Here is a 773768-nt window from a genome sequence, read left to right on the forward strand (position 1 = left end):
CGTTAACGCCCAGATGAGGCCGGGCGGCGTGTGCGGCTTTGCCGTGGAAATCGACCATCACCGTCGCCGAGGCGGAGTAGTACATCGCCGGCACCGCCTTGCCTTTCGGACACTCCTCCAGCGGCCTGAGATGGAAGCCGAACAGCATCTCCACGTCGTCCAGCACGCCCGCTTCCGTCAGCGCGATCGCCCCGGTGCCCAGCTCTTCAGCGGGCTGAAAGAGTATTTTCAGCTTCCCGCGCTTTACCAGCCCTTCGGTGAGGATCTCTTCCGCGGCGGTCAACACCACCGAAGAGTGACCGTCATGACCGCAGGTATGGCGAGCCTCTAAGCGGCCATCGATGATATGGCCCAGCGCATCCATATCCGCCCGCAGCGCCACGACCGGCCCCGGCTTACCGCTATCCAGCAGCGCAACAATGCCGGTGGTGCCGCCGACGTTGCGCTGCACCTGAAACCCCGCGGCTTCTAATGCATCGCCGATGTATGCCGACGTTTTGTACTCTTCAAAGCCCAGCTCCGGGATTTGATGCAGATAATTGAAATGCTCTAATGTTCGCGACACGTCTTACTCCTTGCCTTCTATTATGCAATCACGCGCATGACCAGCATGGCGATGACGGCATTGATAATGCTCACCGCCATCAGCAGCGGCCAATATTTTTTCGGGACATCCGCTACGCCGAGCAGGCGCCCCATGTACTGCAGCTGCGAACCCATGAGGAAAATCGCCGGGATCAGAATCGTGATATCCGCCACGTTGAGGGTACCTTTGCTCAACAGGCTCACCGCCACACCGGTTCCCGCAGAGGCGGAAAGCCAGGAGGTCAGCAATACGGTAATGGCTTCCCCCGGCAGGCCGAACAGGCCCATCAGCGGCGCGCAGACGTGGCCGATGATCTGCATCACGCCGAGCAAATTGAGCATTTCAGCGATCACATAGGCCATTAATACATTCGGCATCAGATTGTTGATGGCGATATTAAATCCTTTGCGCGCGCCGATAACGAAAATATCGAACGGGTTACTGCCGACTTTTGCCGAATTATTCATTTTCAAAATCCCTTTTATAAGCGGTATTCAGAACCAGACGCGTGATTGCCGCGCCGACAAATTTCAGCACAAACATTAAAAGCAGCGGAATAATGATAGGAATGGTTAACGAAGCGAAAAGCGCTGAGCCAATTGAGAAGTAGTTATTAATCAGACCGGCCCCGGAATATTGCCAGGCGCCCATAATAACCAGATCCTTACGATTTATTTTGTCGCTGTCATACAGCTCTTTGGTCAGCGCCGCGCCGGCATCGGTACTCTGTAAATCGGTAATCAGCGCCAGGCCGGTATAACCCGGGATCCCAAGCAGCGGGCGAAGCAGCGGGGTCAGCAGCTTATGCGCCGCGCGGATCGCCCCGTAGTGGGTAAATATCTCCAGCAGCCCCAGCGCCAGCATCACCGTCGGCACCAGCGACAGGGCAAACAGGAAGCCGGCCTTGGCGCTGATGCCGCCGCTACCGATAAAGGTGTTGGTTTCCGGTGTTTTCATGGTGCCGAACGCGCCGCCGAGGGTGGTAAAGTCAAACGCCCCCAGCCAGGCCATGCCTTCAACCTTAAACAATAATCCGGAGAAAACTAACAATACGATGATCAGTGAAATCCAGGCTCCGGGCCCGACTTTCCACTCATTTGTCGTTTCGTCGGAGGAACATTCCAACGTTTTATTTTCACTCATAGCCTGTCCTCTCACATAATGAAATGTTAGTGCGATTGTTTGCAATTTGAAATTTTGTCAATTTATTGTTATTCGAATTTATTATTTTCACTGATAAGCTTTTCCATATTCCCTTAATCAGCATCATCACCATTTCTTATTCTTTAACTTCCCGAGCCTTGCCACCTTAATAGCAAGCCGGGAATAAGCGATGAGAATTTTCCTCCCTGCCAGTTTTTGTCCGAATTACGATTATCTATAACTTGCCGGGATGATAAATACCTGTGAAAGGGTGTTATTGTTGACCGCAGGTCAACAAAGGAGCGAGAAACGATGTTGCATGAGAGGCCAATGAGCTATCTGTATGAAGTCGGGATTCAGGGAGGCATTCGCCGGGCTGCCGATATGCTGGGTATCAACCCGTCAGTCATCAGCCGCCAGATAGCGCAGCTGGAACGGGCGCTGGAGCTGCCGCTGCTGGAACGCCAGGGGCGAAACGTGGTGCTTACCGAAGCCGGACGTCTGCTGGCGGAGGACTACTTCGAAAGCCGTCAACGCCGGGAAAAGCTGGAAAGCCATCTGAAGGATTTACGCCACATGCGCGGCGGGACAATTTCAGTGAGGATTGGCGGCGGGCTGGTCACCACCTTTATTGAATCGGTGATGAGCACCTTTTCGCAGTCCTGGCCTAACGTGTTCGTGGATATTAGTGTCGGCAGCATGCAGGAGATGCTCAACGATATCGCCAGCGGCGAAGCGGATATGGCGGTCGCCTTCGGCCCCATCGGCAACCCGGAGCTTAAACGCCACAGCTTTCAGTGGGGCCCTATCTGCGCGGTGGTCTCGCCACAGCATCCCATCGCAGCCCAGCGCGCCGTCACCATCGATGAGCTCACGCAATATCGCCTGATCGCGCTCACCGACAGCTTTGGCCTGCAGCGCCATATGAACGCCATGTTTAAAACCGCCGGACGGCAGTTTCATCCGGCCTATCGCTGTAACCTCTTTTCCACCGCCATGAGCCTGAGCCAGGCGGGATTGGGGATCTCTTTTATGACCGCATACGCCGCCCGGGAAGCGATCGCCCACGGTATTCTGACCGCGGTCCCCATTGACCATCCTATCGCCAGCAGCGCCCAGTGCCACCTGCTACGCAACTCCGACCGCCGCTTTTCTCCGGCAGCGCATCATATGTGGCGGCTGCTGCACAACGCTTTTCGCGACGCGCAGCGGGCGCTGGCTGCCTGAGCTTATTCGGTCACCACAAACCGGGTTGGCGCAAAGCAGTTCAGCAGCCGATGCATAAGGAAGACCATGGTCAGCGTGACGATCAGCGCCACGGTGACGGAAGTGATGCGGTACAGATCGCTGAACACCAGGTCCTGGTCCGGATGCAGGTTCTGGCCGAACATGATGCCGATGGTGGTGATGCTGGCAAAGCCAACGCCGGCACCCACTTTCTCCATCACGTGCAGGCGGGCGCTAAACGCCAGGCCGAGGCCAATCAGCGGCATCATCAGCAGCATATGGTTGCTGAAGTCGTAGATAATCAGCTGCACCACCAGAATATAAAGGCAGGCCAGCACCACCCCCACCACCCGCCAGATCGAGCTGATCACCGCGCCGCGATAGTGCATCGGGAACAGAATTAAAATCCCCGCCATCAGCGCCGACAGCGAGTCGCTCAGGTCGCAGACCTGAAAGATCACAAAGATCATTGTCGCCACGCTGCCGGAGAGCAGCGATTCATGACGAATACGGGCGGCGTCTTTTTCAATGCGCGGCGGCGGCTTGCGTGGTTCAACGTCCGGGATGAAGTAGTTGAGTAATGCGCTCAGCGCCACCGCCATCACGCAGGCCTCCATATTGGAGAACATCAGGGTGTGCCAGTTGCTGGTGGGATAGCTCATAAAGTTGAGCATCGTGCTTTGACACACCACGCCCATCGACCCCAGCAGAAACAGCGGCCCCTGGCTCATAAAGCGAAAGCGCATTACGTACAGGCCAAACACCACCAGCGTCATCATCACCGGCCACTGCGACAGATAGCCGACGATCAGCACCATTTCGACGCAGTTTACCGCCGCGCTGAACACAAACTGCCGCGCCACGTGACGGTTAAACACCGGCACCAGCGACAGCAGCATCAGCGGATAAACCACGAAGAAGACGCCGTACTGCACGTCGTAGAAGGTCGAAATGCTCAGCGCGATAGTGCCGGCCACGGCGATGCGCAGCGTCTGGCGAAAATCGTTGGCCGTATAGACGATGTTGCCGTGCGGGGTGAAAACCCGCGCCAGGGTATTAATAGACATAGTGCAGCATGCTCACCAGATGGATCTGCGCGCCGGCAAAGGTGCGGGCGAACAGGCCATCGCTGTTATAGAGCTGTACCGTCGCGCGGGCCCCGGTGGGAAGTGGTTTATCCAGCGGCTCATCAAGCGCGACGTGAATGCGCATGCGCTGCGCGTCGCGCACCCAGCGGGTAGACTGCTCCGGCTGCGACAGCTGGCCATTGACCTCTTCCTGTCCGGCCAGAATACCGGCATCGCTGCTGGTGACGTGCGCCCGGAAGACTTTCCCCGGCAGCGCATCAAACACCACCGCGGCATCGGTGTTGACGCCGGTGTGGCGCAGGCTCTTCTCGCGGAAATCGGCGACGATATCGGTCTGATTGCTGACCAGCGCCAGCAGCGGCGTGGCGGCGGTGGCGTACAGACCGGGGTTAAGCTGAAGGTTGCTCACCATGCCGTCGGTTTCGGCGCGCACCTTCGTCCAGCCAAGGTTAAGCTGCGCCTCTTCCAGTGCGTTGCGGTACTTCTGCAACGTGACGTTGCGCGCATCGTCGCGCTCGCCGCGCTGGATCAGCAGATTCTGGATGCTGGCGTTGAGCGCGCTGACCGACTGCTCGCTGGTCTGCCAGGTGGTGCGCACTTTATCCAGATCCGACTGAGAGACGTTCTGCATGGTGCTCAGGCGCTGGTAGCGATCGAAGGTCACCTTATCGTTGCGCGCGGTGTACTGGGCGGTGCGCAGGTTGGCGCGGGCAGAAGCGATCTGCGCGTCCAGCTGCTGGTTGCTGAGTTTCGCCTGTTCAAGGGCGATTTGCGCCGCTTCCACTTTATTGATAAACGGCGTCGGATCCAGTTCATAGAGCAGATCGCCCTTCTTCACCTGGCTGTTGTTGTGCACATAGACATGGGAGACATAGCCGGAGACGCGCGACGAGACCGGCGTGACCACGCGCATCACGGTGGAGTCCGGCGTGAGCGGGATCCAGATATCGGCAACGATAAACCAGGCGAATATGACCAGGAAGGCGGCAATACTCACCCTTACCCAGCGGGCAAATTTCTGTTCAGGGGTCATCATAGTGTTTTAGATCTTGTTATCTTCTTCGCGGATAGTCCGCAGATTGCAGGCGATTTGATTTAACGTGGCGCTAAAGGCGGCGAGCTGCGCTTCAGGGAGGGTTTCGGTGACGCGCTGTTGATAGGTCTCAATCACGCGGTTCAGCTTCTCCAGAATAGCGCGGCCTTCCGCCGTCAGCGTCAGCAGGCGGATGCGTTTGTCATAAGGCGATGTTGAACGCAGCAGATAGCCCTGCTTTTCCAGCTGCGTGAGGGTGCGCATCAGCGGCGGCAGTTCAATGCCCTGCACCTCCGCCAGCTCGCTGACCGAGACGTTATCCCCCAGCTGATGCAGCTGCATCAGCACCGTCCAGCTTGACTGGGTCAGGCCGGTGTCGGTAATGGCAGAATCAATAATCGCGCGCCACTGGCGCACGACCATCGCCATGCGCATGCCCATCGGGCGCTGGGCAAACAGATCGTCTTCGGTCATCTTATTTTCCTCACTTAGCTGCGAAGAAAATAATACTTATCACGATAAGTATCAAGAAACGAAGAATTGATAAGCATGAATTGATAAATTCTATGAATGTATCATCCCCAGTCACGCTAGCGCTTACCGGGGCTACAGTTCTCCGCGGTCTGGTAGCCCGCACAAGGCGCGTCAGGCGCCGCCTCCGGGAAACCACCTCCAGGGCAGCTGCGGTCATCTCCCCGGTGGCGGCTAACGCCTGACCGGGGCTACGGGTTGATTACCGTTTGCGGGCCGGTAGCCCGGACAGGCGCGTCAAGCGCCGCCTCCGGGGAAATGCCGGGTAAAAAATCGCACTTTTTAATTGATCTGATCCCGGCGCAGTCCGACATCTTTTAGCTGTTCGTCGCTCATTCGCTGCAATGTTCTGCGTGTTTGTTCGCGAAGCCACCATTTTTTGATTATCCGCGCCAGAAATACGAAGCCGATAAACGGCTGTCTTGCCCGATTCTCGTGAAATTCCATCCTCTACCTCCTCACCTTGCCAGAGGCTTTATCTTCACGGATCCGGGGCTAAACAATACAGATTCACAAAATACTTTTCTTTAACATACAGATTCGCTAAAACGTACAGCAGACCTCATTTTTACCGCCAATCTGTACTGGTTTATTGATCTGTATGGCGACGATCAAGGATACAGCATGACCCGCTATCAACATCTGGCCAGCCTGCTGGCAGAACGCATCGAACAGGGGCTGTATCGCCCCGGCGAAAAGCTGCCGTCGGTACGCAGCCTGAGCCAGGAACACGGCGTCAGCATCAGCACCGTTCAGCAGGCCTACCAGACGCTGGAACAGCAGCAGCTGATCGTGCCGCAGCCGCGATCCGGCTATTTCGTGGCCCCGCGTAAAGCCCAGCCGCCGGTACCGCCGATGTCGCGTCCGGTCCAGCGTCCCGTCGAGATCACCCAGTGGGATCAGGTGCTGACCATGCTCGACGCCCGCCACGATAAATCGATTATCCCCTTCGGCGGCGGCTCGCCGGACGTCACTCAGCCGAGCCTGAAGCCTATCTGGCGCGAGCTGAGCCGGGCAATTCAGCACAACCTTAGCGAAGTGTTGAACTACGACGAGCTGGCCGGGCGTCGCGAACTGCGGGAACAGATCGCCCGTCTGATGCTCGACGGCGGATCGGTGGTCACCGCCAACGATCTGGTGCTTACCAGCGGCTGCCACAGCGCGCTGTCGCTGGCGCTGCTGTCGGTGTGCCAGCCCGGCGATATCGTTGCCGTCGAATCCCCTTGCTACTACGGCACCATGCAGATGCTGCGCGGATTAGGGCTAAAAACCATCGAGATCCCCACCGATCCGGAAACCGGGATCAGCATCGAGGCGTTAGAGCTGGCGCTCGATCAATGGCCGATCAAAGGGGTGATCCTGGTCCCCAACTGCAATAATCCGCTGGGGTTTATCATGCCGGATGCCCGCAAGCGCGCGGCGCTATGCCTCGCCCAGCGCCACGATATCGTTATCTTTGAGGATGATATCTACGGCGAGCTGGCGACCGAATACCCGCGCCCGCGCACCATCCATTCCTGGGATATCGACGGCCGGGTGATGCTCTGCAGTTCGTTTACCAAAACCATCGCTCCCGGCCTGCGCATCGGCTGGATTGCCCCCGGCCGTTATTACGATCGTCTGCTGCAGATGAAGTATGCCGCCAGCGGCACCAACGTTCCCTCCACCCAACTGGCGGCTTGTAATTTTATTCGCGAAGGCCACTATCACCGCCACGTGCGAAGAATGCGGCAGATCTACCAGCGTAATATGGAGATCTACACCTGCTGGCTGCGGGAGTTTTTCCCCTGCGGGATCTGCGTTACCCGCCCGAAAGGCGGCTTTATGCTGTGGGTCGAGCTGCCGGAGCAGGTGGATATGGTCTGCGTCGCGAAGCAACTATGTCGGCTGAAGATCCAGGTAGCGCCGGGATCGTTGTTTTCAGCATCCGGAAAATACCGCAACTGCTTAAGGATCAACTGCGCCCTGCCGCCGATTGAGAAGCATAAAGAGGTGATGGTGCAACTGGGCATGGCGGTGAAAGTGGCGATGGAGTGAGGTTATAGGCTGGTCCCCGGTGGCGCTGCGCTGACCGGGCTACGGGTTCACCGCCGTCTGCGGATCGGTAGCCCGGACAGGTGCGCAAGCACCGCCTCCGGGTTTCCCTCTTTGAGAGCCAAAATACCCTGGCATTATCATCAATACCCCCACGGCATATTATACTAAATTACCAGCACGTAAATTTTCGCAGAATAATCTGCTATATAAACGACTAATATCAGTAAATAATGAAAAAACGACAACCAGTAATAAAACATTGAATAACCGAACGACTTAATAACCAGAATATAAAAACATCAGATTAAAATATATAACTGCATGATTCACCAGCAAATATATATCATTTATTTTTGAAAAACCTGACCTGATTGCCTTCCCATAATAATCCCGATACATTCACTCATTCCCTATACGGGAAACTCTAAATATAAAAAACGCAACAATATAACCGGGATGAATGTCATGAAAATTACCAAAGATCGGGTGGTTTACGCCATGTCGCGGGATAACGCTCCTGTCGCTACCGTCAGCAGCGGAAGTGAAGTGCTGTTCGAAACCTGCGACTGCTTCTCCGACCAAATCACCTCCGCCGATGCCGTGTTCAACGAACTGGACTGGCAGCGTATTAACCCGGCGACCGGGCCGGTGTACGTCGAGGGCGCCGAGCCGGGCGATGCGCTCAAGGTCACCATCAAACGCATTACCCTAAGCAGCAATCAGGCGGTGATGGTCACCGCACCGCAGCTGGGGGTGATTGGCGACGAGCTCGATGCCCCGAAGGTCACCATCGTGCCCATTGAAAACGACCATGCCATACTGCCCGGCAACGTGCGCGTGCCGCTTAATCCGATGGTCGGCGTGATCGGCGTCGCGCCTGCCGGGGAAGCCATCTCCTGCGGCACGCCGGATAGCCACGGCGGCAATATGGACTGCAAAATGATTACCGCCGGCAGCACCCTGTGGCTGCCGGTCAACGTCCCCGGCGCGCTGTTCGGACTGGGGGATTTACACGCCGCGATGGGCGATGGCGAAGTCTCGGTCTGCGGTCTGGAAATCCCCGGCGAAGTACTGGTCGAACTGACGGTGGTTAAAAACCGCCGCCTGCCGCTGCCGATGCTCGAAAACAGCGAGACCCTGTTTACCCTCGCCTCGGCGCTGACACTCGATGATGCCGCCGCCATGGCTACCCGCAATATGGCGCATTTTATCGCCGACAATACCTCCCTGATGCTGGCAGACGCCATCAGCATCCTGAGCATTGCGGGCGACCTGCAAATCTGTCAGGTTGTCGATCCGCTGAAAACCTGCCGCTATGCGTTACCAAAGTCAGTGGCTGAACAGCTCTCCCTGAGCATCGAAGGGGAGCGGGCATGAGCGTTGAACAATTTGGCTATAAGCAGGAGCTGCATCGGGCGCTGACGTTCCGCGATCTGCTGGTCTACGGCATGATATTTATGGTACCCATCGCGCCGTTTGGCGTCTTTGGCTACGTCTGGGACGGCGCGCAGGGCATGGTGGCGCTGGCCTATCTCATCGGTATGGTGGCGATGTTCTTTACCGCCATGAGCTACTGGTCGATGTCGCGCGCGTTTCCGGTTTCCGGCTCGGTATACGCTTATGCCCAGCGCGGTATTCATCCGATTGTCGGCTTTTTTGCCGGCTGGCTGATCCTGCTGGACTATATTCTGGTGCCGTCGCTGCTCTATATCGTCAGCGCGGCGGCGCTGGCGCCCATGCTGCCGGGCGTGCCGGGCTGGCTGTGGATTGTCGGCTTTATCGCGATTAACAGCCTGATTAACCTGCGCGGCATTACCTTTACCGCACGCGCCAATAACACGATTCTGATCGCGGAGATCGTGGTGCTGTCAGTGTTCGTCGTGCTGGGGCTGATTGCGCTCTACTCCGGCGCCGGGGCGGGCCATCTGACCCTCGACCCGCTCTACAACGCCGATAAGTTCAGCCTGCCGCTGGTGATGGGCGCGGTCTCCATCGCCGTGCTCTCGTTCCTCGGCTTCGACGGGATCTCCACGCTGTCGGAGGAAACGAAAGGCGGCGTAGATACCGTGGGTAAGGCGTCGCTGGGCGCGCTGATGCTGGTGGGTTCGCTGTTTATCCTGCAGACGTGGATTGCCGCCGATCTGGCGCAGGGCATGACGTTTAGCAGCCTCGATACCGCCTTCTACGATACCGCGAATCTGGCGGGCGGCGGCTGGCTGAAGTATGTCACCATGTGGTCGACGGTGATCTCCTGGGGGATTGCCAACGCCCTGGTAGCGCAGGCCGCCGTGTCGCGTATTCTGTTTGCGATGGCGCGCGATAAGCAGCTGCCGCAGCTGCTGGCAAAAGTGCATCCGCGGCTGAAAACACCTTACGTCAGCACCCTGTTTGTGGCGCTGATTTCGCTGGCTTCCGGCCTCTGGTTCTATGGCGATATCGATAACCTCAGCCGTCTGGTGAACTTCGGCGCGCTGATGGGCTTCCTGGTGCTGCATATTGCCGTGATAAACCATTACATCATTCGCCAGAAATCACGCAATCTGGTGGTGCACCTGCTGTTCCCGGTGGTGGGCCTGTGCATTATCGGCTTTGTTATTTATGAAATGGACGCGCAGGCGAAGGTACTGGGGCTGAGCTGGCTGGCGGTTGGCGTGGTCTATTACCTGCTGATGCGCCTGGTGCTCAAGCGCAATGTGGAATTGAAGCTGGAAGGCTAACGCAATTTATCTATCCCGGAGGCGGCGCGTTGCGCCTGTCCGGGCTACCCGATCGCACGGGCCGGTAGCCCGGACAAGGCGCGTCAAGCGCCGCCTCCGGGGAAACAACGCGCAATGCCGCCTCCGCTTTTCCCCGGCTCGCGCTGCGCTTAGCCGGGCTACGGGTTCCCGGCCGTCTGTTCGTCCTCGCCAAAAAACACCATACCTTTATAGGGCTTCTCCCGGCACGCCGCCAGGCGCCGGGCGAGGTTGCCAACGTGCAGCTCCAGCTTGTGGCCGTCCGGGTCGAGAAAATAGTGCGACGCACCTTCGCTTTTATTGGTTTTCCATACCGGAACGCCAGCCGCATTCAGCCGCCCGGCAAAAAGCGCGAAATCCTCTTCCGCAATGCTGAACGCGTAGTGGGTGTAGTCGCTCTCCTCCGGCGGGGTAACGCGCCGCTGCGGGTCCAGCGACAGGCACAACCAGAGGTCGCCGCAGGAAAAATACGCGCCGTTATCCCAGCGGGCGTGCAGCGTCATCCCCGGCAGCTGCTGATAAAACGCCACGCTCGGCGCCAGTTGGCTGACCGCCAGAGTCAGATGATTTAATCCGCTTAACATGGCTTCCCCTCTAATGACGATACGATTTGCTGGCGCAGCCACCGGTGCGCCGGATCGCGGTGCCAACGCTCATGCCACAGCATCAGCATCTCAAACCCGGCGACCGCCAGCGGCGGTTCGACCACCGTCAGGCCGCCAGCGTCGCGCACCAGCCGCTCCGGCAGCACCGCCACCAGTTCGCTATTGCGCAGCGTCTCCAGCATAAACAGGAAATGTGGCACGGAAAGGACAACCCGCCGCGCCAGCCCGAGATTCGCCAGCGCGCTATCGGTCGCGGCGCTGAATCCACCGCCGTCCGGCGAGACAATCACCTGCTCCAGTTGGCAGAACTGCGCCAGGCTTAACGCCGACCGCAGCGCCGGGTGCCCCGCTCTCCCCGCCAGCACGTAGCGTTCGCGGAACAACAAACGCTGATGCAGCCCGGGCGGCGCGCCATCGCGCGTGTGAAAAAACAGATCCACTTCGTCGCGATCCGCCTGCTGTACCAGCCGTGCGGGCTGTAGCTCAAACAGCGCCAGGCGGCTGGCCGGAGAGGCGACGCGCAGGGTATTGAGCACCGGCAGCAAAATCGCCGACGCCATATAGTCCGTCGCCGCCACCCGCCAGGTCTGCGCCGCCGTGGCCGGGTCAAAAGGCTGAACCGGCGCTACCGCCAGCTCCAGCGCCAGCAGCGCATCGCGCAGCGGCCCGCGCAGTTCATCGGCGCGGGCGGTGGGCTGCATTCCGCGCGGCCCAGGCAGCAGCAGCGGGTCGGCGAAAATCTCCCGTAGTCTTGCCAACTGCACGCTGACCGACGGCTGCGACAAATTGAGGCGCAGCGCCGCGCGGGTGACGTTATTTTCGCTGAGCAGGACGTTCAGCGTACGCAGCAAATTAAGATCCAGCCCCTGGAGATTAATCATCACTATACCTGTCATTGCAGCAATTCATTTCTACTATAGCGTCGCCGACTCTACTCTGCAGCTCTCCATTGCTCAGAGGTGATTTCAATGAAAATATTACTGGTTTATGCCCATCCCGAGCCGCGCTCGCTGAACGGCGCGCTGAAAGATTTTGCCGTGCAGCATCTGCAAAACGCCGGTCACGAGGTGCAGGTGTCCGACCTCTACGCCATGCGCTGGAAGGCGGGATTTGATGCCGATGACAGCAGCGCCCCGCCGGTCGGTGAAAGCTGGCGGGCGACGCGGGATTCGCAATACGCCTTCGCTAACGGCACGCAAAGCGCGGATATCGTGGGCGAACAGGAGAAGCTGCTGTGGGCCGATACGGTGATTTTTCAGTTCCCGCTATGGTGGTTTTCACTGCCCGCCATCATGAAGGGCTGGATTGACCGGGTCTACGCTTACGGGTTTGCCTACGGCGTCGGCGAGCACAGCGAAACCCACTGGGGCGATCGCTACGGCGAAGGCACGTTCGCGGGGAAACGGGCGATGCTGGTCGTTACCGCCGGCGGATGGGCGGAGCACTACGCGCCGCGCGGAATTAACGGGTCTATCGACGATATCCTGTTCCCCATTCAGCACGGGATGCTGTTCTTTCCCGGCTTTGACGTCCTGCCGCCGGTGGTGTTCTACCGCACCGACAAACTCGATGAACAGCGCTTCGCCATCCTGCGCGAGGAGCTGGCCCGGCGGCTGGATACCCTCTCTGAAACGCCGCCCATTCCCTTCCGTCGTCAGAATCACGGCGACTATCTGATCCCCTCTTTGAACCTGCGTCCGGAGCTGGCGCCTGGAGAAAACGGCCTCGCTATCCACGTGAAGCCGATGTGAATCTCGGTGGGTGATATTCGCGGCGCGGCGAATATCACCACAATTCATAAGGTGAACTGTGAGCCTCCACGCAATAACGGCATCGCGCCCCGCTACGCCCCTTCGCATATTGATAGCGATCAAGAATAATCATACCGTCTGGTCGGTATGATTCGGACCATGAATATAGAAGCCCAACATCGTAAAAAAGATCCCGTCCGTCTGCATAAGCAGCTGCTGGAATCCGCGGCCACCATTGCCGGTCGGGACGGCATCGCCTCGCTGTCGCTGAACGCCGTTGCGCGCGAAGCGGGCGTCAGCAAAGGCGGTTTACTGCACCATTTCCCCAACAAGCAGGCGCTGATTTTCGCCCTCTTTGCCCGCCTGCTGGCGATTATGGAAGAAGCGATTTCAGAGCTTATGGCCGCGGATAACGTCTCTTATGGCCGCTTTACCCGCGCCTATCTGCACTATCTGTCGGCCCCGGAACTTACGGATACTCAAGAGAGCCGCCAGCTGATGGTGCTGTCGCTGGCCATGCCGGATGAACCGGTGCTGCGAAAATGCTGGCGCGACTGGATGCTCGACCATCTGGCGAAAGGTGATGAACTGGACAATAGCCATACCGGCACGCTGGTGCGCTATGCGGCGGACGGCATCTGGCTATCGGAATTAACCGAGGGGCGCACTATGAGCCCCGGGCACCGGCAGTCGCTGGTCAGCGATCTGACGAAGATGACGCTTCCTGCGTGAAGCATGTTGAGGCCGCGATGCGCTATAACATCCATGGCCGTCTTATTTATGATGCAATGGACGGCACGCTAACGTTACCGGGAAGCGATGAGGCGGACAGCCAGCTGTCCATCACCGCCAACGCGCTGCTGTGGTTCTTCCTGCGCCACACCGAGGTGGTCAGCCGCGATGAGGTGCTTAAAAAAGTCTGGGATGACAACGGTTTAACTTCATCCAACAGCAATCTCAATCAGTATCTGAGCATGCTGCGCAAAACCTTTCGCCACTACGATATCGACAACATTATCGTCACCGTGTCGCGCGGACTACTGCAGCTCAATCCCGATCTCACTATCGAGATGCTCGACGCCAGCCCGGAGCCGGAGCCGCCGCTCGCGGCAGAAGCTGAGCCAGACCCGGCCGCGGTCCCGGAAGAAAAAAAGACCGTTTCCAGCCGCCACGCGCGCGGCACCTGCTGGTATCTGGCTGGCGGCTGCCTGCTCACCATCGCCCTGCTGCTGGTGGTATGCAGCTTTCTCGGCGGCAACACTTCGCACCCCATCACCCTGACGCAAATGCGCCACAGCCAGTGCGAGCTGCTGGCCAGCGATGAGATGCTGCGCTCCGTTGCCGGAACCGCCTATGGCAAGAATTTTGATGTCGTGCGCCAGCGCCTGAAGCTGGAGTGCAAGCCCGGCGAACGCTTTGTCTTCTTCTATGGCGACCGGCTGGAAACCAACGGCCTGGGCCGGGTATTCCTCGCCCACTGCGCGATGCATGAAGATAACCCGTTCAGCTACTGCGATAACTATTTTTACTATTCATGGAAGCCGCAATGAGACTCGCCCCGCGCCCCTTTTTCGCCCTCTCCAGCCTGGTGTTTATTGCCGCCGCCGGGTTCTGCGCCTGGAAGCTGCTACCGGTCGAAAACGGCGGGGTGATGAGCTGCTCGACCAAAGCGATTATGCGCTTTGAGAACATGGAGAAAGAGAACGTCAACGGCAATATCCATTTCAATTTCGCCGCCAACGGAAAAGGGTCGATGGTCGTCGAAGGCTATACCGATTCCGCCGCCGGTTGGCTCTATCTCCAGCGCTACGTCAAATTCAGCTACACCAGCAAACGCATCTCCACCACCGAGCGCCACTATCGTATCAGCAAATGGGAATCCAGCGCCTCGTCCATCGATGAGTCGCCGGACGTCATCTTCGACTACTTTATGCGCGAGATGTCCGACAGCCACGATGGCCTGTTCCTCAACGCGCAGAAGCTCAATGAGAAAGCCATTCTTCTCAGCTCTATCAACTCACCGCTCTACGTCTGCACGCTGAAGTCCGGCAGCAAACTTGACTAAGCTCACACCCGCTTTTCCTTCATCGCTTTCGCTTTAGTAAAACCGCACGTTTTGCATTTAGCCTGCCGAATAAAACACGATCCTCTCCACACTTCATACATCGTCAAATTACCCCTGATCTGCAATAAATTAGCAACTTATTAACATCATTTCGCTTTCGGCTAAAGGGTGAAAAAAACGCCGCAAATGTCACTCAATCCTCCTCCGTCAGGCAGCACAAACGCATAAATCGCCGCTTTTTAAATCTAATTCACAGAGTAAAAAACTAAAAATACACATTAAGAAGATTTAAATTTCACTTCATTCGCCATTCCCTATAGTGAACCCCGAACGCCGCTTCCGCGTCCTGACGTCGTTACGCGGACGGTTTTCCCGAATCACAAAACCTGTTCTTAAGGAGAAACCATGGGTGATGCATTAGGGCTTATCGAAACCAAAGGTCTGGTGGCCTGCATTGAAGCAGCGGATGCGATGTGTAAAGCCGCCAACGTTGAGCTGATTAGCTATGAAAACATCGGCTCGGGGCTGGTGACCGTCATGGTGAAGGGCGATGTCGGCGCGGTGAAAGCGGCGGTGGATTCCGGCGTCGAATCCGCGCAGCGCATCGGTGAAGTGGTGACCTCGCTGGTTATCGCTCGTCCGCATAACGACATCAACAAAATCGTCATTAAACACAAGGCCTGATGGCCAGGAGAACGCAAATGGGTGATGCATTAGGTCTGATTGAAACCAAAGGGCTGGTGGCCTGTATCGAAGCGGCGGATGCGATGTGTAAAGCCGCCAACGTTGAACTGATTGGCTATGAAAACGTCGGCTCCGGCCTCGTCACCGCGATGGTGAAGGGCGACGTCGGCGCTGTGAAAGCGGCGGTGGATTCCGGCGTCGAATCCGCGCAGCGCATCGGCGAAGTGGTGACCTCGCTGGTTATCGCTCGTCCGCATAACGACATCAACAAAATCGTCTCGCATTACAAAATCATGGATTAACCGGAGAAAAACCTGATGAAAGAAGCGCTTGGTCTTATCGAAACCAAAGGTCTGGTGGCCTGTATCGAAGCCGCGGATGCGATGTGTAAAGCCGCCAACGTGGAGTTGATTGGCTATGAAAACGTCGGCTCCGGCCTCGTCACCGCGATGGTGAAGGGCGACGTCGGCGCGGTGAATGCCGCGGTAGATTCCGGCGTGGAAGCGGCAAAACGCATCGGCGAAGTCGTCACCTCTCGCGTCATCGCGCGTCCGCATAACGACATCGAAAAAATCGCGGCGCAGCACAAAGCATGACCTGACAGGGCGCGCCCCGTCTCCACTCTTTTAGTCTGATGAAGGATAGACTCATGATTGAACTGGATAACGATTTGCAGTCCCGGCAGAACGCCCGGGAGCTGGTGCGCAATGCCAAAAAGGCGCAGGCGATTCTGGCCACCTTTTCGCAGCAGCAAATCGACGCCATCGTGAAGAACGTGGCCCAGGAAGCGGCGCATCATGCCGAAGCGCTGGCGAAAATGGCCGCGGAAGAAACCGGTTTTGGCAACTGGCAGGACAAAGTGCTGAAGAACCGCTTCGCCTCGCTGCGCGTCTACGACGCCATCAAAGATATGAAGACCGTCGGCATCATTCATGACGATCAGGTACAAAAAGTGATGGACGTGGGCGTGCCGCTGGGGGTGATTTGCGCGCTGGTACCGTCGACCAACCCGACCTCCACCGTCATCTATAAAACGCTGATCGCCCTGAAGGCCGGCAACGCGATTATCTTCTCCCCGCATCCCGGCGCCCGTCAGTGCAGCTGGAAAGCGATTGAAATCGTGAAGCGCGCGGCGGAAGCCGCAGGGGCGCCTGCCGGTAGCGTCGACGCCATTAGCCAGCTGACCCTCGAAGCCACCTCAGAGCTGATGCACAGCAAAGACGTGTCGCTGATCCTGGCGACCGGCGGCGAAGGTATGGTGCGCGCCGCCTACGCGTCCGGCACGCCGACCATCAGCGGCGGCCCGGGTAACGGCCCGGCGTTTATCGAACGCAGCGCCGATATCCCCCACGCGGTGAAAGATATCATCACCAGCAAAACCTTCGATAACGGCGTGATCTGCGCCTCCGAGCAGTCGATTATCGTCGAGCGCTGCATTTACGACGAGGTGCACCGCGAACTGGAAGCCCAGGGCGCGTACTTCATGAACGAAAGCGAAGCGGCAAAAATGGCGGCCCTGCTGCTGCGCCCCAACGGCACCATCAACCCCAAAGTGGTCGGTAAAACCGCGCTGTATCTGAGCCAGATGGCCGGTTTCTGCGTTCCGGCCAGCACCCGAGTGCTGATTGCCGAGCAAACTACGGTATCGCATACCAACCCCTACTCGCGGGAAAAACTGTGCCCGGTACTCGGCCTGTACGTCGAAGAGGACTGGAAAACCGCCTGCCACCGCGTGGTAGAGCTACTGACCAACGAAGGCCTCGGCCACACGCTGGTGATCCACACCCGTAATCAGGACGTCATCCGCCAGTTCTGCCTCGAAAAACCGGTTAACCGCATTCTGATCAACACCCCGGCGGCGCTGGGCGGCATCGGCGCGACCACCAACATCACCCCGGCCCTGACCCTCGGCTGCGGCGCGGTCGGCGGCGGCTCCAGCTCGGACAACGTCGGGCCGATGAACCTGCTCAACATCCGCAAAGTGGGCTACGGCGTGCGCTCCATCGATGAGCTGCGCGCGCCGGGCAGCCGCCCGGAACCGCAGCCGATCATTGTCAGCCCGGCAGCCGGCCCGAACCGCAGCATCTTCGACGATGAGCGCTTTAACGCCCCGGCGGCCGCCGCCACTGCAGCCCATCCGGCCAGCGCCGACGATCGCTTTGCGACTGCCGCCATCGGCGCGGAAAGCGAAATTAATGAGCAAAACGTGGAACGCGTCATCCGCCAGGTGCTGGAACGCCTTGGTAAGTAACACATTGATATAAGGCGATAAAAACAATGATTCTCGCAAAGGTAGTCGGACATGTCGTCGCCACGCAGAAATGCGATGAGCTACGGGGCAGCAACCTGCTGCTGATCGTCAAATTGGATGATGACCAGCAGCCGATGAAAGACCACACCTGGGTTGCCGTTGACAGCGTCGGCGCCGGTATGCACGACATCGTGCTGGCTGAAGAGTACCTGGCGCTCAACAAAGAGCGCTACAAGGCCATGTCGGTGGTCGCCATTGTCGAGAACGTGTTTCGGGACGCTTAAGGAGTCAATAACCCAATGAGTGAATTTTTGCTGAAACCCCGGATTCGCTTTGGTCAGGATGCGCTTGCCATCCTGAACGAGCTGCCCGCCCGCAACGTGCTGCTGGTCACTGACCAGGCGATGGTTAAGTTTGGCCTCGCCGATCGCGTCACGCAGATCCTCAATGCGCGCGGCATCGCTTTCCAGGTCTGGGACGACGTGGTGGCCGACCCGGATATCGCCACCGTAGTGCGCGGTATGAAGCGGATGGATAGCAGCTATCCGGATCTGGTTATCGCGCTGGGCGGCGGTTCGGTGATTGATGCAGCCAAAGCGGTTATTTTCGCCCTGGCGCAAACCCGTCCGGACGCTCACCGCGAGCCGCCCTGCTTTGTGGCGATCCCCACCACCAGCGGCACCGGCTCGGAAGTCACCGCCTTTTCGGTGGTGAAGGCCCACGCCGAGAAGCTGGTGCTGGTGGACCCGTCGCTGCTGCCGGATATCGCCATTCTTGACCCGGCTCTGGTGGCTTCGGTGCCGCCGGCGATCACCGCAGATACCGGAATGGACGTGCTGTGTCATGCGCTGGAAGCCTATGTTTCCCGCGCGGCCAGCGACTTTTCCGATGCGCTGGCGGAGAAAGTGGTGCAGCAGGTGTTTAGCTACCTGCCGACCTGCTGGCGTAACGGCGGCGACCTGCTGGCGCGCGAAAAGATGCACAACGCCTCCTGCATGGCAGGCATGGCCTTCACCAACGCCTCGCTCGGCATCACCCACAGCCTCGCCCACGCGCTGGGCGGCGTTTTCCGCGTGCCGCATGGTCGCGCCAACGCGCTACTAATGGCGGAAGTGGTGGCGTGGAACGCCGATTATCACGGGCAGTGCGCTACCGATGCCGCCCGCAAATATGCCCGATTAGCCCATCTGCTGGATCTGCCTGCGGCCACTACCCGCCAGGGCGTCGCCAGCCTGCTGGTCGCCATTCAGGCGCTAAAAGACGAAATGACCATGCCGACCGGTATTCGCGATACCGGCATCGATGCTGCCGATTTTGAACAACGGCTGACGGAGATGGTCGGCCAGGCGCTGCGCGACAGCTGTACGCCGACGAACCCACGCGCGCCGGACGCTCACGCATTAACCGAACTCTATCGCCGGGCGTGGACCGGTAACGCCTGATAACAAGAACTGGAGAACCTTACCCATGGCACACTACAGCTTAACGCCGCGCGTCAAAGTGTTGGCAGAACGTTTACTCTCACAAAAAAGCACCCTGTGCACCGAACATGCCACCACGCTGAGCGCCCTTGATGGCGATATCGCCGGGGTTCCCGCCGCCGTCAAACCAGCGCGCCGCTTCTATGAACTGATGCGCCAGCTGCCGCTGAGCATCAGCGCCGACGAACTGATCGTCGGCAACCAGACCCGCAAGCCGCACGGGGCGATTTTCCACGACGAAAGCGCTACGCATCGCCCGTCCGCTTTCCAGTTTCTTAATCTGAACAGCGACCTCGACTCCCCGGACTATAAGCTGGTAGTGGAGAAAGGCGTACTGGCGATCAAACATCAACTGGAAGAGAAAACCCGCGCGCTGGGCAGCGCCGTCAGCCGCAGCGGCATGGACGAAGTGAACGGCTGCCGCGCGGCCATCTACGCCTGCGATGCCCTGATGGCGCTGGCGCAAAACCTGGCGAACAGCGCTGAAACGCTTGCCGCCGCGGAAACTAACGCTTACCGCAAAGCGGAACTGCTGGACAGCGCCGCCATTCTGCACCACGTTCCGGCCCATCCGGCGCGCAGCTTTAAAGAAGCCTGCCAGGCATTTTACCTGTTCCAGCTGGCGCTTCAGCTGGATAACGGCAGCTACGCCGTCAACCCGGAAGGCGCCGACAAAGCCCTGCAGCCGTACTACCAGCACGATATCAACAACGGCGCGCTGTCCCAGCAGCAGGCGTATGAAATCGTCGAATCTCTGTGGTTCAAGCTGGCGGAACTGAGTGAAGTCCGCGCCGCCTGCGCTATCGACGGTTATCCGATGTTCGACGCCATGCTGCACGGCGCGAGCCTCGAGAACGCGCGCATTAACGAACTCTCCGACATGTTCCTGAGCGCGCAGCAAAACCTCAGCGCTCTGCATCTGCCGGTGCGTCTGTTCAGCGGCGCGAAGCCAGTTTCCGCCGCGCCGTTCGCCGCCTGTAGCGAAACGCCAGCGGCAGAAGGGCTGACCCCGCGTATGCAGCGCCTGCGCAACCACTACCTGACCGTGCGCCCGAGCGTCTCCATTTACCGCGCGCTGGCCTTTACCGAAGTGGTGAAAGCCAATCCGGGGATGCCGACGATTCTGCTGCGCGCCAAAGCCTTCCGCCACGCCTGCGAAACCGCGCCGATTCTGATTCAGGACGATGAGCTGATCGTCGGCCATCCGTGCGGCAAGCCGCGCGCGGGCGCGTTCTCGCCGGATATCGCCTGGCGCTGGGTACGCGACGAACTCGACACTATGAGCACCCGTCCGCAGGATCCGTTTGAGATCAGCGAAGAAGATAAGAAAACCATCCGCGAGGAGATCGTACCGTTCTGGGAAGGCCGTTCGCTGGATGAAATCTGTGAAGCCCAGTACCGCGAAGCGGGCGTGTGGGCGTTCAGCGGCGAAACCTTCGTCAGCGACCTCTCCTATCACCAGATTAACGGCGGCGGCGACACCTGCCCGGGCTACGACGTGCTGCTGTTCACCAAAGGGATGAACGGCATTAAGGCCGACGCCGAGGCGCATCTCGCCAGCCTGAGCATGGAAAACCCGGAAGATATCGACCGTATCTACTACTACAAGGCGGCGATTGAAACCTGCGAAGGGGTCATTAACTACTCCCACCGCATCGCCGCCCGCGCCCGCGAACTGGCCGCGATTGAGCAGAACGCCCAGCGCCGCGCCGAGCTGCTGACTATCGCCGAGGTGAACCAGAACGTCCCGGCGAATCCACCGAAAACCCTGCAGGAAGCGCTGCAAAGCATCTGGACGGTCGAGTCGCTGTTTGAAATTGAAGAGAACCAGACCGGCCTGTCGCTGGGTCGCGTTGACCAGTACTGCTACCCGATGTTCGAAGCCGATATCCGCGAAGGCCGCCTGACCCACGATAGCGCGCTGGAGCTGCTGCAGGCGTTTATTATCAAGTGCGCCGAATTGATGTGGATGTCCAGCGAGCTGGGGGCGAAATATTTCGCCGGCTATCAGCCGTTTATCAACCTGACCGTCGGCGGCCAGAAGCGCTCCGGCGGCGATGCCTGTAACGACCTCACTTATCTGATTATGGATGCCGTGCGCTTCGTGAAGGTTTACCAGCCGTCGCTGGCCTGCCGTATTCACAACCAGTCGCCGCAGAAGTACATGGAAAAAATCGTTGACGTGGTGAAAGCGGGGATGGGCTTCCCGGCCTGCCACTTCGACGACTCCCATATCAAGATGATGCTGCGTAAAGGCTTCGATTTCGAAGACGCCCGCGATTACTGCCTGATGGGCTGCGTCGAACCGCAGAAATCCGGCCGCATCTATCAGTGGACCTCCACCGGCTACACCCAGTGGCCCATCGCCATTGAGTTCGTTTTAAACCGCGGCCGGATGGTGCTGTTCGACAGCTATCAGGGGCTGGATACCGGCGACCTGCGCGACCTGCGCACTTTCGAAGAATTCGACGCGGCGGTGAAACAGCAGATCGCCCATATCGTGCGTCTGTCGGCGATCGGTACGGTCATCAGCCAGCGCGTGCACCGCGACGTGGCGCCGAAGCCGCTGATGTCGCTGCTGGTGGAAGGCTGCATGGAAAAAGGCAAAGACGTCGCCGCCGGCGGCGCGATGATCAACCACGGCCCGGGACTGATCTTCTCCGGTCTGGCGACCTACGTCGACTCCATGGCGGCGATTCGTAAGCTGGTATTTGAAGAGAAGAAATACACCCTCGAGCAGGTGCGCGACGCGCTGCTGGCGAACTTCGAAGGCTTCGAAGGCCTGCGCCGCGACTGCCTCAACGCGCCGAAATACGGCAACGATGATAACTACGTTGACCAGTATGCGCTGGATATCACCGAGTGGACCGAGCGCGAGTGCCGTAAGTACAAGATGCTCTACTCCACCCTGAGCCACGGCACCCTGTCTATCTCCAACAACACGCCGATCGGCGAGCTGACCAACGCCACGCCGAACGGCCGCCTGGCGTGGATGCCGCTCTCCGACGGCATCAGCCCGACTCAGGGCGCGGATAAGCAGGGTCCGACGGCGATCATCAAGTCGGTGAGCAAGATGAACGTCGAAACCATGAACATCGGCATGGTGCACAACTTCAAGTTCCTCAAAGGGCTGCTGGATACCCCGGAAGGTCGTCACGGCCTGATTACCCTGCTGCGCACCGCGTCGATTCTCGGCAACGGCCAGATGCAGTTCAGCTACGTCGATAACGAAGTGCTGAAAAAAGCCCAGCAGGAGCCGGAAAAGTACCGCGACCTGATCGTCCGCGTCGCGGGCTACAGCGCCTACTTCGTTGAACTGTGCAAAGAAGTTCAGGACGAAATCATCAGCCGCACGGTGATTGAGAAGTTCTGATAAAGACACGGACGTTGGTGGACAAGGATGTCCAGGCTATTTTTGTGGGGGCAAATGTGAATAAAGAATTAACCGGGCGAATTTTCAATATTCAGAAATATTCGATCTATGACGGCGATGGTATTCGCACGCTGGTTTTTTTCAAAGGCTGCAATATTCGCTGCCCGTGGTGCGCCAACCCGGAAGGGCTGGCCAGCCAGTTTCAGGTGATGTTCTCGCAGGATAAATGCATTAACTGCGGCGACTGCGTTAACGTCTGCCCGGCGGGTATTCATTATCGGGCGGAAGAAAACGGCGAAATGAAGCATTTCGTCAATCGTAATAAAGACTGTATCGGCTGTCGCAAGTGTGAAGAGATTTGCACCCAGAACGCGCTGGATATTATGGGCAAAGATGTCACCGTCAGCGAACTGATGGACATCATCATGCAGGACTACGACTTTTATATCTCCTCCGGCGGCGGCGTGACCATCGGCGGCGGTGAAATGAGCCTGCAAACCGATTTTGCCGTCGCGCTCTTTAGCGAATGCAAAAAGATGATGCTCAATACCGCCGTGGAAACGCAGGGCACCACGCCGCTGGCCAATTATCAAAAGCTGGCGCCGGTGACCGACACCTTCTTATTCGATATTAAGCAAATTAACAGCGAGCAGCATAAAGCGTTATTTGGCATCGGTAACGAAGGCATTCGCCGCAACCTGGAGTGGCTGGTCGATTCTGGCGCTAACGTCATTATCCGCATGCCGCTGGTTCGCGGCTATAACGACTCGTTCGATGCCATTACCGGGGCCATTGATTACGTACAAAAGCTGGCGAAGCGCGGAAATATCCGCCGCATCGATATGCTGCCGTACCACCAGCTCGGGCGCAAAAAATATGAGCGCCTCGATATGCCCTATCCCATTACCCGGGACCCAACGTATTCCGCCGCAGAGTTAGACCGGCTGGAAACGTTCTTCACGCAGTTTGATTTTGATATTCGCTTAGTCCGCCATTAACAGGAGCCGACAATGAAAAGTTTAGGCGTAATTGAAACGCGAGGATTAGTTGCCGCCGTTCAGGCCGTGGATGCCGCCTGTAAAAGCGCAGGCGTGTCCTGCATTGGCTACCGCAAAGTCGGTTCGGGGCTGGTGAGCGTCTGCTTTGAAGGTGAGATCAGCGCGATTCACACCGCTATCGAACGCGGCGTCGCCGTCGCCGCGCTCATCGACCCGCAGGTTAAATCCCTGACGATCGCCCGTCCGGAGCGCAGCATCGTGGACGCCCTCAGCGCCCTTAAAGGCCGTCCGCCGCGCGCGGAAGCTGCCGCTGCCGCGCCGCTTGAGGCTGAAGCCGTCGCGCCCGCCGCTGTGGAAACAAGGGAACCCACTGAACCCGCCGCCGCGCCTGCGCCAACGGAAGATAAAAACGCGGCGATGAGGAAAGGGAAGAAGGCATGATCGACACCCTGCTCCATGAAAAAATCACCGCCCGCCTGAGCCACATTGCTCCGGCTATTCCGGTCGGCATCTCTAACCGCCACGTCCATCTGGCGCAGCAGGACGTCGAAGCGCTGTTTGGCAAGGGCTACGTCCTGACGCCGTTTAAACCGCTGCGCCAGCCGGGGCAGTTCGCGGCCCAGGAGTGCGTCACCGTGGTCGGTCCGAAGGGCTCGCTCACCCAGGTGCGCGTCCTCGGCCCAACCCGCCCGGTATCGCAGCTGGAAATCTCCCGCGCCGACTGCTTTACCCTCGGCATCAAAGCGCCGGTTCGTGAATCTGGCCAGTTGGAGAACGCGGGCAGCGCGCTGCTGATCGGTCCGGCTGGCCACGTTGAGCTGCGATCTCAGGTGATCTGCGCCTGGCGGCATATCCATATGTCGCCGCAGGACGCCCGCCAGTTGAACGTCGCCAACGGCCAGAAGGTTAGCGTACGCAGCGATGGCGAACGCCAGTTGACCTTCGATGAAGTGGTGGTGCGGGTGCGCGAAGACTTCGCGCTGGAGTTTCATATCGATACCGAAGAGGCCAACGCCGCCGGCTTGAAAAACGGCGCGCAGGTCACGCTCATCGGCTAACGGAGGCTCGCCATGACCAACCAACAGATGGAAGACCTGGTTGAACGCATTATTCAGCGTCTGCGGCCGCCGGTACTGGTGATGGTGACCGCCGCGGCGGGCTACCGGCAAGCTATTCGCCAGCGGCTGGCCGGCTGCGGCGAGAGCCTACACCTGGCGCTGGAGAGCGGGATTGACGACGGCGAGCAGTGGCAGGCTATCGGTAAAACGCTGGCGGCGGCGGACTGGCAACATGCGCTGCCTTCGGCCTCGTATAAGGCGCTGCTGCTGCCGTTTCTCGACTACCCGCTGGCGGCGGATCTGCTGAAGGGTTCCCTGCACAGTCCCGTTGCCCGCCGCGTGCACGATGCCCTGTTGAGCGGCCTGCCGGTGCTGGCGCTGCGCTATCACTGCGATCCCGCTAGCGAGCTTAACCAGCTGCGGGGCGCGCAGCCTGATACCGCTTACGCCGGGCATATGCAGGCCACGCTGGCCCGCCTGGCCGAATGCGGCGTCACGCTGTGCACCATGAACGAATTGCTGGAGAAGCTGGCGTCGGGTCGCGAAGCGACGGCGGCGCCGGCGAGCAGCCCGCGGCGTTATCTCACTGTCACAGACGTGGTGAATAATCCGGCGCTGGCCTGTACCCCTGAAGCGCAGTTGACCGATGCCGCTAGCGATTTTTTAAAAAACAGAAAAAAGAACCTTACCTTAAATAGTAAACCCGGAGTTTAACTTATGTCTTCAAAAACAAAGTGTTGGCTATGGATGCTGCTGGTTATCGTTTCCGAAACCTCAGCCACCTCCACCCTCAAAATGTTCGGCAGCAGTGAAGGGATGACCAAAATGCTGCTGCTCGGGCTGCTGGTGCTGCTGTACTGCACCTGCTACTACTCGCTGTCCCGCGCGGTGAAGGATATTCCCGTCGGTCTGGCCTACGCCACCTGGTCCGGTACCGGCATCCTCGTGGTGTCGACGCTGGGAATGGCGTTTTACGGCCAGCACCCGGACACCGCCGCCATTATCGGTATGGCGGTTATCGCCAGCGGTATCGTGATCATGAACCTGTTTTCCAAAATGGGTAGCGAAGAGAGCGAGGAAGCGCCCGCGCAACCGGCCGCTGCCGCTGCATCCCTGGACAAAAAAGTCGCCAACTAACAGAAAAGGAACCGCATATGTTTAACCTCGGATTTTTATGGCTGGCGCTGTCTATCGGCTCCGAAATCACCGGCACGTCGATGATCAAAAAGACCAACGGCTTCAGCAAGCTGGCGCCGTCGGTGCTGGTGGTCTGCGCCTACGGCCTGTGCTACTTCGCCCTCACCCGCGCGATGAGCACTATTCCGGTCGGCGTCGCCTACTCGCTGTGGTGCGGCTTTGGCATCGTCGGCGTCACGATTTGCTCGATGATCCTCTATAAGCAAAAACCGGATATCCCGGCCATCCTCGCCATGGTGCTGATCATCTCCGGCGGCATCATTATGAACGTCTTCTCCAGCATGTAAGCTCCGCCAGCGCCTTCATTGATTGCGGTGAAGGCGCTAAAAACCTCACTTAATAAACCGTTATTGGCGTAATAAAAAAACAAAAAACCATCGCCTGCTAATCAATAACGCTAAAAAGACGACAAGCGTCAAATTTTTATACTCCGCTTATCGATAAATAATTTTTTGTGATTTTAATCGTGGTTATTTTCTCATTTTACCTTATTTTTATGGCATCCCTTCACCCACAGAGGACGATGTCATGACGCAAAAATCGATTTATCGTCTCATTGCCCAGGGCGGCCTGGACGACTGGTATAATTTAGATCACCGCATCTCCAACGACTTCCCTCGTTAATTCTCCGCTGCTGTTCACTCTCTAAAAAAATTAATTCAGCACTGCGTTTAGTCGCTATTTGTTGCGCTTTTTATTTGTCGCCAAATAGCCAAACGCGGCACAGCATCCCCATGGAGAAAATAAATGAAACGTATCCCTGAGCCGTTCCGCATTAAAATGGTCGAAAACATTCGTATGACCACTTTTGACGATCGCGTCAAAGCGCTGGAAGAGGCGGGCTATAACCCGTTTTTGCTCAATAGCCAGGACGTGTATATCGACCTGCTGACCGACTCCGGCACCGGCGCGATGAGCGACCATCAGTGGGCCGGGCTGATGATGGGCGACGAAGCCTACGCCGGGTCGCGTAACTATCAGCATCTGTGCGAAAAGGTCAAAGAGATTATCGGCTATCCCTATACCATTCCCACCCACCAGGGGCGCGGCGCGGAGCAGATTCTGTTCCCGAGCCTGATTGCTCGCCGCAAGTCGGCGCATCCGGTGTTTATTTCCAACTTCCACTTCGATACCACCGCCGCGCACGTGGAGCTCAACGGCGCGAAAGCCATTAACGTGGTGACGCCGAAAGCCTTCGACACCACCTCGTGGTACGACTGGAAAGGCAACTTTGATATTGATTTGCTGAAAGCGACCATCGCCGAACACGGCGCGGAAAACGTGGCGGCGATTATTACCACCGTCACCTGTAACAGCTCCGGCGGCCAGCCGGTATCGCTGGCGAATATGCGCGAGGTGTATCAGATTGCGCGTCAGAATAATATTCCGGTGGTGATCGACTCCGCCCGCTTCTGCGAAAACGCCTGGTTTATTAAACAGCGCGAAGAGGGCTACGCCGATAAATCGGTGAAAGAGATTATTCTTGAGATGTACCAGTACGGCGATATGCTGACCATGTCCGCCAAGAAAGACCCGATGGTGAATATTGGCGGACTGTGCTGCTTCCGCGATGACGAAGATCTCTTCAACGAAGTGCGCATCCGCTGCGTGCCGATGGAGGGTTTTGTCACCTACGGCGGCCTGGCGGGACGCGATATGGAGGCGCTGGCTATCGGCCTGGAAGAAGGAACCAACGAGGATTACCTCGCTTATCGCATCAATCAGGTGGAATACCTCGGCGAACGCCTGCGCGAAGGCGGCATTCCGATTCAGTATCCGACCGGCGGCCATGCGGTGTTCGTCGATGCTAAGCTGCTGCTGCCGCATATCCCACCGGAGCAGTTCCCGGCGCACGCGCTAAACAACGAGCTGTATCTGGAAGCGGGCATCCGCAGCGTGGAAATCGGCTCCCTGCTGCTGGGCCGCGATCCGCAAACCGGCAAACAGAAGGCGTCGCCGATGGAGCTACTGCGCCTGACCATTCCGCGCCGGGTTTATACCAACGATCACATGGACTATATCGCTGATGCGCTGATCGCCGTTAAGGCGCGCGCCGCCACGATTAAGGGTCTGACCTTTACCTATGAGCCGCCGGTACTGCGCCACTTCGTCGCCAGACTGAAACCGGTGAAATAAATAACGTCCTGGCGCTCTCGCAACGGGAGCGCCATTAATTTAAATCCATCTCTTTAAGCTCAATCATTCGGGTTGCGCCGGGTAGCCGTTTGCCCGCAGCCCGTTATTTACTATATAGCCACGTGAGGAATGCACCTTATGGCTACATTATCAGTCTCAAAAGCGGTCTCAACTAATACACCATCGCTGATTGGCGGAGCGATGATTATCGGCGGCACGATTATTGGCGCCGGCATGTTTTCTTTACCGGTGGTGATGTCCGGCGCCTGGTTTTTCTGGTCGCTGCTGGCGCTCATCTTTACCTGGTTTTGTATGCTGCACTCCGGGTTAATGATCCTCGAAGCCAATCTTAATTATCATATTGGCGCCAGCTTCGACACGATTACCAAGGATTTACTCGGAAACGGCTGGAATATTATTAACGGCCTGACCGTCGCCTTCGTATTATATATCCTGACCTACGCCTATATTTCCGCCAGCGGTTCAGTTATTCAGCATACTTTTGCGCAAATGGATCTCGCGGTACCGGCGCGCTTAGGCGGCCTGGCGTTCGCGCTGGTGGTCGCCTTTATCGTCTGGCTAAGTACGAAAGCGGTAAGCCGGATGACGACTATCGTACTGGGCGCTAAAATCCTCACCTTCTTTATGACCTTCGGCGGACTCATGTGGCACGTGGAGCCCGCGATTCTGTTTAACCGCGCGGAGGGCAATGCATCCTATCTACCCTACGTTCTGATGACGCTGCCGTTCTGCCTGGCTTCATTTGGCTATCACGGCAACGTCCCCAGCCTGATGAAGTACTACGGTAAAGATCCGCTTACCATTCGCCGCTGCCTGCTGCTCGGCACGCTGATGGCGCTGGTGCTGTATATCATCTGGCTGGTCGGCACGATGGGCAATATTCCGCGCCCGGCGTTTATCGCTATCGCCGAAAAAGGCGGCAATATCGACGTGCTGGTGCAGACCTTAAGCGGCCTGTTGAACAGTTCGACCCTCGATTTATTGCTGACCGTCTTTTCCAACTTCGCCGTCGCCAGCTCGTTCCTGGGCGTGACTCTCGGCCTGTTTGATTATCTGGCGGATCTGTTTAAGTTTGACGATAGCCGGCTGGGGCGGTTTAAAACCGCGCTGGTGACCTTTCTGCCGCCGATCGCCGGCGGGCTGCTGTGGCCTAACGGTTTTATCTACGCTATTGGCTTCGCCGGTCTCGCCGCCACCGTCTGGGCCGCTATCGTCCCCGCCCTGCTGGCGCGCGCCTCACGCAGGCGTTTCGGCAGCCCGAACTATCGGGTATGGGGCAGCAATGCCATGATTATCCTGATTTTGTGCTTCGGCGGCGCCAACGCAATAATTCATATCTTATCCAGCTTTAACCTGCTGCCGGTTTATCGCTGAATGAAAAAGGGCTTTTACTGCCGCGGCTTTTCGTGGCAGGATAAAAAGATGAACAGAAACGTTGTCATTTCTCACCTCCGCCGTTGGTGGCTGCCTGCATAACAGGCGGCAAGATGTCACGTTTCCTCTATTCAAAGCCGCCGGAAGGCGGCTTTGTTGTTTTTGAGTGTCGCCCTTCGGCCTGATAGCATCCTAAGGAGTCACTCATGAGCACCAGCCAAACTATTCTGACCGGCGACCGTCCTACCGGCCAGCTGCACCTCGGACACTACGTCGGTTCCCTGCGCCAGCGCGTGCAGCTCCAGCATGACCACCAGCAGTTTATCCTCGTCGCGGATCTCCAGGGACTGACCGACAACGGCAGCAATCCGCAAAAAATCAGCAGCAATATCCTTGAGGTGATGGCCGATTATCTCGCCGTCGGCATCGATCCGCAGAAGACCACCATTTGCCTGCAATCCGCCCTGCCGGCGCTGGCCGAACTCAGCGCGCTGTATATGAATATCGTCACCGTCGCCCGGGTTGAACGTAATCCGACGGTAAAAAATGAAATCGCTCAGAAGGGGTTTTCCCGCTCGCTGCCGGTGGGATTTTTAGCCTATCCCATTAGCCAGGCCGCCGATATCACCGCCTTTAAGGCCGAACTGGTGCCGGTCGGCGACGATCAGCTACCGATGATTGAACAGACCAACGAGATCGTGCACAAAATGAATAGCCTGACGACGACGCCGATCTTACGGCACTGCAAAGCGCTGCTCAGCGACGTCAGCCGCCTGCCGGGCATTGATGGCAATGCCAAAATGTCGAAATCGCTGGGGAACACGCTCACCCTTTCGGCCAGTGAAGAGGAGATCCATCGTGCGGTCAGCGCCATGTACACCGACCCGAATCACCTGCGGGTCGCCGACCCGGGTCAGGTAGAAGGCAACGTGGTGTTTACTTATCTTGATGCCTTCCATACCGATAAAACCTTCGTGGCCGAGATGAAAGCCCACTATCAGCGCGGAGGGCTGGGAGACAGGCAGTGCAAAAACGCGCTGGAGACCTGCTTACAGGAGCTGCTGGCGCCGATACGCGAACGCCGGGCGACCTATATTCAGGATAAAGGCATGCTGCTGGCGCTGCTGCGCCGGGGAAGCGAGCGGGCGCATCTGCTGACACAACGGACGCTGCATGAAGTGAAACGCGGCCTGGGGCTGCCGGTGCTGTTCTGAGGCACGGAGATCTCGCCGCATTGAAATCCGCTGCCGCATCTCTCCCGGGGGCGGCGCTCGACGCGCTTTGCCCGGGCTACAGGTTCACAGCCGTCTGCAGCCAGGTAGCCCGAACAGGCGCAGCGTGCCGCCTCCGGGATGGCGCCCGACCGGAAGATATTCTGCGGTTTATTCCCCAGTGGTGGCTGTCGCCTTACCGGGCTACGGGTTTACTGCCGTCTGCGATCAGGTAGCCCGGACAGGCGCAGCGCGCCGCCTCCGGGAAGGGCTCGGCAGATTAATTCCCGTCGCCTTCATGCAGCTTCACGCAGTTGCGCCCATCGCGCTTGGCGACGTACAGTGCGCTGTCGGCGTCGCGCAGCAGAAGATTGTAGTCCGGGTGACCGGTGTGGACGGCGTAGCCGATGCTGGCGGTAATCGAAATCTCATTGTCAGCGCCAACGCTAAACGCCAGCTGGCTGATTTTTTTACGCAGCCGTTCAAGGATAGTAAAGGCTTCCGCGGCGCCGGTCTCCACCAGCACCAGCAGAAACTCCTCGCCGCCGTAGCGGAAGATATAATCGCTGGATCGAATATTATCGCTGAGCAGCTCCGCAACATGCTTGATGGCCCGGTCGCCGACCATATGGCCCCAGCTATCATTGATCTCTTTAAAGTGGTCAATATCGATAATCGCCACCGTCATCGGCAGCTCATACTCCATCGCCAGCGTCACTTCATGCTTGAGGACAACCGGCAGATAGCGACGGTTCAGCAGGCTGGTCAGCGAATCCTTACCGCTTTGCATCTGCGACAGGCTGCTAAAGAGTACCCCCAGCTGGCTGCCGATCTGCTGGCAATGGATATGAATCCCCTGCAGCAGAGCCTGCGTATTTTTATACTCAGAACCGTCAGACGAGGATTTCCAGGCGGATAACAGCGCATCCACTTTGCTAATTAAATCGGCGATCTCCTCCATTTGCGGATTTTTGTTAAAATAACGCACGCATTTATGGCGGAACCATAGACCAAATTCCGAATCAGATAATAACGCGCCGTTAATATCTGTCTTATTATCGCTAACGATATTAAAAATAGCGCTATTTTCCCATCCGGAGAGCGAGGCCTGCTGCTTGCCATATTCCAGCGGCACGTTATCCATCAGGCTGTACAGGCGGTAGGCCTCTTCATTTTTTGTCGCCCTATAGTGTGACAAAGTATAGGCATGACACATCATCTCTACCGCCATGTTAATGGCCATGATGGCGTAGTAGATGGCGGCGACGCTGGTTTCGCGATCGAGGTGACTATCGCGGATATTTTCAATCAGCCCGGCTTTCAGCTGGCGCGCGCCTCGAAGCACGGCCTCTGCAGGGATACCGATACGCGAATGGATGCTGCCGATCAGGTACTGCCGCTCCGCCAGCGCCTGCAAATTTTCTTTCTCACACATCAGGATATCTTTCACCCACCCGGCCAGCGAGCTGCTGAGCCGCTCCTGGACTAAATCATAGGTAAGATGCCTGGCGATATCCGGGTCCTGAAAAATAAAGTCATAGAAACGGGTCGCTAACGCCTCCGCCTGCTGCCCGGCTATATTTTTAAGTACCGCCTTCACCTCCGGCGTCAGGCTGTCGTACAGCGGCAACCATTCCTTAAAAATAATTGAGATATATTTTTGGCTTTCATCTTTCATTGAATAAAGCGCTCGCCTGGCGTGAGTGTATTTTCAGGGCCGGAGATCATACAACAGTTCTCCTGGAGCAACCAGATTAAAAATGCGCCAGTTCCCCACCAATAATATCCTCAGGTTATTAGCGTTGTGCGGTAGCTTATAAGTATGATGATTTAATGAAGCGCTATGAGATTGTATGAGCGACTCCCCGAGGCATTAAACCCAAATAGTATTATGGGTAATATTGGCGTATCGGTCCGCGGCTGTTTTTATGTTAACCCAGCGACAAGTCCATGTTTTTTATATGGACATAATTAGTGCGGGTGTTAGTATTGCATTGACGGTAGCAATAAATATGCGTGTTTCATTTAAGGCGAGGATTGCTGATGATGACCACATTAATCGCACCTCTTTCCGACCGGTTCGCCGCGCAGCAGGATTCACGCGCCGGTTGGCCTTGCCCCCCATTCCTCCCTTTCCTGAAGAGACGATACTTCGCTACGCGGAGGAGAAGCGCGCACCACTCAGCCTATGGAACAAAGCGAGTCGCGTATGGACAAAATCAAACGGCGTTGGGTTGGATACGTTATTGGTTTAGCGGTGGTGATTGCCGCGGCGGCATGGTGGATGCTGCGCCCGCCGGGGATTCCAGCGGGCTTTGCCAGCAGCAACGGTAGAATTGAAGCCACGGAAGTCGATATCGCCACCAAAACCGCCGGACGTATCGAGACGATCCTGGTCAAGGAGGGGCAGTTTGTTCGCCAGGGCGACGTCCTGGCCCGCATGGATACCCGCGTGCTCAACGAACAACGGCTGGAGGCCGCCGCGCAAATCAAGGAAGCAGAGAGTGCGATTGCCGCCGCGAAAGCCCTGCTCGACCAGCGCCAAAGCGAAATGCGCGCTACGGAAGCGGTGGTGAAGCAGCGGCAGGCGGAGCTGAACTCCTCGGCTAAACGACACGTCCGCTCCAGCACGCTCTCGCAGCGCGGCGCGGTCTCCGCGCAGCAGCTGGATGACGACCAGGCGGCGGCAGAAAGCGCCAGGGCGGCGCTGGAATCTGCCAAAGCGCAGGTCTCTGCCGCCAGGGCCGCGATTGAGGCGGCGCGAACCAGTATCATTCAGGCGCAAACCCGGGTCGAGGCCGCCCAGGCGACCGAACGGCGGATTATCGCCGATATCGACGATAGCGAACTGAAAGCACCGCGCGATGGTCGTATTCAGTACCGCGTCGCCGAACCGGGAGAGGTGCTGGCGGCGGGCGGCCGGGTGCTGAATATGGTCGACTTGTCCGACGTCTATATGACCTTCTTCCTGCCGACCGAGCAGGCGGGCCTGCTGGCGCTGGGCAGCGAAGCGCGAATTATCCTCGATGCCGCGCCGAATCTGGTGATCCCCGCCAATATCAGTTTTGTCGCCAGCGTGGCGCAGTTTACGCCCAAGACGGTGGAAACCAGCGATGAACGGCTGAAGCTGATGTTCCGCGTAAAAGCCCGTATTCCGCCAGCGCTGCTGGCAGAGCATCTGGAGTATGTGAAGACCGGCCTGCCCGGGATGGCCTGGGTGCGTCTGGATAACCAGCAGACGTGGCCTGAAGCGCTGACGGTGAGGCTACCGCAATGAAAACCGTCGCCCGCCTGGAAAACGTCAGCCAGCGCTTTGGCGCAACCGTCGCGCTGAAGGACATTACGCTGAGCATTCCCGCCCGCTGTATGGTGGGCCTGATCGGGCCAGACGGCGTGGGCAAGTCCAGCCTACTATCGCTGATTTCCGGCGCGCGCGTGATTGAGCGCGGCAACGTCATGGTGCTCGGCGGCGACATGCGTGATGTGCGTCACCGCCAGGACGTTTGCCCGAAAATCGCCTGGATGCCCCAAGGGCTGGGGAAGAACCTCTATCACACCTTATCGGTCTATGAAAACGTTGATTTCTTCGCCCGTCTGTTCGGCCATGATAAAGCCGAACGCGACATCCGTATCAATGAACTGCTCCAGAGTACCGGCCTGGCGCCGTTTCGCGACCGTCCGGCGGGGAAACTCTCCGGGGGGATGAAGCAGAAGCTCGGCCTGTGCTGCGCGCTTATTCACGACCCGCAGTTGCTGATCCTCGATGAACCTACCACCGGCGTCGATCCCCTCTCGCGGGCGCAGTTTTGGGATCTGATCGACAACATTCGCCAGCGTCAGCCGGAGATGAGCGTACTGGTCGCCACCGCTTACATGGAAGAGGCGGAGCGCTTTGACTGGCTGGTAGCCATGAACGCAGGGGAAGTTCTGGCGACCGGCAGCGCCGATGAGCTTAAAGCGCACACGGCAAGTCAGACGCTGGAGCAGGCGTTTATCGCCCTGCTTCCCGACGCTCAACGCCTGGCGCATAGAGAGGTGATCATCCCGCCGCGCCATACGGATGAAGACGAAATTGCGATTGAAGCGCGCGGGCTCACCATGCGCTTCGGTAATTTTGTCGCCGTTGACCACGTGAATTTTCGTATCGCCCGCGGCGAGATTTTCGGCTTCCTCGGCTCCAACGGCTGCGGCAAATCAACGACCATGAAAATGCTGACCGGGCTGCTACCGGCCAGCGAAGGCGAAGCGTGGCTGTTTGGCCAGCCGGTCGACCCCAGAGACATCGAGACCCGCCGCCGCGTCGGCTATATGTCGCAGGCCTTTTCCCTCTACAGCGAACTGACCGTGCGGCAAAACCTCGAACTGCATGCGCGCCTGTTCCATATCCCGAAGGCGGAAATCCCCGGACGGATCGCCGAAATGAGCCAGCGCTTTATGCTGGAAGAGGTAGAAGACACTCTACCCGCTTCGCTACCATTAGGTATCCGTCAGCGGCTCTCGCTGGCAGTCGCGGTGATCCACCGTCCAGAAATGTTAATCCTTGATGAACCCACCTCCGGCGTCGATCCGGTAGCCCGGGATATGTTCTGGCAGCTGATGGTCGATCTAGCCCGCCAGGACCGGGTAACGATTTTTATCTCCACCCACTTTATGAATGAAGCGGAACGCTGCGATCGCATTTCGCTGATGCATGCCGGAAAAGTGCTGGCCAGCGATACGCCGCAGGCGCTGGTCGAACAGCGCGGATCGGCCAGCCTTGAAGAGGCGTTTATCGCCTGGCTGCAGGAAGCAGCAGATTCCGCCCAGCCGCCTGATGCGAAAGCCGCGCCGGTTCCCGCGATAGAATACAAAACCGAAAGCGCGGCGCCGCGCCAGACGTTTAGCCTGCAGCGCTTGTTTAGCTACAGCCGCCGTGAAGCGCTTGAGCTGCGCCGCGATCCGGTGCGATCGACCCTGGCCCTGCTCGGCACCGTGATCCTGATGTTCATCATGGGCTACGGGATCAGTATGGACGTCGAAGATCTGCGATTCGCGGTGCTCGACCGCGACCAGACCGTCAGCAGCCAGGGCTGGTCGCAAAATATCGCCGGTTCGCGCTACTTCATCGAACAGCCGCCGCTGCAAAGCTATAGCGAACTGGACAGAAGAATGCGCAACGGCGAGCTGGCGGTGGCTATCGAAATTCCCCCCAATTTTGGCCGCGATATCGCCCGGGGAACGCCGGTGCAAATTGGCGTGTGGGTGGACGGCGCCATGCCGAACCGCGCGGAGACGGTGCGCGGCTACGTACAGGCCATGCATCTGGCCTGGCTGCAGGAGATGGCCGGTCGCCAGTCCAGCCCAAACCGCGATACGTCACTGATTTCCATCGAAACCCGCTACCGCTATAACCCGGATGTGAAAAGCCTGCCGGCGATTGTCCCGGCGGTAATTCCGCTGCTGTTGATGATGATCCCGGCGATGCTCAGCGCGCTTAGCGTGGTCCGCGAGAAAGAGCTCGGCTCAATTATCAATTTGTACGTGACGCCAACCACCCGCAGCGAATTTCTGCTGGGTAAACAGATGCCGTATATCGTGCTGGGGATGTTCAACTTCTTCCTGCTCTGCGCGCTGTCGGTGTTTGTCTTTGGCGTACCGCATAAGGGGAGTTTTCTGACGCTCACCCTCGCCGCGCTGCTCTACGTCACTATCGCCACCGGGCTTGGCCTGCTGATCTCCACCTTTATGAAAAGCCAGATTGCGGCGATTTTCGGCACCGCGATCATTACGCTTATCCCGGCGACGCAGTTCTCCGGGATGATCGACCCCGTCGCCTCGCTGGAAGGGCCCGGCCGCTGGATTGGCCAGATTTATCCAACCAGCCACTTTCTGACCATCGCGCGCGGAACGTTCTCCAAGGCGCTGAATCTGACGGACCTGTGGGGATCCTTTATTCCGCTGCTTATCGCGGTTCCGCTGGTGCTGGGCCTGAGCGTGTGGCTGTTGAAAAAACAGGAGGGATAATGCGTGGATTACGCAATATTTATAATTTGGGGATGAAAGAGCTACGCAGCCTGCTGGGCGATAAAGCGATGCTGACGTTAATTGTCTTTGCTTTTACCGTCTCGGTGTACTCCTCCGCAACCGTGATGCCGGGTTCACTACATCTGGCGCCCATCGCTATTGCCGACATGGATAAGTCGCAGCTTTCATCGCGTATTATCAATGGTTTTTATCGGCCCTGGTTTTTGCCGCCGGCGCTGATCACCGCTGATGAGATGGACGCCGGGCTGGATGCGGGACGCTATACCTTCGCCATCAATATTCCGCCGGATTTCCAGCGCGACGTTCTGGCCGGACGCCAGCCCGAGCTGCAGGTTAACGTCGACGCGACGCGTATGAGCCAGGCGTTTACCGGCAATAGCTATATCCAGAATATCGTCACCGGCGAGGTGAACAGCTTTGTCACCCGCTACCGGGATAACGGCTCGCTGCCGGTTGAGCTGGCCGTCAGAATGCGTTTTAACCCGAACCTGGAACAGGAGCGTTTCGGCGCCGTCATGGCAATTATCAACAATATCACCATGCTGGCGATCGTGCTGACCGGCTCGGCGCTGATACGCGAGCGAGAACATGGCACCGTAGAGCACCTGCTGGTTATGCCGGTCACGCCGTTTGAGATCATGATGGCGAAGATATGGTCAATGGGGCTGGTGGTGCTGGTGGTTTCCGGACTCTCCCTGATCCTGATGGTTCAGGGCGTGCTGCAGGTACCGATAGAGGGCTCAATTCCGCTCTTTATGCTTGGGGTCGCCCTGAGCCTGTTTGCCACCACCTCGATCGGCATTTTTATGGGTACGGTGGCGCGTTCCATGCCGCAGCTGGGGCTGCTGATGATTCTGGTGCTGTTGCCGCTGCAGATGCTTTCCGGCGGCTCCACACCCCGGGAAAGTATGCCGCAGGCTGTACAGGATATTATGCTCACCATGCCGACAACCCACTTTGTCAGTCTGGCGCAGGCCATTCTTTATCGCGGCGCGGATTTCTCCATCGTCTGGCCGCAGTTTCTGACGCTGCTGGCTATCGGTGGGGTGTTTTTTACTGTCGCGCTACTGCGTTTTCGCAAAACGATCGGTGAGATGGCCTGAGTCAACGCCGGTGCCGCTCCCTGCGGTCCCAGCATCGGCGTTATTTATTTCGATTCATAAAGCGCCGCAAAGCCCAGGTGAACCCCATCGCCATGCTGAACAGGATAAACAGCAGCAGCACCCAGCTGACGGAAATTCTCAGTAGCGCGCTTAGCGTCATAAGTGGCTGAAGATACACGGTAAAGGAGTGATCGATAGGCTTTCCCAGCAGAACCATCAGTCCATCTGTTAACCAGACAAGCGCCCGACAAACCAGCCAGATGATCGCTGGCCAGCAGAGCAAGACCAGAAAGGTAAAACGCTCCCGGATATAATTTATTAGTTGGCGCAGAGGAGGCCAGTTAATCAGAATTTTCATTTATATTCTCATATTGCCAGCCGGTAACATGCATTATCCGTCGAAGGACGTTACCGGGTTAGCTTCCATACAGGCAATGCACTCTATGTTTTTAGCAAATTTGAATTAACTTAAACCAGATCGAGTTAACAAAGTGTTAAGGACACTAAGTCATTTCGCAGAAAAAGTCCAGCGGTTATACCTGCTGCCCGGCATGATGAGGAGGTTTCGTATCTATTTGTTAACCTGATTACATTAGAGTAACTTAATAATTAAGCTGGAAATATTCTTAATATAATTCATATTAAATATTAAGAAACGATTTTATATACATTTTTATTTTCATATAAAACATATATCAATATAAAAACCGCCTTCATAAAGTTATTTTATTCAGAAAATAAATTCCTTGCAGGCTATTTCTCAATAAAAAAGGGTTGAAAGAGCACTATTTTTTTCGTCATCGCTGCTGATAATCATTTCCCCTGACGGCTCGCCTCAATATTCATCGTTCTCGTTGCGAGTCCAGACAAAACATGAAAACCACTTTATTTTCAATGGGATATCAATCAATGCTGTTTTAATACGGCGGATACCTCATCACAATAGCCGTTCGGCTGATGCGTTCGGTAATGTTAGGTATTGCTGTATATCAGCTGCTGAAACGGCCGAAATCGTCCCATAAGGTAAACTAAAGAAACAGCCCGCTGCGTCATTTTTATACCTTAGCGACGCTTTAACCGGAGGGAGGGCGTATGACCAGCTTCAGGCTGGAAAACATCAGCGCTGTCGGTAACGTGATAGCACTTTGCCGTAATTTCTCAGGCCACGAAAACGCAAAAAGCCCATCCGTCAGGATGGGCTCTTCACTTAATTGATGCCTGGCAGTTCCCTACTCTCACATGGGGAGACCCCACACTACCATCGGCACTACGGCGTTTCACTTCTGAGTTCGGCATGGGGTCAGGTGGGACCACCGCGCTAGTGCCGCCAGGCAAATTCTGTTATCTGTATCAGGCTGAAAATCTTCTCTCAATCCGCCAAAACATCTTCGGCGTTGTAAGGTTAAGCCTCACGGTTCATTAGTACCGGTTAGCTCAACGCATCGCTGCGCTTACACACCCGGCCTATCAACGTCGTCGTCTTCAACGTTCCTTCAGGACCCTTAAAGGGTCAGGGAGAACTCATCTCGGGGCAAGTTTCGTGCTTAGATGCTTTCAGCACTTATCTCTTCCGCATTTAGCTACCGGGCAATGCCATTGGCATGACAACCCGAACACCAGTGATGCGTCCACTCCGGTCCTCTCGTACTAGGAGCAGCCCCCCTCAATTCTCCAGCGCCCACGGCAGATAGGGACCGAACTGTCTCACGACGTTCTAAACCCAGCTCGCGTACCACTTTAAATGGCGAACAGCCATACCCTTGGGACCTACTTCAGCCCCAGGATGTGATGAGCCGACATCGAGGTGCCAAACACCGCCGTCGATATGAACTCTTGGGCGGTATCAGCCTGTTATCCCCGGAGTACCTTTTATCCGTTGAGCGATGGCCCTTCCATTCAGAACCACCGGATCACTATGACCTGCTTTCGCACCTGCTCGCGCCGTCACGCTCGCAGTCAAGCCAGCTTATGCCATTGCACTAACCTCCTGATGTCCGACCAGGATTAGCTGACCTTCGTGCTCCTCCGTTACTCTTTAGGAGGAGACCGCCCCAGTCAAACTACCCACCAGACACTGTCCGCAACCCCGATTAGGGGCCCACGTTAGAACACCAGCCATTAAAGGGTGGTATTTCAAGGATGGCTCCACGCAGACTGGCGTCCACGCTTCAAAGCCTCCCACCTATCCTACACATCAAGGACCAGTGTTCAGTGTCAAGCTATAGTAAAGGTTCACGGGGTCTTTCCGTCTTGCCGCGGGTACACTGCATCTTCACAGCGAGTTCAATTTCACTGAGTCTCGGGTGGAGACAGCCTGGCCATCATTACGCCATTCGTGCAGGTCGGAACTTACCCGACAAGGAATTTCGCTACCTTAGGACCGTTATAGTTACGGCCGCCGTTTACCGGGGCTTCGATCAAGAGCTTCTCCTTACGGATAACCCCATCAATTAACCTTCCGGCACCGGGCAGGCGTCACACCGTATACGTCCACTTTCGTGTTTGCACAGTGCTGTGTTTTTAATAAACAGTTGCAGCCAGCTGGTATCTTCGACTGATTTCAGCTCCATGGGTAAACCACTTCACCTACATATCAGCGTGCCTTCTCCCGAAGTTACGGCACCATTTTGCCTAGTTCCTTCACCCGAGTTCTCTCAAGCGCCTTGGTATTCTCTACCTGACCACCTGTGTCGGTTTGGGGTACGATTTGATGTTACCTGATGCTTAGAGGCTTTTCCTGGAAGCAGGGCATTTGTCACTTCAGCACCGTAGTGCCTCGTCATCACACCTCAGCGTTAATAACGTTCCGGATTTACCTGGAACATCCGCCTACATGCTTAAACCGGGACAACCGTCGCCCGGCCAACATAGCCTTCTCCGTCCCCCCTTCGCAGTAACACCGAGTACAGGAATATTAACCTGTTTCCCATCGACTACGCCTTTCGGCCTCGCCTTAGGGGTCGACTCACCCTGCCCCGATTAACGTTGGACAGGAACCCTTGGTCTTCCGGCGTGCGGGTTTTTCACCCGCATTATCGTTACTTATGTCAGCATTCGCACTTCTGATACCTCCAGCAACCCTCACAGGCCACCTTCAACGGCTTACAGAACGCTCCCCTACCCAACAACACATAGTGTCGCTGCCGCAGCTTCGGTGCATGGTTTAGCCCCGTTACATCTTCCGCGCAGGCCGACTCGACCAGTGAGCTATTACGCTTTCTTTAAATGATGGCTGCTTCTAAGCCAACATCCTGGCTGTCTGGGCCTTCCCACATCGTTTCCCACTTAACCATGACTTTGGGACCTTAGCTGGCGGTCTGGGTTGTTTCCCTCTTCACGACGGACGTTAGCACCCGCCGTGTGTCTCCCGTGATAACATTCTTCGGTATTCGTAGTTTGCATCGGGTTGGTAAGTCGGGATGACCCCCTAGCCGAAACAGTGCTCTACCCCCGAAGATGAGTTCACGAGGCGCTACCTAAATAGCTTTCGGGGAGAACCAGCTATCTCCCGGTTTGATTGGCCTTTCACCCCCAGCCACAAGTCATCCGCTAATTTTTCAACATTAGTCGGTTCGGTCCTCCAGTTAGTGTTACCCAACCTTCAACCTGCCCATGGCTAGATCACCGGGTTTCGGGTCTATACCCTGCAACTTAACGCCCAGTTAAGACTCGGTTTCCCTGCGGCTCCCCTATACGGTTAACCTTGCTACAGAATATAAGTCGCTGACCCATTATACAAAAGGTACGCAGTCACCCCATAAAGAGGCTCCTACTGCTTGTACGTACACGGTTTCAGGTTCTTTTTCACTCCCCTCGCCGGGGTTCTTTTCGCCTTTCCCTCACGGTACTGGTTCACTATCGGTCAGTCAGGAGTATTTAGCCTTGGAGGATGGTCCCCCCATATTCAGACAGGATACCACGTGTCCCGCCCTACTCTTCGAGTTCACAACCTGTGCGTTTTAGTGTACGGGAGTATCACCCTGTACCCTGCGACTTTCCAGACGCTTCCACTAACACACAAGCTGATTCAGACTCCGGGCTGCTCCCCGTTCGCTCGCCGCTACTGGGGGAATCTCGGTTGATTTCTTTTCCTCGGGGTACTTAGATGTTTCAGTTCCCCCGGTTCGCCTCGTTTGACTATGTATTCATCAAACGATAGTGCAACGAATTGCACTGGGTTTCCCCATTCGGACATCGCCGGCTATAACGGTTCATATCACCTTACCGACGCTTTTCGCAGATTAGCACGTCCTTCATCGCCTCTGACTGCCAGGGCATCCACCGTGTACGCTTAGTCGCTTAACCTCACAACCCGAAGATGTTTCGTAAAACATCGTCGTGTCGCGAAAATTTGAGAGACTCGAACACACATTAGCTGTGTGTCGTTTCAATTTTCAGCTTGATCCAGATTTTTAAAGAGCAAATATCTCAAACGTCACCCGAAGATGAGTTTTGAGATATTAAGGCAGGTGACTTTCACTCACGAACCAGCAAGTGGCGTCCCCTAGGGGATTCGAACCCCTGTTACCGCCGTGAAAGGGCGGTGTCCTGGGCCTCTAGACGAAGGGGACACTGAAGTCTCAATCGCAAGACGCCTTGCTATTTACTTTTCATCAGACAATCTGTGTGGACACTACAAAGGCAGGTTCTTTCAGGTAAGGAGGTGATCCAACCGCAGGTTCCCCTACGGTTACCTTGTTACGACTTCACCCCAGTCATGAATCACAAAGTGGTAAGCGCCCTCCCGAAGGTTAAGCTACCTACTTCTTTTGCAACCCACTCCCATGGTGTGACGGGCGGTGTGTACAAGGCCCGGGAACGTATTCACCGTGGCATTCTGATCCACGATTACTAGCGATTCCGACTTCATGGAGTCGAGTTGCAGACTCCAATCCGGACTACGACATACTTTATGAGGTCCGCTTGCTCTCGCGAGGTCGCTTCTCTTTGTATATGCCATTGTAGCACGTGTGTAGCCCTACTCGTAAGGGCCATGATGACTTGACGTCATCCCCACCTTCCTCCAGTTTATCACTGGCAGTCTCCTTTGAGTTCCCGGCCGGACCGCTGGCAACAAAGGATAAGGGTTGCGCTCGTTGCGGGACTTAACCCAACATTTCACAACACGAGCTGACGACAGCCATGCAGCACCTGTCTCAGAGTTCCCGAAGGCACCAAAGCATCTCTGCTAAGTTCTCTGGATGTCAAGAGTAGGTAAGGTTCTTCGCGTTGCATCGAATTAAACCACATGCTCCACCGCTTGTGCGGGCCCCCGTCAATTCATTTGAGTTTTAACCTTGCGGCCGTACTCCCCAGGCGGTCGACTTAACGCGTTAGCTCCGGAAGCCACTCCTCAAGGGAACAACCTCCAAGTCGACATCGTTTACAGCGTGGACTACCAGGGTATCTAATCCTGTTTGCTCCCCACGCTTTCGCACCTGAGCGTCAGTCTTTGTCCAGGGGGCCGCCTTCGCCACCGGTATTCCTCCAGATCTCTACGCATTTCACCGCTACACCTGGAATTCTACCCCCCTCTACAAGACTCCAGCCTGCCAGTTTCGAATGCAGTTCCCAGGTTGAGCCCGGGGATTTCACATCCGACTTGACAGACCGCCTGCGTGCGCTTTACGCCCAGTAATTCCGATTAACGCTTGCACCCTCCGTATTACCGCGGCTGCTGGCACGGAGTTAGCCGGTGCTTCTTCTGCGGGTAACGTCAATCGACAAGGTTATTAACCTTATCGCCTTCCTCCCCGCTGAAAGTACTTTACAACCCGAAGGCCTTCTTCATACACGCGGCATGGCTGCATCAGGCTTGCGCCCATTGTGCAATATTCCCCACTGCTGCCTCCCGTAGGAGTCTGGACCGTGTCTCAGTTCCAGTGTGGCTGGTCATCCTCTCAGACCAGCTAGGGATCGTCGCCTAGGTGAGCCGTTACCCCACCTACTAGCTAATCCCATCTGGGCACATCTGATGGCAAGAGGCCCGAAGGTCCCCCTCTTTGGTCTTGCGACGTTATGCGGTATTAGCTACCGTTTCCAGTAGTTATCCCCCTCCATCAGGCAGTTTCCCAGACATTACTCACCCGTCCGCCACTCGTCACCCGAGAGCAAGCTCTCTGTGCTACCGTTCGACTTGCATGTGTTAGGCCTGCCGCCAGCGTTCAATCTGAGCCATGATCAAACTCTTCAATTTAAGTTTGATGCTCGTAGAATTAAACTTCGTAATGAATTACGTGTTCACTCTTTGAGACTTGGTATTCATTTTTCGTCCGAAGACGTTAAGAATCCATGTCACTTTGAGTGCCCACACAGATTGTCTGATAAATTGTTAAAGAGCAGTGCAACGCGGCTTTCGCTCACCGTTGCGAGGTGGCGTATATTACGCTTTCCTCTTTCAGAGTCAACCCGTTATTTCAGGATTTTTTCTCTTCAACCGACCGGGTTGTTTGTGAAGTGATTCACATCTGCCGTGTCAGTGGGAGCGCATTATAGGGAGCTCCCGGGATATAGCAACCCTTAAAATACAAAAAACTTATCAAACGCTCATAATTTAAACTTTTCGCACCCCACTCCCGTTACTCAAAATCGAGAAAACCCAGACGCCATGCTGCCTGTAGGGTATTTCAGTCAAAAACGAACTTTTGCGAAAATCAACGATATTCGCCAGTCGATCGCCCCTCTATCGCATGCCGTTACGTCAAATGATGAATTAAGCACCAGCCTTGACCCATGACAAAGCGGCATAAGGGTGCCTATTTCTATAATCAGGCCCGTTTCTTCTTATTGGTATGAACCTATGGCTTATCAACTCAACATTAACTGGCCGGAGTTTTTAGAAAAGTACTGGCAAAAGCAGCCGGTGGTATTAAAGAAGGCTTTCGCGAATTTCGTCGATCCGATTACCCCGGATGAACTGGCCGGGCTGGCCATGGAACCGGAGGTCGATAGTCGACTGGTGAGCCTCAAGAACGGTCAATGGCAGGCCAGCAACGGCCCGTTTGAACATTTTGATGGTCTGGGCGAAACCGGCTGGTCGCTATTGGCTCAGGCGGTAAACCACTGGCATATGCCCGCCGCTGAGCTGGTGCGCCCTTTCCGCGTACTGCCGGACTGGCGTTTAGATGACCTGATGATCTCCTTTTCCGTACCGGGCGGCGGCGTGGGCCCGCACATCGACCAGTATGATGTCTTTATTATTCAGGGCATGGGTAGCCGCCGCTGGCGCGTGGGCGATAAGCTGCCGATGCGTCAGTTCTGCCCGCATCCGGCGCTGCTGCACGTCGACCCGTTCCCGCCGATTATTGATGAGGATCTGGAGCCTGGCGATATTCTGTACATTCCGCCGGGATTCCCGCACGACGGAATCACTCACGAAACGGCGCTGAACTACTCCGTCGGCTTCCGCGGGCCAAACGGCCGCGATTTGATCAGCAGCTTTGCCGATTACGCGCTGGAAAACGATCTCGGCGGCGAGCACTACAGCGATCCAGATTTAACCTGCCGCGAACATCCGGGCCGGGTTGAAGAGTATGAACTGGAACGTCTGCGCGACATGATGATCGAGATGATTAGCCAGCCGGAAGATTTCCGTCAGTGGTTTGGACGATTTGCTACCACGCCGCGCCACGAGCTGGATATTGCGCCAGCTGAACCGCCTTATGCAGAAGAAGAGATTGTCGACGCGCTGGAGGGAGGCGAAATGCTGACTCGCCTGAGCGGCCTGCGGGTACTGCACATCGGCGATGACTTTTTTGTCAATAGTGAACAGTTGGAGCCAACCGAACCTGCGGCTCTGGATGCGCTGTGCCGCTATACCCTGCTGGGTAAGGATGAGCTAGGCGAGCGCGCGCTGCGCAATCCGGCCTTTATCGCCGAGCTGACCCGTTTGATTAACCAGGGCTATTGGTTCTTCGACGAATAGCGCTTCATCATCGGTTCATATAAAGAAGGCGCGAATAGCGCCTTCTTCTTTTATATCACTACGGCATTATTTTCCGAGCAGCGTCTCATACTGCGCCTGGAACTGCGGCGCGTTCCATGAGCCATCAAACAGGGTGTAAGTAATATACCCCTTGTTCAGCCAGCCCGAGTCATTATCCCCTTCCGCCGGTTTTATCGCTTCCGGATTCATCGTCTGTTTTGCGGTGCCGTCCGCCAGCAGTTCATAACCAATCTGTGGCGCGGGGAACTGTTCATTCTCAATATAATGAACGCCCTTAATTTCAGCCGACGGCAGCGGCGGATAGTTGATGCTCAAACCGGACCCTTGCGGCAAAATCGGGCTTCCCGGTTTATGCGCGGCGTTAAGTTTATCGACCAGCGAAACGACGTAATCCACCGAGTCAGGCCAGTACTTATGCGTGCTCGGCCATTTGTTCTTCATCTCTTCTTCCGTGAATCGGTAGCCAATACTGGCGGCAATCGCCGGGAAGCCATAGCGAATGGCGCGAGCCGCGGCGCTCACGGTACCGGAGTTAACCTGCGCCATACCGGTATTGGGACCATCGTTGACGCCCGAAATCACCAGATCCGGCGGCGCGTCTTTCAGGACGCCCCACAGGCCAAAATCCAGCGCATCGGCAGGGGTTCCGGGGAAGCAGTAGCGTTTATCAGCGGCTTTTTTGACATCAAAAACTTTACCCGTCTTAAAGGTAATTGCCGACCCGATCCCGCTCTGATTCGTTGCCGGCGCCACCATCCAGACGTCATATCCTTTGGCCGCCAGTTTTTCCTGCAGCGATGTGGTTCCCACAGACTGGCAGCCATCGTCGTTAACCAGCAGTATTTTCAACGGTTTTTCAGCAGCCTGTACGCCAGCGGCAGATAACGCCAGAATGGCGGCAGTCAGGATTTTCGTTCTCATCATCACTCCTTGTTGGGTAGCAGAGGTATTTCTTCGGCGCAAAAAAAAAACCTAAGACTCCTGCCGCACGCCTCATTGGCGGACAGGGGTCTTAGGTTTTGCCTGTGGTCAGTAACAATCCCAGAGTGCAGCGAAAATAACGCCAGTGCGCGGCAGAGTCCAGAGCAGACATCATTATTTTGTGACGGAGATCAATCCTCAATAATTATTTAAGCCAAAAAATACCAATTAATCTGAAAATTAAACTTAAGATACAACTCAATCAGCAAAATTACCTGCATGAAGACGATCACATTTATTGACATTAATAATAAATAGAGGATGTCTTTTTGCATAATTAGTGCTAACGTCGCCCTTGTTGGATTGTTACTGTTTAGAACAGGCGAAACCTACGTCATCGAGTTCGAGCGAACATAACCTTATTTATGCTTCGCGTCGAATATCTGACGTAGGTTTTTTTTTGCTTATAAAAAGACCATTCAGGTGGAGCGTTATATGAAGAAGTGGCTAATAGCATTAATGATGGCGGCAGGCGCGGCAACCTGCTCTGCGGCGGAAGTTAAAAACGATGATGGCGTGAATATCTATTTCGCTCGTCATGGCAAAACGCTGCTGAATACGTTTGACCGCGTGCAGGGTTGGGTGGACTCCCCGCTTACCGAAGACGGCATTCGCGTCGCTCGTTATCTCGGCGAGGGGCTTAAAGGTATTCCGTTTGATAGCTTCTATTCCAGCGATGCCGGACGTCAGCGTGAAACCATGCAGGTGATCCTTAAGCAAGCCGGAGTAAGTGATTACAAACTTACCGAGCTAAGCGGCCTGCGAGAAGCCTTCTTCGGCGGTTTTGAAGGCGGCTATAACAAAGATATGGCCGATGCCGGCGCTAAACAGCTGGGGCTTAAAGATGGCGCAGCGCTGTTCAGCCAGATGAAAGCGGGCACCCTGGCCGTCGATACCAACCAGAATGCGCTGGCAGCAGCCGATCCCAAAGGCATGGCGGAAAACTATCAGCAGATAAAAACCCGTACCCAGGCAGCGCTGCACACTATCGTTGAAAACGCGCAGGCCCGGGGCGATAAAAACGTGCTGGCGATTTCATCCGGTACCGCAATGCAGATCATGATTTCCGATTTAACCGACGATAACGCGAAAAACAAACCGCTTGCCAATGCCGCGGTGGTGAAAATTGTTTATAAAGACGGCAAATATACCGTTCCTGAAATCGGCACTATGAAATATGTCGACGCCGGAAAACAGGCTCTCGATAAAAAATAATACCCACGCTTAATTATTTATTACGGCAGACTTCAGGCGAAAACACCTCGCCTGGATCGCTGCATCCCTACTCTGGGGTTTATTATGAAAATCAATACTACAACAGTCGCCATTATGCTGCTGGCTATTCCCGCCAGCGCCTGGTCAGCTTCGGCCACTAACAGTCTGAAGGAGCGCGATAATATCGATACCGTGCTCGACGATCCGTTATTCAGCCAGTCCCATATGAATTTGTCGTTTAAAAACTACTGGAAATATCTTAAGGAAGAAGAGACCGAGCCAAAGAAAGTCCATAATGCCTGGGGTCAGGGCGTCGCCGTCGATTATCAGTCCGGCTATTTTGCCGATATTATTGGCTTTGATGCCACTTACTACGGCGCGGTAAAGCTCGGCGCCAGCGATTACTTTAACTCCCGCGGCGTGCTGTATAACAACGGCAGCGGGAATAAAAAGAGCAACGCTGAGGGCTTTTCCAAATTCGGTCAACGCAACATCAAGCTGCAGTATCGCCTGGCGGACACTCAACTGAACGCCCGCTGGGGCTGGCAGACGATGAAAAACTTTGGCGTCATCTCCAACTCGACCCGCCTCTCCCCGACCACCTATTTGGGCTGGACTGGCGCGGTGAACTACGGCCCCTTCACGCTGCGCGGCGCGTACATCGAAAGCGCGATGGATCGTAACTCGCCGGATAAGAAACGCTTCCAGACCAACAGCGGGCAGTATATTAACCATATCGCCAGCGGCGATATTCTGTGGCAAAGCGAGCACCTGAACATGCAGTACGGCTATGGTGAAAGCGACAACTATCTGCGCCGCCATATTCTGTTCACCAATATTAAGCCGATAAAAGCGCTGAACATCGGAACTCAGGTCTACGCCACTCACGCGCTGGACGAGTATAAAGCGATGCCGGCGAATAAGCGTGACTTTGACGACGACGCCTGGCACATCGCCATGGATGTGAAGTGGCAGGCGGACAACTGGAGCACCAAGTGGGGTCTGGGCTATACCGACGCGAACAAGGCCAATGAAGTAGGCTTCTACCCGCGCCATATGAGTAAAAACTCGCGCGGAACCTTTATCTCAATGGCCTATGCCGGCAACGACTATATGCGCGACGGTGAACTGGTTCTCTCTAATATGTCGGACTATAACCTGACGCCGGAGCTGGCGATCGGTCTCGCCGGCAACATCGCCCAGTTTAACTACCGCGGCAACCACGTCCGTACCGGGGAAATTAACGCCTTCAGCCGCTGGGTACCGACGCACCCAAGACTGAAAAATCTCACCGTCTGGGCGATGTTCGGACCGGGCTGGTCCTATAAGATGAATGGCAAAACGCCGGTGCTCACCGACGGCCATTACAGCCTGGCCAATTCGCTCTCTTCGGAAGTGATTATCGAATATAAATTTAATCTGTTCTGATACGCCCGCCCCGCCGGTCATGGCGGGGCAACCCTCCCCGGCTACTTCTTCACCTCATTAAGCTCATCGTTATAGCTTTCCCGCGTCACACAGACGCACAGGATGGTAATCAGCGCCATGCAGGCGAGAAACAGCGAGATGGGCCACGATGCGCCGCCGGACCACACCAGCAGCAAGGTACCGATCATCGGCGTTAAGCCGCCGACGATATTCGCCAGCTGGAAGCCGAGCGACACGCCGGTATAGCGCACGCTGGTGTCAAAAAGCTCCGAAAAGAAGGCCGGCTGGACGCTGAACATCATGCCCAGCCCCACGGAATAGCAGAAGGTGGTGGCGAACATAAACATCTTCACCGAGCCGGAGTCGATCATCCAGAACAGCGGGAAGGCAAAGATCAGCGTGATAGCGGCGCCGGCCAGATAGACCGGTCGGCGGCCAATTTTATCGGAAAGCCAGCCGAAGAACGGAAAGGTAAAAATGCCGACAAAACTGGCCAGCAGCAGCCCGTTCAGCGCCGTTTCGCGAGTAAAGTTGAGTTCCCGGGTCACGTAGGACATAAAGAATGCCACCGTCAGCCAGCCCAGAACAATCTCCCCCATGCGCATACCCATCGCCAGGAATACCGCTTTACGGTGATGTTTGAGCACGGTGAGAATAGGAAACTTCTGCTCCGCCGCTTTCGCCGCGTTCTGCTGCTGTTTCTGATTCTCCTGAAACACCGGCGTCTCTTCGATCCTTGAGCGGATAAACATCCCGACGAACAGCAGCGCGATGCTTAACAGGAAAGGCACGCGCCAGCCCCATGACATCAGGTCCTCCTCCGGCAGCATCACCACCAGCGCAAAAACGCCGGTGGCGATAAACAAGCCAAGCACGTTGCCCAACTGAACAAAGGTGCCGAAAAAGCCCCGGCGATGGCGCGGCGCATACTCGGTGATCAGCGTCGTCGCCCCACCCCATTCGCCGCCAATGGCAAAGCCCTGGCAGAGGCGCAAAAAGATAAGTATCAACGGCGCGGCGTTACCTATGGTGTCGTAGCTGGGGATTAATCCTATGAAAAAGGTCGAAATCCCCATAATCATCAGCGACAGAACCAGCGATTTTTTGCGGCCGATCTTATCGCCATAGTGGCCAAATACGATGGCCCCGATGGGCCGGCTGACGAAGGTAATCGACAGCGTCAGGAAGGACACCAGCAGCGCCATCAGCGGCGAGAGGTTAGGAAAAAACAGCGACGGAAACACCAGCGCGGCGGCGGTGCCGTAGATAAAAAAGTCATAGAACTCAATCGTTGTGCCGGAGAGACCGGAGCCCAGCACGGTGAGCAGCTTTCTTCTTTCATGGGTTTGTTGCGATGTTTGTTCATTTTTTGCAGGGGTCATGGCGGGCGAGGTAAGCATAGTCATCATTAAATCCTCTGTCCTGAATCATTATTGTTAAGTCGGGCAGCGCCTGGCTAACACATCGTTGGCGTGGGAAAATCGCCGGCAAGCTAACTCGAATTAGCTAATTATAACAAGAGACAGAGATTCACAACGTAAATGCTAAAAGAGTGTGACCAGGATCGGTTAAATTTTAACACCCGCGCCAGCGCCGCGAGACATATCGCTCAAGACATAACGAAAATAATTAATTAAATTCAATTAATTAAATATTAAACGCTGATTTACCATCCCCGCTGTGCTTCCCGCCCGCTTTTCTGCCCGCCTAGATGCCGCCTCAGCAAGCGTTCCCGGTCACCTGACCTCCCGTTTAAAATAAAGAGTTAAATATTAATAAGTTAATAATTTCACATTGATAGCCATCACAAATCCCCGGTAAAGAGTTTGTTCCTGTCTTTTTTTTGACCTAACTTGCTAATTCGAGTTAGCCAAAGAAATTAGCCAGCAATAAAGCGATTGATGCCGCGCTTACCCCGGCGCAGCACGCTCAACGATAACTAAGCGACCTATCCCCTACAGGAGAAATTCACATGCTGAATTTAACGTTACCCGCGGAAGCCGAACTTATTACCCCGCAGCCAGGCGAAGTGTTGATGGTGACCAATGCGGATCTCCGCGAACCGGCTAACGTCACCTGCTGGCCCACGCAGAAGCAGTTTGAACAGCGCCTGGAAACGGCGCTGGAAACATTAGGCTATCGCCTGCGCCGCGCCCATCCGGTCAACGAGCGGCGCGGTCACGGGTTTATCAGCAGCCAGAAAGAGGGCAGCGAGCTGTTCGCCGGGATCGATCCGGATGCGCCGATTATTGTCCTGCTTACCGCCTGGCAATACTCCCATCATCTTGCTCCTTCGCTGGTACATCATCGCGGCCCTATTTTGCTGCTCGCCAATTTTGACGGCACCTGGCCGGGCCTCGTCGGCATGCTCTGTATGGCAGGCTGCCTCACCAGCCTGGAGCGCAACTACTCGCGGCTGTGGTCGGAAACCTTCGCCGACGAGGCGTTTATTCGCGGCCTGGACACCTGGCTGCGCGACGGCCATCTCAGCCATAAGCTCGGCTATCTGCATCCGGTCGCGCCCAGCGCGCCGCTGCTGGCCAGCGAAGCCGGACAGATTGGCGTGAAGGTTGGACAGTCGATCCTCAAACACAAGGCCATTGTCGGGCTGTTCGATACCTTCTGTATGGGGATGATCAACGGCGTGTTCCCGCAAAAAGCAATGATCGACGTAGGGATGCCGGTGGAGTCGCTGTCGCAATCGGCGCTGCTGGTTGAAATGAACAAGGTGCCGACCGACCTGCGCGAAGCCTGTCTCGACTGGTATGAGACCCGCGGCATGCGCTTCCGGTTCGGCGCCGACGGGGCGAAGGATCTGACCCGGGAGCAGGTGCTGGAACAGTGCGCGATGATGATCGCCATGGCGCGCTTCGTGAAACGCTTCGGCCTGACGGCGGTGGGCGTGCAGTATCAGCAGGGGCTCAAAGACAGCTGCGCCGCCTCGGATTTTGCCGAAGGCGCCATCGGCAACGCGGAACGTTTCCCGATCCCGGATGAGAACGGCGAGATCGTCTGTCCGGACGCGCCGATCACCTGCATCAACGAGGTGGATATGGGCAGCGCCATCCCGCAGGTGATGCTGGCGAAGCTGCTCGGTGCGCTGGGCATGGCGAGTGAAACCACCCTTCACGATATCCGCTGGGGTAGCGAATACAACGGCACGTTCTACTGGGATCTGGAGATCTCCGGCGCGGTGCCGTTCGCCCATCTGAAGGGCGGGATCGCCGGGACCACCGGCTATCGCCAGCCGGCGATGTTCTTCCCCTACGGCGGCTCGACCATTGCCGGTCAGGGCAAAGCCGGACGCTTTATCTGGGCGCGCGCGCACTACGAAGGCACTCAGGTGATCCTGCATATCGGCACCGGCACCGCCGTCGAACTGCCGCATGACGAATTCGAACGCCGCCGCCGGGCAACCAACTACGAGTGGCCGTTACTCAACGCCGTTCTCGACGGGGTTTCGCGCGACGATTTAATGGCGGGCCATCAGAGCAACCATCTCAGTCTGGCTTATGTAGAAGAGGAGGTGTTATCCGAAGTGCTGAACGCCTTTATTGCCCAGGCGCTGACGCAAAATATGAAAGTCTTTATCGCAGGCGATGCGCATTTATTAATGAAATAACAACTGATTCGCTTATGTAATTTTTACGTTGTTAGCGATCCTGACAAACATCCGCTGCATTCGTCTCTTTATCGTCCATAAAGAGCGGATCAACGCGCATCTGTCCGGGCGGGCCCTCCGCCTGCCCGGATAAGAGAGGATTATATGTATCAGCAGCAACATATTGAATTTATTATCCAGAAGGCAAAGAAACGGCTCGATCAGCAGGAGGCCCCCGGCTGCACCAAAGCGGGATGGCTAATGATCACCGCATTATTAATTGAGTCATGGGATATTTATTCCATGGCGTTTATTTTATTCGCCCTGAAAGATATTTATGAGCCCAGCAGCTGGCTGCTCGGTTTTACCGCCGCCGGCACCCAGCTTGGCGCGGTGGTCGGCGCGCTGCTCGGCGGCTGGCTGACCGATAAGCTCGGACGGCGTAAAATTTTCCTCTGGTCGATGATCCTGTTCGCGATCTTCGCCGTTCTTCAGGGCCTGGCGCCCAATATGTACTGGCTGGCGATTATTCGCTGCCTCGCCGGGATCCCGGTGGGCGCGGACGTGGCTAACGGCTTTACCTACATTATGGAGGTGATGCCGAAGGGCAAGCGCGAAGTGATGGCCAACCGCTGGCAGTTTATGTTCGCGCTGGGGATTATCGCCGCCATTCTGCTGGTCACCACGCTGGTGGCGCTTGATGTTCACCCGGATATGATCTGGCGCATCGTGCTGGCGGTCCCGGCGATCCCGGCCTGCCTGCTGCTGTTTATGCGTCGCGAGCTGCCGGAGACGCCGGCGTGGTTCGTCGAACGCGGCCGCTTTATCGAAGCGAAACAAGCCTCCCGTGACTATTACGGCGAACAGGATGGCCGTCTGCTGGACGACATTCTGCCCAACGAAAACGTCACCATCGCCGACCCGACGCTCAAAGAGACGCTGCACGATCTGTTCCGTCGTCCCTTTACCCGCCGCACCACCCTGTTCGGCTGGTTCTCCTGCGCCGTGCAGTCGTTTGAAAACTACGCCTTCTCCTTCTTCCTGCCGCTGATCCTCGTCACCATCGGGATTTCCGGGCAGATCCAGAATAACCTCGCCCTGCTGGCGGTGAACTGTATCGCCGCGCTCTCGGCGTTTGTCGGCCCGCTGCTGTTGCCGAAGCTCGGGCATAAGGGGCTGAGCAAATACGGCTTCCTGCTGGTCACCATCGGCATCTCAATTTCGGCGTGGGGCGTCTACAGCAGCAGCTTCGCATTTATCATCTTCGGCGCGGCGCTGATGCTGTGGGGCCACTACTGGGACTCCGAAAGCGGCATGACGGTGATCTCGCTGGTGGCAAAACCGCGCTATCGCGGCGTGGCCTCCGGCATCGGCTACACCATCGTCAAGGTCACCGCCTTCGTTACCACCCTGGTCTTCCCGGCCCTGTTTGAAGCGGTCGGCGTACCCATCGCCTCGATGATTATCGCTATCGCGCCGTTCTGCGCCTTCCTCGCCTCCATCTTCCTGCTACCGGAAGTCTTCGGCCATGCGGTGGGCGACGAGAACGATCGAGAGCATGACGCCAGCCCGGCAATCGCCCTGGAGGGTCATGAATCCCCGGCCTCCAAACATTAACCGCCCGGGCCGCAGGGGCGGCCCCCGCTGAACCCATAAAGGAAGGAATCAAATGAACAGCACAAAAATGCCCGTGATTGAAAATATCGAACTGATGACCGCCCGCGTTCCGCTGCCGGAAGGCCCGTGGGGGGATCAAATTCACCACGTCACCGATATCGAAGTGGCGATTGTTGACGTCTACGGTTCAAACGGCCACGTTGGCACCGGCTTTAGCCACACTTCCGGCTGGTGCGGGAAAACCATCTCTGCGCTGATTGCCGAGATTATCCCTGACGTTATTGGCCAGCCGCTCTCCCCGCGCGGCCTGTGGCATCGCTCATATAAACACGTACACGACGTCGGCGGCGCGGGCGTCACCACCCATGCCCTGGCGGCGCTGGATATCGCCTATTGGGACCTGCTAGGCAAAACCCTCAACGCGCCGATCATCGACATTCTTGGCCGCGTACGCGATCGCGTTCCACTGTACGGCAGCGGCATCAACCTGCATCTGTCCATTGAGGAAGTGATCGACCAGGTCAAGCGCTGGAAAAGCACCGGCTATCTGGCGGCGAAAGTAAAAGTGGGCAAACCGACGCTGGAAGAGGACGTGGAGCGGCTGCGTAAGATTCAGGAGGCGGTGCCGGGCTTCCCGCTGGCGGTGGACGCCAACCAGGGCTGGAACTTCCCGCAGGCGCTGCGCGCATTCAAGCTGTTCGAGCCGCTTAACCTGCTGTGGATTGAGGAGCCGCTGCCCTCCGACGATATCGCCGGCCACCTGCGGCTGCGCGAACGCAGCGCCACGCCTATCGCGCTGGGAGAAAACGTCTATAACTTAAACCAGTTTACGCAGTACATCGAGAGCGGCAGCGCGGATTATATCCAGGCGGATCTCGGCCGCGTCGGCGGGATCACCGGCTATCTGGATATCGCCGCCGTCGCCCGCGCGCACAACCTGCCGATGACGCCGCATTTTGTCATGGAGCTCAGCGCCAGCCTGCTGGCGACGGTGCCGAATATCTCATACGCCGAGATGACCGACGGCGGGCGCTGGAAAGATCTGCGCATCATCGCCGAAGCGGGCGAAGAGGTGGACGGCTACTACGTGCCGAGCGAACGGCCGGGCCACGGTATTATTCTCGATCGTGATTACCTCGCAACCCACAAAATCTAACCACGCAGTGAGGGGAAAGGACAATGGAAGACACGTTATTCTCGGTTAAAGACAAGGTTATCATCGTGACCGGCGGCCTGGGACAGCTGGGGGCGCAGTACGTGAAGACGTTACACGACCGCGGCGCGAAGGTGGCGGCGCTGGCCACCCGCGTCGATGCCGCGCGCGTCGACCGCGTGCTGGGGGCGATCAAGGACTCCGACCGCCTGCTGTGCGCGGAAGTGAATATTACCGATAAAGCCAGCATTAACCGGGTGCTGGATAGCATTGAAGCGAAGTGGGGCGTCCCGGATGGCCTGGTCAACAACGCGGGCGTCGACACCCAGCCCAGCGCGCCGCCGGAAGTCTCCGGCCCGTTTGAAGAGTTTCCGGAAGAGGTGTTCCGCGAGGTGGTGGAAGTGAACCTGGTCGGCACCTTCCTGATGACCCAGCAGGTCGGCAAGCGCATGAAACAGGCCGGCAAAGGCGGCTCGATCATCAACGTCGGTTCGATCTACGGCGTGGTCTCCCCTGTGCAGGATATCTACAGCTACAAAAAAGAGGACACCGGCATTCCGTTCGTCAAACCGGTGGCCTATTCGGCGGCAAAGTCCGGGCTGTATAACTTTACCCGCTACTGCGCCACCTACTGGGGGCGCGACGGCATTCGCGTCAATACTCTGACCCTCTCCGGCGTCGAGCGCAGCGATCAGGACCCGCGCTTCCAGAAAAACTACACCAGCCGTATCCCCATCGGGCGGATGGCGAAAGCCCACGAGTACAACGGCGCGGTGGTGTTTTTGCTCTCCGACGCCTCGGTCTATATGACCGGTTCCAACGTGGTGGTGGATGGAGGCTGGACCGCATGGTAAGCGATAAATGGCAGGTTTTTCGCGGCATTATCTCCGCCGTGGTGACGCCGATGCACGCCGATGAGTCGGTGAACTACGCGGCGCTGGACGCGCTCGCCCGCGCCCAGCTGGCACGCGGGGTTGAGGGCTTTTACTGCTGCGGCTCCTCCGGGGAGGGGCCGTTGCTGCGTTTCGATGAGCGCCGGCAGGTGCTGGCGACGCTGGTGCAGTCGGCGGGTGGTCGCGTGCCGGTGATCGCCCACGTCGGGACGCCGCGCACCCGGGATGCCGTCGAGCTGGCGAAGCACGCCGAGCAGGACGGCGCCAGCGCGGTGTCGCTGGTGCCGCCCTACTACTACAAATATAGCCGCGAGGAGATTATCGCCTACTACCGTCGGGTGCTGGACGCCATTTCGATTCCGGTGATTTTGTATAATATTCCGCAGTTTACCGGCGTCGAGCTGGATGCCCAGAGCGCCGACGCGCTGCTCGGCGATGAGCAGGTTCTGGGGGTGAAGCATACTTCGCATAACCTCTATTCGCTGGAACGAATGATCGCCCGCTACCCGGAGAAAGTCTTTTTTAACGGTTTCGATGAGATCTTCCTTTCCAGCCTCGCGGCGGGCGCGACGGCCACGGTTGGCACCACGGTTAACCTGCAGCCGGAGCTGTTTCTCGCCCTGCGCAGCGCCTTTCAACAGGGCGACATCGCCCGGGCGCAGCGCCTGCAGCAGCAGATCAACGAGGTGGTGGACCAGCTGGTCGCGCGCGGCGTGTTCCAGTCGGCGAAGTATCTTGCCGCGAAAGAGACCGTCGATACTGGCCCCACCCGCGAGCCGTTTGTGGCGCTGACGGCGGTGCAGAAAGGCGAGCTGGATGACCTCTATCTGCGCTTACGGGGGTATATCGCCGATGCCGGACAATGACGCGCTCTGTCCCCAGGTCCGCCTGAACGATAGCGCCGTGTGCCAGCAGGTCGCGCGGTTTTTACAGGAGACGGAAAGCGATGCGCGAACCCGGGGGCTGGCAGTGGCGGTTGTCGGGACTGAGGGCGAGCTCATCGCCTTTGGCGCGCACGCTTGCTGCCCGCCGCTACCGCGCCAGCTGGCGCAGCGCAAGGCCTGGAGCGCCCTGCGCTTTCGCCGTCCGACGGCAACGCTGGCGCAAGAGGTCAGCTCCGGTACCCTGCAGCTGGCGGTATTTAACGACCCGCAGCTGCTGGCGATGCCGGGCGGCGAGCCGGTGATAGTTGAAGGGCTGGCTATTGGCGGCATCGGGATCAGCGGCCTGCCACCGGAGCTGGACGCCGGGCTGGCGGCTCGGTTTGTTCAGCGATTGACTTGATGAGGGATCGTGAAGGGTTCCCGGATTGCGGCGCCCGCGCCTTTTCCGGGCTACCAGCGCGCGCAGGCTGCGGTATTTGTAGCCCCGGCCAGCATAGCGCGGCCGGGGATTGACGTGTTCACACAAGCCGTGTCATTTACTGGCTCCGCTGCTTCTCCACCGACAGCGGGCGGTGAATCAGGGTCATCGGGACGGTGATCTTCACATCGGCATTTTCCCCCTGCAGCTTCTGCTGCATCAGATGAAACGCGTGCTGCGCCCAGGCGTCCTCATCCTGGCGCATCGACCATACCGCGTTCGGCAGAAATCCCAGCATCTGATGTTCATCGAAGGTGCCGATGGGAATATCCGACGGAATAAAGCCGTAAGTTTCCCGCAGCGCGCTCAGCGTCCCTTCCAGAATGGGCAGAGAGGAGGCGATAAACGCCTTCGGCGGCTCGCGGTGCTGACGGAGAAAATCGAGCATCAGCTGTTTGCCCTCTTCCTGACGGTTATGGCTGGCGGACAATATCCACTCCTTGCCCGTGGGCAGTTCGCTCAGGTAGCCCTGCAGACGACGCTGGATCGACGGCTGCTGGGTATCCCCGGCGATAAAAAAAATCGGCGAGACGTCCACCGCCTGGGTCATCGCCTGCACCAGCTTTTTGCTGCCGTTGTAGTTATCGCTCACCACCAGCGACACGTCGCTCTCGCCAAAATCGCGGTCGAGCAGCACCAGCGGCCGCTTGCGCGCCACCTTCTGATGATGCAGCTGCGTTTCCCGGGTAGAGGGCACCACGAAGAGCCCGTCAACGTTGCGCGCCAGCAGCCCTTCAACCAGACTGTTTTCATGCTCGCTGTCGCTGTAGGTGCAGGCAATCATTAGCTGATACCCCGCCTGACGGCAGCAGGCTTCGAGCTTTTCCGCCAGGGTGGAGAAAAACAGGTTGGATAAACGCGGGATCACCAGCCCTAAGGTCTCGGTTTTATTGAGCTTCAGGCTGCGGGCGATATGGTTAACGACCAGCCCGTTCTCGGCGATGTAATCATTAATACGCTGCTGCGTTTTGGCGCTGATGCGATACTGCTCAGCTTTGCCACCCAGCACCAGGCGCACGGTGGTAATCGAGATTTCCAGCGCCCTGGCGACTTGCTCAACGGTTTTGGCCATAAACTCATTTTCCATAACGAACAGAACGGATTAATCATAAACTAATTCGAGTTAGCAATACATTAGCCGCGCTGTTATTTTGAACAAGGCGTCAGTTTTCTGACGCCACTGGCGCTGTCGATCGCGATCCCGCGACGCGGACGATCGTTAAGATCCTTCCCTGTCCTCTCTGTCGGCGTGTGTGTCGGGAGAGATTCTGGCCGCGTGATTTCACTTTGCCGGTTTAACCTCGGTCACCCAGGTGGGGAGATCCCACGTCCCGCCGAGGCGAAGATAGCGGCACATCCCGGTGGTCGCTTCACGGCTTTTGCGGAACGTTGTGCCATCCCAGAGCCAGCTCGCCGTCCCCCAGCAATCGCCGAGCCCTCGCCCTTTCTGGCTCATAAAAATCTCGCCGTCGCCATACTCAGAACCGGAAACCGTAATAAGCGTTGGATTACCCTCAAGTTTGCTATCCACAACCCAATAGCCGTATCCCTCGTTATAGGCCGCCCGCCAGCACAAGGCCGAAATCAGGGAATGCGCGTTATCCAGCGGCGTCAGGCTGATGGTTTCAGGCTCCTCCCCCTCCTCAGGCTGGAGGCGATCGCACCAATCATCGTTATTTAGCGTGGCCAGAAGCTTCGGCTTGAGCACCGCCAGCTCAGGCGCGGTTAACGCTCTCTCCTGCGCCTTCTCAGGCATGACCCGGTGAATGACCGGGGCGGGAATCGCCGCCCGGACGCTGCTTTCCGGCCTGTCGCCTTTTTTGGTCAACGCGTCCGGCGTGCCGATTCGCCCCTGAACATCGTCCATTTTCAGCAGTACCGCGTAAGCGCCTTCGCCGGAAAGCACAAACGGCGCCTCCGCGCCTGTAAATTCGACCTTCCCGCTGCCTTTGATGGCGTTAACGATCGCCCGGGCCTGTTTCTCTGACAGCGGCCAGCTCTCTTTTGCGGGCTTCACATCGCCTGCCGGCTGGCCGTTGATCCACAGCGTCAGTTTGCCCGGCAGAACGTCGCTGTCGGTCACCTCCGCCAGCATCAGCTCTCCCGAGACGGCGGTGCCCGCTCCGGCCTGGCGGGTCAGCAGCACCGAACCTCCGCTTCCTTCTTCAGCGCTGTATCCCGCCGCCCGGCAGGTCAGCGTGTTATCGCATACCACTTCCCAGTCTTTGTGGCTGAATGAAACGCCTGTTTCCGCCAGCGCGGGGAGACTAAGTACGGCCAGTGCCAGCACGCCTCTCCAGCGTTCCTTTTTCATAACTTCTCTCCTTAATCGGTCATTCGTGTAGTCTGAGTAATCCACCTCGCCGAGAGAAGCGTTTTCCCCTGCCGGTACAATTTTTCAGACAACCGCATGAATGCATGACCGCTTGACGCTTTGTTGGGCATTCTCACATCTGTGCAGCGCAAAGAAAATAACGAACAGAGCGTCATGTGCTCTCATTCACTATCATCTCAAACATCAAAAAATATCATCCGGCGTGATGTTAAATCACCTTGTGATATTTCACGCGGCTGCGAACGGCTAACTCATTTTATTCTCTCACTTCATCTGTGCGATTCATATGTGAATAACGCGCCTGTTACTCAGGGCGTTTTTTCTTTTTATGCATCGATTTCATCTTCTCTGTGACGTCATCAACAACATGAAGCTATTCAGAATATTCAGCGTATTGCCGTCGTTATTTTTTGCCGCCGCGTGTGCTGCCGGGTTATCCCATGTAGATAATTGTGAAGTGGGCTGCCCGTCCGGTGGAAGCGACCAGACGCTGGTGCGCGAAGCCTATACGCTCAACAACAACAGCCACCGCAAATTCGCCAATTGGGTGGCGTATAAAATCACCAAAGCCAGCCTGGCCAGCGGGCGTTCGCGCAGCTGGAAGCGCGATCCGGATTTACCCGCTACGGATACCCTTGCCCCCGCGGCATATAAAGGGGCCAGCGCAGCATTGGCGGTCGATCGCGGGCATCAGGCGACGCTCGCCGGGCTGGGCGCCAGCGCAGACTGGCAGGCGTTAAACTATCTTTCCAATATCACCCCGCAGGTCTCCGATCTGAATCAGGGGCGTGGGCGCGGCTGGACGAGATTGAGCGGCGGACTCATCCGGCGCTCTCGTTCTGGTCCGCCCTGCCGGCAGGTATCGCCCACCGCCTGAAGTCCCGAAAGGGTACGCTGGCAAAAGAGATGGGGTGCCCGTAATTGGACATGGCATTCTGTTGCGCGCATTATCTCGCTTTTATTTTTTTGAATCTGCTTTGCGGTTATTTCAGCAATATCAGGAAAGACATTTTCCACAGGCGCGAATTAATAGCACCATGTATTCTGTTAATTCTTAATTTGCGGTTAAAGGCGTTTATTATGTCCGATTAAAGTCTGGACTTTATTTTTATTACTGGTTAGGTTTACAGGTGTTATTTAGCGCGGTGCGAATGTGCGCCAACACACCCGCACCGCTGATCACAATTACTATTTACCAAGAATAGCAACCATGACTAATGCTGATTGTATTGTAGATTCGTTTGATCCAGAAGTGTCGCCGAAAAATAAGCGTCAGTTGACGGTGAGTTATGTGAGACGTTTGCCAGATCGTCGTCTTGTTCCGGCGCTGATCATGAAGGGCGAGTGGCTGGCGGCGGCAGGGTTTTCGACCGGCACTCGGGTGGAGGTGCGGGTGATGGAGGGCTGTATTGTGCTGACGGCGGTTGAGCCGGAACCGGAGCTGGAAGCCGCGATGCGCAGGGTGGAGAAGCTGTCGGCCAGGAAGCAGAAGCAGGTCAGAGAGTTTATCGGAGTGATTGGGGGACGGGGTTGAGGGGTCAGGATTGCGGTGACAGACAGGATTTTAATGCCATGCTCTATATCGCCACTCCGGGCCTGTACTCATCCATCAAATCCCTACAACGTTCCTTTTAGATAACGGATAAATACCTGTTAATACGACTGAATGAGGAAACCATCATGGAGACTTACCGATTACATCGCGGCAGGCTTATCGACCATATCCAGCTTGTGGTAAATGATTTCGAGGCCAGCAAAGCGTTTTATACAGCCGTGCTGGCGGTCCTTGAGATCCCTGTCGTGAATACCTACGACGATTATTTTTGGGCTGATGAGCTTGTTGTTTCATCCATTAATAGCCCCGGTTCCGCAGGTAAGCCGACAGGACGGCATCACCTGGCTTTCCAGGCCAGGGATCGTGAGACGGTGGATGCTTTTTACCAGGCAGCGCTGGCACACGGCGGCGGTGATAACGGTGCGCCCGGTGAGCGAACTTATCACCCGGGGTACTACGCGGCCTTTGTACTCGATCCCGATGGTAACAATATCGAAGCGGTTTACCATGGCGAGGGGGAACGCAGTGCGGCATCGGTGGAGATTGGCTTCAGTCTTTAAGCATAACAGCCTCCGGGCAGGGCCGTATTAGGCGGTTGGCATTAAGTCAGACCAGCAGCCAGCCCAGGAATTCGCCATATCGAAGCCCTCATAATAATGAGGGCTACATAAAATAAATTCAGTGTTGTAAATTCATTACGTATTCGTTTTATAAAGGAATAACGATGGGAGCCATTAACGAGATAGATATTGCAAAGCTGGTTTTGCTACCCGCGGTTTTATATGTGGCTAAAAAGATCATCGACTGGGCGGGAAAAGTGATGTCCAGCCCGCCAGCAAAGCGAAAAATCCGCTTCGAAAAGGTACCTATTGAAACAAAAATAGAGGTGCTGAATAAAATCGCTGAGATAGCGAACGCTGAAATACCCGACACTAAACTCTCGAGGACGCATCAGACGGTACAAATGAAATTTTTGTATGAGCAGATCGGGATTACCCTCCCTGTCTGGCACGCCCATCAGCTGATCGCGTTTATCGCTGATAAAAATATCGGCTCATATGATGTACGATTAATGAGTTTCCTTAAAAACCCATCCTTATATCGTTGTGATGAAAATCATTTTTCTGTAGATGCTAAAAAAATTAAAAATTTTCACATCGTTAGCGGGGTTTTCTGGCTAATTTCAATCGTCATTTTTGCTTGCGCCTGGTGGACAACAATACAATCGTTACTGGCCAGCGGGGGCGTAAATTCGGTTATCGCATTTTCACTGTTTTACTTTATTTCCGCTATTGTGGTCACTGGCTTTATCTTAAGCCAGGTTGGAGAAACCTGGCAAAGCGCCAGATTCGCCAGGCTGTTTGAAAGGTGGTGTGAGGATGAAGCGCGGGTGGATAGCGGGGAGCATGCTGTACTAGCCATGTCGGAGCCAGAAGAACAGATGCCTCAACAGGAGGTTTTCAAATGATGAAATGCAGATACAAAAAAGTATTTTAGTGGACTGATTGGGGGATTTGGTGCCGAAGGCCGGACTCGAACCGGCACGTATTTCTACGGTTGATTTTGAATCAACTGCGTCTACCGATTTCGCCACTCCGGCACGGAAAGGATACGGAAAACGTTCTGGATTATACCTGTCACTGGCTGCTGCGCAAGCGGCAGAGTGCGATCGCCACGCTAAGTGTTGAAAAAAACAGCGCAAGCCGCATTTCGGCCAACATTCAATACGTTCCAGATATAACCCCTCGTTCTCACCTTTCCCACTCGCGGTTTCCTCTTTCTCCGAGTCTGCTCGCAAAATCCTGAAAACGGTTCAATCCGGTTTACATTTTCGGCAATTTGTTATCAGATCCTGTTATTAGTACGCGTAATAACGCCGGTACTTTCCCAAAACAGGATTTCCGCAATGCGCTTCTATCAGATCGAACCGACGCTGGAGAACTACTGGCGCGGCATTATTCTTTTTGGCAAAAACGTCGCCTCCTATAAGTTTGCGCTGGCGCATGCGCTGTACGATATCCGCCGCGACGGTAGCGATCTGATACGCCTCGAGGAGCTTGCGGTGCCGTTCAGCCAGCATCTGTGTCGCCATCTTGAGCACGCCCCCAAACAGATCACGTCGCCAAAAAGCCAGTATCTCAGCGCCTGTAGCCGCTTCAATCGCCAGGAGATAACCCAGGATCAGCTCATCGCGGCAACGGTTAAGCTCGGCTTTAGCGTGGTGCTGGATAAATTTCATAACGTGAATCAGGGCGAAATCGCCAGGCGCTTTTTTATCGATGAGCGTAAAACGCATCAAGGCATCCGCCTGACCGACGACTTTTATTCTCTGACGGAGCGCCAGCAGTACCAGAACCTGATCCACGAAACGGACGCCCGCTGGCGTCTGGTGGAGCAGGCGTGGGCGATGAACATCGCCAGCAGCCTGATCGCCGTAGAATATGATGCCGCCGAACAGCAGCTCTTCAGCACCCTGAATACCCGACGGGTTGCCATCTCCAGCTGTCGCGACAGCCTGAACGGCTACCAAAAAGGCCGCTGCTTTTACTGCTATAAGCCGATCAGTCTCGAAAGCGGGGATGAGAACCTGGCCGACGTTGACCACTTTATCCCGTGGGCGGCGCGCGGCGAGGTGGCGAATATCAACGGCGTCTGGAACCTGGTTCTCGCCTGCAAGAGCTGCAACCGCGGGGAGAAGGGCAAGTTTATGCGGGTACCGTCGGCAAAATTGCTGCGCCGCCTGCGCGACAGAAACGAATATTTTATTACCAGCCACCTTCCCTTGCGTGAAACCTTAATCCGTCAGACCGGCAACACGACCGTCCGCCGCGATGACTTCCTCGCCAAAATCTGGAACACTGCGCGCATTACGCTCCTTCATGAATGGGAACCTCAGGCCGCCGGAACGGATATATTCTGATGACAATCAACTACTACCAGCAGAATGCTGACAGCTTCGTGGCTTCAACCGTCGCTGTCGATATGACCTCTCTGTACGCGCCTTTTATCGGGGCAATTGAACCGAACGGGCTGATCCTCGATGCGGGATGCGGCTCCGGACGCGATGCCAAAGCCTTTGCCGATATGGGCTACCGGGTCGAGGCGTTTGACGCCTCACCAGCCATGGTCGAGCGGGCTGCGCAACACAGCGGGCTGGCCGTGCGTCAGGCGACCTTTCAAAGTATCAGCGAAAGCGCACGATATGACGGCATCTGGTGCTGCGCTTCGCTGCTGCACGTTCCCGCCGCGGAGCTGCCGGGAGTGATGCACAAACTGGCTACGGCCCTCAAACCCGGCGGCGTCTGGTACGTCTCATTTAAATACGGTTCAGGCGAGCGAGAAAAAGAGGGGCGGCGGTTTACCGATCTCGATGAAGCAGGGCTGACGGCGCTGGTCGAACCGCTGGCGGATATCCGTCTTGCCAACATGTGGCAGACAGTGGATAAGCGCCCGGAGCGGAGCGAAATCTGGCTCAACGCGCTGTTACTCAAAAGCTGAACTATCGCGACGGCTTCTCTCTCGCAGAGAAGCCAGCTTGCGCAAGCTTCCCCCCTCCTTCTGCCAAGCGTCCCCTCGCCCCATGCTCTACACTTCCTTCTTAACTACGCCAAACCCAAGGAAACTGTCATGAGCACTATTAAAAGTTACGCCGCCAAAGAAGCGGGCGCCGATCTGTCGCTGTGGGAGTACGATGCCGGCGACCTTAAGCCGGAAGATGTCGAAGTGCAGGTGGAGTACTGCGGGATCTGCCACTCCGACCTGTCGATGATCGACAACGAATGGGGCATGTCGAGCTATCCGCTGGTGGCCGGTCACGAGGTGATAGGCCGGGTGGCGGCGCTGGGCAGCGCGGCGCAGGATAAAGGGCTGAAGGTTGGCCAGAAGGTCGGTATTGGCTGGACGGCGCGCAGCTGCGGCCACTGCGACGCCTGTATCAGCGGCAACCACGTGAACTGTCTGGAAGGCTCGGTGCCCACCATCATCAACCGCGGCGGCTTCGCCGATAAGCTGCGCGCCGACTGGCAATGGGTGATCCCGCTGCCGGAAAACATCGATCTTGAATCCGCCGGGCCGATGCTCTGCGGCGGCATTACCGTCTTCAAACCGCTGCTGATGCATCACGTCACGGCGAACAGCCGCGTCGGCGTCATCGGCATTGGCGGCCTCGGCCATATCGCCATCAAGCTGCTGCACGCGATGGGCGCGGAAGTCACCGCCTTCAGCTCCAATCCGGCGAAAGAGCAGGAAGTGCTGGCAATGGGCGCCGATCGCGTAGTGAACAGCCGCGATCCCGAAGCCTTAAAGGCGCTGGCCGGCCAGTTCGACCTGATTATCAACACCGTCGCCGTCGACCTCGACTGGCAGCCGTACTTTGAAGCGCTGGCATACGGCGGCAACTTCCACACCGTCGGCGCGGTAATGAAGCCGTTCCCGGTCCCCGCGTTTACCCTGATTGGCGGCGACCGCAGCATCTCCGGTTCGGCCACCGGCAACCCGGCCGAGCTGCGCAAGCTGATGAAATTTGCCGGACGCAGCAAAGTCGCGCCGACCACCGAGCTGTTCCCGATGTCGCAGATCAACGAGGCGCTGAAGCACGTTCGCGAGGGCAAGGCCCGCTACCGCGTGGTGCTGAAAGCCGACTTCTGATCGTTCCTCGTCATGCTTCAGGCCGCAGCCGCGCGGCCTGAACGCCACTGACCGGGGTGATGCCGGGCGGCCCGTCTGCCCGGCGCTTGTTTCCCTGGTCATTAAACCGTCATCTCCCCGCCATACGTTTGCAGTCAATCCTTCTCACAATCCGGGCTTCTACAAACGCCTGAATGAGACGTCCGCCACCATGAGAAAAACCTGGCTCCCCTGGCTGATACTGTCGCCTTCCCTGCTGTTTTTATTGCTGTTTACCTGGTTCCCCCTCGGGCGATCGATTTATGACAGCCTGTTCGATACCCGCATAGTCAGCGACGGCGGCCAGTATGTCGGGCTGGAGAACTTCAGTCGTCTGTTCGCCGACAGCGTCTTCTGGCAGTCGCTGGTGAATAACCTGCTTTATATCCTGCTGACGGTGGTACCGGGCGTGACGCTCGCCCTGCTGCTGGCGGTCGCCCTGACCGAGAATCACCGCGTCAACCGCTGGCTGCGCACCGCCTTCTTCTTCCCGATGATTATCCCGATGGTCAGCGCCGCCGCGCTGTGGCTGTTTATCTTTATGCCCGGCCTTGGCCTGCTCGACCACTATCTGGCGAAGCTGTTCGGCCCGATGAACAACAACTGGCTGGGGCGCAGCAATAGCGCGCTGCTGGCGCTGGCGCTGATTGGCGTGTGGAAGTTCGCCGGTTACTACATGCTGTTTTTCCTCGCCGGGTTGCAAAGCATTCCGGCCTCCACGCGCGAAGCGGCGATAATGGAAGGCGCCACCCGCACGCAGGTGTTCTTTAAGGTGACGCTGCCGCTGCTGCGCCCGACCCTGAGCTTCGTCATAACCACGGCGCTGATCTACTCCATCACCCAGATCGACCACGTGGCGGTGATGACCCGCGGCGGGCCGGATAACGCCACGACCGTGCTGCTCTACTACATCCAGAACCTCGCCTGGGACACCCATGATTTAGGTAAAGCTTCCGCCGCCACCTTCCTGACGCTGGCCGGGCTGTTTGCCTTCTCGCTGATTAACCTCAAACTGCTGGAGAAAGGAGCGCACTATGAGCGCTGAAATCTCGCCGCTGGCGCTGCGATCGCACAGCGCATCACGCCCGCTGTGGCTGCGCCTGCGCCGCTCGCAGCCCTTTACGCTCACGGTATTAATGTGCTGCCTGGCGCTGCTGTGGATGAGCCCGTTTTTATGGATGCTGGCAACCTCGTTTAGCGCCACGACCTTCGGCGAGGATATGGCCTCGCTGCTGCCCCGTATGCCGCTGACGCTGGATAACTTCCGCGATGCCTGGGCCAGCGCCGACTGGCTGAGCCTCTACGCCAACACCCTTATCTTCACCTTCGGCACCTTCTTCGCGCAGCTGTTGACCATCACCACCGCCGGCTACGTCTTCGCCTGCCACGAGTTCCGCGGCAAGAAGACGCTGTTCCTGATGTTCCTCGTCCAGCTGATGATCATGCCTGTGGTGATGATGGTGCCGAACATGTTGACCCTGAAAACCTTCGGCCTGCTCAACACCCTCACTGGGGTAATGATGCCCTACTTCACCTCGGCGTTCGGCGTGTTCCTGATGCGTCAGGCGTTTCTGGCCATACCCAAAGAGCTGGAAGAGGCGGCGCTGATGGAGGGCTGTCGCTGGTGGCAGGTGCTATTCCGCGTGCTGCTGCCGATGTCCTGGCCGTCGGTGCTGGCCTTCGCCACCGTCAGCATTACCTACCACTGGAACGAGTATCTGTGGCCGCTGATGATGCTGAACGACCCGGACAAACAGGTGCTGACCGTGGGGCTGGTCTCGTTCGCCATGGGCGCCGAATCCGGCGGTCAGTGGGGCATCATCGGCGCCGGCACGCTGATGGTCTGCCTGCCGCTGATGCTCGCGTTCATCCTCTTCCAGAAACAGTTCCTGCGAAGCTTCGGCTTCTCCGGGATCAAATAAGGAGCTCTTCATGCTGTTAGCGCAAATTTCCGATACCCATTTCCGCAGCCGCGGCCAGAAGCTGTACGGCTTTATTGACGTCAACGCCGCTAATGCCGACGTCGTCTCCCAGTTGAACGCCCTGCAGGAGCGTCCGGACGCGGTTGTGGTGAGCGGCGATATCGTCAACTGCGGCCGCCCGGAAGAGTATGAGGTCGCCCGCCAGATCCTCGGCAGCCTGAACTATCCGCTGTATCTCATTCCCGGCAACCACGACGATAAAGCGCTGTTTCTGGAATACCTGCATCCGCTGTGCCCGCAGCTCGGCCGCGATGCGCAAAACATACACTACGCGGTAGACGATTTTGCCACTCGCCTGCTGTTTATCGACTCCAGCCGCGCGGGTACGTCGAAAGGCTGGCTGACCGAGGAAACCATCAAGTGGCTGGAGTCTCAGCTGTTTGATGGCGGCGATAAACCGGCGACGGTGTTTATGCATCATCCGCCGCTGCCGCTGGGCAACGCGCAGATGGACCCTATCGCCTGCGAAAACGGCCATCGTCTGCTGGCGCTGGTTGAGCGTTTCCCGTCGCTGACGCGCATTTTCTGCGGCCATAACCACAGCCTGACCATGACCCAGTATCGCCAGGCCATCATCTCCACCATCCCGGGAACCGTCCACCAGGTGCCCTACTTTCATAAAGATACCCGACCGTATTACGACCTCTCTCCGGCGTCATGCCTGATGCATCGCCAGGTCGACGAGCAGTGGGTGAGCTATCAGCATCCGCTGACCCACTACGCCGGACCGTGGATGTACGACGAAAATATCAGCTGCCCAACGGAAGATCGCTAAACGCCATGCTTAGTCTGCAAAACATCAGTAAACAGTTTGACGGTAAACCGGCCCTCAGCGCCCTGTCGCTGGATATTCGCGAAGGGGAATTCGTGGTGCTGGTGGGCCCGTCCGGCTGCGGTAAAAGCACCCTGCTGCGCCTGCTCGCCGGGCTGGAGCCGGTCAGCGAGGGGGAGATCTGGCTGCACGATGAGAACATCACCGACATGTCGCCCAGAGAGCGTAATTTCGCGATGATCTTTCAGAACTATGCGCTGTTTCCGCACCTGTCGGTGCGCGACAACATCACTTTCGGCATGAAGGTACGCAAAGAGGAGAAAACCAGCTGGCAGCCGCGGGTGGATAAAGTCGCGCAAATGCTGCAGCTGGATACCCTGCTCGATCGCAAGCCGGCGAAGCTCTCCGGCGGCCAGCGGCAGCGGGTGGCGATGGCGCGGGCGATTGTGCGCAATCCGCGCCTGTTCCTGATGGATGAGCCGCTCTCCAACCTTGACGCCCGCCTGCGTAGCGAAGTGCGCGACAGCATTATGGACCTCCACCAGCAGCTCAGAACCAGCACCGTCTACGTCACCCATGACCAGACGGAAGCGATGTCGATGGCCGACCGCATCGTGGTGATGAACGGCGGCCACGTACAGCAGGTCGGGCGACCGGAGTATCTCTACGCCAACCCGGCCAACCTGTTTGTCGCCGGGTTTATCGGATCTCCGGCGATGAATCTGCTCTCGCTGCCCTGCGCTGATGGTGAGGTATTACTGGGTGAGCTGCGCTATCCGCTGCCGCCGCGCTACCGTGAAGAATCCCGGGTGTGGTTAGGCATTCGCCCGGAACATATCAGCGACCGCGTGGAGGAGAGCCATCTGCGCCTGCCCACCACCGTGCTGCAACGAGAACTGATGGGAGCCGATTATCTGCTCCACGTCAGCACCCCCATCGGCACCCTACGCTTTAGCCGTCGCCATCGCGGCGCGGTGCCGGAGAAAGGCGATTCGCTGATCCTCGGCTTTTCACCTGCCGATGTGCATCTTTTTCATGCTGAGAAACAGCATAATTTACTGATGGAGACAGACCATGTTTAAACCTCTCACCGCTCTCGCGGTTGGGCTCAGCCTTGCCCTGAGCGGCGCGGCGCAGGCGAAAGAGAAGATCGACTTCATGTTTCCGGCGCCGGTGGACGGTAAGCTGACCATGGAGATGACCCGCGTCATTAAGCAATTCAACGAGTCGCAGCAGGATGTCGAAGTGCGCGGGATCTTTACCGGTAACTACGACACCACCAAGATCAAAGCCGAATCAGCGCAGAAGGCCGGACAGCCGCCCGCGCTGGTGATTATGTCCGCTAACTTCACCACCGATCTGGCGCTGAAGGATGAGATCCTGCCGATGGATGAGCTGTTCCAGTATGGCGATCAAAAAGCCGGGGATTTTCTGGTGAAGGCGTTCTGGCCCGCAATGCATAAAAACGCCCAGGTGATGGGCACCACCTATGCGATCCCGTTCCATAACTCGACGCCGATCCTCTACTACAACAAAACAATGTTCGATCGGGCCGGTATCAAACAGCCGCCGCAAACCTGGGCCGAGCTGCTGGCGGACGCCAGAAAGCTGACCGACGAAAGCAAAGGCCAGTGGGGGATCATGCTGCCGTCGACCAACGATGATTACGGCGGCTGGATCTTCTCGGCGCTGGTGCGCGCCAACGGCGGGAAATACTTTAACGAGGACTATCCGGGCGAAGTCTATTACAACACGCCAACCACCATCGGCGCCCTGCGCTTCTGGCAGAACCTGGTCTATAAAGACAAAGTCATGCCTTCCGGCGTGCTGAATTCGAAACAGATCGGCGCCAGCTTCTTCTCCGGCAAAGTCGGAATGGCGATGCTGAGCACCGGCGCGCTGGGCTTTATGCGCGAGAACAGCAAAGATTTTGAACTGGGCGTGGCGATGCTGCCGGCCAAAGAGCAGCGCGCGGTACCGATCGGCGGCGCCAGCCTGGTGAGCTTCAAGGGCATCAACGACGCGCAGAAAAAAGCGGCGTATCAGTTCCTGACGTATCTGGTGAGCCCGCAGGTCAACGGCGCCTGGAGCCGCTTTACCGGCTACTTCTCCCCGCGTAAGGCCGCCTACGATACGCCGGAAATGAAGGCGTATCTGCAGCAGGATCCGCGCGCGGCTATCGCCCTCGAACAGCTGAAGTATGCCCATCCGTGGTACTCCACCTGGGAGACCGTTGCCGTGCGTAAAGCGATGGAAAACCAGCTGGCCGCGGTGGTCAATGATGCCAACGTTACCCCGGAAGCCGCGGTGCAGGCGGCGCAGAAGGAAGCCGATGCGCTGATGAAGCCCTACGTCGATAAGACCGCGCTGGCGGAAGTGAAGTAAACTTTTCCCTCTCCCTGCCCCTCTCCCAAAAGGAGAGGGAAACGTTCAGCGTCGCTTTTTCGCCGTCACGACAGAGGAAAAAAAGCAGGCCATACGACGTATGGCCTGAAAATGAAACAACGATTAGATTCCTGCCGTCTCGCGGATATATTTGCGCGCTTTTACGGCGTATTCGAATGGGTTGGCCAGCGCCGGATCCTGCTCGGCCTCAACCACCATCCAGCCTTTATAACCATGTTCGTCCAGCAGTTTGAACACCGGACGGAAATCAATGACGCCGTCGCCCGGCACGGTGAAGGTCCCCTTCTTCACGCCGTCAAGGAAGGAGAGCCCTTCGCGACGCACCTGCTCGATCATCGGCGGACGCACGTCTTTCAGGTGTACGTGGTTAATGCGCGGCAGATATTTTTTCAGAATCGCCAGCATCGGCTCTTCGCCGCCTTCGGAATACCAGGCGTGTCCGGTGTCGTAGAGCAGGAAGACTTTGTCATCCACCAGCGACATAAACTTGTCGATCTCTGCCGTCGTCTGGATACCGGTACCCATATGGTGATGCAGACAGACCTGCATGCCCTTTTCCGCCGCCAGACGACCGAGGGTGTTATAGCCTTCCGCCACCCGCTGCCACTCTTCTTCACTAAAGCACGGTTTCGCATTCTCCAGGATGGGCTTTTCCAGCCCCTGAATGCTGCCGCTCTGCTCGGAGCAGCCGATGACTTTCGCGCCCATAGCATGCAGAAAATTCATGTGGTTAACGAATTCGTCAATGGTCTTTTCCCGCTGGCCGTTAGCAAAAAAGGTGCTGAACCAGGCGTTGCAAATCTGAATGCCGCGGATATCCAGCATCGGCTTGAGAACCGCCGGATCGCGCGGATATTTGCTGCCGACTTCGCTGCCGGTAAAGCCCGCCAGCGCCATTTCGCTGACGATTTGCTGGAAAGTATTTTCGCTGCCCAGCTCCGGCATATCGTCGTTAGTCCAGCCAATCGGGGCGATGGCCAGTTTTACGTTATCTTTGTTCATAGTAGGGGCTCCTGCCGCTGCGCCTTACCGGCGCAGCAATTCACGTTCGATGAGTTCACGGGTTTCCACTGCCTGGTGTTTCATTTTTTCCGGGTAACCGAACAGCGAGGTGGCCACAATTGGCTCACCGCCGACCTTGAAGGTCTGTTCGGCAAATTTCATATCGCGCAGAGTGCGGAACAGCGCGTCGAAATCAACATCCCCTTCCCCGACGCCCACGTGCTGGTGAACGACGGCATCTACGCCCGGTGGGTTAACGATATAGCGGCAATGTTTTGTATGGTTGCGGGTATCCGCGATCAGCACGTGGGAGAGATCGCTTCCCGCGTAGCGCAGCATCTTCTCAACGTCGCCCACGCCTTTGTCATAGAAGAAGGTGTGCGGGACGCTGTAAACGTACTTCACGTTATCGCTGCGGAACGACTTCACGATATCGACGGTTTCGTTGTTCTCTTCGCAGAAGTCCCACGGATGCGCCTGAATTTCAACGCGGATGCCTTCGCGCTCAAAAATCGGCAGCAGCTCTTCCATGGAGCGATAGAACATCTCATCGCAAATCTCCGGCTGGTTAGGATCGCCGGAAAACTCGGTGTTGATCACCTGTACACCCATTTCAACCGCGATTTCGATCAGCCGTTTCCAGTTTTTCACTGCCGCCTGACGGCGCAGCTCATCCGGACCGGACCAGCGGTAGACGCAGATAAACGAAGAGAGCTCCACGCCGGTATCGCGCAGCGCCTGCTTGTACTCAGCCATAATTTCCCGGCTGGCCCGCGGGTGCTTGTAGAACGGGTTGATCTGCGGGTGCGGCGATTGCTCAATGTATTTGTAGCCCCATTCGGCCACCTGGTGGACCATGCGGGTAACCCCGAGGTCTTTAATAACATCAACGTCAAAAGCAATTTTCATCGTCGTTACCTGTGCAAAGAAGTTCCGTCAGCAAAGCGGGATTAGCGTTTGTAGAATGCCGGGCATTCAGGCAGCGTCACCTCAACCGGGTCGCTGGTTCCCTGCGCTTTGATACAGGCGTCGGCAGCGACGGACGCCGCGTAGCCATCCCACGCCGATGGGCCGTGCAGCTGGCCGGCCTGAACATCATTGATAAAGGCCTGCAGCTCAACGTCATACGCTTTGATAAAGCGATCCTTCCAGTCGGTCAGAATAGCGGTCGACAGGTTAGCGGCTTTGCGCATCTGCACGGCCGACGGCTCAGGCAGGCGGGCAATTCCGGTTTCCCCTACTACTTCACACTGGATGTCATAGCCGTACTGGCAGTTCACAAAGACTTCCACATCGATCAGCGTGCCTTTTTTGGTTTCAAACGACACGATCTGCGGGTCTTTCAGGCGCGCATGGGTGTGGGACGTGGAGCGCGGGAAGCGCACCTGCACGGAGCGATAGTCGTCATTCAGCAGCCAGCGCAGCACATCCAACTCGTGAATCAGGGTGTTGGTGATCGCCATATCGGTGGTGTAATTCTCGCCCACCGACTGGTTGCGGTGCGCGCAGCGCAGCATCAGCGGCGCGCCGATGTCGCCGTCATCGATCACTTTTTTCAGCGCCAGATAGCCTTCGTCGTAAGGGCGCATAAATCCAACCTGCACCAGGCGGCGACCGGCTTTCATTTCCGCATCAACGATACGGCGGCAGCCTTCCGCGCTCATCGCCAGCGGCTTCTCGCAGAACACCGGCTTCCCAGCGGCGATGGCGGCCAGCGTGTACTCTTCGTGGGTGGGGTCCCATGAGGTGACCAGAATGGCATCCACATCGCTGGCCTTAATCACGTCATGACCGTCGGCGTACACTTCGGCATGCACGCCCGGCAGCGCAACCGCGGCGCGCGCGTTCTCTTCGTTGATGTCCGAAACCGCCACTACCGTGGCTCCCTGCAGTACCTGAGTGCAACGACGGATATGTTCTTTACCGATAGCGCCGGCACCGATGACACCTAATTTGAGTGACATAGTTGGTTTTCTCCCGAGATTTGTAGGGTTCAGGGTTTGTGTTCTGTTTTAGTAATCCCGCGCCTGAGCGCGTTTTTCATTGATCATTTGCGCCACTTTGCGGATCCGTTCGGAGAGCGCAGACTGCGCGACGCCGACGTTCCACCAGCTGCCGTATTTGTGCACCATGGTTTTCGGCAGCACTTTAATGTCTATCAGGGTGCTGACGGTTTCGCGGCGCGCGGCGTCCAGCGCGTGGCGTAGTTCTTCTAGCGTCGTGACGCGCCAGGTTTTGCAGCCGTAGCCGGCAGCAACAGTGGCGAAATCTACCGGCACCAGGCCGCCCTGCAGCTGGCCCGATTCGGCGCAGCGGAAGCGGAACTCGGTGCCGAAGCTGTCCATCCCGTGCTCCATTTGCAGGTTGTTAATGCAGCCGTTGGCCATGTTGTCGAGCAGCACGATGTTGATCTTCGCGCGCTCCTGTAGGGAGGTCACCAGCTCGGAGTGCAGCATCATGAACGAGCCGTCGCCGACCAGCGAATAGACCTCGCTTTGCGGCTGGGCTAACTTCACGCCCAGCGCGGCGCTGACTTCATACCCCATGCAGGAGTAGCCGTATTCAACGTGATAGGTGTTGGTGGCCCGGTTGCGCCAGACGCGCTGCAGGTCTCCCGGCAGGCTCCCCGCCGCCGCTACAATCACCGCATCCGCCGGCAGCGTTTCGTTAAGTACGCCAAGAACGCTGCTTTGCGTCAGGGTGGAGTCGGTTATCTGGCGAAATTCGCGATACACCGATTCCCGATCCAGATGGTCGTCGATTTCCGGGACGAAAGCGGTTTCCTGCCACACCGCCTGGTAAACGCGCTGGGTCTCTTTCAGCTGGCGACTCTGCACGCTTTCAATCTGCTCGCCCCAGCCAGCCTGCCAGGATTCGCCGGACAGGGCGCCGTCCAGGGCAGTGAGGGCTTCGCGGGCATCCGCCAGCATCGGAATCCCATCCAGCTTCCAGGCATCGAAGTTGCTGACGTTAATATTGAGGAAACGCACGCCCGGGTGCTGGAAAATCCATTTTGACGAGGTGGTGAAATCGCTGAAACGGGTGCCAAGACCGATGACTAAGTCCGCCTCTTTCGCCAACAGGTTCGCCGCCAGGCAGCCGGTTTCGCCGACGCCGCCCACGTTATACGGATGCGAAGAGACAACGCTGCCTTTACCCGCCTGGGTTTCGGCAAACGGAACGCCGTAGCGCTCGGCAAAACGGGTCAACGCCTCGCCTGCGCCGGAGTATTTCACCCCGCCGCCGCAGACGATCAGCGGCTTACGGCTGGCTTTAATCGCCGCCACGGCATCCGCCAGCTGCGCGGCGCTGGCCGGGCGGCGGTCAAGGCGGTGTACCCGACGGGTAAAGAACGACTCCGGATAATCCCAGGCTTCGCCCTGGACATCCTGCGGCAGACAAAGCGTGACCGCACCGGTTTCCGCCGGGTCGGTCAACACGCGCATGGCGTTGATGCAGGCGCTCATCAGCTGTTCCGGACGGGTGATGCGATCCCAGTATTTACTCACCGCGCGAAACGCGTCGTTAGTGGTAATGCTGAGATCGTGGCTCTGTTCGATTTGCTGCAGCACCGGATCAGGCTGGCGGGTCGCAAACACATCGCCCGGCAGCAGCAGCAGCGGGATGCGGTTGGCAGTCGCGGTGGCGGCGGCGGTAATCATGTTTGCCGCGCCGGGGCCAATGGAGGAGGTACAGGCAATAATCTGACGACGCAGGGACTGTCTGGCAAAACCGGTAGCGACATGCGCCATCCCTTGCTCGTTACGCCCCTGATAGACCCGCATTTCACCGCTATCTTGTTCAAGGGCCTGCCCCATTCCCAGCACGTTGCCGTGGCCAAAGATAGCAAAGATGCCTTTGACGAACTTATGCTCTTCGCCATCGACTTCCAGGTACTGGTTATCCAGGAACTTCACCAGCGCCTGCGCCATTGTCAGTCTCAGTTTGCCCATGTTGCCCAATCCTTATTGTTCAGTATTTGCGTGTGGGTTAGCGTTTTGCCTTGCGCAGCGATACAAGCGATGAGTCAGGAAAATCGTTAACGTCACTGGAATACTTTTGGATTATAGGCAAACATTTTTTTCATTAAATAGAAATACAGAAGAAATATTTCATTTTGCGAGAGGGATCAAACTCTCTATGCATTTCACCCGTTTCATTCGCATCCTGTATCGGGGATAACGCGCAAATTACGCGGTCCACCTCTTAATATCCCCTTAAAAATCATAGGTAAAGATAGATGTTCAACTGACGTCCGTTTAACTTTCAGCCGCTGTGCAGGATCCGAGGCAGAATGAGGCTCAGCGCGGCATAGTGGTATATCCCTCACATTTTTGGTTTTTTAATTTCGATCTAGTTTGCAAATGAAATATTTATTTCTCAAACTAAGGGTAACCAATAACCCTCAGGCTGTTTTCGGAGACGCTGTCGGCAGTCCGACTCTTCCGTACAGCAGAAATGCAAAAGGAAACCCTAGCTATGAATGCAGCAGTAAAGCGACTCGACGTCATCTGTATTGGCCGGGTGGCAGTCGATCTCTATGCCCAGCAGATTGGCGCGAGGCTGGAAGATGTCGCCAGTTTTTCTAAATACCTGGGTGGCTCTTCCGGCAACGTCGCCTTCGGCACCGCCATTCAGGGATTAAAATCGGCGATGCTCGCCCGCGTGGGCGATGAGCATAATGGCCGTTTTCTTCGCGAAACCCTGAGCCGCGCCGGCGTCGATACCGAATATCTGATCACCGATAAGCAGCGCCTGACGGCGTTAGTAATGCTGGGGATTAAAGATCAGGAGACGTTTCCGCTGATTTTTTACCGCGATAACTGCGCCGATATGGCCCTTTCGCCAGAAGATATTAAGGAAGAGTACATCGCCTCTTCCCGGGCGCTGGCGGTAACCGGCACCCACCTTTCGCACGCCAACACGCGCGAAGCGGTGCTGAAGGCGCTGGAGTACGCACGCCGTCACGGCCTGCGCACCGCGCTGGATATCGACTATCGTCCGGTGCTTTGGGGTTTAACCTCTTTAGGTGACGGTGAAACGCGTTTCATTGAATCCGGCCAGGTGACCAGCCAACTGCAGGAAGTCCTGCATCTGTTCGATTTGGTGGTCGGTACTGAAGAAGAGTTTCATATTGCCGGCGGCAGCACCGATACCCTGACCGCGCTGAAAAACGTGCGTAACGCCACGAAAGCGACGCTGGTTTGCAAGCGCGGCCCGATGGGCTGCGTGGTGCTGGAAGGCGCCATTCCCGACAGCTGGGATAGCGTGCCGCTACAGCAGGGCGTACGCGTAGACGTGCTTAACGTGCTGGGCGCGGGCGATGCCTTTATGTCCGGCCTGCTGCGCGGCTGGCTTAACGATGAAGGCTGGGAGCAGGCCTGTCGCTACGCTAACGCCTGCGGCGCGCTGGTGGTTTCACGCCACGGCTGCGCGCCCGCGATGCCGACCAAAGCCGAGCTTGACGACTATCTGTCGCGGGCAGAATCGGTCCCGCGTCCGGATATCGACGATCGCCTCAACCATCTGCATCGCGTCACCAGCCGCCACCAGGCGTGGCCGGAGCTGTGCATTTTCGCCTTTGACCACCGTAAACAGCTGGCAGATCTGGCGCTGGAAACCGGGCGTGATGAATCCTGCATTCCGCAGCTGAAGCTGCTGCTGCTGGCGGCCGCGGAAGCCGCCGCAGACGAAGCCGGTCTTGACGGTCGCAGCGGCATCCTCGCCGATGGCACCTACGGCCAGCGCTCGCTCAATGCCATCACCGGCAAGGGCTGGTGGATTGGTCGGCCGATTGAAATGCCGAGCTCGCGCCCGCTGCGCCTGGAACATGGCAACATCGGTTCCCAGCTGATCGACTGGCCGCTGGAGCACGTGGTGAAATGCCTGGTCTTCTATCATCCGGCCGATCCCGCCGAGCTGCGCGCCGAACAGGATGCGCTGCTGCTGGAGGTCTGGCAGGCGTGCAACAACTCCGGGCATGAGCTGCTGCTGGAAATCATCCTGCCGGAAAACGGCCCGGATAAAGATGAACGCCACTACCACGACATGCTGGAGCACTTCTATCAGCTGGGCATCCAGCCGGACTGGTGGAAGCTGCCGCCGCTGTCGAGCGCGGAATGGGAAAGGATCGGCAAACTGATCGCGCGAGAAGATAGCTGGTGCCGCGGGATCTTAATCCTCGGCCTGGACGCCCCTTCGGACCGTCTGCGCGCCGGTTTTGCCGAAGCGGCGAAGCATCCGATGATCAAAGGTTTTGCCGTAGGACGCACCATTTTTGGCCAGCCTTCACGGCGCTGGATGCAGGGCGAGCTCAGCGACGAGGCGCTGATTAACGAAGTGAAACGCAACTACCTTACGCTCATCGGCTACTGGCGAGAAGCCCGCGGCTGATTCAGCCCCCGCCCGCATCCTCTTTCGAAGATGCGGGCTTTTTTCTGGATCTTCGTGAAATGAATCGCGTATTTCATCGTAGTAAATGAAAAATTCGCTTCATTTGATACACTGGAAATTATATTCCTTTCATTTTCTCAGAGCGCAATCTATGGCCAATAATCCGACCCAACTTACCATCTTGCAGGATGAAATCAGGCGTCGCTACGACACGTTAAGCAAACGCCTGAAACAGGTAGCCCGCTATATTCTCGATAACAGCAATAGCGTGGCTTTCGACACCGTGGCCTCTATCGCGCAACAAGCTGATGTCCCCCCTTCCACGCTGATCCGCTTCGCTAACGCCTTTGGTTTTAGCGGCTTCAACGAAATGAAGCAGATGTTCAAGCAGCATCTGATGGAAGAGACGGCTAACTATACCGAGCGCGCGCGTCTGTTCCGCCAGACCACGACGGATGACGCAACCCCGCCGGAAACGCCGACCGAAATCCTGAATATGTTCACCATGGTCAATACCCAGGCGCTACAGCAGCTGGCGATGCAGACCTCCGGCGACGATCTGCAGCGCGCGGTCGCGCTGCTGGCGGAAGCGGAGAATATCTACGTTATTGGCCTGCGCCGCTCCTTTAGCGTCGCCTCCTATCTGACCTACGCTCTGCGCCATCTGGACCGTAAAGCATTTCTGATTGACGGTCTGGGCGGCATGTTTACCGAGCAGCTCAGCCTGGTCGGGCCGAAAGATGTCGTGGTGGCGGTGAGCTTCTCTCCGTATGCGCGGGAAGTGGTTGAACTGGTGGAGCTCGGCGCGCAGCGTAAAGCACGACAGATAGCGATTACCGACAGCCAGGTCAGCCCGCTGGCGGCCTTCAGCGACGTCTGCTTTGTGGTGCGCGAGGCGCAGGTTGATGGTTTCCGTTCGCAGGTGGCCTCGCTGTGCCTGGCCCAGACGCTGGCGGTCTCGCTGGCGCTGAACAGCAGCAAGGATGCAGAAACGAAGCAGCTGGCTTAAATTTTTCATGCCTCCCGGATGGCGACGTAAACGTCTTATCCGGGCTACTTGTCCGCAGACGACGGTAAACCCGTAGCCCGGCTAAGCGCAGCGCAAGCCGGGGATGTGCCAGAATTGCGACGACGATCTTATTCGGGCTACAGGATCAAAAAGGCCGGCTAGCGTTGCTAACCGGCCTTTTTATTATCAACCAATGTTAATCGTGGCGGGGATAATCAGGGCTGTTGATCCACTCGTGATCCTCTTCCCAGGTAAACATCCATTTGCGATCCGGACCGGCCATTACGTTCAGATAGTAGCTGTCATACCCGGCAATCGCCGCCACCGGATGGTAGCCGCGCGGCACCATGACCACATCGTGGTTGTAGGGAGCCATGCAGGCATCGAGGCTGCGATCATCGGTGTAGACGCGCTGGAAGGCAAATCCCTGCGGCGGATCGAAACGGTGATAGTAGGTCTCTTCCAGCTGGGTTTCCTGGCCCGGCAGCGCCGTATCGTGCTTGTGCGACGGCCATGAGCTGGTCGCCCCTTCCTCGGTGTAAACCTCCACCACCAGCAGGCAGTCCGCCTGCGCGCTATCCGGCAGAATATTGTGCACCAGGCGCTGGTTGCGCCCCTTACCCCGATGCTCTACGCCCACGTCCTGCGGGGAGATAACTCGAGCCGGTAAAGTTCCTTTACCCGGGGCGCTGCATACGGCCAGCTCGAGGTCTGAATCTGCCGTCACTTCGACTTTATCCTGCGGCGGCACGTAGACTGACCAGGGCGGCGTCCGCTCAAACGGCGACATACGCTGGCCGAGGTTCGGGAAATCCGCCCGCGTGGTTTTTACCGAAGCCAGGCCGGCGACCAGCACCAGGCACAGTTCGCGATCGCCGCTTTCCAGGGTGACGGTTTGTCCTTTCTTTAACATCCAGACATCAAAACCAATGTACTTCCACCCCGCGCTCTGCGGAGTGATGTGCTGAATCTGCCCTTCTTTTTTTGCTTTAGCCAGTAAAGACATGGCGCTCTCCTTCGCCGATTAGCCTAACGTCGGCATACTGAATTCAGATACGGTTTGCTGACCCTGCGGCCAGCGGACGGTGGCGGTTTTCATACGCGTATAGAAGCGCACGCCGTCCGGGCCATGCACGTTCAGTGCGCCGAATACGGAGCGTTTCCAGCCGCCAAAGCTATGGAAGGCCATGGGAACGGGTACCGGTACGTTGACCCCAACCATTCCGGCCTGGACATCATGGACAAATTCACGCGCGGTGTGGCCGTTGCTGGTAAAGACGGCGCTGCCGTTGCCAAACTCATGGCTGTTCACCAGCTCCAGTGCGCTGTGGTAATCCGCCACGCGGACAATCCCCAGCACCGGGCCAAAAATCTCTTCGCGCCAGATAGTCATCTCCGGCGTAACGTTGTCGAACAGCGTTCCGCCAACGTAGTACCCCTCTTCAAACCCGGGAACCTGCGGCTTGCGGCCGTCAACCACCAGGGTCGCCCCCTCGCTGACCCCTTTATCAATATATCCCAGCACTTTTTTCTGATGGGTATCGGAGACGACCGGCCCCATTTCGTTCTCCTCTTTTCCGCGCATACAGCCCGGCCCCACCTTCAGGGACTCCACCAGCGGCTTCAGGCGCGCAATCAGTTTATCCGCCGTTTCATCGCCGACGGCGACCACCACCGGCAGCGCCATGCAGCGCTCGCCCGCCGAGCCGAACGCGCCGCCCATAATGGCGTTCACGGTGGCATCCAGATCGGCATCCGGCATCACAATCGCGTGGTTTTTCGCCGCGCCAAACGCCTGTACTCGCTTGCCATAGGCGCTGGCGGTTTTATAAATATGCTCCGCCACGCCGGACGAGCCCACGAAGCTTACCGCCGCGATCCGCGGGTCCCGGTAGAGCTGCTCAGCGTCTTCATTACTGCAGTGCACCACGTTAAAGACGCCATCCGGCAGCCCTGCTTCTTTCAGCAATTCCGCCAGACGCACCGCGGCGGTCGGCGCCAGCGCTGGCGGCTTGAGGACAAAGCTGTTGCCGCAGGCCAGCGCCAGCGGGAACATCCACATCGGCACCATCGCCGGGAAGTTGAACGGCGTAATGCCCGCCACCACGCCCAGCGGCTGCATCAGCGAATAGCTATCAACGCCGGTGCCGACATCCGATGAGAACTCCCCTTTGATCAGATGCGGAATACCGCAGGCAAACTCGACGACTTCCATGCCGCGCGTCAGCTCACCCATCGCGTCGGAAAACACTTTACCGTGCTCGCTGACGATAATCCCCGCCAGCTCTTCAGCATGCTGTTCCAGTAACATTTTAAAATTGAACATTACGCGCGCGCGGCGCAGCGGCGTGGTGCGCGACCAGCTCTCAAAAGCATCACGCGCCACCTGAATGGCGTCAGAGACTTCCTGCGCGGTCGATAACGTGACTTCGCGGACCACTTTGCCCGTCGCGGGGTCGAATACCGGCATTGTTTTGTTGCTGCCGCTGGTAACGGTTTTCCCGCCAATAAAGTTTCCTGTGATAGTCATGCTCTCGCCTCATCTGTATGGGGTATCGGGGGCCAACGCAGTACGGCCCATTACTGGATCTGCTGTGCTATAACCGTAGTAAAATGAAATTAATATTTCAATATTGATAGCTAATGAAATTCAATTTTGGTGACGATGGTCGCAATTTATTGTAAGGAAACGCCGCCTTGCGCGCTAAAGTCCGATAAAAAGAGATTAGACATAGCGCCTCCTGGAGCCAGCAGCAATGAAAGCACAACAGAAAAATATTTTGCGAGTCGGCTCAAAAAACCGCCATTTCATACATTGCTAATTTTGGAATAAATGTTTTGACTATGAGGCATTCGAACGAATTCGATCCCTACGTTTCAGGAGAGTCAAAATGGCTATTGCATCGCAACGTTTCTGCATCAACCGCAAGATCGCCCCGTCACTCAGCATTGAGGCCTTTTTCCGGCTGGTGAACAGCCTCGGGCTGAACAAAGTCGAGCTACGTAACGACCTCCCCAGCGGAAAAGTAACCGACGACCTGAGCCACCAGCAGGTGCGTGAGTTGGCTGACCGCTACCATATTGAGATCCTCACGATCAACGCGGTCTACCCCTTCAACTGCCGCACCGCAGAGGTTCGTAGCCTGACGGAGTCATTGTTAAAAGAAGCCAAAGCCGTTGGCGCCAAATCGCTGGTGCTGTGCCCGCTGAACGATGGTACCGAGGTTCCGGCGAGCGAAACCCTTAACGCCCTGCGCGACCTGGCGCCGCTATTCGCCTTCTACGGCATTCAGGGGCTGGTGGAACCGCTCGGTTTCCCGCAGAGCTCGCTGCGCTCCTCGGCGCAGGCGCAAACGCTAATCCACGACGCGCGGGTGCCGTTTAAGCTGCTGATCGATACCTTCCATCATCATCTTTATCCGCAGGCGGAGCAGGAGTTTAACCAGGTGGATATCGGCGAAATCGGTCTGGTCCATCTTTCCGGCGTAGAGGATACCCGCCCGCGCGAAGCTCTTACCGACAATGAGCGCATCATGCTGAGCGCAAAAGACCAGCTGCAAAGCTGCGAGCAGGTCAAAAACCTGGAGGCGCGCGGCTATCAGGGCGTGTATGCGTTCGAGCCCTTCGCGCCGGAGCTGGCAAACTGGAGCGAAGGCGATATCCGCCGCGAAATCGAGCAGAGCATCGCGTTAATTCAGCGCCACTGCGCCTGAAGCGAATAAGCGAATAAGCGAATAAGCGAATAAGCGAATAAGCGAATAAGCGAATAAGCGAAGGCGCGCATGATTTCCCTCCTTTTGTCATCAGGTTGCCTATACTCGCAGCAGGATAAATGGAGAAATCGATCATGAGCGCACCTCTGCTGATTGCCCGCACGCTGGATAAACAGCTGCATTTACTGCCCGCTATGGCCAACCGCCACGGCTTAATTACCGGCGCCACGGGGACCGGTAAAACCGTCACCCTGCAAAAGCTGGCGGAGTCGTTCTCGGAGATCGGCGTTCCGGTATTTATGGCCGATGTGAAAGGCGACCTCACCGGTATCGCCGAGTCGGGCCAAAGTTCGGAAAAGCTGCAGGCGCGTCTGGAAAAAATCGGCGCAACGGACTGGCAGCCGCACGCCAATCCGGTGGTGCTATGGGATATTTTCGGCGAAAAAGGCCACCCGGTGCGCGCCACGGTTTCCGATCTCGGGCCGCTGCTGCTGGCGCGCCTGCTCAACCTCAATGAGGTTCAGTCCGGGGTGCTGAATATCATCTTCCGTATCGCCGACGATCGCGGGCTGCTGCTGCTCGACTTTAAAGACCTGCGCGCCATTACCCAATACATTGGCGACAACGCCAAAGCGTTTCAGAACCAGTACGGCAATATCAGCAGCGCCTCCGTTGGAGCGATTCAGCGCGGGTTACTTACCCTTGAGCAGCAGGGCGCGGAGCACTTTTTCGGCGAACCTATGCTCGATATTCAGGACTGGATGCGCGTCGACGCTGAGGGTAAAGGGGTGATTAATATCCTGAGCGCCGAGAAGCTCTACCAGATGCCGAAGCTGTACGCCGCCAGCCTGCTGTGGATGCTCTCAGAGCTTTACGAACGGCTGCCGGAGGCCGGCGACCAGGAGAAGCCAAAGCTGGTCTTTTTCTTTGATGAAGCGCATCTGCTGTTTAACGATGCGCCGCAGGTGCTGCTGGATAAAATCGAGCAGGTTATCCGCCTGATTCGCTCTAAGGCCGTCGGTGTTTATTTCGTTTCGCAAAACCCGGCGGACATTCCCGATGCGGTACTCGGTCAACTGGGCAATCGCGTGCAGCACGCTCTGCGCGCCTTCACGCCGAAAGATCAAAAAGCGGTAAAAACCGCCGCGCAAACCATGCGCGCGAATCCGGCGTTCAGTACCGAACAGGCGATCCAGGAGCTGGGCACGGGGGAGGCGCTGATCTCCTTTCTTGATGAGAAAGGCAGCCCTTCAATAGTGGAACGCGCAATGGTTATCGCCCCCTGCTCGCGTATGGGGCCGGTCACCGATGACGAACGTAACGGACTGCTTAACCACTCGTCGCTGTACGGGAAATATGAAGAAGAGATCGACCGTGAATCGGCCTTTGAAATGCTGCAACAGGGCGTTCAGAGCACAACGGAGCAACAGCAGTCGCCGCCGGTAAAAGGCCAGCAAAACGGCGATGACGACGGCCTGCTCGGCGGATTAAAAGACATTCTGTTCGGTACCACCGGGCCGCGCGGCGGCAAACGCGACGGTATCGTACAAACGGCAGCCAAGAGCGCGGTGCGTCAGGTGACCAACCAGATAGTCAGGGGAATGCTGGGAAGCTTGCTTGGCGGGCGGAAACGCTAAAAAAACGCCCCCTTTCTGACTTCAGGAAGGGGGCGCGTTACGTCAGGATTTGCGCATCATCAGCCAGAGGCTCAGCAAGAAGAAGCTGGCGCTCGGCAGTAGCGCGCCGATAATCGGCGGAATGCCGTATACCAGGGTTAGCGGGCCGAAAATCTGGTCCAGCACGTAGAAGATGAAGCCGAAGCTGATCCCGGTCACTACCCTGACGCCCATCGGCACGCTACGCAGCGGGCCAAAGATAAACGACAGCGCCATCAGCATCATCACCGCCACCGACAGCGGCTGGAAGATTTTGCTCCACATATTGAGCTGATAGCGGCCCGGATCCTGACCGCTGGACTTCAGATAGGTGACATAGTTGTGCAGGCCGCTGATGGACAGTGCGTCCGGGTCCAGCGCCACCACGCCGAGCTTATCCGGGGTCAGGTTGGTCTTCCAGGTCCCGCTGACCGTCTGCGTTCCGGTGACCTGTTTCGGATCGGTCAGGTTGGATTCATCCACCTGCGACAGCCGCCAGAGCTTATTCTCGGTATCGAATTTGGCCGACGCGGCATAGCGAACGGACTGCAGGCGGCGCTGGTCGTTAAAGGCGTAGATGCTCACTCCGCCCAGCTCATCGCTGCCTTTTACCCGCTCGATATACACAAAGTTATGGCCGTCTTTCGCCCACAGCCCCTGCTGCGTGGAAAGCAGCGACCCACCGTACATCTGCTGAGCACGATAGTTACGCGCCATCTGCTCGCCCTGCGGGGCAACCCACTCGCCTATCGCCATGGTCAGCAGCACCAGCGGAATCGCGGTTTTCATCACCGACAGCGCCACCTGCAGGCGGGTAAAGCCGGAAGCCTGCATCACCACCAGTTCGCTGCGCTGCGCCAGCATCCCCAGCCCCAGCAGCGCGCCGAGCAGCGCCGCCATCGGGAAGAAGATTTGGATATCTTTCGGCACGCTGAGAATCGTGTAGATTCCGGCCCCCAGCGCATCATAGTTGCCCTGCCCGGCCTTTTTCAGCTGGTCGACAAACTTGATGATGCCGGAGAGGGAAACCAGCATGAACAGGGTCATCATGATGGTGTTGAAAATCGTCTTACCGATATAACGGTCAAGTACCCCAAACGCCTGCATCACGCCGCTCCTTTGTTAAAACGGGCACGGAAGCGGCGCATCGGCACCGTATCCCACAGGTTCAACAGCACGGCCAACGCGAAATAGAGCAGGTTTACTGCCCACATCCAGATCATCGGGTCCATTTTGCCTTTACCGCCGCTCGATTTAATCGACGTTTGCAGCAGGAAGAACACCAGATAGAGCAGCATCGCCGGCAGCATCGACAGCACGCGGCCCTGGCGCGGGTTCACCACGCTAAGCGGCACCACCATCAGCGCCATGATGAACACCGTCGCGACCAGCGTGAAGCGCCAGTGCAGCTCCGCCCGGGCGCGATCGGTATCGGTACGCCACAGGGTGCGCATATCCATCTGCTCGGTATCGTTCGGATCGGATGCCACGGCCTGATGGCCGACAATCGCCTGATAGTTTTTAAAGTCGGTAATGCGGAAGTCGCGCAGCATCGCGGTGCCTTCAAAGCGGGTACCCTGATTCATAGTCACCACCTGCGAGCCGTCTTTACGCAGCGAGAGCTCGCCGGTATCCGCGACCACCACCGACGGGCGCGCGTTGCCTCGCGGCCGCAGCTGAGCGAGGAAAACGTCGCTGAAGCGGTTGCCGTTGACGTTCTCAATAAACAGCACCGCGCTGCCGTCGCTGGCCTGCTGGAACTGGCCCTGAGCCAGCGCCGCCATGCCGGGGTTCGCTTTCGCTTCCGCCAGCACTTCATCCTGGTGACGAGAAGACCAGGGGCCGGCCCACATCACGTTGACCGCCGCGACGATGCCCGTAAAGAGCGCCAGAATCATGGCGGCTTTCACCAGCACGGCCTTGCTCAGGCCGCAGGCGTGCATCACCGTGATTTCGCTTTCGGTATACAGTTTGCCCAGCGTCATCAGCAGCCCGAGGAATAAGCTCAGGGGCAGAATGAGCTGCGCCATTTCAGGTACGCCCAGCCCTAACAGCGAGAGCACCAGATTGGTCGGGATATCGCCATCAACAGCGGCGCCGAGGATCCTGACCAGTTTCTGACAGAAGAAAATGAGTAGCAGGATGAATAGGATCGCCAACTGGCTTTTCAGCGTCTCACGAACCAGATATCTTATGATTATCACTATAAATACGCCCGTAAAAACCCGTTTTATTGCAGGAAAATTGCTTGTTTCATGGCTTAAACGTCATTTATTCTCTTTGGTCGTCGAAAACATCGCTAAGATTAAATGACTCGCTGGTTCTGCGTATCAGGATCTTTTCTGACGAACCAAGGCCGTAATAACGTTAAGATTAACACGAAGTCACCACAACAGCGGACATGAGTTACGAAAGCTTTCAATTCTATCCGTAGCCACCGTCGTTGTCTTTAAGATTCAGGAGCGTAGTGCATGGAGTTCAGTGTAAAAAGCGGTAGCCCGGAGAAGCAGCGGAGCGCCTGTATCGTGGTCGGCGTCTTTGAACCACGGCGCCTCTCCCCCATCGCCGAACAGCTTGATAAAATTAGCGACGGTTATATCAGCGCCCTGCTGCGTCGCGGCGAGCTGGAAGGCAAACCTGGCCAGACTTTATTGCTGCACCATGTGCCGAACATTCTGTCGGAGCGCATTCTGCTTATTGGCTGCGGTAAAGAGCGCGAGCTGGATGAGCGTCAATACAAGCAGGTCATTCAGAAAACTATCAATACGCTGAATGATACTGGCTCGATGGAAGCCGTCTGCTTCCTGACTGAGCTGCACGTCAAAGGCCGCAATAACTACTGGAAAGTGCGTCAGGCGGTCGAGACCGCCAAAGAGACGCTGTACAGCTTTGACCAGTTGAAAACCAACAAAAGCGAGCCGCGCCGCCCGCTGCGTAAAATGGTTTTCAACGTCCCGACCCGTCGCGAGCTGACCAGCGGCGAACGCGCCATTCAGCACGGTCTGGCGATTGCCGCCGGTATTAAAGCGGCAAAAGATCTCGGCAATATGCCGCCAAACATCTGTAACGCTGCCTATCTGGCTTCTCAGGCGCGCCAGCTGGCCGATACCTACAGTAAGAACGTCATTACCCGCGTTATCGGCGAACAGCAGATGAAAGAGCTGGGAATGAACTCTTATCTGGCGGTCGGCAACGGTTCGCAGAACGAATCACTGATGTCGGTTATCGAATACAAAGGCAGCCCGGCGGAGGATGCGCGTCCTATCGTGCTGGTCGGTAAAGGCCTGACCTTTGACTCCGGCGGCATCTCCATCAAGCCAGCCGAAGGCATGGACGAGATGAAATACGATATGTGCGGCGCGGCGGCGGTGTACGGCGTAATGCGCATGGTGGCAGAACTTCAGCTGCCGCTGAACGTTGTCGGCGTGCTTGCCGGATGTGAAAACATGCCGGGTGGTCGCGCCTACCGACCAGGCGACGTGTTGACCACGATGTCCGGGCAAACGGTTGAAGTGCTGAACACCGATGCCGAAGGGCGTCTGGTGCTGTGCGATGTGCTGACCTACGTCGAGCGCTTCGAGCCGGAGACGGTAATCGACGTGGCGACGCTGACCGGCGCCTGCGTGATAGCGCTGGGCCATCACATCACCGGCCTGATGTCGAACCACAATCCGCTGGCCCACGAGCTGATCGGCGCCTCCGAACTGGCGGGCGATCGCGCATGGCGTCTGCCGCTTGGCGACGAGTTCCAGGAACAGCTGGAGTCTAACTTCGCCGATATGGCGAACATCGGCGGCCGTCCAGGCGGAGCGATTACCGCGGGCTGCTTCCTGGCGCGCTTTACCCGCAAGTACAACTGGGCGCACCTTGATATCGCCGGTACCGCGTGGCGTTCCGGGAAAGCCAAAGGCGCGACCGGTCGTCCGGTGGCGATGCTGTCGCAGTTCCTGCTCAACCGCGCTGGATTTACCGGCGAAGAGTGATGCAACGTGCCGGGTGTACCCGGCCTACTAACGACAGTACACCGTAGGCCGGGTCCGCCCGGCTTAAGCATTTAAAGTCATCACAAGAAGCCCCATATATGAAAAACGCAACGTTCTACCTTCTGGACAACGACACACAACAAGACGGTCTGAGCGCCGTTGAACAACTGGTGTGTGACATTGCCGCAGAACGTTGGCGCAGCGGCAAGCGAGTGCTCATCGCCTGCGAAGATGAGCAGCAGGCCATTCGTCTGGACGAGGCGCTGTGGGCGCGGCCAGCGGAAAGTTTTGTTCCGCATAATCTGGCGGGAGAAGGTCCGCGCGGCGGCGCGCCGGTGGAGATCGCCTGGCCGCAAAAGCGCAACAGTAGCCCGCGGGATATACTGATTAGCCTGCGGCTAAACTTTGCAGATTTTGCCACCGCTTTCACAGAAGTGATAGACTTCGTCCCTTATGAAGATTCTTTGAAACAACTGGCGCGCGAACGTTATAAAGCGTACCGCATGGCTGGTTTCAACCTGAACACGGCAACCTGGAAATAATGGAAAAGACATACAACCCCCAAGATATCGAACAGCCGCTTTACGAGCACTGGGAAAAGCAGGGCTATTTCAAGCCTAACGGCGATGAAAGCAAAGAGTCCTTCTGCATCATGATCCCGCCGCCGAACGTCACCGGCAGTTTGCATATGGGTCATGCCTTCCAGCAAACCATCATGGATACCATGATTCGCTACCAGCGCATGCAGGGTAAAAACACCCTGTGGCAGGCAGGTACCGACCACGCGGGTATCGCTACCCAGATGGTGGTTGAGCGTAAGATTGCCGCCGAAGAAGGTAAAACCCGCCACGACTACGGTCGCGACGCCTTTATCGATAAAATCTGGCAGTGGAAAGCGGAGTCCGGCGGCACCATTACCCGCCAGATGCGCCGCCTGGGCAACTCCGTGGACTGGGAGCGCGAGCGCTTTACCATGGACGAAGGCCTGTCCAACGCCGTCAAAGAAGTCTTTGTCCGCCTGTATAAAGAAGATCTGATCTACCGCGGCAAGCGCCTGGTCAACTGGGACCCGAAACTGCGCACCGCTATCTCCGATCTGGAAGTGGAAAACCGCGAGTCTAAAGGCTCGATGTGGCATATCCGCTATCCGCTGGCCGACGGCGCGAAAACCGCTGACGGTAAAGATTATCTGGTCGTCGCCACCACCCGACCGGAGACCGTGCTGGGCGATACCGGCGTGGCCGTTAACCCGGAAGATCCGCGCTATAAAGACCTTATCGGCAAATTCGTGATCCTGCCGCTGGTTGACCGCCGCATTCCGATTGTGGGCGATGAACACGCCGATATGGAAAAGGGCACCGGCTGCGTGAAGATCACCCCGGCGCACGACTTTAACGACTATGAAGTCGGTAAGCGTCACGCCCTGCCGATGATCAACATCCTGACCTTTGACGGCGATATCCGCGAAACCGCGGAAGTTTACGATACCAAAGGCAACGAGTCTGACGTCTACTCAAACGAAATCCCGGCGGAATTCCAGAAGCTGGAGCGCTTTGCCGCGCGTAAAGCGGTGGTTGCCGCTATCGATGCCCTGGGCCTGCTGGACGAGATCAAACCGCACGACCTGACCGTCCCGTACGGCGACCGCGGCGGCGTGGTGATCGAACCGATGCTGACCGACCAGTGGTACGTGCGCGCCGACGTGCTGGCAAAACCGGCGGTAGAGGCGGTTGAGAACGGCGATATCCAGTTCGTGCCGAAGCAGTACGAAAACATGTATTTCTCCTGGATGCGCGATATTCAGGACTGGTGCATCTCCCGCCAGCTGTGGTGGGGTCACCGCATCCCGGCATGGTACGACAACGACGGCAACGTCTACGTTGGCCGCACCGAGGACGAAGTACGTCAGGAAAATAACCTCGGCGCCGACGTGGCGCTGCGCCAGGACGAAGACGTTCTCGATACCTGGTTCTCCTCCGCGCTGTGGACCTTCTCCACCCTCGGCTGGCCGGAAAATACCGATGCCCTGCGCCAGTTCCACCCAACCAGCGTGATGGTTTCCGGCTTCGATATCATCTTCTTCTGGATTGCCCGCATGATCATGATGACCATGCACTTCATCAAAGATGAAAACGGCAAGCCGCAGGTGCCGTTTAAAACCGTCTACATGACCGGCCTGATCCGCGATGACGAAGGCCAGAAGATGTCCAAATCGAAGGGCAACGTTATCGACCCGCTGGATATGGTCGACGGCATTTCCCTGCCGGAGCTGCTGGAAAAACGCACCGGTAACATGATGCAGCCGCAGCTGGCGGAAAAAATCGCCAAACGCACCGAGAAACAGTTCCCGAACGGCATTGAGCCGCACGGCACCGACGCCCTGCGCTTTACCCTGGCGGCGTTGGCCTCTACCGGCCGCGATATCAACTGGGATATGAAGCGTCTGGAAGGTTACCGTAACTTCTGTAACAAGCTGTGGAACGCCAGCCGCTTTGTGCTGATGAACACCGAAGATCAGGATTGCGGCTTTAACGGCGGTGAAATGACCCTGTCGCTGGCGGACCGCTGGATCCTCGCGGAATTCAACCAGACCGTAAAAGCCTACCGCGAGGCGCTGGACGGCTTCCGTTTCGATATCGCCGCGGGCATTCTGTATGAGTTCACCTGGAACCAGTTCTGCGACTGGTATCTGGAGCTGACCAAGCCGGTGATGACCGGCGGTTCCGAGTCTGAACTGCGCGGCACCCGCAATACCCTGGTGACCGTGCTGGAAGGTCTGCTGCGCCTGGCGCATCCGATCATCCCGTTCATCACCGAAACCATCTGGCAGCGCGTGAAGGTCATTTGCGGTATCACTGCCGATACCATCATGCTGCAGCCGTTCCCGCAGTACGATGCGTCTCAGGTTGACGAAGCGGCGCTGGCCGATACCGAATGGCTGAAGCAGGCGATCGTCGCCGTGCGTAACATCCGTGCGGAAATGAACATCGCCCCAGGTAAGCCGCTGGAGCTGCTGCTGCGCGGTTGCAGCGAAGCCGCGGTTCGTCGCGTGAACGACAACCGTAGCTTCCTGCTGAACCTGGCGCGTCTGGAAAGCATCACCGTGCTGCCCGCCGATGATAAAGGTCCGGTTTCGGTGACCAAAATTATTGACGGCGCCGAGCTGCTGATCCCGATGGCTGGTCTTATCAACAAAGAAGATGAGCTGGCGCGCCTCGCGAAAGAAGTGACAAAAATCGAAGGCGAGATTGGCCGCATCGAAAGCAAGCTCTCCAACGAAGGCTTTGTGGCGCGCGCGCCGGAAGCGGTGATCGCCAAAGAGCGTGAGAAGCTGGAAGGTTACGCGGAAGCGAAAGCGAAGCTGATTGAGCAGCAGGCGGTTATCGCCGCGCTGTAATTCACTCGCCCCTTATCCCATCCGGGTAAGGGGCGTTTTCTGTGAAAGATCCTCGCTTGCACTCTCCCCTTCCGCAATGTTATTAACAACATTATCCGTCATCATTTTGCAATGAGTCTTCACATGAATACGAGCGCAACCCTACCGCTAACCCTGCGCCGCATCACGGCTAATGATAATCCGGCGATAGCTAACGTTATCCGCCAGGTTTCCGCCGAATATGGTCTGACCGCCGATAAAGGCTATACGGTCGCCGATCCGAATCTGGATCAACTCTATGAGCTTTATAGCCAACCGGGTTCCGCCTATTGGGTCGTTGAGCTGAATGGTGAAGTGGTTGGCGGCGGCGGCGTGGCGCCGCTCTCCTGCAGCGAGCCCGATATCTGCGAACTGCAGAAAATGTATTTTATGACCTCCGCGCGCGGCCGGGGGCTGGCGAAAAAGCTGGCGCTGATGGCCCTGGATTACGCCCGTGAACAAGGTTTCAAACGCTGCTATCTGGAAACCACCGCCTTCCTTAAAGAAGCGGTCGGTTTATATGAGCATCTCGGCTTTGAGCATATCGACGGGCCGCTGGGCTGCACCGGCCACGTTGACTGCGAAGTCACGATGCTGAAAGTATTGTAGCTCCTGAGTGTTCCTTGTACCGGCCACAGCATCAGACAAAGACCACAACGCTAATCGGTGATGGGCGCAGGCCGCTGCGGTGAAGCTGCGGCCTGGCGCTCAGACCGGCACGCCGCTGTGAAAACGAAACTCCGCTTCAGGCGCGTTAATTAACGCCGCTTCCGCCTCGCCAAGCTGGCGCACGCGTTCGCTGATATCGTCCGCGGCAATCCTCTGCGCTAAGTCCAGATAGTCCTGATAGTGGCGCGCTTCGGAGCGCAGCAGCGACAGATAAAACTTCTGCAGATCGTCATCCAGCCATGGCGCCAGCGCGGCAAAACGCTCGCAGGAACGGGCTTCAATGTAGGCGCCGCAAATCAGTTTATCGATCAGCATCACCGGTTCGTGAGAACGCACTTCCCGACGCAGCCCACGGGCGTAATTGCTGGCGGTGATTTTGACGTAGGGAATATCGCGGGAAAGCATGATTTCGCGCACCTGCCAGAAGTGATGCAGCTCCTCTTTGATCAGCAAAATCATGCTGTCGAGCAGTTGACGTCCCCAGGGATCGTCGGTCTGCGGCATGGCGCTTTTGTTTATCTGCTTATGCAGCGCGACGAAATCCGGCTCCGGGCCCCAGCGGTATGTGAAGTCCTCGTAGGGCTTCAGGCAGGCCAGCAGCTCATCGGCGCCGTCTTTATCCGCGACGTATCGACGTACCAGCAGCATGGCGTTTTGCGCCGCTTTCAGCTCGCACACCATATGATCGGTCAACAGCAGCGGAAGATTTTCCGGTTTACGGGCTTCATCAATCCACGCCTGAGGAGTTGGGCAATGCAGAAAACCTAAAATCGGGGCGAGTATTTGCGGGTAATCCATTAAAATTCCTTGCTATACGGCGGCATAACGCACCGCCGTATACCTCTGCTACCTAGTGGCGAACGCCGTCGTCGTCTTCATCAACGAGATCTTCGTCGTCATCGCCTTCTTCGTCTTCCCCGTTAGGATCTTCGTAGTAGGTGCCCCAGCCGTCGTATTCCACGTCGTATTTTTCCGCCAGCGTCATCAGCTGCTCAACCTGGGCATCGATCAGCTCGGCATTCAGCGCGGATTCGCTGAGGATATCGCAGCAAATAACGGTATCGCCCTCTTCCACTTCCAGCTCTTCTGGCTCAGTCACTTCATAGCCCAGCTTGAAGGCTTCTACCGCCACTTTCTCCAGCGTTTCGAAATCATCGGCGGAGAGATGGTGCTCAATGGTATACAGCGCGTCCGGATCGCTGCCGTCTTCGAGCAGCTCTTCAATAATCAGACGCGTTTCTTCACGCTGTTCTTCCAGTAATTCCGGGTTGGCCATGGCTCGTTCCTCATAATGTGTCGCAGATGCTTCTATTGTCACATACCGCCGTGATTGCCTCCACCTTCTGAGCGAAAGATTTATGACACGGGGTTGCAAATGAATATTCATACATATAAAGTGAATTTTAATTCAACAAATGGTCTAAGCCATGTGAGGGAACCATGTCCGCGTTTTATCAGAAGCATTTTTTAAAGTTGCTTGATTTTACTCCTGCAGAAATTACCGCCCTGCTTGAACTGGCGGCCAGGCTCAAAGCTGATAAGAAAAACAATATCGAAATTCAGCATCTCACCGGCAAAAACATCGCGCTCATCTTCGAAAAAGACTCTACCCGCACCCGATGCTCTTTCGAAGTTGCCGCATTTGACCAGGGCGCTCGCGTCACGTATCTCGGACCAAGCGGCAGCCAGATTGGCCACAAAGAGTCGATTAAAGACACCGCCCGCGTGCTGGGACGCATGTACGACGGTATTCAATATCGCGGTCATGGCCAGGAAGTGGTGGAAACTCTTGCCGAATATGCCGGCGTTCCGGTCTGGAACGGCCTGACCAATGAATTCCACCCTACTCAGCTGCTGGCGGACCTGCTGACCATGCAAGAGCACCTGCCGGGCAAAGCCTTTAACCAGATGACCCTGGTCTACGCCGGCGACGCGCGGAATAATATGGGCAACTCCATGCTCGAAGCCGCCGCGCTGACCGGTCTGGATCTGCGTCTGGTCGCGCCAACGGCCTGCTGGCCGGAAGAGAAGCTGGTCGAGCAGTGCCGGGCGCTGGCGCAGAAAAACGGTGGCAATATTACGCTGACCGAAGATATCGCCGCGGGCGTGAAGGGCGCTGACTTTATCTATACCGACGTCTGGGTATCGATGGGCGAAGCCAAAGAGAAGTGGGCGGAGCGTATCGCGCTGCTGCGCGCGTATCAGGTGAATAGCGAGATGATGGCGCTGACCGGCAATCCGCAGGTGAAATTCCTCCACTGCCTGCCCGCGTTCCACGACGACCAGACCACGCTCGGCAAACAGATGGCGGCGGAGTACGGCCTGCACGGCGGGATGGAAGTGACCGACGAGGTATTTGAATCCGCGGCCAGCATCGTTTTCGATCAGGCGGAAAACCGCATGCATACCATCAAAGCGGTGATGGTGGCGACGCTGGGTAAGTAAGCGTTCTCACGATATTTCCCCGGATTGCGCTGCGCTTATCCGGGCTATCCGCCGCCAAACCGCACGGATCTGTAGCCCGGGCAAGGCGCCAGCCGCAGCCCGTGGGCGTTCCCGGAGGCGGCGCTTGACGCGCCTGTCCGGGCTACCGGACCGCAACAACCATAGCCTCGGCGAGCAGCCCGGGATATTTTTACGCCATCAGCATCTTCACAACCGCTTTGCGCACCTTCGCCGGCGTGCCGACGGCGCACAGCGGCTTATGCACTTCGCCGGGATAGAACACCACAAAGTCGCCTTCGCTGAGGATGACGGTTTTTTCCTGCGCCCCCTCCGCCAGGAAGGCGATGTCTTTATCCGCCAGCCAGTTGGTATCCGGCGCACCGGCGGGAAGAACGCTAAAGGTCATGCCCTCCTGACCTTTGAGTACAATCTGGATGTCGAGGTAACGGGCGTGATACTCGGCGCGGCGGTCAGCCATCGGCTCGGTGGTATCTTCGGATATGAGATAGAACAGATTGTTGCCGTCAATATCATGTTTACCCAGCGGCGTCGCGTCGGTGACGTGGGCCTTAACGTGTTCGATAGCTTCGCGCAGAGACGCCGGCAGCCAGCTCTGCAGATGGTGAATGTTCCCAACGATCATAATAACCTCTGATTATAAAACAGCTTTTCATTTTCCGTTTTATACCCCCCTTCGCACTGCCATACCACCTCTTTTTCAGGGTTTTTTGCATTACCGCACTCTTCTCCAGGCAAACGTTTACCTTTTGTGGATTAATCGCTTGATCCGAAAATTGAGCTGCGTATAATGCCACCCGTTTTGCCGGGAGGAATTATGGTTCAGTGTGTACGACATCGCGTCTTACCGCGTCTGAAAACAGGCGCTGGCCTGCCGTTTTTTCTTTCCGTTGCATCCGTATTCGTAAAGCCCCTTATTTAAGGGGCTTTTTTTTTGCCCAGGCGTCAGGAGATAAACATGGCTAATCCGCTGTATCAAAAACATATCATTTCTATAAACGATCTCAGCCGCGAAGACCTTGAACTGGTACTGGCAACCGCAGCAAAGCTCAAAGCCCATCCACAGCCTGAGCTGCTGAAGCATAAAGTGATTGCCAGCTGCTTTTTTGAAGCGTCGACCCGCACCCGCCTGTCGTTTGAAACCTCGATGCACCGCCTGGGCGCCAGCGTGGTCGGTTTCTCAGACAGCAGCAACACCTCGCTGGGCAAAAAAGGCGAAACCCTGGCCGATACCATCTCGGTCATCAGCACCTATGTCGATGCCATCGTTATGCGCCACCCGCAGGAAGGCGCGGCGCGCCTGGCGACCGAGTTCTCCGGCGGTATTCCGGTACTCAACGCCGGCGACGGCGCGAATCAGCATCCGACGCAGACCCTGCTGGATCTGTTCACCATTCAGGAGACCCAGGGCCGTCTGGAAAATCTTAACGTCGCGATGGTCGGCGATCTGAAATACGGCCGCACCGTTCACTCCCTGACCCAGGCGCTGGCGAAATTTAACGGCAATCGCTTCTACTTTATCGCGCCGGACGCGCTGGCCATGCCGCAGTACATCCTCGACATGCTCGACGAAAAAGGCATTGCCTGGAGCCTGCATAGCGCCATTGAAGAGGTGATGGAAGAGGTGGACATTCTGTATATGACCCGGGTGCAGAAAGAGCGCCTCGACCCGTCGGAATATGCCAACGTGAAGGCGCAGTTTGTCCTGCGCGCCGCCGATCTGGAAGGCGCCCGCGCCAACATGAAGGTGCTGCACCCGCTGCCGCGTATTGATGAAATCACCACCGATGTCGATAAAACGCCGCATGCCTGGTACTTCCAGCAGGCGGGCAACGGCATCTTCGCGCGCCAGGCGTTACTGGCGCTGGTACTGAATAGCGATCTGGCACTGTAAGGGGAAAAAGAGATGACACACGACAACAAATTACAGGTAGAAGCCATCAAACGTGGCACCGTTATCGACCATATCCCGGCGCAGGTCGGCTTTAAGCTGCTAACCCTGTTCAAACTGACCGAAACGGATCAGCGCATCACCATCGGCCTGAACCTGCCGTCAGGTGAAATGGGCCGCAAAGATTTAATCAAAATCGAAAACACCTTCCTGACCGACGAGCAGGTCAACCAGCTCTCCCTGTATGCGCCGCAGGCGACGGTGAACCGCATTGATGATTATGAAGTGGTCGGTAAATCCCGTCCGCATCTGCCGGATCGCATCAACAACGTGCTGGTTTGCCCCAACAGCAACTGCATCAGCCACGCCGAGCCGGTCTCTTCCAGCTTTGCGGTAAAAAAACGTGAAAACGATATCGCGCTGAAGTGCAAATATTGTGAAAAAGAGTTCTCACATAATGTGGTTCTGGCGAACTAATTGAGGTTGGTATTGCGTACCCGGCTCCCTATAATGGCCGGGTCTCTTACCTCTCATCTTTCGCAGTTAGCGACGCGAAAGATTTATATAATGCTGTGATTCAGGAGAACTCATGTCTAAAACTATCGCGACGGAAAATGCACCCGCAGCTATCGGCCCGTACGTTCAGGGTGTTGATCTGGGTAACATGATTATCACTTCCGGCCAGATCCCGGTAGACCCGAAAACCGGCAGCGTGCCGGAAGATGTCGCCGCTCAGGCGCGTCAGTCGCTGGACAACGTGAAGGCCATCGTTGAAGCCGCGGGTCTGAAAGTGGGCGATATCGTTAAAACTACCGTTTTCGTGAAAGATCTGAACGACTTCGCCACCGTGAACGCCGCCTATGAAGCCTTCTTCACTGAACATGACGCCACCTTCCCGGCGCGCTCCTGCGTGGAAGTGGCGCGTCTGCCGAAAGACGTGAAGATTGAGATTGAAGCGATCGCCATTCGTCGCTAATCGGATGCGGTATGAACAAAGGCAGCCAACGGCTGCCTTTGTTGTTTCTGCGCGTAAAGCTCCCCGCTCACTGCCAGCCGTAGCGACGGCTGTAGAAACCTTTCACCATCTGCGTCAGCGTCATATAGCCCGCCAGGATGGCAATTAGCCACGGGAAGTAGCTTAGCGGCAACGCCTGAAGCTGCAAATAGCCTGCCAGCGGCGAGAACGGCAGCGCAATCCCTACCACCATCACCAGCAGCGTCATCACGATCAGCGGCCAGGCCGCGCGGCTCTGAATAAACGGGATCCTGCGCGTGCGGATCATATGCACAATCAACGTCTGCGACAGCAGGCCAACCACGAACCAGCCGGACTGGAACAACGTTTGATGTTCCGGCGTATTGGCATGGAACACCCACCACATCAGACAGAACGTCAGAATATCGAATATCGAACTGATCGGCCCAAAAAAGACCATAAAGCGCCCGAGATCCGCCGGGTTCCAGCGCTGCGGTTTACGGATCTGCTCATCGTCAACGTTATCAAACGGGATCGCGACCTGGGATACATCGTACAGCAGGTTCTGGATCAGCAGATGCAGCGGCAGCATCGGCAGGAACGGCAGGAAGGCGCTGGCCACCAGCACGCTGAAGACGTTACCGAAGTTGGAGCTGGCGGTCATTTTGATGTACTTGAGCATATTGGCGAAGGTCCGGCGGCCTTCAATAACCCCCTCCTCCAGCACCATCAGGCTCTTCTCCAGCAGGATGATATCCGCCGCCTCGCGGGCAATATCCACCGCGCCGTCGACGGAAATACCGATATCCGCCGCGCGCAGCGCCGGGGCGTCGTTAATGCCGTCGCCCATAAAGCCCACCACGTGTCCTTCGCGTTTCAGCAGGGTCACGATACGCTCTTTGTGCAGCGGCGCCAGGCGCGCAAACAGGGTCGTACGTTTTGCCAGCTCGGCTAGCTCATCATCGTTCAGCGCTTCAACCTGGCTGCCGATAACCACATCCCCCGCGTCCAGCCCCACTTCGTGGCAGACTTTGGCCGCCACCAGCTCGCTGTCGCCGGTGAGGATTTTGACCGTAATGCCGCTGGCCTTCAGCGCCTTCAGCGCCGGGGCTGTGGTCTCTTTCGGCGGATCGAGGAAGGCGATATAGCCTTCGAGGATCAGGTCTGACTCATCCGCGCGCTGGTAGTCGCCTTCGCGGGCGGGCAGGTACTTCGTCGCCACCGCTACCACGCGCAATCCCTGACGGTTGAGGGTATCGGTCACGCGACGGATGCGCCGCAGCATGGTGTCGTCCAGCGGTACGATGTCGCCGTTATAGCGCACCTGGGTCGAGACGTTGAGGATCTCCTGCAAAGCGCCTTTGCAGATCAGCTGATGGACGTTGTCCTGCTCCTGCACCACCACCGACATACGGCGACGCTCAAAATCGAACGGGATCTCATCCACTTTTTGCCAGCGTGCCGCCAGCCCGCGCGCCGGCTCCAGTTCCACTCCCTCCAGCACTGCGGTATCGAGCAGATTCTTCAGTCCGGTCTGATAATGGCTATTGAGCCAGGCGGTATGCAGCACGCGTTCGCTCACTTTGCCGGAGACATCGGTGTGGTTCTCCAGCACGATTTTATCCTGCGTCAGGGTACCGGTTTTATCGGTGCACAGAATGTCCATCGCGCCAAAGTTCTGTATCGCGTCGAGATGCTTGACGATCACTTTCTGTTTCGACAGCTTCACCGCCCCGCGCGCCAGGGTCGAGGTGACGATCATCGGCAGCATTTCCGGGGTCAGGCCCACCGCGACGGAGAGCGCGAACAGCGCCGCCTCCCACCAGTCGCCTTTGGTGTAGCCGTTAATCAGCAGCACTATCGGCGTCATCACCAGCATAAAGCGGATCAGCAGCATGCTGACCCGGCTGATGCCTTTCTGAAAGGCGTTCGGCTCGCTTTCCTGCTCGCTGACGCGACCGGCCAGCTGGCCAAACCAGGTGCCGCCGCCGGTGGCGAAAACGATGGCCTGCGCCGATCCGCTCACCACGTTGGTGCCCATAAAGCACAGGGTGTCGCACTCCAGCGGGTTCGTCTGTAGCGGGTCGCGGGTGCGGGTCACTTTTTCGACGGGCAGCGATTCCCCGGTCAGCGAGGCCTGGGCGACAAACAGGTCGCGCGCCTGAATGATGCGCAGATCTGCCGGGATCATGTCTCCCGCCGATAGCTTGACGATATCTCCCGGCACCAGCTGGTCGATAGGGAGTTCGCACCAGCGGCTCTCGCCCTGCTCGTTCACCACCCGCAGGACCGTCGCGGTGTTGCTGACCATCGCCTTCAGGGCATCCGCCGCTTTGGTCGAGCGGGCTTCCTGGATAAAGTTCAGCAGCGTGGAGATCCCCACCATCAGGGCGATAACCGCCGCGGCAAACAGATCCTCCGTCGAGTAGGAGACGATACCCAGGACGGTCAGCAGCAGGTTGAAGGGGTTGCGATAGCAGCTCCACAGATGCACCCACCACGGCGACGGCTTCTGCGCCGGGATCTGGTTTTCGCCGTACTGCGCGATTTTCTGCGCCACTTCGCCTTCGTTTAGCCCTTCCGGATGGCTGGAGAAAGCGCGCCAGATTTCATTCTCATCCATTGCCGCCACGTTCAGGCACTGCTTACCGAGAGAATCCGGGATCGGCGCGCTCGCCAGATTGCGGGCATCGGGTAGCGGATCGCGTTGCACTAAACGACGCGGTAAATGACGGCCAAGCTGGGCAAACAGCTGGCGGGTAAAATTTTTCAACATAAACAGTCCCTCCGCGCTCGCGCGAGCGAACGCAGCGCTACCGACAGGCGCGGGTCAACCTTACCTGTCAGGCATATTATTTTTATGGCAGGGACATCAAGGACGTCGCTGCTTTACGCTTCCGGTAAAGCAGCGCTAAGCGGGATTACCGGAAAAAAAGATGGCTCCATCGAGGGTCGGGAGTGGGTTCGGGGTCCATAAAATCTCCGGTAAATGAATACAAACGGCGCGAATTATATCGTCACCGATAATCTATTTGTGGCTATTATGGCGATGATACCCCCGGGTAGCTAAACCAGACGTAAACCAGACTTTGCTCATTGTGGTTTCCTTGAGTAGCATTAGGCTGACTTTAATCGGACCACAACGAGAACCCTGCATGCAAAACCGGCTGACCATCAAAGATATCGCGCGCTTAAGCGGCGTCGGGAAATCGACGGTATCCCGCGTGCTTAATAACGAAAGCGGCGTTAGCGAACGCACTCGCGAGCGAGTGGAAGCGGTGATGCAGCAGCACGGATTTTCCCCCTCGCGTTCCGCCAGGGCGATGCGCGGCCAGAGCGATAAAGTGGTGGCGATCATCGTCACCCGTCTGGATTCGCTGTCGGAAAACCTCGCCGTTCAGACCATGCTCCCCGCCTTTTACGCCCAGGGCTACGATCCGATTATGATGGAAAGTCAGTTCTCCCCGGCGCTGGTCGAGGAGCATCTCGGCATGCTCGCCCGGCGCAATATCGACGGCGTGGTGCTATTTGGTTTTACCGGCATCCAGCAAGAGATGCTCACCCCTTGGCGGGAGACGCTGGTGCTGCTGGCCCGCGACGCGCCGGGCATCGCCTCCATCTGCTATGACGATGAAGGGTCGATCAGGATGCTGATGCAGCGTCTTTACGATCGCGGGCATCGCCATATCAGCTTCCTCGGCGTGCCGCATAGCGATGTGACCACCGGGCAGCGCCGCCACCAGGCCTATCTCGATTTCTGTCTGAAAAAACGCCTCACTCCCCTCGCCGCGCTGCCGGGTCTGGGCATGAAACAGGGCTACGAAAGCGTCGCAGAGGTGCTATCGGCAGAGACCAGCGCGCTGGTCTGCGCTACCGATACCCTCGCGCTGGGGGCCAGCAAGTATCTCCAGCAGCAGGGAATCGATCGTCTCCAGCTTGCCAGCGTCGGCAGCACGCCGCTGATGAAGTTTCTCCACCCGGAGATCCTGACGGTCGATCCCGGCTATGCCGAATCCGGACGCCAGGCGGCACAGCAGCTGATCGAGCAGATCGCCGGCCACCGTGAGCCCCGTCAAATCGTCATTCCCGCCGTACTGAATTAAGTCCGCCTGAGCGATTTATGTGATCTTCGCTGCGTTTCGGGAACGTTCCCATTTTGCAATTCAAACGAAGCGGTTAGGATTCAGCTCAAGTTAAATATGCTATCTCTCCCCCTCGGTCATGAGGCCTCATCATGAGTAAAGTGAATCAGCAGGACATCGATAAACTTATCGAACTGGTGGGCGGGCGCGACAATATCGCCACCGTCAGCCACTGTATTACCCGTCTGCGCTTTGTGCTGAATAATCCGGCCATCGCCAAACCGAAAGACATTGAACAGCTACGCATGGTGAAGGGCTGCTTTACCAACGCCGGACAGTTCCAGGTGGTGATCGGCACCGAGGTTGGCGACTACTATAAAGCGCTGCTGGCGACCACCGGCCAGGCCAGCGCCGACAAAGAGCAGGCCAAAAAAGCCGCGCGGCAAAATATGAAATGGCATGAACAGCTCATTTCACACTTCGCGGAGATCTTCTTTCCGCTGCTGCCTGCGCTGATCAGCGGCGGCCTGATCTTAGGCTTCCGCAACGTGATCGGCGATCTACCGATGAGCAACGGCCAGACGCTGGCGCAGATGCACCCGTCGCTGAAAACTATTTATGACTTCCTGTGGCTGATTGGCGAGGCGATCTTCTTCTACCTGCCGGTGGGCATCTGCTGGTCCGCGGTCAAGAAAATGGGCGGCACGCCGATCCTCGGCATCGTGCTGGGCGTCACGCTGGTCTCTCCGCAGCTGATGAACGCCTACCTGCTGGGCCAGCAGGTGCCGGAAGTCTGGAACTTTGGTCTGTTCACGATTGAGAAAGTCGGCTACCAGGCGCAGGTTATCCCGGCCCTGCTGGCGGGACTGGCGCTCGGCTTTATCGAAACGCGGCTGAAACGCATCGTGCCTGACTATCTCTATCTGGTGATCGTACCGGTCTGTTCGCTGATTCTGGCGGTCTTCCTCGCGCACGCTTTTATCGGCCCGTTTGGCCGCCTGATTGGCGACGGCGTGGCCTGGGCCGTGCGTCACCTGTTAACCGGCAGCTTCGCGCCGATTGGCGCCGCGCTGTTCGGCTTCCTGTACGCGCCGCTGGTGATTACCGGGGTTCATCAGACCACGCTCGCCATCGATATGCAGATGATTCAGAGCATGGGCGGGACGCCGGTATGGCCGCTGATTGCGCTATCCAACATCGCCCAGGCGTCGGCGGTCGTGGGAATCATCATCGCCAGCCGCAAGCAGAATGAACGCGAAATCTCCGTTCCGGCCGCCATTTCCGCCTACCTCGGCGTCACGGAGCCGGCCATGTACGGTATCAACCTGAAGTACCGCTTCCCGATGCTGTGCGCGATGGTCGGCTCCGGTCTTGCCGGGCTACTGTGCGGTCTGAATGGCGTAATGGCCAACGGTATCGGCGTCGGCGGCCTGCCGGGCATCCTCTCTATCCAGCCAACCTACTGGCAGGTTTACGCGCTGGCGATGGCCATCGCCGTGGTGGTGCCGATTGTCCTGACGACGGTCGTCTACCAGCGCAAATTCCGCCAGGGCACCTTACAGATTGTCTAACTTCTTATTTTCGGGGCGCCCAGGCGCCCCCTTGCTGTAGCAGGAACGCGATATGAATACCCTTCCCCTCTGGTGGCAAAACGGCGTTATTTATCAAATCTATCCGAAGAGTTTCCAGGACACGACCGGGACCGGAACCGGCGATCTGCGCGGCGTGACCTCCCGCCTCGACTATCTGCAAAAGCTCGGCGTTGACGCCATCTGGCTGACGCCGTTCTACGTCTCGCCGCAGGTGGATAATGGCTACGACGTCGCCAACTATACCGCTATCGACCCAACCTACGGCACGCTGGACGATTTCGACGAACTGGTCGCTCAGGCGCACGCTCGCGGGATCCGCATTGTGCTGGATATGGTGCTGAACCACACTTCGACCGAACACGCGTGGTTCCGCGAAGCGCTCAATAAAGAGAGTCCGTATCGCCAGTTCTATATCTGGCGCGACGGTGAACCCACCACGCCGCCCAACAACTGGCGCTCTAAATTTGGCGGTAACGCCTGGCAGTGGCACGCCGAAAGCGAGCAGTACTATCTGCATCTGTTCGCGGTTGAGCAGGCGGACCTGAATTGGGAAAACCCGGCGGTGCGCGCGGAGCTGAAAAAAGTGTGCGAGTTCTGGGCCGATCGCGGCGTCGACGGCCTGCGCCTCGACGTGGTCAATTTGATCTCCAAAGACCAGACCTTTCCGTCCGATACGGATGGCGACGGCCGCCGCTTCTATACCGACGGCCCGCGAGCGCACGAATTTTTGCAGGAGATGAGCCGCGATGTCTTTACCCCGCGCAACCTGATGACGGTCGGCGAAATGTCCTCCACCACGCTTGCGCATTGCCAGAAGTACGCGGCGCTCGACGGCGGCGAACTGTCGATGACCTTTAACTTCCACCATCTGAAGGTTGACTACCCCGGCGGCGAGAAGTGGACGCTGGCGCGCCCGGATTTTGTGGCCTTGAAATCGCTGTTCAGGCACTGGCAGCAGGGGATGCACAATCGCGCGTGGAACGCGCTGTTCTGGTGTAACCACGACCAGCCGCGCATCGTCTCCCGCTTCGGCGACGAGGGGGAGTACCGCGTCCCGGCGGCGAAAATGCTGGCGATGGTGCTTCACGGTATGCAGGGCACGCCCTATATCTATCAGGGCGAAGAGATCGGCATGACGAATCCGCACTTTACGCGCATTACCGATTATCGCGACGTTGAGAGCCACAACATGTTTATCGAACGCGCGGCGCAGGGTCAGGACCCGGATGAACTTCTGGCGATTCTGGCCAGCAAATCGCGCGATAACAGCCGTACGCCAATGCAGTGGAACAGCGCTGATCACGGCGGTTTTAGCGCAGGCGAGCCGTGGATTGCGCTGTGCGATAACTATCGCGAGATCAACGCCGAAGTGGCGCTGGCGGACCCGGAATCGGTGTTTTATACCTATCAGCAGCTGATTGCGCTGCGCAAGAGCGCGCCGGTGCTGACCTGGGGCGACTATCAGGACCTGCTGCCGGAACATCCGTCGCTGTGGTGCTACCGCCGTCAGTGGCAGGGACAAACGCTGGTCGTCGTGGCGAACCTGAGCCGCGAGTTTCAGCGCTGGCAGCCGGAAGCGATGAGCGGCGAATGGGGGATGCTGATGAGCAACTACGCGGAAGCGGCAAACCGTCCTGCCGCTATGACCCTGCGTCCGTTTGAAGCGGTATGGTGGCTGCAGGAGTAACCCCCTCCCCGGCTTGCGCTACGCTTAGCCGGGCTACCGATTCACAGCCGTCTGCGGGCCGGTAGCCCGGACAGGCGCGTCAAGCGCCGCCTCCGGGAATACGCTTTAAATACGCTCCGCCGCAGACAGCGTCGGGCTGGCTTCCGGCTGCGCTGACGCCTGCTCTTCTTTTGCCTTCAGGCGATCCCATACCCGGAAAAACGGATAATAGATCACCAGCGAGATCGCCAGGTTCACCACCTGCAGCACCGCGCCGGAAATATGTCCCCCCGTCGCCAGATAGCCGCTCATAAAAATCGGCGTGGTAAACGGCAGCGCAATCCCCGCCGGCTTCATCACCAGCCCGGTGGCCATCGCGGTATACGAGACAATCACCAACAGGACCGGCGTCAAAATAAACGGCAGGAAGAAGTACGGGTTCATCACCAGCGGAATGCCGAATACCATCGGCTCGCTGATATTGAACAGCGCCCCCGGCGCGGCAATTTTCCCCAGCTGTTTCATCTGCTGGCTACGGCTGCGCAGCAGCATAAAAATCACCAGCCCCAGCAGCGCCCCGGTACCGCCGGGCGCAATCCATAGGTCATAAAACTGCTGGGTGATGATATGCGGGATCGGCAGTCCGTTCTGAAACGCCTCCAGGTTCTCCGACATATTCGACAGCCAGACCGGGCGAATAAACACCAGCACGATGGTGTCGCCGTGCAGCCCCAGGGTCCACAGAATGCCAATCAGGATCACCGAGATAATCATCCCCGGCAGCGAACCGCCGACGTGCGACATCGGAATACCAATCAGCGTGGTGATCATGCTATTGATATCGCCGAACGGCGAGGCTTCGACGATCAGGCGCAGCGCCAGCACCACGGCCAGCACGCAGAAGCCGGGGATCAGGGCAAGAAAGGATTTCGCCACCGCCGGCGGTACGCCGTCCGGCATGCGGATCACCAGATTACGGCTGGCCACCAGGCGGTAGATCTCCGTGGAAAGCAGCGAAATCACAATCGCCACAAACAGTCCCTGGCTGCCAATCATCCCCACCGGCAGCACGCCTTTGACAAGTTGCGCCGCTGAACCATCTGCCGGCGTAAAGAGCGTCACCTGCGGGATCGTCATCACAAACGCCACCAGCGACATCGCCCCGGCGCTAAGCGGGTCCAGGGTGCGATATTTTTCCGCCAGCCGGTAGGCAATGCCGAAGGCCGAGAGCAGCGCCATGATGTCATAGGTCGCTTTGACCGGGTACAGCATTTTGTCGCGCCAGGCATCGCCAAATACGCTGGCCATCATCTCACCGTAGCCGGGAATCGGCAGGTAGGCGAATATCAAGAAAAACGAACCAATCAGCATAAACGGCATATTGAGAATAATGCCGTCGCGTACCGACAGGACATGCTTCTGGCCGCCGATTTTCAGCGCGGCGGGCATGACATAGCGTTCAATAAATGAAGTACGAGACATAATGGTATCCCCGAAGGCGGAAAAGTTTAGTTAAACTGCGTTAGCCAGGGGCGGTTGATGGTTAACACCTCATCAAGCAGCGCCCGGGCATCGGTCACATTCCCGACCAGCGGGTTACTGACCAGCGCCAGCAGCGCGCTATCCCGGCAGCCGTGGACCGCGGCCTCAATCGTCAAGCGCTCGAAGGCTTTCACCTGCTGCGTCAGGCCGTTCATGATCGGCGGCAGCGCGCCAAAGGCCAGCGGTCGCGCGCCCTGCGCGTCAATAAGGCTGTTAATTTCCACCACCGCATCATCATCAAAACCGTGGATCGCGCCGTTGTTGCGGGTATTCACCACCATCTCTTTGCCAAGATTGTTGTAGATGGCGTTAATCAGCTCCACCGCCACTTCGGAGTAGTAAGCCCCGCCGCGCAAGCTAAGCTGTTCGGGCTTTTCATCCAGCTCAGGTCGGGCATAGATATCAAACAGCTCCTGTTCCACCTTCATCACCTGCTCCGCGCGGGTGCCTTTGGTTTTCGCCGCCTCAATCTCTTCCGCCAGCATGGCCGGCGTCAGCCAGAAATAGCGGTGATAGGGACAGGGAATCGCCTTCAGGGCCCGCAGAAACTCCGCCGGCCACGGCAACGATTTAATATTGTTCATCGACAGCGATTGACCGTCGCACAGCATGTCGAGAACCTTACGGGTGACATCCTCCCGCCCCTGCATCACTTTGTGTACCCAGACCATATGATTCAGCCCGGCGAAGCTCAGCCTGACCTCCTCTGCTTTTGCCTCCAGCATGCCGGCGATCGTATGCTGCATGTTGATCGGCACGTTGCACAGGCCGATGATTTTGGCGCTACTGTAGCGGCTCACCGCCTCCGTCACGATCCCCGCCGGATTGGTAAAGTTGAGGATAAAGGCGTCGGGTGCCAGCGCCTCCACTTTGCGCGCGACCTGCAACATCACCGGAATGGTGCGCAGCGCTTTGGCGAATCCGCCGACGCCTGTGGTTTCCTGGCCCAGCAGGTTATATTTCAGCCCCAGCCGCTCATCCGCCGCCCGCGCCGCCAGCTGCCCGACCCGCAGCTGGGTCAGGACGAATTTAGCGCCGCGAATGGCCTCATCCAGGCTGAAATGGACGCTGACCTTAACCTGTTCGAGGCCATGGCGCTTGAGCATACGCTGGGCCAGCGCGGCGATAATCGCCACTTTCTCGCGCCCGGCTTCGACATCGACCAGCGCCAGTTCCGTGACCGGAATCTGCTGATGGCGAAGGATAATGCCTTCGATAAGTTCCGGCGTATAGCTGCTGCCGCCGCCGATGACGGCAATTTTCAATGTTTGCATAGTGGCCTCATTTTTGGCGTACAGATCCCCGCGCAAGGCCGCAGCGGCTTTGCGAAATGAACGCGTTGATGGGAAAGCGTTAGTGGTTCAGCAGAGCGAGCGCTTTATCAAGAACGGCGGCCCCGCGCATCATGCCGTAATCCGCCATATCGATTACCGCAACAGCTTTCCCGTGCGGGGCAGCAAGCTCGGTCAGTCGGGCCGCTTCGTACTTCACCTGTGGCCCCAGTAAAATCACGTCGGCATTCGGCAACTCGCGTTCAAACTCGGCAACGGGCACGGCATAAATCTCCAGCGCCAGCGCGCGCTGCTGCGCCTCGGCTGTCATTTTGTTAACCAGCATGCTGGTGGACATTCCGGCGGCGCAGCACAGGACGATACGTGGCATAATTCCTCCCAATGGGTTTTGCTTGAGCGAGCGCTAAATAGACACCATCGACTATAAGACGAGGTGCCGGTATGGGTGAAGGCTATATGAAAATTTTTTTCACGTACGTGATCGGAGCGTTATTTTTCACCTCTTTACCCCGCCATATAAGCGAAACCGGCAATAATCTCAGGCGTTGCGCGTGATTAAGTGGTATAAAAAGCCAGCATTATTTGAAAAATATTTTCAATCAGGCGGTGGCGGAGAAAGAGGCTGAAAGCATGGATATCGTAGGGCAGTTACAGGAAGGCATGGCGCGCTTTAGCGCTCAGGAATCAAGAGTCGCGGCATTTATTCTGCAGAATTTAAGCTTTACCGCCAGCGCTTCGATTGATGAACTGGCGGTGCGCGCTGGCGTGAGCGCAGCCACAATTACCCGCTTTGCCCGCTCCGTCGGCTGCGAAGATATTCGTGATTTGCGCAAGCAGCTGGCGCAGGCCTGCGAACGTCGCACCAGTTGGCTAAACGAGGAGAGCGCCGCGCTGCCCGCCGCGTGGCGCGACAAGTTAAGCCTGATTAGCGCAAATCTGGAGCAGCAGCTGGTCAGCACGCCCGAGTCGACGCTGCAAAAGCTGCGCACGCGCCTGCAAAATGCCCGCGCCGTGCACTGTTTTGCCCTCGGCGCGCAGGATATCGCGCTGGCGACGCTGCTTCAGCACCAGCTGCTCTCCATCGGTATCGTGATGAATCTCTGCCAGGACAGCGCCCTGATGCGGATGATAGCCAGTACCCTCAGCGACGATCATCTCCTGCTGGTGCTGGCAACCGGCGAGGCCGACGCGATTTTGCAGGGCGCCACCCTGCTGGCCCGGGTACAGGAAGCGACGATTTTCGCCCTCACCCCGGCCAACCACGCGTTGAGCAATATGGCCTCCGCGCTATTGCCCCTGCCTGAGAATGCGCAGGCCGCGCGTTACGCCCTGCTACTGCTGGTCGACCTGCTTAACGACGCGCTGCTCGCCTGACGTTATCCCTTTCGGGCCTGAATTTCCTGCGTTCAGGCCCCATTTTTGCTTATTTTATAAGCGGATAAATTTACATTAAGCGCAAGCGCCCATCATTCCTGCTCTCCTCTTTTTACTTTGTTCTGCATCAATAAAATTGCAAACATCTTTGATGCAAAGCACTACATATAGAACTTAAAATGCGTCCCGGCCCCACATATTGTATTAATAGTCTATTATGTCACCACGCCCATCGTACTCAGGCGGTGATGGGATGTGGATAAAAAGGGCCGGGATCGGAGGGAAACGGCGGCAGCTATAGCGCCTCGTGGCTTCGATTGTCCTTCCGCCTCTGTGGATAACCTGTTCTGTAAAAATTATGGAGTGATCATGACACCGCATGTGATGAAACGCGATGGCTGTAAAGTGCCGTTCAAGTCAGAGCGCATTAATGAAGCAATTCTACGTGCAGCTAAAGCAGCGGGAGTCGATGACGCAGACTATTGCGCCACCGTCGCAGAAGTCGTTAGCCAGCAAATGCAGGGCCGCGCCCAGGTGGATATCAGCGAGATCCAGACCGCCGTTGAGAACCAGCTGATGTCCGGGCCGTACAAGCAGCTGGCGCGCGCCTACATTGAATATCGCCACGACCGCGATAGCCAACGTGAAAAGCGCGGTCGTCTGAACCAGGAAATTCGCGGCCTGGTTGAGCAGACCAACTCGGCGTTACTCAACGAGAACGCCAACAAAGACAGCAAAGTCATCCCTACCCAGCGCGATCTGCTGGCAGGCATCGTCGCCAAGCACTACGCGCGCCAGCACCTGCTGCCGCATGACGTGGTGATGGCCCACGAGCGCGGCGTGATCCACTATCACGATCTCGACTACTCCCCGTTCTTCCCGATGTTCAACTGTATGCTGATCGATCTTAAAGGCATGCTGACCCAGGGATTTAAAATGGGCAACGCCGAGATTGAACCGCCGAAGTCTATCTCTACCGCTACCGCGGTGACGGCGCAGATTATCGCTCAGGTCGCCAGCCATATTTATGGCGGTACGACCATCAACCGCATCGATGAAGTACTGGCGCCGTTTGTTACCGAAAGCTTCAATAAGCACCGTAAAATTGCCGAAGAGTGGCACATCCCTGACGCCGAAGGCTACGCCCGTTCCCGCACCGAGAAAGAGTGCTACGACGCCTTCCAGTCGCTGGAATATGAAGTGAACACCCTGCATACCGCCAACGGTCAGACGCCGTTCGTGACTTTCGGTTTTGGCCTCGGCACCAGCTGGGAATCGCGCCTGATTCAGCAGTCCATTCTGCGCAACCGCATCGCGGGCCTCGGTAAAAACCGCAAAACGGCGGTGTTCCCGAAGCTGGTCTTCGCCATTCGCGACGGCCTGAATCACAAGTTCGGCGATGCGAACTACGACATTAAACAGCTGGCGCTGGAGTGCGCGAGCAAGCGTATGTACCCGGACATCCTCAACTACGATCAGGTCGTGAAGGTGACCGGCTCGTTCAAAACCCCGATGGGCTGCCGCAGCTTCCTCGGCGTGTGGGAAAACGAGGACGGCGAACAGGTGCACGATGGCCGCAATAACCTCGGCGTTATCAGCCTCAACCTGCCGCGCATCGCGCTGGAAGCGAAAGGCGACGAAACCGAGTTCTGGAAACTGCTCGACGAACGCCTGCAGCTGGCGCGTAAAGCGCTGATGACCCGCATCGCCCGCCTGGAAGGGGTAAAGGCTCGCGTGGCGCCGATTCTGTATATGGAAGGGGCCTGCGGCGTGCGTCTGAAAGCGGACGACGACGTTTCGGAGATTTTCAAAAACGGCCGCGCGTCGATTTCGCTGGGCTATATCGGCATCCATGAAACCATCAACGCGCTGTTCGGCAACAAGCATATGTACGATAGCGCTGCGCTGCGTGAGAAAGGCGTCGCCATCGTTCAGCGCCTGCGCGAAGCGGTAGACCAGTGGAAAGACGAGACGGGCTACGGCTTTAGCCTGTACAGCACGCCGAGCGAAAACCTCTGCGACCGCTTCTGCCGTCTGGATACCGCTGAGTTCGGCGTGATTGAAGGCGTGACCGATAAAGGGTATTACACCAACAGCTTCCACCTCGACGTGGAGAAGAAGGTGAACCCGTACGACAAAATCGATTTTGAAGCGCCTTATCCGCCGCTGGCTAACGGGGGCTTTATTTGCTACGGCGAGTACCCGAATATTCAGCACAACCTGAGAGCGCTGGAAGACGTCTGGGATTACAGCTATCAGCACGTACCCTATTACGGGACCAATACGCCAATCGACGAATGCTACGAGTGCGGCTTTACCGGCGAGTTCGAGTGCACCAGCAAAGGTTTCACCTGCCCAAAATGCGGCAACCACGATGCTTCTCGCGTATCGGTAACCCGCCGCGTGTGCGGCTATCTCGGGAGCCCGGACGCGCGTCCGTTCAACGCCGGCAAGCAGGAAGAAGTGAAGCGCCGCGTGAAGCATTTGGGTAACGGGCAGATCGGTTAATTCCGCGCGATTTAGCCCTCTCCCCAACGAGGAGAGGGTACCGACCAGTAGCCGTTTGGCCCCTCAGGAGCCGTTCCCGGATCGCGGCGCAACGCGCTTTTTATCCAGGGCTACCGCCACTATATGGGTTTCCTCAAATCAGTTGGCGTTGTAGCAAGGCGGCAAGCGAGCAAGTCCCGGGGAGCTTACTGTAGTAAGTGACCTGGGCGCACGAGCGCAGCCAACGCCGCTACAGCGTCAAATGAGAAGAGGAAACAATGAATTACCATCAGTACTACCCGGTAGATATCGTTAACGGTCCGGGCACCCGCTGCACCCTATTTGTCTCCGGCTGCGTTCACGAATGCCCCGGCTGCTACAACAAAAGCACCTGGCGGCTAAATTCCGGCATGCCGTTCACCGCCGAGATGGCCGACCGCATCATTGCCGACCTCAACGACACGCGCGTTAAGCGCCAGGGGATCACCCTCTCCGGCGGCGACCCGCTGCATCCGCAGAACGTCCCGGAGATCCTTAAACTGGTTCAGCGCGTTCGCGCCGAGTGCCCCGGTAAAGACATCTGGGTATGGACCGGCTACACGCTTTCCGAACTTAACGACGCGCAGATGCAGGTGGTGGATCTCATCAACGTGCTGGTTGATGGCAAATTTGTGCAGGATCTCAAAGACCCGGCGCTAATCTGGCGCGGCAGCAGCAACCAGGTTGTGCACCATTTGCGTTAATACCAGCATGGCGTTCATCAGTTAATTTTCACCAGGCCACCTTTAATCGCCAGCATCCCGCCGCCGTCAACGGTCTGGGTGGCACTGGCTTTGCTGGTAAGCGTCGCTCTTGCTTCCTGGCTGATGGTTACGGCTTTCTGGGACAGTGAGGATTTGGCTTCACTGGCGATGCTGGCGGCATCCAGCTTCATGCTGCCTGACGCGCTGGCGTTAAGACCCGCCCCACTCTTTATGTCCAGGGTTTTGCCGCTCTCGAGGGTGAGCGTGCCGCTGACCTTAATCGTCAGATTACCGTCAACATTGAGCGTGTAGTTGCCTTTTACCTTATGCGTCTCATTACCGTCGATAGCGTGTTCCTGATCGCCCTTCACCGTTACGCTGCGTTTATTTTTCACACTCAGGATCTCATCATGGCCAACGATGGTTGTACTGTCGTTCAGCACGGTGACCTGGAAATCCTTCTGCGCCTGCATCGCCAGCAGCTCGGCATCTTTTTTGTCGTCGAAGCGCAGTTCGTTAAAGCCTTGTTCGCTGTGGGTTTTAATGCCCGACTGAGTTTGATTCGCCGGTAGCGCATACGGCAGGGCATTCGCGCCGTTGTACACACAGCCGGTAATGAGCGGCTTATCCGGGTCGCCGTCGATAAAGCTCACGACCACTTCCTGACCAATGCGCGGGATAAACTGCGCGCCGAAGCCGTTGCCGCTCCAGGCGGTGGCGACCCGCAGCCAGCAGGAGCCGATCTCATCGTTTTTGCCTTCCCGCTCCCACGGAAACTGCACTTTTACCCGTCCGAGCTTGTCGGTCCAGATTTCTTCTCCATTTTTGCCGACCACCGTTGCGGTTTGCGTAGGCATAAACGGCTTCGGCGTGGCGCACGGTGGGTGATACGGGGTGGCTTTCGGGATAGCGGTAAAACGGTTACGGTAGCGTTCGCCGTCATATTCCTGGCTGACGGTGGTGATGAGCCAGTCGATATTGGTTGCTTTGTCGTCATGATCGGCGAGGGTAAACCAGTGCCCTGCCATCAGCGCTGGGCAGTCGCTTTCGCCGATCAGCTGTTTCGGCTGCTCAGATTTATCATTGCCGGGGTGAGCCCCCTGCGCGGTAGCCTGTAAACGCAGCTGCGCCGAACGAATCATTCCGGTTTCCCGCCCGCCGTTCTGAGCCGCCTGATACTTGACTTTTTTCTCGCCGGGAATAGGCGGGCAGGCGCTGTTATCATCCGCCAGCACCAGCGTATGCTTGCCTTCTTTATGGGTGAAGAACCAGAAGATCCCCTCCTGCTCCAGCAGCCGCGAGACAAAATTGAAGTCGCTTTCCTTATATTGCAGACAGTATTCACGCTTCGCCGGTTTGCTTTTCAGCTGGAACTTGTAGTCGGTAAATCCGCCGTCCTTAAACACCTTCTCGACAATTTCTTGCGCGTTGAGGTTCTGAAAAACGCGGTTGTTGCTGGAGAGCGTCAGCCACCACAGCCAGGGGCGCAGCACAAACTGATAGCGATCGGCGTTGCTGGTCGCCGGAAGCTGGCGCGCCTCGGCAATCAGCCCGTCATAGTCGGCATTGTTGATCGTTGTTGTTAGATGGGTCGCCAGCACGGTATCAAGGATTAACGGCACGGAGGTGGTTCCTGCGACAGTGGCGGTGGTCAGGCCGTTAAGCTGGGAGTCGGTGCGCGCGGTCGCGGCAGTAAGGCCGGTCAGGGTGAGTTTGATGATGGTGGTTTCGGGCATGGGAAATTCCTTTTCAGCAGCAGCGCTAACGCCGGTCAGCCTGATGATAAACATCATCACCATCGCACCTACCTACGGCAATCGCAGGAACACCAGCCTCCTGATCCTCGACCTGATACCCGGCGCTACGTAGCTTGATTTTATAACGGTATAATTTGCCGCAAAGGCAGGCGGTGCGAAGCTTCCACCCTCAGCTACCTTTCTTATTCATCGCCACATCCCAAACGGAAGAGACGTTGCCTTCTTTCTGACCATCCGATTTCTGAGCGGTGATTTCCCATTTAATTTTGGTAAAGTTCAGCGACATCGTTTCGACCGGTTTGCCGCCGGAACCGCCGCTAACGCTCAGATGTGAGATAACGACGTTCATCATGGTATATACGATAAATGGCAGCATTTTTCCGTTATCATTACGGCACAACGTCAGAACGGCTTCTGTAATCGGTTTCCCGCTACAGCAGTACTCATTGAGCTTTGGCGTCGCGAGATCGACAAACTTGGTCAACGACATTTCACCGACATGCGCCCGTCCTGAGGTACGTTCAGTGTTACTGACGTCATTAGCGATCTGCATCGCCACGTTATGGCTGTAGCTCATGATCTCAAGCTGTTTTTCAAATCCTTTGGCCTGACTTTCACCTTCGATATCGTCGAGCTTTAAAAAAATCGCATCCATCTTTTGCTCCTTATCAATCAGCCGGCAACCGGTAGCGGCAGTTCCGCCATCAGCCGAATCGCACCGCTTTTTTTCACATTCCTATTATTTTTACGCACATTGAACTAATACAATGATTTTTATGCTAAGCGTCTTCGCCTATATTCGCCCATTCCTGTTACGAGAATATTCGTAGTGCTAATTCTGTCGCCCCACTATTCAAATAGTATTTTTTCAGGATAACCATAAGCAATATAAAAAAACACAACCACAAATAAATATCAATCAAATTCTTTACTGCCAATCACCGAATGATAATTGATAAAAATCAAATTAAAACAATTAATTAACCAAAATCAATTAGATGTAAAACAACCAACAAAATATACATCGATGAAAACCGCTCGCTGATATCAACTCTTTAACAGGTTAAATTATGAATAGTGATATGCATCAAAAAACGCATCTACTTTATTTATTACTTTGGTTATGTAGTATCTGTTCAAACTAATAAACGGGCGCTGAATGTTATAAAAGCGCATCAGTTTATTCCGCGAGTCATCATCCGCCGACTGTGGCGGCAACTGGGGGTATTACCATGAGTTGTCCCGGAGTTTGTACCGGCGCATTATTGCAGTGCTCATTTGGCGTTGCGCCGTCGATGCTGAACGTACTGCTCACCAGCCCCACCCTCGTCAGCAACATGCCGATGGCGAATATTATGGATAACAAACCGTTTGTGAATATTTTGCCGTTCGGGATCTGCAACAGTATCGCCAACCCGACGGTGGCCGCCGCTACCGCCGCAGCGCTTGGGGTATTGACGCCGATGCCCTGTATTCCGACAACGCCCGCGCCGTGGATGCCAGGCTCACCCACGGTGCTGGTGGGGAATATACCCGCCCTCACCGCCCAGTCACAGTTGATGTGCATATGGGGCGGCGTGATTCAGATTCGTTTTCCTGGGCAGATGACGACGGTCGTGGCGTGATGTTGTGAACGGTGACAGATACGGAAAACGTGGCGAAGGGCCAAATCAAAATCGGCTGACGCACTCCATCGCCACCGCTTTAAACTCATCAAAGCTGCGGGTGACGGCCAGGCGGGCCATAGCGCGTTCGCGCAGGAAGGTAACGAAAATATCGTAGATCGCCATCGCTTCTTCATACTCGCTTTTGCTGATGGCAAGCAGGAAGATGATATGCGCGGTTTCATCGCCCCAGGCAATGCCGTGCGGCGCAATCACGGTATAAACCACGGTCTTTTTTGCCAGCAGCCCAAGGGCGTGGGGCAGCGCGATGCCGTCGCCGAGCATGGTGCTGACGATAGCCTCACGCTCCACCACCGAATCATGAAACTCCGCGCCGACAAACCCCTCCCGCTGCAGCTGCTGGCACAGCGTGGCAAACAGCGTCTGCCGATCCATCGGAGCATCAATTACCTGAAAGTGGGCCTCATCAAAATACTTATTCAGCATCCACGGACGCGTGCGGTCCACCAGCACCAGCTTGCCGATTTGGTCGAGCTGATAGTCGGTAGGAAACGGCGCAATGGTCACCACCGGTTTATCTTTCTCGCTGATGCGCACGGTGGAGATGACAAAATCTTCCGCGACTTCTTGCCGCTGTTCATATTCGCGCTGCGAGAGGGTGGCGGCAATTTCCAGCTGCGGATACTTTCGCTGAAGAATAGCTTCAATCATCCGCACCATCGCGTTGCTGGTATCGCACACCAGCAGCACCTGCGGCTGACGCTGGTAGCCGATATTGTAATGGCGCTCCAGCCCGACGCCGATATGCAGCACCAGAAAGCCGATCTCATTTTCGCTGATGGCGTAGGGGGTATATTTTCCCCAGCTGGATACCGCCGCCAGGGTCATATCCCACGCCATCGGATAGTGCTGCTTGATGTTATCGAGCAGCGGATTGGGGATCATTATCTGGTAGCGCACGCGGGTGATCATGGTCTTAATATGGGTCAGTAAATCCGCATGCAGCTGGGCGTCGTCCAGCAGATTGTAGTTATATTGCTGATTGATATAGCGCAGGATGTAGTTCACCAGCGCTTCGTCGTCGTCGGCGCTGATGGTGCCCGGATCGACGTCCTGCACCTGACGGGCGGCAAGATGGACGCACAGCCACTCCTCTTCCGCCGCGGCAAGCGGTTTACCCGCCAGCTGTTGCAGGGTGCTCGCCAGCTCGCGGGCGGCGTCGCGCACGTTCTGCGCCACATCCTCGGCGCTAAAGTCGGCCAGCGGATACCCTTCGCTCACGCGGCGCACGGCAACCGCGCCGTACAGGCAGACAAAACGTTCTCCCGCGTCAGTCAGGCGCACGTGATGGCGGGTCAACGTCTCCTGCAGCACGCCCGCCAGCAGCGCCGGTACGCTGGCGTCAAACGCCTCTTCGCCGATAAGCGGGTTCAGCGGCCCCTGCTGGCTCAGCTCCCACAGCAGATCGGTCAGGCAAGCGCGAATGGAGACCTCGCTCCCGAACAGCTTCATGCCGTGGCGCGGACGGGTCTCGAGGGTGAGCTGATAACGCTGAAAACGTTCGCGTACGTCAACCATGTCGCCCTGTAAGGTGGCGCGGCTGACGAACCACGCATCGGCCAGGTCCTCCAGCTTGATAGAAAACGCGGAGGTTAAAAAGCGCACCAGCAAAAAGTGGCTGCGATCCGCCGCGGTTCGCGGGATGTGCTGCGCTTTCGGCGCGCTCTCTTCCAGCGTCTGATAGCGCGACGGATCGTGGATCACCAGCTGATAACCGCTGCCGCGAGTGAGGGTGAACTGCGCGCCGTAGTGCTGCAGCAGCGCGTTCAGCGCGGTAATGTCCGCGCGCACCGTGCGTGTAGAAACCGACAGCCGCTGCGCCAGCTCCTCCTGCGGCAGCGTTTCGTTTTGCAACAGAGTAAACAGCTGCGCTAAACGTTGATTGGGAAATCGCATGTCAGTTCCTTTTTCTTACGGCTCAGGGTTGAGCGGATATCACCATCTGTGACGGGCCGCCGACCGGAGTGTAGTCCGGGGAGAACGTCAACCTGCCATCCTTCGGCGCGACGCGGAAACGGGTAATGTTGTCGCTACGCTGGTTCATGACGTACAGCCACTGCCCCTGACTGTCCAGGGTCAGCGTGCGCGGGTAGTCGCCGCGGGTCCAGATATCTTCCTGGTGACTCAGGCTGCCGTCGGCCAGCACCGTAAAGTGGGCGATACTGTTATGCAGCCGGTTGGCGACGTACAGCTGCTTGCCATCGCGGCTCAGGACCAGGCCGGCGGCAAAGCTGGTGCCCTTATACTCTTCAGGCAGCGCCGAGACCGTTTTCCCCTCGCGCAGCAGGCCGCTTTGCTTATCAAGATGATAGAAGGTAAGCGTCGATGCCTCTTCGTTAATCAGCCATAGTCCGTCGCCCTGCGGCGTAAACACAAAGTGGCGCGGCCCGGCGCCGGGAGATGAGGCGTCAATAAACGGCGGATCGTTCGGCGTCAGCTTGCCGCTGGCGTTATCCAGCCGGTACTGATAGATCCGGTCCAGCCCCAGATCGGTGGAGTAAACGAACCTACCGCTGGGATCGGCGGCGACCATATGGGCGTGGGGGCCGTTATGATCGCTAATGGCAAAACTGCCTTCGACGGCCGCCGCCGGGCGTTCCGCACCCGCAGGCCCTTGATCCTGATGTATATCCACCGCTTCGCCCAGGTTACCCTCTTCCTTCACCGGGAGCACCGCGATACTGCCACTGACGTAGTTTGCCACCAGCAGATGGCGGCCATCGGGGGTCAGGGAGAGATAAACCGGCCCGGCGCCGCCGGAAGCGACCTGATTGAGCTCGCTCAATTCGCCGTTGCTGCCGATGCGCCACGCCTGAACCACGCCCTTGTCCACTTCGCTGGCGGCGTACAGGGTTTTGCCATCCGCCGAGACGGCGAGCTGGGCAAGATTAGGCAGCTTAGCAACCAGCGCTTTATCGCGCAGCGCCCCGGTCTGGCTATCAACGGTAAAGCGGTACAGTCCTTCGCCATTGGGGTTGTAGGTGCCGACCCAGGCGTAGTGGGTTTGCGCAGCGGCGCCGGCGGCGAGTAGAGAGAGTGAAGCAACAAGCAGGTGACGAGCGGTTGGCATGGTGGCTCCTTGATGGTTCGCTAAGGGTTTCCCCTCACCCTAACCCTTTCCCCAAAGGGGCGAGGGTACAGTTCGGTATTCTCCCTCACCCTTTGGGAGAGGGCCGGGGTAAGGGGCAACGGCGCTATTTGACTAACTGTTTGGTGATCGAAAGCAGCTGACGCACGTCCGCCGGGCGGGTGTTACCGCTGGCTTTATCAATAATCGAACTGTAGATATGCGGGATAATTTTACTCACGCCGGCGTCCAGCGCGATCTGCAGGATCTCGCCGTAGTTTTCCAGATCGATCCCGCCGGTCGGCTCCAGCCAGAAATCATAACGGGCGCAGGCCTCGGCAACCGCGATAAACTCGTCGCGATGTTTTAACCCGCCCATCGGGAAGTATTTAATCGAGCTGCCGCCCATATCTTTCAGCAACGCAATCGCGGTTTCCAGCGGTACGATGCCGTCCGGCGCGCCGCTGCTGAGCGGGCCGGTGGAAATCTTCACCATCCCCGGCGTACCGGTTGGCGACACCAGGCCGTTGACCACGGTGTCGTTCTGCCCCAGCAGCGCGCGGCTGGTCGCTACGCCGGTAAATACCTGATTAACGTGCTGCGGCTGCACCTGGCGCGAGATTTCGCTGACCATCGCCGACTGGTTTGGGTCGCCGGCTCCCAGCCCCACGGAGAGCGCGTTATCAATCCGCAGCGCGTATTCCCGCATATCGGCCACCGCGCTGGCGACGTCCGGGTAATTTTTGGAGAGCACGCCCACCAGTACATGACCTTCCGCCGCCTCATAAATCTCGCTGGCGTTATCTTTACTGCCCGCCAGCACGTTCAGGCAGACGCGGTCACGGTAAAAATTAGGGGTCAGTTTCATGCGTTTTTCTCCTTGTTCAGAACCTCTGCAATCCGACGGGAGACAATCTCCAGTTGCTGCGCGTTCACGCTGCGGACATCGGCTTCAATAATGCCTTCATTGGCCTTATAGCCGCGGAAGTAGATGGCGTATTCGCCCTGCTTCAGCGCGTTGACCAAATCACCGGTATTGACGCCGGTCACCGCTTCATCAAACTTAATCTCCGCCCGCGCGATATCGCGACCGGCGCTGTCCCAGACCACGCGCGCCGTCACGCCATTAAGCGTATTAAGCTGCTGAATAAACGGCGTCATCTTCGCCACCATCTGCTCACCGCTCTCTTTGCTCGCCGTCAGGTAGTGTTCGATGGCGCAGGTCAGGCCGAGAATCCCCTCTTTGCCCACCTTCATCGCCCGGCCAATGCCGTTCGACTGGCGTTTGACCCACTCAACGTATTGGGTTTTGCCGATCACCAGCCCGCTGGTCGGCCCTTCGATCGCCTTCGCGCCGCTATAAATCACCAGATCCGCGCCGGCGCGATAGTAGGCCTGGAGGTCTTCCTCCGCCGCCGCGTCGACAATCAGCGGCAGATTATGGCGCTGCGCCACCGCGGCCGCCTGCGCCACGTTGAGCATGCTTTTCTGCACGCAGTGGTGGGATTTGATATACAGAATGGCCGCGGTGCGCGGGGTAATCGCCGCCGCCAGCTGCCCGGCGGAACATTCATTGGCGTAACCCGCTTCCACCAGCCTGCCGCCGCCCAGCGCCACCATGGTGCCCACCGGCGCGCCGAAGTTGACGTTATGGCCCTTAGGCAGCACGATTTCGTTGTTTTCGATCGGCGTCACGTGCAGGTTTTCCAGCAGCCAGTCGCTGTCTTTTACCAGCACCGCCGCCACCGACTGGGCGATGCCCGCCGAGGCGCAGGAGACGACGGTCGCCCCTTCCACGTCCAGCAGCTTCGCAATATACGCGCCGGTTTTATTGACCAGATCTTTCATCTCGAAGTACTGGTTCATGCCCGCCATCGCGGCTTCGACCACTTCCGGCCGCGGCGTGGAGACGCCGAGAATGGTCATACGACCGGAGGTATTAATAACCTGTTTTAAATCATATTTCTCAAAAATCGAAGGCATTTTCCGCGCTCCCTTGTTCGGTCAGATAGCCCCTGCCCGCGCGAACGGCGGCAAGCGGCTGCAGAATCGTGTCGGTCTGAAGGCTCTCTTTTTCCGCATCCACCAGCACCGTCGGCGTCTGCGCGAGGGTAAACAGCGTGAGATCGGCGTCGTAGCCCACCTCCAGCCGCCCTTTATGAGTCAGACGCAGGCCGTCTGCGGCGTTGGCGGTCACGCAGTCGATGACCTGCGGCAGCGACATCCCGATGGCGAGGAATTTCGACATCACCAGCGCCAGCGAGCGCACCGGGCCGTCGATACGGTTGCGGCAGTAGATATCGGAGCTGATGGTGTGCGGCAGAATGCCCATAGCAATCGCCCGACGCGCCACCTCAAAGCTGAAGCTGGCGGTACCGTGGCCGATATCAAGGCGCACGCCGCGCTGTAGCGCGCGGGAAATCGCACTTTTCAGCTCGCCGGACGGCGTCAGAATACGATTGGGTTTACCGTTGTAGCAGTGGGTAATGATGTCGCCTGAGGTCAGCAGATCGGCGATTTCATCCAGGTCGGGCGGATTATTGCCGATATGCACCATCAGCGGCAGGCCGCCGTTTTCCTGCTGCATCGCCTTCGCGCGCGCCAGTGGCGTAATGCCGTTTTCGCCCACCACGCTGCTGCTCATCCGCGCCTTCAGGCCGACGATAAAGTTCGGATAGCGGTTGACCGCCTGCTTCACCGCCTCCGCGTCGATATTCGCCATATTGGCCAGTTCATTCTGGGCAATCAGTCCGACGCGGGAGATGTTAAGCAGGGCATAAACCTCGGTCGCGGCTTCGCGGGTCAGCTGGTAGAAATCATCCACGTCGTCCGCGCCGGTGCTGCCCGCGTCAATCACGGTGGTCACGCCGGTAGCAATCCCCACGCTGTCCGGCTCATCATGGTATATCGGCGAGCTCGGATAGCAGTGAACGTGGGAGTCAATCCAGCCCGCGCTGACGTAACAGCTGCCGTCCAGCGCAATAGTTTTGCGCGCAGGGGCGCTAATCTCGCCAAGCGCCGCGATTTTACCGTCCCGGATGGCGATATCGGTCAGGGTATCGTCGACGAGGCGCGCACGGCGCAGGAGTAAATCAAACATATCTCTCTCCTGTTAACGCGGGCGCCGATGCGCCCGCAGGACTTAACTAATCGCCACCGGGAAAATTGACCCAAGGAGCATCGCGCCAAGGATCGCGCCGCCGGTGATCGGCTTCTGCCAGATGTAGAACAGCAGCGCGCCCGCCAGAGAACCGATGCCGATAGGAATAGAAGCGGCCATGGCGCTGAGAATAATCAACGGCCCGAGGAAGCGGCCGGAGGCGTTACCGGCCCCCATCATGACGTCCGCACCGTAGGTGGAGTCGCTCTGGTTGATGGTGAATTTACGCGCCAGGATGATGATGTAGCCAATGGCGAGGCCAAGCACCAGGCCGGTGGCCAGAGAGGCGGCAAAGTTGGCGACCGGGAAAACAAAGCCCGCGCCGAGCAGCAGCGCCGGAACGCCCAGGCCGACGCCGGTCTGAATCGCTCCGCCGATATCCAGAATCCCCACCAGCGAGCCTTCGATAATACGCGCGAACAGGAAGCTGGCGCCGAACGCCGCCACCGCGCCGTAGGCCCCGGTATCGATTCCCGCTTTCAGCATCGCCACGAAAGCGACTTCGTTAAACGCGCCGATGCCGTAGAGGTAGTACATATGCGTCCCGGCAAAGACGCCGGAGGAGAGCAGGCCAACAAAGATCGGGAACGACCAGTCGGCATACCAAAAACCTTTATTTTGTTCCATGAGAGGCTCCTGTTATTTACCGCTGAGCGAGTTGTGGATCAGTTCCAGCCAGTTCGGCACGGTCAGATGGAAGGATTCAATCATCTTCATGTCGAAACCGCGGAAGAAGCCGCTCAGGACGAACAGCGCGACGATGGCCACCATCATCACTTTAGTGACGCGGTGCCAGCCGCTCTCTTCTACGCCTTTACCAATCAGGATGCCCAGCACCAGGCCCGGTACGGCGTTACCCATAATCAGCTGCGCCGCGCCGCCGAAAATCGTCGCCCAGAAGCCCGATTTTTTACCGGCATCAATCGCCGCCAGCCAGAAGATAACCGGCATCACCGTGTTCACCAGCAGGTTTGCCGCCGGAACCAGGACTTTGACCGCCGTCACCTGCAGCGCTTCCGGTACTGAAGAGGCGGTCAGGTTAAGGAAAGCGACCACGATCATGCCGATAATGCCGCAGGCGATGGCCATCTTTTTCGGATCGTGCAGCGTCTCGCCGACGTTGCGGTTTTTGATCATCAGGGCCGCCGCCCCCCAGTTGGGGATGATGCGGTGGTCAACGTCCTGCGTGAAGGAGCCTGCCGCGACGGAAGAGGCCCAGGCGTTGAAGAAGAAGCCCAGGCCAAAAGAAAAGTGGGAAGCCGGATCGCCTTCACATGAATTCAGCTCGCCCAATGTACGAAACGCCCCCATCCCCTGCGTGGTGGGCGCATGAAACATGCGTGCCGCTCCGGCGCCAACGCCGACGCCGACCAGGCCGCCGATGATGAGCGATTTTATTAAAATTATCAGGAACATAGTCTGACCCTTTGGTGAAAATCAGGTTTGCGTGACGAAATCCACTTTATCGAGATTAATGGCGGTCACGGTGACGGTGACCTTCAGCTCCACGCTGTAGCTCCGTCGCTCGCGGCGCAGAAAGAAGAATAAAAACGCCTCTTTCCGTACCGCTTCACGCGCATGAACAACCTCCACATCCTGTGGTTCAATACGCAGTAGAATGTGCGGCGACGTTTTCATCACCGCCGCCTGAACATGGTTCAGCGCATCGGCGAAAGCGCGCGCTTTGCTCTCGCCTTTGCCGGTAACGCTCACCGTGGTGGTGAATTGCTCTTTCATGCTCACACGCCGTACTTCTTCTTCCAGGCCTCAACCAGGCGTTCGCCCAGCTCTTCTTTATCCATAAAGCCGAAGCCCAGAACGTTGTAGCCTTCGTTGATCGCGGTGACGCCTTCATCAACGGAACGCATGCCATATTTTGCTTTGTAGCCGTGCTTATTCTGCGCGGTGATCGCCCCTGCGCCGCCGCTGCCGCAGAAAGAGATACCGAAGGTGGCGTTTTCGGCTTTCATCATGTCGCCCAGCTTCATATCCGCGGCAACGCCCGGGACGACAACGGCGCGAGCGCCGGCTTTTTCCGCACCTGCGGCAACTTTTTGTCCTTTACCCAGGCGATCGCCAATAACAACGGTGATTTGTTCCATTTGAGTGCTCCTTACAGGTTATCTTTCGCGACTTCGAAGTGGACAGACAGCAGCCAGGCTTCTTCATCTGGCAGATTGCCGAACTGTGCGACCACTTCGCGGGCCAGCATCATTGAATCTTCCGAGATCTCTTCGAACAGGCTGGCATCCACTTCCGGCAGCGGCTCGCCGCTGATTGAGCGATGGGCCATCGCCCGAACGTGGGAGGTCAGCATTTGCTCCTGCACGTCGTTGGGGACGATGTTGCGGCGGCTTAATAGCGCGAAAACCTGCTGCAGCATCTTATCGGCCAGCTGCTCGGTTAGCGTGGCCTGCTCCTCTGGGACGTGTGTTACCGCTCCGTTATTCACTTGAATTACCCCGTTGATGTCTCTGGAGATAACACTAATGCCGGGGAGAAAGAGTTTGTAGCGAGTTGTTTTCCACTTCGAAGTGGAAAGAACGGCGGCAGGTGTGATTCATTTCACATAACCACAAAGAATGTGTTCACTTAACAAAATTCGCGTGATGAATATCACAAAAACGCCAGCGATGCTGAAACGGAACCCGCTGAGTAGAAAAGAGAAAAATGTGATGAAGGTAGTTTTTTACGTCAGCTTACCCACCTGCAAGGGCCTGCGGAACGGTTTGGGGTTTGGGGTTTGGGGTTTGGGGTTTGGGGTTTGGGGTTTGGGGTTTGGGGTTTGGGGTTTGGGGTTTGGGGTTTGGGGTTTGGGAGTATTTTTCAGTTTGCCATGCCGGGCGAGGCGTCAGCCGCCGCCCGGCAGAAATACCTAAAATCTAAAAACGATTAACGATACTTCTTGTGATAGGCGTTGCGGGTGGTTTTAAACTCTTCCGCGGCGGCCTGGGCCTCTTTAACTTTACCTTCATCGGCCAGCTTCAGCGCGCCGTCGATCTGGCCGATCAGCACATCAAAACCGTGACGATAATCTTTCATTTCCGCGCTGTCCGCCGCTTTACCTTCCAGCTTCGGCGGCGTCTCTTTCTGGGCATCCACCGCCGCCGTACGCATCTTATTCAGCGCCGCTTTCAGCTCGCCGGCGTCGGAGGTTTTCTGCACCACTTGCAGGTTCTCGGCAAGGGTATCCATGTCTTCGCCCAGATCGGCGAAGGCCGATGCCGAACCGAGCGCAAAAGCCGATACGGCCAGCATCGCTAACAGTTTTTTACGCATTGCTCACTTCCTTTTTTATTATTTAGCACACAGGTTTTATTGCCCGGCGATTTTCATCTCCGGCAGCAGCACGGAACCGCACTGAATGTTGCTGCGCGTCTCGATATCGTCGCCGATGGTCACGATATTACGCCACATATCTTTCAGATTTCCTGCAATGGTTATCTCACTGACCGGATACTGAATTTCGCCATTCTCTACCCAGAAGCCGGATGCGCCGCGTGAGTAGTCGCCGGTGACGCCGCTTACACCCTGCCCCATCAGTTCCGTTACGACAAGACCGGTTCCCATCTCTTTAAGCAACTTTGCAAAACTGAGGCCGCGGCCGTTGATCCGCCAGTTGTGAATGCCGCCCGCGTGGCCGGTGCTCTTCAGCCCCAGCTTGCGCGCCGAGTAGTTGGTCAGCAGCCACTGGGTCAGCACGCCGTCTTTAATGATATCGCGGCGTTCCGTACGGACGCCTTCGCTATCAAACGGGGTGGAAGCCAGTCCTTTCAGCAGGTGCGGATGCTCTTCAATGGTCAGCCACTCCGGCAGGATCTGGCTACCCAGCGCATCAAGCAGGAAGGTGGATTTACGATAAACCGACCCGCCGGCGATCGCTCCGACCAGATGCCCGAACAGACCGGTAGCGACTTCGTTGGCGAAAATCACCGGCGCTTTCATCGTCGATAGCTTACGCGGGGCCAGGCGCGACAGGGTACGGCGGGCGCACTCCTCGCCAACCCACTCCGGCGATTGCAGATCGTCTATCGCCCGCCCGATGGTGTAAGCGTAATCGCGCTCCATATCGCCATTCTCTTCGGCAATCACGCAGCTGGAGAGCGAATGGCGGGTCGAACAGTAGCTCTGCAGCATACCGTGGCTGTTGCCGAAGACTTTAATGCCGTAGTGGCTGTTAAAGCTGCCGCCTTCAGTATTGCTGATGCGCTTATCGGCTTTCAGCGCCGCCTGTTCAGCGCGGGAGGCCAGCTCAATGGCTTCGTCCGGCGACACTTCCGCCGGATGGAACAGGTCAAGATCCGGGGCCTCAAAAGCCAGCAGCTCTTTATCCGCCACGCCCGCGCACGGGTCCGGCGAGGTGTAGCGGGCAATATCCAGCGCCGCCTGCACCGTGCGGGCGATAGCCTGCGGGCTAAGATCGGTCGAAGACGCGCTGCCTTTACGGTTTTGGTGATAAACGGTGATGCCCAGGGCGCCATCGCTATTGAATTCTACGTTCTCCACTTCGCCGTAGCGGGTACTAACGCCGATACCGGTAGTTTTGCTGACGGAGACTTCCGCGCCGTCGGATTTGCCTGCCGCCAGTTCCAGCGCCGTGGTCACGGCCTCTTCCAGCGTCTTACGCTGTTGTGCAACTTGAGAGATGACTTTCATCGCTAATGCCATAATGTAAGAAGGAGTTAACTGAAGTCTAACAGAGAACCGTTTTTCAGTGCGCGCCTTAACTGGTAACATTAGTCTCTTTTTTAAGGAGCCTGAGATGACAAAGCAGCCCGAAGACTGGCTCGACGACGTCCCTGGTGATGACGTCGAAGATGAAGACGATGAAATTATCTGGGTCAGTAAAAGTGAAATTAAGCGCGACGCCGAAGAACTGAAGCGTCTTGGCGCGGAAATGGTCGAGCTGGGTAAAAACGCGCTCGATAAAATCCCGCTGGATACCGACCTGCGCGACGCGATTGAACTCGCCCAGCGTATCAAGAAAGAAGGCCGCCGCCGCCAGATGCAGCTGATTGGTAAAATGCTGCGTAGCCGCGACGTCGAGCCGATTCGTCAGGCGCTGGACAAGCTGAAGAACCGCCACAACCAGCAGGTTGCGCTGTTCCATAAGCTTGAGCAGATCCGCGATCGTCTGATTGATAATGGTGATGAAGCCGTGGCTGAAGTGCTGAACCTGTGGCCTGACGCCGATCGTCAGCAGCTGCGTTCGCTTATCCGCAACGCCAAAAAAGAGAAAGAAGGCAACAAGCCGCCGAAGTCCGCGCGTCTTATCTTCCAGTATCTGCGAGAACTGGCCGAAAGCGAAGGCTAATTCTGAACGACTCCCCCGGATTACGGCCCGTGCCCAATCCGGGCGACCCCCCCACCTCCTCTTACAAATCACATGGCGATAGCCCGTCGCCGTTGTCATGGCTTTAAATCGGTTGTAATTTTTCATTTTAATTCCATTTGGCGTTTATATTTAAATTTTATTTCACAAAAAAGCCGTTCCATTCCTGCCTGGCTGGTCATTCCACCTTTCCTCTAACGCTGCCAGACAAATCCCAATGCATTAATCTAATTAACTTAAATAACAAAACCCGTCTTTATAACGCTGACTTTATCAGCAGTTTGCTTATCTTTGATCCATCTCTCAAAACGGTTTTGTTATTTCATACATCATTATAATGAAAAATTAATTTCATTAAGTCGTGAGGAACGAAACGGTGCGAGCGCGTATTTTGGCCAGTCAGTTCTGTTAATTAAAACCAGGCGTCTGCAGGCTTTCTTCAGGAGAAAGTCGACCAAATCTTCCGCGCCGCCGCAGGTGAATCGCCCGGTAATCATCAGGGATTCACTATTCACGAAAGTGGCTGACCCGGCGCTAAGCCGTTCGCCGCCGGTCAGAGCCAGATTTTTAGAGAGTCGACAGCTATCATCATGGAGAAAAATATGACTACTGTACCAAGGCTGAAATATTTCGTTGATGGTCAATGGCGCGTATCGCAGACCGAACGCTATATGGACGTCTATAACCCAAGTACCGGGGAAGTGATGGCTCAGGCCCCCTGCTGCACCGAGCAAGAAGTGCTGGATGCCGTTGCCGCGGCGCGCAAAGCCTTTCCGGCGTGGTCAGATACGCCAGCCATTAAACGCTCGCAAATTATGTTCCGCGTTCGCGAATTATTAATCCAGCATCAGGACCGTTTAACCGAGCTGGTGGCAAAAGAAAACGGTAAAGCCTGGGGCGACGCCCAGGGCGATGTTTTAAAAGCGAAAGAAGGCACCGAGCTTGCCTGCTCGATTCCCACTCTCATGGCCGGCGAAAACCTGATGGACGCCTCTGCCGGGATCGACACCAACCTTTACCGTGAGCCAATTGGCGTGTTCGCCGGTATTGTGCCGTTTAACTTCCCGGCGATGATCCCGATGGGATGGATGGCGCCATTATGCGTCGCTTCCGGTAATACCATGGTGATAAAAGCGGCCAGTATGACGCCGATGACCTGTATGGAAATCACCAAGCTCTATCAGGAAGCAGGGGTGCCGGATGGGGTTATCAATGTGGTGACCTGCTCACGTAACGAAGCCGATATATTGCTAACCCATCCGGACGTCAACGGCGTCTCCTTCGTCGGCTCCACCTCCGTGGGCCTGCACGTTTACTCCAAAGCCGCCGCTCATGGCAAACGCGTTCAGGCGCTGTGCGAAGCGAAAAACCATGCCCTGGTGCTGGCCGATGCGCCGATTAACCGCACCGCAGCGGGGATTATCAACGCCGCGTTTGGCTGCGCGGGCGAACGCTGCATGGCGCTGCCGGTCGTCGTGGTGCAGGAAGAGATCGCCGATAAGCTGATTGCCGCCGTCGTCGAAAAAGCCAAACAGCTGAAAATCGGCCCCGGCTATCTGCGCGATACCGATATGGGTCCGGTTATTTCTAAAGACCATAAACGGTCGGTGATCGGCTGGATTAATAAAGGCATTGAGGAAGGGGCAAAGCTGGTGCTCGATGGTCGCGCTATTCAGGTGCCGGGCCAGGAAAACGGCTTCTACGTCGGGCCGACCATCCTGGATCGCGTAACCGAAGAGATGAGCGTCGGAACGCAGGAAATTTTCGGGCCGGTGCTGTGCTTTAAGCGGGTGAAAACCTTCGAAGAAGGTCTGCAATTAATGAACAATAACCCGTTTGCCAACGGCTCGGTTATTTTCACCCAAAGCGGCTACTACGCCCGTGAATTCCAGAAACGCACGCACGGCGGTATGGTCGGTATCAACGTCGGTATCCCGGTGCCGGTCGGCGTATTCCCGTTCTCTGGCCATAAGCAGTCCTTCTTCGGCGACCTGCACTGCCTGGGCAAAGACGGCGTACGTTTCTATACCGAATCAAAATGCGTGACCTCGCGCTGGTTTGATGAAGAGGAAGCGAAACGCGAAAAAGTCGACTCCTGGGACGGTACGATTTAAACGCCGCTACTACCCCAAATAATTCAAGTTGCAGTCAACGCACCAGCCGCTCGAAGTATGACGGTCAACTCCCTCCAGATATTGCTCCGGCAATATCTGGAGCATTAATTCGATTTTTTTACTCTGCACGTGTCGCTGAATCGTAAATGACGAATGCACACTAAAAAAATCCTTAATATTAAATGGAGTTTCCTATGACCCAGGCCTTCTCAATTCCTCGTAGTATTATTTATGGCGAAAACGCTTTAGAACATCTTTCCACGCTGAGCGGTAAAAAAGCCGCATTAGTCACCGGCGGAAGTTCAATGAAGCGTTTTGGCTTTCTGGATAAAGCCGTTAGCGAACTTAATAAAGCGGGGATGGAATGCATTATTATCGATAATGTGGAACCCAACCCATCCATTAAAACCGTCTGGCGCGGCGCAAAAGAGATGCAGGCCTTTGAACCAGACTGGATAGTGGCGATTGGCGGCGGCTCTGCGCTTGATGCCGCCAAAGTCATGTGGTGTTTTTACGAGCATCCGCAGCTGAAGTTCGAAGATATTCTCCCGGTCGGCTCCATGCCAGCGCTGCGCAATAAAGCCCGGTTTGTAGCGATTCCTTCCACCAGCGGCAGCGCCTCTGAAATCACCGCGTTCTCGGTGATCACCGATACGGCAAATCATATTAAGCACCCGATTGTTGCCGCCGATCTGGTGCCGGATATAGCTATTCTCGACCCCACAATTCCGGCAAAAATGCCGCCGCACGTCACCGTTCACACCGGTATGGACGTTCTGACCCACGCGATTGAAGCCTATGTGTCCACCGCGGCCAACTCGTTTACCGATCCCTATGCGGTAGAAGCGATTCGGCTGGTGTTTAAGTATCTGGAAACCGCCTGGCGCTCGCCTGATGATATAAACGCCCGCATGCATATGCACAACGCCTCTGCGCTGGCGGGAATCGCCTTCACTAATGCTTCGCTGGGATTAGTCCACGCGATGGCGCATAAAATTGGCGGCGAGTTTGGTATTACCCACGGGCTGGCGAACGCGATTATGTTGCCTTATATCATTCGATATAACGCGAAGTTCACCAAAAAATATCGCCAGCTGGAAGCGGCTTTAGGCATCAATAACCTGAGTGATGCGATCAACGCGCTGAATCAACGTCTGGGCGTGCCGAAAACGCTAAGCCAGTGCGATGAAGTTGAAATCAATGAAGTGACCTTTGTGAATGTTCTCGACAGAATGAGCCGCCATGCCGTCGACGATCCCTGCACCTTAACTAACCCTAACTATCCGTCCGTTCAGGATGTCAAAGGGCTCTATACCCAGGCATTCTACGGCGCTTAATCGCCTCCCCGCTGCGTTTTTCTTAAACGGTAAAGCAGCGTCAACCAGGGCCGCATAGGTAATTAAAACCCGGCGGCCTTATCGGTTCCACAGACGTCATCATAGCCGTGGCCAACAATAGCTGAATCGTTAAAGCTTATTTCGCTTTAAATCACATATTTTTAGCAAACATTTTTATAATTGCCTAAAAAACGCGATTTAAATCTCATTTAAAAATATAAAAACGGCCATTTTCTCACCAGGTGAGACACTTCACATTTTCATAATCCACTTGCAACTAAATTCCCTCCATCAGCGACACAATCGATTCAGCAAAAGGAATAAAAAATGAAAAAAACATTAGCTTTAACCGTAATCGCTATGCTTGTTTCTGGGCCAGTAGTAGCAAAAACGTGGGTGCTGACAAGCGCTGAAAGCGGCATGGATAAAGGAAACTGGCAGATAACCAGCGATCAGCTGAAGATTAAAGATCATAATTTCAGCATTGAGCAAAAAGTCCTTCACGGCGGTAAACAAGAAGGCAGCAAAATCCTCGTCATCCACAGCAAAGACGGCCTGACAATTACCCTGAGCCCGACCCGCGGCATGAACCTGCTGAAAATCGAAGGGTTTGGTTCGCGAATGGGCTGGGACTCGCCGGTTAAAGAGGTAGTCAACCCGGCATTCATAAACCTCGAAAGCCGTAACGGGCTGGGCTGGCTGGAAGGGTTCAATGAGATGATGGTGCGCTGCGGCTATGAATGGACCGGCCACCCGGTAACCGCAGACGGTCAGATTTATACTCTGCACGGCAAAGTTGGCAACACGCCGGCCTCACAGGTGGAAGTGGAAGTCGCGGACGCCGCGCCGTATGAAATTCGCGTTCGCGGACTGGTGAAGGAGAGCACGTTTAAGAAAGCGGATCTGCAGACCATGACCGAGCTGCGCTATGTACCCGGCAGCAACAGCTTCAGCCTGCACGATGTCTTAACCAACCATGCCGACTATCCGCATGACTATCAAATTATCTATCACAGCAACTTTGGCAAGCCGATCCTCGAAGAGGGGGCCCGCTTCCTGGCGCCGATTTCAAGCATAAGTCCGTTCAATGACTACGCCAAGGCCGGCTTAAAAACCTGGCAAACCTACGCCGGTCCAACCAAAGGTTTCGATGAAATGGTGTTTAATATGCAGCCGCTGGCGGATGAAAATCATCAAACCCTGGCCGCCGTGGTCAACAAAGCCGGCGATAAAGGGGCATCGATTCAGTTTGATACCCGCCAGTTGCCGGTGCTGACGCTGTGGAAAAACACCGATACCGAGAAACAGGGCTACGTAACCGGTATTGAGCCGGGCACCAGCTACGCCTATCCGGTGACCATTGAGCGCGAGCAAAAACGCGTTAAGCAGCTTCAGCCAGGGGCAAGCACCCAGTTTGATCTGACCTATACGCTGCTGCACAGCAGCGAGCAGGTTGCCGACGTGGAGAAGAAAATCGCGGCCATTCAGGGCGATACCAAAGTGGCGGAGAATGAAACGCCTATCGCGAAGGAGTAGCGTAAGCTTTGAGCCCGTCCCGGGTTGCGGCGTTACGCCTGACCCGGGCTACCGGACCGCAGACGGCGCTGAACCCGTAGCCCGGCTAAGCGCAGCGCGAGCCGGGAGAAAAGCGGAGATGACATTGCGCGCTGCCTCCCGGAGGCGGCGCTTGACGCGCCTTGTCCGGGCTACCAGCCCGCAGACGGCGCTGAACCCGTAGCCCGGCTAAGCGCAGCGCGAGCCGGGAGAAAAGCGGAGATGACATTGCGCGCTGCCTCCCGGAGGCGGCGCTTGACGCGCCTTGTCCGGGCTACCGGCCCGCAGACGGCGCTGAACCCGTAGCCCGGCTAAGCGCAGCGCGAGCCGGGAGAAAAGCGGAGGTGGCATTGCGGGCTGCTTCCCGCAGGCGGCGCTTGATGCTCCTTATACGGGTTACAAAACCTTGGCCGCACCAGCCCGATCCATGACCACCAAACGCAAATCCTGCGCAAAGCGCTGGTACTGCGCTTCATTAATCGGCTGCGGGTAGCTCAACACGATCAATTCATGATCGGCGATCCCCTGATGATAGCTCGGGTGGCGATGGGCCCAGGGATTCGCGCAAAAACCCATGGTGTCATAAAAGCGCAGGCGCTTATGGGCGATCTCGCTGGTCAGCGGATCGATTTCCAGAATGGTCAGCGGCGCGCGCTGAAGTATTTCAGCTAACAACCGCTTGCCGTAGCCGCGCGATCGTAACCTGTCGTCAACGGCCAGATGCTCAATATAGACATAGTCGGTAAACCGCCAGCAGCCGCTCAGGCCAATAAACAGGCCATCATCGAACCAGGCTTCCAGTTCATAATGCGGATTATCAAGCGCCTGCTGTTTAGCCTCGGCTTCACGCTGTTCATGCCACGGGAAGGCCCTGCCGTACAGCGCGTCAAGCGCGGGAAAATGCGCGGAATCGGTAGAGGTCACTCTTTGTGAAATCAACATGAACCATCCTGGTCACAAAACCCCTCCGCCCTCGCGCGGAGGGCGGATAAACGAGGAGCATAGCCTACTCGGCCGCCTCGGCTTTTTTCGCCAGCTTATCGAGCAGCTTCTGATGAATGCCGCCAAATCCGCCGTTGCTCATCACCAGAATGTGGTCGCCCGGATGGGCAGTTTTAACAATCATCTCCACCAGCGCATCGACATCGGCGCTCCAGTGCGCGGGCTGAACGCAGGCGTCAGCCACTTCAGCGACCTGCCACGGAATATGCTGCGGCTGCAGCAGGAAGACTTCGTCCGCGCGGCCAAGGGACGGCGCCAGGTCGTCTTTGCAGATACCCATTTTCATGGTGTTGGAACGAGGTTCAAGCACGGCAAGAATACGCGCGGTACCGCCAACCTTGCCGCGTAGCGCCTGCAGGGTCGCCAGAATCGCCGTCGGGTGGTGGGCAAAATCGTCGTACACGGTCACGCCGTTGGCTTCGCCGCGCAGCTCCAGACGCCGGCGGGCGTTAATAAAGCTGCCCAGCGCGTTAGCCGCATCGGCAGGCTGCACGCCGACATGACGGGCGGCGGCAATGGCCATCAAACCGTTATGCATATTATGTTCGCCAACCAGCGCCCACTTCACCTCGCCGACTTTCTCGCCGTCCAGCCACACTTCCCATGAGGAAGCATCTGTGGTGAGCTTTTTCGCCTGCCAGTGGCCCTGTTCGCCGACCAGCTCCTGCTCGCTCCAGCAGCCCATCGCCATCGTCTGTTTCAGATTGATGTCGTTCTCCGGCAGGATAATCTTGCCTTTGCCCGGCACAATGCGCACCAGATGATGGAACTGTTTCTGGATCGCTTTCAGATCGTCAAAGATGTCCGCGTGGTCAAACTCAAGGTTATTGAGAATCAACGTGCGCGGGCAGTAGTGAACAAACTTGGAGCGTTTATCGAAGAAAGCGCAGTCGTATTCATCGGCCTCAATCACGAAGAACGGGCTGTCGCCAAGGCGCGCGGAAACATCGAAGTTGCCCGGAACGCCGCCGATAACAAAGCCCGGCTTGTAGCCGCAGGCTTCGAGGATCCAGGTCGCCATGCCGGCTGTGGTGGTTTTCCCGTGCGTTCCGGCAACCGCCAGCACCCAGCGATCGCGCAGCACGAAATCGTGCAGCCATTGCGGTCCGGACATGTAAGGGATATTATTTTCCAGCACCGCTTCCACGCACGGGTTTCCGCGCGTCATCGCGTTACCGATAATTACCAGATCCGGCTGCGGATCCAGCTGGCTGGCATCATATCCTTGAATTAACTCAATTCCCTGATTTTCCAGCAGGGTACTCATTGGCGGATAGACATTCGCATCCGACCCCGTTACCTCATGACCGAGGGAACGCGCCAGCATCGCCAGCCCCCCCATAAACGTGCCACAGATTCCTAAAATATGAATGCGCATTCGTCACTTCCTTCTCTTATCTGAAGCACAGTTTACCGGGATGTTGGGGGTGAAAGAAATGCATTTAAGGCGAATCCGTATTTTGCTGGCGCGATTCACCTGTGCGAACTTTTTTTATTCTTTGTTAAGATTGTTATGTTCGTTTTACTTCACATAAACATGCAGGGAACGGGTTATGAAAACGTTAGGTGAATTTATTGTCGAAAAGCAGCACGAGTTCTCTCACGCAACCGGCGAGCTTACTGCTTTGTTGTCGGCGATAAAGTTAGGCGCCAAGATCATCCACCGCGATATCAACAAGGCCGGTCTGGTCGATATCCTGGGTGCCAGCGGTGCTGAAAACGTTCAGGGCGAGGTGCAGCAAAAACTCGACCTGTTTGCCAATGAAAAGTTGAAAGCCGCACTGCGAGCACGCGATATTGTTGCCGGGATCGCCTCTGAAGAAGAAGATGAAATCGTCGTCTTTGAAGGATGTGAACACGCCAAATACGTGGTGCTGATGGACCCGCTGGATGGATCTTCTAACATCGACGTTAACGTCTCCGTTGGAACGATTTTCTCTATCTATCGCCGCGTCACGCCGGTGGGAACCCCCGTTACTGAAGAAGATTTCCTGCAACCGGGCAACCGACAGGTCGCCGCGGGCTATGTGGTTTACGGCTCCTCGACGATGCTGGTTTATACCACCGGCTGCGGCGTCCACGCCTTTACCTACGACCCGTCCCTTGGCGTCTTCTGCCTGTGCCAGGAGCGCATGCGCTTCCCGGAAAAGGGCAACACCTACTCGATTAACGAAGGTAACTACATCAAGTTCCCGATGGGTGTGAAGAAGTACATCAAGCATTGCCAGGAAGAAGATAAAGAGACCCAGCGCCCGTACACCTCGCGCTACATCGGCTCTCTGGTGGCGGATTTCCACCGCAACCTGCTAAAAGGCGGCATCTATCTCTACCCGAGCACCGCCAGCCACCCGGACGGTAAACTGCGCCTGCTGTACGAATGCAACCCGATGGCGTTCCTCGCGGAACAGGCGGGCGGTAAAGCCAGCGATGGTAAAGAGCGTATTCTGGATATCATTCCGGAAAGCCTGCACCAGCGCCGCTCTTTCTTCGTCGGCAACAACCATATGGTTGAAGACGTCGAGAACTTTATTAAAGAGTTCCCGGACGCGTAACGCGCCTCTTCCCCTCCCGCCGTACGGGAGGGGAAATTCTCCAATCAGTGTCCCACCCTTGTGACCGGCGAGCTCTGCCGATTCTCCCACAGCACCGTCAGGCCGCGCTGCAGCGCAATAAAGATAAACAGCAGAATACCGATGGCGATCTTGGTCCACCATGAACTGAGCGTACCATCGAAGTTGATATAGGTTTGAATCAGCCCCTGAATCCCTACGCCAAACAGCGTGCCGAGCACCGTCCCTACCCCACCGCTTAACAGCGTGCCGCCGATAACCACTGAAGCAATCGCGTCCAGCTCAACGCCGACGCCCGCCAGCGCATAGCCCGCCTGGGTATAGATGGAGAAGACGATCCCCGCCAGCGTCGCCAGTCCGGTGGAGAGCATATAGATACGGATCGTCGTGCTCCGCGTGGAGATCCCCATCAGGTTCGCCGACGTCGCGTTGCCGCCGATGGCGTAAACCTGATTGCCAAAGCGGGTGCGGTGGGCCATAAAAATTCCGCCGATCACCACCAGCAGCATCAGCAGCCCCATCGCGCTCAGACGCCCGCCCCCGGGGATGGTCCATGCCAGTCCGGAAAGGGCGTCATAGACCGGATGATTAATGGGAATCGACTCTTCCGAGACCAGGTAGCTGACGCCGCGCAGGAAAAACATCCCGGCGAGGGTGATGATAAACGCCGGGATCTTCAGCGCATCAATAAGCAGGCCCATAAACGCGCCAAAGGCGCAGCCCATCACCAGCACCAGCGGAAACGCCACCAGCGGCGAAATCCCCCAGAAACCGATCGCTTTAGCGAGAAAGACCCCGGTAAAGGCGATCACCGACCCGACCGACAGATCGATCCCGCCGGAGAGGATCACAAAGGTCATACCGACGGCGATGATCCCGAGAAAGGCATTGTCGGTCAGGATATTGCAGATCACCCGCGTCGAGGCAAAGCCGGGAAACTGGGTCAGGCAGTAAAGGTATCCCAGTACGAAGACCGCGAGGGTAATCATTAACGGTAAATTACGTTTTATCATGGCCGCGCATCCCCTTCAGTATGCTGATAAAGCGCGGCGACTGGACGATCAGTACGCACAGCACCACCACCGCTTTGACTACCTGATTAAGCTCCGGCGGGAAGCCTGACAGCAGGATCCCGGTATTCATGCCCTGGATAATCAGCGCCCCGATGACCGAGAGCAGCAGGTTAAAGCGCCCGCCCATCAGCGAGCCGCCGCCGATAACCACCGCCAGGATGGCGTCCAGCTCCAGCCACAGCCCGGCGTTATTGGCATCCGCGCCGCGAATATCCGCCGCAACGATAATCCCGGCGATTGCCGCGCAAACGCCGCTGAGTACGTAGGCCAACATCACGACGACGCGGGTATTTACCCCGGCGTTTTTCGCCGCGCGAATGTTAATCCCCACCGCTTCGATAAACATTCCCAGCGCGGTTTTGCGGGTAAACAGCCAGAACAGCGCCAGCGTGACGATGGCGATAATCACCGGCGTCGGGAACAGCAGCAGCGACCCGCTACCCAGCCACGCCAGATGCGGTGAGTCAAAGGTCACGATCTGCCCGGAGGTGATCAGCTGCGCCACTCCGCGCCCGGCGACCATCAGGATCAGCGTGGCGACGAACGGCTGGATCTTCAGCACCGCCACCAGGATCCCGTTCCACAGACCGGCCAGCGCGCCGGCCCCCAGCGATGCCAGCAGCACAATCGGCAGGCTGTGCCCTGCCACGGTCATCGACGCTGCCGTTGCGCCGGCAATCGCCATCACCGCCCCGACGGAGAGGTCAATCCCGCCGGTGGCGATAACCAGCGTCATGCCAATCGCCAGCAGCGCCACCGGGGCGGCGCGGTTTAAAATGTCTATCGGGCTGCCGAACAGCCGCCCGTCCTGGAGCACGACCTGATAAAAATGCGGCGCGACCAGGCTGTCAACCACCAGCACCAGCAGCAGCGCAATAATTTGCGGCATCCCTTTTGGCCAGTTAAAGCGCCGTTTCGGCTGGCCGCTTTTCGGAACAGATTGAGGCATCATCGGTTACTCCTTATGCCGCAATAGCGTTCATGATCGCCGGTACGGAGAGCTCGCTCAGCGCCAGCTCCGCCACCTGCTGGCGATCGCGCATGATAATCACCCGATCGGCGTAACCCACCAGCTCTTCCAGCTCTGAAGAGATGACCAGCAGCGCCAGGCCATCGGCGCACAGGGTTTCGATCAGGCGGATGATTTCGGCATGGGCGCCAACGTCAATACCGCGCGTCGGTTCATCGAGGATCAGGAACTGCGGCTTCGTCAGCAGCCAGCGGGAGAGCAGCACCTTCTGCTGATTACCGCCGGAGAGAAATTCGATCGGCTGTTCAGCGCTGGGGGTACGAATACCGAGTTGACGAATAAAACGTTCGGCAATCTCATTTTGTTCGCGGCGACTAATCGGTCGTAGCCAGCCGCGCTGCGCCTGTAGCGCGAGAACGATATTTTCCCGCACCGAGGCGGCGGCGATTATGCCGTCGGTTTTACGATCTTCCGGACAGAAGCCGATCCCGAGGCACGATGCCTGATGCGGCGAGCGCAGGGTTTGCGGCTTGCCTTTGATCCACGCTTTGCCGCTGTCGGCGGGTTTAATGCCGAAAATGACTTCCGCGGTTTCCGTGCGTCCTGAGCCTAACAGTCCTGCCAGACCGACGATTTCACCGGGACGGACCTGCAGATTAAACGGTGCAATAGTGCCTTTTTTGCCAAAATCTTCGAAGGCGGCCACCGGCTTATCGCTCAGCAGGGTGCGGCCCGCGCGCTGCAGGGCGTTATGCTCCAGCTCGCGGCCCAGCATCATTTTCACCAGTTCAATTTGCGGCAGCTCGCGGGTTTCCCGGCAGCCGACAAAACCGCCGTTACGCAGAACGGTGATGCGGTCGCTGACGGCGTAAACCTGGTCGAGGAAGTGGGTGACGAAAATCAGGCTGACGCCGCTATCGCGCAGCTGGCGCATTAGGGTGAAGAGCATTTCCACCTCCAGGGTATCCAGGCTGGCGGTCGGTTCATCAAGAATTAACACTTTTGCTGACAGGTCAATTGCCCGGCAGATCGCGACAATCTGCTGCATGGCGACCGAAAAGCGGTTCAGCGGTTCACGGACATCGAGAGAAAAACCGTAGGACGCCATCAGCGCGGTGGCGCGTTTTTCCATCTCTTTGCGCTGCAGGAGGCCAAAGCGCCGGGGCTCGCGGCCAATAAACAGATTATCCGCCACCGACATGTTAGGCAGCAGGTTCACTTCCTGATAGACGGTGCCGATCCCCAACTGCTGGGCGTGGGCGGTATTTTTTGGCGAGATTTCCCGGCCTTCCAGCCAGATTGCCCCGCGGTCGGCGTGGTAGACGCCGGTAAGCGCTTTAATCAGGGTGGATTTACCCGCGCCGTTTTCGCCTAACAGAGCCATGATTTCGCCCCGGCGCAGGCTGAAATTAACGTTATCCAGCGCCTTCACGCCGGGGAAAAATTTGCTTAGCCCTTCAGTACGAAGGATTTCCTGATGTTGTTCGCCGTTCATGCTCTCCCCTCACCTTAACCCTCTCCCCGGCAGGGAGAGGGAGCTCAGCCGCGCTTTAGCGACCGGGAAAATCCCGGAGGCGGCGCTGCGCGCCTGTCCGGGCTACTCAATCCGCAGACGGCGATGAACCTGTCGCCCGGAGCGCATAGCGCCACCGGGAGCGTGCCTGTTTTTCGCTACTTAGTAGCCCATATTTTTCTTCTTCTCTAACTCTTCTTTCGCCGTATCCGGCAGGTAAAGGGTCGATTTGGTGATGGTGACTTTTTCAGGCAGGGTGCCGTCTTTTTTGTATTTCTCCAGCGCATCGAACGCCGGGCCGGCCATATTCGGCGTCAGCTCAACGCTGGCGTTAGCCTCGCCGGCCATCATCGCTTTATAGATATCCGGCACCCCGTCGATAGAACCGGTGAGGATATCTTTGCCCGGCTTCAGCCCGGCCTCTTTAATCGCCTGAATGGCGCCAATCACCATGTCGTCGTTATGGGCGTAAACCATGCAGATGTTCTTGCCGTTGTTCTCCGCTTTGATAAAGCTCTCCATCACTTCTTTACCCTTACTGCGGGTAAAGTCGCCGGACTGGGAGCGGATAATCTTGATATTGGAGGCTTTAGAAATGGCTTCAGCGAAGCCTTTCTTGCGGTCAATCGCCACGCTGGCCCCCACGGTGCCCTGCAGTTCAACAACGTTACACGGCTTGCCGTCGACGGTTTTCACCAGCCACTCACCGATCAGTTGGCCTTCCAGCACATTGTTCGCGGTAACGGTGGTCATATAGAGATCTTTGTCTTTGACATCAATTGAGCGGTCGAGCAGGAATACCGGGATTTTGGCTTCTTTCGCTTCCTTCAGTACCGGCTCCCAGCCGGTCGCCACTACCGGAGCGATGAAGATGGCATCGACGCCCTGAGCGATGAAGGAGCGTACGGCTTTAATCTGGTTTTCCTGTTTTTGTTGGGCGTCGGCAATCTTCAGAGTGATGCCGCGCTTCGCGGCCTCTTCCTTCGCGACGTTGGTTTCGGCCGCACGCCAGCCGGATTCAGAACCGACCTGCGAAAAACCTACGGTAAGAGGGGCAGCCATGACCATAGACGACATAGCTGCGGAAACTGCTGTGACAAGAAGTAAGCGCTTCCACATAAGAGGATCCTCGTAGGGTTATTGTTGGTTAAAGCCTCACCTGCGAACAAACTATAGACAATCGGAGATGTAACTGAATGCGTTACATCACACTTCAAAAAAGTTAATTAGATGTTAATCGATACGCTTTTCAGCAGCGGAGAGCCGGTGAGGCTTCGCGACCCGTGCGAGCTTTGCCGTTTATGACGAAATTTGTCACGCTTTGAGATATCAAGCATATGCAATGAAAACGGTTACATAAATTTATTCAGTATGCGGCTATGTTTATGGATTTTCAGGCTGTATAGCGGGGAAAAATTCAGACTCCCCCCACCCGTTCTGGAGAAAAAGAAGCGAAGACATTCGATGCGAGTTGGCTATAATACCGGGCACTTGTTTGCCATACATTTTAAAGGAAACAGACATGAGCTTACTCAACGTACCTGCGGGCAAAGATCTGCCGGAAGACATCTACGTCGTGATCGAGATCCCGGCGAACGCAGATCCTATTAAATACGAAGTCGACAAAGAGAGCGGTGCACTGTTCGTTGACCGTTTCATGTCCACGGCGATGTTCTATCCGTGCAACTACGGCTACATCAACCACACTCTCTCCCTGGACGGCGACCCGGTTGACGTTCTGGTCCCGACGCCGTACCCGCTGGAGCCAGGTTCAGTCATCCGCTGCCGTCCGGTCGGCGTACTGAAAATGACCGACGAATCCGGTGAAGATGCGAAGCTGGTTGCGGTACCGCACACCAAGCTGAGCAAAGAGTACGATCACATCAAAGATGTGAACGACCTGCCGGAACTGCTGAAAGCGCAGATCACCCACTTCTTCGAGCACTATAAAGACCTCGAAGCGGGCAAATGGGTTAAGGTTGACGGCTGGGACAACGCCGAAGCGGCGAAAGCTGAAATCGTGGCTTCCTTCGAGCGCGCTAAGAAGTAATTCTGCCGCACTCAGGTTAGCAAAAACACCGCCTCCAGGCGGTGTTTTTATTTGGGATATTGAGCCATTTCCCGGTTAGCGACTAACGCGCCTTGGCGGGGCGACAAAAGTTACCCCCGCAAAAAACAACGCCACCCGAAGGTGGCGTTATCGTTATTAATACTGGTCTTTGTCCAACCAGTTGCCGCTTTCTATCCGCGTGAAGCCCTCAACGGGGCGCTGATAGACATACATCCAGGCGCTACCGTATGGCGTCTGGATCAGGTGACGAGCATACTCGCCGCCTTTGGTACGCAGCGCATCCAATTCAGCCAGCGTCGATGCGTCAATACGATAGACTTCACCATGTACCGTGCCATCGCCGGGCACCGCGCCTGGATAGTGGCCCAGGCTGTACAGTTGATAATCATTGACACTATGATCGCCCAGCCACTGAGCGTTGGTCATCCAGTGGCTGTTGCCTTGTTTGCGTCGTAAACTGCCGTAAACAAATATTCGCATTGCTAAAACTCAAACTGATAGAGCAAATCGAGAGCCTGGTCTACACCAGACACAGCTTCCATATATAGCTTAGGCATCAGGCGATAACGTAACGTCAACGTCGCCAGGGAATCAAAGATCCCTACCCCATATTTTACCTGCAGACCGGGCAGCACATAGCCGCTGACCACCACCTGGGAGGAGTCGCCCACTCCCTCGGTATCCAGCGCCAGATTGCTTACGCCAAACGTCTCGCCGATTTTACCCACAACCTGACCACTTTGTGCAACCCCCATACCAATAAGCATGGAGGTCATTGCCGCACTATCGCTCTGTCCGCTGCCTAAACCCTGCCCGCGGAGCAGGTAAGAGAGCGCTTCCTGCTGCGACATCGCCGGATCGGAGAAAATCTCCGCTTTCGGCTGATCGGCCGAGCCGGTCACGCGAACGCCGGCGATAACGTCGTCCTCGGTGGCGTCCGGGTTACGAATGGCTTCGATATTCAGCAGCGGCTGATCCGGCGGACCGGAGAACAGCAGCTCGCCTTTACGCACGATCAGATCCTGGCCGTAGGCATGGAAGCGGCCTTCCGGGATGTTGATCTGCCCGTTCAGTCCCAGCCCCTGTTTATCCTGCACCACTTTCAAATCGCCGGTCAGACGCGCTTTCAGACCGAAGGCATCGAGACGAACGTTGTTGCCTACGTGAATCGTCAGGTTGCTGTTGATAGGGATACCGGCGCTCTGCTGCTTAATCGGCTGCAGATTTTTATCCAGCATCACTTCGTCAGATGAGACCCCAACGGCGCTTTCCGGCACTTCGTTGACCACGATACGCGCCCAGGGCACATCAACGCTGCCATCCAGGTTAAACAGGCTTGGCGTGGCGGTAAACACCACGTCCGGCGAGACATCCAGGCGCACCATCGGCGGCACGGTTATCCGTACCCGGCTGCCCTTCGCCGCAATCTGCGCGCGCCAGTTGTCAATCTGCGTCCAGTCGGCGTTGCCGCTAAGCGCGATGTGGCCCTGGCTGGTATTCACCGTTCCCTGTAGGGTCGAGCGGGTACCGGTGAAATTCATCGCCAACTGGCTCGGCTGCATATCGAACGGCATAAAGTTACCGTCAATATCAACGCCATTCAGCTGCATCTGACCGAACAGCTGCGGACTCTGAAGGTTGCCGCCAAGCGTCAGGCGCGCATTCAGTCTCCCTTCCGCCTTTTCGCCGCGCGAGAAGATAGGGTTAATCATCGCCAGCGAGAAGTTGTTGATATTGACGTTGCCGCCCAGATTGCGTCGGCCCTGCGGATCGGTGACCTGCACCTGCCCGTCCAACTGACCATTGTTGGTCAGGCGAATCAGCCAGCCCAGTTGGGCGCGATTATTATGCAGATCGGCGGTGAGGTTGAGAGTATCGAAAGCCACCGGCAGCGGCGCGTCGTTGACCGTCTGAGTGACCTTCACGTTACGCCCGTTCAGCGTCACTTTGCCCTGCGGCAGCCCCTCTTTGGTGGTGTCCCAACTCACATCGGCATTGCCGCTAAACACGCCGCTGGCCTGGGTCGCTTCCGGCATAAACGGCTTCAGCATCGCGAGGTCGAAACGGTTGAGGTTCACCACCGCGCGCCCGCTTGCCCCGGCGTCGATGGTCTGCGGTACGCACAGCTCGGCGTTCGGGTTAGTCCAGCAGTGCGGCCCGATGCTGATTTTCTGTTCGAGGTTACGGTAATCCAGCGCGATATTGCGCGTCAGCGCCACCGGCCCCACCGGGGTCTGGAAACGGGTATTGCTCAGCGTGCCTCTCCAGCGCTCCGCTTTGCGGTCAAAGCTCCCCGCCAGCGACAGCTGCCCGGAGACCGGATCGCCCTGCACCCGCAGCTGCAGGTCGTGCTGCTTCTCGTTGCCCTTCGCATTGAGCTGCACCAGGCTGATATTAACGCCCGGCTGGCTGATACGGTCCACGCGCACGTCGAGGCTACCGCCAATCTGGTCGGTTGACTTCACATCGCCCTTCACGTTCACCTGGGCCACCGACAGCTCCTGCCAGCGCAGCGCCCGGGCGGTGATGTCCGCCAGCAGCTGCGGCGCGTCGACGGTGCCGCGAACTTTCACCAGCCCCTTCGCCGTCCCGCCCAGGCCCGGCAGGGCGTTGTCGAGATGCGGCGCGTCAATGGTGGCGTCAAGGTTAAGATCTTTGACCCCCAGCTCGCCTTTCACGTCAGCGCTGTTGGGGCCTAACGCCAGATGCAGACCGGGGATTTTCCACTGCATATAGCTGTTGCCCTGCAGCGACCCGCTCACATCGACTTTATTTTGCTTCACGTTACCGGTGATTTTCAGCTCCGGTACCGACATCTGCCAGCTGCCGCCGTACAGGCTGCCCTGGGTCTTAATCAGGCCGTTGAGCTTCGACGGCCAGTCCGGCACCTCTTTAGCGGTGTTGATACCGTTAAGCGTCAGTTCACCGCGCCAGCTGATCGCCTGCTGCCAGTCGAGCAGCGCCTTCAGTTCGGTTTTCCCTTCGAGAGCGGCGACGGTCAGCTTATCAAGATTGACCTGCTGCTCGTTGCCCTTGGCGTCAAGGTTAATCTTCGCCGGCGGCAGCGACTGCCCTTTGACCGCGGTGCTGAAGGCCAGGGTGTAGTCGGTCATCTTGCCGTTAAATTTCAGCAGGAGATCGTCAGCCTGATACGCTTTCTCGCCGGTGAACGGCCAGTAAAGCTGCTTGCTTTTAATCTCCATATCCAGCGGCAGCCCCGCCTCCGCCAGCTGCGTTTCGGCGCGCAGGGTCATCGTCACGGGACCGTTTAAATCCACGCCGAGCGTAAGCTTCTTACGGACTTCACCGCCCACTTTCAACTGCACTTTCTCGCCCTTCAGGGGATCAATATTCAGCGTACTGTTGAGGGTAATATCGACCGGCCAGTTATCCTGCAACTGGGCGTTGCCGGAAGCCGTGACTTTGCCCTGGTCGGAGTCCACGTCCAGCGCGTCCAGCTTCATCTGCCCATCAATGCTGCTGACTTTGAGCAGCAGATTATAGATGGTGATATCGGTATCGCCGGTGAGACGCAGCTGCTCGCCGCGGAAGGCCTGAATATTGAGATTCAACGGCAGATGGACGTCGGTCATTTCCGGCAGCACCGGCGTCGAGAACAGATCTTTCATCGTCTCGCCGAGCGGCTTTTCTTCCGGCTGCGGATTGTCAATTTTCGGCTCGACCACCTGCTCCTGGGCCACCTTCGCCACCTTCGGCAGCGCGATGAGCAACCCCTGCAGGGAGGTCGGCGTCAGGGTCAGGTTTTTCTCCTGCCAGTTCAGACCGCTGGTAAAGTCGCGCAGCGAGACGGCGGTATCGTCAATTTTTACGTTGACGTTATGCAGCGCCACCCGGCTCAGGGTGATGGGATAAGGCGTGGAGAGATTCAGCGGGCCGCTATCTTCTTCTTCAACCGGCGCCGCCGGCGGCATCTTGCTGGTATCGATCGCCACATAGATATCACGCAGAGAAAGATCGTTGACGCACAGGCTACTGTCCCACAGGCAGCGCAGCTTGAGGCCGAGGTGGAACTGGCCAGCGGTGACCGCCACGCCCGGCTGCTCAAAGCGCACGTTCTCCAGCGTCAAATCGCGCCAGCCGCCGGTCGCTTTGCCGATCTCCAGCCCCGGAACCCAGCGGTCGGCGGCTTTGATCACCAGATGCAGGCCAGTGGTGGTCCCCACCAGGAATCCTACCGTCCCCAGCAGCAGCACAAGAAAAATCAGTACGCCGAGGCTTATCTTCTTCCATAAACTCATAATTCAGGCCCCAGACCGATATAAAACTGTAAACCGTGCTCTTCTTTGTCGCCGATCGGTCTGGCGATATCCAGCTTGATTGGTCCGACCGGAGACTGCCAGCGCACGCCGAGGCCGGCGCCGGTTTTAAAGTTGCTCTCGCGGATATCGCTCACCGCTTCGCCGCTATCGACAAACACCGCGCCCCACCATTTGCCGCTCACGTTGTACTGATACTCCAGCGAGCCGGTGGCCAGTTTCGAGGCCCCCATCAGCTTGCCGTCATCATCTTTTGGCGAGATAGATTTGTATTTATACCCGCGAATGCTACGGTCGCCACCGGCGAAGAAACGCAGATCCGGCGGGACCTTGCTGAAGTTATCGGCCTCAATCCAGCCAAGATTGCCGCGCACCACGAAGCGGTGGCGGTCATACAGGGTGCGGATCCAGACGTCCTGCGCCTGCATCACGATAAAGTTGATGTCCGAGCCCCACATGGTGTTGGAGTAGTCCACCGAATAGCGCTGCGAATCGCCCCAGGTCGGCATCAGGCCGCCGCGCGAGCGGGTACGGTTCACCGACACGCCGGGGTAGATCAGCATGGTGGTGTTAGTGACGTTGGCCTGGGTAAAGTGGTCGAGGCTCCAGCGCAGGTTCAGCGCGCGCTGCCAGCCGCTCGACATCTCCCAAAAACGTGATACCCCGAGGGTCGTAGAGTCGGCTTTGGTATCGTTAAGATCGGTACGCTTAAAGCCGCCCTGCATCAGGTAGTACTGCTCCAGCGGGCTTTTTAACAACGGCACTTTATAGCTGAAATCAAGCTGCTGTTCCGGGGCGGAAAGGCTGAGGCTGGAGGTCAGGCTGTGGCCGTAGGAGTTCATCCACGGCTTTCTCCAGGTGCCTTTGACGCGCGGCCCGACGTCGGTTGAGTAGCCGACCCCGGTTTCAACGGTATTCTCTTTACGCGGAGAGACCACGCCCTGCAAAGGCAGAATTTTGGTCTGGCGGGATTTTTCAAACTGCGGCGCCACCACGACGGAGCTAAACCAGCCGGTTGCCGCCAGGCGGCGGTTCAGTTCGGCGAGATCCTGGGAGGTGTAGTAGTCGCCCTGCTTAAACGGCACCAGGTTTTGCAGATATTCGTCGCGAATTTGCGAGCCTTCAAAAGTGACCGGGCCAAAGCGGTAGCGCTCGCCGCTGTTGTAGTCGATATCCCAGAAGGCCTGATGCCGGTCGAGAGAGACGCCGAGCTGGCTTTTATTAAATTCGCTATCAAAATAGCCTTTACGTAGCGCAACGCGGGTCAGGGAGCTTTTGAAGCCATCATAGTCGCTGTGGTTCAGCACGGTGCCGATCGCCGGGCGCGTTTTTAACAAATCCAGATAGTCGCGATCGGTTCGGGCGCCGCCGCGTAAAATCACTTCGGTGCCGCCAATACGCACCGGCTCGCCGGGCGTGACTTTGGCGATCAGGACCTGGCGGCCCCTCGCCGGCGGCGGACGTAAATCAAAATCGATCGTCGGTTCGTAGTAGCCGAGCGCTTTCAGGCCTTCGCGGATAGCATCATCAACGCGCGCGCGAAAGCGCCGGTCCGGCGTGACTTCATCGCTCTGGATCGTAGATAGTTGGGCGCGGACGTTTTTTTCCAGTTCCCCGGATAACCCCTCAACCTGCAAACGCACGCTCGCTGCGCTGGCGACCCCGCTGACCAGCAAAAGGCTGGTGATACATAACTGGCGGATTTGTAGCACGTTTTCTCCTGAATATCCTTGTTTCCCCCCGAAGGAAACGAAAGCGCCGCTCCACGGCTTAACAAAACCCTAACAATCAAGGGTTGAAAAATAGACGTTATCCCAAATAATTCTTATGTTTAAATCTAGACGTATTAAGCGCGTTTATTGTGTTAAAAGACGCGCTTGGTTACAACCTTAACCACATTTTCTGTTTTGAGAGGCCCACCGTGAGTCTATTTGATAAAACGCATCTTGTCGCCCAAGCGGACGCGCTGCCGGGACGCAACACGCCGATGCCGGTGGCTACGCTCCACGCCGTCAATGGTCACTCGATGACCAACGTTCCCGCAGGAATGGAAATCGCTCTGTTCGCCATGGGCTGCTTCTGGGGCGTCGAACGCCTGTTCTGGCAGCTGCCCGGCGTCTACAGTACCGCCGCCGGCTACACTGGCGGCTATACGCCCAACCCGACCTACCGCGAAGTGTGCAGCGGCGAGACCGGCCACGCCGAAGCGGTGCGCGTGGTCTACGATCCGCAGGTTATCAGCTATGAGCAGCTGCTCCAGGTCTTCTGGGAAAACCACGACCCGGCGCAGGGTATGCAGCAGGGTAACGATCGCGGTACCCAGTATCGTTCCGCGATTTATCCGCTGACGCCGGAGCAGAGCGAGGCGGCACAGGCCAGCCTGGCGCGTTTCCAGGCGGCAATGAATGAAGCGAACGACACCCGGACGATCACCACCGAGATAGCGACGGCGAAGCCGTTCTATTATGCCGAAGACGATCACCAGCAGTATCTGCATAAAAACCCGTACGGATACTGCGGTATCGGCGGAATCGGCGTTTGTTTACCGCCGCAGGCCTGATGCCGCCGCGTGGTTCCCGCAGGCCGCCGGATTGAATAATTTACGCTCTGGCGGCTTTACAGTACCTTACGCTATACTACGCCGTGCTATCGCCGGTCCAGAGCCTTCGGACCGGCTTTTTGTGAATTCCACTTAGCGTTATCCACTTCCCTTCCGAGGATCTGATCTCAACGGTCAGATAAGATATGTTAAACAGTATTTTAGTCATACTCTGTCTGATAGCCGTCAGTGCGTTCTTTTCGATATCGGAAATCTCGCTGGCCGCATCACGTAAAATCAAACTCAAGCTGCTGGCCGATGATGGCAACATCAACGCTCAACGCGTGCTGAAGATGCAGGAAAACCCCGGTATGTTCTTTACCGTGGTGCAAATCGGTCTCAACGCGGTGGCGATTCTCGGCGGTATCGTCGGCGATGCTGCGTTTTCACCGGCTTTCTACGGCCTGCTGAGCCGCTATCTGTCGCCGGAGCTCTCCGAGCAGCTGAGCTTTATTATTTCTTTTACCCTGGTCACCAGCCTGTTCATTCTGTTTGCTGACCTGACTCCGAAACGCATCGGTATGATTGCGCCTGAAGCCGTCGCTTTACGCATCATCAACCCGATGCGCTTCTGCTTGTTTATCTTCCGCCCGCTGGTGTGGTTGTTTAACGGCATGGCCAACAACATCTTCCGCCTGTTCAAAATTCCGATGGTGCGTAAAGACGACATTACCTCCGATGATATTTACGCCGTCGTGGAAGCCGGCGCGCTGGCCGGGGTGCTGCGTAAGCAGGAGCATGAGCTGATTGAAAACGTGTTCGAGCTAGAATCGCGCACCGTGCCTTCATCCATGACCTCGCGTGAAAACGTCATCTGGTTCGATCTTCATGAGGATGAGCAGAGCCTGAAAAATAAGGTCGCGGAGCATCCGCACTCCAAATTCCTGGTGTGTAACGAAGATATCGACCACATCATCGGCTACGTTGACTCTAAAGATCTGCTGAACCGCGTGCTGGCGAACCAGAGCCTGGTGCTGACCGGCGGCGTGCAGATTCGCAATACGCTGATTGTCCCGGATACCCTGACGCTCTCTGAAGCGCTGGAAAGCTTTAAAACCGCCGGTGAAGACTTCGCCGTGATCATGAACGAGTATGCGCTGGTGGTCGGGATTATCACCCTGAACGACGTGATGACCACCCTGATGGGCGACCTCGTCGGCCAGGGGCTGGAAGAGCAGATCGTCGCGCGCGATGAAAACTCCTGGCTCATCGACGGCGGGACGCCGATTGATGACGTGATGCGGGTGCTGGATATCGATGATTTCCCGCAGTCCGGCAATTACGAGACCATTGGCGGCTTTATGATGTTTATGCTGCGTAAAATTCCCAAGCGGACCGACGCGGTGAAATTTTCCGGCTATAAGTTCGAAGTGGTGGATATCGATAACTACCGCATCGATCAGCTGCTGGTGACCCGTATCGACAATAAGCCGACGGTGCTGGTGCCCAAGCTACCGGACGCGGCGAATAGCGATAAAGAGTCGGCGTAACGCGTTTGACGAACCGATAAGGCGGATGAAAATCCGCCTTTTTTATTGCCCGAATGTGAGGCGGCTCACGCCCCTCGGGCGATAGCAGATTTTTACTGCTCCATAGCGAAACGTTCATGACTCCCCGCTTCGCAAAAAGGTAACTTTGCTCGCGACTACACGATCATATTCCTGAATAAAGGAAGCGAGGGTTATCATGATAGAATCAAATAAAAACTACTATATAAGCTGTCTGTTCTTCCTGTTCTTCTTTATTGGCTGGGGATGCTGCTATCCTTATTTATCATTGTGGTTAACGGAAACCATCGGTATTAATTACACCGATGTCGGTCTGGTTTATTCCTTTACTGCGGTTATTGCCGTTTGCGTTCAACCATTATTCGGGTTCATCTCCGACAGGCTCGTCTATCGTAAAAACCTGATGTGGATGCTGGCCATCATTATTACCCTTTTCGCCCCTTACTGGATCTACGTCTTTGCGCCATTATTAAAAGTTAACGTTTTTCTCGGGGCGCTGGCCGGCGGTATTTATATTGGCATGGCCTACGGCGCAGGCTGCGGTATTTGCGAAGCTTACATTGATAAAGTCAGCCGCGCTTCCGGCTTTGAGTTTGGTCGCGCCAGAATGTTTGGCGGCATTGGCGCGGCTATTGGCACCTTCGCGGCAGGCAAGCTCTACGGCATCGACCAGAACATGATTTTCTGGCTGGCCAGCTGCGCCGGCGTATGCCTGCTGGTCATTGTCTGGAAAATGCAGATCAGCGCGCATAAACAAGGCGCGATGCAGAGTCGTAAAGCCTCTCCGGTTACCCTGAGCGACGCCGCCTCGCTGCTGAAAATGAAGAAATTCTGGTTCTTCGCGATCTACACGATCGGCGTCGGCGCGGTATATGAAACCTACGACCAGCAGTTCGCCATCTATTACAGCCACTTCTTTGAGAGCAAAGCGCGCGGCGCGGAAGTATTCGGCTATTTAACCACCGGTCAGATTTTCCTTGATGCGGTAGTGATGTTCTTCGCCCCATGGTTCGTGAATAAAATCGGCCCGAAAAATGCGCTGCTGTACTGCGGAATGATTATGAGTCTGCGCATTATCGGCTCGGCCTGGGCTATGGGTCCTGTGTCCATTAGCCTGATTAAACTGCTGCACGGTTTTGAAAGTTCAGTATTACTCGTCGCCGCGCTGAAATATATTACCGCCAACTTCAACCCGCTGCTATCAGCCACGGTTTATTTAATCGGCTTCCAGTTTTCGAAAAGCTTTAGCTCTATTTTCCTTTCTACCGGCATCGGTCATATGTACCAGAGCATGGGCTTTACCAGCAGCTATATCGTGCTCGGCGGTATCGCCCTGTGCTTTACGCTGATTTCATTTATTACGCTGGATAAAGCGCGCGCTTTTGCCCCGCAGCCGGCGCCCGCGCATTAATTTAAGGAGGTAACCTGTATGTCTGATTTATTTTATGGCGTGGCCTATTACGATGAATATATGCCGGAAGATCGGCTGGCGAAAGATATCGCCTTAATGCAGGAAACGGGCATTAACGTGGTGCGCATTGCCGAATCGACCTGGAGTACGCTCGAGCCCCGGGAGGGCGAATATAACTTCTATCATATCGACCGGGTGCTGGATGCCATGCATGAGGCGGGGATCGCGGTGATTATCGGCACGCCGACTTACGCCGTCCCGGCCTGGCTGGCGGCTAAACATCCGGACATACTGGTCACCACCGTCGATGGCCAGCAAAAATATGGCCCGCGCCAGATTATGGATATCGTCAACCCGACCTTTCGCCGCTATGCCGAAAAGATTATTCGTACGCTAATGGCGCACGTGCAGCGACATCCGGCAATTATTGGCTGGCAGCTGGATAATGAAACCAAGCATTACGATAATATCGGCCGCTATATGCAAGAGGGGTTTGTGCGCAGCCTGCGAGAAAAATACCCCGATCTCGACCGGTTGAATAACGATTTTGGTCTGGACTACTGGAGCAACCGTATTGATAGCTGGCAGGATTTTCCGCCGGTCGAGAATACCATTAACGCCAGCCTCGCCTGCGCGTTCTCTCGCTACCAGCGCCAGCAGGTGACGGAGTATCTCGCCTGGCAGGCGGAGATCGTGCGCGAATATGCCCAGCCGCATCAGTTCGTCACCCACAACTTCGATTTTGAATGGCGCGGCTACTCCTACGGCGTGCAGCCGCGAGTCGACCATTTTGCGGCGGCGCAGGCGCTGGATATTGCCGGTGTCGATATCTATCACCCGAGCCAGAAGCACCTGACCGGGCGGGAAATCGCGTTTGGCGGCGCCATTACGCGCTCGCTCAAGCAGGGCAACAACTACTTCGTGCTGGAAACCCAGGCGCAAGGCTTTGCCCAGTGGACCCCTTATCCTGGCCAGCTGCGCCTGCAGGCCTTTAGCCACGTGGCCTCGGGAGCGGCGATGGTCTCCTACTGGCACTGGCATTCGATTCATAATGCGTTCGAAACTTACTGGAAAGGGCTGTTAAGCCATGACTTTTTGCGCAACGCGACCTGGCAGGAGGCCACCACTATCGGGGCTGACTTCGCCCGCCTGTCGCCGCAGCTGGCGGAGCTGAAGGCGGAAAACGACGTCGCGCTGCTGATCAGCAATGAGGCGATGGACGCCCTCAACCAGTTCCGCCCCGGCGACGCGCAGGGCAATATTTATAACGATATTTTCCGCCGCTTCCACGATGCGCTGTACGACCACAATATCAGCCTCGATATTATCCACGACGTTAACGAGGAAACCGCGCGCTATCGCGTGCTGATCGTACCCGGACTCTACGCCGCGGATGATGGCCTGCTTACGCGCATTAACCGCTATATTGAACAGGGCGGCAGAGCGCTGATCGGCTTTAAATCGGGCTTTAGCGATGAAAACGTGAAGGTGCGCAGCGGCGCGCAGCCGGGAGTTTTGCGCGAAAGCTGCGGCGTGAGCTACAGCCAGTTCACCCTGCCGGAAGAGACGACGGTAAGCGCGTGCAGCGCGGACATTGATTGCAGTAAAGATAACCAGGCCGAGCTGTGGATGGAGCTGCTGACGCCGGACGCCGGTACCCGTACGCTACTGCGCTATCAGCATCCGGCATGGAGCGATTATGCCGCCGCCACCGAGGCGGATTACGGCCAGGGCCGGGCGATTTACGTTGGCTTCCTGCCGCAAAAAACGCTGATTAGCCAGCTGTTCGACCGGCTGACGGCGGGTCTGGATCTGCGTTCACGTACCTCGGCCTACCGCTATCCGCTGGTGGTCAAAAAGATGCGCAACCGCGACGGCAATAGCATCCACTTCCTGTTTAACTACTCCGGCGATCCGCTGGCGTTTATCAGCGAGACATCGGGTAACGCGCTGCTGAGCGGGGAAAAAGTTCACTGCGGCCAGCCGTTGCGTCTCAGGGCATGGGAATTTAGTATCATCGAAAGTTAAGCGAGCGGCGGCACTCGGGCGGGGGAAACGATGGAACTGGATATCAATGAGCTACTGAACTTCTCGCCATTGATGAAGACCTTTACCTTCAACGCCTGGGTCGTCGCCGGCTTTACTCCCATCACCCGTGGCTCAAAGCTGGACTACTACATTAACCGCCCGCAGGGAATGAAAGGTTACATCATCAATCTGACCCTGCGCGGCCAGGCGCGCGCGAAAGCGGGCGACGGCTCTCTTCTGTTTCGTGAAAACGACCTGCTGCTCTTTCCCCCCGGCGTTCCCCACCATTATGGACGGGACGAACACAGCGACTACTGGGATCACTTATGGATCTACTTTATCCCTCGCCCCTACTGGATAGACTGGCTAAAGTGGGATCAAACAGCGCACGGTATCGGCAAAACCACGGTCAACGATCCTGAGCAGCTGCAAAGCCTGCGCGATCTGTTCTATGAGGTCATCCGCCATCACTCCGCTTCCGCCCCGCTGTCGGAGGCGCTGGCGATGAACGCGCTGGAGCGCCTGATCCTGAGCTGCTTTCAGCGACAGCCGATCAGCAACCGCCACGCCCACGATCCGCGGATTAACGCCGTATGCGACTATCTTAACGAACATATTGCCCAAGAGATTAAGATTGAGAACCTGGCGGCGATGGTTTTTATCTCCCCCTCCCGGCTGGCGCATCTGTTCAAAAATGAACTGGGGCAAACGGTTTACGCCTGGCGCGAGGCGCAGCGCATTAACCGCGCAAAGTGGCTGATCCAAACCACGTCGCTGCCGCTTAACAAAATCGCCCTGTCGGTAGGTTATGGAGACCCGGTCTATTTCACGCGCATTTTCCGCAAGCATAACGGCATTCCGCCGGGCGAGTACCGCAAACGCTATGCGGAAATGAAGGGGTAGGTCCAGAAACATCAACGGCTCCCGTTGGGAGCCGCCTTTTTACCGTGTAGCCATACCACTTTTCAGATTATGCCATCTCTGTCTGCAGACGGATAACCTGACGATTGACTTCGGACATCACCGACAAATGCAGCTTGTCCTTCACCTTCGGGATAAGGATTTTGCCCTTATCAAACTCAAAAGCGCCAACGTCCTTGATATACAAACGTCCACGGAACAGGATCTTCACGTACTTCGCTACTTGTAGCGGATTGTAGCGTTGGAAAATTTTCATTGTTGTCTCCTGCCAGGGTTACGCTCCTGTGGTGCCACAGTTAGCCCACGTACCGGAAGCGCAAATTTTAGTGCCCTGAAACTATAGTCCAGAATCTGAGTGATACCCAGTATGTATAAGTTTATTTACCTTATGATGACAATAATTCAGAGTTTTCGTTTCAGGCATCCGATGAAGGTAGTATAAGTCGCCGATTTTGGACGAATTTGTGCGTTAACACGCAAACTGGCACCATCATTGCGGGTAATGCGCATAAATCGCACTTATGATTAAAGAAGACCAAGTGGTCGGATCACCTGCAAAGATAATAAAAGGAAACACCATGACCCTACGTAGATTACTGGCCGTTTCATGTCTCCTGTTCCCGCTGATCGCCTCGGCGCACAACTTTGTCGACGGTCAGCGCGTTGCGCCGGTCGGCGTCGCGGATCGAGGGGAGCTGGTGCTGAATAACGATAAGTTTAGCTATAAAAGCTGGAATAGCGCGCAGCTGGCGGGGAAAGTGCGCGTCGTGCAGCATATTGCCGGGCGCTCGTCGGCAAAAGAAAAAAATGCCACTCTGATTGAAGCCATTAAGAGCGCGAAGCTCCCGCACGATCGCTATCAAACCACCACCATCGTTAATACCGATGACGCTATCCCGGGTTCAGGCGTGTTTGTCCGCAGCAGTATTGAGAGCAACAAGCAGCTCTACCCCTGGTCGCAGTTTATCGTCGACAGCAACGGTGTGGTCCGCAAAGCATGGCAGCTCAATGAAGAGAGTTCGGCCATCGTGGTGCTGGATAAAGACGGCCGCGTACAGTGGGCTAAAGACGGCGCGCTCAGCCAGGAGGAAGTGCAGCAGGTAGTGGCCCTGCTGCACAAGCTGCTTAATAAATAGAGACCCGGAAGCCGGGGTTGAGGAACGATTCACGCGGCGTGTAATCCAGGGTACGCCCCTGCCAGTCGTGAACGTGCGCCCCGGCGGCACTGGCGACCGCATGACCGGCCGCGGTGTCCCAGGTGGAGGTCGGCCCGAAGCGCGGATAAAGCTGGGCCTGCCCTTCGGCGACCAGACAAAACTTCAGCGACGAACCGATTGAGGTCGTCTGGTGTTCGCCAAGCTGCTCCAGATACTCCTGCAGCTCCGGGTCATTACCGTGGGAGCGGCTAATCACCACCAGCGGCGGACGCGCATCGCGGACCTGAATCTGCTTGCGAACGCCGCACTCCTCTTTCCATGCTTTGCCCTTTTCCGCGCTGTACATCACCTTCATCACCGGCGCGTAGACCACGCCAAGGATCGGTTTCCCGTTTTCAATCAAAGCGATATTGACGGTAAACTCGCCGTTGCGCTTGATAAACTCTTTGGTGCCGTCCAGCGGGTCCACCAGCCAGTAGCGCTGCCAGTGCTGGCGCACCTCCCAGGCCGGCGGGTCCTCTTCCGACAGAACCGGAATATCGGGCGTCAGCGCCAGCAGGCCGCTGATAATCACCTTGTGCGCCGCAATATCCGCGGCCGTGACCGGAGAATCGTCCTTCTTGCTGGCGATGTCCATCGGCTGTTTTCCATCGTAAACTTCCATAATGGCATCGCCCGCGTTCCGTGCAAGCTGACATACTTGTTCTAACATTCTCCACCTCGTCTGGTTACAGTGGCGTTAACTCGTTGTTTTATTTATATCGCATCATTGTGAGTTCCGCTATCTGTGATAACGATGGCGGTTTCATTCATCGCTTTTCTGGCATGATTCACATTTCTGTAAGCAACAGAATGTAAATACATTTTCTTCTGTGCCATTGCTCATAAAAAAGGACGCCACTGATGATTAAGTTTAGCGCAACGCTGCTGGCCACGCTGATCGCCGCCAGCGTAAATGCGGCGACGGTCGATTTGCGGATCATGGAAACCACCGATCTGCACAGTAATATGATGGACTTTGACTATTACAAAGACAGCGCCACGGAAAAATTTGGCCTGGTGCGCACCGCAACCCTGATTGAAAAAGCACGCCAGGAAGCCAAAAACAGCGTGCTGGTCGATAACGGCGACGTCATTCAGGGCAGCCCGCTGGGCGACTATATGGCGGCGAAGGGGCTGAAAGAGGGCGATGTTCACCCGGTCTATAAAGCGATGAATACCCTGGACTATGCGGTGGGGAACCTCGGTAACCACGAGTTTAACTACGGGCTCGACTTCCTGCACAAAGCGCTGGCCGGCGCGAAATTCCCCTACGTGAACGCCAATATCATCGATGCCAAAACCGGCAAACCGATGTTTACGCCTTATCTGATTCAGGATACCCAGGTTCAGGATAGCGACGGCAAAACGCAGACGCTGCGTATTGGCTATATCGGCTTCGTACCGCCGCAGATTATGACATGGGATAAAGCCAATCTCAGCGGCAAAGTCACCGTCAACGACATTACCGCAACCGCGCGCAAATTTGTCCCGGAAATGCGTGAAAAAGGCGCGGACGTGGTCGTGGTCATTGCCCACTCCGGCCTCTCCGCCGACCCGTATCAGGCGATGGCGGAGAACTCCGTTTACTATTTAAGCCAGGTGCCCGGCGTCGATGCCATTATGTTCGGCCACGCGCACGCCGTCTTCCCGAGCAAAGATTTTGCCGGTATTAAAGGCGCGGATATCGCTAAAGGTACGCTGAACGGCGTACCGGCGGTGATGCCGGGCATGTGGGGCGATCATCTTGGGGTGGTCGATCTGGTTCTGAACAACGACAGCGGCAAATGGCAGGTCAGCGCAGCGAAAGCCGAAGCGCGCCCGATCTACGATGCGGCGGCGAAGAAATCGCTGGCGGCAGAAGACAGCAACATGGTGGCGGTATTAAAAGCCGACCATGACGCCACCCGCGAGTTTGTCGGCAAACCGATCGGTAAATCCTCGGACAATATGTACAGCTACCTGGCGCTGGTGCAGGACGACCCGACCGTACAGGTAGTCAACATGGCCCAGAAAGCCTATGTGGAGCACTATATTCAGGGCGACCCGGATCTGGCGAAGCTGCCGGTACTCTCCGCCGCCGCGCCGTTTAAAGTCGGCGGACGGAAAAACGATCCGGCCAGCTTTGTGGAAGTGGAAAAAGGTCAGCTCACCTTCCGCAATGCCGCCGATCTCTACCTGTATCCCAACACCCTGGTGGTGATGAAAGTGAGCGGTAAAGAGGTGAAAGAGTGGCTGGAGTGCTCCGCCGGGCAGTTCAATCAGATTGACCCCGCCAGCAGCAAGCCGCAGTCGCTGATTAACTGGGACGGCTTCCGCACTTACAACTTCGACGTCATTGATGGCGTGAACTACCAGATTGATATCACCCAGCCGGCGCGCTACGACGGCGAATGCAACAGCGTCAATCCGCAGGCCGAGCGAATTAAGCATCTGACCTTTAACGGCAAGCCGATCGATGCGAACGCCACTTTCCTCGTCGCGACCAACAACTACCGCGCCTACGGCGGTAAATTCCAGGGCACCGGCGAAGATCATATCGCGTTCGCCTCACCGGATGAAAACCGCTCGGTGCTGGCGGCGTGGATTGGCGCGGAGTCGAAGAAAAACGGCGAGATCCATCCGGCGGCGGATAACAACTGGCGCCTGGCGCCGATCCACAGCAGCGTACCGCTGGATATTCGCTTTGAAACCTCTCCGGGCGATAAGGCCGCGGCGTTTATCAAAGAGAAAGCGCAATACCCAATGCGTCAGGTCGCCACCGACGATATCGGTTTTGCCATTTATCAGCTGGATTTGAGTCAGTAATTGCCCCTTCCCCGGTTGCGCTACGCTTACCGGGGCTACCCAGGCATCACCCTCAGGCTACCTGCCCGTGGTTCGCCAGAACCACGGGCAGGTTCAGTTCAATCCAGTCCGCCAGCGCCGCCACCTTCTCGCTTACCTGCTCACCGAGCGGAGTCAGACTATATTCAACGTGCGGGGGCACCACCGGATAGGATACGCGATTAAGAAAGCCGTCCTGTTCCAGCGCCTGGAGCGACTGGGCCAGCATCTTTTCGCTGACGCCGCCGATCTTACGCCGCAGATCGCTAAACCGATGGGTGCCATCGCGCAGAGACACCAAAATCAACACGCCCCAGCGGCTGGTCACATGCTTGAGCACTTCCCGCGAGGGGCACTGTTCGGCAAACAGGTTGCCGTTGCGTAGCTGCTCGCTCAGCGTCAGATTCGCCATATTCGTACTTACCTTTTTGTACGTACTTACTAAAAGTTAGTTAAGGTGTTAGCTTACCACAACTGCCAATGAACACGAAGGAGAAGACCTATGATCGCAATTACCGGCGCAACCGGCCAGCTTGGCCAGCACGTCCTGGAAAATCTGTTAACTACCGTACCCGCAGACCAGGTTGTGGCTATCGTGCGCAACCCGGCGAAGGCCGAATCGCTGAGCCAAAAGGGCGTAGTGGTTCGTCAGGCCGACTACGGCGACGAAGCCGCACTGACCGCCGCCCTGCAGGGCGTAGACAAACTGCTGCTGATCTCGTCCAGCGAAGTCGGCCAGCGCGCCGTCCAGCACCGCAACGTGATTAACGCCGCGAAAGCCGCTGGCGTAAAATTTATCGCCTACACCAGCCTGCTGCACGCCGATACCTCTCCGCTGGGGCTGGCGGATGAGCATATCGCCACCGAGAAAATGCTCGCCGACTCCGGCATTGCATATGCCCTGCTGCGTAACGGCTGGTACACCGAAAACTATCTCGCCAGCGCGCCGCCGTCGATTGAGCACGGCGTGTTTATCGGCGCGGCCGGTAACGGCAAAATCGCCTCCGCGACCCGCGCAGACTACGCCGCCGCCGCCGCTCGCGTTATCGCCGAAGAGGGCCACGCCGGAAAAGTGTACGAGCTGGCGGGCGATGAGGCGTGGACGCTGAGCGAACTCGCCGCAGAGCTGAGCAAACAAAGCGGTAAAAATGTGGTGTATCAAAACCTCAGCGAAGCCGACTTCGCCGCCGCGCTGAAGGGCGTCGGGCTGCCTGCCGGTCTGGCGGATATGCTGGCGGATTCCGATACCGGCGCTTCCAAAGGCGGTCTGTTCGACGACAGCCGCACTCTGAGTAAGCTCATCGGTCGCCCAACCACGACGCTGGCAGAGAGCGTCAAAGGCATTCTGTAACTGTTACATAGTGGTTAATTTTTGTAGCATCCCGGCGGGCCATCCTCAATAATAAAAGGATGTCCGTCGGGAGTTATCGCATGCAAGGCGTACCGGAACAGTTTAATGATGAAAGAGACAGCGCGCGCTTCCGCCATCTGGCGCAGCTGCCCGGCGTTGAGCTATATCATGCCCATATCTCCCGCTACGCCTTTGAACCGCACACCCATGAAGCCTTTGGTATCGGCGCGATCGAGCTCGGCGCCGAGCGTTTTCGCTATCGGGGCAGCCAGCACGTGGCTTCGGTCAACTCTATCGTCACCATGAACCCCGATGAGCTGCACACCGGCGAGGCGGAAACCGCCGACGGCTGGCGCTATCGGATGATTTATCTCGACCCGGATACGCTGGAAGAGGTGACCGGCGAACGCCACTGGTGGTTCAGCGAGGTGGTTCGCCAGGATCCGCTGCGCTCCCGGCAAATCGGCAATCTTATCTATGGCCTGTGGCATACCGACGATCCGCTGGCGCAGCAGGGTCTGCTGCTGGATCTAATCGATACCTTCCGTCCGTTTGCCCATCACGCCGCTGCGCTGCCCGAGGCCCGTCACCGCTTCGAGCGGGTACGCGACTATCTGCACGATAACTATATGCGTACGGTCACCCTCGATGAGCTGGCGCAGGTGGCAGCGCTCAGCCCATACCATTTTCAACGCCAGTTCAAAGCGCACTTTCACGTCACGCCGCACCAGATGCTGATGGCGATTCGCCTGTGGCGCGCCAAAGCGTTTCTCACCCACGGCATGCCCGCCGCCGACGTCGCCCTCGCCGCCGGACTGACCGACCAGTCGCACCTGACCCGCGCGTTCACCCGCCGCTACGGCATTACGCCGGTGCGTTATCAAAAGCAGGTTCTCCCGCGCTAATGCGCAACCTCATACAATATTCCCGCTTTTGCCTCGCCTACACTGTCGGCAACGAAAAGAGTAATGGAAGGCGTGATGATTAGTGGTGTGCTGTACGCCCTGCTGGCAGGGCTGATGTGGGGATTGATATTCGTGGGTCCTTTACTGGTGCCGGAATACCCGGCGGTTTTACAGTCGATGGGACGCTATCTGGCGCTGGGGCTGATCGCCCTGCCGCTGGCCTGGCTGGGCCGCGCGCGGCTGCGTCAGCTCACCGGGAAAGATTGGTGGACGGCGCTGGGGCTGACCATGATGGGTAACTTAATCTATTACGTCTGCCTGGCCAGCGCGATTCAGCGTACCGGCGCGCCGGTCTCCACGATGATTATCGGCACCCTGCCGGTTGTGCTGCCGGTTTTCGCTAACCTGCTCTATAGCCAGCGCGACGGCAAGCTGCCGTGGCGACGCCTCTTTCCGGCGCTGGTCTGTATTGCCCTCGGCCTCGCGTGCGTCAATATTGCCGAACTGCATCAGGGTTTACCCGATTTCAGCCCCTGGCGCTACGGCTCCGGTATCGCGCTGGCGCTAATCTCGGTAGTGTGCTGGGCCTGGTACGCACTGCGCAATGCCCGCTGGCTGCGGGAAAATCCGGACAAACCGCCGATGATGTGGGCTACCGCCCAGGCGCTGGTCACCCTGCCGGTATCGCTGGCCGGGTATCTCATCGCCTGCGGGTGGCTGCACGGCCAGCACGCGGACTTTCCGCTGCCTTTCGGTCCGCGTCCGGCGGTATTTGTCACCCTGATGCTGGCGATCGCTATCTTCTGCTCATGGGTCGGCGCGTGGTGCTGGAACGTCGCCAGCCAGCGTCTGCCAACGGTGATCCTCGGGCCGCTGATTGTCTTCGAAACCCTTGCCGGACTGCTGTATACCTTTATTTTGCGCCAGAGCCTGCCGCCGCTTCTGACCTTCAGCGGTATCCTGCTGCTGGTGCTCGGCGTGGTGTCTGCGGTGCGTGCCCGCCCGGAAAAGCCCGCGCTGCAGGAGCTGGTCAGCGAGAAAAAATAGCCAGGTATCCCAAAGGGGTATTCCCAGGAGAATAAGATGCATTTAAAATACAACTTATATTCTTGATGACGAGGTAACTGCTATGGCTTTCCGTGACCAACCTTTAGGCGAGCTGGCGCTGACGATTCCGCGCGCCTCCGCGCTGTTCCGTCAATATGATATGGACTACTGCTGCGGCGGCAAACAGACGCTGGAGCGCGCGGCGTCGCGCAAAGAGCTGGACGTCGCGGTGATTGAAGCCGAGCTGGCTAAACTGGCGGAAGAGCCGGTGGAGCGCGACTGGCGGGCTGCGCCCTACGCGGACATCATCGATCACATTATCGTTCGCTATCACGACAGGCATCGCGAACAGCTGCCGGAGCTAATTTTACAGGCCACCAAAGTCGAGCGCGTTCATGCCGACAAGCCCAACGTTCCGAAGGGCCTGACCAAGTATCTGACCATGCTGCACCAGGAGCTTTCCAGCCATATGATGAAAGAGGAGCAGATTCTGTTCCCGATGATCAAACAGGGCATGGGAACGCAGGCCGGCGGTCCTATCAGCGTCATGGAAAGCGAGCATGATGATGCGGGCGAGTTGCTGGAGGTGATTAAGCACATCACGCAGAACGTGACGCCTCCGCCGGAAGCCTGCACCACCTGGAAAGCGATGTACAACGGCATCAACGAACTGATTGATGACCTGATGGAGCACATCAGCCTCGAAAATAACGTGCTGTTCCCGCGTGCCCTCGCCGGAAAGTAATAAAAAAGGCGCCCGCAGGCGCCCTCGACATTGTCAGTCTGATTGGCCACCCCGGGTGGCCTTTTTTATGACGGGCCGCTGCAAGCAACGTTAAAAATCTCTCCCGAACATTTTTTTATTTCGCCAGACGCTTCTTGCCGGCAAACAGCCAGCCCGCCCCCAGCAGCACAAACCACAGCGGAGTCACCATCAGCGCTTCGCGGGTATCGGCTTCCAGCGTCAGCAGTACCAGCACAAAGGCGAAGAAGGCCATGCACACCCAGCACATCAGTTTGCCCAGCGGCATCTTGTATTTGGACTGCTCATGCAGCTGCGGGCGCTTTTTGCGATAGACCAGATACGAGCACAGGATAATCGTCCAGACGAACATAAACAGGATCGCCGACACCGTGGTAATCATGGTGAACGCCGCGATCACGCTCGGATTGACCATCAGCATCACCACGCCGCCCAGCAGGCACATACAGGAGAAGGTCAGGCCTTTCGCCGGTACCGCACGCTTCGACAGCTTAGCGAACATTTTTGGCGCCTGTCCGTCCTGCGCCAGACCGAACAGCATACGGCTGGTGGAGAACACGCCGCTGTTGGCGGAAGAGGCCGCCGAGGTCAGCACCACGAAGTTGATCAGGCTCGCCGCCGCCGGCAGCCCCACCAGCACAAACAGCTCGACGAACGGGCTCTTCGACGGCACCACTGAGCTCCACGGCGTCACTGACATAATCACAATTAGCGCGAAGACGTAGAACATAATGATGCGGATTGGAATCGAGTTAATCGCCCGCGGCAGAGATTTCTCAGGATCTTTGGTTTCCGCCGCCGTGGTTCCCACCAGCTCGATGCCCACGAAGGCGAAGACCGCGATCTGGAAGCCGGCAAAGAATCCGCTGATGCCTTTCGGGAACCAGCCGCCGTCATTCCACAGATGGGCGAAAGAGGCTTCCACGCCGGTCGGTGACTGGAAGTGCATCATCACCATCACCAGGCCGACGACGATCAGCGCCACGATAGCGACGATTTTGATCATCGCGAACCAGAACTCCATCTCGCCGAACATCTTCACGGTAGCGAGGTTAAGGCCCAGCAGCAGCAGGATGACCGCCAGCGAGGCGACCCAGTCGGAGAGTCCCGGGAACCAGAACTGCGCGTAGGCGGTGATCGCCACCACGTCCGCCATCCCGGTGACCACCCAGCAGAACCAGTAGGTCCAGCCGGTAAAATAGCCAGCCCAGGGTCCCAGCAGGTCGGCGGCAAAATCGCTGAACGACTTATATTCAAGATTCGACAGCAGTAATTCACCCATGGCGCGCATGACGAAAAACAGCATAAAGCCGATGATCATATAAACAAAAATAATTGACGGCCCGGCAAGGCTGATGGTTTTGCCTGAGCCCATAAACAGCCCGGTGCCGATCGCGCCACCGATAGCGATAAGCTGAATATGCCGGTTAGTAAGATTTCGCCGCAGCGATTGTTCAGTCGGAGCCTGTTCGTCGGCAACGACTTTTACCTGATCTACCATGTGATTTTTCCTGTTGTACCTGTCTGTGTTGTTCGGGCTCTACTGGCCCTTCATTCGTCTTAACCCTGGAACGAGGGTTTATCGATATTAGGTAAGAATCGGAGGGATGAATACTATGATTTAGATATAATGTTAATTTTATGTTTAAAGTGAGTGTTATATCACTCCGGTTACGCGAAACAGCTCACAAAAATACACCCATTAAGCCGATATGCAATATAAAGTTCCAGCAAATTCATAACTTAAGGGTTTTACACTATTTAAAGCGGCCTCCTCCCCCCTGCGGGAGAGGAAGCACCTGCTGTTTAGATAATATCCAGCAGTTCAACTTCAAAAATCAGGGTACTGAACGGAGGAATGGATGCGCCCGCGCCGCGCTCGCCGTAGGCCAGGCTGTGCGGAATGGTCAGTTCCCATTTGGAACCTACCGGCATCAGGGTCAGCGCTTCAATCCAGCCGCCGATTACGCCGGTCACCGGGAATTCAGCCGGCTCGCCGCGCGCGACGGAGCTATCGAAGACGGTACCGTCGATCAGTTTGCCGGTATAGTGGACGCGAACGCGGTCAGTACGCGCCGGGATCGGGCCTTCACCCTGGGTCAGTACGCGGAACTGCAGGCCAGATTCGGTGCTGTTCACGCCTTCGCGCTCGCGGTTCTCTTCCAGGTATTTCTCGCCATCCGCGGCCATTTCCTGGAAACGCTCGCGACGCACGGCGTCAGCGCGTTCGTGGATTTCACGCAGCGCGCGGTGAACGGCTTCCACCGGCACCTGCGGCTGTTGACCTTCCAGCGCGTCAGCAATACCCGCGACCAGCGCTTCCGGCAGCAGCCCCTGCAGGCCAGACTCGCTCAGCTGTTGTCCAACCTGCAAGCCGATACCGTAACTTGCCTGTGCTTCGATCGTGTCAAAAGTTGGGGTTGCCATCTTTGTTCCTTTTTTCGTGGGGGCTCTCATGCTCTCTGGCTTCCAAAATGCAAAAGACAATGAGCAGAGAAAAGAGGTGGGAAGCATATCAGCCATAGCACGACGGGTAAAACTTTGTCGCCTGGATGATGACAAATCTAAGGGAAACAGAAACAATAGAGGGATAAGGTTAACCTCACGAAACATAGCTTTGTCTCGTCCTTCAGGAAGTTAGCCATCTATACTCTAGAGAGAGCAGGATAAAAATATGCGGAGCAGGAGGAAAGCCATGCCCGGGCGCTTTGAACTGACATCTACCCTGGCGAAGATCTGGCACGCCCCGGATCATTTTCGCCTCATGGATCCGCTACCGCCGATGCACCGCCGGGGCATTATTGCCGGAGCGCTGCTGGTGATTATCGGCGTTCTGCTCCCTTCCGAGGATAACAGCAGCGAGGTTCAGGCCAGCCGCGAGGCGAATCTCAACCTGCAATCCCAGTCGCAGCCCGCTTCCGGTAATCAGGCTGTCCCGCTGCCGCCCATCACCAATACGCCGCCCGTGAACGATGCCGATCAGGTGGCGCCGGTCGCGCCGGAGCCGATTCAGGATGAGCAGCCGGATCAGCCGCAGCAGCAGGCCGCTTCCCAGCCGTATCAGGAGCCGCAGTCGACGCCGGGCATCGAGCAGCAGTGGCGGACCTACCGCATTGAATCGGGGAAAACTCTCGCGCAGCTGTTCCGCGACCACAACCTGCCGCCGACCGACGTTTACGCCATGGCCCAGGTGGAAGGCGCAGGAAAACCGCTAAGCTCACTGCAAACCGGGCAGACGGTACAGATCCGTCAGAACGCCAATGGCGTAGTCACCGGGCTGACCATCGATACCGGCGGCGGCCAGCAGGTGCTGTTTACCCGCCAGTCGAACGGCAGCTTTATTCGCGTCCGTTAAGAGAGTCAGGCGTCACAAGAAGCCAGCTTAGAATCGTTTCTTTTATGACCCGACGCCTGACTTCCAGAGCCTGCGGCGAAACCATGCTGATGTGATAAACCAACCCTAACGTATGTTGGTTAATTAAGTAATACCCCCCGAGGGCGGCAATACTAATATTAACCTGGAGCGGATCGATATCGGCTTTGAAGATATTTTGTTGCTTCCCTTCATCGAGCAGCGAAGCCATCAATTGCAGATGCGAATGGTTAATTTCCGGCAGGCGCGTTGATTTTGCATAATGAACGCCTTTGCTTTGGTTTTCACTATGAACAATCTTGAGAAACCACGGGTTTTCAATGTAGTAGTCCCACGTAAAATCAATGATTTTTTCAATGGCTTTGTCAGGGGAAAGCCCTGATACATCCAGACTTTTTTCTTTCTGACGAATATCGTTCCAGGTATATTCGAGGACTTCGATAAACAAATTTTCTTTATTGCCGAAGTGGTGATACACGGTCTGTTTACTGCAATCTGCCGCTTTGACGATATTATCGACTCTGGCACCTTCGTAGCCATATTCGGCAAATTCATTGACAGCGCTTAAAAGAAGCTTTTCTTTCAGGCTTTGCGCATTGCTGGTATCAAGATACATTCCGCTTCCCCATTCACCCTTCGCGATGCCTATCATAGCGATAATTTTAACCCTATTCAGTAAAAAAGAATTAAAACAATATAATTCAATAAGTTATTAACAGTCTGGTGATCGCCCTCACAAACCAACCAACTAGATGGTTGATCTTTTAGTGTTCCAGATGCATTTTGATGCCACCAGGGTCATCCCTATTCACTGTGAGGTTACAAATGAGATCAAATAAATCCGTTGCCGTTATTACCGGAGCCGCTCGCGGCATTGGCAAGGGCTGTGCGCTTGAACTGGCCCGCGCAGGATTCAATCTTTTAATTAACGATCGCCCGGATGCTGAAAGCGTTGAAAAGCTGGAAACCACCCGGCAGGAGTGCATTGCTGAAGGCGCAGAAGTCATCTGTTTCCCGGCGGATATTGCCGACCTGTCGCTGCACGAAGAGATGCTCGACGCCGCGCAAAATCGATGGGGCCGCCTCGATTGCCTGCTGAACAATGCCGGGATTTCCGTCAAAAAACGGGGCGATATCCTCGACATGCAGCCGGACAGCTTTGACGAAAACATTGCCGTCAACACCCGTGCCCCCTTCTTTCTCGCCCAGTCGTTCAGCAAGCGCCTGCTGGCGCAGCCGAAACCGGAAAATGAACTCCCGCATCGTTCGATTATTTTCGTCAGCTCAATTAACGCCATCATGCTGGCAATGAATCGCGGCGAATACACGATGGCCAAGACCGCCGTTTCCGCTGCCGCCCGTCTGTTTGCCGCCCGCCTGTGCGATGAGCAAATCGGCGTTTATGAAGTGCGTCCAGGCCTGATTAAAACCGAGATGACCGTTCCAGCTACCGCCTACTACGACGAACTGATTGCCAAAGGACTGGTACCGTGGGGTCGCTGGGGTTTCCCGGCAGATATCGCCTCAACCGTACGCGCCATGGCGGAAGGCAAGCTGATTTATACCTGTGGGCAGGCCGTGGCCATTGACGGCGGCCTGAGCATGCCGCGCTTCTGAGGTTGAATAATGAGAGATCTGTTGCAACGTCCCGATCTGTTCAGCATCAACACCGCGACGCTCGGCTATAAAACGCCCTTACCCGCCATTATTGATGCCTGCGCGGAACGTGGTATCGGCGCTATTGCGCCGTGGAGAAGAGAGCTTGCCGGTGAAAATTTAGCGGACATCGCCCGTCAGTTGACGGCGAATAGCATGGCGGTGTCCGGATTCTGCCGCAGTACTTATTACACCGCGCCAACCCTGTCGGAACGCAAACTCGCCATCGACGATAACCGTCGGGCGCTTGACGATGCCGCCACCCTGAACGCTGCCTGCTATATGCAGGTGGTCGGCGGGCTAGCGCGGGGAAGTAAAGATTTATACGAAGCGCGGGAGCAGGTGAAATACGGTATCCGTCAGCTGCTGCCTCACTCCAGAGACGTGGGCGTGCCCATCGCACTGGAGCCGCTGCACCCGATGACCGCTGCCGATCGTTCCTGCCTGTGCACATTACGTCAGGCGCTGGACTGGTGCGACGAACTCGATCCCGATGGCGAATACGGCCTGGGCGTAGCGGTGGACGTTTACCATATCTGGTGGGACCCGGACCTCGCGAATCAGATCCTGCGGGCGGGAAAGCGCATTCTGGCCTTTCACATCTCAGACTGGCTGGTGCCGACCACCGATCTAGTCAACGACCGGGGTATGCCGGGAGACGGCATCATTAATATTCCCTCGATTCGTCGGCTAGTGGAAAACGCCGGTTTTAACGGCGCGGTGGAATTAGAAATTTTCTCGCCGCACAACTGGTGGCAAAAGGACATCAACAGCACCCTGGATATTAGCGTCGATCGTATCGCGCATTATTGCTAAGGATGAAACATGAATGAACAACCCGTTCTGTTCAGCAGAGCGGCGGCCTCCTGTCGCCTGACGCTGAATCGCGAAGATAAATGCCACGCGATTAACGAAGAGATGATCGAATTACTCGATCGCTATTTAAATGAAATTGAAAATGACGCCACGCTGCGCCTGGTGGAATTGACCGCCACGGGAGATAAGTTTTTCTGCGCGGGTGGCGATATTAAATCCTGGTCTGCTTATTCACCGTTGGATATGGGGCGGAAATGGATTAAGCGCGGCAATGAGGTCTTCTCGCGCCTGCGCAATTTACCCCAGCTTACCGTGGCGAATATTAACGGTCACACCATCGGCGGCGGCATTGAACTGGCGCTGAGCTGCGATATCCGCATCGCCCGGCCGACAGCAAAATTCTCCACCCCGGAAGTCACGCTTGGCATGGTGCCCGGCTGGCTGGGCATCGAGCGGGTTCTCAATCAGGTTGGCCCGGTTGTTGGCCGCCAGATGCTGATGCTGGGCCAGCGCCTCAGCGCCCAAGAAGCGCAAGCCGCAGGATTGATTAACGAGGTCGTGGAAAAAGATGACGCGGAAGGCTGGCTGATAAATCAGCTTTGCGCTCTGCAAAAGTGCGGCCCGGTCGCCCTGGCGCATATTAAACAGCTCATTCTGGCGCTGGAAAATAAGCATGCCGACTACTCGCATCAGTTGCTGGCCGGCTTGATGTCAGCCACCCAGGACTGCCAGCAGGCGACGCGGGCTTTTGCTAACAAAAGCCCGGTAATTTTCCAGAATCAGTAAGGAAAAGAGAATGAATAAAGTGACCTCAGCCGACGCCGTCGCCGCGCTCATTGAAGATGGCGCCACGATTGCTATCAGCGGCAACGGCGGCGGTATGGTTGAAGCTGATTATTTACTGGCGGCCATTGAAAAACGCTTTCTGGAGACCGGACATCCACGCGACCTGACGCTTATCCACTCGCTGGGAATTGGCGATCGCGATAGCAAAGGCAGCAACCGTTTCGCCCATGCAGGAATGCTCAAGCGAATTATCGCGGGGCATTTTACCTGGTCGCCAAAAATGCAGGCTCTGGTAAAAAACGAAGAGATCGAAGCTTACTGCTTTCCCGGCGGCGTGATTCAGGCGCTGTTGCGTGAAATTGGCGCCGGTCGTCCCGGCCTGATTACCCACGTGGGGCTGGGATCGTTTGTCGATCCGCGTCACGGCGGCGGTAAATCGAATGCCCGAACCACCGAAGATATGGTGGAACTAATTGAGATCGATGGTGAAACCAAACTACGTTACCGACCATTCAGGGTGAATTACGCCATTGTGCGCGGCACCTACGCCGACCCGCGCGGCAACGTCAGCCTCGAAGAGGAAGCGATCAATATGGACAGCTACTCAATGGCGCTGGCGGCACACAATAGCGGCGGCAAGGTCTTCGTTCAGGTGCGCGATGTACTGGAAGCAGGGGCAATCGCGCCACGCAACGTCACCCTCCCCGGAATTCTGGTCGATGGCATCGTGGAGCATCGCGAGCAGCCGCAGACCTACCTCGGCGGCTACGATCTGACGATCAGTGGCCAACACCGACGCCTCTGTTCCAGCGATGCAATAGAGCTGGTCAGCCACCCGGTGCGCCGCCTGATTGCCCGTCGCGCGGCGCGTGAACTGGTCGCAGGCGCGTCGACTAACTTCGGATTTGGTATCCCTGGCGGCATTCCCGGTATCGCCCTGCGTGAAGGCGTACCCTATCAAAGTTTATGGCTCAGCGTGGAGCAAGGCGTGCATAACGGCATGATGCTGGACGATGCGCTGTTTGGCTGCGCGCGCAACGCTGATGCAATTATTCCTTCGTTGGATCAATTCGAATTCTATAGCGGCGGCGGTATCGACATCACCTTCCTCGGCATGGGGGAGATGGACCGGCACGGTAACGTTAACGTGTCGCATCTTAACGGCAACCTGATCGGTCCTGGTGGTTTTCTGGAAATCGCGCAGAATGCTCGCAAAGTGGTGTTCTGCGGCACTTTCGACGCCAAAGGCAGCAAGATCAACGTAACACCGGATGGCCTGCAAATAGAGCAATCTGGCCAGATTCCGAAGCTAGTGACGGAAGTGGAAAAAATTACCTTTAGCGCCAGCTACGCCCGGCAGAGCGGACAAGAAGTGCTTTATGTCACTGAACGCGCGGTATTTCAGCTCACGGAAGCGGGCGTTGAGTTAATCGAGATAGCACCAGGAGTTAATGTTGAGCGCGATATTCTGCCTTATATGGCCTTCCGCCCGATAATTAACCAGCCGCGCCTGATGGATAGCGCGCTGTTTAGCGCGATGGAGGACGCATGAGCCAGATCGATGACGCCATTCTTGATGCCCTGACTCACGTCTCCTTTCCTAAAGGGTTCGCTAAAGCGGAACCGGCTTCCATTCTGACGATCGATAACGTCAACTATCCGCTTTGGAAAGCCGATGCGCTAGTCGTCGGCAGCGGGGCCGCGGGGTTACGCGCCGCCGTTGAACTCAAGCGCCGTCAGCAAAACGTATTATTAGCGACCGCCGGATTATATATGGGGACCTCCGCCTGCTCCGGCTCGGATAAACAGACACTGTTTACTGCCGCCACAGCAGGCAATGGCGATAGCTTTCTTAAACTGGCTGACGCGCTGGCCAGCGGCGGTGCCATGGACTACGACACTGCCTATGTGGAAGCAGTAGGTTCGCTGCATACTTTGGGTGGGTTGCAATTTCTTGGGCTTGAACTGCCGGAGGACCGCTATGGGGCGATCCTCCGCTATCAAACCGACCATGATGAAGCCGGACGCGCGACCTCCTGCGGCCCGCGCACCTCGCGTCTGATGGTAAAGGTTTTGCTGGAAGAGGTTCAGCGGCTCAATATCCCACTGTTGAGCGGTGCGACAGTTATCAAACTATTACGCCAGTGCGATGAATCAGGAACGGAACATATGGCGGGGGCAATTCTGGCGACGGGGTCTCGCGCCCATAACCCGTGGGGACTGGCGCTGGTAGTCGCTCCCAATGTCGTCCTGGCGACCGGCGGCCCCGGAGAGCTCTACCGCGACAGCGTCTACCCTAATAAATGCTTTGGCTCACTCGGGCTGGCGTTGGAAGAGGGAATCACGCTCACCAATCTGACCGAAAGCCAGTTCGGTATCGGCACGCCGCGCAGCGCCTTTCCGTGGAATTTATCCGGCACCTACGTGCAGGTGATTCCCTATATTTATTCTGTCGATAGCGGCGGCAAAGAGCATAATTTTCTCGCTGACTACTACCGCACCACTCAGGAACTAGCCTCAAACATCTTTCGTAAGGGGTATCAGTGGCCGTTCCATGCTACAAGGGTGATGGATTTCGGCTCTAGCCTGCTGGATATGGCTGTGGCGCATGAGCAGCAGCTGGGGCGCAAAGTCTATATGGACTTCAATCGCAATCCAGAAGCGGTACCAGGCGATCTTCCCTTCTCGCTGCAACGGCTAGACGACGATGTGCGGGCTTATCTGGAAAACAACGATGCGCTGGCAGCGCTACCCATTGAACGCCTGCAGCGAATGAATCCGCTATCGATCGCCCTGTATAAAATGCACGGCCACGATTTGACGCAAACACCGCTGCAGTTCGCCATGAACAATCAGCATATGAATGGTGGTATTGAGGTCGATATCTGGGGTCAAACCTCTCTGCCCGGCTGTTTTGCGGTAGGTGAAATCGCCGGAACCCACGGAGTTACCCGCCCAGGCGGCGCGGCGCTGAATGCCGGACAGGTCTTTGCCATGCGTCTGGCGCGCTATATCGCACATGCAGGCAGGCGCAACGCGGTCGATGACGTGCCTGAACTGGCTGCTCAGCCGCTGGCGGAGGTAAATGACGTCATTCTGCGAGCGCAGCGCAATGAGTCAGGCCGCTCCCTGCAAAGCGTCAAGGAAGAGATCCAGACACGCATGTCTGACCACGGCGGATTTATCTGCCATGTCGATGCCGTCAGGCAGGCCGCACAGGAGGCCCGCCTGTTGGCTGCCGCGGTGGCGAAAAATGCCCTATCGATCCGCCATCTGGCAGAAATCCCCGAACTGTTTATGTGGCGTCAAATGGCACTGATATCGGCGGCGGTGCTGACAATGCTGGACGACTATATCTCCGCAGGCGGCGGCAGCCGGGGTGCCAGGATCATCCTTGACCCCGAAGGCGATTGTCTGCCGTTAACCCGTAACGGGCCCGCGCAGCTATGGCGTTTTCGACCGGAGCAGGCGTCAGACAAAGAGAAAAAGCTGACGATTCATTATCAGCAGGCCAAATTTATTGTTCGGCAAAAAGCCCTGAGAAGCTTAGCCGATAGTAAAGATCATTATTTTGAAAAGAACTGGCCTGATTTTCTCAACGGCAATATTTATCGCTAGCGGTGTAACTCATTAAACCTTCTCTTTGTACCCTATAAACCCGTTAAGGTGATCACAATGAAAATTAAAGGACTACGATGGTGGATTATCGGCCTGGTGGCGCTGGGCACAGCCATTAACTATCTGGCGCGCAGCTCATTAAGCGTTGCCGCCTCAACCTTATTTACCGAACTGCATATTACTGAACAGCAATATTCGTGGGTCATTATGTCCTTTCAAATGGCTTATACCGTTGCCCAGTCTTTCTGCGGCTATATTCTGGATTCCATCGGTTTACGGATTGGCTTTTTTATCTTCGCACTGGCATGGTCCTTCGCCAATATGGCCCATGCTCTGGCGTTTAACTGGCAGTCGCTGGCCTGCTTCCGCGGCCTGCTTGGCCTGAGCGAAGCCGCCGCGATCCCTGCAGGTATTAAAACCGCATCGGAATGGTTCCCGTCAAAAGAGCGGGGCGTGGCAGGTGGTCTGTTTAATATCGGAACGTCCGTTGGTGCCATGCTGGCACCGCCGATCGTCGTCTGGGCGATTATTTCCTGGCACTGGCAGTTCGCTTTTATTATTAGCGGGGGGCTGGGGATTATATTTGCTTTTATGTGGTTATTTTTATATCGCTCGCCGGAAAAACATCAATGGGTATCAGATGAAGAAAAAGAGTATATTTTCTCAGGACAAGAGAAAGCTCTGCAGTCTGACGGCGATAAGCGCCCTTCATTACTCCCCCTGCTGAAGCAGCGTAATTTCTGGGGCATCGCGATGACGCGTTTTTTGTCCGATCCGGTCTGGGGAACGTTAAGCTTCTGGCTGCCATTGTATTTAATTCAGGTTCGCGATCTGCCGCTAAAAGAGATTGCTATGTTTGCCTGGCTCCCCTTTCTCGCGGCGGATATTGGCTGCGTGGCGGGTGGCGTGCTCTCGAATGTGTTGATCACCAAGTTCCACATTACCACTGTCAACTCCAGGCGCATCGGGTTCACTATCGGCGCGCTGCTTATGACCTCGTTGTCAGCCGTGGGATTTGTCGAAAACGTCTACTTCGCGATTGCACTGATCAGCCTTGGCGGCTTTGCGCACCAGATGCTGTCAACCATGGCAATGACGTTAGCCTCGGATCTGTTCAAAAAGAACCAGGTCGCCACCGTGAGCGGCATGGCGGGTTCTGCAGCATGGATGGGCCAGTTGCTGTTCACCCTGGTAATGGGGCTGCTGGTGCATCAGATTGGCTATACGCCATTCTTTATTGCGCTGAGCATTCTCGATCTTATCGCAGCAGCGATTATTTGGCTGACCATTGTTGATCCGCAGCGCGTCGTCGCGAAGCAGATACAGCCGGCATAACCATTCTTAATCATAGGCCTGCAAACCCATGCAGGCCTGAGCAGCGTAGCGTCATCAGGCAGTTAACGATGTTGACCCACTTTATTCACCCACCAGATCCCGGCGCACACCAGCGCCAGCGCAACCGCATATTTCAGCTCAAGAATATTCTCGCCGAGGAAGATGGCCGACAGCACGGTGCCGGCAACCGGGACCACAAAGTTGAACGGCGCAATCATACTCACGCGGTTATGCTTAAGCAGCACGCTCCATAGCGCAAAAGCGATGGAAGAGAGCAGGGTCAAATAAGCCAGCACCAGCGCAGCAGCGGCGCTGTGGACCGCCAGGGTTCCGCCGGTCAGGTAACCGCCGCCAACCAGCACCAGGCCGCCAAACGCCAGCTGCCAGCCGGTCATCACCGTCGGGTCAACCGTCTGCGAAATGCGCTTACCGTACAGCGTCGCCGCCGACAGGATAAAAGCCGCCAGCACCACAAAACCGTCGCCCTGCCAGACAAAGCTAAAATCGCTCAATGAATGATTAACGTTCACCAGCATCACGCCGGCAAAACCGAGAATGCAGCCGACGGCTTTGTTGTAGCTCAGCCTGTCATTCTGATAGATAAAGTGCGCCAGCAGGACGCTGAAGAAGGTGCCGGTGGCGTTCATAATCGAGCCCTTCACGCCGGTGGTAAACGCCAGGCCAACGTAGAAGAAAATGTACTGGATGGACGTTTGCGTGACGCCCAGTATCGCCAGTTGGCCGCACTGACGGGAATTTAAGCGGGCGATCGGCTTACGCTGCGCCAGCGCGAAGAGCAGCAGTAGCGCTCCGGCAAACAGGAAGCGATAGCCAGCAAAGACGATTTTAGACGGCACATCATCAGTGGCAATCTGAAATAGTTCATAGCCGCTTTTAATCGCCGGGTAGGAGCTTCCCCACAGCAGGCAGCAGAGGGTTGCGCAGGCATAAGCCACTTTCTTGCGGGTAAAAATCGAGGGTGCGTCCATTCACTTCACCAGAAATAAAATAGTGTTTTATTTTATTATCCAGAAAGTTGCTAAGAATAGCCACCATACCAGGAAAAGATTCAGCAAAGACAGAAAAGCAAAACGCCGGCACAAGGCCGGCGTCTCGACGTGAGTTGAGTAATAAATTACTCAGCTACAACGTTAACAACCAGTTTAGCGAAAACTTCGCTGTGAACCTGGAAGTCCACTTCGTGCTCACCGGTGGTGCGCAGAACGCCGTTCGGCAGACGAACTTCGCTCTTAGCAACGGCAACGCCAGCTGCAGTTACAGCGTCAGCGATGTCGCGAGTACCGATGGAACCGAACAGTTTACCTTCGTCGCCAGATTTAGACGCGATGGTAACGGTGCCCAGTGCGTTGATTGCTTCAGCACGTGCGTTAGCAGCGCCCAGAACTTCTGCCAGTTTGGCTTCCAGTTCAGCACGGCGTGCTTCGAAGAACTCAACGTTTTTCTTGGTAGCAGGAACAGCTTTACCCTGTGGTACCAGGAAGTTACGAGCATAGCCCGCTTTAACGTTAACCTGATCACCCAGGCTACCCAGGTTTGCTACTTTATCAAGCAGAATAACTTGCATTACCTTATCCTCTCAAAGTCGTATTAATGGACCGTGACCGATTACTGATGACGATCAGTGTACGGCAGCAGGGACAGGTAGCGAGCGCGTTTGATAGCGCGTGCCAGCTGACGCTGATATTTTGCACGGGTACCGGTGATACGGCTCGGGACAATCTTACCGCTTTCGGTGATGTAGTTTTTCAGCGTAGCGATATCTTTATAGTCGATCTCTTGAACGCCTTCCGCGGTGAAACGGCAGAACTTGCGACGACGGAAATAACGTGCCATATGGCTAGTCTCCAGAATCTATCAATTCAATCTGCTCGGCATGCAGAACCATTTTGCTCAAGCCGTTCTTTGCCTTGTGGCAAGAGATGAACCCTCGAACGATTACTGCGCTACCGACCGTTATACTGTGAGTAATGGCCTGGTTCTCGTGTCCGCTGATTATCACGGGCATTTGGCACCATGCCTGCCGGTGAAAACCGGCTTCCTCCTGCACTGAACGATGCTCAAGCACGAACTGGCAGTGTGGAATTCCTGACGGGCTGACCTTACGAAGTGGAGTCCTGCATACAATGCCGGACAGCTCCAGACGGTTGGTCATCAGGATTACTCTTCAGAATCCCCAGCTTCAGAATCATCTGCGGTTTCGTTGGCGAAATCTTCGCGACGCTCGCGGCGCTCGTCTTTCGCTTTAACCATCGGAGATGCTTCGGTAACAGCGTGCTTAGTACGCATTACCATGCTGCGGATAACGGCGTCGTTGAAGCGGAAGTTAGTTTCCAGCTCATCGATCGCTTCCTGCGGCGCTTCAACGTTCAGCAGAACGTAGTGAGCTTTGTGCAGTTTGTTGATCGGATAAGCCAGCTGACGGCGGCCCCAGTCTTCCAGACGGTGGATCGTACCTTCTGCTGCAGTGATTGCACCAGTGTAACGTTCGATCATGCCCGGAACCTGTTCGCTCTGGTCAGGATGGACCATAAAAACGATTTCGTAATGACGCATCGAATTGCTCCTTACGGATTATTCAGCCTCCTGTCTGGGTCAGCCGCGGCCCATGGAGGCAAGGAACGTGTTAAAGGGCGGCTGAAAAATTGACGCGTCATAATACGGGCGAGCGGGTTTTAAGACAAGTGAATTGTGCAAATAATTCGCACTAAGCGCGAAGTGGCCTTAAGCCAGTGATTTAAAATTAATCAACGGCGGAAGCGACAATTTTTTGAACAACTGCATCAGAAATGGTCGCGATACGCCAGCGAGGCAGCGATTACACTTAGATTAGAAGCAATCCATACCCCAGGGAAGCGGGTTAACGTCAGGACTGTCATAAGGAGCGTAGATGATGAAATACATCCTCATAACCATGATGGCAGCGCTTTTGTTGAGCGCCAACGCGCTGGCTGCTATTAAAATCGATGCCCGCCAGGCCCGCAACATGGACGATGTGCAGAGCCTCGGCGTTATCTATATCAACCACAACATCGCCACCGAGCAGGAAGCCGACCAGGCGCTTAGCCAGCAGAGCGATGCTCAGGGAGCGAAATACTTCCAGCCGATCCTCATTCATGAACCGGGAAGCGACGGTCCGATTCACGCCAGTGCGGCCATTTACCGTTAATTTGCCTGTTTTTTGACTTCGCCCGATAGTCAGGGCGAAGTCTTAATGCAATTGAGAATTATTTTTCTTCGTGCCTTATCAGCAGGAACGTAACCTGATTTAATCTCTCTTTAACCACATGATTATCCGGAGTGATTCATGGTTCCGCGTTTTGCCACGCTAAGCCGTATCCCGAAAGGGGTTTGGGTTCTTGGCGGCGTTAGCCTGCTGATGGATGTTTCGTCAGAGATGATCCACAGCCTTCTTCCTCTATTTATGGCCACCACGCTGGGGGCCAGCGTGATTATTATCGGCATTATCGAAGGCGTTGCTGAAGCTACCGCGCTGATGCTGAAGGTTTTCTCTGGCGTCATCAGCGATTATGTCGGCAAACGCAAAGGCCTTGCGCTGCTCGGCTATGGCCTGGGGGCGCTAAGCAAACCTCTTTTCGCCATCGCGCCAACCTCCGGCGTGGTGTTCAGCGCGCGAATGATCGACCGCGTGGGCAAAGGGATACGCGGCGCGCCGAGGGATGCGCTGGTCGCCGACGTCACTCCGCCGGAAATTCGCGGCGCCGCCTACGGGCTGCGCCAGGCGCTGGACACTATCGGGGCTTTTCTGGGACCGCTGCTTGCCGTCGCGCTGATGTTTCTCTGGGATAACGACTTCCAGTCTATTTTCTGGGTCGCGGTCATTCCTGCCGCGCTCTCCATCGCTTTATTAGGCTTTGGGCTAAAAGAGCCAAAAACGCCGATCACCCGGAAACGGACCAATCCCCTGCGCCGCGAGAACCTAAAAAAGCTTTCAGCCGCCTACTGGTGGGTTGTGGTTATCGGCTCGATTTTTACCCTCGCCCGCTTCAGCGAAGCGTTTCTGGTGCTGCGCGCCCAGCAGATGGCGATCCCGCTGTTCGCGATTCCGCTGGTGATGGTCGCGATGAACCTGGTGTACAGCCTGACCGCCTATCCGTTCGGTAAACTATCGGACAGCATGAGCCACAGCAAAATGCTGCAGTGGGGTCTGCTGGTGCTGATCGCCGCCGATATCGTGCTGGCCTTAAGCAGCCACTGGAGCACGCTTTTAGCCGGCGTGGTGCTATGGGGCATTCATATGGGGATGACGCAGGGACTGCTGGCGGCGATGGTGGCGCATACCGCCCCGCCGGAGCTGCGCGGAACGGCGTTCGGGATGTTCAACCTGATGAGCGGCGTTGCGCTGCTGCTGGCCAGCGCAGGTGCGGGCGTGCTGTGGGAGGTATTCGGTGCCGCCTCGACGTTTTACGCCGGCGCGGTAATCTGCGTGCTGACGCTGATCGGTATGCGCTGTATGCCGTCGGCTTATCAGCAAAACTAAAAATAGCTCCGGAGCAGACCGGTTGATTCATCATAAAGATGAATGCTCCGGAGCACGTCTTTCACTTTTGCCCGTAATAGGCATCTGGCCCGTGCTTACGCATAAAGTGCTTGTCCATCAGCCAGCTATCGATGGGCTTCAGCTGCGGGTTGATCCCGCGAGCAATCCACGCCATCCGCGCCACTTCTTCCATCACCACCGCGTTATGCACCGCATCGTGCGCATCTTTGCCCCAGGCAAAAGGCCCGTGCTGATAGACCACGATGCCCGGCGTATGCAGCGGCTCAACGTCGCCCAGCGTTTCAATAATTACGCGGCCGGTGTTCAGCTCATAAGCCTCAGCCACTTCCTGCGCGCTTAACGCCCGGGTGCAGGGAATATCGCCAAAGAAGTAGTCCGCGTGGGTCGTCCCCAGCGCGGGAATGGCCAGGCCCGCCTGCGCCCAGGCCGTCGCGTGCGTCGAGTGGGTATGCACCACACCGCCGAGACTCGGATAGCGACGATACAGCGCCAGGTGCGTGGCGGTATCGGAAGAAGGACGATAGCGCCCCTCCACCACCTTACCCTCGAGATCGACTACCACCATATCGTCCGCTTTCATGGTCTCATAGGCGACGCCGCTGGGCTTAATCGCCACCAGCCCACGTTCACGGTCGATGGCGCTGACGTTACCCCAGGTAAAAGTGACCAGTCCGTAACGCGGCAAATCCATATTAGCGTCAAAGACCTGCTGTTTTAACGTTTGCATTATGCCGCCTCCACCAGACCGGCGCTGGCCATCCGCGCCTTCACCCAATCGCGCGCTTTCGCAACTTCAGCGGCCGGATCGTCGGTCGTTTCGCTCCACATTTCAATCAGATACGGGCCGCAATAGCCGCTCTGCCTGAGCGTTTCAAAGCAGCGCTCGAAATCGACAACGCCTTCGCCAAACGGCACGTTCTTGAATACGCCCGGTTTAGTATCCTTCACATGTACGGCAACGATATGCCCGATCCCGGCCTGCAATTCCATCTGTACGTCGTTATCCCATGCCGACAGATTGCCGATATCAGGGTAAAGCTGGAACCACGGATTATTGAGATAGTGGGCATAGCCCAACGCCTTGCTGATCGAGTTCATCAGCGGGTAGTCCATGATTTCCATCGCCAGCGTCACCTGCGCGCGGCTCGCCATTTCGACGCTCTCTTTTAGCCCGTCGCGGAAACGACGGCGCGTCTCGTTATTGGCTTGCTGGTAGTAAACGTCGTAACCCGCCAGTTGGATAACGCGAATACCCACATCCTGCGCCAGCCGAATCGCTTTGCGCATAATCTCCAGGCCCTGCGCCCGAACCGCGTCGTCTTCGCTACCGAGCGGAAAGCGGCGATGGGCGCTCAGGCACATAGAGGGTACCCGCACCCCGGTTTCAGCAATCGCGTTGACCAGCGCAAGGCGCTGCTCCCGGCTCCAGTCGAGCCGCGCCAGACGGGCGTCAGTTTCATCGACCGACATTTCGACGAAATCAAAGCCGAGCTCTTTCGCCAGCCGTAGGCGTTCCTGCCAGCACTCCCCCGCGGGGAGCGCTTTTTCATAGATACCGAGCGGAATTTGTTTTGACAGCATGACCGCTCCTTAGCCCCACAGCTGGGCGATAGAACGTTTAAACTGCCGGGCGGCCTCTACCGGAGAAGCGGCGTCGCGAATGCTGCGACCGGCGATAAAGACGTGAATGGGAATACCTTTAAACAGCGGTAAATCTTCCAGCGCCAGGCCGCCGGTGACGGTGACTTTAAAGCCCATTTCGGACAAGCGTTTGATCGCGCTGATATCCGCCTCGCCCCACGCCACGCCGGCCGCCTGGGCATCGCGGCTACGGTGATAAACCACCTGCTGAATACCCGCTTCGCGCCACTCCTGCGCCTGCTCCCAGGTCCAGTAGCCGGTCAGTTCGATCTGGACGTCGCCGTTGAACTCTTTCGCGACGTCCAGCGCGCCTTTGGTGGTGTTGATGTCCGCGCAGCAGATCACGGTGACCCAATCGGCGTTGGCTTCAAAGCACATGCGGGAGAGAATTTTACCGGCATCGGCGATTTTGGCGTCCGCCAGCACGATTTTATTGGGATAGAGCGCCTTCAGGTCGCGAACGGCGCGTACGCCTTCAGCCACACAAAGAATGGTGCCGACTTCAATAATGTCCACTTCATCGGCTATCAGGCGCGTCGTTTCATACGCGGAAGACATGGATTGATTATCGAGCGCAACCTGCAACATAGGTAATGACATTGTAGTGTTCCTTTTAAACGGCCGCCGCCGTGGCGTTATCAATTAATTCCAGCACTTCCTGCGCGGTGCGGCAGGCGCGTAAACGGTCAAAATTGGCTTCATCTTCAAACAGGTTGACGATCTGCATGATGCCGACTTCCTGATGGGTATTGGCATCCACGGCCGCCATGGTGATCAGAATATCGACCGGGTCGTTATCCTCGTGATTAAAAACCAGCGGCGTTTTCAGCGTGACCAGCGCAAAGCCGGTTTTCTTAACCCCCTCTTCCGGGCGGCCGTGCGGCATCGCCAGACCGGGAGCAATCACAAAATAGGGGCCATGCTGGGCTACGCCATCGAGAATGGCCTGGTAGTAGCGCGGCTCAACGACATCCGCCTTCACCAGTAAATCAACGCTCAGCTTGACGGCTTCCTGCCAGGTACTGGCGTCGGCCTGGAGAAGGATGGAGTTATTCTCCACCAGCGAATCGCGTAATTTCATTTGGTCTCCTTACTTCACATCCTGCGGGAAGTGCGCTTTGATCACTTCCAGCAGTTTTGGGCCAAAATCCGCAGGCGAGAGCATGTTGCGCACGCCAACCACATATTTGTTGCCGGAGACGCTAATCTCACCGGCGATATGGGTGGAGGCGATGATGATGTCCGCGCCGTTTAGTTCACTTTTGTATTCACCCACCGCGCAGCTGTTCACCGTGTGATCGATATTTGACTGGGTCAAAAACTGGTCCACCTTCATCTTCATGATCATGGAACTTCCTTGCCCGTTGCCACATACAGCCAGAATACGTACGGTCATAGTCAAAACTCCTTATTGAGCAGAAGCATCTGCCAGTTGTTTTTCCGCGTCCTCTTCAGCACGCAGCGTGCGCCCTGCGAAGAACATATAAGCCAGTGCGATAATGATGATGACGGCCATAAACGCGATACCGATGGAGGCGAAGCCCTGCATCATCGGCGGCGCCAGAATTGACCAGTCCGCCATACCCATCCAGGCGCTCATACCGGTCAGCTTCACCGCCCAGACGCAGCCAAAAATTTCGATCATCCCCATTACCAGACAAATTTTGAGCGCCGCGCGCCAGCCGCCAAAGTGGTTAGCAAATACGCCGATGGTGGCGTTAGAGAAGAACATTGGGATAAAGCCCGGAATAATCAGAATGGAAGAGCCGAAGCCGACCAGAATACCGACGGCGATCAGCTGGCCGATGGTGCCCCACATAAAGCCCCAGACGACGGCGTTTGGCGCAAAGCTATAAATCGCGGCGCAGTCAATCGCCAGCACGGCACCGGGAATCAGGCGCTGGGAAATGCCGTTGAACGCTTCAGAAAGTTCGGCGACGAACATGCGCACGCCCTGGGTGATAATGAAAATAGCGACGGCGAACGAGAAGCCGGTTTGCAGGATATAGATCGTCCAGTGAGTTTTACCCGCCATCGCCTGTACGGTGTCGATGCCGAAGGAGAGCAAAATCGCGCCGAAGAAAATGGTCATCACGATGGCCGTGGAGACGATGTTGTCGTGAAAGATGTTCAGCCAGCCCGGCAGCTTGAGATCCTCAACGCTCTCCTCTTTTTTACCCAGATACGGGGCGACCTTGTAAGCAATCCATGAAGCGAACTGCTGCTGGTGTCCGATGGAGAAGCCGCAGCCGTCGGTCACTTCCTGGGTCGGCTTATACATCATGTTCGAGGTAATGCCCCAATAGAGCGACACCAGCACCGCCGTGCAGATAATCGTCGTCCACATCGGGTAGCCGAAGATATAAAAAAAGACGGCAATCAGCCCCGCCTGCTGGAACATGATGTGCCCGGTCAGCATGATGGTACGAATACCGGTAATACGCCGCAGCAGGACATAACAAATATTCAGCGCCAGGGCTAACAGCACGGCATAGCCCACCCAGCTGTAGGCATCGCCCATCCGCTCAATGGTTGCCATCATGGAGGCGTAGGTATCAGAAATAGCGCCGTTGATGCCGTAAACCTCAGACATTTTCGCCACCACCGGTTTAAACGTGCTGGTCAGAATGCCGGAGCCGGCCTGCAGCAGCATAAAACCGATAATGGTTTTAATTGTTCCTTTAACGATAACGCTGGCGCTTTTGCGCAGCAGGATATAACCCAGGCAGGTCACAATACCCAGCAGCAGCGGGGCGTTGGTCATAACCTGGTTAAAGAACACGGTAAAGATGTGGTAGAGAATCTCCATAACACACTCCAGAAGGTGGACGCTCTGAACGCACGCTACGCCCAGGTTGGTTGTTGCGATCACTCTAATAATCAAAAATAATCACAACAAGATTATATTTGATTAAATGTGACGCACGCCGCAAATAATCACACAATCCGTCATGGTATTAATTCTCATTTTCATAACCTGAAAAATAGTATATGTAAATCAATTAAATAAAATAACACGCATATCATGAAGTATGCCTCCGCCTCTTTTTAACCCCCACTATTCCTCTCATGAAGGGCGAAATTCAGGATTGCAATCCTGAACAAACGATGCCAGTATTCGTCAAAACAAATCACATCGTGATTACTTTTGATAATATGTGAGGGGAAAACAAATGAGTAAAGTGCAAACCATCACCCGCGAATCATGGATCCTGAACACTTTTCCGGAATGGGGTAGCTGGCTGAATGAAGAAATTGAACAAGAGCAGGTTGCGCCGGGCACCTTTGCGATGTGGTGGTTGGGTTGTACGGGCATCTGGCTGAAATCCGAAGGCGGAGCCAATATCTGCGTCGATTTCTGGTGCGGTACCGGCAAGCAAAGCCACGGGAATCCGCTGATGAAAACCGGCCACCAGATGCAGCGTATGGCCGGCGTGAAGAAGCTCCAGCCCAACCTGCGCACCACCCCGTTTGTTCTCGATCCGTTCGCTATTCGCCAGATCGACGCCGTGCTGTCTACCCACGATCATAACGATCACATTGATGTGAACGTGGCCGCCGCGGTTATGCAGAACTGCGCCGATGACGTGCCGTTTATCGGCCCGCAAACCTGCGTCGATCTGTGGATTGGCTGGGGCGTACCGAAAGAGCGCTGCATCGTGATGAAGCCGGGCGATGTGGTCAAAATAAAAGATGTTGAAATTCATGCGCTCGACGCTTTTGACCGTACGGCTCTGATTACCTTACCCGCGGATCAAAAAGCGGCAGGCGTACTGCCGGACGGAATGGATCAGCGCGCGGTGAACTACCTGTTCAAAACGCCGGGGGGCAACCTGTACCATAGCGGCGATTCCCACTACTCCAACTATTACGCGAAGCACGGTAACGAACACCAGATCGACGTGGCTCTCGGTTCCTATGGCGAGAACCCGCGCGGTATCACCGACAAAATGACCAGCGCCGATATCCTGCGCATGGCCGAATCGCTGAATGCCAAAGTGGTGATCCCGTTCCATCACGATATCTGGTCAAACTTCCAGGCCGATCCGCAGGAAATCCGCGTTCTGTGGGAGATGAAAAAAGACCGTCTGAAGTATGGCTTTAAGCCTTTCATCTGGCAGGTGGGTGGGAAATTCACCTGGCCGCTGGATAAAGATAACTTCGAATACCACTATCCGCGCGGATTCGACGATTGCTTCACCATGGAGCCGGACCTGCCCTTTAAGTCTTTCCTGTAAGGCTTCTCCGGCGGGACCGCCCGCCGGAAATTATCCCCGTCAGCATTAGTATTTTCACCTGATTTCAAATATCATCTTTGCTTATCACTTTTAATCGGATTTGCTCATGACGGAAGCGCAAAGACATCAAATTTTACTGGATTTGCTGGCACAAACGGGATTTGTCACCGTGGAGCAGGTGATTTCCCGGCTGGGAATTTCTCCGGCGACGGCACGACGCGATATCAACAAACTCGACGAAAGCGGCAAGCTGAAAAAAGTCCGCAACGGCGCAGAAGCCGTCAGCGAGCAGCGCCCGCGCTGGTCGCCAATGAATATTCACCAGGCGCAAAACCACGATGAGAAGGTACGGATTGCGCGCGCGGCTTCGCAGCTGGTGAACCCGGGCGAAAGCATCGTCATAAACTGCGGCTCTACCGCATTCCTGCTTGGGCAAGAACTGTGCGGTAAACCGGTGCAGATCATCACCAACTATTTGCCGCTGGCTAACTACCTGATCGATCAGGAACACGACAGCGTCATTATTATGGGCGGGCAGTATAACCGCAGCCACTCCATCACGCTGAGCCCTCAGGGCAGCGAAAACAGCCTGTACGCTGGGCACTGGATGTTTACCAGCGGCAAAGGGTTAACCGCGGAGGGGCTATATAAAACCGATATGCTGACGGCGATGGCGGAGCAAAAGATGCTTAACGTCGTCGGCAAACTCGCGGTACTGGTCGACAGCAGCAAAGTTGGCGAACGCGCCGGAATGCTCTTCAGCCAGGCCGGGCAAATCGACCTGGTGATAACCGGTAAACAGGCGGATGAAGCGATTCTCAAGCAGCTTGAAGATCAGGGCGTTCAGGTGATTCGCGTTTAAAGGTGACGTTGAAAAAAAGCCACCGTCGCAGCTAACGCTTCCGGCGTAATGCGGTGACGGACGCCTTTCTGCCAGATGCAGGTTAGGTTGTCGGCCAGTGCGTTTTGCTGCAGCGCCTGCTGCAGACGGAAGGTCTCCCCCGGCGGTACCACATCATCCTCATCGCCGTGCCAGAGCAGCAGCGGTCGGCTGGCGAGGGTCGCCAGCTGCTGGCTGACGTCCCACTCCGCCAGCTGCCCTGCCTCCCACGAAGGCGAAGGAAAAAGCGTCTGCGAGAGCGTACTGAAATAGCCTGACCCCATCAGGCAGGCGACGCTTTTCAGCTCCGGGTGATGGGTCATAATCCCCAGCGCAGTCATTCCACCCATCGATGCGCCGGCCACCGCCAGCCTGTCGCCCGCAAGCCATCCTTGCTCCCGAATCGCCTCCTGTAATGCCGGAAACTCAACAAAATTGTGCGTCAGAATCGGCCAGAAGCGCTGCATCCGCCCCTGTTCGTCTCCCCGGTAGCGCGCGCCGTGTTCCGCAGCATCAGGCATAATCACCCGAAACCCCGCCTCTGCAAGCGCAACGGCGAAATAGCTGTAGACCAGCTTAGAAGAGGTAAAGCCATGATAAAAGACAATGCAGGGAAGCGGAGTATTCGCGGCGCCCTGCGGGTACGCATGGAGAACCTCCCCGCCCGCAAGGTTACGCATTTCTAGTGCGATCATTTACCGTCTCCTTTCTCTAAAGTGATGTTATGTTAGTACTCAAGCCACGCGTTCGCACATGATTCATAATCTTGAGAACCAGATTACGCTTTCACGATATTTTCATTCGAAAATCGCGTACGGGATAACAATTTGGGAACATTCCCCGGCAATGACATTCAGGCTACCACTACACTATGGCTAACAGGAAACGAGATATGGTTATGCGTAGGTTTACACCGTGGTTACTGGCAATCGCTTTAACCGGCTGTAGCGCCCTACAGGGGACGCCAAAGGCGCCGCCGCCAGCAACCAACCATCCACAAGAGATCCAGCGTAACCAGACGACGGGTCTGCAGAAGATGGGGACGGTGAGCGTATTAATGTACGGCTCGCCGATGGATGTAGAGGCTGCGCTGAAGGTCAAAGCAGAGGCGGCTAAGGCGGATTACTACGTCATCATTATGATTGATGACACCATGGTTCCAGGCCAGTGGTATTCGCAGGCAATTTTGTACCGTCAATAGCGGTCAACCTTTAAGCCAGCTTGACACTGCTTTGCATCCATTCACGTTCTCCTGCGCCTAATAACGTTCAGCCAGCCGTAAACCTGGCAGAACGTTAGCAACGGACTGCCCTCAGGACTATGTGAAATGGAGCTGACGATGAAACGAACTTTTACCCTACCCAGCCTGATGCTGACCTCCGCCACGGCCAATACTTCCGCGCAGTCGGCGGAGTTTGCCAGCGCTGACTGCGTAACTGGCCTGAACGAAATTGGCCTGATTTGCGTTAACAACATCTCCGGCAGCCAGCAGGATGTGGAGCACGCCATCGCCGTGCAGGCCGACGAGCAGGGCGCGTCCTGGTATCGCATCGTCCAGATGTACGAGGAGCAGCAGCCGGATAACTGGCGGGTACAGGCCATTCTTTATGCCTGAGGCGCCTGGCGTCCGCGCCCCATTGCCCGTAACAGTAAGTCGTCGAGCGTTTGCTCATCCAGGCGCATGCCGCCGCGCGTATCGAGCATCATCCGGCACCAGGCTTCAGCCAGCGGCGGTGAAGCGAAGCGTAATACCTGCGCGCCAACGCCAAGCAGATAAACCAGCCGGGTAATCTCCCGTCCCTGCTCTTCCAGAGGGCGCCGTAGCCACTGCTGCAGCTGCCGCCACGCCCGATCGAAATGACGATTTTGCCCTTTCACTTCCGCGCACTCCGCCGCCAGAAGCTCAAGCGCCGCCGGCTGCTTCATCAGAACCCGCATCACGTCCAGACACATAATATTCCCTGCACCTTCCCAGATGCTGTTTACCGGCATTTCACGGTACAAACGCGGCAGTTCACTTTCTTCACAGTAGCCGGAGCCGCCCAGCACCTCCATCGCCTCGGCGACGAAGGCGATCCCGGATTTGCAGATAGCAAATTTCGCCGCGGGCGTGAACAACCTTGCCCATAGCGCTTCCTGCGCATCATCGCGCCTGTCCCATGCCCGCGCCAGGCGGAACAGAAACGCGGTTTGCCCTTCAAGCCGCAGCGCCATCTGCCCCAGCACCTGACGCATCATCGGCTGATCGACCAGATTTTTGCCAAACGCCTGACGCTGCAGGGCATGGTACAGCGCCACCGAATAGGCCCGGCGCATCAGCGCATGGCTGCCCAGGGCGCAGTCAAAGCGGGTCAGGCCGCCCATTTTGAGAATTTGCCGGACGCCATCCCCCTCTTCTCCGACCAGCCAACCGCAAGCGTTGAAAAACTCGACTTCACTGCTGGCGTTCGCGCGGTTACCCAATTTATCTTTCAGCCTCTCCAGATGTACGCCGTTACGCTGACCGTCCGGCAGCAGGCGCGGAACAAAAAAGCAGGAGAGCCCCGCCGGCGCCTGCGCCAGCACCAGATGAGCATCGCTCTGCGGCACGGAGAAAAACCATTTATGTCCAATCAGATGATAAAAGCCTTCGGCGGTCTTCTCCGCACGGGTCGTGTTGCTCAGGACATCAGATCCCCCCTGCTTTTCAGTCATCCCCATGCCGATAAGCAGCCCGCGTTTCTGATTCCCCGGTATCAGATGCGGATCGTAGCGATCGCTTAATAGCGGTGATAACCAGTCGCTAAAGGGCCTGGGTAAGGAACGCTGCAGCAATGGGATAGCGGCAAAGGTCATGGTGGTGGGACACAGGGTTCCCGCTTCTACCTGCGCGTGCAGCATAAAGCGGGCAGCGCGGGCAACGAAAGCGCCTTCTCGAGCGTCCTCCTGCCAGGCAAGGTTATGTACCCGGTTAGCGCATAGTCCCTGCATCAGGAGATGCCAGGCCGGATGGAAACGAACATCGTCAAGCCGCGATCCCGTGGCGTCATAGCGCAGCAGTTCCGGCGGGTTGCTGTTGGCCAGGCGCCCCAGCTCCAGCGATTCCGCCGTCCCCAGCTGTTGACCAATGCTCGCCAGCAGATCGCCATCCCAGCCCGCGCCTTCGCGGACGACGGCTTCACGCAGGGCGGTATCGGACAAGAACAAGTTGCTGTTGCACAGCGGCGAGGGTTGATTAAATACGGTATGAGTTTGCCAGTGCATTATGTTTCCCTCCTTCAATGGCTCTATGCATAAGTATGGACAACGGCGCACTTTCCGTCAGAGAACTCTGTTATAAAGTTCTCTCACAATCAGAAAGGGAATTTCATGATTCATTTAATTATTGAAGATCGGGAAAACGCGCCGATCTATATCCCGCTTATCCGCCGCCATTTTCCCCATCTCGCTATCAACGCCATCAAACAGAACCTGAACGCTTCGGGTTACGTCACGTCATTTGATGAAGACACGATCTGCGCAGACATTCTGGAAGAGCAGAACCCCATTGGAAATTTTCTTAATCTCATCAAGGTATTAAAGCATCGAGGCGCGCGGCTTAAATTCATCGAACAAACGGGAGATGAACCGGGAGATGAATTACTCTTGAGCCAGGTGTTGAACTATGTGGAAAGAGGTCTCGAAATCGCCCGTCAGAGAGAGCGAGAGGATGAACAGGACTGATGAAGATAAGCCATTCCGGAGAATGGCTTATTCAGAAAGAAGAGATTAGCTGCGCTGGCGCACCGCTTCAAACAGGCAAATACCGGTTGCAACCGATACGTTCAGCGACGATACGCTACCGGCCATCGGAATGCTGATCAACTCATCGCAGTGTTCGCGAGTCAGGCGACGCATGCCTTCGCCTTCCGCGCCCATCACCAAAGCCAGCGATCCGGTCATCTTGCTCTGGAACAGGGTATGGTCGGCCTCACCGGCGGTCCCGACGATCCAGACGTTCTCTTCCTGCAGCAGACGCATGGTGCGGGCCAGGTTGGTGACGCGGATCAGCGGGACGTTTTCCGCCGCGCCGCAGGCCACTTTTTTCGCCGTGGCGTTCAGCTGCGCAGAGCGGTCTTTGGGGACAATCACCGCATGCACGCCAGCGGCGTCGGCGCTACGTAAACAGGCGCCGAGGTTGTGCGGATCGGTCACGCCATCGAGGATCAAAAAGAACGGCCGATCGAGAGAGGCGATCAGATCCGGCAGATCGTTCTCCTGATACTGACGTCCGGGCTTCACGCGGGCAATAATCCCCTGATGAACGGCGCCTTCGCTTTTCTCATCGAGAAACTGGCGGCTGGCGACCTGAATCACCACGCCCTGCGCTTCCAGAGCATGGATCAGCGGCATAAGGCGCTTATCCTCACGGCCTTTCAGAATAAAGACTTCCTGGAAACGCTCAGGAGCGCGCTCCAGCAGCGCCTGCACCGCGTGGATGCCGTAAATCATTTCACTCATTTATCTACTCGTTTAGGTTCTGTTTTCAGTCCCTTCACCCCGGCCCCATCACGATGGTGGGAGACGCCGGGGCAAAGGGAGATCATTACTCAGCTATTTTCTTTTTCGCCGCGCGCTTGGCCTTGGTCGCTGCGGCGATCTTCTGGGTTTTCTCCGACGGCTTCTTCGCTTTCTTCTCGCCTTTTGGCTGAGCGGACTTCGGCTGAGATTGGCCTTTCTGCTTGCGGAATGCGCTATCTGGCTCGAAGTTCACCTGCTTGCCCGCCTGGCGGCGGCGCCCGGACGATTTACCTCCGGCGCCTTTCTTCGCCTTTTCACGCTCGGTTTTACCGACGTTGCGCGGCGCGCGTTCGCTGGAGATAAGCGAGAAATCAATTTTACGCTCGTCCATGTTGACCGCTTCAACGCGCACTTCTACACGATCGCCCAAACGATAGGTCTGACCGCCGGATTCACCGATCAGACGCTGCCCTACCTGATCGAAGCGGTAGTAGTCGTTATCGAGGGAAGAGACGTGCACCAGACCGTCAATAAACAGCTCATCCAGACGGACGAAGAACCCAAAGCCGGTCACGCTGGCAATCACGCCCTTAAAGACGTTACCGACCTGATCCAACATGAAATCACACTTCAGCCAATCCGAAACATCGCGCGTCGCTTCATCAGCACGGCGTTCGGTCATCGAACAGTGCGCCCCCAGCTGCAGCATCTCATCCATGCTGTAGTGCCAGCCGCCGGTCTCGGTGCTGTTGCCTTTATGTCCCTGCTCTTTCGCCAGTAAATACTTGATCGCACGATGCAGAGAAAGGTCAGGATAGCGGCGAATCGGCGAGGTGAAGTGGGCGTAGGATTGCAGCGCCAGGCCAAAGTGACCGCGATTTTCCGGGTCGTATATCGCCTGTTTCATCGAGCGCAGCAGCATGGTTTGCAGCATCTCCGCATCCGGACGATCGGCGATAGACGTCAGTAATTCCGCATAGTCGCGCGGCTCCGGCTTGTTGCCGCCAGGCAGCTCAAGCCCCAGCTCCGCCAGAACCGAACGGAAGGCGGTAATCGCTTCGGTGCTTGGTTTGTCATGGATACGGAACAGGGCCGGTTCCTCGGCCTTCTCAACGAAGCGCGCAGCGGAAATGTTCGCCAGGATCATGCACTCTTCAATCAGCTTGTGCGCATCGTTACGCTGAGTCTGTTCAATGCGTTCAATACGGCGTTCAGCATTGAAGATGAATTTAGCTTCTTCACTCTCAAATGAGATACCGCCGCGCTCTTCGCGCGCGCCGTCCAGCACTTTGTAAAGGTTATGCAGCTCTTCAATATGCTTAACCAGTGGCGCGTACTGCTCGCGCAGATCCTGGTCACCCTGCAGCATATGCCAGACTTTGGTATAGGTCAGACGGGCGTGGGAGCTCATCACCGCTTCGTAGAATTTGAAGCCGGTCAGACGCCCCTTGGCTGAAATGGTCATTTCGCAAACCATACAGAGTCTGTCGACCTGGGGATTCAGTGAACACAGGCCGTTAGAGAGCACTTCAGGCAGCATGGGAACCACCTGAGACGGGAAGTAGACCGAGGTGCCGCGGCTGCGCGCTTCGCCATCCAGCGGCGTCCCCGGACGCACGTAGTAGCTCACATCGGCGATCGCCACCCACAGACGCCAGCCGCCGCCGCGTTTCTTCTCGCAGTACACGGCATCATCAAAGTCGCGGGCGTCTTCGCCATCAATGGTGACCAGCGGCAGGCTGCGTAAATCAACGCGCCCTTTTTTCGCCTCTTCCGGTACCTGTTCTTTCAGGCCGGCGACCTGTTTTTCGACCGCTGGCGGCCAGACGTAGGGGATTTCATGGGTGCGCAGGGCCATATCGACCGCCATGCCGGTCCCCATATTGTCGCCGAGCACTTCAACGATTTTACCGATCGCTTTAGTGCGGCGGGTTGGACGCTGGGTCAGCTCAACCACCACGACAAAGCCCATACGCGCGCCCATGATCTGTTCCGGGGGGATCAGGATATCGAAGCTTAAACGGCTGTCATCCGGTACCACAAAGCCGACGCCTGCATCGGTAAAGTAGCGGCCCACAATCTGGCCCGTTTTTGGCACCAGTACGCGGACAATTCGTGCTTCCCGACGGCCTTTACGGTCGGCGCCCAGCGGCTGCGCCAGCACCTGATCGCCGTGAATGCAGGTTTTCATCTGCTCAGACGACAGATACAGGTCATCTTTACGGCCTTCCACGCGCAGGAAGCCATAGCCATCGCGATGGCCAATAACGATACCTTTCAGCAGGTCAAGACGTTCCGGCAGCGCATAGCACTGACGACGCGTAAAGACCAGCTGACCATCGCGTTCCATTGCGCGCAATCTGCGGCGCAATGCTTCTTGTTGTTCTTCGCCTTCAATATTCAGCTCTGTTGCCAGCTCATCTCGGCTAGCCGGTTTTTCGCGTTTTGCTAAATGATCGAGGATAAATTCCCGGCTCGGGATTGGATTAGCGTATTTTTCAGATTCGCGGTCCAGGAAAGGATCTTGTGACATGTCGGTTCCTCCGTTGTCATCTCCAGTGAAGTTTACGTCACTCCACCAGTAATAATTTATAAAGCGGTTGATTCTTTTCAACCAAATCGGCCAGCGTGTAGTTATCCAGTTCCTTGAGAAAACTTTGCGCGGCTTCAGCAAGCGCCTGTTTCAGACGACAGGCGGGCGTAATATGGCAAAATTCGCTACTACAATTGACCAAAGAGAGCGGCTCCAGATCGCGAACAACATCACCCACGCGAATCATATTTGCCGGTTTACCAAGACGAATCCCTCCGTTCTTTCCCCGTACCGCCGTCACATACCCTACGCGACTTAGCTGATTGATTATTTTAACCATATGATTACGAGAAACGCCGTAAACCTCCGTTACTTCGGAGATGCTGGTCATTCTTCCATCCGGCAGCGACGCCATATAGATCAGCGCGCGTAATCCGTAATCAGTGAAACTCGTTAACTGCACAATCAACCTCAGGGAAAAGAAAAACAGAGTGCGTCGGTAGACGTAATTACTATTGATGATAAACCAGCCAGCGCTCAGGCCGCTAATTTATTTAAGTGGGGCGGGCGAACAGTAAAAACAAGAGGCGCCTTAACGGCGCCCCTGGAGATCATTACGCGTCGAATGGATCGCGCAAAATCATCGTCTCGGTACGGTCAGGACCGGTAGAGATAATATCAACCGGTACGCCGGTCAGCTCTTCAATGCGTGCGATGTAGTTCAGCGCTGCTTGCGGCAGGCCGCTGCGCTCTTTCACACCAAAGGTGGTTTCAGACCAGCCCGGCATGGTTTCATAAATCGGCTCGATGCCTTCCCAGTTGTCAGCAGCCAGCGGAGTGGTCGTCACTTCGCGGCCATCCGGCATACGGTAGGCAACGCAGATTTTAACTTCTTTCAGGCCGTCCAGGACGTCCAGCTTAGTCAGGCAGAAACCCGACAGGGAGTTAATCTGCACCGCGCGGCGTACCGCCACGGCATCCAGCCAACCGGTACGACGACGACGGCCGGTGGTGGCGCCAAACTCGTTACCCTGCTTGCACAGGAACTCGCCGGTTTCATCAAACAGCTCAGTCGGGAACGGACCCGCGCCTACGCGAGTGGAGTAGGCTTTAATGATACCCAGAACGTAGTCTACATAACGCGGACCCAGACCGGAACCGGTCGCCACGCCACCGGCGGTGGTGTTGGAAGAGGTCACGTACGGATAAGTACCGTGGTCGATATCCAGCAGCGTACCCTGCGCGCCTTCAAACATGACGAAATCGCCACGCTTGCGCGCCTGGTCGAGCAGATCGGAAACGTCAACAACCATCGCGGTCAGGATGTCGGCAATCGCCATCACGTCATCGAGAACTTTCTGGTAATCAACCGCTTCGGCTTTGTAGAAATTCACCAGCTGGAAGTTGTGATATTCCATCACTTCTTTCAGTTTCTCAGCGAAGGTGGCTTTATCAAACAGATCGCCAACGCGCAGACCGCGGCGAGCCACTTTATCTTCATAAGCCGGGCCGATACCGCGACCGGTCGTACCGATAGCTTTCGCGCCACGCGCTTTCTCGCGGGCGACATCCAGCGCAACGTGATATTCGAGGATAAGCGGGCAAGCTTCAGAAAGCAGCAGACGCTCGCGGACAGGGATACCACGGTCTTCCAGACCTTTCATCTCTTTCATCAGCGCAGCCGGAGACAGCACGACACCGTTGCCGATGATGCTGGTGACATTCTCGCGAAGAATACCTGATGGAATAAGATGGAGGACGGTTTTTTCACCGTTGATTACGAGAGTATGGCCGGCGTTGTGACCGCCCTGATAGCGCACAACATATTTAGCCCGTTCAGTCAGGAGATCGACGATCTTCCCTTTACCTTCGTCACCCCATTGGGTGCCCAGTACGACGACGTTGTTACCCATTTTTCAAAATCACCGTTTGCTTAAAAATGGATTCTACCATCGCTTTTTCAGAGTTACAGCACTTTTTGCACTCGAAAGACGGGAAATTAGTCTACTTTACGCTCAGCCAATCGTTTTCCTCAACATGTAGTAGATGACGATGCCAGCAACCACAAGACCACCGCCAAACCGGCGTAATAAATTATCCGGTAGTTGGCTCATGGTGGCGACCATTCGACGCCACGCGCGTGGATAAAGCAGCGGACCCAGTCCTTCAAGGACTAAAACCAGCGCCAGTGCCAGCCAGATTGTTGAATTCATTATCCACCTTTATTTATACGCCGCCCGTACAGAACCAGTCGTTTATCAACGTTGCGTTTACTTTTATTTCATATTGTCCGGTATTTCATCGTTATTATGAACCTATTTAGTGAAACAAAATTCATAATTTATTGTATTGAATGTGTTTTTTTAAATTGCAACTATGCCAGCGCGTATCAGTTTCAGATACGAGCATAAAATAATCAGGAGGATTATGATGAGAGAATTAACCGCAATTGAAATCGACGCCGTAAGCGGCGCAGGCTGGTTACAGGATAGTCTCGCTTCTATAGGTGCAAAAGCTGGCGCCGCCGTGTGGTCGCTCAGCAGCGATATGTTGAACATTGAACTGCCGATTATAGGCACTATCAATCTTTCAACTATTGCTCCCGATTTAGGCAAAACCGTAGGCGAGACGGTTGGTTTCACCGTTGGCGGAGCCATTGAGAGTACCCTGGCAGGCCTGCCGGTAATCGGCGGTCTGCTCAATAAACTTCTCGGCAATTAATTCCAGCTCGGTTGTAAAAAAGGCGCCTTATAAAGGGCGCCTTTTTACTTATGCCATCAGTTATTAACGATTCGTTGCCGTAGGTGATTTCATATAGCGGAAGAAATCGCTGTCCGGGCTGAGAACCATCACATCCTGATTGCTCTGGAAGCTGTTCTCGTACGCGCGCAGGCTACGGATAAAGGCATAGAAGCCCGGATCCTGACTGAATGCGTCAGCAAACAGTTTCGCCGATTCCGCATCGCCTTCACCGCGCAGGATACGTCCCTGACGCTCGGCTTCCGCCAGCGTTTTGGTCACTTCATAATCCGCGGTCGCGCGCAGTTTTTCAGCTTCTTCCTGACCTTGTGAACGATGGCGACGGGCAACCGCTTCACGCTCGGCGCGCATACGGTTGTAGATCGCTTCAGACACTTCAGCCGGCAGGTTGATCTGTTTGATTCGCACGTCGACGACTTCAATACCCAGCGCCGCCATACTGTTCGGGTTAATCACCTGAACCTTACCGTTGGTTTCCGCTTCAATACGCTCTGCCGCTTTGGCAATCGCGTCATCGGCAGCCGGCGTGCTGACTTCATCTTCCGTGCCCGCGGAACCTGAGTTCAGCGCATCGCGCACTTCCAGGGTCAGACGACCGCGGGAGTCGGTCACGATGTCTTTCACATCGAGACGGCCAATTTCAGAACGCAGACGGTCAGAGAATTTACGTTTCAGCAGCACCTCGGCCTGGGAGACATCACCGCCGCCGGTTGCCAGGTAGTAACGGCTAAAGTCGCTGATGCGCCACTTGATGTAGGAGTCAACGATCAGGTCTTTCTTCTCTTTGGTGACGAAGCGGTCGGCCTGATTGTCCATCGTCTGGATACGCGCATCGAGCATCTTCACAGACTCAATAAACGGAATCTTGAAGTGCAGTCCTGGCGCGTACACCAGAGGTTTGTTTTCATCGTCGCGCAGAACTTTACCAAAACGCAGCGTGATCCCGCGCTCGCCCTCTTTGACCACAAAGATGGACATGTAGAGCACCACCAGCACGATGACAATTATCGCGATAACAGATTTACGCATCGTTATTCCCCCTGACGCTGGTAGTCGTTACGCTGCGCGTTGGCGCGGCGTTGGTCCATAATGGTGCCTCCCGTAGAGGTAGAAGCGTTACTGGCGCTGTTTGAGCTGGATGCAGGCGGCAGACGCAGCAGATCGCTTGCGCCACTGCTATCGCTCTTTGCCGCCGGCGCGCCGGCGCCTTTCAGCATCTGATCCAGAGGCAGAACCATCAGGTTGCTCCCCTTATCGTTAACCAGCACTTTGCGCGTATGGCTCAGCACTTTTTCCATGGTTTCGATATACAGACGCTCGCGGGTGATTTCCGGAGCCGCTTTATACTCAGGCAGGATTTTCGCAAAGCGAGCCACTTCACCCTGAGCTTCAAGAACGGTCTGGGTCTTGTATGCGCGAGCTTCTTCAAGAATACGCTGCGCCTGACCGTTAGCCCGCGGCTGAACTTCGTTGGTGTAAGCTTCCGCTTCACGAATGTACTGCTGTTCGTTTTCACGTGCGGCAATCGCATCGTCAAACGCGGCTTTTACTTCTTCCGGCGGACGCGCCGTCTGGAAGTTGACGTCCAGCAGGGTAATACCCATGTTGTACGGACGAATGGTCTCTTCCAGCTCACGCTGAGTATCGCTACGAATGACGGTACGTCCTTCGGTCAGGATACGGTCCATGGTGTATTTGCCGATCACGCCGCGCAGGGCGCTGTCGGTAGCCTGACGCAGGCTGTCGTCCGCGCTGGTGACGCTAAACAGATAGCGTTCCGGATCGGTCACGCGGTACTGCACGTTCATCTCAACGCGCACGACGTTTTCGTCAGACGTCAGCATGACGCCGGAAGCCGCCAGTTCACGGACCGACTCAACGTTAACCGCCTGAACGCTATCAATGAAGGTCGGTTTCCAGTTAAGGCCAGGCTCAACCAGATGGCTAAATTTACCAAAGCGAGTGACGACGCCACGTTCAGCTTCTTTAATGGTATAGAAACCGCTGGCTGCCCAGATAATAACCGCAGCGGCGGCAACGATGCCGACGATACGCCCGCCCATTGGCCCGCGAGGTCCCTGAGAGCCGCTACCGCCGCCCAGTCCACCTTTTCCGCCACCCAGGCCGCCAAGTTTTTTGCTTAGCTTACGGAAGATATCATCCAGATCGGGAGGTCCCTGATCGCGACCGCCTTTGTTGCCATTTCCCCCAGAGTTGCCGCCTTGGTTATTGCTGCTTCCCCACGGGTCGCGGTCCTGTCCGTTATTACCGGGCTGATTCCACGCCATGTATATGCTCCATATTTGTTTTTGATATCCCCACAGGGGTTAATATCTTCAGGCAAGCTGCAAGGTCAAATCACGTATTCAACCAGCGCTGGCTCTTGTTTACAGAGGCGACGCCAGTCAACGATCGGCATGCGCACCTGCAGACCAACGCTACCGTCATCCTCCATCCACTCTTTCTCTATCGCCTGAAGCTGATAGAACCGGCTTCTCAACCGGCCTTCCTGCGGTGGCAGGCGCAGCGTGTGCTGCGCCACTTCACCAGAAAGCCGTTCCGTCAAAGCCTGAAAAAGCAGCGGTACGCCAACCCCGGTCTGGGCGGAAAGCCAGACCCGAATCGGTTTATTTTCTTCATCCCGATCGATACGCGGCTCAAAATCATCCAGCATGTCGATTTTATTCATAACCAGCAGCGTCGGGATCTCATCGGCCTCGATCTCCGCGAGCACCGTATTTACCGCGTCAATGTTTTCCTGCACACGCACATCGGCCGCATCAATAATATGCAGCAGCAGCGTCGCCTGGCGCGTCTCCTGGAGCGTCGCTTTAAACGCGGCCACCAGGTCATGCGGCAGGTGGCGGATAAAACCTACGGTATCCGCCAGTACGGTTTCGCCAACATCAGGCACGTCAATGCGGCGCAGCGTCGGATCCAGAGTGGCGAACAGCTGGTTCGCAGCATAGACCTCGGCTTCAGTTATCTGGTTGAACAACGTGGATTTACCGGCGTTGGTATAACCGACCAGCGACACGGTAGGAATATCGGCTTTGGCGCGTGAACGCCGTCCCTGCTCGCGCTGTTTTTCAACTTTTTCCAGCCGCGCCAGGATCTGCATAATACGGTTACGCAGCAAACGGCGGTCAGTTTCGAGCTGGGTTTCACCCGGGCCGCGCAAACCAATCCCGCCTTTCTGTCTTTCAAGGTGGGTCCAGCCGCGAACGAGGCGAGTCGCCATGTGACGCAGCTGCGCCAGCTCGACCTGCAGTTTCCCTTCGTGGGTACGCGCTCGCTGGGCAAAAATATCTAAAATCAGGCCGGTACGATCGATAACCCGACATTCGCATAAGCGCTCCAGGTTTCGTTCCTGAGCCGGACTCAGGGCATGATCGAAGAGCACGACCGATGCTCCGGTCGCTTTGACGGCTTCCGCTATTTCGACAGCTTTACCTTCACCAACAAAATACTTCGGGTGCGGTGCTTTACGGCTACCGGTAATCACCTGCATTGCTTCGACACCGGCGGAAGAGGCCAGAGTTTCAAACTCCTGGAGATCTTCCATATCTTTGTCTTGCGAAAAATAGATGTGTACCAGTACCGCCTGCTCACCGGCATCATAACGGTCAAACAAGCGTAAACCCCTTATAAAATACCAGCGGGGAACGCAGAAAACCTGGCTCCCCGACGTGGAAAAACAGCTTCTGCCTTATTCGGCGTCTTCGCTGTCTTGCTGCGACGCAGAAGTACCCTGCGCACCACCACCGTGGTGATAGTTGTTTGTACCGCCGCCAGCATTATTGCTGTGGTGTGACACCGGGCGAGACGGGACAACAGTAGAAATTGCGTGCTTATAGACCATCTGGCTGACCGTGTTTTTCAACAGGATCACGAACTGATCGAAAGACTCAATTTGCCCTTGCAGCTTAATACCATTCACCAAATAAATAGAAACCGGAACACGTTCCCGACGCAAAGCGTTCAGGAACGGATCTTGTAAAGATTGCCCCTTAGCCATTCTCTCTTTTCCTTATATGTATGCTTGTTTTGTACTCAGAACCTTACGATTCTTAAAAAAATTACGCACGATACCTGTTCAATTGTACACGTTCAGTCCAGGCTAGCACCAACAACCTGTAATACTTTGTTGAACGCTTGTTCAGGTTGTTCACTGTCTAACCAGTGAATACCTTCCCAACCGCGCAGCCAGGTAACCTGACGTTTAGCCAACTGTCTCGTGGCGCAAACACCTCGATAAACCATTTCATCATACGGGATCTCGCCATTTAGGTACGACCACATCTGGCGATATCCGACACAACGAATGGAAGGCATATCCGTATGCAAATCTCCCCGGGCAAAAAGCGCCCGCACTTCTGCTTCAAAACCTGAAGCCAACATCTGATGAAAACGCTGTTCTATGCGTTGATGGAGCAGTTCACGGCTCGCCGGGGCGATGGCGAACTGGTGCACCTTATACGGCAGAGCATCACCTGACGTTTGCGTCAGCTCCGTTAAAGTTTTACCCGAAATGAAAAAAACTTCCAGTGCTCGGGAAAGTCTTTGCGGATCATTTGGATGAATACGCGCGGCGGCAACCGGATCAATTTCCTGTAGCTGCTGGTGCAACGCGTTCCATCCTTGCTCTGCGGCCTGTTGCTCGATCCTGGCCCTGACCTCAGGGTCAGCCGAGGGTAGAGGCGACAATCCTTCCAACAACGCCTTGAAATACAACATCGTTCCGCCAACCAGTAGCGGAATACGCCCGGCGGCAACAATATCAGCCATCTCAGCCAGCGCATCACGACGAAAATCCGCCGCGGAATAAGCTTCAGCCGGATCAAGAATATCCAGCAGCCGATGCGGCGCAGCGCTTAGCTCCGCGGCATCCGGCTTGGCCGTGCCGATGTCCATTCCTCGATAAATGAGGGCTGAATCAACGCTAATCAACTCTACTGGCAAAACTTTACGTAAGGCGATCGCCAATGCGGTTTTACCAGAGGCCGTCGGGCCCATTAAAAATATTGCCTTAGGCAGGCTTGCCTCGGTTACATCACTCATCTTTCAGGGCATTCATCGCCGAATGTAAATCAACAGATTGTAACAGACCACCCGGCGGCGCTTTAACCAGCTGCGGACATAAGCGCTCAATATCCGCCAGGACGGCAATCGCCTGCGCCATATTCCACTGCGCATGTTCGCTCGCCAGGTTACGCGCCATCCACTGAGCAATATTGCCGACGTCGACGGTTTTTTGCTGCGCCAGGTAGCCTATCAGTTCAGGAATCAAGATTTGTAAATTTTGTTGTCTTAAGGGTAAAGGCACTGCGCGGATCGTCACGTGGTGCGCATCGGACTGGAGTTCAATCCCGACCTCTGCCAGCGCCGACTGCGCCTGCTTGAGCGCGTCTTTTTCCTCTTCGGACACTTTTATCCGTAGCGGGATAAGCAACGGTTGGGCGCAAACCGCCTCTGCGCCCGGCGTCAGCTGCGCCTGGCGCAGCCAGCGCTCAGCGACCGGCAGGGCCAGCAGCGCTAACTTACCGTCGCGCTCCAGCAGCGCGCAGTCGCTATCGATAATGGTCAGCACGCGGCCAAAGCTTTGGCTATGACCTGACAGGCCTTCCGCCGCCGGTGCGGGAGATTTGGGTTTGCGCTCCGCGGCAGGAGTATCCAGCAGTTGGCGGTAGAGCGCACCCTGCTGTTTTTGATAGCCTGGCTGCGCATGCGGCCAGCCGGCTCCGCCAGTTGAAGATGACCCCGAGGCGGCAGGTTCTCGCGAACCGCCAGCGTTAAAGCGCGGCGCGGCGGGCTCATCACGATATCGGGGAGCCGCGTTTTCACGCACGACCGCCGGCTGGGCAAAATGATTGCCGCCTGCCGCAACGCGATTTTCCGGCACCTGCCGCAGCGCGGGCTCATCGCCCTCTTTTGCCAACGGCACCTCCAGCTGCTGCTGCAGGACGCTCAGCACGCCCTGATAGATAAAATCGTGCACCAGGCGCGATTGATGAAAACGCACTTCATGTTTGGCCGGGTGGACGTTCACATCCACCTGATGCGGATCTATCTTCAGGTACAGCACAAAAGCAGGCTGCTGATCGGCCCCCAGTTTGTCTTCACAGGCCTGACGAATCGCGTGATTAATCAGGCGATCGCGCATCATCCGCCCATTGACGTAGCAATATTGAATCTCCGCCAGCGTCGGATTGGTATGCAGAGGATCGGCCACCCAGCCGCTGAGGGTAAGATCCCCATGCTGCCACTCAATCGCCAGCGCGTGTTCGAGAAATGGCAAACCGCAGATCGCGCCCAGACGCCGCTCGCGCTGGCCGTCCTGCGATACCGCCCGGTACTGGCGCACGACTTTACCATTGTGGCTGAGGTTGATAGTGACGTCGAAACGCGCCAGCGCGATGCGCCGGACGATCTCGTCGATATGGCCAAATTCGGTTTTTTCGGTGCGCATAAATTTGCGCCGGGCGGGGGTGTTATAAAACAGATCCAGCACTTCCAGCGTTGTCCCCACCGGGTGCGCCGCCGGCTTCACGGTGACCGCCTGATCGCGCCCTTCGGCATAGGCCTGCCAGGCCTCCTGCTGATCCTCGGTACGCGAGGTCAACGTCAGGCGAGCCACTGAGCTGATACTGGCCAGAGCTTCGCCGCGAAAGCCGAGGCTAATGATCGCCTCAAGGTCGTCCAGCGAAGCAATTTTACTGGTGGCGTGACGGGCCAGCGCCAGCGCCAGCTCGTCTTTTTTAATGCCGCAGCCGTTATCGCGAATGCGGATTAACTTCGCCCCGCCGCGCTCAATATCAATGTCGATGCGCGTCGCCCCGGCATCGAGGCTATTTTCCACCAGCTCTTTGACCACCGACGCCGGTCGTTCCACCACTTCACCTGCGGCAATCTGGTTGGCGAGCTGCGGCGGTAGAACCTGTATTGGCATGGCCGTCTCCTTAATTTAACAACGTCCCATCAGACGAACCTGCGCTGGCGGTCTGCGCTGCTGCCCCGCGCGGCGCGGATTGCAGAGGATGCTGCATAAAGTAGTTACGCAGACCATTATAAATCGCTTCTGCGACCTGCTGCTGATAGGCATCGCTGCCCAGCAGCCGCTCTTCGCCGGTATTACTGATAAAACCCGTTTCGACAAGGATCGACGGGATATCCGGCGAACGCAGTACGCCGAGGCTGGCATGCTCAGGACGACGCTTATGTAAATCGCCGATACGCTGCAGCTGGCTCAGCACATTGGTCGCCACATCATACCCGACGCGCTGGGAATGGCCGAACTGTAAATCCAGCACCGCCTGGCTCAGGTAAGGGTCCGACTGGCTATTGGCCAGCACATCACCCGCGCCGCCCAGCAGCTCGGACTGCTTCTCATGTTGTTCGAGCCAGCCGGCCATTTCGCTGTTCGCGCGGCGGTTGGAAAGTACCCAAACCGAGGCTCCGGTTGCATCGCGATTCGGCGCAGCGTCGGCGTGAATGGAGACAAGGAAATTGGCGTTTTGCTTACGCGCGACGTCAGATCGTCCCATGACTGAAATAAAGTAATCGCCGTCGCGCGTCAGAACGGGCCTGAACTGCGGATCGGCATTCAGCAGCGCGCGGAGCTTACGCGCAATAGCAATGGTCACGTTCTTCTCTTTCGTGCCGTTCGGGCCAATGGCCCCCGGATCCTGGCCGCCGTGACCGGCGTCAATGGCGATAATCACTTTGTCGTCGCCAGAAACGGTACGCGCCGCGGGACGCGTTACGCTACTGGTGCTGGTCACCGCGGTGAGCCGGTCGTTATCGGCTTTAAACGGGTTGCGTGCGGGTTCGCTCGGACGCACGGGCTGCGCCACGGGCCTTTCCGCCTGTCTAACCACCACTGGCTGCGGCGGTGGCGGAGGTGGAGGCGGTGCGTCGGCGTTAATCGTAAACACCACGGTGTAGTTAGAGCCGTTCTGCTGTTTCACCGCGCGGGTTTTGCCATCGGCAGTTAAATCCACCAGCAGGCGCAGCGACTGCGTATCCTGCGGCGTCCCGGAACGAATACTTTTTACCAGATTATTACCGCTAAACTGCAGCGGTAGCCCCTGGAGTACGCCGGTCTGTTTAATATCCAGCGCCACGATGCGTTTGCCCTGGGGGCTAAACGAATACTCGGGCTCGCCGATAAAACTAATGGTAATGCGGGCCTGCCGATCGCCATTTGAGACCTGGATATCGGATAAACTTGCCGCAGTGGCCTGAATGCTGAACAGCATCAGCGCGGCGGCCAGCCAACTGGTTAAGCGATACATCATCCCGTCGTCCTTCAGGCTAATTAGCCAAACGCGCCAATAAAGACTCACCCAATGAGGAGACCGCGGTTACGCGCGCCTCACGCCCTTGTGCCTGATACTCGAGGTGAATTTCAACATCCGGGTCCGGCAGTACTCCCGTGCCCTGCTGCGGCCATTCCACCAGGCAGATAGCATCGTCAGTAAAATAATCGCGGATCCCCATAAACTCGAGTTCCTCAGGATCCGCCAGGCGATAAAGATCGAAGTGATAGACCATCAAATTCTCGAGACTGTAAGGCTCGACGAGGGTGTAGGTTGGGCTTTTAACGTTGCCACGGTGACCGAGAGCCTGAAGGAAACCGCGGCTAAAGGTGGTCTTACCCGCCCCTAAATCGCCATACAAATAGATGACCGTCGCGCCAGTGCATGCCTGCGCGACGCGGTTGCCAAGGCTTAAAGTCGCCTGCTCATCGGGTAAAGGAATCACTCGGTTAATCATGGTCTACGTCAATCACATCCGGGTTAACAACACGCCTGAGCGTGGAAAAAAGATCGGTCGCCAGCATTCCGCGGGTGCCGTGTCTCGCCGCCAGCCGATCGGCGGCTTCGCCATGAGCAACGCATCCGGCGCAGGCAGCATCATACGGCGCCAGGCGCTGGCCTAACAACGCAGCGATAATGCCGGTCAGCACATCGCCCATCCCGCCGCTGGCCATTCCAGCATTACCGGCGTCAATAATGCCCATTTCGCCGGTTTCGCTCGCCACGACCGTACCTGCACCTTTCAGCACCACGATGCCACCATAACGTTTTACCAGACGTTGTGCAGAATGTAAGCGATCGCTTTCAATTTCTGCCACACTCACGTTCAGCAGACGGGCGGCTTCGCCGGGATGCGGCGTCAGCACGCGATTGTGACGTTTATCGGGATTGATTGCCAGCAGGTTCAGCGCATCCGCATCCCAGACCATCGGTTTGCGAAAATTCTCCGCCTGGCGCACCGCATTCTTACCCCACTCGCTCTGACCAAGACCCGGCCCAATCGTGACGACATCCGCCCATTGCAGGCTTTCCTCAAGCGCGCGGGATGACAGTTCATGGACCATCAGCTCCGGCCTGGCGGTCAGAACGGGGGCGATATTGTCCTTATGAGTCAGGACGCGCACCAGCCCGGCGCCCGCGCGCAGCGCCGCTTCCCCGCTCATGCGAATGGCTCCCGCCGTACCCGGTTCGCCGCCAATAATCACCAGCTTACCGTGATCGCCTTTGTGCGATGTTGGGCGTCGCGGCGGCAGCCAGTCGGGAAGCTGCGAGGCATCGAATCGACTGATTGCCGTCGTCTGGCCTGCCAGCCAGCGCTCAAGCCCTAAAGCGTGATGATGCAGGCGGCCCACGACATCGCGGGCTTTGCCGGTCAGCAGCCCCGGCTTAAGCGCGATAAACGTGATGGTATGAGCAGCATGGATAACCGCGCCTGGCGTCGTACCTGTCTGCGCGTTCAGACCAGAGGGAATATCGAGCGCGACAACCGGCGCCGGATGAGCGTTAGCATGCGCGATAAGCTCAGCGACGTTTTCCCGGGGCGCGCTCTGTAGCCCGGTACCGAGCAGGCCGTCAATAATCAACGTGATATCTTCAGGCCAGGCGATGTTCGCGGCGTGAATCGTCCCGCCGGCGTTAAGCCACTCTTCACGCGCCAGGCTGGCCTCTTCCGGCAGCGGCTTCTCACTCTCCAGCGCCAGCAGCGTAACCTGAATCCCGCGCGCCTGCGCCAGGCGAGCCACCACGTAGCCGTCTCCGCCGTTATTACCGTGGCCGCAAAGAATCAACCAGTGCTGGCTTCCTGGATACTGTACGCAGGCAAGTTCAAAAGCCGCTTCGCCCGCACGGCGCATCAGCTCATATAACGTCAGCCCAAGGGCATCCGCCGCCTCTTTTTCCGCCCGCCGTAGCGCCTCCGCCAGCCAGATGATATGTGGTATACTGTCGGTGTTTTTCGTCATCGTATGGTCCATCATGTCACAGCCCCTCGATCTCAATCATTTAGCGCAGCAAATCAAACAGTGGGGCACAGAGCTGGGGTTCCAGCAGGTCGGTATTACCGATACCGATCTCAGCGCCAGCGAACCTAAACTACAGGCGTGGCTGGATAAACAATACCACGGCGAAATGGAGTGGATGGCGCGCCACGGCATGATGCGCGCGCGCCCTCATGAACTCCAGCCCGGTACCTTACGCGTGATTAGCGTGAGGATGAACTATCTGCCCGCTAATGCCGCATTCGCCCGCACCCTGAAAGATCCCGCGCGGGGTTACGTTAGCCGTTACGCCCTCGGAAGGGACTATCATAAGCTGTTACGTCATCGCCTGAAAAAATTAGGTGAGATGATTCAGGCGCAGTGTGCTTCGCTCAATTTTAGACCCTTTGTCGATTCCGCGCCGATTCTTGAACGCCCTTTAGCCGAAAAAGCGGGGCTGGGATGGACAGGTAAGCACTCACTTATCCTCAGCCGCGATGCCGGCTCGTTCTTTTTCCTCGGCGAGCTGCTTATCGACCTCCCTCTTCCCATCGACCAACCCGTCGAGGAAGAGTGTGGGCGCTGCGTGGCCTGCATGACTATCTGCCCAACCGGCGCCATCGTCGAGCCCTATACCGTCGACGCCCGGCGCTGTATCTCCTATCTGACGATTGAACTGGAAGGCGCCATCCCGGAAGAGTTCCGCCCGCTGATCGGTAACCGCATTTACGGCTGCGATGATTGCCAGCTGATTTGCCCGTGGAACCGCTTCGCGCAGCTGACCGATGAAGATGATTTCAGCCCGCGCAAGGCGCTGCATGCCCCTGAGTTACTGGAGCTTTTCACCTGGAGCGAGTCATATTTTCTAAAAGTGACGGAGGGATCGGCTATTCGCCGTATTGGCCATCTGCGCTGGCTACGTAATATCGCTGTCGCGCTGGGCAATGCGCCCTGGGATGAAGCCAACCTCAAAGCGCTGGAGAGCCGCCGGGGTGAGCACCCACTTCTCGATGAACACATCGAGTGGGCGATGACGCAGCAAATGGCAAAACGAAATGCCAATGTGGTTGAGGTGCAATTGCCCAAGAAGCTACGGCTGGTCAGGGTGGTTGAAAAAGGACTACCGCGCGACGCCTGATTCATTCACAGGGTGTGAATAAAAATAAAAACACATTGCGTTTCAACGGGCAGACGTTCGTCAAGTGATCGGATTAACACTTTGAAATGAAATTTAATTCTTATATTTCAGTTATATATAAAAATACTATTTACATAGTGAAGTGTTTTTCTGAGAAAAGACGAAAGACTAACCTGTGGATAACTCTGTTCACAGTATTTTCAGGACATCGCGAAAAGCATTCATGACGCGTAGTTGCGCTGTGGATAAACTGGATATGAGAAGAAATTTTGGAGCGGGAAACGAGACTCGAACTCGCGACCCCGACCTTGGCAAGGTCGTGCTCTACCAACTGAGCTATTCCCGCTTGGGTGTGGTAACTTTCAAATTTTGGAGCGGGAAACGAGACTCGAACTCGCGACCCCGACCTTGGCAAGGTCGTGCTCTACCAACTGAGCTATTCCCGCTTGGGTGTGGTACTTTCAAATTTTGGAGCGGGAAACGAGACTCGAACTCGCGACCCCGACCTTGGCAAGGTCGTGCTCTACCAACTGAGCTATTCCCGCATACTTCTGGCCATATTTCTATGGCGTCGTGATTTGCATTTCTGCTTCGTCACGGGAGGCGCATTATACGAGAATTCGATTTAGCTGCAACCCCCCTGAACGCAATTTTTTTCGTTTTTGGTTTAAGTGACCACTTTATCACCACATCCAGGCCTGATTTGTCTAAATAAACAGCAAATGCCGCAAAATGACTTTTTCCGGGCTCGCTAAAGGCGCAAAATCGCTCAAGTTTACAGGCGGATATCGCCCGCTGACGGTCAACAACGATGATAACCAGGGAAATAAAATGAAAAAAGCGCTTACCGTCCTGCTGCTGGCCACGCTTGCCACAGGAACAGCATCGGCAACAACGCTACATTTTGGGACAACGACGGCCAATCCGCCGTTTGAAACCGTCAGTGGCAAAAACCAACCCACGGGTTTTGATATCGACCTGGCCAATGCGCTGTGCAAGCAGATGCAGGTTGAATGCAAATTTACTCCCCAGGGGTTCGATACCCTCATCCCGGCGCTGCGCTTTAAGAAATTCGACGCCGTGATTGCCGGTATCGAAGTGATTCCGATGCGGGAAAAACAGGTCGCGTTCAGCCATCCCTATCGTCAGGCGCTGTCCGGCGTAGTGGTCACAGCGAAAGACGCCGCCCATACCTTTGCCGATCTGAAGGATAAAAAACTCGGCGTCGTGAAAGGCACCCTTCATCAGCGCTATCTGCGGGACAAACAAAAAGCCGTGCATGCGGTGCCTTACGACAGCGACGAAAGCGCCCTGCGCGCGCTTAAAGAAGGCGTGATTAGCGGCGTGATGGGCGATCAGGAGACGTTAACGAAATGGCTCCAGGATAACCCCGACTACGCCATGATGGACGAACGCGCCACGGATCCCGGCTACTACGGTAAGCAGTACGCCATTGCGGTACGTAAAGACGATCCTGAGCTGCTGAATAACCTCAATGCCGCTCTGGATGTCGTAAAGGCCTCGCCGGAATTCCAGGCGATGGAACAGAAGTGGTTTAAATAATCAGACGTCATGCCGGGGCGCTTCTGGCCCCGGCATAAACATTAAAGCTTGATGAAGTGCTCGCGGTAGTAAGCCAGTTCCGCGACCGACTCGCGAATATCGTCCATCGCCTGGTGCGTCCCCTGTTTCTTAAAACCGTCAAGAATTTCCGGTTTCCAGCGACGAGCCAGCTCTTTCAGCGTGCTGACGTCGAGGTAACGGTAGTGAAAATAGGCTTCCAGCTCCGGCATATATTTAAACAGGAAGCGGCGATCCTGGCCGATGCTATTGCCGCAGATTGGCGACTTACCCGCCGGTACCCATTTTTTGAGGAATTCGATAGTCGCCAGTTCGGCTTCACGATCGCCCTGGGTGCTCGCCTTCACCCGCTCCACCAGCCCGCTGCCGGTATGGGTACGCACGTTCCACTCGTCCATCAACGCCAGCTGCGCATCTGACTGGTGTACCGCAATCGTCGGCCCTTCCGCCAGAATGTTCAGATTCGCGTCGGTCACCAGGGTGGCGATTTCGATGATGCGATCGCGCTCCGGATCCAGCCCCGTCATTTCAAGATCGATCCAAATCAGGTTGTTTTCATCTGCACTCATGTTATTTTCCACCCTTCTTACGTCACTATATTCATCTAAAATAGCGTGTATCATAGAGGTTTTGCCCGTACAGGGCGACCAGGAGCCAGTTCGATTGAGTAAAAATAAACTCTCCAAAGGCCAACAGCGCCGCGTGAAGGCCAACCACCAGCGCCGCCTGAAAACGACTTCGGAGAAGGCCGATTTTGATGACAACCTGTTCGGTGAGAAATCCGAAGGGACCGTCATTAGCCGCTTTGGCATGCATGCCGATGTCGAATCCGCCGACGGTAGCGTCCACCGTTGCAATATTCGCCGAACTATTCGTTCGCTGGTTACCGGCGATCGCGTGGTCTGGCGCCCGGGCAAAAGCGAAGCTGACGGCGTCAACGTCAAGGGTATCGTCGAGGCCGTACATGAACGAACTTCCGTACTGACGCGTCCGGATTTCTACGACGGCGTCAAACCTATCGCCGCCAATATCAATCAGATTGTTATTGTCTCCGCGATTTTGCCTGAGCTTTCTCCGAATATTATCGACCGCTATCTCGTGGCCTGCGAAGCGCTGAACGTTGAGCCGCTGATCGTACTCAACAAGATCGATCTGCTGGATCAGGAGAGCATGGCCTTCGTCAACGAGCAGATGGACATTTATCGCCATATTGGTTATCGCGTATTGATGGTTTCCAGCCGCACGCAGGATGGCCTGAAGCCGCTTGAAGAGGCGCTCACCGATCGTATCAGTATTTTTGCCGGGCAGTCCGGGGTAGGCAAATCCAGCCTGCTGAACGCGCTGCTGGGCCTGCATGATGACCAAATCCTTACCAATGACGTTTCGGACGTCTCAGGACTGGGGCAACACACCACCACGGCCGCGCGCCTGTACCACTTCCCGCACGGCGGCGATGTGATTGATTCGCCGGGCGTACGCGAGTTCGGTCTGTGGCACCTCGACGCGGAACAAATCACCCACGGCTTTGTCGAATTCCATGATTATTTAGGCCGTTGCAAATACCGCGACTGCAAGCACGACGCTGACCCGGGCTGCGCCATTCGCGAAGCGGTGGAGAAAGGGGAAATCGCCGAAAGCCGATTTGAAAACTACCACCGCATTCTGGAAAGCATGGCGCAGGTACAGGTAAAAACGCGTAAAAGCTTTTCATCATCTGATGACTGACATTTAACCTGAGCATCGTTAGAATCGTCCCCCTTTTTCAGGTCCCGCTGTTGCGCGGGGCCAGGAACGACAAATAATGGCCTGGAGGCTACCTTGTTAAACGATCTTAAACTTTCACTGCAATACATTCTGCCTAAACTGTGGCTCACCCGCCTCGCAGGCTGGGGTGCGCGCAAGCGAGCAGGCTGGCTGACAAAGCTGGTCATCGATCTGTTCGTGAAATATTACAAGGTCGATATGAAAGAGGCGCAAAAGCCTGACACCGCCAGCTACCGCACCTTTAACGATTTCTTCGTTCGCCCGTTGCGCGATGACGTACGTCCGTTAAACACCGACCCGAGCGTGCTGGTGATGCCTGCCGATGGCGTCATCAGCCAGCTCGGCGCCATTGAAGACGACAAAATTTTGCAGGCCAAAGGTCACAACTACAGCCTGGAAGCGCTGCTGGCCGGTAACTACCAGATGGCCGACCTGTTTCGTAACGGCAGCTTCGTCACCACGTATCTGTCACCGCGCGATTACCACCGCGTGCATATGCCGTGCAACGGTATTCTGCGCGAAATGATCTACGTGCCGGGGGACCTGTTCTCCGTAAACCATCTGACCGCGCAAAACGTACCGAATCTTTTTGCCCGCAACGAGCGCGTCATCTGCCTGTTCGATACTGAATTCGGCCCCATGGCGCAGATCCTCGTCGGCGCCACCATCGTCGGCAGCATCGAAACCGTATGGTCCGGTACCGTGACGCCGCCGCGTGAAGGCGTCATTAAGCGCTGGACCTGGCCCGCCGGCGATAGCGAAGGCTCCGTCGCCCTGCTTAAAGGCCAGGAGATGGGCCGCTTTAAGCTGGGCTCCACGGTGATCAACCTATTTGCGCCAGGCCAGGTGACGTTGGTTGAGCAGTTACACAGCCTGTCGGTCACCAAAATAGGCCAGCCGCTGGCAACCGCGCCTGAAGCCGTAGCGCCGGTCGAGCCCGCTCCGCTGGCAGAGGAAGAAGTCCGCGCTGAACACGCCGCCAGTCCGCTGGTTGACGATAAACAAGACGAAGGTTAATTCCTGAAAGAAAAAGGTTACGCCGTGCGCCTGATATACACTTTCCTGCTGGCCTGGTGCCTCAGTTTTGGGGCGTACGCAGCGACAGCCCCGGATGCTAAACAGATAGCTCAGGAACTGGAACAGGCGAAGGCGGCGAAGCCCGCCCAGCCTGAGACCGTCGAAGTCCTGCAATCTGCCCTCAACGCCCTTGAGGAGCGTAATGCTTCCCTTGAGCGCGTCCGTCAGTACCAGGACGTTATCGATAACTTCCCTAAACTGTCGCAAACCCTGCGCGCGCAGCTCAATAATCTGAGCGATGAGCCGCGCCAGGTCTCTACTACCCTCTCCTCTGATGCGCTGAACCAGGAGATTCTCCAGGTCAGCAGCCAGCTGCTGGAAGCCAGCCGTAAAGCTCAGCAGGAGCAGGATCGCGCCCGGGACATCGCCGACTCGCTTAACCAACTGCCGCAGCAGCAGAGCGATGCCCGCCGCCAGCTGAACGAGGTTGAGCGCCGGGTTGGCGCGCAAAATAGCAATACGCCGCTGGCGCAGGCGCAGAATCTTGGTCTGCAGGCGGAGTCCGCGCGGCTGAAAGCGCTGGTCGATGAGCTCGATCTGGCCCAGCTCTCCGCCAATAACCGTCAGGAACTTTCACGGTTGCGCTCCGAGCTGGCGCAGAAAGAGAGCGAACAGCTCGACGCCTGGCTACAGGCGCTGCGTAATCAGCTAAATAATCAACGACAGCGCGAGGCGGAGAAAGCGCTGGAAAGCACCGAACTGCTGGCGGAAAACAGCGAAAACCTGCCGCCGGATATCGTGGCGCAGTTTAAAGTTAACCGCGAGCTGTCGCAGGCGCTCAACCAGCAGGCGCAGCGGATGGATCTGATCGCCTCGCAGCAGCGCCAGGCGACCAATCAAACCCTGCAGGTGCGTCAGGCTTTAAACACCCTGCGCGAACAGTCCCAGTGGCTGGGTTCTTCCAATCTGCTCGGCGAAGCCCTGCGCGCGCAGGTTGCGCGGCTGCCGGAAATCCCGCGACCGCAGCAGCTGGATACCGAAATGGCGCAGCTGCGCGTGCAGCGTTTACGCTATGAAGATCAGCTCGGCAAACAGCCGCAGCTAAGACAAATTCGTCAGGCGGATGGGGAACCGCTCACCAGCGAGCAGAACCGTATTCTGCAGGCTCAGATGCGTACGCAGACTGAGCTGCTCAACTCCCTGCTGCGCGGTGGCGATACGCTTATGCTCGAACTGACCAAGCTAAAAGTCGCTAACGGTCAGCTTGAGGATGCGCTTAAAGAGATCAACGAAGCTACCCACCGCTATCTGTTCTGGACCTCCGACGTCAGCCCAATCGGCTTCTCATGGCCGCTGGAGATCGTTCAGGACCTACGCCGTCTGATCTCGCTCGATACCATGAGCCAGCTCGGCAAAGCCAGCATGATGATGCTGACCAGCAAAGAGACCCTGCTGCCGCTCTTCGTCGCGCTCATTCTGGTGGGGTTCAGCATCAGCTCGCGCCGCCATTTCACCAGCTTCCTTGAGCGCTCCAGCGCGCGCGTCGGCAAGGTTACGCAGGATCACTTCTGGCTCACGCTGCGCACGGTGTTCTGGTCAATACTGGTGGCCTCGCCGCTGCCGGTACTGTGGATGACGCTGGGCTATGGCCTGCAGGCCGCCTGGCCTTTCCCGCTGGCGGTCGCCATTGGCGATAGCGTCACCGCCACGGTGCCGCTGCTGTGGGTGGTGATGATTTGTGCCACGTTCGCCCGCCCGAACGGCCTGTTCGTCGCCCACTTCGGCTGGCCGCGTAGCCGCGTCAGCAAAGCGATGCGCTACTACCTGATGAGCATCGGGCTGATCGTGCCGCTGATTATGGCGCTGATTACCTTCGATAACCTCAACGATCGCGAGTTTTCCGCCTCGCTGGGCCGCCTCTGCTTTATGCTGATTTGCGGCGCGCTGGCGATGGTGACCCTGAGCCTGAAACGCGCCGGAATCCCGCTGTATCTGGATAAAGAAGGCAGCGGCGACAATATGCTGAACCGGCTGCTGTGGAATATGCTGCTCGGCGCGCCGCTGGTGGCGATGCTGGCGGCGGCGATCGGCTATCTCGCCACGGCGCAGGCGCTGCTCGCCAGGCTCGAAACCTCGGTCGCCATCTGGTTCCTGCTGCTGGTGGTCTATCACATCATCCGCCGCTGGATGTTGATCCAGCGGCGCCGCCTGGCGTTCGATCGCGCCAAGCACCGACGGGCGGAGATCCTCGCCCAGCGCGCACGTGGCGAAGAAGAGGCTCAGCATACCAGCAGCCCGGAAGGTTCAATGGAAGCCGAGGTCAGCGAGGTCGATCTGGATGCCATCAGTACCCAGTCGTTGCGTCTGGTGCGCTCCCTGCTGATGCTGATCGCGCTGGTGTCGGTTATCGTGCTGTGGTCAGAAATCCATTCCGCGTTTGGCTTCCTGGAGAATATCTCGCTGTGGGACGTCACCTCTACGGTACAGGGCGTTGAGAGCCTGGAGCCGATTACCCTCGGCGCGGTGCTGATTGCCATCCTGGTGTTGATTATTACCACCCAGCTGGTGCGCAATCTGCCCGCGCTGCTGGAACTGGCGATCCTCCAGCATCTGGAACTGACGCCGGGCACCGGCTACGCCATCACCACCATCACGAAGTATCTGCTGATGCTGATCGGCGGTCTGGTCGGCTTCTCGATGATTGGCATTGAGTGGTCCAAGCTACAGTGGCTCATTGCCGCCCTCGGCGTCGGTCTCGGTTTTGGCTTGCAGGAGATCTTCGCCAACTTTATCTCCGGCCTGATTATCCTGTTTGAGAAACCGATACGGATTGGCGATACGGTCACTATTCGCGATCTCACCGGCAGCGTGACGCGTATTAATACTCGCGCCACGACTATCAGCGACTGGGACCGTAAAGAGATTATCGTGCCGAACAAGGCGTTCATCACCGAACAGTTCATCAACTGGTCGTTGTCGGATTCCGTGACCCGCGTAGTGTTAACGGTGCCTGCGCCGGTGGATGCCAATACCGAAGAGGTGGCGCAGATCCTGTTAAATGCCGCGCACCGCTGTTCGTTGGTTATCGATACCCCGGCGCCGGAAGCGTTCCTCGTTGACCTACAGCAGGGGATCCAGATTTTCGAGCTGCGTATCTACGCCGCCGAAATGGGTCACCGTATGCCGCTGCGCCACGAGATGCATCAGCTGATTCTGGCCGGGTTCCGCGAGCACGGTATCGATATGCCGTTCCCGCCGTTCCAGATGCGCCTGGAGAGCATCGATGGCAGAAAAAGCAGCAGAGCGCTGACCTCGGCAGGGAAAACCAGCCGCACGCCCGGCAGCCTGTAAGAACGGCCTTGCCTGAACACAGGCAAGGCCAGAACGATCGCACTACCGGACAATCAACCATACCGCCGTACATCGGCGGTCATCCCCGTCAATGTCCTGCAGGAAAGTGGAAAGGAAGATCAGGCGCGGTCGACGGTAAACGAGATAACGTCGCCGATGCTTTCTGCGCCCAGCGCCAGCATCACCACCCGGTCAACGCCCAGCGCTACGCCGGAACAATCCGGCAGCCCGGCTTCCAGGGCAGCCAGCAGATGATGATCGATGGGCTGCTGCGGCAGGCCGCGAGCCGCACGCTTGCGGTTATCCTGCTCAAAACGCTGCCGCTGTTCGCGGGCGTCGGTGAGCTCATGAAAACCATTAGCCAGCTCAATGCCTTTGTAATAGACCTCGAAACGTTCCGCTACGCGATGATCTTCAGTGCTGATTTGCGCCAGTGACGCCTGGCTGGCCGGGAAATGATAGATAAACGTCGGACGATCTTTACCAATATGCGGCTCGACGCCCATGACAAAAAGTAGCTGAAGCAGCGTGTCCCGATCCTCTTCCGTATCGGCAATATTGCTCAAATCGAGCTTCGCCGCCACTTCGCGCAGCTGCGTTTTATCTGCCGACAGCGGGTCGATTTCCAGATGACGCAGGAAGGCTTGCTGATAAGAGAGGCTTTCGGCCGGCTGGCAGTCGAGTACCTGCTGTAGCAGATCGTCTACTTCGTTGATTAGCCGGTACATGTCATAGCACGGACGATACCACTCCAGCATGGTGAATTCCGGATTATGGTGACGCCCCATCTCTTCATTACGGAAGCTACGGCATAGCTGAAACACTGGGCCGCAGCCGGCCGCCAGCAGGCGCTTCATGTGATATTCCGGGCTGGTCATCAGGTACAGGTTCAGCCCCTGAGAGTGGCCAGGACCAACGAAACGCGTCTCAAACGGGACCATATGAATATCCGTCACCGTCGCCTGACTCATGCAGGGCGTCTCCACCTCCAGCACGCCGCGGTCGGTAAAGAAACGGCGAATTTCCGCCATCACCGCTGCACGTTTTAACAGATTTGGAATGGATGCGCTCGGCTGCCAGGTTGCCGTTTCGCTCATGGTACTTTCTCCGATTTGAAACAAGGGCACGAAGTCTACTCGTAACTGGCAGATGAAACAAATTTTGTGCGAATGCGTAAACGCGTTACATACACTTAATTTATTGATAACCCAAAAGCATAAAGCAAGCAGATAAACAACCGCACAGAACGATAAAAAAATCGAACACGTCAATTTTCCCTTATGACCCTACGGCTATACTCCTTACCTATAAAGGAGCAGTGATACGTTTTCGCCAGCCCGGCGGCGAAATAAACAAAAACTGGAGGAATGTCGTGCAAACTTTTCAAGCCGATCTTGCCGTAATAGGCGCAGGCGGAGCAGGTCTTCGCGCCGCAATAGCCGCCGCGCAAGCTAATCCAAATGCTAAAATCGCTCTAATTTCAAAAGTCTATCCTATGCGCAGCCATACCGTTGCTGCTGAAGGGGGTTCCGCTGCCGTCGCGCAGGATCATGATAGCTTTGAGTACCATTTCCACGACACCGTTGCAGGCGGCGACTGGCTGTGTGAGCAGGACGTCGTTGACTACTTCGTTCATCACTGCCCGACGGAAATGACCCAGCTCGAACAGTGGGGATGCCCGTGGAGTCGCCGCCCGGACGGCAGCGTCAACGTCCGGCGATTCGGCGGCATGAAGATCGAGCGAACCTGGTTCGCTGCCGATAAAACCGGCTTTCATATGCTGCACACCCTGTTCCAGACCTCGCTTCAATTCCCGCAAATCCAGCGCTTCGATGAGCATTTTGTTCTGGATATTCTGGTGGATGATGGCCAGGCTCGCGGTCTGGTCGCGATGAATATGATGGAAGGTACGCTGGTGCAAATCCGCGCCAACGCGGTCATTCTGGCGACCGGCGGCGCAGGACGCGTGTATCGCTACAATACCAACGGCGGTATCGTCACCGGCGACGGTATGGGTATGGCGCTCAGCCACGGCGTACCGCTGCGCGATATGGAGTTCGTGCAATATCACCCCACCGGTCTCCCGGGTTCCGGAATTCTGATGACGGAAGGCTGCCGCGGCGAAGGCGGTATTCTGGTCAACAAGAACGGCTACCGCTATCTGCAGGATTACGGCATGGGTCCGGAAACTCCGCTGGGCGAACCGAAAAATAAATATATGGAGCTGGGCCCGCGCGATAAAGTATCCCAGGCTTTCTGGCACGAATGGCGTAAGGGCAACACGATCCCCACGCCGCGAGGCGATGTGGTCTATCTCGATCTGCGCCATTTGGGCGAGAAAAAGCTGCTTGAACGTCTGCCGTTTATCTGCGAACTCTCGAAGGCCTACGTTGGCGTCGATCCGGTGAAAGATCCCATTCCGGTACGTCCGACCGCGCACTACACCATGGGCGGGATCGAAACCGACCAGCAGTGTGAAACCCGCATCAAAGGGCTATTTGCCGTGGGCGAATGTTCTTCGGTCGGCCTGCACGGCGCCAACCGCCTTGGCTCCAACTCCCTGGCGGAGCTGGTAGTGTTTGGCCGTCTGGCCGGAGAACAGGCCATGCAGCGCGCAACCGAAGCGGGCGAAGCCAATAGCGCCGCGCTGGACGCGCAGGTCGTCGATATCGAGAACCGCCTGAAAGATCTGGTTAATCAGGAAGGTAACGAGAACTGGGCCAAGATTCGTGACGAAATGGGCCTGTCAATGGAAGAAGGCTGCGGTATCTACCGTACGCCGGAGCTTATGCAGAAAACGGTTGATAAGCTGGCCGAGCTGCAGGAGCGCTTCAAGCGCGTGCGTATCACCGACACCTCCAGCGTGTTCAATACCGACCTGCTGTACACCATCGAACTGGGCCATGGCCTGAACGTCGCCGAATGTATGGCGCATTCCGCCCTCGCGCGTAAAGAGTCCCGCGGCGCGCATCAGCGTCTGGACGAAGGCTGCACCGAGCGTGACGACGTCAACTTCCTCAAGCATACCCTCGCCTTCCGCGATGCCGACGGTAATACCAGTCTGGAGTACAGTGATGTGAAAATCACCACTCTGCCGCCGGCAAAACGCGTGTACGGTGCGGAAGCGGAAGCAGCCGAGAAGAAGGAGACGACGAATGGCTGAGATGAAAAATATGAAAGTCGAAGTGGTGCGCTACAACCCGGAAGTGGACATCGCACCGCACAGCGCTTTCTATGAAGTTCCCTACGATGAGCAAACCTCACTGCTTGATGCCCTGGGCTACATCAAGGACAACCTCGCGCCAGACCTCAGCTACCGCTGGTCCTGCCGCATGGCGATTTGCGGTTCCTGCGGCATGATGGTGAACAAGGTGCCAAAGCTGGCCTGTAAAACTTTCCTGCGCGAATACACCAAAGGTATTAAAGTCGAGGCGCTGGCCAACTTCCCAATCGAGCGCGATCTGGTGGTCGATATGACCCACTTTATCGAAAGCCTGGAAGCCATTAAGCCGTACATCATTGGCAACCCGCGCACGCCCGATCAGGGCCCGAACACGCAGACGCCGGCGCAAATGGCCAAGTACCACCAGTTCTCCGGCTGCATCAACTGCGGCCTGTGCTATGCGGCCTGTCCGCAGTTTGGTCTTAATCCGGAGTTTATCGGCCCGGCGGCGATCACCCTCGCCCATCGCTACAACGAAGACAGCCGCGACCACGGTAAAAAGGAACGTATGGCGCAGCTTAACGGCCAGAATGGCGTCTGGACATGTACTTTCGTAGGCTACTGCTCCGAAGTCTGCCCGAAACACGTCGACCCGGCGGCCGCGATCCAGCAGGGCAAGGTAGAAAGCTCGAAAGACTTTCTTATCGCCACCCTGAAACCACGCTAAGGAGTGCTGTATGACGACTAAACGCAAACCCTACGTGCGGCCGATGCCGTCCACCTGGTGGAAAAAGCTGCCGTTTTATCGCTTCTATATGCTGCGTGAAGGAACGGCGGTACCCACGGTCTGGTTCAGCATCGTGCTGATTTACGGGCTGTTCGCACTGAAGCATGGCGCGGAGAGCTGGGCGGGCTATATCGGTTTTCTGCAAAACCCGATTGTCGTGATCCTGAACCTGATCACGCTTGCAGCCGCGCTGCTGCATACCAAAACCTGGTTTGAGCTGGCGCCGAAAGCCGCCAATATTATCCTTAAAGGCGAGAAAATGGGGCCAGAGCCAATTATTAAAGGGCTTTGGGTCGTCACTGCGGTCGTCACCGTGGTGATCCTGTTTGTCGCGCTGTTCTGGTAAGGAGGCTGGAATGATTAATCCCAATCCAAAACGTTCGGATGAGCCGGTATTCTGGGGGCTGTTTGGCGCTGGCGGCATGTGGGGAGCGATTATCGCCCCCGTCATTGTGCTGCTGGTAGGTATTATGCTGCCGCTGGGCCTCGCGCCTGCTGACGCATTCAGCTATGAACGCGTACTGGCTTTTGCCCATAGTTTTATTGGCCGTGCATTCATTTTCCTGATGATTGTTCTGCCGCTGTGGTGCGGGCTTCACCGTATTCACCATGCGATGCACGATTTGAAAATTCACGTACCCAACGGTAAGTGGGTCTTCTATGGACTCGCGGCGATTCTGACCGTCGTCACCCTCGTCGGCATATTGTTCATCTAAACGGATAGCCGTACGCGGCTTTTACCTCAGCTGCAATAAGCCCGGTAGCATTCTGTTACCGGGCTCGCTTCTCAAGAAAATTCTGCCGCATTTTTCCTGCCTGACTCTACACTTAGCTTAAAACTGGCAAGGAAAAAATTATGCGTCTGCTACCCGTTATTGCGGTTGTTGCCGCTTCATTTCTGCTTGTAGCCTGTACTACGCCGGCACCGCCTCCTGGCGTAACCGTGGTTAGCCCCTTCGACGCTCAACGCTATCTTGGTACCTGGTATGAGATTGCCCGCTTCGATCACCGTTTTGAAAGCGGCCTGGAAAAAGTCACCGCAACGTATAGCCTGCGCGATGATGGCGGGCTGAACGTGGTAAATAAAGGCTACAACCCCGATCGGGGTATGTGGCAAAAAACCGATGGCGTAGCTTATTTTACCGGGGAACCCACTCGCGCCGCGCTGAAGGTCTCATTTTTCGGCCCCTTCTATGGCGGTTATAGCGTGATAGCGCTGGATAAGGATTATCGCTACGCGCTGGTTTGTGGACCCGATCGCGACTATCTCTGGCTACTTGCGCGCACGCCGAAAATCCCGCCGGAAGTGAAGCAGCAGATGCTGGATATCGCTACCCGGCAAGGATTCGACGTGAGCAAACTACTATGGGTCAATCAGCAGTATTAATGCGCGCTCATTTTCAGGCCAATGATGCCAATCACAATGCACGCCAGGCTGGCAATGCGCATCGGGCTGGCGGATTCGCCCAGCAGGATAATACCCGTCACGGCTGCGCCGACCGCGCCTATTCCGGTCCAAACGGCGTAAGCCGTCCCTACGGGCAACGTTTTCATCGCCCATGACAACAGCGCCATGCTGATGACCATGGCGGCAATCGTTATCACGCTTGGCACCAGGCGGCTAAAACCGTGGGTATATTTCAGACCGACTGCCCAGACGACTTCCAGCAGACCAGCGATAAACAGAACTAACCAGGACATATGGCTCCTTTGATGGGGCCGTCCCCAGATGTGAAACGCTTACAGGTCGTCCCGTAAGGCAGATGATATTTCACAGGAATTATACACGACGTGACTAAGGTGAGGAAGAACGGTACGACCAGCGGCCGTACCGCTATGGTCTATTGCTGAGCTTTGGTCGCGGCGCCCGAAATCGCGCTGCCGCCTTCTGAAATATCCTGACCAACACCGCGCGTGGTGTTACATGCAGTCAGTACAGAGGAAAGAGCCAAAACCGTAAAGAACGCTGCAATCGCTTTTTTTACCATAATGTCATCCTTATTAACCAGTTTTAGTTATCGTGCTCTATAAGCATAGACAAACTGGTCCAGGATGAGGGAAACGCGGCGATTTTTAAGAGAAAAAGAGGTTAAAAGGATTGAGCCAAACGGAGAAACTAATTGTGAATGAGGATTTCCTGATGAAATCAGGTTAACTGGCAGCATGAGAAATGACATGGCCCAGACTTTGGATATCTTCACCGACGCCGCGAGCCGTATTGCATCCGGCCAGAAGAGCGCAGCTTAGTAATAATAGTAGTACCGGAAGTTTTAATTTATGAGCCATCTTCCCTGCCTGCGTCTACGCTCGGTAGAGGGCGCAGCGAAACGCTGCGCCAACCATCTCAGCGCATAAATTACTTCACGCGGGATACGTATTCGCCAGAGCGAGTATCCACTTTGATGACTTCGCCGATCTGTACGAACAGCGGAACCTTAACCACGGCGCCAGTGGAGAGAGTTGCAGGTTTACCGCCGGTACCAGCAGTATCGCCTTTCAGGCCTGGATCGGTTTCAACGATTTCCAGCTCAACAAAGTTCGGCGGCGTAACGGAGATTGGCTGACCGTTCCACAGAGTCACAATACATTCAGCCTGATCCAGCAGCCATTTAGCGTTGTCGCCAACGGCTTTAGCGTCAGCGGCCAGCTGTTCAAAAGTAGAGTTATTCATGAAGTGCCAGAACTCACCGTCGTTGTACAGGTAAGTCAGGTTCATATCGACAACGTCCGCGCCTTCAGCAGAATCCGTAGACTTGAAGGTTTTCTCTACACGGGTACCCGTCAGCAGGCGGCGCAGCTTAACGCGCGCAAAAGCCTGGCCTTTACCTGGTTTAACGAATTCACTGGCTTCAACTGCATAAGGTTCGCCATCCATCATGATTTTAAGACCGGCACGAAAATCGTTGCTATAGTAAGTCGCCATAAGGCCCTCTGAAACTTTGTTAATTGGTAGCTAAGCCACAAAATGGCGCATATTGTAACCCTAAATACCCCATCCAGAGAAGATTGGTTAACGCAACTTGCCGATGTTGTGACCAGTCCTGATGAACTGCTGCATCTTTTAAATGTAGACGCTGATGCGAATCTATTGGCGGGACGCGATGCCAGGCGCCTGTTCGCACTGCGTGTCCCGCGGGCATTTATTGCCCGTATGGAACCAGGAAACCCCAACGATCCACTTCTCCGTCAGGTACTTACCTCCCGGGAGGAGTTTGTTAATGCTCCGGGATTTACCACCGATCCGCTGGAAGAACAGCACAGCGTTGTGCCTGGTCTACTGCATAAATACAGCAACCGCGCGTTACTGCTGGTTAAAGGCGGCTGTGCGGTTAATTGTCGTTATTGCTTCCGCCGCCACTTTCCCTATGCTGAAAACCAGGGTAATAAGCGCAACTGGCAGATGGCCATGGAGTACATTGCGTCTCATCCAGAGCTGGATGAAATCATTTTTTCCGGTGGTGACCCGCTGATGGCGAAAGACCCTGAACTAGACTGGCTGCTTACGCAGCTGGAAGCCATCCCGCATATTAAGCGCCTGCGTATCCACAGTCGGTTGCCCATTGTGATTCCTGCGCGCATTACCGATACGCTGGTTGCGCGTATCTCTGCTTCATCGTTGCAGGTACTGCTGGTGAACCATATCAACCATGCTAACGAAATAGATGCGGCTTTTCGTACCGCGATGAAGAGTCTGCGTATAGCTGGCGTCACTTTACTTAATCAAAGCGTACTACTGCGCGGCGTAAACGATGACGCGCGCACGCTCGCCGATCTAAGCAATGCGTTATTCGATGCCGGAGTCATGCCTTATTACCTTCACGTTCTGGATAGAGTGCAGGGCGCAGCACATTTTATGGTCAGCGACGAAGAGGCGAGGAAGATTATGCGTGAACTGCTCACGATGGTATCTGGTTATTTAGTACCAAAACTTGCACGGGAAATCGGTGGTGAACCGAGCAAAACACCGCTGGATTTGGGCTTAAAACAGCGCTAATCAATATGTCTGCCGGGCCCGGCCTGGCAGACACTATCAGGATGCAGTCACTGACTGACATCAGAACGCAAATGCAACATTACTTCACGTGAAAAAATCAACCCAGCTAAATATTACATATACGTATAAAAGAATAGCCTAAGCACATATTAATTTTATTCATAATATTAAAGAAAGTATATTGGTTGCTATTAAGGCTACCAGTAGCAGCAAAAACCAGCCCGGCAAACTCAAAGCTGGCTGCTTATTATTATCATTTATATGTAACTCTGGAGGCCTTGCGGGGTTATCAAGCACCTTCCTTTCCGCCATGAGAGGAGCAACATTGCTTATTATCGGTATGTTTTCTAAATTTCCTGACTCTTCCTCATCGGTTCTGGACAAAAAATCAACGTGGGAATCTGCTGCCAAAACAAAGCCACGCTGCCGTACAGTAACAATGATATCTTGCGATAATCCAGCTTTTAGTAGTGACTTTCTTAATAGCGAAATATTTTGATAGAACGTATTTTGCGAGACAACAACGCCTCTCGTTTTCCACACTGTATCTAAAAACTCCTCACGAGATATAACTTTTCCATTGCTTTCCAGCAATAGTTGAAGACAACGCGCGGTAGGTGCATTTAGAGCAACGCTATCACCGTGCTCACCTAATGGTTTTAGCTTATTCACATTTGTATCAAAAATAACTTCATTATTAATGATATATTCGTTGAATACCATAATGTTATCCCTTCCTTTATTGGATATGTGAAATCACAACAAATAAACATAGAGTTCATCGTCAAAGGCCAGAAAATCCTTTTCACAACCGGAGTTAGTTGACTGCAGACAAAAAAACCACGTTATCCGTCCGACATGAACAAGATTAACATGTTATTTTTAGGCAAAGAGACGATGGCGCCATTATTATACTAGCCATCTTAAACCATTACTAAACAGACAACAAAACATGAACTAATGACAATTCAAGTTTTAAATAAATTTTAGATAAAATTCACATGCATTTTGCCCCCCTTCCATTTAAATTCGTCGTCGCTCAAGCCTATAAAGCCTGAAGACTGGCATAAGGACGAGCGAAAGGAAACGATAGGGCTCAGGCGCAGATAAAGGTCAGTCAGTCATTAACTACTAGTTAATTATTAACAATAGTTATAGTTGATAACCAAGCCAGGCATCTATTCAGGAATTTTTAAGCTTTTATAAATGGATTAAATAAATGAAAAAAACAATCGTAGCTGTAATGGTCGCTGCATCTGCAGTTCTGAGCGCACAGGCTTTCGCGGCAGGGAACAGTTCTCAACTGACAATTCTCGGCAACGTAACCAATACTGGTGAATCCTGTAACGTTACTCCATCAGCTCAGATCCAAGGCGGTTCCTTAACTCTGGATGATGTAAAAGCCTCTATCCTGGAAAGTCAGGGGGTTAACACTCCATATATGGCGCTGGCTAAAGATATTGAGTACAAAATCGAAGACTGTCAGAAAGGTGCAACTGATTACACTGGTAACCTGAACGTTACTGTAACTGGTGACTATATCAGCGGTCAGGATAATGTTCTGACTAACACCGCGGTTAGCCCAGCAACTAACGCCGCTGTAACCGTTATTAATACCGACGGTTCACGCGTTAGCTTTACTGGCACAACTGCAAAAACTATCGCTTATACCGCAGGCACTCCGTCTTATATGCGTTATAAAGCAGCATATGTTAAAACAGCGAACGGTGTAACCGAGGGTGCTGTTAAAGGTGTTGCAACCTTTACTATCAACTATTAATACTCAGCAGGGCTTACCACTGGTAAGCCCTATTATTGTATTCAGGGAATGAATTATGTTGAAGTCATCATTAAAAATAGTGGCAGCCTTTTCTCTTTCAGCTAGTTTTTTTGCCCATAGCGGTGTAGTCGTGGACTCTACACGACATCTTTTTAAAGAGGGCTCGAGAGAGATAAGCGCCAACCTGGAAAATAAAGATGACATTCCTTATTTAATCAAGTCATGGGTTGAGCCCCGTGAAGGTAGCCAAAACTCTCTTTTTATGGTGACTCCCCCACTTTTTCGTCTGGAAGCAAAACAGAAGAATACGTTACGAATATTTCCTAACGCCCATATAACCAATGCGCCTAAGGATCGAGAGACTGTTTACTATTTCAATGTTATGTCTATCCCGCCAACCAATGACGCGGATACTGATAAAAATAAGATTCAATTAGCTGTACGCCATAGAATGCGTCTTATCTACCGCCCATTGTCCTTACAGGATCTGACAGTCAACCAAGAAGCAAAAAAACTAGAGTGGCATAAATCAAGTAATAAAATCACGTTAAAAAATCCGACGCCATTCTTTATCTATTTTAAATCTATAAAAATCAATGGTAAGGAAATCAGTGGTTCCGTTAATAATATAGATGCATTTACTACCAAAGAATTCCCTTTGCCAGCTGGTGTTAATGGTTCAGAAATAGAGTGGAAAGTTGCTACTGACAATGGAGGCACGGGTTCTGCCTATTCATCATCAATATAATTTTGTTCTGTTCGATCGGCCAGGGTGAAAAGTATGTCTATTTTAATAAAAAAAAGGGATAGTGTTTTTTCTGGTGTGTCCCACACATTTTTCGTGCTTGTTCCTGCGTTAGCCCTCGGTTTGTGCAACAATGCCCTGGCGCGTGATTTCTTTGATCCTGATTTTATAAAATCAGTTGGTCAAAACGATCCCTCTTCAATACCGGACTTATCCTTATACGCATCGAAAGATGCTCAGGCACCGGGTGAATATCGCATTGATGTGATTTTAAATAACGACCTACAGGAAACAGCTGATATTCGGTTTGTCGAAAAAAAAGATCCTGCTTCGGGCGATTTGAAACTGGTTCCGTGCCTGAGCATGGCTAAGTTAATTAGCTATGGTTTACGCTCTGAAGCATTCCCGGCTCTAAAAGAGGACACTAACGGGTGTGTGGACTCGAGTATCATTCCTAACTTTACAACCGATTTTAACTTCAATACTCAACAGCTGATTATCTCTATACCGCAAGCAGCACTGTCAACTAAAGCACAAGGTTTTGTTCCTCCTGAAGAATATGATGACGGGATCAACGCATTGCTGACCAATTATCAGTTCAGTTCAGGCAAAGACTACGAGGCCAATAACGAATATTATAACCTTAACCTGCAGTCCGGGCTGAATATCGGGCCATGGCGACTTCGAAACCTTAGCACCTGGAATAAATCAGCAGGAGCGAAAAGCGATTGGGACTCCGTTTATCTGTATGCTCAGCGCAGCATCATTCCATTAAAGAGCACGCTGGTAATGGGGGAAAGCTCATCCCTGTCGAGCATTTTTGATAGCGTGCCCTTTACAGGGGTTCAGCTGGCGACAGACGAGGACATGATCCCGGAAAGCCTACGCGGTTTCGCGCCAATTGTTCGCGGCATTGCCAGAACTAACGCCCGTGTCGTTATCAAACAGAATGGTTATCAGATTTACCAGGCTTTTGTTGCTCCCGGTGCCTTTGAAATAACCGACCTCTACTCTACCGGCGGTAACGGCGATCTGTACGTTACCGTAGAAGAAGCCGATGGTTCCCGTCAAAACTTCGTCGTGCCATACGCTTCTCTGCCGCTGATGCTCAGAGAAGGCCAGATGGAGTATGAAATTACCAGCGGTCAATATCGTCCCTATGACGACAATATTGATGAAAAACCCTTTACGCAGGCCACCATAAGCTATGGCGCGTTAAGTAATACAACGTTTTATACCGGTATACAGGCAGCATCTAACTATCAGGCGCTGGCATTTGGCGTTGGGCAAAACCTTGGCGATATCGGCGCACTTTCAGCTGACGTCACCGAAGCGTGGTCTAAGAAGAAAGATGCGGATAAAACGTCCGGGCAGTCCTGGCGCATCCGATATGGTAAAAATATTATTGAAACCGGTACTAATATTACCGTCGCTGGTTATCGCTATTCAACTTCCGGCTTTAATACACTTACCGATGTGATGAATTCTTATAACAACCGTTATGGTGGTTATACGTCTCACTCGATACGTAACCGCACCAATATTACCGTCAGCCAAAGCCTGGGGGCTGGTTTAGGCAGTCTTTCCGTATCCGGCATATTCGAGGACTATTGGGATAGCAATCGCCACAACAACTCATTAAACGTTGGCTACAATGGTGGATTCCGTCGCTTTAACTATTATGCAGGTTATAGCTATAGCCGTTATTCCTGGGGCAGTAACGGCTCAAGCCGCACTGTAGAAGACGACCACGTAGTTTCCTTTAATATCACAGTGCCGCTAGGTGACTGGCTGCCGAACACCTATGCAACCTATAACGTGACTAACAGCAGCCCTGGATCTACAGATGAGTATGTATCTCTTAGCGGCGTAGCGCTGGAGAATCATAATCTGGACTGGAACGTTCAGCAAGGTTATAGCAACCGGGAAGATGCCAGCGGTGGCGTATATAGCAATTACCGTGGTTCAATGGGCTCAGTTAATGGTGGGTACAGCTATGGCAAACATAGCCAACTACTGAATTATGGCTTGAACGGCGGGATATTGGTTCATGCTGATGGCGTTACGTTAGGTCAGGAGATGTCCGAAACCTCCGTATTAGTCAAAGCGCCAGGTTTAGATCATGTTCGTCTCGAGAACGATGCAACCATTGAAACTGATTATCGCGGTTATGCTATTATCCCTTACGTCACACCATACCATCGTACCAGCGTGACCTTAGATAACACTACCCTGAGTGATAATATGGAACTGCCAAATACTACCCAAAAAGTAGTTCCTACTCGCGCGGCAATCGTACGGGCAAATTTCGAGGGAAATATTGGTCGTCGTGCGTTCCTGATACTGAAAAGGACATCGGGCGATAATGTTCCTTATGGTGCTACGGTAACCTTAACAGCAGATAAAAAGGCTCAAGCCAGTATCGTTTCTGATGGCGGCATGGTCTATCTGTCAGGCCTGAAAGATAATGGTGAAGTTTACGCTCAATGGGGAACTAAAACAGAGCAGCAATGTAAAGCGACATATAGCCTGGTACCGGTGATCGAAGGCATCACGCAAGCTACTGCTGTTTGCCGTTAATAGGGATAACGAATACTATGAAAAATTTATTTATTTTAGTTATTTTGATAAGCGGCATTAGCTGGCAAGCGCAAGCAAATTGTCAAAAGTATGGAAGTGGTGGTGGTGGAATAACGGTTAACTTCGGCACTACAGCCATCCTTGCTGACTCAACACTACCAAATGGTTCAATACTGGCTACTGCTGTTCGCGGTGGTAATGTTACTGATATTAAAACATATTCGGGTTGTGCTCCTGATGATATCTTTGTTATAAGAAGTACAAATGATATTGATACTGGCGTAACTGGAGTCCAGAATATGCCGGTTTACGCTACAGGAATTCCTGGCATCGGTTATCAAATGTCAGATATAACAATTGGCACAATTCGACGGCCTATTCCTGCCAAGTTGAACGATCCTATACCGGCCAACAGTCACACTTATTCTAAAACAAGTATTTCGGGACAAGTCACTGTTTGGTTAGTTAAAACAGGTCCGATTACAAAAAATCAATTACCTGGTTTAATTACTGTATATTTTTTAGCCGGAGCTCCAGGTTCCCAAACGCAAGGTACAGGTAACCCTAATAGTTCGCAATTATTAAAAATTAACATCAATCTAAGCTCTATAAGATTTAAAGAAACAACATGTAATGTTAACCCGCGAGGCGGGAGCACTGTGATGCTACAGAGTATAGATGTATCTCAGTTGAAAGCATTAGGGCAAGGAGCTGCCACAGGTAAACAGAAAAAAATAACATTAGACATTAGCTGTCCAGACTCAGAAGTAGGCCTTAACTATCTATACTGGTTCAACCCTATTACAGAGAACTCATCTACGACTGACGGTGTATTGCTAAACGCACTACCAAGTGGAGCAAAAAATGTTGGTTTTATAATTAAAAAAGGAGCAAGCCCAATTAAATTTTATGATCTGGATAGCTATGAGTACAGGAGTATGGCAAAAAACCAAACTTTAGAACTTACCGCTGATTACTATAAACTCTCAGATGATGTTTCAGTTGGCACTACCGGGGAGGTTAAAGGTCAATTCGAAATTATCCTCCAGGAAAAATAGCATCGTATAATAAGTACGCTACACCAATAGTGATTTTCATATCTTGGTGTAGCGTAGTAATTCTAAGAACACATTTACCCATTTAAACTAACTTATCCCCCTCTCCACGTAAAATAGCCACATTCATCAGTTCTATAAACAGCAATAAATCCAATAAATAAAACTCACGTTTTTAGTTAAGAGCGTTATATATCAAACCATTCATGATAGATAATTACTTAACTCAATATATATTCATTTCACAAAACAACGTAATGTGAATTGTGTAAGCTAGTACATGATGTAGTAAAATTCAATATGAACATGCAATAAATATATTGGAAATATTTTTTTATAGTCTATATTTCTCTGCGACCTATCGCGAATAGCATTATTGGTAGGTGTACATTTGCACGTATTACAATCAAAATAATCTTTTGATTGCACATGATATTAGTCCGTAGGAATATCACTAAAGGGAAATATAATGAAAGAACTAACTATTATTGAAATGAATGATGTTTCTGGTGCTTCACTCAAGGATTTTATTGCGGGAACCCAAGGTTTGGGTGAGGCAGTAATTGACAGCGCCATCGGTGGTGTAATTGGAGCCCTTGCATTTGCATCTGCTGGCGGTCTGCAGGGTGGGGTTACCGGTAGCGGTGCTGGCGGTGGCTTATTAGGATTTGGATTAGTATCCATCGCTGTCGGATCTATTTGGGGAGCCATTCACGGTGCCATTTATGGTGCCGTAGCAGGTATCTATAATGGTTCTGACTACGTTAACAAATATGCAGATATAATCGCAAATGGTGTACTGGATGGCACCGGTGGTGCCTATAAGCCTAATGGCTGGTTTTAATCTATAATTCTTAGATAAAAGTGATAATCACCTGAAGAACGACAGGTCATGAAAAACATTGATATATTGTTTATATCCTTAATAACCTTTCTATCAATGAATTGAATCGTTCATAATCAACAAATATATTTGGCTTATTAAATCAATAACACCAGCGGATATTATATCGCATTGTAATTGATTTATCATCGAGAGAATCTCTCAAGGAGAAAAAATGAAAGAACTGACTCTAACTGAAATGAATGATGTTTCTGGTGCTGGTCTTCAGCAGCTTATCGATGGAACCCAAAGTTTTGGTAGTGCTCTTGTTGATAGCGTCCTTGGTGGAATATTTGGCTTAGTTGCTTATTCAGCGGCAGGCGGCTTGCAGGGTGGCCTTACTGGTAATGGTAAAGGTGGCGGCATGCTTGGCATTGGCGTTATTAGTACCAGTATTGGCGCTATCTGGGGAGCAATCCAGGGTGGCATCTGGGGCGCTGTAATGGGCGTATACAGAGGTACTGAATACATTAATGATATGTCAACTGGCATCATTGAAGGTGTTCTTGATGGCTCTTCCGGCGCTTATAAACCGTCTTAATTTCTTTTAGTTTATAACTTAAAGCATACAGTTTTTACTGTATGCTTTTTAAGTTTCTTTTTATAAAAAATCAAAAATTAATATCAACATAAATAAGTGATTATCTATGAATAAAAAACTCTATCGCAAGGAAGCGATTGAACATAAGAAAAACCATTGGAAAGGAAAAGCATTATTATTAGCGGGAATGCCTGCATGGGCTATTCTTTCAATATCATTATTTTTTCTATGCGTTTTGATTTTCACGCTTAAATTCTGTTGCTATACGCAAAGAATAGATGTGCGTGGTGAAGTAATTACGCTTCCTCACTCTATTAATGTTTTTGCACCGCAACAAGGATTTGTGGTAAAGAAATATGTTAACATTGGCGATATCATTAAAAAAGGCACCCCTCTTTACGAGCTTGATATCTCACGCTCAACCGTTAACGGCAACGTCACTGACACCATGTCAGCTGTTATTACTGAAAAAATAACTAATGCGGAAGAAATCATTGAAAAAACTTTGATAAACAAAGAAGAAACCTTAGATGCATTAAATACTCAGGTTAATCAATATTCTACTTCCCTTAAAGAGACTACCAAAATGTTAGCCAACGCTGACTCTGGTCTAAAAAAAATGAAAGAAAACCTTTCCAGTTATGATCAATATCTCAAGCAAGGTTTAATTACTAAAGATCAGTATAATTATCAACATTCTCTTTACTTCCAACAACAGAGTACATACCAATCGCTCATTAGCCAAAGAATGCAACTTGAGTCTCAGTTGACACAGCTAAAAAGTGACATAGTGACTAAAGCTGCAGATTATGACAACCAAATTTCTAATCAAAAAAACCAAATCAATGATTTTAAAAATCAGCGTGTAGAATCAAATGCCAATGGTAATCTTGTCATCAAAGCAACATCAGATGGTAAAATTGAATCAGTAGCTGTAACTGCAGGACAAATGGTTGATAAAGGAAGCAGTCTCGCTCAAATAAAACCAACAGGGAATATTGAATATTTTTTGATATTATGGCTACCCAACAATGCAATACCCTATGTAAAATCTGGAGACATTGTTAATATACGTTACGATGCCTTCCCGTCAGATAAATTTGGCCAATTCCCCGGGAAAGTGATATCAATATCTTCGGTGCCAGCCTCTCGGCAAGAAATGTCCGAATATACTAATGTTGCAACAGGTTCTAATCAACAGGAACTCGCACTGTATAAAGCTATAGTCAAAATTAAAAACAATCAATTCATTTATAATGGCAAAACTCTGGAATTATCAAATGGCCTAAAAGCTCAGGCTATTGTTTTTCTTGAGGAGCGTCCACTTTATATGTGGATGTTTACACCAATATACAAAATTTCTCAGAGTGTGAGTGGCCCAATCCATGACTGATACATTATTTAAAACAATCACTGACAAGCTTAATTTCTCACTGAGAAAAAAAATCCCAGTAATTTTACAGTCAGAAGCTGCTGAATGCGATATCGCATGCCTGGCGATGATATCTGCTTTTCATGGTCTAAATATAGATTTATTTAATTTCCGTCAACGATATGGTAGCCCTACTCAAGGCGTCACATTATTATCTCTTAGTAAAACAGCTGAGCGGGCTGGATTAAAAAGCAGAGCATTATCATTAGATATTGACGAAGTTAATCAATTAAAACTCCCCTGTATTATTCATTGGGGGATGAATCATTATGTTGTATTGACCAAGGTACGTAAAAATAGTTTTATTGTGCATGATCCAGCACTCGGCAAGCGCATTATTGGCATGCAAGAAATGTCAAATTATTTTACAGGTATAGCCCTCGAACTTTGGCCAGATCAAAATTTTCAGCAAGAGCAGGTAAAATCTCGTTTACGCTTACTTGATCTAATGCGTAACATTGTTGGTTTGAAAAGCACACTTGTAAAAATCTTTGCTTTTTCGATAGTCATTGAGGCCATTGGCCTTTTACTTCCGGTAGGTACGCAAATGGTTACGGACCATGTTATCATGGCTCATGATCAAAGTTTACTTGCGGTTATTTGTATTGGATTGGTTTCCTTCACATTATTTCGTACTTTTATCAGTATGCTAAGGGCATGGACATCCTTAACGCTAAATACCCTTACAAATATACAATGGAAAACTTCACTTTTTGACCATCTGACTCGCTTGCCCTTATCATTTTTTGAAAAACGGCATTTAGGCGATATTCAATCACGTTTTTCATCACTAGATGTTATTCGTTCCACTTTTACTAATAGTATAGTTACCGGTATTATTGACAGCATAATGACCATAGGTCTTTTAATTATGTTGACTTTATATGGTGGGTGGCTCGTCTGGGTAGTCGTAGGGTTTACAATGTGCTATGCCATTATGCGATTAGCCACCTATCGATTTTACCGTCGGGTATCTGAAGAACAGGTAATAAAAGGAGCACGTTCCAGTTCACACTTTATGGAATCTCTTTATGGTATTGCAACAATCAAAGCTTTAAATCTTAAAGAAAGGCGCTCACACCACTGGTTAAATCTTAATATTGACTCCTGTAATGCAGGAATAAAACAAACCCGCTTCGATATGATGTTTGGTGGAGTTAATACTTTAATTTCATCTATAGATCAAGTTGTAATTCTTTGGCTTGGGGCGCTGGCAGTAATTGATAATAATATGACTTTAGGGATGTTTATGGCTTTCAATGCCTATCGAGGGCAATTTTCTCAACGCGCATCCAGTCTTATCGATCTCTTTATGCAGCTTCGTATGTTATCCCTACATAATGAGAGACTTTCTGAAATTGTATTTTGTGAGCCAGAAGCAGAAATGCCCGTCCGACGAGTATTCCAGCAAGATAAAGGCATTAAGCTTGAAGTTAAAAATTTAAGTTATCAGTATGATTCTTTTTCTCAGCCTATTTTCAAGAATCTAAATATAACGATTAATCCCGGGGAATCAATAGCTATTGTCGGGCCTTCCGGCGTTGGAAAAACTACTTTATTGAAAGTCATGTGTGGTCTTCTTTCTCCTACTTACGGTGATGTACTGGCAGACAATCTTGATGTTAATAAAATAGGTCTAAATAACTATCGTCTAAGTACGGCATGCGTTTTACAGGAAGACCGTTTATTTTCTGGTTCCATTGCTGAAAACATTAGTGGGTTCGAGGATAATGCTGATGAAGATTTGATTATTGAATGTGCACGTTACAGCAATATTCATGATGAAATAATGAAAATGCCTATGGGCTATGAAACACTTATTGGTGAATTAGGTACCGGTGTCTCTGGCGGGCAGAAACAGCGACTATTAATTGCACGAGCGTTGTATCGTAAACCAGGAATTTTATTTATGGATGAAGCTACAAGTCATCTTGACCTTGGGAACGAGGCTAGTATTAATAATTCTATCTCCAATTTAAGTATCACACGAGTTATAGTTGCACATCGCCCCTCCACAATTGCATCAGCAGACCGTGTCATTGATTTGTCTGAATATATATCTATGTCGTAATCCTGCTAAATAAGGACCATATAATATGATACTCAAAGGACTCAACACTGCACCGATTAAACATGGAGAACATCTGTGTCTAATGATGTTCAAAATTAAAGATACTAACGATAAGCAGCATATAATGTATATGCAAGTCACTACATTAATTGACTTACTAATCATTCTACGCTTCCGGATGCTTAAAATTTCCCAGTATTTATCTGATAACCATGAAGTATATAAATCTAAAATCATGGCCAGCATTGAGTCATTATCTGCGAATACGCCTGAGATTGTCACTGCAGAAGCCATGCAGCCCGATCCAGGATACTTAGTTACAGGCTTAGCCCCAAAGTTCAAAAATGATAAATTTACACTTGTTGCTATATTACAAAATGATAAAATAATAACGCTAGATATAGATGACACTCAAACTGAATTCATTATCGTTGCAATTCAACAATCATTTAATACTATCGGAGATAATGAGATCACACAACTCATTGGTTCATTGCTCGATTTTATTTTAATTTACTCCGTTGATTTAACGAATCTTGAATGCTTAAATTATAAAGAAGTGCATCATGAACCATGGAAAAAAGACATTTATTCAGACTATGTTACAGTAGTTTATTGCTTCGAAACTGAGCAAGGAAAAAGTAATCTCGCAGGTGCAGTAATTAAAGTTAATGCCCTATCAAACCCGCATGACATAGAAAGTATCACTCAGAAAGTGGCTAAATTAACTCCGCAATTTAAAGCTATCCAGGAAAAATATCCGCTATGTGAAACCTTTTATGAGGTCATCGCATGCCAACCGGGGAAAATATTAACAAAAGAGGAATGTCTGGACCAATTACACGCATTTTGTCTTAAAATGCAAACCAGGCTTAATTAGTTACTAATTTGGGCATCTACAAGGACGTAGAAAACGGCTCTACCTTTCCAGCCGTTGCCCGGGTTCCCCTCTCCATCAGGAGAGGGATAACCCGCAGTTAAATCAGTTCGGGCACTTATAAACCTGGCCGTTCATTTGGCTATCGGTCGGGACAAAGCTCGACAGCAGATTCTGCGTCGGGCTGCTGACGCCGTAAATCACGTTACCGCCCATTGCTGCCGCCTGGTTACGCAGGGCGTTTGCCGCACCGCGCATAGAGCCACCCTCATCCCCATTCTGCCCGGATAGCCAGTTGCTCTGCGTGCCGGTCGCGGTTCCTAACAGCTGGCATTCAGAACCCGGCTTATCTTCAACAAAGCGTACGTTCTGGCCGCCAGAGGTCAATTCGTTGCTGGAGCTGCAACCTGCTAACAACAATGCTGCGCCGACAATCCCTGCTAAATATTTTACCTGCATGTTATTCCCCACGATCAATGAGCTGGACGCACTGGCCCGGATGTACAACCTTATACTAAAAAGACGACAAAAAGAAAAACCCCCGAGCATTTCTGCCCGAGGGTTTCCTTGTTTCTAAGGGGTATAGCGCACGATTACATCATGCCGCCCATACCACCCATGCCACCCATACCGCCAGCAGCACCTAAATCAGGAGCATCGCCTTTCGGCAGGTCGGTGACCATGCACTCGGTGGTGATCATCAGACCAGCAACGGATGCTGCGTACTGCAGAGCAGAACGAGTCACTTTAGTTGGGTCCAGGATACCGAAGTCGATCATGTTGCCGTATTCTTCGGTAGCGGCGTTGTAACCGTAGTTACCTTCGCCCGCTTTCACGTTGTTAGCAACAACAGACGGCTCTTCACCAGCGTTGGAAACGATCTGACGCAGCGGTGCTTCCATTGCGCGCAGCGCAACTTTGATACCGACGTTCTGATCTTCGTTCTGAGCGGTCAGGCCAGCCAGTTTAGCAGCAACGCGAACCAGCGCTACGCCACCACCAGCAACCACGCCTTCTTCTACCGCAGCACGGGTCGCGTGCAGGGCGTCGTCCACGCGTGCTTTCTTCTCTTTCATTTCAACTTCGGTAGCCGCGCCGACTTTGATTACCGCAACGCCGCCGGCCAGTTTAGCCACGCGCTCCTGCAGTTTTTCACGGTCGTAGTCAGAAGTCGCTTCTTCAATCTGCTTACGGATCTGAGTAACGCGGCCCTGAATCGCAGCTTCTTCACCCACGCCATCGATGATGGTGGTGGTATCTTTGTTAATAACAACGCGTTTCGCCTGACCCAGGTCTTCCAGAGTCGCTTTTTCCAGCTCCATACCGATCTCTTCAGAGATAACGGTACCGCCGGTCAGCGTTGCGATGTCCTGCAGCATAGCTTTACGACGGTCGCCGAAGCCCGGTGCTTTAACCGCAGCCACTTTAACGATGCCGCGCATGGTGTTCACCACCAGGGTCGCCAGCGCTTCGCCTTCAACGTCTTCAGCGATGATAACCAGCGGTTTGCCAGCTTTCGCTACGGCTTCCAGAACCGGCAGCATTTCGCGGATGTTGGAGATTTTTTTGTCAGCCAGCAGAATGAACGGGCTTTCCAGCTCAACAGCACCGGTTTCCGGCTTGTTGATGAAGTACGGAGACAGGTAGCCGCGGTCAAACTGCATACCTTCAACCACGTCCAGTTCGTCTTCCAGACCGGTACCGTCTTCTACGGTGATCACGCCTTCTTTACCGACTTTATCCATCGCTTCAGCGATCAGTTTACCTACGGTTTCGTCGGAGTTAGCGGAGATGGTGCCAACCTGAGCAATGGCTTTAGAGTCAGAGCACGGTACGGACAGCGTTTTCAGTTCTTCAACAGCGGCTACGACAGCTTTGTCGATACCACGTTTCAGATCCATCGGGTTCATGCCCGCAGCGACGGCTTTCAGGCCTTCAGCGATGATAGCCTGCGCCAGTACGGTTGCGGTGGTAGTACCGTCGCCTGCAGCGTCGTTCGCTTTAGAGGCAACTTCTTTAACCATCTGCGCGCCCATGTTTTCGAACTTGTCTTCCAGCTCGATTTCACGCGCTACGGACACGCCGTCTTTGGTGATGGTCGGCGCACCGAAGGATTTGTCAAGAACCACGTTACGGCCTTTCGGGCCCAGGGTTACTTTAACTGCGTCTGCCAGTACGTTTACGCCGCGCAGCATTTTCACACGAGCGTCGTTACCGAATTTTACGTCTTTAGCTGCCATTTTATCTTTCCCTTAAATTCGTATGTTCAGTGTCGTTCGCGGATTACGCTTCAACAATTGCCAGAATGTCGCTTTCGGACATGATCAACACTTCTTCATTGTCGATCTTCTCGGATTTTACGCCGTAGCCATCGTTGAAAATGACGATGTCACCAACTTTAACGTCCAGAGGCTGCACGGTTCCGTTTTCCAGGATGCGGCCCTTACCGACAGCGATGATTTCGCCACGAGTTGATTTTGCTGCCGCAGAACCGGTCAGAACGATGCCGCCAGCAGACTTCGTTTCAACTTCTTTACGTTTGACGATCACACGATCATGTAACGGACGAATACTCATTTTGATAGCTCTCCTTTGAGAAAGTCATTATCAGTTATGGATGACGCCGGTCCGCACACGGTTTTCCGGCTAGTGCCCTGAGAGATGGGGATGGGATTTTCCCGCTTCAAGGGGAAAAGCAAAAAAAAATTTGTCCACGTGCTCAGACGCACACTAATTTGCCGCCCTCAGCTGACGTCATAAGCAAAAGCGATTGTGATACCATCCCTTTTTTGCCGGGCGCAAGGTTGAATCATGAGTGGTTTAAAACAGGAGTTGGGGCTTGCTCAAGGAGTGGGGCTACTTTCCACATCATTACTGGGAACCGGCGTTTTCGCCGTTCCGGCGCTGGCGGCATTGGTCGCCGGCGATAACAGCCTGTGGGCCTGGCCCGCGCTGATTTTACTGGTGTTTCCCATCGCTATCGTCTTCGCCACGCTGGGCCGCCACTTTCCCAGCGCAGGCGGCGTAGCGCATTTTGTGCATATGGCTTTTGGCCCGCGCCTGGCGCGCGTCACCGGCTGGCTCTTTTTATCGGTGATCCCGGTTGGGTTACCCGCAGCCCTACATATCGCCACCGGCTTTGGTCAGGCGCTCTTTGGCTGGCACGACAGCCAGCTGCTGCTGGCCGAGCTGGGAACGCTGGCGATTATCTGGTGGGTCGGTTCTCGCGGAGCCAGCTCCAGCGCCAATCTACAAACGCTGGTTGCCGTGCTGATTGTCGCCCTGATTGTCGCCATCTGGTGGCGCGGCGCGATAAACCCAGCGCAGATCCCCTTCCCGCCGCCTTCTGATATCGACAGTTCGCAGCTTTTTTCTGCCCTTTCGGTGATGTTCTGGTGTTTTGTCGGTCTTGAGGCCTTCGCGCACCTGGCCTCTGAATTTAAGCAGCCGGAACGCGATTTCCCCCGCGCGCTGATGATCGGCCTGTTACTGGCGGGTTCAGTCTACTGGGCCTGTACCGTGCTGGTCCTGCATTTTCATGCCTTTGGCGAGGAGATGGCCGCCGCCGCGTCGCTACCCAATATCGTTGTACGCCTGTTCGGCGTCCAGGCGCTATGGATTGCCTGCGTTATCGGCTATCTCGCCTGCTTCGCCAGCCTCAATATTTATATTCAGAGCTTTGCCCGCCTGGTCTGGTCGCAGGCGCAGCACAAACCCGATAGCTATTTGTCCCGCCTGTCGCCGCGGCAAATTCCGCGTAACGCGTTGAACGCGGTCCTCGGCTGCTGCGTGATTAGCGCATTGTGCATTTATGCACTCAATATCAACCTTGATGCGCTGATCGTCTACGCCAACGGCATTTTTATCATGATCTATTTGCTGTGCATGCTGGCGGGCTGCCGTCTGCTTCAGGGACGTTATCGTCTGTTAGCGGCGTTTGGCAGCGTACTGTGCCTGGTGCTTCTGGCGATGGTTGGCTGGAAGAGTCTGTACGCGTTTATCATGCTGGCGGGACTGTGGCTGTTTTTACCGAAGCGCCGGCTGGCAGAGAGGTATTCCAGGCCGGAGTAACCGGCCTGGAGGATGTTAGTCGCGGCGATCGTCTTTATGATCGAGACGGTCGCGCTCGTCGTCTTTACGCTGATATTCGCCTTCAAAGGTATCGCCGCCGCCCGTTCCGGCGCTAAACCCGCCGCCAGGCATCCGGCTAAAACGCAGATGCGGCATCAGCTTCAAGGTCAGATGCTTCTGCACCGGAGGCAGCAGCAGCAGCAGACCCAGGAAATCGGTAAAGAACCCCGGCAGAAGTAACAACAGACCGGCGATAATCAGCGACACGCTTTTGATCATCTCAGCGGCCGGGCTCTCCCCCGCCGCCATCTTCTGCTGCATCAGCATAAGGTTTTTAAAACCCTGGTTTTTCACCAGCGATATCCCCACCACCGAGCTGAAGATCACCAGAATCAGCGTCAGCAGGACGCCAAGCACATGGGCGACCTGGATAAAGATCGAGATTTCAATGTAAACGTATAAAAAAACGGCAATTAACGGAATCCAACGCACCGGCGTCTCCTTCATAAACAGACGCCCGCGTCGGCGCCCGTAGTCATAGATGTGCTATTCGCATCAAAAAGATGTTGGGCCAAAACGTCACTTTTCAATCGTAAAAAAAGCTTATTTTTTTCAACAATAGAAAACCGGTGACCCATTTCACAGATTAATAATTCTTATAAGATTCACTACATAATAAGTGATCAGGGCGGCTGATATTCGCTATCATCAGCATATGATCGTGGGTACCGGGCCGATTAAGGAAATAATCTGCGGCCAGAAAATGCGCTAGATCCGATAAATTCTGCGTATTTGGTGAATTCATAGGCAGCTTGAAAGAGAAGGTTCACATGTTAAACAACATTCGTATCGAAGAAGACCTGTTGGGTACCAGGGAAGTTCCAGCTGACGCTTACTACGGCGTCCATACTCTGAGAGCGATTGAAAACTTCTACATCAGCAACAACAAAATCAGCGATATCCCTGAATTTGTCCGCGGAATGGTGATGGTGAAGAAGGCCGCTGCGCAGGCTAACAAAGAGCTGCAAACTATCCCCAAAAGCGTTGCCAATGCCATTATCGCCGCCTGCGATGAGGTCCTGAATAACGGCAAATGCATGGACCAGTTCCCGGTCGACGTCTTCCAGGGCGGCGCGGGCACTTCCGTAAACATGAACACCAACGAAGTACTGGCCAACATCGGCCTTGAGCTGATGGGCCACCAGAAAGGCGAATATCAGTACCTCAACCCTAACGACCACGTTAATAAATGCCAGTCCACTAACGATGCCTACCCGACCGGTTTCCGCATCGCGGTCTACGCCTCCATCCTCAAGCTGATCGATGCGATTAACCAGCTGAGCGAAGGCTTCCAGCAGAAGGCGGTTGAGTTCCAGGACATTCTGAAAATGGGTCGGACTCAGCTACAGGATGCGGTGCCGATGACCCTCGGTCAGGAGTTCCACGCGTTTAATGTTCTGCTTAACGAAGAGACCAAATGCATTCTGCGCACTGCGGAACTGCTGCTGGAAGTGAACCTTGGCGCGACCGCTATCGGCACCCGCCTGAACACCCCGGATGGTTATCAGCAGTTAGCGGTACAAAAACTGGCGGAAGTCAGCAACCTGCCGGTTGTACCCGCAGAAGATCTGATCGAAGCGACCTCCGACTGCGGCGCCTACGTGATGGTCCACAGTTCCCTGAAGCGCCTGGCGGTAAAACTGTCCAAAATCTGTAACGACCTGCGCCTGCTCTCTTCCGGCCCACGCGCTGGCCTGAACGAAATCAATCTGCCTGAACTGCAGGCGGGCTCTTCCATCATGCCCGCCAAAGTTAACCCGGTGGTCCCGGAAGTCGTCAACCAGGTGTGCTTCAAGGTGATCGGTAACGACACCACCGTCACCATGGCTTCCGAAGCGGGCCAGCTGCAGCTGAACGTGATGGAACCGGTGATTGGCCAGGCGATGTTTGAATCTATTCATATTCTGACCAACGCCTGCTACAACCTGCTGGAAAAATGCGTCAGCGGCATTACCGCCAACAAAGCGGTATGTGAAAGCTACGTCTATAACTCGATTGGCATCGTCACCTACCTCAACCCGTATATCGGCCACCACAATGGCGATATCGTCGGCAAGATTTGCGCCGAAACGGGCAAGAGCGTCAGGGACGTGGTGCTTGAGCGCGGGCTACTGACCGCAGCGGAGCTGGATGACATCTTCTCTGCGCAGAACCTGATGCACCCGGCCTATAAAGCGAAGCGTTACACCGATGAAAGCGAACAATAGGTCTTCAGAGTAGACTTACCACAGGCATGTCAGCGATGACATGCCTTTTTTGTTCTTATTGATTTACTAAATCACAACAACCCAATATCAACTTGTTAATAAAACAAGGAAGGCATATATGTTTGGTGCAGAACTCGTTATTGTCCTGCTGGCTATTTATCTGGGAGCCAGACTGGGGGGCATCGGCATCGGTTTCGCCGGTGGCCTGGGCGTCCTCGTCCTGACTCTCGTTTTTCAAATTAAACCCGGCGCGATCCCCTTCGACGTCATTGAAATCATTATGGCGGTTATCGCCGCTATCGCCGCCATGCAGGTCGCCGGAGGGATGGACTATCTGGTCAGTCTCGCCGAACGAATGCTCCGGCGTCACCCCAAATACATCACCTTTCTCGCCCCGTTGGTCACCTGGTTTATGACCGTACTTGCCGGAACCGGGCATACCGCGTTCTCGACCCTACCGGTGATCACCGAAGTGGCAAAAGAACAGGGCATCCGCCCTTCGCGCCCGCTCTCTATCGCGGTGGTCGCTTCGCAGATTGCGATTACCGCCTCGCCGATTTCGGCAGCGGTGGTCTTTTTTGCCGGCATTCTTGAGCCGCTGGGCGTCAGCTACCTGACCCTGCTGGCGATCTGTATTCCGGTTACCCTGATTGCCGTCATGCTTACCGCCATCGTCTGTAACTTCCTCGGCTGCGAGCTGAAAGACGATCCGATTTATCAGGAGCGACTGGCAAAAGGGGAAGTCAAACTGCGCGGTAGCCAGGTTTTTGAACTGAAGCCGCACGCCAGACGCTCGGTCTTACTGTTTCTGATTGGTATCATCGCGGTGATGTTCTACGCCACCGCCATTAGCGATACCGTAGGCCTGATCCAGAACCCGGTCCTGCCGCGTAACGAAGCGATCGTCGTATTTATGCTGACTATCGCGACGCTGATAAGCATTACCTGCAAAATCGACACTGGTGAAGTCCTCAACGCCAGCACCTTTAAATCCGGCATGAGCGCCTGCGTCTGCGTTCTCGGCGTCGCATGGCTGGGGGATACGTTCGTCAAAGCCCACATCAGCGATATCCAGACCGTGGCGGGCGACCTGCTGCACAACTACCCGTGGCTGCTGGCGGTGGTGCTCTTCTTCGCCGCGACCCTGCTTTATTCCCAGGCTGCGACCACCAAGGCGCTGATGCCCGCCGCGCTGATGCTGGGCGTGAGCCCGCTTACCGCCATCGCCTCGTTTGCCGCCGTCTCCGCCCTTTTCGTTCTGCCGACCTACCCAACCCTGCTGGCGGCGGTCGAAATGGACGACACCGGCTCAACCCGCATCGGCAAATACGTCTTTAACCATGCTTTCCTGATCCCCGGCGTCATCGCCATTACGCTGTGCGTGATCCTCGGGTTTATTTTCGGCGGCATCATGCTGTAAATCTCTTCAAATTCGGGCCAGATCCTGGCCCGTTGCGTTAATCCTCCCCACCTTGCGTGCTATAGTGCCTCTTTTCGCTGATACGAGGTTCACGATGACTACGCCTGATGCTGTTGTTGTACTCTGTACCGCGCCGGATGAAGCGACCGCCCAGGACCTGGCGGCCAAAGCGCTGGCGGAAAAACTCGCCGCCTGCGCCACTCTCCTGCCGGGAGCGACATCGCTCTACTACTGGGAAGGAAAACTGGAGCAGGAGTATGAAGTGCAAATGCTGCTGAAAACCGACCTTGCCCATCAGCAGGCGCTGCTGGACTGCCTGAAGTCCCATCACCCGTATCAAACCCCTGAACTTCTGGTTCTGCCCGTTATTCACGGAGACAACGATTACCTCTCATGGCTCAACGCATCATTACGCTGATCCTGCTGCTTTGCAGCACTTCGGCCATTGCCGGCCTGTTCGACGCCCCTGGCCGTTCGAACTTTGTTCCTGCTGACCAGGCTTTTGCCTTCGATTTTCAGCAGAATCAACACGATCTTAATCTGACCTGGCAAATCAAGGATGGTTACTATCTTTACCGTAAACAGATAAAGCTGACGTCCGCCGATGCGGCGTTTAGCGAACCTTCGCTGCCCGCAGGCGAATGGCATGAGGACGAGTTTTACGGTAAAAGCGAAATTTACCGCCAGCGCCTGACCGTGCCGGTCACTCTGACTCACGCCGCCGCCGGCGCGACCCTGACCGTCACCTGGCAAGGCTGCGCGGATGCCGGTTTTTGCTATCCGCCGGAAACCAAAATCGTGCCGCTCGGCAACGCGCTGGCGCAATCCGGCGATAAAAAACCGATGCTTAATCCGCCCCTGCCGCTGGAAACGCGCCCGGCGCTGCCGGTCGAGTCACCCGCAGACCTTGCGCCCCCCGCTACGGACGAAAAAAGCGCCGATCTGCCCTTTAGCGCGCTGTGGGCGCTATTGATTGGTATCGGCATCGCGTTTACCCCCTGCGTTCTGCCGATGTATCCGCTCATTTCCGGTATCGTGCTGGGCGGTCAAAAACGCCTCTCCACCGCCCGCGCGCTGCTGCTGGCCTTTATCTACGTTCAGGGTATGGCCTTAACCTACACCGCGCTGGGGCTGGTTGTTGCCGCTGCGGGCCTGCAATTCCAGGCGGCGCTGCAGCACCCTTATGTGCTGATTGGCCTGTCGGTGGTGTTTATCCTGCTGGCGCTGTCGATGTTTGGTCTGTTTACGCTCCAGCTGCCTTCGTCGCTGCAAACGCGTCTGACGCTGATGAGCAACAAACGCCAGGGCGGTTCAACCGGCGGCGTATTCGCCATGGGGGCAATTGCCGGATTAATCTGCTCGCCCTGCACCACCGCGCCGCTGAGCGCCATTCTGCTCTATATCGCCCAGAGCGGTAATTTGTGGCTGGGCGGCGGAACGCTGTACTTCTACGCGCTCGGAATGGGGCTGCCGCTGATCCTGGTGACCGTATTCGGTAACCGCCTGCTGCCGAAAAGCGGCCCGTGGATGGCCCACGTCAAAACCGCCTTTGGCTTTGTTATCCTCGCGCTGCCGGTCTTTTTACTGGAGCGTATCGTGGGCGAACCGTGGGGCCTGCGGCTTTGGTCGCTGCTGGGCGTCGCCTTTTTTAGCTGGGCGTTTATCACCTCACTGGGCGGCACGCGCCCCTGGCTGCGTATCGTGCAAATAGCGATGCTCGGCGCCGCGCTGGTCAGCGCCCGTCCACTGCAGGACTGGGCTTTCGATGCGCCGGTCGCCCAACAGCAGGCCCATCTCCAGTTTACCCGCATCCATAACGTCGATGAGCTCAATCAGGCGCTGGCGCAGGCGAAAGGCAAAACGGTGATGCTCGATCTGTACGCCGACTGGTGCGTGGCCTGCAAAGAGTTCGAGAAATACACCTTCAGTTCACCTGACGTTCAACAGGCCCTGAAAGAGACCGTTCTGCTGCAGGTTGATGTCACGAAGAATAGCGAGCAGGACGCGGCGCTGCTGAAGCACCTCCAGGTGCTCGGCTTGCCCACGATTCTGTTTTTCAACGAACGGGGCGAGGAGCAGCCCGCGCAGCGCGTCACCGGGTTTATGGATGCCGCGGCATTCAGCGCCCATTTGCGCGATCGACAACCGTGAGCGACACTGTAGGAGGAAAAATGGAGGAAAAGACCGTGCAACGTGAAGATGTCCTGGGTGAAGCCATCCAAATCCTCGAAATCGAGGGTATCGCTAACACCACGCTGGAAATGGTCGCCGAGCGCGTGGCTTACCCGCTCAATGACCTCAAACGTTTCTGGCCTGACCAGGAGGCGCTGTTATATGACGCGCTTCGCTATCTCAGCCATCAGGTCGATGCCTGGCGCCGCCAGCTTTTGCTGGACGAGTCGCTCAGCGCGGAGCAGAAGCTGCTGGCCCGCTACGCCGCGCTGACCACCTGCGTGAGCAACCATCGTTATCCCGGCTGCCTGTTTATCGCCGCCTGTACTTTTTACCCGGACCCTCAGCATCCGATCCATCAGCTGGCCGAGCAGCAAAAGCAGGCTTCGCTGGCCTATACCCACGAACTGCTTAGCCAGCTCGAAGTTGACGATCCGGCAATGGTCGCGAAGCAGATGGAGCTGATCATCGAAGGCTGCCTGAGCCGACTGCTGATCAAACGCAGCCAGACGGACGTCGATACCGCGCGTCGCCTGGCTGAAGACATTTTGCGTTTTGCCCAGTGCCGTATGGGCGGCGCCCTGACCTGATTCCGATATCTTAACTGATTCATCGCGCATATAATTCCCCTTCATCGATATGCTGACAGGGTTTGATATGCGCTCTCTTCTTTGGCTTGCCGCCATGGGGCTGTGTTCAACACCGCTCCTGGCAGCCTCTCCGCAAGGCTTTTCTTTCGCGCATAAAGACTGGGAGCTCGCCTGCGACAACACCGGGACCTGTCGGGCCGCGGGGTATGGCACCACCGTGGGCGAAGTCAGCGTTCTGCTGACCCGCAATGCGGGCGCGGCGCAGCACGTCATCGCTGTCGCGACCTTCGCGCAAACCGAACGCGATATTCCTCCCGATGCCGCGGTAAACCTGTTTATTGACGATCGGGATCACGGTCCGCTTGAGGTCGCCGACGAGAGCCACTTTCGCTTCGATGATACCCAGACGGCGGCCCTGATTCAGGCCCTTGAGCACAACGGCAAAATTGAGCTGGCGCTTAACGGCGAGCGTAAGACGCTTTCCGACGCAGGCAGCAGCGCCGTATTTTTGAAGATGGATGAGTTCCAGCGGCGCCTGGGCACTGCCGATGCGCTGTTACGCCAGGGCGACGCCGGTGATGACAATATTTTAACGGCAGCGCCCGCGCCGGAAATTATCGCCGCGCCGGCGGTTCACGATGCCGCTACCGCGCCGTTGACGGCAAAGCAGCGGCAGAAACTCCTTCCCCAGCTCGTCCCGCTCCTGAACAGCCATTGTGACGACTGGCAAAACGCGGATATCCCAGCGTCTGAGCGCCAACTCACCGCAACCCCGCTGGATAAAAACCACACGCTGATTCAGGCCCTGTGCTGGCGCGCGGCCTACAACGACGGCTATGCAGTGTGGGTCGTGGACAAAGGATTTATGACCCCGCCTCAGTTGGTCACCACCGACGCCTCCAGCTATGCCGACGGCGTGCTCACCTTTTTCAATAAAGGCCGCGGTATCGCCGACTGCATCAGCGGCGAAGAGCGCGTCTGGGACGGTAAAACATTTATCCAGAGCCTGAAGTACACCACCGGTGACTGCCGGGAAATCGCCCCCGGCGGCGCGTGGATGCTGCCCACCTTTGTGAGCCAGGTTATCCCAAAGCAGCAGAAAGATGCCGATAACAACGCGCTGAAAGCGTTATACAACGCGGTGTTAAAAGAGCAGAAGGTCAATCCTGAACTGGATCTGAATAAGATCGCCGAGCAGTTTCCCCTCAGCGGCAACGTCAGCCATTTTACGCTGACCTACGCGGACGACTCTCTGGTCTCGACGACGAAGCCCTCCGCCGATATCAGCGATGATGAGTGGCAGACGTTTCTCCAGTCCGATATCAGCGCCGACTCCGAAAACGGCAAAGTCAGCTTTACGCTGGTTGACCTCGACGGAGACGGTAAACGTGATTTAATCATCGACAGCTACGTCGGCGGTACCGGACTCTTTAGCTATACCGGGATATTAAAACGCAGCGACGACGCTTTTGCTGCGGTCAACAGCGATGATAGCGGCAACGGCGATGATTTTGACGCAGGCGTTCCGGGCGCGCTCTACTCTCTTAACGGCCGCGGCGCCAACCAGTGGAGCCACTGGATACGCATTAATGGCCAGGTTTATGCGCTCTGGTACAACGGCCAGTTTGGCGAAGATAATCTCTATCTCTTGCGCCCGTTTGGCCCCTCAGGCAGTACGCCAGCAGTGACGATCCGCTATCGCTACACCCTCAACGACATCAGCTCGCCGGAAAAAGGCCAACCCCTGACGCCGGCGCTGAATGACAGGGAAAAATCAGACCTGCTGAAGTCGCTGGAAGTGATGCAGAGCAGCCTGCTCAAGGATAAGCCGCAGAGCGACAATGACGCGCCGATTTGCCCTATTCCTCCTGGCACGTCATCCGACGACGCGGAAAACTACTACAGCGGCGTACCGTCGAACTATATCTACGAAACCGTGGCGTATATCCCGGTCTGGCTCAACGATAAATGTTTTATCGGCACCATCTTTAGCCACCATGGCGCCTATCGCCACGGCGTCGACGCGGAAATCACGCTCAGCTCGCCGCGCGATGACGAAGACATCGTTGGCGACTACGCGATCTCCGGATTGCGCCGCGCTATCTCGGTGACCAGCGGCTGGAAAATCCGCGAAGGCGACAACGGTATGATGTAATTTTCAGCAAAAAAGCGCCTTTGGGCGCAGAATTGCCGCAAAGTTAAGCAACCAGTAGATAAAACGAGAAATTTGATTGACGGGGCGTACGGATTACGGTTTAATGCGCCCCGTTGCCCGGATAGCTCAGTCGGTAGAGCAGGGGATTGAAAATCCCCGTGTCCTTGGTTCGATTCCGAGTCCGGGCACCAAATTCATATCAACGGACCTCCACGGAGGTCCGTTTTTGCATTCTAAGCCCGCCAAAACTAACACTTCTACAATCCCTTAACTCCACCCAACTCAATCAACTTCAACCCGCATCAAGTCCCTTGCGAGGGTACAACTGAGGGTATAGTCTGATTCGATAAAATTTATACCCCTTTTACTATCAGGAGATACCGCCAATGGCGCTCACTGACGCTAAAATCCGTGCAGCTAAACCGGATGAAAAACCTTATAAACTTGCCGACAGCGGCAACATGTTTTTGCTCGTTCACCCTAATGGCTCGCGCTACTGGCGGCTCCGCTACCGGTTTCTGGGCAAAGAGAAAACGCTCGCTCTGGGTGTCTATCCTGAAGTCTCGTTATCAGAAGCAAGGGAAAAACGCGATACGGCGAGGAAGCTGATAGCAGAAGGAACCGACCCGTGCGAACAGAAACGGATCAAAAAGTCAGTCCCCGAAGCAGACCAGACATTCGAAGGAATCGCAAGACAGTGGCATAAGAGCAACAAAAAATGGTCCGAAGCACATAGTGAGAAGGTTCTCAAAAGCCTGGAGGGACACGTGTTTCCCTTTATTGGTTCACGTGACATTACCACCCTCAGGACTCCCGATTTACTTATTCCAGTAAAGGCTGCCGAAGCCAAAGAGATCTATGAGATTGCAGCGCGCATTCAGCAGCGTATCACTGCAATTATGCGCTATGCTGCCCAGTCAGGTATTATCACCTATAACCCTGCCGTGGATATGGCTGGCGCGTTAACCACGGTAAAACGCCAGCACCGCCCTGCCCTCGCCTTAAATCGCATTTCAGAGCTTCTTGAACGACTGGATGCATACAGAGGACAACCTCTCACCCGGCTGGCAACTAAACTCACCCTGCTTATCTTCATCCGTTCCAGTGAACTACGCTTTGCCAGGTGGTCTGAGATCGACTTTAAGAAAGCCATGTGGACCATTCCTCCTGAGCGGAAACCTATTGAAGGGGTCAAGTATTCCCATCGTGGCTCAAAAATGCGAACAGAGCATCTTGTGCCACTCTCTACTCAGGCGCTGAATATACTGCAGCAGATCCACACGATCAGCGGAGAACATGAACTGATTTTCACCGGCGCTCACAATCCATGGAAACCCATGAGTGAGAACACGGTGAATAACGCACTGCGACTGATGGGCTACGATACAAAGATTGATGTCTGTGGGCATGGCTTCCGGGCTATGGCCTGTAGCTCTTTAATTGAGTCGGGACTATGGTCGAAGGATGCTGTGGAACGCCAGATGAGCCATATGGAACGTAACTCGGTACGCGCAGCATATATCCATAAAGCGGAACATTTGGATGAACGCAAGTTGATGCTGCAATGGTGGGCAAACTTCCTGGATGCAAATCGGGAGAAGAGTATTAGTCCTTTTGATTTTGCGAAAATTAATAATCCCATGCTGACCAGATAACACATGACGCTATATGTTGGCCCCTTAACCCCGTAGATTCAACATGAGTGATTACATAAAGAAGGCATCCGTACTTTAACGTTCGGGTGCTTTTTGCTTTTTAACAACCGAAAATCAGGAGATTTTAGCAATGGTTACAATGTGTCCAAAATGTGGTTCTGAACACGTTAGCGAACGTAACATTGGGAGGAAGGCTGGAGGTATTGCTGGAGGTATTGCTGGAGGTGTGGCTGGAGCCCTTAGTGGAGCAAGCTCGGGGGCTGCAATTGGCTCTGTTGTGCCAGTTCTGGGGACTGCGACCGGGGCTGTTATTGGTGCTGTGCTGGGGAGGTTTGTGGCTGGTGCAACTGCGGGAGCGGTTACCGGCTCAGCCCTTGATGGACTCCTGTTTGACAGATATGAGTGTGCTGATTGTGGTCATACCTTTGACTAGAGGGTTATGAGAAATGTCATATCCTTATGTTTTTAATGAATAAAAAATACCCAGTACTTGCCTCATCAATTTTAATACACCCCATCCCCCGCATAAACCAATCTACAAAAACGATCGATATCATTATAATGATAGCCTAAGGCTATCAAATGTATAAAATTGATCGTTTTTATCAATAGGTCCTGCAGATCAATTATTGAAATTCGATCGGTAATAACAATTTTACCTGCACTCGTAACCTCCCTATCTTAGAAAGGATTTAATTAGCATCAGGACAGGATTCTTACCGGGTGACAATAAGGAGATGCACCATGCGCCTATAGCAAGGATGTTTCAATGCGGCAGGTATAAGTCTGCCCATCTATTCAACATGTTTACCGGACAAAGTGACGGCATTAAACCGCCACTTCAGTCATTTATTGCTATTTTTCAAGGAGCCAACGATGGCATTTATTCTTTTACTTTTGTGGATCGGAGCATCAATAGTTATTGGTAAATTGGCTCAGGCCAGTGGCCGTTCGTTCTTCATATGGTTTGTTATCAGTATGCTTATAGACCCCATATTTGGTGCGATTCTTTTTGCTGTAGTCGTGAGGTCAAAATGAAACCAGACAGATTTAAGAAGCTTTTTAAAGCCTATCTTGGTATTGGCTTTTTATTCATGTTACTTGTTTGTACAGGGATTGTTGTTTTGTTATGTTTATAAGGGAAATGATTACGTATTTTAATAATTCTTTTAAATCTACCGCCATACCCACCTCCTCTTCAACACTCTTGAAGTATATCAGTTTAACGTTCTCTGTAATATTTCGGCCATTATGTAAAGATAAGGAAAAATCATGATAAACTATTATGAATATCTTGAGCTGGATATGAATGCCAGCGTTGATGAATTAAACCATGCGATACAAAAAGTAAGTGAACGTGATGATGCAGATTTAAAATTCATCCGCGAAATGAAATCCATTTTGTTAAACGATGAAGCCAGGGTACTGTATAATAATAAATTGATTTCTTTTATTGTTGGCGATAGAAAAAAGTCTGATTTGGTAAGCGCTGAGAATATCCGTACATTATTAAATATAGACAACTCGTCGTTACATGACAAATATATCTGGATTGCAACTGGATTGTTTGTTGTCGGCGTTTTATCTGCATGTTTGTTTAGTTTAGCTGTCAACTATACGGTTAATCTGTTCGTTATGATTGCCCTGGTTATTTTGTTCTATATGGACTGGAAGCTACTGGATAAACATGGTAAGGCATGTTTTTCAAAATGGTGGATTCTTTTTTCGCCAGTTTATATTGCTAAACGTTGTAAAGCCGTTGGTCAGGGAAAAATGCTGTTGCTGGTCTGGCTTGGCATCTGGATTGTATATGGCATCGGGAACTTTGCGTTCAACGGTAGCAAAGCGATGCTAGAACGTACAGCATGCGAGGTGGTAACGGATATCTATCATAAACAGTTACGTCAATACTCGCAGCAATGTGAGAATGTAACGTTAACTGAAAGTGAAGGGAAGCAGCACTATGGATTTGCTCAACTTAGTGATGGTACAACTAAAGATATTATCGTGACAGAACAATCAGATGGTAAGATTGTTGTATATATTGAATAGGTATTTCTGAGGCAAAGCACTTACCTCTGGGGTAAGTGCTTTTTATATATTATTTATTTTTAGAGAAAACAGTATGAAATTTTTAAAGAAACTGAAATATGTAATCACTCTGGGGGTAATAACCGTCTCCTGTTCAGTAATGGCATCACCATATGGAGATTCAAATGTTCTGTTCGGGTGTATCATAAAAGGTAAAACCACTAAAGAGGTGGCTGTGTTGAGGAATAATAATGAGGTCACTTATTTATTCGGTAAATCGGATATTAACGGAGGTGGTGGGGTTATTCCTGAAATTACTTTGGTAAAAAATGTGATCCAGTTAAGTCAGGCCTGGAATTACAGTAGGGTTGAGGGGGTGTCAATACATACATTGAACATACCAGAAAACGAGTATACTTACTCTGTTTCTTATATCGACGATGGAAAAAATACTGATGGGGAAATAACTGTTTTAAAACAGGGGAAAGAAATCAGTACGATAAAATGCGATGATGTCTGGGAACAACATCTGGGTGACAGCAATATGATGCATGGTATCCCCGATGAGTCAGATTGATATATCTGGTTTGTACCAGCTCACATGAATGTGAGCTGGTACAAAAGATAGAAAGACTGACCTTGTCGGTAAATAATACTTTATAACTTCTCTAGAATCAGACTCGCTTCTCGATTCAGCGTAATGAAATCCTGCCAGCTATATTGTAAATATCCCTGCAAAACGAATAATTCATTTTTAGAGATCTTCCGACATATTAATTATGTCCTCGGAGGAGATCGCCATACTAAAGCCCTATTCTCCAAACACCAGATAATTGCAGTTCTGAAGTCCGTCGACGCCGGACGTACCGTTAGACCACAGCAGTTTGACCTGACTGCCGCTGCGGCCCCGGAAGATGAAGACATGGCCGGACATCGGATCGTCTTTCAGCATCGTCTGCACCTTTGTGGCGAGACCATTGAAGCCGTTGCGCATGTCGGTGATACCGGCAACCAGCCAGATTTTGGTGCCTGTTGGTAACGGGATCACCGTTTGAGCTCCTGTATCAGAAGAGTCAGGAGCTTTTCGCTGACAGTTCCGTTGAGGCGGAGCGTTCCGTGCCGGAATGCCACCTCACAGGTGATATTGAGGGTCTCCGGCTCTTCTGCTGGCAGTTCTGACTGCACCACCAGTGGTCCAGCAGGGGCGTCGAGTGTTATAGGAAGTAGCTGAGGAAGGTCTGTCGAAGGCAGCAGGAGTTTACCTTCACGCCACTGCTGACGCCATTTGAACAACAGATTGGCGTTAATGCCATTTTCAAGCGCCAGTTTTGAGATGGATATCCCGGGTTCGCAGGAGGCGGCAACGAGCTGATGTTTAAACTCAGGAGAATAATTAGGGCAGCCTTTACGCCTGCCGGGAGTCACATTTTTCTGCATATCTGACACTTTGGTTCCCACTACTTATTTGGTGGACACCACTTTGTCGGATGCATCAGATTATAACCAGACGGTTCACGCTGTACGCTTACCACAAAAGAATGGATCTTGCAACTGTTAATGGTGGGTTTATCAGCATCAAGGTATCAGCATGTCGATGCTTTGAATCCACGCTACCGCCAGTGCGCAAGAGATAGGAAGGCGCTCATTTCATTATCTCTGAGCAGGACGGCGTATTGTTACCAGCTCAATACCCGGCGTGATGAACGGGTTATTCATACGCTGACTGAGCTGGCAGAACGCTATCCGCGCTACGGTTTTAAGAAGTTGTTCCAACTACTGTGCAGGCAGGGCAATAGCTGGAACCACATGCTGTAATCTTAAAATGATCCCGGTAAGTGATATCAGAGGTGGCTACCATGAAAAGCTTTGTTGGACTTGATGTTTCTCAAAAGAAAACGAGCATCTGCGTTATCGATCATGCCTGTTCAGAACACTGAATGAAGCACAGGAAATCACAGAATGCTGGCTGGGTGAAGATAACAGTGAGCGACCTCATGAATCTCTGAATAATCTGACGCCGGAAGAGTACCGACTGATGGCTGAAAAACCGGAACTCTCAAAAAGTGCGTGGAACTAAAACAGGTGTGCTTACACTTTGATTAGAAGAAATTAATGATTATCATATGCAAACCGCTTTAATTCATTGTACACAGGATTCAGGTACAATGGGTTTCATATATCCGTTTAAGCCAACAGGAGTAACACTTTATGCGTCGCTTACCCATTTATCTATTACTGGATACATCTGGATCTATGTCAGGTGAGCCTATCGAAGCCGTCAAAAATGGGATGCAGTTGCTAGAAACTACCCTTAAGCAAGATCCCTATGCACTTGAAACAGTTCATATTTCAGTGATTACTTTCGATGCATCTGCACAGCAAGTTACCCCGTTGACTGAAGTGGTTCAGTTCCAGGCTCCCGCCATTCAGGCTGGGGGACAAACATCTTTAGGTCGTGCACTGGCATTACTGGCCGATCGTATAGATGCGGAAGTGAAAAAAAATACGCCAACGGAGAAAGGTGACTGGAAACCGATGGTATTCCTGATGACCGATGGTGAGCCTACGGACGACTGGTTTGCGGGTTTACAGCGTCTGAAGCAGGTTAAAACAGGCACAATTGTTGCTTGTGCTGCCGGGATGCATGCCAATACCAATGTGCTACAGCAAATCACGGAATGTGTGGTGCAATTAGACTCTGCCAATGCAGACACCATTCGTTCGTTTTTTAAATGGGTAACCCAGTCTATAGCGGTCAGTTCTCAACATGTAGATGCAAACCATGATGTTGGCAGCTTGGGTGATCTTCCGCCACCGCCACCTGCAATCAATGTGATTAGCTAAAGTTTAATGCTGCCCATTTGCGTGGTATGTGGGCTTGTCGCGTCTTCACTCCCTGATAGCGGAGCGAGCTATAACTGTGAAATATAAAAATAAAGAATCAAGAATAAGCCAGGAAGATATTGCGCAGTTGAAGAAAAAGGCAAATAAGGGCGATGTTGATGCTCAATTTAAACTTGCTAGTCGATTTAACATTGGTGATGGAGTAGAAAGAGATTACACCAAAGCCCTTAAATGGCTTCGTGTTGCTGAGAGTAAAGGACATATTGAGGCGACTTTGATTGTTGCCAGAATTTATGAAAATGGTGATGAGCATGTGAAACAAAATCTGTTAGAGGCCATGGAGCGTTATCTGCGAATTGAAGCGAAATCCCCCATAGCACAATACCGTTTAGGTAAAATGTATGAAGATGGACGTGGTGTTGAGAAAAATGAATTAAAAGCCAAAGCGTTTTACCGCAAAGCCAGCAAAAAATACAAACTAGCGGCTGAAGCCTTAAAAAATCTAAGTCTCCATGATATTGCTAACGAACAGACCAGAATAATATCGTTAGATGAGTCAAAGCCATCGCAGAATTTTGCCCATTATTTAGAAACTAACAAGATGTCTTCGCCTCCAGTTTCCCTATTCAATGCACAATATGTGCAGGTAGATACTGATGGACAGCAGACTGCCAGCGTTGAACACCATCATACTGTAGTCAGAGAACCAAAAAATATCTCTCCCCCTATTCAATGGGAGTGCCGTGAGCCAGAACCGGGACAAAAGTGGGCGAAAGAACATCAGGCACATAAATGCGATCCGGCGCTGGGCATGTACTTTGCGCGCCGCCGGGGACGCTCGCATGAGCATGATGCAAAGTTTTGCGATGACGACGGTGATTTCTGGCAACATGAATCAGGGTGGACTGTGCTAGTAGTGGCAGACGGTGCAGGAAGCGCAGCCTTCTCCCGGGAAGGCTCTCACCTTGCCGTAACGACCGTCATAGACGAGTTTCAACAGTGGTTCACCCGGGAACATGCCAGCGAGTTGGATGCGCTTCTCGGGGACTGGCAGCAAAAACACAACGTGTTTTATCAACTGTTCTATTACAAGTATTACGATATCTGCAAAAAAATCATCACCAAAATACATGCGCTGGCAGATACAGAGTCTATTAACATCCGCCAGTTTGCGACGACACTGTTGGTTACGGTGAGTAAAACGATTGCAGGGAAAACCTACCTGACCAGCCTTTGGATTGGTGACGGTGCCATCGTCGCTTACTTACCTGGCGCATCAAGGTTATTGGGTGCAGCAGATTCGGGCACCTATGTCGGGCAAACTCGATTCCTAGATGCCAGCTACTTACAGCAGCATTTCGCATCCAGTGTCTATCTCGCCGCCATTGAGCAAGTTGAGGCGTTGATTCTGATGACAGACGGTGTGAGCGACCCCAAATTCAAATCGGATGTAGAACTGATAGATGCACAATGCTGGGATGATTTTTGGCAAGAGATCGCACCTGAACTAGCAAAAGAAACGCCAGATCTAGCTCTTCTCGAATGGCTGCATTTCTTTGAACGAGGCTATCACGACGATCGCACGCTGCTCATATCACGTAATCAGGGAATTAATACATAAAGATGAAAATCATTAAGTGCAAAACGCTGGATGGGCGGCCCGTTGAGTATGTTGACAGCGATGAGCCCTCATCAGGCTTGATGAAGGAAGTATACTTCTCCCCGGACCGAAGTTACGTGGTAGCCTTTTTTAAAAAAGAGCCTGACCCAGCCGGTATGCACCGCCTGACCAAACTGACCGGCGAATACCGTGAGCGCCTCTATAACTCCCCTAGCGGGCACTACTGGAAGGGCCTGTTCTGCTGGCCAGACGCGATTGTGAAGCATTGTGGGCGTACCGGGATCATAATGCCGGTATATCCCGACCATTTTTTCTTTGAACACGGCTCATATAAGCAGGACATGCTGAAATGGAAAACAAAGGAAAAAGAAGGAAAATGGTTTGCATCCAATAAAACCCGACAACTGCTCGATCAACGTGAACTTGGTGATTGGCTCAATTATTTACGCATCTGCCTGAAGTTGTCACGCGCAATCCGTCGTTTACACTTGACTGGCCTGGCCCACTCAGACCTCTCCTACAAAAACGTGCTGATAGATCCCGTAGGGGCTAATGTCTGCGTAATTGATATTGATGGGCTGGTCGTCCCTAAACTCTTTCCACCTGATGTGGTGGGTACTCCAGATTTTATTGCACCGGAAGTGGTGAACACCACGGGCTTGGAAAAAACAGATCCGCAGCGCATCTTACCCAGCCGTCTGACTGACCTACATGCCCTGTCGGTATTGATCTACATGTACTTGCTGCATCGCCATCCCCTCAAAGACGGGAAGAAGATCTTCGATATTGATGATGATAAAAATGACGATTTTCTGAAAATGGGAAAAGGCGCCCTGTTCATCGAGCATCCGACAGATAACACTAACAGTGTTAATTGCAGTAAGCTATCCAAAGGCCAGATTCCGTGGCATGACACCCAAAAGCGCCCTTATACGTTGACTGGTCCGTATCTGTCGAAGTTGTTCACTCAGGCATTTGTTGATTATTTACACAAACCGGCCCAGCGACCCGGCGCAGCAGACTGGGAACATGCACTTGTGGAGACCATGAACCTCTTACTACCCTGCTCTAACGAACAGTGTCAGGAAAAGTGGTTTGTCTTTGATAGCAGCCAGCCTAAACCCGGCACCTGCCCATTCTGTCAGACCCTCTACGACAAAGAGATTCCGGTATTGGATGACCTGATGTTTTTACGCAATAATCAATACCACCGCGAAAAGAAGCGCATTGTGGGATGGGATGGATTTTCACTTTTCCGTTGGCATATCAACGGATTGTTTGGCTACGATGAAAATACTTCAACTGAAGACTCAAAACGTTTGGCCTATATACGCTGTCACAACCAGCAGTGGTTACTGGTGAACGAAGGCATTGTAAACTTGCAAGATATCACAACGCCATCATCGCCGAAATTAATCGCTAAGGGCAGCTACATCCGTCTGCAAAATGGGCTAGTGCTGAGCTTTGGTAATGAGAATGGTGCGCGTAAAACACGCATCACATTGACCCGAGCAAAGGCGTAATGGATCTAGCGCGTAATCCCTGGCGACGATATCAATGAAAAAGAACAAGGTTACGATTTTGTTCAATAACCGTCCTGAAATGATTGGTGAACCTATTCAGGCTGCAAATGAGGGCATCAAATTACTGCTTGGTGCCTGGAGCAGGGATCCCTGCTGGCAGGAAAACTTGGAGGTAGAGATTTGGCTGGCTAGTGGGCAGCGGCTTTACGTTTTTAAGGATCTTACATCTGTTTCAGTGCTGACGGACATTAGCTGCGTTACGCAGGACACCTCACAGGAGACTCTGGAAGAGGTGCTCTATCGCCTATTGTGTAGCGAAGCGCCAGACAGCACACGCTTCTACCGCCCGCAAATGATAATTTTGAGTGATACGCTGGGTAATGGCGATATACTTCCCCTTGAGGAAGCCTTCAAACACTCAGCTTACACTAATTCCTGGTTCCTGTTGGCGGGCCGTGGGGACGACAAAATGCTGTTTCTGCCTTTTATGGGGGGAGTGTTCAGAATTGAAGAGCTTAACCCGCATCAGGCCTGTAATTTCATCTGTCAAGATGAACTACCTGAAACGACAATTTCGTTGCCTGAGCGGTATTGTGCAGTGGCTGAGCGCCTGCAAAGTGCAGCTGAACAGGGTCATGTGGATGCACAACTCCAACTGGCGGGGATGTATCGCCGTGGACTGGGGGTACAAAGGAGTCTTCAGAATGCCCACAACTGGTACGAAAGGGCCGCCGAACAAGGTAATACCAGCGCAATGTTCGAGCTGGGGGAACTATACTGGCTGGGTCTGATGGGTATTGCGCATAAAGAGGAAGCAAGAAAATGGTATGCAAAAGCGGCCGCTGAGGGAAATACCGAAGCGCAGTATAGGCTGGGTATTATCTGCAAATTTGGCCTTGGGCAACCCAGAGATCCCTCAGCCGCGTTTGACTGGTTGCATGAAGCCGCCAGTCATAAGCATCAGTCTGCGCAGCAAGCGCTTCGTCAGTGCAGATCTAGAGCCCTTAACGACGAATCCTTGTTTCGAATATCCTTAACGGCCCCCTTGATACATCACCATTGATACAGCTCTATTTACTTGGAAAAATCAAACGGCGGTGGCTAGCCCTATTGGTCGAGACAACCTTACAGATTTTGAGAAGACTATGATCTCTGAACTTTTTAGCGATATATCAACACGAATTTTCGTCATTTTTATCCTTATAGTTTTTATTTTTGCCATTTTTTTGGATAAGGGGGGAAAGCGAAAGCGCTTTGTTGAGTATGCGCCGACCTTAATGACCTCCTTAGGTATTTTAGGGACCTTCTTCGGGGTGGCTATGGGGCTGCTAAAATTTGATACTGGCAATATTGATCTGAGTATTATTCACCTACTCTCCGGCCTTAAAACAGGTTTTGTTGCCAGTATCTTTGGGATTACTGCCACCATTATCTTCAATGCACAGAGTGCCTGGCGATTCAAAGAAAACTACGACGAAGAATATATAAAACAGAATGAGATCTATCATTCTGTTATTCAGCAAACAGAGCTGCTAAGAGAGATTAAAAGCGGTTTGCTAGATCCTACAGATGGTTCACTGTCTGCAGAAATAAAAAAATTTAGAGCCGATCTCAATGTGCATAATCGTGAATTTGATGCCGTATTGTGGAAAAAATTTGACGAGTTTTCTTCGAACGTATCTAAAGTCGCGGGTGAGCAAATTATTGATGGCTTACGCTCCGTGGTGCGTGACTTTAATGATCATATTTTTGAGCAATTTGGTGAAAACTTCAAAGCTTTGGATGCATCAGTAAAAAAACTTGTGGACTGGCAGGCAACCTATAAAATGCAGCTTGAAATCATGGATAATCAATTCAAAAATAGCACGCGCGCGATAACCGACATAGCTACAACGCTGGACACTATTCAGGCAAGATGTGCCAGCATTCCACAAACTATGGAAGCTTTCCAGTCTCTGATGCAACACAATGAAAGTCAGCTATATGAACTCGAAAACAACTTAGAAGCCTTCATCTTAATGCGAGATCAGGCGATCATGGCCATTCCGATGTTAAAAGAGGGTGTTGAAAGCGTGAGTGGCATCATGCTCAGCTCTGCTGATAACTTACAAATGCTACTGGAACAAGCCGGACAGCGCATATTATTTAACACTGAGCGTATTAGCCTATCTTCAGAAAATAATATTGAGCAAATTAATCAATTTGTTCAGAGAGGGATGGATTCACTGGAAGAGATGAGCATGCAACTGTTTAAAATGGGTGACAGCATTAATTTTAACCTTGAAAAAGGGGCACATAAAGTCAGTGAGGAAATGGTTAATGGAATGCGGAGTATGCTTGCGGTAATGGAAACTGCGACACATAAAATCGGTGAAGAGTTTGCGGCAAGTAATGATAAAGTCCGCACATCCGTTGAGATTAGTGTACAACAGTTGAGCGATAGCTTGTCATCGACGAACAAAAAAATGATGTCCAGCATGGAAAATGGGTATCAGGACTTTAATTCTATGGCAGGGAAATCCATTGCCTCATTTAATGACATTATTGCTCAGCAACGTCAGAAATTTGAAACGGTAACAGAGCAAGAAATTACGCGTGAGCTGGAAGTGATGGGGAAAGCTCTGCTTCAAATCAGCCAAGGCTTTGTTAATAATTACGAGCAACTCATTAAGAATTATGAAGAAAGAATAACACAACTTGAATCCGATTTAGCACCTTCAGGGACCTTAGTATGAGTAAAGGTTATTTCCCCCGCTCGCGTGCAAAACAGCGGGATAGCGCTCACTGGATTTCCATGTCAGATTTAATGGCTGGCCTGATGATGGTTTTTCTTTTTATTTCAATTGCCTACATGCATTACGTCCGGGTTGAGCGAGATAAAATTAAACAGGTTGCTGTCGCCTACCAGAATACACAAGCCGCACTTTATACTGCATTAAATCATGAATTCTCGAGCGATCTCGACCAGTGGGACGCCGAAATAGATGAAAAAACACTCGAATTCCGCTTCAAATCGCCAGAGGTACTTTTTGAGGTGGGGAGCGTCGGCTTGAAACCTCAGTTCCAGAATATTTTAACGGACTTCTTCCCTCGCTATTTGAAGGTGCTTGAAAACTTTCGTAGTAATATTACTGATATTCGCATTGAGGGACATACCAGCAGTGACTGGTCTGGCGCCACGACATCTGACTTGGCATATTTTCGCAATATGGCGCTCTCTCAGGGCCGCACCACGGCTGTACTGCAATATTTATACAATATGCCAGCAGTTTCTAATCAACGCCCATGGATAAAAGATGTATTTTCTGCTGTAGGTTATTCTTCAGCACATCCTATTCTCGATGAAAAAGGAAAAGAAGACCCTGAGCGTTCAAGGCGAGTAACATTTAAGGCAGTGACCAATGCAGAAATTCAAATCCAGAAAATATTGCAGGAGTAACCTATGAAATTAAATCTGGATTTTTCCGGGCTAACTGAAATTGCGCAAAAAATGATGCCTGAAGGCATCGATTTTACACTTAGTTCATTGATGATTGATTCAGAAAATATCGATGTTAATTTTGATATGAGCAGGGAGATTGAGCAAAGCTCCAGAGATGATCACAAGAACCTGATCGGTCACTACTTATCTGATTTGGCAATAATCGGTTATCTATTAACCTTTAATGAGCGCAAGATTCTTAATAAATATGGTGCATGGATGGAAGCCCTAATTTCAGAGGAAATACCACCATTAACATCCGCCCAACGTAGATTTATTAACGTCCATAAAGGGCTAGAAGAGGTTGAAAGTGAATTTGAAAGAATATGGATTAAAGTGATTCAGGTAAGGAGTGCGTTAAAAGTATAACACTAATAACAAATATATCTAGTTGTACGTGCCATCTCAACAGTATCGGTCTGGATGCTTAACCGCTCCACATTCTCAGCGTATTGATGAAGTGGCTAAGCAACAAAGTGGGGCGAACTTCTGCTATGGAGCTTAGGTCAAACCGTCAATACGACGTTCCCTTAACGCCTACTAATTAGAAATTTTTGAAAATAGGTTGTTATATTACGGTCTTTCTTTTTTTAATCTCTGAGGGTTACATTTCTACCACTTGAAGCGAGTCACCCAGTAGTTACTTTAGATGTTGATATCCCGCAGCTTGAGGCAGAGTTGTTCATCAAATAATAGGCATTTGTACCCATTATTTGTTTCTGGTGATGACGAATTATCCGTTATTGAACACCTAATGCTTTATAAACAGCATCCACCGGATCGTCATAGAAACTGATCTGGAATTTGGAGAAAATTTCAGCAGGCACATTTGGAATATCAGAAGCCGATGCCATGTTGGATAAAGAGGCACTTCAGATGGCTCTGGGGCGAAAGTACTGACGACAGGCCTGAAGCGGGAAGCCGTGGTGTTGATGTGTGATGCGACCGGTCTGTTGCAACGCCGTGCCTCCAGGCTTACAGGTTTGTCTCTGTCGACCTGCCGTTATGATGCTCAGCGTCCGACTGCTGATGCACATTTATCAGGGCATATTACTGAGCTGGCGCTTGAACGCAGACGTTTTGGTTATCGGCGCATCTGGCAGTTGCTGCGTAAGCTGGGTCTTCACGTCAATCACAAGCGGGTATACCTATTTACTACCTTAATGGACTGAGCGTAAAACGCTGACGACGCCGTAAAGGGCAGGCGACCGAACGGTTTCCGCTTCTGCGCCCGGACGCGCCGAACCTTACATGGTCGATGGATTTCGTTATAGACGCTATGGCCAACGGTCGCAGGATCAAGTGTCTGACCTATGTGGATGATTTTATGAAGGAGTGTCTGACGGTCACCGCTGCTTTCGGTATTTCAGGCGTTCAGGTCACGCGTATTCTGGACAGCATCGCGCTATTTCGGGGCTATAGCCGCAAGCATCTGGTCTTTGTCCGCCGTATCCCGTCGGTGCGCGAGATAACTCAGCGTATTAATGCTCGCTATGATGAGATGATGGCTGAGCGATTAATTCGGCTTTGGTAACTGCCGCCGGAGGCGTTGGAGAAGTGGCGCAGTACGCGCTGGTCCCGGGAAGAGTATGAAAACCTGATATCGGAAAAGACTATCAATACTCAGGATACAGATGAGCCTGCAGAGGAGTGCTTACTGGACGATGATAGCGAAGAAAATGAAGCAAAGCTTTCCAGCAGGATCGCGGCGCTTTTCGTGACAAAAACAAGTGGCATAGTGCGGCGCACGGACTGCAGTAACGTCAGCCTGCGCTTTCGCCGTCCGGAGAGTTTGTTATCGCTGTTTCTGGAACCTGCCCGCGATGGTATTTCGGCAACTTATACACAGTATTATCGCAGAGAGTCCGGAGAGCGGATGCGTGATAGCTACAGTGATGCCGCGAGGGATATTCGTCAGGAAATGCTGGTGGAGAATTTTTCAAACTATGCCCACCCGATGCCTACGGCCTGGGGAATTATGTTCGATTTACTTCCTGAGCAGCATCAACATCAGATCAGGACATGGAAAGCGCAGCCGAACGGCATGGCGATAGTCGAGAACTTTGCCAACTATCTGCGCATTGGCTACCTGTTTGCCAGCCCGGTGATGGTCGAACTTTACTGTTGGTTTACTGAATTTAATCGTGTATCCCAGCGCGGCGATGCCCAGCAGCGCTATCTGCAATTTATTGAATGGGTGACGCCGAAATTCAAGGATTCGCTGATACTGCGTTATTTCTCGGCAGCCATCCAAACATTTGAAACGCTGTGTGAGAAGATTGTTGGCCAGCCGCTTGATAATAGCCTTTACGCCTGGCGTGAACTCAGCAGCCTGAACAGTCCGGCATGGTACGCCAGCGGTGAGTCTCACAACCGTGAGCGGCTTATACGCGGATTTAACTCGCCATTTTTCCCGGATGTGCTTGTGGCGACTTCGGTGATGCAGGAAGGCGTAAATCTGCATCTGCAATGCCATAAGGTCCATCATTACGGCATTGCCTGGACTCCCGGCGATAATGAGCAGAGGAATGGTCGCGTCGATCGCCTCTTTGGCCGCGTAAATATGTTGCTTAAAGAGGGCGGTAATGCCGAGATGGTTATTAATTATCCTTATCTCGCAAGCTCATTCGATCAGGATCAACTGGCTTCATTCATTCACCATAAGTACGTCGTGGAGGAAAAACTGGATAACTGTGAAACGCAGAGTTTCAATCGAGAAATTGATACGAAAGAGAGTACATCGGGCTGGCGTCGGTGGCTACGGAAGCCTGTCAGGGATCGCGAAGTTGAAGATCCTTACCCGGCAAAGTTTGGTCACCAGTAGTGGCGTTATTAATTCTCTGGGAAATAAACCTCGCCTCTCTAACAGAGACATCAGCCATGGCGGAATATTTCCGCAATACCGGAACGTAATCTGCTAAGGCTGGTAGCCGCTATACCATAGTGTATCATGGCTGACGGTTTTGTAACCCTTTCAGGAAACTAAACGAAGGTCAAAGGTTCCGATGCCTTCCTGATATAGTTGATATTTAGATAATATGGCAGTTTTTAGCCAGGCATTAACAATCATGTGTTGTTGCACTTACTATGTTCGGTTAAGCGGCCCTCTGATAGTATTAGAACTCTATCTGCTGAAGCGATAGTTTCAGGTCGATGAGCTATCAATAAAACAGGCATCCTTAAATTACGAAGTGTCTGGCTAATTATAATTTCGCTTTCAATATCAAGATGACTGGTCGCTTCGTCAAGCAAAAGAAACCCGGGTTTTTTATATAGTGCTCTGGCCAGTAAAATACGTTGCTTTTGGCCTCCTGATAACCCACTACCTGTTTCACCGATAAACGTCTGGTATCCCATTGGCATGGACATTATTTCTTCATCAATAAGGACTTGTTGAGCACAATGTATCATCCACTCATAATCACGGTCCTCACTAAAGAAAATAATATTTTCTGCAATCGAACCACGAAAAAGCATGTCATCCTGTAGCACAGTACCAATTCTTTTTCGAACCTGAAAATATTGTGGATGATTATGGTGGATTCCGAATACCTGAATATCCCCTTTCTCGGGCATATAAATTCCAAGAATTAGTTTTACTAATGTTGATTTACCACAGCCTGATCTTCCGGTAATAGCGACCACTTCACCTTGGTTTAATGTCAATGACACTTGCTTCAACACAGGTGATTTACTCCCTTTGTGGGTGAAGAATATTTCATTGATTAATAATGAGGGATGAGTAACTTGATCAACGACAGGGGCAACGTTTATTTCGTTCAGGGGATAATAATCAGTTTCAGTGTGTGGTTGCCGTTGTCCTTCAGCAGGAGTAAGAACGATATCAGCCAGCCGTTCGTTATACACATCCAACATACGCCAGGAAAAAAACTTATCAATCAGGCTACTAATACTGGAGGAAAAACGCCCCTGATAAGATATAAAGGCCACCAACATGCCAACGGTGAATACCCCGTTTAGCACTTTATCAGCGCCTTGCCATAACATGATAGCTGACACCAAACTACCAGTAATCGTATTGACAATGTTGTAATACATCAGCAATCGTTCCTGCCGTATGTGTGTATTTCTGCGAGCAACATTAAGATTCAACCAGGTTGCTTCTCGGTGAGCTGTTACACCATTTATTCTCAGACTCAAAATTCCACTGAGCGTTTCAAGAAAATGGCTTGACTCGCGTGCGCCGGCATCCCAAGTATCCTCTGTAGATTGTCGCAAAGAAGGGTACCAAAGTCCCCTGATAACCACATATATTAAAGATGCAAATACGGTTATCAAGGTCATTTCAGGGCTATACAAAAGCATCATAATAAAAGACGTTACAACCAGCATTACATCAAGAATGCCCTCAAGAACTTCAGTAGTAAGTACATGCTGGATGGTATCAATTGCATCGAATCGAGCATTAATACTGCCTTTACTGCGGGCATCAAACCATGAAAGAGGAAGTCGGATTAGGTGATGAAAGACTTTGGCGGTCCATTGCATGTTGAAATTAACAGACAGCGTAATACTGGCCCACTGGCAAGCTAATGAAAGCAACATTTGGGTAAATGATAGTAATAGTAGCCCAATTATTATAAGGCTTAGTAAATTACGATCTGCGGCAACGAGTACCTCATCAATTACTAACTGATTGAGGAGAGGTCCCCCAAGAGCCAATGCTTCAAGGACAAGAGCAAATGTAATGATGCGGAGCATAGCAGGTAGAAGTCCGGGAGTTTTACCTGTTAACTGTCGCAGGTTGATTTTTTTCCTCTCATCCCTGGAAGTAAATCCTACTGCTGGATTCAACTCTAGTGCGACCCCGGTAAAGTGTTTTCCTGCTTCTTTTAACGAGATAGATATTTTTCCCCTGACCGGATCGTGAATAATTAGGCGATTCCGATGAACTTTGTGCAATACCACAAAATGGTTCAAATCCCAGTGTAGAATGCACGGTAGGGATAGTGATTTAATATCTTCGGACTCCAGCCTGAGAGCGCGAGATGAAAGGTTAATGCTGGCTGCACATTCAATCAAACGCTCAAGTGTCATCCCTTGGTTACTGACACTGAAACGTTCACGTAACGTGGGTAAATCCGTCTTCAGACCGAACCAGCAGGCTATCATGGCAATACATGCCAAGCCACATTCTGCAGATTCAGTTTGCCTGATGACTGGAAGTTGTTTTTTGCCTGTCCATTTCAGTGATTCCATTACAGTTTTCCTTTTAAACTCCACAGAGGTTCTGTGAACCATTCCCAAAGGTGGCGATTATCCAGGCTCACATCACCTTCCAGAGTCATACCTGGCCTAAGAGGCTCTTTTTTACCGTAGGCCTGGATGAATGTTTTTTCAGGCTCAACGATTATTCGGTAGTGTCCCTCATTTTCCTTCCACGTAATTGGAGACACAGAAAGCAAATCCATTGGTGTCAATGTCGTACGGCTGATGTCACGAATTGAACCATATTGAACGCCAAACTTTTGATAAGGAAAAGCATCAAATCGAAGTGCTACTCTTTGTCCGGGCTGAATGAAACCAGCTTTCTGGCTCGTTGCGTAGAGTTCAATCTGTAAATGAGCATTATCAGGAACCAGTGTCATGACCGGCTCTCCAGCTTTCACAGATTGTCCTTGTCTGATAAGAATTGCAGCAACAGTTCCTGATACAGGTGAAGTCAACGTAAAATTCGCTTGTGAATTTATTTCATCCAATTGTTGTTTGATTCCCTGTAATTGTCTGTCAAGCTCGGATAGTCTGCTTTCTCCCTGAGCTCTAAGATGTTTTAGTTCATTTTCTGTTGTCTCCAACATGGAATTCATTTGTAATACGGCTTGTCGTTGATCTTCGGCATTCTGTTTAGCAGTTGAAACCTCAATCTGCTTTTGCTGATATTCTACATCTGAAACGTAATGAGTTATGTTCAGTTTTTTATAACGACCCATTACGGCGATTGCCAGACTGACCTGCTGTTCAGCTAATACAAGACGTTGCTCGGCGCTTTTGATTTGGGGATGAAGTGAAAGGATACGTGAATGATAAGCTTGCTGTTGTTGATTGTTATCATACTGCTCTTGAGACTTTTGAGAGGACAACATGGCTAATTGTAATCTTAAAGACAAACTTGCAGATGCCAGAATTCCTACCCCATGCCCATCATAATGCTCCCCACTTATATGGTATAAAGGGGCCCCTTTTTTTACATGTTCACCTTCAGATAGTATAAGTTTTGTAACGTAACCTGCATATAGTGGTGTAATTTTCACTAGTCCAGAAGAAGGCATCACTATCCCTGAAAGATGAGCTTTTCGTGTGTAGTTTCCATAATAGAAAAACAATAAAACAAAAATAAAAAGAAGTAAAGCAAGGATAGCGGTTAATGATAAAAGAAATGAGGGTGGAATTAATATTTTTCCGTATTCGTTATGACTTTGATATTTTAAGACCTCTTCCCTGAAGATTTTCATGAAATTATCTAACCTCTATCAAAACAGTTTTCGGTATATGGCCATTGCGATACTAGTAGCAAAAGCGACATTACAATATCTTAACTTTTTTCCTCAAAAACTATAAGGCCTATCTACTGTTCTCACACTTATTGTGATAATAATGTTAACTCACGCGATATCATCGATATGTTTTAATGGGGAGGGGGTGTTTTTGCAAATAAAACTTCAAATTTACAAAGAAAAAATAATCAAAAGAGTTATAACACCCTCAAAGATATTAAATAATGCTCATCATTAAAAATTAACTAAAAGTTAACATATAAGAATAAAAGGTTTGCAAAGGAATGCAATAATATCGGATAAAAAAATCCTTTACTCAAAACTCTGGCGTGGTTCAATAACATACCCGTTAAAAACAATTCAATTTGATCGCCTATATTAAAAAAACTTGCATGCGACACGGAAAATATAATTGACGTCATAATCATTGCTGCTAGAATGTTTTTTTTAAACAGGAAGCAAAAACCACCAAATAAACAGCCCCGAAAAACAATCTCTTCATAAAAAGGAACAATGAACATTAATGTGATAACTAATTGTGGTGTTAGTTCTATTGCATCAGTTGGACCATTTTTTTGAAAAAAATCATATGGCATGGTTTTCAAAATGAATGCACCAACAAATACACAGAACATTATAATTAAAGTTTTTTTATTCTGAGAAATCCTCATGTTAAATGCTTTCCGCCCTTTTAACACCAGAATATACATAAGTGCAGAAAGAAATGTTTCTACAAACAACATACTGTAAATTGCATTATCAAGACCCACATCGAAATAATTCATTAAAAACAAAGGGGTATTAAATGCCAGCATTGCCATAATGCCTACGACTATTAACTTCATTAATAACTGTTTATCATTATCGAAGTAATCTACGAAATGTATATTGTTAGTATAAAAATTCTTGATTAGATTACATTGTTTCATGGTTTTGATATTTCATTTTAATTATTTTTAATAATGGTGGGGTCTCTCCCCACCATACACAGTTATGTTTTACCTGTTACAAGTTCCTGTGGCACTTCCTGAGGAGCATGAACCTTTAGAACAATTACTTCCAGCACCGCCAACGGCACCGCCACCACCGCTACCATTGCCTCCCAGACACTTTGGCGCAGCTTTCGCAACGTTACCAGCCATAGAGGCCGGTCCCTTCATTGCTCCTTTAACTAATCCCCCGAAAACCGCATTAGCACATTCAGTTGTGCTTGGATCATTATATATTTTATTAGGAGCATTTCTCTGTAGTGAATGCTGTGCTCCTTTACCCCTGGTTCCAACCCCTTGGGCATCCCGTACATCGCCATAATGCCCGCCGCCACTAACCTGACCTAGTTCTGAAAGAGTTAATTCTCTAATCATTGACATAAAAATCCCTCTTTTGTGCATAGTTAAAAAATCAAATTAAATATTACATAACGGCACGTATTGGTAAAGCAATGTAAATGTAAGTAAATGTATCGTCAAAAAAACATTCATCCGAAGCAACCTAAATACTCAGGTCATGGCACCTTACGCGATACTATCAGAATGTTGGTCAATCCCTTCTTAAGACAAGAATCATCATAAATTTGATTGATTAATCATTCACTGCAATATGAATCATGCAAAAAATCCGTATAAGATTTATATACGGTCTTACTGGAACTTAAAGGATATGCATAATAAAATATGTCGGATTGTCGCTGATTGAATGTTTCAGTACCAGTCTTAATATACTGTTAAAAGTAACACAAAGTAGAGAAGCTCATAAGTTAAATGTATGAAACCAGCTTGTTTTTTAAGAACATTTTGGAGCGATTAAAAACGGTTCAGATTAGTTTCCCGCACTATGCCCCAGGCTGTGAACTGAATCGTCACGGATAATCCCGACACTTTCGAGCCGTTGATGGAGTGATCACACTACGATGGACAGTTTCTGTCCTCACGGTGAGGCCTTTTCGAAGCCCTCCGGGCTGACCCCACCGAGATGACTGTGGCGTCGGGTACCCGGCAAAGTTTGGTCACCAGTAGCGGCGTTATTAATGCTCTGGGAAATAAACCTCGCCTCTATAACAGAGACATCAGCCATGGCGGAATATTTCCGGAATACCGGAAGCACTACTGACTGGCGCAAACTGCTGAAGCTGGTACCCCCTATAATGTATTGCGTCAGAGTATCGATACTCTGACGCATATCGAGTGTTTTGTGTGCTAGCCAGATGGGGTTCAATTCTAGTAGAGGGACCAGACTCGCATCACGCCATCATAAAAGCATCCAAATCGTCCGCATTTTTGATAATTTTGTTTTTATCGACACCGTAAGCTTGTGCCAGCGTAATGCTTGCTTCCAGCAACTGGCGGTTGTTTTCCACGCTGAAGGCTGCAGTTGTCAGCTCACCTAATGCCTCAAACTCGGACAGAATACGCTTAAGCGCCCGCTGCTCAATGTCATTCAAACGGCGGTTGAAATCGTCCATTTTCGCCTGCAAGGCCTGGCTGGTTTTGCCATCCAGATTTTTGGCAACAGTGACCAGAAACTTCCCTGAGATAGATCCAATCAGTGCTCCCAATACAGGTACAGGGATTAATGTCTGGCCAGCAATGGTCATAGCGCCCACAATGGCTGATTCAGCGCAGACTATAAGCCCGAGATCGGTAAACTCATCGAGATCTATCTCACCACGCTGATAAGACATAGTAAGACTTCCTACCCCCTTGGCTGCGGTAACTAATGCACTGGCAAAGGGGGCTCCCATTGAGGCGTAATTTGTCAGGGTGTAAATCGCCCCTGCGGACACGCCCCCTATAGCTGCTCCTTTCAGCGTATCCAGCCCTACGTCCTGCCAGTCCTCTGTATCGAATTCGCCACGGAAGATATTTTTACCGTCTCGATACTTGCGGTAAATACCCGTTCCGAGAGCAAAAGTGGCCCCGAAGGCTGCCCCCATAGCCGTAGCTCGCATGGCTTCGTTGAGCGAAGGTTGGTGTTCTTCAACGATTTCGGCTTTTTTTACCTCATTTTTCTCAGCTAATTCCTGATCATGTTTATCGAGTGTTTCATCGATTTTTCCCCACTGGACATCTTTATAATTAGAGTCTCCTGGACGTACAACGTCCACAAATGATCGGCCGGTTGTGTTTTCAATTTCTGCAACCTTTTCCCTGATGGCCTGCAGACTTCTCTCATTCATTCCCTCAACGGGTTTCCCGTCGATAACATCCTGTATCGTCTGCCAGGTATCTTTCGGGATATGGTAAAACGCTTTGTCTTGGGTGAAGTCAGGGTAGTCTTTCATGTGTTTCAGGACATGTGCCAGATTATTATTGATGCCGTTTATGAATTTTGATTGCACTTCAACGCTATCAATTAAATAGTCCGCAGGGGCCGTCCGGCCAACCCCGTCGAATGTTGCGCGAAAAGCAGACTCATCCTGTAGTCTCTCTTCGAGCGCCTGACGGGCGTTACGCACACCTACTTCTACTTGCTCGGCAATTTCACCATGCTTGGTACCTGTGGAGCCTAGTATGGTGTTGGGTGAAGCGATAAAATCACGAACCTTCAGCATTTGCTCGCCCGCATTCTCAAACGCACGAGCTTGCCTCTCTAATTCGAATATTTCGTCCTGCACCCTGGTCTGATTGAGTGCATTAACAGCACTACCGATAATCTGATCACTTACAGCATCATGGCGGTCAATAATTTTCATCACTGAATTTTCTTGTTGATCAGTTTTGATAATGCATGGATATGGTTAATCAATGCCCCGAGTTGATCTTTCTGATGCGCATTAAACTGGTTGTAGTCACGCGGTGCGGTCTTCTCCAGCCCATCAATAATGCTTTCAGTGCCATGATAATGCTCAGATGTTAGTGCCTTCAATTTATTCGCACTACGTTCCATTACCAGCAATTCGCTAGTTTTAGCCCGAATATGACGCTCTTCCTGTTGAGCTTTGTCAATAATTTTGCCGTTCTTACGACGAGCCAGAAGAGTGCCCCCTGCAATACCGGCAACTCCGATCCCCCAACCGATGGGACCTGCCAGCGCTAGCAGTGCACCGCCTGCAGACATACCACCGCCGCCAGCTGCTAAAGCCCCCCCACCAAGCCATGCCAGTGCTGCATTTGTAGCTGCAGCACCGCTCAATGTGGCAATTGCAGTTCCGGTTGATGCTGTACCAAAGGTCGTAGCGACTGCCAGCGCTGCCGTAGGTGCAAATGCTGCAACACCGGCTCCGACGGCAACTCCCGCCGTTGCAGTCCCTTTACCAACGTGCGATGTGCGATATTCCTCCTCTAGTTTTTCAACAACATTGTCGAACTCAACAATTTCTGCTTTTAGTTCACTCCAGGATTTATCGAATTCTTTTGGTTTGTTTGCCAGTTGATTCACATAGTTTTCGACGTGTGTAATAAGTTGTTCACTGCATTTCTGACGCAACAGGAATAGATTTGTAATCTCTTCCTGTGTACATTTTGCCTGAGCCTCATAACGGTCAGTTGCTTTTTTAAGTTTTGATAAAGCGGTTTCTCTTTCGGATCCACGTAACATTTTTTACTCCTGCTGTATGTCGTGAAATTATTCCTATATTTGACCCTATATATCCAGATATTTTTACTCTCTTACGATTGCGATAACTTTCTGCGTATACTGATATCCCAGAGCACTATGCGGATGACGTTTGTGGTAATGAATGAACGCCACTGCCGAATTCATCACCGCAGCCTGGCTGTCCGGATTCGACATGATGCCGATGTAGTCCCGTTTTATCATCTTCACGAAGCTTTCTGCTATTTCGTTGATTTCCGGGCTGCTCACCACTGTTGTGCATGGCTCCAGATTCAGCTCTCTGACGAACCGCGAACTTCCGCGTTTCATGTGCAGTATACGCTGAACTATTATCCGTCAGCCACTGCACCGGTATGTCCGGTAACCTGTACGCGACGATAACCGTAACTCGGCATGTCACTGATGATATTGAGGATGTCAGACTGTATCCCTGCGTCAACTTCGTCATTACGCCGGGTACAGCATCTGTCCTGTCAGACGGCTGAATGGTTACCATGTTGGTGGGCTACGTAGGAGACATTCATACCCCGACTCCATCGTCTGCTGGATAATGGCGATTTTCTCCTGATGAGTCTGACACTTACGGGCTTATTGCCCTAACAGGATCTCGGTCATCTCAAAATTAGCACCAGTGTTACACATATTAGACTGGCCCCATAAATCTCCAGACAGTTGGTATCACTTAAGTTAGTGATAGTCTTAATACTAGTTTTAGACTAGTCGTTGGAGTCCGGATGATTGATGTTTTAGGTCCAGAGAAACGCAGACGGCGCAGCGTTCAGGAAAAAATCGCCATTGTTCAGCAGAGCTTTGAACCCGGCATGACGGTGTCTCTGGTTGCCCGGCAGCATGGTGTTGCTGCCAGTCAGTTGTTCCTGTGGCGTAAGCAGTATCAGGAAGGCAGCCTCACAGCCGTTGCCGCAGGAGAACAGGTTGTGCCCGCATCGGAGCTGGCCTCTGCGATGAAGCAAATTAAAGAGCTGCAGCGCCTGCTGGGCAAGAAAACCATGGAAAACGAGCTGCTGAAAGAAGCCGTTGAATATGGCCGACAAAAAAAGTGGATAGCGCACGTGCCCTTGTTGCCGGAGGATGGCGAATAAGCCTTGTCAGTCGTTGCCTCCGGGTCTCACGTGCGCAACTGCATGCCATGGCCCGTCGGTCGAAGGACTGGAAGGATCGTCGGCACAAGCGCAAGCCTGATGATACTGAAGTGCTGGCCCGTATCCATGGGGTTATCGGCGATCTGCCAACGTATGGTTATCGTCGGGTGTGGGCACTGCTGCGCAGACAATCAGAAACTGACGACATGACCGTTATCAACGCCAAACGCGTATACCGCATCATGCGTCAGAATGCGCTGCTTCTTGAGCGTAAACCGGCAATACCGCCCTCGAAACGGGCGCATACAGGTAAGGTGGCCGTCGGGGAAAGTAACCAGCGGTGGTGCTCTGACGGCTTCGAGTTCAACTGTGATAATGGCGAAAAACTGCGGGTAACGTTCGCGCTGGACTGCTGCGATCGTGAAGCGCTGCACTGGGCGGCCAGTACCGGTGGATATGACAGCGAAACGGTTCAGGATGTGATGCTGGGTGCGGTGGAACGCCGCTTCGGTAGCAGTCTGCCGGCATCACCTGTTGAGTGGCTAACGGATAACGGTTCAGCCTACCGGTCTCATAAGACGCATAGGTTCGCCAGAATGGTAGGACTTGAGCCTAAACATACGGCAGTACGCAGCCCGGAAAGCAACGGGATGGCAGAAAGCTTCGTGAAAACGATGAAGCGCGACTACATCAGTATCATGCCGAAACCCGATGGGTTAACAGCGGTAAAGAACCTTGCGGAGGCCTTCGAACATTACAACGAATGGCATCCGCATAGTGCACTGGGGTATCGTTCGCCACGGGAATATCTGCGGCGGAGAACCAGTAATAGGTTAAGTGATAAAAAGTGTATGGAAATATAGGGGCCAAACCAGGCTATCAAACGACAACCTTACGAGCATTTTTACTACTGGCAAGTTCACCAGTGGCTAGCTTGCTAACCTTTCTTAAAGCAGCATTAAAAGCAATCACGGTAACTGGACTGTCACGGTTTTTGACGCGGTTTGAATGGCTCTGAAACACAAAAACATCTTGAGGATACGTCTCTCTTCTACGTTCGAGTATCGCACAAACAGGCGCGCTTAACTCAATCCGTTTTGCTTTTATTCTTCCTTTCACTCGCAGGTAAGCAGAACCTCTTTCAATATCTGTATAACGAAGATCAATCAATCTACCAACACTTTGACCAGTATAAAAAATTAACGCCCATAAATCAGACCAGGTATCCGATACATGAACCAGATTACTGTTAATAGTTAAAAAATTCTTGAAACTTATTGCTTTCTTTTCTTTCACAAGGAGACCATTCCCATAACCAAAACACCTATTATCCTAAACATCGTACCTCAACAAAACTACCTATGTTTTGGATGGCTAAAGGTCGTCGTAAAGTATTTGTAAACCGTCTTTACCCCTAACTGAGAAGGATGGCAGTACCGTTGACGAGTGTCAGTAACCTCCGCTGCCAGTTTGGTGTGGGGCCACTGACGGCAGCAACACTACCGACAATTGCAGGTGACAACCCCGAACGCATGAAAAACGAAGCTGCATTAGTATCGTTCTGTGGCGTTGAAGAGTCCGGCCCGTGCCTCTTTATCCAGGCTTGAAAACTTTGGGTGGTTATACCGAGACGTATTGCAACGCCGGAAATAGAATGACCGCTATTAACAACCTGTTTGACTGCTTCAACTTTAAACTCTCCGGGATAACGCTTAATACTCAAAGACATTTATATTTGATCCATCTTGAATGACACCTCAGATGCCTGTTAAACCTAGGGGTGATTCAGTGTTGGGCTGCTTAGAGGGCACCAAAGGAATTTAGTGAGTTTTTCCTATTATCCGATAACAAAATGGGCAGGGCTTAGCCCCACAATACTGACGTTTGCATTGGTTACAGATCCAACGGGACCGTTTGTTTGTGGTAGTATCTTGAGCGGAGTGAGTACGTCGGTTAGTGTAGTCAATACGTTTTGCATGCATGGTTAGTTTCCTCTTGATTTTTCCATACGCCGTTTTAACCATGCTTTTACCTCGCTTTCAGTCCAGCGGGAGCTGCGGCCCAATTTAATTGGCTTCGGGAATTCACCGTCTTTGATGAGCTTATAAAACCATTTGTCTGTTAATCCGGTGTAAGCAGTAATAAAAGCCATATCTACAAGGCGATCTTTTGTGAAGTCTGTATCTGACATGTAATTATCATTTTTCTGATTAAATATTGATGCGTGTTCTTTCATTGTTAATTCTCACTCGGTAAAAATACAATGTACAGATTTATTTGAAGCTTAGACTTGTTTGTTTGTCTAAGCGTTATCTTTTCAGCATATAACTGCTCGAAGAAAAATCATCTTCGGAAATTATAAATTTCATCATTCAGGATGGATTATGAATTAACAGCGATTTTTTGTATCTATCGTTAATTTACCTCTATGCTGACGTGAGTTGTTCTGGCAGCAATAAAAATTGAATAGATTGTGTAAGCATTACACCTACAATTATCAATCTGATATCGGGCGATTATTTAGCCAGTCGTCCAGTTCTGACTCCAGCCAGCCAACGGATTTAGTGCCCAGGCGACGTTGGATGGGAAAAGTTGGATCATATCGTGGTGATTTGGTGTTTAACCAGTCATAGATGGTCGCACGAGCGATGCCTAGCTTTTCCATGACATCTTTGATCCTGAGCATTTTAGCTGGATTTACATACTTTACTGTCTGCTGTGTTGAGTTACTTTGAGACATAATCAATACCTTTTTTGCGTTTTAGACAGGGACTATGTTGCCAACAAATGCCTGGCTACAATAGGCCTTAAGTAAATGAGCAGTTAAATCACTTCAGGGGGCTTTACTTTTTATGGATAGTGTGAGTTGCGATTCTTTGGATGAAATATATCAAGACGTACGCAAGGCTTTTGAAGAGAAGCTTGAAGCGTTAGTAACAAAGCTGAAAGGTTCAGTCCAATACGATGAACTGATAACAATGCGTGAAAAAGCTTATGAGGTTATTGAGGAATTTAAGACCATCGAGGAGGTACTGCCGGAGAGAATTGTTGATGAATCCCATCCAGATAATTTCCGTTTACTACAGGAATTTAATGATGTTAATGTAATTATTGTGCCAAAACCGTATGTCTATAAAAAAACTTACGCTGAGGCTCGGGCCAGTATACAGAAAGAAATGTTTGACGGTCGAATTTCTGGAATTATCAAATTAGTGGATGAAAACTTCTGGTTACATTATCTTTTTATGGGGTTTAAGGATTTTTACTGGAGTGAGTATATTTTATCAAATGGCAATAAAAAAGATAGTTGCGAGTTTTTACTTTATGCACTACTTTATATCACCTACGCCGCAGACAGAAATGATAAAGCAAAGACTGGTGATTGGCTTAGATTAAATGAAAGGTTTGATAGAATTAAAAGAAAATCAGCATCAAGCCTTGGCGGAAAGAAAAAATTAAAAGATCTCGATTATCTAAAACCATATATCTCTTCAGCGCTGTCAGATCATTCTCCTGAAGGTGGTTGGGAAAGCAAGAGGCAATTCATTGATACCATTATCCCACTCGTTGTAAAATTTGATGGGGAACACAATTCCGAAAAATGGAAGGGAGATCCAATAAAAAGGGAAAACACATTACGTAATAGAATCGATAAATGGTTATTGGACGACCTGCGGGACAATTATGATAAATTTATTCGGAATAAGAATAAGCGTTAATTAATTGAGTTGAAAATAACTTTTTGCATCTCCAATGCCCTTCCATATCTCATGTGCTCACAAGTATGCTTAACACTTGACCAGGGAAGTGCATTATTTTTCTTTGCAAACTTAGAATAGTATAAAATTAATATGATAATGTCCGGAGGTGACAGTGATAACTGATGTTTTTCCCGCCTGGGACACCATCCCTGAAAATAATATTTTTATAAAACAAATGTTTTTATGTGTTTTAAAAAATATCGTATATATCAATTTGTTGCCACTCCATTTGAAGTATTCAACATATCTTAATCACTGCTATCAGTTGCTACTGGTAGCAACTGATAGCAGTGCAGTTGACATCAATGACGATGGATGTGTATTATTTCGCTGATACTGCTATTACGATTTCTAATTTTTTCAATTCTTATTTTCTCGTCTTCTTCCAGATAAGATAGCGCATCGTTAAGTTTTCTTGAGTTTCTCAGGGCATATGGGCCTTTTCTCCTTACTATCATTTTATTTAGAATGTTGGGAGTGTTTAATATTTGAGGATAATTAACATCAGGATCCTTGTACTTTAATAACCATTTATACAATACATCAGCGTTATGCTCTGTTGAATCTGAGCATAATGAGATAGCGTCAAGAGCCTGCTGATAATAAAAATAAGCCGTTTTCGCACCTGCCTGAATAGTTCTTTCAGATATTTCATTTCCGTGCTCATCACTAAAAAGATGAAACACCCCAGCCAGTCTGACAATATTTTCAGGCATCTTAGACAACATGCCTTCCACAACAGGATGCTTCCCATTGTCTTTAAGTATACGTGATTCAATACTTTCATATACCACAGCGAGTGCTGACTGAGCCTCTTCGGATAAGTATAAATACTTATATTTTTCATTATTATTGTATCTCTCTTCAGAAAGCAGGAGTAGTTCCTTTATTCTGTCATGAAACCTGATGATGTTATTTTTACTGTTATTCTTAACAGGGCTGCGGTGACCTCTTTTTGAGGTTACTCCGGTTATCATAAAACGGGACAGAAACCCTGAGCCTACTGCATAATCCCCCTGAAGTTTGATATATTTTTTAAACTCACTGGACTGAATCATTAATAACATTGTAAACATACATTCATCGATACTACACCTGCCACTTTTCCGTTCTATATCAATCGGAGCTCCATCCCATAACAGGTTTAAAAATCCCAGATTATTCTTTGCACGTCCTTTGAAGAAAATACCGGCTTCATCCGACATAAGACTCGATGAAGGCACATGGCTGCAGAGTCCCTGCTGTAGCGCTTCTGGTGTCGTATCACTGTAGATCAACTTATGCAATGCGGGTGGTTGCGGTTTTTTTCGGTAAAGCTCTTTCATGCTCTGAGTATCGTATTCAACATCAATTCCTTTCTCGGTTTTTTTACTAATCACTTTCAATAGTGCTTTCTCCTGACTTTTCCATGACTGAAGTTCTGCATTGTAATCCAGCATTAATAGCGCATGTTTTTGACGTGATTCCTTTTCGAAATCAAAAAATGGTTGTGTGACTAATTTAAATACGGCGCTTTTTCTCTCTCCAGAGTCAGCAATCACAGTATAGTACATTGAGCAAGGACTCACTCTCCCGTCTGGATGTTGTATTTTTATTCCCCCCTGGCATGCCAGTGATACAGCAGCCAGAACAACTGTTTCAATGAGTTCTACCGGAGCCTGTAGTTCTCTTTCTATCTCCTCCACGGCATCTCTTAAAATGGGAGGAAAAAAATTTACAGGATTGTTATTTCTATCATTAAGCGAACGTCCAACACTCATATCTTATCTCTCATGTCAGGTTTATTTAAAGGATATCTCCTTCCAGTAATGAGAGTATGCTACCTGGTTGCTATTTGGAATACTCCGGGAGACCATCAGACCAAATTGGTTTTATTTGGATTGATATTATTTTCAGTCAAGTTTGTTAGCTACCTGATACTGTACAGATATGAGTCATGATCAGCCCTGTCTGGGTCTGTTTTGCTCATGTGTAAATAGATAATTTGTGATGTTTTTTATTTAAAGCTACATCCGAAATTACGTTCACCATCTGTAAAACATTTGCTTTTCTTTTTTGCAAAGTAACTTGTCCGGTAAATCAGCGAGCCATATGACTCACTTTGCTTGCCATCCTTTGCATTCAGGTAATAACAAGGATTCCTGGGTATGTGGACTAACTCTTTATCGGGGGGGTATATAAAACTGACAGCACTCATCCATGACTCACGTATAAGGCGGCGTAGTGTACCTTTGTTACTATCATACGCTCCCAGTGTATTGAAAGTGTCCCCGTTGAGTAACAGTAAAACGTGATAATGTTTCTTATGTGAATCAGGTACAAACTCTCTGGCCCAGACAACACGTAATGATGTTTTACGAACGCGTTTACCCTCTTTCTCCCGTTTGTTAAGATGATGTGAAATTTTTGCTTTCAGAGAATCCGTAAAGCGGGATATTACTGATGAATCTGTCCTTGCGAAATTAGCCTCATCAGGCATGTCATTTAATGGTTTGAGAACAGGAGTATGTAAATCTACTCTTACAGCCAATACTCTTGGGTGTTCACTCAATGCTTTATCAATAGTCTGTTCTATTTTCTTTAACTGGTATTGATTCAATTTTCCGTGAGAGGTGATATATTCGCACATATTATTTATTTCCTTTTTTATATTTCGAAAGTGTTAGTCGTAGTAGAATTGATTATTTAATTAAATCACTTGCTCTACGCTTGTATTGTTCATATGCATTATGCATACGGTATATGTTTACTTGCCGAGTTATATGCATGAGCATTGTTGTATTAGTGATGGAATGTTTGTTGGTTTCAATGTATTTAATTACATATGTTCTCATGTTTATTAATCTACAGATGTTAATTTAAATGCATTAATATGTATCAGTAATCTATATACACATCTATATACATATCTATATACATATCTATATACATATCTATATACATATCTATATACATATCTATATACATAGACAAACGCCACTGTTCTTTAGCCTGGGGTTGAAATTGCAATAAATGAAGGGATTAAAGATATTCGTGATTTTTATACCTTTTTAGTCATCAAATTGCTCTGGAGTTATCACATATAATGTTTGGGCTTTTTTTATTAAGTTATGGATGAGTTTGGACCTATATTACTTTGGTGAGAATCCGTTATTCCTCGAAGCATATATCTATTCTTTGGAGATTAAGCGGTTTGGTGCAAACAGATAAATTAAGGAGCTCATCATGAAACTAGCCAGTCGTTTTGGACGGGTAAATCAGGTACGGCGTGACCGCCCGTTAACCCGTGAAGAATTAATGCATTACGTCCCCAGTGTTTTTAGTGAGAATAAACACGAATCCCGCAGTGATCGATATACCTGGATACCGACTATCACTATTCTTGAGAATCTGCAGCGGGAAGGTTTTGAACCTTTCTTTGCCTGCCAGACCCGCGTTCGGGACCAGAGCAGACGGGAGCACACCAAACACATGTTGCGCCTGCGTCGTGCAGGGCAACTTACCGGGCATCAGGTTCCCGAAATTATCCTCCTCAATTCACATGATGGCTCATCCAGCTATCAGATGTTGCCGGGATTGTTTCGTGGCGTCTGCACCAACGGACTGGTCTGCGGGCAGTCGTTTGGCGAAGTGCGGGTGCCACATAAAGGGGATGTGGTGGAGAAAGTTATTGAAGGGGCTTATGAGGTACTGGGGATATTTGACCGGGTGGAGGAGAAACGTGATGCCATGCAGTCGGCTCTGTTACCGCCACCAGCGCAGCAGGCGATGGCTAGGGCTGCTTTGCACTATCGTTTTGGTGAAGACCACCAGCCCGTCACTACTGCTCAGATACTGACGCCACGTCGTTACGAAGACCGTAACAACGACCTCTGGACGGTGTACCAGCGGGTGCAGGAGAACCTGATGAAGGGAGGACTGGCGGGGCGCACTGCACAAGGGCGAAGCAACCGTACCCGTGCTGTGAACGGTATCGATGGCGATGTGAAACTTAATCGTGCGCTGTGGGTGATGGCAGAGAATATGCTCGAACTGCTGGGGCAGGCATGACTTCAATGCGGAGGAACATACCCGTGAACACCGAAACCCATCCTCAACTTCCCTCCGGCCCGTTTACCCGTGAGCAGGCCTCAGGTATCGCAGCGCAATATGATAACGTCGCCATTGAAGACGACCAGGGAAGGCATTTTCGTCTGGTTATTCGTTGCGAAGGTGTGATGGTCTGGCGGGCATGGAACTTTGAACCTGAAGCCGGGGTTATGCTGAACAGCTACATTGCTCGTTATGGCATCCGCAGGTCCTGACCAACCTTACCAGACTTCAGTCTCAGCCTCTCCCGCCAGCCCTGACCGGCTGGCTTTTTTATTTCCGGAGTCATTAATCATGAACAACGCATTAACGGATAACACCATTCCGACAGACACTCTTTGTGCCATACCTGTTAAAGATGAACAGCGCCTTCGTTTCTGGCCTCAGCATTTTGGTCGTATCCCGCAGTGGATAACCCTCGAACCCCGCATCTTTGCCTGGATGGACCGGTTGTGTGCGGATTACAACGGTGGCGTCTGGGCTTTTTACACTCTCAGCAACGGTGGTGCTTTCATGGCTCCGGAAGAGAGTGAAGGTCCCTGGTCTCTGTTCAATATCCTGAATGGTAACGGCGCTGAAATGAGTGCTGAAGCTGCCGGGATTGCGGCCTGTCTGATTGCTTACAGCTACCATGCCTGCCGCACGGAGTGTGATGCCATGACGGAACACTATTACTATCTTCGGGACTACGCGCTGAACCATCCGGAATGCAGCGCCATTATGCACATTATCGACTGAGGTCCCGCACCATGGAAAAACAGTTACCGTTGTTTGCATATGAACTGACCGCCTCCGCACAACAGACCATCCGTGAGGCACTGACCCTTCTGGAGCGCCAGTTACGCGAACCCGGCGCGTCGTTTACCTCCAGCAGCTCAGTACGTGACTGGTTACGGCTTCATCTGACGATGGAGGAAAGAGAGGCGTTTGTCTTGCTGCTGCTGGATAACCAGCACCGGCTGATTACGCACGAAACGCTTTTCAAAGGCACCATCAGCCATACCGAAGTCCATCCACGGGAAGTGGTGAAAGCTTCCCTGAAATACAATGCGGCGGCGGTGATTGTTGCTCACTGTCATCCTTCAGGCCATGCCGAACCCAGCCAGGCTGACAGACGGGTGACTGAGCGACTGAAGAATGCTCTGGACCTTGTGGGTGTGCGTCTCCTGGACCATCTCGTTATCGGCGGAATGGATATCGTCTCGTTTGCCGAACGGGGCTGGTTGTAAGGGAGGAGTATTAATGAAAATTATCAGTAAACGTCAGGCAATGGCGATATACCGCCAGCATCCACAGTCCCGGTTGTTCCGCTTCTGTACCGGCAAATACGCGTGGTCCGGCAGCATCTGCCACTATGCCGGTCGCGAGGTGGAAGATATCAGCGGTGTACTGGCCGTATTCGCAGAGCGCCGCCAGGACCGCAATGGCCCGTATGTCGTATTACGCAGCGTAAGCCTGAATTAATTCACGATTAAGGAGGACTACATTTTGTCGAAGAAAACCACGATAGCAACGCATGATATCAGTGAACCCTGGTGGGGGCTCAGACGCAGTGTCTCCCCGTGTTTTGGTGCCCGACTGGTCCAGGAGGGAAACCGCCTGCATTACCTTGCTGACCGGGCGAATTTTAACGGACAGTTCTGCGATGCGGATTTGCGCCATCTTGACCAGGCTTTCCCGGTATTGATGAAACAGCTGGAGTTAATGCTCACCAGCGGTGAACTGAATCCACAGCACCTGCATTGTGTCACGTTGTATGCCAGAGGGCTGACCTGCGAGGCCGATACGCTCGGTTCGCATGGCTACGTTTACATCGCTATCTATCCCACTCAACGTTAACTCAATTTCCTAACGAGAAACCTTATGAAAACTCTTCCTGCAAATCAGTGGGTGGCGAAGCCATGCCCGCCGCCTGTGCTTGTCTGGCAAACGCTACTTACGCGCCTGCTTGAGCAACACTATGGCCTGACGCTGAACGACACGCCATTCGGTGATGAAACCGTTATTCAGGAGCATATCAACGCCGGTACCACGCTGGCTGATGCCGTTAACTTTCTGGTGGAAAAGTACGAACTGGTTCGTATCGATCGCAGAGGGTTTAACTGTCAGGAGCAGTCACCTTATCTTCGGGCTGTAGATATTTTACGGGCAAGGCAGGCAACCGGTTTGCTAACTCAGTGCAAAAAACGCAAATGTAATCAGCCAGATGGTTGATTCAAAACATGATAAAAGATGTAACCAGTGCCCGTTTAAAGCGGGCTATAAATGTTATTATACTAAAACATAAAAACAGGCGAGGCTGGTGTAATGAGAATCGACAAACTTTCACTGCTTAACTTTCGTTGCTTCAGACAGCTCGATATTACCTTTGATGAACACATTACGATTCTAGTTGCACCGAACGGTGCGGGCAAGACGACAGTGCTGGATGCGCTACGCCTGTCGTTGATCCCTTTTATTCGCAGTTTTGACACCAGTCTGTATAACAGCCGATCGCTTGGTATACGCACAGAGGATTTGCGTCTGGTTTTTCGCCAGGAAGCGCTGAATATGGAGAGGTCGCCATCAACAACTATTACCGCTGAAGGCGAATGGGAAAGTGGAAAGAAGGCAAAATGGATGAGCGGTCTCCAGGGAGAACGAGCATCAAGTGAGGACAGGGGGGCTGCGGATCTCACCCAATGGGGGGAACAACTCAAGGCACAGGTACGGGATGAAAATAATGCACGACCCATCGTTCTTCCACTGGCGCTTTATCTGGGAACGGCGCGTTTGTGGTATCAGGATCGCTACAAACCGCAATCTGATGAGCAGCGTCTGGATAACAGTGCATTTTCACGTTTGTCGGGATACGACGACTGTCTTTCTGCTACCTCAAATTATAAACAATTTGAGCAGTGGTATAGCTGGCTGTGGCGCAGCCTGCGGGAATTCCAGATTAAATCACTGGAAACCCCTGTAACAAATATAGTGGAAGCTTTTCGCGGTGACATAATACGCGATGCTGTACAAACAATTAAGCAAGCTATTAATTGCCTGACGCAGAGCGCAACTGGCTGGTACGATCTGGAATATAGCTCTACTTATAACCAGCAATTGATAATGCGCCATCCGCAACATGGCATTCTCCCACTTAACCAACTCAGCGACGGGCTACGTAATGCTGTGGCAATGGTGGCAGATATAGCGTTTCGTTGTGTCAAACTCAACCCACACTTACGCGATAAAGCCGCCCTACAGACGCAGGGAATTGTCCTGATCGATGAAGTCGATATGTTCCTGCACCCAGCCTGGCAGCAGCAAATTATCCAGTCTTTACGCAGCGCATTTCCGAAGATCCAGTTTATTGTCACTACCCATAGCCCACAGGTTATCAGCACGGTCAAACGGGAGTCTGTTCGCCTGCTTGAACAGGATGATAAAGGTAACGGACTGGCATCAATACCACAGGGATCAACTTACGGCGAACCGAGTAATGACGTTCTGCACAGCGTTATGGGTGTCGATCCACAACCTCCTGTTAAGGAAAAGGCTGATCTACAAAAACTGACGGTGTTGATCGATCAGGGGAAATACGATGATCTGGAAACACAGCAACTCATGGCTACCTTGCAAGCCGCTTTGGGTGAACATCACCCACAGCTCCAGCGTTTACAGCGCAGTATTGCTCGGCAAAAACTGCTGAAAGGAAAAGCACAATGAGGCATGTGACCAAAAACCGACGGGGAACAGATGCCTTATTTACTGCAAATGAAAATCCGCCACATAATTCTGATCAATCAACCAGTTGCTGGCGGCGTTTTGGCCGGGATAATAAAGCGGACTTAATGGCCCGTCTTCTCGATGAGCAGTATCACCTTTGCTGCTACAGTGAAATACGTGCTGACGAGCGTAGGTTAGGCTATCACATTGAGCATGTTGAGAATAAAAACCAACGACCAGAACGAACTTTTGATTATCTAAATCTGGCTGCAAGTGCATTAAATTCAGGGCCAAATGGTGGTTTATTTCAACTGAAAAGTAAAAATGCCTTTGGCGGTCACGCTATGGGGAAACAAGATGCTGTAGATACGGCAAAATTTATCCATTGCCATATCCACGATTGTTACCGTTATTTTGCTTACCTTTCTGATGGTCGGATAGTTCCTGCTGATGGGCTAAATGCACAAGAAACGGAGAACGCGCAATACACCATTGATCTACTAAACCTGAACAGCGGATTCCTTCAAACGGAACGTCGTAATCATTGGGAAGAGCTGGAACAGCTTTTTGATGAACACATTGAAAAAGACTGGGATCTGCACCAATTACTTCAGCTTGATCTGGTTCCCTCAGCAGATCATAAACTGCATGAATTCTTCAGTATTACACGCCAGTTTTTCCAGCAAGAAGCTGAACAAGTATTACAGAGCCACGCCCCTGCCTTAATTTAGCACCACCATTCCAGATTCAAGGCGACAGCATGATTTATTGCGAGTCGCCTTCCTGATTTACACCCTCAAGATTTATTCAACTTTTTTTCACTGCGTAATACGCCTGCCACTCTCGGTAAGCGCGTTTGCTTTTACGGACAAAATATCATGCCAACAGAAGCTGAGGTTTTAACCGATCATAATGAGCTAATTTGATCGACCAGAATTGAATGTATCGTCACTGGTCGTGATGCTGCGTTGAAACAGATTGAGGCGCTGATTCGTCAGCTTGATGACATTTCCCGACTCACTTCCGGGATTGGTGGCGACGTCGCTAATCATTGGGCGATGCGGCAGGGCCATTCTTTCGACTACTGGCTGGTGCAACCTGTTGATAAAGCGATACCAGTCATCACCCGCAATATCGACTGCAGTATCTGGCGCGATCTGATGAATAAATCAGGTATGCTGAGCCTGATGGATGCTCATGCCCGTGACGAATGGCACAAAAGCCTGGAGAAAGACGATATCCCCACGATCTCTGAAGACAATATCCTTAGTACTTTCCGGCAACTGCACCAGAGTAAAAATGAGGTATTTGAACGGGGGGGTTATCAACGTCTTCAAAAATCTGAGCTGGAATTACAAAAGCAACAACCCGTGCAAGTTTGGAAAAAAGATCATCATTAATAGTCTGGTGAAGTACGATAAATGGGGCTACAGCCTGAGCTGGGGCTGGCAGCGCGATCGATTAGCTGACCTGGAGCGCGTACTGATGCTCCTGAATGGAAAGCCTATCCCCGACAACCGCGCCGATGTTACCTGCCGTCTAGGCGATTATATTCATGAGAACAGCACCAGCTATGAAGATGAGATGTTTTCTATTAAGTACTTTCAGAAGGAACAGCGCATATCACATTTAAGCGGGCAGAGCTGGTTGATAAGCTGAATGACATCATCGCCCGCCACTACCCTGGCACGCTGGCATCCAGACAGTAGTCAGGATGGTTTACCTGTCTGCACATAAGTGGAATTTCATGACAAGTTAAGGGGATAAACAAACGCCTTGCTAGTCTCTACCACTTATGGTCAAAATAATACTGGCGTACCTGGTGCTTTTCTTCTGGTGGTTTGTTACTCGATCCTTGTGACGCACCAGGTGCGTCGCCAGACAAAAGACCACCATAAAGCATCAACACATCATCCTCAGATGAACATCCCCTTGCCGTCCTCGATTCGGGTTTCGAATTCGTACCAAGAGGGATAGAGGGTACAAATGAGGGTACAAATTTAATCACATCAAAAATTTTACTTATAAATCATCAAAATAAAACAAAAGATCGATTCCGAGTCCGGCACCACTATTCAGAGAACCCAGCCTATGGCTGGGTTTTTGCTTTTCTACGACCGGACACTCCATCAAACGGCGTTCGATGATTCGCCGCACGGCGGCTCACCCCTTCGGGGGCAGCGCGACAAGCGCAGTTCAACGCCTGCGGCGTTAGTCCGAGTCCGGGCACCACTATTTAAAGAACCCGCCTAAAAGCAGCCTAATCGCGGAATAAGCAGACGTTGGTATCCGGGGTGAGTTGAGTGCGTCGAACAATTAAGCTTCATTAAAACTATTTTTTGCGGAGCTCTTTCGAGCTCCGCGGATTAGGCTATTTCAACAATGACTTTACTTTGCGGGCCACACGGCGAACCAGACTCCTGCCTCTGTTTGCGCCCTGGACATGAATCGCTTCATAAAGAGCATTAAAGCGATCGTGGGCCCAGCCATCTCTTTGCTGAGAAATTAGACCATCAATCTTATTATTTAAAAGCTGTAGTTCATTACTGACAGAATGGCCGCCATTGATGCTGCGCAGTCGGCTCACTTCATTCTCCAGTTCATGAATTTTTTCGAGGTACGAAGGAATCAAGCCCATCGCATAGTTATATTTCACATTTTCATCCATAAATGGACGGAAGCTACGGTAGTTGTTTTTGCTCTTATTCCCGCTTAACAACATTCCGGAGTTTGCTACTCTATACCAAAATAGCGGCTCAGGGACGATTTGCAATTTATAGCCATGTAAGGATATTTTCGCAAAAAACTCCCAATCTTCATGACCTAAACCGTAATCTTCAGTAAAACCGCCGATGTTGTCGAAAGCTTCTTTCTTGATCAGAGCATTAGCATCGCCAAAACAGTTACTAAAGCTGGCGATATTTAAATCAGGGCCTAACGGGAGCCAGCAGTGCGTCATTTTACGGAATGGCGAAGGGAACTCCTCACCAAAAATGAGATCGCTTGGGGTGGTCAACACATCGGCTCCGGAGTTTAATGCTGCCGTGACAAATGTCTCAACCTCAAAAGGTTTAGCGACATTATCATCATCCATAAACATCAGATATTCACCGGAGGCGTGTCGAGCGGCCAAATTTCGTGCCGCGCCCAGGTAGTTATTAGAACTGCGGATAATTTTCCAGCCTCGAGCGTTAAAGTCGTTCTCGATAAGGTTCAAATAACGATGAGATTCTTCTTTTGTGCTTCCATCATCAACTAAGATAACTTCAATATTTTGGTACGTCTGCGTTTTTATTGAGGCAAGTGCCTGCTGGAGCAAATGATGACGGTCGAAATGAGTAATACATACGCTCACTAACGGACGATTAGATTCATCAATTTTCTTGAAGACGCAGTTATCTTTTCTTTCAATGGCGGCAAACCACGCTGCCTGGATATTTTCTTGTGATTCAACCAGTCCGGGTTTGATGTTTATATTTTTTAAGCGATAGTGAATTTTACCGTATAAATCAACCGGCGTTGGGGTAAACAGAACCTCAGCATGATGCTCCTGCGGAATAAGTTCTGGAATCCCTCCAACGTTTGAGGCGAGGAAGTTAACGTTATTAATCAAGCATTCATAAACGGTATATGGGGAGTTTTCAACGAGCGATGGGATGATGACTAATACATTTTTTCTTTTTATATATTCGTTTGCATTGGTACGGTCATAATCGCTGATGATATTGACTGCCAGACCCAGGTTTTTGGTCTGGTTCATGATATAGGTAAATGAATCAATTTTACCCAGCGTGACGTTTTTCCCGAGGAAGGTCACACCAGAGATCGTCTCTTTATCTTCGGCAGAGAGTTTTCTTAATGCGCGCAGGAAGATATCGAGCCCTTTACGGGTTTCAAGTCGGCCGAAAAATACAAGCTCAACGCCTGAAGCGGTTTTTTCATTGGCTTTAACGACAACATCACTTCTCTTTTCAAACCCTTGAAATGGCTCGCAATTTAAAATAACGTGGCGTTCTTCAGGAACATTCCAGTGTTTACTCAACATCCAATCAATTAAATACTGAGACGGACTAACGACTTCATCAGCCATCTCAACCACCATTTTTTCCATATAATAGAGTTCAAGGTGATTCTGATCATATGGGAGCTGGTAGTTACCTTCATCAGCCCATAACGTTGAGCTATGGGTATTGACAATGAATTTGGTATTTTCAAAATCAGTGCCATTCTTTTTACTTAATAAAGCGTAATAAAGATCTGCCTGCCATTCACAAGAAATAATAGTGTCATAGACATTATTCTCTTTCAGCCAGAGCAAAATTGAGTAACTTTTTCTTCTAAAATAGGGGGCATCGATATTAATCTCTTTTACCAGACCGGTACTCAGCAAATTAATACCAAAGGTGCTATAAATACGTGACCAATCGCTAAAAGTTGATGCAGATGACTCTGAATAGTCACCACATGTATACAATACATCGACATCATACCCCTTTTTTGCCAAAGTAGTGGCAAGGGCAGTGAAAGCAGTACCAATGCCGCCGTTACGGACAGGCCCCTCTATGTCCGGCGTCATTATAAGAACTTTCTTCATTGTGATCTTTCCTTAGTAACCTAGACTTTTCTATAATAATGAGTGAGTTGAAGTAATATTAAGATAGCAATCAATAGCTTCTGTTAAACAGGATAAAAAATGACCAGTGCAGAGTTAAAATTTGATTTATTTCTAAAATCCTATCATCCATCTCATCGATTTGTCTATAAGGCAAACCCCGGTAACGCGGGCGATGGCGTGATTGCATCTGCAACGTACGATTTTTTCGAACGAAATGCGCTTACCTATGTTCCTTACAGAGCCGATGAGCGTTACAGCGCTGATACTGATATTTTAATTTTTGGTGGCGGAGGAAACCTCATAGAAGGGTTATATGCTGAAGGCCGCGATTTCATCCAAAATAATATTCATAAATTTCACAAAACGATCATTATGCCTTCGACAATCAGAGGGTATAGCGATTTATTCACTAATAATATCGATAAATTAGTAGTGTTTTGCCGTGAAAATACCACTTTCGATTATATAAAATCTCTCAGCTATGAGCCAAATAAGAACGTATTCATTGCTGATGACATGGCATTTTATCTCGATCTTAGTAAATACCTGTCTCTTAAACCGGCCTATAAACAACAGGCAAACTGTTTCAGAACAGACTCAGAGTCTCTAACAGGAGAACATAAAGAAAACAATCATGATATTTCGCTCACGTGGAATGGCGACTATTGGGATAATGAATTTCTGGCACGAAACTCTACCCGTTGCATGATCAACTTCCTTGAAGAGTATAAAGTTGTAAATACCGATAGACTGCATGTAGCAATTTTAGCATCCCTGCTGGGAAAAGAAGTCAATTTCTACCCTAACTCATACTACAAAAATGAAGCCGTTTATAATTACTCGCTGTTAAATCATTACCCAAAAACGTGCTTTATTACTACCAGCTAAAAAATGCAGCGTATATTAATACGCTGCTAAAAATTCACATCACCTTTACAGCATTATCAATTATTGCCTGCCAGCCTTCACGCGAGTATTCATTTGCCCGGCTATAGTCGGCGAATTTATCGATCGCGCCAATAAAAAGATTATCATTCACTTTCTTGATTTCTCCTACAGCTGAACTTTCCACGTTACTTTTCACGTAAAGTATTTTACTGTTACCGTGCTTCTTAAACTCTTTTGCTAAAGCAAATACTATATCATCAAGATTATTGCCATTGCTTTTTACGACAAAAATTTTATTTTCATCAGCAAGGCTGTTATTAAATTTATTTATCAAGTAATGAATCTTATCCATTTCCCTGGAATAGATAAGATCATTTTCCTGTTTGGTATAACGCCAGACCCAGCCATCATCTTTATTATCGCTATACATTTCAGTATGAAAACAAATATCATACTATTGATCAAGAATTATATCCTGTCAGGATGCTGTGAGATTTTCATAGATAATATATCCTTTCAGGCCGGGGCGGATAAAGCCACCCGGCGGAAATCCAGGCACGGTAGCTAAACGCGCCTCAGCCAAACATCTTCCTTCCTAGCTGGCGCCCCGCCTCCAGATGCGCTTCCGCCGTTTGCAGGTCCGGCAACAGCAGCATCTGCGAACTGGCGACCGTAGCCCCGCAGTAATCAAAAATGCCGTGGACAATTTGCGCATTAAAAGCATCGGTAAACCCGTGCTTGTCATACGTTTGTTGACTGGCTGCGCCTAATGCCACCAGATGTACCCGCAGGCGTCCCAGCTTCTTCACTACGTTGCCGTCGGCGGTCTCCTCATAGGCCCAGCCGTTTGAAAACACCCGGTCAATCCAGCCTTTCAGCAGCCCCGGCATCGACCACCAGTAAATGGGAAACACCAGCACCAGCGCGTCGGCGTTATCGATTCTGGCCTGTTCAGCGATCGCATCGGACGGCGTAGCGCCGGTTTGCCGAAAGGCGGCAATATCCGGTTCGGCAAAAACCGGGCTAAAGCCTTCCCGGGTTAAATCGGCAATTTCAGCGCTGTGATGCGAGCCGGATTCGGCAACCCCCTGCGCAATCGCCGCCGCAACGCTGTGAGTCAGAGAAGTATTAAGAGGATGAGAAACCACGATTAATGCATGCATGACGGATACCCCAGTTGCTATACAACGATATTGGACGTAGTCTTATATACTAACAGTAACCTACCAATAGTAAGTTACCTTTGGTATATAAGCATGTCAACGGGAGAATGCTTCTATGTCTGAACCACTCGTACGGCAGCGTTTAACGCGAGAAGAGCGGCGCAAACAGCTGATTGATGTTGCCTGGCAGATTATTCGGCAAGAAGGGACCGATGCCCTGACGCTGGGCTACCTGGCGACGCAGGCGGGAGTCACTAAACCGGTGGTTTACGATCATTTTGACAGCCGTTCGGGACTTTTCGCGACGCTATACACGGAATACGACCAGCGCCAGACGGCGCGAATGGATGAAATACTGCGCAATACCGAACCGAATGTGGATAAACTGGCCGCGGCGATCGCCAACGCCTATATCGAGTGCGTGCTGCTTCAAGGGCGCGAGATGCCGAGCGTCATGGCCGCGCTCGCCGGGACGCCCGAGCTGGAGAAGATCAAACAAGAGTGCATCGCCACTTTTACCGGGAAATGCCGGGACTATTTTGCGCCGCTTTGCGAAAGTGACAACCTCAGCGAAGCGGCCATTCTCGCCATGCTCGGGTCCGCCGACGGTCTATCGGCCGCGGTCGTGAACGGCGTTATCACGGAGCAGCAGGCTAAAGATGAGCTCTTTCAGGTGATTATGTCGATGCTGCAGCGCTGCTGCCATCGCTAAGCCGCGCCCGCCGCCCGGCGGACGCGTTGATGATTATCAGCCGCCCGCTTTCTTGATCGCCGCATCCAGCGAGGCTTTATCCGCCAGCCCCGGGAACACGGTGATCGTCGCTTCCGTGGCGCCGGTGGTCGGCATCACGATAACTCCAGGCGTCCCGCTCAGGCCAATTTCCTGCGCCAGCTGATTGATGCTTTCCAGCGCCGGTTCAACGTCCGCCGCTTTCCCGGCATCGAAATTCACTTTCTTCGCCTGCTGCTGGATGTCGGCGGCCGTCAGCTTGCCTTCGTTATGCCCGGTGGAATAGATCCCGTTATGGTAGGTCAGATAAGCCTCAGCGCCCTTCTGCTGATAAATCTGCAGGCCGGTTTTCGCTGCTGCAAGCGAGGTTTCCCAGCGGCTGCCAAAAATTGGCCACTCTTTAAAGGCAAAGCGGGTCTGCGGGTTCTCTTTGATCACCTGTTCCATTACCGGCGCCAGACGGCTGCAGTAAACGCATTGATAATCAAAGAATTCAATGACCGTAACTTTGCCCTCTTTCGGGCCGTAGGTTGGCGTATTTTTATCCTGGGTCAGCGCGGCCGCGTTCTTCAGTACCGCCTGGGTCGCGGCGCTGGCCTGCTGCTGTTGCTGAATTTGCTGCAGCTTCTGGCTGGCCTGCAGCAGCACTTCCGGATGCGCAACTAAATAATCCGCGGCGATTTTGCCAATACGGGCCTCTTGTTCAGGCGTAAAGGTCGGTGCGTCAGCAGCGGTCGCCATAACCGGAAACAGGGAGGCGCCAATAAAGGCAAATGTGAGTAAATTCTTGTGGCCGGGCATGTGGTTAGTCCTTGCGATAGGTGAACGGCAGATGTGTTTCTACGAACAAAATATCATCCTTTACCTGCGAATCATTGCCGGACGAGGCAATGATTGGTAACTATATTTTTCAATAACTCGCTGCGTTCGGGTTCTCGGACAGGTGGTCAAGGCGCCCGAACGAGAGTACCCTTCGCCCCTGCGTTTTCCTGTAGGGTCTTTTTTGGTGGTTCGATGAGTTGGCTATGAATGAGTTTTTCAGTCAGTGGGACGTGGCGGTTATTCTGCTGCAAATTATCGCTATCGATCTGTTACTGGGCGGCGACAACGCGGTGGTGATCGCGATGGCCTGCCGTAAGCTGCCGCCGCAGCAGCGTACCAAAGCCATTATTATCGGTACCTTCGGCGCGATTGCGGCACGCGTGCTGCTGCTGGCCGTCGCCATCTATTTACTCTCACTACCGTGGCTTAAAGTGGTCGGCGCGCTGATGCTACTGTGGATTGGCATCAAGCTGGTGACTAATCAGGAAGAAGAAAGCGAGGTCAGCAGTTCCAGCAGCCTGTGGCGTACCGCGGTCACCATTACCGTTGCCGACGTCATTATGTCGCTGGATAACGTACTGGCGGTTGCCGCCGCCGGGAAAGGCCATCTGCTGCTGGTCGCGCTGGGCGTATTAATCAGCATTCCGATTATCGTCCTCGGCAGCAAACTGGTGCTGGCAATCCTCAACCGTTTCCCGTCCGTGGTGATGCTGGGCGGTGCGCTCATCGGCTGGATAGCCGGTTCAATGATGGTGACCGATGTGACCATCGTTCATCTCTTCCCCAACGCGCCCGCCGCTCTCCCACTGATGGGCGGAACCATTGGCGCAGCCCTGGTGCTGCTCGAAGGGCTGCGCAGAAACCGCAGGCGCTCCACCGAATAGGGATATTATCGATCGGCCGCCGTCAATCCCGACGGCGTCAAGTTTGCGCCACTTTTCCGCCCCATCCGCCCTCATTTGCCCTAAGCTTAATAAAGACACCTGATCCAGGGATCTGTAACCGTCATATTGCGCATAAATGAGATAACGCCATGGAATTAAAGGATTATTATGCCATTCTAGGGGTTCAGCCAACGGACGATCTGAAAACCATTAAGACCGCCTATCGCCGTCTGGCACGTAAATATCACCCCGATGTCAGCAAAGAAAACGATGCCGAAGCCAAATTCAAAGATCTCGCCGAAGCCTGGGAAGTGCTTAAAGATGACCAGCGCCGCGCCGAATACGACCAGCTCTGGCAGCACCGCAACGATCCGCAGTTTGGCCGGCAGCAGCAGCATTCCCGCGAGCAGAGCTATAGCCAGCAGGACTTCGACGACATCTTCTCCACCATGTTTGGCCAGCAGGCGCACCATAGCCGCCGCCAGCACGGCGTCCGCGGTCATGACTTAGAGATAGAAGTCGCGGTGTTCCTTGAAGAAACCCTGGCGGAGCAGACGCGCACCATCAGCTATAAGCTGCCGGTTTATAACGTCTTTGGCATGGTCGAAAGCGAAACGCCGAAAACCCTGAACGTGAAAATTCCCGCGGGCGTCGTCGACGGCCAGCGCATCCGTCTGAAAGGCCAGGGTACTCCCGGTGAAAATGGCGGCCCCAACGGCGATCTGTGGCTGGTGATCCATATCGCCCCGCATCCGCTGTTTGATGTCGTCGGCCATAACCTTGAAATCGTCCTGCCGCTGGCGCCGTGGGAAGCCGCATTGGGCGCTAAAGTTACCATCCCGACGCTGAAAGAGAGCATCCTGCTAACCATTCCGCCGGGCAGCCAGGCCGGTCAGCGGCTGCGCGTGAAAGGCAAAGGGCTGACCAGCAAAACCACCACCGGCGACCTGTATGCGGTGATTAAAATCGTCATGCCGCCAAAACCAGATGAGAAGAGCCGCGCGCTCTGGCAGCAGCTGGCGGATGCGCAATCCAGCTTCGAGCCGCGTAAGACATGGGGGAAAGCCTGATGGCTAAGATAACAGTGACGTTCACGATTACCGAGTTTTGTCTCCACACCGGCCTTTCCGAAGAGGAGCTTAACGAGATTGTCGGCCTCGGCATGATTGAGCCGCGCCAGCCGCAGCGGGAAAACTGGCTGTTTGACGATAGCGCGGTGACCATCGTGCACCGCGCCGTACGCCTGCGCAAAGAGCTGGAGCTGGACTGGCCGGGTATCGCTGTCGCCTTAACGCTGCTGGACGAGAACGCGCGCCTGAGCCGCGAAAATCAAATCCTGCAGCAGCGGCTGGCGCGCTTTCTGACGCATAGCTAAGCCCTCGCCGCGGCATCGCCCGGTCCTTACCGGGCCTGGGCGGTCCGCGAATAACCTCAGCAGGGCATAAAAAATGCCGCCGGGGGAAGCCCGCGGCGGCATGAGTTACCAGCAAAACGATTTAGTCGTTGATGCGCGGATGCTGCTGCACCAGGCGAGAACGTTTTTCCTGCAGGTCGGCGATTTCCTGATCGATATCTTCGATTTTATGCTCGATATTATCGTAGTGCTCGCCGAGAATTTCTTTCGCTTCCTGAATATCCGAAGCCGCTGGCGTCGCCCCTTTCAGTGGACGATTGGCGGTCTCTTTCATCGACAGGCCGGTAATCAGGCCAATAACCGCAATCACCATCAGATAGTAAGCCGGCATCATCAGGTTCTGCGTGCTCTCTACCAGCCACGCCGCCAGGGTTGGCGTCAGACCGGCAATCAGCACCGAGATGTTAAAGGCGCTGGCCAGAGCGCTAAAGCGGATGTGGGTCGGGAACATCGCCGGCAGCGACGAGGCCATCACCCCGATAAAGCAGTTCAGCACTACCGCCAGCACCAGCAGACCGGCGAAAATCAGGCCGAGAACGTTACTGTTAATCATGATAAAGGCCGGAATCGACAGCGCGAACAGCGCCACGCTACCAATCAGAATAAACGGGCGACGGCCAAAACGGTCGCTGAGCATACCGATAACCGGCTGAACGAACAGCATCCCGACCATGATGGCGATGATGATCAGCACCCCGTGATCTTCTGAATAGTGCAGGTTATGCGACAGGTAGCTCGGCATATAGGTCAACAACATGTAGTAGGTCACGTTGGTGGAAATCACCAGACCGATACAGGTCAGCAGGCTACGCCAGTGTTTGGTCGCAATCTCTTTGAAGGAGACTTTCGGTCCTTCCTGCAGGCCTTCGCGATCGCCCTGCTCCATTTTATCAACGTGCTGCTGGAACGCCGGCGTCTCTTCCAGCGCATGACGCAGATAAAGACCAATAATCCCTAACGGCAGCGCCAGGAAGAACGGAATACGCCAGCCCCAGCTGAGGAAGTTCTCTTCACCCACCACGCTGGAAATCAGTACCACCACGCCCGCGCCCATTACAAAACCGGCTATTGAACCGAAGTCCAGCCAGCTGCCCATAAAGCCGCGTTTACGGTCAGGCGAGTATTCCGCCACAAAGATCGATGCGCCGGTATATTCTCCGCCCACCGAAAAACCCTGCGCCATTTTACATAGCAGCAGCAGTATTGGCGCCCAGATGCCAATCGTGGCATACGACGGAATAAGACCGATACAGAATGTACTTATCGACATGATGACAATGGTTATCGCCAGAATCTTTTGTCGACCGTATTTATCGCCCAGCATCCCGAAGAACAGGCCGCCTAATGGACGAATTAAGAAGGGAACCGAGAAGGTACCGAGCGCGGCGATCATCTGCACGCTGGGGTTGGCATCGGGGAAAAAGACTTTACCCAGGGCATACGCAACAAAACCATAAACCCCAAAATCGAACCATTCCATCGCGTTACCCAGCGACGCTGCGGTAATCGCTTTCTTCAGTTTGCTATCATCAATGATGGTCACATCCCGAAGCGTGATGGGTTTTACTTTTTTCCTTTTAAGCATAATTTTCCTCTTTTGCTCTCGCCTTGAGCGCACGAATCTCCGCCGAATGACAAGGTCATTCGCGTCATGCGTTGGGAGCGGCGAATTGCTGTGCTCCACATTTCAAGCGTAGCAGGTTTGCCTGCACTGTCTGCTGACAGTCCGTACAACCGAACCTGTTGACGCCTGCTCTGGCCATAATCAAATAAGCGGTGCCGCTAATAAGTGTAGTGAATTTGCGTTCTCGCCTTTTTACCCTAACAGCGTTTAAATTTGGGATCAACTTCACAAAAAATTACCTACCCTTAAACAGAGTCATCTCAAACCAATAAGTTCAATGAATATTGGAACTTAGCGATACATTTCCGGAAATAACTGGCGGTTTTTAAGGAAATAACCCCGCCTATCCCCACAATATATATTCTCTTTCTCCGCTGGGAAGTGTCATAAAAAAGGCCCGACAAAAGTGCGGGATTGCGCTATAATCAGCATCACTTTCGGCTATCAGCCGCCATTTAAAGGACCAACGTCCTGTTTTACCCAGTAATCGCGAGGAACGTCATGCAACTGCCCCACTGCCCAAAATGCCATTCTGAATACACTTATGAAGACAACGGCATGTTTGTTTGCCCGGAATGCGCCCACGAATGGAACAATGCCGAGCCTGTGGACGATAACGACGCGCTGATTGTCAAAGACGCCAACGGCAATTTACTGGCCGACGGCGATAGCGTCACCGTAGTAAAAGATCTGAAGGTTAAAGGCAGCTCTTCGATGCTAAAAATTGGTACTAAAGTTAAAAATATCCGCCTGGTGGAAGGCGATCATAATATTGACTGTAAAATTGATGGTTTTGGCCCAATGAAGCTAAAATCCGAATTTGTTAAAAAGAACTGATTTTATTCCCCCGACGCCTATCGTCGGGGGAAATATATTTTTTCCGCGCTCTGGCCAGCCTTCCCGCATTCGTACTCACTTTACCCGTCGCTGCCGCCTGGCTTAATTCCGCAATCCCCTTCTACGCTTAATGGAATATTCGTTACCTGAGGTAATGCTTATGCCCTTAAGTCCCTATATCGCTTTTAGCGGCAACTGCGCTGCCGCCATCGCTTTCTACCAGCAGGCGCTGGGCGCTGAGCTGCTCCACAAAATCACCTGGGGTGAAATGCCGCAGAATAGCCAGGACGCCGAAGATGGCTGCCCTTCCGGCCAGCACCTGGCTGCCGACGGTATCGCCCACGCCAGCCTGCGCATCGCGGATGGCATCCTGATGCTCAGCGACAGCCCCTCCAGCAAAATGGAGCGCTACGCCGGGTTTACCATCGTGCTCGACCCAAAAGACGTTATCGAGGGTAAACGCTGGTTTGACGGCCTCGCCGACGGCGGCCAGATAGAGATGGCCTGGCAGGAAACGTTCTGGGCGCACGGCTTCGGTAAAGTCATCGACCGCTTTGGCGTCCCGTGGATGGTCAACGTGGTGAAAGAGCCTTAACGCTTACCTTCCTCCCCTCACCCTCCGGTAGAGAGCCGGGGTGAGGGCATCCGTGCGTTCATTCCCCCTCCCCCTGTCATCCCACCGGCATTAACTCTTCATCCCCCGGTCATCATGAGTTAACCGAAATGTAACAAAAAACCGTCAGGATCGGCCCACGCTCAGAGGGAAACTCCTTCATGTCCATAGTGAGGCTCGATTGACATGTACTTATCCAGACATCCGACCAGTTACCCGACACGATATCAGGAAATTGCCGCCAAACTTGAGCAAGAGCTTCGCCACCACTACCGCTGCGGCGACTATCTTCCCGCCGAGCAGCAGCTGGCGACCCGCTTTGAAGTTAACCGCCATACCCTGCGCCGGGCCATCGATCAGCTCGTCGAACGCGGCTGGGTCCAGCGCCGCCAGGGCGTCGGCGTGCTGGTTCTGATGCGCCCGATCGATTATCCGCTCAACGCCCAGGCCCGCTTTAGCCAGAATCTTCTCGAACAGGGCAGCCATCCGACCAGCGAGAAGCTGCTGTCGGTGTTACGCCCGGCCAGCAGCCACGTTGCCGAAGCCTTTGCCATTAATGAAGGCGATAACGTCATCCACCTGCGCACCCTGCGCCGCGTTAACGGCGTCGCGCTGTGCCTGATAGACCACTACTTTACCGACCTGCGACTGTGGCCGGTTCTGCAAACCTTTACCCACGGCTCTCTCCATGACCTGCTGCGCGACCGGCTTGATATCGAACTGACCCGCGTACGCACCAAAATCAGCGCCCGCCGCGCGCAGGCCAAAGAGAGCACTATTCTCGGCATTCCCAACATGGCGCCGCTGCTGTGCGTGCGCACCCTGAATCATCGCCAGGACGAGCAGAACGCGACGGAGTACTCCGTCAGCCTGACCCGCGCCGACATGATTGAATTCACCATGGAGCACTGAATGCACTTTGATACCGCTACCCGCCAGCGCTGGATGTCCGTGCTGGCCCACAGTGAACCACAAGAACTGGCGGCGCGGATGCAGACCCTGCAGCTCGCGCCGCAGTATGAGCTGATTCGCGCCCCGGAAACCGGACTGGTTCAGCTGCAGGCGCGTATGGGCGGCATCGGCGACCGGTTCTTTGCCGGAGACGCCACCTTAACCCGCGCCGCCATTCGCCTGGCCGACGGAACGCTCGGCTATAGCTGGATTTTGGGCCGCGACCGTCCGCACGCTGAACGCTGCGCGGCTATCGATGCCCTGATGCAGTCGCCACACCATTTTCACACCCTGATGGAAACCCTGATAACCCCGCTGGAACAACAACGTAGCGCGCGCATTGAAGCCCGACGCGCCGAAGTCAACGCCAGCCGGGTCGACTTCTTTACTCTGGTTCGCGGAGATAACGCATGACACTACAACCCGCCTTTACCCTGGCTGTGCAGGACGCCCAGCACAGTTTCCGCCGCCTGCTGAAAGCGATGAGCGAGCCGGGAGTGATTGTCTCCCTGCAACAGCTTCAGCACGGCTGGCAGCCGCTGAACGTCGCCTCCACCAGCCTGCTGCTGACGCTGGTGGATCACGACACGCCGGTCTGGCTGGCTCCGGCGCTGCATAACGATCTCGTCGGCCAGAATCTGCGCTTTCATACCGGCGCGCCGCTGGTTGAGCAGCCGCAGCAGGCGATCTTCGCCGTCGCCAGCGACACCATCAGCGCCGAGCAGCTTAACGTGCTTTCCGCCGGAACCGTCGTCGCCCCGGAAACCGGCGTCACGCTGGTGGTCCAGCTTGCCAGCCTGAGCGGCGGCCGGATGCTGCGGCTGACCGGCGCGGGGATCGCCGAAGAGCGGATGATCGCCCCGCAGCTGCCGGAATGCATTATTGAAGAATTGACCGAGCGCCCGCATCCGTTCCCGCTGGGCATCGATCTGATCCTCACCTGCGGCGAACGCCTGCTGGCTATCCCGCGCACCACCCATGTCGAGGTCTGCTAATGTACGTAGCCGTCAAAGGCGGCGAGAAGGCGATCGTCGCCGCTCACGCCCTACAGGAACAGAAACGCCGAGGCGATGGACGGCTTCCTGAAATCAGCGTTGACCAGATTAGCCAGCAGCTTAATCTGGCGGTGGACCGGGTGATGACCGAAGGCGGTATCGCCGACCGGGAGCTGGCGGCGCTGGCGCTGAAGCAGGCCAGCGGCGATAGCGTCGAAGCGATTTTTCTGCTGCGCGCTTACCGCACCACGCTGCAAAGGCTGGCGGTCAGCGAGCCCGTCGACACCGCCGGAATGCGCCTTGAGCGCCGTATTTCGGCGGTCTATAAAGATATTCCCGGCGGCCAGCTGCTCGGCCCAACCTACGATTACAGCCACCGCCTGCTCGATTTTACCCTGCTGGCCAACGGCGAAACGCCGCCGCTGGCGACCGATAGCGCGCCGCAGGAAGCCGCGCCGCACGTTTTTAATCTGCTGGTTCAGCAAGAACTGGCGAAAGCCGAACGAGATACCGACGCGCAGCCCGACGATATCACCCGCCATCCGCCGGTCTATCCCTGCTCGCGCTCTTCGCGCCTGCAGCAGCTGGCGCGCGGCGACGAGGGCTATCTGCTGGCGCTGGCCTACTCCACCCAGCGCGGCTACGGGCGCAACCACCCGTTTGCCGGTGAAATTCGCAGCGGCTACGTCGCGGTGGAGATCGCTCCCGAAGAGCTGGGATTCACCGTCAATATCGGTGAACTGTTGATGACCGAATGCGAAATGGTTAACGGCTTTGTCGCCCCTGAGGATGAACCGCCGCACTTTACCCGCGGCTACGGCCTGACGTTCGGCATGAGCGAGCGTAAAGCGATGGCGATGGCGCTAGTGGACCGCGCGCTCCAGGCGCCGGAGTACGGCGAAGAAGTGGCGGGCCCCGCTCAGGATGAAGAGTTTGTGCTGGCGCATGCCGATAACGTCGAGGCGGCCGGTTTCGTTTCGCACCTTAAACTTCCCCACTATGTCGATTTCCAGGCCGAACTGGCGCTGCTTAAACGCCTGCAACGGGAGAATCAACGTGGCTAACGCATTGACCGGCTACAACTTTGCTTATCTCGACGAGCAAACCAAACGCATGATCCGCCGCGCCATCCTGAAAGCGGTGGCCATCCCCGGCTACCAGGTGCCCTTCGGCGGTCGCGAGATGCCGATGCCCTACGGCTGGGGCACCGGCGGTATCCAGCTTACCGCCAGCGTCATCGGCGAAAATGACGTGCTGAAGGTGATTGACCAGGGCGCCGACGACACCACCAACGCGGTGTCGATTCGCCAGTTTTTCCAACGCGTCACCGGCGTCGCGACCACCGAGCGCACCGAAGACGCGACGCTGATCCAGACCCGCCACCGGATCCCGGAAACGCCGCTGACTGAAGATCAGATCCTGATCTTCCAGGTGCCGATCCCGGAGCCGCTGCGTTTTATCGAGCCGCGCGAGACCGAAACCCGCACCATGCACGCGCTGGAGGAGTACGGCGTGATGCAGGTGAAGCTGTACGAAGATATCGCCCGCTTCGGCCATATCGCCACCACCTACGCCTATCCGGTGAAGGTCAACGGCCGCTACGTAATGGACCCGTCGCCGATTCCGAAATTCGATAACCCGAAGATGCATATGATGCCCGCCCTCCAGCTGTTCGGCGCCGGACGTGAAAAACGCATCTACGCGGTGCCGCCGTACACCCCGGTAGAAAGCCTCGATTTCGACGATCATCCGTTTACCGTTCAGGAGTGGGATGAACCCTGCGCCATCTGCGGTTCGCGCCATAGCTATCTTGATGAAGTGGTGCTCGACGACAGCGGCAAACGGATGTTTGTTTGTTCCGATACCGATTATTGCCGCCAGCAGAGCGAGGAGCAGAAAAAATGAGTCATCCGTTACTGGCGGTCAATAATCTGACCCACCTCTACGCGCCGGGCAAAGGCTTCAGCGACGTCTCGTTTGAACTGTGGCCGGGAGAGGTGCTGGGTATCGTCGGCGAGTCCGGCTCCGGGAAAACCACCCTTCTACAGGCGATTTCCGCCCGCCTGACGCCGCAGCAGGGCGACGTGCGCTATCAGAACCGTTCGCTGTACGCGATGAGCGAAGCGGATCGCCGCCGCCTGCTGCGCACCGAATGGGGCGTGGTGCACCAGCATCCGATGGACGGACTGCGCCGCCAGGTGTCGGCGGGGGGGAATATCGGCGAGCGCCTGATGGCGACCGGCGCGCGGCACTACGGTGATATTCGCGCCACCGCCGAGCAGTGGTTGCAGGAGGTGGAGATCCCGCCTTCGCGCATTGACGACCTGCCCACCACCTTTTCCGGCGGTATGCAGCAGCGTCTACAAATCGCCCGCAATCTGGTGACCCAGCCGAAGCTGGTGTTTATGGATGAACCCACCGGCGGGCTGGACGTGTCGGTGCAGGCGCGCCTGCTCGATCTGCTGCGCGGCCTGGTGGTGGAGCTAAACCTGGCGGTGGTGATTGTGACCCACGACCTCGGCGTCGCCCGCCTTCTGGCTAACCGTCTGCTGGTGATGAAACAAGGACAGGTGGTGGAAAGCGGCTTAACCGACCGGGTGCTCGACGATCCCCATCACCCCTACACCCAGCTGCTGGTGTCGTCGGTGTTGCAGAACTGAACATAGGTCCACTCCCCCGTGGCGCTGCGCTGACCGGGCTACGGGTGCCGGGCCGTCTGCGGGCCGGTAGCCCGGACAGGCGCAATGCGCCGCCTCCGGGAATCCCCGGTCGCGCTTCGTGAGTTAATGCATCAGGTAGCCCGGATAAGGCGTTTACGCCGCGATCCGGGGAAATTCAGGCACGATGAGGCTAAAAATGAACGCCATCCGCGTTGAAAACATCCATAAAACCTTTGTTCTGCACCAGCAGCACGGCGTCCGTCTGCCGGTCCTCGCCGACGCCTCGCTGACCGTGAATGCCGGTGAATGCGTGGTGCTGCACGGCCACTCCGGCAGCGGCAAATCGACCCTGCTGCGCTCGCTGTACGCCAACTATCTTCCCGATAGCGGCCACATTCATATTCGCCACGGCGACGAATGGGTCGACCTGGTTACCGCCACGCCGCGCAAAGTGCTGGAAGTGCGCAAAACTACCATCGGCTGGGTCAGCCAGTTTCTGCGGGTGATCCCGCGTATCTCCGCCCTCGACGTGGTGATGCAACCGCTGCTCGAACTGGGTGCCTCGCGCGAAGAGAGCGCCGCGAAAGCCGCCCGCCTGCTAACGCGCCTGAACGTCCCCGAACGCCTGTGGCACCTCGCCCCCTCAACCTTTTCCGGCGGCGAACAGCAGCGGGTCAACATTGCCCGCGGCTTCGCGGTCGACTACCCGATTTTGCTTCTCGACGAACCCACCGCCTCGCTGGACGCTAACAACAGCGCCGCGGTGGTGGCGTTGATTCACGAAGCCAAAGCCCGCGGCGCGGCGATCGTCGGTATTTTCCACGACGAGGCCACGCGCCACCAGGTCGCCGACCGCCTGCACCCGATGGGGATTTCAGCATGATTATTAATAACGTAAAGCTGGTCCTCGAAGACGAGGTGGTTAACGGTTCGCTGGAAGTTCACGACGGCAGAATCTCAGCCTTTGCCGAAAACCAGAGCCGGCTGGCGGAGGCGGTTGACGGCGAAGGCGGCTGGCTGCTGCCGGGGCTTATCGAGCTGCATACCGACAACCTGGACAAGTTTTTCACCCCGCGACCCAAGGTGGACTGGCCCGCCCACTCGGCGATGAGCAGCCACGACGCGCTGATGGTCGCCAGCGGCATCACCACCGTGCTCGATGCCGTGGCTATTGGCGATGTGCGCGACGGCGGCGACCGTCTGGAAAACCTGGAAAAAATGATCAACGCCGTCGAAGAGACGCAAAAGCGCGGCCTCAACCGCGCCGAACACCGACTGCATCTGCGCTGCGAACTGCCGCATCACACCACCCTGCCGCTGTTTGAGAAGCTGGTAGGCCGCGAGCCGGTGAGCATGGTCTCTCTGATGGATCACTCCCCCGGCCAGCGCCAGTACGCCGACCTCAGCAAATATCGCGACTACTATCAGGGCAAATACCATCTGACCAACGAACAGATGGACAACTTCGAACAGGAGCAGATGGCGCTGGCGGCAGCCTGGTCGCAGCCCAACCGGCAGCGCATCGCCGCTATCTGCCGCGAGCGCAATATCGCGCTGGCCAGCCACGATGACGCCACCTGCGAACATGTGCTCGAATCACGCCAACTTGGCAGCACCATCGCCGAATTTCCCACCACCCTTGCTGCCGCGGAGGCGTCGCGCCGGCACGGCATGAACGTTCTGATGGGCGCGCCGAATATCGTGCGCGGCGGTTCCCACTCGGGCAACGTCGCCGCTCACCAGCTGGCGGCCAGCGGCCTACTGGATATTCTCTCCTCCGACTATTATCCCGCCAGCCTGCTGGATGCCGCTTTCCGCATCGCCGACGACGGGGGCAACGCCTTTACCCTCGCGCAGGCCATTCGCCTGGTAAGCAAAAACCCGGCGCAGGCGCTGGGGCTGCATGACCGCGGGGTGATTGCCGAAGGTAAACGGGCGGATCTGGTGCTGGCGCACCGTCGCGGCGAGCATATCCATATTGATCGCGTCTGGCGGCAAGGCAAGAGGGTCTTCTGATGACAGGAAAACTGATTTGGCTGGTCGGTCCGTCCGGCTCCGGTAAAGACAGCCTGCTGGCGGCGCTGCGCCAGCGGGAGCATCCCCAGCTGCTGGTGGCGCACCGCTACATTACCCGCCCGCACAACGCGGGTTGTGAAAACCATATCGCCCTCAGCGAACATGAGTTTTTTACCCGCGCCGAGCAGCATCTGTTTGCCCTTAGCTGGCACGCTAACAATAATTACTACGGCATCGGCATCGAGATTGACCTGTGGCTGCACGCCGGGTTTGACGTGGTCGCTAATGGCTCCCGCGCCCACCTCGCGCAGGCGCAGGCGCGCTATGCCGACGCCCTGCTGCCCATCTGTTTGCAGGTCTCGCCGGAGGTGCTGCGACAGCGCCTGGAGCAGCGTGGAAGGGAGAACGAGACGGAAATCGCCCAGCGGCTGGAACGCGCGGCGCGCTATACGCCGAGCGCGTGTCTGACCCTGAATAACGATGGCCGTCTGAGCCAGTCGGTGGATGCGCTGGTCTCGCTGATTCGCGTTCACGGCAATCGACACGAGCAGCAAATTGCCTGAGACGAGGAGAAAACATGAGCCTGACGATCCGCTTGACCGGCACCGGCGGCGCGCAGCTGGTGCCGGTTTTCGGCTGCGACTGCCGCGCCTGCCGCCGCGCCCGCGCCGACGACGCGCATCGCCGTCGCCCCTGTAGCGCGGCGGTGAAGTTCAACAACGCGGTGACGCTGCTCGATGCCGGGCTGCCGGATCTGCTGGAGCGGTGGCCCGCCGGCAGCTTTCAGCAGTTTCTGCTCACCCATTATCATATGGATCACGTGCAGGGCCTGTTCCCCCTGCGCTGGGGAATGGGCGAACCTATTGCGGTTTACGGCCCGCCCGATGAACAGGGCTGCGATGACCTGTTCAGGCATCCGGGCCTGCTTGATTTCAGCCATACCGTTGAGCCGTTCGTGATGTTTGAACTTCAGGGATTGCGCGTTACGCCGCTGCCGCTGAACCACTCAAAGCTCACTTTCGGCTACCTGCTGGAATCGGCCCATAGCCGGGTCGCCTGGCTGTCCGACACCGCCGCCCTGCCGGAAAAAACCCTCAAGTTCCTGCTTAACAACCGACCGCAGCTTATCATCATCGACTGTAGTCACGAGCCGCGCCCGCAGCCGCCGCGCAACCACTGCGATCTCAACACCGTGCGGGCCATTAACCAGGTGATTGGCTGCCCGCGGGTGATCCTTACCCATATCAGCCACCAGTTCGATGCGTGGATGATGGAAAATTCTCTGCCTGCGGGATTTGAAGCGGGATTTGACGGTATGGAGATTGTGCTGGATTAACCGGGCGCGACGAAGGCCGCGGGTCGCGCCGCATCAATAATCATCATCCAGCCTGCGCTGGTCGCTTTCCAGCTGACGGCGGTCCCGGTCCAGCTGGCGCTGACGCTCATCAAGTTCGCGGCGACGATCTTCCAGCTGTCGCCGTTGATCGTCATACTGCCGCTGGCGATCGGCGTTTTGCTGACGGCTGCCCTGATAGCGTCCATCATCATAATCATCGTCATCGGAACGGCTGCCGTTGGGTTGATAAGCGTCATTAATGGCCTGCTGAATATTGCCGATCGCGTCGTCAATAATATCGGCGTGCGCCAGCTGGCTGGCGAAGGAAAGAGCGCAGAAAAGCAAAGCAGTAGAGTAACGTTTCATAAAGCCAGTCTCATCAGGGGGCTGGCTCTACGTTAATCAAGGGCTATCGCGGCGAGTAGCGGAGGAATCTCAAATCCGCTGCTGTTCAATCGCGCCGATGGCGTCTACCCGGCCCTGATGGCGTCCGCCCTCGAATTCGGCGCTCAGCCAGGCATCAACGATCATTTTCGCCAGTTCAAGGCCGATCACCCTGGCGCCAAAGGCCAGAACGTTGGTGTCATTATGCTGGCGTGAAAGCTGCGCGGAGTAAGGCTCGCTGCACACCACCGCGCGAATGCCCGGGTGCTTATTGGCGGCGATGGAGATGCCGACGCCGGTGCCGCAGATCAGAATCCCGCCGTCAACTTCGCCGGCGGCAACCGCCTGCGCGACGGCGCTGGCATAGCGCGGATAATCGGTGCGTTCCGTTGACCATGCGCCTTTATCCACCACCTCCATTCCGCGCTGACGCAGATGCAACACAATATCGTCTTTCAGAATAAACCCGACATGATCGCAGCCAATTGCAATCCTTTTCATACCTAGCCTCGCCTGTTATTCACTTTACGGAAATGCTTTATGTTGTGATTTAAACGGCATTTATCGGCCAAATAAGCGTCAAAAACACCGCAGCCAGGGCCTGTTCTACACGCTGTAATTTCACAAATCAAGCGTCAGTGTTCTTTTACCTCAAACAATCACGCCGTTAAAAACATCAATATAAACCATATAATTTATTGATATTTAACAAATAACAAATCAAAAAACGAAAAATACACCCACCAAAAACTTCACAACAGACAATACTTTATAAAAATATAAAATTTGTGAAGTTGATTGTATCTTTTCTGTTTTGCCTGTGGTGATATAGTGACGTCTTCATTTTATGGACAATGAGAAAGCGATGAGTCAGTCAGAATCCAGTTCGCTCCCCAACGGTATCGGCCTTGCCCCCTGGCTTCGCATGAAGCAGGAAGGGATGACCGAAAATGAAAGCCGCATCGTCGAATGGTTGCTTACCCCCGGCAATCTGAGCGATGCGCCGGCCATTAAGGACGTCGCAGAGGCGCTGTCGGTGTCTGAGGCCATGATCGTTAAGGTCTCTAAACTGCTTGGTTTTAGCGGTTTTCGTAATCTGCGCAGCGCGCTGGAAGCCTATTTCTCGCAGTCTGAGCAGGTCCTGCCGACTGAGCTCTCTTTTGATGAAGCGCCGCAGGATGTGGTGAATAAGGTGTTTAACATCACCCTGCGCACCATTATGGAAGGCCAGTCGATCGTTAACGTCGACGAAATTCATCGCGCGGCGCGCTTTTTCGCCCAGGCCAACCAGCGTGACCTGTATGGCGCAGGCGGTTCAAACGCCATCTGCGCGGACGTGCAGCATAAGTTTTTACGCATCGGCGTGCGCTGCCAGGCCTACCCGGACGCGCATATCATGATGATGTCCGCCTCGCTGCTGAAGGAAGGCGATGTGGTACTGGTGGTCTCGCACTCCGGGCGCACCAGCGATATCAAATCGGCGGTGGAGCTGGCGAAAAAGAACGGCGCAAAAATTATTTGTATCACCCATAGCTATCATTCACCGATTGCCAAACTAGCTGATTTTATTATTTGTTCGCCAGCACCAGAGACGCCTTTATTAGGCCGTAACGCCTCAGCGCGTATATTACAACTCACATTATTAGATGCTTTTTTTGTTTCCGTTGCCCAGCTGAATATTGAACAAGCGAATTTAAATATGCAAAAAACCGGCGCGATTGTTAATTTCTTTTCACCCGGCGCGCTTAAATAAAAAACCGATCCCACGTTGGTGGGATCAATATAACTGTATCCTACACTGAGAATACTGCCATGAATAAATATCTGAAAATTTTCAGCGGCACGCTCATGGGCGTAATGTTATCCACCAGCGCCTTTGCCGCCGCCGATTATGCTGTGGTCTTAAAAACCTTATCCAATCCGTTTTGGGTGGATATGAAAAAGGGCATAGAAGACGAAGCCAAAACGTTGGGCGTAAGCGTCGATATTTTTGCCTCCCCTTCCGAAGGCGATTTTCAGTCGCAGCTGCAGCTGTTTGAAGACCTGAGCAACAAAAACTACAAAGGTATCGCCTTTGCGCCCCTCTCCTCGGTAAACCTGGTGATGCCGGTGGCTAAAGCCTGGAAAAAGGGCATCTATCTGGTCAACCTCGATGAAAAAATCGATATGGATAACCTGAAGAAAGCAGGCGGCAACGTCGAGGCTTTCGTCACCACCGATAACGTGGCGGTTGGGGCGAAGGGCGCGGCTTTTATTATCGACAAGCTGGGTGCGGAAGGCGGCGAAGTGGCGATTATCGAAGGTAAAGCCGGTAACGCCTCCGGTGAAGCTCGCCGCAATGGCGCCACCGAAGCCTTCAAAAAAGCGAGCCAGATCAAGCTGGTTGCCAGCCAGCCCGCCGACTGGGACCGTATTAAAGCGCTGGACGTCGCCACGAACGTGCTGCAGCGTAACCCGAATGTTAAAGCGATTTACTGCGCCAACGACACCATGGCGATGGGCGTCGCCCAGGCCGTCGCCAACGCGGGTAAAACCGGCAAGGTGCTGGTGGTCGGTACCGACGGTATTCCGGAAGCGCGCAAAATGGTCGAGGCCGGACAGATGACCGCGACTATCGCGCAGAACCCGGCGGATATCGGCGCGACGGGCCTGAAGCTGATGGTCGATGCCGAGAAGAGCGGCAAGGTGATCCCGCTGGATAAAGCCCCGCAGTTTACGCTGGTGGATTCCATTCTGGTGACGAAGTAAGTCTGTAAATCCCCTTTTCCTTTGGGAGAGGGGAATTCACCCAGAGGTAATGAAGGAAATTTTCTATGCTCACGCCATATATTTCAATGGCGGGGATCGGCAAATCCTTTGGCCCGGTTCACGCATTAAAATCGGTTGATTTAACTATATACCCGCACGAAATACATGCGTTATTAGGGGAAAATGGTGCCGGTAAATCAACGCTGATGAAAGTATTGTCGGGAATCCATGAACCGACCAAAGGCACCATTACCATTAACAATGTCAACTACGACAAGCTGGACCATAAATTAGCGGCCCAGCTCGGCATCGGCATTATTTATCAGGAGCTCAGCGTCATTGATGAATTAACGGTGCTGGAGAATTTATATATTGGCCGTCATCTGACGAAAAAAGTCTGCGGCGTTAACGTCATCGACTGGCGAGAGATGCGCGTGCGGGCGGCAATGATGCTGCTGCGCGTCGGGCTGAAGATCGATTTAGACGAAAAGGTGGCGAATCTCTCCATCAGCCATAAGCAGATGCTGGAAATAGCCAAAACGCTGATGCTCGACGCCAAAGTGCTGATCATGGATGAGCCGACCTCCTCGCTGACCAACAAAGAGGTGGACTATCTGTTCCTGATCATGAACCAGCTGCGTAAAGAGGGCACCGCCATTGTTTATATCTCGCACAAGCTGGCGGAAATACGCCGCATCTGCGACCGCTACACGGTGATGAAAGACGGCAGCAGCGTCTGCAGCGGAATGGTCAGCGAAGTGAATAACGACGACATCGTACGCCTGATGGTCGGCCGCGAGCTGCAAAACCGCTTTAACGCCATGAAAGAGAGCACCGGCAATATCGTCCGCGAGACGGTATTCGAAGTGAAAAACGTTACCAGCCATGACAAAAAAAAGGTACGCGATATCTCATTTAGCGTGAATCGCGGCGAAATTCTCGGTTTTGCTGGGCTGGTCGGCTCCGGGCGCACGGAGCTCATGGACTGCCTGTTTGGGGTTGATAAACGTAGCGGCGGTGAAATTTATCTCAACGGCAAAGCGATCTCCCCCCGCTCGCCGCTGGACGCCTTAAAAAAAGGGATGGGCTACATCACCGAAAGCCGCCGGGAAAACGGCTTTTTCCCTAATTTTTCCATCGCTCAGAACATGGCGGTCAGCCAGAGCCTGAAGCGCGGCGGCTACAAAGGGGCCATGGGGCTGTTCCGCGAAGGCGACGAACGCAAAACGGCGGAAGAGCAGCGCAAGCTGCTGGCGCTGAAGTGCCATTCGGTCGATCAGAACATCACCGAGCTTTCCGGCGGCAACCAGCAGAAGGTGCTGATTTCCAAATGGCTGTGCTGCAGCCCCGAAGTGATCATTTTTGACGAGCCGACGCGCGGTATCGACGTCGGCGCGAAAGCCGAAATTTATAAAGTGATGCGCCAGCTGGCCGATGACGGAAAAGTCATCCTGATGGTGTCATCCGAACTACCTGAAATTATCGCCGTCTGCGACCGCATTGCCGTGTTCTGCGAAGGGCGACTGACGCAAATCCTGACCAATCGCGACGACTTGAGCGAAGAGGAGATTATGGCATGGGCACTACCACAAGAGTGAAAGGCGATATGGACGAGAAAAAACCGTTTAACTTCGCGCTATTCTGGGATAAATACGGCACCTTTTTTATCCTCGCCATTATCGTCGCGATCTTCGGCACCCTGTCGTCAGAGTACTTTCTGACGACCAACAACATTACGCAGATCTTCGTCCAAAGTTCGGTCACCGTCCTGATCGGCATGGGCGAATTCTTCGCGATCCTCGTCGCCGGGATCGATCTGTCGGTCGGGGCGATCCTCGCGCTCTCCGGGATGGTCACCGCTAAGCTGATGCTGGCGGGCGTCGATCCGTTCCTCGCGGCGCTGATTGGCGGCGTGCTGGTCGGCGGCGCGCTGGGCGCCATCAACGGCTGCCTGGTCAACTGGACCGGCCTGCACCCGTTCATTATCACCCTCGGCACCAACGCTATCTTTCGCGGTATCACCCTGGTGATTTCCGATGCCAACTCGGTATACGGCTTCTCGTTTGATTTCGTTAACTTCTTCGCCGCCACGCCGCTGGGTATACCGGTTCCGGTGATTTTCTCGCTGATTGTGGCGGTGATCCTCTGGTTCCTGACCACCCGCATGCGCGTGGGCCGCAACATCTACGCGCTGGGCGGTAACAAGAACTCCGCTTTCTACTCCGGTATCGACGTCAAATTCCACATGCTGCTGGTGTTCATTATCTCCGGCGTTTGCGCCGGGCTGGCGGGCGTGGTCTCCACCGCGCGTCTCGGGGCGGCGGAACCGCTGGCGGGGATGGGCTTTGAAACCTACGCCATCGCCAGCGCCATCATCGGCGGCACCAGCTTCTTCGGCGGCAAAGGACGCATCTTCTCGGTGGTCATCGGCGGCCTGATTATCGGCACCATCAATAACGGACTGAACATTCTGCAAGTACAAACCTACTACCAGCTGGTGGTAATGGGCGGATTAATCATCGCGGCTGTCGCCCTCGACCGTCTTATCAGTAAGTAAGGAATTTATAATGAAAATTGCTCCCTCTTTAATGTGTATGGATCTGCTGAAATTCAAAGAACAGATCGAGTTTATCGACCAGCACGCAGACTATTTTCACATCGACATTATGGACGGTCATTTTGTACCGAACCTGACCCTGTCGCCATTTTTCGTCGGCCAGGTGAAAAAGCTGGCCAGCAAGCCGCTGGACTGCCATCTGATGGTCACCCGCCCGCAGGACTACATTAGCCAACTGGCGCAGGCGGGGGCGAATTTTATCACCCTGCATCCGGAAACGATTAACGGCCAGGCCTTCCGTCTGATCGAAGAGATCCGCCGCCACGGCATGAAGGTCGGGCTGATCCTCAACCCGGAAACCCCGGTCGAGGCCATGAAGTACTACATTCATAAAGCCGACAAAATCACGGTGATGACCGTCGATCCGGGCTTCGCCGGGCAGCCGTTTATCCCGGAGATGCTGGAAAAAATCGGCGAACTGAAAGCCTGGCGCGAGCGCGAAGGGCTGAACTACGAGATCGAAATCGATGGCTCCTGCAATAAAGCCACCTATCAAAAACTGATGGCGGCGGGCGCGGACGTCTTTATCGTCGGCACTTCAGGCCTCTTTAATCACGCCGAGAAGATTGAAGATGCGTGGCAGATCATGGTCGAGCAGATCCTGGCGGCGAAACACGAGGTACTGCCTCATGCAAAAACAGCGTAACGTTGTTGCGGGCGTGGATATGGGCGCGACCCATATCCGCCTTTGCCTGCAAACCGCGCAGGGCGAAGCGCTGCACTGCGAAAAGCGGCGCACCGCGGACGTGATTAGCGCCGACGGCCTGGTCAATGGCATTAAAAACCTGTTGCAGCAGCAGCTGACCCTGCACGACGCCCGTTGCTGCGGGCTGGTGATGGGGTTCCCGGCGCTGGTGGCAAAAGACAAGCGGACGATTATCTCAACGCCCAATCTACCTCTCGCCGCCGACGACCTCTACAACCTGGCCGACCGGCTGGAAGCGGCGCTATGCTGCCCGGTGGAGTTTTCCCGCGATGTGAATCTGCAGCTCTCTTTTGATGTACAGGAGAATGGCCTGCAGGAGCAGGAGGTGCTGGCGGCCTATCTTGGCACCGGTATGGGCTTCGCGGTCTGGCTGAACGGCGGGCCGTGGACCGGCGCGCACGGCGTGGCGGGCGAGCTGGGGCATATTCCGCTGGGCGATGACGCCCTCACCTGCGCCTGCGGCAACCCCGCCTGTCTGGAAACCGTTTGCTCCGGCATTGCGCTCAAGCGCTGGTATGAACAGCAGCCGCGAGCGTACGAGCTGGGCGAACTGTTCGTCCACGCCGAGCAGGAGCCGTTTGTCCAGACGTTGCTAAACCACGCCGCCCGCGCTATCGCCACCAGCGTCAACCTGTTCGATCCCGACGCGGTAATTCTTGGCGGCGGTGTGATGGATATGCCCGCCTTCCCGCGCGATGCCTTAATCGCGATGGTCAAAACCTACGTTCGCCGTCCGCTGCCGTATCAGGCCGTACGCTTTATCGCCGCGTCATCATCAGCGTTTAACGGCGCCCAGGGCGCGGCGGCGCTGGCACGCAGCCGTTATTTACCCCTTCCTGTTACAGTATGATATTTAACGTCAGGCCAGATGCCGCTCATATCGGTATCTGGCCCATAATATGACCATAAATCATATGCAGTTAAATGCCCCTGATTTTATAAATCATAATTGAATGTAATAACTTCATTAATCACCCTATCGCAATCCGCACAAATACCTCATAAAAAGAGGTGCCCATCTCACATTTCTTATTCTATAAACATAAAAAAACATCTTATTATGGGAAAGAAATAAAGCAGCCCTTCTTTTAACTAAATAAATTCACAATACAAATGATAAATGGAGATTTATATGAATAACTTGCAGTTATTCCGTTTGAACAGGACTTTTATTGCCATTGCTGTCGCAACAGGGTTATTAGTTAACACCTCTTTTGCGAGCGAAACCGCCCAGCCAGCCACGCAATATACGCAGCAAATTAACCAGCAATATACTCAGTCGCTACCCTTTAACGACCGTCAGGACTTTGATGATGCGCAGCGGGGATTTATCGCCCCGCTTCTCAATCAAGGTATTCTGAAAAATGCTGATGGGAAAACCTATTATCGGGGGGAGGATTATAAATTCGATATCAATGCGCCAGCCCCCGACACGGTGAACCCCAGCCTGTGGCGGCAGTCGCAAATCAACGGTATTTCCGGCCTGTTTAAAGTCACCGAACGCATGTATCAGGTCCGCGGCCAGGATATTTCCAATATTACCTTTATTGAAGGCGATACGGGTATCATCGTTGTTGATCCCCTTGTCAGCCCGGAGGCCGCAAAATCCAGCCTCGACCTCTACTATCAGCATCGCCCGCAAAAACCTATTGTTGCCGTCATCTATACCCATAGCCACACCGATCACTATGGCGGCGTCAAAGGTATCGTCAGCGAAGAGGATGTTAAAACAGGCAAAGTGCAGGTTATTGCTCCAGCCGGGTTTATGGAAGAAGCCATCAGCGAAAACGTGCTGGCCGGGAATATTATGAACCGCCGGGTTCTCTACTCTTATGGTCTGTTGCTACCCCATAACGCTCAGGGCAATATCGGCAACGGTCTGGGCGTCACCATCAGTGCGGGCAACCCAACGATCATCGCCCCGACCAAATCGATAACCAAAACCGGTGAAAAACTGAATATCGATGGCCTGGAATTTGACTTTTTAATGGCGCCGGGCAGCGAGGCGCCATCAGAAATGCACTTCTATATCCCGGCGCTTAAAGCATTATGTACCGCAGAAAATACCACCCATACGCTGCATAACTTCTACACCCTGCGCGGCGCTAAAACGCGCGATACCAGTAAATGGACCGATTACCTGAATGAAACGCTCGATATGTGGGGCAGTCAGGCTGAAGTGCTGTTTATGCCGCATACCTGGCCGGTCTGGGGTAACCAGCACATTAACGACTATATCGGCAAATATCGCGACACCATCAAGTATATCCATGACCAGACGCTCCATCTGGCTAATCAGGGCTATACGATGAACGAAATCGGCAACATGATTAAGTTGCCCCCAGCGCTGGAGAATAACTGGGCCAGCCGCGGCTACTATGGTTCCGTAAGCCACAACGCCCGCGCGGTTTATAACTTCTATCTCGGTTACTTTGACGGCAACCCGGCCAACCTCAACCCCTACGGCCAGGTCGATATGGGTAAACGCTACGTCGAAGCGCTGGGCGGCGCAAAACAGGCAATTGAGCTGGCGCAAAAAGCTTATGACAAGGGCGACTATCGCTGGACGTCAGAACTGCTCAAGCAGGTGATTGCCGCCGAACCGCAAAACCAGGCGGCAAAAGATCTGCAAGCGAATTCCTTTGAGCAATTGGGTTATCAGGCGGAGTCCGCAACCTGGCGCGGTTTCTACTTAACCGGCGCGAAAGAGCTGCGCGAAGGCGTGCATAAACTCACCCACAATACCTCAAATTCACCCGACACCATCAAGGGTATGACGGTCGAAATGCTGTTTGATTACATGGCAGTCCGTCTGGATAGCGAGAAAGCGGCAGGCAAAAATATCAGCCTGAATTTCAATCTTGATCGAGGCGAAACCCTGAATCTGACGCTGAACAATAACGTGCTCAACTATCGCCAGGCTTCTCAGCAGAAGCCCGATGCATCCTTCACTATCAGCCGTGCTGACCTGCACGACGTGTTGACCGGCCAGGCCAAAATGGCCGATCTGCTGAAAACAGGGAAAGCCAAAGTCACCGGCGATGCGGCAAAGCTGGATGAAATCTTCTCCACGCTCGATCAATTTGAACTGTGGGTGAATATCGTTACGCCTAATTAATCAGGCTCGCTTCCGGAAATTTCTATTCTTTTCCGGAAGCGAATACATCCATGAGGGAAATATAAACACCTAAAAACAATAAAAAATATAAATAAGTTATGAATGCGGATGATTAATAAAGACATTTCACTCTCAATTAAAAATGGGGATACTGTGACCTCTTTTTCCTGTTTTACATTCACACGGGATATTTTTCGCAATAGACAGGATGTATTTCATTATGCAAACGGTTAAATCCAGTATTGTGATGCAGCTAAAAAATATATGCTGGCTCACTCCGGCCGCATTGTTGACGGGATGTACATTATCTCCGGCAATTCCGGTCATTGGCGCCTATTATCCTGGATGGCTCTTCTGCATTATTGCCGGAGTCATCCTTACGCTCATCACGCGGCGGGTTATTCTGCTCAAATATAAAATGCCAGCGCTTGCAGGCGTTATTTATACCGCCCTCTTTGCTCTCTACTCCATGCTGTTCTGGCTGGTATTTTTCTAACCCCTATTGAGATGCACTCATGGAAAGTTCGTCGAAAAAAATTCCTCGCAATAAATTACCGGCTCTGCTTCTGGTACTACTGGCCGTCGTCGTTTTACTCTTTGTCATCTGGCGACTGGATAGCGCGCCCGCTACTAACGACGCCTACGCTTCAGCGGATACGATTGATGTGGTTCCGGAAGTCAGCGGCCGCATTGTCGAACTGGCGGTTAGCGATAACCAGCAGGTCAAGCAGGGCGATCTGCTGTTTCGCATCGATCCCCGGACCTATGAAATGAACCTGGCGAAGGCCGAAGCTTCTCTTGCCGCGCTGGATAAACAGATTATGCTCACCCAGCGCAGCGTAGACGCGCAAAAATATGGCGCTGACTCCGTTCAGGCGATGGTCGCCAAAGCCCGCGCGGCGGCCAAACAGGCCAGCGATACCCTGCGCCGCACCGAGCCGTTGCTCAAGGAAGGTTTTGTTTCCGCAGAGGATGTCGATCGCGCCAGAACGGCGCAGCGCGCCGCCGCAGCCGACCTTAATGCGGTATTGCTCCAGGCGCAACAGGCCGCCAGCGCGGTCAGCGGCATCGATGCGCTGGTTGCCCAGCGAGTCGCCGTTGAAGCAGATATCGCGCTCACTAAACTACATCTTGAAATGGCCACGGTTCGCGCACCGTTCGATGGACGGGTGGTCGCATTAAAAACCTCCATCGGCCAGTTTGCCTCCGCTATGCGTCCGCTCTTTACCCTGATTGATACCCGCCACTGGTACGTCATCGCCAACTTCCGCGAAACGGAGTTGAAAAACATCCACACCGGTACACCCGCGACTATTCGTCTGATGAGCGACAGCGGCAAAACCTTCGCCGGTAAAGTCGATTCCGTCGGCTACGGCGTACTGCCTGACGACGGCGGTCTGGTGCTGGGCGGTCTGCCGCGGGTTTCCCGTTCGATTAACTGGGTTCGCGTGGCCCAGCGCTTCCAGGTAAAAATCATGGTGGATAAACCCGACGCAGAGATGTTCCGCATCGGCGCATCGGCGGTCGCCACTCTCGAGCCGCAATGATGAACGCGCTTAATTACCTGCCGCTGCCGCTGGTCAAAGCGCTGGCTTTTTTTCGCGAGGAATTAAGCGAAGAGCGCCCCGGCAGAGTGCCGCAAACCATGCAGCTTTGGGTTGGCTGCCTGCTGGTGGTGCTGATCTCAATGACCTTCGAGATCCCCTTTCTGGCGCTTTCGCTGGCGGTGCTGTTTTACGGTATCCAGTCCAACGCCTTCTATACCAAATTCGTGGCGATCCTGTTCGTGGTGGCCACGGCGATGGAAATCGGCAGCTTATTTCTGATCTACAAATGGTCTTATAGCTATCCGCTCGTGCGGCTGATCGTCGCTGGCGTAATTTTGCTGGGCTGTATGTTTATGATGCGCGCCCATCGCCTGGGGCTGGTCTTCTTCGCCGTGGCGATTGTTTCAATCTACGGGCAATCTTTCCCCGGAATGCTGGATTACCCCGAAGTCGTCGTTCGTCTGACGCTATGGTGTATCGTCGTGGGACTCTACCCGACGCTGCTGATGGTACTGATCGGCGTCCTGTGGTTTCCCGCCCGCGCGGCGGATCAGATGCGCGCAGCCCTGTGCGCGCGGCTTGATGACGCCGCCAGCCGCCTGACGCAATCCGCCGAACCGCTACCTGAAAAGCGCATTGAACAGGAAGCGTTAGCGCTGCAAAAACTGAACGTCTTCTGTATGGCCGATGATGCCGACTGGCGAGCAAGAAGCGCATGGTGGCAAACCTGCGTCACGACGGTGACCTACCTTTACGCCACGCTGAACCGCTACGACGCCGCCGCCTTTGCCAAAAATCAGACAATCGATTCTCTACGGCAAAAGCTGCAAAGCGAAATCGCCGCCCTGAAAAACGCCATTAGCGACGGGGAGACCTGGCATAGCGAGTGGCAACTGAGCGCTGAAGAGACCGCTGCGGCACGCGAATGCGGGCTGGAGAATGCCTGTCAGATTCTGCGACAGCTGGGTCAAATGGACCCGGACACGCCGCCCACGCCTGCAACCAAACCACCATCCATGGCGCCGGATGCTTTCACTAATCCGAACTATATTCGTTACGCCCTGAAAACGCTGCTGGCGTGCATGATCTGCTACGTCTTTTATTCCGGCGTCGATTGGGAAGGGATTCACACCTGCATGCTGACCTGCATCATCGTCGCTAACCCCAATCTCGGCTCGTCGTATCAGAAAATGACCCTGCGCTTCGGCGGCGCATTCTGCGGCGCGGTTCTCGCCCTGCTGATGACCATTTTTGTGATGCCCTGGCTGGATAATATCGTTGAACTGCTGCTGGTGCTGGCGCCGGTTTTTCTCATCGCTTCATGGATCGCCACCGGCTCAGAACGCTCTTCATACATCGGTACGCAAATGGTGGTCACCTTCGCGCTGGCGACGCTGGAAAATGCCTTCGGCCCGATTTACGACCTGGCGGAAATCCGCGATCGCGCCTTCGGTATTATGATTGGCATCGTCGTTTCAGCGGTGCTTTACACCTTTATCTGGCCGGAAAGCGAAGCGAAAACGCTGCCGCAAAAGCTGGCGGGCGCGCTGGGTCTGCTTGGCAAATTGCTCCGCGTTCCGCGCCAGCAGGAAGCCGCCGCGCAGCGAACCTATCTGCAACTGCGCGTCGGCGTTTATGCGGCGTTGAATAGCTGCGAAGAGATCTGCGAGCGGGTGGCGCTGGAGCGCCAGCTTGACGATGACCAGTGTCTGCTGCTGGTGAAACGTAGCCAGGCGGTTATTCAGCAGGGGCGCGAAATCCTCTACGCCTGGGATGCCGCCTGGAATGACGCCCAGGCGCTGGATAATTCGCTATTGCAGGAGCGGGCCGGGCGTTTTGCCGATGCCCTGGAAAAATACGCCGCCGGGCTGGCCGCCGCAGCCAGCACGCCCCCGGTCATCGAGCTTATCGACACCGCCATTTCACCCACGCTATATCAACAGGAGCAACGCGTCATGCAGCAAATGGCCCGTTTACCGGACTGGACTCGCCCGGCGCTGACGCCAGCCGAAGAGCAAGTGCAAGGAGCCGCTCAACTATGACCCGTAACCTTTCACGCTTACTACTCTGCGGCCTGCTCGGTAGCGCTACGGCGCTTTCCGGCTGCGCGCTGGTGCGCAAAGATTCCACGCCGCATCAACAGCTGCAGCCAGAGCAGATTAAGCTGGCCAGCGATATCCATCTCGCCAGCCAGGGATGGCCGCAGGCGCAGTGGTGGCGTCAGTTCAATGACCCGCAGCTGGACGCCTTAATTCAGCGCTCGCTTTCCGGGTCGCACACGCTTGCCGAAGCGAAACTGCGTGAAGAAAAAGCGCAATCGCAGGCCGATCTGCTGGAAGCCGGTACGCAGCTTCAGGTTGCCGCCATGGGGATGCTCAACCGCCAGCGCGTTTCGACCAATGGTTTCCTTGGCCCGTTCGCCGACCAATCCGACAGTCGGCTCATGCCGATGGACGGCCCCTACTATACCGAGGGCACCGTTGGGCTGCTCGCCGGTCTGGATCTGGATTTATGGGGCGTCCACCGTTCGGCCGTTGCTGCGGCTATCGGCGCGCAAAACGCCGCCGTCGCCGAGACAGCCACCGTAGAGCTAGCGATCTCCACCGGCGTCGCTCAGCTTTACTACAGCATGCAGGCCAGCTATCAGATGCTCGACCTGTTGCAACAAACCCGCGAAGTCATTGAGTATGCGGTAGAAGCGCACCAGAGTAAGGTTGCCCATGGCCTGGAGGCGCAGGTGCCTTATCACGGCGCCCGAGCGCAGGTGCTGGCGGTCGATAAACAGATCGCCGCGGTAAAAGGGCAGATCGTCGAAACTCGTGAAACTCTGCGCGCCCTGATCGGCGCGGGGGCTGGCGATCTCCCTGCGATCAAGCCCGTATCTCTGCCGCGGGTGCAAACCGGTATTCCAGCCACGCTCTCCTACGATTTGCTGGCCCGACGTCCGGATCTACAGGCTATGCGCTGGTATGTCCAGGCTTCGCTGAATCAGGTGAACGCCGCGCGCGCCCTGTTCTACCCGAGCTTTGATATCAAAGCGTTCTTCGGCGTCGATTCCATTCACCTGGATAAACTGTTCGAAAACCGCAGCAAGCAGATCAACTTTATTCCTGGCCTGACGCTGCCGCTGTTTGATGGCGGACGCCTGAATGCGAACCTCGAGAGCACCCGCGCCTCCAGCAACATGCTGATTGAGCGCTATAACCAGTCGGTGCTCGACGCCGTGCGCGATGTCGCTATCAACGGCACGCGCCTGCAAACGCTGAACGATGAGCGCACAATGCAGGCTGAGCGGGTCAGCGCTTTCCGCTACACCCAGGCCGCCGCCGAAGCGGCCTATAAACGCGGGCTTAGCAGCCGTTTGCTGGCGACCGAAGCCAGACTGCCGGTGCTGGCGGAAGAGATGTCGTTACTGATACTCGATTCCCGGCGCGTAGTTCAGAGTATTCAACTGATCAAAACGCTAGGCGGCGGCTACCAGGCGCCGGTAGCCAAAAAATAACCCTGATGCCGCGTGACGTCCGTCGCGCGGTATTTTCATCGACACGTCAAAACTGACGATAGCCTGCTTTTCGTCATCATTTCGCCCAAAAAAACGACGTATTATCAGTCGATACCCACAATGAAAACATGGCATAGAAGATGCATATTGATGGCGCGATAGCGCGTGTGCGCCAATTGATTAACTGGAGCAAGACCGATGAAAAAAGTCGTCACGGTTTGCCCGTATTGCGCATCAGGTTGCAAAATTAACCTGGTGGTCGATAACGGCAAAATCGTCCGGGCTGAGGCGGCACAGGGGAAAACCAACCAGGGTACCCTGTGTCTGAAAGGCTATTATGGCTGGGACTTTATTAACGATACCCAGATCCTGACCCCGCGCCTAAAAACCCCCATGATCCGTCGCCAGCGTGGCGGCAAACTGGAATCCGTCTCCTGGGATGAGGCGCTCGACTACGTCGCCACTCGTCTCAGCGCCATTAAAGAGAAGTATGGCCCGGACGCGATTCAGACTACCGGTTCGTCCCGTGGGACGGGTAATGAAACCAACTATGTGATGCAAAAATTCGCGCGCGCCGTTATTGGTACCAATAACGTTGACTGCTGCGCTCGCGTCTGACACGGCCCTTCGGTTGCAGGTCTGCACCAATCGGTCGGTAACGGCGCTATGAGTAATGCCATCACCGAGATCGACAACACCGACCTCGTGTTTATCTTCGGGTACAACCCGGCAGATTCACACCCTATTGTGGCGAATCACGTGATTAACGCCAAACGCAATGGGGCGAAAATCATCGTCTGCGATCCGCGTAAAATCGAAACCGCGCGCATCGCCGATATGCACATTGCGCTGAAAAACGGCTCGAACATCGCGCTGCTCAACGCCATCGGGCATGTCATTATCGAAGAGGATCTCTACGATAAATCCTTCGTCGCCAGCCGTTCCGAGGGCTTCGAAGAGTATCGCAAAATCGTCGAAGGCTATACGCCGGAGTCGGTGGAAGAGATTACCGGCGTCAGCGCTCAGGAGATCCGCGCCTGCGCCCGCATGTACGCCAACGCAAAGTCCGCCGCGATCCTGTGGGGGATGGGCGTGACCCAGTTCTATCAGGGCGTGGAGACCGTGCGTTCGCTGACCAGCCTGGCGATCCTGACCGGCAACCTCGGCAAGCCGAGCGTCGGCGTTAACCCGGTACGTGGCCAGAACAACGTTCAGGGCGCCTGCGATATGGGCGCGCTGCCGGATACCTATCCGGGCTATCAGTACGTCAAGTTCCCGGAAAATCGCGAGAAGTTCGCCAAAGCCTGGGGCGTTGAAAGCCTGCCGGAACATACCGGTTATCGCATCAGCGAGCTGCCGCACCGCGCGGCGCACGGCGAAGTGCGGGCAGCGTACATCATGGGGGAAGATCCACTCCAGACCGACGCCGAGCTGTCCGCCGTGCGTAAGGCTTTCGACGATCTGGAACTGGTTATCGTCCAGGATATTTTCATGACCAAAACCGCCTCAGCGGCCGACGTCATCCTGCCGTCCACCTCGTGGGGCGAGCATGAAGGCGTCTATACCGCAGCGGACCGCGGCTTCCAGCGCTTCTTTAAAGCGGTAGAGCCGAAGTGGGACCTGAAAACCGACTGGCAGATCATCAGCGAAATCGCCACCCGTATGGGCTATAAGATGCACTACAACAACACCCAGGAGATCTGGGACGAGTTGCGTCATCTGTGCCCGGATTTCTACGGCGCCACCTACGAGAAAATGGGCGAGCTGGGCTACGTGATGTGGCCATGCCGCGATGAGTCCGACGCTGACCAGGGGACTTCTTATCTGTTTAAAGAGAAGTTTGATACCCCGAACGGTCTGGCGCAGTTCTTCACCTGCGACTGGGTCGCGCCGATTGACAAGCTCACCGACGAGTATCCGATGGTGCTGTCGACGGTGCGTGAAGTCGGCCACTACTCGTGTCGTTCGATGACCGGCAACTGTGCGGCGCTGGCCGCGCTGGCGGATGAACCGGGCTACGCGCAGATCAACACCGCCGATGCCGAGCGTTTAGGCATTGAGGATGAAGCGCTGGTGTGGGTGAACTCGCGTAAAGGCAAAATCATCACCCGCGCGCAGGTCAGCGATCGCCCAAATAAAGGGGCGGTTTATATGACCTACCAGTGGTGGATTGGCGCCTGTAACGAGCTGGTTTCCGAGAACCTGAGCCCGATAACCAAAACCCCGGAGTACAAGTACTGCGCCGTCAACATTGAGCCGATTGCCGACCAGCGGGCCGCCGAGCAGTACGTGATTGACGAGTACAACAAGCTGAAAACCCGTCTGCGCGAAAGCGCGCTGGGCTAATCAGGCCGCCTCCCCGGAGGCGGCGCTGCGCACCTGTCCGGGCTACAGGATCCGTAGCCCGGGTAAGGCGTTTACGCCGCCCCCGGGAAACAGACGGCACGACTCTTCGGGTAAAACATAAGTATTCCCCACAAGTTCCCGTCGTTTTCTTCTCCTTCACCTGCCTTTATACTGCTCACTATGTCCTCTACCGATAATAAAAAATGAAATACCTCTTTTTACTGCTGGTGATGGCAAGCGTCGCCGCAGGCGCCATGGAACCCGGCAGCCAATACAAACCGCAGGCCGAAGCGGGCGACCCGCGCGCGCAGTATTACCTGGCGGATACCTACGTTAGCTTCGGCGATTTTCCGCAGGCCGAATACTGGGCGCAAAAAGCTGCGGACAACGGCGACGGCGATGCGCTGGCGCTGCTGGCCCAGCTCAAAATCCGTAACCCGCAGCAGGCCGACTATCTCCAGGCGAAAGCGCTGGCGGAAAAATCCATCCAGACGGGTAGCAGGGCGGGAGAAATAGTCCTCGCCCGGGTGCTGGTAAATCAGCAGGCCGGTACGCCGAACTATCCGCACGCCATCTCCCTGTTACAGCATGCCGCCCAGGATCCGGAAAGCGACTCCGCCGTCGATGCCCAGATGCTGCTGGGGCTGATCTACGCCAGCGGCGTTCATCCGCCGGAGGATGACGCAAAAGCGACGCAGTATTTCAAAGAGAGCTCCGCCCTCTCCCGCACCGGCTACGCCGAGTACTGGGCCGGGATGCTTTTCCAGCAGGGAGAAAAAGGCTTTATCGAACCGAACAAGCAAAAAGCGCTGCACTGGCTCAACGTCAGCTGTCAGGAGGGGTTTGATACCGGCTGTGAAGAGTTCGACAGGATCAGTAAACGATAAGAAAAAGCCCGGTGCGATGTCACCGGGCCTGCTGTTTTATTGCGCCGTTTTATCAAATTTGCCCAGCACTTCACGCTCATACGCCAGCGCTTTTTTGCGGTCAAATTTATGTTCCCACTTGGCGATAACCAGCACCGCCAGCGCGTTACCCACCACGTTCAGCGCGGTACGCGCCATATCAAGGATACGGTCAACGCCGGCGATAAAGGCCAGACCTTCCAGCGGAATGCCCACGCTGCCCAGCGTCGCCAGCAGCACCACGAAGGAGACGCCCGGCACGCCGGCAATCCCTTTCGACGTCACCATCAGCGTCAGCACGAGGGTAATTTCCTGCCAGATGGAGAGGTCGATACCGTACAGCTGGGCAATAAAGATCGCCGCAATGCTCTGATACAGCGTTGAGCCATCGAGGTTAAACGAGTAGCCGGTCGGCACCACGAAGCTGGTGATCGACGCCGGCGCGCCATAGGCTTCCATCTTCTCAATAATACGCGGCAGCACGCTCTCGGAGCTGGCGGTAGAGTAGGCCAGAATCAGCTCATCCTTCAGAATGCGGATCAGGGTCCAGATGCTCAGTCCGCACACCCGCGCCACGATGCCTAAAACCACCAGCGCGAAGAACAGGATCGCGAAGTAAACCAGAATCACCAGCTTCGCCAGCGGCCACAGCGAAGCGAAGCCGAAGGTCGCCACGGTCACCGAGATCAGCGCGAACACGCCGACTGGCGCATAGCGCATCACCATGTGCGTCACTTTGAACATGGTTTCAGAGATAGAGCGGAACACCGTAACCAGCGGTTCGCGGTGGGTGGCGGGCAGCGAGGAGAGGCCGAGACCAAACAGCACCGAGAAGAAGATGATCGGCAGCATGTCGCCTTTCGCCATCGAGGCCACGATATTGGTCGGTACCAGCGAGAGGATCGTGCCCATCAGGCCATGCGCGTGGCTCTGCACTTCCGCCGTGGTGTTTTGATACTTTGAAATATCCACCGCCGCCAGCTGCGACATATCGATCCCGCTCCCCGGCTGGAAGACGTTGGCCAGGGTAATCCCCAGCACGATAGCCACCGTGGTGATCACTTCAAAATAGATAATGGTTTTCGCGCCGATACGGCCCAGCTGCTTCGCATCGCCCACGCCCGCAATACCGACCACCAGGGTCGAAATAACGATCGGTACGACGATCATTTTAATCAGATGGATAAAGATATCGCCCGCCGGGGTCAGCAGATTCGAGATCAGCCAATCACGGCTTTCGGCGTGGTAATGCAGGTAACTGCCCAGAAGTATGCCCAGCACCAGGGCCAGCAAAATTTGCCAGGCCAGGCTGACTTTTGTTTTTTTCTTCACTACAGACTTCCTCAATGAAAGGCACCATTCCAGGAGGTAATGGCGCCCACTGAAAGGGGTATGAATTGTGTTGCGTTGCTTTATAGGGTTATTTAACGCGCAATATCAGTATCATTTGCACGGCATGCTGCGCAAGTCTTTAAGAACAGCGGTTTACTCTGATTTTATGCATAAACCCGCTAATATCCCCACCTTATGTTGCATAAGTATTTGTTATAAAAAATATTTAATATATTCAATTTCTATAAATCCATTTCTGAAATTATTTCACCTCAAAGTTTCATTTGATTGCTTTTCATTCAATTTATTTATTGCGTGATCTGCCCCCCAAATAGCAAACAAAGCCGCCAAAGCCCCTACTATTAACGTTTATTTGACATATATTTAACAACCTACAGGAGAAAAAAAGCCATGAGCCAAATACATAAACACCCTATTCCCGCTACTATTGCGGAACGTTGCCTGATTAACCCGGAACAGTACCAGGCGCAGTATCAGCAGTCCGTCACCGACCCTGATGCCTTCTGGGGCGAGCAGGGCAAAATCCTTGACTGGATGAAACCCTACACGCGCGTGAAAAACACCTCATTCGCGCCGGGCAATATTTCGATTAAATGGTACGAAGACGGCACGCTGAACCTCGCCGCTAACTGCCTCGATCGCCATCTGGCGGAGCGCGGCGACCAGACGGCCATCGTCTGGGAGGGCGATGACGCCAGCCAGAGCAAAAACATCACTTATCGCGAGCTACACCGCGATGTCTGCCGCTTTGCCAACGTCCTGCTCGATCTCGGCATTAAAAAGGGCGATGTTGTCGCTATCTATATGCCGATGGTGCCGGAAGCGGCGGTGGCCATGCTGGCCTGCGCCCGCATCGGCGCTATCCATTCGGTGATTTTCGGCGGCTTCTCGCCGGAAGCGGTCGCCGGACGTATTATCGATTCAAACTCCCGCCTGGTGATCACCGCTGATGAAGGGCTGCGCGCCGGTCGCGCGATCCCGCTGAAGAAGAACGTCGATGACGCGCTGAAGAATCCGAACGTCAAAAGTATCGAAAATGTGGTGGTGCTCAAGCGTACCGGCGGCAAAATCGACTGGCAGGAAGGGCGCGACCTGTGGTGGAGCGATCTGATTGAGAAAGCCAGCGCGGAACACCAGCCTGAAGAGATGAACGCCGAAGATCCGCTGTTCATCCTGTATACCTCCGGTTCCACCGGTAAGCCAAAAGGCGTGCTGCACACCACTGGCGGCTACCTGGTCTATGCGGCCTCGACTTTTAAATACGTGTTCGACTACCATCCGGGCGACATCTACTGGTGTACCGCCGACGTCGGCTGGGTCACCGGTCACAGCTACCTGCTGTATGGCCCGCTGGCCTGCGGCGCGACGACGCTGATGTTCGAAGGCGTACCGAACTGGCCGACCCCGGCGCGCATGTGCCAGGTGGTGGATAAGCATCAGGTCAACATTCTTTATACCGCCCCTACGGCGATCCGCGCGCTGATGGCGGAAGGCGATAAGGCTATCGAAGGTACCGACCGCTCTTCCCTGCGCATACTCGGCTCCGTCGGCGAACCGATTAACCCGGAAGCCTGGGAGTGGTACTGGAAGAAAATCGGCAACGAGAAGTGCCCGGTGATGGATACCTGGTGGCAGACCGAAACCGGCGGCTTTATGATCACCCCGCTGCCCGGCGCCATCGAGCTAAAAGCCGGCTCCGCCACGCGTCCCTTCTTCGGCGTCCAGCCGGTGCTGGTAGATAATGAAGGCACGCCGCTGGAAGGTGCGACCGAGGGCAACCTGGCGATCGCGGACTCCTGGCCGGGTCAGGCGCGCACGCTTTTTGGCGACCACGAACGCTTCGAGCAGACCTATTTTTCCACTTTTAAAAATATGTACTTCAGCGGCGACGGCGCGCGCCGTGACGAAGATGGCTACTACTGGATCACCGGTCGCGTCGATGACGTGCTGAACGTTTCCGGCCACCGTCTGGGTACCGCCGAAATTGAATCGGCGCTAGTGTCGCATCCGAAAATCGCCGAAGCGGCGGTGGTCGGCATTCCGCATAACATTAAGGGCCAGGCCATCTATGCCTACGTGACCCTCAACCATGGCGAAGAACCGACGCCGGAGCTCTACGCCGAGGTACGCAACTGGGTACGTAAAGAGATCGGACCGCTGGCGACGCCGGACGTGCTGCACTGGACCGATTCCTTACCGAAAACCCGTTCGGGCAAAATTATGCGCCGTATTCTGCGCAAAATTGCCGCGGGCGATACCAGTAATCTCGGCGATACCTCAACGCTTGCCGATCCGGGCGTGGTGGAAAAACTGCTCGAAGAGAAGCAGGCCATCGCGATGCCATCGTAAACCAACCGATCCCCTACACCCTCTCCCCTTCGGGGGAGAGGACATAAATACATACTCCCGAAGGATTTCAGGTAGCAGGAATGCGGTAAACAGGCTGATTCCCGACAGTTAGCTGCCGGGCGGATGAGTGTTGCCGACGACCGGCGCGTGAATGACAAAAGGGAACCTCTGGAGACGCTACGATGAACGATCAGATTTGTCAGCGGATAGAAAATAGTGCGCATTTTAAGGAGCTTGTTGCAGCCCGGCAAAGGTTTGCCGCCATCCTGTCACTGATTATGCTGGTGATATATGTGGGCTTTATTCTGCTTATCGCCTTCGCCCCTGGCTGGCTGGGCACACCGCTGCATGCGGGCACCAGCGTCACCCGGGGTATTCCGATTGGTATCGGCGTGATCGTTATCTCTTTCGTATTAACCGGAATATACGTCTGGCGGGCAAATGGTGAATTTGATCGGCTGACGAAGAGCATTCTCAGCGAGGTTAAAGCATCATGAAGAAAGTCCTGACGGCGCTCGCCGCCACGCTCCCTTTTACCGCCAATGCCGCGGATGCTATCACCGGCGCGGTACAGCGCCAGCCGACCAACTGGCAGGCGATTATCATGTTCCTGATATTCGTCGCCCTGACGCTCTATATCACTTACTGGGCGTCAAAACGCGTACGTTCGCGCAGCGATTACTACACCGCGGGCGGCAATATCACCGGTTTCCAGAACGGGCTGGCGATTGCCGGCGACTTTATGTCAGCGGCCTCGTTCCTCGGCATTTCCGCGCTGGTTTACACCTCCGGCTACGACGGGCTAATCTACTCGCTCGGTTTCCTCGTCGGCTGGCCGATCATTTTATTCCTGATCGCCGAACGCCTGCGTAACCTCGGGCGCTATACGTTTGCGGACGTGGCGTCCTATCGTCTTAAACAGGGGCCGATTCGCACCCTCTCCGCCTGCGGTTCGCTGGTGGTGGTGGCGCTCTATCTGATCGCCCAGATGGTCGGCGCGGGTAAGCTTATCCAGCTGCTGTTCGGCCTCAACTACCACATTGCGGTCGTCCTGGTCGGCGTGCTGATGGTGCTCTACGTGCTCTTTGGCGGCATGCTCGCCACCACCTGGGTGCAGATTATCAAAGCGGTCCTGCTGCTTTTCGGCGCCAGCTTTATGGCCTTTATGGTGATGAAGCACGTCGGCTTCAGCTTCAATAATCTGTTCAGCGAAGCGATGGCGGTCCACCCGAAAGGCGCAGCGATTATGAGCCCAGGGGGACTGGTGAAAGACCCGATATCGGCGCTGTCGCTCGGCCTCGGGCTGATGTTCGGTACCGCGGGCCTGCCGCATATTCTGATGCGTTTCTTCACCGTAAGCGACGCTAAAGAAGCGCGTAAGAGCGTGTTTTACGCCACCGGTTTTATGGGTTACTTCTATATTCTGACCTTTATCATCGGCTTCGGCGCGATCATGCTGGTGGGGGCGAATCCAGCGTTCAAAGATGCGGCCGGTCAGCTTATTGGCGGCAACAACATGGCGGCGGTGCATCTGGCGGACGCGGTCGGCGGCAATCTGTTCCTCGGCTTTATCTCGGCCGTCGCCTTCGCTACCATTCTGGCGGTGGTGGCCGGTTTAACGCTGGCGGGCGCTTCGGCGGTCTCTCACGACCTGTACGCGAACGTGTTCCGTAAAGGCGCGACCGAACGTCAGGAGCTGAAGGTCTCGAAGATTACCGTGCTGATCCTTGGCGTAGTGGCGATTCTGCTGGGCATTCTGTTCGAGAATCAGAACATCGCCTTTATGGTCGGCCTGGCGTTCTCCATCGCCGCCAGCTGTAACTTCCCGATTATCCTCCTGTCGATGTACTGGTCGAAGCTGACCACCCGCGGAGCGATGATTGGCGGCTGGCTGGGTCTGCTGACCGCGGTGATACTGATGGTCCTCGGCCCAACAATCTGGGTACAGATCCTCGGTCACGAGAAGGCGATATTCCCGTATGAATATCCGGCACTGTTCTCTATCGCCGTTGCCTTCATCGGTATCTGGTTCTTCTCCGCAACCGATAATTCCGCGGAAGGATCGCGCGAGCGCGAGCTGTTCCGCGCCCAGTTTATCCGTTCGCAGACCGGGATTGGTATCGAGAAAGGTCAGGCGCATTAATCACACCGGTTCCCCGGCCCGATGGTCGGGGAACGCTTTACTCTAATTATAGCTAAAGGTTATCGTTCCGCTGGCATTGGCCGTTCCCGGTGTTATTTCAGAGCCGGTTTTATAATAGTTAGTCGTAAACGTTAATGAATTCGATGCCGCCGCGCCACCCGGATTATCAGGGTTAGAAAATATCGTATAGCTAGACTCTGCGCCTGGATTCGTCACCGTCGTTCTGTTGACGGCATCGAAGACCCTGTATGTAGAATTGTTTACGGATAGCGGCGCGCCGTTGATATTCAACTGCACCCCCACGCCGGTCGCGACATTGTCGCCAGGCGTTAACGCAATCACGGTATGATCAGGGTTATCACCTTCCGCTTCTGTCGCCATAATACGCATCGTCACGTTGGTTCCTGGCTCGCAGCTCAGGGTAAGCGTTTGCTGAGCAAAACCGGCTTTAGCAGAGAGATTGAACGCGTTCGAGTTAACTGAGCCCATCGGAAAATTCAGCGCGGTTGTGCTCGCTGTACAGCCCATCGGCGTCAGCTGGATTTTTGTCGTACCGCTCACGTGCAGTTGAGAAATAACCATCGTATTATTGCCATCTCTAATCGAAACCGATGAGACGGGGTCCTTCAACGTCAGGGCGCTATTGCTGGCTATCGCTCCGCCAGTAGCAACCAGCTGCAGCTGATATTTTGGCGTATAATTTGTGCCGGCCCAACTATCAAGAAATCCAGTTGGTTTTCCCAAATACATGTCTGCATCACCGATATAATGTTGGCTATAATCGGCATTAAAATCATCAGAATCGCCATTATATTCCCCGGTAATATTTAACCACACTTTTACCCGCAGACCGATACCTGGTACGTTAGTCGAATATATTCCATCGCTAACAGATGAGACGATATTCCCGGAAGACCATGCAAATTGAGCGTATATATTCCCTTGACAGTTAAGCACGCTGGTTTGCGAACGCGTTATTTGCCCTGAATCATAAAGAATCGTTCCTGCCGAGTAGCTTCCCGCATTAATCAATATTTTTTCAGGTAGATTCGTCATCGACACATCGCCATAATTAGTGCCCGTATCGCATGACCAGCCATAAATAGGGAAGCCTAACGCCAGTAGTAATAAAATAGTCTTAAACATATCTTTCCCTGCACGTTATGCATTATTTGTAAGACACATTAAATGTCGCGGCATAAATTACGCCCCCGGCAGTTATCTGGCCATAGGGGGTATACATTCTGGCAATCATGTCAAAAGTGTGACCGCCCTCGCCGTCACTGAATGTGTAGATATATTGATCACCTGGCCCCAGAGACTTTGAATCCTTGAGGCTAAATAGCTGTAAACCAACGCCTTTCGCTCCGCCACTATCGGTCTGGGCATTTTTATATATCATTGAATAAGTACTATCATACCCCGAGCCGCTGAAGGTAATAGTGACCGAGGCTGTACCTTGAGCGCAATTTTCAAACTGAAGATAAACAGGGACGTTTTCGCTATTAGCGCCCGCTTTTCCGGTCATATGTTGATAAGATACCGTACCTAAGTCGATATTTTCAGACGGTTTTATCGACACCTCACAGGAGGGTTCTTCTATCGTGCCGGTAACATTAAAATTCACGGTGCTATTGGCATCATAGGCCCAGGCCGCAGCGCTCACGAAGAGCTGAATAGTACAGCATAATACCAAAAGAGCGATATTCCTCGCCCGTGAAGCGTACTTCATTCCCGCCGTTAAAATAGGGTGTCTATTCATAGATTACTCATCGACAGTTCGCCTGATAAAAAATAATATCGTCGGTTGATTTATTGCCTGAAAAATCATAATTAAAACGGCATTGGGAATTCTGTTCATCGCCCCATTTCACCAACATGCGGCCTTTTTCTGGTAGACCCGTCAGATAAACCTGCCCGGCATCACCCACAATAGCGCTTCTGCTCTCTTTAGCATCCTGGCTTTCATCACTCAGTGAAACGATCGCGCCAAAAGGCACTTCTTTGTTACCAAAGCGCAGGGTCATCATTGCCTTATAGCCAATCCAGGTATCATATTTAACCTTGACGATAGCGTTACGCGTCGGTACCACCGTTCTGACGATGTTATCAATTTCCGCTCCTGAGACCTGCTGCTCATCAAGGGAGAGACTATTTTCGTGATAGGGCCGGACAAAAGGCACGACAGCGTATCCGGCGGAATCGGTCATGACGTTGGTCTGGCCGCGTACCGCCACATCGTTGACGCCGGGGGCTTCAATCAGCGCCACGCTCTCTCCAAGATAACGGGATAGCGTTATTCCACCGGAGTGCGCGAGCATCCCGCCGCGCAGCGAGTAATTATAGTGAGAGCTATAGCTGTCATAGCCATATCCGGCGGCCACCTCGCCTTTAGACCCCTGGTAGTTCAGGTTGACGTTGCCTGAGGTGCTCTTGTCGCTGGCGTTGTACCCTTCCTGCACATTCCAGTTCAGAGATCGGTCCGCAAAAGCCGCGCCGCTCAAACCAAGGCTGTGGGTAGTGTCCCCCATCCGGCTGCTGTTCATGTTGTAGTTGGCTGAGGTATTCGCGCCAAACGGTACGCTCACCGTGAGCGAGATAATATTATCGCTGGATGGCGAACTGTCGCTGTTCTGGCTGGAGCTTTGCACATTTCGGTTATAGGAGTAGTTGATGAAATATGACACCTGCCCAAGGGTATTGCTGTAACTGACACCCAGTGACTCCATACGTGAATCATCCCAGTAAGACTCGCTTACCAGCGACAGGGAGAGTGAACCAAAGCCTGAGAGAATCTGCGAGGCCGAGGCGTCAAAGCGATTTTTCGTCCGCCCGTTTGATGAACAACAGCTGCTATTAGCTGTCGCGTTATCGATGAAATTCTGCAAAGAGTAATAACCATGCGTTGAATAGCGATACCCTGCGACGGAAAAGTTGGTTCCCGTTAATGGAAAGTCTTTACTAAACCGCACGCGGTAAGACTGCCCCTCGCTGGAAGAGGTTTTATCCGCTTCCGGGTTTTCTTTTATCTCAGCCCAAGACTGGGAAGCATCAAATGAGAGCGCGCCGACAGAACCCAGATTAAACCCGGCCCCCAGCAGCGCATTGCTATATTTATCTTCCAGCTGCTGAAAACCACCGTACAGCGTGACGTTGCTCAATGCCCCCCAGGCGACGGTAGACTGCAGGAAATTGAATTCTTTTCCGCCTGAGCTTCCGGAGCGAGTTTTCCCGCTGCTGAAAGCATATTCTACCTGCCCCTCTCGCTGCAGAATCGCCAGCGAGGCAAAAGGCACAACAAAGCTCTGTTCACTACCATCAGATTCTTTCACCTTAACAAAGAGATCGCCCGCGCTCCCGGTGGGGTAAAGGTCGTTTATCTCGAATGCTCCAGGAGAGACCGTGGTTTTATAGATGCTGTATCCGTTCTGATAGACCGTAACGTCCGCCGTAGTACGGGCGATCCCTTTTATCACGGGAGCAAAACCATTCATGCTGTCCGGCAGCATCTCTTTATCAGAGTTCAACTGCAAACCGCTGAAGCTAATGCTGTCAAAGATGCCTGATGAAGTATAAGTCTGCCCTAATATCAGTTGGCCTTTCAGGGCGTGGATATCGCGAGAAATATAGCTATAGACGGAGTCCCACTGGTTGCCGTCCTCATTATGATTAAGGGTACTGTAATTGCGTAAACGCCACGGCCCTACGTTCAGCCCCGGCTGCAAGCTGACAAACTGGCTGGATGTCGATTCACCACCGTGCCGCGGATCGGTTTTTTGCCCGGAAATGTTGTAATTTAGCAGCCCGGCAGTGATACCCTGCTGCCACCGGCTTTCCGGGACGTAACCCTGCGGACGGTGCCGCAGGGCGACCTGCGGTAATGTAAAATCGATTCGCTGGCGTGGAAGCAAGACCGAGGTCTCCCATCCCGGGATCGCAGACAATTTTGCGCATTCAGAGCCCGCCACCGTGAGCGCAGGGTAGTCTTCAACTTTAATCGACCAATCTTTCAGGTGCGCTACGCTGATACAAGGCTGAGCAGAAGCGCCATCACCTTCATTTTGCGGCTTAAAAACGATAGATTCAGAGGTAATAAATTTTTCGTTAATATAGACATCGAGGTTATATTTACCGGGAGGCACGCTTGCCTGGGAAATATAGGATAAATCTACGACTGATGCGCCGGTTTCATTGACTTCAAGTAAGTGGGGATTAAAATATTCCCCAGCGGAAGTCGATAACGGAAATGCGCCAAGACAGCAGAGGATGGCGACATAGCTGCTTTTCAATGAAAATGCATGATTCCATCTTACGTTATTGGATGATGGCGGTATATTTCGGCCCTGACATACCATAATCATTGATCACACTCCATGTGACTTCTCTTTTCCCAGACGAAGTTGCACTTGCTACCGGTATTTTTATTGTTGAATAAGGAGCGACAAACCACGCCTCAGGTAGCGCCTTGCCATTAATATAAATTGCGGAGAAATTCATATATAATGGAGAGTTATTTTTCACCTTGATTTCTCTTCCTTCACTGGACCACTGCAGTTTTTCAGAGAAATTTTCCGGAATCACGTTTTTTAGGGCAGCGGGCCGATAAATAAGCTTAATCCGGGAATTAATTGCAAATTGCACCATGTTTTTGTCTGGTTCGTTGTCCATAGCCGGAATCCCTTTAACGTTGAGCCAAAACATAGATTCCCGATCTTCCGGTAGGGGTTTACCCGAGCGGAGAATGCGAACAAACCCCTGCTCGCCCGCTTTCAATCTGAACAGAGGGGGGGTAGTAATAAATGAATCTTTCGCAGGTGAGGTATCATCAACGATAGAGATCCAGGATTGCACTATATTTGTTACATTATCTTTATTTTGAACAGATACCGTCGTGGTCTTTTTTGTTCCATCGAAAATAACTCGCGTACCGCCAACGACCACGCTCGCCTGCGATACTGAAATGCAGAAAAAAAATAAGACAAAGCATAATAATCTGTTCATAACCGTGTCCAAACAGGGAAAGCAGTTGCTTTCCCTTTATGTATTTATCACTTAATCAATAATAGGTGACGTTATAAGTTACTGTTGTACTTACCGGACCTTTAGTTGGGTCGGCGGCGCCAGACTTAGCCATTTTTACGGTAAACGGAACGGTGGCTTCGCCAGTGGAAATATCCACATCAGAACCTTCGGTATTGTTCTTCTGTAAATTTCCGGCGTTATCAAAAATAGCGACAGCAACATTGGTAGCTGGAGACACTGAAGCCTGGTTTTTAAAATAATCACTATTGTAAGAATCTGCTTCACCACCAAAGGTAATTTTGGCTTTAGTCAGTGCACCAGCATCCGTAGGGCAGCCGGTCAAAGTGAAAGAGAAACTCTTTGCTGCGCTATAGGTGTTAGCTTTTAAATCTGCTACCGAAACAGTGCCCATTTCAATAGCTGTAACGCCATTATCGATAGTAGCGGTACAAGTCGTATCGGCAACGGTTCCGGTGAACTTTATGGTGTTATCCGCATGAGACATTGCAACCAGAGAGCATCCTGCAGATAAGGCCAGGATTTTAGCTAACGTTTTCACATTGGTTTTCATTTGTATTCCCCTATTTATCCAGATGAACAATCAATCCATCAATTGTTTATGGGCATATATTAGCGAATGAGATTGGATACCAACTTAACTACCGTCGGTATATTTTAGGGGAATGAATCGCTTGCATTATATTCACTAAAATACAAGAGCTTTACTTCCACATGAATCCATTCATTAATAAAAGCTCACAGCCCAAATATAACTCAACGCAGGGAAATCCTCAAGAATGAGATAAGGTGTCCTTCAGGATCATAAATAGTTCACATTAATAACCATTAAATATAATTTAAAAATAATCAAATAAAATCAGGTGATTATAAATCTCACATATTCACATAAAAAATATCACAATTAATATAAATTCAAATAACAAATAAATGCCTTCAAAAATGACACATTTAGTTACAAATAAAACGTAAAGTCATTAAGAATATTCGTGAACACATTTAAGAATAAAACACCAGCGCATCCAAATGCTATCATCCACGCAACTGATTGAATTATTACCGCTAAAAGAAAAATAACGCATAGTGCTAAACTTCGTCATTAGAAGCATTCAAAAAATCACCCCTCATCAGGCTCATCTGCCAAAAAGAGCTCAATGATGTCAGAACAGCGCCCAGCGTACCAACGGCGCCGCCAGCACCATGACTACCCCGGAAAGCATCATCACCAGGCTGGCGATGACGCCCTCCTGCGGCCCCAGCTCATAAGAACGCGCGGTACCAGCGCCGTGCGATGCCGCGCCAAACCCTGCCCCTTTGGCCATCCCCTCGCGGATAGAAAGACGCAGAAACAGCACATCGCCCACCGCCATGCCAAATACCCCGGTAACCACGACAAACAGGGCGACTAAATCAGGCTGGCCGCCCAGCGGTTTGGCTGCCGCCAGCGCGAAGGGCGTGGTAACCGAACGTACCGCCAGGCTGCGCTGGATCTCATCGGGCAAGGTAAACAGTCGCGCCAGCCACACCGAACTGGTGACCGCGACAACCGATGCGGTCGTCACTCCAGCAGTCAGCGACATCCAGTGGCGCTTAATGATCGCCAGATTGTCATACACCGGTACGGCAAAAGCGATCGTCGCCGGCCCCAGAAGCCACAGCAGCCAGTGGGCCTCTCCCATATAGCATTGATAAGAGATATGACCGAAAATCAGCAATATGACCAGCAGAATCGGGGTAAAAACTAGCGGCATCAAGGGCAGTTTATGGAAGCGACGATAAAGCCGCTTGTTGGAAAAATAGAGGCCCAGCGTGACCAGAAGACACAGGACGCTTAGCTGAAAATCACTCATGTTTCATCCTGCTCACTTCATAGCGATATACTTTATCAACCACCCACGCCGTTGCGCCCAGCACCATCATGGTACTTAAGCCAATCACCAGAAAGATGCGCCAGCCATCAACCATCAGCAACTGCGCGTAGTTAACGACCGCCACCACCGCCGGCACGAAAAACAGCAGCATCTCCGCCAACAGCCAGCGGGCGCCGGCCCGTACCCAGTTTAGGGGGATAATGCGGCAAACAATCAGCGCCAGCAGCATCAGCATGCCGACCAGATTCGCCGGAAGCGGCAGATGCAGCCAGTTAACTAAATATTCAGCGCAGACAAACACTCCGGCGTAGATCAGGACCTGAACCGGTACCTGCAGGCGTTGCATAATACAAGGCGTCACGCGAGCCAGCGCAAAGGCCATGAGCGGCATTCCATAAAAAGAAGACAGGCGGGCAGTATAGAGAGCCGCCAGCCCCGGCAGAAATGAATTAAAATCATCACAGGTATAGTCTCAGGGAATAATTATGGATATTCGAACGCTGCGCTATTTTGTCGAGGTCGTTCGCCAGCAAAGCTTTACCCGCGCGGCGGAAAAACTATTCGTCACGCAACCCACCATCAGCAAAATGCTAAAAAATCTGGAAGATGAGCTGAGCTGCACCCTGCTGATCCGCGACGGGCGCAGGCTGCTGCTGACCGATACCGGAAGGGTGGTTTTCGAGCGCGGGCAGGCTATTCTTGGCGAATTTCATCAGCTGGAGTCGGAGCTAAGCGATATAAATCATCTGCATAAAGGCGTGCTGCGCCTCGGCATCCCACCGATGGTCGGGATGCTGATGGCTGAACCAATTAGCCGCTTTCGCCAGCGCTATGCGGGCGTCGAACTGAAAATCGCCGAATTTGGCGGGCTGACCGTGCAGCAAGCGGTAAGCAACGGCGAGCTGGATTTAGCCATGACGGCGCTCCCGGTTGACGAGGCCAGCGGCCTGACCACGCTATCTCTGTTCAGCCATCCGCTCTGCGTGCTGACGCCGAGGACGGCGCAGTGGGAAAGCATTGCGTCATTGTCGCCAGAAGCGCTCGCCGCGTATCCGCTGGTGATTTACAACGAGGATTTCGCCCTCAGCCAGCAGCTGATGCGGCTATTTGCTCAACATGACGTCAAGCCGAGCATCGCCGTGCGCAGCGGACAGTGGGATTTTCTGGCCGCCATGGTGCAGACAGGGATTGGCGTTGCGATTTTGCCGGAACCGATTTGCCAGCGTCTCGACCCGCGGAGCTTTTGCTGGATCCCATTACAGAGCGAGCTGCGCTGGGAGCTGGGAATGATTTGGCGGGAAGGCGTGTATATGTCGCACAGCGCGCGGGCGTGGCTGGAATGTAGTAAGGCATTTTGGTTGAGCGACGATATCGCTGGATAGATCTTGTGGGAAGCATACCTTTCGCCAAAAGCTCGGCAGGTATGCTGCGCTAGCCTGCCTTTATCCGATTCGAATAACGGGTTTAATGGTTTTCCCACACTCGCTATCGTGAGCAGCCTGGTTAATCTCCTCGAAGGGATAAAAACGTATCAGCTTATCAATGGGGAAACGCCCTTGCACATACAGCTCAACCAGCTGCGGGATAAATATATCCGGGATGCTGTCGCCCTCAACGATGCCGCGCAATACCTTGCAGTTTTGCATCACATCATTCATATCCAGCGCGAACGTGGTCCCGGTTTTTGAGGCGCCGACAATACCGCACATACCACGTGGGCGTAGCGCCTCAACGGCGGCGCGGACAATCTCAGGCCGCCCGGTAGACTCCAGGCTAAAGTCAACGCCATCGCCAGTGATATGCCGGATAGCTTCAACGGGATCTTCTTTCTTACTGTTAATCACATGCGTTGCACCCAGCTCACGCGCTAATGCCAGGCGCTCCTCAACCACGTCAATGACGATGATAGTTGTTGCCCCGGCGACGTAGGCAGCCATGACGCCGCTTAATCCCACCGTTCCGCCGCCAAAGGCGGCAAAAGAGCTTCCGGCTGCTACTTTTAATGCATTCAACACCGCTCCGGCGCCGGTCTGGATACCGCAACCCAACGGCCCAAGCAGCTCCAGCGGCGCATCCGGGCGAACCTTAACAAGATTACGCTGATCGACCACGGAGAACGCGGCGAAAGATGACTGGCCGAAAAAGCGATCGTGCAGCGTTTGGTTGCCATGGTGGCATAGCGCATGGCTGCCATCACTACGCTGGCCGGAAAAATTCAGGGCATTAAAGTTTTGACAACTGGCCGGCACGCCCTCAAGACAAGGACGGCAAGCGCCGCAGGATAAAAACGTCAGTACGACATGATCGCCGGGGACCACTTTTTGTACTTCCGCCCCGACGGCCTCCACCACTCCTGCCCCTTCATGGCCCAGCACGATAGGCTGCGGGATCGGATAGAGCCGATCGCGGGCAACCATATCGGTATGGCACATCCCCGTCGCCACGATACGAACAACGACCTCATGAGGCTGAAGCGAATTTAACTGGACGGTTTCCAGTTCAAAAGGGCCGCCCGGCTGACGGACAACGGCAGCCTTAAACGATCCCGGTAAAGCGCAATGCTCGGTCATACAATCTCCTTAATTAACCTTCCCCAAAGCCAGAAGAGAACGCGTCGTCATCTCTGGCATACCACCGCCAGCAACAAGGCGGCGGCCGCCAGTCAGGTATTATTTCCCGAGAATGACGTCAACCAGCACCGAACGCTTCTGAGTACGAATAATATTGACGGCTTCCTCCAGGGTATCGAGTAAGTCCTCAGCGCGATCTACCTTCATCGCGACCGCGCGGCTTGATGCAGCGATAGCCGCCAGATCGGGCGATAACGTAAATGATGTCGCCGGAATCTTATCCATTTTCGCCGCATAGCCGTCCGGATATAGCGCCAGCGTTCCACCGGCCACCGCGCCCCATCCAGCGTTATTGCCAACGACAACCAGCACGGGAAGCTTCATTACCTCGGCAATGTGATGGCATACCGCGGGATTGGAAAACAGATAAGAACCATCGCCAACGGCGGCGATGACTAATTCATCGCGATTGGCTAGCTGTAATCCCAGGGCGATAGGGAATGCTTCACCCAGTCCGCCGGAGAGCGCTTCCTGATAATAGCTTTCCGGCTGAATGAAGTTGGCGAACTGCGGTAATGTGGTTAATTCAGATGTGATTTTACCGTTGTATTTATTAGCCAGCGCTCCCAGACAATAGCTTAACCATGGCTTGCCGATAGGCCCTGCGTTTGCGGAATCAACAACGTTATCTCTTGTGGTTCTTTCTTTTTTATTATGCGCAGCGACATGGGAATAGCGCTCCTCGACGCTCGCGCTTTTCCCCTCCAGATAAGGTTTTAATGCATTATCCAGTAATTTGAATATCGTATCCGTTTCACCAGCCAGGTTAACATCAGATTGATACCCGCGAACCGGGTAGCGTGAGAAGAGCGGGTCGGGACCAATTTGAATAACCTTGCAGTCCGGATTAACGTTCATACTCTCAATCATCCAGGGCGCCTGCGAGTCAATGACGATGACCACATCCGCTTTTGACAACCAGTAAGCTGGCTCATTGCCGGCATACATCGGATGGGCAGCGGAAATGGTCACCTCGGTCCCCCAATATTCCACCACCGGAATCGCCCACTGTTCGACGAAGGTGCTAATCAGGTCGAAGGCTTGCCGGGTCCTTGCGCCTCTTTGCGAGAAGATAACCGGGTGCCTGGCGTTGGCAATCAGCGTGGCAGCCATTGACAGCGAGTCCGGAGCCGGGGAAAAACTTATCGGCTGCTGGGAGGGCCGGCAGTTCAGGGCGGCCGAGTCGGTGGCAAAAGTTTCGCACAAAGGCTCGCGTGGCAAGCTTAAATAAACCGGTCCTTTGGGCAAAGAGTTCGCAATCGCCCAGGCGCGATCGACATGTTCCCCGGCCTGATCGGCATAACGCAATTCAAAATCCCATTTAACCGATTCACGAACCAGCGCGGCCTGATCGCGCATTTCCTGGCCATAGCCGATAGGCGTATTCCGGCAGCCGAAATGAGAATGTTCACTGATGGGCGTGCGCCCGCCAAAAATGATTACCGGTATATTACTATTGGCAAGATTAATAATCCCGCATGCGGCATTAGCCAACCCGACATTCGTATGCACCATCACAGCTTGCACTTTACCGGTTGCCAGATAGTATCCATGGGCCATGCCAATCGCGGCGTTTTCATGCGGGCAAACCACAAATTCAGGAACCAAACGCCCTTCGCTTTTTAAGCGAGAGTAGGCCTCAACCATCGGCGGATAATCCGTTCCTGAATTGATAAAGATGAATTCAACGCCAAGCGCCTGCAAACGATATAATATCATTTCCGCGGCAGATATATTAATTAATTGCATATTCTCACCTGATTATTCTATCTGCATAATTAAAAGGTTAACAGGATGAATCCACCCATGGTCAGGATCGAGGCAATAATACTCAACGCCATGGTCGAGGCCATTTCTTGTTCACCCGTTTTATATTGCATTGCAATAATGATAGCAATCGATCCCACTGGAATAGCCATCGTCAATACGACTTCTTTAATTTGCTCCATTGAGAAACCGAGGCCGACCAGCGCGAAATAACACAGTCCGGGAACGATAATATTTCTGGCTATAACGGTAATAATAGTAGGCAGCGTAATCACTACACTACGCGCATAGAGCACAATACCCGCCGAGAACAGCGCCAGTCCCCCGGTTGCTTTACCCAATAATCCTAACGACATGGCCACGGTCTCGGGAATATGGATATCCATTATCACGATAATAAGAGCCAGAACCGGCGACCAGACTACCGGCTGTTTAATAGCATTAATCACGCTAGAGATAAACGATGTATTATTTTTGTCGCCGGAAGCATACGACATTAATATCATAACCAGCGGAAGTTGAAAAACGTTTTGCGTAATGCTTGATACCGTAATCAGCGATGCGCTTACCGTGCCAAATAAAAAAGCCAGCACCGATGTCCCAATAAAAGGAACGGCAGGAGAACCAATCGCCAGCGCCTGTAGCGTGCTTAAAGAGAGATCCCGCCTGCAGATATAACGCGCAACAAGCAATGGAATTAAAAAACTTACAATTAGCGCAACGATAATCGCGGCGGCAACGGGCCCCATATTCATAACAATACTACGCGGGGTCATCACCATATTACTAAAAATACTAAGGGGGAGAGCATAGAGCATGACGAGTTTATTTATCGCGCCAGCCTGCTCCCACGCAAAATCTTTTCGCTTACCGCTGATGTAACCAAGCAAAACGGTTACTATTACAGGTAAGATGGCACCAAGAATTAAGAGAATACTGTTATTTGTCATAGTGTCATTTCTCTTCAGAACCAATTTTCAGGTATATGTGATTTAAAGCCGAACAGATTAAAACTCTTACTAAGGACTCCTTCCCGCTATCGCCATGATACTTCTCCCGCAGGCACACATTGTATTCTTACGCGTCAGGCATGAATATAAGATTACAATGAGCAATTAATTAGTTTAATGAATAATTACCCATCACTTTCAGGAAAATTTATTTTCTTGATGCTGTCTACATAATTTCCATTGATAGTAATATAGAATAAAATTGATATACAATGCGAAAACGTACCGTTTAATGAGTATTTGACATGTCTATAAAAATGAAGCAAATACAGGCATTTATCATGGTATCCTCAGAGGGTAACCTCACTCTTGCGGCAAGCAAACTTGGAATAACGCAATCTGGCCTGAGCCGACTGTTATCCGGCCTTGAGTCAGATTTGAATGCCACGCTATTTGAACGGCATAAGCATGGGGTCTCACTGAGCGAGCTGGGCACGGCCTTTTTACCTCATGCCATTACCTTAATGAACACCGAGCGAAAAGCGCGCCAGGAACTGGATCTTATTAATGGTTCAGGGAAAGGAATAGTCAGAGCTGGCTGCGTATCCAGTTTTCTATCCAGCCATTTTATCGAGAAAGTAAACAACTTCCATCAGGCCTTTCCTGATATTTATATTAAGATCCAGGATCGCATAGATTCAGAGCTTTTTAAATCATTATTAACTCATGACATCGATATCGCCATATGCGGCCCGTTGCCGCATAATGATAAAATCATCGAGCGTGGAAAAATAAACTTCACGGATAGCATACAGATTATTTCGCGTAGCAACCATCCGTTACAGGGCAAAAAAAACTTGAAATTACAGGACACTGAAGAATATTCGTGGATTATGCCGCCAAACGATAGCACCCCTATGCAGATATTAACCGAAGTCTATCATGATAATAACATGACGCCGCCAAAACCGATTATCGAATGCTCTTCATCATCCGCGATAAAATCCCTCATATGCAACAGTGATTTATTAACCTCGATGCCAGCCCCGATATATCACCTCGAACTTACCGCCGGCCTAATTAAACCGCTAGCAATTGAAAATACCATTTTCATAAGAGATTTCTTTATTTATACTCATTTTGGCATTCTTTCTGAAACCTCTAAAAAATTCATCCAGTTTCTAAAAAGATAACGCCTTTATTTTATTCACTACTCTGCAATTACGCAGATCTTCTAATCTGCCAGGCACTCCCTTTCTTCGCACAGGCAAATAAAATCCGTGATGATAGCGTACATAATGTTGCGGGTTCATCGGCTAGCGCATCGTGAAATCCCGGTTCCCCGAGCGGCGAAGGCCATCGGGGAACCGGGAAAAGTTTAGCGATCTTCGATTAACAGGGCTTCCAGCAGGTCGAGGTCGTGCAGCAGCTTCTGCAGCGTCTCGTTACTGATCTGCCGGGTAGCGCGCAGGTGGTACAGCTCCCCGCGTTCTGAGCGCAGCGCCGCCAGACGGAACCGGCGTTCGAGGCTCTCTTCCAGCATCGAGGTTTCAACATCGTTGCGCCCATCGGCGCGACGACGCAGGTTACCAATGACCCTGGAACTGACCTCGGTCAGCAGCTGATTATCGATATTCTCTTTGGTATCCGCAGCCAGGCGCTCTTCCATTTTCTGAATCGCGACAATCGCCACATCCGCGGTTGCCGCCCGCGCCAGACGCTCCTCTTTGCGCTGCTGGACATGATCGCTCGACTCGATATGCCGCAGCAGAATCGGCAGCACAATCACGCCGACGAACAGCGAGAACAGAATCACCCCGGCAGCGAGGAACACCAGCTCATAGCGCGCCGGGAAGACGTTGCCGTCCGGCAGCAGCAGGGGAATCGACAGCACGCCGGCAAGGGTAATCGCCCCGCGGACGCCGGCGACGGAGGAGATCAGCAGCTCGCGCGTGGTCCAGGAGCCGAACTCCATCGGTTTCTTTTTCAGGAAACGCTGGCTGAGTTTGCGCATCGTCCACAGCCAGCCAAAACGCACCAGCATCAGGGCGGCATAAATCAGGATGATATCGGTAAACAGCATCCAGGTTTCGACGTTGGGATCCGCTTCCGCGGCCACCAGCGAAGTGGAGAGAATATCCGGCAGCTGCAGGCCCAACAGCAGGAAGACCATGCCGTTAAACACGAACTCCAGCATCGCCCAGGTGCTGTTGGCGCGCAGGCGCATCGCCAGCGGCGCGCTGCGCATCACCCCGGAACGCGTGATGGTCATCCCCGCCGCGACCGCCGCCAGGATTCCGGAAAAGCCGATATGCTCGGCGATCAGGTAAGAAGCGAACGGCAGCAGGAACAGCAGCACAATTTGCGTCGCCGGTTCATCGCCGCCCCAGCGGCTGAGGAAGCGCATCGAGCGCCCGTACAGCCAGCTGACCACGAAGCCCGCGAGAATACCGCCGACAGCCACCTTGAAAAACTCCACCGTCGCGCCGCCGACGGTAAAGACCATCGTGCCCATCGCCACCGCAACGGCAAACTTCAAGGAGACCAGGCCGGAGGCATCGTTCATCAGCGCCTCGCCCTGCAAAATCCCCATAATTTTTTTCGGGATGCGCCCTTCGCCGACAATCCCGGACAGCGCCACGGCATCCGTTGGCGACAGTACCGCCGCCAGAGCAAAAGCCGGAATCAGCGGAATACCCGGAACGATCCAGTAGATGAGGTAGCCAATACCGACCACCGTCACCACCACCAGCGCTAGCGCCAGACCGAAAATTTCTCGCCCATGCTCAATGAACTCGCGGGTCGGCGTCTTCCAGCCGTCGGCAAAAAGCAGCGGCGGAATGAACAGAACCAGAAAGAGTTCAGGGTCGAATTCGACATGCAATCCGAAGGTAGGCCAGGCCAACAGCGCGCCGATGCCGATTTGGATTAAGGGGAGTGGAACCTGAAAGGGCAGTACGCGTGTAACCACCCCGGAGAGAGAGACCACGAGGGTCATGATGAGTATGGTAAAGAATATTTCCATGTGTTCCCTGTTTGCTGCGTTTCTTTTTTTACATCTGAGGCATCATGTCTCGGCATAATACGCTACTCAGATTAACGCAAAAGGAAACAGGATGTGGCTTAAAAATTAAGCGGGCGGCCAAAGCCGCCCGTTGTTAGCAGGAAAAGTTAAATCGCCCAACCGCCGGCGTAGAAGATAACCAACGCCGCGGCGATGATCACCGTACCCAGGTTTAGCTTACGCCATTCGCCGGACACCAGGCGTCCAATCACCAGCGCCGCAAAGCCGATCATGATACCGGTCACGATGTTGCAGGTCAGCACGATAAAGACCGCGGTAATCAGGCCCGCCATCGCGTCGACGAAGTCGTTGAAATCGATTTTCGCCACATTGCTCAGCATCAGCAGGCCGACGTACATCAGCGCCGGAGCGGTGGCATATGCCGGAACCAGATAGGAGAGCGGCGAGAGGAACAGGATCAGCAGGAACAGCACGCCAACGGTCACTGCCGTCAGGCCGGTTTTGCCGCCCGCCGCCGTACCGGCAGCCGATTCGATATACACCGCCGCCGGTGCCGCGCCCACCAGGCCGGAGAAAACGCTGCTCAGGGAGTCGGTGGTCAGCGCTTTGCCGCCGTTAATAATTTGCCCGTCTTTATCCAGCAGGTTCGCCTGACCGGCCACCGCGCGGATAGTACCGGTGGCGTCAAACACCGCGGTCATCACCAGCGCAAGCACGCTTGGCAGCACGACCGGGTTCAGCGCGCCCACGATATCCAGGCTACCGATCAGCGAGTTGCCTTTATCGTCGCTCAGCGACGGCATGGCGAAAATCCCGGTGAAGTGGACGTTAGGATCGAAGATCAGGCCGATAATCGAGACGCCGATAATCGTCAGCAGGATACCGCCCGGTACTTTCAGTTTTTCAAGGCCGATAATCACCGCCAGCCCGATCAGCGACATAATCACCGGGAAGCTGTCAAAATGACCCAGCGCCACCGGCAGACCATCCAGCGGGTTTTTGATAACCAGGCCCACGCCGTTGGCGGCAATCAGCAGCAGGAACAGGCCGATACCAATCCCGGTGCCGTGCGCCACGCCCTGCGGCAGGTTACGCAGGATCCAGCTACGAATACCGGTTGCGGAAATCACCGTAAACAACACGCCCATCAGAAAGACCGCGCCCAGCGCGACCGGAATGCTGATCTGCTGACCCAGCACCAGGCTGAAGGCGGTAAACGCGGTCAGCGAGATGGCGCAGCCAATCGCCAGCGGCAGGTTCGCCCACAGGCCCATCACCAGCGAGCCGACGCCGGCAACCAGACAGGTGGAGACAAATACCGCTGCCGGCGGGAAACCCGCTTTACCGAGCATACCCGGCACCACGATGACGGAATAGACCATCGCCAGAAAGGTGGTAAGACCGGCAACGATTTCCTGACGCACGGTGCTGCCGCGAGCAGAAATTTTAAACCAGGCGTCCAATGAACCGCCGGTACGCGCAGAAGGCGTAGACATAGAAAACTTCCCCTGAGAATTTTTATCGTTCGTCTGGATGCGTGGTGGACCATCCACTGCCAGTTAAACGCGATCTCCTTGTGCTACATCGCAGCGCCAGGGGCTGTGAAAAGCAAACGTTTAACTCCGCGCATCCAATACGGTGTGAAGAATGACTTTGCTCCCCCCCTGTTAGCAGAGGAAATGATGAGCAAAATAAAAAGGCAAACGATTATCCAGCCTTTAGACGGGCCTTTTCAACTGAAGTTTGTCGTATTTCGCTAAATTTCGCTTATGACGTTCAGGAAATAACCAGCCGATGCGCAAACGTTATCGTCCATGCGCAATCCGGTAACATTTTTGTATTGCGCTGATAGCAATTTTCGTCGGTCATCGGCTTTAGTAATAGTTTACTCGCCGGGTAAGGTAAACGGCCCCCCGCGCTCAATCGCCTTCTGCCAGGCCGGGCGCTGCTCTACGCGCTGAACCCACTGCGTCAGATGCGGTAAATCATCCACGCCGCCGCGCGCCAGCAGCGCCATCGCCGGAAAGCTCATCTGAATATCGGCCATACTTAGCTCCGCGCCGGCAAACCAGCGCTGGCGGGAAAGGTGCGCCTCAATAAAGCGGGCATGGGTTTCCAGCTGACGGTTAAGCCACGCCTTTTGCACCCCTTTGCCCAACGCATTGCCCAACGTGCGCATGCCAAACGGCACCGGGGGTTTACCCAGGCTGGCAAATACCAGCTTCATCAGCAGCAGGGGCATTAGCGAACCCTCGGCGTAGTGCAGCCAAAAACGATATTGCAGCTTATCTTCCACCGACTCGGGCTTTAAGCGCCTGGCGCTATCATAGGTTTCCTGTAAATACTCCAGAATGGCGCCGGATTCCGCCAGAATATGGCCGTTATCCTCGACAACCGGCGATTTGCCCAGCGGATGAACGCTTTTTAATTCCGCCGGGGCGAGCATATCCTTTCCCCGCTGATAAGAGACAACCTGATAAGGCAGCTGCAGCTCTTCCAGCGCCCATAATACGCGCTGCGATCGTGACTGATTGAGATGATGTACCGTTAACATGGGCCTCTCCCGCTGTTTGTTCAAATTAACTATAGGAACAGGCGGCGAATGACGGGAATTTTTCGGCAAACGGAAGAGGCAAATTCAGAGAAAAGAGCCACACTTAAAGTGTCGGCGCAAACCGGAACCTCCATCAAAGATTGCGCAATACTGAGGTGAGCCGACGTCGGGGGAAACCCTCCTGCGTACCAGCGGGATAGAGCGAAAGACCAAGACCGGAAAACAACTAAAGCGCCCTGTTGTGGCGCTTTAGTTTTTTTAGTCATCTTCCAACAATCGCGCGCCGGTCCCCTCTTCGCCCAGCTTATCGCCCGGGTTGCGTAACGGACAGTCGCGGCGCGACAGACAGCCGCAGCCGATGCAGCCGTCGAGCTGATCGCGCAGCGCGGTCAGGGTATGGATGCGCCGGTCCAGCTCTTCCCGCCACTGGGACGACAGCATCTTCCACTCTTTAGCGCTGAGGTTATGCCCTTCCGGCAGTACGCCGAACGCGTCGCCGATGGTTGCCAGCGGGATACCAATACGTTGCGCAATCTTAATGATCGCCACCGCGCGCAGGACGTCGCGCCGGTAGCGCCGCTGATTGCCCGCGTTGCGCTGGCTGTGGATCAGCCCTTTGCTTTCATAAAAGTGCAGCGCGGAGACGGCCACGCCGGTTCGTTTTGCCACTTCGCCGGGCGTCAGCAGCATTTTGATGCGGGGTGATTTCTTTTCCATAAAGCGCTTTACCTCAAGTTAACTTGAGGAATTATACTCGCCCGCAGACAAAACGACGAATCGAGAATTGAGAGAGGCCGCTTTATGTCCCATCAGGATATTATCCAAACGCTTATTGAATGGATTGATGAACATATCGATCAACCACTTAACATTGATATAGTCGCCAGAAAATCGGGATACTCGAAATGGTATCTACAGCGGATGTTCCGCGCCGTGATGCATCAAACGCTGGGAGATTACATTCGCCAGCGCCGCCTGCTGCTCGCCGCGGAAGCGCTAAGAACCACCCAACGTCCTATTTTTGATATCGCGATGGATCTCGGCTATGTGTCGCAGCAGACCTTCTCGCGGGTGTTCCGCCGCGAATTTGACCGTACGCCTACCGCCTATCGCCATCAAATTTCTGCCTGATAAGGCTGCTGATAAGGGCAGAGGCTGATGCGGTCATTCGCCAGCCACTGCATGAACTCCTGCGGCGGCATCGCTTTCGCAAAGTGCCATCCCTGGCAGTATTGCACGCCGCGCTTTTGGAGCCATGCGACCTGCTCTGCCGTTTCGACGCCTTCAGCCACGATTTTTAAGCGCAGGCTGTTCGCCATCTGGATAATATGCTCGGCAATCATGTGGCTGGTGGTGTTGCTCGTCAGCATGTCGACAAAAGATTTATCAATCTTAAGGACATCGACGTTGAGCGCATGGAGGTTGTTCAGGTTGGAGTACCCGGTACCGAAATCATCAATGGCGATTTCATATCCCGCCTCGCGGAACGCCTGAATCACCGGCGTCGTTTTCGCCACGTCGATAAACCCGCGTTCGGTCACTTCAATTTTAATTTGCTCCGCTTTGACCGCATAGCGGCGGATCTTCTCGTTGATGTTCTCAATCAGGCGCGCAGAATGGAAATCGGAAGCGGAAAGGTTAATCGCCACGTACAGATGCGGCTGCCGTGCCAGAAACTCGCCAAGATCGGCAAAAACCTCTTCTATCACATAGTCGGTGACCTGCGCGATCATCCCTTCGTTTTCCGCCAGCGGAATAAACTCCGCCGGGCTCATCACCGGGCCATCAAAACCCGGCCAGCGCAATAATGCTTCGGTACCGACGCAGCGGTGATTTTTAATATCGATAACCGGCTGATAGTGCAGGCACAGCTGGCGACGGCTCAACGCCCGCTGCAGCATCTTGCGCGGAGAGTGGTACTGCTGCCGGGTGCGCGACCACACCAGTAAAAGCAATACGCTGCAAATCAGCCCCAGCGGTAACGTCAACGTGACCTGGTTATAAAAATTCTGATAATAGCTGACGCGCGAGGTCGACATAATGACGGCTATCGGGCGAACGCTGGAATGGGCGATGGTATAAACGCGGCCATCCTGATGAAATAAAGCCTCTTCAGCGCGAATCAGACGATGCAGCTCAGCGGGGTCGGCATTCTTGCTGACGGAAAAAAACTGCCGGGTTTTGGTGTCAAAAACGCCCCAGGCGAGGTTGCGGTCGCTGGTTATCAACGCGCTGTATGAGAGCGGATTCACCACCACCACATAGTTGCCGCGCTGCATATAGTTCATCGCGTAGTCTGGGTAGAAAGGCGTTTCGCGGTAGTAGTAAATCGCGATATCCGGCTTTTTGGTATAGGTTGCGGCCGGAATTCGCCACCCCGTCGGGCGGCGTACCGTGGTGGAGCAGAAAAAATGGGTGCCGTTGGCGTAGATTAAATCGTCGATATAGAGCAGACCGCGAACAATCCCGAGCAGATATTGCTGATGCTGCGGCGAACATATCTCTCCCTGATACAAACGGGCTTTATCCCGCGCTTCGTCGGCCTCACGAATCACCAACTCCGTTTTTTGCAGCGCCAGCCGAGAAAACAACCGCAGCTGATCGCCGGTTTCCGCTTTGGCGCGTATCTGCGCAAACCACAACGCCAGCAGCACCGGTAGCAGAATGACTAACACGATGCCAAATATTCTCAACGCCTTACGTGGCGCGCTATGATTCATTTCCGCTTCTTATCCATGCGATACGCCTTAATCAAGGTGAGCTACCCCGATGACTCTGCTTACTTTGATATGAATCAGGGCATCTCAGCAACCCATGCTTTGACGTAAAAACCTCATGACGATGAATTATGAATAATACTGGCTTATAGAAGTCTGGAGAAACATTCTCAACAGAATGAGATTAGCTCCACTATGTTATTCGGTTTATCCGTATAATTAGCCGGAATAAGTAACAAAATCCGTAGAACATAAAACTATATAAAAAAGAAAAGTCGCCGGGAATCCCTTATAATCGGCCTTCACGCTGAAAGAAGAATCCTACCCCTCCCTATTAACCATGCTATTTGAATGGTTAACAGGCGCCATAAAAGACCTTTTTTGGGCTGGTCAATAAAAGAACAAGTGTGATATAGTTCACATTAGTTGATGAAACAAAAACGTTGTTTCATTACGATCTTGTTTGCCTGAAGATAGCCAGAGCACCGTACCATCGTCAGTCTCACCCGGTTGTCACAGGCTCCCAAATTTCGTTGAGGATAGGTTGATGGCTTCCATTACTACCAGTGTCGTACTTTTGCGCTGGCCGCTCGTGAGCGCAGTGCTGATGTTTCTGGCCAGCTCGTTAAACATTCAGCTACGTAAAAGCGATTATGCCGGTTTAGCGGTGATTTGTAGCTGTATGGGCCTGGCCGCGGCCTGCTGGTTCGCCACCGGTCTGTTAGGCATCACGCTGCTGGACGTGGCGAAAATCTGGGGCAATATCAAGGACGTGATGATTGAAGTCATGAGCCAGACTCCGCCTGAATGGCCGATGATGATGACCTGATGTCCGCCCGCCCTGGCCGGGCGCCGGTGTACCTGTCCGGGCAGTAACGCCCTGGCCCGGACAGGTGCGCAGCAATTCCCTCCTCTGCGACAGCTAAATACATCACCAGCATAAACCGCAGCGATGGCAAGGTAGCCGCCAGGTTTTAACGCATCCGCTGGCCCAGATCGCGCTGCCCCGACGGCAGCCCCGGTACTGCGCGTGGAAAGTCGTTCGGGCAGCGTTTTATGGCACAGAGCGCCTGGTAACGGCAGGAGTCTGCCGTCGTGGCGGTAGAATGATAAGGGCAGGAAGGCCGCTCCCGCAGCTTCTCCCACTGCGCCTCATCGTATCGCGTGATGTTATAAACTTTTACCGCGTGATATTGCTCGTTGATTAACACACTCGATGAGTAGAGTTTTATCGACTCGCCCGGCAGTAATAAAATGTCGGCCTCATACCAAAGAATAAACTTTAAAAACCGTAGGCTGGAAATTGAGGAAAAAGCCACCCCGGAATGTGGGCAGACAAGAGTATTATGAATAGTCCATTTCATTTTCTATCCTTGCGTGCATTGCTGATTAATGACTCTATTATTGATAGCATTCATCATAGCTAACCGCAAGGCGATCGATTAATAATGTGATATCAGACAATACTCAAAGTGCTTTATACTCACTAAGATGTAGCGTGAATATTGCATTATAACAATGAATGGTTAGTCATAATAATCAACGGCAGCGCCAGTCATGAGCATACATAAATAAGAATATATTGACAATAAATTACAGGCTACCAACAGCAGTAGCCTGTAATATTACACTGGGAATGAATCAAAAATATCTAAGCTATTGTGCGCATATTAAACGCCGGTATCACCATGTTTTACCAATATTAAACTGGAACTGTTCAGCTTTATCCCCATCGTATTTTTTAAACGGCTCGGCCCATGAGAATACCAGCGGGCCTAATGGCGACATCCACTGCACCGCAATCCCGGCGGACATCCGGATATGCGACGGATCGCCATAGTCAGGGATCCCGGCCGCCAGCGTCTGGGTGGTATTTTGCCAGGAGGTGCTCCATACCGTACCGGCATCGAGGAACAGCGACGTCCGCAGGCTGTCAGCGTATTTGTCATTCACAAACGGCGTCGGCACAATAAACTCGCTGTTCAGCACCGCCATCGCGTTACCGCCAACCGCATCGGAAGACGAGTCCAGCGGACAGGCGCTGTAGCTGCTTTCAGAACCATTACAACGATAATAAGCCGCTTTTGGGCCAATCGTATTCGACGAAAAACCGCGAACCGACGACGATCCGCCGGCATAAAAATTATCATAAAACGGTACCGATTTGCCGTTCAGCCCATCGGCATAGCCCGCGCGCAGATGCTCCATCCACACCCAGCTTTTGCTCTCGGTCAGCGGCATATATTGGGTGGTATCGAAAGTGACTTTGTAATAGCTGTTATCCGAACCGGGCATGGTAACCTTGGCGGTCAGGCTGCTTTTATTCCCCGCGCGCGGGAAGAAGCCGCGATCGAGGTTGTTATAGCTCCAGCCAACGCTGGCAAAATAGTCATTGGCGCTATAGGTGGCGCCGCTGTCGCCATCTTTGGTGACGACGTCAGGATAGATACCCCGCGAGTTAAGATAGCGCCAGGTGGTGAGCTCCGGGTCCATATTGGTCAGGCGGTTATGGACATAGTCCAGGCCCAGGTTAAGAGCGTTATTCTCGCTAATCGGGAACCCCAGCGTACTGCCAACGCCGTAGCTTTGCTGGTTGTAGCTGCCGGAATCGGCATCAGAAGCATCGTAACTGTTATAGAAGATTTTGCCGCCGAGGCTGATGCCATCCACGGTGAAGTAAGGATTCGTCGCCCCCAGCTCAATATAGGACTGGTAGCTGTTGCGCGTGCCGTTGAAGCTGACGCTATTGCCGCTCCCCAGCCAGTTATCCTGCGTGACGCCGAGCTGGTAGCTCACGCCGCTGTCGGTACCGAAGCCCAGACCCACGTTAAAGGAGCCGGTATTGCGCTCCTTCACCTTATAGACCACGTCCACCTGATCCTGACTACCGCTAACCGGAACGATCTGCTTGTCGACGGTTTCGAAAAATCCGCTACGATCCAGCCGCGTTTTTCCCTGCTCGACCTTCTCGTCATTCAGCCACGCGCCTTCCATCTGGCGCATTTCGCGACGCAGCACTGCATCGCGGGAAGTATCGTTACCCTCAAAGCGAATCTGACGCACCGAATAACGGCGGCCGGCATCCACGTTAATATGCAAAACGACGTTTTTTTTCGCCTCATCAATATCCGGCGCGGTGTTCACCTGCGGCCAGGCATAGCCGTATTTTCCCAGTAGCGTCTTAATGCTGTTCTCAGACGCCGTAATTTCCGCGCCGCTGTACCATTTCCCCGCTAAAGGCTTCACCAGCGCTTCAATTTCCTGGCTATGCTGCGCCATGTCGCCGGTCACGACCGTACTGGTCACTTTATAACGATCGCCTTCGCTAAGATTGATCGTGATATACAGCGATTTTTTATCCGGGGTAATACTGACCTGACTCGAATTAATGGTAAAACGCGCATAGCCGCGATCGAGATAATAGCTACGAATGGTCTCCAGATCCGCCGCCATCTTTTGCTTTTGGTATTTCTTATCGCCAATCACGTTCCACCACGGAACGCTGTCGCGTAGCTGCAGCTGGTCCAGCAACGTTTCTGTGCTAAAAGCCTGGTTGCCAATAATATTAATTTGCGCGATTTTTGCCGATACCCCTTCCTGAAATACAAAGGTTAAATCAACGCGATTACGCGGCAGCGGCGTGACGACAGCGTGAACCTGAGCGCTATATTTCCCGACGCTGTAATAAAAATCCTGGAGCCCTTTTTCTATTTCCGTGAGCGCATTGCGATCCAACGCGCTGCCCTCTTCAATACCTGTGGCGGCCAGATTCTCTTTGAGGGCATCATCCTTAACGGATTTATTCCCGGAAAAGCTGATTTTAGCGATGCTTGGCCGCTCTGTAACCTGCACCACCAGCGTGCTGCCATCGCGCAGGATCTGCACGTTCTCAAAGTTGCCGCTGGCATAGAGGGCGCGGACCGAATCGCTGATATCCTCATTAGAAACCTCTTCTCCCGTATGAACAGGCATGCTCAGTAGCGCAGCGCCAACGGTAACGCGCTGTAGCCCCTCGAAACGAATGTCATCTACCGTATAGGCGGTTGATGCGTAAAGCGTTAAAGGGGAAATCAATAGACCGGCGATGAGACTCGTTTTTTTTAGCATGGAGGTGTCGTCTAAAAGATATTTGGCAATAGCAGATATCCTGCTGGGAATAATGCAGTTCAGTGTGCCAGACAAATTCTGACGCAGTTTTAAATAACCTGAACGAGGCGCAGAATTGCACGCAATTATGACGAGAAAATGGAGAAAAAATGGATGTGTGAGAATGTTGAAAAAATTATTTTTTAATGGAACTTTCTTTCCCCCACCCAGTCAGATAAGCATTTCCAGGCAACATTAAAATTCTACACCGCCTGTTTTTTAATTAAAAAAATAAAAAGCCCCCTTTCGCATTGGTTGAAAGGGGGAAAAAGATCTTGTTAGGAATGATGCTCTCTGGGATAAACCAGGAACAGCCACAAACTAACCTATAACCCCGTAGATAAAATGAAGAGATAGTGAATAAATTATGCAGCCAGATTGCCATCATAATGAAATGAGTCGATATCATGCCACGAAATGAAATTCAGCGTTCAGTGCTGAGCGAGCTGGTGCGCTGGATAAAAAACAACCTTGAGAAGAAGCTCACCATGCGGGCGCTGAGCCTCTTTTCCGGCTATTCCGAATGGCACCTATTTCGCCTGTTTCGTCACTATTTTAATATGTCGCCAATGGCCTATATCCGCCAGCAGCGGATGCAATTAGCCCTTGATTTATTAAAGGTTAAACCGGCTTTTCGCATCGTTGATATTTGTATTCTGGCGGGCTATGAAGATATCAGCGCCTTTAACCGCACCTTTAAAAGGTACTATATGATGACGCCAGCCCAGCTGCGCAAAATCCTGAATATATGATGATAGAGGCTCCCCCTCCTCCGCATTGCTGCGGTTGGGAATGGAAGGGGGAAGAGGAACAACTTTAGAATGGAAATGGCAGGATGCCACCGTTAATCGTTTCTGGGATCAGGCAGACCCGATCAACAGGAAGCAGTGTAAGCTGCTATGTTGAATTAATTGTGTAGAGGCCATGGAGATTTTGTCATAATTTATATCCGAACCCAATCTCCTTGATGCTAAAATAAAAAAACCGGAATAGTTCATTATTCCGGCGGATGATCGGGTGGTTGATCAGAAATGCGTATTCACGCTGATATAAAACGTCCGTCCCGATTCATTATAGGTCTCCGCCCCTGCGCCATACAGATAAGCGCCGGTCGTCGAATTCCCCGTTGTCTGCGCATTACCGGCACGGTAGTGACGAATATCGAACAGATTATCCACTCCGCTGGTCAGGCTCAGGTTTTTATTCACATCCCAGGTCGCGCTGAGCCCGACAATGCTGTACGGGCTCACTTCATTTAATTCGCTGCCGGATACCGCCTCGCCTTTATAGTTGAAACGTTTAGGTTTCTGACGGCCGTACCAGGTGAAAGTGCTCTGCAACGAAAGATCGTCGCGTACCTGCCAGCTGACGGTCGAGTTCAGCGTAAACTGCGGGATCACCGACAGGCGATCGCCGGTGGTCTTGTTCTTACTCTGCAGCATCCACGTCAGGTTGTTGCTCCAGTTGACCGTTTCACTTACCGGGAGATTCAGCGAACCTTCCAGCCCTTCAACCAGCGCCTTCGGTACGTTTTCCCATTGGTAAATATTGGTGGTGCCATTGCTGGCCGTCCCCACCGCCGAGTAGCCCGACTCAATCTTGTTATGGTAGTCGTTACGGAACCAGGTCAGCCCCGCCTGATAGCCGTTGTGCTTATACTCAAGGCCAATCTCTTTATTGACACTGGTTTCCGCCTTCAGATCGCTGTTCCCCATCAGGTAACAGGCTGAGCTGCTGGCATAACAGCCCTGGCCGTTGCTGTAGAGAATATAGTTCGGGTTGAGCTGGTAAAGGTTCGGCGCTTTATACGCGCGGGCGATGCCAAGCTTCAGCGTCCAGTCATCCGACAGCCCCTGCGAGAGATTCAGCGAGGGGCTCCAGTTATTGCCGACGATGCTGTGATGGTCGAAGCGCAGGGCCGGCGTCAGCATAGTGCTCTCGGTCAGCGCGATATTGTCTTCGGTAAACAGCGAGAAAATCTCGGCGCTGGAATAGGGGCTGCGTCCGGTTGCCGACATACCGTCAATGGAGCCATAAGAGAGCGACTGGGTGGTCGACACGCCATCTTTCATCCGCTGCTGGTTCCACTCGGTACCCAGCGTCAGATTCTGTTCGAATCCCAGGGTAAACGGAATATTCACCTCGCTGTGCAGCAGCACATCCGACAGGTCGATATCGGAGAATTCGCTGCTGGAGAAGATCCCTTCCGTTCCGCCAGCCAGTCCCTCGTTCATACGCGAGTTACGGGTGTGCTCATACTGCGCCCAGGTATTGCTGGTCACGCCGTTATCCCAGCCGCCGGTCCACGTGACGCCATACGTCTGGCGATAGAGGCGGTTGGTCTCTTTCCCGTACAGACTTTTCACCAGCGTGCTGGTGTTGGTATTCTGCGTGTCGCCTGCATACAGGTTGCCCTGGCGACTGTAGCCGGTTTCAAACTCCAGCGCCTGCATCGGCGCAAATTCCCAGCGCAGCTTACCGTGGATATCTTTATTCACCACGCCTTCGCGCCCTGCAGGATACGATCCCGCATAGCTACCGGTTCGCGCCGCTTCGTGGCCAGCGTTGATATCCTGGGCATCGGCCTGCGTTTTGCTCAGGTTTCCCCATAAATTAAAGCTGACCTCATCCGATAGCGGACCATTGAGGCTGAAGTTTGTCCGCTTCGTCGCGCCCTCTTTACGATGCTGAGGTGCGTTCATATAGGTATTCCAGGACCCATGCCACTCGCTGGTGGCCGGTTTTGTGACGATATTCACCACCCCGCCCATCGCGCCGTTACCGTAGCGGGCCGCCGCAGGGCCGCGAATCACGTCGATATGATCGATCATTTCCGCCGGTACCCAGCTGGTATCACCGCGCGTATCGCGGTCGCCGCGCCAGCCATAGCGCACGGAATTACGACTGGTCACCGGTTTACCATCCACCAGAATCAGGGTGTTCTCCGGTCCCATGCCGCGAATATCGACCTGGCGGTTATTACCGCGCTGGCCGCTGGTGGAGTTACCGGTGAGGTTGACGCCGGGCTGGGTACGAATCAGCTCGGAGACATCGCGCGCGGGCGGATGTTTACGGATCTCCTCAGCGGTGATGGTCGATACGCCGGGGGCTTGCAGCGTCTGCGCCGCCGCGGTGACCACCATCGTTTCATCGTCATTTACCGCAGCCGTTTCAGATATCTTCGTATCGTCTGGCATGCTGCCATCAGCGGCCTGAACCGGCAGCGTCCCTCCCCAGATGACCATCGGGATCAGCACGGCCAGCGAGTAGTGTGAATCGTATTTCATGGAATATGCCCTGTTTTTCTTTTTAGCTGTCGGGGCACGTCTTCTTCATCAGTCAGGTAAACAACGGTAACGACTTTTATGCAAGCACAGTATCTCTGCTTTTGGCGTAGCCGGGCCCTCCCGCTTAAATAGCGGAATAGCAATAAATAATGAGCAGCCAAAATAGATTTATTACTCTGGCAAAAATGAAGAAATAAACGCACCGTGCTATTCTTTGACAGCATTCGCCGAACAGCAGTAATAGGAGTCTTGTGCCACACAACGTTATTAGAAATGAGATTTATTATCAAGTGGATAATTATCCACCGCACGGATAATTTTTAACAAATCAATAAAAACAAAAAGATAAGAGAGCTAAAGTCGTTTTTTATTTTTAGAACAGTTAAATAACTGAAGTATATCCACATTAAAAAAACACAATTCAGACATATTATCTCCATAATTAATTAGGGCGTGTGGGTTTATTATTTCACGATAAATATCGTCATTGTAAATTAATAGAATAATTAAAATAGCGGACTAGCCGACTCGCATACGCGATCGCCGGGGATGCTAACGGCGTGGAATTGACTAAAATAAGAAAATCCCCCTGCGGAGCACCGCGCCATGAACACTTCATCGTTCTATCGATACCTTGTCGGCGGGCTCGCATGCTTTGCCGCCCTGCTATGCTTCACCTCCGTTTACGCCGCCGCTGAGAACAAACTGTCAGAGCCAGAGGAACGAGAGGCCCTGAAGGTCGACGTTGACGATATGCTACAGCCCTGGAAGGGAGATTTACCCGGAATGCTCGACCGGCGAACTATTCGCGTATTAACCACCTTCAGCAAAACCTTTTTCTTTATTAACAAAGGCACTCAGCGTGGCGCCACTCACGATATTTTTATGGAGTTTGAACGTAGCCTTAACCAAAGCCTGGCGAAGGAGAAAAAGCTTAAACATCGTCATCTTAAGGTCCGTATCATCTTTGTGCCAGTTGCCCGCGACCAGCTCATCAGCGCGCTTAACGCCGGTAAAGGGGATATTATCGCCGCCAACCTGACGATTACCCCCGCTCGCCAGCAGGAGATGACCTTTACCGCGCCGATATACTCTCACGTTCAGGAGCTGCTCCTTTCCGGCCCGGGTTCCCCCAAAGTGGAAAATCTGCAGCAGCTTTCCGGTAAAACGGTCTTTGTGCGCACCTCATCAAGCTATTACGAGAGCCTTGTTGCGCTCAACGCGCGCTTTGCGCAGCAATCTTTGCCCCCCATCACCCTCACACCGGCGCCCGAAGCGCTGGAGGATGAAGATCTGATAGAGATGCTCAGCGCGGGCCTGATTCCCTTGACCGTCGTCGACCGCCACAAGGCACTGTTCTGGAAGCAGGTCTTCCCCAGCATTCAGGTTCATCAAAACATCATTCTGCGCAACGAAGGCAATATCGGCTGGGCGGTACGCAACAACAGCCCGCAGCTGCTGGCCTTGCTTAATGAATTCATCAACAAAAATCGTCAGGGCAGCAAGCTGGGTAATACGATTCTGCTGCGCTACCTGAAGGATGCCCGATACGTTAAAAACGCGGCAGCGCAAAAAGAGCGGCGTAAATTTCTGACCATGGTGGAGATCTTCCGCAAATATGGCGATCGCTACGACGTTGACTGGCTGCTGATGGCGGCGCAGGGCTATCAGGAGTCGCGGCTTAATCAGTCTGTACGTAGCCACGTCGGCGCAATTGGCGTTATGCAGGTAATGCCGGGCACCGGCAGGGAGCTGAACGTCGGCGATATTAAACTGCTCGACCCCAATATTCATGCCGGGGTGAAATATATGCGCTGGATGATAGACCGCTATTATGGCGATGAACCGATGACCCAGCTTGATAAAGCGCTTTTCTCGTTCGCCTCCTATAACGCGGGCCCCGCGCGCATTGCCCGGCTACGGGCGGATACCAAAAAACGCGGTTTTGATCCAAACGTCTGGTTTGGCAACGTGGAGTATCTGGCCGCCGAGAAGATCGGTTCCGAGACCGTAAGCTATGTCAGCAATATCTATAAATATTACATCGCTTACCGGCTGATTGTGGATGAAATGGCGCGCAAGCAGCTGGCGACAGCGGCCGCCAAAAATCCGGTCATGCCGCCCGCGACAGCTACGCCAGCCGCTGCGGCCACGCCCGCTTCACGGTGAAATAGCGCTGAAAAACCGCGTTTCAAAATAGAAAAAGCCCCGGGCTGGGGCTTTTTCAGAACTGACTTCACAACGGTTAATCGCGATTAGAACGGGATATCGTCGTCAAAGTCCATCGGCGGCTCATTGGAAGGGGCTGCCGGAGCCTGCTGCTGCGGACGAGACTGCGCGCCGCCGCTGAACTGGTTTCCGCCCTGCGGCTGCTGAGGCTGACCCCAACCGCCCTGCTGCTGACCGCCGCCTGCCGGGGCGCCTGCGCCCTGCTGACGACCGCCGAGCATTTGCATCGTGCCGCCAACGTTAACCACAACTTCGGTGGTGTATTTTTCCTGACCGGATTGGTCAGTCCATTTACGCGTACGCAGCTGGCCTTCAATGTAGACCTGAGAACCTTTACGCAGATACTCGCCGGCCACTTCCGCCAGTTTGCCGAACAGCACAACGCGGTGCCATTCGGTCTGCTCTTTCATCTCACCGGTCGCTTTATCACGCCAGGATTCGGAAGTAGCCAGCGTAATGTTGGCAACTGCGCCACCACTCGGCATGTAGCGTACTTCCGGGTCCTGGCCCAGATTACCGACGAGAATCACCTTGTTTACGCCTCTGCTGGCCATGTTTGTGTCTCCTGAATGCGTTTCTTAATAGTGTAAACGCGCGAGTGTACCATTTCCAGGTGCTATGTTGATAGCTGGGAAGTAGGTTCCAGATAACTCTCGCGGTGCGACATTTTTACACATCCCGCCGGAAAATGCATTCCAATACTGTATATTCAAACAGGTTAAATTGTGTCATAATTAGCCGTTTCTGCCGTTTGTCCTTCTAACAAACCAGGCAATCCGCGTATCTACCGGGAAAGGTGAATGGATAAGATCGAAGTTCGGGGCGCCCGCACCCACAATCTCAAAAATATCAACCTCGTCATCCCGCGCGACAAACTCATTGTCGTCACCGGGCTTTCGGGTTCAGGCAAATCCTCATTGGCTTTCGACACGTTGTATGCCGAAGGGCAGCGTCGCTACGTTGAGTCGCTCTCCGCCTACGCGCGGCAGTTCCTGTCGCTGATGGAGAAACCCGATGTCGACCATATTGAAGGGCTGTCGCCGGCGATTTCCATTGAACAGAAATCAACGTCCCACAACCCCCGTTCAACGGTAGGCACCATTACCGAAATTCACGACTACCTGCGCCTGCTGTACGCTCGCGTCGGCGAGCCGCGTTGCCCGGATCACGACGTCCCGCTGGCGGCGCAGACCGTGAGCCAGATGGTCGATAACGTGCTCTCCCAGCCTGAAGGCCAGCGCCTGATGCTGCTGGCGCCAATCATTAAAGAGCGCAAAGGCGAACATAACAAAACCCTGGAAAACCTTGCCGGGCAGGGCTACATCCGCGCGAGGATCGACGGCGAGGTCTGCGATCTCTCCGATCCGCCAAAGCTGGAGCTGCAGAAGAAACACACTATTGAAGTGGTGATTGACCGCTTTAAGGTGCGCGACGATCTCAGCACGCGCCTGGCCGAGTCTTTTGAAACCGCGCTGGAGCTGTCGGGCGGCACCGCCATCGTCGCCAATATGGACGATCCGAAAGCTGAAGAGCTGCTGTTTTCCGCCAACTTCGCCTGCCCGATTTGCGGCTACAGCATGCGCGAACTGGAACCGCGCCTGTTCTCCTTCAACAACCCGGCGGGCGCTTGCCCGACCTGCGACGGCCTCGGCGTGCAGCAGTATTTTGACCCGGAACGCGTGATTCAGAACCCTGAGCTGTCGCTGGCGGGCGGGGCGATTCGCGGCTGGGATCGGCGCAATTTTTACTACTTCCAGATGCTGAAGTCGCTGGCGGAACATTATGAATTCGATGTTGAAGCCCCCTGGGGCACGCTGAATAGCAGCGTACAAAAAGTGGTCCTGTACGGCTCAGGCAAAGAGAATATTGAATTCAAATATATGAACGATCGCGGCGATACCTCCGTGCGCCGCCATCCGTTCGAAGGCGTGCTGCATAACATGGAACGCCGTTATAAAGAGACGGAATCCAGCGCGGTACGTGAAGAGTTAGCGAAATTCATCAGCAACCGTCCCTGCACCAGCTGTGAAGGGACCCGCCTGAAGCGCGAAGCGCGGCACGTGTTCGTGGAAAATACCCCGCTGCCGACCATCTCGGACATGAGCATCGGCCACGCGATGGACTTCTTCAACAACCTGAAGCTCTCCGGCCAGCGTGCGCAAATTGCTGAAAAAGTTCTGAAAGAGATTGGCGATCGCCTGAAGTTCCTCGTCAACGTCGGTCTGAACTACCTGACGCTCTCCCGTTCGGCGGAAACCCTCTCCGGCGGCGAAGCGCAGCGTATCCGCCTCGCCAGCCAGATCGGCGCGGGCCTGGTCGGCGTGATGTACGTACTGGATGAGCCCTCTATCGGCCTGCACCAGCGCGATAACGAACGCCTGCTTGGCACCCTGATCCATCTGCGAAATCTCGGCAACACCGTGATCGTCGTTGAGCACGATGAAGACGCTATTCGCGCCGCCGACCACGTTATCGATATCGGCCCGGGCGCCGGGGTACACGGCGGTCAGGTCGTGGCCGAAGGTAAGCTGGAAGATATTATGGCGGTGCCGGAATCGCTGACCGGCCAGTTCATGAGCGGCAAGCGTAAAATCGAAGTGCCGAAACAGCGCGTGCCCGCCAATCCGGAGAAAGTGCTGAAGCTGTCCGGCGCGCGCGGCAATAACCTGAAAGACGTGACCCTGACGCTGCCGGTAGGCCTCTTCACCTGCATTACCGGCGTTTCCGGGTCGGGTAAATCCACGCTGATCAACGACACGCTGTTCCCGATTGCCCAGCGTCAGCTCAACGGCGCCACTATCGCCGAACCGGCGCCGTACCGCGACGTGCAGGGGCTGGAACATTTCGACAAAGTCATTGATATCGACCAGAGCCCCATCGGTCGTACGCCGCGTTCTAACCCGGCAACCTACACCGGCGTCTTTACGCCGGTCCGTGAACTGTTTGCCGGCGTACCTGAATCGCGTTCGCGCGGCTACACGCCGGGCCGCTTCAGCTTTAACGTGCGCGGCGGTCGCTGTGAAGCCTGCCAGGGTGACGGCGTGATCAAAGTCGAGATGCACTTCCTGCCGGATATCTACGTGCCGTGCGACCAGTGCAAAGGCAAGCGCTATAACCGCGAAACGCTGGAGATTAAGTACAAAGGCAAAACGATTCATGAAGTGCTGGATATGACCATCGAAGAAGCGCGTGAGTTCTTCGATGCGGTACCGGCGCTGGCGCGTAAGCTGCAAACGCTGATGGACGTCGGCCTGACCTATATTCGTCTGGGCCAGTCAGCGACTACCCTCTCCGGCGGCGAAGCACAGCGCGTCAAGCTGGCGCGCGAGCTGTCCAAACGCGGTACCGGGCAAACGCTGTATATCCTTGATGAACCGACCACCGGTCTGCACTTTGCCGATATTCAGCAGCTGCTGGAAGTTCTGCACCAGCTGCGCGACCAGGGCAATACCATCGTGGTGATTGAACACAACCTGGACGTCATCAAGACGGCTGACTGGATCGTTGACCTTGGGCCGGAGGGCGGAAGCGGCGGCGGGGAGATCCTCGTTTCCGGTACCCCGGAAACGGTCGCCGAGTGCGAGGCCTCCTATACGGCTCGCTTCCTCAAGCCCATGCTGAAGTAATCTCATCTGCCTCTTCCCGTCCCGGGAAGAGGCATCATTTCCTCTCATTTTTTCCCGCTGATATTTTGTGATTTGCGGCCGGACGGCATCTGTTATCAGATAGCACCACAGCCATAAATTGCAGGATGCATCATGTATTTACAGCCTGGAGTTTATCGCCTGCCCCTCGCCGCGGCGCTGTTTTTGATGACCGCCTGCAGTTGGGTTGATAGCTACAGCAGCACGGCATATCAGCAGCTGCTGGTGCTGGTGCTGGAAGAACTTATCTGCAGTTCATCAGCGATGCAGCGGCCGCGCCGGTCGACCGACAATGACTCAGGCAAGAAGATCGCCAGATTCGTCAGCAAGTTAGCCTGGCGTTAAGCGATAGCGATGCGCTATGACAGAATAATCTACGCGTGCAGGAGAAAACGCGCGGCTGGTTAACCCATGACGACCTGGCTCTGCTTCTGCAAGGGCAGCGCGATATTGCCCGCATTCGCGCCAACAACGCGCATATCGCCATGCAGACGCATCTTCAGTCGACGCTGCTTCGTCTGATCGATATGGCGCTGCTGGGTTGAATATCGCTTTATGACAACAGCTTACGCTTGTTCTCAGTAAGAGAATCAAGCGCCTGCTGATATGACGCATCCACCAGATAGTAAATTTGTGAATCAGGCAAGGAGCCATCAAGAAACACCGTGCTCCAGTGGGCTTTATTGAGATGTTTGCTGGGGCGCACATCGCGATGCTGCTGCCTCAGCAACTCTGCGAGCTCGGGGCTGGTTTTTAACGAGACCGCGGGCCGGTTGTCCTCCACCTCTTTTATCATCGCAAACAGTACGTCAGCCGCTTTGATTTGCGTCGCTTTCCAGTCGCTATGTACGCTTTGTTCCGCGCCCGGCTTAGCCATGCAGTACTGCAATAAATCCGAAATTGTCATTTTTATTCCCCCATCAGCGTCGCGATGATATGGCGCGATCCGCCATGAATACGATGCTCCCCGAGCCAGATACCCTGCCAGGTCCCCAGCCTGACGCGCCCATCCCGAACGGGCAGCATCAGCGATACGCCCAACATCGACGACTTAATGTGCGAAGGCATATCATCAGGGCCTTCATAATCGTGTTCATACGGCGCGTTATCCGGTACGGCAGTAAGAAAATGCTGCTCCATATCGTAACGGACGGTCGGATCGCAGTTTTCATTAAGCGTCAGGGAAGCAGATGTATGCTGGAGCAGCAAATGCAGCAGGCCCGTTTTCACCCGCGACAGTTCACGGATTTGACCGAGAATTTCATCAGTGACCAGATGGAAGCCCCGTGATTTTGGGCCTAACGTCAGGGTTTGCTGATGCCACATAGGCGACTCCTTCTACTAATGAACCTTCCTAAGTGTGCAGCAATAAGCGAAAAGGTAAAACCTTTGGCACGCTATTTTGCACAAAAAAACGGCAGCTCGCTGGCTGCCGTTTTAGCAATTCATAATTAAGCCGTCGTCAGCTTAATATTCTGAATTCACAATCACCTCTTCTCCCTGAGCGCCCGCCATCGGCAGCGGCTTATAGGAAGAGTTGGATGCCCGCAGGACGCGGATCCCGCGTGCGCCAACCTCACGGGCGGCAGAAATATCGTTATCCGAATCGCCGTAGAAGACTTTAATGCCCTTCTCCTGCAGCCACTGCGTTTTGGTGTTCTGACCAGGCTTATCGCCGGCAAAAATAACCGGATTCATGTTCGCTGCCGGGATGAGAAAATCGTCTTGCAGGGTTTTTGATACCGTTTCGGTTTTGGTCTGGCTGCGTCCGGTGACAAAATAGATGCTATCGCCGCGCTTCACATGCATCGCAATCAGCTGGCGCGCCACCTCTTTCGGCATGCTGAATTCATCCCAGCCGTTGTTCATTTTTTCCCAGAACTGCGGATTTTTCAGGTAGTCATCGCTGCCGGGTGAATAGGTTTTCTGCCCGCGCCAGAAGCCCGGACTGGAGAACAGGACGGTATCATCAATATCAAAGCCGACCGCCATCGGTTGGCGTCCCAGCAGGCTATTTTCAATCTGAGCCACGGAAACCCAATGTATTGGCGCCTGTTCGGCGAGTTTCGCCATATTGGTGCCCGTCCACAGCGGCTGCGGTGTGGAGGCGCGAGCAACGACAGAGCTATTTAGCGTGAACAGTAAGCAGATGGCCCCAAAGGCCAGGGTGATCTTGCGCATATTTTTCCCTAAATAATCGAATCGTTATAGTTTTCAATAATGTGTACGCTTATTAATGCACCAAGACCTTACCCCCCGCTGAGGCGGATAGGAAGGTTTTTCTGCTCAGATGTCATATAAAAAGAGAATGATCACACTTCAGGGAGGGAATTACCCTCACCAAAATATTGGCGAGGGTAAAAGCGGTCAGTAAGGATTTATATTACCGCGGCAAAGGCCTGCGCCACGCGCTGTACGTTGCGTGAATTCAGCCCCGCGACGCACATGCGGCCGCTGGCAATCAGGTAGACGCCAAACTCATCGCGCAGGCGGTCGACCTGGGCCGGGCTGAACCCGGTATAGCTAAACATTCCGCGCTGCTTCAGCAGATAGTCAAAATTACCGCCCGGCACCGTCTCTTTAAGCACATTAACCAGCTCCTGACGCATGGCCAGAATACGGGTACGCATCCCTTCCACTTCCGCCAGCCATGAGGCTTTCAGCTCGCTGTCGCTCAGCACCGCAGCAACCACCTGCGCGCCAAAGTTCGGTGGGCTGGAGTAGTTGCGACGTACGGTCGCTTTTAATTGCCCCAGCACGCGAATCGCGGTTTCAGCGTCTTCACAGACGATCGACAGCCCGCCAACGCGCTCGCCGTACAGGGAGAAGATTTTTGAGAACGAGTTGCTGACCAGCATTGGCATGCCGGCGTTCGCAATGGCGCGAATAGCGTAAGCATCCTCTTCCATTCCGGCGCCAAAGCCCTGATAGGCGATATCGAGGAAAGGAATCAAATTACGCGCTTTCAGTACCTCAACCACCTGATCCCACTGGGCGTTGCTGAGATCGGCTCCCGTTGGGTTATGGCAGCACGGATGCAGCAGCACGATATCGCGCTCCGCTAGCGAATTGAGTTTTTCCAGGAACGCCGCGAAACGCACGCCATTGGTCTCCTCATCAAACCAAGGGTAAGTACTTACTTCGAATCCTGCCCCTTCAAATATAGCGATGTGGTTTTCCCACGTCGGGTCGCTCACCCATACGCGCGAGCCCGGGAAGTAGCGTTTCAGGAAATCAGCGCCCACCTTCAGGGCGCCGGAACCGCCCAGCGTTTGAATGGAGGCCACGCGATTTTGCGCCAGCACCTGATGATCGGCGCCGAACAGCAGCGGCGCGATAGCGTGACGATAGGTGTTCAGCCCTTCCATCGGTAAATAGACCGAGGCGCCGTGCGGCTGGGCATTGAGGCGCGCCTCCGCTGCGGCAACCGACTGCAGCTGCGGAATAATCCCGTCCTCGTTGTAATAAAGACCGATGCTGAGATTTACTTTGTCACTACGCGGATCGTCTTTGAAACGCTCCATCAGGGAGAGAATGGGGTCGCCAGCGTAGGCGTCAACTTTCTGAAACACGTGATGTTTCTCCAGGTTTACATGGGCTCGTCATAACACAATAAACCGGATGTGAAAGAAGGTCGAGAGGATGTTGGCGTATGGCTGGGTTTGATCGCCCATCCCGGATGGCGGCTTAAAACGCCTTATCCTGGCTACCGGCCCGCAGCCGGTAGCGAACCCGTAGCCCCGGTAAGGCGTCAGCCGTCACCGGGAGAAAGAGCGCTGGCTGAAATCAATCCACGTACTTCATTGATACCCGCGAAGTCAGGCGGGTAATAAGTTCGTAAGCACTTACTTTTGTGATTGCGGCAATACGCTCGACGGGCAGGCCTTCGCCCCACAGCACGACCGGGTCGCCCGATTTATCCTGCGCTTCGGGCCCGAGATCGACGCAAATCATATCCATCGCCACGCGTCCGACAATCGGCACTTCGCGGCCATTGACCAGCACCGGAGTTCCGGACGGCGCGGCGCGCGGATAACCATCGCCGTAGCCCATCGCCACCACCCCTAAACGCGTATCACGCTCGCTGATCCAGGTTCCGCCGTAGCCCACCGGCTCCCCGGCTTTATGCTCGCGCACCGCGATCAGGCTCGAGGTCAGAGACATCACCGGCTGGCAGCCAAAGTCCGCGCCGGTAGAGCCACCGTCGAGCGGCGACACGCCGTAGAGAATGATCCCCGGACGCGCCCAGTCGAAATGCGACTGCGGCCACAGCAATATACCGCCGGATGCGGCGATAGAGCGCAGCCCCGGTTTCCCTTCCGTGAAGGTGGTAAAGATATCCAGCTGACGTTCGGTCGCGTCGCACTCGGGCTCATCCGCACGGGCAAAATGGCTGACCACGTTGACCGGCTGGCGGACGTTTTTACACTGGCTGAGACGCTGATAAAACGCTTCGGCCTGTTCGGGCAGAACGCCTAATCGATGCATCCCGGTATCCAGCTTCATCCATACGGTGACCGGCTCGGGTAAATCTGCCTCCTCCAGCGCCGCCAGCTGTTCCGGGCTGTGTACCGCCGTGTGCAGGCGCTGGGTGGAAATCACCGGCAGGTCGGCGGCCTCAAAGAACCCCTCCAGCAGGAGAATCGGCTGGGCGATACCGCCCGCGCGCAGGCGTAGGGCTTCTTCAAGACGGGCGACGCCAAAAGCATCGGCGTCAGGGAGCGTTCGCGCGGTCTCAAGAAGACCGTGTCCGTAGGCGTTCGCTTTCACCACCGCAACCAGTTTGCTGGCGGGCGCCAGTTCACGCAGACGTTGCAGGTTGTGTCGCAGAGCGCGGCGGTTAATGACTACAGTTGCCGCTTGCATTTGAATTCCTTAATAAAAGAATCTCCTGAATCCTTCGTGTTGCAGGAAGGCGACAAGCCTGAGAATCCCCGGGAGCTTAGTAAACTAAGTGACCGGGGTGAACAGGCGTAGTCAACGCATCTGCGGCATGAAGGATGACGGAGATTTATTCGTCGTCGTATTGTGGCCCAGCATAATTATCAAAACGCGACCACTGACCGTTAAACGTCAGGCGCACCGTCCCGATAGGGCCGTTACGCTGTTTACCAATAATAATTTCGGCGATGCCTTTTAAATCACTGTTCTCGTGATAAACCTCGTCACGGTAGATAAACATGATTAAGTCGGCGTCCTGCTCAATGGAGCCGGATTCACGCAGGTCGGAGTTCACCGGACGCTTATCCGCACGCTGTTCCAGCGAGCGGTTAAGCTGCGACAGCGCCACCACCGGCACCTGCAGCTCCTTCGCCAGCGCCTTGAGCGAGCGCGAAATTTCGGCGATTTCCAGCGTACGGTTATCGGAGAGCGACGGCACGCGCATCAGCTGCAAGTAGTCGATCATGATAAGTCCGATCCCCCCGTGCTCGCGGGCAATACGCCGCGCGCGGGAGCGCACTTCCGTCGGCGTCAGGCCGGAGGAGTCATCGATATAAATATTGCGCTTTTCCAGGAGGATCCCCATGGTGCCGGAAATACGCGCCCAGTCTTCGTCATCCAGCTGGCCGGTACGAATGCGGGTCTGGTCAACGCGCGACAGCGAGGCCAGAGAACGCATCATAATCTGCTCCGAGGGCATCTCGAGACTGAAGATGAGTACCGGCTTATCCTGCAGCATCGCCGCGTTTTCCACGAGGTTCATCGCAAAGGTCGTTTTACCCATCGACGGACGCGCAGCGACGATAATCAGGTCTGACGGCTGAAGACCGGCGGTCTTTTTATTGAGATCGTCATAGCCGGTATTGACCCCGGTGACGCCGTCATGTGGCTGCTGGAACAACTGCTCAATACGCGCCACGGTGGCGTCCAGCACCTCGGCGATATTCTTCGGCCCTTCGTCTTTATTCGCGCGGCTTTCGGCAATTTTAAACACCCGGGATTCGGCGAGGTCGAGCAGATCTTCGCTGGTGCGGCCCTGGGGGTCGAAACCGGCTTCGGCGATTTCATTCGCCACGGAGATCATTTCGCGTACGACCGCGCGTTCACGAACGATATCGGCATAGGCGCTGATATTCGCCGCGCTTGGCGTATTTTTCGATAGTTCGGCCAGATAGGCGAAGCCGCCGACGCTGTCCAGCTGACCCTGGCGCTCCAGCGATTCCGCGAGCGTAATCAGGTCAATCGGGCTGCCAGACTCCTGCAGACGCGCCATTTCGGTGAAAATATGGCGATGCGGACGGGTATAAAAATCTTCCGAAACAACGCGCTCGGCAACGTCGTCCCAGCGTTCGTTATCCAGCATTAAACCGCCCAACACCGACTGTTCCGCTTCAATCGAGTGCGGCGGGACCTTCAACCCATCGAGCGGATAGTCTCGCACGCGGGGTTCAGTCTGTGGTTTGTTGAAGGGTTTATTTCCTGCCATAGTGAATGGAGTTACCGAGATAGTGAATGGGTCGAAAGATTACCACATTTATGGGGGAAGCATGGCAACACGAATTGAATTTCACCAGCACGGAGGGCCTGAAGTTCTGCAAGCGGTAGAGTTCACGCCGAAAGATCCCGCAGAGCACGAAATTCAGGTAGAGAATAAGGCCATCGGCATCAACTACATTGATACCTATATCCGCAGCGGCCTCTACCCGCCGCCATCATTGCCAAGCGGTCTGGGCACCGAAGCCGCTGGCGTGGTGAGCAAAGTTGGCAGCGGCGTGAAGCATATTAAAGCCGGCGATCGGGTGGTCTACGCGCAATCGGCGCTGGGGGCCTATAGCGCCGTGCACAACGTCCCCGCCGATAAGGCCTCTATTTTGCCGGACGCAATCTCTTTCGAGCAGGCGGCGGCCTCATTCCTGAAAGGGCTCACGGTCTATTACCTGCTGCGTAAAACCTACGAAATCAAAGCGGGCGAGCCGTTCCTGTTTCATGCGGCGGCCGGCGGCGTCGGGCTCATCGCCTGCCAGTGGGCAAAAGCGCTGGGGGCTAAACTGATCGGTACCGTCGGCAGCGCGCAAAAAGCAGAACGCGCTAAACAGGCCGGCGCCTGGCAGATCATTAACTATCGCGAAGAGAATATCGTCGAGCGCCTGAAAGAGATCACCGACGGTAAGAAAGTCCGCGTGGTGTATGATTCCGTCGGTAAAGATACCTGGGAAGCCTCACTTGACTGCCTGCAGCGTCGGGGGCTGATGGTGAGCTTCGGCAACTCTTCCGGCCCGGTGACCGGCGTCAACCTCGGGATCCTCAATCAAAAGGGTTCGCTGTACGTCACCCGCCCTTCTCTGCAGGGCTATATCACCACGCGTGAAGAGCTGACGGAAGCCAGCAACGAGCTGTTCTCGCTGATCGCCAGCGGCGTGATAAAAGTGGATGTCGCGGAGAGTCAAAAATATGCGTTAACCGACGCCAGACGCGCGCATGAGGTGCTGGAAAGCCGGGCGACGCAGGGTTCGAGCTTGCTCTTGCCGTAATGGCCGGAGCACAAAAGTTTAGGGCTTCCACATGGGAAGCCCTTACTTTTTTTGTTCGGCTGTATGTAGGGTACAGCGCGATGAATTCGTTAACGCGCTAATAGTGACAGATTTAATAAGCAAAGCCTACGCTGTTTTATGCAAAAATCTTCAGGTTGTGACATACCGCTCAATACCTTAGTAACGCCAGCGGTTATTACCGCGATAGCGGTTCGCGGCTGGCGATTTTATCGCCCGAATCACCCAAACCACGACAATGGCCAGCAGCAGCCACGGCAGCAGTTTAATCATTAACGCAAACAGACCGCCGACGAACATCAGCGCGGTCGCGACCACAATCGCGGCAATAATGCCCAGCAGCGACACGCCGGTGACCAACAGCATGACAAAAAAGCCAATTACAAATAAGAGTTCCAGCATCGTCTTTCCCCTAAAGAAATTTTATCTACCTTGCCGGATATTACAAAAATCGTGCCAAATATAACTTATTGAATAAAAACAAAAACGCCCAACACGATACGTGCAGGGCGTGGTGAATTTGACCAGGTTTTAGCGAAAAACTAACGCTTATCGGCAACCAGCTTCAGCGCCTGTTCCAGCACGTTGATATCCGCCCCGGCTTTATGCGCATTTTCGCTCAGATAGCGACGCCACTGGCGCGCGCCGGGGATCCCCTGAAACAGCCCCAGCATATGGCGTGTCACATGTCCCAAATAAGTCCCGTTGCTAAGCTCGCGTTCGATGTAGGGATACATCGCCCGGACCACGGAGACCGGATCGGCATCGACGCCGTCCACGCCGAAAATTTCCCGATCCACCGCGGCCAGAATGCCGGGATTCTGATAAGCCTCACGACCGACCATCACGCCGTCCATATGCTCAAGATGCAGCTTTGCCTCTTCCAGCGACTTAATGCCGCCGTTAATCGCCATGGTCAGATGCGGGAAATCACGTTTAAGCTGGTAGACGCGCGGATAATCCAGCGGCGGGATCTCGCGGTTTTCCTTGGGGCTCAGACCGGAAAGCCAGGCTTTGCGCGCGTGGATGATAAACATCTCGCATTCACCTTTCCCGGATACCGTTTCGATAAAATCACACAGAAACGCGTAGCTGTCCTGGTCATCTATGCCAATACGGGTTTTCACCGTGACCGGGATCGACACGACGTCGCGCATCGCTTTAATGCAGTCGGCAACCAGCTGCGCGTTCCCCATCAGGCAGGCGCCAAACATACCGTTCTGCACGCGATCGGACGGGCAGCCGACGTTCAGGTTAATTTCATCATAGCCGCGCGCCTGCGCCAGCTTCGCGCAGTGCGCCAGCGCAGCCGGATCGCTGCCGCCGAGCTGCAGGGCGACCGGATGCTCTTCTTCGCTGTAGGCCAGATAGTCGCCCTTGCCGTGAATAATCGCACCGGTGGTCACCATTTCGGTATACAGCAGCGTATGGCGCGACAGCTGACGCAGAAAATAACGGCAGTGTCTGTCGGTCCAGTCGAGCATCGGCGCGATGGAAAAACGGTGAGCGGCGAAAGCAGTAGGCGTTGATTCTGACATCATGGCGAATAAATAAGCATCCGGGTAAAAAGGGGCGCTACTATAGCACAAAGATAAACCACTGACGCATAGCGTCAGCGCTCACCTTTTTTATCCCGCCATAAACGCTATATTTTCCGCGGCTTCCCGTCGTGAGGGCCAAAAAACTGCGGCGGATGGTCAACCCAGCGATCCTGACGCGTGGCGGCATAGCCGGGGTTCAGCGGGTAGTAGATGCGATTGAATTTCTTATTTGCCTCACCAACGACTAACAGGCGCACCTCCTGCTCGGTGTTATTGAGGAAGGTGTGGCAAATGCCGGTTCCGGCAGGAAAACCGACGCTATCCCCCGGCTCCAGCTTCCAGAGGTAGCCGTTAATCCACACCTCAGGATAGCCGTCCAGCACGTAGATGAACTCTTCTTCATCGCTTTCCGCATGCGGGTAAGAGGTACGACGCCCGGGCGGCAGACGTTCATGGTGGATCCCCAGACGATTCAGCCGCAGGCCGCGCGCCAGCGGCGCGCCGATGGAGAAAAGCTCAGTACTGTCGGGATAGGTGGAATCATCCGCACCTTCCAGTTCACGCCAGTGTCGTATGCAATCAGGTCGTTTCATCGTTTTCTCCCGAAAATGAGATGCTTCAGGTATAGCATAAGGCGGCAAGATAGCGCGCCCCAGAAGCGTATGACCGGGGCGACCAACGCACATGTCACACGAAGTGTGACGGCTATATCCCGCCGGGTCTCGGCGTTTTACCGGTATCGTGATAAAGTAACAGTTTCAGATTCACGCGACCAGAGGACGCTCATGGATAAGACCACTTCGCAACAAATGTTAGCGCATGCTGAAAAGCTGTGCGCGCAGCGTGGCGTGCGCCTGACCCCGCAGCGCCTCGAAGTATTGCGTTTGATGAGCCTGCAGCAAGGGGCAATCAGCGCCTATGACCTGCTCGATCTCCTTCGTGAAAAAGAACCTCAGGCGAAACCGCCGACGGTATACCGGGCGCTGGAGTTTTTACTGGAGCAAGGGTTCGTACATAAGGTGGAATCCACCAATAGCTACGTGCTGTGTCACCTTTTCGATCAGCCAACCCACAGCTCGGCGATGTTTATCTGCGACCGCTGCGGCGGCGTCAAGGAAGAGTGTGCGGAAGGCGTCGAAGATATTATGCATACGCTGGCGGCAAGAATGGGGTTCGCTCTGCGCCACAACGTCATTGAGGCTCATGGCCTGTGCGCCGCCTGCGTTGAAGTGGAAGCCTGCAGTACGCCGGGCCACTGCCACCACGACCATACCATCCAGATCAAAAAGAAAGCCCGCTGAGGCGTTAGCCGCAGCGGGAAACAAGGGTAGCGGCACCTCCATGTACCGATCGTGCAGGCAATAACAGTGGGTTAAAACACGGCGTTTTCGCTACCAGCGATAGTCGTTTTTGGTTTCCCAGTCGGTCACTTCTTTCTCTGCCTGGTCTTTGGCGTAACCGTAACGTTCCTGAATTCTGCCCACCAGCTGGTCGCGTTTGCCTTCAATGACGGTCATGTCATCGTCGGTCAGCTTGCCCCATTTTTCTTTCGCTTTACCTTTGAACTGTTTCCAGTTACCGCCGATTTCGTCTTTATTCATCATGCATTCCTCATCGTTCGGTTATCGTTCGGTGAATGAACAGCCCGCTGTGTACCGGACATGACTTAACTATAGATGAGTATTCTGAGTAAGATTTATTATTCGGAATCTTTAACCATCAGATGAACTAAATGCACTATGAAAACCAGGTTCCACGCTGCCAGTGCCGCCGCCAGATAACCGCCAGAGAAGCGCCGCGCAGGGCGAGAAATACCGCCAGCGCCAGCCACAGCCCGTGGTTACCGAGCGCCGGTACGGTTAACAGCGTCAGGGCAAACCCTGCCGCCGCGACCGCCATGCTGTTGCGCATCTCCGCGCCGCGCGTCGCGCCGATAAACATACCGTCCAGCAGGTAACACCAGACGCCGATGACCGGCAGGATCATCTGCCAGACCAGATAGCGATCGGCCAACTGCTGTAGCGAAGGCAGCGAGGTCAGCAACGCGATAATTTGTTCACCGGCAAGGCCGTAAATCAGCGCAAACGCCAGCGCCACCAACCCTGACTGGCGGCAGGCCGCATGCCAGACCGCAAGCAGTTGGCTGTCGTCACGCGCGCCGTAGGCCTGCCCGGAGTGCGCCTCAACGGCATAGGCAAAGCCGTCCAGCGCATAGGCGGTAAAGGTCAGCATCGTCATGAGGACCGCATTGACCGCGACGATATCGGCGCCGAGGCGGGCGCCAAATACCGTCACCGCCCCGAAGCAGAGCTGTAGCAGCAGCGAGCGCAGCATGATGTCGCGATTCAGCGCCAGCAGACGGCGTATATCGCCGCGCCAGGCGTTTTTCAGCATCGACAGGGATACGCCGCGCAGCGCCAGTACGCGCCGCGCCATAATCAGTCCGATAAAGAAAGTGGCGTATTCTGCCATGACCGTCGCCAGCGCCGCCCCCTGCACGTTCATATGCAGGCCCATCACCAGCCATAAATCGAGCACAATGTTGAGGACGTTGCCGACCACCAGCAGAATCACCGGCGCTCTGGCGTACTGTACGCCCAGCAGCCAACCCAGCAGAACCAGATTCGCCAGCGAGGCCGGCGCGCTTAGCCAGCGAATCTCAAGGAAGCGTCGGGCCTGTTCAAGCACCGCTTCGCTACCGCCGACAATATGCAGCGCCAGGTTTATCAACGGGATCCTGAAAAGCACAATCGCCAGCCCGGCGGCCAGCGCCAGGCCCAGCGGCTGCACCAGCGCGCGCGCCAGCCGCTGCGGATCCCTGGCGCCAAACGCCTGCGCCGTCAGCCCGGTGGTGCTCATACGCAGAAAAAGGAGCAGCATAAAGAGGAAGCTAGTCGCCGTTGCGCCAACCGCCACGCCGCCCAGATAAATCGGGCTGTCGAGATGACCAATAACGGCGGTATCCACCAGCCCCAGCAGCGGAACGGTGATATTGGAGAAGATCATGGGCAGCGCTAAGCGCCACAGGGCTTTGTCGGCGGCGTTAAAAAGCATGGAGAAAGCGCCTAAATGAGGAAAAACGACGCAGCATCATGCTTCAGATGATGCTGCGAGATGAAGAGATTATTGCCAGTTGCCGTTGCGGATAACGCCGACGGCCAGGCCTTCAATAGTAAAGCTTTGTTCGCGAAGGTCGACCACGATCGGCGAGAATTCGCTGTTTTCCGGCAGCAATTCCACGACGTTACCCTGTTTTTTCAGACGCTTCACGGTCACTTCTTCGTCGATACGCGCCACAACCACCTGACCATTGCGCACATCCTGCGTTTTATGGACAGCCAGCAGGTCGCCATCGAGAATACCGATATCCTTCATCGACATACCGCTAACGCGCAGCAGAAAATCGGCGTTCGGCTTAAACATGGCCGGGTCCACCTGGTAGTGGCCTTCAATGTGCTGCTGCGCTAGCAGCGGCTCACCTGCCGCGACGCGGCCAATAAGCGGCAGACCGGTTTCTTCTTCCGTCAGCAGACGAATACCGCGGGAGGCGCCGGAAACGATCTCGATTGCGCCTTTACGCGCCAGCGCTTTCAGATGCTCTTCCGCCGCGTTTGGGGAGCGAAACCCCAAGCGCTGAGCAATCTCCGCACGCGTCGGCGGCATGCCCGTCTGGCTGATATGATCCCGAATGAGATCAAACACCTCTTGCTGCCTGGTCGTTAACGCTTTCATTCCGCCCCCTGGGTGTATATACAGTTATGCTGTGAGTATATACAGCTAACGGTGATTTTGGAACCACATTTCACACAAAAATCAGGAGTTTCTTTCCGTTTTGCGAGCAGCTACGACAAGACTTAGCGGTAGTTCGCCCACAGCAGCGTTCCCCACGCGATCAGCGCGATGATAATCGCCAGCAGTACCGCCGCCGATCCCATATCTTTCGCTCGCCCCGAAAGCTCATGATGCTCGGGACCGATACGGTCAACCACCGCCTCAATCGCGCTATTGATAATTTCAACTATCATCACTAACAGGACCGAGCTAATGAGCAGCACCCGCGTGATGGCATCGACGTCCAACCAGCAGGCGATCGCCACGGCAATAATGGCCGCGATGCCTTCCTGACGAAATGCGGCCTCATTGACCCACGCCGCACGGAATCCTTTCCAGGAATACCCGGCCGCTTTAATAATTCGGGTTAACCCAGTGGTATTATTGGCCATCAAACAAACCTTTTTATGTAAATGACGTCAATGAGTGTACGCGTTTGCCGCGTTACAACGGAAATTTTGCGCACTTTCTGTTATTCTTGCGGCGCATTTGCATGATTAACCAGAGGCTTCACATCGTCTATGTCTGGCTGGCAACGAATTTACTATAAATTACTGAATTTACCATTAAGGGCGCTGGTAAAAAGCAAGTCGATTCCGGCGCAACCTGCGCAGGAATTAGGCCTGGATACCTCGCGTCCCATTATGTACGTCCTGCCCTACAATTCGAAGGCGGACCTGCTGACGCTGCGCGCGCAATGTCTGGAACATGAGTTACCGGACCCGCTGGAGCCGCTCGAGATCGACGGCGCCCTGCTTCCGCGCTACGTATTTATCCACGGCGGGCCGCGCGTGTTCACCTATTACACGCCGAAAGAAGAGTCTATCAAGCTCTTTCACGACTATCTGGATTTACACCGCAATCATCCCGATCTTGACGTGCAGATGGTGCCGGTTTCGGTGATGTTCGGTCGCGCGCCGGGGCGTGAAAAAGGCGAGGTTAACCCGCCGCTGCGTATGCTCAACGGCATTCAAAAATTCTTCGCCGTTCTGTGGCTGGGCCGCGATAGCTTCGTCCGTTTCTCGCCTTCGGTCTCGCTGCGCAAGATGGCGGACGAGCACGGTACCGATAAAACTATCGCTCAGAAGCTGGCCCGCGTGGCGCGCATGCACTTCGCCCGCCAGCGCCTGGCGGCGGTTGGCCCGCGCCTGCCTGCGCGCCAGGATCTGTTTAATAAACTGCTGGCGTCAAAAGCCATTGCCCGCGCGGTAGAAGACGAAGCGCGCAGCAAGAAAATTTCCCATGAGAAGGCTCAGCAAAACGCTATCGCCCTGATGGAAGAGATCGCCGCGAACTTCTCCTATGAGATGATTCGCTTGACCGACCGCGTGCTGGGCTTTACCTGGAACCGGCTGTATCAGGGTATCAACGTCCATAACGCCGAGCGTGTCCGCCAGCTGGCGCACGAAGGCCACGAGATAGTCTACGTCCCGTGCCACCGCAGCCATATGGACTATCTGCTGCTCTCTTACGTCATTTATCATCAGGGCCTGGTGCCGCCGCATATCGCTGCCGGCATCAACCTGAACTTCTGGCCCGCCGGGCCGATTTTCCGTCGCGGCGGCGCGTTCTTTATTCGCCGCACGTTCAAGGGCAATAAGCTCTACTCAACCGTATTCCGCGAATATCTTGGCGAGCTGTTTAGCCGCGGCTATTCGGTGGAGTACTTCGTTGAGGGCGGTCGTTCACGTACCGGTCGTCTGCTGGATCCGAAAACCGGCACCCTGTCGATGACCATCCAGGCGATGCTGCGCGGCGGTAACCGCCCTATCACCCTGGTGCCGATTTACATCGGCTACGAGCACGTGATGGAGGTCGGCACCTACGCCAAAGAGCTGCGCGGCGCGACGAAAGAGAAAGAGAGTCTGCCGCAGATGCTGCGCGGCTTGAGCAAGCTGCGCAATCTCGGCCAGGGCTACGTTAACTTCGGCGAACCGCTGCCGCTGATGGCCTATCTGAACCAGCACGTGCCGGACTGGCGCGAATCTATCGACCCTATCGAAGCGGTCCGTCCTTCCTGGCTGACGCCGACGGTGAATAACATCGCCTCGGATCTGATGGTACGCATCAATAATGCCGGCGCGGCAAACGCCATGAACCTGTGCTGTACCGCGCTGCTGGCATCGCGTCAGCGTTCGCTGACCCGCGAGCAGCTCACCGAGCAGCTAGAGTGCTATCTCGCCCTGCTGCGCAACGTGCCATATTCAGCGGATGCGACCACGCCTGCGGCCTCAGCCAGCGAGCTTATCGACCACGCGCTGCAGATGAACAAGTTCGAAGTCGAGAAAGATACGATTGGCGATATCATCATTCTGCCGCGCGAGCAGGCCGTCCTGATGACCTATTACCGCAACAACATCGCCCATATGCTGGTGATGCCGTCGCTGTTAGCCGCCATCGTCACTCAGCATCGTCGTATTACCCGCGCCGAAATTCTGCGTCACGTCGAGATGTTCTATCCGTTCCTCAAGGCCGAGCTGTTCCTGCGTTGGGAAAAAGCGGAGCTGGCGGGCGTCGTCGATGCGCTGATCGCCGAGATGCAGCGTCAGGGTCTGATCGCCCTGAACGACGATGAGGTGAGCGTTAATCCGTCTCACGCCCGTTCTCTGCAGCTGCTGGCCGCAGGCGCGCGCGAAACGCTGCAGCGCTACGCCATCACCTTCTGGCTGCTGAGCGCCAACCCGTCAATCAACCGCAGTTCGCTGGAGAAAGAGAGCCGCACCGTGGCGCAGCGCCTGTCCGTTCTGCACGGCATTAATGCGCCGGAGTTCTTCGATAAAGCGGTGTTCAGCACGCTGGTGCTGACCCTGCGCGACGAAGGCTATATCAGCGATACCGGCGACGCCGAGCCGGAAGAGACGTTGAAGATCTACCGCATGCTGGCGGATCTGATTACTTCTGATGTGCGGTTAACGATTGAAAGCGTTACCCAGGATGAAGCGTAACGTTTAACAAGATATCCCGGCCTGCACCGGGCTACCGGACCATGCGGTTTTGTAGCCCGGCTTTGGCGTTTACGCCGCAAGCCGGGAAACCCACAGCGCTACTGCATATATCCCATCGCCAGGCCAAGAAACAGCACCAGCCCAACGTAGTTATTGTTCATAAACGCCTTAAAGCAGGCATCGCGTTCGCGTTTAAATATTAGCTTCTGCTGCCAGGCGAACAGCGCCGCGGCGATAAACAACGACCAGTAATACTCCCAGCCCAGCCCGCTCAGCCAGCCCACCGCGGCCATCAGGCCCAGTACCGCCACCTGTAAGATACCAATGATTAAGCGATCGTTGTCGCCAAACAGGATCGCCGTCGATTTGATACCGATTTTGACGTCATCATCGCGATCGACCATCGCATACTGGGTGTCGTAGGCCACCGCCCACAGGATATTGGCGAGGAACATCAGCCAGCAGCTCAGCGGCAGCGACTCGCTCACCGCCGAAAACGCCATCGGGATCGACCAGCCGAACGCCGCGCCCAGTACGACCTGCGGCAGGTGGGTGTAGCGTTTCATAAACGGATACACCCACGCCAGGGCCAGCGCCGCTATCGACAGCAGAATGGTCATGGTGTTCAGGGTCAACACCAGCAGGAATGAAAGCAGCACCAGCACGACAAACAGCGTTCGCGCCTCTTTTTCGCTCACATCGCCGCTCGGCAGCGGGCGGCGGGCCGTACGTTTGACGTGACCGTCAAACTTGCGATCGGCATAGTCGTTTACCACGCAGCCTGCGGCGCGCATCAGCCAGACGCCGGCGACGAAAACGGCGAGGATCCATAGCGGCGGTATCCCCGGCGTCGCCACCCATAGCGCCCACAGCGTCGGCCACAGCAGCAGCAGCGCGCCGATCGGTTTGTCAGTACGCATCAGGCGATGAAACGCCAGCAGCTTGTTCTGCGTCAGACTCCACTCCATTTCATTTTCCTCTCAATACAACGGCGATGCAGGCAAAAACAGTTCCGTCAGCAGCAGCGGTTTGCCGCTCAACCGGAGGCGGGAACGGCGCCCCCACAGCTCTGCATGACGACCAATTTCAATAAAATCGCGGGTTAGCGTCGATGACGTGAAGAGATAGCGGCCCAATGGCGTTTGTCCCAGCTGTTGTAGCGCCAGTTCAGGGCCGCTCAGCGTTGATTCCGGCACGATGGTGCGACCGGCCAGCCAGGGTTCACCGTTGGCGCAAAGAATGATTTCCCGCAGCCAGTAGCGGGGTTCGCTCGGTAACAGGGACTCCTCACCGGCCAGCGCCTCGCATCCAACAAAGCCTTCGTTAACCATGATGACGCTGACTTTCTTCCCCTGCTGCTCAAAGCGTTTGGTCATTGAGTCTTCCAGCAATAGCCAGTCGCGCAGATGCGCATCCAGCGGGGGTATCTCGGCAAAATAACGCAGCGCACGCAGTTGCGTAAGCGCGGAATGTGGCATGCCTGAATCTCCGGTACATAACGTAAAGGTATTGTATCGCAGAATGGAGGATGGGGGGCGAGCAAACGTCAATATACGATCATCCGCGCAACAGCCGTGCAACAGAGGCCGCCGCGCGCTAAAAAAAAGTGCGCCCGAACGGACGCACCTAAAGGCTGTGCCTAAACATCAGCATTGCGGGGAGACGGTCACCCCTTGCCTTTTACACTGCTGATAAAGGTGGAACGAGCAGATTTCGAGCCAAGACGTTCAGCTTCGTTCATCAATTTCAGGGCCTTGTCGATATCGCCTTTCGCAACCGCCTGCTTGATACCGTTGTTGAAGTAGGTTTCGGTATCGTCGAGCATCGGTTCGCTTTTCGCCGCTGGAGCCGGGGCCGGAGCGGCGACCGGCGCTGCGGTATTGCCGACGGTCACCGGGCCGTTGCCGGAGGAGCCAAACAGCGGGCCAACCAGTACGCTGGAGCCGGTAGAGGTTTTCACCTTCAGGCTAATGGTGCCGTCTGTAACGTGTTTCGCGATGGGATCCGGAATATCCGGCACCGCATTGCCGGTACCTTTGGCATAAGCCTTCGCCGGATCGATTAATTTAGTGGTCTGCTGCAAATCCTGCGGCGTGGTAAAAACCAGCACATAAATTTTCTGCTGTCCCAGCGCCGGAGTCAGGCGCATTACGCCTTCCAGACGATCTGAACTCATCACTCCCGGTTCAAGATAAGTAAAGTAGCTGCTGGGGAAGAACGCGGATGGCGTCATATTTTGGTCAAGAATCAGCACGTTCGGCGCATATACCGCAGTTTGTTTTTCCACTTCGCTGGTTAACGTAATATTGAGCTCGCCAATATTCGCCGGAACGCTGTATGCGGCGACCGGGCCACTGATACCGGGGACATTGAGCGTCTGTCCGGCCACGGCGAGCCTTGTCGTCTGCGTTTTGGATTGATCGACCGGAGTCCAGGTTAGCTGCTGCAACGCAGAGGCCGGAATCGACGGCGCGGCAGAGGTGTTCTGCGGCACGAAATTAACATCAGCAAAACTGACTGCGGGTACGCAGGCCATCAGGCCGACGGACAGGCAGAGGGCAACGAGACTTTTCTTCATTTTCATTGTTATCACCTCAATTCCGATGGCCGAGCGGTAGCCAGGCAATAGCGCGCTGGGCCTAAGATAGAGGGGCTTACGCCCCTCTTTTAGTTACGAACGGTTAGATTCGATTACCACCAGATTTCCATCTGGGCACCGAAGGTCCACTCGTCGTTATCGCCACGGCTAAAGGTTTTAGCGCTGGTGTCGTTATACGCTACGCCGCTATCGTTATAGCCCCATTTCTCATCCCATTTGGCGTACGTTGCGAATACGCGGATTGCCGGACGGGACCAGATGCTGTCCCCAGCCTGCCACTGTTGTGCCAGAGTTACTTTATACTGGCTGTTACGATCGCTGGTGCGTTGAGATTTGACGTTGTCGTAGCCGATTTCCATCAGGGTGCTCATGATAGGCGTCCACTTGTACATTGGACGAACGCCGACGGTCCACCACTGGGTACCATTGTTGTTGTCGCGGTCGATATCCTGGTACATACCGACGTACATCAGATCCCAGCTATCGCCGAGAGAGATCGCACCGTGGTCCAACACGCGCCACATAGATCCATCGTTATTAATGCTGCCGCCCTGCGGAACACCTTTACCGCTGGAGGTCATAGAGTCAGTCGCATACTGCAGAACAAATTTGTTAAAGCCTTTCAGCATGCTCTGAGTATGCTCAGCGGTGAGCATCCAGCCGTCTTTGGAAGCGCCCGGCTGCAGTGAGTAATCATCAGGGATGTTTGTGTGGCCGTAGTCAACGCCCAGTTCCAGCGTGCCGCCCGGGTTAGTTTCCAGACCGGCTAAACGCACGTCGAATACATCATTCGGCACGATATTGTCATAGACGCGATTACCGAACTTGTCGCGATCGGCGAAGGTGCCGGAGCCGCCGGATTCAGAAGAACGCGTTGCTGCCAGAGAGAGTTTACCGAAGCCCAGATCGATGTTTTCAATACCCGCACCAGGACCAGAAATATCCCAGTAGTAGAAGTCGATCATATGAACGTCATGACGCTGGTAGAAGCGCTTACCGGCCCAGATGGTGGAGCCTGGCAACCATTCGATCAGGTTTTTACCCTGCACGTTAGCTTCACGGAATGCCGGACTGGTGGATTCCCAGTCGTTCTGCTGTGACACAGAGTAAGCGACGTTGGTATCGAAGTAGAAGCTCTTATCACCTTCTTTCCATACTTCCTGGCCCAGCTTCAGTTCCGCATAGGTTTCACATTCGTTACCCAGACGGTATTTACTTTGAGCGCCGGTTGCCTGGAAGCACTGTTGTTCACCGCCGCTGCCGGTCCAGCCGATACCAGAACGAGCATAGCCGTGGAAATCAACGGCCAGCGCCTGAGCAGACATAACGCCTGCCGCAACGGCGACCGCCAGTGGAAGTTTGCGCAGAGTAATCATCATTCTATCTCCTGAGATCATTGCTTTTCTTTGAACGCTTCGCCTGTTGTTGCGCCTGTTTTTCGACGCTGCAGGGTGCACGTTTTTTTTAATGGGAAGCCTTACACGCCCGGCTCTTTATGCAGCCGACGACAAGCGGTGCCATCCTCACGGAATAAATGGCAGCGCTCCGGCGGCAAACCGATGGCGAATGTGGCTCCCTCTTCTACCAGCACCACGTCATTCTGGCGGTAAACCAGGTTTTGACGGATGGATGGGATCTGGATATGAATTTGCGTTTCGTGGCCGAGCTGTTCGACCACCTGAACTTCACCTTCAAGGGTGACGTCGGCGATATCGCTGGGCAGCAGATGTTCCGGGCGAATACCTAAGGACATGTTGGCGCCGACCTGAACACGGGCGCTGTCCACCGGCAGCCAGACCTGCTGACGGTTCGGCAGCTCCACCTGCACCTGCTCAATGGCGGTAGCGGTGACCTTAACCGGCAGGAAGTTCATCTTCGGCGAGCCGATAAAGCCCGCGACGAAGCGATCCGCCGGGTAGTGATAGAGTTCGAGAGGCTTGCCGACCTGCGCGACGCGACCGGCGTCGAGCACCACAATTTTGTCGGCGAGGGTCATCGCTTCGACCTGGTCGTGGGTCACGTAAATCATCGTGCGGCCAAGACGCTTATGCAGACGGGAAATCTCAATGCGCATCTGTACGCGCAGCGCGGCATCAAGGTTAGAGAGCGGTTCATCCAGCAGGAAAACGCGCGGTTCAGCCACCAGGGTACGACCAATCGCCACGCGCTGACGCTGACCGCCGGAAAGCGCTTTCGGTTTACGCTCCAGCAGGTGAGCCAGCTGCAGCACTTCCGCCACCTGGGTCACGCGCTGGTTAATCAGCTCTTTTTTGGCGCCGGCCAGCTTCAGGCCAAAAGACATGTTTTCCGCGACGGAAAGATGGGGGTAAAGCGCATAAGACTGAAACACCATCCCGATACCGCGCTCGGCGGGCGGGACATCATTCATTCGGGTATCGCCAATCAGCAGATCGCCGCTGGTCACCGTTTCCAGCCCGGCAATCATACGCAGCAGGGTGGATTTGCCGCAGCCTGATGGCCCAACAAACACGACGAACTCCCCATCCTGGATCTCGAGATTGATATCTTTTGATACCACCACGTCACCCCAGGCTTTCGTTACATTTCGCAGCTGTACGCTCGCCATGCCCTTCTCCCTTCGTTACAACCTGTCACTTAACGACACATTCAAGATGGGGTGACTATGCGGCATTCATTAGTCTGGTAAATCCTCCACCCCCCGGCTTTTTCATGGGGGAGGAGACGGGAGGATGAGAGATGACGTCTCGCCGCCGGGGGGGACGGGTCGATACCGATTTCGTGATGCAGCCTGCAAAATTGGCCGCCTTTTTATGTGCTCCAGGACTCATAACCGGCATTTCTGCTATGGAGATCACACAATCGGGGGATGGGGCGTAGACATGGGGAGGATGGAAAGAGGTTGTTAAAAAAGGAAACTCATCACCGTTAAGCCACTCAAGTGTATCCACGAGCACATCACCAAATAGGACGGGTATATGAAAATCAAAACTGGCGCTCGCATCCTCGCGCTGTCTGCATTGACCACGATGATGTTTTCCGCCTCTGCCCTCGCAAAAATCGAAGAAGGTAAGCTGGTTATCTGGATTAACGGCGACAAAGGCTACAACGGCCTCGCTGAAGTGGGTAAAAAGTTTGAAAAAGACACCGGCATTAAAGTATCCGTAGAACATCCGGATAAGCTGGAAGAGAAATTCCCGCAGGTTGCCGCGACCGGCGACGGCCCTGACATCATTTTCTGGGCCCACGACCGTTTTGGCGGCTACGCCCAGTCTGGCCTGCTGGCGGAAATCTCCCCGGACAAAGCTTTCCAGGACAAACTCTATCCGTTCACCTGGGACGCGGTTCGCTATAACGGCAAGCTGATTGCCTACCCGGTTGCCGTCGAAGCGCTGTCGCTGATCTATAACAAAGACCTGGTGCCAAATCCGCCGAAAACCTGGGAAGAGATCCCGGCGCTGGATAAAGAACTGAAGGCGAAAGGTAAGAGCGCGCTGATGTTCAACCTGCAAGAACCGTACTTCACCTGGCCGCTGATCGCTGCCGACGGCGGCTATGCGTTCAAGTTTGAAAACGGCAAGTACGACGTGAAAAACGTGGGCGTGGATAGCGCTGGCGCGAAAGCTGGCCTGACCTTCCTGGTCGACCTTATCAAGAACAAGCATATGAACGCCGACACCGACTACTCCATCGCGGAAGCGGCATTCAACAAAGGCGAAACCGCGATGACCATCAACGGTCCGTGGGCGTGGTCTAACATCGATAAGAGCAAGGTTAACTACGGCGTTACCCTGCTGCCGACCTTCAAAGGCAACGCGTCGAAACCGTTCGTTGGCGTACTGAGCGCCGGTATTAACGCCGCCAGCCCGAACAAAGAACTGGCGAAAGAGTTCCTCGAAAACTACCTGATGACCGACCAGGGTCTGGATGAAGTGAACAAGGACAAACCGCTAGGCGCGGTCGCGCTGAAATCCTTCCAGGAGAAACTGGAAAAAGATCCGCGTATCGCCGCCACCATGGCGAACGCCCAGAAAGGCGAAATCATGCCGAACATCCCGCAGATGTCCGCCTTCTGGTATGCCGTTCGTACCGCAGTGATCAACGCAGCTAGCGGTCGCCAGACCGTCGAAGCGGCGCTGAAAGACGCACAGTCTCGTATCACCAAGTAATACGGTTTCCCTTATTTCTTAGGGAATAAGGTTTGTTGAATACGTTGTTACACGAAATCATTCGCGCTACATCGAGGCGGCAAGGATGACAAATCCCCAGGCGCTTACATCAGTAAGTGACTGGGGTGCGCATCCGCAGCCAACAAAGAGGTAGCGCGAAGGATAAAGTGTAAAGAGGATGATCCCCATGGATGTCGTGAAAAAGAAGCACTGGTGGCAAAGCCCGCAGCTCACATGGTCTGTGATCGGCTTGCTGTGCCTGCTGGTGGGTTACCTTGTTGTTTTGATGTACGCCCAGGGGGAGTACCTGTTTGCCATCATGACGCTGATTTTAAGCTCGGTTGGCCTGTATATTTTTTCCAATCGCAAGGCCTACGCCTGGCGCTATGTTTATCCGGGTCTCGCCGGGATGGGGCTGTTCGTCCTGTTCCCGCTGATCTGCACGATCGCAATCGCTTTCACCAACTACAGCAGCACTAACCAGCTGACCTTCGAACGCGCCCAACAGGTACTGATGGACCGCTCCTTCCAGGCGGGCAAATCCTACAACTTCGCGCTCTATCCGGCGGGAGATGAGTGGAAGCTGGCGCTGACCGACGGCGAAAGCGGCAAAAACTATCTTTCCGACGCCTTTAAATTCGGCGGCGAGCAGAAACTGGCCTTAAAAGAGGCTGACGCCCTGCCGGAAGGCGATCGCGCCACGCTGCGCGTGATTACGCAAAACCGTACCGCCCTGAACCAGCTGACCGCCGTGCTGCCGGATGAAAGCAAAGTCATTATGAGCTCCCTGCGTCAGTTCTCCGGTACTCAACCGCTGTACGCGCTGGCCAATGACGGTACGCTGACCAACAACCAGAGCGGCGTGAAATATCGTCCCAACGCCGAGGTCGGTTTCTATCAGGCGATCAACGCCGACGGCAGCTGGGGCAGCGAAAAGCTCAGCCCGGGCTACACCGTAACCATCGGCTGGGATAACTTCACCCGCGTGTTCCAGGATGAAGGGATCCAGAAACCGTTCTTCGCGATTTTCGTCTGGACGGTGGTGTTCTCCGTTCTGACCGTGATTCTTACCGTTGCGGTCGGCATGGTGCTCGCCTGTCTGGTCCAGTGGGAAGCCCTGAAGGGCAAAGCGATTTACCGCGTACTGCTGATTCTGCCATATGCCGTACCGTCGTTTATCTCGATTCTGATTTTCAAAGGCCTGTTCAACCAGAGTTTTGGCGAGATCAACATGATGCTCAGCGCGCTGTTCGGCATCAAGCCGGCCTGGTTTAGCGACCCGACCACCGCGCGCACGATGATTATCATCGTCAACACCTGGCTGGGCTATCCGTACATGATGATCCTGTGCATGGGCCTGCTGAAAGCGATTCCTGACGATTTATACGAAGCCTCGGCAATGGATGGCGCTACGCCGTTCCAGAACTTCTTCAAAATTACGCTGCCGCTGCTGATCAAGCCGCTGACGCCGCTGATGATCGCCAGCTTCGCCTTTAACTTTAACAACTTCGTGCTGATTCAGCTGTTGACCAACGGCGGGCCGGACCGGCTCGGCACCACCACGCCGGCGGGCTACACCGACCTGCTGGTGAGCTATACCTACCGCATCGCCTTTGAAGGCGGCGGCGGTCAGGACTTCGGCCTCGCGGCGGCTATCGCCACGCTGATCTTCCTGCTGGTAGGCCTGCTTGCGATTGTTAACCTGAAAGCCACACGTATGAAGTTTGATTAAGGGAGATAACGATTATGGCTATGGTTCAACCCAAATCTCAGAAGCTGCGCCTGTTTACCACGCATCTCCTGCTGCTGATTTTTATCGCGGCGATTATGTTCCCGCTGCTGATGGTCATCGCTATCTCTCTGCGCGAAGGGAACTTCGCCACCGGTAGCCTGATCCCTGAAAGTATCTCCTGGGAGCACTGGCGGCTGGCGTTAGGCTTCAGCGTTGAACACGCTGACGGTCGCGTCACGCCGCCCCCCTTCCCGGTCCTGCTGTGGCTGTGGAACTCCATCAAGGTGGCCGGCATTACCGCCATTGGCATCGTCGCGCTCTCTACTACCTGCGCTTACGCTTTTGCCCGTATGCGCTTCCCGGGTAAAGCCACGCTGCTGAAAGGGATGCTGATTTTCCAGATGTTCCCCGCGGTTCTGTCGCTGGTCGCGCTGTATGCCCTGTTTGACCGTCTCGGCCAGTACGTGCCGTTCGTCGGCCTGAATACCCACGGCGGCGTCATCTTCGCCTATATGGGCGGTATCGCGCTGCACGTCTGGACGATTAAAGGTTACTTCGAAACCATCGACGGCTCGCTGGAGGAAGCGGCGGCGCTGGACGGCGCCACCCCGTGGCAGGCTTTCCGCCTGGTGCTGCTCCCGCTGTCGGTACCGATTCTGGCGGTGGTGTTTATTCTGTCGTTCATCGCCGCGATTACCGAAGTACCGGTGGCCTCCCTGCTGCTGCGCGATGTGAACAGCTATACCCTGGCGGTCGGAATGCAACAGTATCTCAACCCGCAGAACTATCTGTGGGGCGACTTTGCCGCTGCAGCGGTGCTCTCCGCTATTCCGATTACCGTAGTGTTCCTGCTGGCCCAGCGCTGGTTGGTCAATGGCCTGACGGCAGGCGGAGTGAAAGGTTAATTTTTTTGTAACACCCGCCCCAAATTTCAGATGAGGGCCGGCGGTTTAGCGGCAATGCGCGTCCCCAACCGGGCATTGCCGCCGCCGCCCTCAGCTGAAAAAGTAAGGCAAATGCCACTGCTATCCTCAACTGGACCCTACATAAATTCTATTTGTGACTGTTGGTCAGCGGCCCTGGAGGCCGCTTTTTTTTATTCGCGTTTCAGGCGGTTGGAATTACACAGCCAAAGCGTAATCACCAGAATCAGGATCGCAGCGGAGTAAATCAGCACCGCCATAGGCGACTCATGATCGATAATGATCAGGCGGACGATGGCGGTGATGCCGATATAGACAAAGTAGCGCAGCGGGAAGTGAAATCCCGACTCAAAATACTTCACTATCAGCGCGATAAACTCGAAATAGAGGAAGTAGACGACCAGCCCCTCCACCAGCTTGTACTTGCTGACAGGCTCCGGCGTAAACAGGACGTGCGCCAGATGCAACGTCTCCTTGCCCAGAAATACGATCAGAATGACCCCCAGGCACAGCAGGCCAAGATTCAAAACGGTTTGCATTGCGGTTGCAATAAAACTCACCAACGGACGATAAACCGGCGGCATAGATACACCTCATAATCATCATTATTTGTGACCTGTATAACGCAAAAGTGTGATCCAGATCGACATTATTCGTTAACTTTTTGCCACCGGCTGCGTAAATGTAACAATCACTTGCCAAACTGACAGGTTAAAAAGGAAACAACCATGTTCAAAATTCGTATTGCAGGGCCAGAAGATGCAGCCTTGCTCAACGAAATGGCCAATGCCAGCTATCGCCACCACTTTGCCCATCTCTGGCACAACGCCGATGAACTGGAGCACTACCTGCAGCAAGAATATTCCATGGCCGCGCTGGCGCCCAGCCTGGCCGATCCGCAGTGCTGTTGGTTGATTGCGGAAGCCGCGCGTCCTGTCGGCTTTGCTAAATACGCCTGTGGTCAGAATATTCATCCCGAGGGTCCCTCCGGCACGCTGCTGCATAAGCTTTATCTGCTGCCCGACGCCACCGGACATCGCTACGGCGAGCAGATTTTCCGCGCCGTCGAGACGCGAGCAAAAGAGAAGGGTGAACGCTGGCTATGGCTGGAAGTGCTCGCCGCGAATACCAGCGCCCGCCGTTTTTATGAACGCCAGGGGATGCAGCACGTGAAGGATGTGGCATTTCATTCTGCAACCCAGGAAAGCACACTCCATATTCTGGCTAAACCAATCTGAGAGGCAGCATGCATACCCTTCGTGAAACCGCCATTCGCAACGTCGCCAGCGGCGAAAACGTGGTGATTTACCAGCCCGCCAACCTCTACGACTGCACGCTTGGCGATAACGTCTTCGTCGGGCCATTTGTGGAGATTCAGGGCCATACCCGCATCGGCAACGACAGCAAAATTCAGTCCCACACCTTTATCTGCGAGTACGTGACAATCGGCGAGCGCTGTTTTATCGGCCACGGTGTGATGTTCGCCAACGATATGTTCCGCGAGGGAAAACCCAACGCCGACCGCGAGAGCTGGGGAAGAATTGTGATTGGCAACGATGTGTCTATCGGCAGCGGCGCAACCATTCTGGCGGTCAGCATCTGCGATGGGGTCGTGATTGGCGCGGGCAGCGTGGTGACCAAATCCATTACTGAGAAAGGCGTGTGGGCCGGGAACCCGGCAAAGCTGCTGCGCCGGCTATAACAAAAATGCCGGCCACATGGGCCGGCATTGCGAACGTTTTAGCGATTATGCGCGCCAGGATTTATAGCGGTTAATCAGGCCGTTAGTGGAGCTGTCGTGGCTGCTCACTTCGGAACCATCTTTCAGCTCCGGCAGGATGCGGTTAGCCAGCTGTTTGCCCAGCTCCACGCCCCACTGGTCGAAGGTGAAGATGTTCATAATCACGCCCTGGGTGAAGATTTTGTGCTCATACAGGGCAATCAGCGCGCCCAGGCTGAACGGCGTAATTTCACGCAGCAGGATGGAGTTGGTCGGGCGGTTGCCTTCAAACACTTTGAACGGCACCACGTGTTCCAGGGTCGCCGGATCTTTACCCTGATCGCGATATTCCTGCTCAACCACTTCGCGGGATTTACCAAACGCCAGCGCTTCGGTCTGGGCAAAGAAGTTAGACAGCAGCTTCGGATGGTGGTCGGACAGCGGGTTGTGGGTAATCGCCGGGGCGATAAAGTCGCAAGGCACCATTTTGGTCCCCTGGTGAATCAGCTGGTAGAACGCGTGCTGACCGTTGGTACCCGGCTCGCCCCAGATGATTGGGCCCGTCTGGTAATCCACGGCGTTGCCGTTACGGTCAACGTATTTACCGTTGGATTCCATGTTGCCCTGCTGGAAGTAGGCGGCAAAGCGGTGCATATACTGGTCGTACGGCAGAATCGCTTCGGTTTCAGCACCGAAGAAGTTGTTGTACCAGATACCGATCAGCGCCAGCAGTACCGGCAGGTTTTTCTCAGGCGCGGTCGTGGAGAAGTGTTTATCCATCGCGTGCGCGCCGGAGAGCAGCTCAACAAAGTTGTCGAAGCCGACGGACAGGATGATGGACAGGCCGATGGCTGACCACAGAGAGTAACGGCCGCCAACCCAGTCCCAGAACTCAAACATATTGGCGGTATCAATACCGAACTCGCCAACCGCTTTACCGTTGGTCGAGAGCGCGGCGAAGTGTTTCGCTACGTGCTTCTCATCGCCGGCGGTCGCCAGGAACCAGTCGCGCGCGCTGTGAGCGTTGGTCATGGTTTCCTGAGTGGTAAAGGTTTTCGACGCGACCAGGAACAGCGTGGTTTCCGGGTTCACCGTTTTCAGCACTTCGGCGATGTGGGTCCCATCGACGTTGGAAACAAAGTGCATGTTCAGGTGGTTTTTGTACGGGCGCAGCGCTTCGGTCACCATGAACGGGCCGAGGTCGGAGCCGCCGATACCGATGTTCACGACGTCGGTAATCGCTTTACCGGTGTAGCCTTTCCAGTTGCCGGAGATAATGGCTTCGGAGAAGGTTTTCATCTTCTCAAGCACGGCGTTCACTTCCGGCATCACGTCTTTGCCATCAACCAGAATCGGAGTATTGCTGCGGTTACGCAGCGCAACGTGCAGCACCGCGCGGTCTTCCGTGCGGTTAATCTTCTCGCCGGAGAACATGGATTTAATGGCGTCTGCCAGGAAGGTCTCTTTGGCCAGGTCCTGCAGCTTAGCCAGCGTCTCTTCGGTGATGCGGTTTTTGGAAAAATCCACCAGCATCAGATCGTCGAACGTGGCGGAGAATTTAGAGAAACGATCGCTATCCTTCGCGAACAGATCCGCGATGGTAACGTCTTTCATTTCATCAAAGTGTTTCTGTAATGCCTGCCAGGCAGAGGTCTGCGTTGGGTTGATGTTTTTCATTAGCAATACTCTTCTGATTTGAGAATTGTGACTGCGGTCGATTGTAGCGCCGGTGACGAAAAATTGTGATGATTTTTATGTTATGCCGATGATACGCGTCAGAAATTGGACCGATTTGGCGCAAAACGCCCCTGATAGTATAGACATCATAAGGCTTTTTTCTGTCAGCGACCCGCCCATGAAAAATCCGCATAACCCTGACGTTGACATACTTCGCCTGAAGCCTTTATATAACGGCAGTATTTACGTATACGTAGGTATGTATGGATCGCGCATTTCACGCTACAGCGAAAGGGTATTGCAGGGGGGTATAATGTCCCGCGTCCCCCTGGCAAAGTGAAAGACGTCGGTAATTGCCAGAAGAGGTGCGTTGCCCAGGTAACCGTATTGGAGGAGCCAGTCCGGGGAAAATACGTGAGGGGGAGCAACGCCGAGGTGAATAAGCGTCTGGTTACGCTCATCACCGGCCACAGGGGCTGAATCCCCTGGGTTGTCACCAGAAACGTTCGCAGTCGGGCGTTTCATACTCGCCAGCTGATACAAAGCATCGGCAAGCGGGTCTACAAGGTGGAGCACTTCTGGGTGACATCGTAGTTTGTTTATCGCTCTGCGCCCACCCTGTTTTTCGCTCTTCCCTTGTGCCATGGCTGAATAATTTGGCCTGGCTTATTAAGACATTTTATTGCAATCCGGTTGCGTCCAGCCCCGCCAGGATTGGTTTTCTGGAATCGTTTTAATAAGTCAGGCCCCCTGACACGAGGTTGTTATGACAGATTTAGTTGTAGCCAAGTTCGGCGGCACCAGCGTTGCCGATTTTGATGCCATGAACCGCAGCGTAGACGTCGCGCTGTTGGATGCCAATACCCGCGTGGTGGTGCTTTCCGCCTCAGCGGGCGTGACCAACCTGCTGGTCGCATTAGCGGAAGGGCTGGAACCCGGCGAACGTTTCGCGAAACTCGATGCCATGCGTCAAATCCAGTTCAATATTCTGGAGCGTCTGCGCTATCCGAACGTGATCCGCGATGAAATAGAGCGCCTGCTGGAAAACATCACCACCCTGGCGGAAGCCGCCTCCCTGGCCAGTTCAACCGCGTTAACCGACGAGCTGGTCAGCCACGGCGAACTGATGTCTACCCTGCTGTTTGTCGAGATCCTGCGCGAGCGCGGTATCGCCGCCCAGTGGTTCGACGTACGCAAAATTATGCGCACCAACGACCGCTTTGGCCGCGCGGAACCGGATATCGCCGCCTTATCTGAATTAACCCAGCAGCAGCTGACCCCGCGCCTTGCGGAAGGGCTGGTGATCACCCAGGGCTTTATCGGCAGCGAAGCCAAAGGCCGTACCACCACCCTGGGCCGCGGCGGCAGCGACTATACCGCCGCGCTGCTCGGCGAAGCGCTAAACGCCACCCGCGTCGATATCTGGACCGATGTTCCGGGTATCTACACCACCGACCCGCGCGTCGCGCCGGCAGCCAAACGCATTGACGTTATCGCTTTTGAAGAAGCGGCGGAAATGGCGACCTTTGGCGCGAAGGTCCTGCATCCGGCCACCCTGCTCCCCGCCGTGCGCAGCGATATTCCGGTATTCGTCGGCTCCAGCAAAGAGCCGAAGGCCGGCGGCACGCTGGTGTGCAAAAACACCAAAAACCCGCCGCTGTTCCGCGCGCTGGCGCTGCGCCGCAAGCAGACGCTGCTAACCCTGCACAGCCTGAATATGCTGCACTCGCGTGGTTTTCTGGCCGAAGTGTTTAGTATTCTGGCGCGTCACAGCATCTCCGTCGATCTGATCACCACGTCGGAAGTGAGCGTGGCGCTAACCATGGATACCACCGGTTCAACGTCAGCTGGCGATACCCTGCTCACCCAAGGGCTGTTGACCGAACTTTCCTCTCTGTGCCGGGTTGAGGTCGAGCAGGATCTGGCGCTGGTCGCCATCATTGGTAATGAGCTGTCGAAAGCGTGCGGCGTCGGTAAAGAGGTGTTTGGCGTACTGGATCCGTTCAACATTCGAATGATTTGCTATGGCGCATCCAGCCACAACCTGTGCTTCCTGGTGCCGGGAGCGGATGCCGAAAAAGTGGTGCAGAAGCTGCATCATAATCTGTTCGAGTAATGGCGAAAAAATGGCCCGTCATTTCTGCCGGGCCATTTTTAGTTCCCCATCACCGTGGTCATCAGCAATCTGTCCAACTCCCTAATATCCCCTGTCCGGCTATCCGGCAGCGCGGGAGGGATCGCGCCTCTGAGCAGCTCGGACTGAATAAACGCATGCAGTAATGGTCGCCGCGGGCCGTACTCCGCCTCTCCCGCACGTTGTTTACGTTCCAGCAGCGCGTTTATTTCCTCACGCAGCCCCGTTTCCAGCTCGCTTCCCGCCAGCAGTTGATCAAAGCGCATCGGCGGTACGCCTTTTCCCGCCTCAACCCAGCGGACGGCCAGCAGCGGGCGCAGTACGTAAAAGTACTTTTTCAGCCGCACGTGTTCGCCTTGCAGATAGCCGCGAAAATTTTTCCTGGCCATCGAGTAGTAATGCCAACGGGCGCGTACCGGAGAAAACCAATGCGGGATGAGTTTTTTAAGCGCCTTAACCGTCGCGTCATCCTGCCGATACACCACCGGTGAATCCAACCATTCAATCAGCGTCGGATTCGCCCCTTTCAGCAGACCCAGCGCTTTGCGCCACTCCCAGCCGCAGACGTCCAGCTCATTGTCAATGGGCAGCTCGATAACATCGCGCGGCGCGTCCACCCGCAGATACCACTCCAGCGGATGAACGTAGAGAAACCGCACATCATAATCGCTGTCCGGCGAGGCAAAGCCCCAGCCTCGGCTACCGGATTCACAGGCGTAGAGCACTCTGACGCCGTAGCGCCGCTCCACGTCCGTTAACTGCCGTTGCACCTTATGGCGCATAGCGGCATTCACACCGTGATACGTCATTTTCATTATCCTTTTAGATTCACCAGGCCATGCAGCACCTGGTCCAGACCGCCAAAGACCGAGATTTTATCGATACGTTCCGCCACTCTTTCCAGCGTTTCCAGCTCTTTTAAGCGCAGCGCGACAGGATTATTTTCCATCACCTTCGCGGTGTTGAGCAGCGAACGGGTCGCCGCGGTCTCTTCACGGCGGCGGATTACATTCGCCTGCGCCGATTTCTCCGCTTCCACCAGCTGCGACAGAATGGCTTTCATGTCGCCGGGCAGCACAATATCCTTCACGCCCAGCGAGGCGACGTCGATGCCAAATGCCGCCATGCGCTCGGTAACCTGCGCGCTCACCACCTCATCGATGATTTTCTTATCTTCCAGCAGCTCGTCCAGCGTTCGCGTCCCGACGGCTTCACGCAGCGCAAACTGCAGCTCGCGATACAGATGATCCAGCGGCTTCGTCAGCTGTCCGAACGCCTGCAGCACATCGCTGTAGCGCCAGTTCGCCGCCAGATTTAAACGCAGGTTCACTTTATCTTTGGTCAGAATCTCCTGGCCGCCAACCTCCAGCACCTGCAGGCGGGTATCGACCACTTCCGCTTCCACCAGATGATTGACCTTCCAGTACGCGCTCAGGCCAGGCTGCAGCAGCGATTGTGTCTCGCCGTCGATTTTCAGCACCCCGACGTGCCACGCCGGCACCGATACGGTGAGGATCGCTTCGCGGCCTTTTACCGCCCCGTGACGTCGCGGCTGCAGCACCGCATTCATGATGTCAGCCGGAACCTCAACCTGGCGGGTATCGATACGTAGCAGCCGCATCTCGTCACCGGCGGACCAGTACAGCCGGCGCGTCGAAGGCGGTAAAATGTCCTGCAGCACACCGTTGGCATACAGCGCCCCGGTTTCGATATCCGTCAAATCCGCCGCCAGGCAGTAGCGTTCAACCCATTCAGGCTGAAAGCGCCGTAAATACTCCGCCAGCGCTTCCGGCACCTCGCTGCCGTCCCGGTTTACGATCAGCACGTCAGGAACGTTGAACCACGGCAGGCGGTGCTCGCCTGCTTCCAGAACCTGATAGTAGTCACCCTGGCGGGATAAAAGGCCAAGCTGACCTTTACGTACCGTAATTTTTTTCGTCATTTTTTATTCCTTAACAGTTAATCAGGCGCGGGTGCAGGGGCGGAGCCGCAGGGGAACTCCCTTTTGCCTGCGGCACGGCGCCTTTACCGGCGGCCTGCTTTGGGGAGTGCCGACTGCGCACAACCCCGTTGTGTTTTTATGATTAACAACCAGTTTTCATTGGAGATGAAATCGGGAATCGAACCCATTGGTGGTCATCGGCTGACGGAACGCGCCCGAAAAACGGTCTGTACCGTTCCTGGCGTGCCGGCGGGGTTTAATCCCCTGCGTCTTCAGCATCGTGACGAAAGGACTATTGCCAGATGCGTGCCAAAAACAAAAATGGCGAAAGTTATTTTTTAACTAATTAATTAGTAAAGTTTTTATTTTTAAAGCACACCGTGACGCTTGCTCACGCCAGCAGGTTTTTTTATCTTTAAATATCGATACTTATCTTTTGGGATAAACATGAAAAAGCGGCGAGTGGTGATAGGCGTCCTCGGAACGGTACTGGATAAACGCGGCAAGCGAGCGAACCGCTTTAAAAAATGGCGGCCCACCGTGGGGCTATGCCAGCAGGCCGATTTTCCCGTCGACCGGCTGGAGCTCCTCCACCAGCCGCGTGATGAAAGCATGGCGCAAAAGCTGATTGACGATATCGCCCAGCTTTCGCCGCATACCGAAGTGCGCCCGCATACGGTTGAGATAAACGATCCCTGGGATTTTGAAGAGGTCTACGCGGCGTTTCTCGACTTTGCCAACCGCTATCGCTTTGATACCGAAAACGAAGAGTATCTGGTGCATATCACCACCGGGACCCACGTGGCGCAGATCTGCTGGTTCCTGCTGACCGAAGCGCGCTACCTCCCCGCCAGCCTGCTGCAGACCAGCCCTGCGCCGAAAGGCGCAGCGGATGAAGCCGTCGCCGCCGGTATTTACTCGGTGATCGATCTGGACTTAAGCCGCTATACGGCGCTCACCAGCCGCTTTCAGCGCGAGCAGCAGCAGTCAGTCTCCTTCCTGAAGGCAGGCATCGAGACGCGGAACGCGACGTTCAACGCGCTTATCGATCGTATTGAGCGCGTGGCGATCCGATCGACCGATCCGATCTTGCTTACCGGCCCAACGGGCGCTGGTAAATCCGTCCTCGCCAAACGTATTTTTCAGCTTCGTCAGTCACGGCATCGGGTGGCGGGAAAATTCATGGCGGTGAACTGCGCCACGCTGCGCGGCGATAACGCCATGTCCACGCTGTTTGGCCATGTCAAAGGCGCGTTTACCGGCGCGGTGACGCCTCGCGCCGGGCTATTACGCGAAGCCGACGGCGGCGTGCTGTTTCTCGATGAAATCGCCGAGCTGGGGCTGGATGAGCAGGCCATGCTGCTGAAGGCCATCGAAGAAAAAACCTTTTTTCCGTTTGGCTCGGATAAAGAGGTGCACAGCGACTTCCAGCTGATCGCCGGCACGCATCGCGATATGCAGCAGTGGGTGGCAGAGGGGCGCTTTCGCGAAGATCTTTATGCGCGCATCAATATGTGGCGCTTTGCCCTCCCCGGCCTGGCGCAGCGGCGGGAAGATATTGCGCCGAACGTGGAGTATGAATTACGCCGACTGGCCAACGAGCGGCAGACGCAGATCCGCTTCGATAAAGACGCCCGCGAGCGCTATCTGGCCTTTGCCTGCTCGCCGCAGGCGCAATGGCGCGGCAATTTCCGCGAACTTAGTTCGTCCGTGACGCGCATGGCGACCCTGGCCGAGCAGGGGCGCATTACGCTGGCCGTTGCGGAAGAGGAGATAATGCTGCTGAAAGCGAGCTGGCAGCTCACGACATCTTCTGCTGATATTGCGATGGAAATCGATCTGTTCGATCGCCGCCAGCTGGAAACGGTGCTGGCGGTCTGCCAACGCAGCGCTTCGCTCTCCGAAGCCGGACGCGAGCTGTTCGCCGTCTCCCGGCAGAAAAAGGCCAATCCCAACGATGCCGACCGTCTGCGCAAGTATTTAGCGCGCTTCGGACTCAGTTGGGAGATCGTCCGCAGCGGAACATGAGCATAATTTGTTTGAATAATATGTCTTAGCACGATAAACAATAGCGATGGCCGGGCTCGATCCCGGCCGGTCTATAACAAGCAAACACAACTTACGTGCAAGGAAAACAACATGCTCGCCACGCTTACGCGGCTGTTCCCATTATGGGCGCTGCTGCTCTCGGTTATCGCCTATTACACGCCATCCACTTTCACTCCCGTTGGCCCGTGGGTCCCGACGCTGCTGATGCTGATTATGTTCGGTATGGGCGTGCACCTGAAAGTCGACGATTTTAAGCGCGTGCTTTCCCGCCCCGCGCCGGTCGCCGCAGGCATTTTTCTCCACTACCTGGTGATGCCCCTCGCCGCCTGGCTGCTGGCGCTGATTTTTCATATGCCGCCGGAGCTCTCCGCCGGGATGGTGCTGGTCGGCAGCGTCGCCAGCGGTACGGCATCCAACGTGATGATCTTTCTGGCAAAAGGCGATGTCGCGCTTTCGGTCACCATCTCGTCGGTTTCCACGCTGGTCGGTGTGGTCGCCACGCCGTTGCTGACGCGTCTGTACGTAGATGCGCATATTCAGGTGGACGTGATGGGGATGCTGCTCAGCATTCTGCAAATCGTGGTGATCCCGATTGCGCTGGGGCTGGTCGTGCATCATCTGCTGCCGAAAGTGGTCAAGGCGGTTGAGCCGTTCCTGCCGGCCTTTTCGATGGTCTGCATTCTGGCGATTATCTGCGCCGTGGTGGCCGGTTCCGCGTCGCATATCGCTTCCGTAGGCTTTGTGGTGATTATCGCCGTCATCCTGCATAACACCATCGGCCTGCTCGGCGGCTACTGGGGCGGACGGCTGTTTGGCTTTGACGAGTCCACCTGCCGCACGCTGGCGATCGAGGTGGGAATGCAGAACTCCGGCCTTGCTGCCGCGCTGGGGAAAATCTACTTTGGCCCGCTGGCCGCGCTGCCCGGCGCGCTGTTCTCGGTCTGGCACAACCTGTCCGGCTCGCTGCTGGCCGGTTACTGGTCAGGAAAGCCTATTGTTGATAAATCGCGTAAAACGGTAAAAGAGAGCTAACAACCCGTAATTTTCCCGGCTTGCGCTGCGCTTAGCCGGGCTACGGTCCGTGCAGCTTGCGGGTTTTGTAGCCCGGACAGGTGCGCAGCACCGCCTCAGGGATTTTCTGCGAGGCACAATAATTTACCGTGAGACGTCAGCCCCAATACCGTACACTGAAGCCATAGGCTAACTGAGGGCACGACTATGGCACTCCCCCGCATCACCCAAAAAGAGATGACCGAGCGCGAACAGCGAGAACTGAAAACCCTGCTCGACCGCGCGCGCATCGCCCACGGCCGTCCGCTGACTAACGCGGAAACCAATAGCGTGAAAAAAGAGTACATCGATAAGCTGATGCTCCAGCGGGAAACCGAGGCGAAAAAAGCCCGCCAGCTGAAGAAAAAGCAGGCATACAAACCGGATGCAGAGGCCTCGTTTTCCTGGTCGGCCAATACGCCGACCCGCGGCAGACGTTAACGCCCTTTCTTTCTGCGCCCCGGCGCGGTAAAGCGTTTGCCGTTCGACGCCGGGCGGGAAGATTTCTCGCCGCTTTTTTCAATCGCCACCACCGGGCGCTTGATGCCGGCCGTTTTCGGCTTTGCTTTTGCCTTCGGTTTCGCTTCTGAAGACGAGCTCTCAATCAGTTTAAAGAGATCGATCAGCTCATCATCGGTCAGATCGCGCCACTCTCCCAGCGGGATCCCCGTCAGGCTGACGTTCATGATCCGCGTCCGTTCAAGCTTCGTCACTTCATAGCCAAAGTGTTCGCACATCCGGCGAATCTGGCGATTCAGCCCCTGCACCAGGGTGATACGAAATACAAACGGCGCTTCTTTTTTCACTTTGCACTTCTTCGTCACCGTGCCGAGAATCGGTACCCCCGCGCCCATACCGCGGATAAACTCATCGGTTATTAGCTTATCAACGGTGACCAGATACTCTTTTTCGTGATCGTTACCAGCGCGCAGGATCTTATTCACCAGATCGCCATGGTTGGTCAGAAAGATCAGCCCCTGGGAGTCTTTATCCAGACGACCGATTGGGAAAATGCGTTTACTGTGGTTAACGAAATCCACAATATTGTCGCGCTCGCCGTCTTCGGTGGTGCTGACGATGCCAACCGGTTTATTCAGCGCAATCAGGACGAGATCGTCCGCTTCGCGCGGCTCAATCAACCGGCCATTGACCTTTACCACGTCGCCAGCTTTAACCTGGTCGCCAATGGTGGCGCGCTTGCCGTTGATAAAAACGTTGCCTTGTTCAATAAAGCGATCGGCTTCACGGCGCGAGCAAATTCCGCTCTCGCTGATGTATTTATTAAGTCGGGTTGATGAGTCGGGCAGCATAAAATCTCCTGTAAAAGCGAAATATACCCTACCTTGCGGGCGATAAAAAAGAATCGCGCGCGCGTCGCCTGGCGCTAAGTGTGATCTGCCCCGCCTTTCAACACAAAAGTGTACTCTTGAGATCCCGGCAACTTTACTGAGCGAAATAACGCAGAATCAGGCTGTTAGCATGCCTGGCACAAACGTGCCGTCGACCTCATGCCAGCAAAGCAAATGTGCAACACAAACGGTCAGAACACCCTCTTGAAATAGAGGAAAATTTCTTTGAAGCGGGCCGCTGATGGGGTTATATCAGATCATGACAGCCATTCTCTCATTTGCACAAATGTGCAGGAGCCGACAGTGACGATGGAAAACAGCGACGATATTCGTCTGATCGTGAAAATCGCCCAGCTCTATTACGAGCAGGATATGACCCAGGCGCAGATAGCCCGCGAACTGGGGATATATCGCACCACCATCAGCCGCCTGTTGAAACGCGGCCGCGAGCAGGGCATCGTCACTATCGCCATCAACTATGACTACAACGAAAATCTGTGGCTTGAGCAGCAGCTAAAACAAAAATTTGCTCTCAAAGAGGTGGTGGTGGCGGCCAGCGACGCTCTACAGGAGGAGGAGCAGCTCAATCTCATCGGCCAGCATGGCGCGCAATTGGTTGATAGGCTGCTGGAGCCGGGCGATATCGTCGGCTTCTCCTGGGGGCGGGCGGTGCGCGCGCTGGTGGAGAATCTGCCGCAGGCCGGTCAGTCCCGCCAGGTTATCTGCGTGCCGATTATCGGCGGCCCCTCCGGCAAACTGGAAAGCCGCTACCACGTGAATACGCTGACCTACGGCGCAGCGGCGAAGCTGAAAGCGGAATCTCATCTCGCCGACTTTCCGGCACTTCTCGATAATAAATTGATTCGCAACGGTATTATGCAGTCACAGCACTTTAAAACGATTGCCTCCTACTGGGATAACCTGGACGTCGCGCTGGTGGGGATTGGTTCCCCGGCGATCCGCGACGGCGCAAACTGGCACGCGTTTTACGGCAGTGAAGAGAGTGACGATCTTAACGCCCGCCAGGTTGCCGGAGATATCTGCTCACGCTTTTATAATATTGATGGCCTGATGGTAGAGACCGCCATGAGTGAGAAAACGCTCTCTATTGAGATGGCGAAACTCAGACAGGCGCGCTATTCGGTAGGCATCGCGATGGGCGCGGAAAAATACTCCGGCATTCTTGGTGCCTTAAACGGTCATTACATTAACTGTCTGGTGACGAATCGAGAAACCGCTGAGTCATTACTGAAGTAAATTTCAGGAATATCTTTTCACGCAGCGCTGCTGCGGGGGATCCCTTTATCTAAAGAAACAGGAGTCGATAATGAATACATGGTTAAATTTAAAAGAAAAAATAATTATCGTGACCGGCGGCGCATCAGGAATTGGCCTGGCGATTGTCGATGAGTTATTAGCCCAGGGTGCGAACGTGCAGATGATCGATATTCACGGTGGCGATAAGCATCAGAGTAGCGGTAATTATAACTTCTGGCCTACCGATATATCCAGCGCCAGCGAAGTACATAAAACCGTCGACCATATTATTCAACGTTTTGGCCGCATCGATGGTTTAGTCAATAACGCTGGCGTTAACTTCCCGCGCTTATTAGTCGATGAGAAAGCACCGTCCGGTCGCTATGAATTAAATGAAGCGGCATTCGAAAAAATGGTCAATATCAACCAGAAAGGCGTGTTCCTGATGTCGCAGGCGGTGGCGCGCCAGATGGTTAAACAGCGCAGCGGCGTGATTGTTAACGTCTCGTCGGAAAGCGGCCTCGAAGGCTCGGAAGGCCAGAGCTGCTATGCCGCGACCAAGGCCGCGCTGAACAGCTTTACCCGCTCCTGGTCGAAAGAGCTGGGCAAGCACGGTATCCGCGTGGTGGGCGTCGCGCCGGGCATTCTGGAAAAAACCGGCCTGCGTACCCCGGAGTATGAAGAAGCGTTGGCCTGGACCCGTAATATTACCGTCGAACAGCTGCGCGAAGGCTATAGCAAAAATTCTATTCCTCTTGGCCGCTCCGGTCGACTCACTGAAGTGGCTGATTTTGTTTGCTATCTACTCTCAGAACGCGCCAGCTACATGACCGGAGTAACCACTAACATCGCCGGCGGAAAAACGCGCGGCTAAGGGGGGGAAATGGTTAACGTCATCTTCTGCGCCCACGGCCAGCTAGCCTGCGCCATGCTCGACTCGGTGCGCATGGTCTACGGCGATGTCAACGTTAGCGCCGTGGAATTTGTACCGGGAGAAAACGCGGGCGATATCGCCGATAAGCTTGAAAAGTTGGTAAGTACTCACAAAGAGGAGGAGTGGCTTATCGCCGTCGATCTCCAGTGCGGCAGCCCGTGGAACGCCGCCGCCGGGCTGGCGATGCGCAACCCGCGGCTCCGGGTCATCAGCGGCCTGTCGCTACCGCTGGCTCTGGAGCTGGTGGATAACCAGCAAACGATGCATGCGGAAGAACTGTGCCAACATCTTGAGACCATCGCCAGCCAGTGCTGCGTCACCTGGCGGCAGCCGGAAACCGTTGAGGAGGATTTCTGATGAACATTACGCTCGCGCGCATTGACGACCGCCTGATTCACGGCCAGGTCACCACCGTTTGGTCAAAAGTGGCTAACGCCCAGCGCATTATTATCTGTAATGACGACGTTTATAATGACGACGTTCGCCGCACGCTGCTTCGCCAGGCCGCGCCTCCGGGCATGAAGGTCAACGTGGTGAATCTTGAGAAAGCCGTCGCCGTTTATCACAACCCGCAATATCAGGACGAAACCGTTTTTTATTTATTCACCAACCCGCAGGACGTACTAATCATGGTGCAGCAGGGCGTCAACATAGCCACCCTGAATATTGGCGGCATGGCCTGGCGTCCGGGTAAAAAACAATTAACCAAAGCGGTCTCATTAGACGAAGCGGATATTAATGCCTTTCAGCAGTTAGATAAGTTGGGTGTTAATCTTGATTTACGCGTCGTAGCCTCGGATCCGTCAGTTAATATTCTCGATAAAATAGCAGAGCAGTCCGTAACAGAATAATAAAAGGCTCCTGTTTTATTACACACTGTCATTCTGGATGCATCGCGGCGACAAATGAGCGAGTCACCAGCAGCATAGATAACTATGTGACTGGGGCGAGAAAGTGTCGTCAACAAAGAGGCAGCCTGAAGGACAGCGTGTAAATGCCGTAACAGGCAGGGATTTCTATACCCTCAAGGTGAAAAATTATGGAAATAAGTACCCTACAAATCATCGCCATATTTATTTTTTCCTGTATTGCCGGGATGGGCAGCGTGCTGGATGAATTCCAGACTCATCGCCCATTAATCGCCTGTACCGTGATTGGCTTAATTCTCGGCGATTTAAAAACCGGGATTATGCTCGGCGGCACGCTGGAGCTGATCGCGCTCGGCTGGATGAACGTCGGCGCGGCGCAGTCTCCGGATTCGGCGTTAGCCAGCATTATCTCCGCTATCCTGGTGATTGTCGGCCAGCAAAGTATCGCTACCGGAATAGCGATTGCGCTGCCGGTCGCCGCGGCGGGCCAGGTGCTCACCGTGTTCGCCCGTACCCTTACCGTGGTGTTTCAGCATGCGGCGGATAAGGCAGCAGAAGAAGCGCGCTTCGGGACAATCGATCTGCTGCACGTATCGGCGCTGGGCGTTCAGGCGCTGCGCGTCGCCATTCCCGCACTCATCGTTTCTCTGTTTGTCAGCGCGGATATGGTCAGCAATATGCTCAACGCCATCCCGGAATTCGTTACCCGCGGTCTGCAAATCGCCGGCGGTTTTATCGTGGTGGTCGGCTACGCCATGGTGCTGCGCATGATGGGCGTGAAGTATCTGATGCCCTTCTTCTTCCTCGGCTTCCTTGCGGGCGGCTATCTCGATTTCAGCCTGCTGGCCTTCGGCGGCGTAGGGGTCATCATCGCGCTGATTTATATCCAGCTCAATCCACAGTGGCGCAAATCCGAACCGCAGGCTGCCGCCACCTCTTCCACCGCCCTTGACCAGCTTGACGACTGATGGAGCCCAACATGGAACAGAGAAAAATTACCCAAGGCGACCTGGTGAGCATGTTTCTGCGCTCCAACCTGCAGCAGGCGTCATTCAACTTCGAGCGTATTCACGGGCTTGGCTTTTGCTACGACATGATCCCGGCCATCAAGCGCCTCTATCCGCTGAAGGAGGATCAGGTCGCCGCGCTGAAGCGCCATCTGGTGTTCTTTAACACCACCCCGGCGGTGTGCGGGCCGGTGATTGGCGTGACCGTCGCGATGGAGGAAGCGCGGGCCAACGGCGCCGCTATCGACGATGGCGCCATCAACGGGATCAAAGTCGGCCTGATGGGGCCGCTGGCCGGGGTGGGTGACCCGCTGGTGTGGGGCACGCTGCGGCCGATTACCGCCGCCCTCGGCGCTTCGCTGGCGCTCTCCGGAAACCTGGTTGGCCCGCTGCTGTTCTTCTTTATTTTCAATGCGGTGCGTCTGGCTATGAAGTGGTACGGGCTGCAGCTTGGCTTCCGTAAAGGGGTCAATATCGTCAGCGAGATGGGCGGTAACCTGCTGCAAAAACTGACCGAAGGCGCCTCCATTCTTGGCCTGTTTGTGATGGGCGTGCTGGTCACCAAGTGGACCACTATCAACGTACCGCTAGTGGTCTCGCAAACGCCGGGCGCCGATGGCTCGACCGTCACCATGACCGTACAGAACATCCTCGATCAGCTCTGCCCCGGCCTGCTGGCCCTGGGCCTGACCCTGCTGATGGTGCGTCTGCTCAATAAGAAAGTGAACCCGGTATGGCTGATTTTCGCCCTGTTCGGTTTGGGGATACTCGGTAACGCGCTGGGCTTCCTGTCCTGATTATTCCGCCCCGGCGATGCCGGGGCTACTTCAACAAGTTAGCCCCAACAGATTTCGCAGTACGGCAAGGCGGCAACCGAACGTACCCGTAATGTGAAAGATGAAGGGGATGAGGTGGTAAACATGCAAACAACAGCCCTGCGCCTGTATGGCAAACGCGACCTGCGCCTGGAAACCTTCGAACTCCCGGCGATGCAGGATGATGAAATCCTCGCCCGGGTGGTCACCGACAGCCTGTGCCTCTCCTCATGGAAAGAGGCGAATCAGGGCGAGGACCACAAAAAGGTGCCGAACGATGTGGCGACCAACCCGATCATCATCGGCCATGAGTTCTGCGGGGAAATTATCGCCGTCGGCAAAAAGTGGCAGCACAAGTTTCGCGCTGGTCAACGCTATGTTATTCAGGCCAACCTGCAGCTGCCGGATCGCCCGGACTGCCCCGGCTATTCCTTCCCGTGGATCGGCGGCGAAGCCACCCACGTGGTGATCCCCAACGAGGTGATGGAACAGGATTGTTTGCTTTCCTGGGAAGGCGATACCTGGTTTGAAGGCTCGCTGGTGGAACCGCTTTCCTGCGTGATCGGCGCGTTCAACGCCAACTATCATCTGCAGGAAGGCAGCTATAACCATGTGATGGGCATTCGCCCACAGGGGCGCACGCTGATCCTCGGCGGCACCGGCCCGATGGGGCTGCTGGCTATCGACTACGCGCTGCATGGCCCGATCAATCCGGCGCTGCTGGTGGTCACCGACACCAATAAGCCCAAGCTCAGCTATGCGCGCCAGCACTATCCCTCCGAGCCGCAAACGTTGATTCACTATCTTGATGGGCGTGACGCCAGCCGCGAAACGCTGATGGCGCTCTCCGGCGGCCACGGTTTTGACGATATCTTCGTCTTCGTCCCAAATGAACAGCTCATCACCCTGGCTTCCTCGCTGCTGGCCGCAGACGGCTGCCTGAACTTCTTCGCCGGTCCGCAGGATAAGCAGTTCAGCGCGCCGATCAATTTTTACGATGTGCATTACGCCTTTACCCACTACGTTGGCACCTCCGGGGGCAATACCGACGATATGCGCGCCGCCGTCGCGCTGATGCAGGCGAAAAAAGTCCAGACCGCGAAGGTGGTGACCCATATTCTGGGGCTGAACGCGGCGGGCGAGACGACCCTGGATTTACCGGCGGTTGGCGGCGGTAAAAAGCTGGTCTATACCGGGAAAAATATCCCGCTGACGCCGCTGGGAGAAATCCGCGATCCGCAGCTGGCGGCGATCATGGAGCGCCATCACGGTATCTGGTCAAAAGAGGCGGAGGAGTATCTGCTGGCCCACGCGGAGGATATTGCTCATGATTAATCGCGATACGCAGCTGTGCATGTCGCTGGCCGGTCGCCCGGGCAACTTCGGCACCCGCTTTCATAACTATCTGTATGAAAAGCTCGGGCTGAATTATATCTATAAAGCCTTTACGACCCAGGACATTGCCGCGGCGGTAAACGGCGTGCGCGCATTAGGCGTTCGCGGCTGCGCGGTCTCGATGCCGTTTAAAGAGAGCTGTATACCGTTTCTCGACGCGCTTGACCCTTCGGCAAAGGTGATTGATTCGGTCAACACCATCGTCAACGACGACGGCAGGCTGACCGGGCTGAATACTGACTATATCGCGGTAAAAAGCCTGATTGACAGCCGTCGGCTCGACGCCTCCGCCAAAGTGATGATCCAGGGCAGCGGCGGGATGGGCAAAGCGGTCATCGCCGCCTTCCGCGATGCCGGTTTCCGCGATGTGATTATCGCCGCCCGCCATCGCGAGCGCGGCCTGGCGCTGGCGAAGCAGTACGGTTTTCAGTGGCAGCCCAGGCCGGAGGGAATCGCGGCGGATATTCTCGTTAACGTCACCCCGCTCGGTATGGCGGGCGGTGCGGAAAGCGAAACCCTGGCCTTTAGCCAGACAATGGTGGAACGGGCCGCCGTGGTATTTGACGTGGTCGCGCTACCGCCGGAAACCCCGCTTATCAGGCTGGCGCAGAGGCTGGACAAGCGCGTTATCAGCGGCGCGGAGGTGATTGCCCTGCAGGCGGTGGAGCAGTTTGCGCTCTACACCGGCGTGCGTCCGGACGCGGCGCTTGTCGCTGAAGCCGCGGCCTTTGCCAGAGGGTAGGGGCAAAACGGAGAGCGCCAGGGAGGGCGCCCTAATAACCGTTGTTCAGAAAGTCGATTGCAGTAGGACATTCGCGACCGGATGCTGCAGGTTGATTAAATAAGGGAAAACCTTTTTACCGCTTCCCGTATTCTCATAAGCGCAATATTGTTCCCTCAGAACGACCTTTGAAAATCACTCAACGAACCGTTTTCTTCTACCCATTGGTTAATCGTATCATCGCCGTTCCGCTATGCTCAGCGCGTCTCAGCGTGAGCCACGTCAGCAAGCGGTAAGATATCCTGTGATAACATCCCTGCCCGAATAATCATCTGGCCAAATGGAGAAATGATGGAACTGCTGCTATTGAGTAACTCAACGCTGCCGGGCAAAGCCTGGCTGGAACATGCGCTGCCGACCATTGCCGGGCAGCTAAACGGCCGCCGTTCTGCGGTATTTATTCCTTTCGCCGGGGTAACGCAAACCTGGGACGATTACACCGCGAAAACCGCCGCCGTCTTCAGCCCAATGGGCGTCACGGTCACCGGTATTCACAGCGTCGCGGACCCGGTGTCGGCGATTGCGAATGCGGAGATAGTTATCGTCGGCGGCGGCAACACCTTTCAGCTGCTGAAAGAGTGTCGCGAACGCGGCCTGCTGGCGCCGATGGTGGATGTGGTGAAGCGCGGAGCGCTGTATATCGGCTGGAGCGCGGGCGCTAACCTGGCCTGTCCGACGATTCGCACCACTAACGATATGCCGATTGTCGACCCTAACGGTTTTGCTGCGCTGGGGTTGTTCCCGCTGCAAATTAATCCGCATTTCACCAACGCGCTGCCGGAAGGCCATAAAGGCGAGACCCGCGAGCAGCGGATCCGCGAGCTGCTGGTGGTTGCGCCAGAGCTGACGATTATCGGTCTGCCGGAAGGCAACTGGATTCAGGTGACGCAGGGCCACGCCACCCTCGGCGGCCCGAATCCGACGCTGGTGTTCAGAGCCGGAGAAGAAGCAGTAACCCTCAACGCTGGCCATCGTTTCTGATCCCTGCTTGCTCTTGTCCCGGAGGCGGCGCGTTGCGCCTGTCCGGGCTACCGTTCCGCAGATGTCCGTGGGCCAGCGCATTCCCCGGGTTGCGGCGTAAACGCCTTACCCGGGCTACCGGCCCGCAGACGGCGGTAATCCTGTAGCCCGGCTAAGCGCAGCGCGAACCGGGGATGTCAGGCGGCTCATCAGCGCTTAATAATCATCGCGCTCATCGTCCTCATCCGGCTGCTCCATCACGCTATAGGCTACTGAGCAGAACAGCGAGTTAAGACGTTTCATATCGCCCAGCAGCGCGAGGTGCAGCGTACTGGTTTCAATACTCTGCACGTTTTGCTGATGCAGGCGGTCAACGTGCGCGTGTGAGTAGCGGCGGTTCATAATGCGAAAACGATGCTTGCTGCGTCGCAGGCGGCGGGCGCTCGGCACGTCGCCGGAGAAGAAGACCGACATCGCCAGCTGCAGATTGCTGAGCAGCTGATCGTAGAGCGCGTCCAGCTCTTTCAGCCCCTCCATAGAGAATGCGCGGCGCGCGGCCAGCGATTTATCGGCGATTTCGCTCCCCATCCTTTCGACAATATCCGAAGCCTGCTCGAGGTTGAGCGCCATTTCGATAATTTCCGCCCAGCGGCGGGACTCCTCATCCGCCAGCTCCTCTTTCGGCATCCGCGCCAGATAGAGCTTAATCGCGGTGTAAAGCACGTTGATATCATCCGCCATCCGCCGTAGCTCTTTCTCCTCACGCGGCTCGCCGTGCATCACTTTACGCAGGCTTTCCAGCATCTGCTCCATGGCATCGCCGATACGCAGGGTTTCACGGGCGGCATTGGCCAGCGCCAGCGCGGGCGTATCCAGCGCCGAAGTATCCAGGTGCTTCGGCTTCAGTCGCGCATCCAGCTCCGGCTCATCGCGAATCAGACGCTTACAGAGATTCGCCATCGGCCCGGCGAACGGCACCATGGCGATACAGCGGATCAGGTTGTAGAAGACGTGGAAATAGATGACCAGCTCGGATTTTTGCAGCGGGAGTTCATCCATGACGTTTGCCAACAGATGCACAAACGGCAGGATAATCAGGCTGCCCACCAGCTTAAACAGCAGGCTGCCGAGCGCAACGCGGCGCGCGGCGGCATTGGCGCCGCTGTTGTTTAACATGGCCAGCAGTCCGGAGCCGAGGTTGGCGCCGATCACCAGGCACAGCGCCACCGGAAACGAAATCACGCCGGTGGCGGTTAACGTCGCGGTCAGCAGCACCGCCGCCAGACTGGAATAGCTGATGATGGCAAACACCGCGCCGATCAGCGCATCCAGCATAATATCGCCGGTCAAAGAGGCGAAAATCACCTGTACCCCGTTGGCCTGGGTGATGGGATGCACCGCCTGGACGATCAGCTCCAGCGCCAGCAGAATCAGTCCTAAGCCAATCCCCACGCGCCCGAGCTGGCCCGCGCGCGTTTGTTTGCGGCCAAGGAAGAAAATCACGCCGATAAAAATCAGCAGCGGCGAAAGCCACGACAGGTCGAAGGTCAGCACCCTCGCCATCAGCGCGGTACCGACGTCAGCGCCCAGCACCATCACTAGCGCAGGGGCCAGCGCCACCAGATCCTGGGCGACAAAAGAGGTGACCAGCATGGTGGTGGCGTTGCTGCTCTGGACCAGCGCGGTAACGCCGATCCCCGCGCAGAAGGCGAGCGGTTTTTTCTCTACGCTGCTGCTGAGCACGCTGCGCAGGCGAGCGCCGTAGACGCGCATCACGCCAGTACGGACGATATGGGTGCCCCACACCAGTAGAGCGACGGCGGACAACAGGTGTAGCAGAGTTAACACGGAATCAGCTTCTCCTTATATTTATTCGTTCCCGAACTCATAAACCGTTACAGGCCGGATGGCGCTTCGCTTATCCGCTCCACAACGATCTCAAGCTCTTAAGTATAAGGGTTTACGCTCAATAAAGAGACAGGGCGCTCATTGAGCGCCCTGTTAGTTGTAAGAAAAGGTGACCACTTTACAAATTAATCAGCGTCATACCCCAGATTAGGCGCCAGCCAGCGCTCCACTTCCGCCACGCTCATTCCTTTTCGTAACGCGTAGTCTTCCACCTGATCGCGCTGAATTTGCGCCACCGCGAAGTACTTGCTGTCAGGATGGCTAAAGTACCAGCCGGAAACCGACGCGCCGGGCCACATGGCAAAGGACTCCGTCAGCTTCATGCCGGTGTGTTTTTCCACCTCCAGCAGCGCCCAGATCGTCGCCTTTTCAGTGTGCTCCGGGCAGGCCGGATAGCCCGGCGCCGGGCGAATCCCCTGGTAGTTCTCGCGGATCAGCTCTTCGTTGCTGAGGTTCTCGTTCGCCGCATAGCCCCAGTAGACCTTGCGCACCCGCTCATGCAGATATTCGGCAAAGGCTTCCGCCAGGCGGTCGGCAATCGCCTTCACCATAATCTTGTTGTAATCATCGTGCTGCGCTTCGTAGGCGTCGGCCAGCGCGTCTTCCTCAAGGCCGCCGGTCACCGCAAAGGCGCCGATATAATCCGCTTTTCCTGACAGTTTCGGGGCGACAAAATCCGCCAGGCAGTAGTTGGCAAAACCAACTTTTTCGGTCTGCTGGCGTAAATGATGCCCCACCGTCAGCACGTGCGTGCGAGTTTCATCGCGATAGATTTCGACATCGTCGCCGACCCGGTTAGCCGGGAACAGCCCCACTACGCCTCGCGGATTCAGGGTCTTCTCGGCGCTGAGCTTATCCAGCAGCTCATTGGCATCGCTGAACAGGCGCTTCGCCTCTTCGCCCACCACTTCATCTTCCAGAATGCGCGGATATTTCCCGGCCAGCGACCAGGTCATAAAGAACGGCGTCCAGTCGATATAGTTACGCAGGGTTTCGATACTGGCTTCCACTTCCTGCACGCCCAGGCGATGGGCCACCGGCGGCGTATAGCTTTCCCAGTCAAAGGCCAGATCGTTATCGCGCGCGGCTTCCAGCGTGACCGGCGGGGTGCGCGGCTTTTTACGCCCGTGCTGAATACGTACCGTTTCGTACTCTTTGCGGGTTCGGGCGACAAAATCATCACGCTGGGTCGCGGACAGCAGCGCAGCGACCACGCCGACGGTACGCGAGGCGTTCTGTACGTAGACCGTCGGGCCGCTGTAGTTCTGCTCGATTTTCACCGCCGTATGCGCTTTCGAGGTAGTGGCGCCGCCGATCAGCAGCGGAATAGTAAAGCCCTGACGCTCCATCTCCTTCGCCACGTTGACCATCTCATCCAGCGACGGCGTAATCAGCCCGGAGAGGCCAATCAGATCGGCGTTCACTTCACGGGCGGTTTTCAGGATTTTATCCGCAGGCACCATCACGCCAAGATCGACGATTTCGTAGTTATTACACTGCAGCACCACGCCGACAATGTTCTTACCGATGTCGTGAACGTCGCCTTTCACGGTGGCGATCACCATCTTGCCGTTGCTGGAGCCTTTCTCTTTGCTGGCTTCGATATAGGGTTCAAGGTAGGCCACCGCCTGCTTCATTACGCGGGCGGATTTCACCACCTGCGGCAGGAACATTTTCCCCTCGCCGAACAGATCGCCGACCACGTTCATGCCGTCCATCAGCGGCCCTTCGATAACCTCAATCGGACGCGCGGCCTGTTGGCGAGCTTCTTCGGTATCCAGTTCGATAAATTCGGTAATGCCCTTCACCAGCGAGTATTCGAGGCGTTTTTTGACGTCCCAGCTGCGCCACTCCGCCTGCTGGGCGTTGGCAGTGTCATCCGTTTTGCTGCCGCGATATTTTTCCGCCAGATCGAGCAGGCGTTCGGTGCCGTCATCGCGGCGGTTCAGAATCACATCTTCAACCGCGTCGCGCAGCTCGGCGGGCAGATCGTCGTAAATCGCCAGTTGGCCGGCGTTGACGATACCCATATCCATACCGTTGCGGATGGCGTAGTAAAGGAATACCGCGTGAATCGCCTCGCGCACAGGGTCGTTGCCGCGGAAGGAGAACGACACGTTAGAAACGCCGCCGGAAATGAGCGCGTGCGGCAGTTCGCGTTTGATATCTTCGCAGGCGCCGATAAAGTCCTGGGCGTAGTTGTTGTGCTCTTCAATTCCGGTCGCCACGGCGAAAATATTCGGGTCAAAGATGATATCTTCCGGCGGGAAACCCACCTCTTCGGTGAGAATTTTGTACGCCCGGCGGCAAATTTCAATTTTCCGCTCGCGGGTATCGGCCTGGCCCACTTCATCAAAGGCCATCACCACCACGGCGGCCCCGTAGCGGCGCACCTTTTTCGCGTGCTGGATAAACGGCTCAACGCCCTCTTTCATCGAGATGGAGTTAACGATGCCTTTACCCTGAATACACTTCAGGCCTTTTTCGATAACTTCCCATTTGGAAGAGTCGATCATAATCGGCACGCGGGCGATATCCGGCTCACCGGCGATCAGGTTGAGGAAACGCGTCATCGCCGCTTCGGCGTCGAGCATCCCCTCATCCATATTGATATCGATAATCTGCGCGCCGCTTTCGACCTGCTGGCGCGCTACATCCAGCGCTTCGTTATATTTTTCTTCTTTAATCAGGCGCTTAAATTTCGCCGAGCCGGTGACGTTGGTGCGTTCGCCAACGTTCACAAACAGGCTGTCGTCGCCGATATTCAGCGGTTCAAGGCCGGAAAGACGGCAGGCTACCGGAATTTCCGGCAGCTGGCGCGGCGGCAGGCCGGCCACCGCGCGGCTCATGGCGGCGATATGTTCCGGCGTGGTGCCGCAGCAGCCGCCGACAATATTCAGGAATCCGGCTTCAGCCCATTCGCGAATTTGCGCCGCCATCGTGTCGGCGTCCAGATCGTATTCACCAAAAGCGTTTGGCAGACCGGCGTTCGGGTGGGCGGTGACGTAGCACTCGGCGATACGCGACAGTTCCTGCACGTACTGGCGCAGCTCATCCGGCCCGAGGGCGCAGTTGAGGCCGAACGTCAGCGCATCGGCGTGGCGCAGCGAGTTATAAAAAGCTTCGGTGGTCTGGCCGGACAGCGTGCGCCCGGAGGCGTCGGTGATGGTGCCGGAGATCATAATCGGCAGATCGACACCCAGCGCTTCGAACTCCTCTTTAACCGCAAAGATCGCCGCCTTGGCGTTGAGGGTATCGAACACCGTCTCAATCAGAATCAGATCCGCCCCGCCTTCCACCAGCGCTTTGGTGGATTCACGATAGGCTTCCACCAGCCCGTCAAAGGTGATGTTGCGGTAGGCCGGGTCGTTGACGTCCGGAGAAATAGACGCGGTGCGGTTAGTCGGGCCGAGAACGCCTGCGACGTAGCGCGGTTTTTCCGGCGTGCGGGCGGTCCAGGCATCGGCGCTGGCGCGGGCCAGTTTCGCCGCCGTAAAGTTGATCTCCGCCGACAGGGATTCCATCTGGTAATCCGCCATCGCGATGGTCGTCGAGTTAAAGGTGTTGGTTTCAATGATATCCGCCCCGGCCTCGAAATAGGCATCGTGGATAGCGGTTATCACTTCCGGCTTGCTGAGAACCAGCAGGTCGTTGTTGCCCTTCAGGTCGCACGGCCAGTCGGCAAAGCGTTCGCCGCGAAAGTCCTGCTCACTCAGACGATAGCTCTGGATCATGGTGCCCATGCCCCCATCCAGAACCAAAATACGTGCTTTTAACTGCTGACGCAGTTGCTCAACTTTGCTGCTCACACTCGCTCCCGACAACGCTCAACCAGACCGAAAAAACTCAACAGACCATACTGGCACAAACCGAAGGGGTGGAAAAGAGAACAGCGGGCAAGATGAGACATGTTCAGCTTCACTCATCCGATCAGTCGGGTAGTGATTGCATTATCGCCAAATAAAACGAAAATCATTTCCACGATACAGAAAAAAGGAGTCCGCGATGGCGACCCCCGCTCCCGCAAAACGCGGCAGAAAACCTGCCTCTCCCGCCGCCGCTCCGGCTGGCGGACAAGTTCAGTCCCTGACTCGCGGACTGAAACTGCTTGAATGGATTGCTGAATCCCACGGCAGCGTGGCGCTGACCGAGCTGGCCCAGCAGGCTGGTTTGCCTAACTCCACGACGCACCGCCTGCTGACGACCATGCAGCAGCTGGGTTTTGTTCGTCAGGTCGGTGAGCTGGGACACTGGTCGGTAGGCGCGCATGCTTTCGTCGTCGGCAGCAGCTTCCTGCAAAGCCGTAATCTGTTGGCGATCGTCCATCCGATTTTGCGTCAGCTGATGGAAGACTCCGGCGAAACGGTTAACCTCGCGGTGCTGGACCAGAGCGACCATCAGGCGATTATTATCGATCAGGTGCAGTGTACCCAGCTGATGCGCATGTCGGCGCCGATTGGCGGTAAGCTACCGATGCACGCTTCCGGCGCCGGAAAGGCGTTTTTGTCGCAACTGAGTGAAGATCAGGTCACCGGTCTGCTGCACCGTCAAGGCCTGCACGCTTATACCCACGCCACGCTGGTATCGCCGGTGCATCTGAAAGAGGACCTGGCCCAGACGCGCAAACGCGGCTACTCGTTTGATGATGAAGAACACGCGCTTGGCCTACGCTGCGTGGCGTCATGCATTTATGATGAACATCGTGAGCCGTTCGCCGCCATCTCTATTTCCGGGCCCATTTCCCGCATTACCGATGATCGCGTGACCGAGTTCGGCGCGATGGTGATTAAGGCGGCGAAAGAAGTCACGCTGGCCTACGGCGGAGTGCGCTAAATGAGCGATCTGAAATCCTACTGGCAGGATAAATACCCTTCCGCTTTTTGCTGGTCTTTCGGCGATTCCGCGGCGCTGGCCGACGAGCTGGCGGCCCTGGTCGTCGCGGGGAAAAAGCGCGGCACCTGCGGCTCGCTTGTCAGCTATCAGCAGGAACAGCCGCCCGTGACGCCAGGGGCATATCACATTGTGCTGGACGGCAAAGGAAAAGCCGTCTGCGTGATACGCACCCTGACGCTCAGGCTCATCCGTTTTAACGAAATGAGCCCGGAGCTCGCCGCGCTGGAAGGCGAAGGCGATTTGAGCCTCGCCTACTGGCAATCGGCGCATCAGGCCTTCTTTGAACGAGAGGGCACCTGGGCGCCGGATATGGAGCTGGTATACGAAGAGTTTACCGTTATCGAAGCGGCCTGAGCCAGCCCGCCTGTTACCCCGCCTGCTGCAGATTGCCATAGCGCACGCAAAAGCGCTGGCGGCGGCGATAGGCGTAAACATCTTCCACGTGGCCGTTGCGGATGCGCGTTTGCAGCTCCCGCCAGTAGTCGGCGCGCAGCAGGTCGGCATGCATCTCTTCAAATAGCGGCCCGATGCGCGGATCGGCGCACAGCCAGTGGCGAAACTCTTCCGGGAAAACATCGCCCGGCGAGACGCTATACCAGGGCTCGCTGGCGAGTTCATCTTCCGGGTAGCGCGCCGGCGGGATCTCGCGGAAGTTCACTTCCGTCATATAGCAAATTTCATCATAATCGTAGAACACCACCCGACCGTGACGCGTGACGCCAAAGTTTTTAAAGAGCATATCGCCGGGGAAAATATTGGCGGCGGCCAGCTGTCGAATGGCGTTCCCGTACTCCTCCACCGCATCGCGCAGCGCCTGACCGTCGACCTGCTCCAGCCAGATATTGAGCGGCACCATCCGCCGCTCGATATAAAGATGGCTGATAGCGATGCGATCGCCGAGATCGGTAATTTTCGCTCCGGCCTCGGTTTGCAGCAGGGTCATCAGTTCGGGCGCAATTTGCCGTTTCTCCAGCATGAAGTTCTCAAACTCCTGGGTATCGGCCATCCGTCCCACGCGGTCGTGCTCTTTGACCAGCTGATAGCAGGCGCGCACGTGGGCGGCGGTCATCTCTTTTTGCGGCGCGAAGCGGTCCTTAATGACCTTAAATACCCGGTCAAATCCCGGCAAAGTAAACACCAGCATCACCATTCCACGGATCCCCGGCGCTTCAATAAATTGCTCATCGCTGCGGGAAATGTAGTGCAGGTATTCCCGATAACTCTCGGTTTTCGCATGCTTCTGGCAGCCAATCGCCATATACAATTCGGCGGTGGTTTTACCCGGGAGAATCTCGCGCAGCCACTCAACCAGCGCGCCGGGCAGCGGCGCGTAAACCATAAAATAGGAGCGGGCGAAGCCAAAAACGATGCTGGCTTCGGCGTGCGTCGTCAGACAGGCATCGACAAACAGTTCACCTTCATCGGAACGATGGATGGGGAGAAGAAAAGGCAGCGTCGCCATCGGCGTGACGAGTTTACCCACCAGCCAGGCCGCCTTATTGCGATAAAACAGTTCATTCGCCACCTGCAGATGCGAGCGGGAAAGCAGCTCGCTGCCGAGCGCTTCCTGCAGGCAAGCGGTGATATATCCTATGTCGCGCGCGCTGTTTTGCCACGGCAGACGGAGAGGAAGATCGGATAACACTTTGCGTAATAACGTGTCCCAGCCCCGGTTCGGGAAGAAATCTTTAGCCAGCGGCCGCGGGATGGAACGTAAGCGCCGCTCCGGCTGCGAGCTGAAAATAAAAAGCCGCTCGGGAGTCAGCGAGCGGTGGTCAAACAACCGGCAATAGACGGAATTAAAAAAGCTCTCCGCAATTTCGAAGCGAGGGTAATCCGGCAGCAGGCGGGTATAGTGCTCTTTCACCCGCAGCAAAAATTCGGTATCGGTATTTTTACCATCGGTAATGCAGCGCAGCTGTTCGACGACCAGGCCGACATGGTGATCGTAAAGGTGAATACGCTGCTTCATCGCCTGCTGGACGGCATGCCAGTCAGCCTGTTCAAAGCGCTGCTGGGCGCCGGAAGTCACTTCAAGAAAACGACCATATTGGGCGTCAAAACCCTGCAAAATAGTTTGAGCAATCAATAATTCCAGGCCACGCGTCATCGCTTTCCCCCATCCAGCATCCGGTCATGCCGGTTGGCGCGTACGCTTATCCGGCCTACCGCTTTCGTAGGCCCGGTAAGCGCAGCGCCACCGGGCAGCAATCAGAACTGCGACTCTTCCGTCGAGCCGGTCAGCGCCGTCACCGACGATGTTCCGCCCTGGATAATGGTGGTCACCTTATCGAAGTAGCCGGTACCCACTTCTTGCTGATGAGAGACAAAGGTGTAGCCATCTTTAGCCGCCGCGAACTCCGGCTGCTGGACTTTCTCAACATAATGCTTCATGCCCTCGCCCTGGGCGTAAGCGTGCGCCAGATCGAACATGTTGAACCACATGCTGTGAATACCGGCCAGGGTGATGAACTGATACTTGTAGCCCATATCCGCCAGCTGCTGCTGGAAGCTGGCAATGGTTTTATCATCCAGCTTTTTCTGCCAGTTAAACGACGGCGAGCAGTTGTAGGCCAGCAGTTTGCCCGGATATTTCGCGTGAATCGCATCGGCAAAGCGCTTCGCCAGCTCAAGGTCCGGGGTGGAAGTTTCACACCACACCAGGTCGGCATAGGGCGCGTAGGCCAGCCCGCGGCTGATCGCCTGTTCGATACCGGCATGGGTGCGGAAGAACCCTTCGCTGGTACGGTCTCCGGTGATGAACTGACGATCGTAAGGATCGCAGTCTGAGGTAATTAAATCCGCCGCATCGGCGTCAGTACGGGCGATCACCAGGGTCGGCACGCCCATCACGTCCGCCGCCAGGCGCGCGGCAACCAGTTTCTGAATCGCTTCTTGCGTGGGTACCAGTACTTTGCCGCCCATATGGCCGCATTTCTTCACCGATGCCAGCTGGTCTTCGAAGTGTACGGCCGCTGCACCGGCCTCAATCATCGATTTCATCAGCTCGAACGCATTAAGCACGCCGCCAAATCCCGCTTCCGCGTCGGCGACGATCGGCAGGAAATAATCGGTATAACGCGGATCGTTCGGCTCAATGCCCGCAGACCACTGGATCTGATCCGCGCGGCGGAAGGTGTTGTTGATCCGATCGACAACGGCCGGTACCGAGTTTGCCGGATAGAGCGATTGATCCGGATACATGCTGGAAGCCAGGTTGGCGTCCGCCGCGACCTGCCAGCCGGAAAGATAAATCGCTTCAATGCCCGCTTTCGCCTGCTGCAGCGCCTGCCCGCCGGTCAGCGCGCCCAGGCTGTTGATGTAGCCTTTTTTCGCTTCGCCGTGCAGGAGTCGCCACATCTTTGCCGCGCCCAGCTGCGCCAGGGTACACTCTGGATTGACCGAGCCGCGTAGCTTCACCACGTCCTCGGCGCTGTATGGGCGGGTAATCCCTTCCCAGCGCGGTTTCGTCCACTCTTTGTTTAATTCTTCGATTTGTTGGGTACGAGTCTTCATGTGCAGATGCTCCATATTGTTGTGTGGTGAATTAGGCCAGAAGGCGATAGCCCGGCAGGGTTAAGAAATCGATCAGCTCGTCGGAGGTGGTGATCTGTTCCATCAGGCGAGCGGCTTCATCAAAACGCCCGCTGCTGTAGCGGTGCTCGCCCAGTTCGTCCTGAATCACCCGCATCTCTTCGGCCAGCCACTGGCGGAACAGCGCTTTGGTTACCGGTGTGCCGTTACTGAGGGTTTTCTCATGATGGATCCACTGCCAAATCGAGGTGCGGGAGATTTCGGCCGTTGCCGCATCTTCCATCAGGCCATAGATCGGTACGCAGCCATTACCGGAGATCCACGCCTCGATGTACTGCACCGCCACGCGAATATTGGCGCGCATGCCCTCTTCGGTTCGTTCGCCCTCGCAGGGGGCCAGCAGCTGTTCAGCGGTAATCGGCGCGTCGTCTTCGCGGGTAACCGACAGCTGATTTTTGTTCTCGCCCAGTACACCGTTAAAGACGGCCATCGCGGTGTCAGCCAGCCCGGGATGCGCGATCCAGGTACCGTCATGGCCGTTATTCGCCTCCAGCGACTTATCGGCTTTTACTTTATTCAGCACCTGATTGTTGCGTTCAGCGTCTTTACTGGGGATAAAGGCCGCCATACCGCCCATCGCAAACGCGCCGCGCTTGTGGCAGGTCTTAATCAGCAATCGCGAATAGGCGCTGAGGAAAGGTTTGTCCATCGTCACCACCTGACGATCCGGCAGAACGCGATCAGGGTGGTTCTTCAGCGTTTTGATATAGCTGAAGATGTAGTCCCAGCGCCCGCAGTTCAGGCCAACAATATGGTCGCGCAGGGCATGTAGGATTTCATCCATCTGGAATACGGCGGGCAGCGTTTCAATCAGCAAGGTGGCTTTAACGGTGCCGCGCGGCAGCTCAAAACGGTCTTCCGTAAAGCTAAAGACTTCACTCCACCACGCCGCTTCCTGCCAGGCCTGAGTCTTCGGCAGATAGAAATAGGGGCCGCTGCCTTTTTCCAGTAACGCTTTGTAGTTATGGAAGAAATAGAGTGCGAAGTCGAACAGGCTGCCGGGAATGGCTTCACCGCGCCAGGTCACATGTTTTTCCGGCAGGTGCAAACCGCGAACGCGGCAGATCAGTAGCGCCGGGTTCGGCTTGAGCTGATAAATCTTGCCGGCTTCATTGGTGTAGCTGATGGTGCCGTTAACCGCATCGCGCAGGTTAATTTGCCCATCAATGACTTTGTTCCATTCGGGCGCCAGCGAGTCTTCGAAATCCGCCATGAAGACTTTCACGTTCGCATTGAGCGCATTGATCACCATCTTGCGCTCAACCGGCCCGGTGATTTCCACCCGCCGATCCTGCAAATCCTCCGGAATGCCGCGGATCTTCCATTCACTATTACGAATGGAAGCTGTTTCCGAAATAAAATCAGGAAGCTTTCCGTCGTCAATTGCCTGCTGCTGCTGGATACGCGCCGCCAGGAGTTTGTTGCGCTCTGGCGTAAAGCGGCTCACCAGCTCGGTCAGAAACTCCACTGCCTCAGGCGTTAAGATTTGCTTTTCCTGGTCGCCATATGGCTGGCTAAAAGCCAGTTCGTCAGTAATTGTCGCCTGCTGCGTCATGTGCTGCTCCTCTTGGTTGATCCAGTTGGCGCGAACGTAAGATCGTTGTGTAGTTTTCGTTCAGCACAATTAAGACTACGCATTTATTTTTCAAAATCAAAAACAATTTCCATTTTTAATTTAATTACAATTTAACCTATTGATAACAATATGAATAAAGTTTAATTACAATATGAGCTGCGTTTCGGAAATAAAAAAGGCACCCGAAGGTGCCAGAGGCAAAATGCTGAAACGCTTTAGGATCGCGTTGTGTAGAAGATTAATCCAGAGTCGGATTCATATGGCGTAGATCGTATGGCGTGATCTGGTAGACGTAATAATTCAGCCAGTTGATAAACAGCAGATTGCCATGGCTTCGCCATGTGGCGCGCGGTTTGTTCTGCGGATCGTTTTGCGGGAAATAATTGTACGGAACCTGCGGATCGAGGCCCGCTTCCACATCGCGGAAAAACTCGCTGGCCAGGGTATTGGCGTCATATTCCGGGTGACCGGTCACGAAGGCGATGCGTTTATCTTTACTGGCGAACAGGTAGGCGTCCCCCTCTTCCGTCTCCGCCAAAATCTCCAGGTCGGTGTAGTCGCGAATCAGCGCCGCCGGGAAATCGGCATAGCGCGAATGCGGGGCCAGAAAGCTATCGTCAAAGCCGCGGGTTAACAAGGCATGAGGTTGCAGGATATGGTGTTCATATACGCCGGAAATCTTTTCAGAGCGGGTCTGTTTAGGAATACCGTAGAGAATATTAAGGGCAGCCTGTACCGCCCAACAGACAAACAGCGTGGAGGTGACATGATCTTTTGCCCACTCCAGTACCTGCTTGATCTGCGGCCAGTAGGCAACGTCATTAAACTCAACAAGCCCTAAAGGCGCGCCGGTCACAATCAGGCCGTCAAAGTTCTGATCGCAAATATCTTCAAAGTTGCAGTAAAAGTTGTTGAGGTGTTCCGCCGGGGTATTACGCGATTCGCGGGCATCGATGCGCAGCAGCTGGATATCAAGCTGCAGAGGAGAGTTGGAAAGCAGTCGCAGAAACTGATTCTCAGTCTCGATTTTCTTCGGCATCAGATTAAGGATGAGCACCTTCAGCGGGCGGATTTCCTGAGTCGTCGCGCGAGTTGTCGTCATCACAAAGACGTTTTCATTACGCAAGAAATTGACGGCCGGTAGCTCGTCCTGCACCCGAATTGGCATAACTTTATTACCTCATAGCATACGTATAAACGTTTAGACATCCAGACAGCTGAAGATACCCAGGAATAAGGTGAATGTCGAGCCTGCAGGTGCAGGGTGAGAAAATTTCACGGAGATTTTTAGGTTAGAATATAAGAACAAATAAAAGGAGCAATTATGGTTATTAGTATCCGCCGTTCACGGCATGATGAAGGGGAAAAACTGGTTGCGATCTGGCGTCGGTCGGTTGATGCCACACACGATTTCCTGTCAAAAGAGTATAGAGTGGAACTCGAAACGCTGGTGAGTTCATTTCTACCCGAAGCGCCGCTGTGGGTGGCGGTAACGGAGAAAGATGAGCCCGTCGCCTTTATGCTTCTTACGGGTGAACATATGGATGCGCTATTCGTTGACCCTACGGTCCGCGGCTGTGGAGTCGGTAAATTACTGATTGAACACGCGCTAACGCTGGCGCCAAAGTTGACGACCAACGTTAATGAGCAGAATGAGCAAGCGGTCGGATTTTATCAGAAGATGGGCTTTAAGGTGACGGGGCGTTCAGAGACGGACGATCTTGGTAAACCTTATCCGTTATTGCATCTGGTACATGAGTAAAATATGGGGCCGGATAAGGATCAACTCCTGTCCGGTCATTCGCAGACCACAAAAACGCAAAAAGCCCATCCGTCAGGATGGGCTCTTCACTTAATTGATGCCTGGCAGTTCCCTACTCTCACATGGGGAGACCCCACACTACCATCGGCGCTACGGCGTTTCACTTCTGAGTTCGGCATGGGGTCAGGTGGGACCACCGCGCTGTTGCCGCCAGGCAAATTCTGTTTAATCTGTATCAGGCTGAAAATCTTCTCTCAATCCGCCAAAACATCTTCGGCGTTGTAAGGTTAAGCCTCACGGTTCATTAGTACCGGTTAGCTCAACGCATCGCTGCGCTTACACACCCGGCCTATCAACGTCGTCGTCTTCAACGTTCCTTCAGGACTCTCAAGGAGTCAGGGAGAACTCATCTCGGGGCAAGTTTCGTGCTTAGATGCTTTCAGCACTTATCTCTTCCGCATTTAGCTACCGGGCAATGCCATTGGCATGACAACCCGAACACCAGTGATGCGTCCACTCCGGTCCTCTCGTACTAGGAGCAGCCCCCCTCAATTCTCCAGCGCCCACGGCAGATAGGGACCGAACTGTCTCACGACGTTCTAAACCCAGCTCGCGTACCACTTTAAATGGCGAACAGCCATACCCTTGGGACCTACTTCAGCCCCAGGATGTGATGAGCCGACATCGAGGTGCCAAACACCGCCGTCGATATGAACTCTTGGGCGGTATCAGCCTGTTATCCCCGGAGTACCTTTTATCCGTTGAGCGATGGCCCTTCCATTCAGAACCACCGGATCACTATGACCTGCTTTCGCACCTGCTCGCGCCGTCACGCTCGCAGTCAAGCCAGCTTATGCCATTGCACTAACCTCCTGATGTCCGACCAGGATTAGCTGACCTTCGTGCTCCTCCGTTACTCTTTAGGAGGAGACCGCCCCAGTCAAACTACCCACCAGACACTGTCCGCAACCCCGATTAGGGGCCCACGTTAGAACACCAGCCATTAAAGGGTGGTATTTCAAGGATGGCTCCACGCAGACTGGCGTCCACGCTTCAAAGCCTCCCACCTATCCTACACATCAAGGACCAGTGTTCAGTGTCAAGCTATAGTAAAGGTTCACGGGGTCTTTCCGTCTTGCCGCGGGTACACTGCATCTTCACAGCGAGTTCAATTTCACTGAGTCTCGGGTGGAGACAGCCTGGCCATCATTACGCCATTCGTGCAGGTCGGAACTTACCCGACAAGGAATTTCGCTACCTTAGGACCGTTATAGTTACGGCCGCCGTTTACCGGGGCTTCGATCAAGAGCTTCTCCTTACGGATAACCCCATCAATTAACCTTCCGGCACCGGGCAGGCGTCACACCGTATACGTCCACTTTCGTGTTTGCACAGTGCTGTGTTTTTAATAAACAGTTGCAGCCAGCTGGTATCTTCGACTGATTTCAGCTCCATGGGTAAACCACTTCACCTACATATCAGCGTGCCTTCTCCCGAAGTTACGGCACCATTTTGCCTAGTTCCTTCACCCGAGTTCTCTCAAGCGCCTTGGTATTCTCTACCTGACCACCTGTGTCGGTTTGGGGTACGATTTGATGTTACCTGATGCTTAGAGGCTTTTCCTGGAAGCAGGGCATTTGTCACTTCAGCACCGTAGTGCCTCGTCATCACACCTCAGCGTTAATAACGTTCCGGATTTACCTGGAACATCCGCCTACATGCTTAAACCGGGACAACCGTCGCCCGGCCAACATAGCCTTCTCCGTCCCCCCTTCGCAGTAACACCGAGTACAGGAATATTAACCTGTTTCCCATCGACTACGCCTTTCGGCCTCGCCTTAGGGGTCGACTCACCCTGCCCCGATTAACGTTGGACAGGAACCCTTGGTCTTCCGGCGTGCGGGTTTTTCACCCGCATTATCGTTACTTATGTCAGCATTCGCACTTCTGATACCTCCAGCAACCCTCACAGGCCACCTTCAACGGCTTACAGAACGCTCCCCTACCCAACAACACATAGTGTCGCTGCCGCAGCTTCGGTGCATGGTTTAGCCCCGTTACATCTTCCGCGCAGGCCGACTCGACCAGTGAGCTATTACGCTTTCTTTAAATGATGGCTGCTTCTAAGCCAACATCCTGGCTGTCTGGGCCTTCCCACATCGTTTCCCACTTAACCATGACTTTGGGACCTTAGCTGGCGGTCTGGGTTGTTTCCCTCTTCACGACGGACGTTAGCACCCGCCGTGTGTCTCCCGTGATAACATTCTTCGGTATTCGTAGTTTGCATCGGGTTGGTAAGTCGGGATGACCCCCTAGCCGAAACAGTGCTCTACCCCCGAAGATGAGTTCACGAGGCGCTACCTAAATAGCTTTCGGGGAGAACCAGCTATCTCCCGGTTTGATTGGCCTTTCACCCCCAGCCACAAGTCATCCGCTAATTTTTCAACATTAGTCGGTTCGGTCCTCCAGTTAGTGTTACCCAACCTTCAACCTGCCCATGGCTAGATCACCGGGTTTCGGGTCTATACCCTGCAACTTAACGCCCAGTTAAGACTCGGTTTCCCTGCGGCTCCCCTATACGGTTAACCTTGCTACAGAATATAAGTCGCTGACCCATTATACAAAAGGTACGCAGTCACCCCATAAAGAGGCTCCTACTGCTTGTACGTACACGGTTTCAGGTTCTTTTTCACTCCCCTCGCCGGGGTTCTTTTCGCCTTTCCCTCACGGTACTGGTTCACTATCGGTCAGTCAGGAGTATTTAGCCTTGGAGGATGGTCCCCCCATATTCAGACAGGATACCACGTGTCCCGCCCTACTCTTCGAGTTCACAACCTGTGTGCTTTAGTGTACGGGAGTATCACCCTGTACCCTGCGACTTTCCAGACGCTTCCACTAACACACAAGCTGATTCAGACTCCGGGCTGCTCCCCGTTCGCTCGCCGCTACTGGGGGAATCTCGGTTGATTTCTTTTCCTCGGGGTACTTAGATGTTTCAGTTCCCCCGGTTCGCCTCGTTTGACTATGTATTCATCAAACGATAGTGCAACGAATTGCACTGGGTTTCCCCATTCGGACATCGCCGGCTATAACGGTTCATATCACCTTACCGACGCTTTTCGCAGATTAGCACGTCCTTCATCGCCTCTGACTGCCAGGGCATCCACCGTGTACGCTTAGTCGCTTAACCTCACAACCCGAAGATGTTTCGTAAAACATCATCGTGTCGCGAAAATTTGAGAGACTCGAACACACATTAGCTGTGTGTCGTTTCAATTTTCAGCTTGATCCAGATTTTTAAAGAGCAAATATCTCAAACGTCACCCGAAGATGAGTTTTGAGATATCGGTTGGTTGTGCCTTTCACTCACAGCCAGCAAGTGGCGTCCCCTAGGGGATTCGAACCCCTGTTGCCGCCGTGAAAGGGCGGAGTCCTAACCGCTAGACGAAGGGGACACGAGGTGTCGCGACTTCGCAGCCGTCTTGCTTCTTTACATCTATCAGACAATCTGTGTGGACACTACAAAGGCAGGTTCTTTCAGGTAAGGAGGTGATCCAACCGCAGGTTCCCCTACGGTTACCTTGTTACGACTTCACCCCAGTCATGAATCACAAAGTGGTAAGCGCCCTCCCGAAGGTTAAGCTACCTACTTCTTTTGCAACCCACTCCCATGGTGTGACGGGCGGTGTGTACAAGGCCCGGGAACGTATTCACCGTGGCATTCTGATCCACGATTACTAGCGATTCCGACTTCATGGAGTCGAGTTGCAGACTCCAATCCGGACTACGACATACTTTATGAGGTCCGCTTGCTCTCGCGAGGTCGCTTCTCTTTGTATATGCCATTGTAGCACGTGTGTAGCCCTACTCGTAAGGGCCATGATGACTTGACGTCATCCCCACCTTCCTCCAGTTTATCACTGGCAGTCTCCTTTGAGTTCCCGGCCGGACCGCTGGCAACAAAGGATAAGGGTTGCGCTCGTTGCGGGACTTAACCCAACATTTCACAACACGAGCTGACGACAGCCATGCAGCACCTGTCTCAGAGTTCCCGAAGGCACCAAAGCATCTCTGCTAAGTTCTCTGGATGTCAAGAGTAGGTAAGGTTCTTCGCGTTGCATCGAATTAAACCACATGCTCCACCGCTTGTGCGGGCCCCCGTCAATTCATTTGAGTTTTAACCTTGCGGCCGTACTCCCCAGGCGGTCGACTTAACGCGTTAGCTCCGGAAGCCACTCCTCAAGGGAACAACCTCCAAGTCGACATCGTTTACAGCGTGGACTACCAGGGTATCTAATCCTGTTTGCTCCCCACGCTTTCGCACCTGAGCGTCAGTCTTTGTCCAGGGGGCCGCCTTCGCCACCGGTATTCCTCCAGATCTCTACGCATTTCACCGCTACACCTGGAATTCTACCCCCCTCTACAAGACTCCAGCCTGCCAGTTTCGAATGCAGTTCCCAGGTTGAGCCCGGGGATTTCACATCCGACTTGACAGACCGCCTGCGTGCGCTTTACGCCCAGTAATTCCGATTAACGCTTGCACCCTCCGTATTACCGCGGCTGCTGGCACGGAGTTAGCCGGTGCTTCTTCTGCGGGTAACGTCAATCGACAAGGTTATTAACCTTATCGCCTTCCTCCCCGCTGAAAGTACTTTACAACCCGAAGGCCTTCTTCATACACGCGGCATGGCTGCATCAGGCTTGCGCCCATTGTGCAATATTCCCCACTGCTGCCTCCCGTAGGAGTCTGGACCGTGTCTCAGTTCCAGTGTGGCTGGTCATCCTCTCAGACCAGCTAGGGATCGTCGCCTAGGTGAGCCGTTACCCCACCTACTAGCTAATCCCATCTGGGCACATCTGATGGCAAGAGGCCCGAAGGTCCCCCTCTTTGGTCTTGCGACGTTATGCGGTATTAGCTACCGTTTCCAGTAGTTATCCCCCTCCATCAGGCAGTTTCCCAGACATTACTCACCCGTCCGCCACTCGTCACCCGAGAGCAAGCTCTCTGTGCTACCGTTCGACTTGCATGTGTTAGGCCTGCCGCCAGCGTTCAATCTGAGCCATGATCAAACTCTTCAATTTAAGTTTGATGCTCGTAGAATTAAACTTCGTAATGAATTACGTGTTCACTCTTTGAGACTTGGTATTCATTTTTCGTCCGAAGACGTTAAGAATCCATGTCACTTTGAGTGCCCACACAGATTGTCTGATAAATTGTTAAAGAGCAGTGCAACGCGGCTTTCGCTCACCGTTGCGAGGTGGCGTATATTACGCTTTCCTCTTTCAGAGTCAACCCGTTATTTCAGGATTTTTTCTCTTCAACTGACCGGGTTGTTTGTGAAGTGATTCACATCTGCCGTGTCGATGGAGGCGCATTATAGGGAGTTCCCGAGCATCCGCAATAGTAAAATTGCAGAAAAATGACTGACTGCTGCATTCCCCAGCAAAACCCCGCTTTATACCCAGTTACGCACAGAATTATCCACAGATGACGAAAGGTGCCCCCTTATAAAGGCCATCTCTCTTCTCTATATAAGGTCTATATAAGGCGCGATCCGGGGGTAAAAATAGAAAGATAAAAATTCGCGAGCGTTGCGCAAACGTTTTCGTTACAATGCCGCGCTATAACAAGGATGCCCGGTTGGGTGCGTTAGGTGAGTTTTTAGGCAAAAACTCACCTAACGCTCTCTGTAATATTCAAATCCTGGGGATTTAATACCATGCAACAACGTCGTCCAGTCCGCCGCGCCCTGCTCAGTGTTTCTAACAAGGCCGGTATCGTCGAATTCGCGCAGGCGCTTTCCGCTCGTGGTGTCGAGCTACTGTCTACGGGTGGTACCGCACGCCTGCTGGCTGAGAAAGGTCTGCCGGTGACCGAAGTCTCTGACTACACCGGTTTCCCGGAAATGATGGACGGACGCGTGAAGACTCTGCATCCGAAAGTTCACGGCGGCATTCTCGGCCGCCGCGGCCAGGATGACGGCATTATGCAACAACACGGTATCGCGCCTATTGATATGGTGGTTGTTAACCTGTATCCGTTTGCTCAAACCGTGGCCCGCGAGGATTGCTCGCTGGAAGACGCGGTCGAGAACATTGATATCGGCGGCCCAACCATGGTTCGCTCGGCGGCGAAGAACCATAAAGATGTCGCCATTGTGGTGAAGAGCAGCGACTACGATGCCATTATTCAAGAGATGGATGCCAACGAAGGTTCCTTAACTCTCGATACCCGCTTCGATCTCGCCATTAAAGCATTCGAACACACCGCCGCCTACGACAGCATGATTGCCAACTACTTCGGCAGCATGGTTCCGGCCTATCACGGCGAGAGCAAAGAAGCCGCTGGCCGCTTCCCGCGCACCCTGAACCTGAACTTCATTAAGAAGCAGGATATGCGTTACGGTGAAAACAGCCACCAGCAGGCTGCCTTCTATATAGAAGAAGAAATCAAAGAAGCTTCCGTGGCGACTGCGCAGCAGGTTCAGGGCAAGGCCCTCTCTTATAACAACATCGCCGATACCGATGCGGCGCTGGAGTGTGTGAAAGAGTTTAGCGAGCCGGCCTGCGTTATCGTGAAGCACGCTAACCCGTGCGGCGTGGCGGTAAGCACCTCCCTTCTTGACGCCTACGACCGCGCGTATAAAACCGACCCGACCTCTGCCTTCGGCGGTATTATCGCCTTTAACCGCGAACTGGATGCCGAAACCGCGCAGGCCATCATCTCCCGCCAGTTTGTTGAAGTGATCATCGCGCCGACCGCGACGGAAGAAGCCCTGAAGATCACTGCCGCGAAACAGAACGTCCGCGTCCTGACCTGCGGTCAGTGGACGCAGCGCGTGCCGGGCCTGGACTTCAAACGCGTTAACGGCGGCCTGCTGGTTCAGGACCGCGACTTGGGTATGGTGACGGAAGGCGAACTGCGCGTGGTTTCCAAACGCCAGCCGACCGAGCAAGAGCTGCGTGACGCGCTGTTCTGCTGGAAAGTGGCGAAGTTCGTGAAGTCCAATGCCATCGTGTATGCCAAGGAGAACATGACCATCGGAATAGGCGCAGGCCAGATGAGCCGCGTTTACTCGGCCAAAATCGCCGGGATTAAAGCCGGTGATGAAGGTCTGGAAGTGAAAGGTTCGGCTATGGCCTCCGACGCCTTCTTCCCGTTCCGCGACGGTATTGATGCCGCCGCTGCCGTTGGCGTGAGCTGCGTCATTCAGCCTGGCGGTTCTATTCGCGACGAAGAGGTGATTGCCGCCGCCGATGAGCACGGCATCGCGATGATCTTCACCGATATGCGCCACTTCCGCCATTAATTTACGGAGCAGACGATGAAAGTATTAGTTATTGGCAACGGCGGGCGCGAGCACGCGCTGGCCTGGAAGGCCGCACAGTCACCGCTGGTTGATACCGTTTTTGTCGCCCCGGGTAACGCCGGTACCGCCCTGGAACCGGCGCTGCAGAACGTGGCTATCGGCGTCACCGATATTCCGGCGCTGCTGAGCTTTGCCCAGAACGAGAAGATTGACCTGACCATCGTTGGTCCGGAAGCGCCGCTGGTGATTGGCGTGGTAGATGCGTTCCGCGCCGCCGGGCTGAAAATCTTCGGTCCAACCGAAGGCGCAGCGCAGCTGGAAGGTTCCAAAGCCTTCACTAAAGATTTTCTCGCCCGTCATAAAATTCCGACGGCGGAGTATCAGAACTTTACAGAAATTGAGCCCGCTCTGGCGTACCTGCGTGAGAAAGGCGCGCCGATCGTCATTAAGGCCGACGGCCTGGCCGCTGGCAAGGGTGTGATTGTTGCCATGACGCAGGAAGAAGCGGAAGCCGCCGTTCACGACATGCTGGCAGGTAACGCCTTTGGCGACGCCGGACACCGCATCGTCATCGAAGAGTTTCTCGACGGCGAAGAAGCAAGCTTTATCGTGATGGTCGATGGCGAGCACGTCCTGCCGATGGCCACCAGCCAGGATCACAAACGCGTGGGCAATGGCGATACCGGCCCGAACACCGGCGGTATGGGCGCTTACTCTCCGGCACCGGTGGTAACCGATGAGGTTCACCAGCGCACCATGGAACGCATTATCTGGCCAACCGTTAAAGGTATGGCCGCGGAAGGGAACACCTACACCGGTTTCCTCTACGCGGGCCTGATGATCGACAAACAGGGTAATCCGAAGGTTATTGAGTTCAACTGCCGCTTTGGCGATCCGGAAACCCAGCCGATCATGCTGCGCATGAAATCGGATCTGGTGGATCTGTGCCTCGCCGCCTGCGACGGTAAGCTGAATGAGAAAACCTCCGAGTGGGACGAGCGCGCCTCGCTGGGCGTTGTAATCGCCGCCGGTGGCTATCCGGGCAACTACAGCACCGGCGATGAGATCCACGGCCTGCCGCTGGAAGAAGCGGCTGACGGTAAGGTCTTCCACGCCGGAACCAAACTTGCTGACGACGATCGCGTATTGACCAGCGGCGGTCGGGTGCTGTGCGCTACCGCGCTGGGCCGCACCGTCGCTGAAGCGCAAAAGCACGCTTACGCCCTGATGAGCGATATCAGCTGGGACGGCAGCTTTAGCCGTAACGACATCGGCTGGCGCGCTATCGAACGTGAGCAAAACCGCTAACGGCTGAGCTTTGCCAGCAGCGTTTTGCGCGTAATGCCTAACCGACGGGCGGCTTCAGTTTTGTTGCCGCCCGTTCTTTCAAGTGCCGCCAGAATCGCTTCTTTCTCCACCTCCACCAGCGGCTGAATACTATCATCGCCGTGCGGCGCGTCCGCAACCGGCGTACCGGCAATCGCCAGCGGCAGCTCGCGTTCGGAGATGTACTCGCCGGTCAGCAGGACCACCGCCCGCTCCACCGCATTTTCCAGCTCGCGAATATTGCCCGGCCAGGCGTAGTGAATCAGCAAGTCCATCGCCTGTGGCGTAAATCCCTGTACCGCTTTGCGGTTACGCTCGGCATACCGTTGCAGGAAATAGCGCGCCAGCTGGGGGATATCCTCCCTGCGATGACGCAGCGGCGGCATGTCGATAGTCACGACGTTCAAACGGTAGTAGAGATCCTGGCGAAAACGTCCGGCGCTGACCTCTTCGGCTAAATCCCGATGGGTGGCGGCAATCAGCCGTACGTCAACCGAAAGGGTCTGGTTGCTGCCCACGCGCTGCACTTCGCGCTCCTGAATCGCCCGCAGCAGGCGCACCTGCATCAACGGCGAAATGTCGCCTATCTCATCAAGGAACAGCGTACCGCCGTCCGCTTCAACGAAGCGCCCTTCTCGCCGTTTGTCCGCACCGGTAAACGCGCCCTTCTCATGGCCAAACAGCTCCGACTCCAGCAACGACTCGTTGAGCGCCGCACAGTTGAGGATCACCAGCGGCCTGCGGCTGCGAGCGCTGCTGGCGTGCAGCGCTCGCGCGACCAGCTCTTTCCCTGTGCCCGACTCGCCGTGAATTAATACCGTCGCATCGGAGGGCGCAACCAGGGTGATATTGTTCAGCAACGCCCGCATCGCCGGGCTATCCCCCACCATACCAAACTGGGCGGCGGGGGTCTCTGTGACGGGAGACTCGCTTAGCCGGGTGTGGGCCAACGCCTCGGATAGCGTCAGCTGCAGCTTGTCAAAGTCCAGCGGCTTAATAAGGTAGTCCAGCGCACCGGATTTCAGCGCCTCTACAGCGGTATCAACGCTGGAGTACGCGGTCATGATCAGAACGGGAATCGACGGATTGAAGGTTTTGATCTCTTTTAGCGTTTCGATGCCGTCCATCTCCGCCATGCGAATATCGCAAAGCACCAGATCAAAGACCTTCTCGCGCACCTTTTCCAGCGCCTGTAAGCCGTTGTTGGCCAGCGCAACCCGATAACCCCAGCCCCGCAACAGCGCCTGTAAGATAGTGCAGTGGCTAATGTCATCGTCCACCACCAGAATATCGACCTGCTCGCCACTCATCCTTGTTCATCCTTCTGTTGCCCATTAACCGGCAAATAGAACGTAAATAGCGCGCCCTTGCCGGGTGCGCTCTCGGCGTCAATTGTCCCGCCGTGCTGCTCAACGATGTTCTGCACCACCGCCAGGCCCAGCCCTGTGCCGTCGGCCTTGGTACTAAAGTACGGTGTGAAAATGGCCTGTAGCTGTTCCGCCGTCATTCCCTTGCCGCTGTCAGCAACGCTCACCTTGACTCGCCCATCGCCGCACTCCCTCACCGCCACCGTAATCACGCCCTCGCGGCCAATGGCATGGACAGCATTGAGATAAAGGTTAAGCAGCACCTGTTTCAAACGATCCGGATCGGCCTGGATGCGGCATAGCGCGGGCTGCGCGGTAAACGTCAGAGATATTGCCCGGCTGGCGGCATCCTGGCTAACCAGTTGAAGCGAATGCGTGATCACTTCATTTAAATCAACCGATTGATATTTTAAATGCGCCGGACGCACCAGTTCCAGCAGCTCGCTGACGACCCTGTTCAGGCGATCGGCTTCTCTGGCCATCACCAGAGCCAGCTGATGCGCTTCACCATCGGCTGGGGTTCGCTCGGCGAAATACTTGGCCAGCCCTTTTATGGATGATAGCGGGTTGCGGATTTCATGGGCGACCCCCGCGGCCAGATGACCGAGCGCCACCAGCTTTTCTTTTCGCGCCGTCGCCTCCTGCAGCTGCTTGCGTGAACGCTGATAGCGGCGGAACCAGAACTGCGCCAGCACCGTTGCTGCCATCACCACGCCTGCCGCGCAGAGCATAATGACCATATTGCGCAGGCCACGAGCATGGTCGGCATCCAGCTCGCGGGTATCAAAGGCAATAAAAATGACCTGGGGCGCCTGATTACGCAGATCGGCAGATTCGCGACGCATCATCATGCGCATATGATGCCCGCCGCCGTTAAGCGGGCGAAACTGACGATAAATCTCCAGCGCCGGCTCCGGTTGTTCGAGGCGGCGCCAGCGCTCCTCGCTACCGATATTCAGCTCCCGCAGGGTGCTGGCAGGATAGAGCGACTCACCGACCCGCCGCGGGTCGCTATGGGCGATAATTTTACCGTTCTCATCCGTCACTGCGAACCACAGCACGCCAGGCTGCCAGGCCATCTCCTCCAGCAGCGTCTGCAGCTGGGAATGATGCATGCGCATTCCCATTCCGACCCGGGTTCCGGACTCAAGAGCGCGAATCAGCACGCTGCCTTTTTCCTGGATAGTCTGGCGTGCGGCTTCATTTTCACGGCCATAGTCACGCACGATTAAAGCGGAAAACAGGCATACCAGCAGCAAGATAAGGCCGGTTAACAACCAGCTCAGCCCAACGGCGACGGAATCCTTAGACAACCGCATCACGTTCATGACAACTCCCTTTCCTCAGACACCGCATAGCCCAGCAGAAATCATGCCACTATTCCGTCCCATCTAACCTCTCCCTGGGCGCAAACCGGGAAGGCGATCGAGTAAAAATGACCCGCTGCGTCCTTTACCGCGAGTCATTTTTACTCGCTCCCGTCCGCTGAAAAGCATTCAACGCCCGATATCCTGCGGCCTTTCCACTCTGGCACGGAAGATGCAAATCACTGAGTAACCATAAGACAGGAGAATAAACTATGAAACGGAACAAAAAAATGACGCTGACGCTGATTGCCCTCGCCGCGCTGACTTTCGGCAGTAGCTCAGCCTGGGCAAGGCACCACTGGAATAACGGCAACGGTATGGGCCCCCAGGGCTATAACCAGCTGACGACCGACCAACAGGCCACTGCCCAGAAGCTGCATAATGATTTCTATGAACAAACCCGCGTTTTACGTCAGCAGCTCATATCAAAACGCTACGAATACAACGCGCTGTTAACCACGGATAAACCTGACAGCGCGAAAATCGAATCCGTCGCCCAGGAGATGGACGCTCTCGGTCAGAAGCTTGCCCAACAGCGGGTGAAGTTCGATCTCGCATTAGCGCAGGCGGGTATTCCTCGCGGCGAAGGTATGGGGTGTGGGGGCCGCGGTCATATGGGGATGAACCACTGGTAACACTGGTAAAGTTCAGAAGCTTTTTTCGGTCGGCTGCCAGGTACAGAAGTCTTCGTTTGCCACCAGCAGCAGCTGAGAGCCTTCCGGCGCTTCGAGCCATGCCACGCTCACCTCAACGGATGAGTGATTCTGGCGACGCTCAATATGCGCCAGCGCCAGCGTATCGAGGTCAGGCTTCACGGTCTGGCCTTCACAGGTCGTCACCGTCCTGTTGGCGTGCCAGCGCCCCTGCCGCAGCATAACGCGTCCCTGACGCAAGGCATCGCTGGTCTGGCGTATTTGCTCAGCGCGATAGCGGTATAGCGCGACCTGATCGCTGGAAAGCTGCTGCTTCTGGCCATCGATTTCACGCTGCATAAAGCTGAGTTCGCCCTGCGCATCAAACCGGGCGCGAATATGTTCCGGCGGTTTGCCGTAGACGTTGAGTTCGATCAGCGCGAGCTGGCCATCCTGCCAGCGGTACTCGCTGGTCGAGGTATTACCATGACGCCATGGACTGAAGGCCGCAAGGAGATGGACCTCGCTGGCGGAATCTTTGCGCCAGATACGCATCGCCCCCTGGTTATCCGCATATCCGCTGGCGGTAAACGGCGGGAGAGAGGAATCATGGCTGCAGGCAGTGAGCAGCAATACGCCTACCAGCGCCAGCGTGCGGCGCCAGGTAGACAAAAGGGGCCGACAAGCCCCTTCGATAAAACTGTACACTGCCACGCGGTCTTACTTAACTGCGTCTTTCAGAGCTTTACCTGAAACAAATGCCGGTACGTTTGCTGCGGCGATTTTGATTTCATTACCGGTCTGCGGGTTGCGGCCAGTACGCTCAGCGCGGTGGTTCACTTTGAAGGTACCGAAACCAACCAGTTGAACAGCATCACCTTCTTTCAGAGACTCGGTAATTGCAGCCAGGGTAGATTCCAGGGCAGCTTTCGCCTGTGCTTTGGACAGGTCAGCTTTGTCCGCAATTACATCAATCAGTTGAGTCTTGTTCATAAGTTATCCTTACAATGTGTTTATCGCTTGCTAAGCATCGAGTGCGACGGAAATGCCTGAAAAGCACTCTCCTGCATACACGCACCGATAGCCACGTTTTTTCGCCCCCCAAATGTAGACCAGACGGGGGGCGGAATGGAAGCCTTCAGACGCTACAATTCAGGCGGTAAATCACGTTTTCTGGTCTCATTGCTGAAAATTTATACCAATATTGCTCTCGCCGGCCTCGCGAAGGTCTGCCCGTAGCCCTTTGATCAGTTCAATATCGCGTTCTTCGCAGTCGGCCAGAAGACGGAAAATCTCCCACTGAATATCCCACTCTTGTTCAACGGCCGGGTTTTCTTTGAGCTCTTCGTCGGTCATTTCGCGACCAGCCTGGGTCATTTCCAGCATCGCGACGGTGGTGATCGAACTCTTGCTGACTTCAATAGCATGTTCGAGCGTTTCGCCGCTAAGCCGCGAATGAATCAGTTCACTCAGTGCGACGCAGGCATCGATGGCCGGATAAACGCCGTACAGGTCGTAATCATCTGCGGCAGGAATCGCCTCTTCCAGCTTTTCCAGCTGGCTGTCGAAATTCACCTTCGCGTCTTTTACCGTCAGCGTTTCCCAGATCAGATCGAGGATACGGCGATAGAGCTGGCCATCGGCGAACTCAGTTTGCTGACAGAACATGGCGTAGTTGGGGTACATCCGCTCGCACAGGCAGGCCATAAAGGTCACGTGCTGCCAGCTTTCCAGCTTCTCCAGGCGCAGATGAATCGGGTTTTGTAACATGATGAAATCTCGAAGTCAGAAATTAGCCGCAGTGTACCTGAATCAGCCGTGATTTGCTTGCCAACGCACAAACGCCGGACGTCGGGACGCCACCGCATCAGCCCAGCGCGTCGGCTCAGGCAGGCGGTAGCCTTTCAGGCAGCGTTCTACCCACATCAGCGCGCTATCCAGGCCCACGCGGTGCCCGGTACTCACAAATAGGGGATTACAGCGCGTTTTACTGCGCAAAACCCACGCCAGCTGGTCGCCTTTATCCAGCAGTGGCGCCAGCGCGCCGGGCTCATCGCCCAGCGGCTCAAACTTACCGCACAGCCGTTTTTTCGCCACGCCGATAGTCGGCACATCCACCAGCAGGCCAAAATGGCTGGCGACACCGAGGCGGCGCGGGTGGGAAATACCGTGGCCATCGACGAATAAGAGATCGGGTTTGCGCGAAAGCAGCTCCCACGCCGCCAGCAGCGCGGGAGTTTCGCGAAAGGAGAGGAAGCCGGGGATATAGGGCATTGTGGTCGCAACGCGCGCGACCTGATACTCCACCAGCTCCAGGGAGGGATAGCTCAGCAGTACCATCGCCGCCCGGGTCACCTCCCCCTCTTGCTCAAATCCAACATCCGCTCCGCCGATCAGCGTCGGCGGATCCTGTTCCAGCCGATCGCCTCGTTCAACCGATGCCGCCAGGCTGAGCTGCTGGGTGCGTAGCGATGATAAATCCATAATCACTCCTTAACGGTGGTATGGCGCTGACAACCGGTGCACAGCCTCCACAAATACGCCCGCGTGTTCCGGGTCGACATCCTGATGGATTCCGTGCCCGAGGTTAAAGACATGGCCTTCGCCCTGGCCAAACCCGGCGAGAATGGTCGCCACCTCTTCTTCGATGCGCGCCGGAGGGGCATACAGCATCGAGGGATCCATATTGCCCTGCAGGGCGACTTTATGGCCGACGCGACGCCGCGCATCGGCGATATCGGTAGTCCAGTCGAGCCCCAGCGCATCGCAGCCGGTTTCCGCCATCGCTTCCAGCCACTGCCCGCCGCCTTTGGTAAACAGCGTGACCGGCACGCGACGACCATCGTTTTCACGCAGCAGACCATCAACGATTTTATGCATGTAATAGAGCGAGAACTGCTGGTAATCCCGGCCGGTCAGCGCGCCGCCCCAGGTATCAAAAATCATCACCGACTGCGCGCCCGCTTTGATTTGCGCATTCAGATACAACGTGACGCTTTTCGCCAGCTTATCGAGCAGCGCATGCAGGGCCTGCGGTTCGGCGTACATCATCTTTTTGATCACCGTAAACGCTTTGCTGCTGCCGCCTTCAACCATATAGGTCGCCAGCGTCCACGGGCTGCCGGAAAAGCCAATCAGCGGCACTTCCCCCTTCAGCTCACGGCGAATCGTGCGCACGGCGTTCATCACGTAGCCAAGTTCATCTTCCGGGTCGGGAACCGGTAATTTATCGACATCCGCTTTACAGGTGACGGGCGAGGTAAAACGCGGCCCTTCCCCGGCTTCGAAATAGAGCCCCAGCCCCATGGCATCCGGGATAGTGAGAATGTCCGAGAAGAGGATAGCCGCATCCAGCTTATAGCGACGCAGCGGCTGCAGCGTGACCTCGCAGGCCAGCTCGGCGTTTTTACACAGCGACATAAAATCGCCCGCTTCGGCGCGGGTGGCTTTATATTCCGGTAAATAGCGGCCCGCCTGACGCATCATCCACACCGGGGTGACATCAACCGGCTGGCGTAGCAGCGCGCGCAGGTAACGATCGTTCTTCAGTTCGGTCATTTTTACATTCCTTTAGCGTTGATGCGCCAAGTGTAACATGTCACTCATACTCTGCCCGACACATCGCCACGGTATCTTCAATCAGGCGGCGCGCCACGGTGCCCGGCGGCGGCAAAAGCGGCAAATCGTCATAGCGATACCACCCCGCCTCCAGCAGCTCTTTCTTGTCGATGACAATCTCGCCGCTATCGTACTCGGCCATAAACGCGGTCATCAGCGATTGCGGGAACGGCCAGGGCTGAGAGGTCACGTAGCGCAGATTTTTCACTTTAATGCCGCTCTCTTCCATCACCTCGCGGGCAACGGTCTGCTCCAGGGTCTCACCCACTTCGACAAACCCGGCCAGCACCGTGTGCACGCCGTTGCGATGGCGGGTATGCTGCGCCAGCAGAATAGCGTCATCCCGGCGGATGGCGACGATGATGCAGGGGGCGATTTGCGGGTAATAACGTTCGCGGCAGTGGCTGCACAGCATCGCCCATTCGGTTTTGCTGGGATGCATCGGATGGCCGCAGTAGCCGCAGAATTTGTGCGAGCGGTAGAACTCCGCCAGCTGGATCCCGCGTCCCGCCAGTTGAAAAAGGCCAGCATCCTGATCGAGCACCTGACGCAGCGATCCCATCTCATGCCGGCGATCCTGGCGTACCAGCCACACCGGCTCGCCCTGCCATTCTCCGATTCGCAGCGCGGGCTGGCCAGCAAGATTAAAATTTACCGCTTCGCCATAGGGTAATTCCCCGTCGGGCAACCATAATTTCTGTTCGTGGCTGACGATCCACCAGCCGCGATCTAATTTTTCAATAATACGATCCATATCTATTGCACTACCTTTATTTTACTGGCACTTTTAACATTAAATTTACATTTTGGTGAGCAACGTATTTCTCTTAAATCCTTGCGGAGTCAACCATGTTAAACCAGCTGGAAAACCTGACGGAACGTGTTGGAGGCAGCAATAAACTGGTCGATCGCTGGCTACAAGTACGTAAGCATTTGCTTGTGGCTTACTACAACCTGGTTGGCCTGAAGCCTGGCAAAGAATCCTTTATGCGGCTTAATGAGAAAGCGCTGGACGATTTTTGTCAAAGCCTGGTGGACTACCTCTCCTCCGGCCATTTTAATATTTATGAACGCTTTATCGGCGAATTGGAAGGCGATACGCCACTTTTAGCCGCCACGAAGATTTATCCACAGCTGCAGGCTAATACCCAGCAGATCATGGATTACTACGACTCCTGCCTCGAAAACGCCATCGATCACGATAACTACCTCGAGTTCCAGCAGGCGCTGTCGGATATCGGCGAAGCGCTGGAAGCGCGCTTTGCGCTGGAAGATAGCCTGATCGCCCTCGCCGTCGCCCACAGTCAAAAAGATAACGTCAGCGACAATATCGCGCCGACCGCTTGAGTTGTGAGCCATTAACGCGTAGTTTACATACATTCCCCCTCGCTGAGAGGGGATGTCATCTTGTCGGAGTGCCCATTTTCCACACTGGAAAAGGCTGAGACCGTTTATTCGGGATCCGCGGAACCTGATCAGGCTAATACCTGCGAAGGGAACAAGAGTAAACTGCGTTTAGCGTCAGCCTCTTCAGGGCCGATCGCATCTGTTACTCCATCCGTCGTCTGGCAAGCCATATCCTGTTTAACTGGAATGAGCTATGTCTACAACAAAACTCACGCGTCGAGAGCAACGCGAACACGCCCAGCGCTTTATCGACACGCTGGAAGGTACCGCATTTCCCAATTCGCAGCGCATCTATATCCACGGTTCGTGGGAAGATATTCGCGTCCCGATGCGCGAAATCCAGCTTAGCCCGACCCTTATCGGCGGCAGCAAAGATAATCCGCAATACGAAGCGAATGAAGCGATTCCGGTCTATGACACCTCCGGCCCCTACGGCGATCCGCACATCGCGATTAACGTTGAGCAGGGTCTGAAAAAACTGCGTCAGCCATGGATTGATGCGCGTCGCGATTGTGAAGAACTCAACGACCGCAGTTCGGCGTATACCAAACAGCGGCTGGCGGATGATGGCCTCAACGAGCTGCGCTTTACCGGCCTGCTCACCCCCAGGCGCGCCATGGTCGGGAAATGCGTGACTCAGCTGCACTACGCCCGGCAGGGGATTGTCACCCCGGAGATGGAGTTCATCGCCATTCGCGAAAATATGGGCCGCGAGCGTATTCGTGGCGAAGTGTTGCGCCGGCAGCATCCGGGCGTTGGGTTTGGCGCGCGGCTGCCGGAGAATATCACCCCGGAGTTTGTGCGCGCTGAAGTCGCCGCCGGGCGCGCGATTATCCCGGCCAATATAAATCATCCAGAATCCGAGCCGATGATTATTGGCCGCAACTTCCTCGTGAAGGTTAACGCCAATATCGGCAACTCGGCGGTCACCTCGTCGATAGAAGAAGAGGTCGAGAAGCTGGTGTGGGCGACGCGCTGGGGAGCGGATACGGTGATGGACCTTTCCACCGGCCGCTATATTCACGAGACCCGCGAGTGGATCCTGCGTAATAGCCCGGTACCGATCGGTACGGTGCCGATCTACCAGGCGCTGGAGAAGGTCAACGGGATTGCCGAAGATCTTACCTGGGAAGCTTTCCGCGATACGCTGCTCGAGCAGGCTGAGCAAGGGGTGGACTACTTTACCATCCACGCGGGCGTGCTGCTGCGCTACGTGCCGATGACCGCCAGGCGCCTGACCGGCATCGTCTCCCGCGGCGGCTCAATCATGGCGAAATGGTGCTTATCCCATCATCAAGAGAACTTTCTCTATCAGCATTTCCGCGAAATTTGCGAAATCTGCGCCGCCTATGACGTCTCGCTGTCATTGGGCGATGGCCTGCGTCCCGGCTCGATTCAGGATGCCAACGACGAAGCGCAGTTCGCCGAGCTGCACACCCTGGGCGAACTGACCAAAATCGCCTGGGAGTATGACGTGCAGGTAATGATCGAAGGCCCGGGCCATGTGCCGATGCAGATGATTCAGCGCAATATGACCGAAGAGCTGGAGCACTGCCACGAAGCGCCTTTCTACACCTTAGGGCCGCTCACCACCGATATCGCACCGGGCTACGACCACTTCACTTCGGGTATCGGCGCCGCCATGATCGGCTGGTTCGGCTGCGCGATGCTCTGCTACGTGACGCCAAAAGAGCACCTCGGCCTGCCGAATAAAGAAGACGTTAAGCAGGGACTGATTACCTACAAAATCGCCGCCCACGCCGCCGACCTCGCCAAAGGCCATCCCGGCGCGCAGATCCGCGATAACGCCATGTCGAAAGCACGCTTCGAGTTCCGCTGGGAAGACCAGTTCAACCTGGCGCTCGACCCGTTCACCGCTCGCGCTTACCACGACGAAACCCTGCCGCAGGAGTCCGGCAAAGTGGCCCACTTCTGCTCCATGTGCGGTCCCAAATTTTGTTCAATGAAGATAAGCCAGGAAGTTCGCGACTATGCCGCCGCACAGACCATCGAAGTGGGGATGGCCGATATGTCGGATAACTTTCGCGCCCGCGGCGGTGAAATCTATCTACGTAAGGAGGAAGCCTGATGTATCAACCCGATTTTCCATCCGTCCCTTTCCGCCTGGGGCTTTATCCGGTCGTCGATAGCGTTGCGTGGATCGAACGCTTGCTGGACGCGGGCGTTCGCACTATCCAACTGCGTATCAAGGATAAACGCGATAGCGAAGTCGAAGACGATGTGGTTGCCGCGATCGCGCTGGGGCGCAAATATGATGCGCGGCTGTTTATTAATGATTACTGGCGCCTGGCCATCAAACATCAGGCTTACGGCGTGCATTTAGGCCAGGAGGATCTGGAAACCACCGATCTCAGCGCCATCCGCAACGCCGGGCTGCGCCTGGGGGTTTCCACGCATGACGATATGGAAATTGATATCGCGCTGGCGGCTCGTCCCTCTTACATCGCCCTCGGGCACGTTTTTCCAACGCAAACCAAGCAGATGCCCTCCGCCCCCCAGGGACTGGAGCAGCTCGCGCAGCATATTCAGCGTCTGGGCGATTATCCGACCGTGGCGATTGGCGGCATCAGCCTTGAACGCGCCCCGGCGGTACTGGCGACCGGCGTCGGCAGCGTTGCGGTGGTCAGCGCCATTACTCAGGCGGCCGACTGGCGACAGGCAACGGCTCGGCTGCTCGAGATAGCGGGAGCCGGTGATGAATGACAGCGATTTTATGCGTTATAGCCGCCAGCTGCTGCTGGAGGATATCGCCATTGAAGGCCAGCAAAAGCTGCTGGCCAGCCGGGTGCTGCTCGTGGGTCTCGGCGGGCTGGGCTCTCCCGCCGCGCTCTATCTGGCCGGGGCCGGCGTCGGCACGCTGGTGCTGGCCGACGATGACGACGTGCACGTCAGCAACCTGCAGCGGCAAATTTTGTTCACCAGCGATGATATCTCGCGCTCCAAAGCCGCTGCCGCCAGGGCCCGGCTGGCTCGCCTTAATCCGCAGATTGAGCTGATTGCGCTGAAGCAGCGTTTAGGCGGAGAGGCCCTGCAGGATGAAGTGGCGAAGGCCGATGTGGTACTGGATTGCACCGATAACATGGCGACCCGACAGGCGATCAATGCCGCCTGCGTCGCGCTTCAAACCCCGCTGATTACCGCCAGCGCCGTCGGGCTGGGGGGCCAGCTGATGGTACTGACGCCGCCGTGGGACCAGGGCTGCTATCGCTGCCTGTGGCCGGACGCTAACGAGCCCGAACGCAACTGCCGTACGGCGGGCATCATCGGCCCGGTGGTCGGCATGATGGGCACGTTACAGGCGCTGGAGGCCATCAAGCTGCTCGCCGGCATGGCCACGCCGCGTAACGCTCTGCGCCTGTTCGATGCCCGCACCAGCAGCTGGCGCACTCTCGCGCTCCAGCGGGCTCAGGGTTGTCCGGTCTGTGGAGGGCAGCATGCAGGTGTGGTTTAACGATGAACCGTTGCAGTGCGCCGAAGCGACCTCCGTCGCCGCTCTGCTCACGCAGCTGGAACAGCAGCAGCCGGGCGTCGCGCTGGCGCTCAATCAATGCATCCTGCCGCGTGAACGGTGGGAAGATCATCTTTTGCAGGAAGGCGACCAAATCCTGCTTTTTCAGGTTATTGCTGGAGGCTGATATGTTACGTATTGCGGATAAAACGTTTGAGTCCCATCTTTTCACCGGCACCGGTAAATTCGCTGCCCCCGACGTCATGGTGGAGGCCATTCGCGCCTCCGGCAGCCAGCTGGTAACGCTGGCGATGAAGCGCGTCGATCTTCGTCAGCATAATGACGCGATCCTCGCGCCGCTGTTGGCGGCTGGCGTTAGCCTGCTGCCCAACACCTCCGGCGCCAAAACGGCGGAAGAAGCGGTCTTTGCCGCCCGTCTGGCGCGGGAAGCGCTGGGTACTCACTGGCTGAAACTGGAAATTCACCCGGACGCCCGCTGGCTGCTCCCCGACCCGATTGAAACGCTGAAAGCGGCGGAAATTCTGGTACGGGAAGGCTTCGTGGTGCTGCCCTACTGCGGCGCCGATCCGGTGCTGTGCAAACGTCTGGAAGAAGCGGGCTGCGCGGCGGTGATGCCGCTCGGCGCGCCAATTGGCTCCAATCAGGGACTGGAAACCAAAGCGATGCTGGAAATTATTATCGAGCAGGCCACGGTCCCGGTGGTCGTTGATGCGGGTATAGGCGTACCGAGCCACGCGGCGCAGGCGCTGGAAATGGGCGCTGACGCGGTACTGGTGAATACCGCCATCGCCGTGGCCGATGATCCGGTAACCATGGCCCGCGCCTTCCGCTTAGCGATCGATGCCGGATTGCTGGCGCGGCAGGCTGGCCCGGGCACGCGCAGCACGCAGGCGCAGGCCACCAGCCCGCTGACCGGCTTTCTGGAGGCGCGGGTATGAACACCTTCACTGACCGTTGGCGGCAGCTGGACTGGGACGACATTCGCCTGCGGATCAACGGGAAAATTCCCGCCGACGTTGAACGCGCCCTGGCGGCCAAACAGCTTAGCCGCGACGATATGATGGCCCTGCTCTCGCCCGCCGCCGCGGATTATCTGGAGCCTCTGGCCCAGCGCGCCCAGCGCCTGACTCGCCAGCGCTTTGGCAATACCGTCAGCTTTTATGTCCCGCTGTATCTCTCGAATCTGTGCGCCAACGACTGTACCTACTGCGGTTTCTCAATGAGTAACCGCATCAAGCGCAAGACCCTGGATGAAACGGAAATTGCCCGTGAATGCGCGGCGATCCGCGCAATGGGCTTTGAGCATCTGCTGCTGGTCACCGGCGAGCATCAGGGCAAAGTCGGCATGGACTATTTTCGTCAACATCTGCCCGCGATTCGCCGCCAGTTCGCCTCGCTGCAGATGGAGGTTCAGCCGCTGGCGATGGAAGAGTACGCCGAGCTGAAAACCCTCGGCCTGGACGGAGTGATGGTCTATCAGGAGACCTATAATGAAAGCATGTATGCGAAACATCATCTGAAAGGGAAAAAGCAGGACTTCTTCTGGCGGCTGGATACGCCGGACAGGCTCGGACAGGCGGGGATTGATAAAATTGGCCTTGGCGCATTAATTGGCCTCTCCGACAGCTGGCGGGTGGATTGCTTTATGGTGGCGGAACATCTGCTGTGGCTCCAGCAGCACTACTGGCGAAGCCGCTACTCCATCTCCTTTCCGCGGCTGCGCCCTTGCGCCGGGGGAATCGAGCCCGCCTCTTTAATGGATGAACGACAGCTGGTGCAGACCATCTGCGCTTTCCGCCTGCTGGCTCCGGAAGTGGAGCTCTCGCTCTCCACCCGCGAATCCCCCTGGTTCCGCGATCGGGTGATCCCGCTGGCCATCAACAACGTCAGCGCATTTTCGAAAACCCAGCCCGGCGGATATGCCGATAACCATCCTGAGCTGGAGCAGTTCTCGCCTCATGATGACCGTCGCCCGGAAGAGGTCGCCCGCGCGCTGGTGGCCAGCGGGCTGCAGCCGGTCTGGAAGGATTGGGATAGCTGGCTGGGACGCGCCTCCCAGTCGTCATGATGAAGAATGTCATTTCTTAAATGTTCTTCGCGCACGATCGTAATAAGAGAAACGGAAGATTGTGGTTATATTTCCGTTTCTCTATTCTGCCCTCGTCAGCAACGGATGCTGTCCAGGGCGAATAATAGCTCTTCCTCATTTCGCCCTGCTCCATCTCTGCGCCGCAAGGGTAATTCTATTAATATCGAATATTAATCAGCCCATATCACAACGTCAGAGTTATAATTATCGGAGTTTTATCTGATTCGCTCAGCAGGCATGCTGGCTAAACCTGCGTCTTCACCCACGGTTTAACGCTTCTGGAACGATTTACGACTCATGGCTCGTCATAATAGAAAGCTCTCTTTCACCACGCCGATCGTCATCGGGTTTGCGGGTATTTTAATCAGCTTCCTGCTTATCGCGGTGTTTGCCACGATGACCCAGAGGAAAGATTTTCTCGAAGATTATCATCACATTAACCGCAACTTTACCCACAATATGGCGACCAACTACACGGAGACGCTGCTGCGGGGCAACGATTTTATCCTCACCCGCGCCACGACGTTCTTTGCGCGTAATGACGAGCTGAACAATGCGGTGAACGTTAATCCTGAAAAGGGCCTGATGCAGTTGATGCAGCTGCAAAATATGATGCAGACCGTTTCGTCCATCTCGCTGGCGGATACCAACGGGCACTATCTGCGCGCGCCCGAAGTCCTTGAGACCGAAGACAGCCAGTCCTTCGATGCCAAATCGAGACCATGGTTTATTAAGCAAGCGCAAGCCAGTACCTTCAGCCTGTATACCAGCCCGTACATCGACTACTTCACGCATCATCCGACCATTACCCTCTATAAACCCATTATTTCCCCGGAAGGGCGGCTGAAGGGCAGCCTCGCTTTTCATCTCGATCTGACCTCAATGGGCTACGCGTTACGGCAAATGGTCGCCCCGGTTCAGGGGGAATTTTTTGTGGTGCAACGCGATGGTAAAGTCGTTCTCCATCCCGACCCTGGCGCCTTATTCAAACCCTACGTCAGTGAAGCCTTGATGGACAGAATGACCAGCGGTGAAGGCCAGCTTTATGACGCGGTGACCGACGGCTGGTACTATTACTATTCCTTTACCAACCCCGACTGGTTTGTCATTTATCGGGTCGATAACTCGACGCTGGTCAACTTAACGCGCCATGAAACGGATATCGTTGCCTGGAGCTTTGCCCTGGCCGCGATCGTCATCGTGCTGTTTGGCCTGTATCTACGCCATGCTTCACGTACGGTGTTAATGAACATCATCAACGCCATTAAAACCGGAGATGTTCAGCGCGCCCCGCGCCTGGAAGCGATGCTCAGCAAAGCCATCGAGAGCAATAAGCAGCGTGAGTTAACCTATGTTCGCCAGGCGACCATCGATGCATTAACCGGCTGCAAAAACCGACGCGCCTTCGATAGCGATATCGCCGCGCTGATGAACGATCATCACCCTTTCTCTCTCGCACTGGTTGATATTGATAACTTCAAAACGATAAACGACACCTGGGGTCATCTCAACGGTGATATCGTTCTGCGCAACGTCGCCCGCGAAGGGCTGCAGATCCTCCAGCCCCTGCAAATTTCACTTTACCGCTACGGCGGCGAAGAGTTTGCGGTGATATTTTCCGACGAGCATATTGATAACGCTCTGGTGCTGCTGGAAAGCTGGCGAGCCAGCGTCGCGCAGCGCTCCTGGCGTGAAGAAGGATTGACCGTCACCTTTAGCGCAGGCCTGGGCGAATGGAATATGGAGCCCCTGGAGCAGCTTGTCGTGCGCGTTGATGAAGCGCTTTATAAAGCCAAGCAGCAGGGCAAGAATCGTATCGTTCGCACCTAAGAGAGCCCGTTGCTATAGGCCCGGCCGCGCGGGCTTTTACCGTTTTCAACCCCAAATCCGAAACCGGTTTCATTATTTTGTGATGACTTACACACAATCGCCGTAAAGCGGTTGTCCCACCCGCCAGCCCGCGATAAAGATGGTACATCAAGGAACATAAGGGCCATCAATTATGAAGAATATCGTTTTATGCTGTGCCGCAGGTATGTCCACCAGCATGCTGGTTCAACGAATGCAGGCCGCTGCGCAACAAAAAGGCGTGGAAGTCTCGATCAAAGCCGTACCGGTTGCCGAGTTTAAAGATAATCTTGCGGCTGCCGATATTATCCTGCTCGGTCCTCAGGTGAAGTACGAGCAAGCCAAGCTACAGGCTATGGCCGACCCGTTTGGGAAAAAAGTCGCCGTTATCGATATGATGGATTACGGCATGATGAAAGGCGATGCCGTGCTTGATAAAGCCCTGAAGTTGATGGAGTAAGAGATGGAAGATTTAGAAACGATCATCATGGAGCTGCTGGTTAACGCCGGTTCAGCGCGCAGCTCGGCTTTAACCGCTCTGCAGCTGGCGCGTAAAGGCGATTTTGCCGCCGCCGAACAGGCGATGACGGAATCCCACGAATTCGTCAAGCATGCGCACAAAATCCAGACCCAGCTGATTGGCATGGATGAAGGCAGCGGCAAGCTTCCGGTTAACCTGATTACCGTACACTCTCAGGATCACCTGATGAACGCGATGGTCATTCAGGATCTGGCAACCGACATGATTGAACTCTATCGCCGAATTCCGCTCGCCCAATAACGTCAACAGGCGCCGCTACCGGCGCCTGAATCCTCTCTTAAAGAAATCCGTACATTGCCGCAAACACCCAACCAAAGACGCAAGAGACGCTGACGCCAATAAGTCCGGGCAGAATAAAGCTATGGTTAATCACAAAGCGGCCGATATGCGTCGTACCTGAGCGATCGAACTGAATCGCCGCCAGATCGCTTGGGTAGGTCGGCAGAATATAGTAACCGTAGCAGGCTGGCGCGGAAGCGACGATGTAGGCCGGGTCGACGCCAATCGCCAACGCCACCGGGACAATCGCCGCCAGGGCAGCCGCCTGGGAGTTAACAAACTTCGATACTAGCAGCAGAACGATGGCGTAGGCCCACGGGTACTCCTTCACCATCTCCCCGAGCACGCCTTTAATCTCGGTCATATGCGCGCCGAACATGGTCTCCGCCATCCACGCGATGCCGTATACGGCCACGATAGCGATCATGCCGGAACGGAAAACCTCATTTTTGGAAATCGAAGCCGGGTTGGTTTTCGTAATAATGATGATGAGCGCTCCGGAGAGCAGCATAAACATCTGGATCACCAGCACCATCGACAGCGCTTTACCGTCGACAACCGGACGCAGTTCGGAGAAGGCGCCGAGTAAGGCAACCACCGCTATCGAGGCCAGAAAAATCCACATCGCGATCCAGTTACTGGTCGGAAGCTTCTTATCCAGCAACGTGGCCGTGTCGCCATAAACGTAGTGGCGGTTTTCCGGTACCGCGATAAAGGCCTGGAACTCCGGATCTTTATCGAGATCTTTGCCGCGAAACCAGCTGAAGATACCAATGGCCAGAATCCCCAGCAGCGTGGACGGAATGGTTATTGCCAGCAGATCGAGAAACTCAAGGTGCTTACCGTTAAAGGTAAAATTGCCAAGCATCGCCACCAGCGAGACGACCGCTACGGAAACCGGGCTGGCGATGATCCCCATCTGCGCGCCGATCGAGCTGGCGGCCATGGGGCGCTCCGGACGAATATTATTTTTGATGGCGACATCATAAATAATCGGCAGGATGGTATATACCACGTGCCCCGTGCCGCAAAGAATCGTCAGCGTACAGGTGACGAATGGCGCGACGATCGAGACATATTTCGGGTTTCGCCGCAGGAGCTTCTCGGCAATCTGCAGCATGACGTCTAACCCACCGGAAGCCTGCAGCGTCGCCGATGCGGCCACTACGGCGATAATCACCAGCATGACATCGACGGGAGGTTTTCCGGGCTTAAGATGAAAAACAAAGACCAGGATGACTAAGCCAATTCCGCCCAAAAGGCCGAGCGCAATGCCGCCCTTTTTCGCGCCATAGAACAGACAAATTAAGATAATGATAAGTTGTATAGCAAATTCCATACATCCCCCAGAAGCTATCCATTAAATAACGACAATACTCTCCGCTTTGTTTTTATTTGTTCACCTCCTCCATCGCCTTTTTGACGGGCGTAACCATCCCCTCGGCTGCGGTAAACCGAAAAGAACAGGGAAAGTAATCACATGATTATTTTAGTTTTTTGACTATATAGCGTTTGCGGCGCTTATTTTTTGATACGTGTAGAATTTTCACCCATTGATAGATGATGAAAATCAGAAAAGAAAATAAATAATTACGGCAGATGCTTATACTTGCTAATTAATTGCAGCAAATATATCAATAAAATGTAATCGAAAAGTAGATATAGAAATAATGATAATAAACTGGCAGGCAAAAAAAAAGCCAGTCAGGTTACCTGACTGGCTTTTTAAGCGCTTAGCGAATCAACGATTAATCGTTGTCAGATCCGCCCAGACCGGCGTTCAGCAGTTCTGCCAGGTTGGCAGAAGCTTCTTCCACGCTGACCTGCGGCGCTGCTGGCAGCTCGCCCGCTGCGCGACGGCGCATACGATCCTGGTGATACGCATAACCGGTACCGGCCGGGATCAAACGACCCACGATAACGTTCTCTTTCAGGCCACGCAGTTCGTCGCGTTTACCCGCTACGGCTGCTTCGGTCAGGACACGCGTGGTCTCCTGGAACGATGCGGCAGAGATGAACGATTCGGTTGCCAGAGACGCTTTGGTGATACCCAGCAGATCGCGGGCGAATGTTGCCCCCACTTTGCCATTCGCTTCCAGATCGCGGTTTGCAATCTTAACGCGAGAGTATTCAACCTGTTCGCCTTCCAGGAAGTCGGAGCTACCGGCGCTTTCGATGGTCGCTTTACGCAGCATCTGACGAACAATAACTTCGATGTGCTTATCGTTAATCTTAACGCCCTGCAAACGGTATACGTCCTGAACTTCGTTAACAATGTAACGCGTCACAGCATGCACGCCACGCAGACGCAGAATGTCGTGCGGCGCTTCCGGACCGTCGGAAACCACGTCACCACGTTCTACACGTTCACCTTCGAACACGTTGAGCTGACGCCACTTAGGAATCATCTCTTCGTACGGATCGCTACCGTCTACCGGGGTGATAACCAGACGACGTTTCCCTTTGGTTTCTTTACCGAAGGAAATGATGCCGCTGATTTCAGCCAGGATTGCCGGCTCTTTCGGACGACGTGCTTCGAACAGATCCGCAACGCGCGGCAGACCACCGGTGATGTCCTTGGTACCGCCAGATTCCTGCGGTACACGCGCCAGGGTGTCACCAGAGCTGATCTGTACGCCATCTTCCAGCTGAACAATCGCTTTACCCGGCAGGAAGTACTGCGCAGGCATATCGGTGCCAGGGATCAGAACGTCATTGCCCTGAGCATCAACGATTTTCAGCGCCGGACGCAGGTCTTTACCGCCAGTGGTACGCTCTGCAGAATCCAGAACCACCAGAGAAGAGAGACCGGTCAGCTCGTCGGTCTGACGAGTAATGGTCTGGCCGTCAATCATGTCAGTGAAGCGGACGAAACCACTCACTTCCGTGATAACCGGCATGGTGTGCGGATCCCAGTTTGCTACGGTTTCACCGCCGGCAACCTGCTCGCCATCACCTTTCGCCATAACGGAGCCGTAAGGCACTTTATAGCTCTCTTTGGTACGACCGAATTCGTCGATCAGCTTCAGCTCGGTATTACGGGAAGTAATAACCAGTTTGCCGCTGGAGTTCACAACCGACTTCGCGTTGCTCAGACGGATGCTACCTTTGTTTTTCACCTGGATGCTGGACTCAGCAGCCGCACGAGATGCCGCACCACCGATGTGGAACGTACGCATCGTCAGCTGTGTACCCGGCTCACCGATGGACTGTGCCGCGATAACGCCGATAGCCTCACCTTTGTTGATGATGTGGCCACGCGCCAGGTCACGACCGTAGCAGTGGGCACATACACCAAAGTCGGTGTCGCAGGATACAACGGAACGTACCTTGACGGAGTCAACGGAGTTCTCTTCCAGCAGATCGCACCAGTGCTCGTGCAGCAGCGTGTTGCGTGGAACCAGAATGTCCGCCGTACCCGGCTTCAGAACGTCTTCAGCAGTCACACGACCCAGAACGCGATCGCGCAGCGGCTCTTTAACATCGCCACCCTCGATAACCGGGGTCATGGTGATGCCTTCCAGGGTGCCGCAGTCATCTTCAGTGACGACCAGGTCCTGCGCGACGTCAACCAGACGACGAGTCAGGTAACCGGAGTTCGCCGTTTTCAGTGCGGTATCCGCCAGACCTTTACGCGCACCGTGCGTGGAGATGAAGTACTGGAGTACGTTCAGACCTTCACGGAAGTTCGCGGTGATCGGCGTTTCGATGATGGAGCCATCCGGCTTCGCCATCAGACCACGCATACCGGCAAGCTGACGAATCTGTGCAGCAGAACCACGCGCACCGGAGTCGGCCATCATGTAGATGCTGTTGAAGGAGACCTGCTGCTCTTCTTCGCCGTTACGGTTAATAACGGTTTCAGTTTGCAGGTTGTCCATCATCGCTTTGGATACACGATCGTTCGCCGCAGCCCAGATATCGATAACTTTGTTGTAGCGTTCGCCCGCGGTCACCAGACCAGACTGGAACTGCTCCTGAATCTCAGCAACTTCTGCTTCCGCTTCGCTGATGATCTCGTATTTTTTCTCCGGGATGACCATGTCATCGATACCAACGGATGCACCTGAACGCGCTGCATAAGCAAAGCCGGTGTACATCGTCTGATCCGCAAAAATAACGGTCGGTTTCAGGCCCAGAATACGGTAGCAGGTGTTCAGCATCTTGGAGATGGCTTTCTTACCCAGCGCCTGGTTGACGATGGAGAAAGGCAGACCTTTCGGTACGATCATCCACAGAATGGCACGACCAACGGTCGTATCTTTCAGGCTGGTTTTCGCAACGAACTCGCCGTTTTCATCTTTTTCGTATTCGGTGATACGCACTTTAACGCGCGCATGCAGAGAGGCCAGGCCAGCGCGGTAAATACGCTCAGCTTCTTTCGGGCCAGTCAGCACCATGCCTTCGCCTTTGGCGTTAACACAGTCACGGGTCATGTAGTACAGACCCAGTACAACGTCCTGAGACGGAACGATGATAGGTTCGCCGTTCGCCGGGGACAGGATGTTGTTGGTAGACATCATCAGCGCACGCGCTTCGAGCTGGGCTTCCAGCGTCAGCGGTACGTGAACAGCCATCTGGTCACCATCGAAGTCGGCGTTGTATGCCGCACAAACCAGCGGGTGAAGCTGAATAGCTTTACCTTCGATCAGTACCGGCTCAAATGCCTGGATACCCAGACGGTGCAGAGTTGGTGCACGGTTCAGCAGTACCGGGTGTTCGCGGATAACTTCGTCCAGGATATCCCAAACGACAGCTTCTTCGCGCTCAACCATTTTCTTCGCGGCTTTGATGGTGGTGGCGAGGCCACGCAGCTCCAGCTTGCCGTAGATGAACGGTTTGAACAGCTCCAGCGCCATTTTCTTCGGCAGACCGCACTGATGCAGACGCAGGTATGGACCTACGGTGATAACCGAACGACCGGAGTAGTCAACGCGCTTACCGAGCAGGTTCTGACGGAAACGACCCTGCTTACCTTTGATCATATCGGCCAAAGATTTCAGAGGACGCTTGTTAGAACCGGTGATCGCACGACCGCGACGACCGTTATCCAGCAGGGCGTCAACCGCTTCCTGCAGCATACGTTTTTCGTTGCGTACGATGATGTCCGGCGCGGCCAGATCCAGCAGACGTTTCAGACGGTTGTTACGGTTAATGACGCGACGATACAGATCGTTCAGGTCAGAAGTCGCAAAACGACCGCCATCCAGCGGAACCAGCGGACGCAGATCTGGCGGCAGTACCGGCAGAACGGTCAGGATCATCCACTCCGGCTTGTTGCCAGACTGGACGAACGCTTCCAGCAGTTTGATACGCTTGGTCAGCTTCTTACGCTTGGTTTCGGAGTTGGTTTCGTTCAGCTCTTCGCGCAGAGTTTCACACTCTTGCTCCAGATCCATGCTCTTCAGCAGGGCCTGGATAGCTTCCGCACCCATCTTCGCGTCAAATTCGTCACCGAACTCTTCCAGCGCATCCAGATACTGCTCTTCAGTCAGGATCTGCTGGCGTTCCAGGTTGGTCATACCACCTTCGATAACCACATAGGATTCGAAGTACAGCACGCGTTCGATATCGCGCAGCGGCATATCGAGCAGCAGGCCGATACGGGACGGCAGAGACTTCAGGAACCAGATGTGGGCGGTCGGAGACGCCAGCTCGATGTGGCCCATACGCTCACGGCGCACTTTAGTCTGGGTCACTTCAACGCCGCACTTCTCACAGATCACACCGCGGTGTTTCAGGCGCTTGTACTTACCGCACAGGCACTCGTAATCTTTTACTGGCCCGAAAATACGCGCACAGAAAAGGCCGTCACGCTCAGGTTTGAACGTACGGTAGTTAATGGTTTCCGGCTTTTTAACTTCACCAAAAGACCATGAACGGATCATGTCTGGCGATGCCAGAGCAATTTTGATCGCATCAAACTCTTCGGTTTTAGTTTGCGCTTTCAGAAACTTTAATAAGTCTTTCACGGATTTGCTCCCGTCGGAGTTAGCACAATCTGGCGCCGGGTCTTACCCCGGCACCAGTGACCTGTTTGAGCGAGAGTTACTCGTCTTCCAGTTCGATGTTGATGCCCAGCGAGCGAATCTCTTTCAACAGTACGTTGAAGGATTCCGGCATGCCCGGTTCCATCTGATGGTTGCCGTCTACGATGTTTTTATACATCTTAGTACGGCCGTTCACGTCATCAGACTTAACGGTGAGCATTTCCTGCAGGGTGTATGCCGCGCCATATGCTTCCAGCGCCCACACTTCCATCTCCCCGAAGCGCTGACCACCGAACTGCGCCTTACCACCCAGCGGCTGCTGAGTAACCAGGCTGTAGGAACCGGTAGAACGCGCATGCATTTTGTCATCAACCAGGTGGTTCAGTTTCAGCATGTACATGTAGCCAACGGTAACCTGGCGCTCGAATTGCTCACCGGTACGACCGTCGAACAGGGTGATCTGGCCGGAAGTCGGCAGGCCACCAAGCTGTAACAGTTCCTTGATTTCAGACTCTTTCGCACCGTCGAAGACCGGCGTTGCGATCGGCATACCTTTTTTCAGGTTTTCAGCGAGACGCATAACTTCTTCGTCAGTGAAGGTATTCAGATCCACCTTCTGACGAACGTCGGTACCCAGATCGTAGGCACGCTGGATGAACTCGCGCAGTTTGGCGACTTCCTGCTGCTGTTTCAGCATGGCGTTGATTTTCTCGCCAATACCTTTCGCAGCCATACCCAGGTGGGTTTCCAGGATCTGACCGATGTTCATACGAGACGGTACGCCCAGCGGGTTCAGTACGATGTCTACCGGCGTGCCGTTTTCATCGTAAGGCATATCTTCGATCGGGTTGATCTTAGAGATAACACCCTTGTTACCGTGACGACCTGCCATTTTGTCACCAGGCTGAATCTGACGTTTAACGGCCAGATACACTTTAACAATCTTCAGCACGCCCGGTGCCAGATCGTCGCCCTGAGTGATTTTGCGGCGTTTCGCTTCGAGTTTTTTCTCGAACTCGTGTTTCAGTTCGTCGTACTGCTCAGCCAGCTGTTCCAGCTGATTTTGCTTCTCTTCGTCGGTCAGGCCCAGTTCCAGCCAGCGATCGCGCGGCAGCTTGTCGAGCTTCTCAGCTTCGATACCACCGGAGACCAGCACCGCGTAGATACGTCCAAACAGGCCGGCTTCGAGGATCTGCAGTTCTTCAGACAGGTCTTTTTTAGCCTGTTTGAGCTGCATCTCTTCGATTTCCAGCGCACGTTTGTCTTTTTCTACGCCGTCGCGGGTAAAGACCTGAACGTCGATAATGGTACCGGAGACACCGTTTGGTACGCGCAGAGAAGAATCTTTAACGTCAGACGCTTTCTCGCCGAAGATCGCGCGCAGCAGTTTCTCTTCCGGCGTCAGCTGGGTTTCACCTTTCGGCGTCACCTTACCAACCAGAATATCGCCGCCGGTCACTTCCGCACCGATATAAACGATACCGGATTCATCCAGTTTAGAGAGCGCAGCTTCACCCACGTTCGGGATGTCGGCAGTGATCTCTTCCGGCCCCAGCTTGGTGTCACGAGACACGCACGCCAGTTCCTGAATGTGGATGGTGGTAAAACGGTCTTCCTGGACAACACGCTCGGAAACGAGGATGGAGTCTTCGAAGTTGTAACCGTTCCACGGCATGAACGCTACGCGCATGTTCTGACCGAGCGCCAGTTCACCGAGGTCGGTGGACGGGCCGTCAGCCAGCACGTCGCCGCGCTCAATTGGCTCGCCCAGAGAGACACACGGCATCTGGTTGATACAGGTGTTCTGGTTCGAGCGGGTGTACTTGGTCAGGTTATAGATGTCGATACCTGCTTCGCCCGGGTACATCTCGTCTTCGTTAACTTTAATAACGATACGGGAAGCATCCACGTACTGAACGGTACCGCCACGTTTAGCAACCGCAGTTACACCAGAGTCAACGGCAACAGCACGTTCCATACCGGTACCAACCAGCGGCTTATCAGCGCGCAGAGTTGGAACGGCCTGACGTTGCATGTTCGCACCCATCAATGCACGGTTGGCGTCATCGTGTTCCAGGAACGGGATCAGGGACGCACCGACGGAAACCACCTGCTGGGTGGATACGTCCATGTAGTCAACCTGGTCGCGGCTGAACAAGCTGGATTCGCCTTTACTACGGCAAGTAACCAGATCTTCTACAAAGTGGCCTTCGTCATCCAGGTTGGAGTTCGCCTGAGCGATAACGTAGTTGCCTTCTTCGATAGCAGACAGGTAATGAATTTCGTCGGTTACAACACCGTCGGTCACTTTACGATACGGCGTCTCAAGGAAGCCGTATTCGTTAGTCTGTGCGTACACGGACAGGGAGTTGATCAGACCGATGTTCGGACCTTCAGGCGTTTCGATTGGGCATACGCGACCGTAGTGGGTCGGATGTACGTCTCGAACTTCAAAGCCTGCGCGTTCACGGGTCAGACCGCCCGGGCCGAGTGCGGAGATACGACGTTTGTGCGTAATCTCAGACAGCGGGTTGTTCTGGTCCATAAACTGAGACAGCTGGCTGGAACCAAAGAACTCTTTCACTGCTGCGGAAATCGGCTTGGCGTTGATCATATCCTGAGGCATCAGGGTGTCCAGATCGCCCAGAGACAGACGCTCTTTCACCGCACGCTCTACGCGCACCAGGCCAACGCGGAACTGGTTTTCCGCCATTTCGCCTACGGAACGGATACGACGGTTGCCGAGGTGGTCGATATCATCGACTTCGCCTTTACCGTTACGGATATCAATGAGCTTCTTCATCACTTCGATGATGTCTTCTTTGCTCAGGATACCGGATCCTTCGATTTCGTCGCGCAGCAGAGAACGGTTGAACTTCATACGACCAACCGCGGACAGATCGTAGCGGTCTTCGGAGAAGAACAGGTTCTCGAACAGGCTTTCAGCCGCTTCGCGAGTCGGCGGCTCACCAGGACGCATCATGCGGTAGATCTCTACCAGCGCGCTCAGACGGTCATTGGTCGGGTCGACGCGTACAGTCTCAGACATGTACGGACCGTGGTCCAGATCGTTGGTGAACAGCGTTTCGATACGCTTATGGCCAGACTGGCTCAGCTTAGCCAGCAGATCCAGGCTCAGCTCCATGTTCGCTGGGCAGATCAGCTCGCCAGTAGATTCGTCGACATAATCTTTAGAGGCGACTTTGCCCGCAATGTACTCAACCGGAACTTCGATATGTTTGATATCGTCTTTTTCCAGTTGGCGAATGTGACGTGCGGTGATGCGACGCCCTTTCTCAACGTACACTTTACCGTTCGCTTCGATGTCGAAGGAGGCGGTTTCGCCGCGCAGACGCTCCGGAACCAGTTCCATCTGCAGCTTGTTATCGCGAATTTCAAAGACCACTTTCTCGAAGAACAGGTCAAGGATCTGCTCAGTGGTGTAATTCAGCGCGCGCAGGATGATGGTAGCCGGCAGCTTACGACGACGGTCAATACGGACAAACAGGTTGTCTTTCGGGTCGAACTCGAAGTCCAGCCAGGAGCCACGGTAAGGAATGATACGTGCGTTATACAGGACCTTACCGGAAGAGTGGGTCTTACCTTTGTCACTGTCAAAGAAGACGCCCGGGCTACGGTGCAGCTGAGAAACGATAACGCGCTCGGTACCGTTGATAACGAAGGTACCGTTGTCGGTCATGAGCGGAATTTCGCCCATGTAGACTTCTTGTTCTTTAATGTCTTTAACGGTGCCTTCCGGCGCTTCGCGCTCGTAGATCACCAGACGCAGTTTTACGCGCAGCGGTGCCGAGTAGGTCACGCCGCGGATCTGACATTCTTTAACGTCAAAAACCGGTTCGCCCAGACGGTAGCTGACGTACTGCAGCTCAGAGTTACCGCTGTAGCTTTTAATCGGGAATACGGAACGGAAAGCTGCTTCCAGACCATACTGCCCTTCAGGATCTTGCTCGATGAACTTCTGAAACGAGTCAAGCTGGATAGAAAGGAGATAAGGTATGTCCAGAACCTGCGGACGTTTACCAAAATCCTTACGAATACGTTTTTTCTCGGTATAGGAGTAAACCATAGGGTTCCTCAGCTCGCTGACAAGTCGACCCATCTGCCCACATAAGGCAGTTTTTTATGCAACACTATTTTGTTGACCGGAAAATGGAACACTTTCCGCAATACCTGTTTCTATCACGCTTAAACCATTTCATTGCGATTTACACAGCTCAGGAACCCTAACCTGTCGCAGTATATTAAGTCGTCTATAGAAACAAGCATTGTCAGGACAACCAGCAGTCAAACAGTGTGAAATTCTACTGGCGCCTTACAGCGCAAAAAGGCTGGTGACTAAAAAGTCACCAGCCATCAGCCTGATTTCTCAGGCTGCAACCGGAAAGGTTGGCTTATTTAACTTCAACTTCAGCGCCAGCTTCTTCCAGAGATTTTTTCAGTGCTTCAGCGTCATCTTTGCTCACGCCTTCTTTCAGAGCGGCCGGAGCAGATTCTACCAGGTCTTTAGCTTCTTTCAGACCCAGGCCAGTTGCGCCACGTACTGCTTTGATAACGGCAACTTTGTTAGCGCCGATACCTTTCAGAATTACGTCGAATTCAGTTTTTTCTTCAGCAGCTTCAACCGGGCCAGCAGCTACAGCTACAGCAGCAGCAGCGGAAACACCGAATTTTTCTTCCATTGCAGAGATCAGCTCAACAACGTCCATTACGGACATAGCGGATACTGCTTCAATGATTTGATCTTTAGTGATAGACATTTAAATTGTTCCTGAATATCAGAATAAGTTTATACGTAAGCGAATGCTTTACAAAGACAACTGCGATTAAGCAGCTTCTTTCGCATCGCGTACAGCAGCCAGAGTGCGAACCAGTTTGCCAGCCGAAGCTTCTTTCATGGTTGCCATCAGGCGTGCAATTGCTTCTTCGTAGGTCGGCAGAGTTGCCAGGCGGTCGATTTGCGACGCCGGGATCAGCTCACCTTCAAAGGCTGCGGCTTTGACCTCAAATTTTGCATTCGCTTTCGCGAACTCTTTGAACAGACGAGCGGCAGCGCCCGGGTGTTCCATAGAGTATGCAATCAGGGTCGGACCAACAAACGTGTCTTTCAGGCACTCGAAAGGAGTACCTTCAACGACGCGGCGCAGCAGGGTGTTACGAACAACACGCATGTATACGCCAGCTTCACGACCTGCTTTACGCAGTTCAGTCATTTTGTCTACAGTCACGCCACGGGAATCCGCAACTACTGCAGACAGCGCGCCTTTGGCTACTTCGCTGACTTCAGCAACAATCGCTTGTTTGTCTTGAAGATTTAAAGCCATTAGCTTTGCTCCTGGATGTTTGCCAGAGCTCATGCTCTGGAACTCACTTCACTCGACTCAAAGAGAAGAGCGTCTTAATACGGTGAGCAGAAACAAGCCAGAGTATCCAAAAATAATCTTAGCGTTCTGTCACCGTCTACGCAGGGCATTAAGTCTCTTGCGAAACACCTGCGGTCTTCGACGGAGGCCTGGATAGGCCAGGCTCCAACGAACAAATCTTTTTATCTGCTAACTTTCGTTAACAAACGTGGGGGTAAGATTGTAGACAAATTCACCGCCCACGTAAAGCTAATCTTAGTTCGCAGAAGCGCTCAGACCAGCCTGATCAACGGCAACGCCAGCACCCATGGTGGTGGAGATGCTGATTTTCTTGATGTACACGCCTTTAGCCTGAGTCGGTTTCGCTTTTTTCAGCGCAACCAGCAGAGCTTCCAGGTTTTCTTTCAGTTTATCAGCGTCAAAATCCACTTTACCGATGGTGGTGTGGATGATGCCGTTTTTGTCGTTACGGTAACGAACCTGACCTGCTTTAGCGTTCTTAACCGCTTCAGCAACGTTCGGCGTTACGGTACCCACTTTCGGGTTTGGCATCAGGCCGCGCGGACCCAGAACCTGGCCCAGCTGGCCAACAACGCGCATTGCATCCGGGGAGGCAATAACAACGTCAAAGTTCATTTCGCCTTTTTTGATCTGGTCAGCCAGATCTTCCATACCTACCAGCTCTGCGCCAGCAGCTTTAGCTGCTTCAGCGTTCGGGCCCTGGGCAAATACGGCTACGCGAACTGAACGGCCAGTACCGTGCGGCAGTACGGTCGCGCCACGGACGTTCTGGTCAGATTTACGAGCGTCGATACCGAGGTTAACGGCAACATCAACGCTTTCAACGAACTTAGCAGTAGCCAGTTCTTTCAGCAGAGAGATGGCTTCGTTGATGTCGTACTGTTTGGTCGCATCAACTTTGTCACGAATCACGGACATGCGCTTGGTCAGTTTAGCCATTTCTTAGTCCTCCACTACCAGGCCCATGGAACGTGCAGTACCTTCAATGGAGCGAGTCATCGCTTCAATGTCGGAACCAGTCATGTCGGCAGCTTTGGTCTGCGCGATTTCCTGCAGCTGAGCGCGGGAAATTTTACCTACTTTGTCTTTGTTCGGTTTACCGGAACCAGACTTGATACCAGCCGCTTTTTTCAGCAGAACTGCTGCCGGCGGAGTTTTGGTAACGAAGGTGAAAGAACGGTCAGCGTAAACGGTAATAACAACCGGGATCGGCAGACCTTTTTCCAGGGATTCAGTTTTTGCGTTGAACGCTTTGCAGAATTCCATGATGTTCACACCCTGCTGACCCAGTGCTGGACCAACCGGCGGACTCGGGTTTGCCATACCAGCTGCAACCTGCAGCTTGACATAGGCTTGTACTTTCTTAGCCATGTAAATTTCCTCGTTTGGGTGTAGCGCCTGAAAAGGCTCCCCGTGATAAATATCGCTTTATGGGAATCAGACCCATAAAAACAAAAGGCGCGAAATTGTATGTCAATTCCGCGCCTCATGCAACGATTAAAACGTTGCTTTTTTGATCGGCTGTTAGGCTTTTTCTACCTGAGCGAAGTCCAGTTCAACCGGCGTCGCACGACCGAAGATAGAAACGGACACTTTCAGACGAGACTTCTCGTAGTCCACTTCTTCAACCACACCGTTAAAGTCGGCAAATGGACCGTCGCTAACGCGAACCATTTCACCCGGCTCAAACAGCGTTTTCGGCCGCGGCTTATCGCCAACCTGCTGCAGGCGGTTCATGATCGCGTCGACTTCTTTGTCACTGATCGGTGCCGGACGGTCAGACGTACCGCCGATGAAACCCATCACGCGCGGTACGCTGCGCACCAGGTGCCAGCTCGCGTCGTTCATCACCATCTGGACCAGCACGTAGCCCGGGAAGAATTTGCGTTCGCTTTTACGACGCTGGCCGCCGCGGATTTCGACCACTTCTTCGGTCGGCACCATGACTTCGCCAAACAGCTCTTCCATATTGTGTAATTTGATATGTTCACGCAACGAGGTAGCTACGCGACCTTCAAAACCGGAAAACGCCTGAACGACGTACCAGCGTTTTTTAGGAGCTTCAGACATCTCAGAACCTCAGGCCAGTGATAAAGGATACCAGGCGAACCAGAATACCATCCAGTCCCCACAGGATCAGTGACATTACGGCTGTCACTGCGGCAACAATCAGCGTGGTATGCAACGTTTCCTGGCGAGTCGGCCAGATCACCTTGCGGACTTCGGTTCTCGCTTCACGAGCGAAGGCGACTGTCGCCTTACCTTTTGTCGTTAACAGCGCGACACCGCCCGCTGCAGCGATCAGAATCACTACAGCCAGCGCACGCACTGCCAGCATAATGTCACGATAAAGGAAGTTGCCGACGATGGCCACGACCAGCAGCACGACTACGATTGTCCACTTCATCGCTTCGAGGCCGCGCCCGCTCCCTTGAGCTTCGGTATTCGCACTCATAAACCAACCTGTCACAAGAATTCAGACAAATAACTTCACCCCGCATGAGATGCGAGGCGACCAAACCGAAATGCTCTGCTGCGTTTCGGACTTAACGCCCTCTTCAGAGCCTGTCTCAGCAATGATTATGACCCAAAAAATCACTGATGAGCCAGGTTCTGGTGTGAAAGCGTGCAAAAAGGGCATCAAATGATGCCCTTTTATTGCGCATTGCGTCAAATGTTATCAGCAATTAGCCGAGAACTTTAGCAACCACGCCCGCGCCAACGGTACGGCCACCTTCACGGATTGCGAAACGCAGGCCGTCGTCCATCGCGATCGGGTGGATCAGGGTAACAACCATTTTGATGTTGTCGCCCGGCATGACCATCTCTACGCCTTCCGGCAGTTCGATGGTGCCAGTCACGTCAGTTGTACGGAAGTAGAACTGCGGACGGTAGCCTTTGAAGAACGGAGTATGACGGCCGCCTTCGTCTTTGGACAGAATGTACACTTCAGATTCGAACTTGGTGTGCGGCTTGATGGAACCCGGCTTAGCCAGTACCTGACCACGTTCGATTTCTTCACGTTTGATACCACGCAGCAGAACACCAACGTTCTCACCAGCACGGCCTTCGTCCAGCAGTTTGCGGAACATTTCAACGCCAGTACAGGTAGACTTCGCAGTCTCTTTGATACCAACGATTTCAACTTCTTCGCCAACTTTGATGATACCGCGCTCTACACGACCGGTAACAACGGTACCACGACCGGAGATGGAGAATACGTCTTCGATCGGCAGCAGGAACGGCTTGTCAATCGCACGCTCTGGTTCCGGGATGTAAGAATCCAGGTAGCCAGCCAGTTCGATGATTTTCGCTTCCCAGTCTGCGTCGCCTTCCAGCGCTTTCAGAGCGGAACCACGAACGATCGGGGTGTCGTCGCCCGGGAAATCGTACTGAGACAGAAGTTCACGAACTTCCATTTCAACCAGTTCCAGCAGCTCTTCGTCATCAACCATGTCGCATTTGTTCAGGAACACGATGATGTACGGAACGCCTACCTGACGACCCAGCAGGATGTGCTCACGAGTCTGCGGCATCGGGCCGTCAGTCGCAGCAACAACCAGGATCGCGCCGTCCATCTGCGCAGCACCGGTGATCATGTTTTTAACATAGTCGGCGTGGCCCGGGCAGTCTACGTGCGCGTAGTGGCGAGTCGGGGTGTCATATTCAACGTGAGACGTGTTGATGGTGATACCACGAGCTTTTTCTTCCGGCGCGTTATCGATCTGATCGAATGCGCGAGCAGAACCACCGTAGGTTTTAGCCAGAACGGTAGTGATTGCAGCGGTCAGCGTTGTTTTACCATGGTCAACGTGGCCGATAGTACCGACGTTAACGTGCGGTTTTGTACGTTCAAACTTTTCTTTAGACATCGATTGTCCCTCTAAGACACGGATAAATCGGTGATATCACCACATCAACCGGGCAACATGCCCGACTTGTTGAATGCAATAAACTAGAGAGAAACAGGGGAGGAGAGATAAAGAAGTGGTGCTGATACCCAGAGTCGAACTGGGGACCTCACCCTTACCAAGGGTGCGCTCTACCAACTGAGCCATATCAGCACGTTTGGAGCGGGCAGCGGGAATCGAACCCGCATCATCAGCTTGGAAGGCTGAGGTAATAGCCATTATACGATGCCCGCATCCTGAAACTCGGCTACCCAGTTCTTTCTATAACAAAAAAAAGAGAAGCGTCTCTTTTTCTGTTTGAGCTGACCAGTTTAACCAATCAACCCTGGCTCCGCAAAGCGTTGCCGAAAGATGGTGGTGGGGGAAGGATTCGAACCTTCGAAGTCGATGACGGCAGATTTACAGTCTGCTCCCTTTGGCCGCTCGGGAACCCCACCAGGCACTTGATGGTGCCGACTACCGGAATCGAACTGGTGACCTACTGATTACAAGTCAGTTGCTCTACCTACTGAGCTAAGTCGGCATCAAGTAGCGCGCATTCTAGGGAGACCTGCGAGTTCATGCAACTAAAAAATTGCAGAAAATGTTCTATTGCTCACATTTTGTGCTCAAACGAGAAAAAACGGTGTAATTTCAAACAGGGCAGGACAAAAATACGCCAACCTTCTTCACAAATACGGTTAATGAGGAGGGCAAAAGGCATATCCAAACCGCGAAAGCGGCATCGATTCCTCACAGCCTCTCCATAAGATGCAATGAAAACTCACTGGCTTCTACCGAGGACTTTATATCCCCTTACCAAACCATTCATCTCTGTGATGCTACCTTTAGAAAGCATCATTCAATGAGTTTTTTTCTTATTATTCCGCGCAATCTGGTGTTACCCTCCTGCCCATTGTCCTGATTAACTAGTGTGAAGCACCCCGCCTTCATGTAATTCGGCGGTTGCAAGAGCATGCTTATGAGCCTAAAAGAGCAAACGTTAATGACACCGTATCTACAATTTAACCGCGACCAATGGGCTGCACTGCGTGATTCCGTTCCGATGACGCTAACAGAAGAAGAAATCACGCGGTTAAAAGGCATCAACGAAGATCTTTCCCTGGAAGAAGTTGCAGAGATTTATTTGCCGCTGTCGCGTTTACTCAATTTCTATATCAGCTCTAATTTGCGCCGGCAGGCTGTACTGGAGCAATTCCTTGGCACCAACGGCCAGCGTATTCCTTATATCATCAGCATTGCGGGTAGCGTGGCGGTCGGGAAGAGCACCACCGCGCGCGTACTACAGGCGTTACTTAGCCGCTGGCCTGAGCATCGACATGTAGAATTGATTACGACAGATGGTTTTCTGCACCCTAACGCAGTATTGAAAGAACGTGGACTGATGAAGAAGAAAGGCTTCCCGCAGTCTTACGATATGCATCGCCTGGTTAAATTCGTCTCCGACCTGAAATCCGGTGTACCTGACGCTACGGCCCCGGTCTATTCACATCTCATTTATGACGTGATTCCGGATGGGGATAAGACGGTCACTCAGCCTGATATATTAATTCTTGAGGGATTAAATGTTTTGCAGAGTGGAATGGATTACCCTCACGATCCGCATCATGTATTTGTTTCCGACTTCGTTGATTTTTCAATTTATGTGGATGCGCCAGAAGAGTTGCTCAAAACCTGGTATATCAATCGTTTTCTGAAATTCCGCGAAGGGGCGTTTACCGACCCGGACTCTTATTTCCATAACTATGCTCAGTTGTCTAAAGACGAAGCTATTAATATTGCCACATCGCTATGGAATGAGATTAATCTTTTGAATTTAAAAGAGAATATTTTACCAACGCGTGAGCGAGCCAGCCTTATCATGACAAAAAGCGCAAACCACTCAGTCAATCAGGTGCGGTTAAGGAAATAAAAAGGGGAGCGCTGGCTCCTCTTTTTCATTCAGCGCCTCGCAATGAGATCTCACCGCCAATCCAGGGTTTTATCACCCCTTCTTGTTCCAGTAATAATGCGCCTTGAGCATCAATACCTCGAGAAATACCAAAGATCTCTTTATCGCCAATAATAAGTTTAACCGGACGGTTAATAAAGTTATCGAGCTTTTCCCAGCGGCCCAGATAGGGCGCCAGACCCTCATTCTCAAAAAGTTTAAAACCTGCCCGCAGCTCTTTAATCAGACAAGCGGCTAACTGATTACGATCGATAGAGATCCCGGCCTCCTGCAGGCTGATCCAGCCCTGATTGACAACATCAGACTCCACGCGGCGCATCATGAGATTAATCCCCGCGCCGCTGACTATCTGTGCCGCATCGCCGGTTTTCCCCGTCAGTTCCACCAGGATCCCGGACAGTTTGCGGTCCTGCAAATAGAGGTCGTTCGGCCATTTCACCCGTACTTTATCCGCCCCCAGGCTCTGCAGCACCTCGGCAATGACGATCCCGATGACCAGACTCAAACCTATAGCCGCAGCAGGCCCCTGCTCCAGTCGCCAGTACATTGAAAGGTAAAGATTAGACCCAAACGGCGAGAACCACTTGCGCCCGCGGCGGCCGCGGCCAGCCTGCTGATACTCAGCCACGCAGGCATCACCAGATTGCAGTTCGCTGAGCCGGTCCAGAAGATACTGGTTCGTGGAATCTATCACCGGTAGTACGGTTACCCGACCATGCTCAATCTGCCTGGCGATCTGCTCTTCGTCCAGTAGCTGGATAGGCTCAGGGAGACTGTAGCCTTTGCCCGGAACGGTGAACACGTCGACTCCCCAATCACGCAACGTTTGAATATGCTTGTTGATCGCTGCCCGGCTCATTCCTAAACGCTCGCCAAGCTGTTCACCTGAGTGAAATTCAGCATCAGCCAGTATCGATATCAGCGTCAAAGGAACGGTGTAGTCTTTCATGCAATAGTCTCCTCGGCATTGACTTCACCCGTTTCGCCAATAAAGCGCACCTCCGGCTGTAGCCAAATATCAAACTTCTCACCAACCTGTTGACGTACGTAGTGAGCCAATTCAACCACATCTTCACTGGTTGCCTGATTATGATTGATTAATACCAATGCCTGCTGGCTATGTACCGCTGCGCCGCCCATGACTTTGCCTTTAAGCTGGCATTGATCGATAAGCCAGCCGGCGGCTAGCTTCATGCTGCCATCAGGCTGAGGATAGTGGGGGATGTTCGGATAGGCAGCCAGCAGTGCTTGAGCCTTGTCTGCGCTAACGACCGGATTCTTAAAGAAGCTCCCCGCATTTCCATTCACTTTGGGATCGGGAAGTTTGGTCATGCGCATATGACATACGGCATCAAACACCTGCCGAGGGGTAACGGTTTGCGGATCAAGCCGGGTTAAATCGCCGTAGGTCAAAACGGGTTGCCACTCTTTTGGTAACATCAAACCAACGGCCACAATCGCGTAGCGATCTTGATATTCATGCTTAAAAATACTGTCCCGGTAGCCAAAACGACATTCCGCGGCGGAAAGGCGCAGTTTCTCACCAGTCGCTAACTCAACGCAATCGACGTGCTGGCAAACCTTTTGTAATTCAACGCCGTAAGCACCAATATTTTGAATCGGCGAGGAGCCGGTGCAGCCAGGAATCAGGGCAAGATTTTCCAGGCCAGGCATGCCGTTATTCAACGCAAACTGCACTAGCTGATGCCAGTTCTCTCCTGCGCCAACATGCAAATGCCACGCGTCTGGTGTTTCACTCACTTCGATTCCCATAATACGGTTAATAATCACCGTACCGGCATAATCCTTCAGGAACAGAACATTGCTTCCTTCACCAAGGATCAGGATTGGCTGGCGCTGTGCAGCGGCATTTTGCCAGGCATCCAGTAGCTGTTTTTCAGTTTCGGCGCGAACAATCGTTTTGGCAGAACGGTCAATACCGAAGGTATTCCAGGGCTTAAGTGAGTGGCTCATAATGGCTTCCAGATGCAAAATCTGCATTAGTTTACCGTATATAGCGAGGGAAGGCTTGCCTGAATGTCAGGGGGACCAGGAACCATGACGTTACCAAAGTCCAGTCATTCGCAGACCACAAAAACGCAAAAAGCCCATCCGTCAGGATGGGCTCTTCACTTAATTGATGCCTGGCAGTTCCCTACTCTCACATGGGGAGACCCCACACTACCATCGGCACTACGGCGTTTCACTTCTGAGTTCGGCATGGGGTCAGGTGGGACCACCGCGCTAGTGCCGCCAGGCAAATTCTGTTTAATCTGTATCAGGCTGAAAATCTTCTCTCAATCCGCCAAAACATCTTCGGCGTTGTAAGGTTAAGCCTCACGGTTCATTAGTACCGGTTAGCTCAACGCATCGCTGCGCTTACACACCCGGCCTATCAACGTCGTCGTCTTCAACGTTCCTTCAGGACTCTCAAGGAGTCAGGGAGAACTCATCTCGGGGCAAGTTTCGTGCTTAGATGCTTTCAGCACTTATCTCTTCCGCATTTAGCTACCGGGCAATGCCATTGGCATGACAACCCGAACACCAGTGATGCGTCCACTCCGGTCCTCTCGTACTAGGAGCAGCCCCCCTCAATTCTCCAGCGCCCACGGCAGATAGGGACCGAACTGTCTCACGACGTTCTAAACCCAGCTCGCGTACCACTTTAAATGGCGAACAGCCATACCCTTGGGACCTACTTCAGCCCCAGGATGTGATGAGCCGACATCGAGGTGCCAAACACCGCCGTCGATATGAACTCTTGGGCGGTATCAGCCTGTTATCCCCGGAGTACCTTTTATCCGTTGAGCGATGGCCCTTCCATTCAGAACCACCGGATCACTATGACCTGCTTTCGCACCTGCTCGCGCCGTCACGCTCGCAGTCAAGCCAGCTTATGCCATTGCACTAACCTCCTGATGTCCGACCAGGATTAGCTGACCTTCGTGCTCCTCCGTTACTCTTTAGGAGGAGACCGCCCCAGTCAAACTACCCACCAGACACTGTCCGCAACCCCGATTAGGGGCCCACGTTAGAACACCAGCCATTAAAGGGTGGTATTTCAAGGATGGCTCCACGCAGACTGGCGTCCACGCTTCAAAGCCTCCCACCTATCCTACACATCAAGGACCAGTGTTCAGTGTCAAGCTATAGTAAAGGTTCACGGGGTCTTTCCGTCTTGCCGCGGGTACACTGCATCTTCACAGCGAGTTCAATTTCACTGAGTCTCGGGTGGAGACAGCCTGGCCATCATTACGCCATTCGTGCAGGTCGGAACTTACCCGACAAGGAATTTCGCTACCTTAGGACCGTTATAGTTACGGCCGCCGTTTACCGGGGCTTCGATCAAGAGCTTCTCCTTACGGATAACCCCATCAATTAACCTTCCGGCACCGGGCAGGCGTCACACCGTATACGTCCACTTTCGTGTTTGCACAGTGCTGTGTTTTTAATAAACAGTTGCAGCCAGCTGGTATCTTCGACTGATTTCAGCTCCATGGGTAAACCACTTCACCTACATATCAGCGTGCCTTCTCCCGAAGTTACGGCACCATTTTGCCTAGTTCCTTCACCCGAGTTCTCTCAAGCGCCTTGGTATTCTCTACCTGACCACCTGTGTCGGTTTGGGGTACGATTTGATGTTACCTGATGCTTAGAGGCTTTTCCTGGAAGCAGGGCATTTGTCACTTCAGCACCGTAGTGCCTCGTCATCACACCTCAGCGTTAATAACGTTCCGGATTTACCTGGAACATCCGCCTACATGCTTAAACCGGGACAACCGTCGCCCGGCCAACATAGCCTTCTCCGTCCCCCCTTCGCAGTAACACCGAGTACAGGAATATTAACCTGTTTCCCATCGACTACGCCTTTCGGCCTCGCCTTAGGGGTCGACTCACCCTGCCCCGATTAACGTTGGACAGGAACCCTTGGTCTTCCGGCGTGCGGGTTTTTCACCCGCATTATCGTTACTTATGTCAGCATTCGCACTTCTGATACCTCCAGCAACCCTCACAGGCCACCTTCAACGGCTTACAGAACGCTCCCCTACCCAACAACACATAGTGTCGCTGCCGCAGCTTCGGTGCATGGTTTAGCCCCGTTACATCTTCCGCGCAGGCCGACTCGACCAGTGAGCTATTACGCTTTCTTTAAATGATGGCTGCTTCTAAGCCAACATCCTGGCTGTCTGGGCCTTCCCACATCGTTTCCCACTTAACCATGACTTTGGGACCTTAGCTGGCGGTCTGGGTTGTTTCCCTCTTCACGACGGACGTTAGCACCCGCCGTGTGTCTCCCGTGATAACATTCTTCGGTATTCGTAGTTTGCATCGGGTTGGTAAGTCGGGATGACCCCCTAGCCGAAACAGTGCTCTACCCCCGAAGATGAGTTCACGAGGCGCTACCTAAATAGCTTTCGGGGAGAACCAGCTATCTCCCGGTTTGATTGGCCTTTCACCCCCAGCCACAAGTCATCCGCTAATTTTTCAACATTAGTCGGTTCGGTCCTCCAGTTAGTGTTACCCAACCTTCAACCTGCCCATGGCTAGATCACCGGGTTTCGGGTCTATACCCTGCAACTTAACGCCCAGTTAAGACTCGGTTTCCCTGCGGCTCCCCTATACGGTTAACCTTGCTACAGAATATAAGTCGCTGACCCATTATACAAAAGGTACGCAGTCACCCCATAAAGAGGCTCCTACTGCTTGTACGTACACGGTTTCAGGTTCTTTTTCACTCCCCTCGCCGGGGTTCTTTTCGCCTTTCCCTCACGGTACTGGTTCACTATCGGTCAGTCAGGAGTATTTAGCCTTGGAGGATGGTCCCCCCATATTCAGACAGGATACCACGTGTCCCGCCCTACTCTTCGAGTTCACAACCTGTGTGCTTTAGTGTACGGGAGTATCACCCTGTACCCTGCGACTTTCCAGACGCTTCCACTAACACACAAGCTGATTCAGACTCCGGGCTGCTCCCCGTTCGCTCGCCGCTACTGGGGGAATCTCGGTTGATTTCTTTTCCTCGGGGTACTTAGATGTTTCAGTTCCCCCGGTTCGCCTCGTTTGACTATGTATTCATCAAACGATAGTGCAACGAATTGCACTGGGTTTCCCCATTCGGACATCGCCGGCTATAACGGTTCATATCACCTTACCGACGCTTTTCGCAGATTAGCACGTCCTTCATCGCCTCTGACTGCCAGGGCATCCACCGTGTACGCTTAGTCGCTTAACCTCACAACCCGAAGATGTTTCGTAAAACATCGTCGTGTCGCGAAAATTTGAGAGACTCGAACACACATTAGCTGTGTGTCGTTTCAATTTTCAGCTTGATCCAGATTTTTAAAGAGCAAAACTTCGCAGTGAACCTTTTCAGGTACACTCTGAAGTTTTCTTGTGGTGTGCAGTAAAGATGGTGGAGCTATGCGGGATCGAACCGCAGACCTCCTGCGTGCAAAGCAGGCGCTCTCCCAGCTGAGCTATAGCCCCATCGTAGTGAAATCTCATCAACCTTAATTTCTGTTGAAGCAAGGCGTGGTGACACGAAGCATACTTAGAGTATGTGAGTGTCGCCGCAACGCAGCATCAGCAGAAATTTGGTAGGCCTGAGTGGACTTGAACCACCGACCTCACCCTTATCAGGGGTGCGCTCTAACCACCTGAGCTACAAGCCTGCAGAGATTTTTTACTGCTTATTTTTCATCAGACAATCTGTGTGGACACTACAAAGGCAGGTTCTTTCAGGTAAGGAGGTGATCCAACCGCAGGTTCCCCTACGGTTACCTTGTTACGACTTCACCCCAGTCATGAATCACAAAGTGGTAAGCGCCCTCCCGAAGGTTAAGCTACCTACTTCTTTTGCAACCCACTCCCATGGTGTGACGGGCGGTGTGTACAAGGCCCGGGAACGTATTCACCGTGGCATTCTGATCCACGATTACTAGCGATTCCGACTTCATGGAGTCGAGTTGCAGACTCCAATCCGGACTACGACATACTTTATGAGGTCCGCTTGCTCTCGCGAGGTCGCTTCTCTTTGTATATGCCATTGTAGCACGTGTGTAGCCCTACTCGTAAGGGCCATGATGACTTGACGTCATCCCCACCTTCCTCCAGTTTATCACTGGCAGTCTCCTTTGAGTTCCCGGCCGGACCGCTGGCAACAAAGGATAAGGGTTGCGCTCGTTGCGGGACTTAACCCAACATTTCACAACACGAGCTGACGACAGCCATGCAGCACCTGTCTCAGAGTTCCCGAAGGCACCAAAGCATCTCTGCTAAGTTCTCTGGATGTCAAGAGTAGGTAAGGTTCTTCGCGTTGCATCGAATTAAACCACATGCTCCACCGCTTGTGCGGGCCCCCGTCAATTCATTTGAGTTTTAACCTTGCGGCCGTACTCCCCAGGCGGTCGACTTAACGCGTTAGCTCCGGAAGCCACTCCTCAAGGGAACAACCTCCAAGTCGACATCGTTTACAGCGTGGACTACCAGGGTATCTAATCCTGTTTGCTCCCCACGCTTTCGCACCTGAGCGTCAGTCTTTGTCCAGGGGGCCGCCTTCGCCACCGGTATTCCTCCAGATCTCTACGCATTTCACCGCTACACCTGGAATTCTACCCCCCTCTACAAGACTCCAGCCTGCCAGTTTCGAATGCAGTTCCCAGGTTGAGCCCGGGGATTTCACATCCGACTTGACAGACCGCCTGCGTGCGCTTTACGCCCAGTAATTCCGATTAACGCTTGCACCCTCCGTATTACCGCGGCTGCTGGCACGGAGTTAGCCGGTGCTTCTTCTGCGGGTAACGTCAATCGACAAGGTTATTAACCTTATCGCCTTCCTCCCCGCTGAAAGTACTTTACAACCCGAAGGCCTTCTTCATACACGCGGCATGGCTGCATCAGGCTTGCGCCCATTGTGCAATATTCCCCACTGCTGCCTCCCGTAGGAGTCTGGACCGTGTCTCAGTTCCAGTGTGGCTGGTCATCCTCTCAGACCAGCTAGGGATCGTCGCCTAGGTGAGCCGTTACCCCACCTACTAGCTAATCCCATCTGGGCACATCTGATGGCAAGAGGCCCGAAGGTCCCCCTCTTTGGTCTTGCGACGTTATGCGGTATTAGCTACCGTTTCCAGTAGTTATCCCCCTCCATCAGGCAGTTTCCCAGACATTACTCACCCGTCCGCCACTCGTCACCCGAGAGCAAGCTCTCTGTGCTACCGTTCGACTTGCATGTGTTAGGCCTGCCGCCAGCGTTCAATCTGAGCCATGATCAAACTCTTCAATTTAAGTTTGATGCTCGTGAATTAAACTTCGTAATGAATTACGTATGTTCACTCAGAGACTTGGTATTCATTTTTCGTCCGAAGACGTTAAGAATCCATGTCACTTTGAGTGCCCACACAGATTGTCTGATAAATTGTTAAAGAGCAGTGCAACGCGGCTTTCGCTCACCGTTGCGAGGTCCCGTATAATACGTTTTCCTCATTCAGAGTCAAGCGTTTAATTTCGCTTTTCTCTGTCGGTATTCATCGCTGAATCCCGCTGACCCGGCGGCTTGCGTGCCGTTGTTCCGTGTCAGTGGGAGCGCATTATAGGGAGTAATTCCGAAGTGACAAGGGGAAATTTCAAAAAACTTTTCGTTCGCTCAACTTTCCATCACCAGGGTGATTTAACGCGCTATTTGCTGGTCATTTGCGCAATTTCCCGCGCAAATCTGCCCACCTGCTGCCAGTCGGTATACACCACTTCTTTACTAACATCCGTTTCGCCGCCGGTCATCTTCATAATAAGGCGAATCATAAACCGATCGTACCAACGATAGCGTGGATAGCGAAGCGCTCCGGCAAATACCGCGCAGTGCTGCGGCTGCCAGGGCGAGTTGAGCAGAAACTTTCGCGTGTAGCTGTTGGTCTGCGGCGTTCGTTTTTCTGGCTTACGCGCGACGAGGTTAACCGAGAAAAATGCTCCCGGCAGCGCCTGCAGCGACTGAAGATGCGTTTTGACAAACCGCTCCAGCGCGGGATGAAAGTGACCATAGCGGATTGATGCGCCAATCACGACGCGATCGTATAAAGGCCACTCCACCTCATTAGTACGGTTGAGGTCAATCGTATCCGCATCAATCCCCTGCTCTTTTAATTCAGATGCCAGATAGGAGGCGATTTCACGCGTCTGTCCGTCGCGGGTAGAAAATAGAATCAAAGTTTTCACAGGCACTCCTGTTATTCGCGCCAGAAAGTCGGAGTAAATAGCACCAGCAAGGTGAACACTTCCAGACGACCAAACAGCATATTAGCAATCAAGATCCATTTTGCGACAGGGTTCATCGTCGCAAAGTTATCCGCCACCACGCCCAGTCCCGGGCCAAGGTTATTCAGCGTCGCGACGACCGAAGCAAAGGCCGAGAAATCATCCACGCCGGTGGCGATAATCGCCAGCATACTAATGATAAACACCAGCGCATAGGCGGAGAAAAATCCCCAAACGGCTTCAAGGATACGTTCCGGCAACGCACGGTTCCCCAGTTTAATACTGTATACCGCATTAGGGTGTACCAGCCGTTTAAGCTCACGGTTACCCTGCTTGAAAAGCAGAAGAATACGGATAACCTTCAAACCACCGCCCGTCGACCCGGCGCAGCCGCCGATAAAAGCCGAGCAGAGCAGAAGGACCGGCAAGAATAGCGGCCAGCGCGCGATACTGTCGGTAGTGAATCCTGCCGTTGTCGCCATCGAAACAACCTGGAAGAACGCCTGGTTCACCGTCATGAGTGCAGAACTGTATACATCATGCAGCCACAACACTAGGGTACATACCACCACCAGCGTGAGCTGCACGCCGATAAACATGCGGAATTCGGGATCGCGCCAGTACACTTTCAGGCTGCGCCCGCTGAGTAATGAAAAGTGCAGGCCGTAGTTACAGCCCGATATCAGCAAGAAAATCGCAATAATGGAGTTAATCGTTGGGCTATTAAAGTAGCCCACGCTGGCGTCATGGGTGGAGAATCCGCCAATCGCAATCGTCGAGAAGCTATGCCCGATGGCGTCGAACGCCGGCATACCGGCAAACCACAGCGCCAGCGCGCAGGCCACCGTCAGTAAGACATAAATAAGCCACAGCGTTTTCGCCGTTTCAGCGATTCGCGGCCGCATTTTATTATCTTTCAGCGGCCCGGGCATTTCCGCCCGATACAGCTGCATCCCCCCGACGCCCAGTATCGGCAGTATCGCTACCGCCAGCACGATGATCCCCATCCCGCCAAACCATTGCAGCATCTGGCGATAGAAAAGAATGGCGTGAGGTAATGAGTCAAGCCCTACCAGCGTGGTTGCCCCGGTCGTTGTCAAACCCGAGAAAGATTCAAAGAAGGCATCCGTGATGCTCAGGTTAGGCTGCTCAGAGAAGATAAAGGGCAGCGAGCCGACGCTTCCGAGCACCGTCCAGAACAGCACGACGATAAGAAATCCTTCGCGGGATTTCAGTTCGCCCTTCTCACGACGGTTAGGCCACCACAGCAGCGAGCCGATCGCCAGGGCGACAAAAAAGGTCTGTGTAAACGCCCGCCCCGCGCCATCGCGATATATCAGGGCTATTAATCCCGGGAGGATCATTGTCCCCGAAAACAAAATGACCAGCAGTCCAACGATTCGGGTTATCGCGCGAAAATGCATCTCTGGCGCTTCCTTTGATATGCAAAAAAATCAGGTGGGGATTATTCGTCAATCTTCAGTAATTGCAACGAACCGCGACTAAAATCAGCCAGTTTTGCTGAAAAAAGCGCCACTTCAGCCTGAGGAAGCGCCACGCGCAGCTGAACAGACGCTTGATATTCGCTCTCGACAATTTTCCCTGAGAATTGAGCCAACAGCGTTTCAATCCCGGCCAACTGCCCGTATTCACACTGCAAAGTATATGCGGTCAGCGGCGTCTTGCGCTGTGTTGCGAGCTGCGCAAGCGCCTGATGCACGCCGCCGCCGTACGCTTTGACCAGACCGCCGGTGCCGAGCAGAATACCACCGTAGTAGCGCACGACGACAGCGGTTATCTCGCCGACGCCGCTGCCCATAAGCTGCGCCAGCATCGGCTTACCCGCCGTCCCCGCCGGTTCGCCATCATCGGAAAATCCCAGTTGCTGCGAGTCATTTGGCGGCCCGGCGACCCACGCCACGCAGTGGTGACGGGCATCCGGATGATCAGCCCTAACTGACTCGACAAACGCTTTTGCCGCCGCTACGCCGTCGGTATGCGCCAACAGCGTGATAAAGCGGCTCTTTTTGATCTCTTCCACAAAGGTGACCGGCGCGGCCGGTATCAACCAGCTTTCCATTACGCCAGTTTCAGATCGCGCGTCATGTTTTCAATACTGTTTTCGTGGATCACGACGTTGTCTTCAATACGAATACCGCCAAACGGTTTCAGCGCTTCAATTTTCTGCCAGTTGAAGTGTTTGCTGAACTGCCCTTCGCGCCACGGCGCCAGCAGCGATTCGATAAAGTAGATGCCCGGTTCAATCGTCAATACCATCCGCGGCTGCAGCACGCGCGTGCAGCGCAGGTAGGGATATTTTGCCGGCGCGGCCAGATGGGTACCGGTATCATCCTGCATAAAGCCCGCGACATCATGAACCTGCAGACCCAGAGGATGGCCAATGCCGTGCGGCATAAACGGTCCGGTCAGGTCGTTTTCCACCATCGCTTCTTCGCTCATCTCTTTGACTATTTGATGTTTGCGCAGCAGTTTGGCAATAAGCTGATGGAACTGGACATGATAATCCACGTAGCTCACGCCCGCCTTCATGGTGCTAATCAGCGCCAGCTGTTCATCATTAACGTCTTTAACCAGCTGAGCATAGTCGTTATCGCCATGCGCCGCCCAGGTACGCGTCAGGTCCGCCGCATAGCCGTTATATTCCGCGCCCGCATCCAGCAGGAAGCTGCGCAACTCCGCCGGCGCGCGGTGATCCAGCTTAGTGTAATGCAGAACGGAAGCGTGTTCGTTCAGCGCCACAATGTTGCTGTACGGTACATCGGTGTCGCGATGGCCGGTAGCAGTCAGATAGGCCTGGTTAATATCAAACTCGCTCATCCCGGAGAGGAACGCTTCATGAGCGGCCTGATGACCGTTAACCGCCGACTTCTGCGCTTCGCGCATGCAGGCCAGCTCATAGTCAGTTTTATAAGAGCGGTAGTAGTGCAGATAATCAATCACCCCTTTCGGGTTGATTTTATCCGCCGCGAGTTCTAACCCCAGCGCGCGTTCCGGTACCGGTCCGATATACGCGATATTGCCGCGGGCGGCGGGTAGCTGGCTGCCGATACCGTCCGCTTTCGGCAGGGCAATGACTTCCACCTCTTCGGTCCAGAACGAAGTTGGCAGCGGTTCCACGTTATGCCAGTAGTCGACCGGCAGGTAGAACCACAGTTTCGGTTTGTTGACACCGTCCACCAGCAGCCAGCAGTTAGGGACCTGGGTAACCGGCACCCAGGCTTTGAACTGCGGGTTGACCTTGAACGGATACGGATGATCGTCAAGGAAGACGTTGAACAGTTCACCGGAGTGAATCAGCAGGGCATCCAGCTTAAAGCGGGCCAGAACATCACGGGTACGCTCTTGTAGGGTAACGATATGATTTTTATAGAGACCGGCAAGGGATTCCATCTTTTATCCTTTGATTTTATGAGATCGTGATGTTTCGCATCTTAGCACAATGACCTCAAACGGGGTGATCTCTACCGGGTGTGATCCGACCAGCATTTATTTAAAGTCTTATTTGCAATTTCTTAACATAAAATCCACACTCCGTCTCATCTGGTACGACCAGATCATATTGCTGGATTCAGGAGACTGACATGCTCTACAAAGGCGACACCCTGTACCTCGACTGGCGGGAAGACGGCATTGCCGAACTGGTATTCGATGCCCCCGGCTCGGTCAACAAGCTCGATACCGCAACCGTAGCCAGCCTCGGTGAAGCGCTGGACGTACTGGAAAAACAAAAAGATCTTAAAGGGCTGCTGCTGCGCTCCGAAAAAGCCGCTTTTATCGTCGGCGCGGATATCACCGAATTTCTTTCTCTGTTCCTGGTTCCCGAAGAACAGCTCAGCCAGTGGCTACATTTCGCTAATAGCGTATTTAATCGCCTGGAAGATTTGCCGGTTCCGACCATCTCCGCAGTCAACGGCTATGCGCTGGGCGGCGGCTGCGAATGCGTACTGGCGACCGATTATCGCCTGGCGACGCCGGACCTGCGCATTGGTCTGCCGGAAACGAAGCTGGGCATCATGCCGGGCTTTGGCGGCTCGGTGCGGATGCCGCGCATGCTTGGCGCGGACAGCGCGCTGGAAATCATTGCCGCAGGTAAAGACGTCGGCGCCGAACAGGCCTTAAAAATCGGCCTCGTCGACGGCGTGGTTAAACATGAAAAACTGATCGATGGCGCAGTAGCCATTCTGCGTCAGGCCATTAACGGCGACCTGGACTGGAAAGCGAAGCGCCAGCCGAAGCTGGAGCCGCTTCACCTGAGTAAAATTGAAGCCGCAATGAGTTTTACCATTGCCAAAGGCATGGTGGCGCAAACCGCCGGGAAACACTACCCGGCCCCGCTTACCGCCGTTAAAACCATTGAAGCCGCCGCCCGCTTTGGCCGCGAAGAAGCGCTGAACCTGGAAAACAAAAGTTTCGTCCCGCTGGCGCATACCAACGAGGCGCGCGCGCTGGTCGGTATCTTCCTCAACGATCAGTACGTCAAAGCGAAAGCGAAGAAGCTGACGAAAGATGTCGACACGCCAAAACACGCGGCCGTGCTGGGCGCGGGGATTATGGGCGGCGGTATTGCATACCAGTCGGCCTGGAAAGGCGTGCCGGTGGTCATGAAGGATATTAACGACAAATCGCTGACGCTGGGCATGACCGAAGCGGCGAAGCTGCTGAATAAACAGCTTGAGCGCGGCAAAATCGATGGGCTCAAGATGGCCGGCGTCATTTCCACTATTCAGCCAACCCTGGATTACGCCGGCTTTGAGCGCGTGGACGTCGTGGTCGAAGCCGTCGTTGAGAACCCAAAAGTGAAAAAAGCGGTACTGGCGGAAACCGAAGAGAAGGTGCGCCCGGATACCGTGCTGGCCTCCAACACCTCGACCATCCCTATCAGCGAGCTGGCCAGCGTCCTGCAGCGCCCGGAAAACTTCTGCGGCATGCACTTCTTTAACCCGGTGCATCGCATGCCGCTGGTTGAAGTGATCCGCGGCGATAAAACCTCGGATAAGACCATTGCCAAAGTCGTCGCCTGGGCCAGCAAAATGGGCAAAACGCCGATTGTGGTCAACGACTGCCCCGGCTTCTTCGTCAACCGCGTACTGTTCCCCTACTTCGCCGGTTTCAGCCAGTTGCTGCGCGATGGCGCGGACTTCCGCAAGGTCGACAAAGTGATGGAAAAACAGTTTGGCTGGCCGATGGGGCCCGCCTATCTGCTGGACGTCGTGGGCATTGATACCGCGCATCACGCGCAGGCGGTCATGGCGGCGGGCTTCCCGCAGCGAATGCAGAAAGAGTATCGCGATGCGATCGATGCGCTATTCGACGCCAAGCGTTTCGGCCAGAAAAACGGCCTTGGCTTCTGGCGCTACAAAGAAGACAGCAAAGGTAAGCCGAAGAAGGAAGAGGATACTGTCGTCGATAGCCTGCTGGCGGAAGTCAGCCAGCCGAAGCGCGATTTCAGCGATGAAGAGATTATCGCCCGGATGATGATCCCGATGGTCAACGAAGTGGTGCGCTGTCTCGAAGAGGGCATTATTGCCAGCCCGGCGGAAGCCGATATGGCGCTGGTTTATGGCCTGGGCTTCCCTCCGTTCCACGGCGGCGCGTTCCGCTGGCTCGATACGCTCGGTAGCGCAAAATATCTCGATATGGCGCAGCAGTACCAGCACCTCGGCCCGCTATACGACGTGCCGGAAGGATTGCGCAGCAAAGCGCGTCATAACGAACCGTACTATCCCCCGGTTGAGCCTGCCCGTGCGCCAGGCGACCTGAAAACGGCTTAAGGAGTCACAATGGAACAGGTTGTCATTGTCGATGCAGTTCGTACCCCGATGGGCCGTTCGAAGGGCGGCGCCTTTCGCCACGTGCGTGCGGAAGATCTCTCCGCGCACCTGATGCGTAGCCTGCTTTCGCGTAATCCGTCTCTTGAGGCGAGCGCGATCGACGATATTTACTGGGGCTGCGTCCAGCAGACCCTGGAACAGGGCTTCAACATTGCCCGCAACGCGGCGTTGCTGGCGGAGATCCCGCATTCGGTACCCGCCACCACGGTTAATCGGCTGTGCGGTTCTTCTATGCAGGCGCTTCACGACGCGGCGCGTATGATCATGACCGGCGATGCCAGCGTCTGCCTGATTGGCGGCGTAGAGCATATGGGCCATGTCCCGATGAGCCACGGCGTGGATTTCCATCCCGGACTGAGCCGTAACGTCGCCAAAGCCGCCGGAATGATGGGTCTGACGGCAGAAATGCTGGCGCGTCTGCACGGCATCAGCCGGGAAATGCAGGACCAGTTCGCCGCCCGCTCCCACGCTCGCGCCTGGGCCGCGACGCAGTCCGGCGCATTCAAGACGGAGATCATCCCGACCGGCGGTCACGACGCCGACGGCGTGCTGAAGTCTTACAGCTACGATGAAGTCATTCGCCCGGAGACGACGGTAGAAGCGCTGGCCGCGCTGAGACCCGCGTTCGATCCGGTCACCGGCACCGTGACGGCGGGAACCTCTTCCGCCCTCTCCGATGGCGCCGCAGCGATGTTGTTAATGAGCGAAAGCCGCGCCCGCGAACTGGGCCTGAAGCCTCGCGCTCGCGTGCGCTCGATGGCTGTCGTCGGCTGCGATCCGTCCATCATGGGCTATGGCCCGGTTCCCGCGTCAAAACTGGCGCTGAAAAAGGCCGGGCTCAGCACCAGCGATATCGATGTGTTCGAGATGAACGAAGCTTTTGCCGCCCAGATCCTACCGTGCATTAAAGATCTGGGGCTGATGGAACAGATAGACGAGAAGATCAACCTCAACGGCGGCGCGATCGCCCTGGGCCATCCGCTCGGCTGTTCCGGCGCGCGCATTAGCACTACGTTGATCAACCAGATGGAGCGTAAAGACGCGCAGTTCGGCCTGGCCACCATGTGTATTGGTTTAGGTCAGGGGATCGCGACGGTATTTGAGCGGGTTTAATCGAAGAGTTTAATCCCCGAAATAGTTTAGTTGCCGTTCTTCCCGCCTGTCAGGGGCGGGTTTTTTATTTCTACCGATCCGTTATTATCGCCATGTACCTAATGATTATTAAGGATAATGAAGAGTGATGAAAACACTCCCAATCATTTTTCTGCTAACCACGTTCTCTGCCGCAGCGCTCGCCAGCGAACAGGATAGCGCTCAGGCATGCCTTTCCAGGGGGATCAGTAAAATGGCGCAGGACCCTGGCAGCGATCGGCTAAAGCATCTGGTCATCACCGACATTAATACCGAACGCTATGATGAGAAGATAGGCAGCCTGCATATCGCGACGCAGCTCACCGCTACGCTGGAAAAAGAAGGGAACCCGGTAGGGAAAATGCTCTGTTTGCTGGAAAACGATCGGCCGCTGTACGTTTACTTCAGCGATGACCGGTAAAAACAGCACCCAGGCCAAAAGCCCGGATGCTTTCAGAGCGGCTATCAAATAAACGCAAAGGCATCGCCAAACAGGCGATCTTCACGCGCGCCGCGCTCGTTGCAGAACAGGTCACGGGCAATTTTCGCCATCTCAAAACGGCCGGCGATATAGATATCATGCTCGCCCAGCGTACCGTAATCCTGCAGAACCGCCGTGAGCACGGTTCCGGTACGGCCACGCCACTCAGCTTCAGGCTGCTCAACAACGGGTTCAACGCGCAGGCCCGGATGCTGCAGGCTTAACGCTTCCAGCTCGGCCAGATCGTAGAGATGCTTCGCTTCGCGTCCGCCCCAGTAGATGGCGATATCGCGGTTCGGATTGCGCGCCAGCGCGGTGAGCAGAATCGAACGCACGTAAGAGAAGCCCGTCCCCCCGGCAATCAAAATCAGCGGGCGTTCTTCATCATCGCGCAGCCAGGCTTCGCCATGCGGCATATCGACCTCGATTTCACGCTCTTTCAGAATACGATCCATCACCGCCATCGCATACAGGTTAAGTTCAGATGCACCGATATGCAGCTCGATAAACTCCTGTTCCGACGGCGTAGAAGCCATGGAGAATGGGCGCTTATCGCGTTCGTCCATCACGACCATCAGATACTGACCAGCCCGGAAGGCAAACGCCGCTTCCGGCACTAATCGAACGCGATACACAGTATCGGTAATCGCCTCCACCGAGGTCACTTTACAGCTTAAGGTTGTCATGCGTCCCCTCTGTCGGGTCTATTGTGCAAAACAGCGGCGTAGCCCCGCTTACTGTTATTTGAAGATAGCCAGTTCGTCCCAGATGGCGTCGACGCGCGCCGTCACCTCAGGATCTTTTTTGATCGGACGACCCCACTCGCGCTGGGTCTCTCCAGGCCATTTGTTTGTGGCATCCAGCCCCATTTTTGAACCCAAACCGGAAACCGGTGAGGCAAAATCCAGATAATCAATTGGCGTATTTTCTACCAGTACCGTATCACGCGCCGGGTCCATACGGGTAGTAATCGCCCAAATCACATCATTCCAGTCGCGCGCATTGACATCGTCATCGCAGACGATAACAAACTTGGTATACATGAACTGACGGAGGAACGACCAGACGCCCATCATGACGCGTTTCGCGTGACCGGCGTACTGCTTCTTCATCGTGACCACCGCCAGGCGATAGGAACAGCCTTCAGGCGGTAAATAGAAATCCACGATTTCAGGAAACTGCTTTTGCAGGATGGGGACGAACACTTCGTTCAGCGCAACGCCCAGTACCGCGGGTTCGTCCGGCGGACGCCCGGTGTAGGTCGAATGGTAGATGGCGTCTTCACGCTGAGTAATATGGGTGACGGTAAAGACCGGGAAGTTATCCACTTCATTGTAGTAGCCCGTATGGTCGCCATACGGGCCTTCCGGCGCCATCTCTCCGGCCTCAATATATCCTTCCAGCACAATCTCCGCGCTGGCGGGCACTTCCAGATCGTTAGAGATGCACTTAACGACTTCGGTTTTCGTGCCGCGCAGCAGCCCGGCAAACGCATACTCGGAGAGGGTATCCGGAACCGGGGTCACCGCCCCGAGAATCGTCGCCGGATCGGCGCCCAACGCGACGGAAACAGGAAAACGCTCGCCTGGATGCGCTGCGCACCACTCCTGGAAGTCCAGCGCGCCGCCGCGATGCGATAGCCAACGCATAATCAGCTTGTTCTTGCCAATCAGCTGCTGGCGATAAATACCCAAATTTTGCCGCTCTTTATGCGGACCGCGGGTCACCGTTAGCCCCCAGGTGATCAGCGGCGCGGCATCTTCCGGCCAGCAGGTCATGATCGGGATGCGGGTCAGATCCACCTCATCGCCGTGGATGATTTTTTGCTGGCACGGGGCTCCACGCAGACGCTTAGTCGGCATATTCAGCACCTGCTTGAACTGCGGCAGCTTATCAAACAGGTCGCGGAAGCCTTTTGGTGGTTCCGGCTCTTTCAGGAATGCCAGAAGCTTACCCACTTCCCGCAGCGAACTGACATCCTCCTGCCCCATTCCCAGCGCGACTCGCCGCGGCGTGCCGAAAAGATTACACAGCACCGGCATGGCGTAGCCTTTAGGATTTTCGAATAGCAGGGCCGGACCGCCAGCGCGCAATGTGCGGTCGGCAATTTCGGTGATTTCCAGGTGAGGATCGACCGGCAGGGAGATCCGTTTCAATTCCCCCTGCTGCTCCAGTAATGTCAGAAATTCGCGTAGATCGTGGTATTTCATGGAGTTGTTATTGACCTCTATACAGGCGGCTGATTATACGGCGTTCGCCGGAGCTATGCTGTATTTTTGTTAAATTAGCGTGAAAGAACGCTGAAATTTAGTTTTCACCCGCAATGATTTCGCGATCGTACCGGGCTTTTGTTATGCTTGCTGCTAGTAGCATTGGAAAGAGTCATTATGCAAGCCTGGTACTTACTTTATTGCAAACGTGGGCAGCTTGAACGCGCCCAGGAACACCTTGAGCGGCAGGCCGTGAATTGCCTGATGCCAACGATCGAGCTGGAAAAAATCGTCCGCGGTAAACGCACGACGGTCAGCGAGCCCCTGTTCCCAAATTATCTGTTTATCGAGTTCGATCCGGAAGTGATTCATACCACCACCATCAGCGCAACGCGCGGTGTGAACAGCTTTGTGCGTTTCGGCGCGCTGCCCGCTATCGTGCCGTCTGCCGTCATTCATCAGCTTTCCATCTACAAACCGGAAGGGATCACCGATCCGGAAACGCCGCATGAAGGCGATAGCGTGCTGATTACCGATGGCGCCTTTGAGGGTCTGCAGGCTATTTTTACCGAACCGGACGGTGAAGCCCGTTCTATGCTGCTGCTGAATTTGCTTAACAAGCAGGTGCTACAGAGCGTGAAAAATACTGATTTTTATAAAATCTGACGGCGCCTAAAAGCGCACGCCAAAGAGTCTTCTGACGTTAGCATCGGTAATCTCTTCCAGCCACTGCGCCTCTTCCCCGCGCCATCCCGCGATGCTGGTCAGAATATGCGGCAGGTAGGCGGGCTCATTGCGGCGGGAAGCGGGTTTTGGCCGCATATCGCGCGGCAGCAGATACGGCGCATCGGTCTCAACCAGCAGGCGATCTGCCGGAATATCCGCCAGCAAGGCTCGAAGCTCCAGCCCCCGACGCTCATCACATACCCAGCCGGTGATACCAATAAATAAACCGTGCTCAACGCATTCGCGCATCTCTTCACGGCTACCCGTAAAGCAATGCACCACGGCCCCCGGGAGCTTATCAAGCCAGGGAACCAGCAGGGCCAGAAAGCGCTCATGCGCATCGCGACAGTGCAGGAATACCGGCATCGACAGCTCCGCTGCCAGCGCCAGCTGGGCGCTAAACGCCGCTTCTTGCTCCTGAGGCGTCGAAAAGTTGCGGTTGAAATCGAGGCCGCATTCGCCAACCGCGACGACTTCCGGCTCGCGAGCCAGCGCATAGACCGCTGCCGCTACCGAGTCCGTCCAGCAGCGACTGTCGTGGGGATGAACGCCGGCCGTTGACCAGCATCCCGAATAGCGGCGCGCCATCTGCTGCGCCTGCGCGCTTTCATGCAGGTTGGTTCCCGTCAACAGCATCCCGGTGACGCCCGCCGCCCGGGCCCGGGACACCACCTCATCGCGATCGCGGGAAAACTGCGAACTGGTCAGATTTACGCCGATATCAAACATCATCGCTCCCATATGGCAACCGCCCTGGCGGGCGGTTGAGCGTTATTCTTCTTTACCCTGCGCCTCTTCGGCGGCGGCATCCTCGTCACGCGTCAGGCGTTTACCGGTATAGAACCGCGCGAAGAAGACACCGACCTCAAACAGACAGTACATCGGAATCGCCAGCAGAGTTTGCGAGAACACGTCCGGCGGAGTCAGCAGCATCCCCACAACGAATGCGCCAACCAGGACATAGGGGCGTTTCTTACGCAGGTCGTCCGGCGTGGTGACGCCCATCCAGCACAGCAGCACGATGGCCACCGGGACCTCGAACGAGACGCCAAACGCGATAAACAGCGCCATCACAAAGTCGAGATAGCTACGAATATCGGTAGAGACCTGTACGCCTTCCGGCGCCGCGTGGGTCAAAAAGCCAAACGCCAGCGGGAAAACGACGAAGTAGGCGAAAGCCATACCGATATAGAACAGCAGCGTACTGGAGACCAGCAGCGGCATAACCAGCCGACGCTCATGCTTATACAGCGCTGGCGCCACAAAGGCCCAGACCTGATACAGAATGACCGGTACCGACAAAATTATCGATACCATAAAGGTCAGCTTGATCGGCGTGAAGAAAGGCGAGGCCACATCCGTCGCGATCATGGTCGCGCCAACCGGCATCTGCCGAATAAGCGGCGCGGAAACCAGCTGATAGATATCGTTGGCGAAATAGACTAACGCCAGGAAAATGACCAGAATCGCAAGAATGCTGTTGATCAAGCGCTTGCGCAGCTCGATCAGATGCGTAATTAGCGGTTGAGTATCGTCTACGCCCATTTTTACTGTTTATCACTCGATACAGGGGAGGAAGAATCGGAAGCCGACACGGCAGTTTTTACTTTCACTGTCGGGATTTCACTCTGCGAAGCGGAAAGCTCTTCAGCCACGGGGTCAGGCGCATGCTCCGGCGCGCTGGCCTGGTGTTCAGCCGTCGCCGGCGTCACGTCCTTGCGCTGCTCTTCACTCCCTTTAACGACCGGGTTGTGAATGGTGTTGGCTTCGTCGCTGGCTTTTTCAGGATCGTGGGCGGAGTAGGATCGCTTCATAGATTCAGCCGCTTCACGCAGCTCATCCATTGAAGCTTTTAGCTCGGGCGTCAGGTTGTCCAGGCTGGCCTTTTCCACCTTTTTAAGGCTTTCCTGAAACTCCTGCAGTTTTAATTCCTGCGTTATTTCATTTTGTACGGTAGCCGCAAGCGACCGCAGCGTGCGGATCCAGCTAACCACCGTCTTTACCGCTACCGGTAGTCGCTGCGGCCCCAAAACGATGAGGCCAATCACGAATACCAGCAGCAGCTCACTAAAACCGATATCGAACACGAATTACACCTGCTCTTTGTCGTGGCGTTTAGTCTCGTCTTTCTTTACATCATCCGGCTTATCAGCAAGGGTTTTCGCCGCAAAATCGGCATCGGGTGCGGATTTTTCCGGTTTATCTTCGTCGCTCATGGCCTTTTTAAAGCCTTTGATCGACGCTCCTAAATCTGAACCGAGCGAGCTCAGCTTTTTTGTCCCAAAAAGCAGAACCACGATGACGACAACAATGAGTAACTGCCAAATACTGATACCACCCATACACATTCCCCTATGACAGATGATGATTATTAGGACGCATTATACACATTATGCGCGGTGATAAAGGCGACCGCCGTCAGTTCGTCTTTCGCCAGCCGATAAGCCAGGTTACGGCGCCAGCGGCCATCAGCCAGCCCGGCATCATGCCCCACTCGGGACGGTGGATGAATAACAGCGTACCACTCAGTAATAAAACCGCGCCTATACCAAACAGATAGCGGGACTGACCCTGGCGCACGTGTCGCACCTGGATGTCGCGCACGATGGTATCGACGCTATTCTGCAACTGCTTGCTTTGCTGCAGGCTCTGGTACACCAGCTCAGGTATTTCCGGCATTCTTTCGATCCAGAACGGCGCTTTTTCTTTAAACGCCCGCACCAGAGCCGGAATGCCCACCTGTTCTTTTATCCACGACTCAAGGAACGGTTTCGCCGTTTTCCACAAGTCTAACTGAGGATAGAGCTGGCGACCTACACCTTCTACGTAAAGTAATGTCTTCTGCAGCAGAACCAGCTGCGGCTGCACTTCCATATTGAAACGTCGCGCCGTGTTAAACAGGTTCAGCAACACGTGGCCAAACGAGATTTCCGCCAGCGGCTTTTCAAAAATAGGCTCGCAGACGGTACGAATAGCAAACTCGAACTCTTCAACGTTGGTATCCGCGGGAACCCAGCCGGAATCAACGTGCAGCTCCGCAACTTTGCGGTAATCGCGGTTGAAGAAGGCAATGAAGTTTTCCGCCAGATAGCGCTTATCTTCTTTGTTCAGCGAGCCGACGATACCGCAGTCAATGCCAATGTACTGCGGATCTTCCGGGTGGTTACGGCTGACAAAAATATTGCCCGGATGCATGTCGGCATGGAAGAAGCTGTCGCGGAAAACCTGGGTAAAGAAGACCTGTACGCCACGCTCAGCCAGCAGCTTCATGTTAGTCCCCTGCGCTTCCAGCGCGGCGACGTCGGACACCGGGATCCCGTAAATCCGCTCCATCACCATCATGCCTTCGCTGCAGTAGTCCGAGTAAACTTCCGGGACATAGAGCATCGGACTCTCTTCGAAGTTGCGGCGAAGCTGGATAGCGTTAGCTGATTCACGCAGCAGGTTGAGCTCATCCAGCAGCGTTTTTTCGTATTCGCGAACCACTTCCTGCGGGCGAAGACGGCGGCCGTCCGGCAGCAGACGCGGCACCCAGCGGGCAAGACGGTAGATGAGCTTCATATCCGCTTTGATAACCGGAACGATATCCGGGCGAATCACCTTAATGACAACCTCTTTGCCGTTCTCTTTCAGACGTGCGGTATGCACCTGGGCAATAGAAGCGGAAGCGAGCGGTTCAATCGAGAAGTCATCAAACCAGGCCTCTACCGGCAGGCCGCCCATGGCTTGCTCAATTTGCTTTTTGGCCTGCAGACCGTCAAAAGGCGCGACGCGGTCCTGCAGCATGGCCAGCTGATCGGCAATATGGGGTGGAAAGAGGTCGCGACGGGTCGAGAGCATCTGGCCAAATTTGATCCACACCGGCCCCAGCTCCTGTAATGCGAGGCGCAGTCGCTCGCCGAGAGGGCGGTCTTTATGGCGATTGGGCATCCAGAAGAGCATCCGCCGCCAGATTCGCAGCGGCAGCGTGATACGCATTTTGGGAATGAGCTCATCCAGCCCGTAGCTCAAAAAGGTGTGGACGATAAAATACAGGCGCCGTATTTCTCCTGGCGTCATTTGCCCTCCAGCGTTTCCAGCCGTTTTTCCAGCGCGGCCAGGGTTCGTTCCACCGCAGCGGTTTCCTCTGCAAACCAGGCCAGCTCCAGCGGACCCGGCGCCAGGCGCCACTCTTCGGTAATCGCTTCCGCAACATAGCGCTGCTGGCGCTGAGCGCCATGCACAAGAAAGCGAGCGCCGCCGCGGAATACTTTACCGAAGCCTTCCGCAACAACATCACCGGTATACGGGGCGAGCAGTTCAGCCGGATCGAACTCCGCCAGATCGCACAGCGTGACGGTATTTTGCACCACCTGCAGATCGCCCTCTACTTCGAGATCGCCGCTACGAATCAGCGCGGTAAGCTGCTGGCGATTGCGTAGCTGCGGAAGCACGCTCAGGCGGGTACGCACGGTGCAGTCGGCCTCGCCTTCCCACGCGCCCAGCACATCCAGCTGGCGTTCGCTAAAAACCAGCACCACCGGATCGGAAAGCTCTTGCAGCTCGACGCGCAGCACTTTCCCCAGCAGACGCTGGCGGGCGGGTTTCAGCGCCCGATCGCGCCAGAGGAAAGCATTGAGGACCGTCTCAAGACCGGCGGTAACCAGTGGTTTGAAAGGCATAGCGTCCCTCCTGTCAGAACTTATAACCGCGGTGTAGCGCAACGATGCCTGCCGTCAGGTTGTAGTAGTCGACGCTTTCAAACCCTGCGTCCTGCATCATACCTTTCAGCGTCTCCTGATCGGGGTGCATTCGAATAGATTCAGCAAGATAACGATAGCTTTCGGCATCTTTAGCAACCAGCTCACCCACGCGCGGCAGAATATGGAAAGAATAGGCGTCGTAGGCTTTGCTGAGCGGCTCAATAATCGGTTTCGAGAATTCCAGCACCAGCAGACGACCGCCTGGCTTTAATACGCGATACATGGAGCGCAGCGCTTTTTCTTTGTCGGTCACGTTACGCAGACCGAAAGAAATCGTAATGCAATCAAAGGTGTTGTCCGCAAAAGGCAGCGCTTCAGCGTTTGCCTGGACGTATTCCACGTTGCCGACGATGCCGATGTTGCGCAGCTTCTCACGGCCCATTTTCAGCATTGAGTCGTTGATATCCGCCAGCATCACGCGGCCGGTTTCGCCCACCAGACGAGAGAATTTCGCCGTCAGATCGCCGGTGCCACCCGCCAGATCCAATACGGTTTGCCCGCGGCGGACGCCGCTGCAGTCGATGGTGAAACGCTTCCACAAACGATGAATGCCGAACGACATCAGGTCGTTCATTACGTCATATTTTGCGGCCACAGAATGAAATACATGCGCCACCATGTCAGCTTTCTGCTCTTTGGCGACAGTCTGAAAGCCAAAATGCGTCGTTTCTTGTGAATCCTCAACCATCTCAATGCCTGCTTGCTTATCAAGAAAATGTTCGTTGAGTGTAACAGGTTTAGCGCACTTCCCATACGCTTCAACGCGGCTGAGGGCGGTTATCATACGCGGCGGCAGCGGCCGTATCGGAAGAAAAATCGTTATCTTCCTGAACGTTACCGTCATCTGTAAGGAAGTATTCCTCATCCTGTGCGGTTGCCTGTTCGACTAAGTCAGGATTAATCCCACGTTTAACCTCCACGCCCAGCTCGCGAAATGATTCCGCCTGCACCAGCAGGTTGCCTCGCCCGGAAGCGAGCTTTTTCATCGCCTGGCGGTAGTTATCCTGGGCTTTATCCAGGCTCTGGCCGATAGCGGACATATCGTCAACAAACAGGCGCATTTTGTCGTACAGCCGCCCCGCTCTTTCGGCAATTTTCTGCGCGTTACGGCTCTGATGCTCATAGCGCCAGAGATTGGCGATAGTCCGCAGCGCCACCAGCAGCGTGGTCGGGCTCACCAGCATAATGTTGTTTTTCAGCGCTTCGCTAATGAGTTCCGGCTGGCGATCGATCGCCAGCAGGAAGGCCGGCTCCACCGGGATAAACATCAGAACGTAGTCGAGCGAGCGCAGCCCCGGCAGCTGCTGGTAGTCTTTACGCCCCAGCAGGCGCATATGGTTGCGTACGGAAGCGATATGCTCCTGCAGCGCCGCTTCACGGGTATAATCATCTTCGGCATTGAAATAGCGTTCGTAGGCCACCAGGGTCATCTTGGCATCGATAACCACGTCTTTCCCCTGCGGCAAACGGACAATCACATCAGGCTGCATCCGCGAGCGGTTGTCCGTTTCGATGCTCACCTGGGTCTGATATTCATGGCCCTCCCGCAGCCCGGACGCTTCCAGCACGCGGGTCAACACCACCTCGCCCCAGTTGCCCTGGGTTTTGTTATCGCCCTTAAGCGCGCGAGTCAGGTTTAGCGCCTCCTGGGCCATTTGCGCATTAAGCTGCTGGAGATTACGGATTTCATGGGCCAGGGTGTGGCGCTCCCGCGCTTCCTGGCCAAAGCTATCCTGCACCTGACGGCGAAAACCATCCAGCTGCTCGCGAAGCGGCGTCAGCAGGCCGTGCAGGCTCTGGCGATTCTGCTCATCCACCCGTCGGTTGCTGTGCTCAAAGATGCGATTCGCCAGGTTCTCAAACTGCTCGCTAAGCCGCTGCTCGCTGTTGACCATCTGGCGGATTTTATCTTCGGCATGCAGCTGAGTGGATTCAAGACGGGTTGTCACTTCACGGAGATCGGCTTCCAGCGAGGCGTTGATATCGCGCAGGCTGCGCAGCTCGTTATTGAGCAGTTCGCACTCTTCTCGCCAGTGGGACTCCTGCACCAGCTGCTGGCGGGCCGCGCTCAGTTCAATATCCAGCTCGCGCCGCTCTTCGATAAGATCGGCGCGAATTTGATCGGCGTGCGCTTTCGTCGCCAGCCAGCCAACAATCAGGCCCACGGCCAGCGCCGCAACGGCACTCATAATAATCGAAATATCCACAACGCCCCCTGCGGCAACCACTTACGGCACAAAATAGAATTGTGCTGTACAAACGTCCAGTTGGAAAGGGTTTTCCTGCGAGGCGCTACGCAAAAAAGAAGAGCCGGAGAGTCCGGCCCTTTACGGAAAGGAGAAGAACTACAGCAGGCGACGCGCCGCTTCCACGACAATTTTCACCGCGTGGCTTTCGGTTTGCTTCATGGTTTCCGCGTTCGGAATTTCCTGCTGGGTACGGTTGACGATAACTCCGGCAACCATCCCGGCGCGCAGGCCCTGGCTGGCGCACATCGTCAGCAGCGTGGCGGATTCCATTTCATAGTTCATCACGCCCATCGCCTGCCACTCTTCCATCGAGCCTTTAAAGCGGCTCACAACGCGGCCGGAGAAGGTGTCGTAACGTTCCTGACCCGGATAGAAGGTGTCGGAGGAGGCGGTCACGCCGATATGGGTGGTTGCGCCGATAGATTTCGCCGCTTCAACCAGCGCGGTAGTACATTCAAAATCAGCCACCGCCGGGAACTCCATGGGCGCAAAGTGCAGACTTGCACCGTCCAGGCGGACAGAAGCGGTAGTCACCAGAACATCGCCTACGTTGATGTGCGGCTGGATAGCGCCGGTGGTGCCAATACGCAGGAAGGTACGGATGCCGAGCTGGGCCAGTTCTTCCACGGCGATAGAGGTCGATGGGCCGCCGATACCGGTAGAACATACAATCACTGCTTTACCGTCCAGCTCCGCGCGCCAGGTGGTGAATTCACGGTGAGATGCCAGCTTAACCGGCTTATCCATCAGCGCGGCGATCTTTTCCACACGCTCCGGATCGCCAGGGACGATAGCCAGCGTAGCCCCTTGTAAATCGTTTTTGGTGAGGCCGAGATGAAAAACATCAGACTTGGACATAAAAAACTCCTCTGTGGGTCGAATTATCAGCAGAAGCAAAACGGTACTTTACAGAAGCTGTCGGCTCAATTTTGTGACAACAATCACCACGAATGAAATTCATTGCAATAACTTTCCATAAAAGGGTGATATACATCACATTAACAAGCTAAATCGCGGAAGCCTGAACAAAAGATAGCCTGTTTCGGGCACTGTGTTTGGTTAACGTCCTGTCCAGAGCAGCTATAGTTATTGCTGCGCTAACAAATTAAGGGTACGGAGAATACCATGACGACAATTAAGCAAACCGGCTTTGCACCTGCAGCCACGCCGCACGCCGCCACTGCCGTTCACACATCAGATGAGAACATCGTCTCCGGAGAGACATCAATCCCTTCGCAGGGGGATAACATGCCGGCATTCCACGCCCGCCCGGGGAACGTCGACGGCCCGCTGCCGGTCGTCATCGTGGTTCAGGAAATTTTCGGCGTGCATGAACATATTCGCGATATTTGCCGCCGTCTGGCGAAAGAGGGGTATCTGGCTATCGCTCCAGAGCTGTACTTCCGCCAGGGCGACCCTAATGATTACAGCGACATCCCTTCTCTGTTCCAGGGGCTGGTTAAAAAAGTGCCGGACTCTCAAGTGCTGGCCGACCTCGATCACGTAGCCAGCTGGGCCTCCCGCCACGGCGGCGATGCCCATCGCCTGCTGATTACCGGCTTCTGCTGGGGCGGGCGCATTACCTGGCTGTACGCTGCGCATAACCCGCAGCTAAAAGCCGCCGTCGCCTGGTACGGCAAACTGGTCGGCGAGAAAACGTTGAATTCGCCGAAGCATCCGGTGGATATTGCTGTCGATCTCAACGCGCCGGTTTTAGGGCTGTATGGCGCGAAAGATGACAGCATTCCGCAGGATACGGTGGAAACCATGCGCCAGGCGCTGCGGGCGGCCAACGCCACGGCGGAGATCGTGGTTTACCCGCAGGCCGATCACGCTTTTAACGCCGACTATCGCGCCAGCTATCATGAAGAGTCGGCGAAGGACGGCTGGCAGCGGATGCTGGCGTGGTTTGCCCAGCATGGCGGTCAGCGCGGTTAAAGTTCAGCTATTGCCGATATGGCGCTTCACCATCCCGGCAATAGTACCGTCCGCTATCCATGAAGAAAGGCAGCGGCAAATAAATTCATAGTGCTGCGGCGCATTGCGCGGGACGCATATCGCCTGGCGTATCTGGCTAAAGCTGTCGGGCAGAACGCGTAACGCCGGGTTTTCCTGCGCGGCTTGCTCCAGAGGCTGGCGAATACCGGCCGCCATATCGCCTTCGCCGTGGATGAATGCCTGAATAGCCTCCTGAGAAGTGGCGTACTGGCGCATCGTCGCGTGTTTTAGCGTGCGAATCAGATACAGCTCGTAGGCCGCACCTTTGCCCACGTTTATCACTACACCTTCGCGGTCCATCTCCTGAACCGACCGTATTTCACTCTCTTTTTTAACCATCGCCGAGCTTTCGATGGTGACGTAGGGCGGCGTGAAGCGAAGCTTATCTTCCCGCGCCGGGTCGATAGCCAGAAAGGCGATATCCCATTGATCCTGCAGCGCCGCATCCACTACCTGCCCGGCCGTCGGCCAGGTCACAAACCGCGCTTCGCGCTGGCTCTCTGCCGCCAGCTTGTTCGCCAGCTCAACGGTTATCCCTCCCGGAGAGCCATCCGGCAGAAGTGTCGCGAGAACTGGGTTGCCCAGGTTAATGGCAAAACGCAAATATCCCTTTTGATCGTTATATTCAGTCATCATTTACCTCCGAAGAGCGACATTCGCCCGGTTCAGGAAACGCTTAACTTTAGCCAAAGAGATCCTTCCTGGGCAAACTCAATACACAGGATCGCGGCTTGTTGGTTGGACGTTCTTAATGCTCTTCTGCTTACCCCGACCCGCCACGAGTCGGGTCGCTCTCCATTAGGCCTGGCGCAGGTTCTGCGCGGCCTTGACCATGTTGGTCAGCGCGCTTAGGGTTTCCGGCCAGCCGCGGGTTTTCAGGCCGCAGTCCGGGTTCACCCACAGGCGCTCGGCCGGGATACGCTGCGCGGCTTTCTTCAGCAGCGCTTCGATCCACTCCACGCTCGGCACGTTCGGGGAGTGAATGTCGTACACGCCCGGCCCGATTTCATTCGGATAGTCGAACTCTTCGAACGACTCCAGTAGCTCCATATCGGAGCGCGAGGTTTCGATGGTAATGACGTCCGCATCCAGCGCGGCAATAGAGTCCATGATGTCGTTGAACTCGCAATAACACATATGGGTGTGGATCTGCGTGTCGTCTTGCGCCACCGCCGCGTTGATGCGGAAAGCTTCCACGCCCCACGCCAGATACGCATCCCAGTCGCTACGCTTCAGCGGCAGGCCTTCGCGCAGCGCCGGTTCGTCGATCTGGATGATACCGATACCGGCGGCTTCCAGGTCCGCCACTTCGTCGCGCAGCGCCAGAGCAATCTGCTTCGCAATCGTTTCACGGGTGACGTCCTCCCGCGGGAAGGACCAGCAAAGAATGGTCACCGGGCCGGTCAGCATGCCTTTTACCGGTTTTTCGGTCAGCGACTGAGCGTATTTAGCCCACTCAACGGTGATCGCCTCCGGACGGCTGACGTCGCCGATCACCACCGGCGGTTTGACGCAGCGGGAACCATAGCTCTGTACCCAGCCGTTCTGCGTGAAAATAAACCCATCCAGGTGTTCGCCGAAGTATTCCACCATGTCGTTACGCTCGGCTTCACCATGTACCAGCACGTCCAGGCCCAGGCGCTCCTGCTCCATAATCGCCTGTCTGATGTGTTCGGCGATGCCGGTACGGTAGTTGTTCGCATCCAGATTGCCCTTTTTAAAGTCCAGACGCAGGCCGCGGATCTCAGTGGTCTGCGGGAAAGAACCGATGGTGGTGGTCGGCCAGGCCGGCAGCTTAAAGCGGGCGCGCTGCGCTGCGGCGCGGACTTGATAGGCGCTTTGGCGCTGGCTGTCCTGAGCGGTGATGGCCGCCAGACGCTTCTCCACCGCCGCGTTATGCACGCGGGTTGAGTGGCGACGGGCCTGAATCGGCGCGCTCCATTCAGCAATCGCCGCGGTATCGCCGCTGTTCAGCGCATCGCGCAGCAGCGCCAGCTCCTCACATTTTTGCAGGGCGAAGGCAAACCAGCTCTTCACCTCCGCATCGAGCCGCGTTTCCACGCTCAAATCGATCGGGCTGTGTAGCAGGGAGCAGGAAGAAGCGACCCACAGCTCGCGTTTACCGACGATAGCTTTAACCTGCGCGTATTTCTCGCTCAGATCGGCGCGCCAGACGTTGCGGCCGTTGATCAATCCGGCGGAGAGCAGCCAGTCGGCAGGCAGGCGTTTATGCAGCTCAGCGACATTATCCTGGCCGTGGACCAGATCCACATGTAGACCCTGTACCGGCAGCGCGGTGATGGTGTCGAGGTTATCGGTAATGCCTTCAAAGTAGGTGGTCAGCAGCAGCTTAACCTCGCCGTTAAGCGCCTCGTAAGCCGGTTTGAAGGCGTCCAGCCACGCCTGCGGCAGCTCCAGCACCAGCGCCGGCTCATCAATCTGCACCCATTCAATACCGCGTTTTGCCAGTTCAGCCAGCACTTGCCGGTAAACCGGCAGAATATCGTTCAGCAGGCTCAGGCGGTCGAACGGCTCGCCTTTAACCTTACCGAGCCACAGGTAAGTGACCGGCCCGAGCAGGACGGGTTTCGCCTTGTGGCCCAGCGCCAGCGCTTCATCCACTTCATCCAGCAGCTGGGTCCAGGTCAGTTTGAACCGCTGGCCCTTGACGAATTCCGGCACCATGTAGTGGTAGTTGGTATTAAACCATTTGGTCATTTCTGCCGCCGCAGCCGGTTCGCCGGTCGGCGCGCGGCCGCGGCCAATGCGGAACAGGGTATCGATATCGACGGAGCCGTCTTTGTTCTGATGACGAGCCGGCACGTTGCCCAGTAGCAGGCTGGTGGTCAGAACATGGTCGTACCAGGCGAAATCGCCCACCGGCAGCAGGTCAACGCCGGCTTGCTTCTGTTGATCCCAGTGGCGAGCGCGCAGTTCGCGGCCAACAGCCAGCAGTTCTTCGCGGCCGGTATTGCCCGCCCAGTAGCTCTCTTGCGCTTTTTTCAGCTCGCGACGCAGGCCAACGCGAGGGAAACCGAGGGTGTGATTAATAATTGTCATTTTTTTGAGCCTCATAATTTCAATCCGAAAGATTTCGGATTTAGGGAAGGCGGCAAGCTTGCTCATCCCCAGGAGCTTACTGAAGTAAGTGACTGGGGTGAGGAAGTGCGGCCAACGCACCATAAATTCGAAAGATAAAGGATTTAGCCATCCAGATGTTTACACATCCATAATTGGCAGTTACTGTATATTCCTCAAGCGCAAATTATTCATGCCGAAGTGAAGGACTTTCATGATCGAAATTAAACACCTGAAAACGCTCCAGGCGTTGCGGAATAGCGGTTCTCTGGCAGGCGCTGCGGCGGCCCTGCACCAGACCCAATCCGCCTTGTCCCACCAGTTCAGCGATCTGGAACAGCGCCTCGGCTTCCGTCTGTTTGTGCGCAAAAGCCAGCCGCTGCGCTTTACGCCGCAGGGAGAGATCTTGCTCCAGCTGGCAAATCAGGTGCTGCCGCAAATCAGCCGCGCCCTGCAGGATTGCAACGAGCCGCAGCAAACCCGGCTGCGCATCGCTATCGAATGCCATAGCTGTATCCAGTGGCTCACCCCGGCGCTGGAGAGCTTCCGCGCCCGCTGGCCGCATGTGGAAGTGGATTTCCAGTCCGGGGTGATCTTCGACCCGCAGCCGGGCCTGCAGCAGGGCGAGCTGGATCTGGTGATGACCTCGGATATCCTGCCGCGCAGCGGCCTGCACTATTCGCCCATGTTTGATTTCGAAGTGCGTCTGGTGATGGCGCCAGACCATCCGCTGGCGGCAAAGATGCGCATTGCGCCTGAGGATTTAGCGACCGAAATGCTGCTGATTTACCCGGTACAGCGCGCTCGTCTGGATATCTGGCGTCACTTCCTGCAGCCGGCGGGGATCAGTCCACAGCTGAAGAGCGTCGACAATACGCTGCTGCTAATTCAGATGGTGGCGGCGCGGATGGGGATCGCCGCCCTGCCGCACTGGGTAGTGGAGAGCTTTGAGCGCCAGGGTCTGGTGGTCACCAAAACCCTGGGCGAAGGACTGTGGAGCCGACTGTACGCCGCGGTGCGCGACGGCGAGCAGCGTCAGCCGGTCACCGAAGCGTTTATTCGCTCAGCGCGGAATCACGCTTGCGACCATTTGCCGTTTGTGCGGAGTGCGGAGCGACCCAGCGTCGATGGACCCATAGCGAGGCCAGGATCACCAGAGCGCCAATAATAAAGCTTGGCCAGCGGGGCTGCGTCTGCCAGATGGCAAGGTTCACCAGCAGCCCGGCGGGCACGTGCATATTGTTCATGATGCCGAGCGTACCGGCATCGACCTGGGTGGCGCCGTAGTTCCACATAAAGTAGCCAATCCCCGATGCCGCCACGCCAAGAAACAACAGAATGCCCCACTGTAGCGAGGTTTCCGGCATTTTCTGCGCATTCCCCAGCATAGACCAGGCAACAACCGCCACCAGAAACGCCCCGACGTAGAACCATGCGAAGGCGTTATGCTGCGGCATCGGACGCGTTTCCATCAGGCGCTTGTAGCCCACCATGCCAATCGCGAAGCTGATGTTGGAGAGCTGAACGAGGATCAGACCGGTCCAGAAATGGTTGGTCACCTGGTCATAACGAATAATGCCCGCGCCGATAACCGCCAGCAGCGCGCTGCAGGCGTAGCCCCAGCGCAGAGGGCGACGGCTCATTAAATCGTAAATCAGCGTGATGTAGAGCGGCGTCAGAACGGTAAACAGCAGGAGCTCGGATACCGTCAGGTACAAATAGGCCTGGAAACTCAGCATGTACATGATGCCGAGCTGCATCGCGCCTACCAGCATATACAGGCCGATAGTGGTCAGGCTCTGCCCGCGGGTGCGCAGGAAGGGCAAAAACACCAGCGCCGCCAGGCCAACGCGCGCCAGCACCGCAAAATAGCTATCGACGTGGCCTGCCAGGTATTCGCCATACAGGCTAAAAGAGAAGGCCCACAGAATGGTGGTGATAATCAGTAGCGCCACAATGAATGTCTCGTAGAGTAAAGAACACCCATTGTAGCGAAGTGACAGGTTGACAACTGCTCATTAATAAAACAATCGTCAATCTTTTTTAGTCAAGATAGAGTTTACGCAGATAGTGGGGAACGGCATCATCGACATTGCTGCCGATCACTTCCAACTCAGGGTGCAGGTCTTTCAGCCGCTGGTGCGCGTTGGCCATAATGCAGCCCTTGCCCGCCATTGACAGCATCTCCGCATCGTTCATACCGTCGCCGAAGGCGATACACTCTTTCAGGCTATAGCCAAGCATTTTCGCCACCGCCTCCAGCGCATGCCCTTTCGACACGCCGCCCGCCATCACTTCAAGGCAGGTGACGGTAGAGAAGCTCACGTTCACGCGATCGCCCCAGCGGGCATTGATCGCCTGCTCCAGCGGCAGCAGATGCTCATGCTTATCGCAGGTGAAAAAGACTTTGCTAATGCCTTCCGGGTCCAGCTCGCCCGGCTCGTAGAGCTTGTAGTTAAACACCGCCTCTTTGAAGAAGCGCATCTCTTCCGGACGGTGGCGGTTCATATACCACTCATCTTCACGATAGACGTTGGTCACAATCGCCGGATCGTTACGCATCATCTCAAACAGGTCGGCGGCGATATCGCGGTCGAGGTTGTGGGCGAAGATCTGCTGCCCTTCGCTATCGTGCACGCGAGCGCCGTTCGAGGTGATCATATAGGATTTAATGCCGAGATTATCGCGAATTTGCCCAACATCGATGTAGTGGCGGCCGGTCGCGAACACGAAGTTGATACCGCGTGCGGTAAGCAGCTTCAGCGTCTCTTTGGCGTAGGGAGTTAAGCAGTGATCGGGAGAAAGCAGCGTGCCATCTAAATCAGACGCAACAACCTGGTACATAAAAATTTTAACCTCTAAGCAGGGCGATGAGCGTTTCGCCGGATTAAGTGTGTCGACCAAAAAAATCGACGATAGCGTTTAGCGCGACCGAGCGCATGGCGTCCTTTTCAAAAAGGATCTCATGGTATGCCCCTTCTATGACAAACGGCTTATTCCCTTCACAGGGATGGCCGCCCGCGGCGCGACGTTCACAGTAGCGATCGTGCATGCGGTTATCGACCACCCGCTCTTCTTCCGCCTGGAGCAATAGCGTGGGCGTGACGTCTTTTTCCGCACCGGCCAGCACCTCTTCGCCGGCGAGGATCCCCTCGCGCACCCAGTGGAACGTCGGCCCGCCGACACGCAGCTGCGGCTCATCGGCGTAAAAACGCAGGTTGCGGCGATAGCGTTGGCGGCTGTGCGTCAGGACGTTGACCGCAAAGGGCAGCGCGCGCCAGCGGCCGGTACCGAGGGCATACTCTTCACGAATGCGCTGATGGCCCTCAGCCCAATCGAGAATATGGCGCACCATCCAGTCAGGCAGGCGCATAACGATGCCGAACATCGGCGCGCAGAGCGCCATCGCATCGCAATGCTGGTGGTAGCGCTGCAAAAATAGCGTCGCAATGGCGCCGCCCATGGAGTGGGCCAGTATAAACCGCTTCCGCCAGCGTCCGGGCGCTACCTGCTGCTGCCAGAACGCGGCGAGATCGTCGACGTAATCGCTGAAATTAACGACGTGCCCGCGGTGGGTGTCAGAAAGCATGCGTCCGGAGCGCCCCTGGCCGCGATGATCGATAATCATCACGTCAAAACCGCTGCGGAAAAGATCGTAAGCCAGTTCGGCGTACTTAACGTAGCTTTCAATGCGACCCGGGCAGATAACCACGACCCGATCATGACTTTTGGCGCAGAAGCGAACAAAGCGCACCGGAACGTTATCCACGCCCGTAAATTCAGCCTCTTCCCGCTGACGCCAGAAATCGGTCAGTGGCCCCATGGTAAAGGCCGCAAACGCGTTTTCTCGTGTTTCCCAGTCCTTTTGCTGCAAAAACATCGGGCTTACACCCCTGATAACCGCTGAAAATCGTTTTTTTATCGTGTATCACACAATGCTTACACAATAGCGTATTGTGGCATAAAAACAGACAATCAGGGAGTTTCTCATGACGTTCGAGTGGTGGTTTGCCTATCTGCTGACATCGATTATTCTCAGCCTGTCACCGGGATCTGGGGCGATAAACACGATGACCACCTCAATCAACCACGGCTATCGCGGCGCGGCGGCCTCTATTGCCGGTCTACAGACCGGACTGGGCATCCATATTGTGCTGGTAGGCATCGGCCTGGGTACGCTGTTTTCCCGTTCGCTGCTGGCCTTTGAAATCCTTAAATGGGCGGGCGCCGCTTATCTTATCTGGCTCGGCATTCAGCAGTGGCGGGCCGCGGGCTCTCTCGATCTGAATACCCTTGCGCAAGCGCAGACCCGCGGCAAACTCTTTAAGCGCGCGGTTTTCGTGAATCTGACCAACCCGAAAAGCATCGTCTTCCTCGCCGCGCTATTCCCGCAATTTATCGTGCCGCACCAGCCCCAGGTGATGCAGTACCTCGTGCTCGGCGTCACCACCATTGTGGTCGATATTATCGTCATGATTGGCTACGCCACGCTGGCGCAGCGTATTGCCGCGTGGATTAAGGGGCCGAAGCAGATGAAAGCGCTAAACAAGATCTTTGGTTCGCTGTTTATGCTGGTCGGCGCCCTGCTGGCCTCCGCGCGCCACGCCTGATGTATAGATAAACAGCAAATTACTGTATTGATGACTCTGGCAGAAAAGTAGCTTGAGGAAGGTATGCAGAAGGGCATAAAAGAGGGCAAACGCGCCGCCCTTCTTAGCGTCGCGAAGGCCATGCTCGAACGGGATATTGATGCGGCGGCGGTGATGGAAATGACCGGTCTGACGTCCGACGATTTGCAGCAGCTCCGTCATTAATACCCGGCCCACCCATAACCTCTGAGGCGGGCCGCAGAACGCTTAGCGCGAAATAATCAGATGAATACCGAAGCCGGCGAATAGCGTACCGGCAATGCCGTCGATCCATTTCGCCATCCGCTGGTAGCCGCGGCGCATGCCCGGGAGGGCGAACAGGCTGGCAACCACCGTAAACCAGGCCAGCGTCTCCAGCACGATCAGCAGGAAAATCCCCCAGCGCGCGCCGGAACTGACGCTGTCGCCGACAAACAGCGAGAAAACGGAGCCGAAGTAGATAATCGCTTTGGGGTTCGCCAGATTGGTCAGCAGCCCTTTCAGGAAGCTCCGGCCGCTGCGCGCCAGCTCAACCTGAGGCTCTACCGCCGCTGCCGCTTCGCCTTTTTTCAGCGCGCCGCGCAGCATCTGCAAGCCCATCCAGCACAGATACAGGCCGCCACCGACCATAATGATGGTATGCAGCCAGGCCATCTTCGCAATAATCAGGTTCAGGCCGAGCAGGGCTACGCCCGCCCACACCATTACCCCGCAGGTGATCCCCAGCACGCCCATCATCGCCTCTTTGCGAGAGCGGCTAACGGCGGTCTGTGAGACAAAGAAAAAGTCCGGGCCAGGACTCATCAGCGCAATGATATGCACCAGCGCCACGGTGAAGAAAAGCGTCAACATGATTAACTCGCAGGAAAATAGTCAGGACGAAAACTATATTTGCACTTTTTCGTCCGGCTGACTACTCATCATCGCCATCCACGTGCGCCCGGATCAGGGCCATAAACTCTTTACCAAAGCGCTCAAGCTTACGCGTACCGACGCCGTTGACGCTGAGCATCTCTCCTGCCGTCAGCGGCGTTTGCTCAGCCATTTCAATCAGCGTCGCATCGTTAAACACCACATAGGGCGGGATATTCTCTTCATCGGCAATCGCTTTACGCAGTTTGCGCAGCTTGGCGAACAGCTTACGATCGTAATTGCCGCCGAAGGATTTCTGCATCGCTTTCGGCTTCAGCGCCACAATACGCGGTACGGCAAGCTGCAGCGTCACGTCGCCGCGCAGGACCGGACGCGCGGCCTCGGTAAGCTGCAGCGCAGAGTGCTGGGCAATATTCTGCGTGACCAGCCCCAAATGAATAAGCTGACGGATAACGCTGACCCAATGCTCATGGCTCTGTTCGCGCCCGATACCGTAGACCGGCAGCTTATCGTGCCCCATATCGCGAATACGCTGGTTATTGGCGCCGCGCAGCACTTCCACCACGTAGCCCATACCAAAGCGCTGGTTAACGCGATAAATCGTCGACAGCGCCTTACGCGCGTCCATTAAACCGTCGTACTGTTTTGGCGGGTCAAGGCAGATATCGCAGTTGCCGCAGGGCTCCTGGCGCCCCTCGCCAAAGTAGTTGAGCAGCACCAAGCGGCGGCAGGTTTGCGCTTCGGCAAAGGCCCCCATCGCGTTGAGCTTATGGCGTTCAATGTCCTGCAGCGGCCCGGCGGGCTTCTCTTCAAGGCAGCGTCTGAGCCACGCCATATCCGCCGGATCGTAAAACAGCATCGCCTCGGCAGGCAGCCCATCGCGCCCGGCGCGCCCGGTCTCCTGGTAATAGGATTCAATATTGCGGGGGATATCGAAATGCACCACAAAGCGGACGTTCGGTTTGTTGATACCCATACCGAAGGCCACCGTCGCCACCACGATTTGCAGATCGTCGCGCTGGAATTTCTCCTGCACGTCGGCGCGGATATGATTTTCCAGCCCGGCGTGGTAGGCCGCCGCGCTAATACCACGACTTTGCAGGCGCGCGGCGGTATCTTCAACTTTCGAGCGGCTATTGCAGTAGATGATGCCCGACTTGCCGCGCTGGTCCTGCACGTAGCGCATCAGCTGATCCAGCGGCTTAAACTTCTCCATCAGCATATAGCGGATGTTGGGACGGTCGAAGCTGCTGACCTGGATGAGCGGATCGTTCAGGTCCAGCAGGCGGACAATGTCGCGACGCGTGGTGTCATCGGCGGTGGCGGTCAGCGCCATAAACGGGATGTGCGGTATCCGCTGGCGCAGCTGCCCTAACGCGGCGTATTCCGGACGGAAGTCGTGGCCCCACTGGGAAATACAGTGCGCCTCGTCTACCGCCACCATCGACAGATTCCAGTGCGTAAGATGCTCGAGGAAGTTATCCAGCATCAGGCGCTCCGGGGCGATATACAGCAGGCGGATCTGCCCGCTGCGGCAGCCGGCCATCACCTCCTGCTGCTGCTCCCGGCTCTGCGTTGAGTTCAGGCACGCCGCCGCCACGCCGTTAGCCAGCAGTTGATCGACCTGGTCCTTCATCAAGGAAATAAGCGGCGATACCACAACGGTCAGACCGCCCAGCACCAGCGCCGGCACCTGATAACACAGCGACTTGCCGCCGCCGGTCGGCATCACCACCAGGCAGTCGCGCCCGGCCAACGCCGTATCGATAATGGTATCCTGGCCCGGGCGAAACTGCTGGTAGCCGAAGGTCTCTTGTAAAACCTGCTTAGCCAGCGATTCCTGATTCAATACTTCCGCCTGCGCCACGTTGACCCCATATGCCTGAAAAGAAAACAGGCGCTATTTTCAGCGCCTGAGAGCCAGAGTGCAACGATTAAAACAGATCGTTGAGCATCAGCCCGACGCCAACGCGGGTCTGATTAAAGTTATAATCGATGAGCGACTCGCCATAACCGCTATAAACCTGAGTATAGACGCGCACGTGTTTGGTGATCGGATAGCTCACCCCAAGCTCGGCGCCGCCGTAGCCGGTATTCCAGTTATATTGCCCTTGGGCGCTGAGAATAGCGTCGCCCAGCTGATAGCCCACTTTCAGCCGGTAATACCCCATATATTTGGTGATATCCGGGTTATCGTCGGTGCTGCCAATCACGTACCAGGGCTTCACCTCGACCAGCCAGTTGCCATTTTGCGCCATCAGCCGGGTATAGAGGCGGTTCCAGCTGCGGGAAGTGGGATCGGAACGGCCGTTAGAGTCGTGGTTATATCCCATTTCAACGTCGCGCAGCGTCCAGCCGGCGAACGAGTAATCGGTCGCGAAACCGAGGAACAGCTGCGGCTCGTAGTTGGTTTCGCGAAACGGCGCGGACTCTTTGCTGTTGGAGAGCTGCCACCAGGATTTTTGCGTATACGAAGCGCCCAGCAGCGAATTCTCGCCCAAAATCCCGCGCCATAATGGAAACGCCAGGCTGAGCTGGAACTTCACTTCATCTTTACGCGCGTTCTCGGCCCAGTCGTAGCTACGAATCGCTTCTTTGTTAAGATCGCTGGTCCACGTATAGAGCAAATAGTTGCTCTCATAGGGATAGAGCAGGAACGGATTATCATGGTCCTGTAATAGGTTGGCGATAATGCTCCCGCGAACGGCCGGGGTGTCGTGGACCTGTTTATTCACCGGCGCGTCCTGCGCCAGAACGCCAGCCGGAAGCGCAATAAACGCCAGCAGGCAGGCCAAAGAGATACGCATTGCTGTTCTCCTGGATGGATATTTATTATTTCTGTTTAACCCAGGCAGCATTCTACCTATTTATACGTCTTCTGACCTGTTATCCGTTCTTAAAGTAGAAATCAATATTTTAGAAGCATAAAATCAACATTTCATTAACTTTTGGAAATGCTGTTATGTCTGAACTGACCGCCGCCGCCGCCCTGAAGCTGGTGGGAGAAATTTTCGTCTACCATATGCCGTTTAATCGTGCCTTAGGCCTGGAGCTGGAGCGTTATGAAAAGGAATTTGCCCAGCTGAGTTTCAACAACCAGCCGATGATGGTCGGCAACTGGGCGCAGAGCATCTTACATGGCGGCGTGATCGCCTCAGCGCTGGACGTCGCGGCGGGACTGGTATGCGTCGGCAGTACGCTCACCCGGCACGACACCATCAATGAAGAAGAGCTGCGCCAGCGCCTGTCGCGGATGGGCACCATCGATCTGCGCGTCGACTACCTGCGTCCAGGCCGCGGGGAACGCTTTACCGCCACCAGCAGCCTGCTGCGCGCCGGTAACAAAGTGGCGGTAGCCCGCGTCGAACTACATAACGAAGAGCAGGTGTATATCGCCAGCGCCACGGCGACGTATATGGTGGGTTGATCGGCCTAAATCGAGTAACATCACTCTCTTTGGCAATGGATTTGTACCGATGGATGCTAAACAAACGCGGGTGGGGGTTCTGCTGGCCCTGGCCGCCTATTTTATCTGGGGTATCGCGCCGGCGTACTTCAAGCTTATCTACTATGTTCCCGCCGATGAAATCCTGACTCACCGCGTGATCTGGTCCTTCTTCTTCATGGTGGCGCTGATTAGCGTCAGCCGCCAGTGGCCACAGGTCAAAAGGCTGCTGAAAACGCCAAAAAAAGTGTTGCTGCTGGCGCTCTCTGCGGTGCTGGTGGGCGGTAACTGGCTGCTGTTTATCTGGGCGGTGAATAATCATCATATGCTGGAAGCCAGCCTGGGCTACTTTATCAATCCGCTGGTGAACATTCTGCTGGGGATGATCTTCCTCGGGGAGCGTTTCCGTCGGATGCAGTGGCTGGCGGTGCTGCTGGCCGCCTGCGGCGTGCTGGTACAGCTCTGGACCTTCGGCTCGCTGCCGATTATCGCCCTGGGCCTGGCGTTCAGCTTCGCTTTTTACGGCCTGCTGCGTAAAAAGATCGCCGTGGATGCGCAAACCGGGATGCTGTTTGAGACGCTCTGGCTGCTGCCGGTCGCCGCGATTTATCTGTTTGGCATCGCCGATAGCCCGACCAGCCACATGGGGCAGAATCCGTGGTCGCTGAACCTACTGCTGATGGCGGCAGGCGTGGTCACCACTATTCCGCTGCTGTGCTTTACCGGCGCGGCGACGCGTCTGCGCCTCTCCACGCTGGGCTTCTTCCAGTATATCGGCCCGACGCTAATGTTCCTGCTGGCGGTGACCTTCTACGGCGAAGTGCCGGGCGCGGATAAAATGGTGACCTTCGCCTTTATCTGGGTGGCGCTGGCGATTTTCGTGATGGATGCGATTTACACGATACGCCGGACACGTAGGGCATAAAGCCAGACCAATACGCAAAAAAAAGGAGCCGAAGCTCCTTTTTTTACAGCCAGTTTTTGCGCTTAAAGTACAGATACGGCGCCAGACCGGCGAGCATCATAAAGACAATCGCCCCGGGGTAGCCAAAGCTCCAGTGCAGCTCGGGCATAAACTCAAAGTTCATCCCATAGCTGGATGCCACCAGCGTCGGCGGCAGGAACACCACGGAGACCACCGAGAAGATTTTGATGATGCGGTTCTGCTCGATGTTGATAAAACCCATCGCCGCCTGCATCAGGAAGTTAACCTTCTGAAACAGCGATTCGTTGTGCGGCAGCAGGGATTCGATATCGCGCAGGATCTCACGCGCCTGCTCCAGCTGGCCTGCCGGCAGACGGGCTTTACGTACGAGGAAGTTCAGCGCGCGCTGGGTATCCATCAGACACAGGCGAACTTTCCAGCCGATATCTTCCTGCTCCGCCAGCGTCGAGAGCGCCTCGTCGTAGTCGTCGCCCTGTCGGCCTTCCATGATCACCCGGCTGAGCTTTTCCAGATCGCTATAGATGTTTTCGATTTCATCCGCCAGCTGCTCAATTTTGGTTTCGAACAGGTCCAGCAGCAGCTCGTAGGCGTTGCCGTCCACCATCGACTGGCTGCGGGCGCGCATGCGATACAGGCGGAAAGCGGGCAGCTCCCGTTCGCGCAGGGTGAACAGACGGCCTTCGCGGATAGTGAACGCCACGGTAGAGTTACCGGCGTGATCCTCAGCATCTTCAAAAAAGAAAAATGAGTGGATATGCAGGCCGTCTTCATCCTCAAAGAAACGCGCTGACGCTTCGATGTCTTCCAGCTCCGGGCGCGTCGCCAGGTTCTGGCCCAATTCCGTTTGCACGCGGCTACGTTCATCGTCGTCAGGCTCGACCAGATCGACCCACACCGAACTGGCGAGGTGCTTGATCTCGTCGGCTTCAAGCCGCGTTAAACGATTGTTTTCCAGTTGAAATGCGCTCAGCATGACCGGGACTCCCAATGCAAAAAATTATCGGACAGTTCGGTGGGCACACAGAAACAATTTGGGTTTCAGACCATTAAGCCTGACTCAGAGCGACGGGAATAGAACGAGTCGCTGACAACCGCTAAGGCTATCAGCATAAGAGGATAGCCTTAGGAGTTGTTCCTGATGGGCAGGAAATTGAGCCAGCATCTACTGGGTGTGTCCAAGGCGAATGTCCTCTTAGCGTAATCGTGCGCGCATGTTACGCCAGCGCAAAAACGGCGTCAACACGCAACGGAACGCTAAAGAGCAAATCAAGCTCCTTAACGTATAAAGGTAGCAGAATATTACAAAATTATGATATTTTTCTTACTGTTACACTGTTTCCAGCCGGGCGTACGCCGCGACCAGCCATTTGATCCCCTGCCCCTGAAACGCAACCTGCAGGCGGCTGTGTTCACCGCTGCCTTCGAGGTTAACGATCGTGCCTTCGCCAAACTTGGCATGGCGCACGCGCTGGCCCAGCTTGTAGCCGGTGTCGTTTTCCGCCATCGGCGTCCCCATCCGCTGATGGCTGACCGGACGGCTCACCGTCGCGCGCAGCCGCACCTCTTCTACGCACGACTCCGGCAGCTCGCCGATAAAGCGCGATGGCCGGTGATACACCTCTTTGCCATACAGGCGGCGGGTTTCCGCGTAGGTCAACGTGAGCTTCTGCATCGCGCGGGTGACGCCGACGTAGGCCAGGCGGCGTTCTTCTTCGAGGCGGCCGCCCTCATCCAGCGCCATCTGGCTCGGGAACATCCCCTCTTCCACCCCAACGATAAAGACCTGTGGGAACTCCAGCCCTTTCGCCGAGTGCAGGGTCATCAGCTGTACCGCGTCCTGCCAGGTATCCGCCTGCCCTTCTCCCGCCTCCAGCGCCGCGTGCGAGAGAAACGCCTGCAGCGGCATGAGATCTTCATCTTCTTCGTTGTAGCTGAACTGGCGCGTTGCCGTCACCAGCTCCTCTAAGTTTTCAATACGCGTCTGGCCTTTCTCGCCTTTCTCCTGCTCGTACATCATGCGCAGACCGGAGTCTTTAATTACCCGGTCGGTCTGCACGTGCAGCGGCATATCGGCGGTCTCCTGCGCCAGCGCGTCAATAAGCTCCATAAAACGCTGCAGGGCGCTGGCGGCTCGCCCGGCCAGGACTTTGTCTTTTAACAGCTCGCGGCAGGCCTGCCATAGCGTTAGCTGGCGATCGCGCGAGGTCTGGCGCACCACGTCCAGGGTGCGATCGCCGATACCGCGCGTCGGGGTATTCACCACGCGCTCAAACGCCGCGTCGTCATTACGATTGGCGATCAGGCGCAGATAGGAGAGCGCATCTTTGATCTCCTGGCGTTCGAAGAAGCGCATGCCGCCATAAATACGATACGGCATGCTGGCCTGCAGCAGCGCCTCTTCCAGCACGCGCGACTGGGCGTTGCTGCGATACAGAATCGCGCACTGCTCCAGCGCCCCGCCGTTTTCCTGCCAGGTTTTGATGCGGTTGACGACAAAGCGCGCCTCATCAAGATCGTTAAACGCGCAGTAGAGCGAAATCGGCTCGCCGTCGGCGCCGTCGGTCCACAATTTTTTTCCCAGCCGTCCGCTGTTGTTCTCAATCAGGGCGTTCGCCGCGCTGAGGATATTGCTGGTCGAGCGATAGTTTTGCTCGAGGCGGATAGTTTCCGCGCCGGGGAAATCGTTGAGGAAGCGCTGGATGTTCTCCACCTGCGCGCCGCGCCAGCCGTAAATGGACTGATCGTCATCGCCGACGATCATCACCTTGCCGGTATCGCCCGCCAGCAGGCGGATCCACGCGTACTGAATGTTGTTGGTATCCTGGAATTCGTCGACCAGGATATTGGTAAAGCGCTCGCGGTAGTGCTGCAGAATATGCGGCTTATTCAGCCACAGTTCGTGCGCGCGCAGCAGCAGCTCGGCGAAATCCACCAGCCCCGCCCGATCGCAGGCTTCCTGATAGGCCTGATACACCTTCTGCCAGGTCTGCTCAACCGGGTTGCCGTAGCTCTGAATATGGTGCGGGCGCAGGCCTTCGTCTTTCTGGCCGTTGATGTACCACATCGCCTGACGCGGCGGCCACTGCTTCTCATCGAGGTTCATCGCCTTAATCAGGCGCTTAAGCAGGCGCAGCTGGTCTTCGCTATCGAGGATCTGGAAGTCCTGCGGCAGGTTGGCATCAAGGTGATGGGCGCGCAGCAGCCGGTGCGCCAGGCCGTGGAAAGTGCCGACCCACATACCGCCCTGGGTGGTGCCCATCAGTTGACCAATACGATGGCGCATCTCCGCCGCCGCTTTGTTGGTAAAGGTCACCGCCATAATGGAGTAAGGGGAACAGTTCTCAACGCTCAGCAGCCAGGCGATGCGGTGTACCAGCACGCGCGTCTTACCGCTGCCCGCTCCTGCCAGAACCAGCATATTCGTACGTGATGCCGCAACGGCTTCACGCTGTTTGTCATTAAGGCTGTCGAGCAGGTAAGAAACGTCCATTGGCACCGCCGGAAATGAGACGCCCGGCAACGTGCAGTTCACCGGGCTACTGTTAATTTATACAGAACTACTGACGATTATATCAGCGAGGTCAGAGATGCCAACCGTGAAATTTCGATGTGCGGCAGCAGACGGCTGTCGGCGGTGCGCATCAGGTCTACGCCCTGCGGTTTGATCCAACAGGCCTGCATGCCGCAGCGAATGGAGCCCGCCACGTCGGTCGTCAGATCGTCACCGACGTGCAGAATCTGCGCCAGCGGCAGCTCCAGCCGCTCTGCCGCCAGATGATACATATCGGCAAAAGGTTTAGAGCGCCCGTCCGGACCGGCGCGCAGCACGAAGCGGAAGTAGTCGCTCAGGCCAAAAAGCTCCGGCCGGGCATTACCGTTGGTAATGGCCACCAGCGGCCATTTTTCCGCCAGCTTCGCCAGCGTATCGTGCGTCTCTTGCGGGACGTCGATCAGGCTGCGCCAGTGGGCGAAGTTGGCCATCGCTTCATCCGCCCCCGTTTTCGCCAGCGCCGCAGAAAGCCCGGCGTTGAGCATCCCCAGCTCCAGCGCGCGGCGGCGCCACTCGGTGACATCGTGGTAAATTTCCGGCTCTGAGGCCAGCAGCGTCTGGCGCAGCCGGTTGAGTTCGCTGGCGTCAAATTGACTCAGCGACGGATGGTAGCTGCGCACAAAGCTCAGCGACTCATGCAGCGTCCGGTCAATCACCGGGCGGTTGTCATAAAGGGTATCGTCCAGGTCAAATGTCAGTGCTGAAATCTGGCCCAGAGGTCGGTAAAAACGCATTATTTCCCCCGTTTGGCGCGCGGATGCGCCGCATCGTACACCGACGCAAGGTGTTGAAAATCAAGATGGGTATAGATTTGAGTGGTGGAAAGGTTCGCATGCCCCAGCAGCTCCTGCACTCCGCGCAGATCGCCGCTCGACTCCAGCATATGAGTCGCGAAGGAGTGGCGCAGCTTATGCGGATGTACGTGACTGTTGAGGCCCTGCTTAACGCCCCATTCGGCAAAGCGCTTTTGCACATTGCGCGCTGAAATTCGCTTGCCCAGTTTCGATAAGAACAGGGCGTCTTCATCGGCGCCGAACAGGCCGCGCAGGTCGAGCCAGTGCTCAATCCACGCCACCGCGTTGCGGCCAATCGGCAGGCGGCGCTCTTTGCTGCCTTTGCCCATCACCCACACCTCGCCGGATTCCAGATCGAGGTGCTTAATGTCGAGACTCACCAGCTCCGAGAGACGCAGCCCCGCGCCGTACATCACTTCCAGCATCGCCCTGTCGCGTACCGCCAGCGGATCGTTAAGATCGATATCCAGCAGCCGGTTAACGTCGTCGACATCGATATTTTTCGGTAAATGGCGCGGTGTTTTCGGCGCCGAAATCCCCTTTGCCGGATTAGCCGCCAGTTCACCCTGGCTCACCAGCCAGTCAAAGAAGCTGCGTAATGCGGAGAGGCGTAACGCCAGGCTCGCCGGCCCCAGCCCCTGACGACGGCTGCGTACCGCCAGGCTACGGACCTGGGCGGCATCGCACTGCTGCCAGCTTTTCAGCCCGGCGTTTTCCGCCAGCGCGATAAGCGTCTCGAGCTGACGGCGGTAGTTCAGCAGCGTTATTGGGCTAAGCTGACGCTCGACGCCGAGATAGCGTAAAAAGCGCTCTACGGAAGGCAACAGCGGTGAGGCGTTCATGCGCGCTCGATCCAGCGCTCCAGCAACCCCGGGAGCATCGACGCAATTTCCTGCAACAGCTGCGTTCCCTGACCTTGCTGATAGTGCTGGGGATCGCGACTGCTGAACAGCATCACGCCGGGCGCTTCATCACCCCCCAGCAGCGACATCGCCACCGAGCCAACGGCTTTTGCTTCCGGCAGCGCCACCAGCAGTTCCGGACCGTTCAATGGGCCAAGATAGTGGCGCTGCTGGCCAAGCCGCTGGATGCGAATGGGCTCAAACGCCTGACGGCTTATCGCCAGATGGGTGAATTTAGAGGGCGCGCCGAGCCGCCAGCTGTCGGGAAACAGGCGCACCGTCGCGCCCGCCAGCCCCAGCTCGCGCGCCCAGCGATGAAAGCGGTTCAGCATTTCATCAAGGCTATCGGCCGCCGCCAGCCGCGTCTGGAGATCAAACAGGCGCTGAAACAGGCTTTCGTTCGCCGTCGCCTGCGCCATCAGCAGCGACATATTCTCTTCCAGCACGTTGATATGATTCCGCGCCCGCGCCATATGCCATTCCACCAGCGAGACCGAACCACGTACCGGATGCGGAACCGACATGTGCTCCACCAGCGCCGCATTACGAATAAAGAATTCAGGATGTTGCAACAGATAGTCCACCACTGCGCGATCGTTCAGCACGCTGGTGATTTCCTGCTGTTCTTCCCCGACTTGTTTCATAAATGAATAAATCCGTCATAGACATGTGCCGCCGGGCCAGTCATATACAACGGTTGGCCCGGACCTTTCCAGGCGATATCAAGACGCCCGCCGGGTAATTCCACGCGGACCTCCTCGCCCAGTAAACCCTGCTGGATACCTACTGCCGCCGCCGCACAGGCGCCGCTGCCGCAGGCCTGCGTTTCACCCGCGCCGCGTTCATACACGCGCAGACGAATATGGGAGCGGCTGACCACCTGCATAAAGCCGATGTTCGCCCGCTCCGGGAAGCGCTCGTGGTTTTCCATCACCGGACCGAGCGTTTCCACCGTCGCGGTTTCCACATCATCGACCTGAATAACGCAGTGCGGATTACCCATCGACACCACGCCGCACAATACTGTCTGTTCGGCGGCGCGCATGATATAGGTCTTTTCCGCTTTGTTCGCGCGAAACGGCACCTGCGACGGTTCGAAGTTCGGCTCGCCCATATTCACGCGCACCAAATCGTCTTCCGTCACGCTTAATACCATACGGCCATTTGACGTACTCACGCGGATGTCACGTTTATTGGTCAGGCCTTTCAGGCGCACAAAGCGGGCGAAACAGCGCGCGCCGTTGCCGCATTGCGCCACTTCGCTACCGTCTGCATTGAAGATGCGATAGTGGAAATCGAGCTCTGGATCGTAGGGCGGCTCAACCACCAGCAGCTGATCGAAGCCCACGCCAAGATGCCGATCCGCCAGGCGGCGAATCAGTTCCGGGGAGAAAAAAACATTCTGAGTTACCGCGTCAACGACCATAAAGTCATTGCCAAGGCCATGCATCTTAGAGAACTGCATCATCTACTCCAGCAGCGCGGAACTGTCAGTAATTCACCTGGGTCGGACCACCGCTATCGCCGCGATCGTTACGATCCGGCGTAGAGCTCTGGATACCGCTATCAACCGGTTTAGTCGGCGGAGGCGCCGTTTTATCCGCTGGTGGGAAATAAAGCGGCCCTTTCAGGCCACAGCCGGTCAGGCTGAGGACCGCTAATAAAACGGCAAGCGCTGGGAAAACGTTTTTCATGGATAGTTGCCCGTAATTCATTCTTTCTGCTTTCTATCATCGCAGGAGAAGACGTAAAAGCAAGCGTTTAGCATCTCACTGCGCGCGCTTTTGTTTCGCGCTATACTGCCGCCACTATCAAAAAAGCGGGAAAGAACCATGAACGACAGTGAATTCCATCGACTGGCCGATACCCTGTGGATGACTATCGAAGAGCGCCTCGACGACTGGGATGGCGACAGCGATATCGACTGCGAAATCAACGGCGGCGTGCTGACTATCAGCTTTGAAAACGGCAGCAAAATTATCATTAACCGTCAGGAGCCGCTGCACCAGGTGTGGCTGGCAACGAAGCAAGGCGGCTACCATTTCGACTTGAAAGGCGACGAGTGGGTGTGCGATCGCAGCGGCGAAACGTTCTGGGATCTACTGGAACAGGCGGCGACCGCGCAGGCCGGTGAAGCGGTGAGTTTTCGCTAAGCGCGCGTGATTCGAGTTCCCCGGATTACGGCTGACGCCTTATCCGGGCTACATAACCCTCTACCGCACGCTACCCTTTCTCAGGAATAGTGCTGCAGCATCGGCGATGATGCAGCATCCTGACCGGCTGAAGCGGTGGCGGCGGCAATCACCTGGCTGCGGAACGGGATCACCTGTTCGCGACCGTCGACGTCGACGATTTGATAAAACTGCGGCAGGTTAAAGTTGATAAAGCTGGAGCCGTAGGTAAAGCGGTCATGCGACGAAGAGTAGAAGCGGCTGACGTCGCGCACCAGCTCCTCTTTGCTGCCCTCGCAGTGGTGATACACCTCGGCGCGGTTGCTCTCATCAAGAATATAGATGTTAAATCCGTTATCGTTATCCGCATCTTCAAAGAAGAACTGAATGATCCCTTCGCTGGCAAAACCATCCACCACCTGCGGCAGTCTGACGTGGTTGGTTTCCACCTGCACCGACAGACCATGCAGTTTGTTATGCGAAATCGCGCCGTAGAATTCGATGGCGTTTTCCAGCTTCTGTACCGAGACGTTAAGGCGCTCGAAGAACAGCCCCCAGGTCTGCCCGGAAACGCGCAGCGCTTTAAAGCGGCCGGTATCCTGACGGGTGCTGGAGAGGCGTAGCTCAACGCATTCAGAAACCAGCTGCTGCACGCGAGTACGGATCAGGCCGCGCAAATGCTGGCTATAGCAGAAGACCTCCACGCTATCCGGCGGCGCGGCGTCCTGATGCATCTTGCCGAGAATCGTTTTCAGCGCTTCGATCATCGCCTGCTCGCCGTTAAAATGCAGCGTTCGCACCTCGTTCCACGAGTTGCGGTACAGCAGATCGATGCTGCCAATCAGGCACTTTTGCTCTTCGCCGAAGCTGAAAACATCGAGCTTACGGAAGTCAAAATGCACCACCTGATTGCGGAAGGCCGCCGTCGGGTCATATTCGAGATTGACGATAATCGCCAGATGGCGAATTTCGCACGGGCTATACAGCGCTTTCGGCGTCGGGGACGGCAGGCGCAGCGGGAAGTGGTGCGCCACGTCAGCCACCATCTCCTGCAGTTTAGCCAAATCGACAATGCCGTTGCCCTTAATAAACAGGCGAGTGCGTGACGTCAGCAGGCCGTTAAACCAGGCCCAGGCCACCAGCTTATTAAGATAACGGTTATATTCCAGCGGCTGGTGGCTGATGATCGACTCCATATCCGGCGCGCGGTTATAGACATACCAGCCGGTACGGTTGGCACGGCCCGGCGGCACGTGGATAAAGGTCAGATTCGGCTCAGACAGATCCGGCGAAATTTGCGGGTTGACCAGGGTGACTTTCCCCGGCAGCGCTTCAAAGGCGGCGTACAGCTTACGCGTCAGCACGCCAATATCCTGCGGACTGGCGGAAACGCTCAGGTTATTGCGGCGCGCAAAGCGAATCAGGTTACGATAGCTCTGCATCATCGCATCAAGCAGCTCGTTATGCGCTTTACGGACTTCGTCAATCTTCCAGTTGGCCCGGTTATCGAGCATCATCAGACGCTTTTCATCCCAGCCCCACTCTTTCACCAGGTGGCTGACGACTTCGCGACGCCAGCCGACGCAGGCGCGCTCGCGGCTCAGCTTCTCGCAGACTTTTAAATAGAAACATCGACGCACCAGATCGAGGCGCGTTTCATCTTCGATGGCCTGCAGATAGACCGTCACGCGCTCCAGCATCATGCAGTAAGGGTCGAGGCCAAACGATACGATTTCACCGTCATGCAGGCGCTGCTTGATATCTTTCGCCAGCAGGCGGTTGTTGGGATACTCCCAGGAGTACGCTTCCAGCAGCAGCGTCTTCAGCACCGCCTTATAGGGCGAGTCGATGCTTTTATACAGCTGCCACAGGCTGGCGCCGAAGTACTCTTCCGCCGACAGGGAACTCAGGCCGCCGAGATCCAGCCATTCGTTCGGCGTCAGCACGCCCTGCGCGTAGAGGCTCATCACGTAATCATCGTAATGCTCCTCTTCCTCGCACGGCACCATATTCCACAGAATACGCTTCCCGGCAAGGCGCACCGCGGTGCGGTAAAACTCATCCAGCAGCAGGATGTGTTGAGTTGAGCCGCAGTCTTCACCGCCCAGGCTGCCGCTTTCGTTATGGCGGAAGCGGTTTTCGTCGATCAGGAAGAAACTCACCTCAACGCCCAGCGACGCCGCCCAGCTTTCCAGCAGGCTACATTTGCGCTGCAGCAGCTGGCGCTCTTCGCTATCCAGCCACGACTGATGGCAAACCCAGATATCCAGGTCGGAAGAGCAGCTTTGGCCGACGGAAGAAGTACTGCCCATGGAGTAAAGGCCGGTGATCGGCAGCTCGCCTTTCGGCGGTTCCTGGGTCAGCATTCCACGATTGAGTTCAAGCTCGTCAAGGTAGTGACGTTGGGTTTCATCAGGCGTGTAGAGGCAAATGCCACGGGGAACGTTACCGTCAAGGTAACCCGGCATCAGCGGATGATGATAATGTAGTAATGTCGGCAGTAGACTGTAAACCTGCTGGAAAGCGGGTCCCATGGCAGCAAGGGCGCGATCCACGCGCAATTGGTTGATGGCATCCAGTCTCTGTTTCAGTGTCTCAATATAGAGGTACAAGACATATCGCCTGATGTTCAAAAACCCGACGTACAATAGTACGGAGAGTTTCAGTATTTCAACAAAAACCGTCACCATTCGTCGTCGGTGTGGTTGTGATGAGCTGCTGACTGACAAATGGTTTAAAACGTGATCAATCTAACACCTTGCTGATTGACCGTAAAGAAAGATGCGCTACATACAAGTGTAGCACCCTTTACTACGTGTAAATTCTTCACTACGTTTGCGGCAACCCGCAAACGCATGAAAGGCTAAAATGATGGCCGCGACCCTTACCCCCACAAAACTAACATCCCTAAGACAACAATGTTAGGATGGTTAGTGGTCGACTATGACGGTAACAAGCATGTTAGACAAAGTTTTGAGAATTGCCACACGGCAAAGCCCGCTTGCGCTATGGCAGGCACATTATGTGAAAGAGCGTCTGGAAGCCTGTCATCCGGGGCTTTCCGTTGAACTGGTGCCGATGGTCACCCGCGGCGACGTGATCCTTGATACGCCCCTTGCAAAAGTGGGCGGCAAGGGGCTCTTTGTGAAAGAGTTAGAGCTGGCGATGCTGGAAGGTCGCGCCGATATTGCCGTCCATTCCATGAAAGACGTGCCGGTGGAATTTCCCGCAGGACTGGGGCTGGTGACCATTTGTGAACGGGAAGATCCGCGCGATGCGTTTGTCTCGAATCACTACGCTTCCATTGATGAACTGCCGCACGGCAGCGTCGTAGGCACATCAAGTTTACGCCGCCAGTGTCAGCTGGCCGCAGCGCGGCCGGATCTCACCATCCGCTCCCTGCGAGGCAACGTTGGCACCCGTTTAAGCAAGCTCGATAGCGGCGAGTACGACGCGATCATTCTTGCCGCCGCAGGGCTTAAACGTCTGAATCTGGAAGCGCGTATTCGTCAACCGCTGTCACCGGAGCAATCTCTGCCCGCCGTCGGCCAGGGCGCTGTCGGCATCGAGTGTCGCCTTGACGACGAATGGACCAAAGCGCTGCTGGCCCCGCTGAACCATACGGAAACGGCCATACGCGTACGCGCTGAACGGGCGATGAACACCCGGCTTGAAGGCGGTTGCCAGGTGCCTATCGGCAGCTATGCCGAACTGATCGACGGTGAACTATGGCTGCGCGCGCTGGTTGGCGCGCCGGATGGCTCGCACACGGTACGCGGCGAGCGGCGCGGTCGTCCGGAAGATGCCGAAACGCTGGGCGTCTCCCTTGCCGAAGAACTCCTGGATAACGGCGCGCGCGACATTCTCGCCGTCGTTTACGCAGGAGAAGCGCCACGATGAGCATTCTGGTTACCCGTCCGCTGCCGCAAGGCGAAGAGTTAGTCAGCCGCCTGCGCGCGCTGGGACGCGTGGCCTGGAGCTTTCCGCTCATCGAGTTTACCCCAGGCCGACAGCTCCCTGAGCTGGGCAGCCAGTTGGCAAGCCTGGCGGCGGGCGATTTACTCTTCGCGCTATCCCAGCACGCCGTTGAGTTTTCCCACTCTCGCCTCCAGCAGCAGGGGCTGCGCTGGCCCGCTGCGCCCGACTATTTTGCCATTGGCCGCACCACCGCGCTGGCACTGCATAAAGTCAGCAATCGACAAGTTCGCTACCCGTTAGATCGGGAAATCAGCGAAGTCTTGCTACAATTACCTGAATTACAAAACATTGCGGGGAAAAAAGCGCTCATCCTGCGCGGCAACGGCGGACGAGAATTACTCGGCGACACGCTTCGCGAACGCGGTGCCGATGTCACTTTTTGTGAATGTTATCAACGTAGTGCGAGGCACTATGATGGCGCAGAAGAAGCAATGCGCTGGCAGTCTCGCGGGGTTTCGACGCTGGTTATTACCAGCGGCGAGATGCTGCAGCAGCTCTGGATGCTAATACCACAGTGGTATCGCGAGCGTTGGCTCCTGAGCTGTCGCATTTTAGTTGTCAGTGAACGTCTGGCCGAACAGGCCAGGGAATTGGGCTGGCAGGATATCCAGGTTGCCGATAGCGCCGACAACGATGCGCTGCTACGCGCATTACAATAACTCTCAACATTGGAAGCCATAATGACGGAACAACAGAATCAATCCGCCGTGGTTGAAGAGACCAGGGAGGCCGTGGACACGACGCCACAGCCAGAAAATAACGTAGAAAAGAAAAACGGCGGCAGTAAAACCAGCCTCGCTCTGAGCGCCATAGCTATCGCTATCGCCCTCGCCGCTGGCATAGGTCTTTATGGCTTGACGAAGACCCAGGCGACCCGCCAGAGCGAAGCCAGCGCCGGGCTATCCAGCCAGATCGCCGCGCTGCAAAAAGCGCAGGAAAACCAAAAAAGCGAGCTTGAAGGCATCATTAAGCAGCAGGCCGACCAGCTGACGCAAGCGCAGCGTCAGCAGGATGCTCTGGCGAAGAAGCTGGAAGAAGTGCAGGAGAAGGTCGCGGTCATTTCCGGCAGCGACGCAAAAACCTGGCTGCTCGCGCAAGCTGATTTCCTCGTGAAGCTGGCCGGACGTAAGCTGTGGAGCGATCAGGACGTGACGACCGCCGCCGCGCTGCTGAAAAGCGCCGATGCCAGCCTGGCCGACATGAACGATCCAAGTCTGATTAGCGCCCGTCGCGCCATCACCGACGATATCGCCTCGCTCTCCGCCGTAAGTCAGGTGGACTATGACGGCATCATTCTGAAGGTTAACCAGCTCGCCAACCAGATCGATAATTTACGTCTGGCGGACAATAATGACGATGACACCCCGATGGATTCCGATAGCGATGAGCTGTCCAGCTCCATTAGCGAGTGGCGGGTAAACCTGCAAAAAAGCTGGCAGAACTTTATGGACAGCTTTATTACCGTTCGCCGCCGAGATGAGACCGCCGTGCCGCTGCTGGCGCCAAACCAGGACGTCTACCTGCGCGAAAACATTCGCTCGCGTCTGCTGGTCGCGGCGCAGGCCGTTCCACGTCATCAGGAAGAAACCTACAAACAGGCGCTGGATAACGTCTCAACCTGGGTTCGCGCCTACTACGATACTGAAGACGCGACCACTAAAGCCTTCCTTGAGGATGTGGATAAGCTCAGCCAGCAAAGCATCACCATGAACGTACCAGAGAGCCTGCAGAGCCAGGCGCTGCTTGAGAAGCTCATGCAGACGCGCGTTCGTAATCTGATGGCGCAGCCGGCTGAAACCCAACCCAGCGCACCGGCTCCAGCCCCTGTCCCTGCGCCACAAGGAGAGTAACGCATGTTGAAAATTCTCTTACTCTTCGCGCTGCTGCTTGCCGGGATCGTTGTTGGCCCGATGATCGCCGGTCATCAGGGCTACGTCTTGATCCAGACCGATAACTACAACATTGAAACCAGCGTCACCGGGCTAGCGATCATCATGATCCTCACCATGGTGGTGCTGTTTGCCATTGAGTGGCTGCTACGGCGTATTTTCCGCACCGGCGCGCATACCCGCGGCTGGTTCGTGGGCCGCAAACGTCGTCGCGCCCGTAAGCAAACCGAGCAGGCGCTGCTGAAGCTGGCGGAAGGCGATTATCAGCAGGTTGAGAAGCTGATGGCGAAAAATGCCGATCACGCTGAGCAGCCGGTTGTGAACTACCTGCTGGCGGCAGAAGCCGCTCAGCAGCGAGGGGATGAAGCTCGCGCCAACCAGCATCTGGAGCGCGCCACCGAGCTCGCCGGCGACGACCTGATTCCTGTCGAAATCACCCGCGTACGTCTGCAGCTGGCGCGTAATGAAAACCACGCCGCCCGCCACGGTATCGACAAGCTGCTGGAGATCACGCCGCGTCATCCGGAGGTCCTGCGCCTCGCCGAGCAGGCCTACATTCGTACCGGAGCCTGGAATTCGCTGCTGGATATCATTCCGTCAATGGCGAAAGCCGACGTCAGCGATGAAGAGCACCGCGCCGAACTGGAACAGCTGGCGTGGATTGGTCTGATGGATAAAACGCTGGCCGACGGCGGCAGCGAAGGTTTGCGCGGCTGGTGGAAAAACCAGAACCGTAAAACCCGCAGCCAGGTGGCGCTACAGGTGGCAATGGCGAATCGCCTTATCGAAAGCGACGACCATGATACCGCGCAGCAGATTATTATCGATGGTCTGAAAAAGCACTACGACGACCGTCTGGTCATGCCGATCCCGCGGCTGAAAACCAATAATCCGGAACAGCTGGAAAAAGTGCTGCGTCAGCAGATTAAAACGGTCGGCGACCGCCCGCTGCTGTGGAGTACGCTGGGACAATCGCTCATGCGCCACGGCGAGTGGCAGGAAGCCAGCATTGCGTTCCGCGCTGCGCTCAAGCAGCGCCCGGATGCGTTTGACTACGCGTGGCTGGCCGATACCCTCGACCGCCTGCATCAGCCGGAAGAAGCGGCGACGATGCGTCGCGACGGCCTGCTGTTAACCCTGCAAAACAACCCGCAGCAATAATGCGATTCTCGCCTCCGCCGGGGGCGAGAATCTCTTCTCTTCCCGCCTGAACGCTTTCCGATCCCTGAAAAGAAAAAAACGCCTGCTCTGAAACCAGAGCAGGCGTTAAAACAGGTCTGTTTGACAACAAATTGGGTGCTTCACTCAACGTAGTGTCCATGGTGTTTGATGAGGCTTGCGCGACATCTGTCAGTGGACGATAAGCACCGTAAAACGGCTCTGCATCATTCCTGAGTTTATGAGGCACTAAGGCGAACATAAGAGATGGAATGAGCATCTACCCGGTTATTATCGCACAGGATCGGTAGAAAATGCATCTACCCGAACAGGGAATTGGGACTATTCTGGAGAATAAATAGCATTGTGATTAGCGGAATATTATTTGCGATATCAGGAAGATAAAAGAGTTTTTTTTGCAAAATCAGAAAACAAAAAACCCCGCCGAAGCGGGGTTCAAAATTGGTCGGCGAGAGAGGATTCGAACCTCCGACCCACTGGTCCCAAACCAGTTGCGCTACCAAGCTGCGCTACTCGCCGATGTACTGCTTTTTTGAATTTTTAGTTCAATTCTTTATAAAGTCGTGGTGCGAGGGGGGGGACTTGAACCCCCACGTCCGTAAGAACACTAACACCTGAAGCTAGCGCGTCTACCAATTCCGCCACCTTCGCAATATCACAACTTTCTAAATAATGGGGTGGCTAATGGGATTCGAACCCACGACAACTGGAATCACAATCCAGGGCTCTACCAACTGAGCTATAGCCACCACTGCAAATCTTTTACGCGGTATTGAAACCACCGCAGCTCCAGCACCGGGTAAATGGTGCGCCCGACAGGATTCGAACCTGAGACCTCTGCCTCCGGAGGGCAGCGCTCTATCCAGCTGAGCTACGGGCGCTTAGCGCCGTTGCGGGGTCGGATAATACGGACTTCCTACCCCGCTGTCTAGTGCCTTTTTAAAGAAAATTATCGTTTGCTCATGCTTTGTGCGTTTTGTTGCTTATTGCGCCACATTATCAACATTTCCGCGTCGACCAAGGCCAAATACCTTATAAATAAGCGTCACGGCGGCAAGGAAAATTATTCCGACAAAGAGCGACATACGCGTATCGTCGTTAAATCCCATCCCTATTAGCACGCAAACCAGGAACGCCATGGTCAAATAGTTTGCCCACGGGAACAGCAGCGAGCGAAACGGATGGCTGGCCATGGCTTCTTTATGCACGAGACGAAAACGCAGCTGGCTAATCAGAATCACAAACCACGGTACCATGCCCGGCAGCACGCTGGCGCTGTAGACGTAGACGAAAACCCGCTGTGGATTAGGGATAATGTAGTTCAGGCACGAACCGACCAGCAGAATCAGGATCGATAGCGCCACGCCCGCCGAGGGTACGCCGTTGCGCGAGACTTTGGCGATGGCCGCAGGCAGCTGACGATTCCTTGCCAGCGCGTAGAGCATGCGTCCGCAGCTGTACATTCCGCTGTTACAGCCGGACAGCGCCGCCGTGAGTACTACAAAGTTAATAATACCTGCCGCCGCGGTGATGCCGATTTTGGCAAAGGTCAGCACGAACGGACTGCCGTTGGAGCCAATCTGATCCCACGGGAAAATAGTGACGATCACGAAAATCGCCCCCACGTAGAAAATCAGGATTCGCCACAGCACTTTGCCTACCGCGCTGCGCAGCGTGACCTGCGGGTTCTTCGCTTCACCGGCCGTAATGCCGATAAGCTCGACGCCCTGGTAGGAAGCGACCACGATACACAGCGCCGTCAGGAAACCCTTCCAGCCGCCGGCGAAGAAGCCACCGTGCTCGGTCAGATTGCCAAAGCCAATAGCGTGTCCGCCGTTGCCAAAGCCAAAGAAAATAACGCCCAGCCCCACCACGATCATCACAATAATGGTGGTGACCTTAATCATGGCGAACCAGAATTCAATTTCGCCGTACAGACGTACCGCCGCCAGATTCGCCAGCGCTACCAGCCCAACCGCGATAAGCGCCGGTATCCACTGCGCCATCTCCGGGAACCAGAACTGGACATAGACCCCGATCGCCGTAATCTCCGATATCCCGACCGCCATCCACATAAACCAGTAGGACCATGCGGTGAGATAGCCGAAAAACGGGCTCATATAGCGGTGGGCATAAACGGCGAACGAGCCGGTTACCGGTTCAAGGAACAGCATTTCGCCCATCGAACGCATGATAAAGAAGACAAAGAGCCCGGCAATAATATACGCCAGCAGAACCGAAGGTCCGGCCCACTTGAGCGTACTTGCCGCGCCCATAAATAACCCCACGCCAATCGTGCCGCCAAGGGCGATTAGCTCAATGTGTCGCGCCTCCAGTCCCCGCTGAAGTTCCGCTTTTTTCTCAGTCATATAACCTCTTGTGTTTGCCCTGCTCCGGGTTTAAGCGCATCCCAACCAGGATGTGTCTATACCGGTTATTTTTATGAATGAATAAAATGGAATAGCCCTGCCTGCGCGACGGTAAACTGACCGTCGCGTTTTAAGCATGCGAATGGTTAATGAATTTGAGGGAAATGGCAAATAAAGTATCAGGCGAGTGAAGACATTACACAGAATACCCAGGTAAACCCGCCCGCTTGCAGTGGAATGTCACAGCTTACCGGTGTAATACCAGCGTAAATAGCGCAGCAGGCGCGCCTGCCTTTTTATGCGGCTCGGCTGCGAAACCAGTCGATAGAACCACTCCAGACCCAGGTCCTGCCAGAACTTCGGCGCCCGCTGCACGTGGCCGGTAAAGACGTCGTAGGTACCGCCCACGCCCATATACAGCGCCTGCGGATAAACGTCCCGACAGTCGCGCATCAGGATTTCCTGACGCGGCGAGCCCATCGCCACCGTGACGATCTTCGCCCCGCTATCGCGGATACGCTCAAATAGCGCCTGACGCTGGTCAGCGGCAAAATAGCCGTCCTGGCTTCCAACGATATTCACATTCCAGCGCTGGCGAAGCTGCTGCTCCGTTTGCGCCAGTACCTCGGGCTTGCCGCCGATCAGAAATACCGGCGTTCCCTGAGCGCCTGCGCGCGCCATCAGGGCTTCCCATAAATCCGCGCCGGCGACGCGCGACACTTGCGACTGAGGATATTTTTTACGTAATGAGCGAACTACGCTGATGCCGTCAGCGTATTTGAATTCTGCGGCTTCGATCAGCGCCCGAACGTCGGGGCTGTCTTCTACCGCCAGCATCTTCTCTGCATTAATCGCCACCAGCGTCCCCGTACGGATCTCGCCGTCGGCGTACAGATAATCCAGAGCGTGTTGCATATCGCGCCAACCAATGAGTTGTAGCCCTCTCAGCAGATACAACGGCGCGGATGTGGTCTCAGTCATGTACACCCTTATCAGACTTGAGGTTGCGTCAGCGGTTTAGCCCGCTTGTGAATCAGCCCCACGCTATCCAGGAACCAGTACAGCAGTTTTGCCGCCAGCAGGCAGAACCCAAAGATGACGAGGAAAAAAACCACGCGGGAACCAAATGAATCCAGCCCTTCACGCGCCAGCACGATCATGTTGAAGATAGCGCCAAAACAGAAACTGTGCAGGATCGCCGCTTTATAGCGGTTCGTCTCCCGGTTGCCAAGCTCGTACAGCCAGTCAAACCATTTAATGATCAGCCCAACCGCTACCGCTCCCAGCGGCACGAACCAGACGCCTCCCATCACCACCAGCGAGCCAATCAGGGTCGGCGAAATCGCCAGGCCAGAATGGTTATTCAGCACGTCCCAGGTGAAATAGTTCGCGGTATTGAGCACCATTGTCGGTCGACCGTGCCACAACCAGCTGGGGATAAAGACATAGAAATCCCGGACGATGGGCGCCAGTCCCTGAAACTCAATCTTGTCGTAGTTTTGCAGCAGCAGGGCCAGGTTCTCCCACGGCGAGAAGGTGTCGCGGGTCAGATAGAGGAAAGTATAAAACGCCTCATCGCCGCTGACGTTCATACCGTAGCGTTTGAGGGCCAGCCAGAACATACCGACGATGCCCAGCACGCCCGCCGCCGCCAGCATCCACAGGCTGATCCAGCCGCGAATGATGCCGATAAACAGGAAAATGGCAAAAGCGATGATAATATTCGCCCGGGTGCCGCCAACGATGGCGTAGGTCAGCAGGCCAAAGGCGACGGTGCTAACGAGGAAGAATATCCACGCTTTATAATCCTGACGCAGAAAATAGACCACCAGCATTGCCGGGATGAAAAAGTAGAAGAAGCGCTTTAGCGCCACGCCGGAAACTTCGCTGGAGAAGATCTGGCTATAGGAGTTGAGCTTGAATAGCAGAAATCCGTTGTGCGCAAAGAAGATGCCGACGCAGAGCAGCGCCAGCCCCAGTAAAATGCCCCAGGTCAGATGGGTCTCCACGCGATTCATCGTAAACAGCGGACGATGCGAATGGCCGCGCGTCGCCGAGCGTAGCCGCGTTTTGTAGGTGGCATAGTAAACCGCATAAAAACAGACGGAAACCAACAGGGTTTGCAGCAGAATTTCCGGCGGGGCGACCGCGACGTCAAAGCGAAACACCAGAATACTGGTCAGCGGGAAGCCAAAGAAAAAGGTCAGCAGAAACAGCAGCGAGAAAAAAACGTTGAAGTTGAAGCGCACGCGACGAAATTCAAAGTACGTGGCGGTGGCGATAAAAAGCGTCGACAGCAGCCAGACCAGCAGCAGCCCGCTAAATTGCATTAATGTCATGCGTCCACCCCCGCGGCAATCCGCAACGCTCGTCGCCAGCCCGTCAGATAATTCGGACGGAAGAAGGCGATCTGATTTTTATCCACGCCGGCCAGCTGGCGCTGTGCTTCACGCACAACGCTCACGTCCAGCGCATCGCGGGTAAAGAGTACCGGAATATGCTGCTCCGACATATCCTGCCAGAAGGGATTATCCCGATTCAGCACGCAAGGGATCCCCGCCTGAATCAGCAGGCATAGCGTGCCGATACCCTGCTGGCGGGCAAACAGGAAGTAGCCCAGATCGCAGCGGCGCAGCAGCGCAAGATAATCATCAAACGCCAGCTTGTCGCTCAATACCTGGAGATGCTGTGGGCTGAACAGAGCCGCGCCGGCCTCGCGAACTTCGTTAATGTAGTCGCTATTATTGGCCGGATAGCCCATCGGCACGACAACGTTAACCGTATCGCCAAACTGCTGGCGAATCGCGCGCAGCGCCGCGATATGCTCGTTGCTGCGGTCGCCGGAATTACCCACCAGGATAGTCAGCGTGTCGCCGCGCGGGGCGCTATCGGCGAGCGAATTCAGCGCCGGATCCATGCGGGTCGGGAAGTAGAGCAGCTCACCCGGCACGCCCGAATGGCGGGCGGCGAACCAGCTCAGATCGCCGCGGGTAGCAAACACGCGCCCTACCCGGCCCTGCGCCATGCGCCGCAGGGGATAAAACAGACGAAACTTCAGGCTGGCGGAGTTCTCATACAGGTCCGCTCCCCAGATATGCCAGTTAAACTGCGCCGGGCGGATCCCGCCGCTGAGCAGCGCCAGCCACAGGCCGGTATTGAACTGGCCGTGAAAGAAAAAGCGCTGCTGCCGGTTCGCTTTTGCCAGCGCGATAACCGCCTGCGCCAGCGACTTTTTCCCCGGATAACAGCTGATGGAGAGCGCGGGATAGGCTGCGCGGATCCCTGTCTCCTCACCGACGACCATAAATATACGCGCCTGCTCGTCATCGACGGCCAGCTCATCATTAAAGAACCGCAGCACGGTCTGGTTGTGGTGCGGGATATCCGATCCCAGTACATGTATCAGTGCTGTCATGCCCGTTTACGCCAAAGTAAAAACACGCCGCTACAGAGAGCGAAATAAACAATATAAGTAGCCATATACGCCTGCGCCGCGCCGATTGCGCCATGCACCGGGATAAGCCAGTGCGAGAATGCGGTCAACAGCGCGAACTGGCTGATTTCCGTCAAAATATAAAAACGCAGCGAGGCTTTGGCGATCACCAGATAGCCATAGACGTACGCCCCCACCTTCAGTACATCGCCCACCAGTTGCCAGGCAAACAGGTCGCGCATCGCCGTGAAACGATCGGAAAAAAGTAGCCAGATAGCGAAATCGCGCAGCAGCCACACCGTTAAGCTTGCTGCCGCCACCGCCGGGAGAACAAATTTTAACGCTTTGCCAATTTCGCGGGTGATATCCGCTTTCGCCGTTAGCCGGGACAATGTCGGTAACAGATAAACGCTAAATGAGGCGGTAATAAACTGCAGATAGGCGTCGGAAATGCTGCTCACCCCTTGCCAGATCCCCACCGCGTCCCAACCATAATGGGCCGCCAGCAGGTTACGCATCATCACGTAGGCGACCGGCAGCGTCACCGAGGTAATCAGCGCCATCAGGGTAAATTTGGACAGCTGCCCCGCCAGGCCGTTGTCCCAACGCGGGCGCAGCGCGCTCAGCGGAATATTACCGCGTCGCCACAGTACGAAGGCCGCTGGCACCACCACCAGCGCGGGTACCAGCGCCAGTCCCAGCAATGCGCCCTGGTAGCCGCCGAAACGGTAGCAGGCATAGTACGCCGCCACGCCAATCAGGCTCCCGGCGATAAGCGACAGCGCATTGCCCGCCGCATCGCGAAAACCTTTCATCAGCGCTAACAGGAAATTCGCCCAGGCGATCCCCATCTGCACCAGGGCCACCAGCCGCACCAGGTTCTGATATTGCTGATGGCCGAACAGCCCCTGGCTAATTGGCGCGGCCGCCAGCAGGAAGATCAGCGCCAGCAGGGTGGAGAAACCCAGTACCATCGCCGAAGCGGTGCCAACGACGTTGTACAACTGCCGGCGATCGTCATGATGCTGGGCTACCAGCTTAGTGACGCCGTTAAATATCCCGGCCCCCGCCAGTACGCCAAGTACGGTCACCAGCTGGCGGAAGTTACCCGCCTGCCCTACCCCTGCCGGGCCGAACGACACGGCCAGCAGCTTAACCACCAGCAGACCGGCGCCGATTTTGACCAGCGTGGACGCCGCGGTCCACAGAGACGCTTTTGCCAGCGACATATCAGGAGAAATAGCTCAGCAGCGAGTTAATTACCGTGCGCTGGTTGACGTTCGACAGGTTGTAGAATAACGGCAGACGCAGCAGGCGTTCGCTCTCCTGAGTGGTGTAGCGATCCGTCCCGTGGAACTCGCCGAAGGTTTCTCCGGCCGGGCAGCTGTGCAGCGGGATATAGTGGAACACCGCCAGAATCTCCGCCTCTTTCAGCCAGGCGATCAGCTTGCTGCGATCGTCAATATCGCGCAGCTTGATATAGAACATGTGCGCATTTTGCCCGCAGTCGGCAGGAACGATCGGCAGATCGATACGTCCAGCCCGCGCCAGCGGCAGCAGGGCATCGTAGTAGTTCTGCCACAGCGCCAGGCGCTGCTGGTTAATCCGCTCCGCCGCTTCCAGTTGCGCCCACAGGTAGGCGGCCTGTAAATCGGACATCAGATAGCTGGAGCCGATATCGCGCCAGGTATATTTATCCACCAGACCACGGAAAAACTGGCTGCGGTTGGTGCCTTTTTCACGAATGATCTCTGCGCGCTCGATCAGCTTGCGATCGTTAATCAGCGTCGCGCCGCCTTCACCGCCCGCGGTGTAGTTTTTGGTTTCATGGAAGCTGAAGCAGCCAATATGGCCGATAGTGCCGAGCGCCCGACCTTTATAAGTCGACATCACGCCCTGAGCGGCATCCTCCACCACAAACAGATTATGCTTGCTGGCGATAGCCATAATGGTGTCCATCTCGCAGGCCACGCCGGCGTAGTGGACCGGCACAATCGCGCGGGTTTTCTCGGTAATGGCCGCTTCAATCAGCGTTTCATCAATATTCATGGTATCGCGACGAATATCAACGAAGACGATTTTCGCGCCGCGCAGCACAAAGGCGTTGGCGGTGGAGACGAAGGTATAACTCGGCATAATCACTTCATCGCCCGGCTGGATGTCCAGCAGCAGCGCTGCCATCTCCAGCGAAGCGGTGCAGGACGGCGTCAGCAGCGCTTTGGCGGTGCCGAAACGCTGCTCCATCCACTGCTGACAGCGGCGGGTAAAACCGCCATCGCCGCACAGCTTGCCGCTGCCCATCGCGGACTGCATATAATCAAGTTCGGTTCCCACCACCGGCGGCGCGTTAAATGGAATCATCATGTCACCTGTATAACCAGTACGCGGTGCTTTCGATATTCGCACCGCTAAGAATGTAACGTTTAAGCGCGGCGGTGTTGCCCATCTGGGTCGCCACCCGCAGTGTCGTCAGCCCACGCAGCGCGGCCCAGCGCTGGGCTGCCTGCATTAATTCCACTCCGGCGCCGCGTCCGGCCAGCAGGCCAATCCTCGCCTCGCGCTCGCTGAGTTGGCGCAGGGAGACAAACGCGCGAATATCACCATCAGGGGCGCGAAACACCAGACACTGATGATCGAAAGTTCCGCGCACCGCATTTTCAATCCACTGGGCATAGAAACGACCGCTGGCATCGGCTGCGTACCAGGGGGCACGAAAACGGCTCTGCGCAAAGGCCAGCGCCGCCAGCTCGCGCAGCCGGGGGATATCCACCTCGGTCGCCGGCTCGGCGCCGCTATCATCAGAAGCCGCAGGCGAAAGCGCGAGATCGACCTCGCCCTCCACCAGCCGGAAGCCCAATGCCTGCAGTGCGTCCAGACGCGCGACATCATCCGCCGCGACTTTCGCCTGCACCCGCGACCATCCGGCCAGCGCTTGCGCCGTCAGCGGCGGCGCATCGTCGCCAAAGCGTACGATAGCGCTATTGACGCCGAAGAAGCGGTTTTCCCATTCAAGGGGTTTAATACTGGCGCGGACGGGCACGGAGTAAATCCAGTAAGTATTGGCCGTAGCCAGTTTTTTCCAGCCGTTTCGCCGCGCGCTTTACGCCGTCGTCGTCCAGCCAGCCGTTGCGCCAGGCGATCTCTTCCAGGCAGGCAATCTTGAAACCCTGACGTTTTTCCACCGTTTGCACAAACATGCTGGCCTCGATCAGGCTATCGTGCGTGCCGGTGTCGAGCCAGGCAAAACCGCGGCCCAGCAACTCAACCGTCAGCGCGCCATCGTCGAGATACATTTGATTGATGGAGGTGATCTCCAACTCGCCGCGCGCCGAGGGTTTAACCCGTTTCGCGTATTCCGCGACTTTACCGTCGTAGAAATAGAGGCCGGTTACCGCCCAGTTGGATTTGGGCTGCTTTGGCTTCTCCTCCAGCGAAATCGCGCGGAAATCGTCATCAAACTCCACCACGCCAAAGCGTTCCGGGTCCATCACCTGATAGCCGAACACCGTCGCCCCGGTCATGCGGGCCGCGACGCTACGCAGCTTCGGACTAAACCCCTGGCCGAAAAAGATGTTATCGCCCAGCACCAGACATGATGGTTCACCGTTGAGAAAAGCCTCTCCAATGATAAAAGCCTGCGCCAGCCCGTCCGGGCTTGGCTGTGCGGCGTAGCTTAGCTGCACGCCGAACTCCGAACCATCACCAAGCAGTCGTTGGAAATCACGCTGGTCATCCGGAGTGGTAATGATCAACACTTCGCGGATCCCGGCCAGCATCAGCACCGAGAGCGGATAGTAGATCATCGGCTTGTCGTAGATAGGTAGCAGCTGTTTTGAGACGCCGCGCGTGATCGGATGCAGACGTGTCCCCGATCCGCCTGCCAGAATAATACCTTTCATTTTTCCCCCCTCAAGCGCTCAGCCATGCAGCCCCAGGCGTTCACCCTGATAGCTGCCGTCCAGCACCTGCCGCCACCAGGATTCATTGGCCAGATACCACGCAACCGTTTTGCGCATCCCGCTGGTAAACGTTTCATTCGGCGTCCAGCCCAGCTCCCGCTCTATTTTCGTCGCGTCAATGGCATAGCGTAGGTCGTGGCCGGGACGGTCGGCAACAAAAGTGATGAGATCGCGATAGCGCGCCAGGCCATTCGGCTTGTGCGGCGCCAGCTCTTCCAGCAGATCGCAAATGGTTTCTACCACCTCGATATTCTTCCGTTCATTATGGCCGCCAATATTATACGTTTCGCCCGGCTCACCGCGCGTTGCTACCTGATAGAGCGCCCTGGCGTGATCTTCAACGAACAGCCAGTCGCGAATCTGCTCGCCATTGCCATAAACCGGCAGCGCTTTACCCGCCAGCGCATTCAGGATGGTCAGCGGGATCAGTTTTTCCGGGAAGTGATACGGCCCGTAGTTATTCGAGCAGTTGGTCACCAACGTTGGCAGTCCGTAGGTGCGCTGCCAGGCCCGTACCAGATGATCGCTGCTGGCTTTCGAGGCTGAATAGGGACTGCTGGGCGCATAAGGCGTGGTTTCGGTAAAAAACGCGCCGCTATCGTGCAGATCGCCATAGACCTCATCCGTTGAGATATGGTGGAAGCGAAAGACCGATTTTTTTTCGTTCCCCAGCGTATTCCAGTAAGCACGCGCCGCTTCAAGCAGCGTATAGGTACCGACAATGTTGGTTTCGATAAACGACGCCGGACCATCAATAGAGCGGTCGACGTGGCTTTCGGCGGCCAGATGCATCACGATATCGGGCTGATAGTGGTGGAAGACACGGTCCAGTTCGGCACGATCGCAGATATCCACCTGTTCAAAGGCGAAACGCGGATCCCCGGCAACAGGCGCCAGCGACATCAGATTTCCGGCGTAGGTCAGCTTATCAACCACCACTACGTTATCAGTAGTTGCAGTGATGATTTCGCGCGCCACCGCCGAACCGATAAATCCCGCGCCACCGGTGACCAGAATCGTGCTCACCGCCACACCCCTTTGGTATCGACGATAAACTGCTGGCTAACGCTATCCCCGCCGACCGCTTTAAATTCCTTGTGATCGACCAGCATCACCAGCACATCGGCGCTCGCCAGCGCTTCGTCCAGCGTCGCCAGAGCGCACAGTCCGTCGAGCTTTTTCGGCAGATGATGAATATTTGGCTCAACGACCAGGGTTTCGCCGCCGTGCCAGCGGGCGATTTGCGCGGCGATAGCCATTGCCGGGCTTTCGCGCAGGTCATCAATATTCGGCTTAAACGCGAGGCCAAAGCAGGCGATTTTTAGCTCGCTGGCGCGTTTGTTGCTCACCGCGAGGCAGTCGGCGACTCGCGCTTTCACCTGGTCGATTACCCATTCTGGTTTGTGATCGTTAACTTCACGCGCGGTCCGGATAAGCCGAGCCTGCTGCGGATTCTGCGCCACGATAAACCACGGGTCGACCGCGATACAGTGGCCGCCAACGCCCGGGCCCGGCTGAAGAATATTGACCCGCGGATGACGATTCGCCAGGCGAATCAGTTCCCAGACGTTAATCCCCTGATCGGCGCAAATTAGCGAAAGTTCATTGGCAAAAGCGATATTAACGTCACGGAAGCTGTTTTCAGTCAGCTTGCACATCTCGGCAGTGCGCGAGTTGGTCACCACGCATTCGCCTTCAAGGAAGATTTTATACAGCTCGCTGGCGCGGGCCGAGCAAACCGGCGACATGCCGCCAATCACGCGATCGTTTTTAATCAGCTCAACCATCACCTGCCCCGGCAAAACGCGCTCCGGACAGTAGGCGATATTGACGTCGGCCGCTTCGCCAGCCTGCTGCGGGAAACTCAGATCGGGGCGCATTTCCGCCAGCCAGCCCGCCATCTGCTCGGTTGCCCCCACCGGCGACGTGGACTCAAGGATAACCAACGAGCCTTTCTTCAGCGTCGGGGCGATAGATTTCGCCGCCGATTCGACGAAAACCATATCCGGTTCGTGCAGATCTTTAAACGGCGTCGGCACCGCAATAAGATAGGCGTCGGCTGCTACCGGCGCGGTGGTGGCGCTCAGGTAGCCCTGTTCAACCGCCGTTTTGACGACGCTCGCCAGATCCGGCTCCACGATATGAATTTCTCCACGGTTAATGGTCTCCACGGCGTGTTGATTGATATCAACGCCGACCACCCGCTTTTGCCGGGAGGCGAACGCGGCAGCGGTTGGCAGGCCAATATATCCAAGGCCAATCACTGAAATGGTAGAAAAATTCATAGCGTTACCTGATTATTTTTAAGTGCAGACAAAATACGATGACACGCTTGTCCATCGCCGTACGGGTTATGCGCCCGGCTCATGGCCTGATACGCGGACTCATCTTGCAGCAAGCGCGTGACTTCATTGACGATGCGTTGGCTATCGGTGCCCACCAGGCACACGGTTCCCGCGCTGACCGCTTCCGGACGCTCGGTCATGTCACGCATCACCAGCACCGGCTTACCGAGCGATGGCGCTTCTTCCTGGATACCGCCTGAATCGGTCAGGATCAACCATGCGCGATTCATCAGCCAGACGAACGGTAGATAATCCTGTGGCTCAATAAGCATGACGTTCTCAACGTGGCCGAGAATACGCTTAACCGGCTCGCTGACGTTCGGGTTCAGATGCACCGGATAGACAATTTGTACGTCCGGATTGTTGGCGGCGATCTCCGCCAGCGCATGGCAGATTTGCTCAAAACCACGGCCAAAGCTTTCCCGACGGTGCCCGGTGACCAGAATCATCTTTTTGCCGTTGGCGAGGAAGGGATAGCGCTGAGTCAGTTCGTTGCGCAGGGCTTCATCGCTCAACACCCGGTCGCGCACCCAGAACAGCGCGTCAATAACCGTATTGCCGGTTACCGCGATCCGATTGTCGGCGATGTTTTCCCGCAGCAGGTTCTGCCGCGAGGTTTCCGTTGGCGCAAAGTGGTACGTTGCCAGATGTCCGGTCAACGTACGGTTCCCCTCTTCCGGCCATGGCGAGCTCAGATCGCCGGTACGCAGCCCGGCCTCCACATGCCCTACCGGAATGCGCTGATAAAAAGCGGCCAGGCTTGCCGCCATCGTCGTGGTGGTATCGCCATGCACCAGCACCACGTCCGGCTTAAACGACTCCAGCACCGGCTTTAAGCCCTCAAGGATGCGACAGGTAATCTCCGTCAAACCCTGCCCCGGCTGCATAATGTTAAGGTCGTATTCCGGAACAATAGAAAAAAGTTTCAACACCTGATCGAGCATCTCCCGATGCTGCGCGGTCACGCAAACTTTCGCCTCAAAATGAGGATCCTTTGCCAGCGCATGAACCAGAGGCGCCATTTTGATAGCTTCTGGTCTCGTGCCAAATACCGTTAGTACTTTCACATCGATTCTCTTCGATTAGGTGATAAAGGCTGAATGTCCTTCACCACGGGCCGCATTCACTGGACACGGCGACGCGATAACGCAACGCCTGCGCCGATGAGCGCGCCCACAATCCCCCACATCACCATCAGAAACACGCGGCGCGGGCTATCGCGTTTTACCGGTTCTTCAGGCGTTCGCAAATACCTGTAAGTCTGAAAACGCGGATCCAGGGTTGGCCCAACGTTTAATGTCGTTAGCATGGCGCGGCTTTGGTCATAATCAAGATCGTACTGCGGCCCCACCGCCTGCAGATTTTCCAGTCGGGCCTGCAGCATCGGCCGCCCCAGTAAAAACAGCTCTGAATCCGGCAGCTGGTCTGGTGGAATATCGGTTTCGCTGCGGGAGATATTGTGCTGCTGCGCGACTTTCAGCGCCTGTTCCACGCTATGCATGCGGCGATTGAAAATCTCTCGTGCCACCTCTTCCTGGCGCTTCACCTGCGCTTTCATCTGGATGGTACGCGCGGCCCAGGCGCCTTTAAGCTCGTCATTCAGATGCCCTGCCGCACGCTGGCTGGCGAAAGCCACATACTGGCGCAGCAGATTATTGGCATCCGGAGCGGTTTCCGCCGTCAGCTTCACGCTATCGTTGACGCTTTTTAGCGCATCGCCGGGCATAAACTGGATATCGTTGATCAGGTCATCCAGCAGGGCGGCATCGGCGCGAGCGTTACCCGACTGGCGCTGCTTGTAGTAGTCCGTTTGCAGCCAGAAGTCGCGGCGGGTATCCCATGACGCCTGCTGCATGATGAACTCTTTATAAGCTTCATCCATTACCGAAGGCTGATCGACCGAGACGAGATTGGCCTTGATATCGAGATTGCGTAAAAACTGCTGCTGCGAATAGTATCCCCCCAGCATGTTTACCGTTGGCCGGTCGGTAATCGCCGTCGCGCTCCACTCCTGGCGAGCAAAAAAGGTATAAACCAGAACAATCAGTGCAAAGAGCACTGCGATACCTGCTATCCAGCTTTTTCCTGCCCATAAGGCGCGAAACAGCCCGCGAATATCCAGCTCATTCTCAACGTTCACTGTTTGTGCTCCCGGTAATGGTTGAGTCATCACGTCCCCAGATTGACTTGGTTAATTAGGATTATTGCCGCTGTGTCGCCGAATTCTGCGTCTAATGCGCTTAACCATGCGCGCCACTTTCCAGGCGCGTTTAATGCAGTAGCCATAAAGAAAGAAGGCTACCAAAAAGAGTATTAACATCACCCATTCCGGCACAATGCGGGTGTATTCCGCCACCACGCCAACCAGGGCCAGCAGCGCGGCGGCCAGGGTGATCAGGACAAATGCCTGGCGGGAAGTAAAGCCGGCGCGCATGATTAAGTGATGAATATGCTGGCGGTCCGGGGAGAATGGACTCATCCCTTTACGCAGGCGACGGTACATAATCGCCACCATATCCATCAATGGGATAGCAATAATCCACAGCGCCGTGACCGGGCTAATAGGATGCGTTTTTCCCTGCGTGGTCTCCAGCAGGATCCAGATGATAGTAAAGCCAATCATGGTGCTGCCGGCATCACCCATAAAGACCTTATAGCGACGACCAAGCGCACCGAGGTTAAGTAAAATATAGGGCAAAATGGCGGCAATCATCGCAAAACACCACATCGCCAGGCTGTACTGGCCATCAAACCACAGGATGATTCCCGTTGCCGCGAAAGAGACGGAGGAGAGGCCGCCAAGCAGCCCATCGATACCATCTACCATATTGAAAGCATTGATCGCCGCCCAAACGGCGAACAGCGTGAGGAAGAAGCCAAAGGGGCCGAGCACCAGTTCCCAAGAGCCGAATATAAAACCGAGGCTACTAAGATGAAGATTACCCACCATCATCATAATGACGGCGATAGCGGCCTGAATAACGGCGCGAATTTTTACGCTGATATCAAAGCGGTCGTCCAGCGCGCCGACCAGCACAAGCACCCCGGCACACCCCAGGTATAACCTTGCATGGGGAATGTAATAATCGGCGATGGCAAACGTAAAACAAATACCTGCGAAAACTGAAATACCACCGACTAACGGAATCAAACCCTGATGCCGTTTGCGATAGTTAGGTTTATCCACCAGCCCAACTCTTTTTGCCGCCTTGCGGGCGATAAATATAAACAGGGTAGTGAATAAGAAAATACTGATTAATTCAGTAATAGCAGTGAGTAAATTCACAACGCATGTGCTCTCAGCATAGTTAATCCGGGAAGTATAACGATGATGCCTCAACTCCAGAAGGGGCAAAGCAGAACATTACAAATTTATTGTAGAAATTTTAGACTGTTAAAGCCGTCTCTGCCTGCCAGCATTCTGCACACATCATACGTTAATACCCATTTTGTTTTCCCTTGCTGGATCATACAAACCCGGAAAACAAAACGCCACGCAATAGCGTGGCGTTTTCTGGCATTTTTAACTTACGAGCGCTTCATCATGTCGAAGAAGTCATCGTTAGTTTTGGTCATCGCCAGTTTATTGATGAGGAATTCCATCGCGTCGATTTCACCCATCGGGTGAATGATTTTACGCAGGATCCACATCTTCTGCAGCTCTTCCTGAGTGGTGAGCAACTCTTCTTTACGGGTACCGGAACGGTTGTAATCGATAGCCGGGAAGACGCGTTTTTCTGCGATCTTACGAGAGAGATGAAGCTCCATGTTACCGGTGCCTTTAAACTCTTCGTAGATAACTTCGTCCATTTTAGAACCGGTATCGATCAGTGCCGTAGCGATGATGGTCAGGCTGCCGCCCTCTTCCACGTTACGCGCGGCGCCGAAGAAACGCTTCGGACGATGCAGGGCGTTGGCGTCCACACCACCGGTCAACACTTTACCGGAAGCCGGGACCACGGTGTTGTAGGCGCGCGCCAGACGGGTAATGGAGTCGAGCAGGATGATAACGTCTTTCTTATGCTCAACCAGACGCTTCGCCTTCTCGATAACCATCTCGGCAACCTGAACGTGGCGGGATGCCGGCTCGTCAAAGGTCGAAGCGACAACTTCACCTTTAACCAGACGCTGCATCTCGGTCACTTCTTCCGGACGTTCGTCGATAAGCAGTACCATCAGTACGCAATCAGGATGGTTGTACGCAATGCTCTGCGCGATGTTCTGCAGCAGCATGGTTTTACCGGCCTTCGGCGGCGCGACAATCAGACCACGCTGGCCGCGGCCGATCGGCGACGCCAGATCCAGTACGCGGGCGGTTAAGTCTTCCGTTGAGCCGTTACCACGTTCCATACGCAGACGTGAATTTGCGTGCAGCGGGGTTAAGTTCTCGAACAGAATCTTGTTACGCGCGTTTTCCGGCTTATCGTAGTTAACTTCGTTAACTTTCAACAACGCAAAGTAACGCTCACCCTCTTTAGGAGGACGAATCTTACCGGAAATGGTGTCACCAGTGCGGAGGTTGAAACGGCGGATTTGGCTGGGGGATACGTAGATGTCGTCGGGACCGGCGAGGTAGGAGCTGTCTGCTGAACGGAGGAAACCAAATCCATCCTGCAGTATCTCCAGTACGCCATCGCCAAAGATATCCTCGCCACTCTTCGAATGCTGCTTGAGGATGGCAAAAATAATATCCTGCTTACGCATACGGGCCAGGTTTTCCAGCCCCATATTTTCGCCGAGAGTAATCAGCTCAGAAACCGGCGTATTCTTTAATTCGGTAAGATTCATAATGGTGTGGGTTCTTAAACTCGGGGTAATTCTCGAACTTAATGTTGTGAATGGTATGGCAGGAACATCCATGCCTGTTAACGGCCTTCATCTCGTGTCTGTACGTTGCCTGGTCACAGGAAAGAACGCAGAACTGAAACGACTAAACGGAATGAGTGATAAGCCCGGATTATAAGCCTCACGCGCATTTTTGCGGGACGCTTTGGGTAAAACAAGATTCAAACAAAGGTATGTTTAAAACGAAGTCTGAGATTAACTTAGCACGACTCTCGCCGGGCGTCCAGAGATCCGCAAAAAATAGGAGGCTGGACGCCGGGAGAGCAAGCCGCTTACGCCAGGTTGGCGTCGAGGAACTCTTTTAACTGGCCTTTGGACAGCGCGCCAACTTTGGTCGCTGCAACTTCGCCATTTTTGAACAGCAGCAGGGTCGGGATACCGCGAATGCCGTATTTCGGCGCGGTGCCCGGGTTCTGATCGATGTTCAGTTTCGCAATGGTCAGTTTGCCCTGATACTCTTCAGCGATCTCATCCAGAATCGGGGCGATCATTTTGCACGGACCACACCACTCTGCCCAGAAATCGACGAGGGTTAGCCCGTCAGCCTTGAGTACGTCCGTGTCAAAACTGTCGTCAGTCAGGTGAATAATTTTATCGCTCATATTTAACTCCACAGGAATAAGCCTGGTGTGTTGGTGTCGCGGCCATCAACGACGTGTCGATGCTACGTTACGCACGCTGTTCTTCAGAATGCCTCTTTTATCGATCTGCGTCACAATGTCCATCATGAACTTTGCCCCGCAAAAGATAAAGCAACCCACGTTCAAACCGGCTTATCGCAGATTTGTCACCCTCGCCTCGCTTAGTAGTCTAAGCTTTCGAAGATTCGTTCAGTTGCCGCAGACGCACCTTGAATAATTTCATACATAGCCAACGAAAGGTTGACGTTATTTCACCGGATACGCTTTCTTAATGCAATAGTTAGCTGATATTCTACCACACTATGAGCAAAACACATTTAACAGAACAGAAGTTTTCCGACTTCGCCCTGCACCCGGCAGTGATTGAAGCCCTTGAAAAGAAAGGGTTTCATAATTGCACACCCATCCAGGCACTCGCCCTCCCGCTTACGCTGGAAGGTCGCGATGTCGCCGGGCAGGCGCAAACCGGTACCGGTAAAACGATGGCGTTTCTGACGTCAACGTTTCATTATCTTCTCACTCACCCGGCGATCGCTGACCGCCAGGTCAACCAGCCGCGCGCGCTGATCATGGCGCCGACGCGTGAACTGGCGGTACAGATTCATGCTGACGCCGAACCGCTGGCGCAGTCTACCGGTCTGAAGCTGGGCCTGGCATACGGCGGCGACGGCTACGATAAGCAGCTGAAAGTACTGGAAAGCGGCGTGGATATTTTGATCGGTACCACCGGTCGCCTTATCGACTACGCCAAACAGAACCATATTAACCTCGGCGCCATTCAGGTTGTCGTTCTTGACGAAGCCGATCGCATGTACGATCTCGGCTTTATTAAAGATATCCGTTGGCTGTTCCGCCGTATGCCGCCGGCGAATCAGCGCCTGAACATGCTGTTCTCAGCCACCCTTTCTTATCGCGTCCGTGAACTGGCGTTCGAACAAATGAACAACGCCGAGTACGTCGAAGTTGAGCCTGAGCAGAAAACGGGCCACCGTATTAAAGAAGAGCTGTTCTATCCTTCCAACGAAGAAAAAATGCGCCTCCTGCAGACCTTGCTTGAAGAAGAGTGGCCGGATCGCGCGATTATTTTCGCCAATACCAAGCATCGTTGTGAAGATATCTGGGGTCACCTGGCGGCGGACGGCCATCGCGTTGGCCTGTTAACCGGCGACGTCGCGCAGAAAAAACGCCTGCGCATTCTCGATGAATTTACCCGCGGCGATATCGACATTCTGGTCGCAACCGACGTTGCCGCCCGCGGTCTGCATATTCCGGCCGTTACGCACGTCTTTAACTACGACCTGCCGGACGATTGCGAAGACTACGTTCACCGTATTGGCCGTACCGGCCGCGCTGGCGCCAGCGGTCACTCCATCAGCCTGGCCTGTGAAGAGTACGCGCTGAACCTGCCGGCGATTGAAACCTATATTGGTCATTCAATTCCGGTCAGCAAATACAATTCTGACGCGCTCATGACCGAACTGCCCAGACCGCTGCGCCTCACGCGCCCGCGCCCTGGCAACGGCCCGCGTCGTAACGGTCCACCACGTAATCGTCGTCGTTCAGGTTAAAGCAATATGCCATACACAACATCATGCAAGTTGCATCAAGGCGGCAAGAGAACGAATCCCGATGAGCCTATTCTGGTAAGCGCTCCGGGAAAGAGAACGCGGCCAGCGCAGAGGCAGCTTGAAGGATGAAGTGTATGAGTTCCACCTCGCTCTATGCAGCTATCGATCTTGGCTCCAATAGCTTTCATATGTTGGTTGTACGCGAGGTGGCCGGGAGCATCCAGACCCTCAGTCGTATCAAACGCAAAGTCCGTCTGGCCGCTGGCCTTAATGGCGACAACACGCTCTCTGCCGAAGCCATGGAGCGCGGCTGGCAATGCTTGCGCCTGTTCGCCGAGCGTTTGCAGGATATTCCCCCGACGCAAATCCGCGTGGTCGCTACGGCGACGCTGCGCCTGGCGGTTAACGCCGGTGAGTTTCTGGAAAAAGCGCGGGAAATCCTCGGCTGCGCGGTGCAGGTTATCAGCGGCGAAGAGGAAGCGCGCCTGATTTATCAGGGCGTCGCGCATACAACCGGCGGCGCGGATCAGCGTCTGGTCGTGGATATTGGCGGCGCCAGCACCGAGCTGGTTACCGGCACCGGCGCGCAAACCACCTCGCTTTTTAGCCTGTCGATGGGCTGCGTGACCTGGCTGGAACGGTACTTCGCCGATCGCAGCCTGACCAAAGAAAACTTTGACCAGGCCGAAACCGCCGCGCGTGAAGTTTTGCGTCCCGTCGCCGATGTTCTGCGCTATCACGGCTGGAAAGTGTGCGTCGGGGCTTCCGGTACGGTCCAGGCGTTACAAGAAATCATGATGGCGCAGGGGATGGATGAACGCATCACCTTAGCCAAACTACAGCAGCTCAAACAGCGCGCTATTCAGTGCGGTCGTCTGGAAGAGCTGGAGATTGAAGGCCTGACCCTTGAACGCGCGCTCGTCTTTCCTAGCGGACTGGCGATTCTCATGGCCATCTTCAGCGAGCTGAACATTCAGTGCATGACGCTCGCCGGCGGCGCGCTGCGTGAAGGTCTGGTCTACGGCATGCTGCACCTGTCGATCGATCAGGATATTCGCAGTCGTACCTTACGTAATATTCAGCGCCGGTTTCTGGTTGATACCGAACAGGCGCAGCGCGTTGCCCAGCTGGCCGCCCATTTCGTTCATCAGGTGGAAAACAGCTGGGAAATTGAGCCGCTATGCTTCGATTTGCTGCAAAGCGCCTGCCAGCTGCATGAAATCGGCCTGAGCGTGGAGTACAAGCAGGCGCCTCTGCACGCCGCCTGGCTGGTGCGCAATCTGGACCTGCCCGGCTTTACCCCCGCGCAAAAGAAGCTGTTGGCGACCCTGCTGTTAAACCAAACCAGCACCGTCGACCTTTCTTCCCTTCATCAACAAAACGCGGTTCCGCCGAGAGTCGCGGAGCATATGTGTCGTCTGCTGCGTCTGGCTATTCTGTTTGCCAGCCGCCGACGCGACGACCTGCTGCCGATGATTACGTTGGCTGCCGTCGATGAAAATTTGACGTTAACGCTGCCCCATGGGTGGATGGAAAATCATCCGCTGGGCCGGGAAATGGTCGAACAGGAGTGCCAGTGGCAGAGCTACGTTCACTGGCCGCTACTGCTGAACGAGGATGGCGCAGCAAAATAGCCCAATCAGGGGAATATCATGCGAGAAGAACTGGACTTCAAATCGCTACGTTTTTTTTCCGCCCTCTTCCGCCTGGGGAATGTCTCTCCTGCCGCCGAAGCGCTCAACGTCAGTCAGCCGACCGGCAGCCTGTTGTTGAAAAAGCTGCGCGAGCATTTTGACGATCCCCTGTTTGTGCGAATCGGGCAACGTATGGTGCCCACGCCTCGCGCCGATGATATCGCCCAGACCATTTTTACCATTCTTCAGCTAGTCGATAACCAACTTCCCGGCAATCCTGAATTTAACCCCCAAACCAATACGCGTAACTTCACTATCGGCATGACCGATATTAGCCAAATGACGTTGTTACCGCCGCTGCAGGCTCTGCTACAGCAGCAGCGCGCCGAAGGCATTACTTTTTCCGTATTGAATATCGACGATCAAACGCTGGGCGCGCTTGAGTCGGGTAAATGCGATTTAGCTATTGGCTATCTGATGCAGCTACCGGATAGCGTTTATCAGCAACGCCTGTTTAATCAATCCTACGTTTGCCTGGCGGCAGAAAACCATCCGCGGATCCGAGACTCGTTTACTGCCGAGAACTGGCGGCTGGAAAAGCATCTTGCCGTTCACGTCAACGGCACAGGGCATGGCGATATCGATAAATTGCTTAATGAGTACGGCATGCCGCGCCGTATCGCCCTCACCCTCCCCAGCTTTTTAGGCGCAGGCGAACTGGTTGCGGATAGCGAATTGCTTGCCGTCGTCCCCGAACAGCTGGCGAACCATATTATTAATCGCTATCCCTGCTGCAGCTGGCCGTTGCCATTTTCGTTACCGGAAATTGCTATTCGCCAGGTCTGGCATCAGCGTCTACATCGCGATCCGGGGCATATCTGGCTACGGTCGCTGATCGTCAACTTACCCACAACGGGCAGTAACACAACCATCTATTAATTTTTAGACCTCAAATCATAATACTGTATTAGTTTTCCTGATAGTCTGTATTACATTCTGCTTATTGCTGCCAATACGTAAAAAATCCTATTCTCCTCGCATCAGATAATATCGAAAACGATTAGAGGAATAGATTATGCGTGGTAAAATCGCTTTAGAAGAACACGTTTCAACACTTAAAAATAACAGCCTGTGGGATGCCACGGGTGAAGCCTCAAGAAATGGTTCTGAATACATGCAGGACGTTGAGCGCCGCTTATTAGATCGTAGCTATCAGCTGAATGAAATGGCCCAGAGGAATATTGACCATGTTATCCTTTCTTTAACTTCACCTGGGGCCCAATCTATTTTAGATAAAGCGACAGCCGTATCTTTTGCTCGCGAAACCAATGACTATATCATCGAGAACTACGTTAAACCCAATCCGGATAAATTCAGCGCATTCGCTACTTTAGCATTACAAAATCCCGAAGCTGCGGCCGAAGAGCTGGATCGCGCAGTAAAAAAACTGGGAATGAAAGGCGCGCTGATTAACGGTTATACCAATGTCCAGGATAGCGAACACGGCCTGTACCTGGATGATGAATCGATGCTGGTATTCTGGGATAAAGTCAATGAGCTGAACGTTCCCGTTTATCTGCATCCTCGTGAACCATTAGAAGGCGCTGCGCGCGGTATCTACACCGGCTATGAAAGCCTGATCGGTTCCGCCTGGGGGTTTGCGCAGGAAACCGCAGTTCATGCGATTCGCCTGATGATGAGCGGACTGTTTGACCGCTATCCAAACCTGAATCTGGTGCTGGGCCATTTAGGCGAAGGACTGGTCCATATGCTGCCACGAACGCAGCATCGTCTCTATCGCCAGCGTTTCGGCTGCGGCCTCGGCAAAGCAGAAAAACCATTAATGCACTATTTGCAGAATAACTTTATCGTGACCACCAGCGGCCACTTTAATACTTATTCGCTGCAAAATGCGCTTGATATTATGGGCCCGGATCGCGTGATGTTTTCCGTCGATTATCCCTATGAAGATATTCATCAGGCCTGCGATTGGTTCGATCCGCTGGAAATGGATACTGAACTGAAAGATAAAATTGCCTGGGGCAACGCTAGCCGCGTGTTTAATATTAAATAACCCATCCCATTACAACTAAAGGGCCTAATAACAGGCCCTTTTCATTTATGGAGAATATATCATGCCGCTAGGTATTTTTATTTGCAGTGGTTCACTGCTTATCGGTGCCATTTTTGGTGCTTCTCTCAACCGATTTATTCCTGAGCATTTAAAAAAAACCTTACCGCTAATCGCCGGATTAATATCCATCAGTATGGGTGTGTTTTTTCTCAATAAGTTGATAAATCTGCCGCCTATTGCTTTGGCAGTCATCGTGGGTACCATTATCGGTAGCCTGCTGCATATCGAAAAGCTTATCGAAAATGCCGCAATGAAGCTTCGGGGTCCTATCGAGAAGGTTTTTCCCACCAACGGCAACTCCGGTATGGAGCCAGAGGATTTTACCAACCAGTTTATCGCCGTACTGATCCTGTTTTGCGCCAGCGGAACCGGTATTTTTGGTGCATTAACCGAAGGAATGACCGGAGATGCGACAATATTGATCACTAAATCTATTCTCGACTTCTTCACCGCCGCTATTTTTGCCTCCGCGCTGGGGTATATCATCGCCGTTATTTTTGTGCCCCAGCTAATTGTATTTGCGATCCTCTTCTTCGCCGCCAGCTTTATTATGGTGTTTATCACTCCGTCAATGATCGCGGATTTTACGGCCTGCGGCGGCATCGTCATGTTGGCGACGGGTTTTCGACTCTGCGGTATTCGCGCTTTTCCAACGGCGAACATGCTACCCTCGCTGCTGCTGGTAATGCCCTTCTCCGCCGCCTGGCAACAATGCATCGCCTGAAGGGCATCTTTACCAGCATCGCCCGGATACTGGCATCACGCCTCTTTTCTGCGTACGACGTCTGGTTTGCCGCCAGGCAACGACTGGAGCTTCACTCTGAAATCAAAATTAAAGTAATTGCTCAGGCAGAAGGCGGTACCGTACTCAAGCACCTCGCCCTGAGCATTACGGCTTTTCAGCGTAATTTTCATCAATGGCACCCCCTGCGGCAAGTCGAGCAAATTCAGCTCTTCCCCCGAAGGAACATGTACCGTCAAGGAGTAATCCTGAAGATCGGGAAAAATAGCATTTTCCGCCCAGTGCGCGTACAGCGACCCTTCAAGTAAATCCGGGCGGGGCAAGAAACGCTCGGGAATAAACATGGTTTCGATAGAAACCGGAAGGGCATCGACCAGACGTACGCGTTTAATTTTCGCCACCCGATCGCCGACCGCGATCTCCAGCTCACGAGCCAGAAAATCATCCGCCGCCAGCTTTTCCCGCACCAGCCATCGATTGGACACCGTTCCTGAATTTTGTAGCTGGGCAGAAAACCCGCCGCTGGCAAGGTTATAGCTTACCGGCAGATTCACCTCGGTCCCTTTTCCATGGCGCTTAATCACCAACCCGGCTTCCAGCAGCGCATCAAGGGCCTTAACCACCGTCACGCGCGATAGTTCCAGCGTCTGCGACATTTTGCGCTCGGAGGGCAGAATGCTGCCGTGCGTCAATAACCGCTCCGTCATCGCAGCTTCAATAGCTTGTTTAAGCTGAATATAAAGCGGCGCGGGAGCCTCTGCATTCAGACGCCCTTTTATATACTCAAGCAACGGTTGCGACATAATTTCGTGGCCTTGCGGAATTCAGTGGCAGTGGATTTATCATAGTGGATCCATACTGGAATCAATAGCCCCATCATAACGTCTCCCCACTATTTTGAGCGCCGCATTTTTCTCTCAGAATGCGCCTGCGATCACAGCATGATGATAAAGGACTTTAACTGGACTTAATCTGGATCTATTTTTAGATTAACTTTTATTCATTTCTTCCTGGGAGCCGACGATGTCTGATATTCGCCCTACCTATATTGCCGAAAGCCGCATCCTTGGCTGTCTTTTTGGGCAAGCCATCGGTGATGCGATGGGCATGCCCTCTGAACTGTGGCCTAAACGTCGAATCATTAACCATTTTGGCTGGATTGAACGCTTTCTTCCCGGACCGAAAGAGAATATTGCTGCCTGCGAATTTCGCGCCGCCGAGTTCACGGATGACACCCATCAGTGCATCGCGCTGATGGATGCGCTTGATGAAAACAACGGCGTGACCGATCCACTGGCCATCGCCAGACACATCCTGCTGTGGGCCCGACGCTGCCAGGCATTTGAGAAAAATATTCTCGGCCCAACCTCAAAGGCTTCTCTGATCGCGCTCGAACAGGGGCAACCGCTGGATGAGATCGCGGCCAACGGCGTGACCAACGGTGCGGCAATGCGCGTGGCGCCGATGGGCTGTCGACTGCCCACCGGGGACAGGGCGTTTTTCATTGAGCAAGTGCGGCTATCCTGCCTGCCGACGCACAAATCCGACATCGCCATCGCCGGCGCGGTGGTCATTGCCTGGGCGATCAGCCGCGCCATTGAAGGGGCCGAATGGCCGTTAATCAAAACGGAGCTGGCTTCGCTGGCAAATGAAACCCAGCGCCATTACGAGTCCACTTTTAGTCCACTTCTTGGGAACCGTATCCACCTGGCGCTGGAAACGATCTCCGGAGAGACTGACCACCTGACAGGTATCGAACGTATTTATGAGGATATCGGCGCCGGTATGGATATTATCGAGTCTGTCCCCGCAGCGATTGCGCTGGTCGAGCTGGCAAAAACGCAGCCCATGAAATGCGCTATGCTGGCAGCCAATTTAGGCGGCGACACCGACACTATTGGCGCGATGGCAACCGCCATCTGCGGCGCGCTTCATGGCATAGAGGCTTTTCCTGAAGAACCGATACAACAGATTAAGCAGGCCAACAGCATCGACTTCGCGCCTTACGCACAGCGGCTTGCAGGATACCGCTTCGCATAATTCACTGAGGGCATCACTATGGACAGCAAAGCTTCATACGATGGAAATATCCAGACGGCAGATCCCGGAATGGCGGAATTAGGGATCGGTCTCGTTCCCCCGGTCCACCAGACCCAACAACCGGTCCAGCTGTTTTTCGTCTGGTGCGCCGCGAATATTGGCATTCTTGGGGTCGTTTACGGCGCGGTCATTGTGGCGTTTGGCCTCTCATTCTGGCAGTCGATCCTTGCCGCCGTGGCGGGCGTCGCCTCTTTTGCGCTGGTCGGCGTCACCAGCATCGCCGGCAAAATCGGCCGCACCACGACGCTCACCCTCTCCCGGGTCATTTTTGGCAAACGCGGCAATATCGCGCCCACCAGCTTCTGTTGGGTGAATCTGATGGGCTGGGAAGCGGTCAATATCATTACCGGCACGCTCACCCTCGTCGCGCTGTTTGCCGCCATGGGTCTTGAAGAGAGCCTGACCACCACCGCGCTGTCGCTTTTCTTGTTTGGCGGGCTGACCGTACTGGTCAGCGTGCTCGGGCAAAATGCCGTGCTGATGATGCAAAAATGGATCACCCGGATCTTTGGCGCCATGACGCTGCTGGTAGTGATCTATTTACTCTTCACCGCAGACTGGCAGGCCATCCTCGCGCTGCCTTCAGGCAGCTGGCTCACCGGCTTTTTGCCGGCGGTATCAATTATTGCCGCGGGCACCGGCATCAGTTGGGCTATCGCCGGCGCCGACTATAGCCGGGATCAGCGTCCCGACGCCGGTGAAAAGCCTATTTTTCTCGCCGTTGTCAGCGGCGCCGCGCTCCCCCTACTGCTGCTGATGCTCACCGGGATACTGCTTACCGCCCAGATCCCCGACCTGGCCTCCAGCGAGAACCCCATTTCAGCGATTGGCAAACTGCTGCCTTCCTGGATGGCAATCCCCTATCTGGCCGCGGCGACCGCCGGGGTCGTGACCATCGCCGTGCTGAGTCTCTATTCCGCCAGCCTTAACCTGTTAAGCATGGGGATTAAGCTCCAGCAGCGCTCCGCCGTAGCCCTTGATGCCGTTCTGGTGCTGGGGATCGCGCTCTACGTGCTGTTTGTCTCGAAAGATTTTCTCGGCCCTTTCATCGCGTTTCTGATTTTCTGCGGCGTATTTCTGGCCGCCTGGGCCGCCATTTTTATGGTCGATTTTTATCGGATTCGCCGCCGAGCCGGATATGCTGAAGCTGATTTATTCAGGGACAGCGGAGCGAACCGCACCGCGCTGGGCTGCTGGATTGTCGGCGCGCTGGCGGGATTGATGGTATCCAAAACCGGGTTTATCGACGGACCTTTCGCGGTCGGCATTTTCGCGGACTCTAGCCTGGGTCTGTTTGTCTCTTTTATTCTGAGCCTGGCGCTGTATCTGGCGTTCGGCGCAAGAAAGGAGGCCAGCCGTGACAATAACAGCTGACCTGCTGTCGCCGCGGCGGCCGATCGTGGTTATCGGCGCCGCTTTTGGCGACATGATTCTCCATCTCGATGCGCTGCCGCATAGCGGTAGCGATGTTTCTGCCCGCGATGGCGGACGGCAGATTGGCGGCTGCGCGTTTAATGTCGCCCGCGCGCTCTCGCGCCTTGAACTCCCTTTGATAAACGCGATACCGGTGGGCAATGGCGAGTGGGGGCAGGCCGTTGCACAGAAAATGGCGCTGGAAAACCTACCCGTCCTCTTGCGCCACCCCACCCACGATAACGGCTGGTGTCTGGCACTCGTCGAGGCGAACAAAGAGCGGACGTTTATCACCATTGAGGGCTGCGAGCAGCACTGGAACAACGAGCTGCTGGCACAAATTCCGCAGCCGAAGGACGCCATAATTTATGTCTCTGGCTACGAGCTGGCCAGCGAAGCGCTGCGCCAGTGGATTCTGGACCTTACGGAAGATAAAACGCTGTTTGTCGATTTTGGCCCGCGTCTGAACGATCTGGATATTCACTTTATCCAGGCGCTGCTGGGCAAAGCTCCTGTGCTCACTCTGAATCGCGATGAACTCAGCGTGCTGTGCACACGTTTATACGATTTGGATAGCGCGACCCTTGACGCCGCTTCACGGCTCGCCAGCGGCTGGCATTTACGGGCGATCTGTCGGTTCGATAAAGATGGCGCGTGGGTGGTTGAACCTGACGCACAACCGCAGCATATTCCTGCCTGCCGCGTGAAGGTCTACGATACGATTGCCGCTGGAGACAGCCACTGCGCCGGTACGATCGCCGGGCTGGCCTGCGGGATGGATCTGCGCCAGGCCGCGCTGCTGGGCAATGAAGTAGCGGCTATTGTCGTCACCCGGCCGGGTGCAGACGGTGCTCCGGGTCGCGAAGAGCTACGTCAGTTCCAGATTCAGCAGCAAAACGGCCGCTAGCCGCTATTTACGCGCTTTCGCCAGCATCGCCCGGATGTTGGCGACGTTCGCCTGACCTTTATGCATACGCTCTTCCGGCGAAATCACTTTGCGCTCCTGCTCCCAAATCAGATCATCCTGCGGCAGCTCCAGCAGGAAACGGCTCGGCTCCGGTCGCACCAGCTCGCCGTACTGACGGCGCTCTTTGCACAAGGTAAAAGTAAGCTCTTTCTGCGCGCGGGTGATACCCACGTAGGCAAGACGGCGTTCTTCATCGACGTTGTCTTCATCAATGCTGCTCTGGTGCGGCAGCAGCCCTTCCTCCATGCCAACCAGGTAGACGTAGGGGAACTCCAGCCCTTTTGAAGCGTGAAGCGTCATCAGCTGAACCTGATCCGTCTCCTCATCCGACTCGCCGCGCTCCATCATGTCTCGTAGCGTAAAACGGGTCACGACCTGGGTGAGCGTCATCGGTTCATCGATATCGCTGCCCTCCAGCATTTCCGTCATCCACGTGAAGAGCGTATTGACGTTTTTCATCCGCATTTCGGCGGCTTTCGGGCTGGGCGAAGTTTCATAGAGCCAGGATTCATAATCCACGCCGCGGATCAGATCGCGGACGGCGGCAATCGGCTCGCGCTCTGAAAGCTGCTGGATCTCCCGCAGCCAGTGGGTGAAGCGGGTCAAAGACTCATAGCCGCGTCCGTTCAGCGTCTGGGTCAGGCCCATATCGAAGCTGGCAGTAAACATGCTTTTATTGCGCCCCATCGCCCATTCGCCCAGCTTTTGCAGCGTCGCCGAACCGATTTCGCGCTTCGGCGTATTGACGATGCGCAGGAAGGCGCTGTCGTCATCAGGGTTAGTCAGCACGCGCAGATAGGCCAGCAGGTCTTTAATTTCCGGACGGGAAAAGAACGACGTGCCGCCGGAAATTTTGTACGGGATGCGATTTTGCATCAGCATCTTTTCGAAAACCCGCGACTGATGGTTGCCGCGATACAGGATCGCGTAATCCTTATAGGCGGTTTTATTAATAAAGTGATGGGCGATCAGTTCGCCAGCCACGCGTTCCGCCTCGTGGTCTTCATTGTTGGCGGAGAGCACCTTCAGCTCTACGCCATAGCCCAGCTCGGAAAACAGGCGCTTTTCGAAGACGTGCGGGTTGTTGGCAATCAGGATGTTGGCCGCCTTCAGAATACGCCCGGAAGAGCGGTAGTTTTGCTCCAGCTTGATCACCTGCAGCGCCGGGAAATCCTGGCTTAGCAGCACCAGGTTCTGCGGCCGCGCGCCGCGCCAGGAGTAGATCGACTGATCGTCATCGCCGACTACGGTAAAGCGCGCCCGCTGCCCCACCAGCAGTTTCACCAGCTCGTACTGGCTGGTGTTGGTGTCCTGGTATTCATCCACCAGCAGATAGCGAATCTTGTTCTGCCAGCGCTCCCGCACCTCTTCGTTGCGCTGCAGCAGCAGGGTCGGCAGCAGGATCAGATCGTCAAAGTCGAGTACGTTACAGGCTTTCATATGCGCGTCGTACAGTCCGTAGCAGTGAGCAAAGATCCGATCCCGCTCCCCTTTCGCGCCGGCGGCGGCCTGGGCAGGGGTTTTCAGATCGTTTTTCCAGTTGGAGATCGTGGAGATCAGCTGCTGAAGCACCACTTTATCGTCTTCGATCAGCCCTTCGGTGAGCTCTTTTAACAGCGCCACCTGGTCGGTATCGTCGAACAGCGAGAAGTTGGATTTCATCCCTAATGCAGCGTATTCGCGTTTGATGATATCCAGCCCCAGCGTGTGGAAGGTGGAAATCATCAGGCCGCGCGCTTCTTTACGCCCCAGCGTTTGCCCGACGCGCTCTTTCATTTCGCGCGCCGCCTTGTTGGTAAAGGTAACCGCCGCGATATGGCGCGCCTGGTAGCCGCAGCCGCGGATCAGGTGGGCGATTTTATTGGTAATAACGCGGGTCTTACCGGAACCGGCACCCGCCAGCACCAGGCACGGTCCGGTAACGAATTCGACGGCTTGTTGTTGGCCAGGATTTAAACGCATGGGTGTATTTTGCTCAATCTTCGAACGGGGTGGGGATTGTAGCAGAAAGAGGGGCGGTGAGAGCAACAGGCTGCCCATTCAGGCAGCCTGGAAATCGGTCAATCAGGATGCGGCAAGCGGAGTATAGCCGTTACGCTGCGCGCTCTTGATCCAGCTGTACGAGCCCATCACCGCGATCGCCGTCAGCAGGACATATTCAAGCGACATGGCGTAAACGCCTTGTACCGCGTAGATAACGACGCTAATCACGTCAATAAGTACCCACAGCAGCCAGTTTTCGACGAACTTACGCGTCATCAGCACCATGGCGGCAATCGACAACACCAGCATGGTGGAATCCCAGAACGGGAAGGCATCGGGCTGGAGGTCGGGCATCTCAACCAGCATACCGAAAGTTTGCAGCAGGGCAATCATGATACGAGTGAGCGTCGCGAACACCGGATCGATAAACAACGTCATCAGCACAATCGCCACCGCGCAGACGCCGCCCAGCGCCAGGGTTTGCTGACGGGAAAGCCAGCGTACCTTGAGCGCGGCCTCCTGCGCCTCGTTTTGCCGGCTCCACGCGTACCAGCCGTAAATGTTGGCTGCGAAAAAAAACACCTGCAGCAGCAGGCTGGCATAGAGCTGAATCTGGAAAAAAATGGCCGCAAACAGCGTGACGTTGATCAGGCCAAACAGATAGTTGATGATTTTTTCCCGGCTGGCGCACCAGATACACAACAGGCCGAATATGGTACCGATGGCTTCAATCCACGATAGCGCATAGCCGCCTTCGCCGAGAGGAATGTTGACCATCACATTGTTAATGCTAAAAAAGTCCATCACAAACCTCCTTGCTGGCTAGCGGAATAAATGGCGCGTAGCGCCAGGGTAATTTGCCGTTCTTCGCCCTGCTGGCACAGCGCTTCCTGCTGGACATAATCATTGATGCTGCTATCCAGACAACCGTTATGGGCAACAACCACGTTGAGTAATGAAGCCGTACGTAGCCCGCGCAGCGCGCCGATAGTCATCAGGGCGGCGCTCTCCATATCCACCCCCAGAATGCCGCGCGCCGACCACTGCGCATCCAGTTCCGCCTCACGATCGGTATAGAAACTGTCATGGCTACGCACCAGACCGCACGCGGCCGGGATATTCATCTGCCGCGCCTGCGCCATCAGTTCCCAGGTCAGCTGTGGGTCAGCGCAGGCCGGATAGCCCGCCGGCGCATAGGTTCGGCTGGTACCGTCATCCATCACCGCGGCGTGAGCGATAATCACGTCGCCGAGCGCAAGATTATCCTGCAGTGCCCCGCAGCTGCCGATACGAATCAGAGTGGTTACGCCGATCTGGCGCAGTTCTTCAATGGCGATCGCGGTGGAGGGGCCACCGATTCCGGTGGAGAGTACCAAAATCTCGACGCCCTGATACCAGCCGCGCGCGGCGCGAAACTCCCGGTTCTGACCGAGCGGCTGTGGATTATCAAGAAAATTGGCGATGCGGTCGACCCGCTGCGGGTCGCCCGGCAGCAGCGCGTACCGCGCGCCGGTCATCTCTTTGCTTAACTGGATATGGGGTTGCAGCGACATTCTCCCGCCTCCTTACTCTTGCGGTTATCCGATATCAGCCTCCTGCTTCAGTTTTTCAGGAGCTAACAACACAATGCGTTCACCATCGGTATCAATAATCTGTAGCGCTTTCAGGTCATGCAAAATACGGTTAATACTGCGGGTCGTCGCCGCGAATTCCTGGCTGAGATTTTGCTTATCCAGCAAGATTTCAATGGCGCCATCATTTTGATAACGCAGCCATAACGCCTGACATACCCGCTGATGCAGCGAGTAAAGATTGTCGCTGCTGGCCTTCTTCGACAGCTGGTAATACTGCTGGCTAAAAAAGCGCAGCATCCGCTGGTTAAAATGGTTATCTAACGCCAGCCAGCGGCAGAAATGTTCCTGCGACAGGCTCAGGAGCTGCACATGACCCACCGCCACCACCGAGCAGATGTAATGACGCGACTCAAAGATCTCGAGCTCGCCCAGCATGTCGCCTTTACGGTAACGGGCCTGACGGTAGCGGCGCCCGTCTTCAGCCTCATAGAAAACGTCCACCTCACCGGCGATAATCAGCGAAAACCGCTGACACACGTCACCCTGCCGGCAGATAAAATCACCGCGCGGGATCTCTTCGAAGCGCCAGCGCCGCATGATCTCCAGAGGACAATATTTCAGTAATTCATAGAGCAGCGGATCGCTCACAATCTCGCTCAGCCCGGAAAGCCAGCTAACTGAAAATTCAGGTTTTTTCATTGTGCCCATGTTATCTCGCTCCACGACGTTAAGGACAGGACGGCTGTCCCTGGCAGGGGGGAATACGCCGGATAAAAGTGTTGCTCATCTCCCGCTTCCGTCTATCAGGCGAGACATCTGTCCCGCGATGGCGAAGAGTATATGTCCACGACCAAAGCGGATGGTAAAGTAACGGGATATCTTTGAGACGTGAGAACAAAATAATGGCAAAGAGCGCAGCAGCCCTGCACATCCTGGTTAAAGAAGAGAAGCTGGCGCAAGAGATCCTCGCCAAACTGGAACGTGGCGTAAGCTTCGATCATCTGGCAAAGCGCTATTCAAAGTGCCCCTCCGGGCGCAACGGCGGCGATCTCGGAGAGTTTAATCAAGGAGTCATGGTTGGGCCGTTCGATAAGGCAGTCTTCAGCTGCCCGCTGCTCAAACCTTACGGGCCGGTCAAAACCAAGTTTGGCTACCACATCATTAAGGTGCTGTATCGCCGCTAGCCCATGCTACTATTGCGCCCTGATTCATCCCCTATTCAATCAAGGTACGATCATGGCAAAAACGGCAGCAGCACTGCATATCCTGGTTAAAGAAGAGCAGCTGGCACTGGATCTTCTGGAGCAAATTAAAAACGGCGCCGATTTCGGTAAACTGGCGAAGAAGCACTCGATCTGCCCGTCAGGCAAACGCGGCGGCGATTTAGGTGAATTCCGCCAGGGCCAGATGGTGCCGGCGTTTGATAAAGTCGTCTTCTCCTGCCCGGAGCTGGAGCCCACCGGCCCGCTGCACACCCAGTTTGGTTATCACATCATCAAAGTGCTGTACCGGAAATAAACAACAAGGCCTTCTCGCTGAGAAGGCCTTGAATGTTTGCTCCCTCTCCCTGTGGGAGAGGGCTGGGGTGAGGGTATCCCCCCACCACCGTCGTTTTTATTTACCCGGCAACCGCAATGCGTTTCATATCAGTCATGTAACCACGCAGTTTCTTACCAACCTGCTCGATAGCATGGCCGCGAATGGCTTCGTTCACGTCGCGCAGCTGAGCGTTGTCTACCGCGCCTTCGGCAATCGCTTTGCCCAGGTCGCCGGTCTGCAGGGTGGTCATGAACTCTTTCAGCAGCGGTACGCAAGCGTAAGAGAACAGGTAGTTACCGTATTCAGCGGTATCGGAGATAACCACGTTCATTTCGTACAGACGCTTACGAGCGATGGTGTTGGCGATCAGCGGCAGCTCGTGCAGTGATTCGTAGTAAGCAGACTCTTCGATGATGCCGGAATCCACCATGGTTTCAAATGCCAGCTCAACGCCCGCTTTCACCATCGCGATCATCAGAACGCCTTTATCGAAGTACTCCTGCTCGCCGATTTTACCTTCAAACTGCGGTGCGGTTTCGAACGCGGTTTTACCGGTTTCTTCACGCCAGGTCAGCAGTTTCTTATCGTCGTTGGCCCAGTCAGCCATCATGCCGGAGGAGAATTCACCGGAGATGATGTCATCCATATGCTTCTGGAACAGCGGCGCCATGATCGTTTTCAGCTGTTCGGACAGCGCGTAAGCACGCAGCTTAGCCGGGTTAGACAGGCGATCCATCATCAGGGTGATACCGCCCTGCTTCAGCGCTTCGGTGATGGTTTCCCAGCCGAACTGAATCAGTTTTTCAGCGTATGCCGGGTCGGTACCCCCTTCCACCAGCTTATCGAAGCACAGCAGAGAACCGGCCTGCAGCATACCGCAGAGGATGGTCTGCTCGCCCATCAGGTCAGATTTCACTTCCGCAACGAAGGAAGATTCCAGAACGCCCGCACGGTGACCGCCGGTCGCCGCAGCCCAGGCTTTAGCAATCGCCATGCCTTCGCCTTTCGGATCGTTTTCCGGGTGAACCGCGATCAGGGTCGGTACGCCGAAGCCGCGCTTGTACTCTTCACGCACTTCGGTACCCGGGCACTTCGGCGCCACCATCACGACGGTGATATCTTTACGGATCTGCTCGCCAACTTCCACGATGTTGAAGCCATGAGAGTAGCCCAGCGCCGCGCCGTCTTTCATCAGCGGCTGAACGGAACGCACAACGTCAGAGTGCTGTTTGTCCGGAGTCAGGTTGACCACCAGGTCAGCCTGCGGGATCAGCTCTTCGTAGGTACCTACTTTGAAGCCGTTTTCGGTCGCTTTACGCCATGAAGCGCGCTTTTCGGCAATCGCTTCTTTACGCAGCGCGTAGGAGATATCCAGACCGGAGTCGCGCATGTTCAGACCCTGGTTCAGGCCCTGAGCGCCACAGCCGACGATGACCACTTTTTTACCCTGAAGGTAGCTTGCGCCATCGGCGAATTCGTCGCGGCCCATAAAGCGACATTTGCCCAGCTGCGCCAGCTGCTGGCGCAGGTTCAGTGTATTAAAGTAGTTAGCCATGGTGATACCTCGTGATGTTGTGCTGTCTTATTGTTCGGTTCGCTTGCCGTGTCTGTGCAAGAGAGAATGAACTTACTATATGACAGGAAATTTATTGCGGAAATTGATATATTCACAACGTCACGTTGCAATTTCTGCAATGTAAAATTGTGGAGTGCCGCCGGTGGACTTACGCGATCTAAAAACCTTCCTGCATCTGGCGGAAAGCCGCCATTTTGGCCGCAGCGCGCGAGCGATGCACGTCAGCCCCTCCACGCTTTCCCGGCAGATTCAGCGCCTGGAAGAAGACCTTGGGCAGCCGCTGTTTGTCCGCGATAACCGCACGGTAACGCTTACCGAAGCGGGAGAAGAGCTCCGCACCTTTGCCCAGCAGACGCTGTTGCAGTATCAGCAGCTGCGCCACGCTATCGATCAGCAAGGTCCGTCGCTGTCGGGCGAACTGCATATCTTCTGTTCGGTGACCGCCGCCTACAGTCATCTGCCGCCGATTCTCGATCGTTTCCGCGCCGAACATCCCTCGGTGGAAATAAAGCTCACCACCGGCGATGCCGCCGATGCGATGGAGAAAGTGGTCACGGGTGAGGCCGATCTGGCGATTGCCGGGAAACCCGAGACGCTGCCTGGCGCGGTGGCGTTTTCCATGCTGGAGAATCTGGCGGTGGTGCTGATCGCCCCGGCGCTGCCTTGTCCGGTTCGCAACCAGATCTCGGTGGAGAAACCCGACTGGGCAACGGTACCCTTCATTATGGCCGATCAAGGGCCCGTGCGCCGCCGCATTGAGCTGTGGTTTCGCCGCCATAAAATCAGTAATCCGTCGATTTACGCTACGGTGGGCGGACATGAAGCCATGGTTTCTATGGTGGCGCTGGGCTGCGGCGTCGCGCTGCTGCCGGAAGTGGTGCTGGAAAATAGCCCGGAACCAGTACGCAATCGCGTAATGATTCTGGAGCGCAGCGACGAGAAGACCCCTTTTGAACTCGGCGTCTGCGCGCCAAAAAAGCGGCTGCATGAGCCGCTGATTAATGCATTCTGGAATTTACTGCCTGGCCACTAATGCCTGATGCCTGAACCGGCCTACAACCCGATCGTAGGCCAGATAAGCGCTGCGCAGCCTAACCTGCGAGGAAGAACCTGAACGCTGGATTATTGCTCTCGTCGTGACAATCGTAGCCCAGCTCATGCAAGCGGGTTTCAAAATCAGGCTCGTGATCGCCCAGTTCGAATGCCGCCAGCACGCGGCCATAATCGGTACCGTGGCTGCGATAATGGAACAGAGAAATGTTCCAGTGGGTGCCAAGGGTATGCAGGAACTTCAGCAGGGCACCGGGGGATTCCGGAAACTCGAAGCTGAACAAACGTTCCTGCAGCGGCTGCGACGGACGCCCGCCCACCATATAGCGCACGTGAAGCTTAGCCATTTCATCGTCAGAGAGATCCACTACGCTGTAGCCGCCCTCGTGCAGCAGGTTGAGGATCTCTTTCCGCTCTTCCAGACCACGGCTCAGGCGCACGCCGACAAAAATGCAGGCATTTTTCGCATCGGCGAAGCGATAGTTAAATTCGGTGACCGAACGGCCGCCCAGCAGCTGGCAGAACTTGAGGAAGCTACCCTTCTCTTCCGGAATGGTGACCGCCAGCAGCGCTTCACGCTGTTCCCCCAGCTCGCAGCGTTCGGAAACGTAGCGCAGGCCGTGGAAGTTGACGTTCGCGCCGGAAAGCACGTGCGCCAGGCGTTCGCCGCGAATATTATGCTGAGCGATATATTTTTTCATCCCCGCCAGCGCCAGCGCCCCGGAAGGTTCAGCCACCGCGCGTACGTCCTCAAACAGGTCTTTCATCGCCGCGCAGATGGCATCGCTATCGACAGTAACGATGTCGTCGAGATACTCCTGACACAGACGGAAAGTCTCATCGCCGATACGTTTAACCGCTACGCCTTCGGCAAAGAGCCCGACGCGGGGTAAATCAACCGGATGACCCGCATCCAGCGCGGCTTTCAGACAGGCAGAATCCTCGGCCTCAACCGCAATGACCTTAATCTGCGGCATCAGCTGTTTGATCAGCACCGCCACGCCCGCCGCAAGACCGCCGCCGCCGACCGGGACAAATACGCGATCGATATGGGCATCCTGCTGCAGCAGCTCCAGCGCCAGCGTACCCTGCCCGGCAATCACCATCGGGTGGTCGAAAGGCGGTACCCAGGTAAAGCCCTGCTGTTGCGCCAGCTCGATAGCTTTGGCCTTGGCTTCATCAAAGTTCGCGCCGTGCAGCAGCACTTCGCCGCCGAAGCCGCGCACCGCATCGACTTTGATATCCGCCGTGGCGGTTGGCATGACGATCAGCGCCTTCACGCCCAGGCGAGAAGCCGAGAAAGCCACGCCCTGCGCATGATTACCCGCCGAAGCGGTAATCACGCCATGCGATTTTTGCTCTTCCGTCAGCCCCGCCATCATCGCGTACGCCCCGCGCAGCTTAAAGCTGTGCACCGGCTGACGATCTTCACGCTTCACCAGCACAACGTTATCGAGGCGCGACGAGAGCTTTTCCATTTTTTGCAGCGGCGTGATCTGCGCGGCTTCATATACCGGCGCGCGCAGTACCGCTCTGAGGTATTCCGCCCCCTCGGGGGCGGCGGACAGGGGTTGCGACTCGGCCATCATTAACCCCCAAGTTTCGATTTATCACGCACCGCGCCTTTGTCGGCGCTGGTTGCCAGGCTGGCGTAGGCGCGAAGGGCAAAGGAAACCTGACGCTCACGATCTTTCGGCGTCCATGCTTTATCACCGCGCGCTTCCTGAGCTTCGCGGCGCGCCGCAATCTCGGCATCGCTCAGCTGCAGCTGAATACCGCGGTTCGGGATATCGATAGCAATCATGTCGCCATCTTCAATGATCGCGATATTGCCACCGCTGGCGGCTTCCGGAGAAACATGGCCAATGGAAAGACCCGAAGTACCGCCGGAGAAGCGTCCATCGGTAATCAGCGCGCAGGCTTTACCCAGCCCCATTGATTTCAGGAAGGTCGTCGGGTAGAGCATTTCCTGCATCCCCGGACCGCCTTTCGGCCCTTCGTAGCGAATAACCACCACATCACCGGCGACAACCTTGCCGCCGAGGATTGCATCCACAGCCGCGTCCTGGCTTTCGTATACCTTAGCCGGGCCGGTAAATTTGAGGATGCTGTCGTCAACGCCGGCGGTTTTCACGATGCAGCCATTCTCGGCAAAGTTGCCGTACAGAACCGCCAGACCGCCGTCCTTGCTGTAAGCATGTTCCAGCGAGCGGATACAGCCTTCTGCGCGATCGTCATCCAGGGTATCCCAGCGGCAGTTCTGAGAGAAAGCCTGCGTTGTGCGGATACCCGCAGGGCCAGCGCGGAACATTTTTTTGACCGCTTCATCCTGCGTGACGGTGATATCGTACTGCTCCAGCGTCTGCGGCAGGGACAAACCAAGCACGTTTTTCACGTCGCGGTTCAGCAGCCCGGCGCGATCCAGTTCGCCTAAAATGCCCAATACGCCGCCCGCGCGATGAACATCTTCCATATGATATTTCTGCGTACTTGGCGCGACCTTACACAGCTGCGGCACTTTACGGGAAAGTTTATCGATATCGCTCATGGTGAAGTCGATTTCCGCTTCCTGCGCCGCCGCCAGCAGATGCAGTACGGTATTGGTGGAGCCGCCCATGGCGATATCCAGCGTCATGGCGTTTTCAAACGCCGCCTTATTGGCGATATTACGCGGCAGCGCAGAGGCATCGTCCTGCTCGTAGTAACGTTTAGTCAGCTCAACGATACGCGAGCCCGCATTGAGGAACAGCTGCTTGCGATCGGCGTGAGTCGCCAGCAACGAGCCGTTACCCGGCTGCGACAGGCCCAGCGCTTCAGTCAGGCAGTTCATGGAGTTCGCGGTGAACATCCCTGAACAAGAGCCGCAGGTCGGGCAGGCGGAACGTTCAACCTGATCGCTTTGATCGTCGGAGACTTTCGGGTCAGCGCCCTGAATCATCGCATCGACCAGATCGAGTTTAATGATCTGATCGGACAGCTTGGTTTTCCCGGCTTCCATTGGGCCGCCGGAAACAAAAATTACCGGAATATTCAGGCGCAGAGACGCCATTAACATCCCCGGGGTGATTTTGTCGCAGTTGGAGATACAGACCATCGCATCAGCGCAGTGGGCATTAACCATGTACTCCACCGAGTCGGCAATCAGTTCGCGGGATGGCAGTGAATAAAGCATACCCCCGTGGCCCATGGCGATACCATCATCCACCGCAATGGTGTTGAATTCTTTGGCGACGCCGCCAGCGGCTTCGATTTGCTCAGCAACCAGTTTGCCGAGATCGCGCAGGTGAACGTGGCCCGGCACGAACTGGGTGAAAGAGTTCACCACGGCGATAATCGGCTTACCAAAATCATCGTCGGTCATTCCAGTGGCGCGCCATAGCGCGCGGGCACCCGCCATATTACGGCCGTGAGTGGTTGTGGCGGAACGGTACTTAGGCATGCTTTAGTTACTCCCAGTTTCGGTGAAATGGGGCGTTGCGTGTCGCCCCATTTTTTATGCTTATTGATTAACCTGATCCAACCAGCCCCATTTATCCTCGGTTTCACCGGTGAAGAGGCCAAAGAATGCTTGCTGAATGCGCTTGGTGATCGGGCCGCAGCGGCCTTCGCCCACCTGAATACCATCAACGCTGCGTACTGGGGTGATCTCTGCGGCAGTCCCGGACATAAAGACTTCGTCAGCCAGGTACAGGGACTCGCGGGACAATACCTGCTCGCGGACTTCCAGGCCCAGGTCTTTCGCCAGCTTGATGATAGCGTCGCGGGTAATGCCCGGCAGCGCGGAAGAGGTGAACGGCGGAGTAAACAACACGCCATCTTTAACTTCAAACAGGTTTTCACCGGCGCCTTCAGAGATGTAGCCGTTCACGTCCAGCGCGATACCTTCCTGATAGCCATGGCGACGCGCTTCGCTGCCGACCAGCAGCGAAGAGAGATAGTTACCGCCGGCTTTGGCCGCGGTCGGAATGGTGTTTGGCGCCGCGCGATTCCAGGAAGAAACCATCGCATCGATCCCCTGATCCAGCGCTTCGGCACCCAGGTAGGCGCCCCACGGGAACGCCGCGATGATCACGTCAGTGTTATAGCCCGGAGGCGGGTTGACGCCCATGCCAACGTCGCCGACAAAGACTAACGGACGGATATAGGCGCTGGTCAGGCTGTTTTTACGAATAACTTCGCGACAGGCTTCCATCAGCTCATCGACGCTCTGAGAAACCGGGAAACGATAGATTTTGGCTGAGTCATGCAGACGCTGCATATGTTCACGGTGACGGAACACCACCGGTCCCTTGTGAGAGTCGTAGCAACGGATGCCTTCAAATACGGAAGTCCCGTAGTGCAGCGCATGGGACATCACGTGAACCTTCGCCTCGCCCCACGGAACCATCTCACCATTGAACCAAATGTAGTCAGCTTTTTTCGTCGTCATTATTCTTCCTTTGCGCTCAGGCGCGAATTTGTTGTGATGTAGGTTGCTGGATCTCGACGCAGGCGACGTCCACCAGTTTGCTTAATTGACTAAACAGTAATTCGACGGGCCGCTGGCTGGCAACGGTCAGTTCGATATTAATATTCCGGGCATCGGCGGCGGTTTCCATATTCATCGCACAAATCTGGAACCCGCGATGGCGCACGACGCGCAGCACGCGTTCTAAGGTTTCAGGGTTAAAGCGAGCCTGCAAGGCGACCTGATGTTGCATCATGATAATTTCTCCAGCATTTCTGCATTACTGGCACCGGGCGGCACCAACGGCCAGACGTTCTCAAGTTCATCGATTGAGACATGAAGCAGGTAAGGCCCCTGGCTCGAAAGCATGGTGTCGAGTGCCGCTTCAACCTGGTCTTTACGGGTGATGTGTTGACCAGGGATGCCGAAGGCGCTGGCCAGAGTAAGAAAATCGGGGTTATCGGTAAGAGTGGTTTCGCTATAACGTTCCTGAAAAAACAGCTGCTGCCATTGTCGAACCATTCCTAAACGCTGGTTGTCCAGTAAGACTATCTTCAGCGGCAGCTGCTTGCGTTTTACGGTGCCCAGCTCCTGCACGTTCATCATGAAGGAGCCGTCACCGGAGATACAGATAACCGTATCATCGGGGCGGGCCACCTGCGCGCCTACTGCTGCCGGCAGGCCAAAGCCCATTGTCCCTAATCCGCTGGAAGTGATGAAATTCTCCGGACGCGTATAGGTCATATGCTGCGCTGACCACATCTGATGCTGGCCCACATCGGTGGTCACGACGCAATCTGCTGGTTTGCGCTCGGAAAGCTGCTTCAGCAGCAGCGGAGCATAGATGGCCTCGCCCGGATGATCGTAGCGCCAGGCGTGCTCGGCGCGCAGCTGCGCATTACGTTGACGCCAGGCATCAATAGACAGCGGCTGCTGCAGCGCGGGCAGCATTACATTCAAATCGCCGGTCAGGCCGATATGCGCCTGACGGAGCTTGTTCAGTTCAGCCGGATCGATATCCATATGGATAACTTTGGCGTGCGGGGCAAACGTATTCAGCTTGCCGGTGACGCGATCGTCAAAGCGGGCGCCTACCGCGATCAGTAGGTCACATTCCTGTACCGCCAGGTTGGCCGCCTTGGTGCCGTGCATCCCCAGCATCCCCAGATAGTAGGGATAATCCGCCGCCACCACCCCCAGCCCTTTCAGGGTGGCGGTCGCTGGCATTTGCGTGACGGTAAGAAATTCGCGCAGCGCCGGAACCGCCTGCGCCATCCCCACGCCGCCGCCAACGTATAACATCGGCTTCTGCGACTGAGTCAGCATCTGCAAAGCGTATTCGATATCCGCATATGGAAAATCAACGTCGTCGGCTACCATGGAAAAATGCGGATCGAGATCGCCCTGAGCCAGCTGGATGTCTTTTGGGATATCGACCAGCACGGGACCGGGGCGCCCGGAGTTTGCTACGTGGAAAGCTTCGGCAATGATGCGCGGCAGTTCTTCCAGCGACTGCACCAGGAAACTGTGCTTGGTGCAAGCCAGCGATAAACCGAGAACATCAACTTCCTGGAATGCGTCGGTGCCAATGAACGGGGCCGCAACCTGGCCGGTGATAGCAACAACGGGAACGGAATCAAGCAGCGCGTCGGCGAGGCCGGTGATCAGGTTGGTTGCGCCAGGCCCCGAAGTGGCGATACACACCCCGGTTTTGCCGGTAGCCCTGGCATAGCCGATAGCCGCCATAGCCGCGCCCTGTTCATGCCGGCACAATAGGTGTTCCACGCCGCCGTCATACAATGCATCGTAAACCGGCATAATTGCTCCACCCGGATAGCCAAAAACGGTATCGACTCCCTGTGCTCGCAAAGCATGTACTACCCACCGCGCCCCATTCATAGTTACTTCCCCGTCGTAGATCGAGAGAAACAGAATTTTATGCTACCAGCCATCGTCTGCTCCTCTTTTCTGTTTTTAAGTTATAAAAAAACCCCCGGACCTTTCGGTGCGGGGGTCTTAGTTCGTTAAGGCTTGTTTTTTAAGCCTTTCCTCGTCCAAGTGCAGCCCCGCACGGTGGGATAATAATCACCACCACGCTAATCACGACCAGGCTAATCACTCGTAGAAGGGCTGTCATTTTATGTTCTTTCTGGCTTCATGTTCGAAGGAATACCTAAAGAGGTACCACAGACATCACGTTAAACACAAGATTTTTTTATGACCGCATTTCTTACCTTGCTAACCATTTACGAAAAAACAATTGTTTTTAATAGAAAAAATATGAAATGAAAATATTTCAATTTGTGGCGTACTCCACAGCACTTTTTCTGTTCCTGACTGACAACCGTGTTTTGCGAGCCAGTATCCAAAGCGAGTGCAAAGTGGCAATGGGCCAAAAATTGGCTGGAAGCAAGCATGTAAAATTTAATATTGCCGAATTACTCGATAACAGATCCCCGACATAATCCTGGCTCTCAGGAGGTTTTATGTCACTCGCCATTGTTTACACCCGCGCCGCTCTCGGGATCGGCGCACCGCTTATCACGGTTGAAGTTCATATCAGCAACGGACTCCCTGGCCTGACCATGGTAGGGCTGCCGGAAACAACGGTGAGAGAAGCGCGTGACCGGGTACGTAGTGCGATTATCAACAGCGGCTACGCTTATCCGGCGAAAAAAATCACCATTAATCTGGCTCCGGCCGATCTGCCAAAAGAAGGTGGAAGATATGATTTACCTATCGCTCTCGCGCTTCTGGTGGCCTCAGAGCAGCTAAATGCTACCAGGCTAAATCAATATGAGTTTGTCGGCGAGCTGGCGCTTACAGGCGCTCTGCGTGGCGTTCCTGGTGCCATATCCAGCGCCATGGAGGCAATAAAAGCGGGTCGGAAGATTGTTATCTCTAATGAGAATTCTCCGGAGGTAGGATTAATCGGCGGCAGTGACTGCCTTATCGCCACCGATCTCCAGGAAGTCTGCGCTTTTCTCGAAGGTCGCAATCCCCTCACTCATCCACTCTCAGAAGGAGAGTATTCGGATGATACACCGGTTGACCTGCGTGATGTTATTGGCCAGCAGCAGGGGAAACGCGCGCTGGAAATTATCGCCGCAGGTGGCCACAACCTGCTGATGATAGGCCCGCCCGGCACCGGTAAAACGATGCTCGCCAGTCGATTACCGGGACTGCTACCGCCGTTGAGTAACCAGGAGGCGCTGGAAAGCGCGGCAATACATAGCCTGGTCGATTCCACGCGTGCGACGAAAAATTGGCGTCGCAGGCCCTTTCGCGCCCCGCATCATAGCGCCTCCCTGGCGGCCATGGTGGGTGGCGGCTCAATTCCGGCACCAGGAGAGATCTCGCTGGCCCATAATGGCGTCCTGTTTCTGGATGAGCTGCCTGAATTCGAACGCAGGGTACTGGATGCGTTACGAGAACCGATTGAGTCAGGGGTTATCCATATCTCTCGCACGCGCGCCAAAATTGATTATCCGGCCCGTTTCCAGCTTATTGCAGCGATGAACCCCAGCCCGACAGGGCACTATCAGGGCCAGCATAATCGCGCCTCGCCACAACAGACGCTACGCTACCTGGGCCGTTTATCCGGCCCGTTTCTCGACCGGTTCGATCTCTCTCTGGAGATCCCACTTCCGCCGCCGGGAGTACTCAGTCAGGGAACACACGAGGAGGAAAGTAGCGCCAGCGTGCGTCAACGTGTTCTGGCCGCACGCGAAAGACAGCTATCACGACAGAAAAAACTTAATGCGCATCTGGGAAATGATGAGATGAAAATCTGCTGCCGGCTTCATCAAGATGACGCTATCTGGCTGGAGCAGACGCTAACTCAGCTTGGACTTTCAATCCGCGCCTGGCAACGCCTGCTTAAAGTTTCCCGGACTATTGCGGATATTGAAGCCGTCGATTGCATCGAACGTCATCATCTGCAGGAGGCTCTCGGCTATAGGGCAATAGACAGAATGTTGAGCCATCTACAAAAAATGATGGCGTAAAAAAAGGGCTTACGCCCTTTTTCTTAATCATCGCTTTCTGTGTAATCTTCCGTACCTTCCACCTGCGGCTTGCCGCCGGACAGAGTATGGAAACGCTTCGGACGCTTAATGCGCGCCATGTACTTAATCCAGACGCGTTCTGCTTCCGTTGCGGGCTCACGTTCACCACGGCATACCGAAACAAACTGTTTTTCATCGTCGGTGACAGGCTCGCGTTTACCTAGTTCGAGTTCATTAAAGGCATAACCATGACGTTCCAGCAGTTGCGCCTCTTTGATGGTGAAATCTCCATGACGGGAAAACCCGCGCGGATAATTTTTATTGTCGAAAAAACGATTAGTTGTCGTAAAGCTTTCCGCCATCCTACACGCTCCTGATTCTTTGGCCGAGCTAATTATGGCGCGGAGTATTAGTTACGCTTGACAGAGCGTCAAACAAAACATTTAAATCATCACGACAAATAATTTTGCGGAGAAGAGTGTGGATACGGAATTGCTGAAGACTTTCCTTGAGGTGAGCAGAACTCGCCACTTTGGCCGAGCCGCAGAGGCGCTTTATCTGACGCAGTCAGCAGTTAGCTTTCGTATTCGTCAGCTGGAGAACCAGCTGGGGGTGAACCTTTTTACCCGTCATCGTAATAATATCCGTCTGACTTCAGCCGGAGAGAAACTGCTGCCCTACGCCGAAACCCTGATGAATACCTGGCAAGCTGCGCGCAAGGAGGTCGCGAATGCTTCCCGACATAATGAATTTTCGATCGGTGCCAGCGCTTCTCTCTGGGAATGTCTGCTTAACGGATGGCTGGGCAAGCTCTATACGGAGCCCTATAACCTCCAGTTTGAGGCGCGGATTGCGCAGCGCCAATCGCTGGTCAAACAGCTGCATGAACGCCAGCTTGATCTCTTGATCACGACAGAATCGCCGAAGATGGATGAACTAAGCAGCCAGTTACTGGGTAATTTTACATTAGCGCTTTATTGTTCATCACCGGCTAAGTACACGAATGAATTGAATTATTTACGCCTGGAATGGGGGCCGGATTTTCAACAAAATGAAGCCGGATTGATCGGAAATGATGATATTCCTCTGCTGACCACCAGTTCTGCCGAATTAGCGTACCAGCAACTCAGCGCCCTTAAGGGCTGTACATGGTTGCCCGTGCTCTGGGCGCAGGAGAAAAATAACCTGCATACGGTGACCGACAGTGCGACGCTTTCAAGACCCCTCTATGCAATTTGGCTACAAAACAGCGACAAACAAGCGCAGATTCGTGAGATCCTGAAGCACAATATATTGGGATAGACGCACTCCTCCAGGGACGGAGGAGGATCGGCGGGAAATTTAAAGCAAAAAAAATCCTTTGCCTGAGCAAAGGATTATTATATGGCAGGGGCGGAGAGACTCGAACTCGCGACACCCGGTTTTGGAGACCGGTGCTCTACCAACTGAGCTACGCCCCTAAATTTTTTTATCATTAAGCCTGCTTTATCAGCAGGCTTAATTTTTTTAATAAGTGGCGGAACGGACGGGACTCGAACCCGCGACCCCCTGCGTGACAGGCAGGTATTCTAACCGACTGAACTACCGCTCCACCGAATACTTCTGTAACCACCGGATTAATGCACCGGCTTACTACTTAATTTGATGCCTGGCAGTTCCCTACTCTCACATGGGGAGACCCCACACTACCATCGGCGCTACGGCGTTTCACTTCTGAGTTCGGCATGGGGTCAGGTGGGACCACCGCGCTGTTGCCGCCAGGCAAATTCTGTTTAATCTGTATCAGGCTGAAAATCTTCTCTCAAATCCGCCAAAACATCTTCGGCGTTGTAAGGTTAAGCCTCACGGTTCATTAGTACCGGTTAGCTCAACGCATCGCTGCGCTTACACACCCGGCCTATCAACGTCGTCGTCTTCAACGTTCCTTCAGGACTCTCAAGGAGTCAGGGAGAACTCATCTCGGGGCAAGTTTCGTGCTTAGATGCTTTCAGCACTTATCTCTTCCGCATTTAGCTACCGGGCAATGCCATTGGCATGACAACCCGAACACCAGTGATGCGTCCACTCCGGTCCTCTCGTACTAGGAGCAGCCCCCCTCAATTCTCCAGCGCCCACGGCAGATAGGGACCGAACTGTCTCACGACGTTCTAAACCCAGCTCGCGTACCACTTTAAATGGCGAACAGCCATACCCTTGGGACCTACTTCAGCCCCAGGATGTGATGAGCCGACATCGAGGTGCCAAACACCGCCGTCGATATGAACTCTTGGGCGGTATCAGCCTGTTATCCCCGGAGTACCTTTTATCCGTTGAGCGATGGCCCTTCCATTCAGAACCACCGGATCACTATGACCTGCTTTCGCACCTGCTCGCGCCGTCACGCTCGCAGTCAAGCCAGCTTATGCCATTGCACTAACCTCCTGATGTCCGACCAGGATTAGCTGACCTTCGTGCTCCTCCGTTACTCTTTAGGAGGAGACCGCCCCAGTCAAACTACCCACCAGACACTGTCCGCAACCCCGATTAGGGGCCCACGTTAGAACACCAGCCATTAAAGGGTGGTATTTCAAGGATGGCTCCACGCAGACTGGCGTCCACGCTTCAAAGCCTCCCACCTATCCTACACATCAAGGACCAGTGTTCAGTGTCAAGCTATAGTAAAGGTTCACGGGGTCTTTCCGTCTTGCCGCGGGTACACTGCATCTTCACAGCGAGTTCAATTTCACTGAGTCTCGGGTGGAGACAGCCTGGCCATCATTACGCCATTCGTGCAGGTCGGAACTTACCCGACAAGGAATTTCGCTACCTTAGGACCGTTATAGTTACGGCCGCCGTTTACCGGGGCTTCGATCAAGAGCTTCTCCTTACGGATAACCCCATCAATTAACCTTCCGGCACCGGGCAGGCGTCACACCGTATACGTCCACTTTCGTGTTTGCACAGTGCTGTGTTTTTAATAAACAGTTGCAGCCAGCTGGTATCTTCGACTGATTTCAGCTCCATGGGTAAACCACTTCACCTACATATCAGCGTGCCTTCTCCCGAAGTTACGGCACCATTTTGCCTAGTTCCTTCACCCGAGTTCTCTCAAGCGCCTTGGTATTCTCTACCTGACCACCTGTGTCGGTTTGGGGTACGATTTGATGTTACCTGATGCTTAGAGGCTTTTCCTGGAAGCAGGGCATTTGTCACTTCAGCACCGTAGTGCCTCGTCATCACACCTCAGCGTTAATAACGTTCCGGATTTACCTGGAACATCCGCCTACATGCTTAAACCGGGACAACCGTCGCCCGGCCAACATAGCCTTCTCCGTCCCCCCTTCGCAGTAACACCGAGTACAGGAATATTAACCTGTTTCCCATCGACTACGCCTTTCGGCCTCGCCTTAGGGGTCGACTCACCCTGCCCCGATTAACGTTGGACAGGAACCCTTGGTCTTCCGGCGTGCGGGTTTTTCACCCGCATTATCGTTACTTATGTCAGCATTCGCACTTCTGATACCTCCAGCAACCCTCACAGGCCACCTTCAACGGCTTACAGAACGCTCCCCTACCCAACAACACATAGTGTCGCTGCCGCAGCTTCGGTGCATGGTTTAGCCCCGTTACATCTTCCGCGCAGGCCGACTCGACCAGTGAGCTATTACGCTTTCTTTAAATGATGGCTGCTTCTAAGCCAACATCCTGGCTGTCTGGGCCTTCCCACATCGTTTCCCACTTAACCATGACTTTGGGACCTTAGCTGGCGGTCTGGGTTGTTTCCCTCTTCACGACGGACGTTAGCACCCGCCGTGTGTCTCCCGTGATAACATTCTTCGGTATTCGTAGTTTGCATCGGGTTGGTAAGTCGGGATGACCCCCTAGCCGAAACAGTGCTCTACCCCCGAAGATGAGTTCACGAGGCGCTACCTAAATAGCTTTCGGGGAGAACCAGCTATCTCCCGGTTTGATTGGCCTTTCACCCCCAGCCACAAGTCATCCGCTAATTTTTCAACATTAGTCGGTTCGGTCCTCCAGTTAGTGTTACCCAACCTTCAACCTGCCCATGGCTAGATCACCGGGTTTCGGGTCTATACCCTGCAACTTAACGCCCAGTTAAGACTCGGTTTCCCTGCGGCTCCCCTATACGGTTAACCTTGCTACAGAATATAAGTCGCTGACCCATTATACAAAAGGTACGCAGTCACCCCATAAAGAGGCTCCTACTGCTTGTACGTACACGGTTTCAGGTTCTTTTTCACTCCCCTCGCCGGGGTTCTTTTCGCCTTTCCCTCACGGTACTGGTTCACTATCGGTCAGTCAGGAGTATTTAGCCTTGGAGGATGGTCCCCCCATATTCAGACAGGATACCACGTGTCCCGCCCTACTCTTCGAGTTCACAGCCTGTGTGTTTTAGTGTACGGGAGTATCACCCTGTACCCTGCGACTTTCCAGACGCTTCCACTAACACACAAGCTGATTCAGACTCCGGGCTGCTCCCCGTTCGCTCGCCGCTACTGGGGGAATCTCGGTTGATTTCTTTTCCTCGGGGTACTTAGATGTTTCAGTTCCCCCGGTTCGCCTCGTTTGACTATGTATTCATCAAACGATAGTGCAACGAATTGCACTGGGTTTCCCCATTCGGACATCGCCGGCTATAACGGTTCATATCACCTTACCGACGCTTTTCGCAGATTAGCACGTCCTTCATCGCCTCTGACTGCCAGGGCATCCACCGTGTACGCTTAGTCGCTTAACCTCACAACCCGAAGATGTTTCGTAAAACATCATCGTGTCGCGAAAATTTGAGAGACTCGAACACACATTAGCTGTGTGTCGTTTCAATTTTCAGCTTGATCCAGATTTTTAAAGAGCAAAACTTCGCAGTGAACCTTTTCAGGTACACTCTGAAGTTTTCTTGTGGTGTGCAGTAAAGATGGTGGAGCTATGCGGGATCGAACCGCAGACCTCCTGCGTGCAAAGCAGGCGCTCTCCCAGCTGAGCTATAGCCCCATCGTAGTGAAATCTCATCAACCTTAATTTCTGTTGAAGCAAGGCGTGGTGACACGAAGCATACTTAGAGTATGTGAGTGTCGCCGCAACGCAGCATCAGCAGAAATTTGGTAGGCCTGAGTGGACTTGAACCACCGACCTCACCCTTATCAGGGGTGCGCTCTAACCACCTGAGCTACAAGCCTGCAGAGATTTTTTACTGCTTATTTTTCATCAGACAATCTGTGTGGACACTACAAAGGCAGGTTCTTTCAGGTAAGGAGGTGATCCAACCGCAGGTTCCCCTACGGTTACCTTGTTACGACTTCACCCCAGTCATGAATCACAAAGTGGTAAGCGCCCTCCCGAAGGTTAAGCTACCTACTTCTTTTGCAACCCACTCCCATGGTGTGACGGGCGGTGTGTACAAGGCCCGGGAACGTATTCACCGTGGCATTCTGATCCACGATTACTAGCGATTCCGACTTCATGGAGTCGAGTTGCAGACTCCAATCCGGACTACGACATACTTTATGAGGTCCGCTTGCTCTCGCGAGGTCGCTTCTCTTTGTATATGCCATTGTAGCACGTGTGTAGCCCTACTCGTAAGGGCCATGATGACTTGACGTCATCCCCACCTTCCTCCAGTTTATCACTGGCAGTCTCCTTTGAGTTCCCGGCCGGACCGCTGGCAACAAAGGATAAGGGTTGCGCTCGTTGCGGGACTTAACCCAACATTTCACAACACGAGCTGACGACAGCCATGCAGCACCTGTCTCACGGTTCCCGAAGGCACCAAAGCATCTCTGCTAAGTTCCGTGGATGTCAAGAGTAGGTAAGGTTCTTCGCGTTGCATCGAATTAAACCACATGCTCCACCGCTTGTGCGGGCCCCCGTCAATTCATTTGAGTTTTAACCTTGCGGCCGTACTCCCCAGGCGGTCGACTTAACGCGTTAGCTCCGGAAGCCACTCCTCAAGGGAACAACCTCCAAGTCGACATCGTTTACAGCGTGGACTACCAGGGTATCTAATCCTGTTTGCTCCCCACGCTTTCGCACCTGAGCGTCAGTCTTTGTCCAGGGGGCCGCCTTCGCCACCGGTATTCCTCCAGATCTCTACGCATTTCACCGCTACACCTGGAATTCTACCCCCCTCTACAAGACTCCAGCCTGCCAGTTTCGAATGCAGTTCCCAGGTTGAGCCCGGGGATTTCACATCCGACTTGACAGACCGCCTGCGTGCGCTTTACGCCCAGTAATTCCGATTAACGCTTGCACCCTCCGTATTACCGCGGCTGCTGGCACGGAGTTAGCCGGTGCTTCTTCTGCGGGTAACGTCAATCGACAAGGTTATTAACCTTATCGCCTTCCTCCCCGCTGAAAGTACTTTACAACCCGAAGGCCTTCTTCATACACGCGGCATGGCTGCATCAGGCTTGCGCCCATTGTGCAATATTCCCCACTGCTGCCTCCCGTAGGAGTCTGGACCGTGTCTCAGTTCCAGTGTGGCTGGTCATCCTCTCAGACCAGCTAGGGATCGTCGCCTAGGTGAGCCGTTACCCCACCTACTAGCTAATCCCATCTGGGCACATCTGATGGCAAGAGGCCCGAAGGTCCCCCTCTTTGGTCTTGCGACGTTATGCGGTATTAGCTACCGTTTCCAGTAGTTATCCCCCTCCATCAGGCAGTTTCCCAGACATTACTCACCCGTCCGCCACTCGTCACCCGAGAGCAAGCTCTCTGTGCTACCGTTCGACTTGCATGTGTTAGGCCTGCCGCCAGCGTTCAATCTGAGCCATGATCAAACTCTTCAATTTAAGTTTGATGCTCGTGAATTAAACTTCGTAATGAATTACGTATGTTCACTCAGAGACTTGGTATTCATTTTTCGTCCGAAGACGTTAAGAATCCATGTCACTTTGAGTGCCCACACAGATTGTCTGATAAATTGTTAAAGAGCAGTGCAACGCGGCTTTCGCTCACCGTTGCGAGGTCCCGTATAATACGTTTTCCTCATTCAGAGTCAAGCGTTTAATTTTGCTTTTCTCTGCCGGCATTCATCGCTGAATCCCGCTGACCCGGCGGCTTGCGTGCCGTTGTTCCGTGTCAGTGGAGGCGCATTATAGGGAGTTCTGAGACGTTGACAAGCCCTGTTTTCAAAAAATATTTCAACCGTCTCTTTTTTGTGCAAAACGCTATGAAAGCGGTAATTTTTCCAGCGATTCGAAGCCGTAGCGCCGCAAAACGCTCAAAAGCTGTTCGGTTTCAGGCGTCAGCGCCATACAGTAGGCAATATTGGCATCACTCGATTTTGCGTCAGGCGCTTCGTGCTCTAATAGCCAGGCCGTGCGACGCGCAATCGCCGCCCCGGAGTCGATCATTCTCGTCCCCTCCGGCAGAACCTGCTGCAGCTCTTCTTGTATTAGAGGGAAATGCGTACACCCCAGCACAACCGTATCAGGCGGTTCCTGCATTCGCAGCCAGGGACGCAGGATACGCCGCAGTTCATCCAGCGGGACCGGCTCACCGTGGAGCTTAGCCTCCGCCAGCTCCACCAGCTCTGCCGACCCCAGCATTTCGATTTTGCATTCATTCGCAAAGCGGGAGATCAGTTCGCGCGTATAAGGACGTTTTACCGTTCCGCGCGTTGCCAGCAGGCCAACAATGCCATTCGCCGTTAAGCGTGCCGCGGGTTTTATCGCCGGAACGACGCCGACAACCGGAAAGGCGAATTTATCGCGTAATGCGGGGAGGGAAACGGTACTTGCGGTGTTACAGGCAATAACGGCCAGCGCCAGCGGATAGCGCTGCTGAACCGCAGTCACAATCTCCAGAACGCGTTCAACAATAAACGCTTCGCTCTTCTCGCCGTAGGGGAAAGCAACGTTGTCGAAAGCGTAAATATAATGCAGATCCGGCAGAAGCTGCCGAATCTCGTTGTAAACCGACAGCCCACCGACGCCGGAATCAAACACCAGCACGGTGGGACGTGGATCAGAAGGTGTAGCTGCCAGACAAGTAGTATTCTCGTCCTGCAGTTTGGTAGCCATAAGCTGTCTCGTAATCTTTATCGAACAGGTTAGCTATTTTACCACGAACTGTCAGGCGATCGGTGATCGGATACGATGCAGAAACGTCTACCGTGCTGTAGCTCGGCAAAATCCTTTGCGTATTGTTGTACTGGGAGGTGTTGTTATCGTAGCGCTTCCCATAATACTGCCAGGACACATCCATATCGACATCAAACACGGACCAGTCCAGCTGATACTTTGCCTGTCGTTTAGAACGTCGGGCCAGCACTTCACCGTTATCATCGTTACGCGGATCGACATACTGCAACGTTACGCGATGGCTGAAAATACCGGTATCGACACTTCCCGTCCACTCCACGCCTTTAATCGTCGCGGCATTAATATTGTCGTACTCCCCTTCATAGGTGACAGGATCGGAGTAATAGGTAATCAGGTTAGTAATCTTGTAATGGTATGCCGACAAGCGCCAGTCCACGGGACCTGTGAGCCCTTCCAGCCCCGCTTCCCACTGCTTCGACTCTTCAGGCTTCAGGTTGGGATTCGCGTTGATACCAAATCGGGTCGAACCAAACTGTTGTCCTAAAGAAGGTGCAAGGAAGCCGGTACCGTAGCCGAGGGTCAGGCGATAGTTTTCAACAAACTCCCAGCCTGCGGTCGTCTGCCAGGTACCATGCCAGCCAAACTGCTCATCGTGGTCTTCACGCCCGGAAGCTTCGAGGGTCACATCGCCAAACTGCTGCTGGCCCGTCAGATACAGTCCCGTATTGTCACGTTTATAGGTATCCGACATCGTCGTGTCTGATGACGTTAACCGCTGCTGCTGCCAGTCCACCCCTGCGCTGACAGAACCATGACCCACAATAACGTTATTGCCCCACTGCAGGTTACGCTGCGTCATCCTGTCGAGCGTCGTACCATCGTTGTAACGGCCATAGATACTGCTGTAGTTGTAGTCCTTTACCTTCTGGTAGCTGGCGATAAGCTGAGAGGAGTAGATACCGGAATTAAAGTTCAGCCCCGCATCCCAGCTTTGGTTGTAGAGCTGGTTTTCATCGGCGCTGTAGGCCGGGCTATACGGCGGGCTTCCAAGATCGTAATCAGAGTTATTGGTATAGCTGTGTCCGCGGAAGAAACCGTCAAAATTCTCGTTAAATGTATGCTCGAGGCTGCCCCAAAACGTTTTATTACGAAAACCGTCGCGATCGCCGTCGTGCTCCCAGGTTGAACCAGGCTGAACGTTGAAGCCTTTATTACCCTCATAGGAGCCCGCAACCGTCGCCACCGTATCGCCAAAGCGATGGCGCAGGGTACCGTCATATTGTTGGTAACCTTTAGAACCTACCCCAGCGGTAATTTTGGATTGTTCTTTATCAGAGTGCGTAATGACGTTAATCACCCCGCCCATAGCCCCGGATCCATAAATCGCCGAACGCGGGCCGCGGATATATTCGACGCGCTGTACCAGTGATAAAGGGATCTGATTCAAATCAGGGTTATTTGTAATTCCCGGTCGGGCCATGGGAACGCCGTCAACCAGCACCAGAACTTGTTTGGCTTCAGTACCACGGATAAACAGAGAGGAGGATTGCCCCATGCCACCATTTTGCGCGACATCCACGCCAGGCAATCGGCGCATCACATCGTTCAAATCTTTCGCCTGCCAGCGCTCGATATCTTCCCGGGTAACCACATCGGTCGGCGCAAGAACCGTATTCACCGGCTGTTGAAAACGATTGGCCGTAACGACCAGTGTGTCTGAATTGCTGTCCTGCGCCCAGCCGGAAAAAGCCGTGACGGAGAGCGCCGTCATCAGCGAAGCTTTTTTAATCATTTTAAAGCATCCGTAATAAACAAAGGATGCCGCCGGCTCTATCAGTAGCACGCGATGATAGAAACCAAATGCGACGTATTCCGGCAGGTCTTCGGGCTTGGAGTGTTTGATGGATGAGGACTTCCCGCTAAATAACCGCAGTGTCTGCATAATGCGCTCATCCCACTTTTCCTTACCGCTGCGCGTCAGCTCCAGATTTACACTGGATTCCCTATTAACTCATAGGACCGGTAACACGATGCTATAATTAGAAACATATAGATGTCCAGACTTCTACCGTTATATTTCCTTATATCATCAGGGCTGGACATCCCCGGCGCTTTCCCTACAATCCCCGCGTACTTATTTTATTCAGGATGCATCATGACCCCCGAACACCTTCCTACCGAACAATATGAAGCGCAGCTGGCAGAAAAAGTCGTCCGTTTGCAGAAAATGATGGCGCCTTTCAGCGCCCAGGTTCCGGAAGTGTTTCGTTCGCCGGTCAGCCACTATCGTATGCGCGCAGAGTTCCGTCTGTGGCACGATGGCGACGATCTGTACCACATTATGTTCGATCAGCAGACCAAATCCCGTATCCGCGTCGATACCTTCCCGGCCGCCAGCGAGCTGATTAATCAGCTGATGGCCGCAGTGATTGAAGGCGTACGCGATAACCCGGTACTGCGTCATAAACTGTTTCAGGTGGATTATCTGACCACCCTGAGTAATCAGGCCGTGATATCGCTGCTGTATCATAAGAAGCTCGAAGATGAATGGCGTCAGCAGGCGGAGCGCTTCCGCGATGCGCTGCGGGCGCAAAATCTGAATGTGCACCTGATTGGCCGCGCCACGAAGACGAAAATCGAGCTGGATCAGGACTATATCGATGAACGCTTACCGGTTGGCGGGCGCGAAATGATCTATCGTCAGGTTGAGAATAGCTTCACCCAGCCGAACGCGGCGATGAACGTCCAGATGCTGGAGTGGGCTATCGATGCCACCAAAGGTGCAACCGGCGACCTGCTTGAACTGTACTGCGGTAACGGCAACTTTTCGCTGGCGCTGGCGCGTAATTTCGAACGCGTGCTGGCAACGGAAATCGCCAAACCGTCCGTCGCGGCGGCGCAATACAATATTGCAGCGAACCACATTGATAACGTGCAGATTATCCGGATGTCGGCGGAAGAGTTTACCCAGGCGATGAACGGCGTACGGCAGTTTAATCGTCTACAGGGAATCGACCTGAAGAGCTATCAGTGCGAGACGATTTTTGTCGATCCGCCGCGCAGCGGGCTGGATAGCGAGACGGAGAAAATGGTGCAGGCGTACCCGCGTATTCTGTATATCTCCTGCAATCCTGAGACCCTATGCCAGAACCTGGAAACGCTCAGTGAGACCCACGAGATCGCGCGCCTGGCGCTGTTCGACCAGTTCCCGTATACCCATCATATGGAATGCGGCGTGCTGTTGACGAAGAAGTAACGTCGGGCGAGAAAACCCGGCAACAACGCTGTTGCCGGGGGAGAGATTATTCCGCGACCGCGTTCTTGCGGTTGCGCAACTTGTAGCCAATCCAGAACACCATAATCACCGACAGAACCGCCGGGAAGAAGTTAGAGCCGATGTCCGGATATTCCGCGCGCACGACGGTGCTGTAAACCAGCACGCCGAGAATAAAGCAGGCTGCGGCAAGCCCCGGCAAACCCACGGGCATACTACGATTCTGATAGCGCTGATGCAGGCAGTAAACCGTCAGCACCAACGACAAAATGGGGAAGATGGAAAAAGGGACAATGGAGCTGAACAGCGCGGCGAAGGCTCCATTAATGGATAAACCTGCGATCAGCGCCAGCAGCAGCGTACCTCTATCTTGTACTGAGTGTTTCATTGCTCGTCCTTCACGTTATTCGGAATGATTTGATATTTTTTCTTGTTCACGGCGATACCAGTAATACGCGCCTTTCGAGATCATTCTGAGCTGCAGCACCAGGCGTTCTTCCAGCTGTCGACGCTGCTCCGGGCCCACATCGAGAGCCTCGGCGCCAGCGCTAAATACGATGGTGACCATAGCTTCAGCCTGCGCTTCGGTAAAGGCGCGCGGCATATGGTTTTCGATTTCTAAATAGTCGGCAAGTTCCGCGATAAAATGCTGAATTTCACGCGCCACGGCGGCGCGAAACGCCGCAGACGTACCGGATCGTTCCCGCAGCAGCAGGCGGAAGGCGTTCGGATTGTTGCCAATAAATTCCATAAAGGTGGAAACAGAGGTGCGAATGACGCTGCCGCCTTTCGCAATACGCTGGCGCGCCTGGCGCATCAGCTGGCGCAGCATAAGCCCGCTTTCATCCACCATGGTCAGACCAAGCTCATCGACATCACGAAAATGGCGATAGAAGGACGTCGGGGCGATCCCCGCTTCCCGCGCAACTTCGCGCAGGCTTAAGCTGGCAAAACTGCGTTCAGCGCTTAGCTGACTAAATGCCGCTTCCACCAGCGAACGCCGGGTTTTTTCTTTTTGTTGCGCTCTTACGCCCATCACGTTGTCTGAATCCTTCCATAAGCCCTTCCGGCACTATACCAGAGATCAGAACCAATCGGTTTACACTGGATTGTGAATGATTGTTTACGAGCTGTTTCTGCTTTTATGCCGCAAAAAAGCACAACGATAATTGGGTTAAAGCGCGGCGAATGTTATCATCGTGTTTATTTTATGTATAAAACAGGTGAGTAATGCCATGTCACACTCTTGGGATTATGATGCAATTGTGATTGGTTCCGGTCCTGGCGGAGAAGGTGCCGCCATGGGGCTGGTGAAACAGGGAGCACGCGTTGCCGTCATTGAGCGCTACCATAACGTCGGCGGCGGTTGTACCCACTGGGGTACCATCCCGTCAAAAGCCCTCCGCCATGCCGTCAGCCGTATTATCGAGTTTAACCAAAATCCCCTCTACAGCGACCATTCCCGTCTTCTTCGTTCTTCCTTCGCCGACATCCTGAACCATGCAGACAGCGTCATTAACCAGCAAACCCATATGCGTCAGGGTTTCTATGAGCGTAACCACTGCGAAATCCTGCAGGGCAATGCCCATTTTGTTGATGAGCACACTATCGCGCTGGAGTGCCACGACGGTACCGTGGAAACGGTGACGGCGGAAAAGTTCGTGATTGCCTGTGGTTCACGCCCGTACCATCCGGCAGACGTCGACTTCCATCACCCGCGCATTTATGACAGCGACTCGATCCTGAGCCTGCACCACGAACCGCGCCATGTGATCATTTATGGGGCCGGGGTGATCGGCTGCGAATATGCGTCGATCTTCCGCGGAATGGAAGTGAAGGTGGATCTGATCAACACCCGCGATCGCCTGCTGGCGTTTCTCGATCAGGAAATGTCCGACTCCCTCTCCTATCACTTCTGGAACAGCGGCGTGGTCATTCGCCACAATGAAGAGTACGAAAAGATTGAGGGCGTGGATGATGGCGTCATCATGCACCTGAAATCCGGTAAAAAACTCAAAGCGGACTGCCTGCTGTACGCTAACGGCCGCACCGGGAATACCGACTCTCTGGCGCTGGAAAATATCGGCCTGCAAACCGATAGCCGCGGTCAGCTGAAGGTCAACAGCATGTATCAAACCGCCCTGCCGCATATTTATGCCGTCGGCGATGTGATTGGCTACCCGAGCCTGGCCTCTGCCGCCTACGACCAGGGGCGCATCGCAGCCCAGGCGCTGGTGAAAGGCGAAGCCTCGGCGCATCTGATTGAAGATATCCCTACCGGTATTTACACCATTCCGGAAATCAGCTCCGTTGGCAAAACCGAGCAGCAACTGACGGCCATGAAAGTGCCTTACGAGGTAGGGCGCGCGCAGTTCAAGCATCTGGCGCGAGCGCAGATTGTCGGCATGAGCGTCGGTACGCTGAAGATCCTGTTTCATCGCGAAACGAAAGAGATCCTTGGGATTCATTGCTTTGGCGAGCGCGCGGCCGAAATTATTCACATCGGCCAGGCGATAATGGAGCAGAAAGGCGGTGGTAACACCATTGAGTACTTCGTTAACACCACCTTTAACTACCCGACGATGGCGGAAGCCTATCGGGTAGCCGCGTTAAATGGCTTAAACCGCCTGTTTTAACGCGGTATCGAAATGGCCATCCATCTTCCCGCGGATGGCCTCTGCCAGATGTTCATAGCGGCTACGCAGCGGCGAACCCGGGCGATAAACCAGCCCCACGGTACGTCTCGGTTCCGGCTTGATACAGGGCACATAGACCACGCCATCGCGCTTTCTCTCCTGCGGCACGGCTAAGGCTGGCAGCAGCGTGATGCCGCTACCGGCAGCCACCATGTTACGCAACGTTTCGAGGCTGGTCGCCCGGAAATGCGTATCTTCATCGGCGCCCGCTTCAAAGCAAAAACCCATCGCCTGATCGCGCAGGCAGTGGCCGTCTTCCAGCATCAGCAGCTTTTCACCGGCCAGGTCCGACATCGGCACGCACTCGCGGTTCGCCCACGGGTGATCTTCGTAAATAGCCAGCATCATGGGCTCATCAAACAGCGGCACCTCAATAAACGCTTCGCTCTCTTTGACCAGCGCCAGAATCGCGCAGTCGAGCTTACCGCTATCAAGCTGCGCTAAAAGCTGATGGGTTTGTGCTTCATGCAGGTACATTTCCAGCTTGGGAAAGGTCTGATGCAGCATCGGGATAATCAACGGCAGCAGATAAGGGCCAATCGTCGGGATCAGCCCAATATGCAGCGGCCCGGACATGGTCTCTCCCTGCTGGCTTGCCATTTCCTTCAGCACTTTGACTTCGCGTAGCACGGTACGCGCCTGATCCACCAGCAGCAGCCCTGCCTGGGTGAACAGAACCTTACGGCTGGTGCGTTCCAGCAACATCACGCCGAGCTCATCCTCCAGCTTACGGATTTGCCCGCTAAGCGTAGGTTGGCTGACGTGGCAAGAATCCGCCGCACGGCGGAAGTGGCGGTGTTCGGCTAGCGCTACCAGATATTCAAGATCGCGAATATTCATTATTCATCCTCCATCGCCACGATAGTCCATGGCGATAGATAGAATAGCAACGAACGATTATCCCTATCAAGGTTTCTGTTCAATAATAAACCCATAAATGAGGAAAACTGCAGAAAATCATCGCGCTTCCTCAACAGTTTTCTACCCGGATAACTAAAGCCAACGTGAACTTTTGCGGACCTTGTGTCCGCTTTTTTTTGGCATAAAAAAAGCCCGGGCGTTGCCCGAGCTTCATATATTGACCACCTTACAGGCAGCCCGCAGACGACTCAAACCAGGCGCTGTTTAGCGTCGGCAATCGCCTGAGCAACCTGCTGAGGAGAAACGCCGCCTTTAGCCGCACGCTTATCCAGACACGACTGCAGCGACAGGATTGGATAGACATCCTCGGCGATAACGCGGCTAAATTTCTGTAAATCGGCCAGGGGCAGATCTTCCAGCGGCTTGCCCTGGGCAATGGCCTCGACCACCGCTTCACCGACAATATGGTGCGCTTCACGGAACGGCACGCCTTTAGCAACCAGATAATCCGCCAGTTCGGTGGCATTCGCATAACCCTGCTGCGCCGCTTCTTCGCAGCGCGGGCGTTTTACCTGAATACCGTCGAGCACCAGCGCCGCCATATGCAGGCAGTCGAGCCAGGTATCAAGCGCGTCAAACAGCCCTTCTTTATCTTCCTGCATATCTTTATTGTAGGCCAGCGGCAGCCCCTTGAGGGTCATCATCATGCCGGTCAGCGCGCCCTGCACGCGGCCGCATTTACCGCGGATCAGCTCCAGCGCATCCGGGTTTTTCTTCTGCGGCATCAGGGATGAGCCAGAAGTCACGCGGTCAGAAAGCTCAACAAAGCCCGCTTCGCCGGTATTGAAGAAGATCAGATCTTCGGCAAAACGCGACAGGTGGACCATACCGATTGAGGCATCGGACAGCAGTTCCAGTACGTGATCGCGATCGGACACGCTGTCCAGGCTATTGCGGGTCGCCGATGCGAAGCCCAGCCAGCCGGCAAGCTGTTCACGATCGATTTCATAGGCGGTACCCGCCAGCGCTCCGCAGCCCAGCGGGCTGACGTCCAGACGTTTAAGCGCATCCTGCAGACGGCTTTCATCACGCGCCAGCATTTCGACATAGGCCAGACACCAGTGGGCGAACGTCACCGGCTGCGCGCGCTGCAGGTGAGTATAGCCCGGCATGACGGCGTCCTGGTTATTCTCCGCCGTCTCGACCAGCGCGCTTTGTAGCTGACGATTCGCCGACAGCAGTTCCACAACGGTATCTTTGCACCACAGCTTCAGGTCGGTCGCCACCTGGTCATTACGGCTACGCCCGGTGTGCAGCTTTTTGCCCAGCTGGCCGACTTTGTCGATCAGCTTACCTTCCACCCAGCTATGAATATCTTCCGCATCGCTTTCGAGGATCTGCTGCGGGTTAGCCCGCACGTCTTCCAGCAGAATGTTCAGCGCCTCTTCCAGCTGCTGTTGTTCATCAGCAGTCAAAACACCCACCGTCACCAGCGCTTTGGACCAGGCGACAGAGCCAACGATATCCTGCTCCGCCAGGCGATAGTCAAAGCGCAAAGAGTCGTTGAACTGTTTGAACCGCTGATCCGCTGCCTGAGTAAAACGCCCACCCCAAAGTGCCATAACATGCTTCCTTAATATCTTTGAATTTTATTGCCCGGCGGCGCTGCGCTTACCGGGCCGACAAAATGATAAATTGATTATGCCAGAATACGCGTGCCGATCGGCGTGCCGTTAAACAGCGCCGGAAGCTGCTCCGCGTGGCGCCAGGAGGCGATATCGACCGGGCGGCCTAATGTCCGCGCCGCGTCCAGGGCCGCATTCACTTTGACGATCATGCCGTCGGTGATAATGCCCTGCTCGATCAGCTGTTCAGCCTTCTCGGCGGTCATTTCCGCAATGCGCTGCCCTTTGCCATCAAGAATGCCGCTCACGTCAGACAGCAGAATCAGGTCTGCGCCGAGCGTTGCCGCCAGCGCGGTCGCCGCCTGGTCGGCGTTGACGTTCATCAACTCGCCTTCATCGGTGACGCCGATGGAGCTAACGACCGGCATATAACCGCCCGCCAGCAGCGTGTTAATCAGCGCCGGAGAACCCGGCTGAGCGAATCCGACATGACCGAGCTCTTCATCAAGCTGCGTCACTTTGACGCTATCGCCGTCGCCGAGGAATAGCCCAACGGCAGCCAGGCCGTGCTTCTTCGCCCACGCCAGCAGCGTTTTATTGGCAGTTCCCGCCAGCGCGCCGGTAATAATGTCGATCTGATCCGCCGGCGTGACCCGCAGACCGTTTTTCTTATTTACCGGCAGGTTGAGCTGCTTCATGAGCTCATCCACCACGCAGCCGCCGCCGTGCACAATAATCAGCGGGCGCTGATGGGATTCGCGGTAGTTCACCAGCGCCGTAAACAGGCGCTCCAGCGCTTCTTCGCTATCCAGCAGGACGCCGCCGAGTTTGATAATTAAAGGATTCATCATCACACCTTAAATAAGAGACTGCGTCTCAGCGAAGCCGAAACGAATATTAGCGCACTGCACGGCCTGCGCGGCCGCGCCTTTCAGCAGGTTATCTTCCGCCGCCACCACGATGATGTGTTCATCCTGGACCGCAAAACCGATATCACAGAATGGCAGACCCACGACATTTTTCAATGCAGGGACACCTTTATCGTATAAACGTACCAGCGGTTTATCCGCATAGGCCTGCTGGAACACCGCCGCGACCTGCTCTTTGCTCACGCCGGGCTTCAGACGGCAGGTAATGGTCTCCAGAATCCCACGCTTAAAATTGCCCAGATGCGGGGTAAAAATCACATCCGCGCCCAGGTGGGTTGAAATTTCCGGGTGATGACGGTGGTTGAAAACGCCGTAAGGTTGCAGGCTGACTTCGCAGAAGCTATTGCCGATAGAGGCTTTACGCCCGGCGCCGCTGACCCCGCTGGTCGCGTTGATCACCGGCCACTGGTTAAGATCCAGCAGCCCCGCGTCGATCAGCGGTTTTAACGACAGCTGAGCCGCCGTCGGGTAGCAGCCCGGTACGGCGATCAGATTGGCTTCTTTTAGCTTTTCGACGCTCCACTCGGCCAGGCCGTAAACCGCCTGCTCCAGCAGTTCAGGATGCTGATGAGTGAAACCGTAATATTTTTCATAGAAGGCGCCGTCATTCACGCGAAACGCCCCGGAGAGATCGAACACGACGCAGCCAGCGGCGAGGAACTGCGGCGCCAGGTCATGGCTGACCTCGTGCGCGGTAGCCAGAAAAACGACATCGACTCCGGCGCTAAACTCGCTGATATCGGACATCGGCTGCAGCGGCAGATCGACAATGCCTTTCAGCTGCGGATGCAAATCGGAAACTAATTTTCCCGCATCATTGCTTTGCGCGGAGACCGTCAATGCGGTTATGGTCATATGAGGATGGCGATTTACATAGGCCACTAGCTCTGCGCCGGCATAACCGCTGGCGCCCACAATCAGCGTGTTCAACATTGGGGCTCTTCACCTTCTTGCTTACGTATATTTGCCCTGGAAGACCGTTGCCTTCCCCACCCTGCTGAGCCGTAAGAGCATCATCCTTACATTCGATGGGTTTTCTTACGCTCAACGATAATGTATTTTTATTCACAAATAATGCATGAATATTGATACTATCACGACCCGAGGTGTGTCAACAATGAAAAACAAATTACCGCCCTTTATCGAGATTTACCGCGCGCTGATCGCCACACCCTCCATCAGCGCAACCGAAGAGGCGTTGGATCAAAGCAATGAGTCTTTAATCAATTTACTGGCTGGCTGGTTCCGCGATATCGGCTTTAATGTTGAAGTTCAGCCAGTCCCGGACACGCGCAATAAATTCAACCTGCTGGCCAGCAGCGGCCACGGCGCTGGCGGCCTGCTGCTTGCCGGGCACACCGATACCGTCCCGTTTGATGATGGCCGCTGGACCCGCGACCCTTTTACCCTGACCGAGCACGACAATAAGCTGTATGGTCTCGGCACCGCGGATATGAAAGGCTTCTTCGCTTTTATTCTTGACGCCCTGCGCGACGTTGACGTCACTCAGTTGAAAAAGCCGCTCTATATTCTGGCGACGGCCGATGAAGAGACCAGCATGGCCGGCGCCCGCTACTTCGCCGAGACGACCCAGCTGCGACCGGATTGCGCCATTATCGGCGAGCCCACATCGCTGCAGCCGATACGCGCGCACAAAGGCCACATGTCCAACGCGGTTCGCATTCAGGGGCAGTCGGGCCACTCCAGCGACCCGGCACGCGGCGTCAACGCGATTGAACTGATGCACGACGCCATTGGCCGCATCATGCAGCTGCGCGACGACTTAAAAGAGCGTTATCACTATGCCGCCTTTACCGTTCCCTGGCCGACGCTGAATCTCGGCGCCATCCACGGCGGCGATGCCTCCAACCGCATTTGCGCCTGCTGCGAACTGCATATGGATATTCGTCCGCTGCCTGGAATGACGCTCAACGATCTCAACGGGCTGCTGAACGAGGCGCTGGCGCCAGTGAGCGAGCGCTGGCCTGGCCGCCTGACCGTTTCTGAACTGCATCCGCCGATCCCCGGTTACGAATGTCCGCCGGACCATAAACTGGTTGAGGTCGTAGAAAAACTCCTCGGCGCGCAAACCGACGTGGTGAACTACTGTACCGAAGCGCCGTTTATTCAGACCCTCTGCCCGACGCTGGTATTAGGCCCGGGCTCTATCAACCAGGCCCACCAGCCGGATGAGTACCTGGAAACGCGCTTTATTAAGCCGACCCGCGAGCTCATCACTCAGGTGGTCCACCATTTTTGCTGGCATTAAATACGCATCCTCTCGGGCGATTTCATCGACGCGAGAGGGTGACAATTATCACATTTTCATAAGCAACACTTATCAAGCGACCTCCGAGTTAAATTTCGCAAATTGCCGCCATTTATTCGTTTGCTGAAGCGATTTCGCAACAATTGACGTGGGGGTTTTTACGTGGCTTTATAAAAGACGGTTGCTTATCCACTGCTCAAATTATCGAGCGCCGGATATAACAAAATAAAATGAGATGGGGTGTCTGGGGTAACATGAACGAACAATATTCCGCTTTGCGCAGTAATGTCAGTATGCTCGGTAAGGTGCTGGGCGACACCATCAAGGATGCGCTAGGAGAAAACATTCTTGATCGTGTCGAAACTATCCGTAAGTTGTCCAAATCTTCTCGCGCTGGCAATGAAGCCAACCGCCAGGAACTGCTCACCACGTTGCAAAACTTGTCCAACGACGAGCTGCTGCCGGTGGCGCGCGCCTTTAGCCAGTTTCTGAACCTGGCGAATACCGCTGAGCAATACCACAGCATTTCGCCAAAAGGCGAAGCGGCCAGTAATCCTGAAGTGATTGCCCGCACCCTGAGAAAGCTTAAAGAGCAACCCGACCTCAACGAAACCATTATTAAGCAAGCCGTTGAATCCCTGTCGCTGGAACTGGTGCTGACCGCGCACCCGACCGAAATCACTCGTCGTACGCTGATCCATAAGATGGGTGAAATCAACAGCTGCCTGAAGCAGCTCGATAACAACGACATTGCGGACTATGAACGTCATCAGGTCATGCGCCGTCTGCGCCAGCTGATTGCCCAGTCGTGGCACACCGATGAAATCCGCAAACATCGCCCGACCCCGGTGGATGAAGCGAAATGGGGCTTCGCGGTTGTTGAAAATAGCCTGTGGGAAGGCGTGCCAAACTACCTGCGCGAGCTGAATGAACAGCTGGAAGACAACCTGAACTATCGGCTGCCGGTCGACTTTGTTCCGGTTCGCTTTACTTCCTGGATGGGCGGCGACCGCGACGGCAACCCGAACGTGACCGCCGACATTACCCGCCACGTCTTGCTGCTCAGCCGCTGGAAAGCAACCGATCTGTTCCTGAAAGACGTCCAGGTGCTGATTTCCGAGCTATCGATGGTCGAGTGCACCGATGAGCTGCGCGATCTGGCTGGCGCGGAAGGCGCGCAGGAACCCTATCGTTACCTGATGAAAAAGCTGCGCACGCAGCTGATGGAGACGCAGACCTGGCTGGAAGCGCGCCTGAAAGGGCAGAAACTGCCGAAACCAGCGGGTCTTATCACGCAAAACGAGCAGCTGTGGGAACCGCTTTACGCCTGTTACCAGTCGCTACAAGCCTGCGGTATGGGCATTATCGCCAATGGCGAGCTGCTCGACACCCTGCGCCGCGTAAAAGCCTTTGGCGTACCGCTGGTGCGTATCGATATCCGTCAGGAAAGTACCCGCCACACCGAAGCGCTGGGCGAAATGACCCGCTATCTCGGCATCGGGGACTATGAAAGCTGGTCAGAAGCCGATAAACAGGCCTTCCTGATCCGCGAACTGAACTCCAAACGCCCTCTGCTGCCGCGCCAGTGGGAGCCAAGCGAAGAAACTCGCGAAGTGCTTGAGACGTGCAAAGTGATCGCCGAAGCGCCGCGCGGCTCGATTGCGGCCTACGTGATTTCGATGGCCAAAACGCCGTCTGACGTCCTGGCTGTGCATCTGCTGCTGAAAGAGGCCGGTATCGGCTTCGCGCTGCCGGTCGCTCCGCTGTTCGAAACCCTGGACGACCTGAATAACGCCGACGACGTCATGACCCAGTTGCTGAATATCGACTGGTATCGCGGCTTTATCCAGGGCAAACAGATGGTCATGATTGGCTACTCCGACTCGGCGAAAGATGCGGGGGTTATGGCCGCTTCCTGGGCGCAGTACCAGGCGCAGGACGCCTTAATTAAGACCTGTGAAAAAGCCGGTATTGAGCTGACCCTGTTCCACGGTCGCGGTGGTTCTATCGGTCGCGGCGGCGCGCCGGCGCACGCGGCCTTGCTCTCTCAGCCTCCGGGAAGCCTGAAAGGCGGCCTGCGCGTCACCGAACAGGGCGAGATGATCCGCTTTAAATACGGCCTGCCGGAAGTCACCATCAGCAGCCTGTCGCTCTATACCAGCGCGATTCTGGAAGCCAACCTGCTGCCGCCGCCGGAGCCCAAAGCGCAATGGCGCGACATCATGGCCGAGCTGTCAGACGTCTCCTGCGAGATGTACCGCGGCTACGTGCGTGAAAATAAAGATTTTGTTCCTTATTTCCGTTCCGCAACGCCGGAGCAGGAGCTGGGTAAACTGCCGCTGGGCTCGCGTCCGGCCAAACGTCGCCCGACCGGCGGCGTCGAGTCGCTACGCGCCATTCCGTGGATCTTCGCGTGGACGCAGAACCGCCTGATGCTGCCAGCCTGGCTGGGCGCCGGCGCCGCGTTGCAAAAAGTCGTCGAAGGCGGCAAGCAGAGCGAGCTGGAAAGCATGTGCCGCGACTGGCCGTTCTTCTCGACCCGCCTCGGCATGCTAGAGATGGTCTACTCAAAAGCCGACCTGTGGCTGGCGGAATATTACGATCAGCGTCTGGTGAAACCAGAACTGTGGAAGCTCGGCGAAGAGCTGCGCAAACTGCTGTCCGCCGATATCAACGTGGTGCTGGCCATCGCCAACGACTCCCACCTGATGGCGGACCTGCCGTGGATCGCGGAGTCTATTCAGTTGCGTAATATCTATACCGACCCGCTGAACGTGCTCCAGGCCGAGCTGCTGCACCGTTCGCGTCTGGCAGAAGAGAAAGGCGAAAAACCGGATCCGCGCGTTGAACAAGCGCTGATGGTCACCATCGCCGGCGTCGCGGCAGGTATGCGTAATACCGGCTAGTTCGCCTTAAGAAACCTGTAGCCCGGCTAAGCGTAGCGCGAGCCGGGTTAAAAACCGTAGCTCCGGTAAGCATCGCGTTTACCGGAGCTATTTTTTATTAGTGGTGCAGCATTTCGTCGACAATCTGCTCTTTATGCAGCGCATAAGGATAGTAGGTTGGCCAGTTATCCATCTCTTTCAGCAGCGCTTCCTGGGACTCATTGCCCATAAAGATGTGGAAATGCTGGGACTTGCGTGGCGCGATGGTGTGATCGCTAAACTGAACAAACTTCGGCGCTTTTGAATCCGCCTGCTGGCATTCGAACAGGTAGCGCACGCCTTTTTTACCGGATGCGTAGGTCAGAATTTTGTAACCGGAATAGCTGTACTTACAGGCGTTGACGGTTTTCCCGACGTGAAACTCCATGACGTTATCCTCGATACCAATCTGGTCGACATCGGTAGCGTAGCCCTTCTTATAATATTCCCGATATTCCGCCACGCTTTTACCGGCCTTTTTGGCCTTCTGCTCCAGAACCGGATCTAAATCCCCGTTCAGCAGATAGGGGTTAACCGACTGCCAGATCCCCTCCCAGTCGCTCAGCGCCCTGTCCTTTACGTCCTGGTCAGCAAAAATGCCTTCACTCGCCTTTTGTTCCGCTTCGGTCAGCGCCGGGCCATGACTATGGTGACCGTGGGCAAAAGCCTGGCTGCTCGCCATTACCATGCCAATGCCAAACGCTAGGGCGGAAATCTTTTTGGTCATCACTCTCTCCTGAGTTTATGTTTGCAATAATATGTTACGATATAACATATCAAACAAATCTTACAATACACTTCGCAGAAAAACCGCGCGGCTTTTCCCCCTGCCAGTTTGTTAGGTATGATGAAAAAAGATCGCATTACGCGGAGAGAGAATGGATAGCGACATTAATCAGGTCATTGATTCTTTTGTTAAAGGCCCGGCGGTCGTGGGAAAGATTCGCTTTTCCACCGAGACCAGGCCGGCTTCTGAGAATGCGCTATGCGTCGATTTTCCGCGCCTCGAAATCATGCTTGCGGGTCAGCTTCACGATCCGGCGATTAAAGCCGATCGCGCCCAGCTCATGCCGCACGATGTGCTGTATATTCCCGCTGGCGGATGGAATGACCCGCAATGGCTGGCGCCCTCCACTCTGCTCACTATCTTATTTGGTAAACAGCAGCTGGAATTCGTCCTGCGCCACTGGGACGGCAGCGCGCTTAACGTGCTGGATAAACAGCAGGTTCCGCGCCGCGGTCCCCGGGTCGGCTCTTTTCTGCTGCAGGCGCTGAATGAAATGCAGATGCAGCCGCGGGAGCAGCACACGGCCCGCTTTATTGTCACCAGCCTGCTCAGCCACTGTGCCGATCTGCTGGGCAGCCAGGTACAAACCTCATCGCGCAGCCAGGCGCTTTTTGAAGCGATTCGTAAGCATATTGACGCCCACTTTGCCGACCCGTTAACTCGGGAGTCGGTGGCGCAGGCGTTTTATCTCTCGCCAAACTATCTATCCCACCTGTTCCAGAAATGCGGGCCAATGGGCTTTAACGAGTATCTGAATCACATCCGCCTGGAGCAGGCCAGAATGCTGTTAAAAGGCCACGATATGAAAGTGAAAGATATCGCCCACGCCTGCGGTTTCGCCGACAGCAACTACTTCTGCCGCCTGTTTCGCAAAAACACCGAACGCTCGCCGTCGGAGTATCGCCGTCAATATCACAGCCAGCTGACGGAAAAAACAGCCCCGGCAAAAAACTAGACTTTTGTGTGTTAAACCTGACTTTTGTGCGCGCTTTTATTCCGGCCTTAATCCGGATGACGGGATAAACGTGATCTAAATCATCCTTACTCATAATGCGTACATTTATCCAGTTTTTGGCAAATTTGTCATCTGGCGACCCGTCGAGTGAAAGCCGTATTCTTACCTCAACGACACTACCGAATTAAGCACTGAGGAAAGCATCATGGAACTCTATCTGGACACCGCAAACGTAGCAGAAGTTGAACGCCTGGCACGTATCTATCCGCTGGCTGGAGTCACCACCAACCCCAGCATTATCGCTGCCGGTAAAACGCCGGTTTGGGATGTTCTGCCGCGCCTGCAAAAAGCCGTCGGCCCGGAAGGTATTTTGTTCGCCCAGACCATGAGCCGCGACGCGCAGGGCATGGTGGAAGAAGCCAAACGCCTGAGCAACGCCGTCCCCGGTATTGTAGTAAAAATTCCGGTGACTGCTGAAGGCCTTGCCGCTATCAAGTTGTTGAAAAAAGAAGGCATCCCTACGCTTGGCACAGCGGTCTACAGCGCCTCTCAGGGTCTGCTGGCCGCGCTCGCTGGGGCAAAATATGTTGCGCCTTACGTGAACCGCGTCGACGCCCAGGGCGGTGACGGCATCCGTATGGTCCAGGAACTGCAATCCCTGCTGGAACTGCATGCGCCGGAAAGCAAAGTGCTGGCCGCCAGCTTTAAGACGCCTCGTCAGGCTCTGGACTGCCTGTTAGCCGGTTGCGAAGCTATTACCCTTCCGTTAGACGTAGCGCAACAAATGCTCGGTACCCCTGCGGTAGAGTCAGCCATTGAGAAGTTTGAGCAGGACTGGAATAACGCCTTTGGAACTCTGAACCTGTAACCCGATCGGCGAGCCGCCCAGGGGGGTGGCATCACGGTCATCCAGGAGGAATAGAAATGGATCGCATTATTCAATCACCCGGTAAGTATATTCAGGGCGCGGACGCAATGACTCGCCTTGGCGGCTACCTCAAACCGCTGGCTGAACGCTGGCTCATCGTTGGCGATAAATTTGTCCTCGGTTTTGCCGAAGAAAAACTGCGTAAAAGCCTGGCGGATGCTGGGCTGGTCGGCGAAATCGCTCCATTTGGCGGTGAATGCTCACACAATGAAATCAATCGCTTGCGTGGTATCGCCGATTCTGCCCAATGCACAGCCGTGCTCGGTATCGGCGGCGGCAAGACGCTGGATACCGCAAAAGCATTAGCACATTTTATGAATCTTCCGGTGGTTATTGCGCCGACGATTGCCTCTACCGATGCGCCGTGCAGCGCACTCTCGGTCATCTATTCCGATGATGGCGAGTTTGATAGCTATCTGATGCTGCCGCGCAACCCGAACATGGTGATTGTTGACACGCAAATCGTTGCTGGGGCCCCGGCACGCCTGCTGGCAGCCGGTATCGGCGATGCGCTGGCGACCTGGTTTGAAGCGCGTGCCTGCTCCCGCAGCGGCGCGACCACCATGGCGGGCGGTAAATGCACCCAGGCGGCGCTGGCGCTGGCTGAACTGTGCTACAACACGCTGATTGAAGAGGGTGAAAAAGCGATGCTGGCGGCAGAGCAGCACGTTGTGACGCCGGCGCTGGAACGGGTGATTGAAGCCAACACCTACCTGAGCGGCGTTGGGTTTGAAAGCGGCGGCCTGGCGGCTGCGCACGCTATCCACAACGGCCTGACCGCGATTCCGGATGCCCATCATTACTACCATGGTGAAAAAGTCGCCTTCGGCACGCTCACGCAGCTGGTTCTGGAAAACGCGCCGGTGGAAGAGATTGAAACGGTGGCAGCGCTGTGCCATAGCGTCGGGCTGCCGATCACCCTGGCGCAGCTGGATATTAAAGCCGATATCCCGGGCAAAATGCGTACCGTGGCGGAAGCCGCCTGCGCGGAAGGTGAAACCATCCACAATATGCCCGGCGGCGCGACGCCGGATCAGGTCTATGCGGCGCTTCTGGTGGCCGACCAGTACGGCCAGCGCTTCCTGCAAGAGTGGGAATAACCCCTCCAGACACGTCCGTCTTTTGACGGACGTGTTCTTTTATGTTCCTTTCACGCCCCATTGCCAGCCAAAACGATGTGTTTTATAGTGCGATTTTCCTTTGGGTGAATCGTAGATATGCAGTCATCAGATCGAAGAATGAGCATTTACGCCATTCTGCAACTGGACAAAAAAGTCGTCGTTAATGAACTCGCCGACAAGTTCGGCGTCACCAAAATGACCATCCGTCGCGACCTCTCTTTCTTTGAAAAACAAGGCATTGTAAAAACAACCTACGGCGGAGCCTATTTAACCAGCGGCGCCAGCGTCGAGCCCAGCTTTCAGCTAAAATCGATACAAATGGTCGATGATAAGCACCTGATTGGCCAGAAAGCCGCCGGGCAGGTTGAGGACGGCGACACGATCATTATCGACTGTGGCACCACGCCACTGGCGCTCGCCCAGTTTATTTTCGATAAAAAAATCATGGTGATAACCAACTCCGTTCCGGTAGTTAATCTACTGAAAGGAAGAAAAAATATAAAATTGATCGTGGCGCCTGGCGAATATGAAGATGACAGCCAGGGGATGATCTCTTTCAGCACCGCCGACTTCTTTCGTCATATCCACGCCGACAAGGTTTTCCTCAGTACTCAAGGCGTCAACGAACTCGGTGAGTTAACGGTACCAAAAATGACCGACGCCCACGTCAAGCAAGCGCTGATGCGCGCCGGGCGGCAAAAAATCCTGCTGGCGGACAGAAGTAAATTTGGTCAAACGTTCCTTGCGGGCCATGGTCGTCTGGCCGACTTTGACCTCGTTATCAGCCAGACCGGCCTGCCCCCTGATACCCTTTCTCTGATGAAGACGCAAAACGTACCGCTGCTGCTGGCTGATAGACACCTCTGATTGCTCAGGCGCCTGGTTTTATCGATCGTACAAGTGTTTCAGCAGGATGCTTTTAAGGAATAACCAGAACACGCGGCGCCGAATAATATGCTTCGACGCCGCAAAGAAAAGAGAGAATAGAAGGAAGCCTGCTTACGCCGGGCGCACGCCCAGCGTGTGGCAAATCGCGTAGCTCATTTCCGCGCGGTTCAGGGTATAGAAGTGGAAATCCTTCACCCCTTCGCGGCTTAGAATCTTCACCATATCCATGGCGATATTCGCCCCTACCAACTGGCGGGTTTCGGCGTCATTATCCAGACCTTCAAACATTTTCGCCATCCACGTCGGGATACGCACGTTGGTCATATCGGCGAATTTTTTCGCCTGCTTAAAATTAGAGACCGGCAAAATACCTGGAATAATTTCGACGTCGATACCTGCGGAGACGCAGCGGTCGCGGAAACGCAGGTAGCTTTCCACATCAAAGAAAAACTGGGTAATCGCGCGATTGGCGCCAGCGTCGACCTTGCGCTTCAGATTAAGCAGGTCAGCCTGCGCGCTTTTAGCTTCAGGATGGACTTCCGGATAAGCCGCGACGGAAATATCAAAGTCCCCAACCTCTTTCAGCAGCGTGACCAGGTCGACCGCATACATATCCGGCTTACCGCTCCCCGGCGGCAGGTCGCCACGCAGCGCAACGATATGGCGAATCCCGCTATCCCAGTAATCTTTGGCAATGGTACGCAGCTCATCACGGCTGGCATCGATACAGGTCAGATGCGGTGCGGCTTCCAGACCAGTACGATCTTTAATGCCTTTGATAATGCTATGGGTGCGATCACGTTCACCGGAGTTGGCGCCGTAGGTCACGGAGACAAACTTCGGCTTCAGGCTGCTCAGGCGATCGATGGATTTCCAGAGGGTTTGCTCCATTTCACTGGTGCGCGGCGGAAAGAATTCAAAAGAGACGTTAATCTGGCCCTGTACTTCCGCCAGGCTCTGATTCAGGGCTTCCCGCTGATTGGCGTGAAAAAAGCTCATACCTTACCTCATCAATCGCATTTTATTGTTTGTTGTGTCGCGAACTTCTATACGTTTAGACGTCCAGATGTAAAAATGACGGAAAAGAGCACCGGCGTCAATAGAAAAATCAGCGTAAACAGTGAGGAATATTCAGACAAGATGAAATTAATTCAAGTCGCATTCGCTAAGGTAATGATTTTTCAAGGACTGCTATCACCCTTTCCCGTAACCCCTCATTTGCGGGCATTGTGACCACGCCCAGCCTAAGCGGAAGCTGCTGGCTGGCATCACGCAGAGAACAAAAAACCACCCCCTGACGCTGGATAGCGGAAAATGATGCCGGCAGGAGGATCATGCCTTCTCCGCGCGCAATGCGCGCCAGCAGAACATCATGCTCGGCGGGCTCCTCCACGTAAGCGGGCGAATAGCCTGCCCGATCAAAAATACGTCGCGTATAGTCAAAAAAATCGGGATTACGCTCGCGTCTAAACCAGAACAGCGGCCGATGATTGAGCGCGCTTAACGCCAGGTCCGCCGTGGCGGCCTCCGGCCAGGATGCGGGTAACGCAGCGATGAGCGGCTCCTGGTAAGACAAAGGATGCAGGTGAAGCCCCTCGGTATTCAGCGGCAGCGCCACCAGCGCCGCATCCAGCTTGCCCTTTCGCACCAGCCGGGCCAGCGCCGGTGATGACTGACGAGTGATATGCAAAGCGCCGGTCTGTTCCCCCAGAGCGGATTCCGCGGCGGCGAAAACGCCCTGTTCAAAGGCCGTCGTCAGCCCCAGTCGCAGAAGCTGCTGCGCAGGCGCCGAGAGCTGGCTCAGCGCCGCCAGGGTGTGCTCCTGAAGCGCCAGCAGCGGCCGAACGATGTCCAGCACCCGTCTTCCCTCGTCGGTAAGGATCAGGCCTTTGGTATGGCGTAAAAACAGCGTCACCCCCAGCTGCGTTTCCAGATGACGAATATGGCGGCTCAGCGGCGGCTGCGAGATAAAGAGCCGTTCTGCGGCCCGGCTGATGTTATTCTCCTCCGCCACCACGGCAAAGTAGCGCAGCAGGCGAATATCGAGGGTATGTAAGCGTGGATTTGTCATGCTTAAAAGGTATCACGAAAAGGGTATTACTCAAGTCCGCTAAACTTCCCTAACCTTCCTCGTAACGCATAATCACACTGAGGAAGAGGCTATGAGCAGCGAACGTTATACCACCGGACAAGAAATGCTACAGCGCGTGGACGGCAAAGGCGGCGATGCCGTCGTCAACAGCCTGAAAGATATCGCCCCCGATTTCGCCCGCTATCTGATTGAGTTCCCCTTCGGCGATATTTACGCCAGGCCGGGACTCGATTTACGCAGTCGTGAAATAGCCACCATCGCCGCGCTCACGGCGCTCGGCAACGCCGCGCCGCAGCTAAAAGTGCATATTGCCGCCGGGTTAAATGTCGGGCTGACGCAGGAAGAGATTACGGAAGTTATCATGCAGATGGCGGTCTATGCCGGATTCCCGGCGGCTCTGAACGGTCTGTTTGCCGCCAAAGACGTTTTCGCGGCGCACTAGAGCGAAAAGACCAGGCGTCGCCTGGTCTTGTATTTATGGCTACAGCAGCTGCGCCAGGCGGTTGATATCCGACTGAATCGCCCCGGCGGTCACATCGCGACCGGCGCCCGGACCGCGGATCACCAGCGGATTATCGCGATACCAGCGGCTCTCGATAGCAAAGACGTTATCACACGGCAGCAGCGCCGCCAGCGGGTGCTCTTCGCGCACCGCTTCCACGCCGACGCGGGCTTTACCATTGGCGTCAAAACGCGCGACGTAGCGCAGCACCAGGCCCATCTCGCGCGCCGCTTCCAGACGCTGCAGCATCTGGTCGTTCAGCGCTTCACCGTTCTCGAAGAAGTGATCAACAGAGCCCTCTTCGCAGTGGGCAGGCACCAGGGACTCCACGCGCACCTGATCCGGTTCGATGTCGTAACCCGCCTCACGCGCCAGAATCACCAGCTTACGCATAACGTCTTTCCCGGAGAGATCGACGCGCGGGTCCGGCTCCGTCAGTCCTTGTTGCCAGGCCTGATCGACCAGGTCAGTAAACGGCACGGTACCGTCAAACTGCAGGAACAGCCATGAGAGGGTGCCGGAGAAAATACCGCTCAGCGCCAGAATGGTATCGCCGCTATCAATCAAATCGCGCACCGTGTGGTTGACCGGTAAACCGGCGCCGACGGTGGCGTTGTACAGCCAGTGGCGCCCGGTCTTCTCGAACGCGTCGTGGATCTGGCGATACTTACTGCTGCTACTGGCGCCAGCCAGCTTATTCGCGCTGATAACGTGGAAGCCGTGGCTGGCGAAATCCAGGTACTGGTCGGCCAGCTGCGCGCTGGCGGTCACGTCCAGCACCACAAGATCATCGTACGGATGCGCGCGCATCCACAGGAACAGCGACTCTTCATCCTGTTCAATCGCTTCATCATTAAAGAACGCCAGCGCACGACTGGCGTCGAGGCCTTCATAATTGAGCAGGCTGCGGCGGCTATCCACGACCCCGGCAAGAATAAATTCAAAACCGGTACGAGCGGAGAGCGTCGTCTGCTCGCGAGCGAACAACTCCAGCCAGCGGGAGCCGATATTGCCTTTGCCAAACAGCACCAGGCCAATGCGTTTTTCCGCGCGGAACAACGACTGATGCAGCCCCTGAATAAGGCTTTCCGTCGGCCCGGCGCGCAGCACCGCGACCAGGCTGATGCCCTCTTCTGATTGCCAGGTAAACTCTACCGGCTGGCCTTTCAGCTGCTGCCAGAAACGGTGGCAGTGCAGCGGATTACGGGTCACGCCAGCGCCAACCATCGCCACCAGCGCCAGCTTCTGACGCAGACGCAGCTCGCCCGGCAGCCCCGCTTCGTCCAGCAGCTTCAGCGCGCTGTCGGCCACTTCAGAGGTGTAGCAGAACTGCAGCAGCTTACGGTCGGCGTGTACGCCAACCGCCAGCGGCCGCAGCTGGGCGCGTTTTAAAATGGCGTCCAGCTCTTTATGCGCCAGTTTGAAATCCTGACCGCCGGGCACCTGGAACTCAATCAGGCAAACATCGTCATGGCTGGTGACGATGCGCGCCCCGGTACCGGAAGCCAGCACGCGTTCGATGCGCGTAGAGCCCTGATCCGGGGTGTAGCTACAGCGTAATTGTAAATCGATATCGCTGCCGGAGACCGGCTGCAGCGTACGGGCATGCAGCACCGGCGCCGCCAGGCGGGCCAGCTCGCTGGCTTCATCCAGGCGCAGCAGCGGCAGCAGGCAGGCGTCTTTCACTTTCCGCGGATCCGCGCTGTAAACCCCGGCTACGTCGCTCCAGATAGTGACGCGAGACGCCCCGGCCAGCGCGCCGATTTGGGTGGCGGAATAATCAGAACCATTACGCCCCAGCAGAACGGTTTCCCCGGCGTTGTTACGCGAGATAAAGCCGGTCACCACCAGGCGTTTGTTCGGGTGCTGCGCCATCAGCTGCTGCAAAAGCGGATAGGAGAGGCCTTCATCCACCTGCGGCTGCGGGGAGCGCTCGGCGCGTAAGAAGCTACGCGCATCCAGCCAGGCGGCCTCTACGCCGAGATGGTTCAGCACCGCCGCCATCAGGCGGGCCGACCAGACTTCGCCGTGACCGACGACTTCGGCATATACCGCGTCAGTGACGCCGCCATCCAGCAGCCCGGCAAGACGCTCAAGATCCTGAATAAACGTGGCGATCAGCGTATCGGCAGCGTCTGGCGACAGCAGTCCAGAAATGAGATCCATCTGATAACGACGGAGCGATTGTTGCACCTGATGCGCAGAGAGGCGATCGGTCTGGCTGAGCTTCAGCCAGCTGATCAACTGGTTGGTGGTACTGCCGGCGGCAGAGACGACCATCATATCGCCCGCCTGCGAATACTCCGTCATGATACCCGCGACGCGCAGGTAACATTTCGCATCCGCTAAACTACTCCCACCAAATTTGTGCAGCTGACGACCCTTCGCCCCTGCCTGCGCAATCACACTCATGTTTATTCCTCGTTTGCTGCCCGGAAGCCATTTTCCAGGTCGGCAATTAAATCTTCACCATCTTCAATACCGGTCGAAATCCGCAGAAGCGTTTCTGAGATCCCGGCGGCCGCACGCGCTTCAGGCGCCATGCCCGCATGGGTCATCGTCGCGGCGTGGGAAATCAGACTTTCCACGCCGCCCAGCGATTCCGCCAGCGTAAACAGCGATAGCCCGCTCAGGAAACGACGCAGCGTCTGCTCATCGCCATCCAGCTCGAAGCTTAACATCGCCCCAAAACCTTTTTGCTGACGCGCCGCAATCTCATGCCCCTGGTTTTCCGGCAGGGACGGATGGTACAGTTTTTTCACCAGCGGCTGGGTTTTCAGATAGTCGACAATCGCCAGCGCGTTGCGCTGAGCCACTTCCATACGCGGAGAGAGTGTACGTAAGCCGCGCAGCAGCAAATAGCTATCAAACGCTCCGCCGGTGACGCCGATATTATTCGCCCACCATGCCAGTTCGGTGACGGTCGCCGGATCTTTGGCGATAACCACCCCGGCCACCACATCAGAGTGGCCGTTCAGATATTTGGTGCATGAATGCAACACCAGATCGGCCCCCAGCGCCAGCGGATTCTGCAAAGCCGGGCTCAGGAAGGTGTTATCCACCACGCTGACCGCTCCGGCCTCACGCGCCAGACCGCAGATTTTCGCAATATCCACAACTCTCAGCAATGGATTACTTGGGCTTTCGACCAGAACCAGCTTCGGTTTTTCCGCCAGCGCGGCGCTCAGCGCCTGTTCGTCGTTTTGATCGACAAACAGCACGCGATAGCAGCCGCGCTTCGCCAGGCTATCAAACAGGCGGTAGCTGCCGCCGTAGCAGTCGTGCGGCGCCACCAGCAGATCGCCCGGCTTCAGGAATACGGTGGTGACCAGCAAAATGGCCGACATGCCGGTGTTGGTCAGAACCGCCCCCGCGCCGCCCTCCAGCTCCGCCAGCGCACGCTGCACCACATCACGGGTCGGGTTACCGCGACGAGAGTAGTCGTGGGCGCGAGGTTCGTTAAATCCGGTGAAGTTATAGGTGCTGGAGAGATGAATGGGCGGGACAACGCAACCGTACTGCTCGTCGTCATTTAAACCGCTACGCACTGCGATGGTGGCCTGTTTACGCGTCATGTTGGGGAGTTCCTGGGCTGAGTCGGTGAAAAGTCAGGCACCAGAGTAATCATTGTTATAATAGACGTCAATACATCTGGACATCTAAACTTCTTTGCGTATAGATTGAGCAAACTGGAAATAGCCGTTAAAATTATATGCATTAGCGCACATCCGTAGCGGCTTGTTTGGTGTCAGACGCGCCCCTCTACGGTAAACTACGCGTAATTATGGCCAGGACTCGCGTTCAGGCCCTTAACTAATGAATAGAGGATTAAAGGTAACTCATGGCTGAATGGAGCGGCGAATATATCAGCCCATACGCTGAGCACGGTAAGAAGAGTGAGCAAGTAAAGAAAATTACGGTTTCCATTCCTCTGAAGGTGTTAAAAATCCTCACCGATGAACGCACGCGTCGTCAGGTGAATAACCTGCGTCACGCGACCAACAGCGAACTGCTGTGCGAAGCGTTCCTGCATGCCTTTACCGGTCAACCGTTGCCTAACGATGAAGACCTGCGTAAAGAGCGCAGCGATGAAATCCCGGAAGCGGCGAAAGAGATTATGCGCGAGCTGGGCATCGACCCGGATACGTGGGAATACTAAAACCATAAAAAAAGCAGAAGAAATCTTCTGCTTTTTTTGCGCGGTTGCGCGCGAGAGACAAAAAAGCCGCCCTGAGGCGGCTTCTTCAGCAAATTACTTGCTGGTACCCGGTACGCTGAAGCGCTTGTTGAAGCGGTCAACACGACCACCGGTAGCAACATCACGCTGTTTGCCAGTGTAGAACGGGTGGCATTTACCGCACACGTCGAGGTTCAGGTCGTGACCTACGGTAGAACGGATTTTCATGACGTTACCGCAAGAGCAGGAAGCAGTAACTTCTTCGTATTTCGGATGAATATCTTTTTTCATGGGAGAACCTCAGTTAAGGCCGCGTCGCTCTTCCAGCCCTAACGCCAGACACCACGCGATGTTAATAATTTCCCGGTGCGATTGCGCAAAGCGAAATTGCCGGGTAATAGATTTTGATGCCGCACAAAGCGCATCAAAGGCGGCGAATCATACAGAATTTGACCAGCATATGCAAACTGATCCGCGAGCCCTTATCACAATGTGTATACTAACCCGCCAGATTTCAAGTCAGGAAGATTAAATGCCCGTCGCTCACGTTGCCCTGCCCGTTCCGCTGCCCCGCACTTTTGACTATTTGCTGCCTGACGGCATGCCGGTCAAAGCGGGCTGTCGCGTGCGCGTCCCGTTCGGCAAACAGGAGCGGATAGGTATCGTAACGGCGGTCAGTGAGCGCAGTGAACTGCCGCTCGACGAACTCAAGCCGGTGGCTGAAGTCCTCGACGCCGAACCGGTCTTCTCCTCTTCGGTCTGGCGGCTGCTGCTGTGGGCGGCGGACTACTACCATCATCCCATCGGCGATGTGCTGTTTCACGCGCTACCGATCATGCTGCGCCAGGGGAAACCCGCCAGCGCGGCGCCAATGTGGTACTGGTTTGCCACCGAACAGGGGCAAGCGGTTGATATCAATAGCCTTAAGCGCTCACCGAAACAGCAGCAGGCGCTGGCGGCGCTGCGTCAGGGGAAGATCTGGCGCCATCAGGTCGCCGAACTGGAATTTAACGACGCCGCCCTGCAGGCGCTGAGGGGTAAAGGCCTGGCGGAACTGGCCAGCGAAGCGCCGGCCATCACCGACTGGCGCGCAGGCTTCTCGGTACCCGGCGAGCGCCTGCGTCTTAACACCGAACAGGCCACCGCCGTGGGCGCGATCCACAGCGCCTCGGACAGCTTTTCCGCCTGGCTGCTGGCCGGGATCACCGGCTCGGGCAAAACGGAAGTGTATCTAAGCGTCCTTGAAAACGTGCTGGCGCAGGGTCGCCAGGCGCTGGTGATGGTGCCGGAAATCGGCCTGACGCCGCAGACTATCGCGCGTTTCCGCCACCGTTTTAACGCCCCGGTGGAAGTGCTGCACTCCGGGCTGAACGACAGCGAACGCCTCTCCGCGTGGCTAAAAGCCAAAAATGGCGAAGCGGCGATTGTGATCGGTACCCGCTCGTCGCTGTTTACCCCGTTTAAAGACCTCGGTGTGATCGTTATCGACGAAGAGCACGACAGCTCTTACAAACAGCAGGAGGGCTGGCGCTATCACGCTCGCGATCTGGCGGTCTGGCGCGCCCATAGCGAGCAAATCCCGATTATCCTTGGCTCGGCGACCCCGGCGCTGGAGACGCTCTATAACGTCCGCCAGGGCAAGTATCGCCAGCTGAAGCTGACCAAACGAGCGGGCAACGCGCGTCCGGCTCAGCAGCACGTCCTGGATTTAAAAGGCCAGCAGCTGCAGGCCGGACTGTCTCCGGCGCTGATTGGCCGTATGCGCCAGCATCTGCAGGCCGATAACCAGGTGATTCTGTTTTTGAACCGCCGCGGCTTCGCGCCGGCGCTGCTGTGCCACGACTGCGGCTGGATAGCGGAGTGTCCGCGCTGCGACAGCTACTACACGCTGCACCAGGCCCAGCATCATCTGCGCTGCCACCACTGCGACAGCCAGCGCCCGATTCCGCGCCAGTGCCCCTCCTGCGGTTCGACGCATCTGGTACCGGTCGGTTTGGGGACCGAACAGCTTGAGCAGGCCCTGGGACCGCTGTTTCCCGATATCCCGATTTCCCGAATTGACCGCGATACCACCAGCCGCAAAGGCGCGCTTGAACAATATCTTGCCGACGTCAACCGCGGCGGCGCGCGCATTCTTATCGGCACCCAAATGCTGGCGAAGGGGCACCACTTCCCGGATGTCACCCTGGTTTCCCTGCTGGACGTCGATGGCGCGCTGTTTTCCGCCGATTTCCGCTCGGCGGAACGCTTCGCTCAGCTCTACACCCAGGTTTCAGGCCGCGCAGGCCGGGCGGGCAAACAAGGCGAGGTGATCCTGCAGACCCACCACCCGGAGCACCCGCTACTGCAAACGCTGCTTTATAAAGGATACGACGCGTTTGCCGGGGAGGCGCTGGCGGAACGGCAGAGCATGCAGCTGCCGCCGTGGACCAGCCACGTGCTGATTCGCGCCGAAGATCATAACAACCAGCAGGCGCCGCTTTTTTTACAGCAGCTGCGCAATCTGCTGCAGGCCAGCCCGCTGGCCGATAAGAAACTGTGGGTGCTCGGGCCGGTTCCGGCGCTAGCGCCAAAGCGCGGCGGCCGCTGGCGCTGGCAAATTCTCCTCCAGCATCCGTCGCGCGTTCAGCTGCAGCATATCGTCAGCGGAACGCTGGCGTTGATTAACACGCTGCCGGAAGCGCGAAAAGTGAAATGGGTTCTGGACGTCGATCCTATTGAAGGTTAAGGCTTCTCTTGCGAGGCGGATCGAAAAATTCAACCGTCATCACGTTTTTCATGAAAATTCTGTAACTCTCTGGATGTACTATCTGTTAAAAATGTTGCTGATGTCAGAACGCCAGGGATGTGTCTGCGCCAGTCAGCGAGGAGAAATCAGGTGAAGCCCAAAAAACAGGTCGTTGCCGCCACTATGAAAGACGTTGCCCAAAAGGCAAACGTTTCCACGGCAACCGTATCCCGAGCGTTAATGAACCCCGATAAGGTTTCGCAGAGCACCCGTAACCGGGTTGAGCAGGCCGCGCTTGAAGTCGGCTATTTACCGCAATCGCTCGGGCGCAATATGAAGCGCAACGAGTCGCGCACCATCCTGGTGATTGTGCCGGATATCTGCGACCCCTTCTTCAGCGAGATCATTCGCGGTATTGAAGTCACCGCCGCGGAGCAAGAGTACCTGGTGCTGATCGGCGATTGCGCCCACCAGAACCGTCAGGAAAAGACCTTTATCGACCTGATCATTACCAAGCAGATCGATGGCATGCTGCTGCTGGGCTCCCGATTACCCTTCGATGCGGGCGTGGAAGAGCAGCGCAATCTGCCGCCGATGGTGATGGCCAATGAATTCGCTCCCGAGCTGGAGCTGCCGACGGTCCATATCGATAACCTCACCGCCGCGTTTAACGCCGTGAACTATCTGCACGAGTTGGGGCACCGCCGTATCGGCTGTATCGCCGGCCCGGAAGAGATGCCGCTGTGCCATTACCGCCTGCAGGGCTATGTCCAGGCGCTGCGTCGCAGCGGGATAACCGTCGATCCGCACTATATCGCCCGCGGCAACTTTACCTATGAAGCCGGCGCCAGCGCGCTGGAACAGCTGCTGGCGCTGCCGGTACCGCCGACGGCTATTTTCTGCCATAGCGATATTATGGCGCTGGGCGCATTATCGCTGGCGAAGCGTCGCGGCCTGAAAGTTCCTGAAGATCTGTCTATTATTGGTTTTGATAACATCTCTTTGTCTGAATTTTGCGATCCGCCATTGACGACCGTCGCGCAACCACGTTTTGATATTGGCCGCGAAGCGATGCTGCTTTTGCTGGACCAACTGCACGGTCATAACGTCAGCAGCGGTTCACGATTACTTGACTGCGAGCTTATCGTTCGCGGCAGTACGCGCAAAATCCGAACATAACCACCAGGCTTTCGGGCCTGCTCTTCTGGTCAAAGCCCCGCCGCTTAAGTAACATGGCGGGCTGAAAAACGAATAAGACAGCGAAACGATAGTGGCACAACGAGATTATGTACGCCGCAGCCAACCGGCTTCTTCGCGGCGCAAAAAGAGCAATACGCGAAGCTCAAGGAACAAACAAGGCGGCCTTTCGGCGGTTTCACCGACTATGGTGGCCATCGCCGCGGCAGTGCTGGTGGCCTTTATCGGTGGACTGTACTTCATCACTCACCATAAGAAAGAAGAAGCTGAAGCGCTGCAGAACCGCCAGGCCGCGGGCAACGGCCTGCCGCCGAAGCCGGAAGAACGTTGGCGCTATATTAAAGAGCTGGAAAGCCGTCAGCCCGGGGTACGCGCGCCTACGGAACCCACGGCGGGCGGCGAAGTCATGAAGCCGGAGCAGCTGACGGACGAGCAGCGCCAGCTGCTGGCGCAGATGCAGGCCGATATGCGTCAGCAGCCCACGCAGCTGACCGAAGTGCCGTGGAATGAACAAACCCCGGCGCAGCGCCAGCAAACCTTGCAGCGTCAGCGTTTAGCTCAGCAGCAGGTACAGCAACAGCAGCTCGCGCAGGCCCAGCAGCAGACGCAGGTACAGCAACCGCGAACCCAGCCGCGGGTCGTCGAGCAGTCGAAGCCGGTACAACAGCAGCCGAGGCAGACGGCGTCTAATCAGCAGCCGTACCAGGACCTGCTGCAAACGCCAGCGCATACCAGTACCGCGCAGCCTAAAGCCCAGGCCGCCGCGCCGGTAACCCGCGTAGAAGAAGCGCCGAAAACCGCCGCGACGGAGAAAAAAGACGATCGCAGCTGGATGATCCAGTGCGGCTCCTTTAAAGGCGCTGAGCAGGCGGAAACCGTGCGCGCGCAGCTGGCGTTTGAAGGCTTCGCCTCGCACATCACCACCAATAACGGCTGGAATCGCGTGGTGATTGGGCCGCTGAAAGGCAAAGAAAACGCCAGCAATATGATTGAACGGCTGAAAATGGCCGGACACGCAAACTGCATTCGTCTCGCCGCCAGGGGTTGAAACCCTCAAAATCCCCCCCATCTATAATTGCATTCTGCCCCGCGTAAACCGCGGGGCCCCTATTCCGCTTTTGCAACCAAGGGGTCTGCTCGTGACTACAATTGTAAGTGTTCGCCGTAACGGCCATGTCGTTATTGCCGGTGATGGCCAGGCCACGCTGGGCAACACCGTAATGAAAGGCAACGTGAAAAAAGTGCGCCGCCTGTATAACGACAAAGTGATTGCCGGCTTTGCGGGCGGCACCGCTGACGCCTTCACGCTGTTCGAACTGTTTGAACGTAAGCTGGAAATGCATCAGGGCCACCTGGTGAAGGCCGCCGTTGAGCTGGCGAAAGACTGGCGTACCGACCGGATGCTGCGCAAGCTCGAAGCGCTGCTGGCGGTGGCTGACGAAAACGCCTCGCTCATCATCACCGGTAACGGCGACGTGGTGCAGCCAGAAAACGATTTGATTGCTATCGGCTCCGGCGGTCCCTACGCCCAGGCCGCGGCTCGCGCCCTGCTGGAAAATACCGATATGGGCGCACGCGATATCGCAGAGAAAGCGTTGAGTATTGCAGGTGATATCTGCATTTATACCAACCACTTCCATACCATCGAAGAATTGACCTCCAAAGCGTAAGGATCTCCCATGTCTGAAATGACCCCACGCGAAATTGTCAGCGAACTGGACAAACACATTATCGGCCAGGACGCAGCCAAGCGCTCCGTCGCCATCGCTCTGCGTAACCGCTGGCGTCGTATGCAGCTCAACGAAGAGCTGCGTCACGAAGTCACGCCAAAAAACATTCTGATGATCGGCCCGACCGGCGTCGGTAAAACGGAAATCGCCCGCCGTCTGGCAAAGCTCGCCAATGCGCCGTTCATCAAGGTCGAAGCGACGAAATTCACTGAAGTCGGCTATGTTGGTAAGGAAGTGGACTCCATCATCCGCGATCTGACCGATGCGGCGATCAAAATGGTGCGCATGCAGTCCATCGACAAAAACCGCTATCGTGCGGAAGAGCTGGCGGAAGAGCGCATCCTTGACGTGCTGATCCCGCCGGCGAAAAACAACTGGGGCCAGGCTGAACAGCCTCAGGAACCCTCCGCCGCGCGCCAGTCTTTCCGTAAAAAACTGCGCGAAGGTCAGCTCGATGATAAAGAGATTGAGATCGATCTCGCGGCTGCGCCGATGGGCGTTGAAATCATGTCCCCTCCGGGCATGGAAGAGATGACCAGCCAGCTGCAGTCCATGTTCCAGAATCTGGGCGGCCAGAAGCAAAAACCGCGTAAGCTGAAAATTAAAGACGCGATGAAGCTGCTGATTGAAGAAGAGGCGGCGAAGCTGGTCAACCCGGAAGAGCTGAAGCAGGATGCCATCGACGCCGTTGAGCAGCACGGTATCGTGTTTATCGACGAAATCGACAAAATCTGTAAGCGCGGCGGCAACTCCTCCGGCCCTGACGTATCCCGTGAAGGCGTACAGCGCGACCTGCTGCCGCTGGTTGAAGGCTGCACCGTCTCCACCAAGCACGGCATGGTGAAAACCGATCACATTCTGTTTATCGCCTCCGGCGCGTTCCAGGTCGCCAGCCCGTCTGACTTAATCCCGGAACTGCAGGGCCGTCTGCCGATTCGCGTTGAGCTGAAAGCGCTGACCACCCACGACTTCGAGCGTATTTTGACCGAGCCGAACGCGTCCATCACCGTGCAGTATAAAGCGCTGATGGCGACCGAAGGCGTCAATATCGAATTCACGGAAGAGGGTATCAAGCGTATCGCTCAGGCCGCATGGCAGGTCAACGAAACCACCGAGAACATTGGTGCCCGTCGTCTGCATACCGTGCTGGAGCGTCTGATCGAAGACATCTCCTACGACGCCAGCGAAATGAACGGCCAAACCGTCACCATCGATGCGGAATATGTCGGTAAGCATCTGGATGTTCTGGTGGCAGATGAAGATCTGAGCCGTTTTATCTTATAATCCGGTTCAATATATTTTCATCACACTAGATGGGGCTATAGATACCCTACTAATTTGAGTTGCAGGACAAAACGGTTAACCGTTTGAACAGCGCTTGCGCTGGTCCCGAAGGCCGAATCATGCGGCAAGGGAATTCATCCCCAGGAGTGTGCATAAGTACATGACTGGGGTGAATCAGCGTAGCCTACGTATCTGCAGCTTGAAGTATGAAGGGTAGAGCCCCATTTTTTATTGGCCGGGACTTATGACCGAACACGCAATCACTCGCACCCAGGCCTGGCTGGAAAGCCTGCGCCCAAAAACGTTACCTCTGGCCTTTGCCGCCATCATTGTCGGCTCCGCGCTTGCCTGGCATCAGGGCAGTTTCGATCCCTGGGTTGCGCTGCTGGCCATCATTACCGCCGGTTTATTACAAATCCTCTCCAATCTGGCCAACGATTATGGCGACGCGATAAAAGGCAGCGATAAACCTGACCGTATCGGCCCGCTGCGCGGTATGCAGAAAGGCGCCATTACCCAGGCGCAGATGAAACGCGCGTTGATTCTCACCGTGGCGCTGATTTGTCTCTCCGGCCTGGCGCTGCTGTTCCTGTCCTGGCAAACCATGGCCGATTTTATCGGTTTTATGGTCCTCGGCGGGCTCGCGATCGTGGCCGCCATCACCTATACCGTCGGCACTCGCCCTTACGGCTACATCGGTCTTGGCGATATCTCTGTGCTGGTGTTCTTCGGCTGGCTTAGCGTCGTCGGGAGCTGGTACCTGCAGGCGCACAGCGTTGAGGCGGTCATTTTCTTACCCGCCACCGCCTGCGGCCTGCTGGCGACGGCGGTGCTGAATATTAACAACCTGCGCGATATCGACAGCGATCGCGAAAACGGTAAAAACACCCTCGCCGTGCGCCTGGGGCCGGTTAACGCTCGCCGCTATCACGCCTGCCTGCTGTTTGGCGCGCTGCTGTGCCTGGCGCTGTTTAACCTGATCTCGCTGCATAATCCGTGGGGCTGGCTGTTCCTGCTGGCGACGCCGCTGCTGGTTAAGCAGGCGCGTTATGTGATACGCGAGCGCGACCCCGTCGCCATGCGTCCAATGCTCGAAAGAACGGTTAAAGGGGCGCTGCTGACCAACCTGCTGTTTGTTATCGGAATTATTTTCAGCAGGCTTGCGGCTTAACTGACAAATATCAATTAACAATTGATGATTTTGCCAACAGCATGATTCACGCGATATACTGAAAATTCTCGCAGCAACTGAACGTTAAGCCTATGAAATACGATACTTCCGAGCTTTGTGACATCTACCAGGAGGATGTCAACGTCGTGGAACCTCTGTTCTCCAACTTTGGGGGGCGCTCGTCGTTTGGTGGACAAATCATCACGGTAAAATGTTTCGAGGATAACGGGTTGCTCTACGATATGCTCGAACAGAACGGCCGTGGTCATGTCCTGTTGGTTGACGGCGGTGGTTCCGTTCGACGCGCATTGATTGACGCTGACCTGGCGCGTCTGGCCGTACAAAACGAGTGGGAAGGGCTGGTCGTCTATGGCGCGGTGCGTCAGGTTGACGATCTGGAAGAGCTGGATATCGGTATCCAGGCGCTGGCCGCCATCCCCGTCGGAGCCGCAGGTGAAGGAATCGGCGAAAGCGACGTGCGCGTCAACTTCGGCGGCGTCACCTTCTTTTCCGGCGACCATCTCTACGCCGATAATACCGGGATTATCCTTTCCGAGGATGCCCTGGATATCGAGTAGCGTCCCGCCCATAAAAAAAGGCCTTCTCTCTGAGAAGGCCTTTTTGTTTCCGCCGGAGGCTTAGTACAGCTTCTTAGCGCAATCCAGCCAGTCGCTTTTGAACGGACGCTTCATGTTTTCGATAGCGTCGATAATGTCGTGGTGCACCAGCTTCTCGTTCTGAATACCGACGCAGCGGCCGCCGAAGCCCTGCAGCAGCAGGTCAATCGCGTACGCGCCCATGCGGGATGCCAGTATACGGTCATAAGGAACCGGGGAGCCGCCGCGCTGAATGTGGCCCAGTACGGTTGCGCGAGTTTCACGGCCGGTCTCTTTCTCGATGTAGTGAGCCAGCTCGTCGACGTCGCACATATGCTCGGTGATCGCCACAATCGCGTGCTTTTTACCTTTGGCGATACCCGCCTTAATTTCTGAGACCAGGTCGTCGCGAGTGTATTCAACCTCAGGCACCATGATGAACTCACAGCCGCCGGAGATAGCTGCCGCCAGGGTCAGGTCGCCGCAGTAACGGCCCATCACTTCCACAACGGAAATACGCTGGTGGGAGGAAGAGGTATCACGCAGGCGGTCAATAGCCTCTACCACGGTGCTCAATGCGGTAAAGAAGCCGATGGTATAGTCGGTGCCTTTGATATCGTTGTCGATCGTGCCCGGCAGGCCGATGCAGGGGAAGCCCATCTCAGTCAGACGCACGGCACCCATATAGGAACCGTCACCACCAATAACCACCAGCGCATCCAGGCCGCGCTTTCTCATATTTTCAATGGCGACGGCGCGAATATGTTCTTCACGAAATTCTGGAAAACGCGCCGACCCCAGGAAGGTGCCGCCGCGGTTGATCATGTCGGAAACGCTGTAGCGGTCGAGCTGAACCATACGATCTTCATACAGGCCGAGGTAACCGTCATAGATTCCAAAAACTTCCAGACCTTCCGTTAATGCCGCACGCACAACGCCACGGATTGCTGCGTTCATGCCCGGGGCATCACCGCCACTTGTCAACACACCGATTTTCTTAATCATGACTACCTCTGAACTTAGGAAGCAAAAAATAATCCTGTTGCCTGAAGCGCCCCTCACCAGGAGTGCACAACGATAATTGCAATAGTATATCAAACGCTTCTGGCTGAATTGATTCAGGTCAGACCAAATGGCGGTAATTTATACAAAAAATGCCGATCCGCCCCACACTTTTACATCGAGTTTACAGACTATAACCTAAAGATCATAAAACACCCTGCCGCCCTAACGGCACCACAGAGCAGGGGTCCTGGTGGATAATGACATCGGACCCAGGAAAACGGAGCAACAGCGCCTGCTCCACCTGGTCGGCAATCACATGTGCCTGAACCAGCGGGAGGTTATCTTCCATTTCCAAATGAATCTGAATAAAGCGAGTCGGCCCTGACTGCCGCGTTCGTAGATCGTGCGCCCCGCTGACGCCTGGCCATGCGGTCACGATATTGATAATGTCCTGGCGTTCCTCATCAGGCAGCGCGCGGTCTAATAACGACTGAACGGCGTCATAGGCCATACGCAGCGCGCTATATAAAATATAGACGCCGATACCTAATGCAAACAGCGCATCGGCCCGGTGCCAGCCGTACCAGGAGAGGGCCAGCGCCACCAGAATTGCGCCGTTCATCATAACATCAGACTGATAATGAAGCATATCCGCCCGTACCGCCTGACTTTGGGTTTTTCTCACCACCCAGCGCTGGAACGTGACCAGCAGCAGCGTGCTGACCAGCGCAACCAGCGTCACCACCATCCCTACCCCTGCCGCATTCATCGGCTCAGGACGAACAAGATGCTGAATACCGGTCAAGAACAGAAACAGCGCCGAGCCGGAGATAAACATGCTTTGCGCCAGCGCCGCCAGCGATTCCGCCTTACCGTGGCCAAAGGTATGTTCTTCATCGGCAGGCTGCAGCGAATAACGCACCACCAACAGGTTGGTTAACGAGGCGGCGATATCCACCAGTGAATCAACCAGCGCCGCCAGAATACTCACAGATCCGGTATACCACCATGCAAAAATCTTGATCAAAAGTAACGCAGAGGCCATCACCGTCGCCGCAATCGCCGCGCGGCTCACCAGTTGCCCATAGGATTGACTCATAAACGCTCCTTACTTCGCGATGCGCTTAGTATAACCCGATCTTTTACCGCGACGGGGAGCCAGGAGGGCGCTGAATAAAGGGCAAAAAAAACCCCCACATCATGTGGGGGAAGACAGGGATGGTGTCTATGGCAAGGAAAACAGGGTTGTTACTGGGGTTGCAGGGTATTGCTACTACTCGAAAGCATCATCGCTGAGCCTTTTTGCATCCGTGCAACCTCACGCAACTGATCCATTCGTTGCTGGTGCTTAGCGTTTAAAACCGCTTGCTGCTCTGGCGTTAGCAGGTGATACATCTGGTTGCGAACTTTTGCCATTTCGACCTGGCGGGCAACCTGTTCCTGCGCCATCTTATCTGCCTGAGCGCGCACAGCGTTTTCATCAAAATTTTCTGCGGTGACAAGGCGATGCATTGTCTCCATTTCGCTAACATTAACGGGTGGCCTGTCGTGGCGTGCCCGCTGCATAAGATCTCGTAACTGTTGCCGTTGCTGTTCAGTTAAACTTATGCCGTCAAACATATGGCTCTGGCTGCTGCGCTGGACACTTTCGTCTCCGGGAAGCCAGTTAACGCTGGTGACGACTTCAGCGGCTTGGCTATATGCACTTAGCGCCAGCGTTGAGGCCATGACGGCAGCGATAACATTGCGCATCACATACTCCCAAAACGTTTGTGTCGCGATTCAACGAGAGAGAGTTTACGATGCAGGCTGCAAACATGCGTCAGGGGGTGTAAAACAACGTAAAGTCATGGATTAGCGAGCCTTGATGACGTAATTTCTGCCTCGGAGGTATTTAAACAATGAATAAAATCCTGTTAGTAGATGATGACCGGGAGCTCACCTCCCTGTTAAAAGAGCTGCTCGATATGGAAGGTTTTAATGTGCTCGTGGCCCATGATGGGGAACAGGCGCTGGCCCTTCTGGACGACAGCATCGATTTACTTTTGCTTGATGTAATGATGCCGAAGAAAAACGGTATCGACACGCTCAAAGAGTTGCGTCAGACGCACCAGACCCCGGTTATCATGCTAACGGCCCGCGGGAGCGAGCTGGATCGCGTTCTCGGCCTCGAGCTGGGCGCGGACGATTATTTGCCTAAGCCGTTCAACGATCGTGAGCTGGTGGCGCGTATACGCGCGATTCTGCGCCGGTCGCACTGGAGCGAGCAGCAGCAGACAACCGAAGCCGGTTCACCGACGCTGGAAGTGGATGCGCTGAGCCTTAACCCCGGTCGCCAGGAAGCCAGCTTCGATGGTCTGACCCTGGAGCTGACCGGCACCGAGTTCACCCTGCTCTATCTCCTGGCGCAGCATCTTGGCCAGGTGGTTTCGCGCGAGCACCTGAGCCAGGAAGTATTAGGTAAACGCCTGACGCCATTCGATCGCGCGATCGATATGCACATCTCCAACCTGCGGCGCAAGCTGCCGGAGCGCAAAGACGGCCACCCGTGGTTTAAAACCCTGCGCGGACGCGGCTATCTGATGGTATCGGCTTCATGATTGGAAGTTTAACCGCACGCATCTTCGCTATTTTCTGGCTCACGCTGGCGCTGGTGTTGATGCTGGTTCTGATGCTGCCCAAGCTGGACTCGCGCCAGATGACCGAGCTGCTGGAGAGCGAGCAACGTCAGGGCATCATGATTGAACAACACGTCGAGGCCGAACTGGCGAACGATCCGCCAAACGACCTGATGTGGTGGCGTCGTCTGTTTCGCGCCATCGATAAGTGGGCTCCGCCGGGCCAGCGTTTGCTGCTGGTTACCAGCGAAGGTCGCGTTATCGGTGCCGAACGCAACGAAATGCAGATTATCCGCAACTTTATCGGCCAGGCGGATAACGCCGACCATCCGCAGAAAAAGCGCTATGGTCGTCTGGAAATGGTCGGGCCTTTTTCCGTCAGGGATGGAGAAGATAACTACCAGCTCTATCTGATTCGCCCTGCCAACACGTCGCAATCTGACTTCATCAATCTGCTGTTCGACCGGCCGTTACTGCTGCTGATCGTCACCATGTTAGTCAGCGCCCCGCTGCTGCTGTGGCTGGCGTGGAGCCTGGCGAAACCGGCGCGTAAGCTGAAAAATGCCGCCGATGAAGTCGCCCAGGGCAACCTGCGTCAGCATCCGGAGCTGGAAGCCGGTCCGCAGGAATTTTTAGCCGCCGGGACCAGTTTTAACCAGATGGTGACCGCGCTGGAGCGCATGATGTCCAGCCAGCATCGTCTGCTGTCCGATATCTCCCACGAGCTGCGCACGCCGCTGACCCGCCTGCAGTTAGGCACCGCCCTTCTGCGCCGCCGCAGCGGGGAAAGTAAAGAGCTGGAGCGTATTGAGATGGAAGCGCATCGGCTCGATAGCATGATCAACGACCTGCTGGTGATGTCGCGCAATCAGGCCAAAACCGCGCTGGTCAGCGAAACGGTGAAAGCCAACCAGCTGTGGGGCGAGGTGCTGGATAACGCCGCCTTTGAAGCCGAACAGATGGGGAAATCGTTCACCGTCGAGTATCCGCCGGGACCCTGGCCGCTGTACGGTAACCCCAATGCGCTGGAAAGCGCGCTGGAGAATATCGTGCGCAACGCGCTGCGCTACTCGCATACCAAAATTTCAGTGAGCTTCTCGGTGGATAAAGACGGGATTACGGTTAACGTCGATGATGACGGGCCGGGCGTGAGTCCTGAGGATCGCGAGCAGATTTTCCGTCCGTTCTACCGTACCGATGAGGCGCGCGATCGCGAGTCTGGCGGTACCGGCCTGGGTCTGGCGATTGTCGAAGCGGCGATTCAACAGCACCGCGGTTGGGTAAAAGCCGACGACAGCCCGCTGGGCGGTCTGCGTTTAACCCTCTGGCTGCCGCTGTACAAGCGCACCTGATCCCCCGGCCTGCGCTTCGCCAGGCCGGATTCGAAACGGGTAGCCCGGATAAGGCGCAACGCGCCGCCATCCGGGAACGCGCACGGAAGCGCTACTTTCCCCACAATCTCCGCGAATTATTCTCGATCTGCCCGCTTAAACGCCGCTTCTGCATCGTTCTGCTCCAGCTTACCGACAGCCCCGCCGCGGAAAGTAAACGGCGGTACTGGTCATCATCAAACGGCATCTGCCAGGCGATAGCCCCCGCTTCGTGAACGCTGACGTCGCTAAGCCGGGATACCAGCGCCAGCGGCGCATCGCTGGAGACCTGCCCGCCCGCCACCACCCGATACAGCCAGCCGGTTTTGCCGCTGTTCTGCATAAGCTGGGCCATATCGCTGACGGCAAAATGATAGTTGAGCTTGAAGCACGGAGAGCGCGGCTGCGTCACCTGGATCAGCGCCTCTCCCCAGCGGAAGATATCGCCGATGTAGACGTTTTTTTCCGTCAGCCCTTCGGTCGAGAGATTCTCGCCAAACGCCGGGGCGCAGAAAAGATCCGCCTGCTGCGGCAGTTCAAGCACCCAATGGGCGTAGTGTTCTCGGGGATAGTGGCACAGCGCGCGGTCCGGTCCGCCGTGAATTTTCTTCTCGGCCTGCTCATCGCCCTCCAGCCCCAAATCGCCGAGGGTCAGTTCACCATCGACCTGGACTTTCCCGATGGCGCTTGGACGGCTGCCGTCGTAATCCCTTACCTTGCCCACAAAGACATTCACCGGATAGTGCATCGCTGCTCCTTTGCTGCGGATATAAAAAAAGCGAGTCATCAGACTCGCTTCTCGCTCAGCACAATGCAACCTTATTTTTTGGCGGCAAAACGCGCTGCGGCTTCGTCCCAGTTCACCACGTCCCAGAACGCTTTGATGTAGTCCGGGCGACGGTTCTGGAATTTCAGGTAGTAAGCGTGTTCCCACACGTCCAGGCCGATAATCGGGAAGCCGGAAGCGCCGGAGATAGCTTCACCCATCAGCGGGGAGTCCTGGTTAGCGGTAGAAACCACCGCCAGCTTGTCGCCTTTCAGCACCAGCCACGCCCAGCCGGAGCCGAAACGGGTCGCCGCCGCTTTTTCAAATTCCGCTTTGAAGTTGTCAACGGAACCGAAATCGCGTTCGATAGCCGCTTTCAGGTCGCCCTGCAGAGTGGTACCGGTTTTCAGGCCTTTCCAGAACAGGCTGTGGTTAGCGTGGCCGCCGGCGTTGTTACGCAGAACGGTTTTTTTGTCTGCTGGCAGCTGATCCAGTTTGGTAATCAGCTCTTCTGCGGACAGGCTCGCGAATTCAGGCAGGCTTTCCAGCGCCGCGTTGGCGTTGTTCACGTAGGTCTGGTGGTGTTTAGTGTGATGGATTTCCATCGTCTGCTTGTCAAAATGCGGTTCCAGGGCGTCATAAGCGTACGGCAGGGCAGGCAGTGTGTAACTCATAATCATCTCCATTATTGTCGAGCGGCGGAAAGTGTTAATGCCGCGTAAGCAGTTGGTTCATTATAGTTAATTAAATGATATTGAAAACGCTTATCAATGCCGTATTTTTAATAAGGTTATAACAAGGGGTGATAGATGTCATTTTGTGATACAGAACAACTAATTAAGTTTTTGGTTGCCAGGTTCAGGCTTCCGGTGGCAACAGCTTAAAGGCGGAAAAACTGACCGATTTTTACACTCATCGGGTCGGAAGAAGATTTATCCGATAAAAAATAGATGAGGATAAAATCAATGAATCACGCGATTACGATGGGTATTTTTTGGCATTTGATAGGTGCGGCCAGTGCAGCCTGTTTCTATGCCCCGTTCAAGAAAGTTAAACATTGGTCCTGGGAAACCATGTGGTCTATCGGCGGTATTGTCTCTTGGCTGATCCTCCCCTGGGCCATCAGCGCCATGCTGCTGCCCGACTTCTGGTCCTATTACGGCTCTTTTGACGCCTCCACGCTTCTGCCCGTCTTCCTGTTCGGCGCCATGTGGGGTATCGGTAATATTAACTATGGCCTGACGATGCGCTACCTCGGCATGTCGATGGGGATCGGCATCGCCATTGGTATTACGCTGATTGTCGGTACCCTGATGACGCCCATTCTCAACGGTCAGTTTGATGTCTTGATTAACACTAAAGGCGGCCAGATGACGCTGCTTGGCGTGCTGGTTGCGGTGATTGGCGTCGGTATTGTCACCCGCGCAGGCCAGCTGAAAGAGCGCAAAATGGGCATCAAAGCTGAAGACTTCAACCTGAAAAAAGGGCTGCTTCTGGCGGTAATGTGCGGCATCTTCTCAGCCGGTATGTCGTTCGCCATGAACGCCGCCAAGCCAATGCATGAAGCCGCCGCCGCGCTCGGCGTCGACCCGCTTTACACCGCGCTGCCAAGCTATGTGGTGATCATGGGCGGCGGCGCGCTGGTTAACCTCGGCTTCTGCTTTATTCGTCTGGCAAAAGTGAAAAACCTGTCGATAAAAGCCGACTTCTCGCTGGCAAAACCGCTCATCATCAGCAATATCCTGCTTTCGGCGTTAGGCGGCCTGATGTGGTATCTCCAGTTCTTCTTCTACGCCTGGGGACACGCCAGCATTCCGGCGCAGTACGACTACATGAGCTGGATGCTGCATATGAGCTTCTACGTCCTGTGCGGCGGCCTGGTGGGTCTGATCCTGAAAGAGTGGAACAACGCCGGTCGTCGTCCGGTGGGCGTCCTCAGCCTCGGCTGTGTGGTAATTATCATCGCCGCCAATATCGTTGGCCTGGGGATGGCAAACTAATTTACGCCCCTGCCGTATCGGGCAGGGGCAGGGTTTTAACGCGCGGAGATTTCACCCGTTTCGCTATTCAGATGGAAATTTCGTGAGGGGTTACCCCGCAGATATTTATCTATCACGCTAAAAATGCTGCCAAAGCGCAGGCGGAAGATGGCTTCGAAGCCGCTATCCGCCGTCAGCGCCGAGGCCTCAGCAGGTAACGACTGCGCCAGGGTGCGAGTCAACAGCTGATATTCGCGTAAGCGTTGTGCGGAAATATCGCGCAGCGCCAGCTCATCGGCATTGCGCAGACGATAAAAATCCACTGCCAAATCAAAGCCATTCCATGAGGCGAACTGATCCAGCGTCATACCAGCATCCTGGGCCAAAGCCTGGGCTTTTTGCTGCGCAAGCTGCCATGCTGCGGCATTCTTTTGCAGATAAATTTGCCCGATAGCCCTAACAGGCGGTGCATCTCCTTTAGCGCAAACGGCACGATCGCTGCTCATCGGGACGGTCAGAACATCATGGTAAGAGGTATGGCTGCTCAACTGACTCAGCGTCAACATTTCCGCACCGTTCAGGCTAAAAAGCATCTGACGAATTTCACATGGCCACTCTTCGGGAATAAAACGCAGCCGGGTAAGTTCGGTGATATGCCAATTGGTAAAGTCATAATAATCCTTCGCGCTTAGCACCGCTTTGTTCCAGAGGTGCGGAGAACCTGTGGCTTTCAGATGCTCCCACTCTTGCTGGTAGTGTTCAAAAAGCTCATTAAAGCGCGGCACGCTGTCCAGGATAACGGTCTGAACATCAATCTCGCTCCGATTAGAGAAATTGAGGATTTTATACGCCGGAACGTAGGCCGCCATGGAAGGCGCCTGAATATTAAATAGCAGGCTACCGTCAGGATATTTACGCACGCCGGTATCGTTAAAGTGCATATGTCCGCCTACGTGTACGCCAATACCCGTCTTCGCTAACGCATGACTGGTATCCTCTTTCGGGGCCCTCTTCAACTGAAATTTACCTTCGCCAAAGATGGACTCCAGATCGCCAGCAGCACCGTTATCGAATTCGACCATCGGGAAGTGGCTAAAGGTGATCAGCGTCTTTTTCTGCTCTTTTGCCCGCATGGCAACGGACGTCATCCACGCCACCACCTGCTGCTTGTGAGTGAGCATTTTGTTGTAGCCTGCGTCACCTGAACCCGCGAAGTTTTTAGCAGACTGCGGATTCGTCAGATCCGCATCCTCGCGCGGCACGTAGACATTCGCATCAACGGCCAACAGCCATAGACCCGGTATCGGCTCAACGAGATAGCTGCTATCAGCGACAGTAAAACAGGGGCCATAATCCGGTTGCCGATATGCACCGCCGGTTCCCTGGGCGCAAATCTCATACTGCCGCTGGCGGAAGTCGCTGGCCTGTTTGGCTTTGTCAAACGTGTAATCCTGCTGCCCATAGGATGAGTAAGGCGTTTCCCAATAGATATCTTCAGGCTGCGGATCGATACCGAACGGCGCCATCATTTGCATAATGTACTCATAGCCGCGGCTTACCATCTCCTCGCTACAGATAGTCGGCAATTCCGCACCTGTTGGAATAAGTGCGGTTTTCCCCTGATAGCCTGTACACTCTTTGGCGCCAAAACTAAAAATCCGCTGCGTTTTCCCTCCCTGCCCTAAGAAATCCTCTTCCCCATCAGGTAAATCAAAGGGTCGGTTCGGGTCGTGATTACCCGGCGTTGCAAAGAATCGCATGGCATATTTTTGCTCATACTCCTTCAGCAGGGTCACCAGTCCGCGAATATGCACAGACTGTCCATCGTCGCTAAAGTCTCCGGGCAGCGCGATCAGTTTTATCCCCTTTTTCCCGGCGTCATCCAGCGCCGCGCGCAGGGCAAAGTAGTTTTCATTAAATAATCGCGTTGACGTAAGCTGCGCATACATGGTGCGAATCATCGCATTCTGCCCGCTCTTGCTATTCTTCAGCCCGCTAAATGCGCCGTCCTGAAATTCGCCGTACACGTTATGAAAATGGATATCCGGCATAAATGCGACACGGTATTGATAATTTTCTGTAGCCATAGCCGCGTGCGTACAGAGAAAAAACGCCGCTATTCCAGCAATGGAAATTACTCTCATTGCATCTCCTTATTTTTAGATAAAAATAATTAGAAGTTGTAGGTAATACCTACGCGATAACGCATCTCCCAGGCATCACGATAAGTTTTGCCATCTTTTACATATGAACCATCATCATATGAAACATACCCTAATTCGACGTAAGGCACCCAGGTTTTGTTTCCTCTCCAGGCCACCGTCACATTATGCACATAATCTTTTTCTTTTCCGCGTAAGGCTGGATAGTCGGTATCGAATTTATATTCAAAATCGTAATCAAAAGAGACGTCATAAATCCGGTAGCCTAGATAGAAGTTTGCCTGCCAGTAGTGCTGGCTGGCTCTATCGGGATCATACTCTCGTTCATAGTCGCGAACAGCGTAGCGCAGCCGAACTCCGCTGGAGAAAGCATCGGTCCAGTTATAGACGCTCTTCACACTAAACTTGTATGCCGTATCGCGTTCCCCCGAATCCAGCGCAAACGAGGGAGTAATGGAGAGATTGTCCAGTAGCTTATATTTGTAGCCAAGTTCAAATTCGTTCCCTTTTGAGGAGAGATTATCCCAGAAGCCGCCCTGTTTACTCTCCCACTTCCCCTCAACGCTAAAGTAAATACCGTTATTTAAAGAATGCCCCATGTTGATACGATCTTCTTGTTTATGCTGATCGCCCAGCCACTCATGCCGGTAATCAATATAGGTGGCGTGCGAGGAAAAGCTTGCTGCTAAAAATAGTCCACAGAGGTATTGTTTTTTCATAAGAATCATCCATTTTATTAATTTATTAAAATAAGAAAGCTAACTAAAGAAATGTTTCTCCTCCTGATTACGTAGTGAATAAAGGCAGCACGATGCCGCTGCCCTGAAAGCAGTAAAAATCAGCACATCAATAAATTAACTTTTAGCAACGGCTAAATAATTACATCGCAATTTCCCGTTGCAGCAATTCGGCAACCGCCTGCGGGTTATTGCCCTCCAGCAATTGTTGGCGAAAATCAGCATGCATTAATTTTCTTGCCAGCCGAGAAAATATTTTCATATGGTCACCTTTCTCCTCCTCACTCACTGTCAGCATAATTATCAGCGATACGGAAACCTCCTCATTCCACGCCAGCGGTGAAGCGAGACGCATAACCGATACGCTGCTGCTGGTAACGGCGGGCGATTTGCAGTGGGGGAGCGCGATAGCAAAACCCAGGGCGGTTGAAAAGATGGCCTCGCGCTGCCAGATTGCCGCTTCCACCTCCGCACCACAGCGCGCACGCTGCTCAATTTCCAGGTTGTCGGTCAGGCGCTTAATCACCTCAGCCTTAGCGTCAATGCCCCGATCGAGCAGGATCAGCCGGGGATCGAATACCGGAAAGGTAGTTATCGACTGTTTCTGCAAAAGGGCCACCACATCTTGCCCGCTCTCGGCCGCCACGACCTGTTTCAGCATCTGCTGGCATTCAACGGCGGAAAGCGTTGTTAACTGCGCTTTCGCGCTACCGATACGGCTGGCGGACATACTGATATGGCGCAGCCCGGCCCCCAGCAGCAGCGGCAGCGCCTGCGGGTCGCCGCCCATTTCTCCGCACAGGCTAATCTCCACGCCTGCACGATGCGCCCGCGCCGTCATCTCTTGCAGCAGCTGCAAAAATGCCGGATCAAAGTAATTGTAAAGATGGCGTACGCTGGCATTGCCCCGGTCGCAGGCGAGAAAATACTGCGCCAGGTCGTTACTGCCAATGGAAACAAAATCAATCCAGGCGGCGGCTTTATCCAGTAAATAAAGCACCGAGGGGACTTCAGCCATCATGCCCAGTGACCAGGTTCCGGTCGCCACACCCTGCGCCGTCAGCTCAGCCTGAGTCTGCGTGAACTGCGTATGCAACCACTTAATCTCCTCAAGCGTCGCCACCATCGGAGCCATAATATGCAACGGCCCGACGGCGCTGGCGCGCAAAAGCGCCCGCATCTGGGTGACAAAAAGGGCCATAAATGCGGGATAAAGGCGAACCCCGCGCCAGCCGAGGAACGGATTCTCTTCCTCAGGTAAATTCAGGTAGTCGCAGGGCTTATCGCCGCCAATATCCAGCGTGCGGATCACCACTTTGCGGCCCTGCGCCTGCTCCAGCACATGACGATAAGCCTGGTACTGCTCTTCTTCGTCGGGCGGCGAGCTGCGTTCGCAGAAGAGCATTTCCGTACGGAACAGCCCAATACCCTGCGCTCCGGCAGCAAACGCCGAATCGGCTTCCGCAGCCAGGGCTATATTCGCCAGCAGCGTAACGCCTTCGCCATCCTGCATGACCCCTGGCTGGTCGATAAACGGTTGCAGGCGGTTAGCAATACGCTGATGTTTTTCCGTTTCCAGCTGATACCAACGCTGCGCCACCGCGTCCGGTGAGAGGATCGCTACGCCATGGCGAGCATCGAGCAGCAGCGTTTCACCACCCGGTATCGACCCCGATTCCGCCACAGGCAGACTGAGCAGCGGGATACCAAACGAACGCGCCAGAATCACCGTATGCGACGTTTCGCCGCCATCGCCCATAATAATCCCTTTCAGCCTGGGGCCACGCAGCGCCAGAAGCTGGCCAGGGGTCATCGGCGCGGGGCTTATTACAATCGTATCCTGAAGCAAAGGCGCAAGCGTAGTAAGCGGCTGCGCTGTCAGATATGCCGCCAGACGCAGCCCGAGATCCTGCAGGTCCAGCACCCGCTGGCGTAAATAGACGCTTCTGCTTTCGCGCAGAGGAGCGCAAAGCTCATCCAACGCCGCCGCCAGCGCCGCCAGGGTATTTCTCTGCTGGCGAGGCGCGAGTAATGTGCTTTCCAGAAGCGCGTCATCCAGCAGCTTACTGTGCGCCTGTAACACCGACGCCGCGTCCCCTTGTGCATGCTGATGCTCCTGGCGCAGCTGCTGACGGACCTGAAGCAGCGCATGTTGCATGGCGTTATGCTGAGCTGCGGATTCTTCTGGTTCTTGCTGCTGCGCCAGCGCCCACAGATCGACCGTTCCCAGCAGCATCGTCCTGCCAAGGGCCAGCCCCGGGCTCACGCCGTTGCCGCGCACAAAAGGCGAAGTTGTCTGCGCAAGGAACACCGGTAAAGGTTGCTCAGAGCGAGTTGAAACCACCGCAACGGGCGCATCGCACCCGGCCAATTCATCATGAATAAACCGGCTCAGCGCCTGATACGCCGCCGCCTCATCCTGGCCATCAATCACCAGTTCACACGGATCCTGATAGACCACATCCGCACCAATCATCGCCAGCACGCTGCGCGCATCCGCCCGTCGTTGGTTACGCAAATTACACAGATCAATCCGGGCGCTAAAGGCGTTGACGCGTTGCTCCAGTTCGCTGGCGGGTCGCGCATGTAGCCCGTTTTCCAGCGGGCAGATAAAAGAAATCTTCAACACAACGTTATCCTCTAGAGTTCGACGCAATGCGCCAGGTAACAGGTGCGCAGGCGGGCACGCATGTGCGAGGGAGGGCGCAAGGCTGTTCGGCGAGCGTGACCTCGCACAGGTCATCAACCGTTTCAGGCGTCAGGCTGCTAACCGGCTGCGAACCAGGGTTCCAGCCACGCAAAATTAATGCCTCTTCATACTGTGCCTTTTTCAAGGTGCTGAAATGCAGCGCCGTATCCCAGCGCAGCAGGCTGTACGCCGCCGGGAAGGTCTGTTCTGAAGGGTTGGTTTTGAATCGCGCCCAGCCTGAATCCAGCCAGCCAATAGCAGGTGTACGCCAGGCCTCCACTTCGCGCCAGAAGTTCGGGCTTTCACCATCGTGCAGCGGAATCAGGGCGAATCGGGCGGTGAATTCACCTGCAATTTGCGAGTCCGGCGAGGGGAGAGCCATACCGGAAGCCCGGCCCGGTCGCCAGGGCATGCCGGCTTTCCCCAGCCATCCCACGCTGCGCAGCAAGGTGATCGCCAGTACGGACGGACGTTCCTCGGGGATCTCATATTCGCGTAATCCCTCCGTCACCACGCTCATGCCTTGCTGTCCATCGTGCATCATAACCAGACTTTGCATCGGCCAGAGCGCGGTCGGCGCTTCGCTCCAGTTTTCCTGTTGCCAGACATCCAGCGTTGAAGGCCGATTATCGCGGTGAATCAAGCCAAACGGCTGATCGGCGAAATGGACGCTTTGCGCGATGTCAGTGGGTATTTCAACCTGTAGGCGATGATCGCGCAGGGTGTTGTTAACGTGAACCTGCACATCAAGCACGGGACGTTGATGCTCCAGCGTAATCAGCATATTGACGTCGAGCCGCGCATTACGCTGACGACGCAGGCGATCTTCCAGGGTCAACGGAGCAGCAATAGACCAGCTCAGCGCCAGCGTATCGGCCAACGCGCCCTGCTGCCAGGCGACGGACACCAGCGCCCCTTCCGCGCTAATGCGCCAGTCAATTTCCGGCGGGGAATAGTTATAGGTATCCCCCGCATCGCCGCCATCCACCAACTGGATTAAGTCCGCCCAGCGCTTACCGCTGCGTTTATCCAGCAGAACGATGCGCCCCTGCTCAAGCGTCAGGCGCAGCCAGGGATTCTCCAGCGCGCTGTCTGCCGATGACGGAGCGGCAAAATCACACGCCCTCCCTTCTTGCAGATAAAACGTTGTATAGCCGCAGGCGGGCAGAGCGGAGGCTTCCAGTAAGATTTCGCATTTGCGATAAAAAACCGCTTCGCTACTGTTCGACAGCTCCTGGACTATGACCGACATGTCCTGTGATGTTTCGCGCAAGATTTGCCAACGGCAGGTCTGCCCATCACCATCAACAATGCGAAAATCAGCGCCGGGAAGGTATAGCGTCAGCGCTACCAGGCCATCACGTGTGTAGGGCAACGCATTAAAAACCAGGATTTTCTTACCCTGCTGCTGCGCGCTGATCCCTTTCGCCAGCATCTGCATATTCAGTTCATAGAGCTGGCTTGCTTTCTCCTGGCCAGATAACAGCCGGGCTTTTACCATCGCGTTAACCCGGTCAGAGTTACACCCGCCGATGCTATCGTGAGCGTGAGATTTCATCATCTCGCGCCAGATGGCCTCTACCGCCTGCTGCGGATATGGAAGCCCCAGGCGCCAGGCGACGCTGAGCAGCGGTTCAAGCTGGCGGCTGAGGAAATTCTCCAGCCGGGCATTCGCCTGTTTGATATCCATTCGGGTGGAAAAAATCCCACGATGGATACGCATATATTTTGGACTGAGCAGCTCGCCTTCAAAGGTATCCAGCGGCGTGCCGGACTGCGCAAGAGCGGTAAAATAGCGCTTAAAATCACTGCGGATAAAATGATAGTGATTTTGCCGGGCGTTCAGCGCCTCCAGCATCGCGGGTACACCATATTCAAAAGGCGACTGGTCATTGCCGTTGGGCAGTAATAGCTGCGAACTCCGGCTAAAGAGGCCCTGCTTTTCGAGGATCGCAGAGAGCCGCGGCCAGGCCTGCTCCGGCTCAGTAGGCAGCCATTTCGCACAACCATAGCCCTGAGGTAATACTGCCGTCGTGACGCAACTACCGTCCTGGCTGCGCCAGCAAAACTCGCTGTTTTCGCTATCGTATTCACTCCAGCCTCGCCAGATCACGGCATGCTCAATGGCGAACTGATTGAGGAACATCGGTAGCTGCGCGCTCTGGCCAAAGGAGTCCGGAATATAGCCCACGGCCATACGCGGCCCCATTTTTTCGCAGTCCAGCGTTCCCAGCAGCAGGTTGCGGGTGATGGACTCCGCGCCGACCACCAGAAAATCCGTCTGGGTATACCACGGGCCAATTAACAACCGCCCTGCCGCCACCAGCGCCTGCACGCGTTCGCGATTTTCCGGTGCCAGTTGAAAGTAATCTTCGAGCACTACGGTTTGGCCATCAAGCATAAACGGACCTAATGTTTCATCGGCTTCCAGACGTTGCAGGAGATCGGCCATAAAATAATAAAGCAGGGCCTGAGAATCATTCTCCGTAAAATACCATTCGCGATCCCAGTGCGTATGCTGAATTAAATGAACGGTTTTCATTAGTTATATTCCTGTTTTCAGACATGCGTATCCCGTGCAAATATTTATCCACACTGAATAGAAAAAATTTAAATTCAGAGGCGCGTAGCGCGCATCTATCGACTGGCTTTAAATTTGGGCGCTGGTGAGTTTTTTTTCACGCTGTCTTTCTCTGCACTCTCCGCAATCCCGCGAAAAATAAGCAGCGATCCTACTGCGATTATCGCTGAGCCGCAGGCGATAGACAGGACATAAACGGGCCAGCTCTCAACGGCCAGCCAGCCATAGAATCCAGAGATTGGCGCGTGGTTTACCGAGCCTAGCCCTACCGCCATCGCCGCCCCCACGGCAGAGCCAATAACGTTAACGATGATGATGCGCGGGTTTGCCAGCGCAAAAGGAATTGCCCCTTCTGAAACACCGATCAGTCCCATTAACGTCGAGGCTTTTCCCGCTTCTCGTAGCGATTCAGGGAAGCGCGATGACCAGATTAACGTCGCCACGCCCAGACCAATGGGCGGCACAATTATCGCGACCTGCGCGGCGGTGTTGGGATCGTAAATACCGGAAGCGAGCAGCGCCATCGCCGTGGTAACCGCCGCCTTGTTGACCGGCCCGCCGAGGTCAAAGCCCACCATCCCGCCAATCACCGCCGCCAGCAGAACCTTATTTGTCCCGGACATCGACAGCAGCCAGCTTTCCATACCGTGATTCAGTGCCGCCAGCGGCGCGCCAATCACAAAAGCCATAATGATGCAGGTCAGCAGCGTCCCGCCCACTGGCAGAATAAAAATTGGCCCGGCTGAGGCCAGCGCTTTCGGTAGTTTTACGTAGCGATTGAGCGCCCGCACGATATAGCCTGCGACAAATCCCGCCGCCAGCGCGCCCAGAAAGCCGGTTCCCAGATTGCTGGCCAGCAGCCCGCCGACCATACCCGGCGCCAGGCCCGGCTTATTCGCCAGCGCAAAGCTGATATACCCCGCCACCACCGGCAGCATCAGGGATAGCGCCAGACCGCCAAAACCATCGAACTTATGCAGCGCCTGTACCACGATGCTGGCGGCCTGCTCATGGCTGGCGTCCCAGATATTATCAATGCCCCAGGCAGAAGCGCCGATACGCGCAATCCCCATTAACACCGCACCGGCAATGACAAACGGCAGCATCCAGGAAACACCTGTCATAATCGCATTTTTCACTTCAGCGCCCGCCGAAGGCTTCCCTCCCCCCTGAAACTTAGCCATTGGCGACCTCCTGCTCCACCGCTTCAAACACGGCATCGCCAAATTTAATCGGATCGGAAACGGCGCACTCCAGCTTAATCATGCCGTCAAAACGTTCTTTACCATCGATAGCGACATCGGCGGCAATAATGACGGCATCCGCCCGCATCAGGTCGTCATCGGTAATAACGTTCTCCGCACCGAGGCTCCCCTGCGTCTCAACCTTCACTTCATGACCGCGGTTGTTACCCGTCATTTCAAGCGCTTCCGCAGCCATATAGGTATGGGCCACGCCCGTTGGGCAAGCAGCTACACAAACAATGTACATAACGCATCCTTCTGGTCGATTCAGGCGATAAAAAAAGCACAATGGCGAGAATGCGCATTGTGCTTTGAGAAAAACAAATTGGGTTATTTGCGACGCTGTCGCTATCGGCACCGCTGGCGTGGCGGCACACTACAAGCTGATGCAGGCTGGAAATACGGAAGCTGAACGCCAGTTCATCGCGCTTACGCGAGCACAGTAAAGCCTGCGGCAGCAAGCGGCGGCAGTGCCCCTCTTTCTGAACGGCCTGGCTAAACCCGGAACACAGCGCCTGGCCCGCGCAATCCCAAAGCTGGGACCACTTCTGGGTTATCTGGATTTCATCACAAGGCGCAGGAGCAATATCACTTTCAGCCAGGTCGTTGACGGAATTAAACCAGCATGAATCAGCAAGCATGACTTTAATTTTGCTATCGATTGAAAGCAAAATTAAAGTCATGCTTTTTAATCCTCGCAATATCAATGAGGTTAACATAAGGCCTCCGTGAAAATAGTACAGCGAGTGTAGAGTAAAAAAAGGGCAATAACTGTGATTTATTCCACAGAGCATTAAATATTTATTTTGTTTTTTACTAAATGCAGAATAAACATTTCAGAAAATACATTACAAAAACTAATAAATCAGACCACTACGCGACTGCGCTGCCGCCACTGCCCCGGCGTCATACCAATCTCGCGGTTAAACACGACCGAAAAGTAATTGCTGTCTTCAAATCCGCACTGCATCGCCACCTCGCCAATCAGCCGTTCAGTATGCTGCAACAGATACTGCGCGTGGCAGATGCGCAGCTGGCGCAGGTAGTGGTTGATGGTCATCCCCGTCTGCTGACGAAACTGCTGGCGCAGCGCGCGTTCGCTGCACCCTTCCCGCGCGCAAAAACGGTCGAGAAAGAAAGGACGATTGAGGCTGCCCGCCAGTTCGGTGAGCAGCTTATCGAGCAGCGCTTCGCTTTGCGTCGCCGCCAGATTATCGGTGGCGTAGCGATAGCGCTGAAGAATAAGCGCCAGCTGGGCAAACAGCAGCTCGGCCATATTATTGGCCTGCGCATCGCTGCGGCTGCTCTCATGTTCAAGCTGGGTAATCACCTGCCTGACCTGCGCCATGCCGCTGCTGCCAATCCGCCAGTGCGGAACCCACGGAGTACCGAACAGGCCGGGAATGTGCGCCGCCCAGTCAAAGTTAAGCCGCAGCCGGTCCGGGCAGTAAATGACGTTTTGCAGGACGAGATCGTTCACCGAGGCGTAGGAGTGTTTGTCTTCCGCGCGGATATAGAACAGATCGCCGCGGGTAATGCGCCACGGGCGATCGTTAAGGACGTGCAGGCCGTTCCCCCGCCACACCAGCACCAGTTCGCAGAACTCGTGGGTGTGCTCGGCGAAGACGTTTTGCGGATAGCGATCCGCTACCGCCACCGCCTGAGCGGGAGAGGCGAAAAATTCATCTTTGCGAAGAATCAGCTGAGCTGCCACGACATCAACTCCAAACGCGAAAAAACGAGTCATTATTCGCGTTTATGCCTGCTAAAACGTTGACTGTTCTCGCGTTACTGAAGAATGGCGTCGCGTCCCTGACGAATATCGCGCGGCGACCAGGCAAACTCCCGGCGAAAAAGCGTCGAAAAGTGGTTACTGTCGCCGAATCCGCAGCGATAGGCGATATCGGTCACGCTGTCATCGCTATGGCGCAGCAGGTGGCGCGCCTTCATCAACCGCACCCGATTCAGATAGCGCTGCGGCGTCAGCCCGGTTTGCTGTTTTAACTGGCGATGCAGGGTTCGCAGGGAGAGTGAAAACCGCGCCGCGACCTCTTCCCAGCAGATATCTTCGGCAAAATGATCTTCCAGCCAAGCCATTAAATGGTTCAGCCGCGCCTCGTTGTCCGACGCCCCTTCGGCCAGGCTGCTTTTACGCAGGTGCACCAGCAGTTGCATAAATAAAATCTCGCGGCTGGCGATAGCGTGCATATCCGCATCCGCGCCGACCTCCTCCATCTGCTCCACAATCTGGCGCACCTGCTGCAAAGCACTCTGATTAACCCGCCAGTGCGAAAGGTAATTTCCCTCCTGCTCCTGCGGCAGCAGCACGTTCAGGCCGGACAAAAAGCGAAACGCGTCCGGCGCGCGATAGAGCACATTGGTCAGGCACAAATTATCGGTATGTTCGTAGAGATGGCGGTCGTGATCGCGAATAAAGCAGACAGAACCGCCGCTGATGGTGTAGGGCTGGCCGTTGAAAACGTGAATTCCCGTACCGTGTTCCACAATAACAATCTCATGAAAATCATGGTGATGTTCGGGAAAAGCGGATTGCGGGAGCCGCGGCTCAATGGCGACAGCTGAAACGCCGGACTTAAAGAAATCCACACTGTGCAACATGGTCATAGCAGCTCCTCGAAATGAGAAATGTTATCAATCAGTGGAGCAAATAGTAATTAAGGGGCGGCGATCCGGCCTTCAATTTTTGACCGTAAAAATCGTAAAGCCTGCCGCTTTTTCAAGAAATGACGGGAAAGATCGGGAACTGCGGACAACATCACATCCCTCACGCCACCGCGGAGAAAACGAAACTGTGACCTCTCTCACGGTCACCTTTGCTTTCTTGCCAGCGGCCAATTTTCCCTGTCAGTAACAAGAAGGTGAGCCTGACGCGACTTTTTTAGACTGCATGCAATGATTTTCACAAGGATCTTCCCATGAGTCTTCGTCATTGTGTCGCCGTCGATTTAGGCGCCTCCAGCGGGCGGGTGATGCTGGCCAGCTATCAACCCGGCCAGCAAACCCTGGCCCTGCGCGAAATTCACCGCTTTACCAATAGTCTGCAGAAGGTCGATGGCTTCGACTGCTGGGATCTCGATAGCCTGGAAGGGGAAATTCGCCGCGGTCTGGAGAAGGTCTGCGAACGAGGCATCCTGATCGACAGCATCGGCATTGATACCTGGGGCGTGGATTATGTCCTACTGGATAAACGGGGCCAGCGCGTCGGCCTGCCGGTTTCCTATCGCGACTCCCGCACCCAGGGCCTGATGCGCCACGCCGAAGCCCAGCTGGGCCGCGCGGAAATCTATCGCCGCAGCGGCATTCAGTTTCTGCCGTTTAACACCCTTTATCAGCTGCGCGCGCTGGTTGAACAGCAGCCGGAGCTGGTCAGCCAGGCCGCGCACGCGCTGCTGATCCCGGACTACTTTAGCTTCCGCCTGACCGGCAACATGAACTGGGAATACACCAACGCCACCACCACGCAGCTGGTCAACATCAACAGCGATAGCTGGGATGAAGATCTGCTGAACTGGAGCGGCGCGCCGCGCGAATGGTTCGGTACGCCGACCCATCCCGGCAACGTCATCGGCCACTGGATTTGCCCGCAGGGCAATCACATTCCGGTGGTCGCCGTCGCCAGCCACGATACCGCCAGCGCGGTTATCGCCTCGCCGCTGGCCAGCAAAAACGCCGCGTATCTCTCTTCCGGCACCTGGTCGCTGATGGGCTTTGAAAGCAAAACCCCCTGCACCAGCGATGCGGCGCTAAGGGCTAATATTACCAACGAAGGCGGCGCCGAAGGCCGCTATCGGGTGCTGAAAAATATTATGGGTCTGTGGCTGCTACAGCGGGTGCTCAGGGAGCAAAACGTCAGCGACCTGCCGGCGCTGATCGCGCGTACCGCCGCGCTTCCGGCCTGCCGCTTCGTCATCGATTGTAACGATGACCGCTTTATCAACCCGGACGACATGAGCGCGGAAATTCAGGCCGCCTGCCGCGAATCCGGGCAGCCGGTTCCTGATACCGACGCTGAGCTGGCGCGCTGCATTTTCGACAGCCTGGCGCTGCTCTACGCCCGGGTGCTCAACGAGCTGGCGGCGCTGCGCGGTCAGCCGTTCAGCCAGCTGCATATCGTCGGCGGCGGCTGCCAGAACGAACTGCTTAACCAGCTGTGCGCCGACGCCTGCGGCATCACCGTGGTTGCCGGCCCGGTTGAGGCCTCCACGCTTGGCAATATTGGTATCCAGCTGATGACCCTGGATGAGTTGAACAACGTCGATGAATTCCGTCAGGTGGTACGACAAAACTACGCCCTCACTACCTTTACCCCTAATCCTGAAAATGAAATTGCCCGCTTCGTCGCGCAGTTTCAGCCACAACAGAACAAGGAGCTTTGCGCATGACCACTCAACTTGAACAAGCCTGGGAAATTGCCAAACAGCGCTACGCCAGCGTCGGCGTGGACGTCGAGGAGGCCTTGCGCCAGCTGGATCGCCTGCCCGTGTCCATGCACTGCTGGCAGGGCGATGACGTCGTCGGTTTCGAAAACCCGGAAGGAAGCCTGACCGGCGGTATTCAGGCCACCGGCAACTATCCGGGCAAAGCGCGTAACGCCAGCGAGCTGCGCGCCGACCTTGAGCAGGCGATGAGCCTGATCCCCGGGCCAAAACGCCTGAACCTGCACGCGCTCTATCTGGAGTCCGACACGCCGGTATCGCGCAATGAAATTAAGCCGGAGCACTTTAAAAACTGGGTTGAGTGGGCGAAAACCAACAAGCTGGGGCTGGATTTTAACCCCTCCTGCTTCTCGCATCCGCTAAGCGCCGACGGCTTTACGCTGTCGCACGCCAACGATGAAATCCGTCAGTTCTGGATCGATCACTGTAAGGCCAGCCGCCGTATTTCCGCTTACTTCGGCGAGCAGCTGGGCACGCCATCGGTGATGAATATCTGGATCCCGGACGGCATGAAGGATATTACCGTCGACCGCTTCGCGCCGCGCCAGCGCCTGCTGAACGCGCTCGATGAAGTGATTAGCGAAAAGCTCGACCCGGCACACCACATCGACGCCGTGGAGAGCAAGCTATTCGGTATCGGCGCGGAAAGCTACACCGTCGGCTCCAACGAGTTCTACATGGGTTACGCCACCAGCCGCCAGACCGCCCTGTGCCTGGATGCCGGCCACTTCCATCCGACGGAGGTCATCTCCGACAAGATCTCCGCCGCGATGCTCTATATCCCGCGCCTGCTGCTGCACGTCAGCCGCCCGGTACGCTGGGACAGCGACCACGTGGTGCTGCTGGATGACGAAACCCAGGCCATCGCCAGCGAAATCATCCGTCACGATCTGTTCGACCGCGTGCATATCGGCCTCGATTTCTTCGACGCTTCGATTAACCGCATCGCGGCGTGGGTGATTGGTACCCGCAATATGAAGAAAGCGCTGCTGCGCGCCCTGCTGGAGCCGACCGCCCAGCTGCGTCAGTTGGAAGCCGACGGCGATTACACCGCGCGTCTGGCGCTGCTGGAAGAGCAGAAGTGCCTGCCGTGGCAGGCCATCTGGGAGATGTACTGTCAGCGTCACGATACGCCGGCGGGCAGCCAGTGGCTGGATAACGTACGCGCTTATGAAAATGCGGTTCTGAGCCAGCGCGGGTAATGCCTGGCCGTTCCCCGGGTCGCGGCCGGGCTACGAACCGGTAGCCCGGATAAGCCGTTTACGGCGCAATCCGGGGGCTCGCACATATTCAGGGTGAGGGGCCAACCCCGCGCCGAATCAACAGGAAAGACAAGACTATGCAGACCATTATCGACGCCTGGTTCGTCCAGGGCATGATTAAAGCCACTTCCGACGCCTGGCTAAAAGGCTGGGACGAGCGCAACGGCGGCAACCTGACGCTGCGCCTGGACGAAGCGGATATTGAACCCTACGCGGCGGATTTTCACGCCAAACCACGCTATATCGCCCTGAGCCAGCCGATGCCGACGCTGGCTAACCAGCCGTTTATCGTCACCGGTTCCGGTAAATTCTTCCGTAACGTCCAGCTCGACCCGGCGGCTAACCTCGGGGTGGTGAAAGTCGACAGCGACGGCGCGGGATACCATATTTTGTGGGGCCTGACCAACGACGCGGTGCCCACTTCCGAGCTGCCGGCGCACTTCCTGTCGCACAGCGAGCGCATCAAGCTGACCAACGGCAAAGACCGGGTGATCATGCACTGTCACGCCACCAACCTGATCGCCCTGACCTACGTGCTGGAGAACAGCAGCGATCTGTTCACCCGCAAGCTGTGGGAAGGCAGCACCGAATGTCTGGTGGTCTTCCCGGACGGCGTCGGCATCCTGCCGTGGATGGTGCCGGGCACCGACGAAATCGGCCAGGCCACCGCCGAGGCGATGCAGAAACATTCGCTGGTGCTGTGGCCGTTCCACGGCGTTTTCGGCAGCGGCCCCAATCTGGACGAAACCTTCGGCCTGATCGATACCGCTGAGAAATCCGCCGAGGTGCTGGTGAAAGTCTATTCAATGGGCGGGATGAAACAAACCATCACCCGCGAAGAGCTGATAGCTCTTGGCAAACGCTTCAACGTTCACCCCCTGCAGTCCGCGTTAGACCTTTATCAATAACAACATCGCGCCCCGCTCACCGAGACGGGGCGAAAAAATCACCTGCAAACCCTACAAAACTAACTCATGTGGAGTAAAAGCAATGAAAACAAACACAAGCTTGATCCTCACCGTTGCCATCCTGGCGTTGTCCGGTTCCGCTTTAGCCGAAGTCAAAATCGCCCTCGTGGCGAAATCATTGGGAAATGGATTCTTCGAAGCAGCGAACGTCGGCGCGCAGGAGGCGGCCAAAGAGTTAGGCGATGTCAAAGTGATCTATACCGGCCCGACCACTACCACCGCCGAAGCGCAGATCGAAGTGCTCAATGGTTTGATCGCCCAGGGGGTGGATGCGATCGCCATTTCCGCTAACGATCCCGACGCCGTGGTGCCGGTGCTGAAAAAAGCGATGCAGCGCGGTATTAAGGTGGTCTCCTGGGACTCCGGCGTCGCGCCAGCGGGCCGCCAGATCCACCTTAACCCATCCAACAATGCGCTGATTGGCGAAACCAACGTCAAGCTCGCCGCCGATGCGCTGAAAGCGCTGAACGTAGAAAAAGGCGATGTGGCGATTTTAAGCGCCACCCCCACCTCCACCAACCAGAACATCTGGATTGAGGAGATGAAAAAGGTGCTGCCGCAGTACCCGTCCGTCAATCTGGTGACCGTCGCCTACGGGGACGATCTGTCGGATAAAAGCTACCGCGAAGCGGTGGGCCTGCTGAAGTCATACCCGGATCTGAAAGTGATTGTTTCGCCTTCGTCGGTAGGGATCGTGGCCGCCGCGCAGGCGGTAAAAGATCAGGGCAAAATCGGCAAGGTCTACGTCACCGGGCTGGGGCTGCCGTCGGAAATGGCCGGGGCGATTAAATCCGGCGCCAGCAAAAGCTTCGCCATCTGGAACCCGATTGACCTCGGCTACGCCGCCACGTATCTGGCCGACGATTTAGTCAAAGGCACGGCGACCAAAACCGAAGCCAATATGGGCAAGCTGGGCAAAGTGAAGCTGGACGCCGACGGTAGCGGCGCGATGGCCGAGCCGTTCGTCTACGATGCCAGCAACATCGATAAGTTCTCAAAAATCTTCTGATCCCCCTTACCCGGCCCTCTCACCTCAAGGGAGAGGGAACAACCCCCTCCCTCGCTCTTTGGGGGAGGGTAAAGGGTAATTTTACGGAGAACTATCATGTCAGCATCCACCCCATTGCTGTCGCTGAAGGGTATCACCAAGGTTTTTCCCGGTGTGCGCGCCCTTGAAAACGTGCAGCTCGATCTGTGGCCCGGCAAAGTGACCGCTTTAATCGGCGAAAACGGCGCGGGGAAATCGACGCTGGTCAAAGTGATGACCGGCATTTATCAGCCCGAAGAGGGCGAGATTCTCTATAAAGCGATCCCTATCCAACTGCCGAACCCGGAGTCGGCGCACAAGGTCGGGATCACCGCGATTCATCAGGAAACCGTGCTGTTCGACGAACTCTCGGTCAGCGAAAATATCTTCGTCGGCCAGTACCTGCACACCGGCCTGCTGAAGAAGCTCGACTGGCCCGCCATGCACCGCAAAGCCAGCGAAATTCTCACCCGCCTTGAGGTGCAGATTGACCCGCGCGCGACGCTGAAAACCCTCAGCATCGCCCAGCGCCATATGGTCGCCATTGCCCGGGCGCTCTCCTTTGAAGCCCAGGTGGTGATCCTCGATGAGCCGACCGCCGCGCTCTCGCAGCATGAAATTCTGGAGTTTTATCAAATCGTTGAGCGCCTGAAGCAGGACGGCAAAGCGATCCTGTTTATCTCGCATAAGTTCGATGAGATTTTCGAGCTGGCGGACTACTACACCATTCTGCGCGACGGCGTGTACGTCAGCTCCGGCGCGATTAACGACATCACCGAAGAGCGGATGGTGGCGATGATGGTGGGCCGCGCGATTACCCAAACCTATCCGAAAGTCGACTGTATTCCGGGAGAAACGGTGCTGGAGGTAAAAGACCTCTGCCACCCCACCGAGTTCGCCCATATCAGCTTCAGCCTGCGCAAAGGGGAGATTCTTGGCTTTTACGGCCTGGTGGGCGCCGGGCGCACCGAGCTGATGCAGGCGCTCTCCGGGGTCTCGCATCCCTCTTCCGGCGATATCGTGCTGAAGGGCAAACCGATGCGCTTTCGCCAGCCCGCCGACGCCATCAGCGCCGGTATCGTCTGCGTGCCGGAAGAGCGGCAGAAGCAGGGAGCGATTATCGCCCTGCCGATCGCCCAGAACATCAGCCTGCCGCAGCTCAGCAAACTGAACCCCGGCGGCGTGCTTAACGACGCCCGCGAATGGCGGCTGGCGGATGAGTACGCCTCGCGCCTGCAGGTTAAGGCCTTTAGCTGGCGGCAGGCAGTGGAGACCCTTTCCGGCGGCAATCAGCAAAAAGTGGTGATCGGTAAATGGCTGGCGACCCATCCCGAGGTGATTATCCTCGACGAACCGACCAAAGGCATCGATATCGGCTCCAAAGCGGCGGTGCACCAGTTTATGTCCGAACTGGTCAGCCAGGGGCTGGCGGTGATTATGGTCTCTTCGGAGCTGCCGGAAGTGATGGGTATGGCCGACCGGATTATCGTGATGCATGAAGGGCTGATGGTCGCCGAGTATCGCGCCGGTGAAGCGACGGCGGAAACCATCGTCAGCGCTGCCAGCGGCATTGGTCAGGAGGCAGCGTAATGTGGCGACAACTACTGAAACACCGCGAAGCGCTGCTGGCGGCGGTCGTCATTTTGATGATCGGTGCGATCGGCAGCCGGGCGCCGTCATTCGTCTCGCCGGGCAATCTGGTGGAGATGTTTAACGACACCGCCATTCTCATCATCCTCGCCCTCGGCCAGATGATGGTGCTGCTCACCAAAGGCATCGATCTGTCGATGGCCGCCAACCTGGCGCTCACCGGGATGATCGTCGCCCTGCTCAACGCCCACTATCCGGGTATCCCGGTGGCGGCGCTGCTGGCGCTGGCGACCCTGCTGGGCCTGCTGATGGGGATGATTAACGGTCTTCTGGTCTGGCGGCTCGGTATTCCGGCCATCGTGGTCACCTTGGGCACCATGAGTATTTACCGCGGGATTATCTTCCTGCTCTCCGACGGTGGCTGGGTGAACTCGCACCAGATGAGCGCCGATTTTCTCGGCCTGCCGCGCGCCTCGCTGCTGGGGCTGCCGCTGCTGAGCTGGTGCGCCATCGCCGCGCTGCTGCTGGTGGGCTATTTCCTGCGCTACAGCCGTACCGGCCGGGCCTTGTACACCGCGGGCGGCAACGCGACGGCGGCGTACTACACCGGGATTAACGCCGGAAAAATGCAGTTTGTCAGCTTCTGCCTCTCCGGCGCGCTGGCCGGGTTCTGCGGCTATCTGTGGATCTCGCGTTTCGCCGTCGCCTATGTCGATGTCGCCAACGGTTTTGAACTGCAAGTGGTCGCCGCCTGCGTCATCGGCGGCATCAGCACCATGGGCGGAACAGGTCGCGTGATCGGCTGCCTGTGCGGCGCGCTGTTCCTCGGCGTTATCAATAACGCGCTGCCGGTGATTGGCATTTCGCCGTTCTGGCAAATGGCCATTTCCGGCGCGGTGATCGTGATTGCGGTGCTGCTTAACGAGCGCAGCAATAAGACCCACGGGCGGTTAATCCTGCGCAACGCGGCGCTGGCGCGGCAGAAACAAGCGGTGAAATCATGAGCAAAATAATGATGTCTGAAGAGATGAAAAGCGCCCCGGCCGCGCCGTCGCCGCTGCGTCGTCTGCTGTGCTGGGAAGGGTTTCTGCTGGCGGTGACCCTCGCGGTATTCGTGGTTAACGCCCTGGCGTCGCCCTGGTTCCTTAATATCTGGAACCTGTCGGACGCCACGTTTAACTTCACCGAAAAAGCGATCATCGTGCTGCCGATGGCGATGTTGATTATCGCCAGAGAGATCGACCTTTCGGTGGCGTCGACGATGGCGCTGAGCTCAACGGCAATGGGCTTCTGCGCGGCGGCGGGTATGGATACGCCGCTGCTGGTGGCCGTCGGGCTGGGCGTGGGGCTGCTGTGCGGCCTGTTCAACGGTATCCTGGTGACGCGCTTTAACCTGTCGTCGATCGTCATCACCATCGGCACCATGAGCCTGTATCGCGGGATAACCTACATTCTGCTCGGCGACAAGGCGCTCAACCACTACCCGGACAGCTTCGCCTGGTTCGGCCAGGGCTACGTATGGGGGGCGCTCTCTTTTGAGTTCGCGCTGTTTATCCTCCTCGCCGCCGCCTTTACCTTCCTGCTGCATAAAACCAACTTTGGCCGCCGGACCTACGCCATCGGCAATAACCCGACCGGGGCCTGGTTCTCTGGGATCAACGTTAAGCGCCACAATCTGATGCTGTTCGCGCTGGTCGGGCTGATGGCCGGGCTGGCGGCGGTACTGCTGACCTCGAGGCTCGGCAGCACGCGTCCGACGCTGGCGATGGGCTGGGAGCTGGCGGTCGTCACCATGGCGGTGCTCGGCGGCGTCAATATTCTCGGCGGCTCCGGCAGCATGGTGGGGGTGATTATCGCCGCCTTCCTGATGGGGCTGGTGACGTTTGGCCTGAGCCTGCTCAACGTGCCGGGGATCGTGATGTCGATCATCATCGGCGCGATGCTGATCGTGGTGATCTCGCTGCCGATTATTACCCGGCGGATGATGCAGCGAAGACGAATTTAATTTCCCCCTCATCCTCAATCCCGGAGGCGGTGCTACGCACCTGTCCGGGCTACCGGCCCACCCTGTAGCCCGGGTAAGGCGCCAGCCGCGACCCGGGGATGGGTGAGGGGAAACGGATTTCCCAAAATCAATATTAAGGAGAATTATCATGAGTTTTATGTTGGCACTGCCCAAAATCAGCCTTCACGGCGCAGGCGCAATCGGCGATATGGTCAAGCTGGTGGCGGGTAAACGCTGGGGCAAGGCGCTGATCGTCACCGACGGCCAACTGGTGAAGCTGGGGCTGCTCGACAGCCTGTTCGCCGCTATGGATGAACAGCAGATGGCTTACCATCTGTTTGACGAGGTGTTCCCTAACCCCACCGAGGCGCTGGTGCAAAAAGGCTACGCGGCGTATTGCGAGGCCGGGTGCGATTACCTTATCGCCTTCGGCGGCGGCAGCCCGATTGATACCGCCAAAGCGGTCAAAATCCTCACCGCCAACCCGGGGCCATCGACCGCCTACTCCGGGGTCGGCAAAGTGACCAACCCCGGCGTGCCGCTGGTGGCGATCAACACGACCGCCGGAACGGCGGCGGAGATGACCAGCAACGCGGTGATCATCGACGCCGAGCGCCAGGTGAAAGAGGTGATTATCGACCCCAATATCATCCCGGATATTGCCGTCGATGACGCCAGCGTGATGCTGGATATTCCGCCCGCCATTACCGCCGCCACCGGCATGGACGCACTGACCCACGCCATTGAAGCCTTCGTGTCCGTTGGCGCGCATCCGCTGACCGACGCCAACGCCCTGGAGGCGATTCGCCTGATCAACCTGTGGCTGCCGAAAGCCGTGGACGACGGACATAACCTTGAAGCCCGCGAGCAGATGGCGTTTGGCCAGTATCTGGCGGGCATGGCGTTTAACAGCGCCGGTCTCGGCCTGGTGCACGCGCTGGCCCATCAGCCGGGCGCCACCCACAACCTGCCGCACGGTGTGTGCAACGCCATCCTGCTGCCGATCATCGAAAACTTTAACCGCCCGAACGCCATCTCCCGTTTCGCCCGCGTGGCGCAGGCGATGGGCGTCGATACCCGCGGCATGAGCGATGAGGCGGCCAGCATGGAGGCGATTAACGCCATCCGCGCGCTGAGCAAACGCGTCGGCATTCCGCAAGGCTTCAGCCAGCTTGGCGTTAGCAAAGCCGATATCGAAGGCTGGCTGGACAAAGCGCTGGCCGACCCGTGCGCGCCGTGCAACCCGCGCGCCGCCAGCCGCGATGAAGTCCGCGAGCTCTATCTGGAGGCCTTATGATCCGCAAAGCTTTCGTCATGCAGGTCAACCCGGACGCGCATGAAGAGTATCAGCGCCGTCATAACCCCATCTGGCCGGAGCTCGAAGCGGTGCTGAAGGCCCACGGCGCACACCGCTACGCGATTTATCTCGATAAACAGCGCAACCTGCTGTTCGCCACGGTGGAGATTGAATCGGAAGCGCGCTGGGACGCCGTCGCCAACACGGAGGTGTGCCAGCGCTGGTGGCGCCATATGCGCGATGTGATGCCCGCCAACCCGGATAACAGCCCGGTAAGCGCGGAGCTTAAAGAGGTGTTTTATCTCGATTAAATCCATGACGGCCCCGCTGCGTTTAGCGGGGCCACCGCTTGAGGTTGAAGAGCGTTAAATCGTTCCGGGAACGGGCGTGGCCCTGAAGGCGTTTACCGCCCTGTCCATCAGCACCTGACTGTCGCTTCCGCTATCCAGTATCGTGTTTTGCGCAGAGCTCTTTTCTACCAGCACGGCGACCGCATCGAGGGCTTTTAATCTGTCCGTGGTGAGCAAGGCGCTGACCTGCGCCGCAAAACAGGCATCCTCTTCCGACGGTTGCGCCTGCGCCGCCGACGCCTCAGTTGTCGCCACGATATGGTTATTGGCAAGGTAGTTTCCCTTACCGGCAACAAGACGGATGACGATCGGCTTTATTCCCCGCAGCTTGAGATACTGGACATCGAGGGTTTCGGAAATATGATTGGCAATTATCGAGTTATTACTTCCCTCAATATACAGCAGGCCATAGGTATCATCCCGCCCATTGTCATAAGCCTGCATCGGCGGCCAGGGCTCACGATCGCGCAAGAAGTGGTTTGCCGAGATCAGATTCTCCGCGCAGTTGTTCTCCATTATCAGCATGCCTGGATAAAACGAATGGAATCGATTGCTGGTGACGCAGGAGCGTACAACGCCGGATAAGTGGACGCTGCTGGCGCCGCGCGGGAAAATATTGTTGGTAGAAATTAATAACCCGCCGAAGTTTTGCGCGTAAATGGAATAGCCTTTATAGCCTGCGCCAATCAGGTTATCGGTTATTTTTGACGCCTGCCCGGCGCCGCGGAGCTCGATACAGTTACCGCATTCGGCAATAAAGTTATTATGGATCGCCATCGCATCGCTGTTGTACGCGGTGAGGCCATGCTCGAGGTAGATGAACCCCATCCCGGTGATCCGAAAGGCGTCCTGCGCGCTAGCGATATAAATTCCGGTTTTACCGTTGGTGTAGGTATTTTCCGGGTCGTTGTTTCCCAGCCCATCATCAACAAAGTGCAGGCCATCAATACAGAAGTTTTCGAACGCCACCGAACTGATACGCGGCGCCCCGCTGCGCTTTACATAAAACGCGGCGCCGGCGTGCTCTTCATCGCCGTCCTGCGGACAAAGGTCGACCAGGATACGGCTCCCGCCCGGCCACAGATCGTGCAGGTTCGCCCATTCATCCGCTGGGGTATTAAAGCGAATGCTTGAGGAGACAAAACCATGCCCGGCGCCCATTATTTTTAAATAGCTTATATCAATCAAAACCTGCGTCGTCAGATGATAATCGCCGGGCGGGATAAAAATAGCGGCGCCCGGTTTTCCACCGTCGTTGATATCGGTTTCGGTTTGCCGGGATTTAATATCGGCGATAATACTATTAATCACTTCGCCAATATCCTGATAGGGATTACCCACCGGCCACCGCGTGACGTCATAATAATTTTCAGGCACCATAAAACCTCCTTTGATATTAAATGGAAATCAATAAAAAATATTTAAATCGTAGCTATGCCATTGTTGAATAAAACCGACATTCTGCGCTCCCGGTCATTAACCGCGGCCTTTTTCCAGCTCGCGCTTTGCCAGATCCGTTTTAATTCTTTCAAGAAAAGCGTTATTGAGCTTAAAGTAGCGCACCAGATACGCGCTGATGAAATAGCTCACCATCGGCAGCAGGGAGAACATCACGATAATGCCCTGGAGGGTCTGCGAATTTTGCTGCGGCTCATTCGCGACATAGCCGGTAAACGCCAGAATCCAGGCGACGATAGCGCCGGCCACCGCCAGCCCCATTTTCAGCATAAAAAGATTACCGGCGAAGGAGATACCGGTCAGGCGTTTACCAAATTTCCAGTCGCCGTAGTCGTCGACGTCGGACATCATTGCCCACAGAATAGGGCCAGACTGGATGAGATGCAGGACGTTAATAATGACGAACAGCGTCATCAGCGGGGTCAGCGATTGCGGATCAATAAACCACAGCGCAAACGAGAGAATACCAAGGATAATATTAATAACGCGGAACAGCGCCAGCTTATCAAAACGATCGGTAAGCGGTTTGGCAAGCACGCTGCCCAGCATATTACAGGCCACGCCCAGCGCCATAAAGAAGGTAATAAATCCGACAGACGCCTTCATCACATAGGTAGCATAATAGATGGTTACACCGCCGCGGATAAATGCCGGGAAAACGTTCAGGAAGGTAATAGAGATCATCAATAGCCACTGATCGTTTTTGATGATATCGCGCAGGTCTTTCTTTAACGACTCGTTTTGCTTCACCGACACCACCCGCTCTTTAATGCTGGAGAAGCAGAACAGGAACATTAGCGTTGCCGCGCCGCCCATAATGATCATGGTCAGTTGGAAACCGGAGGCGCGATCGCCGTTACCCAGCCAGTCCGTTAACGGCAGAATAGAGGAGGAAATAATTAATGTCGCCAGGCCATTAAGGAAAAAGCGCCAGGACAGACAGCCCATACGCTCTTTCTGATTGAGGGTAATCACGCCGCCGACTGAGCAATAGGGAATATTAATCGCGGTGTAAATCAGCGACATGACAAGGTAGGTGACCCAGGCATAGATAATCTTGCCGTTCATGCTGAGATCGGGGGTAGTAAACATCAGTACCGCGCCCAGGCCAAACGGAAACGCCATCCATAATAACCATGGGCGGAATTTACCCCAGCGCGAGACGGTGCGGTCGCAGATTGCCCCCATTAGCGGATCGCTAAAAGCGTCAAAGATACGGATAACCAGGAATAATGTGCCAACCACCCCGGCATTCAGGCCATAAACATCGGTATAAAACCACGTCAGATATAGCGCCAGGACGCTCCATATCATTCCCGACCCGGCGTCACCCATGCCGTAGCCGATCTTCTCCCTGAGCCCGAGCTTTTCATAAGCGCCTGGCTTTTCCATTGCGGTAGCAGACATAAATACACCTATTTTTTGTTAAAAGGAGCCCATGACGCTAACGTTGCGCCATTACTAAATACCTATCCCTTACAGGGAGGTAATATTAATCTTTACGCTGCTCTCGCGGATAATTAACCGGGAGACGATTTCATGCATTTCAATACTGTCCGGCTGCTGTTGATGCTTTACCATCTGGAACGCGAGGTGAGCAATTTCATTGACCGGCTGTGCCACGCTGGTAATTTTTTTGGTTTGCGCCAGCAGGGTATTATCAAAACTGGCAATAGCGATATCTTCTGGAATGGAGATACCTTTTTCTTTAAGCCCATCGATAATATAGTTGGCAGCAATATCGTTATAAACCAACAGGCATGAACAGGTACGATCTGGCTCGCTGAGCTTCTCGATAATGACATCAAGAATTTGAATATGCCCGGAAACTCTCTCACCTTCACCTTTGGTTATCCAGAACGAATTATCTTTGGCGAGCGTTAAGCCGTGGCTCGCTATTTTTTTGCTATACGACGATACCTTGCGATTATCAACGCCTTCCTGGGCAACAAAGCCAAATGAAACATGACCCGTGTGGATAAAATGTTCCGCAATGCTTTCCGCCCCGCGATCCTGATTAATCGAAACGGAATTAAAGAAGCGGGACACTTGGGTGACGATGGCGACCGGGATGCGGGTAATGGTTAACCATTCGGAAAGTTCGGCCTCCGCTTCCGTCGGTACCCATAACAAACTGTCAATGCCCATTCCCACCAGGGTATGAATAATATGTTTATCCTGCTGCGGCTGATTCTGATGCGTTTTAACGATCACCGATTTGCCAATATACCGGGCCTCTTCCTCCACTGTCGCCAGCAGTTCACAGAAGTGAGGATTCATCAGATTAGGCAACACCACGCCAATCAGCCCTGAACATTTACCGCTAAGCTGAAACGAACTCTTACTGGGCACATAGCAGAGATAATCCATCGCATCGCGTACCGCCTGCCGGGTTTCCGGCACCACGCTGGGATGATTGTTAAGCACTCGTGATACGGTCGCCGTCGAGACCCCCGCTCTTTTCGCTACGTCTTTGATCGATGCCATGATGATTGAGTACGCCCCCTAACACTGGTGCTTACTATAAATTGTGATCGCGATCGGAAATGTAAGCCAGTTCACATGTTGCTTTGTTACATGGAAGCACGTTCGGCCTTCTCAATTTAGCTGGCTGAGACAAGTTTAATCGGAAGGGCGTGTATGAAAGGGCCTCATCCTTATAATCCATGTAAACCACAACGTAGTGGATTTCATGTTCACTAAGAATGAGGCATTGGTATAATTTTTATATTATTGAAATTATTATCAATAAAAATACTATTCAATAATATGATCGTTGAATACTTAAATAATTAGAAGAAATACTTAAAGCGCAACCGCGCGCCATAGCGATCGTCGTCATCGCTCTGGCTCAGCTTATCGTCGCTATCCAGAATAGAGTAATAGGCCCCAAGATAAATATTAAAATTCTGCATATTCATCACGTTCGGAATTTGATACGACGCGTGGATAGTATGAATATTGTAGGTACCTTCGTCTTTAATCCAGCAGTCGTTCTCGCAAATGACTCCAGCATAATCGCTGATTTTGTTATGCGCGTAGATATAGCCCAGTTCGAAGCGCCGCCACAGCGCGTTCACCCCGGTGGTAAAATCTTTTTCGTTGCTGGCATCCATATAAGCGGTGTTCAGGTTCACCACCACGCCGTTATCCGGGTCGCTCTTCAGGCCGTTCCAGGTCATAGTCAGACCATAGCCGGTGCGGTCGGACTGATCGACGAAGTTGCCCTGCGCATCGTGATAGCCATAGGCGTTTTGCACCACGTTCGCTTCCATGGCCGCCGCCACGGACACTTCGTCCTTCGCCCAGGAGACCACCGGGCGCAGGTAAGCGACGTTCTTTTTCTGATCCATATCGCGACCGTGGTAACCGCCGTCGTTATACAGCGAAGTGCCGTCTTCCAACAAAGTGTTGAGCTCAAAATACCAGTTATCAAGCTGCTTGCTTAGCAGGAAGTTGCCGCCTGCGTCAGAACGCCCGCGCCCCTCTTTCATCATATAGATATAGCCATGACCGTCGCTATACAGGTCGTTGGCGGTATTGCCGGAGTGCTCGACAAAGGTATCCTGATTTAGCGGGAACATGTCGTAAGCTTCAAAACGCCCCACCTTAACCTTCCAGTCATTTTCCTGACCAAAGAAGAACGCGGCATCATCAAGATTCATCGAACCAGTCATATCCGCCAGCGGTTGGACGGTGAACCCGGCAAAATAGCCGCTGTCCGTTTTACGCATACCATCGAAGCCGAGCAGGATACGACCGTTTAAATCCCAGTTCTCGTAGGTTGGGTCGCTACCAACATCAGCGTTAGTCATCGCCAGCAAGCCACGTTTGCTTTCCGCATCCATATTGAATTCCACGTCACCGTAGATTTTCAGATCGCCATAGCCCGTTAATTTCAACTCCGGCGCGGTCATATTCTTTTTACTCTCTGCAGCCGGAGCCACGCTTTTAACCGCTACGCTGGTTTGTGCCGCCTGAATAGCGGCATCCTGTTGCGTCTGTAAATTCCGAACCTGCTCTTCCGCTACCGTCGCCCGATTCTCAGCGGCGGCAAGCCGCGCTTCCAGTTGTTCCATACGCTGTTCAAGAGTCAGGTGATTATTTTTTGCTACCGCTGAACCCGTTATTAAAGACAAACCCATGGCTATCGATAATGCTTTTTTATTCATTTTTATTTTCCGGAGGTAAAAGAGGGCCAGGTGAGTCATAAACTCACCCGTATTTATTTTTTGTTTTTTTATCAGGCAGATTTTTCTATTTTATTTTGGCTATTCACCCCGCAAACAGTTGATATTTATTCTTATCCTCATCGCTAATTTCTCTTAATATCCGACAAGGGACGCCAGCAGCGACGACATTCGCTGGTATTGAGCGATTCACCACACTTCCGGCGCCGATAACCGAGTTTTTACCAATAGTGACCCCAGGGTTGATAATCACCCCGGTGCCAAGCCATACGCCATCCTCGATGATAACCGGCTGCGAGAATTGCTGCTGGGTGTGGCGCAGATCCGGCTGAACCGGATGGCCCGCGGTGGAAATAGTCACGTTGGGCGCAAACATCACGTTATTGCCGATGATAATGTCGGCATCATCAACCAGCGTCAGGTTGAAGTTGGCGTAAAAATTATCGCCGATAGTGGTGTGAGTTCCGTAGGCAATATTAATCGGCGGTTCTATCCAGCACGCTTTACCGACGCTGGCAAACATGCGTCGAATAATATCGTCTCTTAATTCCTGATTAAAAGGATGCGAGTGATTGTACTCATAGGCCCGCGCCTTGCCCATCAGCCGCTGTTCCGGTAAACCATATCCTGAATCAAGATAGAGCTCGCCGCTGTTCATTCTTGCTTTCATATCCATAGTGCAAATTTTCCTCATCTCTCCAGCACATCCCTGTGCATTATCGACCTGTTTTCTAAACCGTCATGGCGTTATCGCGCATCTTTTCCGACGTGGCCTTGCCCGATAAGGTAAAGGCGGATATCAAGGTGACGGTCAGGGCGATGCCGCCAAGGATCATATAGGTATCCTGGAAGCCGATACGGTCATACATATTTCCGGCAAAAGCGGAGAGAAAAATCGCCGCCACCTGTTTGGAAAACTGGAAGCCGACCAGGTAAATCGTCGCCGACAGCCGAACGTCAAACACGCCGGTAATGTACTTAAACGCCCCCACCAGCAGGAACGGGACCTCCAGCGCATGGAGCATTTTCAGCGCCACCACTTCAGCGGCCGTCGTGGCGAACGATGAGCCGATCATCCTCGCCGCCATCACCATCCCGGCAATCAGCAGCGTATTCTTCGCGCCGATGCGGTTAATAATCCACGGCGAGCTGAACATGATAATCGCGTTGCATATTTCCCCGGCGGTGGTCGCGAAACCAAAGGCGCGGGTGCCCGATTCCGGCGTGGCGAAGAAAGATTTAAAGAAGGTGGCAAACTGCTGGTCAAAGACGTCATATACGCAGGCGACGCCGATAACATAGAGAATAAACATCCACATTTTGCGCTGACGGAACATGCGCACGGCGGTTTTTAAATCGACCGATGATCGGTTAGCGCCCAGCGAGTCCATCACCTGCGCGGTCTGGCTGGCCTGCGGTTTCGCGATAGCCACCAGTACGACCAGCACCAGCGCGGCGGCTGACCCCATCCAGAACACCCACTCGGGGTTAACGCTGAATAGCATCCCCGCCGTGGTAGCGCACAGCGCCCAGCCGAGGCAGCCAAAAGTCCGCGCCTTGCCGTATTCAAACCCGCTGTTGCGGCTCACGCGCTCAATATAGGCTTCCATCGCCCCGGCGCCGGCGGAGAAAACAAAGCCGATGTAGGCCCCGCCACTCAGTGCCCCGAGCCAGATATTGGTTTTCAGCAGCGGCGCAAAGACATAGAGGAAAAAGGGGGCGATCAGCACCAGCAGCACGGTCACGATCCACATCAGATGCTTTTTCAGCCCCAGCTTATCGGAGATCACGCCCAGTATCGGCTGAAAGCAGATAGCGAACAGCGACAGGCTGGAGAAAACAATACCGGTCTCGGTTTTATTCAGGCCGATGACGTCCGATAGCCAGATCGGCAAAAACGGAAAGCAGGTGGCCATAATGAAAAAGTAGAGAAAGAAGAACAGCCCGAAAATCCAGAAATTGGGGTTGTTTTTATGGGTACAGACGGTCGGGTTCATTGTGTACTCCTCAAAAAGGGCCGACGCGCGGCCCGTTACCATCACACGCGTTGCAGGCCAATCAAAATGGCGCTTTCCGGGTCGAGGATTGGCAGCGCCAGCCCCGCCTGTTGTAACCACTCGCCGCTTACGGTCTGCGGTGTCGTCATCCATTCCGGCAGCTTACGCATCGTATGGCCGCCCTCTCCCGTAATCTGGATATCGGGATGGTCGAGAAGCGTCACCCGGTAGCGGGCTCCCGCTTCCAGTCCCGCCACGCGCAGCGGCGCCATCAGGGTGTAGTCCGGCATCGCCAGCTGACTGACGAGGAAAATCGCCTGGCTCTTATCCTCACTCACCACGCCGTGCGCGAGGGTTGTGGCGTCCGGCATATCGATACGCCACTGCACGCCGTGATGAATAACATCGCGCCACTGCTTGTGTAGCGCCGCGTATTTGCGGTAACCCGCGCGCTCTTGCTCATCGGCGCTCACCGGATCCAGCTCAAGCCCCATATGGCCGAACAGCGCCGTCAGGCCGCGGAAAGCGATACTGTGCTGGCGGAAAGTGGCGTGACAGCGGCGGTTGCCGATGTGCGCGCCCATCACTTCCGGCGGGAAGAAGTAGCTCATGCCGCGCTGAATGGTGTTGCGCTCGAGGGCATCGTTATTGTCGGAAGCCCAGAAGCGATGGCTGCGCTTCAGCACTTCATAATCGATACGCCCGCCGCCGGAGGAGCAGGACTCAAATTCAATATGCGGGAAGCGGGCCACCAGCGTATCCAGCAGGCGATAGAACTGGCGAGTTTGCGCATCGGCGGCGGCTTTACCGTTATGCGCAGGCTGCACCAGCTCGCGGTTCATATCCCATTTCACATAGTCCACGGCGTGCTCGCCCAGCAGCCAGCTCATCCGTTCCAGCAGATAATCAAAGGCTTCCGGGATATTCAGGTTCAGGACAAACTGATGCCGTCCGGGGATCGGCGTATAGCCCGGCAGCGCCAGCACCCAGTCGGGATGCGCGCGGTATAAATCGGAGTTCGGGTTGATCATCTCTGGCTCAACCCAGATGCCGAACTCCATCCCCAGCGACTTCACGTGGTCGATAATCGGGGTCAGACCGTCAGGATATTTTTCTTCATCGAGATACCAGTCGCCGAGCGCCGCCCAGTCGTCGTTGCGCCCTTTAAACCAGCCGTCGTCGATGATAAAGCGCTCCACGCCCAACCCCGCCGCCTCATCCGCCATGCGCATGATGTACTGCGGGTCGTGGTCAAAATAGATCCCTTCCCAGGTGTTGAGATGCACCGGGCGCGCCTTGTTGTCCGGGAAGCGAATAATCTGTTCGCGCAAATAGCGGTGGAACTGCTGGCTCATGCCGTTCAGCCCTTGCGCTGAATAGCTGGCGTAGAGGTTCGGCGTCCACAGCGTTTCCCCTTCCGCCAGCGCCATTTCGCCCGCCAGATAGAGCGCTTCCGCCTGCAGGTAGCGCCGCCCGTCGGTTTTCACTTCCGCCCGCAGGCGGTGGTTACCGCTCCAGCCCAGGTGCACGCCCCACACTTCGCCCTGCATCTCGCTAAAGGCGCGGCTGCCGGTAATCAGCGCCGGAAAATGTTCGTGAGAGGTGCGTCCGCGGCGGTTTTCCAGCACAAAGCTGTCGTGTTCCAGAATGAGACGATGGGGCTGGAATTCGCGGATCCAGCGGCCATGAAAGGCCATCACTTCGCGGGCGCGTTCGGCGACCGGCAGCGTGACGGCCAGGCGATCCACCTGCCACGGCTGCGGGCGCAGGTTGGTTAAGCCATGGCGCACGCTCAGCACGCCGCTGCTATCAAGCTGGATTTCACTGCATAACCGCAGGCCAGCCTGCGCGTCTTCGCTGAAGAGAGTAACCTTCTGCCCGTCCTGCACCACCTCGGTGGTGGTGAACATCGGCGAGGCATCCAGCCCCTGGCGGTGGCCCTCAATGCCCGGCGCGCCAAACAGACCGTGCCCCAGTTCGGCCATCAAGGTCACCGGGGAATCGACATCGAGGCGACCGTTGGCCACCGGGCGGGCGATGCTGGCGGCATCCTGCGGCGAAAAGTGGCTTAAATGCGGCCCCCAGTAGATAATTTCGGCGAACGGATGGGTTTTGATCACCACGTCGGCCACTGCGCTTTGCAGGCGTAAAATCGAATCAGACATTAGACATCTCCACAACAAGGAATGTCTTACTGTTGATCCGAAACGTTTCGGACGCCAACCAAAACGTTTCGGATCCGTGATCGAGTTCAGGAAATTAATCTAACGGGCGGGAAATCAGGCGGTTTCGCCGGAGATAAATTCAGGCTGCCAGAGTACCTGGAGCGAGGCGAGATCGTCACCGGCGATTAAGTGGCGAACCATGCTGGCTATCTGGCGACCCACACCCTGGCGGGTGGATTGAATCACCGCGCCAACCGGAGTTTCAATGATGCTATCCTGCGGTAAACCGTCGTAAACCACTAATGCAACACGGTTATCGCCAGTCAGACGCCCCAGTTGAGCCAGGGCCATCGCCGCGCCGTCGCCGTGAGTGTTGCAATCGGTGACAATCGCCGTTGGCGGTTCGGGCAAGCGCAGCAGCTCCATGGTTGCCTGAAACCCGCCGCGGCGGGTGGGCGGCACGCTGCGCAGCCAGGTATCCGCCAGGCCCGCTTCGCGCAGCGCCTGCAGATAACCGTTGCGGCGCTGGGTAATAAAAGCCTGATTGTTATTTTCGCTCAGCAGCGCGATGCGTCGGTGCCCCTGGCTAATCAGGTGGCGGGTGGCGCGATACGTTCCCGCCTGGTTATCGAAATCAAACCAGGCGTAGGGCTGCGGCAGGCGGCTGCGGCCCAGCGCCAGAAAAGGAAAGCCGGCGGAGAGCAGTTGAATCAGGCGCGGGTCGTCATCGAGCGTATGCGCGACGATCAGCGCATCGACGCGGCGGCTCTGCACCATACGCATATAGCCGTGCTTATCGGCCTGTTCATCGTCGGCAATCAGCAGTAAATCAATCTCGTAGCGCGCCAGTTCGTGGCTGATTTCACCCACCATTTCGAGAAAGACGTTGTTATTCAGCGGCGCGGGGCGCACGGGGAAAACGAGGCCGACGGCGTCGATTTTGCCCATCTTCAGGCGACGAGCGAAAGTATTGGGGCGATATCCGCGGCGCTGGGCTTCCGCTTCCACGCGGGCGCGCGTCTCCTGCGACACGTCGTCATAGCCGTTTAACGCGCGGCTGACGGTCGTTACCGAGATCCCAAGTTCTTTAGCAATGGCTTTCAGCGACATAGGTATGCCTGTCTTCGCGGAAGAATGCGGCTAGTGTCCCGCAATACGGGCATGGCGTCCAGCAACAGCGACAAAGCGCCATTCGGCGCTTTGTCCTGAGGAAAAACTACTGCGCCAGCGGTTTACGCACAAAGAAGCCATAGAGACAGGCGCCAAGGAACAGCAGGCAGCCGCCGAGAATAAAGACATTGGTGAACTGACCGGTAGCATCAAGGATAATCCCCGTGATCACCGGCGCCAGCGCTGCACCGAGAAAACCGCCAAAGTTCTGGATCGCACCGAGAGAAGCGACCTGCTCTTTGGGCGCCATATCCGCCGCCAGCGCCCAAATAACCCCGGACGGCATTTGTGAGCAGAAATAGCCCAGCGTCAGTAGCGTAATCGCGGTACCGCTGTTGCTGACAAACGGAATTGGCATCACAAAACAGGCCGCCATTGCCGCCCCCACCACAATAGGCACCTTCCGCGCCGTTACCGCATTAATCCCTCTACGCACCAGACGGTCAGAGAGCATCCCGCCGCAAAGGACGCCAAGAATACCGGCAAAGAATGGAATCGAGGCAATAAAGCCCGTCTGCTTCAGGCTGAATCCCAGCGACGTTTCCAGATAACCCGGCAGCCACGTCAGATAAACCCAGATAGTAAACATGATGCAGAAGTTGCCGGAGATCATGAACCAGGTCGTTTTATTGCGAAACAGCTCGCCCCAGCTAACCTGTGGCTTATCGGCCTCAGCCATCACCACCTTACCGGTGTGGATCAGCATCGCTTCCCGCGCATCCGGATCGCGATAAAACTTCAGCCACGCCAGAATCAACGGTATACCCAGCAGACCCACGGCGATAAACATCCCGCGCCAGCCAACCCACAGCAGCAGAAGCGTCAGCAGCGGCGGCGCGATGGCGTTAGCGATTTGCGAACCCGTATTGATGATCGATGTCGGCAGGCCGCGCTCTTTATCCGAAAACCAGCTTTGGGTGATCTTGATACCAGAGGTAAAGAACGGCGACTCTGCCACCCCCAGCAGCACCCGCAGGCCGTAGAAGAAACTATAGGTATTCACAAATCCCATCAGAAAGGTCACGGCAGACCATAGCGTCAGCGCGCCGGTGAACATCTTCTTTGGGCCGAAACGGTCGACCAGCCAGCCGGCCGGCAGGTTTGCCAGCGCATAAGGCCAGAGAAACGCCGATAGCAGCAGACCCATTTCGGTTCCGGAGAAACCAAACTCCTTCGAAATGGTGGTATTAGCAATACTCAGGTTGGCGCGGTCAAGATAGTTCACCACCGCAGCCAGCAGCAAAATCAAAATAATCCCCCAGCGCCGGCGAGAGAGTTTCGGCGGCTCGATTACCGCCGAGGAAGTCTGATTCACGGTGCTCATGCCGATACCTCCAGTAATGCGCGATCGATTTTGATGACCGCTTTGCGCAGATGGCTAACACCACCGCCCAGAGGATGGCAGCAGGGGCGATGAATATCTTCCGGGAAGAAAATCGCGAACATACCGGGGGTTAACGTTACCTGCGTCTCTGCTTCTTCTACCTGCCAGAACATGATGTCCTGCTGCGGCGTTCGATCATCCACAACGGTATGCAGACCGCTTTCCACGCGGCTGACGCCCATACGCTCATGGCCTGAAATCAGGTACTGAATATCGATAAACTGACGGTGCGATTCCGGACGAGCCTCGGCAAAAGGCATGCTATCCATCTCCTGTAGCAGGCAAAAGAGTCGGTCAGGGATCAGGTCGATTTTTCCCAGCGTGAAATCCTGAAAATCTTGCTCTGCAAGAAAAGCCAGCGCCTGGCGAATAACCGGATGATAAGCCATCGACTGTGCGGGCCATGCCTTCAGACTGGTTACGATCATAATGGCATCCTCCGCTTAGCCCACGATACGCTGACGCCACTGTTCGGTTCCGGCGCGAATCTGGTCGAGAATCACCGTCAGCCCCCAGTACTTATTCAGCACATCATCTTTATTAACCCGGCAGGTGATACTGTCGAAAGTCCCCAGACGCTGATGGTAGATTTTGGCGTTTTTCGGATAGCCCAGCGTTTCGCTCACCGCCCCCAGAGAGAGGAAAATCGCCAGTTCATCGGCCAGTGCGCGTTGGTTTTTCCCCTCTCGCCACAGCCAGCTATATAGTTCAGGGTGAAAGTTGGTAAACACACCGCTAAAGCCCTGTGAGCCCGCCAAAATCGCTGGCCAGGCAATCGCCGCGTTGGCGTTAATGACGTTGAGCGGCGTGCCCTGCGCCAGACGTACGCGACGTTCAACGGTCGGTAGATCGCAGCTCACATCCTTCAGCACAACGAAGCGCCCGCTATTGGCGCACCATGTAAATTCATCATCGGTAAGCAATCGGCGATAAGGCGCCGGACACTCGTAAAGGCCGAGCGGTAGCGAGGCTGGCAGCGTTTCCAGCAACGTATTCAGCACTGCATAGAAAACGTCGCTCCCCTCATTACGCGGATCGAGATGGTTAGTCACCAGCACCAGGGCATCAATACCGGTCTGCGCCATCGCCAGCAGCTCGGCTTTTTGCGCTTCAATATCATCACTGATATGGCCAGAAGCGATAACGGGAATGCGGCCGTTAACGCGCTGTACCACAAAACGCGCCAGCTCAACGCGTTCTTCTAAGGAAAGGAACTGCATTTCGCTTGATTGACAGACGGCAAACAGCGCATCAACGCCCTTCTCCAGATACCAGTCGATTAATTTCGCCAGCGCCGGATAATCTATCCGTTCGTCAGCGGCAAATGGCGTCAGCATTACTGGGACAATACCGTTAATCGTTTTCATATTGTTTTTTCCTGAGTTCAGAGGGTACGGAGTCGTGCGTTTGCCTGTTCAAATTCAGGCATATTGGATGCCCCTTCCAGCTCCACGGCCAGAGAGGCGAAGGCGGAGGCCCAGGTAGCGGCCTGCACCAGACTATTTCCGGCGGCAAGCGATGCGGCCAGCGCACCGTTGAAAGCATCGCCGGCACCGGTGGTATCCACGGTGACGGCTGGGAAAGCGCGTATATGACTGAACTGGCGGTTATCCAGCAGCAGCGCACCGCGCGACCCCATCGTAATCAGCACTTTTTTAGCGCCGAGTCTGGCGATACGTAGCGCCGCTTCTTTTGCCGTATCAAAATCGCTAATGTCGATCCCCGATAATAAAGATGCTTCCGTTTCATTCGGCGTAATGACATCTACAAAGGGGATGCTGGGGATAATTTCAGCAGAATAGGGGGCGGGATTAAGAATAACTTGCTTACCCAGCTCATGCGCTATCTTGATTAGTGAATGAGTAGCATCGAAATTATTTTCCAGCTGAACCAATAAAACATCTGATGAAGATAATTCCGGAATAATTTTCTGAATTTCACTATAGGTAATAGTAGTATTTGCCCCGGAATAAATAGCAATCATATTTTCGCCGTTTTCCTGAGAAACATAAATAATCGCATTACCGGTTGGTTCACTCTCTGACTGATAAAGCGTGTAAGAGTGAATTGCAGAGCGAGTTAAATGATCTGCTGCTAAATGACTGAACTGATCTTTACCCACCTTGGCAACAAAATGCACCTGAGCACCGGCTTTACTGGCGGCCGTTGCCTGGTTTGCACCTTTCCCTCCCGGTCCCAGGCTGCTACCCAGCGCCATTAGCGATTCACCGCCTCGCGGGAAGCGCTCCACCTTCGCCACAATGTCAACGTTGAACGAGCCAAATACACATACCTTACCCTGCATAACTTTTCCTTTTTGTCGCTCATCGCCTGGTGATTTACGGTGATTAAGAGGTTGCAGCAGCACCTCAAAACTATCACCGGTTTCAGAAATAAGTTCCGCCTGCAAACTACGGCGCGAAATAATTGCTCCGCCATAACAGCGCTGCACCAAGCCCATCGCCGCAAGAGTATTTAAATCACTGCGAATCGTTTCTTTCGTGACATTAAAATGAGCAGAAAAATAATTAACATAACCACGTTCATGTTCATCTAAATATCGTAAAATAGACTTTCTACGTTCTTCAAGAAACATAATTAACCCCGATATCACCGTTGCAGTATACGAACCACCTAAGGGTGGAAGAGTGACATCAATCCCATGTTTCCAGACGAAACGGAAGCAAACAAAAATGAAGAAAAAGAATAAACGGAAAAGCGATATTCCCGGTTCTATAGGAAGTAAAATAATATATATATCATTAACATATATAACGGCATAACATTCTGCGGATTACGAATAAATGCGCAGAATGTTATTAAATTTAGTTCTGCTCGGCAATCAGCAGCGCCTGGGTGTCCGGCTCCAGCGCCTGGAAAACGTGCTGCCGATCGGCGGGATAGCAGATGTAATCGCCTTCCCCCAGCTCTTCCGGCGCTTCCGTCAGGCCGACCCGCGCCCGCCCCTGGGTGACAATAATATGCTCCACCGAACCCGGCGGATGGGGGTGGGAAATGCGGTCCGCGCCCGGCTGAGTCAGCAGAAGATAGATATCGCGCCGGGCGCCCGGCGGGCAGGCGGCCAGCAAAATCGCCTGATAGTTCGCCTGCTCGGCGACCACCTTCGTCCCCTCGCCGCGGCGGATCACCTGCGTGGTGTTGACCTGCGGCTCCAGCAGCCGGGCAAAGGGAATATCAAGAGCCACGCACAGCGCCCAGAGGGTTTCCAGGCTCGGGTTGCCATTGCCGGATTCCAGCTGCGATAACGTTGATTTGGCAATTCCCGCCCGCCGCGCAACTTCGGCAAGGGAAAGGCCGGTGCGCGCGCGCTCACGTACCAGGCTTTTGGCAATCAGGCTAATTGGCTGAGTCATACAGCCCTCCGTGTTTTTTATAACGAACGATTCGTTCGTCTTGAAATGCGATTCTGTTACGTTCATTATAATGGAAATTCGTTCGATATGGCTAAAGAGTATGAAACAGCACTTCGCCGCGCTTAAGGGCGACACCCTCAGAGCAATTGTTTTAGTCTGCCTCGCGGTAGGCATCGTCGGGATGTCCTACGGCTCGTTGGCCGTCGCCTACGGCTTCCCGATTTGGGTCCCCTTTGTGCTTTCGGTTTGCGTCCTGGCGGGCGCTTCAGAGTTTATGTTTATCGGCATTGTCGCCAGCGGCGGCAACCCGCTGGCGGCGGCGGCGGCCGGGCTGCTGGTCAACGCGCGCCATATTCCCTTCGGCGTAACGGTGCGCGACCTGGTCGGCCAGCGCGCCGCCAGCTTCCTCGGCTGCCACATCATGAACGATGAAAGCGTAGTGTTTGGTCTGTCGCAGAAAACCCCCGAGCAGCGGCGGGCCGCCTACTGGCTGTGCGGCCTGGGCGTGGCGCTGATCTGGCCGTTGGGCGCGTTGTTAGGCGCGGGCGTCGGCAAGCTGCTCCCGGCGCCGGAGACCATTGGCCTCGATGCGGTATTCCCGGCGATTCTTCTGGCGCTGGTGGTGCCGGCCTTTAAAAACCGCACCACGTTGATCCGCGCCTGTAGCGGAGCGGCGCTATCGCTGGCCGCCGTGCCTTTCGCGCCGGTTGGTCTGCCGGTTTTACTGTCGCTGTTTGGCCTGCTGACGAGGAAAAAATAATGGGCAATATGACGCTATTTATCGCCGGTATTGCGATTTTGTCGCTGGGCACCTACTTAATGCGTTTAGGCGGAGCGAAGCTCGGCAGCCGGCTGGCGTTTTCCGAGCGCTCCCAGGCGCTGCTCTCCGATGCGGCGACGGTACTGCTCTTTTCCGTGGCGCTGGCGACCACCTTTTACGAGGGCGAACATTTTGCCGGGATGGCGCGGGTGCTGGGCGTTGGCCTGGCGGTGTTCCTCGCCTGGCGCAAGATGCCGCTGATCGTGGTGATTATCGCCGCCGCCGTGGCGACGGCGCTGCTGCGGATAGCGGGTATCGCCTGACCCGGCCTACGAAACCCGCAATATCAAGTAATTACGCAATTCCTGTAGGCCACGAAAGCGAAGCGCCGCCGGGCAGCTGCAGTTAAGGAATTACTGCATTTGTACTTCGAGCCAACGGATAACAGGCGCCATCTCCAGCGGTTTTTGCTGATCGACGGTAAACACCGGCCCCAGCCGCATGGGTTCCGCCCGCTGCGCCAGCTGAGCCAGCTCCGGGAGATACTCTTCGCCCGGGTGCCCCGGCCTGCGATCATGCAACCGGCTGGCATAGCGCGACACCGCAAGCTCGGGCGAGATGCGGTTCCAGATCTCCAGAACCTTTTCAACGCCCGCCTGCTGCAGCTGCCGCTGCAACGTTTCGCGCGGCTGAAAACCAAACCAGGCGTCGATTAACCAGATACAGCCTGCCGGAGCGTGGCCGACGATCGACCAGATGACTTCATAAGCGGCGCAGCCCAGCTGCCGGTTGAAAGATCTGTCGATTTCGCTAAAGCACGCCATAAACGGCTCTTTAATACCGTCGATAGTCAGCTGCGGCAGATTGAAGGTTGCCGATAGCTGCCGGGTGACGGTGCTTTTGCCCGAGGCGGGAATGCCGTTAATTAAAATCACCGTTTTGCAGCCGGGTGTGAGATGTCTGTTCATAACAACGCGACGACCTCCTCTCTGCTGCTGGCGGCCCGCAGCTTCGCCATGGTCTCGTTATTATCGAGCAGGGCGATAATCGCCCGGATGCCCTCCTCAATATGGGCATTGCTGTCCTGCGCGCCGAACATAATGACAATATCCGCCTTCTCGCTATCGGCAAAATGAATCGGCTTATCCAACACGACCAGGCTAAAACAGTTACGCCTGACGCCACATTCCGGCCTGGCGTGGGGGATAGCGACGCCTTCATCGAAAACGTAATAGGCGCCGTGGTTCAGGGTATTATCGATTACCGCCTGACCGTAATCCGCCGAGATATACCCTTTCGCGACCAGCGGGCTGGCCGCCAGATGGATCACTTTCTGCCAGTCGGACTCCGTGACGCCGACCTGAATCGCATCGGCCTCTATCAGCAGTTCTTTTATCGTCATCATCACTCCCTAAATATTGCGGCGAATTACATTGCGTAACTCATCAATACGCACAAAGAGCGCATCTATCTCCTGCCGATGACTCTTACTTTTGGCATACACCGCCAGCGCCCGGTTATACATCAGCATTAAGGCTTTCTGTATTTCGCCATTAGCCGGGTTGCCCTGTAGTTCCGCTTCCAGTCTGGCTATTTCCCCGGCCAGCTGACGGGACTGTTCGTCATAATCCTGCGGTGGTTGATTCTCTTTTTTCCACAACGTTTTCAAAGATTCAAACATAGCGAGCTCCTCCCTGACGGACAGCAGGGCAACAAAATACGGTTTAAAATAAGCTTTTATTTGAACAGCGCGATTTTTTCCATTAATACATGGGTGACCGCGTTATTCGCCGGAATTAAAAATTTGCGTACGCTGTCGTTCACTTTGCCTTTTTCAAAGGTGGTTTTACAGCGATCGACCCACTGGACGTTCATTTCAGTGCCGACGTTCACCTTGTTAATGCCTTCAGTGACGGCCAGGCGCATATCTTCATCGCTGACGCCGGTACCGCCGTGCAGCACTAACGGCACGCCGGTCGCGGCGCTAATCTCTTTTAGCCGCTGGTGCTGGATTTGCGCCTTACCGGTATACAGGCCGTGCACCGTGCCCACGGAGACCGCCAGCATATCCACCCGGGTCTCCTCCACAAAGCGTTTGGCGTCCTCCACCGTGGTGAAGCAGATATCCTCCGCGGCCACGGCTTTGCCGTCTTCCGATCCGCCGATCGCCCCCAGTTCGCCTTCTACCGTGATATTCCGCGGGCGCGCCATCTCCACCACGATGCGGGTATTGCCGATATTCTCTTCCAAATCCAGATGGGAGCCGTCGTACATCACTGATGTAAATCCGGCATCCATGGCCGTTTCGATGGCGCTAATATCAGAGCAGTGATCCAGATGCAGGCAGGTCGGCACGTTTTCACTTTCCGCTAATGAACGAACCGCATCCACCAGTAACCGGTAGCCAAGATATTCCGCCGTCCCGGTAGAGATTTGAATCATTAACGGGCTATGGCTTTGTTGCGCCGCTTTAAAAAATGCTGGCAGCATTTCAATACAGTGCAAATTAAATGAGCCAATGGCCTTAAAATTTCTTTCCTGCGCAATTTTCAGAATAGCGTTGAAGTTATACAGACTCATGAACATTTTCCCCTTTCGGCTTCGCTGATTTACCGTTTACGAACCATGCCAGTGCGGCAACAAAAACAATGAACAGGGCGACAAATAGCCAGTTATTCTGGAAAGCGTGGCCTAATACCAGACCGGAACTAATGACGTCCGAATCGCTGAAGGTGACGCCGGTAAAACCGTAGCTTTCCAGCATCGGTACCAAAATGGCGGGCAGGAAGGTGATAAACAGGCCGTGAATGACGCCGCCAATCATCGCCCCGCGGCGGCCGCCCAGCGCGTTGCCGAAGACACCCGCCGTCCCCCCGGCAAAGAAGTTGGTTAACAGGCCGGGCAGGATCATCGCCAGGCCAAACATGGGAAACACCAGCATGCCGATGATGGAGCCGACGGTGGTCGCCAGGAAGCCGACGATCACCGCGTTAGGCGCATAGGGAAACAGCACCGGGCAATCCAGCGCGGGCTTAGCGTCCGGGACAATGCGCATCGCAATCCCGCGAAATGCCGGCACCAGCTCGTTAAGCAACAGGCGCACGCCGCTGTAGAGAACGAATACCCCCGCCACAAACTGAATGGACTGCATAAAGGCGTACATCAGGTAGTTAATGCCGTTGGAGAACTGCGCGATATATTCCGGGCCCGCCGCAACCGCGGGGATGAGGTACATCGGCACCATCACTACCGCCATCGCGAGATAGGTATCCTGAAGAAACTTAAAGTTATCCGGTAATTCAAGGTCTTCTGTTGAGCGAGACCCTTTCCCCACCACTTTAGCCACCGCCGCCTGCACCAGATAGCCGATAGTGCAGAAGTGCCCCAGCGCCACGTCATCGGAACCGGTAATGCGCCTGACCACCGGCTGCGCCAGGGCGGGCATCAGTACCGCCATCACGCCGCCGAAAATACCGCCGGTTAAAATCAACGGAAGCCCGGTCAACCCGGCTTTATAACCAATCACCGCGCCGATAGTCGCCATCCACAGCAGCGCCTGGCCGGTCAGAAAAATATATTTAAGCGGCGTCAGGCGGGCGATAATGATGTTGACGGCAAAAATCACCATCAGGGTCAACGCGACTTCGGAACCTAATTCACGGTTGGCTAATCCGGCAATGGCGGCGACATCGGTAATGTAGCCTTTCATGCCAAATCCCTGCGTGAAAATATCGTTAAGGAACGTTAGCGTGGCGACAATAATGTTGATCCCGGCCATCATAATTAAGAAACCGAGCAGCGTTTTAAACGTACCCTCTGCCGTTTTACCCGCTGATTTTTTTTGCAGAATCAGGCCCAGCATCGCAATAAATGCAATTAATATCGATGCCTGGCCGAGTAAATCTTTGACGATAAACTCTACAAAGCTATTCATAGTCCGCTACCTTCAGGTTACGTTCTTTTAAGAATGCGACGATCTTTGCCTCAATCTCGTCTTTATCCGTCAGCTTATGCAGTACCACTACGCGTTTAATTTCCTCCTCGCTGGCATCCGCCGTTAATATATCGGCAAAGGTTTTTTGCGTCAGAATCATATCTGATTTAAACGCCCCGGCTTCGGAAATAGTGGTATGTTCAATCTGTGCTGGAATCTCCAGCTTCTTTAAAACCGCCTTCGCCGTCATTTCAATGGCAAAGCTTGAACCGAGGCCGCAGCCACATACGCATAGAATTTTCAGCATGTAGGGTCTCCTCAAATTATATTGAGTTGTTTGGCAAGTTTATAATGATGTCCTTCAGTGTCGACCAGACGTTTTTTCATACTAATTAAATCAATCGGAATAGGTTTGTTACTTGCATTAATTATAATGGCTTTATTTTTCATCCCTGACTGAATGCAGCGAACCACTTCACTGGCCATAATCGTGCCCTGGTAGATCTCTTCGCAGGTCGGATCGCCATTGCGCAAACCGTAGCCAACGATAGTTTTACGAATACGCACGCCAATTTGCGGTTCGAGCTGCTTAATCATGGTATCAATGGCTCCCTGAAATCCGGGAGAGTATTCCCTGGTGTAGCCTTCAGAGCACAGGATCACCACGCTGTTTTGCTGTGTCAGCTTATGCTTCACCCGCTCGGCCAGCGTTTCCAACGGCAGCTGCGATTCCGGGATCAGGGCGATATCGGCGTTACTTTTTATCGCGGATTGCAACGTTAACTCTCCACAATACCCTCCCAGAATTTCGACCATAAACACGCGGCCCGGTAATGCTCTTCCGGTATTTCTTAAGCGGGAAACTTCTTTAATAATCTGCTCGCAGGCGGTGGAGAAACCAATCGTATAATCACTGCCGTACACATCGTTATCGATAGTCATCCCGACGCCAAAGCAGTTAATATCAAATTCGCTCAGCGTATTGAGAAACTGCAGGCTACCGTCGCCGCCGGCCATAATCAGCACATCAATGCGCAGTGATTTAATTTTTTTGGCTATTGTTTCATATTCACTGCGCAGCAACCGACGGCTGGTGCGCCCGGAGGTAATGATCGGAATAGAGGCGATGGAGAAATCGACCAGATCGCGCCAGGCCACCTCCTGATGGTTTTTATCCAACAGCCCAGGTATTCCACCATTAAAAATGGTGATATCGGCATTCGCCAGTCTGGCAATCTGGAATATAAAATTATTAATTCCTGAAACATCGCCGCCGCTAATAACAATGCCAATTTTCATTGCCCGTCTCCGCTGTTTTGCCTGCCCACATTTTTCCCTGAGTTCAAGGGCATTATTTGCAAGAGAGATCACAATATGCTGATAAATCTCTGCCAGCCTAATATTGACAGCGGGTTTATTAGCGCATTTTTTGTGATCAATATCTCTTTTATAAAATGGGATCGTCTTAACAGTTACGTTTTTATTTTCTTTTATATCATTAGGTTACTTGAGGAGATAATTTCGCCGGCGGGCTGCCCCTTTTCATCTTTAAGCCCAGCGATAATGAAAAAGCAGAAATGTGATAAATAGCGCATTTTTTTACGTCAGGAAGGTTCACGGCGCGTTTATCGCCCCGTTCAGGCTGTCCGGTTCTTCGGCCGCTTGCGGGCGGGGCGCCAGCTTTTACACCCCATCAAATCGGTGGCGATCTTCATCACATTCTAATCAAAACGTAGTTTCATTTTTATCTAATGGCGTAGAAAGTACTCAGTGTCTAATAAAAATAGTAGTGTCTAGTGTCTAAATAAAATCGACGCTATTTTCTACTCTACCCAGGACATTGAAAAATGGCGCTGTCGGCAAAAGAAAAGTTATTCCAGAAAATAGTGACTCATTATGCGCATAAACCCGCGGGGTTCACGGCTCAGGACTGTGCGGACTTTATGCAGGTTAACCGCAGCGTTATCAGCCATTACCTTAACAGGCTGTGCGATGACGGCCATCTGAGTAAAGAAAATACCCGGCCGGTGCGCTTCTTTGTACAGACCAACGGTAAGGAAAGCGTTCAGGCATCACTCATAGTGTCGAAAAAGCACGACGCCTTTCAGCCGTTGATTGGCGCACACGGCAGTCTGGCCGAAGCCGTCGCGCTGTGCCGCTCAGCGGTGGACTACCCCGGTGACGGCTTGCCTATCCTGCTCTCCGGAGAGAGTGGCGTCGGCAAAAGCCACCTGGCGACGCTAATTTATCAGTATGCCCTCGAACGCGGCGTTATCGCAGCAGACAAACCTTTCGTTGAGCTTAACTGCGCCGACTACGCCAATAACCCGGAGCTGCTTTCGGCGACCCTTTTCGGCTATATCCGGGGCGCTTTCACCGGAGCCGACCGCGAAAAACGCGGCGCCTTTGATGATGCCGATGGCGGGTTTCTGTTCCTCGACGAGGTTCATCGCCTCTCGGCAGAGAACCAGGAAAAGCTATTTCTGTTTATGGACAAGGGGTATTTCTACCGCCTTGGCGATAACCGTACGCGCCATCCGGCGTCGCTGCGCTTTATCTTCGCCACAACGGAAAATATCGACACCGTCCTGCTCAACACCTTCCGTCGCCGTATTCCGGTGCGCGTCACGCTGCCAAACTATATTTCGCGTCCGCTTACCGAGCGCGTCGCGCAGGTCAGCCACTTTTTGCATCAAGAAGCGCACAGCCTGCGTCGGGATATCCATCTCGATAATCAGCTGATGCATCAGCTGGTCGCCTCACCGGTGCGCGGCAATATCGGGGAGTTAAAAAACCAGATTAAAGTGATGTGCGCCAGCGCCTGGAGCGATAATCGCGAGGCCGAGGTTATTACGCTACGCGGCCCGGCGTCCGGCGGCGAAATAATCCGTATTGCCGCTAATGCGGATAATGACGCGCTGTGCGCCAGCCAGTTTCTGCCAAAGGCGATGCGCGATGAGGTGATTTTTCGCGACTTTTGCCACAGCGGTAACGTGCTGCTGCTGAATCGCAAAATGGAACAGCTGCTGACCACCGTCAGCGGCGCGGTTGCCGCCGAGGCGCTGTACAGCGGCTATATCTGGCAGAACACCGTTCACGCTCTCGACGAACTGGAGAATTTGACCGGCATCTCCTGTAGCCAGGAGATCCGCAAGGCGGTCTGGCTCTGCGTCAGCTACGCGCTCCATGACGCTGAGGAGACGGTCAATGCAAGCGAACTGCAAACCATTTCCGACTATGTCTCCGCGAAGGCGCGGTTGCTGGCCGAGGAGTGTCTCGCTTTGCTGAGCAAACATGTCACCCGGCAGCCGCTGCCCCTGCTGCTGCCCCTGCTAAGCTGCGCTTTTCATACTCTCGCCGGCGAAGACGATCCGATTCAGGGGATTATCGTTTCCCACGGCCGCGCCACCGCGTCGAGCATTGCCGGTATCGCCAACCAACTGACCGGCGGCTACTACTTTAAAGCCTTCGACATGGCGAACGCGACGTCGACCAGGGAGATTATCGACCTGCTGATCGCCCATGTTTCCCGTCTTAAGCAGGGGGCGGGGCTGATTATTCTGGTGGATATGGGGTCGCTAAAAGAGATTTACGAAGAGATTAAGCTCCATCTGCACGGTGAGCTGTTGGTTATCAACAACGTCAGCACGGCCATGGCGCTGGATATTGCGGCCAAAATCCAGGACAGGCTGTCGATGGAGGCGATTATTGAGAGCGCCAAAGGAGCGTATGAGGTGGAAACGCGCTACTACGCGGGCGTGTTGCCGGGCAATAAAATCATTATCTCCTGCATCTCCGGCGAAGGGATCTCCCGCAAGCTGAAAGATATCGTCCAGCGTTTCCTGGCCCAGGAGGAGATCGATATCATTACGATGGAGTATGACGATCTGAAATGGAAAATCGCCCACGCCGATCCGGCGCTGAACGGTACGCGGCTGATCATTACGACTACCGATCTGGAAGCCGGGTATATTCCGCTACTTAGCGTAGAGCAGCTGATTAAAGAAAAGACGCAGGTGTTAAAACGTGATTATTTCAACGGGCTGCTAATGGAAGGCGGTCTGGAGCCCATGATTGATGAAGTGGTCAAGCTATTCACCGTCGAAGGCGTCGCCAGCCGGCTTAATTTCCTCAATCCGGTGGTAATCATTGATGAAGTTGAAGCGGTCATTAAACAGTATGAATCCTTCTACAAAATCCATTTTGAAAGCTATCTGCGCATCAATCTGTTTATGCATATCGCGCTGATGATCGAACGGGTGATGGTGAATAACGGCGTACGCCATCGCGAAGAAACTGCGCTGACGCTTGAACAGCAGGCCTTTGTCGCCGTCCATGACACTTTTTTCCAGGCCCTGAACCGCAAATACAATATCACCCTGCCGCTCACTGAAGTGCTGATGATTTATGAAATCATGGAGCCATGGATCGCCTTTGCCCCTGAACATTAACCCTCCGCGGTCGGCGTCGTCTGGCCGCGCGCTCGACACTGCCGAACCTCGCCCTTTCAACACTGAAAACAGCGTCCAGAAAAACTATTTTATCGTTTAAAAACATAAAGATGAAAACATGGCACGGTGATTGCTAAATCTCCCTCAGCTACCCAGAACATATTAAGGAACGCAAATGCGAGAGATGTACATCGCAACTCATGGCCGCTATGCCGAAGGGATTGTCTCAGCATTAAATCTGCTGATTGGCGACGATCATGGCGTCACGCCCGTCTGCGCCTATTGCGGCGAAATTGGTTCGACGGCTGAACTGGCCACTCGCTTTGACGCTATCGCCCGGCTGGCAGCCGGTCGCGGCAATGAGCTGGTGCTGTTTACCGATATGCCCGGCGGCAGCGTCAACAATACCGCCGTACAGATGATGGTCAAATATCCTCACGCGCACGTTATCAGCGGCGCCAATCTGATTATGTTGATGGAGTTTTGCATGTCGGAACACACCGATACCGCCCAGCGGCTCCAGGACGCATTTGCCGCCGCCAGCGGAGCAATGCAGTACATGAATCTGCTGCCGGAAATCATGGCGACGCGCCAGGCGACACAGCATAAAACGCAGGACAATATTGATGATTTCTTTGCCGGGGAGGACAGCCTGTGACTATCGCACTTGAAGCGCTTGATAGCCGCTACTTCTTACCGCAGCCGGGGCTGGATCGTGCCTGGCTTGACGGGGCCATCGGCGACGTCCTGATCCGGCTTGACGCCATGCTGCCGCGCTTTACGGCAACCTTTCCTGCCGCCAGCGCCAGCCATGGCCGCTATGAAAGCGTTGAAAGAGTCGACTGGACCGAGGGATTCTGGACCGGCATGCTGTGGCTTGCCTGGGAGGTCACCGGCGACGAAAAATATCGGGCGGTAGCGGAAAGCCTGCTCGATAGTTTTGAAGAGCGGCTCGATAAGGAAATCAAGGTTGATACTCACGACCTCGGCTTCCTCTACCTGCTCTCCTGCGTTAACGCCTGGAAACTCACCGGCAACCTGCGCGCCCGCGAACTCGCCCTGCGCGCGGCCGAACTGCTTTATCGCCGCTTCCACGCCACGGCGGGCGTGATTCAGGCGTGGGGAGATTTAAACGACCCGGCGCGTCAGGGGCGAATGATCATCGACTGCAACCTCAATGTTCCGCTGCTGTTTTGGGCCGCCAACGAAACCGGTAACCCACGGTGGCGCGAGGCCGCCAGCCGTCATCTGGCGCAGGCCGCACGCTATCTGGTGCGTGAGGACGCCTCTACTTTTCATACGTTCTATATGGATGTTCATAACGGCAAGCCGCTACGCGGGGATACGCACCAGGGGTTCAGCGATAGCTCCTGCTGGTCGCGCGGTCAGGCCTGGGGAATTTACGGTTTTGCGCTGGGATATACCCACACCGGCGATGCCTGGCAGCCCGAGCTCTCTCGCCGCCTGACGCACTATTTTCTTAACCGCCTGCCGGAAGATTTTGTCTGCTATTGGGATCTGATTTTTACTGCCGAAGATAACCAGTACCGGGATACCTCTGCGGCGGCGATCGCGGCCTGTGGACTGGCGGAACTGCTGAAGCTATTACCCCTCACCGACCCGCTGCGTCCGGCCTACGGCAACGCTATTGAACTGATGATGCGCAATTTACGCGAGCGCTACTTTGCCCACGCGCAGGACGGCCTGCTGCGCGAAGGCGTTTATAACTTTGGCCGCAATATGGGCATTAACGAACCTAACCTCTGGGGCGATTACTTCTATTTCGAAGCCCTGGTTCGCCTTTCCCGCGTCTGGACACCCTACTTTTGCTAACTGGAGCTACACCATGATTTCTTTAGTACGTATTGACGATCGTTTAATCCACGGACAGGTTGCCGTGGTATGGACCAAGCATCTGGGCGTGAACCGCATCCTGGTCGCCAATGACCAGATCGTGAATAACGAAGTGCAGAAAATGTCGCTGCGCATGGCGGCTCCCGATACCGCAAAGTGCGCCATCATGGCGGTAAAGGATGCGGGCGATGTGCTTAACGACCCGCGTTCGGAAGCCATGAAAATTATGGTGATCGTTAACAACGCCGCCGACGCCCGTCGGCTTGTCGAGCAGGTGCCGGGAATAAAAACGTTAAACGTCGCTAACTTCGGGCGCATCACCGACAATCTGGCGGCGAAAAAGCGCATTAGCGATACCGTCTACGTGACGCCGGAAGATGTGGCGGATTTCCACGCCATCGCCAACCGCGGCGTTGCCGTTGAATACCAGGTCCTGCCTTCTCATCCGGTAAAAAACCTGATTGAGATGCTGGGCAACGCCGCCAGCTAAACGAGGTCGCTATGTTAACTTCCGCAATTCTTGTTGCTGTCATTATGTTTTTGGTGAAAACCGCCGACCATACGCTGGGCCAACCGCTGATCGAACGCCCGCTCATCTGCGGCGCGCTGGTGGGTCTGGTGCTGGGAGATTTGCAGCAGGGGATTATCATCGGCGCCACGCTGGAGCTGATTTTCCTTGGCACCATCACCATCGGCGGCTCGGTTCCTGCCGATCTGGCGGTGGGTTCGGTGCTGGCAACCGCTTTTACGATCCTGACCCACGCCGAACCGCCGGTGGCCGTTGCGCTGGCGCTGCCGATCAGCCTGCTGGCGGTGTTTGTTTATCAGGTGCTGAAGCTGGTCTATACCGCTCTGGTTGAAAAATACGATGCGCTACTGGAACAAGGGCGTGACCGTGCGGCGCTGGGTCTGACGCTCGGTATGACCTTCTTTTACGGCATCCCCTTCGCCCTGATCGCCTTTTTTGGCGTGCTCTTCGGCACCGAGGTCATCCGCAGCCTGGTCGAGAGCATTCCGGGTACGGTCATGCGCGGCATGACGGCGGTTGGCGGCATTCTCCCGGCTCTCGGGTTCGCCATTCTGCTGAAGGCGCTGTGGAACCGTAATATCGCCGCCTTCTTTTTTATCGGTTTTGCGATGGCGGCTTATTTGCAGCTGCCGATTATGGGGATCGCGATTATCGCGGCCTCGGTAGCGGTCTATCTGTGCTTTAACGAATTCAATCAACTTAAAGCGAATAAACAAACGGCAACGGCGGCTGCGCCCGCTTCAGTCGACGATAAGGATGGGTTCTTCAATGACTGATATCCAGACACCTGGCATTAGCGCTTACGCCGATGATAAAAGCGAGAAAAAGCTTTTCCGTCAGCTTTTTATCCGCCAGTTTCCGCTGCTGGGGTCGATGAACTTCACCCGCATGGAGGGATTAAGCTACGGCTGGGCGCTGGCGCCGATGCTGAAGAAAATCTACGCCAACGACCCGCACCGTTATCTTGAATCGCTTAAGCGAAACAGCCAGTTCTTCAATACCAACCAGCATCTGGCGCCCTTTATTATGGGCCTGACGCTGTCGATGGAAAAGGAGAACGCCGCCAACCCGAACTTTGATACCTCGAGTATTAACGGCATCAAAGTGGCCTTAATGGGGCCATTTGCCGGGGTAGGCGATTCATTTTTCTACGGCGTGCTGCGTATTATCGCCACCGGGATCGCTATTGGCCTGGCGTCGCAGGGCAATCCGCTTGGGCCGCTGCTGTTCCTGCTGATTTACAATATTCCCAGCTATCTGCTGCGCTATTACGGCGGCGTGATGGGCTACCGCTTAGGCTCGAAATATATCGCCGAAGCGACGCAGTCGGGACTGCTGAGCTGTATAACGAAAGCCTCGTCGATTATGGGGTTAATGATGGTGGGGGCGATGAACGCCAGCATGGTGAAATTCACCACTACCTTTAAAACCACCATCGCCGGACAGCCCTTTGTGCTGCAAGAGATCCTCGACAAAATTTGCGTTGGCTTAATTCCTCTGCTTTTAGTCCTGGGCTGCCTGAAGCTACTGAATAAAAAGGTTAGCCCGAATAAGGTATTAATTCTGCTGATTGTCTTTGGCTTTGCCGCTGCGGGTATTGGCATAATTTAACGCTTCCCCTGGCTCCCTTTAATAAAAGGGAGCCGTCCTCTTACTCGTGATGTGTATCGACGCAAATAAAAAAACCAACCAGTGTCGAATTAACACTCAACACATAAAAACAACTCCATGTATTTTAAGGATTTTATATTCTGGCACAGCAATTGCTATTTAATAAGTGTCTTTTATTGCTTTATCGGAATGACGGTATTCTATAAATCCTACAGGAATAAAAATGAAAATATTACGCACGCTTTTAATCGGCATACCGCTGTCCTGCTTTACACTAAATACGTTTGCCGCGGCAACCTGGGTTGATAATCGCTACGCGCATACTACGGCTTCGGAGAAAAATCAGTATAAAATTGGCCTTGGTCATATATTTGATAATGGCGCAGGGGTGCTGGCCTCAGCAATGTATGACCTCGGACAAGATTTTAATCAAATGAAAAGCTCGTTCCAGGAGTTTGAAGGCTGGTATCCGATCCCGCTTAATGAAAAATGGACGCTGACGCCGGGCGGATTAACCGATATTGATAATAAAGGAACAAAGCTGGCTCCTTATATCAGTCTCGATTATAAAATCAGTAAAACCTTAAGTTTTAGCAGCCGCTATCGCTATAACCATATGACCCATAAAGATCGAGATTACAATGGCTATATGGATTATAACGACAGCCATCAGTTTGACCTGTACCTTAATTACCAGGCGACCGAGAAACTGTGGCTCCAGCTCAACCCGGAGTTCTTCGTCAACACAAACGACTTCAATGCCTCTAACGGGCAGAAAACTCACTGGGAGCCAAGTATTGTGGCGCGCTACCGCGTCGATAAACACTGGCTCCCCTATGCGGAAGTCGCCTGGCTCGATCAGGATCAGAATCACGACGATCAGGTGCGATTCCGCCTCGGCATTCGCTATTACTTCGATTAAACGCCGTAAAGGGCAGCTTCGCTGCCCTTCTGGGGTCGCCCGCGGGGCTTACTGCAAACGCACGATAAACGGTGAGAATATGGCGCTGCCTTTGACGTTTTCACGCTCGCCACGGGCATAAATACCCATACGCGCGCCGATCCATTTTCCCGCCCCGGCGGAAAACTGCGGCGTCACCTGCCGCCATTCACGCTGCGCAAGCCGATAACGAAAATGGACCACCCCGTCATAGTCCACCTGAAACCCTAGCTCAATCTCCTTGCAACCGGTGACCTCCTCAAGTCCGATGGATTGTTGATGCGTTTCACCGCGATCGTCTATCCATCCGTGGCATAGCGCGAGCTGCAAATTCGCCGCGCGGTACGTCACGCACAGTGCGGCAAAGCGCTGACCGTAAATCGCGATCCCCGCTTCATCGCCATCCTGAGAAAACATCGGATCAACCGCGGTCTGCACGTCAAAACGTTCAGCGGGAAACTTTTGCAGCAGCAGTTGAGGTAAGCGATACAGGCTGATATCGCCTGAGGTTAGCGCGCAGCGCAAGCGTAGCCCTTGCTGATGAGGCGTGAGCCAGTGGCGCTGGGGGTTTGCCTGCCATTGCCATTGAACACCGGGCTGGCCGTGCCGGAAATCGTCGCTGGTCTGTAAACAGCACGGCGCAACGGGCAATGCGGGTAAACGATGCAGGCTGACGGGCTGGCCTTTACCGGTGTCATTAAGCCTCTGGCCAATTTGCGGCCAGCCGTCAGCGCCCCAGCAAAGCGGCTGAAGATGCACTATCCGGCCATACACGCCTTTGTCCTGAAAGTGGAAAAACCAGTTTTCACCATTCTCCAGTTCAACCCATGCCCCCTGATGAGGACCATTTATCGGCGAATTCCCCTGGTGCAGGACATCGCGACTTTGCCATGGACCAGATAGCGTCGGGGCGCGCATGACCGTTTGCCAGCCTCGCTTGACGCCGCCGGCCGGGGCGAATATCCAGTATTCGCCGTTACGCTTATACAGCTTGGGGCCTTCCAGAGTGGGATGCGAGGGCGTTCCGTCAACAACGATCCGGCCGTTATCCAACAGCCGGGATGCATCCGGCGCCATTTCAAAAAGCTGGAGCTTATTTTTCACCCCGCTGCGGCTAAAAGCAAAGGCGTGAATCAGCCAGGCTCGCCCATCATCGTCCCAGAACGGACAAGGGTCTATCCAGCCGGGGGAGGCGTTCAGACAATAGGGTTCGCTCCACTCGCCTAACGGATCCCGGGCGTGGGAAACAAAAATACCCTCGTCGGGCAAACTGTAGAAAACCCAAAACTGGCCATCATGAAAACGAATGGAGGGCGCCCAAATCCCCTTTCCCGGCTGAACGCTGTCATATTCCGGCGAAGGCAGGCGTTTAACAATATGGTTAACGATTTGCCAATGGATGAGATCGCGTGAGTGGAGAAGCGGTAAGCCAGGCAATTGATGGAAACTGGAAGCCACCATCCAGAAATCATCGCCTGTGCGAATGACATCGGGATCGGCATAATCGGCATGAATCACGGGGTTTTGATAGAACAGCGGCATAGCGGGGACCTTTTATTGTCGACTGTTCATCGCGTTGCAATAAGCGGACCATCGAATAAAAACACTTAATTAACAATGAAATAAATATTTCTGTAGACACAAAAAAAGCGCCCCTTGGGCGCTCTTTCGACAGTAGCTTTACGCTTATTTATTCAGTTCCGCAGTCATGTGCACGCGGTTACCGGTAAACGCTTCGGTAATTTTGTAAGACGATGCGCCTGCGGCCTGGGCCTGAGCGGCGATTTTCGCTTCTGCACCGTCCATCGTTGCGGCGGTTGCGGTCACGGTTTCCGCAGCGAAGGAACCAAAAGAAGCGGCCAGAGCGATAACTGCGACAAAAGTTTTGATGCTTTTCATGATATAAACCCTTTACGTTAGTTGTTTGAATAAGGCGCCGTGCCTTGATGTGATAAATAGTAGCTCGCACACCGCCAAACAAAAAGCGGAAGGATTTGTTGTCATCATTCAAAAAAATTGACTTAAATTTAACCCGCGATTAACCGCTGCGGATGCGTGTAAACGGTCGCCCTGCCCGGCTTGCAGAATCCCACCAGCGTCAGGTTGCAGCGCTCAGCGACGTCAACCGCCAGCGTGGTGGCGGCAGAGACCGCAAAAAGGATTTCCACCCCGCACATGGCCGCCTTTTGCACCATCTCATAGCTGGCTCGGCTGGAGACGAGTGCCGCGCCGTTCTGCCAGGCGCCTTCTGACTCCGCTCGGTGTCCCAGGAGTTTGTCCAGCGCCACGTGGCGACCAACATCTTCGTGACCGCCCGCGAGATCCCCGGAAGGGCGCACCCAGGCCGCGGCGTGAGTACAGCCAGTAAGGCGGCCTATCGGCTGAAAATCATGCAGGTGCGCCAGCGCGCGATCGAGATTCGCCAGATCGAACGTCTGGGTAAAAGGCAGCGGCTGCACGGGCTTGCCGATATCGTTGAGCTGCTCAACGCCGCATACGCCGCAGCCGGTGCGCCCGGCCAGCGCGCGACGGCGCTCTTTCAGCCCCATAAAGCGGCGGCTGGAGAGTTCGATTTGCACTTCAAGGCCGTTACAGGCCTGAAGGACGTCCATACCATAAATCTCGCCCCGGTTTTCGATAATCCCTTCGGATAAGGAAAAGCCCACGGCGAACTGCGCCAGGTCTTTCGGCGTCGCCATCATCACCACGTGCGAGATGCCGTTATAGACCAGCGCAACGGGTACCTCTTCAGCTAACTCGTCTGGCTGAGGATGTTGCAAATTTTGGCGCTTCCAGAGCGATACCTGGCGATAACCTGTGATATCTGTCACATTTTCAATTTGTTCAAGAGGCTTCTTGTTCACTTTGTCTTAACCGTATTGGAACAGGCATACACACAATGTGGTATTCTGTTTATATCCCTTCGGGAACGAGGGAAATTACCCCTAATTCTGAACCTTTGCGGCCCTTACCGCAAAGCAAATAACTATATGTGACAATGTCGAAACAAGGAGCGAACCATGCAGGTCAGCAGAAGGCAGTTCTTTAAGATCTGCGCTGGCGGTATGGCAGGAACCACGGCAGCGGCGCTGGGCTTTGCGCCCGGTTTAGCGCTCGCGGAAACACGGCAGTATAAGCTGCTGCGCACCCGCGAAACCCGTAACACCTGCACTTATTGTTCCGTCGGCTGTGGGCTGTTGATGTACAGCCTCGGCGACGGCGCGAAAAACGCCAAAGCGTCTATCTTCCATATCGAAGGTGACCCGGACCACCCGGTCAACCGTGGTGCGCTCTGCCCTAAAGGGGCCGGTCTGGTGGACTTTATCCACTCCGAAAGCCGTCTGAAATTCCCGGAATACCGCGCGCCAGGCTCTGATAAATGGCAGCAAATCAGCTGGGATGAAGCGTTCGACCGTATCGCTAAGCTGATGAAAGAAGACCGCGACGCCAACTTTATCGCGCAGAATAGCGAAGGCACTACCGTCAACCGCTGGCTGACCACCGGCATGCTGTGCGCCTCCGCCTCCAGTAACGAAACCGGTTATTTAACCCAGAAATTTACCCGCGCGCTCGGTATGCTCGCGGTCGACAACCAGGCGCGCGTCTGACACGGACCAACGGTAGCAAGTCTTGCTCCAACATTTGGTCGCGGTGCGATGACCAACCACTGGGTCGACATCAAGAACGCCAATCTCGTGGTGGTGATGGGCGGCAACGCCGCTGAAGCACACCCGGTTGGGTTCCGCTGGGCGATGGAAGCCAAGATTCACAACGGCGCGAAGCTGATTGTGATCGATCCGCGCTTTACGCGTACCGCGGCGGTGGCTGATTTCTATACCCCAATTCGTTCCGGTACTGACATTACCTTCCTGTCAGGCGTTATCCTGTACCTGTTGAACAACGAAAAAATTAACCGTGAATATACTGAAGCCTATACCAACGCCAGCCTGATTGTGCGTGAAGATTACAGCTTTGAAGACGGTCTGTTCAGCGGCTACGACGCCGAAGCCCGCAAGTACGATAAAACGTCCTGGAACTATGAGCTGGATGAAAACGGCTTTGCCAAACGCGATACCACGCTGCAGCATCCGCGCTGCGTCTGGAACCTGCTGAAGCAGCACGTTTCCCGCTATACGCCGGAAGTTGTCGAAAACATCTGCGGGACGCCAAAAGCCGACTTCCTCAAAGTCTGTGAATACATCGCGGAAACCAGCGCGCACGATAAAACCGCGTCGTTCCTCTACGCGCTGGGCTGGACGCAGCACTCCATCGGCGCGCAGAACATCCGCACCATGGCGATGATCCAGCTGCTGCTCGGCAATATGGGCATGGCGGGCGGCGGCGTAAACGCCCTGCGCGGCCACTCCAATATTCAGGGTCTCACCGACCTGGGACTGCTGTCGCAGAGCTTGCCAGGCTATATGACGCTGCCGAGCGAGAAACAGACTGACCTGCAAACCTACCTCGCCGCCAACACGCCGAAACCGCTGTTGAAGGGCCAGGTGAACTACTGGGGTAACTACCCGAAATTCTTCGTCTCGATGATGAAGGCCTTCTTTGGCGATAAAGCGACGGCGGAAAACAGCTGGGGCTTTGACTGGCTGCCGAAGTGGGATAAGGGCTACGACGTCCTGCAATACTTCGAGATGATGAACCAGGGTAAAGTGAACGGCTATATCTGCCAGGGCTTTAACCCGGTAGCCTCGTTCCCGAACAAAAACAAGGTTGTCGCGTCGCTGTCGAAGCTGAAGTTCCTGGTGACCATCGACCCGCTCAACACCGAAACCTCCACCTTCTGGCAAAACCACGGGGAGTCGAACGACGTCGATCCGACGAAAATCCAGACCGAAGTGTTCCGCCTGCCGTCCACCTGCTTCGCCGAAGAGAACGGTTCTATCGTCAACTCCGGCCGCTGGCTGCAGTGGCACTGGAAAGGCGCGGACGCCCCGGGGATTGCGACCACCGACGGTGAGATCCTCGCCGGCATCTTCTTACGCCTGCGCAAGATGTACGCCGAACAGGGCGGACCGGCGCCGGAACCGGTGCTGAACATGACGTGGAACTACGCCACACCGCATGAACCGGCATCAGAAGAAGTCGCGATGGAAAGCAACGGTAAGGCGCTGGCAGATATTACCGACCCGGCAACCGGGGCGGTGATCGTCAAGAAAGGCCAGCAGCTCAGCTCGTTTGCGCAGCTGCGCGATGACGGCACCACCTCCAGCGGCTGTTGGATCTTCGCCGGTAGCTGGACGCCGGACGGCAACCAGATGGCGCGTCGCGATAACGCCGACCCGTCGGGCCTGGGCAATACGCTGGGCTGGGCATGGGCGTGGCCGCTCAACCGCCGCATTCTGTATAACCGCGCCTCCGCGGACCCGGCGGGTAAACCGTGGGATCCGAAGCGCCAGCTCCTGAAATGGGATGGCGCGAAGTGGGGCGGCGTGGATATTGCGGACTACAGCGCCGCGGCGCCGGACAGCGATGTCGGGCCGTTTATCATGCAGCCGGAAGGAATGGGGCGTCTGTTCGCTATCGATAAGATGGCGGAAGGGCCGTTCCCGGAACACTACGAGCCGTTTGAAACGCCGCTGGGCACTAACCCGCTGCACCCGAACGTGGTCTCGAACCCGGCCGCGCGCGTCTTTAAAGGCGACCTTGAGCAGATGGGCAAAGCGGATAAATTCCCTTACGTCGGCACCACTTACCGTCTGACCGAGCACTTCCACTACTGGACCAAGCACGCGCTGCTTAACGCCATCGCGCAGCCGGAACAGTTCGTGGAGATCGGCGAGAAGCTGGCCAACAAGCTCGGCATCGCCCATGGCGATACCGTGAAGGTCTCCTCTAACCGCGGTTATATCAAAGCCAAGGCGGTGGTAACCAAGCGTATTCGCACGCTGAAAGCGGACGGTAAGGATATCGATACTATCGGTATTCCGATTCACTGGGGCTACGAAGGCGTGGCGAAGAAAGGGTTTATCGCCAATACCCTGACGCCGTTTGTCGGTGATGCGAACACGCAGACGCCGGAGTTCAAGGCTTTCCTCGTGAACGTGGAAAAGGCGTAACGGAGACGAATTATGGCTTATCAATCGCAAGACATTATCCGTCGTTCCGCGACTAACGGCTTCACCCCCGCGCCCCGCGCGCGGGACCACCAGGAAGAGGTGGCGAAGCTTATCGACGTCACCACCTGTATCGGCTGTAAAGCCTGTCAGGTGGCCTGTTCCGAGTGGAACGACATCCGGGATGAAGTCGGTCACAACGTCGGGGTGTACGATAACCCCGCCGACCTGACCGCCAAATCCTGGACCGTGATGCGCTTCTCGGAAGTGGAGCAGAACGACAAACTGGAGTGGCTCATCCGCAAGGATGGCTGTATGCACTGCGCCGACCCGGGCTGCCTGAAGGCCTGCCCGGCGGAAGGGGCGATCATCCAGTACGCCAACGGCATCGTCGACTTCCAGTCCGAGCAGTGCATCGGCTGCGGCTACTGCATCGCCGGCTGCCCGTTCAACGTGCCGCGCCTGAACCCGGAAGATAACCGCGTCTACAAATGTACGCTGTGCGTCGACCGCGTTAACGTTGGCCAGGAGCCGGCGTGCGTGAAAACCTGCCCGACCGGCGCTATCCACTTCGGCTCCAAAGAGGAGATGAAAACGCTGGCTGGCGAGCGCGTCGCCGAGCTGAAAACCCGCGGTTACGACAACGCGGGGCTGTACGATCCGGCCGGCGTTGGCGGCACGCACGTGATGTACGTGCTGCACCACGCCGACAAGCCGAACCTGTACCACGGCCTGCCGGAGAACCCGGAAATCAGCGCCACGGTTAAGTTCTGGAAAGGGATCTGGAAGCCTCTCGCGGCGGTCGGCTTTGCGGCCACTTTCGCCGCCAGCATCTTCCACTACGTCGGCGTCGGTCCGAACCGCGCGGAAGAGGAAGAGGACAATCTGGATGAAGAGAAAGACGAGGTGCGCAAATGAAAAGACGTGACACCATCGTGCGCTACACCGCGCCGGAACGCATCAACCACTGGGTCACCGCCTTCTGCTTCGTGCTGGCGGCGGTGAGCGGGCTGGGCTTTTTCTTCCCGTCCTTCAACTGGCTGATGCACATCATGGGCACCCCGCAGCTGGCGCGTATTCTGCACCCGTTCGTGGGCGTGATTATGTTTGCCTCGTTCATCATCATGTTCTTCCGCTACTGGCACCATAACCTGATCAACCGGGACGATATTTTCTGGGCGAAGAACATTCGCAAGATTGTGGTCAACGAGGAAGTGGGCGACACCGGGCGCTATAACTTCGGCCAGAAGTGCGTGTTCTGGGCGGCGATTATCTTCCTGGTGCTGCTGCTGGTGAGCGGGGTGATTATCTGGCGTCCGTACTTTGCGCCGGCCTTCTCCATCCCGGTTATCCGCGTCGCGCTGATGCTGCACTCCTTCTCGGCGGTCGCGCTGATCGTGGTGATCATGGTGCATATTTACGCCGCGCTGTGGGTGAAAGGCACCATTACCGCGATGGTGGAAGGCTGGGTGACGAAGACCTGGGCGAAGAAGCATCATCCGCGCTGGTACCGTGAAGTCCGCGAAAAGCAGGATAAGCGCCAGTCGTAGGCCCGAGCGCTTTGTTCGTCTCTGAAATGGCGTCGTATATCGACGCCATTTTTTTGCGGATAACGCGCTGTTTTGACAACATTAACCATAGTGCGCCGCAGGCGGGAGCGGCACGTTTCCCGGTTCGCTCAAGCCATGGCGCAGGATAGCTAATCCTAACGGTGCATAGTCTGGGATATCGATATCAGGTATCGTAACGCACACATTGCGATGTCATGGGTATATCCCGTACGCCGATTGCGGTTATCATTAATGACATTCACCAGAGCGGGCGCGTGATGCCCGCCAAATCACAGAGCGGACGCGACCATCGCCGAATCTGCTGAAACCAGGAAGTAACAGAATGAGCATTCGTATCATCCCGCAAGATGAGCTGGAAAAGAGCGAGAAACGCGCGACGGATATGATTCCGCCGTTGTTGTTTCCCCGGCTCAAAAATTTATATAACCGTCGCGCCGAACGCCTGCGCGAACTGGCTGAAAATAACCCGCTGGGCGATTACCTGCGCTTTGCCGCACTTATCGCCCACGCGCAGGAAGTGGTGCTGTACGACCATCCGCTGCAGATGGATCTCACCGCGCGCATCAAAGAAGCGAACGACCAGGGTAAGCCGCCGCTGGATATCCACGTTTTGCCGCGCGATAAGCACTGGCACAAGCTGCTGCATTCGCTGATTGCCGAACTGAAGCCGGAGATGAGCGGCCCGGCGCTGGCGGTCATCGAGAATCTGGAAAAAGCCTCCGAACAGGAGCTGGAACTGATGGCAAGCGCGCTGTTTGCGTCCGATTTTGCCTCTGTCAGCAGCGATAAAGCGCCGTTTATCTGGGCCGCGCTCTCGCTCTATTGGGCGCAGATGGCCAGCCTGATCCCCGGAAAAGCCCGCGCTGAATACGGTGAACAGCGTCAGTTCTGCCCGGTTTGCGGCTCGATGCCGGTCTCCAGCATGGTGCAAATTGGCACCACTCAGGGCCTGCGCTATCTGCACTGCAACCTTTGCGAAACCGAGTGGCATGTGGTGCGCGTGAAGTGCAGCAACTGCGAACAAACGCGCGATCTGCACTACTGGTCATTAGATAACGAGCAGTCGGCGATTAAAGCCGAAACCTGCGGCGACTGCGGTACCTACCTGAAGATTCTCTATCAGGAAAAAGACCCAAAAGTGGAAGCCGTCGCCGACGACCTCGCCTCGCTGGTGCTGGACGCACGGATGGAACAAGAGGGCTTCGCCCGCAGCTCCATTAACCCGTTCCTGTTCCCTGGCGAAGGGGAATAACGGCTGGCATCATGTCGGGCGGCGCCTGCCGCCCGGCTTACAAATGATAAGGCGTAATCACTCCGGGTATCCCGAAAAAATCTTTGGTATTGCGCGTGACCAGTTCATAACGATGTATTTGCGCTGTCGCCAGTATGATGGCATCCGGCAGCTTCATCCCATACTCCTTCCTGAGATTGACGCTTCGTTCAGCAATATCCTGTGAAATATCGATAATATTAAACGCGCTCAGTGCAATACGCGTGCGGTGTTCCTGATGATACTTTTTCGCCCCCACCATTACTTCCGTCCACGTGATGAGGCTAATCGCATTCTGTGGCGGATAAGCCTCCAGAACCTGTTTCGCTTCAACGCGACCGCTGAATAAATCGATGAGAATATTAGTATCAAACAGCGCCGGGCCTTTAATCATTGCCACTCCTCGCGGAGTTTCCTTTCGAATTCAACTCCCTCTTCCTCACAGCCTTGCCAAATCCCCAGCGCATTGGAAATAGTGGTGTCAGCTTGTCTTTCCAGGTACTGTTCAACCGCCTCGCGTAACAGTTCCGCTCGAGGAAGATTGCGCTGCTGTTTGAGGTCTTCAAGACGTTTAATAACGTCATCCGATAAGTCGAGTAGTATTCTGCCCATATTCGTTCCCGTCATCATACTCACATATACCTCCAGTATATCATTGACGATGAATTTTCAAACAACATACACCTGCAGTTGGTGGGGGGAAAGCCCCGTCAGCAATGAGTTTCACTTTTGCGAGCCGCTTTCCACAATCGTTTCGCAACCCAAATCGCCCATTTTCTTTTGTTAAAAATCAGGCTATAAGACTGGATATCCAAACAGGTTAAGGGATTAAAAAATGGCGCTTGAAAAAGGTATTGCAGAGCTGGTGCGGGAATTTATCGATGCAGGTCGCCCCTCATCGCGCGAACAGAATATTGATGACCGGAGAAACGGTTATGTCGCCAGTGCCGTGTTAGCCGGGGAACAAGAAAACCGCGTGTGGGTAGAGGACATCGAACTCGAGGGCATGTTTTTTCGCGTGGTCTCTCCCCTCAATGCGACTGGCGCGCTGCCTGCCGTTATCTATTTCCACGGTGGCTGCTTTATCAGCGGCGGTTTCGCCACGCATGACCATCAGCTCCGCCAGCTGGCGTACCACAGCGGCTGTCGCGTTATCGCCGTGCAATATCGGCTGGCGCCGGAGCATACTTTTCCTGCCGCCCATGATGATGCCGAAAAAGGCGCGCTGATTATTCACCGCCACGCCGGGCAGCTGGGCATCGATGCTTCCCGTATTACGCTGGCTGGCGACAGCGCCGGAGGACATCTGGCATTAGTGACCGCCCTGCGACTCAAAACCACGCAGGCCTGGCAACCCGCACAGCTGGTTTTGATTTACCCGATGCTGGATGCCACCGCCAGCATGAAGAGCTATATCGATAACGGTAAAGATTACATCATCACCGAAGATACCCTGCTCAGTGGCTATGAAATGTACCTTTCAGCGACGGAACTCCATCATCCGGAAGCCAGCCCGCTATGGCGTAAAGACTTTAACGGATTACCGCCGGTACATATTCTGACGGCAGAATACGACCCTTTGCGTGATGAAGGCGAAGCGCTTTACCAGCGCCTGCTTGAGCAGGGCGTTGACTGTACCTGTCAGCGCTATCTCGGGGTGATCCACGGCTTCTTTCAACTGGGCGGCATCAGCCCGGCGGCCGGAAGCGCGATGAGGGATATCGCCTGGCGGGTGAAGTCACCAGGCCAATAGACCGGTATAAAGGGAGGCTACTCCTCTTCGTTACCGCCCTCTTCATACGGGCCAAACGGCTTCGCGGGAAGAACAATATAGATACCCTCAAAAACCGCGCCAAGCCGATCGTCGCCAAACAGTTCAACCTGCAGCTGAACGCGCGCTTTACGCCCGCGCGCCAGCCGGTCAAGATCGCCGCTTAACGAACCGAGATCGGCAACGGCGCTTGGGCGTCCGCTAATGGGCTGGCTGTAGCGGATATGCGCATCGGCAAGAATAATTGTGCCGCCAAGATGCCGCTCGCGCAGCATCAGCCAGATAAGCCCCCAGCCGGTTAACGTTGCCTGAGAAAACAGGCTGCCGGCAAACAGGGTATGGTGTGGGTTCTGGTTACCGGCTTCCGGCATGGTGGTGATGAATTTTTGCCCGGTATACTGCTGGATGCGCACGCCCATTTTCTCGCTGAGAGGGATATGCTGATACCAGGCCTGCTGCAGCTGAGCGCACCAGTCGCCGCGATGTAAAATATCATCCAGCGAGGCTATTGGCTTAATCATCAGAAAATGACGGATCGGCGTGGTCGTCGGCGTGGTGATTTCTCCCTGGTTCACAAAACCGAGCTTCGCAAAGAACTCCACCGCGTCTTCGCGGGCGCTACAGGTCACGCGCTTAACGCCTTCCTGGCGGGCGACGGACTCCAGCGTCATCGCCATCAGGGTACCCAGCCCTTTATCCTGCACTGACGGATGAACGGCCATAAAACGGATAGAGGCTTCGTTTTCCGCATTCACATACAGCCGCCCGACGGCAACCAGATTACCCTCTTCATCGACCACCATTTGATGGTGCGCCATCGCATCCCACGCATCGCGCTCGGACCCTTTCGGCTGATGCAGCGGCTTACGCAGCATCTCCCAGCGGAACTGGTAGTAGCTCTCTAACTCTTCTTCTGTTTGCGGTACACGAAGGTGATACATAGCTGTACTCTCTTTTGTTACCCGCAGCCTGCCCGGAAGCTGGCTCATACCTGCAACCAAAAGGTTACGGGACCATCATTCACCAGAGAAACCTGCATATCGGCAGCAAATCTCCCGGTCTGCGTATTCATTTTCTGCTCGCGGCAGCGCTCAACGAAATACGCGTACAGCGCTTCCGCTTTATCCGGCGCAGCCCCTTTCGAAAATCCAGGGCGCATCCCGCGCTCGGTATCCGCTGCCAGCGTAAACTGTGAAACCACCAGCACGCTGCCGCCAGCCTGCTGCACGTTCAGATTCATTTTGCCTTCAGCATCGCTAAAAATACGGTATCCCAACACGCGCTCGCACAGGCGGTTCGCCTTTTGCTCATCATCGTCTCTCTCGACGCCTAACAGCACCAGAAGCCCGGGGCCGATTTCGCCCGTCACTTCACCCTCCACGGTAACGCTAGCTCGGGATACGCGTTGAATTAATGCAATCATGATTGTTCTGTTTCTTCTTTTTTCAGTTTGCGGTATTCACCGAGAGTGACAGTAATTTCAGCGCCAAGCAAGACGATACACCACGTCCAGTACACCCAGACAAACAAAATAGGCACCACGGCGAGCACGCCATAAATCAACTGATATGACGGGAACGCGGTGATATATAAAGCAAAAGCTTTCTTACCCGCTTCAAAGAGCAGCGCAGCGACCAGGGAACCGATTATCGCATCGCGGTTACGCACCTCGGCCGTCGGCACAATGCTGTAAAGCAGCCAGAATGCCACCCAGGATAAAATGAGCGGAAAAATACGCAGCACATCGTCAATCACGCTATTCAGGTCGCTGGCCCAGCGTAACGACAGGAGATAGGAGCTGATCGCAAGGCTGGCGCCCGCCAGCAGCGGTCCCAGGGTGAGGATCATCCAGTAAACGGCAAAGGAGTAGGTTTTTGGTCGGGTGCGGGTACTGCGCCAGATGGTGTTCAACGCGCTATCAATGGAGTACATCAACAGCAGCGATGTCACAATCAGGCCGAAAGCGCCCACGGCGGTCATTCGGCTGGAGTTAGCGACAAACTGCTCAATGTAGCCCTGAATGACATCGCCGGTTGCCGGGATGAAATTGGCGAAGATAAAGTGGCGAATCTGGATACTGACATCAGAAAACATCGGAAATGCCGCGAACAGCGCGAAAACAATGGCAATAAGCGGCACAAGGGAGAGTAACGACACATAGGCAAGATTCCCCGCCAGTGTCGTCATATTATCTTCATCAATACGCCGCCATAGCAGCTTGAGCCACGCCACCAGCGGTCGCAGATGGCGCGTGGTTTTTTGATGAACGGTTTTTAGCATAGCTGTTTAGCAAAATAGTTGGGGATGGTTTCCTTCCCGGTCACCAGAATGCTGGTAATGCCAAGCTGGTTAGCCCCGGCAATATTATCCGCGTTATCATCGAAGAAGACCGTATCGTCAGCGGAAAAACCTTCCGCTTCAAGGACGCTCTGATAGATCCGCGCTTCGGGTTTACGCATCCCCATTTCCTGAGAAAGATAGATATGGTCAGCCACGGCGCGTATCTCGGGGTACTCATCCGGCCAGAAGGTGGTATGCAGGCGGTTAGTGTTGGACAGAACCACGACCCGATGCCCCTGCTCGCGTAATTTTTGCATAATCGCGATAACCTCCGGGCGGAGGGCGACAAAAACCGCCTGCCAGCCGTGGGAGAACTGCTCGTAGCTAAGCGACATATTCATTTCGTGGCACATCGCCGCCGCAAAATCTTCATCGCTGATTTCACCGCGCTCGTGCTGGTGGAACGCTTCGCCCATGGTGAAATGCTGCTGCAGCGTCGCAAGGGGAATTCGCGTTAAATCGCTCCACGTCCCGAGCACCCGGTTGAAGTCAATATCGACAATCACATTACCTAAATCAAAGATATAGAGCATGGTCCTCTCCTTTTGCACCGTGGAAAATTAACTGTAGCGGGAAAGGAGAGGTTTGACTATTCAAGAGTACGAACTGAATACTCCCCAGCGCCGTGGAACTGGGAAATATCGCTCATCAACAAGGCGAGGCTACACCTCTTCCTGAGCCAGAATGATTTCCGTTTGATTCTCATCTAACCATGATTTTAACTGTCCTGACGGACACTCATCGGTAAACAGGGCTGTGGCCTGGGCCACGTTACCAATCTCAACGGCGGCCGATGCGTGATATTTAGTATGATCGGCGGCGAGAAGAATTTGCCGAGAGTGGTCCATCATCGTTTTGACCACGCTGGCTTCGTTGACGTCAAACTCCAGCAGCGCGCCATCGCTTTCAATAGCCCCGACGCTGGTCACCAGATAATCGGCCCGGAATCCCGCGACAAATTCCGTCGCAGAAGGGCCAATAATGCCGCTATTGTGCGGGCGCAGGGTGCCGCCAGGCACCATCACTTCAAATCGCGGATTGTTATAGAGAATATGCGCCACCCGCAGACTGTTAGTGATAATCCGTAGATGATTGTGATTTAACAGCGCGCGCGCAACCTGCTCAACGGTGGTGCCAATGGTGATAAACACCGTCGAGCCGTCCGGGATGTAGTCAGCCACTGCTTCCGCGATGGCCTTTTTCTCTTCGGTCAAGGAGACTTCTCGCTGCTCAAATGCCGTATTGACCACGCTGGACGCTCTGCCCGCTCCGCCGTGATGACGGGTGATTAATCCCTGCTCGCTGAGTTTACGAATATCACGCCGCACGGTCTGCGTGGAAACGTCCAGCAGGCTGGCCAGTTCATCAATATTCATATAACCGCGCTCGCTGATCAGCATTAGCAGCTGATCGTGCCGCGGGTTACCGGTCAGTTCGGTAAGACTCATGAAATTTCCTCGAAAAACCATTGCCCTGGCATTTTATACAAAAAGTGACAGAAAAGATCGGGTTTGATCACAGTCGGGAATACCCGCGCGCCCTCCTGGACGCGTACATTTCAGCGCAGCCACTCCGCTGGCAAACCTGACCGCTTCTACCGACGCGCTCCCGGAAGCCAGGCTGAAGGCCAGCGCACCGTGAAAAACGTCTCCAGCCCCTGTGGTATCAACAACGTCGACTGAAAATCCTGGCTGATGCTGCAGCGCGCCATGCGATATCCAGTAGCATCCCTCACTCCCCCGTGTGACGTACACATGACCATTTGTGAGCGTTTGTGCTTGTCTCAGTCCGGTTTCAGGTTCTTGAAGTCCTGTTAAACGCGCCAGACCCGGTTCGGAAAAAGCGGCATGATCGCTCAGCGCCACCAGCTCGCTGATATCCTGCGGCGTGACGTCACCATCCAGTACGGTCATAACCCCTGCCCGGCGCGCCAGCGTGAACGCCTGCTTTGCGCCCTCATGCCAGCGTACGTCCGCGAGTATCACGTCCCACTGGGAAAAATCGATCGCGTTGAGCCAGTCGGCATCGGGCAGTAAATCCGGGCTGGGATAGTTCACAATAATCCGCTCCCCCTTCGCATCAACCATAATCGCCGATTGCGAAGAGTTTGCCTGCACATAGCGCCGGGTATAACGAGTATTTACCCCCAGGGACTCCAGCTCCGCCAGCAGCTTTTTTCCAGTGTCGTCATCGCCCACGCGGCCAATAAAGTCCACCTGCGCGCCCAGCTTTGCCGCAGCCACCGCGGCAGTCGCCGCCGGACCGCCGCCCACCTCTGTATAGCGCTTCGCCACATATTTACCTCCTTCAGTCGGCAAGCCTTCTACGTAATAGATGCGATCCAACACGGTAATACCCACACAAGCAATACGAATCATGGTCATTCCTTAGGCGTTTCAAGATGAGAACATTTTAATTTCACGAAATGTTTAAAAAGTGACGGCTGTCAATTTTTTGACTATAAATTACAAATACGATCAAAAACAGACATGAAATAAAACCTTAAGTGACAAAAAATGACAGCCACCACTCAGGAGAACGTTATGCCAGTGATTGCCTTTATCGGATTAGGTCAGATGGGATCACCTATGGCGAGCAATTTGCTCAAACAGGGCCATCAACTCAGCGTCTTTGACGTTAACCCAGATGCCGTTCAGCGCCTGGTGGAAGAAGGGGCACAGCCTGCCAATAGTCCTGCTCAGGCAGCAAAAGGCGCTGAATTTGTTATCACCATGCTCCCTAATGGCGATCTGGTGCGCAGCGTTATGTTCGGCGCAGAAGGTGTCTGTGAGAGCCTGTCACCACAGGGGCTGGTGATTGATATGTCCACGATTCACCCGCTGCAAACCGACAAGCTGATGCGTGACATGAGCGCCAAAGGCTTCAGCATGATGGATTGCCCGGTTGGGCGTACCTCCGATCATGCCATCGCAGGCACGCTGCTGTTGCTGGCGGGCGGAACGGCAGAACAGGTTGAGCGGGCGACACCGGTGTTAATGGCGATGGGCAATGAACTGGTCAATGCCGGCGGACCGGGTATGGGCATCCGCGTGAAGCTGATCAACAACTACATGAGCATCGCGCTGAATGCGCTTTCCGCTGAAGCTGCCGTGTTATGCGAAGCCCTGGGCCTATCCTTCGACGTGGCGTTAAAAGTCATGAATGGCACTCCCGCCGGAAAAGGCCATTTCACCACCTCCTGGCCGAATAAAGTGCTGAAAGGCGATCTTTCTCCGGCCTTCATGATCGATTTAGCCCACAAAGATCTGGGTATCGCGCTGGATGTTGCGAATCAACTTCACGTACCGATGCCGCTCGGCGCCGCTTCCCGCGAAGTTTACAACCAGGCCCGCGCCGCAGGTCGTGGTCGGGAAGACTGGACCGCCATTCTTGAGCAGGTTCGCGCGTCTGCCGGACTGAACAAAACACATTGATAAGTAAAAGGACTGAACAATGACCAAGTACACCCTGAAAGATATCACGCGCGCTTCCGGCGGTTTTGCCATGCTGGCCGTCGATCAGCGTGAAGCCATGCGCTTAATGTTTACCGCGGCGGGTGCGAAATCCCCGGTAACCAACAGCGTGCTGACCGACTTTAAAGTGAATGCGGCGAAAATTCTCTCCCCCTATGCCTCCGCCATTCTGCTGGATCAGCAGTTTTGCTACCGCCAGGTAGTGGAACAAAACGCCGTTTCCCCAGGCTGCGCCATGATTGTGGCCGCCGATGAGTTTATCCCGGGCAACGGTATTCCGGTTGATAGCGTGGTGATTGATAAAAAAATCAATCCGCAGGCCGTAAAACAGGACGGCGCCAAAGCCCTTAAGCTGCTGGTGCTGTGGCGCAGCGATGAGGACGCCCAACAACGTCTTGATATGGTGAACGAATTCAATGAGCTGTGCCATGCCAACGGCCTGCTGAGCATCATTGAACCGGTTGTGCGTCCACCGCGTCGTGGCGATAACTTCGATCGCGAGCAGGCCATTATTGATGCCGCAAAAGAGCTGGGCGACAGCGGTGCCGATCTCTACAAAGTTGAAATGCCCCTCTACGGCAAAGGCTCTCGTCAGGAGCTGCTCACCGCCTCTCAGCGTTTGAATGAAAACATCAATATGCCGTGGGTCATTCTCTCCTCTGGCGTCGATGAAAAACTGTTCCCTCGCGCGGTGAGCGTGGCGATGACCGCTGGCGCATCTGGCTTTCTGGCCGGGCGCGCGGTGTGGTCATCGGTGATTGGTTTGCCGGATACCGAACTGATGCTGCGCGATGTTTCTGCGCCGAAGCTGCAACGTCTGGGCGATATCGTTGATGAAATGATGGCCCGTCGCCGCTAATACGAGGATCACATAATGAAATGGTTTAACACCCTGAGCCACAACCGCTGGCTGGAGCAGGAAACCGATCGCATTTTTAATTTTGGTAAGAACGCGGCCGTTCCAACCGGGTTTGGCTGGCTGGGCAACAGCGGTCAGGTCAGAACGGATATGGGGACGCATCTGTGGATCACCGCCCGTATGCTACACGTCTATTCGATTGCCGCATCCATGGGGCGTCCGGGCGCATATCAGTTAGTCGATCACGGAATCAAAGCGCTGAACGACGCACTGCGCGACAAGCGCTACGGCGGCTGGTACGCCTGCGTGAATGACGAAGGGGTGATGGATGCCTCCAAGCAGGGCTATCAGCACTTTTTCGTGTTACTCGGCGCGGCGAGCGCCGTGACTACCGGCCATCCACAGGCCAGGCAGCTGCTGGATGACGCGATCGAAGTCATTGAGAAGTACTTCTGGAGCGAAGAGGAGCAGATGTGCCTGGAGTCCTGGGACGAAGCCTTTAGCCAGACGGAAGACTACCGCGGCGGCAACGCCAACATGCATGCGGTCGAAGCCTTCCTGATTGTGTATGACGTCACCCATGACCGTAAATGGCTCGATCGCGCGCTGCGTATTGCATCGGTGATTGTTCACGATGTTGCCCGCAGCGGTGAATATCGCGTCAACGAGCACTTCGATTCGCAGTGGAACCCTATCCGCGATTACAACAAAGATAATCCGGCTCATCGCTTCCGCGCCTACGGCGGCACGCCGGGCCACTGGATCGAATGGGGTCGCCTGATGCTGCATCTGCATGCCGCGCTGGAAGCCCGCTTTGAAACGCCACCCGCCTGGCTGCTGGAAGATGCGAAAGGGTTGTTCCACGCCACCATTCGCGATGCCTGGGCACCTGACGGCGCCGATGGATTTGTCTATTCAGTAGACTGGGACGGTAAACCTATCGTCCGCGAAAGAGTGCGCTGGCCAATAGTCGAAGCGATGGGCACCGCCTACGCCCTGTATACCCTCACCGGCGATAGCCAGTACGAAACCTGGTATCAGAAGTGGTGGGATTACTGCATCACCTATCTGATGGATTACGAGACCGGTTCTTGGTGGCAGGAGCTGGACACCAATAACAAGGTGACCACCAAAGTCTGGGACGGCAAGCAGGATATTTACCATCTGCTGCACTGCCTGGTCATCCCGCGTCTGCCGCTGGCGCCTGGGCTGGCTCCTGCGGTTGCCGCAGGTCTGCTGGACGTCAATGCAAAATAAGTAATGAGGTGAGCTGCCATGCACAGCGGTGGAAAAACCATACAACTTCAGGCCGGAGATTATCAGGCAAAAATCGTTACGGTTGGCGCGGGTCTGGCGGAATTAACCCACCGTGGGCGACATCTTGTTATTCCACACAGGCCTGAAGAGATGCCGCTGGCGCATCTGGGAAAAGTATTGGCGCCCTGGCCAAATCGCGTGGTAAACGGCTGCTATCAGTATAACAGCAAGACCTTGCAGCTTGCCGTGAATGACCCGGTTTCGCATACCGCGATTCATGGATTGCTGGCCTGGCGGGACTGGCAGATTAATCAGCTGTCGGCATCGGAAGTGTCGCTGATGATTTTTCTGCCGCCCTCATATGGGTATCCCTTTTCGTTACTCGTCGAAGCTACGTACCGCCTGGAGGCGATAAAAGGTCTGCGTGTATTTATCACCGCCCTGAATATCGGTGATGAATCCGCACCGTACGGTTCTGGTGCTCATCCGTATTTGACTTGCGATCTCGAGAAAATAGACATCTGTACGCTGTCCCTGCCCGCAGATAAGTTCCTGAACATCGATACCCTGGAACTGCATAGCGTTGAGGGCACAGCGCTAAATTTCGCGTCGCCGCGCCCGGTAGCCGCAACGCGTATCGATCACACCTTTAAAACCCCGGTTTCCGGCAGTGAGTGGGAAGTCAGCGTTTTCAACGCGGCAAAAAATATGACGACCTACTTACGTTGCGATCAGCCATGGGTGCAGGTTTACAGCGGCGAGAAATTAGATCGTCTGGGACTTGCCGTAGAACCCATGACTTGCCCACCTGATGCCTTTAATTCCGCTATCGATCTTATCTCTCTGGCGCCCGGAGAGAGCCATCGACTGCACTTTTTAATCGGCGCTGAATAACCCTGAACCGGGATAAAAATTACCGAATTACCCTATATCTACGGAGACGAAAATGAATTCGTTACAACAACGCTCAAGCGCTTTAGAACTCAGAGCATTACAGGATGGCTTTACCTTAACGTATCAGCAGCGCCTGATTTTACGCCATAGCGCTGAAAACCCGTGCCTGTGGATTGGTGCAGGCGTTGCCGATATTGATATGTTCCGCGGCAATTTCAGCATTAAAGATAAGCTCAACGAGAAAATCGCTCTGACGCATGCCACGGTTAGCGAATCGCCTGACGGCTGGCGGGTTCATTTCAGCCGCGGCACCAACATCAATGCCACGCTGCAAATCTCCATTGATGAACAAGGTCGTCTACGCCTGGAGCTGCAAAACGATGATCTCAACCATAATCGTATCTGGCTGCGCCTGGCCGCTAACCCGGATGATCATATCTACGGCTGTGGCGAACAGTTCTCTTACTTTGATCTGCGTGGTAAACCGTTCCCGCTGTGGACCAGCGAACAGGGCGTGGGCCGCAACAAGAACAGTTACGTCACCTGGCAGGCGGACTGCAAAGAGAATGCTGGCGGCGACTATTACTGGACCTTCTTCCCGCAGCCAACATTTGTCAGCACGCAGAAATACTACTGCCACGTGGATAACAGCTGTTATATGAACTTTGACTTCAGCGCGCCGGAATATCACGAGCTGGCGCTCTGGGAAGACAAAACCATCCTGCGCTTTGAATGTGCAGACAGCTATATCTCCCTGTTGGAAAAACTCACCGCGCTGCTGGGCCGCCAGCCGGAACTGCCGGACTGGGTTTACGATGGCGTCACACTCGGTATTCAGGGCGGCACCGAGGTGTGCCAGAACAAGCTGGACACCATGCGTAACGCGGGTGTGAAGGTGAACGGCATCTGGGCGCAGGACTGGTCCGGCATCCGCATGACCTCTTTCGGCAAACGCGTGATGTGGAACTGGAGGTGGAACAGCGACAACTATCCACAGCTGGACAGCCGTATTCAGCAATGGAAAGAGGAAGGCGTGCAATTCCTCTCATATATCAACCCGTACGTTGCCAGCGATAAGGATCTTTGTGCCGAAGCGGCAAAGCACGGTTATCTGGCAAAAGATGCCTCTGGCGATGACTATCTGGTGGAGTTTGGCGAGTTCTACGGCGGTGTGGTTGACCTGACCAACCCCGAAGCCTACGACTGGTTCAAAGAAGTGATTAAAAAGAACATGATTGCGCTGGGCTGCGGCGGCTGGATGGCGGACTTTGGCGAATATCTACCCACCGATACATACTTGCACAACGGCGTCAGCGCCGAAATTATGCATAACGCCTGGCCCGCGCTGTGGGCGAAGTGTAACTACGAGGCATTACAGGAGACCGGCAAACTCGGCGAGATTCTGTTCTTTATGCGCGCAGGCTACACCGGCAGCCAGAAGTACTCCACGATGATGTGGGCGGGCGATCAGAACGTGGACTGGAGCCTCGACGATGGCCTGGCTTCCGTCGTGCCTGCCGCGCTGTCGCTGGCGATGACCGGCCATGGCCTGCACCACAGTGATATCGGCGGCTACACCACCCTGTTTGATATGAAACGTAGCAAAGAGCTGCTGCTACGCTGGTGCGACTTTAGCGCCTTCACCCCGATGATGCGTACCCACGAAGGCAATCGCCCAGGCGATAACTGGCAGTTTGATGGCGACGGCCAAACGATCGCCCACTTTGCCCGTATGACCACCGTCTTTACTACCCTGAAACCGTATCTCAAGCAGGCGGTCGCGCAAAACAGCGCCACCGGGCTACCGGTCATGCGTCCGCTCTTCCTGCACTACGAAGACGATGCGGCAACCTACAGCCTGAAATACCAGTACCTGTTGGGACAAGATCTGCTGGTTGCACCGGTTCACGAAGAGGGGAGACACGACTGGACACTGTATCTGCCAGAAGATAGCTGGGTCAACGTCTGGACGGGCGAAACCTACCAGGGCGGTGAAATCACCGTTGACGCGCCCATCGGCAAGCCTCCGGTATTTTATCGTGCGAAGAGTGAGTGGGCATCGCTGTTTGCCGCTTTGCGCAATATCTAATATGGCTCGCCCGTAGGGACACCTGCGGGCAAAGGGAGAATAACAATGAGTCAAAATACGGTCAATCCGGCAACCCAGCCCTTACCTTTTAAAGAAAAACTGGCCTATGGGATGGGTGATTTAGGTTCGAATATCCTGCTGGACATTGGAACGCTCTATTTACTCAAGTTTTATACCGATGTCCTCGGTTTACCCGGTACCTACGGTGGTATCATTTTTCTTATTGCTAAATTTTTTACCGCGTTTACCGATATGGGAACCGGGATAATGCTCGACTCCCGGCGCAAAATCGGTCCAAAAGGCAAATTCCGCCCATTTGTTCTCTACGCGGCTTTCCCGGTCACTTTGCTGGCGATCGCTAACTTTGTCGGGACACCATTTGAAATCACTGGCAAAACGGTCATGGCGACGGTCCTGTTTATGCTCTACGGGCTGTTTTTCAGCATGATGAACTGCTCTTACGGCGCGATGGTCCCCGCGATCACCAAAAACCCTGATGAACGAGCTTCACTTGCCGCCTGGCGACAGGGAGGCGCAACTCTCGGGCTGTTGCTGTGTACCGTCGGTTTTGTGCCGGTCATGAACCTGATCGAAGGCAACTCGCAGCTGGGCTATATCTTCGCCGCGACGTTGTTCTCGCTGTTCGGCCTGTTCTTTATGTGGTGGTGCTACGCGGGAGTAAAAGAGCGCTATGTCGAGGTGAAACCCCTCGATAACGCGCAAAAACCGGGGCTACTGCAATCCTTTCGCGCCATCGCCGGTAACCGCCCGCTGTTTATTCTGTGTATTGCTAATCTGTGTACGCTCGGCGCATTTAACGTCAAGCTGGCGATACAGGTTTATTACACTCAGTACGTATTAAACGACCCCATTCTGCTCTCCTGGATGGGCTTCTTTAGCATGGGCTGTATCTTCATTGGCGTGTTTTTAATGCCGGGAATGGTCAGACGCTTTGGTAAGAAAAAAGTCTATATCGGCGGCCTGCTGATTTGGGTCGCGGGCGATCTGCTCAACTATTTCTTCGGCGGCGGATCGGTCAGTTTTGTGGCGTTCTCCTGCCTGGCCTTTTTCGGTTCGGCGTTTGTCAACAGCCTGAACTGGGCGCTGGTCTCCGACACGGTGGAATACGGCGAATGGCGTACCGGCGTGCGTTCTGAAGGAACGGTGTACACCGGTTTTACCTTCTTCCGTAAAGTGTCGCAGGCGCTGGCGGGTTTCTTCCCCGGCTGGATGCTGACGCAAATCGGCTATGTGCCGAATGTAGTGCAGTCTGCGGGAACGGTCGAGGGGTTACGGCAGCTGATCTTTATTTATCCGTGCGCGCTGGCGGTTATCACCATCATCGCGATGGGCTGTTTCTACAACCTCAACGAGAAGATGTATGTCCGTATTGTTGAAGAGATAGAAGCCCGTAAACAACCCGTTTGATAATAATAGATAACGCCCTGCGGGGCGTTATTGAGGAGCGATTATGTCTGACCATGATCCGCTAACGCTAAAACTCAGCCTGCGGGAAAAATGCGCCTACGGGATGGGTGATTTTGGTTCAAATTTGATGCTGTGTATCGGCACACTGTATCTGCTTAAATTTTATACCGATGAACTAGGAATGCCAGCGTACTACGGCGGGATTATCTTTCTGGTGGCGAAATTCTTTACCGCCTTCACCGATATGCTAACCGGCGTACTGCTGGACTCCCGGCGTAACATTGGCGCAAAAGGAAAATTCAGGCCCTTTATTTTGTATGCCTCATTTCCTGTTGCGCTGGTGGCCACGGCGCAGTTTTTAGCGACGGATTTTACGCTGACAGTCAAAACGGCCATGGCGACCGTACTGTTCATGATGTTTGGCCTGTTTTACAGCCTGATGAACTGTTCCTATGGGGCGATGGTACCTGCCATCACCAAAAATCCGCATGAGCGCGCTCAGCTGGCCGCCTGGCGTCAGGGCGGCGCCACCCTCGGCCTGCTGCTGTGTACGGTTGGATTTATGCCAATTCAAGCGCTTTTTATTGATTCGCCTTCGCTGGGTTACATGATTGCTGCCCTGCTCTTCTCCGTTTGTGGGTTGTTTAGCATGTGGTGGTGCTTTAGCGGAGTGAAGGAGCGTTATATCGAAATCGTACCCAATCACCACAAGCCCAGCATCCTCAAATCTTTCTGCGCAATCTTCCGTAATCCTCCGCTGCTGGTCTTGTGCATTGCGAACCTGTGCACGCTGGCGGCGTTTAACATCAAGCTGGCCATTCAAGTTTACTACACCCAGTACGTGCTCAATGATATTCATCTGCTGTCGTGGATGGGATTCTTCAGCATGGGATGCATTCTGGTAGGCGTACTGATGGTTCCGGCAGCGGTGCAGCGCTTTGGTAAAAAGCAGGTTTATCTTGGCGGGCTGGCGCTATGGGCCATTGGCGATGTACTGAATTTTTTCTGGGGCGCAACCTCAGTTCTGTTTGTGACGTTCTCCTGTATGGCGTTCTTTGGCACCGCCTTTGTGAACAGCCTGAACTGGGCGCTGGTCCCGGATACCGTTGATTATGGAGAATGGAAAACGGGCGTTCGTGCTGAAGGTTCAGTTTATACCGGCTATACCTTTTCGAGGAAAATCTCCGCTGCGCTTGCTGGCTTCTTACCGGGCATTATGTTAACGCAAATTGGTTATATCCCTAATATCACGCAAAGCGAAACCACCTTGCTTGGTTTGCGTCAGCTTATTTTTATCTGGCCCTGTGCGCTTGCCATTATTGCGGCACTGACCATGGGCTTTTTTTATAAGCTCAATGAGACCCGCTTTGCTTTTATTATTGAGGAAATTGAAGAGCGAAAGAAAACGATACAACCCGGCATCATGAATAACTAAAAAAAATCTCTATTCTCAATAAAATTGCCGTTCTATCCATTTCGATGGATAGCGGCTCCCCTACGTTAAAAAATGGACTTATCATGAAAAAAATAAACGCATTACTTTTGTTAACCTCTGTTATTTCAACCTCGGTATTTGCCGGTGCCTATGTGGAAAACCGCGAGGCGTATAATCTGGCATCGGACCAGATGGAGTTCATGCTCCGCGTTGGCTACAACTTCGATATGGGCGCAGGCCTCATGCTCACTAACACCTATACTCTTCAGCGCAAGGATGAGTTAAAGCATGGCTATAATGAAATCGAGGGGTGGTATCCGCTCTTTAGGCCGACGGATAAATTAACTATTCAACCCGGTGGCTTAATTACCGATAAAAGCGTAGGCTCCAGCGGCGCAGTTTATCTCGACGTTAATTATAAATTTACTCCTTGGTTTAATTTGACCGTTCGCAACCGATATAATCACAATAACTACAGCTCAACTGATTTTAATGGCGAACAGGATAATAATGACACCTATGAACTTGGTAGCTATTGGAATTTCATTATTACCGATAAGTTCTCTTATACCTTTGAGCCACACTATTTTATGCGGGTGAATGATTTTAACAGCAGCAATGGCAAAGACCATCATTGGGAAATTACCAATACTTTCAGGTATCGCATCAATCAAAACTGGTTACCCTACTTTGAACTACGCTGGCTGGACCGTAACGTGGAACCTTACCATCGGGAACAAAACCAGATCCGTGTGGGGGTGAAGTATTTCTTCTAAGTTATAGGCAAAAAAAAGCCGCTGATAATCAGCGGCTTTTTCATCATAAGAAGCGTTAATTAATCTTCTTTTGCACCGCGCATCGCACGTTTACGGTCGTTCTCGGTCAGGTGACGTTTACGGATACGGACAGAAGTCGGGGTGACTTCTACCAGTTCGTCGTCATCGATGAACTCAAGAGCCTGCTCCAGAGTCATTTTCAGCGCCGGAACCAGCGTCGTTGCTTCGTCAGTACCGGAAGCACGCATGTTGGTCAGTTTCTTACCGGTCAGGCAGTTTACCGTCAGGTCGTTAGAGCGGCTGTGAATACCGATAATCTGGCCTTCGTAAACTTCTGCGCCGTGGCCCAGGAACAGCTTACCGCGATCCTGCAGGCTGAACAGGGCGAACGCAACTGCTTTACCCTGACCGTTGGAGATCAGAACACCGTTCTGACGCTGACCCACATCACCCGCACGAACGTCGTCGTAGTGGCTGAAGGTGGAGTACAGCAGACCGGTACCGGAGGTCATGGTCATGAATTCTGAACGGAAGCCGATCAGACCACGGCTTGGGATCACGTAGTCGAGACGTACGCGGCCTTTGCCATCTGGATTCATGTTTTTCAGATCGCCTTTACGCTCGCCCAGCGCCTGCATGACAGAACCCTGGTGCTGCTCTTCAACGTCCAGCGTCACGTTTTCGAACGGCTCTTGCTTACGGCCATCGATTTCGCGGAAGATAACTTTCGGACGGGAAACCGCCATTTCGAAACCTTCACGACGCATGTTCTCGATAAGAACGGACAGGTGCAGTTCGCCACGGCCAGAAACGCGGAATGCGTCTGCATCCGGAGTTTCTTCAACGCGCAGCGCCACGTTATGCACCAGCTCTTTGTTCAGGCGGTCAAGGATCTGACGAGAGGTAACGTACTTACCTTCTTTACCGCAGAACGGCGAGGTGTTAACGCAGAAGAACATAGAGACGGTCGGCTCATCAACAGACAGCGCCGGCAGCGCTTCAACATTCTGCGTATCGCAGATGGTGTCAGAGATGTTCAGTTCGCCCAGGCCGGTGATCGCGATGATATCGCCAGCTTCTGCAACGTCGCTCTCGATACGCTCAAGGCCCAGATGGGTCAGAACTTTACCGACTTTACCGTTACGGGTTTTGCCTTCGCTATCAATGATAGTGACCTGCTGGTTCGGCTTCACTTTACCGCGCTTGATGCGGCCGATGCCGATGACGCCAACGTAGTTGTTGTAGTCCAGCTGGGAGATTTGCATCTGCAGCGGGCCATCAAGGTCAACGTTCGGCGCCGGTACGCGATCGACGATGGTCTGATACAGCGGAGTCATGTCTTCAGCCATATCTTCGTGATCCAGACCCGCGATACCGTTCAGCGCAGAAGCGTAAACGATAGGGAAGTCCAGCTGTTCGTCGGTAGCGTCGAGGTTAACGAACAGGTCGAATACCTGATCGACAACCCAGTCAGGGCGTGCGCCCGGACGGTCAACTTTGTTGATAACAACAATTGGCTTCAGGCCATGAGCAAAGGCTTTTTTGGTCACGAAGCGCGTCTGCGGCATCGGACCATCCATTGCATCAACGACCAACAGAACGGAATCAACCATGGACATGACACGTTCAACTTCACCACCGAAGTCGGCGTGCCCCGGGGTATCAACGATGTTGATACGGTAGTCATTCCATTTGATAGCGGTGTTTTTAGCCAGGATGGTAATCCCGCGCTCTTTCTCCAAATCGTTGGAGTCCATCACTCGCTCTTGAGTTTCGGCACGCGCGTCGAACGTACCGGATTGCTGTAGCAGCTTATCAACCAGGGTAGTTTTACCATGGTCAACGTGCGCGATGATGGCGATATTACGCAAATTTTCGATCACAACTTTGCCTCAGGCATTAGAAATAGCGCGTTATTGTACACGGATTAATCGCAGTACAAAACAGGATCACAAACATCCTCCGCAAACAAGTATTGCAGAGATTCTTTGTGATCGCTTTCACGGAGCGTTAAAAGGGTTATTCAAGGTCAATTGCACCAAATAAGTGCCCAATGTTCACACAAATGCACCATATTGGTGCAATGCATTCATTTTGGTGCAGCCCTTTTGCACGATGATGTGCATGATAACGCCTTTTGGGGGCAATTTAAAAGTTGGCACAGATTTCGCTTTATATTTTTTAAGGCAACAACGCCACTTTACGTAGTTAAAAAGTTTTCGTTTCCACGACGACAATGACCAATCCGGGAGAGTTTAAGTATGTCCGCTGAACACGTTTTGACGATGCTGAACGAGCATGAAGTGAAGTTTGTCGATCTGCGCTTCACCGATACCAAAGGTAAAGAACAGCACGTTACTATTCCTTCTCATCAGGTAAATGCCGAATTCTTCGAAGAAGGCAAAATGTTTGATGGCTCCTCGATTGGCGGCTGGAAAGGTATTAACGAATCCGACATGGTTCTGATGCCGGATGCAACCACCGCGCTGATCGACCCGTTCTATGAAGAACCGACGCTGATCATCCGCTGCGACATCCTGGAACCAGGCACCCTGCAGGGCTATGACCGCGACCCGCGTTCCATTGCTAAGCGCGCTGAAGAGTATCTGCGCTCTACCGGCCTGGCTGACACCGTGCTGTTCGGGCCAGAACCAGAATTCTTCCTGTTCGACGACATCCGTTTTGGTGCCTCCATCTCCGGTTCCCACGTTGCTATCGACGATATCGAAGGCGCATGGAACTCCTCCACCAAATACGAAGGCGGCAACAAAGGCCACCGTCCGGGCGTGAAAGGCGGTTACTTCCCGGTTCCGCCAGTAGACTCTTCTCAGGATATCCGCTCCACCATGTGTATGATCATGGAAGAGATGGGCCTGGTTGTTGAAGCTCACCACCACGAAGTGGCGACTGCGGGCCAGAACGAAATCGCGACCCGCTTTAACACCATGACCAAAAAAGCGGACGAAATTCAGATTTACAAATACGTTGTGCATAACGTCGCACACCGTTTCGGCAAAACCGCGACCTTTATGCCAAAACCGATGTTTGGCGATAACGGTTCCGGTATGCACTGCCACATGTCCCTGTCCAAGAACGGCGTAAACCTGTTCTCCGGCGACAAATACGCAGGCCTGTCTGAACAAGCGCTGTACTACATCGGCGGCGTAATCAAACACGCTAAAGCGATTAACGCCCTGGCTAACCCGACCACCAACTCCTACAAGCGTCTGGTCCCGGGTTACGAAGCGCCGGTTATGCTGGCTTACTCTGCCCGTAACCGTTCCGCGTCTATCCGTATTCCGGTTGTCACCTCTCCGAAAGCGCGCCGTATCGAAGTTCGCTTCCCGGACCCGGCTGCTAACCCGTACCTGTGCTTCGCGGCGCTGCTGATGGCTGGCCTTGACGGTATCAAGAACAAAATCCATCCGGGCGAAGCCATGGATAAAAACCTGTACGACCTGCCGCCGGAAGAAGCGAAAGAGATCCCACAGGTTGCAGGCTCTCTGGAAGAAGCACTGAACGCGCTGGACGCGGACCGTGAATTCCTGACCGCTGGCGGCGTATTCACCAACGACGCTATCGATGCTTACATCGCCCTGCGTATTGAAGAAAACGACCGCGTACGCATGACTCCGCACCCGGTTGAGTTTGAGCTGTACTACAGCGTCTAATTTTGCTGTAAATCCGCGGTATTCCGTGTTGTGGCGTGGGGTACCAAGGATGTTTTGTTGCCGTGGAAACTTTCAGCCCATCTCAGGATGGGCTTTTTTCTCCACCAACGCGCTGATCCCATGAGCTTTTTATTCATAAAAAGCTATACTGCACTAAAATGGTGCACTCTTTTTCAGGAGACTGTCGAATGGCAACAGGCACACTGCCCGATGCTGGGCAGATCCTTAACTCTTTAATCAACAGTATCTTACTGGTCGATGACGACCTGGCGGTACATTACGCGAACCCGGCGGCGCAGCAGCTGCTGGCGCAAAGCTCGCGTAAATTATTCGGCACGCCGCTGCCGGAGCTGTTGAGCTATTTCTCGCTGAATATCGGCCTCATGCAAGAGAGCCTCGCTGCGGGTCAGGGTTTTACCGATAACGAAGTGACGCTGGTTATTGATGGCCGCTCCCACATCCTTTCCCTGACGGCGCAACGCCTGCCTGAAGGCTATATCCTGCTGGAAATGGCGCCGATGGATAATCAGCGTCGCCTGAGCCAGGAGCAGCTACAGCACGCGCAGCAGATTGCCGCACGTGACTTAGTGCGTGGTCTGGCCCATGAGATTAAAAATCCGCTGGGCGGCCTGCGCGGCGCGGCGCAGCTGCTGAGCAAAGCGCTGCCCGACCCTGCGCTAATGGAATATACCAAAGTCATTATTGAACAGGCCGACCGGTTAAGAAATCTGGTCGACCGTCTACTGGGACCACAGCATCCCGGAATGCACGTAACAGAAAGCATCCACAAGGTCGCTGAGCGAGTGGTGAAGCTGGTGTCGATGGAACTACCGGATAACGTCAAGCTGGTGCGCGACTATGACCCCAGCCTGCCAGAGCTCCCGCACGACCCGGATCAAATTGAACAAGTGCTGCTGAACATCGTACGTAACGCGCTGCAGGCGCTGGGACCGGAGGGCGGAGAGATCACTCTGCGCACCCGGACGGCCTTCCAGTTAACCCTGCACGGCGTGCGCTACCGCCTCGCTGCGCGTATCGACGTTGAAGATAACGGCCCGGGAATCCCGTCTCACTTACAGGATACGCTGTTTTATCCCATGGTGAGTGGACGCGAAGGCGGTACCGGACTCGGGCTGTCTATCGCCCGCAGCCTTATAGACCAGCACTCCGGCAAAATTGAATTTACCAGTTGGCCAGGGCATACCGAATTCTCGGTGTACCTGCCTATTCGGAAGTAGAGGTGTTTATGCAACGAGGGATAGCATGGATCGTTGACGACGATAGCTCCATCCGTTGGGTGCTTGAACGCGCGCTCACCGGGGCAGGCTTGAGTTGTACAACGTTTGAAAGCGGCAATGAGGTGCTTGATGCCCTCACGACCAAAACCCCGGATGTACTGCTGTCTGATATCCGCATGCCGGGGATGGATGGGCTGGCGCTGCTAAAGCAAATTAAACAGCGTCATCCGATGCTCCCGGTCATCATAATGACGGCGCATTCGGATCTTGACGCGGCGGTCAGCGCCTATCAGCAGGGCGCTTTTGATTATCTGCCGAAACCGTTTGATATTGATGAAGCGGTGGCGCTGGTCGACCGTGCGATTAGCCATTACCAGGAACAGCAGCAGCCGCGTAATGCGCCGATTAATAGCCCGACGGCCGATATTATCGGCGAAGCGCCGGCCATGCAGGACGTTTTTCGCATTATCGGCCGCCTGTCGCGCTCATCAATCAGCGTACTTATCAACGGGGAATCCGGTACCGGTAAAGAGCTGGTTGCCCATGCTCTCCATCGGCATAGTCCGCGCGCCAAGGCGCCGTTTATTGCGCTAAATATGGCAGCAATTCCTAAAGATTTAATCGAATCAGAGCTATTTGGCCACGAGAAAGGGGCCTTTACCGGCGCCAATACCGTGCGTCAGGGACGCTTTGAGCAGGCAGACGGCGGCACGCTGTTCCTCGACGAGATCGGCGATATGCCGCTGGACGTACAGACTCGCCTGCTGCGCGTCCTCGCTGATGGCCAGTTTTATCGCGTCGGCGGCTATGCGCCGGTGAAAGTGGATGTGCGCATCATTGCCGCCACCCACCAGAACCTTGAGCTGCGCGTCCAGGAAGGAAAATTCCGCGAGGATTTATTCCACCGCCTGAACGTGATTCGCGTCCATCTGCCGCCGCTGCGCGAGCGTCGGGAAGATATTCCTCGCCTGGCGAGGCACTTCCTGCAAATTGCCGCTCGTGAACTGGGCGTCGAGGCCAAACAGCTGCATCCGGAGACGGAGATGGCGTTAACCCGACTGGCATGGCCGGGTAACGTACGTCAGCTGGAAAACACCTGTCGCTGGCTGACGGTAATGGCCGCAGGTCAGGAGGTTCTGACGCAGGATCTTCCCAGCGAGCTGTTTGAAACCGCGATACCGGATAACCCAACGCAAATGCTGCCGGATAGCTGGGCCACGCTGCTGGGACAATGGGCCGATCGCGCTTTGCGTTCCGGTCATCAAAACCTGCTCTCGGAAGCGCAGCCTGAGATGGAGCGCACGCTGCTGACCACCGCCTTACGCCACACTCAGGGGCATAAACAAGAGGCGGCCCGGCTGCTGGGATGGGGTCGTAATACCCTGACGCGTAAGCTAAAAGAGTTGGGGATGGAGTAGCTGCGCGCTGGCGAGGAAAAAATAGTCATCCAGCGCAAACTGCTGCTATTTTGTACTTTACTGTTGCCATGCGTTGAGTATGATCTTGCCCGGAAAGACGGGGGAGAAATCATGCTTGAATCACTCATTAATATTATATCGAGCGGTGTTGCAGCGGGTCATACGCCGCAGACGGCGGTCGCTGCCGTTCTGTGCGCGGCGATGGTTGGCCTGTTTAGCTGATAATATCCCCTCTCCTGCCAGGAGAGGGGATATTGCTTATATAACGCGGGAAAACTGCTGCATCCGCGCTTTTTGGCGCAGATACGCATCGAAACACATGCAGATATTGCGAATCAGCAGTCGGCCTTTCGGCGTCACCTGAATGCCTTTCTCATCCACATCCACCAGCCCATCTTTGGCTAGCGGCGCCAGCAATTTCATATCGTCGGCAAAGTAGCTATCGAAGGTAAGATCCCACTGCGCGTCTACCGAAGCGAAGTCGAGACGAAAGTTACAAATCAGCGCCTTAATCACGTCGCGGCGGATGCAGTCATCGCGCGTCAACGCAATACCGCGCCACAGCGCCGTTCCGGTTTCATCAACCTGCTGATAATACTGTTTCAACTCTTTCTGGTTCTGCGCGTAGCAATCGCCAATCATACTGATCGCCGACACGCCCATTCCCAACAGGTCGGTGTCTCCCTGGGTGGTGTAACCCTGGAAATTGCGATGCAGAATGCCTTCACGTTGGGCTATCGCCAGTTCATCATCAGGACGGGCAAAGTGGTCCATGCCGATAAACTGATATCCCGCGGCCGTCAGCGAATTGATGGTTTCCTGAAGAATGTCCAGCTTCTGTTCCGCTGAGGGCAAATCGGCATCTTTGATTTTGCGCTGCGCGGCGAAGAGCGTGGGTAGATGCGCGTAGTTGAACACGCTCAGACGATCGGGATTAAGCTCCGCCACTTTCTGTAGCGTATAAGCGAAGCTCTGCGGCGTCTGCTTCGGCAGGCCGTAGATCAGGTCGATATTGGTCGAGGTAAAGCCGATGTCGCGCGCATGGTTGAGTAGCGCGAAGATGAAGGCCTCATCTTGCTCGCGGTTTACCAGGCGCTGCACTTCTTTGTTGAAGTCCTGCACGCCCATACTCAGGCGATTAAAGCCTTCGCCACGTAAATGATCCAGCACATCGAGTTCGATTTCGCGCGGATCAACCTCAATGGAGATCTCTGCGTCCGCGTTAAAATTGAAATGGGTACGCAGCAGACCCATCAGACGACTAATTTGCGCCTTGTTTAGATACGTTGGCGTACCGCCGCCCCAGTGTAGCTGATTGACTTTGCGGCCAGAAAAAAGCGGCGCGCGATGAATAATCTCCTGCTCAAGGACATCCAGATACTGATCGGCCTTATGCTGTTGGCGGGTGACGATTTTATTACAGCCGCAGAAATAACAGAGCTTATGGCAAAACGGGATATGCACGTACAGCGAGAGGGGACGCTGCGGATAGCGGGCAACCGCCGCATCAAATTCAGCGGGGCCAAATTCTGGAGAAAACTCCAGCGCGGTGGGATACGAAGTATAACGCGGCCCGGAATAGTTATATTTCTGGATCAGGGCCAGATCCCAGTCGATTAACTGCACAGACATGCTCACTCCTTCCGATGGTACCGTCGGCGGGTACGCCGCCCCGGCCCAACCGCACCTCGGGTAATGAGCCGGTTGCGCAGCCATTTTTGACGCCGCGACAACCGTCGTAGTTTAACGAATAACCACAGCAGATAACATATAACCAGAAGGGTTATAAGCAGGACCGGGAATCCGATGGGGTGCAAACGTTAGTTTCCACCCTTCAGCAGACGCATCATATCTTCTTTGCGCTCTTCCTCTTCTTCATCTTCGTCATCATCGTAGGAGAGGCCCAGCTGCTGCATCAGTTCATCAATGCGATCCAGTTTGGCATCAACCCAGGTCTGCTCTTCAGCATTCAGGGTACCGCCCTCTTCCAGACGTTCCAGCAGCGCGTCCAGGCGCTCATCGTTCTCCAGCAAATCCAGCTCAGCCTGCGGTGAAAGCATAGGTTTCTCGCTCTTTGGTTTATGCTGCTTAATCGCCGGAGCATTTTCAGTCACGCCCAGCGGGATTGGTTTTTTACTGCCAATTCGGGGATCTTGCTGCTGGCCTTGTTTTTTGCCTGCCGAAGCGGTGTCGCCGCCGGTCGCGCGACTTCCTGCCGCATGGCCACGATGCTTCTTCTGATGCTTGCGCTCGCGGGCTTCCTGGTTCAATTCTTCACGCGTTTTGCGATTTTTTTTGCCGCGAGGTACGGATGTCGGTTTTTTCATGTTGTGTAATCTTCAGGCCGTTTTCTTCAGTATAGAATTGAGGCGGAATCTAGCAGAAAGCAAGCAAAGAAAAAAGGCGACAGATTACTCTGTCGCCTTTTTCCGCACTGACAACCCTTAATGGGCTTCTACTTTCCATGTTCGCTAACGACACACCCTGTCTTTCCTTTAGCAACTAACGGTCCCTGTTACATCCATTTCCTTTTAAAACGTCTCCAGACGTTTGTCATCCTGACAATCCGTAGTCCTCGCCTCCTGGCGCTTCCTGACTCCTCATCCTGAGTCATAATCCTGTTAGCATCCTCGCCCTTGACCGCTACTTTACTGTTTTAAGGAAAACCTACAACCGACTGTACGGAAAAAAAACAAGTTTCAGAATTTTCTTTCAGCTCAACACGATGATTTATCAGCGTTTGTATTATGTTTACTCAGTTTTTCCTCATGTATTTCTCATATAATCAATAGCCAATGTCTTACAAAGACTGTGGTTTTAACTTACAGCGATGAGGTGCGGTAAAAACAGCCTTTTTCTGCTGTTCAGGTATAATCCCCGTCAAAGCCTGATTTAACGGAGACGACCGTCTTGACCAACTGGAATTATCAACTGACGCATTTTGTCACTAGCGCGCCAGATATCCGCCATCTTCCTGCCGATACCGGTATTGAAGTGGCCTTTGCTGGCCGCTCTAACGCCGGGAAATCCAGCGCTCTAAACACGCTGACTAACCAGAAAAGCCTGGCACGCACTTCGAAGACGCCTGGCCGTACGCAGCTGATTAACCTGTTTGAAGTCGCTGAGGGCAAACGCCTGGTCGACCTGCCGGGCTATGGTTATGCCCAGGTACCGGAAGAGATGAAAATCAAGTGGCAACGCGCGCTGGGTGAATATCTCGAGAAACGCCTGTGTCTGAAAGGCCTGGTTGTGCTGATGGATATCCGTCATCCGCTTAAAGATCTCGATCAGCAGATGATCCAATGGGCGGTTGAAAGCGATATTCCGGTTCTGGTGCTGCTGACCAAAGCCGATAAGCTGGCCAGCGGGGCGCGGAAAGCGCAGATCGCTATGGTTCGTGAGGCGGTAACCGCCTTTAACGGAGATGTGCAGGTCGAAGGATTTTCTTCCCTGAAGAAGCAAGGCGTGGATAAACTCCGGCAGAAACTGGATAGCTGGTATAACGATATCCCCCCTCAGGAAGAACCTGAAGACGGCGAATAGTCTCGCTAATTACCCCGGATAGCGGCGCGTGAGGCCCTGTCCGGGTAGCCCGCCTCATCAGCATTGATTCGCAAAAATTTTCTTTCGCGCAATAAAAAACGCCCCGGTCATAAATGACCGGGGCGGCTAAAATATTCAGCCAAATCCGATTACGTGAAGTAAAAGGTCTGAAAGATAGAACATCTTACCTCTGTACCCTACGTCTTTAACTCTACTCTTCTTTCGATTACGGATAAAGCATTTTTTGTAGTTTTTTTTCACTCTTTACATAGCAAATTCAAATGATCATCACAAAATACGATAAGTTATGTTACTCACTTACAAGAAATGACCCTACCTGCCGAATACTTAGTGCGCTTGATCCCAGTTTTCTCCGCTTCCCACTTCCACCAGTAGCGGAACCGCCAGCGTCGTACTGCTTTCCATCAGTTCATGGATTTTTTTCGCGACCGCCTCAAGATCGTCTTTATGCACTTCAAAGACCAATTCATCGTGCACCTGCATGATCATCCGCACGCGAGGTTTTTCACTTAACAACCAGCTGTCGACGGCAATCATCGCGCGCTTAATAATATCGGCGGCGGTTCCCTGCATCGGCGCGTTGATCGCCGCACGCTCGGCACCAGCACGACGCGCACCGTTGCTGGATTTAATGTCCGGCAGATAGAGACGACGGCCATCGAGCGTTTCAACATACCCCTGCTCTTTTGCCTGAGTGCGGGTGCGCTCCATATATTCCAACACGCCCGGATAGCGTTCAAAGTAGAGATCCATATACTTTTGCGCTTCTTTGCGTGGGATATTGAGCTGGCGCGCAAGGCCGAATGCGCTCATGCCGTAAATCAGGCCGAAGTTGATCGCCTTCGCGCTGCGGCGCTGCTCGCTACTGACGCTCTCCAGCGGCAAACCGAAAACCTCAGCCGCCGTCGCGCGGTGGATATCCTTCCCTTCAGCAAACGCGGTCAGCAGGCCCTTGTCGCGAGACAGATGCGCCATGATGCGCAGTTCAATTTGCGAGTAGTCGGCAGAGACGATGAGATAATCTTCCGGTGCAATAAACGCCTGGCGAATACGGCGCCCTTCATCATTGCGTACCGGAATATTCTGCAGGTTCGGATCGGTGGACGACAAACGTCCCGTGGCGGTAACCGCCTGGTGATAAGAGGTGTGAACCCGGCCCGTTTTCGGGCTGATCATCAGCGGCAGCTTATCGGTGTAGGTGGACTTGAGTTTTGCCAGGCCACGATATTCGAGGATGACTTTCGGCAGCGGATAATCCAGCGCCAGCTCTTCCAGCACCTCTTCCGAGGTCGAGGGCGCGCCGCCCGGGGTTTTCTTCAGCGGCTTAATACCTTGTTTTTCAAACAAGATCGTTTGCAGCTGCTTCGGAGAAGAGAGGTTAAACTCTTCGCCCGCGATGTCGTACGCCTTTTTCTCCAGCTCAACCAGGCGCTTGGCTATCTCCTGAGAGTGCGCATGCAGTACGGCCGGATCGATCTTCACGCCATTGCGCTCAATGCGGGATAGTACCGGTACCAGCGGCATTTCAATATTTTTAAAAACGTTCAGCGGGCCTTCATTTTGCTGAAGTTTAGGCCACATTTTCAGGTGCAGCTGTAGCGTGACGTCGGCATCTTCCGCCGCGTAGCGGCCCGCTTCTTCCAGCGCGATTTGGTTGAATGTAAGCTGGTTTTTACCTTTACCCGCAATTTCTTCAAAGGTAATGGTTTTGTGCTTCAGCCAGCGGTCGGAGAGGCTATCCATATCATGGCGGCCCGCCACGCTGTCGAGAATGTAGGATTCCAGCATGGTATCAAAGGCAATACCGCGCAGTTCAATGTCATAGTTAGCCAGGATACCGCGGTCATATTTGAGGTTTTGCCCAACCTTCAGAACATTGTCATCTTCCAGTAGCGGTTTCAGCAGCTCAAGGACACGGTCGCGCGGGATCTGATCCGGTGCGTCCAGATAATCATGGGCAACCGGTACATAGGCCGCAACGCCGGGTTCAATGGCGAAGGATAAGCCGACCATATTGGCTGACACGTTATCCAGGCTGTCTGTTTCGGTATCAAAGGCAAAAAGCGGCGCTTTCTTCAGGCTCTCAATCCAGGTCAGCAGCGTTTCTTCATCAAGAATCGTGACATAGTTTTCAGAAGAGAGCGCCGTGGCGGTTTCCTCTTCGGCATCAGCCACTGCTGCCACAGCGGCTATCGGCTTCGCCGCAGGCTTTGCGCCTTTTGCCTGCATCCACTTGCCGGACTCGACATCGGTGATCCAGCGTTTGAACTCATACTTTTTAAATAGCGTCAGCAGTTCATCAGCGATGGGCTGTGCAACCAGCAGATCTTCGCAGCCCAGATCCAGCTCGACGTCGGTTTTGATCGTCGCCAGCTGATAAGAGAGGTAGGCCACCTCTTTATTCTGCTCCAGCTTCGCTGCCATCGTTTTTGCACCGCGGAAGGTCAGTCCGGCGATTTTTTCAGGTTCCGCATATAGCGTATCAAGGCCGCCCAGCCCCTGTAACAACGCCTGCGCCGTCTTCTCTCCCACGCCTGGTACGCCAGGGATGTTGTCCGATGAGTCCCCCATCAGGGCCAGAAAATCGATGATCAGCTCCGGCGGCACGCCGTATTTGGTCACCACTTCATCCGGGCCGAGGATGGTGTTGGTCATGGTGTTAATCAGCGTAATACCCGGCGTAACCAGCTGAGCCATGTCTTTATCGCCGGTGCTAATCAGTACCGGACGCCCGACCTTTTCAGCTTCACGCGCCAGGGTCCCGATGACATCGTCAGCTTCTACGCCAGGAACGGCCATCAGCGGCAGGCCCATCGCCTTAACCATGGCATGCAGCGGCTCGATCTGCGCACGTAGATCGTCCGGCATCGGCGGGCGATGAGATTTATAGTGCTCAAACAGTTCATCACGGAAAGTCTTCCCCTTGGCATCAAACACGACGACGGCATGGGTCGGTTGATACTGCAGGATCAGGCTTCGCAGCATATTCAGTACGCCATACATTGCGCCTGTCGGCTCGCCAGCGCTATTCGTCAGCGGAGGGAACGCGTGATATGCCCGATAAAGGTAAGAGGAGCCGTCAACGAGGATGAGAGGGTTTTCTGGGATCTGAACCATAATTTCCGTGCCTGTTTATCAGATTATCGGTAAAGGATGCCACAGACGGGCATTAAATCCTGAATTTTTCCCGCATTTCGTCGAAAAGATTCAACGATCCCGTCGATCGCGCAATGCGTTAACCTGTGGATAACTTTGTGAATAGTTTTATAACGATGGCTACGTCATCATTAATAAAATAATCTATTGGTAAATTACTCTATATTTATCATGGCATTATAAATTAACAACCCGCTTTAATAACATCATGATGACTCAATGTTCCATGTGGATATAAGATCCGGATATTTTTCCGTCCGGGTAAAACCCGTCATTTGCTCTATTTTCTGGTAAAATCAGCCTCTTGCGCTGTTTAAACGCGTTCTTTGTCAGCCTAACTTTCTGAATAAATTAACTATGTCGAGATTACTCGCTGCGATAACGCTCCCGCTGAGTATCGCCCTGACTATCGTAGTCACCATTATTTGCTCCGTGCCAATAATCATCGCCGGGCTGATTAAACTGCTTGTGCCTGTTGCTGCGGTCTGGCGCTCGATATCCGTTTTTTGCAATTTCATGATGTACTGCTGGTGTGAAGGGTTGGCTCTGCTGCTGCGCCTTAATCCCTGGCTTAAGTGGGATGTTGAGGGCCTGGAAGGCCTGAATAAGAAAAACTGGTATCTGCTTATCAGCAACCACCATAGCTGGGCCGATATCGTGGTACTTTGCGTGCTGTTTCGCAAACATATCCCGATGAATAAATATTTCCTCAAGCAACAGCTCGCCTGGGTGCCGTTTATTGGCCTGGCATGCTGGGCGTTGGATATGCCTTTTATGCGCCGTTATTCCCGCGGTTATTTAATCCGCCATCCAGAGCGCCGTGGCAAAGATGTTGAAACCACCCGCCGTTCCTGCGAGAAATTCCGCTCACATCCCACCACTATCGTTAACTTTGTCGAAGGTTCACGCTTTACTGAAGAGAAGCGGCTGCAGACCCGCTCGCCTTATAATAATTTATTAGCACCAAAAGCTGCCGGTACTGCCATGGCATTAAGCGTACTGGGCTCGCAGTTTGATAAGCTGCTGAACGTTACGCTGTGTTATCCAGAGAATCATCACCGACCGTTTTACGACATGCTGAGCGGCCGATTAACGCGGATTGTGGTACGCATCCGCGTTGAACCCGTGACGGAAGAGCTGCACGGCGATTATGTGAATGATAAAAACTTTAAGCGGCGGTTTCAGCGCTGGCTAAATACGCTCTGGGAAGATAAAGATCGTCAGTTAACGGAAATCATGCAGCAGAAAGGAAAATGATGCTGGACGCTGAAAAGAGTAACGCCGGTCAGTAACCGGCGTTTATTTTTTTATTTCTTCTCAACTAACTGCTTAACGGTATCGGCATACTGGGCAACAAATGCGTCCATATTGCTGGTATCCATACCCTGCGGGTTAAGCTGATATTTGCCGTTAACGTACATAGCGGGTACGCCCTGCAGCTGGAAATCAGCAGCGGCTTTCTCTTGCTGAGCCACCAGGGATTTCACTACAAAACTGTTCCAGGCTGCATCGTAATCTTCACCTTTAACGCCGGCGTCAACGAAGACCTTACGAATATCGGCTACGGTCTGAACGGTCTGTGTTTTCTGTACCGCTTCAAACATCGGGACGGTAATCTTGTCTTCCACACCCAGCGCCATCGCGACGGCCCACGCCTGGGTCAGATCCTTGCCCAACGGGCCCAGGAATTCAACGTGGTATTTCGTCATTTTGACGCCTTCAGGCAGCTTTTTCTTCACGTTATCTGACACATGAAGCACTTCTTCAAACTGATAGCAGTGCGGGCAGTAGAACGAGAAAAACTCGAGCACCTGAGGCTCGCCGGCAACGGGCTTATCGAGGGTAATATACTGCTTACCGTCGGTGATCTGGGCAGCGGATGCACTAAAAGCCAGAATCATACCAGCCAGCGCCAGCCAAATTTTTTTCATGATTAACTCTCTCCTGGATATATCACATTAATACATTGGCGTTAACTGAAGAGGCGGTTCCTGCAGAACCTTTACCTGCTCAAGAAAAGTTGTTGTCTGCCCACGCCAGTAATCTTCCCCGGTTAACCACGGGAAGTTCTTAGGAAAAGCAGGATCTTCCCAGCGTCTTAACAACCACGCCAGATAATAAACTAACCGCATTGCACGTAAAGGTTCGATGAGGGCAATTTCATCCGTATTGAAAGAGCTAAACTCTTCATACGCTTCAATGATCATCTCAAGCTGCATCCGTTGCTCGGCCTTATCACCGTTCAACAGCATCCACAGATCCTGGATAGCAGGTCCATTACGTGAATCATCTAAATCAACAAACAAAGGGCCATCGCGCCAGAGGATGTTTCCTGCATGGCAGTCACCGTGCAAACGTAAGATATTGGCGCGCCCGTGCCATTGCGCCATTACCGCATCAATCAGCTTATCAGTAGCGCCAAGAAAAGCCTCTTTCAGCCCTGCCGGTATCAGCGGGGAGAGCTCAAAGACCTGCCGGGGCTCAAGAAGGTACTCATTGGTGCCAATCTCCGGGCGCGCGACAAAACGCTGTTTGCGTCCCGTTTGATGCAGACGGCCAAGGTAGCGCCCAACCCATTCCATCTGATCGAGGTTATCCGCCTCAAACTGACGTCCACCCAGGCTTGGGAACACGGCGAAAAAGAACCCCTGATGCTGATGAAGGGTACTTTCGTTAAACGACAATGGCGCCGCTACAGGGACTTCGTCCTGAACGAGCTGAAGGGAAAACTGGTGTTCTTCGAGGATTTGTTCGGCGGACCAGCGCTCAGGACGATAGAACTTCACCACATAGCGGCGACGATCTTCGTCCTGAAACTGGTAAACTCGGTTCTCATAGCTATTAAGCGGGGTGAGACCTGAGTCCACCCGCATTCCCAGATCAAATAAACCATCAATGATGGTATCCGGGTGAAGCGTCTGAAAAGTGAAAGCCTTATCGTGCATCCTGACATCCGATAATCGTACGAATGATACAGGATATCATCTCATTACCGATTCCGCGGCAGCGCTTACAACCTTTTACTCTTTAATCACGCCCCGAGCGCGTAGCAGCGCAGTTTTAAAATCTTCTTCATAATCTTTCTGGATACCGGGGATAACAGCCTCTTTTGCCGAGTCGCGCATCTTCAGGTGATAAATCAGAATATCGTCGGAAAGATCGCTCAGTTCACCGGCATAACCGGCCTCTTTCGCCAGTTTTTGCAAAAATTGAATCAAATTCAGCTCGGGTTCTTTCTGCCAGGCTGGCTGGAGAAGTTCAATGACTTCATTCAGGCGTTTACATTTCATAGCAATGCTCCTTACTCTTGATAGGTGTACGTTAGCAGGGACAATCCCACAATGAAAGAGGCGATATTAATATGCAGGGCAAGGTAATAACCGGCGTTGTACTGGCGGGTGGGAGAGGTACGCGTATGGGAGGCATTGATAAAGGATTGCAGTTGCTGAAGGGGAAAGCTCTGTGGCGTCATGTCGCCGATACGCTGCAACCCCAGGTCACAAAGCTGGTGATTAGCGCTAACCGCAATCTTGATTGCTGGCGAAGCAGCGGCTACCCGATTATTACCGACTCTCTGAACGACTTTCCCGGGCCGTTAGCCGGTATGCTTTCCGTTATGCATCAGGTTGAGGGTGAGTGGTTTCTGTTTTGTCCGTGCGATACGCCTTTTATTCCATCATTTCTGGCTGAGCGCTTAATACTGCAAAAAAAATCATCCCCGGTCGTTTGGGTACACGACGGTGAACGCGACCATCCGGCGATTGCTCTGGTGAATCGAGTGGTGATTAGCGAACTGGAAACCTATCTGGCGGCAGGCGAGCGGCGGGTTATGGTGTTTATGCGTAAAATGGGCGGGCATAGCGTCGATTTTAGCGATGTAAAATCAGCCTTTATTAACGTCAACACTCTCAGTGACTTACAAAGTATGGAGGTGTCATCATGATCCCTCTTTTGGCCATCGCCGCCTGGAGCGGCACGGGTAAAACAACCTTATTAAAAGCGCTGATTCCAGCGCTACGCGCGGAAGGCATACGTCCTGGGCTCATTAAACATACTCATCATGATATGGATGTGGATAAACCCGGTAAAGATAGCTATGAGCTACGTAAAGCAGGCGCGGCTCAGACGATAGTCGCCAGCTCGCAGCGTTGGGCATTAATAACGGAAACACCCGAAGAGCCTCCACTGGATCTGACATGGCTGGCTAGCCGAATGGATGCATCAACGTTAGATCTCGTACTGGTTGAAGGTTTTAAACATGAAGCTGTGCCCAAGATCCTGCTCTTTCGGCAAAACAGCGGACATTGCAGAGAAGAATTAGTGTTTGATGATGACGTGATTGCCGTTGCCAGCGATACGCCTGTCGAGACGTCGCTTCCCTTGTTAGATTTAAATAATATTCCGCAGATAGCCGTTTTTATTATGCAGTGGTTAAAGAGGGCTTAATCGCGGCCTTGATTGAGATTGCAGAGATATCGCTACGCGTCATCTTGCTAAATCATTCTTGCTTTCTCAGGCCACAAAAACGCAAAAAGCCCATCCGTCAGGATGGGCTCTTCACTTAATTGATGCCTGGCAGTTCCCTACTCTCACATGGGGAGACCCCACACTACCATCGGCGCTACGGCGTTTCACTTCTGAGTTCGGCATGGGGTCAGGTGGGACCACCGCGCTGTTGCCGCCAGGCAAATTCTGTTTAATCTGTATCAGGCTGAAAATCTTCTCTCAATCCGCCAAAACATCTTCGGCGTTGTAAGGTTAAGCCTCACGGTTCATTAGTACCGGTTAGCTCAACGCATCGCTGCGCTTACACACCCGGCCTATCAACGTCGTCGTCTTCAACGTTCCTTCAGGACTCTCAAGGAGTCAGGGAGAACTCATCTCGGGGCAAGTTTCGTGCTTAGATGCTTTCAGCACTTATCTCTTCCGCATTTAGCTACCGGGCAATGCCATTGGCATGACAACCCGAACACCAGTGATGCGTCCACTCCGGTCCTCTCGTACTAGGAGCAGCCCCCCTCAATTCTCCAGCGCCCACGGCAGATAGGGACCGAACTGTCTCACGACGTTCTAAACCCAGCTCGCGTACCACTTTAAATGGCGAACAGCCATACCCTTGGGACCTACTTCAGCCCCAGGATGTGATGAGCCGACATCGAGGTGCCAAACACCGCCGTCGATATGAACTCTTGGGCGGTATCAGCCTGTTATCCCCGGAGTACCTTTTATCCGTTGAGCGATGGCCCTTCCATTCAGAACCACCGGATCACTATGACCTGCTTTCGCACCTGCTCGCGCCGTCACGCTCGCAGTCAAGCCAGCTTATGCCATTGCACTAACCTCCTGATGTCCGACCAGGATTAGCTGACCTTCGTGCTCCTCCGTTACTCTTTAGGAGGAGACCGCCCCAGTCAAACTACCCACCAGACACTGTCCGCAACCCCGATTAGGGGCCCACGTTAGAACACCAGCCATTAAAGGGTGGTATTTCAAGGATGGCTCCACGCAGACTGGCGTCCACGCTTCAAAGCCTCCCACCTATCCTACACATCAAGGACCAGTGTTCAGTGTCAAGCTATAGTAAAGGTTCACGGGGTCTTTCCGTCTTGCCGCGGGTACACTGCATCTTCACAGCGAGTTCAATTTCACTGAGTCTCGGGTGGAGACAGCCTGGCCATCATTACGCCATTCGTGCAGGTCGGAACTTACCCGACAAGGAATTTCGCTACCTTAGGACCGTTATAGTTACGGCCGCCGTTTACCGGGGCTTCGATCAAGAGCTTCTCCTTACGGATAACCCCATCAATTAACCTTCCGGCACCGGGCAGGCGTCACACCGTATACGTCCACTTTCGTGTTTGCACAGTGCTGTGTTTTTAATAAACAGTTGCAGCCAGCTGGTATCTTCGACTGATTTCAGCTCCATGGGTAAACCACTTCACCTACATATCAGCGTGCCTTCTCCCGAAGTTACGGCACCATTTTGCCTAGTTCCTTCACCCGAGTTCTCTCAAGCGCCTTGGTATTCTCTACCTGACCACCTGTGTCGGTTTGGGGTACGATTTGATGTTACCTGATGCTTAGAGGCTTTTCCTGGAAGCAGGGCATTTGTCACTTCAGCACCGTAGTGCCTCGTCATCACACCTCAGCGTTAATAACGTTCCGGATTTACCTGGAACATCCGCCTACATGCTTAAACCGGGACAACCGTCGCCCGGCCAACATAGCCTTCTCCGTCCCCCCTTCGCAGTAACACCGAGTACAGGAATATTAACCTGTTTCCCATCGACTACGCCTTTCGGCCTCGCCTTAGGGGTCGACTCACCCTGCCCCGATTAACGTTGGACAGGAACCCTTGGTCTTCCGGCGTGCGGGTTTTTCACCCGCATTATCGTTACTTATGTCAGCATTCGCACTTCTGATACCTCCAGCAACCCTCACAGGCCACCTTCAACGGCTTACAGAACGCTCCCCTACCCAACAACACATAGTGTCGCTGCCGCAGCTTCGGTGCATGGTTTAGCCCCGTTACATCTTCCGCGCAGGCCGACTCGACCAGTGAGCTATTACGCTTTCTTTAAATGATGGCTGCTTCTAAGCCAACATCCTGGCTGTCTGGGCCTTCCCACATCGTTTCCCACTTAACCATGACTTTGGGACCTTAGCTGGCGGTCTGGGTTGTTTCCCTCTTCACGACGGACGTTAGCACCCGCCGTGTGTCTCCCGTGATAACATTCTTCGGTATTCGTAGTTTGCATCGGGTTGGTAAGTCGGGATGACCCCCTAGCCGAAACAGTGCTCTACCCCCGAAGATGAGTTCACGAGGCGCTACCTAAATAGCTTTCGGGGAGAACCAGCTATCTCCCGGTTTGATTGGCCTTTCACCCCCAGCCACAAGTCATCCGCTAATTTTTCAACATTAGTCGGTTCGGTCCTCCAGTTAGTGTTACCCAACCTTCAACCTGCCCATGGCTAGATCACCGGGTTTCGGGTCTATACCCTGCAACTTAACGCCCAGTTAAGACTCGGTTTCCCTGCGGCTCCCCTATACGGTTAACCTTGCTACAGAATATAAGTCGCTGACCCATTATACAAAAGGTACGCAGTCACCCCATAAAGAGGCTCCTACTGCTTGTACGTACACGGTTTCAGGTTCTTTTTCACTCCCCTCGCCGGGGTTCTTTTCGCCTTTCCCTCACGGTACTGGTTCACTATCGGTCAGTCAGGAGTATTTAGCCTTGGAGGATGGTCCCCCCATATTCAGACAGGATACCACGTGTCCCGCCCTACTCTTCGAGTTCACAGCCTGTGTGTTTTAGTGTACGGGAGTATCACCCTGTACCCTGCGACTTTCCAGACGCTTCCACTAACACACAAGCTGATTCAGACTCCGGGCTGCTCCCCGTTCGCTCGCCGCTACTGGGGGAATCTCGGTTGATTTCTTTTCCTCGGGGTACTTAGATGTTTCAGTTCCCCCGGTTCGCCTCGTTTGACTATGTATTCATCAAACGATAGTGCAACGAATTGCACTGGGTTTCCCCATTCGGACATCGCCGGCTATAACGGTTCATATCACCTTACCGACGCTTTTCGCAGATTAGCACGTCCTTCATCGCCTCTGACTGCCAGGGCATCCACCGTGTACGCTTAGTCGCTTAACCTCACAACCCGAAGATGTTTCGTAAAACATCATCGTGTCGCGAAAATTTGAGAGACTCGAACACACATCAGCTGTGTGTCGTTTCAATTTTCAGCTTGATCCAGATTTTTAAAGAGCAAAATTTCACAATGCACTTCACAGTACATTTTGAAATTTATCATTCATCAGACAATCTGTGTGGACACTACAAAGGCAGGTTCTTTCAGGTAAGGAGGTGATCCAACCGCAGGTTCCCCTACGGTTACCTTGTTACGACTTCACCCCAGTCATGAATCACAAAGTGGTAAGCGCCCTCCCGAAGGTTAAGCTACCTACTTCTTTTGCAACCCACTCCCATGGTGTGACGGGCGGTGTGTACAAGGCCCGGGAACGTATTCACCGTGGCATTCTGATCCACGATTACTAGCGATTCCGACTTCATGGAGTCGAGTTGCAGACTCCAATCCGGACTACGACATACTTTATGAGGTCCGCTTGCTCTCGCGAGGTCGCTTCTCTTTGTATATGCCATTGTAGCACGTGTGTAGCCCTACTCGTAAGGGCCATGATGACTTGACGTCATCCCCACCTTCCTCCAGTTTATCACTGGCAGTCTCCTTTGAGTTCCCGGCCGGACCGCTGGCAACAAAGGATAAGGGTTGCGCTCGTTGCGGGACTTAACCCAACATTTCACAACACGAGCTGACGACAGCCATGCAGCACCTGTCTCAGAGTTCCCGAAGGCACCAAAGCATCTCTGCTAAGTTCTCTGGATGTCAAGAGTAGGTAAGGTTCTTCGCGTTGCATCGAATTAAACCACATGCTCCACCGCTTGTGCGGGCCCCCGTCAATTCATTTGAGTTTTAACCTTGCGGCCGTACTCCCCAGGCGGTCGACTTAACGCGTTAGCTCCGGAAGCCACTCCTCAAGGGAACAACCTCCAAGTCGACATCGTTTACAGCGTGGACTACCAGGGTATCTAATCCTGTTTGCTCCCCACGCTTTCGCACCTGAGCGTCAGTCTTTGTCCAGGGGGCCGCCTTCGCCACCGGTATTCCTCCAGATCTCTACGCATTTCACCGCTACACCTGGAATTCTACCCCCCTCTACAAGACTCCAGCCTGCCAGTTTCGAATGCAGTTCCCAGGTTGAGCCCGGGGATTTCACATCCGACTTGACAGACCGCCTGCGTGCGCTTTACGCCCAGTAATTCCGATTAACGCTTGCACCCTCCGTATTACCGCGGCTGCTGGCACGGAGTTAGCCGGTGCTTCTTCTGCGGGTAACGTCAATCGACAAGGTTATTAACCTTATCGCCTTCCTCCCCGCTGAAAGTACTTTACAACCCGAAGGCCTTCTTCATACACGCGGCATGGCTGCATCAGGCTTGCGCCCATTGTGCAATATTCCCCACTGCTGCCTCCCGTAGGAGTCTGGACCGTGTCTCAGTTCCAGTGTGGCTGGTCATCCTCTCAGACCAGCTAGGGATCGTCGCCTAGGTGAGCCGTTACCCCACCTACTAGCTAATCCCATCTGGGCACATCTGATGGCAAGAGGCCCGAAGGTCCCCCTCTTTGGTCTTGCGACGTTATGCGGTATTAGCTACCGTTTCCAGTAGTTATCCCCCTCCATCAGGCAGTTTCCCAGACATTACTCACCCGTCCGCCACTCGTCACCCGAGAGCAAGCTCTCTGTGCTACCGTTCGACTTGCATGTGTTAGGCCTGCCGCCAGCGTTCAATCTGAGCCATGATCAAACTCTTCAATTTAAGTTTGATGCTCGTGAATTAAACTTCGTAATGAATTACGTATGTTCACTCAGAGACTTGGTATTCATTTTTCGTCCGAAGACGTTAAGAATCCATGTCACTTTGAGTGCCCACACAGATTGTCTGATAAATTGTTAAAGAGCAGTGCAACGCGGCTTTCGCTCACCGTTGCGAGGTCCCGTATAATACGTTTTCCTCATTCAGAGTCAAGCGTTTAATTTCGCTTTTCTCTGTCGGTATTCATCGCTGAATCCCGCTGACCCGGCGGCTTGCGTGCCGTTGTTCCGTGTCAGTGGGAGCGCATTATAGGGAGTTATTCCGAAGTGACAAGGGCTAAATGCAAAAAACTTTTCAACCGCCTCTTTTTTCATCATTACGGCGCGTAATGTAGCAAAAAATCGGCGTTTTGCCGTTTTAACCAACGAAGCAAGCCGTCAGATGGCATACTGGTAAGGTAAAAAAGAGAAAGGAACGGCATGTATGTCTTTAAGCGCACAGCAGTTGGCGGCACAAAAGAATATCTCCTGGGTATTAGCGGAGAAGCTGGCTCAAAAAATTTTGACCGGTGAATATCAGCCAGAAAGTATCCTTCCCGGCGAGATGGAGCTGGGTGAGCAGTTTGGCGTGAGCCGCACGGCCGTGCGTGAAGCGGTGAAGACGCTAACGGCAAAAGGTATGCTTTTACCACGGCCACGCATCGGTACGCGGGTGATGCCGCGCAGCAGCTGGAACTTCCTCGATAAAGAACTCCTGGCCTGGTGGTTAACAGAAGATAACTTCTCTGATGTTGTCAGCCATTTCCTCGTTATGCGCGGCAGCCTGGAACCTCAAGCCTGTTTTCTGGCGTCAACGTCAGGCTCGCCGGAGCAAAAGGCCCAGCTTAACGCCTTGATGGAGGAGATGGTTGAGCTAAAGAGGAACTTTCAGCGCGAGCGCTGGATTGAAGTCGATATGGCCTGGCATGAACATATATATGAAATGAGCGGTAACCCTTTCCTGATCTCTTTCGCCTCTTTATTTCATTCGGTCTATCACACCTACTTCACGTCAATTACGCAGAATGAAGTGGTGAAGCTGGATCTGCATCAGGCAATCGTTGATGCCATTCTGGATAGCGACGGCTCGCGAGCGCTTAGCGCCTGCCAGGCGTTGCTGAGTGCCCCCAATCATTCCGACAAATCGCAAGGGTAACGAATGACCAAAAAGAAAGGCCGCAGTATGGCCGGGCTGCCATGGATCGCAGCGATGGCTTTTTTTATGCAGGCGCTCGACGCCACCATTCTGAATACAGCCCTTCCCGCTATCGCCCATAGCCTCAACCGTTCACCGCTAGCGATGCAATCGGCCATCATCAGCTATACGCTGACGGTGGCTATGCTTATTCCGGTCAGCGGTTGGCTGGCCGACCGTTTCGGCACGCGGAAAGTATTTATCATCGCCGTCAGCCTGTTCACACTCGGTTCTCTTGCCTGCGCCCTGTCAAACTCGCTAATGGAACTGGTTATCTTCCGCGTCATTCAGGGCATCGGCGGGGCAATGATGATGCCAGTAGCGAGGCTGGCGTTACTGCGCGCCTATCCGCGCAGCGAACTGCTGCCGGTACTCAACTTCGTCACGATGCCTGGACTGGTCGGCCCTATCCTCGGCCCCGTGCTCGGCGGCGTACTGGTGACCTGGGCCAGCTGGCACTGGATTTTCCTGATTAATATTCCCATCGGTATTATCGGGATCGTGTATGCCCGCAAATATATGCCGGATTTCACCACGCCGCGTCGCCGCTTCGACACGCTCGGTTTTATCCTGTTTGGCCTGAGCCTGGTGCTGTTCTCTAGCGGAATCGAGCTGTTTGGTGAGAAAATTGTCGCCACATGGATGGCTCTGGCCGTTATCGCTCTGAGCATCATTTTACTGTGGGCCTATATTCGCCACGCTCGCCGTCATCCCACACCGCTCATTTCGCTTTCTTTATTTAAGACGCATACCTTCTCTGTCGGGATCGCGGGGAACCTGGCCACGCGCCTGGGTACCGGCTGCGTTCCGTTCCTGATGCCGCTGATGTTACAGGTTGGCTTCGGTTATCCGGCGATTATCGCCGGCTGCATGATAGCGCCTACGGCTATTGGTTCGATTATTGCCAAATCAACCGTCACCCAGATACTTCGCTGGTTTGGTTACCGTAAAACGCTGGTCGGGGTCACGATCTTTATCGGCCTGATGATCGCTCAGTTTTCGCTGCAATCTCCGGATATGTCGATCTGGATGCTGCTGCTGCCGCTATTCGTTCTGGGCATGGCGATGTCCACCCAGTTCACCTCAATGAATACCATCACGCTCGCCGATTTAACCGATGACAACGCCAGCAGCGGCAACAGCATGTTGGCCGTTACCCAGCAGCTGTCTATTAGTCTCGGGGTCGCCGTTAGCGCGGCGGTGCTGCGGTTTTATGAAGGATTCGAGAGCGCAAATACCATTGAACAGTTCCACTACACCTTTATTACCATGGGGGCAATCACCGTGGTATCGGCGCTGGTATTTACCTTATTAAGAGCAAAAGATGGCCGCAACCTGATTAAGGAGCGGCACAAGCGTTAGGCTGAACCGCGGACCACCAGCTCGGGGGTTAACTGCACGCGCTGCTGTTTTTGCCCCGGATCGGCCATGCGGTGAATCAGCACATCGATGGCCAGCTCGCCCAGTTCATCTTTCGGTTGATGAATCGTGGTTAACGGCGGCGTCATATAGCGCGCCAGTTCAATGTCGTCATAGCCTACCAGCGCCATATCCTCAGGGATGCGCAGGCCGCCCTGATAAAGGGCCTGGTAGGCGCCCACCGCCATCGCATCGTTACCGATAAACACCGCCTGCGGCAACGCTGAGAGGGTCAGCAGCTTCTGCATGGCGCTAAATCCGCCGCCAAACTCAAAATCGCTGCTAATCACATATCCTTCAGGTACCGTGAGTCCGGCCCGAGCCATCGCTGCCTGATACCCCTCCAGGCGCAGCCGGGCAGGCGTTTTATCCAGCGGACCCGCAATACAGGCAATTCGCGTATAGCCCTGGTCGATCAGATACTTCGTCGCCATATCGCCGCCCAGCAGAGAGTTATCCTGAATCAGATCGCTATCGCCGTCGAACGGCGCCCAGTCCATCATCACCGTCGGAACAGAAGGGTAACGCTGCATAATCTCCGGCGAAGGTTGATGCGTTTCAGTGCACAACAGCAGTAAACCATCGACGCGCTTTTGCATCAGCGTCTCCAGATTACGGTTCATGCGCTGCTCATCGCCTTCGGTATTACACAGCACCAGGCTATAACCCCGCTCGAAGCAGCTGCGCTCCACGCCGCGCACCAGCTCCGAATAAAACGGATTGGTACTGGCGGTAATGAGCATACCTATGGTGCGGGTTTGATTTAATTTGAGGCTGCGCGCCAGCGCGGACGGCGCGTAGTTCAGGCTTTTAATCGCGGCGTCGACTTTAGCGGTAATCGCTTCGCTAACGAAACGATCTTTGTTAATGACATGAGAAACCGTCGAAGTGGAAACGCCCGCGATGCGGGCTACATCCTTCATGGTGGCCAAGCGTTACCCCTGTTGACGTAAAAATTCGTCTATTTCTTTTCGCCAGGGCACGGAGGGCTGAGCCCCTTTTCGGGTGACGGCGATAGCCGCGGCTGCATGGGCAAAACGAATTGCCTCCGCCAGTTCGCGACCTTCGAGCAGCGCGGTGACCAGCGCGCCATTAAAGGTATCGCCAGCGGCAATGGTGTCAACCGCCTGCACTTTAAACCCCGGAACCCGACGACCGTTACCTTCGCTGCTCGCCCATACGCCACGGCTGCCAAGCGTAATGATCACCGTACCAATACCTTTATCATGGAGCACTTTAGCGGCTTTTGCCGCATCCTCATCGTTTTCCACGCGCACGCCGGTAAGCTTTTCCGCTTCGGTCTCGTTAGGGGTAATAATATCCACCAGCGTTAACAGTTCATCCGGCAATTCACGCGCCGGAGCAGGATTGAGTATGACCGAGGTTTGATTCTGGTGAGCGATTTTCGCCGCCGCCAGTACGCTTTCCAGCGGCGATTCCAGCTGCATCAGCAGCGCCTGCGCGCTGGCAATACGCTCTTTTTCCGCATCAACCTGCGCAACGCAGAGCGCGGCGTTAGCGCCGGCGTGAATACCGATGGTGTTTTCACCTTCAGCGTTAACAAAAATCAGCGCCACGCCGGTTGATTCTCCGGCAACGGCCCTGACCGGCGCGACGTCGATATTATCACTTTCCAGCTGACGACGAACGCGTTCGCCAATATCGTCATCGCCGGTACAGGCGATAAAGGAGATATTTGCCCCGCTGCGTCCGGCGGCAACCGCCTGGTTTGCGCCCTTACCGCCGAAAGCGACCTGATAATGATGACCGGTGACGGTTTCACCGGGCGTAGGGAAGGCGTCGAGATTAAGGATGTGATCGGCGTTGATACTGCCAAGGACGACAAGTTTGCCTGCGGTTTTCATAATCAATATTCCCGGAAATCGCGCCACCGGAATCCGGTGGCGCATGCCCTGCTTTTCTTTATTATGTTGTCCCTCGGACCGTCGCCGATCCGAATCGCACATTATTGCTTAATGACCAGTTTCAACTCAACCGGATAGCTGGTCTCCACTTTTTCGCCCTTCAGCACTTTATCGGCTGTCTCAACGCCTTTCACGCCGATCTGCTCCGGTAACTGGGCGATGGTCGCTGCCAGTTTGCCACTATTTACCGCTTTTTCGCCATCCGGAGTGCCGTCAAATCCAACAACCATCACATCAGATTTGCCTGCCGTTTGCAGCGCACGCAGCGCGCCCAGCGCCATTTCATCATTCTGGGCAAATACCGCCTGTACATCCGGATGCGCCGTCAGCAGGTTCTGCATGACGTTCAGGCCCTTAGTACGGTCAAAATCTGCCGGCTGGCTGGCCAGCACGTTAAACTTATGCGCAGCCACGGCCTGCTGGAAACCTTCGCCACGCTCGCGCGCCGCGGACGTCCCGGCAATGCCCTGTAGTTCAATGATCTTCGCGTTTTCGCCGACTTTTTTGGCGATATAGTCACCGGCCATTTTGCCGCCCAGCACGTTATCAGACGCGATATGGCTAACCACATCACCTTTTGATGCCTGACGGTCGAGGGTGATAACCGGAATTTTCGCCTGGTTAGCCAGCTTCACGGCATTACCCACCGCATCGGAATCCGTTGGGTTGATCAGCAGCAGTTTGGTGCCGCGGACGGTTAAATCCTGAACGTTAGCCAGCTCTTTGGCCGGGTTGTTCTGTGAATCCAGAACCACCAGGTTATAGCCAAGTTTATCCGCTTCTTTTTGCGCACCCTCTTTCAGAGAGACAAAGAATGGGTTGTTAAGGGTTGAGATAACCAGAGCGATAGTGTCTTTTGCCATCGCGTTTGCGCTTACGGTCGCACTTAACGCTACAGCAGAGACCAGGGTCGCCAGTTTTTTCATATTCATAGTTAAGATGTCCTGTAGAGTTCTCAGTTACTGCTTCTTGTTATCTACCAGTACCGCCAGCAAAATAACCACCGCTTTCACGATCATCTGGTAATAGGATGAAACGCCTAATAAATTCAGTCCGTTGTTCAGAAAGCCAAGGATCAACGCGCCAATCAACGTGCCGACAATACGCCCTTTACCGCCCGCGAGGCTGGTCCCCCCCAGCACCACCGCCGCAATCGCATCCAGTTCATATCCGGTGCCCGCCGTCGGCTGCGCGGAGGAGAGACGCGCGACCTCAATAATGCCGGCCAGCGAGGCCAGCATGCCGCACAAAGAATAGACTATGATCTTAACTTTATTGACGCTGATGCCGGAAAGACGCGTTGCCGCCTCGTTACCGCCGAGGGCGTAGATATAACGGCCCAGACGGGTATGGTGCAGCATGTACCAGGCGGCCAGGAAGACGATCGCCATAATCCACACCGGCGTTGGGATCCCCAGCGGACGACCAATCCCGAACCAGCCAAACAGATCGGCATTATCGGTAAAACCGGTATTCACCGGGCTACCGTTGGTATAAACCATCGTCACGCCGCGCAGCAGCAGCATCATCACCAGCGTGGCGATAAATGCCTGGACGCGCCCTTTCGCCACAATCACGCCGGTCACGGCGCCAATTGCCGCCCCTAACGCCAGCGCAGCGGCTACGGCCACCAGCGCGTTAACCTCAATTCCGACAATTGACGCGGCAACCGCGCCGGTCAGCGCCAGCAGGGAACCGACGGACAGGTCGATGCCCGAGGTCAGGATAACCAGCGTCATCCCTACCGCCATAATGGCGTTAACTGAAGTTTGCTGCAGGATATTGAACAGGTTATTCACGGTAAAAAAGTTGGGGCTCATGGTCGAAACAATCGCAATCAGCACCAGCAGGGCTATCAGCGATTTTTGCTCCATCAGCCACGCTTTTGTGAAGTAGCGACGACCAGAAACAGCCGGGTTATTCATCTTTTTTACTCCTGATTCACACGGTTAAGCTTGCCCACAGCGGCAGCCATCAATACTTCCTGGGTGGCCTGCTCGCGTGTGAATTCACCGCCGAGATGCCCTTCATGCATCACCATGATGCGATCGCTCATGCCCAGCACTTCCGGCATCTCCGAAGAGACCAGAATGATGCTCAGGCCTTCGGCTTTAAACTGGTTAATCAGCTGGTAGATCTCTTTCTTCGCGCCGACGTCGACGCCGCGGGTCGGTTCATCAAGGATCAGCACCTTCGGTCGGGTCATCAACCCGCGGGCGATCGCCACCTTCTGCTGGTTACCGCCCGAAAGCAGCCCAATAGCCTGCTCCATCGACGGCGTTTTCACATTAAACAGGCGGATAAAATCACTTACCGCCTGCTGTTCATCTTTATGCTTGAGGCTACCGCAGCCGCGGCTGAAGTAACGCAGCGCGGTTAGCGACATATTCTCTTTAACCGACATGCCGAGCACTAAACCATCGCGCTTGCGGTCTTCGGAGATGTAAACAATGCCGTTGGCCAAGCCATCCTGCGGAGAACGAGCGACAACTTCGCGCCCATCAAGGGTAACCGAGCCGCTGCTGCGCGGCAGCGCACCGTACAGCACCTTCATCAGTTCGGTACGCCCGGCGCCCATCAGCCCGGCGACGCCGAGAATTTCACCCTGGCGCAGAATAAAGGAGATATTCTCCACGCCTGAGCCGCACAGGTTGTCGACCTTAAGGCGAACCGCGCCCGGCGCTTTGTCCAGACGCGGATACTGATCCTCCAGCTTGCGGCCAACCATCATCTCAATTAGCAGATCTTCATCCAGGCTGGCCACTTCGCGCTCGGCGATAAACTGCCCATCGCGAAAGACCGTGACGTCATCGCAAATCTCGAAGATCTCTTTCATACGGTGAGAGATATAGACAATACCGCGCCCCTGCGATTTCAGTTCGCGGATCACGCGGAACAGGGATTCGGTCTCGGTATCGGTTAGCGCGTCGGTGGGTTCATCCATAATGATGACCTTCGACTCAAAGCTCAGCACTTTAGCGATCTCGACCATCTGCTGATCGCCGATCGATAAATCGCCCACCAGCTTCTGGCTGTTAAAACGTAGATTCAGCTTTGCCAGCAGCTTGTCGGCTTCGGCGTACATCGTCTTCCAGTCAATTTTGCCAAAGCGATTCACAAACTCACGACCGAGGAAAATGTTCTCGGCAATCGTCAGCTGTGGGATCAGGTTGAGCTCCTGGTGGATGATGCCAATTCCGGCTTCCTGAGAAGATTTAGGACCGTTGAAGGTGGTTTCTTTCCCCAGCCACAGCAGCGAACCGGCATCGCGGGCGTAAATACCGGTCAGCACCTTCATCATGGTGGACTTACCGGCGCCGTTCTCGCCGACCAGCGCCATCACGCGGCCCGGATAGACATTTAGCGAGGCGCCGGAGAGCGCCTTGACGCCAGGGAACGCTTTATCGATCCCTTTTAATTGCAATAAGGCTTCCATATCGGCGACCTCAGAACGTCACGCCGGCACAGAGAATAACGTTCGCATACGGGGAACACTCCCCGCTGCGAATCACCGCCTGACTGTCTGCGGTTTCTTTTTTAAACTGCTCATGACTGGTGTAACGAATTTCAATGGTGTTTCCCTGGTGCTGCTGCAGCTGCTCAAGGTGATTGAGCAACGTCGCGTGGAGCTGCGGATTAAGGGTTTTAATCTCTTCCGCGAGGATAGCCGCTTCAACCTGCATTTCGCTCGTCACCACCTCCAGAACCTGCATAAAGGAGGGCACCCCGTGGGTTAACGCCATATCAATACGCGTGCTGCTGCGGGGAACCGGTAAACCAGCGTCGCAAACCACCAGCGTATCGGTATGACCCAGACGGGAGATAACCGACGAAATATCAGCATTGAGGACGGTACCTTTTTTCATTTTCTCTTTTGCTCCATTAGCGAAACGTTTCGCTGGTATTAGTATTAGCAATAAGAGAACAGAAAACCATCACCAGATGTGAGAATTGTGATCGTCATCGAAACGTTTCGCAACACAGGTGAAAGAAAGGAAGAAGCGCTGAGAAAAACAAAAAGCCCTTCATCAAGAAGGGCCTTAGATAATCAGATCTCAACCTGAGTGCCGAGCTCAATAACCCGGTTAGGCGGGATTTCGAACTGGTCCGGCGCTCGCAGGGCGTTGCGCTGCAGCAGCAGATACAGCTTGCCGCGCAGGCGCAGATACCACGGCCGCTTGCCGATGATCAACGACTCATGCGACATAAAGAAGGAGGTCTCCATCATCCGGCAGCTCAGGCCTTCCAGCCCGCAGCGGTGGAAAACCTCTTCGACGTTCGGCGTTTCGCGCCAGCCGTAGCTGGCAACGACGCGCCAGAACGACGGCGAAATCTGCTCAATCTGCACGCGCCGCACGTTATGTACGTACGGCGCATCTTCGGTACGCAGCGTCAGCAAAATCACCCGCTCGTGCAGCACCTTGTTATGCTTCAGGTTGTGTAGCAGAGCAAAAGGAATCACGTTCAGCGCCCGGGACATATAAACAGCGGTACCCGGCACGCGAACCGGCGGCGATTTTTCAAGCGAAGAGATCATCGCTTCCAGAGAGTTACCGTGCTCATGCATCCGACGCAGCAGGCGGAAACGCTCGCTCTTCCAAGTCGTCATGATGGTAAACATCACCAGACCGAGGGTCAGAGGCAGCCAGCCGCCGGAGACGATTTTATCGAGGTTCGCGGAGAAGAGCGGAACATCAATGCACATAAAAGCCACCAGCAGCAGCGCCACAACAAACTTATTCCAGTGCCAGTTTTGGCGCGCCACCGTCGTGAACAGAATGGTGGTCAGCACCATCGTTCCCGTCACCGCAATACCGTACGCCGCCGCCAGATTAGAGGAGTGCTCAAAGCTAACAATTACGATGACCACCGAGATATACAGCAGCCAGTTGATAAACGGGATGTAAATCTGCCCGGACTCCATTTCCGAGGTATGAATAATACGCATCGGCGACAGGTATCCCAGACGCACCGCCTGACGAGTCAGGGAGAAGACGCCGGAGATAACCGCCTGGGAAGCGATAACCGTCGCCAGGGCGGCAATAATCAGCATCGGAATCAGCGCCCACTCCGGCGCCAGCAGAAAGAACGGGTTTTTAATTGCTTCCGGGTGTTTGAGCAGCAGCGCCCCCTGGCCAAAGTAGTTCAGCACCAGCGAAGGCAATACCACCGAAAACCAGGCCAGGCGAATCGGTAATTTACCGAAATGCCCCATATCGGCATACAGCGCTTCCACGCCGGTGATTGACAGCACCACCGCCCCCAGCGCCACAAACGAAACGGTTTTATATTCAAGGAAGAAATGAACCGCCCAATACGGGTTCAGCGCCTGCAGCACCTCCGGGTTAGCGAAGATACTGCGCGCCCCCAGCACCGCCAGCAGCAGGAACCAGATCAGCATAATCGGCGCGAACAGCTTGCCCACCATGCTGGTACCGTGCTTTTGAATGGCGAATAATAGCGTCAGAACAATAATGGAGATGGGCACAACCCAGGTATCCAGGTCGGGAGCGATAATTTCCAGCCCTTCTATCGCCGACATCACCGAGATGGCAGGCGTAATCACTACCTCGCCATAAAAGAAGCTGCCGCCGATAAGCCCAAGGATCACCAGTACCGATGTCGCACGTGCGGAGGTATTACGCCCCGCCAGCGACATTAACGTCAGGATCCCACCTTCACCGGCGTTATCTGCCCGCATCACGAAGGTGATGTACTTGAGCGATACGGTAAAAATTAACAGCCAGAAAATGAGCGACAGGAAGCCAAAAACAGCATCACGCTCAACGCCAAAGCCAAACTGGCCTGACAGACATTCACGAAGTGTATACAGTGGGCTGGTGCCGATATCGCCGTATACCACGCCGATTGCCGCCAGCGTTATTGCCGGCAGCGATTGTTTATTATCAGTGCTCATAGACTAGTCTTTTCGTTTATAAAACAAATGTGTGCCTAGTCCCTTGGCCCACAAAAAGGCGCACAGTATGCACGATTATTTGCTGAATCGTACCCCTAACTGACATCATCTTAACCTGACTCAAAGAAAATAAATCGATTCTTCAGGCTATTACCACCCCTAATCAAACATCTATACTCGACCTAACAACGACATTCTAAAAAGCACGCAACTCTATTATGGCTCAATCACATTTACTGGCAGAAAGAATTTCCCGGCTCAGCGCCGCGCTGGAAAAAGGACTCTTCGAACGCAGCCACGCAATACGCCTTTGCCTGCTTGCCGCCCTCAGCGGCGAGAGCGTTTTTCTGCTGGGGCCGCCGGGGATCGCCAAAAGCCTGATTGCCCGTCGCCTCAAGTTCGCCTTCCAGCAAGCCCGCGCGTTTGAATACCTGATGACCCGCTTCTCCACGCCGGAAGAGGTCTTTGGCCCGCTCTCCATCCAGGCGCTGAAAGATGAAGGGCGCTACGAGCGTCTGACCGCCGGCTATCTCCCGGAAGCCGAAATTGTTTTTCTCGATGAGATCTGGAAAGCGGGCCCGGCGATCCTCAATACGCTACTGACAGCGATAAACGAACGCCATTTCCGCAACGGGGCAACCGAAGAGAAAATCCCCATGCGCCTGCTGGTGGCGGCGTCGAACGAACTCCCGGAGGCGGACAATAGCCTGGAAGCCTTATACGACCGTATGCTTATCCGGTTATGGCTGGATAAGGTACAGGATAAAACTAACTTCCGCTCAATGCTGATAAGCCAGCAGGACGAGAACAGTAATCCTGTCCCGGCGAATTTGCAGGTCAGCGACGAGGAGTTCCTGCAATGGCAGCAGGATATCGGCAACGTGAAGCTACCGGACAGCGTGTTTGAACTCATATTCCAGCTGCGCCAGCAGTTGGATACGCTGCCGAACGCGCCCTACGTCTCAGATCGTCGCTGGAAAAAGGCCATTCGTCTGCTGCAGGCCAGCGCCTTTTTCAGCGGCCGCGACACCATTGCGCCAATAGACCTGATCCTGCTGAAGGATTGCCTGTGGCACAACGTTGAGACAATGAACCTGATGTCCGCGCAGTTGGAGACCTTAATGACCAGCCACGCCTGGCAGCAGCAGGCGATGCTCACTCGTCTGGGGTCGATAATCCAGCGGCGCATTCAGCTTCAACAGCAGCAAAGCGATAAAACCGCGCTAAAAGTCACGCGTCTCGGCGGTATGTTTAGCCGGAAACCTCATTATGAACTGCCTGCTGAAGTACAGGATTCGACGCTAACGCTGCTTCTCCAGCAGCCGCTCAAACTGCACGATCTGGAAGTCATTCATATTACGTTCGTTCGTGAAGAGCTCGCTCATTGGCTGGAGAAAGGCGGTGAGATCCGCGGCAAGCTCAACGGAATTGGTTTTGCCCAGCAGCTGAATATGGATGTCGATACCAGCCAGCACCTGGTCGTGCGCGACGTCAGCTTACAGGGATCGCGGCTCTCCCTACCCGGTAGTGAATCACGGGAAAATATGCCCGCCGAAATCCGGCAGCAGTTGGAGGCGCTGGACGACGAATGGCATCAGCAACATAACCGCTTCAGCGAACAGCAAAAATGTCTGTTTATCCCCGGCGAGTGGCTGGGGCGGATTGAAGCCAGCCTGCAGGACGTAGGAACGCAGATCAAACAGGCCCGCCAGTCATGACCCTGGACATGCTGAATGTCATGCTGGCAGTCGGCGAAGAGGGCATGATCGATGAGATGCTGCTGGCGCTGCTGGCGGCACCTCAGCTCGCGATATTCTTTGAAAAATTTCCACGGCTTAAAAATATTATCGCCGCCGACATTCCTCGCTGGCGGGAAGCGGTGAGATCGCGGCTAAAAGAGACCAACGTCCCGCCCGAACTGGATGCGGAAGTTCAGTGCTATCAGCAGTCACAGCGGCTTTCCACCTCGCAGTTTATCGTCCAGCTGCCGCAAATTCTCAGCCAGCTGCATAAGCTGCACTCCCCGTTCGCCAGCCAGGCGCAGCAGCTGGTGGATGACAACAGCACCTTTACACCGGCGCTGCACACGTTATTCCTCCAGCGCTGGCGCCTGAGCCTGGTGGTGCAGGCAACCTCTCTTAATCAGCAGTTGCTGGATGAAGAGCGCGATCAGCTGCTGAGCGAAGTTCAGGAGCGCATGACCCTCAGCGGCCAGCTGGAGCCGGTGCTGGTGGAAAATGACAATGCGGCTGGGCATCTGTGGGACATGAGCGCCGGAGAGCTGAAGCGCGGCGATTATCAGCTGATCGTTCGCTACGGGGATTTTTTAACTCAACAACCTGAGCTCATGCAGCTAGCTGAACAACTGGGACGCTCGCGTGAAGCGAAAGCGGTGCCGAAAAAAGATGCGCCGATGGAGACCTTCCGCAGCCTGGTGCGCGAACCGGCCACCGTGCCGGAGCAGGTCGACGGGCTTCAGCAGAGCGACGATATTCTGCGTCTGCTGCCGCCAGAGCTGGCCACTCTCGGCATTACCGAGCTGGAGTTTGAGTTCTACCGCAAGCTGGTTGAAAAGCAGCTGCTGACCTATCGGCTACACGGCGATGCGTGGAAGGAAAAGATCACCGAACGGCCGGTCACGCGCCAGGACGTTGACGAACAGCCGCGCGGGCCGTTTATCGTCTGCGTCGATACTTCCGGCTCAATGGGCGGTTTCAATGAACAGTGCGCCAAGGCGTTTTGTCTGGCGCTGATGCGGGTCGCTCTGGCGGATAACCGCCGCTGCTTCATTATGCTGTTTTCCAGCGAAGTGGTGCACTACGAACTCACCGGCCCGCAGGGGCTGGAGCAGGCAATTCGTTTTTTAAGCCAGCGTTTTCGCGGCGGCACCGATCTGGCCAGCTGCTTCCGGGCAGTGATTGAGCGTATGCAGAATCCGCAGTGGGTCGATGCTGATGCGGTGGTGATTTCCGATTTTATCGCCCAGCGCCTGCCGGATGAGGTGATCAATAAGGTGGGGGAGCTACAGCATAAACATCAACATCGTTTTCATGCGGTGGCGATGTCGGTACACGGCAAGCCCGGCATTATGCGCGTTTTCGATCATATCTGGCGCTTTGATACCGGGTTGCGTAGCCGCCTGCTGCGACGCTGGCGGCGTTAATCACTGATTAAAGAAGCGCGGCAACGCTTTGACGAACCTGGGTTGGCCACACGCCGCACTGCACCTGGCCGATGTGATCCAGCTGCAGAAGCAGCATCGTCAGGCGAGACTGGCCAATGCCGCCGCCAATCGTCTGCGGCATCTCTCCGCGCAGCAGCGCCTGGTGCCATTCCAGCTTCAGGCGATCTTCATCGCCGGTCATCGCCAGCTGACGCTTCAGCGCTTCGGCATCCACGCGGATCCCCATTGAAGAGAGTTCGAAGGCATCTTCCAGAACCGGGTTCCATACCAGAATGTCGCCGTTCAGGCCCGCATAGCCTTCAGCGGCAGGCGTACTCCAGTCATCATAATCCGGCGCGCGAACATCGTGGCGCTGGCCATCAGAAAGCTTACCGCCGATACCGATCAGAAATACCGCGCCCAGCTCTTTCGCGATCGCTCGTTCGCGGCCCTTGGCATCGAGATCCGGATAGCGGCTTAAAAGCTCCTGGCTGTGAACAAAGTGGATCGTCTCCGGCAAGAACGGCGTGAGGCCAAACTCTTTACTGACGGCGTCCTCGGTGGCTTTGATCCCGGCATAGATCGCTTCAACGGTTGCTTTCAGCGTGCCGCAGTGGCGTTCTTCATCCCCCATTACGCGCTCCCAGTCCCACTGGTCAACGTAGACGGAATGGATGGCGGTTAACCGGTCTTCATCGGGGCGAAGGGCCTTCATGTGCGTGTACAGCCCTTCGCCCGCGCTGAAGTCGTGTTGTCCCAGGGTTTGACGCTTCCACTTCGCTAGTGAATGAACCACTTCGAACTGGGCGTCTGGCAGTGTTTTCACTTTAACCTGAACCGCTTTTTCGCAACCAGAGAGGTTATCCTGCGTCCCATCGCCCACGCGGCTTAAGATCGGCGCCTGGACTTCGATCAGGCCGAGCTTCTCTTCAAGCTGGCGGGAAAAGTGTGACTTAACGAAACTAATCTGGCGTTGTTTTGCGATGTATGCGGTTTTCATTTTTTATAACTCCTGCGTCCTGTTGCCATTGATTAAGCAACAAAACAGCGCTGCAATTCAATAATCCAACAACAAAAAGCCTGCATCGATTTTGATTCATTAAAATTTGCGGCTAAAATAGAAATATTCGTCAAACTTCATAAGAAAAACCTATGGAAAATTATCAGATCGACAATCTGGACCGCGGCATCCTTGAGGCCCTCATGGCCAATGCGCGTACCGCCTATGCTGAACTGGCAAAACAGTTTGGCGTCAGCCCGGGGACCATTCACGTTCGCGTAGAGAAAATGAAGCAGGCCGGAATTATTACCGGCGCGCGTATCGACGTCAGCCCCAAGCAGCTGGGTTACGATGTGGGGTGCTTTATCGGCATTATTCTGAAGAGCGCGAAAGACTACCCCTCCGCGCTGGCGAGGTTAAACAGTCTGGATGAGGTTACCGAAGCGTATTACACCACCGGGCACTACAGCATCTTTATAAAAGTGATGTGCCGATCGATTGACGCGCTCCAGCATGTACTTATCAACAAGATCCAAACAATTGATGAAATTCAGTCCACTGAAACGCTGATCGTCCTGCAAAACCCGATTATGCGCACCATCCGCCCATGATCGGGCTTTTTAATCCCACATTTTTCCACAGGTAGATCCCAGCTCGCTCACAGCGTACAATACGCCACTCTGAATAGTGGAGCGGGCGATCATGGCAGAGATAACTCTTATCAGCGGCAGTACGCTGGGTAGCGCAGAATATGTATCAGAACATCTGGCGGAAAAGCTGGAAGAGGCTGGTCACAGCACGACTATCCTGCACGGACCGCTGATCGAAGATCTGCAGCCGCAGGGGATCTGGCTGGTTATCTCTTCTACTCATGGCGCCGGGGATATTCCCGATAACCTGCTGCCCTTCTATGAAGCGCTTCAGGAGAAGCAGGTCGATCTTTCTGCAGTCCATTTTGGCGCAATCGGCATTGGTAGCCGCGAATACGATACCTTCTGCGGAGCGATTGATAAGCTCGAGACTGCGCTCAAAACCTGTGGGGCAAAACAGATCGGTGAAACGCTAAAAATTAACGTCCTCGAACATGAAATTCCGGAAGATCCGGCCGAGATTTGGCTGGGATCCTGGAAAAACTTGCTCTGAGAATTGTAAAGATCATACTTTCTTCTGTGGATAACTATGCTTAAAAGCTTGGATCAACCGGTAGTTATCCAAAGTATAACCGTTGCCTGAATTTTGTGCTGTGTATAACCCTTCATTTTGATCCCAGCTTATACGGACCAGGATCACCGATCATTCACAGAAAGCGATCCTTCTTAAACGGTTGATCCTAAACCGCGGATCTGACTTATCCACAAGACAAGCCGATCCTAATAAGAGATCACAATAAAACAGATCTCTAAATAAAAGATCTTCTTTTTAATACTCAGGATCCCGGCGCTTTCTCGAAAGGCTAAAGTTGAGTAGAATCCACGGCCCGGGCTTCAATCTATTTTCAAACCGCTTTATGCGAGGCATACCACCATGTTTTATCAGGATCCTTTTGACGTCATCATCATTGGCGGGGGTCATGCAGGCACTGAGGCCGCGATGGCCGCAGCGCGAATGGGTCAACAGACTCTGCTTTTGACACACAATATCGACACGCTGGGGCAGATGAGCTGCAATCCGGCGATTGGCGGCATTGGGAAAGGACACCTGGTAAAAGAAGTGGATGCGCTTGGCGGCCTGATGGCGAAGGCCATTGACCACGCAGGTATCCAGTTTAGGATACTAAACGCCAGCAAAGGCCCTGCCGTACGGGCGACTCGCGCTCAGGCAGACCGAGTGCTGTACCGCCAGGCCGTACGGACCGCGCTGGAAAACCAGCCTAACTTAATGATCTTCCAGCAGGCGGTGGAAGATCTGATTGTTGAGAACGATCGTGTTGTCGGCGCCGTCACCCAGATGGGGCTTAAATTCCGCGCCAAAGCGGTAGTACTGACCGTCGGAACCTTTCTTGACGGTAAGATCCATATTGGTCTCGATAACTACAGCGGCGGCCGTGCAGGCGATCCTCCGTCGATCCCGCTGTCCCGTCGTTTGCGTGAACTGCCGCTGCGCGTCAGCCGCCTGAAAACCGGTACCCCGCCGCGCATCGACGCAAGGACGATTGATTTCAGCGTTCTGGCACAGCAGCACGGCGATAATCCGATGCCGGTCTTCTCGTTTATGGGGGATGCTTCTCAACATCCGCGTCAAGTACCGTGCTATGTCACGCATACCAACGAGAAAACCCATGACGTGATCCGTAACAACCTCGATCGCAGCCCGATGTATGCCGGCGTGATTGAAGGGATCGGCCCGCGCTACTGTCCTTCGATCGAAGACAAGGTCATGCGCTTTGCCGATCGCAACCAGCACCAGATCTTCCTCGAGCCGGAAGGACTGACGTCCAACGAGATTTATCCAAACGGTATCTCCACCAGCCTGCCGTTCGATGTCCAGATGCAAATCGTCCGCTCAATGCAGGGGATGGAAAATGCAAAAATCGTTCGTCCTGGCTACGCTATTGAGTACGATTTCTTTGACCCGCGTGACCTGAAACCGACGCTGGAAAGTAAATTTATCCATGGCCTGTTCTTTGCCGGCCAGATTAACGGCACTACCGGTTATGAAGAAGCTGCCGCTCAGGGCCTGCTTGCCGGCCTCAACGCAGCTCGTTTCTCCGCCGAGAAAGAGGGATGGGCGCCGGGCCGCTCTCAGGCTTACCTTGGCGTCCTGGTAGACGATCTCTGTACTCTCGGTACCAAAGAACCGTACCGCATGTTTACCTCTCGTGCGGAATACCGCCTGATGCTGCGTGAAGACAACGCCGATCTGCGCCTGACCGAACAAGGCCGTGAACTGGGTCTGGTGGATGACGAACGCTGGGCGCGTTTCAACCAGAAGCTTGAGAGCATTGAACGTGAACGTCAGCGCCTGAAAGCCAGCTGGGTTAATCCGCTGGCGGAAAGCGCTGCGGAAGTGAATGCTCATCTGACAGCGCCTTTATCCCGTGAAGCTAACGGTGAAGATTTGCTCCGTCGTCCGGAAATGACCTACGAACAGCTGGTGCAGATGACGCCGTTCTCGCCGGGTCTTGAGGACAAGCAAGCGGCGGAACAGGTCGAAATTCAGGTAAAATACGAAGGCTACATCGCGCGCCAGCAGGATGAAATCGAGAAACAACAGCGCAACGAGAACACGTTGCTGCCTGCTACGCTTGATTATCGCCAGGTGAATGGGCTGTCGAACGAGGTCATTGCCAAGTTGAACGACCATAAGCCGTCTTCGATAGGGCAGGCATCGCGTATTTCCGGCATTACGCCTGCGGCAATCTCGATTTTGCTGGTGTGGTTGAAAAAGCAGGGAATGCTGCGCCGTAGCGCCTGATTTTCCACTGAACGATACATTGGCGGATACGCATCTGACGTCCGCCAGGTTAATTTCTCAGCCCGGTAAGCGAATCGCCTCCGGGCTCATTGTTTTTAAACAGGTACCGATCGTGCTCAACAAACTTTCTCGTCTTCTTGATGAAGCAGGTATTTCACTTACCGATCACCAGAAAAACCAGCTTGTCGGCTATGTTGGCATGTTGGATAAGTGGAATAAGGCCTATAACCTGACCTCGGTTCGCGATCCTGACGAGATGCTGGTACGCCACATCCTCGATAGTATTGTTGTTGCGCCATACCTTAACGGAACGCGTTTTATCGATGTCGGTACGGGCCCAGGCCTGCCGGGGATCCCGCTGGCTATCGTGCGTCCTGAATCCCACTTCACCCTGTTAGACAGCCTTGGCAAGCGAGTACGTTTTCTCCGCCAGGTCCAGCATGAGCTAAAACTGGATAACGTCACCCCGGTACAAAGCCGCGTGGAAGCGTTCCCGGCAGAGCCGCCGTTTGATGGCGTTATTAGCCGCGCATTTGCGTCGCTGAATGACATGGTGAGCTGGTGCCATCATTTACCCGCGGAGAACGGTCACTTCTATGCGCTCAAAGGGTTAGCGCAGGAAGATGAAATGGCAAATCTACCGGAAGGGTTCGTCATTAAAGATGTTGTCGAACTGCATGTGCCTCAGCTGGAAGGGGAGCGTCACCTTGTGGTGATTCAGCCAAAAATGATTTAATTTTTATCAAAAAATGTGAAAAAAAGACGGGCCGTGCATGTTACAAAAATAAAAGTCACGGCAGGGTATTATCGGACTGTCTTTAACCATGGAGTTACCAGGGTTTTTCTTTCCGTTAACTTTGCGCGGTTACTTTACTTGCAGAATAGTCAACATTGAAAATATCAGTACGCTAAAAATCTCGCTGCTTGTCGTTCATACCGATGTTAAATATTTATTATGAATGTCAATAAAAGGTTTTTATTGTATATGGGATTGTTTTAGAAAGAATACCTACTTTTTATGTTGAATATCAAAAGGATAAAAAATCGAGTTTTATGTACAGAATTAATTCGATTTCGCGGAAAATGTTTATTATGTGATCTGATGCACGCTTTAATTGCCGATTTTTCGCGGTATTTGCAGTTTTGCATGACGGCTCACAGAACGGTGAAATGCATGAAAAGTTGTCTGTCGGAAAATAATTAAACATTTATTCACTATTTTGCTACTTATTGTTTGAAATCACGAGGCGTCACCGTATAATTTGTCCGCTTTTTGATGCTTGACTCTTCGTCTTAAAGGACGTTTTATACGACACGCGACATACCTCGAAGGGAGCAGGAGTAAAAACGTGATGTCAGTGTCGCTCTTGAGTCGAAACGTTGCTCGTAAGCTTCTGTTTATTCAGTTACTGGCAGTAATAGCAAGTGGACTGCTGTTCAGCCTCAAAGACCCTTTCTGGGGCATCTCCGCGGTGAGTGGAGGTTTGGCGGTTCTTTTGCCAAACGTGATATTTATGATTTTTGCCTGGCGTCATCAGGCGCATACACCAGCTAGAGGCCGAGTGGCCTGGTCCTTCGCCATCGGCGAAGCCTTCAAGGTGTTGCTGACCTTCGCCTTTCTGGCGATGGCGCTGGCGGTTTTGAAAGTGGTATTTTTGCCGCTGATAGTGACGTGGGTTTTGGTGCTGGTGGTACAAGTTCTGGCGCCAGCTGTAATTAACAACAAAGGGTAAAAGGCATCATGGCTTCAGAAAATATGACGCCGCAGGATTACATAGGCCACCATCTGAATAACCTTCAGCTGGACCTGCGTACATTCTCGCTGGTGGATCCGCACAACCCCCCGGCCACCTTCTGGACGCTCAACATTGACTCCATGTTTTTCTCAGTGGTGCTCGGTCTGTTATTCCTGTTTATGTTCCGCAGCGTGGCTAAAAAGGCGACAACCGGCGTACCTGGTAAATTCCAGACCTTTATTGAGATGATCATCGGCTTCGTCCATGGCAGCGTCAAAGATATGTATCATGGCAAGAGCAAGGTCATTGCTCCGCTGGCCCTCACCGTGTTCGTCTGGGTATTCCTGATGAACCTGATGGATCTGCTGCCTATCGACTTTATCCCTTGGATCGGCGAACACGTTCTCGGTCTGCCTGCTCTGCGCGTGGTGCCGTCAGCTGACGTTAACATCACCCTGTCGATGGCGCTTGGCGTATTTATCCTGATTCTTTTCTACAGCATCAAAATGAAAGGCGTGGGCGGGTTCGTTAAAGAACTGACCCTGCAGCCGTTCAATCACTGGGCGTTCATTCCTGTCAACTTAATCCTTGAAGGGGTAAGCCTGCTGTCAAAACCTGTATCACTGGGTCTGCGACTGTTCGGCAACATGTATGCCGGTGAGCTGATTTTCATTCTGATTGCTGGCCTGTTGCCGTGGTGGTCACAGTGGATTCTGAATGTGCCATGGGCCATTTTCCACATCCTGATTATTACGCTGCAAGCCTTCATCTTCATGGTTCTGACGATCGTCTATCTGTCGATGGCATCTGAAGAGCATTGATTTTTACCAACATACTACGTTTTAACTGAAACAAACTGGAGACTGTCATGGAAAACCTGAATATGGATCTGCTGTACATGGCTGCCGCTGTGATGATGGGTCTGGCGGCAATCGGTGCTGCGATCGGTATCGGCATCCTCGGGGGTAAATTCCTGGAAGGCGCAGCGCGTCAACCGGATCTGATTCCTCTGCTGCGTACTCAGTTCTTTATCGTTATGGGTCTGGTGGATGCTATCCCGATGATCGCTGTAGGTCTGGGTCTGTACGTGATGTTCGCCGTCGCGTAGTAAGTTGTTCGAAAGAAACCTAAGCCACAGAGTTATTTTTTAAGAGGTATTGTGCTGTGAACATGAACGCAACAATCCTCGGCCAGGCCATCGCGTTTGTTATCTTCGTATGGTTCTGCATGAAGTATGTATGGCCGCCGTTAATGGCTGCCATCGAAAAGCGCCAGAAAGAAATTTCTGACGGTTTAGCTTCTGCAGAACGCGCTAAGAAAGATTTGGACCTTGCACAGGCCAACGCGACCGACCAGCTGAAAAAAGCGAAAGCGGAAGCCCAGGTAATCATCGAGCAGGCGAACAAGCGTCGCTCTCAGATCCTGGACGAAGCAAAAGCGGAAGCAGAACAGGAACGCACCAAAATCGTCGCACAGGCGCAGGCTGAAATCGATGCCGAACGTAAACGTGCTCGTGAGGAGCTGCGTAAGCAGGTCGCTATCCTGGCTGTTGCTGGCGCCGAGAAGATCATCGAACGTTCCGTGGATGAAGCTGCTAACAGCGACATCGTGGATAAACTTGTCGCTGAACTGTAAGGAGGGAGGGGCTGATGTCTGAATTTGTAACGGTAGCTCGCCCCTACGCCAAAGCAGCTTTTGACTTTGCCGTCGAACACAACAGCGTTGAACGCTGGCAGGATATGCTGGCGTTTGTCGCTGAAGTGACGAAAAACGAACAAATGACAGAGCTACTCTCCGGCGCACTGGCGCCAGAAACGCTCTCTGATGTGTTTATCGCGGTCTGTGGTGAGCAACTGGACGAAAATGGCCAAAACCTGATTCGGGTAATGGCTGAAAATGGTCGTCTGAATGCGCTCCCTGATGTTCTCGAGCAGTTCATTCACCTGCGCGCTGCCAGTGAGGCAACCGCAGAGGTAGAAGTTATTTCTGCCGCTCAAATGAGTGACGAACAGCTTGCGAAAATTACCGCCGCGATGGAAAAACGTCTGTCACGCAAAGTTAAGCTGAATTGCAAAATCGATAAGTCTGTAATGGCAGGCGTAATCATCCGTTCGGGTGATATGGTCATTGATGGTAGCGTACGCGGCCGTCTTGAACGCCTTGCAGACGTCTTGCAGTCTTAAGGGGACTGGAGCATGCAACTGAATTCCACCGAAATCAGCGAACTGATCAAGCAGCGCATTGCTCAGTTCAATGTTGTGAGCGAGGCTCATAACGAAGGTACTATCGTTTCTGTAAGTGACGGTGTTATCCGCATTCACGGCCTGGCCGATTGTATGCAGGGTGAGATGATCGCTCTGCCGGGTAACCGTTACGCTATCGCACTGAACCTGGAGCGCGACTCCGTAGGTGCCGTTGTGATGGGTCCGTACGCTGACCTCGCCGAAGGTATGAAGGTTAAATGTACTGGCCGTATCCTTGAAGTTCCGGTTGGCCGCGGCCTGCTGGGACGTGTGGTTAACACCCTGGGTGCACCGATTGATGGTAAAGGTCCGCTGGAGCACGACGGCTTCTCCGCCGTTGAAGCTATCGCACCGGGCGTCATCGAACGTCAGTCCGTCGATCAGCCGGTGCAGACCGGTTATAAATCCGTTGATGCCATGATCCCAATCGGTCGTGGACAGCGTGAACTGATTATCGGCGACCGTCAGACGGGTAAAACCGCTCTGGCCATCGACGCCATCATCAACCAGCGTGATTCCGGCATCAAGTGCGTCTACGTAGCTATCGGCCAGAAAGCGTCCACCATTTCTAACGTGGTACGTAAACTGGAAGAACACGGCGCGCTGGCTAACACCATCGTTGTGGTTGCTACCGCATCTGAATCTGCCGCACTGCAATACCTGGCGCCGTATGCCGGTTGTGCAATGGGTGAATACTTCCGCGACCGCGGTGAAGATGCGCTGATCATTTATGATGACCTGTCTAAACAGGCCGTTGCTTACCGTCAGATCTCCCTGCTGCTCCGTCGTCCGCCAGGACGTGAAGCATTCCCGGGCGACGTATTCTACCTCCACTCTCGTCTGCTGGAGCGTGCCGCACGTGTTAACGTCGAATACGTTGAAGCTTTCACCAAAGGTGAAGTGAAAGGTAAAACCGGTTCTCTGACCGCGCTGCCGATTATCGAAACCCAGGCGGGTGACGTTTCTGCGTTCGTTCCGACCAACGTAATTTCCATTACCGATGGTCAGATCTTCCTGGAAACCAACCTGTTCAACTCCGGTATTCGTCCTGCGGTTAACCCGGGTATCTCCGTATCCCGTGTTGGTGGTGCAGCTCAGACCAAGATCATGAAGAAACTGTCCGGTGGTATTCGTACCGCTCTGGCACAGTATCGCGAACTGGCGGCGTTCTCGCAGTTTGCCTCTGACCTTGATGATGCAACCCGTAAGCAGCTGGACCACGGTCAGAAAGTGACCGAACTGCTGAAACAGAAACAGTATGCGCCGATGTCCGTTGCGCAGCAGTCTCTGGTTCTGTTCGCGGCAGAACGTGGTTATCTGGCGGATGTCGAGCTGTCGAAAATCGGTAGCTTTGAAGCCGCTCTGCTGGCTTACGTCGACCGTGATCACGCTCCGTTGATGCAAGAGATCAACCAGTCCGGTGGCTATAACGACGAAATCGAAGGCAAGCTGAAAGGCATCCTCGATTCCTTCAAAGCAACCCAATCCTGGTAAAGTCTGGCGGCTTGCTCTAGGGCAGGCCGCAAGGCATTGAGGAGAAGCTCATGGCCGGCGCAAAAGAGATACGTAGTAAGATCGCAAGCGTCCAGAACACGCAAAAGATCACTAAAGCGATGGAAATGGTCGCCGCTTCCAAAATGCGTAAATCGCAGGAGCGCATGGCGGCCAGCCGTCCATATGCAGATACCATGCGCAAAGTGATCGGTCACCTTGCGAACGGTAATCTGGAATATAAGCACCCTTACCTGGAAGAACGCGACGTTAAACGCGTGGGCTACCTGGTGGTGTCTACCGACCGTGGTCTGTGCGGTGGCTTGAACATTAACCTGTTCAAAAAGCTGCTGGCGGAAATGAAAGCATGGTCCGATAAAGGCGTTCAGTGCGAACTCGCAATGATCGGCTCGAAGGGCGTGTCGTTCTTTAATTCCGTTAGCGGTAATGTTGTCGCCCAGGTGACGGGTATGGGGGATAACCCCTCCCTGTCCGAACTGATCGGTCCGGTAAAAGTGATGTTGCAGGCCTACGATGAAGGCCGTCTGGACAAGCTGTATATTGTCAGCAACAAATTTATTAACACCATGTCTCAGGTTCCAACCATTACTCAGCTGCTGCCGTTACCGGCTTCAGAAGAGGGTGAGTTGAAGCGTAAATCCTGGGATTACCTGTATGAACCCGATCCGAAAGCGCTGCTGGATACCCTGCTGCGTCGTTATGTGGAATCTCAGGTTTATCAGGGTGTGGTAGAAAACCTGGCCAGCGAGCAGGCCGCACGTATGGTGGCGATGAAAGCCGCGACCGACAATGGCGGCAGCCTGATTAAAGAGCTGCAGTTGGTATACAACAAAGCTCGTCAGGCCAGCATTACTCAGGAACTCACCGAGATCGTCGGTGGAGCATCCGCGGTATAACCAGGTTAATTCGTAGAGGATTCAAGATGGCTACTGGAAAAATTGTCCAGGTAATCGGCGCCGTGGTCGACGTCGAATTCCCTCAGGATGCCGTACCGCGCGTGTACGAGGCTCTTGAGGTGCAAAATGGTAGTGAGAAGCTGGTGCTGGAAGTTCAGCAGCAGCTCGGCGGCGGTATTGTTCGTACCATCGCCATGGGTTCTTCCGACGGTCTGCGTCGCGGTCTGGAAGTAAAAGACCTCGAGCACCCGATCGAAGTCCCGGTAGGTAAAGCCACGCTGGGTCGTATCATGAACGTACTGGGCCAACCGGTAGACATGAAAGGCGACATCGGCGAAGAAGAGCGTTGGGCTATCCACCGTGCAGCACCTTCCTACGAAGAGTTGTCAAACTCTCAGGAACTGCTGGAAACCGGCATCAAAGTTATCGACCTGATGTGTCCGTTTGCGAAGGGCGGTAAAGTTGGTCTGTTCGGTGGTGCGGGCGTAGGTAAAACCGTAAACATGATGGAACTGATCCGTAACATCGCGATCGAGCACTCCGGTTACTCCGTGTTTGCGGGCGTAGGTGAACGTACTCGTGAGGGTAACGACTTCTACCACGAAATGACCGACTCCAACGTTATCGATAAAGTATCCCTGGTGTATGGCCAGATGAACGAGCCGCCGGGAAACCGTCTGCGCGTTGCGCTGACCGGCCTGACCATGGCTGAGAAGTTCCGTGACGAAGGTCGTGACGTTCTGCTGTTTGTGGATAACATCTACCGTTATACCCTGGCCGGTACTGAAGTATCCGCACTGCTGGGCCGTATGCCTTCAGCGGTAGGTTACCAGCCGACCCTGGCGGAAGAGATGGGCGTTCTGCAGGAACGTATCACCTCGACCAAAACCGGTTCAATCACTTCCGTACAGGCAGTATACGTACCTGCGGATGACTTGACTGACCCGTCTCCAGCCACCACCTTTGCGCACCTTGACGCAACCGTGGTACTGAGCCGTCAGATCGCCTCTCTGGGTATCTACCCGGCAGTTGACCCGCTGGACTCCACCAGCCGTCAGCTGGATCCGCTGGTTGTTGGTCAGGAGCACTACGACACCGCTCGTGGCGTTCAGTCCATCCTGCAGCGTTATCAGGAACTGAAAGACATCATCGCCATCCTGGGTATGGATGAACTGTCTGAAGAAGATAAACTGGTGGTAGCTCGCGCGCGTAAGATTCAGCGCTTCCTGTCCCAGCCGTTCTTCGTGGCAGAAGTATTTACCGGTTCTCCGGGCAAATATGTCTCCCTGAAAGACACCATCCGTGGCTTTAAAGGCATCATGGAAGGCGAATACGATCACCTGCCGGAGCAGGCGTTCTACATGGTCGGTTCTATCGACGAAGCCGTGGAAAAAGCCAAAAAACTTTAACGCCTTAATCGGAGGGTGATATGGCAATGACTTACCACCTGGACGTCGTCAGCGCAGAGAAACAAATGTTCTCTGGTCTGGTCGAGAAAATCCAGGTAACGGGTAGTGAAGGTGAACTGGGTATTTACCCGGGGCACGCGCCGCTGCTCACCGCCATTAAGCCTGGTATGATTCGCATCGTTAAGCAGCACGGTCACGAAGAATTTATCTACCTGTCAGGCGGCATTCTTGAAGTGCAGCCGGGTAGCACGACCGTTCTGGCTGATACGGCAATTCGTGGCCAGGATCTCGACGAAGCGCGAGCCCTGGAAGCGAAACGTAAGGCTGAAGAGCACATTAAGAGCTCTCATGGTGACGTGGACTACGCTCAGGCGTCTGCGGAACTGGCCAAAGCGATCGCTAAACTGCGCGTTATCGAGTTGACCAAAAAAGCGATGTAACACCGGCTTGAACGTTAAAAAGCCAGTCTGGTTTCCAGGCTGGCTTTTTTTATGGCTTCGTTTCAGAAAAAGCAAAATTAAAAAGCGGGTTTAAAAATTTTGTGATGTATATCTCATTTTTGTTGATCGTTTAAAAGATGAAGCGTAGACTTATTTTTGTGATGTTAGTCACAAAAAAAAGAGTTCATCAAAAACGTAATCGCTATCCAGGAAGAGATCATGAAACTGCTTAATAAAATCGTCGCTTTCTTCAGTGCTATGAACGTAACCTTCGGTACGTTCAACCACTAAGAAGTCCGCTCTCCAGACTGCTTATGCGCTGTACCGCTAACTAAAACGACAACACATGCGGTGTGAAGCAGGAAAGGAAGTAAAAAGGTCGCCCGAGGGCGACCTTTATGTTTTTAGCGTGTCCCTGGTTAATTGCGGCTAAGGAAGTTACCGGTGTTAAAGCTGCCGTCGGCCTCACGCGTCAGCGGATCCGGCAGCGTCAGAGTCTGATAGTCGGCGCTGTGAATGCTCTTTCCCTGGGCGTTGATGCTTCGGCCACCGTGGATAAAGTAGTTGCTATCATCAATGTTCCCGATAACGGCATCGTCATATTTCCCCGGCTGGCTGCGCAGAGAAAGGTTATCGCTGAAGGTACCCTGCGTTTCCGGTGCGCCATACGGGCTTGGGCGGAATAGATAGTTAAAGCGCTGGTTATCCACCGCGACGTTATTGACCACTACCAGCTTGCCAGGATTGAAGTTGTCGGTAAAACCGTCCAGATGATTGCCGATGGCGATGCTGTTGCGTACCTCGTGGGCGACCGGCTGCCCTTCCCCACCGAGCTTAAAGCCGTTGCTGGTATTATTGCGGGCAATGGAGTTCTCGATCACCACAACGCCGTTAGCGCCGTCCTCAATCTTATTGAACAGATCGAAGCCGTCGTCGATATTATCGTGTGAGTAACAGCCCTCCAGCCGGTTACCCTCCCCTACGCGCATTTTCACCGCAAAGCCATCGGCGTTAATTTTACCCGGATCTTCGTTATTAAAGGATTCAGAATTCACCACCCGGTTATGGCTGGCCCACAGCGGGCGTCCGACATCCGCCGGAGAGGAAATTTGAATGCCGGTATCATCGTTCCGATACGCGGTGACGTTCTCGATCAGGTTATGGCTACCCTGTACGCGCAGGCTCTTGTCCGTAATGTCTACTCCATTGACATGCCAGTAGCTGGCATCCAGCAGGAGCCCGTGAATCACGGCTTTTCCGTCGGCTTTCAGGGTTTTGACTTTGTCTTTCAGGCCGCTGGCGCTAACCGGGATGGTTGTTTGCGGATAATCACCGGCGGCTAATACAATTTGCCCGCCAGGGGGAACGAGGTCGACAGCGGTGGCTAAATCCAGCGGCGAGTCCGTCGTTCCTTTAGCCTGCGACAGCCCATCCGGCGCGGCGTACAGCGTATTGCCTGTCACATTGGCGCTCTGTTCAACCGTCAGCGTTTGGGTCAGCGTGTTTGCGCCGGTGGCTGGAGTGAAGCTAATTTCGAATGTGCTTTTATCTTTCAGAACGGCAGGCTGGGTATACATCTCTCCGGCCTTCACGGCTTTATCCTGCCCGATCACCACTTCATCCTGACGCACGGTGATGCGTCCGTCACTATTCGTGCGCGCCTGCAGGAGATACTCTTTGCTCTGGCTTTTTGTCCCCGAGGCAATTTGCATGACCGGCGGCCAGCTTTTGGCAACATACGGGGCGGAGGGAACCGTATTTGCCGCGGAGGTCGTCAGGGAAGCATTGCTGACGGTGATTTTGGCGTTACGTGAGGCGAAGAAACCGACGTAGTAATGTTCTTTATCCTGCTGAGCAATCAGATCGGCGTGAGGAACCCGCTGGCTTACCCATTCAATACTGCCCGTTGCCGCCCATGAGGTAATAAATCCGTCGTTAGTGCGTTCCAGCTTAAGCTGAAACGTCGGGGTTTGCTGGATATCGATTTTCTCTTTGTAACTTTGACGCTTGATTGCAGCGCCCGCATTGCCCCACGGTTGGGTTATCCCTTCCCGGCTAATAGCCTGCAGCTTGATATGCGAGCCATCTTTTTTATCCTGGGTCATAATGGCGTTCATCACCATATTGGATGCCGCCGGGAACTCTTCGTAGCCGACCTTGAGAGGCTGTTGGCGCGGGTTGCCAATGACGTCGCGGACCAGCAGTCCCGCGCCTTCCTGCGCCGCCGGACGCGCGCCATTTTCCGGTCCAAACTGATTGACGGTCACCGTAGCCTGCAGGATAAAATTCTTATTGGTTGGCAGCTCGGTGTAAAAGAAGGTCAGTCCGTCGTGGGAGTTGGCAATTTTACCTCCCCGGCTCTCGATGGTAATGGGCTGGCTGAGATCGGCGGAATCCTGCGGCGTCAGCTTTTTCCCGGCAATGGTGACATCATTGACGCCAATTTTTTCCGGCAACACGTTCGAGGAAAAGTTACTGTCGGTGGATTGCCCAAAGGCGATTGCCCGCCACTGATGGCCTTCGTTGGCCTGCAGCGGTAGCGCGATCATCGTACTGCAAAGGGTTAATGCCAAAGGTATTTTGTTTTTCATTTTTTTCTCCTGGGTAATTATTAACCGGCATTATCAGGAAAATGAAATGGTGTTTCTATTTATTACGTCACAATTAATGAATATTAAAACCGCGTTTTACTTTATGGATTTTCTTTATTTTTCCATCAAAAAAACAGCAAAAGCAGAGGGATAGCCGGTATCCCTCCCCGTTAAAATGCTTTTTTTGCGCTAAACGGGTTTGCGCTGGCTAAAAATACCCACCTAAAATGGTGTATAGCGTTACGCTTGTGCGTTTTATCTTCGTCTCGTTTCATGATGAAAAATATGTAGATATTTCAACGTGAAAGGCTTTTACTTTTCGTTCTAACAGCAGTCAGGATGCGTATGTCAAACAGTCCGATGAGCGTGGTTATTCTTGCCGCAGGCAAAGGTACCCGCATGTATTCCGATCTTCCTAAGGTGTTGCATTCACTGGCCGGAAAGCCGATGGTGCAGCATGTTATTGATGCGGCTAAAGAATTAGGGGCATCCGCCGTACATCTGGTGTACGGGCACGGCGGCGACCTGCTTCGCCAGACGCTGCGCGAAGACAATCTTAACTGGGTTCTACAGGCCGAACAGCTTGGTACCGGCCACGCTATGCAGCAGGCGGCGCCGTTCTTCAGCGACGATGAAGATATCCTGATGCTGTACGGCGACGTGCCGCTTATTTCCGTCGAAACATTACAGCGCCTGCGGGACGCGAAACCGCAGGGCGGTATCGGCCTGTTGACGGTGAAGCTGGACGATCCGACCGGCTATGGCCGCATTACGCGCGATAACGGCGCGGTGACGGGTATTGTTGAACATAAAGACGCCAGCGAAGAGCAGCGCCTGATTCAGGAAATTAATACCGGGATTCTGGTCGCCAACGGGGCGGATCTTAAACGCTGGCTGGCTAAGCTCACCAACAACAACGTTCAGGGCGAATACTACATCACCGACATTATCGCCATGGCCTATCAAGAAGGTCGTGAAATTACCGCTGTACATCCGCAACGGTTAAGCGAAGTGGAAGGCGTGAATAACCGCCTGCAGCTCTCCCGCCTTGAACGCGTCTGGCAGTCTGAACAGGCTGAAAAGCTGCTGCTCGCGGGCGTTATGCTGCGCGATCCGGCGCGTTTTGATCTGCGCGGCGTGCTGAAACACGGGCGCGATGTCGAAATTGATACTAACGTTATCCTCGAAGGTGACGTGGTGCTGGGGGATCGGGTCAAGATCGGCGCTGGCTGCGTCATCAAGAACAGCACCATTGGTGATGATTGCGAGATTAGCCCCTATACCGTGGTGGAGGATGCGCATCTGGAAGCCGCCTGTACCATTGGACCGTTCGCGCGGCTGCGCCCAGGCGCTGAGCTTCTGGAAGGCGCGCACGTTGGCAACTTTGTCGAAATTAAAAAGGCGCGCTTGGGTAAAGGCACAAAAGCCGGGCATCTCTCCTATCTCGGAGACGCCGAGATTGGCGATAACGTCAATATCGGCGCGGGCACCATCACCTGTAACTATGATGGCGCAAATAAGCACAAAACGGTGATTGGCGATGACGTGTTTGTTGGCTCTGACAGCCAGCTGGTCGCGCCGGTGACCGTCGGCAATGGCGTCACCATTGCCGCAGGAACAACGGTAACGCGTGACGTTGCCGATAATGAATTAGTGTTAAGCCGCGTGCCGCAGGTCCATAAACAGGGCTGGCAGCGCCCGGTGAAGAAAAAGTAACGCTATTTCTCTTTCGCCCTTTCGGGGAGAAAGAGCGGGGTGAGGGGATAACATAATCCTCCCCCCACGGCAGTACCCATAAAAATAACCCCACTCTCTACAAGGCTCGGGGCGCCCGAAATTCGGGTAAACAGGTTGACCGACAACGTATGGCATACAGCCAAAATCGGAATGAAAAACTATGTGTGGAATTGTTGGCGCAGTCGCGCAGCGTGATATTGCTGAAATCCTTCTCGAAGGTTTACGTCGTCTGGAATACCGCGGTTACGACTCTGCCGGTCTGGCAGTCGTCGATAACGAAGGTCATATGAACCGCGTTCGTCGCCTTGGGAAAGTACAGATGCTGGCCCAGGCACTGGAAGAACATCCGTTGCACGGCGGTACCGGGATTGCCCATACCCGCTGGGCGACGCACGGCGAACCGTCTGAAGGTAACGCGCATCCGCATGTTTCTGACCATATTGTGGTGGTGCATAACGGGATCATCGAAAACCATGAGCCGCTGCGCGAGCTGTTGCAGTCGCGAGGCTACGTTTTTGTCTCCGAGACTGACACGGAAGTGATTGCGCATCTCGTTCACTGGGAGCTGGAACAAGGTGGCACCCTGCGTGAAGCCGTTCTGCGAACCATCCCGCAGCTGCGTGGCGCTTACGGCACCGTGATCATGGATACCCGCGATCCGGGTACGCTGCTGGCCGCTCGTTCAGGCAGCCCGCTGGTCGTTGGCCTGGGGATGGGGGAAAACTTCATTGCCTCCGATCAGCTGGCGCTGCTGCCGGTTACCCGCCGCTTTATCTTCCTCGAAGAGGGCGATATTGCTGAGGTTACCCGCCGTTCGGTGACTATCTTTGATAAATCCGGCGCCGAAGTGCAGCGCCCGGACATCGAATCCAATCTGCAGTACGATGCGGGCGATAAAGGTATCTATCGCCACTACATGCAAAAAGAGATCTACGAGCAGCCGAACGCTATCAAAAATACCCTTTCCGGGCGCATTAGCCATGGTGAGGTTGATTTAAGCGAGCTGGGCCCGCAGGCTAACGAGCTGCTGTCGCAGGTTGAGCATATTCAGATCATCGCCTGCGGCACCTCCTATAACTCAGGTATGGTTTCCCGCTACTGGTTTGAGTCGCTGGCAGGGGTACCGTGCGATGTCGAAATTGCCTCCGAGTTCCGCTACCGCAAATCGGCCGTGCGTCGCAACAGCCTGATGATCACCCTCTCTCAGTCAGGCGAAACGGCAGATACGCTGGCCGGTCTGCGCCTGTCGAAAGAGCTGGGCTATCTGGGCTCGCTGGCGATTTGTAATGTGCCTGGTTCCTCTCTGGTGCGTGAATCCGATCTGGCGATGATGACCAACGCCGGAACGGAAATCGGCGTCGCCTCGACCAAAGCCTTCACTACGCAGCTGACCGTTCTGCTGATGCTGGTGGCGAAACTGGCGCGCCTCAAAGGCCAGGACGCCGCTATCGAACACGAGATCGTGCATGGCCTGCAGGCGCTGCCGAGCCGCATTGAGCAGGTGCTTTCGCAGGATAAGCGTATCGAAGCGCTGGCTGAGAATTTCTCTGACAAACACCACGCGCTGTTCCTTGGACGCGGCGATCAGTATCCCATCGCCCTCGAAGGGGCGCTGAAGCTGAAAGAGATCTCCTATATTCACGCAGAAGCCTATGCTGCCGGTGAGCTGAAGCATGGTCCGCTGGCGCTGATTGACGCTGAGATGCCGGTAGTGGTGGTGGCGCCGAACAACGAACTGCTGGAAAAACTGAAATCCAACATTGAAGAAGTTCGCGCCCGCGGCGGCCAGCTGTACGTCTTTGCTGACGGCGATGCGGGTTTCACCAGCAGCGACAATATGCACATCATCGAGATGCCGCACGTTGAAGAGGTTATCGCGCCAATCTTCTACACCGTACCGCTGCAGCTGCTGGCGTATCACGTCGCGCTGATCAAAGGGACTGACGTTGACCAGCCGCGTAACCTGGCGAAATCGGTTACCGTGGAATAACGGTTTTTACATCGTGACAGGGCTGCCGTCCGGCAGCCCTTTTTATTTGCGGCGAACGGCGAGATCCCACCCGTTTTATGACAGTCTGTCATTTTTGAGACGCTTTTTTGCCGTCATAAAAATAAAATTTTTCGGCAATCTTTTCCTCATTATCTTTATTAACAATATGATTTGTATTGTTTTTATTTAGCGTGAAATCCCGCCTTTTCGCCTGTCATAAAACTGTAATAATTCGTACATTTTACTGTCACCTGTTTGTCCTATTTTGCTCACCATAGCTTCGAAACAATGGTTTACGAATCCAGCAGGAGACATTATGAACGTTATGCGTACCACCGTCGCAACAGTTGTCGCCGCGACCTTATCGATGAGCGCTTTCTCTGTTTTTGCAGCAGCAAGCCTGACTGGCGCAGGCGCAACTTTCCCCGCGCCGGTGTATGCCAAGTGGGCAGATACCTATAACAAAGAAACGGGTAATAAAGTCAATTACCAGGGTATCGGCTCCTCTGGCGGCGTAAAACAAATTACGGCCAACACCGTAGACTTTGGCGCTTCTGATGCCCCTCTGGCTGACGATAAACTGGCTCAGGAAGGTCTGTTCCAGTTCCCGACCGTAATCGGCGGCGTGGTGCTGGCGATTAACCTGCCTGGCGTGAAATCCGGCGAGCTGGTGCTTGATGGTAAAACGCTGGGTGATATCTACCTTGGCAAAATCAAAAAATGGGATGATGCAGCGATTGCTAAACTCAACCCGGGCATGAAGCTGCCTTCTCAGAATATCGCCGTTGTTCGTCGTGCCGATGGTTCTGGTACTTCCTTCGTTTTCACCAGCTATCTGGCGAAGGTGAACGAAGAGTGGAAATCTAAAATCGGCGCGGGTTCAACCGTAAACTGGCCGACCGGACTGGGCGGTAAGGGCAACGACGGCATCGCCGCGTTTGTTCAGCGTCTGCCGGGTTCTATCGGCTACGTCGAATATGCCTACGCAAAACAGAATAACCTCGCTTACACCAAACTGCTGTCCGCCGATGGCAAGCCGGTGAGCCCGACTGAAGATAACTTCGCTAACGCGGCGAAAGAAATCGACTGGAGCAAATCCTTTGCACAGGATCTGACTAACCAGAAAGGCGACAACGCATGGCCGATTACCTCGACCACCTTCATTCTGGTTCACAAGGCTTCCAACAAGCCAGAGCAGACCGCTGAAGTGCTGAAGTTCTTCGACTGGGCGTATAAAAACGGCGGTAAAGAGGCTAACGCGCTGGATTATGCAACCCTGCCGGAAAGCGTGGTTGAGCAGGTTCGCGCGGCATGGAAGACCAACGTCAAGGATAGCAGCGGTAAAGCGCTGTACTAATACCCGTCATACTTCGAGCTACAGGCGCGTTGGCAGCGCTTGCCTGCAGCTCGAATTATTTAGGGTATGGCATTACCTTTGTCAGAAAGATCAGTAAACTACGATTTTTTCTGGCCCGAAACTGAAGAGTAACTTATGGCTGCAACCAAGCCGGCATTTAACCCTCCGGGGAAAAAGGGTGACATAATTTTCAGCGTGCTGGTAAAACTGGCGGCGCTGATTGTGCTATTGATGCTTGGCGGCATCATCGTCTCCCTTATCATCTCGTCCTGGCCAAGCATTGAGAAATTCGGCTTTGCCTTTCTGTGGACCAAAGAGTGGGATGCGCCGAACCAGATTTTCGGTGCCCTGGTGCCTATTTACGGAACGCTGGTCACCTCATTTATCGCGCTGCTGATCGCCGTGCCGGTGAGCTTCGGTATCGCGCTGTTTTTGACCGAACTGTCACCCGCCTGGCTCAAGCGCCCGCTGGGTATCGCCATTGAGCTGCTGGCCGCGATTCCCAGTATCGTATACGGCATGTGGGGTCTGTTTATTTTCGCCCCGCTGTTTGCGACCTACTTCCAGGAGCCAGTTGGCAACGTTCTCTCGACCATTCCGTTCGTTGGCGCGCTCTTTGCGGGCCCGGCATTTGGTATCGGTATTCTGGCGGCAGGCGTGATTCTGGCCATCATGATCATCCCTTATATCGCGGCCGTTATGCGTGACGTCTTTGAACAGACGCCGGTGATGATGAAAGAGTCGGCATACGGTATCGGCTGTACAACGTGGGAAGTTATCTGGCGTATCGTTCTGCCCTTTACCAAAAACGGCGTTATCGGCGGAGTGATGCTCGGACTGGGGCGCGCGCTGGGGGAAACCATGGCGGTGACCTTTATTATCGGCAACACCTACCAGCTTGATAGCGTTTCATTATATATGCCAGGCAACAGCATCACCTCCGCGCTGGCCAATGAGTTTGCCGAGGCGGAAACCGGGCTGCACGTTGCCGCATTGATGGAGCTGGGCCTGATTCTCTTCGTTATTACCTTTATTGTTCTTGCCGCATCGAAGTTTATGATTATGCGTCTGGCTAAGAACGAGGGGGCACGCTAATGGCGACGATTGAACTACAAACCACCGCGGAGCTGGCGGAGTCTCGCCGCAAAATGCAGGCAAAACGCCGCATGAAAAACCGCCTCGCCCTGACGCTATCGATGGCGACCATGGCGTTTGGCCTGTTCTGGCTTATCTGGATCCTGATGTCCACCGTTACCCGCGGCATCGACGGCATGAGCCTGGCGCTGTTTACCGAAATGACCCCGCCGCCAAATACGGCGGGCGGCGGTCTGGCAAACGCCCTGACAGGTAGCGGATTGTTGATTCTGTGGTCGACGGTTATCGGTACCCCTCTGGGCATTCTGGCGGGGATTTATCTGGCGGAATATGGCCGTAAATCCTGGCTGGCGGAAGTGATTCGGTTTATTAACGATATCCTGCTTTCCGCGCCGTCGATTGTCGTCGGTCTGTTTGTGTACACCATCGTCGTTGCGCAAATGCAGCACTTTTCCGGCTGGGCGGGCGTGATTGCGCTGGCGCTGCTGCAGGTGCCTATCGTTATTCGTACCACTGAAAACATGCTGAAGCTGGTTCCGGACAGCCTGCGCGAGGCGGCTTATGCGCTGGGTACGCCGAAGTGGCGCATGATTTCTGCGATCACCCTGAAGGCATCGGTATCGGGCATTATGACCGGTATCCTGCTGGCCATCGCCCGTATCGCCGGGGAAACGGCGCCGCTGCTGTTTACCGCGCTCTCCAATCAGTTCTGGAGCACCGATATGATGCAGCCGATCGCTAACCTGCCGGTAACGATTTTCAAATTTGCCATGAGTCCGTTTGCGGAGTGGCAGCAACTGGCATGGGCCGGGGTCTTGATTATCACCCTGTGCGTATTGCTGCTGAACATTCTGGCGCGCGTTATTTTCGCGAAGAATAAACACGGTTAATTTTTGCGGCGCGGCGAAACGCGGCGCCGAATGAGGAAGAGAACGAGATGAGTATGGTGAATACGACCCCGGGTAAACTTTCAGTACGTAATCTGAACTTCTACTACGGAAAATTCCATGCCCTGAAAAACATCAACCTGGATATCACCAAAAACCAGGTTACGGCGTTTATCGGTCCGTCAGGCTGCGGTAAATCCACGCTGCTGCGTACGTTCAACAAAATGTTTGAGCTGTACCCGGAGCAGCGCGCGGAAGGCGAAATTCTGCTGGATGGCGATAATATTCTCACCAACACCCAGGATATCGCCCTGCTGCGCGCCAAAGTGGGGATGGTGTTCCAGAAGCCGACGCCGTTCCCGATGTCGATTTATGACAACATCGCCTTTGGTGTACGCCTGTTTGAGAAACTCTCCCGCGCGGATATGGACGAGCGAGTGCAGTGGGCTTTGACCAAAGCCGCATTGTGGAATGAAACCAAAGATAAACTGCATCAGAGCGGATATTCTCTCTCCGGTGGTCAGCAGCAGCGTCTGTGCATCGCGCGTGGTATCGCTATTCGTCCGGAAGTCTTACTGCTGGATGAGCCCTGCTCGGCGCTGGACCCGATCTCTACCGGGCGTATTGAAGAGCTGATTACCGAACTGAAACAGGATTACACCGTCGTTATCGTGACCCACAACATGCAGCAGGCCGCGCGTTGTTCCGACCATACGGCATTTATGTATCTTGGCGAGCTGATTGAATTCAGCAACACGGACGATCTGTTTACCAAGCCCGCTAAGAAGCAAACTGAAGATTACATTACTGGCCGCTACGGTTGATTGCCCTTCTGCTTTCAGGCTCTAACCTATTGGGCAATCAGGAGATACTATGGATAACCTAAATCTTAACAAACATATTTCCGGCCAGTTTAACGCCGAACTGGAGTACATCCGCACCCAGGTCATGACCATGGGTGGGCTGGTGGAACAGCAGCTTTCTGATGCGATCACCGCGATGCATAACCAGGACAGCGAGCTGGCGAAGCGCGTTATCGACGGCGATAAGCAGGTCAATATGATGGAAGTCGCGATCGATGAAGCCTGCGTACGCATCATCGCCAAGCGTCAGCCAACCGCCAGCGACCTGCGCCTGGTGATGGCGATTATCAAAACCATCGCCGAGCTGGAACGTATCGGCGACGTCGCGGATAAAATCTGCCGCACCGCGCTGGAAAAATTCTCCCAGCAGCATCAGCCGCTGCTGGTAAGCCTGGAATCGCTGGGGCGCCATACCGTGCAGATGCTGCACGATGTACTGGATGCCTTTGCGCGTATGGACCTTGATGAAGCCGTGCGTATTTATCGCGAAGATAAGAAAGTTGACCAGGAATATGAAGGCATCGTACGTCAGTTGATGACCTATATGATGGAAGATTCGCGCACTATTCCAAGCGTGTTGACCGCGCTGTTCTGCGCCCGCTCGATTGAGCGTATCGGCGATCGTTGCCAGAATATCTGCGAATATATTTTCTACTTCGTCAAAGGTCAGGATTTCCGTCACGTTGGCGGTGACGAGCTGGATAAACTGCTGGCGGGAAAAGATCCCAAAGAGTAATAAATCACAGAGACTAATTCTGATAAAAGGACATATCAGAATTAGTTATGATATATGTTTAAGTTATTTTTCCATTAACAATAACGGTGCGATTGTCGTCACAAATAACAATTTCACTAATTGTGGTTTTATTTTTATAGCGTAACAATACGGTTTATCAATCGGGTGACTTGTCGTTACAAGGCCCGAATGGAAACGGCGGATTGTTACTGCGTAAGCAGGCAAAACCTGACATCACCTTTAATCTGGTGATGTCAGGTTTTTTTTTGCCAAATGATCCACCCGCAGTAGATGAATGGGGTTGTTACCGCCGTGCGGGCAAAACCTGAAGAAAATCGCCTCTGTTTTATGCAGGGAGTTTTCTTCAGGTTTTTTTATGCGATGAAAAAATGTCTGAGGATAAACCATGCCTTCGCGCTGGTCGTTATTTTTCACGATATTCAGCTGCACTCATTTTATATAAAGGGACCTTATGTTTAAAAGAAATCTGATTACATCTGCCATTATTATTATGGCACCGATCGCTTATTCCTCCCATGCTATGGCGGCATCGTTGACGGTTGAACAGCGCCTTGAGCTTCTGGAAAAGGCGCTTAAGGATACGCAGTCCGAACTTAAAAAATATAAAGATGAAGAGAAAGCCAGAAATCAAATCTGGGTCGCCAATACGCAGCCGGGCGGAAATAAAACGAGCGCGGCTCGGCAGGCCGTAAGCTCGCCAGCGCCGGCCCGCGCCGCCCAAAAACCGGCGGCGGTGCTGGTGAAAAATGAACAACCCGCGGCTAACGGCGAGTCTATCTATAGCTCCATGACGATGAAGGATTTCAGTCAGTTCGTGAAGGATGAAATTGGCTTCAGCTATAACGGCTATTACCGTTCCGGTTGGGGAACCGCTTCTCATGGATCGCCAAAATCGTGGGCGATTGGTTCGCTTGGCCGCTTTGGTAACGAATACTCTGGCTGGTTTGATTTACAGCTTAAGCAGCGGGTCTATCAGGAAGGCAATAAGCGTGTTGATGCGATCGTGATGTTAGACGGTAACGTCGGGCAGCAGTATTCCAGCGGCTGGTTCGGGGATAACGCTGGCGGCGAGAACTATATGCAGTTCTCTGATATGTACGTCAATACCAAAGGTTTCCTGCCGTTTGCGCCGGAAGCGGATTTCTGGGTCGGCAAGCACGGCGCGCCGAAAATTGAAATCCAGATGCTGGACTGGAAAACGCAGAGAACCGATGCCGCAGCAGGCGTTGGCCTTGAAAACTGGAAGGTGGGCGCGGGTAAGTTTGATATTGCGCTGGTACGCGAGGACGTTGATGATTACAACCGTACGTTGACCAAAAGCCAGCAACTTAACACCAATACCATTGATATCCGCTATAAAGAAATCCCTCTCTGGGATAAAGCCTCATTAATGGTGACCGGCCGCTATGTCGCGGCAAATCAGAGCTCATCAGAAAAATATAATGAAGGTAATAATGGGTATTATGAATGGAAAGATACCTGGATGGCGGGAACGTCGTTAACGCAGAAATTCGATAACGGCGGGTTTAACGAGTTTTCATTCCTGCTGGCGAACAACTCTATCGCCAGTAGCTTCTCGCGCTATGCGGGATCCAGTCCGTATACCACCTTTAACGGCAGATACTATGGCGATCATACCAACGGCACCGCCGTTCGTTTGACCTCCCAGGGGGAAACCTATCTGAGTGATAACATCATTATGGCTAACGCCATCGTTTACTCCTTTGGTAATGATATCTACAGCTACGAGACTGGCGCGCACTCCGATTTCGAATCTATTCGCGCCGTCGTTCGTCCGGCCTGGATCTGGGATAAATATAACCAGACCGGCGTCGAACTGGGCTATTTCAAACAGCAGAACAAAGATATCACCGACAAGAAATATAACGAATCCGGTTACAAAACCACCCTGTTCCATACCTTTAAAGTGAATACCAGTATGCTGACCTCACGCCCGGAAATTCGTTTCTATGCGACTTATATTAAAGCGAAGGATATCGACCTGGATAAGGCCGCTAACAGCAACACCAGCAGCATTTTTGAAGATGGTAAGAACGATCAGTTTGCCGTTGGCGCCCAGGCTGAAATCTGGTGGTAAGGCTGGCAATGGCCAGGACAAAATTCTAAAGAGGAATAACGATGAAACGACATGCTATTTACTTCGCTCTGGCGCTAGCGGGCGCAGCGTTTACTGCTCATGCTGCGCCGTTTCCGGTCACGCCGAGCGCGGCGATCGCGGTCAGCCAGTATATTACGCAGGTTAACGGCGATAAGAGTATCACCTTCCGCCTGTTTGCCCCGGACGCAAAACGGGTATCCGTGGTGACGGGGGCAACGCCGGACACCTTCGTCTCCCACGATATGGCCAAAGATGAACAGGGGATCTGGACATGGAAAAGTGAAGCTCTGGCGCCCAACCTCTACGAATACTATTTTGATGTCGACGGATTCCGTTCAGTCGATACCGGTAGCCGCTATCAGAAACCCCAGCGTCAGGTGAATACCAGCCTGATTCTGGTACCCGGCAGCATTCTTGACGATCGCGCGGTGGCTCATGGGGAACTACGCACCTTGACCTACCACTCAAAGGCGCTGAATTCTGAACGCCGTGCCTACGTGTGGACGCCGCCGGGCTATACCGGTACCGGCGAGCCGCTGCCGGTGCTCTATTTCTATCACGGTTTTGGCGACAGCGGCCTGTCGGCCATCGATCAGGGGCGTATCCCGCAAATCATGGATAACCTGTTGGCGGAAGGCAAAATCAAGCCCATGCTGGTGGTGGTGCCGGATACCGAAACCGATATTCCTGAAGCGGTTGCGGAAAACTTCCCGCCGCAGGAACGGCGTAAAACCTTCTATCCGCTGAATGCGAAAGCGGCGGATAAAGAGCTGATGAACGATATTATTCCGCTGATTGATGCCCGCTTTAATGTGCGGAAAGACGCGGATGGCCGGGCGCTTGCCGGGCTGTCGCAGGGCGGTTATCAGGCGCTGGTCTCGGGAATGAACCATCTGGAGAACTTCGGCTGGCTGGCGACCTTCAGCGGCGTAACGACAACCACGGTGCCGGATGCCGGCGTCGAGGCGCAGCTAAAAAACCCGCAGGCGATCAATAAGCAGCTGCGTAATTTCACCGTCGTCGTGGGTGAGAAAGACGCGGTCACCGGTAAAGATATCGCCGGGCTGAAAGCGGAGCTGGAGAAGCAGAACATCAAATTTGACTACCACGAGTTTCCGGGCCTGAACCACGAAATGGACGTCTGGCGCCCAGCCTACGCCGAGTTCGTGCAGAAGCTGTTCAAATAAAATCAAGGAGCCAGATCCCTGGCTCCCTGTCTTCATTATATTCAGGGAGATAACATGAAGTTAATCGTGACGGAAGATTATGCCGAGATGAGCCTGGTCGCCAGCCATCATGTTTTAGGCTACATCACCGCGCCGCGGAGGAAGAATCTGGCGGTAACGGCAGGCAGTACGCCGAAGAAAATGTATGAACATCTGACGGCAGCGATTAAAGGCAAATCCTTCTATTCTCAGGCCCATTATTACAATTTTGATGAGATCCCGTTCCGCGGACAGGATCGCGAAGGGGTGACCATTTCCAATCTGCGCAGCCTGTTTTTCACTCCCGCTCAGATCCCGGAAGAGAATATCCACAAGCTTAGCCATGCAAACTTTATCCATCACGACCAGCGGTTACAGGAGGAGGGGGGCCTGGATCTGGTGGTGATGGGTCTCGGCGCTGACGGCCATTTTTGCGGTAACTTACCGAATACCACGCGGTTCCACGATGCGACGGTGAAAGTCCCTATCGTCGGGGATTTGGTGGATCTCGTCGCGCATGGCGAAATGGACGGCGACTTCTCCGCGGTGCCGGATAGCTACGTCACGATGGGGCCGAAAAGCGTTATGGCGGCGAAAAATTTGCTGCTGATCGTCAGCGGAGCGGCAAAAGCGCAGGCGCTAAAACAGGTGATTGAAGGCGAAGTCAGCGAGCGGGTTCCGGCTTCGGTGCTGAAACTGCATCCTTCCCTGGTGATTGTGGCTGATAAAGCAGCGGCTGCGGAATTGACTAAAGCGCAGTCCTTCTCAGCGTAGCGCAGGCGGGACGCTCCGGGGTTGCGCTACGCTGCGGCTTTTTATCGGGTAATATGCCAGCCGCGCGCTTTCCACAGTTCCGGCAGCGCTTCCAGACGGGTAAACGTCGTCACTTTCGGATGGTCGATGGGCTTGTTGTGCGGATCGGCGCAGAAGTAGAACACCTCCATGCCTGCCGCGATCCCCGACTGCGCGCCTGCGCTGGAGTCGTCGACCAGAATGCAGTTCTCTACGTTAACATTCATCGCTTTTGCAGCATGCAGCATCAGTGCCGGATCGGGCTTCCAGCGCTGGATATCGTAGCCGCTATACAGACGCTCGGGGAAATGGCGCAGCATGCCTGTTTTACCGAGAGAGTGCTGCATTTTGCTGACCGGGCCGTTGGAGACCACGCACATCGGCACGTTGACCGCGTCCAGCAGCGCCTGTGCGCCAGAAATGACTTCCAGTTCAGTATCAAACAGGCGCGCGACTTCATCGCGGTAAACCGGCTCAAGGGTCGCCTTATCCAGATTAACGCCGTACTCCGCGTTAATGGTATCGATAATCTCGTACAGCTTTACGCCTTTGAAGCGCTTAAAAATCTCTTCTAAATCCAGCGTAATGCCGAATTCCCTGAACATGTGAACGTAGGCGCGGGAGCAGATCACCTCGCTGTCGACCAGCGTGCCGTCACAGTCGAAAAATACTGCTTCTGGTTGGGTCATGTCGTTTCCATTTTAATAAGTTAACGTTTTCGTCATGCTGATTGGTGAGACGCAATCGTTGCCGTATAAGCAAAATCAATGAAAAAAAGTATCTCACAACCGCCCCTATTGTCGCATTTTGGTATAGGATAGCGACGAATTTTCCCTCCTTTGTTCGGAAACCGATAATGAGTCAACAACAAACCAGCCAGTCATCTGGCCAGGGTCTGCTGGAGCGCGTGTTCAAATTGCGTGAACACGGCACCACGGCCCGCACCGAAGCGATTGCAGGTTTCACCACTTTTCTGACAATGGTGTACATCGTTTTTGTTAACCCACAGATTCTCGGCGTGGCGGGTATGGATACCAGCGCCGTTTTCGTCACAACCTGTCTGATCGCCGCATTCGGCAGCATTATGATGGGGCTATTCGCTAACCTCCCGGTGGCGCTGGCGCCGGCAATGGGCCTGAACGCCTTTTTTGCGTTTGTTGTGGTACAGGCAATGGGCCTGCCATGGCAGGTGGGGATGGGCGCTATTTTCTGGGGCGCGGTTGGCCTGCTGCTGCTGACGATTTTCCGCGTACGCTACTGGATGATTGCCAATATTCCGGTTAGCCTGCGCATCGGCATCACCAGCGGTATCGGCCTGTTTATCGGTATGATGGGCCTGAAAAACGCCGGCGTGATCGTCGCCAATCCGGAAACCCTGGTGAGCATCGGCAACCTGACGTCCCACAGCGTGCTGTTGGGTATCCTTGGCTTCTTCATTATCGCGATTCTGGCTTCCCGCAATATTCACGCCGCGGTGCTGGTTTCTATCGTGGTTACCACGCTGCTGGGCTGGATGCTGGGTGACGTTCACTACACGGGCATCGTTTCCATGCCGCCGAGCGTGACTACGGTGATTGGTCATGTTGACCTGGCGGGCTCGCTGAATCTCGGCCTGGCGGGCGTGATCTTCTCGTTTATGCTGGTGAACCTGTTCGACTCCTCCGGCACGCTGATCGGCGTGACCGATAAAGCCGGTCTGGCCGATGCGCAGGGCAAGTTCCCGCGTATGAAGCAGGCGCTGTTTGTCGATAGCGTATCGTCCGTTGCCGGCTCCTTTATCGGCACCTCTTCCGTAACCGCCTATATTGAATCGTCCTCGGGCGTTTCCGTGGGCGGCCGTACCGGCTTAACCGCCGTGGTCGTTGGGCTCTTGTTCCTGCTGGTGATTTTCCTGTCGCCGCTGGCGGGTATGGTCCCGGCCTACGCCGCAGCCGGTGCGCTGATTTACGTTGGCGTCCTGATGACCTCCAGCCTGGCGCGCGTGAAGTGGGATGATTTAACCGAATCAGTGCCTGCGTTTATTACCGCCGTGATGATGCCGTTCAGCTTCTCCATTACGGAAGGTATTGCCTTAGGCTTTATCTCTTACTGCGTGATGAAGATTGGTACCGGCCGCCTGCGCGACCTCAGTCCGTGCGTGATTGTGGTTTCGCTGCTGTTCGTGCTGAAGATTGTGTTTATCGACGCGCATTAATACCTGCGCCGTCACGCTCGCCCGTTCTGGCGAGCGTGACGGCGTCTGTCAGGCCTTAACCCGCTGAATATACTCGGCAAAAGCGCTAAGCTGCCCGCTCAGATGATCGAGTGTGCTCTGATCGACGACTTTCCCCTCCTGCGGATCCACTTTGTTCTGAATCACGCCGCCCATAAATTCGGGCTTATTCATCACCATTGCGTCGAGGAATACCAGAATCTGGCGCAGATGGTACTGACAGCGCGCGCCGCCAATAGCCCCCATCGAACTGGTTTGAATCAGTACCGGCTTACCGGCCAGCGGCTGTTCCGGCAGACGAGATAGCCAGTCGATGGCGTTTTTCAGGCCGCCGGGAACCGAATAGTTATATTCCGGCGTCACGATGACCACACCGTCGGCCTCGCGAATTTGCTGCGCGATATCCTGAACGCTTTGTGGGAATCCCTCTTCCTGCTGGACATCGGCATCATAGAGTGGAATATCGCCAATGGACGGTAACGCGGAAACCGCCATACCTGCGGGCGCGATGCCGGGGAGGGTACGCGCGACCATGGCATTAAAAGAGCCTTTGCGCAGACTTCCGAGTAACGTAACAACTTTCAACGTATCAGACATGATTGCTCCTTTGCATCATGATGGCCGGGAAAACCGGTCAGTTGAGGGAGAAGGCTTTTTCTACCGGTAAACTGGTGAAGCGCATCAGCCGGGCGGACGGTTCTTTAGCACGGGCCTGAGCGTCAGGCAGGCTGCGCCAGCCCTCGTTACCATTATATTCCCAGACTTTCAGTTGACCGATATCCGGGCTGGCGGCGATAGACCAGACCAACACCGTTTCGGCGTCGCACACGGCTTCGATTGCCTGCGTCCCGCTTGTGCGTAACCGCCCGGAGCCCGGAAGAAGCTGTAGGTTAACGGCGGTTTCGCCGGTCAGTTTCATGACGCTTTTGCGCAGCGCGTCAAGCTGAGCGCGAGCTTCGTCAGGATCGTGCTGATTGCTAATCCATACACGCTCATTACTGTTAAAAACGTAGCGGTCGGCGTCGTGCGGGGAGTGTAAACCGCGGGAGGCGTGCGGTAATTCCATATCCAGGCCGCAATCGCCTTCGGTGGTTAACGCGACGCCGACGATATTTCCAGCATAGGAGATGGAGAAATGCGGGAGATGTTCGTCGCGAAAAGCGGGTTTTCCATTTTCTTCATCAATAATTTCGGGAAGTTCGCTGATGCCGTACAGCATAAAGAGGAGTTCTGCGAGGAGTGACCGGGATGCGCGATAGCGGCTTTGTCGGTACTCAGGCAGGCGCCTGGCGGATTGATGGCAGGCCGCTGACAGGCGTGTTGATAACGGTTCTCGGGTGTTAAGTATCCCTCTTGCAAAATGTGTTGCCATTCGTCGCTCCGTGATTAATGGTCAATGATAGAAATTGCGAATTATATTATCGCTCAGAATTGTCAGGTTTTAATGCGGAAATCACCCGTTGAAAAGAGAAATTGCATGAATTTTACAATTTATCGCGCAAGGCGGGCTAACCCAGCGCTATAGCGGTTCAGTGTAGAGCTGTCTCAGCGTTTCTCGCAGCCAGACGATCTTCGGGTTGTAGCTGTTGCGCTTATGCCACAGGAGGGTAAAGGGGACGCGTATTTTCTCCAGCTGCGACGGTTCCAGCGGCAGCGGCAGTGAGACCAGCGGCAGATGATGCTGCTGATTGTAGCGCTGGCAATAGCGCGGGGCGGTGGCCAACATCGTATGATGAGGCTGGGCCGCCATAAACAGCGACTGTTCAAAGCCCGGAACGGTCAACGCCACGGTGCGTTTATGCCCCAGGTCATGCAGAACATCATCCAGCGCCCAGGTATCGCTTTGTTCCCAACAGATATTGATATGCGGATAGCGTAAAAAAGCGTCCAGACTCCACTCATCGTTCAGCGCGGGATGATCGGCGCGCAGCCATACCTGCGGTAGATCGGTAAACAGGATTTCAAAATCGATATACCAGGGCAGCAGGCTGAGCTGTTCACGGGAGCGAGGATGGGTTTCCCGGCCGCAAAAACCGATGTCGACTTCGCCGCGAATAATGGCATCCAGCGAATCGTAATCCCAGTTGCGCAGGCGGATCAGCGCCTGCGGATAGCGTTGGTAGATCCGCTGTGAAAGCGAGTTCAGCAGGATCATCAGCAGGGGCGACTCCGCCGCCAGCTCAAACTTTAGCCCGCTTGGCATGGTGTGATGGGGCTTGTCGAGGATCTGATTACCCATCTGCATCCAGTCCGCCAGATCCTGCTCCATACTGCTCATCAGCGGCGTGGGCGACAGTCCCAGAGGCGTTTTGACAAATAGCGGATCGTCAAACCAGGCGCGCAGTTTAGCCAGCGACTTGCTCACCGCCGACGGCGAAACGTTCATCCGCTTCGCCGTGCGGGTAACGCTGAGCTCCTGGGTTAAGAGCTGCAGGCACAGCAGTAAGTTAAGATCGAGACTCGACAGGGGTTTTTTCATAGCGTTGCGCGGCCCGCGCCGGAGAGGCGACCATAATCAGAACAATACTCACTATGCTACAGGCAATAAGTATCCCGATCAGCATATTCATCGCGCTGAGCCCGATGATAGCCGCCAGCCAAATCCACAGTGAAGAGCCGCAAACCTGAGCAATCCCCAAAACTGAACTCGCCACGCCAGCGCGCAGGGTAAATGGCCCCAGGGCCTGGCTCATCGCCACGCCAAAGCCGGCGGAGAACCCGGCGCAAATCAGCCCCAGCCCTAGCATCGTTATCGTCTGGCTGGTGGCAAAGCTCAGCAGCGCGCCCGCGATAAAGAAGAGCACCTGCGAGGTCAGCATCAGGGTGCGGGGCTTAAAGAGCGTCAGAGCAAACGGCGTCGAGAACGACACCACCATGCTCACTAGCGCCATGAGCGCCATCGCCATGGAATAAGTCCCGCGATCGAAGCCCATCACTTCCATCATCAGCACCGGGGAGACGTTAACGTAGGTCAGAATCGCCGTCACGCTGAGGGTGGTCACGATCGTTCGGCTGAGGAAAAAGCGGTTAAGCAGCGATTCGGGGGCGACATTTTGCTGCGCCGCCTGCGGAACGGATGTTGGACGCGTTTCCCGCAAGATAAATATCGACAGCAGCCCCACCAGAATGCCCATGCCGGTCATGGTATAGAACAGGCTCTGCCAGGGGTATTTCAGCATAATCAGGTGGCCGAGTACCGGTGCCAGCACCGGAATAATGCAGGTGATGCCGTTAAGAAGGGAAAGCACCTTCGCCCGGCGGCGATCGTCGAGGGTATCGCGCAGCACCGCAAAGGCGACGACGTAGCAGCTGCCCGCGCCAATCCCCTGAATAAAACGCCCCGTCAGGAAGTGGGCGCTGACCTGCGCCTGCGAGCAGATAAGGGAGGCGAGTATGAAAACAACGGCGCCGAAAATCGCCACCGGCTTACGGCCTGACTTGTCGGCGATACGGCCAGCAAACAGCATGGCTGCGGCCATCCCGGCCAGATAAACCGAGAAGGCGATGTGCAGCTGCGCTTCACTGGCCCCCAGATCCTGCGCAATGCGCGGCAGGCCGACCAGATACATATCAATACCGGATGGATAAAGCAGAACCAGCGCAAAACTGCAGATAAGAAAGCGTGCCATAGAACCCTCGCATAAGATTGCCGTACAGCATAGAGGGGTTCGTGCGGTAGTACGAGTTGCCATTTGGACAACAATGATTTCCTGGGAGGAAAAGCGACGAAGCAAGCGTCGCTTTGGCGTTGGGAGGCCATCCCGCCAGGACGCATATCTGGCGGGCGAAGTAAGTGACTCAGACAAGCAGCGCGCGGTTAACTTTAATTACCGCTTTTTTTATCTCCATGCTCGCTGCGCCCTGCACGCCCGGCTTATGCGGTTCGCCAGGGAAAAAAATGGCGAACATGCCAGGCTTCAGGGTCACCTGCTGCTGGTCGGCGATAGCTGCGCACAGCTGGTAGTCCTCTTCTTTATGCCAGGTGTCGCACTCACGGGCGCTATCGGCCACGCCGCAGTGGATTGTCTCCTCGCCTTGCAGCAGGATCTGAATATCAATAAATTTTTCGTGCAGCTCCGCTTTTTTACTTTCCGCCGACTGCGTGGCGAAGCGCATGACGTTCATATAAATATCATCGCCCTGCAACTCATAACGCCCCGGTTCACGCTGCTGCGGCTGAGCCTTAACGGCCAGCCTCACGGCCTCAAGCAGAACGGGTGACAGTCCCGCGCATTCCGGGTGATGGATATCGCCGATAATCATAATGCTTTGTCCTCCGCTAACAACGCCGCGCCAATCAGGCCGGCATCATGCTGATAGTGTGCAGCTACAATCTTCGTGTGATAGACCGCAGGTTCCTGCGCCAGATAGATCTCAACCAGCGGGAGATAGCCGGGCGCCAGCCCGATGCTGCCGCCCAGTACGGCACACTGGCAGTTAACGCTGGCCTTCATGTCGGCAATCAGCCGGGCGATGGTTTGCGCCGAACGGTGGACTAACGACGTTGCCTGCGGATGGCCGCTCTGCGCAAGAGCAAAAATGGATTTGGCCGTCATCCCCTGCAGATCGTCCGTCGCCAGCGCGGCGATCCCTCTGCCGGAGGCAATAGCCTCTACGCAGCCGGTGCGACCGCAGCCGCAGCGCGGACCGTGCGGATCGGCCAGCGTGTGGCCGATATGCCCGGCCAGCCCTTCGTTCCCGGACAGGAGCCGACCGTTGCAGATGATACCGCCGCCCACGCCCGTTGAGATGGTGATGAATACCATCTCGTCGGCATCGACAGACAGGGCGTGATATTCGGCCCAGGCCGCCGCCTGCGCATCGTTCACGACCAGGCACGGTCGCCCCGTCAGCTGCGCCAGCGTCTCCCGCAGGGGAAACTGCGCCAGTCCGCCAAGGTTATCCGGATTTAACGCCGTCAGTACGCCGTGACGAATGATTCCCGTCGAGGCGGCCGCTACCCGCCGGGCCCGCCCCGCGAAAGGCGCGACCAGCGCGCTCAACGCCTCCGTCAGCGCCGCCGGCGTTTTGCTGGCGGGCGTCGGCAGCGCTCGTTTCTCCAGCAGACGATGCTGCGTGTCAATCAGCGCGGCGGCCAGCTTGGTGCCGCCGATGTCTATCGCCAGCGTTGTCATAGCGCAACCTCAGCCAGCGCATCGCGGTACCACTGGCAAATGTGTTCAATACGCGTAATCGCGGAACCGACGGTCACCGCCCATGCGCCTTGCTTTATGGCCTGCGCCGCCAGGGCCGGAGAGTTGAACCGCCCTTCGGCAATGACCCGGTATCCTTTGGCGCTCAGCGCTTGCACTAGTGGGAAATCCGGCTCATTGGGTACTGCTTCCGTGGTATACCCGGACAGCGTAGTGCCGATAATTTCTGCGCCCAGAGCGTGGCAGCGAGTACCGTCTTCAAGGTTCGAGCAGTCTGCCATCGCGACGCAGCCCTGCTGATGAATGCGCTCGATAGTCGCCTTCACGCTGGCCGGACGCGGGCGATCCGTGCCGTCAAAGGCGATAATATCCGCACCTGCCTGCGCCAACGCGTCCACATCCTCAAGGAACGGCGTGATGCGCACCGGCGAGTCCGGCAGGTCGCGCTTGATGATGCCGATAATGGGTACTGAAATAAGTTCGCGCGTGGCCTTCAGGTTATTAATGCCTTCAATACGTACCGCGACCGCACCCGTCTTGACCGCCGCCAGCGCCATCGCCGCGACGATTTCAGGCTTATCTAACGGGCTGCCCGGCACCGGCTGGCACGAGACAATGAGTCCGCCCAATTCTTTAACCTTCACATCCAAAGTATCAAATAAAGACATAGCGCTATCCCTTACTTCCGTTTGCGCCCGACAGCGCCGGGCGCATGAATTTAATGTTTACTGCAAAGCGGTGCGTTCGCTTTGTCGTGACGAACCTTTGCCCCACTGAATGGTTTGCCATCAATGGCGTCATGGGTTCGCAGCGCTTCCGGGCGAATCCAGCGCTGTACGCGGGACGGCATATCGAGGCCAATCAGCAGGATCACCACAAACGTCAGTCCGAAGGAGAGCGACCCCAGCGCCGTACCCAGATGCATATGCTGTGCGACCAGCGCGCCGAGGACCGGCGCCGCCGCCCCGCCCAGAGCGCCGACGTTGTAGGTGAAGCCCAGACCGGCAGCGCGCTGATCGGTGTCGAAGTAACCACCGATCAATTTCGGTAGTATTCCCGCGATCCCCTGGCCCAGCATCTGCTGGAAGAAGAGCAGGAGACCCAGGCCCCACAGGCTGGCGCCGCCGATGGCGAAAACAGGGATAATCAGGACCTGCGAGGCCAGCAGGCTGTAAACGTAGGCTTTACGCGTGCCCAGCCAGTCGCCGAGGAACCCGCCGACGATGCAGCCGACGGCCGCGCCGAATCCGCTGAAGAAAAGCACCTTCGCCACCGCTGCCGGATCGTATGCCAGCTCGGTTTTCAGGTAGGTCGGCAGCAGCGCCTGGATAGGCCAGGAATAGAGGAAGGCGAACAGAACGACAACCATCAGCATTACGCCGGTCGGCCAGCGTTTTCCGCTGCTCTGTACCATAAAGCTGATGAAAATAACGGTGCAAACGAGCGCCAGCGCAATCACTACCAGCGGGTTGTGCTGATTACCTGCGAAGCAGAACCACAGCGCCGCCGTTGCGATCAGCGTCGTTGCTATATTCATGGCGCGGTATTTACCGCGATAGAGGATATCCACCATCGTCCGTACTGGCGCTTTCTTCGTCTGCCGCTCTTTCCAGTCTTCCGTTTCCGGAATATTTTTACGCAGCCACAGCGCGAAAATAATCGGCAGAATGCCAAGGAAGAATAAGGCGCGCCAGCCCCAGAGGGGCACCACCAGGCTGTAAACCTGCGCCGCCACAACGGCGCCGACGGAAAAGCCGGATATCAGGAAGCCGCTGGCTTTGTTACGCAAATGTTTTGGCCAGCTTTCAATAACATAGGTTGCGCTGGAGCCGTACTCGCCGGCCATCCCCATTCCGATCACCATTCGGGCAATAAACATCGAGGTGTATCCCGGCGCAAAGCCGCAGGCCAGCGTACCGACGGAGAAAAGAATAATACTGCTGACCATCGCCAGGCGGCGGCCATAACGGTCGCCCATCGCCCCCAGCAGCAGGCCGCCGAACCAACGGGAGATAAACGCCGCGGAAATAATACTCGCCGCCTGGACCGTGGTGAGCTGAAATTCGCTTTGTACTTCGGTGAGCACCAGAGCGATTAAAACGAAATCAAAACCATCCAGTAAATAGCCCAGCCAGGCTGCAGAGAAAGCCCGCCATTGGGACTTATTGAGGTGCTTATACCATGGTTTGGTACTTATTATTTCACTCATATGCTCTCCTGTGATGAGCAGCGTTTTTATGCTGTCGGGCCTAAAACAGCAGGGAGGCGCACAGCCAAATGAAGTTAAACTCCATTTAATATATTTTTTAGAAGTTAAACACCACAAGAGCATTTCATGAAATGTGTGAACAAGATCATGGACACAGAAGAGGAGAAACGAAAAAAGGCGATCTGACTCACGCCATGAGACGTACAATGTTTGCGCCGCTCAGGATATAGCCGCGGCGTCACGGCGTTTTTAAAAATCCATATTGCCTGGTGATGCGCTGTACTCCATCATTAGCGCCTGATAATCGCGTAAACAGTAGGGAAGAGATGACGACTCCGACTTCGCCGGTCAAAGCCGGGAAAATACTTGATACCCTGGGAGCGATGCAAAGCAGTATGACCCGCGTCGGGAAAAGCATTGCGCAGTTTGTGATGACTTCCCCCCACAAGGTGACGCAGCTTTCCATCGCCGACCTCTCAGAGGAAGTGAACGCGGGCGAAGCGTCGGTGATCCGTTTCTGTCGACAGCTGGGCTATAAAGGCTTTCAGAATTTCAAAATGGAGCTGGCTATTGAGCTGGCCATGACCGATACCGATGACAACAGCACGCTTCTGGAGGCTGAAATTCAGAAAGCCGACGATGCGCACACCATTGGTCTCAAGCTCCAGGGCGCTATCTCGACTGTTCTCTCGGAAACGCTCAACCTTCTGGATATGGAGCAGGTTGAACGGGTCGTGGAGGCGCTGCATAGCTGCAATAGCACCTTTATTTTCGGCGTCGGCGCCTCCGGGCTGACCGCCGAAGAGATGAAGCACAAGCTGATGCGAATCGGGATGCGCGTCGATGCCTTAACGAATAATCACTTTATGTATATGCAGGCCGCGCTGCTCAAGGCTGGCGATGTCGCTATCGGTATCAGCCACTCCGGGCATTCGCCGGAAACCACCCACGCCCTTAGTCTGGCAAAGCAGGCCGGAGCCGTCACCGTCGCCTTAACGCATAACCTCGGGTCACCATTGAGTAAAGTCGCGGATATTACGCTGATTAACGGCAACCGCCAGGGACGCCTGCAGGGCGACTCCATTGGCACCAAAACGGCACAGCTTTTCGTACTGGATCTCATTTATACGCTGCTGGTGCAGAAAGACCCGGAAGCCGCCCGAGCCAATAAACTGCGCACGATGGATGCCCTGTCCACGCTCAAATAGAGCGAGTTTTGTGCGATTCATCACAATCTGCTACTCCCGTTTTCCTCCCTGCCGGTATCCAGTTGCAACCGGCATGGTTACCTTTTAGAGTGGAGTAATACTTCAAAATAAATTTATTTAAGAAGAAAAACACCACCAGAGGTTTACATGACAAAGCTAACCGGCCTTATTGCCGCTCCCCACACGCCTTTTGATGCTAATGGCGAAGTCAACTATCCCGTTATCGATCGAATCGCCGAGCACCTGATTCGCCAGGGCGTTAAAGGCGCTTACGTCTGTGGGACAACCGGAGAAGGTATCCACTGTTCTGTTGAAGAGCGTAAAAAAATCGCCGAGCGCTGGGTCGCGGCAAGCCAGGGACAACTAAGCATTACGCTACACACCGGGGCGCTCAGCATCGCCGATGCGCTGGAGCTGAGCCGTCATGCTGAAACCCTGGATATTTTTGCCACCTCGGTCATCGGCCCGTGCTTCTTTAAACCGTCTACCGTCGACGATCTGGTGGAATATTGCCGCATTATCGCCGCCGCGGCGCCGTCAAAAGGCTTCTATTACTACCATTCCGGCATGTCGGGTCTAAGCCTCGATATGGAGCAGTTTCTGATCGCCGCGGCGGATAAAATTCCGAACCTGTCCGGTATGAAGTTTAACTCCGCGGATATGTATGAGTTCCAGCGCTGCCTGCGCGTCAACAATCGCCAGTTCGATATTCCGTTCGGTGTGGATGAGTTTTTACCCGCAGGCTTGGCCTGCGGCGCCGTCGGCGCGGTGGGCAGTACCTATAACTACGCGGCGCCGCTCTATCATCGTCTGATCGAGAGCTTCAACCGGGGGGATCATCAGGACGTTGCCGCCTGTATGGATAAAGTCATCGCGATTATTCGCATCCTGGTTCAGTACGGCGGCGTGGCGGCCGGGAAGCTGGCTATGCAGCTGCATGACATTGACGTCGGCGATCCGCGCCGCCCGCTGCGCCCGATGGCCAGCGAGCAAAAGCGCGTCGCGCTGGAAGCTTTTCGCGCTGCCGACTTTATTAAATCCTGATAGCATCACCGGCATCCGGGAGACGCCGCAGCCCCGGATGCTTCTTTACCAGCGAAGTTAATTCCAGACCTTCGCCATACCCTCACTTTCCGGCCTGACGCTGGAAAACCCAAATTTTGCGTACAGCTCGGGAACATCCGCCACCAGCGAGACGTATGCCCCTTTAAACGCGTTGTCATCAAGCCAGGCGACGATTTTCTGCACGATCTGGCGACCGAGACCTTTTCCCTGATGGGCCGGGTCCACGGCGACGTCGACGATTTCAAAGTTCAGCGCGCCGTCGCCGACGATGCGCCCCATACCAACGGGCACGCCCTCATAGAGAATATGCACGCCGTAGCAGCTACGCGGCAGGCCAGCACGGGCGCCTTCCAGCGGTCGCGGCGACATACCTGATATGACGCGCAGGCGGCAAAAGTCTTCTGCAGAAGGAACGGTATCAATAAAGGTGTAATCGATGGTCATGGTTGCATCCGGTACGTTAAGAGCGGCGATGCCGATAAGGGTAATAGATAAACCAATCTACTGTGAAGATGATAAATAAAAACCCGCTTTAACAGGATGTTAAGGCGGGTTAGTCAATGCTCACAAACGGAGCTTACTTACCGATACAGAAACTGGAGAAAATGCGCCCCAGCAGGTCATCAGAGGTAAACTCGCCGGTGATTTCGCTCAGGTTCTGCTGGGCCAGGCGCAGCTCTTCCGCCAGCAGCTCGCCAGCCCAGGCGCCCAGCAGCTGCGCTTTCCCCTGCTGCAGATGCTCTGCGGCGTCCGACAGCGCCTGCAGATGGCGGCGGCGCGCCAGAAAACCGCCTTCCATATTGGTTTCAAAGCCCATGCTCTGCTTGAGATGATTGCGCAGCACGTCTACGCCCTCGCCGGTACGTGCCGAAAGGCGAACAAGTGAGTGGTCATTTACTTCGCTCAGCCCCAGCGTTTCGCCAGTGATATCCGCTTTGTTACGCACGACGGTAATCGGCAGGTTTTTCGGTAGACGGGCAATAAAGTCCGGCCAGATATCCGCCGGATCGGTCGCGTCGGTGGTGGTGCCATCGACCATAAACAGCACGCGGTCGGCCTGTTCAATCTCCTGCCAGGCGCGCTCGATACCGATGCGCTCAACCTCGTCGTTCGCATCGCGCAGGCCGGCGGTATCGATGATGTGCAGCGGCATACCGTCGATATGGATATGCTCGCGCAGCACGTCGCGGGTGGTACCGGCAATATCGGTGACGATAGCCGCTTCCCGGCCCGCCAGCGCGTTCAGCAGGCTTGATTTGCCGGCGTTCGGCCGCCCGGCAATGACGACCTTCATCCCTTCGCGCAGCAGGCTGCCCTGGCGCGCTTCGGCGCGCACGGCGTCAAGATCGGCGATCACGTTGTTGAGCTGGGCTTCGATTTTGCCATCGGAGAGGAAGTCGATCTCTTCGTCCGGGAAATCAATGGCCGCTTCCACGTAGATGCGCAGGTGCGTCAGCGCTTCCACAAGATGGTTTACGCGAGTAGAGAATGCGCCCTGCAGCGAATTCAGCGCAGAACGCGCCGCCTGCTCGGAGCTGGCGTCGATCAGGTCGGCTATCGCTTCAGCCTGGGCTAAATCGAGCTTGTCGTTCAAAAACGCGCGCTCGGAGAACTCGCCTGGCCTGGCGATACGCACGCCCGGCAGCGTCAGAATGCGTTTCAGTAGCAGGTCGAGGATAACGGGGCCGCCGTGGCCCTGAAGTTCCAGCACGTCTTCGCCGGTAAAGGAGTTCGGGCCGGGGAACCACAGCGCAATCCCCTGATCCAGCGCGCTGCCGTCGCTGTCTTTAAACGGCAGGTAGTCGGCGTAGCGCGGCTTCGGCAGCTTGCCCAGCACCGCCTGCGCAACGTCGCGCGCCTTCAGGCCAGAGATGCGCAGAATGCCCACACCACCGCGTCCCGGTGGGGTTGCCTGGGCGACGATAGTGTCGTTATGGCTCATGGTGACTCTCTATGTAGATGTAAAAAAGGCGGTCTATTGACCGCCTTCTCTGGCATTAACGTTACCGTAAATACTCAAAATAATTCAAGAGTATCAGGATTTTTTCTTCTCGCGGCTATGCAGGCCACGCTTCTCCAGACCACGGTAAATCAACTGCTGCTGAATAATGGTGACCAGGTTGCTGACGATATAGTAAACCACCAGACCGGACGGGAACCACAGGAAGAACACCGTGAAGATGACCGGCATAAAGGTCATGATCTTCTGCTGCATCGGGTCGGTCACGGTGGTCGGAGACATCTTCTGGATGAAGAACATCGTCGCGCCCATGATGATCGGCAGGATGTAGTACGGGTCTTGCGCAGACAGGTCGTGGATCCACAGGATAAACGGCGCATGACGCAGTTCAACCGAGGCGCTCAGCATATAGTACAGCGCAAGGAAGATTGGCATCTGGATAATCAGCGGGAAGCAGCCACCCAGCGGGTTAACCTTCTCAGCTTTATACAGGGCCATCATCTCCTGGCTTTGACGCTGCTTGTCGTCGCCCAGACGCTCGCGCATCGCCTGAATCTTCGGCTGCAGCATACGCATCTTCGCCATGGAGGTGTACTGCGCTTTGGTCAGCGGGTACATGATGCCACGAACGATAAAGGTGATAACGATGATGGAGAAGCCCCAGTTGCCCAGGAAGCTATGGATCCATTTCAGCAGTTTGAACAGCGGCTGAGAGATAAACCACAGCCAGCCGTAGTCGACGGTCAGGTCAAGATGCGGCGCAACGGCGGCCATTTTGTCCTGAATAGCCGGGCCGACCCACAGGGTGCTTTCCAGCTTATCGGTTTGACCCGGCTGCACCAGAACCGGCTGCGATTTGTAGCCGATCGCCACAATACCGTTGCCGAGATTCGCGGTGTAGAAGTTGTTAGTACCGTTGTTCTGCGGAACCCATGCGGTTGTGAAGTACTGCTGCAGCATGGCAACCCAACCGTTTTTGGTGCTGACGTTCAGGTTTTCGTTATCGACGATAGTATCGAATTTGTATTTTTCGTACTTCGTTTCAGACGTTGAGTACGCCGCGCCGCGGAATGTGTGCATCGTTGTCAGGCCGCCGGTCTGCGTGTCGCGATGCGTCGGCAGGTTGGCGGTTTGCTTCAGCTGGCCAAACGTAGACACTTCCAGCGGTTTTTCGCTGGCGTTCTGCACGCTATAGCCGACGTTTACCGCATATTCACCGCGCTTCAGGGTGAAGGTTTTGGTGAATACGTTGCCTGCTTTATCGGTGTACGTCAGAGGAATGACGATTTCGTTCTGGCCATCAGCCAGCACAAACGCATCTTTATCGACGTTATACAACGGACGCGGTCCGTTAGCCGGGTTGTCCGGGCCATCACGACCGGTCAGGCCGCTCTGCGCCTGATAGGTAAACTGCGGCGTGGTTTCCAGTAACTGGAACGGCTCAGTCGACTTCAGCTCTTTCGGATAATCCAGAAGCAGCGCTTGCTCAACATCACCACCGCTGGTGTTGATGGTCAGGTCAAGCACATCGGTTTTTACCGTAATCAGTTTCCCCTGGCCACTGGCCGGTACGCCCTGGTCGGCGGCGCTACCCGTTGCTGTGGTCGTTGTCTGCGTGGTCTGCTGCTGGGGTTGAGGATTGTTATCCTGCTCCCAGGCTTGCCAGATCATGAAAGACACGAACAACAAAGCGATGATAAGAAGATTGCGTTGCGAATCCATCGTTAGTGTTCTCTGGTATCAAATGGTCCAGGCGGGACGGGATCGTCACCACCAGGGTGTAAAGGGTGGCATTTTAATACGCGTTTCACCGTCAACCAACTGCCTTTTATCAATCCAAACCTGCGCAATGCCTCAATTCCGTATTGAGAACAGGTCGGCGTGAAACGGCAATGCGGCCCGAGTAGCGGACTAATCAGGCGCTGATAGACCCGAATCAGGCCTATCAGGACCCGCGAGCCAGGCGACAGTGGCGGCGCCATAATTTTTCCAACGCTTCCGAGAGAGCACGGTTATCGAGGTCGGCAACCCCTTTCTTCGCCACCACCACGAAATCCATTGGCGGGAGTTCATGTTGACGTAAACGGAAGCTTTCACGCGTCAGACGTTTAATCCGATTGCGCTCATGCGCTCGCTTGACGTTCTTCTTGGCGACGGTAAGACCGATGCGGGGATGCCCCAGCGAATTTTGGCGGCCGAGGATGGTGATTTGCGGCGTGCCAGCCCGTAATGGCTGCTGGAAGACGAAAGTGAAATGACTGGGAGTTAACAAGCGTAACTCCCTGGGAAATGCGAGCTTAACCACTCAGGGTTAGCTTTATTACTTGGAAACGGTCAGACGAGCGCGGCTTTTAGCACGACGACGTGCCAGAACCTGACGACCATTTTTAGTAGCCATACGAGCACGGAAGCCGTGAGAACGGTTGCGCTTCAGTACAGACGGTTGAAAAGTGCGTTTCATGGCGATTTCTACCTAAACTTGAATAATTTCACTGACTTTCGCGTAAATCCGAACGAATTTCGAACGGCCTACGCCTCAGCGTGGGTGATTAAAGAGGCCGGATTGTAATAATTGTACACTCCGGAGTCAATTCTCTTTCCTTATTTCTCGCACCTTGCCGCACAAAAAACAGGCGATGGCACGTTACGGAAAACGGGCATTACGCGCCGGGTGGTGGATTATACGACCTGGTGGATAAAGCGCAAGGATCGCAAAGGATCTTTGTTAGATCGATTAAGCCCAAAACCAGGATAGTTCATTAATTTTTCCAATATGCGGCTGAAATCGTGCTCCACTCCCGCCAGGATCGATTACACTTACCCAGCTTCGATCCTTCCTGTGGATAAATCGGGAAGAATCTGTTGAGAAACACAAGATCTCTTTCTCAGTTTAGGCTATGATCCCCGGTCCCGATCGGGATCCAGAGATCCGCATCGGGTAATAACCGCAGATAGCGGTTCGCACGTCACCCCTTTAGTGCAGGGGCTTTTCGGCTATGCAGGGTCTTGTCGACGTGTGCCAACAATCACGATTGTTTCAGTTTCTCTTTTTATATATCGATTTTTGTTCGAGTGGAGTCCGCC

At 54.7% G+C, this 773768-nt stretch carries 686 protein-coding genes, 21 tRNA genes, 15 rRNA genes, 11 pseudogenes and 3 riboswitches (1 of these 736 only partly in view); of the genes and pseudogenes, 357 read left to right on the plus strand and 376 right to left on the minus strand.

Annotated features, from left to right (window positions below):
* The 3 genes in view from GUC22_RS23590 to GUC22_RS23600 are tightly spaced (at most 20 nt apart) and all read right to left on the minus strand, a layout consistent with a single transcriptional unit that may run on beyond the window.
* Positions 1 to 565: the 5' portion of a M20 peptidase aminoacylase family protein gene (locus tag GUC22_RS23590; RefSeq protein ID WP_024360437.1), read on the minus strand. It extends 539 nt beyond the left edge of the window; only the first 565 of its 1104 coding nucleotides appear in the window; the start codon lies at positions 563 to 565; its stop codon lies off the left edge, out of view.
* Between the two features lie 20 nt (positions 566 to 585).
* Entirely contained in the window at positions 586 to 1053 is a 468-nt protein-coding gene (locus tag GUC22_RS23595) for a YjiG family protein (protein ID WP_004128539.1), read from the minus strand.
* Positions 1046 to 1729, minus strand: a complete 684-nt coding sequence (locus GUC22_RS23600; RefSeq protein WP_004133206.1) for a nucleoside recognition domain-containing protein — start codon at positions 1727 to 1729, stop codon at positions 1046 to 1048. Before GUC22_RS23600 ends, GUC22_RS23595 begins: the two co-directional genes overlap by 8 nt.
* Positions 1730 to 2041: 312 nt before the next feature.
* Between GUC22_RS23600 and GUC22_RS23605 the strand changes: the two genes are divergently transcribed.
* A complete protein-coding gene (locus GUC22_RS23605) occupies positions 2042 to 2956 on the plus strand; it encodes a LysR substrate-binding domain-containing protein (protein WP_024360438.1) in 915 nt (304 codons plus the stop codon).
* A 2-nt stretch (positions 2957 to 2958) separates the two neighbouring features.
* Here GUC22_RS23605 and GUC22_RS23610 read toward each other — a convergent pair whose 3' ends face one another.
* From GUC22_RS23610 to GUC22_RS23625, 4 genes are all read right to left on the minus strand, one after another.
* Positions 2959 to 4023 (minus strand): DUF2955 domain-containing protein, encoded by a 1065-nt coding sequence (locus GUC22_RS23610; RefSeq protein WP_004133209.1) that lies wholly within the window; start codon positions 4021 to 4023, stop codon positions 2959 to 2961.
* Positions 4013 to 5080, minus strand: a complete 1068-nt coding sequence (locus GUC22_RS23615) for an HlyD family secretion protein (RefSeq protein WP_160183794.1) — start codon at positions 5078 to 5080, stop codon at positions 4013 to 4015. Before GUC22_RS23615 ends, GUC22_RS23610 begins: the two co-directional genes overlap by 11 nt.
* A 6-nt stretch (positions 5081 to 5086) precedes the next feature.
* The gene (locus tag GUC22_RS23620; RefSeq protein ID WP_064411471.1) at positions 5087 to 5551 is read right to left on the minus strand and encodes a MarR family winged helix-turn-helix transcriptional regulator; all 465 of its coding nucleotides are present in this window, start codon (positions 5549 to 5551) and stop codon (positions 5087 to 5089) included.
* Between the two features lie 339 nt (positions 5552 to 5890).
* On the minus strand, positions 5891 to 6055 hold the full coding sequence (locus GUC22_RS23625) for a DUF1127 domain-containing protein (RefSeq protein WP_004098259.1): 165 nt from the start codon (positions 6053 to 6055) through the stop codon (positions 5891 to 5893).
* A gap of 177 nt (positions 6056 to 6232) precedes the next feature.
* Here GUC22_RS23625 and GUC22_RS23630 point away from each other — a divergent pair, with 177 nt between their 5' ends.
* From GUC22_RS23630 to GUC22_RS23640, 3 genes are all read left to right on the plus strand, one after another.
* On the plus strand, positions 6233 to 7645 hold the full coding sequence (locus GUC22_RS23630; RefSeq protein WP_049591309.1) for a PLP-dependent aminotransferase family protein: 1413 nt from the start codon (positions 6233 to 6235) through the stop codon (positions 7643 to 7645).
* Positions 7646 to 8110: 465 nt separating this feature from the next.
* The gene (locus GUC22_RS23635) at positions 8111 to 9022 is read left to right on the plus strand and encodes an acetamidase/formamidase family protein (RefSeq protein ID WP_004137247.1); all 912 of its coding nucleotides are present in this window, start codon (positions 8111 to 8113) and stop codon (positions 9020 to 9022) included.
* The gene (locus GUC22_RS23640) at positions 9019 to 10362 is read left to right on the plus strand and encodes an APC family permease (RefSeq protein WP_004128506.1); all 1344 of its coding nucleotides are present in this window, start codon (positions 9019 to 9021) and stop codon (positions 10360 to 10362) included. The genes GUC22_RS23635 and GUC22_RS23640 overlap by 4 nt, the downstream gene beginning before the upstream one ends.
* A gap of 158 nt (positions 10363 to 10520) precedes the next feature.
* Here GUC22_RS23640 and GUC22_RS23645 read toward each other — a convergent pair whose 3' ends face one another.
* Both GUC22_RS23645 and GUC22_RS23650 read right to left on the minus strand, forming a co-directional pair.
* Complete coding sequence (locus tag GUC22_RS23645) at positions 10521 to 10964, minus strand: FosA family fosfomycin resistance glutathione transferase (protein WP_024360442.1); 444 nt, start codon at positions 10962 to 10964, stop codon at positions 10521 to 10523.
* Positions 10958 to 11866: a LysR family transcriptional regulator gene (locus GUC22_RS23650; protein WP_024360443.1), complete on the minus strand. Its 909-nt coding sequence runs from the start codon at positions 11864 to 11866 to the stop codon at positions 10958 to 10960. Before GUC22_RS23650 ends, GUC22_RS23645 begins: the two co-directional genes overlap by 7 nt.
* Positions 11867 to 11953: 87 nt before the next feature.
* Here GUC22_RS23650 and GUC22_RS23655 point away from each other — a divergent pair, with 87 nt between their 5' ends.
* The 21 genes from GUC22_RS23655 (at position 11954) to trpS (ending at position 30588) form a co-directional block, all read left to right on the plus strand.
* A complete protein-coding gene (locus GUC22_RS23655; RefSeq protein ID WP_024360444.1) occupies positions 11954 to 12736 on the plus strand; it encodes an NAD(P)H-dependent oxidoreductase in 783 nt (260 codons plus the stop codon).
* Positions 12737 to 12883: 147 nt separating this feature from the next.
* Positions 12884 to 13468: a TetR/AcrR family transcriptional regulator gene (locus GUC22_RS23660; protein WP_004133049.1), complete on the plus strand. Its 585-nt coding sequence runs from the start codon at positions 12884 to 12886 to the stop codon at positions 13466 to 13468.
* A gap of 17 nt (positions 13469 to 13485) precedes the next feature.
* Positions 13486 to 14286 (plus strand): winged helix-turn-helix domain-containing protein, encoded by an 801-nt coding sequence (locus GUC22_RS23665; protein WP_024360445.1) that lies wholly within the window; start codon positions 13486 to 13488, stop codon positions 14284 to 14286.
* Positions 14283 to 14801 carry a FidL-like protein gene (locus GUC22_RS23670; protein WP_004098240.1) on the plus strand — a complete coding sequence of 173 codons (519 nt, stop codon included), beginning with the start codon at positions 14283 to 14285 and terminating at the stop codon, positions 14799 to 14801. The genes GUC22_RS23665 and GUC22_RS23670 overlap by 4 nt, the downstream gene beginning before the upstream one ends.
* Positions 14802 to 15206: 405 nt before the next feature.
* A complete protein-coding gene (locus GUC22_RS23675) occupies positions 15207 to 15485 on the plus strand; it encodes a BMC domain-containing protein (RefSeq protein ID WP_004098239.1) in 279 nt (92 codons plus the stop codon).
* A gap of 17 nt (positions 15486 to 15502) precedes the next feature.
* Positions 15503 to 15787 carry a BMC domain-containing protein gene (locus tag GUC22_RS23680; RefSeq protein ID WP_004098238.1) on the plus strand — a complete coding sequence of 95 codons (285 nt, stop codon included), beginning with the start codon at positions 15503 to 15505 and terminating at the stop codon, positions 15785 to 15787.
* Between the two features lie 15 nt (positions 15788 to 15802).
* A complete protein-coding gene (locus GUC22_RS23685; RefSeq protein WP_002442217.1) occupies positions 15803 to 16081 on the plus strand; it encodes a BMC domain-containing protein in 279 nt (92 codons plus the stop codon).
* A 53-nt stretch (positions 16082 to 16134) separates the two neighbouring features.
* Complete coding sequence (locus GUC22_RS23690) at positions 16135 to 17736, plus strand: acetaldehyde dehydrogenase (acetylating) (protein WP_024360446.1); 1602 nt, start codon at positions 16135 to 16137, stop codon at positions 17734 to 17736.
* A gap of 26 nt (positions 17737 to 17762) precedes the next feature.
* Positions 17763 to 18020 (plus strand): EutN/CcmL family microcompartment protein, encoded by a 258-nt coding sequence (locus tag GUC22_RS23695; RefSeq protein WP_004133057.1) that lies wholly within the window; start codon positions 17763 to 17765, stop codon positions 18018 to 18020.
* Positions 18021 to 18035: 15 nt separating this feature from the next.
* Positions 18036 to 19178: a 1-propanol dehydrogenase PduQ gene (locus tag GUC22_RS23700; RefSeq protein ID WP_024360447.1), complete on the plus strand. Its 1143-nt coding sequence runs from the start codon at positions 18036 to 18038 to the stop codon at positions 19176 to 19178.
* Positions 19179 to 19203: 25 nt separating this feature from the next.
* Entirely contained in the window at positions 19204 to 22590 is a 3387-nt protein-coding gene (gene cutC / locus GUC22_RS23705; RefSeq protein ID WP_160183795.1) for a choline trimethylamine-lyase, read from the plus strand.
* 44 nt (positions 22591 to 22634) lie between these two features.
* Positions 22635 to 23588 carry a choline TMA-lyase-activating enzyme gene (gene cutD, locus GUC22_RS23710; protein WP_369816539.1) on the plus strand — a complete coding sequence of 318 codons (954 nt, stop codon included), beginning with the start codon at positions 22635 to 22637 and terminating at the stop codon, positions 23586 to 23588.
* Positions 23589 to 23600: 12 nt separating this feature from the next.
* Positions 23601 to 24029, plus strand: coding sequence for a BMC domain-containing protein (locus tag GUC22_RS23715; protein WP_004133064.1), 429 nt, complete (start codon positions 23601 to 23603; stop codon positions 24027 to 24029).
* Complete coding sequence (locus GUC22_RS23720) at positions 24026 to 24646, plus strand: phosphate propanoyltransferase (RefSeq protein ID WP_134878735.1); 621 nt, start codon at positions 24026 to 24028, stop codon at positions 24644 to 24646. Before GUC22_RS23715 ends, GUC22_RS23720 begins: the two co-directional genes overlap by 4 nt.
* A 12-nt stretch (positions 24647 to 24658) precedes the next feature.
* Positions 24659 to 25360: a hypothetical protein gene (locus GUC22_RS23725; protein ID WP_004133066.1), complete on the plus strand. Its 702-nt coding sequence runs from the start codon at positions 24659 to 24661 to the stop codon at positions 25358 to 25360.
* A gap of 3 nt (positions 25361 to 25363) precedes the next feature.
* A complete protein-coding gene (locus GUC22_RS23730) occupies positions 25364 to 25783 on the plus strand; it encodes a DMT family transporter (protein WP_004133067.1) in 420 nt (139 codons plus the stop codon).
* A 17-nt stretch (positions 25784 to 25800) separates the two neighbouring features.
* Positions 25801 to 26130 (plus strand): DMT family transporter, encoded by a 330-nt coding sequence (locus GUC22_RS23735; protein WP_004108688.1) that lies wholly within the window; start codon positions 25801 to 25803, stop codon positions 26128 to 26130.
* A gap of 241 nt (positions 26131 to 26371) precedes the next feature.
* Entirely contained in the window at positions 26372 to 26467 is a 96-nt protein-coding gene (gene tnaC, locus GUC22_RS23740) for a tryptophanase leader peptide (RefSeq protein ID WP_004098218.1), read from the plus strand.
* Positions 26468 to 26590: 123 nt separating this feature from the next.
* Positions 26591 to 27979 carry a tryptophanase gene (gene tnaA, locus GUC22_RS23745; RefSeq protein WP_004128455.1) on the plus strand — a complete coding sequence of 463 codons (1389 nt, stop codon included), beginning with the start codon at positions 26591 to 26593 and terminating at the stop codon, positions 27977 to 27979.
* Positions 27980 to 28117: 138 nt separating this feature from the next.
* A complete protein-coding gene (gene mtr / locus GUC22_RS23750; protein WP_160183796.1) occupies positions 28118 to 29374 on the plus strand; it encodes a tryptophan permease in 1257 nt (418 codons plus the stop codon).
* Between the two features lie 206 nt (positions 29375 to 29580).
* Positions 29581 to 30588, plus strand: a complete 1008-nt coding sequence (gene trpS, locus GUC22_RS23755; protein ID WP_024360452.1) for a tryptophan--tRNA ligase — start codon at positions 29581 to 29583, stop codon at positions 30586 to 30588.
* Positions 30589 to 30865: 277 nt separating this feature from the next.
* Here trpS and GUC22_RS23760 read toward each other — a convergent pair whose 3' ends face one another.
* On the minus strand, positions 30866 to 32263 hold the full coding sequence (locus tag GUC22_RS23760; RefSeq protein ID WP_024360453.1) for a GGDEF domain-containing protein: 1398 nt from the start codon (positions 32261 to 32263) through the stop codon (positions 30866 to 30868).
* Positions 32264 to 32794: 531 nt separating this feature from the next.
* Between GUC22_RS23760 and GUC22_RS23765 the strand changes: the two genes are divergently transcribed.
* Genes GUC22_RS23765 through GUC22_RS23775 form a run of 3 tightly spaced genes read left to right on the plus strand, consistent with a single transcriptional unit; the run spans position 32795 to position 37712 of the window.
* On the plus strand, positions 32795 to 33862 hold the full coding sequence (locus GUC22_RS23765; protein ID WP_024360454.1) for an HlyD family secretion protein: 1068 nt from the start codon (positions 32795 to 32797) through the stop codon (positions 33860 to 33862).
* Positions 33859 to 36588 (plus strand): ribosome-associated ATPase/putative transporter RbbA, encoded by a 2730-nt coding sequence (gene rbbA / locus GUC22_RS23770; protein WP_160183797.1) that lies wholly within the window; start codon positions 33859 to 33861, stop codon positions 36586 to 36588. The genes GUC22_RS23765 and rbbA overlap by 4 nt, the downstream gene beginning before the upstream one ends.
* Positions 36588 to 37712: an ABC transporter permease gene (locus GUC22_RS23775; RefSeq protein ID WP_049087257.1), complete on the plus strand. Its 1125-nt coding sequence runs from the start codon at positions 36588 to 36590 to the stop codon at positions 37710 to 37712. Before rbbA ends, GUC22_RS23775 begins: the two co-directional genes overlap by 1 nt.
* A 40-nt stretch (positions 37713 to 37752) precedes the next feature.
* On the opposite strand, the gene GUC22_RS23780 is transcribed toward GUC22_RS23775, so the two are convergent.
* The 5 genes from GUC22_RS23780 to GUC22_RS23800 form a co-directional block, all read right to left on the minus strand.
* Positions 37753 to 38070: a hypothetical protein gene (locus GUC22_RS23780; protein WP_004133081.1), complete on the minus strand. Its 318-nt coding sequence runs from the start codon at positions 38068 to 38070 to the stop codon at positions 37753 to 37755.
* Positions 38071 to 38928: 858 nt separating this feature from the next.
* A 5S ribosomal RNA gene (gene rrf, locus GUC22_RS23785) occupies positions 38929 to 39044 on the minus strand.
* 66 nt (positions 39045 to 39110) lie between these two features.
* Positions 39111 to 42017, minus strand: a 23S ribosomal RNA gene (locus GUC22_RS23790).
* A 190-nt stretch (positions 42018 to 42207) separates the two neighbouring features.
* A tRNA-Glu gene (locus tag GUC22_RS23795) sits at positions 42208 to 42283 on the minus strand.
* Between the two features lie 85 nt (positions 42284 to 42368).
* Positions 42369 to 43908: ribosomal RNA gene (locus tag GUC22_RS23800) — 16S ribosomal RNA — on the minus strand.
* Together the 16S, 23S and 5S rRNA genes with 1 tRNA gene alongside form the textbook arrangement of a ribosomal RNA operon.
* A gap of 603 nt (positions 43909 to 44511) precedes the next feature.
* Here GUC22_RS23800 and GUC22_RS23805 point away from each other — a divergent pair.
* Complete coding sequence (locus GUC22_RS23805) at positions 44512 to 45636, plus strand: cupin domain-containing protein (RefSeq protein WP_064342124.1); 1125 nt, start codon at positions 44512 to 44514, stop codon at positions 45634 to 45636.
* Between the two features lie 66 nt (positions 45637 to 45702).
* Here GUC22_RS23805 and surE read toward each other — a convergent pair whose 3' ends face one another.
* Positions 45703 to 46578 carry a 5'/3'-nucleotidase SurE gene (gene surE / locus GUC22_RS23810; protein ID WP_004108710.1) on the minus strand — a complete coding sequence of 292 codons (876 nt, stop codon included), beginning with the start codon at positions 46576 to 46578 and terminating at the stop codon, positions 45703 to 45705.
* A 495-nt stretch (positions 46579 to 47073) separates the two neighbouring features.
* Between surE and GUC22_RS23815 the strand changes: the two genes are divergently transcribed.
* Positions 47074 to 47853 (plus strand): histidine phosphatase family protein, encoded by a 780-nt coding sequence (locus GUC22_RS23815; protein WP_049085957.1) that lies wholly within the window; start codon positions 47074 to 47076, stop codon positions 47851 to 47853.
* 84 nt (positions 47854 to 47937) lie between these two features.
* Complete coding sequence (locus GUC22_RS23820) at positions 47938 to 49281, plus strand: OprD family outer membrane porin (RefSeq protein WP_160183798.1); 1344 nt, start codon at positions 47938 to 47940, stop codon at positions 49279 to 49281.
* A 41-nt stretch (positions 49282 to 49322) separates the two neighbouring features.
* Here the strand turns inward: GUC22_RS23820 and GUC22_RS23825 are convergent, their stop codons facing one another.
* On the minus strand, positions 49323 to 50687 hold the full coding sequence (locus tag GUC22_RS23825) for an MFS transporter (RefSeq protein WP_154063550.1): 1365 nt from the start codon (positions 50685 to 50687) through the stop codon (positions 49323 to 49325).
* 566 nt (positions 50688 to 51253) lie between these two features.
* Between GUC22_RS23825 and GUC22_RS23830 the strand changes: the two genes are divergently transcribed.
* The 6 genes from GUC22_RS23830 (at position 51254) to GUC22_RS23855 (ending at position 57829) form a co-directional block, all read left to right on the plus strand.
* Positions 51254 to 52903 (plus strand): signal transduction protein, encoded by a 1650-nt coding sequence (locus GUC22_RS23830; protein ID WP_098363493.1) that lies wholly within the window; start codon positions 51254 to 51256, stop codon positions 52901 to 52903.
* 144 nt (positions 52904 to 53047) lie between these two features.
* Entirely contained in the window at positions 53048 to 54499 is a 1452-nt protein-coding gene (locus GUC22_RS23835; RefSeq protein ID WP_024360462.1) for an MFS transporter, read from the plus strand.
* Positions 54500 to 54551: 52 nt separating this feature from the next.
* Positions 54552 to 55655, plus strand: a complete 1104-nt coding sequence (locus GUC22_RS23840) for a mandelate racemase/muconate lactonizing enzyme family protein (RefSeq protein WP_004108723.1) — start codon at positions 54552 to 54554, stop codon at positions 55653 to 55655.
* Positions 55656 to 55678: 23 nt separating this feature from the next.
* Positions 55679 to 56506, plus strand: a complete 828-nt coding sequence (locus tag GUC22_RS23845; RefSeq protein WP_004133472.1) for an SDR family oxidoreductase — start codon at positions 55679 to 55681, stop codon at positions 56504 to 56506.
* Positions 56500 to 57411 carry a dihydrodipicolinate synthase family protein gene (locus tag GUC22_RS23850; RefSeq protein WP_024360463.1) on the plus strand — a complete coding sequence of 304 codons (912 nt, stop codon included), beginning with the start codon at positions 56500 to 56502 and terminating at the stop codon, positions 57409 to 57411. The genes GUC22_RS23845 and GUC22_RS23850 overlap by 7 nt, the downstream gene beginning before the upstream one ends.
* On the plus strand, positions 57398 to 57829 hold the full coding sequence (locus GUC22_RS23855; protein WP_024360464.1) for a GlcG/HbpS family heme-binding protein: 432 nt from the start codon (positions 57398 to 57400) through the stop codon (positions 57827 to 57829). The genes GUC22_RS23850 and GUC22_RS23855 overlap by 14 nt, the downstream gene beginning before the upstream one ends.
* A 136-nt stretch (positions 57830 to 57965) precedes the next feature.
* Here GUC22_RS23855 and GUC22_RS23860 read toward each other — a convergent pair whose 3' ends face one another.
* Together GUC22_RS23860 and GUC22_RS23865 are read right to left on the minus strand one after the other, a co-directional pair.
* Positions 57966 to 58979 carry a LacI family DNA-binding transcriptional regulator gene (locus GUC22_RS23860; protein WP_004133475.1) on the minus strand — a complete coding sequence of 338 codons (1014 nt, stop codon included), beginning with the start codon at positions 58977 to 58979 and terminating at the stop codon, positions 57966 to 57968.
* A 210-nt stretch (positions 58980 to 59189) separates the two neighbouring features.
* Positions 59190 to 60221, minus strand: coding sequence for a DUF1176 domain-containing protein (locus GUC22_RS23865; protein ID WP_154923373.1), 1032 nt, complete (start codon positions 60219 to 60221; stop codon positions 59190 to 59192).
* Between the two features lie 478 nt (positions 60222 to 60699).
* On the opposite strand from GUC22_RS23865, the pseudogene GUC22_RS23870 reads away from it, so the two are divergent.
* The 4 genes and pseudogenes from GUC22_RS23870 to GUC22_RS23885 all read left to right on the plus strand — a co-directional run bounded on the left by GUC22_RS23870 (position 60700) and on the right by GUC22_RS23885 (position 63265).
* A pseudogene (locus tag GUC22_RS23870) lies at positions 60700 to 61163 on the plus strand (DNA/RNA non-specific endonuclease).
* A 289-nt stretch (positions 61164 to 61452) separates the two neighbouring features.
* On the plus strand, positions 61453 to 61776 hold the full coding sequence (gene symE, locus GUC22_RS23875) for an endoribonuclease SymE (protein WP_004133486.1): 324 nt from the start codon (positions 61453 to 61455) through the stop codon (positions 61774 to 61776).
* Positions 61777 to 61922: 146 nt separating this feature from the next.
* On the plus strand, positions 61923 to 62357 hold the full coding sequence (locus tag GUC22_RS23880) for a VOC family protein (protein WP_142476949.1): 435 nt from the start codon (positions 61923 to 61925) through the stop codon (positions 62355 to 62357).
* A 164-nt stretch (positions 62358 to 62521) separates the two neighbouring features.
* A complete protein-coding gene (locus GUC22_RS23885; RefSeq protein WP_160183799.1) occupies positions 62522 to 63265 on the plus strand; it encodes a hypothetical protein in 744 nt (247 codons plus the stop codon).
* A 47-nt stretch (positions 63266 to 63312) separates the two neighbouring features.
* On the opposite strand, the gene GUC22_RS23890 is transcribed toward GUC22_RS23885, so the two are convergent.
* A tRNA-Leu gene (locus GUC22_RS23890) sits at positions 63313 to 63397 on the minus strand.
* A gap of 306 nt (positions 63398 to 63703) precedes the next feature.
* On the opposite strand from GUC22_RS23890, the gene GUC22_RS23895 reads away from it, so the two are divergent.
* From GUC22_RS23895 to GUC22_RS23930, 8 genes are all read left to right on the plus strand, one after another.
* Positions 63704 to 64717 carry an HNH endonuclease domain-containing protein gene (locus tag GUC22_RS23895; RefSeq protein ID WP_160183800.1) on the plus strand — a complete coding sequence of 338 codons (1014 nt, stop codon included), beginning with the start codon at positions 63704 to 63706 and terminating at the stop codon, positions 64715 to 64717.
* A complete protein-coding gene (locus tag GUC22_RS23900) occupies positions 64717 to 65295 on the plus strand; it encodes a class I SAM-dependent methyltransferase (RefSeq protein WP_024360497.1) in 579 nt (192 codons plus the stop codon). The genes GUC22_RS23895 and GUC22_RS23900 overlap by 1 nt, the downstream gene beginning before the upstream one ends.
* Before the next feature lie 129 nt (positions 65296 to 65424).
* On the plus strand, positions 65425 to 66444 hold the full coding sequence (gene ahr / locus GUC22_RS23905; RefSeq protein ID WP_098363503.1) for an NADPH-dependent aldehyde reductase Ahr: 1020 nt from the start codon (positions 65425 to 65427) through the stop codon (positions 66442 to 66444).
* A 190-nt stretch (positions 66445 to 66634) separates the two neighbouring features.
* The gene (locus tag GUC22_RS23910) at positions 66635 to 67507 is read left to right on the plus strand and encodes a carbohydrate ABC transporter permease (RefSeq protein ID WP_116943932.1); all 873 of its coding nucleotides are present in this window, start codon (positions 66635 to 66637) and stop codon (positions 67505 to 67507) included.
* Entirely contained in the window at positions 67497 to 68384 is an 888-nt protein-coding gene (locus GUC22_RS23915) for a carbohydrate ABC transporter permease (RefSeq protein ID WP_160183801.1), read from the plus strand. The genes GUC22_RS23910 and GUC22_RS23915 overlap by 11 nt, the downstream gene beginning before the upstream one ends.
* Before the next feature lie 10 nt (positions 68385 to 68394).
* Positions 68395 to 69219, plus strand: a complete 825-nt coding sequence (locus tag GUC22_RS23920) for a phosphodiesterase (protein ID WP_160183802.1) — start codon at positions 68395 to 68397, stop codon at positions 69217 to 69219.
* Positions 69220 to 69224: 5 nt separating this feature from the next.
* A complete protein-coding gene (locus tag GUC22_RS23925) occupies positions 69225 to 70298 on the plus strand; it encodes an ABC transporter ATP-binding protein (RefSeq protein WP_049131474.1) in 1074 nt (357 codons plus the stop codon).
* Entirely contained in the window at positions 70291 to 71601 is a 1311-nt protein-coding gene (locus tag GUC22_RS23930) for an ABC transporter substrate-binding protein (protein ID WP_024360501.1), read from the plus strand. Before GUC22_RS23925 ends, GUC22_RS23930 begins: the two co-directional genes overlap by 8 nt.
* Before the next feature lie 123 nt (positions 71602 to 71724).
* On the opposite strand, the gene iolE is transcribed toward GUC22_RS23930, so the two are convergent.
* The 4 genes from iolE to iolD are packed head-to-tail and all read right to left on the minus strand — an operon-like array spanning position 71725 to position 76577.
* Positions 71725 to 72624: a myo-inosose-2 dehydratase gene (gene iolE / locus GUC22_RS23935; RefSeq protein ID WP_116943922.1), complete on the minus strand. Its 900-nt coding sequence runs from the start codon at positions 72622 to 72624 to the stop codon at positions 71725 to 71727.
* Positions 72625 to 72648: 24 nt separating this feature from the next.
* The gene (locus GUC22_RS23940; protein ID WP_116943921.1) at positions 72649 to 73533 is read right to left on the minus strand and encodes a sugar phosphate isomerase/epimerase family protein; all 885 of its coding nucleotides are present in this window, start codon (positions 73531 to 73533) and stop codon (positions 72649 to 72651) included.
* A gap of 41 nt (positions 73534 to 73574) precedes the next feature.
* A complete protein-coding gene (locus GUC22_RS23945) occupies positions 73575 to 74588 on the minus strand; it encodes a Gfo/Idh/MocA family protein (RefSeq protein WP_004136140.1) in 1014 nt (337 codons plus the stop codon).
* A gap of 48 nt (positions 74589 to 74636) precedes the next feature.
* Positions 74637 to 76577 carry a 3D-(3,5/4)-trihydroxycyclohexane-1,2-dione acylhydrolase (decyclizing) gene (gene iolD, locus GUC22_RS23950; RefSeq protein ID WP_009652310.1) on the minus strand — a complete coding sequence of 647 codons (1941 nt, stop codon included), beginning with the start codon at positions 76575 to 76577 and terminating at the stop codon, positions 74637 to 74639.
* A 526-nt stretch (positions 76578 to 77103) separates the two neighbouring features.
* Here iolD and GUC22_RS23955 point away from each other — a divergent pair.
* Positions 77104 to 79017: a bifunctional 5-dehydro-2-deoxygluconokinase/5-dehydro-2-deoxyphosphogluconate aldolase gene (locus tag GUC22_RS23955; RefSeq protein ID WP_160183803.1), complete on the plus strand. Its 1914-nt coding sequence runs from the start codon at positions 77104 to 77106 to the stop codon at positions 79015 to 79017.
* Positions 79018 to 79168: 151 nt separating this feature from the next.
* On the plus strand, positions 79169 to 80026 hold the full coding sequence (locus tag GUC22_RS23960) for a MurR/RpiR family transcriptional regulator (protein WP_004098142.1): 858 nt from the start codon (positions 79169 to 79171) through the stop codon (positions 80024 to 80026).
* A 196-nt stretch (positions 80027 to 80222) separates the two neighbouring features.
* Here the strand turns inward: GUC22_RS23960 and iolB are convergent, their stop codons facing one another.
* Together iolB and GUC22_RS23970 are read right to left on the minus strand one after the other, a co-directional pair.
* Complete coding sequence (iolB, locus tag GUC22_RS23965) at positions 80223 to 81032, minus strand: 5-deoxy-glucuronate isomerase (protein WP_098140256.1); 810 nt, start codon at positions 81030 to 81032, stop codon at positions 80223 to 80225.
* A gap of 18 nt (positions 81033 to 81050) precedes the next feature.
* Positions 81051 to 82556, minus strand: coding sequence for a CoA-acylating methylmalonate-semialdehyde dehydrogenase (locus GUC22_RS23970; protein ID WP_004136147.1), 1506 nt, complete (start codon positions 82554 to 82556; stop codon positions 81051 to 81053).
* 361 nt (positions 82557 to 82917) lie between these two features.
* On the opposite strand from GUC22_RS23970, the gene GUC22_RS23975 reads away from it, so the two are divergent.
* On the plus strand, positions 82918 to 83739 hold the full coding sequence (locus tag GUC22_RS23975) for a TIM barrel protein (protein ID WP_024360503.1): 822 nt from the start codon (positions 82918 to 82920) through the stop codon (positions 83737 to 83739).
* Between the two features lie 134 nt (positions 83740 to 83873).
* On the plus strand, positions 83874 to 85376 hold the full coding sequence (locus GUC22_RS23980; RefSeq protein ID WP_116943931.1) for a helicase HerA-like C-terminal domain-containing protein: 1503 nt from the start codon (positions 83874 to 83876) through the stop codon (positions 85374 to 85376).
* Between the two features lie 42 nt (positions 85377 to 85418).
* Here GUC22_RS23980 and lptG read toward each other — a convergent pair whose 3' ends face one another.
* Together lptG and lptF are read right to left on the minus strand one after the other, a co-directional pair.
* Positions 85419 to 86501 carry an LPS export ABC transporter permease LptG gene (gene lptG, locus GUC22_RS23985; protein WP_004136150.1) on the minus strand — a complete coding sequence of 361 codons (1083 nt, stop codon included), beginning with the start codon at positions 86499 to 86501 and terminating at the stop codon, positions 85419 to 85421.
* On the minus strand, positions 86501 to 87598 hold the full coding sequence (gene lptF / locus GUC22_RS23990; RefSeq protein ID WP_004128284.1) for an LPS export ABC transporter permease LptF: 1098 nt from the start codon (positions 87596 to 87598) through the stop codon (positions 86501 to 86503). Before lptF ends, lptG begins: the two co-directional genes overlap by 1 nt.
* 267 nt (positions 87599 to 87865) lie before the next feature.
* Here lptF and pepA point away from each other — a divergent pair, with 267 nt between their 5' ends.
* From pepA to GUC22_RS24010, 4 genes are all read left to right on the plus strand, one after another.
* Positions 87866 to 89377 (plus strand): leucyl aminopeptidase, encoded by a 1512-nt coding sequence (pepA, locus tag GUC22_RS23995; protein ID WP_004136151.1) that lies wholly within the window; start codon positions 87866 to 87868, stop codon positions 89375 to 89377.
* 98 nt (positions 89378 to 89475) lie between these two features.
* Entirely contained in the window at positions 89476 to 89919 is a 444-nt protein-coding gene (gene holC / locus GUC22_RS24000) for a DNA polymerase III subunit chi (protein ID WP_004098129.1), read from the plus strand.
* Positions 89919 to 92774 carry a valine--tRNA ligase gene (locus GUC22_RS24005; RefSeq protein WP_049131477.1) on the plus strand — a complete coding sequence of 952 codons (2856 nt, stop codon included), beginning with the start codon at positions 89919 to 89921 and terminating at the stop codon, positions 92772 to 92774. Before holC ends, GUC22_RS24005 begins: the two co-directional genes overlap by 1 nt.
* 123 nt (positions 92775 to 92897) lie before the next feature.
* A complete protein-coding gene (locus GUC22_RS24010; protein WP_024360506.1) occupies positions 92898 to 93401 on the plus strand; it encodes a GNAT family N-acetyltransferase in 504 nt (167 codons plus the stop codon).
* A 99-nt stretch (positions 93402 to 93500) separates the two neighbouring features.
* Here GUC22_RS24010 and miaE read toward each other — a convergent pair whose 3' ends face one another.
* Positions 93501 to 94259: a tRNA isopentenyl-2-thiomethyl-A-37 hydroxylase MiaE gene (miaE, locus tag GUC22_RS24015; protein WP_004136153.1), complete on the minus strand. Its 759-nt coding sequence runs from the start codon at positions 94257 to 94259 to the stop codon at positions 93501 to 93503.
* 52 nt (positions 94260 to 94311) lie between these two features.
* A complete protein-coding gene (gene rraB, locus GUC22_RS24020; RefSeq protein WP_004098122.1) occupies positions 94312 to 94737 on the minus strand; it encodes a ribonuclease E inhibitor RraB in 426 nt (141 codons plus the stop codon).
* A gap of 99 nt (positions 94738 to 94836) precedes the next feature.
* Between rraB and argL the strand changes: the two genes are divergently transcribed.
* Together argL and argF are read left to right on the plus strand one after the other, a co-directional pair.
* Positions 94837 to 94932: a putative translational regulatory protein ArgL gene (gene argL / locus GUC22_RS27650; RefSeq protein ID WP_370798676.1), complete on the plus strand. Its 96-nt coding sequence runs from the start codon at positions 94837 to 94839 to the stop codon at positions 94930 to 94932.
* Positions 94902 to 95906: an ornithine carbamoyltransferase gene (gene argF, locus GUC22_RS24025; protein ID WP_024360508.1), complete on the plus strand. Its 1005-nt coding sequence runs from the start codon at positions 94902 to 94904 to the stop codon at positions 95904 to 95906. Before argL ends, argF begins: the two co-directional genes overlap by 31 nt.
* Before the next feature lie 190 nt (positions 95907 to 96096).
* Here argF and GUC22_RS24030 read toward each other — a convergent pair whose 3' ends face one another.
* Entirely contained in the window at positions 96097 to 96549 is a 453-nt protein-coding gene (locus GUC22_RS24030; RefSeq protein ID WP_004137188.1) for a YhcH/YjgK/YiaL family protein, read from the minus strand.
* A 192-nt stretch (positions 96550 to 96741) separates the two neighbouring features.
* On the opposite strand from GUC22_RS24030, the gene GUC22_RS24035 reads away from it, so the two are divergent.
* The 4 genes from GUC22_RS24035 to ridA all read left to right on the plus strand — a co-directional run bounded on the left by GUC22_RS24035 (position 96742) and on the right by ridA (position 98791).
* The gene (locus tag GUC22_RS24035; RefSeq protein ID WP_009652331.1) at positions 96742 to 96846 is read left to right on the plus strand and encodes a pyrBI operon leader peptide; all 105 of its coding nucleotides are present in this window, start codon (positions 96742 to 96744) and stop codon (positions 96844 to 96846) included.
* 36 nt (positions 96847 to 96882) lie between these two features.
* Positions 96883 to 97818 carry an aspartate carbamoyltransferase gene (gene pyrB, locus GUC22_RS24045; protein ID WP_004098118.1) on the plus strand — a complete coding sequence of 312 codons (936 nt, stop codon included), beginning with the start codon at positions 96883 to 96885 and terminating at the stop codon, positions 97816 to 97818.
* Positions 97819 to 97830: 12 nt separating this feature from the next.
* Positions 97831 to 98292: an aspartate carbamoyltransferase regulatory subunit gene (pyrI, locus tag GUC22_RS24050; RefSeq protein ID WP_004137189.1), complete on the plus strand. Its 462-nt coding sequence runs from the start codon at positions 97831 to 97833 to the stop codon at positions 98290 to 98292.
* A 112-nt stretch (positions 98293 to 98404) separates the two neighbouring features.
* Complete coding sequence (gene ridA / locus GUC22_RS24055) at positions 98405 to 98791, plus strand: 2-iminobutanoate/2-iminopropanoate deaminase (RefSeq protein WP_004137191.1); 387 nt, start codon at positions 98405 to 98407, stop codon at positions 98789 to 98791.
* Positions 98792 to 98858: 67 nt separating this feature from the next.
* Here ridA and mgtA read toward each other — a convergent pair whose 3' ends face one another.
* Positions 98859 to 101567, minus strand: a complete 2709-nt coding sequence (gene mgtA / locus GUC22_RS24060; RefSeq protein WP_154911232.1) for a magnesium-translocating P-type ATPase — start codon at positions 101565 to 101567, stop codon at positions 98859 to 98861.
* A 145-nt stretch (positions 101568 to 101712) separates the two neighbouring features.
* Positions 101713 to 101766 carry a mgtA regulatory leader peptide MgtL gene (gene mgtL / locus GUC22_RS27655; protein ID WP_219192905.1) on the minus strand — a complete coding sequence of 18 codons (54 nt, stop codon included), beginning with the start codon at positions 101764 to 101766 and terminating at the stop codon, positions 101713 to 101715.
* Between the two features lie 180 nt (positions 101767 to 101946).
* On the opposite strand from mgtL, the gene treR reads away from it, so the two are divergent.
* The 3 genes from treR to treC all read left to right on the plus strand — a co-directional run bounded on the left by treR (position 101947) and on the right by treC (position 106152).
* Positions 101947 to 102894, plus strand: coding sequence for a trehalose operon repressor TreR (treR, locus tag GUC22_RS24065; protein ID WP_160183804.1), 948 nt, complete (start codon positions 101947 to 101949; stop codon positions 102892 to 102894).
* A 131-nt stretch (positions 102895 to 103025) separates the two neighbouring features.
* Positions 103026 to 104444, plus strand: coding sequence for a PTS trehalose transporter subunit IIBC (treB, locus tag GUC22_RS24070; RefSeq protein ID WP_064342105.1), 1419 nt, complete (start codon positions 103026 to 103028; stop codon positions 104442 to 104444).
* Between the two features lie 52 nt (positions 104445 to 104496).
* Positions 104497 to 106152, plus strand: coding sequence for an alpha,alpha-phosphotrehalase (treC, locus tag GUC22_RS24075; RefSeq protein ID WP_116943916.1), 1656 nt, complete (start codon positions 104497 to 104499; stop codon positions 106150 to 106152).
* A 105-nt stretch (positions 106153 to 106257) separates the two neighbouring features.
* Here the strand turns inward: treC and celB are convergent, their stop codons facing one another.
* The 3 genes from celB to GUC22_RS24090 form a co-directional block, all read right to left on the minus strand.
* Positions 106258 to 107613, minus strand: coding sequence for a PTS cellobiose transporter subunit IIC (celB, locus tag GUC22_RS24080; RefSeq protein WP_004137207.1), 1356 nt, complete (start codon positions 107611 to 107613; stop codon positions 106258 to 106260).
* A 26-nt stretch (positions 107614 to 107639) separates the two neighbouring features.
* Positions 107640 to 108947, minus strand: a complete 1308-nt coding sequence (locus tag GUC22_RS24085) for a 6-phospho-beta-glucosidase (protein WP_024360513.1) — start codon at positions 108945 to 108947, stop codon at positions 107640 to 107642.
* Between the two features lie 79 nt (positions 108948 to 109026).
* Entirely contained in the window at positions 109027 to 109290 is a 264-nt protein-coding gene (locus GUC22_RS24090; RefSeq protein ID WP_024360514.1) for a PTS sugar transporter subunit IIB, read from the minus strand.
* 305 nt (positions 109291 to 109595) lie between these two features.
* Here GUC22_RS24090 and GUC22_RS24095 point away from each other — a divergent pair, with 305 nt between their 5' ends.
* From GUC22_RS24095 to nrdG, 3 genes are all read left to right on the plus strand, one after another.
* Positions 109596 to 110339: a MurR/RpiR family transcriptional regulator gene (locus GUC22_RS24095; RefSeq protein WP_024360515.1), complete on the plus strand. Its 744-nt coding sequence runs from the start codon at positions 109596 to 109598 to the stop codon at positions 110337 to 110339.
* Between the two features lie 369 nt (positions 110340 to 110708).
* The gene (gene nrdD / locus GUC22_RS24100) at positions 110709 to 112847 is read left to right on the plus strand and encodes an anaerobic ribonucleoside-triphosphate reductase (RefSeq protein ID WP_004128226.1); all 2139 of its coding nucleotides are present in this window, start codon (positions 110709 to 110711) and stop codon (positions 112845 to 112847) included.
* Positions 112848 to 113104: 257 nt separating this feature from the next.
* A complete protein-coding gene (gene nrdG / locus GUC22_RS24105) occupies positions 113105 to 113569 on the plus strand; it encodes an anaerobic ribonucleoside-triphosphate reductase-activating protein (protein ID WP_049131684.1) in 465 nt (154 codons plus the stop codon).
* 17 nt (positions 113570 to 113586) lie between these two features.
* Here nrdG and GUC22_RS24110 read toward each other — a convergent pair whose 3' ends face one another.
* Both GUC22_RS24110 and GUC22_RS24115 read right to left on the minus strand, forming a co-directional pair.
* A complete protein-coding gene (locus GUC22_RS24110) occupies positions 113587 to 115305 on the minus strand; it encodes a type VI secretion system Vgr family protein (protein WP_160183805.1) in 1719 nt (572 codons plus the stop codon).
* A 190-nt stretch (positions 115306 to 115495) separates the two neighbouring features.
* On the minus strand, positions 115496 to 115981 hold the full coding sequence (locus GUC22_RS24115) for an Hcp family type VI secretion system effector (protein ID WP_004137212.1): 486 nt from the start codon (positions 115979 to 115981) through the stop codon (positions 115496 to 115498).
* A 577-nt stretch (positions 115982 to 116558) separates the two neighbouring features.
* Between GUC22_RS24115 and GUC22_RS24120 the strand changes: the two genes are divergently transcribed.
* Entirely contained in the window at positions 116559 to 116951 is a 393-nt protein-coding gene (locus tag GUC22_RS24120; protein WP_064342101.1) for a DUF4280 domain-containing protein, read from the plus strand.
* Between the two features lie 45 nt (positions 116952 to 116996).
* On the opposite strand, the gene GUC22_RS24125 is transcribed toward GUC22_RS24120, so the two are convergent.
* The 12 genes from GUC22_RS24125 to pmbA form a co-directional block, all read right to left on the minus strand.
* A complete protein-coding gene (locus GUC22_RS24125; protein ID WP_004137216.1) occupies positions 116997 to 118907 on the minus strand; it encodes a BglG family transcription antiterminator in 1911 nt (636 codons plus the stop codon).
* Positions 118908 to 118929: 22 nt separating this feature from the next.
* The gene (locus tag GUC22_RS24130; protein ID WP_102649949.1) at positions 118930 to 120081 is read right to left on the minus strand and encodes a lactonase family protein; all 1152 of its coding nucleotides are present in this window, start codon (positions 120079 to 120081) and stop codon (positions 118930 to 118932) included.
* Between the two features lie 124 nt (positions 120082 to 120205).
* Entirely contained in the window at positions 120206 to 120946 is a 741-nt protein-coding gene (gene dagF, locus GUC22_RS24135) for a 2-dehydro-3-deoxy-phosphogluconate aldolase (RefSeq protein ID WP_004137220.1), read from the minus strand.
* Complete coding sequence (locus GUC22_RS24140; RefSeq protein ID WP_024360521.1) at positions 120943 to 122061, minus strand: DgaE family pyridoxal phosphate-dependent ammonia lyase; 1119 nt, start codon at positions 122059 to 122061, stop codon at positions 120943 to 120945. Before GUC22_RS24140 ends, dagF begins: the two co-directional genes overlap by 4 nt.
* The gene (locus tag GUC22_RS24145; RefSeq protein WP_102649950.1) at positions 122045 to 123178 is read right to left on the minus strand and encodes an amidohydrolase/deacetylase family metallohydrolase; all 1134 of its coding nucleotides are present in this window, start codon (positions 123176 to 123178) and stop codon (positions 122045 to 122047) included. The genes GUC22_RS24140 and GUC22_RS24145 overlap by 17 nt, the downstream gene beginning before the upstream one ends.
* Before the next feature lie 42 nt (positions 123179 to 123220).
* Positions 123221 to 123865, minus strand: coding sequence for a DUF4310 family protein (locus tag GUC22_RS24150; protein ID WP_004128208.1), 645 nt, complete (start codon positions 123863 to 123865; stop codon positions 123221 to 123223).
* Positions 123866 to 123877: 12 nt separating this feature from the next.
* Complete coding sequence (locus GUC22_RS24155) at positions 123878 to 124654, minus strand: DUF4311 domain-containing protein (RefSeq protein ID WP_004098075.1); 777 nt, start codon at positions 124652 to 124654, stop codon at positions 123878 to 123880.
* A 21-nt stretch (positions 124655 to 124675) separates the two neighbouring features.
* A complete protein-coding gene (locus GUC22_RS24160) occupies positions 124676 to 124975 on the minus strand; it encodes a DUF4312 family protein (protein WP_024360524.1) in 300 nt (99 codons plus the stop codon).
* A gap of 2 nt (positions 124976 to 124977) precedes the next feature.
* Entirely contained in the window at positions 124978 to 125340 is a 363-nt protein-coding gene (locus GUC22_RS24165) for an SFCGS family glycine-rich protein (RefSeq protein ID WP_110276583.1), read from the minus strand.
* Positions 125341 to 125351: 11 nt separating this feature from the next.
* Entirely contained in the window at positions 125352 to 125690 is a 339-nt protein-coding gene (locus GUC22_RS24170) for a PRD domain-containing protein (RefSeq protein WP_004098070.1), read from the minus strand.
* A 440-nt stretch (positions 125691 to 126130) separates the two neighbouring features.
* A complete protein-coding gene (cybC, locus tag GUC22_RS24175; protein WP_004128201.1) occupies positions 126131 to 126517 on the minus strand; it encodes a cytochrome b562 in 387 nt (128 codons plus the stop codon).
* Between the two features lie 36 nt (positions 126518 to 126553).
* Positions 126554 to 127906, minus strand: coding sequence for a metalloprotease PmbA (gene pmbA, locus GUC22_RS24180; protein ID WP_004128199.1), 1353 nt, complete (start codon positions 127904 to 127906; stop codon positions 126554 to 126556).
* A 94-nt stretch (positions 127907 to 128000) separates the two neighbouring features.
* Between pmbA and yjgA the strand changes: the two genes are divergently transcribed.
* The 4 genes from yjgA to GUC22_RS24200 all read left to right on the plus strand — a co-directional run bounded on the left by yjgA (position 128001) and on the right by GUC22_RS24200 (position 133557).
* Entirely contained in the window at positions 128001 to 128552 is a 552-nt protein-coding gene (yjgA, locus tag GUC22_RS24185) for a ribosome biogenesis factor YjgA (RefSeq protein WP_004128196.1), read from the plus strand.
* A gap of 620 nt (positions 128553 to 129172) precedes the next feature.
* Complete coding sequence (locus tag GUC22_RS24190) at positions 129173 to 130684, plus strand: CoA-acylating methylmalonate-semialdehyde dehydrogenase (protein ID WP_160183806.1); 1512 nt, start codon at positions 129173 to 129175, stop codon at positions 130682 to 130684.
* 194 nt (positions 130685 to 130878) lie between these two features.
* Positions 130879 to 132021, plus strand: a complete 1143-nt coding sequence (locus GUC22_RS24195) for an iron-containing alcohol dehydrogenase (RefSeq protein ID WP_004871027.1) — start codon at positions 130879 to 130881, stop codon at positions 132019 to 132021.
* A gap of 327 nt (positions 132022 to 132348) precedes the next feature.
* Complete coding sequence (locus GUC22_RS24200) at positions 132349 to 133557, plus strand: aldose 1-epimerase family protein (RefSeq protein WP_024360280.1); 1209 nt, start codon at positions 132349 to 132351, stop codon at positions 133555 to 133557.
* Positions 133558 to 133971: 414 nt separating this feature from the next.
* Here GUC22_RS24200 and GUC22_RS24205 read toward each other — a convergent pair whose 3' ends face one another.
* Entirely contained in the window at positions 133972 to 134517 is a 546-nt protein-coding gene (locus GUC22_RS24205; protein ID WP_160183807.1) for a GNAT family N-acetyltransferase, read from the minus strand.
* A gap of 64 nt (positions 134518 to 134581) precedes the next feature.
* A complete protein-coding gene (gene mpl, locus GUC22_RS24210) occupies positions 134582 to 135955 on the minus strand; it encodes a UDP-N-acetylmuramate:L-alanyl-gamma-D-glutamyl-meso-diaminopimelate ligase (protein WP_004871032.1) in 1374 nt (457 codons plus the stop codon).
* 175 nt (positions 135956 to 136130) lie between these two features.
* On the opposite strand from mpl, the gene fbp reads away from it, so the two are divergent.
* Entirely contained in the window at positions 136131 to 137129 is a 999-nt protein-coding gene (gene fbp, locus GUC22_RS24215) for a class 1 fructose-bisphosphatase (protein ID WP_004098053.1), read from the plus strand.
* Between the two features lie 44 nt (positions 137130 to 137173).
* On the opposite strand, the gene yjfF is transcribed toward fbp, so the two are convergent.
* From yjfF to ytfQ, 4 genes are all read right to left on the minus strand, one after another.
* Positions 137174 to 138160 carry a galactofuranose ABC transporter, permease protein YjfF gene (gene yjfF / locus GUC22_RS24220; RefSeq protein ID WP_004128182.1) on the minus strand — a complete coding sequence of 329 codons (987 nt, stop codon included), beginning with the start codon at positions 138158 to 138160 and terminating at the stop codon, positions 137174 to 137176.
* Positions 138147 to 139172, minus strand: coding sequence for a galactofuranose ABC transporter, ATP-binding protein YtfT (ytfT, locus tag GUC22_RS24225; protein WP_049087211.1), 1026 nt, complete (start codon positions 139170 to 139172; stop codon positions 138147 to 138149). The genes yjfF and ytfT overlap by 14 nt, the downstream gene beginning before the upstream one ends.
* 10 nt (positions 139173 to 139182) lie before the next feature.
* Positions 139183 to 140685 (minus strand): galactofuranose ABC transporter, ATP-binding protein YtfR, encoded by a 1503-nt coding sequence (ytfR, locus tag GUC22_RS24230; RefSeq protein WP_131930819.1) that lies wholly within the window; start codon positions 140683 to 140685, stop codon positions 139183 to 139185.
* A 180-nt stretch (positions 140686 to 140865) separates the two neighbouring features.
* A complete protein-coding gene (gene ytfQ, locus GUC22_RS24235) occupies positions 140866 to 141822 on the minus strand; it encodes a galactofuranose ABC transporter, galactofuranose-binding protein YtfQ (RefSeq protein ID WP_004098043.1) in 957 nt (318 codons plus the stop codon).
* 403 nt (positions 141823 to 142225) lie between these two features.
* On the opposite strand from ytfQ, the gene ppa reads away from it, so the two are divergent.
* Positions 142226 to 142753, plus strand: coding sequence for an inorganic diphosphatase (gene ppa / locus GUC22_RS24240; protein WP_004098041.1), 528 nt, complete (start codon positions 142226 to 142228; stop codon positions 142751 to 142753).
* A 156-nt stretch (positions 142754 to 142909) separates the two neighbouring features.
* On the opposite strand, the gene GUC22_RS24245 is transcribed toward ppa, so the two are convergent.
* From GUC22_RS24245 to tamA, 3 genes are read right to left on the minus strand one after another with little or no spacing between them, the layout of a single operon-like run.
* The gene (locus GUC22_RS24245) at positions 142910 to 143254 is read right to left on the minus strand and encodes a gamma-glutamylcyclotransferase (protein ID WP_004871046.1); all 345 of its coding nucleotides are present in this window, start codon (positions 143252 to 143254) and stop codon (positions 142910 to 142912) included.
* Between the two features lie 2 nt (positions 143255 to 143256).
* Positions 143257 to 147033 (minus strand): autotransporter assembly complex protein TamB, encoded by a 3777-nt coding sequence (tamB, locus tag GUC22_RS24250; protein ID WP_131930818.1) that lies wholly within the window; start codon positions 147031 to 147033, stop codon positions 143257 to 143259.
* Positions 147030 to 148763, minus strand: coding sequence for an autotransporter assembly complex protein TamA (gene tamA, locus GUC22_RS24255; RefSeq protein WP_024360275.1), 1734 nt, complete (start codon positions 148761 to 148763; stop codon positions 147030 to 147032). Before tamA ends, tamB begins: the two co-directional genes overlap by 4 nt.
* A 209-nt stretch (positions 148764 to 148972) precedes the next feature.
* Here tamA and msrA point away from each other — a divergent pair, with 209 nt between their 5' ends.
* The 5 genes from msrA (at position 148973) to araC (ending at position 155500) form a co-directional block, all read left to right on the plus strand.
* Positions 148973 to 149611, plus strand: a complete 639-nt coding sequence (msrA, locus tag GUC22_RS24260) for a peptide-methionine (S)-S-oxide reductase MsrA (protein WP_004871050.1) — start codon at positions 148973 to 148975, stop codon at positions 149609 to 149611.
* 185 nt (positions 149612 to 149796) lie between these two features.
* Positions 149797 to 151140: a hemolysin family protein gene (locus GUC22_RS24265; RefSeq protein WP_004098030.1), complete on the plus strand. Its 1344-nt coding sequence runs from the start codon at positions 149797 to 149799 to the stop codon at positions 151138 to 151140.
* A 196-nt stretch (positions 151141 to 151336) separates the two neighbouring features.
* A complete protein-coding gene (locus GUC22_RS24270) occupies positions 151337 to 152569 on the plus strand; it encodes an oligosaccharide MFS transporter (RefSeq protein WP_024360274.1) in 1233 nt (410 codons plus the stop codon).
* An 18-nt stretch (positions 152570 to 152587) separates the two neighbouring features.
* A complete protein-coding gene (locus tag GUC22_RS24275; RefSeq protein ID WP_064411406.1) occupies positions 152588 to 154597 on the plus strand; it encodes a beta-galactosidase in 2010 nt (669 codons plus the stop codon).
* Positions 154598 to 154627: 30 nt separating this feature from the next.
* Positions 154628 to 155500, plus strand: coding sequence for an arabinose operon transcriptional regulator AraC (gene araC / locus GUC22_RS24280; RefSeq protein WP_024360272.1), 873 nt, complete (start codon positions 154628 to 154630; stop codon positions 155498 to 155500).
* Between the two features lie 67 nt (positions 155501 to 155567).
* Here the strand turns inward: araC and GUC22_RS24285 are convergent, their stop codons facing one another.
* On the minus strand, positions 155568 to 155774 hold the full coding sequence (locus GUC22_RS24285) for a DUF1107 domain-containing protein (RefSeq protein ID WP_004128166.1): 207 nt from the start codon (positions 155772 to 155774) through the stop codon (positions 155568 to 155570).
* Between the two features lie 322 nt (positions 155775 to 156096).
* Here GUC22_RS24285 and GUC22_RS24290 point away from each other — a divergent pair, with 322 nt between their 5' ends.
* Positions 156097 to 156654, plus strand: a complete 558-nt coding sequence (locus GUC22_RS24290; protein WP_004871061.1) for a YtfJ family protein — start codon at positions 156097 to 156099, stop codon at positions 156652 to 156654.
* On the opposite strand, the gene cysQ is transcribed toward GUC22_RS24290, so the two are convergent.
* Positions 156644 to 157387, minus strand: coding sequence for a 3'(2'),5'-bisphosphate nucleotidase CysQ (gene cysQ / locus GUC22_RS24295; protein ID WP_004871063.1), 744 nt, complete (start codon positions 157385 to 157387; stop codon positions 156644 to 156646). The genes GUC22_RS24290 and cysQ overlap by 11 nt on opposite strands.
* A 191-nt stretch (positions 157388 to 157578) precedes the next feature.
* Between cysQ and GUC22_RS24300 the strand changes: the two genes are divergently transcribed.
* Entirely contained in the window at positions 157579 to 159522 is a 1944-nt protein-coding gene (locus GUC22_RS24300) for a bifunctional 2',3'-cyclic-nucleotide 2'-phosphodiesterase/3'-nucleotidase (RefSeq protein ID WP_064411405.1), read from the plus strand.
* A gap of 52 nt (positions 159523 to 159574) precedes the next feature.
* Here the strand turns inward: GUC22_RS24300 and GUC22_RS24305 are convergent, their stop codons facing one another.
* Positions 159575 to 159952 carry a winged helix-turn-helix transcriptional regulator gene (locus GUC22_RS24305; RefSeq protein WP_004871067.1) on the minus strand — a complete coding sequence of 126 codons (378 nt, stop codon included), beginning with the start codon at positions 159950 to 159952 and terminating at the stop codon, positions 159575 to 159577.
* Between the two features lie 90 nt (positions 159953 to 160042).
* Between GUC22_RS24305 and GUC22_RS24310 the strand changes: the two genes are divergently transcribed.
* From GUC22_RS24310 to ytfE, 4 genes are all read left to right on the plus strand, one after another.
* Positions 160043 to 160891, plus strand: a complete 849-nt coding sequence (locus tag GUC22_RS24310) for an SDR family oxidoreductase (protein ID WP_024360269.1) — start codon at positions 160043 to 160045, stop codon at positions 160889 to 160891.
* A gap of 80 nt (positions 160892 to 160971) precedes the next feature.
* On the plus strand, positions 160972 to 161796 hold the full coding sequence (locus tag GUC22_RS24315; protein ID WP_024360268.1) for an AraC family transcriptional regulator: 825 nt from the start codon (positions 160972 to 160974) through the stop codon (positions 161794 to 161796).
* Between the two features lie 75 nt (positions 161797 to 161871).
* On the plus strand, positions 161872 to 162843 hold the full coding sequence (locus GUC22_RS24320; RefSeq protein WP_004098010.1) for a DMT family transporter: 972 nt from the start codon (positions 161872 to 161874) through the stop codon (positions 162841 to 162843).
* An 82-nt stretch (positions 162844 to 162925) separates the two neighbouring features.
* The gene (gene ytfE / locus GUC22_RS24325) at positions 162926 to 163588 is read left to right on the plus strand and encodes an iron-sulfur cluster repair protein YtfE (protein ID WP_064411404.1); all 663 of its coding nucleotides are present in this window, start codon (positions 162926 to 162928) and stop codon (positions 163586 to 163588) included.
* Positions 163589 to 163703: 115 nt separating this feature from the next.
* Here ytfE and cycA read toward each other — a convergent pair whose 3' ends face one another.
* Both cycA and fklB read right to left on the minus strand, forming a co-directional pair.
* Positions 163704 to 165107: a D-serine/D-alanine/glycine transporter gene (gene cycA, locus GUC22_RS24330; protein WP_024360266.1), complete on the minus strand. Its 1404-nt coding sequence runs from the start codon at positions 165105 to 165107 to the stop codon at positions 163704 to 163706.
* 305 nt (positions 165108 to 165412) lie between these two features.
* On the minus strand, positions 165413 to 166033 hold the full coding sequence (gene fklB, locus GUC22_RS24335; RefSeq protein ID WP_004871077.1) for an FKBP-type peptidyl-prolyl cis-trans isomerase: 621 nt from the start codon (positions 166031 to 166033) through the stop codon (positions 165413 to 165415).
* A gap of 268 nt (positions 166034 to 166301) precedes the next feature.
* Here fklB and GUC22_RS24340 point away from each other — a divergent pair, with 268 nt between their 5' ends.
* The gene (locus GUC22_RS24340) at positions 166302 to 166961 is read left to right on the plus strand and encodes a LysM-like peptidoglycan-binding domain-containing protein (RefSeq protein WP_160183808.1); all 660 of its coding nucleotides are present in this window, start codon (positions 166302 to 166304) and stop codon (positions 166959 to 166961) included.
* Here the strand turns inward: GUC22_RS24340 and GUC22_RS24345 are convergent.
* On the minus strand, positions 166945 to 167595 hold the full coding sequence (locus tag GUC22_RS24345) for a TetR/AcrR family transcriptional regulator (RefSeq protein ID WP_049132175.1): 651 nt from the start codon (positions 167593 to 167595) through the stop codon (positions 166945 to 166947). The two genes, GUC22_RS24340 and GUC22_RS24345, sit on opposite strands and share 17 nt — an antisense overlap.
* Before the next feature lie 209 nt (positions 167596 to 167804).
* Between GUC22_RS24345 and GUC22_RS24350 the strand changes: the two genes are divergently transcribed.
* Genes GUC22_RS24350 through GUC22_RS24375 form a run of 6 tightly spaced genes read left to right on the plus strand, consistent with a single transcriptional unit; the run spans position 167805 to position 175190 of the window.
* On the plus strand, positions 167805 to 168596 hold the full coding sequence (locus GUC22_RS24350; RefSeq protein ID WP_098067043.1) for a 3-ketoacyl-ACP reductase: 792 nt from the start codon (positions 167805 to 167807) through the stop codon (positions 168594 to 168596).
* Between the two features lie 9 nt (positions 168597 to 168605).
* The gene (locus tag GUC22_RS24355; protein ID WP_064411401.1) at positions 168606 to 169451 is read left to right on the plus strand and encodes a sugar phosphate isomerase/epimerase family protein; all 846 of its coding nucleotides are present in this window, start codon (positions 168606 to 168608) and stop codon (positions 169449 to 169451) included.
* A gap of 9 nt (positions 169452 to 169460) precedes the next feature.
* Complete coding sequence (locus GUC22_RS24360) at positions 169461 to 170237, plus strand: enoyl-CoA hydratase/isomerase family protein (RefSeq protein WP_098067042.1); 777 nt, start codon at positions 169461 to 169463, stop codon at positions 170235 to 170237.
* A gap of 10 nt (positions 170238 to 170247) precedes the next feature.
* Positions 170248 to 171789 carry an acyl CoA:acetate/3-ketoacid CoA transferase gene (locus GUC22_RS24365; protein WP_160183809.1) on the plus strand — a complete coding sequence of 514 codons (1542 nt, stop codon included), beginning with the start codon at positions 170248 to 170250 and terminating at the stop codon, positions 171787 to 171789.
* Positions 171786 to 173855 carry an FAD-binding protein gene (locus GUC22_RS24370; protein ID WP_102649958.1) on the plus strand — a complete coding sequence of 690 codons (2070 nt, stop codon included), beginning with the start codon at positions 171786 to 171788 and terminating at the stop codon, positions 173853 to 173855. The genes GUC22_RS24365 and GUC22_RS24370 overlap by 4 nt, the downstream gene beginning before the upstream one ends.
* Before the next feature lie 57 nt (positions 173856 to 173912).
* Positions 173913 to 175190, plus strand: a complete 1278-nt coding sequence (locus tag GUC22_RS24375; protein WP_049132180.1) for an MFS transporter — start codon at positions 173913 to 173915, stop codon at positions 175188 to 175190.
* Between the two features lie 62 nt (positions 175191 to 175252).
* Here GUC22_RS24375 and GUC22_RS24380 read toward each other — a convergent pair whose 3' ends face one another.
* The 5 genes from GUC22_RS24380 to rpsF all read right to left on the minus strand — a co-directional run bounded on the left by GUC22_RS24380 (position 175253) and on the right by rpsF (position 177764).
* The gene (locus GUC22_RS24380) at positions 175253 to 176179 is read right to left on the minus strand and encodes a DMT family transporter (protein WP_154913685.1); all 927 of its coding nucleotides are present in this window, start codon (positions 176177 to 176179) and stop codon (positions 175253 to 175255) included.
* Between the two features lie 146 nt (positions 176180 to 176325).
* Positions 176326 to 176775, minus strand: a complete 450-nt coding sequence (gene rplI / locus GUC22_RS24385) for a 50S ribosomal protein L9 (protein ID WP_004098003.1) — start codon at positions 176773 to 176775, stop codon at positions 176326 to 176328.
* 41 nt (positions 176776 to 176816) lie between these two features.
* The gene (gene rpsR, locus GUC22_RS24390; protein ID WP_000135199.1) at positions 176817 to 177044 is read right to left on the minus strand and encodes a 30S ribosomal protein S18; all 228 of its coding nucleotides are present in this window, start codon (positions 177042 to 177044) and stop codon (positions 176817 to 176819) included.
* Between the two features lie 4 nt (positions 177045 to 177048).
* On the minus strand, positions 177049 to 177363 hold the full coding sequence (gene priB / locus GUC22_RS24395) for a primosomal replication protein N (RefSeq protein ID WP_004128142.1): 315 nt from the start codon (positions 177361 to 177363) through the stop codon (positions 177049 to 177051).
* Positions 177364 to 177368: 5 nt separating this feature from the next.
* Entirely contained in the window at positions 177369 to 177764 is a 396-nt protein-coding gene (gene rpsF / locus GUC22_RS24400) for a 30S ribosomal protein S6 (protein WP_004098001.1), read from the minus strand.
* Between the two features lie 337 nt (positions 177765 to 178101).
* On the opposite strand from rpsF, the gene GUC22_RS24405 reads away from it, so the two are divergent.
* Both GUC22_RS24405 and GUC22_RS24410 read left to right on the plus strand, forming a co-directional pair.
* Positions 178102 to 178377, plus strand: a complete 276-nt coding sequence (locus tag GUC22_RS24405; RefSeq protein ID WP_004871080.1) for a DUF1471 domain-containing protein — start codon at positions 178102 to 178104, stop codon at positions 178375 to 178377.
* 138 nt (positions 178378 to 178515) lie between these two features.
* Entirely contained in the window at positions 178516 to 179709 is a 1194-nt protein-coding gene (locus tag GUC22_RS24410; RefSeq protein ID WP_160183810.1) for an MFS transporter, read from the plus strand.
* A gap of 61 nt (positions 179710 to 179770) precedes the next feature.
* On the opposite strand, the gene GUC22_RS24415 is transcribed toward GUC22_RS24410, so the two are convergent.
* The 6 genes from GUC22_RS24415 to ulaA are packed head-to-tail and all read right to left on the minus strand — an operon-like array spanning position 179771 to position 184180.
* Positions 179771 to 180457 carry an L-ribulose-5-phosphate 4-epimerase gene (locus tag GUC22_RS24415; protein WP_024360264.1) on the minus strand — a complete coding sequence of 229 codons (687 nt, stop codon included), beginning with the start codon at positions 180455 to 180457 and terminating at the stop codon, positions 179771 to 179773.
* Complete coding sequence (gene ulaE / locus GUC22_RS24420) at positions 180457 to 181311, minus strand: L-ribulose-5-phosphate 3-epimerase UlaE (protein WP_024360263.1); 855 nt, start codon at positions 181309 to 181311, stop codon at positions 180457 to 180459. Before ulaE ends, GUC22_RS24415 begins: the two co-directional genes overlap by 1 nt.
* 9 nt (positions 181312 to 181320) lie before the next feature.
* Entirely contained in the window at positions 181321 to 181971 is a 651-nt protein-coding gene (gene ulaD, locus GUC22_RS24425) for a 3-keto-L-gulonate-6-phosphate decarboxylase UlaD (protein ID WP_004128129.1), read from the minus strand.
* Between the two features lie 13 nt (positions 181972 to 181984).
* Positions 181985 to 182452 carry a PTS ascorbate transporter subunit IIA gene (gene ulaC / locus GUC22_RS24430; RefSeq protein ID WP_024360261.1) on the minus strand — a complete coding sequence of 156 codons (468 nt, stop codon included), beginning with the start codon at positions 182450 to 182452 and terminating at the stop codon, positions 181985 to 181987.
* Between the two features lie 9 nt (positions 182453 to 182461).
* Entirely contained in the window at positions 182462 to 182767 is a 306-nt protein-coding gene (ulaB, locus tag GUC22_RS24435; protein ID WP_004109091.1) for a PTS ascorbate transporter subunit IIB, read from the minus strand.
* A 12-nt stretch (positions 182768 to 182779) separates the two neighbouring features.
* A complete protein-coding gene (ulaA, locus tag GUC22_RS24440) occupies positions 182780 to 184180 on the minus strand; it encodes a PTS ascorbate transporter subunit IIC (protein WP_004871084.1) in 1401 nt (466 codons plus the stop codon).
* 364 nt (positions 184181 to 184544) lie between these two features.
* Here ulaA and ulaG point away from each other — a divergent pair, with 364 nt between their 5' ends.
* On the plus strand, positions 184545 to 185609 hold the full coding sequence (gene ulaG / locus GUC22_RS24445) for an L-ascorbate 6-phosphate lactonase (RefSeq protein ID WP_024360260.1): 1065 nt from the start codon (positions 184545 to 184547) through the stop codon (positions 185607 to 185609).
* Between the two features lie 106 nt (positions 185610 to 185715).
* A complete protein-coding gene (gene ulaR, locus GUC22_RS24450; protein WP_004871087.1) occupies positions 185716 to 186471 on the plus strand; it encodes an HTH-type transcriptional regulator UlaR in 756 nt (251 codons plus the stop codon).
* Here ulaR and yjfP read toward each other — a convergent pair.
* Positions 186468 to 187184, minus strand: coding sequence for an esterase (gene yjfP, locus GUC22_RS24455; RefSeq protein ID WP_064411397.1), 717 nt, complete (start codon positions 187182 to 187184; stop codon positions 186468 to 186470). The genes ulaR and yjfP overlap by 4 nt on opposite strands.
* 197 nt (positions 187185 to 187381) lie before the next feature.
* Between yjfP and bsmA the strand changes: the two genes are divergently transcribed.
* Both bsmA and yjfN read left to right on the plus strand, forming a co-directional pair.
* Positions 187382 to 187690 carry a biofilm peroxide resistance protein BsmA gene (bsmA, locus tag GUC22_RS24460; protein WP_024360258.1) on the plus strand — a complete coding sequence of 103 codons (309 nt, stop codon included), beginning with the start codon at positions 187382 to 187384 and terminating at the stop codon, positions 187688 to 187690.
* Between the two features lie 138 nt (positions 187691 to 187828).
* The gene (gene yjfN, locus GUC22_RS24465; protein ID WP_004871092.1) at positions 187829 to 188104 is read left to right on the plus strand and encodes a DUF1471 family protease activator YjfN; all 276 of its coding nucleotides are present in this window, start codon (positions 187829 to 187831) and stop codon (positions 188102 to 188104) included.
* On the opposite strand, the gene GUC22_RS24470 is transcribed toward yjfN, so the two are convergent.
* A complete protein-coding gene (locus GUC22_RS24470; RefSeq protein ID WP_160183811.1) occupies positions 188095 to 189732 on the minus strand; it encodes an isovaleryl-CoA dehydrogenase in 1638 nt (545 codons plus the stop codon). The two genes, yjfN and GUC22_RS24470, sit on opposite strands and share 10 nt — an antisense overlap.
* Positions 189733 to 189837: 105 nt before the next feature.
* On the opposite strand from GUC22_RS24470, the gene GUC22_RS24475 reads away from it, so the two are divergent.
* Positions 189838 to 190191: a hypothetical protein gene (locus GUC22_RS24475; protein ID WP_049132186.1), complete on the plus strand. Its 354-nt coding sequence runs from the start codon at positions 189838 to 189840 to the stop codon at positions 190189 to 190191.
* A 45-nt stretch (positions 190192 to 190236) separates the two neighbouring features.
* On the opposite strand, the gene rlmB is transcribed toward GUC22_RS24475, so the two are convergent.
* The 5 genes from rlmB to GUC22_RS24500 all read right to left on the minus strand — a co-directional run bounded on the left by rlmB (position 190237) and on the right by GUC22_RS24500 (position 195714).
* Positions 190237 to 190968, minus strand: coding sequence for a 23S rRNA (guanosine(2251)-2'-O)-methyltransferase RlmB (gene rlmB / locus GUC22_RS24480; RefSeq protein WP_024360255.1), 732 nt, complete (start codon positions 190966 to 190968; stop codon positions 190237 to 190239).
* Between the two features lie 85 nt (positions 190969 to 191053).
* Entirely contained in the window at positions 191054 to 193501 is a 2448-nt protein-coding gene (gene rnr / locus GUC22_RS24485) for a ribonuclease R (protein WP_004871099.1), read from the minus strand.
* A 37-nt stretch (positions 193502 to 193538) separates the two neighbouring features.
* Complete coding sequence (nsrR, locus tag GUC22_RS24490) at positions 193539 to 193964, minus strand: nitric oxide-sensing transcriptional repressor NsrR (protein WP_004097980.1); 426 nt, start codon at positions 193962 to 193964, stop codon at positions 193539 to 193541.
* 151 nt (positions 193965 to 194115) lie between these two features.
* Positions 194116 to 195414 carry an adenylosuccinate synthase gene (locus tag GUC22_RS24495; RefSeq protein WP_004097979.1) on the minus strand — a complete coding sequence of 433 codons (1299 nt, stop codon included), beginning with the start codon at positions 195412 to 195414 and terminating at the stop codon, positions 194116 to 194118.
* A gap of 102 nt (positions 195415 to 195516) precedes the next feature.
* The gene (locus GUC22_RS24500; RefSeq protein WP_004097978.1) at positions 195517 to 195714 is read right to left on the minus strand and encodes a DUF2065 domain-containing protein; all 198 of its coding nucleotides are present in this window, start codon (positions 195712 to 195714) and stop codon (positions 195517 to 195519) included.
* Between the two features lie 217 nt (positions 195715 to 195931).
* On the opposite strand from GUC22_RS24500, the gene GUC22_RS24505 reads away from it, so the two are divergent.
* Positions 195932 to 196222, plus strand: a complete 291-nt coding sequence (locus GUC22_RS24505; RefSeq protein WP_004871104.1) for a hypothetical protein — start codon at positions 195932 to 195934, stop codon at positions 196220 to 196222.
* A gap of 63 nt (positions 196223 to 196285) precedes the next feature.
* Here the strand turns inward: GUC22_RS24505 and hflC are convergent, their stop codons facing one another.
* From hflC to nnr, 9 genes are all read right to left on the minus strand, one after another.
* Positions 196286 to 197290 carry a protease modulator HflC gene (gene hflC, locus GUC22_RS24510; RefSeq protein ID WP_004871105.1) on the minus strand — a complete coding sequence of 335 codons (1005 nt, stop codon included), beginning with the start codon at positions 197288 to 197290 and terminating at the stop codon, positions 196286 to 196288.
* 2 nt (positions 197291 to 197292) lie between these two features.
* Positions 197293 to 198549 carry an FtsH protease activity modulator HflK gene (gene hflK, locus GUC22_RS24515; protein WP_004128085.1) on the minus strand — a complete coding sequence of 419 codons (1257 nt, stop codon included), beginning with the start codon at positions 198547 to 198549 and terminating at the stop codon, positions 197293 to 197295.
* A 65-nt stretch (positions 198550 to 198614) separates the two neighbouring features.
* Positions 198615 to 199895 carry a ribosome rescue GTPase HflX gene (gene hflX, locus GUC22_RS24520; protein WP_004128082.1) on the minus strand — a complete coding sequence of 427 codons (1281 nt, stop codon included), beginning with the start codon at positions 199893 to 199895 and terminating at the stop codon, positions 198615 to 198617.
* 75 nt (positions 199896 to 199970) lie between these two features.
* Complete coding sequence (gene hfq, locus GUC22_RS24525; protein WP_004871115.1) at positions 199971 to 200279, minus strand: RNA chaperone Hfq; 309 nt, start codon at positions 200277 to 200279, stop codon at positions 199971 to 199973.
* Positions 200280 to 200371: 92 nt separating this feature from the next.
* The gene (miaA, locus tag GUC22_RS24530) at positions 200372 to 201322 is read right to left on the minus strand and encodes a tRNA (adenosine(37)-N6)-dimethylallyltransferase MiaA (protein ID WP_032695150.1); all 951 of its coding nucleotides are present in this window, start codon (positions 201320 to 201322) and stop codon (positions 200372 to 200374) included.
* Positions 201315 to 203210 carry a DNA mismatch repair endonuclease MutL gene (gene mutL, locus GUC22_RS24535; RefSeq protein ID WP_102649962.1) on the minus strand — a complete coding sequence of 632 codons (1896 nt, stop codon included), beginning with the start codon at positions 203208 to 203210 and terminating at the stop codon, positions 201315 to 201317. Before mutL ends, miaA begins: the two co-directional genes overlap by 8 nt.
* A gap of 10 nt (positions 203211 to 203220) precedes the next feature.
* Entirely contained in the window at positions 203221 to 204558 is a 1338-nt protein-coding gene (gene amiB / locus GUC22_RS24540) for an N-acetylmuramoyl-L-alanine amidase AmiB (RefSeq protein ID WP_024360252.1), read from the minus strand.
* Between the two features lie 16 nt (positions 204559 to 204574).
* Positions 204575 to 205036, minus strand: a complete 462-nt coding sequence (tsaE, locus tag GUC22_RS24545) for a tRNA (adenosine(37)-N6)-threonylcarbamoyltransferase complex ATPase subunit type 1 TsaE (RefSeq protein ID WP_004871122.1) — start codon at positions 205034 to 205036, stop codon at positions 204575 to 204577.
* Positions 205029 to 206540, minus strand: a complete 1512-nt coding sequence (gene nnr / locus GUC22_RS24550; RefSeq protein WP_201746421.1) for a bifunctional ADP-dependent NAD(P)H-hydrate dehydratase/NAD(P)H-hydrate epimerase — start codon at positions 206538 to 206540, stop codon at positions 205029 to 205031. The genes tsaE and nnr overlap by 8 nt, the downstream gene beginning before the upstream one ends.
* Before the next feature lie 13 nt (positions 206541 to 206553).
* On the opposite strand from nnr, the gene queG reads away from it, so the two are divergent.
* Positions 206554 to 207693 carry a tRNA epoxyqueuosine(34) reductase QueG gene (queG, locus tag GUC22_RS24555; protein ID WP_024360250.1) on the plus strand — a complete coding sequence of 380 codons (1140 nt, stop codon included), beginning with the start codon at positions 206554 to 206556 and terminating at the stop codon, positions 207691 to 207693.
* A 270-nt stretch (positions 207694 to 207963) separates the two neighbouring features.
* Here the strand turns inward: queG and GUC22_RS24560 are convergent.
* The 3 genes from GUC22_RS24560 to GUC22_RS24570 all read right to left on the minus strand — a co-directional run bounded on the left by GUC22_RS24560 (position 207964) and on the right by GUC22_RS24570 (position 208238).
* A tRNA-Gly gene (locus tag GUC22_RS24560) sits at positions 207964 to 208039 on the minus strand.
* A 24-nt stretch (positions 208040 to 208063) separates the two neighbouring features.
* Positions 208064 to 208139 (minus strand) — tRNA-Gly (locus GUC22_RS24565).
* A 23-nt stretch (positions 208140 to 208162) separates the two neighbouring features.
* A tRNA-Gly gene (locus GUC22_RS24570) sits at positions 208163 to 208238 on the minus strand.
* Positions 208239 to 208524: 286 nt separating this feature from the next.
* Here GUC22_RS24570 and GUC22_RS24575 point away from each other — a divergent pair.
* Positions 208525 to 209256: an arginine ABC transporter substrate-binding protein gene (locus GUC22_RS24575; protein ID WP_024360249.1), complete on the plus strand. Its 732-nt coding sequence runs from the start codon at positions 208525 to 208527 to the stop codon at positions 209254 to 209256.
* Between the two features lie 41 nt (positions 209257 to 209297).
* Here the strand turns inward: GUC22_RS24575 and orn are convergent, their stop codons facing one another.
* Positions 209298 to 209843, minus strand: a complete 546-nt coding sequence (orn, locus tag GUC22_RS24580) for an oligoribonuclease (protein WP_004097954.1) — start codon at positions 209841 to 209843, stop codon at positions 209298 to 209300.
* A gap of 94 nt (positions 209844 to 209937) precedes the next feature.
* Here orn and rsgA point away from each other — a divergent pair, with 94 nt between their 5' ends.
* The 3 genes from rsgA to mscM all read left to right on the plus strand — a co-directional run bounded on the left by rsgA (position 209938) and on the right by mscM (position 215406).
* Positions 209938 to 210999 (plus strand): small ribosomal subunit biogenesis GTPase RsgA, encoded by a 1062-nt coding sequence (gene rsgA, locus GUC22_RS24585; protein WP_004871132.1) that lies wholly within the window; start codon positions 209938 to 209940, stop codon positions 210997 to 210999.
* A 93-nt stretch (positions 211000 to 211092) separates the two neighbouring features.
* Entirely contained in the window at positions 211093 to 212055 is a 963-nt protein-coding gene (gene asd / locus GUC22_RS24590) for an archaetidylserine decarboxylase (protein ID WP_049130784.1), read from the plus strand.
* A gap of 24 nt (positions 212056 to 212079) precedes the next feature.
* Positions 212080 to 215406, plus strand: a complete 3327-nt coding sequence (mscM, locus tag GUC22_RS24595; protein WP_024360247.1) for a miniconductance mechanosensitive channel MscM — start codon at positions 212080 to 212082, stop codon at positions 215404 to 215406.
* Between the two features lie 119 nt (positions 215407 to 215525).
* Here the strand turns inward: mscM and epmA are convergent, their stop codons facing one another.
* Positions 215526 to 216503 (minus strand): elongation factor P--(R)-beta-lysine ligase, encoded by a 978-nt coding sequence (epmA, locus tag GUC22_RS24600; RefSeq protein ID WP_004117360.1) that lies wholly within the window; start codon positions 216501 to 216503, stop codon positions 215526 to 215528.
* Between the two features lie 275 nt (positions 216504 to 216778).
* On the opposite strand from epmA, the gene frdA reads away from it, so the two are divergent.
* The 5 genes from frdA to GUC22_RS24625 all read left to right on the plus strand — a co-directional run bounded on the left by frdA (position 216779) and on the right by GUC22_RS24625 (position 220743).
* Positions 216779 to 218569 (plus strand): fumarate reductase (quinol) flavoprotein subunit, encoded by a 1791-nt coding sequence (gene frdA, locus GUC22_RS24605; protein ID WP_049086631.1) that lies wholly within the window; start codon positions 216779 to 216781, stop codon positions 218567 to 218569.
* Positions 218562 to 219296, plus strand: a complete 735-nt coding sequence (locus GUC22_RS24610; protein ID WP_004097940.1) for a succinate dehydrogenase/fumarate reductase iron-sulfur subunit — start codon at positions 218562 to 218564, stop codon at positions 219294 to 219296. The genes frdA and GUC22_RS24610 overlap by 8 nt, the downstream gene beginning before the upstream one ends.
* Positions 219297 to 219306: 10 nt before the next feature.
* Positions 219307 to 219702 (plus strand): fumarate reductase subunit FrdC, encoded by a 396-nt coding sequence (gene frdC, locus GUC22_RS24615; RefSeq protein WP_004871138.1) that lies wholly within the window; start codon positions 219307 to 219309, stop codon positions 219700 to 219702.
* A 10-nt stretch (positions 219703 to 219712) separates the two neighbouring features.
* Entirely contained in the window at positions 219713 to 220072 is a 360-nt protein-coding gene (frdD, locus tag GUC22_RS24620; protein ID WP_004871139.1) for a fumarate reductase subunit FrdD, read from the plus strand.
* 140 nt (positions 220073 to 220212) lie between these two features.
* Positions 220213 to 220743 carry a lipocalin family protein gene (locus GUC22_RS24625; RefSeq protein ID WP_024360245.1) on the plus strand — a complete coding sequence of 177 codons (531 nt, stop codon included), beginning with the start codon at positions 220213 to 220215 and terminating at the stop codon, positions 220741 to 220743.
* Here GUC22_RS24625 and sugE read toward each other — a convergent pair.
* The 4 genes from sugE to efp all read right to left on the minus strand — a co-directional run bounded on the left by sugE (position 220740) and on the right by efp (position 222279).
* Positions 220740 to 221057 (minus strand): quaternary ammonium compound efflux SMR transporter SugE, encoded by a 318-nt coding sequence (gene sugE / locus GUC22_RS24630; protein WP_004128029.1) that lies wholly within the window; start codon positions 221055 to 221057, stop codon positions 220740 to 220742. The two genes, GUC22_RS24625 and sugE, sit on opposite strands and share 4 nt — an antisense overlap.
* A gap of 140 nt (positions 221058 to 221197) precedes the next feature.
* Positions 221198 to 221344: a lipoprotein toxin entericidin B gene (gene ecnB, locus GUC22_RS24635; RefSeq protein WP_004097935.1), complete on the minus strand. Its 147-nt coding sequence runs from the start codon at positions 221342 to 221344 to the stop codon at positions 221198 to 221200.
* 163 nt (positions 221345 to 221507) lie between these two features.
* Complete coding sequence (locus GUC22_RS24640) at positions 221508 to 221642, minus strand: entericidin A/B family lipoprotein (protein ID WP_049250003.1); 135 nt, start codon at positions 221640 to 221642, stop codon at positions 221508 to 221510.
* Positions 221643 to 221712: 70 nt separating this feature from the next.
* A complete protein-coding gene (gene efp, locus GUC22_RS24645) occupies positions 221713 to 222279 on the minus strand; it encodes an elongation factor P (protein ID WP_004097931.1) in 567 nt (188 codons plus the stop codon).
* 42 nt (positions 222280 to 222321) lie between these two features.
* Between efp and epmB the strand changes: the two genes are divergently transcribed.
* Positions 222322 to 223350 (plus strand): EF-P beta-lysylation protein EpmB, encoded by a 1029-nt coding sequence (epmB, locus tag GUC22_RS24650; RefSeq protein WP_024360244.1) that lies wholly within the window; start codon positions 222322 to 222324, stop codon positions 223348 to 223350.
* A gap of 159 nt (positions 223351 to 223509) precedes the next feature.
* Here epmB and GUC22_RS24655 read toward each other — a convergent pair whose 3' ends face one another.
* Positions 223510 to 224073, minus strand: a complete 564-nt coding sequence (locus GUC22_RS24655; protein ID WP_024360243.1) for a transcriptional regulator — start codon at positions 224071 to 224073, stop codon at positions 223510 to 223512.
* Positions 224074 to 224569: 496 nt separating this feature from the next.
* On the opposite strand from GUC22_RS24655, the gene GUC22_RS24660 reads away from it, so the two are divergent.
* The 9 genes from GUC22_RS24660 to yjeJ all read left to right on the plus strand — a co-directional run bounded on the left by GUC22_RS24660 (position 224570) and on the right by yjeJ (position 235317).
* Positions 224570 to 225130: a fimbrial protein gene (locus GUC22_RS24660; protein WP_024360242.1), complete on the plus strand. Its 561-nt coding sequence runs from the start codon at positions 224570 to 224572 to the stop codon at positions 225128 to 225130.
* Positions 225131 to 225185: 55 nt separating this feature from the next.
* Entirely contained in the window at positions 225186 to 225878 is a 693-nt protein-coding gene (locus GUC22_RS24665; protein WP_024360241.1) for a molecular chaperone, read from the plus strand.
* A gap of 33 nt (positions 225879 to 225911) precedes the next feature.
* On the plus strand, positions 225912 to 228455 hold the full coding sequence (locus GUC22_RS24670; protein ID WP_024360240.1) for a fimbria/pilus outer membrane usher protein: 2544 nt from the start codon (positions 225912 to 225914) through the stop codon (positions 228453 to 228455).
* Between the two features lie 17 nt (positions 228456 to 228472).
* Entirely contained in the window at positions 228473 to 229513 is a 1041-nt protein-coding gene (locus GUC22_RS24675) for a fimbrial protein (protein WP_032711106.1), read from the plus strand.
* Between the two features lie 466 nt (positions 229514 to 229979).
* Positions 229980 to 230354: a hypothetical protein gene (locus GUC22_RS24680; RefSeq protein WP_024360238.1), complete on the plus strand. Its 375-nt coding sequence runs from the start codon at positions 229980 to 229982 to the stop codon at positions 230352 to 230354.
* Between the two features lie 214 nt (positions 230355 to 230568).
* On the plus strand, positions 230569 to 230934 hold the full coding sequence (locus GUC22_RS24685; protein ID WP_098067034.1) for a hypothetical protein: 366 nt from the start codon (positions 230569 to 230571) through the stop codon (positions 230932 to 230934).
* A 106-nt stretch (positions 230935 to 231040) separates the two neighbouring features.
* On the plus strand, positions 231041 to 232327 hold the full coding sequence (locus GUC22_RS24690; protein WP_024360236.1) for an HlyD family secretion protein: 1287 nt from the start codon (positions 231041 to 231043) through the stop codon (positions 232325 to 232327).
* The gene (locus GUC22_RS24695) at positions 232320 to 234437 is read left to right on the plus strand and encodes a peptidase domain-containing ABC transporter (protein ID WP_160183813.1); all 2118 of its coding nucleotides are present in this window, start codon (positions 232320 to 232322) and stop codon (positions 234435 to 234437) included. Before GUC22_RS24690 ends, GUC22_RS24695 begins: the two co-directional genes overlap by 8 nt.
* Before the next feature lie 25 nt (positions 234438 to 234462).
* Complete coding sequence (gene yjeJ / locus GUC22_RS24700) at positions 234463 to 235317, plus strand: YjeJ family protein (RefSeq protein ID WP_024360234.1); 855 nt, start codon at positions 234463 to 234465, stop codon at positions 235315 to 235317.
* 102 nt (positions 235318 to 235419) lie between these two features.
* On the opposite strand, the gene GUC22_RS24705 is transcribed toward yjeJ, so the two are convergent.
* The 3 genes from GUC22_RS24705 to GUC22_RS24715 form a co-directional block, all read right to left on the minus strand.
* Positions 235420 to 235773 (minus strand): DUF4156 domain-containing protein, encoded by a 354-nt coding sequence (locus GUC22_RS24705; RefSeq protein WP_004871163.1) that lies wholly within the window; start codon positions 235771 to 235773, stop codon positions 235420 to 235422.
* Between the two features lie 134 nt (positions 235774 to 235907).
* Positions 235908 to 237554 (minus strand): chaperonin GroEL, encoded by a 1647-nt coding sequence (gene groL, locus GUC22_RS24710; RefSeq protein ID WP_004871165.1) that lies wholly within the window; start codon positions 237552 to 237554, stop codon positions 235908 to 235910.
* A gap of 43 nt (positions 237555 to 237597) precedes the next feature.
* Positions 237598 to 237891: a co-chaperone GroES gene (locus GUC22_RS24715; RefSeq protein ID WP_003855929.1), complete on the minus strand. Its 294-nt coding sequence runs from the start codon at positions 237889 to 237891 to the stop codon at positions 237598 to 237600.
* A 234-nt stretch (positions 237892 to 238125) separates the two neighbouring features.
* On the opposite strand from GUC22_RS24715, the gene yjeH reads away from it, so the two are divergent.
* A complete protein-coding gene (gene yjeH, locus GUC22_RS24720) occupies positions 238126 to 239385 on the plus strand; it encodes an L-methionine/branched-chain amino acid transporter (RefSeq protein ID WP_024360233.1) in 1260 nt (419 codons plus the stop codon).
* Between the two features lie 15 nt (positions 239386 to 239400).
* Here the strand turns inward: yjeH and GUC22_RS24725 are convergent, their stop codons facing one another.
* Positions 239401 to 239877: an FxsA family protein gene (locus GUC22_RS24725; protein ID WP_004097899.1), complete on the minus strand. Its 477-nt coding sequence runs from the start codon at positions 239875 to 239877 to the stop codon at positions 239401 to 239403.
* Between the two features lie 338 nt (positions 239878 to 240215).
* Here GUC22_RS24725 and aspA point away from each other — a divergent pair, with 338 nt between their 5' ends.
* From aspA to GUC22_RS24785, 11 genes are all read left to right on the plus strand, one after another.
* Entirely contained in the window at positions 240216 to 241652 is a 1437-nt protein-coding gene (gene aspA / locus GUC22_RS24730) for an aspartate ammonia-lyase (protein ID WP_024360232.1), read from the plus strand.
* A gap of 118 nt (positions 241653 to 241770) precedes the next feature.
* Positions 241771 to 243072, plus strand: a complete 1302-nt coding sequence (locus tag GUC22_RS24735; RefSeq protein WP_004871172.1) for an anaerobic C4-dicarboxylate transporter — start codon at positions 241771 to 241773, stop codon at positions 243070 to 243072.
* Between the two features lie 94 nt (positions 243073 to 243166).
* Positions 243167 to 243490: a divalent cation tolerance protein CutA gene (gene cutA / locus GUC22_RS24740; protein ID WP_004109254.1), complete on the plus strand. Its 324-nt coding sequence runs from the start codon at positions 243167 to 243169 to the stop codon at positions 243488 to 243490.
* Positions 243466 to 245223 carry a protein-disulfide reductase DsbD gene (locus tag GUC22_RS24745; RefSeq protein WP_160183814.1) on the plus strand — a complete coding sequence of 586 codons (1758 nt, stop codon included), beginning with the start codon at positions 243466 to 243468 and terminating at the stop codon, positions 245221 to 245223. The genes cutA and GUC22_RS24745 overlap by 25 nt, the downstream gene beginning before the upstream one ends.
* 35 nt (positions 245224 to 245258) lie before the next feature.
* Positions 245259 to 245834, plus strand: coding sequence for a transcriptional regulator (locus tag GUC22_RS24750; protein ID WP_004871181.1), 576 nt, complete (start codon positions 245259 to 245261; stop codon positions 245832 to 245834).
* 67 nt (positions 245835 to 245901) lie between these two features.
* Complete coding sequence (locus GUC22_RS24755; protein WP_160183815.1) at positions 245902 to 247989, plus strand: DUF1176 domain-containing protein; 2088 nt, start codon at positions 245902 to 245904, stop codon at positions 247987 to 247989.
* A gap of 115 nt (positions 247990 to 248104) precedes the next feature.
* Positions 248105 to 248180: transfer RNA gene (locus tag GUC22_RS24760), tRNA-Phe, on the plus strand.
* Between the two features lie 195 nt (positions 248181 to 248375).
* Entirely contained in the window at positions 248376 to 249644 is a 1269-nt protein-coding gene (locus tag GUC22_RS24765) for a tyrosine-type recombinase/integrase (protein WP_160183816.1), read from the plus strand.
* 876 nt (positions 249645 to 250520) lie between these two features.
* On the plus strand, positions 250521 to 250682 hold the full coding sequence (locus GUC22_RS24775; RefSeq protein WP_040216727.1) for a hypothetical protein: 162 nt from the start codon (positions 250521 to 250523) through the stop codon (positions 250680 to 250682).
* Positions 250683 to 250916: 234 nt separating this feature from the next.
* Positions 250917 to 251696, plus strand: a complete 780-nt coding sequence (locus tag GUC22_RS24780; protein WP_160183818.1) for a hypothetical protein — start codon at positions 250917 to 250919, stop codon at positions 251694 to 251696.
* A 73-nt stretch (positions 251697 to 251769) separates the two neighbouring features.
* Complete coding sequence (locus tag GUC22_RS24785; RefSeq protein WP_160183819.1) at positions 251770 to 252252, plus strand: hypothetical protein; 483 nt, start codon at positions 251770 to 251772, stop codon at positions 252250 to 252252.
* 291 nt (positions 252253 to 252543) lie between these two features.
* On the opposite strand, the pseudogene tnpB reads toward GUC22_RS24785, so the two are convergent.
* A pseudogene (gene tnpB, locus GUC22_RS24790) lies at positions 252544 to 252723 on the minus strand (IS66 family insertion sequence element accessory protein TnpB); the annotation flags it as partial.
* Complete coding sequence (tnpA, locus tag GUC22_RS24795) at positions 252720 to 253112, minus strand: IS66-like element accessory protein TnpA (protein WP_160183821.1); 393 nt, start codon at positions 253110 to 253112, stop codon at positions 252720 to 252722. The gene tnpA and the pseudogene tnpB, both read right to left, overlap by 4 nt.
* 484 nt (positions 253113 to 253596) lie before the next feature.
* Between tnpA and GUC22_RS24800 the strand changes: the two are divergent.
* The 8 genes and pseudogenes from GUC22_RS24800 to maoP form a co-directional block, all read left to right on the plus strand.
* Positions 253597 to 253752, plus strand: a pseudogene (locus GUC22_RS24800) (integrase core domain-containing protein); the annotation flags it as partial.
* Positions 253753 to 253883: 131 nt separating this feature from the next.
* On the plus strand, positions 253884 to 254519 hold the full coding sequence (locus GUC22_RS24805; RefSeq protein WP_131930848.1) for a vWA domain-containing protein: 636 nt from the start codon (positions 253884 to 253886) through the stop codon (positions 254517 to 254519).
* Between the two features lie 76 nt (positions 254520 to 254595).
* Positions 254596 to 256140, plus strand: coding sequence for a protein phosphatase 2C domain-containing protein (locus tag GUC22_RS24810; protein WP_160183822.1), 1545 nt, complete (start codon positions 254596 to 254598; stop codon positions 256138 to 256140).
* Positions 256141 to 256142: 2 nt separating this feature from the next.
* Positions 256143 to 257663 (plus strand): serine/threonine protein kinase, encoded by a 1521-nt coding sequence (locus GUC22_RS24815; protein WP_160183823.1) that lies wholly within the window; start codon positions 256143 to 256145, stop codon positions 257661 to 257663.
* 34 nt (positions 257664 to 257697) lie between these two features.
* Complete coding sequence (locus tag GUC22_RS24820; protein ID WP_160183824.1) at positions 257698 to 258726, plus strand: SEL1-like repeat protein; 1029 nt, start codon at positions 257698 to 257700, stop codon at positions 258724 to 258726.
* An 82-nt stretch (positions 258727 to 258808) separates the two neighbouring features.
* Positions 258809 to 260398 (plus strand): hypothetical protein, encoded by a 1590-nt coding sequence (locus GUC22_RS24825; RefSeq protein ID WP_160183825.1) that lies wholly within the window; start codon positions 258809 to 258811, stop codon positions 260396 to 260398.
* Between the two features lie 71 nt (positions 260399 to 260469).
* On the plus strand, positions 260470 to 261102 hold the full coding sequence (locus tag GUC22_RS24830; protein WP_227673678.1) for an OmpA family protein: 633 nt from the start codon (positions 260470 to 260472) through the stop codon (positions 261100 to 261102).
* A 3-nt stretch (positions 261103 to 261105) separates the two neighbouring features.
* On the plus strand, positions 261106 to 261513 hold the full coding sequence (gene maoP / locus GUC22_RS24835; protein ID WP_160183826.1) for a DUF413 domain-containing protein: 408 nt from the start codon (positions 261106 to 261108) through the stop codon (positions 261511 to 261513).
* A gap of 371 nt (positions 261514 to 261884) precedes the next feature.
* Here maoP and GUC22_RS27660 read toward each other — a convergent pair.
* Positions 261885 to 261998: pseudogene (locus GUC22_RS27660) on the minus strand (peptidase); the annotation flags it as partial.
* On the opposite strand from GUC22_RS27660, the pseudogene GUC22_RS27340 reads away from it, so the two are divergent.
* Positions 261988 to 262564 (plus strand): annotated as a pseudogene (locus tag GUC22_RS27340) (IS3 family transposase); the annotation flags it as partial. The pseudogenes GUC22_RS27660 and GUC22_RS27340 overlap by 11 nt on opposite strands.
* A gap of 129 nt (positions 262565 to 262693) precedes the next feature.
* A complete protein-coding gene (locus GUC22_RS24840; RefSeq protein WP_201746425.1) occupies positions 262694 to 263968 on the plus strand; it encodes a helicase C-terminal domain-containing protein in 1275 nt (424 codons plus the stop codon).
* Positions 263969 to 264210: 242 nt separating this feature from the next.
* On the opposite strand, the gene GUC22_RS24845 is transcribed toward GUC22_RS24840, so the two are convergent.
* From GUC22_RS24845 to GUC22_RS27490, 6 genes and pseudogenes are all read right to left on the minus strand, one after another.
* A complete protein-coding gene (locus GUC22_RS24845; RefSeq protein ID WP_160183827.1) occupies positions 264211 to 266364 on the minus strand; it encodes a peptidase domain-containing ABC transporter in 2154 nt (717 codons plus the stop codon).
* The gene (locus GUC22_RS24850) at positions 266364 to 267617 is read right to left on the minus strand and encodes an HlyD family secretion protein (RefSeq protein WP_160183828.1); all 1254 of its coding nucleotides are present in this window, start codon (positions 267615 to 267617) and stop codon (positions 266364 to 266366) included. Before GUC22_RS24850 ends, GUC22_RS24845 begins: the two co-directional genes overlap by 1 nt.
* A 287-nt stretch (positions 267618 to 267904) precedes the next feature.
* Positions 267905 to 268504 (minus strand): CPBP family intramembrane glutamic endopeptidase, encoded by a 600-nt coding sequence (locus GUC22_RS24855; RefSeq protein WP_160183829.1) that lies wholly within the window; start codon positions 268502 to 268504, stop codon positions 267905 to 267907.
* 1394 nt (positions 268505 to 269898) lie between these two features.
* Entirely contained in the window at positions 269899 to 271350 is a 1452-nt protein-coding gene (locus GUC22_RS24860; RefSeq protein ID WP_160183830.1) for a hypothetical protein, read from the minus strand.
* A complete protein-coding gene (locus tag GUC22_RS24865) occupies positions 271350 to 272195 on the minus strand; it encodes a hypothetical protein (RefSeq protein ID WP_160183831.1) in 846 nt (281 codons plus the stop codon). The genes GUC22_RS24860 and GUC22_RS24865 overlap by 1 nt, the downstream gene beginning before the upstream one ends.
* Positions 272196 to 272258: 63 nt before the next feature.
* A pseudogene (locus tag GUC22_RS27490) lies at positions 272259 to 272577 on the minus strand (integrase core domain-containing protein); the annotation flags it as partial.
* A 370-nt stretch (positions 272578 to 272947) separates the two neighbouring features.
* On the opposite strand from GUC22_RS27490, the gene GUC22_RS24875 reads away from it, so the two are divergent.
* A protein-coding gene (locus GUC22_RS24875) for an IS3 family transposase (RefSeq protein ID WP_160183832.1) occupies positions 272948 to 274176 on the plus strand; the annotation gives its coding sequence in 2 pieces (ribosomal slippage) (positions 272948 to 273263 and positions 273263 to 274176; 1230 coding nt in all).
* A 16-nt stretch (positions 274177 to 274192) separates the two neighbouring features.
* On the opposite strand, the gene GUC22_RS24880 is transcribed toward GUC22_RS24875, so the two are convergent.
* Positions 274193 to 274609, minus strand: a complete 417-nt coding sequence (locus tag GUC22_RS24880) for a hypothetical protein (protein ID WP_160183833.1) — start codon at positions 274607 to 274609, stop codon at positions 274193 to 274195.
* Between the two features lie 131 nt (positions 274610 to 274740).
* Here GUC22_RS24880 and GUC22_RS27495 point away from each other — a divergent pair, with 131 nt between their 5' ends.
* A complete protein-coding gene (locus GUC22_RS27495; protein ID WP_227673679.1) occupies positions 274741 to 274920 on the plus strand; it encodes an IS110 family transposase in 180 nt (59 codons plus the stop codon).
* Here the strand turns inward: GUC22_RS27495 and GUC22_RS27500 are convergent.
* From GUC22_RS27500 to GUC22_RS24900, 3 genes and pseudogenes are all read right to left on the minus strand, one after another.
* Positions 274887 to 275036 (minus strand): annotated as a pseudogene (locus tag GUC22_RS27500) (transposase); the annotation flags it as partial. The gene GUC22_RS27495 and the pseudogene GUC22_RS27500 sit on opposite strands and share 34 nt — an antisense overlap.
* 261 nt (positions 275037 to 275297) lie before the next feature.
* Positions 275298 to 275504 carry a helix-turn-helix transcriptional regulator gene (locus GUC22_RS24895; RefSeq protein ID WP_160183896.1) on the minus strand — a complete coding sequence of 69 codons (207 nt, stop codon included), beginning with the start codon at positions 275502 to 275504 and terminating at the stop codon, positions 275298 to 275300.
* Positions 275505 to 275810: 306 nt separating this feature from the next.
* Entirely contained in the window at positions 275811 to 276053 is a 243-nt protein-coding gene (locus GUC22_RS24900; RefSeq protein ID WP_160183834.1) for a helix-turn-helix transcriptional regulator, read from the minus strand.
* Between the two features lie 112 nt (positions 276054 to 276165).
* Between GUC22_RS24900 and GUC22_RS24905 the strand changes: the two genes are divergently transcribed.
* Entirely contained in the window at positions 276166 to 277032 is an 867-nt protein-coding gene (locus GUC22_RS24905) for a hypothetical protein (protein ID WP_160183835.1), read from the plus strand.
* Between the two features lie 344 nt (positions 277033 to 277376).
* On the opposite strand, the gene GUC22_RS24910 is transcribed toward GUC22_RS24905, so the two are convergent.
* Positions 277377 to 278834 (minus strand): YfjI family protein, encoded by a 1458-nt coding sequence (locus GUC22_RS24910; protein ID WP_160183836.1) that lies wholly within the window; start codon positions 278832 to 278834, stop codon positions 277377 to 277379.
* Between the two features lie 236 nt (positions 278835 to 279070).
* Positions 279071 to 279703 (minus strand): inovirus Gp2 family protein, encoded by a 633-nt coding sequence (locus GUC22_RS24915; protein WP_160183837.1) that lies wholly within the window; start codon positions 279701 to 279703, stop codon positions 279071 to 279073.
* 596 nt (positions 279704 to 280299) lie between these two features.
* Between GUC22_RS24915 and GUC22_RS24920 the strand changes: the two genes are divergently transcribed.
* From GUC22_RS24920 to GUC22_RS24970, 11 genes and pseudogenes are all read left to right on the plus strand, one after another.
* Complete coding sequence (locus GUC22_RS24920) at positions 280300 to 281124, plus strand: DUF932 domain-containing protein (protein ID WP_160183838.1); 825 nt, start codon at positions 280300 to 280302, stop codon at positions 281122 to 281124.
* Positions 281125 to 281129: 5 nt separating this feature from the next.
* The gene (locus tag GUC22_RS24925) at positions 281130 to 281378 is read left to right on the plus strand and encodes a DUF905 domain-containing protein (RefSeq protein WP_160183839.1); all 249 of its coding nucleotides are present in this window, start codon (positions 281130 to 281132) and stop codon (positions 281376 to 281378) included.
* A 79-nt stretch (positions 281379 to 281457) separates the two neighbouring features.
* The gene (locus GUC22_RS24930) at positions 281458 to 281901 is read left to right on the plus strand and encodes an antirestriction protein (protein WP_160183840.1); all 444 of its coding nucleotides are present in this window, start codon (positions 281458 to 281460) and stop codon (positions 281899 to 281901) included.
* An 11-nt stretch (positions 281902 to 281912) separates the two neighbouring features.
* On the plus strand, positions 281913 to 282392 hold the full coding sequence (gene radC, locus GUC22_RS24935; protein WP_049101001.1) for a RadC family protein: 480 nt from the start codon (positions 281913 to 281915) through the stop codon (positions 282390 to 282392).
* A gap of 13 nt (positions 282393 to 282405) precedes the next feature.
* Positions 282406 to 282627, plus strand: a complete 222-nt coding sequence (locus GUC22_RS24940) for a DUF987 domain-containing protein (protein WP_047724679.1) — start codon at positions 282406 to 282408, stop codon at positions 282625 to 282627.
* A gap of 24 nt (positions 282628 to 282651) precedes the next feature.
* A complete protein-coding gene (locus GUC22_RS24945; protein WP_160183841.1) occupies positions 282652 to 283002 on the plus strand; it encodes a type IV toxin-antitoxin system YeeU family antitoxin in 351 nt (116 codons plus the stop codon).
* A gap of 24 nt (positions 283003 to 283026) precedes the next feature.
* Positions 283027 to 283377: a TA system toxin CbtA family protein gene (locus GUC22_RS24950; RefSeq protein ID WP_160183842.1), complete on the plus strand. Its 351-nt coding sequence runs from the start codon at positions 283027 to 283029 to the stop codon at positions 283375 to 283377.
* A gap of 93 nt (positions 283378 to 283470) precedes the next feature.
* Positions 283471 to 284713, plus strand: a pseudogene (locus GUC22_RS24955) (AAA family ATPase).
* 2 nt (positions 284714 to 284715) lie between these two features.
* Positions 284716 to 284865, plus strand: coding sequence for a hypothetical protein (locus GUC22_RS24960; protein WP_153675655.1), 150 nt, complete (start codon positions 284716 to 284718; stop codon positions 284863 to 284865).
* 125 nt (positions 284866 to 284990) lie between these two features.
* Positions 284991 to 285596 carry a retron system putative HNH endonuclease gene (locus GUC22_RS24965; RefSeq protein ID WP_320077038.1) on the plus strand — a complete coding sequence of 202 codons (606 nt, stop codon included), beginning with the start codon at positions 284991 to 284993 and terminating at the stop codon, positions 285594 to 285596.
* A 204-nt stretch (positions 285597 to 285800) separates the two neighbouring features.
* Positions 285801 to 286574: pseudogene (locus GUC22_RS24970) on the plus strand (DUF4942 domain-containing protein).
* 662 nt (positions 286575 to 287236) lie between these two features.
* Here the strand turns inward: GUC22_RS24970 and GUC22_RS24980 are convergent.
* Complete coding sequence (locus GUC22_RS24980; RefSeq protein ID WP_024360229.1) at positions 287237 to 289459, minus strand: glycosyltransferase; 2223 nt, start codon at positions 289457 to 289459, stop codon at positions 287237 to 287239.
* A 99-nt stretch (positions 289460 to 289558) separates the two neighbouring features.
* On the opposite strand from GUC22_RS24980, the gene GUC22_RS24985 reads away from it, so the two are divergent.
* Complete coding sequence (locus tag GUC22_RS24985) at positions 289559 to 290368, plus strand: polysaccharide pyruvyl transferase family protein (protein ID WP_004137416.1); 810 nt, start codon at positions 289559 to 289561, stop codon at positions 290366 to 290368.
* Between the two features lie 34 nt (positions 290369 to 290402).
* Here GUC22_RS24985 and GUC22_RS24990 read toward each other — a convergent pair whose 3' ends face one another.
* The gene (locus tag GUC22_RS24990) at positions 290403 to 290798 is read right to left on the minus strand and encodes a hypothetical protein (protein ID WP_160183844.1); all 396 of its coding nucleotides are present in this window, start codon (positions 290796 to 290798) and stop codon (positions 290403 to 290405) included.
* A 145-nt stretch (positions 290799 to 290943) separates the two neighbouring features.
* Positions 290944 to 291531, minus strand: a complete 588-nt coding sequence (locus tag GUC22_RS24995) for an NAD(P)H-dependent oxidoreductase (protein ID WP_004137419.1) — start codon at positions 291529 to 291531, stop codon at positions 290944 to 290946.
* A 115-nt stretch (positions 291532 to 291646) separates the two neighbouring features.
* On the opposite strand from GUC22_RS24995, the gene GUC22_RS25000 reads away from it, so the two are divergent.
* Complete coding sequence (locus GUC22_RS25000; RefSeq protein WP_024360225.1) at positions 291647 to 292243, plus strand: TetR/AcrR family transcriptional regulator; 597 nt, start codon at positions 291647 to 291649, stop codon at positions 292241 to 292243.
* Between the two features lie 36 nt (positions 292244 to 292279).
* Here the strand turns inward: GUC22_RS25000 and GUC22_RS25005 are convergent, their stop codons facing one another.
* Positions 292280 to 293062, minus strand: a complete 783-nt coding sequence (locus GUC22_RS25005; RefSeq protein WP_004137423.1) for a DsbA family protein — start codon at positions 293060 to 293062, stop codon at positions 292280 to 292282.
* 224 nt (positions 293063 to 293286) lie between these two features.
* Between GUC22_RS25005 and GUC22_RS25010 the strand changes: the two genes are divergently transcribed.
* The 3 genes from GUC22_RS25010 to cbpM all read left to right on the plus strand — a co-directional run bounded on the left by GUC22_RS25010 (position 293287) and on the right by cbpM (position 295342).
* Positions 293287 to 293967, plus strand: a complete 681-nt coding sequence (locus GUC22_RS25010; RefSeq protein ID WP_024360224.1) for a TerC family protein — start codon at positions 293287 to 293289, stop codon at positions 293965 to 293967.
* Between the two features lie 149 nt (positions 293968 to 294116).
* On the plus strand, positions 294117 to 295037 hold the full coding sequence (cbpA, locus tag GUC22_RS25015) for a curved DNA-binding protein (protein ID WP_049087484.1): 921 nt from the start codon (positions 294117 to 294119) through the stop codon (positions 295035 to 295037).
* Positions 295037 to 295342, plus strand: coding sequence for a chaperone modulator CbpM (cbpM, locus tag GUC22_RS25020; protein WP_004097873.1), 306 nt, complete (start codon positions 295037 to 295039; stop codon positions 295340 to 295342). The genes cbpA and cbpM overlap by 1 nt, the downstream gene beginning before the upstream one ends.
* A 121-nt stretch (positions 295343 to 295463) precedes the next feature.
* Here the strand turns inward: cbpM and proP are convergent, their stop codons facing one another.
* Positions 295464 to 296966, minus strand: coding sequence for a glycine betaine/L-proline transporter ProP (proP, locus tag GUC22_RS25025; protein ID WP_024360222.1), 1503 nt, complete (start codon positions 296964 to 296966; stop codon positions 295464 to 295466).
* 540 nt (positions 296967 to 297506) lie between these two features.
* Here proP and GUC22_RS25030 point away from each other — a divergent pair.
* From GUC22_RS25030 to phnP, 12 genes are all read left to right on the plus strand, one after another.
* Positions 297507 to 297842, plus strand: a complete 336-nt coding sequence (locus GUC22_RS25030) for a zinc ribbon domain-containing protein YjdM (RefSeq protein WP_004137429.1) — start codon at positions 297507 to 297509, stop codon at positions 297840 to 297842.
* 160 nt (positions 297843 to 298002) lie between these two features.
* On the plus strand, positions 298003 to 298437 hold the full coding sequence (gene yjdN, locus GUC22_RS25035; protein ID WP_004137437.1) for a VOC family metalloprotein YjdN: 435 nt from the start codon (positions 298003 to 298005) through the stop codon (positions 298435 to 298437).
* Between the two features lie 204 nt (positions 298438 to 298641).
* Positions 298642 to 299367, plus strand: a complete 726-nt coding sequence (gene phnF / locus GUC22_RS25040; RefSeq protein ID WP_004137439.1) for a phosphonate metabolism transcriptional regulator PhnF — start codon at positions 298642 to 298644, stop codon at positions 299365 to 299367.
* Positions 299368 to 299820 (plus strand): phosphonate C-P lyase system protein PhnG, encoded by a 453-nt coding sequence (gene phnG, locus GUC22_RS25045; protein WP_064342079.1) that lies wholly within the window; start codon positions 299368 to 299370, stop codon positions 299818 to 299820. It begins immediately after the preceding gene.
* Positions 299817 to 300401 carry a phosphonate C-P lyase system protein PhnH gene (phnH, locus tag GUC22_RS25050; protein ID WP_024360221.1) on the plus strand — a complete coding sequence of 195 codons (585 nt, stop codon included), beginning with the start codon at positions 299817 to 299819 and terminating at the stop codon, positions 300399 to 300401. The genes phnG and phnH overlap by 4 nt, the downstream gene beginning before the upstream one ends.
* Positions 300401 to 301465, plus strand: a complete 1065-nt coding sequence (locus tag GUC22_RS25055) for a carbon-phosphorus lyase complex subunit PhnI (protein WP_004137451.1) — start codon at positions 300401 to 300403, stop codon at positions 301463 to 301465. The genes phnH and GUC22_RS25055 overlap by 1 nt, the downstream gene beginning before the upstream one ends.
* Entirely contained in the window at positions 301458 to 302306 is an 849-nt protein-coding gene (locus GUC22_RS25060; RefSeq protein ID WP_004137461.1) for an alpha-D-ribose 1-methylphosphonate 5-phosphate C-P-lyase PhnJ, read from the plus strand. The genes GUC22_RS25055 and GUC22_RS25060 overlap by 8 nt, the downstream gene beginning before the upstream one ends.
* Positions 302303 to 303061, plus strand: coding sequence for a phosphonate C-P lyase system protein PhnK (gene phnK / locus GUC22_RS25065; RefSeq protein ID WP_024360220.1), 759 nt, complete (start codon positions 302303 to 302305; stop codon positions 303059 to 303061). The genes GUC22_RS25060 and phnK overlap by 4 nt, the downstream gene beginning before the upstream one ends.
* Before the next feature lie 196 nt (positions 303062 to 303257).
* Positions 303258 to 303944 (plus strand): phosphonate C-P lyase system protein PhnL, encoded by a 687-nt coding sequence (gene phnL, locus GUC22_RS25070; RefSeq protein ID WP_029669936.1) that lies wholly within the window; start codon positions 303258 to 303260, stop codon positions 303942 to 303944.
* The gene (gene phnM / locus GUC22_RS25075; RefSeq protein ID WP_024360218.1) at positions 303941 to 305077 is read left to right on the plus strand and encodes an alpha-D-ribose 1-methylphosphonate 5-triphosphate diphosphatase; all 1137 of its coding nucleotides are present in this window, start codon (positions 303941 to 303943) and stop codon (positions 305075 to 305077) included. Before phnL ends, phnM begins: the two co-directional genes overlap by 4 nt.
* A complete protein-coding gene (gene phnN / locus GUC22_RS25080) occupies positions 305077 to 305640 on the plus strand; it encodes a ribose 1,5-bisphosphokinase (protein WP_024360217.1) in 564 nt (187 codons plus the stop codon). Before phnM ends, phnN begins: the two co-directional genes overlap by 1 nt.
* Positions 305641 to 305654: 14 nt before the next feature.
* Positions 305655 to 306413, plus strand: coding sequence for a phosphonate metabolism protein PhnP (phnP, locus tag GUC22_RS25085; protein ID WP_160183845.1), 759 nt, complete (start codon positions 305655 to 305657; stop codon positions 306411 to 306413).
* A 33-nt stretch (positions 306414 to 306446) separates the two neighbouring features.
* On the opposite strand, the gene yjdP is transcribed toward phnP, so the two are convergent.
* Both yjdP and rpiB read right to left on the minus strand, forming a co-directional pair.
* Entirely contained in the window at positions 306447 to 306779 is a 333-nt protein-coding gene (yjdP, locus tag GUC22_RS25090; protein ID WP_004137472.1) for a DDRRRQL repeat protein YjdP, read from the minus strand.
* Between the two features lie 69 nt (positions 306780 to 306848).
* Positions 306849 to 307298: a bifunctional allose-6-phosphate isomerase/ribose-5-phosphate isomerase RpiB gene (rpiB, locus tag GUC22_RS25095; protein WP_004137473.1), complete on the minus strand. Its 450-nt coding sequence runs from the start codon at positions 307296 to 307298 to the stop codon at positions 306849 to 306851.
* A gap of 364 nt (positions 307299 to 307662) precedes the next feature.
* Here rpiB and GUC22_RS25100 point away from each other — a divergent pair, with 364 nt between their 5' ends.
* From GUC22_RS25100 to GUC22_RS25160, 13 genes are all read left to right on the plus strand, one after another.
* Entirely contained in the window at positions 307663 to 308550 is an 888-nt protein-coding gene (locus GUC22_RS25100) for a MurR/RpiR family transcriptional regulator (RefSeq protein ID WP_004137474.1), read from the plus strand.
* A 59-nt stretch (positions 308551 to 308609) separates the two neighbouring features.
* The gene (gene alsB, locus GUC22_RS25105) at positions 308610 to 309545 is read left to right on the plus strand and encodes a D-allose transporter substrate-binding protein (RefSeq protein WP_004137475.1); all 936 of its coding nucleotides are present in this window, start codon (positions 308610 to 308612) and stop codon (positions 309543 to 309545) included.
* 65 nt (positions 309546 to 309610) lie between these two features.
* The gene (gene alsA / locus GUC22_RS25110) at positions 309611 to 311143 is read left to right on the plus strand and encodes a D-allose ABC transporter ATP-binding protein AlsA (protein ID WP_024360215.1); all 1533 of its coding nucleotides are present in this window, start codon (positions 309611 to 309613) and stop codon (positions 311141 to 311143) included.
* Positions 311122 to 312102 (plus strand): D-allose ABC transporter permease, encoded by a 981-nt coding sequence (gene alsC, locus GUC22_RS25115; protein WP_004127887.1) that lies wholly within the window; start codon positions 311122 to 311124, stop codon positions 312100 to 312102. Before alsA ends, alsC begins: the two co-directional genes overlap by 22 nt.
* Positions 312103 to 312112: 10 nt before the next feature.
* Positions 312113 to 312808, plus strand: a complete 696-nt coding sequence (alsE, locus tag GUC22_RS25120; RefSeq protein ID WP_116943905.1) for a D-allulose 6-phosphate 3-epimerase — start codon at positions 312113 to 312115, stop codon at positions 312806 to 312808.
* Positions 312792 to 313718: an allose kinase gene (gene alsK / locus GUC22_RS25125; RefSeq protein ID WP_098140221.1), complete on the plus strand. Its 927-nt coding sequence runs from the start codon at positions 312792 to 312794 to the stop codon at positions 313716 to 313718. Before alsE ends, alsK begins: the two co-directional genes overlap by 17 nt.
* Positions 313719 to 314000: 282 nt before the next feature.
* Complete coding sequence (locus GUC22_RS25130; RefSeq protein ID WP_024360212.1) at positions 314001 to 315986, plus strand: alkyl/aryl-sulfatase; 1986 nt, start codon at positions 314001 to 314003, stop codon at positions 315984 to 315986.
* A gap of 220 nt (positions 315987 to 316206) precedes the next feature.
* Positions 316207 to 316482 (plus strand): YtcA family lipoprotein, encoded by a 276-nt coding sequence (locus GUC22_RS25135; RefSeq protein ID WP_024360211.1) that lies wholly within the window; start codon positions 316207 to 316209, stop codon positions 316480 to 316482.
* A gap of 19 nt (positions 316483 to 316501) precedes the next feature.
* On the plus strand, positions 316502 to 317533 hold the full coding sequence (gene mdtN / locus GUC22_RS25140) for a multidrug transporter subunit MdtN (protein WP_160183846.1): 1032 nt from the start codon (positions 316502 to 316504) through the stop codon (positions 317531 to 317533).
* Positions 317533 to 319575 carry a multidrug efflux transporter permease subunit MdtO gene (gene mdtO, locus GUC22_RS25145; RefSeq protein WP_160183897.1) on the plus strand — a complete coding sequence of 681 codons (2043 nt, stop codon included), beginning with the start codon at positions 317533 to 317535 and terminating at the stop codon, positions 319573 to 319575. The genes mdtN and mdtO overlap by 1 nt, the downstream gene beginning before the upstream one ends.
* On the plus strand, positions 319572 to 321035 hold the full coding sequence (locus tag GUC22_RS25150; RefSeq protein WP_024360208.1) for an MdtP family multidrug efflux transporter outer membrane subunit: 1464 nt from the start codon (positions 319572 to 319574) through the stop codon (positions 321033 to 321035). The genes mdtO and GUC22_RS25150 overlap by 4 nt, the downstream gene beginning before the upstream one ends.
* A 198-nt stretch (positions 321036 to 321233) precedes the next feature.
* Positions 321234 to 323381: a formate dehydrogenase subunit alpha gene (fdhF, locus tag GUC22_RS25155; RefSeq protein WP_077598917.1), complete on the plus strand. Its 2148-nt coding sequence runs from the start codon at positions 321234 to 321236 to the stop codon at positions 323379 to 323381.
* Between the two features lie 203 nt (positions 323382 to 323584).
* Positions 323585 to 324268, plus strand: coding sequence for a tetratricopeptide repeat protein (locus GUC22_RS25160; protein WP_024360207.1), 684 nt, complete (start codon positions 323585 to 323587; stop codon positions 324266 to 324268).
* Positions 324269 to 324304: 36 nt separating this feature from the next.
* On the opposite strand, the gene gltP is transcribed toward GUC22_RS25160, so the two are convergent.
* Positions 324305 to 325618 (minus strand): glutamate/aspartate:proton symporter GltP, encoded by a 1314-nt coding sequence (gene gltP / locus GUC22_RS25165; RefSeq protein WP_004109428.1) that lies wholly within the window; start codon positions 325616 to 325618, stop codon positions 324305 to 324307.
* Between the two features lie 411 nt (positions 325619 to 326029).
* Between gltP and acs the strand changes: the two genes are divergently transcribed.
* The 3 genes from acs (at position 326030) to actP (ending at position 330131) form a co-directional block, all read left to right on the plus strand.
* Positions 326030 to 327988 (plus strand): acetate--CoA ligase, encoded by a 1959-nt coding sequence (gene acs / locus GUC22_RS25170; protein ID WP_004137496.1) that lies wholly within the window; start codon positions 326030 to 326032, stop codon positions 327986 to 327988.
* Between the two features lie 182 nt (positions 327989 to 328170).
* Positions 328171 to 328485 (plus strand): DUF485 domain-containing protein, encoded by a 315-nt coding sequence (locus GUC22_RS25175; protein ID WP_004127871.1) that lies wholly within the window; start codon positions 328171 to 328173, stop codon positions 328483 to 328485.
* Complete coding sequence (gene actP / locus GUC22_RS25180) at positions 328482 to 330131, plus strand: cation/acetate symporter ActP (protein ID WP_004137497.1); 1650 nt, start codon at positions 328482 to 328484, stop codon at positions 330129 to 330131. Before GUC22_RS25175 ends, actP begins: the two co-directional genes overlap by 4 nt.
* A gap of 42 nt (positions 330132 to 330173) precedes the next feature.
* Here actP and GUC22_RS25185 read toward each other — a convergent pair whose 3' ends face one another.
* The 7 genes from GUC22_RS25185 to GUC22_RS25215 form a co-directional block, all read right to left on the minus strand.
* Positions 330174 to 331277, minus strand: a complete 1104-nt coding sequence (locus tag GUC22_RS25185; protein WP_049131402.1) for a type 1 fimbrial protein — start codon at positions 331275 to 331277, stop codon at positions 330174 to 330176.
* 22 nt (positions 331278 to 331299) lie between these two features.
* Positions 331300 to 331893 carry a fimbrial protein gene (locus tag GUC22_RS25190; RefSeq protein WP_116943902.1) on the minus strand — a complete coding sequence of 198 codons (594 nt, stop codon included), beginning with the start codon at positions 331891 to 331893 and terminating at the stop codon, positions 331300 to 331302.
* Between the two features lie 7 nt (positions 331894 to 331900).
* On the minus strand, positions 331901 to 334492 hold the full coding sequence (locus GUC22_RS25195; protein WP_160183847.1) for a fimbria/pilus outer membrane usher protein: 2592 nt from the start codon (positions 334490 to 334492) through the stop codon (positions 331901 to 331903).
* Entirely contained in the window at positions 334446 to 335132 is a 687-nt protein-coding gene (locus GUC22_RS25200) for a fimbrial assembly chaperone (protein ID WP_004137503.1), read from the minus strand. The genes GUC22_RS25195 and GUC22_RS25200 overlap by 47 nt, the downstream gene beginning before the upstream one ends.
* A gap of 55 nt (positions 335133 to 335187) precedes the next feature.
* Positions 335188 to 335724, minus strand: coding sequence for a fimbrial protein (locus tag GUC22_RS25205; RefSeq protein WP_004137506.1), 537 nt, complete (start codon positions 335722 to 335724; stop codon positions 335188 to 335190).
* Between the two features lie 607 nt (positions 335725 to 336331).
* The gene (locus tag GUC22_RS25210; protein ID WP_024360202.1) at positions 336332 to 337021 is read right to left on the minus strand and encodes an LrgB family protein; all 690 of its coding nucleotides are present in this window, start codon (positions 337019 to 337021) and stop codon (positions 336332 to 336334) included.
* The gene (locus GUC22_RS25215) at positions 337014 to 337424 is read right to left on the minus strand and encodes a CidA/LrgA family protein (protein ID WP_024360201.1); all 411 of its coding nucleotides are present in this window, start codon (positions 337422 to 337424) and stop codon (positions 337014 to 337016) included. Before GUC22_RS25215 ends, GUC22_RS25210 begins: the two co-directional genes overlap by 8 nt.
* A gap of 103 nt (positions 337425 to 337527) precedes the next feature.
* Here GUC22_RS25215 and GUC22_RS25220 point away from each other — a divergent pair, with 103 nt between their 5' ends.
* Positions 337528 to 338424 carry a LysR family transcriptional regulator gene (locus tag GUC22_RS25220; RefSeq protein WP_024360200.1) on the plus strand — a complete coding sequence of 299 codons (897 nt, stop codon included), beginning with the start codon at positions 337528 to 337530 and terminating at the stop codon, positions 338422 to 338424.
* Between the two features lie 60 nt (positions 338425 to 338484).
* Here GUC22_RS25220 and GUC22_RS25225 read toward each other — a convergent pair whose 3' ends face one another.
* From GUC22_RS25225 to GUC22_RS25235, 3 genes are all read right to left on the minus strand, one after another.
* Positions 338485 to 339612 carry an NAD(P)-dependent alcohol dehydrogenase gene (locus GUC22_RS25225; RefSeq protein ID WP_024360199.1) on the minus strand — a complete coding sequence of 376 codons (1128 nt, stop codon included), beginning with the start codon at positions 339610 to 339612 and terminating at the stop codon, positions 338485 to 338487.
* Between the two features lie 99 nt (positions 339613 to 339711).
* Positions 339712 to 341421: a thiamine pyrophosphate-requiring protein gene (locus GUC22_RS25230; RefSeq protein ID WP_160183848.1), complete on the minus strand. Its 1710-nt coding sequence runs from the start codon at positions 341419 to 341421 to the stop codon at positions 339712 to 339714.
* Between the two features lie 29 nt (positions 341422 to 341450).
* Positions 341451 to 342389 (minus strand): AEC family transporter, encoded by a 939-nt coding sequence (locus GUC22_RS25235; RefSeq protein ID WP_004137517.1) that lies wholly within the window; start codon positions 342387 to 342389, stop codon positions 341451 to 341453.
* A 305-nt stretch (positions 342390 to 342694) separates the two neighbouring features.
* Here GUC22_RS25235 and GUC22_RS25240 point away from each other — a divergent pair, with 305 nt between their 5' ends.
* Entirely contained in the window at positions 342695 to 343582 is an 888-nt protein-coding gene (locus GUC22_RS25240; protein ID WP_024360197.1) for a LysR family transcriptional regulator, read from the plus strand.
* Between the two features lie 185 nt (positions 343583 to 343767).
* Here GUC22_RS25240 and GUC22_RS25245 read toward each other — a convergent pair whose 3' ends face one another.
* Positions 343768 to 345414: a Na+/H+ antiporter gene (locus GUC22_RS25245; RefSeq protein ID WP_004137520.1), complete on the minus strand. Its 1647-nt coding sequence runs from the start codon at positions 345412 to 345414 to the stop codon at positions 343768 to 343770.
* A gap of 146 nt (positions 345415 to 345560) precedes the next feature.
* Positions 345561 to 346910, minus strand: a complete 1350-nt coding sequence (locus tag GUC22_RS25250; RefSeq protein WP_024360196.1) for an NCS2 family permease — start codon at positions 346908 to 346910, stop codon at positions 345561 to 345563.
* A 105-nt stretch (positions 346911 to 347015) separates the two neighbouring features.
* Here GUC22_RS25250 and GUC22_RS25255 point away from each other — a divergent pair, with 105 nt between their 5' ends.
* Positions 347016 to 347174, plus strand: a complete 159-nt coding sequence (locus GUC22_RS25255) for a hypothetical protein (protein WP_160183849.1) — start codon at positions 347016 to 347018, stop codon at positions 347172 to 347174.
* Positions 347175 to 347299: 125 nt separating this feature from the next.
* On the opposite strand, the gene GUC22_RS25260 is transcribed toward GUC22_RS25255, so the two are convergent.
* Positions 347300 to 347968: a glutathione S-transferase family protein gene (locus GUC22_RS25260; RefSeq protein ID WP_004137527.1), complete on the minus strand. Its 669-nt coding sequence runs from the start codon at positions 347966 to 347968 to the stop codon at positions 347300 to 347302.
* Positions 347969 to 348226: 258 nt separating this feature from the next.
* The gene (gene soxR, locus GUC22_RS25265; protein WP_004097815.1) at positions 348227 to 348685 is read right to left on the minus strand and encodes a redox-sensitive transcriptional activator SoxR; all 459 of its coding nucleotides are present in this window, start codon (positions 348683 to 348685) and stop codon (positions 348227 to 348229) included.
* Positions 348686 to 348769: 84 nt separating this feature from the next.
* Here soxR and soxS point away from each other — a divergent pair, with 84 nt between their 5' ends.
* Entirely contained in the window at positions 348770 to 349099 is a 330-nt protein-coding gene (gene soxS / locus GUC22_RS25270) for a superoxide response transcriptional regulator SoxS (protein ID WP_004097813.1), read from the plus strand.
* Here soxS and GUC22_RS25275 read toward each other — a convergent pair.
* Positions 349084 to 350688, minus strand: a complete 1605-nt coding sequence (locus GUC22_RS25275; RefSeq protein WP_024360194.1) for an EAL domain-containing protein — start codon at positions 350686 to 350688, stop codon at positions 349084 to 349086. The two genes, soxS and GUC22_RS25275, sit on opposite strands and share 16 nt — an antisense overlap.
* Before the next feature lie 544 nt (positions 350689 to 351232).
* On the opposite strand from GUC22_RS25275, the gene GUC22_RS25280 reads away from it, so the two are divergent.
* A complete protein-coding gene (locus GUC22_RS25280) occupies positions 351233 to 351514 on the plus strand; it encodes a YjcB family protein (protein WP_004097808.1) in 282 nt (93 codons plus the stop codon).
* A 145-nt stretch (positions 351515 to 351659) separates the two neighbouring features.
* Here the strand turns inward: GUC22_RS25280 and iraM are convergent, their stop codons facing one another.
* Both iraM and bamA read right to left on the minus strand, forming a co-directional pair.
* Entirely contained in the window at positions 351660 to 352049 is a 390-nt protein-coding gene (gene iraM / locus GUC22_RS25285) for an anti-adapter protein IraM (RefSeq protein ID WP_024360193.1), read from the minus strand.
* A gap of 319 nt (positions 352050 to 352368) precedes the next feature.
* Positions 352369 to 354792: an outer membrane protein assembly factor BamA gene (gene bamA, locus GUC22_RS25290; protein WP_098363136.1), complete on the minus strand. Its 2424-nt coding sequence runs from the start codon at positions 354790 to 354792 to the stop codon at positions 352369 to 352371.
* 446 nt (positions 354793 to 355238) lie between these two features.
* On the opposite strand from bamA, the gene GUC22_RS25295 reads away from it, so the two are divergent.
* On the plus strand, positions 355239 to 355583 hold the full coding sequence (locus GUC22_RS25295) for a helix-turn-helix domain-containing protein (RefSeq protein WP_004137534.1): 345 nt from the start codon (positions 355239 to 355241) through the stop codon (positions 355581 to 355583).
* 273 nt (positions 355584 to 355856) lie between these two features.
* On the opposite strand, the gene GUC22_RS25300 is transcribed toward GUC22_RS25295, so the two are convergent.
* Complete coding sequence (locus GUC22_RS25300; RefSeq protein WP_082236843.1) at positions 355857 to 358118, minus strand: TonB-dependent siderophore receptor; 2262 nt, start codon at positions 358116 to 358118, stop codon at positions 355857 to 355859.
* Positions 358119 to 358724: 606 nt separating this feature from the next.
* Between GUC22_RS25300 and GUC22_RS25305 the strand changes: the two genes are divergently transcribed.
* On the plus strand, positions 358725 to 360287 hold the full coding sequence (locus tag GUC22_RS25305) for a lytic transglycosylase F (protein ID WP_049131408.1): 1563 nt from the start codon (positions 358725 to 358727) through the stop codon (positions 360285 to 360287).
* Positions 360288 to 360373: 86 nt separating this feature from the next.
* Here GUC22_RS25305 and ssb1 read toward each other — a convergent pair whose 3' ends face one another.
* Positions 360374 to 360901, minus strand: coding sequence for a single-stranded DNA-binding protein SSB1 (gene ssb1 / locus GUC22_RS25310; RefSeq protein WP_004097799.1), 528 nt, complete (start codon positions 360899 to 360901; stop codon positions 360374 to 360376).
* Between the two features lie 246 nt (positions 360902 to 361147).
* On the opposite strand from ssb1, the gene uvrA reads away from it, so the two are divergent.
* From uvrA to GUC22_RS27350, 3 genes are all read left to right on the plus strand, one after another.
* Positions 361148 to 363973 (plus strand): excinuclease ABC subunit UvrA, encoded by a 2826-nt coding sequence (uvrA, locus tag GUC22_RS25315; protein ID WP_004097797.1) that lies wholly within the window; start codon positions 361148 to 361150, stop codon positions 363971 to 363973.
* A gap of 132 nt (positions 363974 to 364105) precedes the next feature.
* Positions 364106 to 364336 carry a hypothetical protein gene (locus tag GUC22_RS25320; protein WP_065365704.1) on the plus strand — a complete coding sequence of 77 codons (231 nt, stop codon included), beginning with the start codon at positions 364106 to 364108 and terminating at the stop codon, positions 364334 to 364336.
* Between the two features lie 35 nt (positions 364337 to 364371).
* Positions 364372 to 364536, plus strand: coding sequence for a hypothetical protein (locus tag GUC22_RS27350; RefSeq protein WP_004137542.1), 165 nt, complete (start codon positions 364372 to 364374; stop codon positions 364534 to 364536).
* Positions 364537 to 364544: 8 nt separating this feature from the next.
* Here the strand turns inward: GUC22_RS27350 and GUC22_RS25325 are convergent, their stop codons facing one another.
* The 6 genes from GUC22_RS25325 to dnaB form a co-directional block, all read right to left on the minus strand.
* Positions 364545 to 364898, minus strand: a complete 354-nt coding sequence (locus GUC22_RS25325) for an MmcQ/YjbR family DNA-binding protein (protein WP_004127822.1) — start codon at positions 364896 to 364898, stop codon at positions 364545 to 364547.
* Between the two features lie 2 nt (positions 364899 to 364900).
* Positions 364901 to 365317: a secondary thiamine-phosphate synthase enzyme YjbQ gene (locus GUC22_RS25330; protein WP_024360189.1), complete on the minus strand. Its 417-nt coding sequence runs from the start codon at positions 365315 to 365317 to the stop codon at positions 364901 to 364903.
* A gap of 141 nt (positions 365318 to 365458) precedes the next feature.
* Complete coding sequence (gene aphA, locus GUC22_RS25335) at positions 365459 to 366172, minus strand: acid phosphatase AphA (RefSeq protein WP_004137547.1); 714 nt, start codon at positions 366170 to 366172, stop codon at positions 365459 to 365461.
* Positions 366173 to 366369: 197 nt separating this feature from the next.
* Positions 366370 to 367563, minus strand: coding sequence for an aromatic amino acid transaminase (gene tyrB / locus GUC22_RS25340; protein ID WP_049131410.1), 1194 nt, complete (start codon positions 367561 to 367563; stop codon positions 366370 to 366372).
* A gap of 214 nt (positions 367564 to 367777) precedes the next feature.
* Positions 367778 to 368857, minus strand: a complete 1080-nt coding sequence (gene alr / locus GUC22_RS25345) for an alanine racemase (protein ID WP_049131411.1) — start codon at positions 368855 to 368857, stop codon at positions 367778 to 367780.
* Positions 368858 to 369002: 145 nt separating this feature from the next.
* The gene (gene dnaB / locus GUC22_RS25350; RefSeq protein WP_024360186.1) at positions 369003 to 370418 is read right to left on the minus strand and encodes a replicative DNA helicase; all 1416 of its coding nucleotides are present in this window, start codon (positions 370416 to 370418) and stop codon (positions 369003 to 369005) included.
* A 61-nt stretch (positions 370419 to 370479) separates the two neighbouring features.
* On the opposite strand from dnaB, the gene GUC22_RS25355 reads away from it, so the two are divergent.
* A complete protein-coding gene (locus tag GUC22_RS25355; protein ID WP_102649977.1) occupies positions 370480 to 371463 on the plus strand; it encodes a quinone oxidoreductase in 984 nt (327 codons plus the stop codon).
* A 177-nt stretch (positions 371464 to 371640) separates the two neighbouring features.
* Here the strand turns inward: GUC22_RS25355 and pspG are convergent, their stop codons facing one another.
* The 3 genes from pspG to GUC22_RS25370 all read right to left on the minus strand — a co-directional run bounded on the left by pspG (position 371641) and on the right by GUC22_RS25370 (position 373615).
* A complete protein-coding gene (pspG, locus tag GUC22_RS25360; RefSeq protein WP_004137559.1) occupies positions 371641 to 371883 on the minus strand; it encodes an envelope stress response protein PspG in 243 nt (80 codons plus the stop codon).
* A gap of 140 nt (positions 371884 to 372023) precedes the next feature.
* Positions 372024 to 373022 (minus strand): tRNA dihydrouridine(20/20a) synthase DusA, encoded by a 999-nt coding sequence (dusA, locus tag GUC22_RS25365; RefSeq protein WP_024360184.1) that lies wholly within the window; start codon positions 373020 to 373022, stop codon positions 372024 to 372026.
* Positions 373023 to 373126: 104 nt separating this feature from the next.
* Positions 373127 to 373615, minus strand: a complete 489-nt coding sequence (locus GUC22_RS25370; protein WP_004127806.1) for a cupin domain-containing protein — start codon at positions 373613 to 373615, stop codon at positions 373127 to 373129.
* Positions 373616 to 373807: 192 nt separating this feature from the next.
* Here GUC22_RS25370 and zur point away from each other — a divergent pair, with 192 nt between their 5' ends.
* Positions 373808 to 374323, plus strand: a complete 516-nt coding sequence (gene zur, locus GUC22_RS25375; RefSeq protein ID WP_004137565.1) for a zinc uptake transcriptional repressor Zur — start codon at positions 373808 to 373810, stop codon at positions 374321 to 374323.
* Between the two features lie 90 nt (positions 374324 to 374413).
* Here zur and GUC22_RS25380 read toward each other — a convergent pair whose 3' ends face one another.
* The 4 genes from GUC22_RS25380 to GUC22_RS25395 all read right to left on the minus strand — a co-directional run bounded on the left by GUC22_RS25380 (position 374414) and on the right by GUC22_RS25395 (position 377245).
* Positions 374414 to 374623 carry a CsbD family protein gene (locus GUC22_RS25380; RefSeq protein WP_004137568.1) on the minus strand — a complete coding sequence of 70 codons (210 nt, stop codon included), beginning with the start codon at positions 374621 to 374623 and terminating at the stop codon, positions 374414 to 374416.
* A 136-nt stretch (positions 374624 to 374759) separates the two neighbouring features.
* Entirely contained in the window at positions 374760 to 376076 is a 1317-nt protein-coding gene (gene dinF, locus GUC22_RS25385; protein WP_098067018.1) for an MATE family efflux transporter DinF, read from the minus strand.
* A gap of 69 nt (positions 376077 to 376145) precedes the next feature.
* Positions 376146 to 376754 carry a transcriptional repressor LexA gene (lexA, locus tag GUC22_RS25390; protein WP_004097774.1) on the minus strand — a complete coding sequence of 203 codons (609 nt, stop codon included), beginning with the start codon at positions 376752 to 376754 and terminating at the stop codon, positions 376146 to 376148.
* Between the two features lie 122 nt (positions 376755 to 376876).
* The gene (locus GUC22_RS25395) at positions 376877 to 377245 is read right to left on the minus strand and encodes a diacylglycerol kinase (RefSeq protein ID WP_004137572.1); all 369 of its coding nucleotides are present in this window, start codon (positions 377243 to 377245) and stop codon (positions 376877 to 376879) included.
* 129 nt (positions 377246 to 377374) lie between these two features.
* On the opposite strand from GUC22_RS25395, the gene plsB reads away from it, so the two are divergent.
* Entirely contained in the window at positions 377375 to 379798 is a 2424-nt protein-coding gene (plsB, locus tag GUC22_RS25400; protein ID WP_004137573.1) for a glycerol-3-phosphate 1-O-acyltransferase PlsB, read from the plus strand.
* Positions 379799 to 379896: 98 nt separating this feature from the next.
* Here plsB and ubiA read toward each other — a convergent pair whose 3' ends face one another.
* The 5 genes from ubiA to malK all read right to left on the minus strand — a co-directional run bounded on the left by ubiA (position 379897) and on the right by malK (position 384984).
* A complete protein-coding gene (ubiA, locus tag GUC22_RS25405; RefSeq protein WP_024360182.1) occupies positions 379897 to 380766 on the minus strand; it encodes a 4-hydroxybenzoate octaprenyltransferase in 870 nt (289 codons plus the stop codon).
* Positions 380767 to 380778: 12 nt separating this feature from the next.
* The gene (gene ubiC, locus GUC22_RS25410) at positions 380779 to 381276 is read right to left on the minus strand and encodes a chorismate lyase (RefSeq protein ID WP_004137576.1); all 498 of its coding nucleotides are present in this window, start codon (positions 381274 to 381276) and stop codon (positions 380779 to 380781) included.
* Positions 381277 to 381464: 188 nt separating this feature from the next.
* The gene (gene malM, locus GUC22_RS25415; RefSeq protein ID WP_160183850.1) at positions 381465 to 382382 is read right to left on the minus strand and encodes a maltose operon protein MalM; all 918 of its coding nucleotides are present in this window, start codon (positions 382380 to 382382) and stop codon (positions 381465 to 381467) included.
* Between the two features lie 107 nt (positions 382383 to 382489).
* Positions 382490 to 383776, minus strand: a complete 1287-nt coding sequence (locus tag GUC22_RS25420; RefSeq protein WP_004137578.1) for a maltoporin — start codon at positions 383774 to 383776, stop codon at positions 382490 to 382492.
* Between the two features lie 98 nt (positions 383777 to 383874).
* Positions 383875 to 384984: a maltose/maltodextrin ABC transporter ATP-binding protein MalK gene (gene malK / locus GUC22_RS25425; RefSeq protein ID WP_004097762.1), complete on the minus strand. Its 1110-nt coding sequence runs from the start codon at positions 384982 to 384984 to the stop codon at positions 383875 to 383877.
* 370 nt (positions 384985 to 385354) lie between these two features.
* Between malK and malE the strand changes: the two genes are divergently transcribed.
* The 3 genes from malE (at position 385355) to malG (ending at position 389182) form a co-directional block, all read left to right on the plus strand.
* On the plus strand, positions 385355 to 386545 hold the full coding sequence (malE, locus tag GUC22_RS25430) for a maltose/maltodextrin ABC transporter substrate-binding protein MalE (RefSeq protein ID WP_004137579.1): 1191 nt from the start codon (positions 385355 to 385357) through the stop codon (positions 386543 to 386545).
* 187 nt (positions 386546 to 386732) lie between these two features.
* A complete protein-coding gene (gene malF, locus GUC22_RS25435) occupies positions 386733 to 388277 on the plus strand; it encodes a maltose ABC transporter permease MalF (RefSeq protein ID WP_004137580.1) in 1545 nt (514 codons plus the stop codon).
* A 14-nt stretch (positions 388278 to 388291) separates the two neighbouring features.
* Positions 388292 to 389182, plus strand: a complete 891-nt coding sequence (gene malG, locus GUC22_RS25440; protein WP_004097756.1) for a maltose ABC transporter permease MalG — start codon at positions 388292 to 388294, stop codon at positions 389180 to 389182.
* A gap of 191 nt (positions 389183 to 389373) precedes the next feature.
* On the opposite strand, the gene psiE is transcribed toward malG, so the two are convergent.
* Positions 389374 to 389784 carry a phosphate-starvation-inducible protein PsiE gene (gene psiE, locus GUC22_RS25445; protein ID WP_004097754.1) on the minus strand — a complete coding sequence of 137 codons (411 nt, stop codon included), beginning with the start codon at positions 389782 to 389784 and terminating at the stop codon, positions 389374 to 389376.
* A 144-nt stretch (positions 389785 to 389928) separates the two neighbouring features.
* Here psiE and GUC22_RS25450 point away from each other — a divergent pair, with 144 nt between their 5' ends.
* Positions 389929 to 390438: a GNAT family N-acetyltransferase gene (locus GUC22_RS25450; RefSeq protein WP_024360181.1), complete on the plus strand. Its 510-nt coding sequence runs from the start codon at positions 389929 to 389931 to the stop codon at positions 390436 to 390438.
* 8 nt (positions 390439 to 390446) lie between these two features.
* Positions 390447 to 390902: an acyltransferase gene (locus GUC22_RS25455; RefSeq protein WP_004097740.1), complete on the plus strand. Its 456-nt coding sequence runs from the start codon at positions 390447 to 390449 to the stop codon at positions 390900 to 390902.
* A 45-nt stretch (positions 390903 to 390947) separates the two neighbouring features.
* Here the strand turns inward: GUC22_RS25455 and pgi are convergent, their stop codons facing one another.
* Positions 390948 to 392597 (minus strand): glucose-6-phosphate isomerase, encoded by a 1650-nt coding sequence (pgi, locus tag GUC22_RS25460; protein ID WP_024360180.1) that lies wholly within the window; start codon positions 392595 to 392597, stop codon positions 390948 to 390950.
* Between the two features lie 352 nt (positions 392598 to 392949).
* A riboswitch (Lysine riboswitch) is annotated at positions 392950 to 393183 on the plus strand.
* A 180-nt stretch (positions 393184 to 393363) separates the two neighbouring features.
* On the opposite strand from pgi, the gene lysC reads away from it, so the two are divergent.
* Positions 393364 to 394713 carry a lysine-sensitive aspartokinase 3 gene (lysC, locus tag GUC22_RS25465; RefSeq protein ID WP_004137585.1) on the plus strand — a complete coding sequence of 450 codons (1350 nt, stop codon included), beginning with the start codon at positions 393364 to 393366 and terminating at the stop codon, positions 394711 to 394713.
* Between the two features lie 38 nt (positions 394714 to 394751).
* Here the strand turns inward: lysC and GUC22_RS25470 are convergent, their stop codons facing one another.
* Both GUC22_RS25470 and GUC22_RS25475 read right to left on the minus strand, forming a co-directional pair.
* The gene (locus tag GUC22_RS25470; protein WP_160183851.1) at positions 394752 to 395540 is read right to left on the minus strand and encodes a nucleotidyltransferase domain-containing protein; all 789 of its coding nucleotides are present in this window, start codon (positions 395538 to 395540) and stop codon (positions 394752 to 394754) included.
* 5 nt (positions 395541 to 395545) lie between these two features.
* Complete coding sequence (locus GUC22_RS25475; protein WP_049087463.1) at positions 395546 to 396673, minus strand: slipin family protein; 1128 nt, start codon at positions 396671 to 396673, stop codon at positions 395546 to 395548.
* A 138-nt stretch (positions 396674 to 396811) separates the two neighbouring features.
* Here GUC22_RS25475 and GUC22_RS25480 point away from each other — a divergent pair, with 138 nt between their 5' ends.
* The 4 genes from GUC22_RS25480 to GUC22_RS25495 all read left to right on the plus strand — a co-directional run bounded on the left by GUC22_RS25480 (position 396812) and on the right by GUC22_RS25495 (position 400213).
* Complete coding sequence (locus GUC22_RS25480) at positions 396812 to 397015, plus strand: hypothetical protein (RefSeq protein WP_071830618.1); 204 nt, start codon at positions 396812 to 396814, stop codon at positions 397013 to 397015.
* Positions 397016 to 397120: 105 nt separating this feature from the next.
* Entirely contained in the window at positions 397121 to 398701 is a 1581-nt protein-coding gene (gene rtcR, locus GUC22_RS25485) for an RNA repair transcriptional activator RtcR (RefSeq protein ID WP_116943897.1), read from the plus strand.
* A gap of 111 nt (positions 398702 to 398812) precedes the next feature.
* A complete protein-coding gene (gene panS, locus GUC22_RS25490) occupies positions 398813 to 399754 on the plus strand; it encodes a ketopantoate/pantoate/pantothenate transporter PanS (protein ID WP_004137589.1) in 942 nt (313 codons plus the stop codon).
* 186 nt (positions 399755 to 399940) lie between these two features.
* Positions 399941 to 400213: a DUF3811 domain-containing protein gene (locus GUC22_RS25495; protein WP_004137590.1), complete on the plus strand. Its 273-nt coding sequence runs from the start codon at positions 399941 to 399943 to the stop codon at positions 400211 to 400213.
* On the opposite strand, the gene rluF is transcribed toward GUC22_RS25495, so the two are convergent.
* A complete protein-coding gene (gene rluF, locus GUC22_RS25500; protein WP_004137591.1) occupies positions 400210 to 401082 on the minus strand; it encodes a 23S rRNA pseudouridine(2604) synthase RluF in 873 nt (290 codons plus the stop codon). The genes GUC22_RS25495 and rluF overlap by 4 nt on opposite strands.
* A 348-nt stretch (positions 401083 to 401430) precedes the next feature.
* Between rluF and GUC22_RS25505 the strand changes: the two genes are divergently transcribed.
* The 8 genes from GUC22_RS25505 (at position 401431) to GUC22_RS25540 (ending at position 408140) form a co-directional block, all read left to right on the plus strand.
* A complete protein-coding gene (locus GUC22_RS25505) occupies positions 401431 to 402378 on the plus strand; it encodes a sugar-binding transcriptional regulator (protein ID WP_032711104.1) in 948 nt (315 codons plus the stop codon).
* Between the two features lie 70 nt (positions 402379 to 402448).
* Complete coding sequence (locus GUC22_RS25510) at positions 402449 to 403252, plus strand: SDR family oxidoreductase (protein ID WP_049087460.1); 804 nt, start codon at positions 402449 to 402451, stop codon at positions 403250 to 403252.
* Between the two features lie 9 nt (positions 403253 to 403261).
* A complete protein-coding gene (locus GUC22_RS25515) occupies positions 403262 to 403669 on the plus strand; it encodes a mannose/fructose/sorbose PTS transporter subunit IIA (RefSeq protein ID WP_024360174.1) in 408 nt (135 codons plus the stop codon).
* Positions 403669 to 404163, plus strand: coding sequence for a mannose/fructose/sorbose PTS transporter subunit IIB (locus tag GUC22_RS25520; protein ID WP_154964211.1), 495 nt, complete (start codon positions 403669 to 403671; stop codon positions 404161 to 404163). Before GUC22_RS25515 ends, GUC22_RS25520 begins: the two co-directional genes overlap by 1 nt.
* Before the next feature lie 188 nt (positions 404164 to 404351).
* The gene (locus GUC22_RS25525; RefSeq protein WP_049087459.1) at positions 404352 to 405149 is read left to right on the plus strand and encodes a PTS mannose/fructose/sorbose transporter subunit IIC; all 798 of its coding nucleotides are present in this window, start codon (positions 404352 to 404354) and stop codon (positions 405147 to 405149) included.
* A gap of 11 nt (positions 405150 to 405160) precedes the next feature.
* The gene (locus GUC22_RS25530) at positions 405161 to 405985 is read left to right on the plus strand and encodes a PTS system mannose/fructose/sorbose family transporter subunit IID (protein WP_004137598.1); all 825 of its coding nucleotides are present in this window, start codon (positions 405161 to 405163) and stop codon (positions 405983 to 405985) included.
* Between the two features lie 123 nt (positions 405986 to 406108).
* The gene (gene sorE, locus GUC22_RS25535) at positions 406109 to 407338 is read left to right on the plus strand and encodes an L-sorbose 1-phosphate reductase (protein WP_024360173.1); all 1230 of its coding nucleotides are present in this window, start codon (positions 406109 to 406111) and stop codon (positions 407336 to 407338) included.
* Positions 407331 to 408140: a shikimate 5-dehydrogenase gene (locus GUC22_RS25540; RefSeq protein ID WP_049131418.1), complete on the plus strand. Its 810-nt coding sequence runs from the start codon at positions 407331 to 407333 to the stop codon at positions 408138 to 408140. Before sorE ends, GUC22_RS25540 begins: the two co-directional genes overlap by 8 nt.
* A 63-nt stretch (positions 408141 to 408203) precedes the next feature.
* Here the strand turns inward: GUC22_RS25540 and GUC22_RS27580 are convergent.
* Positions 408204 to 408299 (minus strand): annotated as a pseudogene (locus GUC22_RS27580) (taxon MazF); the annotation flags it as partial.
* 171 nt (positions 408300 to 408470) lie between these two features.
* On the opposite strand from GUC22_RS27580, the gene pepE reads away from it, so the two are divergent.
* Positions 408471 to 409160: a dipeptidase PepE gene (pepE, locus tag GUC22_RS25545; protein WP_004138468.1), complete on the plus strand. Its 690-nt coding sequence runs from the start codon at positions 408471 to 408473 to the stop codon at positions 409158 to 409160.
* Between the two features lie 195 nt (positions 409161 to 409355).
* Here pepE and GUC22_RS25550 read toward each other — a convergent pair whose 3' ends face one another.
* Both GUC22_RS25550 and metH read right to left on the minus strand, forming a co-directional pair.
* On the minus strand, positions 409356 to 410987 hold the full coding sequence (locus GUC22_RS25550; RefSeq protein WP_004127714.1) for a Na/Pi cotransporter family protein: 1632 nt from the start codon (positions 410985 to 410987) through the stop codon (positions 409356 to 409358).
* A 185-nt stretch (positions 410988 to 411172) separates the two neighbouring features.
* Positions 411173 to 414856, minus strand: a complete 3684-nt coding sequence (gene metH / locus GUC22_RS25555; RefSeq protein WP_024360170.1) for a methionine synthase — start codon at positions 414854 to 414856, stop codon at positions 411173 to 411175.
* A 196-nt stretch (positions 414857 to 415052) separates the two neighbouring features.
* Here metH and iclR point away from each other — a divergent pair, with 196 nt between their 5' ends.
* Positions 415053 to 415880 carry a glyoxylate bypass operon transcriptional repressor IclR gene (iclR, locus tag GUC22_RS25560; protein ID WP_024360169.1) on the plus strand — a complete coding sequence of 276 codons (828 nt, stop codon included), beginning with the start codon at positions 415053 to 415055 and terminating at the stop codon, positions 415878 to 415880.
* Between the two features lie 9 nt (positions 415881 to 415889).
* Positions 415890 to 416294 (plus strand): ASCH domain-containing protein, encoded by a 405-nt coding sequence (locus GUC22_RS25565; protein WP_102136219.1) that lies wholly within the window; start codon positions 415890 to 415892, stop codon positions 416292 to 416294.
* Between the two features lie 13 nt (positions 416295 to 416307).
* On the opposite strand, the gene aceK is transcribed toward GUC22_RS25565, so the two are convergent.
* The 4 genes from aceK to metA all read right to left on the minus strand — a co-directional run bounded on the left by aceK (position 416308) and on the right by metA (position 422278).
* Positions 416308 to 418050 carry a bifunctional isocitrate dehydrogenase kinase/phosphatase gene (gene aceK / locus GUC22_RS25570; protein ID WP_154063340.1) on the minus strand — a complete coding sequence of 581 codons (1743 nt, stop codon included), beginning with the start codon at positions 418048 to 418050 and terminating at the stop codon, positions 416308 to 416310.
* A 101-nt stretch (positions 418051 to 418151) separates the two neighbouring features.
* A complete protein-coding gene (gene aceA, locus GUC22_RS25575; protein WP_024360167.1) occupies positions 418152 to 419456 on the minus strand; it encodes an isocitrate lyase in 1305 nt (434 codons plus the stop codon).
* Between the two features lie 31 nt (positions 419457 to 419487).
* Positions 419488 to 421089 carry a malate synthase A gene (gene aceB, locus GUC22_RS25580; protein ID WP_049130453.1) on the minus strand — a complete coding sequence of 534 codons (1602 nt, stop codon included), beginning with the start codon at positions 421087 to 421089 and terminating at the stop codon, positions 419488 to 419490.
* A 259-nt stretch (positions 421090 to 421348) separates the two neighbouring features.
* Positions 421349 to 422278: a homoserine O-acetyltransferase MetA gene (metA, locus tag GUC22_RS25585; protein ID WP_004138454.1), complete on the minus strand. Its 930-nt coding sequence runs from the start codon at positions 422276 to 422278 to the stop codon at positions 421349 to 421351.
* Positions 422279 to 422434: 156 nt separating this feature from the next.
* Here metA and GUC22_RS25590 point away from each other — a divergent pair, with 156 nt between their 5' ends.
* Positions 422435 to 422872, plus strand: a complete 438-nt coding sequence (locus GUC22_RS25590; RefSeq protein ID WP_004138452.1) for an acetyltransferase — start codon at positions 422435 to 422437, stop codon at positions 422870 to 422872.
* A gap of 99 nt (positions 422873 to 422971) precedes the next feature.
* On the opposite strand, the gene rrf (GUC22_RS25595) is transcribed toward GUC22_RS25590, so the two are convergent.
* From rrf (GUC22_RS25595) to GUC22_RS25610, 4 genes are all read right to left on the minus strand, one after another.
* Positions 422972 to 423087: ribosomal RNA gene (gene rrf, locus GUC22_RS25595) — 5S ribosomal RNA — on the minus strand.
* A 68-nt stretch (positions 423088 to 423155) separates the two neighbouring features.
* Positions 423156 to 426062 (minus strand): 23S ribosomal RNA (locus tag GUC22_RS25600).
* 190 nt (positions 426063 to 426252) lie between these two features.
* Positions 426253 to 426327, minus strand: a tRNA-Glu gene (locus GUC22_RS25605).
* Between the two features lie 87 nt (positions 426328 to 426414).
* A 16S ribosomal RNA gene (locus GUC22_RS25610) occupies positions 426415 to 427954 on the minus strand.
* Between the two features lie 638 nt (positions 427955 to 428592).
* Here GUC22_RS25610 and purH point away from each other — a divergent pair.
* Positions 428593 to 430182: a bifunctional phosphoribosylaminoimidazolecarboxamide formyltransferase/IMP cyclohydrolase gene (gene purH, locus GUC22_RS25615; RefSeq protein WP_160183852.1), complete on the plus strand. Its 1590-nt coding sequence runs from the start codon at positions 428593 to 428595 to the stop codon at positions 430180 to 430182.
* A gap of 15 nt (positions 430183 to 430197) precedes the next feature.
* Positions 430198 to 431490 carry a phosphoribosylamine--glycine ligase gene (gene purD / locus GUC22_RS25620; protein ID WP_024360696.1) on the plus strand — a complete coding sequence of 431 codons (1293 nt, stop codon included), beginning with the start codon at positions 430198 to 430200 and terminating at the stop codon, positions 431488 to 431490.
* On the opposite strand, the gene zraR is transcribed toward purD, so the two are convergent.
* The gene (gene zraR, locus GUC22_RS25625) at positions 431487 to 432818 is read right to left on the minus strand and encodes a sigma-54-dependent response regulator transcription factor ZraR (protein WP_024360695.1); all 1332 of its coding nucleotides are present in this window, start codon (positions 432816 to 432818) and stop codon (positions 431487 to 431489) included. The two genes, purD and zraR, sit on opposite strands and share 4 nt — an antisense overlap.
* Entirely contained in the window at positions 432815 to 434203 is a 1389-nt protein-coding gene (gene zraS, locus GUC22_RS25630; RefSeq protein WP_004870525.1) for a two-component system sensor histidine kinase ZraS, read from the minus strand. The genes zraR and zraS overlap by 4 nt, the downstream gene beginning before the upstream one ends.
* A 251-nt stretch (positions 434204 to 434454) precedes the next feature.
* Between zraS and zraP the strand changes: the two genes are divergently transcribed.
* The gene (zraP, locus tag GUC22_RS25635) at positions 434455 to 434877 is read left to right on the plus strand and encodes a zinc resistance sensor/chaperone ZraP (RefSeq protein WP_024360694.1); all 423 of its coding nucleotides are present in this window, start codon (positions 434455 to 434457) and stop codon (positions 434875 to 434877) included.
* A gap of 12 nt (positions 434878 to 434889) precedes the next feature.
* Here zraP and GUC22_RS25640 read toward each other — a convergent pair whose 3' ends face one another.
* From GUC22_RS25640 to nudC, 6 genes are all read right to left on the minus strand, one after another.
* Positions 434890 to 435582: a DUF1481 domain-containing protein gene (locus GUC22_RS25640; RefSeq protein WP_004870522.1), complete on the minus strand. Its 693-nt coding sequence runs from the start codon at positions 435580 to 435582 to the stop codon at positions 434890 to 434892.
* 12 nt (positions 435583 to 435594) lie between these two features.
* Complete coding sequence (gene hupA / locus GUC22_RS25645) at positions 435595 to 435867, minus strand: nucleoid-associated protein HU-alpha (protein ID WP_004097675.1); 273 nt, start codon at positions 435865 to 435867, stop codon at positions 435595 to 435597.
* Between the two features lie 186 nt (positions 435868 to 436053).
* A complete protein-coding gene (locus GUC22_RS25650) occupies positions 436054 to 436644 on the minus strand; it encodes a YjaG family protein (protein WP_004097673.1) in 591 nt (196 codons plus the stop codon).
* Between the two features lie 42 nt (positions 436645 to 436686).
* Positions 436687 to 437358, minus strand: a complete 672-nt coding sequence (nfi, locus tag GUC22_RS25655) for a deoxyribonuclease V (RefSeq protein WP_024360693.1) — start codon at positions 437356 to 437358, stop codon at positions 436687 to 436689.
* A 9-nt stretch (positions 437359 to 437367) separates the two neighbouring features.
* Positions 437368 to 438432 carry a uroporphyrinogen decarboxylase gene (gene hemE, locus GUC22_RS25660; RefSeq protein ID WP_004127611.1) on the minus strand — a complete coding sequence of 355 codons (1065 nt, stop codon included), beginning with the start codon at positions 438430 to 438432 and terminating at the stop codon, positions 437368 to 437370.
* A gap of 40 nt (positions 438433 to 438472) precedes the next feature.
* The gene (nudC, locus tag GUC22_RS25665; RefSeq protein ID WP_004870513.1) at positions 438473 to 439246 is read right to left on the minus strand and encodes an NAD(+) diphosphatase; all 774 of its coding nucleotides are present in this window, start codon (positions 439244 to 439246) and stop codon (positions 438473 to 438475) included.
* Positions 439247 to 439341: 95 nt separating this feature from the next.
* Between nudC and GUC22_RS25670 the strand changes: the two genes are divergently transcribed.
* The 10 genes from GUC22_RS25670 (at position 439342) to GUC22_RS25715 (ending at position 448107) form a co-directional block, all read left to right on the plus strand.
* On the plus strand, positions 439342 to 439839 hold the full coding sequence (locus tag GUC22_RS25670; protein ID WP_004127603.1) for an Rsd/AlgQ family anti-sigma factor: 498 nt from the start codon (positions 439342 to 439344) through the stop codon (positions 439837 to 439839).
* 54 nt (positions 439840 to 439893) lie between these two features.
* Positions 439894 to 440007, plus strand: a riboswitch (TPP riboswitch).
* 85 nt (positions 440008 to 440092) lie between these two features.
* A complete protein-coding gene (thiC, locus tag GUC22_RS25675; RefSeq protein WP_160183853.1) occupies positions 440093 to 441988 on the plus strand; it encodes a phosphomethylpyrimidine synthase ThiC in 1896 nt (631 codons plus the stop codon).
* A complete protein-coding gene (gene thiE / locus GUC22_RS25680) occupies positions 441988 to 442623 on the plus strand; it encodes a thiamine phosphate synthase (protein ID WP_049087538.1) in 636 nt (211 codons plus the stop codon). The genes thiC and thiE overlap by 1 nt, the downstream gene beginning before the upstream one ends.
* The gene (locus GUC22_RS25685) at positions 442616 to 443371 is read left to right on the plus strand and encodes a HesA/MoeB/ThiF family protein (RefSeq protein ID WP_004870504.1); all 756 of its coding nucleotides are present in this window, start codon (positions 442616 to 442618) and stop codon (positions 443369 to 443371) included. The genes thiE and GUC22_RS25685 overlap by 8 nt, the downstream gene beginning before the upstream one ends.
* On the plus strand, positions 443355 to 443555 hold the full coding sequence (thiS, locus tag GUC22_RS25690) for a sulfur carrier protein ThiS (protein ID WP_004870502.1): 201 nt from the start codon (positions 443355 to 443357) through the stop codon (positions 443553 to 443555). Before GUC22_RS25685 ends, thiS begins: the two co-directional genes overlap by 17 nt.
* A gap of 1 nt (position 443556) precedes the next feature.
* Positions 443557 to 444327 carry a thiazole synthase gene (thiG, locus tag GUC22_RS25695; RefSeq protein ID WP_049087536.1) on the plus strand — a complete coding sequence of 257 codons (771 nt, stop codon included), beginning with the start codon at positions 443557 to 443559 and terminating at the stop codon, positions 444325 to 444327.
* Entirely contained in the window at positions 444324 to 445457 is a 1134-nt protein-coding gene (thiH, locus tag GUC22_RS25700; RefSeq protein WP_160183854.1) for a 2-iminoacetate synthase ThiH, read from the plus strand. Before thiG ends, thiH begins: the two co-directional genes overlap by 4 nt.
* A gap of 318 nt (positions 445458 to 445775) precedes the next feature.
* Positions 445776 to 447308: a sensor domain-containing diguanylate cyclase gene (locus tag GUC22_RS25705; protein WP_049132039.1), complete on the plus strand. Its 1533-nt coding sequence runs from the start codon at positions 445776 to 445778 to the stop codon at positions 447306 to 447308.
* 217 nt (positions 447309 to 447525) lie between these two features.
* Positions 447526 to 447786 carry a PTS sugar transporter subunit IIB gene (locus tag GUC22_RS25710; RefSeq protein ID WP_009652762.1) on the plus strand — a complete coding sequence of 87 codons (261 nt, stop codon included), beginning with the start codon at positions 447526 to 447528 and terminating at the stop codon, positions 447784 to 447786.
* A 3-nt stretch (positions 447787 to 447789) separates the two neighbouring features.
* A complete protein-coding gene (locus GUC22_RS25715; protein ID WP_004870492.1) occupies positions 447790 to 448107 on the plus strand; it encodes a PTS lactose/cellobiose transporter subunit IIA in 318 nt (105 codons plus the stop codon).
* 37 nt (positions 448108 to 448144) lie between these two features.
* Here GUC22_RS25715 and GUC22_RS25720 read toward each other — a convergent pair whose 3' ends face one another.
* The 14 genes from GUC22_RS25720 to GUC22_RS25785 form a co-directional block, all read right to left on the minus strand.
* A complete protein-coding gene (locus GUC22_RS25720; RefSeq protein ID WP_004870490.1) occupies positions 448145 to 449485 on the minus strand; it encodes an anaerobic C4-dicarboxylate transporter in 1341 nt (446 codons plus the stop codon).
* A 409-nt stretch (positions 449486 to 449894) separates the two neighbouring features.
* A complete protein-coding gene (rpoC, locus tag GUC22_RS25725; RefSeq protein WP_004127580.1) occupies positions 449895 to 454118 on the minus strand; it encodes a DNA-directed RNA polymerase subunit beta' in 4224 nt (1407 codons plus the stop codon).
* A gap of 76 nt (positions 454119 to 454194) precedes the next feature.
* Positions 454195 to 458223 carry a DNA-directed RNA polymerase subunit beta gene (gene rpoB / locus GUC22_RS25730; RefSeq protein WP_024360687.1) on the minus strand — a complete coding sequence of 1343 codons (4029 nt, stop codon included), beginning with the start codon at positions 458221 to 458223 and terminating at the stop codon, positions 454195 to 454197.
* Between the two features lie 325 nt (positions 458224 to 458548).
* On the minus strand, positions 458549 to 458914 hold the full coding sequence (gene rplL / locus GUC22_RS25735) for a 50S ribosomal protein L7/L12 (RefSeq protein ID WP_004097645.1): 366 nt from the start codon (positions 458912 to 458914) through the stop codon (positions 458549 to 458551).
* A gap of 66 nt (positions 458915 to 458980) precedes the next feature.
* A complete protein-coding gene (gene rplJ / locus GUC22_RS25740) occupies positions 458981 to 459478 on the minus strand; it encodes a 50S ribosomal protein L10 (RefSeq protein ID WP_004097644.1) in 498 nt (165 codons plus the stop codon).
* Positions 459479 to 459772: 294 nt separating this feature from the next.
* Positions 459773 to 460477 (minus strand): 50S ribosomal protein L1, encoded by a 705-nt coding sequence (rplA, locus tag GUC22_RS25745; protein WP_004097642.1) that lies wholly within the window; start codon positions 460475 to 460477, stop codon positions 459773 to 459775.
* A 3-nt stretch (positions 460478 to 460480) separates the two neighbouring features.
* On the minus strand, positions 460481 to 460909 hold the full coding sequence (gene rplK, locus GUC22_RS25750) for a 50S ribosomal protein L11 (RefSeq protein WP_004097640.1): 429 nt from the start codon (positions 460907 to 460909) through the stop codon (positions 460481 to 460483).
* A gap of 153 nt (positions 460910 to 461062) precedes the next feature.
* Positions 461063 to 461608 (minus strand): transcription termination/antitermination protein NusG, encoded by a 546-nt coding sequence (gene nusG / locus GUC22_RS25755; protein WP_002438628.1) that lies wholly within the window; start codon positions 461606 to 461608, stop codon positions 461063 to 461065.
* A gap of 1 nt (position 461609) precedes the next feature.
* Complete coding sequence (gene secE, locus GUC22_RS25760) at positions 461610 to 461993, minus strand: preprotein translocase subunit SecE (protein ID WP_004097638.1); 384 nt, start codon at positions 461991 to 461993, stop codon at positions 461610 to 461612.
* 232 nt (positions 461994 to 462225) lie between these two features.
* Positions 462226 to 463410, minus strand: a complete 1185-nt coding sequence (gene tuf / locus GUC22_RS25765; protein WP_004097636.1) for an elongation factor Tu — start codon at positions 463408 to 463410, stop codon at positions 462226 to 462228.
* A gap of 116 nt (positions 463411 to 463526) precedes the next feature.
* A tRNA-Thr gene (locus GUC22_RS25770) sits at positions 463527 to 463602 on the minus strand.
* A gap of 5 nt (positions 463603 to 463607) precedes the next feature.
* Positions 463608 to 463682: transfer RNA gene (locus tag GUC22_RS25775), tRNA-Gly, on the minus strand.
* Between the two features lie 119 nt (positions 463683 to 463801).
* Positions 463802 to 463886 (minus strand) — tRNA-Tyr (locus tag GUC22_RS25780).
* 10 nt (positions 463887 to 463896) lie between these two features.
* Positions 463897 to 463972, minus strand: a tRNA-Thr gene (locus GUC22_RS25785).
* A 438-nt stretch (positions 463973 to 464410) separates the two neighbouring features.
* Between GUC22_RS25785 and coaA the strand changes: the two genes are divergently transcribed.
* Entirely contained in the window at positions 464411 to 465361 is a 951-nt protein-coding gene (coaA, locus tag GUC22_RS25790) for a type I pantothenate kinase (RefSeq protein WP_004127574.1), read from the plus strand.
* Positions 465362 to 465386: 25 nt separating this feature from the next.
* Here the strand turns inward: coaA and birA are convergent, their stop codons facing one another.
* The 11 genes from birA to pepQ form a co-directional block, all read right to left on the minus strand.
* Positions 465387 to 466349 carry a bifunctional biotin--[acetyl-CoA-carboxylase] ligase/biotin operon repressor BirA gene (gene birA / locus GUC22_RS25795; RefSeq protein ID WP_004127571.1) on the minus strand — a complete coding sequence of 321 codons (963 nt, stop codon included), beginning with the start codon at positions 466347 to 466349 and terminating at the stop codon, positions 465387 to 465389.
* The gene (gene murB, locus GUC22_RS25800; RefSeq protein WP_160183898.1) at positions 466346 to 467374 is read right to left on the minus strand and encodes a UDP-N-acetylmuramate dehydrogenase; all 1029 of its coding nucleotides are present in this window, start codon (positions 467372 to 467374) and stop codon (positions 466346 to 466348) included. Before murB ends, birA begins: the two co-directional genes overlap by 4 nt.
* A 168-nt stretch (positions 467375 to 467542) precedes the next feature.
* Positions 467543 to 467658 (minus strand): 5S ribosomal RNA (gene rrf / locus GUC22_RS25805).
* Positions 467659 to 467726: 68 nt separating this feature from the next.
* Positions 467727 to 470633 (minus strand): 23S ribosomal RNA (locus GUC22_RS25810).
* A gap of 178 nt (positions 470634 to 470811) precedes the next feature.
* Positions 470812 to 470887 (minus strand) — tRNA-Ala (locus tag GUC22_RS25815).
* A 108-nt stretch (positions 470888 to 470995) separates the two neighbouring features.
* Positions 470996 to 471072, minus strand: a tRNA-Ile gene (locus GUC22_RS25820).
* 71 nt (positions 471073 to 471143) lie between these two features.
* Positions 471144 to 472683, minus strand: a 16S ribosomal RNA gene (locus tag GUC22_RS25825).
* 391 nt (positions 472684 to 473074) lie between these two features.
* On the minus strand, positions 473075 to 473608 hold the full coding sequence (hemG, locus tag GUC22_RS25830) for a menaquinone-dependent protoporphyrinogen IX dehydrogenase (RefSeq protein WP_004870475.1): 534 nt from the start codon (positions 473606 to 473608) through the stop codon (positions 473075 to 473077).
* Between the two features lie 11 nt (positions 473609 to 473619).
* Positions 473620 to 475071, minus strand: coding sequence for a Trk system potassium transporter TrkH (gene trkH / locus GUC22_RS25835; RefSeq protein WP_004097624.1), 1452 nt, complete (start codon positions 475069 to 475071; stop codon positions 473620 to 473622).
* 41 nt (positions 475072 to 475112) lie between these two features.
* Entirely contained in the window at positions 475113 to 475727 is a 615-nt protein-coding gene (locus GUC22_RS25840) for an IMPACT family protein (RefSeq protein ID WP_024360606.1), read from the minus strand.
* On the minus strand, positions 475727 to 477058 hold the full coding sequence (gene pepQ, locus GUC22_RS25845; RefSeq protein ID WP_160183855.1) for a Xaa-Pro dipeptidase: 1332 nt from the start codon (positions 477056 to 477058) through the stop codon (positions 475727 to 475729). The genes GUC22_RS25840 and pepQ overlap by 1 nt, the downstream gene beginning before the upstream one ends.
* A gap of 191 nt (positions 477059 to 477249) precedes the next feature.
* Here pepQ and fadB point away from each other — a divergent pair, with 191 nt between their 5' ends.
* The 3 genes from fadB (at position 477250) to GUC22_RS25860 (ending at position 481051) form a co-directional block, all read left to right on the plus strand.
* A complete protein-coding gene (gene fadB, locus GUC22_RS25850) occupies positions 477250 to 479439 on the plus strand; it encodes a fatty acid oxidation complex subunit alpha FadB (RefSeq protein WP_049131289.1) in 2190 nt (729 codons plus the stop codon).
* Between the two features lie 9 nt (positions 479440 to 479448).
* Positions 479449 to 480612: an acetyl-CoA C-acyltransferase FadA gene (gene fadA / locus GUC22_RS25855; RefSeq protein ID WP_064411698.1), complete on the plus strand. Its 1164-nt coding sequence runs from the start codon at positions 479449 to 479451 to the stop codon at positions 480610 to 480612.
* Positions 480613 to 480739: 127 nt separating this feature from the next.
* Entirely contained in the window at positions 480740 to 481051 is a 312-nt protein-coding gene (locus GUC22_RS25860) for a hypothetical protein (RefSeq protein ID WP_160183856.1), read from the plus strand.
* A gap of 44 nt (positions 481052 to 481095) precedes the next feature.
* Here the strand turns inward: GUC22_RS25860 and fre are convergent, their stop codons facing one another.
* On the minus strand, positions 481096 to 481797 hold the full coding sequence (gene fre, locus GUC22_RS25865; RefSeq protein ID WP_004870462.1) for an NAD(P)H-flavin reductase: 702 nt from the start codon (positions 481795 to 481797) through the stop codon (positions 481096 to 481098).
* A gap of 54 nt (positions 481798 to 481851) precedes the next feature.
* Positions 481852 to 483321: a 4-hydroxy-3-polyprenylbenzoate decarboxylase gene (gene ubiD, locus GUC22_RS25870; protein ID WP_024360609.1), complete on the minus strand. Its 1470-nt coding sequence runs from the start codon at positions 483319 to 483321 to the stop codon at positions 481852 to 481854.
* 177 nt (positions 483322 to 483498) lie between these two features.
* On the opposite strand from ubiD, the gene rfaH reads away from it, so the two are divergent.
* Positions 483499 to 483987, plus strand: a complete 489-nt coding sequence (gene rfaH / locus GUC22_RS25875; protein ID WP_004097595.1) for a transcription/translation regulatory transformer protein RfaH — start codon at positions 483499 to 483501, stop codon at positions 483985 to 483987.
* A gap of 6 nt (positions 483988 to 483993) precedes the next feature.
* Here the strand turns inward: rfaH and tatD are convergent, their stop codons facing one another.
* The 9 genes from tatD to udp form a co-directional block, all read right to left on the minus strand.
* On the minus strand, positions 483994 to 484788 hold the full coding sequence (gene tatD, locus GUC22_RS25880; RefSeq protein ID WP_170960597.1) for a 3'-5' ssDNA/RNA exonuclease TatD: 795 nt from the start codon (positions 484786 to 484788) through the stop codon (positions 483994 to 483996).
* A gap of 30 nt (positions 484789 to 484818) precedes the next feature.
* A complete protein-coding gene (gene tatC, locus GUC22_RS25885; protein ID WP_004097593.1) occupies positions 484819 to 485592 on the minus strand; it encodes a Sec-independent protein translocase subunit TatC in 774 nt (257 codons plus the stop codon).
* 2 nt (positions 485593 to 485594) lie between these two features.
* Positions 485595 to 486134, minus strand: coding sequence for a Sec-independent protein translocase protein TatB (tatB, locus tag GUC22_RS25890; protein ID WP_049088910.1), 540 nt, complete (start codon positions 486132 to 486134; stop codon positions 485595 to 485597).
* A 3-nt stretch (positions 486135 to 486137) separates the two neighbouring features.
* Positions 486138 to 486389, minus strand: coding sequence for a Sec-independent protein translocase subunit TatA (tatA, locus tag GUC22_RS25895; RefSeq protein WP_004127537.1), 252 nt, complete (start codon positions 486387 to 486389; stop codon positions 486138 to 486140).
* Between the two features lie 76 nt (positions 486390 to 486465).
* A complete protein-coding gene (ubiB, locus tag GUC22_RS25900; RefSeq protein ID WP_160183857.1) occupies positions 486466 to 488106 on the minus strand; it encodes a ubiquinone biosynthesis regulatory protein kinase UbiB in 1641 nt (546 codons plus the stop codon).
* Positions 488103 to 488708: a ubiquinone biosynthesis protein UbiJ gene (ubiJ, locus tag GUC22_RS25905; protein WP_004870452.1), complete on the minus strand. Its 606-nt coding sequence runs from the start codon at positions 488706 to 488708 to the stop codon at positions 488103 to 488105. The genes ubiB and ubiJ overlap by 4 nt, the downstream gene beginning before the upstream one ends.
* Before the next feature lie 13 nt (positions 488709 to 488721).
* A complete protein-coding gene (gene ubiE / locus GUC22_RS25910) occupies positions 488722 to 489477 on the minus strand; it encodes a bifunctional demethylmenaquinone methyltransferase/2-methoxy-6-polyprenyl-1,4-benzoquinol methylase UbiE (RefSeq protein WP_004127530.1) in 756 nt (251 codons plus the stop codon).
* 70 nt (positions 489478 to 489547) lie between these two features.
* A complete protein-coding gene (gene rmuC, locus GUC22_RS25915) occupies positions 489548 to 490996 on the minus strand; it encodes a DNA recombination protein RmuC (RefSeq protein WP_024360614.1) in 1449 nt (482 codons plus the stop codon).
* Between the two features lie 138 nt (positions 490997 to 491134).
* On the minus strand, positions 491135 to 491896 hold the full coding sequence (gene udp, locus GUC22_RS25920) for a uridine phosphorylase (protein WP_004097583.1): 762 nt from the start codon (positions 491894 to 491896) through the stop codon (positions 491135 to 491137).
* Between the two features lie 267 nt (positions 491897 to 492163).
* Here udp and GUC22_RS25925 point away from each other — a divergent pair, with 267 nt between their 5' ends.
* On the plus strand, positions 492164 to 492976 hold the full coding sequence (locus GUC22_RS25925; protein ID WP_024360615.1) for a dienelactone hydrolase family protein: 813 nt from the start codon (positions 492164 to 492166) through the stop codon (positions 492974 to 492976).
* Between the two features lie 3 nt (positions 492977 to 492979).
* On the opposite strand, the gene GUC22_RS25930 is transcribed toward GUC22_RS25925, so the two are convergent.
* Positions 492980 to 493669, minus strand: a complete 690-nt coding sequence (locus tag GUC22_RS25930) for a transporter substrate-binding domain-containing protein (protein ID WP_024360616.1) — start codon at positions 493667 to 493669, stop codon at positions 492980 to 492982.
* 165 nt (positions 493670 to 493834) lie between these two features.
* Positions 493835 to 496096: a 5-methyltetrahydropteroyltriglutamate--homocysteine S-methyltransferase gene (metE, locus tag GUC22_RS25935; protein ID WP_082238011.1), complete on the minus strand. Its 2262-nt coding sequence runs from the start codon at positions 496094 to 496096 to the stop codon at positions 493835 to 493837.
* A gap of 232 nt (positions 496097 to 496328) precedes the next feature.
* Here metE and metR point away from each other — a divergent pair, with 232 nt between their 5' ends.
* Positions 496329 to 497282, plus strand: a complete 954-nt coding sequence (gene metR, locus GUC22_RS25940) for an HTH-type transcriptional regulator MetR (RefSeq protein WP_024360618.1) — start codon at positions 496329 to 496331, stop codon at positions 497280 to 497282.
* Here the strand turns inward: metR and GUC22_RS25945 are convergent.
* The 3 genes from GUC22_RS25945 to pldB all read right to left on the minus strand — a co-directional run bounded on the left by GUC22_RS25945 (position 497170) and on the right by pldB (position 499994).
* Complete coding sequence (locus GUC22_RS25945) at positions 497170 to 498069, minus strand: carboxylate/amino acid/amine transporter (RefSeq protein ID WP_064342056.1); 900 nt, start codon at positions 498067 to 498069, stop codon at positions 497170 to 497172. The genes metR and GUC22_RS25945 overlap by 113 nt on opposite strands.
* An 88-nt stretch (positions 498070 to 498157) precedes the next feature.
* Positions 498158 to 498958, minus strand: a complete 801-nt coding sequence (yigL, locus tag GUC22_RS25950) for a sugar/pyridoxal phosphate phosphatase YigL (protein ID WP_004133236.1) — start codon at positions 498956 to 498958, stop codon at positions 498158 to 498160.
* A 43-nt stretch (positions 498959 to 499001) separates the two neighbouring features.
* Positions 499002 to 499994, minus strand: a complete 993-nt coding sequence (gene pldB, locus GUC22_RS25955) for a lysophospholipase L2 (protein WP_024360620.1) — start codon at positions 499992 to 499994, stop codon at positions 499002 to 499004.
* 109 nt (positions 499995 to 500103) lie between these two features.
* On the opposite strand from pldB, the gene rhtB reads away from it, so the two are divergent.
* Positions 500104 to 500724: a homoserine/homoserine lactone efflux protein gene (gene rhtB, locus GUC22_RS25960; protein ID WP_024360621.1), complete on the plus strand. Its 621-nt coding sequence runs from the start codon at positions 500104 to 500106 to the stop codon at positions 500722 to 500724.
* Positions 500725 to 500775: 51 nt separating this feature from the next.
* A pseudogene (locus tag GUC22_RS25965) lies at positions 500776 to 500928 on the plus strand (ISNCY family transposase); the annotation flags it as partial.
* Positions 500929 to 500970: 42 nt separating this feature from the next.
* On the opposite strand, the gene rhtC reads toward GUC22_RS25965, so the two are convergent.
* From rhtC to pldA, 3 genes are all read right to left on the minus strand, one after another.
* Complete coding sequence (gene rhtC / locus GUC22_RS25970; RefSeq protein ID WP_004133243.1) at positions 500971 to 501594, minus strand: threonine export protein RhtC; 624 nt, start codon at positions 501592 to 501594, stop codon at positions 500971 to 500973.
* 61 nt (positions 501595 to 501655) lie between these two features.
* Positions 501656 to 503482, minus strand: coding sequence for an ATP-dependent DNA helicase RecQ (recQ, locus tag GUC22_RS25975; RefSeq protein ID WP_004133244.1), 1827 nt, complete (start codon positions 503480 to 503482; stop codon positions 501656 to 501658).
* A 67-nt stretch (positions 503483 to 503549) separates the two neighbouring features.
* A complete protein-coding gene (gene pldA, locus GUC22_RS25980) occupies positions 503550 to 504422 on the minus strand; it encodes a phospholipase A (RefSeq protein WP_004133247.1) in 873 nt (290 codons plus the stop codon).
* 155 nt (positions 504423 to 504577) lie between these two features.
* Here pldA and yigI point away from each other — a divergent pair, with 155 nt between their 5' ends.
* Together yigI and rarD are read left to right on the plus strand one after the other, a co-directional pair.
* Positions 504578 to 505042: an acyl-CoA thioesterase YigI gene (yigI, locus tag GUC22_RS25985; protein WP_004097567.1), complete on the plus strand. Its 465-nt coding sequence runs from the start codon at positions 504578 to 504580 to the stop codon at positions 505040 to 505042.
* 49 nt (positions 505043 to 505091) lie between these two features.
* Positions 505092 to 505985, plus strand: a complete 894-nt coding sequence (gene rarD / locus GUC22_RS25990) for an EamA family transporter RarD (protein WP_004133249.1) — start codon at positions 505092 to 505094, stop codon at positions 505983 to 505985.
* A gap of 43 nt (positions 505986 to 506028) precedes the next feature.
* Here rarD and corA read toward each other — a convergent pair whose 3' ends face one another.
* The 8 genes from corA to lptM form a co-directional block, all read right to left on the minus strand.
* Complete coding sequence (gene corA, locus GUC22_RS25995; protein WP_004097564.1) at positions 506029 to 506979, minus strand: magnesium/cobalt transporter CorA; 951 nt, start codon at positions 506977 to 506979, stop codon at positions 506029 to 506031.
* 149 nt (positions 506980 to 507128) lie between these two features.
* Positions 507129 to 507185 (minus strand): YsgD/CorL family protein, encoded by a 57-nt coding sequence (gene ysgD, locus GUC22_RS27665; protein ID WP_349817343.1) that lies wholly within the window; start codon positions 507183 to 507185, stop codon positions 507129 to 507131.
* A 148-nt stretch (positions 507186 to 507333) separates the two neighbouring features.
* Entirely contained in the window at positions 507334 to 509496 is a 2163-nt protein-coding gene (gene uvrD / locus GUC22_RS26000; protein WP_004127467.1) for a DNA helicase II, read from the minus strand.
* Between the two features lie 77 nt (positions 509497 to 509573).
* Positions 509574 to 510290 (minus strand): 5-amino-6-(5-phospho-D-ribitylamino)uracil phosphatase YigB, encoded by a 717-nt coding sequence (gene yigB / locus GUC22_RS26005; RefSeq protein WP_154932858.1) that lies wholly within the window; start codon positions 510288 to 510290, stop codon positions 509574 to 509576.
* Positions 510290 to 511192 (minus strand): tyrosine recombinase XerC, encoded by a 903-nt coding sequence (gene xerC, locus GUC22_RS26010; RefSeq protein ID WP_049088907.1) that lies wholly within the window; start codon positions 511190 to 511192, stop codon positions 510290 to 510292. The genes yigB and xerC overlap by 1 nt, the downstream gene beginning before the upstream one ends.
* Positions 511189 to 511896, minus strand: coding sequence for a DUF484 domain-containing protein (locus GUC22_RS26015; RefSeq protein WP_004133256.1), 708 nt, complete (start codon positions 511894 to 511896; stop codon positions 511189 to 511191). Before GUC22_RS26015 ends, xerC begins: the two co-directional genes overlap by 4 nt.
* Positions 511893 to 512717: a diaminopimelate epimerase gene (gene dapF / locus GUC22_RS26020; protein WP_004127458.1), complete on the minus strand. Its 825-nt coding sequence runs from the start codon at positions 512715 to 512717 to the stop codon at positions 511893 to 511895. Before dapF ends, GUC22_RS26015 begins: the two co-directional genes overlap by 4 nt.
* 25 nt (positions 512718 to 512742) lie before the next feature.
* Positions 512743 to 512946, minus strand: coding sequence for an LPS translocon maturation chaperone LptM (lptM, locus tag GUC22_RS26025; RefSeq protein WP_024360622.1), 204 nt, complete (start codon positions 512944 to 512946; stop codon positions 512743 to 512745).
* Between the two features lie 138 nt (positions 512947 to 513084).
* Here lptM and cyaY point away from each other — a divergent pair, with 138 nt between their 5' ends.
* A complete protein-coding gene (gene cyaY / locus GUC22_RS26030; protein WP_004097546.1) occupies positions 513085 to 513405 on the plus strand; it encodes an iron donor protein CyaY in 321 nt (106 codons plus the stop codon).
* Between the two features lie 80 nt (positions 513406 to 513485).
* On the opposite strand, the gene cyaA is transcribed toward cyaY, so the two are convergent.
* Positions 513486 to 516035: a class I adenylate cyclase gene (cyaA, locus tag GUC22_RS26035; RefSeq protein WP_024360623.1), complete on the minus strand. Its 2550-nt coding sequence runs from the start codon at positions 516033 to 516035 to the stop codon at positions 513486 to 513488.
* 346 nt (positions 516036 to 516381) lie between these two features.
* Between cyaA and hemC the strand changes: the two genes are divergently transcribed.
* Genes hemC through hemY form a run of 4 tightly spaced genes read left to right on the plus strand, consistent with a single transcriptional unit; the run spans position 516382 to position 520451 of the window.
* The gene (gene hemC, locus GUC22_RS26040) at positions 516382 to 517323 is read left to right on the plus strand and encodes a hydroxymethylbilane synthase (RefSeq protein ID WP_064342054.1); all 942 of its coding nucleotides are present in this window, start codon (positions 516382 to 516384) and stop codon (positions 517321 to 517323) included.
* Entirely contained in the window at positions 517320 to 518060 is a 741-nt protein-coding gene (hemD, locus tag GUC22_RS26045) for a uroporphyrinogen-III synthase (RefSeq protein WP_024360625.1), read from the plus strand. The genes hemC and hemD overlap by 4 nt, the downstream gene beginning before the upstream one ends.
* Positions 518061 to 518081: 21 nt before the next feature.
* The gene (gene hemX / locus GUC22_RS26050) at positions 518082 to 519251 is read left to right on the plus strand and encodes a uroporphyrinogen-III C-methyltransferase (protein ID WP_024360626.1); all 1170 of its coding nucleotides are present in this window, start codon (positions 518082 to 518084) and stop codon (positions 519249 to 519251) included.
* 3 nt (positions 519252 to 519254) lie between these two features.
* Positions 519255 to 520451 (plus strand): protoheme IX biogenesis protein HemY, encoded by a 1197-nt coding sequence (hemY, locus tag GUC22_RS26055; RefSeq protein WP_004133271.1) that lies wholly within the window; start codon positions 519255 to 519257, stop codon positions 520449 to 520451.
* A 460-nt stretch (positions 520452 to 520911) separates the two neighbouring features.
* Here the strand turns inward: hemY and GUC22_RS26060 are convergent.
* The 19 genes from GUC22_RS26060 to trxA form a co-directional block, all read right to left on the minus strand.
* Positions 520912 to 520988: transfer RNA gene (locus GUC22_RS26060), tRNA-Pro, on the minus strand.
* A 45-nt stretch (positions 520989 to 521033) separates the two neighbouring features.
* Positions 521034 to 521120: transfer RNA gene (locus GUC22_RS26065), tRNA-Leu, on the minus strand.
* A 22-nt stretch (positions 521121 to 521142) separates the two neighbouring features.
* Positions 521143 to 521218: transfer RNA gene (locus GUC22_RS26070), tRNA-His, on the minus strand.
* A gap of 55 nt (positions 521219 to 521273) precedes the next feature.
* Positions 521274 to 521350 (minus strand) — tRNA-Arg (locus tag GUC22_RS26075).
* Between the two features lie 102 nt (positions 521351 to 521452).
* On the minus strand, positions 521453 to 522838 hold the full coding sequence (gene thrP, locus GUC22_RS26080) for a bifunctional threonine/serine APC transporter ThrP (RefSeq protein ID WP_004133272.1): 1386 nt from the start codon (positions 522836 to 522838) through the stop codon (positions 521453 to 521455).
* A 240-nt stretch (positions 522839 to 523078) separates the two neighbouring features.
* Entirely contained in the window at positions 523079 to 523819 is a 741-nt protein-coding gene (wecG, locus tag GUC22_RS26085) for a lipopolysaccharide N-acetylmannosaminouronosyltransferase (protein ID WP_004133273.1), read from the minus strand.
* Between the two features lie 11 nt (positions 523820 to 523830).
* Positions 523831 to 525177, minus strand: coding sequence for an ECA oligosaccharide polymerase (gene wzyE, locus GUC22_RS26090; RefSeq protein ID WP_154932940.1), 1347 nt, complete (start codon positions 525175 to 525177; stop codon positions 523831 to 523833).
* Positions 525174 to 526253: a TDP-N-acetylfucosamine:lipid II N-acetylfucosaminyltransferase gene (locus tag GUC22_RS26095; protein WP_024360627.1), complete on the minus strand. Its 1080-nt coding sequence runs from the start codon at positions 526251 to 526253 to the stop codon at positions 525174 to 525176. Before GUC22_RS26095 ends, wzyE begins: the two co-directional genes overlap by 4 nt.
* Positions 526250 to 527500 (minus strand): lipid III flippase WzxE, encoded by a 1251-nt coding sequence (gene wzxE / locus GUC22_RS26100; protein ID WP_049086028.1) that lies wholly within the window; start codon positions 527498 to 527500, stop codon positions 526250 to 526252. Before wzxE ends, GUC22_RS26095 begins: the two co-directional genes overlap by 4 nt.
* Before the next feature lies 1 nt (position 527501).
* Positions 527502 to 528632 (minus strand): dTDP-4-amino-4,6-dideoxygalactose transaminase, encoded by a 1131-nt coding sequence (gene rffA, locus GUC22_RS26105; RefSeq protein WP_024360629.1) that lies wholly within the window; start codon positions 528630 to 528632, stop codon positions 527502 to 527504.
* 4 nt (positions 528633 to 528636) lie between these two features.
* Positions 528637 to 529311 carry a dTDP-4-amino-4,6-dideoxy-D-galactose acyltransferase gene (rffC, locus tag GUC22_RS26110; protein ID WP_049086029.1) on the minus strand — a complete coding sequence of 225 codons (675 nt, stop codon included), beginning with the start codon at positions 529309 to 529311 and terminating at the stop codon, positions 528637 to 528639.
* Positions 529289 to 530170: a glucose-1-phosphate thymidylyltransferase RfbA gene (rfbA, locus tag GUC22_RS26115; RefSeq protein WP_004133281.1), complete on the minus strand. Its 882-nt coding sequence runs from the start codon at positions 530168 to 530170 to the stop codon at positions 529289 to 529291. The genes rffC and rfbA overlap by 23 nt, the downstream gene beginning before the upstream one ends.
* An 18-nt stretch (positions 530171 to 530188) precedes the next feature.
* The gene (gene rffG / locus GUC22_RS26120; protein ID WP_049086030.1) at positions 530189 to 531256 is read right to left on the minus strand and encodes a dTDP-glucose 4,6-dehydratase; all 1068 of its coding nucleotides are present in this window, start codon (positions 531254 to 531256) and stop codon (positions 530189 to 530191) included.
* Complete coding sequence (gene wecC / locus GUC22_RS26125) at positions 531253 to 532515, minus strand: UDP-N-acetyl-D-mannosamine dehydrogenase (RefSeq protein ID WP_004133284.1); 1263 nt, start codon at positions 532513 to 532515, stop codon at positions 531253 to 531255. The genes rffG and wecC overlap by 4 nt, the downstream gene beginning before the upstream one ends.
* Positions 532512 to 533642, minus strand: coding sequence for a non-hydrolyzing UDP-N-acetylglucosamine 2-epimerase (gene wecB, locus GUC22_RS26130; RefSeq protein WP_024360631.1), 1131 nt, complete (start codon positions 533640 to 533642; stop codon positions 532512 to 532514). Before wecB ends, wecC begins: the two co-directional genes overlap by 4 nt.
* A 56-nt stretch (positions 533643 to 533698) precedes the next feature.
* Positions 533699 to 534745, minus strand: coding sequence for an ECA polysaccharide chain length modulation protein (gene wzzE, locus GUC22_RS26135; RefSeq protein ID WP_064342049.1), 1047 nt, complete (start codon positions 534743 to 534745; stop codon positions 533699 to 533701).
* Between the two features lie 21 nt (positions 534746 to 534766).
* On the minus strand, positions 534767 to 535861 hold the full coding sequence (gene wecA / locus GUC22_RS26140; RefSeq protein WP_004127391.1) for a UDP-N-acetylglucosamine--undecaprenyl-phosphate N-acetylglucosaminephosphotransferase: 1095 nt from the start codon (positions 535859 to 535861) through the stop codon (positions 534767 to 534769).
* Between the two features lie 242 nt (positions 535862 to 536103).
* Positions 536104 to 537363: a transcription termination factor Rho gene (gene rho / locus GUC22_RS26145; protein ID WP_002883293.1), complete on the minus strand. Its 1260-nt coding sequence runs from the start codon at positions 537361 to 537363 to the stop codon at positions 536104 to 536106.
* Positions 537364 to 537692: 329 nt separating this feature from the next.
* Positions 537693 to 538022 carry a thioredoxin TrxA gene (gene trxA, locus GUC22_RS26150; protein ID WP_004097507.1) on the minus strand — a complete coding sequence of 110 codons (330 nt, stop codon included), beginning with the start codon at positions 538020 to 538022 and terminating at the stop codon, positions 537693 to 537695.
* Between the two features lie 341 nt (positions 538023 to 538363).
* Between trxA and rhlB the strand changes: the two genes are divergently transcribed.
* The 5 genes from rhlB to GUC22_RS26175 all read left to right on the plus strand — a co-directional run bounded on the left by rhlB (position 538364) and on the right by GUC22_RS26175 (position 544121).
* Positions 538364 to 539629, plus strand: coding sequence for an ATP-dependent RNA helicase RhlB (rhlB, locus tag GUC22_RS26155; RefSeq protein WP_024360632.1), 1266 nt, complete (start codon positions 538364 to 538366; stop codon positions 539627 to 539629).
* A 125-nt stretch (positions 539630 to 539754) separates the two neighbouring features.
* Entirely contained in the window at positions 539755 to 541263 is a 1509-nt protein-coding gene (gene gppA, locus GUC22_RS26160; protein WP_162685363.1) for a guanosine-5'-triphosphate,3'-diphosphate diphosphatase, read from the plus strand.
* A gap of 18 nt (positions 541264 to 541281) precedes the next feature.
* Entirely contained in the window at positions 541282 to 542202 is a 921-nt protein-coding gene (locus GUC22_RS26165; RefSeq protein WP_004133290.1) for a LysR family transcriptional regulator, read from the plus strand.
* Between the two features lie 136 nt (positions 542203 to 542338).
* Positions 542339 to 543337 (plus strand): amidohydrolase family protein, encoded by a 999-nt coding sequence (locus GUC22_RS26170; protein ID WP_098363549.1) that lies wholly within the window; start codon positions 542339 to 542341, stop codon positions 543335 to 543337.
* Positions 543338 to 543398: 61 nt separating this feature from the next.
* Positions 543399 to 544121, plus strand: a complete 723-nt coding sequence (locus GUC22_RS26175) for a DUF554 domain-containing protein (protein WP_004133293.1) — start codon at positions 543399 to 543401, stop codon at positions 544119 to 544121.
* Positions 544122 to 544156: 35 nt separating this feature from the next.
* Here GUC22_RS26175 and GUC22_RS26180 read toward each other — a convergent pair whose 3' ends face one another.
* Positions 544157 to 544942: a GntR family transcriptional regulator gene (locus GUC22_RS26180; protein WP_004133295.1), complete on the minus strand. Its 786-nt coding sequence runs from the start codon at positions 544940 to 544942 to the stop codon at positions 544157 to 544159.
* A 220-nt stretch (positions 544943 to 545162) separates the two neighbouring features.
* Here GUC22_RS26180 and GUC22_RS26185 point away from each other — a divergent pair, with 220 nt between their 5' ends.
* The 3 genes from GUC22_RS26185 to GUC22_RS26195 are packed head-to-tail and all read left to right on the plus strand — an operon-like array spanning position 545163 to position 548559.
* Positions 545163 to 546179 (plus strand): ADP-ribosylglycohydrolase family protein, encoded by a 1017-nt coding sequence (locus GUC22_RS26185; protein ID WP_024360633.1) that lies wholly within the window; start codon positions 545163 to 545165, stop codon positions 546177 to 546179.
* 18 nt (positions 546180 to 546197) lie between these two features.
* Entirely contained in the window at positions 546198 to 547613 is a 1416-nt protein-coding gene (locus GUC22_RS26190) for a purine-cytosine permease family protein (RefSeq protein ID WP_024360634.1), read from the plus strand.
* The gene (locus GUC22_RS26195) at positions 547597 to 548559 is read left to right on the plus strand and encodes a PfkB family carbohydrate kinase (RefSeq protein ID WP_154063382.1); all 963 of its coding nucleotides are present in this window, start codon (positions 547597 to 547599) and stop codon (positions 548557 to 548559) included. The genes GUC22_RS26190 and GUC22_RS26195 overlap by 17 nt, the downstream gene beginning before the upstream one ends.
* Before the next feature lie 3 nt (positions 548560 to 548562).
* On the opposite strand, the gene rep is transcribed toward GUC22_RS26195, so the two are convergent.
* From rep to GUC22_RS26215, 4 genes are all read right to left on the minus strand, one after another.
* Entirely contained in the window at positions 548563 to 550581 is a 2019-nt protein-coding gene (rep, locus tag GUC22_RS26200; RefSeq protein WP_024360636.1) for a DNA helicase Rep, read from the minus strand.
* A 102-nt stretch (positions 550582 to 550683) separates the two neighbouring features.
* Positions 550684 to 551406: a nicotinamide riboside transporter PnuC gene (gene pnuC / locus GUC22_RS26205; RefSeq protein ID WP_101868069.1), complete on the minus strand. Its 723-nt coding sequence runs from the start codon at positions 551404 to 551406 to the stop codon at positions 550684 to 550686.
* A complete protein-coding gene (locus GUC22_RS26210; protein ID WP_201746403.1) occupies positions 551406 to 552155 on the minus strand; it encodes a nucleoside phosphorylase in 750 nt (249 codons plus the stop codon). Before GUC22_RS26210 ends, pnuC begins: the two co-directional genes overlap by 1 nt.
* A gap of 24 nt (positions 552156 to 552179) precedes the next feature.
* Entirely contained in the window at positions 552180 to 552884 is a 705-nt protein-coding gene (locus GUC22_RS26215) for a Crp/Fnr family transcriptional regulator (protein ID WP_064411690.1), read from the minus strand.
* A gap of 194 nt (positions 552885 to 553078) precedes the next feature.
* On the opposite strand from GUC22_RS26215, the gene ppiC (GUC22_RS26220) reads away from it, so the two are divergent.
* Both ppiC (GUC22_RS26220) and ppiC (GUC22_RS26225) read left to right on the plus strand, forming a co-directional pair.
* A complete protein-coding gene (ppiC, locus tag GUC22_RS26220) occupies positions 553079 to 553360 on the plus strand; it encodes a peptidylprolyl isomerase PpiC (protein WP_004127352.1) in 282 nt (93 codons plus the stop codon).
* Positions 553361 to 553412: 52 nt separating this feature from the next.
* Positions 553413 to 553694, plus strand: a complete 282-nt coding sequence (gene ppiC / locus GUC22_RS26225; RefSeq protein WP_004127351.1) for a peptidylprolyl isomerase PpiC — start codon at positions 553413 to 553415, stop codon at positions 553692 to 553694.
* 100 nt (positions 553695 to 553794) lie between these two features.
* Here ppiC (GUC22_RS26225) and ilvC read toward each other — a convergent pair whose 3' ends face one another.
* Entirely contained in the window at positions 553795 to 555270 is a 1476-nt protein-coding gene (ilvC, locus tag GUC22_RS26230; protein WP_024360640.1) for a ketol-acid reductoisomerase, read from the minus strand.
* Between the two features lie 163 nt (positions 555271 to 555433).
* On the opposite strand from ilvC, the gene ilvY reads away from it, so the two are divergent.
* Positions 555434 to 556324 carry an HTH-type transcriptional activator IlvY gene (ilvY, locus tag GUC22_RS26235; RefSeq protein ID WP_004133306.1) on the plus strand — a complete coding sequence of 297 codons (891 nt, stop codon included), beginning with the start codon at positions 555434 to 555436 and terminating at the stop codon, positions 556322 to 556324.
* A gap of 58 nt (positions 556325 to 556382) precedes the next feature.
* Here the strand turns inward: ilvY and ilvA are convergent, their stop codons facing one another.
* The 6 genes from ilvA to ilvL all read right to left on the minus strand — a co-directional run bounded on the left by ilvA (position 556383) and on the right by ilvL (position 562925).
* On the minus strand, positions 556383 to 557927 hold the full coding sequence (gene ilvA / locus GUC22_RS26240) for a threonine ammonia-lyase, biosynthetic (protein ID WP_004133308.1): 1545 nt from the start codon (positions 557925 to 557927) through the stop codon (positions 556383 to 556385).
* 2 nt (positions 557928 to 557929) lie between these two features.
* Positions 557930 to 559780: a dihydroxy-acid dehydratase gene (gene ilvD / locus GUC22_RS26245; RefSeq protein WP_024360642.1), complete on the minus strand. Its 1851-nt coding sequence runs from the start codon at positions 559778 to 559780 to the stop codon at positions 557930 to 557932.
* 60 nt (positions 559781 to 559840) lie between these two features.
* Positions 559841 to 560770 carry a branched-chain amino acid transaminase gene (locus GUC22_RS26250; protein ID WP_004097473.1) on the minus strand — a complete coding sequence of 310 codons (930 nt, stop codon included), beginning with the start codon at positions 560768 to 560770 and terminating at the stop codon, positions 559841 to 559843.
* Between the two features lie 16 nt (positions 560771 to 560786).
* On the minus strand, positions 560787 to 561044 hold the full coding sequence (gene ilvM / locus GUC22_RS26255; protein WP_004107599.1) for an acetolactate synthase 2 small subunit: 258 nt from the start codon (positions 561042 to 561044) through the stop codon (positions 560787 to 560789).
* The gene (gene ilvG / locus GUC22_RS26260; RefSeq protein WP_024360643.1) at positions 561041 to 562687 is read right to left on the minus strand and encodes an acetolactate synthase 2 catalytic subunit; all 1647 of its coding nucleotides are present in this window, start codon (positions 562685 to 562687) and stop codon (positions 561041 to 561043) included. The genes ilvM and ilvG overlap by 4 nt, the downstream gene beginning before the upstream one ends.
* 139 nt (positions 562688 to 562826) lie before the next feature.
* Positions 562827 to 562925 carry an ilv operon leader peptide gene (gene ilvL / locus GUC22_RS26265; RefSeq protein WP_001311244.1) on the minus strand — a complete coding sequence of 33 codons (99 nt, stop codon included), beginning with the start codon at positions 562923 to 562925 and terminating at the stop codon, positions 562827 to 562829.
* Positions 562926 to 563274: 349 nt separating this feature from the next.
* Here ilvL and GUC22_RS26270 point away from each other — a divergent pair, with 349 nt between their 5' ends.
* Positions 563275 to 564795, plus strand: coding sequence for a YifB family Mg chelatase-like AAA ATPase (locus tag GUC22_RS26270; protein ID WP_049131529.1), 1521 nt, complete (start codon positions 563275 to 563277; stop codon positions 564793 to 564795).
* A gap of 23 nt (positions 564796 to 564818) precedes the next feature.
* Here the strand turns inward: GUC22_RS26270 and GUC22_RS26275 are convergent, their stop codons facing one another.
* Positions 564819 to 565157: a DUF413 domain-containing protein gene (locus GUC22_RS26275; protein WP_004097464.1), complete on the minus strand. Its 339-nt coding sequence runs from the start codon at positions 565155 to 565157 to the stop codon at positions 564819 to 564821.
* 118 nt (positions 565158 to 565275) lie between these two features.
* Between GUC22_RS26275 and hdfR the strand changes: the two genes are divergently transcribed.
* A complete protein-coding gene (gene hdfR, locus GUC22_RS26280; RefSeq protein ID WP_024360645.1) occupies positions 565276 to 566097 on the plus strand; it encodes an HTH-type transcriptional regulator HdfR in 822 nt (273 codons plus the stop codon).
* Between the two features lie 82 nt (positions 566098 to 566179).
* On the opposite strand, the gene GUC22_RS26285 is transcribed toward hdfR, so the two are convergent.
* The 9 genes from GUC22_RS26285 to btuB form a co-directional block, all read right to left on the minus strand.
* Positions 566180 to 566255: transfer RNA gene (locus GUC22_RS26285), tRNA-Trp, on the minus strand.
* Between the two features lie 54 nt (positions 566256 to 566309).
* A tRNA-Asp gene (locus GUC22_RS26290) sits at positions 566310 to 566386 on the minus strand.
* A 55-nt stretch (positions 566387 to 566441) separates the two neighbouring features.
* Positions 566442 to 566557: ribosomal RNA gene (gene rrf / locus GUC22_RS26295) — 5S ribosomal RNA — on the minus strand.
* Positions 566558 to 566626: 69 nt separating this feature from the next.
* A 23S ribosomal RNA gene (locus GUC22_RS26300) occupies positions 566627 to 569533 on the minus strand.
* A gap of 178 nt (positions 569534 to 569711) precedes the next feature.
* A tRNA-Ala gene (locus GUC22_RS26305) sits at positions 569712 to 569787 on the minus strand.
* 108 nt (positions 569788 to 569895) lie between these two features.
* Positions 569896 to 569972: transfer RNA gene (locus GUC22_RS26310), tRNA-Ile, on the minus strand.
* A gap of 71 nt (positions 569973 to 570043) precedes the next feature.
* Positions 570044 to 571583, minus strand: a 16S ribosomal RNA gene (locus tag GUC22_RS26315).
* A 378-nt stretch (positions 571584 to 571961) separates the two neighbouring features.
* Entirely contained in the window at positions 571962 to 572816 is an 855-nt protein-coding gene (gene murI / locus GUC22_RS26320; RefSeq protein WP_160183858.1) for a glutamate racemase, read from the minus strand.
* Positions 572761 to 574629: a TonB-dependent vitamin B12 receptor BtuB gene (gene btuB, locus GUC22_RS26325; protein ID WP_032742227.1), complete on the minus strand. Its 1869-nt coding sequence runs from the start codon at positions 574627 to 574629 to the stop codon at positions 572761 to 572763. The genes murI and btuB overlap by 56 nt, the downstream gene beginning before the upstream one ends.
* 64 nt (positions 574630 to 574693) lie before the next feature.
* Positions 574694 to 574876, minus strand: a riboswitch (cobalamin riboswitch).
* Positions 574877 to 574992: 116 nt separating this feature from the next.
* On the opposite strand from btuB, the gene trmA reads away from it, so the two are divergent.
* The gene (trmA, locus tag GUC22_RS26330) at positions 574993 to 576093 is read left to right on the plus strand and encodes a tRNA (uridine(54)-C5)-methyltransferase TrmA (RefSeq protein WP_160183859.1); all 1101 of its coding nucleotides are present in this window, start codon (positions 574993 to 574995) and stop codon (positions 576091 to 576093) included.
* Positions 576094 to 576139: 46 nt separating this feature from the next.
* On the opposite strand, the gene GUC22_RS26335 is transcribed toward trmA, so the two are convergent.
* Positions 576140 to 576499, minus strand: coding sequence for a YijD family membrane protein (locus GUC22_RS26335; protein WP_160183860.1), 360 nt, complete (start codon positions 576497 to 576499; stop codon positions 576140 to 576142).
* Positions 576500 to 576514: 15 nt separating this feature from the next.
* Positions 576515 to 577150: an HTH-type transcriptional repressor FabR gene (gene fabR / locus GUC22_RS26340; RefSeq protein WP_004107582.1), complete on the minus strand. Its 636-nt coding sequence runs from the start codon at positions 577148 to 577150 to the stop codon at positions 576515 to 576517.
* Positions 577151 to 577346: 196 nt separating this feature from the next.
* On the opposite strand from fabR, the gene sthA reads away from it, so the two are divergent.
* Positions 577347 to 578747 (plus strand): Si-specific NAD(P)(+) transhydrogenase, encoded by a 1401-nt coding sequence (gene sthA / locus GUC22_RS26345; RefSeq protein ID WP_004116922.1) that lies wholly within the window; start codon positions 577347 to 577349, stop codon positions 578745 to 578747.
* Here sthA and oxyR read toward each other — a convergent pair.
* The 4 genes from oxyR to argC all read right to left on the minus strand — a co-directional run bounded on the left by oxyR (position 578730) and on the right by argC (position 583155).
* Positions 578730 to 579647 carry a DNA-binding transcriptional regulator OxyR gene (gene oxyR / locus GUC22_RS26350; protein WP_004127331.1) on the minus strand — a complete coding sequence of 306 codons (918 nt, stop codon included), beginning with the start codon at positions 579645 to 579647 and terminating at the stop codon, positions 578730 to 578732. The genes sthA and oxyR overlap by 18 nt on opposite strands.
* A 269-nt stretch (positions 579648 to 579916) precedes the next feature.
* Positions 579917 to 581290, minus strand: coding sequence for an argininosuccinate lyase (argH, locus tag GUC22_RS26355; RefSeq protein ID WP_004870563.1), 1374 nt, complete (start codon positions 581288 to 581290; stop codon positions 579917 to 579919).
* A 77-nt stretch (positions 581291 to 581367) separates the two neighbouring features.
* Positions 581368 to 582144 (minus strand): acetylglutamate kinase, encoded by a 777-nt coding sequence (gene argB / locus GUC22_RS26360; protein ID WP_086544362.1) that lies wholly within the window; start codon positions 582142 to 582144, stop codon positions 581368 to 581370.
* A gap of 6 nt (positions 582145 to 582150) precedes the next feature.
* Positions 582151 to 583155: an N-acetyl-gamma-glutamyl-phosphate reductase gene (gene argC / locus GUC22_RS26365; protein ID WP_004870566.1), complete on the minus strand. Its 1005-nt coding sequence runs from the start codon at positions 583153 to 583155 to the stop codon at positions 582151 to 582153.
* Positions 583156 to 583339: 184 nt separating this feature from the next.
* Between argC and argE the strand changes: the two genes are divergently transcribed.
* The gene (gene argE / locus GUC22_RS26370) at positions 583340 to 584491 is read left to right on the plus strand and encodes an acetylornithine deacetylase (protein WP_004127321.1); all 1152 of its coding nucleotides are present in this window, start codon (positions 583340 to 583342) and stop codon (positions 584489 to 584491) included.
* A 254-nt stretch (positions 584492 to 584745) separates the two neighbouring features.
* Positions 584746 to 587397, plus strand: a complete 2652-nt coding sequence (ppc, locus tag GUC22_RS26375; protein ID WP_160183861.1) for a phosphoenolpyruvate carboxylase — start codon at positions 584746 to 584748, stop codon at positions 587395 to 587397.
* A gap of 97 nt (positions 587398 to 587494) precedes the next feature.
* Here the strand turns inward: ppc and zinT are convergent, their stop codons facing one another.
* Entirely contained in the window at positions 587495 to 588142 is a 648-nt protein-coding gene (zinT, locus tag GUC22_RS26380; RefSeq protein WP_049085918.1) for a metal-binding protein ZinT, read from the minus strand.
* A gap of 151 nt (positions 588143 to 588293) precedes the next feature.
* On the opposite strand from zinT, the gene GUC22_RS26385 reads away from it, so the two are divergent.
* The 4 genes from GUC22_RS26385 (at position 588294) to GUC22_RS26400 (ending at position 592073) form a co-directional block, all read left to right on the plus strand.
* Entirely contained in the window at positions 588294 to 589157 is an 864-nt protein-coding gene (locus GUC22_RS26385; RefSeq protein ID WP_004870574.1) for an AraC family transcriptional regulator, read from the plus strand.
* Positions 589158 to 589362: 205 nt separating this feature from the next.
* Entirely contained in the window at positions 589363 to 590025 is a 663-nt protein-coding gene (fsa, locus tag GUC22_RS26390) for a fructose-6-phosphate aldolase (protein ID WP_004107558.1), read from the plus strand.
* A 56-nt stretch (positions 590026 to 590081) separates the two neighbouring features.
* The gene (gldA, locus tag GUC22_RS26395) at positions 590082 to 591185 is read left to right on the plus strand and encodes a bifunctional L-1,2-propanediol dehydrogenase/glycerol dehydrogenase (RefSeq protein ID WP_024360572.1); all 1104 of its coding nucleotides are present in this window, start codon (positions 590082 to 590084) and stop codon (positions 591183 to 591185) included.
* A gap of 138 nt (positions 591186 to 591323) precedes the next feature.
* Entirely contained in the window at positions 591324 to 592073 is a 750-nt protein-coding gene (locus GUC22_RS26400; RefSeq protein WP_004870577.1) for a DeoR/GlpR family DNA-binding transcription regulator, read from the plus strand.
* A 132-nt stretch (positions 592074 to 592205) separates the two neighbouring features.
* Here the strand turns inward: GUC22_RS26400 and metF are convergent, their stop codons facing one another.
* A complete protein-coding gene (gene metF / locus GUC22_RS26405; protein WP_004870579.1) occupies positions 592206 to 593093 on the minus strand; it encodes a methylenetetrahydrofolate reductase in 888 nt (295 codons plus the stop codon).
* 166 nt (positions 593094 to 593259) lie between these two features.
* Positions 593260 to 594165 carry a LysR family transcriptional regulator gene (locus GUC22_RS26410; RefSeq protein ID WP_160183862.1) on the minus strand — a complete coding sequence of 302 codons (906 nt, stop codon included), beginning with the start codon at positions 594163 to 594165 and terminating at the stop codon, positions 593260 to 593262.
* Positions 594166 to 594256: 91 nt separating this feature from the next.
* Between GUC22_RS26410 and GUC22_RS26415 the strand changes: the two genes are divergently transcribed.
* The gene (locus GUC22_RS26415) at positions 594257 to 594628 is read left to right on the plus strand and encodes a carboxymuconolactone decarboxylase family protein (RefSeq protein ID WP_004870583.1); all 372 of its coding nucleotides are present in this window, start codon (positions 594257 to 594259) and stop codon (positions 594626 to 594628) included.
* A gap of 39 nt (positions 594629 to 594667) precedes the next feature.
* On the opposite strand, the gene GUC22_RS26420 is transcribed toward GUC22_RS26415, so the two are convergent.
* Complete coding sequence (locus GUC22_RS26420) at positions 594668 to 597100, minus strand: bifunctional aspartate kinase/homoserine dehydrogenase II (protein ID WP_004870585.1); 2433 nt, start codon at positions 597098 to 597100, stop codon at positions 594668 to 594670.
* A gap of 2 nt (positions 597101 to 597102) precedes the next feature.
* Positions 597103 to 598263, minus strand: coding sequence for a cystathionine gamma-synthase (gene metB, locus GUC22_RS26425; RefSeq protein ID WP_004127265.1), 1161 nt, complete (start codon positions 598261 to 598263; stop codon positions 597103 to 597105).
* Between the two features lie 266 nt (positions 598264 to 598529).
* On the opposite strand from metB, the gene metJ reads away from it, so the two are divergent.
* Positions 598530 to 598847 (plus strand): met regulon transcriptional regulator MetJ, encoded by a 318-nt coding sequence (gene metJ / locus GUC22_RS26430; protein WP_004107547.1) that lies wholly within the window; start codon positions 598530 to 598532, stop codon positions 598845 to 598847.
* 93 nt (positions 598848 to 598940) lie between these two features.
* On the opposite strand, the gene rpmE is transcribed toward metJ, so the two are convergent.
* The gene (gene rpmE, locus GUC22_RS26435; protein ID WP_004107543.1) at positions 598941 to 599156 is read right to left on the minus strand and encodes a 50S ribosomal protein L31; all 216 of its coding nucleotides are present in this window, start codon (positions 599154 to 599156) and stop codon (positions 598941 to 598943) included.
* A 241-nt stretch (positions 599157 to 599397) separates the two neighbouring features.
* Here rpmE and priA point away from each other — a divergent pair, with 241 nt between their 5' ends.
* The 7 genes from priA (at position 599398) to rraA (ending at position 607553) form a co-directional block, all read left to right on the plus strand.
* On the plus strand, positions 599398 to 601593 hold the full coding sequence (gene priA, locus GUC22_RS26440; protein ID WP_024360575.1) for a primosomal protein N': 2196 nt from the start codon (positions 599398 to 599400) through the stop codon (positions 601591 to 601593).
* A 150-nt stretch (positions 601594 to 601743) separates the two neighbouring features.
* Positions 601744 to 602772, plus strand: a complete 1029-nt coding sequence (cytR, locus tag GUC22_RS26445) for a DNA-binding transcriptional regulator CytR (protein WP_004127258.1) — start codon at positions 601744 to 601746, stop codon at positions 602770 to 602772.
* A 91-nt stretch (positions 602773 to 602863) separates the two neighbouring features.
* The gene (ftsN, locus tag GUC22_RS26450; RefSeq protein WP_074168716.1) at positions 602864 to 603838 is read left to right on the plus strand and encodes a cell division protein FtsN; all 975 of its coding nucleotides are present in this window, start codon (positions 602864 to 602866) and stop codon (positions 603836 to 603838) included.
* Between the two features lie 91 nt (positions 603839 to 603929).
* Positions 603930 to 604460 (plus strand): ATP-dependent protease subunit HslV, encoded by a 531-nt coding sequence (gene hslV / locus GUC22_RS26455; protein ID WP_004127251.1) that lies wholly within the window; start codon positions 603930 to 603932, stop codon positions 604458 to 604460.
* A gap of 9 nt (positions 604461 to 604469) precedes the next feature.
* Complete coding sequence (gene hslU, locus GUC22_RS26460; protein WP_024360576.1) at positions 604470 to 605804, plus strand: HslU--HslV peptidase ATPase subunit; 1335 nt, start codon at positions 604470 to 604472, stop codon at positions 605802 to 605804.
* A 244-nt stretch (positions 605805 to 606048) separates the two neighbouring features.
* The gene (menA, locus tag GUC22_RS26465; protein ID WP_004870598.1) at positions 606049 to 606975 is read left to right on the plus strand and encodes a 1,4-dihydroxy-2-naphthoate polyprenyltransferase; all 927 of its coding nucleotides are present in this window, start codon (positions 606049 to 606051) and stop codon (positions 606973 to 606975) included.
* A gap of 92 nt (positions 606976 to 607067) precedes the next feature.
* Positions 607068 to 607553, plus strand: coding sequence for a ribonuclease E activity regulator RraA (rraA, locus tag GUC22_RS26470; protein ID WP_004127241.1), 486 nt, complete (start codon positions 607068 to 607070; stop codon positions 607551 to 607553).
* A gap of 60 nt (positions 607554 to 607613) precedes the next feature.
* On the opposite strand, the gene pfkA is transcribed toward rraA, so the two are convergent.
* The 3 genes from pfkA to cpxP form a co-directional block, all read right to left on the minus strand.
* Positions 607614 to 608576, minus strand: a complete 963-nt coding sequence (gene pfkA, locus GUC22_RS26475; protein WP_004127238.1) for a 6-phosphofructokinase — start codon at positions 608574 to 608576, stop codon at positions 607614 to 607616.
* A gap of 202 nt (positions 608577 to 608778) precedes the next feature.
* The gene (gene fieF / locus GUC22_RS26480; protein WP_004870602.1) at positions 608779 to 609675 is read right to left on the minus strand and encodes a CDF family cation-efflux transporter FieF; all 897 of its coding nucleotides are present in this window, start codon (positions 609673 to 609675) and stop codon (positions 608779 to 608781) included.
* A 149-nt stretch (positions 609676 to 609824) separates the two neighbouring features.
* Positions 609825 to 610328 (minus strand): cell-envelope stress modulator CpxP, encoded by a 504-nt coding sequence (gene cpxP / locus GUC22_RS26485; RefSeq protein ID WP_004870604.1) that lies wholly within the window; start codon positions 610326 to 610328, stop codon positions 609825 to 609827.
* Positions 610329 to 610477: 149 nt separating this feature from the next.
* Here cpxP and cpxR point away from each other — a divergent pair, with 149 nt between their 5' ends.
* Positions 610478 to 611176 (plus strand): envelope stress response regulator transcription factor CpxR, encoded by a 699-nt coding sequence (gene cpxR / locus GUC22_RS26490; RefSeq protein WP_004127228.1) that lies wholly within the window; start codon positions 610478 to 610480, stop codon positions 611174 to 611176.
* Positions 611173 to 612546 carry an envelope stress sensor histidine kinase CpxA gene (gene cpxA, locus GUC22_RS26495; RefSeq protein WP_004107505.1) on the plus strand — a complete coding sequence of 458 codons (1374 nt, stop codon included), beginning with the start codon at positions 611173 to 611175 and terminating at the stop codon, positions 612544 to 612546. Before cpxR ends, cpxA begins: the two co-directional genes overlap by 4 nt.
* A 91-nt stretch (positions 612547 to 612637) precedes the next feature.
* Here the strand turns inward: cpxA and yiiM are convergent, their stop codons facing one another.
* Entirely contained in the window at positions 612638 to 613312 is a 675-nt protein-coding gene (gene yiiM, locus GUC22_RS26500) for a 6-hydroxyaminopurine reductase (protein WP_102650334.1), read from the minus strand.
* A 71-nt stretch (positions 613313 to 613383) separates the two neighbouring features.
* A complete protein-coding gene (gene sodA / locus GUC22_RS26505) occupies positions 613384 to 614004 on the minus strand; it encodes a superoxide dismutase [Mn] (RefSeq protein WP_004127220.1) in 621 nt (206 codons plus the stop codon).
* A gap of 291 nt (positions 614005 to 614295) precedes the next feature.
* On the opposite strand from sodA, the gene rhaT reads away from it, so the two are divergent.
* Positions 614296 to 615330 (plus strand): L-rhamnose/proton symporter RhaT, encoded by a 1035-nt coding sequence (gene rhaT, locus GUC22_RS26510; protein WP_102650335.1) that lies wholly within the window; start codon positions 614296 to 614298, stop codon positions 615328 to 615330.
* 35 nt (positions 615331 to 615365) lie between these two features.
* Here rhaT and GUC22_RS26515 read toward each other — a convergent pair whose 3' ends face one another.
* The 9 genes from GUC22_RS26515 to rhaS (GUC22_RS26555) all read right to left on the minus strand — a co-directional run bounded on the left by GUC22_RS26515 (position 615366) and on the right by rhaS (GUC22_RS26555) (position 627347).
* On the minus strand, positions 615366 to 617396 hold the full coding sequence (locus tag GUC22_RS26515) for a metallophosphoesterase family protein (protein ID WP_227673664.1): 2031 nt from the start codon (positions 617394 to 617396) through the stop codon (positions 615366 to 615368).
* Positions 617397 to 617482: 86 nt separating this feature from the next.
* Positions 617483 to 618190 carry an oligogalacturonate-specific porin KdgM family protein gene (locus GUC22_RS26520; RefSeq protein WP_160183864.1) on the minus strand — a complete coding sequence of 236 codons (708 nt, stop codon included), beginning with the start codon at positions 618188 to 618190 and terminating at the stop codon, positions 617483 to 617485.
* 160 nt (positions 618191 to 618350) lie between these two features.
* Positions 618351 to 620837 (minus strand): phosphoenolpyruvate--protein phosphotransferase, encoded by a 2487-nt coding sequence (gene ptsP / locus GUC22_RS26525; RefSeq protein ID WP_098067508.1) that lies wholly within the window; start codon positions 620835 to 620837, stop codon positions 618351 to 618353.
* A 4-nt stretch (positions 620838 to 620841) separates the two neighbouring features.
* Positions 620842 to 623439, minus strand: a complete 2598-nt coding sequence (locus tag GUC22_RS26530) for a glycoside hydrolase family 38 C-terminal domain-containing protein (protein WP_098067507.1) — start codon at positions 623437 to 623439, stop codon at positions 620842 to 620844.
* Between the two features lie 95 nt (positions 623440 to 623534).
* A complete protein-coding gene (locus tag GUC22_RS26535) occupies positions 623535 to 624662 on the minus strand; it encodes a PTS fructose transporter subunit IIC (RefSeq protein ID WP_102650337.1) in 1128 nt (375 codons plus the stop codon).
* A complete protein-coding gene (locus GUC22_RS26540) occupies positions 624655 to 624969 on the minus strand; it encodes a PTS fructose transporter subunit IIB (RefSeq protein ID WP_098067505.1) in 315 nt (104 codons plus the stop codon). Before GUC22_RS26540 ends, GUC22_RS26535 begins: the two co-directional genes overlap by 8 nt.
* Entirely contained in the window at positions 624899 to 625441 is a 543-nt protein-coding gene (locus tag GUC22_RS26545; protein ID WP_142385551.1) for a hypothetical protein, read from the minus strand. The genes GUC22_RS26540 and GUC22_RS26545 overlap by 71 nt, the downstream gene beginning before the upstream one ends.
* Before the next feature lie 146 nt (positions 625442 to 625587).
* Positions 625588 to 626436 carry an HTH-type transcriptional activator RhaR gene (rhaR, locus tag GUC22_RS26550; protein WP_102650347.1) on the minus strand — a complete coding sequence of 283 codons (849 nt, stop codon included), beginning with the start codon at positions 626434 to 626436 and terminating at the stop codon, positions 625588 to 625590.
* Positions 626437 to 626510: 74 nt separating this feature from the next.
* A complete protein-coding gene (gene rhaS, locus GUC22_RS26555) occupies positions 626511 to 627347 on the minus strand; it encodes an HTH-type transcriptional activator RhaS (RefSeq protein WP_049085922.1) in 837 nt (278 codons plus the stop codon).
* Between the two features lie 311 nt (positions 627348 to 627658).
* On the opposite strand from rhaS (GUC22_RS26555), the gene rhaB reads away from it, so the two are divergent.
* The 9 genes from rhaB to rhaM all read left to right on the plus strand — a co-directional run bounded on the left by rhaB (position 627659) and on the right by rhaM (position 637639).
* Positions 627659 to 629125: a rhamnulokinase gene (gene rhaB, locus GUC22_RS26565; RefSeq protein ID WP_049088288.1), complete on the plus strand. Its 1467-nt coding sequence runs from the start codon at positions 627659 to 627661 to the stop codon at positions 629123 to 629125.
* Positions 629122 to 630381, plus strand: coding sequence for an L-rhamnose isomerase (gene rhaA / locus GUC22_RS26570; protein ID WP_024360580.1), 1260 nt, complete (start codon positions 629122 to 629124; stop codon positions 630379 to 630381). Before rhaB ends, rhaA begins: the two co-directional genes overlap by 4 nt.
* Positions 630382 to 630518: 137 nt before the next feature.
* Positions 630519 to 631349: a rhamnulose-1-phosphate aldolase gene (rhaD, locus tag GUC22_RS26575; RefSeq protein WP_004870621.1), complete on the plus strand. Its 831-nt coding sequence runs from the start codon at positions 630519 to 630521 to the stop codon at positions 631347 to 631349.
* 82 nt (positions 631350 to 631431) lie between these two features.
* Positions 631432 to 632418: a rhamnose ABC transporter substrate-binding protein gene (gene rhaS / locus GUC22_RS26580; RefSeq protein WP_004127197.1), complete on the plus strand. Its 987-nt coding sequence runs from the start codon at positions 631432 to 631434 to the stop codon at positions 632416 to 632418.
* A gap of 96 nt (positions 632419 to 632514) precedes the next feature.
* Positions 632515 to 634026 (plus strand): sugar ABC transporter ATP-binding protein, encoded by a 1512-nt coding sequence (locus tag GUC22_RS26585; protein ID WP_064411722.1) that lies wholly within the window; start codon positions 632515 to 632517, stop codon positions 634024 to 634026.
* A complete protein-coding gene (locus tag GUC22_RS26590; RefSeq protein WP_049088287.1) occupies positions 634026 to 635030 on the plus strand; it encodes an ABC transporter permease in 1005 nt (334 codons plus the stop codon). Before GUC22_RS26585 ends, GUC22_RS26590 begins: the two co-directional genes overlap by 1 nt.
* Positions 635027 to 636031, plus strand: a complete 1005-nt coding sequence (locus tag GUC22_RS26595) for an ABC transporter permease (protein ID WP_160183865.1) — start codon at positions 635027 to 635029, stop codon at positions 636029 to 636031. Before GUC22_RS26590 ends, GUC22_RS26595 begins: the two co-directional genes overlap by 4 nt.
* A 148-nt stretch (positions 636032 to 636179) precedes the next feature.
* A complete protein-coding gene (fucO, locus tag GUC22_RS26600; protein ID WP_049085925.1) occupies positions 636180 to 637328 on the plus strand; it encodes a lactaldehyde reductase in 1149 nt (382 codons plus the stop codon).
* Positions 637325 to 637639 carry an L-rhamnose mutarotase gene (gene rhaM, locus GUC22_RS26605; RefSeq protein WP_004870631.1) on the plus strand — a complete coding sequence of 105 codons (315 nt, stop codon included), beginning with the start codon at positions 637325 to 637327 and terminating at the stop codon, positions 637637 to 637639. The genes fucO and rhaM overlap by 4 nt, the downstream gene beginning before the upstream one ends.
* Positions 637640 to 637693: 54 nt before the next feature.
* On the opposite strand, the gene GUC22_RS26610 is transcribed toward rhaM, so the two are convergent.
* The 13 genes from GUC22_RS26610 to GUC22_RS26670 all read right to left on the minus strand — a co-directional run bounded on the left by GUC22_RS26610 (position 637694) and on the right by GUC22_RS26670 (position 653416).
* Complete coding sequence (locus GUC22_RS26610) at positions 637694 to 639058, minus strand: NosD domain-containing protein (protein WP_160183866.1); 1365 nt, start codon at positions 639056 to 639058, stop codon at positions 637694 to 637696.
* A 96-nt stretch (positions 639059 to 639154) separates the two neighbouring features.
* Positions 639155 to 640543 carry a glycoside-pentoside-hexuronide (GPH):cation symporter gene (locus tag GUC22_RS26615; RefSeq protein WP_004870634.1) on the minus strand — a complete coding sequence of 463 codons (1389 nt, stop codon included), beginning with the start codon at positions 640541 to 640543 and terminating at the stop codon, positions 639155 to 639157.
* 69 nt (positions 640544 to 640612) lie between these two features.
* Positions 640613 to 641623, minus strand: a complete 1011-nt coding sequence (locus tag GUC22_RS26620; RefSeq protein WP_024360586.1) for a LacI family DNA-binding transcriptional regulator — start codon at positions 641621 to 641623, stop codon at positions 640613 to 640615.
* Positions 641624 to 641928: 305 nt separating this feature from the next.
* Complete coding sequence (locus tag GUC22_RS26625; RefSeq protein WP_024360587.1) at positions 641929 to 643308, minus strand: carbohydrate porin; 1380 nt, start codon at positions 643306 to 643308, stop codon at positions 641929 to 641931.
* 103 nt (positions 643309 to 643411) lie between these two features.
* Positions 643412 to 644002, minus strand: coding sequence for a maltose acetyltransferase domain-containing protein (locus tag GUC22_RS26630; protein WP_160183867.1), 591 nt, complete (start codon positions 644000 to 644002; stop codon positions 643412 to 643414).
* Positions 644003 to 644057: 55 nt separating this feature from the next.
* Entirely contained in the window at positions 644058 to 645323 is a 1266-nt protein-coding gene (locus tag GUC22_RS26635) for an MFS transporter (protein WP_004870643.1), read from the minus strand.
* A gap of 41 nt (positions 645324 to 645364) precedes the next feature.
* Positions 645365 to 647488 (minus strand): alpha-galactosidase, encoded by a 2124-nt coding sequence (locus GUC22_RS26640; RefSeq protein ID WP_024360588.1) that lies wholly within the window; start codon positions 647486 to 647488, stop codon positions 645365 to 645367.
* Positions 647489 to 647602: 114 nt separating this feature from the next.
* Positions 647603 to 648598 carry a substrate-binding domain-containing protein gene (locus GUC22_RS26645; protein WP_024360589.1) on the minus strand — a complete coding sequence of 332 codons (996 nt, stop codon included), beginning with the start codon at positions 648596 to 648598 and terminating at the stop codon, positions 647603 to 647605.
* A 106-nt stretch (positions 648599 to 648704) separates the two neighbouring features.
* Positions 648705 to 649982: an MFS transporter gene (locus GUC22_RS26650; protein WP_004870648.1), complete on the minus strand. Its 1278-nt coding sequence runs from the start codon at positions 649980 to 649982 to the stop codon at positions 648705 to 648707.
* Entirely contained in the window at positions 649979 to 650470 is a 492-nt protein-coding gene (locus GUC22_RS26655; protein WP_024360590.1) for a YhcH/YjgK/YiaL family protein, read from the minus strand. The genes GUC22_RS26650 and GUC22_RS26655 overlap by 4 nt, the downstream gene beginning before the upstream one ends.
* Positions 650471 to 650485: 15 nt before the next feature.
* The gene (locus GUC22_RS26660) at positions 650486 to 651409 is read right to left on the minus strand and encodes a dihydrodipicolinate synthase family protein (protein ID WP_024360591.1); all 924 of its coding nucleotides are present in this window, start codon (positions 651407 to 651409) and stop codon (positions 650486 to 650488) included.
* A 17-nt stretch (positions 651410 to 651426) separates the two neighbouring features.
* Positions 651427 to 652638 (minus strand): PfkB family carbohydrate kinase, encoded by a 1212-nt coding sequence (locus GUC22_RS26665; protein ID WP_004870651.1) that lies wholly within the window; start codon positions 652636 to 652638, stop codon positions 651427 to 651429.
* A 229-nt stretch (positions 652639 to 652867) separates the two neighbouring features.
* Entirely contained in the window at positions 652868 to 653416 is a 549-nt protein-coding gene (locus tag GUC22_RS26670) for a helix-turn-helix domain-containing protein (protein WP_024360593.1), read from the minus strand.
* Between the two features lie 100 nt (positions 653417 to 653516).
* Here GUC22_RS26670 and GUC22_RS26675 point away from each other — a divergent pair, with 100 nt between their 5' ends.
* Both GUC22_RS26675 and GUC22_RS26680 read left to right on the plus strand, forming a co-directional pair.
* Positions 653517 to 654176: an AzlC family ABC transporter permease gene (locus GUC22_RS26675; protein WP_004870653.1), complete on the plus strand. Its 660-nt coding sequence runs from the start codon at positions 653517 to 653519 to the stop codon at positions 654174 to 654176.
* The gene (locus GUC22_RS26680) at positions 654176 to 654499 is read left to right on the plus strand and encodes an AzlD domain-containing protein (protein WP_004870654.1); all 324 of its coding nucleotides are present in this window, start codon (positions 654176 to 654178) and stop codon (positions 654497 to 654499) included. Before GUC22_RS26675 ends, GUC22_RS26680 begins: the two co-directional genes overlap by 1 nt.
* Positions 654500 to 654589: 90 nt before the next feature.
* Here the strand turns inward: GUC22_RS26680 and GUC22_RS26685 are convergent, their stop codons facing one another.
* Genes GUC22_RS26685 through GUC22_RS26715 form a run of 7 tightly spaced genes read right to left on the minus strand, consistent with a single transcriptional unit; the run spans position 654590 to position 659409 of the window.
* A complete protein-coding gene (locus GUC22_RS26685) occupies positions 654590 to 655144 on the minus strand; it encodes an AAA family ATPase (protein WP_160183868.1) in 555 nt (184 codons plus the stop codon).
* Positions 655141 to 655578, minus strand: a complete 438-nt coding sequence (locus GUC22_RS26690) for a PTS sugar transporter subunit IIA (RefSeq protein WP_024360595.1) — start codon at positions 655576 to 655578, stop codon at positions 655141 to 655143. Before GUC22_RS26690 ends, GUC22_RS26685 begins: the two co-directional genes overlap by 4 nt.
* 9 nt (positions 655579 to 655587) lie before the next feature.
* Positions 655588 to 655857: a hypothetical protein gene (locus GUC22_RS26695; protein ID WP_024360596.1), complete on the minus strand. Its 270-nt coding sequence runs from the start codon at positions 655855 to 655857 to the stop codon at positions 655588 to 655590.
* Between the two features lie 56 nt (positions 655858 to 655913).
* On the minus strand, positions 655914 to 656756 hold the full coding sequence (locus GUC22_RS26700) for a class II fructose-bisphosphate aldolase (RefSeq protein ID WP_024360597.1): 843 nt from the start codon (positions 656754 to 656756) through the stop codon (positions 655914 to 655916).
* Positions 656743 to 658110, minus strand: a complete 1368-nt coding sequence (locus GUC22_RS26705) for a PTS sugar transporter subunit IIC (protein ID WP_004127157.1) — start codon at positions 658108 to 658110, stop codon at positions 656743 to 656745. The genes GUC22_RS26700 and GUC22_RS26705 overlap by 14 nt, the downstream gene beginning before the upstream one ends.
* Positions 658103 to 658417, minus strand: a complete 315-nt coding sequence (locus GUC22_RS26710; RefSeq protein WP_004127154.1) for a PTS sugar transporter subunit IIB — start codon at positions 658415 to 658417, stop codon at positions 658103 to 658105. Before GUC22_RS26710 ends, GUC22_RS26705 begins: the two co-directional genes overlap by 8 nt.
* 11 nt (positions 658418 to 658428) lie before the next feature.
* Complete coding sequence (locus tag GUC22_RS26715) at positions 658429 to 659409, minus strand: 6-phosphofructokinase (protein WP_004132843.1); 981 nt, start codon at positions 659407 to 659409, stop codon at positions 658429 to 658431.
* A gap of 548 nt (positions 659410 to 659957) precedes the next feature.
* Here GUC22_RS26715 and GUC22_RS26720 point away from each other — a divergent pair.
* The 7 genes from GUC22_RS26720 (at position 659958) to GUC22_RS26750 (ending at position 667477) form a co-directional block, all read left to right on the plus strand.
* Positions 659958 to 662561 (plus strand): sigma 54-interacting transcriptional regulator, encoded by a 2604-nt coding sequence (locus GUC22_RS26720; protein ID WP_160183869.1) that lies wholly within the window; start codon positions 659958 to 659960, stop codon positions 662559 to 662561.
* 175 nt (positions 662562 to 662736) lie between these two features.
* Complete coding sequence (locus GUC22_RS26725) at positions 662737 to 663219, plus strand: PTS sugar transporter subunit IIA (RefSeq protein ID WP_064342037.1); 483 nt, start codon at positions 662737 to 662739, stop codon at positions 663217 to 663219.
* Positions 663216 to 664394 carry a glycoside hydrolase family 88 protein gene (locus tag GUC22_RS26730; protein ID WP_064342036.1) on the plus strand — a complete coding sequence of 393 codons (1179 nt, stop codon included), beginning with the start codon at positions 663216 to 663218 and terminating at the stop codon, positions 664392 to 664394. Before GUC22_RS26725 ends, GUC22_RS26730 begins: the two co-directional genes overlap by 4 nt.
* Before the next feature lie 13 nt (positions 664395 to 664407).
* Complete coding sequence (locus GUC22_RS26735) at positions 664408 to 664905, plus strand: PTS system mannose/fructose/N-acetylgalactosamine-transporter subunit IIB (protein ID WP_049085939.1); 498 nt, start codon at positions 664408 to 664410, stop codon at positions 664903 to 664905.
* Positions 664906 to 664916: 11 nt separating this feature from the next.
* The gene (locus GUC22_RS26740; RefSeq protein WP_004132855.1) at positions 664917 to 665720 is read left to right on the plus strand and encodes a PTS mannose/fructose/sorbose/N-acetylgalactosamine transporter subunit IIC; all 804 of its coding nucleotides are present in this window, start codon (positions 664917 to 664919) and stop codon (positions 665718 to 665720) included.
* Positions 665713 to 666555 (plus strand): PTS system mannose/fructose/sorbose family transporter subunit IID, encoded by an 843-nt coding sequence (locus tag GUC22_RS26745; RefSeq protein WP_160183870.1) that lies wholly within the window; start codon positions 665713 to 665715, stop codon positions 666553 to 666555. Before GUC22_RS26740 ends, GUC22_RS26745 begins: the two co-directional genes overlap by 8 nt.
* Before the next feature lie 223 nt (positions 666556 to 666778).
* Positions 666779 to 667477, plus strand: coding sequence for an oligogalacturonate-specific porin KdgM family protein (locus GUC22_RS26750; RefSeq protein WP_049088281.1), 699 nt, complete (start codon positions 666779 to 666781; stop codon positions 667475 to 667477).
* 48 nt (positions 667478 to 667525) lie between these two features.
* Here GUC22_RS26750 and GUC22_RS26755 read toward each other — a convergent pair whose 3' ends face one another.
* From GUC22_RS26755 to fdhD, 3 genes are all read right to left on the minus strand, one after another.
* The gene (locus GUC22_RS26755) at positions 667526 to 669037 is read right to left on the minus strand and encodes a glycoside hydrolase 43 family protein (RefSeq protein ID WP_064362657.1); all 1512 of its coding nucleotides are present in this window, start codon (positions 669035 to 669037) and stop codon (positions 667526 to 667528) included.
* Between the two features lie 144 nt (positions 669038 to 669181).
* On the minus strand, positions 669182 to 669394 hold the full coding sequence (locus GUC22_RS26760; RefSeq protein ID WP_004127125.1) for a YdgH/BhsA/McbA-like domain containing protein: 213 nt from the start codon (positions 669392 to 669394) through the stop codon (positions 669182 to 669184).
* Positions 669395 to 669522: 128 nt separating this feature from the next.
* Positions 669523 to 670359, minus strand: a complete 837-nt coding sequence (gene fdhD / locus GUC22_RS26765) for a formate dehydrogenase accessory sulfurtransferase FdhD (RefSeq protein ID WP_004132858.1) — start codon at positions 670357 to 670359, stop codon at positions 669523 to 669525.
* A gap of 156 nt (positions 670360 to 670515) precedes the next feature.
* Between fdhD and fdnG the strand changes: the two genes are divergently transcribed.
* The 4 genes from fdnG to fdhE all read left to right on the plus strand — a co-directional run bounded on the left by fdnG (position 670516) and on the right by fdhE (position 676386).
* On the plus strand, positions 670516 to 673566 hold the full coding sequence (gene fdnG / locus GUC22_RS26770) for a formate dehydrogenase-N subunit alpha (protein WP_154949137.1): 3051 nt from the start codon (positions 670516 to 670518) through the stop codon (positions 673564 to 673566).
* A gap of 12 nt (positions 673567 to 673578) precedes the next feature.
* On the plus strand, positions 673579 to 674481 hold the full coding sequence (fdxH, locus tag GUC22_RS26775; RefSeq protein WP_004122548.1) for a formate dehydrogenase subunit beta: 903 nt from the start codon (positions 673579 to 673581) through the stop codon (positions 674479 to 674481).
* Positions 674478 to 675113, plus strand: a complete 636-nt coding sequence (gene fdoI, locus GUC22_RS26780) for a formate dehydrogenase cytochrome b556 subunit (protein ID WP_004132860.1) — start codon at positions 674478 to 674480, stop codon at positions 675111 to 675113. Before fdxH ends, fdoI begins: the two co-directional genes overlap by 4 nt.
* A 343-nt stretch (positions 675114 to 675456) precedes the next feature.
* Positions 675457 to 676386, plus strand: a complete 930-nt coding sequence (gene fdhE / locus GUC22_RS26785) for a formate dehydrogenase accessory protein FdhE (protein ID WP_004132861.1) — start codon at positions 675457 to 675459, stop codon at positions 676384 to 676386.
* A 37-nt stretch (positions 676387 to 676423) separates the two neighbouring features.
* Here fdhE and GUC22_RS26790 read toward each other — a convergent pair whose 3' ends face one another.
* Positions 676424 to 676798 (minus strand): type II toxin-antitoxin system VapC family toxin, encoded by a 375-nt coding sequence (locus GUC22_RS26790; protein WP_098363641.1) that lies wholly within the window; start codon positions 676796 to 676798, stop codon positions 676424 to 676426.
* On the minus strand, positions 676795 to 677034 hold the full coding sequence (locus GUC22_RS26795) for a CopG family transcriptional regulator (protein WP_077265771.1): 240 nt from the start codon (positions 677032 to 677034) through the stop codon (positions 676795 to 676797). Before GUC22_RS26795 ends, GUC22_RS26790 begins: the two co-directional genes overlap by 4 nt.
* Before the next feature lie 205 nt (positions 677035 to 677239).
* On the opposite strand from GUC22_RS26795, the gene GUC22_RS26800 reads away from it, so the two are divergent.
* A complete protein-coding gene (locus GUC22_RS26800; RefSeq protein ID WP_024360706.1) occupies positions 677240 to 678157 on the plus strand; it encodes an alpha/beta hydrolase in 918 nt (305 codons plus the stop codon).
* Positions 678158 to 678174: 17 nt separating this feature from the next.
* On the opposite strand, the gene fabY is transcribed toward GUC22_RS26800, so the two are convergent.
* The 6 genes from fabY to GUC22_RS26830 form a co-directional block, all read right to left on the minus strand.
* Positions 678175 to 679116 (minus strand): fatty acid biosynthesis protein FabY, encoded by a 942-nt coding sequence (gene fabY, locus GUC22_RS26805; RefSeq protein ID WP_004127112.1) that lies wholly within the window; start codon positions 679114 to 679116, stop codon positions 678175 to 678177.
* Between the two features lie 44 nt (positions 679117 to 679160).
* Entirely contained in the window at positions 679161 to 679598 is a 438-nt protein-coding gene (dtd, locus tag GUC22_RS26810; RefSeq protein WP_004132870.1) for a D-aminoacyl-tRNA deacylase, read from the minus strand.
* Positions 679595 to 680455 carry a virulence factor BrkB family protein gene (locus tag GUC22_RS26815; protein WP_024360708.1) on the minus strand — a complete coding sequence of 287 codons (861 nt, stop codon included), beginning with the start codon at positions 680453 to 680455 and terminating at the stop codon, positions 679595 to 679597. The genes dtd and GUC22_RS26815 overlap by 4 nt, the downstream gene beginning before the upstream one ends.
* The gene (gene yihX / locus GUC22_RS26820; RefSeq protein ID WP_024360709.1) at positions 680449 to 681048 is read right to left on the minus strand and encodes a glucose-1-phosphatase; all 600 of its coding nucleotides are present in this window, start codon (positions 681046 to 681048) and stop codon (positions 680449 to 680451) included. The genes GUC22_RS26815 and yihX overlap by 7 nt, the downstream gene beginning before the upstream one ends.
* A 129-nt stretch (positions 681049 to 681177) precedes the next feature.
* Positions 681178 to 681963 carry a DeoR/GlpR family DNA-binding transcription regulator gene (locus GUC22_RS26825; protein ID WP_064342034.1) on the minus strand — a complete coding sequence of 262 codons (786 nt, stop codon included), beginning with the start codon at positions 681961 to 681963 and terminating at the stop codon, positions 681178 to 681180.
* 33 nt (positions 681964 to 681996) lie between these two features.
* Positions 681997 to 682893, minus strand: a complete 897-nt coding sequence (locus GUC22_RS26830; protein WP_064342033.1) for a sugar kinase — start codon at positions 682891 to 682893, stop codon at positions 681997 to 681999.
* A 165-nt stretch (positions 682894 to 683058) separates the two neighbouring features.
* On the opposite strand from GUC22_RS26830, the gene yihU reads away from it, so the two are divergent.
* The 8 genes from yihU to ompL all read left to right on the plus strand — a co-directional run bounded on the left by yihU (position 683059) and on the right by ompL (position 692726).
* On the plus strand, positions 683059 to 683949 hold the full coding sequence (yihU, locus tag GUC22_RS26835; protein ID WP_064342032.1) for a sulfolactaldehyde 3-reductase: 891 nt from the start codon (positions 683059 to 683061) through the stop codon (positions 683947 to 683949).
* A 19-nt stretch (positions 683950 to 683968) separates the two neighbouring features.
* Positions 683969 to 684847 (plus strand): sulfofructosephosphate aldolase, encoded by an 879-nt coding sequence (yihT, locus tag GUC22_RS26840; RefSeq protein ID WP_064342031.1) that lies wholly within the window; start codon positions 683969 to 683971, stop codon positions 684845 to 684847.
* Between the two features lie 15 nt (positions 684848 to 684862).
* Entirely contained in the window at positions 684863 to 686104 is a 1242-nt protein-coding gene (gene yihS, locus GUC22_RS26845) for a sulfoquinovose isomerase (protein ID WP_064342030.1), read from the plus strand.
* An 18-nt stretch (positions 686105 to 686122) separates the two neighbouring features.
* Positions 686123 to 686998 (plus strand): aldose-1-epimerase, encoded by an 876-nt coding sequence (locus tag GUC22_RS26850; protein WP_064342029.1) that lies wholly within the window; start codon positions 686123 to 686125, stop codon positions 686996 to 686998.
* A 52-nt stretch (positions 686999 to 687050) separates the two neighbouring features.
* Complete coding sequence (locus GUC22_RS26855; RefSeq protein ID WP_116944355.1) at positions 687051 to 689087, plus strand: alpha-glucosidase; 2037 nt, start codon at positions 687051 to 687053, stop codon at positions 689085 to 689087.
* Positions 689088 to 689132: 45 nt separating this feature from the next.
* Positions 689133 to 690515, plus strand: coding sequence for an MFS transporter (locus GUC22_RS26860; protein WP_155037450.1), 1383 nt, complete (start codon positions 689133 to 689135; stop codon positions 690513 to 690515).
* Positions 690516 to 690558: 43 nt separating this feature from the next.
* Positions 690559 to 691950 (plus strand): MFS transporter, encoded by a 1392-nt coding sequence (locus GUC22_RS26865; RefSeq protein WP_160183871.1) that lies wholly within the window; start codon positions 690559 to 690561, stop codon positions 691948 to 691950.
* Between the two features lie 83 nt (positions 691951 to 692033).
* Entirely contained in the window at positions 692034 to 692726 is a 693-nt protein-coding gene (gene ompL / locus GUC22_RS26870) for a porin OmpL (protein ID WP_064342025.1), read from the plus strand.
* Between the two features lie 59 nt (positions 692727 to 692785).
* Here ompL and typA read toward each other — a convergent pair whose 3' ends face one another.
* Positions 692786 to 694609, minus strand: coding sequence for a ribosome-dependent GTPase TypA (gene typA / locus GUC22_RS26875; RefSeq protein WP_004132874.1), 1824 nt, complete (start codon positions 694607 to 694609; stop codon positions 692786 to 692788).
* Between the two features lie 378 nt (positions 694610 to 694987).
* Here typA and glnA point away from each other — a divergent pair, with 378 nt between their 5' ends.
* The 4 genes from glnA to GUC22_RS26895 all read left to right on the plus strand — a co-directional run bounded on the left by glnA (position 694988) and on the right by GUC22_RS26895 (position 699275).
* Positions 694988 to 696397: a glutamate--ammonia ligase gene (gene glnA, locus GUC22_RS26880; RefSeq protein WP_004127100.1), complete on the plus strand. Its 1410-nt coding sequence runs from the start codon at positions 694988 to 694990 to the stop codon at positions 696395 to 696397.
* 188 nt (positions 696398 to 696585) lie between these two features.
* Positions 696586 to 697635 (plus strand): nitrogen regulation protein NR(II), encoded by a 1050-nt coding sequence (gene glnL, locus GUC22_RS26885; RefSeq protein WP_004127098.1) that lies wholly within the window; start codon positions 696586 to 696588, stop codon positions 697633 to 697635.
* A gap of 8 nt (positions 697636 to 697643) precedes the next feature.
* The gene (gene glnG, locus GUC22_RS26890) at positions 697644 to 699053 is read left to right on the plus strand and encodes a nitrogen regulation protein NR(I) (protein WP_004107350.1); all 1410 of its coding nucleotides are present in this window, start codon (positions 697644 to 697646) and stop codon (positions 699051 to 699053) included.
* Positions 699054 to 699164: 111 nt separating this feature from the next.
* On the plus strand, positions 699165 to 699275 hold the full coding sequence (locus GUC22_RS26895) for a YshB family small membrane protein (protein WP_004127096.1): 111 nt from the start codon (positions 699165 to 699167) through the stop codon (positions 699273 to 699275).
* 36 nt (positions 699276 to 699311) lie between these two features.
* Here the strand turns inward: GUC22_RS26895 and hemN are convergent, their stop codons facing one another.
* Both hemN and yihI read right to left on the minus strand, forming a co-directional pair.
* On the minus strand, positions 699312 to 700685 hold the full coding sequence (gene hemN / locus GUC22_RS26900) for an oxygen-independent coproporphyrinogen III oxidase (RefSeq protein ID WP_004132876.1): 1374 nt from the start codon (positions 700683 to 700685) through the stop codon (positions 699312 to 699314).
* Between the two features lie 188 nt (positions 700686 to 700873).
* Complete coding sequence (gene yihI, locus GUC22_RS26905) at positions 700874 to 701380, minus strand: Der GTPase-activating protein YihI (RefSeq protein WP_024360710.1); 507 nt, start codon at positions 701378 to 701380, stop codon at positions 700874 to 700876.
* 583 nt (positions 701381 to 701963) lie between these two features.
* Here yihI and yihA point away from each other — a divergent pair.
* Positions 701964 to 702596, plus strand: coding sequence for a ribosome biogenesis GTP-binding protein YihA/YsxC (yihA, locus tag GUC22_RS26910; protein WP_004127091.1), 633 nt, complete (start codon positions 701964 to 701966; stop codon positions 702594 to 702596).
* A 348-nt stretch (positions 702597 to 702944) separates the two neighbouring features.
* Here the strand turns inward: yihA and polA are convergent, their stop codons facing one another.
* Positions 702945 to 705734: a DNA polymerase I gene (polA, locus tag GUC22_RS26915; RefSeq protein ID WP_024360711.1), complete on the minus strand. Its 2790-nt coding sequence runs from the start codon at positions 705732 to 705734 to the stop codon at positions 702945 to 702947.
* A 396-nt stretch (positions 705735 to 706130) separates the two neighbouring features.
* Between polA and GUC22_RS26920 the strand changes: the two genes are divergently transcribed.
* Entirely contained in the window at positions 706131 to 707030 is a 900-nt protein-coding gene (locus GUC22_RS26920; protein WP_024360712.1) for an acyltransferase, read from the plus strand.
* A gap of 50 nt (positions 707031 to 707080) precedes the next feature.
* Here the strand turns inward: GUC22_RS26920 and dsbA are convergent, their stop codons facing one another.
* From dsbA to GUC22_RS26935, 3 genes are all read right to left on the minus strand, one after another.
* On the minus strand, positions 707081 to 707704 hold the full coding sequence (gene dsbA, locus GUC22_RS26925; protein WP_004127082.1) for a thiol:disulfide interchange protein DsbA: 624 nt from the start codon (positions 707702 to 707704) through the stop codon (positions 707081 to 707083).
* Between the two features lie 27 nt (positions 707705 to 707731).
* Positions 707732 to 708718, minus strand: a complete 987-nt coding sequence (locus GUC22_RS26930; protein WP_004871954.1) for a serine/threonine protein kinase — start codon at positions 708716 to 708718, stop codon at positions 707732 to 707734.
* A gap of 75 nt (positions 708719 to 708793) precedes the next feature.
* Positions 708794 to 709063, minus strand: coding sequence for a YihD family protein (locus tag GUC22_RS26935; protein ID WP_004127077.1), 270 nt, complete (start codon positions 709061 to 709063; stop codon positions 708794 to 708796).
* Between the two features lie 71 nt (positions 709064 to 709134).
* Between GUC22_RS26935 and mobA the strand changes: the two genes are divergently transcribed.
* Together mobA and mobB are read left to right on the plus strand one after the other, a co-directional pair.
* On the plus strand, positions 709135 to 709716 hold the full coding sequence (gene mobA, locus GUC22_RS26940; RefSeq protein ID WP_024360713.1) for a molybdenum cofactor guanylyltransferase MobA: 582 nt from the start codon (positions 709135 to 709137) through the stop codon (positions 709714 to 709716).
* A complete protein-coding gene (gene mobB, locus GUC22_RS26945) occupies positions 709713 to 710219 on the plus strand; it encodes a molybdopterin-guanine dinucleotide biosynthesis protein MobB (RefSeq protein ID WP_004871947.1) in 507 nt (168 codons plus the stop codon). The genes mobA and mobB overlap by 4 nt, the downstream gene beginning before the upstream one ends.
* A 124-nt stretch (positions 710220 to 710343) precedes the next feature.
* Here mobB and rrf (GUC22_RS26950) read toward each other — a convergent pair.
* The 3 genes from rrf (GUC22_RS26950) to GUC22_RS26960 all read right to left on the minus strand — a co-directional run bounded on the left by rrf (GUC22_RS26950) (position 710344) and on the right by GUC22_RS26960 (position 715180).
* Positions 710344 to 710459, minus strand: a 5S ribosomal RNA gene (rrf, locus tag GUC22_RS26950).
* Positions 710460 to 710527: 68 nt separating this feature from the next.
* Positions 710528 to 713434 (minus strand): 23S ribosomal RNA (locus tag GUC22_RS26955).
* A 206-nt stretch (positions 713435 to 713640) separates the two neighbouring features.
* Positions 713641 to 715180, minus strand: a 16S ribosomal RNA gene (locus GUC22_RS26960).
* A 480-nt stretch (positions 715181 to 715660) separates the two neighbouring features.
* On the opposite strand from GUC22_RS26960, the gene GUC22_RS26965 reads away from it, so the two are divergent.
* Positions 715661 to 716371 (plus strand): FadR/GntR family transcriptional regulator, encoded by a 711-nt coding sequence (locus tag GUC22_RS26965; protein ID WP_004871943.1) that lies wholly within the window; start codon positions 715661 to 715663, stop codon positions 716369 to 716371.
* A 3-nt stretch (positions 716372 to 716374) separates the two neighbouring features.
* Positions 716375 to 717772, plus strand: a complete 1398-nt coding sequence (mdtD, locus tag GUC22_RS26970) for a multidrug transporter subunit MdtD (protein WP_004871941.1) — start codon at positions 716375 to 716377, stop codon at positions 717770 to 717772.
* On the opposite strand, the gene rbsR is transcribed toward mdtD, so the two are convergent.
* From rbsR to kup, 7 genes are all read right to left on the minus strand, one after another.
* Complete coding sequence (rbsR, locus tag GUC22_RS26975; protein ID WP_201746424.1) at positions 717769 to 718752, minus strand: ribose operon transcriptional repressor RbsR; 984 nt, start codon at positions 718750 to 718752, stop codon at positions 717769 to 717771. The two genes, mdtD and rbsR, sit on opposite strands and share 4 nt — an antisense overlap.
* 12 nt (positions 718753 to 718764) lie before the next feature.
* The gene (gene rbsK, locus GUC22_RS26980) at positions 718765 to 719697 is read right to left on the minus strand and encodes a ribokinase (RefSeq protein ID WP_024360526.1); all 933 of its coding nucleotides are present in this window, start codon (positions 719695 to 719697) and stop codon (positions 718765 to 718767) included.
* Positions 719698 to 719795: 98 nt separating this feature from the next.
* Positions 719796 to 720686, minus strand: coding sequence for a ribose ABC transporter substrate-binding protein RbsB (gene rbsB / locus GUC22_RS26985; RefSeq protein ID WP_024360527.1), 891 nt, complete (start codon positions 720684 to 720686; stop codon positions 719796 to 719798).
* A gap of 27 nt (positions 720687 to 720713) precedes the next feature.
* Positions 720714 to 721679: a ribose ABC transporter permease gene (gene rbsC, locus GUC22_RS26990; protein WP_004855792.1), complete on the minus strand. Its 966-nt coding sequence runs from the start codon at positions 721677 to 721679 to the stop codon at positions 720714 to 720716.
* A 5-nt stretch (positions 721680 to 721684) separates the two neighbouring features.
* On the minus strand, positions 721685 to 723190 hold the full coding sequence (gene rbsA / locus GUC22_RS26995; RefSeq protein ID WP_049131987.1) for a ribose ABC transporter ATP-binding protein RbsA: 1506 nt from the start codon (positions 723188 to 723190) through the stop codon (positions 721685 to 721687).
* Positions 723191 to 723200: 10 nt separating this feature from the next.
* Positions 723201 to 723620: a D-ribose pyranase gene (gene rbsD / locus GUC22_RS27000; protein ID WP_064343366.1), complete on the minus strand. Its 420-nt coding sequence runs from the start codon at positions 723618 to 723620 to the stop codon at positions 723201 to 723203.
* 182 nt (positions 723621 to 723802) lie between these two features.
* Positions 723803 to 725671 carry a low affinity potassium transporter Kup gene (kup, locus tag GUC22_RS27005; protein WP_004871930.1) on the minus strand — a complete coding sequence of 623 codons (1869 nt, stop codon included), beginning with the start codon at positions 725669 to 725671 and terminating at the stop codon, positions 723803 to 723805.
* 218 nt (positions 725672 to 725889) lie between these two features.
* On the opposite strand from kup, the gene ravA reads away from it, so the two are divergent.
* On the plus strand, positions 725890 to 727389 hold the full coding sequence (ravA, locus tag GUC22_RS27010) for an ATPase RavA (RefSeq protein WP_004871927.1): 1500 nt from the start codon (positions 725890 to 725892) through the stop codon (positions 727387 to 727389).
* Positions 727386 to 728834: an ATPase RavA stimulator ViaA gene (viaA, locus tag GUC22_RS27015; RefSeq protein ID WP_116944286.1), complete on the plus strand. Its 1449-nt coding sequence runs from the start codon at positions 727386 to 727388 to the stop codon at positions 728832 to 728834. Before ravA ends, viaA begins: the two co-directional genes overlap by 4 nt.
* Before the next feature lie 7 nt (positions 728835 to 728841).
* On the opposite strand, the gene asnA is transcribed toward viaA, so the two are convergent.
* A complete protein-coding gene (gene asnA / locus GUC22_RS27020) occupies positions 728842 to 729834 on the minus strand; it encodes an aspartate--ammonia ligase (RefSeq protein WP_024360530.1) in 993 nt (330 codons plus the stop codon).
* A 152-nt stretch (positions 729835 to 729986) separates the two neighbouring features.
* Here asnA and asnC point away from each other — a divergent pair, with 152 nt between their 5' ends.
* The 13 genes from asnC (at position 729987) to GUC22_RS27085 (ending at position 741484) form a co-directional block, all read left to right on the plus strand.
* On the plus strand, positions 729987 to 730445 hold the full coding sequence (gene asnC / locus GUC22_RS27025; RefSeq protein WP_004107306.1) for a transcriptional regulator AsnC: 459 nt from the start codon (positions 729987 to 729989) through the stop codon (positions 730443 to 730445).
* A gap of 91 nt (positions 730446 to 730536) precedes the next feature.
* Positions 730537 to 730977 (plus strand): FMN-binding protein MioC, encoded by a 441-nt coding sequence (mioC, locus tag GUC22_RS27030; protein WP_154955420.1) that lies wholly within the window; start codon positions 730537 to 730539, stop codon positions 730975 to 730977.
* Positions 730978 to 731358: 381 nt separating this feature from the next.
* Positions 731359 to 733248 carry a tRNA uridine-5-carboxymethylaminomethyl(34) synthesis enzyme MnmG gene (gene mnmG, locus GUC22_RS27035; RefSeq protein ID WP_024360532.1) on the plus strand — a complete coding sequence of 630 codons (1890 nt, stop codon included), beginning with the start codon at positions 731359 to 731361 and terminating at the stop codon, positions 733246 to 733248.
* A 112-nt stretch (positions 733249 to 733360) separates the two neighbouring features.
* Positions 733361 to 733984, plus strand: coding sequence for a 16S rRNA (guanine(527)-N(7))-methyltransferase RsmG (rsmG, locus tag GUC22_RS27040; protein WP_024360533.1), 624 nt, complete (start codon positions 733361 to 733363; stop codon positions 733982 to 733984).
* 616 nt (positions 733985 to 734600) lie between these two features.
* Positions 734601 to 734981: a F0F1 ATP synthase subunit I gene (gene atpI / locus GUC22_RS27045; protein ID WP_004871906.1), complete on the plus strand. Its 381-nt coding sequence runs from the start codon at positions 734601 to 734603 to the stop codon at positions 734979 to 734981.
* 8 nt (positions 734982 to 734989) lie between these two features.
* Positions 734990 to 735805 carry a F0F1 ATP synthase subunit A gene (gene atpB / locus GUC22_RS27050; RefSeq protein ID WP_004127037.1) on the plus strand — a complete coding sequence of 272 codons (816 nt, stop codon included), beginning with the start codon at positions 734990 to 734992 and terminating at the stop codon, positions 735803 to 735805.
* Positions 735806 to 735852: 47 nt separating this feature from the next.
* Entirely contained in the window at positions 735853 to 736092 is a 240-nt protein-coding gene (gene atpE, locus GUC22_RS27055; RefSeq protein ID WP_000429386.1) for a F0F1 ATP synthase subunit C, read from the plus strand.
* 56 nt (positions 736093 to 736148) lie between these two features.
* Positions 736149 to 736619 (plus strand): F0F1 ATP synthase subunit B, encoded by a 471-nt coding sequence (gene atpF, locus GUC22_RS27060; RefSeq protein WP_004107293.1) that lies wholly within the window; start codon positions 736149 to 736151, stop codon positions 736617 to 736619.
* 14 nt (positions 736620 to 736633) lie between these two features.
* Positions 736634 to 737167, plus strand: coding sequence for a F0F1 ATP synthase subunit delta (gene atpH / locus GUC22_RS27065; RefSeq protein WP_024360534.1), 534 nt, complete (start codon positions 736634 to 736636; stop codon positions 737165 to 737167).
* 12 nt (positions 737168 to 737179) lie between these two features.
* Positions 737180 to 738721: a F0F1 ATP synthase subunit alpha gene (gene atpA, locus GUC22_RS27070; RefSeq protein ID WP_004127029.1), complete on the plus strand. Its 1542-nt coding sequence runs from the start codon at positions 737180 to 737182 to the stop codon at positions 738719 to 738721.
* Between the two features lie 50 nt (positions 738722 to 738771).
* Complete coding sequence (atpG, locus tag GUC22_RS27075) at positions 738772 to 739635, plus strand: F0F1 ATP synthase subunit gamma (protein ID WP_004871892.1); 864 nt, start codon at positions 738772 to 738774, stop codon at positions 739633 to 739635.
* Positions 739636 to 739661: 26 nt separating this feature from the next.
* Positions 739662 to 741044, plus strand: a complete 1383-nt coding sequence (atpD, locus tag GUC22_RS27080) for a F0F1 ATP synthase subunit beta (RefSeq protein WP_004127025.1) — start codon at positions 739662 to 739664, stop codon at positions 741042 to 741044.
* Between the two features lie 20 nt (positions 741045 to 741064).
* Positions 741065 to 741484, plus strand: a complete 420-nt coding sequence (locus GUC22_RS27085) for a F0F1 ATP synthase subunit epsilon (protein ID WP_004107274.1) — start codon at positions 741065 to 741067, stop codon at positions 741482 to 741484.
* A gap of 419 nt (positions 741485 to 741903) precedes the next feature.
* Here GUC22_RS27085 and GUC22_RS27090 read toward each other — a convergent pair whose 3' ends face one another.
* Positions 741904 to 744075: a right-handed parallel beta-helix repeat-containing protein gene (locus GUC22_RS27090; RefSeq protein WP_160183873.1), complete on the minus strand. Its 2172-nt coding sequence runs from the start codon at positions 744073 to 744075 to the stop codon at positions 741904 to 741906.
* A 345-nt stretch (positions 744076 to 744420) separates the two neighbouring features.
* Between GUC22_RS27090 and glmU the strand changes: the two genes are divergently transcribed.
* The 7 genes from glmU (at position 744421) to phoU (ending at position 752740) form a co-directional block, all read left to right on the plus strand.
* Positions 744421 to 745791, plus strand: a complete 1371-nt coding sequence (gene glmU / locus GUC22_RS27095) for a bifunctional UDP-N-acetylglucosamine diphosphorylase/glucosamine-1-phosphate N-acetyltransferase GlmU (RefSeq protein WP_024360536.1) — start codon at positions 744421 to 744423, stop codon at positions 745789 to 745791.
* 181 nt (positions 745792 to 745972) lie between these two features.
* Entirely contained in the window at positions 745973 to 747802 is a 1830-nt protein-coding gene (glmS, locus tag GUC22_RS27100; protein ID WP_131930601.1) for a glutamine--fructose-6-phosphate transaminase (isomerizing), read from the plus strand.
* Between the two features lie 316 nt (positions 747803 to 748118).
* Positions 748119 to 749159: a phosphate ABC transporter substrate-binding protein PstS gene (gene pstS, locus GUC22_RS27105; RefSeq protein ID WP_004127017.1), complete on the plus strand. Its 1041-nt coding sequence runs from the start codon at positions 748119 to 748121 to the stop codon at positions 749157 to 749159.
* A gap of 135 nt (positions 749160 to 749294) precedes the next feature.
* Entirely contained in the window at positions 749295 to 750254 is a 960-nt protein-coding gene (gene pstC, locus GUC22_RS27110) for a phosphate ABC transporter permease PstC (protein WP_004871867.1), read from the plus strand.
* Positions 750254 to 751144, plus strand: a complete 891-nt coding sequence (gene pstA / locus GUC22_RS27115; protein WP_160183874.1) for a phosphate ABC transporter permease PstA — start codon at positions 750254 to 750256, stop codon at positions 751142 to 751144. Before pstC ends, pstA begins: the two co-directional genes overlap by 1 nt.
* A gap of 47 nt (positions 751145 to 751191) precedes the next feature.
* A complete protein-coding gene (gene pstB, locus GUC22_RS27120; RefSeq protein WP_004107254.1) occupies positions 751192 to 751965 on the plus strand; it encodes a phosphate ABC transporter ATP-binding protein PstB in 774 nt (257 codons plus the stop codon).
* Between the two features lie 49 nt (positions 751966 to 752014).
* Positions 752015 to 752740, plus strand: coding sequence for a phosphate signaling complex protein PhoU (gene phoU / locus GUC22_RS27125; RefSeq protein WP_004107251.1), 726 nt, complete (start codon positions 752015 to 752017; stop codon positions 752738 to 752740).
* 240 nt (positions 752741 to 752980) lie between these two features.
* Here the strand turns inward: phoU and GUC22_RS27130 are convergent, their stop codons facing one another.
* Positions 752981 to 753175 carry a hypothetical protein gene (locus GUC22_RS27130; RefSeq protein WP_128804966.1) on the minus strand — a complete coding sequence of 65 codons (195 nt, stop codon included), beginning with the start codon at positions 753173 to 753175 and terminating at the stop codon, positions 752981 to 752983.
* A gap of 37 nt (positions 753176 to 753212) precedes the next feature.
* On the opposite strand from GUC22_RS27130, the gene GUC22_RS27135 reads away from it, so the two are divergent.
* The 3 genes from GUC22_RS27135 to GUC22_RS27145 are packed head-to-tail and all read left to right on the plus strand — an operon-like array spanning position 753213 to position 756859.
* On the plus strand, positions 753213 to 754859 hold the full coding sequence (locus tag GUC22_RS27135) for a carbohydrate porin (RefSeq protein WP_160183875.1): 1647 nt from the start codon (positions 753213 to 753215) through the stop codon (positions 754857 to 754859).
* Positions 754860 to 754900: 41 nt separating this feature from the next.
* Positions 754901 to 756067 carry an esterase gene (locus tag GUC22_RS27140; protein WP_049090280.1) on the plus strand — a complete coding sequence of 389 codons (1167 nt, stop codon included), beginning with the start codon at positions 754901 to 754903 and terminating at the stop codon, positions 756065 to 756067.
* 54 nt (positions 756068 to 756121) lie between these two features.
* Positions 756122 to 756859, plus strand: coding sequence for a glucosamine-6-phosphate deaminase (locus GUC22_RS27145; protein ID WP_024360539.1), 738 nt, complete (start codon positions 756122 to 756124; stop codon positions 756857 to 756859).
* Positions 756860 to 756900: 41 nt separating this feature from the next.
* Here the strand turns inward: GUC22_RS27145 and yieH are convergent, their stop codons facing one another.
* Complete coding sequence (yieH, locus tag GUC22_RS27150; RefSeq protein ID WP_049087043.1) at positions 756901 to 757566, minus strand: 6-phosphogluconate phosphatase; 666 nt, start codon at positions 757564 to 757566, stop codon at positions 756901 to 756903.
* A gap of 167 nt (positions 757567 to 757733) precedes the next feature.
* On the opposite strand from yieH, the gene adeP reads away from it, so the two are divergent.
* On the plus strand, positions 757734 to 759071 hold the full coding sequence (gene adeP, locus GUC22_RS27155) for an adenine permease AdeP (RefSeq protein WP_004127003.1): 1338 nt from the start codon (positions 757734 to 757736) through the stop codon (positions 759069 to 759071).
* Between the two features lie 48 nt (positions 759072 to 759119).
* On the opposite strand, the gene GUC22_RS27160 is transcribed toward adeP, so the two are convergent.
* The 8 genes from GUC22_RS27160 to GUC22_RS27195 form a co-directional block, all read right to left on the minus strand.
* Positions 759120 to 759686, minus strand: coding sequence for an NADPH-dependent FMN reductase (locus GUC22_RS27160; RefSeq protein WP_004855733.1), 567 nt, complete (start codon positions 759684 to 759686; stop codon positions 759120 to 759122).
* Between the two features lie 37 nt (positions 759687 to 759723).
* Positions 759724 to 760461 (minus strand): 4'-phosphopantetheinyl transferase family protein, encoded by a 738-nt coding sequence (locus GUC22_RS27165; protein WP_024360541.1) that lies wholly within the window; start codon positions 760459 to 760461, stop codon positions 759724 to 759726.
* Positions 760462 to 760608: 147 nt separating this feature from the next.
* The gene (gene yidZ, locus GUC22_RS27170; RefSeq protein WP_004871844.1) at positions 760609 to 761568 is read right to left on the minus strand and encodes an HTH-type transcriptional regulator YidZ; all 960 of its coding nucleotides are present in this window, start codon (positions 761566 to 761568) and stop codon (positions 760609 to 760611) included.
* Complete coding sequence (locus tag GUC22_RS27175) at positions 761537 to 762718, minus strand: MFS transporter (protein ID WP_024360542.1); 1182 nt, start codon at positions 762716 to 762718, stop codon at positions 761537 to 761539. The genes yidZ and GUC22_RS27175 overlap by 32 nt, the downstream gene beginning before the upstream one ends.
* A gap of 169 nt (positions 762719 to 762887) precedes the next feature.
* Positions 762888 to 763352 (minus strand): N-acetylneuraminate anomerase, encoded by a 465-nt coding sequence (nanQ, locus tag GUC22_RS27180; RefSeq protein WP_004871842.1) that lies wholly within the window; start codon positions 763350 to 763352, stop codon positions 762888 to 762890.
* Complete coding sequence (gene nanK, locus GUC22_RS27185; RefSeq protein WP_154932510.1) at positions 763349 to 764224, minus strand: N-acetylmannosamine kinase; 876 nt, start codon at positions 764222 to 764224, stop codon at positions 763349 to 763351. The genes nanQ and nanK overlap by 4 nt, the downstream gene beginning before the upstream one ends.
* Complete coding sequence (locus GUC22_RS27190; protein ID WP_004871839.1) at positions 764221 to 764910, minus strand: N-acetylmannosamine-6-phosphate 2-epimerase; 690 nt, start codon at positions 764908 to 764910, stop codon at positions 764221 to 764223. Before GUC22_RS27190 ends, nanK begins: the two co-directional genes overlap by 4 nt.
* 50 nt (positions 764911 to 764960) lie before the next feature.
* The gene (locus tag GUC22_RS27195) at positions 764961 to 766451 is read right to left on the minus strand and encodes an MFS transporter (RefSeq protein WP_004871838.1); all 1491 of its coding nucleotides are present in this window, start codon (positions 766449 to 766451) and stop codon (positions 764961 to 764963) included.
* A 326-nt stretch (positions 766452 to 766777) separates the two neighbouring features.
* Here GUC22_RS27195 and GUC22_RS27200 point away from each other — a divergent pair, with 326 nt between their 5' ends.
* Complete coding sequence (locus tag GUC22_RS27200) at positions 766778 to 767659, plus strand: MurR/RpiR family transcriptional regulator (protein WP_004871837.1); 882 nt, start codon at positions 766778 to 766780, stop codon at positions 767657 to 767659.
* A 147-nt stretch (positions 767660 to 767806) separates the two neighbouring features.
* Complete coding sequence (locus tag GUC22_RS27205; protein WP_154932514.1) at positions 767807 to 768703, plus strand: dihydrodipicolinate synthase family protein; 897 nt, start codon at positions 767807 to 767809, stop codon at positions 768701 to 768703.
* Positions 768704 to 768760: 57 nt separating this feature from the next.
* On the opposite strand, the gene GUC22_RS27210 is transcribed toward GUC22_RS27205, so the two are convergent.
* The 6 genes from GUC22_RS27210 to rpmH all read right to left on the minus strand — a co-directional run bounded on the left by GUC22_RS27210 (position 768761) and on the right by rpmH (position 773145).
* The gene (locus GUC22_RS27210; protein ID WP_142476657.1) at positions 768761 to 769168 is read right to left on the minus strand and encodes a GNAT family N-acetyltransferase; all 408 of its coding nucleotides are present in this window, start codon (positions 769166 to 769168) and stop codon (positions 768761 to 768763) included.
* 133 nt (positions 769169 to 769301) lie between these two features.
* Positions 769302 to 770666, minus strand: a complete 1365-nt coding sequence (mnmE, locus tag GUC22_RS27215; RefSeq protein WP_024360546.1) for a tRNA uridine-5-carboxymethylaminomethyl(34) synthesis GTPase MnmE — start codon at positions 770664 to 770666, stop codon at positions 769302 to 769304.
* Positions 770667 to 770759: 93 nt separating this feature from the next.
* A complete protein-coding gene (gene yidC / locus GUC22_RS27220) occupies positions 770760 to 772406 on the minus strand; it encodes a membrane protein insertase YidC (RefSeq protein ID WP_004871833.1) in 1647 nt (548 codons plus the stop codon).
* Positions 772407 to 772408: 2 nt separating this feature from the next.
* A complete protein-coding gene (gene yidD, locus GUC22_RS27225) occupies positions 772409 to 772666 on the minus strand; it encodes a membrane protein insertion efficiency factor YidD (protein ID WP_004871831.1) in 258 nt (85 codons plus the stop codon).
* Positions 772630 to 772989: a ribonuclease P protein component gene (gene rnpA / locus GUC22_RS27230; protein ID WP_004871829.1), complete on the minus strand. Its 360-nt coding sequence runs from the start codon at positions 772987 to 772989 to the stop codon at positions 772630 to 772632. The genes yidD and rnpA overlap by 37 nt, the downstream gene beginning before the upstream one ends.
* A gap of 15 nt (positions 772990 to 773004) precedes the next feature.
* Positions 773005 to 773145 (minus strand): 50S ribosomal protein L34, encoded by a 141-nt coding sequence (gene rpmH, locus GUC22_RS27235; RefSeq protein WP_004871828.1) that lies wholly within the window; start codon positions 773143 to 773145, stop codon positions 773005 to 773007.
* Positions 773146 to 773768 lie beyond the last annotated feature (623 nt).

Origin of the sequence: Klebsiella sp. MPUS7, from assembly GCF_009905335.1 — a bacterium.
GTDB lineage: Bacteria > Pseudomonadota > Gammaproteobacteria > Enterobacterales > Enterobacteriaceae > Klebsiella > Klebsiella grimontii.

What these genes read in the sequence shown, in the direction of transcription:
- GUC22_RS23595 (WP_004128539.1), bottom strand. Translation starts at nt 1,053, where the DNA reads ATGAATAATTCGGCAAAAGTCGGCAGTAACCCGTTCGATATTTTCGTT.
- GUC22_RS23600 (WP_004133206.1), bottom strand. Translation starts at nt 1,729, where the DNA reads ATGAGTGAAAATAAAACGTTGGAATGTTCCTCCGACGAAACGACAAAT.
- GUC22_RS23605 (WP_024360438.1), top strand. Translation starts at nt 2,042, where the DNA reads ATGTTGCATGAGAGGCCAATGAGCTATCTGTATGAAGTCGGGATTCAG.
- GUC22_RS23610 (WP_004133209.1), bottom strand. Translation starts at nt 4,023, where the DNA reads ATGTCTATTAATACCCTGGCGCGGGTTTTCACCCCGCACGGCAACATC.
- GUC22_RS23615 (WP_160183794.1), bottom strand. Translation starts at nt 5,080, where the DNA reads ATGATGACCCCTGAACAGAAATTTGCCCGCTGGGTAAGGGTGAGTATT.
- GUC22_RS23620 (WP_064411471.1), bottom strand. Translation starts at nt 5,551, where the DNA reads ATGACCGAAGACGATCTGTTTGCCCAGCGCCCGATGGGCATGCGCATG.
- GUC22_RS23625 (WP_004098259.1), bottom strand. Translation starts at nt 6,055, where the DNA reads ATGGAATTTCACGAGAATCGGGCAAGACAGCCGTTTATCGGCTTCGTA.
- GUC22_RS23630 (WP_049591309.1), top strand. Translation starts at nt 6,233, where the DNA reads ATGACCCGCTATCAACATCTGGCCAGCCTGCTGGCAGAACGCATCGAA.
- GUC22_RS23635 (WP_004137247.1), top strand. Translation starts at nt 8,111, where the DNA reads ATGAAAATTACCAAAGATCGGGTGGTTTACGCCATGTCGCGGGATAAC.
- GUC22_RS23640 (WP_004128506.1), top strand. Translation starts at nt 9,019, where the DNA reads ATGAGCGTTGAACAATTTGGCTATAAGCAGGAGCTGCATCGGGCGCTG.
- GUC22_RS23645 (WP_024360442.1), bottom strand. Translation starts at nt 10,964, where the DNA reads ATGTTAAGCGGATTAAATCATCTGACTCTGGCGGTCAGCCAACTGGCG.
- GUC22_RS23650 (WP_024360443.1), bottom strand. Translation starts at nt 11,866, where the DNA reads ATGATTAATCTCCAGGGGCTGGATCTTAATTTGCTGCGTACGCTGAAC.
- GUC22_RS23655 (WP_024360444.1), top strand. Translation starts at nt 11,954, where the DNA reads ATGAAAATATTACTGGTTTATGCCCATCCCGAGCCGCGCTCGCTGAAC.
- GUC22_RS23660 (WP_004133049.1), top strand. Translation starts at nt 12,884, where the DNA reads ATGATTCGGACCATGAATATAGAAGCCCAACATCGTAAAAAAGATCCC.
- GUC22_RS23665 (WP_024360445.1), top strand. Translation starts at nt 13,486, where the DNA reads ATGCGCTATAACATCCATGGCCGTCTTATTTATGATGCAATGGACGGC.
- GUC22_RS23670 (WP_004098240.1), top strand. Translation starts at nt 14,283, where the DNA reads ATGAGACTCGCCCCGCGCCCCTTTTTCGCCCTCTCCAGCCTGGTGTTT.
- GUC22_RS23675 (WP_004098239.1), top strand. Translation starts at nt 15,207, where the DNA reads ATGGGTGATGCATTAGGGCTTATCGAAACCAAAGGTCTGGTGGCCTGC.
- GUC22_RS23680 (WP_004098238.1), top strand. Translation starts at nt 15,503, where the DNA reads ATGGGTGATGCATTAGGTCTGATTGAAACCAAAGGGCTGGTGGCCTGT.
- GUC22_RS23685 (WP_002442217.1), top strand. Translation starts at nt 15,803, where the DNA reads ATGAAAGAAGCGCTTGGTCTTATCGAAACCAAAGGTCTGGTGGCCTGT.
- GUC22_RS23690 (WP_024360446.1), top strand. Translation starts at nt 16,135, where the DNA reads ATGATTGAACTGGATAACGATTTGCAGTCCCGGCAGAACGCCCGGGAG.
- GUC22_RS23695 (WP_004133057.1), top strand. Translation starts at nt 17,763, where the DNA reads ATGATTCTCGCAAAGGTAGTCGGACATGTCGTCGCCACGCAGAAATGC.
- GUC22_RS23700 (WP_024360447.1), top strand. Translation starts at nt 18,036, where the DNA reads ATGAGTGAATTTTTGCTGAAACCCCGGATTCGCTTTGGTCAGGATGCG.
- cutC (WP_160183795.1), top strand. Translation starts at nt 19,204, where the DNA reads ATGGCACACTACAGCTTAACGCCGCGCGTCAAAGTGTTGGCAGAACGT.
- GUC22_RS23715 (WP_004133064.1), top strand. Translation starts at nt 23,601, where the DNA reads ATGAAAAGTTTAGGCGTAATTGAAACGCGAGGATTAGTTGCCGCCGTT.
- GUC22_RS23720 (WP_134878735.1), top strand. Translation starts at nt 24,026, where the DNA reads ATGATCGACACCCTGCTCCATGAAAAAATCACCGCCCGCCTGAGCCAC.
- GUC22_RS23725 (WP_004133066.1), top strand. Translation starts at nt 24,659, where the DNA reads ATGACCAACCAACAGATGGAAGACCTGGTTGAACGCATTATTCAGCGT.
- GUC22_RS23730 (WP_004133067.1), top strand. Translation starts at nt 25,364, where the DNA reads ATGTCTTCAAAAACAAAGTGTTGGCTATGGATGCTGCTGGTTATCGTT.
- GUC22_RS23735 (WP_004108688.1), top strand. Translation starts at nt 25,801, where the DNA reads ATGTTTAACCTCGGATTTTTATGGCTGGCGCTGTCTATCGGCTCCGAA.
- tnaC (WP_004098218.1), top strand. Translation starts at nt 26,372, where the DNA reads ATGACGCAAAAATCGATTTATCGTCTCATTGCCCAGGGCGGCCTGGAC.
- tnaA (WP_004128455.1), top strand. Translation starts at nt 26,591, where the DNA reads ATGAAACGTATCCCTGAGCCGTTCCGCATTAAAATGGTCGAAAACATT.
- mtr (WP_160183796.1), top strand. Translation starts at nt 28,118, where the DNA reads ATGGCTACATTATCAGTCTCAAAAGCGGTCTCAACTAATACACCATCG.
- trpS (WP_024360452.1), top strand. Translation starts at nt 29,581, where the DNA reads ATGAGCACCAGCCAAACTATTCTGACCGGCGACCGTCCTACCGGCCAG.
- GUC22_RS23760 (WP_024360453.1), bottom strand. Translation starts at nt 32,263, where the DNA reads ATGAAAGATGAAAGCCAAAAATATATCTCAATTATTTTTAAGGAATGG.
- GUC22_RS23765 (WP_024360454.1), top strand. Translation starts at nt 32,795, where the DNA reads ATGGACAAAATCAAACGGCGTTGGGTTGGATACGTTATTGGTTTAGCG.
- rbbA (WP_160183797.1), top strand. Translation starts at nt 33,859, where the DNA reads ATGAAAACCGTCGCCCGCCTGGAAAACGTCAGCCAGCGCTTTGGCGCA.
- GUC22_RS23775 (WP_049087257.1), top strand. Translation starts at nt 36,588, where the DNA reads ATGCGTGGATTACGCAATATTTATAATTTGGGGATGAAAGAGCTACGC.
- GUC22_RS23780 (WP_004133081.1), bottom strand. Translation starts at nt 38,070, where the DNA reads ATGAAAATTCTGATTAACTGGCCTCCTCTGCGCCAACTAATAAATTAT.
- GUC22_RS23805 (WP_064342124.1), top strand. Translation starts at nt 44,512, where the DNA reads ATGGCTTATCAACTCAACATTAACTGGCCGGAGTTTTTAGAAAAGTAC.
- surE (WP_004108710.1), bottom strand. Translation starts at nt 46,578, where the DNA reads ATGAGAACGAAAATCCTGACTGCCGCCATTCTGGCGTTATCTGCCGCT.
- GUC22_RS23815 (WP_049085957.1), top strand. Translation starts at nt 47,074, where the DNA reads ATGAAGAAGTGGCTAATAGCATTAATGATGGCGGCAGGCGCGGCAACC.
- GUC22_RS23820 (WP_160183798.1), top strand. Translation starts at nt 47,938, where the DNA reads ATGAAAATCAATACTACAACAGTCGCCATTATGCTGCTGGCTATTCCC.
- GUC22_RS23825 (WP_154063550.1), bottom strand. Translation starts at nt 50,687, where the DNA reads ATGACTATGCTTACCTCGCCCGCCATGACCCCTGCAAAAAATGAACAA.
- GUC22_RS23830 (WP_098363493.1), top strand. Translation starts at nt 51,254, where the DNA reads ATGCTGAATTTAACGTTACCCGCGGAAGCCGAACTTATTACCCCGCAG.
- GUC22_RS23835 (WP_024360462.1), top strand. Translation starts at nt 53,048, where the DNA reads ATGTATCAGCAGCAACATATTGAATTTATTATCCAGAAGGCAAAGAAA.
- GUC22_RS23840 (WP_004108723.1), top strand. Translation starts at nt 54,552, where the DNA reads ATGAACAGCACAAAAATGCCCGTGATTGAAAATATCGAACTGATGACC.
- GUC22_RS23845 (WP_004133472.1), top strand. Translation starts at nt 55,679, where the DNA reads ATGGAAGACACGTTATTCTCGGTTAAAGACAAGGTTATCATCGTGACC.
- GUC22_RS23850 (WP_024360463.1), top strand. Translation starts at nt 56,500, where the DNA reads ATGGTAAGCGATAAATGGCAGGTTTTTCGCGGCATTATCTCCGCCGTG.
- GUC22_RS23855 (WP_024360464.1), top strand. Translation starts at nt 57,398, where the DNA reads ATGCCGGACAATGACGCGCTCTGTCCCCAGGTCCGCCTGAACGATAGC.
- GUC22_RS23860 (WP_004133475.1), bottom strand. Translation starts at nt 58,979, where the DNA reads ATGGCCAAAACCGTTGAGCAAGTCGCCAGGGCGCTGGAAATCTCGATT.
- GUC22_RS23865 (WP_154923373.1), bottom strand. Translation starts at nt 60,221, where the DNA reads ATGAAAAAGGAACGCTGGAGAGGCGTGCTGGCACTGGCCGTACTTAGT.
- symE (WP_004133486.1), top strand. Translation starts at nt 61,453, where the DNA reads ATGACTAATGCTGATTGTATTGTAGATTCGTTTGATCCAGAAGTGTCG.
- GUC22_RS23880 (WP_142476949.1), top strand. Translation starts at nt 61,923, where the DNA reads ATGGAGACTTACCGATTACATCGCGGCAGGCTTATCGACCATATCCAG.
- GUC22_RS23885 (WP_160183799.1), top strand. Translation starts at nt 62,522, where the DNA reads ATGGGAGCCATTAACGAGATAGATATTGCAAAGCTGGTTTTGCTACCC.
- GUC22_RS23895 (WP_160183800.1), top strand. Translation starts at nt 63,704, where the DNA reads ATGCGCTTCTATCAGATCGAACCGACGCTGGAGAACTACTGGCGCGGC.
- GUC22_RS23900 (WP_024360497.1), top strand. Translation starts at nt 64,717, where the DNA reads ATGACAATCAACTACTACCAGCAGAATGCTGACAGCTTCGTGGCTTCA.
- ahr (WP_098363503.1), top strand. Translation starts at nt 65,425, where the DNA reads ATGAGCACTATTAAAAGTTACGCCGCCAAAGAAGCGGGCGCCGATCTG.
- GUC22_RS23910 (WP_116943932.1), top strand. Translation starts at nt 66,635, where the DNA reads ATGAGAAAAACCTGGCTCCCCTGGCTGATACTGTCGCCTTCCCTGCTG.
- GUC22_RS23915 (WP_160183801.1), top strand. Translation starts at nt 67,497, where the DNA reads ATGAGCGCTGAAATCTCGCCGCTGGCGCTGCGATCGCACAGCGCATCA.
- GUC22_RS23920 (WP_160183802.1), top strand. Translation starts at nt 68,395, where the DNA reads ATGCTGTTAGCGCAAATTTCCGATACCCATTTCCGCAGCCGCGGCCAG.
- GUC22_RS23925 (WP_049131474.1), top strand. Translation starts at nt 69,225, where the DNA reads ATGCTTAGTCTGCAAAACATCAGTAAACAGTTTGACGGTAAACCGGCC.
- GUC22_RS23930 (WP_024360501.1), top strand. Translation starts at nt 70,291, where the DNA reads ATGTTTAAACCTCTCACCGCTCTCGCGGTTGGGCTCAGCCTTGCCCTG.
- iolE (WP_116943922.1), bottom strand. Translation starts at nt 72,624, where the DNA reads ATGAACAAAGATAACGTAAAACTGGCCATCGCCCCGATTGGCTGGACT.
- GUC22_RS23940 (WP_116943921.1), bottom strand. Translation starts at nt 73,533, where the DNA reads ATGAAAATTGCTTTTGACGTTGATGTTATTAAAGACCTCGGGGTTACC.
- GUC22_RS23945 (WP_004136140.1), bottom strand. Translation starts at nt 74,588, where the DNA reads ATGTCACTCAAATTAGGTGTCATCGGTGCCGGCGCTATCGGTAAAGAA.
- iolD (WP_009652310.1), bottom strand. Translation starts at nt 76,577, where the DNA reads ATGGGCAAACTGAGACTGACAATGGCGCAGGCGCTGGTGAAGTTCCTG.
- GUC22_RS23955 (WP_160183803.1), top strand. Translation starts at nt 77,104, where the DNA reads ATGAATGCAGCAGTAAAGCGACTCGACGTCATCTGTATTGGCCGGGTG.
- GUC22_RS23960 (WP_004098142.1), top strand. Translation starts at nt 79,169, where the DNA reads ATGGCCAATAATCCGACCCAACTTACCATCTTGCAGGATGAAATCAGG.
- iolB (WP_098140256.1), bottom strand. Translation starts at nt 81,032, where the DNA reads ATGTCTTTACTGGCTAAAGCAAAAAAAGAAGGGCAGATTCAGCACATC.
- GUC22_RS23970 (WP_004136147.1), bottom strand. Translation starts at nt 82,556, where the DNA reads ATGACTATCACAGGAAACTTTATTGGCGGGAAAACCGTTACCAGCGGC.
- GUC22_RS23975 (WP_024360503.1), top strand. Translation starts at nt 82,918, where the DNA reads ATGGCTATTGCATCGCAACGTTTCTGCATCAACCGCAAGATCGCCCCG.
- GUC22_RS23980 (WP_116943931.1), top strand. Translation starts at nt 83,874, where the DNA reads ATGAGCGCACCTCTGCTGATTGCCCGCACGCTGGATAAACAGCTGCAT.
- lptG (WP_004136150.1), bottom strand. Translation starts at nt 86,501, where the DNA reads ATGCAGGCGTTTGGGGTACTTGACCGTTATATCGGTAAGACGATTTTC.
- pepA (WP_004136151.1), top strand. Translation starts at nt 87,866, where the DNA reads ATGGAGTTCAGTGTAAAAAGCGGTAGCCCGGAGAAGCAGCGGAGCGCC.
- holC (WP_004098129.1), top strand. Translation starts at nt 89,476, where the DNA reads ATGAAAAACGCAACGTTCTACCTTCTGGACAACGACACACAACAAGAC.
- GUC22_RS24005 (WP_049131477.1), top strand. Translation starts at nt 89,919, where the DNA reads ATGGAAAAGACATACAACCCCCAAGATATCGAACAGCCGCTTTACGAG.
- GUC22_RS24010 (WP_024360506.1), top strand. Translation starts at nt 92,898, where the DNA reads ATGAATACGAGCGCAACCCTACCGCTAACCCTGCGCCGCATCACGGCT.
- miaE (WP_004136153.1), bottom strand. Translation starts at nt 94,259, where the DNA reads ATGGATTACCCGCAAATACTCGCCCCGATTTTAGGTTTTCTGCATTGC.
- rraB (WP_004098122.1), bottom strand. Translation starts at nt 94,737, where the DNA reads ATGGCCAACCCGGAATTACTGGAAGAACAGCGTGAAGAAACGCGTCTG.
- argL (WP_370798676.1), top strand. Translation starts at nt 94,837, where the DNA reads ATGAATATTCATACATATAAAGTGAATTTTAATTCAACAAATGGTCTA.
- argF (WP_024360508.1), top strand. Translation starts at nt 94,902, where the DNA reads ATGTCCGCGTTTTATCAGAAGCATTTTTTAAAGTTGCTTGATTTTACT.
- GUC22_RS24030 (WP_004137188.1), bottom strand. Translation starts at nt 96,549, where the DNA reads ATGATCGTTGGGAACATTCACCATCTGCAGAGCTGGCTGCCGGCGTCT.
- GUC22_RS24035 (WP_009652331.1), top strand. Translation starts at nt 96,742, where the DNA reads ATGGTTCAGTGTGTACGACATCGCGTCTTACCGCGTCTGAAAACAGGC.
- pyrB (WP_004098118.1), top strand. Translation starts at nt 96,883, where the DNA reads ATGGCTAATCCGCTGTATCAAAAACATATCATTTCTATAAACGATCTC.
- pyrI (WP_004137189.1), top strand. Translation starts at nt 97,831, where the DNA reads ATGACACACGACAACAAATTACAGGTAGAAGCCATCAAACGTGGCACC.
- ridA (WP_004137191.1), top strand. Translation starts at nt 98,405, where the DNA reads ATGTCTAAAACTATCGCGACGGAAAATGCACCCGCAGCTATCGGCCCG.
- mgtA (WP_154911232.1), bottom strand. Translation starts at nt 101,567, where the DNA reads ATGTTGAAAAATTTTACCCGCCAGCTGTTTGCCCAGCTTGGCCGTCAT.
- treR (WP_160183804.1), top strand. Translation starts at nt 101,947, where the DNA reads ATGCAAAACCGGCTGACCATCAAAGATATCGCGCGCTTAAGCGGCGTC.
- treB (WP_064342105.1), top strand. Translation starts at nt 103,026, where the DNA reads ATGAGTAAAGTGAATCAGCAGGACATCGATAAACTTATCGAACTGGTG.
- treC (WP_116943916.1), top strand. Translation starts at nt 104,497, where the DNA reads ATGAATACCCTTCCCCTCTGGTGGCAAAACGGCGTTATTTATCAAATC.
- celB (WP_004137207.1), bottom strand. Translation starts at nt 107,613, where the DNA reads ATGTCTCGTACTTCATTTATTGAACGCTATGTCATGCCCGCCGCGCTG.
- GUC22_RS24085 (WP_024360513.1), bottom strand. Translation starts at nt 108,947, where the DNA reads ATGCAAACATTGAAAATTGCCGTCATCGGCGGCGGCAGCAGCTATACG.
- GUC22_RS24090 (WP_024360514.1), bottom strand. Translation starts at nt 109,290, where the DNA reads ATGCTGGTTAACAAAATGACAGCCGAGGCGCAGCAGCGCGCGCTGGCG.
- GUC22_RS24095 (WP_024360515.1), top strand. Translation starts at nt 109,596, where the DNA reads ATGGATATCGTAGGGCAGTTACAGGAAGGCATGGCGCGCTTTAGCGCT.
- nrdD (WP_004128226.1), top strand. Translation starts at nt 110,709, where the DNA reads ATGACACCGCATGTGATGAAACGCGATGGCTGTAAAGTGCCGTTCAAG.
- nrdG (WP_049131684.1), top strand. Translation starts at nt 113,105, where the DNA reads ATGAATTACCATCAGTACTACCCGGTAGATATCGTTAACGGTCCGGGC.
- GUC22_RS24110 (WP_160183805.1), bottom strand. Translation starts at nt 115,305, where the DNA reads ATGCCCGAAACCACCATCATCAAACTCACCCTGACCGGCCTTACTGCC.
- GUC22_RS24115 (WP_004137212.1), bottom strand. Translation starts at nt 115,981, where the DNA reads ATGGATGCGATTTTTTTAAAGCTCGACGATATCGAAGGTGAAAGTCAG.
- GUC22_RS24120 (WP_064342101.1), top strand. Translation starts at nt 116,559, where the DNA reads ATGAGTTGTCCCGGAGTTTGTACCGGCGCATTATTGCAGTGCTCATTT.
- GUC22_RS24125 (WP_004137216.1), bottom strand. Translation starts at nt 118,907, where the DNA reads ATGCGATTTCCCAATCAACGTTTAGCGCAGCTGTTTACTCTGTTGCAA.
- GUC22_RS24130 (WP_102649949.1), bottom strand. Translation starts at nt 120,081, where the DNA reads ATGCCAACCGCTCGTCACCTGCTTGTTGCTTCACTCTCTCTACTCGCC.
- dagF (WP_004137220.1), bottom strand. Translation starts at nt 120,946, where the DNA reads ATGAAACTGACCCCTAATTTTTACCGTGACCGCGTCTGCCTGAACGTG.
- GUC22_RS24140 (WP_024360521.1), bottom strand. Translation starts at nt 122,061, where the DNA reads ATGCCTTCGATTTTTGAGAAATATGATTTAAAACAGGTTATTAATACC.
- GUC22_RS24145 (WP_102649950.1), bottom strand. Translation starts at nt 123,178, where the DNA reads ATGTTTGATTTACTCCTGCGCCGTGCGCGCCTCGTCGACGATACCCTG.
- GUC22_RS24150 (WP_004128208.1), bottom strand. Translation starts at nt 123,865, where the DNA reads ATGGAACAAAATAAAGGTTTTTGGTATGCCGACTGGTCGTTCCCGATC.
- GUC22_RS24155 (WP_004098075.1), bottom strand. Translation starts at nt 124,654, where the DNA reads ATGTTCCTGATAATTTTAATAAAATCGCTCATCATCGGCGGCCTGGTC.
- GUC22_RS24160 (WP_024360524.1), bottom strand. Translation starts at nt 124,975, where the DNA reads ATGAAAGAGCAATTCACCACCACGGTGAGCGTTACCGGCAAAGGCGAG.
- GUC22_RS24165 (WP_110276583.1), bottom strand. Translation starts at nt 125,340, where the DNA reads ATGGAACAAATCACCGTTGTTATTGGCGATCGCCTGGGTAAAGGACAA.
- cybC (WP_004128201.1), bottom strand. Translation starts at nt 126,517, where the DNA reads ATGCGTAAAAAACTGTTAGCGATGCTGGCCGTATCGGCTTTTGCGCTC.
- pmbA (WP_004128199.1), bottom strand. Translation starts at nt 127,906, where the DNA reads ATGGCATTAGCGATGAAAGTCATCTCTCAAGTTGCACAACAGCGTAAG.
- yjgA (WP_004128196.1), top strand. Translation starts at nt 128,001, where the DNA reads ATGACAAAGCAGCCCGAAGACTGGCTCGACGACGTCCCTGGTGATGAC.
- GUC22_RS24190 (WP_160183806.1), top strand. Translation starts at nt 129,173, where the DNA reads ATGACTACTGTACCAAGGCTGAAATATTTCGTTGATGGTCAATGGCGC.
- GUC22_RS24195 (WP_004871027.1), top strand. Translation starts at nt 130,879, where the DNA reads ATGACCCAGGCCTTCTCAATTCCTCGTAGTATTATTTATGGCGAAAAC.
- GUC22_RS24200 (WP_024360280.1), top strand. Translation starts at nt 132,349, where the DNA reads ATGAAAAAAACATTAGCTTTAACCGTAATCGCTATGCTTGTTTCTGGG.
- GUC22_RS24205 (WP_160183807.1), bottom strand. Translation starts at nt 134,517, where the DNA reads ATGTTGATTTCACAAAGAGTGACCTCTACCGATTCCGCGCATTTTCCC.
- mpl (WP_004871032.1), bottom strand. Translation starts at nt 135,955, where the DNA reads ATGCGCATTCATATTTTAGGAATCTGTGGCACGTTTATGGGGGGGCTG.
- fbp (WP_004098053.1), top strand. Translation starts at nt 136,131, where the DNA reads ATGAAAACGTTAGGTGAATTTATTGTCGAAAAGCAGCACGAGTTCTCT.
- yjfF (WP_004128182.1), bottom strand. Translation starts at nt 138,160, where the DNA reads ATGATAAAACGTAATTTACCGTTAATGATTACCCTCGCGGTCTTCGTA.
- ytfT (WP_049087211.1), bottom strand. Translation starts at nt 139,172, where the DNA reads ATGATGCCTCAATCTGTTCCGAAAAGCGGCCAGCCGAAACGGCGCTTT.
- ytfR (WP_131930819.1), bottom strand. Translation starts at nt 140,685, where the DNA reads ATGAACGGCGAACAACATCAGGAAATCCTTCGTACTGAAGGGCTAAGC.
- ytfQ (WP_004098043.1), bottom strand. Translation starts at nt 141,822, where the DNA reads ATGTGGAAGCGCTTACTTCTTGTCACAGCAGTTTCCGCAGCTATGTCG.
- ppa (WP_004098041.1), top strand. Translation starts at nt 142,226, where the DNA reads ATGAGCTTACTCAACGTACCTGCGGGCAAAGATCTGCCGGAAGACATC.
- GUC22_RS24245 (WP_004871046.1), bottom strand. Translation starts at nt 143,254, where the DNA reads ATGCGAATATTTGTTTACGGCAGTTTACGACGCAAACAAGGCAACAGC.
- tamB (WP_131930818.1), bottom strand. Translation starts at nt 147,033, where the DNA reads ATGAGTTTATGGAAGAAGATAAGCCTCGGCGTACTGATTTTTCTTGTG.
- GUC22_RS24265 (WP_004098030.1), top strand. Translation starts at nt 149,797, where the DNA reads ATGTTAAACAGTATTTTAGTCATACTCTGTCTGATAGCCGTCAGTGCG.
- GUC22_RS24270 (WP_024360274.1), top strand. Translation starts at nt 151,337, where the DNA reads ATGATAGAATCAAATAAAAACTACTATATAAGCTGTCTGTTCTTCCTG.
- GUC22_RS24275 (WP_064411406.1), top strand. Translation starts at nt 152,588, where the DNA reads ATGTCTGATTTATTTTATGGCGTGGCCTATTACGATGAATATATGCCG.
- araC (WP_024360272.1), top strand. Translation starts at nt 154,628, where the DNA reads ATGGAACTGGATATCAATGAGCTACTGAACTTCTCGCCATTGATGAAG.
- GUC22_RS24285 (WP_004128166.1), bottom strand. Translation starts at nt 155,774, where the DNA reads ATGAAAATTTTCCAACGCTACAATCCGCTACAAGTAGCGAAGTACGTG.
- GUC22_RS24290 (WP_004871061.1), top strand. Translation starts at nt 156,097, where the DNA reads ATGACCCTACGTAGATTACTGGCCGTTTCATGTCTCCTGTTCCCGCTG.
- cysQ (WP_004871063.1), bottom strand. Translation starts at nt 157,387, where the DNA reads ATGTTAGAACAAGTATGTCAGCTTGCACGGAACGCGGGCGATGCCATT.
- GUC22_RS24300 (WP_064411405.1), top strand. Translation starts at nt 157,579, where the DNA reads ATGATTAAGTTTAGCGCAACGCTGCTGGCCACGCTGATCGCCGCCAGC.
- GUC22_RS24305 (WP_004871067.1), bottom strand. Translation starts at nt 159,952, where the DNA reads ATGGCGAATCTGACGCTGAGCGAGCAGCTACGCAACGGCAACCTGTTT.
- GUC22_RS24310 (WP_024360269.1), top strand. Translation starts at nt 160,043, where the DNA reads ATGATCGCAATTACCGGCGCAACCGGCCAGCTTGGCCAGCACGTCCTG.
- GUC22_RS24315 (WP_024360268.1), top strand. Translation starts at nt 160,972, where the DNA reads ATGCAAGGCGTACCGGAACAGTTTAATGATGAAAGAGACAGCGCGCGC.
- GUC22_RS24320 (WP_004098010.1), top strand. Translation starts at nt 161,872, where the DNA reads ATGATTAGTGGTGTGCTGTACGCCCTGCTGGCAGGGCTGATGTGGGGA.
- ytfE (WP_064411404.1), top strand. Translation starts at nt 162,926, where the DNA reads ATGGCTTTCCGTGACCAACCTTTAGGCGAGCTGGCGCTGACGATTCCG.
- cycA (WP_024360266.1), bottom strand. Translation starts at nt 165,107, where the DNA reads ATGGTAGATCAGGTAAAAGTCGTTGCCGACGAACAGGCTCCGACTGAA.
- fklB (WP_004871077.1), bottom strand. Translation starts at nt 166,033, where the DNA reads ATGGCAACCCCAACTTTTGACACGATCGAAGCACAGGCAAGTTACGGT.
- GUC22_RS24340 (WP_160183808.1), top strand. Translation starts at nt 166,302, where the DNA reads ATGCCCGGGCGCTTTGAACTGACATCTACCCTGGCGAAGATCTGGCAC.
- GUC22_RS24345 (WP_049132175.1), bottom strand. Translation starts at nt 167,595, where the DNA reads ATGTATCTTGATACCAGCAATGCGCAAAGCCTGAAAGAAAAGCTTCTT.
- GUC22_RS24350 (WP_098067043.1), top strand. Translation starts at nt 167,805, where the DNA reads ATGAGATCAAATAAATCCGTTGCCGTTATTACCGGAGCCGCTCGCGGC.
- GUC22_RS24355 (WP_064411401.1), top strand. Translation starts at nt 168,606, where the DNA reads ATGAGAGATCTGTTGCAACGTCCCGATCTGTTCAGCATCAACACCGCG.
- GUC22_RS24360 (WP_098067042.1), top strand. Translation starts at nt 169,461, where the DNA reads ATGAATGAACAACCCGTTCTGTTCAGCAGAGCGGCGGCCTCCTGTCGC.
- GUC22_RS24365 (WP_160183809.1), top strand. Translation starts at nt 170,248, where the DNA reads ATGAATAAAGTGACCTCAGCCGACGCCGTCGCCGCGCTCATTGAAGAT.
- GUC22_RS24370 (WP_102649958.1), top strand. Translation starts at nt 171,786, where the DNA reads ATGAGCCAGATCGATGACGCCATTCTTGATGCCCTGACTCACGTCTCC.
- GUC22_RS24375 (WP_049132180.1), top strand. Translation starts at nt 173,913, where the DNA reads ATGAAAATTAAAGGACTACGATGGTGGATTATCGGCCTGGTGGCGCTG.
- GUC22_RS24380 (WP_154913685.1), bottom strand. Translation starts at nt 176,179, where the DNA reads ATGGACGCACCCTCGATTTTTACCCGCAAGAAAGTGGCTTATGCCTGC.
- rplI (WP_004098003.1), bottom strand. Translation starts at nt 176,775, where the DNA reads ATGCAAGTTATTCTGCTTGATAAAGTAGCAAACCTGGGTAGCCTGGGT.
- rpsR (WP_000135199.1), bottom strand. Translation starts at nt 177,044, where the DNA reads ATGGCACGTTATTTCCGTCGTCGCAAGTTCTGCCGTTTCACCGCGGAA.
- priB (WP_004128142.1), bottom strand. Translation starts at nt 177,363, where the DNA reads ATGACCAACCGTCTGGAGCTGTCCGGCATTGTATGCAGGACTCCACTT.
- rpsF (WP_004098001.1), bottom strand. Translation starts at nt 177,764, where the DNA reads ATGCGTCATTACGAAATCGTTTTTATGGTCCATCCTGACCAGAGCGAA.
- GUC22_RS24405 (WP_004871080.1), top strand. Translation starts at nt 178,102, where the DNA reads ATGAAATACATCCTCATAACCATGATGGCAGCGCTTTTGTTGAGCGCC.
- GUC22_RS24410 (WP_160183810.1), top strand. Translation starts at nt 178,516, where the DNA reads ATGGTTCCGCGTTTTGCCACGCTAAGCCGTATCCCGAAAGGGGTTTGG.
- GUC22_RS24415 (WP_024360264.1), bottom strand. Translation starts at nt 180,457, where the DNA reads ATGCAAACGTTAAAACAGCAGGTCTTTGACGCTAATATGGATTTGCCG.
- ulaE (WP_024360263.1), bottom strand. Translation starts at nt 181,311, where the DNA reads ATGCTGTCAAAACAAATTCCGCTCGGTATCTATGAAAAAGCGCTCCCC.
- ulaD (WP_004128129.1), bottom strand. Translation starts at nt 181,971, where the DNA reads ATGTCATTACCTATGTTGCAGGTTGCGCTCGATAATCAATCCATGTCT.
- ulaC (WP_024360261.1), bottom strand. Translation starts at nt 182,452, where the DNA reads ATGAAATTACGCGATTCGCTGGTGGAGAATAACTCCATCCTTCTCCAG.
- ulaB (WP_004109091.1), bottom strand. Translation starts at nt 182,767, where the DNA reads ATGACCGTACGTATTCTGGCTGTATGTGGCAACGGGCAAGGAAGTTCC.
- ulaA (WP_004871084.1), bottom strand. Translation starts at nt 184,180, where the DNA reads ATGGAGATTCTCTACCACATCTTTACCGTGTTCTTTAACCAGGTTATG.
- ulaG (WP_024360260.1), top strand. Translation starts at nt 184,545, where the DNA reads ATGAGTAAAGTGCAAACCATCACCCGCGAATCATGGATCCTGAACACT.
- ulaR (WP_004871087.1), top strand. Translation starts at nt 185,716, where the DNA reads ATGACGGAAGCGCAAAGACATCAAATTTTACTGGATTTGCTGGCACAA.
- yjfP (WP_064411397.1), bottom strand. Translation starts at nt 187,184, where the DNA reads ATGATCGCACTAGAAATGCGTAACCTTGCGGGCGGGGAGGTTCTCCAT.
- bsmA (WP_024360258.1), top strand. Translation starts at nt 187,382, where the DNA reads ATGGTTATGCGTAGGTTTACACCGTGGTTACTGGCAATCGCTTTAACC.
- yjfN (WP_004871092.1), top strand. Translation starts at nt 187,829, where the DNA reads ATGAAACGAACTTTTACCCTACCCAGCCTGATGCTGACCTCCGCCACG.
- GUC22_RS24470 (WP_160183811.1), bottom strand. Translation starts at nt 189,732, where the DNA reads ATGCACTGGCAAACTCATACCGTATTTAATCAACCCTCGCCGCTGTGC.
- GUC22_RS24475 (WP_049132186.1), top strand. Translation starts at nt 189,838, where the DNA reads ATGATTCATTTAATTATTGAAGATCGGGAAAACGCGCCGATCTATATC.
- rlmB (WP_024360255.1), bottom strand. Translation starts at nt 190,968, where the DNA reads ATGAGTGAAATGATTTACGGCATCCACGCGGTGCAGGCGCTGCTGGAG.
- rnr (WP_004871099.1), bottom strand. Translation starts at nt 193,501, where the DNA reads ATGTCACAAGATCCTTTCCTGGACCGCGAATCTGAAAAATACGCTAAT.
- GUC22_RS24495 (WP_004097979.1), bottom strand. Translation starts at nt 195,414, where the DNA reads ATGGGTAACAACGTCGTCGTACTGGGCACCCAATGGGGTGACGAAGGT.
- GUC22_RS24500 (WP_004097978.1), bottom strand. Translation starts at nt 195,714, where the DNA reads ATGAATTCAACAATCTGGCTGGCACTGGCGCTGGTTTTAGTCCTTGAA.
- GUC22_RS24505 (WP_004871104.1), top strand. Translation starts at nt 195,932, where the DNA reads ATGAGAGAATTAACCGCAATTGAAATCGACGCCGTAAGCGGCGCAGGC.
- hflC (WP_004871105.1), bottom strand. Translation starts at nt 197,290, where the DNA reads ATGCGTAAATCTGTTATCGCGATAATTGTCATCGTGCTGGTGGTGCTC.
- hflK (WP_004128085.1), bottom strand. Translation starts at nt 198,549, where the DNA reads ATGGCGTGGAATCAGCCCGGTAATAACGGACAGGACCGCGACCCGTGG.
- hfq (WP_004871115.1), bottom strand. Translation starts at nt 200,279, where the DNA reads ATGGCTAAGGGGCAATCTTTACAAGATCCGTTCCTGAACGCTTTGCGT.
- miaA (WP_032695150.1), bottom strand. Translation starts at nt 201,322, where the DNA reads ATGAGTGATGTAACCGAGGCAAGCCTGCCTAAGGCAATATTTTTAATG.
- mutL (WP_102649962.1), bottom strand. Translation starts at nt 203,210, where the DNA reads ATGCCAATACAGGTTCTACCGCCGCAGCTCGCCAACCAGATTGCCGCA.
- amiB (WP_024360252.1), bottom strand. Translation starts at nt 204,558, where the DNA reads ATGATGTATCGCTTAACCAGTTGGCTGGCCGCCGCGCTGATGCTGTTC.
- tsaE (WP_004871122.1), bottom strand. Translation starts at nt 205,036, where the DNA reads ATGATTAACCGAGTGATTCCTTTACCCGATGAGCAGGCGACTTTAAGC.
- nnr (WP_201746421.1), bottom strand. Translation starts at nt 206,540, where the DNA reads ATGACGAAAAACACCGACAGTATACCACATATCATCTGGCTGGCGGAG.
- queG (WP_024360250.1), top strand. Translation starts at nt 206,554, where the DNA reads ATGTCACAGCCCCTCGATCTCAATCATTTAGCGCAGCAAATCAAACAG.
- GUC22_RS24575 (WP_024360249.1), top strand. Translation starts at nt 208,525, where the DNA reads ATGAAAAAAGCGCTTACCGTCCTGCTGCTGGCCACGCTTGCCACAGGA.
- orn (WP_004097954.1), bottom strand. Translation starts at nt 209,843, where the DNA reads ATGAGTGCAGATGAAAACAACCTGATTTGGATCGATCTTGAAATGACG.
- epmA (WP_004117360.1), bottom strand. Translation starts at nt 216,503, where the DNA reads ATGAGCGAAACGGCAACCTGGCAGCCGAGCGCATCCATTCCAAATCTG.
- GUC22_RS24610 (WP_004097940.1), top strand. Translation starts at nt 218,562, where the DNA reads ATGGCTGAGATGAAAAATATGAAAGTCGAAGTGGTGCGCTACAACCCG.
- frdC (WP_004871138.1), top strand. Translation starts at nt 219,307, where the DNA reads ATGACGACTAAACGCAAACCCTACGTGCGGCCGATGCCGTCCACCTGG.
- frdD (WP_004871139.1), top strand. Translation starts at nt 219,713, where the DNA reads ATGATTAATCCCAATCCAAAACGTTCGGATGAGCCGGTATTCTGGGGG.
- GUC22_RS24625 (WP_024360245.1), top strand. Translation starts at nt 220,213, where the DNA reads ATGCGTCTGCTACCCGTTATTGCGGTTGTTGCCGCTTCATTTCTGCTT.
- sugE (WP_004128029.1), bottom strand. Translation starts at nt 221,057, where the DNA reads ATGTCCTGGTTAGTTCTGTTTATCGCTGGTCTGCTGGAAGTCGTCTGG.
- ecnB (WP_004097935.1), bottom strand. Translation starts at nt 221,344, where the DNA reads ATGGTAAAAAAAGCGATTGCAGCGTTCTTTACGGTTTTGGCTCTTTCC.
- GUC22_RS24640 (WP_049250003.1), bottom strand. Translation starts at nt 221,642, where the DNA reads ATGGCTCATAAATTAAAACTTCCGGTACTACTATTATTACTAAGCTGC.
- efp (WP_004097931.1), bottom strand. Translation starts at nt 222,279, where the DNA reads ATGGCGACTTACTATAGCAACGATTTTCGTGCCGGTCTTAAAATCATG.
- epmB (WP_024360244.1), top strand. Translation starts at nt 222,322, where the DNA reads ATGGCGCATATTGTAACCCTAAATACCCCATCCAGAGAAGATTGGTTA.
- GUC22_RS24655 (WP_024360243.1), bottom strand. Translation starts at nt 224,073, where the DNA reads ATGGTATTCAACGAATATATCATTAATAATGAAGTTATTTTTGATACA.
- GUC22_RS24660 (WP_024360242.1), top strand. Translation starts at nt 224,570, where the DNA reads ATGAAAAAAACAATCGTAGCTGTAATGGTCGCTGCATCTGCAGTTCTG.
- GUC22_RS24665 (WP_024360241.1), top strand. Translation starts at nt 225,186, where the DNA reads ATGTTGAAGTCATCATTAAAAATAGTGGCAGCCTTTTCTCTTTCAGCT.
- GUC22_RS24670 (WP_024360240.1), top strand. Translation starts at nt 225,912, where the DNA reads ATGTCTATTTTAATAAAAAAAAGGGATAGTGTTTTTTCTGGTGTGTCC.
- GUC22_RS24675 (WP_032711106.1), top strand. Translation starts at nt 228,473, where the DNA reads ATGAAAAATTTATTTATTTTAGTTATTTTGATAAGCGGCATTAGCTGG.
- GUC22_RS24680 (WP_024360238.1), top strand. Translation starts at nt 229,980, where the DNA reads ATGAAAGAACTAACTATTATTGAAATGAATGATGTTTCTGGTGCTTCA.
- GUC22_RS24685 (WP_098067034.1), top strand. Translation starts at nt 230,569, where the DNA reads ATGAAAGAACTGACTCTAACTGAAATGAATGATGTTTCTGGTGCTGGT.
- GUC22_RS24690 (WP_024360236.1), top strand. Translation starts at nt 231,041, where the DNA reads ATGAATAAAAAACTCTATCGCAAGGAAGCGATTGAACATAAGAAAAAC.
- GUC22_RS24695 (WP_160183813.1), top strand. Translation starts at nt 232,320, where the DNA reads ATGACTGATACATTATTTAAAACAATCACTGACAAGCTTAATTTCTCA.
- yjeJ (WP_024360234.1), top strand. Translation starts at nt 234,463, where the DNA reads ATGATACTCAAAGGACTCAACACTGCACCGATTAAACATGGAGAACAT.
- GUC22_RS24705 (WP_004871163.1), bottom strand. Translation starts at nt 235,773, where the DNA reads ATGCAGGTAAAATATTTAGCAGGGATTGTCGGCGCAGCATTGTTGTTA.
- groL (WP_004871165.1), bottom strand. Translation starts at nt 237,554, where the DNA reads ATGGCAGCTAAAGACGTAAAATTCGGTAACGACGCTCGTGTGAAAATG.
- GUC22_RS24715 (WP_003855929.1), bottom strand. Translation starts at nt 237,891, where the DNA reads ATGAGTATTCGTCCGTTACATGATCGTGTGATCGTCAAACGTAAAGAA.
- yjeH (WP_024360233.1), top strand. Translation starts at nt 238,126, where the DNA reads ATGAGTGGTTTAAAACAGGAGTTGGGGCTTGCTCAAGGAGTGGGGCTA.
- aspA (WP_024360232.1), top strand. Translation starts at nt 240,216, where the DNA reads ATGTTAAACAACATTCGTATCGAAGAAGACCTGTTGGGTACCAGGGAA.
- GUC22_RS24735 (WP_004871172.1), top strand. Translation starts at nt 241,771, where the DNA reads ATGTTTGGTGCAGAACTCGTTATTGTCCTGCTGGCTATTTATCTGGGA.
- cutA (WP_004109254.1), top strand. Translation starts at nt 243,167, where the DNA reads ATGACTACGCCTGATGCTGTTGTTGTACTCTGTACCGCGCCGGATGAA.
- GUC22_RS24745 (WP_160183814.1), top strand. Translation starts at nt 243,466, where the DNA reads ATGGCTCAACGCATCATTACGCTGATCCTGCTGCTTTGCAGCACTTCG.
- GUC22_RS24755 (WP_160183815.1), top strand. Translation starts at nt 245,902, where the DNA reads ATGCGCTCTCTTCTTTGGCTTGCCGCCATGGGGCTGTGTTCAACACCG.
- GUC22_RS24765 (WP_160183816.1), top strand. Translation starts at nt 248,376, where the DNA reads ATGGCGCTCACTGACGCTAAAATCCGTGCAGCTAAACCGGATGAAAAA.
- GUC22_RS24775 (WP_040216727.1), top strand. Translation starts at nt 250,521, where the DNA reads ATGGCATTTATTCTTTTACTTTTGTGGATCGGAGCATCAATAGTTATT.
- GUC22_RS24780 (WP_160183818.1), top strand. Translation starts at nt 250,917, where the DNA reads ATGATAAACTATTATGAATATCTTGAGCTGGATATGAATGCCAGCGTT.
- GUC22_RS24785 (WP_160183819.1), top strand. Translation starts at nt 251,770, where the DNA reads ATGAAATTTTTAAAGAAACTGAAATATGTAATCACTCTGGGGGTAATA.
- tnpA (WP_160183821.1), bottom strand. Translation starts at nt 253,112, where the DNA reads ATGCAGAAAAATGTGACTCCCGGCAGGCGTAAAGGCTGCCCTAATTAT.
- GUC22_RS24805 (WP_131930848.1), top strand. Translation starts at nt 253,884, where the DNA reads ATGCGTCGCTTACCCATTTATCTATTACTGGATACATCTGGATCTATG.
- GUC22_RS24815 (WP_160183823.1), top strand. Translation starts at nt 256,143, where the DNA reads ATGAAAATCATTAAGTGCAAAACGCTGGATGGGCGGCCCGTTGAGTAT.
- GUC22_RS24820 (WP_160183824.1), top strand. Translation starts at nt 257,698, where the DNA reads ATGAAAAAGAACAAGGTTACGATTTTGTTCAATAACCGTCCTGAAATG.
- GUC22_RS24825 (WP_160183825.1), top strand. Translation starts at nt 258,809, where the DNA reads ATGATCTCTGAACTTTTTAGCGATATATCAACACGAATTTTCGTCATT.
- GUC22_RS24830 (WP_227673678.1), top strand. Translation starts at nt 260,470, where the DNA reads ATGGCTGGCCTGATGATGGTTTTTCTTTTTATTTCAATTGCCTACATG.
- maoP (WP_160183826.1), top strand. Translation starts at nt 261,106, where the DNA reads ATGAAATTAAATCTGGATTTTTCCGGGCTAACTGAAATTGCGCAAAAA.
- GUC22_RS24845 (WP_160183827.1), bottom strand. Translation starts at nt 266,364, where the DNA reads ATGGAATCACTGAAATGGACAGGCAAAAAACAACTTCCAGTCATCAGG.
- GUC22_RS24850 (WP_160183828.1), bottom strand. Translation starts at nt 267,617, where the DNA reads ATGAAAATCTTCAGGGAAGAGGTCTTAAAATATCAAAGTCATAACGAA.
- GUC22_RS24855 (WP_160183829.1), bottom strand. Translation starts at nt 268,504, where the DNA reads ATGAAGTTAATAGTCGTAGGCATTATGGCAATGCTGGCATTTAATACC.
- GUC22_RS24860 (WP_160183830.1), bottom strand. Translation starts at nt 271,350, where the DNA reads ATGAAAATTATTGACCGCCATGATGCTGTAAGTGATCAGATTATCGGT.
- GUC22_RS24865 (WP_160183831.1), bottom strand. Translation starts at nt 272,195, where the DNA reads ATGTTACGTGGATCCGAAAGAGAAACCGCTTTATCAAAACTTAAAAAA.
- GUC22_RS27495 (WP_227673679.1), top strand. Translation starts at nt 274,741, where the DNA reads ATGGCAGTACCGTTGACGAGTGTCAGTAACCTCCGCTGCCAGTTTGGT.
- GUC22_RS24895 (WP_160183896.1), bottom strand. Translation starts at nt 275,504, where the DNA reads ATGTCAGATACAGACTTCACAAAAGATCGCCTTGTAGATATGGCTTTT.
- GUC22_RS24900 (WP_160183834.1), bottom strand. Translation starts at nt 276,053, where the DNA reads ATGTCTCAAAGTAACTCAACACAGCAGACAGTAAAGTATGTAAATCCA.
- GUC22_RS24905 (WP_160183835.1), top strand. Translation starts at nt 276,166, where the DNA reads ATGGATAGTGTGAGTTGCGATTCTTTGGATGAAATATATCAAGACGTA.
- GUC22_RS24910 (WP_160183836.1), bottom strand. Translation starts at nt 278,834, where the DNA reads ATGAGTGTTGGACGTTCGCTTAATGATAGAAATAACAATCCTGTAAAT.
- GUC22_RS24915 (WP_160183837.1), bottom strand. Translation starts at nt 279,703, where the DNA reads ATGTGCGAATATATCACCTCTCACGGAAAATTGAATCAATACCAGTTA.
- GUC22_RS24920 (WP_160183838.1), top strand. Translation starts at nt 280,300, where the DNA reads ATGAAACTAGCCAGTCGTTTTGGACGGGTAAATCAGGTACGGCGTGAC.
- GUC22_RS24925 (WP_160183839.1), top strand. Translation starts at nt 281,130, where the DNA reads ATGCGGAGGAACATACCCGTGAACACCGAAACCCATCCTCAACTTCCC.
- GUC22_RS24930 (WP_160183840.1), top strand. Translation starts at nt 281,458, where the DNA reads ATGAACAACGCATTAACGGATAACACCATTCCGACAGACACTCTTTGT.
- radC (WP_049101001.1), top strand. Translation starts at nt 281,913, where the DNA reads ATGGAAAAACAGTTACCGTTGTTTGCATATGAACTGACCGCCTCCGCA.
- GUC22_RS24940 (WP_047724679.1), top strand. Translation starts at nt 282,406, where the DNA reads ATGAAAATTATCAGTAAACGTCAGGCAATGGCGATATACCGCCAGCAT.
- GUC22_RS24950 (WP_160183842.1), top strand. Translation starts at nt 283,027, where the DNA reads ATGAAAACTCTTCCTGCAAATCAGTGGGTGGCGAAGCCATGCCCGCCG.
- GUC22_RS24965 (WP_320077038.1), top strand. Translation starts at nt 284,991, where the DNA reads ATGGCCCGTCTTCTCGATGAGCAGTATCACCTTTGCTGCTACAGTGAA.
- GUC22_RS24980 (WP_024360229.1), bottom strand. Translation starts at nt 289,459, where the DNA reads ATGAAGAAAGTTCTTATAATGACGCCGGACATAGAGGGGCCTGTCCGT.
- GUC22_RS24985 (WP_004137416.1), top strand. Translation starts at nt 289,559, where the DNA reads ATGACCAGTGCAGAGTTAAAATTTGATTTATTTCTAAAATCCTATCAT.
- GUC22_RS24990 (WP_160183844.1), bottom strand. Translation starts at nt 290,798, where the DNA reads ATGTATAGCGATAATAAAGATGATGGCTGGGTCTGGCGTTATACCAAA.
- GUC22_RS24995 (WP_004137419.1), bottom strand. Translation starts at nt 291,531, where the DNA reads ATGCATGCATTAATCGTGGTTTCTCATCCTCTTAATACTTCTCTGACT.
- GUC22_RS25000 (WP_024360225.1), top strand. Translation starts at nt 291,647, where the DNA reads ATGTCTGAACCACTCGTACGGCAGCGTTTAACGCGAGAAGAGCGGCGC.
- GUC22_RS25005 (WP_004137423.1), bottom strand. Translation starts at nt 293,062, where the DNA reads ATGCCCGGCCACAAGAATTTACTCACATTTGCCTTTATTGGCGCCTCC.
- GUC22_RS25010 (WP_024360224.1), top strand. Translation starts at nt 293,287, where the DNA reads ATGAATGAGTTTTTCAGTCAGTGGGACGTGGCGGTTATTCTGCTGCAA.
- cbpA (WP_049087484.1), top strand. Translation starts at nt 294,117, where the DNA reads ATGGAATTAAAGGATTATTATGCCATTCTAGGGGTTCAGCCAACGGAC.
- cbpM (WP_004097873.1), top strand. Translation starts at nt 295,037, where the DNA reads ATGGCTAAGATAACAGTGACGTTCACGATTACCGAGTTTTGTCTCCAC.
- proP (WP_024360222.1), bottom strand. Translation starts at nt 296,966, where the DNA reads ATGCTTAAAAGGAAAAAAGTAAAACCCATCACGCTTCGGGATGTGACC.
- GUC22_RS25030 (WP_004137429.1), top strand. Translation starts at nt 297,507, where the DNA reads ATGCAACTGCCCCACTGCCCAAAATGCCATTCTGAATACACTTATGAA.
- yjdN (WP_004137437.1), top strand. Translation starts at nt 298,003, where the DNA reads ATGCCCTTAAGTCCCTATATCGCTTTTAGCGGCAACTGCGCTGCCGCC.
- phnF (WP_004137439.1), top strand. Translation starts at nt 298,642, where the DNA reads ATGTACTTATCCAGACATCCGACCAGTTACCCGACACGATATCAGGAA.
- phnG (WP_064342079.1), top strand. Translation starts at nt 299,368, where the DNA reads ATGCACTTTGATACCGCTACCCGCCAGCGCTGGATGTCCGTGCTGGCC.
- phnH (WP_024360221.1), top strand. Translation starts at nt 299,817, where the DNA reads ATGACACTACAACCCGCCTTTACCCTGGCTGTGCAGGACGCCCAGCAC.
- GUC22_RS25055 (WP_004137451.1), top strand. Translation starts at nt 300,401, where the DNA reads ATGTACGTAGCCGTCAAAGGCGGCGAGAAGGCGATCGTCGCCGCTCAC.
- phnK (WP_024360220.1), top strand. Translation starts at nt 302,303, where the DNA reads ATGAGTCATCCGTTACTGGCGGTCAATAATCTGACCCACCTCTACGCG.
- phnL (WP_029669936.1), top strand. Translation starts at nt 303,258, where the DNA reads ATGAACGCCATCCGCGTTGAAAACATCCATAAAACCTTTGTTCTGCAC.
- phnM (WP_024360218.1), top strand. Translation starts at nt 303,941, where the DNA reads ATGATTATTAATAACGTAAAGCTGGTCCTCGAAGACGAGGTGGTTAAC.
- phnN (WP_024360217.1), top strand. Translation starts at nt 305,077, where the DNA reads ATGACAGGAAAACTGATTTGGCTGGTCGGTCCGTCCGGCTCCGGTAAA.
- phnP (WP_160183845.1), top strand. Translation starts at nt 305,655, where the DNA reads ATGAGCCTGACGATCCGCTTGACCGGCACCGGCGGCGCGCAGCTGGTG.
- yjdP (WP_004137472.1), bottom strand. Translation starts at nt 306,779, where the DNA reads ATGAAACGTTACTCTACTGCTTTGCTTTTCTGCGCTCTTTCCTTCGCC.
- rpiB (WP_004137473.1), bottom strand. Translation starts at nt 307,298, where the DNA reads ATGAAAAGGATTGCAATTGGCTGCGATCATGTCGGGTTTATTCTGAAA.
- GUC22_RS25100 (WP_004137474.1), top strand. Translation starts at nt 307,663, where the DNA reads ATGAGTCAGTCAGAATCCAGTTCGCTCCCCAACGGTATCGGCCTTGCC.
- alsB (WP_004137475.1), top strand. Translation starts at nt 308,610, where the DNA reads ATGAATAAATATCTGAAAATTTTCAGCGGCACGCTCATGGGCGTAATG.
- alsA (WP_024360215.1), top strand. Translation starts at nt 309,611, where the DNA reads ATGCTCACGCCATATATTTCAATGGCGGGGATCGGCAAATCCTTTGGC.
- alsC (WP_004127887.1), top strand. Translation starts at nt 311,122, where the DNA reads ATGGGCACTACCACAAGAGTGAAAGGCGATATGGACGAGAAAAAACCG.
- alsE (WP_116943905.1), top strand. Translation starts at nt 312,113, where the DNA reads ATGAAAATTGCTCCCTCTTTAATGTGTATGGATCTGCTGAAATTCAAA.
- alsK (WP_098140221.1), top strand. Translation starts at nt 312,792, where the DNA reads ATGCAAAAACAGCGTAACGTTGTTGCGGGCGTGGATATGGGCGCGACC.
- GUC22_RS25130 (WP_024360212.1), top strand. Translation starts at nt 314,001, where the DNA reads ATGAATAACTTGCAGTTATTCCGTTTGAACAGGACTTTTATTGCCATT.
- GUC22_RS25135 (WP_024360211.1), top strand. Translation starts at nt 316,207, where the DNA reads ATGCAAACGGTTAAATCCAGTATTGTGATGCAGCTAAAAAATATATGC.
- mdtN (WP_160183846.1), top strand. Translation starts at nt 316,502, where the DNA reads ATGGAAAGTTCGTCGAAAAAAATTCCTCGCAATAAATTACCGGCTCTG.
- mdtO (WP_160183897.1), top strand. Translation starts at nt 317,533, where the DNA reads ATGAACGCGCTTAATTACCTGCCGCTGCCGCTGGTCAAAGCGCTGGCT.
- GUC22_RS25150 (WP_024360208.1), top strand. Translation starts at nt 319,572, where the DNA reads ATGACCCGTAACCTTTCACGCTTACTACTCTGCGGCCTGCTCGGTAGC.
- GUC22_RS25160 (WP_024360207.1), top strand. Translation starts at nt 323,585, where the DNA reads ATGAAATACCTCTTTTTACTGCTGGTGATGGCAAGCGTCGCCGCAGGC.
- acs (WP_004137496.1), top strand. Translation starts at nt 326,030, where the DNA reads ATGAGCCAAATACATAAACACCCTATTCCCGCTACTATTGCGGAACGT.
- GUC22_RS25175 (WP_004127871.1), top strand. Translation starts at nt 328,171, where the DNA reads ATGAACGATCAGATTTGTCAGCGGATAGAAAATAGTGCGCATTTTAAG.
- actP (WP_004137497.1), top strand. Translation starts at nt 328,482, where the DNA reads ATGAAGAAAGTCCTGACGGCGCTCGCCGCCACGCTCCCTTTTACCGCC.
- GUC22_RS25185 (WP_049131402.1), bottom strand. Translation starts at nt 331,277, where the DNA reads ATGTTTAAGACTATTTTATTACTACTGGCGTTAGGCTTCCCTATTTAT.
- GUC22_RS25190 (WP_116943902.1), bottom strand. Translation starts at nt 331,893, where the DNA reads ATGAATAGACACCCTATTTTAACGGCGGGAATGAAGTACGCTTCACGG.
- GUC22_RS25195 (WP_160183847.1), bottom strand. Translation starts at nt 334,492, where the DNA reads ATGATTATGGTATGTCAGGGCCGAAATATACCGCCATCATCCAATAAC.
- GUC22_RS25200 (WP_004137503.1), bottom strand. Translation starts at nt 335,132, where the DNA reads ATGAACAGATTATTATGCTTTGTCTTATTTTTTTTCTGCATTTCAGTA.
- GUC22_RS25205 (WP_004137506.1), bottom strand. Translation starts at nt 335,724, where the DNA reads ATGAAAACCAATGTGAAAACGTTAGCTAAAATCCTGGCCTTATCTGCA.
- GUC22_RS25210 (WP_024360202.1), bottom strand. Translation starts at nt 337,021, where the DNA reads ATGAGTGATTTTCAGCTAAGCGTCCTGTGTCTTCTGGTCACGCTGGGC.
- GUC22_RS25215 (WP_024360201.1), bottom strand. Translation starts at nt 337,424, where the DNA reads ATGGCCTTTGCGCTGGCTCGCGTGACGCCTTGTATTATGCAACGCCTG.
- GUC22_RS25220 (WP_024360200.1), top strand. Translation starts at nt 337,528, where the DNA reads ATGGATATTCGAACGCTGCGCTATTTTGTCGAGGTCGTTCGCCAGCAA.
- GUC22_RS25225 (WP_024360199.1), bottom strand. Translation starts at nt 339,612, where the DNA reads ATGACCGAGCATTGCGCTTTACCGGGATCGTTTAAGGCTGCCGTTGTC.
- GUC22_RS25230 (WP_160183848.1), bottom strand. Translation starts at nt 341,421, where the DNA reads ATGCAATTAATTAATATATCTGCCGCGGAAATGATATTATATCGTTTG.
- GUC22_RS25235 (WP_004137517.1), bottom strand. Translation starts at nt 342,389, where the DNA reads ATGACAAATAACAGTATTCTCTTAATTCTTGGTGCCATCTTACCTGTA.
- GUC22_RS25240 (WP_024360197.1), top strand. Translation starts at nt 342,695, where the DNA reads ATGTCTATAAAAATGAAGCAAATACAGGCATTTATCATGGTATCCTCA.
- GUC22_RS25245 (WP_004137520.1), bottom strand. Translation starts at nt 345,414, where the DNA reads ATGGAAATATTCTTTACCATACTCATCATGACCCTCGTGGTCTCTCTC.
- GUC22_RS25250 (WP_024360196.1), bottom strand. Translation starts at nt 346,910, where the DNA reads ATGTCTACGCCTTCTGCGCGTACCGGCGGTTCATTGGACGCCTGGTTT.
- GUC22_RS25260 (WP_004137527.1), bottom strand. Translation starts at nt 347,968, where the DNA reads ATGTTAACGGTACATCATCTCAATCAGTCACGATCGCAGCGCGTATTA.
- soxR (WP_004097815.1), bottom strand. Translation starts at nt 348,685, where the DNA reads ATGGAAAAGAAATCACCCCGCATCAAAATGCTGCTGACGCCCGGCGAA.
- soxS (WP_004097813.1), top strand. Translation starts at nt 348,770, where the DNA reads ATGTCCCATCAGGATATTATCCAAACGCTTATTGAATGGATTGATGAA.
- GUC22_RS25275 (WP_024360194.1), bottom strand. Translation starts at nt 350,688, where the DNA reads ATGAATCATAGCGCGCCACGTAAGGCGTTGAGAATATTTGGCATCGTG.
- GUC22_RS25280 (WP_004097808.1), top strand. Translation starts at nt 351,233, where the DNA reads ATGGCTTCCATTACTACCAGTGTCGTACTTTTGCGCTGGCCGCTCGTG.
- iraM (WP_024360193.1), bottom strand. Translation starts at nt 352,049, where the DNA reads ATGAAATGGACTATTCATAATACTCTTGTCTGCCCACATTCCGGGGTG.
- bamA (WP_098363136.1), bottom strand. Translation starts at nt 354,792, where the DNA reads ATGCTAAAAAAAACGAGTCTCATCGCCGGTCTATTGATTTCCCCTTTA.
- GUC22_RS25295 (WP_004137534.1), top strand. Translation starts at nt 355,239, where the DNA reads ATGCCACGAAATGAAATTCAGCGTTCAGTGCTGAGCGAGCTGGTGCGC.
- GUC22_RS25300 (WP_082236843.1), bottom strand. Translation starts at nt 358,118, where the DNA reads ATGAAATACGATTCACACTACTCGCTGGCCGTGCTGATCCCGATGGTC.
- GUC22_RS25305 (WP_049131408.1), top strand. Translation starts at nt 358,725, where the DNA reads ATGAACACTTCATCGTTCTATCGATACCTTGTCGGCGGGCTCGCATGC.
- ssb1 (WP_004097799.1), bottom strand. Translation starts at nt 360,901, where the DNA reads ATGGCCAGCAGAGGCGTAAACAAGGTGATTCTCGTCGGTAATCTGGGC.
- uvrA (WP_004097797.1), top strand. Translation starts at nt 361,148, where the DNA reads ATGGATAAGATCGAAGTTCGGGGCGCCCGCACCCACAATCTCAAAAAT.
- GUC22_RS25320 (WP_065365704.1), top strand. Translation starts at nt 364,106, where the DNA reads ATGTATTTACAGCCTGGAGTTTATCGCCTGCCCCTCGCCGCGGCGCTG.
- GUC22_RS25325 (WP_004127822.1), bottom strand. Translation starts at nt 364,898, where the DNA reads ATGACAATTTCGGATTTATTGCAGTACTGCATGGCTAAGCCGGGCGCG.
- GUC22_RS25330 (WP_024360189.1), bottom strand. Translation starts at nt 365,317, where the DNA reads ATGTGGCATCAGCAAACCCTGACGTTAGGCCCAAAATCACGGGGCTTC.
- aphA (WP_004137547.1), bottom strand. Translation starts at nt 366,172, where the DNA reads ATGCGCAAGATCACCCTGGCCTTTGGGGCCATCTGCTTACTGTTCACG.
- alr (WP_049131411.1), bottom strand. Translation starts at nt 368,857, where the DNA reads ATGCAAGCGGCAACTGTAGTCATTAACCGCCGCGCTCTGCGACACAAC.
- dnaB (WP_024360186.1), bottom strand. Translation starts at nt 370,418, where the DNA reads ATGGCAGGAAATAAACCCTTCAACAAACCACAGACTGAACCCCGCGTG.
- GUC22_RS25355 (WP_102649977.1), top strand. Translation starts at nt 370,480, where the DNA reads ATGGCAACACGAATTGAATTTCACCAGCACGGAGGGCCTGAAGTTCTG.
- pspG (WP_004137559.1), bottom strand. Translation starts at nt 371,883, where the DNA reads ATGCTGGAACTCTTATTTGTAATTGGCTTTTTTGTCATGCTGTTGGTC.
- dusA (WP_024360184.1), bottom strand. Translation starts at nt 373,022, where the DNA reads ATGATGTCAGAATCAACGCCTACTGCTTTCGCCGCTCACCGTTTTTCC.
- GUC22_RS25370 (WP_004127806.1), bottom strand. Translation starts at nt 373,615, where the DNA reads ATGAAACGACCTGATTGCATACGACACTGGCGTGAACTGGAAGGTGCG.
- zur (WP_004137565.1), top strand. Translation starts at nt 373,808, where the DNA reads ATGGATAAGACCACTTCGCAACAAATGTTAGCGCATGCTGAAAAGCTG.
- GUC22_RS25380 (WP_004137568.1), bottom strand. Translation starts at nt 374,623, where the DNA reads ATGAATAAAGACGAAATCGGCGGTAACTGGAAACAGTTCAAAGGTAAA.
- dinF (WP_098067018.1), bottom strand. Translation starts at nt 376,076, where the DNA reads ATGCTTTTTAACGCCGCCGACAAAGCCCTGTGGCGCTTAGCGCTGCCC.
- lexA (WP_004097774.1), bottom strand. Translation starts at nt 376,754, where the DNA reads ATGAAAGCGTTAACGACCAGGCAGCAAGAGGTGTTTGATCTCATTCGG.
- GUC22_RS25395 (WP_004137572.1), bottom strand. Translation starts at nt 377,245, where the DNA reads ATGGCCAATAATACCACTGGGTTAACCCGAATTATTAAAGCGGCCGGG.
- plsB (WP_004137573.1), top strand. Translation starts at nt 377,375, where the DNA reads ATGTCTGGCTGGCAACGAATTTACTATAAATTACTGAATTTACCATTA.
- ubiA (WP_024360182.1), bottom strand. Translation starts at nt 380,766, where the DNA reads ATGGAGTGGAGTCTGACGCAGAACAAGCTGCTGGCGTTTCATCGCCTG.
- ubiC (WP_004137576.1), bottom strand. Translation starts at nt 381,276, where the DNA reads ATGCCACATTCCGCGCTTACGCAACTGCGTGCGCTGCGTTATTTTGCC.
- malM (WP_160183850.1), bottom strand. Translation starts at nt 382,382, where the DNA reads ATGAAAATGAAGAAAAGTCTCGTTGCCCTCTGCCTGTCCGTCGGCCTG.
- GUC22_RS25420 (WP_004137578.1), bottom strand. Translation starts at nt 383,776, where the DNA reads ATGATGATTACTCTGCGCAAACTTCCACTGGCGGTCGCCGTTGCGGCA.
- malK (WP_004097762.1), bottom strand. Translation starts at nt 384,984, where the DNA reads ATGGCGAGCGTACAGCTGCGAAATGTAACGAAAGCCTGGGGTGACGTG.
- malE (WP_004137579.1), top strand. Translation starts at nt 385,355, where the DNA reads ATGAAAATCAAAACTGGCGCTCGCATCCTCGCGCTGTCTGCATTGACC.
- malF (WP_004137580.1), top strand. Translation starts at nt 386,733, where the DNA reads ATGGATGTCGTGAAAAAGAAGCACTGGTGGCAAAGCCCGCAGCTCACA.
- malG (WP_004097756.1), top strand. Translation starts at nt 388,292, where the DNA reads ATGGCTATGGTTCAACCCAAATCTCAGAAGCTGCGCCTGTTTACCACG.
- psiE (WP_004097754.1), bottom strand. Translation starts at nt 389,784, where the DNA reads ATGCCGCCGGTTTATCGTCCGTTGGTGAGTTTTATTGCAACCGCAATG.
- GUC22_RS25450 (WP_024360181.1), top strand. Translation starts at nt 389,929, where the DNA reads ATGTTCAAAATTCGTATTGCAGGGCCAGAAGATGCAGCCTTGCTCAAC.
- GUC22_RS25455 (WP_004097740.1), top strand. Translation starts at nt 390,447, where the DNA reads ATGCATACCCTTCGTGAAACCGCCATTCGCAACGTCGCCAGCGGCGAA.
- pgi (WP_024360180.1), bottom strand. Translation starts at nt 392,597, where the DNA reads ATGAAAAACATCAACCCAACGCAGACCTCTGCCTGGCAGGCATTACAG.
- lysC (WP_004137585.1), top strand. Translation starts at nt 393,364, where the DNA reads ATGACAGATTTAGTTGTAGCCAAGTTCGGCGGCACCAGCGTTGCCGAT.
- GUC22_RS25470 (WP_160183851.1), bottom strand. Translation starts at nt 395,540, where the DNA reads ATGACGTATCACGGTGTGAATGCCGCTATGCGCCATAAGGTGCAACGG.
- GUC22_RS25475 (WP_049087463.1), bottom strand. Translation starts at nt 396,673, where the DNA reads ATGACGAAAAAAATTACGGTACGTAAAGGTCAGCTTGGCCTTTTATCC.
- GUC22_RS25480 (WP_071830618.1), top strand. Translation starts at nt 396,812, where the DNA reads ATGATTAACAACCAGTTTTCATTGGAGATGAAATCGGGAATCGAACCC.
- rtcR (WP_116943897.1), top strand. Translation starts at nt 397,121, where the DNA reads ATGAAAAAGCGGCGAGTGGTGATAGGCGTCCTCGGAACGGTACTGGAT.
- panS (WP_004137589.1), top strand. Translation starts at nt 398,813, where the DNA reads ATGCTCGCCACGCTTACGCGGCTGTTCCCATTATGGGCGCTGCTGCTC.
- GUC22_RS25495 (WP_004137590.1), top strand. Translation starts at nt 399,941, where the DNA reads ATGGCACTCCCCCGCATCACCCAAAAAGAGATGACCGAGCGCGAACAG.
- rluF (WP_004137591.1), bottom strand. Translation starts at nt 401,082, where the DNA reads ATGCTGCCCGACTCATCAACCCGACTTAATAAATACATCAGCGAGAGC.
- GUC22_RS25505 (WP_032711104.1), top strand. Translation starts at nt 401,431, where the DNA reads ATGGAAAACAGCGACGATATTCGTCTGATCGTGAAAATCGCCCAGCTC.
- GUC22_RS25510 (WP_049087460.1), top strand. Translation starts at nt 402,449, where the DNA reads ATGAATACATGGTTAAATTTAAAAGAAAAAATAATTATCGTGACCGGC.
- GUC22_RS25515 (WP_024360174.1), top strand. Translation starts at nt 403,262, where the DNA reads ATGGTTAACGTCATCTTCTGCGCCCACGGCCAGCTAGCCTGCGCCATG.
- GUC22_RS25520 (WP_154964211.1), top strand. Translation starts at nt 403,669, where the DNA reads ATGAACATTACGCTCGCGCGCATTGACGACCGCCTGATTCACGGCCAG.
- GUC22_RS25525 (WP_049087459.1), top strand. Translation starts at nt 404,352, where the DNA reads ATGGAAATAAGTACCCTACAAATCATCGCCATATTTATTTTTTCCTGT.
- GUC22_RS25530 (WP_004137598.1), top strand. Translation starts at nt 405,161, where the DNA reads ATGGAACAGAGAAAAATTACCCAAGGCGACCTGGTGAGCATGTTTCTG.
- sorE (WP_024360173.1), top strand. Translation starts at nt 406,109, where the DNA reads ATGCAAACAACAGCCCTGCGCCTGTATGGCAAACGCGACCTGCGCCTG.
- GUC22_RS25540 (WP_049131418.1), top strand. Translation starts at nt 407,331, where the DNA reads ATGATTAATCGCGATACGCAGCTGTGCATGTCGCTGGCCGGTCGCCCG.
- pepE (WP_004138468.1), top strand. Translation starts at nt 408,471, where the DNA reads ATGGAACTGCTGCTATTGAGTAACTCAACGCTGCCGGGCAAAGCCTGG.
- iclR (WP_024360169.1), top strand. Translation starts at nt 415,053, where the DNA reads ATGGCGACCCCCGCTCCCGCAAAACGCGGCAGAAAACCTGCCTCTCCC.
- aceK (WP_154063340.1), bottom strand. Translation starts at nt 418,050, where the DNA reads ATGACGCGTGGCCTGGAATTATTGATTGCTCAAACTATTTTGCAGGGT.
- aceA (WP_024360167.1), bottom strand. Translation starts at nt 419,456, where the DNA reads ATGAAGACTCGTACCCAACAAATCGAAGAATTAAACAAAGAGTGGACG.
- aceB (WP_049130453.1), bottom strand. Translation starts at nt 421,089, where the DNA reads ATGACGCAGCAGGCGACAATTACTGACGAACTGGCTTTTAGCCAGCCA.
- metA (WP_004138454.1), bottom strand. Translation starts at nt 422,278, where the DNA reads ATGCCAATTCGGGTGCAGGACGAGCTACCGGCCGTCAATTTCTTGCGT.
- GUC22_RS25590 (WP_004138452.1), top strand. Translation starts at nt 422,435, where the DNA reads ATGGTTATTAGTATCCGCCGTTCACGGCATGATGAAGGGGAAAAACTG.
- purH (WP_160183852.1), top strand. Translation starts at nt 428,593, where the DNA reads ATGCAACAACGTCGTCCAGTCCGCCGCGCCCTGCTCAGTGTTTCTAAC.
- purD (WP_024360696.1), top strand. Translation starts at nt 430,198, where the DNA reads ATGAAAGTATTAGTTATTGGCAACGGCGGGCGCGAGCACGCGCTGGCC.
- zraR (WP_024360695.1), bottom strand. Translation starts at nt 432,818, where the DNA reads ATGAGTGGCGAGCAGGTCGATATTCTGGTGGTGGACGATGACATTAGC.
- zraS (WP_004870525.1), bottom strand. Translation starts at nt 434,203, where the DNA reads ATGAACGTGATGCGGTTGTCTAAGGATTCCGTCGCCGTTGGGCTGAGC.
- zraP (WP_024360694.1), top strand. Translation starts at nt 434,455, where the DNA reads ATGAAACGGAACAAAAAAATGACGCTGACGCTGATTGCCCTCGCCGCG.
- hupA (WP_004097675.1), bottom strand. Translation starts at nt 435,867, where the DNA reads ATGAACAAGACTCAACTGATTGATGTAATTGCGGACAAAGCTGACCTG.
- GUC22_RS25650 (WP_004097673.1), bottom strand. Translation starts at nt 436,644, where the DNA reads ATGTTACAAAACCCGATTCATCTGCGCCTGGAGAAGCTGGAAAGCTGG.
- nfi (WP_024360693.1), bottom strand. Translation starts at nt 437,358, where the DNA reads ATGGATTTATCATCGCTACGCACCCAGCAGCTCAGCCTGGCGGCATCG.
- hemE (WP_004127611.1), bottom strand. Translation starts at nt 438,432, where the DNA reads ATGACCGAACTGAAGAACGATCGTTACCTGCGCGCGCTGCTACGCCAG.
- nudC (WP_004870513.1), bottom strand. Translation starts at nt 439,246, where the DNA reads ATGGATCGTATTATTGAAAAATTAGATCGCGGCTGGTGGATCGTCAGC.
- GUC22_RS25670 (WP_004127603.1), top strand. Translation starts at nt 439,342, where the DNA reads ATGTTAAACCAGCTGGAAAACCTGACGGAACGTGTTGGAGGCAGCAAT.
- thiC (WP_160183853.1), top strand. Translation starts at nt 440,093, where the DNA reads ATGTCTACAACAAAACTCACGCGTCGAGAGCAACGCGAACACGCCCAG.
- thiE (WP_049087538.1), top strand. Translation starts at nt 441,988, where the DNA reads ATGTATCAACCCGATTTTCCATCCGTCCCTTTCCGCCTGGGGCTTTAT.
- GUC22_RS25685 (WP_004870504.1), top strand. Translation starts at nt 442,616, where the DNA reads ATGAATGACAGCGATTTTATGCGTTATAGCCGCCAGCTGCTGCTGGAG.
- thiS (WP_004870502.1), top strand. Translation starts at nt 443,355, where the DNA reads ATGCAGGTGTGGTTTAACGATGAACCGTTGCAGTGCGCCGAAGCGACC.
- thiG (WP_049087536.1), top strand. Translation starts at nt 443,557, where the DNA reads ATGTTACGTATTGCGGATAAAACGTTTGAGTCCCATCTTTTCACCGGC.
- thiH (WP_160183854.1), top strand. Translation starts at nt 444,324, where the DNA reads ATGAACACCTTCACTGACCGTTGGCGGCAGCTGGACTGGGACGACATT.
- GUC22_RS25705 (WP_049132039.1), top strand. Translation starts at nt 445,776, where the DNA reads ATGGCTCGTCATAATAGAAAGCTCTCTTTCACCACGCCGATCGTCATC.
- GUC22_RS25710 (WP_009652762.1), top strand. Translation starts at nt 447,526, where the DNA reads ATGCTGGTTCAACGAATGCAGGCCGCTGCGCAACAAAAAGGCGTGGAA.
- GUC22_RS25715 (WP_004870492.1), top strand. Translation starts at nt 447,790, where the DNA reads ATGGAAGATTTAGAAACGATCATCATGGAGCTGCTGGTTAACGCCGGT.
- GUC22_RS25720 (WP_004870490.1), bottom strand. Translation starts at nt 449,485, where the DNA reads ATGGAATTTGCTATACAACTTATCATTATCTTAATTTGTCTGTTCTAT.
- rpoB (WP_024360687.1), bottom strand. Translation starts at nt 458,223, where the DNA reads ATGGTTTACTCCTATACCGAGAAAAAACGTATTCGTAAGGATTTTGGT.
- rplL (WP_004097645.1), bottom strand. Translation starts at nt 458,914, where the DNA reads ATGTCTATCACTAAAGATCAAATCATTGAAGCAGTATCCGCTATGTCC.
- rplJ (WP_004097644.1), bottom strand. Translation starts at nt 459,478, where the DNA reads ATGGCTTTAAATCTTCAAGACAAACAAGCGATTGTTGCTGAAGTCAGC.
- rplA (WP_004097642.1), bottom strand. Translation starts at nt 460,477, where the DNA reads ATGGCTAAACTGACCAAGCGCATGTCCGTGATTCGTGACAAAGTTGAT.
- rplK (WP_004097640.1), bottom strand. Translation starts at nt 460,909, where the DNA reads ATGGCTAAGAAAGTACAAGCCTATGTCAAGCTGCAGGTTGCAGCTGGT.
- nusG (WP_002438628.1), bottom strand. Translation starts at nt 461,608, where the DNA reads ATGTCTGAAGCTCCTAAAAAACGCTGGTACGTCGTTCAGGCGTTTTCC.
- secE (WP_004097638.1), bottom strand. Translation starts at nt 461,993, where the DNA reads ATGAGTGCGAATACCGAAGCTCAAGGGAGCGGGCGCGGCCTCGAAGCG.
- tuf (WP_004097636.1), bottom strand. Translation starts at nt 463,410, where the DNA reads ATGTCTAAAGAAAAGTTTGAACGTACAAAACCGCACGTTAACGTCGGT.
- coaA (WP_004127574.1), top strand. Translation starts at nt 464,411, where the DNA reads ATGAGCCTAAAAGAGCAAACGTTAATGACACCGTATCTACAATTTAAC.
- birA (WP_004127571.1), bottom strand. Translation starts at nt 466,349, where the DNA reads ATGAAAGACTACACCGTTCCTTTGACGCTGATATCGATACTGGCTGAT.
- murB (WP_160183898.1), bottom strand. Translation starts at nt 467,374, where the DNA reads ATGAGCCACTCACTTAAGCCCTGGAATACCTTCGGTATTGACCGTTCT.
- trkH (WP_004097624.1), bottom strand. Translation starts at nt 475,071, where the DNA reads ATGCATTTTCGCGCGATAACCCGAATCGTTGGACTGCTGGTCATTTTG.
- GUC22_RS25840 (WP_024360606.1), bottom strand. Translation starts at nt 475,727, where the DNA reads ATGGAAAGCTGGTTGATACCGGCCGCGCCGGTCACCTTTGTGGAAGAG.
- pepQ (WP_160183855.1), bottom strand. Translation starts at nt 477,058, where the DNA reads ATGGAATCCCTTGCCGGTCTCTATAAAAATCATATCGTTACCCTACAA.
- fadB (WP_049131289.1), top strand. Translation starts at nt 477,250, where the DNA reads ATGCTCTACAAAGGCGACACCCTGTACCTCGACTGGCGGGAAGACGGC.
- fadA (WP_064411698.1), top strand. Translation starts at nt 479,449, where the DNA reads ATGGAACAGGTTGTCATTGTCGATGCAGTTCGTACCCCGATGGGCCGT.
- GUC22_RS25860 (WP_160183856.1), top strand. Translation starts at nt 480,740, where the DNA reads ATGAAAACACTCCCAATCATTTTTCTGCTAACCACGTTCTCTGCCGCA.
- fre (WP_004870462.1), bottom strand. Translation starts at nt 481,797, where the DNA reads ATGACAACCTTAAGCTGTAAAGTGACCTCGGTGGAGGCGATTACCGAT.
- ubiD (WP_024360609.1), bottom strand. Translation starts at nt 483,321, where the DNA reads ATGAAATACCACGATCTACGCGAATTTCTGACATTACTGGAGCAGCAG.
- rfaH (WP_004097595.1), top strand. Translation starts at nt 483,499, where the DNA reads ATGCAAGCCTGGTACTTACTTTATTGCAAACGTGGGCAGCTTGAACGC.
- tatD (WP_170960597.1), bottom strand. Translation starts at nt 484,788, where the DNA reads ATGGGAGCGATGATGTTTGATATCGGCGTAAATCTGACCAGTTCGCAG.
- tatC (WP_004097593.1), bottom strand. Translation starts at nt 485,592, where the DNA reads ATGGGCGTAGACGATACTCAACCGCTAATTACGCATCTGATCGAGCTG.
- tatA (WP_004127537.1), bottom strand. Translation starts at nt 486,389, where the DNA reads ATGGGTGGTATCAGTATTTGGCAGTTACTCATTGTTGTCGTCATCGTG.
- ubiB (WP_160183857.1), bottom strand. Translation starts at nt 488,106, where the DNA reads ATGACGCCAGGAGAAATACGGCGCCTGTATTTTATCGTCCACACCTTT.
- ubiJ (WP_004870452.1), bottom strand. Translation starts at nt 488,708, where the DNA reads ATGCCTTTCAAACCACTGGTTACCGCCGGTCTTGAGACGGTCCTCAAT.
- ubiE (WP_004127530.1), bottom strand. Translation starts at nt 489,477, where the DNA reads ATGGTTGAGGATTCACAAGAAACGACGCATTTTGGCTTTCAGACTGTC.
- udp (WP_004097583.1), bottom strand. Translation starts at nt 491,896, where the DNA reads ATGTCCAAGTCTGATGTTTTTCATCTCGGCCTCACCAAAAACGATTTA.
- GUC22_RS25925 (WP_024360615.1), top strand. Translation starts at nt 492,164, where the DNA reads ATGACGACAATTAAGCAAACCGGCTTTGCACCTGCAGCCACGCCGCAC.
- GUC22_RS25930 (WP_024360616.1), bottom strand. Translation starts at nt 493,669, where the DNA reads ATGACTGAATATAACGATCAAAAGGGATATTTGCGTTTTGCCATTAAC.
- metE (WP_082238011.1), bottom strand. Translation starts at nt 496,096, where the DNA reads ATGACAATTATTAATCACACCCTCGGTTTCCCTCGCGTTGGCCTGCGT.
- metR (WP_024360618.1), top strand. Translation starts at nt 496,329, where the DNA reads ATGATCGAAATTAAACACCTGAAAACGCTCCAGGCGTTGCGGAATAGC.
- yigL (WP_004133236.1), bottom strand. Translation starts at nt 498,958, where the DNA reads ATGTACCAGGTTGTTGCGTCTGATTTAGATGGCACGCTGCTTTCTCCC.
- pldB (WP_024360620.1), bottom strand. Translation starts at nt 499,994, where the DNA reads ATGTTTTTGCAGCAAAAGGACTGGGAAACACGAGAAAACGCGTTTGCG.
- rhtB (WP_024360621.1), top strand. Translation starts at nt 500,104, where the DNA reads ATGACGTTCGAGTGGTGGTTTGCCTATCTGCTGACATCGATTATTCTC.
- rhtC (WP_004133243.1), bottom strand. Translation starts at nt 501,594, where the DNA reads ATGTTGACGCTTTTCTTCACCGTGGCGCTGGTGCATATCATTGCGCTG.
- pldA (WP_004133247.1), bottom strand. Translation starts at nt 504,422, where the DNA reads ATGCGTATCTCTTTGGCCTGCCTGCTGGCGTTTATTGCGCTTCCGGCT.
- yigI (WP_004097567.1), top strand. Translation starts at nt 504,578, where the DNA reads ATGTCTGAACTGACCGCCGCCGCCGCCCTGAAGCTGGTGGGAGAAATT.
- rarD (WP_004133249.1), top strand. Translation starts at nt 505,092, where the DNA reads ATGGATGCTAAACAAACGCGGGTGGGGGTTCTGCTGGCCCTGGCCGCC.
- corA (WP_004097564.1), bottom strand. Translation starts at nt 506,979, where the DNA reads ATGCTGAGCGCATTTCAACTGGAAAACAATCGTTTAACGCGGCTTGAA.
- uvrD (WP_004127467.1), bottom strand. Translation starts at nt 509,496, where the DNA reads ATGGACGTTTCTTACCTGCTCGACAGCCTTAATGACAAACAGCGTGAA.
- yigB (WP_154932858.1), bottom strand. Translation starts at nt 510,290, where the DNA reads ATGCGTTTTTACCGACCTCTGGGCCAGATTTCAGCACTGACATTTGAC.
- xerC (WP_049088907.1), bottom strand. Translation starts at nt 511,192, where the DNA reads ATGAACGCCTCACCGCTGTTGCCTTCCGTAGAGCGCTTTTTACGCTAT.
- GUC22_RS26015 (WP_004133256.1), bottom strand. Translation starts at nt 511,896, where the DNA reads ATGAAACAAGTCGGGGAAGAACAGCAGGAAATCACCAGCGTGCTGAAC.
- dapF (WP_004127458.1), bottom strand. Translation starts at nt 512,717, where the DNA reads ATGCAGTTCTCTAAGATGCATGGCCTTGGCAATGACTTTATGGTCGTT.
- lptM (WP_024360622.1), bottom strand. Translation starts at nt 512,946, where the DNA reads ATGAAAAACGTTTTCCCAGCGCTTGCCGTTTTATTAGCGGTCCTCAGC.
- cyaY (WP_004097546.1), top strand. Translation starts at nt 513,085, where the DNA reads ATGAACGACAGTGAATTCCATCGACTGGCCGATACCCTGTGGATGACT.
- hemC (WP_064342054.1), top strand. Translation starts at nt 516,382, where the DNA reads ATGTTAGACAAAGTTTTGAGAATTGCCACACGGCAAAGCCCGCTTGCG.
- hemD (WP_024360625.1), top strand. Translation starts at nt 517,320, where the DNA reads ATGAGCATTCTGGTTACCCGTCCGCTGCCGCAAGGCGAAGAGTTAGTC.
- hemX (WP_024360626.1), top strand. Translation starts at nt 518,082, where the DNA reads ATGACGGAACAACAGAATCAATCCGCCGTGGTTGAAGAGACCAGGGAG.
- hemY (WP_004133271.1), top strand. Translation starts at nt 519,255, where the DNA reads ATGTTGAAAATTCTCTTACTCTTCGCGCTGCTGCTTGCCGGGATCGTT.
- thrP (WP_004133272.1), bottom strand. Translation starts at nt 522,838, where the DNA reads ATGACTGAGAAAAAAGCGGAACTTCAGCGGGGACTGGAGGCGCGACAC.
- wecG (WP_004133273.1), bottom strand. Translation starts at nt 523,819, where the DNA reads ATGACTGAGACCACATCCGCGCCGTTGTATCTGCTGAGAGGGCTACAA.
- wzyE (WP_154932940.1), bottom strand. Translation starts at nt 525,177, where the DNA reads ATGACATTAATGCAATTTAGCGGGCTGCTGCTGGTCTGGCTGCTGTCG.
- GUC22_RS26095 (WP_024360627.1), bottom strand. Translation starts at nt 526,253, where the DNA reads ATGACAGCACTGATACATGTACTGGGATCGGATATCCCGCACCACAAC.
- wzxE (WP_049086028.1), bottom strand. Translation starts at nt 527,500, where the DNA reads ATGTCGCTGGCAAAAGCGTCTCTGTGGACCGCGGCGTCCACGCTGGTC.
- rffA (WP_024360629.1), bottom strand. Translation starts at nt 528,632, where the DNA reads ATGATTCCATTTAACGCGCCGCCGGTGGTGGGAACCGAACTTGATTAT.
- rfbA (WP_004133281.1), bottom strand. Translation starts at nt 530,170, where the DNA reads ATGAAAGGTATTATTCTGGCAGGCGGATCGGGGACACGTCTGCATCCG.
- wecC (WP_004133284.1), bottom strand. Translation starts at nt 532,515, where the DNA reads ATGAATTTTTCTACCATTTCAGTGATTGGCCTTGGATATATTGGCCTG.
- wzzE (WP_064342049.1), bottom strand. Translation starts at nt 534,745, where the DNA reads ATGACTCAACCATTACCGGGAGCACAAACAGTGAACGTTGAGAATGAG.
- rho (WP_002883293.1), bottom strand. Translation starts at nt 537,363, where the DNA reads ATGAATCTTACCGAATTAAAGAATACGCCGGTTTCTGAGCTGATTACT.
- trxA (WP_004097507.1), bottom strand. Translation starts at nt 538,022, where the DNA reads ATGAGCGATAAAATTATTCACCTGACTGACGACAGTTTTGACACGGAC.
- rhlB (WP_024360632.1), top strand. Translation starts at nt 538,364, where the DNA reads ATGAGCAAAACACATTTAACAGAACAGAAGTTTTCCGACTTCGCCCTG.
- gppA (WP_162685363.1), top strand. Translation starts at nt 539,755, where the DNA reads ATGAAGTGTATGAGTTCCACCTCGCTCTATGCAGCTATCGATCTTGGC.
- GUC22_RS26165 (WP_004133290.1), top strand. Translation starts at nt 541,282, where the DNA reads ATGCGAGAAGAACTGGACTTCAAATCGCTACGTTTTTTTTCCGCCCTC.
- GUC22_RS26170 (WP_098363549.1), top strand. Translation starts at nt 542,339, where the DNA reads ATGCGTGGTAAAATCGCTTTAGAAGAACACGTTTCAACACTTAAAAAT.
- GUC22_RS26175 (WP_004133293.1), top strand. Translation starts at nt 543,399, where the DNA reads ATGCCGCTAGGTATTTTTATTTGCAGTGGTTCACTGCTTATCGGTGCC.
- GUC22_RS26180 (WP_004133295.1), bottom strand. Translation starts at nt 544,942, where the DNA reads ATGTCGCAACCGTTGCTTGAGTATATAAAAGGGCGTCTGAATGCAGAG.
- GUC22_RS26185 (WP_024360633.1), top strand. Translation starts at nt 545,163, where the DNA reads ATGTCTGATATTCGCCCTACCTATATTGCCGAAAGCCGCATCCTTGGC.
- GUC22_RS26190 (WP_024360634.1), top strand. Translation starts at nt 546,198, where the DNA reads ATGGACAGCAAAGCTTCATACGATGGAAATATCCAGACGGCAGATCCC.
- rep (WP_024360636.1), bottom strand. Translation starts at nt 550,581, where the DNA reads ATGCGTTTAAATCCTGGCCAACAACAAGCCGTCGAATTCGTTACCGGA.
- pnuC (WP_101868069.1), bottom strand. Translation starts at nt 551,406, where the DNA reads ATGGACTTTTTTAGCATTAACAATGTGATGGTCAACATTCCTCTCGGC.
- GUC22_RS26210 (WP_201746403.1), bottom strand. Translation starts at nt 552,155, where the DNA reads ATGTCGCTGCAACCCCATATCCAGTTAAGCAAAGAGATGACCGGCGCG.
- GUC22_RS26215 (WP_064411690.1), bottom strand. Translation starts at nt 552,884, where the DNA reads ATGGGCACAATGAAAAAACCTGAATTTTCAGTTAGCTGGCTTTCCGGG.
- ppiC (WP_004127352.1), top strand. Translation starts at nt 553,079, where the DNA reads ATGGCAAAGAGCGCAGCAGCCCTGCACATCCTGGTTAAAGAAGAGAAG.
- ppiC (WP_004127351.1), top strand. Translation starts at nt 553,413, where the DNA reads ATGGCAAAAACGGCAGCAGCACTGCATATCCTGGTTAAAGAAGAGCAG.
- ilvC (WP_024360640.1), bottom strand. Translation starts at nt 555,270, where the DNA reads ATGGCTAACTACTTTAATACACTGAACCTGCGCCAGCAGCTGGCGCAG.
- ilvA (WP_004133308.1), bottom strand. Translation starts at nt 557,927, where the DNA reads ATGGCCGAGTCGCAACCCCTGTCCGCCGCCCCCGAGGGGGCGGAATAC.
- ilvD (WP_024360642.1), bottom strand. Translation starts at nt 559,780, where the DNA reads ATGCCTAAGTACCGTTCCGCCACAACCACTCACGGCCGTAATATGGCG.
- GUC22_RS26250 (WP_004097473.1), bottom strand. Translation starts at nt 560,770, where the DNA reads ATGACGACGAAAAAAGCTGACTACATTTGGTTCAATGGTGAGATGGTT.
- ilvM (WP_004107599.1), bottom strand. Translation starts at nt 561,044, where the DNA reads ATGATGCAACATCAGGTCGCCTTGCAGGCTCGCTTTAACCCTGAAACC.
- ilvG (WP_024360643.1), bottom strand. Translation starts at nt 562,687, where the DNA reads ATGAATGGGGCGCGGTGGGTAGTACATGCTTTGCGAGCACAGGGAGTC.
- ilvL (WP_001311244.1), bottom strand. Translation starts at nt 562,925, where the DNA reads ATGACAGCCCTTCTACGAGTGATTAGCCTGGTCGTGATTAGCGTGGTG.
- GUC22_RS26270 (WP_049131529.1), top strand. Translation starts at nt 563,275, where the DNA reads ATGTCACTCGCCATTGTTTACACCCGCGCCGCTCTCGGGATCGGCGCA.
- GUC22_RS26275 (WP_004097464.1), bottom strand. Translation starts at nt 565,157, where the DNA reads ATGGCGGAAAGCTTTACGACAACTAATCGTTTTTTCGACAATAAAAAT.
- murI (WP_160183858.1), bottom strand. Translation starts at nt 572,816, where the DNA reads ATGGCTACCAAACTGCAGGACGAGAATACTACTTGTCTGGCAGCTACA.
- btuB (WP_032742227.1), bottom strand. Translation starts at nt 574,629, where the DNA reads ATGATTAAAAAAGCTTCGCTGATGACGGCGCTCTCCGTCACGGCTTTT.
- trmA (WP_160183859.1), top strand. Translation starts at nt 574,993, where the DNA reads ATGACCCCCGAACACCTTCCTACCGAACAATATGAAGCGCAGCTGGCA.
- GUC22_RS26335 (WP_160183860.1), bottom strand. Translation starts at nt 576,499, where the DNA reads ATGAAACACTCAGTACAAGATAGAGGTACGCTGCTGCTGGCGCTGATC.
- sthA (WP_004116922.1), top strand. Translation starts at nt 577,347, where the DNA reads ATGTCACACTCTTGGGATTATGATGCAATTGTGATTGGTTCCGGTCCT.
- oxyR (WP_004127331.1), bottom strand. Translation starts at nt 579,647, where the DNA reads ATGAATATTCGCGATCTTGAATATCTGGTAGCGCTAGCCGAACACCGC.
- argH (WP_004870563.1), bottom strand. Translation starts at nt 581,290, where the DNA reads ATGGCACTTTGGGGTGGGCGTTTTACTCAGGCAGCGGATCAGCGGTTC.
- argB (WP_086544362.1), bottom strand. Translation starts at nt 582,144, where the DNA reads ATGATGAATCCTTTAATTATCAAACTCGGCGGCGTCCTGCTGGATAGC.
- argC (WP_004870566.1), bottom strand. Translation starts at nt 583,155, where the DNA reads ATGTTGAACACGCTGATTGTGGGCGCCAGCGGTTATGCCGGCGCAGAG.
- argE (WP_004127321.1), top strand. Translation starts at nt 583,340, where the DNA reads ATGAAAAACAAATTACCGCCCTTTATCGAGATTTACCGCGCGCTGATC.
- ppc (WP_160183861.1), top strand. Translation starts at nt 584,746, where the DNA reads ATGAACGAACAATATTCCGCTTTGCGCAGTAATGTCAGTATGCTCGGT.
- zinT (WP_049085918.1), bottom strand. Translation starts at nt 588,142, where the DNA reads ATGACCAAAAAGATTTCCGCCCTAGCGTTTGGCATTGGCATGGTAATG.
- GUC22_RS26385 (WP_004870574.1), top strand. Translation starts at nt 588,294, where the DNA reads ATGGATAGCGACATTAATCAGGTCATTGATTCTTTTGTTAAAGGCCCG.
- fsa (WP_004107558.1), top strand. Translation starts at nt 589,363, where the DNA reads ATGGAACTCTATCTGGACACCGCAAACGTAGCAGAAGTTGAACGCCTG.
- gldA (WP_024360572.1), top strand. Translation starts at nt 590,082, where the DNA reads ATGGATCGCATTATTCAATCACCCGGTAAGTATATTCAGGGCGCGGAC.
- GUC22_RS26400 (WP_004870577.1), top strand. Translation starts at nt 591,324, where the DNA reads ATGAGCATTTACGCCATTCTGCAACTGGACAAAAAAGTCGTCGTTAAT.
- metF (WP_004870579.1), bottom strand. Translation starts at nt 593,093, where the DNA reads ATGAGCTTTTTTCACGCCAATCAGCGGGAAGCCCTGAATCAGAGCCTG.
- GUC22_RS26410 (WP_160183862.1), bottom strand. Translation starts at nt 594,165, where the DNA reads ATGACAAATCCACGCTTACATACCCTCGATATTCGCCTGCTGCGCTAC.
- GUC22_RS26415 (WP_004870583.1), top strand. Translation starts at nt 594,257, where the DNA reads ATGAGCAGCGAACGTTATACCACCGGACAAGAAATGCTACAGCGCGTG.
- GUC22_RS26420 (WP_004870585.1), bottom strand. Translation starts at nt 597,100, where the DNA reads ATGAGTGTGATTGCGCAGGCAGGGGCGAAGGGTCGTCAGCTGCACAAA.
- metB (WP_004127265.1), bottom strand. Translation starts at nt 598,263, where the DNA reads ATGACGCGTAAACAGGCCACCATCGCAGTGCGTAGCGGTTTAAATGAC.
- metJ (WP_004107547.1), top strand. Translation starts at nt 598,530, where the DNA reads ATGGCTGAATGGAGCGGCGAATATATCAGCCCATACGCTGAGCACGGT.
- rpmE (WP_004107543.1), bottom strand. Translation starts at nt 599,156, where the DNA reads ATGAAAAAAGATATTCATCCGAAATACGAAGAAGTTACTGCTTCCTGC.
- priA (WP_024360575.1), top strand. Translation starts at nt 599,398, where the DNA reads ATGCCCGTCGCTCACGTTGCCCTGCCCGTTCCGCTGCCCCGCACTTTT.
- hslU (WP_024360576.1), top strand. Translation starts at nt 604,470, where the DNA reads ATGTCTGAAATGACCCCACGCGAAATTGTCAGCGAACTGGACAAACAC.
- menA (WP_004870598.1), top strand. Translation starts at nt 606,049, where the DNA reads ATGACCGAACACGCAATCACTCGCACCCAGGCCTGGCTGGAAAGCCTG.
- rraA (WP_004127241.1), top strand. Translation starts at nt 607,068, where the DNA reads ATGAAATACGATACTTCCGAGCTTTGTGACATCTACCAGGAGGATGTC.
- pfkA (WP_004127238.1), bottom strand. Translation starts at nt 608,576, where the DNA reads ATGATTAAGAAAATCGGTGTGTTGACAAGTGGCGGTGATGCCCCGGGC.
- fieF (WP_004870602.1), bottom strand. Translation starts at nt 609,675, where the DNA reads ATGAGTCAATCCTATGGGCAACTGGTGAGCCGCGCGGCGATTGCGGCG.
- cpxP (WP_004870604.1), bottom strand. Translation starts at nt 610,328, where the DNA reads ATGCGCAATGTTATCGCTGCCGTCATGGCCTCAACGCTGGCGCTAAGT.
- cpxR (WP_004127228.1), top strand. Translation starts at nt 610,478, where the DNA reads ATGAATAAAATCCTGTTAGTAGATGATGACCGGGAGCTCACCTCCCTG.
- cpxA (WP_004107505.1), top strand. Translation starts at nt 611,173, where the DNA reads ATGATTGGAAGTTTAACCGCACGCATCTTCGCTATTTTCTGGCTCACG.
- yiiM (WP_102650334.1), bottom strand. Translation starts at nt 613,312, where the DNA reads ATGCACTATCCGGTGAATGTCTTTGTGGGCAAGGTAAGGGATTACGAC.
- sodA (WP_004127220.1), bottom strand. Translation starts at nt 614,004, where the DNA reads ATGAGTTACACACTGCCTGCCCTGCCGTACGCTTATGACGCCCTGGAA.
- rhaT (WP_102650335.1), top strand. Translation starts at nt 614,296, where the DNA reads ATGAATCACGCGATTACGATGGGTATTTTTTGGCATTTGATAGGTGCG.
- GUC22_RS26515 (WP_227673664.1), bottom strand. Translation starts at nt 617,396, where the DNA reads ATGGCTACAGAAAATTATCAATACCGTGTCGCATTTATGCCGGATATC.
- GUC22_RS26520 (WP_160183864.1), bottom strand. Translation starts at nt 618,190, where the DNA reads ATGAAAAAACAATACCTCTGTGGACTATTTTTAGCAGCAAGCTTTTCC.
- GUC22_RS26530 (WP_098067507.1), bottom strand. Translation starts at nt 623,439, where the DNA reads ATGAAAACCGTTCATTTAATTCAGCATACGCACTGGGATCGCGAATGG.
- GUC22_RS26535 (WP_102650337.1), bottom strand. Translation starts at nt 624,662, where the DNA reads ATGGCTAAGTTTCAGGGGGGAGGGAAGCCTTCGGCGGGCGCTGAAGTG.
- GUC22_RS26540 (WP_098067505.1), bottom strand. Translation starts at nt 624,969, where the DNA reads ATGTACATTGTTTGTGTAGCTGCTTGCCCAACGGGCGTGGCCCATACC.
- GUC22_RS26545 (WP_142385551.1), bottom strand. Translation starts at nt 625,441, where the DNA reads ATGTTAACCTCATTGATATTGCGAGGATTAAAAAGCATGACTTTAATT.
- rhaS (WP_049085922.1), bottom strand. Translation starts at nt 627,347, where the DNA reads ATGACCATGTTGCACAGTGTGGATTTCTTTAAGTCCGGCGTTTCAGCT.
- rhaB (WP_049088288.1), top strand. Translation starts at nt 627,659, where the DNA reads ATGAGTCTTCGTCATTGTGTCGCCGTCGATTTAGGCGCCTCCAGCGGG.
- rhaA (WP_024360580.1), top strand. Translation starts at nt 629,122, where the DNA reads ATGACCACTCAACTTGAACAAGCCTGGGAAATTGCCAAACAGCGCTAC.
- rhaD (WP_004870621.1), top strand. Translation starts at nt 630,519, where the DNA reads ATGCAGACCATTATCGACGCCTGGTTCGTCCAGGGCATGATTAAAGCC.
- rhaS (WP_004127197.1), top strand. Translation starts at nt 631,432, where the DNA reads ATGAAAACAAACACAAGCTTGATCCTCACCGTTGCCATCCTGGCGTTG.
- GUC22_RS26585 (WP_064411722.1), top strand. Translation starts at nt 632,515, where the DNA reads ATGTCAGCATCCACCCCATTGCTGTCGCTGAAGGGTATCACCAAGGTT.
- GUC22_RS26590 (WP_049088287.1), top strand. Translation starts at nt 634,026, where the DNA reads ATGTGGCGACAACTACTGAAACACCGCGAAGCGCTGCTGGCGGCGGTC.
- GUC22_RS26595 (WP_160183865.1), top strand. Translation starts at nt 635,027, where the DNA reads ATGAGCAAAATAATGATGTCTGAAGAGATGAAAAGCGCCCCGGCCGCG.
- fucO (WP_049085925.1), top strand. Translation starts at nt 636,180, where the DNA reads ATGAGTTTTATGTTGGCACTGCCCAAAATCAGCCTTCACGGCGCAGGC.
- rhaM (WP_004870631.1), top strand. Translation starts at nt 637,325, where the DNA reads ATGATCCGCAAAGCTTTCGTCATGCAGGTCAACCCGGACGCGCATGAA.
- GUC22_RS26610 (WP_160183866.1), bottom strand. Translation starts at nt 639,058, where the DNA reads ATGGTGCCTGAAAATTATTATGACGTCACGCGGTGGCCGGTGGGTAAT.
- GUC22_RS26615 (WP_004870634.1), bottom strand. Translation starts at nt 640,543, where the DNA reads ATGTCTGCTACCGCAATGGAAAAGCCAGGCGCTTATGAAAAGCTCGGG.
- GUC22_RS26620 (WP_024360586.1), bottom strand. Translation starts at nt 641,623, where the DNA reads ATGGCATCGATCAAAGACGTAGCGAAAAGAGCGGGGGTCTCGACGGCG.
- GUC22_RS26625 (WP_024360587.1), bottom strand. Translation starts at nt 643,308, where the DNA reads ATGAATAAAAAAGCATTATCGATAGCCATGGGTTTGTCTTTAATAACG.
- GUC22_RS26630 (WP_160183867.1), bottom strand. Translation starts at nt 644,002, where the DNA reads ATGGATATGAAAGCAAGAATGAACAGCGGCGAGCTCTATCTTGATTCA.
- GUC22_RS26635 (WP_004870643.1), bottom strand. Translation starts at nt 645,323, where the DNA reads ATGAACCCGACCGTCTGTACCCATAAAAACAACCCCAATTTCTGGATT.
- GUC22_RS26640 (WP_024360588.1), bottom strand. Translation starts at nt 647,488, where the DNA reads ATGTCTGATTCGATTTTACGCCTGCAAAGCGCAGTGGCCGACGTGGTG.
- GUC22_RS26645 (WP_024360589.1), bottom strand. Translation starts at nt 648,598, where the DNA reads ATGTCGCTGAAAGCCATTGCTAAAGAACTTGGGATCTCGGTAACGACC.
- GUC22_RS26650 (WP_004870648.1), bottom strand. Translation starts at nt 649,982, where the DNA reads ATGAGCACCGTGAATCAGACTTCCTCGGCGGTAATCGAGCCGCCGAAA.
- GUC22_RS26655 (WP_024360590.1), bottom strand. Translation starts at nt 650,470, where the DNA reads ATGATCGTAACCAGTCTGAAGGCATGGCCCGCACAGTCGATGGCTTAT.
- GUC22_RS26660 (WP_024360591.1), bottom strand. Translation starts at nt 651,409, where the DNA reads ATGAAAACGATTAACGGTATTGTCCCAGTAATGCTGACGCCATTTGCC.
- GUC22_RS26665 (WP_004870651.1), bottom strand. Translation starts at nt 652,638, where the DNA reads ATGTTTCTTGAAGAACGTAGAAAGTCTATTTTACGATATTTAGATGAA.
- GUC22_RS26670 (WP_024360593.1), bottom strand. Translation starts at nt 653,416, where the DNA reads ATGACTCAGCCAATTAGCCTGATTGCCAAAAGCCTGGTACGTGAGCGC.
- GUC22_RS26675 (WP_004870653.1), top strand. Translation starts at nt 653,517, where the DNA reads ATGAAACAGCACTTCGCCGCGCTTAAGGGCGACACCCTCAGAGCAATT.
- GUC22_RS26680 (WP_004870654.1), top strand. Translation starts at nt 654,176, where the DNA reads ATGGGCAATATGACGCTATTTATCGCCGGTATTGCGATTTTGTCGCTG.
- GUC22_RS26685 (WP_160183868.1), bottom strand. Translation starts at nt 655,144, where the DNA reads ATGAACAGACATCTCACACCCGGCTGCAAAACGGTGATTTTAATTAAC.
- GUC22_RS26690 (WP_024360595.1), bottom strand. Translation starts at nt 655,578, where the DNA reads ATGACGATAAAAGAACTGCTGATAGAGGCCGATGCGATTCAGGTCGGC.
- GUC22_RS26695 (WP_024360596.1), bottom strand. Translation starts at nt 655,857, where the DNA reads ATGTTTGAATCTTTGAAAACGTTGTGGAAAAAAGAGAATCAACCACCG.
- GUC22_RS26700 (WP_024360597.1), bottom strand. Translation starts at nt 656,756, where the DNA reads ATGAGTCTGTATAACTTCAACGCTATTCTGAAAATTGCGCAGGAAAGA.
- GUC22_RS26705 (WP_004127157.1), bottom strand. Translation starts at nt 658,110, where the DNA reads ATGAATAGCTTTGTAGAGTTTATCGTCAAAGATTTACTCGGCCAGGCA.
- GUC22_RS26710 (WP_004127154.1), bottom strand. Translation starts at nt 658,417, where the DNA reads ATGCTGAAAATTCTATGCGTATGTGGCTGCGGCCTCGGTTCAAGCTTT.
- GUC22_RS26715 (WP_004132843.1), bottom strand. Translation starts at nt 659,409, where the DNA reads ATGAAAATTGGCATTGTTATTAGCGGCGGCGATGTTTCAGGAATTAAT.
- GUC22_RS26720 (WP_160183869.1), top strand. Translation starts at nt 659,958, where the DNA reads ATGGCGCTGTCGGCAAAAGAAAAGTTATTCCAGAAAATAGTGACTCAT.
- GUC22_RS26725 (WP_064342037.1), top strand. Translation starts at nt 662,737, where the DNA reads ATGCGAGAGATGTACATCGCAACTCATGGCCGCTATGCCGAAGGGATT.
- GUC22_RS26735 (WP_049085939.1), top strand. Translation starts at nt 664,408, where the DNA reads ATGATTTCTTTAGTACGTATTGACGATCGTTTAATCCACGGACAGGTT.
- GUC22_RS26740 (WP_004132855.1), top strand. Translation starts at nt 664,917, where the DNA reads ATGTTAACTTCCGCAATTCTTGTTGCTGTCATTATGTTTTTGGTGAAA.
- GUC22_RS26745 (WP_160183870.1), top strand. Translation starts at nt 665,713, where the DNA reads ATGACTGATATCCAGACACCTGGCATTAGCGCTTACGCCGATGATAAA.
- GUC22_RS26750 (WP_049088281.1), top strand. Translation starts at nt 666,779, where the DNA reads ATGAAAATATTACGCACGCTTTTAATCGGCATACCGCTGTCCTGCTTT.
- GUC22_RS26755 (WP_064362657.1), bottom strand. Translation starts at nt 669,037, where the DNA reads ATGCCGCTGTTCTATCAAAACCCCGTGATTCATGCCGATTATGCCGAT.
- GUC22_RS26760 (WP_004127125.1), bottom strand. Translation starts at nt 669,394, where the DNA reads ATGAAAAGCATCAAAACTTTTGTCGCAGTTATCGCTCTGGCCGCTTCT.
- fdxH (WP_004122548.1), top strand. Translation starts at nt 673,579, where the DNA reads ATGGCTTATCAATCGCAAGACATTATCCGTCGTTCCGCGACTAACGGC.
- fdoI (WP_004132860.1), top strand. Translation starts at nt 674,478, where the DNA reads ATGAAAAGACGTGACACCATCGTGCGCTACACCGCGCCGGAACGCATC.
- fdhE (WP_004132861.1), top strand. Translation starts at nt 675,457, where the DNA reads ATGAGCATTCGTATCATCCCGCAAGATGAGCTGGAAAAGAGCGAGAAA.
- GUC22_RS26790 (WP_098363641.1), bottom strand. Translation starts at nt 676,798, where the DNA reads ATGATTAAAGGCCCGGCGCTGTTTGATACTAATATTCTCATCGATTTA.
- GUC22_RS26795 (WP_077265771.1), bottom strand. Translation starts at nt 677,034, where the DNA reads ATGATGACGGGAACGAATATGGGCAGAATACTACTCGACTTATCGGAT.
- GUC22_RS26800 (WP_024360706.1), top strand. Translation starts at nt 677,240, where the DNA reads ATGGCGCTTGAAAAAGGTATTGCAGAGCTGGTGCGGGAATTTATCGAT.
- fabY (WP_004127112.1), bottom strand. Translation starts at nt 679,116, where the DNA reads ATGTATCACCTTCGTGTACCGCAAACAGAAGAAGAGTTAGAGAGCTAC.
- dtd (WP_004132870.1), bottom strand. Translation starts at nt 679,598, where the DNA reads ATGATTGCATTAATTCAACGCGTATCCCGAGCTAGCGTTACCGTGGAG.
- GUC22_RS26815 (WP_024360708.1), bottom strand. Translation starts at nt 680,455, where the DNA reads ATGCTAAAAACCGTTCATCAAAAAACCACGCGCCATCTGCGACCGCTG.
- yihX (WP_024360709.1), bottom strand. Translation starts at nt 681,048, where the DNA reads ATGCTCTATATCTTTGATTTAGGTAATGTGATTGTCGATATTGACTTC.
- GUC22_RS26825 (WP_064342034.1), bottom strand. Translation starts at nt 681,963, where the DNA reads ATGAGTCTTACCGAACTGACCGGTAACCCGCGGCACGATCAGCTGCTA.
- GUC22_RS26830 (WP_064342033.1), bottom strand. Translation starts at nt 682,893, where the DNA reads ATGATTCGTATTGCTTGTGTGGGTATTACCGTGTTGGATCGCATCTAT.
- yihU (WP_064342032.1), top strand. Translation starts at nt 683,059, where the DNA reads ATGCCAGTGATTGCCTTTATCGGATTAGGTCAGATGGGATCACCTATG.
- yihT (WP_064342031.1), top strand. Translation starts at nt 683,969, where the DNA reads ATGACCAAGTACACCCTGAAAGATATCACGCGCGCTTCCGGCGGTTTT.
- yihS (WP_064342030.1), top strand. Translation starts at nt 684,863, where the DNA reads ATGAAATGGTTTAACACCCTGAGCCACAACCGCTGGCTGGAGCAGGAA.
- GUC22_RS26850 (WP_064342029.1), top strand. Translation starts at nt 686,123, where the DNA reads ATGCACAGCGGTGGAAAAACCATACAACTTCAGGCCGGAGATTATCAG.
- GUC22_RS26855 (WP_116944355.1), top strand. Translation starts at nt 687,051, where the DNA reads ATGAATTCGTTACAACAACGCTCAAGCGCTTTAGAACTCAGAGCATTA.
- GUC22_RS26860 (WP_155037450.1), top strand. Translation starts at nt 689,133, where the DNA reads ATGAGTCAAAATACGGTCAATCCGGCAACCCAGCCCTTACCTTTTAAA.
- GUC22_RS26865 (WP_160183871.1), top strand. Translation starts at nt 690,559, where the DNA reads ATGTCTGACCATGATCCGCTAACGCTAAAACTCAGCCTGCGGGAAAAA.
- ompL (WP_064342025.1), top strand. Translation starts at nt 692,034, where the DNA reads ATGAAAAAAATAAACGCATTACTTTTGTTAACCTCTGTTATTTCAACC.
- glnA (WP_004127100.1), top strand. Translation starts at nt 694,988, where the DNA reads ATGTCCGCTGAACACGTTTTGACGATGCTGAACGAGCATGAAGTGAAG.
- glnL (WP_004127098.1), top strand. Translation starts at nt 696,586, where the DNA reads ATGGCAACAGGCACACTGCCCGATGCTGGGCAGATCCTTAACTCTTTA.
- glnG (WP_004107350.1), top strand. Translation starts at nt 697,644, where the DNA reads ATGCAACGAGGGATAGCATGGATCGTTGACGACGATAGCTCCATCCGT.
- GUC22_RS26895 (WP_004127096.1), top strand. Translation starts at nt 699,165, where the DNA reads ATGCTTGAATCACTCATTAATATTATATCGAGCGGTGTTGCAGCGGGT.
- hemN (WP_004132876.1), bottom strand. Translation starts at nt 700,685, where the DNA reads ATGTCTGTGCAGTTAATCGACTGGGATCTGGCCCTGATCCAGAAATAT.
- yihI (WP_024360710.1), bottom strand. Translation starts at nt 701,380, where the DNA reads ATGAAAAAACCGACATCCGTACCTCGCGGCAAAAAAAATCGCAAAACG.
- polA (WP_024360711.1), bottom strand. Translation starts at nt 705,734, where the DNA reads ATGGTTCAGATCCCAGAAAACCCTCTCATCCTCGTTGACGGCTCCTCT.
- GUC22_RS26920 (WP_024360712.1), top strand. Translation starts at nt 706,131, where the DNA reads ATGTCGAGATTACTCGCTGCGATAACGCTCCCGCTGAGTATCGCCCTG.
- dsbA (WP_004127082.1), bottom strand. Translation starts at nt 707,704, where the DNA reads ATGAAAAAAATTTGGCTGGCGCTGGCTGGTATGATTCTGGCTTTTAGT.
- GUC22_RS26930 (WP_004871954.1), bottom strand. Translation starts at nt 708,718, where the DNA reads ATGCACGATAAGGCTTTCACTTTTCAGACGCTTCACCCGGATACCATC.
- GUC22_RS26935 (WP_004127077.1), bottom strand. Translation starts at nt 709,063, where the DNA reads ATGAAATGTAAACGCCTGAATGAAGTCATTGAACTTCTCCAGCCAGCC.
- mobA (WP_024360713.1), top strand. Translation starts at nt 709,135, where the DNA reads ATGCAGGGCAAGGTAATAACCGGCGTTGTACTGGCGGGTGGGAGAGGT.
- mobB (WP_004871947.1), top strand. Translation starts at nt 709,713, where the DNA reads ATGATCCCTCTTTTGGCCATCGCCGCCTGGAGCGGCACGGGTAAAACA.
- GUC22_RS26965 (WP_004871943.1), top strand. Translation starts at nt 715,661, where the DNA reads ATGTCTTTAAGCGCACAGCAGTTGGCGGCACAAAAGAATATCTCCTGG.
- mdtD (WP_004871941.1), top strand. Translation starts at nt 716,375, where the DNA reads ATGACCAAAAAGAAAGGCCGCAGTATGGCCGGGCTGCCATGGATCGCA.
- rbsR (WP_201746424.1), bottom strand. Translation starts at nt 718,752, where the DNA reads ATGAAGGATGTAGCCCGCATCGCGGGCGTTTCCACTTCGACGGTTTCT.
- rbsB (WP_024360527.1), bottom strand. Translation starts at nt 720,686, where the DNA reads ATGAATATGAAAAAACTGGCGACCCTGGTCTCTGCTGTAGCGTTAAGT.
- rbsC (WP_004855792.1), bottom strand. Translation starts at nt 721,679, where the DNA reads ATGAATAACCCGGCTGTTTCTGGTCGTCGCTACTTCACAAAAGCGTGG.
- rbsA (WP_049131987.1), bottom strand. Translation starts at nt 723,190, where the DNA reads ATGGAAGCCTTATTGCAATTAAAAGGGATCGATAAAGCGTTCCCTGGC.
- rbsD (WP_064343366.1), bottom strand. Translation starts at nt 723,620, where the DNA reads ATGAAAAAAGGTACCGTCCTCAATGCTGATATTTCGTCGGTTATCTCC.
- kup (WP_004871930.1), bottom strand. Translation starts at nt 725,671, where the DNA reads ATGAGCACTGATAATAAACAATCGCTGCCGGCAATAACGCTGGCGGCA.
- ravA (WP_004871927.1), top strand. Translation starts at nt 725,890, where the DNA reads ATGGCTCAATCACATTTACTGGCAGAAAGAATTTCCCGGCTCAGCGCC.
- viaA (WP_116944286.1), top strand. Translation starts at nt 727,386, where the DNA reads ATGACCCTGGACATGCTGAATGTCATGCTGGCAGTCGGCGAAGAGGGC.
- asnA (WP_024360530.1), bottom strand. Translation starts at nt 729,834, where the DNA reads ATGAAAACCGCATACATCGCAAAACAACGCCAGATTAGTTTCGTTAAG.
- asnC (WP_004107306.1), top strand. Translation starts at nt 729,987, where the DNA reads ATGGAAAATTATCAGATCGACAATCTGGACCGCGGCATCCTTGAGGCC.
- mioC (WP_154955420.1), top strand. Translation starts at nt 730,537, where the DNA reads ATGGCAGAGATAACTCTTATCAGCGGCAGTACGCTGGGTAGCGCAGAA.
- mnmG (WP_024360532.1), top strand. Translation starts at nt 731,359, where the DNA reads ATGTTTTATCAGGATCCTTTTGACGTCATCATCATTGGCGGGGGTCAT.
- atpI (WP_004871906.1), top strand. Translation starts at nt 734,601, where the DNA reads ATGTCAGTGTCGCTCTTGAGTCGAAACGTTGCTCGTAAGCTTCTGTTT.
- atpB (WP_004127037.1), top strand. Translation starts at nt 734,990, where the DNA reads ATGGCTTCAGAAAATATGACGCCGCAGGATTACATAGGCCACCATCTG.
- atpE (WP_000429386.1), top strand. Translation starts at nt 735,853, where the DNA reads ATGGAAAACCTGAATATGGATCTGCTGTACATGGCTGCCGCTGTGATG.
- atpH (WP_024360534.1), top strand. Translation starts at nt 736,634, where the DNA reads ATGTCTGAATTTGTAACGGTAGCTCGCCCCTACGCCAAAGCAGCTTTT.
- atpA (WP_004127029.1), top strand. Translation starts at nt 737,180, where the DNA reads ATGCAACTGAATTCCACCGAAATCAGCGAACTGATCAAGCAGCGCATT.
- atpG (WP_004871892.1), top strand. Translation starts at nt 738,772, where the DNA reads ATGGCCGGCGCAAAAGAGATACGTAGTAAGATCGCAAGCGTCCAGAAC.
- atpD (WP_004127025.1), top strand. Translation starts at nt 739,662, where the DNA reads ATGGCTACTGGAAAAATTGTCCAGGTAATCGGCGCCGTGGTCGACGTC.
- GUC22_RS27085 (WP_004107274.1), top strand. Translation starts at nt 741,065, where the DNA reads ATGGCAATGACTTACCACCTGGACGTCGTCAGCGCAGAGAAACAAATG.
- GUC22_RS27090 (WP_160183873.1), bottom strand. Translation starts at nt 744,075, where the DNA reads ATGAAAAACAAAATACCTTTGGCATTAACCCTTTGCAGTACGATGATC.
- glmU (WP_024360536.1), top strand. Translation starts at nt 744,421, where the DNA reads ATGTCAAACAGTCCGATGAGCGTGGTTATTCTTGCCGCAGGCAAAGGT.
- glmS (WP_131930601.1), top strand. Translation starts at nt 745,973, where the DNA reads ATGTGTGGAATTGTTGGCGCAGTCGCGCAGCGTGATATTGCTGAAATC.
- pstS (WP_004127017.1), top strand. Translation starts at nt 748,119, where the DNA reads ATGAACGTTATGCGTACCACCGTCGCAACAGTTGTCGCCGCGACCTTA.
- pstC (WP_004871867.1), top strand. Translation starts at nt 749,295, where the DNA reads ATGGCTGCAACCAAGCCGGCATTTAACCCTCCGGGGAAAAAGGGTGAC.
- pstA (WP_160183874.1), top strand. Translation starts at nt 750,254, where the DNA reads ATGGCGACGATTGAACTACAAACCACCGCGGAGCTGGCGGAGTCTCGC.
- pstB (WP_004107254.1), top strand. Translation starts at nt 751,192, where the DNA reads ATGAGTATGGTGAATACGACCCCGGGTAAACTTTCAGTACGTAATCTG.
- phoU (WP_004107251.1), top strand. Translation starts at nt 752,015, where the DNA reads ATGGATAACCTAAATCTTAACAAACATATTTCCGGCCAGTTTAACGCC.
- GUC22_RS27135 (WP_160183875.1), top strand. Translation starts at nt 753,213, where the DNA reads ATGTTTAAAAGAAATCTGATTACATCTGCCATTATTATTATGGCACCG.
- GUC22_RS27140 (WP_049090280.1), top strand. Translation starts at nt 754,901, where the DNA reads ATGAAACGACATGCTATTTACTTCGCTCTGGCGCTAGCGGGCGCAGCG.
- GUC22_RS27145 (WP_024360539.1), top strand. Translation starts at nt 756,122, where the DNA reads ATGAAGTTAATCGTGACGGAAGATTATGCCGAGATGAGCCTGGTCGCC.
- yieH (WP_049087043.1), bottom strand. Translation starts at nt 757,566, where the DNA reads ATGACCCAACCAGAAGCAGTATTTTTCGACTGTGACGGCACGCTGGTC.
- adeP (WP_004127003.1), top strand. Translation starts at nt 757,734, where the DNA reads ATGAGTCAACAACAAACCAGCCAGTCATCTGGCCAGGGTCTGCTGGAG.
- GUC22_RS27160 (WP_004855733.1), bottom strand. Translation starts at nt 759,686, where the DNA reads ATGTCTGATACGTTGAAAGTTGTTACGTTACTCGGAAGTCTGCGCAAA.
- GUC22_RS27165 (WP_024360541.1), bottom strand. Translation starts at nt 760,461, where the DNA reads ATGGCAACACATTTTGCAAGAGGGATACTTAACACCCGAGAACCGTTA.
- yidZ (WP_004871844.1), bottom strand. Translation starts at nt 761,568, where the DNA reads ATGAAAAAACCCCTGTCGAGTCTCGATCTTAACTTACTGCTGTGCCTG.
- GUC22_RS27175 (WP_024360542.1), bottom strand. Translation starts at nt 762,718, where the DNA reads ATGGCACGCTTTCTTATCTGCAGTTTTGCGCTGGTTCTGCTTTATCCA.
- nanQ (WP_004871842.1), bottom strand. Translation starts at nt 763,352, where the DNA reads ATGATTATCGGCGATATCCATCACCCGGAATGCGCGGGACTGTCACCC.
- nanK (WP_154932510.1), bottom strand. Translation starts at nt 764,224, where the DNA reads ATGACAACGCTGGCGATAGACATCGGCGGCACCAAGCTGGCCGCCGCG.
- GUC22_RS27190 (WP_004871839.1), bottom strand. Translation starts at nt 764,910, where the DNA reads ATGTCTTTATTTGATACTTTGGATGTGAAGGTTAAAGAATTGGGCGGA.
- GUC22_RS27195 (WP_004871838.1), bottom strand. Translation starts at nt 766,451, where the DNA reads ATGAGTGAAATAATAAGTACCAAACCATGGTATAAGCACCTCAATAAG.
- GUC22_RS27200 (WP_004871837.1), top strand. Translation starts at nt 766,778, where the DNA reads ATGACGACTCCGACTTCGCCGGTCAAAGCCGGGAAAATACTTGATACC.
- GUC22_RS27205 (WP_154932514.1), top strand. Translation starts at nt 767,807, where the DNA reads ATGACAAAGCTAACCGGCCTTATTGCCGCTCCCCACACGCCTTTTGAT.
- GUC22_RS27210 (WP_142476657.1), bottom strand. Translation starts at nt 769,168, where the DNA reads ATGACCATCGATTACACCTTTATTGATACCGTTCCTTCTGCAGAAGAC.
- mnmE (WP_024360546.1), bottom strand. Translation starts at nt 770,666, where the DNA reads ATGAGCCATAACGACACTATCGTCGCCCAGGCAACCCCACCGGGACGC.
- yidC (WP_004871833.1), bottom strand. Translation starts at nt 772,406, where the DNA reads ATGGATTCGCAACGCAATCTTCTTATCATCGCTTTGTTGTTCGTGTCT.
- yidD (WP_004871831.1), bottom strand. Translation starts at nt 772,666, where the DNA reads ATGGCGCCGCCACTGTCGCCTGGCTCGCGGGTCCTGATAGGCCTGATT.
- rpmH (WP_004871828.1), bottom strand. Translation starts at nt 773,145, where the DNA reads ATGAAACGCACTTTTCAACCGTCTGTACTGAAGCGCAACCGTTCTCAC.